This is a genomic window from Alkalihalophilus pseudofirmus, from assembly GCF_029094545.1.
Classification (GTDB): domain Bacteria; phylum Bacillota; class Bacilli; order Bacillales; family Bacillaceae_D; genus Alkalihalophilus; species Alkalihalophilus pseudofirmus.
Window position 1 is genome coordinate 2,584,391 of record NZ_CP117835.1, and the last position, 922,746, is coordinate 3,507,136.

General features: G+C 40.2%; 915 protein-coding genes, 22 tRNA genes, 5 pseudogenes, 10 riboswitches and 7 other annotated features (1 of these 959 running past the window's edge). Of the genes and pseudogenes, 204 read left to right on the forward strand and 738 right to left on the reverse strand.

The features are described from left to right. Positions 1 to 80: 80 nt before the first annotated feature. From flgG to smc, 38 genes are all read right to left on the reverse strand, one after another. Positions 81 to 869, reverse strand: a complete 789-nt coding sequence (flgG, locus tag PQ478_RS13835) for a flagellar basal body rod protein FlgG (protein ID WP_289234626.1) — start codon at positions 867 to 869, stop codon at positions 81 to 83. Positions 870 to 943: 74 nt separating this feature from the next. Beyond that, the gene (locus PQ478_RS13840; protein WP_022628168.1) at positions 944 to 1,330 is read right to left on the reverse strand and encodes a TIGR02530 family flagellar biosynthesis protein; all 387 of its coding nucleotides are present in this window, start codon (positions 1,328 to 1,330) and stop codon (positions 944 to 946) included. Positions 1,331 to 1,344: 14 nt separating this feature from the next. After that, on the reverse strand, positions 1,345 to 1,854 hold the full coding sequence (gene flgD / locus PQ478_RS13845; RefSeq protein WP_289234627.1) for a flagellar hook assembly protein FlgD: 510 nt from the start codon (positions 1,852 to 1,854) through the stop codon (positions 1,345 to 1,347). Between the two features lie 9 nt (positions 1,855 to 1,863). Continuing rightward, positions 1,864 to 3,087 carry a flagellar hook-length control protein FliK gene (locus tag PQ478_RS13850; protein WP_289234628.1) on the reverse strand — a complete coding sequence of 408 codons (1,224 nt, stop codon included), beginning with the start codon at positions 3,085 to 3,087 and terminating at the stop codon, positions 1,864 to 1,866. Between the two features lie 32 nt (positions 3,088 to 3,119). After that, the gene (locus PQ478_RS13855; RefSeq protein ID WP_289234629.1) at positions 3,120 to 3,683 is read right to left on the reverse strand and encodes a MotE family protein; all 564 of its coding nucleotides are present in this window, start codon (positions 3,681 to 3,683) and stop codon (positions 3,120 to 3,122) included. A gap of 9 nt (positions 3,684 to 3,692) precedes the next feature. Then, entirely contained in the window at positions 3,693 to 4,136 is a 444-nt protein-coding gene (gene fliJ / locus PQ478_RS13860; RefSeq protein ID WP_289234630.1) for a flagellar export protein FliJ, read from the reverse strand. Between the two features lie 10 nt (positions 4,137 to 4,146). Further along, entirely contained in the window at positions 4,147 to 5,454 is a 1,308-nt protein-coding gene (gene fliI, locus PQ478_RS13865; RefSeq protein ID WP_289234631.1) for a flagellar protein export ATPase FliI, read from the reverse strand. Between the two features lie 3 nt (positions 5,455 to 5,457). Next, the gene (fliH, locus tag PQ478_RS13870) at positions 5,458 to 6,270 is read right to left on the reverse strand and encodes a flagellar assembly protein FliH (protein ID WP_075682655.1); all 813 of its coding nucleotides are present in this window, start codon (positions 6,268 to 6,270) and stop codon (positions 5,458 to 5,460) included. Beyond that, complete coding sequence (gene fliG / locus PQ478_RS13875; RefSeq protein ID WP_022628175.1) at positions 6,263 to 7,279, reverse strand: flagellar motor switch protein FliG; 1,017 nt, start codon at positions 7,277 to 7,279, stop codon at positions 6,263 to 6,265. The genes fliH and fliG overlap by 8 nt, the downstream gene beginning before the upstream one ends. An 11-nt stretch (positions 7,280 to 7,290) precedes the next feature. Beyond that, positions 7,291 to 8,865 carry a flagellar basal-body MS-ring/collar protein FliF gene (gene fliF / locus PQ478_RS13880; RefSeq protein ID WP_289234632.1) on the reverse strand — a complete coding sequence of 525 codons (1,575 nt, stop codon included), beginning with the start codon at positions 8,863 to 8,865 and terminating at the stop codon, positions 7,291 to 7,293. Between the two features lie 52 nt (positions 8,866 to 8,917). Continuing rightward, positions 8,918 to 9,196, reverse strand: coding sequence for a flagellar hook-basal body complex protein FliE (fliE, locus tag PQ478_RS13885; protein ID WP_476489876.1), 279 nt, complete (start codon positions 9,194 to 9,196; stop codon positions 8,918 to 8,920). Between the two features lie 42 nt (positions 9,197 to 9,238). After that, complete coding sequence (gene flgC, locus PQ478_RS13890) at positions 9,239 to 9,694, reverse strand: flagellar basal body rod protein FlgC (protein WP_289234633.1); 456 nt, start codon at positions 9,692 to 9,694, stop codon at positions 9,239 to 9,241. Positions 9,695 to 9,697: 3 nt separating this feature from the next. Beyond that, positions 9,698 to 10,093, reverse strand: coding sequence for a flagellar basal body rod protein FlgB (gene flgB / locus PQ478_RS13895; RefSeq protein ID WP_012959394.1), 396 nt, complete (start codon positions 10,091 to 10,093; stop codon positions 9,698 to 9,700). Positions 10,094 to 10,441: 348 nt separating this feature from the next. Then, positions 10,442 to 11,221 (reverse strand): GTP-sensing pleiotropic transcriptional regulator CodY, encoded by a 780-nt coding sequence (gene codY / locus PQ478_RS13900; RefSeq protein WP_012959395.1) that lies wholly within the window; start codon positions 11,219 to 11,221, stop codon positions 10,442 to 10,444. Between the two features lie 22 nt (positions 11,222 to 11,243). Next, positions 11,244 to 12,638: an ATP-dependent protease ATPase subunit HslU gene (gene hslU / locus PQ478_RS13905; RefSeq protein WP_012959396.1), complete on the reverse strand. Its 1,395-nt coding sequence runs from the start codon at positions 12,636 to 12,638 to the stop codon at positions 11,244 to 11,246. 65 nt (positions 12,639 to 12,703) lie between these two features. Further along, positions 12,704 to 13,255: an ATP-dependent protease subunit HslV gene (gene hslV, locus PQ478_RS13910; protein ID WP_012959397.1), complete on the reverse strand. Its 552-nt coding sequence runs from the start codon at positions 13,253 to 13,255 to the stop codon at positions 12,704 to 12,706. Positions 13,256 to 13,291: 36 nt separating this feature from the next. Then, the gene (xerC, locus tag PQ478_RS13915) at positions 13,292 to 14,257 is read right to left on the reverse strand and encodes a tyrosine recombinase XerC (RefSeq protein WP_289234634.1); all 966 of its coding nucleotides are present in this window, start codon (positions 14,255 to 14,257) and stop codon (positions 13,292 to 13,294) included. Positions 14,258 to 14,317: 60 nt separating this feature from the next. Next, positions 14,318 to 15,625, reverse strand: a complete 1,308-nt coding sequence (trmFO, locus tag PQ478_RS13920) for an FADH(2)-oxidizing methylenetetrahydrofolate--tRNA-(uracil(54)-C(5))-methyltransferase TrmFO (RefSeq protein ID WP_012959399.1) — start codon at positions 15,623 to 15,625, stop codon at positions 14,318 to 14,320. 258 nt (positions 15,626 to 15,883) lie between these two features. Continuing rightward, positions 15,884 to 17,956 (reverse strand): type I DNA topoisomerase, encoded by a 2,073-nt coding sequence (gene topA / locus PQ478_RS13925; RefSeq protein WP_289234635.1) that lies wholly within the window; start codon positions 17,954 to 17,956, stop codon positions 15,884 to 15,886. Positions 17,957 to 18,121: 165 nt separating this feature from the next. Next, complete coding sequence (gene dprA / locus PQ478_RS13930) at positions 18,122 to 18,994, reverse strand: DNA-processing protein DprA (protein ID WP_289234636.1); 873 nt, start codon at positions 18,992 to 18,994, stop codon at positions 18,122 to 18,124. Positions 18,995 to 19,082: 88 nt separating this feature from the next. Beyond that, positions 19,083 to 19,997, reverse strand: a complete 915-nt coding sequence (sucD, locus tag PQ478_RS13935) for a succinate--CoA ligase subunit alpha (RefSeq protein WP_012959402.1) — start codon at positions 19,995 to 19,997, stop codon at positions 19,083 to 19,085. Positions 19,998 to 20,096: 99 nt separating this feature from the next. Beyond that, on the reverse strand, positions 20,097 to 21,257 hold the full coding sequence (gene sucC / locus PQ478_RS13940) for an ADP-forming succinate--CoA ligase subunit beta (protein ID WP_012959403.1): 1,161 nt from the start codon (positions 21,255 to 21,257) through the stop codon (positions 20,097 to 20,099). Between the two features lie 300 nt (positions 21,258 to 21,557). Next, positions 21,558 to 21,731 carry a small, acid-soluble spore protein, alpha/beta type gene (locus tag PQ478_RS13945; protein ID WP_012959404.1) on the reverse strand — a complete coding sequence of 58 codons (174 nt, stop codon included), beginning with the start codon at positions 21,729 to 21,731 and terminating at the stop codon, positions 21,558 to 21,560. A gap of 106 nt (positions 21,732 to 21,837) precedes the next feature. After that, positions 21,838 to 22,113: an EscU/YscU/HrcU family type III secretion system export apparatus switch protein gene (locus PQ478_RS13950; RefSeq protein ID WP_289234637.1), complete on the reverse strand. Its 276-nt coding sequence runs from the start codon at positions 22,111 to 22,113 to the stop codon at positions 21,838 to 21,840. Beyond that, positions 22,110 to 23,864, reverse strand: coding sequence for a hypothetical protein (locus tag PQ478_RS13955; RefSeq protein WP_289234638.1), 1,755 nt, complete (start codon positions 23,862 to 23,864; stop codon positions 22,110 to 22,112). The genes PQ478_RS13950 and PQ478_RS13955 overlap by 4 nt, the downstream gene beginning before the upstream one ends. 24 nt (positions 23,865 to 23,888) lie before the next feature. After that, positions 23,889 to 24,671 (reverse strand): ribonuclease HII, encoded by a 783-nt coding sequence (rnhB, locus tag PQ478_RS13960; RefSeq protein WP_289234639.1) that lies wholly within the window; start codon positions 24,669 to 24,671, stop codon positions 23,889 to 23,891. A 184-nt stretch (positions 24,672 to 24,855) separates the two neighbouring features. Continuing rightward, on the reverse strand, positions 24,856 to 25,713 hold the full coding sequence (gene ylqF / locus PQ478_RS13965) for a ribosome biogenesis GTPase YlqF (RefSeq protein WP_289234640.1): 858 nt from the start codon (positions 25,711 to 25,713) through the stop codon (positions 24,856 to 24,858). A 9-nt stretch (positions 25,714 to 25,722) separates the two neighbouring features. Then, a complete protein-coding gene (lepB, locus tag PQ478_RS13970; protein ID WP_012959409.1) occupies positions 25,723 to 26,274 on the reverse strand; it encodes a signal peptidase I in 552 nt (183 codons plus the stop codon). 154 nt (positions 26,275 to 26,428) lie between these two features. Then, the gene (gene rplS / locus PQ478_RS13975; protein ID WP_012959410.1) at positions 26,429 to 26,773 is read right to left on the reverse strand and encodes a 50S ribosomal protein L19; all 345 of its coding nucleotides are present in this window, start codon (positions 26,771 to 26,773) and stop codon (positions 26,429 to 26,431) included. A 150-nt stretch (positions 26,774 to 26,923) separates the two neighbouring features. Beyond that, on the reverse strand, positions 26,924 to 27,661 hold the full coding sequence (trmD, locus tag PQ478_RS13980; RefSeq protein ID WP_289234641.1) for a tRNA (guanosine(37)-N1)-methyltransferase TrmD: 738 nt from the start codon (positions 27,659 to 27,661) through the stop codon (positions 26,924 to 26,926). Next, complete coding sequence (rimM, locus tag PQ478_RS13985; RefSeq protein WP_289234642.1) at positions 27,658 to 28,179, reverse strand: ribosome maturation factor RimM; 522 nt, start codon at positions 28,177 to 28,179, stop codon at positions 27,658 to 27,660. Before rimM ends, trmD begins: the two co-directional genes overlap by 4 nt. Beyond that, positions 28,179 to 28,583 carry a YlqD family protein gene (locus PQ478_RS13990; protein WP_289234643.1) on the reverse strand — a complete coding sequence of 135 codons (405 nt, stop codon included), beginning with the start codon at positions 28,581 to 28,583 and terminating at the stop codon, positions 28,179 to 28,181. Before PQ478_RS13990 ends, rimM begins: the two co-directional genes overlap by 1 nt. A gap of 128 nt (positions 28,584 to 28,711) precedes the next feature. Next, positions 28,712 to 28,942, reverse strand: coding sequence for a KH domain-containing protein (locus PQ478_RS13995; RefSeq protein ID WP_289234644.1), 231 nt, complete (start codon positions 28,940 to 28,942; stop codon positions 28,712 to 28,714). Positions 28,943 to 28,966: 24 nt separating this feature from the next. Continuing rightward, positions 28,967 to 29,239 (reverse strand): 30S ribosomal protein S16, encoded by a 273-nt coding sequence (rpsP, locus tag PQ478_RS14000; RefSeq protein WP_012959415.1) that lies wholly within the window; start codon positions 29,237 to 29,239, stop codon positions 28,967 to 28,969. Between the two features lie 106 nt (positions 29,240 to 29,345). Then, positions 29,346 to 30,704 (reverse strand): signal recognition particle protein, encoded by a 1,359-nt coding sequence (gene ffh, locus PQ478_RS14005; RefSeq protein ID WP_289234645.1) that lies wholly within the window; start codon positions 30,702 to 30,704, stop codon positions 29,346 to 29,348. An 11-nt stretch (positions 30,705 to 30,715) separates the two neighbouring features. Beyond that, complete coding sequence (locus tag PQ478_RS14010; RefSeq protein WP_235806183.1) at positions 30,716 to 31,024, reverse strand: putative DNA-binding protein; 309 nt, start codon at positions 31,022 to 31,024, stop codon at positions 30,716 to 30,718. A gap of 178 nt (positions 31,025 to 31,202) precedes the next feature. Further along, the gene (gene ftsY, locus PQ478_RS14015) at positions 31,203 to 32,204 is read right to left on the reverse strand and encodes a signal recognition particle-docking protein FtsY (protein WP_012959418.1); all 1,002 of its coding nucleotides are present in this window, start codon (positions 32,202 to 32,204) and stop codon (positions 31,203 to 31,205) included. Positions 32,205 to 32,215: 11 nt separating this feature from the next. Beyond that, the gene (smc, locus tag PQ478_RS14020; RefSeq protein ID WP_289234646.1) at positions 32,216 to 35,782 is read right to left on the reverse strand and encodes a chromosome segregation protein SMC; all 3,567 of its coding nucleotides are present in this window, start codon (positions 35,780 to 35,782) and stop codon (positions 32,216 to 32,218) included. A 214-nt stretch (positions 35,783 to 35,996) separates the two neighbouring features. Here smc and PQ478_RS14025 point away from each other — a divergent pair, with 214 nt between their 5' ends. Continuing rightward, complete coding sequence (locus PQ478_RS14025) at positions 35,997 to 36,221, forward strand: DUF1128 domain-containing protein (protein WP_012959420.1); 225 nt, start codon at positions 35,997 to 35,999, stop codon at positions 36,219 to 36,221. Positions 36,222 to 36,270: 49 nt separating this feature from the next. On the opposite strand, the gene rnc is transcribed toward PQ478_RS14025, so the two are convergent. The 12 genes from rnc to PQ478_RS14085 form a co-directional block, all read right to left on the reverse strand. Beyond that, the gene (gene rnc, locus PQ478_RS14030) at positions 36,271 to 37,062 is read right to left on the reverse strand and encodes a ribonuclease III (RefSeq protein ID WP_289234647.1); all 792 of its coding nucleotides are present in this window, start codon (positions 37,060 to 37,062) and stop codon (positions 36,271 to 36,273) included. A 94-nt stretch (positions 37,063 to 37,156) separates the two neighbouring features. After that, positions 37,157 to 37,390, reverse strand: coding sequence for an acyl carrier protein (acpP, locus tag PQ478_RS14035; RefSeq protein WP_012959422.1), 234 nt, complete (start codon positions 37,388 to 37,390; stop codon positions 37,157 to 37,159). Between the two features lie 89 nt (positions 37,391 to 37,479). After that, on the reverse strand, positions 37,480 to 38,223 hold the full coding sequence (gene fabG / locus PQ478_RS14040) for a 3-oxoacyl-[acyl-carrier-protein] reductase (RefSeq protein WP_289234648.1): 744 nt from the start codon (positions 38,221 to 38,223) through the stop codon (positions 37,480 to 37,482). Next, the gene (gene fabD / locus PQ478_RS14045; protein WP_289234649.1) at positions 38,223 to 39,170 is read right to left on the reverse strand and encodes an ACP S-malonyltransferase; all 948 of its coding nucleotides are present in this window, start codon (positions 39,168 to 39,170) and stop codon (positions 38,223 to 38,225) included. The genes fabG and fabD overlap by 1 nt, the downstream gene beginning before the upstream one ends. A gap of 18 nt (positions 39,171 to 39,188) precedes the next feature. After that, positions 39,189 to 40,190 carry a phosphate acyltransferase PlsX gene (gene plsX, locus PQ478_RS14050; RefSeq protein WP_289234650.1) on the reverse strand — a complete coding sequence of 334 codons (1,002 nt, stop codon included), beginning with the start codon at positions 40,188 to 40,190 and terminating at the stop codon, positions 39,189 to 39,191. A 17-nt stretch (positions 40,191 to 40,207) separates the two neighbouring features. Next, on the reverse strand, positions 40,208 to 40,768 hold the full coding sequence (fapR, locus tag PQ478_RS14055; protein WP_012959426.1) for a transcription factor FapR: 561 nt from the start codon (positions 40,766 to 40,768) through the stop codon (positions 40,208 to 40,210). A gap of 183 nt (positions 40,769 to 40,951) precedes the next feature. After that, the gene (recG, locus tag PQ478_RS14060; protein WP_289234651.1) at positions 40,952 to 43,000 is read right to left on the reverse strand and encodes an ATP-dependent DNA helicase RecG; all 2,049 of its coding nucleotides are present in this window, start codon (positions 42,998 to 43,000) and stop codon (positions 40,952 to 40,954) included. Beyond that, a complete protein-coding gene (gene sdaAA / locus PQ478_RS14065; RefSeq protein ID WP_012959428.1) occupies positions 42,997 to 43,884 on the reverse strand; it encodes an L-serine ammonia-lyase, iron-sulfur-dependent, subunit alpha in 888 nt (295 codons plus the stop codon). Before sdaAA ends, recG begins: the two co-directional genes overlap by 4 nt. Positions 43,885 to 43,910: 26 nt before the next feature. Continuing rightward, positions 43,911 to 44,573 carry an L-serine ammonia-lyase, iron-sulfur-dependent subunit beta gene (sdaAB, locus tag PQ478_RS14070; RefSeq protein WP_012959429.1) on the reverse strand — a complete coding sequence of 221 codons (663 nt, stop codon included), beginning with the start codon at positions 44,571 to 44,573 and terminating at the stop codon, positions 43,911 to 43,913. A 128-nt stretch (positions 44,574 to 44,701) separates the two neighbouring features. Continuing rightward, a complete protein-coding gene (locus PQ478_RS14075) occupies positions 44,702 to 45,556 on the reverse strand; it encodes a DegV family protein (protein ID WP_289234652.1) in 855 nt (284 codons plus the stop codon). 21 nt (positions 45,557 to 45,577) lie between these two features. After that, the gene (locus PQ478_RS14080) at positions 45,578 to 47,263 is read right to left on the reverse strand and encodes a DAK2 domain-containing protein (RefSeq protein WP_289234653.1); all 1,686 of its coding nucleotides are present in this window, start codon (positions 47,261 to 47,263) and stop codon (positions 45,578 to 45,580) included. Positions 47,264 to 47,286: 23 nt separating this feature from the next. Then, positions 47,287 to 47,649 (reverse strand): Asp23/Gls24 family envelope stress response protein, encoded by a 363-nt coding sequence (locus tag PQ478_RS14085; protein ID WP_022628206.1) that lies wholly within the window; start codon positions 47,647 to 47,649, stop codon positions 47,287 to 47,289. A gap of 226 nt (positions 47,650 to 47,875) precedes the next feature. Between PQ478_RS14085 and rpmB the strand changes: the two genes are divergently transcribed. After that, entirely contained in the window at positions 47,876 to 48,064 is a 189-nt protein-coding gene (gene rpmB / locus PQ478_RS14090; RefSeq protein ID WP_012959433.1) for a 50S ribosomal protein L28, read from the forward strand. A 51-nt stretch (positions 48,065 to 48,115) separates the two neighbouring features. On the opposite strand, the gene spoVM is transcribed toward rpmB, so the two are convergent. From spoVM to PQ478_RS14160, 14 genes are all read right to left on the reverse strand, one after another. Next, entirely contained in the window at positions 48,116 to 48,196 is an 81-nt protein-coding gene (spoVM, locus tag PQ478_RS14095) for a stage V sporulation protein SpoVM (RefSeq protein ID WP_022628207.1), read from the reverse strand. 397 nt (positions 48,197 to 48,593) lie between these two features. Continuing rightward, positions 48,594 to 49,241, reverse strand: a complete 648-nt coding sequence (gene rpe, locus PQ478_RS14100; RefSeq protein WP_022628208.1) for a ribulose-phosphate 3-epimerase — start codon at positions 49,239 to 49,241, stop codon at positions 48,594 to 48,596. 3 nt (positions 49,242 to 49,244) lie between these two features. Continuing rightward, positions 49,245 to 50,141 (reverse strand): ribosome small subunit-dependent GTPase A, encoded by an 897-nt coding sequence (gene rsgA / locus PQ478_RS14105; RefSeq protein WP_012959436.1) that lies wholly within the window; start codon positions 50,139 to 50,141, stop codon positions 49,245 to 49,247. A gap of 68 nt (positions 50,142 to 50,209) precedes the next feature. Beyond that, complete coding sequence (pknB, locus tag PQ478_RS14110) at positions 50,210 to 52,303, reverse strand: Stk1 family PASTA domain-containing Ser/Thr kinase (RefSeq protein ID WP_289234654.1); 2,094 nt, start codon at positions 52,301 to 52,303, stop codon at positions 50,210 to 50,212. A gap of 5 nt (positions 52,304 to 52,308) precedes the next feature. Continuing rightward, the gene (locus tag PQ478_RS14115; protein WP_041822473.1) at positions 52,309 to 53,076 is read right to left on the reverse strand and encodes a Stp1/IreP family PP2C-type Ser/Thr phosphatase; all 768 of its coding nucleotides are present in this window, start codon (positions 53,074 to 53,076) and stop codon (positions 52,309 to 52,311) included. Between the two features lie 142 nt (positions 53,077 to 53,218). Then, on the reverse strand, positions 53,219 to 54,565 hold the full coding sequence (rsmB, locus tag PQ478_RS14120) for a 16S rRNA (cytosine(967)-C(5))-methyltransferase RsmB (protein ID WP_289234655.1): 1,347 nt from the start codon (positions 54,563 to 54,565) through the stop codon (positions 53,219 to 53,221). After that, on the reverse strand, positions 54,558 to 55,508 hold the full coding sequence (fmt, locus tag PQ478_RS14125) for a methionyl-tRNA formyltransferase (RefSeq protein ID WP_289234656.1): 951 nt from the start codon (positions 55,506 to 55,508) through the stop codon (positions 54,558 to 54,560). The genes rsmB and fmt overlap by 8 nt, the downstream gene beginning before the upstream one ends. 68 nt (positions 55,509 to 55,576) lie before the next feature. Continuing rightward, complete coding sequence (priA, locus tag PQ478_RS14130) at positions 55,577 to 57,988, reverse strand: primosomal protein N' (RefSeq protein WP_289234657.1); 2,412 nt, start codon at positions 57,986 to 57,988, stop codon at positions 55,577 to 55,579. Continuing rightward, positions 57,985 to 59,208, reverse strand: a complete 1,224-nt coding sequence (gene coaBC / locus PQ478_RS14135) for a bifunctional phosphopantothenoylcysteine decarboxylase/phosphopantothenate--cysteine ligase CoaBC (RefSeq protein WP_289234658.1) — start codon at positions 59,206 to 59,208, stop codon at positions 57,985 to 57,987. The genes priA and coaBC overlap by 4 nt, the downstream gene beginning before the upstream one ends. A 211-nt stretch (positions 59,209 to 59,419) precedes the next feature. After that, positions 59,420 to 59,638 carry a DNA-directed RNA polymerase subunit omega gene (rpoZ, locus tag PQ478_RS14140; RefSeq protein ID WP_012959443.1) on the reverse strand — a complete coding sequence of 73 codons (219 nt, stop codon included), beginning with the start codon at positions 59,636 to 59,638 and terminating at the stop codon, positions 59,420 to 59,422. After that, complete coding sequence (gmk, locus tag PQ478_RS14145; RefSeq protein WP_012959444.1) at positions 59,639 to 60,253, reverse strand: guanylate kinase; 615 nt, start codon at positions 60,251 to 60,253, stop codon at positions 59,639 to 59,641. 95 nt (positions 60,254 to 60,348) lie between these two features. Continuing rightward, a complete protein-coding gene (remA, locus tag PQ478_RS14150; RefSeq protein ID WP_012959445.1) occupies positions 60,349 to 60,612 on the reverse strand; it encodes an extracellular matrix/biofilm regulator RemA in 264 nt (87 codons plus the stop codon). Positions 60,613 to 60,710: 98 nt separating this feature from the next. Then, positions 60,711 to 61,598, reverse strand: coding sequence for a YicC/YloC family endoribonuclease (locus PQ478_RS14155; protein WP_075682629.1), 888 nt, complete (start codon positions 61,596 to 61,598; stop codon positions 60,711 to 60,713). A 133-nt stretch (positions 61,599 to 61,731) separates the two neighbouring features. Further along, the gene (locus tag PQ478_RS14160) at positions 61,732 to 64,437 is read right to left on the reverse strand and encodes a calcium-translocating P-type ATPase, SERCA-type (RefSeq protein WP_289234659.1); all 2,706 of its coding nucleotides are present in this window, start codon (positions 64,435 to 64,437) and stop codon (positions 61,732 to 61,734) included. Between the two features lie 217 nt (positions 64,438 to 64,654). Between PQ478_RS14160 and PQ478_RS14165 the strand changes: the two genes are divergently transcribed. Further along, complete coding sequence (locus tag PQ478_RS14165) at positions 64,655 to 66,376, forward strand: Rqc2 family fibronectin-binding protein (protein WP_289234660.1); 1,722 nt, start codon at positions 64,655 to 64,657, stop codon at positions 66,374 to 66,376. Positions 66,377 to 66,412: 36 nt separating this feature from the next. Here PQ478_RS14165 and moaA read toward each other — a convergent pair whose 3' ends face one another. Then, positions 66,413 to 67,426, reverse strand: a complete 1,014-nt coding sequence (moaA, locus tag PQ478_RS14170; protein ID WP_289234661.1) for a GTP 3',8-cyclase MoaA — start codon at positions 67,424 to 67,426, stop codon at positions 66,413 to 66,415. A 548-nt stretch (positions 67,427 to 67,974) separates the two neighbouring features. On the opposite strand from moaA, the gene PQ478_RS14175 reads away from it, so the two are divergent. The 3 genes from PQ478_RS14175 to PQ478_RS14185 all read left to right on the forward strand — a co-directional run bounded on the left by PQ478_RS14175 (position 67,975) and on the right by PQ478_RS14185 (position 70,154). Next, the gene (locus tag PQ478_RS14175) at positions 67,975 to 69,240 is read left to right on the forward strand and encodes an L-lactate MFS transporter (protein ID WP_289234662.1); all 1,266 of its coding nucleotides are present in this window, start codon (positions 67,975 to 67,977) and stop codon (positions 69,238 to 69,240) included. Positions 69,241 to 69,317: 77 nt separating this feature from the next. Beyond that, complete coding sequence (locus tag PQ478_RS14180) at positions 69,318 to 69,683, forward strand: Na-translocating system protein MpsC family protein (protein WP_012959451.1); 366 nt, start codon at positions 69,318 to 69,320, stop codon at positions 69,681 to 69,683. A gap of 132 nt (positions 69,684 to 69,815) precedes the next feature. After that, complete coding sequence (locus PQ478_RS14185) at positions 69,816 to 70,154, forward strand: hypothetical protein (protein ID WP_289234663.1); 339 nt, start codon at positions 69,816 to 69,818, stop codon at positions 70,152 to 70,154. Positions 70,155 to 70,341: 187 nt separating this feature from the next. On the opposite strand, the gene PQ478_RS14190 is transcribed toward PQ478_RS14185, so the two are convergent. The 46 genes from PQ478_RS14190 to PQ478_RS14415 all read right to left on the reverse strand — a co-directional run bounded on the left by PQ478_RS14190 (position 70,342) and on the right by PQ478_RS14415 (position 119,293). Beyond that, positions 70,342 to 70,998 carry a class I SAM-dependent methyltransferase gene (locus tag PQ478_RS14190; protein WP_012959454.1) on the reverse strand — a complete coding sequence of 219 codons (657 nt, stop codon included), beginning with the start codon at positions 70,996 to 70,998 and terminating at the stop codon, positions 70,342 to 70,344. A gap of 19 nt (positions 70,999 to 71,017) precedes the next feature. Next, entirely contained in the window at positions 71,018 to 71,644 is a 627-nt protein-coding gene (gene pyrE / locus PQ478_RS14195) for an orotate phosphoribosyltransferase (protein WP_139314693.1), read from the reverse strand. Next, on the reverse strand, positions 71,641 to 72,354 hold the full coding sequence (gene pyrF / locus PQ478_RS14200) for an orotidine-5'-phosphate decarboxylase (RefSeq protein WP_289234664.1): 714 nt from the start codon (positions 72,352 to 72,354) through the stop codon (positions 71,641 to 71,643). Before pyrF ends, pyrE begins: the two co-directional genes overlap by 4 nt. Next, entirely contained in the window at positions 72,339 to 73,298 is a 960-nt protein-coding gene (locus PQ478_RS14205; RefSeq protein WP_289234665.1) for a dihydroorotate dehydrogenase, read from the reverse strand. The genes pyrF and PQ478_RS14205 overlap by 16 nt, the downstream gene beginning before the upstream one ends. Continuing rightward, positions 73,295 to 74,074: a dihydroorotate dehydrogenase electron transfer subunit gene (locus PQ478_RS14210; protein WP_289234666.1), complete on the reverse strand. Its 780-nt coding sequence runs from the start codon at positions 74,072 to 74,074 to the stop codon at positions 73,295 to 73,297. The genes PQ478_RS14205 and PQ478_RS14210 overlap by 4 nt, the downstream gene beginning before the upstream one ends. After that, a complete protein-coding gene (gene carB / locus PQ478_RS14215) occupies positions 74,013 to 77,282 on the reverse strand; it encodes a carbamoyl-phosphate synthase large subunit (RefSeq protein ID WP_289234667.1) in 3,270 nt (1,089 codons plus the stop codon). Before carB (PQ478_RS14215) ends, PQ478_RS14210 begins: the two co-directional genes overlap by 62 nt. Before the next feature lie 65 nt (positions 77,283 to 77,347). Further along, a complete protein-coding gene (locus PQ478_RS14220) occupies positions 77,348 to 78,442 on the reverse strand; it encodes a carbamoyl phosphate synthase small subunit (protein ID WP_289234668.1) in 1,095 nt (364 codons plus the stop codon). After that, positions 78,442 to 79,719 (reverse strand): dihydroorotase, encoded by a 1,278-nt coding sequence (gene pyrC, locus PQ478_RS14225; RefSeq protein ID WP_289236985.1) that lies wholly within the window; start codon positions 79,717 to 79,719, stop codon positions 78,442 to 78,444. Before pyrC ends, PQ478_RS14220 begins: the two co-directional genes overlap by 1 nt. Positions 79,720 to 79,762: 43 nt before the next feature. Beyond that, positions 79,763 to 80,650: an aspartate carbamoyltransferase catalytic subunit gene (locus PQ478_RS14230; protein WP_435521086.1), complete on the reverse strand. Its 888-nt coding sequence runs from the start codon at positions 80,648 to 80,650 to the stop codon at positions 79,763 to 79,765. 218 nt (positions 80,651 to 80,868) lie between these two features. Beyond that, positions 80,869 to 82,182 carry a solute carrier family 23 protein gene (locus tag PQ478_RS14235; protein WP_012959463.1) on the reverse strand — a complete coding sequence of 438 codons (1,314 nt, stop codon included), beginning with the start codon at positions 82,180 to 82,182 and terminating at the stop codon, positions 80,869 to 80,871. A 192-nt stretch (positions 82,183 to 82,374) separates the two neighbouring features. Further along, positions 82,375 to 82,941, reverse strand: coding sequence for a bifunctional pyr operon transcriptional regulator/uracil phosphoribosyltransferase PyrR (gene pyrR, locus PQ478_RS14240; RefSeq protein ID WP_289234670.1), 567 nt, complete (start codon positions 82,939 to 82,941; stop codon positions 82,375 to 82,377). A 190-nt stretch (positions 82,942 to 83,131) separates the two neighbouring features. Next, positions 83,132 to 84,046, reverse strand: coding sequence for an RluA family pseudouridine synthase (locus PQ478_RS14245; protein WP_022628234.1), 915 nt, complete (start codon positions 84,044 to 84,046; stop codon positions 83,132 to 83,134). Continuing rightward, the gene (lspA, locus tag PQ478_RS14250) at positions 84,047 to 84,511 is read right to left on the reverse strand and encodes a signal peptidase II (protein ID WP_031311540.1); all 465 of its coding nucleotides are present in this window, start codon (positions 84,509 to 84,511) and stop codon (positions 84,047 to 84,049) included. A 75-nt stretch (positions 84,512 to 84,586) separates the two neighbouring features. Then, on the reverse strand, positions 84,587 to 85,237 hold the full coding sequence (locus PQ478_RS14255) for a TraR/DksA C4-type zinc finger protein (RefSeq protein WP_012959467.1): 651 nt from the start codon (positions 85,235 to 85,237) through the stop codon (positions 84,587 to 84,589). A gap of 146 nt (positions 85,238 to 85,383) precedes the next feature. Then, positions 85,384 to 88,149, reverse strand: a complete 2,766-nt coding sequence (ileS, locus tag PQ478_RS14260) for an isoleucine--tRNA ligase (RefSeq protein ID WP_289234671.1) — start codon at positions 88,147 to 88,149, stop codon at positions 85,384 to 85,386. 104 nt (positions 88,150 to 88,253) lie between these two features. Beyond that, positions 88,254 to 88,508 (reverse strand) — a binding site (T-box leader). A 70-nt stretch (positions 88,509 to 88,578) separates the two neighbouring features. Continuing rightward, the gene (locus PQ478_RS14265; RefSeq protein WP_012959469.1) at positions 88,579 to 89,073 is read right to left on the reverse strand and encodes a DivIVA domain-containing protein; all 495 of its coding nucleotides are present in this window, start codon (positions 89,071 to 89,073) and stop codon (positions 88,579 to 88,581) included. Positions 89,074 to 89,211: 138 nt separating this feature from the next. Beyond that, entirely contained in the window at positions 89,212 to 89,985 is a 774-nt protein-coding gene (locus PQ478_RS14270) for a YlmH family RNA-binding protein (protein WP_289234672.1), read from the reverse strand. Positions 89,986 to 90,038: 53 nt separating this feature from the next. Further along, complete coding sequence (locus PQ478_RS14275) at positions 90,039 to 90,293, reverse strand: YggT family protein (RefSeq protein ID WP_012959471.1); 255 nt, start codon at positions 90,291 to 90,293, stop codon at positions 90,039 to 90,041. 26 nt (positions 90,294 to 90,319) lie between these two features. Next, positions 90,320 to 90,766: a cell division protein SepF gene (locus PQ478_RS14280; protein ID WP_012959472.1), complete on the reverse strand. Its 447-nt coding sequence runs from the start codon at positions 90,764 to 90,766 to the stop codon at positions 90,320 to 90,322. A gap of 35 nt (positions 90,767 to 90,801) precedes the next feature. Beyond that, a complete protein-coding gene (locus PQ478_RS14285) occupies positions 90,802 to 91,491 on the reverse strand; it encodes a YggS family pyridoxal phosphate-dependent enzyme (RefSeq protein WP_289234673.1) in 690 nt (229 codons plus the stop codon). Between the two features lie 34 nt (positions 91,492 to 91,525). Beyond that, on the reverse strand, positions 91,526 to 92,344 hold the full coding sequence (gene pgeF, locus PQ478_RS14290) for a peptidoglycan editing factor PgeF (RefSeq protein WP_289234674.1): 819 nt from the start codon (positions 92,342 to 92,344) through the stop codon (positions 91,526 to 91,528). 93 nt (positions 92,345 to 92,437) lie between these two features. Then, the gene (locus tag PQ478_RS14295; RefSeq protein ID WP_075682795.1) at positions 92,438 to 92,731 is read right to left on the reverse strand and encodes a YlmC/YmxH family sporulation protein; all 294 of its coding nucleotides are present in this window, start codon (positions 92,729 to 92,731) and stop codon (positions 92,438 to 92,440) included. A gap of 164 nt (positions 92,732 to 92,895) precedes the next feature. Beyond that, positions 92,896 to 93,714, reverse strand: coding sequence for an RNA polymerase sporulation sigma factor SigG (sigG, locus tag PQ478_RS14300; RefSeq protein WP_238446461.1), 819 nt, complete (start codon positions 93,712 to 93,714; stop codon positions 92,896 to 92,898). Positions 93,715 to 93,822: 108 nt separating this feature from the next. Beyond that, a complete protein-coding gene (gene sigE / locus PQ478_RS14305) occupies positions 93,823 to 94,536 on the reverse strand; it encodes an RNA polymerase sporulation sigma factor SigE (RefSeq protein ID WP_012959477.1) in 714 nt (237 codons plus the stop codon). Between the two features lie 34 nt (positions 94,537 to 94,570). Then, positions 94,571 to 95,500: a sigma-E processing peptidase SpoIIGA gene (gene spoIIGA, locus PQ478_RS14310; RefSeq protein WP_289234675.1), complete on the reverse strand. Its 930-nt coding sequence runs from the start codon at positions 95,498 to 95,500 to the stop codon at positions 94,571 to 94,573. A gap of 181 nt (positions 95,501 to 95,681) precedes the next feature. Beyond that, entirely contained in the window at positions 95,682 to 96,827 is a 1,146-nt protein-coding gene (gene ftsZ / locus PQ478_RS14315) for a cell division protein FtsZ (protein WP_075682611.1), read from the reverse strand. Positions 96,828 to 96,865: 38 nt separating this feature from the next. Continuing rightward, positions 96,866 to 98,158, reverse strand: coding sequence for a cell division protein FtsA (ftsA, locus tag PQ478_RS14320; RefSeq protein ID WP_289234676.1), 1,293 nt, complete (start codon positions 98,156 to 98,158; stop codon positions 96,866 to 96,868). A 173-nt stretch (positions 98,159 to 98,331) separates the two neighbouring features. Further along, positions 98,332 to 98,691, reverse strand: coding sequence for a small basic family protein (locus tag PQ478_RS14325; RefSeq protein WP_012959482.1), 360 nt, complete (start codon positions 98,689 to 98,691; stop codon positions 98,332 to 98,334). 6 nt (positions 98,692 to 98,697) lie between these two features. After that, positions 98,698 to 99,408, reverse strand: a complete 711-nt coding sequence (locus PQ478_RS14330; RefSeq protein ID WP_075682610.1) for a DUF881 domain-containing protein — start codon at positions 99,406 to 99,408, stop codon at positions 98,698 to 98,700. A 3-nt stretch (positions 99,409 to 99,411) separates the two neighbouring features. Continuing rightward, a complete protein-coding gene (locus PQ478_RS14335) occupies positions 99,412 to 100,134 on the reverse strand; it encodes a DUF881 domain-containing protein (protein WP_289234677.1) in 723 nt (240 codons plus the stop codon). After that, positions 100,112 to 100,897, reverse strand: coding sequence for a cell division protein FtsQ/DivIB (locus tag PQ478_RS14340; protein ID WP_289234678.1), 786 nt, complete (start codon positions 100,895 to 100,897; stop codon positions 100,112 to 100,114). The genes PQ478_RS14335 and PQ478_RS14340 overlap by 23 nt, the downstream gene beginning before the upstream one ends. 129 nt (positions 100,898 to 101,026) lie before the next feature. Then, positions 101,027 to 101,944: a UDP-N-acetylmuramate dehydrogenase gene (gene murB, locus PQ478_RS14345; RefSeq protein WP_289234679.1), complete on the reverse strand. Its 918-nt coding sequence runs from the start codon at positions 101,942 to 101,944 to the stop codon at positions 101,027 to 101,029. Between the two features lie 92 nt (positions 101,945 to 102,036). Continuing rightward, a complete protein-coding gene (murG, locus tag PQ478_RS14350; protein ID WP_289234680.1) occupies positions 102,037 to 103,128 on the reverse strand; it encodes an undecaprenyldiphospho-muramoylpentapeptide beta-N-acetylglucosaminyltransferase in 1,092 nt (363 codons plus the stop codon). 169 nt (positions 103,129 to 103,297) lie between these two features. After that, a complete protein-coding gene (gene spoVE / locus PQ478_RS14355; protein WP_012959488.1) occupies positions 103,298 to 104,398 on the reverse strand; it encodes a stage V sporulation protein E in 1,101 nt (366 codons plus the stop codon). Between the two features lie 163 nt (positions 104,399 to 104,561). Further along, complete coding sequence (gene murD, locus PQ478_RS14360) at positions 104,562 to 105,914, reverse strand: UDP-N-acetylmuramoyl-L-alanine--D-glutamate ligase (RefSeq protein ID WP_289234681.1); 1,353 nt, start codon at positions 105,912 to 105,914, stop codon at positions 104,562 to 104,564. 17 nt (positions 105,915 to 105,931) lie between these two features. Next, entirely contained in the window at positions 105,932 to 106,906 is a 975-nt protein-coding gene (gene mraY, locus PQ478_RS14365) for a phospho-N-acetylmuramoyl-pentapeptide-transferase (RefSeq protein ID WP_012959490.1), read from the reverse strand. 45 nt (positions 106,907 to 106,951) lie between these two features. Then, on the reverse strand, positions 106,952 to 108,319 hold the full coding sequence (locus PQ478_RS14370) for a UDP-N-acetylmuramoyl-tripeptide--D-alanyl-D-alanine ligase (protein WP_289234682.1): 1,368 nt from the start codon (positions 108,317 to 108,319) through the stop codon (positions 106,952 to 106,954). A gap of 2 nt (positions 108,320 to 108,321) precedes the next feature. Next, positions 108,322 to 109,782 (reverse strand): UDP-N-acetylmuramoyl-L-alanyl-D-glutamate--2,6-diaminopimelate ligase, encoded by a 1,461-nt coding sequence (locus PQ478_RS14375; protein WP_289236986.1) that lies wholly within the window; start codon positions 109,780 to 109,782, stop codon positions 108,322 to 108,324. Between the two features lie 161 nt (positions 109,783 to 109,943). Continuing rightward, positions 109,944 to 111,863 carry a stage V sporulation protein D gene (locus PQ478_RS14380; RefSeq protein WP_289234683.1) on the reverse strand — a complete coding sequence of 640 codons (1,920 nt, stop codon included), beginning with the start codon at positions 111,861 to 111,863 and terminating at the stop codon, positions 109,944 to 109,946. 158 nt (positions 111,864 to 112,021) lie between these two features. Next, the gene (locus PQ478_RS14385) at positions 112,022 to 114,235 is read right to left on the reverse strand and encodes a penicillin-binding protein (RefSeq protein WP_435521041.1); all 2,214 of its coding nucleotides are present in this window, start codon (positions 114,233 to 114,235) and stop codon (positions 112,022 to 112,024) included. 71 nt (positions 114,236 to 114,306) lie between these two features. Continuing rightward, positions 114,307 to 114,660 (reverse strand): cell division protein FtsL, encoded by a 354-nt coding sequence (ftsL, locus tag PQ478_RS14390; RefSeq protein WP_289234684.1) that lies wholly within the window; start codon positions 114,658 to 114,660, stop codon positions 114,307 to 114,309. Between the two features lie 12 nt (positions 114,661 to 114,672). Then, positions 114,673 to 115,608, reverse strand: a complete 936-nt coding sequence (gene rsmH / locus PQ478_RS14395; protein ID WP_289234685.1) for a 16S rRNA (cytosine(1402)-N(4))-methyltransferase RsmH — start codon at positions 115,606 to 115,608, stop codon at positions 114,673 to 114,675. A 78-nt stretch (positions 115,609 to 115,686) separates the two neighbouring features. Next, entirely contained in the window at positions 115,687 to 116,118 is a 432-nt protein-coding gene (gene mraZ, locus PQ478_RS14400) for a division/cell wall cluster transcriptional repressor MraZ (protein ID WP_022628258.1), read from the reverse strand. A 153-nt stretch (positions 116,119 to 116,271) separates the two neighbouring features. Further along, positions 116,272 to 117,891 (reverse strand): bacillithiol biosynthesis cysteine-adding enzyme BshC, encoded by a 1,620-nt coding sequence (gene bshC, locus PQ478_RS14405; RefSeq protein ID WP_289234686.1) that lies wholly within the window; start codon positions 117,889 to 117,891, stop codon positions 116,272 to 116,274. A 101-nt stretch (positions 117,892 to 117,992) separates the two neighbouring features. Then, positions 117,993 to 118,379 (reverse strand): DUF3397 domain-containing protein, encoded by a 387-nt coding sequence (locus tag PQ478_RS14410; protein WP_012959499.1) that lies wholly within the window; start codon positions 118,377 to 118,379, stop codon positions 117,993 to 117,995. Positions 118,380 to 118,396: 17 nt separating this feature from the next. Further along, positions 118,397 to 119,293: a 2-dehydropantoate 2-reductase gene (locus PQ478_RS14415; protein WP_289234687.1), complete on the reverse strand. Its 897-nt coding sequence runs from the start codon at positions 119,291 to 119,293 to the stop codon at positions 118,397 to 118,399. Positions 119,294 to 119,556: 263 nt separating this feature from the next. Here PQ478_RS14415 and PQ478_RS14420 point away from each other — a divergent pair, with 263 nt between their 5' ends. Beyond that, on the forward strand, positions 119,557 to 120,075 hold the full coding sequence (locus PQ478_RS14420) for an N-acetyltransferase (protein WP_012959502.1): 519 nt from the start codon (positions 119,557 to 119,559) through the stop codon (positions 120,073 to 120,075). On the opposite strand, the gene PQ478_RS14425 is transcribed toward PQ478_RS14420, so the two are convergent. The 5 genes from PQ478_RS14425 to PQ478_RS14445 all read right to left on the reverse strand — a co-directional run bounded on the left by PQ478_RS14425 (position 120,064) and on the right by PQ478_RS14445 (position 122,691). Beyond that, complete coding sequence (locus PQ478_RS14425; RefSeq protein ID WP_289234688.1) at positions 120,064 to 120,219, reverse strand: hypothetical protein; 156 nt, start codon at positions 120,217 to 120,219, stop codon at positions 120,064 to 120,066. The two genes, PQ478_RS14420 and PQ478_RS14425, sit on opposite strands and share 12 nt — an antisense overlap. After that, positions 120,197 to 120,778, reverse strand: a complete 582-nt coding sequence (locus tag PQ478_RS14430; RefSeq protein WP_075682599.1) for an RsfA family transcriptional regulator — start codon at positions 120,776 to 120,778, stop codon at positions 120,197 to 120,199. Before PQ478_RS14430 ends, PQ478_RS14425 begins: the two co-directional genes overlap by 23 nt. Before the next feature lie 243 nt (positions 120,779 to 121,021). Beyond that, complete coding sequence (locus tag PQ478_RS14435) at positions 121,022 to 121,780, reverse strand: enoyl-CoA hydratase/isomerase family protein (RefSeq protein ID WP_289234689.1); 759 nt, start codon at positions 121,778 to 121,780, stop codon at positions 121,022 to 121,024. 114 nt (positions 121,781 to 121,894) lie between these two features. Continuing rightward, on the reverse strand, positions 121,895 to 122,068 hold the full coding sequence (gene rpmF / locus PQ478_RS14440; RefSeq protein ID WP_012959505.1) for a 50S ribosomal protein L32: 174 nt from the start codon (positions 122,066 to 122,068) through the stop codon (positions 121,895 to 121,897). 104 nt (positions 122,069 to 122,172) lie between these two features. Further along, positions 122,173 to 122,691 (reverse strand): YceD family protein, encoded by a 519-nt coding sequence (locus PQ478_RS14445; RefSeq protein WP_012959506.1) that lies wholly within the window; start codon positions 122,689 to 122,691, stop codon positions 122,173 to 122,175. 240 nt (positions 122,692 to 122,931) lie between these two features. Between PQ478_RS14445 and PQ478_RS14450 the strand changes: the two genes are divergently transcribed. Then, positions 122,932 to 124,149: a nucleotidyltransferase gene (locus PQ478_RS14450; RefSeq protein WP_289234690.1), complete on the forward strand. Its 1,218-nt coding sequence runs from the start codon at positions 122,932 to 122,934 to the stop codon at positions 124,147 to 124,149. 41 nt (positions 124,150 to 124,190) lie between these two features. On the opposite strand, the gene PQ478_RS14455 is transcribed toward PQ478_RS14450, so the two are convergent. Then, positions 124,191 to 125,231: a SepM family pheromone-processing serine protease gene (locus tag PQ478_RS14455; RefSeq protein ID WP_289234691.1), complete on the reverse strand. Its 1,041-nt coding sequence runs from the start codon at positions 125,229 to 125,231 to the stop codon at positions 124,191 to 124,193. Next, positions 125,209 to 126,021: a patatin-like phospholipase family protein gene (locus tag PQ478_RS14460; protein WP_289234692.1), complete on the reverse strand. Its 813-nt coding sequence runs from the start codon at positions 126,019 to 126,021 to the stop codon at positions 125,209 to 125,211. Before PQ478_RS14460 ends, PQ478_RS14455 begins: the two co-directional genes overlap by 23 nt. 166 nt (positions 126,022 to 126,187) lie before the next feature. On the opposite strand from PQ478_RS14460, the gene ylbJ reads away from it, so the two are divergent. Next, positions 126,188 to 127,402 carry a sporulation integral membrane protein YlbJ gene (gene ylbJ / locus PQ478_RS14465; protein WP_012959510.1) on the forward strand — a complete coding sequence of 405 codons (1,215 nt, stop codon included), beginning with the start codon at positions 126,188 to 126,190 and terminating at the stop codon, positions 127,400 to 127,402. A gap of 42 nt (positions 127,403 to 127,444) precedes the next feature. Here the strand turns inward: ylbJ and coaD are convergent, their stop codons facing one another. Together coaD and rsmD are read right to left on the reverse strand one after the other, a co-directional pair. Next, positions 127,445 to 127,930 (reverse strand): pantetheine-phosphate adenylyltransferase, encoded by a 486-nt coding sequence (gene coaD / locus PQ478_RS14470; RefSeq protein WP_022628269.1) that lies wholly within the window; start codon positions 127,928 to 127,930, stop codon positions 127,445 to 127,447. Between the two features lie 53 nt (positions 127,931 to 127,983). Next, positions 127,984 to 128,541, reverse strand: coding sequence for a 16S rRNA (guanine(966)-N(2))-methyltransferase RsmD (rsmD, locus tag PQ478_RS14475; protein ID WP_075682594.1), 558 nt, complete (start codon positions 128,539 to 128,541; stop codon positions 127,984 to 127,986). Between the two features lie 463 nt (positions 128,542 to 129,004). Here rsmD and PQ478_RS14480 point away from each other — a divergent pair, with 463 nt between their 5' ends. After that, on the forward strand, positions 129,005 to 129,394 hold the full coding sequence (locus tag PQ478_RS14480) for a DUF7147 family protein (RefSeq protein WP_012959513.1): 390 nt from the start codon (positions 129,005 to 129,007) through the stop codon (positions 129,392 to 129,394). Positions 129,395 to 129,440: 46 nt separating this feature from the next. Here the strand turns inward: PQ478_RS14480 and PQ478_RS14485 are convergent, their stop codons facing one another. Next, a complete protein-coding gene (locus PQ478_RS14485; protein ID WP_012959514.1) occupies positions 129,441 to 130,673 on the reverse strand; it encodes an MFS transporter in 1,233 nt (410 codons plus the stop codon). A gap of 173 nt (positions 130,674 to 130,846) precedes the next feature. Further along, complete coding sequence (locus PQ478_RS14490; protein WP_012959515.1) at positions 130,847 to 131,119, reverse strand: YlbG family protein; 273 nt, start codon at positions 131,117 to 131,119, stop codon at positions 130,847 to 130,849. A 160-nt stretch (positions 131,120 to 131,279) separates the two neighbouring features. Here PQ478_RS14490 and PQ478_RS14495 point away from each other — a divergent pair, with 160 nt between their 5' ends. Next, positions 131,280 to 131,600, forward strand: a complete 321-nt coding sequence (locus PQ478_RS14495; protein ID WP_289234693.1) for a hypothetical protein — start codon at positions 131,280 to 131,282, stop codon at positions 131,598 to 131,600. A 29-nt stretch (positions 131,601 to 131,629) separates the two neighbouring features. Here PQ478_RS14495 and PQ478_RS14500 read toward each other — a convergent pair whose 3' ends face one another. Both PQ478_RS14500 and uvsE read right to left on the reverse strand, forming a co-directional pair. Beyond that, positions 131,630 to 132,070, reverse strand: a complete 441-nt coding sequence (locus PQ478_RS14500; RefSeq protein ID WP_075682590.1) for a YlbF/YmcA family competence regulator — start codon at positions 132,068 to 132,070, stop codon at positions 131,630 to 131,632. Between the two features lie 66 nt (positions 132,071 to 132,136). Next, positions 132,137 to 133,105, reverse strand: coding sequence for a UV DNA damage repair endonuclease UvsE (gene uvsE, locus PQ478_RS14505; RefSeq protein WP_289236988.1), 969 nt, complete (start codon positions 133,103 to 133,105; stop codon positions 132,137 to 132,139). A 95-nt stretch (positions 133,106 to 133,200) separates the two neighbouring features. On the opposite strand from uvsE, the gene PQ478_RS14510 reads away from it, so the two are divergent. After that, positions 133,201 to 133,974: an ATP-grasp domain-containing protein gene (locus PQ478_RS14510; RefSeq protein WP_289234694.1), complete on the forward strand. Its 774-nt coding sequence runs from the start codon at positions 133,201 to 133,203 to the stop codon at positions 133,972 to 133,974. On the opposite strand, the gene PQ478_RS14515 is transcribed toward PQ478_RS14510, so the two are convergent. The 3 genes from PQ478_RS14515 to PQ478_RS14525 all read right to left on the reverse strand — a co-directional run bounded on the left by PQ478_RS14515 (position 133,964) and on the right by PQ478_RS14525 (position 135,241). Continuing rightward, positions 133,964 to 134,395, reverse strand: a complete 432-nt coding sequence (locus tag PQ478_RS14515) for a hypothetical protein (RefSeq protein WP_012959521.1) — start codon at positions 134,393 to 134,395, stop codon at positions 133,964 to 133,966. The two genes, PQ478_RS14510 and PQ478_RS14515, sit on opposite strands and share 11 nt — an antisense overlap. A 96-nt stretch (positions 134,396 to 134,491) precedes the next feature. Beyond that, positions 134,492 to 134,758, reverse strand: a complete 267-nt coding sequence (locus PQ478_RS14520; protein ID WP_012959522.1) for a YlbE-like family protein — start codon at positions 134,756 to 134,758, stop codon at positions 134,492 to 134,494. Between the two features lie 18 nt (positions 134,759 to 134,776). Continuing rightward, positions 134,777 to 135,241 carry a YlbD family protein gene (locus PQ478_RS14525; RefSeq protein WP_289234695.1) on the reverse strand — a complete coding sequence of 155 codons (465 nt, stop codon included), beginning with the start codon at positions 135,239 to 135,241 and terminating at the stop codon, positions 134,777 to 134,779. A gap of 181 nt (positions 135,242 to 135,422) precedes the next feature. Here PQ478_RS14525 and PQ478_RS14530 point away from each other — a divergent pair, with 181 nt between their 5' ends. Beyond that, positions 135,423 to 135,932 carry a PaaI family thioesterase gene (locus PQ478_RS14530; RefSeq protein ID WP_289234696.1) on the forward strand — a complete coding sequence of 170 codons (510 nt, stop codon included), beginning with the start codon at positions 135,423 to 135,425 and terminating at the stop codon, positions 135,930 to 135,932. A 42-nt stretch (positions 135,933 to 135,974) separates the two neighbouring features. On the opposite strand, the gene PQ478_RS14535 is transcribed toward PQ478_RS14530, so the two are convergent. Continuing rightward, positions 135,975 to 137,087, reverse strand: a complete 1,113-nt coding sequence (locus PQ478_RS14535; protein WP_289234697.1) for a CAP domain-containing protein — start codon at positions 137,085 to 137,087, stop codon at positions 135,975 to 135,977. Between the two features lie 254 nt (positions 137,088 to 137,341). Between PQ478_RS14535 and PQ478_RS14540 the strand changes: the two genes are divergently transcribed. Further along, positions 137,342 to 137,692 (forward strand): YugN family protein, encoded by a 351-nt coding sequence (locus PQ478_RS14540; protein WP_012959526.1) that lies wholly within the window; start codon positions 137,342 to 137,344, stop codon positions 137,690 to 137,692. Positions 137,693 to 137,742: 50 nt separating this feature from the next. Here the strand turns inward: PQ478_RS14540 and PQ478_RS14545 are convergent, their stop codons facing one another. Beyond that, positions 137,743 to 138,204 carry a TcaA NTF2-like domain-containing protein gene (locus PQ478_RS14545; protein ID WP_289234698.1) on the reverse strand — a complete coding sequence of 154 codons (462 nt, stop codon included), beginning with the start codon at positions 138,202 to 138,204 and terminating at the stop codon, positions 137,743 to 137,745. Between the two features lie 224 nt (positions 138,205 to 138,428). On the opposite strand from PQ478_RS14545, the gene ytvI reads away from it, so the two are divergent. After that, positions 138,429 to 139,487, forward strand: a complete 1,059-nt coding sequence (gene ytvI, locus PQ478_RS14550) for a sporulation integral membrane protein YtvI (protein ID WP_289234699.1) — start codon at positions 138,429 to 138,431, stop codon at positions 139,485 to 139,487. A 65-nt stretch (positions 139,488 to 139,552) separates the two neighbouring features. Here the strand turns inward: ytvI and PQ478_RS14555 are convergent, their stop codons facing one another. The 6 genes from PQ478_RS14555 to cyoE form a co-directional block, all read right to left on the reverse strand. Continuing rightward, a complete protein-coding gene (locus PQ478_RS14555; RefSeq protein ID WP_012959530.1) occupies positions 139,553 to 140,110 on the reverse strand; it encodes a DUF420 domain-containing protein in 558 nt (185 codons plus the stop codon). A gap of 166 nt (positions 140,111 to 140,276) precedes the next feature. Further along, positions 140,277 to 140,621, reverse strand: a complete 345-nt coding sequence (locus PQ478_RS14560; RefSeq protein ID WP_075682585.1) for a cytochrome C oxidase subunit IV family protein — start codon at positions 140,619 to 140,621, stop codon at positions 140,277 to 140,279. Positions 140,622 to 140,625: 4 nt separating this feature from the next. Then, positions 140,626 to 141,246, reverse strand: a complete 621-nt coding sequence (locus PQ478_RS14565) for a cytochrome (ubi)quinol oxidase subunit III (RefSeq protein ID WP_012959532.1) — start codon at positions 141,244 to 141,246, stop codon at positions 140,626 to 140,628. A gap of 3 nt (positions 141,247 to 141,249) precedes the next feature. Beyond that, positions 141,250 to 143,127 (reverse strand): cytochrome c oxidase subunit I, encoded by a 1,878-nt coding sequence (ctaD, locus tag PQ478_RS14570; protein ID WP_012959533.1) that lies wholly within the window; start codon positions 143,125 to 143,127, stop codon positions 141,250 to 141,252. A gap of 35 nt (positions 143,128 to 143,162) precedes the next feature. Continuing rightward, entirely contained in the window at positions 143,163 to 144,191 is a 1,029-nt protein-coding gene (coxB, locus tag PQ478_RS14575) for a cytochrome c oxidase subunit II (RefSeq protein ID WP_012959534.1), read from the reverse strand. A gap of 115 nt (positions 144,192 to 144,306) precedes the next feature. Continuing rightward, positions 144,307 to 145,245, reverse strand: coding sequence for a heme o synthase (gene cyoE, locus PQ478_RS14580; protein ID WP_012959535.1), 939 nt, complete (start codon positions 145,243 to 145,245; stop codon positions 144,307 to 144,309). A 305-nt stretch (positions 145,246 to 145,550) separates the two neighbouring features. Between cyoE and PQ478_RS14585 the strand changes: the two genes are divergently transcribed. Continuing rightward, positions 145,551 to 146,444: a COX15/CtaA family protein gene (locus PQ478_RS14585; RefSeq protein WP_289236989.1), complete on the forward strand. Its 894-nt coding sequence runs from the start codon at positions 145,551 to 145,553 to the stop codon at positions 146,442 to 146,444. 105 nt (positions 146,445 to 146,549) lie between these two features. Here the strand turns inward: PQ478_RS14585 and PQ478_RS14590 are convergent, their stop codons facing one another. The 4 genes from PQ478_RS14590 to glsA form a co-directional block, all read right to left on the reverse strand. Continuing rightward, complete coding sequence (locus PQ478_RS14590) at positions 146,550 to 147,989, reverse strand: cryptochrome/photolyase family protein (protein ID WP_289234700.1); 1,440 nt, start codon at positions 147,987 to 147,989, stop codon at positions 146,550 to 146,552. Positions 147,990 to 148,115: 126 nt separating this feature from the next. After that, the gene (gene pyc, locus PQ478_RS14595) at positions 148,116 to 151,562 is read right to left on the reverse strand and encodes a pyruvate carboxylase (RefSeq protein WP_289234701.1); all 3,447 of its coding nucleotides are present in this window, start codon (positions 151,560 to 151,562) and stop codon (positions 148,116 to 148,118) included. A gap of 215 nt (positions 151,563 to 151,777) precedes the next feature. Next, positions 151,778 to 152,047, reverse strand: coding sequence for an Fpa/YlaN family protein (locus PQ478_RS14600; protein WP_411810022.1), 270 nt, complete (start codon positions 152,045 to 152,047; stop codon positions 151,778 to 151,780). Positions 152,048 to 152,174: 127 nt separating this feature from the next. Beyond that, entirely contained in the window at positions 152,175 to 153,098 is a 924-nt protein-coding gene (glsA, locus tag PQ478_RS14605) for a glutaminase A (protein ID WP_012959541.1), read from the reverse strand. Between the two features lie 139 nt (positions 153,099 to 153,237). Between glsA and PQ478_RS14610 the strand changes: the two genes are divergently transcribed. Then, positions 153,238 to 153,747, forward strand: a complete 510-nt coding sequence (locus PQ478_RS14610) for a hypothetical protein (RefSeq protein WP_012959542.1) — start codon at positions 153,238 to 153,240, stop codon at positions 153,745 to 153,747. 245 nt (positions 153,748 to 153,992) lie between these two features. Here the strand turns inward: PQ478_RS14610 and PQ478_RS14615 are convergent, their stop codons facing one another. Together PQ478_RS14615 and PQ478_RS14620 are read right to left on the reverse strand one after the other, a co-directional pair. Then, on the reverse strand, positions 153,993 to 155,321 hold the full coding sequence (locus tag PQ478_RS14615; protein WP_012959543.1) for a PhoH family protein: 1,329 nt from the start codon (positions 155,319 to 155,321) through the stop codon (positions 153,993 to 153,995). Between the two features lie 238 nt (positions 155,322 to 155,559). Further along, complete coding sequence (locus PQ478_RS14620; protein ID WP_289234702.1) at positions 155,560 to 156,024, reverse strand: pyridoxamine 5'-phosphate oxidase family protein; 465 nt, start codon at positions 156,022 to 156,024, stop codon at positions 155,560 to 155,562. A 197-nt stretch (positions 156,025 to 156,221) separates the two neighbouring features. Here PQ478_RS14620 and PQ478_RS14625 point away from each other — a divergent pair, with 197 nt between their 5' ends. Further along, the gene (locus PQ478_RS14625; RefSeq protein WP_012959545.1) at positions 156,222 to 156,425 is read left to right on the forward strand and encodes a YlaI family protein; all 204 of its coding nucleotides are present in this window, start codon (positions 156,222 to 156,224) and stop codon (positions 156,423 to 156,425) included. Positions 156,426 to 156,459: 34 nt separating this feature from the next. On the opposite strand, the gene PQ478_RS14630 is transcribed toward PQ478_RS14625, so the two are convergent. Both PQ478_RS14630 and typA read right to left on the reverse strand, forming a co-directional pair. Continuing rightward, positions 156,460 to 156,789, reverse strand: a complete 330-nt coding sequence (locus PQ478_RS14630; protein ID WP_012959546.1) for a YlaH-like family protein — start codon at positions 156,787 to 156,789, stop codon at positions 156,460 to 156,462. Between the two features lie 29 nt (positions 156,790 to 156,818). Continuing rightward, positions 156,819 to 158,654, reverse strand: coding sequence for a translational GTPase TypA (gene typA / locus PQ478_RS14635; protein WP_012959547.1), 1,836 nt, complete (start codon positions 158,652 to 158,654; stop codon positions 156,819 to 156,821). Between the two features lie 196 nt (positions 158,655 to 158,850). Here typA and PQ478_RS14640 point away from each other — a divergent pair, with 196 nt between their 5' ends. Then, complete coding sequence (locus PQ478_RS14640) at positions 158,851 to 159,033, forward strand: DUF5325 family protein (protein WP_075682579.1); 183 nt, start codon at positions 158,851 to 158,853, stop codon at positions 159,031 to 159,033. Between the two features lie 37 nt (positions 159,034 to 159,070). On the opposite strand, the gene PQ478_RS14645 is transcribed toward PQ478_RS14640, so the two are convergent. Then, positions 159,071 to 159,871: an inositol monophosphatase family protein gene (locus PQ478_RS14645; protein ID WP_012959549.1), complete on the reverse strand. Its 801-nt coding sequence runs from the start codon at positions 159,869 to 159,871 to the stop codon at positions 159,071 to 159,073. Between the two features lie 161 nt (positions 159,872 to 160,032). Continuing rightward, positions 160,033 to 160,230, reverse strand: coding sequence for a YkzI domain-containing protein (locus PQ478_RS14650; protein ID WP_012959550.1), 198 nt, complete (start codon positions 160,228 to 160,230; stop codon positions 160,033 to 160,035). 243 nt (positions 160,231 to 160,473) lie between these two features. Between PQ478_RS14650 and PQ478_RS14655 the strand changes: the two genes are divergently transcribed. Continuing rightward, complete coding sequence (locus PQ478_RS14655) at positions 160,474 to 161,115, forward strand: DUF1054 domain-containing protein (RefSeq protein WP_289234703.1); 642 nt, start codon at positions 160,474 to 160,476, stop codon at positions 161,113 to 161,115. Positions 161,116 to 161,159: 44 nt separating this feature from the next. Here PQ478_RS14655 and PQ478_RS14660 read toward each other — a convergent pair whose 3' ends face one another. Together PQ478_RS14660 and PQ478_RS14665 are read right to left on the reverse strand one after the other, a co-directional pair. After that, on the reverse strand, positions 161,160 to 161,432 hold the full coding sequence (locus PQ478_RS14660; RefSeq protein ID WP_289234704.1) for a UPF0223 family protein: 273 nt from the start codon (positions 161,430 to 161,432) through the stop codon (positions 161,160 to 161,162). A gap of 29 nt (positions 161,433 to 161,461) precedes the next feature. Continuing rightward, positions 161,462 to 162,412 (reverse strand): NAD(P)H-dependent flavin oxidoreductase, encoded by a 951-nt coding sequence (locus PQ478_RS14665; protein ID WP_075680852.1) that lies wholly within the window; start codon positions 162,410 to 162,412, stop codon positions 161,462 to 161,464. A 251-nt stretch (positions 162,413 to 162,663) separates the two neighbouring features. Here PQ478_RS14665 and PQ478_RS14670 point away from each other — a divergent pair, with 251 nt between their 5' ends. Continuing rightward, positions 162,664 to 164,136, forward strand: coding sequence for an aminotransferase class I/II-fold pyridoxal phosphate-dependent enzyme (locus tag PQ478_RS14670; RefSeq protein WP_289234705.1), 1,473 nt, complete (start codon positions 162,664 to 162,666; stop codon positions 164,134 to 164,136). 44 nt (positions 164,137 to 164,180) lie between these two features. Here PQ478_RS14670 and PQ478_RS14675 read toward each other — a convergent pair whose 3' ends face one another. The 4 genes from PQ478_RS14675 to PQ478_RS14690 form a co-directional block, all read right to left on the reverse strand. Continuing rightward, positions 164,181 to 164,306: a GapA-binding peptide SR1P gene (locus tag PQ478_RS14675; RefSeq protein ID WP_012959555.1), complete on the reverse strand. Its 126-nt coding sequence runs from the start codon at positions 164,304 to 164,306 to the stop codon at positions 164,181 to 164,183. Between the two features lie 169 nt (positions 164,307 to 164,475). Continuing rightward, the gene (locus tag PQ478_RS14680) at positions 164,476 to 164,919 is read right to left on the reverse strand and encodes a hypothetical protein (protein WP_012959556.1); all 444 of its coding nucleotides are present in this window, start codon (positions 164,917 to 164,919) and stop codon (positions 164,476 to 164,478) included. A gap of 139 nt (positions 164,920 to 165,058) precedes the next feature. After that, on the reverse strand, positions 165,059 to 166,123 hold the full coding sequence (locus PQ478_RS14685) for a M23 family metallopeptidase (protein ID WP_289234706.1): 1,065 nt from the start codon (positions 166,121 to 166,123) through the stop codon (positions 165,059 to 165,061). A gap of 84 nt (positions 166,124 to 166,207) precedes the next feature. Then, positions 166,208 to 167,068: a polysaccharide deacetylase family protein gene (locus PQ478_RS14690; protein WP_289234707.1), complete on the reverse strand. Its 861-nt coding sequence runs from the start codon at positions 167,066 to 167,068 to the stop codon at positions 166,208 to 166,210. A 135-nt stretch (positions 167,069 to 167,203) separates the two neighbouring features. Between PQ478_RS14690 and PQ478_RS14695 the strand changes: the two genes are divergently transcribed. The 3 genes from PQ478_RS14695 to PQ478_RS14705 all read left to right on the forward strand — a co-directional run bounded on the left by PQ478_RS14695 (position 167,204) and on the right by PQ478_RS14705 (position 170,836). Then, entirely contained in the window at positions 167,204 to 168,250 is a 1,047-nt protein-coding gene (locus tag PQ478_RS14695; protein WP_289234708.1) for an FUSC family protein, read from the forward strand. A 373-nt stretch (positions 168,251 to 168,623) separates the two neighbouring features. Further along, the gene (locus tag PQ478_RS14700; protein WP_289234709.1) at positions 168,624 to 170,240 is read left to right on the forward strand and encodes a glycine betaine uptake BCCT transporter; all 1,617 of its coding nucleotides are present in this window, start codon (positions 168,624 to 168,626) and stop codon (positions 170,238 to 170,240) included. A gap of 197 nt (positions 170,241 to 170,437) precedes the next feature. Then, complete coding sequence (locus tag PQ478_RS14705; protein ID WP_012959561.1) at positions 170,438 to 170,836, forward strand: hypothetical protein; 399 nt, start codon at positions 170,438 to 170,440, stop codon at positions 170,834 to 170,836. Positions 170,837 to 170,877: 41 nt separating this feature from the next. Here the strand turns inward: PQ478_RS14705 and PQ478_RS14710 are convergent, their stop codons facing one another. From PQ478_RS14710 to PQ478_RS14735, 6 genes are all read right to left on the reverse strand, one after another. After that, on the reverse strand, positions 170,878 to 171,180 hold the full coding sequence (locus tag PQ478_RS14710; protein ID WP_012959562.1) for a hypothetical protein: 303 nt from the start codon (positions 171,178 to 171,180) through the stop codon (positions 170,878 to 170,880). A 155-nt stretch (positions 171,181 to 171,335) separates the two neighbouring features. After that, positions 171,336 to 172,745: a dihydrolipoyl dehydrogenase gene (lpdA, locus tag PQ478_RS14715; protein ID WP_012959563.1), complete on the reverse strand. Its 1,410-nt coding sequence runs from the start codon at positions 172,743 to 172,745 to the stop codon at positions 171,336 to 171,338. A gap of 3 nt (positions 172,746 to 172,748) precedes the next feature. After that, positions 172,749 to 174,050 (reverse strand): dihydrolipoamide acetyltransferase family protein, encoded by a 1,302-nt coding sequence (locus tag PQ478_RS14720; RefSeq protein WP_289234710.1) that lies wholly within the window; start codon positions 174,048 to 174,050, stop codon positions 172,749 to 172,751. Positions 174,051 to 174,152: 102 nt separating this feature from the next. Continuing rightward, complete coding sequence (locus tag PQ478_RS14725) at positions 174,153 to 175,130, reverse strand: alpha-ketoacid dehydrogenase subunit beta (RefSeq protein WP_012959565.1); 978 nt, start codon at positions 175,128 to 175,130, stop codon at positions 174,153 to 174,155. A gap of 3 nt (positions 175,131 to 175,133) precedes the next feature. Next, positions 175,134 to 176,219 carry a pyruvate dehydrogenase (acetyl-transferring) E1 component subunit alpha gene (gene pdhA / locus PQ478_RS14730; RefSeq protein WP_012959566.1) on the reverse strand — a complete coding sequence of 362 codons (1,086 nt, stop codon included), beginning with the start codon at positions 176,217 to 176,219 and terminating at the stop codon, positions 175,134 to 175,136. Between the two features lie 514 nt (positions 176,220 to 176,733). Further along, the gene (locus PQ478_RS14735; RefSeq protein ID WP_289234711.1) at positions 176,734 to 177,390 is read right to left on the reverse strand and encodes a YkyA family protein; all 657 of its coding nucleotides are present in this window, start codon (positions 177,388 to 177,390) and stop codon (positions 176,734 to 176,736) included. A 267-nt stretch (positions 177,391 to 177,657) separates the two neighbouring features. On the opposite strand from PQ478_RS14735, the gene PQ478_RS14740 reads away from it, so the two are divergent. The 4 genes from PQ478_RS14740 to rnjA all read left to right on the forward strand — a co-directional run bounded on the left by PQ478_RS14740 (position 177,658) and on the right by rnjA (position 180,837). Further along, positions 177,658 to 177,840, forward strand: coding sequence for a YjcZ family sporulation protein (locus PQ478_RS14740; RefSeq protein WP_012959568.1), 183 nt, complete (start codon positions 177,658 to 177,660; stop codon positions 177,838 to 177,840). Positions 177,841 to 177,951: 111 nt separating this feature from the next. Next, positions 177,952 to 178,491, forward strand: a complete 540-nt coding sequence (def, locus tag PQ478_RS14745; protein WP_012959569.1) for a peptide deformylase — start codon at positions 177,952 to 177,954, stop codon at positions 178,489 to 178,491. A 465-nt stretch (positions 178,492 to 178,956) separates the two neighbouring features. Then, positions 178,957 to 179,166, forward strand: a complete 210-nt coding sequence (locus PQ478_RS14750) for a DNA-dependent RNA polymerase subunit epsilon (protein ID WP_012959570.1) — start codon at positions 178,957 to 178,959, stop codon at positions 179,164 to 179,166. Between the two features lie 3 nt (positions 179,167 to 179,169). Beyond that, positions 179,170 to 180,837: a ribonuclease J1 gene (rnjA, locus tag PQ478_RS14755; protein WP_012959571.1), complete on the forward strand. Its 1,668-nt coding sequence runs from the start codon at positions 179,170 to 179,172 to the stop codon at positions 180,835 to 180,837. 34 nt (positions 180,838 to 180,871) lie between these two features. On the opposite strand, the gene PQ478_RS14760 is transcribed toward rnjA, so the two are convergent. Beyond that, complete coding sequence (locus PQ478_RS14760) at positions 180,872 to 181,537, reverse strand: potassium channel family protein (RefSeq protein WP_012959572.1); 666 nt, start codon at positions 181,535 to 181,537, stop codon at positions 180,872 to 180,874. A gap of 171 nt (positions 181,538 to 181,708) precedes the next feature. Continuing rightward, on the reverse strand, positions 181,709 to 182,260 hold the full coding sequence (locus PQ478_RS14765; RefSeq protein WP_289234712.1) for a peroxiredoxin: 552 nt from the start codon (positions 182,258 to 182,260) through the stop codon (positions 181,709 to 181,711). 330 nt (positions 182,261 to 182,590) lie between these two features. Between PQ478_RS14765 and PQ478_RS14770 the strand changes: the two genes are divergently transcribed. The 3 genes from PQ478_RS14770 (at position 182,591) to PQ478_RS14780 (ending at position 184,355) form a co-directional block, all read left to right on the forward strand. After that, on the forward strand, positions 182,591 to 183,424 hold the full coding sequence (locus PQ478_RS14770; RefSeq protein WP_083633338.1) for a mechanosensitive ion channel family protein: 834 nt from the start codon (positions 182,591 to 182,593) through the stop codon (positions 183,422 to 183,424). 134 nt (positions 183,425 to 183,558) lie between these two features. Then, a complete protein-coding gene (locus PQ478_RS14775) occupies positions 183,559 to 183,729 on the forward strand; it encodes a hypothetical protein (RefSeq protein ID WP_012959575.1) in 171 nt (56 codons plus the stop codon). 137 nt (positions 183,730 to 183,866) lie between these two features. After that, positions 183,867 to 184,355 carry a spore coat protein gene (locus tag PQ478_RS14780; protein WP_012959576.1) on the forward strand — a complete coding sequence of 163 codons (489 nt, stop codon included), beginning with the start codon at positions 183,867 to 183,869 and terminating at the stop codon, positions 184,353 to 184,355. A 98-nt stretch (positions 184,356 to 184,453) separates the two neighbouring features. Here the strand turns inward: PQ478_RS14780 and PQ478_RS14785 are convergent, their stop codons facing one another. From PQ478_RS14785 to gnd, 8 genes and pseudogenes are all read right to left on the reverse strand, one after another. Then, a complete protein-coding gene (locus PQ478_RS14785; RefSeq protein ID WP_012959577.1) occupies positions 184,454 to 184,708 on the reverse strand; it encodes a YkuS family protein in 255 nt (84 codons plus the stop codon). Between the two features lie 112 nt (positions 184,709 to 184,820). Next, a complete protein-coding gene (locus PQ478_RS14790; RefSeq protein WP_289234713.1) occupies positions 184,821 to 185,942 on the reverse strand; it encodes an N-acetyldiaminopimelate deacetylase in 1,122 nt (373 codons plus the stop codon). A gap of 142 nt (positions 185,943 to 186,084) precedes the next feature. Continuing rightward, positions 186,085 to 186,801 (reverse strand): 2,3,4,5-tetrahydropyridine-2,6-dicarboxylate N-acetyltransferase, encoded by a 717-nt coding sequence (gene dapD, locus PQ478_RS14795; protein WP_012959579.1) that lies wholly within the window; start codon positions 186,799 to 186,801, stop codon positions 186,085 to 186,087. 102 nt (positions 186,802 to 186,903) lie between these two features. Continuing rightward, on the reverse strand, positions 186,904 to 187,800 hold the full coding sequence (locus PQ478_RS14800) for an AEC family transporter (protein ID WP_012959580.1): 897 nt from the start codon (positions 187,798 to 187,800) through the stop codon (positions 186,904 to 186,906). Positions 187,801 to 187,916: 116 nt separating this feature from the next. Further along, on the reverse strand, positions 187,917 to 189,197 hold the full coding sequence (locus PQ478_RS14805; RefSeq protein ID WP_012959581.1) for a TRAP transporter large permease: 1,281 nt from the start codon (positions 189,195 to 189,197) through the stop codon (positions 187,917 to 187,919). Further along, complete coding sequence (locus PQ478_RS14810) at positions 189,198 to 189,770, reverse strand: TRAP transporter small permease (protein ID WP_289234714.1); 573 nt, start codon at positions 189,768 to 189,770, stop codon at positions 189,198 to 189,200. 152 nt (positions 189,771 to 189,922) lie between these two features. Next, entirely contained in the window at positions 189,923 to 190,978 is a 1,056-nt protein-coding gene (locus PQ478_RS14815) for a TRAP transporter substrate-binding protein (protein WP_289234715.1), read from the reverse strand. Between the two features lie 90 nt (positions 190,979 to 191,068). Then, positions 191,069 to 191,974, reverse strand: a pseudogene (gnd, locus tag PQ478_RS14820) (phosphogluconate dehydrogenase (NAD(+)-dependent, decarboxylating)); the annotation flags it as partial. A 190-nt stretch (positions 191,975 to 192,164) separates the two neighbouring features. Here gnd and PQ478_RS14825 point away from each other — a divergent pair. Then, the gene (locus tag PQ478_RS14825; RefSeq protein ID WP_075680889.1) at positions 192,165 to 193,019 is read left to right on the forward strand and encodes a MurR/RpiR family transcriptional regulator; all 855 of its coding nucleotides are present in this window, start codon (positions 192,165 to 192,167) and stop codon (positions 193,017 to 193,019) included. A gap of 19 nt (positions 193,020 to 193,038) precedes the next feature. Next, the gene (locus tag PQ478_RS14830) at positions 193,039 to 194,565 is read left to right on the forward strand and encodes a gluconokinase (protein WP_289234717.1); all 1,527 of its coding nucleotides are present in this window, start codon (positions 193,039 to 193,041) and stop codon (positions 194,563 to 194,565) included. A gap of 50 nt (positions 194,566 to 194,615) precedes the next feature. Here PQ478_RS14830 and aceA read toward each other — a convergent pair whose 3' ends face one another. The 12 genes from aceA to PQ478_RS14890 form a co-directional block, all read right to left on the reverse strand. Beyond that, positions 194,616 to 195,908 (reverse strand): isocitrate lyase, encoded by a 1,293-nt coding sequence (gene aceA, locus PQ478_RS14835; protein ID WP_012959587.1) that lies wholly within the window; start codon positions 195,906 to 195,908, stop codon positions 194,616 to 194,618. Positions 195,909 to 196,435: 527 nt separating this feature from the next. Next, on the reverse strand, positions 196,436 to 196,972 hold the full coding sequence (locus PQ478_RS14840; protein ID WP_289234718.1) for a DUF4309 domain-containing protein: 537 nt from the start codon (positions 196,970 to 196,972) through the stop codon (positions 196,436 to 196,438). A gap of 223 nt (positions 196,973 to 197,195) precedes the next feature. Continuing rightward, complete coding sequence (locus PQ478_RS14845) at positions 197,196 to 198,407, reverse strand: MFS transporter (RefSeq protein ID WP_012959589.1); 1,212 nt, start codon at positions 198,405 to 198,407, stop codon at positions 197,196 to 197,198. A gap of 158 nt (positions 198,408 to 198,565) precedes the next feature. Beyond that, on the reverse strand, positions 198,566 to 200,059 hold the full coding sequence (locus PQ478_RS14850; RefSeq protein ID WP_289234719.1) for a glycine betaine uptake BCCT transporter: 1,494 nt from the start codon (positions 200,057 to 200,059) through the stop codon (positions 198,566 to 198,568). A gap of 140 nt (positions 200,060 to 200,199) precedes the next feature. Next, a complete protein-coding gene (locus PQ478_RS14855) occupies positions 200,200 to 201,357 on the reverse strand; it encodes a mechanosensitive ion channel family protein (protein ID WP_289234720.1) in 1,158 nt (385 codons plus the stop codon). 161 nt (positions 201,358 to 201,518) lie between these two features. After that, complete coding sequence (locus PQ478_RS14860; protein WP_012959592.1) at positions 201,519 to 201,842, reverse strand: YtxH domain-containing protein; 324 nt, start codon at positions 201,840 to 201,842, stop codon at positions 201,519 to 201,521. A 74-nt stretch (positions 201,843 to 201,916) separates the two neighbouring features. Beyond that, positions 201,917 to 202,906 carry a biotin synthase BioB gene (gene bioB / locus PQ478_RS14865; protein WP_139314667.1) on the reverse strand — a complete coding sequence of 330 codons (990 nt, stop codon included), beginning with the start codon at positions 202,904 to 202,906 and terminating at the stop codon, positions 201,917 to 201,919. Positions 202,907 to 203,123: 217 nt separating this feature from the next. Then, entirely contained in the window at positions 203,124 to 203,876 is a 753-nt protein-coding gene (locus PQ478_RS14870; RefSeq protein ID WP_289234721.1) for a potassium channel family protein, read from the reverse strand. 50 nt (positions 203,877 to 203,926) lie between these two features. Next, positions 203,927 to 205,171, reverse strand: coding sequence for a glutathionylspermidine synthase family protein (locus tag PQ478_RS14875; RefSeq protein WP_289234722.1), 1,245 nt, complete (start codon positions 205,169 to 205,171; stop codon positions 203,927 to 203,929). A gap of 19 nt (positions 205,172 to 205,190) precedes the next feature. Then, the gene (locus PQ478_RS14880; RefSeq protein ID WP_289234723.1) at positions 205,191 to 205,607 is read right to left on the reverse strand and encodes a DUF350 domain-containing protein; all 417 of its coding nucleotides are present in this window, start codon (positions 205,605 to 205,607) and stop codon (positions 205,191 to 205,193) included. A gap of 3 nt (positions 205,608 to 205,610) precedes the next feature. After that, positions 205,611 to 206,864, reverse strand: a complete 1,254-nt coding sequence (locus tag PQ478_RS14885) for a glutathionylspermidine synthase family protein (RefSeq protein ID WP_289234724.1) — start codon at positions 206,862 to 206,864, stop codon at positions 205,611 to 205,613. Continuing rightward, entirely contained in the window at positions 206,854 to 207,333 is a 480-nt protein-coding gene (locus PQ478_RS14890; protein WP_012959598.1) for a DUF1190 domain-containing protein, read from the reverse strand. The genes PQ478_RS14885 and PQ478_RS14890 overlap by 11 nt, the downstream gene beginning before the upstream one ends. Before the next feature lie 167 nt (positions 207,334 to 207,500). Between PQ478_RS14890 and PQ478_RS14895 the strand changes: the two genes are divergently transcribed. After that, the gene (locus PQ478_RS14895; RefSeq protein WP_289234725.1) at positions 207,501 to 208,229 is read left to right on the forward strand and encodes a GNAT family N-acetyltransferase; all 729 of its coding nucleotides are present in this window, start codon (positions 207,501 to 207,503) and stop codon (positions 208,227 to 208,229) included. Here the strand turns inward: PQ478_RS14895 and PQ478_RS14900 are convergent. From PQ478_RS14900 to PQ478_RS14940, 9 genes are all read right to left on the reverse strand, one after another. Beyond that, a complete protein-coding gene (locus PQ478_RS14900) occupies positions 208,222 to 209,610 on the reverse strand; it encodes a cobyrinic acid a,c-diamide synthase CobB (RefSeq protein WP_289234726.1) in 1,389 nt (462 codons plus the stop codon). The genes PQ478_RS14895 and PQ478_RS14900 overlap by 8 nt on opposite strands. A gap of 19 nt (positions 209,611 to 209,629) precedes the next feature. Then, positions 209,630 to 210,823 carry an MFS transporter gene (locus PQ478_RS14905; RefSeq protein WP_289234727.1) on the reverse strand — a complete coding sequence of 398 codons (1,194 nt, stop codon included), beginning with the start codon at positions 210,821 to 210,823 and terminating at the stop codon, positions 209,630 to 209,632. Between the two features lie 174 nt (positions 210,824 to 210,997). Further along, the gene (locus PQ478_RS14910) at positions 210,998 to 211,534 is read right to left on the reverse strand and encodes a hypothetical protein (protein WP_075680909.1); all 537 of its coding nucleotides are present in this window, start codon (positions 211,532 to 211,534) and stop codon (positions 210,998 to 211,000) included. 471 nt (positions 211,535 to 212,005) lie between these two features. Then, complete coding sequence (locus PQ478_RS14915) at positions 212,006 to 213,133, reverse strand: MBL fold metallo-hydrolase (RefSeq protein ID WP_289234728.1); 1,128 nt, start codon at positions 213,131 to 213,133, stop codon at positions 212,006 to 212,008. Between the two features lie 43 nt (positions 213,134 to 213,176). Continuing rightward, positions 213,177 to 213,572 (reverse strand): DsrE/DsrF/DrsH-like family protein, encoded by a 396-nt coding sequence (locus tag PQ478_RS14920; RefSeq protein WP_012959605.1) that lies wholly within the window; start codon positions 213,570 to 213,572, stop codon positions 213,177 to 213,179. A 38-nt stretch (positions 213,573 to 213,610) separates the two neighbouring features. Next, positions 213,611 to 213,847, reverse strand: a complete 237-nt coding sequence (locus PQ478_RS14925; protein ID WP_289234729.1) for a glutaredoxin family protein — start codon at positions 213,845 to 213,847, stop codon at positions 213,611 to 213,613. Between the two features lie 49 nt (positions 213,848 to 213,896). Continuing rightward, complete coding sequence (locus PQ478_RS14930; protein ID WP_289234730.1) at positions 213,897 to 214,193, reverse strand: rhodanese-like domain-containing protein; 297 nt, start codon at positions 214,191 to 214,193, stop codon at positions 213,897 to 213,899. 179 nt (positions 214,194 to 214,372) lie between these two features. After that, complete coding sequence (locus PQ478_RS14935; RefSeq protein WP_289234731.1) at positions 214,373 to 216,559, reverse strand: malate synthase G; 2,187 nt, start codon at positions 216,557 to 216,559, stop codon at positions 214,373 to 214,375. A gap of 188 nt (positions 216,560 to 216,747) precedes the next feature. Beyond that, positions 216,748 to 219,105 (reverse strand): FdhF/YdeP family oxidoreductase, encoded by a 2,358-nt coding sequence (locus tag PQ478_RS14940; RefSeq protein ID WP_289234732.1) that lies wholly within the window; start codon positions 219,103 to 219,105, stop codon positions 216,748 to 216,750. A 550-nt stretch (positions 219,106 to 219,655) separates the two neighbouring features. On the opposite strand from PQ478_RS14940, the gene fdhD reads away from it, so the two are divergent. Together fdhD and PQ478_RS14950 are read left to right on the forward strand one after the other, a co-directional pair. Further along, on the forward strand, positions 219,656 to 220,450 hold the full coding sequence (gene fdhD / locus PQ478_RS14945) for a formate dehydrogenase accessory sulfurtransferase FdhD (protein WP_012959620.1): 795 nt from the start codon (positions 219,656 to 219,658) through the stop codon (positions 220,448 to 220,450). A 24-nt stretch (positions 220,451 to 220,474) separates the two neighbouring features. Next, the gene (locus tag PQ478_RS14950) at positions 220,475 to 220,705 is read left to right on the forward strand and encodes a hypothetical protein (RefSeq protein ID WP_289234733.1); all 231 of its coding nucleotides are present in this window, start codon (positions 220,475 to 220,477) and stop codon (positions 220,703 to 220,705) included. Positions 220,706 to 220,769: 64 nt separating this feature from the next. On the opposite strand, the gene PQ478_RS14955 is transcribed toward PQ478_RS14950, so the two are convergent. The 21 genes from PQ478_RS14955 to PQ478_RS15055 form a co-directional block, all read right to left on the reverse strand. Continuing rightward, entirely contained in the window at positions 220,770 to 221,765 is a 996-nt protein-coding gene (locus tag PQ478_RS14955) for an ABC transporter substrate-binding protein (RefSeq protein ID WP_075680929.1), read from the reverse strand. Further along, the gene (locus PQ478_RS14960) at positions 221,762 to 222,835 is read right to left on the reverse strand and encodes a methyltransferase domain-containing protein (RefSeq protein ID WP_289234734.1); all 1,074 of its coding nucleotides are present in this window, start codon (positions 222,833 to 222,835) and stop codon (positions 221,762 to 221,764) included. Before PQ478_RS14960 ends, PQ478_RS14955 begins: the two co-directional genes overlap by 4 nt. A 59-nt stretch (positions 222,836 to 222,894) precedes the next feature. Continuing rightward, positions 222,895 to 223,668: an ABC transporter ATP-binding protein gene (locus PQ478_RS14965; protein ID WP_289234735.1), complete on the reverse strand. Its 774-nt coding sequence runs from the start codon at positions 223,666 to 223,668 to the stop codon at positions 222,895 to 222,897. Next, positions 223,665 to 224,789 carry a FecCD family ABC transporter permease gene (locus PQ478_RS14970; RefSeq protein WP_289234736.1) on the reverse strand — a complete coding sequence of 375 codons (1,125 nt, stop codon included), beginning with the start codon at positions 224,787 to 224,789 and terminating at the stop codon, positions 223,665 to 223,667. Before PQ478_RS14970 ends, PQ478_RS14965 begins: the two co-directional genes overlap by 4 nt. Before the next feature lie 69 nt (positions 224,790 to 224,858). Next, on the reverse strand, positions 224,859 to 225,407 hold the full coding sequence (locus tag PQ478_RS14975; RefSeq protein WP_289234737.1) for a cob(I)yrinic acid a,c-diamide adenosyltransferase: 549 nt from the start codon (positions 225,405 to 225,407) through the stop codon (positions 224,859 to 224,861). A 73-nt stretch (positions 225,408 to 225,480) separates the two neighbouring features. Beyond that, positions 225,481 to 226,053: a nitroreductase family protein gene (locus PQ478_RS14980; RefSeq protein WP_289234738.1), complete on the reverse strand. Its 573-nt coding sequence runs from the start codon at positions 226,051 to 226,053 to the stop codon at positions 225,481 to 225,483. Next, a complete protein-coding gene (gene cobA, locus PQ478_RS14985) occupies positions 226,028 to 226,819 on the reverse strand; it encodes a uroporphyrinogen-III C-methyltransferase (RefSeq protein ID WP_289234739.1) in 792 nt (263 codons plus the stop codon). The genes PQ478_RS14980 and cobA overlap by 26 nt, the downstream gene beginning before the upstream one ends. 96 nt (positions 226,820 to 226,915) lie before the next feature. Continuing rightward, positions 226,916 to 228,292, reverse strand: a complete 1,377-nt coding sequence (locus PQ478_RS14990) for a cobyrinic acid a,c-diamide synthase CobB (RefSeq protein ID WP_289236990.1) — start codon at positions 228,290 to 228,292, stop codon at positions 226,916 to 226,918. Between the two features lie 27 nt (positions 228,293 to 228,319). Continuing rightward, positions 228,320 to 229,444, reverse strand: a complete 1,125-nt coding sequence (locus PQ478_RS14995; RefSeq protein WP_289234740.1) for a cobalt-precorrin 5A hydrolase — start codon at positions 229,442 to 229,444, stop codon at positions 228,320 to 228,322. Then, entirely contained in the window at positions 229,441 to 230,217 is a 777-nt protein-coding gene (cobM, locus tag PQ478_RS15000) for a precorrin-4 C(11)-methyltransferase (protein ID WP_289234741.1), read from the reverse strand. Before cobM ends, PQ478_RS14995 begins: the two co-directional genes overlap by 4 nt. Beyond that, the gene (gene cobI / locus PQ478_RS15005; protein WP_289234742.1) at positions 230,214 to 230,915 is read right to left on the reverse strand and encodes a precorrin-2 C(20)-methyltransferase; all 702 of its coding nucleotides are present in this window, start codon (positions 230,913 to 230,915) and stop codon (positions 230,214 to 230,216) included. Before cobI ends, cobM begins: the two co-directional genes overlap by 4 nt. Then, on the reverse strand, positions 230,915 to 232,126 hold the full coding sequence (gene cbiE, locus PQ478_RS15010) for a precorrin-6y C5,15-methyltransferase (decarboxylating) subunit CbiE (protein ID WP_289236991.1): 1,212 nt from the start codon (positions 232,124 to 232,126) through the stop codon (positions 230,915 to 230,917). The genes cobI and cbiE overlap by 1 nt, the downstream gene beginning before the upstream one ends. Further along, positions 232,119 to 233,231: a cobalt-precorrin-5B (C(1))-methyltransferase gene (locus PQ478_RS15015; RefSeq protein ID WP_289234743.1), complete on the reverse strand. Its 1,113-nt coding sequence runs from the start codon at positions 233,229 to 233,231 to the stop codon at positions 232,119 to 232,121. The genes cbiE and PQ478_RS15015 overlap by 8 nt, the downstream gene beginning before the upstream one ends. 3 nt (positions 233,232 to 233,234) lie before the next feature. Then, the gene (locus tag PQ478_RS15020) at positions 233,235 to 233,882 is read right to left on the reverse strand and encodes a precorrin-8X methylmutase (RefSeq protein ID WP_289234744.1); all 648 of its coding nucleotides are present in this window, start codon (positions 233,880 to 233,882) and stop codon (positions 233,235 to 233,237) included. Between the two features lies 1 nt (position 233,883). Further along, on the reverse strand, positions 233,884 to 234,675 hold the full coding sequence (gene cobK / locus PQ478_RS15025) for a precorrin-6A reductase (protein ID WP_289234745.1): 792 nt from the start codon (positions 234,673 to 234,675) through the stop codon (positions 233,884 to 233,886). Further along, positions 234,672 to 235,562, reverse strand: a complete 891-nt coding sequence (locus PQ478_RS15030) for a sirohydrochlorin chelatase (protein WP_289234746.1) — start codon at positions 235,560 to 235,562, stop codon at positions 234,672 to 234,674. Before PQ478_RS15030 ends, cobK begins: the two co-directional genes overlap by 4 nt. A gap of 21 nt (positions 235,563 to 235,583) precedes the next feature. Further along, complete coding sequence (cobJ, locus tag PQ478_RS15035; RefSeq protein WP_289234747.1) at positions 235,584 to 237,257, reverse strand: precorrin-3B C(17)-methyltransferase; 1,674 nt, start codon at positions 237,255 to 237,257, stop codon at positions 235,584 to 235,586. A 61-nt stretch (positions 237,258 to 237,318) separates the two neighbouring features. Then, the gene (locus PQ478_RS15040; RefSeq protein WP_289234748.1) at positions 237,319 to 237,708 is read right to left on the reverse strand and encodes a (2Fe-2S) ferredoxin domain-containing protein; all 390 of its coding nucleotides are present in this window, start codon (positions 237,706 to 237,708) and stop codon (positions 237,319 to 237,321) included. Between the two features lie 113 nt (positions 237,709 to 237,821). Continuing rightward, a riboswitch (cobalamin riboswitch) is annotated at positions 237,822 to 238,004 on the reverse strand. Between the two features lie 115 nt (positions 238,005 to 238,119). Further along, positions 238,120 to 238,306: riboswitch (cobalamin riboswitch) on the reverse strand. 362 nt (positions 238,307 to 238,668) lie between these two features. Further along, complete coding sequence (locus PQ478_RS15045) at positions 238,669 to 239,325, reverse strand: hypothetical protein (RefSeq protein WP_289234749.1); 657 nt, start codon at positions 239,323 to 239,325, stop codon at positions 238,669 to 238,671. Between the two features lie 190 nt (positions 239,326 to 239,515). Beyond that, positions 239,516 to 239,588: transfer RNA gene (locus PQ478_RS15050), tRNA-Val, on the reverse strand. 100 nt (positions 239,589 to 239,688) lie between these two features. Continuing rightward, positions 239,689 to 241,548 (reverse strand): PAS domain S-box protein, encoded by a 1,860-nt coding sequence (locus tag PQ478_RS15055; protein WP_289234750.1) that lies wholly within the window; start codon positions 241,546 to 241,548, stop codon positions 239,689 to 239,691. Between the two features lie 156 nt (positions 241,549 to 241,704). Between PQ478_RS15055 and PQ478_RS15060 the strand changes: the two genes are divergently transcribed. Continuing rightward, entirely contained in the window at positions 241,705 to 242,940 is a 1,236-nt protein-coding gene (locus PQ478_RS15060) for a DNA polymerase IV (protein ID WP_289234751.1), read from the forward strand. Further along, complete coding sequence (locus PQ478_RS15065) at positions 242,937 to 243,293, forward strand: YolD-like family protein (protein ID WP_289234752.1); 357 nt, start codon at positions 242,937 to 242,939, stop codon at positions 243,291 to 243,293. Before PQ478_RS15060 ends, PQ478_RS15065 begins: the two co-directional genes overlap by 4 nt. 51 nt (positions 243,294 to 243,344) lie before the next feature. On the opposite strand, the gene PQ478_RS15070 is transcribed toward PQ478_RS15065, so the two are convergent. The 11 genes from PQ478_RS15070 to PQ478_RS15120 form a co-directional block, all read right to left on the reverse strand. Continuing rightward, positions 243,345 to 243,419: transfer RNA gene (locus tag PQ478_RS15070), tRNA-Arg, on the reverse strand. Positions 243,420 to 243,497: 78 nt separating this feature from the next. Then, positions 243,498 to 243,857 carry a hypothetical protein gene (locus PQ478_RS15075; protein WP_012959626.1) on the reverse strand — a complete coding sequence of 120 codons (360 nt, stop codon included), beginning with the start codon at positions 243,855 to 243,857 and terminating at the stop codon, positions 243,498 to 243,500. Between the two features lie 161 nt (positions 243,858 to 244,018). Next, entirely contained in the window at positions 244,019 to 244,444 is a 426-nt protein-coding gene (locus PQ478_RS15080; RefSeq protein WP_012959627.1) for a BrxA/BrxB family bacilliredoxin, read from the reverse strand. Between the two features lie 133 nt (positions 244,445 to 244,577). Next, positions 244,578 to 245,738, reverse strand: a complete 1,161-nt coding sequence (locus tag PQ478_RS15085) for a metal ABC transporter solute-binding protein, Zn/Mn family (protein ID WP_289234753.1) — start codon at positions 245,736 to 245,738, stop codon at positions 244,578 to 244,580. Positions 245,739 to 245,868: 130 nt separating this feature from the next. Continuing rightward, complete coding sequence (locus PQ478_RS15090; protein ID WP_289234754.1) at positions 245,869 to 246,372, reverse strand: hypothetical protein; 504 nt, start codon at positions 246,370 to 246,372, stop codon at positions 245,869 to 245,871. Positions 246,373 to 246,481: 109 nt separating this feature from the next. Then, entirely contained in the window at positions 246,482 to 247,798 is a 1,317-nt protein-coding gene (locus PQ478_RS15095; protein WP_289234755.1) for a dihydrolipoamide acetyltransferase family protein, read from the reverse strand. A 13-nt stretch (positions 247,799 to 247,811) separates the two neighbouring features. After that, positions 247,812 to 248,795 (reverse strand): alpha-ketoacid dehydrogenase subunit beta, encoded by a 984-nt coding sequence (locus tag PQ478_RS15100; protein WP_012959631.1) that lies wholly within the window; start codon positions 248,793 to 248,795, stop codon positions 247,812 to 247,814. 15 nt (positions 248,796 to 248,810) lie between these two features. Continuing rightward, positions 248,811 to 249,803 carry a thiamine pyrophosphate-dependent dehydrogenase E1 component subunit alpha gene (locus PQ478_RS15105; protein WP_289234756.1) on the reverse strand — a complete coding sequence of 331 codons (993 nt, stop codon included), beginning with the start codon at positions 249,801 to 249,803 and terminating at the stop codon, positions 248,811 to 248,813. Between the two features lie 28 nt (positions 249,804 to 249,831). After that, on the reverse strand, positions 249,832 to 251,253 hold the full coding sequence (gene lpdA, locus PQ478_RS15110) for a dihydrolipoyl dehydrogenase (RefSeq protein WP_289234757.1): 1,422 nt from the start codon (positions 251,251 to 251,253) through the stop codon (positions 249,832 to 249,834). Between the two features lie 62 nt (positions 251,254 to 251,315). After that, positions 251,316 to 252,410, reverse strand: coding sequence for a branched-chain amino acid dehydrogenase (gene bcd, locus PQ478_RS15115; protein ID WP_012959634.1), 1,095 nt, complete (start codon positions 252,408 to 252,410; stop codon positions 251,316 to 251,318). Positions 252,411 to 252,584: 174 nt separating this feature from the next. Continuing rightward, positions 252,585 to 254,633, reverse strand: a complete 2,049-nt coding sequence (locus PQ478_RS15120) for a sigma 54-interacting transcriptional regulator (protein WP_289234758.1) — start codon at positions 254,631 to 254,633, stop codon at positions 252,585 to 252,587. A 236-nt stretch (positions 254,634 to 254,869) separates the two neighbouring features. Here PQ478_RS15120 and PQ478_RS15125 point away from each other — a divergent pair, with 236 nt between their 5' ends. Next, on the forward strand, positions 254,870 to 255,109 hold the full coding sequence (locus tag PQ478_RS15125) for a DUF2627 domain-containing protein (RefSeq protein ID WP_075680987.1): 240 nt from the start codon (positions 254,870 to 254,872) through the stop codon (positions 255,107 to 255,109). A 49-nt stretch (positions 255,110 to 255,158) separates the two neighbouring features. Here PQ478_RS15125 and PQ478_RS15130 read toward each other — a convergent pair whose 3' ends face one another. The 32 genes from PQ478_RS15130 to PQ478_RS15285 form a co-directional block, all read right to left on the reverse strand. Next, entirely contained in the window at positions 255,159 to 255,965 is an 807-nt protein-coding gene (locus PQ478_RS15130; RefSeq protein ID WP_289234759.1) for a hypothetical protein, read from the reverse strand. After that, positions 255,962 to 256,657 carry a glycosyltransferase family 2 protein gene (locus PQ478_RS15135; protein WP_289234760.1) on the reverse strand — a complete coding sequence of 232 codons (696 nt, stop codon included), beginning with the start codon at positions 256,655 to 256,657 and terminating at the stop codon, positions 255,962 to 255,964. Before PQ478_RS15135 ends, PQ478_RS15130 begins: the two co-directional genes overlap by 4 nt. Further along, on the reverse strand, positions 256,650 to 257,774 hold the full coding sequence (gene steA / locus PQ478_RS15140; protein WP_289234761.1) for a putative cytokinetic ring protein SteA: 1,125 nt from the start codon (positions 257,772 to 257,774) through the stop codon (positions 256,650 to 256,652). Before steA ends, PQ478_RS15135 begins: the two co-directional genes overlap by 8 nt. A gap of 136 nt (positions 257,775 to 257,910) precedes the next feature. After that, positions 257,911 to 258,711, reverse strand: a complete 801-nt coding sequence (gene spo0A / locus PQ478_RS15145) for a sporulation transcription factor Spo0A (RefSeq protein WP_289234762.1) — start codon at positions 258,709 to 258,711, stop codon at positions 257,911 to 257,913. A gap of 273 nt (positions 258,712 to 258,984) precedes the next feature. Further along, on the reverse strand, positions 258,985 to 260,310 hold the full coding sequence (spoIVB, locus tag PQ478_RS15150; protein ID WP_289234763.1) for a SpoIVB peptidase: 1,326 nt from the start codon (positions 260,308 to 260,310) through the stop codon (positions 258,985 to 258,987). Between the two features lie 136 nt (positions 260,311 to 260,446). Beyond that, complete coding sequence (recN, locus tag PQ478_RS15155; RefSeq protein ID WP_012959642.1) at positions 260,447 to 262,171, reverse strand: DNA repair protein RecN; 1,725 nt, start codon at positions 262,169 to 262,171, stop codon at positions 260,447 to 260,449. A 13-nt stretch (positions 262,172 to 262,184) separates the two neighbouring features. Continuing rightward, positions 262,185 to 262,634, reverse strand: coding sequence for a transcriptional regulator AhrC/ArgR (gene ahrC, locus PQ478_RS15160; RefSeq protein ID WP_012959643.1), 450 nt, complete (start codon positions 262,632 to 262,634; stop codon positions 262,185 to 262,187). Positions 262,635 to 262,770: 136 nt separating this feature from the next. Then, a complete protein-coding gene (locus tag PQ478_RS15165) occupies positions 262,771 to 263,583 on the reverse strand; it encodes a TlyA family RNA methyltransferase (protein WP_289234764.1) in 813 nt (270 codons plus the stop codon). Positions 263,584 to 263,586: 3 nt separating this feature from the next. Next, on the reverse strand, positions 263,587 to 265,476 hold the full coding sequence (gene dxs / locus PQ478_RS15170; protein WP_289234765.1) for a 1-deoxy-D-xylulose-5-phosphate synthase: 1,890 nt from the start codon (positions 265,474 to 265,476) through the stop codon (positions 263,587 to 263,589). Positions 265,477 to 265,513: 37 nt separating this feature from the next. Further along, positions 265,514 to 266,110: a hypothetical protein gene (locus PQ478_RS15175; protein ID WP_012959646.1), complete on the reverse strand. Its 597-nt coding sequence runs from the start codon at positions 266,108 to 266,110 to the stop codon at positions 265,514 to 265,516. Between the two features lie 727 nt (positions 266,111 to 266,837). Continuing rightward, positions 266,838 to 267,728, reverse strand: coding sequence for a polyprenyl synthetase family protein (locus tag PQ478_RS15180; RefSeq protein ID WP_289234766.1), 891 nt, complete (start codon positions 267,726 to 267,728; stop codon positions 266,838 to 266,840). Beyond that, complete coding sequence (gene xseB, locus PQ478_RS15185) at positions 267,725 to 267,982, reverse strand: exodeoxyribonuclease VII small subunit (protein ID WP_012959649.1); 258 nt, start codon at positions 267,980 to 267,982, stop codon at positions 267,725 to 267,727. The genes PQ478_RS15180 and xseB overlap by 4 nt, the downstream gene beginning before the upstream one ends. Positions 267,983 to 268,009: 27 nt before the next feature. Continuing rightward, positions 268,010 to 269,362 carry an exodeoxyribonuclease VII large subunit gene (xseA, locus tag PQ478_RS15190; RefSeq protein WP_289234767.1) on the reverse strand — a complete coding sequence of 451 codons (1,353 nt, stop codon included), beginning with the start codon at positions 269,360 to 269,362 and terminating at the stop codon, positions 268,010 to 268,012. A gap of 10 nt (positions 269,363 to 269,372) precedes the next feature. Further along, the gene (gene folD, locus PQ478_RS15195) at positions 269,373 to 270,218 is read right to left on the reverse strand and encodes a bifunctional methylenetetrahydrofolate dehydrogenase/methenyltetrahydrofolate cyclohydrolase FolD (RefSeq protein WP_289234768.1); all 846 of its coding nucleotides are present in this window, start codon (positions 270,216 to 270,218) and stop codon (positions 269,373 to 269,375) included. A 30-nt stretch (positions 270,219 to 270,248) separates the two neighbouring features. After that, the gene (nusB, locus tag PQ478_RS15200) at positions 270,249 to 270,656 is read right to left on the reverse strand and encodes a transcription antitermination factor NusB (RefSeq protein ID WP_012959652.1); all 408 of its coding nucleotides are present in this window, start codon (positions 270,654 to 270,656) and stop codon (positions 270,249 to 270,251) included. Positions 270,657 to 270,870: 214 nt separating this feature from the next. After that, positions 270,871 to 271,275 (reverse strand): Asp23/Gls24 family envelope stress response protein, encoded by a 405-nt coding sequence (locus tag PQ478_RS15205; RefSeq protein WP_022628392.1) that lies wholly within the window; start codon positions 271,273 to 271,275, stop codon positions 270,871 to 270,873. A 20-nt stretch (positions 271,276 to 271,295) separates the two neighbouring features. Next, entirely contained in the window at positions 271,296 to 272,663 is a 1,368-nt protein-coding gene (gene accC / locus PQ478_RS15210) for an acetyl-CoA carboxylase biotin carboxylase subunit (protein WP_012959654.1), read from the reverse strand. A 20-nt stretch (positions 272,664 to 272,683) separates the two neighbouring features. Then, complete coding sequence (accB, locus tag PQ478_RS15215; RefSeq protein ID WP_289234769.1) at positions 272,684 to 273,187, reverse strand: acetyl-CoA carboxylase biotin carboxyl carrier protein; 504 nt, start codon at positions 273,185 to 273,187, stop codon at positions 272,684 to 272,686. Positions 273,188 to 273,398: 211 nt separating this feature from the next. Continuing rightward, a complete protein-coding gene (locus PQ478_RS15220) occupies positions 273,399 to 273,764 on the reverse strand; it encodes a hypothetical protein (RefSeq protein ID WP_012959656.1) in 366 nt (121 codons plus the stop codon). Between the two features lie 170 nt (positions 273,765 to 273,934). Further along, complete coding sequence (locus tag PQ478_RS15225; RefSeq protein ID WP_289234770.1) at positions 273,935 to 274,531, reverse strand: SpoIIIAH-like family protein; 597 nt, start codon at positions 274,529 to 274,531, stop codon at positions 273,935 to 273,937. 2 nt (positions 274,532 to 274,533) lie between these two features. After that, on the reverse strand, positions 274,534 to 275,202 hold the full coding sequence (spoIIIAG, locus tag PQ478_RS15230) for a stage III sporulation protein AG (RefSeq protein WP_022628395.1): 669 nt from the start codon (positions 275,200 to 275,202) through the stop codon (positions 274,534 to 274,536). A 5-nt stretch (positions 275,203 to 275,207) separates the two neighbouring features. Then, positions 275,208 to 275,843: a stage III sporulation protein AF gene (gene spoIIIAF, locus PQ478_RS15235; RefSeq protein ID WP_289234771.1), complete on the reverse strand. Its 636-nt coding sequence runs from the start codon at positions 275,841 to 275,843 to the stop codon at positions 275,208 to 275,210. A 15-nt stretch (positions 275,844 to 275,858) separates the two neighbouring features. Further along, entirely contained in the window at positions 275,859 to 277,043 is a 1,185-nt protein-coding gene (spoIIIAE, locus tag PQ478_RS15240; RefSeq protein WP_289234772.1) for a stage III sporulation protein AE, read from the reverse strand. A 43-nt stretch (positions 277,044 to 277,086) separates the two neighbouring features. Beyond that, entirely contained in the window at positions 277,087 to 277,479 is a 393-nt protein-coding gene (gene spoIIIAD / locus PQ478_RS15245) for a stage III sporulation protein AD (protein WP_075681015.1), read from the reverse strand. A 15-nt stretch (positions 277,480 to 277,494) separates the two neighbouring features. Next, entirely contained in the window at positions 277,495 to 277,701 is a 207-nt protein-coding gene (spoIIIAC, locus tag PQ478_RS15250; protein WP_031311554.1) for a stage III sporulation protein AC, read from the reverse strand. Positions 277,702 to 277,727: 26 nt separating this feature from the next. After that, entirely contained in the window at positions 277,728 to 278,240 is a 513-nt protein-coding gene (gene spoIIIAB, locus PQ478_RS15255) for a stage III sporulation protein SpoIIIAB (protein WP_012959663.1), read from the reverse strand. After that, positions 278,237 to 279,196 carry a stage III sporulation protein AA gene (spoIIIAA, locus tag PQ478_RS15260; RefSeq protein ID WP_289234773.1) on the reverse strand — a complete coding sequence of 320 codons (960 nt, stop codon included), beginning with the start codon at positions 279,194 to 279,196 and terminating at the stop codon, positions 278,237 to 278,239. The genes spoIIIAB and spoIIIAA overlap by 4 nt, the downstream gene beginning before the upstream one ends. Positions 279,197 to 279,207: 11 nt before the next feature. Further along, positions 279,208 to 279,489, reverse strand: a complete 282-nt coding sequence (locus tag PQ478_RS15265) for a YqhV family protein (RefSeq protein ID WP_012959665.1) — start codon at positions 279,487 to 279,489, stop codon at positions 279,208 to 279,210. Positions 279,490 to 279,602: 113 nt separating this feature from the next. Next, positions 279,603 to 280,160 (reverse strand): elongation factor P, encoded by a 558-nt coding sequence (gene efp, locus PQ478_RS15270; RefSeq protein WP_012959666.1) that lies wholly within the window; start codon positions 280,158 to 280,160, stop codon positions 279,603 to 279,605. 89 nt (positions 280,161 to 280,249) lie between these two features. Next, a complete protein-coding gene (locus PQ478_RS15275) occupies positions 280,250 to 281,323 on the reverse strand; it encodes a M24 family metallopeptidase (RefSeq protein ID WP_289234774.1) in 1,074 nt (357 codons plus the stop codon). A 2-nt stretch (positions 281,324 to 281,325) separates the two neighbouring features. Continuing rightward, positions 281,326 to 281,760 carry a type II 3-dehydroquinate dehydratase gene (aroQ, locus tag PQ478_RS15280; RefSeq protein WP_289234775.1) on the reverse strand — a complete coding sequence of 145 codons (435 nt, stop codon included), beginning with the start codon at positions 281,758 to 281,760 and terminating at the stop codon, positions 281,326 to 281,328. Between the two features lie 113 nt (positions 281,761 to 281,873). Beyond that, a complete protein-coding gene (locus PQ478_RS15285) occupies positions 281,874 to 282,398 on the reverse strand; it encodes a YqhR family membrane protein (protein ID WP_075681025.1) in 525 nt (174 codons plus the stop codon). A gap of 415 nt (positions 282,399 to 282,813) precedes the next feature. Between PQ478_RS15285 and PQ478_RS15290 the strand changes: the two genes are divergently transcribed. Continuing rightward, positions 282,814 to 283,230 (forward strand): SA1362 family protein, encoded by a 417-nt coding sequence (locus PQ478_RS15290; protein ID WP_012959670.1) that lies wholly within the window; start codon positions 282,814 to 282,816, stop codon positions 283,228 to 283,230. Between the two features lie 14 nt (positions 283,231 to 283,244). Here PQ478_RS15290 and PQ478_RS15295 read toward each other — a convergent pair whose 3' ends face one another. From PQ478_RS15295 to PQ478_RS15310, 4 genes are all read right to left on the reverse strand, one after another. After that, a complete protein-coding gene (locus PQ478_RS15295; protein ID WP_012959671.1) occupies positions 283,245 to 284,141 on the reverse strand; it encodes a patatin-like phospholipase family protein in 897 nt (298 codons plus the stop codon). A gap of 131 nt (positions 284,142 to 284,272) precedes the next feature. Continuing rightward, positions 284,273 to 284,695, reverse strand: a complete 423-nt coding sequence (gene mntR / locus PQ478_RS15300) for a transcriptional regulator MntR (protein ID WP_075681029.1) — start codon at positions 284,693 to 284,695, stop codon at positions 284,273 to 284,275. 140 nt (positions 284,696 to 284,835) lie between these two features. After that, on the reverse strand, positions 284,836 to 285,861 hold the full coding sequence (gene splB, locus PQ478_RS15305) for a spore photoproduct lyase (protein WP_012959673.1): 1,026 nt from the start codon (positions 285,859 to 285,861) through the stop codon (positions 284,836 to 284,838). 107 nt (positions 285,862 to 285,968) lie between these two features. Beyond that, on the reverse strand, positions 285,969 to 288,542 hold the full coding sequence (locus PQ478_RS15310; protein ID WP_012959675.1) for a vitamin B12-dependent ribonucleotide reductase: 2,574 nt from the start codon (positions 288,540 to 288,542) through the stop codon (positions 285,969 to 285,971). A 467-nt stretch (positions 288,543 to 289,009) separates the two neighbouring features. Here PQ478_RS15310 and dat point away from each other — a divergent pair, with 467 nt between their 5' ends. Then, entirely contained in the window at positions 289,010 to 289,843 is an 834-nt protein-coding gene (gene dat / locus PQ478_RS15315) for a D-amino-acid transaminase (protein WP_012959676.1), read from the forward strand. A gap of 44 nt (positions 289,844 to 289,887) precedes the next feature. On the opposite strand, the gene PQ478_RS15320 is transcribed toward dat, so the two are convergent. Next, a complete protein-coding gene (locus PQ478_RS15320; protein WP_012959677.1) occupies positions 289,888 to 290,721 on the reverse strand; it encodes a lipoate--protein ligase family protein in 834 nt (277 codons plus the stop codon). Positions 290,722 to 290,919: 198 nt separating this feature from the next. Here PQ478_RS15320 and PQ478_RS15325 point away from each other — a divergent pair, with 198 nt between their 5' ends. Then, entirely contained in the window at positions 290,920 to 291,297 is a 378-nt protein-coding gene (locus tag PQ478_RS15325) for a rhodanese-like domain-containing protein (RefSeq protein ID WP_012959678.1), read from the forward strand. Positions 291,298 to 291,334: 37 nt separating this feature from the next. Here PQ478_RS15325 and gcvPB read toward each other — a convergent pair whose 3' ends face one another. The 3 genes from gcvPB to gcvT are packed head-to-tail and all read right to left on the reverse strand — an operon-like array spanning position 291,335 to position 295,291. Next, on the reverse strand, positions 291,335 to 292,795 hold the full coding sequence (gene gcvPB / locus PQ478_RS15330) for an aminomethyl-transferring glycine dehydrogenase subunit GcvPB (protein WP_075681033.1): 1,461 nt from the start codon (positions 292,793 to 292,795) through the stop codon (positions 291,335 to 291,337). Continuing rightward, on the reverse strand, positions 292,792 to 294,135 hold the full coding sequence (gene gcvPA, locus PQ478_RS15335) for an aminomethyl-transferring glycine dehydrogenase subunit GcvPA (RefSeq protein WP_289234776.1): 1,344 nt from the start codon (positions 294,133 to 294,135) through the stop codon (positions 292,792 to 292,794). Before gcvPA ends, gcvPB begins: the two co-directional genes overlap by 4 nt. 58 nt (positions 294,136 to 294,193) lie before the next feature. After that, positions 294,194 to 295,291, reverse strand: coding sequence for a glycine cleavage system aminomethyltransferase GcvT (gene gcvT / locus PQ478_RS15340; RefSeq protein WP_289236992.1), 1,098 nt, complete (start codon positions 295,289 to 295,291; stop codon positions 294,194 to 294,196). Between the two features lie 186 nt (positions 295,292 to 295,477). Continuing rightward, a riboswitch (glycine riboswitch) is annotated at positions 295,478 to 295,574 on the reverse strand. Positions 295,575 to 295,792: 218 nt separating this feature from the next. Between gcvT and PQ478_RS15345 the strand changes: the two genes are divergently transcribed. Both PQ478_RS15345 and PQ478_RS15350 read left to right on the forward strand, forming a co-directional pair. Next, on the forward strand, positions 295,793 to 297,475 hold the full coding sequence (locus PQ478_RS15345) for a DEAD/DEAH box helicase (RefSeq protein ID WP_075681039.1): 1,683 nt from the start codon (positions 295,793 to 295,795) through the stop codon (positions 297,473 to 297,475). Beyond that, complete coding sequence (locus PQ478_RS15350) at positions 297,453 to 298,250, forward strand: YqhG family protein (protein ID WP_289234777.1); 798 nt, start codon at positions 297,453 to 297,455, stop codon at positions 298,248 to 298,250. The genes PQ478_RS15345 and PQ478_RS15350 overlap by 23 nt, the downstream gene beginning before the upstream one ends. 57 nt (positions 298,251 to 298,307) lie before the next feature. On the opposite strand, the gene PQ478_RS15355 is transcribed toward PQ478_RS15350, so the two are convergent. After that, positions 298,308 to 298,487, reverse strand: a complete 180-nt coding sequence (locus PQ478_RS15355) for a DUF2759 domain-containing protein (protein ID WP_012959684.1) — start codon at positions 298,485 to 298,487, stop codon at positions 298,308 to 298,310. 369 nt (positions 298,488 to 298,856) lie between these two features. Here PQ478_RS15355 and PQ478_RS15360 point away from each other — a divergent pair, with 369 nt between their 5' ends. After that, positions 298,857 to 299,492 carry an MBL fold metallo-hydrolase gene (locus PQ478_RS15360; protein WP_289234778.1) on the forward strand — a complete coding sequence of 212 codons (636 nt, stop codon included), beginning with the start codon at positions 298,857 to 298,859 and terminating at the stop codon, positions 299,490 to 299,492. A 90-nt stretch (positions 299,493 to 299,582) separates the two neighbouring features. On the opposite strand, the gene PQ478_RS15365 is transcribed toward PQ478_RS15360, so the two are convergent. From PQ478_RS15365 to comGC, 8 genes are all read right to left on the reverse strand, one after another. Next, the gene (locus PQ478_RS15365) at positions 299,583 to 299,828 is read right to left on the reverse strand and encodes a DUF2626 domain-containing protein (RefSeq protein WP_012959686.1); all 246 of its coding nucleotides are present in this window, start codon (positions 299,826 to 299,828) and stop codon (positions 299,583 to 299,585) included. 207 nt (positions 299,829 to 300,035) lie between these two features. After that, the gene (locus PQ478_RS15370) at positions 300,036 to 300,227 is read right to left on the reverse strand and encodes a YqzE family protein (protein ID WP_012959687.1); all 192 of its coding nucleotides are present in this window, start codon (positions 300,225 to 300,227) and stop codon (positions 300,036 to 300,038) included. A gap of 47 nt (positions 300,228 to 300,274) precedes the next feature. Further along, positions 300,275 to 300,775, reverse strand: coding sequence for a shikimate kinase (locus tag PQ478_RS15375; protein ID WP_012959688.1), 501 nt, complete (start codon positions 300,773 to 300,775; stop codon positions 300,275 to 300,277). Next, on the reverse strand, positions 300,768 to 301,157 hold the full coding sequence (gene comGG, locus PQ478_RS15380) for a competence type IV pilus minor pilin ComGG (protein WP_012959689.1): 390 nt from the start codon (positions 301,155 to 301,157) through the stop codon (positions 300,768 to 300,770). The genes PQ478_RS15375 and comGG overlap by 8 nt, the downstream gene beginning before the upstream one ends. A gap of 11 nt (positions 301,158 to 301,168) precedes the next feature. Continuing rightward, on the reverse strand, positions 301,169 to 301,600 hold the full coding sequence (gene comGF / locus PQ478_RS15385) for a competence type IV pilus minor pilin ComGF (protein ID WP_041822484.1): 432 nt from the start codon (positions 301,598 to 301,600) through the stop codon (positions 301,169 to 301,171). Then, positions 301,587 to 301,994 (reverse strand): type II secretion system protein, encoded by a 408-nt coding sequence (locus tag PQ478_RS15390; protein WP_354004539.1) that lies wholly within the window; start codon positions 301,992 to 301,994, stop codon positions 301,587 to 301,589. Before PQ478_RS15390 ends, comGF begins: the two co-directional genes overlap by 14 nt. Beyond that, the gene (gene comGD, locus PQ478_RS15395) at positions 301,888 to 302,361 is read right to left on the reverse strand and encodes a competence type IV pilus minor pilin ComGD (protein WP_289234780.1); all 474 of its coding nucleotides are present in this window, start codon (positions 302,359 to 302,361) and stop codon (positions 301,888 to 301,890) included. The genes PQ478_RS15390 and comGD overlap by 107 nt, the downstream gene beginning before the upstream one ends. Further along, a complete protein-coding gene (comGC, locus tag PQ478_RS15400) occupies positions 302,333 to 302,638 on the reverse strand; it encodes a competence type IV pilus major pilin ComGC (protein WP_289234781.1) in 306 nt (101 codons plus the stop codon). The genes comGD and comGC overlap by 29 nt, the downstream gene beginning before the upstream one ends. A gap of 173 nt (positions 302,639 to 302,811) precedes the next feature. Here comGC and yidD point away from each other — a divergent pair, with 173 nt between their 5' ends. Continuing rightward, positions 302,812 to 303,054: a membrane protein insertion efficiency factor YidD gene (gene yidD, locus PQ478_RS15405; protein ID WP_012959693.1), complete on the forward strand. Its 243-nt coding sequence runs from the start codon at positions 302,812 to 302,814 to the stop codon at positions 303,052 to 303,054. A 181-nt stretch (positions 303,055 to 303,235) separates the two neighbouring features. Here the strand turns inward: yidD and PQ478_RS15410 are convergent. From PQ478_RS15410 to comGA, 18 genes are all read right to left on the reverse strand, one after another. Next, positions 303,236 to 303,317, reverse strand: a tRNA-Leu gene (locus PQ478_RS15410). A 9-nt stretch (positions 303,318 to 303,326) separates the two neighbouring features. Then, a tRNA-Lys gene (locus tag PQ478_RS15415) sits at positions 303,327 to 303,402 on the reverse strand. A gap of 8 nt (positions 303,403 to 303,410) precedes the next feature. Then, positions 303,411 to 303,485 (reverse strand) — tRNA-Glu (locus PQ478_RS15420). 11 nt (positions 303,486 to 303,496) lie between these two features. After that, positions 303,497 to 303,587 (reverse strand) — tRNA-Ser (locus tag PQ478_RS15425). 1 nt (position 303,588) lies between these two features. Continuing rightward, positions 303,589 to 303,663, reverse strand: a tRNA-Asn gene (locus tag PQ478_RS15430). 1 nt (position 303,664) lies between these two features. Next, positions 303,665 to 303,741 (reverse strand) — tRNA-Ile (locus PQ478_RS15435). A 15-nt stretch (positions 303,742 to 303,756) separates the two neighbouring features. Continuing rightward, positions 303,757 to 303,827: transfer RNA gene (locus PQ478_RS15440), tRNA-Gly, on the reverse strand. 170 nt (positions 303,828 to 303,997) lie between these two features. Further along, a tRNA-Arg gene (locus PQ478_RS15445) sits at positions 303,998 to 304,074 on the reverse strand. 9 nt (positions 304,075 to 304,083) lie between these two features. Then, a tRNA-Gly gene (locus PQ478_RS15450) sits at positions 304,084 to 304,155 on the reverse strand. Positions 304,156 to 304,160: 5 nt separating this feature from the next. Next, positions 304,161 to 304,235, reverse strand: a tRNA-Gln gene (locus tag PQ478_RS15455). A 10-nt stretch (positions 304,236 to 304,245) separates the two neighbouring features. Beyond that, a tRNA-His gene (locus PQ478_RS15460) sits at positions 304,246 to 304,321 on the reverse strand. Between the two features lie 15 nt (positions 304,322 to 304,336). After that, a tRNA-Tyr gene (locus PQ478_RS15465) sits at positions 304,337 to 304,421 on the reverse strand. Between the two features lie 17 nt (positions 304,422 to 304,438). Continuing rightward, positions 304,439 to 304,515 (reverse strand) — tRNA-Asp (locus PQ478_RS15470). Positions 304,516 to 304,519: 4 nt separating this feature from the next. Next, a tRNA-Met gene (locus tag PQ478_RS15475) sits at positions 304,520 to 304,596 on the reverse strand. Positions 304,597 to 304,631: 35 nt separating this feature from the next. Further along, positions 304,632 to 304,724, reverse strand: a tRNA-Ser gene (locus PQ478_RS15480). 8 nt (positions 304,725 to 304,732) lie between these two features. Further along, positions 304,733 to 304,808, reverse strand: a tRNA-Ala gene (locus tag PQ478_RS15485). Positions 304,809 to 304,965: 157 nt separating this feature from the next. Next, complete coding sequence (gene comGB / locus PQ478_RS15490; protein ID WP_289234782.1) at positions 304,966 to 306,030, reverse strand: competence type IV pilus assembly protein ComGB; 1,065 nt, start codon at positions 306,028 to 306,030, stop codon at positions 304,966 to 304,968. Further along, positions 306,027 to 307,061, reverse strand: a complete 1,035-nt coding sequence (comGA, locus tag PQ478_RS15495) for a competence type IV pilus ATPase ComGA (RefSeq protein WP_289234783.1) — start codon at positions 307,059 to 307,061, stop codon at positions 306,027 to 306,029. Before comGA ends, comGB begins: the two co-directional genes overlap by 4 nt. Positions 307,062 to 307,244: 183 nt before the next feature. Between comGA and PQ478_RS15500 the strand changes: the two genes are divergently transcribed. Together PQ478_RS15500 and mscL are read left to right on the forward strand one after the other, a co-directional pair. After that, positions 307,245 to 307,316, forward strand: a tRNA-Gln gene (locus PQ478_RS15500). Between the two features lie 107 nt (positions 307,317 to 307,423). Further along, positions 307,424 to 307,960, forward strand: coding sequence for a large conductance mechanosensitive channel protein MscL (gene mscL / locus PQ478_RS15505; protein WP_075681048.1), 537 nt, complete (start codon positions 307,424 to 307,426; stop codon positions 307,958 to 307,960). Positions 307,961 to 307,967: 7 nt separating this feature from the next. Here the strand turns inward: mscL and hlpB are convergent, their stop codons facing one another. Further along, a complete protein-coding gene (hlpB, locus tag PQ478_RS15510; protein WP_075681050.1) occupies positions 307,968 to 308,279 on the reverse strand; it encodes an HNH nuclease-like protein HlpB in 312 nt (103 codons plus the stop codon). Between the two features lie 94 nt (positions 308,280 to 308,373). After that, the gene (locus tag PQ478_RS15515; protein WP_012959698.1) at positions 308,374 to 308,556 is read right to left on the reverse strand and encodes a hypothetical protein; all 183 of its coding nucleotides are present in this window, start codon (positions 308,554 to 308,556) and stop codon (positions 308,374 to 308,376) included. A 167-nt stretch (positions 308,557 to 308,723) separates the two neighbouring features. Here PQ478_RS15515 and PQ478_RS15520 point away from each other — a divergent pair, with 167 nt between their 5' ends. From PQ478_RS15520 to PQ478_RS15530, 3 genes are all read left to right on the forward strand, one after another. Further along, complete coding sequence (locus PQ478_RS15520; RefSeq protein ID WP_289234784.1) at positions 308,724 to 311,081, forward strand: ATP-dependent helicase; 2,358 nt, start codon at positions 308,724 to 308,726, stop codon at positions 311,079 to 311,081. Further along, positions 311,078 to 311,719, forward strand: coding sequence for an HD domain-containing protein (locus tag PQ478_RS15525; protein ID WP_289234785.1), 642 nt, complete (start codon positions 311,078 to 311,080; stop codon positions 311,717 to 311,719). Before PQ478_RS15520 ends, PQ478_RS15525 begins: the two co-directional genes overlap by 4 nt. Before the next feature lie 132 nt (positions 311,720 to 311,851). Continuing rightward, positions 311,852 to 312,265, forward strand: a complete 414-nt coding sequence (locus PQ478_RS15530; RefSeq protein WP_289234786.1) for a hypothetical protein — start codon at positions 311,852 to 311,854, stop codon at positions 312,263 to 312,265. A 66-nt stretch (positions 312,266 to 312,331) separates the two neighbouring features. On the opposite strand, the gene PQ478_RS15535 is transcribed toward PQ478_RS15530, so the two are convergent. Further along, complete coding sequence (locus PQ478_RS15535) at positions 312,332 to 312,466, reverse strand: hypothetical protein (protein WP_012959702.1); 135 nt, start codon at positions 312,464 to 312,466, stop codon at positions 312,332 to 312,334. A 238-nt stretch (positions 312,467 to 312,704) separates the two neighbouring features. Here PQ478_RS15535 and PQ478_RS15540 point away from each other — a divergent pair, with 238 nt between their 5' ends. Next, a complete protein-coding gene (locus tag PQ478_RS15540) occupies positions 312,705 to 313,358 on the forward strand; it encodes a BMQ_0737 family morphogenetic spore coat protein (protein ID WP_289234787.1) in 654 nt (217 codons plus the stop codon). Between the two features lie 127 nt (positions 313,359 to 313,485). Beyond that, entirely contained in the window at positions 313,486 to 314,178 is a 693-nt protein-coding gene (locus tag PQ478_RS15545; RefSeq protein WP_289234788.1) for a hypothetical protein, read from the forward strand. A gap of 34 nt (positions 314,179 to 314,212) precedes the next feature. Here PQ478_RS15545 and PQ478_RS15550 read toward each other — a convergent pair whose 3' ends face one another. Next, the gene (locus PQ478_RS15550) at positions 314,213 to 314,572 is read right to left on the reverse strand and encodes a DUF1360 domain-containing protein (RefSeq protein ID WP_289234789.1); all 360 of its coding nucleotides are present in this window, start codon (positions 314,570 to 314,572) and stop codon (positions 314,213 to 314,215) included. Between the two features lie 150 nt (positions 314,573 to 314,722). Here PQ478_RS15550 and PQ478_RS15555 point away from each other — a divergent pair, with 150 nt between their 5' ends. After that, positions 314,723 to 315,163: a hypothetical protein gene (locus tag PQ478_RS15555; RefSeq protein WP_012959706.1), complete on the forward strand. Its 441-nt coding sequence runs from the start codon at positions 314,723 to 314,725 to the stop codon at positions 315,161 to 315,163. Between the two features lie 57 nt (positions 315,164 to 315,220). Here PQ478_RS15555 and fabI read toward each other — a convergent pair whose 3' ends face one another. After that, positions 315,221 to 315,997, reverse strand: a complete 777-nt coding sequence (fabI, locus tag PQ478_RS15560) for an enoyl-ACP reductase FabI (protein ID WP_031311576.1) — start codon at positions 315,995 to 315,997, stop codon at positions 315,221 to 315,223. A 502-nt stretch (positions 315,998 to 316,499) separates the two neighbouring features. On the opposite strand from fabI, the gene PQ478_RS15565 reads away from it, so the two are divergent. Then, positions 316,500 to 317,321, forward strand: a complete 822-nt coding sequence (locus PQ478_RS15565; RefSeq protein WP_289234790.1) for a DUF4397 domain-containing protein — start codon at positions 316,500 to 316,502, stop codon at positions 317,319 to 317,321. A 169-nt stretch (positions 317,322 to 317,490) separates the two neighbouring features. Next, positions 317,491 to 317,931: a class F sortase gene (locus PQ478_RS15570; RefSeq protein ID WP_075681062.1), complete on the forward strand. Its 441-nt coding sequence runs from the start codon at positions 317,491 to 317,493 to the stop codon at positions 317,929 to 317,931. 39 nt (positions 317,932 to 317,970) lie between these two features. Here the strand turns inward: PQ478_RS15570 and PQ478_RS15575 are convergent, their stop codons facing one another. After that, the gene (locus PQ478_RS15575; protein ID WP_012959711.1) at positions 317,971 to 320,034 is read right to left on the reverse strand and encodes a cation:proton antiporter; all 2,064 of its coding nucleotides are present in this window, start codon (positions 320,032 to 320,034) and stop codon (positions 317,971 to 317,973) included. Positions 320,035 to 320,237: 203 nt separating this feature from the next. On the opposite strand from PQ478_RS15575, the gene prpE reads away from it, so the two are divergent. Together prpE and PQ478_RS15585 are read left to right on the forward strand one after the other, a co-directional pair. After that, positions 320,238 to 320,975 (forward strand): bis(5'-nucleosyl)-tetraphosphatase PrpE, encoded by a 738-nt coding sequence (gene prpE / locus PQ478_RS15580; RefSeq protein WP_289234791.1) that lies wholly within the window; start codon positions 320,238 to 320,240, stop codon positions 320,973 to 320,975. 64 nt (positions 320,976 to 321,039) lie between these two features. Beyond that, complete coding sequence (locus PQ478_RS15585; RefSeq protein WP_289234792.1) at positions 321,040 to 321,504, forward strand: hypothetical protein; 465 nt, start codon at positions 321,040 to 321,042, stop codon at positions 321,502 to 321,504. Positions 321,505 to 321,555: 51 nt separating this feature from the next. Here PQ478_RS15585 and PQ478_RS15590 read toward each other — a convergent pair whose 3' ends face one another. Genes PQ478_RS15590 through PQ478_RS15605 form a run of 4 tightly spaced genes read right to left on the reverse strand, consistent with a single transcriptional unit; the run spans position 321,556 to position 324,375 of the window. Next, on the reverse strand, positions 321,556 to 322,524 hold the full coding sequence (locus PQ478_RS15590; RefSeq protein ID WP_289234793.1) for an RluA family pseudouridine synthase: 969 nt from the start codon (positions 322,522 to 322,524) through the stop codon (positions 321,556 to 321,558). Beyond that, positions 322,517 to 323,311 carry an NAD kinase gene (locus PQ478_RS15595; protein ID WP_012959715.1) on the reverse strand — a complete coding sequence of 265 codons (795 nt, stop codon included), beginning with the start codon at positions 323,309 to 323,311 and terminating at the stop codon, positions 322,517 to 322,519. Before PQ478_RS15595 ends, PQ478_RS15590 begins: the two co-directional genes overlap by 8 nt. Positions 323,312 to 323,334: 23 nt before the next feature. Then, complete coding sequence (gene yjbM, locus PQ478_RS15600) at positions 323,335 to 323,967, reverse strand: GTP diphosphokinase (protein ID WP_031311579.1); 633 nt, start codon at positions 323,965 to 323,967, stop codon at positions 323,335 to 323,337. 21 nt (positions 323,968 to 323,988) lie between these two features. After that, positions 323,989 to 324,375, reverse strand: a complete 387-nt coding sequence (locus PQ478_RS15605) for a UPF0738 family protein (RefSeq protein ID WP_289234794.1) — start codon at positions 324,373 to 324,375, stop codon at positions 323,989 to 323,991. A gap of 177 nt (positions 324,376 to 324,552) precedes the next feature. Here PQ478_RS15605 and PQ478_RS15610 point away from each other — a divergent pair, with 177 nt between their 5' ends. Next, positions 324,553 to 325,149 carry a CYTH domain-containing protein gene (locus PQ478_RS15610; protein ID WP_012959718.1) on the forward strand — a complete coding sequence of 199 codons (597 nt, stop codon included), beginning with the start codon at positions 324,553 to 324,555 and terminating at the stop codon, positions 325,147 to 325,149. Between the two features lie 63 nt (positions 325,150 to 325,212). Next, positions 325,213 to 325,923, forward strand: coding sequence for a lytic transglycosylase domain-containing protein (locus PQ478_RS15615; RefSeq protein ID WP_289234795.1), 711 nt, complete (start codon positions 325,213 to 325,215; stop codon positions 325,921 to 325,923). A gap of 38 nt (positions 325,924 to 325,961) precedes the next feature. Here the strand turns inward: PQ478_RS15615 and PQ478_RS15620 are convergent, their stop codons facing one another. Then, positions 325,962 to 328,001 carry a molybdopterin-dependent oxidoreductase gene (locus PQ478_RS15620; RefSeq protein WP_289234796.1) on the reverse strand — a complete coding sequence of 680 codons (2,040 nt, stop codon included), beginning with the start codon at positions 327,999 to 328,001 and terminating at the stop codon, positions 325,962 to 325,964. A 234-nt stretch (positions 328,002 to 328,235) separates the two neighbouring features. Here PQ478_RS15620 and PQ478_RS15625 point away from each other — a divergent pair, with 234 nt between their 5' ends. From PQ478_RS15625 to PQ478_RS22005, 3 genes are all read left to right on the forward strand, one after another. After that, the gene (locus PQ478_RS15625) at positions 328,236 to 328,610 is read left to right on the forward strand and encodes a globin domain-containing protein (protein WP_289234797.1); all 375 of its coding nucleotides are present in this window, start codon (positions 328,236 to 328,238) and stop codon (positions 328,608 to 328,610) included. 44 nt (positions 328,611 to 328,654) lie between these two features. Next, positions 328,655 to 329,572, forward strand: coding sequence for a ClpXP adapter SpxH family protein (locus tag PQ478_RS15630; protein WP_289234798.1), 918 nt, complete (start codon positions 328,655 to 328,657; stop codon positions 329,570 to 329,572). 224 nt (positions 329,573 to 329,796) lie between these two features. Further along, positions 329,797 to 329,991: a hypothetical protein gene (locus PQ478_RS22005; protein ID WP_152976469.1), complete on the forward strand. Its 195-nt coding sequence runs from the start codon at positions 329,797 to 329,799 to the stop codon at positions 329,989 to 329,991. Positions 329,992 to 330,052: 61 nt separating this feature from the next. On the opposite strand, the gene pepF is transcribed toward PQ478_RS22005, so the two are convergent. From pepF to mecA, 4 genes are all read right to left on the reverse strand, one after another. Beyond that, on the reverse strand, positions 330,053 to 331,855 hold the full coding sequence (gene pepF, locus PQ478_RS15635) for an oligoendopeptidase F (protein WP_289234799.1): 1,803 nt from the start codon (positions 331,853 to 331,855) through the stop codon (positions 330,053 to 330,055). A 100-nt stretch (positions 331,856 to 331,955) separates the two neighbouring features. Continuing rightward, on the reverse strand, positions 331,956 to 333,158 hold the full coding sequence (locus tag PQ478_RS15640) for a competence protein CoiA (protein ID WP_289234800.1): 1,203 nt from the start codon (positions 333,156 to 333,158) through the stop codon (positions 331,956 to 331,958). A gap of 156 nt (positions 333,159 to 333,314) precedes the next feature. After that, the gene (gene cls / locus PQ478_RS15645; RefSeq protein ID WP_075681074.1) at positions 333,315 to 334,826 is read right to left on the reverse strand and encodes a cardiolipin synthase; all 1,512 of its coding nucleotides are present in this window, start codon (positions 334,824 to 334,826) and stop codon (positions 333,315 to 333,317) included. Positions 334,827 to 334,933: 107 nt separating this feature from the next. Continuing rightward, the gene (gene mecA / locus PQ478_RS15650) at positions 334,934 to 335,587 is read right to left on the reverse strand and encodes an adaptor protein MecA (RefSeq protein ID WP_012959726.1); all 654 of its coding nucleotides are present in this window, start codon (positions 335,585 to 335,587) and stop codon (positions 334,934 to 334,936) included. Positions 335,588 to 336,048: 461 nt separating this feature from the next. Here mecA and PQ478_RS15655 point away from each other — a divergent pair, with 461 nt between their 5' ends. Continuing rightward, complete coding sequence (locus PQ478_RS15655) at positions 336,049 to 336,717, forward strand: TerC family protein (protein WP_289234801.1); 669 nt, start codon at positions 336,049 to 336,051, stop codon at positions 336,715 to 336,717. A 49-nt stretch (positions 336,718 to 336,766) separates the two neighbouring features. Here PQ478_RS15655 and spxA read toward each other — a convergent pair whose 3' ends face one another. The 5 genes from spxA to trhA all read right to left on the reverse strand — a co-directional run bounded on the left by spxA (position 336,767) and on the right by trhA (position 340,746). Next, positions 336,767 to 337,162, reverse strand: coding sequence for a transcriptional regulator SpxA (spxA, locus tag PQ478_RS15660; RefSeq protein ID WP_012959728.1), 396 nt, complete (start codon positions 337,160 to 337,162; stop codon positions 336,767 to 336,769). A 532-nt stretch (positions 337,163 to 337,694) separates the two neighbouring features. Beyond that, on the reverse strand, positions 337,695 to 338,264 hold the full coding sequence (locus PQ478_RS15665) for a GNAT family N-acetyltransferase (RefSeq protein ID WP_289234802.1): 570 nt from the start codon (positions 338,262 to 338,264) through the stop codon (positions 337,695 to 337,697). A 198-nt stretch (positions 338,265 to 338,462) separates the two neighbouring features. Further along, positions 338,463 to 339,674: a putative glycoside hydrolase gene (locus tag PQ478_RS15670; protein ID WP_289234803.1), complete on the reverse strand. Its 1,212-nt coding sequence runs from the start codon at positions 339,672 to 339,674 to the stop codon at positions 338,463 to 338,465. Positions 339,675 to 339,713: 39 nt separating this feature from the next. Continuing rightward, entirely contained in the window at positions 339,714 to 339,944 is a 231-nt protein-coding gene (locus tag PQ478_RS15675; protein WP_075681082.1) for an excisionase family DNA-binding protein, read from the reverse strand. A 157-nt stretch (positions 339,945 to 340,101) separates the two neighbouring features. Beyond that, the gene (gene trhA, locus PQ478_RS15680; RefSeq protein ID WP_012959733.1) at positions 340,102 to 340,746 is read right to left on the reverse strand and encodes a PAQR family membrane homeostasis protein TrhA; all 645 of its coding nucleotides are present in this window, start codon (positions 340,744 to 340,746) and stop codon (positions 340,102 to 340,104) included. A 169-nt stretch (positions 340,747 to 340,915) separates the two neighbouring features. Here trhA and PQ478_RS15685 point away from each other — a divergent pair, with 169 nt between their 5' ends. Together PQ478_RS15685 and PQ478_RS15690 are read left to right on the forward strand one after the other, a co-directional pair. Beyond that, positions 340,916 to 341,437, forward strand: coding sequence for an HD domain-containing protein (locus tag PQ478_RS15685; RefSeq protein ID WP_012959734.1), 522 nt, complete (start codon positions 340,916 to 340,918; stop codon positions 341,435 to 341,437). Between the two features lie 398 nt (positions 341,438 to 341,835). Continuing rightward, positions 341,836 to 342,831 carry a sodium:calcium antiporter gene (locus PQ478_RS15690; RefSeq protein ID WP_289234804.1) on the forward strand — a complete coding sequence of 332 codons (996 nt, stop codon included), beginning with the start codon at positions 341,836 to 341,838 and terminating at the stop codon, positions 342,829 to 342,831. Between the two features lie 61 nt (positions 342,832 to 342,892). On the opposite strand, the gene PQ478_RS15695 is transcribed toward PQ478_RS15690, so the two are convergent. After that, positions 342,893 to 343,450 (reverse strand): TlpA disulfide reductase family protein, encoded by a 558-nt coding sequence (locus PQ478_RS15695; protein ID WP_075681086.1) that lies wholly within the window; start codon positions 343,448 to 343,450, stop codon positions 342,893 to 342,895. 90 nt (positions 343,451 to 343,540) lie between these two features. Here PQ478_RS15695 and PQ478_RS15700 point away from each other — a divergent pair, with 90 nt between their 5' ends. Both PQ478_RS15700 and PQ478_RS15705 read left to right on the forward strand, forming a co-directional pair. Continuing rightward, a complete protein-coding gene (locus tag PQ478_RS15700) occupies positions 343,541 to 343,708 on the forward strand; it encodes a hypothetical protein (protein WP_012959737.1) in 168 nt (55 codons plus the stop codon). Positions 343,709 to 343,776: 68 nt separating this feature from the next. Beyond that, positions 343,777 to 343,929, forward strand: a complete 153-nt coding sequence (locus PQ478_RS15705) for a hypothetical protein (RefSeq protein WP_158305572.1) — start codon at positions 343,777 to 343,779, stop codon at positions 343,927 to 343,929. 15 nt (positions 343,930 to 343,944) lie between these two features. Here PQ478_RS15705 and PQ478_RS15710 read toward each other — a convergent pair whose 3' ends face one another. Beyond that, positions 343,945 to 344,823: a diacylglycerol/lipid kinase family protein gene (locus PQ478_RS15710; protein ID WP_289234805.1), complete on the reverse strand. Its 879-nt coding sequence runs from the start codon at positions 344,821 to 344,823 to the stop codon at positions 343,945 to 343,947. A gap of 174 nt (positions 344,824 to 344,997) precedes the next feature. Between PQ478_RS15710 and PQ478_RS15715 the strand changes: the two genes are divergently transcribed. Both PQ478_RS15715 and PQ478_RS15720 read left to right on the forward strand, forming a co-directional pair. Further along, positions 344,998 to 346,239, forward strand: a complete 1,242-nt coding sequence (locus PQ478_RS15715; RefSeq protein WP_289234806.1) for a zinc-dependent alcohol dehydrogenase — start codon at positions 344,998 to 345,000, stop codon at positions 346,237 to 346,239. Then, positions 346,236 to 347,327 (forward strand): class II aldolase/adducin family protein, encoded by a 1,092-nt coding sequence (locus tag PQ478_RS15720; RefSeq protein ID WP_289234807.1) that lies wholly within the window; start codon positions 346,236 to 346,238, stop codon positions 347,325 to 347,327. Before PQ478_RS15715 ends, PQ478_RS15720 begins: the two co-directional genes overlap by 4 nt. 50 nt (positions 347,328 to 347,377) lie before the next feature. Here PQ478_RS15720 and PQ478_RS15725 read toward each other — a convergent pair whose 3' ends face one another. After that, entirely contained in the window at positions 347,378 to 348,514 is a 1,137-nt protein-coding gene (locus PQ478_RS15725) for an MGDG synthase family glycosyltransferase (RefSeq protein ID WP_289234808.1), read from the reverse strand. Positions 348,515 to 348,708: 194 nt separating this feature from the next. Here PQ478_RS15725 and trpS point away from each other — a divergent pair, with 194 nt between their 5' ends. Then, positions 348,709 to 349,701 carry a tryptophan--tRNA ligase gene (trpS, locus tag PQ478_RS15730; protein ID WP_289236993.1) on the forward strand — a complete coding sequence of 331 codons (993 nt, stop codon included), beginning with the start codon at positions 348,709 to 348,711 and terminating at the stop codon, positions 349,699 to 349,701. A 180-nt stretch (positions 349,702 to 349,881) separates the two neighbouring features. Here the strand turns inward: trpS and PQ478_RS15735 are convergent, their stop codons facing one another. The 4 genes from PQ478_RS15735 to PQ478_RS15750 all read right to left on the reverse strand — a co-directional run bounded on the left by PQ478_RS15735 (position 349,882) and on the right by PQ478_RS15750 (position 352,163). After that, positions 349,882 to 350,004 carry a hypothetical protein gene (locus PQ478_RS15735; RefSeq protein ID WP_012959744.1) on the reverse strand — a complete coding sequence of 41 codons (123 nt, stop codon included), beginning with the start codon at positions 350,002 to 350,004 and terminating at the stop codon, positions 349,882 to 349,884. Positions 350,005 to 350,176: 172 nt separating this feature from the next. Continuing rightward, entirely contained in the window at positions 350,177 to 350,923 is a 747-nt protein-coding gene (locus PQ478_RS15740) for a YjbA family protein (RefSeq protein WP_012959745.1), read from the reverse strand. A gap of 128 nt (positions 350,924 to 351,051) precedes the next feature. After that, the gene (locus tag PQ478_RS15745; protein ID WP_031311585.1) at positions 351,052 to 351,258 is read right to left on the reverse strand and encodes a YuzI family membrane protein; all 207 of its coding nucleotides are present in this window, start codon (positions 351,256 to 351,258) and stop codon (positions 351,052 to 351,054) included. A gap of 59 nt (positions 351,259 to 351,317) precedes the next feature. Beyond that, positions 351,318 to 352,163, reverse strand: a complete 846-nt coding sequence (locus PQ478_RS15750; RefSeq protein ID WP_289234809.1) for a DUF2268 domain-containing putative Zn-dependent protease — start codon at positions 352,161 to 352,163, stop codon at positions 351,318 to 351,320. A gap of 175 nt (positions 352,164 to 352,338) precedes the next feature. On the opposite strand from PQ478_RS15750, the gene PQ478_RS15755 reads away from it, so the two are divergent. Both PQ478_RS15755 and PQ478_RS15760 read left to right on the forward strand, forming a co-directional pair. Beyond that, positions 352,339 to 352,476 carry a hypothetical protein gene (locus PQ478_RS15755; RefSeq protein ID WP_012959747.1) on the forward strand — a complete coding sequence of 46 codons (138 nt, stop codon included), beginning with the start codon at positions 352,339 to 352,341 and terminating at the stop codon, positions 352,474 to 352,476. 33 nt (positions 352,477 to 352,509) lie between these two features. After that, positions 352,510 to 352,806 (forward strand): hypothetical protein, encoded by a 297-nt coding sequence (locus PQ478_RS15760; RefSeq protein ID WP_289234810.1) that lies wholly within the window; start codon positions 352,510 to 352,512, stop codon positions 352,804 to 352,806. A 51-nt stretch (positions 352,807 to 352,857) separates the two neighbouring features. Here PQ478_RS15760 and PQ478_RS15765 read toward each other — a convergent pair whose 3' ends face one another. From PQ478_RS15765 to PQ478_RS15780, 4 genes are all read right to left on the reverse strand, one after another. Then, complete coding sequence (locus PQ478_RS15765) at positions 352,858 to 355,029, reverse strand: DNA topoisomerase III (RefSeq protein ID WP_289234811.1); 2,172 nt, start codon at positions 355,027 to 355,029, stop codon at positions 352,858 to 352,860. A 131-nt stretch (positions 355,030 to 355,160) separates the two neighbouring features. Further along, positions 355,161 to 355,778 carry an alpha/beta hydrolase gene (locus PQ478_RS15770; protein WP_289234812.1) on the reverse strand — a complete coding sequence of 206 codons (618 nt, stop codon included), beginning with the start codon at positions 355,776 to 355,778 and terminating at the stop codon, positions 355,161 to 355,163. A gap of 29 nt (positions 355,779 to 355,807) precedes the next feature. After that, complete coding sequence (locus tag PQ478_RS15775) at positions 355,808 to 356,788, reverse strand: ring-cleaving dioxygenase (protein ID WP_289234813.1); 981 nt, start codon at positions 356,786 to 356,788, stop codon at positions 355,808 to 355,810. Positions 356,789 to 356,820: 32 nt separating this feature from the next. Beyond that, positions 356,821 to 357,255: a MarR family winged helix-turn-helix transcriptional regulator gene (locus tag PQ478_RS15780; protein WP_083633347.1), complete on the reverse strand. Its 435-nt coding sequence runs from the start codon at positions 357,253 to 357,255 to the stop codon at positions 356,821 to 356,823. 198 nt (positions 357,256 to 357,453) lie between these two features. On the opposite strand from PQ478_RS15780, the gene PQ478_RS15785 reads away from it, so the two are divergent. Together PQ478_RS15785 and coaA are read left to right on the forward strand one after the other, a co-directional pair. After that, positions 357,454 to 358,263 carry a PRC-barrel domain-containing protein gene (locus PQ478_RS15785; RefSeq protein ID WP_012959753.1) on the forward strand — a complete coding sequence of 270 codons (810 nt, stop codon included), beginning with the start codon at positions 357,454 to 357,456 and terminating at the stop codon, positions 358,261 to 358,263. Positions 358,264 to 358,409: 146 nt separating this feature from the next. Then, entirely contained in the window at positions 358,410 to 359,360 is a 951-nt protein-coding gene (gene coaA, locus PQ478_RS15790) for a type I pantothenate kinase (RefSeq protein ID WP_012959754.1), read from the forward strand. Positions 359,361 to 359,409: 49 nt separating this feature from the next. Here coaA and PQ478_RS15795 read toward each other — a convergent pair whose 3' ends face one another. Together PQ478_RS15795 and PQ478_RS15800 are read right to left on the reverse strand one after the other, a co-directional pair. After that, positions 359,410 to 360,534, reverse strand: a complete 1,125-nt coding sequence (locus tag PQ478_RS15795) for a D-alanyl-D-alanine carboxypeptidase family protein (protein WP_289234814.1) — start codon at positions 360,532 to 360,534, stop codon at positions 359,410 to 359,412. Between the two features lie 103 nt (positions 360,535 to 360,637). Beyond that, positions 360,638 to 361,453, reverse strand: coding sequence for a CAP domain-containing protein (locus PQ478_RS15800; RefSeq protein WP_289234815.1), 816 nt, complete (start codon positions 361,451 to 361,453; stop codon positions 360,638 to 360,640). Between the two features lie 356 nt (positions 361,454 to 361,809). Between PQ478_RS15800 and PQ478_RS15805 the strand changes: the two genes are divergently transcribed. The 3 genes from PQ478_RS15805 to PQ478_RS15815 all read left to right on the forward strand — a co-directional run bounded on the left by PQ478_RS15805 (position 361,810) and on the right by PQ478_RS15815 (position 365,964). Beyond that, the gene (locus tag PQ478_RS15805; RefSeq protein WP_012959757.1) at positions 361,810 to 362,400 is read left to right on the forward strand and encodes a cell wall hydrolase; all 591 of its coding nucleotides are present in this window, start codon (positions 361,810 to 361,812) and stop codon (positions 362,398 to 362,400) included. Between the two features lie 260 nt (positions 362,401 to 362,660). Then, the gene (locus PQ478_RS15810) at positions 362,661 to 363,323 is read left to right on the forward strand and encodes a hypothetical protein (protein ID WP_289234816.1); all 663 of its coding nucleotides are present in this window, start codon (positions 362,661 to 362,663) and stop codon (positions 363,321 to 363,323) included. A 103-nt stretch (positions 363,324 to 363,426) separates the two neighbouring features. After that, on the forward strand, positions 363,427 to 365,964 hold the full coding sequence (locus PQ478_RS15815) for a CBS domain-containing protein (protein ID WP_289234817.1): 2,538 nt from the start codon (positions 363,427 to 363,429) through the stop codon (positions 365,962 to 365,964). A gap of 16 nt (positions 365,965 to 365,980) precedes the next feature. On the opposite strand, the gene PQ478_RS15820 is transcribed toward PQ478_RS15815, so the two are convergent. Further along, positions 365,981 to 367,264, reverse strand: coding sequence for an acetyl-CoA hydrolase/transferase family protein (locus PQ478_RS15820; RefSeq protein ID WP_289234818.1), 1,284 nt, complete (start codon positions 367,262 to 367,264; stop codon positions 365,981 to 365,983). Positions 367,265 to 367,666: 402 nt separating this feature from the next. Between PQ478_RS15820 and PQ478_RS15825 the strand changes: the two genes are divergently transcribed. Continuing rightward, the gene (locus tag PQ478_RS15825; protein ID WP_289234819.1) at positions 367,667 to 368,713 is read left to right on the forward strand and encodes an LCP family protein; all 1,047 of its coding nucleotides are present in this window, start codon (positions 367,667 to 367,669) and stop codon (positions 368,711 to 368,713) included. Positions 368,714 to 368,790: 77 nt separating this feature from the next. Here the strand turns inward: PQ478_RS15825 and fabF are convergent, their stop codons facing one another. Together fabF and PQ478_RS15835 are read right to left on the reverse strand one after the other, a co-directional pair. After that, positions 368,791 to 370,026 (reverse strand): beta-ketoacyl-ACP synthase II, encoded by a 1,236-nt coding sequence (fabF, locus tag PQ478_RS15830; RefSeq protein WP_289234820.1) that lies wholly within the window; start codon positions 370,024 to 370,026, stop codon positions 368,791 to 368,793. A gap of 60 nt (positions 370,027 to 370,086) precedes the next feature. Then, positions 370,087 to 371,022, reverse strand: a complete 936-nt coding sequence (locus tag PQ478_RS15835; RefSeq protein WP_012959763.1) for a beta-ketoacyl-ACP synthase III — start codon at positions 371,020 to 371,022, stop codon at positions 370,087 to 370,089. 213 nt (positions 371,023 to 371,235) lie between these two features. On the opposite strand from PQ478_RS15835, the gene PQ478_RS15840 reads away from it, so the two are divergent. Continuing rightward, a complete protein-coding gene (locus PQ478_RS15840; RefSeq protein ID WP_012959764.1) occupies positions 371,236 to 371,514 on the forward strand; it encodes a hypothetical protein in 279 nt (92 codons plus the stop codon). Between the two features lie 18 nt (positions 371,515 to 371,532). Here the strand turns inward: PQ478_RS15840 and PQ478_RS15845 are convergent, their stop codons facing one another. The 4 genes from PQ478_RS15845 to PQ478_RS15860 all read right to left on the reverse strand — a co-directional run bounded on the left by PQ478_RS15845 (position 371,533) and on the right by PQ478_RS15860 (position 373,563). Continuing rightward, positions 371,533 to 371,820, reverse strand: a complete 288-nt coding sequence (locus PQ478_RS15845) for a hypothetical protein (protein WP_012959765.1) — start codon at positions 371,818 to 371,820, stop codon at positions 371,533 to 371,535. A gap of 66 nt (positions 371,821 to 371,886) precedes the next feature. Then, positions 371,887 to 372,219 (reverse strand): hypothetical protein, encoded by a 333-nt coding sequence (locus PQ478_RS15850; RefSeq protein WP_289234821.1) that lies wholly within the window; start codon positions 372,217 to 372,219, stop codon positions 371,887 to 371,889. A 73-nt stretch (positions 372,220 to 372,292) separates the two neighbouring features. After that, positions 372,293 to 372,472: a ComZ family protein gene (locus PQ478_RS15855; protein WP_289236994.1), complete on the reverse strand. Its 180-nt coding sequence runs from the start codon at positions 372,470 to 372,472 to the stop codon at positions 372,293 to 372,295. Between the two features lie 134 nt (positions 372,473 to 372,606). Beyond that, a complete protein-coding gene (locus PQ478_RS15860) occupies positions 372,607 to 373,563 on the reverse strand; it encodes a BMP family ABC transporter substrate-binding protein (RefSeq protein WP_289234822.1) in 957 nt (318 codons plus the stop codon). A 375-nt stretch (positions 373,564 to 373,938) separates the two neighbouring features. On the opposite strand from PQ478_RS15860, the gene PQ478_RS15865 reads away from it, so the two are divergent. Further along, positions 373,939 to 375,534 (forward strand): peptide chain release factor 3, encoded by a 1,596-nt coding sequence (locus PQ478_RS15865; RefSeq protein ID WP_012959769.1) that lies wholly within the window; start codon positions 373,939 to 373,941, stop codon positions 375,532 to 375,534. Between the two features lie 36 nt (positions 375,535 to 375,570). On the opposite strand, the gene PQ478_RS15870 is transcribed toward PQ478_RS15865, so the two are convergent. The 17 genes and pseudogenes from PQ478_RS15870 to ctaG form a co-directional block, all read right to left on the reverse strand. Then, positions 375,571 to 376,320, reverse strand: coding sequence for an STAS domain-containing protein (locus PQ478_RS15870; protein WP_289234823.1), 750 nt, complete (start codon positions 376,318 to 376,320; stop codon positions 375,571 to 375,573). Beyond that, complete coding sequence (locus tag PQ478_RS15875) at positions 376,307 to 376,972, reverse strand: cobalamin B12-binding domain-containing protein (RefSeq protein ID WP_012959771.1); 666 nt, start codon at positions 376,970 to 376,972, stop codon at positions 376,307 to 376,309. The genes PQ478_RS15870 and PQ478_RS15875 overlap by 14 nt, the downstream gene beginning before the upstream one ends. 221 nt (positions 376,973 to 377,193) lie before the next feature. Continuing rightward, the gene (locus PQ478_RS15880; RefSeq protein ID WP_289234824.1) at positions 377,194 to 377,400 is read right to left on the reverse strand and encodes a hypothetical protein; all 207 of its coding nucleotides are present in this window, start codon (positions 377,398 to 377,400) and stop codon (positions 377,194 to 377,196) included. Positions 377,401 to 377,405: 5 nt separating this feature from the next. After that, a complete protein-coding gene (locus tag PQ478_RS15885) occupies positions 377,406 to 378,152 on the reverse strand; it encodes an NAD-dependent epimerase/dehydratase family protein (RefSeq protein ID WP_289234825.1) in 747 nt (248 codons plus the stop codon). 29 nt (positions 378,153 to 378,181) lie between these two features. Continuing rightward, positions 378,182 to 378,928: an alpha/beta fold hydrolase gene (locus PQ478_RS15890; protein ID WP_075681131.1), complete on the reverse strand. Its 747-nt coding sequence runs from the start codon at positions 378,926 to 378,928 to the stop codon at positions 378,182 to 378,184. Positions 378,929 to 379,104: 176 nt separating this feature from the next. Then, positions 379,105 to 379,284 (reverse strand): YjzC family protein, encoded by a 180-nt coding sequence (locus PQ478_RS15895; protein ID WP_022628572.1) that lies wholly within the window; start codon positions 379,282 to 379,284, stop codon positions 379,105 to 379,107. A gap of 64 nt (positions 379,285 to 379,348) precedes the next feature. Further along, positions 379,349 to 380,305 (reverse strand): ornithine carbamoyltransferase, encoded by a 957-nt coding sequence (gene argF / locus PQ478_RS15900; protein WP_075681133.1) that lies wholly within the window; start codon positions 380,303 to 380,305, stop codon positions 379,349 to 379,351. Between the two features lie 24 nt (positions 380,306 to 380,329). Then, positions 380,330 to 383,476, reverse strand: a complete 3,147-nt coding sequence (gene carB, locus PQ478_RS15905) for a carbamoyl-phosphate synthase (glutamine-hydrolyzing) large subunit (protein WP_289234826.1) — start codon at positions 383,474 to 383,476, stop codon at positions 380,330 to 380,332. Beyond that, a complete protein-coding gene (locus PQ478_RS15910) occupies positions 383,469 to 384,548 on the reverse strand; it encodes a carbamoyl phosphate synthase small subunit (protein WP_289234827.1) in 1,080 nt (359 codons plus the stop codon). Before PQ478_RS15910 ends, carB (PQ478_RS15905) begins: the two co-directional genes overlap by 8 nt. Before the next feature lie 91 nt (positions 384,549 to 384,639). Further along, positions 384,640 to 385,797: an acetylornithine transaminase gene (gene argD, locus PQ478_RS15915; RefSeq protein ID WP_075681139.1), complete on the reverse strand. Its 1,158-nt coding sequence runs from the start codon at positions 385,795 to 385,797 to the stop codon at positions 384,640 to 384,642. Positions 385,798 to 385,810: 13 nt separating this feature from the next. Continuing rightward, positions 385,811 to 386,596 (reverse strand): acetylglutamate kinase, encoded by a 786-nt coding sequence (gene argB / locus PQ478_RS15920; RefSeq protein WP_289234828.1) that lies wholly within the window; start codon positions 386,594 to 386,596, stop codon positions 385,811 to 385,813. 13 nt (positions 386,597 to 386,609) lie between these two features. After that, positions 386,610 to 387,845: a bifunctional glutamate N-acetyltransferase/amino-acid acetyltransferase ArgJ gene (gene argJ, locus PQ478_RS15925; protein WP_435521042.1), complete on the reverse strand. Its 1,236-nt coding sequence runs from the start codon at positions 387,843 to 387,845 to the stop codon at positions 386,610 to 386,612. A gap of 13 nt (positions 387,846 to 387,858) precedes the next feature. Further along, positions 387,859 to 388,896 (reverse strand): N-acetyl-gamma-glutamyl-phosphate reductase, encoded by a 1,038-nt coding sequence (gene argC, locus PQ478_RS15930; protein WP_075681144.1) that lies wholly within the window; start codon positions 388,894 to 388,896, stop codon positions 387,859 to 387,861. 156 nt (positions 388,897 to 389,052) lie between these two features. Then, positions 389,053 to 389,367: pseudogene (locus tag PQ478_RS15935) on the reverse strand (redoxin domain-containing protein); the annotation flags it as partial. Positions 389,368 to 389,385: 18 nt separating this feature from the next. Continuing rightward, the gene (locus tag PQ478_RS15940) at positions 389,386 to 389,583 is read right to left on the reverse strand and encodes a hypothetical protein (RefSeq protein WP_289234829.1); all 198 of its coding nucleotides are present in this window, start codon (positions 389,581 to 389,583) and stop codon (positions 389,386 to 389,388) included. Positions 389,584 to 389,708: 125 nt separating this feature from the next. Then, positions 389,709 to 390,299 (reverse strand): SCO family protein, encoded by a 591-nt coding sequence (locus PQ478_RS15945; protein WP_289234830.1) that lies wholly within the window; start codon positions 390,297 to 390,299, stop codon positions 389,709 to 389,711. Positions 390,300 to 390,317: 18 nt separating this feature from the next. Next, positions 390,318 to 391,235: a cytochrome c oxidase assembly factor CtaG gene (gene ctaG, locus PQ478_RS15950; RefSeq protein WP_075681152.1), complete on the reverse strand. Its 918-nt coding sequence runs from the start codon at positions 391,233 to 391,235 to the stop codon at positions 390,318 to 390,320. A 149-nt stretch (positions 391,236 to 391,384) separates the two neighbouring features. Between ctaG and PQ478_RS15955 the strand changes: the two genes are divergently transcribed. The 5 genes from PQ478_RS15955 (at position 391,385) to PQ478_RS15975 (ending at position 394,023) form a co-directional block, all read left to right on the forward strand. Further along, complete coding sequence (locus PQ478_RS15955; protein ID WP_012959787.1) at positions 391,385 to 392,194, forward strand: Cof-type HAD-IIB family hydrolase; 810 nt, start codon at positions 391,385 to 391,387, stop codon at positions 392,192 to 392,194. A gap of 71 nt (positions 392,195 to 392,265) precedes the next feature. Then, on the forward strand, positions 392,266 to 392,403 hold the full coding sequence (locus PQ478_RS15960; protein WP_012959788.1) for a hypothetical protein: 138 nt from the start codon (positions 392,266 to 392,268) through the stop codon (positions 392,401 to 392,403). Beyond that, on the forward strand, positions 392,403 to 392,630 hold the full coding sequence (locus tag PQ478_RS15965) for a DUF3813 domain-containing protein (protein ID WP_012959789.1): 228 nt from the start codon (positions 392,403 to 392,405) through the stop codon (positions 392,628 to 392,630). The genes PQ478_RS15960 and PQ478_RS15965 overlap by 1 nt, the downstream gene beginning before the upstream one ends. A 178-nt stretch (positions 392,631 to 392,808) precedes the next feature. After that, complete coding sequence (locus PQ478_RS15970; protein ID WP_289234831.1) at positions 392,809 to 393,264, forward strand: GNAT family N-acetyltransferase; 456 nt, start codon at positions 392,809 to 392,811, stop codon at positions 393,262 to 393,264. A gap of 159 nt (positions 393,265 to 393,423) precedes the next feature. Beyond that, on the forward strand, positions 393,424 to 394,023 hold the full coding sequence (locus PQ478_RS15975; protein ID WP_012959791.1) for a YkzI domain-containing protein: 600 nt from the start codon (positions 393,424 to 393,426) through the stop codon (positions 394,021 to 394,023). 149 nt (positions 394,024 to 394,172) lie between these two features. Here the strand turns inward: PQ478_RS15975 and PQ478_RS15980 are convergent, their stop codons facing one another. From PQ478_RS15980 to PQ478_RS15995, 4 genes are all read right to left on the reverse strand, one after another. After that, a complete protein-coding gene (locus tag PQ478_RS15980; protein ID WP_022628586.1) occupies positions 394,173 to 395,621 on the reverse strand; it encodes a carbon starvation CstA family protein in 1,449 nt (482 codons plus the stop codon). Between the two features lie 158 nt (positions 395,622 to 395,779). Next, positions 395,780 to 396,514, reverse strand: a complete 735-nt coding sequence (locus PQ478_RS15985; protein WP_289234832.1) for a LytR/AlgR family response regulator transcription factor — start codon at positions 396,512 to 396,514, stop codon at positions 395,780 to 395,782. Then, positions 396,507 to 398,255, reverse strand: a complete 1,749-nt coding sequence (locus PQ478_RS15990; protein ID WP_289234833.1) for a sensor histidine kinase — start codon at positions 398,253 to 398,255, stop codon at positions 396,507 to 396,509. The genes PQ478_RS15985 and PQ478_RS15990 overlap by 8 nt, the downstream gene beginning before the upstream one ends. 36 nt (positions 398,256 to 398,291) lie before the next feature. Beyond that, positions 398,292 to 398,858: a helix-turn-helix domain-containing protein gene (locus PQ478_RS15995; protein ID WP_075681155.1), complete on the reverse strand. Its 567-nt coding sequence runs from the start codon at positions 398,856 to 398,858 to the stop codon at positions 398,292 to 398,294. 118 nt (positions 398,859 to 398,976) lie between these two features. Here PQ478_RS15995 and PQ478_RS16000 point away from each other — a divergent pair, with 118 nt between their 5' ends. The 5 genes from PQ478_RS16000 (at position 398,977) to PQ478_RS16020 (ending at position 404,571) form a co-directional block, all read left to right on the forward strand. After that, positions 398,977 to 399,678, forward strand: coding sequence for an AzlC family ABC transporter permease (locus tag PQ478_RS16000; RefSeq protein ID WP_289234834.1), 702 nt, complete (start codon positions 398,977 to 398,979; stop codon positions 399,676 to 399,678). A gap of 1 nt (position 399,679) precedes the next feature. Then, entirely contained in the window at positions 399,680 to 399,985 is a 306-nt protein-coding gene (locus tag PQ478_RS16005) for an AzlD domain-containing protein (RefSeq protein ID WP_012959797.1), read from the forward strand. A gap of 136 nt (positions 399,986 to 400,121) precedes the next feature. Next, the gene (locus tag PQ478_RS16010) at positions 400,122 to 401,393 is read left to right on the forward strand and encodes a hypothetical protein (RefSeq protein ID WP_289234835.1); all 1,272 of its coding nucleotides are present in this window, start codon (positions 400,122 to 400,124) and stop codon (positions 401,391 to 401,393) included. Further along, complete coding sequence (locus PQ478_RS16015) at positions 401,386 to 404,382, forward strand: DEAD/DEAH box helicase (protein WP_289234836.1); 2,997 nt, start codon at positions 401,386 to 401,388, stop codon at positions 404,380 to 404,382. The genes PQ478_RS16010 and PQ478_RS16015 overlap by 8 nt, the downstream gene beginning before the upstream one ends. 6 nt (positions 404,383 to 404,388) lie before the next feature. Beyond that, the gene (locus PQ478_RS16020) at positions 404,389 to 404,571 is read left to right on the forward strand and encodes a hypothetical protein (protein ID WP_012959800.1); all 183 of its coding nucleotides are present in this window, start codon (positions 404,389 to 404,391) and stop codon (positions 404,569 to 404,571) included. Positions 404,572 to 404,666: 95 nt separating this feature from the next. Here the strand turns inward: PQ478_RS16020 and PQ478_RS16025 are convergent, their stop codons facing one another. From PQ478_RS16025 to PQ478_RS16040, 4 genes are all read right to left on the reverse strand, one after another. Continuing rightward, positions 404,667 to 405,158, reverse strand: coding sequence for a BsuPI-related putative proteinase inhibitor (locus PQ478_RS16025; RefSeq protein ID WP_289234837.1), 492 nt, complete (start codon positions 405,156 to 405,158; stop codon positions 404,667 to 404,669). A gap of 14 nt (positions 405,159 to 405,172) precedes the next feature. Further along, positions 405,173 to 405,994: a YitT family protein gene (locus PQ478_RS16030; RefSeq protein WP_012959802.1), complete on the reverse strand. Its 822-nt coding sequence runs from the start codon at positions 405,992 to 405,994 to the stop codon at positions 405,173 to 405,175. Between the two features lie 4 nt (positions 405,995 to 405,998). Next, positions 405,999 to 406,790 (reverse strand): esterase, encoded by a 792-nt coding sequence (gene yjfP, locus PQ478_RS16035; protein ID WP_289234838.1) that lies wholly within the window; start codon positions 406,788 to 406,790, stop codon positions 405,999 to 406,001. Between the two features lie 171 nt (positions 406,791 to 406,961). Next, positions 406,962 to 407,243: a YbyB family protein gene (locus PQ478_RS16040; protein WP_012959804.1), complete on the reverse strand. Its 282-nt coding sequence runs from the start codon at positions 407,241 to 407,243 to the stop codon at positions 406,962 to 406,964. Between the two features lie 125 nt (positions 407,244 to 407,368). On the opposite strand from PQ478_RS16040, the gene PQ478_RS16045 reads away from it, so the two are divergent. Beyond that, on the forward strand, positions 407,369 to 407,500 hold the full coding sequence (locus PQ478_RS16045; protein ID WP_075681162.1) for a DUF3941 domain-containing protein: 132 nt from the start codon (positions 407,369 to 407,371) through the stop codon (positions 407,498 to 407,500). Positions 407,501 to 407,517: 17 nt separating this feature from the next. On the opposite strand, the gene PQ478_RS16050 is transcribed toward PQ478_RS16045, so the two are convergent. From PQ478_RS16050 to PQ478_RS16090, 9 genes are all read right to left on the reverse strand, one after another. Then, positions 407,518 to 408,513 (reverse strand): hypothetical protein, encoded by a 996-nt coding sequence (locus tag PQ478_RS16050; RefSeq protein ID WP_289234839.1) that lies wholly within the window; start codon positions 408,511 to 408,513, stop codon positions 407,518 to 407,520. A 150-nt stretch (positions 408,514 to 408,663) separates the two neighbouring features. Continuing rightward, positions 408,664 to 408,804 carry a lmo0937 family membrane protein gene (locus PQ478_RS16055; protein ID WP_012959807.1) on the reverse strand — a complete coding sequence of 47 codons (141 nt, stop codon included), beginning with the start codon at positions 408,802 to 408,804 and terminating at the stop codon, positions 408,664 to 408,666. Between the two features lie 100 nt (positions 408,805 to 408,904). Continuing rightward, entirely contained in the window at positions 408,905 to 409,270 is a 366-nt protein-coding gene (locus tag PQ478_RS16060) for a rhodanese-like domain-containing protein (RefSeq protein WP_012959808.1), read from the reverse strand. 51 nt (positions 409,271 to 409,321) lie between these two features. After that, on the reverse strand, positions 409,322 to 410,407 hold the full coding sequence (locus PQ478_RS16065) for an AI-2E family transporter (RefSeq protein WP_289236996.1): 1,086 nt from the start codon (positions 410,405 to 410,407) through the stop codon (positions 409,322 to 409,324). Between the two features lie 136 nt (positions 410,408 to 410,543). Then, positions 410,544 to 411,590 carry a LacI family DNA-binding transcriptional regulator gene (locus PQ478_RS16070; protein WP_012959810.1) on the reverse strand — a complete coding sequence of 349 codons (1,047 nt, stop codon included), beginning with the start codon at positions 411,588 to 411,590 and terminating at the stop codon, positions 410,544 to 410,546. 175 nt (positions 411,591 to 411,765) lie between these two features. Beyond that, positions 411,766 to 412,635: a sugar ABC transporter permease gene (locus PQ478_RS16075; protein WP_012959811.1), complete on the reverse strand. Its 870-nt coding sequence runs from the start codon at positions 412,633 to 412,635 to the stop codon at positions 411,766 to 411,768. Continuing rightward, a complete protein-coding gene (locus PQ478_RS16080; RefSeq protein ID WP_012959812.1) occupies positions 412,635 to 413,927 on the reverse strand; it encodes an ABC transporter permease subunit in 1,293 nt (430 codons plus the stop codon). Before PQ478_RS16080 ends, PQ478_RS16075 begins: the two co-directional genes overlap by 1 nt. 81 nt (positions 413,928 to 414,008) lie before the next feature. Further along, complete coding sequence (locus tag PQ478_RS16085; RefSeq protein ID WP_289234840.1) at positions 414,009 to 415,286, reverse strand: extracellular solute-binding protein; 1,278 nt, start codon at positions 415,284 to 415,286, stop codon at positions 414,009 to 414,011. Between the two features lie 139 nt (positions 415,287 to 415,425). Continuing rightward, positions 415,426 to 417,105 (reverse strand): glycoside hydrolase family 13 protein, encoded by a 1,680-nt coding sequence (locus tag PQ478_RS16090; protein ID WP_289236997.1) that lies wholly within the window; start codon positions 417,103 to 417,105, stop codon positions 415,426 to 415,428. 251 nt (positions 417,106 to 417,356) lie between these two features. On the opposite strand from PQ478_RS16090, the gene PQ478_RS16095 reads away from it, so the two are divergent. The 4 genes from PQ478_RS16095 to PQ478_RS16110 all read left to right on the forward strand — a co-directional run bounded on the left by PQ478_RS16095 (position 417,357) and on the right by PQ478_RS16110 (position 422,632). Continuing rightward, on the forward strand, positions 417,357 to 419,129 hold the full coding sequence (locus PQ478_RS16095) for a glycoside hydrolase family 13 protein (protein ID WP_289234841.1): 1,773 nt from the start codon (positions 417,357 to 417,359) through the stop codon (positions 419,127 to 419,129). Between the two features lie 99 nt (positions 419,130 to 419,228). Continuing rightward, complete coding sequence (locus PQ478_RS16100; RefSeq protein ID WP_289234842.1) at positions 419,229 to 420,602, forward strand: MATE family efflux transporter; 1,374 nt, start codon at positions 419,229 to 419,231, stop codon at positions 420,600 to 420,602. A 146-nt stretch (positions 420,603 to 420,748) separates the two neighbouring features. Continuing rightward, positions 420,749 to 421,465 (forward strand): GerMN domain-containing protein, encoded by a 717-nt coding sequence (locus tag PQ478_RS16105; RefSeq protein WP_289234843.1) that lies wholly within the window; start codon positions 420,749 to 420,751, stop codon positions 421,463 to 421,465. A gap of 180 nt (positions 421,466 to 421,645) precedes the next feature. Then, on the forward strand, positions 421,646 to 422,632 hold the full coding sequence (locus PQ478_RS16110; RefSeq protein ID WP_012959818.1) for a TAXI family TRAP transporter solute-binding subunit: 987 nt from the start codon (positions 421,646 to 421,648) through the stop codon (positions 422,630 to 422,632). 151 nt (positions 422,633 to 422,783) lie between these two features. On the opposite strand, the gene PQ478_RS16115 is transcribed toward PQ478_RS16110, so the two are convergent. After that, positions 422,784 to 422,975 (reverse strand): hypothetical protein, encoded by a 192-nt coding sequence (locus PQ478_RS16115; RefSeq protein ID WP_289234844.1) that lies wholly within the window; start codon positions 422,973 to 422,975, stop codon positions 422,784 to 422,786. Positions 422,976 to 423,049: 74 nt separating this feature from the next. On the opposite strand from PQ478_RS16115, the gene PQ478_RS16120 reads away from it, so the two are divergent. After that, positions 423,050 to 425,005 (forward strand): TRAP transporter permease, encoded by a 1,956-nt coding sequence (locus PQ478_RS16120; RefSeq protein WP_012959819.1) that lies wholly within the window; start codon positions 423,050 to 423,052, stop codon positions 425,003 to 425,005. Positions 425,006 to 425,063: 58 nt separating this feature from the next. On the opposite strand, the gene PQ478_RS16125 is transcribed toward PQ478_RS16120, so the two are convergent. Together PQ478_RS16125 and PQ478_RS16130 are read right to left on the reverse strand one after the other, a co-directional pair. Beyond that, positions 425,064 to 425,918, reverse strand: a complete 855-nt coding sequence (locus PQ478_RS16125; RefSeq protein ID WP_012959820.1) for a MurR/RpiR family transcriptional regulator — start codon at positions 425,916 to 425,918, stop codon at positions 425,064 to 425,066. A 14-nt stretch (positions 425,919 to 425,932) separates the two neighbouring features. Then, complete coding sequence (locus tag PQ478_RS16130; protein WP_289234845.1) at positions 425,933 to 427,312, reverse strand: aspartate aminotransferase family protein; 1,380 nt, start codon at positions 427,310 to 427,312, stop codon at positions 425,933 to 425,935. Positions 427,313 to 427,518: 206 nt separating this feature from the next. Between PQ478_RS16130 and PQ478_RS16135 the strand changes: the two genes are divergently transcribed. Then, positions 427,519 to 428,286, forward strand: coding sequence for a hypothetical protein (locus tag PQ478_RS16135; RefSeq protein ID WP_289234846.1), 768 nt, complete (start codon positions 427,519 to 427,521; stop codon positions 428,284 to 428,286). A 44-nt stretch (positions 428,287 to 428,330) separates the two neighbouring features. Here PQ478_RS16135 and PQ478_RS16140 read toward each other — a convergent pair whose 3' ends face one another. The 6 genes from PQ478_RS16140 to PQ478_RS16165 form a co-directional block, all read right to left on the reverse strand. Then, a complete protein-coding gene (locus PQ478_RS16140; protein ID WP_012959823.1) occupies positions 428,331 to 429,119 on the reverse strand; it encodes an SDR family oxidoreductase in 789 nt (262 codons plus the stop codon). Between the two features lie 17 nt (positions 429,120 to 429,136). After that, positions 429,137 to 431,107: a TRAP transporter permease gene (locus PQ478_RS16145; RefSeq protein WP_075681186.1), complete on the reverse strand. Its 1,971-nt coding sequence runs from the start codon at positions 431,105 to 431,107 to the stop codon at positions 429,137 to 429,139. A gap of 10 nt (positions 431,108 to 431,117) precedes the next feature. After that, the gene (locus PQ478_RS16150; protein WP_049779896.1) at positions 431,118 to 431,567 is read right to left on the reverse strand and encodes a DUF1850 domain-containing protein; all 450 of its coding nucleotides are present in this window, start codon (positions 431,565 to 431,567) and stop codon (positions 431,118 to 431,120) included. Positions 431,568 to 431,647: 80 nt separating this feature from the next. Next, entirely contained in the window at positions 431,648 to 432,667 is a 1,020-nt protein-coding gene (locus PQ478_RS16155) for a TAXI family TRAP transporter solute-binding subunit (protein ID WP_289234847.1), read from the reverse strand. A 156-nt stretch (positions 432,668 to 432,823) separates the two neighbouring features. Beyond that, on the reverse strand, positions 432,824 to 434,185 hold the full coding sequence (locus PQ478_RS16160) for a sigma-54-dependent transcriptional regulator (RefSeq protein ID WP_075681192.1): 1,362 nt from the start codon (positions 434,183 to 434,185) through the stop codon (positions 432,824 to 432,826). Next, complete coding sequence (locus PQ478_RS16165) at positions 434,182 to 436,164, reverse strand: transporter substrate-binding domain-containing protein (RefSeq protein ID WP_289234848.1); 1,983 nt, start codon at positions 436,162 to 436,164, stop codon at positions 434,182 to 434,184. The genes PQ478_RS16160 and PQ478_RS16165 overlap by 4 nt, the downstream gene beginning before the upstream one ends. Before the next feature lie 151 nt (positions 436,165 to 436,315). Here PQ478_RS16165 and PQ478_RS16170 point away from each other — a divergent pair, with 151 nt between their 5' ends. Together PQ478_RS16170 and PQ478_RS16175 are read left to right on the forward strand one after the other, a co-directional pair. After that, positions 436,316 to 438,073: a B12-binding domain-containing radical SAM protein gene (locus PQ478_RS16170; protein WP_289234849.1), complete on the forward strand. Its 1,758-nt coding sequence runs from the start codon at positions 436,316 to 436,318 to the stop codon at positions 438,071 to 438,073. Between the two features lie 145 nt (positions 438,074 to 438,218). Continuing rightward, a complete protein-coding gene (locus tag PQ478_RS16175; RefSeq protein ID WP_289234850.1) occupies positions 438,219 to 438,968 on the forward strand; it encodes an NADPH-dependent oxidoreductase in 750 nt (249 codons plus the stop codon). Between the two features lie 33 nt (positions 438,969 to 439,001). On the opposite strand, the gene PQ478_RS16180 is transcribed toward PQ478_RS16175, so the two are convergent. From PQ478_RS16180 to PQ478_RS16215, 8 genes are all read right to left on the reverse strand, one after another. Continuing rightward, on the reverse strand, positions 439,002 to 440,057 hold the full coding sequence (locus tag PQ478_RS16180; protein WP_289234851.1) for an EAL domain-containing protein: 1,056 nt from the start codon (positions 440,055 to 440,057) through the stop codon (positions 439,002 to 439,004). Positions 440,058 to 440,225: 168 nt separating this feature from the next. Continuing rightward, entirely contained in the window at positions 440,226 to 441,224 is a 999-nt protein-coding gene (gene meaB, locus PQ478_RS16185) for a methylmalonyl Co-A mutase-associated GTPase MeaB (RefSeq protein WP_289234852.1), read from the reverse strand. Positions 441,225 to 441,281: 57 nt separating this feature from the next. Then, complete coding sequence (scpA, locus tag PQ478_RS16190) at positions 441,282 to 443,447, reverse strand: methylmalonyl-CoA mutase (RefSeq protein WP_075681204.1); 2,166 nt, start codon at positions 443,445 to 443,447, stop codon at positions 441,282 to 441,284. After that, positions 443,444 to 445,477 (reverse strand): methylmalonyl-CoA mutase family protein, encoded by a 2,034-nt coding sequence (locus tag PQ478_RS16195; RefSeq protein WP_289234853.1) that lies wholly within the window; start codon positions 445,475 to 445,477, stop codon positions 443,444 to 443,446. Before PQ478_RS16195 ends, scpA begins: the two co-directional genes overlap by 4 nt. A gap of 69 nt (positions 445,478 to 445,546) precedes the next feature. Next, positions 445,547 to 447,097, reverse strand: coding sequence for an acyl-CoA carboxylase subunit beta (locus tag PQ478_RS16200; protein WP_012959835.1), 1,551 nt, complete (start codon positions 447,095 to 447,097; stop codon positions 445,547 to 445,549). 115 nt (positions 447,098 to 447,212) lie between these two features. Beyond that, positions 447,213 to 447,719, reverse strand: coding sequence for an acetyl-CoA carboxylase biotin carboxyl carrier protein (gene accB, locus PQ478_RS16205; RefSeq protein WP_012959836.1), 507 nt, complete (start codon positions 447,717 to 447,719; stop codon positions 447,213 to 447,215). Between the two features lie 61 nt (positions 447,720 to 447,780). Next, positions 447,781 to 448,419: a TetR/AcrR family transcriptional regulator gene (locus PQ478_RS16210; protein ID WP_012959837.1), complete on the reverse strand. Its 639-nt coding sequence runs from the start codon at positions 448,417 to 448,419 to the stop codon at positions 447,781 to 447,783. 174 nt (positions 448,420 to 448,593) lie between these two features. Next, positions 448,594 to 449,427 carry a dimethylarginine dimethylaminohydrolase family protein gene (locus PQ478_RS16215; RefSeq protein ID WP_289236998.1) on the reverse strand — a complete coding sequence of 278 codons (834 nt, stop codon included), beginning with the start codon at positions 449,425 to 449,427 and terminating at the stop codon, positions 448,594 to 448,596. Between the two features lie 126 nt (positions 449,428 to 449,553). On the opposite strand from PQ478_RS16215, the gene PQ478_RS16220 reads away from it, so the two are divergent. Next, positions 449,554 to 449,751 (forward strand): hypothetical protein, encoded by a 198-nt coding sequence (locus PQ478_RS16220; protein WP_012959839.1) that lies wholly within the window; start codon positions 449,554 to 449,556, stop codon positions 449,749 to 449,751. A 71-nt stretch (positions 449,752 to 449,822) separates the two neighbouring features. Here the strand turns inward: PQ478_RS16220 and PQ478_RS16225 are convergent, their stop codons facing one another. After that, a complete protein-coding gene (locus PQ478_RS16225) occupies positions 449,823 to 449,963 on the reverse strand; it encodes a lmo0937 family membrane protein (protein ID WP_012959840.1) in 141 nt (46 codons plus the stop codon). A gap of 136 nt (positions 449,964 to 450,099) precedes the next feature. Next, a complete protein-coding gene (locus PQ478_RS16230; protein WP_414627708.1) occupies positions 450,100 to 451,299 on the reverse strand; it encodes a GTP-binding protein in 1,200 nt (399 codons plus the stop codon). 129 nt (positions 451,300 to 451,428) lie between these two features. On the opposite strand from PQ478_RS16230, the gene PQ478_RS16235 reads away from it, so the two are divergent. After that, complete coding sequence (locus PQ478_RS16235) at positions 451,429 to 452,601, forward strand: FAD/NAD(P)-binding protein (RefSeq protein ID WP_289234855.1); 1,173 nt, start codon at positions 451,429 to 451,431, stop codon at positions 452,599 to 452,601. A 50-nt stretch (positions 452,602 to 452,651) separates the two neighbouring features. Here PQ478_RS16235 and PQ478_RS16240 read toward each other — a convergent pair whose 3' ends face one another. Both PQ478_RS16240 and PQ478_RS16245 read right to left on the reverse strand, forming a co-directional pair. Beyond that, positions 452,652 to 452,948 carry an IDEAL domain-containing protein gene (locus PQ478_RS16240; protein WP_012959843.1) on the reverse strand — a complete coding sequence of 99 codons (297 nt, stop codon included), beginning with the start codon at positions 452,946 to 452,948 and terminating at the stop codon, positions 452,652 to 452,654. Between the two features lie 357 nt (positions 452,949 to 453,305). Further along, positions 453,306 to 453,899 carry a hypothetical protein gene (locus PQ478_RS16245; protein ID WP_289234856.1) on the reverse strand — a complete coding sequence of 198 codons (594 nt, stop codon included), beginning with the start codon at positions 453,897 to 453,899 and terminating at the stop codon, positions 453,306 to 453,308. 252 nt (positions 453,900 to 454,151) lie between these two features. Between PQ478_RS16245 and PQ478_RS16250 the strand changes: the two genes are divergently transcribed. Further along, complete coding sequence (locus tag PQ478_RS16250; protein WP_041822492.1) at positions 454,152 to 454,520, forward strand: YhjD family protein; 369 nt, start codon at positions 454,152 to 454,154, stop codon at positions 454,518 to 454,520. A gap of 79 nt (positions 454,521 to 454,599) precedes the next feature. On the opposite strand, the gene PQ478_RS16255 is transcribed toward PQ478_RS16250, so the two are convergent. The 7 genes from PQ478_RS16255 to PQ478_RS16285 form a co-directional block, all read right to left on the reverse strand. Beyond that, on the reverse strand, positions 454,600 to 454,878 hold the full coding sequence (locus PQ478_RS16255) for a DUF3006 domain-containing protein (RefSeq protein ID WP_075681214.1): 279 nt from the start codon (positions 454,876 to 454,878) through the stop codon (positions 454,600 to 454,602). A gap of 25 nt (positions 454,879 to 454,903) precedes the next feature. Then, a complete protein-coding gene (locus PQ478_RS16260; RefSeq protein WP_289234857.1) occupies positions 454,904 to 455,983 on the reverse strand; it encodes an MBL fold metallo-hydrolase in 1,080 nt (359 codons plus the stop codon). 115 nt (positions 455,984 to 456,098) lie between these two features. Beyond that, a complete protein-coding gene (locus PQ478_RS16265; RefSeq protein ID WP_012959848.1) occupies positions 456,099 to 456,458 on the reverse strand; it encodes a response regulator in 360 nt (119 codons plus the stop codon). A gap of 44 nt (positions 456,459 to 456,502) precedes the next feature. Continuing rightward, the gene (locus tag PQ478_RS16270; RefSeq protein ID WP_435521044.1) at positions 456,503 to 456,949 is read right to left on the reverse strand and encodes a chemotaxis protein CheW; all 447 of its coding nucleotides are present in this window, start codon (positions 456,947 to 456,949) and stop codon (positions 456,503 to 456,505) included. Between the two features lie 23 nt (positions 456,950 to 456,972). Then, entirely contained in the window at positions 456,973 to 459,060 is a 2,088-nt protein-coding gene (locus PQ478_RS16275) for a chemotaxis protein CheA (RefSeq protein WP_289237000.1), read from the reverse strand. 246 nt (positions 459,061 to 459,306) lie between these two features. After that, positions 459,307 to 460,992: an EAL domain-containing protein gene (locus PQ478_RS16280; protein WP_289234858.1), complete on the reverse strand. Its 1,686-nt coding sequence runs from the start codon at positions 460,990 to 460,992 to the stop codon at positions 459,307 to 459,309. A 100-nt stretch (positions 460,993 to 461,092) separates the two neighbouring features. Continuing rightward, on the reverse strand, positions 461,093 to 461,908 hold the full coding sequence (locus PQ478_RS16285) for an HAD family hydrolase (protein ID WP_289234859.1): 816 nt from the start codon (positions 461,906 to 461,908) through the stop codon (positions 461,093 to 461,095). Between the two features lie 231 nt (positions 461,909 to 462,139). Between PQ478_RS16285 and PQ478_RS16290 the strand changes: the two genes are divergently transcribed. The 4 genes from PQ478_RS16290 to phnE (PQ478_RS16305) all read left to right on the forward strand — a co-directional run bounded on the left by PQ478_RS16290 (position 462,140) and on the right by phnE (PQ478_RS16305) (position 465,586). Then, positions 462,140 to 463,108, forward strand: a complete 969-nt coding sequence (locus tag PQ478_RS16290; RefSeq protein ID WP_075681224.1) for a phosphate/phosphite/phosphonate ABC transporter substrate-binding protein — start codon at positions 462,140 to 462,142, stop codon at positions 463,106 to 463,108. A 93-nt stretch (positions 463,109 to 463,201) separates the two neighbouring features. Then, a complete protein-coding gene (phnC, locus tag PQ478_RS16295; RefSeq protein ID WP_075681226.1) occupies positions 463,202 to 463,978 on the forward strand; it encodes a phosphonate ABC transporter ATP-binding protein in 777 nt (258 codons plus the stop codon). Next, positions 463,971 to 464,786 carry a phosphonate ABC transporter, permease protein PhnE gene (gene phnE / locus PQ478_RS16300; RefSeq protein ID WP_012959855.1) on the forward strand — a complete coding sequence of 272 codons (816 nt, stop codon included), beginning with the start codon at positions 463,971 to 463,973 and terminating at the stop codon, positions 464,784 to 464,786. The genes phnC and phnE (PQ478_RS16300) overlap by 8 nt, the downstream gene beginning before the upstream one ends. Beyond that, complete coding sequence (gene phnE, locus PQ478_RS16305; protein WP_289234860.1) at positions 464,786 to 465,586, forward strand: phosphonate ABC transporter, permease protein PhnE; 801 nt, start codon at positions 464,786 to 464,788, stop codon at positions 465,584 to 465,586. The genes phnE (PQ478_RS16300) and phnE (PQ478_RS16305) overlap by 1 nt, the downstream gene beginning before the upstream one ends. Positions 465,587 to 465,622: 36 nt before the next feature. On the opposite strand, the gene PQ478_RS16310 is transcribed toward phnE (PQ478_RS16305), so the two are convergent. From PQ478_RS16310 to PQ478_RS16320, 3 genes are read right to left on the reverse strand one after another with little or no spacing between them, the layout of a single operon-like run. Next, positions 465,623 to 469,030 (reverse strand): UvrD-helicase domain-containing protein, encoded by a 3,408-nt coding sequence (locus PQ478_RS16310; protein WP_289234861.1) that lies wholly within the window; start codon positions 469,028 to 469,030, stop codon positions 465,623 to 465,625. A 3-nt stretch (positions 469,031 to 469,033) separates the two neighbouring features. Next, positions 469,034 to 471,907, reverse strand: a complete 2,874-nt coding sequence (locus PQ478_RS16315; RefSeq protein ID WP_289234862.1) for a PD-(D/E)XK nuclease family protein — start codon at positions 471,905 to 471,907, stop codon at positions 469,034 to 469,036. A 7-nt stretch (positions 471,908 to 471,914) separates the two neighbouring features. Beyond that, positions 471,915 to 472,376 (reverse strand): GNAT family N-acetyltransferase, encoded by a 462-nt coding sequence (locus PQ478_RS16320; protein ID WP_289234863.1) that lies wholly within the window; start codon positions 472,374 to 472,376, stop codon positions 471,915 to 471,917. 123 nt (positions 472,377 to 472,499) lie between these two features. Here PQ478_RS16320 and PQ478_RS16325 point away from each other — a divergent pair, with 123 nt between their 5' ends. Next, positions 472,500 to 472,898: a nucleoside 2-deoxyribosyltransferase gene (locus PQ478_RS16325; protein ID WP_289234864.1), complete on the forward strand. Its 399-nt coding sequence runs from the start codon at positions 472,500 to 472,502 to the stop codon at positions 472,896 to 472,898. A gap of 49 nt (positions 472,899 to 472,947) precedes the next feature. Here the strand turns inward: PQ478_RS16325 and PQ478_RS16330 are convergent, their stop codons facing one another. From PQ478_RS16330 to PQ478_RS16340, 3 genes are all read right to left on the reverse strand, one after another. Then, positions 472,948 to 473,310, reverse strand: a complete 363-nt coding sequence (locus tag PQ478_RS16330; RefSeq protein ID WP_289234865.1) for a YisL family protein — start codon at positions 473,308 to 473,310, stop codon at positions 472,948 to 472,950. 157 nt (positions 473,311 to 473,467) lie between these two features. After that, complete coding sequence (rocF, locus tag PQ478_RS16335) at positions 473,468 to 474,367, reverse strand: arginase (protein ID WP_075681240.1); 900 nt, start codon at positions 474,365 to 474,367, stop codon at positions 473,468 to 473,470. Positions 474,368 to 474,446: 79 nt separating this feature from the next. Beyond that, complete coding sequence (locus PQ478_RS16340) at positions 474,447 to 475,637, reverse strand: ornithine--oxo-acid transaminase (RefSeq protein ID WP_289234866.1); 1,191 nt, start codon at positions 475,635 to 475,637, stop codon at positions 474,447 to 474,449. A 205-nt stretch (positions 475,638 to 475,842) separates the two neighbouring features. Between PQ478_RS16340 and PQ478_RS16345 the strand changes: the two genes are divergently transcribed. Beyond that, positions 475,843 to 477,267, forward strand: coding sequence for a sigma-54 interaction domain-containing protein (locus PQ478_RS16345; RefSeq protein WP_289234867.1), 1,425 nt, complete (start codon positions 475,843 to 475,845; stop codon positions 477,265 to 477,267). Between the two features lie 30 nt (positions 477,268 to 477,297). Here the strand turns inward: PQ478_RS16345 and PQ478_RS16350 are convergent, their stop codons facing one another. From PQ478_RS16350 to PQ478_RS16385, 8 genes are all read right to left on the reverse strand, one after another. Continuing rightward, positions 477,298 to 478,215: a proline dehydrogenase family protein gene (locus tag PQ478_RS16350; protein WP_041822949.1), complete on the reverse strand. Its 918-nt coding sequence runs from the start codon at positions 478,213 to 478,215 to the stop codon at positions 477,298 to 477,300. A gap of 67 nt (positions 478,216 to 478,282) precedes the next feature. Then, complete coding sequence (gene pruA / locus PQ478_RS16355; RefSeq protein ID WP_012959867.1) at positions 478,283 to 479,827, reverse strand: L-glutamate gamma-semialdehyde dehydrogenase; 1,545 nt, start codon at positions 479,825 to 479,827, stop codon at positions 478,283 to 478,285. Positions 479,828 to 480,028: 201 nt separating this feature from the next. Further along, a complete protein-coding gene (gene phoU, locus PQ478_RS16360) occupies positions 480,029 to 480,679 on the reverse strand; it encodes a phosphate signaling complex protein PhoU (RefSeq protein ID WP_289234868.1) in 651 nt (216 codons plus the stop codon). Positions 480,680 to 480,691: 12 nt separating this feature from the next. Then, positions 480,692 to 481,525, reverse strand: a complete 834-nt coding sequence (gene pstB / locus PQ478_RS16365) for a phosphate ABC transporter ATP-binding protein PstB (RefSeq protein WP_289234869.1) — start codon at positions 481,523 to 481,525, stop codon at positions 480,692 to 480,694. 16 nt (positions 481,526 to 481,541) lie between these two features. Then, positions 481,542 to 482,462: a phosphate ABC transporter permease PstA gene (pstA, locus tag PQ478_RS16370; protein WP_289234870.1), complete on the reverse strand. Its 921-nt coding sequence runs from the start codon at positions 482,460 to 482,462 to the stop codon at positions 481,542 to 481,544. 1 nt (position 482,463) lies between these two features. Beyond that, positions 482,464 to 483,420 carry a phosphate ABC transporter permease subunit PstC gene (gene pstC / locus PQ478_RS16375; protein WP_012959871.1) on the reverse strand — a complete coding sequence of 319 codons (957 nt, stop codon included), beginning with the start codon at positions 483,418 to 483,420 and terminating at the stop codon, positions 482,464 to 482,466. A 95-nt stretch (positions 483,421 to 483,515) separates the two neighbouring features. Continuing rightward, positions 483,516 to 484,511, reverse strand: a complete 996-nt coding sequence (locus tag PQ478_RS16380; RefSeq protein WP_289234871.1) for a PstS family phosphate ABC transporter substrate-binding protein — start codon at positions 484,509 to 484,511, stop codon at positions 483,516 to 483,518. Between the two features lie 221 nt (positions 484,512 to 484,732). Then, complete coding sequence (locus PQ478_RS16385) at positions 484,733 to 486,475, reverse strand: methyl-accepting chemotaxis protein (RefSeq protein ID WP_289234872.1); 1,743 nt, start codon at positions 486,473 to 486,475, stop codon at positions 484,733 to 484,735. Between the two features lie 203 nt (positions 486,476 to 486,678). Further along, positions 486,679 to 486,889: riboswitch (cobalamin riboswitch) on the forward strand. Between the two features lie 165 nt (positions 486,890 to 487,054). Here PQ478_RS16385 and metE point away from each other — a divergent pair. After that, positions 487,055 to 489,340, forward strand: coding sequence for a 5-methyltetrahydropteroyltriglutamate--homocysteine S-methyltransferase (metE, locus tag PQ478_RS16390; protein ID WP_289234873.1), 2,286 nt, complete (start codon positions 487,055 to 487,057; stop codon positions 489,338 to 489,340). Continuing rightward, positions 489,337 to 489,810 carry an acyl-CoA thioesterase gene (locus PQ478_RS16395; RefSeq protein ID WP_289234874.1) on the forward strand — a complete coding sequence of 158 codons (474 nt, stop codon included), beginning with the start codon at positions 489,337 to 489,339 and terminating at the stop codon, positions 489,808 to 489,810. The genes metE and PQ478_RS16395 overlap by 4 nt, the downstream gene beginning before the upstream one ends. 462 nt (positions 489,811 to 490,272) lie before the next feature. Here PQ478_RS16395 and mgtE read toward each other — a convergent pair whose 3' ends face one another. The 6 genes from mgtE to PQ478_RS16425 form a co-directional block, all read right to left on the reverse strand. Continuing rightward, positions 490,273 to 491,634 carry a magnesium transporter gene (gene mgtE, locus PQ478_RS16400; RefSeq protein ID WP_075681258.1) on the reverse strand — a complete coding sequence of 454 codons (1,362 nt, stop codon included), beginning with the start codon at positions 491,632 to 491,634 and terminating at the stop codon, positions 490,273 to 490,275. Between the two features lie 245 nt (positions 491,635 to 491,879). Beyond that, positions 491,880 to 492,047, reverse strand: a riboswitch (M-box (ykoK) riboswitch). A gap of 62 nt (positions 492,048 to 492,109) precedes the next feature. Next, positions 492,110 to 493,885, reverse strand: coding sequence for an arsenical pump-driving ATPase (gene arsA / locus PQ478_RS16405; protein WP_289234875.1), 1,776 nt, complete (start codon positions 493,883 to 493,885; stop codon positions 492,110 to 492,112). Further along, entirely contained in the window at positions 493,885 to 494,241 is a 357-nt protein-coding gene (gene arsD, locus PQ478_RS16410; protein WP_075681262.1) for an arsenite efflux transporter metallochaperone ArsD, read from the reverse strand. The genes arsA and arsD overlap by 1 nt, the downstream gene beginning before the upstream one ends. A 70-nt stretch (positions 494,242 to 494,311) precedes the next feature. Continuing rightward, positions 494,312 to 494,731, reverse strand: a complete 420-nt coding sequence (arsC, locus tag PQ478_RS16415; RefSeq protein WP_289234876.1) for an arsenate reductase (thioredoxin) — start codon at positions 494,729 to 494,731, stop codon at positions 494,312 to 494,314. Between the two features lie 50 nt (positions 494,732 to 494,781). Continuing rightward, positions 494,782 to 496,092 carry an arsenic transporter gene (locus tag PQ478_RS16420; RefSeq protein WP_289234877.1) on the reverse strand — a complete coding sequence of 437 codons (1,311 nt, stop codon included), beginning with the start codon at positions 496,090 to 496,092 and terminating at the stop codon, positions 494,782 to 494,784. A gap of 35 nt (positions 496,093 to 496,127) precedes the next feature. Further along, positions 496,128 to 496,478, reverse strand: a complete 351-nt coding sequence (locus tag PQ478_RS16425; protein ID WP_289234878.1) for an ArsR/SmtB family transcription factor — start codon at positions 496,476 to 496,478, stop codon at positions 496,128 to 496,130. Positions 496,479 to 496,697: 219 nt separating this feature from the next. On the opposite strand from PQ478_RS16425, the gene PQ478_RS16430 reads away from it, so the two are divergent. Both PQ478_RS16430 and PQ478_RS16435 read left to right on the forward strand, forming a co-directional pair. Further along, positions 496,698 to 497,021: an ArsR/SmtB family transcription factor gene (locus PQ478_RS16430; RefSeq protein ID WP_289234879.1), complete on the forward strand. Its 324-nt coding sequence runs from the start codon at positions 496,698 to 496,700 to the stop codon at positions 497,019 to 497,021. Positions 497,022 to 497,119: 98 nt separating this feature from the next. After that, positions 497,120 to 497,983, forward strand: a complete 864-nt coding sequence (locus PQ478_RS16435) for a permease (protein WP_289234880.1) — start codon at positions 497,120 to 497,122, stop codon at positions 497,981 to 497,983. 369 nt (positions 497,984 to 498,352) lie between these two features. Here the strand turns inward: PQ478_RS16435 and PQ478_RS16440 are convergent, their stop codons facing one another. The 9 genes from PQ478_RS16440 to PQ478_RS16480 all read right to left on the reverse strand — a co-directional run bounded on the left by PQ478_RS16440 (position 498,353) and on the right by PQ478_RS16480 (position 506,751). After that, positions 498,353 to 499,087 (reverse strand): MBL fold metallo-hydrolase, encoded by a 735-nt coding sequence (locus PQ478_RS16440; protein ID WP_289234881.1) that lies wholly within the window; start codon positions 499,085 to 499,087, stop codon positions 498,353 to 498,355. 24 nt (positions 499,088 to 499,111) lie between these two features. Beyond that, entirely contained in the window at positions 499,112 to 500,257 is a 1,146-nt protein-coding gene (locus tag PQ478_RS16445; protein ID WP_289234882.1) for an amidohydrolase, read from the reverse strand. A 140-nt stretch (positions 500,258 to 500,397) separates the two neighbouring features. Continuing rightward, entirely contained in the window at positions 500,398 to 502,020 is a 1,623-nt protein-coding gene (locus PQ478_RS16450) for a Na/Pi cotransporter family protein (RefSeq protein WP_289234883.1), read from the reverse strand. 305 nt (positions 502,021 to 502,325) lie between these two features. Beyond that, complete coding sequence (rpmA, locus tag PQ478_RS16455) at positions 502,326 to 502,604, reverse strand: 50S ribosomal protein L27 (protein WP_012959889.1); 279 nt, start codon at positions 502,602 to 502,604, stop codon at positions 502,326 to 502,328. Positions 502,605 to 502,624: 20 nt separating this feature from the next. Next, complete coding sequence (locus PQ478_RS16460) at positions 502,625 to 502,951, reverse strand: ribosomal-processing cysteine protease Prp (RefSeq protein WP_289234884.1); 327 nt, start codon at positions 502,949 to 502,951, stop codon at positions 502,625 to 502,627. A gap of 9 nt (positions 502,952 to 502,960) precedes the next feature. Beyond that, complete coding sequence (gene rplU, locus PQ478_RS16465; RefSeq protein ID WP_012959891.1) at positions 502,961 to 503,269, reverse strand: 50S ribosomal protein L21; 309 nt, start codon at positions 503,267 to 503,269, stop codon at positions 502,961 to 502,963. A 12-nt stretch (positions 503,270 to 503,281) separates the two neighbouring features. After that, positions 503,282 to 503,356, reverse strand: a sequence feature (ribosomal protein L21 leader region). A gap of 85 nt (positions 503,357 to 503,441) precedes the next feature. Further along, the gene (locus tag PQ478_RS16470; RefSeq protein WP_289234885.1) at positions 503,442 to 504,953 is read right to left on the reverse strand and encodes an Rne/Rng family ribonuclease; all 1,512 of its coding nucleotides are present in this window, start codon (positions 504,951 to 504,953) and stop codon (positions 503,442 to 503,444) included. 141 nt (positions 504,954 to 505,094) lie between these two features. Then, positions 505,095 to 505,961, reverse strand: a complete 867-nt coding sequence (locus tag PQ478_RS16475) for a M50 family metallopeptidase (RefSeq protein WP_289234886.1) — start codon at positions 505,959 to 505,961, stop codon at positions 505,095 to 505,097. Further along, positions 505,954 to 506,751: a M23 family metallopeptidase gene (locus PQ478_RS16480; protein ID WP_012959894.1), complete on the reverse strand. Its 798-nt coding sequence runs from the start codon at positions 506,749 to 506,751 to the stop codon at positions 505,954 to 505,956. Before PQ478_RS16480 ends, PQ478_RS16475 begins: the two co-directional genes overlap by 8 nt. Before the next feature lie 98 nt (positions 506,752 to 506,849). Between PQ478_RS16480 and PQ478_RS16485 the strand changes: the two genes are divergently transcribed. Further along, on the forward strand, positions 506,850 to 507,440 hold the full coding sequence (locus PQ478_RS16485) for a molybdenum cofactor guanylyltransferase (RefSeq protein WP_289234887.1): 591 nt from the start codon (positions 506,850 to 506,852) through the stop codon (positions 507,438 to 507,440). Between the two features lie 14 nt (positions 507,441 to 507,454). Continuing rightward, positions 507,455 to 508,378 carry an aldo/keto reductase gene (locus tag PQ478_RS16490; RefSeq protein WP_289234888.1) on the forward strand — a complete coding sequence of 308 codons (924 nt, stop codon included), beginning with the start codon at positions 507,455 to 507,457 and terminating at the stop codon, positions 508,376 to 508,378. A gap of 53 nt (positions 508,379 to 508,431) precedes the next feature. On the opposite strand, the gene moaD is transcribed toward PQ478_RS16490, so the two are convergent. The 5 genes from moaD to PQ478_RS16515 all read right to left on the reverse strand — a co-directional run bounded on the left by moaD (position 508,432) and on the right by PQ478_RS16515 (position 511,575). Beyond that, positions 508,432 to 508,674 carry a molybdopterin converting factor subunit 1 gene (gene moaD / locus PQ478_RS16495; protein WP_354004540.1) on the reverse strand — a complete coding sequence of 81 codons (243 nt, stop codon included), beginning with the start codon at positions 508,672 to 508,674 and terminating at the stop codon, positions 508,432 to 508,434. Further along, entirely contained in the window at positions 508,671 to 509,135 is a 465-nt protein-coding gene (locus PQ478_RS16500) for a molybdenum cofactor biosynthesis protein MoaE (RefSeq protein ID WP_289234889.1), read from the reverse strand. Before PQ478_RS16500 ends, moaD begins: the two co-directional genes overlap by 4 nt. After that, the gene (mobB, locus tag PQ478_RS16505; protein ID WP_289234890.1) at positions 509,135 to 509,647 is read right to left on the reverse strand and encodes a molybdopterin-guanine dinucleotide biosynthesis protein B; all 513 of its coding nucleotides are present in this window, start codon (positions 509,645 to 509,647) and stop codon (positions 509,135 to 509,137) included. The genes PQ478_RS16500 and mobB overlap by 1 nt, the downstream gene beginning before the upstream one ends. Beyond that, positions 509,638 to 510,903 (reverse strand): molybdopterin molybdotransferase MoeA, encoded by a 1,266-nt coding sequence (locus PQ478_RS16510; protein ID WP_289234891.1) that lies wholly within the window; start codon positions 510,901 to 510,903, stop codon positions 509,638 to 509,640. The genes mobB and PQ478_RS16510 overlap by 10 nt, the downstream gene beginning before the upstream one ends. 159 nt (positions 510,904 to 511,062) lie before the next feature. Continuing rightward, positions 511,063 to 511,575, reverse strand: a complete 513-nt coding sequence (locus PQ478_RS16515) for a MogA/MoaB family molybdenum cofactor biosynthesis protein (protein ID WP_012959901.1) — start codon at positions 511,573 to 511,575, stop codon at positions 511,063 to 511,065. Positions 511,576 to 511,697: 122 nt separating this feature from the next. Here PQ478_RS16515 and moaC point away from each other — a divergent pair, with 122 nt between their 5' ends. After that, complete coding sequence (gene moaC, locus PQ478_RS16520) at positions 511,698 to 512,180, forward strand: cyclic pyranopterin monophosphate synthase MoaC (RefSeq protein ID WP_289234892.1); 483 nt, start codon at positions 511,698 to 511,700, stop codon at positions 512,178 to 512,180. 36 nt (positions 512,181 to 512,216) lie between these two features. Here the strand turns inward: moaC and PQ478_RS16525 are convergent, their stop codons facing one another. The 21 genes from PQ478_RS16525 to PQ478_RS16625 form a co-directional block, all read right to left on the reverse strand. Further along, positions 512,217 to 512,732, reverse strand: a complete 516-nt coding sequence (locus tag PQ478_RS16525) for a type 1 glutamine amidotransferase domain-containing protein (protein WP_289237002.1) — start codon at positions 512,730 to 512,732, stop codon at positions 512,217 to 512,219. Between the two features lie 101 nt (positions 512,733 to 512,833). Continuing rightward, entirely contained in the window at positions 512,834 to 513,628 is a 795-nt protein-coding gene (gene minD / locus PQ478_RS16530) for a septum site-determining protein MinD (protein WP_012959904.1), read from the reverse strand. 27 nt (positions 513,629 to 513,655) lie between these two features. After that, entirely contained in the window at positions 513,656 to 514,342 is a 687-nt protein-coding gene (gene minC / locus PQ478_RS16535) for a septum site-determining protein MinC (RefSeq protein ID WP_012959905.1), read from the reverse strand. Positions 514,343 to 514,619: 277 nt separating this feature from the next. Next, positions 514,620 to 515,144 carry a rod shape-determining protein MreD gene (gene mreD, locus PQ478_RS16540; protein ID WP_289234893.1) on the reverse strand — a complete coding sequence of 175 codons (525 nt, stop codon included), beginning with the start codon at positions 515,142 to 515,144 and terminating at the stop codon, positions 514,620 to 514,622. After that, a complete protein-coding gene (gene mreC, locus PQ478_RS16545) occupies positions 515,144 to 516,016 on the reverse strand; it encodes a rod shape-determining protein MreC (protein WP_075681300.1) in 873 nt (290 codons plus the stop codon). The genes mreD and mreC overlap by 1 nt, the downstream gene beginning before the upstream one ends. Before the next feature lie 13 nt (positions 516,017 to 516,029). Beyond that, entirely contained in the window at positions 516,030 to 517,070 is a 1,041-nt protein-coding gene (locus tag PQ478_RS16550) for a rod shape-determining protein (protein WP_012959908.1), read from the reverse strand. Between the two features lie 218 nt (positions 517,071 to 517,288). Continuing rightward, positions 517,289 to 517,981, reverse strand: coding sequence for a RadC family protein (gene radC, locus PQ478_RS16555; RefSeq protein ID WP_012959909.1), 693 nt, complete (start codon positions 517,979 to 517,981; stop codon positions 517,289 to 517,291). A 64-nt stretch (positions 517,982 to 518,045) separates the two neighbouring features. Beyond that, entirely contained in the window at positions 518,046 to 518,627 is a 582-nt protein-coding gene (locus tag PQ478_RS16560) for a Maf family protein (protein ID WP_289234894.1), read from the reverse strand. A gap of 146 nt (positions 518,628 to 518,773) precedes the next feature. Then, a complete protein-coding gene (locus PQ478_RS16565; protein WP_289234895.1) occupies positions 518,774 to 519,919 on the reverse strand; it encodes a hypothetical protein in 1,146 nt (381 codons plus the stop codon). Positions 519,920 to 520,047: 128 nt separating this feature from the next. Continuing rightward, on the reverse strand, positions 520,048 to 520,827 hold the full coding sequence (locus PQ478_RS16570) for a hypothetical protein (RefSeq protein WP_289234896.1): 780 nt from the start codon (positions 520,825 to 520,827) through the stop codon (positions 520,048 to 520,050). After that, the gene (locus tag PQ478_RS16575) at positions 520,824 to 521,414 is read right to left on the reverse strand and encodes a hypothetical protein (protein WP_289234897.1); all 591 of its coding nucleotides are present in this window, start codon (positions 521,412 to 521,414) and stop codon (positions 520,824 to 520,826) included. The genes PQ478_RS16570 and PQ478_RS16575 overlap by 4 nt, the downstream gene beginning before the upstream one ends. Beyond that, positions 521,414 to 522,394 carry a type IV pilus biogenesis protein PilM gene (gene pilM / locus PQ478_RS16580; protein WP_289234898.1) on the reverse strand — a complete coding sequence of 327 codons (981 nt, stop codon included), beginning with the start codon at positions 522,392 to 522,394 and terminating at the stop codon, positions 521,414 to 521,416. The genes PQ478_RS16575 and pilM overlap by 1 nt, the downstream gene beginning before the upstream one ends. Positions 522,395 to 522,442: 48 nt before the next feature. Then, positions 522,443 to 523,204: a prepilin peptidase gene (locus tag PQ478_RS16585; RefSeq protein ID WP_289234899.1), complete on the reverse strand. Its 762-nt coding sequence runs from the start codon at positions 523,202 to 523,204 to the stop codon at positions 522,443 to 522,445. A 75-nt stretch (positions 523,205 to 523,279) separates the two neighbouring features. After that, positions 523,280 to 523,741, reverse strand: coding sequence for a type II secretion system protein (locus PQ478_RS16590; protein ID WP_289234900.1), 462 nt, complete (start codon positions 523,739 to 523,741; stop codon positions 523,280 to 523,282). A gap of 91 nt (positions 523,742 to 523,832) precedes the next feature. Further along, a riboswitch (cyclic di-GMP riboswitch) is annotated at positions 523,833 to 523,916 on the reverse strand. 88 nt (positions 523,917 to 524,004) lie between these two features. Continuing rightward, complete coding sequence (locus PQ478_RS16595; RefSeq protein WP_289234901.1) at positions 524,005 to 525,213, reverse strand: type II secretion system F family protein; 1,209 nt, start codon at positions 525,211 to 525,213, stop codon at positions 524,005 to 524,007. Continuing rightward, positions 525,214 to 526,254: a type IV pilus twitching motility protein PilT gene (locus PQ478_RS16600; RefSeq protein WP_289234902.1), complete on the reverse strand. Its 1,041-nt coding sequence runs from the start codon at positions 526,252 to 526,254 to the stop codon at positions 525,214 to 525,216. It abuts the gene before it with no gap. Between the two features lie 24 nt (positions 526,255 to 526,278). Next, positions 526,279 to 527,949 (reverse strand): GspE/PulE family protein, encoded by a 1,671-nt coding sequence (locus PQ478_RS16605; protein WP_289234903.1) that lies wholly within the window; start codon positions 527,947 to 527,949, stop codon positions 526,279 to 526,281. 12 nt (positions 527,950 to 527,961) lie between these two features. Next, positions 527,962 to 529,473, reverse strand: a complete 1,512-nt coding sequence (locus PQ478_RS16610) for a VanW family protein (RefSeq protein WP_289234904.1) — start codon at positions 529,471 to 529,473, stop codon at positions 527,962 to 527,964. Between the two features lie 3 nt (positions 529,474 to 529,476). Then, on the reverse strand, positions 529,477 to 530,286 hold the full coding sequence (locus tag PQ478_RS16615) for a hypothetical protein (protein WP_289234905.1): 810 nt from the start codon (positions 530,284 to 530,286) through the stop codon (positions 529,477 to 529,479). Positions 530,287 to 530,524: 238 nt separating this feature from the next. Further along, positions 530,525 to 531,853: a bifunctional folylpolyglutamate synthase/dihydrofolate synthase gene (locus PQ478_RS16620; protein ID WP_289234906.1), complete on the reverse strand. Its 1,329-nt coding sequence runs from the start codon at positions 531,851 to 531,853 to the stop codon at positions 530,525 to 530,527. Between the two features lie 166 nt (positions 531,854 to 532,019). Further along, a complete protein-coding gene (locus tag PQ478_RS16625; protein WP_289234907.1) occupies positions 532,020 to 534,662 on the reverse strand; it encodes a valine--tRNA ligase in 2,643 nt (880 codons plus the stop codon). Positions 534,663 to 534,731: 69 nt separating this feature from the next. Beyond that, positions 534,732 to 534,980, reverse strand: a binding site (T-box leader). Positions 534,981 to 535,269: 289 nt separating this feature from the next. Between PQ478_RS16625 and PQ478_RS16630 the strand changes: the two genes are divergently transcribed. Next, on the forward strand, positions 535,270 to 535,467 hold the full coding sequence (locus PQ478_RS16630; protein ID WP_022628698.1) for a YszA family small membrane protein: 198 nt from the start codon (positions 535,270 to 535,272) through the stop codon (positions 535,465 to 535,467). A gap of 55 nt (positions 535,468 to 535,522) precedes the next feature. Here the strand turns inward: PQ478_RS16630 and ysxE are convergent, their stop codons facing one another. From ysxE to hemA, 9 genes are all read right to left on the reverse strand, one after another. Then, positions 535,523 to 536,533, reverse strand: a complete 1,011-nt coding sequence (ysxE, locus tag PQ478_RS16635) for a spore coat protein YsxE (RefSeq protein ID WP_289234908.1) — start codon at positions 536,531 to 536,533, stop codon at positions 535,523 to 535,525. Then, positions 536,530 to 537,456 (reverse strand): hypothetical protein, encoded by a 927-nt coding sequence (locus PQ478_RS16640; protein WP_289234909.1) that lies wholly within the window; start codon positions 537,454 to 537,456, stop codon positions 536,530 to 536,532. The genes ysxE and PQ478_RS16640 overlap by 4 nt, the downstream gene beginning before the upstream one ends. Positions 537,457 to 537,467: 11 nt before the next feature. Continuing rightward, positions 537,468 to 538,850, reverse strand: a complete 1,383-nt coding sequence (gene spoVID / locus PQ478_RS16645) for a stage VI sporulation protein D (RefSeq protein ID WP_289234910.1) — start codon at positions 538,848 to 538,850, stop codon at positions 537,468 to 537,470. A gap of 166 nt (positions 538,851 to 539,016) precedes the next feature. Beyond that, entirely contained in the window at positions 539,017 to 540,303 is a 1,287-nt protein-coding gene (gene hemL / locus PQ478_RS16650) for a glutamate-1-semialdehyde 2,1-aminomutase (RefSeq protein ID WP_012959928.1), read from the reverse strand. Between the two features lie 73 nt (positions 540,304 to 540,376). Continuing rightward, the gene (hemB, locus tag PQ478_RS16655; RefSeq protein ID WP_289234911.1) at positions 540,377 to 541,360 is read right to left on the reverse strand and encodes a porphobilinogen synthase; all 984 of its coding nucleotides are present in this window, start codon (positions 541,358 to 541,360) and stop codon (positions 540,377 to 540,379) included. Then, a complete protein-coding gene (locus PQ478_RS16660) occupies positions 541,357 to 542,145 on the reverse strand; it encodes a uroporphyrinogen-III synthase (RefSeq protein ID WP_289234912.1) in 789 nt (262 codons plus the stop codon). Before PQ478_RS16660 ends, hemB begins: the two co-directional genes overlap by 4 nt. Next, a complete protein-coding gene (gene hemC / locus PQ478_RS16665) occupies positions 542,145 to 543,077 on the reverse strand; it encodes a hydroxymethylbilane synthase (protein WP_289234913.1) in 933 nt (310 codons plus the stop codon). The genes PQ478_RS16660 and hemC overlap by 1 nt, the downstream gene beginning before the upstream one ends. Before the next feature lie 74 nt (positions 543,078 to 543,151). After that, positions 543,152 to 543,967, reverse strand: a complete 816-nt coding sequence (locus tag PQ478_RS16670) for a cytochrome C assembly family protein (RefSeq protein WP_012959932.1) — start codon at positions 543,965 to 543,967, stop codon at positions 543,152 to 543,154. 21 nt (positions 543,968 to 543,988) lie between these two features. Next, positions 543,989 to 545,368, reverse strand: a complete 1,380-nt coding sequence (gene hemA / locus PQ478_RS16675; protein WP_012959933.1) for a glutamyl-tRNA reductase — start codon at positions 545,366 to 545,368, stop codon at positions 543,989 to 543,991. 366 nt (positions 545,369 to 545,734) lie between these two features. On the opposite strand from hemA, the gene PQ478_RS16680 reads away from it, so the two are divergent. Beyond that, on the forward strand, positions 545,735 to 546,253 hold the full coding sequence (locus PQ478_RS16680) for a LiaI-LiaF-like domain-containing protein (RefSeq protein ID WP_289234914.1): 519 nt from the start codon (positions 545,735 to 545,737) through the stop codon (positions 546,251 to 546,253). Positions 546,254 to 546,302: 49 nt separating this feature from the next. On the opposite strand, the gene yihA is transcribed toward PQ478_RS16680, so the two are convergent. The 6 genes from yihA to PQ478_RS16710 form a co-directional block, all read right to left on the reverse strand. Continuing rightward, positions 546,303 to 546,890, reverse strand: a complete 588-nt coding sequence (gene yihA / locus PQ478_RS16685) for a ribosome biogenesis GTP-binding protein YihA/YsxC (RefSeq protein WP_022628774.1) — start codon at positions 546,888 to 546,890, stop codon at positions 546,303 to 546,305. Then, positions 546,887 to 549,214, reverse strand: a complete 2,328-nt coding sequence (gene lon, locus PQ478_RS16690; RefSeq protein ID WP_289234915.1) for an endopeptidase La — start codon at positions 549,212 to 549,214, stop codon at positions 546,887 to 546,889. The genes yihA and lon overlap by 4 nt, the downstream gene beginning before the upstream one ends. Before the next feature lie 198 nt (positions 549,215 to 549,412). Then, positions 549,413 to 551,083 (reverse strand): ATP-dependent protease LonB, encoded by a 1,671-nt coding sequence (lonB, locus tag PQ478_RS16695; RefSeq protein WP_289234916.1) that lies wholly within the window; start codon positions 551,081 to 551,083, stop codon positions 549,413 to 549,415. Positions 551,084 to 551,313: 230 nt separating this feature from the next. Next, positions 551,314 to 552,588, reverse strand: a complete 1,275-nt coding sequence (gene clpX, locus PQ478_RS16700) for an ATP-dependent protease ATP-binding subunit ClpX (RefSeq protein ID WP_012959939.1) — start codon at positions 552,586 to 552,588, stop codon at positions 551,314 to 551,316. Positions 552,589 to 553,118: 530 nt separating this feature from the next. Continuing rightward, positions 553,119 to 554,411 carry a trigger factor gene (tig, locus tag PQ478_RS16705; protein WP_075681354.1) on the reverse strand — a complete coding sequence of 431 codons (1,293 nt, stop codon included), beginning with the start codon at positions 554,409 to 554,411 and terminating at the stop codon, positions 553,119 to 553,121. Positions 554,412 to 554,580: 169 nt separating this feature from the next. Next, positions 554,581 to 555,648 carry a tetratricopeptide repeat protein gene (locus PQ478_RS16710; protein ID WP_289234917.1) on the reverse strand — a complete coding sequence of 356 codons (1,068 nt, stop codon included), beginning with the start codon at positions 555,646 to 555,648 and terminating at the stop codon, positions 554,581 to 554,583. A 294-nt stretch (positions 555,649 to 555,942) separates the two neighbouring features. On the opposite strand from PQ478_RS16710, the gene PQ478_RS16715 reads away from it, so the two are divergent. Continuing rightward, positions 555,943 to 557,247 carry a globin-coupled sensor protein gene (locus PQ478_RS16715; RefSeq protein ID WP_289234918.1) on the forward strand — a complete coding sequence of 435 codons (1,305 nt, stop codon included), beginning with the start codon at positions 555,943 to 555,945 and terminating at the stop codon, positions 557,245 to 557,247. Between the two features lie 139 nt (positions 557,248 to 557,386). Here the strand turns inward: PQ478_RS16715 and PQ478_RS16720 are convergent. The 10 genes from PQ478_RS16720 to ilvE form a co-directional block, all read right to left on the reverse strand. Further along, positions 557,387 to 558,744 (reverse strand): IS3 family transposase gene (locus PQ478_RS16720; protein ID WP_435521046.1). Its coding sequence is split into 2 segments (ribosomal slippage): positions 557,387 to 558,273 and positions 558,273 to 558,744, totalling 1,359 coding nucleotides; the frame shifts between segments, so codons are not numbered across the junction. A 341-nt stretch (positions 558,745 to 559,085) separates the two neighbouring features. Next, positions 559,086 to 559,679 (reverse strand): 3-isopropylmalate dehydratase small subunit, encoded by a 594-nt coding sequence (gene leuD, locus PQ478_RS16725; RefSeq protein ID WP_289234919.1) that lies wholly within the window; start codon positions 559,677 to 559,679, stop codon positions 559,086 to 559,088. Between the two features lie 12 nt (positions 559,680 to 559,691). Continuing rightward, a complete protein-coding gene (gene leuC / locus PQ478_RS16730; protein WP_289234920.1) occupies positions 559,692 to 561,113 on the reverse strand; it encodes a 3-isopropylmalate dehydratase large subunit in 1,422 nt (473 codons plus the stop codon). 136 nt (positions 561,114 to 561,249) lie between these two features. Next, positions 561,250 to 562,335: a 3-isopropylmalate dehydrogenase gene (gene leuB / locus PQ478_RS16735; protein WP_289234921.1), complete on the reverse strand. Its 1,086-nt coding sequence runs from the start codon at positions 562,333 to 562,335 to the stop codon at positions 561,250 to 561,252. Positions 562,336 to 562,346: 11 nt separating this feature from the next. Further along, positions 562,347 to 563,894 (reverse strand): 2-isopropylmalate synthase, encoded by a 1,548-nt coding sequence (locus PQ478_RS16740; RefSeq protein WP_022628783.1) that lies wholly within the window; start codon positions 563,892 to 563,894, stop codon positions 562,347 to 562,349. Then, on the reverse strand, positions 563,881 to 564,909 hold the full coding sequence (gene ilvC / locus PQ478_RS16745) for a ketol-acid reductoisomerase (protein WP_012959947.1): 1,029 nt from the start codon (positions 564,907 to 564,909) through the stop codon (positions 563,881 to 563,883). Before ilvC ends, PQ478_RS16740 begins: the two co-directional genes overlap by 14 nt. A 44-nt stretch (positions 564,910 to 564,953) precedes the next feature. Then, positions 564,954 to 565,475: an acetolactate synthase small subunit gene (ilvN, locus tag PQ478_RS16750; RefSeq protein WP_012959948.1), complete on the reverse strand. Its 522-nt coding sequence runs from the start codon at positions 565,473 to 565,475 to the stop codon at positions 564,954 to 564,956. Then, entirely contained in the window at positions 565,472 to 567,175 is a 1,704-nt protein-coding gene (gene ilvB / locus PQ478_RS16755; RefSeq protein ID WP_289237003.1) for an acetolactate synthase large subunit, read from the reverse strand. The genes ilvN and ilvB overlap by 4 nt, the downstream gene beginning before the upstream one ends. A gap of 146 nt (positions 567,176 to 567,321) precedes the next feature. After that, positions 567,322 to 567,575: a binding site (T-box leader), on the reverse strand. A 2-nt stretch (positions 567,576 to 567,577) separates the two neighbouring features. Further along, a complete protein-coding gene (gene ilvD / locus PQ478_RS16760; RefSeq protein ID WP_289234922.1) occupies positions 567,578 to 569,245 on the reverse strand; it encodes a dihydroxy-acid dehydratase in 1,668 nt (555 codons plus the stop codon). Between the two features lie 75 nt (positions 569,246 to 569,320). After that, entirely contained in the window at positions 569,321 to 570,226 is a 906-nt protein-coding gene (gene ilvE / locus PQ478_RS16765; protein WP_289234923.1) for a branched-chain-amino-acid transaminase, read from the reverse strand. A gap of 318 nt (positions 570,227 to 570,544) precedes the next feature. On the opposite strand from ilvE, the gene PQ478_RS16770 reads away from it, so the two are divergent. Next, positions 570,545 to 570,949 carry a hypothetical protein gene (locus PQ478_RS16770; RefSeq protein WP_289234924.1) on the forward strand — a complete coding sequence of 135 codons (405 nt, stop codon included), beginning with the start codon at positions 570,545 to 570,547 and terminating at the stop codon, positions 570,947 to 570,949. A 44-nt stretch (positions 570,950 to 570,993) separates the two neighbouring features. Here PQ478_RS16770 and PQ478_RS16775 read toward each other — a convergent pair. From PQ478_RS16775 to PQ478_RS16825, 11 genes are all read right to left on the reverse strand, one after another. Next, positions 570,994 to 571,070: transfer RNA gene (locus PQ478_RS16775), tRNA-Arg, on the reverse strand. A gap of 2 nt (positions 571,071 to 571,072) precedes the next feature. Further along, positions 571,073 to 571,143 (reverse strand) — tRNA-Gly (locus tag PQ478_RS16780). A 155-nt stretch (positions 571,144 to 571,298) separates the two neighbouring features. Then, positions 571,299 to 571,811, reverse strand: coding sequence for a metallophosphoesterase family protein (locus tag PQ478_RS16785; RefSeq protein WP_289234925.1), 513 nt, complete (start codon positions 571,809 to 571,811; stop codon positions 571,299 to 571,301). 31 nt (positions 571,812 to 571,842) lie between these two features. After that, positions 571,843 to 572,430 (reverse strand): XTP/dITP diphosphatase, encoded by a 588-nt coding sequence (locus tag PQ478_RS16790; RefSeq protein WP_289234926.1) that lies wholly within the window; start codon positions 572,428 to 572,430, stop codon positions 571,843 to 571,845. 3 nt (positions 572,431 to 572,433) lie between these two features. After that, a complete protein-coding gene (gene rph / locus PQ478_RS16795; protein ID WP_012959956.1) occupies positions 572,434 to 573,189 on the reverse strand; it encodes a ribonuclease PH in 756 nt (251 codons plus the stop codon). 147 nt (positions 573,190 to 573,336) lie between these two features. Further along, a complete protein-coding gene (locus PQ478_RS16800; protein ID WP_012959957.1) occupies positions 573,337 to 574,458 on the reverse strand; it encodes a GerMN domain-containing protein in 1,122 nt (373 codons plus the stop codon). A 113-nt stretch (positions 574,459 to 574,571) separates the two neighbouring features. After that, a complete protein-coding gene (gene racE, locus PQ478_RS16805; protein ID WP_012959958.1) occupies positions 574,572 to 575,381 on the reverse strand; it encodes a glutamate racemase in 810 nt (269 codons plus the stop codon). Between the two features lie 35 nt (positions 575,382 to 575,416). Beyond that, positions 575,417 to 575,851, reverse strand: a complete 435-nt coding sequence (locus tag PQ478_RS16810; protein ID WP_289234927.1) for a MarR family winged helix-turn-helix transcriptional regulator — start codon at positions 575,849 to 575,851, stop codon at positions 575,417 to 575,419. A 300-nt stretch (positions 575,852 to 576,151) separates the two neighbouring features. Beyond that, positions 576,152 to 577,873, reverse strand: coding sequence for a phosphoenolpyruvate--protein phosphotransferase (gene ptsP / locus PQ478_RS16815; RefSeq protein ID WP_289234928.1), 1,722 nt, complete (start codon positions 577,871 to 577,873; stop codon positions 576,152 to 576,154). Continuing rightward, positions 577,873 to 578,136, reverse strand: coding sequence for a phosphocarrier protein HPr (locus PQ478_RS16820; RefSeq protein WP_012959961.1), 264 nt, complete (start codon positions 578,134 to 578,136; stop codon positions 577,873 to 577,875). The genes ptsP and PQ478_RS16820 overlap by 1 nt, the downstream gene beginning before the upstream one ends. A gap of 310 nt (positions 578,137 to 578,446) precedes the next feature. Beyond that, complete coding sequence (locus PQ478_RS16825) at positions 578,447 to 579,283, reverse strand: PRD domain-containing protein (protein WP_289234929.1); 837 nt, start codon at positions 579,281 to 579,283, stop codon at positions 578,447 to 578,449. Positions 579,284 to 579,498: 215 nt separating this feature from the next. Here PQ478_RS16825 and PQ478_RS16830 point away from each other — a divergent pair, with 215 nt between their 5' ends. Then, positions 579,499 to 579,723, forward strand: coding sequence for a helix-turn-helix domain-containing protein (locus PQ478_RS16830; protein ID WP_012959963.1), 225 nt, complete (start codon positions 579,499 to 579,501; stop codon positions 579,721 to 579,723). Between the two features lie 127 nt (positions 579,724 to 579,850). Here PQ478_RS16830 and PQ478_RS16835 read toward each other — a convergent pair whose 3' ends face one another. From PQ478_RS16835 to PQ478_RS16855, 5 genes are all read right to left on the reverse strand, one after another. Then, the gene (locus PQ478_RS16835; RefSeq protein ID WP_289234930.1) at positions 579,851 to 580,312 is read right to left on the reverse strand and encodes an acyl-CoA thioesterase; all 462 of its coding nucleotides are present in this window, start codon (positions 580,310 to 580,312) and stop codon (positions 579,851 to 579,853) included. A gap of 130 nt (positions 580,313 to 580,442) precedes the next feature. Next, the gene (sdhB, locus tag PQ478_RS16840; RefSeq protein WP_012959965.1) at positions 580,443 to 581,195 is read right to left on the reverse strand and encodes a succinate dehydrogenase iron-sulfur subunit; all 753 of its coding nucleotides are present in this window, start codon (positions 581,193 to 581,195) and stop codon (positions 580,443 to 580,445) included. After that, positions 581,192 to 582,961, reverse strand: coding sequence for a succinate dehydrogenase flavoprotein subunit (gene sdhA, locus PQ478_RS16845; RefSeq protein ID WP_012959966.1), 1,770 nt, complete (start codon positions 582,959 to 582,961; stop codon positions 581,192 to 581,194). Before sdhA ends, sdhB begins: the two co-directional genes overlap by 4 nt. A 13-nt stretch (positions 582,962 to 582,974) precedes the next feature. Then, positions 582,975 to 583,604 carry a succinate dehydrogenase cytochrome b558 subunit gene (locus PQ478_RS16850; RefSeq protein WP_012959967.1) on the reverse strand — a complete coding sequence of 210 codons (630 nt, stop codon included), beginning with the start codon at positions 583,602 to 583,604 and terminating at the stop codon, positions 582,975 to 582,977. Positions 583,605 to 584,001: 397 nt separating this feature from the next. Then, complete coding sequence (locus PQ478_RS16855; protein WP_289234931.1) at positions 584,002 to 585,351, reverse strand: TrkH family potassium uptake protein; 1,350 nt, start codon at positions 585,349 to 585,351, stop codon at positions 584,002 to 584,004. 202 nt (positions 585,352 to 585,553) lie between these two features. Here PQ478_RS16855 and PQ478_RS16860 point away from each other — a divergent pair, with 202 nt between their 5' ends. Further along, a complete protein-coding gene (locus PQ478_RS16860; protein ID WP_289234932.1) occupies positions 585,554 to 585,952 on the forward strand; it encodes a YslB family protein in 399 nt (132 codons plus the stop codon). Between the two features lie 33 nt (positions 585,953 to 585,985). Here the strand turns inward: PQ478_RS16860 and PQ478_RS16865 are convergent, their stop codons facing one another. From PQ478_RS16865 to PQ478_RS16950, 18 genes and pseudogenes are all read right to left on the reverse strand, one after another. After that, positions 585,986 to 587,233 carry an aspartate kinase gene (locus PQ478_RS16865; protein ID WP_289234933.1) on the reverse strand — a complete coding sequence of 416 codons (1,248 nt, stop codon included), beginning with the start codon at positions 587,231 to 587,233 and terminating at the stop codon, positions 585,986 to 585,988. 148 nt (positions 587,234 to 587,381) lie between these two features. Continuing rightward, positions 587,382 to 587,570: riboswitch (Lysine riboswitch) on the reverse strand. A 74-nt stretch (positions 587,571 to 587,644) separates the two neighbouring features. Beyond that, positions 587,645 to 589,435, reverse strand: a complete 1,791-nt coding sequence (uvrC, locus tag PQ478_RS16870; protein ID WP_289234934.1) for an excinuclease ABC subunit UvrC — start codon at positions 589,433 to 589,435, stop codon at positions 587,645 to 587,647. Between the two features lie 192 nt (positions 589,436 to 589,627). Next, positions 589,628 to 589,942, reverse strand: a complete 315-nt coding sequence (gene trxA / locus PQ478_RS16875; protein WP_022628801.1) for a thioredoxin — start codon at positions 589,940 to 589,942, stop codon at positions 589,628 to 589,630. Positions 589,943 to 590,149: 207 nt separating this feature from the next. Then, on the reverse strand, positions 590,150 to 591,127 hold the full coding sequence (locus tag PQ478_RS16880; protein WP_022628802.1) for an electron transfer flavoprotein subunit alpha/FixB family protein: 978 nt from the start codon (positions 591,125 to 591,127) through the stop codon (positions 590,150 to 590,152). A gap of 14 nt (positions 591,128 to 591,141) precedes the next feature. Next, positions 591,142 to 591,912, reverse strand: a complete 771-nt coding sequence (locus PQ478_RS16885; protein WP_012959974.1) for an electron transfer flavoprotein subunit beta/FixA family protein — start codon at positions 591,910 to 591,912, stop codon at positions 591,142 to 591,144. A gap of 27 nt (positions 591,913 to 591,939) precedes the next feature. Continuing rightward, positions 591,940 to 592,713 (reverse strand): enoyl-CoA hydratase, encoded by a 774-nt coding sequence (locus PQ478_RS16890; RefSeq protein ID WP_022628804.1) that lies wholly within the window; start codon positions 592,711 to 592,713, stop codon positions 591,940 to 591,942. 20 nt (positions 592,714 to 592,733) lie between these two features. Beyond that, the gene (fadR, locus tag PQ478_RS16895; protein ID WP_012959976.1) at positions 592,734 to 593,321 is read right to left on the reverse strand and encodes a fatty acid metabolism transcriptional regulator FadR; all 588 of its coding nucleotides are present in this window, start codon (positions 593,319 to 593,321) and stop codon (positions 592,734 to 592,736) included. Between the two features lie 101 nt (positions 593,322 to 593,422). Continuing rightward, complete coding sequence (locus tag PQ478_RS16900) at positions 593,423 to 595,132, reverse strand: long-chain-fatty-acid--CoA ligase (RefSeq protein WP_075681394.1); 1,710 nt, start codon at positions 595,130 to 595,132, stop codon at positions 593,423 to 593,425. Between the two features lie 201 nt (positions 595,133 to 595,333). Next, entirely contained in the window at positions 595,334 to 597,037 is a 1,704-nt protein-coding gene (locus tag PQ478_RS16905; protein ID WP_075681396.1) for a long-chain-fatty-acid--CoA ligase, read from the reverse strand. 291 nt (positions 597,038 to 597,328) lie between these two features. Further along, a complete protein-coding gene (locus tag PQ478_RS16910) occupies positions 597,329 to 597,745 on the reverse strand; it encodes a DUF350 domain-containing protein (RefSeq protein WP_012959979.1) in 417 nt (138 codons plus the stop codon). Between the two features lie 81 nt (positions 597,746 to 597,826). Next, positions 597,827 to 600,193, reverse strand: a complete 2,367-nt coding sequence (locus tag PQ478_RS16915; protein WP_289234935.1) for an endonuclease MutS2 — start codon at positions 600,191 to 600,193, stop codon at positions 597,827 to 597,829. Positions 600,194 to 600,226: 33 nt separating this feature from the next. After that, positions 600,227 to 601,942 (reverse strand): DNA polymerase/3'-5' exonuclease PolX, encoded by a 1,716-nt coding sequence (gene polX / locus PQ478_RS16920; protein WP_289237004.1) that lies wholly within the window; start codon positions 601,940 to 601,942, stop codon positions 600,227 to 600,229. Between the two features lie 114 nt (positions 601,943 to 602,056). Continuing rightward, the gene (locus PQ478_RS16925) at positions 602,057 to 602,602 is read right to left on the reverse strand and encodes a CvpA family protein (RefSeq protein WP_289234936.1); all 546 of its coding nucleotides are present in this window, start codon (positions 602,600 to 602,602) and stop codon (positions 602,057 to 602,059) included. A 100-nt stretch (positions 602,603 to 602,702) separates the two neighbouring features. Continuing rightward, positions 602,703 to 602,951, reverse strand: a pseudogene (gene zapA, locus PQ478_RS16930) (cell division protein ZapA); the annotation flags it as partial. 245 nt (positions 602,952 to 603,196) lie between these two features. Beyond that, the gene (locus PQ478_RS16935) at positions 603,197 to 604,606 is read right to left on the reverse strand and encodes a phospholipase D family protein (protein WP_289234937.1); all 1,410 of its coding nucleotides are present in this window, start codon (positions 604,604 to 604,606) and stop codon (positions 603,197 to 603,199) included. Positions 604,607 to 604,679: 73 nt separating this feature from the next. Beyond that, on the reverse strand, positions 604,680 to 607,106 hold the full coding sequence (pheT, locus tag PQ478_RS16940; protein ID WP_289234938.1) for a phenylalanine--tRNA ligase subunit beta: 2,427 nt from the start codon (positions 607,104 to 607,106) through the stop codon (positions 604,680 to 604,682). Between the two features lie 16 nt (positions 607,107 to 607,122). Continuing rightward, positions 607,123 to 608,157 carry a phenylalanine--tRNA ligase subunit alpha gene (gene pheS, locus PQ478_RS16945; protein ID WP_012959986.1) on the reverse strand — a complete coding sequence of 345 codons (1,035 nt, stop codon included), beginning with the start codon at positions 608,155 to 608,157 and terminating at the stop codon, positions 607,123 to 607,125. A gap of 401 nt (positions 608,158 to 608,558) precedes the next feature. Further along, entirely contained in the window at positions 608,559 to 609,314 is a 756-nt protein-coding gene (locus tag PQ478_RS16950) for a TrmH family RNA methyltransferase (protein ID WP_289234939.1), read from the reverse strand. A gap of 124 nt (positions 609,315 to 609,438) precedes the next feature. Here PQ478_RS16950 and sspI point away from each other — a divergent pair, with 124 nt between their 5' ends. Then, complete coding sequence (sspI, locus tag PQ478_RS16955) at positions 609,439 to 609,645, forward strand: small acid-soluble spore protein SspI (protein WP_012959988.1); 207 nt, start codon at positions 609,439 to 609,441, stop codon at positions 609,643 to 609,645. A 246-nt stretch (positions 609,646 to 609,891) separates the two neighbouring features. On the opposite strand, the gene PQ478_RS16960 is transcribed toward sspI, so the two are convergent. Continuing rightward, on the reverse strand, positions 609,892 to 610,977 hold the full coding sequence (locus PQ478_RS16960) for a M42 family metallopeptidase (RefSeq protein WP_289234940.1): 1,086 nt from the start codon (positions 610,975 to 610,977) through the stop codon (positions 609,892 to 609,894). Between the two features lie 108 nt (positions 610,978 to 611,085). Beyond that, positions 611,086 to 611,592 (reverse strand): dUTP diphosphatase, encoded by a 507-nt coding sequence (locus tag PQ478_RS16965; protein ID WP_289234941.1) that lies wholly within the window; start codon positions 611,590 to 611,592, stop codon positions 611,086 to 611,088. 126 nt (positions 611,593 to 611,718) lie between these two features. Here PQ478_RS16965 and PQ478_RS16970 point away from each other — a divergent pair, with 126 nt between their 5' ends. Then, complete coding sequence (locus PQ478_RS16970) at positions 611,719 to 612,099, forward strand: hypothetical protein (RefSeq protein ID WP_012959991.1); 381 nt, start codon at positions 611,719 to 611,721, stop codon at positions 612,097 to 612,099. A 35-nt stretch (positions 612,100 to 612,134) separates the two neighbouring features. Here the strand turns inward: PQ478_RS16970 and PQ478_RS16975 are convergent, their stop codons facing one another. From PQ478_RS16975 to dnaE, 34 genes are all read right to left on the reverse strand, one after another. Next, positions 612,135 to 612,710, reverse strand: a complete 576-nt coding sequence (locus PQ478_RS16975; RefSeq protein ID WP_012959992.1) for a TVP38/TMEM64 family protein — start codon at positions 612,708 to 612,710, stop codon at positions 612,135 to 612,137. Between the two features lie 57 nt (positions 612,711 to 612,767). Further along, positions 612,768 to 613,031, reverse strand: a complete 264-nt coding sequence (locus tag PQ478_RS16980) for a DUF1294 domain-containing protein (RefSeq protein WP_289234942.1) — start codon at positions 613,029 to 613,031, stop codon at positions 612,768 to 612,770. Between the two features lie 84 nt (positions 613,032 to 613,115). Continuing rightward, positions 613,116 to 613,475: a 50S ribosomal protein L20 gene (gene rplT, locus PQ478_RS16985; RefSeq protein ID WP_012959994.1), complete on the reverse strand. Its 360-nt coding sequence runs from the start codon at positions 613,473 to 613,475 to the stop codon at positions 613,116 to 613,118. 36 nt (positions 613,476 to 613,511) lie between these two features. Further along, the gene (rpmI, locus tag PQ478_RS16990; RefSeq protein WP_012959995.1) at positions 613,512 to 613,712 is read right to left on the reverse strand and encodes a 50S ribosomal protein L35; all 201 of its coding nucleotides are present in this window, start codon (positions 613,710 to 613,712) and stop codon (positions 613,512 to 613,514) included. Between the two features lie 40 nt (positions 613,713 to 613,752). Beyond that, positions 613,753 to 614,256, reverse strand: coding sequence for a translation initiation factor IF-3 (gene infC, locus PQ478_RS16995; protein ID WP_012959996.1), 504 nt, complete (start codon positions 614,254 to 614,256; stop codon positions 613,753 to 613,755). A 100-nt stretch (positions 614,257 to 614,356) separates the two neighbouring features. Continuing rightward, positions 614,357 to 614,483, reverse strand: a sequence feature (ribosomal protein L20 leader region). Positions 614,484 to 614,659: 176 nt separating this feature from the next. Then, positions 614,660 to 616,591, reverse strand: coding sequence for a threonine--tRNA ligase (gene thrS, locus PQ478_RS17000; protein ID WP_289234943.1), 1,932 nt, complete (start codon positions 616,589 to 616,591; stop codon positions 614,660 to 614,662). Positions 616,592 to 616,968: 377 nt separating this feature from the next. Beyond that, on the reverse strand, positions 616,969 to 617,832 hold the full coding sequence (gene ytxC / locus PQ478_RS17005) for a putative sporulation protein YtxC (protein ID WP_012959998.1): 864 nt from the start codon (positions 617,830 to 617,832) through the stop codon (positions 616,969 to 616,971). A 191-nt stretch (positions 617,833 to 618,023) separates the two neighbouring features. Beyond that, complete coding sequence (mqnC, locus tag PQ478_RS17010) at positions 618,024 to 619,136, reverse strand: cyclic dehypoxanthinyl futalosine synthase (protein ID WP_075681414.1); 1,113 nt, start codon at positions 619,134 to 619,136, stop codon at positions 618,024 to 618,026. Positions 619,137 to 619,248: 112 nt separating this feature from the next. Further along, a complete protein-coding gene (gene dnaI, locus PQ478_RS17015; RefSeq protein WP_012960000.1) occupies positions 619,249 to 620,184 on the reverse strand; it encodes a primosomal protein DnaI in 936 nt (311 codons plus the stop codon). A gap of 2 nt (positions 620,185 to 620,186) precedes the next feature. After that, positions 620,187 to 621,698, reverse strand: a complete 1,512-nt coding sequence (locus PQ478_RS17020) for a replication initiation and membrane attachment family protein (protein WP_012960001.1) — start codon at positions 621,696 to 621,698, stop codon at positions 620,187 to 620,189. 76 nt (positions 621,699 to 621,774) lie between these two features. Beyond that, complete coding sequence (gene nrdR, locus PQ478_RS17025) at positions 621,775 to 622,230, reverse strand: transcriptional regulator NrdR (protein WP_012960002.1); 456 nt, start codon at positions 622,228 to 622,230, stop codon at positions 621,775 to 621,777. Positions 622,231 to 622,354: 124 nt separating this feature from the next. Beyond that, positions 622,355 to 622,756, reverse strand: coding sequence for a hypothetical protein (locus tag PQ478_RS17030; RefSeq protein WP_012960003.1), 402 nt, complete (start codon positions 622,754 to 622,756; stop codon positions 622,355 to 622,357). 145 nt (positions 622,757 to 622,901) lie between these two features. Beyond that, positions 622,902 to 623,285 carry an adenosylmethionine decarboxylase gene (speD, locus tag PQ478_RS17035; protein WP_012960004.1) on the reverse strand — a complete coding sequence of 128 codons (384 nt, stop codon included), beginning with the start codon at positions 623,283 to 623,285 and terminating at the stop codon, positions 622,902 to 622,904. A gap of 363 nt (positions 623,286 to 623,648) precedes the next feature. Further along, complete coding sequence (locus tag PQ478_RS17040; RefSeq protein WP_012960005.1) at positions 623,649 to 624,674, reverse strand: glyceraldehyde-3-phosphate dehydrogenase; 1,026 nt, start codon at positions 624,672 to 624,674, stop codon at positions 623,649 to 623,651. A gap of 146 nt (positions 624,675 to 624,820) precedes the next feature. Then, positions 624,821 to 625,420, reverse strand: coding sequence for a dephospho-CoA kinase (gene coaE, locus PQ478_RS17045; RefSeq protein ID WP_289234944.1), 600 nt, complete (start codon positions 625,418 to 625,420; stop codon positions 624,821 to 624,823). A gap of 18 nt (positions 625,421 to 625,438) precedes the next feature. After that, the gene (gene ytaF, locus PQ478_RS17050) at positions 625,439 to 626,074 is read right to left on the reverse strand and encodes a sporulation membrane protein YtaF (protein WP_012960007.1); all 636 of its coding nucleotides are present in this window, start codon (positions 626,072 to 626,074) and stop codon (positions 625,439 to 625,441) included. Positions 626,075 to 626,137: 63 nt separating this feature from the next. Then, positions 626,138 to 626,962, reverse strand: a complete 825-nt coding sequence (gene mutM / locus PQ478_RS17055) for a DNA-formamidopyrimidine glycosylase (protein WP_075681420.1) — start codon at positions 626,960 to 626,962, stop codon at positions 626,138 to 626,140. A gap of 14 nt (positions 626,963 to 626,976) precedes the next feature. Next, a complete protein-coding gene (gene polA, locus PQ478_RS17060) occupies positions 626,977 to 629,604 on the reverse strand; it encodes a DNA polymerase I (RefSeq protein WP_289234945.1) in 2,628 nt (875 codons plus the stop codon). A gap of 109 nt (positions 629,605 to 629,713) precedes the next feature. Then, the gene (hflC, locus tag PQ478_RS17065) at positions 629,714 to 630,646 is read right to left on the reverse strand and encodes a protease modulator HflC (RefSeq protein ID WP_022628830.1); all 933 of its coding nucleotides are present in this window, start codon (positions 630,644 to 630,646) and stop codon (positions 629,714 to 629,716) included. Continuing rightward, positions 630,646 to 631,596, reverse strand: coding sequence for an FtsH protease activity modulator HflK (hflK, locus tag PQ478_RS17070; protein WP_012960011.1), 951 nt, complete (start codon positions 631,594 to 631,596; stop codon positions 630,646 to 630,648). The genes hflC and hflK overlap by 1 nt, the downstream gene beginning before the upstream one ends. Positions 631,597 to 632,043: 447 nt before the next feature. After that, positions 632,044 to 633,813, reverse strand: a complete 1,770-nt coding sequence (gene pnpS / locus PQ478_RS17075) for a two-component system histidine kinase PnpS (protein WP_289234946.1) — start codon at positions 633,811 to 633,813, stop codon at positions 632,044 to 632,046. After that, positions 633,806 to 634,531 carry a response regulator transcription factor gene (locus tag PQ478_RS17080; RefSeq protein WP_289234947.1) on the reverse strand — a complete coding sequence of 242 codons (726 nt, stop codon included), beginning with the start codon at positions 634,529 to 634,531 and terminating at the stop codon, positions 633,806 to 633,808. The genes pnpS and PQ478_RS17080 overlap by 8 nt, the downstream gene beginning before the upstream one ends. A gap of 223 nt (positions 634,532 to 634,754) precedes the next feature. After that, the gene (gene mdh / locus PQ478_RS17085; protein WP_289234948.1) at positions 634,755 to 635,699 is read right to left on the reverse strand and encodes a malate dehydrogenase; all 945 of its coding nucleotides are present in this window, start codon (positions 635,697 to 635,699) and stop codon (positions 634,755 to 634,757) included. A 131-nt stretch (positions 635,700 to 635,830) separates the two neighbouring features. Then, positions 635,831 to 637,099 carry an NADP-dependent isocitrate dehydrogenase gene (icd, locus tag PQ478_RS17090; protein WP_075681430.1) on the reverse strand — a complete coding sequence of 423 codons (1,269 nt, stop codon included), beginning with the start codon at positions 637,097 to 637,099 and terminating at the stop codon, positions 635,831 to 635,833. 109 nt (positions 637,100 to 637,208) lie between these two features. After that, the gene (citZ, locus tag PQ478_RS17095) at positions 637,209 to 638,324 is read right to left on the reverse strand and encodes a citrate synthase (RefSeq protein WP_075681432.1); all 1,116 of its coding nucleotides are present in this window, start codon (positions 638,322 to 638,324) and stop codon (positions 637,209 to 637,211) included. A 218-nt stretch (positions 638,325 to 638,542) separates the two neighbouring features. Continuing rightward, a complete protein-coding gene (locus PQ478_RS17100) occupies positions 638,543 to 639,016 on the reverse strand; it encodes a DUF441 domain-containing protein (RefSeq protein WP_012960017.1) in 474 nt (157 codons plus the stop codon). Between the two features lie 143 nt (positions 639,017 to 639,159). After that, positions 639,160 to 639,555, reverse strand: coding sequence for an FxsA family protein (locus PQ478_RS17105; RefSeq protein ID WP_075681434.1), 396 nt, complete (start codon positions 639,553 to 639,555; stop codon positions 639,160 to 639,162). A gap of 87 nt (positions 639,556 to 639,642) precedes the next feature. Further along, positions 639,643 to 641,397, reverse strand: a complete 1,755-nt coding sequence (gene pyk / locus PQ478_RS17110; RefSeq protein ID WP_075681436.1) for a pyruvate kinase — start codon at positions 641,395 to 641,397, stop codon at positions 639,643 to 639,645. 51 nt (positions 641,398 to 641,448) lie between these two features. Beyond that, the gene (gene pfkA, locus PQ478_RS17115; RefSeq protein ID WP_022628835.1) at positions 641,449 to 642,408 is read right to left on the reverse strand and encodes a 6-phosphofructokinase; all 960 of its coding nucleotides are present in this window, start codon (positions 642,406 to 642,408) and stop codon (positions 641,449 to 641,451) included. Positions 642,409 to 642,621: 213 nt separating this feature from the next. Then, positions 642,622 to 643,599, reverse strand: coding sequence for an acetyl-CoA carboxylase carboxyl transferase subunit alpha (gene accA, locus PQ478_RS17120; protein WP_289234949.1), 978 nt, complete (start codon positions 643,597 to 643,599; stop codon positions 642,622 to 642,624). 13 nt (positions 643,600 to 643,612) lie between these two features. Beyond that, positions 643,613 to 644,461 carry an acetyl-CoA carboxylase, carboxyltransferase subunit beta gene (gene accD, locus PQ478_RS17125; RefSeq protein WP_289234950.1) on the reverse strand — a complete coding sequence of 283 codons (849 nt, stop codon included), beginning with the start codon at positions 644,459 to 644,461 and terminating at the stop codon, positions 643,613 to 643,615. Positions 644,462 to 644,544: 83 nt separating this feature from the next. Continuing rightward, on the reverse strand, positions 644,545 to 645,210 hold the full coding sequence (locus PQ478_RS17130) for a FadR/GntR family transcriptional regulator (protein ID WP_075681444.1): 666 nt from the start codon (positions 645,208 to 645,210) through the stop codon (positions 644,545 to 644,547). Positions 645,211 to 645,242: 32 nt separating this feature from the next. Continuing rightward, complete coding sequence (gene ystJ / locus PQ478_RS17135; protein WP_075681446.1) at positions 645,243 to 646,481, reverse strand: NADP-dependent malic enzyme; 1,239 nt, start codon at positions 646,479 to 646,481, stop codon at positions 645,243 to 645,245. Positions 646,482 to 646,716: 235 nt separating this feature from the next. Next, positions 646,717 to 650,070, reverse strand: a complete 3,354-nt coding sequence (gene dnaE, locus PQ478_RS17140; RefSeq protein ID WP_289234951.1) for a DNA polymerase III subunit alpha — start codon at positions 650,068 to 650,070, stop codon at positions 646,717 to 646,719. Positions 650,071 to 650,324: 254 nt separating this feature from the next. Here dnaE and ytrH point away from each other — a divergent pair, with 254 nt between their 5' ends. From ytrH to PQ478_RS17155, 3 genes are all read left to right on the forward strand, one after another. Beyond that, entirely contained in the window at positions 650,325 to 650,663 is a 339-nt protein-coding gene (gene ytrH / locus PQ478_RS17145) for a sporulation membrane protein YtrH (RefSeq protein WP_012960026.1), read from the forward strand. Then, positions 650,660 to 651,166, forward strand: coding sequence for a sporulation membrane protein YtrI (gene ytrI / locus PQ478_RS17150; RefSeq protein WP_289234952.1), 507 nt, complete (start codon positions 650,660 to 650,662; stop codon positions 651,164 to 651,166). The genes ytrH and ytrI overlap by 4 nt, the downstream gene beginning before the upstream one ends. A 110-nt stretch (positions 651,167 to 651,276) precedes the next feature. Continuing rightward, positions 651,277 to 651,495, forward strand: a complete 219-nt coding sequence (locus PQ478_RS17155) for a YtzJ family protein (RefSeq protein WP_083633357.1) — start codon at positions 651,277 to 651,279, stop codon at positions 651,493 to 651,495. A gap of 40 nt (positions 651,496 to 651,535) precedes the next feature. Here the strand turns inward: PQ478_RS17155 and PQ478_RS17160 are convergent, their stop codons facing one another. Continuing rightward, positions 651,536 to 652,489 carry a DHH family phosphoesterase gene (locus PQ478_RS17160; protein WP_289234953.1) on the reverse strand — a complete coding sequence of 318 codons (954 nt, stop codon included), beginning with the start codon at positions 652,487 to 652,489 and terminating at the stop codon, positions 651,536 to 651,538. 182 nt (positions 652,490 to 652,671) lie between these two features. On the opposite strand from PQ478_RS17160, the gene PQ478_RS17165 reads away from it, so the two are divergent. After that, a complete protein-coding gene (locus PQ478_RS17165) occupies positions 652,672 to 652,959 on the forward strand; it encodes a YtpI family protein (protein ID WP_012960030.1) in 288 nt (95 codons plus the stop codon). Positions 652,960 to 653,003: 44 nt separating this feature from the next. On the opposite strand, the gene PQ478_RS17170 is transcribed toward PQ478_RS17165, so the two are convergent. From PQ478_RS17170 to PQ478_RS17210, 9 genes are all read right to left on the reverse strand, one after another. Further along, complete coding sequence (locus PQ478_RS17170) at positions 653,004 to 654,311, reverse strand: CBS domain-containing protein (protein ID WP_012960031.1); 1,308 nt, start codon at positions 654,309 to 654,311, stop codon at positions 653,004 to 653,006. Positions 654,312 to 654,417: 106 nt separating this feature from the next. After that, positions 654,418 to 654,657, reverse strand: coding sequence for a hypothetical protein (locus PQ478_RS17175; protein WP_075681456.1), 240 nt, complete (start codon positions 654,655 to 654,657; stop codon positions 654,418 to 654,420). A gap of 98 nt (positions 654,658 to 654,755) precedes the next feature. Then, on the reverse strand, positions 654,756 to 655,439 hold the full coding sequence (locus tag PQ478_RS17180; RefSeq protein WP_075681458.1) for a metal-dependent hydrolase: 684 nt from the start codon (positions 655,437 to 655,439) through the stop codon (positions 654,756 to 654,758). A gap of 93 nt (positions 655,440 to 655,532) precedes the next feature. After that, positions 655,533 to 656,387 carry a YitT family protein gene (locus PQ478_RS17185; protein ID WP_075681460.1) on the reverse strand — a complete coding sequence of 285 codons (855 nt, stop codon included), beginning with the start codon at positions 656,385 to 656,387 and terminating at the stop codon, positions 655,533 to 655,535. 108 nt (positions 656,388 to 656,495) lie between these two features. Beyond that, the gene (locus PQ478_RS17190) at positions 656,496 to 656,873 is read right to left on the reverse strand and encodes a hypothetical protein (RefSeq protein ID WP_289234954.1); all 378 of its coding nucleotides are present in this window, start codon (positions 656,871 to 656,873) and stop codon (positions 656,496 to 656,498) included. A gap of 53 nt (positions 656,874 to 656,926) precedes the next feature. Further along, positions 656,927 to 657,685: an SDR family oxidoreductase gene (locus PQ478_RS17195; RefSeq protein ID WP_075681464.1), complete on the reverse strand. Its 759-nt coding sequence runs from the start codon at positions 657,683 to 657,685 to the stop codon at positions 656,927 to 656,929. Positions 657,686 to 657,908: 223 nt separating this feature from the next. Then, entirely contained in the window at positions 657,909 to 658,076 is a 168-nt protein-coding gene (locus tag PQ478_RS17200; RefSeq protein ID WP_175585104.1) for a hypothetical protein, read from the reverse strand. A gap of 66 nt (positions 658,077 to 658,142) precedes the next feature. Next, the gene (gene argH / locus PQ478_RS17205) at positions 658,143 to 659,537 is read right to left on the reverse strand and encodes an argininosuccinate lyase (protein WP_289234955.1); all 1,395 of its coding nucleotides are present in this window, start codon (positions 659,535 to 659,537) and stop codon (positions 658,143 to 658,145) included. Continuing rightward, complete coding sequence (locus tag PQ478_RS17210; RefSeq protein WP_012960039.1) at positions 659,534 to 660,745, reverse strand: argininosuccinate synthase; 1,212 nt, start codon at positions 660,743 to 660,745, stop codon at positions 659,534 to 659,536. The genes argH and PQ478_RS17210 overlap by 4 nt, the downstream gene beginning before the upstream one ends. A 249-nt stretch (positions 660,746 to 660,994) precedes the next feature. Between PQ478_RS17210 and PQ478_RS17215 the strand changes: the two genes are divergently transcribed. Continuing rightward, the gene (locus PQ478_RS17215; protein WP_022628845.1) at positions 660,995 to 661,300 is read left to right on the forward strand and encodes a hypothetical protein; all 306 of its coding nucleotides are present in this window, start codon (positions 660,995 to 660,997) and stop codon (positions 661,298 to 661,300) included. 71 nt (positions 661,301 to 661,371) lie between these two features. Here PQ478_RS17215 and PQ478_RS17220 read toward each other — a convergent pair whose 3' ends face one another. From PQ478_RS17220 to sppA, 9 genes are all read right to left on the reverse strand, one after another. Further along, complete coding sequence (locus PQ478_RS17220; protein ID WP_289234956.1) at positions 661,372 to 662,208, reverse strand: EcsC family protein; 837 nt, start codon at positions 662,206 to 662,208, stop codon at positions 661,372 to 661,374. Positions 662,209 to 662,260: 52 nt separating this feature from the next. Next, positions 662,261 to 663,199: a CMP-binding protein gene (locus PQ478_RS17225; RefSeq protein ID WP_289234957.1), complete on the reverse strand. Its 939-nt coding sequence runs from the start codon at positions 663,197 to 663,199 to the stop codon at positions 662,261 to 662,263. Positions 663,200 to 663,355: 156 nt separating this feature from the next. After that, positions 663,356 to 664,543, reverse strand: coding sequence for an acetate kinase (locus PQ478_RS17230; RefSeq protein ID WP_289234958.1), 1,188 nt, complete (start codon positions 664,541 to 664,543; stop codon positions 663,356 to 663,358). 250 nt (positions 664,544 to 664,793) lie between these two features. Beyond that, positions 664,794 to 665,789 carry a class I SAM-dependent methyltransferase gene (locus tag PQ478_RS17235; protein ID WP_289234959.1) on the reverse strand — a complete coding sequence of 332 codons (996 nt, stop codon included), beginning with the start codon at positions 665,787 to 665,789 and terminating at the stop codon, positions 664,794 to 664,796. A 90-nt stretch (positions 665,790 to 665,879) separates the two neighbouring features. Continuing rightward, positions 665,880 to 666,380: a thiol peroxidase gene (gene tpx / locus PQ478_RS17240; RefSeq protein WP_289234960.1), complete on the reverse strand. Its 501-nt coding sequence runs from the start codon at positions 666,378 to 666,380 to the stop codon at positions 665,880 to 665,882. A 153-nt stretch (positions 666,381 to 666,533) separates the two neighbouring features. Next, positions 666,534 to 667,028 carry a GerW family sporulation protein gene (gene ytfJ / locus PQ478_RS17245; RefSeq protein ID WP_289234961.1) on the reverse strand — a complete coding sequence of 165 codons (495 nt, stop codon included), beginning with the start codon at positions 667,026 to 667,028 and terminating at the stop codon, positions 666,534 to 666,536. A gap of 34 nt (positions 667,029 to 667,062) precedes the next feature. Then, positions 667,063 to 667,731 (reverse strand): DUF2953 domain-containing protein, encoded by a 669-nt coding sequence (locus tag PQ478_RS17250; RefSeq protein ID WP_289234962.1) that lies wholly within the window; start codon positions 667,729 to 667,731, stop codon positions 667,063 to 667,065. Positions 667,732 to 667,825: 94 nt separating this feature from the next. Continuing rightward, positions 667,826 to 668,410 carry an RDD family protein gene (locus PQ478_RS17255; RefSeq protein WP_289234963.1) on the reverse strand — a complete coding sequence of 195 codons (585 nt, stop codon included), beginning with the start codon at positions 668,408 to 668,410 and terminating at the stop codon, positions 667,826 to 667,828. A gap of 12 nt (positions 668,411 to 668,422) precedes the next feature. Next, positions 668,423 to 669,418 carry a signal peptide peptidase SppA gene (gene sppA / locus PQ478_RS17260; protein ID WP_289234964.1) on the reverse strand — a complete coding sequence of 332 codons (996 nt, stop codon included), beginning with the start codon at positions 669,416 to 669,418 and terminating at the stop codon, positions 668,423 to 668,425. Between the two features lie 163 nt (positions 669,419 to 669,581). On the opposite strand from sppA, the gene PQ478_RS17265 reads away from it, so the two are divergent. Then, positions 669,582 to 670,382, forward strand: coding sequence for an NAD kinase (locus PQ478_RS17265; protein WP_289234965.1), 801 nt, complete (start codon positions 669,582 to 669,584; stop codon positions 670,380 to 670,382). Positions 670,383 to 671,023: 641 nt separating this feature from the next. On the opposite strand, the gene PQ478_RS17270 is transcribed toward PQ478_RS17265, so the two are convergent. The 5 genes from PQ478_RS17270 to PQ478_RS17290 all read right to left on the reverse strand — a co-directional run bounded on the left by PQ478_RS17270 (position 671,024) and on the right by PQ478_RS17290 (position 677,266). Next, positions 671,024 to 672,619 (reverse strand): amidohydrolase, encoded by a 1,596-nt coding sequence (locus PQ478_RS17270; RefSeq protein ID WP_289234966.1) that lies wholly within the window; start codon positions 672,617 to 672,619, stop codon positions 671,024 to 671,026. Between the two features lie 176 nt (positions 672,620 to 672,795). Beyond that, positions 672,796 to 674,388: an acyl-CoA synthetase MbcS gene (gene mbcS / locus PQ478_RS17275; RefSeq protein ID WP_289234967.1), complete on the reverse strand. Its 1,593-nt coding sequence runs from the start codon at positions 674,386 to 674,388 to the stop codon at positions 672,796 to 672,798. 189 nt (positions 674,389 to 674,577) lie between these two features. Next, complete coding sequence (locus tag PQ478_RS17280) at positions 674,578 to 674,781, reverse strand: alpha/beta-type small acid-soluble spore protein (protein ID WP_012960053.1); 204 nt, start codon at positions 674,779 to 674,781, stop codon at positions 674,578 to 674,580. A gap of 130 nt (positions 674,782 to 674,911) precedes the next feature. Further along, a complete protein-coding gene (gene thiI, locus PQ478_RS17285; protein WP_012960054.1) occupies positions 674,912 to 676,123 on the reverse strand; it encodes a tRNA uracil 4-sulfurtransferase ThiI in 1,212 nt (403 codons plus the stop codon). Further along, positions 676,124 to 677,266, reverse strand: coding sequence for a cysteine desulfurase family protein (locus PQ478_RS17290; protein WP_075681480.1), 1,143 nt, complete (start codon positions 677,264 to 677,266; stop codon positions 676,124 to 676,126). Positions 677,267 to 677,625: 359 nt separating this feature from the next. Here PQ478_RS17290 and brnQ point away from each other — a divergent pair, with 359 nt between their 5' ends. Then, positions 677,626 to 678,927, forward strand: coding sequence for a branched-chain amino acid transport system II carrier protein (gene brnQ / locus PQ478_RS17295; RefSeq protein WP_289234968.1), 1,302 nt, complete (start codon positions 677,626 to 677,628; stop codon positions 678,925 to 678,927). A 50-nt stretch (positions 678,928 to 678,977) separates the two neighbouring features. On the opposite strand, the gene ezrA is transcribed toward brnQ, so the two are convergent. Next, positions 678,978 to 680,672 carry a septation ring formation regulator EzrA gene (gene ezrA / locus PQ478_RS17300; RefSeq protein WP_289234969.1) on the reverse strand — a complete coding sequence of 565 codons (1,695 nt, stop codon included), beginning with the start codon at positions 680,670 to 680,672 and terminating at the stop codon, positions 678,978 to 678,980. A gap of 308 nt (positions 680,673 to 680,980) precedes the next feature. On the opposite strand from ezrA, the gene hisJ reads away from it, so the two are divergent. After that, entirely contained in the window at positions 680,981 to 681,805 is an 825-nt protein-coding gene (hisJ, locus tag PQ478_RS17305) for a histidinol-phosphatase HisJ (protein ID WP_289234970.1), read from the forward strand. Here hisJ and refZ read toward each other — a convergent pair. After that, entirely contained in the window at positions 681,797 to 682,447 is a 651-nt protein-coding gene (gene refZ / locus PQ478_RS17310) for a forespore capture DNA-binding protein RefZ (protein ID WP_012960059.1), read from the reverse strand. The two genes, hisJ and refZ, sit on opposite strands and share 9 nt — an antisense overlap. Positions 682,448 to 682,710: 263 nt before the next feature. On the opposite strand from refZ, the gene PQ478_RS17315 reads away from it, so the two are divergent. Continuing rightward, positions 682,711 to 683,190 carry a GAF domain-containing protein gene (locus tag PQ478_RS17315; RefSeq protein ID WP_289234971.1) on the forward strand — a complete coding sequence of 160 codons (480 nt, stop codon included), beginning with the start codon at positions 682,711 to 682,713 and terminating at the stop codon, positions 683,188 to 683,190. Positions 683,191 to 683,237: 47 nt separating this feature from the next. Here the strand turns inward: PQ478_RS17315 and PQ478_RS17320 are convergent, their stop codons facing one another. Then, positions 683,238 to 685,124: a sensor domain-containing diguanylate cyclase gene (locus PQ478_RS17320; RefSeq protein ID WP_289234972.1), complete on the reverse strand. Its 1,887-nt coding sequence runs from the start codon at positions 685,122 to 685,124 to the stop codon at positions 683,238 to 683,240. Positions 685,125 to 685,609: 485 nt separating this feature from the next. On the opposite strand from PQ478_RS17320, the gene rpsD reads away from it, so the two are divergent. After that, a complete protein-coding gene (rpsD, locus tag PQ478_RS17325) occupies positions 685,610 to 686,212 on the forward strand; it encodes a 30S ribosomal protein S4 (RefSeq protein WP_012960062.1) in 603 nt (200 codons plus the stop codon). Between the two features lie 98 nt (positions 686,213 to 686,310). On the opposite strand, the gene tyrS is transcribed toward rpsD, so the two are convergent. Further along, positions 686,311 to 687,555: a tyrosine--tRNA ligase gene (gene tyrS, locus PQ478_RS17330; RefSeq protein WP_012960096.1), complete on the reverse strand. Its 1,245-nt coding sequence runs from the start codon at positions 687,553 to 687,555 to the stop codon at positions 686,311 to 686,313. Positions 687,556 to 687,648: 93 nt separating this feature from the next. Next, positions 687,649 to 687,855 (reverse strand) — a binding site (T-box leader). A gap of 204 nt (positions 687,856 to 688,059) precedes the next feature. Here tyrS and PQ478_RS17335 point away from each other — a divergent pair. After that, complete coding sequence (locus tag PQ478_RS17335; protein WP_289234973.1) at positions 688,060 to 690,990, forward strand: transglycosylase domain-containing protein; 2,931 nt, start codon at positions 688,060 to 688,062, stop codon at positions 690,988 to 690,990. Positions 690,991 to 691,105: 115 nt separating this feature from the next. On the opposite strand, the gene acsA is transcribed toward PQ478_RS17335, so the two are convergent. Continuing rightward, on the reverse strand, positions 691,106 to 692,821 hold the full coding sequence (acsA, locus tag PQ478_RS17340; protein ID WP_289234974.1) for an acetate--CoA ligase: 1,716 nt from the start codon (positions 692,819 to 692,821) through the stop codon (positions 691,106 to 691,108). 221 nt (positions 692,822 to 693,042) lie between these two features. Between acsA and PQ478_RS17345 the strand changes: the two genes are divergently transcribed. The 3 genes from PQ478_RS17345 to PQ478_RS17355 are packed head-to-tail and all read left to right on the forward strand — an operon-like array spanning position 693,043 to position 695,556. Beyond that, complete coding sequence (locus tag PQ478_RS17345) at positions 693,043 to 693,675, forward strand: GNAT family N-acetyltransferase (RefSeq protein ID WP_289234975.1); 633 nt, start codon at positions 693,043 to 693,045, stop codon at positions 693,673 to 693,675. Positions 693,676 to 693,727: 52 nt separating this feature from the next. Continuing rightward, positions 693,728 to 694,378, forward strand: coding sequence for an acetoin utilization AcuB family protein (locus PQ478_RS17350; protein ID WP_289234976.1), 651 nt, complete (start codon positions 693,728 to 693,730; stop codon positions 694,376 to 694,378). Next, positions 694,375 to 695,556: an acetoin utilization protein AcuC gene (locus PQ478_RS17355; RefSeq protein WP_075681495.1), complete on the forward strand. Its 1,182-nt coding sequence runs from the start codon at positions 694,375 to 694,377 to the stop codon at positions 695,554 to 695,556. Before PQ478_RS17350 ends, PQ478_RS17355 begins: the two co-directional genes overlap by 4 nt. 7 nt (positions 695,557 to 695,563) lie before the next feature. On the opposite strand, the gene PQ478_RS17360 is transcribed toward PQ478_RS17355, so the two are convergent. The 6 genes from PQ478_RS17360 to PQ478_RS17385 form a co-directional block, all read right to left on the reverse strand. Next, positions 695,564 to 696,265, reverse strand: coding sequence for a 5'-methylthioadenosine/adenosylhomocysteine nucleosidase (locus tag PQ478_RS17360; RefSeq protein WP_289234977.1), 702 nt, complete (start codon positions 696,263 to 696,265; stop codon positions 695,564 to 695,566). Positions 696,266 to 696,333: 68 nt separating this feature from the next. Next, positions 696,334 to 697,092 carry a flagellar motor protein MotS gene (gene motS, locus PQ478_RS17365; protein WP_289234978.1) on the reverse strand — a complete coding sequence of 253 codons (759 nt, stop codon included), beginning with the start codon at positions 697,090 to 697,092 and terminating at the stop codon, positions 696,334 to 696,336. Continuing rightward, positions 697,082 to 697,882, reverse strand: coding sequence for a flagellar motor protein MotP (gene motP / locus PQ478_RS17370; RefSeq protein WP_289234979.1), 801 nt, complete (start codon positions 697,880 to 697,882; stop codon positions 697,082 to 697,084). Before motP ends, motS begins: the two co-directional genes overlap by 11 nt. A 39-nt stretch (positions 697,883 to 697,921) precedes the next feature. Then, on the reverse strand, positions 697,922 to 698,923 hold the full coding sequence (gene ccpA / locus PQ478_RS17375; protein WP_012960105.1) for a catabolite control protein A: 1,002 nt from the start codon (positions 698,921 to 698,923) through the stop codon (positions 697,922 to 697,924). Between the two features lie 279 nt (positions 698,924 to 699,202). Then, positions 699,203 to 700,279 (reverse strand): bifunctional 3-deoxy-7-phosphoheptulonate synthase/chorismate mutase, encoded by a 1,077-nt coding sequence (locus tag PQ478_RS17380; RefSeq protein ID WP_012960106.1) that lies wholly within the window; start codon positions 700,277 to 700,279, stop codon positions 699,203 to 699,205. A 230-nt stretch (positions 700,280 to 700,509) separates the two neighbouring features. Next, on the reverse strand, positions 700,510 to 700,677 hold the full coding sequence (locus tag PQ478_RS17385) for a hypothetical protein (protein WP_022628873.1): 168 nt from the start codon (positions 700,675 to 700,677) through the stop codon (positions 700,510 to 700,512). Between the two features lie 151 nt (positions 700,678 to 700,828). Between PQ478_RS17385 and PQ478_RS17390 the strand changes: the two genes are divergently transcribed. Further along, entirely contained in the window at positions 700,829 to 701,758 is a 930-nt protein-coding gene (locus PQ478_RS17390) for an SDR family oxidoreductase (protein ID WP_139314672.1), read from the forward strand. Positions 701,759 to 701,833: 75 nt separating this feature from the next. Here PQ478_RS17390 and PQ478_RS17395 read toward each other — a convergent pair whose 3' ends face one another. Next, positions 701,834 to 702,289, reverse strand: a complete 456-nt coding sequence (locus PQ478_RS17395) for a YtxH domain-containing protein (protein ID WP_012960109.1) — start codon at positions 702,287 to 702,289, stop codon at positions 701,834 to 701,836. Next, a complete protein-coding gene (locus tag PQ478_RS17400) occupies positions 702,290 to 702,742 on the reverse strand; it encodes a DUF948 domain-containing protein (protein ID WP_012960110.1) in 453 nt (150 codons plus the stop codon). 172 nt (positions 702,743 to 702,914) lie between these two features. On the opposite strand from PQ478_RS17400, the gene PQ478_RS17405 reads away from it, so the two are divergent. Beyond that, positions 702,915 to 704,030: an aminopeptidase gene (locus tag PQ478_RS17405; protein WP_289234980.1), complete on the forward strand. Its 1,116-nt coding sequence runs from the start codon at positions 702,915 to 702,917 to the stop codon at positions 704,028 to 704,030. Between the two features lie 39 nt (positions 704,031 to 704,069). Here PQ478_RS17405 and PQ478_RS17410 read toward each other — a convergent pair whose 3' ends face one another. After that, positions 704,070 to 705,197 carry an alcohol dehydrogenase catalytic domain-containing protein gene (locus PQ478_RS17410; protein WP_289234981.1) on the reverse strand — a complete coding sequence of 376 codons (1,128 nt, stop codon included), beginning with the start codon at positions 705,195 to 705,197 and terminating at the stop codon, positions 704,070 to 704,072. Positions 705,198 to 705,327: 130 nt separating this feature from the next. Between PQ478_RS17410 and PQ478_RS17415 the strand changes: the two genes are divergently transcribed. Then, positions 705,328 to 706,455, forward strand: a complete 1,128-nt coding sequence (locus PQ478_RS17415; protein ID WP_289234982.1) for a M14 family metallopeptidase — start codon at positions 705,328 to 705,330, stop codon at positions 706,453 to 706,455. Positions 706,456 to 706,491: 36 nt separating this feature from the next. Here PQ478_RS17415 and murC read toward each other — a convergent pair whose 3' ends face one another. The 6 genes from murC to PQ478_RS17445 form a co-directional block, all read right to left on the reverse strand. Then, positions 706,492 to 707,790, reverse strand: a complete 1,299-nt coding sequence (gene murC / locus PQ478_RS17420; RefSeq protein ID WP_022628879.1) for a UDP-N-acetylmuramate--L-alanine ligase — start codon at positions 707,788 to 707,790, stop codon at positions 706,492 to 706,494. A gap of 253 nt (positions 707,791 to 708,043) precedes the next feature. Next, positions 708,044 to 709,141 (reverse strand): nicotinate phosphoribosyltransferase, encoded by a 1,098-nt coding sequence (locus tag PQ478_RS17425; protein WP_289234983.1) that lies wholly within the window; start codon positions 709,139 to 709,141, stop codon positions 708,044 to 708,046. A 165-nt stretch (positions 709,142 to 709,306) separates the two neighbouring features. After that, positions 709,307 to 712,087, reverse strand: a complete 2,781-nt coding sequence (locus tag PQ478_RS17430; protein ID WP_289234984.1) for a DNA translocase FtsK — start codon at positions 712,085 to 712,087, stop codon at positions 709,307 to 709,309. Between the two features lie 218 nt (positions 712,088 to 712,305). Beyond that, positions 712,306 to 713,121 carry a DUF1444 domain-containing protein gene (locus PQ478_RS17435; RefSeq protein WP_289234985.1) on the reverse strand — a complete coding sequence of 272 codons (816 nt, stop codon included), beginning with the start codon at positions 713,119 to 713,121 and terminating at the stop codon, positions 712,306 to 712,308. 124 nt (positions 713,122 to 713,245) lie between these two features. Then, positions 713,246 to 713,572 carry a thioredoxin family protein gene (locus PQ478_RS17440; RefSeq protein ID WP_289234986.1) on the reverse strand — a complete coding sequence of 109 codons (327 nt, stop codon included), beginning with the start codon at positions 713,570 to 713,572 and terminating at the stop codon, positions 713,246 to 713,248. A 15-nt stretch (positions 713,573 to 713,587) separates the two neighbouring features. Continuing rightward, positions 713,588 to 714,598 carry a PTS sugar transporter subunit IIC gene (locus PQ478_RS17445; protein WP_289234987.1) on the reverse strand — a complete coding sequence of 337 codons (1,011 nt, stop codon included), beginning with the start codon at positions 714,596 to 714,598 and terminating at the stop codon, positions 713,588 to 713,590. 165 nt (positions 714,599 to 714,763) lie between these two features. Between PQ478_RS17445 and PQ478_RS17450 the strand changes: the two genes are divergently transcribed. Further along, positions 714,764 to 715,210: a YtoQ family protein gene (locus PQ478_RS17450; protein ID WP_289234988.1), complete on the forward strand. Its 447-nt coding sequence runs from the start codon at positions 714,764 to 714,766 to the stop codon at positions 715,208 to 715,210. A 72-nt stretch (positions 715,211 to 715,282) separates the two neighbouring features. On the opposite strand, the gene PQ478_RS17455 is transcribed toward PQ478_RS17450, so the two are convergent. Beyond that, complete coding sequence (locus PQ478_RS17455) at positions 715,283 to 715,804, reverse strand: DUF84 family protein (protein ID WP_289234989.1); 522 nt, start codon at positions 715,802 to 715,804, stop codon at positions 715,283 to 715,285. Between the two features lie 42 nt (positions 715,805 to 715,846). Beyond that, positions 715,847 to 716,920 carry a M42 family metallopeptidase gene (locus PQ478_RS17460; protein ID WP_289234990.1) on the reverse strand — a complete coding sequence of 358 codons (1,074 nt, stop codon included), beginning with the start codon at positions 716,918 to 716,920 and terminating at the stop codon, positions 715,847 to 715,849. A gap of 245 nt (positions 716,921 to 717,165) precedes the next feature. On the opposite strand from PQ478_RS17460, the gene PQ478_RS17465 reads away from it, so the two are divergent. After that, positions 717,166 to 717,477, forward strand: coding sequence for a PepSY domain-containing protein (locus PQ478_RS17465; protein WP_238446470.1), 312 nt, complete (start codon positions 717,166 to 717,168; stop codon positions 717,475 to 717,477). Between the two features lie 149 nt (positions 717,478 to 717,626). Here the strand turns inward: PQ478_RS17465 and PQ478_RS17470 are convergent, their stop codons facing one another. From PQ478_RS17470 to PQ478_RS17525, 12 genes are all read right to left on the reverse strand, one after another. After that, positions 717,627 to 718,484 (reverse strand): YtnP family quorum-quenching lactonase, encoded by an 858-nt coding sequence (locus tag PQ478_RS17470; RefSeq protein ID WP_289234991.1) that lies wholly within the window; start codon positions 718,482 to 718,484, stop codon positions 717,627 to 717,629. 216 nt (positions 718,485 to 718,700) lie between these two features. Next, positions 718,701 to 720,176 carry an acyl-CoA synthetase gene (locus PQ478_RS17475; RefSeq protein ID WP_289234992.1) on the reverse strand — a complete coding sequence of 492 codons (1,476 nt, stop codon included), beginning with the start codon at positions 720,174 to 720,176 and terminating at the stop codon, positions 718,701 to 718,703. Between the two features lie 83 nt (positions 720,177 to 720,259). Continuing rightward, complete coding sequence (gene phaZ, locus PQ478_RS17480; protein ID WP_289234993.1) at positions 720,260 to 721,168, reverse strand: intracellular short-chain-length polyhydroxyalkanoate depolymerase; 909 nt, start codon at positions 721,166 to 721,168, stop codon at positions 720,260 to 720,262. Continuing rightward, positions 721,152 to 722,204 carry a 3-oxoacyl-ACP synthase gene (locus PQ478_RS17485; RefSeq protein WP_289234994.1) on the reverse strand — a complete coding sequence of 351 codons (1,053 nt, stop codon included), beginning with the start codon at positions 722,202 to 722,204 and terminating at the stop codon, positions 721,152 to 721,154. Before PQ478_RS17485 ends, phaZ begins: the two co-directional genes overlap by 17 nt. Next, positions 722,201 to 722,362 carry a hypothetical protein gene (locus tag PQ478_RS17490; RefSeq protein ID WP_289234995.1) on the reverse strand — a complete coding sequence of 54 codons (162 nt, stop codon included), beginning with the start codon at positions 722,360 to 722,362 and terminating at the stop codon, positions 722,201 to 722,203. Before PQ478_RS17490 ends, PQ478_RS17485 begins: the two co-directional genes overlap by 4 nt. 13 nt (positions 722,363 to 722,375) lie before the next feature. Further along, positions 722,376 to 723,401 (reverse strand): branched-chain amino acid ABC transporter permease, encoded by a 1,026-nt coding sequence (locus PQ478_RS17495; protein ID WP_289234996.1) that lies wholly within the window; start codon positions 723,399 to 723,401, stop codon positions 722,376 to 722,378. Further along, positions 723,398 to 724,267 carry a branched-chain amino acid ABC transporter permease gene (locus PQ478_RS17500; protein WP_012960130.1) on the reverse strand — a complete coding sequence of 290 codons (870 nt, stop codon included), beginning with the start codon at positions 724,265 to 724,267 and terminating at the stop codon, positions 723,398 to 723,400. Before PQ478_RS17500 ends, PQ478_RS17495 begins: the two co-directional genes overlap by 4 nt. 14 nt (positions 724,268 to 724,281) lie before the next feature. Then, a complete protein-coding gene (locus PQ478_RS17505; protein ID WP_289234997.1) occupies positions 724,282 to 724,986 on the reverse strand; it encodes an ABC transporter ATP-binding protein in 705 nt (234 codons plus the stop codon). Next, complete coding sequence (locus tag PQ478_RS17510) at positions 724,973 to 725,737, reverse strand: ABC transporter ATP-binding protein (RefSeq protein ID WP_012960132.1); 765 nt, start codon at positions 725,735 to 725,737, stop codon at positions 724,973 to 724,975. The genes PQ478_RS17505 and PQ478_RS17510 overlap by 14 nt, the downstream gene beginning before the upstream one ends. A 60-nt stretch (positions 725,738 to 725,797) precedes the next feature. Next, positions 725,798 to 727,030, reverse strand: a complete 1,233-nt coding sequence (locus PQ478_RS17515; RefSeq protein ID WP_289234998.1) for a substrate-binding domain-containing protein — start codon at positions 727,028 to 727,030, stop codon at positions 725,798 to 725,800. A gap of 19 nt (positions 727,031 to 727,049) precedes the next feature. Then, positions 727,050 to 727,937 (reverse strand): alpha/beta fold hydrolase, encoded by an 888-nt coding sequence (locus PQ478_RS17520; protein WP_289234999.1) that lies wholly within the window; start codon positions 727,935 to 727,937, stop codon positions 727,050 to 727,052. Between the two features lie 98 nt (positions 727,938 to 728,035). After that, entirely contained in the window at positions 728,036 to 731,284 is a 3,249-nt protein-coding gene (locus PQ478_RS17525; protein WP_289235000.1) for an AfsR/SARP family transcriptional regulator, read from the reverse strand. Between the two features lie 564 nt (positions 731,285 to 731,848). Between PQ478_RS17525 and PQ478_RS17530 the strand changes: the two genes are divergently transcribed. Beyond that, positions 731,849 to 733,642: an extracellular catalytic domain type 1 short-chain-length polyhydroxyalkanoate depolymerase gene (locus PQ478_RS17530; protein ID WP_289235001.1), complete on the forward strand. Its 1,794-nt coding sequence runs from the start codon at positions 731,849 to 731,851 to the stop codon at positions 733,640 to 733,642. Between the two features lie 150 nt (positions 733,643 to 733,792). Here PQ478_RS17530 and trmB read toward each other — a convergent pair whose 3' ends face one another. Beyond that, entirely contained in the window at positions 733,793 to 734,437 is a 645-nt protein-coding gene (gene trmB / locus PQ478_RS17535; RefSeq protein ID WP_289235002.1) for a tRNA (guanosine(46)-N7)-methyltransferase TrmB, read from the reverse strand. 206 nt (positions 734,438 to 734,643) lie between these two features. Between trmB and PQ478_RS17540 the strand changes: the two genes are divergently transcribed. Continuing rightward, positions 734,644 to 734,940 (forward strand): YtzH-like family protein, encoded by a 297-nt coding sequence (locus PQ478_RS17540; RefSeq protein WP_289235003.1) that lies wholly within the window; start codon positions 734,644 to 734,646, stop codon positions 734,938 to 734,940. A 101-nt stretch (positions 734,941 to 735,041) separates the two neighbouring features. Here the strand turns inward: PQ478_RS17540 and PQ478_RS17545 are convergent, their stop codons facing one another. Continuing rightward, the gene (locus PQ478_RS17545) at positions 735,042 to 735,827 is read right to left on the reverse strand and encodes a phosphotransferase (RefSeq protein ID WP_435521087.1); all 786 of its coding nucleotides are present in this window, start codon (positions 735,825 to 735,827) and stop codon (positions 735,042 to 735,044) included. A gap of 582 nt (positions 735,828 to 736,409) precedes the next feature. Here PQ478_RS17545 and purU point away from each other — a divergent pair. Then, the gene (purU, locus tag PQ478_RS17550; protein ID WP_075681529.1) at positions 736,410 to 737,273 is read left to right on the forward strand and encodes a formyltetrahydrofolate deformylase; all 864 of its coding nucleotides are present in this window, start codon (positions 736,410 to 736,412) and stop codon (positions 737,271 to 737,273) included. Positions 737,274 to 737,819: 546 nt separating this feature from the next. Here purU and PQ478_RS17555 read toward each other — a convergent pair. The 5 genes from PQ478_RS17555 to thpR all read right to left on the reverse strand — a co-directional run bounded on the left by PQ478_RS17555 (position 737,820) and on the right by thpR (position 741,032). Further along, a complete protein-coding gene (locus tag PQ478_RS17555; protein WP_289235005.1) occupies positions 737,820 to 738,116 on the reverse strand; it encodes a type II toxin-antitoxin system HicB family antitoxin in 297 nt (98 codons plus the stop codon). A gap of 198 nt (positions 738,117 to 738,314) precedes the next feature. Further along, entirely contained in the window at positions 738,315 to 739,250 is a 936-nt protein-coding gene (locus tag PQ478_RS17560; RefSeq protein WP_075681533.1) for an NERD domain-containing protein, read from the reverse strand. Positions 739,251 to 739,383: 133 nt separating this feature from the next. Further along, positions 739,384 to 740,061 carry an LrgB family protein gene (locus tag PQ478_RS17565; protein ID WP_289235006.1) on the reverse strand — a complete coding sequence of 226 codons (678 nt, stop codon included), beginning with the start codon at positions 740,059 to 740,061 and terminating at the stop codon, positions 739,384 to 739,386. Beyond that, positions 740,054 to 740,461, reverse strand: a complete 408-nt coding sequence (locus PQ478_RS17570) for a CidA/LrgA family protein (protein ID WP_289235007.1) — start codon at positions 740,459 to 740,461, stop codon at positions 740,054 to 740,056. Before PQ478_RS17570 ends, PQ478_RS17565 begins: the two co-directional genes overlap by 8 nt. A gap of 4 nt (positions 740,462 to 740,465) precedes the next feature. Then, a complete protein-coding gene (gene thpR, locus PQ478_RS17575) occupies positions 740,466 to 741,032 on the reverse strand; it encodes an RNA 2',3'-cyclic phosphodiesterase (protein WP_289235008.1) in 567 nt (188 codons plus the stop codon). A 200-nt stretch (positions 741,033 to 741,232) separates the two neighbouring features. Between thpR and cysK the strand changes: the two genes are divergently transcribed. Next, positions 741,233 to 742,168 carry a cysteine synthase A gene (gene cysK / locus PQ478_RS17580; RefSeq protein ID WP_075681541.1) on the forward strand — a complete coding sequence of 312 codons (936 nt, stop codon included), beginning with the start codon at positions 741,233 to 741,235 and terminating at the stop codon, positions 742,166 to 742,168. Between the two features lie 52 nt (positions 742,169 to 742,220). Here cysK and pepV read toward each other — a convergent pair whose 3' ends face one another. Then, positions 742,221 to 743,624 carry a dipeptidase PepV gene (gene pepV / locus PQ478_RS17585; RefSeq protein ID WP_289235009.1) on the reverse strand — a complete coding sequence of 468 codons (1,404 nt, stop codon included), beginning with the start codon at positions 743,622 to 743,624 and terminating at the stop codon, positions 742,221 to 742,223. A gap of 390 nt (positions 743,625 to 744,014) precedes the next feature. Between pepV and PQ478_RS17590 the strand changes: the two genes are divergently transcribed. Beyond that, the gene (locus PQ478_RS17590) at positions 744,015 to 744,233 is read left to right on the forward strand and encodes a DeoR family transcriptional regulator (protein WP_012960148.1); all 219 of its coding nucleotides are present in this window, start codon (positions 744,015 to 744,017) and stop codon (positions 744,231 to 744,233) included. Between the two features lie 188 nt (positions 744,234 to 744,421). Here PQ478_RS17590 and PQ478_RS17595 read toward each other — a convergent pair whose 3' ends face one another. The 5 genes from PQ478_RS17595 to PQ478_RS17615 all read right to left on the reverse strand — a co-directional run bounded on the left by PQ478_RS17595 (position 744,422) and on the right by PQ478_RS17615 (position 750,157). Next, positions 744,422 to 745,138, reverse strand: coding sequence for a pseudouridine synthase (locus PQ478_RS17595; protein ID WP_075683775.1), 717 nt, complete (start codon positions 745,136 to 745,138; stop codon positions 744,422 to 744,424). Positions 745,139 to 745,176: 38 nt separating this feature from the next. Beyond that, positions 745,177 to 745,842, reverse strand: coding sequence for an NAD(P)-binding domain-containing protein (locus PQ478_RS17600; protein ID WP_289235010.1), 666 nt, complete (start codon positions 745,840 to 745,842; stop codon positions 745,177 to 745,179). A gap of 55 nt (positions 745,843 to 745,897) precedes the next feature. After that, positions 745,898 to 747,082, reverse strand: coding sequence for a rod shape-determining protein RodA (rodA, locus tag PQ478_RS17605; protein ID WP_022628904.1), 1,185 nt, complete (start codon positions 747,080 to 747,082; stop codon positions 745,898 to 745,900). A gap of 37 nt (positions 747,083 to 747,119) precedes the next feature. Continuing rightward, positions 747,120 to 748,262, reverse strand: a complete 1,143-nt coding sequence (gene ftsW / locus PQ478_RS17610) for a putative lipid II flippase FtsW (protein ID WP_075683777.1) — start codon at positions 748,260 to 748,262, stop codon at positions 747,120 to 747,122. 260 nt (positions 748,263 to 748,522) lie between these two features. Further along, positions 748,523 to 750,157, reverse strand: coding sequence for a putative polysaccharide biosynthesis protein (locus tag PQ478_RS17615; protein ID WP_289235011.1), 1,635 nt, complete (start codon positions 750,155 to 750,157; stop codon positions 748,523 to 748,525). A gap of 266 nt (positions 750,158 to 750,423) precedes the next feature. Here PQ478_RS17615 and PQ478_RS17620 point away from each other — a divergent pair, with 266 nt between their 5' ends. After that, positions 750,424 to 751,692: a BaiN/RdsA family NAD(P)/FAD-dependent oxidoreductase gene (locus PQ478_RS17620; RefSeq protein ID WP_289235012.1), complete on the forward strand. Its 1,269-nt coding sequence runs from the start codon at positions 750,424 to 750,426 to the stop codon at positions 751,690 to 751,692. Between the two features lie 666 nt (positions 751,693 to 752,358). On the opposite strand, the gene leuS is transcribed toward PQ478_RS17620, so the two are convergent. Together leuS and PQ478_RS17630 are read right to left on the reverse strand one after the other, a co-directional pair. Further along, on the reverse strand, positions 752,359 to 754,782 hold the full coding sequence (gene leuS / locus PQ478_RS17625) for a leucine--tRNA ligase (RefSeq protein ID WP_289235013.1): 2,424 nt from the start codon (positions 754,780 to 754,782) through the stop codon (positions 752,359 to 752,361). Positions 754,783 to 754,956: 174 nt separating this feature from the next. Then, positions 754,957 to 755,179, reverse strand: a binding site (T-box leader). A 68-nt stretch (positions 755,180 to 755,247) separates the two neighbouring features. After that, complete coding sequence (locus PQ478_RS17630) at positions 755,248 to 756,456, reverse strand: MDR family MFS transporter (RefSeq protein WP_289235014.1); 1,209 nt, start codon at positions 756,454 to 756,456, stop codon at positions 755,248 to 755,250. A gap of 222 nt (positions 756,457 to 756,678) precedes the next feature. Here PQ478_RS17630 and mnmL point away from each other — a divergent pair, with 222 nt between their 5' ends. From mnmL to PQ478_RS17645, 3 genes are all read left to right on the forward strand, one after another. Then, positions 756,679 to 757,659, forward strand: coding sequence for a tRNA modification radical SAM protein MnmL/YtqA (mnmL, locus tag PQ478_RS17635; protein ID WP_289235015.1), 981 nt, complete (start codon positions 756,679 to 756,681; stop codon positions 757,657 to 757,659). Then, positions 757,660 to 758,232, forward strand: coding sequence for a tRNA 5-(aminomethyl)-2-thiouridylate-methyltransferase MnmM (mnmM, locus tag PQ478_RS17640; RefSeq protein ID WP_289235016.1), 573 nt, complete (start codon positions 757,660 to 757,662; stop codon positions 758,230 to 758,232). It begins immediately after the preceding gene. Positions 758,233 to 758,360: 128 nt separating this feature from the next. Continuing rightward, the gene (locus tag PQ478_RS17645) at positions 758,361 to 758,927 is read left to right on the forward strand and encodes a beta-class carbonic anhydrase (protein WP_289235017.1); all 567 of its coding nucleotides are present in this window, start codon (positions 758,361 to 758,363) and stop codon (positions 758,925 to 758,927) included. Positions 758,928 to 758,977: 50 nt separating this feature from the next. Here the strand turns inward: PQ478_RS17645 and PQ478_RS17650 are convergent, their stop codons facing one another. From PQ478_RS17650 to PQ478_RS17660, 3 genes are all read right to left on the reverse strand, one after another. After that, positions 758,978 to 759,826 (reverse strand): SDR family oxidoreductase, encoded by an 849-nt coding sequence (locus PQ478_RS17650; RefSeq protein ID WP_289235018.1) that lies wholly within the window; start codon positions 759,824 to 759,826, stop codon positions 758,978 to 758,980. Positions 759,827 to 759,891: 65 nt separating this feature from the next. Beyond that, a complete protein-coding gene (locus PQ478_RS17655; protein ID WP_075683785.1) occupies positions 759,892 to 760,944 on the reverse strand; it encodes a tetraprenyl-beta-curcumene synthase family protein in 1,053 nt (350 codons plus the stop codon). A 185-nt stretch (positions 760,945 to 761,129) separates the two neighbouring features. Then, on the reverse strand, positions 761,130 to 761,912 hold the full coding sequence (locus PQ478_RS17660) for an alpha/beta hydrolase (RefSeq protein WP_075683786.1): 783 nt from the start codon (positions 761,910 to 761,912) through the stop codon (positions 761,130 to 761,132). Positions 761,913 to 762,029: 117 nt separating this feature from the next. Between PQ478_RS17660 and PQ478_RS17665 the strand changes: the two genes are divergently transcribed. The 4 genes from PQ478_RS17665 to PQ478_RS17680 all read left to right on the forward strand — a co-directional run bounded on the left by PQ478_RS17665 (position 762,030) and on the right by PQ478_RS17680 (position 764,829). Then, entirely contained in the window at positions 762,030 to 762,557 is a 528-nt protein-coding gene (locus PQ478_RS17665) for a gamma carbonic anhydrase (protein WP_075683787.1), read from the forward strand. A 190-nt stretch (positions 762,558 to 762,747) separates the two neighbouring features. After that, positions 762,748 to 763,278 carry a phosphatase PAP2 family protein gene (locus PQ478_RS17670; protein WP_289235019.1) on the forward strand — a complete coding sequence of 177 codons (531 nt, stop codon included), beginning with the start codon at positions 762,748 to 762,750 and terminating at the stop codon, positions 763,276 to 763,278. A 20-nt stretch (positions 763,279 to 763,298) separates the two neighbouring features. Then, on the forward strand, positions 763,299 to 764,450 hold the full coding sequence (locus tag PQ478_RS17675; RefSeq protein ID WP_289235020.1) for a glycosyltransferase family 4 protein: 1,152 nt from the start codon (positions 763,299 to 763,301) through the stop codon (positions 764,448 to 764,450). A gap of 85 nt (positions 764,451 to 764,535) precedes the next feature. Then, entirely contained in the window at positions 764,536 to 764,829 is a 294-nt protein-coding gene (locus tag PQ478_RS17680; RefSeq protein ID WP_289235021.1) for a hypothetical protein, read from the forward strand. A 121-nt stretch (positions 764,830 to 764,950) separates the two neighbouring features. Here PQ478_RS17680 and PQ478_RS17685 read toward each other — a convergent pair whose 3' ends face one another. After that, complete coding sequence (locus tag PQ478_RS17685; RefSeq protein ID WP_012960167.1) at positions 764,951 to 765,103, reverse strand: DUF1540 domain-containing protein; 153 nt, start codon at positions 765,101 to 765,103, stop codon at positions 764,951 to 764,953. Between the two features lie 168 nt (positions 765,104 to 765,271). Next, complete coding sequence (gene metK, locus PQ478_RS17690; RefSeq protein WP_289235022.1) at positions 765,272 to 766,477, reverse strand: methionine adenosyltransferase; 1,206 nt, start codon at positions 766,475 to 766,477, stop codon at positions 765,272 to 765,274. Positions 766,478 to 766,637: 160 nt separating this feature from the next. After that, positions 766,638 to 766,750: riboswitch (SAM riboswitch) on the reverse strand. Positions 766,751 to 767,213: 463 nt separating this feature from the next. Between metK and pckA the strand changes: the two genes are divergently transcribed. Further along, positions 767,214 to 768,800, forward strand: a complete 1,587-nt coding sequence (pckA, locus tag PQ478_RS17695; protein WP_289235023.1) for a phosphoenolpyruvate carboxykinase (ATP) — start codon at positions 767,214 to 767,216, stop codon at positions 768,798 to 768,800. Positions 768,801 to 768,880: 80 nt separating this feature from the next. On the opposite strand, the gene PQ478_RS17700 is transcribed toward pckA, so the two are convergent. Continuing rightward, positions 768,881 to 769,186 carry a thiamine-binding protein gene (locus tag PQ478_RS17700; protein ID WP_022628922.1) on the reverse strand — a complete coding sequence of 102 codons (306 nt, stop codon included), beginning with the start codon at positions 769,184 to 769,186 and terminating at the stop codon, positions 768,881 to 768,883. A 108-nt stretch (positions 769,187 to 769,294) separates the two neighbouring features. Then, on the reverse strand, positions 769,295 to 770,089 hold the full coding sequence (locus PQ478_RS17705) for an alpha/beta hydrolase family protein (RefSeq protein WP_289237005.1): 795 nt from the start codon (positions 770,087 to 770,089) through the stop codon (positions 769,295 to 769,297). A 154-nt stretch (positions 770,090 to 770,243) separates the two neighbouring features. Here PQ478_RS17705 and PQ478_RS17710 point away from each other — a divergent pair, with 154 nt between their 5' ends. From PQ478_RS17710 to PQ478_RS17720, 3 genes are read left to right on the forward strand one after another with little or no spacing between them, the layout of a single operon-like run. After that, entirely contained in the window at positions 770,244 to 771,239 is a 996-nt protein-coding gene (locus PQ478_RS17710) for an ABC transporter substrate-binding protein (protein ID WP_289235024.1), read from the forward strand. 13 nt (positions 771,240 to 771,252) lie between these two features. Continuing rightward, a complete protein-coding gene (locus PQ478_RS17715; RefSeq protein WP_075683789.1) occupies positions 771,253 to 772,029 on the forward strand; it encodes an ABC transporter ATP-binding protein in 777 nt (258 codons plus the stop codon). After that, positions 772,010 to 772,825 carry an ABC transporter permease gene (locus PQ478_RS17720; protein ID WP_012960175.1) on the forward strand — a complete coding sequence of 272 codons (816 nt, stop codon included), beginning with the start codon at positions 772,010 to 772,012 and terminating at the stop codon, positions 772,823 to 772,825. Before PQ478_RS17715 ends, PQ478_RS17720 begins: the two co-directional genes overlap by 20 nt. Before the next feature lie 15 nt (positions 772,826 to 772,840). On the opposite strand, the gene ytkD is transcribed toward PQ478_RS17720, so the two are convergent. The 12 genes from ytkD to PQ478_RS17780 form a co-directional block, all read right to left on the reverse strand. After that, positions 772,841 to 773,320 carry an RNA deprotection pyrophosphohydrolase gene (ytkD, locus tag PQ478_RS17725; protein ID WP_022628927.1) on the reverse strand — a complete coding sequence of 160 codons (480 nt, stop codon included), beginning with the start codon at positions 773,318 to 773,320 and terminating at the stop codon, positions 772,841 to 772,843. A gap of 71 nt (positions 773,321 to 773,391) precedes the next feature. After that, a complete protein-coding gene (gene bcbE, locus PQ478_RS17730; RefSeq protein ID WP_289235025.1) occupies positions 773,392 to 774,600 on the reverse strand; it encodes a bacillibactin exporter BcbE in 1,209 nt (402 codons plus the stop codon). Positions 774,601 to 774,741: 141 nt separating this feature from the next. Then, positions 774,742 to 775,233: a YwpF-like family protein gene (locus PQ478_RS17735; protein ID WP_012960178.1), complete on the reverse strand. Its 492-nt coding sequence runs from the start codon at positions 775,231 to 775,233 to the stop codon at positions 774,742 to 774,744. 566 nt (positions 775,234 to 775,799) lie between these two features. Next, entirely contained in the window at positions 775,800 to 777,155 is a 1,356-nt protein-coding gene (gene bioA / locus PQ478_RS17740) for an adenosylmethionine--8-amino-7-oxononanoate transaminase (protein WP_289235026.1), read from the reverse strand. Then, on the reverse strand, positions 777,124 to 777,846 hold the full coding sequence (bioD, locus tag PQ478_RS17745) for a dethiobiotin synthase (RefSeq protein WP_289235027.1): 723 nt from the start codon (positions 777,844 to 777,846) through the stop codon (positions 777,124 to 777,126). The genes bioA and bioD overlap by 32 nt, the downstream gene beginning before the upstream one ends. Positions 777,847 to 778,020: 174 nt before the next feature. Beyond that, positions 778,021 to 778,167, reverse strand: coding sequence for a hypothetical protein (locus PQ478_RS17750; protein ID WP_012960181.1), 147 nt, complete (start codon positions 778,165 to 778,167; stop codon positions 778,021 to 778,023). Positions 778,168 to 778,327: 160 nt separating this feature from the next. Next, the gene (gene sda / locus PQ478_RS17755; protein ID WP_012960182.1) at positions 778,328 to 778,489 is read right to left on the reverse strand and encodes a sporulation histidine kinase inhibitor Sda; all 162 of its coding nucleotides are present in this window, start codon (positions 778,487 to 778,489) and stop codon (positions 778,328 to 778,330) included. Positions 778,490 to 778,549: 60 nt separating this feature from the next. After that, the gene (locus PQ478_RS17760; protein WP_289235028.1) at positions 778,550 to 779,725 is read right to left on the reverse strand and encodes a MalY/PatB family protein; all 1,176 of its coding nucleotides are present in this window, start codon (positions 779,723 to 779,725) and stop codon (positions 778,550 to 778,552) included. A gap of 120 nt (positions 779,726 to 779,845) precedes the next feature. Continuing rightward, entirely contained in the window at positions 779,846 to 780,802 is a 957-nt protein-coding gene (locus PQ478_RS17765) for a 2-hydroxyacid dehydrogenase (RefSeq protein WP_022628934.1), read from the reverse strand. 98 nt (positions 780,803 to 780,900) lie between these two features. Further along, a complete protein-coding gene (locus tag PQ478_RS17770; protein ID WP_289235029.1) occupies positions 780,901 to 781,332 on the reverse strand; it encodes a DUF3888 domain-containing protein in 432 nt (143 codons plus the stop codon). A gap of 105 nt (positions 781,333 to 781,437) precedes the next feature. Continuing rightward, complete coding sequence (locus tag PQ478_RS17775; RefSeq protein WP_289235030.1) at positions 781,438 to 783,765, reverse strand: pullulanase; 2,328 nt, start codon at positions 783,763 to 783,765, stop codon at positions 781,438 to 781,440. 183 nt (positions 783,766 to 783,948) lie between these two features. Further along, positions 783,949 to 784,128, reverse strand: a complete 180-nt coding sequence (locus PQ478_RS17780) for a CsbD family protein (RefSeq protein WP_022628937.1) — start codon at positions 784,126 to 784,128, stop codon at positions 783,949 to 783,951. A gap of 134 nt (positions 784,129 to 784,262) precedes the next feature. Between PQ478_RS17780 and abc-f the strand changes: the two genes are divergently transcribed. The 5 genes from abc-f (at position 784,263) to PQ478_RS17805 (ending at position 789,329) form a co-directional block, all read left to right on the forward strand. Further along, positions 784,263 to 785,816 (forward strand): ribosomal protection-like ABC-F family protein, encoded by a 1,554-nt coding sequence (gene abc-f / locus PQ478_RS17785; protein WP_289235031.1) that lies wholly within the window; start codon positions 784,263 to 784,265, stop codon positions 785,814 to 785,816. 610 nt (positions 785,817 to 786,426) lie between these two features. Beyond that, positions 786,427 to 786,873, forward strand: coding sequence for a DUF4385 domain-containing protein (locus tag PQ478_RS17790; protein ID WP_289235032.1), 447 nt, complete (start codon positions 786,427 to 786,429; stop codon positions 786,871 to 786,873). A 168-nt stretch (positions 786,874 to 787,041) separates the two neighbouring features. Then, positions 787,042 to 787,695 carry a deoxynucleoside kinase gene (locus PQ478_RS17795; RefSeq protein WP_012960190.1) on the forward strand — a complete coding sequence of 218 codons (654 nt, stop codon included), beginning with the start codon at positions 787,042 to 787,044 and terminating at the stop codon, positions 787,693 to 787,695. After that, complete coding sequence (locus tag PQ478_RS17800; RefSeq protein ID WP_289237006.1) at positions 787,652 to 788,350, forward strand: deoxynucleoside kinase; 699 nt, start codon at positions 787,652 to 787,654, stop codon at positions 788,348 to 788,350. Before PQ478_RS17795 ends, PQ478_RS17800 begins: the two co-directional genes overlap by 44 nt. A 124-nt stretch (positions 788,351 to 788,474) precedes the next feature. Further along, entirely contained in the window at positions 788,475 to 789,329 is an 855-nt protein-coding gene (locus tag PQ478_RS17805) for a protein-glutamine gamma-glutamyltransferase (RefSeq protein ID WP_289235033.1), read from the forward strand. A gap of 26 nt (positions 789,330 to 789,355) precedes the next feature. On the opposite strand, the gene PQ478_RS17810 is transcribed toward PQ478_RS17805, so the two are convergent. From PQ478_RS17810 to PQ478_RS17820, 3 genes are all read right to left on the reverse strand, one after another. Then, positions 789,356 to 790,837 carry a flavin monoamine oxidase family protein gene (locus PQ478_RS17810; protein ID WP_289235034.1) on the reverse strand — a complete coding sequence of 494 codons (1,482 nt, stop codon included), beginning with the start codon at positions 790,835 to 790,837 and terminating at the stop codon, positions 789,356 to 789,358. A 69-nt stretch (positions 790,838 to 790,906) separates the two neighbouring features. Beyond that, a complete protein-coding gene (locus PQ478_RS17815; RefSeq protein ID WP_012960194.1) occupies positions 790,907 to 791,047 on the reverse strand; it encodes a hypothetical protein in 141 nt (46 codons plus the stop codon). A gap of 62 nt (positions 791,048 to 791,109) precedes the next feature. After that, on the reverse strand, positions 791,110 to 791,739 hold the full coding sequence (locus tag PQ478_RS17820) for a restriction endonuclease (RefSeq protein ID WP_289235035.1): 630 nt from the start codon (positions 791,737 to 791,739) through the stop codon (positions 791,110 to 791,112). 205 nt (positions 791,740 to 791,944) lie between these two features. Here PQ478_RS17820 and PQ478_RS17825 point away from each other — a divergent pair, with 205 nt between their 5' ends. Genes PQ478_RS17825 through PQ478_RS17835 form a run of 3 tightly spaced genes read left to right on the forward strand, consistent with a single transcriptional unit; the run spans position 791,945 to position 794,050 of the window. Further along, complete coding sequence (locus PQ478_RS17825; RefSeq protein ID WP_289235036.1) at positions 791,945 to 792,676, forward strand: SDR family NAD(P)-dependent oxidoreductase; 732 nt, start codon at positions 791,945 to 791,947, stop codon at positions 792,674 to 792,676. Continuing rightward, entirely contained in the window at positions 792,666 to 793,697 is a 1,032-nt protein-coding gene (locus PQ478_RS17830; RefSeq protein ID WP_289235037.1) for an S-adenosylmethionine:tRNA ribosyltransferase-isomerase, read from the forward strand. Before PQ478_RS17825 ends, PQ478_RS17830 begins: the two co-directional genes overlap by 11 nt. Then, complete coding sequence (locus PQ478_RS17835; protein ID WP_289235038.1) at positions 793,694 to 794,050, forward strand: VOC family protein; 357 nt, start codon at positions 793,694 to 793,696, stop codon at positions 794,048 to 794,050. The genes PQ478_RS17830 and PQ478_RS17835 overlap by 4 nt, the downstream gene beginning before the upstream one ends. A 125-nt stretch (positions 794,051 to 794,175) precedes the next feature. On the opposite strand, the gene PQ478_RS17840 is transcribed toward PQ478_RS17835, so the two are convergent. The 3 genes from PQ478_RS17840 to PQ478_RS17850 form a co-directional block, all read right to left on the reverse strand. Continuing rightward, positions 794,176 to 795,533, reverse strand: a protein-coding gene (locus PQ478_RS17840; RefSeq protein WP_435521046.1) for an IS3 family transposase whose coding sequence is annotated in 2 segments (ribosomal slippage) — positions 794,176 to 795,062 and positions 795,062 to 795,533 — 1,359 coding nt in all. Because the reading frame shifts where the segments join, the coding sequence is not laid out codon by codon here. 452 nt (positions 795,534 to 795,985) lie between these two features. Next, positions 795,986 to 796,624: a response regulator transcription factor gene (locus tag PQ478_RS17845; RefSeq protein WP_289235039.1), complete on the reverse strand. Its 639-nt coding sequence runs from the start codon at positions 796,622 to 796,624 to the stop codon at positions 795,986 to 795,988. Then, positions 796,621 to 797,757, reverse strand: coding sequence for a GAF domain-containing sensor histidine kinase (locus PQ478_RS17850; RefSeq protein ID WP_289235040.1), 1,137 nt, complete (start codon positions 797,755 to 797,757; stop codon positions 796,621 to 796,623). The genes PQ478_RS17845 and PQ478_RS17850 overlap by 4 nt, the downstream gene beginning before the upstream one ends. Positions 797,758 to 797,873: 116 nt before the next feature. On the opposite strand from PQ478_RS17850, the gene PQ478_RS17855 reads away from it, so the two are divergent. Together PQ478_RS17855 and PQ478_RS17860 are read left to right on the forward strand one after the other, a co-directional pair. After that, positions 797,874 to 798,488: a restriction endonuclease gene (locus PQ478_RS17855; RefSeq protein ID WP_022628949.1), complete on the forward strand. Its 615-nt coding sequence runs from the start codon at positions 797,874 to 797,876 to the stop codon at positions 798,486 to 798,488. A 194-nt stretch (positions 798,489 to 798,682) separates the two neighbouring features. Continuing rightward, on the forward strand, positions 798,683 to 799,948 hold the full coding sequence (locus PQ478_RS17860) for an L-lactate MFS transporter (protein ID WP_012960201.1): 1,266 nt from the start codon (positions 798,683 to 798,685) through the stop codon (positions 799,946 to 799,948). A gap of 85 nt (positions 799,949 to 800,033) precedes the next feature. Here the strand turns inward: PQ478_RS17860 and PQ478_RS17865 are convergent, their stop codons facing one another. The 11 genes from PQ478_RS17865 to PQ478_RS17915 all read right to left on the reverse strand — a co-directional run bounded on the left by PQ478_RS17865 (position 800,034) and on the right by PQ478_RS17915 (position 809,997). Further along, the gene (locus PQ478_RS17865; RefSeq protein WP_289235041.1) at positions 800,034 to 801,731 is read right to left on the reverse strand and encodes a putative ABC transporter permease subunit; all 1,698 of its coding nucleotides are present in this window, start codon (positions 801,729 to 801,731) and stop codon (positions 800,034 to 800,036) included. Between the two features lie 10 nt (positions 801,732 to 801,741). Then, entirely contained in the window at positions 801,742 to 802,536 is a 795-nt protein-coding gene (locus tag PQ478_RS17870) for an ABC transporter ATP-binding protein (RefSeq protein WP_289235042.1), read from the reverse strand. A 124-nt stretch (positions 802,537 to 802,660) separates the two neighbouring features. Continuing rightward, a complete protein-coding gene (locus PQ478_RS17875; RefSeq protein ID WP_289235043.1) occupies positions 802,661 to 804,259 on the reverse strand; it encodes a Na/Pi cotransporter family protein in 1,599 nt (532 codons plus the stop codon). Continuing rightward, positions 804,256 to 804,924 carry a phosphate signaling complex PhoU family protein gene (locus PQ478_RS17880; protein ID WP_022628953.1) on the reverse strand — a complete coding sequence of 223 codons (669 nt, stop codon included), beginning with the start codon at positions 804,922 to 804,924 and terminating at the stop codon, positions 804,256 to 804,258. Before PQ478_RS17880 ends, PQ478_RS17875 begins: the two co-directional genes overlap by 4 nt. Before the next feature lie 77 nt (positions 804,925 to 805,001). Beyond that, positions 805,002 to 806,303, reverse strand: coding sequence for an ABC transporter substrate-binding protein (locus PQ478_RS17885; RefSeq protein ID WP_289235044.1), 1,302 nt, complete (start codon positions 806,301 to 806,303; stop codon positions 805,002 to 805,004). Between the two features lie 22 nt (positions 806,304 to 806,325). Further along, complete coding sequence (locus PQ478_RS17890; RefSeq protein ID WP_012960207.1) at positions 806,326 to 807,135, reverse strand: carbohydrate ABC transporter permease; 810 nt, start codon at positions 807,133 to 807,135, stop codon at positions 806,326 to 806,328. Next, entirely contained in the window at positions 807,132 to 808,067 is a 936-nt protein-coding gene (locus tag PQ478_RS17895; RefSeq protein WP_435521048.1) for a carbohydrate ABC transporter permease, read from the reverse strand. Before PQ478_RS17895 ends, PQ478_RS17890 begins: the two co-directional genes overlap by 4 nt. Positions 808,068 to 808,335: 268 nt before the next feature. Next, positions 808,336 to 808,932 carry a YusW family protein gene (locus PQ478_RS17900; protein ID WP_289235046.1) on the reverse strand — a complete coding sequence of 199 codons (597 nt, stop codon included), beginning with the start codon at positions 808,930 to 808,932 and terminating at the stop codon, positions 808,336 to 808,338. Positions 808,933 to 809,078: 146 nt separating this feature from the next. Then, the gene (locus PQ478_RS17905) at positions 809,079 to 809,423 is read right to left on the reverse strand and encodes a hypothetical protein (protein ID WP_289235047.1); all 345 of its coding nucleotides are present in this window, start codon (positions 809,421 to 809,423) and stop codon (positions 809,079 to 809,081) included. 96 nt (positions 809,424 to 809,519) lie between these two features. Continuing rightward, on the reverse strand, positions 809,520 to 809,720 hold the full coding sequence (locus PQ478_RS17910; RefSeq protein ID WP_289235048.1) for a YczO family protein: 201 nt from the start codon (positions 809,718 to 809,720) through the stop codon (positions 809,520 to 809,522). Between the two features lie 55 nt (positions 809,721 to 809,775). Then, positions 809,776 to 809,997 carry a DUF3006 domain-containing protein gene (locus PQ478_RS17915; protein ID WP_289235049.1) on the reverse strand — a complete coding sequence of 74 codons (222 nt, stop codon included), beginning with the start codon at positions 809,995 to 809,997 and terminating at the stop codon, positions 809,776 to 809,778. A 145-nt stretch (positions 809,998 to 810,142) separates the two neighbouring features. On the opposite strand from PQ478_RS17915, the gene PQ478_RS17920 reads away from it, so the two are divergent. From PQ478_RS17920 to rraA, 5 genes are all read left to right on the forward strand, one after another. Then, on the forward strand, positions 810,143 to 811,030 hold the full coding sequence (locus PQ478_RS17920) for a ComEC/Rec2 family competence protein (RefSeq protein WP_289235050.1): 888 nt from the start codon (positions 810,143 to 810,145) through the stop codon (positions 811,028 to 811,030). A gap of 24 nt (positions 811,031 to 811,054) precedes the next feature. After that, positions 811,055 to 811,636 (forward strand): hypothetical protein, encoded by a 582-nt coding sequence (locus PQ478_RS17925; RefSeq protein WP_289235051.1) that lies wholly within the window; start codon positions 811,055 to 811,057, stop codon positions 811,634 to 811,636. A gap of 27 nt (positions 811,637 to 811,663) precedes the next feature. Next, positions 811,664 to 812,158 carry a hypothetical protein gene (locus PQ478_RS17930; RefSeq protein ID WP_289235052.1) on the forward strand — a complete coding sequence of 165 codons (495 nt, stop codon included), beginning with the start codon at positions 811,664 to 811,666 and terminating at the stop codon, positions 812,156 to 812,158. Between the two features lie 154 nt (positions 812,159 to 812,312). Further along, complete coding sequence (yhfH, locus tag PQ478_RS17935; protein ID WP_012960213.1) at positions 812,313 to 812,447, forward strand: protein YhfH; 135 nt, start codon at positions 812,313 to 812,315, stop codon at positions 812,445 to 812,447. Between the two features lie 92 nt (positions 812,448 to 812,539). Further along, positions 812,540 to 813,019 (forward strand): ribonuclease E activity regulator RraA, encoded by a 480-nt coding sequence (gene rraA, locus PQ478_RS17940; protein WP_289235053.1) that lies wholly within the window; start codon positions 812,540 to 812,542, stop codon positions 813,017 to 813,019. 43 nt (positions 813,020 to 813,062) lie between these two features. Here the strand turns inward: rraA and PQ478_RS17945 are convergent, their stop codons facing one another. Together PQ478_RS17945 and PQ478_RS17950 are read right to left on the reverse strand one after the other, a co-directional pair. Then, positions 813,063 to 813,884: a manganese catalase gene (locus PQ478_RS17945; RefSeq protein WP_022628962.1), complete on the reverse strand. Its 822-nt coding sequence runs from the start codon at positions 813,882 to 813,884 to the stop codon at positions 813,063 to 813,065. A 73-nt stretch (positions 813,885 to 813,957) separates the two neighbouring features. After that, positions 813,958 to 814,083 carry a hypothetical protein gene (locus tag PQ478_RS17950; RefSeq protein ID WP_289235054.1) on the reverse strand — a complete coding sequence of 42 codons (126 nt, stop codon included), beginning with the start codon at positions 814,081 to 814,083 and terminating at the stop codon, positions 813,958 to 813,960. Between the two features lie 101 nt (positions 814,084 to 814,184). Between PQ478_RS17950 and PQ478_RS17955 the strand changes: the two genes are divergently transcribed. Beyond that, positions 814,185 to 815,162, forward strand: a complete 978-nt coding sequence (locus PQ478_RS17955; RefSeq protein WP_289235055.1) for a LacI family DNA-binding transcriptional regulator — start codon at positions 814,185 to 814,187, stop codon at positions 815,160 to 815,162. 250 nt (positions 815,163 to 815,412) lie between these two features. Here PQ478_RS17955 and PQ478_RS17960 read toward each other — a convergent pair whose 3' ends face one another. Continuing rightward, a complete protein-coding gene (locus PQ478_RS17960; RefSeq protein ID WP_012960218.1) occupies positions 815,413 to 815,781 on the reverse strand; it encodes a DUF2188 domain-containing protein in 369 nt (122 codons plus the stop codon). Between the two features lie 121 nt (positions 815,782 to 815,902). Here PQ478_RS17960 and PQ478_RS17965 point away from each other — a divergent pair, with 121 nt between their 5' ends. Continuing rightward, a complete protein-coding gene (locus PQ478_RS17965; protein WP_289235056.1) occupies positions 815,903 to 816,331 on the forward strand; it encodes a CBS domain-containing protein in 429 nt (142 codons plus the stop codon). A gap of 112 nt (positions 816,332 to 816,443) precedes the next feature. Beyond that, positions 816,444 to 817,724: a trypsin-like peptidase domain-containing protein gene (locus PQ478_RS17970; protein ID WP_289235057.1), complete on the forward strand. Its 1,281-nt coding sequence runs from the start codon at positions 816,444 to 816,446 to the stop codon at positions 817,722 to 817,724. Between the two features lie 63 nt (positions 817,725 to 817,787). On the opposite strand, the gene PQ478_RS17975 is transcribed toward PQ478_RS17970, so the two are convergent. Next, complete coding sequence (locus tag PQ478_RS17975; protein WP_289235058.1) at positions 817,788 to 819,026, reverse strand: S8 family serine peptidase; 1,239 nt, start codon at positions 819,024 to 819,026, stop codon at positions 817,788 to 817,790. 311 nt (positions 819,027 to 819,337) lie between these two features. Then, positions 819,338 to 819,410 (reverse strand) — tRNA-Ala (locus PQ478_RS17980). A gap of 137 nt (positions 819,411 to 819,547) precedes the next feature. On the opposite strand from PQ478_RS17980, the gene PQ478_RS17985 reads away from it, so the two are divergent. After that, the gene (locus PQ478_RS17985) at positions 819,548 to 820,027 is read left to right on the forward strand and encodes a hypothetical protein (protein ID WP_289235059.1); all 480 of its coding nucleotides are present in this window, start codon (positions 819,548 to 819,550) and stop codon (positions 820,025 to 820,027) included. 315 nt (positions 820,028 to 820,342) lie between these two features. Here the strand turns inward: PQ478_RS17985 and PQ478_RS17990 are convergent, their stop codons facing one another. Both PQ478_RS17990 and PQ478_RS17995 read right to left on the reverse strand, forming a co-directional pair. Then, positions 820,343 to 820,684 carry a hypothetical protein gene (locus PQ478_RS17990; RefSeq protein WP_289235060.1) on the reverse strand — a complete coding sequence of 114 codons (342 nt, stop codon included), beginning with the start codon at positions 820,682 to 820,684 and terminating at the stop codon, positions 820,343 to 820,345. Positions 820,685 to 820,812: 128 nt separating this feature from the next. Next, on the reverse strand, positions 820,813 to 820,971 hold the full coding sequence (locus PQ478_RS17995) for a hypothetical protein (protein WP_289235061.1): 159 nt from the start codon (positions 820,969 to 820,971) through the stop codon (positions 820,813 to 820,815). A 116-nt stretch (positions 820,972 to 821,087) separates the two neighbouring features. Here PQ478_RS17995 and PQ478_RS18000 point away from each other — a divergent pair, with 116 nt between their 5' ends. After that, on the forward strand, positions 821,088 to 822,107 hold the full coding sequence (locus PQ478_RS18000; RefSeq protein WP_289235062.1) for a potassium channel family protein: 1,020 nt from the start codon (positions 821,088 to 821,090) through the stop codon (positions 822,105 to 822,107). On the opposite strand, the gene PQ478_RS18005 is transcribed toward PQ478_RS18000, so the two are convergent. From PQ478_RS18005 to PQ478_RS18015, 3 genes are all read right to left on the reverse strand, one after another. Further along, positions 822,091 to 822,513, reverse strand: coding sequence for a YugN-like family protein (locus tag PQ478_RS18005; RefSeq protein WP_022628970.1), 423 nt, complete (start codon positions 822,511 to 822,513; stop codon positions 822,091 to 822,093). The two genes, PQ478_RS18000 and PQ478_RS18005, sit on opposite strands and share 17 nt — an antisense overlap. A 105-nt stretch (positions 822,514 to 822,618) precedes the next feature. Next, a complete protein-coding gene (locus PQ478_RS18010) occupies positions 822,619 to 823,968 on the reverse strand; it encodes a glucose-6-phosphate isomerase (protein ID WP_289235063.1) in 1,350 nt (449 codons plus the stop codon). Between the two features lie 353 nt (positions 823,969 to 824,321). Next, positions 824,322 to 825,485: an iron-containing alcohol dehydrogenase gene (locus PQ478_RS18015; protein WP_289235064.1), complete on the reverse strand. Its 1,164-nt coding sequence runs from the start codon at positions 825,483 to 825,485 to the stop codon at positions 824,322 to 824,324. Positions 825,486 to 825,708: 223 nt separating this feature from the next. Here PQ478_RS18015 and PQ478_RS18020 point away from each other — a divergent pair, with 223 nt between their 5' ends. Further along, on the forward strand, positions 825,709 to 825,936 hold the full coding sequence (locus tag PQ478_RS18020; protein ID WP_012960258.1) for a DUF378 domain-containing protein: 228 nt from the start codon (positions 825,709 to 825,711) through the stop codon (positions 825,934 to 825,936). Between the two features lie 144 nt (positions 825,937 to 826,080). On the opposite strand, the gene yugI is transcribed toward PQ478_RS18020, so the two are convergent. The 5 genes from yugI to PQ478_RS18045 all read right to left on the reverse strand — a co-directional run bounded on the left by yugI (position 826,081) and on the right by PQ478_RS18045 (position 830,792). Next, positions 826,081 to 826,503: a S1 domain-containing post-transcriptional regulator GSP13 gene (gene yugI, locus PQ478_RS18025; RefSeq protein ID WP_012960259.1), complete on the reverse strand. Its 423-nt coding sequence runs from the start codon at positions 826,501 to 826,503 to the stop codon at positions 826,081 to 826,083. A 193-nt stretch (positions 826,504 to 826,696) separates the two neighbouring features. After that, entirely contained in the window at positions 826,697 to 827,854 is a 1,158-nt protein-coding gene (locus PQ478_RS18030; protein WP_012960260.1) for a DEAD/DEAH box helicase, read from the reverse strand. A 22-nt stretch (positions 827,855 to 827,876) separates the two neighbouring features. After that, on the reverse strand, positions 827,877 to 828,659 hold the full coding sequence (gene thiM / locus PQ478_RS18035) for a hydroxyethylthiazole kinase (RefSeq protein ID WP_022628973.1): 783 nt from the start codon (positions 828,657 to 828,659) through the stop codon (positions 827,877 to 827,879). A gap of 469 nt (positions 828,660 to 829,128) precedes the next feature. Continuing rightward, the gene (locus tag PQ478_RS18040; RefSeq protein ID WP_022628975.1) at positions 829,129 to 830,301 is read right to left on the reverse strand and encodes an aminotransferase; all 1,173 of its coding nucleotides are present in this window, start codon (positions 830,299 to 830,301) and stop codon (positions 829,129 to 829,131) included. Further along, positions 830,298 to 830,792 carry an Lrp/AsnC family transcriptional regulator gene (locus PQ478_RS18045; protein ID WP_012960265.1) on the reverse strand — a complete coding sequence of 165 codons (495 nt, stop codon included), beginning with the start codon at positions 830,790 to 830,792 and terminating at the stop codon, positions 830,298 to 830,300. Before PQ478_RS18045 ends, PQ478_RS18040 begins: the two co-directional genes overlap by 4 nt. A 131-nt stretch (positions 830,793 to 830,923) precedes the next feature. Here PQ478_RS18045 and PQ478_RS18050 point away from each other — a divergent pair, with 131 nt between their 5' ends. Then, positions 830,924 to 831,499 (forward strand): cysteine hydrolase family protein, encoded by a 576-nt coding sequence (locus tag PQ478_RS18050; RefSeq protein WP_289235065.1) that lies wholly within the window; start codon positions 830,924 to 830,926, stop codon positions 831,497 to 831,499. Between the two features lie 59 nt (positions 831,500 to 831,558). On the opposite strand, the gene bluB is transcribed toward PQ478_RS18050, so the two are convergent. The 5 genes from bluB to PQ478_RS18075 all read right to left on the reverse strand — a co-directional run bounded on the left by bluB (position 831,559) and on the right by PQ478_RS18075 (position 835,561). Beyond that, positions 831,559 to 832,206 carry a 5,6-dimethylbenzimidazole synthase gene (gene bluB, locus PQ478_RS18055; protein ID WP_289237007.1) on the reverse strand — a complete coding sequence of 216 codons (648 nt, stop codon included), beginning with the start codon at positions 832,204 to 832,206 and terminating at the stop codon, positions 831,559 to 831,561. A 149-nt stretch (positions 832,207 to 832,355) separates the two neighbouring features. Further along, positions 832,356 to 834,041 (reverse strand): glycoside hydrolase family 13 protein, encoded by a 1,686-nt coding sequence (locus PQ478_RS18060; protein WP_289235066.1) that lies wholly within the window; start codon positions 834,039 to 834,041, stop codon positions 832,356 to 832,358. A gap of 125 nt (positions 834,042 to 834,166) precedes the next feature. After that, positions 834,167 to 834,640 (reverse strand): S-ribosylhomocysteine lyase, encoded by a 474-nt coding sequence (locus tag PQ478_RS18065; protein WP_022628978.1) that lies wholly within the window; start codon positions 834,638 to 834,640, stop codon positions 834,167 to 834,169. Between the two features lie 103 nt (positions 834,641 to 834,743). Next, positions 834,744 to 835,163, reverse strand: a complete 420-nt coding sequence (locus PQ478_RS18070; protein WP_289235067.1) for a hypothetical protein — start codon at positions 835,161 to 835,163, stop codon at positions 834,744 to 834,746. Further along, positions 835,160 to 835,561: a hypothetical protein gene (locus PQ478_RS18075; RefSeq protein WP_012960271.1), complete on the reverse strand. Its 402-nt coding sequence runs from the start codon at positions 835,559 to 835,561 to the stop codon at positions 835,160 to 835,162. The genes PQ478_RS18070 and PQ478_RS18075 overlap by 4 nt, the downstream gene beginning before the upstream one ends. A 185-nt stretch (positions 835,562 to 835,746) precedes the next feature. On the opposite strand from PQ478_RS18075, the gene PQ478_RS18080 reads away from it, so the two are divergent. Beyond that, positions 835,747 to 836,577, forward strand: a complete 831-nt coding sequence (locus tag PQ478_RS18080; RefSeq protein ID WP_012960272.1) for a YihY/virulence factor BrkB family protein — start codon at positions 835,747 to 835,749, stop codon at positions 836,575 to 836,577. 91 nt (positions 836,578 to 836,668) lie between these two features. Further along, positions 836,669 to 836,941, forward strand: a complete 273-nt coding sequence (locus tag PQ478_RS18085) for an HU family DNA-binding protein (RefSeq protein WP_012960273.1) — start codon at positions 836,669 to 836,671, stop codon at positions 836,939 to 836,941. A gap of 47 nt (positions 836,942 to 836,988) precedes the next feature. On the opposite strand, the gene PQ478_RS18090 is transcribed toward PQ478_RS18085, so the two are convergent. Continuing rightward, on the reverse strand, positions 836,989 to 837,429 hold the full coding sequence (locus PQ478_RS18090; protein WP_289235068.1) for an RDD family protein: 441 nt from the start codon (positions 837,427 to 837,429) through the stop codon (positions 836,989 to 836,991). 207 nt (positions 837,430 to 837,636) lie between these two features. On the opposite strand from PQ478_RS18090, the gene PQ478_RS18095 reads away from it, so the two are divergent. Then, on the forward strand, positions 837,637 to 838,236 hold the full coding sequence (locus PQ478_RS18095) for a biotin transporter BioY (protein WP_012960275.1): 600 nt from the start codon (positions 837,637 to 837,639) through the stop codon (positions 838,234 to 838,236). Positions 838,237 to 838,277: 41 nt separating this feature from the next. Here PQ478_RS18095 and PQ478_RS18100 read toward each other — a convergent pair whose 3' ends face one another. Both PQ478_RS18100 and PQ478_RS18105 read right to left on the reverse strand, forming a co-directional pair. Next, complete coding sequence (locus PQ478_RS18100; protein ID WP_289235069.1) at positions 838,278 to 839,597, reverse strand: Na+/H+ antiporter family protein; 1,320 nt, start codon at positions 839,595 to 839,597, stop codon at positions 838,278 to 838,280. Positions 839,598 to 839,750: 153 nt separating this feature from the next. Next, complete coding sequence (locus PQ478_RS18105; protein WP_289235070.1) at positions 839,751 to 840,509, reverse strand: TrmB family transcriptional regulator; 759 nt, start codon at positions 840,507 to 840,509, stop codon at positions 839,751 to 839,753. Between the two features lie 127 nt (positions 840,510 to 840,636). Here PQ478_RS18105 and PQ478_RS18110 point away from each other — a divergent pair, with 127 nt between their 5' ends. Continuing rightward, entirely contained in the window at positions 840,637 to 841,800 is a 1,164-nt protein-coding gene (locus PQ478_RS18110; protein WP_289235071.1) for an MFS transporter, read from the forward strand. A gap of 518 nt (positions 841,801 to 842,318) precedes the next feature. Here the strand turns inward: PQ478_RS18110 and PQ478_RS18115 are convergent. From PQ478_RS18115 to chrA, 5 genes are all read right to left on the reverse strand, one after another. Then, positions 842,319 to 842,804, reverse strand: coding sequence for a carbonic anhydrase (locus PQ478_RS18115; protein WP_289235072.1), 486 nt, complete (start codon positions 842,802 to 842,804; stop codon positions 842,319 to 842,321). A gap of 44 nt (positions 842,805 to 842,848) precedes the next feature. Then, positions 842,849 to 843,853 carry a sodium-dependent bicarbonate transport family permease gene (locus tag PQ478_RS18120; RefSeq protein ID WP_289237008.1) on the reverse strand — a complete coding sequence of 335 codons (1,005 nt, stop codon included), beginning with the start codon at positions 843,851 to 843,853 and terminating at the stop codon, positions 842,849 to 842,851. Positions 843,854 to 843,976: 123 nt separating this feature from the next. Continuing rightward, complete coding sequence (locus PQ478_RS18125; protein ID WP_289237009.1) at positions 843,977 to 844,345, reverse strand: Na-translocating system protein MpsC family protein; 369 nt, start codon at positions 844,343 to 844,345, stop codon at positions 843,977 to 843,979. A 248-nt stretch (positions 844,346 to 844,593) separates the two neighbouring features. After that, positions 844,594 to 845,538, reverse strand: coding sequence for a D-2-hydroxyacid dehydrogenase family protein (locus PQ478_RS18130; protein ID WP_289235073.1), 945 nt, complete (start codon positions 845,536 to 845,538; stop codon positions 844,594 to 844,596). Between the two features lie 105 nt (positions 845,539 to 845,643). Continuing rightward, positions 845,644 to 846,837 carry a chromate efflux transporter gene (gene chrA, locus PQ478_RS18135; protein ID WP_289235074.1) on the reverse strand — a complete coding sequence of 398 codons (1,194 nt, stop codon included), beginning with the start codon at positions 846,835 to 846,837 and terminating at the stop codon, positions 845,644 to 845,646. 152 nt (positions 846,838 to 846,989) lie between these two features. Between chrA and PQ478_RS18140 the strand changes: the two genes are divergently transcribed. After that, complete coding sequence (locus PQ478_RS18140) at positions 846,990 to 847,481, forward strand: hypothetical protein (protein ID WP_289235075.1); 492 nt, start codon at positions 846,990 to 846,992, stop codon at positions 847,479 to 847,481. A gap of 304 nt (positions 847,482 to 847,785) precedes the next feature. On the opposite strand, the gene dctP is transcribed toward PQ478_RS18140, so the two are convergent. From dctP to PQ478_RS18160, 4 genes are all read right to left on the reverse strand, one after another. Then, on the reverse strand, positions 847,786 to 848,859 hold the full coding sequence (gene dctP, locus PQ478_RS18145) for a TRAP transporter substrate-binding protein DctP (protein ID WP_289235076.1): 1,074 nt from the start codon (positions 848,857 to 848,859) through the stop codon (positions 847,786 to 847,788). A gap of 62 nt (positions 848,860 to 848,921) precedes the next feature. Continuing rightward, on the reverse strand, positions 848,922 to 850,199 hold the full coding sequence (locus PQ478_RS18150) for a TRAP transporter large permease (protein ID WP_022628990.1): 1,278 nt from the start codon (positions 850,197 to 850,199) through the stop codon (positions 848,922 to 848,924). Positions 850,200 to 850,230: 31 nt separating this feature from the next. Further along, positions 850,231 to 850,746, reverse strand: a complete 516-nt coding sequence (locus tag PQ478_RS18155; protein WP_012960288.1) for a TRAP transporter small permease — start codon at positions 850,744 to 850,746, stop codon at positions 850,231 to 850,233. A gap of 348 nt (positions 850,747 to 851,094) precedes the next feature. Then, complete coding sequence (locus tag PQ478_RS18160) at positions 851,095 to 852,594, reverse strand: leucyl aminopeptidase (RefSeq protein WP_022628991.1); 1,500 nt, start codon at positions 852,592 to 852,594, stop codon at positions 851,095 to 851,097. Between the two features lie 281 nt (positions 852,595 to 852,875). On the opposite strand from PQ478_RS18160, the gene PQ478_RS18165 reads away from it, so the two are divergent. Both PQ478_RS18165 and PQ478_RS18170 read left to right on the forward strand, forming a co-directional pair. Then, positions 852,876 to 853,352 carry a divergent PAP2 family protein gene (locus tag PQ478_RS18165; RefSeq protein ID WP_022628992.1) on the forward strand — a complete coding sequence of 159 codons (477 nt, stop codon included), beginning with the start codon at positions 852,876 to 852,878 and terminating at the stop codon, positions 853,350 to 853,352. Positions 853,353 to 853,854: 502 nt separating this feature from the next. Continuing rightward, on the forward strand, positions 853,855 to 854,667 hold the full coding sequence (locus PQ478_RS18170; protein WP_289235077.1) for a cobalamin-binding protein: 813 nt from the start codon (positions 853,855 to 853,857) through the stop codon (positions 854,665 to 854,667). A gap of 244 nt (positions 854,668 to 854,911) precedes the next feature. On the opposite strand, the gene spsC is transcribed toward PQ478_RS18170, so the two are convergent. The 4 genes from spsC to PQ478_RS18190 form a co-directional block, all read right to left on the reverse strand. After that, complete coding sequence (gene spsC / locus PQ478_RS18175; protein WP_289235078.1) at positions 854,912 to 855,613, reverse strand: stationary phase survival protein SpsC; 702 nt, start codon at positions 855,611 to 855,613, stop codon at positions 854,912 to 854,914. A gap of 93 nt (positions 855,614 to 855,706) precedes the next feature. Continuing rightward, positions 855,707 to 857,377 carry a methyl-accepting chemotaxis protein gene (locus tag PQ478_RS18180; RefSeq protein ID WP_289235079.1) on the reverse strand — a complete coding sequence of 557 codons (1,671 nt, stop codon included), beginning with the start codon at positions 857,375 to 857,377 and terminating at the stop codon, positions 855,707 to 855,709. Continuing rightward, a complete protein-coding gene (locus PQ478_RS18185) occupies positions 857,374 to 858,366 on the reverse strand; it encodes a BMP family lipoprotein (RefSeq protein ID WP_289235080.1) in 993 nt (330 codons plus the stop codon). Before PQ478_RS18185 ends, PQ478_RS18180 begins: the two co-directional genes overlap by 4 nt. Positions 858,367 to 858,523: 157 nt before the next feature. Further along, positions 858,524 to 858,841 (reverse strand): YuiB family protein, encoded by a 318-nt coding sequence (locus PQ478_RS18190; protein WP_012960296.1) that lies wholly within the window; start codon positions 858,839 to 858,841, stop codon positions 858,524 to 858,526. A 161-nt stretch (positions 858,842 to 859,002) separates the two neighbouring features. On the opposite strand from PQ478_RS18190, the gene PQ478_RS18195 reads away from it, so the two are divergent. Then, positions 859,003 to 859,734, forward strand: a complete 732-nt coding sequence (locus tag PQ478_RS18195) for a DUF421 domain-containing protein (protein WP_022628997.1) — start codon at positions 859,003 to 859,005, stop codon at positions 859,732 to 859,734. 43 nt (positions 859,735 to 859,777) lie between these two features. On the opposite strand, the gene PQ478_RS18200 is transcribed toward PQ478_RS18195, so the two are convergent. Both PQ478_RS18200 and PQ478_RS18205 read right to left on the reverse strand, forming a co-directional pair. Beyond that, positions 859,778 to 859,915 (reverse strand): YuiA family protein, encoded by a 138-nt coding sequence (locus PQ478_RS18200; RefSeq protein ID WP_012960298.1) that lies wholly within the window; start codon positions 859,913 to 859,915, stop codon positions 859,778 to 859,780. Between the two features lie 217 nt (positions 859,916 to 860,132). Then, positions 860,133 to 861,350, reverse strand: a complete 1,218-nt coding sequence (locus tag PQ478_RS18205) for an NAD(P)/FAD-dependent oxidoreductase (RefSeq protein WP_075683825.1) — start codon at positions 861,348 to 861,350, stop codon at positions 860,133 to 860,135. A 377-nt stretch (positions 861,351 to 861,727) separates the two neighbouring features. Between PQ478_RS18205 and PQ478_RS18210 the strand changes: the two genes are divergently transcribed. Continuing rightward, positions 861,728 to 862,720 (forward strand): NAD(P)/FAD-dependent oxidoreductase, encoded by a 993-nt coding sequence (locus PQ478_RS18210; protein ID WP_289235081.1) that lies wholly within the window; start codon positions 861,728 to 861,730, stop codon positions 862,718 to 862,720. Between the two features lie 42 nt (positions 862,721 to 862,762). Here the strand turns inward: PQ478_RS18210 and PQ478_RS18215 are convergent, their stop codons facing one another. Both PQ478_RS18215 and PQ478_RS18220 read right to left on the reverse strand, forming a co-directional pair. Further along, the gene (locus PQ478_RS18215) at positions 862,763 to 863,116 is read right to left on the reverse strand and encodes a HesB/IscA family protein (RefSeq protein ID WP_075683827.1); all 354 of its coding nucleotides are present in this window, start codon (positions 863,114 to 863,116) and stop codon (positions 862,763 to 862,765) included. Between the two features lie 79 nt (positions 863,117 to 863,195). After that, positions 863,196 to 863,402, reverse strand: coding sequence for an aspartyl-phosphate phosphatase Spo0E family protein (locus tag PQ478_RS18220; RefSeq protein WP_289235082.1), 207 nt, complete (start codon positions 863,400 to 863,402; stop codon positions 863,196 to 863,198). 377 nt (positions 863,403 to 863,779) lie between these two features. Between PQ478_RS18220 and mqnE the strand changes: the two genes are divergently transcribed. After that, on the forward strand, positions 863,780 to 864,874 hold the full coding sequence (mqnE, locus tag PQ478_RS18225; RefSeq protein WP_012960303.1) for an aminofutalosine synthase MqnE: 1,095 nt from the start codon (positions 863,780 to 863,782) through the stop codon (positions 864,872 to 864,874). Between the two features lie 39 nt (positions 864,875 to 864,913). Here mqnE and PQ478_RS18230 read toward each other — a convergent pair whose 3' ends face one another. From PQ478_RS18230 to PQ478_RS18245, 4 genes are all read right to left on the reverse strand, one after another. After that, complete coding sequence (locus PQ478_RS18230; protein ID WP_289235083.1) at positions 864,914 to 865,861, reverse strand: L-lactate dehydrogenase; 948 nt, start codon at positions 865,859 to 865,861, stop codon at positions 864,914 to 864,916. A gap of 170 nt (positions 865,862 to 866,031) precedes the next feature. Further along, the gene (dapF, locus tag PQ478_RS18235) at positions 866,032 to 866,880 is read right to left on the reverse strand and encodes a diaminopimelate epimerase (protein ID WP_289235084.1); all 849 of its coding nucleotides are present in this window, start codon (positions 866,878 to 866,880) and stop codon (positions 866,032 to 866,034) included. Between the two features lie 28 nt (positions 866,881 to 866,908). After that, positions 866,909 to 867,148 carry a hypothetical protein gene (locus PQ478_RS18240; protein WP_012960306.1) on the reverse strand — a complete coding sequence of 80 codons (240 nt, stop codon included), beginning with the start codon at positions 867,146 to 867,148 and terminating at the stop codon, positions 866,909 to 866,911. 96 nt (positions 867,149 to 867,244) lie between these two features. Further along, positions 867,245 to 867,481, reverse strand: coding sequence for a YuzB family protein (locus PQ478_RS18245; protein ID WP_012960307.1), 237 nt, complete (start codon positions 867,479 to 867,481; stop codon positions 867,245 to 867,247). 213 nt (positions 867,482 to 867,694) lie between these two features. Here PQ478_RS18245 and PQ478_RS21995 point away from each other — a divergent pair. Both PQ478_RS21995 and PQ478_RS18250 read left to right on the forward strand, forming a co-directional pair. After that, positions 867,695 to 867,856, forward strand: a pseudogene (locus tag PQ478_RS21995) (TetR/AcrR family transcriptional regulator); the annotation flags it as partial. 411 nt (positions 867,857 to 868,267) lie between these two features. After that, the gene (locus PQ478_RS18250) at positions 868,268 to 869,338 is read left to right on the forward strand and encodes an NAD(P)/FAD-dependent oxidoreductase (RefSeq protein ID WP_012960308.1); all 1,071 of its coding nucleotides are present in this window, start codon (positions 868,268 to 868,270) and stop codon (positions 869,336 to 869,338) included. A 606-nt stretch (positions 869,339 to 869,944) separates the two neighbouring features. Here the strand turns inward: PQ478_RS18250 and PQ478_RS18255 are convergent. Then, the gene (locus PQ478_RS18255) at positions 869,945 to 870,250 is read right to left on the reverse strand and encodes a YuzD family protein (RefSeq protein ID WP_289235085.1); all 306 of its coding nucleotides are present in this window, start codon (positions 870,248 to 870,250) and stop codon (positions 869,945 to 869,947) included. 81 nt (positions 870,251 to 870,331) lie between these two features. Further along, positions 870,332 to 871,090: pseudogene (locus PQ478_RS18260) on the reverse strand (SDR family NAD(P)-dependent oxidoreductase). Between the two features lie 127 nt (positions 871,091 to 871,217). On the opposite strand from PQ478_RS18260, the gene PQ478_RS18265 reads away from it, so the two are divergent. After that, positions 871,218 to 871,511 (forward strand): NifU family protein, encoded by a 294-nt coding sequence (locus tag PQ478_RS18265; RefSeq protein WP_411809986.1) that lies wholly within the window; start codon positions 871,218 to 871,220, stop codon positions 871,509 to 871,511. A 73-nt stretch (positions 871,512 to 871,584) separates the two neighbouring features. Here PQ478_RS18265 and PQ478_RS18270 read toward each other — a convergent pair whose 3' ends face one another. From PQ478_RS18270 to yutH, 5 genes are all read right to left on the reverse strand, one after another. Further along, the gene (locus PQ478_RS18270) at positions 871,585 to 871,815 is read right to left on the reverse strand and encodes a transcriptional regulator SplA domain-containing protein (RefSeq protein WP_022629009.1); all 231 of its coding nucleotides are present in this window, start codon (positions 871,813 to 871,815) and stop codon (positions 871,585 to 871,587) included. An 89-nt stretch (positions 871,816 to 871,904) separates the two neighbouring features. Then, positions 871,905 to 872,825, reverse strand: a complete 921-nt coding sequence (gene thrB, locus PQ478_RS18275; RefSeq protein WP_083633556.1) for a homoserine kinase — start codon at positions 872,823 to 872,825, stop codon at positions 871,905 to 871,907. Next, positions 872,822 to 873,886 carry a threonine synthase gene (gene thrC, locus PQ478_RS18280; protein ID WP_289235086.1) on the reverse strand — a complete coding sequence of 355 codons (1,065 nt, stop codon included), beginning with the start codon at positions 873,884 to 873,886 and terminating at the stop codon, positions 872,822 to 872,824. Before thrC ends, thrB begins: the two co-directional genes overlap by 4 nt. 3 nt (positions 873,887 to 873,889) lie before the next feature. Continuing rightward, complete coding sequence (locus tag PQ478_RS18285) at positions 873,890 to 875,185, reverse strand: homoserine dehydrogenase (RefSeq protein ID WP_289235087.1); 1,296 nt, start codon at positions 875,183 to 875,185, stop codon at positions 873,890 to 873,892. A gap of 236 nt (positions 875,186 to 875,421) precedes the next feature. Then, positions 875,422 to 876,459 (reverse strand): spore coat putative kinase YutH, encoded by a 1,038-nt coding sequence (gene yutH, locus PQ478_RS18290; protein ID WP_289235088.1) that lies wholly within the window; start codon positions 876,457 to 876,459, stop codon positions 875,422 to 875,424. A 145-nt stretch (positions 876,460 to 876,604) separates the two neighbouring features. On the opposite strand from yutH, the gene PQ478_RS18295 reads away from it, so the two are divergent. Further along, on the forward strand, positions 876,605 to 877,111 hold the full coding sequence (locus tag PQ478_RS18295) for a phosphatidylglycerophosphatase A family protein (RefSeq protein ID WP_022629013.1): 507 nt from the start codon (positions 876,605 to 876,607) through the stop codon (positions 877,109 to 877,111). Positions 877,112 to 877,949: 838 nt separating this feature from the next. On the opposite strand, the gene PQ478_RS18300 is transcribed toward PQ478_RS18295, so the two are convergent. From PQ478_RS18300 to PQ478_RS18310, 3 genes are all read right to left on the reverse strand, one after another. Next, positions 877,950 to 878,717, reverse strand: coding sequence for a TIGR01457 family HAD-type hydrolase (locus PQ478_RS18300; protein WP_289235089.1), 768 nt, complete (start codon positions 878,715 to 878,717; stop codon positions 877,950 to 877,952). 50 nt (positions 878,718 to 878,767) lie between these two features. Then, positions 878,768 to 879,418, reverse strand: a complete 651-nt coding sequence (locus PQ478_RS18305; RefSeq protein WP_012960320.1) for a helix-turn-helix transcriptional regulator — start codon at positions 879,416 to 879,418, stop codon at positions 878,768 to 878,770. A 92-nt stretch (positions 879,419 to 879,510) separates the two neighbouring features. After that, positions 879,511 to 879,960: a DUF86 domain-containing protein gene (locus tag PQ478_RS18310; protein ID WP_289235090.1), complete on the reverse strand. Its 450-nt coding sequence runs from the start codon at positions 879,958 to 879,960 to the stop codon at positions 879,511 to 879,513. 244 nt (positions 879,961 to 880,204) lie between these two features. On the opposite strand from PQ478_RS18310, the gene glpX reads away from it, so the two are divergent. The 3 genes from glpX to PQ478_RS18325 all read left to right on the forward strand — a co-directional run bounded on the left by glpX (position 880,205) and on the right by PQ478_RS18325 (position 881,855). Beyond that, positions 880,205 to 881,176 (forward strand): class II fructose-bisphosphatase, encoded by a 972-nt coding sequence (gene glpX / locus PQ478_RS18315; RefSeq protein WP_012960322.1) that lies wholly within the window; start codon positions 880,205 to 880,207, stop codon positions 881,174 to 881,176. A gap of 64 nt (positions 881,177 to 881,240) precedes the next feature. Further along, complete coding sequence (locus tag PQ478_RS18320) at positions 881,241 to 881,507, forward strand: DUF3055 domain-containing protein (protein ID WP_012960323.1); 267 nt, start codon at positions 881,241 to 881,243, stop codon at positions 881,505 to 881,507. 51 nt (positions 881,508 to 881,558) lie between these two features. Beyond that, positions 881,559 to 881,855 carry a cytosolic protein gene (locus PQ478_RS18325; protein ID WP_289235091.1) on the forward strand — a complete coding sequence of 99 codons (297 nt, stop codon included), beginning with the start codon at positions 881,559 to 881,561 and terminating at the stop codon, positions 881,853 to 881,855. A 28-nt stretch (positions 881,856 to 881,883) separates the two neighbouring features. Here the strand turns inward: PQ478_RS18325 and PQ478_RS18330 are convergent, their stop codons facing one another. Continuing rightward, the gene (locus PQ478_RS18330; RefSeq protein WP_435521088.1) at positions 881,884 to 882,213 is read right to left on the reverse strand and encodes a YutD family protein; all 330 of its coding nucleotides are present in this window, start codon (positions 882,211 to 882,213) and stop codon (positions 881,884 to 881,886) included. Between the two features lie 151 nt (positions 882,214 to 882,364). On the opposite strand from PQ478_RS18330, the gene PQ478_RS18335 reads away from it, so the two are divergent. Together PQ478_RS18335 and PQ478_RS18340 are read left to right on the forward strand one after the other, a co-directional pair. Then, a complete protein-coding gene (locus PQ478_RS18335; RefSeq protein ID WP_289235093.1) occupies positions 882,365 to 883,006 on the forward strand; it encodes a YhcN/YlaJ family sporulation lipoprotein in 642 nt (213 codons plus the stop codon). A 167-nt stretch (positions 883,007 to 883,173) separates the two neighbouring features. Next, positions 883,174 to 883,302, forward strand: coding sequence for a hypothetical protein (locus PQ478_RS18340; RefSeq protein ID WP_289235094.1), 129 nt, complete (start codon positions 883,174 to 883,176; stop codon positions 883,300 to 883,302). Between the two features lie 351 nt (positions 883,303 to 883,653). Here the strand turns inward: PQ478_RS18340 and PQ478_RS18345 are convergent, their stop codons facing one another. Both PQ478_RS18345 and lipA read right to left on the reverse strand, forming a co-directional pair. Beyond that, positions 883,654 to 884,946: a homocysteine synthase gene (locus PQ478_RS18345; protein WP_012960328.1), complete on the reverse strand. Its 1,293-nt coding sequence runs from the start codon at positions 884,944 to 884,946 to the stop codon at positions 883,654 to 883,656. 345 nt (positions 884,947 to 885,291) lie between these two features. After that, positions 885,292 to 886,206, reverse strand: coding sequence for a lipoyl synthase (lipA, locus tag PQ478_RS18350; protein ID WP_012960331.1), 915 nt, complete (start codon positions 886,204 to 886,206; stop codon positions 885,292 to 885,294). Positions 886,207 to 886,402: 196 nt separating this feature from the next. Between lipA and PQ478_RS18355 the strand changes: the two genes are divergently transcribed. Continuing rightward, positions 886,403 to 887,422 carry a M23 family metallopeptidase gene (locus PQ478_RS18355; protein ID WP_289235095.1) on the forward strand — a complete coding sequence of 340 codons (1,020 nt, stop codon included), beginning with the start codon at positions 886,403 to 886,405 and terminating at the stop codon, positions 887,420 to 887,422. A 38-nt stretch (positions 887,423 to 887,460) separates the two neighbouring features. Here PQ478_RS18355 and PQ478_RS18360 read toward each other — a convergent pair whose 3' ends face one another. The 29 genes from PQ478_RS18360 to PQ478_RS18495 all read right to left on the reverse strand — a co-directional run bounded on the left by PQ478_RS18360 (position 887,461) and on the right by PQ478_RS18495 (position 916,656). Further along, positions 887,461 to 887,577, reverse strand: a complete 117-nt coding sequence (locus tag PQ478_RS18360) for a methionine/alanine import family NSS transporter small subunit (protein ID WP_012960333.1) — start codon at positions 887,575 to 887,577, stop codon at positions 887,461 to 887,463. After that, entirely contained in the window at positions 887,577 to 889,106 is a 1,530-nt protein-coding gene (locus PQ478_RS18365; RefSeq protein ID WP_289235096.1) for a sodium-dependent transporter, read from the reverse strand. Before PQ478_RS18365 ends, PQ478_RS18360 begins: the two co-directional genes overlap by 1 nt. Before the next feature lie 340 nt (positions 889,107 to 889,446). Next, the gene (locus PQ478_RS18370) at positions 889,447 to 890,994 is read right to left on the reverse strand and encodes a Na+/H+ antiporter NhaC family protein (RefSeq protein ID WP_289235097.1); all 1,548 of its coding nucleotides are present in this window, start codon (positions 890,992 to 890,994) and stop codon (positions 889,447 to 889,449) included. 123 nt (positions 890,995 to 891,117) lie between these two features. Continuing rightward, positions 891,118 to 891,294, reverse strand: a riboswitch (Lysine riboswitch). A gap of 68 nt (positions 891,295 to 891,362) precedes the next feature. After that, the gene (gene yunB, locus PQ478_RS18375; RefSeq protein ID WP_289235098.1) at positions 891,363 to 892,109 is read right to left on the reverse strand and encodes a sporulation protein YunB; all 747 of its coding nucleotides are present in this window, start codon (positions 892,107 to 892,109) and stop codon (positions 891,363 to 891,365) included. A 72-nt stretch (positions 892,110 to 892,181) separates the two neighbouring features. Continuing rightward, positions 892,182 to 892,667: a dihydrofolate reductase gene (locus tag PQ478_RS18380; protein ID WP_289235099.1), complete on the reverse strand. Its 486-nt coding sequence runs from the start codon at positions 892,665 to 892,667 to the stop codon at positions 892,182 to 892,184. Continuing rightward, positions 892,664 to 893,458 (reverse strand): thymidylate synthase, encoded by a 795-nt coding sequence (locus PQ478_RS18385; RefSeq protein ID WP_289235100.1) that lies wholly within the window; start codon positions 893,456 to 893,458, stop codon positions 892,664 to 892,666. The genes PQ478_RS18380 and PQ478_RS18385 overlap by 4 nt, the downstream gene beginning before the upstream one ends. Before the next feature lie 15 nt (positions 893,459 to 893,473). After that, positions 893,474 to 894,574, reverse strand: a complete 1,101-nt coding sequence (locus PQ478_RS18390) for an HD-GYP domain-containing protein (protein WP_289235101.1) — start codon at positions 894,572 to 894,574, stop codon at positions 893,474 to 893,476. A gap of 150 nt (positions 894,575 to 894,724) precedes the next feature. Continuing rightward, positions 894,725 to 895,036 (reverse strand): YunC family protein, encoded by a 312-nt coding sequence (locus PQ478_RS18395; protein WP_012960340.1) that lies wholly within the window; start codon positions 895,034 to 895,036, stop codon positions 894,725 to 894,727. An 81-nt stretch (positions 895,037 to 895,117) separates the two neighbouring features. Next, the gene (locus tag PQ478_RS18400; RefSeq protein ID WP_289235102.1) at positions 895,118 to 896,488 is read right to left on the reverse strand and encodes a bifunctional metallophosphatase/5'-nucleotidase; all 1,371 of its coding nucleotides are present in this window, start codon (positions 896,486 to 896,488) and stop codon (positions 895,118 to 895,120) included. A gap of 13 nt (positions 896,489 to 896,501) precedes the next feature. Next, positions 896,502 to 897,326 (reverse strand): sulfite exporter TauE/SafE family protein, encoded by an 825-nt coding sequence (locus tag PQ478_RS18405; protein WP_289235103.1) that lies wholly within the window; start codon positions 897,324 to 897,326, stop codon positions 896,502 to 896,504. A gap of 45 nt (positions 897,327 to 897,371) precedes the next feature. Continuing rightward, on the reverse strand, positions 897,372 to 898,220 hold the full coding sequence (locus PQ478_RS18410) for a DUF72 domain-containing protein (RefSeq protein WP_012960343.1): 849 nt from the start codon (positions 898,218 to 898,220) through the stop codon (positions 897,372 to 897,374). A 370-nt stretch (positions 898,221 to 898,590) separates the two neighbouring features. After that, on the reverse strand, positions 898,591 to 899,988 hold the full coding sequence (gene sufB / locus PQ478_RS18415) for a Fe-S cluster assembly protein SufB (RefSeq protein ID WP_012960344.1): 1,398 nt from the start codon (positions 899,986 to 899,988) through the stop codon (positions 898,591 to 898,593). Between the two features lie 54 nt (positions 899,989 to 900,042). Next, on the reverse strand, positions 900,043 to 900,480 hold the full coding sequence (gene sufU, locus PQ478_RS18420; RefSeq protein ID WP_012960345.1) for a Fe-S cluster assembly sulfur transfer protein SufU: 438 nt from the start codon (positions 900,478 to 900,480) through the stop codon (positions 900,043 to 900,045). Beyond that, positions 900,470 to 901,690, reverse strand: coding sequence for a cysteine desulfurase (locus tag PQ478_RS18425; protein ID WP_289235104.1), 1,221 nt, complete (start codon positions 901,688 to 901,690; stop codon positions 900,470 to 900,472). Before PQ478_RS18425 ends, sufU begins: the two co-directional genes overlap by 11 nt. Next, on the reverse strand, positions 901,690 to 902,997 hold the full coding sequence (gene sufD, locus PQ478_RS18430) for a Fe-S cluster assembly protein SufD (protein ID WP_289235105.1): 1,308 nt from the start codon (positions 902,995 to 902,997) through the stop codon (positions 901,690 to 901,692). The genes PQ478_RS18425 and sufD overlap by 1 nt, the downstream gene beginning before the upstream one ends. 85 nt (positions 902,998 to 903,082) lie before the next feature. Continuing rightward, positions 903,083 to 903,868 (reverse strand): Fe-S cluster assembly ATPase SufC, encoded by a 786-nt coding sequence (gene sufC, locus PQ478_RS18435; protein ID WP_289235106.1) that lies wholly within the window; start codon positions 903,866 to 903,868, stop codon positions 903,083 to 903,085. Positions 903,869 to 904,118: 250 nt separating this feature from the next. Next, entirely contained in the window at positions 904,119 to 904,268 is a 150-nt protein-coding gene (locus tag PQ478_RS22010; protein WP_180316873.1) for a YuzK family famiily protein, read from the reverse strand. A 219-nt stretch (positions 904,269 to 904,487) separates the two neighbouring features. After that, positions 904,488 to 904,874, reverse strand: coding sequence for a carboxymuconolactone decarboxylase family protein (locus PQ478_RS18440; protein ID WP_012960349.1), 387 nt, complete (start codon positions 904,872 to 904,874; stop codon positions 904,488 to 904,490). A 109-nt stretch (positions 904,875 to 904,983) separates the two neighbouring features. Next, complete coding sequence (locus PQ478_RS18445) at positions 904,984 to 905,838, reverse strand: MetQ/NlpA family ABC transporter substrate-binding protein (protein ID WP_289235107.1); 855 nt, start codon at positions 905,836 to 905,838, stop codon at positions 904,984 to 904,986. Positions 905,839 to 905,851: 13 nt separating this feature from the next. Further along, complete coding sequence (locus PQ478_RS18450; protein WP_289235108.1) at positions 905,852 to 906,520, reverse strand: methionine ABC transporter permease; 669 nt, start codon at positions 906,518 to 906,520, stop codon at positions 905,852 to 905,854. Further along, positions 906,513 to 907,538, reverse strand: coding sequence for a methionine ABC transporter ATP-binding protein (locus PQ478_RS18455; protein WP_289235109.1), 1,026 nt, complete (start codon positions 907,536 to 907,538; stop codon positions 906,513 to 906,515). The genes PQ478_RS18450 and PQ478_RS18455 overlap by 8 nt, the downstream gene beginning before the upstream one ends. Positions 907,539 to 907,713: 175 nt before the next feature. Then, a riboswitch (SAM riboswitch) is annotated at positions 907,714 to 907,826 on the reverse strand. Positions 907,827 to 907,897: 71 nt separating this feature from the next. After that, the gene (locus PQ478_RS18460) at positions 907,898 to 909,172 is read right to left on the reverse strand and encodes an MFS transporter (RefSeq protein WP_075683849.1); all 1,275 of its coding nucleotides are present in this window, start codon (positions 909,170 to 909,172) and stop codon (positions 907,898 to 907,900) included. 121 nt (positions 909,173 to 909,293) lie between these two features. Next, positions 909,294 to 909,530: a YusG family protein gene (locus PQ478_RS18465; RefSeq protein WP_289235110.1), complete on the reverse strand. Its 237-nt coding sequence runs from the start codon at positions 909,528 to 909,530 to the stop codon at positions 909,294 to 909,296. Between the two features lie 108 nt (positions 909,531 to 909,638). Continuing rightward, a complete protein-coding gene (gene gcvH / locus PQ478_RS18470; protein ID WP_289235111.1) occupies positions 909,639 to 910,028 on the reverse strand; it encodes a glycine cleavage system protein GcvH in 390 nt (129 codons plus the stop codon). A gap of 124 nt (positions 910,029 to 910,152) precedes the next feature. Next, positions 910,153 to 910,509 carry an arsenate reductase family protein gene (locus tag PQ478_RS18475; protein ID WP_012960355.1) on the reverse strand — a complete coding sequence of 119 codons (357 nt, stop codon included), beginning with the start codon at positions 910,507 to 910,509 and terminating at the stop codon, positions 910,153 to 910,155. A 36-nt stretch (positions 910,510 to 910,545) separates the two neighbouring features. After that, complete coding sequence (locus tag PQ478_RS18480) at positions 910,546 to 910,713, reverse strand: hypothetical protein (RefSeq protein ID WP_012960356.1); 168 nt, start codon at positions 910,711 to 910,713, stop codon at positions 910,546 to 910,548. A gap of 520 nt (positions 910,714 to 911,233) precedes the next feature. Next, on the reverse strand, positions 911,234 to 913,018 hold the full coding sequence (locus PQ478_RS18485) for an acyl-CoA dehydrogenase FadE (protein WP_022629046.1): 1,785 nt from the start codon (positions 913,016 to 913,018) through the stop codon (positions 911,234 to 911,236). Between the two features lie 48 nt (positions 913,019 to 913,066). Next, positions 913,067 to 914,248: an acetyl-CoA C-acetyltransferase gene (locus PQ478_RS18490; RefSeq protein WP_289235112.1), complete on the reverse strand. Its 1,182-nt coding sequence runs from the start codon at positions 914,246 to 914,248 to the stop codon at positions 913,067 to 913,069. 26 nt (positions 914,249 to 914,274) lie between these two features. Continuing rightward, positions 914,275 to 916,656, reverse strand: a complete 2,382-nt coding sequence (locus PQ478_RS18495) for a 3-hydroxyacyl-CoA dehydrogenase/enoyl-CoA hydratase family protein (RefSeq protein WP_012960359.1) — start codon at positions 916,654 to 916,656, stop codon at positions 914,275 to 914,277. A gap of 430 nt (positions 916,657 to 917,086) precedes the next feature. Here PQ478_RS18495 and PQ478_RS18500 point away from each other — a divergent pair, with 430 nt between their 5' ends. Both PQ478_RS18500 and PQ478_RS18505 read left to right on the forward strand, forming a co-directional pair. Next, the gene (locus tag PQ478_RS18500) at positions 917,087 to 917,395 is read left to right on the forward strand and encodes a hypothetical protein (protein ID WP_022629048.1); all 309 of its coding nucleotides are present in this window, start codon (positions 917,087 to 917,089) and stop codon (positions 917,393 to 917,395) included. A gap of 48 nt (positions 917,396 to 917,443) precedes the next feature. Next, the gene (locus tag PQ478_RS18505) at positions 917,444 to 917,809 is read left to right on the forward strand and encodes a spore coat protein (protein ID WP_289235113.1); all 366 of its coding nucleotides are present in this window, start codon (positions 917,444 to 917,446) and stop codon (positions 917,807 to 917,809) included. A 265-nt stretch (positions 917,810 to 918,074) separates the two neighbouring features. Here PQ478_RS18505 and PQ478_RS18510 read toward each other — a convergent pair whose 3' ends face one another. The 4 genes in view from PQ478_RS18510 to PQ478_RS18525 are tightly spaced (at most 30 nt apart) and all read right to left on the reverse strand, a layout consistent with a single transcriptional unit that may run on beyond the window. Further along, a complete protein-coding gene (locus PQ478_RS18510) occupies positions 918,075 to 919,211 on the reverse strand; it encodes a mannitol-1-phosphate 5-dehydrogenase (RefSeq protein WP_289235114.1) in 1,137 nt (378 codons plus the stop codon). 1 nt (position 919,212) lies between these two features. Then, complete coding sequence (locus PQ478_RS18515) at positions 919,213 to 919,647, reverse strand: PTS mannitol transporter subunit IIA (RefSeq protein WP_012960363.1); 435 nt, start codon at positions 919,645 to 919,647, stop codon at positions 919,213 to 919,215. Positions 919,648 to 919,660: 13 nt separating this feature from the next. Continuing rightward, positions 919,661 to 921,802, reverse strand: a complete 2,142-nt coding sequence (locus tag PQ478_RS18520; protein ID WP_289235115.1) for a BglG family transcription antiterminator — start codon at positions 921,800 to 921,802, stop codon at positions 919,661 to 919,663. A gap of 30 nt (positions 921,803 to 921,832) precedes the next feature. Continuing rightward, positions 921,833 to 922,746: the 3' portion of a PTS mannitol transporter subunit IIBC gene (locus tag PQ478_RS18525; RefSeq protein WP_289235116.1), read on the reverse strand. 556 nt of this gene lie beyond the right edge of the window; 914 of the gene's 1,470 nt are visible here — the last part of the coding sequence; its start codon lies beyond the right edge, outside the window — the gene reads right to left on this strand; it ends in the stop codon at positions 921,833 to 921,835.

The window sequence follows — 922,746 nt, forward strand, 5'->3', positions numbered from 1 at the left end:
TCTGAGTCAAACACTCTAATTAATCCCCAGCCTCAAACCTCCTTTACCTAGTGGATCATCTAAGTGATCCCGCTATAAAATTAACGTTTTAGATTTACTAATTCCTGTAGAATCTCATCAGATGTCGTAATAATACGTGTATTTGCCTGGAACCCACGTTGTGCGACGATCATCTCTGTGAATTCTTCAGATAAATCTACGTTAGACATTTCAAGAGTGCCGGCTACTAGGGTGCCTGTTCCGCCGTTACCTGGTGTTTGAGCTCCAGGGACCCCTGAGTTAGTAGATTGTAAGTAGAGATTTTCTCCCGCCTTTGTAAGACCTTCTGGGTTAGCGAAGTTAGCTAATTGTATTGTTCCACCTGGAGTCAGTACACCTTGCTCATTAATATAATTAATGCTTCCGTCAGCACCAATACTAAAGCTTTGAGCAGAAGAAGGAATATTCATATTACCGGTACCTACTAATCTAAGCCCATCGCTATTGACAATATCCCCGGAAGAATCTAAATAGAAATTCCCCGCTCTAGTGAAATAGGTTATTGCACCATCTGTTACTTGAAAGAAACCATCCCCAGATATCCCCAAATCTAATGCTCTATTCGTATTCTGCAAGCTTCCTTGCGTATGGATCGTATCAATACTAGCTAACTGCGAGCCAAGACCTACCTGCCTAGCATTTACTCCTCCTCTTGCACCAGCTTGGGGCCCTGTAGCTCCTGCAATCTGCTGGCTCACCATATCTTTAAATGTTGCGCGGCCTTTTTTGAAACCGAACGTATTCACATTTGAAATATTATTTCCAATTACATCTAATTTTGTTTGGAAGTTTCTCATTCCTGAAATACCTGAGTACATTGAACGTAACATGTCAGTCACTCCTTTTAGTGTATGCTGCATCAGTCAGTCAGCAGCGACAGCCTCCCATAAGGGTCCAGCCTTTTTCAATCAATTACAATCGTTCCGTTTATGTTCGTAAAAATTTGTGATTTTGCTTCTTGGCGGTCCATGACCGTTATGACAGTGTTATTTTTCGCACTGACAACCAAGGTTGCATCATCCGTTATTACTAGAGAATCGGTTACGCCTTTTTGTTTTGCTTCAGCTACTTTTCGATTAATTGTCTCCCATTGCGCTGAATTAATTTCTATCCCGCGTTTATCCATCCGTTCGTTGGCATGCTTGCTTATTTTAAGTGGAGCTGGCTTAACAATCTGCTGCTGTAAGACATCTTTAAAAGATGTTTTAGCTGCTGCATTTTTGGGTATTTCTTTTTTTGAATAAGGTTTCGGCAGAGCATGTACCGATTGGATAGGAAACCCATTATTCATGGTCATACCCCCTTTTATTCTGCTGTGTTCTCATCACTCGAATCTCCACTTGGCGGATTGGCCGGTTGATTTCCTTTTACTGCACTAACCTGAGTAAGCTGTTCGTGATGAATCCAGCGATTATTATCTAGTAAAATTCGGATTGTTCCATCAAAATCTACTTTTACGGATTGAACTTTATTGTCGTTATATTGAAGTTCCGTCCGGTACTCATCCACATCGACTTCTTGCACCCACTTCACTTCTTTGCCAATCAGTTCACTAAATTGAACAAGGCTTTGACTTGTTTGAACATCCACAAATTTTTGGATGGTGTTATTCATATTGGTCATTTGTTCTAGTGAAGAAAACTGTGCCATTTGCGCAATAAACTCTCGGTCGTCCATCGGGTTTGAAGGATCTTGGTTTTGAAGCTGGGTAATTAATAATTTCAGAAAATCATCTTTCCCTAGCATATTTTGACCCGTATTGGAGGTCGGCTTCGGTTGATTTTGCAAAAAGTAACTTTCATTAATGGTCGGCATCCTATTCACCTACACTTCTTCGTTAAATGTTAATTCATCTAAAAAGGCGCGGAAGGTATCATCCTCTTCTGCTTGTTGAGTCTCTTTTTGCTGTTCACTGTCATCATGAGGTCTTTCTTTATTAGATGATTGATCATCTTTAATGGATGATTGGTTTTGAGAGAATACTTCCACACGTTCTACGTTAATCTGCTGGCTGTTAAAAGCTTGCCTCAAATGGTGAAGCTGTGATTCCACTAGTTCCTTTGCAGCGCTTGAACTAGTAAGCAGTCTTGCTACTAACACACCTTCTACTTGAGTTAATTGAACATCTAACCTTCCTAAATGAGCTGGAAACAGCCTAATAGAGAACGTGTTCATACCTGCTTCATTAGTGCGGAAATGACCTCTTTGTATCATTTGTTCAAACTGTCTTAATAGCTGCTGCTGCTGCACCTCTTTAGGCTGCTGATCCCCTAGATGAATAACCGCTTGTTCGGTTCTGCTCATCAAAGGATTAAACATCACGCCGTTATGCAGCGGTAATATAGTTGAAGGGGGCTGTTGATCAGCAGTTGTTCGAGCAAATGTTTGAGTTACATCCGGTTTCTCAGTAAACAACCTATTAATCGCAGCTTTAATCACTTCATCTGCAGGAGCTTGAGCTTTTTGCTGTGAGAGCGCTCGTTCCATACCTTCTAAAAACCGTTCAATCCTAGAGATATTCGGTTCTTTTTGAGTATCAGCCAATATCTGTGGAAACATCTTGTCCAATGGAATCATGTCTGGTACTTTAGCGGTCCCTTGTGTTTCTAAAAACTGACTTAAAAGCACTCCGATAACTGCCAGTTGTTCTTCCGGCCATTCCTTCACCATTCGCTCTACAGCACCTGAAGAAATCGTCAACCCTTCCCCGTCATTCAGATTATTAATCCAAGCCATAATCTCATCTTTCCATTCAACAGGAAGGATAGAAATCAGTTTCTCCACTGAGTCATTCTCTAACAAGTCTTCTATCTCTTCCTCAATCCTAACTCCAGCTAACGACTGTAACCATTCGCTCAGAGATATTTCATCTTGTTCCTCTTGAGGTATTAGCACGTCCTCGCTAATAAGCTCTGCCGATAACTGTTGGCTCAAAATATTCGAAAAAGGGTCACCTGACGTTAAATTTCCATTCCCTTGTTTAGGAACAGTAGCTGTATTACCTATCGTTACTGGTGCAAAAAAGTTCATCATCGCGTTCGCATTCATTCTTTCACCTCCTTTCACATTCCTAACTCCAATTATTGACTCGTTAAACGGCTCATTAAATCAGCTGCGGCAGCTGAGTCCATCTTTGAAAGAATCGCTGCTCTTGAATCCGTTTTTAGTTGGGAGAGGTGAAGGAGCGCTTCTTCCGTTTGAAGCTCAGAAATAATTGCGGCTGCATTTTTAGCAGACATCGCTTCGTACGTTTTAGCGATTTCACTAAGTTCTTGTGTTGCGTTATTATTTAATTCCTGTTCAACTAGCAGCCTTTGTTCCATTTCTATGACTTCATTTTCAAGCTCTGTAATTTTTGAATCCCTTTCAGCAATCTGCTGCTGCAATAAGGCAATCTCATTTTGTTCCGCTGTAGTATCTATGTCCTGCTCTTCTGTCTCTGATTCGATAATGTCCTCCTCATCATCTTCTATTAGGCTTGACACATAAGGGATTGATGACGCTGCTTGCTTAGCCGTACCTAACACGTCAAAGCCAATCATATTAAGAATGACACTAAAGAAGATCACCCCAAAAATAACCGGAATAAGAATAACGAGAACAAACATTTGAAGCTTGCTATGCGTTTTTTCCTTTTTACTCATCCTATCCACCTAATTCCAACGCTTTTGAAATAGTTGAATCGCAATGTCATCCATTTGAGCATTTTCAAGACGACGTTGTTCTTCTTTGAATTGTTCCTGTTTTACTTGTTTCATTTTTTCATATTTTTTAAATTCAATAGAATGTCTAACCATATCCTGCTGTTTACGATTCATCCGCTCACGGGCTAATTGGGTAGTGTGTTGAGTCTCATTGATTGCATGCTGCAGACGTAATAACTGAGATTGACTACTTTGGAGTTCATATATAGAAACTCCCTTCGTAACCTTTTCTCTTCCTGCTTGTTCAAGATCCTCTTTCTTTTTAAGCAGGTCATACAGCTCTGTTGCTACTTGTTCAAATTGATTCATCGCTTCTGTGTATTGATTCTTACTGTTTTTTTGTTCTTGTTCTTTCACGTTCATTACTTTCTGTAGTGCAAAATCAAACGACATCCTCTACACCTCACCCAAATTGTTTCATTAGAAGGCTGGCAGACTCTTCAAATGACATCCGCTCATCAGTAGCTTGAGTTAAAAATTCAATAATCGCTGGATAAGCTTGGATCGCTTCATCAATCTCTTTTGAAGAGCCTCGCTTATAAGCGCCTATATTAATTAAATCTTCGGCTTCTTCATATGTAGCGATTAATTTACGCACACGTTCTGCAGCCTGTTTATGAATTGGATTAACAAGATCTGACATCACCCGGCTGACACTTTTTAACACATTTATCGCAGGAAACTGTCCTTTATTGGCTAACTTCCGATCTAAGACTAAGTGACCGTCAAGAATACCTCGCACCGCATCAGCTATCGGCTCATTCATATCATCACCGTCTACTAATACAGTATAAAACGCGGTAATACTTCCTTTTGCATCTGTCCCAGACCGCTCTAACAGCTTAGGGAGCATAGCAAAAACAGAAGGAGTATATCCTTTCGTCGTTGGTGGTTCTCCGGTCGCTAACCCGACTTCACGCTGCGCCATCGCAAAACGGGTGACCGAATCCATCATCAAATTGACATCAAGACCTTGATTTCTAAAATACTCGGCAATTGCTGTAGCCGTCATAGCTCCTTTAATTCTCATTAAAGCTGGCTGATCTGAGGTAGCTACAACTAAGATTGTGCGGCTAAGCCCTTCCGCGCCCAGATCCCGCTCAATAAAATCTTTCACTTCCCGACCACGTTCACCAATCAAAGCAATCACATTTAAATCCGCTGAAGAGTTTTTGGCAAGCATTGCAAGCAATGTACTTTTACCAACCCCGCTGCCGGCAAAAATACCGATTCGCTGACCTTTTCCTACTGTAAACAAGCTGTCTATTGCTCTAACTCCCAGACTCATTGCATTCTCAATACGCGGTCTCTTTAATGGATTTGGCGGCTCATTATCTGTTGGAAAAGATGTTAATCCTTTAGGCAGCTTTTGCTGATCAAGCAGTTCTCCGCACCCATCAACCACCTTGCCAATTAAGCCGCTTCCCACCTTAATCTCAAGGGGACTTCCTGTTGCTTCTACTAAACTGCCGGGAGCAATTTCTTGAATTCCGTTTAAGGGCATTAACAGAACATATTCGTCCCTAAACCCAACTACTTCTGCTCTGACTCTCGTTTGGTTCTGTTTGCCGACTAGTATGTAGCACAGCTCTCCTACGGATGCGACAGGACCGATTGATTCAATCATCAATCCTACTACTCTAGATACTTTTCCATACCATTTATACGGTTGAAGTGAGGGAACTGAAGAGATTAATGATTGAGCTTTCATCACTTAAGCCTCCTCGAGTCGATCATGAAGCTGTTTTTTTAACTGAGTAAGCTGGTGATCAATTGTTGCATCCATTCGGCCGTATTTCGTTTCAATCACACAGCCGTTCTCAGCTAAAGCGGGGTCTGCATAAATGTAGAGCTCCTCGCTATGTGTAAGAAATAGATGTAACTCTTCTTTTTGCTGCCTCGTTCGTTCAAACCAATCAGGGTGGACATAAATTTTCACATCTTCATGTTCTTGAACCTCTTTGATGACCTGCTTTACAAGTTGATCCCACACTTCAGGAAACTCATCTAGTCCACGGCCGATCACTCTTCTGGAAAGCTCCACAGCTAAATTGACAATCACTGACTCTGCCTCTTCTACAACTTTATGAAATTCATCTTTTGCGCTCATAATAATGCTGTTTGCTTCTTCAATACTTTCTTTGTATTCATTAAATCCATCTTCTCGCCCTTTGAGGAGACCTGCCTGGTAGCCTTCCTCCTTCATCTGCTCATACATATATTCTTGCTCTTTTATCGCTTCACTTTTGTCGAACTCAATTTGCTCATACATTTCTTTAATATGAAGCTCTGCGTGTTCTATCATTTGCTTAACCTTTTGGTCAGCTTCATCTAATTTTTGTTTTACAACCTCATCTGCATCCATACTATTAATAGTACTAGCAGTTCTAAAGCTCTCTACATGCGTGTCTTCTTCTGCATGAATGAAAGGTTGGAAACTTTCATCTTCAGATAGCTTTCGGATTACAATTTGCTTAGCCTGCTTAAAGCTGGACTTAGAATGGACTGACTTAATAACTTTAGACAATCACATCATCCCCTCCGCCACGGGCAATAACGATTTCTCCTGCCTCTTCTAAGCGGCGGATGACAGCGACAATTCTTGTTTGAGCTTCTTCAACATCTCTCAATCGAACCGGCCCCATAAACTCCATTTCATCTTTAAAGGCCTCAGCCATACGTTGAGACATGTTGCTGAATACCACTTCTTTCACTTCATCACTAGCCACTTTAAGCGATAATTGTAAATCTTCATTCTCAACATCACGAATTACGCGCTGGATGGAGCGGTTATCAAGTGTGACAATATCTTCAAAGACAAACATTCTCTTTTTAATCTCTTCAGCAAGTTCTGGGTCTTGTATTTCAAGCGCATCAAGTATTGTGCGTTCAGTTGAACGGTCAACACTGTTAAGCACGTCAACGACCGCTTCAATCCCGCCTGCTTCTGTGTAGTCTTGTGTCATTGTAGAAGACAGCTTTTGTTCTAAGATGGATTCCACTTCATTTATAATTTCTGGGGAAGTGCTGTCCATTAATGCGATCCTTTTTGCAACATCTGCTTGAACTTCCTGTGGCAGTTCAGAAAGAATCGTTCCCGCTTGAGTTGAATCTAAATAACTTAAAATTAATGCAATGGTTTGCGGGTGTTCATTTTGAATAAAGTTTAAGATTTGTGAAGGATCTGATTTTCTTGCAAAATCAAAAGGTCTCACTTGAAGAGTAGACGTCAGGCGATTAATAATATCCATCGCATTCGCTTCCCCTAGTGCTTTCTCAAGAATGCTTTTGGCATATCCAATACCGCCTTGAGCAATATAGTCTTGAGCCAAAACAAGAGAATGAAACTGCTCAAGTATATCTTCTTTCATTTCACTATCTACTTTTCTAACATTCGCAATCTCAAGGGTAAGCTGTTCAATTTCTTCCTCCGATAAATGCTTATACACTTGCGCAGATACATCTGGCCCAAGTGAGATTAGGAGAATTGCTGCTTTTTGCTTCCCTGTTAATCCTTTTTTTGCTGACTGTGCCAAAGCTCTCCCTCCTAATCTTCAGATAACCATGTACGAAGAAGTTTTGAAAATTCTTCAGGCTTTTCTTTCGCCATACGTTCTAATTGCTTGCGTTTTGTTGCAGATTCACCGGTGTCTTCATCTGGAAGATCAGGTACAACTGCTGCTTGCTGCTGAATAACGAGTTCTTCTTCCTCTTCTTGCTTTCTTTTTCTCATTAATAAGACGATAAGCAAAATGATAATAACAACTAAGACCCCTGCAACCACATACATCCAAACAGGTATAACCGTTGATGGAGCTTGAGTTGTATCCGGCTTCCCTTCAAATGGCTGCGAGGAAACATAAATTTTTTCATTAATACCAGCTTCTGTTAACTCATCCGCATAAACACCTGAGATACTTGTGCGTACGATCGTCCCTAAAATTTGCTGTATATCATCTAATCGTTCCTGAGGAAGAACATCCATTCCTTCTGGCGGCTCTACCATGACTTGAATACCAAGATCACGAATTTTATAAGGGCTTTCTACTATGTCACGGTTAATACGGTTGACTTCATTATTAATTCGATCTTCCGTACGCTCATATTCCGTTTCCCCTTGCCCTACAGCACCAGGGAAGTTTGGAATACCCTCACCAGTTCCTTCAACCCCGCCGGCTGGCGTTCCCTCTCCTGTATACGTCTCGGTAACTCGTTCAATGCTCACAGCAATGCCTTCAATATTTTCAGGATCAACTGGTTCTACTAAAGATTCTTGACGATTCTCCTGAGTGAAATCAATATCAGTTGTAACTGACACCAGCACCTTATCCTGACCTACGACGGTTCCTAGCATCCGCTGTAAGTTTAGGGTTAAGTCTCTCTCAATTTCACGTTGAATCGTACGTTGTTGTTCAAAAGCAGATAATGTCGTTGACTGACTTCCATCATTATCATAAAAATAATCCTCAAACATTTGGTTCATTATGACGATATTCTCTATAGGGAGGTTTGGAACACTTTTAGATACTAGATGATAAAGTGCTTTAACCTGATTTTGATCCAATTGGTAGCCAGGGGCTAAATCCACTACGATGGAAGCTGTAGCTGCCTCTTGAGTCGTGTTAAGCCAAACACTCTCCTCAGGCAGGGTAATCATGACATTGGCATGATTGACGCCGTTAATATTACGGATTAAGTCTTGAAGTTCCGTTTGCATGAGACCTCGCTCCATCACGGAAAATTCATTATCTGTCATACCAAAACCCATTTGATCTTGAAAAAAGCTGTAGTCAATGCTGCCGCTTCTAGGTATCCCCTCAGCTGCAAGATCTACTTTTAAACTATCGACCATCGCTTCTGGTACTAGGATCGTTGTACCGTTATCTGATATTTCAGCTGGTATCCCTCTTGCGTCTAACGTTTCTTTAATCTTCCCTGTTTCTTGTAGGGTTAAATTGCTATAAAGAGGGACGTTATTCGATCTGTTTCCAAGCAATAACAATAGAATCAATAAAAGAGCGACGGCAATGAAAGCACCTGCATAGATGCTTTTTTGCTTTTTTGTACGCCCGCTCCAGAATTCTGTCACTTTCTGTTTATATAGTACAAATTTCTCGTTCATGCGCCCTCCCACAACCTACAAAGCAAATGACTATGCAAATTTGTAAACTTGCTTAAACTTGCATTCGCATTATTTCTTGATAAGATTCAATCACTTTATTTCTGATTTCTACTGTAGCCTGCAGCGCTACACTTGCCTTTTGGCCGGTAATCATAACATCATGAAGATTATCAATCTCCCCACGAGCCAATTGTTCTGTTTTCATAGCAGAAACATTTTGAAGTTCGTTCACTTCTTGAACCGCTTCTGTTAATGCCGCTTTAAACGTCTCCCCTGCCTCGGCTGGAGTTTTCAACGGCTGGTTCTGTACTCCTAGCTGATTATGTAACATAAATGGTGATGAAATACGATTTAACTCCATCTAGTTATCCCCCTACCTTCCTATCTCTAAGGCTTTCATTAACATATTCTTTGTCGCATTTAGTGACGTCACATTTGCTTCATAAGACCTAGTAGCTGTCATTAAATCAACCATTTCTCTCAGCGGGTCTACATTAGGCATTTCAACGTATCCATCTTCATTAGCATCAGGATGAGTTGGATCATAGAGAAGTTTGAAAGGGTTTTGGTCCTCAACAATTGCCGAAGCTTTTACTCCAGTTCCGGCTTCTGATTTCTGTTTCATCGCATTTCCTAAGAAAGCAGAAAAAGGCTGCTTTTGATTCGGTTCAACGACAACCATCTTTCTTCGATATGGTGTCCACTCACCATCTACCATTCGTGCACGCGTCGTCTCTGCGTTCGCCATATTAGAAGAAATTACATCCATCCTAAGACGCTGTGTGGTAAGTGCTGAGGCACTTGCATTAAATCCACTAAAGAGTGTCATCTGTTAATTTCCCCCTCTGATCACAGTCTGCAAACTTTGAAATCTTCCGTTCATCCGATCAATTAATGCATTGTAATAGATTTGATTTTTAGCTAATTCAGACATTTCATGATCTATATCAACGTTATTTCCATTGTGATTGTAAGTTGTATGAGGATTAGTATATACCTTAGTCCCTGTATTTGTAGTACTAAAGTCTATATGTTTCGCATTTGTTTTATTTGCTTCTAGGTTTGTGCCCATAGCTTCATTTAATGTATGTTTAAAGCTTACCTTTTTAGCTTGATAATTGGGCGTCCCTGCATTTGCGATATTGTCAGAGATCGCTCGCTGCCTTAGCTGCGAACCATCTAACCCTCTTTCTAATACTCTAAAAGTCGAGTTAGAAAATAACTCCATACGTGCCACACCTTTCGACAATTCATTCATATTTCCGCCAAATTCCGGCATTTATAAACAAAATAATACATATTTTCACATCATAACCACTACGAAAATTGTAATCAATATGACCCGAAATGTCTAATGAAGTTTTTAAGAAAAGTGCATTCGATAAAAAAGCACCACCTATTTACACCTACTTTAGACTTAAGTATCTACCTCTGGGTTATATTATTAATATATTAATACTTTTTTTAGCCTAATTTATTTACAAAATAATTACATATCCATGATCACTTTATCTCATAGGACTATTTTCGCACATAAAAAAAGGGCCACAATGTGACCCTTCTATGAATAAATGATTTATTTAGTTTTAATTTTCTCTAGTTCGAGCAGGAACTTGTCGTTTAGTACTTTAATATATGTCCCCTTCATCCCAAGTGAACGTGATTCAATAACGCCTGCACTTTCTAGTTTGCGAAGAGCATTTACAATTACAGAGCGTGTAATACCTACACGGTCAGCAATCTTACTTGCTACAAGCAGCCCTTCTTTTCCGTCAAGCTCTTCAAAAATATGCTCAACCGCCTCAAGTTCACTGTAAGATAATGAACTGATGGCCATTTGTACAACCGCTTTACTACGTGCTTCTTCTTCAATTTCTTGTGTCTTTTCATGAAGAATCTCCATACCTACTACTGTTGCCCCGTACTCTGCTAAGATGAGGTCATCATCATTAAATGAATCATTTAAGCGAGCTAGTACCAGAGTTCCTAGACGCTGACCTCCTCCAAGGATAGGTACGATTGTCGTTAAACCGTGTTGGAATAAGTCTTTATTTTCAACAGGGAAGGCTGTGTACTCACTTTCAATATCTAAGTTCGGTGACGTTTCTTCTACTTTAAATAATCCCCCTGTATACTCTTCTGGGAATTGACGGTCTTCTAACATCTTTTTCATACGCTCGTTTTCAATTTCCTGTTTAATAGCAAAGCCTAGTAATTTACCACGGCGGCTAACGACAAAGACATTGGCGCTGATTGCATCACGGAGCGTTTCAGCCATGTCTTTAAAGTTAACATGCTGCCCTCCTGATTTTTGTAACATTTCATTAATTTGTCTTGTTCTTGATAATAAATTCATTAAAAATCTCCTCCTAGATTCACTATAAAATATATTGGCTTAAGTCGCGATTTTTCGCAATGGTTGCTAACTTTTCTTCTACATACTCTGGTGTAATAACAATCTCTTCTAATGTAATATCTGCGGCTTCAAACGAAAGGTCTTCTAATAATTTTTCAAGCATCGTGTGTAAGCGTCTTGCCCCTATATTCTCCGTGTCTTGATTTACCTCCGTTGCAATTGTCGCAATCTTACGAACAGCATCGTCAGTAAATGTAACTTTTATACCTTCCGTTTGCAAAAGAGCTGAATATTGTTTTAACAATGCATTATCAGGCTCTACTAAAATGCGAACAAAATCATCGACTGTCAAGTTTTTCAACTCAACACGAATCGGAAAACGACCTTGAAGTTCAGGGATTAAATCAGATGGTTTGGCAATATGAAATGCACCTGCACCAATAAATAAAATGTGATCTGTTTTCACCGCACCGTACTTCGTAACAATTGTCGATCCTTCAACGATAGGCAGAATATCTCTTTGGACGCCTTCTCTTGAAACATCAGCCGATTGTCCAGAAGATTTACCGGCAACTTTATCAATTTCATCGATAAAAATAATTCCCAGCTGCTCAGCCCTCTCAACAGCGAGCTGTGTAACTTCATCCATATCAATCAGCTTTTGAGCTTCCTCTTCCGCTAGAACATTTCTTGCTTCAGATACAGGCATTTTACGTTTCTTGCGCTTTTTAGGGATCATACTGCCAAGCATATCTTGCATATTCATCCCCATTTGTTCCATACCTGCACCTTGGAACATATCCATGAACTGTTGTGTCTGTTCTTCTACTTCAATGGTAACGATACGGTCTTCAAGCTCGCCTAAAGCTAATTGATGGGCCATTCTCCTTCTTTGTTCTTTCATACCCTCTTCTTCACCGTTTGAATCATCCGGCTGCTGTTGACCAGGTTGATTAAAAAGCATTTCAAAAGGATTTTTGTATGTGGATTGTTTTTTGTTAGAAGGCACCAAAAGTTCAACAAGACGTTCATTTGCATGTCTTAGAGCCTCTTCTTTGACGCCTTCCATCTTTTCTTCTTTCAAGATCCGAACGCTTGATTCTACTAAATCTCTAACCATCGATTCAACGTCACGTCCAACATAGCCTACTTCTGTAAACTTTGTCGCCTCAACTTTTATAAACGGGGCACCTACAAGCTTCGCTAAACGCCTCGCGATTTCTGTTTTACCGACACCCGTTGGACCAATCATCAGGATATTTTTTGGAGTAACTTCTTCTTTAAGCTTATCTTCTAACAAACTTCTGCGATAGCGGTTTCTTAGAGCAATAGCTACTGATTTTTTAGCTCCTTCTTGACCAACGATATATTGATTTAAGCGTTCAACAATTTGTTTAGGCGTTAGATTAGTTTTCACGCGATCACACTCCAGTTATCGTTTTATCCAGCCTCTTCTATTGAAGTTCCTCTATTGAGTTTCTTCTATTGAAGTTCCTCTACAACGAGATTTAAATTCGTATACACACAAATTTCTCCAGCTGTCTCAAGGGCAGCTGTTGCAATCTCTTTAGCCGACAGATCAGGGGCATGTTTTTTTAGCGCACGTCCTGCTGATAATGCATAATTCCCGCCAGAACCAATAGCAAGAATCCCATCATCTGGTTCAATCACTTCACCAGTACCTGATATTAAGAGAATGTGTTCACGGTTCATAACAATGAGCATCGCTTCAAGCTGTCTAAGCACCTTATCACTTCGCCATTCTTTAGCAAGCTCTACAGCAGCTCTTTTCAAGTTGCCGTTGAATTCTTCAAGTCTACTCTCGAATTTCTCAAACAGTGTAAAAGCATCTGCTACTGACCCAGCAAAACCAGCCAACACTTTCCCCTGATAGATTCTACGTACTTTCTTGGCAGTATGTTTCATTACAACAGCATTTCCTAACGTTACCTGGCCGTCTCCAGCCATCGCGCATCGCCCATTATGCTGCACTGCAAATATCGTTGTCGCGTGGAAAGTCATTTTCTCATTCATTATAAAGACCTCCTAGATAGCTGATATCCCTCTATTTCACGCACGAGGATGATGATTTTTATACACTTCCCGAAGCCGGTCTTTTGTTACATGAGTGTACACTTGAGTCGTAGAAAGATGTTCATGACCTAGTAATTCTTGAACCACTCTAAGGTCCGCTCCATTATTTAGAAGATGAGTTGCAAATGAGTGCCTCAAATCATGAGGTCGGATATGCTTTTGCATTGATGCCTCTTCCACTCTTTTAGCTAACATCCTCCGTATACTTCGGTCAGTTAACGGTCCTCCGCGATAATTCAGAAAAAGACGTTTAGTCTCACTATTACCTTTTTTAAGTAAGTTTACTCTGGCATCCTCAATATATTCATGTAATGCATCGCATGCAAACGAACCAATCGGTACATAGCGCTCTTTATTGCCTTTACCTTTGACAAAGGCAGTGCCAATCCTAAGATCTATATCCGCTACATCTAATTGACTGCATTCACCTACGCGCATTCCGGTTGCATATAAAAGTTCGAGGATTGCTCGGTCTCTTTTATCAAGAGGTGTATTTCCTTCAAACGCTTTAAATAACTCATCCATTTCTTCTTCATACAAAAAGCTTGGAAGTTTTGAAGCCTGTTTTGGAAGATGAGTTTCTGCAAAGACATTGCGGGTAAGGTCTTCTTCTCTCATAAGAAAGTGAAATAAACTGCGCATAGAAGAGATCTTTCTTGCCACTGAATTTCTAGCATACGCTTTATCATAAAGAAACGTCAGATATGAGCGCACAAAAAGATAAGTCACATCAGAAAAAGCAGCACAGTTATGCTCTTTCATGAAGTGACAAAAATCCTCTATATCACTAAGATAGCTTTTAACAGTATGTAGGGAATAATTCTTTTCAACTTGCATGTAGCGTACGAACATTTGTATAGAATCGTTTGTTTTCGTATTGTTGGTAATCGAGTCCTTTATCGTTGAATCCTTCATCATCGAATCTTCATTTGATTGATCCATCCGAATCACCTCACAGAGCTACTAAATTCTATCATGATTCAGTAGCTCCCGCAATGATATTTACATTTTTTTCACAAAATTCTGAATTGACCCTAAAGCTCGCTCAGCAAGTTGTTCATAGCGTTCTTTTTTATTTTTAATGCGCTCACTAAGAGGCGGAAGCAAACCAAAGTTTGCATTCATCGGCTGGAAGTTTTTTGGGTTCGCAGTAGTGATGTAATTTGCCATGCTCCCTAAAACGGTTTCTTCCGGGAACGTAAGCAGCTCCTCATTATTAACGAGCCTTGCAGCATTAATACCGGCAATTAACCCAGCAGCTGCTGATTCCACATAACCTTCAACACCAGTAATCTGACCAGCAAAGAATAAATCCTCGCGATCTTTATATTGATAAGTAGACTTTAATAAATTCGGCGAATTGATAAACGTATTACGGTGCATAACTCCATAGCGCACAATCTCTGCATTCTCTAAGCCTGGTATTAATTTTAAGACTTCCTTTTGCGGTCCCCATTTTAAATGTGTTTGGAAACCAACGATATTATACAATGTACCAGATTGGTTGTCTTGGCGTAATTGTACAACTGCATATGGGCGCTTTCCTGTTTCAGGATGCTCGAGGCCGACTGGTTTCATCGGGCCAAATAACATCGTCTTCTTCCCTCTTTTTGCCATGACTTCGATCGGCATGCACCCTTCAAAGAAAATCTCTTTTTCAAATTCTTTTAAAGGAACCGTTTCAGCTGAGATTAACGCTTCATAAAAGCGATCAAACTCTTCTTCTGTCATCGGACAGTTTAGATATGCAGCTTCTCCTTTATCATAACGAGATTTAAGATACACTTTATCACGATCGATTGAATCCGTTTCGATAATAGGCGCGGCTGCGTCATAGAAGTATAAGTACTCTTCACCTGTTAGTGCTTGAAGCTGCTTTGAAAGTCCTTCTGAGGTTAACGGACCAGTAGCAATAATCGTCGGTCCTTCAGGTATTTCAGAGATTTCTTCATTAATCACGGTTACATTCGGGTGATTCTTCACACGATCAGTAACATTTTGAGCGAATTCGTGACGGTCCACAGCAAGGGCTCCACCAGCAGGTACAGAAGAGTCATCAGCTGATGAAATAATAACCGAATCAAGCTTCCTCATCTCTTCTTTTAATACACCAACCGCATTTGTTAAGCTGTTTCCACGCAAAGAGTTACTGCATACAAGCTCAGCAAATTTGTCTGTATGGTGTGCTGGTGTTTGTTTTACAGGTCTCATTTCGTATAATCGTACATTTATTCCGCGCTTCGCTAGCTGCCAAGCCGCTTCACTTCCAGCAAGGCCAGCACCGATCACATTTACATGTTGTTGATCCATTTTTTAACGCCTCCACTCTAAAATCATTCAAAAAGGTCTGAACGGTGACTAAGGCAAGGACAAGATAACGAAGCGATCCATTATCCTGGTGAGTACTTGCACATTAGCGGTTCAGACCCTTGGTTTTTCCTTGTTCAATCACCTTGTGGCAATTGTATCAACTAACCATTCTTTGCTGGTGAGTACGTGCTCACCATGACTTTCTATGAATCCTAGTACATCATAATACTTTTTTCGTCAAGATTCAACAAAAACAAATTAATTTGCTTCTTCTTTGTAATCGCATGAAGAACATTGAACATTGACACCTTTTTTCGTTTTCTTCTCAACGAGCATCGCCGAACATTTTGGACACGGACGAGAAATTGGTTTGTCCCATGAGATGAATTCACATTCTGGGTAGCGGTCACATCCGTAAAATGTACGACGTTTCTTACTTTTCCGCTCTACAATATTTCCTTCTTTACACGTCGGACATTTCACACCGATATCTTTTACAATTGCTTTTGTGTTTCGACATTCTGGGAAATTAGAACATGCCATGAACTTTCCGTAGCGTCCCATTTTATACACCATTTCATGTCCACATTTTTCACAATCTTCACCAGCAGGTTCATCTTTTATCTCGACTTCTTTCATTTCTTCTTCTGCAACCTTAAGTCTCTTTTCAAAGCCTTGGTAAAAACCATCAATAATGTGGACCCATTCATGATTCCCTTCTTCAATAGAGTCGAGGTCACCTTCCATTTTAGCTGTAAATTCCACGTCTAAAATTTCTGGGAAGAATTCAACGATTAACTCTAATACAATTTCACCTAATTCTGTCGGAATAAATCTTTTTTCTTCAAGAGCCACATATCCACGCTTTTGAATCGTATCAAGTGTAGGTGCATAGGTTGACGGTCTGCCAATCCCTAACTCTTCCATCGTTTTTACTAGTCTCGCCTCTGTATATCTTGGCGGGGGCTGAGTAAAGTGCTGGTTCGGGTCAATAGACTCTTTCTTTACTTTTTGACCTTCTTCAAGGTTAGGCAGCAGACGGTCTTCCTCTTTCTTTCCGTCATCATTTCCCTCGATATACACTTTCATAAAACCAGGAAACTTCACTTTCGAACCTGTTGCTCTAAATAGTACTCCTTCGTTTACAAGGTCCACAGACATCGTATCCATAATAGCTGGAGCCATTTCACTTGCAACTAAACGTTCCCAGATTAGACGATACAAACGAAGCTGGTCACGTGATAAATAGCTCTTCAAGCTTTTAGGATCTTTAAATACAGCAGTAGGGCGAATAGCTTCGTGAGCGTCTTGTGCTTTCTTATCTTTCTTCACCGCACGCTGTCCTACTCTCGTGTATTCTTCCCCAAATTGTTCTACAATGTATTGCCTTGTTTCATTTTGCGCAGTCTCTGAGATTCGTGTAGAGTCGGTACGCATGTACGTAATTAAACCAACTGTCCCTTCCTTGCCTAGGTCAATCCCCTCATATAACTGCTGAGCAATCATCATTGTTTTCTTTGCTCTAAAATTCAGCTTTCTTGCAGCCTCTTGCTGAAGAGAAGAGGTAGTAAATGGAGTTACAGGGTTTCTTTTACGTTCTTTCTTTTTTACAGATGCCACATCAAACGACTTACCTTTTAATTGCTTTAAAACCGCTTGGACCTCTTCCTCTGATTTAAGTTCTTGCTTCTTGCCGTCTACTCCGTAAAATTTAGCGTCAAAAGCCTCATCCCCTAATGAGAACTTTCCTTGAATGGTCCAATATTCTTCAGGTACGAACGCTTGTATTTCTTTCTCACGCTCAATAATCATTTTGACGGCGACAGATTGAACACGACCTGCACTTAATCCTTTTTTAACTTTTTTCCATAAAAGAGGACTAATATTATAACCAACTAAACGGTCTAAAATGCGTCGTGCTTGCTGAGCATCTACCAAATCCATATTAATTTTTCTCGGTGTTTTAAATGCATCTTTAATTGCCTGCTTTGTAATTTCATTAAACACTACGCGACAATCAGACTGCTCATCAATATTAAGACTATGGGCAAGATGCCAAGCGATAGCCTCTCCTTCACGATCGGGGTCAGCTGCGAGATAAATTCGTTTCACTTTTTTAGCAGCTGTCTTTAATTCTTTTAACACGGGGCCTTTCCCGCGGATTGTAATATACTTTGGTTGAAAATTTTCTTCAACATCTACTCCCATTTGACTTTTTGGTAAGTCTCTGACATGTCCCATTGAAGCCTTTACAATGTATTTTTTGCCTAAATATTTACCAATGGTCTTTGCTTTGGCGGGAGATTCAACGATTACTAAATAATCGGCCATAACAAGCAGCTCCCTCTCTCGAAGTTAAATTAAAATCTTCCCTATTATTAAACAGACTTTTACCATTTGTCAAACAAGAGTTTAAAAATTTCGTATTAAAACGTATGGAAATTGACAAAAAACGACTATATTATATAGAAGAAACTCGGAAATTTTATGACGATTTTATGTCCATTCGTTTAAAATATCACTCATTTCTACTACTAATTTTGCTCCCTCTTTAATCAGTTGATTTGTGCCCTTTGATAACTCGCTGTCAATAGGACCAGGCACGGCAAATACATCACGATTTTGATCTAATGCTTGGTCGGCCGTAATAAGAGAGCCGCTTCTTTCTTTTGCTTCTATGACCAAAACCCCTTTTGATAACCCACTAATTATGCGATTCCTTGCTGGAAATGTCCACTTTGCTGGAGGTTGATGCGGAGGGTATTCGCTTATCACAAGCTGATGGGCAGCCATGTAAGTGAAAAGATTTTTATTCTCTTTTGGATAGAAGTGATGAAAGCCAGATCCTAACACAGCGATCGTATGTCCATTTTGCGAGATGGTCTGTTGATGAGCTGCCGTATCAATGCCAAGAGCTAACCCGCTTACAATACATACGTTTTCCTTCACAAGCGGTTTCACTAGATTTGCAACAGCCCCAAGCCCCCTATTTGTGGGCGTTCTTGAACCTACTACTGCCAATTTCAATTTGATTTGCAAAAGATCTATATCCCCTTTGCAATAGAGCACCCAAGGAGGATCATATAACTCTTTCAGCTGTTTAGGGTAATCCGCATCAAAACGAGTTAACGTAGTAATTTGCGAGGTTGCTAGCTTGCTTACATATTCACGTGAGTTTACTTCCTTTAAATAGGTTACAAGTTTTACTGCTTTATCTCGCTTTAAATGGAGATGCTTTATAAAAAAGGCAGAGGATAAGGTGAATGGAGTCAGAAGCTCTGGGTCATGATTGATCAGTGCAGCAATTTGTTTCCAAGACAAAAACATGCTGCTGTGCAGCACAATCAACCGTTCTCTAAATGTATTCATTTATGAACACTTCCTTTTGGGGAGATGAGGGTAGTGGTGCGGGGTTCATAAGATAAAAAAGCTCCTCAAATAAGAGGAGCTTTTTTGATTATTTTGCTACTTCATGAGTTGTACATTTTTCAAGCAAGTCATTTTCTTTAAGAGCTTTGATAAGTGTTTCACCCATAACAGAAGGTGTTTCAGCCACTTTTACGCCGCAGCTCTCAAGAGTTTTGATTTTCTCGGCTGCTGTTCCTTTACCACCAGAGATAATCGCACCAGCATGACCCATACGTTTTCCTGGAGGTGCTGTCTGACCGCCAATGAAACCAACTACCGGCTTCTTCATGTTAGCTTTAATCCACTCAGCAGCCTCTTCTTCTGCTGTACCGCCGATCTCACCGATCATGATCACAGCATATGTTTCTGGATCTTCGTTAAATAACTCTAATACATCGATGAAGTTTGTTCCATTAACTGGGTCTCCACCAATACCAACAGCTGTCGATTGACCGATACCATTCGTTGAAAGCTGGTGAACAGCTTCATACGTTAATGTACCAGAACGAGATACAACACCTACATGACCTTTTTTATGAATGTAGCCTGGCATAATTCCAATTTTACATTCTTCCGGTGTAATGACACCTGGGCAGTTTGGTCCAATAAGGCGAGTCTTCTTGCCTTCCATGTAACGTCTAACACTTACCATATCCATTACAGGAATACCTTCAGTTATACAAATAGCTAAATCTAATTCAGCGTCTACTGCTTCCATGATTGCATCTGCAGCGAATGCAGGTGGAACATAAATAACTGATGCGTTAGCTCCTGTAGCTTTAACAGCATCCTCTACTGTATCAAATACAGGGACACCTTCAACTTCTGTTCCGCCTTTACCAGGTGTTACACCACCAACAATTTGTGTACCGTACTCAATTGCTTGTTGTGTATGGAATAAGCCAGTTGCGCCTGTAATTCCTTGTACAATGACTTTTGTATCTTTGTTAATAAGGATACTCATTCTCTTTGTCCCGCCTTTCGTATTAACAATTAAATTGAATCATTTTATCTAAAGACATCTTTAACAAGAGTCTTTTAAGTTAGTATTTTATACCAATTATTACTTAACTAGAGATACAATCTTCTGTGCACCATCAGCCATTGAATCTGCAGCAGTGATGTTCAGACCTGATTCGTTAAGAATCTGTTTACCAAGGTCTACGTTTGTACCTTCAAGACGAACAACTAATGGAATTTCAAGACCTACTTCTTTTGTAGCTGCTACAACACCTTCTGCGATGATGTCACATTTCATGATTCCACCAAAGATATTAACGAAGATACCTTTAACGTTTTCATCAGAAAGGATGATCTTGAATGCTTCTGTAACTTTCTCAGCCGTAGCACCGCCGCCAACATCTAGGAAGTTAGCTGGGTCGCCGCTGTAATGCTTAATGATGTCCATTGTTGCCATAGCAAGTCCAGCACCATTAACCATACATCCAATGTTACCATCTAATGAAATGTAGCTTAGGTCATATTTAGAAGCTTCGATTTCTTTTTCATCTTCTTCTTCTAAATCACGATACTCAAGTACGTCTTTTTGACGGTATAGAGCATTTGAATCAAAGTTTAACTTCGCATCAAGCGCCATTACTTTTCCGTCTCCAGTTGTAACAAGCGGATTGATCTCAGCAATTGAGCAATCCTTTTCAGAGAATGCTTTATAAAGTCCCATCATAAATTTAACAGCTTGTCCTACAAGCTCTTTAGGGATATTAATGTTAAATGCTAGACGACGAGCTTGGAAGCCTTGTAAGCCTACAGCCGGGTCAATTACTTCTTTGAAGATCTTCTCAGGAGTTGCTTCTGCAACCTCTTCGATTTCAGTACCGCCTTCCTCAGAAGCCATTAATACAACGCGGTTTGTCGCACGATCTAGAACTAAACCAACGTAGTATTCATTTTTAATATCGCATCCTTCTTCGATAAGTAAGCGCTTTACTTCTTTACCTTCAGGACCTGTTTGGTGAGTAATAAGTGTTTTACCTAAAATCTCATCCGCATATGTACGAACTTCATCCAAGTTCTTAGCAACTTTTACACCGCCAGCTTTACCGCGGCCTCCTGCATGGATTTGAGCTTTTACAACACAAACTTCTGTGCCTAATTCTTTTGCAGCCTCAACTGCTTCTTCTACTGAGAATGCGACTTTCCCATTAGGGACTGCAACTCCGTATTTACGAAGGAGTTCTTTACCTTGATACTCATGAATATTCATTCTCTCTCCAGCCTCCTATCAATTGCATATGATTTCAAGTCGCTCTTTCGTTTATACGTGGATGAACGACAAATTCCTCTTCCATTTTAGCACTTTTTAAAATATTTTGGGAGAGAAAAGTGTAACCTCTTTCAAATTTCTTTTAATTCTAACTTTTTTAGAGTCCAATTCATAAAATTACTTTTTACCATACCCTTGGTGTGACAAGGCTTTCTAGCTTTAACGTTAGAATTTATCAACGTTAAAATAAAAATAAAAAAAGCTAGAAATTCTGAGAGAATTTACTAGCTTTTCATTTTACTAGTCGCATTTTTCTTTGTTTTGAGCTTTTTGCATGACTGACTTTGTCATATCTTTTGCTTTTGCATCTTGTTCTTGAATAGAGTGATGAACTCCAAATTCTTGAGCATATTCCTCTTTATATTGATTCATAAACGAATCAAGTTCAGGAACATTTAATTTGTTCGGTTTCATAATTCATACCTCCCGCTTAAAGATCACCTGATTAGGTGTGTGGATTAGTATGTCCTTAATGTCCCGATGCTATGACTGGTTGGATATAAATGGTTCGATTGCATTTCTAGCCTTTTGAAGAGTTTTTATCCACTCTGTAAATAAAGGCAAATACTTCTGCTACCACTTCATAAAGTTCCGGGGGGATTGATTGATTAATGTTTAGTTGGCTTAATAATTCAACTAAAGAGGCATCTTCTTGAATCGGGATATGATGATTTTTTGCTTTTTCAATGATCTCTTCTGCAATGATGCCCTTCCCTTTAGCAATCACTTCAGGTGAATCCTGCTTCGCCGCATCATACCGTAATGCTACTGCTTGCTTTTTCAGCTCGTTATTCATATCCGAATATCCACTCCCTGGTAATCAACGCGTTGTTTATAGGCAGACTCATGATGCGATTGAACCTTATTATGGCTGTATTCATTAATATTTTTCCAAGTGAGGGCAGTGAGCTTATAATCAAATCCATCTAATGCATCATGTAAAGTCGGCAGTAATAGATCAATAAGTCTGCTCGGTTTATCCCCCTCATTAAATACAGTAAGTGAAATGACTCTATTTTGTATTTGCATATCCACGATAAGCTCTCCAAGTGTTTCTAGCTCTAAATAAAATAGAATTCGGCAATGATTTGGGTCTAGACTGCCGTCTTCCTGCCGCCTTGCCTCCCATTGCAGCGTTACATCTGTTTGGTAAGAACCTAAGACAAGCGGTAATTGCATAAGCACTTGTTGAAGGGGACCTTGCTGCTCTTGAGCCATTAATTGACTGCCTGTTATACGCTGAATCATTTCTGTTACTTTCTCTCTTACCGGCAGAGGCAACGATTGTTCTAGCTGCATAAGCATCCCTTTTAGACGTTCTTGATGACTTAGTTCATTTACATTCGTTTGTTGAACATGCCTAGCTATTTCGCTTTCATAATGTAAGCCAAGTAATGCTGCCACATTTTGAAGGTGAGAACCAAATCCGCTTTTCGCATCCGTTATGGCAGGTGATACGGAATGATATAAGGCAGACTGCAGCATCGATCGCTCATTCGCTGGCAGCTGCTGGCTGACTAAGTGCCTTAGTCCCCCTTCTATATCAAGCGCCTTCTGAGATCCATTTAACCGTTGGAACAGTAACTCCAGGCTGCCCTTTTCCCCTTGCGGCAAATTGCTTAAGGAGCCTAAGATATGCTGCATTGCTTCTCTCGGCTGCAACTCAACAACTTGGTTGGTCAACTGAGGCGGCAAAAGCGGTCGAACCTCACTGCTTGTTTGCTGCTGATTAAGCATAATCTGATGAAAACGATGGATAAAGCCGTCTATCGTTTCTTTTGTGTCAATTAAGCCTAGCCTTGTTAAAAGCATCTTAGCAGCCTCGCTTTGTTCAGCTGTTGCAGATGGGTGGACTAGCTGCTGAAGCAAGTGTAGGACTGGCTGTTTCGTTTGGCCGAATTCGGTTTGGGCATTAAATTGCTTTAAGGCTGACACTAATTTTTCAACCGACGAATGAGAGGCATATTCTGCACTCTGCGCCAGCTGTATAACTTGCTGTATCTGCTGATTCACACCCGTCTCTTTTTGAAATGCTTGTACTGCCCTCACTGCTTCTTCTGATAACGGCAGGTTCTTTTGAATGAGGAGGTGGACTAAATCTACTGTTTGACGATCGTACTTATTTAAAGTCGTCAACAATTGCGCAGCTTCTTTTAATGCATGCTTTGGCAGAGCCAGCTGCTTGACAGCTAACTGGTCCAAAAGAGCATTAATCGCGGTATTTTGAGGAAGACCCAGCTGCCTAATCAATTGTTCATTTACTGGAGGCGGTGACCCTTGGCCTGTTCTCCCTTGATTGTCAATCACTTTTAACTTTGGCAGACCGCTTCCTTCCTGTACTTCAAACCAATACCTTCCCCCAGCTGTTAATGCAGCTTCAAGCCTTGCTGTCACTTGCATTCCATTAATCGAAAGAGAAGCTAGGTGATTAGGGAACAACTTCGTAATCTTCCCTTGAAATATATGACCAGGCACAAACGTGAGGGGAGTCCGCTTTTTTGCACCTGCTGTCGTCACTTCTTGATTAATACTGGTCGTATGTATCATTTTTCTTCTCCCCTCGCCTGTCAGCTACGTGCTTTGTTTAACTAAACAGTCAGCTACTGGCTTAAATGATTTTCTGTGTTCTTTTGTGATGCCTAATGTGTTCATCGCTTTTAAATGCACTGCGGTGCCATAGCCTACATGTTTGGCAAAGCCGTAACCAGGATACACCTTCTCAAGTTCCGCCATATACTCATCCCTTGCTACTTTTGCAAGTACAGAACTCGCTGCAATTGTTAAGCTTTTTTGGTCACCTTTAATCAATGATTCTTGTGGAAGAGAGTTAGCTAGTTTCATCGCATCAAGCAGCAAGTAATCTGGTTGGATGTCTAAATTATTGACTGCCCTTTGCATAGCGAGCTTGGTTGCCTCGTAAATATTTACTCGATCAATTTCATCAGCATCTACAAAAACAACCGAATAAGCTAAGGCTTGTTTTTTTATTTCCTCAACAAAAAACTCTCTTTTTTCTTTAGATAGCTTTTTAGAATCTGTTAATCCTGGTAAAGACGCATCCTTCGGTAGAATAACTGCTGCGGCTGTTACAGGTCCTGCAAGCGGTCCGCGCCCGACCTCATCTAGTCCTGCTACATAGTTATAACCATTCTGCCAAGCCTCTCGTTCATATATGAGCATGGTCTCATGCATTTGCATCCGTTCAGCTTCTAACGCTTTTTGTTTTTCAAATTTACAAAGGAGACGCTGAACTCCTTTACGTTCATCATACTTAAGTTGATCAATCCATTCCTCACTTACTTCCATTTCATTAAACAATGTTGCTTCAATCTCTTTAATTGCTAAGCGTTTCATATTCTCCCCTATCTTTCTCTTACCCTTTTTATCGGTGCTATGGTCCATTTTTTTATAACCTTTTTATCGTACTAGAGATCATTTTTCATTACTAGGCTAAACTGGCAATTGCTTTAATTATCCATAACCCAAATTGCCGGGACCTGAAAAAAAGCCGCAGAAGACTTTTTATCGTCTCCACGGCTTATCCAGTATGCGGCGGCTGCTCGAGTGTAACTTGTCCGAGCGTGCCTGAACGTAGTTCTCTTAAGATAATCTCAGCGGCTTTATCATAATCAATATACCCGCCAGGAAGCAGACAGCCTCGTTTTTTACCAATCGCATCAAATAAAGCAAGCCCTTCCTCCGGTACTTCCTCTAGCTTATACCTTTCCGCAATCCGTTCTGGGTAGTGGTCTTTCATATAGTTTAGTACAAAGAGGGCAATATCTTGAAAATCTAATAACTCATCTTTTATCGCACCTGTTGCAGCTAATCTGTATCCAATCACTTGATCTTCAAATTTAGGCCATAAAATACCTGGAGTATCTAACAGTTCTAATTCATCATTTCCTACCTTAATCCATTGCTGCTTCTTAGTTACGCCAGGTCGATCTCCCACCTTAGCAATTTTCTTTGAAGCAAGACGGTTAATGAGGGTGGATTTCCCAACATTCGGGATTCCGAGAATCATTCCGCGAATCGCCCGCGGCTTCATACCCTTAGATTTCCACTTTTCGATCAGGGGGCTTGCAAGCTTTCGGCATGCACCGCTGATTTTTTCTACCCCTTTTCCTGTTTGGGCATTAATAGCAAGAACGGTAGCACCCTTTTCTTCAAAATATCCAGCCCACTTTTTTGTCATATGAGGATCTGCTAAATCCGCTTTGTTTAATAAAACAAGACGCGGCTTCTGCCCGACAATTTCATCCATCATCGGATTTCTCGAAGAAAGAGGCAGCCTTGCATCCACTAATTCAATGACAACATCAATTAATTTAAGTTTTTCAGTTACTTCTCTTCTCGCTTTGGCCATATGACCAGGAAACCATTGTATTGCCAACCTATTCACCTACTCTACAAATCCAATATTAGCAAATGGCCAAAAAACAACATTTGCTTTACCTATTACTTCATCTTTGTGAATCGAACCTATATCCCTTGAATCTAAACTGTTATGTCTATTATCCCCAAGAACGAATAAATGATCATCCGGCACGACCTGTCCGCCAATGACTTCTGACAACTCAAAATCTCTTGTGACAAATTCAGGGCCGTATGCAGCTTTCAGTTCATCTAAGTAAGGTTCATCTAAAACCTCTCCGTTGACATAAAGCTGGTCATCACGATACTCAATATGATCTCCAGGAAGTCCGATAATTCTTTTAATATAATCTTTTCCGCCTGGTGCATGGAATACAATAATGTCAAATCTTTTAGGCTCAGAGACCACATAACCGATCTTGTTTACAATCATCCGATCGCTATGTTCTAATGTAGGCATCATCGATTGACCATCGACTACAATGGGAGCAAACAAAAAATAACGGATAGTAAATGCGACAAGAACCGCAATGACTACAGCTTTAATCCACTCCATAGAATTCGACTTGCTACTTTCCATTTTTCCGCCCCCAATAATTTGAATCACTTCTCTATTTTATTTTAAACGTTCTCTATATGTATCATTTCTTTATTTTAGCATAGGTTTAATCGACGTACATACTTTTTCAATTTAAAAGAAGGAGCTTAGTTCCCTAAGCTCCTTCTCTCGTTTCTTATCGGATTTCTTTAATACGAGCCGCTTTACCACGTAATGCACGTAGATAGTAAAGTTTCGCACGACGTACTTTACCGCGACGTTTCACGTCAATCTTAGCGATTTTCGGTGAATGTAATGGGAATGTACGCTCAACACCAACACCGTAAGACACTTTACGAACTGTGAATGTTTCGCTAACTCCAGTACCGCGACGCTTGATCACGACACCTTCGAATTTTTGAATACGCTCACGAGTACCCTCAACAACTTTAACGTCGATAACTAAAGTGTCACCAGGACGGAAAGCCGGAAGATCTGTACGTAATTGCTCACTTGTGATTTCACGAATAAGGTTGTTCATCGTATAATTCCACTCCTTCCATACAGATGCTCTTATCAGAATTTCCTGCAGCGGAACATCGTAATCACTGGCCTAAGCCACAAAGAATATAATATCATACAGAAAATAAATATACAAGCATTTCATTATAAATCAACGAAACTTTTACCGCTATTGTTCTCTTTTTATTTCCTCTAGAAGACGTTCTTCTTCAACAGTCAATTCTCTTTCTTCTAGCAGGTCCGGTCTGCGTTCAAGTGTCCTTTTCAAAGACTCCTTTTTACGCCATCTTTCAATATTGGCATGATGCCCTGATAATAAGACATCTGGTACTTCCATACCCCTGAATTCGGCCGGCCTCGTATATTGAGGGTGCTCAAGCAGGCCAGTAGAGAAAGAGTCTGTTACAGCAGATTCTTCATTACCAAGTACATTTGGCAGAAGGCGTGTCACACTGTCTGCAATCACCATTGCTCCTAATTCACCGCCAGTAAGCACATAATCTCCTATTGAAATTTCGTCTGTTACAAGATGTTTCCGTACCCGCTCATCATACCCTTCATAATGGCCGCAAAGCAGAATTAAATGCTCTTCTTTAGCAAGTTCTTCTGCTTTAGCTTGAGTATAACGCTCCCCTTGAGGACATAACATTATCACTCGAGGTGATGAGGTCTCATTTTGCTGCTTGAGATCATCTACAGCGTCAAAGATCGGCTGAGGACTAAGTACCATGCCTGCCCCGCCCCCATAAGGATAATCATCAACTTTTTTATGCTTGTTTATCGTGTATTCCCGAAAGTCGACGGCTTGGTAGGAAACATGACCTTCTTCTTTTGCTTTTTTCAAAATAGATGAGCCAAAAACTCCCTCAAACATCTCAGGAAAGAGCGTTAACACATCGATCTTCATTCGACTAACCCTTCCATTGGATCAATGATAACCTTGTTTTCCTCAAGATTAATTTCAATGACAACATCCTCTATATACGGGATTAAAATATCCTTTCCACCGCCTGCACGGCGAATCACCCATACATCATTTGCGCCTGTTTCAATAATTTCTTTAATTTGTCCTAAATGCTCGTTTTTCGTTGTATACACTTCACAGCCGATGATTTCATGGTAGTAAAATTCTCCTTCATCTAAATCACTAAGCTGGTCTTTTGATACATACAACGTGCTGCCTTTAAATTCTTCTACTTGATTGATGGAATCGTACCCTTCAAAAGTAAGAAGATCAAAGTTTTTATGAACTCGATGATTTGCTACGACAACAGAGATATGCTTTTTCGTATTAGCATCTACAATCCATAACTCACAGCCTTTAGCGTAACGCTCATCGGGAAAATCCGTAGATGAGATCACACGAATCTCTCCACGAACACCATGTGTATTTACGATTTTTCCAACCTTTAATAAATCCGCCATTACTTTTGCCCACTTCCTCGAATATCTAGAATAATTCCATCTTTAACAATGATCTCAAGCGGATCTGATGGATTAACCCACTCATCACCAATAGAGAGCTCTGTCATCGTCTCAACTGTTTCTCCCTTCAACTCAGTTCCATTTTGAAGTAAACCAAGCTGATCTAGTTGAAAGGTCAGCGACTTCATTTGCTCTTCTTTTTTTATGCATTCTTCTTTATATCGTTTACGAATTGTCTCTTCGTTATGTTTTTGACTCTTTATTGATTTTTGCATTTGAAATGTTAACTGTGCTAATTCTCGTTTGGTTTGGTGTAGTTCAGATTCAAGCTGCTTTTTAATTTCTTCCTTTTTTACATCTGTTAAAATATACTTTACCTGAGCATTGCGAATTATTTTAAGCATTCATCTAATACTCCTTTATATAAAGAGTTTAGTTACGTTCTAGTTTACGCTGCTTATCCTATTCTATAAAAGGAGCAGATAAACAAAAAAGGAGAGGTTGCCCTCACCCTTTTTTGTATTCATGCTGTTTAATCGACGATGTCTAATCGTACTCGCTTGTGCTCAGGCACTGCTGCCGCATAGACAAGCGAGCGCATTGCTTTTGCTGTACGACCTTGCTTGCCAATCACTTTACCGACATCACTTGGATGGACAGAAAGTGTGATTGAAAGCATGTCTCCTTCTTGCTGCTCTGTTACTCGAACTTCATCGGGCTCATCAACAAGTGCTTTTGCAATGTGTTCAACTAAAGACTTCATCACATTCTCCTTTTTGTAGAAGAATTATTTTTGGTTCTTAGCGTTATGAACCTTTTCCATTAAACCAGCTTTAGAGAATAGGTTACGAACTGTGTCAGAAGGCTTAGCACCTTTTAACATCCAGTCAACAGCCTTATCTTCTTTAAGATCAACTTTAGCTGGTTGAGTTAATGGGTTGTACGTTCCGATCTCTTCGATGAAACGACCATCACGCGGTGCGCGAGAATCTGCTACTACTACACGATAAAATGGGGCTTTCTTTGAACCCATACGTTTTAAACGAATTTTTACTGCCATTCGTTAGACACCTCCAAAAATAGTTAACACAATGGTATATAATATCATCAATTTTCTTAGATTTCAAGGTAATTTCCTTTACAGTCTAAAAAAAAGGATTTCCTCTTTAAAACGGAAGCTTTAAGCCTCCAAAACCTTTACCTTTTTTCTTGCCTTTACCTGATGTCATGTTAGTCATTTGCTTCATCATTTTCTTCATATCTTCAAACTGCTTCAGCAAACGATTGACATCTTGAATGGTCGTTCCGCTGCCCTTTGCAATACGGCGGCGTCTGCTTGCATTCATAAGACTCGGATCTTGCTTTTCTGCTTTAGTCATTGATCTGACAATGGCCTCAACACGCACCAGCTGTTTATCATCGACTTTTAGATCCTTTAAGCCTTTAGCCTTATTCATTCCAGGCATCATGTTTAGAATTTCATCAAGCGGTCCCATGCTTTTCACTTGATCAAGTTGCTCTAAGAAATCATCGAACGTAAAATCCATCGTCCGCATTTTTTTCTCTAGCTCTCTTGCTTTTTCTTCATCCACATTTGATTGTGCTTTTTCAATCAGCGTTAACATATCACCCATTCCAAGAATTCTCGAGGCCATGCGATCAGGATAAAATGGTTCTAACTGATCGATTTTCTCTCCCATCCCTGCAAACTTAATCGGGGTATTTGTAACGGCTTTAACTGAAATCGCAGCACCACCGCGTGTATCACCGTCAAGCTTCGTTAACACAACACCTGTTACATCTAGCTGCTCATTAAAACTCTCAGCAACATTTACTGCATCTTGACCAGTCATTGCATCAACAACAAGCAGAATTTCATCCGGCTTAGCAATTTCTTTAACCTCTTGAAGCTCTCCCATTAACTCTTCATCAATGTGAAGACGTCCGGCTGTATCAATCAACACGTAATCATGGTGATCTTCTTTTGCCTTAGCAATCGCTTGTTTGGCAATCTCAACAGGGCTTACTTGATCTCCTAGTGAGAATACAGGCATATTTAACTGCTTTCCTAATGTTTCTAATTGTTTTATTGCTGCAGGTCTGTAGATATCAGCTGCTACAAGCATCGGTGTACGATTATGCTTTTTACGGAGGTGATTGGCAAGTTTTGCAGTAGTGGTGGTTTTACCCGCCCCTTGCAAACCAACCATCATGACAACCGTAGGCGGTTTATTGGCAACAGCAATTTTACTTTGCTCGCCGCCCATTAAAGCTGTTAATTCTTCATTAACTACTTTAATAACCATCTGCCCTGGAGTAAGACTTTTCATAACTTCCTGCCCGAGTGCTTTTTCTTTCACACTGGCAATAAATTGCTTAACAACTTTAAAGTTAACATCCGCTTCAAGCAGAGCAAGTCGAACTTCACGCATCATATCTTTAACGTCTTGTTCACTTACCTTTCCTTTTCCGCGAATCTTAGTTAATGTATCTTGCAGTCGTTCAGCTAAACCTTCAAATGCCATGCTGTCGCCTCCTAATCCAATTTCTCAAGAGATTGAATGTGCTCTATGATCTCTTCAGGAGCCGCGTTGCTTTGGATTGCTGTTCTTAAGTGATTCAATATCTGCTGGCGTTCTTCAAACCTAACAAGCAGAGACAGCTTTTCTTCATATTCCTCAAGCATCGCTTCTGTACGCTTAATGTTATCATAAACGGCTTGGCGACTAACTTCAAACTCTTCGGCAATTTCACCTAAAGAAAAATCATCAAGGTAGTACAATGACATGTATTTTCGTTGTTTAGGTGTTAATAAAGACTGATAAAAATCGAATAAGTAATTCATTCGAAGCGTTTTGTCCAGCACACCATCCAACTCCTTGTTAAGTGATTTCCCTTTACAAGATAACATCTTACAGGATAGGGATTTAAGTGTCAAGTTTTTTTCTTAACAAACTTAAATCCCTATGTACCACGCATTAAAGAGACCCCTGATCGCAAAGAGATATACTACATCCTATAACTTAGTCTTCTATCTCTTCTTTTTCCTGTTCTTCTAAAATATCTTTAAATAGTCCATAGACAAATTGCTCTGCATTAAACGGCTGCAGGTCATCTACTTTTTCACCAAGACCGACAAATTTAACAGGAATATCGAGTTCATGCCTGATCGCAAGTACAATACCACCCTTAGCTGTGCCATCAAGCTTCGTTAATACAATACCTGACACATCTGTACTCTTGCCGAACGTCTTTGCTTGGCTCATCGCATTTTGACCGGTTGTCGCATCTAATACGAGAAGGACTTCATGAGGAGCAGAAGGAACTTCGCGCTCAATCACACGCTTCACTTTTTCAAGCTCATTCATTAAATTCACTTTGTTTTGAAGACGGCCTGCTGTATCACAAATTAATACATCCACGCCTCTAGACTTAGCGGCTTGAAGCGCATCATACATAACAGCAGCTGGATCTGACCCTTCTTGCTGTTTAATCACGTCAACTCCAACACGTTCTCCCCACACTTCTAGCTGTTCAATTGCTCCTGCACGGAAAGTGTCGCCAGCTGCAAGCATAACCGATTTCCCGTCCTGCTTCAGGTGATTAGCAAGCTTGCCGATCGTTGTCGTTTTTCCAACTCCATTAACTCCTACAACTAAAATAACCGTCATTCCGTCTGTTTGAATATTCAATGCGGCATCCTCTTCTTCTTTTTGAAGAAGTTCTGCTAATTTCTCTGAAATAACCGGTTGAATATCTTTTGTATCTTTAATGTTGCGGATTCTCACTTCATCTTTTAGGTCATCAATTAAGGTCATGACCGTATTGACGCCAACATCAGCACCAATCAAAATGTCTTCAAGCTCTTCAAAAAACTCTTCATCTACTTTTCTGTAACGGTAGACAAGTTCGTTCATTTTCGTCGCAAAAGAATCTCTCGTTTTTTCTAGACCCGTCTTAAATTTGTCAGTCACTTCGGTTGTTTGAGTGGTCAACTTCTCTTTAAGTTTTTTAAAAAAGCTCATGATTCTGCCTCCTATGTCTCCATTAATTGTTTAGTTTCTTCAAGTCTGACAGAGACCAGCCTTGAGACTCCTGACTCTTGCATGGTCACCCCATATAACACATCAGCCTCTTCCATTGTACCTTTACGATGAGTAATCACGATAAATTGTGTCGAGCCGCTGAAGTCTTTTAAATAATGTGCAAAACGGCTGACGTTGGCCTCATCAAGGGCCGCTTCTACTTCATCTAGCACACAAAACGGTACCGGACGAACTTTTAAGATGGCAAATAATAAGGCAATAGCTGTAAGTGCTCTCTCCCCGCCTGATAATAAGCCAAGATGCTGCAGTTTCTTTCCAGGCGGCCGCACCATGATTTCGACACCCGTTTCAAGAAGGTCATCCGGATTAGTTAAGACGAGATCAGCTTCCCCGCCTCCAAATAATTCACAAAACACACCTTTAAATTCTTTTTGAATCATGATGTATGTTTCATGGAAACGCTTCGTCATCTCGACATCCATTTCTTGTATCACATCGTGCAGCGTTCCTTTCGCGCGAAGAAGGTCTGATTGCTGCTCTGTAAGAAAATCATGACGCTCTCTTACTCTTTCGTACTCCTCAATTGCCCCGATATTCACTGATCCAAGTTCTTCAATAGCTAGCTTTATAAGCTTCACTTTTGTTTTCGCTTGATCAGGCTCAACCGTTAAGCTGTAGGATTCTCGCGCAGCTTCATACGACAATTCATATTCATTTCTCAAATGATTGAGCCGGCTGTCTAGTTCTACATCAAGGCGGTTTACCCGCACTTCAATTTGACGGCATTCATCAGCAATTAATCGGTGTTCACCTTGCTGCATCTTGATCATACTATCAAGAGATGCATACGATTCATCGATCTCTTGCCTTTCTTTCTTTAATTGCTCGAGTTTGATGGTAATCTCTTGTTTATGCTTTTTATTCGCTTCGATCCTATTCGATATACTGCTCTCGCCATCCGTACGATCAGAAGCTTCCATCTGCAGCAGGTTCAGCTGATCCTTAAGATCAGAGACATCTTTTGACACTTCATTGTAACGGGCTTCTGTTCCCTCTTTTTGAGCTTTTGCAGATAAATAGCGCTCCTGTGCGGCTGCATAGTCAATTTTTGCTTGATTTAATTCTTGCAAAATGGTTTCTTTTGATTGCTGCTGCTCTTTTTGCCTTGCTTCTAAATCGCTCACCTGATGTTCAAGTTGAGCTGCGCTTGCCTTCATCTCTTCTTCATGCTTGTCAAGCTCACGCAAGCGCTCGTCCATTTTTTCTGCTTCTGTGCTGAAACTAGACTGCTCACGGTCGTAGCGCTTAAAGCGATCTTCTATGCTGCCTGATTCTAACTCTAACTCCCTCAAACGGGTCTTCGCATCTTGAAAAGCATTCCTCGCCTGTTCTCCATTTGTTTTAAGAGTCTCTAATTGCGTTTCAAGCGACTGCATTTCTCTTTTTGATTCTTTCACTTCTGTTTCAAGCGCAGCAGCTGAACTTTTTAGTTTATTTAGTTTCGCCACTAATTCATCGAGCTCGCGTTTACGGCCAAGGAGCGGTGTTTGCTTTTGTTTAATGCTTCCGCCAGTCATAGAACCACCTGGATTAACCACATCCCCCTCAAGGGTGACGACGCGGTATCTATGGTTAAGCATTCTTGCTATTTTATTGGCCCCTTCTAAGTCACGAGCAATAATAACTTGACCAAGAAGCTGCGAAAACAGTTGGTGGTACTGTTCTTCGTATGTTAATAGCTTAGAGGCGATCCCGACAAAAGCTGGTTCCTGTGTTAGGGAATGAAGCAGGTGATCGGGAAGCTGTCTCTCTTTCATAACCGGCAAAGGCAGGAACGTGGCTCGGCCAAGACGATGTTGTTTAAGAAAAGTAATGGCTCCCCTAGCACTTTTCTCACTCTCAACAACGATGTGCTGTGAAGCAGCTCCTAATGCTATTTCAAGAGCTGTCTCATATTCTTTTGGTACGGTAGTTAATTCTGCAACCGCCCCAACAATCCCTTCAAGCTTCCCTTCTCTGGCCTTCAGGATTTCTTTTACCCCGTGAAAGAACCCAGAAAAGTCAGCTTGCATTTCTTCAAGCACCTCTGCCCTTGACTGCATTTTTTGAATGAGCTGATAGGCTTCATAAAGTTTAGATTCACGCTTTTGGTAACGTGTTCTTACTTGATCTAATTGGGTTTGACTTTTGCGATACTGGTCTATATTTTGTTCTAGTTCACGTTCTTTCACTTCAACTTCTACTTTTGCTTCATTCAACCTGCTAGAAAGCTGCTCGCGGCCTTTAAGCAGGTCTTGATTTTCATCTTCTAACCTTGATTGTTTAAATGCTTGCTGCCTTTTTTGTTCGACCAAGTAATGGCGCTCATTTCGAATCGATGCTTGTTCATTAAGGACTTCAATATAATCTGATTTCAAACGATCTAACTCTTTATTAACATCTTTTTCAGTTAGCTTTAATCGTTTTTCTTGTTCTGTAATTTCTTCATTTAAAGATTTAACAATGGATTGGGCGGATATCACCTTATCTTCTTGCTCAGTAAGCTCGGCCAAAAGCGCTGCTTGTTGTTCACAAATCCGCTCTATTGACTTCTCTAACTGTTCTTTATTTTGAGAAGCATTTTTCTTTCGTTCTTTTAATACTTCTCGCTTCCCTTCATTTTTCTCAAGTTCTTCACTCACTGCGAGCAAGTTTGCCTGCGTTACGCTGAGCTCTTGATCTAAATGTTTAGAGCGCTCTCTAAGATTCTCAAGTTCTTCTTCCATCTCAATAAGCTTTTGATGTCTTTTATCATGCTCTTGATGCAAGCTTTGGAGTTTTTCCTTTTCACTGTTCCAATCTTGATGCAGCTCTTCGATTTCGTGCACCATTAAAGCGATCTCTACTTCTTTTAATTCTTCTTTTTTCTCCAAGTAATCTTTAGCGATCGAAGCCTGAATCTCCAACGGTTCTACTTGTGCCTTCAATTCATGAAGAATATCTTCAACACGCAGTAAGTTATCTTGTGTTTCAGTTAATCGCTTTTCTGCTTTAACTTTTCTCGTCTTATACTTAAGGACACCTGCAGCTTCCTCAAATATCACTCGGCGATCTTCTGCCTTGCTGCTTAAAATCTCCTCTACTTTCCCTTGTCCAATAATGGAGTAAGCTTCTCTGCCAAGCCCCGAGTCTAAAAACAAATCGATAATATCTTTTAATCGACATGGCTGCTTATTAATTAAGTATTCACTATCACCAGAACGATAGACCCGTCTTGTGACACTCACTTCACTATAATCAATCGATAAGTGCTGATCCTCATTATCTAAAATCAAGCTGACCTCTGCGTAGTTTAACCGCTTGCGCGTATCACTTCCGGCAAAAATAATATCTTCCATTTTCGAACCGCGCAGTGACTTAGCAGATTGTTCACCAAGCACCCATCTAACCGCATCTGATATGTTACTTTTCCCACTCCCATTTGGACCGACTACTGCTGTGACCCCTGGGACAAATTCAATATTCATTTGTTCTGCAAATGATTTAAATCCTACGACCTCTAGTCGTTTGAGGAACATAATCCTTCCCCCTAACCTTGTTTAACAACTTTCCTATTTTACCATAATACCTGTATGAATACATCCGTCTCTTCACGCAGGATCCTGCTCCTTAGATCATACTCAATAGATCATACTCAATTTAAATTAAACTCAGTTTCTTTAAACGTTGTAGGACAAATAGACCCTCGTATGATACGATAGAATTTGACTAATTTATAGATGAGGTGTAAATATGGATCTCTCCACTACAAGCCGTGAAAATATTGAGTATATGATTGAAGAAATTAAGACGAAGTTACAAATTGTAAATGCCGGTGCACTAAATGCAAAGAGTTTTGACACAGATCAGTATGAAGACCTTCGTGATATTTATGAAATGATTATGAGCAAACAATCCTTTTCTGTAAGTGAACTGGATGCAATTGTTTCAGAGCTAGGCAAAATGAGAAAACGCTAATAAAAAACGTGCCTTCCATAACTCATGGATCAGGCACGTTTTTTAATGTCTACTTATCTTTTTTCTCGCTCAGCTTGATAAGAGCTTGCTGGGCTGCGTGTTGTTCGGCTTCTTTTTTAGAACGGCCAGAACCAACACCTAACTTACTTTCATTTAATTGTACTTCTGATACAAACTCACGATTATGTGCTGGTCCGATTTCTTGGACAATCACATATTGAATCTGACCGAGGTTATCTCTTTGAATAAACTCTTGCAGCTGACTTTTAAAATCCATCATATGAGAAAAAGCACCATCGTTAATTTTAGGATACATCGTTTGACTTAAAAATTTATAAACTGCTTCTAAATCTTGATCTAGATACAGGGCGCCGATAAAGGATTCAAACACATCGGCGAGCAGGGCTGGTCTATTGCGGCCGCCCGTCATCTCTTCCCCTTTACCTAATAAAACAAGCTCTCCAAACTCAAGCTCTTCGGCAAAACGGGCTAATGATGGCTCACATACAATAGAAGCACGAAGCTTCGTCATTTCCCCTTCACTCATCGAGTTGAATTTCTTATAAAGAAATTGTGAAACAGCTAGTTCAAGTACAGCGTCCCCTAAAAATTCAAGTCTTTCGTTATCCTGAAACGAGTAGATACGGTGCTCATTCACATAGGATGAATGAGTAAATGCTTGGATGAGTAGCTTACGATTTTCAAAAGTCAGATCAATTTTCAAAAGCAAATCATCAAATTGCTTTTTTTGTTCTTCGGTCAAAGTGAGTCGGCGATTATGACGCCGGCGATCGTAATAATTCGATCTCGGTTTACGGTGGTTCTTAGAAGATTGCGGCATGTTGACCTCCAACACTATGAAAATGTACTTGTTTGGGATTATCTGTTTTTGTAAAGCAAGTCCCACATGATTTGCATATGGGACTCCTCACCAACTACTGACGGCTGTTTATGTAATCAACGACATCAGCAACAGTCGAAATTTTCTCAGCTTCTTCATCAGAAATCTCAAGATCAAACTCATCTTCAAGCTCCATAACAAGCTCAACTACGTCTAATGAATCTGCGCCTAAATCATCCTTGAATGAAGCTTCCGGTTTTACGTCTGCTTCCTCAACACCTAAACGATCAACAACGATCGTCGTTACACGTGATAATGTATCTGCCATGTACGTTCACCCCCTCTCAAGTCGTGTGAAAGCTAGAAGAATTTTAACGGTAAAGAAGCAACATGTCAATACCGTATTGAACTTTCCTTTTACTGCATAACCATACCGCCATCAACATTCAGCGTTTGGCCAGTTATGTACGCTGCATCATCACTAGCTAAAAAGCGCACGACAGAGGCAATATGTTCAGGCTTGCCTAGAGCTCCTAAAGGAATCTGCCCAAGCATCACTGCTTTCATATCTTCTGTTAATTCATCAGTCATATCTGTTGTAATAAAGCCAGGTGCGACAGCATTCACTAAAATATTTCTGTTAGCAAGTTCTCTTGCCATTGTCTTAGTTAAACCGATGACACCAGCTTTTGCTGCTACGTAATTTGCTTGCCCGGCATTACCTAAAATACCCACTACCGAAGCTACATTAATTATTCTCCCGTAGCGCTGCTTCATCATTTGACGGGTCACAGCCTTAGAGCAGTTAAATACTCCTTTAAGGTTTGTATCAATCACTGCATCCCAATCATCTTCTTTCATTCTCATGAGAAGATTGTCACGAGTAATACCTGCGTTATTAACAAGAATATCTACTCGGCCAAATGCCTCGATTGATTCTTTTATCATAGCTTGGACGCTTTCGCTGTTAGCCACACCTGCTTGAACAGCCAGTGCATCCACACCTAATTCTTTACATGAAGCAACTACTTCTTCAGCTTTAGCGACACTTCCTGCATAATTCACCACAATATTTGCGCCGTTTTTAGCAAGTTCTAGTGCAATAGCACGCCCGATTCCTCGTGATGCACCTGTTACGACTGCGACTTTCCCTTGTAGCATTATTCCTTCACTCCTTCAAGTTTAGCGACCACTTTATTAAGGCTTTCTCGATCATTTACAGCAAAAGCTTGCGCGCGGCGGTTTACTTTTTTCACGAGACCCGTTAATACATTTCCTGAACCGACTTCAATAAATGTATCGACTCCAAGATCTTGTAGTTCTCTAATCGTTTCTTCCCAACGCACAGGAGAATATACTTGCTCTACTAATTTTTGTTCGATCTCATTCGCATCTGTTTGCGCTTTAGCTGTCACATTTGCAATGACAGGAACTTTTGCATCTTTAATCGTGATTTCCTTTAATACATCTTCTAGTTTATCTGCAGCAGGCTTCATTAAAGATGAATGGAATGGCCCGCTTACCGGAAGTGGAATTACCCGTTTAGCCCCTTTTTCTTTAGCAAGTTCACCACATAGAGCAACGCCTTCGCTAGAACCAGAAATAACAATTTGCCCAGGACAGTTTAGATTCGCAAGTTCTGCCACATGCCCTTTTGCTTGAATCTCCTTACATACTTCGGCTAAGAGATCTGCTTCCATACCAAGAACAGCAGACATGGCGCCTTCCCCGTAAGGAACCGCTTCTTCCATAAATAAACCGCGATTATGTACTGCATACACAGCATCTTCAAAAGATAGAGACCCGGCAGCAACCAGCGCACTGTACTCTCCTAAACTGTGTCCGGCTACATAATCAGGTGTTATATTTTCTTCTTTTAATAGTTCTAGAACCGCAATACTCATTGTTACAAGTGCAGGCTGAGTATTCTCAGTGCGGCGGAGCTTCTCTTCTGGCCCCTCTGCCATAATTTTTGTTAAAGAATATCCGAGCCTGGAATCAGCACGATCTAGAATTTCCTTACATTTTGGCTCATTCGTTCTGAGTTCTACTCCCATCCCAACAGCTTGTGAGCCTTGTCCTGGAAATAAAAAAGCGATTTTCCCCATTAGTTTCCTCCCCATTCTCTACTTGCTTTGTGTAGAATTTATTGTAGCAACTTCTGTTTGAATGATGGTTGTAACCTGCTCTTCTACCATTTGTCTTGCTTGTCTGATCGCATGGTATACAGCCACTTCATCAGAGGAACCATGTGCTTTAATGACAGGTGCCTTAAGCCCAAACAGTCCCGCACCGCCATACTCTGAATAACTTAGTTGACTTTTAATATCTTTAAAGCTTGACTTAAGCATTCCAGCTGCAAGTTTATTTTTCACAGATTTCGTTAGTTCCTTTTTCAACAAAGAAAATAAAGTTCCTGCTGTTCCTTCAATTGTTTTTAAGACTAAATTCCCTGCAAAGCCATCACAAACTACTACATCAGCGACCCCGTTCATAAGATCTCTGGCTTCGACGTTTCCGATAAAATGAAAATTGGCTGCTTCTAGGAGCGGGAACGCTTCTTTTGTTAATTCGTTTCCTTTTCCGCTCTCAGTACCGACATTTAATAGTCCTACACGAGGCTTTTTAACTTTTTGTACTTTTTCCATATATGTATTTCCAATGATTGCATATTGAAGCAGCTGCTCTGGTTTTGCATCCATATTAGCCCCTACATCAAGCAGCAAAAATCCATTGCCGTCAAGTGTTGGCAGCATTGGTGAGAGGGCAGGTCGATCAATTCCTTTAATCCGGCCAACATGCAATAGCCCTGCTGTCATTAAAGCGCCCGTATTTCCTGCCGATATGCTGGCATCAGCACGCCCTTCTCGTACTTCACGCACACTAAGAACCATCGAAGCTTCCTTTTTTCTGCGGACAGCTGTTGTCGGCTGATCTGTATCTTCAATTTTCTCTGTTGTATGCAGAATCGTAATATTTGTATCATCTTTTAAATGTGGACGAATGTCTGATTCATTGCCCACGAGCGTTATTTCCAGCCCGGAAAAATCTTTCACTGCTTGCTCGGCAGCTGCTACTTGGGCACGCGGTGCATGATCTCCGCCCATTGCATCAATTGCAATTCTCATTTTCATTCTCCTTTTTTTCAACCTATATCATTGTTGCGATACATCACAAACTCACCCTGAAAAACCATTTCTTGGTCTACAAAGCTCTCTACTTTAACAGTGGTACGCCCTTGTTCTGTCAGTAATACACTCGCTTTGGCTATAACCCTTTCGCCGGCTTTAACCTGCCGTGTAAAGTGAATGACAGCCCGCTGTGTCAATGCAAGCGGATCATCTATGATCGCCACTGCCAGCGAGTTCGCTTGGGCAAATAGATGATGCCCTCTTGCAATACCTGAACGACTAAAGACATGTTCGTTTTGTACATCTAAAATGGATATCGCTCGTTCATCAAGCTGTAAATCGACAATTTCCCCGATCACCTCATCAGGATGAAGCGCACGAACATCATCAAGCTGCTGTTTAGCAACATCTTTAATTCTCTCACGAAGTTCAGGGATTGCAAGTTCCATTCTATCAAGCCTAATCGTTTGAATACTTACGGAAAAACGCTTGGCAAGCTCTTCATCTGTCATAAATGGATTGCTTGCCAGCGTTTCTTGTAAAATCGATTGGCGTTCTTTTTTACGTCTTTTCATATCTTGCCCTACCACCCTTTACCTAGGTGCAGACACCTCACGATATTACTTTTCAAGCAAAGTCATAAAAAGTGCGTGAAAAGCTTGTGACGATCGCAGCCCTGTTGGTTCAATCAAACAACTCATATTTATATGACTAGGTACTAAGAGTAGTATATAATTGCACACTTATAATTTCAATAGTTAATCAAGCTTTTCTCCAGCAAATACACCAGAGTCCTCTAAGTACTTTCTAAAGTAGCTGTAGACAGGGTTTTCAAAGAAATCAGCTTTGTTTACTAATTCAGCTGCATCTTGCCTGGCCACTTCAAGCGCCCGGTAATCATGAACCACATCAGCTACTTTAAAATTAGGAAGTCCGCTTTGTTTGGAACCGAAGAAATCTCCAGGTCCTCGCAGTTCCAAATCTCTCTCAGACAACACAAACCCATCATTTGTTTCAGTCATAATCCGCATCCGCTCTTTACCAACTTCTGACTTCGGGTCAGCAAGCAATATACAATAAGACTGGGCATCACCTCGTCCTACCCTGCCTCTTAATTGATGAAGCTGAGCAAGTCCGAAGCGCTCGGCGTCATAAATAACCATAACAGTAGCATTAGGCACATTCACACCGACTTCAACCACAGTAGTCGATACTAAAATTTGTGTCGAATTCTCACTAAACGCTTCCATCACTTCATCTTTTTCCTTTGGATGAAGACGCCCATGCATTAAGCCGACTTTAAACTTCCCGCTGTAATGCTGCTGGAGGATCGCATGAACATCAATCGCATTTTGCACATCGAGTGATTCCGACTCTTCAATAAGCGGACAAATGACATAGGCTTGTCTCCCTGCGTGCAATTCTTTTTCAATAAAACCAAGCACACGGTCTAACATGTCATGTTTTGTCCAATACGTTTCAATTACCTTCCGCCCGGCAGGCATCTCATCAATAATTGATACATCCATATCCCCAAAAACGGAAATAGCAAGCGTTCTAGGAATTGGTGTTGCCGTCATAAATAATACGTCAGGATGCTCCCCTTTATCTCGAAGCACTCTTCTTTGTTCTACACCGAAACGATGCTGCTCATCTGTAATGACAAGACCTAAGTCGTGAAAGATGACATCTTCTTGAATGAGCGCATGAGTGCCAACAGCAATATGCATCTCCCCTGATTCAAGGCGCTCGAGCCTCTCTCTTCTTTTCTTCCCTTTGACTGAACCTGATAAGAGCTCAACTTCAATCCCAAATGGTTCAAGGAGAGGTTTAAGCGAGGAGACATGCTGCTCTGCTAATATTTCTGTGGGCACCATTAGTGCTGCTTGTTTTCCGGCTTGAACGACGGCATACATACACACGGCCGCAACGACGGTTTTTCCGGATCCGACATCCCCTTGTAAAAGGCGGTTCATCCGGTAATCAGATTCAATATCATGAAGAATATCTTTCACTACTCTTTTTTGAGCACCCGTAAGCGGGAAGGGGAGTCCGCTCACAAAATCTCTCACCTTGTTTCGATCAAGCATAAGCGGCACACCGACTGATTGTTCACGGTTTATTTTTCGATATGCTTGCATTTTTAACTGAAAGAAAAGAAATTCCTCATAGACCATTCTTCGCCGTGCGTGTTTTGTTGCTTCATCTTTTGATGGATAATGCAGACGGTAGATCGCTTCTCTTTTAGTTGGAAGCTTGTATTTTTCTAAAAACGATTCCGGAAGCACCTCAGGTATATCCTCACCGTATTGCTGCATCGCTTGATAAATATATTTTTTAAGTGATTTTGACGTCAATTTGCCTGATACTGAATAGACAGGCACGATCGTCTGTTCTTTTTCTACTCTGCCTGGATGGCACTCGCTGCCGGCGATGGTCATTCTATGCTGATCCCATTTTCCTGTAACGGTAACCTCCTGGCCGATTTGAAAGTACTTTTTTAGAAACGCCCGATTAAAAAAAGTAACCGTTATTAAAATTTGATTGACTAACAGCCTTACGGACAAGCGGTTTTTTTTCTTTCCGTAGTAGCGGATCGATGGTTCACTTTGCACTACACCGACTACCGTTACTCTCTCATCATGCTTTGTATCTTGTAAATCTTTTAACTGGTAATCCTCATACCGAAAAGGGAAGTGCTCGATTAAGTCTTGGACTGTATGAACATTCATCCCAGCCATTTGTTTTGCGGTTTCCTCACCGACTCCTTTTACTTCGGTAACCGGTAAACTCATGATGTGATTCATTTCTTATCAAGCGATACACCAAAAATTTTGGCTTCTAGCTCCCGTCCAGTTGGTGTCGCTGCTAATCCTCCTTGAGCTGTTTCACGGAGAGCTTCAGGCATCGTTTGTCCAATTTTATACATCGCATCAATCACTTCATCGCATGGAATTCTGCTTGTAATGCCTGCTAATGCCATGTCCGCTGCCACCACAGCATTTGATGCTCCCATTGCATTACGTTTCACACACGGTACTTCTACAAGCCCTGCCACAGGATCACATACAAGACCAAGCATATTTTTCAAAGCAATTGCCATTGCTTCTGCGGATTGACTCGGCGTGCCTCCAGCAAGCTCTACTAAGGCTGCTGCTGCCATTCCGGTTGCAGAGCCCACCTCAGCCTGGCATCCTCCAGCCGCACCAGAGATAGAAGCATTATTCGCTACTACAAATCCGAAAGCACCTGATGCAAATAAATAACCAATCATCGCATCTTCTGTCGGATTTAATTTTGCTTCTAGTCCGAATAATACTCCCGGTACAACGCCTGCAGCACCTGCTGTCGGCGTGGCGCAGATCGTTCCCATTGCAGCATTTACTTCATTCGTTGCAACTGCTTTACTAACCGCATCTAATAAGACATCACTAGATAGAAAATTGCCTTTTTTAATATATTCTTGTAACTTGACCGCATCTCCGCCAGTTAGGCCGGATACTGAACGAACATTTTCAGAAATTCCTCTTTCAACTGCGGCTCTCATCACCTTCAAATTTTCTCTCATTTGATTTATGACGACCTCTCGTGATTTGCCGCTTACTTCTACTTCCTGTCTGATCATCACTTCAGAAATAGGTATATCTTGTGATTCAGCTAATTCTACAAGCTCCGCCACATTACGAAACATATTCATTCCTCCTACTAGCATTCAGCCTAATCATGAATCTTTGTCACTTTCACGATATTTGGCAGGCTTTCTAGTTCTTTTAAAATAGTATTTGGTACATTTTGGTCAACTTCTATCACCATAAGAGCTTCTTTCCCTTTTTCTTTTCGCGATACTTCCATATGTCCAATATTAATTTCATGCTTAGCAAGCACATTCGATACGCCTGCTATCACACCATACCGGTCATTATGAACGACTAATATAGCAGGATGATTTCCAGAAAGCTTTAATTGAAATCCATTCAGCTCAATAATTTCTATTTTACCGCCCCCAATGGAGATACCAACGAGTTCAATTGTGACCTCTCCTTTAGTTAACACCACTTTAGCCGTATTGGGGTGATCCGTTAAGGCTTCTTCCTCATGAAAATGAATATCAATCTTTTCATCTTTCGCAATTGTAAGCGCATTCGTAATCCTAGAATCGAAGGTGTCAAAGTCTAATATTCCTCCAACGATCGCTACGTCTGTCCCATGTCCTCTATACGTTTTAGCAAATGATCCATAAAAATAAATATCTGCACGATCTGGTTTTTCTGCAAACAATGTTCTTGCTACTCTCCCTATTCTCGCTGCTCCTGCAGTGTGAGAACTTGAAGGCCCAATCATAATAGGTCCAATAATATCAAACACTGTACGATACTTCATAGCTTTCCTCCTGTGATTATCATCCATATACTACTACAATTCTCTAGAAACGACGAAATGAAACCTATCTACAAAGCAAAAATATCCCTACCTAGCTATGGTGCAGGCAGGAATATTCTTATGATTCATCATGCTTTTGTGATGGAAAAGGCAACAGTGCCCGGGCCGACGTGTGCACCGATTACGGCTCCAATATCTGTCATCACTTCTGATTCCACATTAAATTCAGCTCGCATTCGATCCAGCATTTCACGAGCGAGCTCTTCGTTTACAGCATGTGAGACGCCAACATGAACACGAGCTTGTCCATATTGATCACGCAGCACTTCTAAAATACGACTTAACGCCTTCTTCTGACCACGTACTTTTTCTACAGGGTACACTTCCCCGTCTTCTGTCAGGCTGAGAATGGGCTTAATTTTTAACAATGAACCAAGCATAGCTGACGCTTTTCCGATTCGGCCATTCTTTTGCAGAAATTCAAGCGTATCTACTAAGAAATACACCTTCGTGTCGTTCATTAACTCATCAATACGGCTAAGACATTCTTCAACTGACTTTCCTTCTTTAGCCATCTTCGCGACTTCAACAACGATTATTCCAATCGCATAGGATGCTCGCTTCGAGTCAATCACATGAAGCTTATCAGAAAGATCCAGTGATTGCTTTGCAATCATGGCAGCTTGGTATGTCCCGCTCATTTTAGATGATAAATGAATCGAGATGATCGTTGTATCCTCTTCAGTAAGCAGCTCACGATACAATTCTTCAAATTGATAAGGAGTCGGCTGAGATGTTGAAGGGATCCGATCCTCTGCTACAACCTTCTCATAAAACTCAGTCGATGTTAAAGTGACTCCATCTTGATATGTCTCTTCTTCAGAGAAGATCACGTTTAATGGAATGACCGTAATGTTTAATTGTTCAGCAAGCTCCTTTGGAATATCCGCTGTGCTATCTGTTACCACTACTACTTTTGACATACAATCCAACCCCCGTACGGATTATTCAACCGAGAAAATATATGAGTATAGTGGCTGATTACCTAAATGGATATCTACCTCTACATCTGGATACTCACTCTCAATGTAGGCAGCTAACTCATCTGTTAACTCACTGCTTGCATCTTCCCCTTGCAGGATTGTAATAATCTCACTATTTTCATCCATTAACTTTTGCAGCAGCTCTTTTGTAACCTCTAGTACATCGGCACCTGAGCTGACGATCTTTTTCTCTGCAATTCCCATGAAATCATCTTTTTTAATATCGATACCATCAATATTTGTATCACGAACAGCGAATGTAACTTGTCCTGTTTTCACATGAGACATTGCCTCTTTCATTCCTTGTGCATTTGCATCAAGCGCATCTGATGGGTTAAATGCGAGTAGTGCAGCAAGTCCTTGAGGAACAGTTTTAGAAGGAATGACAACCGCTTTTGCATCCACTACTTGCGCAGCCTGTTCTGCTGCCATAATGATATTCCCGTTGTTAGGAAGAATAATTACTTTTTCTGCGTTTACTTCTTCAATCGCACGCACAATATCCTCAGTACTAGGATTCATCGTTTGCCCGCCTTGAATGACAGCACTTGCTCCTAAGCCTTCAAACAGCTTGGCAATACCATCGCCCATAGATACCGTTACAATACCGTATTCACTCTTTTCCTTCGGTGTGGCCGCAGGGGCTTCTTCGCCTCCATATACAGCCTTCGTTTCGTCTAGAAGGTGGGTATGTTGTTCACGCATATTCTCAATTTTAATGTTGATTAGATCACCAAAACGTTGAGCTTTCGATAGAACTGCTCCTGGTTCCTCTGCGTGAATATGTACTTTCAGAAGATCTTCATCAGATACAACTAAAAGTGAATCACCATGTTCACTTAGTTCATTACGGAATGATGTTTCATCAAATGGATTAGCAGCTAATTTCTCTTGCTCAAAACGCACCATCACTTCTGTACAATAGCCAAATTCAATATCTTCTGTAGACATATGACTTTGAGCATTGTGATGTTCAATTTTCACAAGATCCTCCATTTGCGGCTCTTCAGGCAATGAATCAGATAGCTTTTCACCTTTAAGCACTGCTAAAAATCCTTCGTAAATATAAACTAATCCTTGCCCACCAGAATCAACCACTCCAACCTCTTTTAATACAGGGAGAAGATCCGGTGTTCTTTTTAAAGAAGCACGTGCTTCTTTAAGCACTTCTTCCATCATTGCTATGACATCTTTTTCATGTTTGGCTGTTTTCACAGCGTGTTTTGCCGCATCTTTTGCAACAGTTAGAATCGTTCCTTCAACAGGTTTCATAACCGCCTTATATGCTGTTTCAACACCATGTTCAAATGCCTTAGCTAAATCTAGTGCACCAATCGACTCTTTACCTTCTACATCCTTAGAGAAACCACGGAATAATTGAGATAAGATAACACCGGAATTACCACGTGCTCCCATTAAGAGTCCTTTTGCAAAAGAGGCAGCGACCTTACCTGCATTATCACTAACTTGTGCTTTCACTTCTTTTACCCCAGAAGTAATGGACAAGTTCATATTTGTACCTGTATCTCCATCCGGAACAGGGAATACATTAAGTGAATCCACCACTTTAACATGTTTTGATAAATTAGCTGCCCCTTCGACAAACATATGGGCAAGTTTTTTTCCTTCAATCGAATTTACTGACACAACAAGCTCCTCCTAACTACACCTTACGGATTAGTAACGCGGACGCCTTGAACAAAAATATTCACGGAATCAACATCTAACCCTAACATTTGTTCTAACTGATACTTCACTTTCGTTTGGACATTGTAAGCTACTTCAGAAATTTTTGTACCATAGCTTACGATAATGTACATATCGATATGAATTTCCTCATCGATCTCACGAATTACCACACCGCGGCGAAAGTTTTCTTTTCCTAACAAATCAGTAATACCATCCTTGATTTGCTTTTGGGAAGCCATACCAACAATACCGTAACAATCGACTGCTGCTCCGCCAGCAATTGTAGCTACTACATCTTTAGAAACATCTACAACACCTAGTTGGGTTTTCATTTCAATGGACATAAATGATTCCTCCTTCTCGAATTCAAGACTTCGGTCATTATCGTCATTTTACTATACTCAAAGGGTTTTTTAAAGTTGTTTTAAAATAAGCGGGGCAAAGATACACTGTCAAGCAACTTTACTTGATAAACTTTCCGTGTAGCTATTGCATTCATATAGGGGCTGTGCTACTATAGTCAAGTATGATTTCTGTGGTCATCGCTATTGGTATAAGGAGGTGCAGATCATGGCTCGTAAATGTGCAATTACTGGAAAACAAGCAAAAAGCGGCAACAAGCGTTCTCACGCATTGAATAAAACAAAACGCCGTTGGGGTGTAAACGTACAAAAGGTTCGTATTTTAGTAGATGGTAAGCCTAAGCGTGTATATGTTTCTACTCGTGCGCTTAAGTCTGGTAAAGTTGAACGCGTATAATTTACTTCGTTACTAACAAAAAAGCACCGTATACACGGTGCTTTTTTGCATTTACCCCTTTTTGAATGAGTTCAGCATGGCCCTTACGAATCCACCTAAAAATTTGGGCAGTTTGATTGTGTAGAATTTCATAGCTCCTCCTCCTCAACGTAAAACCCATGAGTTAATGATAAAGAACTTTAGCTAGCGACCAGAGCGGGCGGTAGCAAAGCTTGCTTCACCCTTTCGATAAAAAGACTTGCAGTATAATAGAGAAAGGATAAAAACAACACTCTTTTCTACTAGTATATTCACAAGCTAAGAACTATACCTACTTTTTCCCGAGAATTCTCTAACCTTGTCTTCCTACCCTATACATATGCATTTTTTTACTAGATATGTCTTGGACTTTTTGAGTAAGTACACCTCTTTATCTGACCCTAAAGCACATAATACTTATATGCACTAGTTGACCCAACCGTTCCCTGCAATTAAAAAGAACCTAAGAAAACAAAAAAAACGTTAGTCGGATGACTAACGTTCACACAGATTAAGACCCTCTAATGTCAGCAATTGCCTTCGCACGGTCTTCTTTATTGTAAATAGCTGAACCAGCTACTAACACATTAGCACCAGCTTCCACGCATTGTTTAGCTGTTTCCGGATTCACTCCTCCGTCCACTTCAATCTCAACATCTAAGCCTTTTTCTTTAATGTAGGAAGAAGCTTCTTTAATTTTTGGCAGAACAGATGAAATGAAAGACTGGCCGCCGAAACCTGGATTTACGGTCATAAATAAAATCATATCCAGATCCTCCACTATTGGTTTAACCGCGTCAAACGGGGTATGAGGATTTAAAACGACTCCTGCCTTGCAGCCATTCTCTTTAATTAAGTGAATGGTTCTGTGAAGGTGCGGACACGCTTCTACATGCACGGTAATGATATCTGCACCTGATTTTGCAAACTGCGGGATATATTGATCAGGATTTTCGATCATTAAGTGAACATCTAACGGCAGTTTAGTAACGGGACGGATCGCATCCACAATTAAGGGACCGATCGTAATATTTGGAACAAAATGCCCGTCCATCACATCAACATGGATGTAATCGGCACCGCCTGCCTCTACTTCTTTAATATCTTCTCCAAGGGTAGCGAAATTAGCTGAAAGAATCGATGGTGCAATTTTAATCATGATCTAATACCTCCGTTTAGTGTTCTTAATTTCATCTAAAAAAACAAGATAATGCTCATAACGGCCGTTGTCAATTTCACCTTGCACAAGCGCTTCTTTTACTGCACATTTAGGTTCAGAGGTGTGCGTACAGCCCCGAAACTTGCATAGATTATGGACGCTTGCCATTTCAGGAAAACAGCTTGATAAGTCTTCAGGCTCCATTTCAATAAAATCAAGCGAGCTAAAGCCAGGGGTATCTGCAATTAATCCCCCGCCCACTGCTAATAATTCTACGTGTCTTGTTGTATGCTTGCCTCGACCTAGATGACTTGAAATTTGATTGGTTTCAATTTCTAGTTCCGGTTTTAGTACGTTTAGCAGAGAAGATTTACCTACTCCTGACTGACCCGCGATAACGGTGACTTGATCTTTGATACAAGATAGAATTTCTACCATTTCGTTCGTTTGATTTGATGATTGGTTTTGATTTGTTGTTAAAATGACGGTATACCCAATGGCTTCATATTGCTTTTGATATTCTTTTATTTCCGCTAGTTCATTTGGTAATAATAAATCGACCTTAGAAATAATAATAACCGGTTTGATATTGTTTGCTTCGATATGTACTAAAAAACGGTCGAGTAACAGCGGACTGAAGTCAGGTTCCTTCGCTGAAAAAACAAGCAATGCTTGATCGATATTAGAAATAGGCGGACGTACCAGTTCATTCTTTCGATCAAATACATCTAAAATATAACCATCTGTACGATTTTCTGCTTCAAATTCCACCTCATCTCCTACAAGCGGTTTAATCTTGCGCTTTCTAAAATTTCCACGACCTCTGCATTGGAATATTCCATCTTCATTTTGAACGTAATAAAAACCACTTAAGGCTTTTACAATCATACCAGTTGCCATGCATGACCTCCTTAATTTTCCCCAAAACAAGTAGAAAGAGCTTAGCTTACTCACTAAGCTCTCTTCTTTTAATTGAATGTATATTGCTTAGAACTATGAGCTTGGTTTCCGTTGACATAAACATCAAATGAACCTGGATATTCCTCACTTACCTCTAGAGGTATGGAATAGGTTTTCGGTTCGGTTATTGATTCCTCAACAAATACTTCATCAGCCCCATTTGTTGTCGCATCACGATATATGATGCGGATCTCATAACTATTACCGGCCTCTTGGTCCTCTTGCGATACGTCAACAGGCTGATTGACTTCATATTGTTTTGTTGCTGGTGTTTCTGGTTCAGGATCTGGCTCTTCGGTGCTTCCGCTATCTTCTGGCGTATCCTCTGACGCTGGTGGTGGTTCTTCTTCTCTAGGTCCTCTTGAGACAATTAACTGCACATCATCACCCGGCTGCAGCATCGTAAATGCTCCAGGTGATTGACGTATGATGAGACCTGCCTCCACTGAATCAGAGTATTCATTTTGGAAACGGCCGTTTAAGCCTACCTCAGTTAAATACTCACGTGCGGCATCTTCCCGTTCGCCCTCTAAATTACGAAGCCTAATCTCTGATTGAACCGCATACGTTAAATAAACCGTTGTTTCACCTGCTACCACTGTTTCACCAGCAATAGGACGCTGCTCGGTAACGATGCCAGGTGTTTGGGTCGTATCTTCCTGCTCAATGCGTTCGACCGTTAAGCCTTGTTCATCGAGAAGGCGCTCTGCCCTTTCAATAGGAAGCCCAATAACATCATCGAGTTCAAAGCTCTCGTCTTCTATATTAACATATAGGACCACTCTTGATTGTTCCTTTACTCTCGAACCTGCCCTTTGGCTTTGCCGCGCAACATGACCAGGTTCAACACCTTCTATCTCCTCATCCTCGCGCTCGACCACAAGGTTAAGGCCAAGAAGCTCTTCTTCAGCCTCTTCATACGGCATACCAACAACATCAGGAACTTCAACCTCTGCCACATAGAAGAGATTAGGAAACAGGACAAAAGCCGCTGCCGTAGAACCGATTAATAAAAACAACGCTATAAGACTGATAATCAGCCATTTTTTCTTCTTTTTCTTTTTAGGTGCAGGCTCTGCAGGCTCTTCTCCTGCCTCAGCTTGCTCAGACGCAGGCTTTGGAGGCGGTGTGGAGGCAGCAACAGGTGCCGTGCGCTCATTGGATTTTATTTCAATTGTTTTGTCAACATCATCTTCTTTTAAATCGTCATCTTTAATGATAGGAATAGCCTTTGTCATGTCTTCTTCAACATCATTAGCATAATATACATTTTCATTTAGTCTGTCTGGATTTAAGACCGTTTCGACATCTTCTTCCATATCATGAATCGATGCATATCTTTTTAACGGATCTTTAATTGTCGACCTTCTAATCACATTTTCAATACTTTGCGGCAGTCCTGGGACGATCGATTTTGCAGAAGGCACCTCATTTTGAAGGTGCTTAATTGCAATAGACACGGCCGTATCACCCTTAAAAGGCAGCGTACCTGTGACCATTTCAAACAAGACAATTCCCATAGAATAAATGTCAGAGCGGTACGTAACATGACCTCCGCGCGCTTGTTCTGGTGACAAATAATGCACAGAACCCATAACTGAATTAGTATGCGTGATCGTAGCCGATGAAATCGCACGCGCAATTCCAAAATCTGTGACCTTCGCAACGCCGTCCTTACTCACTAATATATTATGCGGTTTAATATCACGGTGGATAATTTGGTTCGCATGGGCGTGTGAGATCGCAGCCATCATTTGCTTGAGCAGATCAAGCACCTTTTCAACAGGCAAAGGACCTTCCGATTGAATTAATTCTTTCAACGTAAATCCTTCTACGTATTCCATTACAATGTAATACGTATTGCCCTCTTCTCCGACATCAAAAATATTAACGACATTCGGATGGTTTAAACTTGTTGCAGCTTGTGCTTCCCGGCGAAAACGTTTAATAAACTGTTCATCTTCTGAGAACTGTGGTTGGAGAACTTTTACTGCAACATGACGGTCTAAAATGACATCTAATGCTTTATACACATTTGCCATTCCGCCGCCGCCGATTACTTCAAGAATTTGATATCGGCCCGCAATACGAGTACCTATCATTTCACTCACCTAGCCTTGTCCGTATCTAAGGCATGATTAGAATGTTCTTCATACTTAACGATTGCAATTGAAATATTATCTTCTCCACCACGTTCATTCGCCTTTTTAATGAATGATTCCGCTATCGCCTCTATCGATTGTTCTGCCGTAAGCATATTTTCCATCTCAGCTGTTTCGATTTTGTTAGATAAACCGTCTGAGCAAAGCATAATTAATTGATCGTCTTCTACTTGAAGTGTCTGCACATCGACTTTAATAACAGGTTCCGTACCCAGAGCCCGTAAAAGTACATTTTTTCTTGGATGATGTTCAGCTTCAGCTTCTGTGATTTGACCCGTATTCAATAATTCTTGTACGAGTGAATGATCAGATGTTTTGAGCTTAAAGCCAAACTCATTTTTAATATACACTCTGCTGTCTCCCACATGAGCAATTGAGACAAACTCTTCTGTACATAGAGCGGCAACAATTGTCGTACCCATGCCTTGGCATTCTTTATTGTCTAATGCATGTTGATAGAGATGTTCATTCAGTTTCAAACAGCTATTTCTCAGCCAGTGCTCTGCTTCTTTAGCAGAAAAAGGTGAGCTTACTTCACTCCATTCCTTTTCTAGAAACGATACAGACATGGAACTTGCAACATCTCCTGCTAAGTGTCCACCCATTCCATCAGCTACAACGGCCAGAATTCCGCTCGAATTCTCAAATACGCCTCCGCTGTCCTCATTATGTGTACGCACTTTCCCAACGTTTGTCATAAACGTATACCGCATCCTGCTACCACCTACCTCTTCTCCCCAAATCAAATGAGCTGAACTCTCCTTAGTCCTCATCCTAATAAGGTTTCATACCCTCTAACTTCGCCGCCTACATTGGCATTCCCTCTATGGGCATTTACTCTAAGCAATTTTAAGGTTACTGTTTAACCAAGCTCGAAATAAAGAAGCCGTCACTGTTAAAATCTTGGGGCAATATTGTAACCATCCCTGATTTAAATCGTTTTGAGTCAATCACCTGCTTAGGAAGGCGATTTTTTAAATCTTCATCTTTAACAAATGAAGGGTGCTCAGCTAAAAACGCTTCAACGGTTTCCTCATTCTCATCTTTATCCACCGTACACGTACTGTATACTAACGTACCGCCTTTTTTTAATAACGGGGCAACAGCATTTAATATCGCCTGCTGAATGGATTGAATCGCTTTAATGTCTGCTTCTTTCTTGGCCCACTTGATATCTGGCTTTCTCTTTATAACACCAAATCCAGAACACGGCGCATCTACAAGAATGCGGTCGAAGCTCTCTGGCTCAAATTTCTCAGCCAGCTTACGTGCATCTGCTGCCTGGGTATCAATAATTGATAAATCAAGCCTTGCTGCTTGTCCACGTATTAGTTTCACTTTATGATCATGTAAATCAAAAGCGAGAACGCTGCCCTCATTATTCATTTGTTCTGCAATATGAGTTGTTTTACCGCCAGGGGCAGCACATACATCCGCAACTCTTTCACCACTGTTCGCCCCAAGCGCTCTGCCTACAAGCATAGAACTTTCATCTTGAGCCGTCACATACCCTTGTTTAAACGCTTTCGATTCAAACACTTGTCCGGCCTTAATAATAAGAGCGTCCTCACTAAGCTCTCCTTTGACAGCCGCAATCCCATCTGCTTCAAGCATGCTGATCACTTCTTCTCTTGTTGCTTTTGTTTGGTTTACACGCACTGTAACAGCAGGAGAGACTAAGTTCTCTTCACACATTAATCGGGTCTCTTCCTCACCAAATTGCTTAACCCAGCGAGCTACAAGCCACTCCGGATGACTCGTTTCTAAAGCTAATCGTTTGATAGGGTCTTTTTCATCTTTAATATCAGGAACGCCTTCTCGCCCGATACTGCGTAGGACCCCGTTAACCATCCCGCTGATTCCTTTATGGCCTCTTTTTTTAGCGATCGTTACCGCTTCGTGTACAACCGCCCTGTCTGGAATACGATCGAGATATACAAGCTGATAGACTGATAACCTAAGCAATACCTTTACCCAATCTTCTAACTTATCAATACCCTTCTTAACAAAAGGAGCAAGAAAGTAGTCGAGTGTATCTCTACGTTGAATCGTTCCATAGACAAGCTCAGTGAGTAAACCAATATCTCTGCGGTCTAGCTTTGATTTATTAATCGTTTGATTCAATAAAAGATTACTGTAAGCTTGATTTTTCTCAATTTGTAATAACACATCTACTGCTACTTCACGTACATTTTTACTCATTTTCATCTCCAAGTTTCATCCCAGTTTTAAGGGAACTCCCTGCCCCGCGCAAGAAGTCCTCAGCAGTCATTCTTTTTTTGCCAGATGGTTGAAGCTCCATAATTTCAAGAGCTGTTTGATTACCTGTAGCAACGACAAAAGAGTCATCTCTAATTTCGATCACCGTACCTGATTCATGTTCTGTTGCCACGTTCACTTTCTTTGCCCGCCACACTTTTAACGGCTTTTGTTGAAGGGTCGTAAATGCAACCGGCCATGGATTCAGTCCGCGGACTTGGTTGTATAATTCCTCACCCGTTTTACTCCAGTCCATTTTTTCCATCTCACGCGTGATATTTCTAGCAAACGTTACCTTCGTTTCATCTTGCTTTTGCGGTGTGATTTCACCCTTAATTAAAGCTGGGATCGTTTCACTTAACAATTTAGCACCTGCAGCACTTAATTTATCATGCATCGAACCAACATGATCCTCCTCTAAGATCGGAACACGCACTTGTGTTAATATATCACCTGCATCTAGCTTCTCAACCATATACATAATGGTAATACCGGTTTCTTTCTCACCATCAATAATTGACTGATGAATAGGTGCTCCGCCGCGATACTTCGGCAATAGAGAAGCATGAACATTAATACAGCCGTACGCTGGCTTCTCTAAAATATCGTTAGGCAATATTTGACCATAAGCTGCTGTAACGACTAGATCAGGTTCATATCCTAACACACGCTCAATTTCTTCTTGATTTCTAATGCGTTCTGGCTGAAGCACAGGAATCCCGTGTTTCATTGCTTCTACTTTTACCGGAGGAGGTGTCATAACCTTCTTTCTGCCTACAGGGCGGTCCGGCTGGGTGATGCAGGCAGCAATGTTATACCCATCCATCACTAATTGACGCAACACCGGTACTGAAAAGTCCGGTGTTCCCATAAATACAATCTTCATATTCTAATCCTGCCTTTCAAAAATAACGTGCGAATGTATCTCATACAATCTTTAATTAAATAGTTTACTTACATAAATAAATAAGGATGTAAATCAATTGATATATTCAGCTGGCCTTGATTCATTTCTTTTAGATAATGCTGCTGAATTTCCCGCAATGTATTTACAAGCTTCGGTTCATTTTTGTATTTTATCATGCATTGATAGCGATATCTATCTTTTATCCGTGCAATAGGAGAGGCTGTAGGGCCTAAAACAACCGTTTCATCTGAAAGCTCTCTTTTTAAAAATGAGGTGATTTTTTCCGTTACGCCAATCACTTTAGTAATTTCCGGATGAGAGACATTAATTAACGTCAGATAAAAATAAGGCGGATAACCAGCATGTTTACGCTGAGCCATTTCCATTTCAAAATAAGCTTCATAGTTATGAGACTTTACAAGCTCGATACTATAGTGTTCAGGAGTGTATGTTTGAATAACAACTTCGCCAGATAATTCATGCCGCCCGGCTCTTCCGCTTACTTGTTCCATCAGCTGAAACGTTCTCTCACTCGCCCTGAAGTCAGGTATATGCAGCATGGAATCTGCAGCGAGGACACCAACGAGGGTTATGTTTGGAAAATCCAGGCCTTTAGCGATCATCTGAGTGCCTAGCAAAATGTCCGCTTCTCCTTTGCCAAACGACGTTAAAAGCCGTTCATGAGAGCCTTTTTTTCTTGTTGTATCTACATCCATCCTAATGACTCTAGCAGAAGGAAGGACTCGCGCGATTTCTTCTTCCACTTTCTGTGTTCCTGTCCCAAAAAATCGAATGTGTTCACTCCCGCAGGACTCGCATACAGTCGGCATCGCTTCCTCATGACCGCAATAATGACACTTAAGTTGATTCTGACTGCGATGATATGTCAGAGATATATCACAATGATCACATGTTGCTACATACCCGCAGTCCCGACACATCACAAAGGTTGAGTACCCTCTGCGGTTTAAAAATAGAACCGTTTGTTCATTGCGATCCATTCTCTCTTGCATCTTTTCAAGTAAAGCAGCTGAGAACATTGACCGGTTGCCTGCTCTTAACTCTTCACGCATGTCTACAACATTCACTTCTGGCATTGCACGATTATTTACACGTTCGGTCAGAGGCAACAAAGTATATCGACCCTTTTTCGCCCTGGCATACGATTCTAGCGACGGGGTCGCACTTCCTAAAATTACCGGACATTGATGATACCGGCCCCTGAACATCGCCACATCTCTAGCATGATAACGAGGGTTTTCCTCTTGCTTATAGCTTGATTCATGCTCTTCATCTATAATAATAATTCCTAAGTTTTTAAACGGAGCAAAGATAGCTGACCTCGCCCCGACAACTACCTTCACTTCATCACGATGAATCTTGCGCCACTCATCATATTTCTCTCCCATTGAAAGACCAGAATGTAGAACAGCTACTTTAGAGCCAAATCTGCCCTTAAAACGGTTCACCATTTGCGGGGTAAGAGCAATTTCTGGGACGAGCACAATGGCTTCTTTCCCATCCTTTAATGTGCGGTCAATCGCTTGAAGATAAATCTCTGTTTTGCCGCTGCCAGTCACTCCGTGTAATAAAAATGGTTCGTGAACCTCACTTTCAAGACTTTTGAGAATAGGCGCAATCACAGCTGCTTGTTTTTCAGTTAATTCAAGCGGCTTTGTTTCTTGGATATCCAACCCTTCCGTTGGGTCACGGTACACTTCTTCTTCCGTCTCATTAAGCAGTCCTTTTTTAAGAAGAGGAGTTATCGTCGCACGAGTGGTTTCTAATATACTCAAGAGCTCATTCGTTTTGATTGGATTCTTTTGGTTATATAAAAACGAGATTACCTCTCGCTGTTTTGCCGCACGCGCAGACAGATGACGTAATAGTTCTTCTTCTGACTCTCCCTCAGCCGCAAGCCTAAGAACCCGTTCTGTCTTTTTATTTCCTTTGTCAACGACAACATATTCAAGATCAAGCACCCCTTCTTGAATATAGGTCTGAACGAGCCGAACGAGTGAGGCATGCTCTTTCGTTAGAACATCCCAGTTCAGTCGGTCAGATTTTCCAAATGCCGCTTGAAGCGCCATATCAAAAGAGGCCGGGTCTCCTTTCAATACGACTTCTTTTTTCACTTTTGCACGAAGAGCAGCAGGTAGCATGACGTGGTAAGCTGATATTTTAAAGCTTAACGTCTTATCTGTCAGCCATTCTCCTAACTCTAATAATTCTTGAGTTAAAACAGGGATTACATCAAGGATATTCGAGATTTTTTTTAATTTATTATGAGAAGAAGACTCCGCAATCTCGATTACAAACCCTTGGATGGTCCTCGGTCCAAATGGGACGACGACCCGCATTCCTGGCTTGACCACTTCCTCCCATTCAGGCGGAATGCGGTAATCAAACAGACGATCGGTTTGTTGGGCGGGCACATCCACAATCACTTTTGCGATCATTCATTCCGATTCCTTTCAATATAATCTATAATATCGGTTAATATCTGCTTCGCTACGGCATCTTTCGTTTGCTGTTCATAATTCTTAACCTCGCCGTCTTTAGAAAGAATCGTCACAATGTTAGTGTCAGACCCAAATCCTGCACCTGGCGTGGTAATGTTATTTGCTACAATTAAATCGAGATTCTTTTTTAGCAGTTTTTGTTTCGCATATTCTTCAACGTTTTCCGATTCAGCCGCAAAGCCAACCAAAATTTGATTCGCCTTCTTTTCACCAAGTGTTTTCAGGATATCCCGAGTCCTCTCCATTTCAACGCTCCACTCACCTGGACTTTTCTTTCTTTTCTGTTCAAACGTTTCTTTTGGTCTGTAATCAGCCACTGCTGCTGACTTGATGACAATATCTGCAGAATCATATACAGACATTACAGCCTGATACATTTCCTCAGCGGATATGACTTTGATCACATCCACACCAGCTGGACGAGGAAGATTGGTCGGACCAGATACCAGCGTCACTTCTGCTCCTGCCCGTTTAGCTGCTGCAGCTACGGCATAGCCCATCTTACCAGTTGAGTGATTCGTGAAATAACGAACTGGGTCAATCCTTTCTTGAGTCGGTCCCGCTGTAATTACCACATGTTTTCCTTTTAACTCATTTATAGAATTGGTATCCCTCTCTTCAAATACACGATTAATCATATCAGCAATGACCTCAGGCTCTGCCATGCGACCTTTGCCTGTCCACCCGCAAGCAAGATACCCTGCTTCACCTTCTATAAAAGAGTAACCAAAATCTTTAAGCGTCTGCATGTTTTTCTGTACAGCAGAATGGTTGTACATGTTTACGTTCATAGCAGGGGCTAAATAGACATCTGCCTTTGTCGCAAGCAGCGTAGTCGTAATCATATCATCAGCAATCCCGTTTGCTAGTTTTCCGATGACATTTGCAGTAGCAGGAGCGACTACAACAAGGTCTGCCCAATCAGCAAGATCAATATGAGCAATCTTTGACGGATCTGGTTCATGAAAGGTCCAATCATATACAGGGTTTCTTGATAATGCTTGAAATGTGTTAGGATTAACAAATTCTTTTGCAGACTCAGACATCATTACCTTTACCTCGGCACCTGCTTGAACAAGTTTACTCGTTAACGCGCAGGCTTTATACGCAGCAATGCCTCCAGTTACAGCTAGTACAATATGTTTACCATTTACCATGTGTGTTCTCACCCTTTATATGCACAGTTGCTATTGCACCGTTTCTATTTTTTATGTAATAAATAGGTTCTCTTATTCTATTATGCCACCCAATCTTAACCTAAACAAAGAGCCTGCCCTCTATAATAGTAATCAAATGATCCAAACAGGCTTGCTGCAAGTATCAATCTTGGTTTACTTGAGGGTCAGACTCTTTCATTGGTTGTATGAATTACTCTTCTTCTACTGGGGTAATACGCTCAAAACGCAGATGTTCTTCCACAATTTCTTCAAGCGCCATACCAACAGGCTTATGTGCTTTAGGGCGGTTCACAAGCGGACCGCGGCTTGAATCTTCACGAATTTCTCTTGCACGCTTTGCCGATACAGTGACAAGTGTATATTTTGAATCTAATTTATCCATTAATGAATCAATTGATGGGTATAACATTTAGTCAACCTCCACTAACTCTTTATATTTTTCAATAAGTCTTTCTCTTTTACAATGTTCAGCAACAACAATGGATTTAATTCGATCCACAGCAAGGTCTACTTGATCATTTTCTACGACGTAATCGTATTTTTTCATCATGTCAATTTCTTCCCTTGCAACAGTCATCCGCTTATTAATCACTTCTTCAGTTTCCGTGCCGCGCCCTACAATACGCGCTCTTAGCTCAGCTAAGCTCGGAGGCATAAGGAAAATAAACACGCCTTCTGGGAACTTTTCACGAACCTTCAAAGCTCCTTGAACCTCAATCTCTAAGATAATATCTTGTCCATTATCAAGCGTCTGCCTCACATAATCAACTGGCGTACCGTAATAGTTACCGACATACTCTGCCCATTCTAGTAATTGATCATTTTTAATCATTTCTTCAAATTGATCACGGCTCTTAAAGAAGTAATTAACTCCATTCACTTCTCCTTCTCTCGGCTGCCTGGTTGTGGCAGAAACAGAATATTGAATATCTGTTTCCTCTTTACGTAATGCTCCGCAAACCGTCCCTTTTCCAACGCCTGCTGGGCCAGATAATACAATTAATAAACCCTTTTCTTTCTTCATGGAAACCTCCTACACCACATAGATTACCCCGTAGTGGCTGCATCTTTCATAATTAAGATGTACCTGATTAAAAATAAGGCATTCACAAGATGTGATTATGCCTCTTCTGCACCATCTTCCTTACTAGTTAAGCGCTGTGCGACTGTTTCAGGCTGTACTGCGCTTAAAATTACATGATCACTATCTGCAATGATAACTGCTCTTGTTCTACGACCATATGTAGCATCGATCAGCATGTTTCGATCACGTGCATCTTGAATAATGCGTTTGATCGGTGCAGATTCAGGACTGACAATGGAAATAATTCGATTAGCTGAAACAATATTTCCAAATCCAATGTTAATGAGTTTAATATTCATGCATGTTCCCCCATCTGTTAGGAGAGCCGACTACCACTCTCATCATTTTTATCCAAACTAACCTTACTATATACGAAAAAGCGTTCGAATTCTACGTTCTATTCAACATTTTGTACTTGTTCTTTAATCTTTTCTATGTAACTTTTCAATGAAACAACAAATTGTCTTACTTCTGCATCATGAATTTTCGAACCGATTGTATTAATTTCACGGTTCATTTCCTGAACGAGAAAATCAAGCTTTCTGCCGATAGGAAAATCGTGATTTTCACTAATTTCCTTAAAGTGGCTAAGGTGCGATCGCATCCTTACAAGCTCCTCATTTACATCTGCTTTTTCAGCATACAAACATGCTTCAGCAATGATGCGGTCAACTACCGCTTCACTGAGCTCCTTTAAAGACGAGGCCACACGCTCCTCCATTCTCTTTTGTAAATGTAGATTAATATCTGGTGCTTTTGTTTCAATTTTAGAAAGAACATTTGATATGTGGTTTAGCTGAATAAAAAGATCTTTTTTCAACCGGTCCCCTTCTCGTTCTTTCATATCAGCGAGTTCTTGAATACAAGCAGTTACGGAATTTAAGATCGCCAAACTGATTTCTTCTGCATGCTTATCTTCCATTTCCACTTTTTTGACAAGCCGGTCATCAAAAAGAAGTGTGTTTACATCTAAGCATCCACCAACTTGATTTGATGATCCCTTTAATTCATTGGCAATTTTGATGTACTCTTTGAGTAACTCATAATCCACTTCAAGCTTATGCTTACTAAATTCGGCTTTTTCAACATGAATAAAAAGATCAATTTTCCCGCGTTTTATTTCGTTATGTACTGTAGAGTGTATCTTTTCTTCTAAATGAAGAAACTCATTTGGGATACGAGTACTGCACTCAAAGAAGCGATGATTCACTGCCTTTGCTTCTACTATGATCGAAAAATGATCGCACTTAAAACTGTAACGTCCATAACCAGTCATACTTCGCATCTTATCACATCCATTCTCTTATTTTAACGAACTTTATATCTGGTAACAAGTAGAAACTACAAGGCGCCAATTATTCTGAGCTTTTAGAAAAATAAAACGAGTTCATATGTTCATGAACTCGTTTTTTCATCACTTATCTTCTTTTAAACAGCTGAAATCCTCCTAATACAACAGTCGGGATCGCAGCCATTCCAAGTACGAGCAGCCACTCACGCATATCAAGTGCAACCGTATGGAAAACTGGCTGCAGCGGAGGATAATAAATAACGGCAATCATAAGTAAAACAGAGATTACTACTGCTCCAACTAAATATCGATTTTCAAATGGATTTCGGTGATAAACTGAGTACTCGCTGCGGCAGTCAAAAACATGAATGAGCTGAGCCATCACAAGAGTGACAAATGCAACAGTTTGAGCCCTGATTAACTCATCAGGATGTGCTTCTAAAGTGATCCAGAATGCTGCTAGGGTAACAGCCCCAATCATAAAACCGCGGCTTAGGATTTTCCATGTTAACCCACGAGCAAAGACCCCTTCCCTCGGGCTTCTTGGTGCTCGCTTCATGACGTCGCCTTCTGCTTGGTCCATCCCAAGTGCCATAGCAGGCAGCCCATCTGTCACTAGATTAATCCATAAAATTTGAATAGCAACTAATGGAAGCGGCATTCCTAGCATCATCGCAAATAGCATAACTAAAATCTCACCGACATTTGATGCCATCATATAGCGGATGAATTTCCGGATGTTCTCATAAATATTGCGGCCTTCTTTAATGGCCGATTTAATCGTTGCAAAATTATCATCGCTTAAAATAAGCGAGGAAGCTTCTTTTGCAACATCTGTTCCTGTAATACCCATTGCAATTCCAATGTTGGCTGCTTTAATGGCCGGTGCATCATTAACGCCATCTCCTGTCATAGCCACAATATGCCCTCTTGCCTGGAGTGCTTTAACGATTTTTAATTTATCCTCTGGAGAGACCCTGGCGTATACATCTACATCGTCAACGCATCCCTCAAGGTCCTCTACACTCATTTGTTTTAATGTTCTCCCCTCTAACACTTGACCTCCCTCACGAAGGATCCCTAACTCTTTTGCAATTGCAGAAGCAGTAAGGCGATGATCGCCTGTAATCATGACCGTTTTAATTCCAGCTTCCCTGCATTCACGAATTGACCCCTTCACCTCAGGTCTTGGCGGGTCAATCATTCCTTCTAACCCTAGAAACGTTAATTGTCTCTCTGCTTCAAAAGGCTGGCTGCATACTTCATTTGCCTTTAATGGTCTATAAGCAATGGCAATCGTTCTAAGCGCTTTAGATGACAGATTAGAAATAACGCCCTCTACTTCTGTTCTTCTAGACGATGTGAACGCCTCTGTTTGTTGATTATATGAAATAGTTGTGCATTGAGATAAAACGACATCAGGAGCTCCTTTTGTAATAATAAAAGATCTCCCTTTCTTATCTTTAACTATGACGCTCATCATCTTTCTTGCGGAGTCAAAAGGAAATTCCATTACTCTAGTGTATTGTTCATTCAGACCCTCTGTACTGTATCCAGCCTTCATGGCAGCTACGACAAGAGCCCCTTCAGTCGGATCTCCATCTAACACATATTCAGTTCTCTCTTTTCGTAACATCCCCTGCTTCATAGACCGCGTCATAAGTGAAGCGTTATTACATATTGCTCCGTAACTAAGTAATTGCTGCAGAGCCCTTTCACGCTCAGGCAGCACTTCTACTCCGGCCAAACGAAACGCACCGCTTGGTTCATACCCATTTCCGCTGACTTCCCACAGCTTGCCGCCAGACCATAGTCTTGTGACGGTCATTTTGTTTTGGGTGAGCGTCCCCGTTTTGTCCGAACAAATAACAGATGCACATCCTAATGTTTCAACGGCGGGGAGCTTTCTAACAATGGCTCTTCGTTTAATCATCCGTTGAACACCAAGTGCTAATGCTACTGTGACGATCGCCGGAAGACCTTCAGGTATTGCCGCTACAGCAAGGGAAACCCCTGATAGGAACATTGTATAAACGTCATGACCCTGCCATACCCCAATAATAACGACAAGAGCCGTTAGTAATAAGGCAACAGCAATCAAAATCTTTCCTAACTGCTCTAATTTGTGCTGAAGAGGTGTAACAAGTGATTCGGTTGATTGCAGCAAGTGGGCAATCTTGCCCATTTCTGTTTTCATACCAGTGTTTACAACAACACCAACCCCATTACCTTGCGTAACCATCGTTCCCATAAACGCCATGTTCTCTTGATCACCTAAGGAGGCATCCTTTGCATCAAGCGGTGATGCATGTTTTTGAACAGGTACTGATTCACCTGTTAAAGATGATTCTTCTACCCTTAACCCATTTGCTGAAATTAAACGGATATCTGCACCAATCCGATCACCGCTTGTCACTTTCACCACATCTCCTGGTACGACTTGAGTGGAGAGAACCTTTTGCCACACACCGCTTCGATTAACCATCATCTGCGGTGAAGACAGCTCTTTTAGGGCATCTAACGATTTTTCAGCCTTTCTTTCTTGAACAAAGCCTAAAATCCCATTCAACAAGATGATAAACATGATCGTCACTGCATCAATGTACTCTCCTAATAAGCCAGAGATTAATGTTGCAGCTAACAAAACAAGAACCATAAAATCTTTAAATTGATTCAGAAACACTAAGAAAGCGGGTGTTCTCTTACCGTCATCAAGTTTATTGGCTCCGTAAACGCCAAGCCTCTTTTGAACCTCTTTCTCTGTTAAGCCTGTCTCAATTTTGGTCCTTACCGATCGTTCTACTTCTTCTGTAGTCATTCTCAACCATTGCATGCCGCCACCCCACATTTAGTCCTACTTCTGCTCACTAAGAAGACTCTCGCAACTTGCGACCTCTTCTTAATAGTCATTTATACAAGCCATCTTATTCAGCGAGAGTGAAAAACATGCTATACTCATGAAAGCAAATTGAACAAGCCAGCTTCTTACGACTATCTATCAAAAGAAAAGTATGCAAGGCTGGTTTGTGGTTAGAGAAGAGGTGCTACATATGTCATTTGACGGCATTATGACTCGTGCAATCACACACGAACTTTCACATACACTGCAGTCAGGTCGTATTTCTAAAATTTATCAGCCATTTAAAACAGAACTTGTCTTCACGATTCGAGCAAATGGTGCTAATCACCAGCTGTTAATGTCTGCAAATGCCAGCTTTGCCCGCATCCATTTAACGAATGAAAAGTATACAAATCCGGAGAAGCCTCCTATGTTTTGTATGCTTTTACGTAAACATCTTGAAGGCGGGATTATTGAATCGATTGAACAGATTGATATGGAACGTATTATTGAGATGACCATACGAAATAAAGATGAACTTGGTGATGTTCAATCGAAAAAATTAATAATTGAAATTATGGGACGCCATAGTAATATTATGCTCGTCGATGCTGATTCCGGCGTTATTTTAGACAGCATTAAGCATGTCAGTCTTTCTCAAAGCAGCTATCGGACAGTTTTACCAGGTCAACTGTATAAACGACCGCCAGAACAAGAAAAACAAAACCCGTTAGACCTTGATGAATCAGCTGTTTTAAAAGAAATGGACTTTAACCAGGGGAAGCTTGACCGGCAGTTGGTCGACCGTTTCAGTGGTTTATCTCCTCTTGTAGCAAAAGAAATTATTGATCGTTCTGGAATGAGCAATAGACAAACATTGCCGCAAGCATTTCTTGAAGTCTTCTCTTCGGTTAAAGATCATGAGTATACACCGCAGATGATTGAAGCTGATGGAAAAGAATACTTTAGTGTGATTGATTTACATCATCTAAACGGAGAGCAGCGCTCATTTCCTACAATTAGTAACATGCTTGATCGTTTCTTTTACGGCAAAGCAGAACGTGACCGTGTAAAGCAGCAAGCGTTTGACTTAGAAAAAATGCTTCGCAATGAATATCAAAAAAACAAAAAGAAATTAGTTAAACTTGAACGGACACTAACAGATGCTGATAAGGCAAAAGAGTATCAAAAATATGGTGAACTGCTTACAGCTAACCTTTATTCAGTAAAGCGCGGGGACAAAAAAATAGAAGTAATCGATTATTATGAAGAGGAACAGCCAACGATTGAGATTAAACTTGACCCGCTAAAATCTCCTTCAGATAATGCTCAAGCTTACTTTAAGAAATACAATAAAGCGAAAAATTCAGTTCAGGTTGTACTCGAACAAATGGAGCAAACTAGAGAAGATATTGATTATCTCGATCAGTTAATTCAACAAATGGAGAGTGCTTCGCCAAGAGACATCGAAGAAATTCGGGAAGAGCTGATTGAGCAAGGCTATCTAAAACGCAGACAAAAGCCTTCAAAAAAGAAGAAAAAAGAAGAAAAGCCTCAGCTTGAAGTATACACATCTTCTTCTGACCTTACCTTCTATGTCGGTAAAAATAATAAACAAAATGACTATTTAACAAATAAGTTTGCAAGACAAGATGAGATTTGGCTTCACACAAAAGATATACCAGGTTCACATGTGGTGATCAGAAGCACTGATCCGGATGAACAAACAATAATTGAAGCCGCGACAGTTGCTGCCTTCTTTAGTAAAGCCCGTCAATCTAGTTCAGTGCCCGTTGACTATACAAAGATCAGACATGTAAAAAAACCGAATGGTTCTAAGCCAGGATTTGTGACATACGATCAGCAAACAACCGTATTTGTGACTCCTGATGAAGATTTGGTACTGAGCCTAAGAGCGAAACAAACCACATAATAAAAGAGAGCGGACATATCCCGCTCTCTTTGTTTTTTATCCACCTATATGTGACATTTCAATTTTTTCTCTATTTCTAGAAGATTCCTCGGTTCTCTCAATAGAATATTGATCATCCCGCCTATTCCAGACTGAATGGATTTGATGAATAATGTCCTCATCTGCCGAACCATCACGAAGCATCTGCTTAAAATCAGTTCCCTTGGTCGCAAATAAACATGTATAAAGTTTCCCTTCAACGGATATTCTTGCACGGTTACACGAAGCGCAAAAGGCATCTGAAACAGAGGAGATAATCCCGATTTCATCATCTGAACCAATAAAACGATACCTCGTTGCTACTTCTCCTTCATAACGCGGGGCGATCGGTTGAATAGGCATCACTTGATCAATCTTTTCGATCATTTCCCGTTTAGTCAGAACATCATTTAATCTCCATCCATTGCTCGTTCCAACATCCATATATTCAATCAATCTTAAGGTGTAGCCTTTTTTTCTAAAAAACGCTGTCATTGGAAGAATTTCATGGTCGTTAACCCCTTTTTGAACAACCATATTCACTTTAACACCAAGCCCTGCTTCCGCTGCTGCATCCATCCCTTTAAGTACTTGATCTACCCCTATGCCTCGTCCATTAATCTCACCGAATCGCTTATCATTTAAGCTGTCTAAGCTGACGGTCACTCTTTTTAATCCAGCTTCTTTTAAACGGCTGGCCATTTTAGGAAGCATTACTCCGTTCGTTGTCATCGCAATATCGTCAATCTTTGTTGCCCGACGGAGCTGATCAATTAATTGATCAACATCTTTTCGCATCAGCGGCTCCCCGCCTGTAATACGCAGCTTCTCAATTGATGAAGCTTTTGTAAAAAGAGTAGTAAGTCTTGTAATTTCCTCAAAACTAAGGAGCTCGTCCTTCTTTAAAAAAGGGTAATCAGGACCGAATACCTCTTTAGGCATACAATAATGACATCTAAAGTTACAGCGATCTGTAACTGAAATTCTAAGGTCTCTTAGGGGCCGGTTGAATTGATCTGCTGCTTTATTCATTTAACCACCCGCTTTCAATATATTTAATTGACTCATGTTCTTTCTAGACTTTGTATAACTATTCATTTTCAATATTGATGTTTTTGTGACTATCCCGACCGGAAACCTCTTTCTTTTTATCAAGCAAGTTAAAGTTACCATCTATGAAAGCATAAACTTCTTCATTTCACAACCTTAAAGTTTTTTCCGATTAACATGTAATACACAATGCTCATTGACTTTATTACATCAAATTTTAAATTTGTATGAATTTTTCCTTGTCTGTGAATACGTTTCCATGATAAAATTGTGACAAATGTTCAACAATTGTGATTATGTCATGCTACGGAGCAGCGTCCCTGCTACCGACCATAACATAAGTCACACCTAAAAGAATGATTGATGTTTGATTAGTGAGTAGAGTCCCTGCTGATGATTAACCGTCAAGTTATAGGTTCATTCATGTACAGTAAGTGTATTGTATATGAATCAATCTAAGACTTGTCGGTTTTTTTATGTGGAAATATTCCTTTTGGCAGAGAGATAAAAGAAAAGAGGAGGAACATAATATGGAGACAACAAAAAACCGCTGGCTTATTGCCCTTAGTGCAGTAGGTATACATATTTCCATCGGTTCTGTGTATGCTTGGAGTGTTTTCACTAACCCGTTAATTGAAGCATATGGCTGGTCACTTAGTGCTGTTTCATTAACATTTAGTATTGCTATTTTATTTTTGGGAGTATCAGCTGCTTTTATGGGTCATTTTGTGGAAAAACATGGACCAAGGAAATCTGGAATTGTTGCAGCCATTTTCTTTGGGATAGGAACCATAGGAGCTGGCTTTGCTACAAGTATTGAATCAATTTTTCTATTATATGTTACATATGGGGTCCTCGGAGGAATTGGACTCGGGGTTGGGTATATAACCCCTGTTTCAACCCTTGTTAAATGGTTTCCAGACCGCAGAGGATTAGCGACTGGACTAGCTATTATGGGATTTGGCTTTGCAGCAATGATTGCAAGCCCTATCATGAACAGCCTGATCAACTCAGTTGGCATTGCAAATACATTTTACATTTTAGGTGTCGTTTACTTAGTCGTAATGCTGGGGTCTGCAAGCTACCTTGCTCCGCCCCCAAAAGGATGGATGCCTAAGGGATTTGAAGAGAAAATTCAATCAGGCGATAAAAAGCCTGTTGCTGATCTATCTCAATTAACTGCGAATGAAGCTGTTAAAACAAAGCGCTTCTGGTATTTATGGATCATGTTATTTATTAATGTAACGTGTGGAATTGCCATAATTTCAGTAGCTTCTCCAATGGCTCAAGAAATAGCCGGCATGTCAGCAGTAGCTGCTGCTGCAATGGTTGGAATTATGGGGTTATTTAATGGATTTGGACGAATTGGCTGGGCCTCCATCTCTGACTATATCGGTCGTCCCAATGTGTATACAACCTTTTTCATTATCCAAATTGCATCATTCATGCTGCTCCCGTCCCTATCACATGCGATTGCTTTCCAAGCCGTTGTATTTTTAATTTTAACGTGCTACGGCGGTGGATTTGCAGCCATCCCAGCTTATATTGGTGATATATTCGGAACAAAACAGCTTGGTGCCATTCATGGATATATTTTAACTGCATGGGCGCTAGCAGGGTTAGTCGGTCCGATACTCGCTTCAACGATTCGTGAAACGACGAACAGCTATGCAGGAACATTATACATTTTCACTGGAATGTTTGTCGTTGCTCTTATTGTATCAATCTTTATACGTTCAGACATAAAGCAGCTAAAAGAGGCTCAAAAAGAAGAAGGCAGCCAAGTTGCAAGTTGACAATTTTTTGTATGAGGTCTACGATATTTCATAGATTTATAAAGGAATCTATGATTATATAAAAAGGACTGACACAGATGAATAAATATGAAGCAGAATTTAGCAATGTCGTTCGCTCATTCCGCAAAAAACATATGGGTAAAGGCCCGGGTAAAATCCAAACGACCTTTTGTAAAAATTGGGCTATATGTGAGATGGAAGGAAACCTTTCTCCAATCGAACGATTTATAGCCAGTGCAGACGACGGAAAGCAAATGCTTAGGTCTGCTCGTACCGAAATGGTCAAAGATATGTATCGTAAAAATCACCCAATTGAAATGGAAGAACTGCTTCAGTGTCATTTTATTGACTTGTTTGTTGATATTGATATTGAAAGAGATTTTGGGATGAGTGTATTTGTTTTTGATCAAAACATTGAAGAGAAATTTGGTTCGGATAAGTAATTGAATATCCCCTTTTAACTCACTAACATTGAGGCATGCTGCATAGATGTTAGTGAGTTTTTATTTACAAGAATACTAGGCAAGCAGTAAAAGATAAGATATGATGTAGGAAACGTTTTAGGGGGGGTTTCAATGAATCATATGATAAAAATCTCCTTTATTATATTTGTGGCATTGATTATGTTTTATCCAAAACAATCTGATCAGCCCTATGCGTATGACCTGCCGGTTAACGGCGCTAGCTTCTATTCGCTTGAGCTTGAACTAGAAACATCCTATAAACAAGAGCACAATACTGCTTTTACACTAAATCTAAACCAAAGTTTGATTCTCTTTATATTGATTCATCTTACAATACTTCTTTATCACAATCCGGAATGGTATAAAAGAAGATTACAGTTATTTCTAACCATTAGAAAGTACCGGTCAAATGAATTCTTATTCTCTTATTTTCACTCTAATTATTCATAATTCATATACGTAGAGGGGGAATAACGATGATACTCGTTCGTTTCATTTTGATTGGATTGCTGTCAGTAACAGCTGTAGGTATCTTTATGTTTCAAGGAGTAGAGGCTTTCTATGCCATGCTGGAATTATTCAAAAAAGATTCTTAATCAAAAAGAGTATGGATTCCCATACTCTTTTTTTATATGTATTATTTTTGGGCCACCGTAATCATCGCAAGACCTCCTACCACAGGTTGATGAGTGACCTTTTTTGCTCCAAGCTTTGTTAATACGCTTGAAAGAGATTGCTCTGAATACCTATGCCGTCTCGTAGATACATTCGACCATTTAACTAAGGTCTCTTTTTCAAACCCTGTCATCTGGTTGCGGTCTGCATAAGATGAGGCTCGCTCAGGATTCATTGTTTCACTCGGATTTAACATCACGATCGTACCAGATTTTTTTGTCACTCGCAGCATTTCTGTAATGCCTTTTTCTGGCTCTGGCAGCAAAAACATCACACACGTGGATAGCGCACAATCAAATGTCTCGTCTTCAAAAGGCAGATGATAGGCATCGCCTACGATGAAATCATTTTTCGTATCTGTATTACTCGTTTGAAATAGCTCCTTTGCAGCTGTGATCATTTCTTCGGATAGATCTACTCCGACTATACGATCAGCCTCATTCAAACCTCTTGTCAACAGACGGCCTGTGCCGCAGCCAACATCTAGGATCTCTTTAGAACGCCATGTTCCGCTCATTTCTTTTAATTGGTCATGCACTTTACTCAGCCAATTCGTTCTTGCCATTCCATCAAAAAAAGAAACGAGGGAATCAAACTCTGCACCATCCATTTTTCTCATCCGTCTTCACCCTTTTTTATTAAGTCCACTTAACAGAAGAAGGGTCATTGCTCCAGGCAAGCAGCTTTTTTTCTTCTTCTCCACTAATTGTACCACGGCCTTTGGCAACATCAAGCAGAGTTGAAAAAGTTGTTAAAACAGAAGTTTCTAGGTCCGCCTCATTAAAGTTCGTCTTCGCATCAGCTAATTCATAAGTAAAGATTGCTGCCACACCTAATACGTTCGCGCCAGCTTCTCTTAGCGCTTCTGCTGCTTTTATAGCACTTCCTCCAGTTGAAATTAAGTCTTCAATAATGACCACTTTCTGGCCAGACGAAAGTTTCCCTTCAATTTGATTTTGTTTTCCATGCCCTTTTGCACTCCCGCGTACATACACCATCGGCAGCTCAAGCAGTTCGCTTACCCATGCCGCATGTGGAATACCAGCAGTAGCCGTTCCAGCAATCACATCTACATCTGGAAACTTTTCTTTGATTAATGTTTCAAATTCACCTGCGATCATGCGACGGACGTTTGGATAAGATAGAGTCATACGGTTATCACAGTAGATAGGCGATTTTATACCTGAGCTCCATGTAAAAGGTTCATTTGGCGAAAGGGTAACCGCTTCAATATCAAGTAAGGATGCTGCAATTTGTTTGTTCATTTTCCTTCCTCCCATTCTTTTTTCATTTCCAAGTAGGTTTGGTATGGATCAATAGATTCTGTAATGCTTCTTCCTACGACAATCCCCCAGCTGCCAAGCTCTTTTGCTTTCATCGGGGTGACAATTCGTTTCTGATCTCCTTTGGCATCACTAAGTCTGCGTATGCCTGGAGTAACAGTGAGAAAATCTTCTCCGCATACTTCGTGAATAAGCGGGACTTCTAAGGCGGAGCTCACTACGCCGTCTAACCCGGTTTTTTTAGCTAATGCAGCATAAGTTGAAACGACATGTGCGATCTCTTCTTTAATAAGTAGTTCATCTGTCAGCATCTCTTGATCTGTACTTGTTAATTGTGTTACAGCGATCAACTTCGGTCTAGGAGCATTTGCAGGTTTTCCTGCTTCTAAACCTTCAAGAGCTGCTTCCATCATTTTACGTCCGCCTGCTGCATGCACATTTATCAAGTCTACTTCCAAACTGCTCAATACTTTCATCGCTCGGCCAATAGTATTCGGAATATCATGCAGCTTTAAATCTAAGAAAACATGATGGCCATCTTTTTTTAATTGTTCAATGATTCTAGGACCTTCTTGGTAATAAAGTTCCATACCCACTTTCATATAAATCGAATCATGCTTAAATGTTTCTAAAAGTCTATCTCTAGCCTCTTTTTGATGAACATCTAAAGCTACAATTAGCGGACGCTGCATAATTCCTTCCAACTCCCTCCGATTAAATCGGTTATATGATCTACACCTAATTCATCTAATTTATCCGGTAGTTCTTTAATAATATTTGGGCAGATATAAGGATCTGCGAAATTTGCCGTACCAATAGCCACAGCACTTGCCCCTGCCAGCATCATTTCAATAACATCGTCCACCGTCTGGACTCCTCCCATTCCGATGATCGGTATGGAAACAGCCTGACTTACTTGATGAATCATTCGTACAGCGACCGGCTTAATAGCAGGTCCAGATAGCCCGCCTGCTCCGTTTGCTAATATAGGCTTTCGAGATTTTAAATCAATTCTCATACCAAGCAACGTATTAATCATCGATAATCCATCAGCTCCTGCCGCTTCTACTGCTTTTGCCATTTCCACAATATCAGATACATTTGGAGAGAGCTTAACGTATACGGGTTTAGTCGAAACTTGTTTGACCGCTGCCGTTAATTCAGCGGCTACTTCTGGGACCGTTCCAAATGCAATTCCGCCTTGTTTCACGTTCGGACAAGAAATATTTAATTCCAGTGCTGCCACGGTTGGACTTTGTGAAAGTTCTCTAGCAACTTCAACATAATCCTCCATTTGTGCTCCTGCCACATTTGCAATGATTGGCACCTCGTATTGACTCAGTCTAGGAAGTTCTTTTGTCAGTACACCTTCTAAACCAGGATTTTGAAGCCCGATTGCATTCAGCATTCCTGCTGTCGTTTCTGCTACACGCGGAGTCGGATTTCCAAAGCGAGCTTCAGCAGTCGTCGCTTTAATCATGATCGCCCCTAACAGATCTAAGTTATAAAACTCAGCATATTCAGCCCCAAATCCAAAGCATCCTGAAGCTGGCATTATAGGGTTCTTTAATGAAAGTCCTGGCAATTCGATATTCAAGCGATTTGTATTTAAGCGACTCGTATTCAAGCGACTCATATCACAACCTCCCCGACTTTAAATACTGGACCATCCGTACATACTTTGCGGTAGCTTGTGCCTGTAGGATCATCTTCGGTGTGACATACACATGCAAAGCAAGCTCCAATGCCGCAGCCCATTCTCTCTTCTAATGACACATATGCTCGTTTACCTTTATACAAATCACTTAACGCACGAAGCATTGGTGTCGGTCCGCAGCTGTATAGAATATCTGATTGGAGTTCCATCTCATCTATTGCATCAGTAACAAATCCGTTCGTCCCATAAGTACCATCCACTGTCGCTATATACGTGTCCCCTAGCTGCTTGAATTCTTCTTCATAAAACACGTCTTTTTTGGATTGGAATCCGAGTACATGAATAACTCGGACCCCGCGACTAATTAATTGCTTTGATAGATAATAAAGCGGTGGTACACCTATTCCGCCCCCAACCAGAAGAGCCGTCTCTCCTGGCTGTGCTTCCTCTACCGGAAATCCTGTCCCAAGCGGTCCTAGTAAATCAATCTCATCCCCGCTCTTTTTGTGAGACAGCCTTTCGGTTCCCTTTCCTTCCACTCGATAAATCATTTTAAGAGTTTCGGAGGAGCGATCAACATCACATATACTTAATGGACGTCTTAACAGCAAATCATCAAATGAGCCTGTTTTAAGATGAACAAATTGGCCAGGATTCACCATCTGCTTCACTTGCTCGCCGCTGCATATCAGCTCATAGATACGATCCGCTACTAACCGTTGACTTTCCACTTTCAACATTGCTTGCTTCTGCATGCTTGACTCCCCCTTTTGGTGCTTGCATATGAGGCATGGATTCTGAAGTAAATGTGATAGATTCCAACACACTAAGAAGTGCATCTGCTGTATCAATTGATGTTAAGCAAACGACCCCATTTTCTACCGCTTCACGTCGGATTCTGAATCCGTCACGTGCTGGCTGTTTACCGCGAGTTAAGGTGTTGATGACAAACTGCGCTTCACCTTGTCTAATTACATCGAGTAAGTGCGGTTTTTCTTCACCGATTTTGTTCACAGTTGTTACAGGGATGCCAAGCTCTTTGATAAATTTAGCAGTACCAGCTGTAGCAAGAATGTTGTAGCCGATTTTATTAAAGCGTTCTACTAAACTAAGCGCTTCTTCTTTGTCTTTATCAGCAATTGTAAACAGTACAGAACCGTGAGTTGGTATTTTCATTCCAGAAGCAATTAACCCTTTGTATAATGCTTTTTCTAAAGTCACATCACGACCCATTACTTCACCAGTCGATTTCATTTCAGGTCCTAGCGTGATATCTACTCGGCGCAGCTTAGCAAATGAGAACACAGGTACTTTGACAGAAACAACAACAGATTCAGGATGGTAACCTGTTTGATATCCTAGTTCCGGCAAGGTTTGACCGAGCATCACTTTGGTTGCTAGATTAGCCATCGAAACGCCCGTGATTTTACTTAAAAATGGAACGGTACGACTTGATCTTGGGTTTACTTCTAGTACATACACTTCATCTTGATGCCATACATATTGAATATTTAACAGCCCTACAATGTTTAACCCGCGAGCAATAGCAATCGTACGGTCAATAATTTTCTGTTTAAGGTGATCAGGCACCGTTTGAGGCGGATAGACTGCGATTGAGTCCCCTGAGTGCACCCCTGCACGTTCGATGTGTTCCATCATTCCCGGAATATACACATTCTCTCCATCAGAAATGGCATCTACTTCTAGCTCTTTTCCTGTTAGATAGCGGTCGATTAAGACTGGGTGTTTTGGATTAATTTTCACTGCGTGCGTCATATAGTGCAACAGTTCTTCTTCTTTATACACAATTTCCATCGCGCGGCCGCCGAGTACATATGATGGTCTGACTAGCACTGGGTAGCCGATATTTGCAGCAATTTTCACTGCTTGTTCAACGGATGTTGCTGTTTTCCCTAATGGCTGCGGAATATCTAGTGCCATTAATGTTTGTTCGAATTTATCGCGATCCTCTGCACGGTCCATATCTTCTAGAGATGTTCCAATGATTTTTACTCCGCGCGCAGCTAATTGATCCGCTAGATTAATCGCCGTCTGTCCTCCGAATTGAACAATCACACCTTCTGGCTTTTCATGATTAACTACATGCATTACATCCTCTACCGTCAAAGGCTCAAAGTACAGCTTGTCGGATGTACTAAAATCAGTCGATACGGTTTCAGGATTATTATTCATAATGATTGCTTCATACCCTGCTTCTTTAATCGCCCATACCGTATGAACCGTTGCATAATCAAATTCAATCCCTTGACCAATGCGGATCGGGCCTGATCCTAATACAAGAATGCTCTTTTTAGTTGTACGAACAGATTCCATTTCCTCTTCATACGTCCCGTAGTAATAAGGGGTGCGAGATTCAAATTCTGCTGAACATGTATCGACCATTTTATAAACTGGGGTAATTCCCTCTTCCATCCGAGTTTCATAGACTGCATTTTCTGTGAGATCCCAAAGCTTTGCTACTTGAGAATCACAGAACCCTCGTTCTTTAGCTTCCTTCAACACATCAAGGTCTCCATTATGCTCACCCAGCTTGTTTTCTAAAGCTACAATTCGATTGAGTTTTTGTAAAAAGAAGCGATCAATATCTGTCAGTTCATGCAGCTCTTCTACTTTAACTTCTCTTCTTAGTAATTCAGTGAGGGCAAAGATTCGTTGATCATCCGGCTTCGTAACTTTCTCTTTTAATTCATTTGTTTCTAAATTTGTTACGTCTGCATCAAACAAATGATCATACCCTGCTTCAAGAGAGCGAACTGCTTTTAATAAAGATTCTTCTAGGTTGCGTCCGATCGCCATGACTTCCCCTGTTGCCTTCATTTGCGTTCCTAACCTGCGATTAGCCGCTTCAAATTTATCAAAAGGCCAGCGAGGAATTTTAGATACTACATAATCTAGGGCAGGCTCAAAGCTGGCATACGTTGTTTTTGTAACCGGGTTTTGAATTTCATCAAGTGCATACCCTACAGCAATCTTGGCAGCCATTTTTGCAATCGGATACCCTGTTGCTTTACTTGCAAGTGCAGAAGAACGGCTGACCCTCGGGTTCACTTCGATAATATAGTACTGATCGCTATCTGCATCTAGCGCAAACTGAACGTTGCATCCTCCTTCAATCCCTAATGCACGAATGATTTTTAAAGATGAATTACGGAGCATTTGATAATCACGATCCGTTAGTGTTTGGCTTGGTGCAAATACGATTGAATCTCCTGTATGCACTCCGACTGGATCAAAGTTTTCCATGTTACATACAACGATTGCTTGATCTGATGCATCTCGCATAACTTCATACTCTACTTCTTTAAACCCAGCAATGCTTTTTTCTACTAAACATTGCGTTACAGGGCTGTATTTAAGGCCGCTAGATACGATCTCGATTAATTCGTCATCATTATGAACAATACCGCCGCCTGTTCCACCTAGTGTATATGCAGGACGAACGATGATCGGATAGCCGATTTTCCGGACAAATACTTGCGCTTCTTCAACTGTATGAACAATTTCACTCTCAGGCACTGGTTCATTTAATTCATTCATTAATGCACGAAACTGCTCTCTATCTTCAGCTTGTTTAATTGCTTTTAAATCCGTACCGAGTAATTCAATATTATAGGCATCTAATATTCCTGATTCATCAAGCTCCATTGCCATATTAAGACCAGTTTGTCCTCCTAAAGTGGCTACAATTCCACAAGGACGCTCTTGGCGGATAATTCGGCTGACGAATTCAAGTGTAATCGGCTCAATATACACACGATCAGCCATTGTTGTATCTGTCATGATTGTGGCAGGATTTGAATTGATTAAAATGACTTCATACCCTTCTTCTTTTAACGCTTGGCAAGCTTGAGTTCCTGCATAATCAAATTCCGCTGCTTGACCAATGACAATGGGACCTGACCCTATGACTAAGATTTTTTGAATGTCCGTACGTTTACCCATTATTAAAAACTCCTCTCGGCATTTCCATTGTATTGTGATTGTCTATCGATGCATTAAGTGCTTATTTAGATTGCTTGAACTTCTTTTGACTTTTTCTCTTCCGCTATCATGTGTAAAAATGCATCAAATAGATAACTTGCATCTTCAGGACCTGGTGATGCTTCTGGATGATATTGAACACTAAAAGCTGGATAATCGAGATGCTTCAATCCTTCTACTGTTCCATCATTTACAGCCTCATGTGTCATTTCAAGTCTTGTGTTTACTAGACTCTCTTTATCAACCGTATAGCCATGGTTTTGAGCAGTGATATCGATTTTGCCAGTGGCAATTTCTCTTACTGGGTGGTTAGAGCCACGGTGGCCAAAGCGTAATTTACTTGTTGTTGCTCCTGAAGCAAGTGCTAAAAGCTGATGTCCTAGACAAATTCCAAAGATCGGCACCTTCCCTAAAAGTTCTTGAATCATCGTGATTGCTTGAGGTACATCTTCTGGATTACCTGGGCCATTGCTTAGTAAAATCCCATCCGGTCTAAGTCTGAGAATTTCTTCTGCACTCGTGTCATATGGCACAACAACCACATCACAATGTCGCTCGATCAATGACTGTAAAATGCCATGCTTCATACCGAAGTCGACCAACACAATTCGTTCTTCTTTGCCTGGTGCATGGTAGGCATCTCTTACAGAAACCGTTTCAACTTGATCGTGCTGCCATCCAGTGTTTGAAAGCTCTTGTACGATTTCGTCACGATCTACATCCATTGAGCAAATGCGCCCTCTTAATGTGCCATGCTCACGAATTAATCGAGTAAGCTTCCGTGTGTCGATTCCTTCTAATCCTGGGATTCCTCTTGCCTGAAGAAATGTATGAAGTGATTCTTCATTCTTCCAATGGCTAGGCTCGCGTTCTACTTCTCTCACAATCAAACCATGAATGGCAGGTGTAATTGATTCAAAATCATCACGATTGATTCCGTAGTTTCCAATCAGCGGGTAAGTCAATGTAACAATTTGACCGCAGTAAGAAGGATCAGATAATATTTCCTGATAACCTGTCATTCCTGTATTAAAGACTACTTCTCCTTTTAGTTCCGTATCTGCTCCAAATCCTCTGCCCACAAAATACGTCCCATCCTCTAAAATTAATTGTCTTTTCATTACTTTACACGCTCCTTTTCCCATACAAGTTCACCGCCAACAAAAGTCATCATCGGCCACCCTGTTGTCTTCCAGCCTTTAAAAGGTGTATTTTTACCTTTAGATGCAAAATCATCTGGGTTAATCGTTTCCACCTGCTCTAAGTCAATCACACAAAGGTCTGCCGCAGCACCTTCTTTTAATCCACCCGCATTCAGCTTAAATGTTTTGGCTGGTGCTACTGTCAGCCAATCAATCAGCTGTTTTAATGTAATTACGTTCTTCTTCACTAGATGTGTATTTAGTAAGGTAAATGCAGTTTCAAGACCTACAATGCCAAATGGTGCACGTTCGATTCCTTGTGCTTTCTCTTCAGCTGTATGCGGTGCATGATCGGTCGCAATGAAATCGATCGTTCCATCTAGCAGTCCCTCAATTAATGCCTCCTGATCTTCCTTGCTGCGAAGGGGAGGATTCATTTTATAGTTTGCATCCAGCCCGTCAATGTCGTCTTCACATAGGAGCAAGTGGTGCGGTGTTACTTCTGCTGTTACTCGTATACCAGCGCGTTTGGCATCACGTACCACTCGGACTGATTCTTTTGTTGAAATATGACACACATGATAATGAACACCTGCAGCTTCGGCGAGCAGCACGTCTCTTGCAATATGTACGGATTCACATACTGAAGGAATGCCATTCAAGCCATTTTCTTTAGAGAAACGTCCCTCATGTACTGAACCATTTTGAATAAGTGTATTTTCTTCACAGTGAGCAACAATCGCCATATCAAGTGCTGCTGCCTTTCTCATCGCTTCTAGCATCATACTAGCTGACTGAATTCCAACACCATCATCAGTGAATGCAAATGCACCTGACTCTTTTAGCTCTTCGAAATTGGTTAATTCACGGCCAAGCAATCGTGTCGTAATCGCTGCATAAGGCAGTACATTTACACTTGCTGTCTCTTTAATGCGATCATTCATCCAGTTAAGTTGTTCCTTTGTGTCAGGTGTAGGTCTTGTATTAGGCATTGCACAAATGGTCGTGAATCCACCTCTTGCTGCCGCTTTAGTTCCCGTCTCGATCGTTTCTTTCTTTTCACCGCCGGGCTCACGGAGATGTACATGCACATCAACAAATCCTGGAGTGATTAACTTTCCTGCCACATCGATGATCTGTTGCTCTGCATCGTTTGGGATGGTGCTCACTAGTTTTCCATTTTCAAAAGAAACATCTGCTCTTACTAATTCACCAGATTCTGATAAGATGAAGCCATTTTTTAATGTTGTAATCATCATTCATTCCCCCATTTATTGATTTTGTTTTATTGATTTGGTCTTATTGAATTTGTTCTAATGCACGCTTTAGGACTGCCATACGAACATAGACCCCATTTTGCATTTGTTTAAAAATTCTAGACCGTCTTGATTCTACTAACTCACTTGCAATTTCTACCCCTCTATTTACAGGTGCCGGATGCATAATAATGGCATGTTTTTGCATTCTTGCTTCTCTTTCAACTGTTAATCCAAAGCGGCTATGATAAAGCTCATTGGTAAGTTCATTATTTTGTTGATGGCGTTCATTTTGGATTCGAAGCAGCATCATGACATCAGACTTCTCAGCTGCTGTGTCCATTGAAATATAACGATAGTGGCTGCCGAAACCTTCCATCCATTCTTTTGGTCCAGAGATCATCACATTTGCACCTAATCTAGTTAAGATTTCTGCATTAGAACGTGCGACGCGGCTATGCCTGAGATCACCGCAGATTACGACCCTGAGACCTTGAAATGTTCCAAATTCTTGTTTAATCGTAAGAAGGTCCAACAGTGATTGTGTAGGGTGCTGGCCGCAACCATCCCCTGCATTTATGACTGGAATTTCGAGCTTACTTTTGATTTCTTCGTAATACTCATTTTGCGGATGTCTGATGACTAGAACGTTCGCACCGATTGACTCAAGTGTTTTAGCTGTATCATACAGAGTTTCTCCTTTTTGTACGCTTGATGTTTCTCCGTCAAAAGAGAGAATTTCTAGTCCAAGCTTTCGTTCAGCAACTTCAAAACTCATTTTTGTACGGGTGCTCGGCTCAAAAAATAAGTTGGCAACAAACAGTTGATTTAAAGGTCTCCAGCTCATTCCCTTGGAGAATGCTTCAGCCTCAGCTAAAATCCAGTCAATCTCTTGAAGAGTCAAATCCGTCATTGTATGAAGTCCTCTCACACTTACCTTCTCTAAGCTCATCTGCATCGCTAAATGCCTCCTTATTTACATCCATTTTTATACAAAAAACCCTGAGAGAAGACTCTCAGGGTATAGGGAAGCAGGGAGGTCTGTTGGGGCCTCTCCTTCTTGCACTATTCCTTTGAAGTCTCTCTGTACTTCTTTAAAGGTGTAGCAACATATTAAGCAGCTAGTTTTTTTATTAAGCAACTTGTTTTTTAAGCTGCCTGTTTTTCATCTTCAGCAAATGGATCTTTTTTGCTGTAGCTTTCTTCTTTATTCGGAAGCACCAGGTGAAGAAGCATTCCGATAATAGTTGCAAGCGCCATGCCTGCTAGTTGAATTTCATCAGTTACTTGAATGAATGCTCCGCCGATTCCAATGACTAGAATCACTGATGAGATAATTAAGTTTCGTTTACTGCCAAGGTTAATATTGTTATCGATTAACATTCTAAGACCTGATGATGCGATCACACCGAACAAGAGGATCGATACACCACCCATAACAGCAGTCGGAATCGTAGAGATAAGTGCTGAAATTTTTCCGATGAAGGCAAACCCGATTGCTAGTGTTGCTGCTCCGCCGATAACAAACACACTAAACACTCTTGTAATCGCTAATACGCCGATGTTTTCACCATACGTCGTATTTGGCGGCCCCCCGATGAAGGAAGCAATCATTGTTGCCACTCCGTCTCCAAGAATGGATCGGTGCAGGCCTGGTTTCTTAATAAAATTCTTGCCAACGACTTTACTCAATACCATTTGATCACCGATATGTTCAGCGATTGTGACAACCGCAATCGGCATCATAATGAAGGCGATCGCCCATGACCATTGCGGTGTGTAGCTCACAAATGGGATCAGCATTTCTGGTGCAGCAATCCAAGCTGCCTCTCTAACGGGAGTAAAATCAACCAACCCTTGAGTATAAGCGAATAAGTACCCGCCGATAATTCCAAACATGATTGGTACAAGACCTAAAAATCCTTTAAAGAACATTGAAACGATAATGGTAATTAACAGTGTTACTAGTGCTGTTGTAAAGTGGGTTGTGCTGTAAACTTGTTCATCAAGACCTGGTATATACATCGCCATATCAATTGCGACACCTGCTAACCCTAGACCGATTACGATAATAACAGGACCTACTACAATCGGTGGCAGGAGTTTCATAATCCAGCCTACTCCGCTCGTTTTGATTAATAAAGCAACTGCTCCGTAAACAAGACCTGCTAAGAAACTTCCAAGCATTGCTCCTTCTGGTCCGCCTAGCGATGTGGCAGCAAGGATTGGTGCAATGAAGGCGAAGGATGACCCTAGATAAGCTGGCACCTGTCCTTTTGTGATCAGCAAGTAAGCTAAAGTTCCGAGACCGCTTGATAATAGGGCAACGGATGGAGATAAGCCGACTAAAAATGGGACAAGAATGGTTGCTCCAAACATGGCACATAAATGTTGAAGACTTAATACGAACCATTTGTCAAAACGGGGTATGTCTCTAATTCCGATTTCTGTTTGTTGTTTCATGATGATTCCTCCTCGTTTTTCCAAACAAAAAACCTCTTTGCGTATGACAAAGAGGTTTCACCTAACAAAGTTGACTTAAGCCGTCAGACTCCATGTAAGGATTTACCCTCTTGTCAGCCTCGCAGGACTGGGTTAAAGAGGTATACGTATGAGGTTTTTTGCTGTGTACATTTTATTTTTATGTTCGTTCGTTTATTCTGTTCGTTGTTCGATTGTAACCTCATCCATTGCATCCACTTCACTGAGCTTAGCAACGATTTTTTCACTTTTAGATGTCGGTACATTCTTTCCTACATAATCAGGGCGGATCGGCAGCTCGCGATGTCCCCGGTCAATGAGAACCGCTAGTTGAATCTGCTCTGGCCTGCCTAAATCAATTAATGCATCGAGTGCAGCTCTAACTGTTCTTCCGGTATATAATACATCATCAATTAAGATCACTTTGCGGTCGGTAATATCAATTGGAATGTCCGTTCCCTGCAGGACCGGTTCATCCGTCTCTGACTTGTGCGACAAGTCATCTCTGTAGAGCGTGATATCGACCTCTCCTACTTCTACTTTCACACCTTCAATTTGCTCAATTCGCTCAGCAAGTCTCCTAGCTAAGTAGATCCCGCGTGTTTTTATACCCACTAAGACGCAGCGCTCTACTCCTTTGTTTCGCTCAATAATCTCATGAGCAATTCGTGTAGTTGCTCGCCTTACAGCTTGTTCATCTAAAATCACTCGACTCATTTTTCTCACCTTCTTATGATCCATTAACTACCGTGATGCCGGCATAAAAAAACCTCCAGCCAAGCAGGCTAGAGGTAAACGAACAGCTTTGTGATGTGTGATAAGCAGATACACTTATCCCCACAATCATTCCGTTTCCTTCTAAGCCTCACGGGACTTTATTAAAGGACTATTTGATTGACTTCATTATCGCAGAATAAAGCGCAAGTGTCAATTACTTCTTTCGTAAATAATGAAGTAAATGTTCCATATCTTCTGGGATAGGGGCAGAAAACTCTAACTCCTCCCCTGTTCTCGGATGGGTGAAACCTAACGTTGCCGCATGCAGAGCCTGCCCTTCAATCTCGAGCGTTTTCTTTTTTGGACCGTATTTAGGATCTCCAGCTAAAGGATATCCAATGTACTTCATGTGAACACGAATTTGGTGGGTGCGTCCTGTTTCTAATTCACACTGTACATACGTAAAGTCTTTAAAACATTCGAGTACAGTAAAGTGAGTCACTGCATCGCGGCTGTTATCTTCTGTTACCGTCATGCTTTGACGATCTTTTTTATCACGACCAATTGGCGCCTCAATCGTTCCATGTTGGTGCGGGATGACCCCATGCACAATCGCTTTGTAATGTCGTTTGGTTGTTTTTGCTTTTAACTGGCTCACTAATGATTCATGTGCATGATCATTTTTTGCTACCATCAGTAATCCTGACGTATCTTTATCAATTCTGTGTACAATTCCCGGCCTAATAACACCGTTGATTCCAGACAAATCTTTACAATGATGCAGCAAGGCATTTACCAGTGTACCCGTATAGTGGCCTGGAGCTGGGTGTACAACCATACCGCGCGGTTTATTCACCACAATGACATCTGCATCTTCATACACGACATCTAATGGAATGTCTTCTGCAATAACGTCTAACTCTTCAGGCTCAGGAATAGATAAAGTGACTTGGTCCTCTACTTGCATTTTATAATTAGATTTAGTGGCCTTTCCATTAACTTGGACTTGACCGTCTTTGATCCATTGTTGCACTTGAGATCTTGACCACTCACCATTTTGAGCAGTTAGAAATTTATCAATTCGTTCGTTTTTATTCTCTTCTAAAATTGTCCATTGAATTTCTTCCATTTAAGCTGTCTCCTTCTTCCTTCGCTCATCTTGAAACATTTTAATAAATAGTAGTCCGACTCCTATACAAAGAGCCGCATCTGCTACGTTAAAGATCGCGAAATTATAACCAAAAATAAATGTATCTACAAAGTCAACAACTTCTCCTCGAAAAACGCGGTCAATAAAGTTACCGACAGCCCCGCCTAAAATTAGTGCTAAGGAAGTAGCAAATAAAACATCACCTTTTGCTTCTTTTTCCATGTAATAAATAATTCCAATAATCACGATAGTCGTAATAATATAGAAAAACCACATTTGTCCTTGAAGAATACCAAAGGCAGCCCCTTGATTACGGTGAGATGTTATGTATAACACATTCTCAATCACTAAAATGGATTCACCAATCTCCATTGAGGTGTCAACAATCCATTTTGTTACTTGGTCAATCAAAATCACGATGAGGGCAATGATATAGTACATCAAACTCGTTCCTCCGCTCTTGTTCACTTGTTTCCATACTTATGCATTGTAGCACAAAAAAGGGGGGATGTCCTCCCCCTACAATTCATCCATATAGTGATCATAATGCACGTTGCGCTGGAACTGAACATTCTCATCTCCAGTATACCCTTCTATTCCTGTTGAGAGAAACCCTTCTAGCTCTTCAACATACCCTATTAATTCATCCCCATCATCCATTGAGGCATCTTCATAAATCATCGAATTCTCATTAAAGCGGGCTACTGATTGATATGCATCTTCTGCATCAAACTCTGTTTCTGTATCATCATCGTCATAGTTGTAGCGGCCAAAAGAATCCAGCACCTCTTCTTCAACAGGACGATCATCAGCAATATGCGCTCGTGCCTCTTCAACCGTTGTCGTTGCGGTTGGATTGGCCTCTAACCGCTCAATAGGAATATCTCTCCCTGTACGTGCACACACACCGTACGTCCCGTTCTCAATTTTATCAAGCGCTTGATTGACATCCGCTAGCTCTTTTTCAAGATGCGCATATATCGCTGTATCTTTCTCACGCTCATAAAGATCCGTCGCCGTATCAGCGGGATGATTATCATATTGTGATAATTCACCAGTTGAAGCTGATAATGCATGCTTTGATTCATGATGGTCATCTGAATTAATTCGTGCTTCTAATGACTTTTTCATTTCTTCTAGCTGTCTTTTCTGTTTACTCCAATTCCGCATAAAAATTCTCCCCTTTTGAGCTTTCAGCTTCCAGATAAGCTCTGTTATAGCTTAACCAAACTTAGTGAAAACAACGAAAAGAGAACTTAGCCAATTGATGTAAACAGAAGAAAATCACCACTTATTAAAAGTGGTGATTTGTAGTGTTAGTTATTGTAATGCGTCTCAACCGTCTCTGCACATGACTTACACAATCCAGGATGAGAATCATTTGTTCCAACTGTCGGTGTAACTACCCAGCAGCGCTCACATGTTTCACCTTCTGCTTTTTCAACAACGATACGAAGAGTATCAAAGCTCATAGCATCTTCAGGTGCTGCCTCAACGCCAGCTTTTACCCGAACCGCTGAGACGATAAATAATTTCTCTAAATTAGGTGTAGTGTTTAATAACTCTAATACATTCCCATCTGCATATAATGTAACAGCTGCTGTTAATGATTTACCAATTTTCTTATCATTTCTTGCTTGTTCTAATGCTTTAAGAACATCATCACGAACAGCCATGAAGTGCTGCCATTTGGCTTTCAATTGTTCCACATCACCAAATGATTCAGCCTCTGGCATATCTGTTAACTGAACACTTGCTTCACTTACAGCAGGGATCTCTTCCCATACTTCATCAGCAGTGTGAGATAGGATCGGTGATACTAGCTTCGTTAACGTAAGAACACTTTCGTACATAACCGTTTGAATTTTACGACGCTCAGCGTGATCTGCATGTTCAATATAAAGAGTATCTTTAGCCAGATCCATATAGAACGAACTTAATTCAATTGTGCAGAAATTATGGATCGTGTGATAAACAGTAGAGAATTGGTATTGATCATATGCATCTTTTACCTTTTCAATCACTTCATTTAATTTAACAAGCATAAATAAATGAACGCCATCAAGATCCTCGTTCTTTACACGATTCACAGCAGGATCAAAGTCATGTAAATTACCGAGCAAGAAACGGAAGGTGTTACGAATTTTACGATAAGACTCAGATACTTGCTTTAAAATCTTATCAGAAACACGTACATCAGACTGATAATCTACAGAAGCTACCCAAAGCCTTAAAATGTCGGCTCCCAATTGCTTCATAACATCGTTAGGAACGACAACATTACCTACCGACTTACTCATCTTGCGCCCTTCACCATCAAGAGCAAACCCGTGGCTTAGTACGCCTTTATATGGTGCTTTTCCAGTTACGGCAACACTAGTTGATAAAGAAGAGTTAAACCAGCCGCGATATTGGTCTGAACCTTCAAGGTATAGATCTGCCGGGCGAGCTAATTCTGCTCGTTCTTCAAGTACCGCTTGATGGGATGAACCTGAGTCAAACCATACATCCATAATATCCATTTCACGAGTAAATTCACCGTTTGGACTATGTTCTGAAATAAAGCCTTCAGGCAATAACTCTTTTGTATCCCATTCAAACCAAATATTTGACCCGTGTTCACGGAAAAGTGCTGATACATGATCGATCGTTTCATCCGTGATAATCGGTTCACCATTTTCCCCGTAAAATACCGGAATAGGCACACCCCATGCACGCTGTCTCGAAATACACCAATCCCCACGGTCACGAACCATGTTGTAAAGTCTTGTTTCTCCCCATGAAGGGATCCATTCTACATCGTTAATCGCTTGAAGAAGCTCATCTCGGAAATCAGCAATGGAAGCAAACCATTGAGCTGTAGCACGATAAATTACCGGCTTTTTTGTTCTCCAATCATGAGCATAAGAGTGTGTAATGAATGTTAATTTCATTAATGCGCCCACTTCATCGAGCTTTTCAGTAATCGGCTTATTCGCCTGATCATAAAACATTCCTTCAAATCCAGGAGCTTCCTCTGTCATATTCCCTTTATCATCAACCGGGCATAAAACATCCAGACCATACTTTTGTCCGACAAGATAATCTTCTTCCCCGTGTCCTGGTGCTGTATGAACACAACCTGTACCAGCATCTAGTGTTACATGGTCTCCACACATAACGAGTGAATCACGTCCGTAAAGCGGGTGGGTGGCCACAACATGCTCAAGCTCTTGACCTTTTACAGTTTTTTCAACTTCTACTTGCTCCCATTCAAATTCAGCTTGAAGCTTTTCAAGTAAGCCAGCTGCAACGACATATTTCTCGTCATTTACTTTGACTACGTTGTAATCAAGCTCAGGATGTACAGAAATTCCTAAGTTTGCTGGGATCGTCCAAGGAGTTGTTGTCCAAATAATGATTTTCTCATCACCAACTAAAACATTTTTGCCATCCTTAATATTAAAAGCCACATAAATAGAAGGCGAACGTTTGTCATGATACTCAATTTCAGCTTCAGCTAAAGCTGATTCAGAAGAAGGCGACCAATAAACAGGTTTTTTCCCTTTGTAGATATAGCCTTTTTTAGCCATATCACCGAATACTTTAATTTGCTGAGCTTCATATTCTTTATCCAGGGTTACATAAGGGTTCCACCAATCTCCTCTGACACCTAACCGCATAAATTGTTCACGCTGACGGCTGACTTGCTCACGTGCATACTCTTCACAAAGCTTACGAAAAGCAGCAACGGTCATTTCCTTGCGTTTTACTTTACCGTTTTTAGTTAAGGCTGTTTCAATTGGCAGACCATGTGTGTCCCAACCAGGTACATATGGAGCATGAAATCCATTCATTGATTTATAGCGAACAATGAAGTCTTTCAGTACTTTGTTTAAAGCATGACCCATGTGAATATCGCCATTGGCATAAGGAGGTCCATCATGCAGTACAAATAGAGGACGACCTTCTGTTCTTTTTTGCACGGCTTGGTAAATATCTTGCTCGTTCCATTTTTCTTGACGTTTCGGTTCATTGTTCGGTAAGTTCCCGCGCATCGGGAAATCCGTTTTTGGCATAAGTAACGTTTGTTTATAATCCATTCCTTATTTCCTCCTTGTTGTTTTCACCACTCGATTATTGTGAAACATTTATGTGAATCATTCCTAACGTATAGCACGAAAACAAAAAAAGTCCCCTCATCCCAAATAGGGACGAGAAGACTTACCCGTGGTACCACCCTAATGAAAAGAAATAGTGTAATGCATGAATACCGTGCAATAACGATTTCTCTCCACTTAGCATTCGTAACGTGAACGTGACGTCGCAGCCTACTAGATCAACTTCGTTCGGTGCAAAACTAAAGGGTGATTTTCTGTAAAGATCTATAGTTCAGGCTCGCACCACCCCTGAATCGCTTCTCTAAGATTCCTTACATACTATCCCTTATCATTGTCGTATGCTATATAAGTAATCATTATTATATGCTAAATGAGATGCGCTGTGCAAGGTGCACAGCGAAAATGAATGAATTAGGATTGTTCTTTTTCCAATTCATGTTCTTCTGGCTCGACAAACTCGTCCCAGTCATCTGTTTTTAACATCTCTAATTGCGCTTCAATTAACATTTTGAAACGCATTTTATAAACAGATGCCTGCTTTTTTAATTCTTCCATCTCAATCATGATTTTACGTGACTTTGATAAAGAATCATTAATAATACGATCAGCATTCTTCTCAGCTTCTTTAACGATTAACTGAGCTTCTTTTTGCGCATTGCGCCTTACCTCTTCTGCTGACTCTTGAGCAACTAGAATAGACTTGTTTAATGTTTCTTCAATGTTCTTAAAGTGCTCAAGCTTCTCATCTAAATCAGTTACTCGATCAAACAATTCTTTCTTCTCACGCAGCACAGCTTCATAGTCTTTAATGACTTGATCAAGAAATTCATTGACTTCATCTTCATCATACCCTCTGAAACCTCTGGTAAATTCCTTGTTGTGAATATCTAATGGTGTTAAAGGCACCTTTGCCACCCCCAATTTTAAACTTTTCTTGGAATTTCACTTTTTCATTACTCTGTAGTTTATTTTTCTTATATTCGACAAAAAAAGAGTAAAACCTTTTATTCCCACAAAGAAATAATTGGAAACATCATTATCTGACTATAATAATCTCGCGTAACGAATTCTAATTTTATCTTTTTTTGTCCGGCCTAATTGTTCTAGCACTTTACTGCGTCCGTGTCCACGAACAGATATGTAATCTCCTTCTTTAACTAAGAAGTCCACGTGATCTGTTACCCGCCAATTCACTTTTACGAAGCCTCTTTCAATATACGGCTTCACTTTTGCACGAGAAAGATTATAAATTTCTGAGAGGATGACATCAAGCCTCATTGAGGAAACGGTCATACCTTCCTCCGTCCATTTATCTTCAGGTGTTTTTAGTTGTTCAAGTGAAATAGGCACTAAGTCAATACTAGCCTTACCAATCTTCTCTACATTCATTTTCACGAAGTCAGCGATTTCACTTGCTACAACTAATTGAATATCATCCTGAGTAATCATGATATCCCCAAATTTTTCTCGTTTAAGCCCAATATTCATCAAAGAACCTAATACATCAGAATGGGTGAGCGTAATGAATTTGGCAGGGTAATTTATCGAGAAATAAGCTAAATTAAAATGAGATTGTTCAATTACTAAATAGGAAGGGCAAAGATAAGCTCTCTTTCTCTCAGAGTCATCTGCTCCTCCAAAAAATTGATACGACAGCTCGTCATCATTTCCAATAATTAATCGAACAATATCTTGCTCTCTTGGGTCAAGGAAATCGGTTCTGCGCTCTTGATGCATCACACTGACTTCCTCTTTCCACGATAATACTTGTTCAACAAAAGGCCTTTCTTCTTCCCTAAAATGCTGAAAAATCGACATGAACGAACTCCTTTAATCGAACTCCTTCAATTAAGCTGCCCGTATCCTTCACCTTAACTAAAAATGGCAAGAACTCCCGCGCTCGCTAAACGTAGAACAATAATCGCTACAATCGGCGATAAATCAATCATACCTAGCGGCGGAATAAAACGTCTGAATGGTTCCAAATATGGCTCGACAATGCTTCCTAAAAATTGCCCGAAAGAGGATTCACGGGCATTCGGGAACCAAGACATAAGAATATATCCAATAATTAAAAATGAGTATATATACATTGCGTTATAAAGCAATGCACCTATTGTTTGCACGAATACTTCACCACCTTTACCATACCTTAACGATCAAACTGATCTTGCATCATTTCTGTAATGGTTCCTGAAACATCTACATTATCAGGTGTACACAAGAAAATATTTTGACCTAGCTTTTGAATGTCTCCTCCAATAGCATACACTGTCCCACTCAAAAAATCGACTACCCGCTTTGCCTGGTCATGGGAGACGCGTTGTAAATTGATAATGACGGCTTTGCGGCTTTTAAGATGGTCGGCAATCTCCTGTGCCTCATCATATGTTCTAGGTTCCACTAAAATGACTTTAGCCCCTTTTTGCACGCTTTGTAGACTTACAACATTTGCTGCCTGCTGCTTATCACTGCTTTTTTTCCCTCTTTGGGGAGTGGGCTCTATTTCATCTTCTGAAGCTTCTTCGACAACCTCTTCATATTCCCTTACGTCATCTTCTAATTCAAAAAATCGCTTAAATTTCTTTTTCATCCCCATAAACCATCCCTCCTCTTAATAGTTGTCCTCTTTTATCAATTTCCTTCTTTTTTCTCATTGCCGACAAGTGATGTACCAATACGTATAAAGGTGGCTCCTTCTTCAATAGCTACTTGGTAGTCATTAGACATTCCCATTGACAGCTCTGTACACGGAGCATGAGAATAGTTTTTAGCCTGAATATCTAATTGAAGTTTCTTTAAGGCCTTAAAGATTGGTCTCGTCTCTTCGGGATCATTGACAAATGGCGCCATTGTCATTAAACCTATAATTTTCAAGGAAGGGTACGCTGCTAACTCTTGTATAAACTCATCTACTTCCTCTATATCAAGACCTGCTTTCGACTCTTCTTTTGAGACATTTACTTGAACAAAACATGCCAGTTCCCTATCTAAACGCTTGTCCAATTCTTTAGCAAGCGACACCCGATCAAGAGAGTGCAGATAAGAAATATGAGGGGCTACTTTTTTTACTTTTTTTGACTGGAGGGAGCCTATAAAATGCCAAGAAACCTGTTCTTGAATGTCTTCTTGTTTCATAGCTAATCCTTCCGCTCTATTTTCCCCTAAATGAACAACGCCTGCATCAATCGCCTCTTTTGCTCGCTCGTTGCTGACATATTTGGTCACTGCAACCACATTTATCGAGGCAGGATCTCTACCGATCCGCTCACAAATAGACGCTATTTCACTTTGTATTTTGTCAAAATTCTCCTTGACTGACATATTCACTTCACCTTACTTTCTTCTTACCAACCATTTACCTAAGGCCGATATAACTCATAAATCTGCCTGTTTTACCTGATTCAGCCCGGTATGAATAGAGTCTGTCATCTTCAGCTGTACAAATAGAAGAAACATAAATATTTCGTTCTTCGATGCCAGCTTCAATTAATAAATGCTTATTTAATAACCTTAAATCTAATTGATATTTTCCATTTGCCTTTTTTGTGTAAACTACTTTTTCTTCAGCATAGGGTAGTGCATTAATCACCTTATTAATGACAAAATCATCAACTTCGTATGCCTCTTTACTAATGCAAGGTGCAATAGCCACCTGAATATCATTAAGAGGAACTCCTTCATCATTGTTCCATTTCTCAATCATCTTAGGACCAATTAATTGGACAGTTCCCTTCCAGCCTGCATGGGCGACACCAATTATTCTGTGATTTCTTGCAAAGAAAAGCAAAGGTACACAGTCTGCATATAGGCTGGTTAATAAGATTCCTCGCTCCTTGGTATACAAACCATCTGCAGCAGAAATCGCATCCTGTATTGTTCTTGCTCCTAAACCCATGTCTTCTTTTGTTACTTTTTGTATTGTTGAACCATGGACCTGTTCTGAACCTACCCATTGACTCAAAGGAAAGGAAATAATTTCAGCAAATCTCTCACGATTTTTTAATACAGTATCTAATTCATCATTCACATGGAACCCCATATTAAGGGTATTAAAAGGCGGCTCGCTTAATCCGCCCTTTCTTGTTGTAATGCCAGCAACAAGATCTGAGTTTTCGTTTTGCCATTGTTCTACTGCTAAACACTCTGGGTGGATTTCACTAAATACCTCTCCCATTATGTTACACCTCCGACTTGCTGCTTCTAAAAACTTAGTTTGGTTATAGTTTACCATAATTGACCGCTTACAAGAAACGACTTTATTCCATTTTCAACGCCTTCTTGTTGTCGTTTGCTGGCTCATATTAGTAAATGGCCGTCTAAACCCTTCAGGTACTTCAACTAATATAACATCGGAACCAATTTTAATGATGTTCTTCCATGGAATGATCACTTCCTGTTCTTCCCTGCCAAAAAGCCCCATCATCTTACCCGACCCGTTAATTACCATTGCTTCAATTTCACCTGTTTGTAAATTAATATCTAAATCGGTTAAGTGACCCAGCCTTTTTCCATTCTCCATGTTAACGATATCTTTTGCCTGCAGATCAGATATTTTCATCATGTGAATCATCACCTCTTTTTCAGTCATACCCTCTCCTCCCATTGTATGCGCTTAGTTCTATAAATTATGAACAAGTTAACTGAGACTATGGGTTGAAATGACAAAAAGCCCTTACGAAATCGTTCGTAAGAGCCTTTTGCTGATTGATTTGTTTACAAAACGTGTTAACTTTGAGCATGCTTATTCATTTGTTGGATAGCGGCCTTTTCTAGCCTTGATACTTGAGCTTGTGAAATACCAATTTCATCAGCGACTTCCATTTGAGTTTTCCCTTGGAAGAAGCGCATATTTAAAATCATTTTTTCTCGATCATTCAGGCGGATCATGGCTTCTTTTAATGCAATTTCTTCTACCCAGTTAACATCCTTATTACGCTCATCACTTATTTGATCCATTACAAAGATTGGGTCTCCCCCATCATTGTAAATCGGTTCAAACAAAGAGACAGGGTCTTGAATTGCATCAAGGGCAAAAACCACATCTTCTTTTGGCACATCAAGAACTTTTGCAATCTCTTGTACTGTCGGCTCATTTTCACGCTTTTTTTCAGCCATCAGTTGATCTCTGACCTGCAGCGCTTTATAAGCGATATCACGTAAAGACCTTGAAACTCGTATTGGATTATTATCACGCAGATACCTTCTTATCTCACCAATAATCATAGGTACTGCATACGTTGAAAATTTGACATTTTGACTTAAATCAAAGTTGTCAATTGATTTCATTAACCCAATACAACCTACTTGAAATAAATCATCGACGTACTCCCCGCGATTGTTGAATCGTTGAATAACGCTTAACACTAAACGTAAATTACCATTAACTAACACTTCTCTTGCACTGTCATCACCACTTTGTAACTGAGTAAATAATTCGCGCATTTCGGTGTTTTTTAATACTGGAAGCTTTGATGTATCTACCCCACAGATTTCAACTTTATTTCGTGTCAATTCTTTCCCTCCTAACGCGGGAGATGATGTCAAGTAAAGTATCTCCTGAGGTGGGAAAAATATGCACAAGCTAAAATCAGTCAATTTTGACTAAAAGGGAGAGAGCTTGATACGAAACGAAAACTTCAGTAAAAAAATTTTTTACACCATTTTATTGAACTCTTTTTGTAGTCGTTTAATAATTCGTTTTTCTAAACGGGATATATAGGATTGAGAGATCCCAAGCATATCTGCCACATCTTTCTGTGTTTTTTCTTCTTCCCCAGCAAGTCCAAAACGAAGCTCCATGATCTGCTTTTCACGTTCATTTAACGTATGAAGAGCTTTTACTAATAATTTACGATCTACTTTTTCTTCAATTCCGCGCGTAATAATATCCTCTTCTGTTCCAAGTACATCTGACAACAATAACTCGTTGCCATCCCAATCGATGTTAAGAGGCTCATCAAAGGACACTTCAGACCTTGTTTTATTGTTTCTCCGTAAATACATCAGAATTTCATTTTCTATACAACGAGAAGCATAGGTTGCGAGCTTAATTTTCTTTTCAGGATTAAAGGTATTTACCGCTTTTATGAGACCGATGGTTCCTATGCTGATTAGATCCTCTATATTGATTCCTGTGTTTTCAAACTTCCTCGCTATATACACCACAAGACGCAGGTTTCTCTCGATCAGCATCGATCGAACGGCTTTGTCACCCGTTGGTAGTTTCTTCAACAATACGGCTTCTTCTTCTTTAGAAAGCGGCGGGGGCAAGGCTTCACTGCCCCCGATATAATAAATCTCATCTGGCTTCATTCCCAGCTTGTGCATAATTCGATACCACAATAGCCTTAATTTAAGTTTTAACAATAAAATCGCCTCCTATGATGTAAGGTAATAATCTTTAATTTGCGACAGGGCTTATAGAGGGTTGTCTTACAAGCGCGGGGTGAATGATACATTGATAGGCTTGATCAGGTGATAGTGATTCTTCTTGAAGTCCAATCAAAACTTGGTTGGAATGGTACACTTGTCCATCATGTTCAATCGAGACACTATCTGGTTTAATGGCCGTTAGAAATGGATTGCTCTGTCCAATTACTTTATACGGAATAATCTTCGTCCTCTTCATCCATTCATCTGATAATTTGCTACCTGAATCATTAAATACGTCTAAAGTTGAGATAGCAGAAATGACATCTTGTCCGAACGTTTCCTCTAAGCAAGTTGTCTCAATGATCATGACTGGCACACGTGTTATAGGATCATGCAGCTTATTGCCACTATCTATTAGGCCTTGTGTTTTAATAGACTGGCCAAAGAGGTGAATCGTAACGATTGCTAGCTGCTCGTAATGAATTTTTTTCACTTCAATCGTCTCGATTCTAGCTTTAGAAAAATACCATACGAGTGGAAATCCAAAGACTACAAACACCCAGCTGATTCCGCTCCCAAACCCGGCTTGTGCAGGAGAGGAAACAGCAGCTAGAAAATCAATTTCAGTCTGCCAAAAAAAGTGAAGAGCAAACAATCCACCGCCAGTCATAAAGGTGACAAAGTAAAACATCAATAGTCCCTGAAAGAAATAACTCCATCTCTTAAAACCAAATGCGATAAGGATTATAAATATAGAATAGATTGCTTTCATCCAAGGCTGATAGAATAAAGCGCCTAATGGTGTGAACATCAAAAAAACAATCAAAGATGCAAAAAGCGCGCCAACTATAAAGCGGATTCGGTTAAATCGTCTCTTTAGTACAATGGCTGTGAGAGCAATTAATAAATAATCAATACAAAAATTAAGAAACCAGATTACATCAAGATAAAGAGTCATCGCATCCCTTCTTACCATTCTTTTGAAATTAAGTATATATAAAGTCTATTAATTAGTCTGTCAATTCATGACGAGTAATTCGATGTAATTTTGATAGATTTTCACTGAATATGTCTATCTCTGGACGAAGAGTATAAAACATAAAAAAAAGCATCAGCGCTAGGCGCTGATGCTTCCCTTGTTATCTTGAACGATTTCTACGATTACGTAAGAACGTAGGAATATCTAATGTGTCAGAAGAATCTTGAGGTTGCGGTGCTTGCTGCTGGAACCTAGATTCTTTTTGAGGTTCTTCTTGCTGTGGTTTTGCTTGTTGTTGTTGTTGCTGTTGTTTCATTTGATTTTGAGGTGTTTGACGCTGAGGTTTATTTTCAGTGTCATCAAATCCAGTTGCAATAACAGTAACAACGATTTCATCTTTTAAATTCTCATTAATAACGGAACCAAAGATCATGTTCACTTCAGCATCTGAAGCTGCAGAAACAATCTCAGCTGCTTCATGCACTTCATATAAACTTAAGTTAGATCCACCCGTAATATTCATTAAAACACCTTGTGCGCCATCAACAGATGTTTCAAGTAATGGACTTGAGATGGCTTTTTTAGCCGCTTCAGATGCTCTGTTCTCACCTGTAGCAATCCCAATACCCATTAATGCTGAACCTTTATCTGTCATAATTGTTTTCACATCGGCGAAGTCAAGGTTAATTAATCCAGGTACAGCAATCAAGTCAGAAATACCTTGTACACCTTGACGAAGCACGTTATCTGCTTCACGGAATGCTTCAAGCATCGGTGTGTTTTTATCAACAATTTCAAGAAGACGGTCATTTGGAATCACAATAAGTGTATCTACTTTTTCTTTTAAAGCTTGAATTCCTGTAGCTGCCTGCGTTTGACGTTTACGGCCTTCAAACGTAAATGGACGTGTAACAACACCTACTGTTAAAGCTCCAATTTCTTTAGCAACCTCTGCAATAACAGGCGCTGCACCAGTCCCTGTTCCACCACCCATACCAGCAGTGATAAATACCATGTCAGCACCTTGAAGTGCTTCTTCTAAATGCTCGCGGCTTTCTTCAGCAGCTTTTTTCCCGATTTCAGGATTTGCTCCTGCACCAAGACCGCGTGTTAACTTTCCGCCTAGCTGAAGTTTAGTTTCAGCTTTCGATAAGTGGAGGGCTTGAGCATCTGTATTAACTGCAATAAACTCTACTCCTTGCAGTCCATTTTCAATCATTCGGTTAACGGCATTACTACCGCCGCCACCTACACCAATAACTTTTATCTGTGCTAACTGATCCATATCCATTTCAAATTCTAACATTTAAGGTCCCCCTAATCAGACTATTGCCTCGTTCGCTCTTATTCAAAGAACACTTTAAACCAATTCTTCATCTTAGATTTAGCTTTTGGTTTTTCTTCTGTTCTTGATTGTGCTTTTTCATTCTTCGTACTGCGTTTCTGATCTTGCGGTTGTTCTGTCGCTTCATAATCTGCTACAGAAGCAGCAATTTCTTTGCCTTGAATTTTAACATTTTTGTACGCAAATTGTATCAAACCAACACTTGTTGTGTACTGAGGTTCACGTACACCAATGTAATCAGGTATAGCTACCCTGACGTTACCTTGCAATAACTCCTTAGCAAGTTCTAACACTCCAGGAATCATCACGGTCCCGCCCGTTAAGACATAGCCACTTGGAAAGTCTCGATAGCCCAGCCTCATGATCTCCTTATAGATCAGCTCAAACACTTCTTCCATACGAGGTTCAATAATATGAGCTAAATCATATTGGCTGAATTCATCTTTTTCTCCACTGCCGATAGCAGAAACGCTAAAGCGCTCCTCATCAGAAGCTTCATCAATAAAAGAGTGCCCGTATTTTACTTTAATTCGTTCCGCTTCTTCCGTCGACACCCTCAGGCCAATCGCTATGTCATTGGTAATATGATCCCCGCCGATTGGAAGAACAGATGTTGACTGGAGTGTACCCTGTTCAAAAACTGATACAGTAGCGGAACCGCCGCCAATATCAATCAAACAAACTCCGAGATTCTTCTCATCTTTTGAGATAGCAACAGAACCAGATGCAAGCGGCTGCAGACAAATATCTGCAATTTGTAACCCTGCGCGTTCCACACATCTAAGTAAATTATGTAATATGGTCTTAGATCCAGTAATAATTGTACCTTCCATTTCTAACCTAACACCAATCATTCCACGTGGATCGTTAATTTCATCTAAACCATCTACTACAAACTGCTTCGGAATAACATCGATAATTTCTCGCTCTGGCGGAATAGATACAACTTGTGCAGCATCGATCACTCGAGCGATATCTTCATCACCAATTTCACGGTCAGGGCTTGAAACAGCGACAACTCCGTGACACGGCTGTAATTGAACATGGTTGCCATTCACTCCGACTATGACTTGTTTAATCGATAGCCCTACCATTCTCTCAGCTTGTTCAACTGCTCTTTTTATAGATCGAACAGTCTCATCAATATCTACAATTGCACCTTTTCTAATTCCTTCAGAATGAGTGTTTCCTACTCCAATTATATTAATTGTTCCGTTGGCCACTTCTCCTATGATTACTCGCACATTGGATGTACCGATGTCAAGACTTACATAGATTTCACTGTTGTTCAAACTGTGGCACCTCCTTTTAACTAATCCCGATTTTCATTGTTTCATAAGTTTTTTTAGAAATTGGGCTTACCATACCGAAGCTCAAATGTTGAATATTAGAATTATTCAACATTAAGCTTGGTTTTCCTTTTAAAATCGCTCATTTTCTTTTTTTTTCATTAATTTAATGGTTTTTAAGCTTGTCCTTCACTTCGTTTAGCCTGCCACTTAGATAGTAACATACGCCTGATCACTGCAATATTATTAAAAAGTCGCACACCAAAAGCAAAAATCGCTGCTAGGTATAAGTCTACACCAAGATGGACACCTAGAAAAGCCAAACCTGCAGCAAGTAAAATATTAAAGAAAAAACCGGTCACAAATACATTTGAGTCAAAGGTCTCCTGTAAGTGCGCTCGAATCCCGCCAAATAAAGTATCTAAAGCAGCCAAAACGGCGATGGATAAATAGTTTGAATACTCTGCAGGGACTCTAAATTCGGTCATTATACCTAATAAAACACCAAGAAGTAATCCTATTAACGGAAGCCACATCGAATGTTACCCCTCCTTTACTTCTTCCATATATCTTACGCGAGGTGTTTGATCGTATCCAGGCAATGTTAAGTCCCCCACTTGCTCCACTGTTAACATGAAACCATCTATTTCAAAATATTCAACAGACTCTGATACAATCATGCGGTTAGCAAGCCTCTCTGGATCATCCGTCAACACTTTCACTTTAAGAGGGGTAGGAGGAAGCCTGCGATAATTTAGGTGTGTAATTCCATTTACGTCCCTAAAAGCAGAGGTTGTAATCAGCCTTTCATCTGCTACTGCAATATGAGTGGCACCATATACATTCAGCTCGTTCACTAGATATCGAAAACGTTCTGGTGATGGTGTTCTTCTCATTAAATGAGGGGCTCGTTCATCATAAAAGGGCTCTATCGTAAGGATAACACCTGATCCGCTTACCTCAGTTAATCCAGCCTCTACCCGCAGGTCACTTATCTGCTGATCCAAAACATCTGTTAAATGATTTTGGTCGGAATTTTGAGGCGAACTGTACTGAGCTATTAATTCTTGCGCTTTATTTATTTCGTTCGTTAAATACCTTTCTCTCTCACGTTCTTGCTCAATTTCCTGACGCAATTCTCTTATGTCACGCGTATCACGCACAACAGGTTCTTGGGTTGTTTTAAATTGAATTGCGAGCATAAACCCGATAATAAAAACCACAATAGTAAAAATCCATTTACGTTCCAACAACCATCACCCACCCTCTGTTAAATATGGGTCGAGTTCAATTAACCCTTGCTGTTGGATTCTAATACTAATCCCGTCATTTAACAGCTGGTCCTTTACTCCTCCGACGAGAGAAATGGCTTGTTCAAACTTCTCTCCATCCCCAATAGCTGTGACCACAAACGGCGCATAAGATGTATTACCATCAATAATAATAACCGGCCCTGCACATTGAATGTAGGATTTATGAGAAATGCGATGTCCATTTATTGCAATAGCCTCTGCGCCTGCTACAAAGAGCTCATGAACTACTTTTTGAACATGGATCTCATGTACAATGTAATCATTAGGGTTTGACCCTTCAGGAACATAGGATGCATCTTCCAAAGTCACTTCTAATCCAGGTCCTTTAACAGGTACATTCCCTACCACCTTACGAAGCCGATCTAGATCTTCAATCAAATTTGTCGTACGAAGTTCTTGTTCCGCACTTTCAGATGCTATGTCGTCTTCAAGCAGCCGAACTTCTGTCTGATATTCCCTAAGTTCCTCTTGTAACTCTTGATTTCGCTCTTGTAAATGTGAAATCTGGTTACGAAGCTCATCCTCATGTCTCCACTGCCTTTCATAACCAGGTGTTAATTCAGCCTGTCTTTCATTCGTCAGTTCATAGCTCAGTGCCAGAATAAAGCCAGTTACGAGCAGAACGAAGGATAAGATTACATGTTTACCCTTCACTTTCAACTTCACTATCTTCTTCCTCCTCAAGGTCAAAATCCTCAAAATACGGACTCATCTTCATGTGTAATATCCCTTTTCTTGAAGGGTCAAGTTCTCGCACGATTGAAGGATAAGGAAGCATTCTAGAAGAGAAGTCTTTAATTGTGGAATGTACTTCTAACCCATCATTCATATGTATGATCACTTCATCTGATTCCGTCTCAGTCTGCGAATAGAAAATCTCTGACATTCGTGCGATTAATTGTTCAGGTGTATTGATCAACTCTTGAGCAAATTCCGTCAAGGCTTCTCCCTGCTCCCACCCAATTAAAATAGGAGCATCTGCAGGAAATTGATGTCGTGGCAGTTCACTTAAAAATGTGCCGCTTTCTAGCAATGGGTAATACTTGCCATCCGAATATAAATAACCAATACGGGAATGCTCATGCACATTTAAGACAACTGTAGTTGGGAATTTTCGGCTGATTGTGACATTGGCAATTTCAGGACGAATCAATAAATGATTGCGGATTTCTTCTTCATCAAGATTCCACATGCTTGTCCCAGTTGTTAACTGAGAGCTCTCAATCACTTGGTCATCACTTATTAAAAAATTCCCTTCTACTTCTATCGTTCGTATATGACTTAAAGGAGATTGAAAATAGACCATTAATAATAATAACAAAAAGAAAAGCGATAAAAAGAACAGCAGCCTTCTGTTGGCTCTTTGCTTACGCTGTTCTTTTAGTGAAGGTATCCGCTCATTAATGGTAACCACTTTTTCATTACTCATTGTCCATCCCCCGATTATCGTCTCCGATACAATAGTATAATAGCCGAATCCTTTTTCATAGGTATATAAGAGGGGCTATCTTTACATTTGTTTAATTATACCATAGACAAACGAGAGATTCACTGATGTTTAAGGGGTTTTAAGCTTTCTTCCAATCATTTCTACTTCTGTCTCCATTTCAATTCCTTTTGACTCTTTAATCGTTTCTTTAGCATGCTTAATTAAATTCAACACATCTTCAGCTTTTGCACTGTCAACATTTACGATGAAATTTGCATGCATATCCGATATTTGAGCACCGCCAATTTGGTAGCCCTTTAAGCCAGCTTCTTCTATCAAAGCACCAGCATGGTTTGGCAGTGGATTACGGAACACACTGCCGCATGTTGGATGACTCCACGGCTGTGTTTCGCGGCGATAATCTTTATTCTTTTGCATGTGTTTAACAATCTCTTCTTTCTCACCCTTTTTAAGCTTAAAGACTGCTTCTACACAAATCCCCTTTTCATGTTGAAGGCGTGATGTACGGTAAGAGAACTCCATATCGCTTCCCTTAATCCATTCAAGGCGGCCATCAGGGTACAGAACACGCGCCTTGATTAGTATATCTGCTACTTCCGCCCCATGAGCACCAGCATTCATGAAAACAGCTCCGCCCACTGAACCTGGAATTCCCCCTGCAAACTCCAAACCAGATAGACCTTGGCGGCTGATAATCGTTACTAATTTAATTAACGGATAACCCCCGCCCACTGTAATTTCTTCATCATCAATCTCTAAATGATCTAAGCCTTTACCAAGCTTAATGACAACGCCTTCGATCCCTTCATCGGAAACAAGCAGATTAGAACCTCTGCCGATTGCACGCCAAGGGACTCCTGCTCCCTTCACTATTTCCATCGTATTGATTAAGCCTTCTATATTTGCTGGTTCAACTAAAACATCAGCTGGTCCGCCGATTTTCCATGTTGTGTGCTGGCTAAGCGGCTCACTCACTTTAATCGTTCCAACTTCTTTTTCTTTTAACTTTTGAATAACATGCTCCATTCTTACATCCCTCTTTCTACAATCCCGCATTCTTCTTGATGATTCTATTTTTTGTCGCCTCGTATATCTTCATATTCTATGTGTTTTGCTACTCAGCGTGAAACGTCTTTTAAGACATTCATTAAATCATTCGCTGCCGTTGGCACACCAAGCTTTAACGCGGCACCATGCATCTTTTCCCACGTTTCTTGTTCATTAAACACCGAATCAATATCTTGTAGTAATTGTTCACCATTCATTTCTTTTTCAAGACGAACAATGGCAGCCCCGCCTTCTTCAAGAGACCTTGCATTTTTCTCTTGATGGTTATTTGTCACATAAGGACTTGGGATAAGAATACTTGGCAGGCCAAGTGCTGTCAGTTCTGCAAGTGTCGTTGCTCCTGCTCTTGCCACCACCAAGTCTACTGCCCCCAAAACATCCGGCATGTTATGAATGAAAGGTTTTATGATTACATTTTCAGGGCTGCCTGCCTCTTCTACCCTCTTAGCAACAGCATCAAAATGTACGGCACCTGTCACATAGATAAATTGATAGTTTCTAGTGGAAGCTTGCTTTAATACACTAATAAACGCATCATTAATCGGTTTTGCACCGCGGCTGCCACCCACAATTAAGACCGTTTTTTTAGTTTTATCCAGCCCTAGTGATTTTGCTCCAGCAGCTGCATTTACACTTTTTACCTCTGTTGCACGTGGATTCCCAGTAAATACCACCTTTTCTTTAGGGAAGTATTCAGATGCTGCATTAAAGCAGATAGCTACTTTATTTACATATCTGCTAAGAAATTTATTTGTTAAGCCAGGAACGCTATTCTGCTCATGAATAACCGTTGGAATTCCCATTTTTGCTGCAGCATAAACAACTGGTCCGCACACGTATCCCCCTGTGCCGATCACTACATCTGGTTTAAATTCCTTCATCATTCTCTTGCTGTCTTTTGTACCCTTTAAAAAGCGTAGCACGGTCTTAACATTATCCACTGATAGTTTCCGTCTAAATCCGGTGATATGTATCGTTTTAAATGGAATTCCCTCTCTTGGGACAAGTTCACTTTCTAGCCCTTTTTCCGTACCAATATATAAAATCTCTGCTTGGGGATCTTGTTTCTTTATTTCCTTAATTAAGGATAAGGCAGGATAAATATGTCCGCCTGTACCTCCACCGCTCACTACTACTCTCATATTGTACCTCCAACAATTGTTTCATATTGTTCATTTTATCACGAACAATGCTTGGTTTATACCGCAATTCTGTGTGATTTTTTGTAGGAATCGCCTACTACCGCTTGTTTCCCACAAAAAAGTGACTCTCCTGAAAAAAGAAGAGTCACATAAATGAGCCATATAGAAATCACATCCTGGCATGCCTGCTTATATTCAATAGAACTCCTACAGCAACGAGCATAAGCGTTAAAGAAGAACCTCCGTAACTTAGAAAAGGCAGTGTAATTCCTGTTACCGGCATTAAGCCAGTTACTACACCTATATTAATCATTACCTGAATCGCAATCATCCCGATTATTCCTACAGCCAAAAAGCTGCCAAATAAATCTGGTGCTCCTAAGGCTATCTTAATCCCCCGCCATAACATGATTCCAAATAAAATGATAACAAACAATCCACCTATGAAACCTAACTCTTCTGCTAAGATGGCAAAAATAAAATCAGTTTGAGGTTCGGGCAAATAGAAATATTTTTGACGGCTCTCCCCTAACCCCATCCCCATTAACCCGCCAGGACCAATAGCATAGAGTGATTGAATGATTTGAAATCCACTGCCGAGAGGGTCGGACCAAGGATCTAGAAATGAGGTAATTCGCTTTATCCGGTAGGGTGCTGATGCAATCAATCCGACGAAACCAGCAACACCAACCATAGCAAGCCCGACAAAATGACTTATTTTCGCCCCTGCTACAAATATCATCGCTACACAAGTCCCGACCATTACTGCTCCTGTACCAAGGTCAGGTTGAAGCATAATCATTCCAAAGGCAAGCATGACTAGCGAGAGAGACGGAATGAGTCCTTTTTTGAAAGAAACTATTCTTTTTTGATTCTCAGACAAATATTTAGCTAGAAACGCAATCATCGCCATTTTCATAAATTCAGAAGGCTGAATGGAAAATGCTCCGACACCAAGCCAGCTTCTGGCCCCGCCTCGAACGAGCCCAACACCCGGGATCAAAACGATGACAAGCAATATAAAACAAATAATCAATATTAATTTTGACCACGTTCTCCATGTCCAATAGTCCACATTCATAATAAAAATCATGACAACCACACCGACACCGGCAAAAAACAGCTGACGCTTGGCAAAGAAAAAAGCATCATCAAATCTGTATGAGGCCCATGCTTCTGATGCACTATAAACCATGATCAAACCAATCGTCAGTAAAGCAATCGTTGTTATAAATAATACATAATCTGGTGCATGTCTTTCTTTTTGCAATAGGGACACCTCATTTTAACCCATTTTGTCTTGCTGCTAAGCTGTCGCAGCCACCTTCTCTCTATACACCATATGTACAAACCTAGAAAAACATGTCCTAAAAAACATGCAAAAAAGCTGCTACCATTTTAGATAACAGCTTTCTAACCAATAATTATGCTATTCACTTTAATTTATCAACCGCAGCAACAAATTCATTCCCGCGTTCTTCAAAGGTCTTATATTGATCCCAGCTAGCACATGCTGGTGACAATAGAATAACATCGCCTTCTTCTGAAAGGCGGTAAGCACACTCTACTGCATCTTTTACACGGTCTGCATATTCCACTTCCGCAATTCCAGCTCCCTTAGCCGTACGGGCTAACTTCTCCTTTGTTTCTCCAAAGGCAACGAGTGCTTTTACATTTGAAAGTGAAGACGCTAATTCATCAAATTCATTTCCTCGATCTAGTCCTCCTGCAAGTAAGATTACAGGCTGGCTAAATGCTTCAAGTGCTTTTTTTGCAGCTAAAATATTCGTCGCTTTTGAGTCATTATAAAACAGTCGGTCGTTTATTTTCTTAACAAACTGCAAACGATGTTCAACACCGCTAAACGTCTTTAGAACATGTTGGATTTGAGTGACTTTTGCTCCCATTGTCATGGCAGCACCTACCGCAGCTAAGATATTCTCCACATTATGTGACCCAGGAAGAACGACCTCTGAGAGAGCGATAATTAATTGATCCTTAAAGTAGATAGAGCCTTGATTAACATAGACACCTTCAGACACTACTTCTTTTGTTGAAAAAGGAAGTTTTGCTGCTTTGCTTTTCTCGGCAACCTGACAGACAAGTGGATCATCTAGATTGTATACAAAGACATCGTCTTCTGTCTGATTCGCTGTTATTTTAGACTTTGCAGCTACATACTCTTCTTTTGTGCCGTGATAGTCTAGATGAGCATCAAAAAGATTTAACAAAACACTTACCTTCGGATGAAAGTTCTCCGTACCAAGAAGTTGAAAACTCGAGGCTTCTAAAACGATCACGTCGTCACTTGCTGCCCCCTTAACCACCTCACATGAAACCGTGCCGATATTTCCTGCAATAAGTGGATTCTTGGCACTTTTTTTCAGCATTTCATGAATTAACGTTGTGGTGGTTGTCTTGCCATTCGAGCCAGTAATCGCGATCATGTCAGCTTCAGATAAGGCAGACGTTAGCTCTACTTCCGTGATGACAGGGATGTTACGTCTAACAGCCTCTTTTACAATTGGATTATGATATGGTATGCCCGGATTCTTCACAACACACTCAAGCTCTTGATCTAAAAGAGATAACGGATGCTCTCCGCAAACAACTTTGATTCCTTTTTTCTCGAGTGCTTTTGCTTGATCATTTTCATCATAGGATTTTGCATCATTCACAATGACCTTTGCACTAAGCTCATGAAGCAGCAGCGCTGCTGCTTCCCCGCTTTTAGCAAGCCCTAAGACTAATACGTTTTTACCACGATACATTTCTGTATTTTTCATGTATGTTTACACCTCATTTACATCCATACCTCTAAGTATATTCCAAGCACCGCTAAGATCATCCCGACCATCCAAAATGTGACAACAACTCGCCATTCTGACCACCCTGATAATTCATAATGGTGGTGAAGCGGACTCATTTTAAATACTCGCTTGCCTCTTGTTTTAAATGAAATGACTTGAATGATAACAGAAAGAGTTTCAATAACAAATACTCCGCCAATTAACACTAACAATAATTCTTGTTTTGTTAAAATGGCAATAGCAGCAATCGCTCCTCCAAGTGCAAGCGACCCTGTATCTCCCATAAACACTTTTGCTGGATGGGCATTAAATACGAGAAACCCTAACACCGCCCCAACAATAGCAGCACTAAAAATAGCTACATCAATTAAGTCTGCATACCATGCCAAAATAGCAAACGCACCAAAAGCAATCGCACCCGTTCCTGCAAGAAGGCCATCAAGGCCGTCCGTTAAGTTAACGGCATTCGACGCACCAACTAGCATTACGATCACAAGAGGCAAATATAACCAGCCTAAATCAATGGAAATTGTTGTTGCAGGAATCATGATCTCTGTTGATATCCCAAGGTGCAGGAGTCCCCAGTAAAATAACCCGGCAATGATCAGCTGGCCTGCTAATTTTTGTTTAGAGGTTAATCCTAAATTTCGTTTTTTTACAACTTTAATATAATCATCTAAAAATCCAACAAGGCCAAAGCCTACTGTAACGAGTAAAAGCAATAGGATTTCCATGCTGAATGATAGATATTGAAAGGATACGAAGAGCGTCGTTGCAATAATAGACAATACAATAACGATTCCACCCATCGTAGGTGTTCCGCTCTTCTTTTGGTGAGACTCAGGGCCTTCCTCTCTAATACTTTGGCCAAATTTTAAACGTCTTAAAAACGGAATAAATAATGGTGATAAAATGACAGCAACTCCAAATGAAACGAGTAAAGTTATCAGTAAAACTCTTTCTAACATTGCTAATCATTCCTCCTTTCTTTTTGCATCTTTTTCTTGTTGTATTTAATCTTGCTGTTTATCTTGATACGCTGTTATCACTTCTTCAAGCTTCATTCCTCTTGATGCTTTAAACACAATGACTGTTTTCTGATCAACAAGCTTTGATAAGTGATCGGCGAGCTCCTGCTTTGTAGTAAAATGGGCAATTTCATCAAAAGTACTTGATGAAGAGATATGGCTCGCCTCTTCATAGATCCACTTTGCACGATCCCCAAGTGTCAGAACATGGGTAATAGGCGGCGTAATTACTTGTGCTACAGATTTATGTAACGCCTCTTCCTCCGTACCAAGTTCAAACATATCCCCTAGTACAACCACTCTCTTTTCATAGGAAGGGATCGCTTTTAGCGCGTCTATAGCAGCAATCATTGAAGTAGGACTAGCGTTATAAGCATCGTTCACGATAAGCTCACCTTTGTCCCCAGTAAGCTTTTCTAATCGCATGGAAGTGAGTGAGATTTGTCTAAGTCCTGTTTGAATCTTGCTTGTAGCTAACCCGAATTTACGGGCAACAGCTATACAATATGCGGCATTTTTTACATTATGTTTGCCTAGTAATGATAACTCAAAATGATGACCTTCTATGTTAAATTGATACCCGTCAACAGTCGCCGCTACATTTTCAACTAGGATATCTGCATGATTAAAGCCTACTCGCATAATGGAAGATTGTTTCCAGCCATCAAGTAAAGGCTCGTCACTATCAATAAAAAGAAAACCAGCTGGACTTAAGCCTTCTTTAATTTCCATTTTAGCTTTAGCAATTCCGGCTCTAGAGCCTAATTGCTCCATATGAGACTCGCCGATGTTTGTAACGATCGCCAAATCAGGTTTGGCAATCTTACTTAACCTTTCTATTTCACCATAGCCGCTCATACCCATTTCTAAAATCAGATACTTACACGTAGACGGCATAGCTAAAATGGTTAATGGCAAGCCAATGTGATTATTATAGTTACCTTGAGTTTTATATGTTTCACCCTCAAGTGACAAAAGAGAAGCCAAGATGTCTTTTGTCGTTGTTTTGCCATTGCTGCCTGTAATCCCAATGACTTTAGGATTAATTTTCACTCTGTAGGCACTTGCCATTTCTTGTAAGGCAAATAATGTATCCTTGACCACGTACAACTGAAAGTCATCCGGCAGGGCAGCTGGGACAGGTTGTCCTTCTTCCCAAAGTGCAGCTTGCGCTCCTGATTTTATAGCCGCATCGACATAATCATGTCCATTGAATCGTTCCCCTTTCAAAGGAACGAACAAGGCTCCTTCTACAATCGTTCTAGTATCAGTAGAAACGGCTGTAAACGACTGTTCTGTTTCGTTTAAACGAGTACTGATGGTCAGGCTTTCTAATAAAGATGATGTGAGCATGCTTACACCCTCTCCTCAATTGCTTGTTTTGCTACTTCTCTATCATCAAAGTGGGTTGTATTAGCACCAATAATCTGATAGGTTTCATGACCTTTTCCTGCAATAACTAAAATATCATCCTTGTTTGCATCATTAATTGCTTGATAGATCGCTTCTTTTCGGTCTACGCAAACTGTATAGTTTGAAGATTCGAGCCCATAAGTCATGTCATCAAGAATTTGTTTTGGATCTTCTGACCTCGGATTATCTGAAGTGAAGATCGCATTATCAGCATATTTTGTGGCAATTTTCGCCATCACTGGACGCTTTGTGCGATCTCTGTCTCCTCCGCATCCGACGACAACAGATATTTTCCCTTTCGCAAATTCCCTCACTGTTGTTAATACATTCTCTAAGCTGTCTGAAGTGTGTGCGTAGTCAACAATAACAGTATAATCTTGGCCTGCATCGACCGGTTCAAAACGGCCTGCTACTCCGTGTACAGCTTCTAAGCTTTTCTTAATTTGTTCTAAAGGAATACCGGATGCAATGGCTGCACTTGCTGCAGCTAGCGCATTATACACACTAAACATACCAATAAGCTTCATCCCTATTTCAATTGACTCTGTTCTTGCTTTAAGTGTAAATGTTGTTCCCCTTGCTGTAATCTCGATATCCTCTGCCATAATGTCTGCCTTATTTTTCACACCATATGTAAGGACATCTACCGTCGTCATTTTAAGTAATTCATTGGCTGCTTCATCGTCACGATTTAACACTGCAACTTTTCCTTCAGTGAAACGATTTCCGAGCTGAGCAAACAAAAGCCCTTTAGCAAAAAGATAGGCTTCCATCGTTTCATGATAATCAAGATGGTCAGGTGTAAGGTTTGTGAATACCGCAATATCAAAGTCACACCCCCGAACACGGCCTAGATGAAGAGCATGTGAAGAGACTTCCATTAATGCTGTCTCTACATCAGCATCTACCATTTCTTTAAACCTCTTTTGCAAAGTGATCGATTCCGGTGTTGTATTTTGGGTTTTCAGCTCTACATCACCAATTTTAGTGTACATGGTGCCGATAAGACCTGTTCTTTTATTGGCATCATTCATTATTTGTTCAAGTAAATGGGTGACGGTCGTTTTACCATTTGTTCCTGTAACCCCAATTAAATTCAATTTAGATGTGGGATCTCCGTAAAATAGATTAGCAAGACGAGCCATTGTGCGCTTGGTATCTTGCACAATAATCGTTGGCACCTCGACACCTTTGACTTCACGCTCAGCAATAAGAGCAACTGCCCCTTTTTCAACTGCTTGTTTGGCAAAATCGTGGCCATCCACTGTATATCCTTTAATACAGAAAAACAATGTTCCCGAAACGACTTCTCTAGAATCCATTTCAATATGAGTAATCTCTGGATCCCCTTCATTTTTCCATTCATATGATCTTAACACGTTCGTTAATTCGCTTAATTTCATCATGTTTAACCCTCACATTCAAACCTTTTTCTATCATCGTTACTTTTTTACAGTCATTTTAATCATTTGAAAATCTTTTAAATGGAAAAGCCTCTTCCCTACTTTTTCGAAAAGAGGCCTTTTTAAAAAAGCACATAAATTCTATTTTAGTCGTAACCTGATTATTTGTCACCCATATAAAGACGGATTGTTGATCCCGTTGTCACTTTTACACCCGGAGATGGTGATTGAGCAAGGACATGTTCTCCTTCTCCTGTTGCATCAACTTTTAGTTCATAATAGGATTCGTGGATCTCTCTTTTTGTTCTTCCGACTAGATCCGGCACTTCAATTAATGGTTCATCATTCCATGCTAACTCTTTTTCAATCTGATCTTTTCTCGGCTCTACCCCCATAGCCCGAAGACTGTCCCCTATAATATTCCCTACAATTGGAGCAGCAACGATTCCCCCGAATTGCAGCGTATCCTTAGGATTATCAACAGCTACATAGACAACAATTTGCGGATCATCTGCTGGGGCAAACCCTATAAACGAAACAATATGGTTATTTTCAAGATAACGGCCATCCTTAGCTTTTTGAGCAGTTCCTGTTTTCCCTCCGACTCTGTAGCCATCAACAAATGCTCCTTTACCTGTCCCCTCAGCTACGACACTCTCGAGTGCATATCTCACTTTCTCCGATGTTGCCTGCGAAATAACCTGCCTTCTCATAATTGGTGCCTGACTGTCAACGACTTCGTTTGTCATCGGATCTACCCACTCTTTAGCTAAGAATGGCTGATAAAGGTACCCTCCGTTAATCGCTGCTGAAACTGCTGTTACTTGCTGAAGCGGTGTTACAGCAACCCCTTGCCCGAATGCTGTAGTTGCTAGTTCAAGAGGCCCGACTTTATCCCGGTTAAATAAAATCCCCTTTCCCTCTCCTTGAAGATCGATACCAGTCTTTTGGCCAAAACCAAAATCCTCAATGTAATCAAATAATCGATCTTTTCCTAGGCGTTCACCAAGAACGACAAAGCCCGGGTTACAAGAGTTTTGAACAACTTCAAGGAAGGTTTGCGAGCCGTGTCCGCCTTTTTTCCAACAACGGAGTCTGTGGCCGGAGACTTCAATAAAGCCTGGGTCATGAAATGAATCTTTTTCAAGGTTCACTTCGCCTTCCTCTAGTGCAGCTGCCAGGGTAATAATCTTGAAAGTCGAACCAGGCTCATACTGCATCCACACCGGTTTATTTTGATTATAGATCTCTGGTGGCACTTCTCTAAAATTCTCAGGATCATAATGCGGCCTGGAGCTCATCCCCAAAATTTCTCCTGTATTAGGGTTCATTGCAATGGCAATGGCCCCGTCAGGATTATACGTAGCCTCAGCAATATCAAGATGATTTTCCATGATCGTCTGCACTTGACTATCGATGGTCAGCCTTAGGTCAAAACCATTATTAGGTGCGGTGTATTCATCCGCTAAATTCGGCATCCGATTCCCTTTTGCGGTAGAGAAGAAAGAAACATGGCCTTTTTCCCCTTTTAACTCTTCATCATAATATTGTTCAAGGCCCGTCAGCCCTTGATTATCAATACCTGCAAAACCGAGCACATGAGAGAGATAACTACCAAATGGATAGTGACGCTTACTATCTTCTGCTATATATACCCCAGGAAGTCTTAAAGCCCTCACTTCACTGGCCTTTTCTTTGTTCACTTTTCTGCCTTCTGGATTCAGCCTGACAATGGATTCTGATTTTGTTACTAGCTGATAGGCCTTTTGTACATCCATTTCAAGAACGGAAGCAAGTTTTTCTGCCGTATCTGCTGGGTCTTTAACTTGTCTAGGTACGACCAATATAGAGGGTGCACTGATATTCGTTGCAAGCACAATATCATTACGGTCTTTTATTTCTCCACGTTTTGCTTCAAAAGGTACATCCCGGCTCCATGAATCTTCCGCTCGATCGGTGAGCCAATCCCCTAAAGCAAATTGAACATAGCCAAGCCTTAGTGCAATAATTGTAAAAACAGCCAGTCCTAAAAACAACATTAAAACAAGCCGTTTTCTTACAGTAACATTAGAAACTCGCACCACTTCTACCTCCCGCCTTTTTGTTAGATCAAGTACGCCATAAATGTGACGTAGGCTTGTTCTAACCTATGCTTGGCAGAATGTAATTAGAACATGGGTGCGAGTTCATCTAGCAGTACATATGTTCATTCGCCATCAGAAAAAGCAAATGACCTTTTTTATTCACCGACTTGTTGTTCTTCTTCCTCCTGATCGGAATCAACATCCTCGTCTTCCTCGTCTAAGCTATCTTCCATTTCATTTATTTCCTCTAAACTAGCTAACTCAAACACAATATTTTCACCTGGCGAAATGTCGGTACCAGCTTCGATGTTTTGAGTCACCGCAAAGCCGTTCCCAAAAATAGTAGGAGTGACACCAGCTACATTAGCAAACTTCAATACATCCCTATTAGACCAGCCGCTTACATCCGGCATGGAGAAAGAGTCATTATCAGTTAATAAAAATACTTTCTCGCCTTCTAAAAGAGCATTTCCTCCCTCAGGAGAATGTTCAAGCACTTTAGATCCATTACCTAAAACAACTACCTCAAAGCCTTCTTCTTCTAACTCACTTGTTAAACTCTCTACTTTTTCACCCTTATAATCTCTTGTGACATACCCTTCTTCTGCCTCTTCATTAATTTCCTCAAGAGTAGGCGTAATATTTAGATACTGTAAGCTCTGCTTCATGATCGTGTTAAAAATTTTAGCAGACGGTTCTGAGCCAGACTCAAAGGATTGAAGGTTAGGACGTTCTACAGCAACGTAAACAATTAGTTTCGGATCATCTTTTGGAGCCATTCCAAGAAATGAAAAGATATTCTCTCCGTGTCCTCTAATGTACCCTCTTGCATTTGGGTTAGGAATTTGAGCTGTTCCCGTTTTCCCTGCAACATCAAACCCTTCAATATTGTACGGGCGGCCAGTACCAGAAGATGATGTCACAACTTCACCTAAAATGTCTAACATTTGCTCTGACGTTTCTTTTGAAATAGGATTTCCCACTACTTCTGGTTTTTTCTGTTCTATCACCTCTTGTGTTTCTGAATCTACAATACGGTCAACCACATAAGGTTTCATCATTTCTCCGCCATTAGCTATAGCTGTTGCTGCTTGAATCTGCTGGATAGGCGTGACCGCTGTCCCTTGCCCAAATGCAGTAGCTGCTGCATCGTATCTGCTTTGATTAGCAATTAAACTCGTAGCCTCATTCGGCAGGTCAATCCCAGTAGGCTCATCAAAGCCAAAGCGGTCTAGATATTCATACAATTTCTCAGGTCCAAGGAGATCAAGCGCGATCTTTGTAAAGGCAACATTTGAAGAGCGCAGCATCCCTTCATTGTATGTAATTTCACCCCAGCCTCGTCCTCTGTTATGGTCACTAACTGTGTTAGGGCCAACATTTAATTGACCGGACATGAATGTTTGATCGCCGTTATAAACACCCTCTTCAATGGCCGCAGCAAGTGTGAATACTTTCATGGTAGATCCCGGTTCATAATGATTAGAAACCGCATAATTCATATAGTTAGAGATTTCATTATAGCGATTTGGATTAAAGCTCGGTCGATTACTCATCGCTAATATTTCACCAGTTTTTGGATCTGCTACGATAGCAACCATCTTTTCTGGTTCATACTCTTCATCTACTTGAGTCATTACTTGCTCTAATGCCGTTTGTATATTGGAATCAAGCGTTAAATAGATATCATTCCCATTTTTCGGAGGCTTCACATGCCGTTCTGCATTAGGCAGGGGAACACCTTTTCGATCACTCTGATATTGAACTAGACCGTCCTCTGCTCTTAAGTAATCGTCTAAGCTTCTCTCAAGTCCCATTCTAGCTGTGGACATATCACTCTCTGTATATCCAAGGACATGTGAAGCATAGGTTTGTTTAGGATAATAACGTCTAGGCTCTTCGTTAAACATAATACCATCTAAATCTAACGCCTTAATTTCCTGCATTTCAGAATGTGTGAGATTTCTAGCCCCTGCCCCTAACTCTACTTGAAACCGACCTTCACTTGATAAAAGCCGCTGAAGTGCAGAAGGTTCCATCGAGATAAAAGGAGCAAGCTTTTCTGCTGTCTCCTTAGGGTCTGATACATGATTTGGGTAATCTGTACTTAAAATCGCGAAGACACTGTAGGAATTCAGCTCCTCGGCAAGGGCGCTTCCTCTTTTGTCATAAATCGTCCCGCGTTTCCCCTCGATTACCTGCTCTTTTGACCAGCGGTCCTCACCCATTGATGCGAGTTCTTGTCCTTTTACTTCCTGTGTCACTTGAATATAAGTGAATCGGCCCAACAAAAGGATAAAAAGGAGGATAAAGGCCCCTAAGACAACTACGGCTCGCACATTTGTTGCAGCACGTTTTATCTCCATCATTCTCACTTCCTATTAGTATAAATATAGTTTTTGCTAAATCGATTGTAAAAAAAACTAGTTCAAATAATGAACTAGTTTTGAACGACTTTTACTTTATTATCATCTAATGACATCCCTAGTTCACCAGTTGCGATGTCTAGAATTCGATCAGGTGCACTTAATTCAACAACCTGGAGTGAAAGTCCCTCATTGACTTGAGACTGTTGGGCAATCGTTCCTTGAAGTTGATGAACATCTTTATTTAAGCTGTAAATTGATGCGTAATTATGTAGCATTAATCCAATTAAAGCAAAAGCAATGACCGCCATTGCAGAAGCAATAATCTTTTCTCCTAAGGTAATCTTAGTTCTGCGGCGCTCAACAACCTTTCTAGTTTTCACTTCCGTTTGCTGTTGATGCTGAATTTGACGGGCAACCATGCTCATAATAAAACCTCCTTATTTTTGCTTCTCAGCAATCCTTAATTTTGCAGAACGCGCTCTGTTATTAGCTGTTAACTCTTCGTTTCCTGCTACGATCGGCTTTCTTGTAATTAACTTTAATTCAGGCTCGTACCCTTCAGGTATAACCGGCAATCCTGGCGGGAGATCCGGCCCTTTACTTTTCTCTTTAAAAATCTCCTTACATAAACGATCTTCTAGGGAATGAAATGTAATGACACATATTCTTCCTTTTGGATTCGTTATTGTAATTGCATCTTCTAGCGCTTCCTCAAACGAACCGAGCTCATCGTTAACCGCAATTCTTATTGCTTGAAATGTTCTCTTAGCTGGATGTCCACCTGTTCTTCTTGCCGGAGCAGGTATCGCATCCTTAATGATCTCTACTAATTCTCCTGTTGTTTCAATCGTTTTAATTTCACGTCTAGCCTCGATCTTTCTGGCTATCTGTTTTGCAAATTTTTCTTCACCGTACCTTGAGATGATGGAAACAAGACGATTAAACTCCCATTCATTCACCACTTGATGAGCAGTCAAAGGTGCTGTCTGATCCATTCTCATGTCTAATGCGGCATCCTGATGATAGCTAAAGCCTCGCTCTGCTTCATCTAACTGCGGGGACGATACACCTAAATCAAATAAGACTCCGTCTACTTTTGAGATACCATGTTTTGCAAGTTCTTCTCTTAAAAAACGGAAATTGCTGCGAATAAGAGTGAATTTCCCCTTATAAGGAGCTAATACTTCCTCTGCATTTGAAAGAGCAATGTCATCTTGGTCAAATGCATATAAATGACCCTCATCATTCAATTGTTCTAAAATGAGTGATGAGTGGCCGGCTCCTCCTAATGTACAATCCACATAAATTCCATCTGGCTTGATCGCCAGTCCATTTACTGATTCTTCTTTTAATACAGTCACATGGGTGAACATGATATCACCTTCACTTTCTTTCCAATCTTGATGTCTGCCTCTTGGTGTCCATGACTTGGTTGATTCTTTTCATTCATTCTATAAATCAAAGTCAATTAAGTTTTCAGCGATCTCCCCAAAAGAGTCTTCGGATTCCTCAAAATACTCTTCCCATTTCGCTTTACTCCATACTTCAACGCGATTTGATACCCCAATAATGACGCATTCTTTTTCAAGTTCTGCGTACTCACGCAATGTTTGGGCAATATTTACTCTTCCCTGCTTATCAAGTTCACATTCAGCGGCACCTGAGAAGAAAAATCGAGTAAAAGCTCTAGCATCTTTTTTTGTGAAAGGGAGTGTTTTCAGTTTTTCTTCTAATCGCTTCCATTCATCTAGCGGGTAGACAAATAAACACCGATCGAGTCCACGGGTTACTACAAAGGATGATCCTAGCGACTCACGAAACTTCGCTGGTATAATCATTCTTCCTTTTTCATCGACGTTGTGGCGATATTCCCCCATGAACATCTTCCAGTCATCTCCCCCCACTTACTACCCTTAAGTTACCACAACCCTCCACTTTGTACCACTATAAATTAAATTTCGTATAAACAAAAAAAATCCTGCCGCTTGACAGGATTTTTCGTTCTCATTCTTTCGACGGTGTCTTCAAACAGTTTTTTACAAGAAGACAAGCTTATGCGTTGGATTCAATGACAATTTTTGTTTCATTATTCGGCCAATTGCATCATAACCAGCTAAGTTTAGTAAAAGTATGGGATGAATCACGCGTTCTTGCGGTCGTTTTAACGGATAAAGCCAAGAGTCAGCTTCGTCAAATTTCGAAAGCGCCTTACTATGTTTTTGTTCAAGATGAAGTTCTAATTTTCTTTTTATAAAGTCAAGTTGATCTAAAATCATTACTTCATTTTTCTGCGAAAGCTTATGAAGGGTGTCATCCATTTCATTTGCTAAGAGCTGTATATCTTTGTGAGCATCGCGTATCGATTGTTCTGCTTTAGTAACAACTTCTTCTATTGGGTAGTCCTCAATCGCCTCTAACCATTCTGATTTCATATCCATTGCCTTGCCAGTTAGGAGGCTTTCATAGGAGTACCCACATTCCTCCACCCATCTTTGCACATGTCTAGGAACAATGGTCATTTGCATTCTAGGAGTGAGCGGCGGCATTTTCAAATTAAAAAGAGTGAAAGCAGGCTTTAATGTCGCCCAATAGCGAAGCTCTCCAGGACCAGCAACAAAAGTTAACACCGGCAAGAGCATCTCTTGCATTATGGGTCTGGTTACTACGTTGTTACTAAAATGCTCTGGATGTTTGGTTATTAGATCGACGAGTTCACTTTTAGAAAGTTGGATATCTGTTCCCCTCACATAAAAGGAACCATCTTTATAATCTAAACGTTTACGCTCATTTTTCACAGTATAAAAGAGATGAGCATTTTCCTTGTCAGTTGAGATGGGATCCCCGTACCCTTTTTCACTAAATCTCTTTTCCCCTTCTGCCTGAGCGTTTTGGAGCTCTTCCACTTGATCAACCATTGCCATAAAATAATCGGTCTCAACTTTTCTTAGGGCAGGGTGATCAGAATCAAGCAATATTAACCCTTCATCTTTAAATAGCCAATTCATTAATATAGAGAAGAAATCTACAAAAGAATGACTATTTTCAAGATATCCTTTTATTTGAGCAGTTAAGTCTTCCGTATAATCCGTTTCCGGCAGGGTTTTAAACACATCATCGAGCCATCTAGATACTTTATCTACAGGTAAATTGGTCTTAGATAATGACTGCATGTTGTCAACGATATCAAGACCTGATTTTTTCCACGCGCTGCCGTTATTTGTATACACAAACCTGACTTCCTCTAGATCGTGATCTTCCCCGGCCACCCAAAAAATAGGTACGACAGGAACATCTAATGCACGCTCTTGTTCCTTAGCAAGTAAAATGATCGTCATTGCTTTATATACCGTGTAAAGAGGACCTGTCAAAAGCCCTGCCTGCTGACCGCCAACTACAGCTACTGTTTGTGGATCTAATAGTTTTTCTATATTTTGTTTCACCGCATGATTGTACGGCAGTTCATTGTGAGTCTGATATAAATGTTCTACTAGTGCATCTCTTGGAAAAGAACGAGCCTTAAGGTCTCGAACGCGTTTTTTAAATCGTTCATTATCTGTTTGAGAATAATCAAAGCAATCCCCTATGCTTGGATGACCTTCTAAGTAATCAAACAAAAACCCTGACTTCGCTGCAATGTCCATTTCTTTAACTTCCATTGAAAAGACATCCCTTCGTTTATGTAATCATCCTTTATAATAGCAAAGTAAAGCACTCACACCAAATTATAAGCTTCAATTTCCAAAAAGAAAAAGACTCATTATAAACTATAAATGAGTCTTGTAATTAATCCATATCCACTTAAAACGAGGTACAAAAAGAAGAACAATAAAAAATTAAATCGCCAAATGCCTTTAAACAACTTCCTCACATGGATATCCTCTGCGACTTTCCAATGAATTATGGTAAAGATAAGTGCAACTAAAAAGAATACAGTTAATAATAGCCAAAAGAAAGACCTGGACCAGATTTCTAAAATAATAAAATATACAGCGGCCACAAAAAATAACACAGACACATCTGAAGCAAGACGGATAGCCCTAGATTTGTTCTTTGTCATTTTCACCGTAACAATATAAAAAATATACCACCCCAACAATGGCAGCGTAATTACGGTTGCTAACAGCCATGCAAACGCAGTTGTCATGGTTTTCCTCCTTCCATTTAAACTTCCAACCCTTTAACAGCATGATGGACAAATGTGATGTATGGGTGAGGAACATTATTTTTTCTTGCTTCTTTTATGAGATAGCCAGTGATACTGTCAATTTCAGTTGGAATTCCCTTTAAAAGATCAGTTAACATCGAAGACTGATTACTAGCTGTTTTTTCACATACTTGCGCTAACAACGACCACATCTCGTCGTAATCATTTCTATTTAAAATCCTCATGGCTTCATTAAACAGCGGCCTTACAAGATCTTTATAATATGAATTTTCAAGCAGAACACCATTTTTCACTTTTAAAATAGCGGTTAGCGGATTAATACAAACGTTAATGATTAACTTTGTTTGAAGCATATCCATCCAATCAGTTTCTGCTTTCACCGGAAATCCGATAGAACTAGTATTCTCCCATAATGGGTCTAATTCCTTTTTTGAAAAATTAATAGGTGACCATCTAATTCTGCCGGCACCAGTATGATGCACGCTTGTAAGAGATTTGCGGACAGCCCCATGCTCTACTACTCCAACAGCTGCTTTGGAATCCGTTTGCAATTCATAGATAACGGGTATATGTCCCATACCATTAGATAAAAAAAGGATATGATCGAAGTTAATACGGTTGTTTCTTATTATCTCTAAAACAGATGTGATCTGATGCGACTTTACTGCAAGGATAAGGCAATCACTTGATTGATCGCGCCACTCATCTAATGGCATTGCATGAAGAGATACCGTTTCTTCTTTTTCCTTATGTATAACGGTTATGCCTTTTTCTTTTATTGCTTCAGCTTGTTCTGCTGTACGTGTAAGCAAGCTGATATTCTTGCCAGCTCGCGCTAAATAATAGGAGCAAAGTAACCCTATAGCTCCTCCACCTACCAAATGCACCTTCATTCGTCTCACCTTTTTCATAATTCTTTTCAAATTGTACCATAATCATCCATAATTCAGACACACTTTTATTTTTCTGAATATTATTTCTTTTTATTTAAGGGCCAGAATTTTTAGTTTTTATAACGCTTACATTACATTTTGTAGTAGAATATAAGTAGAAGTTCCATGCATCAACTATATGGTTGGAATCAAAATTTGATTTTGCAGAAAAACATTTTGGTACCGATCAACAACAATGAAGCTTTTCATAAGGAGGAAATGATATGACACACTTTGAAGTTCAACGCTTACTTGTTAATTATAAAACACTTGAGGAATTTAAAAACTTCCGTGAATTTGGAGCAGCAGAGCTTTCGATGAAAGATGATCTTGAAGCCAATATTATTGAAAATGACAGCGAGTCACCTTTTTATGGAATCTATTTTGGCAAGAAGCTCGTAGCACGAATGAGCCTTTATCGTATTGAAGGTAAGTTTGACCGTTATTTTGAGCCTCAACAAGACTACCTTGAATTATGGAAGCTAGAAGTACTAGAGCCATATAGAGGAAAAGGGTATGGTTCGGCTCTTGTTGACTTTGCTAAAAGCTTTAAACTTCCTATTAAAACAAATGCCCGTCAAGGATCAAGCGATTTCTGGGAGCGCATGGGCTTTGAATCATCAACTTACCAACCAAGCCGTGACCGTGGAGAAAGCCCGTTTGTATGGTATCCTTTAGGTGTGCAAGAACAAGTAAGTGCTGCTCCTGAGATGCCAACCATCGAATCTTCTTCATCTATTTAATTGCAAGCGTTTTAATTGCAAGCGTTTTAATTGCAAGCGTTTTAATTGCAAGCAAATTAATTGATAATGATTCGACCAAATCACACTAATCAAAAGAAGCGATCCGCTTGGATCGCTTCTTTTATTTTGTAGACCTGGCCACATTTCTGGGCTCCTGATCATAAAATGAGAGCTGTCTAGCTCGGTCCATGATCCCAATCAAAGCCTTGTAATCCTCAGCAATAATTCTCTTTTCTTTTTCAAGTCTCTCCACTTTTTTAATCAGCTCAGCATTTTCACTTTCTAACCGTTTAATCATCTGTACATTCTCGATACTCTTATCATTTTGATGGTAAGCCTCAAGGAATGTAATGACTTTTTCCATAGTAAGATCTTTCTCTTCAAGGCTGTGCGGCTCAGCTGCTTGAATAGAATCTCCTATAGCATCAGTACGTATCTCTTCTTCAACACTGGCCTCAAAAGGCTCTGCAGCAACCTTTGCCTTAGAGCGCTGCTTCTTAGCTAAACTAATAGCAGATTCATATTTTTTTCTAATAGCAGAGTTCCAGCGAAACCCGCAAGCAGCACTCGTTCTAGAAAGGCGCTCTCCTACCTCTTCAAAGGCCGCTAATTGAGTGCTGCCCTCCCTAATATGTCGTAGGACAACCTCTGCTAATATTAAATCTTCATCTGTACTCCAAGCATCTTGACGAATAGTTGTCATCAAATACCCTCCTTTACTTTCATTGGTTCATTAATGTTGATTCATTAATGCGTTGATTCATTAATAGACGAACCAATCTGTGCAAACCACGGTACGTAAATGATCGTACGCTAACCATAGTGCGCAATCCTTAATTGATAGTATGCAGTTACTAGAGGAGATAGACTTTGTTCTAGTAAGAGATTATGTCCTACTTATATGAACTCTATTCGCCAAGTGTTTAATTATTCTATAACAAACCTATTATGTACGATTTAAAAAAGCATCTACTGCTTGATGATGAGCATCTGTTTCCCATAGTCTCGCACATTCTGCGGTTTCTGCCCGCATTCTGCTTGAAAATGCTTTTCGATCCAGCTTACCTGTAAATCTAGATTTATATGCTTCTAGGACTCCTTTTTCTAACTCAATATATGGAGTGAGCCACTCAAGCACTCCGCTTCTAAAAGGTTCTCCTAAAATAATACCTTGCAGGTAACCAAGCGCTCTCGCTTCATCTGCCTTATATATTTTCGCCGTCATTAACATTTCCATCGCTGCTGGCTGAGGAAGTCTCTCATATAGCATAGACGCACCACCCCATCCTGTCGTAATGCCAAGCTTCCCTTGAATAAAACCAACTTTAACATGAGGAGCAGCTATCCTAATATCACAAGAAGATGCTAATTCACAGCCTCCCCCGACTGCCACACCGTTTAACGCACACACAGTAAGCTTTGGAAAGAAGAAAATTTCTTCTAAGACGTTTCGCATTTTACTTAACATCCCTAAGGCCTCTTCCTCTGTCTTCAGCTTATGGAATACAGAGAGATCCCCGCCTGAACAAAAGGCCGTATCGCCTTCTCCGGTAAAGATGACTACTTTACTATCGTCATCTCGAGCTATTTTGAGTCCTTGCAAGAGCTCATCCATCACTTCTTCATCTATTGCGTTTCTAAGTTCTTCTCTATTCAATATAATCCATGTAACCTCATTCTCTTGTACAATATTTACTTTCTTCACTGTTGATTCCCCCTTCTAAAACATTGATTCGACAAATTCTCATAAATTCCTTTTCATAAAAAAATAAGCAAGGAGCTAAAAGCTCCTTGCTTATACGTTGTTATCACGTCAATATTACTTGCTGATTACGTCTTGGCCTTTGTATGAGCCACACTCTTTACATACGCGGTGAGCAAGTTTTAATTCTCCACACTCAGGGCATTTAGTCATGCCAGGTACTGCTAATTTGTAGTGAGTACGACGCTTATTTTTGCGAGTTTTAGAAGTTCTTCTAAAAGGTACTGCCATCATTCCCACCTCCTTACAGGATTTAAATGATTACTAGTTCATATTAAACGAAAGCTAGCTTGTATGAAATGAAGGGCCGAGCAAATGTCGGTGCTTCGATTTTCTTACTTCTTGTCATCAAAAAATTTCGCTAGATCCGCAAGTCTCGGATCTACTTTCTTTTCTTGATCTTCTTCAGTCACAATTCCCCATCCTTTTCCTGAAGGGGGAGCTTGTGGATCCTCTTGATTTTCAGCATACACTTGAAGCGGAATTTCAAGAAGAATATACTCTTTAATCGCTGGTGTTAAATCTACCAGGTCTCCAGTAATGACATTCGCTTCTTCATGATCTTCTTTTGAAATGTGATACGCGTTCTCAGGTCGGAACTGCTCAATCACCTTAAGATCTATTGGGAATAAAACATCCACTAATGTTCGTGAACAAGGAAGCGTTAATTCTCCAGTAATATGAAGGCTAAACGTTAAAAGCTGACCTGAATAAGTCAACTCCCCCTGAACTCGAATAGGAGATATGTTGCGAATTTCAGCATTTTGTTCTTTTAAATCTGATAAATCGATCGTTTCATCAAAAATAAAAGGTTTATGCTTAGCAATTTGCAGCTGTTGCAATGTCCATTTCATGATCAATCACCTCTTGGGCAACAAAAGTAATTATAGACTTACGCTATTTGTTTGTCAACCTTTTTTCTTTACACAGTTTTGTCTATAATATAGGCAACAAACCGATAATGTAGTCAAAGAAAACACATAAAAAGATTAAACGAATATTTTTTCGTTTAATCTTCGCAATAAGACATATTGTACCATGTTGTGATAGCTTAGTAAAGAAAGCTGAGTAAGACATTGAAATGAGGGATTTGAATGAAGTCTGTTGGGGTCGTTGTCGAATATAATCCGTTGCATAATGGACATGCCTATCACCTACAAGAAGCTCGCCGGATGAGTCAAGCCGATGTAGTAGTGGCTGTTATGAGCGGGTCCTTTTTGCAAAGAGGGGAGCCTGCTATTATCTCTAAATGGGAGCGTGCTGAAATGGCGCTTCATTCAGGTGTAGATGTTATTGTGGAACTACCGTATGCATACTCTACTCAAAAAGCGCAGACCTTTGCAGAAGGAGCTGTGCGTATTCTGAACCATTTAAAAGTAGACTGTATTAATTTCGGGAGTGAAGTTGGAGAAATCGAGCCTTTCATTCGTCTCGTCAACTTTATGCATACACATAAAGATGCTTGGGATGAATTAGTACGAAATCAACTCCAAGCCGGAGTCAGCTACCCAAGAGCCTGTATGGAAGCGTTTAACAGTCTAGATCAACATGATTCTATTCTGTCACTGAGTGAGCCTAATAACATTCTAGGTTATCATTACACAAAAGCTATCATTGATTCTGACTTCAATATAGAGACACAGACAACTAAAAGGACTAGCGCCAACTACCATGACCCTAAAGTGACCGATCATCCTATCGCCAGTGCAACGAGTATTCGGAAGAAGGTGATGTCAGAAAAAGGTGATTTGACTGGCATCAAACACGTCGTTCCGCATGTAAGCATGAATATATTAGAGCGCTATCAACATCAATACGGAACGTTCCATTCCTGGGATTTATATTTTCCTTTACTCCAGTTTGAAATCGAACGAAGCAGTATCGAACAGCTTCGTGAAATATATGAATGTGAAGAAGGCTTGGAGTACAGAGTGAAAGATACAATCAGTAACGCATCAAATTTCAATGAATGGATGGAAGCCTTAAAAACGAAACGTTATACTTGGACAAGACTTCAGAGGCTGTTAACCCACATTCTAACAAATACGACAAAACAAGAAATGAAAGCGATAACGACCGAACCGCTTCCCTATATTCGACTGCTAGGTATGAATCCTAAAGGGAAACAATATGTAAACCTCATAAAAAAAGACTTAGACTGCCCTCTTCTAAGCCGCTTTGCCAAAGCTCGCGGAACGATGGCCGCGCAAGATGATCGTATCGGGAAAATATATGCCTCTCCATTAGCTATGAAAGGGAATATAGCAGCTTTAAAAAGAGACTACACTATGTCGCCTATTATGATTAAGTAAATAAAAAGGACTGCTGGCAAGCGTCAGCAGTCCTCTTCTTCTTATAAAGATTCTAGGAATTCAATGGCTTCTTCAAAACGATTAATTGGAATAATCTCCATGTCGGTCCCAATATCTTCTGCAGCTAATACCGCTTCATTGTAATTTGAATCATCTGCTCCGTCTTCAAACGGTGCTAGAAAATAATCGGCACCTGCTCTATCCGCCGCTACTACTTTTTGGGCAGCTCCGCCGATTCGTCCGACCGTCCCGTCTTCTCTGATAGTTCCAGTACCAGCCACTAAATATCCTTTCGTCAGATTGCCATCTGTTAGTTGATCATAAATTTCTAGAGAAAACATTAACCCTGCAGATGGCCCCCCTATTTGGCTTGTATCAATATGTACATCAGGATAAAAAGTAACTTCTCGATCCGTAACGGGGGCTTGTATCCCGATCCCCACTCGATCACTTGGTGCGTTCATCTCTTCAGGGAAGTGTGAAAAACCAACCGTTACCTCCATTAACTCTCCTTCTCTTTCAATCGTAAGAGTTACATTGTCGCCTTTTTCATATCCAGTTAAACGATCAATCAATTCATCAGCCGTCCGAATACTTTCTCCGTTTACTTGTTGGATACGATCTCCTTGCTCTAATACCTCAATTGCAGGCATTCCTTCAATTAATACAGTGACCAGCACACCAAAGTATTCATAGCTTACTTCTTTATTTGCTTGTTCATAAGCTACAATTTTTGCTACCTCTTGTGAATCAGTCATCATCATCAGCTGCCTATGTTGATACTCTTCATCTGTTTCATCTTCAAATCGAAGCTGACTCTCTGGATGAAGAATTCGATATGGACTGAACTGAGCCCACGCATAAAAAATAGGGTTTGCCTTTCCCATTCTTATTGTCGTAAGCATAAAAGATCCCCCGGCTTCTTCACTTGCTCCATCTACTGAGATGACATCATCTAATACTAAGGCATCACCAGGCTGAGAATAGTAATACGGCAGGGGAGTAAAATACAACCCTAATAATAAAATGATTAATATCGGCCAGCGCCACTTTATCCAGTTACTCTGTTTTGTCTGCTTCATTCCCGTGCCCCTTCCAGTCGTTTATTATCTGCTTGATCTTGGGCATTTGTTCATATGCGGCTTCTTCCCCCCGCTCAATTAACTTCTCGACATTAGAAAAATCTAGTGAGCTTGTATGGGTAACAATAGGCCTAATCATAACTGAGCAATCAAGCTCCATTGGTTTCATCATCTCTCGTGCCATAATATCCATGCTTTGCATAATGACATCATAAACAGAATTAAACTCTAATTCCTGTCTAAAATAGGACACATCAACTGCTATTGTAATATCTGCTCCCATTTCTTTTACCACTGATACAGGGACACGATCAATCACCCCTCCGTCAACGAGCACTTGACCATTGCGCTGCTCTGGTACAAAAATCCCCGGTATCCCAATACTTGCCCTGACAGCCTCGGCTATCGGACCTGTTGTCATGACAACACGTTCTCCCTTTTTCAAATCAGTAGCGATTACAGCAACCGGAATATCCGTATGTTCAAGGTGTTTAGATTTGGCTAATAAACGGATCAGCTCTTTTACGCGGTTACCATTTACAAACCCTAATTTCGGCACAGTAAAGTCAATATAATATTTCCTTCTAAACATGGATGCAAAACGCTCCATTGAAGCCGTTGTTTGTCCAATACCATACAAGCTTGCGACAAGCGACCCCATGCTGCTCCCAGCTAGATAATGAATGGGTATCCTCTCTTTTTCGAATGCTTTTAACACACCAATATGCGCAAATCCTCTTGCTCCTCCTGAACCGAGTGCGAGACCGATTTTAGGACACGACTTCTCCATACTATACCCTCTCCTATCTTACGGCTTCCCCTGTTCATTTTCAATCATATGGTCTAAACCAAGCCTCTATACGTATATTTAATTATGGACAAGAATTCAAAAATGCCTTAATCCGATATACAACATTTAAGACCAGCGTTTTAATTAAAAGGAGGCTGCCCCTTCGATGTATTCTTCTAAAATGAAAACAATTCTGCTTGCAGCTGTAGCTATATTTCTTGCAGGCTCACTTATGGTTTTTCCAAAAGAATCGTTTGAAGCATCGATTCGTGGAATGACGATGTGGTGGGATGTCGTATTTCCATCCTTGCTGCCTTTTTTTATTGTCTCTGAATTATTAATAGGGTTTGGTGTTGTTTCATTTATCGGGGCACTCTTAGAGCCATTAATGAGACCCCTCTTTCGCGTGCCGGGGGTTGGAGGGTTTGTATGGGCGATGGGGCTAGCATCAGGAAATCCTGCAGGTGCTAAACTGACTGCCCGCCTTAGACAAGAAGGAAAAGTGACTCAAATAGAAGCCGAACGCCTCGTCTCATTTACGAACTCTTCTAACCCGCTTTTTATATTCGGCGCCATTGCTGTAGGTTTCTTTCATAACCCTGCATTAGGTATTGTGCTTGCACTTGCTCACTATCTAGGTAATATCTGTGTCGGGCTGCTATTTCGCTTTCATGGTCGTGACCAAGAAGAAGACAGCAATGCTAAAAGCAGCAGTCTTTCTATAAAAGAGGCTCTTCGCCTTTTGCATCAAGAACGCTTAAAAGATGGCCGTCCTATTGGAAAACTATTAGGAGATGCCGTGCAGTCCTCTGTCAAGACCTTGTTAATGATCGGCGGTTTTATCATTTTATTTTCCGTTTTAAATCAATTGCTGTTATTAATTGGAATAACATCCATTCTTGCCGCCTTAATCTCTATTATACTGACATTTTTCAAGTTACCAAGTGATTTAAGCATCCCTTTTATTTCGGGATTGTTTGAAATAACACTTGGAGCTAAGAAGACTAGTGAGAGTACTGACACCATGCTCCTGCATCAAATCATTGTCACCAGCTTCTTCCTTGCTTTTAGCGGGTTTTCCATCCAAGCTCAGGTTGCCAGTATTTTAGCGGATACAGATATTCGTTTTAAGCCATTTTTCTTAGCACGAATCATTCATGGTTTTTTTGCAGCTTGTTTTGCATTAGTTTTATGGGAGCCCCTTTATGTAAATCAGCAAAGTACCCAGGAGTGGGGAGTCATTCCTGTTTTTCTCATCGATCAATCAGAAAGGATTCACCCGATCTGGCAGCTTGTCGTTGAATATGGTTCCATATTTACTCTTATCACTCTTATTATCTATATCCTGTTAAAAGCTAATCGGGCCATAAAGCACATATAAAAAAGCAGATCAGAGAATTACTCAGGTCTGCTTTCTTTTTGCTTATGATTCTTTAAACTTTTTCTTTAACGCCTCTGCTACAATATCAGGCACAATATCTGAAACATCTGCTTCATATTTAGCTACTTCTTTTACAATACTCGAACTTAAATATGAATAGTGGTTGTTCGTCATCATAAAAAAGGTTTCGATTTCAGGACCGAGTTTTTTATTAATAGAGGCAGCCTGCATTTCATATTCAAAATCAGAAACGGCTCTTAACCCCCGGATAATCGTGTTTGCTTTTTTCTCTTGCATATAATTAATGAGAAGTCCATTAAATGAATCAATCACCACATTGTCTAAATGAGATGTTACTTCTTTTAACAGCTGTACTCTTTCCTCAACCGAAAACATAGGCTGCTTATTTCGATTATGTAGAACTGCAACAATAACTTGATCAAAAACCTTAGCACCTCGAGTAATAATATCTAGATGCCCATAAGTAACTGGGTCAAAGCTCCCTGGACAAACTGCTATACTAGCCATTTCCTTACCCCCTAGACTTTTTTTGATTAGCGGTTGCTTTACATAAGAATTAATTAATCCTTATCATACTCAAAAATTGTGATGGTCGTATCTCCATATGTTTCGGCCCGAATCAGCGTTAATTCATTAATCTTATCAGGCATTTCTACTTTGGCATCATGTTCACATACAATCATACCCTCTTTCTCTAAGAGACCATGATCGCTGATGATACTGATGTCAGAGGAAAGCTTTTGTTTTGCGTAGGGAGGGTCTAAAAAGATAAGCGAGAATGCCAGCTCACGCTTAATTAATGCTTTAAGTGCACGGTCTGAATCATTGCGATATACCTCAGCCTGCTCACTTAACCCGCACTGCTTAAGATTTTCTTTTATTGTTTGGACAGCTTTCCTATCCTGATCGACAAATATTACTTTTTCTACCCCGCGGCTAAGAGACTCGATCCCAAGACCTCCGCTTCCTGCATACAAATCTAAGGCAAGTCCCCCGTTAAAGTAAGGACCGATCATATTAAAAATGGATTCCTTTACTTTGTCCGTAGTTGGTCTAGTTGACACGCCAGGGACAGCTTTTATTGACAAGCCTTTTTTTTCGCCAGAAATCACTCTCATACTATCCACCTAACTTTCTTTAACCATTCTTCATCATCCTACCATAAATCCCCTTAAACAAGCACTATCAGATCATCTAACTTTTTTAATACATCATGTATATTGCCCAAATGTTTTGTTCATAATGACAGATAGCGGCATTGATTCAATGTTGCGACAACCGCGGAGAAGACTTACGTTTCCCCATAAGTTCTTCCTCCGGTTTCTCCTCTCCCATAGCCTAGTACATACATAGGTATGTTACATGGCACCTCGTAAGTTCATCTTACGAGGCTTTTTTTTGTCTCGACATTCCAATGAAGACATGCTACATTTTTTGTGTGCTGTTTTTCTGTTTTTGTAATACATATTTTGTAATACATATTTTGTAATACATAGTAATACATAATTCGTAATACATATTTTGTAATATTAGCGTGCAATTTATTTATTAAATGCTTTGCTGAAAAAGGAGAGACTGGAATTGATTCAACGATTCATAGAACTTGGCGAGGGGTACTCTGATATTTATGAACTGCTTGAACTAGCTCGTTTGAATAGAGAACGTATCCACCGTTTAATACGTTTAGATACAACAATAGGCAACAATGAAAAAACATCTTTAGCTGTGGTGTTAGAGCCTGCTGCACCCGGGAAACTTATGCCGATCTATATTTGCAGAGAAGGCGTGACAAACCCTGATGTAACTCCTAATCAAAGGTATGATTTATTCTCAGAGATGGCAGAGGAGCTTGACCTTACTATCCATAGTTTATCAGTCAAAGATTCTAAGCAATTTAAAGAAGACGAATTATACTATCAATATCTTATCGGTATTTTACGTATGAACCGCTATATTCCTCCTCTTCAATAGGCATTCGTCGCGGCACTATTCAAATCAAAAGCAAGAAAGCTGCTCTCTAATGAGAAGCAGCTTTCTTTTTTTGATGAAATTCCCTCATAAATAACCGTTCTGCTGGCGGCAGAACTTTAAGCTTTACTATGGCTACATTTACAAGAAGAATTGCAGCACACACTAAAAACAAACCGCGTACTCCAACATTTGCTATGATCCAGCCGCCAATGATTGGCCCAATCATTGTGCCAAGATACATAGCACTGTTTGAAAAGCCATACGTCCTGCTCTCCATCCCATTCGGGGCATGTAGACGTATTAGTGTATTAGCTGCTGGCAGAAGGCCTCCTAGACAAAGACCTACCATAAACCTCAAGGCAATTAACTGCCATATGTCTGCAACAAAAGCTTGAGGGATTGAAAACATGGCAACGCCAAGCATAGAGTAAATCAAAACATGATGAGCGCCTTTTTTATCACTCAGCTTACCAAGAAACGGAGCGGTCATCATATTAGCAAATCCCATTACAGATATAGCTAGCCCTGCAAAGAATGCCACATTTTCTGCAGGTGTTAATTCTGTTACGAACAAAGAAAGCAGCGGGTTCACACCCATAATCGCTAATTGAATTAAAAAGATAACTAAATAAAGAGATAATACAGGTTTTTGCTTCGTTACAGCTATAAAGTCCTCTTTCGTGCTAGTTTTCTGTTCCTTAGAAACTGGGGTAAATGACTCACGTACGAAGAACAACACGCCTAAAGCAGCAACCAAAATACATAATCCAGTTAAAAAGAAAACCATTTGATAACTGAAGGCCTGTGCCATTACACCTCCAATTAAAGGGCCGCATATAGCTCCTGCTACAGTTCCTGATTGCAGCACACCTAAAGCATAGCCCACTTTTTCCTTTGGAGTATTAGTGGATACAAGACCAATCGAGGCTGGGATAAAACCAGAGATCACCCCGTTTAATAGTCTTAAAATCAAAAGAGAAACCGGACCTGTAGCAAATCCAGTTAAACTAATAACTAAAGCCATACCAAAACCCGACCGTAAGATCATCATTTTTCGTCCATGTCGATCAGCCATTCTTCCCCAAAATGGTGAAAATAAAAAGGCCGTTAAAAAGTTAGCCCCAAAAATAATACCAGCCCACAGACTTAACGTCTGTGGGTTCGTCACACCAAGTTCTTTTAAATACAGGGGAAGAAAAGGGATAATCATAGTCATAGCACTCATTACGATAAATTGACAGACAACTAAAATACGTAAATTTCGTTTCCAACCGTCCACAACGATCACTTCCTCTTCTATTACACCCATTATATATTTCGATTCACGAAGTATTCAACAAGTAAAAACAGCCCTTTAACGCGTAAAAGAAACTGTAACAGCAGTTTAACTTCCGGAACCTCTTCGAATCTCTAAATTTCTAATTTACATAAAAAAACCAGGTTATCACCTGGTTAAATACCCATTTTATAATCATATTCTTTAGCCTTATCCGGCTTAGCATTTTGAAATTCAGTCTTGATGAAAGGTCTCATCGAAGGTTGAACATCACGCACGTAATGAAAGGATTGCAGCTTTTTTGTAATTTCCTCTACTTTATCCTGGTCACAATAGAAAATAACATACTTCATCTTCTTAGAAACATATTGTACGTTTCCAAAACGCCTAAGCTGCCTTGCAAACTTAAGAGAAGTCAGCCATACAGCTATCCCTTGACGGTTCCCCATAATTTCGTTCTCCTTTTTCATCTACTTACTTTAGTCTAGCATGCATTAACACCGAGAGCAACTTCATCTGCCGGCTGAAAGTATGGATGATATTCAAAAATTACGATACACTTATTATATAATGAACATAGCGAGCACCCTACTTTAAAGGATGAAGTGTATGAATTTAGACGTCATTTGGGAGAAGTTTATGACTATGACTTCTACAGAACCTGCGATTGAGAGTATTAGCAAGAAAATTTTTAGCGGCTTTCCGTTTCTATATATTCACTCTTATATCACAAAAGAGGATATAGAACGACTATTGTTCTATAATGCAGCGACCGTAATGAAAGGTAAACGATTACAGGCTGATATTATTTTTGTCAGAGAACAAGACCAAACTTTTGTTTACAGAATGAGATTTTACGTACCAAATGAGAAGCTTGTTTGCTGCGGCAGAGGCTGCAAAGATTGTATCAGATTTCGTGAGGCCACATAAAAAAAACAGGCGCTTATTGCGCCTGTTTCCTATCCACAACTGCATCCTCCGCCAGACCCACATCCACCACTGCAAGACATTTGATCAAAATACGGGTTTCCTGTAGGAACTTTTATTGATTTTGAAATAGAATGAGCAATCAGCTCACTTACTTCATTTAACAGCATCTCTAGTTCACGCTCTGCTGCTTTAAATTCCTTTACTGACTCCATTACATCTACCTTTCGTTTCAACTGTCGTATTTCTGTTGAAACCGTATCATAGTCAGGATGATAACGTCCGAAGCGCTGTACCTCTTCATGCCGCTCTTTCATTTCTGTGAACTCAACGATAAGCTTTTGGGCTGGCTGGTCGTTCTCAAGTGCCTTTTTGGCATGTATATATTGAATAAACACATCGGACTGTCCGATTGATTTAGCTAGTTCTTCTGATTGATCCATCAATTCAATGGTTGACATCGTAAGAAGCATAACGACACCTCCTAACTGCCATTATACCATGTCTTGCACGTAAACACATCCTGCACACTACTTTCCTTATGTGGAATAGTACTCTATTTGGGCATTTGCTACCTTCCGAACAGAGCGAAAAGCTTGCAGATCCTCCATTAATTTAATTAATGCAACATCCTTTTCTTTTGCTTCAATCATAATATCAACTTGACTCGTCGTTCCGCTTATCTCTCTTAAAAACCGTTCTAGGCGGCCTGCATCAATATAATCAGCATGAGACCTGTCAAGCGGACCATCTTTTGGACTGGAGACATGCATCTTAATCGGATGAGGACTGTTTTCCCAAGTAGCTACCACTCTGTTCCATAATGCGTGCAGGTCCGTATCTCTTTGATAGACATCAAAATGGTGTAAATCAAATACCACAGGAATTCCTACTTTTTCTCCTAAATAAAGAGCATCTTCAACCGCGTAGTTTTTATCATCATTTTCAAGTATCAACATATTAACTAGAGCATGAGGAACATCTTGGATATTTGTAATAAATTGTTCTAATCCCCCTTCAATCCCTTGCTTTTTTCCACCAATATGAAGAACACAACGATGAGTTGGATCAATATTCATCCCTTTTAATAATTTATAATGATACAACAGGGTTTTGACCGATTGCTGTAATATTTCTTTCGATGGAGAGTTTAAGACGACAAAATGATCTGGATGGAAACCTGTCCTAATTTCAAACTTATTAATATACTCCCCCAATTCTTTTAAATAGGGTGCTAAAACACGTTCATATTTCCAATCTTCTGTAAGCGGATGATTTACAAGGGGAACTAAGCGTGAGCTTAACCTAAAAAAATGAATTTCCTCTGCTTTGTTATGTTTCATTAACCGAATACAATTTTCAATATTACTTTTAGCTATACGTTCAAGTTTCTTTATCGCAGCTTCTTTGTCATCAATTTCCATAAACTGTTTAACAGTCATAGTTTGTGAAGGTGATGCGTTAGATAATTGTTTGCTCATCGCCACGTAACCAAAGCGTATCTTCATGGGGCAACCTTGATGTGTCATTGACAACCCCCTCCCTTCCAACTATAATTCTTTCGTCTGCAAATTACGTCCTTAAAAGAAAAGGTGAATTTAGAATGAAATTTGTCACGTTTAACCCGTTTCGCACGATAGGCATTCCAGGAATACAGTATGTGAAGCCTGAACATCTGTTTTCTGAAAGAGAAAAAATTGATCAAGCTGATGTGTGCTTATTCCCTGAAAACTGGCAGGTAAATGCTCTTGTATACGGCATGAAAAAACCTATTTTCCCAAGTATTCAATCTATTCAACTAGGCTTTAATAAAGTAGAAGTAACTCGTGCTCTTTGGAGTGTGTGTCCCGGGCATGTTCCTTATACACAAATACTAGGACATAGTGAGGACAGCATCCAGAAAATCCTTCAAAACTTCCCTTTCCCGTTTGTTGCAAAAGAAATAAGAAATTCAATGGGAAATGGGGTATTTCTGATTCATAATGAAGAAGAACTAAGAGAATACGCTGAAAACAACCCTACAATGTACATTCAAGAATACTTAGAAATAGACAGAGATCTGCGAGTTTGTTTTGTGGGTGATGAAGTCATTGCGAGCTATTGGCGCATAAATGAATCAAACAGTTTTCATAACAATGTAGCCAAAGGCGGAAAAATCTCCTTTGAAAATATTCCACAAGAGGCCATTGAATTGGTTACAGAGACCGCACGTGCACTAGGGATCGATCACGCTGGGTTTGATTTAGTATTTGCAAATGATCAATTTTACTTTCTAGAATTCAATACACTATTTGGAAATCAAGGTTTTCAACAGCTTGGTATTTCGATTGAACAAAAGATTTACACGTATCTTCAAACGAAACACTCTACAATGTAATCGTCACTGAGTCTTCACTACCATAAGGGGTACGATCATTTTTCACTAACACCACTCTAATCGTATGCTCACCCCGAGGCAATCCTTCTATGACAAAGCTGTTAGTAAATAACGTAGCAGCGTGCTCATCATTAATATAAAGCCGGTAATGCCCTTCAGCGTCTTGGTGGAGGGCTCCTTCTTTTTCTTCAGTTACGACCACCCCTCTAATCACACAATCAATGAAGACATCATTTTCTCTCAATGAATAGGACAATGAAATATGCGGCTCACTTGTACCCGAAATAACTTCGATAGGTAGGGAACGATAGAGCGGTTTAATAGAAATTGATTCTAGATCAATCTGCCCTGCCACACCATTAGCTGGATAGATCACTAAGAAAAAATAAATCATTATAACGACTCTAGCCAAAAGCTTCATACACAGCTCTCCATTCACAAATCATCTATCATAAGCATGTGTCATCAAGGCTTACTTTATGTACACCGATATATAAACAAAAAACAAAAAGACCACTTATTGAAGCGGTCCTTGTGCTGCTTGTGCCACTGTTTGCTGGCCCATTTTCAACATTTCAATCATCATCATTGCTAGACCTAAGTGATTTTGCATCTTTTCTACACGTTGCGGTATCGTTTTGCCGTAAAAGAAGTTTGCCTCTTTTTCAAGCGCTGGAATTAAACTCGGATCTCTTCCTAACTTCCTGTACCATATCGGATTCTGCCGGATGAATTGCCGTAATTCAGGTCTTTCATTTAACAGCTGCTGGATTTCTGCTCTCAATTGACTTTCCCCCTTTTTTTAATCTCGTCTAAATGAAAAAGGCTGATCTTGGGTAGGTCTTGATTGAGAATTTGTAGGCTGTTGGAATGTCTGCATCACATTTTGTACATTGGAGAGGACTGAGCTAAATTGTGCTAGATGATTCTGTAAATCTTGCACATTAAAGCGTCTCATCATATTCATTAATTGGCCAAGAGTATCTGTTGCATTTTGCTGTTCCGATTGTTGTGTAGAATCAGAATTTGGTTGGGCAGTTGATTGTTGATTCATCTCTTGACTCGATTGCTGAAATGTTTCAGCTTGTTGATCCATGGTTTTGTACGGAATCCATTGTTCGTGATCAGCACCTAAAACTGACCATTCCTCATAAAATTGCTGTAAACTTTTTTGATTGGAACGGATTTCCATACTTATTTTAGGATGTTCTTTTACAAAATGCTTAAACTGTTCAACAGAAGGATGCATGCCCTCATGTTGTGCCATCTTCATCCTCCTCCTTCATTCTGCTACTTGGTTTTCCTGCCTATTTTAATCGAGTAAAAACATACCCTTCTCTTCTATCCTATACATCTGCCCAGTCCAATGTGCAGCTTAATATGATTGCAGGAAGCTTTTTCTTTTTGCTACAATATCAATAGGCAGTTAAAACAAGTGGAGGCTCTAAATGATGACAACATTAAAGCAAGAATTAAATGATACGTTTCAAGAATTAATTAGCACAGCGAATGATGAAGAATTACATGTTCTTTCTTCTATGTTAAGAGGCCTCAATGATAAAAAAGAACAGAAGTACGCAACTTATTTATCAGCTCTAACTCAGATACAAACACGCTTTTTAGATAATGGTGATTATGAAGTGGTTTTACCAATTCAGCCTCTGATTAATAATCCACTACAAATGGTGCACGGGGGAATAACCGCTACACTGCTTGATACAGCTATGGGATCGATGATTAACCGTATTTTACCTGAAGATAAAGCAGCGGTGACCGCTGAAATGAATGTTCATTACATAAAACCAGGTGTTGGCAGCAACCTTAAATGCGTAGCTCATTTGGCGCACAAGGGTAACAGCTTATGTGTTACGGAAGCGAAAGTATACGATGATCGAGAGAAATTAGTTGCAATGGCAACTGGAACATTCGCTGTTATTAATCGCCCGCATGTAAAATAAACAAGCAGGTCAGGGTACTTACCCGACCTGCTTGTTTGCTTTTTAGAATCCCCACCCAGTCATAAAGTTTTGCGTGTAAAAATCTTTGTACACCCCAACTCCTAATTCTTCAAATTCTTCGTGTAACACATTTACTCTATGCCCTTCACTATTTAACCAGCCTTCTGTAGCCGCGAGCCCATCTACATATTGTGCAGCAATATTTTCCCCTGCGAGTCTGTAATTTAACTCACCACGATCAAATCGATCAGATAACTCGCCATATATAGGGGAGGTGTGTGAAAAATATTGCTCTTCTTGCATGTCCCTGCTATGAAGATAGGCTACGTCTGAGACTTCACCGTTCCAGGTAAACGGTTCTAAACCGTGACGTTCTCTCAACACATTGGTGAAGCTAAAAATATGCCTGGCTTGTCCTGCTTCAATCTCCTCCCATTCAGCTTCCTTTACATTCTCTTCCTCAGGAAGGGCTCCTCGATACGAAACAGAATAAGGTCTTTGTTTTAACAATACCTCATCTGTCAGATAACGGATACTTGATAATTCATTTGTATGAATATCGAAATATAGCTGCATCCATCCATCATCCACTTCTACGATTGGCCGCATATTACGGTCTTCTGGGGTCAATTCGAATTGGTAATGGTTACCTCCCGCTCGTAATTCAACTTGTTGAGTAAACGTATAACGTTCGTCTAAGGTCTGATAGCTCTCTCCAAACATTGTTTCTTCTGAATTAAGTTCTGACCAGCTAGTAAATGTAGTAACTACCTGCTCTTGTTCTATCCCAATTAGATGATAATAATCTTCTTCTTCATAAACCCACCAATCATAGCCAAAAGCTGAAGGATCTATTCTTGAAGGTTCGCCAAACAATTCCTTAACCTCTTCTACCCCAGCCCCAAGCAGCGGCTCATCTGACTCAAAGTTTCCTGTAGTTGAAGTTGTTTTAGACTCGTTTTCGTTTTCCACTGGTGCAGTTTCTACGACTATTTCATCAGCAGCAGCTATTGCTTCTTCCTTGTCATCTTGCATAAACACAGATTGATCGTCGGCTTGAAACCATTCTTTAATTTCTGCTTCAAATTGGTATTCAAATACAGCCATACTTAGAAAAAGAGCTAACATGATCCCAATAAACACCTTTTGCTTCATAGGCTTCTCCTCCTGCTTTTCCCTCATCTATATCTATTCTTATTCCTTTTGCACATTTCCTTCAGCTAGTTATGTAGTCTGCTGTCAATCCTTTAAACGATTCTGTCGAATTTTAACGCCATTATATCATCAATCTGTTAGAACTTCGCTCGATATACATAAAACATTCACCATTATCCGTTGCAACAAACGCCTTTTCATACTATTATTAGGAGGGTATAGTAATGAAGCAGACGAAATAAGGAGGGTTCCTGGTGAAATTTGAGCAAATTAACTTAGCAGATAAAGAAGTGAAATTTGAAACATTAAGACATGCTGCAGAATCAATTGGTTTAGTACATGCAGGTCAATGGGATTATGAGCGCGTTACATTTGATTACAAAATTGTTAATCAAGGAGATACATACTACCTACGTGTTCCTGCTTATGCTATTAAAGGTGACATTCCTCACGACGATGCAATCGTCAAATTAATGACGCCTATTTTAGGTAAGCACTATTATCCGCATGGGGTTGAATACGATGGTGAAACGTTCCCTAAATCAATCATTGACAAATGTGCAAAAAAACTAGAACTACTTAACACAAACCTAGAAGCAAAATAAGAAAAAGCCAAGCAACCTGCTTGGCTTTTTCTTATTTATTGGTTACGATCCTATGATTTAACATGTCTGATCGTTACGATACGAAAAGAGTCAGCTCCACCCTTAGTCAACTCAAACCGTACGTCACGTTCAACTTCATTCGCTTGACCATGCTCTATCACTTCAACTCGTTCTGTTGCATCCACATATAAATCACCCTCAGGGTCTTCAAACACCTGATGAACTTGAAAGTCTAACAATTCCTTCGTGTTTCCCTCACTATGTGAATCAGAGACATAACGTCTTAAAGAATGATAAAAGCTGTTATTAGTAATCAGAAAAGGTTCTAATTCGTTGAAATTACCCGTGTTATAAGCCTCTACCATGGTTTCTTTATATTCTGTCACAAACTCACGAACAAGATCTTCACGTTCATCTGTTACTAGTGTTAAATTCGTATCATCCGAACCACATGCTGCTAATATACTTAGAATTAAAAAGACCATACTTGTCCGTATCCAGTACTTATTCATTACATACCTCACCTTTTTCACCATCTTTACAAATTGCTTTACTTATAGTAAGCACACAACTAGTAAGCACACAACCCATTATATCACACCAAAAAATGAATTCTTTTTCATCCTAGAGCGGATTTGTGAACAAAGTAAATAAAATAAACGCATATACTTGTTCAAGTTTTCAACTTCATACTATAATGAAGATAAGCTTTTATGTAGTAGAGAGGGGTTTCGAATTGGCAGCTTTCTTCACGAGACGTACGATTTGGATTATTATTTCTATTCTTTTATTTTTAGTCGCTGCATACTTTATTTTACCAGTGTCACTTCCATTAGTTGCCGCATTATTAACAGCTCTAATCCTAACACCTGCTGTTAATGCACTACAAAGGAAGACCAAGATAAAGCGAAATGTTGCGGTTATGCTTGTATTTACCGTTTTTGTTGTGTTTATCGGCCTAAGTGGTTACTATATTGCAACGAAAGCGATCACACAAGGTACACAAATTGTTGAAAATAGTCCGCAATATATTAGCGATATAAACAGAGCTTGGTTAAACTTCCAACGGAATTTAGAAGAAAAATATGAGAATCTCCCTCCTGAATTGGTGCAAGAGATTAATATTACAGTGACCAATACATTAAGTGACCTGCGTTCAAATATTAGTGACCGTAATCTTATTCAAGATATTACCTCATTAATATCAAGTATACCGGGTTATCTTGTTACATTTCTTGTTTATCTGATTGCGTTATTTTTATTTATGCTTGAACTGCCTAGACTGAGAGAAAAGCTGTATAGTTACCTCTCTGAGAGAACAAAAGAGAAAGTAAACTTTATGACATCACGTCTTTCTTACGTGATCTGGGGTTTTTTCAAAGCACAATTTTTAGTTAGTATTATTATCTTTATTGTAACGTTGATCGGCCTGCTCTTCATTGCTCCTGAAGTAGCTTTATTAATGGCATTTATAATTTGGCTGATTGACTTTGTCCCTATTATAGGATCAATCGTCATTTTAGCACCATGGGCCATTTTTCAATTAATTGTCGGTGATGTGAATACAGGTTCTAAGCTGCTTATCCTGGCTGCTGTCTTATTGATTATTCGGAGAACAGTAGAACCAAAAGTAATGGGAAAACATATCGGTTTATCTCCACTTGCTACACTTATTGCGATGTACCTTGGGTTAATGTTATTTGGAGTAATCGGCTTTATTATTGGCCCCCTCCTTGTTATCGCCTTTACATCAGCTAAAGAAGCAGGAATTATTAAATTGAACTTTAAATTATAATCGGTTCGATTCAATTGCATCCTACAAGAAAAAGCATCATGCTCTGCATGATGCTTTTTATCGCTTTAATAATAAGGTGATATCATTACATACACTAACACACCAGTTAAACTTACATAAAGCCAGATCGGCATCGTCCAGCGTGCAATTTTACGGTGACGCTCATTTTCCATATTCCATGCTCTAGCTACTGAAGTTAGAGCTAATGGGACAATAATTGCTGCTAGTACGATATGAGTTATTAAGATGAAGTAATAGATCCCAGCCATGATGCCTGATCCCCCGTACGGTGTCGATGCAGATAAGAAATGATGCGCGACATACGTAACCAGAAATAAAGTAGTTGTAATAAAGGCTGCATAAATAAAACGTCGATGAACAACTACATTCTTCTTTAAAATAGCAATCAATGCTGCTAGTAAGAATAAGAATGTGAAACTATTAAAAATAGCATTCATAAGCGGCAGAACCTTTACATCAAAAGCATTAAAGTTCTCATAGCCTGGCATCCCTGATAATAATACAACTAAACCGTTGATGACGATCGTTACAATAATAATAAAAGGTTTATAATTTCGTTTCTTAAACGAAGGGTTGTCTGCTGCGTATTGGTGATTACTCACAAATCACAACTCCTTTCACTGCTGTATCAATTCTTTTGACTCGTACATATGAGTAGTACACATATATTATACAATAGAAAGATTATCTTTACTTAAATTTGATTGTCACAATCTCATGAACAAAAAAGCTCTCATTCATTATGAATGAGAGCTTTGAAGTATAACCTTAGATTTTATTGACTCCAAGCAGCAGCATTAAAGCAGCAATTGTTGGAACGGTAATGAAAATACCAGAAATCATGAACGCATTTGCCCAGCCATGGTCTTTATCCTTCATATGCATAAAGAAGAACAATTGAAGAGCAAATTGAATCACGGCAAGGATGAAAATAAATGGAATAGCAAATGAACGTGGAACCACATCCGTTGCGACAGCCATAAATGACATCAATGTTAAGAAAATCATAAGAGCAAATACGACAATTTGCTTACGAATTTCTTTTTTAATGTGACGTCTTTCTTCCTCAGTCATTGCACTTTTATCAAATGATTGACTTAAATTATCTGCCATGTGATCAACCTCCTACTCCCATAAGATAGACAACTGTGAAGATGAATACCCACACAACGTCGATAAAGTGCCAGTATAGACCAGCCACATAGAACTTAGGAGCATTTGTCAACGTAATTCCACTCTTTCTGTAACGGATTAAGAGGACAATAATCCAGCTTAAACCAAAGGCAACGTGGGCACCATGCAGTCCAACTAAGGAATAGAATGCCGATGCAAATGCACTAGTTGAGAATCCAAATTGATAATCAACCACATAATGATGGAACTCATAAATTTCAAAGCCTAAGAATGCAAGACCTAATACAACTGTAATCCACATCCAAATCATCATGGCTTTGAAATTATTTTTCTTCATCGCAAACATTGCTAACACACTTGTTAAACTACTTGTTAAAAGCAGCATTGTCATAATAAAGACAAGATCTAGAGCAACGAGGTCAGCTGAAGTAGGACCATCAGCTGTACCACCGCGAAGACCCAAGAATGTACCAAAGAATGTTGCAAAAAGGATGGTTTCACCACCAAGGAAGAACCAGAAACCAAGGAATTTATTTTTCCCTTCAAGTGTAGCCCTCTCCGGATGAGAAGGAAGACCTTTTGACGTATCAACTGCACCTGCCATTTCCTAGTTCCCTCCTTTCTTTAATTCCGCTAAATCAGCTTTCACTTGTTCAGCTGGAATATGGTAACCATGATCTTCTTTGATCGAACGAACAAACATACAACCGAATGTAAGAGCAAGACCGCCAATTGCTACGATCCATGGATTAATAATAGGATTATCCATGTTTAACATGATTAAACCAAAGCCTGCAAAGAACAAGCCGATGGACATAATGAAAGGCAGGATTGAACCGTTAGGCATGTGAATGTCTGTTACAGGTTCAGCCGGTTTCATTGTGCCGTCACCATGAATTTTTTCATAGAACAATGGATCAAGAGAACGTACTTGCGGCGTTTGCGCAAAGTTGTACTCAGGAACCGGAGTTGGTGTTGCCCACTCAAGAGTACGAGCATCCCATGGATCTGCTACCGTTACACGCTCACCCTTGAATGCAGAGTAGATAACGTTGATAACAAGTAAGATAACACCAGCAGACATGAAGAATGTACCGATTGTACTGATGAAGTTAAATGCATCAAGACCTTGGTCGCCAAGATATGTGTAAACACGACGAGGCATACCCATTAGACCTAATAAATGTTGTACAAAGAATGTTAAATGGAAACCAATGTAGAATACCCAGAAGAATAGTTTACCTAGTGTTTCATTTAACATATGACCAAACATTTTCGGGTACCAATAGAATAGACCCGCGAATAATGAAAGAACGATACCACCAACGATAATGTAGTGGAAGTGAGCTACTACAAAGTACGTATCATGATATAGGTAATCAACAGGTGCCATAGCAAGCATTACCCCTGTTACCCCACCAAGTACGAATGTCGGTACGAAAGAAGATGCAAATAACATCGCTGTGTTAAATGTGATCTTACCGCCCCACATTGTAAATAGCCAGTTAAAGATCTTGATACCGGTTGGTACCGCAATCGTCATTGTTGCTACCGCGAAAATAGAGTTAGCAACAGGACCCATACCTACTGTAAACATGTGGTGAGCCCAAACCATGAATCCTAAGAATGCAATGATCATTGTAGCGAATACCATCGCTGTATAACCAAATAGACGCTTTCTTGAGAAAGCTGGAATAACTTCAGAAATAATCCCGAATGCCGGCAATACTAAGATATATACCTCAGGGTGACCGAAAATCCAGAAAATATGCTGCCATAATACTACGTTACCACCCATGCTCGGAATGAAGTATTGAGCTTCAAATAAACGATCTAACATTAGTAGTGCAAGACCAGCAGCAAGTGGTGTAAACGCGAATAAAATTAATGTAGACGAAATGAATGACGTCCATACGAATAATGGCAGACGCATCATTGTCATACCTGGTGCACGCATATTAACGATTGTAACAAGGAAGTTAATCGCTGAAATAAGCGTACCAATACCAGAAACCTGTAAACCTAGTACATAGAAATCAATTCCAAGTCCGCCGTAATCACGACTAGATAGCGGCACATAAGCTGTCCAACCAGCGTCAGGACCGCCGCCAAAGAACCAGCTTAAGCTAAGAAGTAATCCACCGAAAAAGAAGATCCAGAACCCGAGAGCGTTGACAAATGGAAATGCAACGTCACGAGCACCGATTTGTAGTGGAATAACATAGTTCATAAATGCAAACAATAATGGTGTAGCTGCTAAGAATAGCATAATCGTACCATGCATCGTAATGAATTCATTAAATGTTTGACCACTTAAGAAGTTCATTTCTGGATACATAAGCTGAATACGCATGAATAGCGCCATTACACCAGCTTTTACAAAGAAAAGTGTTCCTGCAATTAAATACATAATCGCAATCTTTTTATGGTCAACTGTTGTTAACCAATCCCAGATAACACTTTTTTCTTGTTTCTGTGTAGCCAATGGGTTAACCTCCTTCTAAATCAAGTTCGCTAGTCTTATTCCATTACTTTTAATGAACGAAGGTATGCAATTAGTGCTTCCATATCTTCCTCGCTCATATCTGGGTATGCTGGCATAACATTACCTTGTTTTAGAGATTGAGGATCACGAATCCATGCCTCTAGGTTCTCATCGTTATTCTCAAGATAACCAGCAATTACTTCACGCTCTCCAAAGTTAGTGAAAGCCGGACCTGCTGCAGTTCCAGTTCCACCTACCGCGTGACATCCAATACATGAGTTTTCTTCAAATACTTGACGACCTTGGTTAGCAAGAGTTTCGGTAGGCTCTTCTACCTCAGCTGACATACCTTCTACCCAAGCATCGTATTCATCACGCTCAAGAGCGATCAGTTTAAAGTCCATTAAGGCATGTGAAGGACCACAAAGCTCAGCACATTTACCTTTAAAAACGCCGGGCTCATCTGCTTCTAACCACATGTGGTTGGTGATACCAGGAACGGTATCAATTTTACCACCTAGAGCAGGTACCCAGAATGAGTGAAGAACATCTTGCGCGTGAAGCTCAAAGATTACTTTCTCTCCTACTGGAATGTAAACATCTTGCCCAGCAGTAAATCCTTCGTTTTCGTAATCAAACTGCCACCAGAACTGATGACCTGTTACTTTGATGTAGACAGTGTTATCCCCTACTTCAGGGTCTGGATCCTTATCCGCAAACATAAACGTACCGGTAATTGTAGGTACCGCTAAGATTACAAGCAGGATAATCGGAATCACTGTCCACGTAATTTCGAGTGCCGTATTCCCGTGAACTTGTTTAGGAATCTCGTCGTCACCAGGCTTGCGACGATATTTTGCAAGAATGATGAAAAAGATTGCAAATACGACAATACTCACAAGGGCCATGACAATTATTGAAAGAATCATATTATCATAAATCCATTGTGCTTGAGGACCCTTAGGATCAAGAGCCGTTAGGTTTTCCTCCCCCAGACACCCTGTCAAGAAAAGGGTTAAAAATGAAAGAGGTAGAAAACGCGATGCTGTTTTCCAAAGTTTCATCTGACAATCCAACCTCACTTTCGTCAAGTAGTCATGACTACATAAAAATATTTATCATCAAAAATTCATTTCTAATGAGTTAGGTTCTCTAACTTAGTTAGATATCTCTAATAAATTAGAAATGAACTATGACCATAAGAACAAATAGAATCGTTAAATAATTTAACGAATAAACAAACATTAATCTTGCCCACTTAATATCATCTTTCATCTTAAAACCAGCAATTCCAAGAGCAAGCCAACCTACTCCTAAAACAGCTGCGACGATTGTGTAGACAAGTCCAAAAGGGTAGAGCATTAAAGAAACTGGCAGAAGTGCAGCTACATAAACGACCATCTGACGTTTAGTCATTTCAAAACCTGCAACTACCGGCAGCATTGGAATTCCAGCTGCTCTGTATTCTTCTACACGCTTCATTGCTAATGCAAGGAAGTGTGGAGGCTGCCAAAGAAACATGATAAAAAATAGCAACCAAGCATACAAGTGTAAACCGCCATCGATCGCTGCCCAACCAATTAATGGAGGAACTGCTCCTGAAAAGCTTCCTACAATTGTATTTAATGTAGTAGTTCTCTTAGTCCACATAGTGTATAACACTACATAAATAAACAAACCAATTAACCCGATAACAGCTGCAGTCGGTGTTGTAAGCGCTAAAAAGATTATCCCTAAAGCAGCCTGTGCAAGTCCAACCAGCAGCACATGTTTAGCAGAAAAGCGTCCAGTTACAGTAGGCCTTTCTTTTGTTCGTTCCATAAGATGATCTATGTCACGATCAATATAGTTGTTTAATGTACAACCGCCTGCCATGACTAATGCTGCTCCTAAGAGCGCAAAAATCATTGTATCAAGATGCATCGTAAACACTGTACCGGTATAAACAATTGCCAAGTAAATCCCGGCAAAGGTTGTAATTAGATTAGAAGTAACGATCCCTTGCTTTGCAAGCACAAGATAGTCTTTCCATGATTTTTGCTGAACGTCAGCAACTGATGAATCAGGACCAGCTTCGATTACATTTGTCGGATCGATGGCTGTATTAGACTTATTCATCAATTCTTCACCCCCTTTGTAGAATGAACCATTCATACAGACATTTCTACAAAAAATAAATTAGGCGCCGTTTTCACACACACCTAATATCTGTCACAAACACATTATATCTCAAAATCTCAATTGTTTCAGCAAAATCATGAGTTTCACATTTTCTTCACATTTAGGATTCGACATAAAATATTCACGGTGAGGAAATTGACTTTTATTTGCTTTATTTTTAAGATCAAAAGGAGACAAATGTTTTTCTCTTTGCTTACTCTAGCATATATTTAGATAATTTTATAGAAGGAAAGGTGAAATTAGTGCACAAACGATTGAAGATTTATAGTGTCATCACCTCAATTGGGGTGTTAATCGTCCTCTTACAAGGTGCACTTGTTACTAAAACTGGTTCAGGTGAAGGTTGCGGAGCAACTTGGCCGCTTTGTTTTGGCGAAGTGATTCCGACAAACCCTGCCATTGAGACGATTATTGAATATAGTCATCGAATTGTATCAGGTTTAGTAGGTGCAATGATTATTATTCTTGCTATTTGGGCTTGGAAGCAACTAAAGCATATGAGAGAAGCGAAAGCATTATCAATCGCTGCTGTCATACTTATTATTTTTCAAGGTCTGCTAGGAGCAGGCGCCGTCGTATTTGGTCAATCAAAGGCGATTCTTGCCCTCCACTTTGGAATTTCTGCTATGTCTCTTGCTGCAGTCGTATTGCTAACCATTCTAGCATTTGAAGATGGCAGAGCGCATACAATGGCTCCTAAAGTAAGCAGAGGCTTTAAGTATTATGTATTCTTTGTTATTACTTATTGTTATGCAGTAATCTATTCAGGAGCATATGTAAAGCATTCAGAAGCTACATTAGCCTGCGCCGGTTTTCCATTATGTAACGGCCAGATTTTCCCTGGACTGTACGGTCCGATCGGGGCACATTACTTCCATAGAGTTGTGGGAACGATTCTCTTACTCTTTTTACTCATTCTTATGATTTGGACTTTATCTCGTTATCGACATTACAGAGTACTGACTTGGACAGCTGTGTTATCTTTCTTATTAGTTGTCGGCCAATTTATTAGCGGTATTTCGATTGTATTTACTCAAAATGCTTTATCTGTAGGTCTTATTCATGCATTAATTATCTCAATACTTTTCTCGGCCTTGTCTTACATGACTATGATTATTACAAGGCCTTCACATTAATTACAGTATTTAACTACAATAATTAACCACAAAAAAATGACAGCAGTCTATTGCTGTCATTTTTTATTTATACCCATATTTATCTATTTCATACACCCTCATTCCTCATTCCTCATCGTCACCTTTAAAAAACGATAAAGCTTTCTTCCTTTGCTTACTGTGGTCAACGATAGGCAGAGGATAATCCTCATCTAGCCTGCATTTATACTTGACTTGTTCTTCTTCACTCATTTTCCACGGCTCATGAATATATTGATCAGGCACATGATTAAGCTCAGGGATATAGGTCCGTATATAGGTACCATTCTCATCAAATCGTTTTGATTGAGTAACAGGATTAAAGATTCTAAAATAAGGTACAGCATCCGTCCCTACTGAGGCGGCCCATTGCCAGCCTCCGATATTAGAAGAAGGATCGTAATCAATCAGCATGCGTTCAAAATACCGCTCCCCCAACCGCCAATCAATTAACAAATCTTTGGTAAGAAACGAGGCAGTGATCATTCTAAGCCGATTATGCATCCAGCCTTCTTTCGACAATTGCCTCATCCCCGCATCTACTATCGGAAAGCCAGTTTCTCCACGTATCCATGAAGTTAAATCGTCTTGATTTTGACTCCACTTCAACTCTCGGTACCCCTCCATTATTTCACGGTCTTTACAATCTGGCTCGTAAAAATGAACCATACGATAAAAATCTCTCCATGCTAACTCTTTTAAAAATGTTTCGGCACTATAGGAATCTGCTTCAGCATTTAAAATATGATAATAAATAGTTCTACTAGACACGGCGCCAGTTTTTATATATGGTGAAAGCTGGCTGGTCCCGGTTATACTTGGAAAATCACGATTCGCCTTATAGCCTGAGAGCCTTTTTTTCGTAAACATTTGAAGTCTCTTTATTGCATGCTCCTCGCCTATGGCAGACCAATCATAGCTGCATTTCTTTATTAGGTTGTTAAATAAAGTTTCCGCCTCCCGGTCGGGTGCAGTACCTTTATGAACTGAACCTAACAACACATCTCTCTTAATAACAGCCGGGGTACGCTTCCTTTCTTTTGCCCAAGCCTTATAATATGGGGTAAATACTTTGTAAGGAGTGCCGTCTTTTTTTAATACTTGATCAGGCTCTGTTAAATAAGCATCCTCAAATGTATAGAAGGGTATCGATTGTTTAGTAAGGAAATGTTCTGCCGCTTCATCTCTTAGCCTTCCATCCCCTACACGATCATCGTTTGCATACACGGCATCTATTTCAGGAAAAGCTTGGAGCAATTTAGAAAGTGCGTCTTCAATTGTACCCGTAATAATGTAGAGATCTCCATCATTTGCTTTAAGGGTTCGTTTAAAATGCATGACGGTTTGAAAAAAGTAATCGTGATGAACCGGCTCAACTGATGCTGTTTGAGGAGCTAAATAGAAAAAGGCCAGCCACTTGCCACTCTGTTGTTCAATCGCCTCTATTGCATGATTTAATGCCGTATGATCATGCAGTCTAAAGTCTCTCCGAAACCAAACTGCTTTAAGTGTATCGTTATTCCCCAACACTTTCACCTCCAATTACACAATAGTTTACACATACAATGAACAAAACATATACAATTATAGTATATCATCTTACCCGTCCACAAGAAAAAACACAACCTGCCAATGACAGGTTGTGTCGGTAACTTATACTAATTCAATGAGCAAATCACCAGTTAAGATTGGGTCTCCATCACTTACAAATACTTCTTTTACTTCTCCATCAAATGAGGCTTGAACCGTCGTCTCCATCTTCATTGCTTCTGTAATCATGAGATGGTCGCCTTTTTGTACTTTATCGCCTTTTTGTACTAATGTTTTTACAACTGTACCTGGCATGGAAGCCCCAATTTGATTAGGATTGTCTTTATCAACTTTCGGTCTTGCTACAGTCGTACTTGCCACATTCATATCTTTAATAACCACTTCACGCGGCTGGCCATTTAATTCGAAATAGACAATTCGTGTTCCATCGTCTTGTGGTTTTGAAAGGGAAACCAATTTCACAATTAATGTTTTTCCTTTCTCGATCTCCACTTCTATTTCTTCTCCGAGCCTCATGCCGTAGAAGAAAGTCAGTGTATCAAGAACTGAGACATCGCCAAATTGATTTCTAAATGCCTCAAACTCAGTAAACACCTTTGGATAAAGTGCATAAGAAAGCATATCATGGCTTGTCACTTGACGATCAAGCTGCTTAAATAATTTTTCCTTAATTTCTTGGAAATCGACAGGCTCCATATTTTCACTAGGGCGGCCTTCAATCGGCTTGCGGCCTTTTAAGATAATCTTTTGGAGTTTCTCAGGGAAACCTTGATACGGCTGGCCTAACTGACCTTCAAATAATTCAACCACAGAATCTGGGAAGTCAAGTGACTCTCCTTTATTGTAGATGTCTTCTTCAGTCAAGTTATTTTGAACCATGTATAATGCCATATCCCCTACTACTTTAGAAGAAGGTGTTACTTTCACAACATCTCCAAACATATCATTAACCGTACGATACATTTTCTTTACTTCATTCCAGCGAGCAGCTAGTCCTACTGCTTTTGCTTGCTGCTGAAGGTTGCTGTATTGTCCCCCTGGCATTTCATGCTCATATACTTCCGTATGAGGAGCGTTCATGCCGCTTTCAAAACCAGCATAATATTTTCTAGTCCCATCCCAGAACTCGCCTAACTGCTCTAAGGCTTTAATGTCTACATTCGGCTTGCGCTCTGAGTGACTTAGTGCATAGTACAAGCTGTTTGCACTTGGCTGAGATGTAAGGCCAGCCATAGAACTTACAGCTACATCGACGATATCTACGCCTGCCTCAATCGCTTTGGCATACATAAATAGTCCGTTGCCGCTTGTATCATGAGTATGCAGGTGAATAGGGATATCGACCGTTTCTTTAAGGGTAGAGATCAATTGATATGCTGCTTCAGGCTTTAATAATCCTGCCATATCTTTAATTCCTAAAATATGCGCACCTGCTTGCTCTAACTCTTTAGCTAGATTTTTGTAGTAGACAAGATCATATTTTGGTCTTGACGAATCGAGAATATCTCCTGTATAACACATGGCAGCTTCAGCAATTTTGTTGTTATTTCGCACAGAATCAATGGCTAAAGTCATACCTGGCACCCAGTTTAAACTGTCAAAGATACGGAATACATCAATGCCGGCATTGCTTGATTTTGCTACGAACTCTTCAATAACGTTATCCGGGTAATTCTTGTATCCTACCGCGTTTGATGCACGAAGCAACATTTGAAAGAGGACATTTGGTGCTTGCTTACGCAGCGTAATTAAACGCTCCCAAGGGTCCTCATGCAAGAAGCGCATCGCAACATCAAATGTAGCTCCGCCCCACATCTCCATTGAGAATAAGTTTGGAAGCATACGAGCTGTTGGCTCTGCGATTTGCTTAAGATCATGTGTTCTCACTCGGGTTGCAAGTAATGACTGATGAGCATCACGGAAAGTGGTATCAGTAAGAAGGACGTCTTTTTGTTCTTTAACCCATTTCGCTAAGGCTTCAGGTCCTTCCTTATCTAAGATTTGCTTTGTTCCGTCCGGGATAGGCTCTGTCAATTTCAGTTTTGGCACTTGCGGCTTATCTAAAATTGGTTTTTTGGCTTTTTCAAGTCCTGGATAACCATTTACAATCGTTTCTCCAATAAACGAAAGCATTTTGGTACCACGATCTTTTCGCTTAGGGAAAACGAATAATTCTGGTGTCGTATCAATGAATGATGTATTATATTCACCGTTTAGAAAACGAGGGTGTTGAACCACATTCTCTAAAAACGCAATATTCGTTTTAATACCGCGGATTCGGAATTCTTTTAGGTTACGAAGCATTTTCGCTGCGGCGCTTTCAAATGTTAAAGCCCAAGTCGATACTTTCACTAACAAGGAATCATAGTAAGGAGTGATAACCGCTCCTTGGAATCCGTTTCCAGCATCAAGTCGAACACCGAACCCTCCACCCGTACGATAGGCATTAATACGGCCAGTATCAGGCATAAATCCGTTACTTGGATCTTCAGTTGTTACTCGAGACTGTATAGCAAAACCATTACAAACGATTTCTTCTTGAGCTGGTATTCCAACCTTTGCACTGTGCAGCTGCTCGCCGTCAGCAATCAAAAGCTGTGATTGTACAATGTCAATACCTGTGACCATTTCGGTAATGGTATGCTCTACCTGTACTCTAGGGTTCACTTCAATAAAATAAAACTCTCCCGTATCAGTTACAAGAAACTCAACCGTACCTGCATTTAAATAGTTCACATTTTCCATCAATTGTACAGCCGCAGCACAAATTCGTTCGCGCAGTTCTATATCTAATGAAACACTCGGTGCAATTTCAACTACTTTTTGATGACGTCTTTGTACGGAACAATCGCGATCATATAGATGCACCGTAGAACCATGTTTATCTGCTAAGATCTGTACTTCAATATGTTTAGGGTTTTCAATAAATTTCTCTACATAAACCTCGTCGTTACCAAAAGCAGATTTAGCTTCTGATTTTGCACGCTCGTACGATTCCTTCATTTCAGACTTTGAACGGACAATTCTCATCCCACGTCCGCCGCCGCCTAAAGAAGCTTTAATAATAAACGGGTAGCCGTGATCCTCTCCAAATTTCTCCACTTCCTCAAGGCTTAATACAGGCCCGTCACTTCCAGGAATGACAGGTAGATTTGCTTTTACAGCCTGGGTTCTAGCCTGTACCTTATCTCCAAACATAATGAGATGTTCAAGTTCAGGACCGATAAAGATAATACCTTCTTCTTTACAGCGAGTAGCAAAGTCAATGTTCTCTGATAGAAATCCGTATCCAGGGTGAATTGCATCTACATCATGTAACTTAGCCACTTCGATGATGTTTTCGATATCTAAATAGGCATCGATTGGCTTTTTACCTTCTCCAACCAAATAGGCTTCATCCGCTTTATATCTGTGGTAAGCACCCGCATCTTCTTTTGAGTAGATTGCGACCGTACGAATATGTAATTCAGTACAAGCACGGAATATACGAATTGCAATTTCTCCTCGGTTAGCTACTAAGACCTTTTTAATGTTGTTTAAACCATTCATATACTTTCTCCTCCACTCTCCTAAATAATCCTGTTATATCTTTCTCATCATGCTTGTATTCTAGTATAGAGAAAATGTGATCGATTTGGCAAATAAATTTTTGACAATTTTGATTCATCGGGTAATTAAAAGCGTTTACAAAATATTTTTCAATCCAGCGATAATTAGGATTGAACATAAAAAAGTCAAGCATCCTAAATGGAGCTTGACTTTTTTTATTTGCGTAATGATGCTTCGTGAAGGGCTGCTAACTTACGTTCTAATTCATTTAACAGCTGTTTACCTTCTTCTTCCCTAACAAGCTCAAGGCGAATGGCAAAGTCAATTTCTCTAGACAAACCAAACATCTGTGTATCTAAAACCTCTTCATAAAGAGGACACTGTGGCATCGTTAAATTTTCCATTTGCACTTCGATAAGCTGTTGGATCTTCTCAGCATCGGATTTTAGAAGGGCATACGCTCGTTCATTATGCTTATTGACCATCTCTTGAGACACGAGATCCCCCTCCTTACTTATTTATATCAATGATTTAATAGTATCTTTTATATACTAAAAATGCAATGATTTTAAGACTAATTAACGATTTAGTTGCAAATGATTTTCAAACTCATTAGAAAATACTTAAGTGATAATAACTAGACAATGCCTCAAGCAGCTTCATTCCAGCCACACTATTCCCCTTCTCATCTAATGCCGGGCCATAAATACCTATACCAATGCTATTAGGTACAGCACCAACAATTCCGCCAGACACACCGCTTTTTGCCGGAATTCCTACTCTGATAGCAAACTCTCCTGATGAATTATACATGCCGCAAGTGACCATAAATGTTTTCACAAGTCTTGCAATTTCAAACGGAATAATCTCTTCACCTTCTTCATTTTTACCGCCATTAGCTAACACAAATCCGATTCTCGCCAAATCATCACAATCGACTTCAATGGCACACTGCTTAGTATAAAAGTCTAATAATTGGTCAACGTTTTCATCAATAATGCGATGTTGCTTCATAAAAAAAGCAAGGGAGCGATTAAGATCAGCTGTGTTAAATTCAGATTGTGCTACTTCACGATTATAGGTCACACTAGGACGTGCGCTCATTTTTCTAATCAATTGAAGAAGCCTCTCAAGCCTCTCTTCTGTTGATTCACCTTTTATGAGGTGACTGACGGCCAAGGCTCCTGCATTGATCATTGGATTAAGCGGTTTGGCGACAAGCGACTCTAATTTTGCTATTGAATTGTAAGGATCTCCCGTAGGTTCCATCCCTACTTTATCAAAAACGACTTCCTCCCCATGGTCCATTAAGGCAAGGGCTAAAGTAAGCACTTTCGAAATACTTTGTAATGTGAACATCTCGGTTGAGTGACCTGCTGAAAAACATGTTTCTTTGCCATCGAAAATTGAGACGGCTAAAATACCTTGATCTGCTTTAGCTAGCGCAGGTATATAATCTGCCACTTTGCCCTCTGCAGCATATGGTTCTGCTTCTTTTACTAACTTCTCTAACTGTTCACCGTACTGACAGACCATCGCACTCACTCCAAAAAGATTATTTCTTTTATTATACCCAGATGTGACAAATACATGGTAACGCTTTATACTTGATAGGAAGATGGAGATGAAATTAGAGTACGAATGAAAGATTAACTAGATTGGAGGAATTTCAGCAATGGAGGAATTTGTTATTTTTATTGAAGGGAATGTAGACCATCCCTTAACCATTGACCCAAGTGTTTGGATCTTTGATGAGCGAAAAGTAGATTTAACTACATACTTTACAGAGGAAAGAATAGTGGAAGATAAGGATGAAGCTTATACCAAAGCCATCTCGGCTCAGTGGGATAAAGAGATTATCGAGGGCTCTGCTCCCCCAAACCCAAACTCAAATGACAACAAAATTCAATACAACAAAGAAGAATTAACAACAGGCTCTTTTGGCATGCCGCTAGCTCCCTTCTTACAAAATGTGAAACCGAATCAAGACGTTCGTGAGGTTTTAGTTGAACAAGAAGGCGGAACGATTCAAACCATACCATTATCAGAAGCGATGGAAATGGTCGCTGGGTTCTCAAAAGAAGGGAAGCCGCTTATAGAAACCGGCCCTATTCACCTTTATTACGGAGACGGCCGTAACAGAGAAGAGCCAATTACTCATGTAAGAAAGCTTGTATTAAAATAAGGTACAGCGCGGGGTGAGACAATACCATTTGCAACATGCAATGCCTGCTAACTGATGGATTTCGCATTGCACTTCTCCTAAAATATACTACGTCTTCCGCGGGAAGCTGGTGAGCCTCCTCGTGCTACTGCACTGCGGGGTCTCACCTTTGCTTTTGCTTCCACCGGAGCCTACGTATATTTCATCCGCTAAGTTATCACACTTTCCCCATTCTAGTTATAGAATTCTTTAAAACAGCATCAATTTTATAATAAATCTGCTGCTAATTGGGCTAAGCCTGATCGTTCCCCTTTAACGAGCTTCACATGACCGCTTACAGTTTGATCCTTGAATTTCTCTACTACATAGGTCAGGCCATTATTATATTCATCAAGGTACGGATGATCGATCTGCTGAGGGTCACCCATCAGGACAATTTTACTTCTTTCCCCTACCCTGGTTAAGATCGTTTTCACTTCGTGTTTTGTTAAATTTTGAGCTTCATCAATAATGATAAATTGGTCTGGTATACTTCTTCCTCTAATATAGGTAAGTGCTTCTACTTGAATTGACCCCATACCAGCTAAGATCTGATCAATCTCTCCTGGCTTCTTTGTATTGAACAAAAATTCAAGATTATCATAAATAGGCTGCATCCAAGGTCTTAATTTTTCTTCTTTTTCTCCTGGAAGATAACCTAAATCTTTTCCTAACGGGACAACAGGTCTCGCTACGACTAGCTTTTTAAACTTACCCATATCTTCTGTTTGCATTAATCCTGCAGCAAGAGACAATAACGTCTTACCTGTTCCTGCTTTTCCAATCATAGTAATGAGACTGATATCATCTCTAAGCAATAATTCAAATGCCATTCTTTGCTGTACATTTCTTGGCTTAATTCCCCACACTTGATCAGGGTCACTTACAAAAGGCTTCACTTTCTTCCCATCAGGCTCTACTTTACCTAGTGCAGAGCTCGAACTGCCGAGCGCATCTTTCATAATGATAAACTGATGGGGGTAAAAAGGATGCTTGGTCAATTCTGAGATGGCCAGCTCTCCTTGGGAATAAAAGCGTTTCATCACGTCTGCATCAACATAAATTTCTACATAACCAGGATAGACTGAATCAAATTCTACAACACGATCACTTAAAAAATCTTCTGCCGGAAGGCCAAGTGCATCTGCTTTTACTCTAACTAGGGCATCCTTGCTCACTAAGATTACATGTTTCCCTTCAACACGCTCTTGTTCCTCTAGCATTAAGTTCAAGGCTACAGCAATAATCCGATTATCATTTGACATTTCTGCAAATGAATCTTTTAATCGTTGAAAGGAGCGATGATTTAATTCCACTCGGAGTTTTCCCCCGCCTTCTAATGGTACACCCTCATGCAGCTTACCCTTTGTCCGTAATTTATCTATAAGTTTTGAGAAATGGCGGGCATTTCTGCCTACCTCATCCATATACCTCTTTTTCGAATCCACTTCTTCTAATACAACGGCTGGAATAACCACTTCATTCTCTGCAAATGAGAAAATGGAGTGAGGGTCCTGTAGTAGTACGTTTGTATCTAAAACGTAGATTTTATTCAACATTCCGCCTCCTGACTCAAGTATCGTTACGCTGCTTGCTATTAATTTATGCGAGTGCCTGTAATAATGTCTCTAATTCATTTACTCTTTCTCATTAACACTATATGTCTAAGCCCTATAAGATAGACGAGGAATCTATAAATAGCTTGGAATGATTATATGAAATAAGATCATATGAAATGAAGAACAAGTGAAAGCTAAAGGCGGCCTGCACAAATACTGCGCAGGCCGCCTTCTCTTATTCATTATTATATGTTTTTAATGCTTCCATCACTTGACGGTCTAACTTCGCTGCCGCCTCAGCATCATAAGTTTTATCATATTCAGGATTTTGTACAATTTTTGCACCATAAAACATAACATCACGTACTTCTTCCACGTCCACTTCAATTAATGACAGCTTTAATGGAACAGAATCCATTTTTTCACTTTTAATCATTGCTTTTCCTGAAACTGAATAGGTCGAACCATTGGCAATGATCGTCAAGACCACACCAGGCTCATCTTTAATATTTGTAATAATGCGTGATCGGTTATCAATCGCAAAACGGAGCTTTTTATTTGTAGGCGCATACACCCAGGATATCGCATTTACATTCGGAGATTTTTTCTCAAAGTCTACTGTAGCTAGAGTAACATACCGCTCTTTCTGTAAATGAGGCAGCAGTTCGTTTGTCAACTCATGTTCTACTTGATTAGCCATATTGATCCCCCCTATAATTAGTTACTTATAAGTATACTATACCTATATTAATCATTTTTTAAAACTTGTTTCTTTTTTTTGAAGATCCCTTTACAATAAAGATAGAATCCCATTTCTTATAGACAGCGATCAGACTTAAAAAGTTGATGAATTATGTTGATAGGACCCAAGGGTTAACCGATTGGAGTGATAAGGTCATGAGAGTAAAATGTGTACTCTGTGATAAAATTGACAAAATAGATGACCAGCTCCCATTAGCAAAACGCTTACGCAATCGTCCGATTCATACGTATATGTGTAATGAATGTGACGAGCGGATCAGGGAGCGGACACTAGAAAGACAAGCAAGCGGGAATTTCACTTTAACCTATAAAACTGAAAAAGAAAGCGAGTGGCTATAAACCACTCGCTTTCTTTTATTTTATCCTTATTATTTTAGCCTTCCTTTTTCTCTTCCCGGTGTCTGTACAAACGGTAACGATAAATCGCAAGGATTAGTGCAGAAATAATAAGAACGACAATAATCGGTGCGCCGAATGCAAATTCCATCAGCCACAATACAAAGCAGCCGATAATAAGCATAATATATACAACGACCTTTTTTAGGATTGGCAGTTCTCTTGCAAATCCAAGGTTAAAAACCAAGATAGCCAAAATCACAATCGCTATATATGCTAACAGCCCATACCATGGATTCTCAGCAGTTGCCTGCATCAGCCACGAATAGCCTTCAAGATCTGCCTCTTGTAATTGTTGGTTGTCCACCTATCTCCCCAACCTTTCATGCCTTTTTATTACTTAGCAGCAAGCTTCTTACGCTTCTCTGCACGCTCACGCTCTGTTTTCACTAAAATCTTCTTACGTAAGCGGATTGATTCTGGTGTTAATTCACAGTACTCGTCCTCGTTCAAGTACTCTAGAGCTTCTTCAAGAGTCAAAATACGAGGCTTTTTCATCGTTACTGTCGTATCTTTAGTAGCTGAACGTACATTTGTCTGTTGTTTCATCTTTGTGATGTTAACAACCAAGTCATTATCACGTGTATGCTCTCCGACAATCATACCTTCATAAATTTCAGTACCTGGCTCAACGAAAATTGTACCACGGTCTTCTACTTGCATAATACCATATTGACTTGCTTTACCTGTTTCCATTGAAACAAGAACCCCTTGGCGGCGCCCGCCTACTTGTCCTTGAGCCATTGGCTGATAACTGTCGAATGAGTGGTTAATGATACCATAACCGCGCGTTTGCGATAGGAATTCAGTTGTGTATCCAATCAATCCACGTGCAGGTACCATAAACTCAAGTCGAACTTGACCTGTTCCAGTATTTGTCATATTAACCATCTCGCCTTTACGCTCACCCAATGATTCCATGACAGATCCAGTATATTCTTCCGGAACATCAATCTGCACACGCTCAACCGGTTCACATTTCACACCATCAACTTCACGAATAATTACTTCAGGCTTTGAAACTTGAAGCTCATATCCTTCACGACGCATATTTTCAATTAAAATTGATAAATGAAGTTCTCCACGGCCTGATACAATCCACACATCTGGTGAATCTGTATCTTCAACTCTTAAACTAACATCCGTTTCAAGTTCAGCACGAAGACGTTCTTGGATTTTTCTGCTTGTCACAAATTTTCCTTCACGTCCAGCAAAAGGACTGTTATTAACTAGGAATGTCATTTGTAGAGTCGGCTCATCGATACGAAGGATTGGAAGTGCCTCTTGGTGTTCTACAGGACAAACCGTTTCACCAACATTAATTTCTTCCATCCCTGAAACAGCAATTAAATCCCCAGCTTTTGCTTCTTCAATTTCTGTACGTTTTAAGCCTAGGAAACCAAATAATTTCGTTACACGGAATTGTTTTACTGAGCCATCAAGCTTCATTAAAGATACTTGCTGACCTACTTTAATTGTTCCGCGGAATACTCGTCCAATACCGACACGACCTAAGTAATCATTATAATCAAGCATAGTTACCTGGAACTGAAGCGGCTCATCGCTGTTATCGATTGGAGCTGGAATTTCATTAACAATCGTTTCAAATAATGAAGCCATATTTTCATCTTGTTTTTCTGCATTCATGCTGGCAGTACCATTAATAGCTGATGCATAAACAACAGGGAAATCAAGTTGGTCTTCATCTGCACCAAGGTCAATGAATAAGTCAACAACCTCATCAACCACTTCAGCCGGACGAGCAAAGTCACGGTCAATTTTATTAACAACAACAATTGGTGTTAATTTCTGTTCAAGTGCTTTCTTAAGTACGAAACGAGTTTGAGGCATACAGCCTTCATATGCGTCAACGACAAGAAGCACACCATCAACCATTTTCATAATACGTTCAACCTCGCCGCCGAAATCCGCGTGACCAGGTGTGTCCATAATATTGATACGTTTATCTTCAAAGTTAATTGCAGTATTTTTAGCAAGGATTGTAATACCACGTTCTTTTTCTATAGCATTTGAATCCATTGCTCTTTCTTCTACTTGTTCATTTTCACGAAATGTCCCAGACTGCTTTAAAAGCTCATCAACCAATGTTGTTTTACCATGGTCAACGTGGGCAATAATTGCGATATTACGTATATCATCACGATGTGTCATTAAATTCTCTCCTTATTTGTTGATTAACTGTCTAAGTATAGCACATATTGAAGGCAAGTCCATAATTATGTGTAAAAGCCAGCTTAATTCTGTGCTTTATGCTTATCTTTAACTTATTTGTCACATTGTCAGGCTTTTTCTTTAAAGCATTTCACGATACACTTATAGATAGTGATTGAATCTTAGGGGGATTTATATGAAGAAGGAGAATGTACTTTTTTTATTATTAGCTGTTATTACAGTTATTTGCATTATGAGTATTGGAGTAGCTGTAGCTGAACGGAGTATTGTTATTGCTCTCTTAGCTCTTATCGGTATAGTCATTGCATTATTTTTAGGGATTTCACTGCGAAAGAAAGTAAACGAAGCTAGTGAATAAAAAAAGCTTGAGTAAGAAAAATCTTACTCAAGCTTTTTTAATATTCTTCTCCTATATATACGGAAATAATTTCTTTATGTAAGATCGGTTTTGATGCAAATAAGGTTCCAGGCTCAGTTAAAGATAATGGATCTCCTTGAAAATTAGAAGCCACACATCCCACTTCATTCAGGATCACAATACCAGCAGCATAGTCCCAAGGCGATAACTGGACACTCAAATACCCGTCTAATCGATCAGATGCTACATAAGCCATCTCAAGAGCAGCAGACCCATAAGATCGTATGCTTCTTACATCTCTAACCAAGGCTTTCAACGGATTGCGATATTGATTTTTTTCCTCGACGAGCCATCTAGCATTTAATCCAATCACTGATTCGTGCAGAGGTCTTTCTTTTACAGGAGGGAGTTCAACATTGTTAAGATAAGCTCCGTCTCCTCTCACTGCATGGAATAACTCATCTCTCATCACATCGTAAATAATCCCTATCATGCCTACTTTGTTATGATAGACCGCGACAGATATAGCAAAATTCTGCTTTTGATGAATAAAGTTCATTGTTCCGTCTATAGGATCAATAATCCATACGGTTCCCTCTAATGAAGGTTCCTCACTTGCAATCCCTTCCTCACCGAGAAAGTAGTGCTCTGGATATGTCGTTTGAATTTTCTCATAGAAGAACTCCTCAATTGAGCGGTCTACTTCAGTTACAAGGTCATCTGGGTTCGACTTTGTTTCAATATCTATTGGGCCAGCTAATGTCTTTTTGATTTTTTGACCTGCTTCATATACCCAACTTGTAGCAACTTTTTCAAGTTCTGACCAATTCATTGACATAATGCTGCCCCCTTTTCTATCTTACAGCTATTATGACATAACTTTCCTAGAATGAAAATCATCCAGCCTTTAATACCTTATAGTTGTCACAATCGCCAATAAATCATAAAGAAGCGAGGGAGAACCCTCGCTTCAAATTCTTTTATTTGGTTAAGTACTGTTTAATGAGTATGTCCTTTTAATTGTACAAGTTCTTCTCTTAGTAGCTCAAGAATGCGTTTGGCTTCATTCATTTGATCAATATCTTCTTGAATCATCGCATCATGAAGTGTCATTAGTTCGTAATCAATTTCAAGCTTCAAAGCTGGAATTCGCTTACCTACATCGATTCGCTTAACCTCTTGGATCACTTGTTTCATTGCCCAACACCCCTTTAACGTAGAGTTTAGCAGATAGGATAAGTTCATGAGAGATTTTACTAAATTTTCAGTAAATTTAGTTATTTATAGTATAGCATATGTTAAGACAAGATAAAATGCAACCAATGTTTTAATTTTCTGTGAAATTTTTGGCATCAAGTTAAAGTGTGTGGAGCATAGTTTATGATTAAAAGTAAGCTGTTATGATAATATAAGGAAATAAAGACTTCAGGAGGTTAAACGATGGCTGAAATCGAATTTACACAAGAGGATTTTGATGTATTTGACATCGAGGGATTAGATGCAAGAATGGAAGCATTAAAAACAAGAATCCGCCCAAAATTTGAAGCTTTAGGAATAGAGCTTGCTCCCACCCTATCTTCAATGACTGGCGATGAATTTTTTACACATGTAGCTAAGCATGCTAGACGAAAAGTAAACCCTCCAAATGATACGTGGGTGGCATTTGCTGCGAATAAACGAGGGTATAAAAAATTACCTCATTTTCAGGTTGGGTTATTCGGTACTCATTTATTTGTCTGGTTTGCAATGATTTATGAAGCACCTGCTAAAGGGGAGTTTGCAGAGAGGCTCTTAGATAACCCTGGCGAATGGCTTAAAAAGGTCCCTAAAGATTTTGTCTGGTCTATTGATCATATGAAACCTGAAGCGATCTCGCAAAGTGATGTCGATGCTGACGAATTCACATCAATGCTCACACGCCTTCGCGATGTAAAAAAAGCCGAATTATTATGCGGGATTCATATTGACCGTCAAGATCCAATATTAAAAGATGGGGATGCATTGTTAAAACGCATTGAAGAAACGTATCAACATCTGCTCCCCCTTTACCAAGAAGCACAGAAAGCATCCGTTCCTTCCTAAAATGATAAGCAAAAGGCTGACCTTAAATAGGCCAGCCTTTTTAGCTACTTCATCTTCACGACGGTATTTTCGTCTTGTTCTCTCGCTTTTTTTACTGTGTGATAGCAAGATACATCAGCTTGTTGTTCAAACTCTTTAAATACTTGTTTTTCTTCACTTTTTGAAGGGACAATTTCCTTAAAGCGGCGGTATTTAGCTAACAGTTCATCCCTGCCTATGCCTTTTTGATAAGCTTTTTCAATTGCTTGGAAAAATTCCACCACATCAATCACTTCTTCTGTAGACCAATCGAGTGAGATCGGCATATTCATTTCCATAAAAACCTCTCCTGCCTGCTGACACTAGTTTAGTGCCAGCGTTTTCTTATGTCTAGACCTTCTGAAATCATACGGTCCATCAACTCTTGTACAGTTGGAATATCATGAATTCGTCCCATCACTTGCCCAGCCCAGCCAAATCCTGATTCTTTCCCATCATAAATATAGGCTTTGTTAGCTTCCCCGCTAATATACTGCTTTAACGCTTCATATGTAGGAGTTTTCTCCTCTATTTCTAATATTTTATCCGTCCAGCTATTTTTAATTGCACGAGCAGGTGCGCCGAGTGAGCGCTTAATCACTACAGTATCTTCTTCAGATGCTTCAACAAGACGTTCTTTATATTCTGAACTAGCATGAATACATTCCTTCGTTGCAATAAATCTGGTCCCCATTTCTATTCCCTCTGCACCAAGAGCCAATGCAGCCATCATACCACGACCATCCCCAATTCCTCCAGAAGCAATGACGGGTATCTTTACTGAGTCTACGACTTGAGGGATCAACACCATCGTTCCCGTATCGCTGCGCCCAAGATGTCCTCCTCCTTCTTGACCAACTACCATTACCGCATCAGCACCTAACTCTTCGGCTTTTTCTGCTTGCCTTCTTGCAGCTACTAAAACGAGGGTTTTTATGGATGTCCCTTTTAACATGTCAAAAATCGGTGTGGGGTTTCCACCTGTCATTGATACAACAGGCACCTTTTCATCAATCGCAACTTGAAGCATATGTTCAAATGGGCGTCCATGCTGGCCGATTGCAAAGTTTACTCCAAATGGTTTAGATGTTTTTTTCCTAACTGCATGAATTTCATCTCTTAAAGCTTCAGGAGACTCTAGCGACATAGCTGTAATTTGTCCAAGCCCCCCTGCTTCTGATACGGCAGCAGCCAAGTCAGAATATGCTAAATAAGCAAGCCCCCCTTGAATAATTGGATATTCAATACCTAATAGTTTTGTCACTCTCGTTTCCCACATCGTCCATCCCTCCAAGTGTAATTGCACATTTTAAATTGTAAGCGTAATCAAAATAGAATGAATAATTAGACTTCATTACTTATAGTTTAACACAGCTTTTTATGAGTCGCATATAAGTACTAAATTTGAATCTATGCAGAGTGCTCTATGATTTGGTATACTCTAATTTGTTTTATAAAATATGAAAGAACACAATTGAAATCAACTTTAGTAAAGATTATTATTCGATGATTATAAATGAGGTGAACGTGTTGTCACGACAAGATATAACTCCTTTATTTACAGGGGTAAAAGAGCATGCAGAACAAAACCCGATCCAATTTCATATCCCGGGACATAAAAAAGGAACAGGCATGGATCCTGAATTCAGACATTTTATTGGAGAGAATGCATTATCAATTGATTTAATAAATATTGCCCCATTAGATGACCTCCATCATCCACATGGAATCATTAAGGAAGCACAGGAACTTGCAGCAGAGGCATTCGGCGCAGATTATACCTTTTTTTCTGTACAAGGGACAAGCGGGGCTATCATGACGATGATCATGTCCGTTTGCGGACCGGGAGATAAAATTATTGTACCGAGGAATGTTCATAAGTCTATTATGTCAGCGATTATCTTCTCTGGTGCAACACCTATATTTATTCATCCCGAGATTGACCCGGACCTCGGGATCTCTCACGGAATTACATTAGATTCTGTGGAGAGAGCTTTAGAATCACATCCCGATGCAAAAGGGCTGCTCGTTATTAACCCAACATACTTTGGAATCTCAGCTAATTTGGAGGCAATTGTTGAAGTTGCCCATTCTTATTGCATTCCTGTTCTAGTAGACGAAGCACACGGTGTCCATATTCATTTTCATGATAAACTTCCGCTATCAGCGATGCAGGCTGGTGCTGATATGGCAGCTACAAGTGTTCACAAACTCGGGGGATCGATGACTCAAAGTTCAGTCCTTAATGTTAAAGAAGGGTTAGTTTCACCTAAGAGAGTGCAGTCCATTATTAGTATGTTGACAACCACGTCTACCTCTTATCTACTATTATCATCTTTAGATGTGGCTAGAAAACGGTTAGCGACAGATGGTGAAGCTTTAATCGACCATACGATAAAACTAGCTCAACAAACAAGAGCTCGCTTAAATGAAATTCCGGGAATTATATGTGTCGGCAGTGAAATTCTTGGCACAAAGGCAACTTACGATATGGACCCTACCAAATTAATCATATCTATTAAAGAATTAAGTATGAATGGGTATGAGGTTGAGAATTGGTTAAGAGAGCGTTATAAAATCGAAGTTGAACTTTCTGACCTTTACAATATATTGTGCATCGTATCTTTGGGGGATACCGAAGAAAAAATGGAGATCCTTGTGCAAGCTCTCAGTGAATTAGCAAAAGCTCATCAACGTTCAGAGAGCCTAGAACCAAAAGCTGTCTATGTACCAAATATCCCGACATTAGCCTTATCACCGCGTGATGCGTTTTATGCAGAAACGGAAGTGATTCGATTTGATGAATCTGCAGGCCGAATCATTGCTGAATTCATTATGGTCTATCCGCCAGGCATACCTATTCTTATTCCTGGTGAAATCATCTCACAAGAAAACTTAGCTTATATAAAAGAAAATTTACAAGCAGGCTTACCAGTACAAGGGCCTGAAGATGCTACATTTAATACATTAAGAGTCATTAAAGAACATCAGGCGATCAAATAACAAAAAAGCATGCCCCCGTTATGAGGGGCATGCTTCTTTTATAATTATTTTTGCTTCTTAGCTGATTTGCAGTCAATACAGTTATGTCCTTGAGCATAAAGTTTTGTAACCTTTTCACCTTCAAAATGTTCGATCGTCTTGTTGCAGTTTTGGCAAATGATTGTACCCATGAGAGCATCCCCTTTATGCGTTTTTGTAAGCGGTTTATTTTCTATAAATCTATAATAATATGTCACATTAAATTCGTCAACCATTAATTTGTATGTCACATTAAAAAAATTTTTATAATTATGTCCTACCTTTTTGGCATAAAAAATAAGAGAGCCGATAACGGCCCTCTTATTCGTAGTATTTATAATTTGCCTCAATAAAATTTGTAACTTCTTGAATAAAGATAAGATCATCCTCGCCTATTTCATAAAATTCTCTTGGGATTTGAAAAGATAACAGACCAATCAAGTGATGCCCCTTATAAAATGGAGCAATAATGTACTGTTTATCAGCCTTTTTTTCAAAAATCATTTCCCCTCGAATAGCTGCAATACTGTGCAGTCCTTCTCCATATGGAATAACAGCCTCCTCACATGGAGCCACCCCAGCAAACGCCGCTTGAGTAAAGTTCGCTTCACTTGCTGTATATAAGCACACTGAAAATTGTTGATCCATTTTGCTAACAAGCTTATGTACAATCCCACGATAAAAATCTGGCAATGTTCTAGCATAATCAGGTACAGAGCCCACAGCAAGTCTTAATTCATCTAGGAGTTGTGATTTATCAACCAAGCCCTCGCCCCCCTAAAAAATAATCATAAACCAAAGAATGGTTTATGATTATTACAATAGCATATTATAGTAAAAAAAGGTTGTAAGCTTCAGTCGAAACGTGTCGAACCCCTCATTAATGCCAAATTCAATGCCTAATTCAATCCCAAATTCGTTGAAGTACTTCTTTTACTTCTTCTTGATTAAGAGGTTTCCAAAACAGCTCTCCGTATATTAATAAATCTTGATGAAGGTGAAGCTCTGTTAAATCTTGATTAACTGCCCCGCTTGTCCCAGAGTTTCCAACATAGCCAATAATTGATTCTGCATTTACTCGGCTGCCGACTTGAATATCTTCTGGGATATCGTATAAATGAGCAAAACGATTCATCACACCATTTGGATACTGCACCCATACTTGTCTGCCTCTTAAGCGGTCAAATATATACTCAGGTGTTTCGCCTAGCTGAGAAGTCAATGCTAAGTCTTGATTTCGAACTTCAGGCGACGGGTATTCTACAAAGTCGTGATCGGCCCGAACGACAATCCCCTCACCCATAGCATAAATAGGGGTGTCTGTGTAGATGTTACCTCCTGAAGAATGATCATACCAATCAATCCCTTCATGAAAGCCGTTACGATACGTTCTTGGCGCACCAGGAAGATGACTAGCAATGGTACTTACTTCAGCCCCTTTAATAGGCTTTTCAAGAAAGTCTAAATAATCAACCATCTGATCTACATTCCACTCTTCAAAATTAAATGACTCAGGCGGCCCTCCTACTGCTTCAGCTGGACCAAACCATGAGAACGTTGCAGTCTCTTCTTTAAAGGTAACTGGAGTGTTTAAGCCTTTTTCAATAAATGCAATAGGTAAGTACACTTCATCTTCTTCATTTATAACTAAATAAATATCATCAGTAGCTAAGTATTCTCCGTTTCTTTCTAGAACAGGCACTTCATCTATCATATAAAACTGATCTTCATCGATCGTAAGCTGCAATGTACGATGTAATTCATCAAAGGAATATTCCCCTCCTGTGATTTGAACTAAATCATCAATATGGACTACTGCCTCGTTTTCTAAAACTTCAATCGGAATCTCTGCTAAAGCTTCTTCATTTTCTGCCACTTCTTCTACTTCTTCATTCTGCTCTGTTTCTTGCTGACACCCAGCAGCTATAGCTCCCAAAAGGAGCAAACTAACCAAAAAACGTTTCACCATTCATGCCTCTCATTTCTGTTTAAAATAGGATTCTTTATTTCTTACCAGTATAACCCGAGAATGTCTTAATAGACGTATAGATGATTATTCTAAGCCTTTAATTTCCCTAGGATCAACAATATCGTAGCCTTTCTCTTTTAAGCCAGTAACAATGTCTTCTATGGCCTCCATCGTCCACTCTCGATCATGCATAAGAATATTAGCTCCATTCGTTAATAGTGGGGTATTCACCATAATGTCTGCTAGAGCTTCCTTTTCCATATACTCAGCTTCCCAATCATAGCCGTATGTCCAGTTCATCAGAATCATTCCCTCGTCGCGAACGACAGACTCAGTATACGCTGTATTCGCCCCAAAAGGTGCTCTGAAAAACCTTGGGCGCTCCCCAGTAACCTCTTCTATCAAATCGTTTAACTCGACAATTTCTCTATGTTGTTCCTCTTCGCTTAACTCTTTTAAGTTAGGATGATTCATTGTGTGATTGCCAATCTCAAAGCCCATATCGTGTATCCTTTTTAAGTCAGCTTGTCCTTTTTCACTTTCAATAAAATGGCCGTTAACAAAGAATATTGCGCCAGCCCCTAGTTCATTTAACGTATCTGCCATGTCTGTACTATATTTATCAGGCGCATCATCAATTGTCAGCAAGACGATATTTTTTTCACTTTCAGTTAATGATTCTACCTTCCAATTTGTTTCATTTACCTTATATAGAGCTTTAGGTTCCTGCTCAGAAATGTTATCTTCAGTTTGCTGATCTTTGCTTTTAGACTCACCTTCTCCTGACTCGAATTCTTTGGAATCAGAATTTCCTTGCTCTTTTTCTTCGATTTCTTCTACAGCTTCTTGATCACTAATCTCTTCTTGTTCCACAGTAGTCGTACAACCCGCTATGATGATCAGTACAGCAAAGATAATCACTAGGTAAAAAGATGACTTACTCAACTTGAAACACACCCTTTCTTAACTAGACCTTGTAAATCATATCAAACTTTTTCCTAACTTGGTAGATGTGTATAACTTTTTTCGACATGCATCATACTAAATATGATTCAAGGCTGGTGCAAAAAGAGGGATATTATGCGAAAAAAAGTTGTTATTGGGAGAAGAGTGCTCAAAACAGGGCTCGCCGTATTTTTAACAGCCCTACTATGTCATTGGTTTGATCTCCCGGCCACCTTCGCTGTGATCACAGCGATTGTTACGACAGAACCGACTGCAGTGGACTCGCTAAAGAAGGGGTTAGTCCGTCTGCCGGCAGCGTCTATCGGTGCAATATTTGCTATCGTCCTTGATGTTACACTTGGACAATCTGCTTTGACCTATGCATTAGTAGCTATGTTAACCATATTTACTTGCTCTAAATTAAAATTAGATACAGGCACTCTTGTAGCCACCTTAACCGCTGTTGCCATGATTCCAGGTACGACCGACCATGTTATAGCTGATTTTTTTACCAGAATGTCTGGAACATCAACCGGTATTATTGTCTCTACATTGGTTAACTTTGTTATTCTTCCTCCTAAATTTGGGCCGATCCTTGTAAATAAAGTGGACAGTTTATTTGAAAAGACGGCTCACACCTTAGAAAAGACTGTAGAACATCTCTTAGATAATGAAGAAAACGATCGAACTCATTTATACAGGGATTTACATAACCAGCTGACGACTACTTATCAATTGACTCAGTTTCAATATGATGAATGGCGTTATCGTAAATCAAATGAATTTGAAAGACGTTCTTTCGGCTTTCTTAAACGCAAACTAGATTACTTACACTTAGTCCTTTTTCACATCGGGAAGATTTGTCACTTGCGTGTAAACCACCATATTTCAGAAAAAGAAAGAGAAGAAATGATTGCAGCCGTGCGGTCATTCAAAAAAATTATCGCTGACCCTCTTCACCAAATCGCAACAAGTCATCATGTGGTGATCGAGGATCTAAAACAAAAGAGAGGTTTTCACACAACCGAAGAAGAGACGATTTCTTTAATGACACTTGAATTATTATCGCTGCATAAAGCAACCGAGGAGCTCGCCCATATTACTCAAGATGAGCGACGGTTTTCTATTCAGGAATCCTCATACCCTGACTATATTTTTAAACGAGCCATTCAATATGAATAAAAAAATAAAACCCTTATGAATAAAACAATAAAACCCTTATGAATAAAACATATAAAACCACACACAACGAACCATTTAATGTCGTTTTAGTAAATAACAGTCTAAAGTGGTGTTTTTTGTGTAAAATTATCAAAAAATATGTTTAATATAATCCAAAAGCGGTTAAAGAATATAGTCCATCTGCTTTATCGTCGTATCTAAGGGTTATTGGTTGTTATTTAGCCCAAAGATATGTTAGTTTAGAGATTGTGATTTTACGCACATACAAAGGGCAGGCTTATACTTAACAGGATTATCGAAACAATTTGTTCCAACGTCCAAAATTGGTACTACTAATTTGTAGCCACTAAAACTGAATAGGAAGGTGATATGAATGAAAAAGCTTACGCCTGTTTTTATTATTTCTGTCGCTATAGCTTTTGCTTTTATTGTTTGGGGTGTAGTTGCCCCTGAAAATCTTGAAGCTGTTACTTCAAGTACACAAGGATTTATCACAAACGAATTAGGCTGGTTTTACCTGCTTGCCGCTACAGGATTTTTAATCTTTTCTCTTTATTTGATCTTTAGTCCTTACGGAAAAATTAAACTTGGTAAACCTGATGAAAAGCCTGAATACAATTACCTCACATGGTTCTCATTCTTATTTACAGCTGGTATGGGGATTGGGCTTGTTTTTTGGGGTGTGTCTGAGCCTATGTATCATTTCTTTGAACCCCCGAGTGCTGATCCCGCTTCAAATGCCGCTGCCGGAGAAGCTATGAGGTACTCGATTTTCCACTGGGGATTACATCCTTGGGCGATTTATTCTGTCGTTGCCCTAGCACTAGCTTATTTCAAATTCAGAAAAGGTGCTCCAGGTATTATGAGTGCTGTTTTCCAACCTCTATTAGGTGATAGAGTGAACGGGAAAATTGGTACGACAATTAATGTCATTGTTGTATTTGCGACTATTTTCGGGGTTGCTACATCCCTTGGCTTTGGTGCTGCCCAAATTTCTGCTGGTCTTGCTTATCTTATCCCCGGGCTAGGAAATTTCAGTGATGCTGCACTCCAATTAATTGTCATATTAATTGTCACTGTTCTATTTATGGTTTCTGCCCAAACAGGGTTAAATAAAGGGATTCGAATTTTGAGTAAGACAAATGTATATTTAGCAGTTATTCTTTTGTTATTTGTCTTATTCTTAGGACCTACAAGCTATATTATGGGTGTGTTTACTCAGGGTGTAGGCAGTTATATTCAAAACCTGGTTGGCATGAGTTTTAGATTAGACGTTTACAATGCAGAGACAAGCTGGGTTGAAGGATGGACGATCTTCTACTGGGCTTGGTGGATCTCTTGGGCTCCTTTTGTAGGAACGTTTATCGCACGGGTTTCACGAGGTCGTACCATTAGAGAATTTGTTATTGGGGTTCTTGCTGTTCCCGCTACGTTTGGCGCATTATGGTTCAGTGTTTTTGGCGGAACAGGAATTTATATGCAGCGTGAAGGAATTGCCGATATTAACGGTATTATGACAGACTCAGGTATGGAAGTAGCTTTATTTGCTGTATTAGAACAATTTCCTCTTGGTCTAATCATGTCTATCGTGGCGGTTTTCTTAATTTCTTCATTCTTTGTTACATCTGCGGACTCTGCTACAGTTGTTCTTGGAATGCAGACAACGAATGGAAGCTTAAACCCGCCTAACTCTGTGAAATTCGTGTGGGGGTTAATTATTTCAGCTTCTGCAGCTGTTTTATTAACTTCTCCAGAAGGACTCGGAGCTTTGCAAACCGCAGCCATTATCGCGGCTCTGCCTTTTACAGTGATTATGATCTTTATGATTATATCAGTCATGAAAGCATTAAAAGAAGAAAAGCCTACTCTAGCAACAGAAAAAGAACGTATTAGACAAGAACGATTTGAGTTAAAACAAGAAAGAGAAAAGCTAAAGCAAGAGAAAATACTTTTTAAAGAAGAAAAAACGGCAAATAAAAAGAAAAAATAAGGTTAAAAGAGTGCATCCAAAAAAGATGCACTCTTTTTTTATTAATTAATTCTCAATTTCCCCTTTATCATCGAACTCTTTGTCATAGTCTTTGCTTTTCGTTTACAGTTCTATTACGCCTGCTCTAATAAGGTTTGATCCATGCTAAAATGAGGTATCTTACTTTAACGGATATTTTATGCAAGGAAGTGACATACATGGAAAAGCTACTTTTATCAATGCTTCTTGCCCCAATATTCATGTTATCAGCCTGTGTCTCTTCTGCTTCAAATGAAGGCAACCAACCATTTTACGAAGAATCTAATATGGTCACTTTATTCTTTTCTGACCCTAAAGCTATAGATAAAGAACACACGTATTACGACGCTTTATTAGAGTTTCAAACAAATCACCCTGAACAACTTTCTTCATTTTATGTAATAGAAGCTGAAGACAAGGATAAGGTCAAACAGTATGACATTGAAACGTTTCCGACGATGCTCATTTTAAGTGGTGAACATATACATTTAAGACTAGAAGGACCGCAGAGAAAAGATAATATTATATCTAACCTAACAAATATGATTAATACTCAAAAAAACCAATTAGAATTATAGCTGTAATGAAAAAAAGGATGCTTCAAAAGAAGCATCCTTTTTTATATGATTGGAAACGGTCCGTATGGTCGTTGAGAGAAATAAAATTCTTCAGCTGCTTCAATCATCTCTTTTCCACTAGAGAACGCCGTTGAATGTTGGATAAATTGCGTCCAACTTTCATCTTCTACTTCAAAGTCCTTAATGGTAATGATATTTTGATTGCTTTGTGCGACCCATTCATTCCACTCATTATAAGCCGTATATTTCTTCATAAACTGATTTGAAAAGAGAATAGGTAGTGGAACTTGCCCGAAGGATGTTAAGGCATCCAGCGTCCATTTAAAGAGAGATTTATGTTTCATACGATCACCTCATTAAGATTTAAGACGTATTTAGGAGTCCCTTCGGTTGTCCGATCAGTTACCTTAGTCTTACTATAAATCATATTAATCCGAGTTGTCAAATGTGAATTAAAAAAAGAAAAAAGCCACTTGAAAACAAGTGGCTTTTAAGAAAGTTATTTTACAATGTGAATAGGTGTACCAATAGCAACTTCAGCAGCTTCCATTGTGATCTCACCTAATGAAGGATGCGCATGAATAGTAAGAGCAATATCTTCAGCTGTCATGCCCGTTTCAATTGCAAGTCCAAGTTCTGCAATCATATCAGAAGCATTTGGTCCAGCAATTTGAGCTCCGATCACTAGTCCATCTTCTTTACGAGTGATTAGCTTCATAAAGCCATCAGTATCGTTAAGAGATAGAGCACGTCCGTTAGCTGCAAATGGGAACTTAGCTGCTACGATATCATAGCCTGCATCTTTTGCTTCTTGTTCACTGTAACCAACTGTAGCAAGCTCTGGATCAGAGAATACAACAGCCGGAATAGCTAAGTAATCAATTTCTGATTTTTCACCAGCAATAGCTTCAGCTGCAATCTTACCTTCGTAAGAAGCTTTGTGTGCTAATGCAGGACCTTCAATAATGTCACCAATTGCGTAGATGTTGCTTACATTTGTACGACATTGCTTGTCCGTTTTAATTAAACCGCGTTCTGTCATTTCCACACCGATTTGTTCAAGGCCAAGCTCTTCAGTGTTTGGTTTACGACCAACTGTTACAAGAACATAGTCTGCTTCAAACACTTCTTCTTTCCCTTTAACTTCAGCTGTAACTTTAACGCCGTTTTCTGTTTCTTCCACGCCTTTAGCTAGAGCTTCGGTATGGAATGCAACACCGTTCTTTTTAAGTCTCTTCTCAACAAGTTTACTCATTTGCTTTTCGAAGCCAGGAAGGATTTGTTTGCCGCCTTCTAGAACTACTACTTCAGTACCCATGTTAGAATATGCACCAGTAAGCTCGATACCAATGTATCCACCACCGATTACAACCATTTTCTTAGGTACTTCTTTAAGAGCAAGAGCTCCTGTTGAGTTGATAACACGCTCAGTGTATTTGAAGCTAGGAAGTTCAATCGGGCTAGAACCTGTTGCAATGATACAATTTTTGAAGTTGTATGTTTGCGAACTTTTCTCGTCCATAATACGTACAGAGTTCTCAGAAGCAAAGTATGCTTCCCCTTGTACGATCTCAACTTTGTTTCCTTTAAGAAGGCCTTCAACACCGCCTGTTAATTTCTTAACGACAGAGCCTTTCCACTCTTGAACTTTATCAAAGTTGATTGAAACGCCTTCTGCAGTAACTCCCATATCCTCAGAATGCTTAGCATTGTGATAACGGTGTCCAGCTGAGATAAGTGCTTTTGATGGGATACAACCTACATTAAGACATACCCCTCCAAGAGTTCCTTTTTCAACGATCGTTACTTTTTGTCCGAGTTGGGCTGCACGGATTGCTGCAACATATCCTCCTGGACCTGAACCAATGACAAGTGTGTCTACTTCATTTGCGAAATCTCCAACAACCATTCATTACCCCTCCATTAATAGTAATTGTGGATCATTTAACAGACGCTTAACGTGGTTTAGAGCATTCTGAGCTGTTACGCCATCAATTAAACGGTGGTCATAGCTAATAGAAAGAGCCAACACTGGCGCGGCTACAATCTCGCCATTTTTAACGACTGGCTTCTCTTCAATACGACCAATACCTAGAATAGCAACTTCTGGGTGATTGATAACTGGTGTAAACCATAGACCACGAGCAGAACCAACATTAGAAATTGTTGCTGATCCGCCCTTCATTTCTGCACCACTAAGTTTACCATCACGAGCTTTAACTGCCAACTCATTAATTTCATCCGCTAATGCAAAAATAGATTTACGATCCGCATCTTTAACTACAGGGACGAATAAACCGTGCTCTGTATCCGCTGCGATACCGATGTTGAAGTACTTTTTGTAAACAATCTCATCATTTGCATCATCGATTGACGCATTTAATGCAGGGTATTTACGTAATGCAGCTGTAAGTGCCTTCACTACATATGGTAAATAAGTAAGCTTAGTACCTTGCTCAGCTGCGATTTCTTTATATTGCTTACGGTGAGTAACTAAAGCTGAAACCTCTACTTCATCCATGTGAGTAACATGAGGAGCAGTGTGCTTCGAGTTAACCATTGCTTTTGCAATAGCTTTACGTACACCTTTGAATGGTACACGCTCTTCCATTTCGCCAGCTGGAATTGCCGTTGGTTCACTCTTAGCAGCTGCTTGATCTTGTTTAGTATCAGCAGTTTCTACTTTAGCATCAGAAGCAGTGTCTGCACCGCCGCCGTTTAGGTGGTTTTCAATATCTTCTTTCAGAATACGGCCATTTTTACCCGTACCGCTTACTTGCTTGATGTTTACACCTTTTTCACGTGCAAACTTACGAACTGAAGGCATCGCAATAACACGTGTGTCGTCGTTGTCATCATTCGTATTGTCAGCTTTAGGAGTTTCTTCTTTTTTCTCTTCTTTTGGTTCTTCCTTTGGCTCTTCCTTTGCAGGCTCTGCTTCTTCTTGTGAAGCACTTTCTTCAGCAGGGTTTGCATCACCAGCGTCAATTGTTACAAGAACATCACCAACTATGCTTACTGTTCCTTCTTCAACTTTCACTTCGAGAACTTTCCCGTCAACTGGAGAAGGGATCTCAACAACTGCTTTATCATTTTGAACTTCTAAAAGAATATCATCTTCTTTAATTTCATCGCCTGGTTTTACAAACCATTTTACAATTTCACCTTCGTGAATTCCTTCACCAATATCAGGCAGTTTAAATTCATATGCCACTTTGAAGTGCCTCCTTTATTTAACCATTTACATGAAATATTAAAATGAGTGAAAAGGAAAGACGTTCATCTTTCCTTCTCAATGCTTGTCTATGTTTAATAATTAGAAGTTAACAACTTTCTTAGCTGCTTCAATTATTTCTTGATAATCAGGTAACCACTCATCTTCTACTGCAGCAAACGGATAAACCGTATCAGGTGCAGCAACGCGAAGAACTGGAGCTTCAAGACTAAGAATTGCACGCTCAGTGATTTCAGCTACCACGTTTGCTGCGATTCCAGCTGCCTTTTGAGCTTCTTGCACTACGATTGCACGGTTTGTTTTCTCAACAGATGCAATAATTGTATCAATATCTAGCGGGCTGATCGTCATTAAATCGATAACTTCAGCATCGATTCCTTCTTTTTCAAGCTCTTCTGCTGCTTTTAGAGAAGAGTGAACCATCGCGCCGTATGTGATAATAGAAACATCTTTACCTTCACGCTTCACATCAGCTTTACCTAATTCAATTGTGTACTCCTCTTCAGGAACTTCTCCACGGAATGAACGATAAAGTTTCATGTGCTCTAAGTAAACAACTGGATCGTTATCACGGATCGCAGAAATTAATAATCCTTTTGCATCGTATGGAGTTGAAGGAATAACCACTTTTAAACCAGGAGTTTGAGCCATAAGTCCTTCTAAGCTGTCTGCGTGCATTTCAGGCGTTTTTACTCCACCGCCAAATGGTGAACGTACAGTAATTGGTGCATGCTGCTTACCTGCTGTACGGTAACGAAGTCTGTTCATTTGACCTGCGATTGAATCGAATACTTCAAACACGAAACCAAAGAATTGTACTTCCATTACCGGACGGAAACCAGTAAGACCAAGACCAATAGCCAAACCACCAATACCAGACTCAGCAAGAGGTGTATCGAATACGCGCTCTTCACCGAATTCTTTTTGTAAGCCTTCAGTCGCACGGAAAACCCCACCGTTTTGACCAACGTCTTCTCCAAACACAAGAACATCTTCGTTATTCTTAAGCTCATTACGCATAGCATCCGTAATCGCTTGGATCATTGTCATTTGTGCCATCGCTTACTTCGACTCCTTTGCTGTGTACTCTTCCATTTGTTCACGAAGGTTAGCTGGAAGCTCTTCAAACATAAAACCAATTAAGTCAGTGACTTTTTGTTTTGGAGTGCTGTCCGCTTTCTTCATTGCATCTTTAATATCTTCTTTTGCTTTATCTACAACTTCATTCTCTTGCTCTTCTGTCCATAACCCTTTACCTTCTAGGAATTTACGGAAACGTACTAATGGATCCTTTTTTGTCCACTCATCATCAAGATCTGAAGAACGGTAACGAGTAGGATCGTCACCAGCCATTGTATGTGGACCATAACGATATGTCATTGTTTCAATAAGTGTTGGACCATCACCAGCTAATGCACGCTCACGAGCTTGTTTTGTTGCAGCATAAACAGCAAGTACATCCATACCATCAACTTGAATTCCTTCAATACCAGCAGCTACTGCTTTTTGAGCAATCGTCTTAGCAGCAGATTGCTTTTCAACTGGTACAGAAATTGCAAAACGGTTATTTTGAACGATAAATACAGCAGGAGCGTTATATGCACCAGCAAAGTTCATTCCTTCGTAGAAGTCACCTTGAGATGCACCGCCGTCACCTGTGTAAGTGATCGCAATGTTATTTTTCTTTTTACGTTTAAGGCCTAATGCCACACCAGCTGTTTGAATGATTTGAGCACCGATGATAATTTGAGGCACCATAATATTCAAGCCATCAGGAATCTCACCGCCGCCATAGTGTCCGCGTGACCATAAGAATGCTTGGTGTAATGGAAGACCGTGGAATACAATTTGCGGAATATCACGGTAACCTGGAAGGATCCAATCCTCTTTATCAAGCGCAAATTGAGAACCAAGCATTGAAGCTTCTTGACCAGCAACTGGTGCATAGAAACCTAAACGCCCTTGACGGTTTAATGAGATTGCACGTTGGTCCCAAATACGTGTATAAACCATACGCTTCATAATCTCTTGCAGCTCTTCATCACTTAGTTCAGGCATTGCAGCTTCGTTAACAATTTCGCCTTCTTCGTTTAAAATCTGAAACGTTTCAAATTGATTTTCAACTTGCTCTAACGTTTTTGTACTCATCTACCTTCACCTCTACCTTTCTTTTAGCAAATTCACACAATCGTGAATATAGTCTTCATCTGAAACAGTCTTGTTGATTATCTCTTCGGCAAAACTCTTCATTAGGATACCCATTCATAGAAGTTAAATAACCTTCTTTTGTATGAATAAAACGTTTTTCTAGAAAGTTTTTCGGGTATATATGTAGTTTTTGTCGAATTATGTAACTTTTCACGATTGCTTAATCAATATAGATAAGCTAACACGTCTCCTGTATTAGTCTAATCTAAATCAAATTAATACAATTATTCTTTCGGAATTAAGTCTACAACACTAAATCTAAATCCGTCAATCCTTTTGTTTATCGTTTTCTTTGCATATTTTTTCACAAACATTTCGTTCTACTAAAAAAACTGTGTTATAGGTCAATCGTCAAAAGAATAATACAGATACCCCTTTCCACCTTATAATCATTCTTGTTAAAGGCGTTTCATCGCCCTTGCTTTTGAAACAAGAAAAAAAGCGAACTAAAAGTTCACTCTTCATACTGAACTTCTAACTCCGCTTTTTCATAGAAATCTCGTTTTAATTGATTGTACTTTTGTGTATGTTCATTAAAGCTTTCTTTGTATTGTTCTACCACTTCATATTGCTCATTTACTGTGTTTATCTGCGCTTGAAGCTCATCTATTGATAACTCTTCATCCTTTAACAGCTCAAACAACGTACGATCCTCACCCATTGCTTCTATGTAATTTGTATATAAACCATGATACGCATCAAATCGATTATTCATTTCTTCTTCTAAACGAGTAACAAGCTCGACTAATTCTTCTTGATCCAACTCAGTTGCTGCTTCATTGATCCGGTCAAATTCCTCTTTGCTTTGTTCAATACTTTCTTTTTCCTCTTCTATGAGCTCTTCTCTTTGTTCAATAGATGTTATTGCTTCATCTGCAAGCTGCTCAATCTCAACTAAATCATCTGTCCCCATCGTAATCATTTGTTCATACAGCTCATATTCTTTTTCTTCCGCTTCTTGAAGTGCTTGTTGATTTGATACAAATGGTTCTTCTAGTTCGACTGCACTCTCTAAATGTTCATAAATCGTTTCAGTCGCACTGCTGCCACACCCAGCAAGCAGCCCAACCGCTATTGCTAACGAAACAAATCCGTATCTTTTCCTAAACATAAATCCGGTTTCCCCCTAACCTATTAACTGTCTTTAGCTACCTAAAACAGTATATGAACCGACAATAAATAACAAGTGTTAACCATTGTGGAAATAACATCTAATTAAACTCTATGTCCAAAAAATATAGTTATGTGCCTGTATTTTAGTTTTTTTAATCTTTTTTTGAAAAATGGGCATTCATCCAACCACCCACCTAGGTTCTGCATAGAGTAGATAGTGAGTCGCACCTGATGCGATGGCTTTCAACAAAAAGGAGGAATTCAAATGTACGGATACAATTATGGCGGTCAAGGTTGTTACGATCCATGTGGATACGGTTATGGTGCACCAGTAGCAGGTTATGCAGGTGGCGGATGCGGTAAAGGCTTCGCGTTAATCGTAGTATTATTCATCCTATTGATTATCGTGGGTGCGTCTCGCTTTGGTCACGGCGGACACTGCTGCTAATTAGTACAACGAGAGTGAGCCTTGTGCTTGCTCTTTTTTCTTTCAAAATAACTTGCTATTTCAGTTTATTCTTCTTAAAGTAAGAATAGAAATAAAAGGAGTGATACATACATGCTTACGATGAAGGATGTAGTCCGTGAGGGACATCCCGTATTAAGAGAAGTTGCTAAAGAAGTTCCTCTTCCTGCTTCAAAGGAAGATAAAGAAACATTGCAGCGCATGCTTGACTTTGTCATCAATAGTCAAGACCCGGAGCTTTCAGAGAAATATCAATTACGTCCAGGTGTCGGGATCGCTGCCCCTCAAATCGGCATCGCAAAAAGAATGTTTGCTGTTCATGTTGCTGATGACAATGACAATTTATACAGTATGGGGTTATTTAATCCGAAGATTATAAGCCATTCTGTTGAAGAAACGCATCTAGAAAGCGGCGAAGGGTGCTTATCAGTTGACCGTGACATACCTGGGATTGTTCCAAGATATGCCAGGATCACTGTTAAAGGAACCAATCTTGACGGAGAGGAAGTTACCTTACGTCTTCGCGGGCTTGTTTCCATTGTTTTTCAACATGAAATGGACCATTTAAACGGAATTATGTTTTATGATCGAATAGAAGGTTTTAAAGACCCATTTAAAAAAGAATTACCATAAAAGGATGCTCAACCCGGGCTTCCTTTTTTTCTTTTTCTTCTTTAATCCAATGGCAGGATTACCTCTCCCATATTTTACCTCGAAAAACAATAATTCGACGACACATACTAAAGGTATAAAAATATATCGATTGGCGCTTCGTTCGTCAAACAAGAACTAAAGGAGGACCTATTATGTTAAAGCGTATTCGTAAAAAACTGCTTAAAGGCTGTCGTCATCTTTTACCAAAAAATCGTTTGTTGGAAGTATAACTCTTTTTTATTCTGACGAGAATGACATGAATGACTGGTTAAGGATTAGACAAGCCATTTATGTCTATTTTCCATAGATGAAAATATCGTTTAGAATTCAACGTTTGGTTCTTTGCATTTACTTGGCTGATGCTACTTTAAAAGAAAAACATGAAAAAGAGCGGCATTTGCTTTATAATGAAAATATAACCAACGTTAAGGAGAGGTTTTATTTATGATTTTTAAAGTATATTTCCAAAAGAACTTTCACCAAGTTCCAGTGCGTGAATTAACAGAAACTATTTATGTCGAAGGTGAATCAGAATCCGATGTACGTAAAAAACTCGTACCTCGTGAATATAATATTGAATTCGTTACACCTGTCTCTGGGGCATATCTTGAGTATGAAAAACAACATGAAGACTTTAAAGTGGAGTCTATCTAACAAATGAAACAAATGAAAAACAATCAAACAGCTGTATTTGCATTAGGCGGATTAGGTGAGATCGGTAAGAATACCTATGCTGTGCAGTTTCAGGATGAAATTATTCTTATTGATGCCGGAATAAAGTTTCCAGAGGACGAGCTTCTTGGTATTGATTACGTAATTCCTGATTATTCTTTCTTAGTAAAAAATGAAGATAAAATTAAAGGCCTTTTTATTACTCACGGACACGAAGACCATATCGGTGGAATCCCTTATTTATTAAGAGCTGTTAATATCCCAATTTATGGCGGTAAGCTTGCTCTTGGTTTATTAAAAGGTAAACTTGAAGAACATGGGTTATTACGTAAAGCTAAACTTCATGAAATCCATGAAGATCAAGTGGTTAAGTTCACCAAAACTTCTGTTACATTTTTTAGAACAACGCATAGTATCCCAGACTCATACGGAATTGTCGTGAAGACACCTCCAGGAAATGTTGTTCACACAGGGGATTTCAAATTCGACTTTACACCTGTAGGAGAACCAGCCAACTTAACTAAGATGGCAAAGATCGGTGAAGAAGGTGTTCTTTGTTTATTATCTGATAGTACAAACAGTGAAATTCCTGAATTTACAATGTCGGAGCGTAAAGTTGGCGAAAGTATCGATTCCATCTTCAGAAAAGTCGATGGCCGCGTAATCTTTGCTACATTCGCTTCAAACATTCATCGATTGCAGCAAGTGGTTGAAGCTTCAGTGGAGCACGGTAGAAAAGTAGCGGTGTTTGGACGCAGCATGGAAAATGCTTTGACAATCGGCCAAGAGCTTGGTTACATTAAAGCTCCTAAAAATACCTTCATTGAACCTTCGCAGTTAAACAAACTGCCAGACAATCAAGTTACGATTTTATGTACAGGTTCACAAGGAGAACCAATGGCAGCTCTTTCAAGAATTGCTTTTGGGACGCACCGTCAAATTCAAATTATTCCTGGAGATACAGTTGTGTTTTCTTCTTCCCCTATCCCAGGTAATACATTGAGCGTGAGTAAGACAATTAATCAACTTTACCGTGCTGGCGCAAACGTGATTCACGGAGCATTAAGTGATATTCACACGTCAGGTCATGGCGGGCAAGAAGAGCAAAAATTAATGCTTCGCTTAATGAAGCCGCAATATTTCATGCCGATCCACGGAGAATACCGCATGTTAAAAATGCATGTGAAACTAGCAACGGATTGCGGTGTGGAAGAAAAGAACTGCTTTATTATGGATAATGGTGATGTATTAGCTATTCACCCTAATGAGGCTGGTATTGTAGGGAAAATCCCATCTAGCTCAGTCTATGTAGATGGAAACGGTATTGGTGATATTGGCAACATTGTATTGCGTGATCGTCGAATTCTTTCTGAGGAAGGACTTGTCGTTGTAGTAGTAAGTCTGGATATGAAAGAATTCAAGGTGACGGCGGGGCCAGACATTATTTCACGCGGATTTGTGTACATGCGTGAATCCAGTGACTTAATACATGAAGCTCAAAAGCTGCTAAGCAAGCACCTTGATGAGGTCATGGCAAGAAAAACATCGCAATGGTCCGAAATTAAAAATGAAATGACAGATCTTTTAGGACCGTTTTTATATGAGAGAACAAAACGTAAACCAATGATCTTACCAATTATTATGGAAGTGTAAGAAAGTACGAGCGGATATCAAATGATATCCGCTTTTATTTGGTATCATCAAACATCTGTTCAAACCTCTTAATATCTTCATCTGCTCCAAGCACAATAAGAAGGTCATCTTGCTGTATCAATTGGTCTGCTTTAGGTGAAACAATCATTTCTGCTCCACGCTTTATAGCCATTACATTACAGCCGAACGAAGCCCGCACATTTAACTCGACAAGTGTTTTTGCATGCATTTTACTTCCAGCAAACATCTCTATAATACTATACTTATCAGAGACTTCTAGATAATCAAGTACGTTTTTAGACATCAAATGATGAGCGATTCTAGCACCCATATCTCTTTCCGGGTGGACAATCCTCTCTGCTCCTATTTTTACGAGCACTTTTTCATGATAATCATTTTGTGCTTTAACTGTGATATGCTCTACCCCTAATTCATCGAGAATCAGTGTTGTTAAAATACTAGCTTGAATATTATCACCAATCGCAACAATGACATGTTCAAAATTACGTATTCCGAGATGCCTTAATGCTTGTTCATCAGTCGAATCAGCCACTACCGCATGGGTCACTACATCACGATATTGATTGACTTTTGCTTCACACTGATCAATCGCTAACACTTCTACTCCTTGTTCAATAAGAGCACAACAAACGCTCCCTCCAAAACGCCCCAAACCAATGACAGCAAATTGCCTCTTCATACATCACCTCCAATAGGACCTATCTCATCATATTTTCCAGGCAAAATAAAAAGACCTCTTTGAAGAGAGGTCTTTAGCATGACTATTCTTTTGTCTCTAACACACGATTATTTGTGGAATAAGCGAAAAAAAGTCTAACATGAAAGCTAAATCATCATTATGGTTTAAATCTTATAATGAAAGTGTTTTCTGACCAGGCTTCCAATTTGCTGGACAGAGTTCCCCTGTTTGCAGTGCTTGCAGGACACGTAGGGTTTCATCTACATCTCGACCGACATTGTTATGATTTACAACTGAATACATTAACTCTCCCTCTGGACTTATGATGAATAGACCCCGAAGAGCAATCCCTTCTTCTTCAATCAGCACACCATATTCACGCGATACTATATGATTTGTATCTGCCGCTAATGGATATTTCAACTCGCCAAGACCATTATCATCACGCGAGGTGTTGATCCATGCTTTATGAGTATGAATGGTATCAGTTGATACACCAATTATTTCAGCATCTAAGTCATCAAATTTCTCGTATCGATCACTTAAAGATATAATTTCTGTCGGACAAACATGCGTAAAGTCCATTGGGTAAAAGAAAAGCACGGTCCACCTATCATCTTTCATATTATCTTCAAGGCTTACTTTAGAAAATTCTTTGTTTGGCATCACCGCATCCATTTCAAATCGCGGGGCTTGCTTTGCAACCATACGCTTATCTGACATATGTAGTACCTCCTAAAAATAGTTGAACTTTTTATTCATTTTTATGACAACAAAAACACTAAACAATAGTTGAATAAACTATTATAACCATAACCCTTAAACGCTGACTCTTTACTATTTTCACCCGTAAGTAAACGAATCATTCACGCTCTTGCCTACACCTGCTGTATGAATATTTCTCAATCTTTCCATACAAAAGAGAGTGGTTTCTAATTTGTAGTTTAATTGGACTTATGCTACGATTTTTAACGTATTCGGTTAAATACGCGTTTTATTTAGTCGCAATAGGTTATTACTAAATTAGAGAACAGAATGTCAGGAGTGGGTAAATTGGATCAATGGACCAGTTATTTAACAGAAGGAGCATTTTTAACAGCTGTTTTATTAGTAATCGGACAGCTTTTTATTGCCATTATTGCATTTTTAATTGTTCGTGCAATTGGTAGGAGAATTATTAGTTCCGGTTTTGAAAGAATGCAGGCTCAAAAAAACATGACTCATGGAAGAATGAAAACCCTCGAGAAATTAACTCTAAATATTTTTTCCTACATATTAATTTTTGTCTTCGTAACGATCATAGCAGGAATTTTTGAGCTGCCCATCGGAGGTTTAATAGCGGGTGCCGGGGTTGTAGGTCTTGCGATTGGTTTTGGAGCTCAAGGTCTTGTAAGTGATGTAGTAACAGGTTTCTTTTTACTTCTAGAAAAACAGATTGACGTAGATGATTACGTAACTGCCGCTGGTATTGATGGAGTGGTAGAAGAAGTAGGCCTTCGCACGACTCAAATTCGCGGATTTGATGGAACGCTCCACTTTGTACCAAATAGAGAGATCTCAAGTGTCAGCAATCACTCCCGCGGTAACATGCGTGCGTTAATTGATATGAGTATTTCTTATGATGATAATATTGATGAAGCAATTGCTGTTATGCAATCGGTATGTGACAAGATTGCTTTAGAGGATGAAACAATTAAAGAAGGTCCTAACGTGATCGGCGTCCAAGGACTTGGGGACTCTGATGTAGTCATTCGAGTGATTGCCAAAACAGAAAATATGATGCAATGGGCTGTTGAACGAAAACTGCGTAAGGAACTAAAAGAAGCATTAGATGCAAATAATATAGAAATACCTTATCCTCATCAAGTTTATATTGAAAAAAAATAACTTGTTCTCCACATCAAAGGAAGGCTCACACAGCCTTCCTTTTTTCTTTATGACGAAATTAGATTTAATACCTAACACCCTTTGGTGAAAGTTTCATACGTTTATAGTATTCCTATTATGTAAGGAGGGTAAAAATGGGGAAACATCAACGTGATCTAATTAACCTCATGGTTAAAAATGTATTAAAAAAGCATCAGGCTGACCTCAACTTAGACAATATCAGTTCTGAACAAAAGCGTGAGATCCGTGCCATTGTAGAAAATATTCAAGCAGAAGTAGAGCAATTTCTAGATAAAAAGAAATAAATTCTAGAACAACCTACGGACAAACCATTCTCTATGTGAGAGTGGTTTTTATTTTGTGCTTTTTCCTCTGTTAATCTGTCCAGACCATCTTCCTTTTCTTACATATGCTGAACTATAACTCGAAAGGAGGAAAAACCATGAAAAGAATGTATGTTTACAACGGAGAAGCAGCAGCCCAAACAAATAACAGAAGGTGGTCTGCTCTAGATGCAGCTTCGAACCACCGAATTTGTGATGCAAATGACATCGATAACCAAGAAAATGTAGAACAAGGTGCTGCTCAAGCAAATAAGACTTTACAATTATCAGAGGAACATATCATCATTAAGGATTCTACCGATGTTAATGTCATCTCTACTGATGTGAAAGCAGCATTATCACTTCAAGCATCCTTACAAGCAGCCATTGCGATCGTAGTACGTCTTGCATTTGATAATGGTGAAACTGCAGAGCTAGTTACACAAGATTTATTACAAACGGCTAAACTCAAACAACTCTCTTATCAAAAAACAGTGATTGAGAATAGCCATAATGTTGAGGTTATAACTACAGATGCACAAGTTACAGCAAATATTCAACTTTTAGTTCAGTTATTGATAGCGTTACTTGTTAACTTGGATCTGTAATACTGCATTATATGCAGGCAGCTATATGAGTGCCTGCATTTTTTTCTAGGCTTTCGTGGAAAAAAGGACTTCGATTGACCAATCGAAGTCCTTTTCCTTTATTGCTGCTGACGTCCTAGTTTAGCTTCTACTTGCTGACAAACATCTTGAGCCGTCATTCCATCAGCGTTAATAACTGACCCATCAAAAGCCGCATTTTGCATACCCATTACATTTTGATCTTGGCCTGTAATGACGCAACAGTCACAGCCTTGTGAATCTTGTTCATTTCTTAATTGAACGATCTCATACCCCTTAGATTGAAGTTCTTGTTGTACATCTGTAAGCGATTGTTCGACACCAATTTTCGGCATCAGATACACCTCCGTATGAATATAAATTGTTACATCTATAGAGTAACCAACATTCACCAAAGTATGTATATCTTACTCATTTAAAAAGATAAGGCAAATGAAAACCGTGAACTTATTTTGTATTGATAAAACTAATTAAATGATGGACAGCAAATTCGATCGCTTCTTCATCTGGTTCTAATCTAGCATCATGGAGGCCATATTGATTATTTACCCCTAACCAAAACATAAATCCAGGAATTTCTTCTAGAAAATAACCGAAATCTTCACCTGTCATAGCTTCAGGACTCTCAATAAATACTGCTTCTGGACGATTTTTTGTAAACTCTATAAATTCTTCTGTTCTTTCTTGTTCATTATATACTTGGCAATAATTTGCGCCATAGTCAATGGAAGCTTTACATGTAAAACCCACTTCTACTCCTTGCACCAATTGCTCAATTCTCTGTTTAATAATCTGCATTGTCTCCATGGACTTTGTACGTATGGTCCCTTCAATAGTCGCCTCTTCTGCAATAATATTTTGCTTTGTACCACCTTTAATGACACCGATTGTCACTACACCTGCATCAAGCGGGTTAATATTTCGTGAGACAACACTCTGTAACTGAGTAACTAAATGACTTGCTGCCACAACCATGTCATTTGCCGTGTGGGGATAGGCTGCGTGCCCTCCCTTCCCCCTCAAAGTAATAAATAGCTCAGAAGTATTGGCAAAAAGCATACCGACTCTCGTGGAAATCGTTCCTACCGGGTATTCAGGTGCAATATGTAAGGCCATGATCTCATCAGGCCACCACTCACGAAGTTCTTGAGAGCTGAGCATAGGTTCCGCTCCCCCTGGACCTTCTTCAGCCGGTTGAAAAATAAAGAGGAGGTTATGGGCAGGCTGGTTGTTACTATAGTAGCCAAGGACCCCTAGCGCGATGGTCATATGAAAATCATGTCCGCAGGCATGCATAAATCCATCATGAGTAGATTGATAACCTATACAATTTGTTCTCTCTTTTATTGGAAGTCCGTCAATATCAGCACGGTACGCAATGGTTTTTTCAGAGTGACTACCATTCACCTTAACTAAAATACCCGTTCTCCACGTTTTGATCTCTAAGAAGTTTTGAGGCAGCTCATTAATTTTATTAAGTAAGTAAGCTTGCGTCTTAAATTCATTAAATCCAATCTCAGGAATTTGATGTAAATCTCTTCTTATTTTAATAAGGTCTGAAGCATTCAAAAGGCCCCTCCCCTTTCTTTTAATAACTATCTCTTCTAATTATATCATCGACTTGTCTTCAGTTGGAGGATAGTGAATGTATGGAAATGGAAAAAGAGCTTTGCTCTAAAATATAGAGCAAAGCTGCTTTCTTTCCTAATTATTAATCGTTAAGGCGGCGAAGTTCTTGCTTGATCTCCGTTTTACCTTTTGTTTTTTCATCAATCTCTTTAATCACGCGAGCTGGTGTACCTGCTACTACCGTGTTTGGAGGTACATCCTCTGTTACAATAGCTCCAGCTGCTACTACAGCTCCCTTACCTACTGTAACCCCTTCAAGGATAACACAGTTAGCACCAATCACTACATCGTCTTCTACAACAACAGGCTTTGCAGAAGGCGGCTCAATAACTCCAGCTAAGACAGAACCTGCACCAACGTGACAGTTCTTCCCTACTGTAGCTCGTCCACCAAGTACAGCGTTCATATCGATCATTGTACCTTCACCAACAACTGAACCAATGTTAATACTTGCACCCATCATGATAACAGCATTATCACCGATCTCTACTTGATCACGAATGATAGCACCTGGCTCAATGCGTGCTTTGATGTTTTTCATATCAAGAAGCGGAATAGCTGAATTGCGACGGTCATTTTCTACAACAAAATCTTCAATTTTTGCTTCATTTTCTTTTAAAGCCGGTTCAATTTCTTCCCACTCACCAAATAATACGCCTGTATTTCCTGTAACGAATGATTTTGTATTTGCACCAAAATCGATTCCTTCAATTTCACCTTTAATATGTACTTTTACCGGTGTCTTCTTTTGACTGTTTGAAATAAATTGAATAATTTCATTAGCATCCATCATTTTCACGTAAAAAACCTCCTACATCTTTATAAAACACTTCTTCATTATGATAAAGAAACCTGTACAAAATTGCAATGATGTTGCTGATAAAGTTAAAGAAAATCCATTTTACCCTAACCAAATAAGCAACCCTGTAATGGTCAGTACACTGCCTATTGTTGTCATAAGAGTAATACTTGAAACAAGTCTAGGTTCTGCTTGGAATTGGACCGCATACATAACAATCGTTGCAGCTGACGGCATAGCGGCAGATACAATTAATACTTTACTCAGGAGCGGGTCAACAGGAAGAAATAGTAAAATTAGAAAAGCTAAAGCAGGTGAAATAAACAATCTTGTCAAAAATCCAAAAGAAAGATTAGGCCAATCAAAATCTCCCCACTTAATAAGTGCTAGCTGCATTCCTAATATAAGCATCACAGTTGGTACAGTTGCCTCAGCTATCATATCGATCGTCAATATTAATGGATTTGGCATCTCTAGTGCTAACACATTAAATAGCAGCGCAACAATTACAGCATACGTTGCCGGCATAGCAAGTACAGCCTTCTTAGCAATCTTTATGCCGTCTTTACCTTTCGCTGCGTAATACACCCCAAAAAAGTTCATTATAATCGCTTGTAGAACCATAAATGATACAGAATAAGCAAATCCCGCTTCACCGTATGCAAAAAGGATAATAGGCGCGCCGTAATTTCCTGAATTCATAAAGGCAGTGGCTAGGATCATCCCGCTCTCTTCAGAAGTTGATAGTCTTCTAATCTTTGCATATAGCTTGTTAATGAAAATTAAACCAAATAACAATGCCATAGCAAACGTAACCATATAGACATACTGTAAATTCAGCTCTGATGTATAAAAGGTGCGAAATACAAGACAAGGGGTCATAACATAAATAGCAACAGTAGAAATCGGTTTGATATCTACCTGCTTCCACTTTTGTATCAAGAAACCAAGTACAAAGACAAGTAATACAGGTAACATGACATGAATGAATATAGTCATTATAACGCCTTCTTTTTTATTTTTATTCATATTCTCTTATTCAAATAAATCTACTTCAATAAATCTACTAAAAGAAACACGTAAAAGAGGCTAGCATTCTAACCTCTTTTACGATTTTATTGTTTAAATTGCAGGAGCCATAATGAAAGCTCAGGTATGAAGACAATTAGTAGCAACGTAGCAAGCATCGCTACAAAAAATGGAATAATCGCCTTTGAGAGCGTCTCAATGGATAGTCCCGAGATTCCTGAACCAACGAAGAGATTTACTCCAAGCGGCGGGGTAATGAAGCCAATAGCTAAATTGACAACCATGATAATACCAAAATGTATCGGATCGTATCCTAAATTAACGGCAATCGGTAATAAAATCGGTGTCAGAATAATAATTGCTGCAAGTGTATCCATAAAACAGCCGACAATTAACAGCAGTATCGTTATAAGCAAGATAAGGACAATTGGATTTTCTGAAATCGCAAGCATTGCTTCCGCTACTTGATTTGGGATTTGCTCAATTGTTAATAGTCTTCCAAAAGCCGTTGCTGAACCAACGATAATTAATACCGTTGCAGTCGTCAATGCCGCATCAGCAAAGACGCGCGGCAGGTCTTTTATCTTTAATTCACGGTATAACAACAAACCTGCAATAAGGCCGTAAACTACTGCAATAACTGCAGCTTCAGTCGGGGTGAAAATCCCCCCATATATTCCTCCAAGTATAATAACTGGAATGAGAAGTGCCCATTTTGCTTCCCATGCAGACCGCAGAATATTTTTCACTGATGTTTTCTCAGCAGTCCCTGTATAGCCTTTTTTCTTAGAATGAAAATAGGCATAAATCATGAGCCCTAACCCTACTAGTACACCTGGAATAATCCCGGCAATAAACATATCGCCAATGGAGGCACTGCCGACCACCCCGTAAATAACCATTGGTATACTAGGTGGAATAATAACACCTAATGAACCTGCAGCAGCAACAAGAGCCGTTGCAAATTTTTTATCATAACCTTGACGGACCATTGCAGGTATCATGATCCCGCCAATTGCTGCAACAGTTGCCGGGCCTGAGCCAGAAATTGCTGCAAAGAACATACACGTAATGATTGTAGCAATCGCAAATCCACCCGTTTTATTCCCTACGATTGAATTGGCAAATAAAAACAACCGGTTAGAAATACCGCCTTTACCCATAATTTCACCCGCCAAAATAAAGAAAGGCACCGCCATTAAAGGAAAAGAGTCAACCGATGTAACTAATCCTTGAACAAGAAACTCAACAGGAATCGACCCAGAATATAAAATAGTGACCAGCGTCGCCAGTCCAAGAGCTATCCCGATTGGAACACTTAAAAATAAAAAGAGTGCAAAACTAGCAAATAAGACAATAGCAGTCATTTATTTATCCTCCTTTCGGTCAAGAGGAGTATGATCTTCCTCATTCAGACGCTGCTCAACAATTAATTCCTGCTCCGTTTTCACCTCGAAAGAGCCTTCACCTACTAAGGATTTCCCTTGTATAATTAATTGTTGAATTAACCGAATAGAGGTTAACGCCATTCCAACTGGTGTCGCCATATAGACTAGACCCATTGGAATATGTAAGGCTGGAGACGTTTGACCAAAAGCAAGAAGCCTTTCAGCAATATCATAGCCGTAAATAATAACAAACAAAGCAAACGCCAGAAATAATAGATTAGCAAACATAGCAAGCAATACTTTCGCTTTCCCTTTTAAGAGAAGAAGTGCTACATCGACTTTAATGTGCCGTTGCTTTTTTACTCCATAACTAATCCCTAAGTAAACTAACCAGATAAAACAATATCTCGCAAGCTCTTCTGACCAAGACAAAGAAGATTCCATTACATGCCGCATAAATACTTGGGCTGCAATCACTACAACCATGACGACAGAAAACCCTATTAAGAACACTTCCTCAAAATGTTCATCGATCCATCTGAGCAATTTCACCAAATATCTCCCCTTATCTATCTATTTCTCTCTTATTAATTAAGAAGCACAAAACTAATTATGTCTATAGCCATATTCACTTTTGGACTTCTTTTTTTGATTTTTTTGAAAAAAAGGCTTGAACCTGATAGGTCAAGCCCTTTGCTTTCTGATTACTGTGCAGCTTCAATGGCTGAATACACTTCTTCTACTACATCAGTACCAATATTCTCAGCATATTTATCAATAATAGGCTGAACCGCTTCGATCATTTTTTGACGCTCTTCTTCACTGATTTCAGTGTAAGTCATACCTTCCTCTTGAAGATTTGCTAAGTATGTTTCATTTGCTTCGCGATTTAATTCACGTTGGTAAGCACCTGCTTCAAGTGCGGCTTCGCTCACGATTTCCTGCTCTTCTTCTGTTAAAGAATCAAAGAATGTTTTGCTCATCATAAAAACAAATGGACTATAAATATGGTTGGTATTGGAGACATGCTTTTGAACTTCGTAATAGCCTTCTAAATATATCGTTGCATATGGATTTTCTTGCCCGTCAACAGTCCCTTGCTGCATTGCTGTAAATAACTCGGTAAATGCCATAGGTGTAGGATTCGCTCCTAGTGCTCTGAATGCTTCTAGATGAAGATCATTTTCCATTGTACGAATGGTTAAGCCTTTAAAATCTTCTGCTGTTGCAACCGCTTGTTTACTGTTTGTAAGATTTCGGAACCCATTTTCCCAGTAGGCAAGCCCTACTAAACTTTGATCTTCTAATCTATCTAAAAAGCCTTGCCCCACTTCTCCATCAAGTACTTGATCAGCTACTTCACTGCTTGGGAATAAGAATGGGAAATCAAATACCGAGAACTCAGATACGAAGTTAGCGATTGGCGCTGTAGATGGAACAGTAACTTCTTGTGTACCTAATTGCAGCGCTTCCATCATTGAGCGATCATCACCAAGCTGCCCACTATGGTACGTTTCAACTACAATTGCTCCATCTGTTCTTTCCTCGACTAACTCTTTAAATTTTTCTAACCCCTTATATTGAGGATGCTCACTATTTAGTCCGATTCCTGCACGAATCGTTTTAGAATCTACTTGTTCAGTTGCTTCTCCCCCTTCATTTGAAGCGCTTCCATTTCCTTGAGTAGAATCACTTCCCCCACATGCTGCTAACAAAACAGCCATTGATCCGATTAGAAATGATGACATAAGTTTCTTCATAATTATTTCTCCCCTCGCCTTTTAATGGACTCTTAATTAAAATGAACAATCATTAAAGAGGGCGGCCCCTCCATAATGTCTTATTGCTCTTTACTTATTTACTTTGACTACTTCATGGCCGCCAAATTCATTTCTTAGCGCAGCAACCACTTTACCATTAAATGTATCTGTTTCCTGGGAACGATATCGCATCATTAATGACATGGCAATCACTGGAGCTGCTGTTTGAAGATCAAGTGCCGTTTCAACAGTCCACTTTCCTTCTCCTGAGGAATTCATCACCCCACGAATTTCAGAAAGCTTAGGATCTTTTTTGAAAGCGTTCTCCGTAAGCTCCATGAGCCATGAACGGATAACCGAACCATTATTCCATACCTTTGCTACTTCCTCATAATTGTAATCAAACGGGCTTTTCTCTAAAATATCAAAGCCTTCTGCAATAGCTTGCATCATCCCATATTCAATCCCATTATGAATCATTTTAAGGAAATGTCCGCTTCCTGGCTTCCCGCTAGCTAAGTAACCATCCTTCACAGAGATATCTTTAAAAACTGGTTCTAAATAGTTAAGAACACGTTCATCTCCACCAGCCATCATACATACACCGTTACGTGCACCCTCTACTCCGCCGCTAGTACCTACATCGACGAAAGAAATTCCTTTATCAGATAAAGACTCTGCTCGCGCTAGAGTATCTTTATAGTTTGAATTTCCCCCATCAATTACGATGTCTTCTTTGTCTAAAAGGTTTTTCAAGCTGGACAATACTTGTTCGGTAATCTCCCCTGCAGGCACCATCAGCCAAACAACTCTAGGCTTTTCTAACTTTGTTACTAACTCTTCTAATGAGTAAGCAGAAGAAGCCCCTTCTTTTTCAATCTCTTTTACTTGTGTTTGATTCACATCATAAGCGACAACGTCATGCTTATGATCGAGTAAATTCAAAACGAGGTTGTAACCCATCTTGCCTAGTCCTACCATACCAATTTGCATTTCCTCAACTCCCGTTACATGTACTCAATGAAAATATTTTTCTTAAAATTTTTTCCAACAGAAATATTATTCCCTTGCTTCTCATTATAGAATAAAATTTTTCTTTTACAATAAAAAATATGAAAAAATATTTTTTTATTCCGTTTTTTTTATATAATAGAACATATCAATCGATTGTAGAGGGGCGTTTTTCATGACTAATGAACATATTCCATGCCTGACTAAAATACGTGCCACCTATTCTTCCTTTAGTGAAAAAGAAAAAATGGTGGCTGACTATATTCTTGAAAATTCACAAGAGATGATTCATGCCACAATCAATCAAGTAGCTGAGGATTTAGGAATAGCAGAAGCGACGGTTTTCAGATTTTGTAAGAGATTAGGGTTCTCAGGGTTTCAAGCGATGAAAATTGCTTTAGCTAGTGAAGTGGTTACACCTATTCAAGACATTCATGAGACGATTCAAGAAGATGATGATGAAAAAGCCATTACTGAAAAAGTGTTTAAATCTAATATACGCACATTAGAGGACACATTGCATGTCATTGAGTCTGATCACTATAAAAGAGCAGTCCATGCCATTGTGAACGCTAGACGTGTTGAATTTTACGGGAATGGAGGTTCCGGAATTATCGCCCTTGATGCCCATCATAAATTCTTACGGACTGGTATACCTACAGCTGCCTATCAAGATTCTCACTTTCAAGTGATGTCTGCTTCTCAGCTTACAAAAGAAGATGTCGTTGTTTTAATTTCTCATTCAGGTACGAATCGAGATATTTTACAAGTACTTGATGTAGCCGAAGAGCATGGTGCGACTACCATTTGCATTACTACATTAGCTAAGTCACCTTTAAGCCGGCAAGTAGATATTCCGCTCTACACTGTTTCAAAAGAAACAGAATACCGTTCAGAAGCTCTTGCCTCAAGACTGGCTCAGCTGAGTATTATTGACGCTCTTTATGTAAATGTCAGCATTCAGAGAAAGGAACAAATGAAAGATTCACTGCAACGAATGAGAAAGGCGATTTCAAATAAACGAATTTAATTAAATGGAGTGTCAAAATATGAGTGAAATTACCTATGTAATGGGGATCGATATCGGTACGACTTCGTGTAAAGCTGTATTATTTACACGAAAAGGATATGTTGTATGCGAAGATGAGGTTCTATATCCAACCCATTCCCCAAAGCCAGACCGATCTGAACAAGATCCAATACTTATTGAAAAGGCTGTCATAAAATCTATTTCTAATGTGATAAAACAAAGTAATGTGCATGCAGACCAACTCCTTAGTGTCGGGTTATCAGCAGCTATGCACTCTTTAATTTGTGTTGATTCTAATAATGAACCTTTATCTCCTATGCTTACATGGGCAGATAGAAGAAGTGTTAGTCAGGTTAATCAATACACTACAAATGAATACAGGGATAAAAATGGAGTTGGATTGCATCAAAACGGTACGCCGATTCATCCCATGTCACCACTATTCAAGCTGATGTGGATGAAAGAACAGAAGTACAAACCGTATGTTCATGCAAGTAGATTTCTATCAATAAAAGAGTTCATTACCGCTAGATGGTTTAATGAATCCGTTGTTGATTACGGCATAGCATCAGCTACAGGGTTATTTAATGTCCATACCTTGAAGTGGAATGAGAGCGCTTTAAAACTTGCAGGGATTCAAAAAGAGAATCTATTCACCCCTGTACCCCCTACCTATATATTAAAAGGACTAAATGACCGAATCGTCCTCGAAACAGGTCTGAAAAAAGATACACCTATTGCCCTTGGATCTAGTGATGGGCCTTTAGCTAACATCGGGGTAGGAGCGATAAATAAAGGGGATTTAGCTCTTACCATCGGAACAAGCGGGGCCATCCGAAAGATTAGTTCAACACCTGCTGATAAGGTCACCCACCTATTTAGTTACAGCATCACAAAATCGCATTGGATTTTAGGAGGGCCTTCAAATAATGGAGGGAATGTATGGAAATGGGCTGTTGAAACAGTGACTCCCCCCCAAATGAGTGAATCTCACTCATTTGACCGTGCATTTCATTTGGCCAGTTGTTCTCCTGTTGGTTCAAAAGGCCTTCTATTTCTACCATATTTAAATGGGGAACGTGCACCATTATGGCGTGCAGAAGCTAGAGGAAGCTGGTTGGGCATCAGCAGTACCCATACAACAGGAGACTTACTGCGTTCCACTTTGGAAGGGATTGTATTTAACCTTTATCAGATCAGCCTTATTCTTGAAGAGAAAACAGGAGAAAATAAGAGGATATTTGTAAATGGAGGTTTTGCAAGATCACCTTTTTGGCTGCAGCTTGTTGCTGATATTTTTGGCAGAGATCTTGAATTACCTTTATCTCATCAAAGTGCAGCTTGGGGAGCTGCTTGGTTCAGTTTAATGGCAATTGGAGAAGAATCTAAACTTGAAGATATAGCACAGCATATTCCTATGGGCAAAACTGTCCACTATAATAAAACGAATCATATGAATTACAAAAGCTTGTTTGAATTATTCATGGAGGCTCAATCTTCACAAGAATTGATCTCAAGTAAGTTAGCTCATTATCAATTACGGTAAATCGTAAAATAACCGGCTCATCTAATGATGGCCGGTTATTTTATCATTTATTATTGCTTTTGGAATTGTGATTCTTCAGTAGAACCTTTTAATGCTGTTGTTGAAGATGTACCACCAGAAACTGCTTGTGAAATTTCATCAAAGTATCCTGTACCTACTTCACGTTGGTGGCGAGTTGCAGTGTAGCCTTTTGACTCACTTGCAAATTCAGCTTGTTGTAACTCTGAATATGCACCCATTCCACGAGTTTTATAGCCATGTGCTAATTCAAACATGCTGTGGTTTAGAGCATGGAATCCTGCAAGCGTAACGAATTGGAATTTGTAACCCATTTTCCCAAGCTCCACTTGATACGTTTCAATTGTTTCTTTATCAAGATTAGCTTCCCAGTTAAATGAAGGCGAGCAGTTATAAGCAAGCATTTTTCCTGGGAATTTAGCATGGATAGCATCAGCAAATGCTTGAGCTTCTTCAAGCGATGGTTTTGAAGTTTCACACCAGATAAGATCAGCATATGGTGCATACGCTAAACCACGCGCAATAGCCTGGTCAAGGCCTGGTTTCGTACGGTAGAATCCTTCAGGCGTACGTTCTCCTGTAATAAATGGATGATCTGCCGGGTCAATATCACTCGTAATAAGATCAGCAGCATCTGCATCTGTTCTAGCAATTAGGAGTGTTGGTACACCGCTTACATCTGCAGCTAGACGAGCAGCTGTAAGGTTGCGTACTGCAGTTTGTGTAGGAATTAATACTTTACCGCCTAAATGTCCGCATTTCTTCTCAGAAGCAAGTTGGTCTTCTAAGTGAACACCTGATGCACCAGCTTCAATCATGCCTTTCATTAATTCAAATACGTTTAACTGACCGCCAAATCCAGCTTCCGCATCAGCCACGATCGGTTGGAAATAATCAATATCTCCTTCACCTTCCATATGTTGAATTTGGTCTGCACGCTGAAGTGCTTGGTTAATACGCTTAACAACACTTGGAACACTGTTTGCAGGATATAAACTTTGATCTGGATACATTTGACCAGATAAGTTAGCATCTGCAGCTACTTGCCATCCACTAAGATAAATAGCTTTTAAACCAGCTTTCACTTGTTGAACAGCTTGGTTACCAGTTAAAGCGCCTAGTGCATTGATATAATCTTCATTGTGAAGATAGTTCCAAAGCTTTTCAGCTCCGCGCTTAGCTAATGTATGTTCAATTTGAACTGATCCTCTTAATTTGACTACTTCTTCAGCAGAATATGTACGTTCAATCCCTTGCCATCTCTCATCATTTTCCCACTGTGCTTGTAATTGTTCAGCTGCTAATTTTAGATTTTCTTTTGTCATGATAATCTCTCCCTTTTTTTAAAGTGTTGATACTGCCCATGATCCTGATTCTGTCTCTAAGCGTCACACACTTCAGATCCTCATACTGTTCAATAACAGAATTCATAAGCTGAATCAATGTCTTTTCAATGGACTAACAGTTATGCACTTCTTGCAGGATTCTTACGAAGTTAAGATGCTCTAGATGTCATTGATTGTCACTTTTCGTACATTCACCCTCTCCTAGTTCGACCCCTTTTTTCTCTCTGTATTATTACAGTTTGTTTCTACGTGTTTTATAATATAACAGTATTCAAATAATTACAATAGTTTTTTCTTATTTTTTTGAAAAATTATACTTTTGAAGAAATTATAAGTGACATACCCAGAAGTAATAACACTATTACGCCGCCTTAACGAAAACACTTTATCTTTATTTGGCTAACTTCCTTCATTTGAAAAAAATATACGAGCAGGTATTCACTGTAGCAGAACAACACAAAAAGAGTACCAACGTTTTCGTTAGTACTCTCGCTCCTACTTGTTATTTATTGTTTTTCTGATTCAACTAACCATACAAATTCAAGCGGGCTTCCTTCCTCAGAGGTTTCAAAAAACAACGTATAATCATCTAATTCATAAGAATAGGTCCAATAACCATCCAATTCATCTAATTCGCTGCGGTCCGGTGTTCCTAAAGCTCGCTTCATTTCCTCTACCGAAACCCGGTAGTCAGATATGTCCATCATGATGGCTTCTAATAAGTAGTTCTCACTTGAAAAAATATAGGTTGTACGGTCATAAGTATAATAATTTCCACCTTCATATAACCCTTTTTCATTAGGCTCTCCAAGACTTTCTAACACATCTGTCTGCGATTCTCCTAAAGCTTGATCAGTCGGAAAAAAGATACCGTTAAATCCTTTTTCAATCCAAGTAAATGAAAGAAATGAAGGGGTCGCAGCTGAAACGACTGATCCTGGTTTGTCTAACTCCTCGATATCCATTACTATTGAATTCCCTTGTCCACAGCCAAATAGGAAGATAGCCATATTCATCACAATAAAATATTTTATATATTTCATCCTCACACACCTGCCTTTAACCTTTTAAAACGTTTTAAACGGAAATATTATCTATATATAGAATTACCCTGCTCACCCGCTTTTTAAAACGTTTATCTTGTTAAAATTAAATATTCGTGTGATTTTTTGTGATTCCTATGAAAACCATTCCAATAATTAAGACATAATCAGCACAAAAATTGTCAAAGATAACGTAATTTGTCGATATACGAAATATTCCTTTTTAATTTACCGTATAAGAAGTCGATTTAAGATGGTCTGTTTCCTCTAAATGTTTCATTTGAATAGATGTGTATGTGGTCACCACCAGAATCATCATTGACCCAGCCACCACTCCTATCCACCCAGCATGCACCCAAAACCACCCTAAATAAATACCGCCAAGTCCGCCCCCAATGTAATAAGCAGTTAGGTACAATCCTGAAGCACTTGCTTTCGCTGTTGTTGCATACTTTGATACCCATGCACTAGAGCATGAATGAGCAAAAAAGAATCCAAAGCTAAGCAAGAGCAATCCCAGCACAATCAATAACAAATTCATAATCAGTGTAAGAGTAATACCTACAGCCATAATCAGGATACCGATTTTAAGACAATAAGCCTGTGAGTATTTTTTAGCAAGCTTTCCGGCAAGCGTTGAAGAAAAAGTACCTGCCATATATGTGATAAAAACAAACCCTACAACTGTAGTTGATAAAGAAAATGGCTCTGCTAACAGTAAGAACGCAACATAACTGTAAAACCCTATAAAAATTAGAAAGTGTAGTCCTCCAACAATATACGCTGGCTGCAGCTGCCGGTCACTTAAATGATGCCGGTAATTAGCAATCACTTCTTTAAAGTGAAAAGGCTGCGGTGTAAATTGCTTTGAATTTGGGAGAAACAGTAATACTAATATTACAGACAAGACACTGATTAATCCCATAACTAAAAAAGCTATTCGCCAGCTTGAAAGATCCGTTAATACCCCGCTCATAAAACGGCCTGTCATTCCTCCAAAGCTGTTTGCACTAATATAGACGCCGATTGCTACTGTCATTGCTTTTTTTGCATATTCTTCGCTTATATACGCTAGCGCAATAGTTGGGATCCCAGCAAGTGCGATGGCTTGCAGCGTCCGGATTAGTAAAAGTCCTTCAAACCCAGGGACAACTGCCAGACCAAGCGATAACAAACAAGCAATAACCATTGCTGTATTCATTATTTTCTTACGCCCCAGCGCATCAGACAATGGGCTGTAAATGAAAAAGGCTATGGCTAGAACAAATAAGGGAACGGAAACAAGTAAACTAATCATTACATCCGAAACTTGAAATTCTCTTGCTAGTACAGGTAAAATCGGCTGCGGAAAATGTAAATTGGCAAAAATAAAGAAAGCAGCTACTCCTAAAGCAAATGTAGTCCGCCTAAACTGTGCGGTCTTCTCTTCGATCATTTTTCTCCACTCCTTAAATTGCAGCTAACACCATTTTCTCTCTAATAGTTAATAAAAACATTATAAAGGATTCAGAATCATTTGAACATCACAGCCGCTTTTCTAGGCTAAAGAAAAAAACAGAACATCTCTAAGAGAAGTTCTGTGCAGTATTGAATTTATTTTTTTTGTGCCTTCATTTCCAGCTTAAACACCTTAAGTATGCTGTAGCTCATAGCAAGTAAGATAAAGGTTAAAGGAAATGCGCTGACAATAATCGCCGTTTGCAAGGCATTTAGTCCTCCTGATGCCATTAATACAACCGCAGACGCACTTAAAATCAGCCCCCAAGAGATTTTAATAAAGACGGAGGGATTTAAATCTCCTTCAGTCGTCTGCATTCCAAGAACAAATGTGGCAGAGTCAGCAGAGGTGATGAAAAATGTACTTATAAGCAATACAGTTAATACAGATAACACCCCGCCTAACGGTAAAAAGTTATAGACGTAAAATAACCCCGTCTCTAAACTTTGGCCAGCTACATCTAGCCCCTCTATTAAGTCAAAATAAATTCCTGTTCCGCCAAAGATGGCAAACCAGAATGCGCAAACAAGTGTAGGAACGATTAATACAGCTACAACAAATTCTCTAACTGTTCTCCCTTTTGATACTCTAGCAATAAACATTCCAACAAATGGAGACCAAGAGATCCACCATGCCCAATAAAAAATCGTCCACCCTTGAGTCCAGGCAGCACTTTCTTGATTAAATGGAGAAATACGCAGCCCCATTTGCGGCAAGTTTTGAATATACTGCCCTAATGTATGAGTAAAAAGGTTTAATAAAAATAACGTCGGACCAACAATGATCATAATGATTAAGAGTAATACCGCTAAAATCATATTCGTATTACTTAAATATTTAATTCCTTTTTTAATACCTGTTGAAGCTGAAATAATAAATAAAACTGTAATAATACCTATAATCAATAACTGGATGTTAAAATTAATAGGTATCCCAATCAAATAATTTAATCCTGCATTAATTTGTTGAGCACCTAAGCCTAACGAAGCACAAACTCCAAATAACGTTGCAAATACAGCTATAATATCAATTGTATATCCAATAGGTCCTCTGACTTTGTCTCCAAAAATAGGCTGCAATGTGGAACTCATTAAACCTGGTACCTGCTTGCGAAACTTATAATAAGCTAAAGCTAATGCTACTGTCGCATAGATGGCCCATGCATGAAATCCCCAGTGTAAGTATGTAAATCTCAATGCAATGAGAGCTGCCTCAGACGTTCTAGCTAGTTCTTCCCCGCCATACGGAGGTTCTGCATAATGTGATATAGGTTCTGAGACACCATAAAAGAGTAACCCGATCCCCATCCCCGCACTAAAAAGCATGGCAAACCAAGTAAGCCGGTTAAATTCAGGTTTATCATGTTCCTTTCCTAATTTTATTTTTCCATATTTACTGAAGATCAAAAACAGAGCAAACAATAGAAAGAATGAAGCAGCAAGCTGATAAAACCAACCAAAAGCTGTCAAAAAAAATGTTTGCGCACTCTCCATTACTTGACCGAGATTTGCCGGAAAAAATGTTCCCCATAAAACAAATAAAAGCGCCATAACAATTGATATTTTAAAGGTTATCGTTAGATTTTTCACACAGAATTCTCCTTCTCATTAGCCAATTTCACAACTGCAATTGATGTGTCATCTAATAGTGTGCATCATTTATTGTTTTCTTATGATAAGAACAACACAGTGAAGTGACTCTTTGAAAGTGCCATAAAAAAAAGAGCTCATTATTTTGAGCTCTTCTCGTTTTCAGCGGTATGATCTTCTTCCACTTCTTCTTTTAACATTTCTTGCATGACATCTTGATGATCTTTTTCAACATAGAGACTTCTGCTTGGGAATGCAATCTCTACACCTTCTTCTTCTAATATGTTCATGATCTTAAAATTAATATCTTCTTTTATTCGATACCATTCGGTCCATGCAGTCGTATTCGTAAAAAAGTAAACAAAAATGTCCAAGCTTGAATTATTAAAATCACTAAAACGAACCATAATCAAATCTTGATTGACTTCTTCATGCTCTCTAAGCAACGTATCAATTCTATGAACACAGTTTTCTAACTTATGACGAGGGGTAGAATACGTTACACCGACTTTAAAAGTAATTTGACGCTTTGTCATCTGTGACCAGTTGGTAATCGGTTCGTTTGCAAGGGTAGAGTTAGGAACCGTAACAATAGAATCAGCAAAAGTTCTTATTTGTGTACTGCGGAAAGTGATATCCTCTACAGTACCTTCTACTGAAGGCGTTTTGATCCAGTCTCCTTTTGAAAAAGGTTTTTCTGTAATAATAATAATTCCTCCAAAGAAGTTACCGATTGTATCTTGTGCTGCAAGAGCAAATGCCAGACCACCAAGCCCTAAACCAGCAATGAAACCACTAATACTATACCCCCACTCACCAGCTATGACCACGATTGTTAAGGCAATCACCGAAAACCTTAGGATCTTAGATAAGAAAGGAACTAACATACTATCTTCATCAAGTTCTACTCTTTTAGCAAAACGGAAGAAAAAAGCGGAATGAGCAGACATATAATTATGTAAGCCCCATCCAAGAAGCATAATTATAAACGACCTGTAAATATGCTGAACAAACTCTGTTGTGGTTATGTTGAAAGGCAGATACAACAAAGCTAAGTATGTACCTAATACAATCCAAAAAAGCCTTAAGGGCTTCTCAAATGAAAGCAGCACATCGGTAAACACATGAGTTGGGGTTCTCCGTGTCAGAGAAACAATAAATTTAAACACATATTTGGTAAATAGCTTACGAAAAACCAAGAAGATAAGAAATATTCCAAAGGCAATTGAAATATCTATCCACTCTAGACGTTGAAAGGATGCAATCAGCATTCTCCAGCGTTCCATTGAATTATCCATTAAATAGTCACCTCTATCTCACATTAACCTCTCCATTAAAATTAATATTTTACCACAAAAACCTCATATGAGATGGCAATCACATAATAATACGAATACCTTTTACATTTTCCTCAAAACAATGGATTAAAACCTAAAAAAGAGCAGTCAAAATGAATTGACTACTCCTCTTCTAACACACCTTGTATTAATTCACCAATTTCTGATTGTTCACCAGCACTTTGGTTTTTCGTCTGTTCAGGTTTTTTGCTGTCACTTAGTACTTCTTTTATATCCTCGCTCCATTCACTGCCAAATTCAAGCAATAGGTGGGATAAGGCGCCTCCTTTTTTTGAATTTGCTTCTGGCATTTTATTAACCAGACCTTTTCTCATTTGGCTGCCTCTTTCACTAGCTAATAAGTAATAACCAGCAACACCAACTGCTGTGCCGACAAGTGATCCGATAAAGTATCCTGAACGAGATGAACGTTTCTTTCTAAACATCCCTACAACCCCTTCCTTTTCAAATAGTATGAGGTTATAAAGCGTTTCTTATGAATGTAATTTATTTTGTTAATTTAAGTAACTGGAATAGCGCGCTCTTCAATTTCAAACCCTAGGTCTTCAATCATATGATGATCAATCTCAACACTTTGTCCCTCTGTTGTTAAATAATCTCCTACAAAAATAGAGTTCGCTGCATACAACGCGAGCGGCTGCAATGTTCTGAGATTTAATTCCCTGCCCCCTGAGACACGGATTTCTTTTGATGGATTAATAAATCTCATTAACGCTAAGACGCGTAAGGCTTTCATTGGCGCTGTCCGGCTTTTCCCCTCAAGAGGAGTACCTGGTACGGCATGTAAAAAATTTACTGGAATTGAATCCGCATCGATCTCACGCAGGGCATATGCCATTTCTACAATTTGCTCATCTGTTTCTCCCATTCCTATAATGACACCGGAACAAGGTGACATCCCTGCACTCTTTGCACTTTCTACTGTTTCGACTCTATTATCATATGTATGACTTGTTGTAATCGCCTCATGATGATCGCGATGAGTATTAATATTATGATTATATCTATGAACCCCAGCTTGCTTTAGTCTTTTGGCTTTCTCATCTGTCAAAATCCCTAAACACGCACATATTTTTAAAGGCATCGTAGCTGTAATCTCTTCTACTGCTTCAATAACCCCGTCGAGCTCTCGCTCAGTCGGACCTCGTCCGCTTGCTACGATACAATAGGTTCCTGCTTTTCTCTCCATCGCTTCTCTTGCACCCGCTAACAATGTTTCCTTATCTAAGAAAGAATACTTCTCAACTGGTGCTGTTGATACAATTGATTGTGAACAGTACCCACAATTTTCAGGACATAGTCCACTTTTAGCATTGATGATCATATTTAATTTCACTTTTTTTCCATAGAAATGACTTCTAACTTTAAAAGCCGCCTGTAAGATAGGCAGTACTTCTTCATCGTCTGCCTGTAAGATAGACAGCCCCTCATCTAAGGATAATTTTTCTCCAGTTATCGCTCTTTTAGCATAGTTTAACCATTCACTCATTGTGTTTTGCCCTCCCGTTTGTTAACTACTTTTTATTTTAAGTTAACATTAAACAAGCTAATAAACAAGCAGTTTTACAATTAATTGCAAAAAAACAGATAATTCTCTGTTTTCATAGTAAAAAAGATGCGGTTATTTATTTCCAGGGCAATTTTCGAGGCATAAAAAAATCAAGGTGCAGATACCTACACCTTGATAATATTATTCTAATATAAATTCAACACGTATCTCGATTACGCTTTTCTTCTTCAAGAAGTTTTATAAGAATGTCTATTTCAGCAGCAGTTAAGTGATCTAATTCATTGATTTTTTCTTTCATATACGTAACTTGGGTAGATTCCTCTTTAATCGTCCCTGTTAAAAAATAACTGGTGATTGAAGCTGTAATAATCCCAATTAATCCTATTCCAAAAAGCATCAGAAACACAGCAATTAATCGACCTATAGGGCTTGATGGCGATATATCTCCATAACCTACAGTCGTGGTTGTCACAATACTCCACCATAGTGCATCAGCATATGTTTCAATATTCGGTTCAAGGTGAACAATAGGAATCGAGCTTAAAAAGACCATCAACGTCATGAATGTGACAGCTTTTCCTAATCCGTGCTTATTTAATATTACTGCTAAGGGCCTTGCATATCTAGAAACAATCACCAAAAGTCTAAGTGCCCTGATGACTCTTGCAATTCTAGCCAGCTGAAATACCGCATCAAATGGTATGATGATGATCAAATCAAGAGGGTTCTTTTTAAGATGAGCGGTTTTATTTTTACTTAGAATGAATCTTATAAGTACATCGATTGTAAAAATGAGCCACACAATTAAATCTAATACATAATACTGATTTTCATCAATAAAGACGAGTCCAAACGTTACACATGCTAATGTAAATAAAAGAACTTCATATGCAAAGATCCATTTGTTTTTTTGTGCGATTTGTTTATCTTTAGTTATGTCTGCTTCCATACTTATCACCATCTTAAAGAGACAGCCACATTTACTGCTGCCTCTTTTGATTATTTCATTATAGTAAATCCAACAAACATGGACAAATTACCAGTAATATATTCACCCACCCGGAAAAATAGTCCTGCTGGTTCACCATTCATAGTATGAGACCCAATAAGTAATCTGCCTGTATAAGGTCCATCCCATGTGTCTATCGTTTGACTTGGCATCGGGTAATATTCTTGATAAACCATTTGTTGATCTTGATAGTAATCAAGGTCCTGATCTAGAATATGATTATTTTCTACTACAGTAATCCCCCCGCCCTCTCGTCCTAGTACGGGCTTTTTAACGTAGGAATATAGACCTGCCTGATCGTCATACGTGCGTAAAAAATAACGCTCAATTATTTCTTGTTCCCCTCTTGTATACCATTCTTTTTTCTTCTCAGTAATCAATGAGAGGACTGCTTTGGACTGCATCATTAATGCTTGTGGAGGATTTATCAACTTTACTTTGCCTTCTAATACGTTTACAAGAAATTGCTCACCAATCGACTCGCCCGTACCGCTTTTCTCATGAAGAAAGTATTCAAGTGGATAAAGACGGTATAAAAAGTGGATCTGATTGCCGCTCGGATCATATACCCCATCTTTTCTTACTTCTATCTCCTCTAATGGGATGTAGTCTGCATTTTGAGGGTAGTGTTGCATCAAATACTTTGCTGTTAGCTTATCCTCATCATGCCAATTCGCAGCTGTAAAGTAGAGCGTATCTGAACTTCTTATCTGGTAATCTTTTATAACCTGATCCCATGCTTCTTTTACAAGCCGGTTTATCCCTTCATTAGGATTTTCCACTTGATGCACGTTCGCTAGACGGTTCTGAGCAATAGCTGCTTCAACTAGTCCAACAGGTGTATCAGTATTTGCTTCTATTACCTTTAATCCATGTACTGAAGCAATAAAATCATATCTAGTAAAGTATGAAAAGCGTTTACTCTGATCTTCCAACAAAAGATCCCACAGCATAATTGGAATGCCTAATCGATGCATGATACTAGGATTCTCTTTGATCATTTTATATGTTTTTATATAAATTGCATCTACTGCCCTTGTTGCATTTTTAATCTCGGTATACATCGCATGAGGAACTTCTAGCATAGAATCACTCATATATTGATGTTCTTCGTAATTCTCATATAGAGTAGCCCATGTAAAACCAGCTTTCGCCATTTCATCATAGAGTGATTCAAAACGATTAAGATACTTTTCTTGCTCAAAAGGTGTTGTCAATGAGCGGTATGGTAACATATCTGCTCCTCCTATCAAGTTAATAACTGATTGTTGCAGCGACAATAATGCCTACTAATACAGAAATGCCTCCAAGGAACAACCCGACTGCCACATTACCCTTTTCTACCTCATTTGCTAAATTGGTATTTCGTGTAAAGGCATGTTCTAATACAAAATGAAGCAACACTTGAATAATAATAGCAATTAATGCCCAGATCGCTAAGTCTACTAAATTGATTGAACTTCTGATCGCTGATTGCAACACAACAACCAGGCCTGCCATTTTCCCTAGTAACTTAAGAGAAACGGCCACATTCCCTGCTCGTATCAAGTCTCTTTCTGAATAAGGAGTTAGCCGCTTAAAAATAAACGTTCCTATTAGAAATAATATAAATGATGTTGCTAAATAAATGAGAAAATGATCAAATGTTTGTAGATAATATAAAATGTCCACTAGTTAGGTATCCCCTTTCACTACACAAGGCAAAAAATATGATAAATTATCAGTAATGGCTGCACCTGCACGAAACCCAAATGCGCTCGCTTTTTCTCCAACAACAAAACTGCCAATTAGCAAATGCATTTCTTTTGCACCTAATTCTGTGTTAACGACGGCCGTTGGCAGTTCCACGTATTTTTGAAATACTTTAATAAACTCGTCGTATGTATTGTGCGTCTCTTCTCCAATCACGCGGCCAAATTCTTTTATTCTTACCGTATCACCTTCTCTGCCGAATATAGGCTTAGAAACATATTTCTCTCCTGTTTCTACGAAAGGCTCCTCATCTAAGTATGTCGGCAAAAAATACGTTTCAATGATTTGGTGGTCGTAATCAGAAAAGTATGGATGATTCGCTTCATGCAGCCCCCATATAACAGCAAGCATTGCTTTTGTCTGCATTAAAAAAGCTGATGGCGGATTAAGGATTCCAACCTTTTTGTGTTCGACTAATTGCAAAAATGCTTCTCCAATCAGATAGCCATCATCTGTCTGATCTCGCACTAATGCTTCAAGCGGATAAGTATGACGGTAGACTATATCTATCTTCTTTCCATCTTGATCATATACTCCAGCTTCCCTCTCACCAGTATTTACAATAAGTTCATCTAATGGGATAAAAGCAGCGCCTGGAATCTTAGCAGACTTCATCAAATAGTTTAAGGTTTCACGATCTTCTATATCCTCTTTATGAGCGGTAAATACAACATATGGATACTCCATCAAGCCTAAGTAATCAGATAATTGATTAACGGCTGCTCGCACATTCTCGCCTATTTTCTCATCTTCTCCTTCATTAGGATCAGCACAGTCAAAGCTGTTTGCGACTTTGCCGTTTACTTCAAACACCTCTCTTATAAAGGTCGGTGTATCCGCATTGAACTCTAAGATCTTTAATCCGTTTTTAGTGTCGACAAAGTCAAAACGGCCGATAACCGTTTCAAAGCTGATAGTCTCCTTTTTCAAAAGCGAGAGGGTTTGTTTAGGAACGCCAAGCTGTATGAACGTTTCCTCTTCCGCTAGTCTTACTAATTGATTCGTTTTCTTAAAAATGGAGTATGCCTCTTGAGTTGCTTGCTGAACTTCTGCTACCTGCCTATTAGAAAGTGGAATATAATCATATAAAGCATATTCCATACCATATAATCGATCCCAAAAATGATCGATCTGATTGTAAAAACTATCACGACGCTCTTTGTAACTACCCTCCAAAAAAACCACCTCCACCCATTCCTGAGCGGGAGTTCGTTGTTTGGTTATTATTTTGCTGGGATTGATTTTGCTGGTTCGTTTGTTGATTTTGATTTGACTGCTGGTTTGTTTGTGAATTTGTGCTTGTGGAGCCATCTTGTCTTTGATTCGTTACTGGTGAGCTTCCTGCACTACCTAACGCTCTTCCGGCCATAAATGCGGCAAACGTTGGAAACCAGCTTCCACCTGCATAATAGTGACCATGGTGTTCTGACCCTTCTTCGGCACATTGATAAGCTTCTGCCTCTGCATCCCAAGTCCAAACTTCACAGCCTGTTTCCTCTGGAGATGGAGGGGGTTCCTCAGGTGATGTTTGCGGGATGTTTACTAAGTCTTCTGTATTGGGACTGTAGCATGCACTCAAACTTGCTAAGGCAAAGCTTGTACCAATTATTCCTTTTAGCAAGCGATCCGTTTTCGGTTTATTCATTTTTTACACCTCCACTACCTTATACGATGATTGTTCATATTTGTTTCATTTTTCTACCGTTGTCATTCTAGCATATATTTATTTAAAAAAGATGTTTGATTCATATTTTATCGGGTATAAGTATAGGATTAAGGATTTTTAATTTATTCAACATTAAGAGAGGAAGGATGTTTGTTTTGAACATCTCTCAAGAAGCGCTGCACGATTTCGTGTGGGGCTTAATCGCATGCCGTTATACTTATGGAACAACTGTTAAAGAGGAAGAGAACCTAATTCAGGTTACATACGGATATCCTGTTGGTGATAGAAGACATGAGCTTTTCATTACTCCCTTTGGGCTTAGAAAAGTATTCAAAAAAGCTCCCTTTAGCCCTCATTATTTGACACTCGTTACTTCAAGGCAAGAAGCACCTCAGCTATATTCTTATTATCTTTCATCCTCTCACTATCTCATGATCCTAGAAGATATTGCTGCACTCGAATTGAGCACTTCTTACAAATCGGCAGATATGAAACTTAGTGAAATAACGGATTATACAGAAGCACAGGAAGTGAACACGTATTTTCAGTTAAATGCTGTAAATTTAGAACAGATAGAACAGGAAGGGATTAACCAATATGTAATGTACGATCACCTAACACCTGTCGGATTTGGCCGAATCTCTTCAACGAGAAAGTCAAAACGAGCCTGTTTAGATAATATTTATATTGACCCTGATTATCGAAAGCAAGGGTTAGGGAGCCACTTATGTGAAAAAATCATTCTCTATTCCGCCCCCCATACAACGAGCTGGATTTTAGCTTCTAGTCAAATGGGCTTCAGCATCTATCTCAAACTGGGGTTTAGAAACACAGCTTTCTTATTTACGTACAAAAAAAGGTCTAACTCTATATGAGGTTAGACCTTTTCTTCTTATATTCGGAGCAGGCATTAATTATATTTTTGACTACCAAAGGATTGGAGGCAAAATGAAGATGGATATAACTAGCTACAAGAGAATCTCCTAAATATCCTTGGAACTGGTTCTTACCCCAGCTATCATATTGAAAACAAGGGTTAACTTCTTCATGGCTTCTAATAGAAGAATAATGAAATTCATGTCCTCTAAGCTTCGTCCCTTTTATTCCTAGTATTGAATCTTCTACAATATTTACTTCTCTGTACCCAATAGCTGATAAGGTTTCATTCATCTGAATTTGCTGCGGAATAATACCTGCCATAGGGTATCTTTTTCCGTTTGTCAATCTAAGGCTTTCACATAAGAGCATATAGCCCCCACACTCTGCAAAAATCGGCATTTGGTCAACAACCGCCTCTTTTAGTTGTTTAAATAATAATGGATGAGAGGAAAGTCGGCTCGCATATTCTTCTGGGAAGCCCCCGCCTAAATAAAGCCCGTCACAATCAGCTGGAATGCCTTCTCCTTTCAATGGAGAAAAGTAGCATAGATCAGCTCCTGCCTGCCTTAGCAATTCGAGATTTGCTTCGTAATAAAAATGAAATGCTTCATCATAAGCAACTCCTATTTTCACCTTTTCTTTAGCAGGTGAACTGTATTTGACTTCACGTGGGGGAGGGGGAATAATAGGTGCTTCGCTCGCTATCTTATCGATCAGATCTAGATCAAACTGCTTTTCGATCGTAACGCTTAATTGTTCAATCAAACGATCATATTCACCTTCTTGAAGAGCGGATATCAGTCCTAGTTGACGCTCTGGCAAAGTGGGTGTATCCCCTGTTTTAAGGTACCCGACTACAGGAATCTGGCATAATTGTTCAATTGCGCTCTTACATAATTCCGCATGGCCTGAACTCCCTGCCTGATTAAGAATCACTCCTTTAATCGTGGCATCGCTTTGAAGTAGTTGAAATCCTCTCACCATCGCTGCTGCACTTCTAGCTGCTCCGCTGATATTAATTACTAATAAACTAGGAGCAGCTAAGATTTTGCTTATTTCGTATGTGCTCCCCTCATCACTTAAGGCTGAACGGCCATCATAATAACCCATCATTCCTTCAATGATTGATAGGTCCGCATCATTACTTCCATTTATAAATGTTTGCCTAACCCATTCAGATGAAGTCATCCATGTATCTAGTTGATGAGACGTACGCTTTGTAATAGCGCGATGAAACGTTGGATCAATATAATCGGGGCCGCATTTATATCCTTGAACGCTTTTACCTTTCTTTTTATAGGTTGCCATTAAACCTAACGTAATGGTTGTTTTCCCTACTCCGCTGTCTGTACCTGTAACTACGAATCGTGGCTGCATTTTTTTATTCTCACTCCTGCTACAAATGTGCTTTTTCTTGTTCAAATGAATAGACATCCTTTTTTCGCTGGAATTGATGCATCTTCATACAAGTCATGCCCCCTATTAAACTAACAAATGCTGATAAAATAAGTGCTCCAAAATACTGATTTGTCATTTCTATAATGACCCCCGTAGCTAAAGGAGAAATGATCTGGCCGACACTAAAAAAGATCGTGACAAACCCCATAGCTATAGGTACAGCTTTTGGAGAAACAAAATCTGCTACAGCCGCATTCATAATCGTTGGGACGGCCCATAAAGTAAGCCCGTATATACCTACTTCAATAGCAACCAATAATGGAGATATAGAAATAGATAACGCGATAAGCATTGTAAATTGAATCAGCAATACAGCTGATAATGCGTACATTCTCCCTAATTTATCAGATATCGTCCCCCATATAAACCCGCTTGCTATACTGAGCGCTCCTGCAATAGAGAAATAGAGCCCTGATCGTTCTTTTGAGTAACCTAAATCAAACATAAGATAATCAACTAAAAAAGTAGAAAATACTAAATAACTGAATCCCCAAGATAAGTATATAAATCCTATTGTCCACACTCTTTTATTACGATAAATAGAGGGTGTTGAATTCATATCTAAGGAACGGTCATTATTTATCGGGGGTTGAACCTGATGTTTTAATGCTGGTGCATTTTTTAAGAATAACCCATTAAACAAGATAAATATAGAAGTAATCCCCGCTAGGATATACCAGCTGTCTCTCCAACCCTCCGCACTCTCACGAACGATTTGTGGAACAAGTATACCGCTTATGACCATCCCGACTCCAAGGCCGCCCATTGCAATCCCTATCGCCATTCCTTTGTTTTTATTTGAAAACCAGCTTCCAGCTAAGCCCATTGCTGGTATAGAAGAACCGCCTGAGCCTATCCCTAAAAGAAGCACACCAACGACAGCTACAAAGAAATTTGCTGCATTGGCATTAATAAGCATCCCGACAATAATAATCGTAAGGGAGACGTTAATGACAACTTTTGCACCAATCTTAACGACAAAGTAACCTACAACAGCTACACTTATCAAATACCCTATAAAAGCAGCAGAGGCGACAAAGCCGATCTGCCTGTAATCTAGACCTATTCCATCTTTCATAAAAGGTAAAATGGCTCCTAAAGAAAAGCGGCCAAATCCAAGACTAGCAAGCATCGTCAAAAACAATAAAAATAAAATAACAGAGCTTTTTTGTATCTTCAGATGTAAACACCCCTTTAGGCGCCTTTTTATTTATATAGTCCATCCTTAGATAATTCGCGGGCAAGATGACTATTCCTGCAAATATACAGCAAAAAAGCCCTAGCGCACGACACCACTAGGACCAAATCATTTGATACTTGTACATTTTATGGTTTGATGAAAGTCATTACTTGTTAAAATAATATTTTCATCAAGCCCATTACACACTGCTAAATACCCCCGCTCTAAATTAAATCCAATCCCGTCAATCACATAATCAACCGCTACCTTTCCACTTAATTGATCTTCTTTAAGGCAGGAGATATGAACCGTGCTTTCAATCATTTCTATTGATCGTATCTCTTGATTTAATACTCTATGTATTTCATTTAATTTGTTCTCTTCCCATGATATCTGCATACTAGAAGGTGCGAACTCTAAATTAATTGTGTTAAAGGTGATTGAATACTCGCCAATCCGATTTGCACAAAGCTCAATTTGCTCATTCCCTGCCTCAATAATCACAGGCATTTCTCTCAACCACCTATTACTTTGATGATCCCAAGCAATCCATATACTTTCAATCGTTTTCCCTGTCAAGGCTACTAATTTTTCTTTATGTTCTGCTACTAAGTCCACGGGATTACTGATAAAGCGAGGTGAATAAGTATTAAGTCTACCCATCACGGTCCTCCTTTTCCGATATCTCTTTGGCTCAACATGATTGTAGATTCATTAATATATGAATACCGATACCGATGCCTTCTTTACCCCTATACCTATATTATTAATCATATAAACGTATATTGGAAGGAAAATCTAATTCATATAATAATTTGTAAATGTTAATACCCTGTTTAGCTCCACTTGAACCATGGGTAAGGGATAGATAAAAGGAGGAGGAATCAGGTATGTTCCGAAATGTAAACAAACATCTATTTTATTGCATTATTTACCTTATTGCCGCCTTAATTAGTGGAATCGGATTGCTTTTTAATCACAATATAAGCATCCTATTCGTCATTTTAACTGGTGTTTTTTTCATCCTATCTATACTTTCATTTTCACGTTACTTAATGAATAAGCCCAAAAAACTTTAATCCATGTCCCAAATGAAAACCCCGCTGCTTAGGCAGCGGGGCTATTAAAGTGTTCTTAGCGAACGGCACAGCGGTTAGGGCCGATCTCCATTTCACGTTGTTCGTCAACATCAGGAGTTACTTTCCCCATATTTGTTTGACGAATTTCTTGGTATGCATTAGGCTGCGGGGGAAGATTCTCAGTTACTAACTTTCTAAAAGTCTCTTCATCCTCAATATTTAAGCCATGATTCTCTGCAAATAAAGTCCCTAACTTCTTAGCTACGCTTCCATCTGCATTTAATTCCTCAATAATCATAAAGTGAGCAGGCAGTACAATTAATTCCTCAGATAACTCCTTGTACTTAACGTATAAGCTCTCACGCAAGTCGCCAACCCAGTCCTCTGCCATTCCAGCAAGATCTGGTCTGCCTATTGAGTCAATGAATAGGATATCACCAGATAATAGGTATTTTTCATCGACTACAAATGATGTAGAACCAATCGTATGACCAGGTGAATATAAGGCGTGAATATTAATTTTTGTATCCCCTATCTTCACTTCATTTCCATCTTGTAGTGCATGATATTCAAAAATAACTTCTTCAGCATCCTTTGGTGGAAGCCAGTAAGCTGCACCTGTAGCCTCAGCGATTTTTCTGCCGCCTGAAATATGGTCAGCATGAAGATGTGTATCGAATACATGCTTAATCGTTGCTCCTATCTCACTAGCGAAGTCAATATAAATATCTGTCATTCTCGTTGCATCGATAATAGCTGCTTCTCCGTTAGAGACAACCATGTAAGATAAGCACCCTTTTCCAATACGAACAAATTGATACATCTCTCCGCCATTACTTAGCTCCCCAACTTTCACAGGCTCTAAATGCTCACTCCAAGCTTTCATACCGCCAGAAAGATAGGATACATTTAAGCCAGCTTCTAGAATCATCTCAGCTACCATGATTGAAGAACCTTCTTTTGCACAGACCACTAGGATCTCTTTATCTTTTGGCAGTTTATCCATAATACCCTCTACCCCATCGATCAAATCAAAGTAAGGGATATTTAGGTACTCAAACTTTTCTCCTTCAATTTTCCAATCAGCAAAATCTCCTTCGTTACGTACATCTAAAATAAATAGTTCTTTTTTGTCCATTACTTTTCTTGTTACTTCTTTAGCAGTCATCGCTTTTACTGACATTCAAGTTACCCCCTATAGTATAATTAATAGTAAAATTTTTTAATTAAAATGTTAACGTTACGTCGGCATCTTTAGCAAACTCTAAAAAGGTTACCGCTCCGCCAACTTCAATTCCATCTACAAAATCTTTCTTTTCAAGTCCCATTACATCCATCGTCATTTGACAACCAATAAATCTAACTCCTAACTCTTGAGCCATCTCTACTAATTCTGGGATGCCTGGTACATTTGCTTCCTTGAACCCTTCAGCAATTTGTTCTTTTCCTTCTGGCATAGCTAATTGTTTATGTGCTTCCTTATGGATCAAATTCAATCCTTCAAATGTGAAAAAGATGGCTACTTCCTGATCTGTTGAAGCTGCTGCTGTAGCGATATTAAATACTTTGTATGCATCAAACATTCCACCATTACTTGCGATAATAGCTACTTTATTACTCATTTAAAATTTCCCCCTAGTTTTTAATTTGAATTTTATGATTAAACTTTATTCATCAAACTCATAATTTCATTTGGATCAAACCCAATAACCCACTTACCGTTGATGTTTGTTTGTGGAACTCCCATTTGACCTGTCGTATTTACAAGCTGCTGCATTAATTCAGGCTTATCTTCCACGTTTACTTCTTTAAAAGTAATTTGAAATTCATTCAAAAAGTTTTTTAACATAACACAATATGGACATCTATTTGTCGTATAGACTGTAACACCCTTCAAAATTAACGCCCCCTATTACCCAATAGGGTATATTATGTTCCAAAAAAATTTATGCTACTTCTCCATTCCACGCTATCATCCCACCAACCATATTGGTTACCTGATATCCGCGCTCTGAAAGGAATTGCGTGGCACGCCCGCTTCTAGCACCTGATCTACATACAATAATATACTCTTTAGACTTATCTAATTCATGCATGCGGAATTCAAGCAACCCTAAAGGAATTACAAGGGCACCAGGGATTTTCCCTTCAGCCACTTCATCCACTCCACGCACATCAATAATATTTAGTGGTGCTTTCTTCATTAATAGTGATTCAACTTCTCTTGCAGTCATTTCTTTCATAAGTGACCCTCCCTTTTTATTTAATCATTATTTATTTATTTTAAGTTGTGTGCTGCCTTCAATGACTATATTATACCCCATTAGGTATATTGTCAACAAAAAAATAAAAGTTTTTTCTTACACATGAAAAATGCGTAAGGGATATCTCCCCTACGCATTTTCATGAACCATATAGCCTGTTATTTTGTTTGAGCTACACTAGCGACTTTTTCTTTAAATTCAATACGACGTCTATGAAGGATAGGCTCCGTGTACCCGCTAGGCTGTTCGCATCCTTTTAATACCAGCTCAAGTGCTGCTTGAAAAGCAACGGAGTTCTCGTAGTCATCTGCCATCGGACGATAAGTAGGGTCTCCAGCATTTTGCTGATCTACAACCTTCGCCATACGTTTTAACGTTTCTAACACCTGCTCTTTGGAACAAATTCCATGATGCAGCCAGTTTGCTACGTGCTGGCTTGATATACGCAGGGTCGCACGATCTTCCATTAAGCCGATATTATTAATATCCGGAACTTTAGAACAACCGACACCCTGCTCTACCCAACGGACTACATAGCCCAAAATCCCTTGAGCATTATTGTCTAACTCTTGTTGCACTTCTTCTGCACTCCAATTTGTTTCTTTTGCAAGAGGAATGTCTAAAATTTGATCTTGTAAGTCTTGAATCGTACTCTTCAATTCTTCTTGTACATTTGCCACATTTACTTTATGGTAATGCATAGCATGCAGAGTAGCTGCCGTTGGTGAAGGCACCCAAGCCGTGTTCGCTCCTGCCTTTAACTGACCATCTTTTTGTTTAAGCATCTCTGCCATAAGATCTGGCATTGCCCACATTCCTTTGCCGATTTGAGCACGCCCTGGCAATCCGCAATCGAGCCCTGTATTAACATTCGATTTCTCATAAGACTGCAGCCAAGTTGACCCTTTCATATCATTCTTACGGATCATCGCACCTGCTTCCATAGATGTGTGCATCTCATCACCTGTTCGATCTAAGAAACCAGTATTAATGAATACCACTCTGTCTTTAACTTCTTTTATACAAGCTTTAAGATTGAGGGATGTACGACGTTCTTCATCCATAACACCAATTTTAATCGTATGACGTTCAAGGCCTAACAGATCCTCTACGCGGTTAAATAATTGGTTAGAGAATGCCACTTCTTTTGACCCGTGCATTTTTGGTTTTACAATATAAATGGAACCTTTAGTAGAGTTTTGAACCTTGCTGTTATTAAGCAGGTCATGCTTCGCAATTAAACTTGTAACCATGCAATCTAGAATACCCTCAGGCACTTCATTACCATTTTCATCAAGGATTGCATTATTCGTCATTAAGTGTCCTACATTACGAACGAACATAAGTGATCTTCCGGAAAGTGTCAATGTATCACCAGTGGCTGTTGTATAGTTGCGATCCTTTTGAAGAGCACGTGTTACAGACTGACCACCTTTTGTGAAGGTCTCTTCTAAATCACCTTTCATTAACCCTAACCAATTCGTGTAAACGCCTACCTTATCTTCTGCATCAACTGCTGCAACAGAGTCTTCACAATCCATGATGGTTGTAATTGCAGCTTCCATCACCACATCTTTAACTCCTGCTCGGTCCGTTTTCCCAATAGGATGTTCTCGGTCAATTTGTATCTCAAAATGAAGACCATTGTTCTTTAGCAACAGAATAGACGGGTCTTCTGTTGTCCCTTGATACCCTACAAATTGTGATGACTCTTTTAATTCAGATGTCACCCCATTACTATGTACAACCAGCGTTCCACCTTCGACTGTATATTTTTCTGCATCTTTATGCGACCCGTTAGATAATGGAGCTGTTTCATCTAGAAATTCCTTAGCCATAGCAATGACTTTCTCACCGCGTACAGGATTGTATGCCTTCCCTTTTTCTTGACCATTCTCTTCAGAAATCACATCTGTACCATATAATGCATCATATAAACTTCCCCAGCGCGCATTAGCTGCGTTTAAGGCATACCGTGCATTATTTACTGGTACAACTAGTTGAGGACCTGCTTGCAGCGCAATTTCATTATCCACATTCTCTGTTGTAATCTTAAACTCTTCTACTTTCGGTTCAAGATAACCAATTTCTTGTAAGAACGTTTTATATTGATTAAAATCAAATGTTTCTTTATTTTCCTTGTGCCAATTGTCGATTTTTTGCTGGAGGTCCTCTCTATCGTCAAGCAGTTGTCTATTTCCTGGTGCGAACTCAGTAATTAACGTTTCCAAACCAGACCAGAATTCTTGTTCATTGACGCCGCTTTGCGGGAGAGCCTTCTTATTAATAAACTCATAAAGAACTGGTGCTACTTGCAAATTACCAACTTTCAAATACTTAGTCATATGAATCTGCCTCCTTGAAATATAAATCTACGAACCCGACTGTTATATAACATTACTTTTTTATTGTATAACAAATCACTTGAAAAATAAAGAATTCTGACAATAAAGTGGGATAATTTTTACATTTGCCTCGAATCATGTATAAAAAAACACTGTAATTGCTTTAAGCAAATACAGTGTTACTTAGATTAACCGACCGTCATTTCTAAGTCATCAATCTTCTTCTCTACATATTTGGTATCTTTTCGTGCATTATAGCGGTCTGCTTTTTCTACTTTTACAGCTACATTATAATCAGGAATCTTAGCAAGCTTTTCATATCTCCCTTTAGGTAATAAGAAGTTGCCTTCAGGAAAATGAACGCCTAAATTTCCAGGTGTAATGTCCGCATATTTTGCCTTGCCTTGGAAGACTCCGAAATCATTATAAACAACAACTCCTTCTCCTTGGGCAATTCTTAACTCCTGTGCATCCTTCGCATTTATAAGCACGTCATACCGCTCAGCATTATTAAATGGATCTGTTTCTTTATAGACCATTGAGTTAAATTGCTTCCCGCGGCGTGTCGTTAATACAAAGTTGCCTTCCTTTTTTCCCATATCAGGTATTTCTACTGGAATTAAGCTCCCTCTACCGTCTGGAGTAGGACAAATTCCATCTTCACACAACCACGCTCCGCCCCACTGGAACACATCGCCTTGCTTCTTCAAGTCTTGCACACCTTCGTAATTCGGGTTGGCGACCGCCATTTCATCCCGAATCTCCTGCCCCGTTTTAAAGTCTACTAAATGAGCAGTCTCCGGCTTCACTCGGCGGGCTAAGTCTACGTAGATTTTCCACTCAGAGCGGGCTTCTTCAATACGATTTTTATTCCCTTCAATTTCTGGCGAGAAGTATACCATACGTTCTGTAGAGGTAGACGTGCCGCCCCCGTCCTGCTCATAACGTGTTTTTGCCGGCAATACAATGACCGCTTCTTTTGCATCTACAAGTGTTGAAGTATTTAAAATAATATCTTGATGTACTCGGATTTCTAATTCTGATAAAGCTTTCTCAATGAAATCCGGGTCAGGCATTGTTTCTAAGAAATTACCGCCAGACATATAATAAAGTTTAATTTTACGCTCATGGTCTTCTGGAAGAACGATATTTTCTAACGTAACACCTACCACATCACCTTGCCATTTCGGAATTTCAAATCCCCAAATTTTCTCCATACGATTAATGTTCTCTTCCACAAAATCCCCGCCAGGCAAGACAAACGGATCTGCCCCCATCTCACCTGACCCTTGAACGGAGGAGTGACCACGGAAAGGCATCAGTCCATTATATTTACGTCCAAGATGACCACGAAGAAGAGCTAGGTTTGCTACTTGAGAAATATTGTCTGAAGCAAAAGCGTGCATAGTGAGTCCCAGCGCCCATGCATAGACTGCATTTTTGCTTTTTGCCAAAAGTTCTGCGAGCTCAATGATTCTCTCTTTTGTAATCCCAGAAGATTTTACGATTTCTTCCCAAGATTGAGTCTGAACATGATCTCTTAATTCCTTAAAGTTATTTACATGCTGCTGAACGAATTCATGGTTGATCGCAGAGCCTGGGTCAATGGCCTCCATTTCAAACCAATGCTTCATAATCCCCTGCATGAATGCAATATCTCCGCCAATATTTACTTGATAGAAATCATCTGCAAGCTTTGTACCAAATAAAGCAGACTCTACATTAGATGGAACCCAATATTTATCCATTGCTGGTTCCTTATACGGGTTAATTACAATGATTTTTGCCCCGCGCTTTTTAGCCTCTAACATATATTTTGTAGAAACTGGAGATGCATTTGAAGCTACACTGCCCCAAAATAATAATACGTCTGCTCCGAACCAGTCCTGGTAGTTACAAGTTGAAGCTCCTACGCCAATCGAACGTTTAAGCGCGGTTTTACTTGGAGAGTGACAGATACGACTTGCATTATCAATGTTATTCGTGCCTAAAAAGCGGGCCGTTTTAGCTGCTACATAATACGATTCATTCGTTATCCCTCTTGATGTAAGATAAAAACCATATTGTCTCGGATTAAGCTGTTTCATCTTATCTGCAATCATATCCATTGCATCGTCCCATGTTAAACGAGAAAACTTTCTTTCTCCTTTGCGGCGAATAAGCGGATAAGGAATACGCCCTAACTTCCTCAGCTCTTTACTGTCATATTTTCTTAATTCATCAATATCTGAATGCAAAATTTCCTCGTCAATAGCCGGAGCGGTATTTAAGCGCAACACGTTAAGTCGTGTTGTACACATATGCGGGCCTTTTAAGGTTTGGTCGAACATGCCTGAAACCCCAAGAGCACACCCATCACACACCCCTTTTGTTAAGATTCTAGTCGCATATCCAATATTATCTTTATTTTCCCAAGCAATTTTCATCGAATCTCTAATATGTTTTGGTTTCACTTTTCCAAGTCCAAATGGTATCGGGCTTACCCAATGTTTGGGCTGCGGCATTTTTGTTCCTTTAATAGGGCCTTGGTGTTTTGTTTTTCCCATATTGTTTCACTCCTAAGATTACGTTTAACATGTTGCTTTTCATCCCATTGCAGTAATCAAATCCTCATACTGCAGTAATCAAATCCTCACACTGCAGTAATCAAACAAAAAACCACCGAACTATCCAAGATCATGGACGAGAACGGTGGTTAGTCTTTTACAGGATCGCTGCTAAGTGCCAAGCCAACTATGAATATATTCATTTCAAGTTCGTTTTTAATAAAATCTTTTTGAGGACTGTATTTGTGGGTCCTACTCCCCCATAATAGAAATCGCTTACAATGTCTGGTCAAATAAAACTGAAGACAGGTGCGCTATCTCAGGATTTCAAATGTTACAGACTAATGAATTTATTTAAATCATACCGTTAATTCAAAAAAAATTCAATATCTATGCAGAATAAATATCCACCAAACAATTAAATTTACTTTTTCACTAATCATTAAGACTTGTCAGATTTATAGATTATGTTTATATTTGTAGCGTTCTTATTTTAAATGACTAAGTCAGTTTAATCAGCTTTAGTTGATCACGAAAGGGGGAGAAGGAATTGAGCGAATCTCTAAGTTCATCTAGGTCGATCATTAAATACAGTCATCACGAATTTATAGAACAAGAAGATGAAATAGCGATCGAATTCCCTTTAACCATTTTTATAAATAATGAAGAATTCGCAACGATGGTATGCAGTCCCTGTGACTTTGAGGAGATGGTGATCGGATTCCTAGCATCAGAAGGCGTCATTCGATTTAAAAAAGAAATTAAAGACATGACAATCGATAAAAACCGTGGCTTTGCCTATATTCACTTACATTCAAAAGAGGTAAAAAACCAACAGCTGTTTTCAAAGAGATTTATCGGATCATGCTGCGGCAAAAGCAGACAATTCTATTTCCAAAATGACGTAACAACGGCTAAGACGTCCATGATTAACATGACCATTAAAGCCACGCAATGCATAAACTTAATGAAGCTGATGCAGGAATCCAGTCATGTATTTAAGGATACCGGCGGCGTACATAATGCTGCATTATGTACAGCTGATGAATTAATCGTCAGCCGCTCAGACATCGGACGGCATAATGCACTAGATAAACTGTATGGATATTCATTGTTAAATGGAATTCCAGTAAAAGATAAAATTCTCGTTTTCAGCGGCCGAATCTCCTCTGAAATTTTAACAAAAGCGGCCAAAATAGGCGTTGGAATTGTTCTATCAAAATCTGCTCCTACAAACTTAGCAATTGAGTTAGCACACGATTTGAATATTACCGCAGTAGGCTTTATTCGCGGGCAGTCTTTTAATATTTATTCTCACCCAGAACGAATTGTACTTGATTCATAAATGACGAATAAGGAGGAACTTAACATGAGTTCTTGTAAATTAGATCATCCACTTGAAGATGTAGAAAATAAATTAGGATCACAAGAGGAATACCTTCCTGAAGATGTGTACTCACAGTGCACCGTGTTTTTACAATCTAAGCCTAGCCAACTAGAATTAAATGAACTCTTTCACCTTTTAAAGAAGTATGACTTAGCATCAGAAGAGGAGAAAAAAATGCGGGATGAGAAATTAAAGCAACTAACTAGGAAGTAAGTATTGCTGACAAAAAAGTCTTTACCTAATTATGGTAAAGACTTTTTACATAGTACCTCTTCTTTTACTTATATAGACCTTCAACCAATATTTCAAGGGCATGCGGCACTCGAATACCTTCTGCAGCAGCAGACAATGGCATTACAATAAAATGCTCATTTTTAATAGCAGTCACATCTGTTAATCCAGGGTGGTTTAATAATTGGTTTCTTTTTTCATCTGCAGTGGTTTGACCATAATCAATAATAACAATAACCTCTGGATCGCGATCGACTACTGCCTCCCAACTTACCTCACCCCAATTACTATCAATATCATTAAAGATATTTTCTGCACCAGCCATTGTCACAATTTCGTTCAGAAAGTTTTGTCCTACAGTAAATGGGGCTGCATCACCACTATCATATACAAACACCCTTAAAGGCTCCTCGTTCTCAGGGATTCGTGTTTGAATGGTTGTTAATTCTTTCTGTATTTTATTGATTAGTTCCTCGCCTTTATCATTCACATTGAAAATCTTTGAGATATTACGAATATCTTGGTAAATATGTTCAATGCTCGGTCCTACGATTTTAGAAGATTCATGTAAATAAGCGTTAATTCCAAACTGGCTTAACTGTTCTACTGTGCCTATATTGTCTTCTCGAAATGCACTTTCCCACCCAGCATAAACAAAATCAGGCTCCTGGGCTAACAAAACTTCTTGGGAGGGATATTGCTCAGATAAAACGGTAATTTGTTCATACGCTTCTTTATATATTGGTAAAATTTCATCATCCAAATATGCAGTCCCTACCATACTCTCTTCTAAACCAAGGGCCAGCATAACCTCAGTAACATGTTGGTTCAGTGAAACAGCTCTTTTAGGTACTTCTGAAAACACAAGTACATCTTCAATGTTTTCAATTTCTACTTCTTTATATGCTTCTTCATGCTGCAAAGTTTCCACAGAATCAATCTCATCTTTTTCTTCAGTAGCAGTAACTCCTTCGCTATTTCCACATGCTGCTATTAATAATAACAGCATACCTATAATTAATTTCCTATGTAAATTCTTCATCTGTTTTTCTCCTTCAGTTCGGCAATAATCGTCCAGGTAATCGGTTGGTTATTAGCAGTACTTTTCACTCCAAACGGGTAGCCGCCATCTTTCCAGCTATCCCCTGTATAAGGATGCAGCCTGCCTTTATTTATATCTTCAAATCTATCCTCCAATGTTTCATCAACACTTAAGGGGGTTACATCACAAGAGAATTCTGCAACCTTTATTGTATCGCCTATTTTTTGGTTAGGTTGATAATCACAAACCATATCAGTCACAGAAAATCCTTCAAGCTTCAATAAATAAGCAAGTTCTCTAGGAGTTATAAAACTGAGTTCTCGCTCAACCTTATATTTTGTTTGAGAAACTCCTTCACGATATACCTCATACATTGCTGAATAATGAAAAAGCTGTTCCCTTAATGAAGTGAAGCCTTCCACCGTCAACTCCACGATCTTTATGGACGTCATTTGTTTTTGATGCTGATTTTTCCACAAAGTAGTTGGAGGAGGTATAATGAGATCGATGGCAATTCTCCCTTCATTCCCTAAATGGTTCCTGACCATCGCTAATAGTTCTTGTTGTTCTTTAACTGTGGTGAAGTGCTGAAAGAATCCATCAGCTAATAAAACATGGCTGAATGACTGTTTACAGTTTAATTTAAGAGCATCTTCTTCAATCAGCGTCATTTGGTTAGTTATGCGTTTAGCTTTTTTATTTGCCAAAGCTAACATCTCCTTGCTCCAATCCACCCCAGTAACTTTAATACCAACATTAGCGAGCTCCACAGCGATTCTTCCCGTACCAGTGCCTAAATCCAGAACATGAGATAGGTTCTTTGAGGTTAAAACCCATTCTCGAAAAAAAGCAACTCCTGCTTTACCAGCAAACAAATCGTAGTACTGCGCTTCTAAACTCTTATATTTAGGGTTTGCTTGCCTTATATGCCTATCTCCTTGCATACCGCACCTTGAACATAATGTGCCCGCTAATTGTGCAAATGGTGTCCCTTTTGGAACTCCATTTTTAGAATCCCCGTGCTGCTCATTATATCGAAAGCTGCAATAAGCACATGTATAAAACGCCATCTCGCGTCCTTCCTCTCTAACCCATCGTACTGTCCATCCGTTGTGATGATAACGACCCGCTATACCATCCCATCAGAAATATAAGAGATCTGGACCTTTCCCGTCATTGGATGGGTCGTAATAGTACATTCCACCTGGAAGATTTCTTTTACCAAATCCCTTGTAAGCACTTCAGTCGGTGATCCTTGCTTAACTATTTCACCACCGTTTATCACATAAATGATGTCACAATAAGCTGCAGCCAGATTTAAGTCATGAATTGCTGCTAAGGTGCTTACATTTAAATTTTTCACCACATCGAGAATATGTAGTTGATGCTGAATATCAAGATGATTCGTCGGTTCATCTAATATAAGTACATTCGCTTTTTGCACAAGTGCTCTGGCAATTAGTACACGTTGTTTCTCCCCCCCTGATAAGGTTGAGAAACTACGATTTGAATAACCTTCTAACCCAACTTTTACTAATGCCTGATTAGTAATATAAGAATCTTCACTCGTGTCCTCCTCAAAGAATCTCTTATGAGGACTCCTTCCCATAAGAACTATTTCTTCAACAGTAAAATCAAAAGGTACTGAACTTTCTTGAGCCACTACAGCCATACGCCTTGCCAATTCTTTATGAGTAAGGGTTGAAATATCCTTTTCATCCAACGCAACGAGACCTGCACGTGGTTCAAAGATACGGTAAATGGTTTTTAATAAGGTCGATTTTCCGCTGCCATTAGGCCCAATCAGCCCGACAAACTTTCCGGATTCAATGTCCATAGATACTTGATGAATAATATCTTTATGTTCAATGGTGGTTGTTAATTGCGAAACGGACAGCATCATTTTTCTCCCCCACCTCCAAATGAATACGAATTTCTTCTTAGCAGCCAAATAAAAAATGGTCCTCCACAAAGCGCAGTCACAATTCCAATTGGCAACTCCTGTGGCGCGACAAATGTACGTGCACAAACATCTGCCCAAATAAGGAAAATCGCGCCAACGAACGCGCTTATTGGGAGTACATTTCTATGATCTGACCCTATAAAAAGCCGTACAACATGAGGCACCATCAGTCCAATAAAACCTATGGCACCACTTACAGCAACTAAAACACCCGTTAGTAATGCCGTAACTAGCATTAGTACTTTCTTAAAGATATTAATATTTAAACCCAGAGTTGCTGCTGTTTGTTCCCCCATTAAAAGTAGATTTAGTGGTCTCGCAAAAAAAAGAAGCAGCACCATGCCAATAAACAATGAAAAAAATGGAATAGCCAATTGCTCCCATTTCGCTCCTGATAAACTTCCCATCATCCAAAATAGCGCGTCTCGCACGCCTTCTTCACGCGGTGCTGAAATCACAATATAGCTTGTTACAGCAGAGAGCATCATCGAAATGGCAATACCTGATAGGAGAAGTCTTACCGTAGAAATTTTCCCACTTACTTGTGCAACTAAAAAGACTAAGAAAACAGAGATCAATGCGCCCAAAAATGCAGCGATTGAAAGGGCATATAGTCCAAACATCTTAAATGCTCCTAATACAATGACAAGAGTTGCCCCCACTGAAGCTCCGGATGATATACCTAAAATGAATGGATCAGCCAGGGAATTTCGAACGAGCGCCTGAATAGCCACACCAACAATCGCTAATCCTGCCCCTACAATGGCTCCTAAAATAATCCGCGGAAAGCGAATCTCCCAAATAATTTGTTCCTGAGCTTTTGTCCAATCTTGTACGATATATGTATCTAAATATGGAACTTTCGATAAAGCAATTTTCCATACGGTAATTGGAGAGATTGAAATAGGTCCTATCATTATTGAGACAGTTATCGAAACAATTAAAATGAGGATTAGGCAGAGAACGAGAAACCTTGTTCTCCCTCTTTGATGCTTATTTTTTTTACCCTCCTCTGCTTTTAAAGAAGGGTCGGCCCCACCCGCTTCTTGTAAGCCCCCCATTTCTACTCCCCCTTTTTTTATGAAGCAGTGTTAACAGCAATAGATATCTGAATTTATCTAAATTTCCTTCTAAAACTCTATACCTTTAACTGCTGGAACACCTTCATTGTAATAATGCTTTTCTGGTTCAATAACTGAAACTAGATCAGCTATATTTTTTATTTCATCTTTTGCAGACCTGCCTGTAACGACTAAATGGACGTGGGAAGGTTTATTTTGAATTAAATCTATTACTTCTTTGATCGGTAAAACATCTTCTATTGGAAATTTTTCTATCGCTAGAGCATTATTCAGTTCATCTAAGATGACTAAATCGTATTCCCCGCTCATAACAGCTTCTCTTGCAATTGGCCAGCCTTTTTTCAATGCTTCTCTATGCTCTTCAGGGGTTTTCGTCCAAGTAAATCCAACCCCTAATTGAATCATCTCTACACCTAACTTCTTTAGAGCTATTTCCTCTCCATAGGTCCGCTCTTTTGATTTTATAAATTGAAATATCCCTACATTAAATCCTCTTCCAATCCCACGTAATGCTAACCCTAATGAAGAAGTGGTTTTACCTTTCCCATCACCCGTATATACAAGGGTCAATCCCCTTCTCTTTTTCTGCTGGCTCATATTAGCCTCCTTTACAGCTCACCTACTATTGATAGATTACTTTCTAATGGATACGAGTCTATTAATAGATTTACTATCTTTCCATCCATATGGTTTTATTCTCAAATGAAGTTCTTACTTTTTCTTTTTGTTGCTTTAATGCATTCTGTGAAGGGTGCCCTATAAATAATGTGCCAATGACTTTTTTTCCTTCGGGTGATCCTATAAAATCAAACGAACGAGAATCATGAACAAGACCTACACCGCGTGTGCGCCAAACAAATCCAAGATCTAGCTCTTGAGCTTGTAACCACATAGAATGAATAGCACAGCAAACTGCATACTCATTATCTTTTGAGTCTGCATCATTTGAAGCAATATCTGAGGTTACAATAATAATGAGCGGAGTATTTCTTACTACATCAAGCGAGCTCTTTATTAAAGATGGTTTTGTAGGAAATCGTTCCTCTAGAAATTCCATTGCCAACTTTTCATACCTAAGTTTTGCTTCTTCTTGTATAATGTAAAAGTTCCAAGGCTCTCTCATACGATCATTTGGAGCTAGCGTTGCGGCTTCTAGCAAAAGCTCTATCTTTTCTCTTTCTATTTTCTCGTTAGTATAATTTCGAACCGCTCTCCTATTACGGAGTAACTCTAACACTGTCATCTAGAATCTCTCCTTCTTTACTAAACCAGCTTAATTTTTCTTTAAATTTAACAACCTCACCAACGACAATCATTGCAGGATGTTGTATTTTTTCGTGTATAACAATCGTCGCTATGGATTCTAGTGTACCTGTAACACACGTTTGATTGGCGGTTGTCCCTTCTTGAATCACAGCCACTAGAGTTTTAGGATCTTTTCCATGAATGATCATTTGTTCGCAAATATATGACAGATTACGAGTCCCCATATAAAAGGCCAAAGTATCACTGCCGTTAACCAGCGCTTCCCAGTTCAATCCATCCGTGCCGTTATCATTTCTTCCAGCCCCATGGACCATAGTAAAGGAAGTGGCATAATTTCGGTAAGTTACAGGAATACCAGCATACGCAGGTGCTGCGATTCCAGAAGTAATACCCGGAACAATTTCAAAAGGAATCCCAGCATTTGAGAGAACTTCAGCCTCTTCACCTCCCCTGCCAAATACACAGGGATCTCCACCCTTTAGTCTTGTAACACTTTTTCCTTCAAACGCTTTAGATACGAGTAATTGATTAATTTCTTCCTGCATAAGACTATGGTTTCCCGGAGACTTCCCGCAATAAATAAGTTCAGCACCTTGTGCAGCATGATTTAATAACTCTTTATTAACTAAACGATCGTAAGCTATGACGTCTGCTTTTTGAATGCACTTAAGTCCATAAACTGTAATTAACTTAGGATCTCCAGGTCCTGCCCCCACCAAAAAAACTTTCCCTTTTTTATTCATCCTCTCACCTTGATCCTCTATAGATAACGATGTATCTATTTATTTACTCGCGTAGTAATAGTAATGTAGTTCCTGATAGTGAACGATTAGTAGACTTTAGCGTTGCAAAATGGCTTTACTGGTTTTACATTTGTTAATCCATTTTTCAACCATCGTTTTACAAGAAGCAAAATGAAAGTGAGTATACCCTGCTACAAGATTATGCATCAAACAACCTTCTTGCTTGGTACCTCGCATTCCCTTCGTTACATACGCATGACGTATTTGCTCCTTAATCTCCTTATTATGGTAAGTAGAGTAATGAAACTCATGACCTCTGGCTTTTTCTTTTCCGCTTATTAAGAAATTATTATTTTCACCGGTAATTTCTCGATAACCCAGTGCCGCTAACTTATGTTGCATTATTACTTTACCTGGAATCATGCCAACCATTGAAAATTCCTCTTGGCTAGTGGTTTCAATCGCTTCAGTTAAATACATAAACCCTCCGCATTCGGCGAGTGTTGGCAGTCCCTTTTCAATAGCGGTCTTAATTGAATGCTGAACCTCTTTATTATGAGAAAGACTTTCCGCATATTCCTCTGGAAATCCACCTCCTAGATATAAGCCGTCACTATTATCAGGCAAGCATTCATTTGCTAAAGGAGAAAAATAAACGATCTCAGCCCCTAACGATTGTAGTAATTCCAAGTTTTCAGGATAATAGAAATTAAAAGCAGCATCCTTTGCTACTGCAATTTGAACAACCTTCTCTTTTCTCTGAGTAAACAGTGAATAAATTTTAGGATTAGGGAGAACAGGAGCTTTTGAGAGTTCTAACAGTTGTTCTAAATCTACGGTCTCTTCTATTAAATCTCCTAATTTTTCAAAAAAGGAATCTAGCTCTCCCCTCTCAATTGAAGGAATTAACCCTAAATGTCGTTCAGGAATCTTAATATCAAGCTCTCGTTTTAAATAGCCAATAACAGGGATATTGCATTCTTGTTCAATAGCCGTCTTAACAATCTTAAAGTGCCCTTCACTACCTACTCTATTTGCAATAACACCTACTATGTTCGTCCCCTCAGCAAGCATTTGGAATCCTTTTACGATAGCAGCTGCGCTTCTTGCCATACTTGCACAATTAACAACAAGTAAAACAGGGCTTTGTGTAATCATGCTTATATCAGCTGTACTGCCTTTATTATTTTTGGGATCTTTTCCATCCAAAAATCCCATAACACCTTCTATTATGGAAATATCTGCTCCCTTACTACCATGAGTCATAATATCTAAAACCGTATTTCGATCAAGCATCCAACTATCGAGATTTCTAGAAACTCGCTTTGTGACCGCCGTATGATAGGATGGGTCTATATAATCAGGGCCACATTTAAAGCCTTGTACTGTTAATCCTCTTTTTTTAAAAGCCGCCATCAGACCAATGGTTAGTGTTGTCTTACCAACGCCGCTTCCTGTCCCTGCTATAACCATTCGATGATTCAATCTGTTTCCCCCTCACTAGTACGGTATTAAAGCAACCGAGATCGTTACATTTCCTGATTTCTTCTTAACAAGAGCAAGATCTTTTGATCCACTGTATAACATCGCAGCCGGTTCACTTACACCATACGCACCTGTAAATTTATAAACCGTATCTGAAGGATCTTGAATGGACATTTTATTTAACTCATCAGCTGGGTAACAAATAAAGTCCCAATTATACTTTTGAGCTAAAGCTATAAGCCCCTCTTCATCTTTTTTAAGATCAATCGAACATATGGCTTTTATGCTCTTTATAGAAAACCTCAATTCCTCCAATGTTTTTTTAATGACATTCTCAATCTCTGCTAAAGAAGTGCCTCTATTACACCCAATCCCTAAAACAATGACCTTTGGTCTATAGAGCACTCCATTTTCAAGAATTAGCTGCTCATTTCTGTTTAATTGACGATGTGTGATAATTAATGCCGCTTTGGGTTTTGCCTCAATAGCTTCCTCTACTGAAGCATAGACTTTAATCGAGTCCGGCAAAGGGTGGTCATAATTCCACCATTCCTTTTCACCTGACTCTTGTACAATGGCAACATGTTCTTCATTAACGACTGATGCACTCACAGGTGTTAAAAATTTCGCCGATTCCCACTCCCAGCCAAAACGGCTGCCAAATAGATCTACTGCAATCGTTTTTTGCACATCTGATGCTGTGGTAATAACAGGTTTTGCATCTAGTATGTTTGCGACTTCTTTTGTTAATTCGTTAGCCCCGCCTAAATGTCCTGATAATACACTAATGACGTGTTCTCCCTTATCATCAATGACTACTACAGCAGGATCCGTTTTTTTATCTTTTAATATTGGAGCAATCATCCGTACAACAGCTCCCAATGAGACGATCATAATAATCCCTTTATAAGATTGGAATAGAGAGGGCAGCAACAGCCGTACATTCCCTTCAAATAATTGAATATGCCTGGTATCTTCATCTCCCTTTTCAAATTTGCTCATATAAAATAAATCTGATTGTTGAAATGTTGAATGTAATCCTCTTGCTAAATTCACTCCATGCTTTGTAATAGCGACAATAGCAAAAACCCCATTTTCCTTGAGTTCTACCTGTTTACCTTCTTCTAAAACAAGGGTCATGGTTTCACTCCTTTTCGAAATCCATGGGTAAATTCTTTATCATATAGCTTTGATTTAAACTGTTTATCATGAATGTTTTCATCGATAGCCCAGCCTGCTAGAATCATAGCTTGTTTGCGAATTCCATTTACTCGCATATCTTCATCTAAGCGTTCAAGGGTAGATCGCACAATTTTCTGATCAGGCCAGGTCGCTTTATACACCACCCCTACTGGAGTATCCTTGCTCCAACCTGCCGCTAAAAATTCCTTGACGATTTTCTTTGTTAAAGTGGCACTTAAGAACAAAGCAACAGTACAATTATGCTTCGCCAAGTCTCTTAACTTTTCTGCTTCAGGTACTGGAGTTCTTCCTTCGGCACGTGTAAGAATAACCGTTTGAGTTAAGTCAGGAACGGTTAATTCTGCGCCAAGAGCAGCTGCCGATGCGAAAACTGAACTGACTCCAGGGATAATTTCTACATTTATATCCTGCTTGTTCAACATGGAAATTTGCTCCATTATAGCCCCGTACACAGCAGGATCCCCAGTATGAACTCTTACAACTTGCTTTCCTTCCCGCAAGCGATCAACCATTACTTGGACCATCTCTTCAAGGTGCATCCCTGCGGTTTTGATAATTTCTGCATCAGAGTTAGCTTGCTCAATTAACTCTTTACTAACTAGTGAGTCGGCATAGAGCACAACATCTGCTTCTTTCAGCTTTTTTAAACCTTTTACCGTAATAAGTTCTGGGTCTCCAGGTCCTGCTCCAATAATCGTTAACTTCCTCATTTCCTCACCACCATCAGCGTTAAATATTCAAGTTCTGCACGGTCTAATTCATGAATGTCCCATACAATTTCTTCATCCGAAGTTACTTTTGTCACTACGGAAGCTTTGTCTACTAAATCTAACTCCCTTAATACATCAAGCATCAAGTCCATAACTTTTGCTACTTTAATAAAAATGACACAATCATTTTCAATAATTACTCTCTTCATTTCAGCATAATCATCTCTTGCTGGTACAATAGCAACATGATCATCTCCTTCAGCCAATGCAATACCAAGCCTTGAAGCAGCCCCATTAATGGAAGAAATACCAGGAACTGTTTGAATATTTACTTCTGGATGACGTGACTTCATTAATTTCATCATGTGTATAAATGTACTGTATAATAAAGGATCACCTTCTGTTACAAACGCTACATCCTTGCCCTTTTTCAGATACTCCCACACTTGGTTTACGGTATTTGACCATTCACGCTCTAAAATAACAGGGTCCTTTGTCATAGGAAAGACAAGACCTAGCATTTCTTTTTCCTCTGGCTTAATATATAAATCTATAATTCTATGAGCATAACTCTTGCTGCCCTTTCTTTTTTTGGGGTATGCAATGACCTCCGTTTCTTTCAGCTTGCGGAAAGCTTTTATGGTGAGCAATTCCGGATCCCCTGGGCCTACTCCTAAACCATACAATGTTCCAGTCATTAGATTACTCCCTCCTTATGTTTGGCTGTAATGATGTAAATAGGATTTAAGGCATCAAAACGTGTTAATTGTAAAATAGGTTTACTCCTTGAAATCTGAGCAAGCGTGATCGTTGTTTCAAACCCATTTTGTTTAAATCCTTCCACTGCCTGCATCAAATTTTCAATCGTAACTGCATTCAACACAATTCTTCCGCCTTCTTTTAAGCGAGAACAACAAGCCGCCAAAATATCATCCATGTTCCCAGCGGTACCACCTATAAAGACCGCATCGGGCTCAGAAAACGTATGTAGATAGTCAGGTGCCTTCCCTTTGATCACAGTGAAATCCGTTCGAAATTTCACTTGATTCTTATAACAGTTTTCTAAGTCTTGTTCGTTTTTTTCAATCGCAAACACTTGGCCATTTTTTGCAATAAGACTAGCTTCAATGGCGATCGAACCAGTACATGTTCCAATATCCCAAACAACACTGTCTTCCTTTAGGTTTAACTCCATTAGACTAAGAGTTCTAATTTCTTTTTTTGTAATCAATCCTTTTTCTGGCTTTCTTTGATAAAATTCATTGTCAGCGATACCGAAACTCCATACTTTTACTTTTTCAACTTTTTTCAAAATGACTACATTAAGCGGGGAGAAATCTATGTTTTCCAACTCTTCTAATTCATAGTAGCCACACCGTTCATTTTCTCCACCAAGATTCTCTGCTACAAATGCAAGGTATTCATCGACGTGAAAGGAACGTAGATACTGAGCTATTTTTGCAGGGGTATTTATATCATCAGTTAACAAAGCTATTTTTTCTCGCCCATTGATTCGTTGAATTAACCCTTGGATACTTCGACCATGAACACTCGTTACATAGGCATCCTGCCAACTTTCATTCATGCGGGAAAATGCAAGTTGAATGGAACTCAAATATGGATAGATGTCCACCTTTAACTTTTTACCTAAATAGCTTCCTATCCCATAAAATAAAGGATCTCCGGAGGCTAAAATAACAACCCTCCTACATTCTTGAGCAAGGTCATCTATAAGGTTTTTTAATCCTCCCTTAATCACCCTCTTCTCTCCATGATACTCAGGGAATAAATTCAGCTGCCTTTCTCCTCCTACTAACAGCTCACTTTCAAATATGTACTTTTTATATATAGGAAGAAGACCATTTTGTCCTTCATCACCGATACCTATGATTTTAATCTTCTTATCCATCATCCTTACCTGCCTTTCCAAGAAAAGCACCCTTCATCGAGTACAAACTTGTTTCAATCATCATTCCACCCCGCACTTCATCAATTCCTGCAGCACAGCAATAGTTACAGAGTATTGCAAAAAACTCATGATAGCCTTTGGTGAACAGTAAATCTCCGACTTGTGAAGCGGTATTAGCCCCTCTGATCTCTTCAATTAATTCTTCATCGTTCACTCCAGCTTCTCGTGCAACATTTGCTAAAAAATTGAAATCTACCGGAGCGCTTTTAGAGTGAACCATCATCACGCCTTGAGCTACCTTTGAAAACTTACCCATCATTCCAACAAGCGAGACCTTTTTTATCCCCTGCTTTTTACATTGTTTGAGGGTAAAACCCACAAAATCGCCCATTTCGATGAAAGCTTCTTCAGGCAGCTCAGGGTATTGGGCTATCCCATATTTTTCACTTCTACCTCCGGTTGATATGACAACATGCTCGCAGCCGCTTGCTCTAGCAACACTTATTGCCTGCACAATGCTTGCCATATAGGCAGAACTTGAGAAAGGGATTACTGTTCCTCTTGTCCCAAGTATAGAAATACCCCCAACAATTCCAAGACGTTTATTGAGTGTTTTTTCTGCCATCTTTTCACCCTCTGGTACGGAGATGACAATCGATATCCCTCTATTAATTCCGTATGATTGGAGGATTTCTTTAGCCGTTTCATAAATCATTTTTCGAGGTACTGGATTAATCGCCGCTTCTCCTACAGGGACAGGCAAACCCTCTTTTGTTACACGTCCCACGCCAATTCCTCCATCAATATGTATCCCAGGCACAAAAGACCAAGATACTCTAGCAATGATTAAAGCCCCATGGGTGGCATCTGGGTCATCCCCGGCATCTTTAATCGTCTCCGCTTCAGCAAAGCCCTGACTTATAGTACAGCATTCCATTTCAAACGTAGCAAACTTTCCAACGGGTAAGAAAATAGTAGCATCTAGCTGTTCTATACCTGTGATAAGAGCAACTAGTGCTGCTTTTGTACAAGCAGTAGCACACGCACCTGTAGTGTAACCGGAGCGCATTTCTTTCTTATCTTTCTTGTTTGCTTTTACCGCCATTTTCTATGCCTTTTCTGCTAAGAGTGAGAGTGCATTAAGTGCTGCTACCGTGACTGTACTGCCGCCTTTTCTCCCCACATTAGTAATAAAAGGTACATCGAGTTTTGCAAGCTCTTCTTTTGATTCAGGCGCAGATACAAACCCAACAGGCATCCCAATAACTAAACTAGGCTTCGCGTAACCTCCTTTAATTAACCTAATTAATTCAAGCAGAGCAGTTGGTGCATTACCAATTGCATAAATACCACCATCAAATTGTTGAATTGATTTTCTAACTGATATAATTGCACGAGTTGTATTCAGTCTTTTTGCCTCTTTCATGACGTCCTCATCCGAAATATAAACGTGAACATTACCACCGTGCTTTTCAATTCTTCCTTTACTAACTCCGCTTACGATCATTTGAACATCAGCGTACACCTGCTCACCATTTTTAATAGCTTTAATCCCTGATTGAATGGCTTTTTCATGGAAAAGCATGCTATGTCCAAGTTCAAAATCAGCTGAAGCATGAACGACTCGCTGCACAATTTTATACTGTTCTTCTTTAAAAGAATGCGCCCCAAATTCCTCATCAATCATATTAAAGCTCATTCCTTCTATCTCCTGAGGCTGTACAGTTAAAGGTTTGAAATCTGTTAGAAAATCCATATTACTCTCTCCCATCCATAAATTGATCTGTAAATACAACTCGATTAATATGAGTTAACACATCTGTATAATCAGAATAAAGATTTTTATATTCTATTTTAGGCCTTTTAATCATTATTACTTCAATACCTAGCTCTAGCGCCGCTTCTACTTTTTCATCAACCGAGCCAACCTTGCCGCTTTCTTTTGTAATCATTGTCGTTACAGCATATTGCTTGTAAAGGGCTGAATTAAATTCTTTTGTAAATGGTCCTTGTATAGCAACAATGTCTCTTTGAGGCAGCTTAAGTTCCTCACATTTTTCCATATTATCTTTTCGGGGGAGCATACGAGCAATCAGCCTGATGTCCGGTTGATCGAGTAAACGTTCTGTAAAGACTTGAAGCGTTTTGCTTCCGGTCGTTAACATAATGACTCCTCTTCTTCTTAATGCATGCTCTGCAGCCATTACATAGTCATCGACAATCGTGATTCCTTTTCCAAAATGCGATTGAGATGCACGTTCGTATCGGATATAAGGAATTCCAGCTTCTTTTGAAGCGTTTAATGCATTTGTACTTGCTTCTTCTGCAAAGGGATGACTTGCATCTACAATCGCTTGAACGTTTTGTTCTTTAATCTTCTCTACAAAATCATCTTCTGTTAATCGCCCCACATACACACTTAGCCCTGCTTTTTTTAATTCAATAGCTGCATTCTGCGTCACTACTGTTGTAAGGAGCGAATGTCCTGACCTTTTAAGCAGGATCGCTAACTCTCTTGCATCACTAGTACCTGCTAAAAAAAGAATCATACTTTCTGAACCTCATGGTGATCATGGTCATGGTGGTGGTGATCGTGGTCATGTTCATGGTCGTGGTGATGATGGTGGTCAATATGTTCCATTGCATCAATTCGATATATACAAGTATCACAATTCATCTTTACCTCACCTTGCAGCGCTTCTTCAATTCGGTCCTTGATGATGGTCTGAAGCCTGCTGTGAAAACCAAAGTAACCTGCTAAATTAAAAGAAATACCTGGATATTCTTGTTCAAATTCTTTAACCATTTTCTCAAGGCGCTTAATTAATATACCTGTAAACAAGAAATAAGGGAGGATCACAACCCTCTTAGCTCCAAGCCTTATACACCGCTCAACTCCTTCTTTTATGAGAGGGTCCGTTACCCCCATAAATGCAGGTTCCACTAATTTATAATTAAGCTTTTCCCATAATAAACGAGTCATTTTGTAAAGATCTGAATTAGCATCAGGATCGCTTCCACCGCGGCCTAATAAAACGATAGCTGTATCAGGATCAGCATTATCTACATTTTCGCCTACCTCTACCAATCGATCTTTACAAATTTCAAGAGTTTCTTCATGAATTCCAAAAGGTCGTCCGTATGTAAAATGGATCTGTGGATACCTCTCCTTTGCTTCATCAATTGCTGCAGGAATATGAATCTTGGAATGCCCAGCTGCAAGCAGCATAAGCGGGATGATAAAAACACTTGACGCACCTTTTTCTACACACGTTTGAATCCCTTGTTCAATGGTTGGTTTGGCAAATTCTAAATAACAGGTTTCTATTAAAAGGCCAGGATCTAATTTGGTTGATAATTCTTCAATCATACGCTTCACTTGTTCATTGCCTTCTGGATCCCTGCTACCGTGCCCTACAAGTAAAATGGCTCTCATGTTCATTTCCCCCTGATTTTTCTAGTCTCCACATGGAGCTGGTTCAATCTCAATTTTTGGTGTCATATCTTTGTATGTATAATCTAAAATTTTCCCCACTCGTTTAAAATATTTAAAGAATCGTTCGTTTGGGTGACCCTTCTCTTTATAATCTGAGATGATTTCCTCTATGAGTGGTACGATTTTATCCGGTTCGATCCCCTCTGCCACTGGTTGACCAGCATGTGCTGTACGCCCTACTGTCTTTGCCCCTAAAAACAAATCAAATTTTCCCTTTCTAAATATAATGCCTATATCATCATTAACAGCTCCGTAACAAGCCATGCCGCAACCATTAAACCCTACTCTCAATTCTTTAGGCAGCTCTAGGCCACTTAATCTCTTATTGATTTCTTCTGCTTGTGGAATAGCATCTTTTTTCTCACCATCACAGAAATCACATGCTTTCAATTGAAAAACATCGCCTATAGGTTCAATAAGAAATCCAGCATCTTTTAATCTACCTGTAATCATCTCGGGCTCGGCTGTTGGTATTCTTAAATGAATTTGATGGTGAGGTGTATATTCCATCGTCCCTTCATTACCAACTACTTCTGCTAGTGTAATCATTTGTTTAGGAGTAAAGTGTTTATTAACCACCCCTGGACTTATCGCAAGTTCAAACACCGAAACAACAGGATTGTAGATCTCATTCTTTTTTTGTCCCTCGTTTGCTCGTGCGCCCGCATTTTCACCTGCTACTAAACTCAAAGCTTCTAAGGCTAAATCTAAAGATGTTTCCTTAGGTTCTGAGACTTTTGCGGCCGGTGCCGCTTCAGCTTTTCGTGTTTGACTTTTTTTCTGGATTTGTTCGTCTTCTTTTTTTCCTTGATGAAGTGCCCATGGCTCATTTTCATGCCTGAGTCGTTCATGAGGTTTTAATCGTTGCTCCGTTTTATCTAAGGTATACTTTCTTTGATAACCTCTTGGAGTAATTAATTTGTTATCGTAAAGGAATGTCGAGGAATTTCCTATTACAACGGTTGTGAGCATACCAATATCATGATCGAGCATGTTCTGAAGATCCGTAATAACAATATGCTGCCTTTCACGGTAAGCACTCTTCACTAATCCAACAGGTGTATTAGGAGAACGATAGCTAAGTAAAATTCTCTGTGCTTCTTGAATCTGTCTTGTCCTCCGTCCACTTTTAGGGTTATATAAACTAATGACAAAGTCTGCTTGTGCAGCAGCCTCTATTCTTTTTTCAATTAACTTCCACGGAGTTAAATGATCACTTAAGCTGATCGTACATGCATCATGCATGATCGGTGCCCCTAGTAGTGAAGCACATGAATTACTAGCAGATACACCAGGAACCACCTCTACACTTACTCCAGTCTCTTCTGTCCATCCTTTTTCAATTAAGACTTCATAAACAAGGCCAGCCATTCCATAAACACCAGCGTCTCCACTCGATATAACAGCCACTGTTTTTCCTTCTTCAGCGAGCTTTACCGCAGCTTGTGCACGACTCACTTCTTCTGACATCCCAGTACTTATAATCTCTTGATCTGTTAATAAATCACTAATCAGATCTACATAGGTTTTATATCCAATTATGCAATGACTTTCTTGTATGGCTGTTAATGCTCTGTTTGTCATGTGCTCAAAACTGCCAGGACCAAACCCTATAACTAATAACTTCCCAAGCATTATCACACCTCCTGAGTTGATTACCTCTCCTTGATCCAGGCTATAATGTAAGCCGTTTCAATTAGACTTTCGCTTGTTTCTTTTCACCTTTTTCAATGCCTTTAATTCGTTTATCAGTATTTATTGCTTTAAACTCCTCATTATTAAAGCTGTAGATAAGAGAGTCTCCTAATTCAATGGTGGGATCAACATGGCTTTTTATGATGGACCTTCCTTTTTCCGGAGAGTCCACTTCATACCAATTCCCTTCAGGATAGACGACCACAACGCACACATCTTTACAACGACCGTTACATCTAGTTCTTGACGTATGAATCTTATCATCAAGTTCTAACTCATTAATTTCATCACGGATTGCAACGGTGATCTCTTCCCCGTCTTTACGCATACAGCTTGATCCATTACAGATTAATACATGTTTTTGTGTACCATTTAAATTCCAAGTAGTCATCCACTCACTCCTTTTTCAAAATAAAAAAAGCACCCCTAGGTAGAGGTGCATAAAATGCCATACAAAAAAAAGACAGCATTTACTACACTTCTCTACCTATAAACCCGTAGGTATTGAAGAAGAAAAACAAGGCAGGTCTCCTGACTTAGGTTCATCATTTCGTTGTGTCTTCCCGATTAATCAGTGACTTCATACAACGAAACTTCCCATTACAGTGGCGGGACCGTGACGGATTTACACCGTACTTCCCTTTTAAGCATAACGAGCTGTTATACACCTTGCTTTACATATAAAATTAACCACAAAAAAAACCGTAGCTTCATATTGGAAGATAGGTTAGTGGGCATGTCAAATATAGAGATTAATGATAGATCTCACATATGAACATCCCTCGTCCTCCCTCCGAAGACTGGATACATTGAATTAAAAGCAGGTTTCCTAGCTTGTGTTGTTCAGCTTACTCATGTCCCTTCCCAGATAGTATCTAGTGGCACGACATTTTCATCAACACATACAGTAGCGGGGGCTGCATCAGATTTCAACTGATTTCCCTATTATCCCGTAACTAATTTAGGGCACTTTTAATATACTGTCTATTAAACTATGTTTTAATAACAATAGCAACAATTATTTTACCAGTTGGTATATTCGGAAAAGTCTATCTATTTCATCACAAAAGAGCACACCCTTTTAATACTGTTCTCTCACAAGCATTAAATTGGGATCGAACCAGTGACCTCCACCCTTTCAAGTGGCGCACTCCAAACTGAGCTGACCGACCAAGATATGTAGTAACTTGCGGAAGGTCGGACTTAAGTTTTTTAATTCTCACTTTTGCTCTAGTACCCACTTGAGGTTCAAGTATAGTCCATCCGCTAGCTTTGCGCTTCGTTCTTATTTTGATTTTAAACACTCTAATTATGGACCAGCCTTACTTCTTAGGTAGTATTAACGAACTAGTTACTCCTCGCTTTCTTCTGAAGCGAGAGTTTGTAAGATTGGTTTAACTGCAGCTTCAAATGCTGTTGGCTCGTATCCAGCACTCGCCACAAATACTGCTGCCCCAAAAATGTTTTTACCACTCACTTCATTAAGTACCGTTTCAACATCATGGATAATCCGATGAGAATATAACAAGTGTTCTACCTCATGTGATTCAGTCGCATATCTTGTAATAGCCACAAAAGTTTCTAGGTCTTTACGTAGTAATTCATGCTGAACATGAGGAATTACTTTTTCAATTAGATTTGCTTGGTCCAATAAGTTTGATTCAATTTTATTAAAGTTATCAATATGAGCTCCGTCACCACTTTCACGATAGGTGTCAAGCTGCCCATGCCCTGTTATCCCATTTAAGACTCCATGGACTGTTTGAATTGTTTCCCGAATTTCAAGTGGATCCATCCCATCATTAAAGATTTCTTCAGAGGGTTCTTCTACGACCTCTTCTTCTAATGCCCCAACATCTTCATCATCTTCTTGTACCTCTATTTCTATTTCCTCTTCACTTCCACTAACAACCTGAATCTCGTTGTCTCCTCCAAATAATGAATAAATTCCAATCCCTGCTATAACGATCACTACGGATCCAATTGAAATGATTGTTGATTTCTTCAATATGAACCTCCCCCAAATATCTAATTTATTGATGCATATAAGACCAGCTATCTATAATAGACGTAAAGCGTTCTTAAAAGATTCGCACATCACGAAAAATAATTTACTAACTATAGGACTTTCGGAGCGAGAGGTTCTAAACACAAAAAATCCTTATTCTGAATACAGAATAAGGATTTTCAAAAACGTATGACCCGTACTGGGCTCGAACCAGTGACCTCCACCCTGTCAAGGTGGCGCTCTCCCAACTGAGCTAACGGATCAAGATATGTAGTAACGACACTTATAACTATACGTTAAGATTGACATATTGTCAATCTCTTTTATAAAATTCTATTACTTGGAAATAGCAGAGCCTCAAATTTACTTGAGGCTCATGGTTTGTAAACCGGGGAGTTGAATACTCACTTCAGTACCTACCTCACATACACTAGTGATTGACATACTCCCTCCATGATTTTCAATAACTTTATAACATACCATCAAGCCAATGCCTGTCCCTTTACTTGAAATAGAATAGTAAGGTTCGCCTAGGCGAGCCAGGTCTTCTTGTGTCATTCCTATACCGGTATCTTTAACGATAATATGGATTGTTTGATTGACCTTTTTTACATTGATAGATAAATTACCTTCATTATCCATTGCTTCGACGGCATTTTTTAGCAGATTGATAAATACTTGAGTTAATTGATGTGGTGCACAGAGGAGATATGCCTCATCACAAAGCTGTAAGTCTAACGTAATATTCTTAAGCTGTATTTCTGTGTCGATGCTTGTTAAAGACTCCCTAATTACGTTTAAGAGATCCACCTCTTCCTCCTTAATTGCTCTTGGGCGAGCCACTAGGAGCAACTCTTCAATAATATCATTTATTTGATTTAACTCATGCATCAGTACATCACGATAAGGTTCTAATTGACTTTCCGTTAATTGAAAAAAGCCTTTTAAGGTCGTTAGCGGGTTTTTGATTTCATGAGCGATCCCCGCTGCAAGCTCACCTGCTAGGGCTAGCTTTTCTGATCTAATTAAGAGATCATCCCTATTTTTCATATCTGTTATATCACGGCTTATTACTACAAAAGAAACAACCTCACCGCTTGATGATAAAATGGGCATTCCTTTTCCTTCAAAATATTTATATTGCCCGTTAGCATGCATTTTTCGATAAACGACAGCTTCACTTTCTTCTTTCGTTTGTACCATTTTTATTAAGGTTTCTTGAACTCTTTTATGATCATTTGGATGAATATAAGATAGGACCGATTGCCCTGTAAGCTTTAAAGGCTCATACCCTAATACCGGTAAATAAGAATGAGAGGCCAATAAATAATGTCCCTCCTTATCAGTGAGACAGATAATATCATAGGAATTCTCCACAATTACCTTATATTTATCTTCAATGATGCTAGCAAGGTTATTCCAATTACACGGGAGCCTTTTAGGTTTCGCTACACCATAAACTCCACGGATCTTCCCGCTTACGATGTGAGGAATATTAATGACAGTTAATACGATTAGTCCCTGTCTTCTATTTAAAGTCACATCATATACTTGGACTTCTCCTGCAAACGCTTTTTGAAAGTGTTTGGCAACATCCAGCCGATCCTCTTGAAGTAACAGTTCCTCATAATGAACTCCTTTAAAATCGTCTCCATTGAGGCCTGATAACGTTTCAGCTTTTTTATTCATATCGATAAAGCATCCACTCTGATCCAATAAAAAGACCGCATCTTCCGTTTCATTTAATACATTATGAATGCTTAATTTAGAGGCATCGCCTGTCTCTGTCTCTTCGTCTTCTGTAAATTCACCATCTGTTTTTTTACCATCTATTTTTTCAACCTCTATTTCTTCTATTTCCTTTTCTTCTATTTTCTCTTCTTCAATATAAAGTAGAAAATACGTTTCATCATCTGAACGAAAGATGATATTAGCTTCAACTGAAAAGACTTCAGCAGATGCGGTAAATGTCCGCTGCCATTTCACTTCATTTCGTTTAATATCTGCTGAACAGTTAGAAGCACTGTCATACAATATTTGTTTGAAATCATGTAAATTCAATTGATACTTATTTAAACATTGCGTTGCTGCCTCATTTACACACAGGATGTCCAATGTTTGTTCTATTACTCCCCAACAACATAACAGTGTCGGAGCGTGTGATTGACTAACCACTTTATAAAATACATTAAGGTTTATATTTCCTTCTAAGACGACTCCCACATAAGTCCCCTCCCCTGCCATAAACATATATCTCTATAACAATAGAGTTCGACACTTATGTAGGAAACCCTTTTTCTCTCTAAAACTTACCATTGTTTTTGAACATTTGTTCGTATATACTTAAAGCAAACAAACGTTCTGTTAGGTGAGGGAGCTATGAAGAGAAGAGAAATATTGTTGATTGATATGGAATCTTTCTATGCATCAGTTGAAAAGGGCTTTCACCCTGCATCTAGAGGAGTTCCAACCGTTGTCTCAGGCGATCCTGAACGAAGAAGCGGAGTGATATTAGCAGCATGTCCGCTAGCAAAAAAATATGGAATAAAAACAGCCGAAAGATTATGGGAAGCCAAGCGTAAATGCCCTCATCTATATATTATAAAACCAAAAATGCAAACATACGTTGATGTTTCTACGCATATCACTACGATTTTACAGCGGTACAGTGATTTAGTTGAACCTTATTCCATTGATGAGCAGTTTGTTGATGTCACCTACACTTCGCATCTTTTTGGTTCCTTGCAATCACTCGCTGTACGGCTGCAAGAGGAGATAAAGTCTGAAACAGGTGTATTTGCTAGAATTGGCATCGGTGAGAATAAACTTCTCGCTAAAATGGCATGTGATCACTTTGCAAAAAAGAATAGCACTGGACTTTTTACCATTTGGCATAAAGATACATCTAATACTATTTGGCCTCTCCCCGTGGAAGCATTATTTGGGATCAGCAGCCGTATGAGGACTCACTTTAACAATATGGGGATAAGAACCATCGGACAATTGGCCACTACCCCTCTTGAGCGCTTAAAGAAAAAGTGGGGTATTCCAGGACATGTGTTATGGGAGTCTGCAAACGGGTATGACTCATCACCGGTTCATTTCAAATCATTGGGCGGTGAAAAAGCAATCGGCCATGCGATGACGCTCCCTCGAGATTACCAAGAATTGAGCGAGATAAAGGTAATTCTACTTGAATTATGTGAAGAGGTGGCGTTACGAGCGAGAGGTAAAAAGGTAATTGGTGACACATTAAAAGTATTTGCTAAAGGAGCAAGCTATGATCATCCAAGTTCGTTTTTACGACAAAAGCCGCTTTTAGAAGCTACAAATTATGGACTCGATTTATACGAAACAGCCGTACCATTGTTTAAAACATTTTGGGATGGCCAGCCAATTAGGCAGGTAGGTATAACCCTCACAAACCTATCTTCAGCTGCCGAAAAACAATTAAGCTTATTTGATCAAGGCTGGGAACAAAAAGAACGAATCGGGGCTGCGATGGACTCGATTCACTCACGGTATGGTCCGGCTTCGCTTGTTCGTGCCTCTTCCTTAACAAGAGCCGGCCAAGTATTTGAGAGAGCAAATAAGATTGGAGGACATTATAAATGAGACAACAAACAGAAGAAAGATTACAGCGCGGAAACCTTCTATGGGAGGGGAGTCGCTTTTTGCTTCCTGAACATAAAGAAGCGATTCTGCCACTTTTCAAAGACAATCAGCCTAAAGAAAAACCACTGATTGATGACCAAGCCATACATGAGATGGAGAGAGTTATAGGAGCAGGACTTAAAAGACATATCGAGTTATACTTTTCTTATTGGGAGAATGGCACATTTAAAACCATCGTAGGGGAGCCAATACGTATAGATCAGCTTCAAAAACGATTATATATTAAAGATTCTTTTCACGAGACACAGCTGCTCGACCTTACTAGCCTAGTAGATGTCAGGTCAAACCACTAAAAAACCTCTACTAACGATCAACTCGTTAATAGAGGTAGACTATGTACAAATTGGCGCGCCTAGCAGGATTCGAACCCACAACGCGAGAACCGGAATCTCGTGTGATATCCCTTTCACCATAGGCGCCGGTAAAATGACACTATTAAATGTAGCTTATATAAGGGGAAGTTGTCAAGCGTTTCCCCTTATATAAGTGCTTGCAGCTTAAGAGTTTGCTGGTGCGCCTTCTTCAAACATTGTGTTGAAACGCTCATTAATATCTTCTTCTGTATAACCAGCTTGTCCTAGGCGAGTTGCAAAGTTTTTAGCCCATAATTGCAGACGTTGTGCCATTTTTGTATATTTTTTTGCTTCAGTTCCTTTTGTTTCTTTCGCACGGCCCTCAGCATTAGACATTACATTTTCCACGATAAATAATGCTTTCCATAGTGTTTCCTCATCAAATTGCTCATGAGAATCACCTAATTCTTTAATAACCTTTTGGTAATAACTGTTAAACTCTTTGAAAGGGATTTCTTCTTCCATATTTAGATACACTTGAATTTGCTCGTATAATGATTGCATGTCATGCCAACTCCTTTTTCTATTCTGGCTTATTATAGCATATTTCTAAAACTGAAGCGAAGCTTGATTTAGCGTTCGAGCTTTATATAAACGTATTACAAGTAAATACAGCTGAAGCATCTGCTGCAGCTGTATAAAGTGTTCTTTTTAGCTTTAATCTATTACTTACAATGTTGGTCAAATGCTTTTTCTAGCTTTTGAACAACTTGGATCGGCTCATGCCCTTCAATCTCATGACGTTCTACCATCATTTGAATCTCCCCATCCTTTAATAAGGCAAAAGAAGGAGATGACGGAGCATATCCTTTAAAATATTCACGTGCTTTCGCAGTAGCTTCCTTATCTTGACCAGCAAAGACCGTTACAAATCGATCTGGGGTTGTCTCGTAGTTTTTCATGTAAGCTGCAGCAGGGCGTGCAATTCCTCCAGCACAGCCGCATACAGAGTTCACCATAACGAGCGTTGTGCCTTCTTCTTTCATAATTGTATCTACGTCCTCAGGTGATTTTAATTCCTTATAACCTGCTTCAACCATTTCTTTACGAGCTGTTTCAACGACATCATTCATATAGAAATTAAATTGCATGAGTGTAACCCTCCAATAACATTGTTTCTTCTATTGTACCTGTTCCATTGTTAATGAACAACTGAAATCGCTCATGCAAGCAAGACAAAGGCTGATGAATAAAATCATCAGCCTTTATCTATACTATTTCCAATTATTCAAGTGCTGTACGAAGCGATTCAATGTTCTTTCTCATTAAGCTGAAGTAATCTTCTTCGTTTTCAACATCTTCCGCAACAAGCGCCTCTAGATTGTGAAGGTATAATGATTCAGCCCCCACTTCATCTTGAACAACCTCTGCCACTTTTGTAGAAATGTTCTGTTCATATAAAACATAATTCAACTCATATTCATTGGCAAAATTAATAATCTCTTGCAGTTGTCTTTGAGAAGGTTCGTTGGTAGGAGATAAGCCAGTTATTCCTACTTGATGCAACCCATATCTTTCCTCCCAGTAGCCATAACCTGCATGAGAAACAAGGAAGGTATCTTTATTTGCTTCTTCAGCCATTTGTGTAAACTCTGCGTCTACTGCCTCAAGCTCCTCTTTTACCTCGTTAAAGTTCGCTGTAAAATATTCTTCCTGCTCCGGCATAAGCTCGATAAGGGTCGATTTAATATTTTCTGCTAATGTAATGGATAGAACAGGATCTAACCAAACATGCGGATCTTCGTCATGATCGTGAGCATGCTCGTGCTCATGGTCTTCCTCATGTCCGTGTTCTTCATGCTCGTGATCATGATCTTCCTCATGTCCGTGTTCTTCATGCTCGTGATCATGATCTTCCTCATGTCCGTGTTCTTCATGCTCGTGATCATGATCTTCCTCATGTCCGTGTTCTTCATGCTCGTGGTCATGGTCTTCCTCATGCCCATGTTCTTCATGCTCGCCATGTGAATGATCATGGTCATAATCAATTAAATCAATGCCCTCAGAGGCTTGAACGATTGAAACGTTCTCTTCTCCCACTGTATTGATTAAAGCATCCACAAACCCTTCAAGGCCTGCCCCGTTATAAATAAAGGCATCTCCTTCAGCCACTTCAATCATTTGACGTGCAGTTGGTTCAAATGTATGAGCATCTGCTCCTACTGGTACCATGTTTTGAACATCGACATACTCACCGCCGATTTTACGAGCAAAATCTTCTAGAGGAAAAATAGTTGTATAGATCTTTAAAGTTTCCTCCGTGACTTCAATTTCCTCATTTTCTTCTGATTCTCCAGACTCTTCTGCTTGATCCTGGCCCCCGCATGCTGCAAGAAACGTTGAAAGAACAAGTATTAGTGCAAACAAACTAGATTTTATTTTCATGACGTACCCCTTTCGTAACGATTACGTTTTATCACGATTATGAATTATATCGGAATTACTACGATTTGTAAAGGTTTCTCATGAATTTTACGAAAAACTTAAAATAGCTGTGCAAAGGCACAGCTATTTTTTAGTCAACTTGCGGTTCAACAGATGAAAGTGAATTCACTCTTTGTTGAAAGACTTTATTCAATTCCTCATAATGAGTAAAGATTTGCGGTAGAATGGTTGAAATCTTCTCTTCATCTCTCTCTTTAACTGCTTTCGTTAATTGTTTTTGTAAAAAGTGATGCTGCTCCTTCCATTCTTCTGATTTCACTTCTCCGTGAAGCAGCTCTCCACGCTTCTTAGCCTCGCTCAGTTTTTTCATAAGCAAATCTCTTTCTGTGCGAATCATTTTCCATTGTTCTGCAGATTCCGGAGCATACTTCTCTGTTAAAAGCTCAAAATAGAAATCTTTATGCACTCTCATATACTTGTGAAAATCTTTATGCTTTGCGTGATCTTTATAGCAGTCACACTCTTTTGTCTCTACCGCCTCTTCTGCACTCACGATGTTCGAGAGCGGCCCTTGTACTACGACAAATACGACAAGTAATTGCATGATGATAAATAAACCATGGATCTTCTTCATCAAACAACATCCTTTCTATAGTGATTAGTCGTAGTATGAGCTAATTAAAAGTAAATAATGTAAAAAAGCTAGAAAGTAGGAGTGAAGTCCTTCTTTCTAGCTTTTAGTATTAATAAATGGATGTTGTATCTTCAGTCATATTTTCTAGAATTTCTTTTACTCGAGCTAAAAATCTTCCGCATACAAGCCCGTCAAGAACTCGGTGGTCTAGCGATAAGCAAAGATTAACCATACTGCGGATCGCAATCATATCACCAGTAGGACTCTCTACCACTACAGGACGCTTTACAATCGATTCAATCGACAGAATCGCTGCTTGAGGATGGTTAATAATCGGTGTTGATAAAACCGATCCAAATGAACCTGTATTATTTACTGTGAAGGTGCCTCCCTGCATATCCGCTCCAGATAGCTTTCCGGTACGAACTTTCGTTGCAAGTTCTTGCACCTCACGGCCGATTCCTTTAATCGTTTTCTCATCAGCATGCTTGATAACCGGGACATAAAGCGCATCATCGGTTGCCACAGCGATGGAGATATTAACATCTTTTTTCTGGATGATTTTATCTCCCGCCCACATTGAGTTTAATTGAGGGAATTCCTTTAAAGCTTCAACTGTTGCTTTAATAAAGAACGGCAGGAATGTTAGGTTAAATCCTTCTTTTTGTTTAAATTCACCTTTTACACTGTTACGGAAATGCACAAGATTTGTGACATCCACTTCAACCATTGTCCAAGCATGAGGCGCTTCATGCTTACTTTTAACCATGTTCGCTGCGATCGCTTTACGAACACCAGAAACAGGAATTTCCACATCACCAGCTGCTACAGGTATGTCCGCTTTATCAACAGACGGCGCTTGACTAGCTGAAGGTGCCTGCACTCCTTTAGATTCCGTACTTGTTTGGTTATTTTGTACAGGTGCAACAGATGACGCGGACTTTGGCTTGCTTGTCTGGCCTCCATTATCAATGACCTTTTGAATATCTTTGCGGGTAATTCTTCCGCCTTTACCACTGCCCTCAACTTGTGTTAAATCAATACCATGCTCTTGAGACATTTTTAGGACGGCAGGTGAATAACGAGCTTTTTGAGAAGTATCTGCTTGTTCATTTGATGGCGCAGTTGCTGTACTTTCTGCTTTATCTGTTTCAACAGGTGCACTTGCTGCATTCGAAGATTCTTCACCTTCTACTTCAATCGTACAAACAGCCACACCAACTTCCACAGTCTCATCTTCTGCGACTAGAAGTTCTTTAATAGTACCCGTATAAGAAGACGGAACTTCAGCATTTACTTTATCTGTCATCACTTCTGCAAGTGGATCGTATTTATTTACCTTGTCGCCTGGTTGAACGAGCCATTTACTAATCGTACCTTCTGTTACACTCTCACCAAGCTGCGGCATTGTAATTTCAGTAGCCATAGGATCCCTCCGATTAGAATTCTGCAAGCTCACGCATTGCTTTTTCAACTTTATCTGGGTTAATCATAAAGTATTTTTCCATTGTAGGTGCATAAGGCATTGCAGGTACATCTGGTCCTGCTAGACGCTGCACAGGTGCATCAAGATCAAATAAGCAATGTTCAGCGATAATAGCAGCTACCTCACCCATAATGCTGCCTTCTTTATTATCCTCTGTCACAAGTAGTACTTTACCTGTCTTACTAGCCGCTTCAATGATCGCTTCTTTATCAAGCGGATAGACTGTACGTAAATCAAGTACATGAGCTGAAATACCATCTTTCTCAAGACGTTCTGCCGCTTGAAGAGCAAAATGTACGGAAAGACCATATGTAATGACGGTAATGTCATCACCTTCACGTTTCACATCCGCTTTACCAATCGGGAGTGTGTAGTCCTCTTCTGGAACTTCACCTTTAATCAAACGGTATGCGCGTTTATGTTCAAAGAATAGAACTGGATCTTCATCACGAATGGCCGCTTTTAATAAACCTTTCACATCATATGGAGTAGAAGGCATAACAATCTTTAAGCCAGGAACACTTGCAAAAATAGCCTCCACAGATTGTGAATGATAAAGTGCACCATGTACGCCGCCGCCATAAGGGGCACGAATGGTAATTGGACAATTCCAGTCATTATTGGAGCGATAACGAATTTTGGCTGCTTCTGAAATGATTTGGTTGACTGCAGGCATAATAAAATCTGCAAACTGCATCTCAGCAACAGGTCTCATTCCATACATTGCCGCACCAATTCCTACACCAGCAATAGCTGACTCTGCAAGCGGTGTATCAATAACACGCTCTTCTCCAAACTTTTCATAAAGACCGTTCGTTGCTCGGAATACCCCGCCGCGAGCACCAACATCCTCACCAAGTACAAATACTTTTTCATCGCGCTCCATCTCTTCTTTAAGCGCTAATGTTACAGCTTCGATATATGAAATAACTGCCATGAGAAATCCCCCCTTCTATTCTGCGTACACGTGCTTCATTGCACTTTCTGGATCAGCATACGGTGCGTTCTCTGCATACTCTGTCGCATCATTAACAATCTTAGCTACGCGTTTTTCCATCTCTTCAAGTGATTGATCTGTTAGAAGACCCACTTCGCGTAAATATTCAGCAAAAGTAATAATCGAGTCAAGCTTCTTCGCTTCTTCTACCTCTTCACGAGAGCGGTAAGCACGATCGTCATCATCACTAGAGTGAGGAGTTAGACGATAAGATACTGTCTCGATTAAAGAAGGACCTTCCCCTCTGCGTCCGCGATCTGCAGCTTCTTTAACAGCCGCATACACAGCTAGTGGATCATTTCCGTCTACTGTTACACCAGGCATACCATAACCAATAGCACGATCAGATACTTTTTCACATGCTAATTGCTTCTCGATTGGTACTGAGATGGCATATTTATTATTTTCACACATTAAAATAACCGGCAGTTTGTGTACCCCAGCGAAGTTTGCTCCTTCATGGAAATCTCCTTGGTTAGAAGACCCTTCACCAAACGTTGTAAAAGTAACAAAATCTTCCCCCTGCATTTTTCCTGCAAGTGCAATCCCAACAGCATGAGGGACTTGTGTTGTAACAGGAGATGAACCTGTAACAATACGGTTTTTCTTTTGACCAAAGTGACCTGGCATTTGACGACCACCAGAGTTTGGATCTTCTGCTTTTGCAAAACCTGAAAGCATCAAGTCCGTAGCTGTCATTCCAAAGGTTAATACTACCCCCATATCGCGGTAGTATGGCAGAATATAATCTTTCTCACGATCAAGCGCAAATGCAGCCCCCACTTGTGCCGCCTCTTGTCCTTGACAAGAGATCACAAATGGAATTTTACCTGCTCGGTTTAATAACCACATACGCTCATCGATTTTACGTGCTAGAAGCATTGTTTCATACATTTCTAACACCTTTTCATCAGAAAGCCCTAATGATTGATGACGATTATCAGCCATTGTATTTCCTCCTTTTAAACGAAGTGAATTAAGAGTGTATTGCTTTGCCTTCTACTGCTAACGCTGCCTCTCCGATAACTTCTGAGAGAGTCGGGTGTGGATGAATCGTATGAGCTACTTCAAAATGAGCAGCGTCAAGAACTTTAGCAAGTGCCGCTTCTGAAATCATATCTGTTACATGCGGTCCGATCATATGAACCCCAAGCACATCATCATTATCAGCATCTGCAATAATTTTTACAAAGCCATCTGTTTCACCAAATACAAGTGCTTTACCAATAGCTTTAAACGGAAATTGTCCGATTTTCACATTATGGCCGCGTTTTTTCGCTTCTTCCTCAGTGATTCCGACACTTGCCATTTCTGGGTGGCTGTAAATACATTTTGATACCGTATCATAATCGATTGGGTCAGGATTTTTTCTTGCTATGTGATCCACTGCAATAATCCCTTCATGAGAAGCAACGTGAGCTAATTGCAAGCCGCCGATCACATCTCCAATCGCGTAAATATGAGATTCTTTTGTTTGATAGAACTCATTAACTAAGATCACACCGTTTTCTACTTGAATATCAGTGTTCTCAAGTCCGATATCTTTTACATTTGCCGTACGTCCTACAGAAACAAGAAGTTTTTCTGCAGTAAAGGTTTCTTCTTTTCCATTAACATCTGCCTTAATGGAAACGCTGTCACCTTTTTCAATCGTGTCCGCCATTACTTTAGCATTTGTAACGATTTTAATACCTTTTTTCTTTAAAATCTTCGCAGCTTCCTTTGAAATGTCTTTATCTTCAGTAGGGAGAATCTGCGGTCCATATTCAATCACGGTTACGTCTACGCCAAAATCATGCAGCATTGACGCCCATTCAATCCCAATAACTCCGCCACCTACAATCAGGATGGATGCAGGAAGAGTTTCAAGCTGCAGAGCCTCATCGGAAGTAAGCACATGGGTCCCATCTACTTCAAGCCCTGGCAATGTACGTGGAGATGACCCTGTAGCAACAATGACGTTTTGAGGGATCAGCATCATATTTTCATCCCCATTTGCCATTTCAACTGAGATGGTTCCTGGTGTAGGAGAGAAAATAGAAGGACCTAAAATACGGCCTGTTCCTTCGAAAACATCGATCTTCCCTTTTTTCATGAGATGTTGTACACCTCGGTGCAACTGATCTACAATACTTTCTTTACGCTTTTGGACTTTTGTGAAATCAAGAGATACTTCACCTGTCTGTACACCAAAATCATCAGCGCGTTTAGCTGTCTCAAATACCTCGGCACTTCTAAGCAGCGCCTTACTCGGGATACATCCTTTATGTAAGCAAGTGCCTCCAAGCTTTTCTTTTTCTACCACTGCTACTTTTAAGCCATGCTGAGCAGCACGGATGGCGGCTACGTAACCGCCAGTCCCTGCACCTAGTATGACAAGATCATATTCTTCAGCCATCCTATTCACTCCTTTATTTCAGGTAAATCTTTTTCATTTAAATCTTTTTCACGTAAAGAAGTTTATCTGCGAGAAATAATGCTGTGACCATTTTGCAGGAATTGACGGCGAGAGCGACGCATGCGTTCAATTCTTTCTTCTGCCATACGGTCAGCTGCTTTATAAGTTGGCAGATGATCACGTTTAGCAATCTCAAATACTTTTGCTACATTATCATAAATTCCTTCAACTTTTTTCATTGCACGATCACGGTTATACCCATTTAATTCATCGGCAACATTAATTACACCGCCAGCATTAATCACATAATCAGGTGCATAAGCAATACCCATTTCATGAATTAAGTTCCCATGACGCTCTTCTTTCAATTGATTATTAGCAGCCCCAGCAATCACTTTTGCTTTTAACTGTGGAATCGTTTGATCATTGATGATCGCTCCTAGAGCACATGGAGCGAAAATATCACAATCTACCCCGTAAATATCATTTACATCTACTGCCTTAGCACCGAAATCATTTACAGCACGCTCTACAGATTCTTTATGGATATCGGTTACAATCAGGTTCGCACCTTCTTCATGCAAGTGTCTGCATAGATTATAAGATACGTTTCCTACGCCTTGAACGGCTACCGTTTTCCCTGCTAAATCATCTGTACCAAATGCTTCCTTAGCAGCTGCCTTCATCCCCACATATACTCCGTATGCAGTTACTGGTGATGGGTTTCCTGATGAACCAAAAGCAGGAGAAATACCTGTTACATAATCTGTCTCATCATGAATAATATCCATATCTTGTACAGTTGTTCCAACGTCTTCAGCTGTAATGTAGCGACCATTTAACCCTTGAATATATCGGCCAAACGCACGGAACATTTCTTCGTTCTTATCTTTACGAGGATCTCCGATAATAACTGTCTTACCGCCGCCTAAATTTAATCCTGCAGCTGCATTCTTATATGTCATTCCACGAGCTAAGCGAAGTGCATCTTCAAAAGCATCTGCTTCCGTGTCATACATCCACATTCTTGTTCCACCCAAAGCTGGTCCAAGAGTCGTATCATGAATAGCGATAATGGCTTTTAGGCCTGATAATTTATCTTGACATACAACCACTTGTTCGTAGTCGTGAAATTCCATATCTTTAAAAAGTTCCATCTTACATCCTCCTCAAATACAAATAAACTCATTTGTTCATGCTACTTACTAGTATTGCAAAAACTGTGCCAACCTAACACAGCCTTTTTTAAGTTGTTTTTTCTGTTATTCATTCCATTTCTAACAAACAACCATGCAAATTTTATCACACCCTGCAAATAATTGCATGCAAATTTAGTCAATATCCATTTTATCAAGCTTATAATAAAGTGAGCGAATCGAGATATTTAGTCGTTTGGCAGCAGCTGTTTTATTACCGGCACACTCCTCAATTGATTTCATAATCACACTGCGCTCATATTCCTCCATCAGCTCTTGTAATGTTTTATGTTCATCTCTAAAAGCAGGTTGATTAGAAGAGATCTGCGGCGTTTCCTCTGTTAGAATAGGCAGATGCTGTTTCGTTATTTTTGTAGATCCCGCTTCCATATAGATCATCGCACGAGCCAGCACATTTTCTAATTCCCGGACATTCCCCGGCCAATGATACGTTTTTAAATAATTGAGGGCATCTTCTGTCAGGCCATGGACGTAACGGCCATAGTCTTCGTTCAGCTTCGTTAGTAAGTGCTTGGCTAATTGAGATAAATCATTAATTCTTTCTCTTAGCGGCGGTATGTAAATAGGCATTTTATTGAGTCTGTAATATAAATCCTCACGAAATTCTTTTTCTACAATGGCACGTTCAAGGTGTACATTTGTAGCTGCAATTACCCTGACATCAATAGAGATGGCTTTTGTGCCGCCCACCCTCACAATCTCTTTTTCCTGCAGTACGCGAAGAAGCTTCGCTTGCATATTGCTTGATAATTCACCAATTTCGTCTAAGAAAATACTTCCCTGCTCAGCCTCTTCAAACAATCCTTTTTTTCCGCCTCTGCGTGCCCCTGAAAATGCTCCTTCTTCATAGCCGAACAATTCACTTTCAAGCAACGTTTCAGAGAGAGCCGCACAATTTACTCGTATAAACGGATAATGCCTGCGATTGCTTTCATTATGTATCGCATGTGCAAATAATTCTTTACCGGTACCTGATTCCCCTCTGAGGAGAATGGTAACTGGTGTAGAAGCCGCAATTTTTGCTTGCTCAATCGCCACTTGCATTTCTTGGGAGGAACCGACAATTTCATCAAACGAATATTTCGCTTTCAATGATTCTAACAGCCGCTTTGCTTGTTTTAATTCTTTATTTAGCGACTTGATTTCTGAGACGTCATGGAGCACTCCTACACTTCCTTTAATCTGTCCATCGACGATTACCGGAGCGACATTAACAATAACATCACGCTTACTCGGACCTACTTTTAGGGGTACACCGCGCACTGCTTTACGTGTTTCCAATACTCTTAAATGCATGCTTTCGCCCTCTGAAATATCTGCCGTTGCGGGCTGATTAATGACTTCTTCTTTTTTGAGACCGGTCAGCCTTGAATAGGCTGGATTAATCATGATCCCATTCCCATGCTCATCAACCACTGAGATCGCATCATCAGATGAATGAATAATCGCTTCAAGCATCGTTTGTATGCTCTTTAAATTTGTTACTTGTTCAGCCATCTCAACAATTTCTGTAACATCTTTAAAGATAGCTAATCCGCCAATGCATTTATCCTCTTCAAACATTGGAACACGCGTGGTTAAAATTGTCGTCCCATTCTCAAAATGCTGCTTTTTATTATGTTCTTCCTTTTTCGTTTGTATCACTCTAGGGAGCCCGCTGTTTGGAAGCACTTCTTGAATATGTACACCTATTGCATCCTCTGATTTAATTCCTGACATTTTTGATGCCGCTTTATTAAAAAACAACACTTGCGATTCAGCATTTACGGCAATCATCCCGTCATGGGTAGAGTTAAGAATCGTTTCTTGAATAGAAGAATGCTGATTAAGCTTCTGAATAAGAAAGTCCTTTTCTTCAATTAATGTAAAAAATAATCGAGCAATCCGAGAAGGCACAATTGTAGTCCCTTCTTTTATATGAGCTTGAAGCGACTCTAACACATCCTTGCGTCCTGTCGCTTCGAACACAATGTCTATATCTTCTGTATAATACTCTTTCCAATTAGAGCTTGTTTTAATGTGCTGTCTTTCGGCGAGTTCTATTCCTTTTGCCTTAAGATCTACATCTATGACTGCTTGAACTTCTATATGTTCCATGTCTAAGAGCATTTGTAAAAGAGCTGTTCCCCCTATACCTGCCCCTATAAGAAGTACATTTTTCATACAATCCCTCCAGTCTCAAAAAGGGTTCTCCCCTATTCCCCTTCAAATAAAACGCTTTCTCTACTATCCACTATTACGTAAATTTAATGAACATGCAACCTTCATCATGTACAAGGTTCCGATTTTCCGTTACTATTAAGATGAATATGAGCGAACAGATCACTCGTTAACGTTTGATATGTAAGTTCTATAATAATTGTAGAGATGATCATTGTAGAAATGAAAGAGGATTGATTATGGGACGATTTATTGCACTAATGATTCTTGTGATACCAGCCGTTATTGCGGGCTATGGAATAAAACTGATGAGAGATACTATTTTTACGTTGCTTAACACTCCTTATCCCAATTTATCTGTTCAATTTATTGCAGGCTTTATTTTATTCTTAGCAGGATTAGGATTCATTGGCGGATTTATCTTTCATCGCGATAAAAAGAACGGAAAGATTGCCCCGCGCTTTAAAAAACGAAAATAATAAACGAAACCAACAAAAAAGACGAGAAACCCTGATACGAGTTTCTCGTCTATTTTTGTTGAAATGGAACGCCAATCCCATCAAGCCATTTTAAGATTCCTGAAGCATTGATTACTTTTGAAAAAGAGATACGCTCAGCAAGGAAAATTAAAAATCCTACCCCAAAAACAATCAACCATTGGATGTGCGTGGGTGTAAATTGAATAATAATGATCGCTAAGACTGCTCCTGCGGTCGTTGATCCGTTATCGCCAAGCAAAGCCTGCCTATGGCCTTCAAGTACAAACCACAAATAAAAGATAGCCAGTCCGTATATTAAAAGAAAAAAGGCAGGAGCTGGGTAGCTTAGGAGGATTGGAATCAAAATAATTGTGGTGAATTTACATACTCTAAGCGGCCTGGTGTCAAACAAATTTGCTAGATGAGGCAGCCAGCTTAACAATAAAAAATAGCGTAATGCTTCATAGATAGACGTTGTGTGCAGGTGATACACAAAAAGCATTGATAAAATAAAGGTCCCTATCAACTTAATAAGTCCTGTTGTCGGGATTTTTTTAGTCCATACAAAATATAAATGCCCGCGAAGTCCCTTTGGTTCCTTTGTTCCGTAACGATCATCTATAAAACCTAAAAACCAAATCCCCACAACATAAGCAAGAGCTTGGTAAGAAAATGCAATGGCATACGTTTCTTCAGGCACAATCATGCAATAAGTGGCATAGCCATACAAAATGATTACCCCTAAGCTGTATGGAACGGCCTTTCCTTCATAATTGACCACAGTCCAACCAAGTGAGCGAAAAGCAATCATACTGATATATGCAATGATCGGAACAGTGATAAGTAATGCGATCATTTCTCCACCACTCTCATTCGAACGGATCGCATTCTAATAACTCTCAGTTGACGTTCAATATCAATCCACTGCTTTAATCGATGCATAAAACCAGCAGGAGACTTCCCCATTTCTCTATGGGTCATGCGAGTCTCCACTTCCTTTACCACTGCTCCAGCTAATAGGAAGTCAATCGTCATCTTTGTCTCCACACCAAACCCATTATATTCTTCGTTAAGTAACAGATCGAGCCATTTGCGATGAAAGATTCGTTGACCGGATAAAGGGGCCTCTATCATTGCTCCTGTATACTTTAAAATAATCGATTGCGCTCTTCTCTTCACGAAGCCAAAACCTGCTCTATCACCAGCTTTCACCTTAGAGATCACTAAATCCGCCAGATTATCTTGTATTGGGACTATGAGATTTTTCAGTTCAATTGCAGACCTTCCAAGATCCGCATCTACACATGCAATGAATTCCCCCCTTGCAGCTTGCCAGCCAATTTTCAATGCATGGCCCTTGCCTTTATTTTGAGAAAGGTCAATAACATGATCTGCGTATTGATGAGCGATTGTACTCGTTTGGTCCGTACTTCCATCATTAATAATAATAATTTCAAGCAATCCAGGTATATGGCGCAGAGCGTCAATTGTCTCTTTAATGAATACTTCTTCGTTATAAGCAGGAATAATCACTGAGACATTACTCATGATGAAATGCCCCTTTTTTTCGAATCCAATCCTTCTTATCAGCTGCTTTTTTTACCCATTCACTCACAACAGCTTCTAACTGTTTCATCCGATTAACAATCGTGCCTAAGTGATTTTTCTCAAGCTTATGAATCCCTTTAAGGTCTGTTAAGCAATCACCGGCCTGTATTCTAGCTAATACACTTGATGCCATTCCTGGCCTACCCTTTTCAAGATAATCCCTCATTCCAAACCTGCAGCCAACTAAATAAATATGATCAGCATTAGACCAATAAGAAGCTTGAATAGCCATGTCTTCACTTGTTCCGACCAAAGAAAGGGTTTGATAAGACAGTCCTAAACTCGATAACCGCGTGCTGCCGGGAGAATATCCATCTTCATATGAATGACAAACAAGTGCCGCCCCTGACTGCAGCGATTCTTCACTGACTGAATCCATATCCCCAATAATAAAGTCAGGTTGGTAGCCTAATTTCCTAAGTCCGTCTGCTGCTCCGTCAACGGCAATCACGATTAAGTCCGCTTGATTTAACAGCTTTTTAGCATAGGCTAAATCTTTTTCATACCCCCCGCCTCTAGCTACGATCAGTACTTTTTGTTTTTCTAGACGGTCAAACACTTCCGGTAGATGTTTCTTTAACATAAAGGTTGCTTTTTCTTTCTGAGCATAATCAAGCGTATTCGTAATGAAATCATCAAATCGATAACTATACGACGCTTTTGCCAGGCCTTTTAATTGATTAACCACTTGTGAATTATAGGAAGCAACGGCCGCAATTTCTTCATATCCATCAAAGGATTTCACATAAAGCTTATCTTGAATAATTAGCGCTTCTTCCCCGTCAAATATTTTCTGTTTTTCCATCATGCAGACTACATCAAACACATGTATTCCAGCCGATAGTAACATCTCGATATTTGAATGCTCATATCTCCCTGTCATCGATGTTGAAGCATTTACAATAGCCCTTACTCCCCGCTCAATCAGACCGCTTGCGGAGACAGAATCAATATCTTCATGCCATAGGAATGCGATTGACCCTTTTGGAATATGATGAATTAACTTTTTCGTTTGCTTATTCTCATAGATCGGCCCCAAAATCACTTGACTCATCATCGAACCCTCTCTCATCCTGTTTGCCTTTAGTATGAACAGATACAAAAAAATTACTATAAATGAGAATAAAAAGACCGGCTGCCTGCATTATGACAGGCAACCGGTCTTCTTAATTCGGCTCTTGATTCTTACCTTTTCAAGATACCTTATGTTCGATTCGAAGTTTATCCGCAACCATTGCGATAAATTCTGAGTTTGTTGGTTTTGCTTTCGTATGACTAACTGTATAACCGAATAAACTTGAAATGGAATCGATATTTCCTCTGCTCCACGCCACTTCAATAGCATGCCTGATCGCACGTTCTACACGGCTTGATGTCGTATTAAATTTCTTTGCAATATCTGGATAGAGCACCTTCGTAATAGAACCTAATAATTCAATATCATTGTATACCATTGTAATTGCTTCACGTAGATACATGTATCCTTTTATATGTGCGGGTACTCCAATCTCATGAATGATATTGGTGATGCTTGCATCTAAATTAAAACTTCGATCATTAGAGTGATTTGATTGTGCAAAAGAAAGTGTAGACGAAGACTTTTGTACAAATGAACGCTTTGTACCGCCAATTTCCCGGATGTTTGAGATCAACACTTCCATGTCAAAAGGTTTCAACACATAATAAGATGCACCTAGATCTACTGCTTTTTTGGTCACATCTTCTTGACCAAAAGCTGTCAGCATAATAATATTAGGTTTCTTACGCAAACCCATTTGATGCATACGCTCTAGAACAGCTAATCCGTCTAAGTGAGGCATAATAATATCTAATACCAACACATCCGGCTGTTGCTCTTCCACAGTGTTTAAACATTCTTGCCCATTAAAAGCTACACCTACAACTTCCATATCATCTTGTGAAGAAATGTATTCATTTAGTAGGTTTACTAATTCCCTATTATCATCAGCAATACTCACTTTTATTTTTTGCACAATACAACCTCCTCGATTCCTGTTAATTTGTCATAGGATACGATTTCGACAATCACCATGATATTCCTTTTTATTTTTCGAAAAATAATAGCTTTTTTCTGATTTACTTAGAATTTCTATTGTTTCCTCCTGTTTTCGACCATTTTCGATAATTAAAGGAGGAAATACTTGGATTTGTCGAATAATCTTTGTTGTCTTTATCAGCTTACCATACCTTATGTATAAAGTCCCCCTTATTTCCTAGAAAAAAGCAGAAAAAAGCCAAAACGGTTGTTAACTCGCTTTGGCTTTTTCTTGAATATGATTAATGACTCCTGCCTCTTCTAACATCCACCCGATATGACAACCGTATCCGCTCGTTGGGTCATTGACAAATACATGGGTTACTGCACCAATTAGTTTCCCATCCTGAATGATTGGGCTCCCGCTCATTCCTTGAACAATACCGCCTGTTTCTTCAAGGAGTCTAGGATCGGTTACTTTAATAACCATCCCTTTCGTAGCAGGCTGCTTTTGAGGAACTGAACTGACAATTTCGATATCAAATTCTTCTACATCTTCTCCGTTTACTACTGTTAAGATCTTGGCTGGTCCCTCTTTTACGTGTGATGATAGGGTGACAGGCATCTGTTCATCATGAATATTGTTTTTAAGTGATTCCTTTGCAAGTGTCCCAAAAATTCCAAAAGGACTGTTTTTCTCGATCGAACCAAGTATATCTCGCTGCTGTGAAAAATTAGCAAGTTTCTCGCCTGGATCACCGTTGCTTCCTTTTTCAATCGCCGTAACTGAGGAACGGATAATCTGGCCGTCATGTACAACGATTGGCTTTTTTGTATCTACATCTGAGATCACATGACCAAGAGCTCCGTATTTTTTTGAGACCGGATCATAGAAAGTCATCGTCCCGACCCCTGCTGCAGAATCCCTTATATATAAACCCATACGATATGAGTGTTCCCCGTTAGACTTAAGGGGGGTCAATTCTTTTGTTAAATCCTGTTGATCTCTTTTTATAGTGATGCTTAACGGCCTTCCTTCTTCACCTGCTGCCTGAACATATTCGGCAACCTGGCTCATACGCTGAATGGGATGGCCGTCAATACTCGTGATCATATCACCGACTAATATTTCAGCGTCTTCCCCTGGTGATTGATCGCCCTCCTTAGTTTGAACTAGGTGATGACCAACGACAAGGACTCCTTCAGTATTAAGTTTCACACCTATGGATTGCCCTCCGGGTATAACTTTAATATTTGGTAGCACATTAACATCAACTTGTTTAACTGGAAAACCTGATACTTCCATATTTAGCTCTGTTTCCCCTGCCTTTGAAGCGGTGATCGTTGCCTCAGTACCAGCATTATTTTCTTTTAAAGAAAATGCAATATGCGGCTGATCACTCATCACAGGAATCGAAGCTTCCATTAAGCCTTCATTTTCACGACTTGTTTGATAAAGGGTTGTTTCTTCTCCTTCAAAGACAGTAATGGATGTTGGAATTGCAATCCACTCCTTTAGAGCTGTTTGAAATCCTAAGCTAAGAAGAAAAAGAAGACATCCTATTCCTATAAATTTTCTAACTGCATCGCCTCTCACTCACTTCACTCTCCTAGCTCTAGCCCACACCTCCATGATGGCTGTACTACTAATGTTGCCTTGATTGGAGTCATTTATAACCGTAAGCAAAAGAAAAAAGCTACCCTTAATTGGCTAGCTTTTCTTCTTATTAATTTTAATGTGGTTCTTTTAGCTGTTCTGCGAGATCTAATAACTCTCTGGCATGCTGTTTAGTTAGGTCTGTCACTTCCACCCCAGAGATCATTCTGGCTATTTCATCCACTTTCTCATCTAATTCAAGCGGTGTAACAGATGTATGAACACGATCTTCTTTTTCATGTTTTGCAATATATAAATGCGTGTCTGCCATAGCTGCAACTTGTGGAAGGTGTGTAATACAAAGCACTTGCGACCCCATTGCAATCGCATGAATTCTCTCAGCAATTGCTTGTGCAACTCGTCCGCTGACACCTGTATCGACTTCATCAAAAATAACAGAGGTGATCTGCTGATGTGTTTGGAAGATCGATTTGAGCGCTAACATTATTCGAGAGATCTCTCCACCGGATGCGGTTTTAGAAAGTGGCTTCATCGGCTCTCCTGGATTTGTAGAAAGGTAAAATTCCACTTGATCCATCCCCTCAGGCCCAAATGCAACTTGTTTACCATCAATCGTTGGACTTGATTTAGTTGGAGGCTTTGGCTCAATGCGAATATCCATAACCGTCTTTTCCATGTATAGAGCTTTTAACTGTTTGTGAATAGCTTTAGTTAAGTGCTTGGCAGCTTTTTTCCTTATGTCTGTAATTGCTTTGCCTTCTACGTATAAATCATGCCAGGCAGTGTCAAGCTCTTGCTGCAGCTGTAAGACTCGATCATCTTTGTGCAAAATGGTGTCAAGTTCCTCTTCTATCTTTGAGGCGTATTCTAAAATGTCTTCTACATTCTCCCCATATTTTCGCTTTAATCGTTGAATATCATTTAATCTGCTTTCAATAAAATCCAATCGATTAGGGTCAAATTCGACTCCATCAACCTGATCTCTTATCGTAAATGTAGACTCCTCAATTAAATAATAACAATTACTGATTGATTCATGAAGAGGTGCCAGATTTTTGTCAACAGAAGCCGCTTCTTCAAGATGCATCATGGCATTCATTAAATAATCCAAGCCTTTTCCATCACCATATAGATTTCCGTAGCTGTCATTTAGCGATTGAAATAACTTTTCGCTGTTAGCTAGCTTAAACCGCTCTTCTGTTAATAAACGATCTTCTTCTGGCTCAAGCTTTGCCTCATTGATTTCTTTTAATTGATACGTTAATAAATCAATGCGTTGAGCCATTTCTTGTTCATTATGACTTAAATGCTTAACTTGCTTTTCAAGTGCAGAAGCCCTCTCAAATATACTTTTATACTCTGCTTTTGCTTGCGCTAAGTCTGACTTCGCATAACTATCGAGCATTCCTAAGTGATGTTCCGCTTGAAGAAGAGCTTGGTGCTCATGTTGTCCATGAATATCAACCAATCCTCCACCAATCTCGCGCAAAATCCCTAGTGTTACCAGTTTTCCGTTTATTCGGCAAATACTTTTTCCTTGAGCCGTAATATCCCGACGCAAAACAAACATATCATCTTGGACATCTATCCCTAATTCTTGTGCTTTTCTAATGACTGGATGATGGTTTTCGATGCTGAAAAGCCCTTCAATTTCGGCCCGTTTTTCTCCATGACGAACAAATTCTGCCGATCCACGTCCTCCTAGTAAAAGGCCGATCGCATCAATAATAATGGACTTCCCTGCACCCGTTTCACCTGTAAGCACAGTTAGACCTTTTTCAAAAGGTATCGTTAATTCATCAATGATCGCAAAATGTTTGATTGATAATTCAACTAACATTTTCTACTCACTCCTACAACATCTCTAAAAAGCGCTCGGTTACTTGAGGTGCATCTTCTTTATGTTTACAAATGATAAGGATCGTATCATCACCGCAAATGGTCCCCATAATCTCCGTCCAATCTAGATTATCAATGAGTGCCCCAATGGCATTTGCATTTCCGGGCAATGTTTTCATCACGATCATATGATCTGATCGATCAATACTGACAAAGCTGTCCATCAAAGCTCGCTTTAGCTTTTGCAACGGATTAAATCGCTGGTCTGCCGGCAAGCTGTATTTATATCGGCCGTCAAGCATTGGCACTTTTACTAAGTGCAGCTCTTTAATATCTCTTGATACCGTAGCTTGCGTGATAGAATATCCTTCCGCGCGTAATTGTTCAACTAAATCATCTTGAGTTTCAATCTCATGATTTGCAATGATTTCGCGGATCTTAATATGACGTTGTCCTTTGTTCATATTTATCACCTATTTCTATTCCATTTTCTTCATTATCCACAACTTTGGATGATTATACAACCAATAGTCAATTTACTTATCTAAACTCTGTATTTATTCAAAAGAAAAAGAAGGAATATCTCCTTCTTTTTCATCTTTATTGTTCATGAGCCTGAGTCACAACCTCATCAATTCGCATGACTAGATCCGCTATTGGATGTGATTCCTCTTTATCAAGGCTTAGGTGCATAAGAAATTCAATATTCCCTTCTCCGCCTTTTATCGGAGAATAGTCCAATCCCTCAAGTGTATACCCTTCAGCTTGTACAAAGGCTGCCATTTTTTCTAATACTTCCTTATGTACAGAAGAATCTCTGATAATTCCTTTTTTTCCTACCTGCTCCCTGCCTGCTTCAAATTGAGGCTTAACGAGCGCAACAACCTCACCGCCCCGCATAAGGATCGTTTTCAATACAGGAAGAATGATTTTCAAGGAAATAAACGAAACATCGATGGTCGCAAAATGAGGAAGCCCCTCTGTCAGGTCTTCTGGTTTGACATACCTGAAATTCGTACGCTCCATGACAACCACTCGCGCGTCTTGACGGATCTTCCATGCAAGCTGATTATAACCAACATCAAGTGCATAAACTTTTTTCGCACCGTTTTGCAGCGAACAATCTGTAAATCCACCTGTGGAGGCTCCGATATCAAGCACTACTTTATCTGTCAAATCTAACTGAAATACATCAATAGCTTTCTCAAGCTTTAATCCCCCGCGGCTTACGTATGGAATTAACACACCCTTCACTTCAAGGGGAGCATCCGCATCAATTTTCAGACCTGCTTTATCTATTCGTTCTGTGCCGGTAAAAACAAGACCTGCCATAATTGAGCGCTTTGCTTTCTCTCTTGTTTCTAGCAAGCCTCGTTCTACAAGCAATACATCTACACGTTCTTTTTTAGCCATTTCTTACGCCCTTTGTTGCTTTCTAGGGAGCATGGTTGACAGTTGTTCAACGACCCCTGCACTCGTTAAGCCAACTTCTTCAAGCAGCTGACCTACACTTCCATGCTCAATAAATTCATCTGGTATACCCATTCGATTGACTTCTACGTTGTGATAATGGTGATCATGGAAAAATTCCAACACTGCACTGCCAAATCCGCCTTGTACACAAGCCTCTTCTAAGGTTAATACCGGCATGTTTGCTTTAGCCAAATCATGAAGCAGCTCCTCATCTAAAGGCTTTGCTGAATTAGCATTAACAAGCTTCACAGAAATACCTTCTTTTGCGAGTTGTTCTACCGCTTCTTCTGCTACAGGAAGCATCGTACCGAAAGACAGTATACAGGCATCATTGCCATCTCTCACCGTTTCCCACTTGCCAATCGGAAGCACTTTTAGAGTTTCGTCCATTTTAATCCCGTAGCCATTCCCACGAGGATAACGAACCGCAATCGGCCCATCATTATACTGGGTAGCTGTATAAATCATGTGCTGCAATTCGTTTTCATCTTTAGGCATCAAAATTTTCATGTTCGGCAAATGACGTAAATAGGCAATATCAAAGACTCCTTGATGAGTCTCACCATCAGCACCTACTAATCCAGCACGATCGATCGCAAACACAACATTTAAATTTTGACGGCATATATCGTGGACAATTTGATCATATCCGCGCTGCAGGAATGTTGAGTAGACGGCAAACACAGGCTTCATTCCCTGAGTAGCGAGCCCTCCTGCCATTGTTGTCGCATGCTGTTCAGCAATACCTACATCAATCATCCGATCTGGAAATTCCTTCGCAAACACATCGAGCTTTGTTCCACCAGGCATTGCAGCTGTAATTGCCACAATTCTTTTGTCCTCTTTAGCCACTTTTTTCAATGTCTCAGCAAACACACCGCTGTAGCTCGGAGGCCCTGGCTTTTTAACAACTTCACCGGATTCAATTTTGTATGGTCCTAAACCATGCCAAGTACCTTTTTCATCTTTTTCAGCCGGTTCATACCCTTTACCTTTCTTTGTTAGAACATGAATAAGAACTGGTCCTTTTGTCTTCTTTGCATAAGACAAATTCTCCTTTAAGTCATCAAAGTCATGTCCATCAACAGGACCAAGATACGTAAAGCCCATTTCTTCAAAGAAGATCCCTGATACGAGCAAGTATTTTAAGCTGTCTTTGACACGTTCTGCCGTTGTGGCAAGCTTCCCGCCGAATGCTGGTATTTTTTTGATTAGCTGTTCTAACTCTTCTTTAGCTTTTTGGTATTTTCCAGCTGTTCGTAATCTACCGAGAACACTGTGAAGCGCACCTACATTTGGAGCAATTGACATTTCATTATCATTAAGAACAACAATGAGATCTTTTTGCTCATGTCCAATATGATTCAGGGCTTCAAGAGCCATTCCACCAGTAAGGGCACCATCTCCAATAATCGCTACAACGTTTTCATCTGTCCCCTTCAGATCACGCGCAACAGCCATACCCATAGCTGCAGAAAGAGAAGTAGAACTATGACCTGTTTCCCACACATCATGTTCGCTTTCATTACGTTTTGGGAACCCGCATAACCCTTTATACTGTCTAAGCTGATCAAATTGGCCAGCTCTTCCTGTTAAGATTTTGTGTACATAAGCTTGATGTCCCACATCCCAAATAAATTTATCTTTCGGGCTGTCAAATAACTGATGAAGAGCAAGCGTTAATTCAACTACTCCAAGATTGGGTCCTAGGTGACCGCCTGTTACTGAAAGCTTCTCAATAAGAAAGCTCCTAATGTCTTCTGCTAATTCAGCCATCTCATCTTTTGAATAATTTTTTAGTACGCTCGGGTTTTTAAACTCTTCTAGCTTCATGTAGAAACCCTCACTTTCATGTCGATTTGTCTTAGTATCATTTTAACTTTTTCTTCGTTTTTACGTTGTTTTGAAATACTTTTATTTTTAATCTTACCTCTAAAAGGTACAATAATCTACCAACTTGGTAAATGATCGGGGTTGCATAATGGATCGCCAAGGTTTTGCCAATCGCTTTTCCGCCAACAGTTAATGCGGCCACAACACTCGTAAACAGGACTGAAATCCAAAATTGCTGGATCGAGGTTTCGCCGTATCCTAGCTGGATAGAAAGTTGAAGTACAACATAAGCTGAGGCTGTACCACTGATAATACCTGATATATCCCCAATTACATCATTACAAAAATTGGCAAACTTGTCTGCATTGCGGGTAATTAACACCGCATGTTTTGCACCATTTAACCTCTCAGATGCCATTGCATGAAAGGGTTTTTCGTGTGCAGCTGTAGCCGCTACACCGATTGTATCAAAAAACACACCAAAAAAGACAATAATAAAAACGATGATCATGCCAACAGCCCATGTTACTCCACTTAATACAAATGTGGAAATAACTGAAAAAATAGCCGCTAACACTAGTGTGATAACGGCAATTCCCAAACTCCAATGTATCGATTTCAATAGAGGTTTCATATTCGTATCTGTATCACCTTTATACTTAGTTATGTAACGTACATAAAAATTAATGGAGTGGTCATCTAAAGAGTAAACTCTGTAGCTTAGGTCCAGTAGGTTTTCCCAATTCAGTCCCACGCGTCGCCGCAATGGTGGTTTCCCATTATACCAAATTTGACGCTGTCACCAAACGTCAGACTGGATTACCACTTAGTCTACACTGTAATCCTCAATAGATGTCAACTGCAACTCAATTGAACAGTCTAGGAGATTTCCTCAACAGTCCCGAGCCATTCTTTTATCCTCTTTTGCAGAGCAGATTTCATATGGTAAGAACGTCTCATTGTTGGCCGACAATGAGGCGAACACATATCCATAATCCCCTCTAACTCCACTCAAGGCAGGCTACGCTGCAGACAAACTCCCTAGTTTGCCTATGCAGGTTCATACCTTTTGCATAAAACGGCATCTAATACATACCGTTTCTGCAAAAGGCCTCCACAGTAGTAGGGTCATCGCCCACATGCCTTTGTGGATCGCCCTACTACCTTTTCTCCCAGTCAAGACCCAAGGCTGGGCGCCTCAAGCCAAGACAAGGAGCTTCATCGATGTGCCCTTTGGCGGATTTTTAGCCCCGCCTTCAAAAACGGAGGACTGACTAGAATACTGCACCACTCTTCGTATACATAAGTATAACATGTTCTATACAAGAAGCTCAATGGAAAAGAAGTCCGTACGACTCCAATTAATGGTCGCGGCCTGCTACATAATCAGTTAAAGCTAAAAGCAACGTTCGGTCCATCTTCACTGCCTCAAGATGTTCTTTTGCTTTCATTGTATGCACATCAAGCATTTTCTTTGCTCCATCTAGCCCAAGAAGACTAGGATATGTGCTCTTATTATTTCCATCATCGCTTCCAACCGGCTTACCTAGTTTATCTGAGTCTCCTTCAACATCAAGGATGTCATCTTTAATTTGAAAAAGCAGCCCGAGCTCAATAGCAAACATACGCAAATGTTCTAAGTCTTCCTCACTTGCATCAGCTAAAACAGCCCCTGCGATGATTGAATAAGCTAGAAGATCTCCTGTTTTATGGTGATGAATGTCTGCTAACTCCTTAACAGTCAGTGATCGATTTTCACCCTCAATATCAGCCACTTGACCCCCGACCATCCCACAAGGCCCGCTTGCTTTGGCTAATTCCCGCACTAATGTCAAAGCTTTTGCAGGCTCCTCACGTACAGCAGACATACTTGTAATTAATTCAAAACTATATGTAAGAAGAGCATCTCCTGCAAGTATTGCCATTGCCTCTCCATATACTTTGTGGTTTGTCGGCTGGCCTCTTCTTGTATCATCATCATCCATGGCAGGCAAGTCATCATGAATAAGTGAATACGTATGAATCATTTCTATCGCACAAGCCAGATCAAGACCGTCTTCTATTGGTCGATTAAATCCGTCTAATGTAGCAAGCAAAAGGAGGGGGCGAACTCTTTTCCCTCCGGCTTTCAAGGAGTAGGTCATTGCTTGTTTTAACGTGTCTGGAGCTCTGAGGTCTTCGATATATGAAGGGAGTCTGGCATCGATTAATTTCCTATATTCGTTAAAGAAACCCTTTAATTGCTCGTTCACTCTTCCTCCTCCTGAAAATCCGTCGCTTCAAGTTCACCGTCAGCATGAAGGATTTGATCCATCTTCTTTTCTACACTCGTTAATTTCGAGTGACATTCTTTGGAGAGCTGCATTCCTTCTTGAAACATTGAGATAGCCTCTTCAAGAGGTACGTCGCCTTGCTCAAGCTTTTCTACAATCGTTTCTAATTGCTCCATGGCCTCTTCAAAGCTTATTTCGTTCGCTTTTGCCGTCGTATCTGCCGCTTTGGTCATCTTAATCCCTCCATCTCACTTTTTGCTTTATGAATGTTTTGATTGTTTATCTTCTACTTGGCAATAAATTACTCCGTCAGTTACTCTTACTTCAACCTTCTGTCCTGCATCAACTTGCTGGATTGACTTCACCAACTCTTCTTTGCCTTCAGTATAGGCCAAGCTATAGCCTCGCTCCATAATCCTTAATGGACTAAGCAGGTTCAACTCACTTACTACATGGTTAAACCGTTGTTCATGTCTAGAAAGGTGCTGAGTCATTGACTTTTCAAGACGGAGCTTTTTATCTTTCAAACCTGATTGCGCGTCTTTGATCTGGCCTTTAGGATGGAGCCGCTGCAGGGCTTTTTCGATAAGTTGAAATTGTTGTTGCTTATCAGACATATGACGCTTAGATGCCCTTTGCAATCTTTCAAGCTGAGTGTCTAGTTCTTGTTCCTTTTGCCTGATGAGCTGCAGAGGATATCTGAAGGCATAAGAACGCTTAAGACGCTTTAACTGCTCTTGATGTTCTTCTATTTTAAGCTTCATCTGTCTTTTAAGCCGGTTATGGAGAACTTGTCTCGAATGAAGCAATTCTGCTACATCAGGTACTGCAAGCTCCGCTGCACCTGTTGGGGTAGGTGCTCTAAGATCCGCTACAAAATCACTAATCGTAAAATCTGTTTCGTGCCCTACTGCGGATATTACAGGCACAGTAGAAGCAGCAATACAGCGAGCAACTCCCTCATCATTAAAGGCCCATAATTCTTCAATCGATCCACCGCCGCGGCCCACGATTAAAGTGTCAAATTGATTCGCTGCATTTGCCTGGTTTACAGCCCGCACAATAGATGCAGGTGCCTCCTGCCCTTGAACGAGTACAGGAAGCAATGTAATTTGAGCAAGCGGGTAACGGCGCTTCAAAGTAGCAAGCATGTCTTTAATAGCAGCTCCGGTAGGCGACGTGACGATTGCAATCTTTTTTGGGAAACGAGGGATTGGTCTTTTTCTAGACTCATCAAACAAGCCTTCCTCTTGTAAGGTTTCTTTTAGCTTTTCATACGCTAAGAACAAACTCCCTACTCCATCAGGCTGCATCTCTTTTGCATAGAGCTGATATTGACCGTAAGGCTCATATACATTTACTTCGCCACGAATTAAAACCTTCATCCCATTCTCTGGTTTAAAGGCTAAATAACGATTATGTCCAGCAAACATTACCGCTTGTATACGTGAATTCTGATCTTTAATCGTAAAGTACATATGACCACGACTATGTAGTTTAAAATTAGAGATTTCACCACGTATCCATACATCGGTCAAAATGTGGTCATGTTCCATTAAACCTTTAATATACCTGGTCAATTGTGAAACGGATACAATGTCTCCTACGCTCATAAAGTTCTCCTTATGCTCGTTCTTTTGCTGATTGAATCGTATTTTCAAGAAGCATCGTAATTGTCATCGGACCAACACCGCCAGGTACAGGCGTGATATGAGAAGCTACTTCACGCACTTCATCAAAATCAACATCTCCGCATAATTTACCATCTTCTCGGTTCATACCAACATCAACAACTACCGCACCTTCTTTGACATCTGATGCTTTAATCATTTTTGCACGACCTACTGCTACAATAAGAATATCCGCTTGCTTCGTAAAGTTTGCAATGTCATCTGTACGAGAGTGGCAGTATGTAACGGTTGCATCTTCATTTAGCAAGAGTTGTCCAACAGGCTTTCCGACTATATTGCTTCGACCTACGACTACAACGTGCTTTCCTGCCATTTGTATGTCAGCCTCTTTTAACATTTCTACGATTCCAAATGGCGTGCATGGTAAGAATGTCTTATCTTTTGTCATCATTCTTCCAATGTTAACGGGGTGAAAACCATCCACATCTTTTTCTGGAGCAATACGTTCAATCACTGCTCTCTCACTGATTTGTGAAGGCAAGGGCAGCTGGACGAGAATTCCGTCAATATCAGGGTCTTCATTCAGACGATCAATCTCTGCTAATAATACTTCTTCTGTCGTATCTTCAGGCATCGTCGTGAGGACAGAATGAATACCAATTTGTTCACACGCCTTTTGCTTAGATCTTACGTATGTTTTCGATGCTTGATTTTCACCCACTAAAATCACCGCAAGACCTGGCTTAATACCAGCCTCTATAAGTTTTGAAACCTCTTTTTTCATTGTTTCTCTTTTTTTAGCAGCAAGCTCTTTCCCATTTAGTAACGCAGCACTCATGTTTCCCACTCCCCTTACTCATTCATTTAATTATTTTTTTCGATCAAGATTAAGCGTTTCAATAGATTTCGAAAGGACTCCATTAACAAAACGTCCTGCTTCTTCTCCGCCAAAAGCTTTTGCTAACTCAATTGCTTCATTAAATGTAACATTGACCGGAATATCTTCTACTTCCAACATTTCATACATAGCCATACGAATAATGGCGCGATCAACATGCCCCATTCTTGAAATCGTCCAGCCTTCTAAATTAGCTGAAATGGTTTCATCTATCTTTGTTTTTAGTTCAGTTGTTCCCTGAACTAATTGTGTGAAAAACTCACTCTGCTTCTCATTATCTTCCAATACACTTTCAATTGCACTTTCCATCTCTGAACCGGTTAAGTCCATTTGATATAATGCTTGGGCTGCTCGTAGTCGTGCCAGTCTTCGATTCATTCAGTTCTTACCCCTTTACCTTATTAATAAAATAAGTCGTTAATATGTTGATAATAGCATAACACTTTTTGTGAAAACAGAACAATATCGAATTTATTCCTCCCTATCCTTCGTTTTCACAATATTCTTTCCTTTATTTCACCTTTAAATCCAATAGATCATTAAGAAATGAGCAAGAGCGGCCAAGATTTGACTCTTGGCCGCTCTATCCTTCTTACGATAATGCTTCTGTATCAATTACTTCTGTTGTTTCAAATTGAACACCTACTACATGGACGTTGACCGCTTGCAGATCAATCGCAGTCATTGTTTGCAGCGCTTGTTTAATATTGTGCTGGATAAGCTTTGCTACTTCAGGTACTTGAACACCGTATGAAATCACAACAGAGACATCCACAGTGATTCCTTCTTCATCAAGCTCGACCTTTACACCTTTACCGTGATTTTTGCGGCCAAGCTTTTCAGCTACTCCAGCAGCAAAATTACCACGCATTGTTGCAACACCTTCTACCTCAGATGCAGCAATACCCGCGATAACCTCAATCACTTCTGGCGAGATCTCTACTGTACCAAGCTCAGATTTTTGATCTTCTAATTCTAGAATGTGATTTTCATTCATCATACATTCCTCCAAATCCTTTATTTTGTTACTGCTCTAACTCCCATAACATCATGTTCTTCTAGGAATTTCGTATTAAAGTCGCCCGATACGAAGGTTTCATGATTCAGAAGCTTCAAATGGAAAGGAATCGTTGTATCTACTCCTTCAATTTCAAACTCTGCTAATGCGCGCTTCATTCGGTCAATTGCTTCCTGACGTGTCGCACCATAAGTAATGACTTTAGCTACCATTGAATCATAAAACGGTGAAATAACATAACCAGGATATACAGCAGAATCGATACGCACACCTAAACCGCCTGGAGCCAGGTAGTTTGTAATTTTCCCTGGTGAAGGCATAAAGTTTTTAGACGGGTTCTCAGCATTAATACGGCACTCAATTGACCAGCCGTTAAATGTCACTTCTTCTTGAGTGAAAGATAATTTTTCTCCGCTTGCTACTTTAATTTGTTCTTTAATTAAGTCAACCCCTGTTACCATCTCAGTCACAGGATGCTCAACTTGGATACGTGTATTCATTTCCATGAAATAAAATTCGCCCGTATTATGATCAAAGATAAACTCAACAGTTCCCGCACCTGAATAGTTTACTGCTTTTGCAGCTGCTACCGCTGCAGCTCCCATCTCAGCACGCTTTTCAGGAGTAATAGCTGGTGAAGGCGTTTCTTCTAACAGCTTTTGAAGACGGCGTTGAATACTGCAATCACGCTCACCTAAGTGAACGACGTTTCCATGATTATCAGCAAGAACTTGAATTTCTACATGACGGAAATCTTCAATGTACTTTTCTATATATACTCCTGGGTTACCAAATGCTGTTGCAGCTTCTTGCTGAGTAATGTTCATCCCTTTCTTCAGTTCCTCAGGGGTGCGAGCTACACGAATACCTTTCCCGCCACCGCCAGCAGTTGCTTTAATAATAACAGGGAAACCAATTTCCTCAGCTACTTTCATGCCAGCTTCTGCATCTTCCACAATACCATCAGAACCAGGAACAATCGGCACTCCTGCTTGCGCCATCGTTTCACGCGCCACATCTTTTGTTCCCATTTTGTTGATCGCTTGCGGACTTGGTCCAACAAATGTCACTTTACAAGCAGCACAAATTTCAGCGAAGTCTGCATTCTCTGCTAAGAATCCGTAACCAGGATGGATAGCATCCGTTTCTGTTAAGGTTGCAATACTCATGATGTTTGTGAAGTTTAAATAACTTTTGTTAGAAGGTGTCGGTCCAATGCAATATGCTTCATCTGCTAAACGCACATGCAGGGCGTCCTTATCAGCCTCAGAATAAATGGCAACGGTTTCAATACCCATTTCACGGGCAGCTCGAATAATTCGAACTGCAATTTCTCCTCGGTTTGCAATTAACAGTTTTTTTATCATGTTATCCCCACTCCTATAATTTAGCTAGGTTCTACGACAAATAATGGTTGACCATATTCAACAAGTTCACCGTTTTGGGCAAGAACTTCAACAATCTTTCCTTTTACTTCAGCTTCAATTTCATTCATTAACTTCATCGCTTCAACAATACATACAACAGATTCTTCTTCTACCGTGTCGCCTGATTTCACATAAGGGTCAGAGTCAGGTGATGGAGATGAATAAAATGTTCCTACCATTGGTGAAGTAATCGTATGTAAATTTGCATCTGCCGCTTCTGATTTTTCATCTTTTGATGGACTTTCAGCTTTTACAGTTTCAGCTTGTTCTACAGGTTTGGGAGCCTGTGCCTCTTGTTGTGGAGCTGCAGCTGCAACTGGTGCCGGAGCTGCTTGTACTGCTACTGCCTCTGCTGTTTGTTTCTTCAGAATGATTTTTGTTCCTTCTTGCTCGAACTTCATTTCATCAAGACTTGATTGGTCCATTGCACGAATTAATTCTTTAATTTCTTGTACCTTTAACATATATGTACTCTCCTTTTCTTACTTACACCCTCCTCTAGGGGGTGAAGCATGATCTTACTAATATAAAATGTATTATATCATAACTTTGAAGCAACTCTCTGTGAAATTCGACTTAAAGAAAGAATTACGATTGAGATTTGTCTGAATACTATGATTCTAGATAACCAAAAAAAACTCCTTTATTCATAACAGAATAAAAGAGCTTTTCAACTTACTCAGCTGCATCCTCTTGCGCTTGTGTTTCTTCATTTACTAATGCTTCTTTTTTGTATTGACGAAATACAGGGAACTCTGATAAATTCTCAGGAATCTTCCCGTCTTCAAGCAGAATAATTTTCACAATATCTTTATTTCTCGCCATGTGAAATTTATCGCCGTACTCATTCTCTTGAGTGTATTTTTTTAAATTCTGATAATCTTCTTCTTGAATTGAAACTGTATAGGAATGACCATCTTCATTCTCAACATGCTGCTCAAAGCCAATTTCAAATTCAACAATCTGGATATGATCGTTTTTAAGGTTACGTGTTTGTTCAAGTACCGCCTTGGCACCTTCAGTTAGGTCTGTCCATTCCATGGATAAATCGCTCCTCGTATTCAAGTTACATTGTCGTATTATACCATGTCACTCCCTCTAATGCACCTCTTTGTCTAACTCGATTCTTTTTTATCATGGCTTCCCTTTGGGATCACTGGCTTTCATATAAAAAAAGGCATCTGTCCTATATGGACAAACGCCTGACTTTTTTATTCGTGACTTACTACTACACTTTTCCCGTTGCCTAATTGATCAGCAACCATATCCATAATCTCAACCGTTTGTGCCCCTGTTAACTCTTCAGCTTGAACAATGACTTTTACTTCCTGACCTTCTGTCATGACAAGGACATCGTTAAATCCTTTCGTTTTAATTAACGTTTCAAGCATTGATTCTTGCTGTGATAGTGCCAGAAGCTCCATGCTTTTTTCATGTGCTTCTACAACTTTTTCTGCTGCCACGTCACCTGCTGCTTGAATTTTTGTGTACTCTTCTGCCATTCGATCACGGCTTTCTTGCAGTTCTACTCGCATTGTAGCAAAAAGCTCACTTCCACTCATAGCATTAACTTCTGTATTCGCTACTTCTTCACCAGTCTCCGCATCAACAGCTTCAAATTCCTCTTCTACATTAACGACCATGTCCTCTGAATCTTCCATACCCTCTTCTGCTGCTTCCATTTCTTGATTCTCAACAAAAGCAATATCTTCTGATGCAGGACCTGGAGTCATTAAGTAATAAGCAGATAACACCACTATCAAGCTAAGCATTGTTAATAACCAAACTGTTTGTTTTTTAAGGACCATTTTTATTCCTCCTCCATTTTCTTAGGCATTACTGAAATACGATGTGACGGGACATCTAGAACTCTGCTGACAGCTTCAATCACCCATAATTTCACTTGAGCATTTTCAACCCCCTCAGCAACGACCAGTACCCCGCGAATGCTAGGTTTTTCTTTTGAAACTAGAACCGGCTCTTCTCTATCCCCGCTTCTGACAATAACGAGCTGTTCATCTCTAGTCGTATCATCTACTTTTCTAGTTCCTCCCTCACGATCCGTTTCATCCGTATGCTGCTCTCTTGCATTGATGTTTTTTTCGTAAACGTTCCTCTCAGATTCAGCGAGATTAATCATGACAGAAACATCACTTAACCCAACAATTTGCTCTAGCGTGTCACGTAATTGATTCTCATAACGCATCTCGTAATCTTCCATCGAATAAGGTTCTGGCGATGCATTTCGTCCAAATACTTCAGCATCCTCCTCACTTTCCTTATCATTGAAGACAGGCAAGGATTGTTCTTCATTCATTGGTTGGTTAGTCAGAAGGTTTCCAGCAATCATCAGCGCAATCCCTAAGCATCCTATTAACGCAATATAGTGCAGCGGGAGTTTTCGTTTTTTCTGACTGCCGTCTGGCTTTTTCAATAAATGACTTAACCATTGGCGTCCCTTCTGTTCGTCTTGACTCATTCTATTTATTCCCCTCCTTCCCACGCTAGCGAAATCATTTCTTCTGGAACTTCCCAATTAGTAGAAAGAAGTCTCCGTACACTTGTGAGATCCCTTGTCTCTTGTTTCATCTCTTGTGGAACTTGTTTTGACGTATCAATCTTTACAACACTAACCGGAGCTACTGCAGCATCACTCTCTGTCAGGCCTTCATGATTATCTTTAAGATAAACAATGACGGCCTCAATATCCTCAGCAGTTGGTGTCTGATTGACCGACTCTCTTATTTTCACTTCCACTTGTGAAATGACCACTTCATACTGATCTCTCAACTCATCTTTGACTTCTTCTTCTAATTGGACAGCCATCTGTTCTGAAATATATGCACGAAGGCCGAGCTCTATATCACTTTTTTGTAAATTTATTTCTTGTTCTATGGAACTTTCCAGCTGATTAGATTGTTGAGTGATCGATACCAGCCACTGATCAACATCTTTTGTAATTAATGAAAGGATTGGCTGCAGGATCATCACAAGTAAAAGAAGGCCGACTACCATCTTCACATATTTTTGCAGGACAGAATTTGGAATCATCAACTCAAGAATGGTAGCTAATAAAATGAGGAGGATGATATTTGTGATCCAATCTGTTAGAAAACCCACTTTATCTCCCCCTTACTACCTGACCATAAAGGATAAGTTCCCAGCAGCTACCATGATTGTAATAGCGAGAAAAAACATTAAACAAACAATCGCTAGTGCGGCAAAAACATAAATGACTGCTTTTCCAATAATCGATAAACATTCAATAATCGGTCCCCCGCCTAATGGCTGTAATATCGCAGCTGAAAGATTAAAAATGATGGCGATAGAAAGGATTTTAATTGCTGGAAAGGCACACAGCATCAATAATATAACAAGCCCCGCGATCCCTACTGTGTTTTTTAATAGGAGTGAAGCACTCATCACTGTATCTGCTGCATCTGTAAACATCCTTCCGATAACCGGCACAAAATTACCGGCAATAAACTTAGCTGTTCGTACCGTAATTCCATCAGCTACAGCCGTTGAAGCTCCTTGTACCGAAATGACTCCGAGAAAGACTGTTAGAAAAATTCCAAGTGCCCCAACTGCAATGGTTCGCAAGAAATTTGCAAGCTTCGTTACTTTATAATGATCTGTAAGCGTACTGACGATAGCCAGGACGGCTGATAAAAATAATAATGGCAGCACGATATATTGAATTAAAAGTCCACTGGTATGGACAAGAAAGATAATCAGCGGGTGAAATAAGGCAGCTGATGTAATCGAACCGACAGCCGCCATAATGGCCAAGAGTAATGGGAGCAGGGCGATCATAAAATGGATCACATTGTTAATCGCATCTTGTGCATAAGAGATCGCCACATGGAAACTATTTAATGCAATGATCATCAGCACCATATAAGTAATCGCATAGGCAACTTTTGAAATCGTATGCTGTTCAAATGCATTCTGAAGAGATTGCAAGATCATACAAAACACCGTAAGCAGAATCAGTGTGCCTAGCAGTTTTCCATTTACAATCAATTCATGCATCAAATACCTGACAAACCCGATTCCCCACTCTTTAAAAGAGAACTGCTTGTCTCCTTTAATAAACTCTAGAAAACTACCCTTTTGACTTTCTGGTAAAAATCCTCCGTATTCAGTTGAGATCTCCTCCCAATAAGCATGGATCTCATCGAGCTGTAAGTTCTCTAGCTGCCTTTCAACAAAGGTTTCTTCTTGGCCCGGTTCAATTACTCCGGATTCAGCACTGACAGGGGCAGTCAGTCCATATAAGAGGGTGAGAAAAAGGAAAATGATTATGACTCGCTTCAATCCTCACCCCTCCCTTCATTATTTTTCATTTGTTATCCTGATTTTATGAGGTTGGCAGTAAAGCAAGCACCATTTCTATAACAGCGGTTAAAATAGGAATCGCCATCACTAAGATTAAAATCTTTCCAGCAAGTTCAATCTTTGTAGCAATTGCAGCTTGTCCGGCATCCTTAGCAATTTGTGCTCCAAATTCAGCGATATAAGCAATGCCGATTATTTTTAAAATGGTCTGCAAATACACCATATTAATATTTGCATTTCGTGCTATGGACTCTAGCATTTCAATAATTTTTGTAATCTCATCAACTAAAAAGATAAATATAATAACGCCTACAAATACCGTTAATAAGAAGGCAAACATCGGTTTTTGTTCTTTCACTACAAGGGCAAGGAAGGTTGCGATCAGTCCTAGACCCACTATTTGTATAATGTCAATCGCAACGCACCCCCCTTAACCTTGAAACAAAAAAACAGTCCTGATTTTTTGAAATAAATCATCTACAATTGTCGCTACCATATATAAAACGACGACAAACCCTATTAATGTAACCCAGTGAGCCCAGTCCTCCTTTCCCATTTGTTTTAATACCGTATGAATCATAGCGACCACAATACCTATGCCAGCGATTTGAAAAATCGTGTTCACATCATACACGATGTTCTCCTCCTCCTATAACGCTACTTCTACATCAGTAAAATAACGATTAATAATCCAGTTAAAAATCCTAAGCTTTTCACCATCCGTTCATAACGATGTTGACGATCTCTTGCTTCGCCTTCCTCTCTTTCTAGGTGGGCGAGTGTCATTTTTATTTGTTTCTCCTGCTGGCTGCGGTCATGCTGGCCTAGCGTTTGACCAAATTGTTTCAATATCTCCTTCTCGCTTTCTAAAAGTGAGGTAAGGGACCACATTTCAGCTATACTCTCATCCCAAGCAGCATAAGCAGGCAGCTCTGTATGACGCAGCTTGTATGAAAAATACTCGAATAAATAAGAGATGGGCTTTGGTGTTTGTTTAGCTAAATTGTGTGAAGCCTCTGCAAGCGGTGTTAAACCGAATAAAATTTCTGCTTCTAATGCTTGAATAGCTACCTTTAACGTCCTGAGCTGTCTTGGCCGCTCATTTAATCTTCTAGCAAGCTCAAACCCAACCGCTGTTGTCACAAGAATAATAAGCAGCGCTCCAAATAATTTCATTGCTCTCTCACCACAGTCGCCCTAGATGACGACATTTTTTCTCTTTTATTAAATGTATGGATCTTTTTAACCACACCCGGCCTTGTCGTTCTCGTTAGTTCAATAGCTAAATCAAAGGCACCAAATTGCATTAATTCTTTTAATGCCGGCCTCTTTAGTACATCATCGATTGTGTGACCGTGAGCTGTCGTTATCACCCCAACCCCTGCATGGACAGCCTCTTGAACAGCGAGCACATCTTCCACTCGTCCAATTTCATCAACAATCAACACATCAGGGCTCATAGAGCGGATCATCATCATCATCCCTTCCGCTTTAGGACATCCATCTAGTACATCGATGCGTGGTCCTAGTTGATGCTGCGGAACGCCTCGCATACTAGCACAAATTTCAGAACGTTCATCGATGATCCCGACTTTCAACGGGGCAATTCCTCTCTTTTCATCACCCTCACTAATCAGCCTGGCTACATCTCGCAATATAGTCGTTTTACCGGTTTGCGGAGGACCGATGAAAAGGGTGTTCAGCCATCTGTTTTCAAATAAATAATGTATGAGCCGATCGGCCATACCAATGGACTGCCTGGCAATTCGGATGTTAAAGGAGCTTACATCCCGAATCGTTTTCACTTCTCCCCTCTCTAAGATGACTTTTCCTGCAAGCCCAACACGATGTCCGCCATGAATCGTTATAAATCCTTTTTTCAACTCTTCTTCAAATGCATAAAGGGAGTGCTGGCTTAATTGACTTAATAAGAGCTGTCCTTCTTTTGGCTGGACAATATACATAGAACCATCATCATTTGTGGGATAAAAAGGTTTTCCGCGGGCGACCACTTCAAGAGGGCGGGCAATCCGGATGCGAATCTCTTCGACATCATTTATTATGGCTGCAGGTATTTGCCGAAGTACTACTCTTATCGACTCAGGTACTACAGCTAAAATGTCATCTAACACAGCAATCCCTCCTACCTTTTTATCCCGATTAAAATAAGGACAACACCTGCCCCGATGAATAGAAATTTACTTAGTGACAATCGATCTGACAACCCTGTTAAGCCGATTAAAATGGATGTAATAAAAATAGTTGGACCGACAATGGCTAACATGGCATTGACAGCGACCGCTTTTTCTACACTATTCAGCTTCAACATGAGACCAGCAGCACTTATTTCAATTAATCCAGAAAGCAATCGCAAGCCTGCCATTGCAAGCAGGGCTGCTTCTATCGATAAGAACCATGTCTTCAACACCTTCACCTCTTGACTTTCACACTTTGTACAACCTATGTCATTTTTTCTTGATTAAGAACAAAAAAAAGACGAGCACACTTATAAAAGTGTACTCGTCTAAAGGGTTTGATTTAGGCTCTTGAAACGTAAGCTGAGTTACGTGTATCAATAAGCAGCACATCACCTTGGTTAATAAAGAAAGGAACCTGAACAGTTAAGCCTGTTTCAAGCGTAGCTGGCTTTGTACCGCCAGAAGCTGTATCTCCTTTAATACCTGGTTCTGTTTCCGTTACTTCAAGCTCAACAGTATTTGGTACTTCCACACCAAGTGTTTCGCCTTGGTACGTCATAATTTGAACTTCCATATTTTCTTTTAAGAATTGTAATTCATGCTCAATTTGGTTTGTAGGCAGCTCAATCTGCTCAAACGACTGATTATCCATGAAATTATGCATATCTCCACTTGCATATAAATATTGCATGCGACGATTTTCAATATGAGCTTTTGATACTTTTTCACCGGCACGGAATGTTTTTTCCTGAACAGCGCCAGTACGTAAATTTCGCAATTTAGAACGTACAAAAGCTGCACCCTTACCTGGCTTTACATGTTGGAAATCCATTACTTGCCAGATCCCATTATCAACTTCAATAGTTAATCCTGTTTTAAAATCGTTTACTGAAATCATTTTATCTTCCTCCATCTTTCCACCTTTTGGCTGGTGGTCAATCACAATATTTACTATACCATAGGCTGTGTAAAGTTTCCCGAGAATTTTTACTCGCCAACAATCAAGAGATCTTTCGTAGATTTAGTAAATGACTTGTTTCCATCTTCTGTAATTAACGTGTCATCTTCTATTCTTGTCCCGCCGACACCCGCTACATAAATTCCAGGTTCAACTGTCACAATCATACCTGGTTCTAGAACGGTTTCCGATTTTACAGACAGCGAAGGTCCTTCATGAACTTCTAACCCTAAACCGTGACCGGTAGAGTGGCCAAAATATTCACCATACCCTTTTTCAGTGATGTAGTCTCGTGTCAGTGCATCGGCTTGTTTTCCCGTTATACCAGGCTTAATCCCTTCCATCCCGCGTAACTGGGCCTCCAAAACGGTATGATAGATCGCCTTTAGCTCATCACTGACTTCACCTACAGCTACCGTTCTTGTGATATCTGAGCAGTACCCTTTGTAGTAAGCCCCAAAATCAAGCGTCACTAGTTCGCCTTTTTCAATCATCTTCTCACTCGCTACACCATGCGGAAGTGCAGAGCGGAAACCTGAAGCGACGATAATATCAAATGATGAACTAGCAGCTCCTTGTTTCCTCATAAAAAATTCAAGCTCATTCGATACGTCTAACTCACTGATCCCCGGTCTAATAAAACCAGTAATGTGGCTGAATGCTGCATCGGCAATTTCTGCTGCATCATTAATTAACTTAATTTCATCTGAATCTTTAAACATCCGCAGTTTCTCAATCAAACCAGACACCGGAACAAGTTTAGCTGATTCAATAAACTTCGTGTACAATTGGTGTGCTTCATATGTAAGATGGGATTGCTCAAACCCTAATGTTTTAATAGATAATGCCTCTACTTGCTTTGCTACCTCTTCAAAAATAGGTCCAGTGTGCTGAACGATCTCATATCCGGCAGCCTGCTCCCTAGCTTGCTCCATATACCTGAAGTCAGTAATAAACAAAGCCTTGTCTAATGTAATTAAAGCAACACCTGAGGAGCCGGTAAACGTTGTCATATATTGACGGTTATGACCACTTGTTACTAATAATCCCTCTACATCAGCTGACCTAAGTTGTTCTCTTAACGCTTCAATTCGTTGTTTCATGATTAATCCTCTCCTTTTACGAGCGCAGTTAATGCCATAACATAGCCATACAAACCTAGTCCTACAATCTGCCCTTTTGTTACAGGAGCTATAACAGAGTGGTGTCTAAATTCCTCACGTGTATGGACGTTTGAGATATGTACTTCTATGACTGGCAAATCAACACTAGCGATCGCATCACGAATAGCATAGCTATAGTGGGTAAAGGCTCCTGGATTAATAATAATCCCACTATATTGATCAGCGGCTTCGTGGATAGCATCAATCAATCGGCCTTCATGATTTGATTGAACACAGGTGATTCCTACACCTAACTCTCTGGCTGCCTCTAGCAGCTTCACCTCTAGATCTTCTAGTGTTTTGTGCCCGTATACTGCTGGTTCTCTTTTTCCTAACCGATTTAAGTTAGGACCGTTAATCACCATAAATTGTTTCATCGTTACCCCCCGCTTCAATGATACGATCTGACCGCGTTCTACTTATTTCATCATAAGTGTAACATTTAGCGATATCATATAGGAAGAAGTTAGCAACGTTTGTTACAAAATATTTAGTCTTTTTCACCATTTTCTTCGTTTTGATTGTTTGATAATTCATGATGTTGTTCAGCATATTCATAGGAAACCGAATATCCGATAAACACTCCATATAGAATATATAAACAAAGAGAGGTGACTATTGTGTTTGAGTCTAAACTTTGTACCGTTTTTAAGCCTGGGAAAAAAGGGTTAAAAACATAAAATACAAGGCCCCATAAAATAGCTCCAAATCCTACACCAGCCCACACGCTAAGGACCTTTTGCAAAATAACTTTATATAAAAAAGCAACCCCTATCGAAATTACAGCTATAACAACTACTCCAGTCCATTGTCCAATATAGGTATTTTTCCAGTCACCAAGAGCCCATGGCATTAAAACTAGAGCAGGTCCTACTCTTATAAAATTAAAATAAAAGGCAAAGTACCCTACTAATGACCAAATAAGCCCCCCGAAAAAGCCAATTATTACAACCTTAACTGGAAAAGACATTTGCTGTTCTTTTTCATTTTGTTCTAACTGTTCGTTCTGTTCCAACTTAACCACCTCCACTCCTAGTATGTCCAGCCTTTTAAATGGTTCATGCAAAAATGTTAGAATAAGTCCATTCATGATTTCATCTATATTCTTTTTTGTAATTCCATAAAAACCTGTTAAATCATTGAATGGGTTGGGCTGCTTTTGTGTAGAATGTAGAGGGATATGAATAAGAAGGATTTGAATTAGATAGAGGATTTAAAAGAATTGGTGTAGAATAACAATTATAATGAATGCTTGGTCTTAATTGTTTGAGCTTAATTGTTTGATTTCACTTTAATTAGGGAAAAGAATAGAAATACAGTCAACTCTACATGATCATTGACACAGTAAATAATACATTCTTTAAAGTATAAGGCACACAACTTATTCTCTTAGAGCAAACAATATATACTTATCACGGAGGTGAGCTCGTATGCAGCGTACTATGCAAATGGTTGTTTTAGCAGTCGTTGCCTTAGCTGTTATCGGACTTGGCTATCAAATGATTTATAATCCAATAGGGTTATTGACGCGAGTACTATTTATCGCAGGTTTTGTGGCGGTCATATTTTTCTTGTATCGTCTCTATCTTGCCAAGCGATTCGGCACCCCCATTATGCCAAAGCGACAAGGACCTAGCCGCTCACAACTTAAAAAAGCAAAACGTACGAGTACAGTCACAAAAGCCACACCTTCAAGAGGTCCAAATTTCTTCAAAGCGACAAATGGAACATCGGCTGTCAAAAAGAAAGCTCCTTATCCAAAATCCGCTATAAAAAAACGTGCAGACCATAATTTCACAGTCATTGAGGGTAAAAAGAATAAAAAGAAGAACCGCGCTTTATTTTAAAAGCACGGTTCTTTTTAGTAGCGCCACCCTTTTAAGAACATCTCCGTCTGTCCTTTTCCTAGGGCTACAAGTTTATCTTTTTCTTGGTCCGACATTTCAAAATCAGTCGCACTCACATCAACCACAGGTATAAATACAATATTTTTTGCATGATCTGCAGCAATATATTTTGAGTCATGTGCTTTTGTCATTGTGTTAAAGAGGGCTCTATATAGAGAGATGGCATTCTTAATATCATTGGGCGGCATTTGCTCAGTTGAAGGTGATAATTGAAATCCGATGACAGGCCGCTTCCATTTCTTAGTTCTACCGTCCATGAACAGCCACATAGGAAAATTACTTAAGATGCCCCCATCTACTACATACGACCTTGCCCCATTTTTAGTCCGGTCGTAGATTTTAACCGGTTCAAAGAAAAAAGGTATACTGCAGCTCATTCTAACCGCCCGGGCTACGGAAAATTTTTCAGGAAGCTGCCCGTAGAGAGGCAGGTCATCTGGCAGGACCATCAGTCTGTTTTGTGAGAGATCTGATGCGATAATTCTCAGAGAATCTTTTGGAAGGTCTGCAAAGGTTCGAATGCCTTTTTTCTTCAACACACAGCTAAGCCATTCCTCAAGAGCATCCCCTTTATAGATCCCTAACTTAAAATAAAGGTGCACCCATTTTGCTGCTTGAAAGGGCAGCCATGACATCCTCTCATCCTTAAAAGCCTCAATATCTAATTCATTTAATAACGATAATAATTCCTTACTCGTGTAGCCTGCTTTAATCAAGGCTGCTACAATAGACCCTGCGCTTGTTCCAGCAATGCGGGTAAATTCGTATCCTCGCTCCTCCATCACTTCTAGCGCCCCAACAAATGCATAAGCTTTAACACCGCCGCCTGCAAACACGCCATCTACTTTCATTCACATCCCCCCACTACGTTACCATATGTAGAGATGGGCTTGGATGTTTCCTAAAAAGTTTAATTCTAGTTAGAAAACAAAATAACCATAGAGGCTCTATGGTTATCGTTCTTTTTCACTAATCATATTCGCTAGTCTTCTTCATTCTTTTTTTGGACTTGTTTTAATTCTTCAATCCGTTTTTTATCTTCTTGGAAGAATTGCACTAAATCCCCAATACGATCAATCGCATCCCAGCTGAGATGATGTTCAATTCCTTCAACATCTTGATAAATATGTTGTTCTTCCACACCGATTAACCTCATGAAGTCTTCGAGCAGTTCGTGGCGATAGACAAGCCGCTTTCCTACTTTTTTTCCTTTAGCAGTTAAAACCAATCCTCTGTACCTTTCATAAATAAGATACTCGCTTTTATCAAGTTTTTGAACCATTTTAGTCACAGAAGAAGGGTGTACCTCAAGTGCCTCAGCAATATCTGAAACGCGAGCGTACCCTTTGTCTTCAATTAAGATATAAATTCGTTCTAAATAATCTTCCATACTAGGTGTCGGCATAGGGTCCCCTCCATTTATTCAACAAACACGCAAGAGACGCGTTTGCCCACCATTAATCGATCCATGCAGTCATCATTTCTATATTACTACAGAAGGGGAACCAGAGACAATGTTATTTCCTATTTATGTGTGGATGTTCATCACGTAAAATACTCGATTTTTGCTTCCGGGAAGAAGCGTTCGATATAGGATTGAATCGTCTCTCTCAAGGTAGTAGCTTCATCATCCTTATATACGTATTTACCTCTTCCGTATTTACCCCACTTATATTTTCGTTCTTCTTCATTCATTTCTAATTTCGATTTAGGGTAACGTTTTTGAATAACTCTTTTGGCTGTCTTCGTAAAACGGTGCTGAATCATTTCAAACGTTAGATCCTTTTTAGCATAGTGCGGCAAGGTCGCTTCAAGACGTTCAAATAAATCAAGGTATCCCGCCTCCCAATCCTCATGCAAAATTAAAGGGGCTACAATAAAACCTAACGGATAATCAGCCTTAGCCACCTTGCCTGCTGCCTCAATACGCTCAAGAAAGGAGGAAGTTCCTGGTTCAAAGCTCTTTATGACATGGTCTGAATTGACACTAAAACGAAACCTCGTATTTCCATTATGTTTTGCATCAAGTAAATGATCGACATGATTGTACTTCGTTACAAATCGAAGGCGGCCATTTTCTGTCTTGCCAATATGTTCAATCGTTTTCTTAAGTGAATGAGTGAGATGATCAATTCCAACAATATCTGATGTACAGGCCGCCTCAAAACGGGTAATTTCATCTCCTCTTTCTTTTATATACTTATCCGCACTTTCAAAAATCTCATCTAAATTAACATACGTTCTAATGTATGGCTTATCACCAAGAGTGGTTTGCAGGTAACAGTAATGACAATGCCCCATACACCCTGTGGCAAGAGGAATAGCATATTCTGCAGAAGGTTTTGAAGTATCAAACTTCAGCGTTTTTCTAACACCTACAACCAATGTTGATTTAGCATTTCGATATTTTTGCAGGTCATTGTCTCCTGGAATGTTGCGTACTTGGTTATGTGAAGTCGTTTCTCTAATTTCAACATCCATTTTCTCAAACTTTTCTTTTAATGCTTTGCCGAGGGGATATTCAAGAGCTCCCGGCTCAAAATAGACGAGCTGTGGTGAGAATGGTTTCATGTTCTCTCCTCCTTTTCTTTTAGAATGTGCAAAAAAACAGCATTCATCATGCCAGTATTTAGAACAAAAAAAAGAAGATGAGCCTTGTTAGCTCATCTTCATCTTCATTATAATCCACATTTCAACTGTGCACCGCAGCTTGTACATGTATTACAGCCGCCAATATCTTCAACTGTACCCTCTCGGCAAACGGGACACGTATTCCCTACTTCTGAACCAAACGTCACATTTGTTGATCGAACTTCTGTAATTGTATTAACGAGAACGACCTTTTTCTTTTCACCCTCAGCTTCCTCAGTTGTTTGTTCGAAAAGTTCTTTTTGTTCGAAATTATTTTCTTCGGCTTTGAGTGAAAGCACTTGAGCATCCCGGCTGCCATCGACATAAACGGTTCCGCCTTTAGCACCGCCGCGATATAGGCGCTCATAAACCGCTTGAACCTGCTCAACTGTGTAGCCTTTAGGAGCATTAACGGTTTTAGATAATGAACTATCAACCCAACGCTGGATAATACACTGAACATCTGCATGAGCTTCTGGTGATAATTCCATTGTAGAAATGAACCACTCTGGTAATTCGTCCGCAGAAGCCTCTGGGTGGCTGTTTAAGTACTCTTCCACAATTCCTGCTTTCACTTCGATAAATTTACCAAGGCGTCCGCTTCGGAAATAAGAGAATGAGAAGTATGGCTCAAGACCTGTAGATACCCCCACCATCGTTCCTGTGCTGCCTGTTGGGGCAACCGTTAGTAAATGAGAATTGCGAATTCCATACGCCAGCACGCCTTCACGGATATCCTCAGGCATTTTTTTCATGTAGCCTGTATTAATGAATGCTTCTCGTAATGCTTTCGTCTCTTCTTCATTTTGACCAATTAAGTATGGGAAACTGCCTTTCTCTTTTGCTAACTCAATGCTTGTGCGATAAGCCGTCGTTGCAATCGTTTCGAATACTTGATCAACTAATTGATTGCCTTTCTCTGATCCATAGACCGTCTCAGCGTAGATAAGCAGATCATGTAAACCCATTACTCCAAGTCCGACACGACGCTCTCCTTTTGCTTGCTTCGTATTATCCTCTAAGAAATACGGTGTAGCATCAATGACATTATCTTGCATACGTACGCCGACTTCAACCGTCCGTTTTAATTTATCAAAGTTAACTGTTTTTGTTTCCTTATCAGCCATCTCTGCTAAGTTTATTGCAGCGAGATTACAAACAGAATACGGAGCAAGCGGCTGCTCTCCACAAGGGTTAGTCGCGACTACTTTTTGTCCGTATGCCTTAGCGTTCGTCATGTCATTAGCATTGTCGATGAAGAAAATACCTGGTTCTGCACTATACGTGGCGCAAATATTAATCAGGTTCCATAGTTCTTTAGCTCGAATTAGGCGATAGGTTCGAACACCGTATCCCATCTCGCGCCATTCACGCACATCTCCGATTTCATGCCATGTTTCATTGTAAGACTCCATTTCCTCCGCCGTATAATTTTCTACATCAGGGAAGCGAAGTGCGTACTCCTCATCGTTTTCAACAGCCTCCATAAACTCTTTCGTTAACGTAATGGAGATATTAGCGCCTGTTAAAAACTCTGGGTTGTTGACCTTGTATGTTCCGCCTGTCATTAATTTATCTTCCGCTTCTTGAATGACTTTTGTATCAAAGCCTCCCTGCCCTTCAACATTCCTGAAGTTCACGATCCCTTGATACATTGCTTCTTCAACTGGAGAAAGCGGGGTGAAACTTAGTTTTTCTTTTACTAGGCGACGAATTTGTTCATCATTTGTCTGTTCTAATAAGAAACGCAAAATACGCGGATTCTGCATTTTAGATATGATGAATTCTAAAATATCAGGATGCCAATCAGCCAACATAATCATCTGCGCTCCGCGTCTTGACCCTCCCTGCTCAACTAAATGAGTAAGCTTGGCGATATCATCAAGCCATGAAACTGAACCAGAAGATTTCCCATTCACGCCCCTTGCAAGCGTATTGCGCGGTCTTAGAGTTGATCCATTTGTTCCGACTCCGCCGCCTCGGCTCATGATCTCCATCACTTGTTTACGATGCTCAGAAATCCCTTCACGTGAATCTTTAACAAAAGGCATTACATAACAATTGAAATATGTAACGTCTGTTTTAGCACCTGCTCCGTAAAGAACTCGCCCTGCAGGAATGAAGTTCATATTGACTAACTCGCTGTAAAACTGTTCAAAAGACTCTTGGCGACGCGCTGCATCTTCTTCGACTGATGCCAAACCGGTTGCATTACGCTTAGCAATTTGCTCATAGAACAACTCTAACGGCTTTTCAATTGTATCTAGTGAACGTGTTACGAGGCCGCTTTCTGCCTCTTCCCCTTCTAATACCCCGCGGAACTCTTCATCTACAAGAACTTTCGCTTTGTTATCTTCGCGGTTTAATTCAACCACAAAACCAAATCCTCTTGCTGGGAACTTAGGGTCTGCTTTAACAGTTAATACAACAAAATCTCCTACAGCTAATGTTTTCTTCTCCGTATCCTTAAACGTATAACGGTCAAGCATAACAAGTCTAGACACACCCTTTTTCGTTATGTGCATGTCTTCCGTTATTGGATGAACTTGTGAAAATTGTGCAATGTCTTTATTTAATTTCTCCACATTGACACGCATCACGTTCGCCATCGTCATCGCCATTCACGTCTCCTCCTTTAATTAAACCACTAAAACATTTATTAAAAACTAAATTGAAATAAACTCAATCAAAATAAACTCAACAATAATGGAATTGCCAGGTGCATGTCCTTGTCTAAGTTTTTATTCTTGGGTAAGTCTACCACAGTTCTATACCCTGATTCAATATATAGTATTCCTTTTTCGGAAATAAACACTATATATTGTGTTAAATTAAATTTTATCCTAATTTGTCAAACTTGAAACAGCTAAAAAAGACAAGCATATATGAGTTTAACAGATATTTAATTTGATTTTCCCGTTAATTTGAACCAATTTCTCTCTTGCCAAAGATAGGACAAAAGTCAAACCCTTATCTGCTCTCAATTCGACAAAGCGAGAGAAAATGATTGACAAAATTTTTTTTGGATGTTCAGATAATGAGGATAACTATCTGAAAATCTGAATTACTAGAGCTGGAGGTTTTACTTATGAAATATGTTCTCATTGACCAAGATATTGTACCTAAAGAAAAAGCCGGCATAGACTTTGATGATCGCGGCTATCATTTTGGTGACGGAATTTATGAAGTTATTCGTATATATAACGGCAAACCATTTACGATAAATCAACATCTAGATCGTCTTTATGAGAGCGCAAAAAAACTTGATATCCCTCTCTCAACAACGAGAGAGACGTTTACTGAGCTTATAAATGAATTGATTATAAAAAATACCATTGAAACAGGAATTGTCTATATTCAATTAACACGCGGCTTACAGCCAAGGAACCATTTATACCAACGTGAAATCTCACCCGTTCTAACTGGTTTTGCTGAAAACCTAGAGCGTAAAGAAGAGCTATTAACTAACGGAGTCGACTTATGGCTCACAAAAGATATCCGTTGGCTGCGCTGTGACATTAAAACGATAAACTTACTTGGTAACATAATGGCAAAGCGAGAAGCAGCTGATCACAATTGCCATGAAGCCATCATGCACAGAGATGGTACAGTGACTGAGGGCTCGTCATCAAACCTGTTCCTAATAAAAGATTCCACCCTCTATACTCATCCTGCCACAAACTTAATTTTAAACGGCATCACTAGACAAGTTGTAATCAAGCTTGCTAAAGAAGCTGGGCTGCATGTAGTAGAAGAAGCCTTCCCAGTCGATGTACTAGCGATTGCAGATGAAGCTTTTATAACTAGCACAACGATGGAAGTAACCCCTGTTCGGTCGATTACAGGTGATGTCTCAGCAACGCTTGAGATTGGTCCTATCACAAGACAGCTGCAAGAAGCCTTCAAGCAGCTGCTGCCATAACAAAATAAATAGAAAAGGCCCTGGCAGATTCCAGGCCTTTTCTATTATTTACGGTAGTTCCAGCTATCTTGTTCATACCTTTCCCGAGCAATTTTCCATACTTCTGCTTCCTCATCCATAGTTAATGAATAAGGTTCAAGAGTAATGCCTAACCCTTTTTCAAAACCATAATGAAAGGCCTCTTTTGCCTCCTCCATTGTAAGAGGGGTTTTGCGAAGAGCATTTATTGCCACTGCTTTATTTTTAAAGTTTTTCTGCATTCTTTCACGTACACGTTCACTTGGATAATTAAACAGGTCAAATAGCTTATCCTCATCAATATCTAAGATAATTGAGCCGTGCTGCAAAATAACTCCTTTTTGCCTCGTTTGAGCACTCCCTGCCACTTTTCTGCCTTCTACAACCAGTTCATACCAAGAAGGCGCATCAAAACAAACAGCTGAGCGAGGGTTTTTCAACGCATTTTTTTCTTCATCTGTACGAGGTACCGCAAAATAAGCATCAAGTCCTACTTTTTTAAACCCTTCTAGAATACCTTCTGAGATCACACGATACGCCTCAGTAACAGTCGCTGGCATTTCAGGATGGTCTTCTGAAACAATCACACTATATGTAAGTTCTTGATCATGCAGAACTCCACGTCCTCCGGTAGGCCTTCTGACAAATCCTAACCCATAATCCTTAACTGCCTGCATATTAACTTCTTTTTCTACTTTTTGAAAGTAACCAATGGAGAGAGTTGCAGGGTTCCACCCGTAAAATCTGATGGTCGGTGGTATCTTCCCTTTACTATGCCAGTCTAGCAACGCTTCATCTAAAGCCATATTATAAGCAGGTGAACAATTACCCGAATCAATAAAACGCCATGTTTCATTCATATTCATCGCTTCTTTCTGTATGCTATCATCTAAAGTTCCAACCTAGTGTAACAAAATCACTAAAGAGAGCCAAGTAGGTTGCTTTGATATTCTGTGACTAATTAACATCGATTCACATATAGCAATTGCTAATTCCTGTCTAGATAGATATAATTTAATGAGAAATGATGTATTTGTAGAAGGAGTGTACGTAGATTTATGATGATTTACTTATGGCTGATTCTTTTAGCACTAGTGGTGTATGCAGTATTTAAACGTTTCTATACGCCTAAATACTTAACTACATTAACACAGGAAGATTTCATTAAAGGGTATCGAAAGGCGCAATTAATCGATGTACGTGAACCACGTGAATATGAGGGCGGGCATATTCTAGGCTCAAGAAACATTCCTATGTCCCAGTTACGTCAGCGCGCCAATGAAGTCCGTACCGACCAGCCTGTATATCTTTATTGCCAATCAGGAGCTAGAAGCAGACAAGCTGCTCAATTCCTTAAAAAGAAACGCGGTGTGGAAGATCTCTATCACCTTCAAGGCGGCTTCAAAAAATGGACAGGCAAAATCAAGAAAAAATAAGCATAAAGAAAGAGGCTGATATATCAGCCTCTTTTATTTATGCTTTTTGATACCTAAGGATTGGCTTTCTCGCAGCAGTCGTCTCATCTAAGCGGCTGATAACCGTATGATGAGGAGCTTCTTGGACTACTTCTGGACTTTCTTCTGCTTCTCTTGCTATTTGAATCATCGCATCCACAAATTCATCAAGCGTTTCTTTTGACTCTGTTTCAGTCGGCTCAAACATCATGCACTCCTCTACATTGAGCGGGAAGTAGATGGTCGGAGGATGATAGCCAAAGTCTAGAAGGCGTTTGGCCATATCGAGCGTTCTTACACCGAGCTTCTTTTGTCTGCGTCCTGATATAACAAATTCATGTTTACAATGCTGTGTATACGGCAGATCGAAATGCGGCTCTAGTCTGCGCATCATGTAATTAGCATTTAACACGGCATATTCAGAGACCTTTCTCAACCCTTCTGGTCCCATTGTACGGATATACGTATACGCCCGTACATTGATCCCGTAATTTCCATAATACGGCTTCACTCGTCCAATCGACTTCGGACGATCATATTCAAAGCGGTACGTATCCTGTTCTTTCACTAAAACAGGTTTAGGTAGAAATGGAATCAATTCTTTTTTCACTCCGACAGGACCAGATCCAGGGCCGCCGCCTCCGTGAGGACCAGTAAACGTCTTATGCAGGTTTAAATGGACCACATCAAAGCCCATATCACCCGGCCTTGCTATTCCTAGAATCGCATTTGAATTGGCTCCGTCGTAATAAAGTTTACCGCCGGCGTCATGAATAATGGCAGCCATTTCTTCGATATAGGTTTCAAAAAGACCTAATGTGTTAGGGTTTGTCAGCATTAATGCCGCCGTATCAGGTCCTACCACTTCTCTTAAGTGATCAAGATCTACGAGTCCCTCTCCATTGGTTCGAACCGTAATCGACTCAAAACCTGCTACAGTCGCTGAAGCCGGGTTTGTCCCATGCGCTGAGTCGGGCACAATAACTTTTGTACGCTCGGTGTCGCCATTCGCTTCATGAAAGGCACGGATCATCATTAATCCAGTCCATTCCCCATGAGCCCCAGCAGCTGGCTGAAGCGTCACTTCATCCATCCCTGTAATCTCAGCAAGAGAAGTTTGCAGGTCATATAGTAATTCAAGGGACCCTTGAACCTGATCTTCCGCCTGATATGGGTGAACATAAGCTAGCCCCTCATAACGAGCGACATTTTCATTAATTTTAGGATTGTACTTCATCGTACATGACCCTAATGGGTAAAAACCTGAATCTACACCATGATTACGAGTAGACAGGGCAGTATAATGACGCATAATCTGAAGCTCTGACACCTCTGGCAGTTCAGCTGCCTGCTCTCGAATAAATTCCTCAGGCAATAACGCCTCCAGTGACTCACAAGGAATATCAAGGTCAGGCAAGCTATGCCCGACTCTGCCTTCTTTACTTAATTCAAAAATGAGCGGCTGGTCTTGACTGTTCATACTAACGCCCCCAATTCTTTTGCAAATTGATCGATTTCTTCTTTCGTACGCACTTCAGTTACACATACAAGCATGTGATCTTGATATTCACGATAATAGAACCCTAAATCATAACCCCCAATAAAGCCTTTATCTAATAAACCCTGATTTATTTCTTCTATCGGCTTCCCGAGCTTAATGATAAATTCATTGTACGACGGAGCTCCTTCGAGAACCTCTACACCATTTTCTTTCAATTGCTTTTTCGCGTAGGCAGCCTTCTGCAGATTCTGATAGGCTGCTTCTTTCATTCCAGCCTTTCCAAGCGCAGTCATAGCAACAGAAGCAGCCAGAGCATTAAGTGCCTGATTGGAACAAATATTAGACGTCGCCTTTTCCCGGCGGATATGCTGCTCACGTGCCTGCAATGTCAAGACAAATCCACGCTGTCCATTTTCATCAGTTGTCTGTCCGACAAGACGGCCAGGCACTTTTCTCATTAACTTTTTCGTCGTAGCAAAGTATCCGCAATGAGGTCCCCCGTATTGGGGTGCAATACCAAATGGCTGAGCGTCCCCAACAACAATATCTGCCCCGTATTCACCTGGTGATTTTAGGAGACCTAGCGCCATTGGGTTGCTTGATACGACAAACATTGCTTTATCAGAGTGTGTAATTTCCTCAATCTTATCAAGTGATTCTAAGTTTCCGAAGAAATTTGGGTACTGTACAATCACACACGCAGTATCTTCACTGTATGCTTTTTTCAGTGCATCAAGATCAGTCACACCATCAGCCACATCAACCTCAACTACATTTAATCGCTGCCCGTAAGCATTTGTCTTCAGTACTTCTCTTGCTTCTGGATGGACGGCTTTTGAAACGAGTATTGTTTTCTTTTTTGTTTGACCAGCACTCATCATTGCCGCTTCCGCTAGTGCAGTTGGGCCATCATACATAGATGAGTTAGCGAGGTCCATTCCTGTTAGTTCACTAATCATCGTCTGAAATTCAAAAATAGCCTGCAGTTCTCCTTGGGAAATTTCCGGTTGATAAGGAGTATACGCAGTGTAAAATTCAGAGCGGGATATTACATGATCAACGATTGAAGGAATATAATGCTCATATACTCCAGCACCTAAGAAAGACGTTTTTTGTTTAAGGGAAACATTCTTTGCTGCCAAACCTTGAAAATATTTCACAAGTTGAGGCTCTTTTAATGCTTTAGGGATCGTTAATTCCCCTTTAAATCGTATCGCTTCTGGAATATCTGAAAATAATTCTTCAATGCTGTCGACCCCAATAGTATGAAGCATATCTTTTTGATCTTGTTCGGTCATAGGTAAATAGCGATTCGTCATGTTGCTAGCTCCTCCTCATCCTTATAGACACTTCTTGTGCACACATTCTCTTACTCACTTATGAACGTTTATAAAATGGTGTTTTTACAACAATTGCCTTTAGCGTTTTTTTACGCACTTGAACGTACACTTCTGTCCCTGCTTCCTTATACTCACTGTCTATAACAGCTAGTCCTACATTTTTTTTAAGTGTAGGGGACTGTGTTCCTGTTGTGACAAAGCCAATCTGTTTATCATTTGCTAATACTTCATACCCTGTCCGCGGGATTCCCTTATCAACCATTTCAAGACCAACGAGTTTTCTTTTAAGCCCTTCTTCTTTTTGCTTTTTCAATGCGTCCTTGCCAATAAAGTGTTCTTCCTTGCCTACCTTAACTGCAAATCCTATACCAGCTTCAAGAGGGGAGATCTCACTTGTTAATTCTTGGCCATAAAGAGGCAGCTTCGCTTCAAATCTCAACGTATCACGCGCTCCTAACCCGCATGGCACTAACCCTTTACTGCTTCCTGTCTCAAGCAGCCTGCTCCATAATTCAGCTGCCTGCTCCGCCTGCAAATAAATTTCAAACCCATCCTCGCCCGTATAGCCAGTTCTAGACACTAACGCCTTTATACCAGATAGATCGACATCATGTTGAAAGCGAAAAAAGGGTATGTCACTTAAGTCTTGATCTGTAAGTGTCTGCAAGATCTCTTCTGCAATTGGTCCCTGTATCGCTAATTGAGCAATATCGTCTGAAATATTATTCACTTCAACACCAGCGATTTTATGTTGATTGAGCCAATCCATATCCTTATCAATATTAGAAGCATTAATGACGAGCAAGTAATCGTCTTCCGATTTTCTATAGATAAGGAGATCATCAACAGTCCCCCCATTCGGATAGCACATAGCGGTGTATTGTGCTTGATTATCCACCAGTTTGCTAACATCATTTGTCATCATCTTTTGTAAGTAGGCTAACGCATTTTCTCCTTTAACCTCGACTTCGCCCATATGAGATACGTCAAATAATCCTGCTTTTGTTCTGACTGCTTCATGTTCTTCTTTAATGCTTGAAAATTGAACAGGCAGATCCCATCCGCCGAAATCAATCGTTTTAGCTCCTGCTTTTTGATATTCTTCAAATAAAGGGGTGCGCTTTAACGTTGTCATCATTGTCCTCCTTTGTGTTAAAACAAACACTATTCAGAAATTTGATTATGAAGATAGGCTGGGTAAACAAAAAAAGGACAGGGCTATACACATACGATGTATAACCCTGTCCTTTAACCAGAAAGTTTCGTTCTATTAAGAACTGTCTTCGTAGGTGGCTCAACATTTGAGCACTCTCCAGAGCTGCGTCCTGTAAGAGTCTTCTTTGCCTGAGAGATTCACAAATTTTGCTTGCTCCTTCGGCGCTGCGCAGCTAATACGCAGTCTCTCCCCCTACTTTCATCCGCAAAAGCTTCACTTTTATAGGATCATTTTTCATGTTTTCACTTGAATTGGTACATACTAGAAAAGAAAAACTAATTTATTCTACTATCCATCAATACACTCTATGATTGAATCTACTTTTACAGAATTTGACGAATTGTCTGTTTCCTTCTACTCATATCCTACCAAGACGATTCAAATGGCGCAATAGTTTCTTTTAGGAAAGGAAAGATAACCATGAAAATAAACATACATTTTGATCACAGTTGGCAGGATCAATTCCTTGAGCGCTTGGATCAAGACGGTCCTTTTGCAAGTTATGAATTAGCACGTCTTGCTTATGAGGCTGAAGAGCATCAATCGATCCCAGCATTTCAAGGCTTAATTGCTCCAAATCACCTCCCGCAGCTTGATCCATTTCCTCATCAAATTGAAGTGGCGAATACCGTGATAGAGCAGATGAACGGCAAAGCTATTTTAGCTGACGAGGTGGGGCTTGGCAAAACCATTGAAGCAGGTCTCATATTGAAAGAATACATGATTCGCGGTCTTGTAAAAAAAGCATTAATACTCGTCCCTGCCTCCCTTGTGTCACAGTGGGCGATCGAATTAAATACTAAATTTCATATCCCTGCAACTCCGCAGCGTAAAACCTATGTGTGGGAACAATGTGACGTTGTTGTCGCATCGATTGATACAGCAAAAAGACAGCCGCACCGTGACATTGTCATGAATCAATCCTATGATTTAATAATTATTGATGAAGCACATAAGTTAAAAAATCCAAAAACGAAAAATTACGAATTTATCCGAAACCTTAAAAAGAAGTTTTGTTTATTGTTAACGGCTACTCCTGTTCAAAACAAACTAGAAGAAATCTTTAACTTAGTCTCTCTATTAAAACCAGGCCATCTAGGAGACATATCAAGTTTTGAAAAAGAATTCAGATCAAATAAACGGTCACCAAAAAATGATGAGAAATTAAGAGAGCTTGTCAGTAAGGTCATGGTCAGAAATAGAAGAGAAGAAACAGGCATTCAATGGACAAAGCGGGTGGTTGAAACGGTGCCGATCACTTTCAGTCCAAAAGAGCGAGAATTCTATGATGCTCTTCAAACGCTTAAAGGGGATTCAAGTCATTTCTCTCTCATTACTTTGCAGCGTGAAATCTGTTCAAGCCGTGAAGCAGCTTTTATGACGTTAAAAAACATGATTGAAAAAGCACAAAAAGACGGACGCACCCTCCCACAAGCTGAAAAACTGCTTCACATGATCGGCGGTATTGATGGTCACGCCAAAGCAGAAAAAGCATTAGAGCTTGTAAAGAAAATCAATGATAAAGTGATTATATTTACTGAATACAGAGCAACGCAGCTCTATCTTCAATGGTATTTAAAACAAAACGGCATCTCTTCTGTCCCTTTTCGAGGCGGCTTTAAGCGCGGAAAGAAGGATTGGATGAGACAGCTGTTTGAGTCCCATGCTCAAGTTCTTATCGCCACAGAAGCAGGAGGAGAAGGAATTAACCTGCAATTCTGCAGCCATATTATTAACTTCGACCTCCCATGGAATCCAATGCGCATTGAACAGCGAATCGGACGTATTCATCGCTTAGGGCAAAAAAATGATGTTCATATTTATAATTTCGCGGTGGAGGATACGGTAGAGCAGCATATTCTTAAGTTACTCTATGAAAAGATTCATCTATTTGAATCAGTTATTGGTGAACTTGATGAAATCTTAACCAAAATAGACCTCACTTCAATAGAGGAACATGTTAAAGACATTATTGTTCAATCTGAATCAGATGGTGAAGTGAAAATTAAACTTGACCATCTTGCAGCCATTATGAATGAAGCACAATCTATGAGAACAAACGAAGAGGAAGGTGAATTAGGTGCAACAGCAACAAATTCATAATTTCTTAGAGCGCTATTTCGAAGCAAATGATAGTCCTGTTCTTGAGAATACACCTGCCTATCTAACGGTTCAATTATCGATTGAGCTTGATAAACTATTAATGAACAGGCCCTTTTATTGGCACTACCTTGAGAAGACTGGCGGTACGCCTAACCCAATGAAAATCACCTTTATTACGGATAAAGCTAATGCACCGGATGACTTGCGAGGACAGCCCATCCATTATGGCTCCCCACGCCTGCATCAGCTATTTAAGTCAACAAGGACGCTTGGCGGATTTATTAGATTATATGAACAAGTTGCCACAAATGGTCATGCTTCCACTCCCCTGCAGCCTTGGTTGTGTTTAAATGTAAAAGTGTCTTTTCAATGCGATCGTAAAAAAGACGTTATCTTATCGCTTGGGTTGAATTTAATTCACGGTCAGATTGTGCCGGGGTTTTTTGATTCAATCGAAGGCAAAATATTAAAATCTTCCATTCCCGATTTCTGTTTCACGTTATCTCCTTTGATTACGCCTAAAAGCGGAATCGTGAGACTACAGAAAATGGTGCAGACCTATGCCGAAAACGAAGATTCTACCTGGGCTCGCGAAGCAATAAAAAGATGGGAAAACGACTTAGCTCTCCTAGAGCATTTTTATGAGGAATATGAAGACAAGCCAGAGAGTTATGAGTTAGAAAAGCAAGCCCTTGCCGAACAATATGAACCTAAAATCCATGTAGATGTGATAAATGGCGGCATCTTTTATTTACAGCAGCAGGTTTTCCACTAAACTATACTTCAACAAAAAACTCCCTTGCTATGCAAGGGAGTTTTACATTTAGGCGTATTAAGCTGTTGCACCGCCGCCAGCGATGATTGAAATAATAGTCATGACTGAGAACCAGCCAAAAACAGCAAGCGACAATGCCGCAAACCCAACTGCGAAGAAATTTTTTCTACGCATTTCACGAACGATGCCAACTGCAGATAAAATCGCTACTAATAGAAATGTAATTGCTAGAAACATTAGGTCTCACCCTCCTTATGTATGTATCTCAGTACCCAGTTTGTACATCTTATTATAAACAAATCCAACTCTCTAAACAAGAGGATATTGGGTCCTGTTCATTTTATCAACCTGTACAAATACGTTAAACAAGCCAGCCTACTTATAAAATTCACTTATTTGCCTTAAGTATACTTAAGATACAATATAAATGGTAAACAAAACGTTACATAGCTGTGAACTTTTTATCTAACCATATGCACATACATTCCTTTGAAAGATAATCTGTAAGATAATAAGATTGGTGTAAGAAAAGTGTAAGATGGTAAGATATGAGTATGGTATTACATTTCAAATACATATTATGTAGAAAATACTGGAGGAGATCATATGAACTGGACTCAAATTCCGTTAGGGCCTTTGCAGACAAATGCCTATGTATTAATGAACGAAAAAAAGGAAGCTGTGATTTTTGATCCCGGCGGCAATGGACCGGAATTCATTAAATGGCTAAACGATCAACAGATTAGTCCGATTGCTATTTTATTAACTCACGCCCACTTTGACCATATTGGTGCCGTAGATGAAGTAAGAGAGGCTTTTAATTGCCCTGTATATATTCATGAAGCTGAAAAGGATTGGCTCTCTGATGCAGCTAAAAATGGATCAGGCCGTTTTTTAGGAAATGCTTCAATTACAGCCCGTGCAGCTGATGAGATCATTCAAGAAGAAAAAACCATTCAGCTCGGCTCTTTTTCATTCGATATTCTCTATACACCAGGCCATTCACCAGGAAGTGTTTCTTATTATTCAGCAACCGAAGGGGTAGTATTCTCTGGAGATGCTCTCTTTAAGCAAAGCATTGGACGCACAGATCTTCCAGGAGGAGATCATAACCTTTTGCTAAAAAGCATTCATTCGAAGCTGTTAGAACTTCCTGAGGAAACCATTGTAGCATCAGGCCATGGACCTGTAACGACAATTGGCGAAGAAATGGATGGAAATCCTTTCTTATCAGGGTTTTAATAAATTCTTAAAATGATAAATTTAAAGGAAAAAGAAAAAAACGTTGCTCACTAAAGGGGCAACGTTTTTTGTGCGCATATGTACCTGGTCTTAGTGACCTCCAAAACTTGGTACTAATAAGAAAGTGGAATAGTACGTGAAACCAACGAAGAAAATCGTTAAGTACGCACCGAAAATGTAGATATACACACGTTCTGATAAGTTTAAATAGCTTAGTGCTAACAATGCACCTGTTTGGGCAAAGAATAGCAAAGCCATGTTAAGCATATCACCAACGAAGAACAAGACTGAGAAGATCCCTGTCCAGAAAGCTAAAACACGAAACATGCGCTCCATTTGCTTACTCCCTCCTTCTTTTTGCAATCACTATCCGTCAATAGGAAGTCATAGTGCTAGTTATCAAATTATAGAGTACAAACTTATTATATACGAGATAAACTTTGATTGTAAATGCTTGATCGGTGGCAAATCTGTGTCACCTCTATTTATTTCGACAACTACCAGCTATAATGCCTCTAAAATCAGGAACATTTCCCCTAAACTTTACAGCTGCTTTTTCGATTTCCTTTTAAATAACAGACTGATTGCAAAAGGAATAATCCCGAAAGTGCGATACGCAAACGGCGGGCGTTCTGCTTTTCTTGCTTCACGCTCCTGTTTTCTCACTTCCTTTGGTTGATCAAGCCTTAACACAAGCTGCTGTGTGATAAATTTAATGTACTCATTTAATGACATGGCCATCACCTCAACGATTATTCGTTTTAGTATAGCCGATTTTCACCTTATTTAAGCATAGCTGACTTCAACTCAGCAACGATTTCAAGAATGGACCTCCCTGTAGTGTCTAAGTGGATATCTGCTTCTTTATATAACGGCAAGCGGTCTTCGTACATGGATTGAATATCACCTTTAGATTTCTCTTTAAGCAACGGCCTAGAATCATCATTAGACGTCCGGCGAATAACTTCTTCGATGGCACAGTCTAGAAATATCACTGTTCCAGACCCTTTCATAATTTGTCGATTTTCCTCTTTTAGAATGATCCCGCCGCCGGTTGTAATTACAGCTTTTTTTTGAGTCAACTCTCTTAATGCTGCCGTTTCAAGACTCCTAAAAAGCTTTTCTCCCCCTTCATTAAAAATTTCTTTGATTTTCTTTTGTTGATCTTCTTCAATCCATTGATCCGTATCGATAACCTGATATCCTAACGCTTTGCCTAAAGCTTGGCCTACCGTTGTTTTACCAGAACCCATAAACCCAGTAAGATAAATTCGATCATTCATCACGTTTGGAAACCTCCCAATATTCTTTAATGCTTTGATGGTAGGGGTCGTAATAAAACTGCGCTCTACGTACATGGGTTGAACCCAATAGTTCTGCAGTTGCAGCGACCTGCCATTCCGTCTCACTTTTACTCATTGTAATAAGTGTAACGGTACCATCCTCGTATGAAAAGAATAAAGTTGAGTTTTCTGTACTTGGTGCGTGAACGATAAAGTCTACGAGACCTCTTTGAATCAATGTATCACCCTTTAATATGAATTGCTGCTCAACAGCAAACCTCTTCTCCTGGAGATATACATTCGTTTGTACCGTCAAACCAAACAACAGGAATGTGCATATAATTAATACAATAGGGTAAACAAAGCCTCTATCATTCCTCATTTATAAACTCCTTAATACACACCATACATCGGCATCATCGATCTGCTCATGGCCTCTCCATTTATAAGAGTCACCGTACATCGATATTTCTTCTGCTCCCGCTCACAATAAAAAGATTGAACATTATACAACATTGGTACATATCCGCTGTTGTTTGAGAATCGTCTAATTTGGCCGGTGTCAAGTTGTCTATAACTTACTTCCGTGTCATCCCCTTTAATTAAAACCACCTCTCTCCCCTCGATTCTAATTGTTCTGGATTCCTTCACTTCATCCGTTAATTGATTAAAAAACACCATCAATTCTAGCTTTTCATGAGTCTCGTGATTTTTTGTATGTTGTATGACTCCCATGATGGTAGGAAAGACAAACACAAGAACGCCTAAAATGCTTAAGACAAGCAAAATCTCGAGTAACGTAAAACCTTGTTCATTTTTTCGCATAGAGACACCTATGATATCGCCTTTTATTAGCACCCGTATAGGCAACACATACTTCATACTCTCCTGAAGTTGATCGCGTCTCCTCAACAGTCATCCACAAAGGCGCTGTTGGAGTCTCTACACCTGTTAAATAATTTTGTATCGACTCTCTAAGTTGTTCACCTGCCAAGTTTTCCTGTTGCAAAGTTAAACGTTCATTATAAACAACAAGAGAGGCGGGCAGGATTGCTAAGGTGCAAACAGAGAGAAGTGAGAGAGCGAGAATAACTTCCATCAAAGTAAAACCACTAGAGTTTTCGATAATGCACCCTCCCTTTTCCAAGAAGGATTGTGTAAGCATAGGTTTCTTTTTGAATGTTGAGATGCATTGTGCCTGAAAAACGCGGATTGCCATTATCCAAAAACTGAATTTCAATTCTAGGTAGGCTGTGAGAAGAAAAAGACATGTTCTCCACAGTGAAAGGCCTAATAAAATAAACCTTTCCTCCTAAATTCATGATTTGATATTGGTTTTGATTTGCCATTATTCTAATAATAATTGTCTCACCACGAGACATAGCTATATGCTGGGCTAAAAGGATATCTTCCTTAAATTGATCGGCAATTTCTTTTGTTTTATAGGTGTTCATGGAAGCGGGAAGGTAAATAATGGGAAGAAGAACTAACATGGAGAGAATAGAGAGAGTAATTAAGAGCTCGGTTAAGGTGTATCCAGCTTGAGAGTATGTTGACTTATCCTTCAACAACTTTACCGTTTTCAATCTTTAGCGGAGCACCGTTTGGACATACCGTTGTCTCAATATATTCGGCAGTTTCAAGCACATCGAGGCTTGCTGGCTTTTCTTTTGTTTCAATTTCATAGGCGTGTACCTGTGTCTGCAGGAGTTTAATCGTTGCATCACAACCTTTTGAGCCTGCAACTTCGTTATTTTTCACCATATTCGGGATAGCAATTAAGAGGAGGATCGAGATGATCATTAACACGACAAGCATTTCAACAAGGGTAAAACCACGTTCGTTGGATAGAAGCATTTTCATTTTTCATCACCTCAAAGATAGGATATAATACGAGGAGCTGTACAGGGGGGATCTTAAACACTTGCCTCCTTTCATGAGTCATTATTTGCTATTATTAGACATAGATCATCCAAAATCCTTCTAAAAGATAAAAAAACTTTCTGAGATATCGAATCAATTAAAGTGAGGTTAGTATGCAAAAAATTTTAGTCCTCTTTATTCGTGGTTATCAAAAATTCATTTCCCCTTTGAAGCCCCCTACATGCCGATTCTACCCTACCTGCTCTCATTATGGTATTGAATCCATAAAACGCTTTGGGGCCTTTAAGGGAAGTTGGTTAACAATTAAACGCCTAAGTAAATGTCATCCTTTTCACCCTGGCGGAATTGATTTAGTGCCTGAAAAAGAAAACGAAAAAGAGACGAGAAACAGCTAGCTATACCCATCAGGGAATAGCTAGCTGTTTTATTTTCATTTCATGTTGGCTTATCTATTTACTCTATACTTGCTGTTAAGCGCCCATCTGACCTATAGGCATAAATGGTATATCCTGAGGATGCACCACTCGAACATCTAAACAAGAAGCTGCCCTATAATGGACAGCTTCTTCTATGTAGTGCGGGTGAAGGGAGTCGAACCCCCACGTCATAAGACACTAGATCCTAAGTCTAGCGCGTCTGCCAATTCCGCCACACCCGCGTATGAAAATGGTGAGCCATGAAGGACTCGAACCTTCGACCCTCTGATTAAAAGTCAGATGCTCTACCAACTGAGCTAATGGCTCAAACTAAATGGTGACCCGTACGGGATTCGAACCCGTGTTACCGCCGTGAAAGGGCGGTGTCTTAACCGCTTGACCAACGGGCCATTCATAAAAGTGGCGGAGAAGGAGGGATTTGAACCCTCGCGCCGCTTGCGCGACCTACACCCTTAGCAGGGGCGCCCCTTCAGCCACTTGGGTACTTCTCCATGGCTCCACAGGTAGGACTCGAACCTACGACCGATCGGTTAACAGCCGATTGCTCTACCACTGAGCTACTGTGGAATGGTGGGCCTGAGTGGACTCGAACCACCGACCTCACGCTTATCAGGCGTGCGCTCTAACCAGCTGAGCTACAGGCCCATGGAAAAATGGAAAAGCGGGTGATGAGAATCGAACTCACATCATCAGCTTGGAAGGCTGAGGTTTTACCACTAAACTACACCCGCATATTAAAATAATCGTTGCTTTATTCAGCTCTCGCCAAATACTATGTCTCTTCCTCTTCTAGCAACTCAAGAAGTTAAATGTGTCGAGACAACTCGCAGATAATACATAGTAGTATTGCTCGTGGCTGAGGTTTTACCACTAAACTACACCCGCATATAAAGTAAATAAATGGTGCGCCCTGAGAGATTCGAACTCCCGACCTTTTGATTCGTAGTCAAACACTCTATCCAGCTGAGCTAAGGGCGCAAATATAAAAGCGGAAGACGAGATTCGAACTCGCGACCCCCACCTTGGCAAGGTGGTGTTCTACCACTGAACTACTTCCGCAAAAATGGCTGGGCTAGCAGGATTCGAACCTACGCATGACGGAATCAAAATCCGTTGCCTTACCGCTTGGCGATAGCCCAAAACTAAAAATGGGGCGACTGATGGGAATCGAACCCACGAATGCCGGAATCACAATCCGGTGCGTTAACCACTTCGCCACAATCGCCACCTTAGTAATAAATGGTGGAGGGGGACGGATTCGAACCGCCGAACCCTGAGGGAGCGGATTTACAGTCCGCCGCGTTTAGCCACTTCGCTACCCCTCCACTATACTGTTTTTAAATGGCGGTCCGGACGGGACTCGAACCCGCGACCTCCTGCGTGACAGGCAGGCATTCTAACCAACTGAACTACCGGACCATTTTGGTTGCGGGGGAAGGATTTGAACCTCCGACCTTCGGGTTATGAGCCCGACGAGCTACCGAACTGCTCCACCCCGCGTCGTTTTAAAGTAGTATTTACTATTTAAGAAAATATGGCGGAGGAAGAGGGATTCGAACCCCCGCGCGGTTTAACCCGCCTGTCGGTTTTCAAGACCGATCCCTTCAGCCGGACTTGGGTATTCCTCCGCGATATATGGTGGAGCCTAGCGGGATCGAACCGCTGACCTCCTGCGTGCAAGGCAGGCGCTCTCCCAGCTGAGCTAAGGCCCCATATGTAATGCGATAAAAAGAGATTACCTTTTCTATCGTTGTTTTTTCGCTCACCAGCGACGTTTAATAATGTACCATGAATCGCAATAAAAATACAAGCCTTTTTTGAAAAAAAGTTATATTTTTTTAAAAAGGCTTGTAACTTAAGGTATTCGCCCTATTGCAGAGAGCCAATCATTTGAAACATAGGAAGCATAATAGCAAGGAATAAAATAAAAATAAAAGCTCCAATTAAAATAAAAATAAAAGGTTGTAAGTAATCCATCACTTTGGTTAACTTCTCTTCTAATTCTGAGTAAATCAATGTACTGAAATTTTCTAGATCTTCTCCTAAGTAGCCCGTCCTCTCTCCATTCTCGATGACAAAACTTAATTCTTTTATAAAATAATCTTTTTCTTTTACTAAAAGATAAAATGGTGTGCCAAGTTGCAGTTCAGACTTGATTTTAATCACTTCTTGCTGGAAAAATGGCAGATGATTTTGTTTTTCGAACAGAGATAATGCTTGTTGAAGGGAGGTTCCTGAGAGAAGAAGACGTCCTATTTGAAGGGAGAAAAAATAGGTGCTTAATTGTTTTACGATCTGATTGACAAAGGGAGTGTTTAATAAAAACTTCATTCTTCTACTTGGCGGCCATCTTTTCTTAAACAGAAATATATAGAACAAAGAAAACACTGTTAAAAGGATTGTTGCTGCTCCTATGTACGGGATAGCTGTTAGAGAATGCAGAACAATAGTAGTTAACAGCGGAGGGTCCCCCTGCATTGTTTCAAATAAAGAATTGAAATGAGGAACAACAAACAAATGGAGTACAATTAGAACGACGAAACAAATCCAGACAAGCATTACTGGGTACCTCAACAGCTTATACATTTGATGTTTCGTAACCTGCCGCTTTTCTAATAATGTTCCAGCTTGTATAAATCCATCACTTATCTGTCCATGATATTGATAAAAATAAAGAAATGAAATCACATCTCTTGGGACCGGCAATTGAGAGAAAGACTGATGAATTTCTTGACCATTCTTAAGAGATGCCTGCACTTGTGTGAGGGGGACCGAAACTTCTTTTGGAAGATGTATAAGCATAAATGATAAGGCGTGGTCCATAGAATATCCTTGCTTTAACAACTTCCCTAAAAGTTTAAATGATCTTGCATACACCATTTGCTGATTACCGTTAAAAATAGATGTTTGCTTATAAGTAACCCGATCATTCACCCCTCCCCACCCCTTTCACACTCGTTTGTATAACCCAGAGCCCAAGCCTTTCTTAGTTGGTTTTCTAAAGTATTTGTCTCTCTTGTTAAACCCTTGTTCACCATCTTTCTAATTTGCTCGTTATGATCAAACGTATAGAGGGAACCACGATTATAGATAGGCATGTGATTAAAAGACTCTGCTTCCATTCTTACCTTGCTTTGACGATTAACTAAACACTGACAGATGACTGCCTGTAATCCTTCACATACATCTTGTTTAGACACACCAAATTCCAACATCCTTAATACGGCTGAGTAATTATTATTTGCATGCACAGTCGCAAAAACAAGATGTCCTGTCAAAGCTGCTCGAATGGCTAATTTAGCCGTTTTTTCATCTCGGATTTCTCCAATCATAATGACATCTGGATCATGTCTTAAAGCTGCCTTCAACCCAATATCAAAGGTAATACCTGCCTTATCATTTGTTTCAATTTGTATAAGATAATCAAGAGTTCTTTCAACGGGATCTTCGATGGTAATAATTTTTTTGGAAGAGGTATAGAGGATTTCTTCTAAACATGCGTATAAAGTGGTTGTTTTACCAGAGCCAGTTGGTCCTGAAATTAAACACAGTCCTTGCCGGAGAGTAGTGATATATTGGAGTTGTTGAACATTCGATGAAAGGATCGGGAGATGTATTAATTCTTTTTTTCGCTTTTGAGGTAATAGCCGCACAGCTAAACTTTCTTTAGAACGTGTAGGGAGGGTTGATAGTCTGAGATCAATTTTTTCTTTTTTTACAACAATTGTCATCGCATTACTTTGAGGAAACCGCCTTTCTCCTATATCCATGCCACAATGATACTTTAAGTGCCCAAGCACTCTCTCACCTAACATAAGAGGAATCGATTTATAATCGTACAAGGTACCATTCATTCTAAACTGAATGAGCCATTCACGTTCTAGAGGGACTAAATGGATGTCGGTGGCATGTACACTTACTGCTTCTTCAAACATGGCCATACTTATTTTTTCTACATCATACAAATCTCTCTCTCCTCTCGATTTAAAAGATCAATGTAAAAAGAATAATTATAAGGAACGTCATTCAAAGGTGATTCAATATGATTATTCTTTCGATAAGAACGGTTATTCGATATTTTTTCAAAAAATCCTGCAATAAAAATGAATAAACGAACAAAATCAGGTTACTCTATAAGTACAGAGCGATGGGCTATAGCCAAGTGGTAAGGCACCGGACTTTGACTCCGTTATTCGCTGGTTCGAATCCAGCTAGCCCAGTATATCTAAGAAGTGGACATGAAGCATTCATGTCCACTTTTTTATCATTTGTTCATGACTTATGCATAGGTTTGTATAGAACAACCTTATAATTGCAGGTGGTGACAATGAATATTTTACATGAATTTAAAGAATTTGCTGTTCGTGGAAATGTGATTGATATGAGTGTTGGGGTCATTATCGGCACGACATTTGCAAAAATTGTAGAATCTTTTGTTGAAGATGTGATCATGCCTCCCTTTAGTGTGCTGTTCGGACAAGTTGATTTTTCTAATCTATACCTTAATTTATCGGACCGTCGCTTTAATTCATTCGCCGAGGCTGAAGCTGCCGGAATTCCCATGCTTAAATATGGTATGTTCTTAAATCACATTGTTCACTTTGCCATCGTAGCTTTCATCTTATTTTTATTTGTCAGGCAGATGAACAGAATCAGAAGGCCGGATGAAGATCCGTTAATCGATATGAAAACAAAATTATGTTCTTATTGTTTCAAATCCATTGCCTATAAAGCACGCAGGTGCCCACACTGCACATCAAATTTAATTCAACGTTCAAACAGGGAAAATGCCGAAAACTTAAATATTTCTAATCCAACACATACTCTCCCATTAAAAACAGTTATTAAAAAGCGTTCAAAATAATAAGCGTTCAAAATCTTGATGATTTTGAACGCTTCCCTTTTGATTTTTTTGTTTTAATTAACGTTTGTGAAGGCTGCTTCCGTATCCATTTGATGTATTTTTTTATTTGCTCATCATCTTTTAAACGTGGGATTGTATCAAGCCGAATAGCAAGTTCTACATTTGTATAGAGTGCATGTATTTGTTTATGACAAGGGATGCACAGCAATGCCTTTTCTAAATGTGCTCCCCCCTCCTCCCTTGGAGTCAGGTGATGAACCGTAAGCTGCACGTTGTCTCTCTCACACAGTTCACATGTACCTACTCTTTGTTTTTTCAAAAGTTCATTCTCCTTTTTTATATAATCTACTCAATTTAACCTACTCAATTTAATCTACTCAATCAGTGTAGTATTCTATTCCCAGCTTAATACTCTATAAACCGCCGTCTTCTTTCATTTGTCTATATTGGATATATGCGATAAAGATAAAATTCAGCCCAACAAGAGAAGCGATAAACGCACCAAACAAAAACTCCTGATTCAAAAGCCAATGATACCCAAACAATAAAATAGATAACAAGGTGACAATTACTCCTGCTGAAAAGAATGCAATCATTTAAATTCCTCCTTTTAATAACTTATTTTCCTTTATGAAAAAAAGTCCAACTCTCCTCTTAAATCTGCTAGGATAGAAAAGTGGTTTACAACGTGAAACAAAATGTAACGACAGTATAAATAAATCAACATGATTGAATTTGGTTAATGAAGTAAGGAGGCTTTGATGTGAAAACAGCCTTATATAAACAAAAAGTCATTCAGCTGTCTTCAATCGAACGCAGCCAATGGCAACAAATGTATAATGCTAGTATTCGACAAGAACTAACTTGTATGCATTGCGGGGAGCCTTTGCGCATCAACATCGGCATTCATGAGGCACCCTTTTTTATTCACCCGCCTACTTCTCTTGATTGTCTTAAAGAAGTAGCAGCCTATGAGCGAGAGGCTCAAAAAAAACAAAGCGATCGTACAGAAACAGCTTCTCTCAACGGTTTTAAAATGCCTGTCAGAAGAGAGATCTCTTCTTCTGGCAATGAATCATCTGCAACAGACCAGTGGAAACCGCCAGAACCAATAAAAGCCATTCCTACTTTCACTGCTCACCATAAGAGCGGCTATGAAGAATACACAGGTTACAGAGCGATCCTTAAAGAACAAGGTATTTTATTAGATGATCAGCAATGGAATGCTGCTACTACAACGGAAGGACCGCTGCTTATTTTAGCCGGAGCAGGAAGCGGTAAAACCAGAGTACTAACAACTAGAGCTGCCTATATGCTTACAGAGAAAAATTATTCACCAAAACAAATGATATTAGTCACTTTTACAGCAAAAGCAGCAAAAGAAATGAAAGAAAGAATGACAATTTATCCTGGGGTCACAAAAGGTGCCCTTCAACAGTTAGTAGTTGGAACCTTTCATAGCATCTTTTACAGAATGCTCATGCATTATGACTTTGAAAAATGGAACAGCCAGCATTTATTAAAATGGGATTGGCAAAAAGACCAGATGTTAAAAGAGGCTGGCCGAGAGATCGACTTAGATGAAAAGGAATTTGCATATGACCAGGCACTAACTCAGATAAGCTGGTGGAAAAATCATATGCAAAACCCCAACGAAATTAAGCCTAAAGATATATGGGAAGAGCGCGCGGCTTACTTATATAAGCGTTATGAACAAATGCGGACCAGTAAACGTTTGTTTGATTTTGATGATATGCTGTTAGGCTGCTATGATCTCTTAACAACAAATCAAGCATTGCTTGAACGCTACCAAGAACGCTTTGCCTATGTCTCTATTGATGAGTTCCAAGACATTAATAAGGTGCAGGTTGAATTAATTACTTTACTTACAGAAACTAAGCGGAACCTTTGTGTGGTAGGAGATGATGATCAATCAATCTATGCCTTTCGCGGGAGCAATCCTGATTATATTCTCAATTTCAAAAGCGATTACCCTGAAGCAAAAGTATGTGTTCTCGATCAAAATTACCGTTCTACCCATCCCATTGTTGAATCAGCTAATAATGTCATTACAACTAATAAAACTCGCTTTAATAAACAGCTCCATGCCCAGCACACCGATGAAAATGCACCTGTTCTCTTTTTCCCTTATGACGAGGAAGAGGAAGCAACAATGATCGTGAATGATATTAAAAGCAGAATAAAAAATGGCGCCGAGCCAAGTGATTTTGCTGTGTTGTTTCGAACAAATGTGACGTCACGCGCTTTATTTGAACGAATGGTAACTTCAAGCCTGCCATTTTCTATCGAAAGTGACGGGGATTCATTTTACCGTAGAAAAGCAGTTCGTAAAGTTCTCGCCTACTTGCAGTTGTGCATCAATCCTGATAACGGACAGGCTATACAAGACCTAATTGGAGCTCTATTTTTAAAGCAGCAAGTCATTCAAGATTTGAAAGCTCTCACAATTACGGAAGATTGTACGTTTGTAGAGGCACTTACTCACTTAAGCGGTCTGCCTAACTTTCAACAAAAGAAGCTGCAAAAACTTCCTGAACAATTTAAACAAATCAAAAAGAAGACACCCGTTGAGGCCATTGCCTTTATAGAACAAGAAATGGGCTTGAAGGATTATCTCAAAAAGCAAGGAAATGAAGGAAATAAACTCGATCGCGGGTCAGATGATGTACGTGATTTAAAAGTGGCGGCTAGACAACATGAAACGATAGAAGCTTTTATTCAACATGTTGATCATATGATTGCCAAACAAGAGGAAGCTAGAAAGATGCCAGCCGAAAAAACGGCTGTTCAATTATTAACGATTCACCGTGCGAAAGGACTGGAATATAAACATGTTTATATCCTAGGTGCAAATGAAGGTTCGCTTCCCCATGATTACGCATTAGATGCTTGGCGTGAAGGTGATGACAAACCTCTCGAAGAAGAACGGCGTTTAATGTATGTAGCTATGACGAGAGCTAAAAATACTCTAGCCATATCTGTACCGACTATGAGACGCGGTAAAAGAGCTCATCCATCAAGGTTTGTAAGAGAAGTGAAGAAGATGGCTCGTACCCAATCGAAACATAAGATTCCTTCTTTAATTGGAGGTAAGAGATGAATAAAGGGATTATAGAAAAAACGGAAAAATGGGTAAAAGCTCAATTGATTAACGAAGAATCAGGCCATGATTGGTATCACATTTTACGTGTGACAAGAACTGCTCAGCAAATTGCTAAAGAAGAACACGCTAACGATGAGATCGTCACTCTGGCTGCATTGGTACATGATTTAGCTGATGATAAAGTTGCTCAAAACGAAAAAGAGGCTTTAAAGAACATAGACGAGTGGTTTAAAGAGAATGGTTTAGGTGATGAGGCGATCGCACAAATTATCTCTATCATAACCACGATATCCTTTAAAGGAGGCAATGGGCAGCCAGTCTCCACTTTAGAAGGAAAAATCGTGCAGGATGCAGACCGTTTAGATGCACTAGGTGCGATTGGTATTGCTCGCACGTTTGTGTATTCAGGACATAAAGGACAGCCTATGTATGACCCTGAATTACCTGTTAGAAATGAAATGTCTATAGAGGAATATCGACACGGGAAATCATCGGCTGTACACCATTTTTATGAGAAACTTCTAAAGCTGAAAGATCAAATGAACACCACAACTGGCATGAAATTAGCTGCTCGGCGTCATGCCTTTATGGAAACATACCTTGAACAGTTTTACCAAGAATGGAACGGCCGATAATAGTGTGCAAACCTCCTTCCTAAATGAAGGAGGTTTCTTTCATATTGTCGAATATCCTATTAGCCCATACATATAGCGAGTTTGTATGGCATAGTATTTCTATAGAGATCCAATAAGCTGGAGGTGTATGTCATGCAAAAGCATCTAATCTCTAAATCAAAGCTTACTCCTGTTCAACTACAGCAACGACTAATTTACACGGAATCAGAATTAGCGAAATACAAACAAATCGTCAATAAATATCAAAATGACTATCATTATAGTTTAATTGATCAACTGCAGGCAGAAAATAAGCAGCTAAAAAAACAGTACGCAAACTCATTTGATCTTGAGAACAAGGTTAGCGAGCTAACTAAAAAACTTGCACTAGCAAAAGAAAAAATCGCAAGGTACGAAAGCACTGGACCTTATTCAACCAGATCTTCATTTGTTAATCAGGAGAATACAGAGGACCACCCAGAACTCGTTGAAAATCAAGATGAAATGACCATTGAACGAAATTGGTTTCACCGCAGTTTAATGAATCATAAAGAAGAAAATGAATAATGGAAATAAAGCCAGCTGACAAGCTCAGCTGGCTTTATTTATTTTCCAAACAATTTATTTCACTTGTTACTTCGCTCTGCCGCAACAGCCTTTACTTTTTTTAGTTGAGGACTTTTTTATGGTTTTCTTACCGAACGCTGCTTTTGAAGATGGCTTTGGCTTTGCATTAAAAGAAGCAGATGACTTTGGACGTTGTTTCATCGCACTCTCCCCCTTTCCTTTTATAGACTATGAAAGGAGTGAAAGATTCGCTTATTCTTTAAGCTTGTTTATAAGGATCTCTCTATTCAGCTTTTTGCTGACTTACACAAACGCCCTTTTCCGAATTTACACTTATAAATAAACACAATTTTGGCGGGCTGTCATACTATACAGTAGTCTGAAAACCTAGTTACCATCTTCTTTGTGGTAATAAGGTGAAAAAATAGGAGGTATACTGATGAGTCATAAAAAACACAATGTGTGTATTAATGCAAAGAAAGTATTTGACTGGGTTATTCGTCCAGTTAATGTTTCAGAGACTTATAGTGGAAAGCAATTCTTTAAGTTAACAGATTGTCCAATGGATCTATGCGATACGGACGGATGCTTTGGTACAGATTTCACTGCTGATGTAAAAGTATTCGATGTTCAGGCAAAAGAGCTTCCTCAGTCTGGCGGCAGAGAAAAAATGAAAGTGACTATTAACGGTGAAACAGTTACACTGCATAAAGTTAGAATCCTTGTAACATTTAAAGTGAAAGTTAAGATTTTAGATGGGGATTCAAAAGTATGCAGTACAGAAGATCCAATCGATTTCTGCACTATTGAAACCTTCTATTTATGCGCACCAAAAGGAACATGCGTAGATGCGACGGTCCTAGATGGTATGGCGGACGCTGAGTTTTTCTGTTGTAATAATACGCCAACTCTTACACTTAGTGCAGATTTCTGCTTAGACGTTCAAGTGACAGATTTTGTGAAACTTGAAGTAGAAGCATCATATTGCAACCCTCGTGATGAGTTCCCAATTAGTGATGTCATGGTATGTGAGCCTTTAAAAGAACCAAAACAATGTCCACATGTTTTTCCAGGTAAAAAACATAAGTGCTAATGCCATAACCTTAGAATCGAGCAAATAGCTTACTAGCTGTTGCTCGGTTTTCTTTATTCTTCCGCATGATTTATAGGTGTGTACATAAAGATATAAAAGGAAATTCTGGACTTAAGGAGTGATGGTCATGACAAATTTTTCATCACCTACCCCAAAGCTATATTCTCATCAAGATAAACTAAAGATGACTTATTGCACTGAAGAAATCAAAAGAATTAAAAGCAACGTAGCTAAACAAGAAAAGCAGATCCAAGACCTAAAGGAAACCGTCACCTCTTTAACAGAAAAAATACAGGAAGCTGAACGTTCGATTCCTCCATCTATTACTCACGAGGCCAGTCAACTATCAGCAGGATGCAGCAGTTTTTTTTCTTACTCGATTCTTATACCCAAAACCAATGAAGAAGATCCCATTACGATTATCGGCAGCTACACCATCACGAATACAGGAACCGCTGCTCTTCATGAGCCTGTTATCTGCCTTGAAATCAGCCCTTCTGCTGCCTGTAACCTAACTGGAAAAATCAATTATCGACCTGTTTCTCAAACTGAACAATACATCATTTCAGACGATTATCTAACATGGGAGTTTACAGAAGGCAGTTCCCTGCAGGAAGCAAGAAAAAGTGGACTCTATTGGTTGAAGCCTGCTTCAAACGTTCAATTAGAAATAAACCAGTCTCTTTCTTTTTCTCCATTAGAACTCCAGATCTCTAAAAAACATGTAGAGGATGAAATAACCGTACGAGGATATGTCATTTGCAGGGAAATTCCTGAAGGCCAGGCTGCAATAAATTCCATTTCATGTAAACTTTCCTGAAGGCCAAAAGACAGCTGATGACGCAGCTGTCTTTTTAGGTCATTTGTTTAACGAAGGTTTCAATAAGTGCAGCCACTCCTGCTATAGCTAAAACATATATAACGGGAGTGAAAATGACCGGAAACAAAACAAAACCTGCATATAACAAAATGGACGCCCAAACCCCAAAGCACCAATAACAATTTAATAAGTTTCCAATCCATTTTTGTATACCGCTGCCTTTACCTTCAATATATTGATAGACTTCCCCGTTTTCATCTATCTCTTCTACCACTGCCGTAAAAGGTCTTCTCATAAAGTCTGTAATTTCATCCAATACGATTAAATGAGTAAACCTGAAGACAGCAAAAGAAAGTAAAAAAAATTCAAATAATGATACTATATAATTCTCCATCTCTCTGCCCCCTGCATCTCTTCTTTACTTATACATACGCAAAAAACGCTGTAGTGACATTAAAATTGTCTTAAAGACAAACACCCATTTTACAAATAAACATAGGCTACCATATAGACTTTGAAAACATAGCTTGAGAGGAGAGCTACTATGCATTACTATTATGATCACCATCAAGATGACATTTATCGTCAGCAGCCATCTGTGCAATTTCTCCCCCCATCCGTTATTGATCAATATGTAAATCAGTGGATCACAACATCTATCCCAGGATACGGCCAAGTCATTGCGTATGTGACTGACTTTAACCGGCGTAATGGAATGGTTTCTATGTTCATTTATCAGGCTCCTTACTATCAGCCTCAGTTTATTCAAGTTCATAACAGTGATTTAGTTGGAATTGCTCCATATTACGGGCCGATCCCACCACGCCCACATCAAGGCCCTGGTCCAGGGCCACAACCAAGACCACCACGCCCTAGACCTCCGTTTTTCCCTTGGTGGTTCTGGGGAATCGGTGGTCAGGGAGGTTTTTATGGTCAGCAATCAGGCCAAGGAGGCTTTGGCAGCCAATCTCCCGGACCTCGTTAATTAACAAAAAAGCAAGCACCATAAACAGGTGCTTGCTTTTTTTAATTAGTTATATTCTTAAAGGGATAATGTATTATACCCGCTATCTACATGTAGAAGTTCTCCCGTTATCCCACGAGAAAGATCACTCATTAAAAATAATGCCGTATCCCCTACTTCTTCTTGTGTTGTAGTTCTACGTAAAGGGGCACGTTCTTCAATCTCTTTTAAAACATCATTAAAGCCGCCAATTCCTTTAGCTGCTAACGTACGAATCGGACCAGCTGAGATTGCATTAACACGAATATTTTCCTTTCCTAAATCATTCGCTAGGTATTTCACACTTGCATCTAGAGAAGCTTTTGCTACACCCATAACATTATAGTTGCGAACAACTCTTTCTCCGCCTAAGTATGTTAACGTCACAATACTTCCACCCTCAGACAATAGCGGACGCGCTGCTTTCGCTACAGCAGTTAAAGAGTATGCACTGATGTTTTGAGCAAGGAGAAACCCATCACGAGTTGTGTTTAAGTACTCTCCTTCTAACTCTTCTTTATTGGCAAAAGCAATACAGTGAGCAATACCGTGGATTGTGCCTACTTCTTCTTTAATCTTAGAAAACGTTTGGTCTATTGCCGCATCATCCGTAACATCACACGGCAGAATTAAATGATCTTCACGGTCCAGTGTGTCCATCAAACTGCGCACGTTTTTCTCAAGTCTTTCACCAGCATATGTAAATATTAATCTAGCTCCTGCACTTGCGAGTGACTGAGCAATTCCCCACGCGATACTTCTTTTGTTTGCCACACCCATTACAACATATGTACGATCTTTTAATGACAACTGAATCATTTAATCTCCTCCGTTATAGGTAGTTATTAGTACCAAGTACTAATTATTATATCATACCTCTCCACTACTTGGTACTACCTTAATATCTCTTTCAACAAATTGAGATCTTATCCCTTCTTTGTTTCTATATTTCGTAAGATAAATGCACAGTCCGGGCATTCATAGATGATGTTTTGATTTGACTGAGCAGTTAGTAAATGTCTAATTTCTTTCTTATTATGACATTTAGGACATATTATAAGCGGCTCCATAGGTCATCCCTCCTTCTCTTCTAACATTCCCAATTAGAGAACATTATACAAATTAGGTCTATCGTCATATTTTTTCGAATTAGTATAGCTAATGTTTTGACAATTTCAACGGAATAAAGCTAAACTAAAACTGTACATTAGTACAACAAAACTTAAACATTTTGTATAAGGAGGTGGCTATTTTTGTTGGAAGGCTTTCAAAATAGTAATAGTCATACAAAAATAATCAAATACGAGGAGATGATTTTATGTTGAAAAAAGGATTCATTTTATCATTAGTCGGGGCCCTAACCTTATCATTTGGAGGTGCAGGACTGGCTGCGGACCATGGGGATGATGAAGCGAAAGTTCGTGTTGTACACGCCTCGCCTGATGCACCAGCTGTAGATGTTGTATTAAATGGAGATGTTGTCGTGGAAGGGGCCGATTTCAAAGCGGCAACTGATTACCTTCATGTTCCATCAGGAGATCATGAGGTAGAAATCTTTGCTGCTGGTACGGTTGAAGAAGAAGAACCAGTGCTCTCTGCTACACTATCTGTTGAAGGCGGAGAAGCTTACACAGTAGCCGCTGTTAATACGGTTGAAAATCTTGAGCTTTCTATTATTAATGACGAACAAATGACTACATCGGGACAAACGAAAGTACGAGTTGGACACTTTTCTCCTGATGCGCCAAATGTAGATGTAGCAGTAGCAGGCGGGGATGTATTATTCGAAGATGCACCTTTTAAAGCTGTTACTGATTATTTAGAAACAGCACCTGCTACATTTGATCTTGAAATCAGAGTTGCAGGAACAGAAGATGTTGTGCTTGAGCTTCCAGCGACTGAACTTCAAGCAGACATGCTTTACAGTGTTTTTGCAGTAGGATTTGCTGATGGAGAACCTGGACTTGATGTCATTGTATTAAGTGACATGTCACACGAAGCGATGCCAGCTGAAATGCCTGCTACAGGGATGGGCGGTGCACAAAACAACACTAGCTTCATGCCAATTTTATTTGCAGGAGCACTAGCACTCGGGGCAGCTGTCTTTTTTCTTAACATTCGTCGTAAACAAGAAGCGTAATTTACTAATCATTGTTGCTCTCAGCACGTTCATTGTTAGCGGGTGCAAGCAGACTGATATAGCTGCTGAGCCACTTCCCGCTCTTACAACGAACGATTCACCTGCTCTCAATCAAGCGGCCACACAAGAGAAAGTAAAACCGTCAGCCATACAACACCAATCAGGGATTGTGCCGGCATCCATCTCTATTCCAAAGATCGAGATCGAAGCTGACGTTTTAGAGGTCGGATTGAATGACGAGCGGCAAATGGAGGTTCCGGACGACCCATTTGAAGTGGGCTGGTTTCAACCGGGGGCCAAACCCGGCAGTCAAGGGAGTGCAGTACTTGCAGGTCATGTGGACTCAAGAACTGGTCCAGCCATATTCTTTCATCTCAATCAGTTAGAGGTTGGCGATCAAGTGTATGTAACTGACCAAGAAGGCCAGACACTCGAATTTAAAGTGACAAGTATGGAAATTTATCCGTACGATGACGCTCCAATCGATCAAATCTTCGGTTACACTTCTGCTAAGCGTTTAAACTTGATTACCTGTACAGGTGAATTTGACAGAGTAGAGCGGACACACCGCGAAAGGTTAGTCGTGACAACTGAACTTGTTAGTCAATAATAAGAAGCTAGGCCTTGGATCGGCCTAGCTTCTTTCTTCTTATTCTTCGTAAGATTTATTAGATAACATTGTTCTGGGTACATCTGTCCCTCTAGATCCACGCAAATCAACCGGTTCCCTATCTGGTGGATAAATCATAATAAAGCTCTCTGGCTTCGCTACAGCAAGCACTCGAGGCAGCCGCTCTAACTGCGGATGCCATGCAAGAGTACCTCGTCTTGCACTTAATACAGCAACTAGATCATCTTTACGCAGCTGCGGCATAAAGGAGTGGTGTAATTCATTCCATGTAGGAACACCGATCACTTGAAGTTGTACATCAGGTTTCACCTTGTCAAACATCTTCTCATAGCTTTTTGTCTCATCATGAATCACATAAACAGTAATGATCGCTCCTATTTGACTTGCAAGCTGCTTAGCTGTACGAATGGACTCATACGCGGCCCTTTTATGGTCAAAACCTGAAGGAATAATAACGACAAGTCTCTTCGTCGTATTTAAAGGGTGACCCAGCTTAGACACTAAAATCATTTGGTTCGTTCTTTCAAGCAATTGATCTAATATCCCTCCAAACATCCGCTGCGGGGTCGATAGTTTACCATTCCACCCTATAACGGCTGTAGTGATCCTAGACTCTTGCATAGCCCGGATCATACCTGAAGTAATATTCGGATCCACGCGTGTTAACATCTGCATAGGCACCTCAGCGCCAGCGGCATAGCTTACCGCTTTACTAAGAGTTTTCTCTGCTTGAATGATTTTCTCAGGAGCCTCTTCCCCGCGCCCCTGGGCAACGGATAATGTATATAGTGGCTCAGGTGAATTCCCTCTAATAATAAAAGCAAGCTCAAGCAGGGATTCCATCGTTTTTGGATTGGCTACCGGCACTAGCACTCTTTGCGGTGCCTCTGACGGCTCATACGGCCGCTGCTCTTCCTTTAAAGCAATCTTGCGGGCATATACTTCAACCATATATGGACCGATCATACATGTCACTAAGATCATGACGATCACTGCATTTACAGTAGCCTGATTAAACAAGCCAAGGTCATAACCGACTAATGTCGCAGCTAATGTTGCAGCTGCCTGCGGAATCGATAATCCGAACATCAGCTTAATTTCGTCGGACGAATAGTGATAGATTTTACCTGCAATCCATGCAGCTAAAAATTTACCGCTAATAACAAGTGTCACGACAACAGCTGCCATAAGCCATGCAGACGGGTCCGACAATAATATACTTATATCCATCAGCATTCCAACTGATAATAAGAAGAATGGAATAAATAAAGCATTACCTACAAATTTGATTCGATTCATCAATGTACCCTGCTCAGAAATAAATCTGTTTAACGCAAGACCAGCAAGGAATGCCCCTATAATAGGTTCTAACCCTGCTATTGTCGCAAAATAAGCTGATACAAACAGAACCGTCATTACAAAGATAAATTCAAGTGCTCCTTCACTGCTCAATGTACGGAAGAAAAATTTAGCTACAATCGGTACTAATATTAGTACCGCAGCTACATAAAGTGCAAGAGATACGAGCAGGATAAACCAGAAATTAGCTGTTAGTTCACCTTGAGTAGAGCCTGCCACTACCGCTAAGATAAGAAGGGCTAAAGTATCCGTCATAATCGTCCCGCCAACAGTGGTCGTTACCGATTTATTCTTCGTTATCCCAATACGGCTGGCAATAGGATAGGCCAGCAGCGTATGTGAACCTAACAGCGAGCCAAGTAAGATGGCGGCGGCTGTAGAATAACCAAGCAGGTAAACAATAATGGTTCCAAGTATAAACGGGATAGTAAATGACATAGAACCGAAAAACAAGCTTCTTGTACGATATTTTTTAAATCCATCTAAATCAATCTCAAGACCTGCAATAAAGATAATATACAGAAGTCCAACTGTTCCAAGTAATACAATGGTGGGGTCGCGATCAAGCATCCCAAGACCATTAGGACCAATAATGACCCCGGCTAAGATTAAACCTATAATTCCAGGAATACGCAATTTCGCCATGATTAACGGGGCAATTAAAAAGACAACCATAGCAATAGCAAAAATAAGGACGGGATTCGTCACGGGTTGTTCAAACAAAATCAGCACACCTTTTATTTTTATTTATCCTAACCATCTTAAAGAAAGCATCTCTTCATTGTCAACGAAGAACTAAAATGTATACCCTTACATTTTTTATTGAAATAGAGATAGTTTGTATATCCTTATCTCGTATGGAAGAATTTATGCTAAAATGCATGTATTCTTTCATGTCTTAAAATGATTATTAAGGAGTGAAATCTTTGAACATAGATTGTATTGGCGATGTGCACGGGTGTTATGAAGAATTGGTATTACTGCTTAAAAAATTAGGATATCAAAAATCTAATACAAGTTTTGCCCATCCACAAGGACGAAAACTTGCTTTTGTAGGAGACCTCACAGACAGGGGTCCTCATTCACTAAAGGTCATAAAATTAGTTTATAGCTTAGTGAAAGATGACCAAGCGTATTATGTACCTGGTAATCACTGTGATAAACTGTATAGATTTTTTCTAGGTAGAAATGTCCAACAAAAACATGGTTTAGAGACAACCGTTGCAGAATTAAATAACGTATCAAAAAAGGAATACAGCCAAATCCGAAAAATGTTTCTTTTCCTTGTAGAGAAGTCCCCTCTATACCACGTTTTGGATAGCGGAAACCTTGTTATTGCTCACGCCGGGATTCAAGCCAAGGATATTGGCCAAACAAATAAACGGGTCAAGACATTTGTATTGTATGGTGATATTACAGGTGAAACAAACCCTGATGGCACTCCTGTTAGAAGAGATTGGTCAAAAAGTTATAATGGACGTGCAGTTGTAGTCTATGGGCATACGCCAGTCAAAGAGCCGCGCTTTTTGAATCATACAGTAAATATTGACACAGGCTGTGTATTCGGGGGAAAGCTGACCGCCTTAAGGTACCCTGAAATGAAAACAGTAGAAGTTTCTTCTTCTATGCCATATGTCGAAGAAAAGTTCCGTTCATTTGCTTAAACGTATTTAGTAAACCTAATTGATTAAACCTAATTGATTAATTTAAAAAGGAAGTTGAAAAAGATTGAAAGATCAAATAAAAATTAAACTAGAAAAATCAAAAGTGAAATGGTTCTTCCTATTGCTTATCTTCCTATTATCCGGCTGTGGTCCGTCTTTAGAAGTGATAATTGATGAAGAAGCGACTCGTTTAATTGTGGATGAGGAACGATCATTGCTCACAATTTATACGCGTTTTGAAAACCCTACTGCTATTCCTTCAGGGCCATTAAGTGTTCAGTTTCATATAAATGATGAAAATCTTTTAGACCAATTAGACCAAGAATCTCCTTTCGCATTCATGGACCGTGAAGGAAACCTTGAAACATTCGATATAAAACCGAATGGAAGTTATTTTATTTCTGAATCCTTCGCTTATCAAGTTGAAGAGCCGATCGATGAATTACAGGGAGTGATTGAAGTAGCTGTGATAGACGAATCTGAAACGGAACTTGCACGAATGACTGTAAACCAAGTGACTACAGAATAAAAAAAGCATCCTAGGGGTCCTAGCAAAAGGATTCTTAGGATGCTTTTCGCTTTATTTTATGAGTTTGTCTTTGACTTCAATCAAATCTTTAGGGAGTGAAGCAGAAAAGTGAAGATGCTTCCCTGTAAACGGATGAATCAATTCAACTCTTTGGCAATGAAGAGCTTGTCTGGCCAACAATTCTATACTCCCCCCGTAAAGATCATCCCCAAGTAATGGGTGCCCTAAGTGAGCAAAGTGTACACGGATTTGATGAGTTCGGCCCGTTTCAAGATTAATCTCTACTTCAGAATAAGCTTGATTATCATTGATTACTTTATAATGAGTAATCGCCTCTTGACCATCAGCTGCAACCATCCGTTCAATAATACTTGAGGGCCTTCTTTTAATGGGAGCGTGAATCGTTCCTTCTCTCGGTTGAACAAAGCCTTCAGCTAAAGCCAGGTAATATCGTTTCAGCTTACCAGCCCTTTGTCCTTTAGACAATTGATCATGAGCTAACCCATGTTTAGCTACAACTAAAAGGCCTGAAGTATCACGATCCAGCCGGTTAACAGCATGAAAGGTAAAGGGAATATGATGGCTTTCATAGTACCCCATAACGGCATTAGCAAGCGTACGACTTGGATGCTCTCTAGATGGAATGGTAGGCATTCCATGCGGCTTATTTATCACTAAAAGGTGGTCATCTTCATAGTGAATATCCAGGGGGATGCATTCAGGCCTCAGTGATTCATTTTTAGGCTCAGGCGGTACATACACTTCCACTCTGTCCCCACTGAATATTGTTGTTCGAACCGTGACTTCCTTTTGATTAACGAGAATTTTTCCACCCTTAAATTTTATGTCGGCTAGCGATTTCTTAGAAATCTCAATAACTTCCCTCAAAAATGTTCTAAGGAGGATTCCCTCATTAATTCCCTCATTGATTGAAGAACAAGCGTTTGAAGAAACAACATTCGCTGGTACAACCCACTCTATTTTACAAGACATGCTTTCATTTTGAGACATGTTACTCACCGATAAATGAATCCTTTACACGTTTCCAAAATGGGAACGGTCTAAATCTAGCGAACCTGATCTTCTCTTCTGCAACCCGGCATTGAATCGACTTCACTCTTTTGTGATCAAGTGTATAGTGATCAATCGTTACTTGAACATCAACATTATTTAATGGCTTTAACAAACAGGTATGATGCTGCGGCAAGACAAGCGGCGAGCCTACTGTCCGGTATACCCTGTTGTTAATCGAAGCCATTTCAGCTATTTGAATGGAAGCAAGAGAAGGGTGCAAAATAGCACCGCCAAGAGCTTTATTGTAAGCTGTACTTCCAGATGGTGTTGAAATACATAACCCATCACCGCGGAAGACCTCAAATGTATCTCCTTTAATTTGTACATTACTTACAAGAGAACCTTCTAAGCTTTTAACCGTACATTCATTTAATGCAAGATGGCGCTCAGACTTCCCTTCGCCCTCATGCCTAATGACGACTTCAAGCAGCGGATATTCAACAATTTGATAAGGAGTCTTAGCGATGTGAATCACAAGCTTTTCCACCTCATCTGGCACCCAATCTGCATAAAATCCTAAATGGCCTGTATGGATTCCTACAAAAGCAGTATCTTCAAGACGTTCACTGTAGTCGTGAAAAGCTTGAAGCAAGGTACCGTCTCCGCCCACTGTTACAACCATCTCAGGAGTTTCTTCATCATATACTAATCCAAAATCTAACAAATATCGTTTGATTCGCTGTTGTAATGTGTTAGATAGATCATCACCACGCGAAGTGACGGTAAATTTCATATGGTCCTCATCCCTTCCTGCTCCTATAGCTTTCTGCCTTGCTCTTGTTTTTGAATAAATATTTCCTGAGCATCTCTTACCTCATCACGTATAATCGACATTTCCTCATCAAGCTTAAAGGCAGCTTCGGCCGCACGCATTAACCTCATCTTTATATCTTCTGGAATTTCTCCGCTGTACTTATAATTAAGAGAATGTTCAATCGTTGCCCAAAAATTCATTGCAAGCGTGCGGACTTGAAGCTCTACTAATACTTTCTTCTCGCCTTCAATCGTCTGGACAGGATAACGGAGCACTAAATGATACGAACGATATCCGCTTGGTTTCTTTTCCACCACATAATCCCGTTCTTCTATGATGTCAAAGTCTGTGCGTGTGCGAATTAACTTTATAACCGTTTCAATATCTTCCACAAATTGTGTAACAATACGAACTCCCGCAAGATCCTGCATTTTATCCTCGAGTTCATTTAAAGGAATATTTTTTCGTTTTGCCTTATCTACAATGCTAGAGATAGGCTTGACTCGTCCCGTGACAAATTCAATCGGTGTATGATTAGAAGATCGCTGATATTGTTCGCGCAACCCTTTTAATTTCACTTTCAACTCTTCAACCGCTTGCTTATAAGGCATTAAAAAAGTTCCCCAGTCACTCATTCAATCACCATCCGTCCATTGCTAAACAGTCTTTTTAAACACTTCACAAACAGCTGTCTCTAACTCTTCACCATAATTGCTGTTCCCTTCAATATTCTCTAAAAGAAAATCTAGTTCAGCATGCAGCTGCACTAACTCAAGTGTATGATTAGAATCAAATTCTAAAATAAGCGGAGCCTCTGTCTTATACGCTTCATTGAGCAAAGGCCATGTATTTTGACCAAAAGATACATAGTAAAACTGCTCATCGTCTTCTATTATGTATATAAGTGCTAACCCATCAGAATCAACCAGCATTCTCTCTCCGGCTTTGATTCTCTTGATTTCATCCTGAGTAAATGTATGCTTACACGCTGCAGCATACACCTCACTATTTTTTGTAATTTCTAATACGTTCAACTTCTTCATAGTACCCTCCAACATTCACATTCATAGAGTATTTATCTTCAATAGTTTACCACACAAGTTTACCACACACTTATGTTCATTCCTATTAGAAGCACAAGGGAATTAAGATCTGTATTGAGTGGACAACAGAGCTGTGAGATAATGAGAAAATCTCAAAATATAAGGACGTGAGCCGATATGTCGCAAGAAATTGAAATTGAAGTAAAATCATTAGTTACAGAACAGGCTTTCCACCATTTAATCCAAAAAGTAAACTACTCTGTTGAACATGCTGTTACTCAAAAAAATCATTACTTTGAAACAGCTGACTTTATTCTTAAAAGTAAAAGATCTGCCCTTCGAATTCGAGAAAAAGAAGGGAACTATACGCTCACTTTAAAAGAACCGAACAATAAACCCGAACAAGAAGGCTTACTTGAAACCCATCAGATGCTCTCTTTAAATGAAGCAGAGCATGCTATTAATACAGGAGAACTTCCTTCAGGTGAGGTGTGTGAGCAACTCATGCAGCTGGGTGTTAACGTAGATTCATTAACCTACTTAGGTACATTGACAACAAGCCGGATCGAAGGGGAATATGAGAATGGCATTTTGTGCTTTGATAAAAGTACCTACTTAGATCAAGTTGACTATGAAGTTGAATTTGAAGGCAGTACTTTATCGCATGCACAAAGCGTAATAGAAAACCTATTAACGAGCGCCAACCTCTCCCAAGCCCCTACACCGAATAAAGTTGAGCGTTTCTTTGACAGAAAACAACAATTATCATCATAAACTAATTGTTGCCTAGTGAAATATTTGGTAAAGTTAGGTTAAATCTCTTACGGAGGTAACCTTATGGATTTATCATTTTTAAACTCTGTCAACACGCAGCCTTTTATAAGAAATGTGACTCAGGACACGACGACTCAAGCCGCTTCTTTACGCCCTCTCTTTGCTGCCTTCTTACTGCAAGAGAATACAAATGAAATAAGCAATTCGATGATGGGTACTTCGATAGGTAGAAACCAAGACTTATTTATGAACCCCTCATTAAGAGACCGTTATTTATTTTTGCAGATGCAACAATCAAGTGTATCTGATCAAGCTAGTCAGGTTCAAAGCCGAACGAGTAAAGGGGATAAGGTTCATTCACAAGAGCATCAATATTCAAAGCCATTAAACAGCAGCGCCCCATTTGCCTCCTTTATTGAAGCTGCAGCAAAAAAATACAATGTAGACTCAAAGTTAATTTATGCTGTGATTAAACACGAGTCTAACTTTAACCCATCTGCTAGAAGTCATGTAGGAGCGACTGGTTTAATGCAGCTGATGCCAGCTACTGCCCGTATGCTTAAGGTAGATAATATGTTAGATCCTAAACAAAATATTGAGGGCGGAACTAAATACTTACGTCAAATGCTTGATAAATATAAAGGAGACGTGAAACTTGCTCTTGCGGCATACAACGCAGGACCAGGAAATGTTGACCGTTATAATGGCATCCCGCCATTCAAAGAAACCCAAAATTACGTCCCAAAAGTGTATAATACGTATCTAAATGCATGAGTACACCCCCCTTTCATCCTTATAAGGGGGGTGTTTTTTTACTGTTTCTTCTTTATTTTTACCAATGTAGTGAAATAGGTCGCTCCGCCGCCAAAATCGGAAAGTTTATTCGTAGTTAAAGCATTTGTATTCTTCCCGCCAAATGCTTTATGCGGCCATACCCCTCTAATCATGATGACCGATTCAGCTACACGATCGTCAACTTTCACCTTCACCTCAATGGACCCATTTCGATTAAACAGCGAAACCGTGTCGTGCTCAACAATTTTACATTTCCCTGCTGTTTTCGGGTGAATAACGGCAAGAGGCTCTTCTTCCCCCTCGTCATAAAAACTTGATAGAAATTGACTATTTAAACCCCTTCGATGCGGTGAGGATAAAAGCCACCATTCATCCTCCCCCCTTTTCATCAATTTATTGATGGAAGGGACAGGTCGTAAGCCGTGTTGTTTCATTTGTTCGGAATAAAATTCAATTTTACCAGATGGAGTAAGGTAATCTCCCGCCGTCCAAGGTTCCACATCATCTACATCTTCTAAAGGCCATTTCACAGTCTTCCCTGCTAACAGATCTTCTTGCCAGTGTTTGGGCTTGTCTTTTATGGCCTGTCGGATAAGGGAATCATCGTCTTCTAAAAAACACTCTTCTTTAAAACCACATGCATCCGCCAGTCTTCTAAATAATTCCGTATTACAAACCGCTTCTCCTAGAGACTTAATGACCGGTTTCCCTATTTGCCAGTAGCGATGCCAGTAGGATTTATATAAGTCTAGATGCTCCATCGCTGTTGTTGCAGGTAGTACATAATCTGCATACATGGCCGTTTCAGTCATCGTTTGCTCATGCACAACTGTAAATAAATCTTTTCTTTTTAACCCTTTTAAAACAGTTATCTGATTTTGATTCACTGAAGCTGGATTACTATTATAGACAAACAATGCTTTAACAGGGTCCTTTCGTGCCACCAATGCCTCACCAAGACTATTCATATTAATAAGCTTTGCTTTTTCTGTGCGAAGATCGGGCCGCTCAAGTGCTTTTGAATTCACCCTGCCTTGACTTAAATTAAAAAAGATCGCTCCCCCGCCCCGATGCTGCCATGCACCGGTCAACGCTGGCAAACATAAAATCGCCCGTGTATTCATTCCTCCGTTTGTATGGTGCTGCTGCCCATTGCCAATACGGATGAAGGAAGCTTTATGTGCAGCATACTTAATAGCTAATTGCTTAAGCACTTCTGCTTTAACACCAGTCATTTCTTCTACATATTCAGGGGTGTATGCCAAAGCTTCTTCTTTCAAATGATCTACACCTATTGTATGACGGCGGATAAATGTCTGATTAACCAGCTCCTGTTCAAATAAAACATGAATCAAACCTAAAGCAAGCACACCGTCAGTTCCAGGAGACACTTGAATATATTGATCTGCTTTTTTAGCAGTTTCTGTCCGCTCTACATCAATTACAATAACTTTCGCTCCCTTTTTTCTCGCTTCTTCTATTAGCAGCCATTGATGGATATTTGTTAGCAGTGTATTCGCTCCCCAAATAATGATGAGAGATGAATGGACAGTATCTTCAGGATCTAAACCGACTTGTGCACCCATCGTATACAAAAAGGCAGCATTACCTGCAGCTGAACATATCGTACGCTCAATCATTGCCGAATTAAGACGATTAAAGAAGCGCCGGTCCATGCTGGCATTTTGAATGACTCCAATCGTACCGCTGTAACTATACGGCAGGATGCTCCTCCCTCCGTATCTCTTTTTCACATTTAAAAGCTCTGTTGAGATCTCTGCTATTGCTTGACTCCAACTTATCTCTGCAAACTTCCCTTCCCCTTTTTCCCCTATTCTTTTGAGCGGTTTTTTCAGCCTTTTTTCTGAATAGATCTTTTTAGGATAATGTCTTACCTTTTCACAAATGACTCCTTTTGTAACAGGGTGGCTCGCTTGTCCGGTTACATGTTGCACAACACCTTGTCGAACACCTACGGTCAGACCGCAAGTATCAGGACAATTATGAGGACATACTGTATGTAACTTGGTCATGTTCATATCTTTCGGATGATTCAAAAGAACCGCTCCCCTCTTTTTAAAAAGCTAAAGGCTATTCTATACTGTTAATAGCAAACAGATTATTTGCCGAAGTTGTTTGAGGTTGCTACAATATGAAACAGTAATGATTGAGCAATTATAATCACAAACAGTAAGGTACAGATAGGTCAAATTATGCAGCTGCTCTTTTATATTAATTATACTAGCTCTCACCTTAAGAGTGTACCGGCTGTGTGTTAAGGAGCGAGATACATGTCAAACCAAATGACACCCTATGAAGCCCTCGGCGGAGAAGCCGTTCTTTCAGAGTTGGTCGATACGTTTTATTCATACGTAGCTAATCATCCGGACCTAGCCCCCTTATTTCCAAAGGATTTAACGGAAACGGCCCGTAAACAAAAACAATTTATGACTCAATTTTTAGGAGGTCCTTCCCTTTATACAGAAGAGCATGGTCATCCTATGTTACGAGCAAGACATATGCCATTTCCTATATCTAAAAAAGAAGCAGAAGCATGGCTGTCTTGTATGAATAAAGCAATGGATACTGTGAATGTAGAAGGTCTTATACGTGAATACATGATGGAAAGATTGACGATGACTGCTCATCATATGGTTAATAAATAGAGACTTCCTTTAATGAAAAAGCTTTTAAGAAAGGAGAATGACCATTGAAACCAAAAGCGCTCCATTCATCTTGTGATAACGAACACGGCATATGTGGTCTGGATCCTGAACACCCCTTGCAAACAAAACGTAAGCCGCTGGAAATATATACTTTTATTGATCCGCTATGCGCAGAATGCTGGGCGTTTGAACCGATATTAAAAAAGCTCCAAGTAGAGTACGGGGCTTATTTCAAAATTCGATTTCTAGTCGCTGGTCGATTACAAGCATGGAATTTCTGCCAAGAAACAAAAAAAGGCTTAGCCAAAAAGAGTGAAATAGCTAAGGTTTGGGAAAAAATTGCTCATGAAACCGGGATGTCATGTGATGGGGATGTATGGTTAGAACATGAATGGTCTTCTCCATATAAAGCATCCATTGCCATTAAAGCTGCGGAACTACAAGGGCCGCACGCAGGTTCACGCTTTTTGCGTAAATTAAGAGAGTATTTGTTTTTGGAGAAAAAAAACATTACCGAAGATGAGATCATTATGAATTGTGCCGAATCTGCTCATTTAGATTTAGAAGAATTTAAGAAAGACCTTGAGTCACCACTTGCAAAGAAGGCTCTTCAATGTGATATAAAAACAACAAATGAGATGGGCGTTGAAGTGGTTCCGACCTTTGTATTCTTCAATAATAATGTAGACGAAGAAGGTTTAAGTATTACAGGCTTGTATCCTTATCACATCTACGTTCAAATGATTGAAGAACTCCTAGGCTATACACCGGAAAAAGCCGAGCCTATTTCGATCGAAGAGTTCCTTAAGAGATATAATTTCGTGGCGACAATTGAAGTAGCGGTTGTGTTTGATTTAGCTCCTGAGGAAGCTGAAAAGCAATTAAAATTGTTAAAACTTCAGCAAAAAGTAGAAGCCGTGCCGGTGAAATACGGAACCTTTTGGAGGTATATCGGCAGCTAAAAGAGTTGATAAAAGAGCGTCTCAATATGAGGCGCTCTTTTCATCCTCTATGGGGGAGAGAATGTGATGTGTTTCACATGTATAGAATATCAAATGCATCAAGGTAAGACAATATTGATTCTGCATCGTTCATCATATCGTCATATGTGTAAAAACTTGTCTTAAACAGACCTTACCCTCATATATATATTACATACCTACTGACTTAAGATGACTATTTCCTAATGAAAGGAAGATTGACATTGACCAAGGCAAAGCGCTTTATCGGGATCATTTTAATCATCATTGCCTTTTATTTTTACATCTTATCCCTAATGAGTATGTTCCCACTGTTTGTGGCAGCTCCACTATTGTTTCTTTCTATTCTATTTACCATTAGTCCTCCATTGAAACAAAACCGATTTAAGGGGTACAGATAGCTTATAAAAAGGCCTCGCGTTTATAGTCAACGCGGGGCCTCCTTACAATGTATACATTTACCTATGCTTCTAATAAACGTTCCATTTCATCAAGTGTTTCTTCAAATAAACGGAGCGCTTCTTCAATTGGCTCTTTAGACGTCATGTCTACACCAGCTTCCTTCAGCACCTCGATTGGGAAATTAGAGCTCCCTGCTTTTAAGAAGGATAAGTAACGATCAACCGCAGGCTCCCCTTCTTCTAATATCTGCTTTGAAAGAGCTGCTGCAGCACTGTAGCCCGTTGCATACTGATAGACATAGAAATTGTAATAGAAATGAGGGATGCGTGCCCATTCTAAACCAATCTCTTCATCTACAACCATTTCTTCACCGAAATATTTCTTGTTTAATTCATAATAGGTTGTTGTTAACAATTCAGGGGTCAAAGCCTCCCCGTCAGCAGACAGTTCATGAATTTTTTGCTCAAACTCAGCAAACATTGTCTGCCTGAAAACTGTCCCTCTAAATCCTTCTAGAAAATGATTTAACAGGTACAGTTTTTGTTGTTTATCTGTTGTCGTTTTAACTAAGTAATTATTTAATAATGATTCATTTAACGTCGAAGCAACTTCAGCGACAAAAATAGTGTAATCCCCATAGACATAAGGCTGATGCTTACGAGTATAGTAGCTGTGCATACTATGGCCAAATTCATGAGCTAATGTAAATAAGTTATCGATGTTATCCTGCCAGTTCATGAGAATGTAGGGCATCGTTCCGTAAGCACCTGAAGAATAAGCCCCGCTGCGCTTACCAACCGTTTCTTCTACGTCGACCCAGCGTTTAGTAAAACCTTCTTTTAAGACGTTCACGTATTCTTCTCCAAGCGGCTCGACCCCTTGGATTACAAGATCTTTAGCCTCTTCATAAGAAACTTTGACCTTGCTGCCTTCTACTAACGGCGTATACAAGTCATACATATGCAGCTCTTCAACGCCTAGTACTTTTTTGCGCAGCTTCACATATCGATGCAGCAAGTGAATATTTTTATTAATCGTTTCTACTAACTGGTCATATACCACCTCTGGGATATGATTTTGACTTAATGCTGCCTCCCTAGCCGAGCGGTACTTCCGTACATTTGCAAAGAATAAATCTTTTTTCACTTGGCCGCTTAATGTTTGAGCAAAGGTATTTTTAAACTGCCCATATGTATTATAAACGGCTTTAAATGCATTTTCTCTCACTTTACGGTCTTTTGACTCAAGTAAAGATATAAATCTGCCATGAGTAATCTCTACATCTTCACCATCATCATCCTTTATTGTCGGAAATGTTAAGTCTGCATTGTTTAACATACCAAACGTCTGCCCAGGACTTTGAAGCGCTTCACTCGCTTGAGCTAAGATTGCCTCTTCTGCTTCAGATAACACATGCGGCTTTTCTTTATATAATTCTTCCAACATGTGCTCATATCTGTTTAATCCCTCGTGTTCATTAATAAATTGCTTGATTATTTTCTCATCAAGCTCTAGCAGTTCAGGAGTTAAATATGCTACAGATTGTGCAACTTGTGCACTTAGGCTCATTGCTCTTTCATGCAGCCCTTGATAGAGTGAATTTGTTGTATCTTCATCATTGCGCATATGAGCATACGTATATAGTCTGTTTAAGCGCTCGCTGATCTCATCTTGCTTTTGAAGTGCTTCGTATAGACTGTCAGCTGATTCTCCTAGTTTCCCTTTATATGCGGTCATTTGCGGGTAAAGAGATTTTACAGCAGAAAACTCTTCTTCCCACTCTTTATCTGTCGCAAAAATAGCTTCTAGGTCCCATTTTGAAGCTTCAGGTACCTCAGTTCTTTTTAAACGTTGTTTAGCCAAGATTAATCCCTCCAAATATGATCACTCAAAAAGAGAAGGTGTGAAATCATTCCTTCCCAACTTATAGTATTCGTCATCAAGGAGATTTTTCCTTTCTTTATTAACTATCCACATTTGAGTTTTTACGGGATTGATGCAATAGTTTATGATCAAGCTGGTTCGCTTCCTCTACAGTAGTGGGAATTACAGCATCCCTAAGCCTCATATACGTTTTGGGCTGCTCAGAGATTACCTGCAGAAAGCCTGCTTCCGTTAAAAATGTGAGATACCCAGCTAGCGTTTCTTCTAAATAGACTGGCTGATAAAAAGACCTCATTTTCAGCCAACGTTTCCCTTCCTTTTTAAGAAAGCATGAATGAATAGAACGAAACGTAATAGGGTGGTGAATTGGCTTTTGAAGAAGACAGGCATACAATAAATACGTCTGCCAAATATGAGGAGAGGTTTCAATCAAGGAATAAGAAGGAGTGGGCCATCCAGCCTCTATGGGAAATAAAGAAGGCGGGATACGGTGATGATACAATAATTGATGAAAAAATTGATCGGTTGGGGTGGGGTAAGGATATATTTTAGCATAGCGCCATTTCTTTTTGACCTCTATCCAGTTCTCATTAAAGGATGAAATTGGCTCTGGCATATGCAATAAGTGGGATAGTAAAAAGTCCTGATTCGAAACTTCACGAAGGGGAGCTACGTGTTTCATTTTAGAGATCGGAGCGGGATGAGTGAGAGTGATAAATTTTTGAAGGTCGGAACAATAATAGTGAATGACAGAGGGGATATCACGTATAATCGAACTGGCATACCATTCAAACGATTGGATAGAAAAGACCTTTGCACCTACCCTTTTTAAACGATTGCCGCCAAAAATCCAAATAGGAATGATGCCAAGCTGCTCATACCCTTTCGACCTTTTTCGTATTTGGCTCTCTTCAATAACTGAACATTGATATTCGATAGCATAAAGCTGATCTTTCACTTTGAATAACACATCTGGTCTTTGTCTAATGAGCGGAAGATATACTTCAAGTGCAGCTTTATAGCCCTGTTTTCTGATCCATTCATACAGCTGCTTTTTCCCTCTCAAATGATAAAGGGATTCAGGCTCCCCTTGAACAGTACATGAAGATCCTTTTTTGTGAGCAAAATGCCATTGTTTCTTGTCGCCAATCTTGAGCAGCAGTTCGGCTGTACAACAGGGACAATAAAAATTCACTTCCTCTCTCATATCCTTTAACTGGATATAGGTCCACTGATCACACATTGAAATAGTTGAGCCATCTTTTAGTTTTGCAGTTAACAACTGAGGAACACCTCCATTCTAAGATAAGGATTTATTCGACCTCTTCTTCTCGATCTCCTGTTTATTTCAAATAATTAAATCATTCATTTAATTGAAATAAAAAATCCCCATTCTTAATTAATAATAAGAAGAGGGATTTATGACTTATTTGTACGTTTACAATAATGGTGATAAAAGCCTTGAGGTTGATTCAATAAGCCGATGGAAAAATGGTCGGTTTTTAAACAATGAAAAGTTAATTTGGTTAGAATGCTCGAGATCGTAAACATAATCACTTACAAGCTTTGTCACACTGCTCGTACGATATAAATAGGCATTCACCTCAAAGTTTAAATGAAAACTTCTCATATCCATATTAGATGTGCCTATTGATGCTATCTCATGATCGACAATAATTATTTTACTGTGCATAAAACCACGGTTATACTCGTAAACCTTTACTCCTGCTTCAAGCAGCTCAGGGAAATAAGACCTTGAGGCATGAAAAACAATTCGCTTGTCTGGACGGTTTGGGACAAGGATTCGGACATCAATCCCGCTTAAAGCGGCAATTTTTAAAGCACTTAAAATATCATCATCTGGAATGAAATACGGACTTGCAATCCAAATCGATTTTTTTGCAGAAGTGATCATTGAAAAGAATAGCTTCTTATTCACTTCCCACCTCGTATCCGGCCCGCTTGCAATCATTTGAACGCCGCCATCGCCCTTTGTCATTGATAGTGAAGGAGATAAATACGTTTGGTTTAAAATCGTTTCACCTGTCTGATAATGCCAGTCCTGCAAGAAAATAAGCTGAAGTGTTCTAACAGCTTCTCCCCTTACATACAAGTGTGTATCTCTCCAATAACCAAAGTATGCATCTTTACCTAGATATTCATCACCGATATTTAAACCACCAACAAATCCTACTACCCCATCGATGACAATAATCTTGCGATGGTTACGATAATTAATTGTATGAGTTAAAAAAGGTAATTTTACAGGTGAGAACGAAACCATTTCCACTCCTGCAACCCGCAGTTCTTCGACATATGACTTCGAAAGCTTCCAGCTCCCTACCCCATCATATAAAAAACGTACGTGAACTCCTTCCTTGGCTTTAGAAATTAAAATATCTTTAATTTGGTTACCAAGGTCATCATGCCGAACGATATAATACTCAAGATGAATATGGTGTTCGGCCATTTTTAGTGCTTGCAGGATATGAGCATAGGTTTCCTTTCCATCTGTTAATACTTTCGTTTCACTTGAAAAGGAGATCGGGTTTTTGCCTAACTTATGAGCTAAGCGGAACAATAATTGTTGATGCCCTCCCATTTTCTTCAGCTGCTCTTCATTTAACTGCCGCTGCCCCTCAATTTTTTGAAAGGCTCGTTCATCTTCTATTGCTTTTTTAGAAAACCGCTTACTTTTTCTATGATTTTGTCCAAACATTAAATAAAAGAAAAAGCCGACGACTGGAAATGCCGCTAACACTAGAAGCCAAGTAAGGGTTTTTGTAGGATGTCTGTTCTCAAAGAAAATAATAATGCCAATAAATATAACGGATAGAGTAAACACAACGCTCAGTGTTCCTACCATCCAGCTTTGCAGAAAACCTCTTGAAATGTACAGGGCCGCAAATAATAGCGCAAAAAAAGCTAAAACATTTAATCTGTTTTTCATTTTATTCTCCCATGGCAATTAATAAATGGTGGTTGATTAACAACCTTATTTTAACATTGATCAAGATAAAAGAAAGCCGACTTCTTTATGAAATCGGCTTACATCAGTTAATTTTGTGGAAAATGACCTCTTAGGTGTTTAAGAGCATATTCTCCAATAATCTCCTTGCCGTACTCTTGCATACGGTGAATGGAAAGGTCTGTTTCGTATCCATATTCAAGCATTTGACTTAACATGTCATCCTGCTCATCTTCGTTATATTGATCGTCATTAAATAGCACATGCAAATAATAACGTCCTTCGAAATGATATAGTTCATTTTCAAGATCGTCTATAAAAAAGTTATGGCTTAACGAAATAATATCTTCAAAATCATTAAAACCAATCACAATTTCTAGCTGATCTGTATCAATACCTTCATCGTCTTCACTTGAATGACCTGTCATTAAGTCAACGATGTTCTCGTCAGTATTTTCTTTATCCTGACTTACAGGGATTTCGAGTTTCACATTGCCATCACTCACTTGTCCGCGGGTAACCACAATTTCTAACCCTTTATCTAATGCATGAACTTGAATCCATAAAGGTCCATCTAATTCAAATTCATCTCGGTCATTTGCCTCATTCATCATTTCGAAGAAGAGCTCTTCGCCACGTTCACGATTATACCAAATTTCGTCTCGGTCAAAGCCCCGGTCCTCAATATCTTTATACGTAATAAAGAATTTAATTGTTGTATCATTCACGCGTTCAATATCCATGTTCGCTCTCCCTCCTATCGAACTTTAATCAAACAGAAAAGTAAAAGTCTATATCATTCTTATCGACTCAGCTTGCCCTATTTCATACTAAAATAACCTACATCCTTACTAGTCTCAATCTTAGCTGGTTTCAACGATCAATTATTTAAGACATGATTTATAGAGCATATTATCTGTTTCTTATATTTTATGACATATAAGCTCAAAATGGAAATCTAAAAACCTATTTTTCTATGATTTTTCAGAAAAAAGGCATTCCAATAATCACACTGCTTCATTTATGAGGTTTTCATCATAATTTAGCCTGCCTATAAATATATGTGTTCTATAGAGTGTGAAGACAAGCTAGATCATTTTGGCTCGTTAGCTGTTATGACTTTTAATTGTTACAGATCACTTTATGTTATGTCAAGAATAAATATGATGGATTTAGCTTATACACTATAGGAGCTGATGCATAAATGGATATAGATTGGTTGATCTCATTAGTAACCATTATCGGTGTAGACATTATTTTAGGGGGAGACAATGCGATTGTTGTCGCCTTAGCATGCAGACATCTTCATCCAGATGTTCGTAATAAGGCGATTATTTTAGGAATTACATTAGCCCTTTTGATTAGGATGTGCTTAACTTTTATAGCAGTAGAATTACTAGCAATTCCGTTTTTATTAGCAATTGGCGGTGCTCTATTAATTTACATAGCCTATTCCCTTCTAGCTACACCAGATGACCATACTACTATTAATGGCGGAAACAGTCTTTATTCAGCAATAAAAGCAATAGTCATTGCAGACTTTGTTATGGGTTTTGATAATGTCATTGCTGTAGCGGGAGCCGCTCACGGAAACACAAACCTTGTTTTAATAGGCCTCCTCTTTTCAGTGCCTATTATTATATGGGGCAGCAAAATTATTCTAAAAGCTTTTGATCGCTTTCCTATTATTATTTATTTCGGTGCTGCCATTTTGGCCTTTACAGCAACGAGAATGATTAAGCACGAAAACATGTTATCGCCTCTATTCACTCAGCACCCATCTTTTTCAATTGCATTTCAAGTTATAGTCATTGGGGGGGTTCTTCTTCTAGGCTATCTTACAAAGAAAAAATACATGGGCCACATTATATAGTGAGATGAGAAAAACCTTCTAGTTTATGTTTTAACTAGAAGGTTTTGTATTAGTTAACCATGCGTTTTGCTTCTTCTAAGTGGAAAGAACGAACTTTCCTTGGTAAGAAGCGACGAATTTCCGCTTCATTGTATCCAACTTGCAGGCGTTTCTCATCAAAAATGATCGGGCGACGAAGCAAGCCGGGATGATCACTAATTATTTTGAAGAGTGTTTGAAGTGATAAAGATTCTAATTCTACATTTAACTCTTGAAACACTTTTGATCTTGTTGAGATGATCTCGTCCGTTCCATCTTCGGTCATGCGTACGACTTCTTTCACTTCTTCCACTGAAAGCGGCGCAGAAAAAATATTACGTTCTTCAAACGGAATGTTATTTTCCTCTAACCATGCTTTTGCTTTTCGACAAGATGTACAACTTGGTGAAGTTAATAATGTAACCATCGTGTGGACCTCTCCTTCCAGAAATGAGATCTATTGATGAAGATTGTTGGGAATTGTCTTATAGATCTAATTATAATGGATTTTTTAAGTTTTGTATAGGTAAAGTTCAAATTATCTGTACAATAGTTGAACAAAGTACTCTATATGCACTTACCTAGTACCCTCATACTCCAAACATTAAACGTAAAAGTTTTTAAACATTTATGTTTACTTAGTTGATTATACGCTGTTTTTTCGTTTCATGCCTTACTTGTCACATGATCGTCACATAAATGGTAGACATTTTAAATTCAAGATATTTATCTGCATAAAAACAGCTATGTACATACTTTGTACATAGCCTGTGCATTACTAGGATGCAGGTGTCCGTTTTGAAGGCTGTGTCATCGGCCTTCTTTTAGGAATCCCTTTTAAATTTTTTGCCTTTTTCTTAAGGAAATCTTTCACCATGTCTCTTTTACGTTTTCTCAACTTGTTCTTCTGTGAACCTTTCATCTAGAACACCATCCTTTACTTGGCGTCAAGAGCTCACTTATACAGTCGGCTGATCATCGTCACTTGGATTATTATACGTAAGAACCTGATCGACATCCTCATATGAAGAACCATATAATTCTTTATCCTTATACGTATGGATATTTTCATACGTGTGCTTCATTTTTTCATAGATGCTATGCTCAGATTCATCCGTTGGTGACCAATATAGGATCTCAAGTTCATTCACTTCGTTTGTCGCTAGTGAACGTCGGCGATATCCTATAGACTGTGCATGTTTGAACCCTTCACGATTATAAAAGCGCTGTCTTTTTTCTGTGTCCGTTTCTTCATAATCAATTGGTTCAACTTCAAGGATAATTGGCTTATGCTTTGCTTTGAGATTATCGAGAAGCTTCTTACCTAACCCCTGGCCTCTAGCGTCTTTAGAAACAAACAAATAATCTACAAATGTAAAGTCATCTGTTTCTACATACATCATAACATGATTTGGCCCTTCATCTTTATGGTAAATATCTGCTTTTTCTTTTAATAACAGTTCCATGTGTTCTTTTGATTTCATTTCTTCAACAGGAAAATACTTATTTAATTTTTCATACCAATTCACAATTATGACCTCCGTATAATGTACTATTACTAGTATATTCCTCTTTTCAAAAACTATAAACTCGCACTTTACATCATCTATTGTGAGATAACTTCACACGATGAAGCTAACCGAGATCACACCTCTTTCTCATAGAATACTTCTAAGATGCTACGATATACTCTAGAAAACAAAAAAGAGCGTCCAGTCGGACACTCTTTAATCTAGAGGCTTATAATTCACCCCTTCGGTGTATCGGTTTGATGCATTCCACAATAAGAACTCATCAATTCCTTCCTCATTTAAAGCTCGTATTTGAGCTTCAACTTCTTCCTTACCGTAAACGAGATAATTTCCGGATCCTAAATAACTGGCTGTAAAGTCTTGAATCCATGGACGAGAAACAGGTGATTCTTCTAATGCCCCCAATACTTGATTTTCAACTTTTGCATACTCTTTTGTTAACTCATATGGATATAGATCTGGTTTATCAAGTCCAAAATAAGGTGTCCAGTGGCTTGGGTAAATCATAGATGAGATTACATCAACATTCTCAGATATTTTTGAGAAGTTTTGGCCAATACCAGGCGCTTCTGATATCGTCGCAGCGTAACCAAAGATGTCTACAGATACGTCCACGTCATATGGAGCTAATTGTTCTCTAGCATAAGCAACAAAATCGGTTACTGCAGAGACACGCTTTTGAATATTATCACCATCTCCGCCTTCATATTCACCAACTGAATACTGAAGCATCTCATCTCTTCTCTCAAATCCTTCGGGAAATCTTACATAATCAAATTGAATCTCTTTAAAACCCATTTTGGCTGCTTCTTCAGCAATATCAATATTGTAGTCCCATACTTCTTTTAGAAATGGGTTAACAAATGCTTCTCCTCGTCCATTTTTCCAAACTTGTCCATTATCAAGAAAGGATAAATCCGGACGTTCTTCGGCTAAGATCGAATCTTTAAAAACAACAATTCTTGCAATCGGATAAATTTCATTCTCTTCTAATGTCTCCATCATTTGTTCCGTATTGGAAATGAAGTTTTGAGAAATTCCATAAAAAGGAGAATCCTCTTCAGGTCGATAGGTGAGATGCCCATGATCCTCTTTAATATCGATTACCATTGAATTAAGGTCGGTTGAATTAACTAATTCTAAAAGACTTTCAAAGCGTTCTCCTCCAGCTGAATTTCCTGTTACATAAATCCCTCGAACCCCGTCTTCCGGATAAGTAAAATGGTACCCTGAATCATAGACAAATCGATTTAATTGCTCTGGCAGCCCAAGAGGCGAACGTTCAACCACTTTAAAGGCATGGTCTTTAGCCTGCACTGTAGAAGCCTCTTCTGCTGATACTGGTGACATAACAAATAAGAGTAAAGAAGTCATTACGATCATGACTATGCCGAGATATTTCCCCATTCATACACAACCTTTCTCCCTAACTATTGTCTTTATGTATTAATCTTCATCTTTTGCATCCCAATCTTCAGGAATAGGTTCTGCAAGTTCCTCAGCTAATTGCTTTTTCTTTAAGTCAATTTGTTCCTTATGCTTTGAAAACTGTGCTTTATTTATTAAGTACGAATTCCCATCAAAAACGGCACGAATATTGCCTTTTTGAATCTGTTCTTTAATGTAGAGGCTGGATACTCCAAGATATTCCGCTAAATCCTCGATGCTTACATACATGTATAATCCTCCCACTTGAATTATAACGTCTCTAATTCATGAAGTCACCCTTGAAGCTCCTTCAAAAAAACCGAACAACGACATTCGTTATTCGGCTCTCTCAATTCTCTATCGTGTCGTGCCTATCGTTTTAACCTTCCACTTAACCTTTTACCTTCTATAATGGAAGAATAAAAATCATGACGAGGAAGAAGTGCAGTACACTCCCTGCTAAAACGAAAAGATGCCAGATAGCATGGTGATATTTAAATCCTCTCCACACATAAAAGATTGCTCCAATCGTATAGCAAAGTCCTCCTCCAATCAGGAAGATCAGCCCTTCTGTACCTAAGTTGGTCATAATAGGCTGAATAGCAAATAGAGCTAACCAGCCCATTAAAATGTAAAATACAGTCGATAAAAATAAATATTTTTTAACAAAAAAAGCTTTAAAGACAATCCCGATCGTCGCAAGACCCCAAACAACTCCAAACAATGTCCAACCTAATGCGCCTTGAACGACGATAAATAAAATCGGTGTATAAGAACCCGCAATAAACAAATAAATAGAGGCATGATCTAACACTTCAAATACATTTTTAGCTTTCCCTGGTGGAAGAGCATGTAACATCGTTGATGAGATATAGAGCATAAGCATCGTTGCTCCAAAAATGGTGAAGCTGACAACATGCCAAGCTGATCCGTGTAAACTTGAGAAGACAATGAGTAATACTAATGCGGCAATACTTAATAATGCCCCAATACCGTGAGTGATAGCATTTGCTATTTCTTCGCCTTTTGAAAATGTATGTGTTGTATCCATTCGTCTCTCCTTTTTGCTAATAATTGCTTTATTATAACAGAGAATGGGATAAAAGAATAATAAACAAATCGTACATTTTCGTTGCATCTACTATTCGTCCTCTATATAATAGTAAAAATACATTTTTTGCTCGTTAGATATCTTACCATACTTGAAAGGAGCCAGTTTCATGAGACATGTCACATTAATTCAACTTTTTAATCACCCAATCACTCAAAAATTCGTAAAACGTTCTGGGATGGCGCACGCAATTGCTTGTGCCTTTCATGCCTATAAATTATCAAAAAAATACAATGTGAACCCTGACCTTGCGACAAAAGCTGCTTTTCTTCATGATATTGGCCATTATACTTGGTATCGCAACGGGAAGTGGGATTATGATTTATACAAACAAAATGATATTCATGCGATTAAAGGGGCAGAGCGTGCACACAAATTGCTGATTCGTCTTGGAGAACATCCAAAATCAGCAAAAGAAATTGCCCTTGCTATTCTTCTCCATACCGATTCATATCTGCCTCAAGGAGAGCTTCATTTAAACCCCCTTCAACAAGTGGTTGCCTTAGCTGATGAGGCAGATGAAGAGCCAAGCGGGGAACATCATTACAGAACGATCTCAGATGAGAGAGCAAGAAAAATGCTTGCCGAACTAGACGAATTAGTAGCACTCGCCTTATCCCAAACCACATAATACAGAGACATGGACTTCATTATAAATAGTACAACAAAAGGTTAATCTATTTTGATTAACCTTTTATGCTATAACTATCCTCCTCTTATGTGCGGCCAAAATAAAAATCATTGACGCCCCGCAATCCACATGCTACATTAATACTTAATCGAATACAGTTAGCCCTAAAAAGGGGAGTAGCGACCTATGGTCAATGAGTCGTCATGACAGTGGATAACACTCGGTTCATTGAGCTTTGATTATTCAAAGTACGCAAGACCTTTTTATGAGAGTTTGCTTTATTGGGCAAACTCTCATAAAAAGGTCTTTTTTGTGTTCTAGACAGACTTTTCTTATTTTTGTTTTGAGTTTGATTTATATTTTTGATTGATGATTTATATTATTGAGGAGGTTTTTATATGGTTTTCGTCTGGTTTATAATAGCAGCCATTATCACTGTTCTTGCAGCCATTAAGCTGTCAACATATGCTGATACCATTGGAGAGAAATCATCACTCGGGGGGATGGTGGTTGGTACCATATTTCTTGCTGGAGCAACCTCTTTGCCTGAGGTAACAACTAGTGTATCGGCTATCGTACTAGATAACCCAGATATTGCAGTGGGAAACGTTTTTGGCAGTAATATGTTTAATTTACTAATCATCGCTTGCTTTGACTTGTACTTTCGTAAGCAGCAAATATTCCGTCATGCGGATCACTCTCATTTCTTTACTGCCAGCCTTGGATTATTGCTTGCTATTGTAGCTCTGCTTGCATTGACCATAAGAATTGACATATCATTTCTAAATATTGGAGTGGATATATGGATTTTAATCATTCTTTATGGGTTTGGTGTATGGTATATTTCAAAAATGTCCAATAAAGAATCTAAAGCTCCTGTGCCAGTGGCTGATGAAGAAGAATCTGCCCATGATTTTTCTGCCATTCCACTAAAAACTGCAATCATCGGCTTTATTATCGCTGCTGTAGTCATTATGGGTGCAGGAACATTACTTACAGTTTCTGGTGATAAAATAGCTGTTGTCACCGGACTTGGTTCAAGCTTTGTAGGAAGTTTTCTCATCGCAGCTACTACTTCCTTGCCTGAAGCAGTATCTGTATTAGTAGCACTTCAGCTTCGAAATTATAACTTAGCTATCGGGTCGATCCTTGGTAGTAATTTATTCAATATCTTAATATTAGGTGCATCTGATATTTTTTATCAAAAAGGTTCCATTATTTCTGCGGTATCAAGTGTACATCAAATCACCTCGGCCGCTGTAGCGATTTTATGTGTGGTTGTACTCTATTCATTAGTGAGGAAACCAATTAACTCCACGTTTAGATATGCCCTGCCATCTATCGTGTTAATTGCCCTCTACTTTGTTTCTTCATACTTAATTTTTGTTCAGTAAAAACAGTGAAATAAAACGAAAAGAAGAGAGCTGACTGGCTCTCTTCTTTTTTCTATCTTCATCACTGTCTAAATAAATATAGATCCTCCATCATACTGTATGAGAGTCCTCCATTTATCCTTTGAACAATGACTCCATTTTCATCGATAACAACGGTTGTTGGGATACCGATAATTTGATACATATTCATGACCTCTCCTGTTTCATCAAGCAGCACATCAAATGAGGCATTAAAGTGTTTTAAAAACGGTTCAACCTCAGCAATACTTGCTTCCTGACTAGTCATATTAACCGCTATGAACTTTGCCCCTTTTTGAGTCAGGCGCTTCTCTAATTCTACAATGACAGGCATTTCTTCTTGGCAAGGCGGACACCATGTAGCAAAAAAATTAATAACGACAGGTGTGCCGTGAAAATCGTTAAGAGAAACGGTTTCCCCTCGTAATGAATGAAGTTCAAATGACTTCGCCTCATTACCAACTTGTACCCCCTGTTTAACTGAGGCAGCTACAGCTTCTTCAACTTGCTGAAATACACTCTCTGACTGGCTATACATAAACCCGACTGAACAAAGGATCAATATAAGAGCACTTCTAAACGCCATTTGGCGAACCTTCATTTATTATCCTCCCTTCTTATAACTAAACAAGATGCTATAATGTAGATTATGTCCATCTATCAGTAATGATGCGAAAGGAGTGGAATAATTTTGACCAAGCTACAAATCTTACAAGTGATTGCTGTAACGATCTTAGGAATTTATGTGATATTAGCCTATACCAACTATACAGAAGCAGATTGGTTCTTCTTTATTATAGCTGCTATTAATATCATTTTATGGGTTTTAAGACTTCGCGAAAGAAAAACAAATAATTAATAATTAAGTTCAGTATTTTTTCTCTTGTTTTGCTTACATTAAATGTAACCACCTAAGAGGAGGAATAGATGATGAGTTTCAGCTTACGAACAATTAAAAATATTAGTATTGAATTTCTTGAAATTCTTTTTGCCCTTGAATATGAAGAAGTTTTTAACTATGATCAGAAAACACAAAAAAGATATACTCTTGCTAATAAACTTAATCCTTATAAATCGTAACGAAAATTCATTTCGTTACGATATCACATTTAGTGCCTGCTCTTTTACAGAAATGGTTACTGGAGTTTCTCCAATCATCTCCCCATCTCCATGAATCATTAATTGCTTTTCAGAAGAGACATGTATAGTCTTTCCTCTATACTCATTGACTCCTTTTTTTCCCAAATGCTTTCCATTAAATACTAAAGGAAATATGCTCAACAATTTCCATTTGGATAAACTATGAACTACACATATATCTAATAACCCATCCTTGCTCGATGCATTAGGGCAAATCTTCATCCCTCCGCCATAATATGGATGGTTTGCTATAGCAATAAGCCATACATTTTCAACCTTCATCTCCTCACCATCAATAGTTAATACAACATTCGCCGGTTTAAAATAATTCAATACTTTTAGCACACTGTAAATATAAGCAGCACTGCCCAGCCATTTTTTAATTTTGATTTCATTAGTAACCTTAGCAACTAAACCGTCAAAGCCAAGCCCAATGACTGTGAGACAACTCTTTGCCCCCACTGTGATCACATCCATTTTTTCATGATCACTGTTTACTATATGATTGATCTGTTTAATACAATCTTTACTTATACCATGGGCTCTTGCGAAATCATTACCCGAACCAGTCGGAATTAGGCTGAATGGGACATCTGTTCCTGCTAATTCATTAATGACGCTATGGCTTGTTCCATCACCCCCGACTGCAATCACACACCTCACCTTACCTCGAGCATTCTCAAGAATTGACCTTAACAGTATTATCTCCTCTTTAGAATCCGTTTTTAATACTTGGTACTCAATTTTATTGTTTATTAAATATTCCTCTACTCTTGTCCAGACCCTTTCCGCTCTACCTTTTCCAGCTTTAGTGTTTACAATAAAAACGAACATAATAGTTGTACCCCCGTCTATATTTGTGCCTTTTGTCTTAATTCCTCATCTATCAACGGATCCCTTTAATAGGATCACTATTTTGTGCCCAATTCATTCATTTTTTTGGTAACTATATACATATCTAGGCAGAAAATGCACATATTAAAAAAAAGTTCAGAAAGGGTCGATCTAATGAACGCATTGCAATTTGATTTCACCATTCCTAGATATCTTCTCTCAAAGACCATAGGCAGATTTATACCAACCGTTTTTTGGAACAATCACATCTCTTGTTTACAGTGGAGGAAAATTCATGAACCAACCTTACCAAATGAAGATTGGGTTAAGGTAAAGGTCAAATATGGGGGGATCTGTGGTAGTGATATGAACCTTTTATATTTACATGATAGTCCCTCTACTTCACCTTTTGTATCTTTTCCTTTCACAATCGGACATGAAGCAGTAGGACAAATAGATGAAGTAGGCTCAAACGTGGATAGACTTTCTAAAGGTCAACGAGTTGTGATTAATCCTGTCTTATCTTGTGAAAGCCGGGATATGGAACCTTGTCCTGCTTGCATGCGAGGTGATCAAAGCCTCTGCATTAACAAGAATAAAGGATCCATTCAACCAGGCTTGCTTATCGGCGCCTGCCACAATACGGGTGGTAGCTGGGGACAATATTTAGTAGCACATAAAAGTCAAATTAAACCTTTGCCTGATGAGGTCGATGATTTAAACGGTGTATTAGTAGAGCCATTTAGCTGTGCCTTGCATGCCGTTCTTAGAAACCCACCTTCACCAAACGATAATGTATTAATTATTGGTGGCGGACTGATAGGCTTATCCGTTTTAGTCGCGCTGCGTGCTCTTGATATAACGTGTTCTATCACAATGCTTGTGAAGTATTCATTTCAAGGGGAAGCTGCTAAGTCCTACGGGGCAGACCATATTGTTTATTTGGACAAGTCTTACGTAGGGGAAACTGCACGTGTTTTAAATGCCGAAGTCTTAAGGCCAGTTATTGGCGATGAAGTCATACAAGGCGGGGCAGATATTGTATATGAATGTGTAGGTAAAGATAAAAGCATTAAAGATTCTTTACGATTTACTAATAGCGGCGGGAAAGTGGTATTACTAGGACTAGCAAGTGTCATGGAAAAAATTGACTGGACTGCCGTTTGGTTAAATGAACTAACGATTAAAGGATGCTTTGCTTACAGCTTTAACGAGTTTGAAGGTGAAAATATAGACACAATGGATATTGCCATTGAACTTATGAAGCGAGGGAAAGTCGACCTCTCTCCCCTCATTACTCATCGGTTTTCCTTAGCAGACTATAAACTTGCATTTCAAACTATATCGAAAAAGCAAAAAAAAGATGTCTTAAAAGTTATTTTTGACCATGATAAGACAGTAGGAGGAAGCGCATGACTAACTTTACTTTCAGTTCCCAACCACCAACTTCAACACTAGATTGGTTATCCTCTGGTCTCACTTCAACTTTTATTAAAAATGGCTTTAACCAGACAAATCAATCTGATCCACACACAAACCTTGTTTTTCATTTTATCGATGAAGACAATCCAAAACCTTACCGAAGAAAAGCACAAGCTACATTTGTTGTTGCTATATTAGAAAGCAATGGAGCACCTTATGATATTTTTAAAGAAGTGTATCCCTTTCTTATACGTTCGTTAGCTAATCACCTCGTTTATGTAAATCATAAGAATGATCAAGTTAATATTCATTTTCTCACTCCTGAGCAGGGTTGTTATTCTATTCAACATAATAAAGGGGAAGATGATCACACATTTTTTATGAAGGTCTTTCAACGCCTGCAGCCATTATCAACCTCTCGTTTAGTCATTAATAATCAATTTTCTGAAGACTTGCCAGCTGCTAAATGGGAAGGAGATCAAGTTACGGTTGAACTTAGTGCTTCGGGGAAAAAATTAGACATGATGGATTTATTGCCAGCCCCATTTCCTCTTGACCATTATTTAAGTGATAGAGATATGCGTCATTTAAATAAACTTTATGGAATTGGCGGATTAAGTTACGGAAATTTAAGTGCACGCTCTAATGAAGATCATTTCTGGATGAGTGCGAGCGGAATTGATAAATCAAATATGAATGAAGTAGGTAGAGATATCCTTTATATAAAAGGGTATAACGAGGAATCCAATCAAATGGAGGTTAGTATTCCTCCGAATATTAAACCTAAAAGAGCATCAGTGGATGCCATTGAACATTGGATGATTTATAAAGAACATCCTGATGTTGGAGCCATTGTGCATATTCACGCATGGATGGATGGTATAAAGGCAACAGAAATTAATTACCCATGCGGTACACTGGAATTAGCAGAAACAGTTGCGCAATTAGTAAGAGAATCTGAAAATCCCAATGAAACCATCATCGGCCTAAAAAACCATGGTTTAACCATCACCGGACCATCTCTTGAAAATATCTTTGAACGCATAGAAGGTAAAATTCAACGTCAAATTCCTATGAATTAGTATAAATACACATAAAAATAAACTGCTTCTTAATCGAGGCAGTTTATTTCCTATGAAGGTTGCAGACGATCACTGTTTACTCCTTTAGTATCTTGTAAATGTTCAATTTTCCTTGCAATTTGCTTTGCAGCATCAGGCTTCTTTGATCTTTTTGCGTTTTGTACAAGGGTATTATAATGCGTATCATTAAAAAGAATATGTTCAAGTAACAATGTTACTTCAGATAATTGATCAGCTTTTACAGCAGCACCTAAACCGGACAATAACGTCGCATTATTTTCTTCATGTCCTGGAACCGGATTATAAATTAACATAGGCGTTTCACAAGCAAGGGCTTCTGACATAGTTAAGCCGCCAGCTTTCGATAATACAACATCACTTGCACGTAAATAATCTAAAAATATTTCTGTGAATTCGATAACTTTGATAGAATGTGTACTTTGCACTTTTTGTAATTGCTTTGCTACTTTTTGATTTATTCCGGTCATACATAGGACCTGGAGAGGCTCTTTTATTTCTTCTAATGAACGAATAATTTCACTGTATTTACCTAATCCTAATCCTCCCCCAGTAATAAGGATGGTTTTTGTATAAGGCTCTAAGCCAAGTTCCTCCCTCATTTGAGTTCTTGGTGTTAAAGGTTCTGGAATGGCTTTTATAGGTATCCCTGTAAAATGAATTTGTTCTAGGGGAATATTATGTTCAGCAGCGAATTCAACATGATAAGGTGAACCAGTGAAATAAGCGTCTACTTCAGGCCTCACATACCCCGGATGCAAATCAAAATCAGTAATAATTGTATATAAAGGAATATCTAAACACCTTTTCTTCTTTATAATGGAGAGAAAAGATGTGACAAAAGGGTTGGTGGAAATCATTATGGATGTATTTTGATTTGTAATAATCGCATTCAATCTTCCACAAAATAAAGATGCTAATTTATCTACTAATAAATACCAAGAATGTTCAGCACCATATTTATAAAGACTTCCCCATAGAGTAGGTGCTCTTTTAATCATATTTAAGTAAACTGTGACAAACGATTTGTGAAGGATTGGATGTATAGCATGAAAAGTATCCACAATGTCTACACTTCTACCCTCCTCTTCTAACTGCGCTTTTAATGCTTTTGATGCTTCATTATGACCATGCCCGATTGAAGCTGAAAAAATGGTTATATGGCTCAATGGTAATATCCCTCCTCTAACCTTCTAAAAACTAAGCAGGTAACCATATTATTTCCTTAAATGAGTAAAGGATACTATTCAAATTAATTAGCAAGACAGATAACGCTGACTAGGATTTTCCGTAACAATTTGTTATGATTTTCTTATTACATTACATACATAACAATAATTAGATAATGATTGGAAGGTCGTGTATTATGAAAACAGTTTTTTCAGGCATTCAGCCTAGCGGTACATTAACTCTTGGAAATTATTTAGGGGCAATGAAACATTTTGTAGATATGCAAAATGAAGCAAACTGCTATTTCTGTATTGTAGATCAGCATGCAATTACAGTACCGCAAGATCGATTAAAGTTACGAGAAAACATCAGAAGTCTTGCTGCCTTATATCTTGCTGTTGGAATTGACCCTAATAAATCTACTTTATTTATTCAATCAGAAGTTCCTGCACATGCGCAGCTTGGCTGGATGATGCAATGTGTAGCTTATATTGGCGAGCTAGAGAGAATGACTCAATTCAAAGATAAGTCTGACGGGAAAGAGGCTGTATCTGCTTCACTATTAACTTATCCACCTTTAATGGCAGCTGATATTCTTCTTTATAAAACAGACATTGTGCCAGTTGGGGAAGACCAAAAACAACATCTCGAACTTACAAGAGATCTTGCAGAACGATTTAATAAAAAATATAATGACATCTTTACAATACCGGAAGTGCGTATTCCAAAAGTCGGAGCACGTATTATGTCGTTAAATGACCCCTCCAAAAAAATGAGTAAATCAAACCCTAATGCAAAAAGCTATATTTCAATGCTTGATGATCCAAAAACAATCACAAAAAAGATCAAGAGTGCTGTAACTGATACAGATGGTGAAATTAAATTTAATCGAGAAGATAAACCTGCCGTTTCGAATTTATTATCCATTTATTCGTTATGTTCAGGAATATCAATTGAAGAATTAGAAAGAAAGTATCAAGGGGCAGGCTACGGGGAATTTAAACAAGATTTAGCTGATGTTGTTGTGAGTACGCTAGAGCCGATTCAACAACGATATCATGAGCTTATTGAGTCTGCAGAACTCGATCGAATCCTCGATGAAGGGGCCGAAAAAGCAAACCGCACAGCTAGCAAAATGGTGGAGAAAGCGGAGCGCGCAATGGGACTCGGACGTAAAAAGCGTTAATCTAGCGGATGAATTTAAATAAGCATATAAGGCAAATGAGGATCACAAAAAAACAACTCCTATATCAGTTGTTGCTTATCGCTCCAATCAATCTAGATATAAGCAAAAAAAGTTTGATTGCACAAAAAAGCTGCACTCTCCTTTAAGGCTGGGTGCAGCTTCATTTTAATTCAACACTTTTTAATATCCGTGGTTTTTCTTCCATACTTTCCCTACAAAGAAAGAAAGACCTAAAGTTCCCACTAGTAAAACGACCGTAAGGATCTGCATAATTAAATATGCAAAGTTGTCCATTGTCTCCACACGTTTCCCCTCCCTGCTATGCCATAGTCCTTTTTATTATAGGAGAGTTAAAGTAGGTTGTAAATGTTAGAAGCCAATGTTTCACGCGATCCACATATTTAGATCAAACATAATGAAAACGATTAATTAATGATATGGCCGGATTCATCTTCTATGAGAAATCACCAATGTTTTACTTTACACTTTCTCCATGCTCTAGTTCCCACAGCTTTTCAAAGAAGGCTTGTCCCTTCACCATTGCTTCACATAAATGATGATGCTGTTTTGACCACCCTGCTTTGACTTCATTATATAATTCATGCCATGCTTCATCCCTAGTCATCATCTGAATTCTGACATAGTCTCTAGGATTCCATTCCGTGTACCAATAACGTACTTCTGCATCATTCCCTGAGTGATAAAGCTGATCTAGCGCCATATATAAAAGCTGTTTCAGCTGACGCTCCTTACGAGTAAGGCCGCGCATATCATCTGGGTCTGGAGATAAGATATGATATTCTTTAGGTTCATGTTTTTCTTTTAACTCAAATGTCTCAAATTGATTTTGTTCTAGCATTTCATAGACAATTTGATCCTGTCTAGGTGTCAGGCGGCTTTTCCTAATCGGTGTTTTGTAGCCCATAGTATCAACAGCGATGATGCCAGCACCATCTGTTGCAATAAAACAATAATCCAATTGAATCCGTGACATATTTTTACGTAAATAACTTTGCTGGTGTACGGCTTCAAGTAAATCTTCTGGCAGGTCTGACAAATGATTTTCAATATAATCGTATAATTCCTGGCTGACTTTAATCAAAATTGCTTGATCGAGTACCTCGATTCGGTCATCACTGCGCCATTCAAAAAAATCGCACACGTTATAACCATTCTCTTCCCCTTCAAACCAATTGACCCATACGTCCCTGATATGGACCATATAAAGCCCCCCTTACTGATTGCGATTTGTATCCACAGTATAGGCAAGCTTTGAGAATTTTAAACACTTTCCTCGATACATTTAATAGATAGCTGACCCTCTTGCTCAGTCGAAATTATTATACCGGCTTACTTTCTGCGATCTGGAATAGCCAGTGATCCAATGACCATTATTACTCCAAGAATAAACAAATAGAACTCAACTCTAGTTGTAATAAAACGCATATAATAGGAGAATTCATAGCCTAAAGTAAGTAAATTCAAATAGGCAAGTAAACTTATTCCTCCTGCAACCGAAAATCCAAATCCAACAAACATAATGAAAATTCTAACCATACTCACCACTGCCAATCCACTTAGTATAATAATAAATTACAAACATGTACCGCCCTCCTTCACTTTAGAAACCCTGATGCCGACAGCCAATCTTCAGCTGGTATTTCAGTCACTGTTTTTATCGAACGTTCATTAAACGTTTTGTACGCCTGCTCTACGATTAGATATCCACAACGATACCCAAGCCACCTCGGTACATGATAAGGTCCGCCTCCATATAAGAGAGTGTGATGGTCCTTTCTGCCTCTTGTGAACAAATGGGGTTCGAGCCATTCTTTAAATACCCTTTTCATCTGCTTCAAAGAAAGTTCTTTCGTCCAAACCGCTGTGTAATCCCTTCCCACTTCCTGACTTACAGCTAACTCTGCTAACCCTTCCATGATCATTGATTCTAAGAAAGTAATCGACTCTTCCGTTTCTTCGGTTACAGAGAGTCTGAATATATGATGATATTCATGCGTAATAATGGCTTTTAATTCTGAATTTGATAACCCGTTTGTTAAAAATAGAAAGATAAAACGATCTATGGTTAGTCCATTTTTCCCGCCAAGAGATTGAATAGAAGCTTGATCTTTACTAGCAGGAAAAATATACACCCCAGCATCATGAGCTGACCACTTTTGTTTTAATTGTTGATAATGGGTGGATATCACTTTCCAATAATTGCGTTCGAGCATTTCATTGATGTCTTGATGACTATCTTCCTCTGGCAAAATAAGACCTGATTGAATGAAATGTTGTTGTAATTTATTTGTATCTGGCAGAGAGTCACTCACCTTCTCTAATGGAGAGATGAGCATTTTTTGATGCCATGCAATCTTTTGCATAAGGTTGGATTTCTTTTTCCATTCAGCCAAGTAAAGAGTTAACCACTTGTCCGTTCTTACAATACCAATCCTTATCACTCCCTCTCTTAGTACTACTTTATGATGAGAGAAGCAGAAATGATTCCGCTTATAGGTAAATTTATTAAGAATTAGTTCTATTTTTTAACTGTGATCACTCTAAACAAGGCATGCACCTAGCAGGCTTTCTTTTCATAAGATGGAGGAAGAACAGATGGGCATGGAGGTGTAGATAATGTCCGATCAAGAAGAAGCTAAGAGGCTTATATTACTTTTCGTTGTGGTGCTATTGTTTGGCTCGTTTGCTTTAGGTATTGGCACCGTCGACTCTGATACTGCCTCACCTACAGAAGATGTCATCCTCTTAGGTTAACCTTCATACTGGCTAGGATGGGTGGTAAGTGATATGAATCAACAGAACGGACCTTACAGCGGCCAAAATGGATCTTTTTATAACAATCAAAAAAACAACCAGCAGAATAAAGATTCTAATGCTCTTACTCCTCAGCAAATTGCCGTTATTGCCGCATTGGCAACGAATGCCCTCACCGTTCGAGCGGTACTTGTTGATAATGAGCAAAATGTCGAAATTGTTCTTCAAGGGAATTTGCGTAAACAAACCCAGTTAGAGAAGATCATTGACAAGGTAAGCGAAATGCCGTTCGGGGATGTGATTGATGCATTTATGAATCGTAAAAAATAAAAAGGATGCGGCATACGATACGTAGCTGCATCCTTTTTGAATGAAAAGAGGTTATTCTTTTTTTTGAAAAGTGATTTTCCCTTCAGGAGTTAAACGGAGGGCGGCATCAAATGTCTGCTCCCCTTTTTTAAAACCTTTTAAAACCCTTGTTTCTCCCTTAGATAACAATGTGGTGACGGTGGTTTCCGTCAATTTTTTCCCAAGCAGAGTTTTAGATAAAGTGAACGTGCATTTTTTCGACTTATAATTGGAACATCCAAAGAACGTACCCCGATCTAGGATTTCACCCTGACATAACCGGCACTGACCTACTGTTTTCTTGACTTGCCTGTTTCTTGTGTACGACTTGGAACCTTTTCCGCCTCTTCGCTTGATGCTTGATGTATCAATGTTTGTAAAATCCCATGATCTAGATTGAGATACCGCTTCATTAATTAAATGAACAGATAATTTTCTAGCTTGCTCCATAAAATCGTTCTTTGAAGCGGCACCTTTTCCAATTTCACGAAGCCGTTGTTCCCATTTAGCTGTCATTTCAGCTGAAGCAAGGATACTTGTGCCAAGAGAATCAATTAATAACCGGCCCTTCTGAGTAGGGAAAACTATATTTTTCTCTACCTTCATATATCCTCTATCTTTTAACACCGTTATAATTCCTGCTCTTGTTGCTTCTGTACCGAGTCCGTGTGACTCCATCATAACCTTTTCGAGTTCTTTATCCTCAATTGACTTACCTGCAGCTTTCATCACCGTTATGAGCTGACCTTCTGTGTACCTTTTAGGAGGCTGAGTCATACCCTCTTTTACAACGGACTTTGAAACGACGCCTTCTTCACCATGCGAAAGTGGAGGTAAAAGTGTATCCTCCTGCTTTTTACCTTCATAAATAATTTTCCGCCAGCCTTCATTTATCATTTGCTTGCCCTTCGATTGAAACGTTGCACGTCCATCAACAATCGTTTCCACTTGAGTATGACTTATAATCGCTGCATTTTCATGAGCAGCAAGAAGCGACCGTACAATTAAATCATAGATGTTTCGCTCTTCAGCCCCTAACCTCTCTTGCTTAGGTACTTGCTCTGTCGGTATAATCGCATAATGATCGCTTACCTTTTGATCATTTACAAATCGTCGATTGTTCATTAAGCTTTTAACCGGTAAAGGAAAAAACGATTCATACTCTTTAAATGCAGAAAGCTTTTGAAGGATTGCCGGAAAGGTACTTGCTTCCCCTTTCGTAACAAAGCTTGAGTCTGTACGCGGGTAGGAAATATACCCTTTTACATAGAGCTTTTGAGCAAGGTCGAGTGTTTTTTTAGGGGAATATTTATATCTTTTATTAGCGGCAGTTTGCAAGCTTGATAGATTGTATAAATAAGGCGGAGCGTATTCCTTTTTCTCTTCTTTGATAGCTTGAACAATTGCTGGCTTCCCCTCGCAAAATTGAGCAATTTGCAGGGCTTGCCTACTTGAATCCACCCTTGTTTCACCCTTTTTATGCCAAACACCCTCATATGTTTTCTCTCCCATTTTAAAGGCAGCCTTCACTTCCCAAAATGGTTCAGGCTTAAAGGCTTCGATTTCTTTTTCACGTTTCACAATCAGTGCTAGTGTAGGGGTTTGAACGCGTCCTGTGGAGAACACATCATCAATCCCTTTTTCACCAAGAAGCAGAGTATAGGCTCTAGAAGCGTTCATCCCTATCAACCAATCAGCACATGCTCGGCTTAATGCTTCATCATAAAGAGGACGTGTCTCCTGTTCAGGCTTTAACGTGTTAAAACCATCAATTACCGCTTGTCTTGTTAGTGATGATAACCATAAACGTTTTAACGGATGAGATGCCCTGCATTGTTCAATAATCAAACGAACAATTAATTCACCTTCCCGTCCTGCATCACCTGCCATGATGATTTCTCTCACTTTTCGATTCTCTATTAATTTCTTCACAACTTGAAATTGCTTATATTTTCCTTTACTCACTTTATATTTAAATGTTGGCGGCAAAATGGGCAGAGTATCTAACTTCCACGATTTCCATTTAGGGTCATACTTTTCTGGTGACTCTAATTCACATAAATGACCGACTGCCCATGTTACAAATGCGCCTTCAGGAAACATCTCACATGACTTAATTTCTATATAACCTTGCTTTTTCACCATTGGAAAAGGGGCGGCAAGCTTTGCTCCTTGATCAGGTTTTTCTGCAATGATTAACTTCATTTAAACTCCCCCCTAGACTTATAAGTATACAGCAAGTGAGGCAATCAAGGGAACACTTGTCCTCTTTTTAATACATTTCCACTTAAAAAAAGCATACCCGGCCTACTATCAGCGAGGTATGCTTACTATTTTTATTTGATTATTTTTTCCTCAAACCAAGACTTCGCATCGATTACTTCATCTCTTGTTAATTGGTGGCCGCCTTCGCCCCAGTGTTCTGTCACATGAGCCCCTGCATCGCGCAAGTGATCGATCAGCTCTTTTGTTTCTTCTGCAGGGATTAAAGGATCTGCCTTGCCAGCTCCGACAAAAACAGAGAGATCTTCTAAGTTTGGAATGTCTACTCCTTTTCTAGGAACCATCGCATGGAACAGCGCCGCCCCTTTTAATGATGAGGCATGATGATAAAGTAAGCTAGCGGCTATATTTGCACCATTTGAATAGCCGATTGCAATGATATTGTGACGGTCAAATTTATACTTTTCGGAAGCTTCATTTAGAAATTCATTTAATTCGTTTGTACGGAAGATAAGATCCTCTTCATCAAATACACCTTCACTTATTCTTCTAAAAAATCGAGGCATCCCGTTTTCTAGAATATTTCCTCTTACACCAAGAACTGAGGCATCAGGTGCAATCATATCTGCTAAGGGCAGTAAATCCTTTTCATTCCCACCTGTTCCATGCAGCAAAAGTAACGTAGGCATGTTTTCTTTTGCTGCTTCTTTATAAATATGTTCAAGTTTCATTCAAATCTCCTCCTTTACTAACATACATCTTACTTGCTTGTTTTTAACGGTTTAAGGTTTGCTTCAATTTGCGGACGCTGACTTTCAAAGTAAGGAGGCAGCGAAAGTTTCTCACCAAGTGTTTCGAACGGCTCATCTCCTTCAAAACCAGGGCCATCAGTAGCTAATTCAAACAAAATGCCGTTTGGCTCTCTGAAATATAGGGATCTAAAATAATATCTTTCTACAAAACCCGAGTTTGGCAGGCCAATCTCATTGATATGTTCGACCCACTTTTTCATATCTTCTTCATTCTCAACCCTAAAAGCCACATGGTGAACACTACCTCTGCCTGGTCTCTCACGCTCCATGTCCTTACGTTCTTCTAAGTGAATCTCAGCTCCTGATCCGCCTTCACCTGTTTCAAATACACGCACAGGCTTCTGACCTTCTACAAGCGGTGCATATTGTCTTGTTTCGCGGAAGCCCATAATTGACGTGAGAACCTTCTCCGTTAATTCCGGACGAGAAACCGTTAAAGTAACCGGACCTAACCCATAAATCGCATGTTCAACTGGTACAGGGCTATCCTTCCATGGAGAACCTCCGCTCACACCGTTGTCATGTTCGTCTGATACTAATACTAAGCGCTGCCCTTCAAAATCTCTGAAAGGAAGAATCGCTCTTCCTGTATGCCTTGTCATTTCATCATGTTCCACTTTATATTCTTCAAAACGATTCAGCCAATAATCTAATGCTTTATCGTTAGGAACTCTTAAAGACGTAGCCGTTATACTATTTGTTCCATGATACGTTTTTCCAGCATGAGGAATTTCAAAAAAAGTTAAATCTGTACCAGGATTCCCCCGCTCATCTGCGTAAAATAAATGATAGACGGACGGATCATCTTGATTAATGGATTTTTTGACTAATCTCATCCCTAATATTTCTGTATAAAACCGGTAATTTTCCTTCGCATTTGCTGTGATGGCTGATACGTGGTGCTGTCCTTTTAAAGGCTTTCTACTCATGATCATCACTCCTATTTTTAATCAATTTTATTCTAATTGTTATGACCTTCTACTTTTCGCAATAAACGCAGTAATTCTTTTTGTTCTATTTTTGTTAAGCCATTAAATTGAGAGGCTTGAAATTCTTCTTGTTTTGGCACCACTTCGTCAAACAATGCCTTTCCCTTTTTGGTCAAACTCAATATTTTTGTACGCCACTCTTGCTTACGTAATACTAAACCTTCTGCCTCAAGCTTAACGATTGCTTGCGTAATATTTCCTTTTGTAACAAAAAGCTTTTCCGCTAACTCTTGTTGTGAAAGAGGTTGATGCGTGCCGATTTGAACGAGTAAATCAAATTGTGAAGCAGTTAACCCCCATTGACTTAAATGTTGATTAGACTGTTTAATACTCGCATGATACAGCCTAGCTAAACGAAACCAGATTAGTACGTTTAAGCGATCTTCATGTTTTGATTTGCTAAACACGTTTAATTCACCTCCCACATTTATCAGTTTAGTACTAAACTGATAAATTGTAAAGTCATTTACTTTTTATTGGCCGGCTGGTCATATAACTCTATGTTTAATATGCCCAAGTTCGGGAACTTACTTTATAAGAAAACAAACAATAAAGTACTCGAAACAAATGAAAAAGTAAAACAAATAGGAAGGATGATTGACGATATGTTATTACGCGCAAAGACATTAAAATCGTATTCTATGTTAGCTAGCGACGGAGAATTAGGTTCGTTGGATGATTTTTATTTTGATTCCGATACCGCAACCATTCGTTACTTTGTTGGTGATACAAGGACATGGTTTTTTGGAGGAAAAGTTCTGCTAAGCCCATTATCTTTTAAAGAAATTGACCGATCGAATGAGCGTATTGCAGTTAATGCGACGAAAGATCAAATTAAAGATAGCCCTAAACCAGAAGAACATGAACCGATTACGAGGAGATACGAACAGCAACTAAGCTCTTATTACGGTTGGGAAAATTACTGGGCGGATAACGCCGCAAGAAGAGATATAACTGGCTTTCAAGCTCATGCTCCTATGATGCCTCCTATATTTAATCCTGAAGCCCCGCGTGAAGAGCATAATGGTTTGCGCAGCGATGAGGCACATGCAAGAGAACAGCAATATCGTGAAGATCAGCAGCTGATTAGTGTAGAAGATATTAAAGGCTATAAAGTTCATACAGCTGATGGTGAAGCAGGTAAGATCCACGACTGTGTCATAGATGATGAAGATTGGAAAATAAGATACTTTGTCGTAAATGTTGGAGGCTTCTTCAATAAAGAACTAGTACTTGTTTCCATCGATTGGCTTAATGATGTGAGTTGGAGAGATCACACGATTACGTTTGACCTAGAAAATAAACGAATCGAGGATGCACCTGAATTTGTATCCGACCAGCCTATTACGCGTGAAGATGAGGCTGCATTATATGAGCATTACAATCGCAAGGGATATTGGGTAGATATTCGCTAATTTCCACTGCTTTATGAGATCGCTAAACTTTATTACTAAGTTTAGCGATCTTTTTTAGTGGAAGAAAAATAAATTGATCCTTATCGATTTATATGGAATAGTGTACAATAGAACGTAACATTCATTGGTATGAAAAGGAGACTATCATGACTACCTACCAAATGGTTTCTCGTCCGTCTGCATTTACTACGTTTACAAGAAATGAATGGGCGAATTTATCTCACAAAACATCCATTACCTTAACAGCTGATGAGCGAGAACAGCTGCAAGGGCTTAATGAAACGATCTCAGCCGAGGAAGTAACAGATATCTATCTGCCTCTCTCAGAGCTCATATATTTGCATATGAAGCATGCAAACCACTTGCATAAAGATCTAAATCAATTTTTTCAAAAGAAAACAAAAAAAGTTCCATTTGTTATTGGAATCGCTGGAAGTGTGTCAGTTGGAAAAAGTACGACAGCCAGATTGATTCAAACATTAATTTCACGTTTTCCTACGCAGCCTAAAGTTGATCTTGTGACAACAGATGGTTTTCTCTTACCAAATGCCGTATTAGAAGAACGGGGATTAATGAAGAGGAAAGGCTTTCCTGAGAGCTATGATATTGAAAGTTTACTCGGATTTCTAACCGACTTAAAGTCTGGTTGCGCTTACATGGAAACCCCTTTATACTCTCACCTTACGTATGATCGTTTAACTGAAAAACAGATTGTAGAAGAGCCAGATGTAGTGATTGTAGAGGGAATCAATGTTCTTCAAGTAAATAAAAAGAATAAAAAAATCCCACAAATGTTTGTCTCTGATTTCTTTGATTTTTCTATTTACGTTGATGCGGAAGAAGATAACATTTTAAACTGGTACATTGAAAGGTTTAAGCTCTTAAGGAATACCGCTTTTCAAAAACCTGAATCGTTCTTCCACCGTTACAGACATTTATCTGATGAAGAAGCAGTCGGGTTTGCAACTGATATATGGAAAAGTATAAATGGGGTAAATCTTGAACGTAATATTAGGCCTACTAAAAACCGTGCCGATCTTATTTTGAAAAAAGGGGCCGGACATCGAGTAGAAGAAATAATGGTTAAGAAAAAATAATAAGCCGAGGATGGACGCAAAGACGTTCATCTTTCGGCTTTTTTAATGATTAAGGATTAGTAAAAGGGATAAACCTCAAAAACCACTGGATAAACCCTTGCTCAGCTGTTTCATTCACATTTGGGTTATCTATTAGATCTTCTTTATCCTTTTGCTCCTTTAAAGGGACTTCTTTAAGAACCTTCCCTTCCGTATTCTTTATTTGTAACATTCCTTCATTAGTCACTTCCACTGTTGATTCTTTCCCTTTTTCCATCACATAATAAATATCATTTTCTAGTTCATATTTACGGCCGCTCTCATCACTAAACAATCTATCGCTTTTTATAACATGAGGTTCATAGCGCGTGAAGCCATAATCAAATAAGGCTGCCGTATCTTGGTAAGAAACTTTTGCCGCAGGGGCGTTTAATGTCACTGCTATTAACTCCATATCATCGCGCTCTACTGCTGTAGATAGAGTAAACCCGGAGCGCTGCACGAATCCATTTTTCACACCCGTCACCCCGTCATAATCCCATAACATCCGATGATGGTTATAAATTGTCGTTTCCCAACCTTCTCCAATCCATTCCATTTCTTTTGTTTGGGCAATCTCTTTAAACACCTCATTTTCCATTGCATATTTCGTAATCATCGCCAAATCTTTCGCTGTTGTATAATGGTTTTCATCAAATAGGCCATGTGGGTTTGTAAAATGGGAATCTTTTACACCGATCTCTTCTTCAACAAATCTGTTCATTCTTTGTGCAAAGGCCTCTTCACTTCCATCCATGTGCTCAGCAATTGCTAGGCCCGCATCATTTCCTGAGTTAATCATTAGTCCCTGTACAAGCTTTAATAAGCTGACCTCTTCTCCTGGCAAAAGGTATACTCTTGTGCCAATTACATCCATTACATTCTCACTAACAGCTACTTTTTCTTCTAAGTTCCCTTCCTCTATCGCTACTATGGCTGTAATAATTTTAGTGACACTCGCCGGGTACATTCTCTTTGTACTGTCTTTTCCCCATAACGTTTCTCCTGTGGCCCCGTCTATGAGTACCGCTGTTTCACTTTCGATAACAGGTGTATCAGATGCTTTTGCTTGTTGTGGTACAGCCTGGGCAATCAAGAACGAAACACACAACAGGAGCATGATGCTCTTTACTCTCGTGATGCCTCTCTTGCTCACTGATCGTCCTCCTTTTTTACACTATAACCAATTGGTTCATTCCGAAAAAAAGAACTTGGCCGCTTGACCAAGTTCTTAATCCATCAGTTTTTAAGGTACCTTATTACCCTTTAAATAATTGAACAAACATTTTACCGTAAGGACCGCCATCAACAATGCCGATTCCTACTTCACTGTAGTTACCGCCTAAAATGTTAGCACGGTGTCCGTCAGAATTCATTAGTGCTTGGTGAGCTGCTTCAACCGTTTGGTTACCAGCTAAGTTCTCACCAGCTGTGTTATAGCTCACACCAAATTGGTCAAGCATTTCAAATGGTGAACCATAAGTTGGTGATTGGTGAGCGAAATAGTTGTTATCAATCATATCTTGCGCTTTAACACGAGCAACTTTTGTTAACTCAACATCAATATTTAAAGGTGCAAGACCTTGCTTTTGACGTTCTTCATTAACAAGGTTAACCATTTGCTGTTCTTCAGCAGACAGTTCTTGTGATTGTTCTTCTGAATTTTGCTCAGTTTCTTCAGCTGGAGCTGGTTGTTGTACAGGTTGAGCCGGCTCAGCTTGAGGAGCTTCCTCTTGTGGTGCTTCTTCTTGTGGTGCTTCTTCAGCAGGCTGTTCTACTTTAGGTGTTTCAACCGGCTGCTCTTCTTTTTGTTCTGGAGCTGGTTCTTCTTTTTGCATTTCTTTTTCGAGCTCTGGTAATGTAATATTCCATTTATTTAGTAAATCTTGTAGATTACTAGTTTGCTTTACTTCTTCTATTAATTTTTGAATAGACTCTTGATCTGCACCATTTAATGCAATCACATGCTTTTGTGTGATAACCTTTGTATTTGGCTGTTCAGATGCAGCAGCTTGACCAGCAAAACCAGCTGCCATTGTTGCAGCGGCGATTGTTGTAACGATAAATTTCTTCATGAAAATGCCTCCTTGAAGGTTGTTGTTTTTTTGGTACATCAAAATCCTAGCACAGAATCTAGCTTGTTCCTATGGTAAATCATGCATATTACTGTATAAACCAAGCATCAATCCACACTAAAAAACCTTTATAATATAAGGAAGAAACACAGAAATGACCAAAAAATATTCATTCTTTTATTCATATTTTTATAGATTTATTCAATATTCGTTACAGAAATGTAAAAAAGCCTAGGCAATTCGATACCTAAGGGATTTGTGAGGATATTTCAGAGGAATGGAAAAGATTTCAGGAAGTATTCTACTCTATTTTTTGTTAGTTTAGTAGACAGCATAGATTACAGGAGGTTTTCTAAATGAAGAAATACATCTTACCAATATGTGCAGGAATTGCTCTAGCATTCACTGCAAACCAAACTGCTGATGCGGCATCACACAGTCATACCGTTCAAAAAGGCGATACACTCTATCAATTAGGACAACAATACAGCGTAACTGTTGATTCAATTAAAGAACTTAATAATAAAGAAACATCAGCGCTTCAAGTAGGAGAAACACTTTCCCTTCCGGCTGCTATTACAACGGAAGAGCGTGAATTGTTATCACGTCTAGTTCATGCAGAAGCTCAAGGTGAGCCATATGCAGGTAAAGTAGCTGTAGCAACCGTCGTGCTTAATCGTGTCGATCATCCTGAGTTTCCTGATACGATCAAAGAAGTTATTAACGAAATTGGTCCATCAGGACATTATGCTTTCTCACCTGTTCAAAACGGTATGATTAATCAGCCGGCAGATGATGAAGCAAAACAAGCTGTACAAGAAGCCATTGCCTTTCAAAGTGACAGCCAAGGTTCTATCTACTTCTACAATCCAGAAATTGCAACAAACCATTGGATTGGCACACAAACAGAAACTGTTCGTATCGGTAAACACGTGTTTGCAAAATAAATAATAGATCCAATTAAAAAGCTGGCATTTTGTGTCGGCTTCTTTTTTTATACCCGCTTTTCTATATACTAAACCTCATACTAAACCTCATACTAAACCTCATACTAAACCTCATACTAAACCTCCATGCATTAAAGATTTTTCTAATAATTAATTTTTAAAGATTAAAGACGTACAAAAAGGGAATACAACTCATAACTTAGAATATGTATATGTATAATAAGTCTCTTAACTTAATAGGAAAGGTGGTGCAATGTATTATGGCTCGTCTATCAAGAGTAACCTCACTTCGAGCAAATCGTATCCATACAAGCTTTGTCAATAAAATGTCCAGTTCAAACGGGGTAAATCCAGTAATGCCGGTTGAGAAAGCGGAAGCAACGAAAAATCCCACCAAGCATTCTAGCGACCACCAGCTTACAAGCTACGATTATTACTATGAAAAACACCTTGCTCAATCAAGTAAAACGAACGTTCACTCCGATCGATTTACTCGAAATGAGGTTCAAAATAACAGCACAGCTCTCTTAACAAGCGAGGAAAATGATCCAGAGAAAGAATTAGTATTAAAGTTAGTAAACAGCTACAATCAACTCATTCAATCGCTAAAACATACTGATCAAATCAGCTGCCAAAATTATACTGCTAAACTGCATCAAGTATATGCAGGCTTTGCCACTACTTTTGAAGAGTATGGAGTGATAGAAACCTCTCATTCTCTTTTAACCTTTGATGAAAAAACATACAGTATAAACGAAAATAGAACTAAGGTCACTTCTGAATTCATAGGTTCATTTATGAAAGAAGTTTTGACCGAGTACCAAACTATTCTTGCAGACAAATGCGAACCGACATTAAACAACAACCCCTATGAAAAACTTCCTTATCAGCATACTGGCATATTATTTGAAGAGAGGCTTTAACCTCTCTTTTTTTATGCAATTTTGCGCACATATTAGATCTCCCTATGTCTTCCCCTTCTTATTTTTGATACAATAAGGAAAAAACTAGGGAGTGAACACCTGCATGCAAGTTATCGTTTCTCACCAAAATGTTGATTTCGATGGTGTAGCCTCCATGGTTGCTGCAAAAAAATTATATCCAGAAGCAATCATTGCCATTTCTGATAAATTAGATCGAAGTGTCACCACCTATATGTCAATCTACAAAGATCTTTTTTCATTTTCCACTTATGAGTCGATTGAATGGAAACGTGTTACCTCAATCATCTTGGTAGATGTCCAAGCTATTGATCGAACTGGAATTCCAAGTGAAGAATTGATGGATGAGATCGAAACGATTGTGTATGATCATCACCCTCCCTTTCAACTACATATAAATGAAAAAGAAAGTCATCAAATTGAACAAGTAGGTGCCGCTATTACTTTATTAATAGAACATCTCGAACAAGAAAATATTCATCTTTTAACTGAAGAGGTCAATCTATTTGGTCTAGGTTTGTATTCTGATACAGGCAATTTCACGTTCCCTAGCACTACATCGCGTGATTTTCATGCAGCCTCTTTTTTAATGAAACATCATTTAGATATTGAGATTGTTAATCGATTTGTCACTCCAGCCTTAACCGAAGCCGAACAGACTTTATTTAATCAATTATTTCACTCACAGACGCTGCATCAATTAGATGGACTGCAGGTAGTTGTTTCATGTCATGAGCAAGACCGTTTTCAAAATGGATTATCCAGCCTTACAGAAAAATTATTAGATGCTAGCTCTGCCGATGCTGTAATTACTATTGTCAAAATGGGCAAGCATGTCCACCTCGTCTGCAGAGCCAGTTCTACACGTATTAATTTTCAATCATTTATTAAAGAGCTTGGTGGTGGAGGACATAGCCAAGCGGCTTCAGCTATGATGAAGAAAACAACTTTAGAAGAGGCTCGCAGGAAGGTACTCCCTCTGATAGATATGATTGTTGAACACACCGTTTCAGCTAAAGAAGTGATGAGTTATCCAGTTAAAACAATTCATGAAAATGACACGATAACAGATGCTAAAGAAATGATGATTCGCTTTGGCCATACCGGTTTTCCAGTTGTAAATGACCATGAAGAACTGGTTGGTATTATTTCAAGAAGAGATGTCGACAAAGCGATTCACCATCAATATGGTCATGCGCCTATCAAAGGATATATGACACGAGAGATCGTTACTAAACAAGTAGATTCAACCATAGATGAAGTGCAGCAGGCTATGATTAGTCATAATATCGGGCGCATCCCCATTATGGACGATCAAAACATTGCAGGGATCATTTCAAGAACAAATATTATTTCCTATCTTCAAAAAAAAGAATATGAAGCCAACTTCCCAAATCTTGTGCAACGTTTAGAAGACACAGTAAGTAAGGAACACTTTCATTTGCTTAAGCTGATTGGAAGAGAAGCAGACCGTTTTGGGGTAAATGCCTATTTAGTCGGAGGGTTTGTTCGTGATCTGTTATTGAAAAGACCTAATGAAGATTTGGATGTTGTCATTGAAGGGGATGGAATTGAATTTGCCAATGTTTTAGCTGCTTCTAATGGTGGCAGCATTAAAAAACATGATACATTTGGAACGGCTACATGGACGACTCCTGACGATATGAAAATCGATATCGTTACCTGCCGTACTGAATACTACGCGGAAACCGCCTCTCTTCCTATTGTAAGATCATCAAATATTCATGAGGATCTTACAAGGCGCGATTTTACGATTAATGCTATGGCCATGTCGATATCTGAACATTCGTTTGGCAAGTTATTAGATGAATATCAGGGGATAGAAGACCTTAAAGCGAAAAAAATTCGTATCCTTCATCCAATCAGTTTTATTGAAGATCCAACACGTATATTCAGAGCTGTTCGTTTTGCAGTGAGGTTCGGCTATTCCATCGAAAAAGAAACGGCCAGGCTCGCACAAAGCGCGATGTCTCACCTTTTTTCTCTAAGCCAGCAAAGACTAAGGCAGGAACTAACCTTAATTCATAAGGAAGCAAAAGACCTAGAAGCTTTCTACCTTTTGGATACACTAAATGTATGGAAAACACTCTTTCAAAAAGAGCTGCCCGCATCTTCTTGGCAATATGCAGAGAGGGTGTTTAATCAATCCGGCCATACTGTTTTTCATATGTTAACAGCACTTGCTTCTCCGCTTTCTAATTGGCGTGAAATGATCCAACTCTATATTATGACGGCAAAAGAACGAGTCTTTATCGAACAGTTAAATGAGATTAAACAAGCACCAATAGAAGAGATTAAATCGATAGGTGAATTACACAGGTATTTGTATGCTGTGCATGATGAAATATTGCGCTTCTACCTGCTGGATCCAACCCAAAGATTCCACACTCACTTAGATGATTACTTCAAAAAGAGACAGAAGATATCTTTATATCTAACTGGAGATGACCTGATAAAACTTGATTTTAAACCTGGACCTCATTTCAGAGATTACTTATTTGAGCTTGAAATCAAACAGCTCAACGGGGAAATTTCATCAAAAGAAGAAGCAACTAAGTGGGTACTCGAAGAAAAACAAAAAGCAGAAGCTAACCATTTGTAGTTAGCTTCTGCTTTTTTTATAGATAACCCATATCTTTTGCCTTTTCCGTAAGTTCATCTCGGAAATTCGGGTGAGCGATATCAATTAAAGCTTGTGTTCTTTCCCTAATGGTCTTGCCTCGAAGTTTAGCCACACCATATTCTGTAACAATATAGTCTACATCATTTTTTGATGTTGTAACAACAGAACCAGTAGCCAATGTCGGAACAATCTTTGAGATCGTGCCGCCTTTTGTTGTGGAGTGAAGACAGATAATACCCTTCCCGCCCTTTGACATTCTTGCACCAATTCCGAAATCTCCTTGTCCCCCAGTTGATGAATAGTAGCGCCCGCCTATTGATTCAGAATTACATTGACCTATTAAATCGACTTCAATCGTGGCATTAATTGTAACAAGCTGATTGATTTTTGCTATTAAACAGCTGTCATTCGTTTCATCAACCGGATACATTTGAACTTGTTTATTTTGATCCATGAAATCATAAAGTCTTTTTGTGCCAAAAGCAAACGTTGCTGTCATACTCCCTTTATGAAGTGGATTTGAAAGGTTTGATACAGCTCCGCTCTCAAACAAGTCCACCACTTTATCTGGAATCATTTCAGTGAAGATGGTTAAATCTCGGTGATCTTTTAAGAAGTTCATAATCGCGTTTGGAATCGCTCCAAAGCCGATTTGAAGAGTATCTCCGTTTTGAATTAAATCTGCTACTGTTTTTCCAATGATCTCATCCTCAGGTCTTAAAGGGATTTCTGGTGTCACAGGCAGTTCCACATGATTTTCTATAAGCGCATCTACTTGATCAATGTGAATGTGGTTTTGTCCGAATGTTCTAGGCATATTCTCATTCACTTCTAATATGATTCGTTTTGCGTCTTTTAATAAAGGGGCTACATAATCACAATTTGTTCCTAGTGAAAAATATCCGTCCTCATCCATTGGTGAAACGGCGGCCATAATCACTCGATCATGTGTAGTCTCCTTTAAAATTTGCGGTAAATCTGAAAAGTGGTTTGGAAGCAGATCCACTTCTTTATCATAAAATGCACGACGCTCATCTTTATTTAAGAACATAGAAACAATTTTCACCTTAGATGGATCGACTGCTAAAACAGGGTAAAGAGAAAGCATTTGAAATAAACGATTTCCCTCTAATCCATTATGTTCCGCTAATGCCAGAACTAATCCAGGTGGTTCCCCGACTGCAAGGGGTACGATAATATCTTCACGAGGCTGTATTATTGATACCGCTTCCAAGGAAGTGGCAGCTTTTTTTTGTTTGTATAACTCGTGCACACTCATGACAAAAATCCTCCTACATCATACGGGTACAATTCCCCAATATTTCTTCTTATGTTTTGAATCTCCTCAAGCAATAATAATAATACTATGTTAAATACCTACAACCAAGGCAAACCGAGCCGTTTAAGTAAAGTAAAACTTTTCTGTATACTCATATTTTTCTTACATCCACCTGCACATTCATACACGGTTTCAATAAATAACTCTTTTTTAGTATGAACCAGTGCCTAAATGCCACTCACGAAAATAATACCAGCTTTTGTTGTTAATGTGGTAATTTGTCGAATTCTAGACGTTTTTTTTATTTTTTACCGGTTCAAAAGAAAAAATCTGATATAATGAAATTCGTTATACCAACAAAAAGAGCAAGAATCTTTTTTGTTGAGATTGGAGGAGTTTTAGGTGGACACACGCAGGAGACGATCCGATAGACATAAAAGAAGACCTAGGAAACGCAAAAAATTATTTGTTTCATTCCTTTTACTTTTTTCTTTATTGTTTATTTCAACTGCTGCCTTTGCAGTTTTTCAATATGAATTAGGAAAAAATAATGCCCAACAAAACTTAACTGAAACAAACGACAGTGACGAAACGTTAGAAGATGAAACGGAAGTGCATGAATTTCAATCAAAGGAACCTGAGAATAACGAACCTATTAATGTATTGTTAATAGGTGTGGATACTGCTGAAGATGAACCAGCTAGAACAGATACAATTATGGTGGCTCAATATGATCCCAAAAATGGGGACGCAAAATTAGCATCTATTATGCGTGACACATACGTTGAAATTCCTGGATATCGTGATAATAAAATTAATGCCTCGTTTTTCTTAGGAGGTCCTGACCTTTTAAGAGAAACCATTGAACATAACTTTGGATTAGATCTTCATTATTATGCTATGGTTAATTTTGATGGCTTTGTTGAAGTCGTTGATACGATTGCCCCTAAAGGGATAGAAGTAGATGTTGAAGATCGCATGTACTACCAATCCGGAAGTACAGTCATTGATTTTGAACCTGGTACACAAGTGCTTGACGGCCAGCAAGCATTGAATTATGTACGTTTCAGAAGTGATGCTAATAATGACTTTGGCCGTGTGGAACGGCAGCAAGAGATGTTGACTTTGTTAAAAAATGAACTTTTAACGGTTTCAGGTCTTACAAGAGTTCCACGTCTAATCGGATCTGTTGAACCATATTTAGATACTAACATTAAAACAACTAGGATGCTTAGTTTAGGACGTGACTTCATCTTAAATCCGGTTGATGATGTACAGACATTAAGAATTCCGGTTAAAGATGGTTACAGCGACCAACATTACAGCCATGCTGGTGCTGTACTTGAACTTGATTTCGAAAAAAATAAAGAAGCTATCCATTCCTTCTTCTCCAATGAATCAAAGGGATTTGCTAATGATTCAACAACCGAAGATGATGAAGATATGTAGAGGAAATATACAATAAAAGCTCATTGACAACATATTGTCAATGAGCTATTTTTATTTACTGCATTATTAACGTTTAATTAAAACTGTTTAAATACGAGCGTTGCGTTATGTCCGCCAAATCCAAGAGAATTATTCAAAACAGCTCGTACTTCTTGTCGTCTTGCTTCATTTGGCACATAATCCAGATCACAATCTGGATCTGGTGTATGGTAATTGATTGTAGGCGGGATGATTCCGTCTTTGATCGCTTTTACCGAGAACACAGATTCAATTGCTCCTGCTGCTCCTAAAAGGTGACCAGTCATTGATTTTGTTGAGCTTATTGCTAGTTTTTCAGCATGCTCTCCAAATACTGTTTTCACAGCCATTGTTTCAAATTTATCATTATATGGTGTACTTGTACCATGCGCATTCATGTAATCAATATCACTAGGTTGTAAGCCTGCATCTTCAATTGCCTGCTTCATAGCACGGGCACCGCCTTCTCCCTCAGGAGCCGGAGCTGTCACATGGTGAGCATCCCCTGTTGCACCGTAGCCGACAATTTCTGCATAAATGGTTGCACCGCGCTTCTCGGCTGATTCTAGACTTTCTAAAATAAGAATGCCTGCTCCTTCTCCCATAACAAAACCATCTCGGTCTGCATCAAATGGACGCGATGCGTTTTCTGGGCTGTCGGTTGTTGTTACAGCTTTTGCTGCACAGAAACCAGCGACAGACATATTCGTAATTGGGGCTTCTGCTCCGCCTGTAATCATCACATCGGCATCACCACGCTGGATTACTTTAAAGGCATCTCCAATAGAATTTGTCCCGGAGGCACATGCTGTAACAGAACATGAATTAATTCCCTTTGCTCCAGTGATAATGGAAACTTGGCCAGAAGCCATATCAGGGATTAACATTGGGACAAAAAACGGGCTTACTCTCCTGTGACCTTTATCAAGGAATGTACGGAATTGCTGTTCAAAGGTTTCCATACCTCCAATTCCCGATCCAATCCACACTCCTGCACGATTAGCAATCTCTTCTGTAATCTCAAGGTTGGCATCTTTTAGAGCCATTAAAGAAGCTGCTACAGCAAATTGAGTAAAACGATCCATTTTTCTAGCTTCTTTTTTATCCATAAATTCACTTGGATCAAAATCCTTTACTTCTGCTGCAACTTTCATCGGAAATTCTTCAGCATTCACTCTCGTTAAAAGGCCAATTCCAGACTCCCCGTTAATCGCTTTCTCCCAAGTTGTATCCACATTTAAACCTAGTGGTGTGACTGCTCCAACACCCGTTACTACGACACGTTTTTTCTCCATTACAATACTCTCCTTTTCAACTACAATTTTCATCATTGTGATCTCAAGTTAAGAATAGTATTAACGTCCCCAGCGAAGGGCAACCGATCCCCATACTAATCCCGCTCCAAAACCTACAAGAACAAGGGTATCTCCATCTTTGATTTTACCACTATTTATTTCATCCACCATAGCCATCGGAATAGAGGCAGACGATGTATTACCATACTTATGAACCGTTTTAGACATCTTTTCTGCTGGTAATTCAAGGCGTTCACGTGCAGCTTCCATAATCCGGATATTTGCTTGATGAGGAACGAGAAAATCTACATCTTCTTTTGTTAAACCTGCCTTTTTCAGTACAGAAAGAGAAGACTCACCCATTTGTCTAACAGCAAATTTAAATACTTCCCGGCCATTCATTTCTAAAAAATCACCTTTTTGATTAATATGCATCGCACCAGCACCGTCTGCACCTAGCTCAAAAGCTAGGAGACCTTTACCTTCAGATACAGGCCCTAGCACTGCAGCACCTGCCCCGTCACCAAATAATACAGCCGTATTACGATCATCAAAATTAGTGATTTTTGATAATTTCTCGACACCAACGACTAGAACATGCTTATAAGCTCCTGTTTCAATAAATTGTTGTCCTGTTGCCAAGCCGTAAATAAATCCAGCACAAGCTGCACTGATATCCATTGCTGCAGCCTTACTTGCCCCAAGACGCTCTTGAATGAGCGAAGAAACAGTCGGAAATGGCATATCTGGAGTCACTGTAGCGACAAGAATCAAGTCAAGATCTTCGGCTGAAATATCTGCATGTGCTAACGCCTTTTCAGCTGCTTGAAATGCCATATCAGAGCTGTCTACATGGTCTGGTGCAAAGCGGCGCTCTTCAATTCCTGTACGAGTTTTAATCCACTCATCAGAAGTATCTACTTTCTTTTCAAGATCTGCGTTGGTCACTACCTGTTCACCAATGTAGCTTCCCATTCCATAAATCCCAGCTTTCACCATATGCTGATTCCCCCTTTATAAAAACCGCTACATAATTTACGAGTTATTATTAGTACCTGATACTAATTTTATCTTATTAAAATAAGTCTGTCTACAAAAATTAAGAAGTTCCTATTCATGTGAAAAGGGCATTTGTCCACACACATTAAAGGGACGATGCCCATAAACTAGTAAGGGATAGAGAAGCTGGAGAGTAAGGAGGATTTTCACATGAGTAAGCATAAAAAAGATGAACGGCAGGTTGATGTGTTTTCTCAACTAATGTTTGGTACACCGCCGCCTGAGCCGGCTAAAGAAGAGGCTAAACCGACCCAATTAGAGCAGATTATCACATTAGTCCAAACCGTTGGACCAGCCATTGATAAATTAGCTCCTTTGATGGGAGTGCTACAGACATTTTTTAAACACCAGCAACATAAAACAAGTGATCGTGAGGTTAAAGAGGCAGCCACTGAAACAACAAATAAAAAAGAAGGCGGCAACGTATAACTCGTTGCTGCCTTCTTTTTATCGATAATAATAAAATTGATTATAAGGTGTACCAAAGTTAGGACCATAACTCGGACCAAAATTCGGGCCATAACTTGGGCCAAAGCTCGGGCCGTAACTCGGGCCGAAGTTCGGGCCATAACTAGGACTGTAATACACAGGCGGCCTTCCGTAATTATTAAACAATAAACCGCCAATCGCTAAACCGCCCAAAAAAGGGATAAAAGGGAAATACCTTTGATCATGAGGGTTCACTTGATGAGATCGCACCATTTGATGATATGGCTGGTAAGGCTGATAATTCATCCATCCCAACTCCTTCACATAGATTCCCTACATTCTATGGACTCTCCCCTCATTTTGAGCGTGTCCTTATTCCGATTGTCCTGATGACTTCCCAAGCTCCTCCATCAGATCATTAAAAAACCCATCCAGCTGGCCTTTTAATTTCTCTTCTTCCGTCGTTTTAGGTTTCATTTTTTTGACGGCTTCGTACGTTTCTAGGAAGCCATTAAAATCTCCGGTACGAATCTGAGCAAGACTATAGTGAACAAATAATCTAATATGCTCGCCGCCGCTTTTCTTCGTTAATTCAACAAATGGCTTAAGCGTCTCAATTGCTTCTTCATTTCTTTTTTCAGATAATAACCTAAATCCTTCCTTCATTTTATCAGCAAATGCTTGCAGCTTTTCTTCTTTTGTCATTAAGGTTCTCTCCTGTCATAGAAAGAGGCTAACCTTAATATCAGGTAAGCCTCTTCTTTTTTTATTCATTTTCTTATTTACTCTCAGATTTACCTTCTTCTAGACCAAGCTCGTATGCTTCAGACATGACATTAAGCAATAGTTCAAGCATGGGCTGCAAATCATCCATGTTTAATTCGATTCCTTTGTCATCTAGAAATTTTTTCCCTTCCGGTAAATGATTCATTGCAATTTGCATAAATTTCATATTCATTTCTGGATTATTCACTTATAGTCACCTCTTTATCAGACTTGTACAAAAAGATTCCATGTTAAATTTACTATGACTTCACGTTTTAGGCAAGGAAATGAACAACTAACTTAAAGATTACAAATGGTATGATTCCTTTATTGATTAGGCAGCTCTCCTGTTTCGATGTATGTATTCAAGTCACTTTTCACTTGGTCTTGTACCTCTTGCGGCACTTGAGAACTAAATTCTCCTAGAGAGATAACTCCTTCTGTAAAATCAAATGTATGATTGCCCGGTTCTAATGTTCCTGCTTGATATTGTGCAGCCACAAGCTCATATAGTTCATCTACATGTTGAATGGTACTCGTTAATACGGTCGCTTCTCCTAGATCTGATTGATCCCCAACATAACCGATTGCATACAATCCCTCTTGCTTTACTTTTTCGATCACTTCAACATGAAAACCATCTCCAGCAGGATAAAACACATCAATATTTTTCTCTTTCAATTGATAAAAATAATCGATGGCTGTTTCAGTATCGGACCAGTCATTTACATACTCGATCCTTACCTCTACTTCTGAATCAATATACTTTGCTCCGTCTTTGTACCCTTCTAATTCTGGCTGCCATGGAAACGCAGCAATAGCACCAATCTGGCTGCTTTGAGAGGTTGACGCCCCTACCATCCCAGCGAAGAAACCCATAGCGTAGCTGTCAAACTCTAGGTTCGTCACATTTTCGCCAGTCACTTCCCCATTAAAACTGACAAAGTGTACATCTGGATAGTCTTCACTGAGTTGTGAAAAATAATCAGCATAGATCTGGCCATGACCAAAAATTAAATTAATATCTTGTTCTATAAAATCGTTAATTCCATTTATCACATCAACTTTAGAATTCACTTCTTCTCTAAAATCAACATGAACATCCAAAGTAGAATGAATCGTTAATAAACCCTGATACCCTTTGCTGTTCCACCCTTGGTCATCGATTGTATCTTCAATTAACAAACCTACTCCTTTTAGCCCATTTTCCTTTGACTCAGCTGAACAACCAGCTGCTACCATCAATACAACTGCTAAACTCACAATTAATCGTTGAATGAACATGCTCGCACTCTCCTGATTGATTTCCACCAACTACTAGTATAAAACATTTGGTAGATTTTTTCTTCCTCGTTGTTTTAAAAATGCTATTTCATTCGTGCTTGGGGTTAATGGCCATACTAACCTATTCGTTATGATTATTTAGACACCCTGCATAACTTGTTAAATTAATTAAAACGTAATCTAAATGTAATCATTTCTGCACCCTCCAAAGGTCTTATATTGCGTAGTTATTATTCGTTTTTTAACCCATTGTGTGTAAAAGCTGCACTAATAGATGAATCCAAGGGTGAATCCCGTTTCTAAGACTGGTATAATGAGACGATAATAATTGATCATATGATTTCTGATATGATTTGTAGAAACGAGGAATACATGATGACCGAACTAAAACCCGTTCAATCAAGACGGACATTTGCAATCATTTCTCACCCTGATGCCGGTAAGACGACACTAACTGAGAAATTATTATTATTTGGCGGAGCTATTCGTGAGGCCGGTACTGTTAAAGGGCGAAAAAATAGTAAACATGCGATGAGTGACTGGATGGAGATTGAAAAACAACGTGGAATCTCTGTAACAAGTTCAGTGCTTGAGTTTTTATATGATGGCTATCATGTCAATATTTTAGATACTCCCGGGCATGAAGATTTTAGTGAAGACACTTATAGAACCCTTACAGCAGCAGATTCGGCTACCATGTTAATTGATGCGGCCAAAGGGGTCGAAGCTCAAACGAAGAAACTATTTAAAGTGTGTAAAATGCGCGGTATTCCTATCTTTACTTTTATGAATAAATTAGATCGTCAAGGACGAGATCCTTTTGAACTTATGGAAGAATTAGAAGAACTGCTTGGAATTCGTTCGTATCCTATGGGCTGGCCTATTGGTATGGGTCAATCGTTCAGCGGGGTATATGATCGTCATAATAAGAAGCTTGAACTTTATAATCCAGATAACCCTAAAGAGATTGATGTGATTCAGCTTACCGGTCCGGATGATCCTAAACTAGATGAAGCGATTGGTGATGAGGGTCTGGTCGCTCAATTTAGAGAAGAGTTAGAGTTACTTGATGTAGCAGGTGATGAGTTTGACCTTGACCTGATTAAAAAAGGTGAATTGACACCGATCTTCTTTGGAAGTGCTATTTCGAGCTTCGGGGTACAGACCTTCCTTGAGCATATGCTTAAGCTTTCACCATGGCCGACGCCAAGAGAAAGCACAAAAGGAATAATTGATCCTCTAACCCATAACAAATTCTCAGGATTCATCTTTAAAATTCAAGCTAATATGAATCCAGCACACCGTGACCGTGTCGCTTTCTTACGTATAACGTCAGGTAAATTTGAACGAGGAATGCAGGTTAAGCATGTCCGCCTTGGCAAGAACCTTAAATTAGCTCAGCCAACTCAGTTCCTTGCTCAAAGCAGAAGCATTGTGGATGAGGCCCATGCAGGCGATATTATCGGTTTGTTCGACCCAGGCACCTTCAGAATCGGTGATACACTTGTAGAAGGCCAAGAGTTCGAATTCGACGAAATGCCACATTTCTCGCCTGAACATTTTTCTGCGATTACCGTCAAAGAAGCATTAAAGCATAAGTCTTTTGAGAAAGGGTTGCAGCAATTAACCGAAGAAGGAGCAATCCAATTATTTAAAACCTATAACCGTTTCAATGAACAGCAAATTGTCGGGGTTGTTGGAGTCCTGCAATTTGAAGTATTAGAGCATCGTCTCAAAAATGAATACCATGTTGATATTCAATTAGAACGACTTCCGTTTTCATTTGCACGGTGGGTTGATGGTCCTGAAGAGGAAATGAATACATTCAAAAAAATGCAGCGTAATCTGGTTACTGACCGTGATGGGCGTATTGTAGCACTATTTGATAATGATTTCCAAATGCGAACAGCGATTGATAAATACCCTAATATTCAGTTCTATGAAAACTCATTTTATAAGTCTCAATCATAATTAAAAGAAAAAAGATGGCCAAAGGGCCATCTTTTTTTATGAGCTTAAATAGGAATAGATCACATCATGGAGATTGCTTTTAAATGTAGCGTCTAATTTTGTTCCTTGTTTATTGAAGTGGAATACCTGTTTAGGTGATAAGCCGATTACACTTGAATGAATCCCCATAACTTGCAGCCTTTGAATTAGATAATAGAAGGCATCTACTCCGTCTTTCTCTAGGTCGCCAATCCCATTAAAATCAAAAAGGATCTGCTCAAATTGTCCATTGAATGCTTGCTTAGATATTTCATTTTGATTCATTTCAATGAGTGTTCGATCAAATTCCCCGTAAAATAATACGACCCCTGTCGTTTTTGATATGCGTATAAAAGGGGCGGAAAGCATTTTTATTCTTTTGAGTGATTCCTCAAGTTTCTCTTTTTGCTCAAGCAGCTCAAAGTTTGTTGAAGCGAGACGTTTACTGTGCTGCTGTACTAACTCTTCTAAACGCTTGATGTCTTCATCTTTTGGGACACATATTAAGTGATACATGTCATCCTTCCAAGATAATGAGCATTGAAATAAAGCCATAGGAGCTTGCTTTGTATTCATAACCAATTCAAAATCTTGACGTTCATTAGCTTGAAGGGCCTTTTGAAATTTGTTTAAGCTTCCTTGATCGATGATTTCTTCGACCGCCTGAAAGTGTTTAAAGAAATCCTTTGCATCATCAGACTGATCAATCAATACCAGGTCACGATTAAAAATAATGTACGGAGCTGGTACATGTTTAATATTTATCATTCACTTTCACTCCAGCTGAATAATTTTCCAGCCATCGGTCTAATTCATTCAAATCTTTTAATAGTAGAGTTTGATCTGAGCAATGACTTCTTAGGTCGTATTCTGCTACTAATCTACCTCCTACTAAGACAGTTGGCCGGTGCGGTAAATCTTCTAACGTACGTACGAATTTATTTAGGTTCACTAAATGATAAGGTATGGTAACAGATAGCCCGATCACCTCTGGCTTCCATTCAATCGCCGCACTAACAAGGGCATCAAGCGGCAAATTTGCTCCATACAATCGTGTCTTCCAGCCTTTTTGTTCGAATAAATGTGAAGTAAGTTTAAGGCCTATATCATGCTGTTCTTCTTCTATACAAAGAAACATAGCTTTTGGCTGCTCGTTCATATAACGTAAATTAGCTGTTCGTTTTGAGTGATACAATGAAAGAACAAAATCACAGGTTGATGTAGCTAAGTGTTCATCCGCTACGTTGATTTCGTTTTCTTCCCATAAGCGCCCGATCTCCCTCATTGATTCTGTAATTAATCCATTATAAAGCGGCAAGGAATGACCTTGTTGCTTTAATACCATTTGAGAGATATTCCAAGCCTCTTTTTGATTACCTGAGAGCAGAGCTTTGACAAACAGATTTACTTCATTTTGCATTCTACTTTCACCTCTCTTACTATAAATTAGAGAAAAAATACGTTCTGCTAATCGTTTAAAGGGTAGGCCTTTGCTAGATGTTTGAGACTAGTAGATTGCTATAAAAACGAGATTTCTTGTCCATTCATCCTATTATGTCATACATTCAGGTAAAAAAGAAGTATTACCCTTTTACCAAACCTTTCAAACTTGCATAAAAAAAAGACCCCCTATAGAGTCTTCTAAAACATTCGCTTATGAGCGGTCCATTTTCGGTAAAGAAACTCTGCTGCAAAGCCTAAGACTAACCCTCCTATAACACTTATTCCATCTGAGAAGCCAATTACATTCATTCCTATATAAAAAAACATCAAGGTGACCACACCAAAAATGATGATCCCGATTAACGATCGACTCCACTCCGATTTCTTCCATTCCGATTTAGCCACTTACTTTAGTCACTTCCTTTTAAAAGATCAAGTTGTTTTTGCCATTGTTTCATATGTTCTTTGCACTTTGCAACTCCCGCCTCAATCTCCACCTCAGGCATATATCCGATCTCCTCTGCCTTTTCAATTGCAGCGGAGGATCGATTTTCTGTTTGATAAATTGCCTTTTGATTGAGTTCATAATAGGTTGGCAAATAAATGACCTCATTTTTTTTAGTGCTTTTAGCAGCTAATACTAATCCTTTTACGGCGTCTTTTATATACAATGAACTCTCATCAACATCTAGAAGCCCTTCGCAATGCCAAGGTCCATATAGATTAGGCAGCTCTACGATTTGATAAGCTGATATCAGCCTCATGTATGGTTTAATTTCAGCTTCAATATCAAACAGCTTCGGTTGATCGTTAATGGCAGTATAAATCGGGTAGATGAACGTACATCGATGTGAGAGATTATTCATCAATAAATTTAGGATTCTCTTTTCCTCTTCAAGCGCTGTGCTTTCAAGGGGAGTCATATGAAAACAAACATCTATATCCTTCCATTTGTCTTTTTCAAGGTCCTCTATCGCAGTTTTAAACAGATGAAAAAGTGCATTCCTGCCTATTCTTAATTCCATCTCTTCTTGTTCTAACGCACGCTTCTCATCATGTTCATCTATGCCGATGACTTCAATTCCTTGTTCTAATAATTCATTACAGAGATGAAAACCAGCAAACCCTAATGCTCCCGTTACACATACTTTTTTCATCCAACCCCTCCTTATCCGATTTATCCCCGCTACAAGTTGGTTTCATGCTTTTTAAAAAATCGACAAGCAGGGTCTATATAAGATGAAAAGGTCTTCCCTCCCCCATGTAAGCTAAGGGTTACCTGCATTTCTTTATCTTGAGCTTCTAGAGTGAAGGGCCTGCTATGTTGATCAAAAGGAAAACGCTTGTGCAGGACATCATGAATAATATGGATAGGCGGATATTGATTTGTTCTATTAAATTCATTTTGATCTATAGATAAGGAAAGAGCTGCCGCGTCTTCTTCCATACTATGTGCTTGTGCAAATTCCCTAATAAATCGTTTATAATATAATTTATTATGTTCTTCTTGTTTAGCAAAAGCAAGAAGATCAAGACAAGGATTAATATATAATACAGACCTTATTAATTCAGGCCTTCTTTTAATAATGGATTGTGAGACTAAGGCTCCGCTTCCCTCTGCAATAAGGTGAATTTTCTTATTTAATAAAGCCCTTTTATATACAAGATGGTATAACTGTTCGCTGTAATCCACAGCGCGCTTGCTCCCCCAATGCCTCCCAAATAGCTCGGAAGTAAAGATGGTATAGCCTTCTTTTATTAAAGCCTGTATAAAAAGGAACCTCTCAGGATGTTGGTGCCATATACTTGATGATTCTTCAACGCTCTTTGGGTGATCTCCTATTATAAATACAGCAAACCCATTGGGCTGCCGAGGAAAAAAGAGGAGGTTCCACTGATTTTCAATTTTAAAGAATGTCTCATCTACTGACATTTTTCGCCTCTCCCCTCCCTAATCATATGATCTAAACACTTTTAAATAAGTGTTCATTACTTATTACCCTATGCATATGTTAGGAAAAACGGAATGAGTCAAATGAGGATATTCTTTTTCAAAAAAAGCAGCAAGCACGAATTCACATCATGCTTGCTGCTTTCTGTAACTTTTTCTTATGGTTTCCTTTTTTGAGTCCATTTGCGGTTATGGTTTGAATTTTCCGGGAATGTGTCTCCCGCTTTCAGCTTTACGGATTTAGGGTTCTGTACCATACTCCCTGTTTCACCAATTTCAACATAAATCCCGTTATTCGGTGCTTTTTGACCGTGATCAAATTGTCTATTCTGCCCCATCATAATCCCTCCTTTAGGTTTAGAATTTCCATATTGAGAAGAATCATGAGCCTAGAACAATATTTTATGAAAGCAGGGAGGCTAAAATTGCTTTTTGAGCATGCAGTCTATTTTCTGCCTGATCATAAATAACAGAATTCCCGCCATCAATTACTTCACTAGTCACTTCTTCACCGCGGTGCGCCGGCAGACAATGAAGAAATAAATAATCTGGTTTTGCATAAGCTGCTAACGCCTCGTTCACTTGAAAAGGAGTAAATACTTCCATTCTTGCCGCTTGCTCAGCTTCATACCCCATGCTCGCCCATACATCTGTGTAAATCACATCAGCATCATTAACAGCATAAGCAGGGTCATTGGACTGTGATAAGATGGCTCCAGTTTCTTTAGCTGCTTCAACAGCTTGATTAAAAATGTCTTGATTGACCTCATATCCTTCAGGCGTTGCAATAGCTACATCCATCCCCGCTTTTGCACCGGCTGCCAAAAGAGAATGGGCCACATTATTCCCATCTCCAACATAGGCCATCTTTATTTTCCCTTGATTTGGTTTATGCTCTTTAATAGTTAAAAGATCTGCAAGCGCCTGGCATGGATGAAACGCATCAGTCAGCGCATTGATTACCGGAACATCTGCATGAGCTGCTAGTTCTTCGACCATTTCATGGGAGTTTGTGCGAATCATGATCGCATCTACATAGCGTGACAAAACTTTAGCTGTATCCATGATCGGTTCACCACGGCCAATCTGAAGATCTTTTGGGCTCAAAAACAACGCATGCCCCCCTAATTGAGTCATTCCTACTTCAAATGATACCCTTGTTCTTGTAGAAGAATTCTCAAAGATCATTCCTAACGATTTACCGTTAAGTAATGGCTGAATCGATTTTTCTTTCGCCTCAGTTTTAAGCTGCATAGCTGTTTTTAGTAACTGATTGACTTCTTCTGGAGTATAATCCAATAACGTAAGAAAATCTCTTCCTTTGATTGATGTCTTGCTCTCTATTGTTTGGTTGCTCACATCCAACACACCTTCACATGATTATTATACTAATTCCTTCGTTCTCATTCTCCATTCTTGAATCGACAGTAAATGATCGCAACAAGGTTTATTTCCTTTTAAAAGCGCTTCTAACGTCGTTAATTCTGTTATTACATTTACACGCTGCTTCAATGCTTCGATTCGTTTATCCATTCCTGTTTTAAATCCTGGCTTAGGCAGGCTGATTAGAAGAGCTGCCCCGTCAGATTGTATCCATTCACTAAATCCCTCTTCTTCGATCGTGAACCCTTCTGCTGCTAATTGTTGCTTGTAGCAGTCAAGCTCACTGCTATACATCTCATCGATCTCAATAAAAACAGAACGGTTTACTGTGTTCGATACTGAAGTTCCCATATCCAATGCTTCAAATGTCTTCTTAAATGCCTCATTTAAATCTGAACTAATGCTGATTAATTCACCTGTCGATTTCATTTCGGCTTCAAGAATAGGGTCAACTCCTGAGAGCTTTTGATAAGAAAACACCGGTGCTTTTACTGTATAAAAGCCTGGAATCTCTCCATAACCATTATGTGAGGTAACCTCAGCTAAGGATTTACCTAATAAGAGATGAATTGTATATTCAATTAAATTTTCACCATTGATTTTGCTTAAAATAGGAACCGTTCTTGATGCTCTCGGATTAATCTCGATCACATAAAGACTTTCCTCAAACAAAACAAACTGAACATTAAATATGCCTCTAAGGTCCATTCCTTTTGCCATCTTACTCGTGTAAGTTAAGATTAATTCTTTGACTTCATCAGACACAGAATAAGATGGTGTGACAGCTATACTATCACCTGAGTGCACTCCTGCTTTTTCGATTTGTTCAAATAAGCCTGCAATATAGATATCGTTTCCGTCTGTTAAAACGTCTACCTCTAGCTCCACTCCAGGATAATACGCATCAATTAACAGCGGGTAAGTTAGATCATATTGTTTTGAGTCTAGAACCTCTTTTAGCTCTTGTTTTGACGTAGCAATCATCATGCCCTGACCGCCAATAACATACGACGGTCTAACTAAAACAGGGTATCCAATCTCGCTTGCTTTCTCAATCGCATCTGCTTTGTGCTCTGCCGTCACGCCAGGAATGTGAGGGACATTTACCTGATTCATAAACTCATAAAATTTCCCTCTGTCTTCAAGTTGATCAATCGTTTCTGTTTTCGTCCCATAAATGTGAATGCCCGCTTCCTCTAAACCTTCAACTAATGAGATCGCGGTCTGCCCTCCAAGCCCGACTACCACTCCTTCAGGCTCTTCGATGTCAATTATATTGAGCACATCTTCTACTGTAAGCGGCTCAAAATATAAGCGGTCAGCCGTGGCATAATCGGTGCTGACAGTCTCTGGATTATTGTTAATAATAATCGCTTCATACCCTAATTGATGCAGACTTTTTGCCCCGTGAACCGAACAATAATCAAATTCAATCCCTTGACCAATACGGATAGGTCCAGATCCAAGAATGATGATTTTCTTTTTATCTTGTGTGACCTCTACGTCTCCTTCACCGCTCCAGCTAGAGTAATAATAAGAGGTAGAAGCCGTAAATTCTCCAGCACATGTATCAACCATTTTATAAGCAGGAGTGACGCCCAACCCTTTTCTTTTTTGACGAATAGCAAGCTCAGATACTCCCCATTGTTTTGCGAGCCACTGATCTTGGAATCCATTCACTTTATAAACATGCATCTTCTCCTTTGTTACAGCTTCGAGCGTTTGTTTTGATATGTCTTTTTCTATATCCACGAGATGGAGAAAAGCCCGTAAGAAGAAGTGGTTAATTTGTGTTTCATGATGAATTTCTTCGACTGTAATCCCTTTTCTAAGTAAATCCATAATCGCAAAAAAGCGGCGATCGTCGGCTTTCTTAACTATTTGCCATAACTCTTGATCATTCAAAGATTTCAAGCTTGGTAAACTAAGCCCTTCTACTTTAATTTCAAGCGACCTAACAGCTTTTTGAATACCTGCTTCAAGATTTCTCTCGATTGCCATAACTTCACCTGTGGCCTTCATCTGCGTACCAAGCTGGCGCTCTGCTTGAGTCAGCTTATCAAACGGCCAGCGTGGAAACTTGACAACTACATAATCTAGAGCAGGTTCAAAGCTTGCATACGTATGTCCAGTTACTGGGTTGATTAGTTCATGCAGCTGATAACCAATGCTTAACTTCGCTGCCATTCTTGCAATCGGATAACCGGTTGCCTTAGAAGCCAAAGCAGACGAACGGCTAACACGAGGGTTCACTTCAATTAAGTAGTATCTTTTACTATACGGATCGAGAGCAAATTGAATGTTACATCCTCCGACAATCCCGAGCGCACGAATGATTTTCACAGATACAGAACGCAGCATTTGATATTCAACATCCGTTAAGGTCTGTGAGGGTGCCACTACCATTGAGTCACCCGTGTGAATCCCAACAGGATCGATATTTTCCATATTACAGATTGTAATGCACGTATCATTTTCATCTCGCATGACTTCATATTCAATTTCTTTAAAGCCAGCAATGCTTTTCTCTACTAGGCATTGATTAATCGGGCTAAGAGCGAGCCCTCCTTTAATAATGCGCAGAAGTTCAGCCTCGTTTTCTGCAATTCCGCCTCCTGCGCCCCCAAGGGTATAGGCTGGTCTTACAATAATTGGGTAGCCTACGCTTTCGGCGAATTGAAGCGCGCCATCAACAGTCGTTACAATGTCACTTTCTGGGACTGGTTCGTTCAATTCATGCATTAATGCACGAAACTCTTCTCGGTCTTCTCCTTTTTTGATCGATTCAATTGGAGTTCCAAGTAATTCAACGTCTAACTCTTCTAAGATCCCTTTATCATGAAGAGCTAAAGCTAAATTTAGCCCCGTTTGACCTCCTAGTGTGGCTAAAATCCCATCAGGCTTTTCTTTTTGTATAATCTTTTTAATACTTTCAACCGTCAACGGCTCAAAATAGACGACATCTGCACACGCTTCATCAGTCATAACTGTTGCTGGATTATTATTAACTAGGATTACTTTTATTCCTTCTTCTTTTAATGCAAGGCATGCTTGTGTACCTGCATAATCAAACTCTGCTGCCTGGCCGATCACAATTGGACCAGAACCAATAACGAGCACAGATTGTATCTGTTCTTGTTTAGGCATACGTCTTCTCTCTCCCTTTCTTATGAACCATCTGCATAAAATCATTGAAATAATGAGCACTATCACTTGGGCCCGGATGAGCTTCTGGATGAAATTGAAGGGTCATAACGGCCCATTCATTATGGATTAACCCTTCAATTGATGAATCATTTATATTCATGAATTTCGGACTGAAACCTGTCTGAATTAAGGAATCTTCCTTTACTACGTAGCTATGATTTTGCGATGTCATGTACACTTTATTTGTCATGCAGTCAATCACCGGCTGATTTGCTCCCCGATGACCAAAACGCAGCTTCTCTGTGTCAGCGCCAAATGCCAGCGCAAGCAGCTGATGGCCTAAGCAGATTCCCATGGTAGGAAATGTCATAGCCAGCTTTTTTATAGAAGGCAGCAAATGGACTAAACGTTTTGGATTACCAGGCCCGTTAGATAACAGCACTCCATCAGGCTTAAGTGCTTCCACCTCTTCAAACGTTGAGTGAAAAGGCATAATCGTCACTTTACAATCAAGATCAAGAAGGTGATCAATAATTGATTTTTTATACCCATAATCCATCACAACAATATGGGTATCACCGCTTCCTAGCTGCATTGGTTTGGTGACAGATACGTCCGCAACGACATCTTGATCAGCTAAATTAGGGATTAATTCGAAATCAACCTCTTTTAAGTCAGTTGTTAAGTTTGCCCTCATATCACCTTTTTCACGAATACGTTTTACAATCGCCCGTGTGTCCACCCCCGTTAAGAGCGGGATTCCTGCTTTGGCGCAGCTTGTGGTAAGGTTATCTTCGGAATCATAGTGATACCCCTCATCACTAAGCTTGTGAACAATGAGGGCAGCTGCCTGAGAGCTTCTGCTTTCATTATCCACAGCATTCACACCATAATTTCCTATTAACGGATACGTAAACACGACCATTTGCCCTTTAAATGACGGATCAGTCATCACTTCCTGATACCCCGTCATCCCTGTAAAAAAGACGATTTCTCCATGTACATGCTTTTGATCTCCTGTAAGCTCTCCTTCAAAAACTTCCCCGGTTTCAAGTACAATGTAGCCTTTCATCAACTAATCCCTCCACATCCATCGAATGAATATTCTTTATATAGTATTTTTATACATTCTTTTTCTAAAAAAAGAGCATTATGCAGCTTACCTATTGAGTCAAAAGTGTACTTGATTTAAACACATTTTTTACTGCTTCTACAGCTTGTTCTAATTGCTCATTTGTTACAACTAATGGCGGTAAAAGACGCAAAACATTCGGTCCAGCTTGCAATACGAGAAGCTTTTGCTCTCTTAATGCAGCAACTAATGGCGCTGCTTCATGCTTGCATTCAATCCCGATCATCAGCCCTTTTCCGCGTACCTCAACGATCTCATCCACTTTCTTGCTGAAATCGATAAGCTCATTGATGACCCATTTTCCTTTTTTCGTGACATCTTCTAATAAGTTCTCTGTCACAACTTCTTTTAATACCGCATTAACTGCTGCCATCGCTAGAGGATTCCCGCCAAATGTTGAACCATGACTGCCCGCTTGGAAGTAAGGCGTTAAATGTTCTTTGCCTAGCATTGCTCCAACAGGAAACCCGTTTCCGAGTCCTTTTGCAGCAGTAATGATATCTGGTGATAAGCCGTATTGTTCGTAAGCAAACAATGTGCCTGTTCTGCCGATTCCGGTTTGAACTTCATCGATAATAAGCAAGCATCCGTGCAATTCAGTCACTTCTTTTAACTTATCAGCAAAAGCTTGAGTCATTGGAGTAACCCCGCCTTCCCCTTGGATGACTTCAACCATAATCGCAGCCACTTCAGAATCAACGGCATCGCTTAGGGCATTCTCATCATTGTAAGGAAGATACTCAAATTCAGATAGAAGCGGTCCATAGCCTTCATGAACTTTTGATTGGCCTGTAGCTGACATGCTTCCTATTGTACGGCCATGAAACGACTGATGAAAGCTAAGAATTTTATGTTTGCCCGTTGCTTTCCTAGCGAGCTTGATCGCCGCTTCATTCGCTTCTGCCCCACTGTTACAAAAGAATACTTTATCTAAAACGCTGTAATCCGTCAGTGTTTTTGCAGCCTGTTCTTGTTGTTTAATTTGAAATAGATTGGACACATGCCATAAACTCTCGACTTGTTCTTTCACTGCTTGATTAACTTTTGGATGACAGTGACCTAGATTACAAACAGCAATACCAGCTACAAAATCGAGATAAGTCACACCAGAGCTATCGACTAATAGAGCTCCCTCTCCACTTACTGGTTCTAGCTGCCACCTAGCATATGTAGGAAATAAAGCACTCATTCTTATCTCTCCTCTACATCACCGGCTGATTGCTTAGTGATTTTGAAATTTTTGTTCCTATTAGATCTCCATTAAATAATGATTGATTTGATTTCCCGTTCATGATTGTTACTGATTGCACATTCCCCGTTAAGCTTTTCATAGCGGCTTTTACTTTAGGAATCATCCCGCCATATACCGTTCCATCTTCAATCAATTGATCAACTTCTTCACAGGTTGCAGATTCTATCAAATCACCATCTTTTAAAATGCCGTCCACATCTGTTACAAATACTAGCTCTTCTGCTTGAGTAGCTCTAGCAATCGCCGCCGCTGCACTATCTGCATTTACATTATAGTGGTGACCTTCTTCATTCATTCCAATTGGAGCTATTACAGGAACGAGATGTTGGTCGAGTAATTGATAAATAAGGTCCGTATTAATTTGTACCGGTTCTCCTACAAAGCCTAAGTTCTCCTCATCCACTGCCTCAACTTTCATCAGTCCGCCGTCTAAGCCTGATAACCCGACAGCTAATGTATCAGCTAGTTGAACTTTGGTAACCAGCGCTTTATTTACCTTGCCGCAAAGAACCATCTCAACTGCCTGCAAAACATCGAGAGTAGTCTTTCTCAACCCATTTACAAACGTAGATTCGATGTTTAATTGATTCAGAGTTTGATTGATATGGGGTCCTCCGCCATGAACGATGATCACTTTCTTACCGCTTTTCACTAAATCGGTAATTGTGTTGAAAAATGATGGGGTTAACTGATCAAGTGTACTTCCGCCGCATTTAATGATGATAAGATCTTTCATAACAGCTTCCTCCTTATGTCCGGTAGCCAGCATTAATTCTGACGTATTCATACGTTAAATCACAGCCCCAAGCTTTGCCGAACCCTTCTCCGACATGAAGGTCTACTGAAATAATGACTGTATCGTTCTCCTTCATATAAGCTGTCGCTTCTTCTTCAGAAAAAGCTAATGGACTGCTTGATTCCAACGTTTTAATCGGGCCAATTCCGATATCAATGGTATCTGGATTAATGTCACATTCACTGTAACCGATCGCGCAAATAATTCGTCCCCAATTGGCATCTGTTCCGTACACCGCTGATTTAACTAAGTCAGAGCCGACAATTTGTTTGGCAATTTTCCCAGCTTCCTCATCATTTTTAGCCCCATTTACTTGAACTTCAATTAATTTAGACGCCCCTTCACCGTCACGGGCGATCAATTTTGATAAATCCTCACATGCTGCTTCTAATGCTTGATAGAAAGCATCCCAATCCGGGTGGCTTTGAGTGAGCGGCTGGTTCTTTGCGAGGCCCGAAGCCATTACTACGACCATATCATTTGTTGACGTGTCTCCGTCGACAGTGATGCGGTTAAAGGTTTTATTCGTAATGGAAGACAACGCTGATTGCAGGATATCAGGTTCAATATTGGCATCAGTCGTAATAAAGGACAGCATCGTTGCCATATTAGGATGAATCATCCCAGAGCCTTTAGCTACCCCCCCGATTGATATACACTCCCCATCAATCGATACTTGATAACATGTATGTTTCTGAATCGTATCCGTCGTTAAAATGGCTTGATTAAACGCATAAGCTGCTTCTTTTGTTGAACTTGGTACAAGTTGGGTAATACCCTTTTCAATTTTATCCATCTGTAAAAATTCACCGATGACACCAGTTGAAGTGACAGCTACTAGGTGATCTTCAATCCCAAAGTGTACAGCGGATAATTGACGCATTTTATAAGCATCCTCTAAGCCTTTCTGACCTGTACAAGCATTTGCATTACCGCTGTTTACAACAAGTGCTTGGATTTTACCCTCTTTTTGAATACTTTCCTGCGTTACTTTTAACGGTGCTGCCTGCATTTTATTCAATGTATATACAGCAGCTGCACTGCAAGGAACGTCACTGAAAATCGCACCCAGGTCATTTCTCTTTCTCTTAACCCCAGTGTGAACTCCAACAGCACTAAAGCCTTTTGGCGTTGTAATACCGCCTTCATCTATTTTTGATATGTGAACCTCTTTACTTAGTACACTCACTTCATCCACCCCTTTATGGATAGGTTGGCACCACATTAAGACCTGTTGCTTCATCCCATCCGTTCATAATGTTCCAGTTTTGAATCGCTTGCCCTGAAGCTCCTTTTACCACATTATCAATCACGGAAATGACTGTTATTCTATTTGTTCGTTCGTCATAACCGATCCCGATATCACAAAAGTTGCTTCCATATACTTCTTTTGTTGCTGGGTATGACCCAGCTGGCCTTATTCGAACAAAACGGCTCTCTTTATACGTTTCTTCGTATAATCCTCTGAGCGCTGCTTCTGAAGTAGGTTTGATGGAGACTCCATACATCGTTGCCATAATTCCTCTAACCATCGGAACAAGATGAGGCTGGAATGTAATAGCGCCTGCCTTGTCATTCCAAGACTTCAATACTTGCTCGATTTCAGGAATATGCTTGTGGGTATTCACTTGATAAGCTTTAAAATTCTCATTCATCTCACTAAAATGGGTCATTAGGCTTGGCGTACGGCCAGCACCAGATGTCCCTGACTTCGCATCAATAATAATTGAGTTTGGATCGATCAACCCTTCTTTAATAAGCGGAGCAAGCCCTAATAAAATCGCAGTAGGGTAACAGCCTGGGTTTGCAATGATATCAGCTTCTTTTATCTCGGCCTGATTCCATTCCGATAGTCCGTATACCGCTTGATTTAAGAGATTACTAGATGCAGATGGGCGCTTATACCAAGCCGTGTAAGTATCAGGATCTTCTAATCGCAAGTCTCCTGACAAGTCGATGACTTGAGCTCCGTGTTGAGCTAATAATGCAGTCAATTCACTTGATACCCCAGGAGGAGTAGCTAGAAAAACAATATCTACTTCGCTTGCGACCTTTTGTGCATCAAGTTCTTCTAATTTTTGTTCATACATTGCTGTTAAATGAGGATAAGATTCATGAATATGCAAATCCTGTTTTGAAGATGTATACGTGATGATTTCTTCTGCCTCGGGATGCTGCCATAACAGGCGCAGCAGATCGGCTCCACCATAACCTGTAGCACCAATAATTCCAACCTTCACAATTCAACTCTCCATTTCCGCGTCTCGCATTTATCTTGTTTCCCATTATAAGTATGAATAAAAATAAATTCAACTGTATTTTTATTTTATTTTTCATTTATCTAAATTTTCTTCTTTAGACAACAAAAAAACGCGGCATCTAACCGCGCTTCTCTGTTAATTATTTAATTCTTCCAGCTGTTCGTGAATACGTTCAGCTGTCTCTTCAATTTGTTCGCCCCATAAATCATTGATTTCATGATAGACATAAGCACCATTTTCATCTAAGATACTTACCCCGCGATAAGACATTTCATCATTTTTCATGTTGACTTCTTCAAGCACTTCAAATGATTGGTCTGTTAAAAACGAGTACGTAAAAGCACCAGCTTCTTTTAATCGGTTATGATTATCAGGGCTGTCTACGCTAATAGCATATAGATCTGCATCCATATCATCAAATAAATGAATATTCTCCTGCAACTGAACTAGTTGCTGCTGACAGAGTCCTCAGCCAACTTCAGTGAAGTGAAAGAGCACTGTGGCACGATCTTTATTAGTTAGAGAAACTTCTTGATTATCCTCATTAATAAGAGAAAGTTCACCGCTTGGCTCTCCATCTTCCTGTGTACCGCAAGCTTGCAGCATAAGGGCAATCGCAGCCACAATAAGTAATAAAAGTGAACGGCGTTTTATCCAGTTTTTCATTTTTTCACCTCCACTTACAGTCAATTTGAGTTACTCACTAGTAGAAGCTTATGAAAAAGGCTTTGATGAGTCAACTAATCTGTTTGCCAAACACTCTATTTAGTTAACCGCCTTACTTAACCGTTTTAGTTAACCGTCGCCTTTAAATCTTTTACGATTTCAGTTTGGTCGCTTTGCAGTCCATCATATTTTCTAATTACATTTCCTTCTGGGTCTACTAAGTAAAAGCTTGTACTATGCATAATCTCATCACTATCTTCTACATCTTGTACAATCGCAGCGAACGCTTCCTTTGAAAGGTCACCTATTTCCTCTTGCGAATAGCCAGTTAAAAAATTCCAGTAGTTAAAATCGGCCCCGACATTCGTTCCGTACTTATGAAGAACCTCTGGTGTATCTTGTTTGGGATCTACTGTAAATGAAATAAATTTCATTTCTTTCCCTTCTGCAATCATCGCATCTTGAAGGCGCTGCATATTAGGAGTCATTGTCGGACAAACAGAAGGACATTGGGTAAAAATCATCGTAGCAAGCCAGTAGTCACCTTCAAGATCGCTTTTACCAAACGGTTCTCCATCTTGATTTGTAAATTCAAATTCAGGCATTTCTAAATTACCGCCTGAAATATCAAATTCGGAGTTTCCTCCCATACCATAAATCCAGCCGCAGCCAGATAAAAAGAACATGCTTATTAAAACGACGATCCATTTCTTCATTTTTTATCCTCTTTCACATTATGATTTTGGAACGGGAATATCACTGATTGTTAATGCCCCGTCCTGCTGTTTCTCTTTTTTCAGCCATTGCTTAAATACGTACCCAATCGTAAAGCCATACGTAATTTCTTGCATGATCTTCATTAGAACCCCTGCAAGCTGCTGGTCCATTCTCGTTTCTAAAAAGGCAAATGAGTTCGGCCCGCTAAACACCGACATCGGCACATCTGCACCGGCCGGCAGACAATAAGCCATCACAGAAGCCCAGACGCTGGGGTCTGTATAGGTTTGATACAGCGGTTCTGGGGCAAAAATAATTAATGCACACGCTGGTGTAATGAGAATACCATTTGCAAAAATATAGCCAATTCTTCTTAGGTCTGATAACTGTGATGTAGAAGGAACCGGCGCTAACATATGCCACCACATTAACGTTGCCGCAATAAATAGAACTTGCTGATACAAACTATGAAGGATCTCTGACTGCATCAACGTGTCAAACATAAATGGGACATGATACAATGAAAAAAGTCCGTTAAATAAGAATAAAGCCATGATTGGGCTCCATATGATTTTAAAGACCGGCCCTAGAGCTGTGTGCTTAAATTTATTTATAAGAGCTGTAAACACCCATTGAGGCGTGCCAAGCAGCATTAGAGGTACAGCTACAAAATAGGCAAAAACCATTTGCGTCATATGGAAAGTAATCATAATATGCCCAGCTACATACAGTGGACTTCCCCATCCAACATATAATGCAATCAACCCAAGGGAAAAGTATATTTTCTTTCTCAAAGGAACAACTTCTGCATCCTTAAAACGGACACGCCCTTTGGTTACAATATAAAAATAAATCGCACCAACTATTAAAAGTACAACAATTAACTCTGGAGTCCATAATGCACGCGCCCCAAAGTTAGTAAATAATGTCTCCATTATGCGCTTCCTCCTTTATGGAGAGTAATGTAATTCATACAGCATGTACTGTATACATCAATACTATATCATATAATGCAACGAGATTTTTTGGAGGAATAAGGACATTTTGTTACCTAATTTAGTGAGAGATAAAAGGAGAGATAACTATGTCTAATCAACATCTAATTGCCCTAGACCTTGACGGAACACTGCTTACAGATCAAAAAACCATTTCTTCCCGGTCGAAGGAAGTGATAAACAAAGCAAGAGATGCAGGGCATATCGTAGTCATTTCAACCGGACGCCCTTACCGTGCGAGCATGCAGTATTATCATGAACTGCAGCTAGATACAGCCATTGTTAACTTTAACGGCGCTTTTACGCATCATCCGAAAGATTCAAGCTTTGGCACCTATCATTCACCTCTTGACCTAAACACGGCTAAGACAGTAATTGAAACATGCGAAGCATTTGATGTCAGCAATATCATGGTAGAAGTAATTGATGACTTTTATCTTCGTTACTTTGATAAAGTTTTTGTTGATACGTTTACAGCAGGGTCAAGTCCTGTTGATCATGGTAATTTACTTCATATCTTGCGGGATGATCCTACAGCTATTCTTATCCATCCAAATGAACAAAATGAAAAACAATTGCGTGATTTAATTAAAGATGCGCATGCAGAAGTGATTGATCAACGAACATGGGGAGCACCTTGGAATGTAATTGAGATTGTTAAGGCTGGTATGAACAAAGCGGTCGGCCTGAAGAAAGTGTCTGACTTTTACGGTATTCCACGTGATCGAATTATTGCCTTTGGTGATGAAGATAATGACTTTGAGATGATTGAATTTGCAGGTCAAGGAGTCGCTATGGAAAATGGGATTGATGCGTTAAAAAACCTGGCAAATGCGACAACTAAGTCAAATGAAGAAGATGGCATTGCCTTATATTTAGAAGAAGCACTAAATCTCTAAAACCACTGCATGTTCACCATTACGTTTGGACAACTTATTAGTGAATCCCATTGTCCAAAGGAGAGATGAACATGAGCAAACATTCTAGATCAAAGCGTGCAATCCAGCAAGGTAAGGATGCTGTACAGCCTGCAAATGAAACAGAAGGTTTACCAAGTATGAAGCAAAGAGAACAATCCAACCAGCGTAATCAGCGAGGTGAGCAGTAATGGGAAATATGCTGTATCAAGAAGCTCGCGAAGCGGTTGCACGTGCAGAGTTATTAGCCCTTGCAGCTGAAACAGATATTCAAAGGGAAGCTGTTCAAAAAGAAATTCAACGTGCTAAAAATGCACTGAATTCCGCGTTTCATAATTCCTCAATGGCAGAACAAGAGCAGCTTGGCCACATGCAAACTCAATTGCAAAACATTACGTCTATGGGGCAGTTTGAATAACAAAAACAGACCGCTTTATGAATGAAGGCCATTCAAAGGTTTAAACTTTGAATGGCCGTTTTTTATTTAACACAATCAACCAGCTAGGTATCTACTATTCTCCTACCCTCTTTTATGTTACGCTATAATGGATAATGTATATGGTCAAACACGTATAATTGTGCAGGGGGAGCAAAACATGGTTAAGGTTTATGAAATACCCAAGAGTGCAGATAGTGAAACGCAGCAAAGAATAGCGGACCTTTTAATGGGTCAAGTAGATTCTATGTGGGCTGAAGATCCGTATAAGCAGCTTCTATCTTCCATTCATTTAACGTTACAAGAAGGGTCTAAGGCTCATATTTTTGTGGCTGAAAAGGATGACACACTGGTGGGAGCGGCATTTTTCAATGTGGGAATCAGTATGGATAAGGGCGGCCACTATATTTGGCTGAATGACCTTTATGTTCATAAGGAACATCGTAATCAAGGAATCGCAAAAAAACTGCTTTTAAAGATTATTTACTGGGCTGAAAATGAGAATATTAAAGGGATTGAGCTAGAAACAGGAATTAATAACGAAGCTACCAAAGCCCTTTATAATTCATTAGGCTTTTATGATATTGTCTCTAAACGATATGGATTTAGATTTTAAACTGATGGGGTACACTCCCATCAGTTTTTTTTGTTTCTGTGCCCATGCCCATTTATTTGAGAAACTGGGCGAATTGCTTCTTTTTTCTGACTATTAAACATATGATGTAGCAACCTTACAAATTGGTTATCGTAAGCCCGCAAAGGAGTGTGGACGATAATGAGAGAAGCGTTTGTTGATGTTGAATTTTCAGATGTATACATTGAACTAACTAAACCAGCACTCCATCAATTTATCAAAAGAATGATGAGTCACCATTATTCGCTGTTTTGGCGATATGACTCTAAGACGATTTATTTAATGATCGAACTTGAGGACTCCGTTCACGAACTTCCCTTCATACGTAACACTGAATTTCTAACCCTATCCGCTGAGTGTCTTCACATTTATGATGACGTCCTTGCGAGTGCCCTTGAAAAATTACTTCAACGCGAACGCGGAAATGCAATTGTCAAACGTGTTACAGATGGTCCTCTCTACATTACGTCGTATCAAGCCGGTGACATTGAATCTATGATAGAAATTGATGGGAGTGAAAAAGTGATGATGAACAGAAATGGATCTATGATTCAATACAAAGATGATGGTAAATCCCTAGAGCCCAAAACTATTTATAATATGATGAACTTAGAGATTGATTATGTCCTAATGGAACTGCATGAAGCCCTGCTCGATGCTGATGAATCGCAAATTGAATCGCATAAAAGAAGACTAAAGAAACTTTTGCAAAGACGTGAACAAGTAGAACAGCTGCTCTAGACTCTTACTAAGCCGCTTTGACAAAGCCTGACAACTTTATCCGCTGTTTTTGACAGCGAAAAAAGCAAGCACATCTCAACATGGTGCTTGCATTTTTTCGGGACCTACCTAGACCTATCAGGACCTAATTTGAACATCTGCTTAAGATATTATGCCGCTGCTCTTTTCTCCTCGGCTGGCTCATCAATTTCAATATTCATTCCAAGACGCTTTTTTGCTGCCTTAGTGAATAAGGTTATAACAACAGCTGTGCCTGCCGCCGCAACCATATAAGAAACCTCAATTGATAATCCGAATCCAATTTGTGCATTGGCAATATACGTGAACGTGACCATCGTCATAAACGCTGCAGGAATACTTGCAATCCAATGTAACTTACGAGCTAAAATAAGGTACATTGCACCAACCCACAGAGCAATCATTGCCGTTGACTGATTGGCCCAAGAGAAGTAACGCCATAAAATATCAAAGTTAATGGTTGTCAAATACATAGAGATCGCAAACATCGGAATAGCGATATAAAAACGATTCATCACTTTCTTTTGTCCAATTTTAAAGTAATCTGCAATAATCATACGTGCACTTCGGAAAGCTGTATCACCTGAAGTGATAGGAAGAACAATAACACCAATGATAGCAAGTGTTCCTCCGATTGCCCCAAGCATCGTAATAGAGATTTCAGTTACCACTGCACCAGGACCTCCTGCTGCTAGAAGAGCACTTAAATCTGTGCCATGGAACAAACTCATTGCAGCAGCTGCCCAAATCATTGCAATGATGGCTTCTGTAATCATCATCCCATAAAAAATGCTGCGGCCGTTTTTCTCACGCATCGTGGTACGTGAGATAATAGGTGACTGAGTCGCATGGAAACCAGATAAAGCTCCACATGAAATCGTTAAGAACAATAAAGGAAAAATCATTAAGCCCTCAGGGTGCATGTTTGTTAATGTTAATTCAGGAATCGGTGCCCCTGTTACGATCAAGCTTCCCCCAATACCTAAAGCACTAATTAATAGTAACGCTCCTAAGATCGGATAAACACGTCCAATAACTTTATCAATTGGAAGCATCGTCGCAATAATATAGTAAACAAAAATGGCAGCTACAATCATCCCTAAAGTGACCCATCCTGGTGTGATATTATCAATTAATGAAGCTGGAGCACTAACAAATACCGTTCCAACAAGCAATAATAATAACACCGAGAAGGCGTTTACAATATGTTTCATTGCTTTCCCTAAGAATTTACCAGCAAGCTCAGGTAAGTGAGCTCCTTTATTACGAATCGAAATCATCCCCGTTAAATAATCATGTACAGCCCCGGCAAAAATCGCTCCTAATACAATCCATAAAAAAGCTACCGGTCCATACAACGCTCCCATAATAGGACCAAAGATTGGACCTACTCCAGCGATATTCAAAAGCTGAATAAGAGAATTACGTTTTGTACCCATTGGAACATAGTCCACACCGTCCTGCTCTGAGTAAGCTGGTGTAGGGCGATCAGGCTTCACTCCAAAGATCCGCTCCACAAACTTGCCATATGTGAAATAACCTATAATTAGAAGAATAATCGATATTGCAAACGTTATCATTTCTGCTCACCTCTTTAGGTTTTCTTGAAGCTATTGTATCAGCTTGTATCCCTATAGAGCATGTAAGCGGTTTAAAATGTCGAATATTGTGAGTGAGATGTATATTTTTAAGGGTAAAACGCATCTCACTCCGTTACCTTTGTAACTTTCCGAATGGTTTATAACTCAAATTGCTCCCTTAATGCCCTCACATATGTTCTGCTTGCAGGAATCTCTTCTTTCACTCCCTTAAGCTTAATTTGATAAGCTCCATTGAACCAAGGAATGAGACCTGCAATCTCTGCGGCGTTTACGAGATAACTTTTATGTGTTTGAACAAATGGATACCCGGCTAACTTTTGCTTTAAGTCCTTTAAAGGGGTCCTCAGCCTGTACTCTTTTTCTCTGGTTCTAATGACCGTGTCCCTTTCTTCTCTTGCCATGTATATAATCGTGCTCGGGTCGATATAGCTGATCTCTTCATTATCCTCTACAGCAAGCCTGGTAAGCCTGCTCTCTATAGTCCGCTCATCAGACTCTTTATCATCCGTTTGGTCTCTATACCTGCTTAACGCCTCACTTAGCTCCTCCTCATCGAACGGTTTTAATAAGTAGTCAAAAGCTTGTACTCGGAATGCTTTTGCTGCATATTGTTCATGAGCCGTAGCAAAAATCACTTTCGGTTTCTTTTTTAATTTATTTAAAGAGGAAGCGAGCTCTAGACCATTTATTTTAGGCATGTCTATATCAAGAAAAACGAGGTCAGGCTCTTTGTTCATTATGGAGACTAATCCAGATTGAGCATCAGTGCAGCGATCAATAACCTCAATATCTTTATGCTCACTCAAAAGATGACTGAGCTCATCCCTGCTGTGCGGTTCATCATCTATAATCATCGTTTTAATTTTAGTCATTAGACTCGTCCCTTTCTTGATTTATACATAAAGTAAACGTGGCTCCCTGCTCTACCTCACTCTTAACCTTAATCTCAAAATGGCTTCCATACATCATTTCAAGTCTTCTTTTCATATTGTATAAACCAATTCCTGTCCCAATTTCAGATTGAACAGGCTGAGTAAAGAGTTCTTTCTGTCTCTGTTCAGATATTCCTACCCCGCTGTCTTCAACATCTATACACACAAAATGCTCATGTTGATACACACGGATAACAAGCGTGCAATGTCCCACTTTATCCTTCAACCCATGTTTCATCGCATTTTCCACTAAAGGCTGCAAGGTCATTGGAGGAACTGTAACATGCATAAGAGAGTCTGATACTTCGTAATAAACCTCCAATCGATCACTGAACCTTGCCTGCTCAATCTGTAAATAAGCCTTCACATGGTTTAATTCCTCTTTTATCGTTCCCTCTTTGGCATGGATTCCAGTTAAGTTTTGTCTAAAAAACTTAGATAAGGATATAAGCAGCTTTCTTGCCTTGTTTGGATCCGTTCTTATTAATGAGACAATCGTATTAAGAGCATTAAATAGAAAATGAGGATTGACTTGTGCTTCTAGTGCATTAATTTCTGCTTGTTTTGCGAGTTTTAACTGATCATCTGCATAAGCCAGCTGTAATTGCTGACTTAATAATTCAGCTAATCCCTTTGCCAGCTCGATCGTAGTAGGAGTTCTTTCTTTTTCTGATTTAAAATACAGCTTTAACGTACCAACCGGCTTCTCATTTTGGATCAGCGGGGCAATAATGGCCGAATGATGCGGTTCTCGTACATTTAAACCTTCCATATCCCTTGCATCAGCAAGCTTCCATTCCCCTGTTTTTAATACTTCTTTTGTGGCTTTCGTTTTAATTTCTTGTTTTTCATTCCCATTTTCCTCGCCTACATAAGCGAGCACCGTTTGGTGGTTTGTGATCGAAACTGCTGCAACATTAATCTCTTTAAATAAAATATGACATGCTGCTTTAGCAGAGCTCTCATTGAGCCCCTTGCGCATATACTTTAACGTTTGATTAGCCAGTTTAAACGAACGTTCTGCTTGAAGCTTCCCCATTCTTTCTTCTTCGTTTATCACATTTCTAATAATTAAGATGAAAATAGCCGTACCGATTCCATTTGCAATAATCATCGGTACGCCAATGCTTGAGACCAGCGCCCAAGCAGCCGAGAAAGGCTTTGCAATAAGCAGGATAATCAACATTTGAACAGCTTCAGCTAGCATTCCTATTAATAAGGCATTCTTCCACGAGACCATCCGATGATTACGGTATTTCTTATAGAAATATCCCGCAATTAAACCTGCTAAGACTGTAGAGATCGCACAAGCCAAAGCAGAGAATCCTCCAAGGGTGTAACGATGAATACCGGCAATCAACCCCGCGCCGATACCTACCTTCCACCCACCTAAGAGTCCAGCAACAACAATGCCGATCACCCTCGCATTGGCAATTGCTTCATCATCAGTTAAAGAAAGCGTCCACCTCGTGTAGACCCCTTCCTCAGCATTGATGGTTAAACCTGTATAAGTGCCGATGATGCCAAACAAACCGAACATCAAAATAAAGTGAAGGCGTTGAATCGACGAGACATTTTTTTCTTCAATAATATTACGGACAAAACGAAAGCGAGTAACTAAGAAGGCAACTGTTACAATGATTCCGAGCCGCTCTAGCATGACTAATAACAATTCCCACATAACACTCACTTCCTTTCATCTGCTTAACCTATCCACTTATTTAGGCGGGTAGTAGATCAGCATCGTTACGATACACTCATCTTCTACATCTGTATTTTTATAGGCATGAATATCATCTGCTCTAAAATGAATCGCTTGTCCCTTTTTCAACTGATAAAGTTGATTCCCGACCGTTAACTCTAAATTCCCCTCTTCTACCACTAAATACTCTTCTACTCCTTTTTGATGAGGTTCTGATACATATGAACTGTCCTTAGCTAATGAGAATGAGAATAATTCAAATGGCTTATGTAGAGGTTTTGGAAACAGTGGATACACTTTAAACGCTTCATCATGGCCTGTAAGTGGTTCTATCTCTTCTTTTTTTACCACGGTCACTGCGTCCTGTTCTTCCTCAAGAAAAGATGTAAATGAAACATTCAACCCTTTAGCAATTTTCCATAAAGTCCCTACCGTAGGATTCGATTCACCTCTTTCGATTTGACCTAGCATCGGTTTACTAACAGTTGTGATTTGCGCTAAATGATCTAGGCTGTATCCTTGCTCTACTCTTAAAGCCTTTAAACGAACTCCAATTAATTTCGATAACTGTTCCTTCTCCATCAAAAATCTCCTTGTGCAAATGTATTTTATAACATACAATCATATAACATAACATACATTTTGAGAGTAACTTTTGTAACAAGTGTACCATGATCATTTAATAGTAGGGGAGATCAATATGAGTTCAATACTCACTCAAGAAAAAACTGAATTTTCACGCGGACTTTTAGCCGGCACAAGTATCGCGATCGGATATTTACCTGCTGCGATTACATTCGGGTTATTAGCGAAAGGTACTGGATTAAGCTTTTTTGAATCAATGGCTATGAGTATGTTCGTCTTTGCAGGGGCGGCACAATATATGGCTCTAAATTTAATAGCGATTGGAACAGGTGCGTTTGAAATTATTTTTACGACCTTTATTGTTAACATCCGTCATTTACTTATGAGCGCCTCAGTCAATGAAAAAGTTGAAAATGCCCACCCGCTTACTAAAGCCATTTATTCCTTTGGGCTGACAGATGAGGTGTTCGCTGTTACCTCGACGCAGGAAGGGAAGGTGAAGACAGGATTTATTATAGGTGTGGCTGTCATGGCCTATGCCAGCTGGGTTTTAAATACAGGAGTTGGCTATCTCATGGGGTCTGCGCTGCCTCAGTCCCTCCAAGAAAGCATGGCGATTGCGCTTTATGCCATGTTCATCGCCCTTTTAATCCCTTCCCTTAAAAAGCAAAGAAAAATAGTGTGGCTTGCAATCAGTGCTGCAATCCTGAACAGTTTCCTTTCTTTATTTATACCAAGCGGTTGGTCAATTATCTTAGCTACATTAATCGCTTCAACAGCCATTGAATACATACGTCCAAAGAAAGGAGTTTCTTAATATGAATATGACTATGCTTGTTATTATAGCTGGGATGGCAATCGTAACCTATATACCAAGAATGCTCCCATTGACGTTCATGGATTCCCTGCCGATTCCTCCTTGGCTTCAAGCTATCTTAAAAAATGTACCATATGCCGCCTTAGGAGCACTCATATTTCCTGGTATTTTAACCGCCCATGAAAATGTGTTATTCAGTTTAATAGGGGCACTAACAGCTATCACAGCTGCCTATCTTGGAGCTAATTTAATTATTGTTGTATTAAGCAGCATCCTCATGCTCATGACCTTGACCCTGATTTTTTAGATCTTTTCCTAGATCTATTTCTAAATCATTTTTTAGAAGTATACAACGCCCCTCCTCACCGCCTCTCCCCTTTCATTCTTAGAGCGAAAACGATACAATAAAAGAATGCACTTAGAATGAAACGGGGTGAAGGTAATTGGACCACCTTTCAATTGACAAAGACTTTCCAGAAGATAACCTTTTAGAACAAGAATTAGAGCAAGACATCATAAAAACGTATAAATCACTTATTACCTCACGCTACTTCACCAAAAGTCAAATTGAACAAATTGTTATCCAAACACAAAAAAGTATGGAGACAGATCATTTTCTAATGCAAGCAGAGAAAATGTTAATTTATATTAAAGGTGTTTTCTCCTTAGCCAACAGGTTGCAAACATATGAGGAGTATGATCGCCGCTTTTCCCATTACTTCACTTCCTTAATGAGCGACATTCTCCTATTATTAAAGGAAGATACAGAAGATTTCCAAGCAGTTGACAAGGTGATTCAGCGTATCCTGTTTTACTTCGTATATGATGCCGGGTTAAGTAAATCCCCTTGGCCATATTTAGTACAACATCTTGCTGATCTCGTTTTACCTAGACAGCTTGAAGCGATAGAGAGTGTTTTACAAGAAACTTTACATGAAGCTGAGTGTGCAAGGTCTACCTTAGTTGCCTATAGCTACATTCTCTTATTAGTAGGCAAGGAGTCTAAATCATTATCCTTGTTACGCAAAGAACAGCATCTAAGTCAGCAGGAAGTTACACCACATTTTACTTGTCTAAAAAAACGAGAGCGCTTTAAGACCATTCAGTTATGGTTTAATCAATTATTTCCTAATAGAGTCGACAGAGGTTACGGTTCTCTTCAAGGAATCGCTGATGAGATGAATGCTTCCCTCCATAAATCCGCAAATGAAATGTCAACGGTTTGGAGAAGGTGGTTATTATCACCCAGCTTCACACGATTTCAGTCTTTATTTGTCCATGTACCAGAAGAAGACCAGGAAACGTTACTCTACGAATTGTTAGCTGAGCTCAAAAAATCCTTGCATCAAACAGAAACAACTCTTACCTATCTACGAATACTAAGGGAGTACAAAATGTTTGACGAAGCCGTCTCTTATTTTTTGATTCTTGAACATGATCCGCTCAGGCTTCATCAAGAAAAAAAAGAGTTGCTTAAAGATATAGAGCTTTCTCATCCACAGCTTGCAAAGCCGATTCATCATCAATTTATTGTCAGACTCGTGGAAAAAAAATCACGTGTACATTACGAAGCTGCTGTCTCATCGATTAAAGTATTGCAGAAAATCTATGAGAGACTAGGTGAAAATGACCAATTCTATCATTATATAGCTAAAATGAGAAAGCAGTATCGAACGTATCGGGCGTTTGTTGAGGAGTTGAAAAAGATTGAATAAACAAATCATGGTACATTGCGGATGGTTAGAAGGGAACTTTTTTCTTTGGGCAGAAAAACTGAATCGATCGAAATTCGATCAAATCGTCAGTTTTCAATACCCTTTTTTAGTTCCTGCATTTGAACTCAAATTAGCGCTTTACCGCCATGATCAAAATAGTTTCTATGGGACGTTTGTTGAAACAGAAAAAGCGGTTATTGATGTACCGTTAAAAAACAGGGAGTTTGTTTCTCCTGCAGGTCAAATGACGATTTATCAAGCACAAGAACAAATGAAATCTTACTCTTTTCCTATTGAAGGTATTCGATTATCAATTAATGAGCTTCTAGATCAATCGGAGCTCATCGACCATTGGGATGAGCAAGAAGACCTTGTCCTTTCACCAGATTTAAAGTATTGGATGAGTCTTTTTTCTGAAGTTAAATCCTTGATCGCGCGTGGAGACATCGAGCCTAAAGCAAGCGGAGAATGGAATCTGTCATCATTTCGCTGGAATGAGTGGTCAGAAGCTCTGCCTAAGGTAAGCTTTTCGTTAAGGCCGACAACAGCATATATTCAATCCAAATCAACCCAGACTACTTTGTTAGAAGACTTTAAGGACGTTCTAGGGCGTTTTGCTGATTCGGCGATCCGCTCTCTTCTTAATGATCCTAATTGTCAAGCTGCCTATAAAGAGTGGATTCATGCAGCAGACGAGGAGCTAAAACCTTCACTAGAAGCATTAGCCACAAGCAATCAAGTGCATATCCATTTATCTGAACAAGCTTTTGGAGAGCGACTTGGTACAGTTAAGGTAGAACCTTTCAAAACAGCCCTTGCCCTCGTTGAACCGAATGACCAAGATGACGACTGGAGCATTTCGCTTTGTGTAATTGACCGTGAATATCCGAGCCAAGTCATTGAGATGAGTGAGTTAGAGCGCGGGGAACATCCGTGGAGAAGCAATCCTATCAGCCAACTAAAAAAGGACGTTTCAGAGCTGCAATCAAAGATTCCCATCCTTGATTCTTTATCTGTTTCTGCCCCAACCTTAAAACTTAGCGCTGATCAAGCGTATGAGCTTTTTACGATCCATCACTCATTGCTTAAATCAATGGGCATTCACCTTATTGTGCCTAAATGGTTAAAAGAGCGCAAAAAAGTTAAAGTCGAGCTCACAGTAGAAGGCATTCATCAACCAGCAACAAGTGAACCTTTACTCGACTGGCAAAGCCTGGCTTCATTTACTTATCAGATTGCTATTGGAGATAGCACCTTAACAGCGGAACAATTTGATCAATTTGTTAAAGGCAGCAAACCATTTATATATGCGAACGGGGAATGGATCAGCTGGGACCCAAAGCTTGCCGCAAAGCTTCAATCCTACCTTAACAGTACATTAAATGAGACGACGTATTTTGAGGCCCTTAAAAAGGATCAAGATGCAGAAGAATGGATAGATGAACTTGACGTAGAATGGGATTTTAACTGGGGAGAGACGCTTGAGAAATCTTTAGAATTATTATATAAACAAGCCCCCCCTTTAATTGAGCTTCCTGAAAGCCTTCACGGGGAACTACGTCCTTACCAGCATCAAGGTGTCTCTTGGATCGCTCAATTACGACACACAGGATTTGGCGGCTGCTTAGCTGATGACATGGGTCTTGGAAAATCGATTCAAACGATTGCTTATATCCTTTTTACGTTAGAAAATCAAACAAAAGAGCAACGAAAACCATTCCTGCTCATTTGTCCAACTTCACTTATTTACAACTGGTTAAAAGAGTGTGAAAAATTCGCTCCTAGTGCGCGAATTTTTATTCATCACGGGCAGTCACGCCTGACAGAACAAGAAGTTGATTCGATGGAAGAATGGGATATCATTTTAACTTCCTATCAATTAGCAGTCAGAGATACAGAGTTATTAAAGAACGTTACTTGGAATGGGCTCATTTTAGATGAGGCTCAGCACATTAAAAATGTGGATACAAAGCAACGGCGCGCTATTAAGCAAATTAAAGCCGCTCATCGATTAGCCCTGACTGGAACACCTATTGAAAACCGACTAAAAGAATTATGGTCGTTAATTGATGTGATTAACCCATCATTCCTCGGCTCTTTCAAGTCGTTTCAAGATTCCTTTATCAAGCCGATTGAAAAAGATCAGAATCAGGATAAGCTTAAGACACTGCAGCAGCTTATTTATCCATTTATTTTAAGGCGGAAGAAATCGGATGAATTATTGCATTTAGGGTTGCCGGAGAAACTAGAGCAGGTTCATAAGGTAACATTATCGGTCGAACAAGCTGCCCTGTATCAGGCAGTAGTGGATGATATTTTATCAAGGCTGAATCAAGTATCACAGCTCGAGAGACGCGCTTTAATCTTAAAAAGCCTTACAAAATTAAAGCAAATTTGTAATCATCCTGCCCAATTTCTTAAAACTGATGAAGTAAGCAGGCATGACTCAAGAAAGTGGGATGAATTATTTGCTTTAATTGAAGACATTCACAATCGAAACGAGAAGGTGTTAATTTTTTCTCAATTTAAAGAAATGGGCCGTTTAATAGCCGAGGAGCTAGAGCGCCGCTATCAAAAAGACGTCCCTTTTCTACACGGCAGTCTAACAAGACCGAAGCGGCAAGAGGCTATTGAGAGATTTCAAGAAGACCCGGAAGTCACTGCTTTTGTTCTTTCTCTTAAAGCAGGAGGAGTTGGCCTAAACTTAACAGCGGCAAATCATGTGATCCATTATGACAGATGGTGGAATCCTGCAGTCGAAAACCAAGCAACTGACCGTGCCTTTAGGATCGGTCAGACAAAAGATGTGACAGTTCATAAATTAATGACTTCAGGTACACTCGAAGAGAGAATTGATAAGATGTTAACTCAAAAGCAATCCTTGGCAGATCAAGTGCTGCAAGCAGGAGAACAGCAGGTAACGGAATTGTCCAATGAAGAGATTCATCATTTAATACGTTTGACTACGAGTTCAGAAAGGAGTTTATAAAATAAGATGAAAGCAGAATATGAAGAGCCCTATAAAAGCTATTGGATCGGCTCAAAAAATATGCCTACCACCGAAAACTCCCCTAACTCTACAACTCCAACGCCTGCCCATCACTCTGAGATGTGGAGTAAAATGAAGCAGTCTATTCAAGAAGCCGCAAAGAAAAAATGGAATATTGTAGATGAATAATACATCCCAAAAAAGACTAAGCGATATAAACTCGCTTAGTCTTTTCTCTACATTTATTTGATCACAATTATTTTAATTCAATTACTCTAATTCAATTACTCTAATTCAATTGTACTTTCTGCTTTAAATTGTTCCTTATTCTCTACTTCTTTTCCGTCAACTGCAGCAGCAACCACTTCAATATAAATGGTATGAGTGCTTGATGACCACTGATCAGTTGAAAGTGTTTCTTGATAAGACTTTGTTTCACCCGGCTCAAATGTCTCAGAGGTTAACGCCATGGTAAACATCATCTCATTTGAGTAACGGTATACTTCATTTCCTTCTTCATCTACAACAACCAATTCATATTTCTGACCCGAGGTAAAGTCCAATGTAGCTGCTTCATCCATCTGATTTGTTATCTCGATATCTACAACGACCTCGCCCTCACCATTTTGTTCAGTAGTAACATTAACAGCCCAATCTGAATTCATAGCCGCATCGTCCCCTTCTGCTTGGTCTCCTCCTGGACTGGTAGCTGTTTGTCCACATGCTGTCATAAAGATCAATCCAAGCGCCATAAAAATAGAAAATACATGTTTCATGTACATCCTCCTTTTTACTCTTTGCGAAACAAACCATAAATTCCTGTTGTTTCGATTATATTTGTAAATGCTTCAGGATCAACAGAATCGATGACATGCTTAAGATCATATAATTCATATCTAGTAATCACGGTCATTAGAACTTCTTTTTCATCCGCCATATACCCACCTTTAGCAGGCAGTCTCGTTATTCCTCTGGTAATGCGTTCGTGTATCGCCTGTCTTAATTCTTCTGGTTTCTTCGTCACAATCATTGCTGTCAGCTTCACATGACGTGTATGAATGGCATCAATAACACGTGATGTCACATAAAGAGTAACCAGTGTATATAATGCTTTTTCAGGATCAAACAAAAAGCCGGAAGCTAGAACAATCACTCCGTTTAGTAAAAAGAAATAGATTCCTACGGGGCGGTCACTTAACCTTGATAAGATTAACACGATGATATCAATACCGCCTGTGGATGCACCTACTTTCAAAGTGATGCCTGCACCTATTGCGGCAATCACACCTCCAAATACGGCATTTAATAAAATATCGCTTGAATAGTTTGTAATAGGTACAATTTCAAGAAATAACGTAGTAAAAGCGACGTTTAAAAAACTATAAACGGTGAAGCTCTTTCCAATTTTCAACCATCCGATAATTGCTACAGGAATATTCAGCAAGAATAACATTATACCAGTTGATAGGGGTAAAATCGTTGCCAATAATTGGGACACCCCTGTAAAACCACTTGCAAACACATTAGCTGGTATTAGAAAAAAGTTTAAAGAGATTGCTAATAAAAACGCTGAAAAGATAATGACCAACAGTTTCTTTAATTCGTTTACCATACGATCACCATACAGATGCTTTCACTTTTTCATTTAAGAGATGAGTACAAAACCAATCTACACCTTGCAACGTTGCGTGTCTCGTTACCTTATGAGATGTATTCGGTTCTTGAATAAACTGAATTCGATCTGTTTGATCATATTGATCATAAAGCTGTTCATACAGGGCTTTTGAATAATCAAAAGGTACAACCTGATCTTGTTCCCCGTGCCAAATCAAAAGCGGTCTCTCATTTAATGCTTCTAGATTTTGTGATAAGTCTACTGCTTTTAACTGACTTAACATTGCTTGCTTCATTTTCTCTTCAAGCGTATGCCCAGAGTCTTCAATCATTTTAATTTGGGCATTAGCAAATGACTGGAAATAGGCAGTACCCATAAACGAAACAGCCGAATGAATCCAAGAATATTGACTGAGTGTCCCATACATTGTGATCGCGCCCATTGAGGTTCCTGCAACGCCGATGCGTTCATTATCGATCAATTCTCGTTGCTGCAGATTATCTTTAATCAAGCTGATTTCTTTAATTGATTGTAAGACAATATTCCAAAAAAGAACATCACGATCTTTTCCGCGCACATCCCCCTCACGTTCCCCGTGATGGAGTGCATCAGGCAGGATCACCCGAAATCCTTTCTCTGCTAATAAATAGGCTATTGCTAAATTATGTTCTTTAGCACTTGTATACCCATGAAGGAAAAAGACTGTAGGAAGTTGTTTGATATGATCATTTTCTGCTTTCACTACATGTAACGTAGGGATGTTATGGATCGTTTCATTTTTTATTGTAATCAATTTGTCTGCTCCTTCCAATAATTAGATTCCATTTGTAATACGGATTATTATAGCACTGGAATTTAATTATTTCATTAAAACAATTCTTACGATAAGAGCCCAAGTTACCTTTACTACACAACCTGCCCTTATTTATCAAAAAGCAAACAAAAAGCCACCCGCATTGGTGACTTAATATTGATTCTGCTGTTGTTTTTCATTATATCTTTGAACACTGTAGAGGGCACCTTCATTCACCATTTTATTATCATCTACATCATACGGGTCAGGGTGTCCTGCTTTAATCTCAGTTTGACCATTTTGATTTTCTGCTCTTTGCTTGGTCACTTTTGTGTACATTTGCTTTAATTGACGTTTTGCTTTTTCTCTTCTTTCTTCATCTTTTAGAAGCATAGTTGTAGCACTTGCTACTCCTGCGACAACAGAGGCAACTAGAGTTCGCTTCATATTCATAAATGATCTCCCACCTTTTCAAATTGTTACAATATGTTTTCCCTAAATAAATCAAAGTAAACATTTATCATGATTTCCGGTGAGAATGCACACACTATAATATCATTTATGAAAGCAGGTGAATTATGTCACACACTGGAGATTCAAACAAAAAAAAGAAAGATAATAATGCAATCAATGCTAAGAAAAATCAACAAGCAATGGAAAATGCCCGCCGCGGCAAGCATACTGACTCCAAAGAACCAGACCACCTATAAAAGAGCAAAGCAGAGGATTAGTTAAAGATCTCCTCTGCTCCCTCTATTTCTTCTTGCTGACTGTCTCCAAAGCCTCTTAGTTGGTGATCCCAATAACCGATACGTTCAATCGATTGATCACTACCTGCTATAAACCATATGGAACCAAACTCCACATCATAAATGATCACTTGTTTTCCATCAATCGATTCTCTCACATACTGATTACCATACGCACGAATGGCATCATTTAACCGGTCTCCTACAGAAATTCCTTTTGACGTTTCGTAACCAGCATTTGAGACGATCAAATGTGATAGAGCATTATCTGTGATTTCAATTTGAAGATCAAAGGCTTTTTCTGTTCGTTCATGCCCGTACCGATCTCTATATGTAAACTCATTTTCTGATCCATAAAAACCAACATAATCAGCAGTCATTCCATACCCTGTATTCCAGTGAATGGCTCCTAACACACCGTTTACTTGTTCTTTATTTAATCCGATAGACAGGCCTGCCAATTCCATCAGACCTGGCGAATTAAGGTGAATGATCCCTGCGTCTTGATACATGTAATAATCAAAGCCTAATTTTCCTACATCTGCTAGTCGAATCACATCTCGGTTTTGAAAATAGTCAAGAGAAAAACCAGATAAAAAAGAAAGGATCTCTTCATGTTCTTTCTCTTCTTCTGTCATTTCTCTGTTTTCAATGCTATCAATGCTCTCAATCCTTGAATCCTCATCTGCAAGGGACTCTTTTTTGCGCTCTTCATTCAGCACTCGGATAATTTTTTGGACATATCTATATCCATCATTAAGCTCTTCATTAAAAAGAGCTGCCTCCATTAACACCGGTCTCAAAGGAAGCCACCATTCACCGTTTATCTTTACCGGTTCTCCTACGTACCTTTGTTCTTGACCATCTATATAAAACCAAGTCTTTGCTGTTTCTGTTGCGTAAGAATGAGAAGGTGACACGAAAAACAAACAACTTAAGACCAAAGACAATATACCTATTTTTAATTTATTCAATCTTTCCAACCCCTATTAATATTCTCCATTGTCAATAGTTTACTAGAATTTAACCTTTTTTCCTACAACAATCTACATTATTTTTGGGGTTAATGTCATTTTATTGATCAAAAAAGAACTCAGATACCTGAGCTCTTAGCGTGAATCCAACTATGCTTTTCTTCCCGTGATTAGACGGAATATAAACAAGACTAATGCGATCACCAGAAGGATATGGATTAAGTTCCCTGCAATTTCAAAACTAAAGCCTAACAGCCATAAAATGAGCAAGATGATTAAGATTGTCCACATTTATACACTCCTCCTTTCTGCATTCAGTATGTTTAGCATCACCCATCTCGTTAAAATTACTCAAAAGAAAGCACAGTGCCTTTTGACACTGTGCAGCTTTTTAACGATATAACTCTTGGGTATTTTCAACCATCCATTCAAGGCCGTCCTGACGATCCCCATCCCAGCTCAACATACCGCCGTAGTAATTTCTAACATCATTAAATCCGTTGTTTTTTAAATAAAGTGCTACATTTTGACTTCGCGCCCCGCTGCGGCAAATAAATACGTAGCTTTTTGACTTATCAAGCTTCTCAAGATGAGCAGGGATTGTTTGCATAGGGATTAAAGGAACGCCAGGGATATGACTTTCTTCGTACTCATCTATTTCACGAACATCAATCAGAATAGGTGAGGCTGAATCGTTCACCATTCCTTTTAATTCATCCGTATCGACTTGGATAATACCATCTAATTCATTGCTCATTCATCTCTCTCCTTACTCTGCTTCATTTATTCGTTTAATCATTAATCATCATTAATCAATAGGACGTCTGCGCAGCATAATTAATCGATAAGTGTGCAGAACAATTACTTTTCCGACTGCATATGTCGGGACGGCTAATAATAAGCCTAACAGACCAGCAAATCTGCTCGCAACAAGCAATAATAAGATAATCGTTAACGGATGAATATCTAATTTTCTTCCCATAACTTGTGGAGAGATTAAATTACTTTCAATTTGTTGGACAACTACTACTACTATTATTACGAGTAACGCCATAAACGGGGAATCAAGGAACCCGACGATCACCCCAGGAAACGTCCCAATCCACGGACCTACAAATGGAATAACATTTGTAAACATGGCAACTAAAGCTAAGACAAGAGGATATTCAATCCCGATGATAAGGTAGCCTATGTATACAAGCACACCAACACAAATACTAACAATAATTTGCCCTTGAATATAGGAGCTCAATGCATAATCCATATCAGATAGGATTCGCTGACCTTCCTTCTGGTGTTTTCTAGGCAGCAGCCTGAGAACTTGGTTAGGGGCTTTCTCTCCTTCTTTCAACATGTAATATAAAACAAATGGAATAATAATCAAAACAATGACTACATTTGCGATAAATCCAATAAAGCTAGCGACATTCGAACCAATGCTAGACATTATATTGGTCATATATTCTTCTAAGTTCGATGTGATCTCTTCTAGTGAGAAGTTTTCACTTTCTTGAAACCTTGAAATATATTCATTTTCCTGAACAGCTATAATCATGTTTCTAATTTCATTCATAAAAGTCGGCCAGTTACGTGTTAAGCTGGTAAACTGACGCTGTAATTCAGGTCCTACAAGTAAGATCAACGACGTTATTAATCCTATTGCCATTAAGTAAAGGATTAATATTGATATACTTCTCGGCATTTTTTTTGATAATAAATTCACAAATGGCCTTAATAAATAAAACAACACTCCTGCAAGAACAATAGGAGCAAAAAGAGTTTGAACAAGAACTACGATCGGCTTAAAGATCCAATCAACTAGTGATCCTAAATAGATAATTAAGAAAACAAGAGCAAGGCCTACTCCAAATCGAAATGCTTTACTTTGTGGCAGCATAGATTTCTAATTCCTTCCTTTATTCTTTTTCGTTATTATATCACAGCACTTCTTAACTGATCGAAACAAAAGAATGTACCTTGTATCTATACCTTAGAAATGTAACTCTAAACATAAAAAAAGAAGGAAAAGCTTATGAGCTGATTTCCTTCTCTGGTATACGCTTTCTACAAGTTTGACGCTTAATGAATTTATGCGGAACGATTATTTTTTTCGTCGGCTGCTTTGGATCATGAATTTTCTTTATCAGGCAATCAGTCGCTTGAAATCCCAATTCATAAATATGAATATCAACCGTTGTCAAAGGCGGAGATGAAAGTTCAGATAGCATAACATTATTAAAGCTTACAACCGACATCTCTTCTGGCACAGAGATCTCCATTTCATCAAGCATTCTTAACACTCCAAGGGCCATCAGATCATCTGCAACGACAAGTGCAGTCGGAGGTGTTTTTAATGACATTAACTCAATAACAGCTTCCTGTCCGCCTTCTTGTATTTCATCGTAATAAACGATGTACTCTTCTTTAGACTCTACGCCCGCTTTCTTTAATGCTTGCTGATATCCTTCTTTATGATCACGTGTTACAACGTAATCTAAATTACCGCCGATAAATCCAATATTCTCATGACCTAATAATAGTAGATATTCTGTGACTGTTTTTGCAGCTTTAAGATTGTCATTGTTCACATAACTCACATTCATAGCTTCCGCTTCATAAGGTCTGCCGATTAAAACAAATGGAAAATCTTCTTCAATTAAGTAATTGATAACCTTATCATCCACTTTAGAATAAAGTAATAAAATCCCATCGACTCGGCGGCTTTGGACCATCTGTCGAACTTCCTCTAGTATTTCATTCTCAGTTTGCCCTGTTGATAGATAAAGACCGAACTTCTCTAGATATGCTTTTGAGGTGATCCCTCGAATGACCTCAGGAAAGAATGGGTTTTGAAAGGCTATCTTTGCTGAGCTTGGAATAATCACGCCTAATGTATTTGTCTGTTGATTAACCAGGCTTCTAGCATTAAAGTTTGGATGATAGCCAAGCTCTTCCATCGCTTCCCTCACGCGTTCTTTCGTGCGTTCACTAATTCTTGAACTGTTTGCAATTACTCTTGAAACGGTTGAAGGAGCTACATTAGCTAGCTTTGCAACATCCTTGATCGTAACCGCCATAACAAATCCCACCTTTAATTTCCTGTCATCTCATATTCTTATATTGTAGCGAGCTTCTCACCCAAGAACAATGCCTTCTTTTGGATTAGGCCGCTTGTTATGATTCTGATCTCTAAATACCTACATAGAGAATGCGGTGGAGCCTCCACCGCATTTGATCTTTACAGCATTATGTTTACCCTTTTGTTGCTCCTGATGTAAGGCCTGTCACAAGATAACGCTGCAGAAGCAAGAATACTGTTGCAATTGGGATCGCAATTAAAATAGCCCCTGCTGCAAATCGTGTGAAGTTATTAGCAAATTGATCGTTAACAAAATTGAATAACCCTAGAGCTAATGTGAAGTTTTCAGGACTTCTTAAAATGATCCGCGGTAAAATGAAGTCCATAAATGGAGTCATAAAGTTAAATAAAGCAACAACCGCTAAGATCGGTTTAGCAAGCGGCAGCATGATCGTAAAGAAAATACGGAAATGTCCTGCTCCGTCAAGTTTAGCCGATTCATCAAGTTCATTAGGAATGGTATCAAAATACCCTTTTACTAAAAAGGCATTCATCGGAATCGATGTACCGACATAAATGATAATTAATCCTGTTAACGTATCTAGCAGGTTCACTGTATTTAATAAGATATAAAGAGCCACCATCGCCATTAACACAGGGAACATTTGCAGCATTAGGAAAGCATACAATCCATACGTACGCCCTTTAAAACGATAGCGGGAGAATGCATAGGCAACGAGAGCTACAGTAAATGTAGATAACACAGACGTACATACAGCAACAATCAATGTATTTTTATACCAAGTTAAATAGTTACTGCGCGGGTTTGTAAATAACCATTCATAATGCGTAAATGACCAGTTTTGAGGGAACATTTTTGCCCCGTATAAACTTGTTCCGGGATTTAAAGATAAGCCGATCGTCCACAATAACGGGTAACCGATAATAATGAACATAACCAAAAGAACGGCATAGATTCCAGCTACCTCAAGATTTGATTTTAATTTCCGGTTATTTTTCCGGCTGTTTGATTTACGATCCATTATACGCTTCCCTCCTCTTTAAAGGAACGACTTCGACGGAATTGGAAGAAGGCAAAGCCAGCCACCATGATACCAATAATAATTGAAATTGCTGCAGCCATACCGTACTGTTTTGTCTCAAAAGTCAGGCCATACACCCAAGATATGAGAATGTCGGTTCCTCCCGCATTTTGTCCTCTTACCGCTGGGCCGCCTTGGTTAAATAGGTAAATAATATTAAAGTTATTGAAGTTAAACGAATACTGCATAATAAGCAGCGGTGCTGTCGCAAATAAGACATGCGGCAATGTGATGAAGCGGAACTTTTGCAGACGATTTGCCCCGTCCATATCCGCAGCCTCGTACCAGTCACTTGAAATACTTGTTAACACCCCTGTAAATAGTGCAAATACAAACGGGAAGCCTAACCATACTTGGATCATAATTAAAGCTGTTTTTGCCCAGAATGGATCACTCATCCAAGGGATACCATCTCCACCAAAGAGAGGAATAATAATATCACGGTTAATCGTTCCAAAATTATCATTAAACATTGCTGAGAAAATAAGAATTGTTACAAACCCCGGTACAGCCCAAGGCAAAATTAAAATCGTACGAATAAACTTTTTCCCTTTAACACGGGGATCGTTAACAAGCAGTGCTAAAAACAATGCTAGAGCGATTTGTAAAGTAGTCGCTACAAACGTCCATACGAGCGTCCATGATAATACAGAGAAGAAGGTGTCACGCCAAATCGGTACAGTCACCAAATCGATAAAGTTTTTAAAACCAATCCACTCAAGCAGATTTCTCGGCGGTGCGTTATACAATCCGTAGTTTGTAAAAGCGAGCCCTACCATGTACATTAATGGAAAAACGACAGTGAAAATTAATAGCAATAGTCCTGGTGCTGTTAATAAATAAGGAAAGCTCTTGTCATATGCATGGCGAAACCCTTCACGGACACTAGGGGCAGCCCAGCCTTGTTGAATTCTCTTTGCATCCTTACGTGCATCAACTAAATTGATCACATAAAATAAAATGGCAAATGTAGTGAGAATTAAAGACATAATTCCTTGAGCTAATAAAAGTCTAGAATCATCAACTCGGGGAATGGTTCCTAATGTGAATAATCCCCAAAAGCCTATATTCAAAAAGTTATAAAATACGCCAAAGAAGGCTGCAAAGAGAATAAAGAAGGCCGATCCTTTTGCATAACGGCGGTTATAAAATTGCCCTAAACCAGGCACAACAGATAGGAGCGTGGCAAGATTTGGGTTGTGCGAACGTGGTTCACGATTCGAATTTTTCATGTTATGTGTCCTCCTCTAATGCTAGGATAAGGAGGAGGGTCTACTTGAACCCTCCAGCCTCCCTATTAGGGCAGTCAGAGATTAATTAGCACCTTCAGAAAGTTGAATTTGCTCCTTAATTTGATCCACTGCTTCTTCTAGAACTTCTTGTGCATCTTGGCCTTGAGAAATAAATTCAAACGCATCTCCCATTGGATCCCACACTTGAGACATTGCAGGAATATTTGGCATAGGAACTGCATATTCAGCTTGCTCCACTAAACCAGCACGAAGCTCGTCATCAATTTCAACATCTGTACGAGCAGGAAGCTCACCAGCAACTTCAAAATATGTTAATGCATTTTCAGGGTTTGTGATAAATAAAGCAAGTTCAGTAGCCCATTCAATGTTTTCACTGTACTCATTTACAAGCCAGCCCTTAACACCTGAGAATGAAGCCATATTTTCACCGTCAATTGTCGGAAGCGGAGCTACTGCTAAATTGTCACCAAGTGCAGCAGAGTAGTTTGGAATATTCCAAGGACCTGTAACTACTGCCCCTACTTTTCCATCTTCAAACAGACCATTCATAATATCGCCAGTGATTCCTTGTGGAAGATATCCCGCTTCAAACCAAGATTGGATAAGCTCTGCGCCTTCTGTTGCACCTTCGTTTGCAAGACCGATATCTTCAATATCATAAACACCATCAGCATCTTGGTTAAATACATAACCGCCGTATGCCTCTAGGAAAGGATACAGGTAGTAGAAGTTCGTTCCTTCCATTAAAAACCCGTATTCATCAGCTGATGCATTTGTCAGTTCTTCTGCAATTTGCTCTAGTTCTTCGATTGTTGCAGGAGCTTCTTCAACAAGCTCTGTGTTATACATTAAGCCGTATGTTTCGATAACAGCTGGAATTCCAAGTTGAGCACCCTCGTAGCTAAGAGCTGTGATTGCTCCTTCTGGGTAACCTTCTAATTGCTCTTCTGTTAATTCAAGCTCTGCAGCTAAACCTTGCAGGTAAATATCACCCATACGATCGTTTGGCTGGAAGAATAAGTCCGGTCCGCCGCCTGATGCAGCATCAAGAGATAATGCATCTGTTTGGTCAAGCATAGAGAATGGAGTAATGTCTACATTAATTCCGGTTTCTTCTGTGAAGCGTTCTGTAATTTCTTCATATGCATCAAGTTGTGCATCTTCATCATTTACCCACATTGTTAATGTATCAGGCTTTTCGGCCTCTGTTACCTCACCTTCAGTTTCACCTTCTGCTGGCGCAGGTGCAGCTTCTTCTTCGCGATCTGGACCACATGCAGCTAAAACAGCTAACACCAGCCCCATTACTAGCAACAGTAAAAATGAACGCATTTTCATTGATTGTTTCCCCCTTAACCTTTTCATTGTTTGTGTCATCCCTTGAATCATTCGTTAAATCCATCTAGCAGATCATTCATTTGCTATCTCTTTCATCACTCCCTTCATGTAGTAAAAGAAAAAGTGCATTGATTCAGCCTTACATAACATAAACACGAGCTTCATAAGATGAGAGCTCTATTGTTCCATCTTCTAATGATGGATGGATGGCCTCATTACTAATCAACAACTCACAGCTGCTTTTCATCCATCCTGGTGGTACCTTATATACTTGGGGTGTGGCTGTGAAGTTTAGCATGACTAAAAGCTTCTTGCCTTCCCATTCTCTTTCATAACTGTATACAGCCTCTTTATTTTCATCTAATGGCCTATACGCACCATAAATCATGATTGGATTCTCTTTTCTTAGTGCAATCAGTTTTTTGTAATAATGAAGGACTGAGTTTTTGTCTGTCTTAGCTTCCTCTACATTAATTTCTTCATAATTCTGATTGACAGCCAGCCAAGGCTCCCCCGTTGTGAAGCCTGCATGTTTTGTTTGGTTCCACTGCATAGGTGTTCTCGCATTGTCACGACCCTTAATATAGATCCGTCTCATGACCTCATCATGTGATAGTCCTCTTTCTTCTGTTGCTTCTTTATACATGTTAAGGGTCTCAATATCGCGATAATCATCGATCGAATCAAATTCCACGTTCGTCATGCCGATTTCTTCGCCTTGGTAAATGTAAGGAGTGCCTTGCAGTGTGTGCAGCAGGGTTGCTAACATTTTTGCAGATTTCCCACGGTACTCTTTATCATCTCCGAACCTTGAAACCATTCTCGGTTGATCATGGTTATTCAGATACAAACTGTTCCAACCACGCCCTTCAAGTCCCAGCTGCCAGCCGTCTAAAATTCTTCTAAGCTCACTTAAGGTCCATGGTTGAATATCCCATTTACCTCCAGGTCCTGAATCCACATCCATGTGATCAAATTGAAAAACCATATTTAATTCATTGCGATCTTCTCCGGTAAATAATGCTGCATCGTCTGGCGTGACTCCCGGTGTCTCACCGACCGTCATGACATCGTATTTCGATAACACTTGTTCATTCATTTCCTTTATATATTCATGAACACGCGGACCATTTAGAAATAGATCGCCTGCCGGCTGATACGGCGTGTCTCTTACTTCAGCTGCATCAGGGAGCCCCTCTGCTTTAGAGATCATATTGATGACATCCATCCTAAAGCCATCAATCCCTTTATCGAGCCACCAAGTCATCATCTTGTATAGTTCACTACGTAACGCTTCATTCTCCCAATTGAAATCAGGCTGTTTTTTTGAAAATAGGTGCAGGAAATACTCATCCGTTTCTTCGTGATACTTCCATGCAGACCCGCTGAAATGAGATTCCCAATTATTAGGTTCTTGACCACCATTACCTGGGCGCCATATGTAGTAATCCCGATACGGGCTTGTTTTTGATGAAGCTGACTTTACAAACCACTCACATTCGTCACTCGAGTGATTAATGACTAAGTCCATAATTAACTTCATCCCGCGTTTATGGACTTCACTTAGCATCAATTCCCAGTCGTCCATTGTCCCAAATTCCTTCATAATTCCGTAATAATCACGAATATCGTACCCGTTATCATCATTAGGAGAATCATAGACAGGACTTAGCCAGATCACATCAATCCCTAACCATTCTAGATAATCAAGCTTACTAATTATTCCATTTAAGTCGCCAATCCCATCACCATTGCTGTCAGCAAAGCTGCGGGGGTATATTTGGTAAATCACACTTTCTTTCCACCATTGTTTGCTCATCACTTCTTCACAACCTTTATGCCATAATTAGAGCAATCGTTTGCACAATCCGACAAAAAAATATGCAATCGCTTTCATCTATCTTTATAGGCAATTATACATAGAGTCATAGATTTAAGCAACCGTTTTCACATATTTTTTATTTCGTAAAAAAACGCAATGACAAACGTTTGCATTCTTAACGTGACAGTATACAATCATATACATAGACTTAGATTAGTTAGAGGTTTTAATTATTAAGGAGGGGTTGGATGCAAAAGGAAGCCATTTATCACCGTCCAAAAAACGAATTCGCTTATGCTTATAATGAAAAAGATTTACATATTCGTTTAAAGACAAAAAAAGATGATGTAGAAGATGTCGAACTCCTATACGGAGATCCATATGAATGGGATAACGAGGCAGGTTGGCTGTTTCAAGCCGAAAAGATGATGAAAACAGGAAGTGATGAGCTTTTTGATTATTGGTTTAAAGAAGTCTCTCCTCCTTTTCGCCGCTTAAGATACGGATTTCGCCTTCATTCAAAGAATGAGTGTTTAACGTATACAGAACGAGGGTTTTATGAGGATTCACCAGCTGATGCTGGATTTTACTTTTGTTTTCCTTTTTTAAATGAGGTTGACGTTTTCGCGCCTCCAGAATGGGTTAAAGACACAGTCTGGTATCAGATCTTCCCTGAAAGATTTGCTAATGGTGATAAGTCTCTTAACCCAGACGGCACCTTGCCTTGGGGAAGCACGTCTCCTACACCGACAAATTTCTTTGGCGGCGATCTTGTAGGAATTGAGAATCATCTAGATTATCTATCACAATTAGGAATTAGCGGCATCTACCTCACTCCGATTTTTAAAGCCCATTCCAATCACAAGTATGACACGATTGACTACATGGAAATTGATCCGCAATTTGGTACTAAGGACACGTTTAAACACTTTGTCAAAGCTTGTCATGCTAGAGGAATTCGAGTCATGTTAGATGCTGTATTTAATCACTCAGGCTACTATTTTGAACCTTTTCAAGACGTCTTAAAAAATGGGAAGGATTCGAACTACCGTGAATGGTTTCATATTCATGAGTTTCCCATCACAAAAATAGAAGAAGCTGATGGTGACTTACGTCCAAATTATGATGCGTTTGCTTTTGTTCCAACAATGCCTAAGTTAAATACAGAACATCCAGAGGTGAAAGAATACCTGCTAAACGTAGCTGCTTATTGGATTCGTGAATTTGATATTGACGGCTGGCGTTTAGACGTTGCAAATGAAATTGATCATTCCTTTTGGAGAGAGTTCAGGAAAGTAGTAAAAGATATAAAACCTGATGCGTATATATTAGGAGAGATTTGGCATGATTCAATGCCTTGGCTTCTAGGAGACCAATTTGACGCAGTAATGAACTATCCTGTGACTAACGCCATTATTGACTTTGCAGGAAAACATTCAATTAATAATAAAGCGTTCATTGAACAGCTGACAAAATTACTGCATATGTATCCTCGTTCTGTTCAAGAAGTTGCTTTTAATTTATTGGGAAGTCATGATACACCAAGAATATTAACGCTCTCAGCCAACGATGAAGATCTGGTTAAGCTTCAGTTGTTACTCCAATTTTCTCTGCCTGGAACGCCTTGTATTTACTACGGAGATGAGATCGGGATGACTGGCGGTGCTGACCCTGGGTGCAGAGAATGCATGGTTTGGGATGAAGAGAAGCAAAACCAACCATTATTCAAATATGTACAACAGCTCATTCAACTTCGTACTCAGTCTGAAGCCTTTGGCACGAGAGGTGATTTAACGTTTGTTTCAACAAACCTTACCTCCCCGCTCCTCTCCTATATAAAGGTCACAAAGAATGAGCAGCTGTTATTTATCATAAATGCAGAAAGAGAATCTCATGAATTCGAGTTGCCTGATGAGTTTATTAACCTGCCAATGAAGGAATTATTTTCTGAGCAGGTTATGGAGCCATCTGCTAAAATCAGGATAGGCTCTAAACAAGCCATTGTTTTAAAGAAGCTTTAAAAGGAATGAGGCAGCAGCAAGAAGAACGGTTTCTTCCCGTTCTTCTTGCTTTGTTATTTCATTCCAAAAATACCCTAGTCCATATAGGTGGGATGTCATATGACCAAGAAAGCAAAAACAGCACGTAATGCCACCCTCTTCGCTCTCACATGGCCGATCTTCATTGAAATTCTTCTACATATGCTGATGGGTAACGCCGATACGTTAATGCTTAGCCAGTACTCTGATGATGCGGTTGCAGCGGTTGGGGTTTCAAATCAGCTTCTGATGGTGATCATCGTCATGTTCGGCTTTATAGCCACAGGAACGAGTGTACTCGTCGCTCAGCATTTAGGAGCAAATCAAGACGAAGATGCCGGCAGAGTAGCAACCGTTTCGATTATAGGGAACTTTATCTTCGGCTTATTTTTAAGTCTGCTATTATTCGCTGCAGGGCCCGCCATCCTTCTTATGATGGGGCTTCCAGAGGAACTTTTAAAAGAAGCAACTCTCTATTTACAAATTGTCGGCGGCTTTTCATTTATTCAATCAGTTCTTATGACGATTGGAGCAGTGCTTAGAAGTCATCAGTTCACTAAAGATGTGATGTACATTACGATAGGTATGAACATTTTAAACGTAATAGGAAATTATTTATTTATTTTCGGACCGTTCGGGATCCCGGTTCTAGGGGTTACAGGGGTAGCGATTTCAACTACAATTAGTCGAACTTTGGGGTTAATCGTTATTGCATTTGTCCTGTTTTACCGACTAAAAGGGCGTCTGCCTTTTTCTTTTATGCGTCGTTCTTTCCCTTCATACGAATTAAAAAGTTTACTTAAGATCGGAATTCCGTCAGCAGGTGAACATCTTTCTTATAATGGCTCACAACTTGTGATTACCTTTTTTATCGTAATGATGGGTACAGAAGCCCTGACAACAAAAGTGTATACACAAAACATTATGATGTTTATTTTGTTATTTGCGATTGCTATAGGACAAGGAACTCAAATAATCATTGGCCATCAAGTAGGGGCAAAAAAGTTAGACGAGGCATACGAGCGATGTATTAGAAGCTTAAAGATTGCGATTGCGGTTTCAACCTCGATGGCTGTGATCGTTTACTTTTCAAGCCGCCCTCTTCTCTCAATATTCACAAATAACGAACAGATTATCACAGCGGGAGCAACCCTCTTACTTCTAACGATCATTTTAGAGCCAGGAAGAGCCTTCAATCTCGTTGTCATCAATTGTTTACGAGCGGCTGGAGATGTTAAGTTTCCTGTGTACCTTGGGATTTTATCGATGTGGGGAGTAAGTATCCCTGTTGCTTACTTCTTTGGGGTACACATGGGTCTTGGACTGGTTGGAGTGTGGATAGGTTTTATTGCGGATGAATGGCTGAGGGGCCTGTTAATGTTATGGCGCTGGCGTCAAGGTCATTGGAGAGAAATGTCCTTTGTGCGTCATTCTAAAGAAGATCAACTTGCATAGGTCTAAAGTTTGAGTCTTAATTAATGATTTGAAAATGAACGGCGATGTTGTAAACTTTAATTACAGGGTTGTCTTACCATATGAGGAAGCTTTCTCTATTAACCTTGTAAGATATTAATTGATTGGCTTGAATAGGAGGACCTACAATGAAAAAAGTCACACTAATGCTAGCTGCATTACTACTTGTTATCTTTTTAGCAGCATGCGGCCAAGGGGAGAACGCCATCGATTCAAATGAATCGACTGGAAATATCGAAACTGAGGAAAATGCAGATACTGTTGAAGAAGAAACTGAAGTAGAAGAAGAGCCTGCTGCTGACGAAAGTACGGAGGAAGAATCAACTGAAGAACCAGTCGAAGAGGAACATGGTGTAGAAGAGGAAACAGCCGCTGAAGATTCAGAGTCTGTTGAGACGGATGAAACACCTGCTGTTGAAGAAGCAACAGCTACTCCAGTATATCTATTCTTTGCAGATGATCAGGTAATGGATATTTATAAAGAAGAACGTTCTATTGAAGCAACAGATGAAGAGCTTTTTAAAGCGACATTCGAAGCTTGGGTAGAAGGACCAGAACATGCTAATCTTGTTTCTCTCATCCCTAGCAACGTAGAAGTCCAATCTGTTGAAGAGCATGAAGGTACAGCTCACGTATCTTTCTCTTCTGCACTATTAGATGCTCAGCTTGGCTCTGGTACAGAAGCTATGCTTATGCAGCAAATTGCTCTTACAATGAAACAATTCGGCTTTAATCAAACGAAGGTATTAATTGATGGTGAAGAACATCCTGAAATGTTCGGCCACATTGATACAAGCGTTGCCATTGAAGCTGAAAATACAGAAAATATTCCAACAATGGAATAAATCATCTTGAGGCTGTCTATGAAGGCAGCTTCTTTTTTTTTCTTTGTTTTCACATTGTTAGTTTACATGACAAAGAGATTTCGCGTTACACTTTGACATTCTTTTAGATTTTTGATTAAATGATAATGTGGTATGAACACGCCTTCATACTGATAACTACATATATAAGGGGGAAATTCGATGAAAAAGAAATTTGCTTTTTTATCAGCTGCATTGCTTTCTGTAGGAATGCTTCTTGGTGCCTGTGGCGGCTCTGATAATGCTGGCGGGGACGAAGATTTCAAAACAGACTTGCAAATGGGAACAGGTAGTACAGGTGGTACGTACTATCCATTAGGTCAAGAGATGGCTAATGTCATGAATGACAATGTTGATTTCGAAGACTTTAATGTAAGTGCAGTAGCATCTGGTGCATCTGTTGAAAACCTTGGAGGAATTTATCAAGGAACGATGCAGCTTGGTATGACTGTACACATCCCTGCTCTAGAAGCTCTTAACGGTGAAGCTGATTTTGAAGGTGCTGCTGTAGAGAACTTTGGATTTATGGGTCATATCTACCCAGAGGTTATGCAAGTTGTTACGACTGAAAACACTGGAATCACTTCAATTGCTGACCTTGAAGGCAAGCGTGTAGCGATTGGACCTGCAGGTAGTGGTACACAAGCTGCTGCTAAATTAATTCTTAGTGCTTACGGTTTAGAAGATGGTGATTATCAAGCTTTTGAAGAAGGTTTTGGTGACGCTGCTGCCCGTCTTCAAGATGGTCAGTTAGATGCTTCATTCGGTTTACTTGGTCTGCCTGCTAGTAACATTGAAGAACTTGCTTTCCAACGTGATGTAGTATTACTTCCTGTTGAAGGTGAAGCGCTTCAAACAATTCTTGATAACAGTGACTACGGACACTTAGAAATTCCTGCTGATACGTATGAATTTTTAGATGGTCCAGTTGATGCGATTACTGCTTATGCGATTCTTGTTGGTTCTACAAACCAAATCAGCGAAGACCTTGGTTATGAGATTGTAAAAGGTCTTTACGAGAACGTTGACAGCATTTCTCACCCACAAGGTGTGCACTTAGATCCTGAGAACATCTTAAATGGTTCTGATGGTCTACCATTCCACCCTGGTGCAGAAAAGTACTTCAAAGAACAAGGCATTATTAACTAATAAGATGGATAACATAGGGACTGGGCATCCAATCTGTTCAGTCCCTTTTTAGGTACAAATCATTTTTTGAAAATAATGGAACGAACGGATTTTCGGCGTTATCAGCACTGACCTCACAGCCTGCTCACGACACGTGGACGTTGCTTTTAATTTAATTAAACCCAACTTCACATAAAGAAGGCTCGACTTCTAGAATGAAGCCCGAAGAAAGGGTAAGCACGATACGATGCTCTAGAGAAACGACTGGTCTGTTTAAAGTAAAAGAATATGTAAACAGATAATTGATTTTACCGAAATACGTGAATGCCGTGTTGTACGTTTTGTCATAAATCAAGTCAACCATGAAGTCAACCATCGACTTGATTGACGCGTACTTTTTCTTCGAGATTTCAATTTTTTCTAGGTGGTGAAAGATATATGACAGAAACAACTGATAAAAATCAAGACCTGCTCGCTAAGTACGATAAAGAATCAGCCTATCGTACCGACTTACAAAAGTGGGCGTGGATTGTTACGATTCTAGCCATCTCCTTAACAATCTTTCAGCTCTACACGTCTTTTCGCGGTCCTTATGTAACTTTAATTCAAGGCGCAATCCATTTAGCTGGGGGACTTTCTCTTATTTTCATCCTATATCCGGCTAAACGATCATTCTTAAAAAAGCGTGGAGTACCTTGGTATGATGGAATTTTGGCCTTGCTTGCACTTGCGGTCAATTTCTATATCGTCTTTGAATACAGCCGTTTAACAAGTAATCAGGTAACGATCTTAGGCTATTCTGATCTAGATATTATTGTTGCCACACTCGGTGTTGCCTTAGTGCTTGAAGCAACAAGACGAGCTGTAGGTCTGCCAATTGTCATTATTGCATTAATCGCCCTGCTATATGGGTATTTAGGGAATGTTTTTCCAATTAGAGCCTTTCAGCACTCAGGCTTTACTTTCGATCGATTAATGACAAGTATGTTCTTTAACACTGAAGCCATTTTTGGTACACCGATACGAATTTCATCTACATTTATTTTCCTCTTCCTCTTCTTTGGAGTCATGTTAACGAAAACAGGAATCGGAAAATTCTTTAATGACCTTGCATTTGGTGCAACTGGACGAATGACCGGCGGTACAGCAAAAGCTGCCGTTACAGCTAGTGGACTGCAAGGTATGGTAACAGGATCATCTGTTGCCAATACAGTTAGTTCGGGATCATTTACGATCCCTATGATGAAACGCGCCGGGTTTAAACCAGAATTCTCAGCTGCCGCGGAAGCTTCTGCTTCAACAGGTGGTCAAATCATGCCGCCGATCATGGGAGCTGCAGCCTTCATCATGGCAAGTAATACAGGCGTTCCTTACCGCGAAATTATCTTAATAGCTATTATCCCTGCATTACTTTATTTCGCTGGTGTGTTTATGGGTACACATTTCGAAGCCAAAAAACAAGGAATTCTAGGTCTTCCTAAAGATCAGCTTCCTACGTTTGGAGGCATTGCTAAGCGATTAGATTTACTTGCACCGCTTATTACGATTATCGTTATGCTTTATCTGGGCTTCACAGCAACAACAGCTGCCCTTTGGGGAATTGGGGCTGCATTCTTTGTAAGTTTGTTCCGCAAAGATACAAGAATGGGACCTCGTGACATTCTTGATGCTCTTGAGCAAGGGGCGCGTGTTGCCCTGCCAGTTATTGCTGCCTGTGCGTCAGCTGGTATTATTGCTGGTATCGTGACGATGACTGGTCTTGGCGGAAAGATTGCCGGTGGAATTATTGATCTTGCCGGCGGTGTATTCTTCCTAGTTCTATTCTTTACAATGATTGCTTGTATTTTATTAGGTATGGGACTTCCAACAACAGCGAACTACGTAGTTACAGCTTCAATGGCTGCACCTGCTCTTGTCGCTTTTGATGTTCCAATTATTGCAGCTCACTTCTTTGTATTCTACTTTGGAATTGTAGCTGATATTACGCCGCCTGTTTGTCTGGCCGCCTATGCCGGAGCCGGTATAGCGAAGGCCAATCCAATGAAAGCCGGTGTGACCGCCTTTAAGCTTGCAATCGCAGCATTTATCATTCCTTATGCCTTTGTTTCAAATCCTGTTTTATTACTTCAGGATTGGACATTTGCTACATTAGTACCGGCGCTTATTACCGCTCTGTTAGGAATGGCTGCTGTGAGTGCTTCATTAATGAACTACTTTGTTGCAAAACCATATATGATCGAGCGTATTTTATTATTTGCATCTGGTCTTGCACTGATTTATCCAAATAACTTAGTCATTTCTCTATCTGGTTTAGGAGTTTTTGTAGTGATTGCTGCTCTTCACATCTTACGCAATCGTAAAAACGACTCAGATAAAGGATTAGCTACTTCTTAATATCTTAATTGAGGCTTGCCATGTGCAAGCCTCTTTTTTATATTTAGGTCAGGCCTTCTTAATCGTAAAATACATCAAATGCTTCCCATAGTTCTTCAAGCTCTTGAAGCCTCTTTTCAACTTTGACATGCTCACTTCTCGTTACCGCCGTAAGCAGGGCATTAATCACACTCATCGGAGCTGTAAACGAATCAATAAAGGAATTGATTTCTGTAGATGTATGAAGGGTTATGGTCCCATAAGGAGCAAGCGGTGACAGCGGATGGTCCGTTATCACAATTGTCTTCACATCTTTTTCCTTTACATACTTCAACGCATCTACTGTTCTCTTTGTATATCTGGCAAACCCAAAAGCAATGACCAAATCCCCTTCTTTAATATCAAGTAAATGTTCGCTCATCCCGTCAGCATGCTCAATTAATTCCGTATTCTGCAAAACGAGATCAAGGTAGAAGCTTAAGAATTTGCCTAGACTAACAGCACTCCTATAGGCAAGGATATAGATTCGATTCGCTTTTACAATTTCTTCTGCCGCCTTATTGAAAGCTGTGTGATCTATTTGATTGAGTGTTAACTGAAGATTGGTGATATCATCTTTAACCATCTCGGTGAGCAAGTTCTGTTTTTCATTATGATCTGGAATTGTTTGAGCAAACATTTCAGCAGATGTCATCTTCATTTGCAAGGCATTCTGCATCTCTTTTTGTAATTCAGGATAGCCGCTAAAGCCTAGTGATACAGCAAATCTTACAACTGTCGCCTCTCCTACTTCCGTTAATTTAGCTAGTTTAGAAGCTGTTAGAAAAGGGGCTGTTTCTGTATGTTTTAATAAATAGGCTGCAATCTTTTTTTGAGACTTGCTCATCTCCCCTTGCTTGTCAACCATGCGTTGATATACTTCATTTTTTATCATTATGAACTCCTTAGTTATAAATCGTTTAGCACCCTCCTAAACGCTTCAATCGTCTTTTCCACTTCAACAGCTGTATGTGCTGTTGATACGCTGTAACGATTCAGGGGCTTTGTATAGATGCCTTCAAGCAGAAGGCGCAGATCCATTTTCTTACGAAGTTTAAAATCACTTGCCTGTAGATCACGGTAATGAGAAATATTCTTTTTATCTGTTATTACAATATTGAATATAGACCCTTCGCCGACTGCGAGCATTGGGATCGAATACTGTTTAAATAAATGTTCTAGCTCCGTTTTCAACTCACTTGTCAGATTGCATACATCAGACGTTTCCTTTTTTAACACTTCTAATGTAGCAAGACCGCAAGCTAAGATCGTTGGATGCCCATTATAGGTTCCGCTGTGGAATAACACGTCTGAAGCATTAGAAGTTTGACTTTGACTAATATCAAATACGTCAGCTGAATGAGATGGTGAAGTGATATTCATGATTTCTTTTCGGCCTCCTACAATACCTACCGGAAATCCACCGCCAATGACTTTTCCAAGGGTTGTAAGGTCTGGCTGCACCTCATATAATTCCTGCGCACCGCCTAAGGCTACCCTGAATCCTGTTTTCACTTCATCAAAAATGAACAATATCCCGAACTCTTTCGTTAATTGACGCATACCTTCAATAAACGATTGGCTGGCTCTAATAAATCCGCCTTGCAGAGGTTCAATAATGACCGCTCCTATTTCCTGATGTTTCTTTCTTAAGATTTCCTCGCAGCTTGCAAGGTCATTAAAAGGCAGTGTAATCGTTGTGTTTTTGTGGCGTTCACTCATCCCTTTTGATTCTAACACGGAGTTTGGTTCCTGCTCTGGACCGGCTTGTTCTAGGGATGGATTTACACTGACCAGCACTTCGTCAAATCCACCATGATAATGCCCTTCAAACTTTGCAATTCCCTCTTTACCTGTATAAGCCCTCGCTAGACGCAGTGCTAAAAGAGTCGCTTCTGTACCTGAATTTGTATAACGAATGTTCTCCATACTGGGATATAGCTGTTTAATTTGCTTAGCCATCTCAACCTCGTAATGATGAGGTGTGCCAAACAAGCATGTACCCTGCTCTTCTAATTGATCACCTATTGCTTTTGTAATAGCTTCATGACCATGACCAAGTTTGAGAGCTCCGTAAGATAGCAGATAATCTACATATTCATTCCCATCTACATCGTACACATAAGCTCCTTTTGCTTTATTCATCACGATTGGATGAGGCGTGAAATATTTGATGTTCGCTGTCACTCCGCCCGGCATGTATTCCGAGGCCTCATTCATAAACGATTGAGACTTAAGGGTTCTTTCCCTATACCGATATCCTTCATCAACAGAAGATGTCATACTCATCTTTTGTCACTCTCCTAAAAAGAAGTATTTATTTCACGATATATTAAAATGAAATATATATTTCATTATAGTTATTCCTTTTCAAAATTAACACTCTTTTTTTCTAAAAAATAATGAAATTTTCATTTAAGCAGAAAACTGCATCATGCTAGAATAGAACGAGTTAGTATGATTTAACGGGTATAGATAATAGAGGTGTAGTTTGTATGAGACGTCAAAGTTTATTGGTAAGCTATTTCTTAATGTTCCTGATAGTTATCGCTGGATGCGAAAGCAATAAAGAGGAAGATCTCTCTTCTGAAGCCACCGTAGAAAATAGTCATTTAAAAGTAGAATTAGTGGATATAACATCAGCTGTGCAAGACAATCAAGCTGGCTTCTTTGTAGATGTGATCGTCACTTCTCTTCATCCTTCCTATGATGTTAGAACAGATTTCAACTATGCGATGGATAAGGTTATCACCACATCACTAGATACAAAGCATGAAGCAGCATCGATTTACACCTTCGATTACACAGCTTCTGCTCACTCCCTTGAACCTGATCAAATTCTTATTAGGCAGTTTTATACTCCCGGACTAGAAGAAACTGCACACGTATTACATGTTCCCTTATATGCAAAGCCGCTTTATCACAACAGAAATATTACATTTAAAGAGTTGAGCCACCAATCAAACCATATTGAGCATAATGATTTTAAGATTATCTCCCTTGAGGTCAAGCAGCATACGCTGAATTTGATTGCTTCTGATGTACATGAAATGAAGGGCTTAGAAGTGACGCTGCTGATTGATGATGAAACGATTTATCCTGCCTTTCAAACAACGAATGTTGAGGAAACGACTAATCTATTACATGGCACGTATGAATTTACTCAACCTATAAGCGAGCCATTCAATCTAAAGCTTCAACGTCCTAAATTAGACGACCTTATCTGGACATTTCACTTAAGTACACCTATTTCCTCTCCATAATAAAAAAGCTTGAGAATAATAAATTCTCAAGCTTTTTACGTTATTTAATACGCTTTTGTTGCTCCCCCGTCCACTACAATGGACTGGCCTGTTACATAGGTGTTTGCAAAGGATCCTAAGAAGACAATCGTCCGTGCAAACTCTTCAGGTGTTCCGTATCTTCCCATCGGAATTGCATCCATTAATTGCTCTTTAGCCTCATCATAACTAAGACCAAGCTTAGCTGCTCTGATATGGTCTAAGGCCTCAACGCGATCTGTTGCAATTCTTCCTGGTCCTACGGTATTAATCAAAATATTTTCCCCGCCAAGTTCTTTTGCTAACGTTTTTGACATGCCTACAATGGCCGTTCTAAACGTATTCGATAAGATCAACCCTTCTACAGGCTCTTTGATCGATGAAGAAGCAATGTTTACAATACGACCTGCTCCGCGTTCTCGCATCGAAGGAAGCACTGCACGTATCGCTCGCACAAAGCTTAACAGGTTAAGTTCAAACGCTCCTTGCCACTCCTCATCACCGAACGCATCAAATCCACCTGCAGGAGGGCCGCCAGCATTATTAACTAACACATCAACCCCGCCATGAAGAGCCGTCGCTGTCTCGACCAATTTCTTAATTTCATCAGCATTCCTAATATCACAGACAACATGAGCAGGCTTTGTCCCTGTCTCTTCTTCTATTTCAAGGGCCGCATTCTCAAGCTCGCTTTCACTTCTGCTAGAGAGTAAGACCTGTGCCCCCTCTTCTACATACAGTTTCGCAGCGGCTTTTCCTAAGCCTTTACTAGAGGCGAGTACAATAACAGATTTCCCTTTTAAATCAGTATTCATTTCTTCTTATCCTCCCTTTATGCAGTTAGGCCAGGTGCTGTCTCTGGTGTTTTCTTTGATTTTCTCCACTGCCATAATACGACAACTAAGATGATTGCAAGACCGATGATGTCTTGCACCATATTTGGATTCATAAACAGAATTGCACCGGCAAACAGAACAATCCGCAGCACCCAGTGAATCGACCTGAACAAGTACCCTTCAGCAGCAGTACCAAGCATTACGACGCCTAAAATGGCTGTAACTGCCACCGCAGCTCCTTCAGCAAAGGTCGTATTAATTAACAATAGTGAGTCATTGTAAACAAACATAAACGGAACAATAAACCCGGCGATCGCAAGTTTCATTGAGACAAAACCAGTCCGCATCTGATCGCCGCCTGATATCCCCGCGGCCGCAAAGGCAGCAAGCGCAACAGGAGGTGTAATATTTGCAAATAAACCAAAGTAGAACACAAATAAATGAGCAACAAGCGGCTCGATTCCATATGAGATAAGAGCAGGCGCTGCCATTGTCGCTGTAATAATATACGTTGGAATACTAGGGAGACCCATCCCAAGAACAATACATGCAATCATTGTGAATATGAGGGTTAGTAATAAACTGTCGCCTCCAAGTGTTACAATTCCATTAGCTAGCTTTAGACCAAATCCAGTCATCGTTGCTACCCCTACGACAATACCAACAGTCGCACAGGCTACAGCCACACCAACCGCAGTTCTTGCCCCTGACTCAAGTGCATCAACAATATCTTTTATGCTCATTCTTGTTGTTTTTCTAAGCATTGCTACGACAATCGTTACAAGAATCGTTAAGAATGCTGAATAAATAATTGTACGTCCGCTAAAGAACAACATGTATAAAAGGAAAAATAACGGAATTAATAAATGTCCTCTTTCTTTTAAAACAGCCATTACTTGAGGAAGATTTTCTTTCGATATTCCTCTTAAGCCTTCTTTTGTGGCACGTAAATGGATCTGTACAATGATGCCTAAATAGAATAATAGCGCCGGCAGCAAAGCTGCAAGGGCGATTTGACTATATGGAATACCAAGCATCTCTGCCATAATGAACGCAGCAGCACCCATAATTGGAGGCAGGATTTGCCCCCCTACAGAGGCCGCAGCCTCTACCGCTCCAGCAAAGTTACGATGGTAGCCGATTTTTTTCATTAACGGGATCGTAAATGATCCTGTTGTTACCACGTTTGCGACCGCAGCACCATTAATACTTCCAAGGAATCCACTGGCAATAACCGCTACTTTTGCCGGTCCTCCTCTTGTTTGGCCAGCAATTGCAAGCGCCATATCATTAAAAAACTGTCCCATCCCTGATTTTGATAAAAATGCACCGAATAAAATGAACAAGAAAATATACGTAGCTGATACGCCAATTGCTGTGCCGTAAATTCCTTCAGTCGTTACGTACATGAAATTCACGAGTTCATCCCATGTGTACCCTCTATGACGGAAAATACCTGAGAGCTCTCTTCCAAAGAGTCCATAAAGAAAGAATAGAATAGCAAGTACCGGAAGCCCCCAGCCAGTCACACGTCTTGCTGCTTCAAGAACTAGAACGACTAGAATCCCTCCAAACAGGAGGTCTAGGTTGTTAGGCAGTCCGCCACGGTTTACAATCCCAACGTAATCAATAAAAATATAAATCGTCGTCGAGAACGCCATCAGCGTAAATAGAAAATCATACCACGGCAAGGTTTGGCGGCTTGATTTTTTAAATGGCGGATAAAGCAGGAAAACTAAAGCTAATATTGCCGCCACATGCAATGAGCGATGCTGCAGCGTTACAGGTGTACCAAAGTAAGAAGTATACATATGATAAACGGATAATGATATCGCTAAAAGAGAAACAATGATAGCAATCGACTTACTTTTAAATGTACGGAACCTTGATTCAGCATCATATTTTTCAAGCAGTTCTGCTTGTTCTTTTGTTAATTCTTCTGGTTGTGGATTTTGTTGTTTATCCATTTTGATCACCTCACTTAAAGATTAACTCTAACGCTTCGTGATGAGGCAGCTCCTCTGCCTCAATAGATAACTCGTCGTTGACATACACCTCAAACTTTGCATCATGCGAGTGAATCCAGCGAAACGCTTCGATTGTTTCTTCTTCCATATCCCGACTGACAACTTTTCCTTCTTCTACACTCATACTTCCTTTTTCGTGCGGTACTCCTGCTCCAAATGAATAAAAAATGGCTTCAATCAAACGTAGAGTGCCATCTTCCTGCAGCTCATATGTTTCTTCCCATGGGGTTTTCTCTACAGAATGAATCCATTTCACTGTCACTTCATCCCCAGGCTCCATGTCAGGAATCTCAATTAACACATTATCCGTACGCTGAATCTGCACTGATCCCGTATATTCTTGATGAGAACAAGCCGTGAACAAAAAAACAAGTATGATTGCCAGAACGAGGTTTTTCATTTTATCACCTAACAAATGATCTAAGCGCACTGTTCTCTTTCTATTGAACAGGCGCTTAGACTAATTTATTTAACTCTTACTTATTCAATCGCACCAACTTCTTTAAGATAGCGCTCCGCACCTGGGTGGAATGGAATCGGCATACCAACATCTACTGTTTCTAATGTAATTTCTTGTGCTGCATTATGAGAACCTTGAATTTGATCTAAGTTCTCAAAAAGAGTTTTTGTGATTTCATAACCAGCCTCTTCAGAGATCTCAGTGGACATAATTAACAAGTTTGTAATCGCTGCTGTAGGAATATCTTCTTCATTATCATAAGATCCTGCAGGAATGGATTCAGCAGAGAAGAACGGGTAGTTCTCTTCTAAATATTCCATTGCTTCGCCTTCAATTGGAATAATCTTCGCATTATGAGTTGTATCTAAGTCAATTACAGTTGCGTTCGGTACACCGCTTGTTACAAACGCTGCATCGATCATTCCGTTTTTAATTTGATCAATCGCTTCGCTGTATGACAGGTAGTCTTCGTTAATATCGTCATAGCTCATCCCATGTGCCTCAAGCACCATGCGTGCGTTCAGCTCAACTCCAGAGTTTGGTGCCCCTACTCCAACACTCTTCCCGCGAAGATCTTCGACACTTTCAATACCAGAATCTTCTGTTGTGACCACTTGAACAAAGTTTGGATATAGAGCAGCTAATCCAGCCATTGATTCAATCGGATCTTTCCCTTCAAACTCGCCGCTGCCTTCATATGCTTGTAAGACCGAATCAGCCATTGTAATAGCAAGTTCAGCACGGCCGGTATCAATTAAGTTAATGTTCTCTACAGAAGCTCCCGTTGCTTGTACAGAAGAATCAATTCCAAGCTCTGACTCTAGGATTGTTGAGATCGCTCCTCCAATCGGATAATACACACCAGATGTACCGCCAGTAGCAACCGTTACGAATAAATCGCTAAGGTCTGCTCCTTCTGCCTGCTCACCAGCATCTGCACCATTATCTTCAGCTCCGTTATCTGTATTTGCATCGTCTCCCCCACATGCGGCAAGAACTAGTAAAGATGCCATTGATAAGCTCGCTATAAATTTCTTCATAAATAATCCCCCCATTTTGTTTTGTACACTTAACTATAATGCAATAAGTGTGCCAATTTTTAAAATAGACAATTTGTTAGCGCTTTCAGTGTTTTCTTGAATACACACACGTAAAAAACCGGCAAAAAATGCCGATGAAGCATTTTTTGCCGGTTTTTATGTCGTAGTAGAGGCATATTGTTTAAGTTTATCCCTTAGGCTTCTTTCACTTATTTGCAGCATTTCAGCCGTTTTTTTGCGGTGCCCGTCGTTGTATTCTAACGTCTCAAGGATAAATTGCCGTTCTAGTTCTTTTAAAGTCAGTCCAACAAATACAGAAAGATCACCATCACCTGATTTAACCTGTGGTTTAGCAGACCTTAAATGAAGCGGCAAATCCTCTACTTCAATCGTTGATCCGCTTGCAAATACCATCGAAGACTCTAAAATATTGGCAAGTTCTCGTATGTTGCCGGGATATGAATAAGAAGAGAGGATTTGGTATGCCTCTTTTGAAATTCCGCTTACTTCTGTGTTCATCTCTTTATTAAATGATTTAATTAAATGAGAGATAAGCAGCTGCAGATCTTCCTTTCTTTCTCTTAGGGGCGGAAGATGGATCGGGATGACATGGAGCCTGAAATAAAGATCTTCTCTAAACTCTCCCTCTCTCACTGCTTCCTCTAAATCTTTATTCGTAGCAGCAATCACTCTTACGTCTAATGATTGAGTGGAATTTGAACCAAGCTTTGTTACTTCCCTCCGCTGTAATACACGAAGCAGCTTTGCTTGCAGAGCAAGAGGCATGTCCCCAATTTCATCTAGAAAGATCGTCCCGCCATTTGCCAGTTGAAATTTCCCATCTTTGCTCGAGACAGCTCCTGTGAATGCCCCTTTCTCATAACCAAACAGTTCACTTTCTAAGAGATGCTCTGGGATAGCTGCACAGTTTACCGTTTCTAAGTGCTGCTGCTTTCGCTTCCCTGAATAATGAATCGCACGGGCGACAAGCTCTTTTCCTGTCCCGCTTTCTCCTGTTATCAGCACATTAGAGTCCACATTTCTTACCTTATCAATTAATTTGAACACTTGCTGCATACCATCACTTTGGCCAATTAACTCCTCATATCGGTACTTCTTTTCAAGTTCATTGCTTAATTGCTCCACTTGCTCATGCAAATATTTAAAATGAAGCGCTTGCTTTATGACCGTTTGTAATTCATCCATATTGATTGGCTTCGTTAGATACGAATATGCTCCCTTTTGAAGCGCTTCAACAGATGAAGAAATAGTGCCATATGCTGTAATCATAATCACTACTATCGATGGATGCATGCCTTTGATCTCTTCTAAAACTTTTAACCCGTCCACTGCGCCAATTTTCAAATCCAGCAAAACTAAATCAGGGAGAATAGAGTCTATCCTCTTTTTTCCCTCCTCCGGGTCGGTCATAGCCTCTACGTGATAATCATCTTCAAGGGCAAATGTCAGTGACGAACAAATCGATGCTTCATCATCAATGATTACGATTTTTTTCATGAATTATCGCTCCTAAACTGTAATGTTACCTTTGTCCCAATACCTTCTTTGCTTTCAATTAATAAACTGCCTTCATTCTCATGCACATACTGGTGTGCAATGGCTAAGCCAAGCCCTGTTCCTTTTGATTTAGTTGTATAAAAAGGCTCTAAAACTTTCTGTGTCTCATCTTCTGTCATCCCTATTCCGTTATCTTCAATCATAAAGACTACATCACACCCTTTAGCAAACAAACGTAAGCCAAGCTCCCCATCTCTTTTTTCTTTTCTTTTGTCTTCTACATCTTCTATCGCGTCGATTCCGTTAATGATTAAGTTCATGATTACTTGCTTAACTTGATTCGCATTTGCATAAATAAATTGCTCTTCTTGTAAATCTTGACGTAACTTAATTCCTTTATTAAGCAACGTCCGCTCAAAAAGAATGGCGCAATCCCTCACTAGGTCTGTCAACTGGACAGACTCTTTTTCATGGTCTCTTGGGCGAGCATAGTCGATTAATCCTTCAATTAACTGATTTACTCGATCAATTTCTTTAGGAACATATGTCGAGATCTCCCTTTGAAATCGTTCGTTATGAAGCTTTTTTGGAATCAGTTCTGCAAATGTTTTTATAGAAGTGAGCGGGTTTCTGATTTCATGGGCGATACCGGCCACTACTCTGCTTAATGCCTGGCTTTTTTCTTGTTCAAACACTTGTAGTCTCATCTGCCGCTCTTCTGTTATATCTTCAAACGTTACAATGACCCCTATCATTTCTCGCTGAATATTAAATAAGGGGTAAATATAATAACGTAAATAATAGACCCGGCCATCCTGCCGTCTCCATGTTGTCTCTTTTCCAAGAATGGATTCCTGCTTTTCAAATACTTGATGAAAGGCCGCTTGTAACAACTGTGATATAAGTTCTACTGATTGATACGATTTGGTTAGAATACTCTTATCTTCTCCTGCAATATTTAAAGCTTTTGAATTAAGAGAAGTAATCATACCCTCTTCATTCACTGTCACAATTCCCCTTGGTGAGCTGTCTAATATTTGACGTTGGTACTCATCACTATTTTTCGTCTGAGTAATTTGCTCTTGCAATGTTTTATTTAAGTCTTTTAAGACATGTGTTTTTTTATCTACTTCTGCTTGGAGCCTTCTATTCCACCTTATCGCTAAAAACGTAATGATTAATACAGCGAGAAGCAGTCCGACGGTTACTTTTACTGCAAGCCATAAACGGTCGGTTAAGAGGTTTTCATTCCCAAACCACTGTTCATGTATTTCGGCATACGTTCCGTTTTGTTTGACGGTTCTGATTGCTCGGTTTAATTCATCGACTAAATCAGGCCGTTCTCTTTGAACAGCCATAGCATAATCAATCGGCAGAAGGTAATTTCCGACAATTCGGAATTCAGTGTCCGTGCCGCTTTCTTTAAGCAGATAATCAGCGGTTAAGACATTTCCAACAAAAGCATCCGCACGTCCCATTAATAATAATTGCATCGCTGTTCTTTGATTGCTTGTCACATGATATTGTATCCGTCTAATTGTTCGCAGGAATTCATATTCTGTTGTCTCTTTTTGCAGTGCTGTTTTCACATTTGTCAGCTGCGAAATCCCCTCGATCGTTTCATCGGCTTCCGCGACTACAAGACCGACAGATGTGTTGAGTACTGAATCTGTATAATTCATCGTCGCTGTTCGCTGCTCATGAAAAGAAGCAGATAAGACGATATCAACCTCTTGACTTTCAAGAGCATGATAGGCTTCTTCTTGTGTCATCAGCTCATAAATGAGTTCTTTTCCGAGATATTGATTTAACTCCTCCATCAAATCAATTAGAAAACCCTCATGCTGATTTCCCTCTAACATATGAAGGGGGGGCAAATTAGGGTCATATGCGATCCTGATTGCTTCTTCTGCTCTTGCGCTTGGGCTCAATAGAAGCAAGGCCGCTAGGAGAAATATAACTAGTTTGGGTGCATTCATCCTGGTGTCTCCTTATGTATAATGCTTGCAATTACGCTTGTCCAATTCAATCGTTTAAAAATGACTCCACTCTCATGATTATTTCGCAACATGCCTAGTCGTATGGTATCATACAGTACGTAAGGAAAACAGAGAATTGAGGGATAAACCAATGAAAACCGTCGTTACGACGTTGAATGCCAAATATATCCACACTTGTTTGGCACTTAGATGTTTAAAAGCTTATGCAGAACCTGAATTTCCAATTGAAATGGTTGAATATACGATAAAAGATCCTGTCATGAATATTGTTTCTGATTTGTTTGAGCGTAAACCAGACGTGATCGGCTTCAGCTGTTACATTTGGAACATAGAAGAAACACTTAAAGTCATTGAAATGCTTAAAAAGGTCATGCCTGAAGTAAAAATCGTATTAGGCGGACCAGAAGTTTCTTATGACACAAAAGAATGGCTGGAGATGACCCCTGATGCAGACTTTGTTGTCGTTGGTGAAGGGGAAGAGACCTTTAAACAGCTGCTTGAAGAATTATCAACAACAGCTAAGTATCATATGGTCTTTGGCCTTGCTTATCGTAAAGGGGAAGAAGTGATCATTAATGCTCCCCGTCCGAAGTTAAAGCTAGATGAGGTTCCTACCCCTTATCGCTTTGATGAAGATTTAGACGGGTTGTCCAAACGAGTGACCTATTTTGAAACAAGCCGCGGATGCCCGTACAGCTGTCAATTCTGTTTATCTTCTATTGAAGTGGGCGTACGATATATTGATATAGATCGAGTAAAAAGTGATTTATTGTACTTGATTGAAAACGGGGCTAAGCTGATCAAATTTGTAGACCGCACGTTTAATATAAAAAGAGACTATGCGCTAGAAATCTTCCAATTCTTAATTGATAACCATCAAGGCTGCGTCTTTCAATTTGAAATCACCGCAGATATTATGCGTCCGGAAGTATTATCCTTTTTAAACGAACATGCTCCTAAAGGCATTTTCCGTTTTGAGATCGGTGTTCAGTCAACAAATGATGCGACAAATGAACTTGTACAGCGCCGTCAAAACTTCCAAAAACTCACTCGTACTGTGACGATGGTTAAAGAAGGCGGCAAAATTGATCAGCATCTAGACTTAATTGCTGGCCTTCCTGAAGAAGATTATAACTCATTTAGGAATACATTTAATGATGTATTTGCTCTTCGTGCCGAGGAACTGCAGCTAGGTTTCTTAAAGATGCTAAGAGGTACCGGCCTTCGTCTTCGTGCCGATGACCATAATTATGTGTATATGAACCATGCTCCATATGAGATTTTAAGCAATAATATTCTTCCGTTTTCTGATATTGTACGTATTAAACGAGTAGAAGATGTATTAGAGAAGTATTGGAATGCCCACCGGATGGATACAACAATTGAATACCTTGTGGAAAAAGTGTTCGACTCTCCTTTTGATTTCTTTCAAGAGTTTGGTGATTTCTGGGAATCAAAAGGCTGGTCTAGAATCGGCCATCAATTAGAAGACTTATTTACACGTCTTTATCAGTTTTTAGAAGCGAGATCGACGGCTAACCTCGATTTTATTAAAGGGCTCATGATGATTGATTACTTTAAAAACCATAAGCATAAACCTCGTAAAACATGGTGGGGCTTTTCTTTATCTAAAGAACAGCAAAGTGCTATTTTACGCCGCTTAGCAGAAGCACCCGAGCAAGTAAGCGAAGAGTTCAGTTCATTTAAGTTGAATGAAAAAGAACTTCACAAGCATACAATGATCGAAGTTCTGCCATTCTCATTGAAATCGTACCAAGAGGATGGCACAATTGAAGGGACTGAAGAGCTGTTAATTGCCTATTTCAATCCTAAGGTCGAAAAAAGCTTATTATATACAGCACCTCTCAAATCAATGGCCGTACGTTAAACTCACTTTAAAAACACTGTAAAAACCAATGTCCTAAAGGCATTGGTTTTTGCGTTTGATTGCGTTTGATTGCGTTTGATTTGGGTTAGCTGTTTATTTGTGTAATAATGAAACGATTAACTTATTCGTTCAGGAGGCAGATAAAATGAATACAATTATTAACACTCAGTTAAATCATCGTTCCTATCGTTCTTACACTTCAAAAAAAGTAGAACCAGTAAAATTAGATGCGGTTATTAAAGCTTCACAAGCTGCCCCTTCATGGATTAATGGCCAGCAAGTATCGATTGTTGCTGTTTTTGACGATCAAAGAAAGAAACGCTTGTCTGAGTTAGTTGGCAATCAAGCCTACGTTGCAGAAGCACCTGTTTTTCTCATCTTCTGTGCCGATTTTTATAGAGCTCAGCTAGCAGGAGAGGTGCATGGTAAAACGCTTGAAGCAATCGATGATGTCGATGCCCTTCTAGTAGGTGCCACAGATGTTGGACTAGCTATGTCAAATGCCATTACTGCTGCTGAATCTCTTGATCTTGGCACCGTGCCGATCGGAGGCATCCGCAAAAATCCGCTTGAGGTGATTGAATTGCTAGAACTGCCAAAGCATGTTATCCCTATTGCAGGCTTATGCGTAGGGTATCCTAGTGAAGACCCCGGCTTAAAACCTCGTCTCCCAAAAGAAGCGATCTATCATGAGGAAAGCTACCAAACAAATGTAGCGGCATTGATTGAATCATATGATCAGTCTATGAGTGCATACATGCATAAGCGGACGAACGGAGCCCAATCTACCTCGTGGACCGAGCGGGTTTCAAGCTTTTACGAGAAACCTTACTATACGTCTATTGCCCAAATGCTTGAGAAGCAAGGCTTTACATGTAAAAACATTAAAGAATAATGATTAAAGAAAACCCGCAGAGCTCTGCGGGTTTTAATTTGCATATGGGTATACATTTGTAACAGGATTTTTTTGAGGCCGACCAAAATAGTACCCCTGAGCAAGCGGAATGTTTAAGTCCAAACAGAACTCTGCCTCTTCCTTCCTTTCGATTCCTTCTGCAAGTAATGTAATGCCGTACGCGTCTGCCACACTGACTATTTCTTTGATTTTAGCCTGCTTGGTTTCATTTTGATCACAGTAATCGATAATAGCACGATCAATCTTGGCAAAATTAGGCTTAAGCTCTTTTAACACTTCAACTGTTGCGAAACCAGCTCCTAAATCATCTAGAGCCACATGAATTCCCTCACTTTGATAAACCGTAAAAATCTTTTTCAAATGGTTTACATCATGAATTTTTTCTGTCTCCACCACTTCAAACACTAAATCTTCCGGACGAACTTGATGACATTCTACTGCTTTTAACGTGCTCTTCAGACAGTGAGCAGGATCATAGATTGAAGAAGGCAGAAAATTAATAAATCGTTTCATCCCATTTTCTAACAATTTTGCGCTGATTTCAATTGATGAGATCCGTGCTTGGCTGTCTAGAATAGATTGTAAACCTGCTTTTTGAGAGAAAGAAAACAGACTGCCTGGATTAAATGATAGATGAGGCGGTGTAGGCCTGACTAGAAATTCATACCCGTACACGTCATTCGTTTGTAATTTGATGACAGGCTGAATATGCTGGGTAAATAGCCCTTCGTTAATAACTTTGACTAGAGGCCACTGCATAATCCGTTCTCTTAACTGGACATAGGGTATAAATCGGGCAAAATGTTCCTCCCCGTATGCTGAATATGTCGCTTGCACTTCTTCACTTGAAAGTAACTCTGCATCTAGCTGCTCTATCAATTGAAGCAGCTCTTCTTTTCCAGCATACTCGATATAAAAGATATCATTTTCATTTACTATGTATGTAAACTTCTCATGCTGTATTCTCGTAATGAGCTTCATCATCTTATGTTCTTCCTTCACTCTCACAAGCAACTGGCCTTTATCTGGAAGATCAGGAATATGACCACATCTGGTGCAACTGTTCAAACGAACTCCTCCTCTAATGTATATTGTAAGTACTATACCACCTTTATAGTCATTTCAAACTATTACTATTGTAATATGTTTATTCCGTTTTGACATGTATGATGCACTAGAAAAAGCCATGTTTTTTAAACATAGCTTTCACTTTTTAATTACTGCTCCCTGATGAGGCTATTTTTTTGTCATTTCTAACAGCTCTAAAGCTGCTTTAGTAGCTGAAGCCTCACCTGATAAGACTTGGTGCTGCATTTCAGGAAGGCGGCTTTTAATTATCTCCTGTTCATAAAACTGTGCAAGTACTTGCTCCTCAATCAAATCTTTAAACCACCGGAGAGCTTGTTCATTTCTTCTTTTTAAGAAAAGGTCATTCTCTTCCATATGCTCTTTATGTTCTTTTATAACAGACCAGATATGATCGACACCCTCACCTGTCAAAGCAGAAACAGTGTAGGCCTTCGTTGCCCATCCTTCTGTGATCGGCGGCAGCAGGTGAAGCATTCGATTCAATTCCACCCTGGCTTGTAGTGCTGCTTGTTTATTAGGTCCATCCGCTTTATTAATAAACATCGCATCGGCCATTTCCATAATCCCTTTTTTCATTCCTTGGAGCTCATCTCCTGCTCCAGTCAGCATTAATACAAGAAAGAAGTCTACCATTGAACGGACGGCTACTTCGCTTTGACCAACGCCGACAGTCTCTACAATAATCACATCATAGCCTGCCGCCTCACATAAAAGAAGCGTTTCGCGGGTCTTTCTAGCTACCCCGCCAAGAGTGCCACCTGCAGGGGAAGGTCTGACATAGGCATTAGGGTGGCGCGATAATTGCTCCATTCGAGTTTTATCACCTAAAATACTGCCTCCAGTTAGAGTGCTAGAAGGGTCTACGGCTAATACCGCTACCTTATGCCCCCTCTCACAGAGCATCATTCCGAATGCTTCAATCAGGGTGCTTTTTCCTGCTCCTGGCACACCTGAAAAGCCAATCCGAATAGAGTTTCCTGTATGAGGCATTAACTCTGTTAAGACATCCTGAGCTAATTTCAAATGTTTCTTTGCATTGCTCTCCACTAGGGTGATCGCTCTTGCCAAGACGGCTCGATTTTGCTCTTTTACACCCTTTACATACTCATCAACTGTTAACTGCTTTCTTTTAGGGGGCTGTGCCATACCTTTTCTCCTCCCTTTTCGAACGAAAAAACTAAATCTAAAAAGAAAGAAGAAGTGTTACTCCACTTCTTCTTCTAAGCCGAGCCGCTCTTTTAATTCTTCAAGAATCTGCGCTGCTGCAACCGGGATCACTGTACCAGGGCCAAAAATGGCTGCCGCTCCGTTTTCTTTTAAGAATTCATAGTCTTGAGCAGGAATAACTCCGCCTATAATCACTAAAATATCTTCACGTCCATGTTTCTTTAATTCTTCTACTACTTGTGGCAATAGCGTCTTATGACCAGCAGCAAGGGAACTCATTCCAATCACATGGACATCATTTTCTACTGCTTGCAGAGCGGCTTCTGCTGGTGTCTGGAACAATGGCCCGATATCAACATCAAACCCCATATCAGCAAATGCGGTAGAAATCACTTTTGCTCCGCGATCATGACCATCTTGACCCATTTTTGCAATCATAATTCTCGGTCTGCGTCCTTCTGCTTGTTCAAATTCATCCGTTAATTTGCGGATATTTTCCATCTCTTCATTCTCTCCAAACTCAGAACGGTACACCCCGCTAATTGATCGGATGACCGCTTTATGTCTGCCTACTACTTTCTCATAAGCCATAGAAATCTCACCTAAACTAGCACGTGCACGAGCAGCATCTACTGCTAATTCTAACAGATTTCCTTCACCTGTTTCTGCAGCTTTGGTGATTGCAGCTAAAGCGGCTTCTACTTTCGCTTCATCACGCTGTGCACGCAGCTTTTCTAAACGGCGGATTTGCGCTTCGCGAACGACTGTATTATCGATATTTAAAATATCTAACGGCTCTTCTGCGTCCAGACGATAAGTATTTACCCCAATGATTGTTTCTTTCTTTGAATCAATATGCGCCTGCCTTCTAGCCGCAGCTTCTTCAATTCGCATTTTCGGAAGCCCTGTTTCGATTGCCTTAGCCATCCCGCCAAGCTCTTCAATCTCCTCAATATGAGCCCATGCCTTTTCTAGAAGCTCAGCAGTAAGAGACTCTACATAATAAGAACCTCCCCACGGATCAAGGACGTTAGTTAAACCGGTTTCATCTTGTAAGTAAAGCTGAGTATTACGAGCGATCCTTGCAGAGAAATCCGTAGGTAGGGCAATGGCTTCATCTAATGCGTTCGTATGAAGGGATTGCGTATGCCCCATTGAGGCTGCCATCGCTTCAATGCAAGTACGCACAACATTATTATATGGATCTTGCTCCGTTAAGCTCCATCCTGATGTTTGTGAGTGGGTGCGAAGCGCAAGTGACTTATCATTTTTAGGATTAAACGGCTTAATCAGTTTCGCCCAAATTAAACGAGCTGCACGCATTTTCGCCACTTCCATATAATAATTCATGCCGATTGCCCAGAAAAAGGACAGCCTAGGCGCAAATGAATCAATATCAAGCCCTGCTTTTATACCCGTTCTTACATACTCAAGACCATCAGCTAGTGTATAGGCAAGCTCGATATCCGCTGTCGCACCAGCTTCCTGCATATGATAACCGGAGATACTAATACTATTAAATTTCGGCATGTACTTTGAAGTATATTCAAAGATATCAGCAATTGCTTTCATAGAAGCTTCTGGAGGGTAAATATACGTGTTACGTACCATATACTCCTTCAAGATATCATTTTGAATTGTACCGGTCAGCTGTTCTGGCTTAACGCCCTGCTCTTCTGCTGCAACAATGTAGAATGCCAAGATCGGCAGTACAGCCCCGTTCATCGTCATAGAAACAGACATCTGATCAAGCGGGATCCCATCAAATAATATTTTCATATCAAGAATAGAATCTACGGCAACGCCTGCTTTACCAACATCTCCAACTACTCGTTCATGGTCACTGTCATAACCACGGTGGGTAGCTAAATCAAAAGCAATCGACAATCCTTTTTGGCCGGCTGCTAGGTTTCTGCGATAAAACGCATTACTTTCCTCTGCTGTTGAGAACCCGGCATACTGTCTAACCGTCCAAGGTCTTGTTTTATACATAGCTGGGTAAGGTCCGCGAAAGAACGGGGCAAGTCCCGCCACATAATTTAAATGCTTCATTCCCTGTGTATCATCTTTGGAGTAGCTAGATTTAACTGCAATCTTCTCCATCGTTTCGATTGTGTCAACCGTTTGTTCCACTTGACTCTCTGTTACAGACTGGCCGTCAAATACAGGAAACGCCATCTTTTCAAAGGATGGTTTTGTCATTGTCTGGCCCTCCAATTCCATAGATTCATCAGCTGCTCATAATGATTGGCCCTCATGTGTATATACTCCGTTGCTCCTGCTTCATTTAAGAGGGCTGCTGCTTCATCTTTTTGTTTCCCCGTTATATAAATGCGTACATCATGAGAAATCATCTGTTTCAGCTCGCTAATTAGAGCAGGTGCATGCTCTTTCAAATCTTCATCGGTGCCGCATATAACAAAGACATGTTCTTTTGCTAAGTCGCTTGCACTATTTTTAATGGAGTCTGCATTAAATGGTGATTCTACTTCAAAGCCTCCTGCTCTAAAGTATCCCGCAGCAAAATCAGCTCGAGGCTTATATTTTGCTAAAGGCCCGATTCCGATTAATACAGCAGATGCACGCTCCCCTTTTTTCTGTTCAAACTGCTTACTCAAATCTCTCATCTGCTCATACGGCATAGATAGTCTTCTAGATTCAACCGGCTCGGAAATTCTAGCCTGCTCATTGCTGTCTTCAACTATCACCTTATACATGGCAGACAGTGAATATCCCTCTTTTGCAGCATGTAACCATTCATCAAAAGAAGCAGGCTGTACCTCAAGTGACTTTTCTGCCGTTCTTGTGCGATCAATGGCCCATTCTGCGGCCTCTTTATTTTCGTGAAGCAACGCTTCATCTAAATTAGCATACTGGTTTACTCCAACTACTGTTTGCTTTCTTGTTTCAACATCCTCAAGCCTTGCTTCCCATGTCTCATTAATCCAAGCCTGAGGCAGACCTTCAGCTAATGCTTGAGACATCCCTCCGCACGCTTCAATCTCTTGGAATTTCTGCCATGCTTTTTTAGCTATCTCATCTGTTAAGTGCTCCACATACCATGCACCGCCTGATGCATCCTGAGTAGCTGCAAGATGACTCTCTTCCATAAGAATTAAGGAAGTGTTCCTTGCAATTCTTCTGGAAAATGAAGTAGACGGCTGAATCGGCTCATCAAACGGGCTTACTTGAATGCTGTCTGCTCCTGCTACCGCTGCACTAAATGCCTCACTTGTCCCACGCAGCATATTCACATAAGGATCAAGCTTTGCTTTTGTAAAAGCAGATGTCCGGGCATGGATAAACATTTTAGATCCTTCTTCGCTTGCTCCGAACGCTTTCATAATCGCTGCCCATAATAAACGGGCGCTTCTAATCTTAGCTATCTCTACAAATGACTGGCTTCCAATCGAAAATGAAAAAGCCATCGCACTTCCGGCTTGATCTGCTGAGAGCCCTCGATTCATTAACTCTGACACATACTCCACACCTGTTGAAAGAGCGCATGCCAACTCATCCGCAGCCGATGCTCCCCCGTTATGATAGGCATCACTCTGCACTAGAACCGTACGGATGTCTTTTTGCTTATCGATGACCCACTTACTCGCTTCCGCCATATCGTCATAGCTTGCTGATAGACTGAATGAAAGCTCACCTTGCTTAGCTAATTCACTTAAAGGATCACAAGCAATGATTCCACATAATTTTCCTTCATCAATAGAAGCAGCTACTGTAGACAACACCGGACTTAATAGAGCACCCGTATATAGATGCATCGGGTACTTTTCTACATCGATCCCTTCAAAAATCAGTTGAAAATCTGCAGCTGATTCTACTTTCACTCCACGATCATCATCTTTTTTGGGATTGCCTTTTGCTGCTTCATCAAGCACTAGATGAAGTACATTTTGACCTCTTGCCAGATCATTAAGAGCATGTTCATTTAAGACCTCTGGAGTGGCACCGCTCAACTCTTGACTGACTCTCCATTTATCTCGTTTATGCTCAGTACCTCTCGTAAAAGGGAACTGTCCGGGCTGCTCAGATAGAGTAGCTAGGCTTTCTACATCTTTTTCTTGATACATTGGCTCAGTCGTAATGCCCTCATAAAGATGTGTTAAAAGTTTCTTTTCAAATGGAGCACCCTTTAAGGAACGTTCGGCTGCTTGCCGCCATTCTTCATATGTTGGTATCGGAAATTCGCTAAACTTATCCAGGTCCTTAGGCTTCATAGCGTTCCGGGAGCCTACTTGAGGCTCACCTGCTCACTCCCTTCTCTTCTTAGGTCTGATCTAATCGATTTATAGAGGAATATTCCCATGCTTTTTCTTTGGAAGTTCTTTCTTCTTATTACGCAGCATATCTAATGCTTGCGCTAGACTCTTACGTGTATCTCGTGGATCGATGACGTCATCTACCATTCCATTGCTGGCTGCAACATATGGATTGGCAAAACGTTCGCGGTAGTCAGCAATTTTAGCCGCTCGAGTCGCTTCTGGGTCATCGCTTTCATTAATTTCTTTGGCAAAAATAATATTAGCTGCGCCTTCAGGACCCATAACAGCAATTTCAGCATTTGGCCATGCATACACAACATCGGCTCCGATCGCTTTACTATTTAAAGCAACATAAGCGCCTCCAAATGCTTTTCTTAAAATGACCGTAATTTTAGGTACAGTCGCTTCTGAATAGGCATATAAGATTTTTGCCCCATGCCTGATAATGCCTCCGTGCTCTTGCTGTACTCCTGGAATAAACCCACTTACATCTTCAAATGTGATGAGAGGGATGTTGTAGCAGTCACAAAAACGGATAAAACGTGAGCATTTATCAGAAGAATCAATATCTAACCCGCCCGCCATCATTTTCGGGTTGTTTGCAACAATTCCTACGGTCTCTCCTTCAATACGAGCAAAGCCGCATACAATATTTTTAGCAAACTTAGGCTGAACTTCTAAGAAATCTTCATCATCTACAATTTTTTCGATCACGTGACGAACATCATACACTTTTGTTCCATCTACAGGTACAATATCAATTAATTCTTCAATTCTCTCATCAAGAGGTTTAGTGTTCACTGGCTTTTTGACTGGTGTACGCTCTTCATGATTTTGCGGCAAGAATGAAATAAGCTTTCTAACATCCTTTAAAACCTGCTCTTCAGAAGGAGACGTGAAATGTGCATTTCCGCTCACACTTGAATGAACTTTAGCTCCCCCAAGATTCTCGCTATTAATCTTTGCACCAGTTACACTTTCAATGACCTTTGGACCGGTAATAAACATTTGGCTCGTTTTCTCCACCATAAAAACAAAGTCAGTAATTGCTGGAGAATAAACTGCTCCTCCTGCACAAGGTCCCATAATAACGGAAATTTGAGGTACTACACCTGAGTAAATCGCATTACGGTAGAAGATATGACCGTACCCATCAAGTGAAAGCACTCCCTCTTGAATACGTGCTCCGCCTGAGTCATTTAACCCAATAATAGGCGCACCGTTTTCAGCTGCAAGATCCATTACCTTAGCAATTTTTCTAGCATGCATCTCACCAAGGGCTCCTCCAAATACAGTGAAGTCCTGGGCAAACAAGAAGATTAAGCGTCCGTCTACTTTACCGTACCCAGTGACAACTCCTTCACCCGGCGCTTCTGCAGATCCGTAATCGAGGCCTCTATGTTCAATAAAAGGATTTAATTCAACAAATGTCCCTTCATCTACTAATAGGTCAATACGTTCTCTTGCTGTCATTTTGCCGCGATCATGCTGGGCATCAATCCTTGCTTCACCGCCGCCTAGCTTCACTTTTTCTCTTCGCTCTTCTAACTCATTGATACGATCAAGCATATCCATACGTCATCTTCCTTCCTATTCCTATGGTTGAACGATCTCTTACTTAATAGATTGACTTACGTTTACTTAGGTTTGATTTATTTAGATTGATTTAGATTGATTTATTTAGATTGATTTACTTAGATTGAAGTGCGAACAACGGCTGACCGTATTCAACAAGCTCCCCGTTTTCTACTAAAATATCAACAATTTTACCGTTCATTTCTGCTTCCAGCTCATTCATAAGCTTCATCGCTTCGACAATACAAACCACTTCCCCCTCTTTCACTTCAGCCCCTACTTCTACATATGGCTTAGAATCAGGCGATGGGGATGAATAGAACGTACCTACCATTGGTGAAAGGATGTGTTCTACATCTTCTTTTGCAGCATCTTTCGGTGCAGATGCTTCCTCTTTTACTGGTGTTTCTTCTTTTACCGGCGGCGCGGCAGGTACTGTTTTGGCAGCAGACTGTGCTTCTGGGGCGGTTGCTGTAACAGGCTCGGCAGCATCAACTAGCTGTACTCCGCTGTTCTTTTTAAGAGTGATCTGTTCCTTTCCTTCTCCTTTTACGGTTACTTCTGATAAATTAGAACGGTCAAGCGCACGGATAAGTTCTTTGATTTCACTCACTTTATACATGTTGGTCATCTCCTTTGCTTATTCAACAATTTTATTTAACAATTTTGTTTAACAATTCTATTTAACAGTTCAATGAATCCGGTTTCAAAAAGAACCGTTGATTTTCAGGTTTTTGCAGTGCTTCTGGCGTTAAAACAGAGTGCATTACTAAGTCAGCATAAATTAAGGCAATATCATTTATTGAATATTTACCTGTATCCTTATACCACTTGTACGTCCAGTTCGTCATTCCAAAAATGGCCATAGATGTAATTGGAACTGGTATTTCTTTTCTAAATTCTCCTTGCTGAATGCCTTCTTCTACCACTCTAAACATCATTTTTTTATAACGATCACGCTTAACTTTGATCGTTTGAAAGTAATCTGAGCTCAAATATAGGGACTCTTGGTAAAAAACCGTTACGTGAGGACGATATAATTCAAACATCATAACAAAGGACTTTACGGTCTCGTACAGCCTTTCTGCTGGTGTATTATAGCGTGTGTATGCATCTTCTGCTTTGGTTAAGATGTATGTAATAAACGAGTCATGGATCGTATATAAGAGTTCATCTTTAGACCTGAAGTTATGATAAAATCCACCTTTTGAGGTCCCGCTTTCTTTCACAATCTTATCAACAGTTACAGCATGGAACCCTTGTTCTTCAAACAATAATAAAGCAGCTTCAATAATCCGATCCTTTGTCGGCTTAACACTCATCTCGTTCACTTCACCTCTCTCTGTTATTTTCGACCGACTGGTCAGTCTGTTAACAAAATTGTACGAAACGTTCCGACTATTGTCAATATTGTTTCTGTAATCGCTTGCAATTTTATTTTTATTCACTCTAAAAAACCGCTATTTCCGAGGAAATAGCGGTTTTTTCTACATACATTATTTTCGGTAAAGAGGCAGCGTCACACAGCGAAATGCTCCTCCTGATTTAATTATTTCAGATAAATCCACTTCAATAATCTCGAATCCTGATTCTTTGATTTTAGCATTTGTCTCTTTATTAAGGGGCAAGGCAATCACTTTTTTATTGCCTATACTCAATACGTTTGTCGCTAAAGTAAATTGTTCTTCTTCTGATACTTCAATTAATTGATATCGTTCCTCTAACAATCTCACCGCCTCATCATCAATTGCCTCCGGGTAAATTAATGCCGTATCATTGGAAAGGGGATTAAATACACAATCTAGATGAAGATACTTCTCATCAAACTTTATTAAGTGGATCTCATGATTCGGGTGAGCAGCTCTGAGCTGGTCGACGGTCAGCCTTGATGTACGGCTGCTGTCCCCAACATAAATGTGGCTTCCATCTATTATGACGTCACCACCTTCAATCGTTCCTCCTTCTACCTCTGTATAGGAGTACTCATGATCTTCTAGGAATTGTTTTAAAACTTTCTCCTCGCCTTGACGAATCGTTCTTTTCAACGCTCCTACATAAATCGTATCATCAATTGTGAAACCAATATCTCTTGTGAAGACCTGTTCTGGATAATCTTTTCTTGCGGGAAGTAAATGGACATCGATCTGCTCTCTCTTTAATGTTGAAACAAGTGCTTCGTGCTGTCTTTTCGCTTTTTCAACGTTAATATTCTCTTCTTTGTAATGCTCTTGTGTATCATTAATCGCTTCTTCTATTTTCATATAGTCTGGTTCACAAAGTAAGACGGTTTTTAACGTGTCATATTCTGTTTGGCATCCTTTTTGCTTCATCATTCTCACCTTTTCATCATGATTTTTATTAAAACGTTTATTTTTTATATGTAGGGAGGGCACGTATCTTTTTTCAATCTCATATGATAATGAGAAGAGGGTGTTCGTAAGGAGGCTAGATCGACAATGGAATTTCAAGCCAATCGTATGAAAAAATTAATCGAGCATGATCGCTTTTTAATGTCCGCCTATAGGGACCTGTTAGAGAGTAACTTGCATGTAAAGCCAATGAATGAAGATGCAGCTCTTCATTATTTGTTTAAAGTATATGTACAGTCTGAGCCAATTTTGCTTAATGCATACAATCATTTAACAAACGATTAAGCGTAGATTAGAGAGAAGTGGCTGCTGTAAAAACAGCCCACTTCTCTCTTTTTCTGCCTACGATAGGACCGCTAAGCCCTTCTACCCGTTAACATGCGAACGATAAAGACAATAAGTGCAATCACTAATAAAATGTGAATTAGGTTTCCGGCTATCTCAAAGCTAAAGCCCAACAGCCATAGTATTAAAATAATAATGAGGATTGTCCACATACAGTTTCACTCCTTTGTTATCATTTGTTCTTATGTTGTTTGTTCCCTCATTACACATTTTGAAACCTAAAAAAACAAACGGCAATGATAAACTGCCGTTTGTTTCTTTAAAACGATTGGACTTCATGTTTGCACTTCATGATTGCACTTCAACAACATCTGTCCATGCTGGAATGGGGTCGTTAAATGTTGTCCAGTCTTGGTTCATTTCTTCCTCTGTTACTAAGCATTGATCAAAATACGCTTCTATTTCCTTTCGATCCAATTCAAGACCTATAAATACTAACTCAGTCATTCGATCTCCATGTTCCTTATCCCACCGCTCACGAATCTCAGGCTCTTCTTCAAGGATGATTGCTTTATCCGCATCGTTCATAGCATCCACCCATAACCCGGCAGGTTCAAATACCATAGATGGCCCTGCCTGGCTTAATAGAGCGGCAATATTATTTCTTGTCGCAATCCAGGCGATCCCTTTAGCACGCACGATCATACTTGGCCAATCTTGGATAGCATTCATAAGTCTTTCAGGATGAAATGGTTTACGCCTTCTATAGACAAAGCTTGATATACCGTATTCCTCTGTTTCTGGAGTATGTTCTGTTTGAAGCTCTTTTAACCAGCCAGCAGATTGACTGGATTTCTCAAAATCAAACAGACCAGTATTTAAAATATTTTCTGGATCTACTTTTCCTTCTGAAATCCTTAAGAACTTTGCTTGAGGCTGTAACGTACGCAGCACTTGCTCCATCTCATCTATCTCTTCATTGCTTACTAGATCACACTTATTTAATAGCAAGACATCACAAAATTCAATTTGATCAATTAAAAGGTCAACTATTTCACGTTCATCTTCATCATTGACGGCTTGTCCTCGATCAAGCAATGATTCTCCTGATTCATAGTCATGCCAGAAGCGATAGGCATCAACAACTGTAACCATTGTATCTAAGCGACAAACTGTTGTTAGATCAATACCGCTTGCTTCGTCTGCATAGGAAAATGTTTGAGCAACTGGCATAGGTTCGCCGATTCCTGTAGATTCGATCAGAATGTAGTCGTACTTTCCTTCGTTTGCCAGTCTTTCGACTTCAACGAGCAAGTCTTCTCTTAATGTACAGCAAATACAGCCATTCGACATTTCCACTAGTTTTTCATCGACCCGCGAAACCCCTCCGCCACTCTTCACCATGGATGCATCAATATTTACCTCACTCAAATCATTTACAATAACAGCTACTTTAAGTCCATCTCTATTATGTAGTATATGATTTAAAATCGTTGTTTTCCCTGCTCCTAAATAGCCGCTTAACACCGTTACAGGCAGTTTATTCATTCTCACTCACACCCTAATACGTAATAATTACGATTTAAACTTTATCATTTTATGCTTGGCAAATCAATCATTTTTCTGTAAGATTAGAAATTAAATCGTAATTATTACGTTTTGAAAGGGGTGTCCGTTATGCAAGATTGGGTAATTATCGGTGGCGGTATTCAAGGGATTACGTTAGCCAGCTACCTCTTGGCTAAAAAATATGTTCCGATTGAGCAGCTAACCATTATCGACCCGCACGAAGAACCTTTAGCGATGTGGAAACATTGTACGAAAAAAGTGGGGATGTCTTATTTGCGCTCTCCTTCTATTCATCATTTGCAGCCAGAACCATTTGGACTAGAGGCCTTTGCGAAGAAAAAAAATCTACATAAGCAACAAGCTTTTGTTCCTCCTTATGACCGGCCAAAGCTCTCATTATTCAACGAGCATTGTGAACATCTAATTAAAGATCATCAAATTAAGCAAAGCTGGGTTCAGGGGCGTGTAAACGGCTTAAAGAAGAATACGGATTTCTGGATGATTCAATTAGAGAGCGGGGAGGTGATAACAAGCAGACATGTTGTTCTTGCTATAGGAGTAGGTGAACAGCCTATTTGGCCAGATTTTGCCTATAGCTTAAAAGAAGAAGGAGCGAAAATCGAGCATATATTTGATCAGACCAAGTGCATAACCTCCGAAGAAGATCAAGTATTAGTAGCAGGAGGGGGAATCAGCGGTGTTCAAACCGCATTAAAATTAAGTAGTGAGTTAAAAAACCCGGTAACCCTTTTGACTAGACATCCATTTCGAGTAAAGCAGTTTGATTCACATCCAGGATGGCTCGGACCAAAATATATGCGGCATTTCTTGAAGAAAAAATCATACGATCAAAGAAGATCGCTGATTAAACAGGCTAGAAACCGCGGTTCGCTTCCGGCTGAGCTGCGCACTATGCTAAGAAGGGCTGAATCAGAAGGTCTAGTGCAGTCGATAGTGAATGAAATAGCTGAAACGTATTATGATGGGCGTATTCATTTGACCTTTCAAGATGGCACTTCTTGGTACGGCGACAAAGTAATTTTAGCTACAGGCTTTCACCCTAATCCACCTGGTATGGACTGGCTCACCCAAACGATAGAAGAAGAGCATTTAACTTGTCATACTTGCGGCTATCCAATTGTAGATGATCATACGCTAGAATGGAGTGAAAATCTTTTTGTCTTAGGGGCACTAGCAGAATTATCCTTAGGACCAGTTGCTAGAAATATATCCGGAGCTAGAAGAGGCGCAGAAAGAATAATAGCTGCACATAGCGGCTGACAGCTTGAAAAAGCATCGTATGTATGAGCAGATGCTTTTTCAAGTGTAAACTATTCAAATGTGAGGTGAAGCTCATATCCATTTTCTATAATCATTTTCCCATTTTTATGATTTTCGATGTGCTCTTTATATGCTAGGGAATGAGCAGAGAACGCTTCTCGATCTCCGGACTCTAGTGCTTGATCGATTGAAATCAGTAATTGAGATTTCTTAAAGTGGTACATTGAATATTCAAGAACGGCCTGGGCGTAAAGAGACTGGACTGTTGATTCTGTACGTTTTTGAAGTGACTTAATAATTTCTAATTGTCGGTAAACGTTGTTATCCATCGCAAAGTGATTATTCATTGCGTATCCCTCCTTAGCTTTCTCTTTGTTCTACTATACCCTTCACTGCTATTTTCAAACCATTCACACATCTTTCTTGTGAAAAAATTATCCTCTTTAACCTGCCTAAAACTACTAAAAAACAGGCAGCTTTATTTCTAAGCCTGCCTGTCTGTCGTTAAAATTACATTGATTTTTCTCTTTTTATTTCTTCGCCGCGGGCTTTCCGTTCTTCTTTCGTTAGTTTAGGACATGCATAGCACTTCTTGCCGCCCTCCTTCACATAACTCATGCAGCACGCTGCTTTTACTCTAACCGGCTCTATGGGCTCCCACCAGCTGTCCACATAGCGAAAGGTTACATCATATGGATTTCTTTTTAAGCCGAAACCTCGCAGTCGACCTCTCTTAACGTGTGCAGATCGTCATTTATTTGTTTCTTTCTCTCATCATCAGCGGTCACCATCCACGCCTCTTGCTGCTTATAGAATGGATTACATAGAAGCCCAAAAGCCTGCTGAATAGGTAAAGTCGAGGTAAGGGCAACCATTTCTATTACCGGACGAAGACGGTCAAATAATGCTTTATACTTCTCAGTTAACACTTTTTCTCGATCACCTTCAGGAAGCTTAGTGCAGTCGGCTTTAATTAAGGAAAAGCCAACTTCATCTCCTTTTACATAGAAGGCCAGATCTTCATAGTCAAGCCAGGAGTCATAATGAGATACGGTGTATTGATGTGCTGTACATAAATAAGCGACCCACTTCATCATATTCGCGCCGCCTGCTCTTTCATCAAGCCCTTTGCATGCTGCTGTTCGCTCTTTCATGACCTCCTTCATTACCGCTTCTTTTTGAAGTTCATTTAACTTATAATATGAATCCGCTTCTTTGTTTAATTGATTTATCTTAATAAAGAATGTTGCCTCAAGCTCTTTTTTTAAATCTTGGTTAAATGGTTCACCATCAGTCATACTAGCAGCTCCCTTCGTTTATGTATTGCTTTTTCTCTATTACCAATCTTTTAAGATTAATGTTTTCGTTTACACTATATCATAATCGATTCAACGTTATCATGCAGGAGCTGTGCAAAAGAGTTCAGTTTTAATTAGTTTATTTTTAATTCATTCATTTTTAATTAGTTTGCTTTTTCCATTATTAACTAGTTGTTTTTTTAAGGCCTTTTGCATATAATAAGAACATAAGTTCGTATGAGGAGGATGAAGATGATGGCGAAGCTGACTAGTGACGAGCATCAAGCCCTTCATCACTATATTTTACTTTTAGTAGCCAGGCAAGTTCTTGAACGCGACTTTTCGTACCTAGAGCAGGCTAATTTAAAATTAGCTCACCCTTATCTCGAACTAACTAAATCCGTTCTTGATCATATCAGTAAAGAACTAAAAGCGATGAAGACTTATTTGCATGCCCATCACATTACCATTGACAGCAGAAAACAAGAGGGGTTATTTAGTGAATATTACTACCGTCATAAAGGATATGAAGGAGTGACTAGGGTTTTAAATGCTCATTTAAAAAACCAAGTGCATGATTATGTTACATCCTGCTTTACTACATTTAGAAAGCCTTCTTAATTAAAAACCCCCCTCTTACTCTCCTGACAAAAAAGAAAGTGAATCACGCAAAGTGACTCACCTTCCTGCTTTTTTAGGTTTATTTTTTCTTAAAACGGCTTTTTTGATTCGCTTTTAGCTGCTTAAGCATATCAGTGACAGGAGATTCGGAAATTCGCTCTTCTTTTTTCATATGCTTATTAATGACCAGACGTGCATGCTCCCTCTCACCTTGCATGTTTACTTCTACTTCAAAGGAATCTCCTTCACATACATCAGGCGGTAGATCACTTAGTGGTATAGTGTATTCTTTTTCGCTTTCACCAACAAGCAGCACAGCTGCTTTGTTATCTACAATGCGATCAAGTACAGCAATCATTTTATCCCTCCTATACAATCAGCAGTTAGTTCTTCAAACAAGCTAGCTCTTCTTCTATAATCTCAGAGAGTCTCCCATCACCAATTCCATTAATATCTGTTAATTCGTTCAAATTTGTAATAGGTCGCATGTCTATAAGCTGCTGGGCTCTTTCTTCTCCGATATGAACAATCATTGTTAACTCGTTTATAGAAGCTTCATTTATATTTATACAGCTGTCACTAGGTCCGTCCTCATTTAGAGCAGACTGCTGATTATTTTCCGTATGTATTGATATACTGCTGCCGTCACTGATCATTTGAATCGACCCATGAAGATCTGTTCCATACCACTCAAGATTTAATTTATCAATTCTCTCGATCACTTCCCGGTGAGGGTGACCATATTCATTATCTGCTCCTGCAGAGTAAACGGCATACATTGGATCCACCTTACGTAAGAACGCCTCCTCGCTTGAGGTAGAAGAGCCATGATGCCCTAACTTGATAACATCGGCCTGAAGGTTCACTCCATTATCCACTAATTCCAACTCAATTTCTTTTTCAATATCAGCCATAAACAGCCACGCTATCTCACCATGCACCATTCGAAGCCCAATAGCTCCTTCATGAAAATCACCTGTTAATTCAGTGGGATTAATCACTTCAACCGTTAAAGAACCAATTTCAAACTCTTCACCTGCTCGCGGCTCATAATAGTCAGCGCCCGAATCTGCAATAGCCTGAATCGCTCTTTCAAACGTTCTAGTCGTATGATCGTCACCAGACATCCACACTTCTGTGACGGGAAATTCAGCTAGTACTTGAGCCACTTGGCCGATATGATCAGCATGTGGGTGAGTTCCAACAAACAAGTCAAGTTCAGTAACCCCCGCCTCTTTAAGAAGAGAGACCACTTCATCCCTGTCATGTCTGCCTGCATCAATTAAAACCGTCGAGTCTTTCGTTTGCAATAACGTTGCATCTCCTTGATCTACGTCTAGAAACGTTACGATCAGTTCTTTTTCGCCAATCTCCTTTACCGTTTTTTCTTCAGAGGTTTGACTTATCTCACTGCATCCACTCAGCAGCAACATCAAACAAATCGTAAATAATACCGTCCTCATTTCAATCTCCCTACCCTTTTTTCGCCTGTCTATATCAAAGCTTGATTCATTACAATCATTAATTATACAAGAAAAAAAGAAATCATGGCACTTGGCTATGATTTCTTTTTGACGTTTATCCTAACACTTTATTAATGGATTCTAGCACACGGTCTGCTTGAAATGGCTTAACAATAAAGTCTTTTGCACCAGACTGAATGGCATCAATCACCATTGATTGCTGTCCCATTGCAGAACACATAATCACTTTTGCAGAAGAATCTGTCTCTCTAATCGCTTTAAGAGCTTCAATTCCATCCATTTCAGGCATAGTAATATCCATTGTGACTAAATCGGGCTTTAATTCTTTATATTGATTGACTGCTTCTGCTCCATTAGCCGCTTCTCCAGCAATCTCAAACCCATTCTTAGATAAGATATCTTTAATCATCATTCGCATAAATGCCGCATCATCTACAATTAATACAGACGCCATCTAAATCACCTCTTCACCTTTGCTCTATGTATTTATTTCTTTCATTACGATTCTTGTATCACTTTTTCCAAGTTTAAGAGCGTAAATAAACGCTTATTAAGCTTGACTACACCTCGTAAGTATTCAGCTTCAACGCCGCCGACCACTTCAGGGGTCGGCTCTATTTTATCAACTGGAATATCAATGACATCGTTTGCCCCATCAACGATAAAACCAATCTCAATGTAACCTTTTTGGATCACAAGAATTCTCGTCGCTTCATCTAACCCTTTTTCTTCAATGCCAAATCGCTTTCTAAGGTTAATAATTGGTGTAATAACACCTCTTAAATTCATTACACCGGTGACAAAGGGATATGTGCTTGGAATTCTAGTGACGGGCTGCATCCGTTCAATCGATTGAATATAATCTACTTCGATGGCATATTCCTCGTCTTTTAATTGAAAAACAATGACTTTCATTTCTGTTCTCGCAGCTGTTTCATTAGACACACGAAGGCCCCCTCACTCGTTCATTACTTAATTAATGCGTTGGTATCTACAATAAGAGCCACTTGGCCATTTCCTAAAATCGTAGCTCCTGAAATGGCAAACACGTTTGTCAGATAGTTTCCTAGAGATTTTAGTACGATATCGTGCTGTCCAATTAATGAATCAACGACAAGCCCTGCTACTTTATCACCTTTATTAATGATAACAAGTGAATAAAAGTCTTCCGTTTGCGACTCACCAGGAACTTCAAATATATCTTTTAAGAACACAAGCGGGACCACTTTACCGCGGAAATCAATCACTTTTTGATTGTGAGCGCTGTAAACATCCTGCTTATTAACAATGGCTGTTTCAACAATAGAGGATAACGGAATAGCGTATTTCTCTTCTTGTACTTCTACTAACATGACATCAATAATAGATAGCGTAAGCGGTAGTTGAATAGAGAAAATAGAACCTCTGCCAAGTACGGAATTAACCGTGACGATGCCGCCTAATGATTCAAATGTATTACGAACAACATCAAGACCCACGCCTCGGCCTGACACATCTGTTATTTTCTCAGCTGTACTAAATCCAGAGGAGAATAACAGTCCAAAGACCTGCTGATCTGTCATCTTTTCTGCCTCTTCTTCTGTTACCACTCCATTAGATAAAGCTTTATTTAAGATTTTTTGACGATCAATCCCGGCTCCATCATCTTCAATTTCAATAAACACATTATTTCCGCTATGGTAGGCCTTTAATTTAACCGTACCCTCTTCAGACTTTCCATTAGCCAAACGAACATCAGGCGTTTCAATTCCATGATCGATTGAATTTCGCAACAGATGAACTAATGGATCGCCGATTTCATCAATAATTGTTCGATCAAGCTCTGTATCGGCACCAACAATCTCAAGGTTCACTTTCTTGTTTAAGTCTTTTGACAAGCTGCGAACCATACGAGGAAATCGGTTAAAAACTTGCTCAACAGGCATCATTCTCATATTTAGAATGATCTCTTGCAAATCTCCAGAGATTCGTGACATTCTCTCAACCGTTTCATTAAGTTCATTATTCTTTAATTCACTAGCTATTTGCTCTAGTCTTCCTCGGTCGATCACAAGCTCTTCAAATAAATTCATTAGAACGTCAAGACGTTCAATATTCACTCGAATCGTCTTATTTGATTCATGTCCTGCTTTTTTAGTTTCAGCTTTAGTTTGAACTCCTGCTTCTTTTCTTGCCGGGCTCTTTTTATCGGTTGGTTGTTTAGACGGTGCTGCTTGCTCTGTCGGTTCAGAGCTGGTGCTTTTCTCACCGTCTGCGAGCATTTCTTCTTTACTCGTCAAGTCAGCTTTTTCAACCGGCTGGACTACAACATTCGTAATCTCTGAAACTTTTAATATACGCTGCTTTATTTCCTCAGCTTCAACCTTTGAGACAAGCGTTACCATAAATGTCTCATCAAACTTCTCTTCTTCTAATTGATCAGCACTTGGAGTTGATTTAATGACTTCCCCAACCTGCTCTAATACTTCAAACACCATGAATACCCGCGCTGCTTTTAACATCGCTTGTTCATCTAATGTTACTTCAATCTGATAGGCATAATACCCTTGTTCAAAAGACTGCTCGAGCACGGTTCTTTCAAACTCATCATACACTTCAGTCAGCTGAACATTAGCAGCAGCTGGAGTTGCTGCGGCCGCTGCCGTTTCTTTTTCCGCAAGGGATGCTGCTTCTAGGCTCTCACCCTTCTCAATTGCCTCAAGCTTTGAAACAACGGCAGAAACATCACGCTTGCCCTCTCCGCCAGAAGCAATGTCTTGTACCATCGCTTCAAGGTCATCTACTGCCAAAAAAACGACATCCATCACTTCGGACGTAACACTTAATTTTTGATTGCGAATAAGGTCGAGTACATTTTCCATGTTATGAGTTAAGTGTGCTAAATCTTCAAAACCCATTGTTGCTGCCATTCCTTTAAGTGTATGAGCAGAACGAAAGACCTCACCGACAATGGATAGATCATCCGGAGTTTGTTCTAATTTTAGTAAATGGTCGTTGATCGATTGTAAATGTTCTTGACTCTCATCAAGAAACACATCTAAATACTCTGAATTCATCAAGCTCTTGTTCACCTCAATGGTCACTTAGTCCTTCATGTTAAGAGGAACCTGCCGACTGCTATTTCTTTTATCATAGCACATTTTCCTAAAACATGAGTATTTATTCATAGTAAAAATTGAATATCTTTTCTCTCCGATTTCAAGACTCATCCTTGTAGATAAAGGGGATATACTGCCTCACAAAAGGCATTACGGTAAAAAACTCCTGGAAGCTGCGGTTTTATCCTTTAAGGTGATATTCCATCAACATAGGTCTTTATACCTTAAATATTGTTCATATTCCTCTGTGGAAAGCGGCTTCGCATAATAATAGCCCTGAACAAGATCACAGCCTTGTTTTTGTAAGAAATCAAGCTGCTCTTTTGTCTCCACTCCTTCTGCAATAACCTTTAACTCCAGGGAACGGCCTAGATGAATGATCATTGATATAATGGCTTCTCCTTCTTTCCCCTTCCCGATCTTCTTGACAAATGACTGATCAATTTTCAATTCATGGACGGGCAGCTGCCCTACATACTGCAAAGAGCTGTATCCAGTCCCAAAATCATCTAAACTGATCCTGACCCCAACTTTAATTAATTGGTTTAATATATCCAGCGTTCGATCTAAATCAACGGTTACACTTTCTGTAATCTCTAAATCCAAATATTCTGGAGGCAGTTTTGTTTCTTTTAAGATCTTTTCGATGGTATGAACAATATTGTGTTGGAGGAATTGTTTCAAAGAAAGATTGACTGACATCGGTACTTTAGGGTAGCCTTCATTAATCCACTTAGCTTTCTGCCGGCATGCTTCTCTTAAAATCCATTCTCCAATTGGAATAATAAGACCGGTTTCTTCTGCAATCGAGATAAACTCACCAGGGCTAATCGTTCCTTCTATTGGGTGCTTCCATCTGACAAGCACCTCTTCACCACAAACATCCCCTGATTCTAAACAGAATTGTGGTTGATAATAGAGGTCAAATTCTCCTCGGTCAATTGCTTTCCTCAAATCATTCTCCACATGAAAATACCTTGAGAACTCTTGATACACATCGCGATTATAAACTTCCAGCCGATCCGACCCCTTAGCCTTAGCACGGTACATGGCAGCATCCGCTGAAGTAAGCAAAGCTTCTGCATCGATTCCATTTTCAGGAGACAATGCAATCCCTACACTGCCTGTTAAGGTAAATTCAAATCCATCCATAATCAGAGGTTCACGAATAATCGTTAAGAGATCTTCTGTTAATGAAACAGGCTCTTCTTTTTCCTTCACATCTGTCATTACTACCACAAATTCATCTCCCCCAAGACGAGCGATCATAGATTTCTCAGGGAGATGAGCTTGCAAGCGTTCAGCAATATGTTTGAGTACCCGGTCTCCAAATAGATGACCAAGCGTATCATTAACATATTTAAAACGATCTAGATCGATAAACAGAACGGCTAGTTTCTCCTTGCTTCCAGCAGCATGAAGTAATTTATTTTCTAGATAGTTCATAAAACAGCGTCTATTCGGAAGGTTCGTCAATGGGTCTTCGTTTGCGAGACGATAGACTTCATCTTGTTGTTCGCTGCACTCAGCTGCTGATTTTTTCATTCCGAGAACAACTGCCCCTGCCGCCTTATGCTCAATGATGGTTGGAATCCAGGTATATACATAAGAGTGAGTGTAATCAACACTACCAGCCTTCTCCGAGTGGGATACGTTCCCGCTCATCACCTCATCCCACGCCTTCTCATCATATATATCGGTCAGATGTTCAATTTTTTGATTGATAATTTCCTTACGTGTCCACTCATTCATATGTAGCCCTGCTTCATTTACCCTCACACATTCACCTGCTGCATTAATCACCAGCAGCAGATAGGGGCTGTGTTCAAATAAAGACATATATTCTTTTTCTAAATCGGAGAACCCGGCTTGTGTTTCATCGAATTTCATCGCGTTATCCACTCTTTCCTTAGAAATCTTTTCCATTCATTATATACTTCATTATACCATGATCAGAACTCACTAAAAAAAGCCAACCAACAGGTCAGCTTCAGTGAAAACAATCGACAACAGATGAGATGACTTTTACATTCTTATGAAAAGAAGGGGGCGCATCCGGGTGTATGTACAAGCCATCCATGCCTAGTAAAACAGCGGGAGCCACATCATTGATGTAATTATCACCGATTGATACCGTGCGATTTGGTTCAACCTGATAATCGGCAAGCAGCTTCGTAAACAACCGGCTCGTCTCAACTGGCTTTTTAGCCGACGGAATCACTTCTTTGAACATATCTGTTAATTGCAGTTCATGTAATAGACGATTGACGTCATCGATATCGCTATTTGTCACAAGAACGACCGAGGTTGTAGCGGCAAGTCTTTCAAGTGATTCTTTTAACCCCGGCAGCGGATCGAGAGTGAAGGCATCAGTCACCATAAATTCTTTTGTTGCTACATAACTTGAATAACAATCTTCTACTCCGTAATGCTTCGCACATACAAAAGGAAGCCACCAGCCATCTCCTATCGCAATCATCGACTCAAAATCAAAATTAAGGTTTTCTTGATAAAGATCCCGTGTTTCTTGTTCTGATAAAAGAGAGCCATCCCATCTCAAGGCCTCCGTCACAAGGAGAGTCATAGGGTCGATTGTTAAAACAAGATCCTTCTCTACATCATAGGCTTTCCCAATCGTAACGGGGTGCTCCCCTTCTTTCATCTTCTCGTAATCAGAAGCAAACTCTTTTTGCTGATCCTCTTTTACTTTTTGTTTTAAGTGATTTGCATAATACTCAAAATGCTCCCCACCCTCATATAACGTTCCGTCTAAATCAAAAATAATCAAATCATACCGTTCTAGCACAGACATTCTCCTTTCAAAAAAATTAAACACATATAGTCATCGTAACATTAATCACACGCTGTTCTTTTACAGTTTTCTACAAAAAACTTAAAGATATTGTTAAAGATGTAAATTTGTAAAGCGATTATAAACAATGTGTAAAAATACGGCACAATGTGTAGATTTGTCATTGTCTATCCTCCATAATCACAGCTGTAAGACAAACAAATACATACGAGGTGGGGAAAAGAAATGAAAAAAGTGATGACTGCTTTACTTATGATGCTGCTCGCATTAATGCTCGCTGCTTGTGGGGAGAGTAATGAGGAAACAACAGCAACCCAAGATCCAGAGCCACAAGAGGAAGATACAGAAGTTGAAGAGGATGCAGGAGCTGCTGAAGGCCTGCCTGATGAACTGATTATGGGCTTTGTACCATCACAAGATTCAGACAAGATTGCTGACACAGTAGCACCGCTAGCTGATCGTCTTTCTGAGGAATTAGGAATCCCAGTATCGGGACAAGTAATGACGAACTATACAGCATTAGTTGAAGCAATGGGAAATGATCGTGTTCATATCGGCTTTATCCCAGCTTTCGGTTATGTTCTTGCAACCGAGCGTTATGACAACGTTGAAGCTATTCTAAAATCTGTTCGCCACGGTTCTTCTACATACCGAGCACAATATACTGTTCGTGCAGATTCTGGCATCGAATCAATCGAAGATCTTGAAGGCAAAGTATGGGCCTTCCCAGATAACGTTTCAACAAGCGGCTACTTATTCCCTGCTGCTCAGTTAATGGATGAGTATGGTGTAGAAGCTGTAGAAGATTATTTCAGCGATTTAATCCAAGCTGGTTCACATGACAATGCCATGATTATGGTTCTTGAAGGCGATGCTGATGTTGCCACTACATTTGAAGATGCACGTACAGCGATTGAGGGCGATTATCCTGAAGCAATGGATGAGTTAGTGCAGCTTGATTTCACAGCTGATATTCCTAATGACACGATCAGCGCTAACACAAACATGCCGGCTGACTTTATCGAGCAGATTCGTGCCGCTTTCTTATCTTTCAATGACGACGAAGAAATGCTTACGATTATGGATGAAGTTTATAACTGGACAGGCATTGATGAAGCAGCTGACAGCGACTACGATGTGGTCCGCAGCACCTATGAAAAGTTCAAAGATGATGGAGCAATTTCTTTAGATTAACAAGGTTCACAAATAACCTTTAACATGACGAAGGGGGAGGAATGATTCTCCTCCTTTTTATTTGCCAGGCTTACATCAGGAAGGGGTACTATCATGATTGAATTTAAACAGACATCTCTTGTTTATCCAAATGGTACACAAGGCTTAAAAAATATTAATCTCAAAATCAATGAAGGAGAGTTTGTCGTCATTGTTGGATTATCCGGTGCGGGAAAATCGACTCTCATCCGCAGTATGAACCGCCTTGTTACACCAACTGAGGGGGAGCTGCTTATAGATGATGAAAATATTCTTTCATTTAATCAGAGAAAGCTTCGTGAACTTCGCACAAAAGTAGGGATGATCTTTCAAAACTACAATCTCGTCAAACGATCAACGGTGATGAAAAATGTCATTTCAGGCCGCCTCGGTCATACGGGAACTCTCAAAAGTTTATTAAGCCTTTATTCTCAAGAAGATCTTGCGCTCGCTCATCGCAGCCTAAAACGTGTGAATATCGCTGAAAAAATGCACCAGCGCGCCGATCAACTTAGCGGCGGCCAGCAGCAGCGCGTAGCGATCGCCAGGGTTCTTACGCAGCAGCCAAAAATCATTCTCGCCGACGAACCGGTAGCTAGTCTTGATCCCCCGACATCGCATCAGGTAATGACGTATCTTAGAAAAGTAAACCAAGAAGACAAGATTACAACGATCGTTAATTTACATTTTATAGATATGGCGATGGAGTATGCTGACCGCATTATCGGGATGCGTGCTGGTGAAGTTGTGTTTGATGGGCCTGCGAGTGAAGTAACGGAAGAAACTTTTGAAGAGATATATGGACGAAAGATCAGAGAGGATGACCTTGTAGGAGGTCAAGATGATGAGTAACGGAATAAATAATGAAACGAATAACAGAACATCTATTGCGCTCTATTCTGTAAAAGTCAAACGTCAAATGTCGGTTATTCTCCTTGCTATTATTGGTTTATATATTTATACCTCAATTGCAACAGAATCATCTCTTATCGATTTTATTGACGGCTGGTCAGGATTTGAGCGAGTGGCAAAGGACCTCTTCCCTCCCAATTGGAGTTATGCTCCGCAAGTGTGGGAATACCTTGCTGAGACTATTCAAATGGCGATCATCGCAACCACTTTTGCAGCGCTCGCAAGCATTCCTATTTTTCTTTTATCTGCTGCCAACTTGTTTCCTAGTAAATGGGTTCACCAGCCTGTCCGCTTTATCATGAATGTTTTGCGTACAATCCCGGATATTCTATTAGCAGTTATTTTTGTAGGGATTTTTGGTGTAGGGGTCTTCCCCGGAATTATGGCCCTTTTTATATTCTCATTAGGGATTTTAGCAAAGTTAATGTATGAAACGATTGAAGCTATAGACACCAATCCGCTTGAAGCCATTCGCGCATCAGGAGGGAACACGCTGCAAGTGATCTGGTATGCGGTCATGCCGCAAGTACTGCCTCAGTTTGTTTCATTTGGTTTGTATGTATTTGAAGTTAATGTGAGGGCCTCTGTCGTTCTCGGATTTGTCGGGGCTGGCGGTGTGGGGCTGCTTCTTCAACAGCAAGTAAGCTTCTTCAATTACCCGCGTGTGATGACGATTATTCTCATCATCTTTATTGCTGTTGTCATCATTGATTACATCAGTAATAAAATAAGGGAGAGACTTGTCTAATGGAACATAAGCTGACACTTAAGAAACAAAGAACGAAGAAACAATGGATTGGATTTAGTCTTATTACAGCAACAGTGATCGCTGTATATTTATGGACCTTTATAGGAATTGATATTAGATGGACTCGGGTATTCAGCGAGCGTTCGATTGACAATTTCAGCCGGGTGATCCCCCAGCTGTTCTCACCCGATTGGTCCGCTTTTGGAAAAGTAATGGAGCTGATGTGGCAAACGCTGCAGATGGCCTATACCGGAACTCTGCTTGCAGCCATATTAGCCATTCCCTTTGGTTTTTTTGCTGCGAGTAATATGGTTAAAAACAAACTATTAAATACCTTTTCAAAATGGCTGCTAGACGCCATTCGTGCCTTTCCGGAGCTGGTTCTTGCGTTAATGTTTGTTGCTGCAATCGGCCCCTCTCCTTTTGCAGGGGTTTTAGCGATTGCAATTGGTTCGATCGGAATGCTTGGCAAATTGTATTGTGAAGTCATTGAATCAATTGATATGAATGTAGTCGAAGCTCTTGAAGCTAATGGGGCAAATAAGCTTCAAGTCCTCTTCTACGGGATTATTCCGCAAATTATTCCTGAATTCTTATCGTATGCGATTTACCGATTTGAAATTGATGTTCGTGCTTCGACGATTTTAGGTATTATTGGAGCCGGCGGTATTGGAACATTAATTACGATCGCTACACAAAATCGTAACTGGGACGAAGTTGGAATGATTCTTGTCGTTATCGTTGTGGTCGTCACGATCATTGACTCGTTAAGTGCGATGATTAGAAAACGGATTGTATAGAAAAAGCGGACAAGCCAGCAGCTTGTCCGCTTTCCGTTATAGTAAATAGTCTGTAAGATTTGCATTTGTTTTACGTAAATAAACCAATCTTTGAATCGCTTTTTTAATTGATACTTCTTTTTCTTTTTCTACATGAATGGTGTGCAGAGGTTTTTCTTTATCTCTTAACACATAGAGAGACATGGTAGAAATGGTGTGTCCTGTCTCCTGTTCATAAGCCATTTTGTAAAGGTATAACTGGACATCATATACTGCAAGCCACTCACTGCCTGACCGCTTAATTCGATTCGTTTTAAAATCAATAATATGCAAGCAGCCGTCTCTTTCGACGACTTTATCGATCTCTCCAATGACCTCAGCGCCGGCAATTTCTGTTGCAAATGACCATTCATTTTCAACAGGAGTACCGAGTTCCGTTTGCTGAGCTTCACTGTATGTTTCCATTAATTCAGTCACTTCTTGTTCATAGGATTCTTTAACAGAAGCTGTGTCATTAAGCTCATCCACATAGTTCATCGCTTCTGTGATTGCTTCTTGGGCTCCAAAGCCATGATCCCTTAGTTCACAAGCCCTGTGAACGAGCGTCCCAACAACTGCAGGGTCTACTTGCTGCTCTCTTTTTTCTTGATCGGCATCCGCATCACTTCTTAAGCGGCGAGACTCATTTACTCCTAAGACATACTTCTCATAGTATTCTTCAGGTTGATGAATAAACGTCATGATCTCAGACACTGACAGAGGATAGAGAACTTCTTTTTTCGCCGCTAGCTCCGTTCCCTTATACAAATGGTTCTCTGCATGATGCGGGAGCTGCTCAGAGATCTCATTTACGACCGTTATATAGTCTTCTAATGGCCCACAGTCTCTTGCCTCTTCAATAAGGTGAAGCCAGGATTTTTTTGCGCCATCCCCGTTCCCAATCATAACTAAGTAATCTTTTGCACGTGTCGCTGCCACATAAAACAGTCGTTTGGACTCTTCTTCTGACTCAAGACCTGCCGCCTCCTTAACAAGTTCAAAGCCAGGGGTGACAAGCTTTTTAGGTCGGGCCTCAAGGTTATCTGTCTCTTCTTCTAAGCTCCAGACAATACCCAGCTTCGCATCAAACCGAACCGAACCCTTATCTCCTTGTACAGAACGCTCTAATTGCGGCAGATACACAATGGGAAACTCCAATCCCTTTGAGGCATGGATCGTCATAATATTGACCGCGTCTCCCTCTGTGCGTTCCATTTCCGCTTCGCCCTCTTTATCATTTAAAGCCATTCTCTCATCAATAAAATGAATAATCTCCTCTAAGCTTCTTAAGTGTGATTGCTCAATCATCTGAATTAATTTTTCTACATTTTTCACCTTTTGGAGGCCGTTTGATTGGATAAGCAAACTATGCACAAGCCCTGTTTCTTTGATCATCCTATCAAAGGTTTCACCAGGGGATCCTTTAATAGAGAATGGTACATAGTTCAGGAGCCATTCCTTCAGTTTAAGGGCAGAATCCAAAATTTGTTGAGCGGGCAGATCACTTGAATCAGCTAGACCCGTTTGAGGCATTGATTCAGATAGTTGATACAGATAATCTGCAAAGCTTTGTGTCGCTTCTTTTTGTTTTGCAATCGTGACAAAATCATTCATCGTAAGGCCAATAAGCGGGCTTCTTAATAGAGATAATACATACACATCTTCAAACGGCCTGTTCATCCATCGCAACAGGGTAATGAAATCAATGATTTCCTGCCGCTCATAAAATCCAATACCACCATACACTGTATAGGGAATGTTTTGCTTACTAAACGCACGCTCGAGCTTTAATAAATCTGTACGAGCGGGTATAAGGACCGCCATGTCTTTGAATGCTGGTGCTTGCCAGCTCTCCCCTTTAAAGACATGCGGCTGTTGTGATGCGATCATTTCATTGATCCGGTGAGCGAGCGCTTCGTACGGGTCCGCTTCCTCTTCTGTTTCTTCCTTGTTAAAAAGCAGTAATTCCATTTGCTTTTGATCAGGTTGTTCTGCCTCTCTATTGGCACTTAGAGCTGCATAACGGGTTTGGTAGTTTTCTGTAATGTGATCAGTCATTGCACATTGGAATAAGGCATTCACTCCATCAATAATCGGTTTACACGTTCGATAATTGATATTCATTTCAATGGCTTCGGCATTTTCTTGTTCGACAGCATCTTGTTCAAGCTCATTCATCAATCTTACATTCGCCCCGCGGAAACGATAGATCGATTGTTTCGTGTCACCGACAATGAAGCGGTAGGAAGGATTAATCCGCTCAAGCATCTCAAGCTGCAGACGGTTCGTATCTTGGAATTCATCTACAAGCATATGGCGAAACTGCTTTTGACAAGCCTCTTGTATCTCCTTATTTTCTAGGAGCGATACCGCCTTTTGCTGGAGATCACTAAAATCCACTACTCCCCTAAGCTCCTTTTCTCTCTTATAAGCAAGATGAAAGTCGCGCAGTAAATCAATAAAACGCCCTAAAAGCAAGCTGGTGGTTTCATCTATCTCCACTTCTCCACCAACCGCCTTCCAGTCATCCTTTAATGGCTTCCAGTGCTCTTCAAACAGCTGAAATAGGGCTGGGATCGCTTCTTTCCACTTTTTATCAGTACGTTTAGGCATTACTCCGATCAGCCAATCCATATACTCATTCGGACCAGACGGGGAAGGCGGCGATAAAAAAGCTTCTTGAAGTCTCTCAACATGTCCGGCTTGAGCTTTAGTTAACCCTTCTGCCGGTGGAAATTGAGGGATCAGATCAAGTGCAGCCTTATGGAAAGCTTCAACTGTCTTTATTTGCTTTTCTTTCACGGCTTCCACTTGAGAATGAAGCATGTCGTCCGCTTGCAATTGAAGTACAGCATCTTCTCCTATCACGAGCTCTGATATAGAAGCATGAATGTCTTCCATCGTAGAGATAAATTGATCTTTGCTCATATAAGAAAAAAACTCTTTCGCTGAAGCTGTAAATTCAACATCCTGCAGATGCTTTTTTAAGACATCTCTTTTTAACTGCTTTGCTTCCACCTCATCAATAATTCGTATTTTAGGGGGGAGCTTTGCGGCCATCGCATACTGACCTAGCAGCTGCTGACAAAAGCTATGAAAAGTGGAGATATGAGCTCTTTCCACTAGTTCTTTTTGTTCCCTCCAAAACGCTGCCTCTGCTTCCGTCTGTGCTAAAGCCTCTTTCTCACTAATACGTTTGCGAACTCGATCCTTCATTTCGCGAGCTGCTTTTTCAGTAAAGGTAATCGCTGCAACTTCTTCGATCGTAGCGGCTATACATGAGGAAGGCTCATGAAATGCTTTTTCGAGCAAGTACATGATCCGCTCTGTTAATACGCGCGTCTTACCAGAACCTGCCCCTGCAGCGATGACCACAAGAGATTGCTCATTGGTGATGGCGGATGTTTGTGCTTTATTAAATTCCATTTATTAAAGCCCCTCCTTTTGATCTTCTGTCACTCGACAGACAGATTTGTAGGGACAATAAGACGAACAATCGAGCGGTCTTACTGAAAATTCCGTATGCGTGCCCTTCCATAAGGAATGCACTTTGTTTCTTAATTCGTAGACTTCCATAAATTCATCCCCTCCAAGATCATCCTCTTTGTTTTTGCAAGAGTGATGAACAAGGAATTTAGAGCTTTTTCCAATTTGATCTGAACGCCAAATACCATTCCCTGCACGCTTCTCCGGCTCTCGCAGTGAAATATACGAGGCACCGTGAGCACGAAGGGCAGCATCAGTTGTGCTTAATTGTTCTTTTAGCGCTCTAGCATACAGCGGCAATTGAAGCTTTAGCCCGCTTCGCACTTCCTCTTCAAGCTTCACATGTGCAAACCCTGTTTTATAGTCATAAATCGTGAACCCTTCCTGATCAAGATCAACACGATCAACTTTACCTGTCAAATGAAGCGTTGTACCTTCATTTAATTCAAGTTCTAAACGAAGGGATGTTTCAAGCGAATGAATCTTCATTTCACTAAGATGTGGATTGTCCCAAAAATGTTTTCGCTCTGCCTGCCACCACCTGTTGATCTTCCGCCACCACTTTTCTTTCTCAAGAAGTAAATCAAGCCTGGAGATCTCAAAGGCGGTTGATTCAATTTGCTCCCATAACTCTTCAAATTTCTCTTTCAAAAGAACTGGAACCTCACTTTTTATTTCCTCTGTACACTCGCCAAACCGAACCCCAATCAAATTGAGCTCTTTGTAAATTGACTCAATCAACGTATGAATCATCTGGCCGATATCGATGGGAGAGATCCGTTCTTGAATACTTTGTCCTTCCCTTACCTGAAGCACCCTCTCTAATCCATGTTTGAATGGACATCTGGCGTAACTTTCAAGCTCTGTAATTGATACAGTATTCTTCATAAGGGAATCTTGATGAGCTTCTTCTAGCTTCTCCTCGCCCTCACTTAAGTACTGATGCCTTTCTGAAAGTTGTACGAGTTCAGCGGCCGGTTCTAAAACCTTCATGCCAAGCCCCATATGATAGGCGGTCTTTTCTATTTGGTCTTCTTTTGAAAAGCTTATTGAATGCTTCATTCTAGCTTCAAACGTGCACTCTCTTCCATCCTTTTGCAGCCATTGTTCGATAAACGGGGAAGGAAGATGCGAGTGATTGGGGTCAAGCCCTTTTGTGTACGTACATACTATCGATTTCGCTGCAAGCAGTAATTGCCCAAAATAAGCTTGCTGCTTGTGTCTAAAATGCTCTTGCGTCGGGAGTGCTCCTTCAACAGGAAGATTATATAAATCTTTTTCATGAACATATCCGCCAAGCTGATGAACAGCAGGAAAGGCTCCTTCATTCATTCCAATGACATACATTTTCTTTCCTTCGAATAGTCCAATATCACGCCATGTATGAACTTGAATACCCCTTCTTGAGCCTCTGGCTGTAAACAACTCTGTTCTTTTTGCAAGCTCTAATACCCAATCAGCAAATACATCAAGTGTCATATGAAGATCAGTTAAATGTTTTGCTTCGAGCTTTTCGGCATAATCACTCACTAATTCAGTCAGTCGTTCGATGGTCTTAAGTTCATATACGATGTCTTTTAATTCACTTGTTCTAGTTTCCTGACCTTGCCTCTGTCTCCATTTCCCATCTAATCCAAGGTGGGTAACAGCTTGACTCAGCTGTTTTAAATAATGGTAGAAGCTTGAGGACTTTCGCCAATTGAACTCTTTAATCCTTTGATAGAGTTCTCTTGATTCTTGATGAATGATGTCACCTGTAGCTAGGAATGCTTCTTTCCCCTTTACATAATCTATTCCTTTTAAGCCATGAAGACTAAAGATTTGATCGATTAATGGCAATAGCTCAAAACGATTAGTTTTAGAATAATCCCAGGTAAGCAGCTTATGAATAAATTGAAAGGATATGGAGAAATCAAGTGATTTTTTTATCGGCACACTTAAAGGAACCTCATATTGTTCGGCATAATATCGAAGCATAGAAGCTCCATCTTTTTCATCTACCATGATAATACCTGTTTCCTCATACGAAAGTGACGACATTCTAATCTCTTCTAAAACAGCACGTATCTCTTCATTTTTCGTGCTTGCAGCGATCACATCAACATCCTCTGCTGTTTCAGCGGGAAGATCTGTTTCAGCATGCATCCGAAACCCTAACGCTGTTAATTCGTTTAGCGTTTGTTGAATGATGGCAAACGTAAGGTCCATCGGGAGATAGATCGTAACCGGTATTCCAGCCGACACAAGCGCTTTTAGCAGAATAAATTGCAGCGGACCAAAATCAATGAAGCCATCAATATATACGCTGGCTACACGTGGCTTTTGATTGTCCAGAAGCTCTATTGCTCTTAATACGGTATTCTCAGGGTCGTACATTTTTTGGTTATGAACCGTTTGCTCTTCATATTGCTTAAAGAGCGGCATAAACTCTTCTAGAGACCGAGGAGCATCTTCTAACTCCAGCCCTAGACGTTTGATTTGTCCATACGTATCAGCAAGTCCACGGACCTTGCTTTGATTTTGATTAAATGAACGGTATCTTTCATCTGTTTTCATCATATTTTGGAAAAATAACGCTCGTTCATGTTCATCGAGGTAAATAGGCTCCCCTTCTGCCTCATTAACAATAAACGCCGCCAGATCATCAAATGTCGTATAGCGAACACCAGGCTGTCTTTTCCTAGCTTCTTTAAGCCAGCTCCCTGATGGCAAGAGATAGAATACCGAACCTTTCTCCTCCTGCTGTTTCGCACAAGCTTCTTTTAAACGGTCAATCTTAGCAACATCTTTAAAAGACGTTTGTTTAATTAGTAGCACGTTCACTTCACTCCTCTCTATGGCCGACAGATCGAATCATATCAATATGTGGAATACCGTCTTCATCATATACGTCAGAGATCGAATGAAAACCGAACGACTGATAAAAGCGATGCAGGTACTCTTGAGCTTGTATTTTAATATTAGCGCCCTCTGCAAGCTGTTCTAAGCGAGTGATCGATTGCATCAGCAGCTCTTTTCCATATCCAAAAGAACGCGCATCCCGGCGTATAATTACTCTCCCGATTGAAGCTTCTTCGCCGTAGGAATCACCGGGCTTAAACAAACGACTGTATGCTGTAAGACGGCCATCTACGTAGCCTAATAAGTGAAGCGCAGCTTGATCTTTATTATCAAGCTCTTTATAGGGGCAATTTTGTTCTACAACAAATACATCAATTCGTAATTGAACCAGTTCATATAGTTCATTAATTGTCAGCTCATTAAATGTCTTTAACATCCATTCCATACGTAACACTCCTGCCTGTATACAATCCTTTTAACAGTTTACCATTCATCCTGTTGATCCTGTAGTCTCAGGCAGGTATTTACGTGGTAGAATAATAGAAAAAATGGGTTAAGGAGGGAATCTATGAAGTTTTATGTTGCTTCAAGTTTCAGTAATAGCGCAGCCGTTCAGCATGTTAGTGAACAGTTAAGAAAGGAAGGTTTCATTCATACATATGATTGGACGAAAAACGGCCGCGCCAAAACAAAAGAGGACCTAATCGCGATTGGCCAGCATGAAAGAGATGGTGTGAGAGAGGCAGACCTTGTCATTGTTTTGCTGCCAGGAGGAAAAGGAACTCATATTGAACTTGGCATGGCAATCAGCCTAGAAAAGCGCATCTATCTCTATTCTCCAGATAATCAAATAAATGATTTAGAGATTACGAGCACCTTCTATCATCTGCCAGAGGTAACTCAATGCATTGGGAGCATTAATCAGTTGATCGATCAGGTTGTTGCTGATCAAAAGTCCTATCATTAATTTGCACATCAAAAAACACACAGTCTGAGCTGACTGTGTGTTTTTTTGATTAAAATGAAATAACTCCATACCCAAGAAGGACAACTAATACAAGGGTAATAATTAGAATCGCCCAGTACATTGTCGCTTGTGAACCAAGTGTTCCCTTCTTTGTGCGAACAAGGATCATTTCCATTGCATAAATTAAGAAAAAGGCAAGTGCTCCCTTCACTACATACATAAGCGGGAAACCTAAATTGATCAGCATGCCGATTCCTGTAACAAGCATAATAATATAGAACAAACGTAGAACCATATGTACGATTTTTGCACCTTTTGCTTTACCTGATTTCATTAAGAAATAACAGATAAAAAACAGTATAACTAAAATGGCCCAAGAACCGATATGAGATTGATAAAGCGCAGTATACATCCTATTCACCTCTTTTCCTTCCATCACTCGTTCCCATTATAATCTAAAAAAGAAAGAATGAAAAAGAATTCCTCATAAAACTAAAGAATGTTTGCTGAATTGCCATAAGATGACCGAAAACCCAAAGGAGAGAGCTCATCACTCTCTCCTCCTTCCTTTATAGAAGCTTCTCACCGAATAATGAACCCATTAAGGCAACGGCCACTTCTGCTGTTTTATTACGCTCATCTAAAATGGGATTTACTTCTACGAATTCAGTAGACGTCAAAATGCCAGCCTCAGCAAGCATTTCCATTGCAAGGTGACTTTCTCTGTACGAAATACCGCCAAGTACAGGTGTACCCACACCAGGGGCATCGTTTGGATCAAGCCCGTCTAAATCGAGGCTTAAATGAACACCGTCCGTATTCGTCTTCACATACTCGATGGCCTCTTCCATAACTCTTGTCATACCGATTCGGTCAATTTCATGCATTGTAAAAATCTTAATCCCTTTTTCTTTAATTAATTCCTTCTCCCCCTCATCTAATGAACGGGCGCCGATAATAACAATATGCTCAGGCTTAATTTTAGGAGCAAACCCTCCAATAGAAGTAAGAGACTCATCACCCAATCCTAAACTTACCGCAAGGGGCATGCCGTGGATGTTGCCAGAAGGAGAGGTTTCACTCGTATTTAAATCTCCATGAGCATCATACCAGATCACGCCCAGATTTTTGCGCTCTTTTGTCACTCCTGCAAGTGTACCGATGGCAATACTATGGTCACCGCCTAAAACAAGAGGATAATACCCTTCCTCTTCGATCGCTTCTACCTTCATACGTAAAAGGTCATTTGCTTTTATTACTTGGGATAGGTTTTTAAGTCCAGGGGAGACTTCTTCTTCTGTTCTTCGCTCAATGGTAATATCACCAAAGTCTTTCACTTCATGCCCTAAAGCTTCAAGTCTTGAAATGAGCCCTGCATATCGTATCGCACTTGGTCCCATATCAACCCCACGTCGGTTTTGTCCTAAATCCATAGGTACTCCAATGACACCAATTTTTAAATGCTGCATAAAAAACGCCCCTTTTTCCTATTTTCCTAGTATGTATGTAGAAGCAGAGTGAATGTATCACCCTGCTTTTAGCCTGAACTTATGCAAATACTTGCTTAATCTTAGATAAAGCAAACTCTAAATCTTCTTCTGAAATAATAAGCGGCGGTGCAAGACGAATCACGTTCTCATGTGTCTCTTTGCATAATAATCCAAGTTCTTTCAGCTTCTCACAATACTCACGAGCAGGGACATGAAGTTCGATTCCAATAAATAACCCTCGGCCGCGAATTTCTTTTATATCAGCATGAGGAATTTTACGAAGTTCCTCCATCACATACTCTCCAAGGTCATGAGAACGTTTCACAAGATTTTCTTCTTCGATTACTTCTAGCGCTGCAATAGAAACGGCACAAGCAAGGGGATTTCCGCCAAATGTTGATCCATGTGAGCCTGGCTCAAATACACCTAATACATCACGATTTGCACACACGACAGAGATAGGCATTACTCCGCCGCCTAGTGCTTTTCCTAAAATATACATATCAGGCTCTACTTCTTCCCAGTCACATGCAAATAGTTTACCAGAACGAGCTAGACCTGATTGTATTTCATCTGCAATAAATAATACATTTTGTTCCGTACAAATCTTGCGCACTTCTTTTAAGAAGCCATCTGGAGGAATGATAATTCCTGCTTCTCCTTGAATCGGCTCAACTAAGAAAGCAGCCGTATTTGGTGTGATCGCTTCTCTTAAAGCATTCGCATCACCATAAGGAATAATTTTAATTCCTGGCAGCATCGGACCGAATCCACGCTTGTAAGCATCACTTGAAGATAGCGAAACAGCTGTCATTGTACGGCCATGGAAGTTGTTTTCACAAACAATTATTTCTGCTTGGTTATCTGCCACACCTTTCACATCATAAGCCCAGCGGCGTGCTGTTTTCACAGCTGTCTCAACAGCCTCGGCCCCAGTATTCATCGGAAGGACCATCTCTTTATTCGTAAGGCTCGCTACTTTCTCATAAAAAGGAGCTAATTGATCATTGTGAAATGCACGTGAAGTTAATGTAATACGGTCCGCTTGATCCTTCAGTGCTTGAATGATCTTCGGATGGCGATGTCCTTGATTTACCGCAGAATAGGCACTAAGCATATCGATATAACGATTACCTTCTGGATCTTCTACCCAAACTCCTTCTGCTTTTGAAATAACGATCGGAAGCGGGTGATAATTTTTCGCCCCAAATTGCTCTGTTTTTTCAATAATAGTTAATGTTTTTGTCATGATACACATCTCCTCTCAAAATTTCGCAATGTCTCTATAAAACTAAATGCAAGATTAATGCCAATATCGTAAAGGTGATAGTAAGGGGGTATCTCCTCATTCCACAGCTAAACAGGTGCAAACAATACTAAAAAGTTTGCGCTTTTCTGCAAATTTTTTTGCACTTTTGTCCTGCCTTTCATATACTTACAGTAGGAGGTGCCATATGAACCGTGTTAGTCCAAAACAACTAGAGCAAACTGTAGACATTCTTACACAAGTGTTAGATACCATTGATGTCGGTGTTCATATCGTTAATTCTCATGGGGAAACCATTATGTACAATAAGAAAATGACAGAAATTGAGTCTATGCCCCCGCATGAGGTATTACATAAAAATTTATTAGATGTGTTTCTCTTTAAAGAAGAGCAAACCAGCACGCTCCTGCAAGCATTACATAAAGGTCAGCATTCCTATAATATTAAGCAGCAATATTACAATAATAAAGGGTTTCCAATAACCGCTGTGAATGACACTCACCCTCTTAAAGATAAGGACGGGGAGATCATTGGTGCGTTTGAGTTATCAAAAGATATCACCCGTCTAGAAGTATTAATGAAAGATCAATTGCACAAATCCGATCAAACCCGCTATACGTTCTCTAAGATTATCGGCCAGAGTGAAGCAATCTCACAAATCATTCACGAAGCAAAGCGTGCGACGCGGACGAGTTCTTCTGTTCTGTTAACTGGCGAGACCGGCACTGGCAAAGAAATTTTTGCTCAAAGCATCCATAATGGCAGTGAACGGGCTGGAGGTCCGTTTATTTCTCAAAACTGCGCAGCCCTTCCTGATAATCTTATTGAAGGTATTTTATTCGGTACAAAGAAAGGTGCTTTTACAGGAGCCGTTGAACACCCTGGCTTATTTGAGCAAGCAGAAGGTGGAACCCTTCTTTTAGATGAAATCAATTCATTAAACCTGCCTCTGCAGGCAAAGTTATTACGAGCAATTCAAGAGAAAACCATTAGACGGGTTGGCGATACGAAAGATACTCCGGTTGATGTGCGGATCATCTCCACGATGAATGAAGATCCATTTGAAGCCGTATCAAACGGCCGCCTCAGAAAAGACCTGTTTTACAGGCTCGGTGTCGTCTCCTTGTACATCCCGCCGCTTAAAGATCGATACGGGGATATCCCCTTACTGGTCGAACATTTTTTAGCGAAATTTAATAAACGATTTCAAATGCAGGTTGATTGGATTTCAGCAGATGTTCTTGAATTATTTGAGCAGTATGAATGGCCTGGCAACGTACGTGAATTAGAGCATGTGATTGAATCAGCCATGAACATTATGTCAACAGAGCGTCAAATGGAGCTTTATCATTTGCCTATGCATATTAGAAGAAGGTTCACCGCACAAACAGATCCCACAGAAGGTAAAGCCGAGCATGTGAGTGAACCTAAGGAAACATTCTTACACAAGCCGCTTAAAGAACATCTTGCCGAAGTAGAAAATTACTATATTAAACAGGCTTTAACGGTGCATAAAGGCAACATCTCCCAAGCAGCTAAAGCGCTTGGAATCAGCCGCCAAAACCTTCAGTACCGATTAAAGAAAATGACGTTATCTGAAGAGGATTTATAAATACTAGAGCGACTATTCGATAGTCGCTCTTTATTTAGATAATAGACCTCGTAAGACGAAGCTGACGTTCTGCGGTCTTTCTGCCAGACGTCTCATGTAATAGCCATACCAATCCGTCCCATAAGGAACATAAACACGCATCGTATATCCTTCTTTTGCAATCGTCTCCTGCAGTTCTTTTCTGAACCCGTAGAGCATCTGGAATTCAAATTGCGTCTTAGGGATCCCCTCTTCTGCACAAAACGTTTTCACCTTATCAATAATCATATGGTCATGAGTTGCGATTGCTGTATAACTGCCGCTAAGCAAGTGCTGCTTAATGATTGCTAGGTAGTTGTCATCAATCTCTTTTTTGTCTTGAATAGCAATTTGACTAGGTTCTTTGTAAGCTCCTTTTACAAGCCTTAAGTTCACACCTTGAAGATCAGTGACATCTTGGCTTGCACGGTATAGATAGGCTTGAATGACCGTTCCTACTGAATGTGGAAATTCTTCGCGCAGCTCGTTTAATAAATCAAGCGTTTGCTGACAATGAGCAGAATCTTCCATATCAATACGAACAAAATTTCCTAGCTCCTCTGCCTTCCCTACGATTTTTCTCATATTCTGATAGCAAAGCTCTCGCTCTACATCAAGACCTAGCTGAGTGAGCTTTAATGATAAATTGCATTTCACGCCCGTCTCTGAAATCGCTTTCAAAGTTTGCAAACAATAATCTGCAGATTCTAATGCTTCCTCACGTGTTGTAATAAATTCACCTACATGGTCGACTGTTGCTACGAGCCCTTTATCATTAAGTTCTCTCACTGCAATCATTGCATCATTAATTGTTACCCCCGCGATAACCTGCTTTGCCCCCATCTTAAGTCCCCAACGCTTAGCTCCACGGTTTAGCACTTTATTTTTTGACAAATACAGAAACATGGGTTTAAGTACCATGCTAACCACATCTCCATTCTTCATATTCATAAGGTAGGAGGCACGGCAAAGCCTGCCGTGCACTCACTGTATCATTTTATAACGACTCAGAAATCGTCTTTGCTTGTAAGAAAAGCTGTAAATAGTCTGGACCGCCTGCTTTAGAGTCCGTACCAGACATGTTAAATCCGCCAAATGGGTGGTAGCCGACAATTGCACCTGTACAACCGCGGTTAATATACATATTTCCTACATGGAAATCTGTTTTTGCCTTTTCAATATGCTGGCGGTTGCGCGTAATAACAGCGCCTGTTAATCCATATTCCGTGTTATTAGCAATGTCTAGAGCCTCATCAAAGTCCTTTGCTTTAGAGAAAGCAACAACCGGTCCGAAAATCTCTTCTTGCATCAGGCGGGCATCTGCTGCCACATCAGCCACAATGGTTGGCTGGATAAAGTAACCTTTAGAAGAGTCACCTGTTCCACCTGCTACAATACGGCCCTCTTCCTTGCCGATCTCAATGTAGCTCATAATTTTATCAAATGCCGCTTGATCATTTACCGGCCCCATATTTGTATCGTTAATTGTTTCACCAACTGATAATTCCTTTGTAAGGGCAATCGATTTTTCAAGAACCTCATCATATACATCTTCAACAATGACTGCACGTGAGCATGCTGAACATTTTTGACCTGAGAATCCGAATGCAGAAGCGACAATCGATTTTGCAGCAAGATCTAGATCAGCATCTTTATCTACAACGATCGTGTCTTTTCCACCCATCTCAGCAACTACACGCTTCAACCAATACTGTCCTTTATTTACTTTTGCAGCACGCTGATAAATACGTTCTCCTACTTCACGTGAACCAGTAAAGCTGATCATACGAGTTTTCGGGTGATCGACGATGTAGTCACCAATTTCAGATCCGCTTCCTGGAATGTAGTTGATGACACCTGCAGGCATTCCCGCTTCTTCAAGCACTTCCATAAATTTCGCAGCGACTACAGGGGTTGTACTAGCCGGCTTAAGAAGAACTGTGTTTCCTGTTACTGCTGCTGCAACTGTTGTTCCTGCCATAATCGCAAAAGCAAAGTTCCAAGGTGAAATAACAACAGCCACACCTAATGGAATATATCCGTACTGATTGTTCTCGCCGACACGGCTTAAGACAGGGATGCCATTTTTAAGTTCAATCATTTGGCGGCCATAATACTCTAAGAAGTCAATCGCCTCTGCTGTATCTGCATCTGCCTCATTCCAAGGCTTACCTGCCTCATATACAAGATATGCGGAAAATTCATGTTTGCGACGGCGGATGATCGCTGCTGCTTTAAATAAAATTTCAGCACGTGCCACAGGATCCCAGCGCTTCCAATCTTCAAATGTCGTCAGGGCTGCTTGCATAGCCTGTTCTGCATGATCTCTTGTTGCTTTTGAAACTCTTCCTACTACTTGTTCTTTCTTAGCAGGATTTTCTGATGTGATTTTATCATCCGTATAAACAAGTTCGCCGCCAATACGAAGCGGAAAATCTTGACCTAGTTCTGCTTCAACTTTCTTTAAAGCCGCCTGGAATTCTTTACGGTTTTCCTCTACCGTAAAATCTGTAAATGGTTCGTGTTTGTAAGGTACTGACATGTATAACCACTCCTTTAAGTCTAGTCACCCTATTTATAGTGCAAAAACTGTGCCAATTATGAATCTTTCTGAAGTAAGCGTTATTATTAGGCTTGTCTCTAGATCAGCATGCAAAAAATGTTGCAGGTGCAAACTTTTCATCAAAAAGGCGCAATATTTTTTGCACGAAAAAAGCCTGTGCACATGCACAGACTTCTTTCTTTAATTTAAATCAAAATGCTTGCCATTTACTTCATAGACAACCCATTCCGAGATATTCGTTGCGTAATCAGCAATCCGTTCAATATAGCGTCCGATGAATGCCAGCTGTGTAATTTGATCCACTTCAACACTTGCATCCTCTACTTTAAATAATTCACGAATCAAATCACCATATTGTGTATCTACCTTATCATCAGTTAACGCTATTTTTTGGGCCATTAAAATATCAGACTTCTCATAAGCCTCTAATGACTTAGTAATCATATCTTCTGCAATTCGTAGCATAGCAAGAAGCTGTTCTTTATATACTGGCAGACTATGTTTATTCATTCGGATCGACTGTTTAGCCATATCCACAACAAGATCTGCTACTCGCTCTAAATCACTTGAAATTTTCAATGCTACAATTAATTTTCTTAAATCTGTCGCTACGGGCTGCTGCTTAGAAATAAGAAGGGTGACTTTATCATGCATATCAAGCTCTAATTGATTAATAGCTGAATCCTCTGCAATAAGCATCTCCATCTGGGCCTTATTATCAGATTCAAAAGCTTCCTTCATTTCGGCAATAACCTCTTCTACTTTATTTCCCATTGTTAATAATTCTTGCTTCACATAATCTAACTGAGAGTGAAACGTTCTAATCGTCATATGTCATCATCCTTAACCGAATCGACCGGTAATATAGTCTTCTGTACGCTTATCAGATGGATATGAGAAGATGGTATCCGTTTTGTCATACTCAACAACTTCTCCGTTTAAAAAGAATGCAGTTCGGTCAGAGATACGAGCTGCTTGCTGCATATTGTGAGTGACAATGACAATCGAATATTCCTTCTTCAGTTCTTGGATTAATTCCTCTACTTTTAATGTCGATTTTGGATCGAGTGCTGAGGTCGGTTCATCCATTAAAATCACATCAGGTTCAATAGCGAGACAGCGGGCAATACATAGACGCTGCTGCTGACCACCAGACAGCCCATAAGCATTCTCGCTTAAACGATCTTTTACCTCATCCCAAATCGCGGCGCCACGAAGACTGCGCTCAACAATTTCATCTAATACTTTCTTATTTTTAATCCCGTGAATTCTTGGACCGTACGCCACATTGTCATAGATTGATTTCGGAAATGGATTCGGCTTTTGAAATACCATTCCTACTCTTGTACGCAAGTCTTCTACTTTAAATGATTTGTCTAAAATATTTTGGCCGCGGTATTCAATATCACCCGAAATTTTAACAATCGGTACGAGCTGTACCATGCGGTTTAACGTTTTAATGTAGGTTGATTTCCCGCAGCCAGAAGGTCCGATAATTGCTGTTACTTCTTTTTCATATACTTCTAGATTAATATTTTTAAGCGCGTGATCCTTGCCATACCAAAGATTCAAGTTCTTCGTATCATACACTACTTTTTTGTCAGCCGGAACGGTTTCGACACTTGAATTAGATTTAATCTCAACATTTACCTTCTTTTCTGCTGTTAACATCCCCATCAGTAATGCCCCCCTATTAAAACCTTTGTTGAAACTTATTTCGAATAATGATCGCTGTTGAATTAAGAATAAATAACACAATCAAGAGGACGATAATTGTTGCAGCTGCAAGATTTGCATATTCTGCTACAAGAGATGCATCAATTGTCCAGTAATAGATTTGTACAGGAAGAATGGTGAATCGGTCCATTAAACCTCCTGGAAACGGGATCAGAAGTGCTGGTATCCCAATAACGATCAACGGAGCTGTTTCCCCTATCGCTCGCGATAATGAAAGAATCGCCCCGGTTAAAATACCAGGTAATGCCGCTGGAAGAATGACATTTTTGATCGTCTGCCATTTTGTAGCTCCCATACCGTAGGAAGCTTCGCTTAAATGATTAGGAACAGCACGGATTGCTTCTTGACTCGCCACAACAACAATTGGAAGAACGAGTAAGGACATCGTTAATCCCCCTGCCAGGACAACTCCGCCTAAATCTAGTGCACGAACAAAAATCGTCATCCCGAGAATTCCAAATACAATTGATGGAACCCCGGCCAGGTTGGAAATATTCGCTTGAATAAAGGAATGGATCTTGCCTTTTTTTGCATACGCTTCAAGGTAAATAGCGGTCCCAACGCCAAGCAGCATCGTGACTGGAGCAACGACTGCCATTAACCATAACGTACCAAGAATAGCGCCCATAATCCCAGCTCGATCTGGATTATTTGAGAGACGGCCAGTCAAAAAGTCTATATTAATCCAGCCGATCCCTTGCGAAAACACTCTGAAGATAAGAATCGCTAATACTACTAAACCGAACATCGTTGAAACAAAGAATAATCCTTTTGCCAAGTTATTCTTTACTAATCTCGTGTTCATCCGTTTTTGAACGGTATCTTTATCAATGTACTTTGGTGTTGTATTCGTTTGTGTTGTCGTATCAATGTTCATATTAATATTCCTCCCTAAAGCGGCGAGAGATATATCTTGCTAGAAGATTCATTAAGAAAGTAAAAACAAATAACGTCATTGCTACAGCATATAAGCTGTAATATATAGTCGAACCGGCAGGAGCATCTCCTCCAGTTACTTCAACAATGTATGCAGTCATAGTCTGCATCGATTGAGTGATGTCAAAAGTAAAGTTTTTGGTACTTCCACTTGCAATCGTTACAATCATCGTTTCTCCAATTGCACGTGAAATACCAAGAACAAATGAAGCAATAATGCCTGAGATTGCAGCAGGAATAACGACTTTCCCTGTTACTTCAAGTCTAGTCGCACCTAATGCTAGTGCCCCTTCACGCATGGCTCGCGGCACAGAACTCATCGCATCCTCTGATAATGAGGCAACCATTGGAATGATCATGATCCCCATGACAATACCTGGGCTTAGTATATTTGTTGCCTGCAGCCCTGGAATAATATCTCTTAAAATCGGTGTGACAAACGTAAAAGCAAAAAAACCATAAACGATTGTTGGAATACCTGCTAAAATTTCTAGCATTGGTTTTAATGTTCTTCTTACTTTATCTGAAGCATATTCACTTAAGAAAATAGCTGTCATTAATCCAATTGGAATCGCCACAAACATCGCGATGACAGACGAAATAATGGTCCCTGTTAATAAAGGCAGAACTCCAAATTGCGGATCTTGACTTAACGGCCTTAATACTGTTCCTGTAAAGAAATCAACGATTGGAACACGTTGAAAAAATTCGAACGTCTCACTCAATAGCGTATACAAAATTCCCACTGTGGTAAGGATTGAAATGCTCGCAATCACAAAAAGTAATTTTGGCATTACTTTTTCAATGAGATTGTTAAGATTTCTTGAGCTCTTTTTTTGTTCAATCATTTTTCTTACATTCACAGCGTTCCCCTTATTCATTTCGCTGTTTACATCCATTGCACGTGGCACCCCTTTTGGCTTGTAACCATATACTTTACATGTAAGTGGATGAGAACTCACAAGCTCCCATCCACCCATGCAGTACAATCAAATTAATTTAGACCATCTAAGAAACTGTTATACTCTTCAATTTCACTTTCTGGCAGTGGAGCAAATCCAGTCTCACCAGCAAATTCATTAACATTGTTTACAACGTATCTAGCAAAATCTAGTACTTGCGGCTTTTCTTTAGCCATATCAACGTTTAAGTAAGTGAATACCGGACGAGTGAATGGTGCATAGTCACCATCTTCAGCAATTGTGTCAAGTGATGGCTCAACTGGACCCTCACCGAAATCAACGTTTACTGCTTGAATTTGATCTTGGTTATTTACATAGTAGCCAAATCCGAAGAATGCAATGGCATTTTTATCTTCTGCTACTAGATTTACTAATGTAGAATATTCTTGCTGCAGGTTAACACCATCTACTAAGTCACCTTTATCAAGAATGTTCTCATAGAAGAACTCATATGTTCCGTGGTTTTCATTTGGACCCATTGGCTTAATTTCTTCATCTGGAAATTCAGGACGAATATCAGACCACTTCGTAACGCCGCCATCAGCACTGAAGATGCTGATTAACTCTTCTTCAGTCAGCTCTTTTGCCCAGTCATTTTCAGGGTGAATAACAAACGTAAGACCATCTAATGCTACTTTAAATTCTTGTACTTCAATTCCATTTGCTTCTGCTTCTTCTAACTCTTCATCTTTAATTTCACGAGATGCATCATTAAAATCTGTACCGTTTGGAACTAAGAATTTACCGAAACCAGCACTTGTACCAGAACGGCTTACTTCAACTGATACGTTCGGTTGTTCATTAATCATGTATTCTTCAGCTACTACTGACATTAATGGATAAACTGTACCTGAACCATCAACGACTACGCTTCCGTCAAGATCTTCTGCTGCTTCCGCTGCATTATCTTCTGTCGTATCCTCTGAACCTGGGTTATCTGTCTCAGCCGGTTCATTAGATCCCCCGCCACAAGCTGCGACAACAACCATTAGTGCTGCCATTACTAAGAGCATTAAAAATTTCTTCACTTCATTGTCCTCCCTTTTCTCTAGGAAAAATAGTTGCGTAAGTGGTTCTCCCTCTCACAATTGCTAGTATAGTTGGGTAATATTAAGCAGGTATGATTGCTGTGTAAATGTTTTGTAAACCGATGTAAAAATAGAGTGAAATAGGCCTAACCTTGATAGATAAAAAGCATAAAAAGTCTCTCTATAACAAACATAGAGAGACTTTTTGACCAGAGACAGGCCTACTTTATATGAAATTTCATTAATAGATCAGAAAGAGATTGTGAGAGACTAGTTAATTGCAGTCCGACCTCATGTGTAGATTTTAATTGTTCAATCTGCTCCTTGCTAGATTCTAGCATCACCTCAGAGCTCGCTGATGTTTCTTGTGATACGGAAGCAAAACTAACAGTTGCCGCTTCGAGTTCTGGTACCATTCCTTTTAACTCACTTAATTTGTGCTGCATCCCATTAATTGTCCTGCTTACCCCATTAATGCCTCCCATTAATTCATCAAATGAATCTCTTGATTGATTTGCCTTCCCGAGATTAATCCTCGTTTTTTCTAGCATATGTGTAAATTCTTCATTCGCTTCAATTGTGACAGTGTCCATTGTATCGATGGCTTGTGTAATTTCTACCGCTGCCCCTGATGATTGCTCGGCAAGTTTACGCACCTCATTAGCAACTACAGCAAACCCCTTGCCAGATTCTCCAGCTCTCGCTGCTTCAATCGTTGCATTTAAAGCAAGAAGCTTTGTTTGTTCAGCAATCCCTTGAATTAATCCAACTAGCTGTGAGATTGAAACGGAGTACTCTCTTACCTGCTTGATCGTTGTTGTTAGATGGCCGAAATCTGCTTCAAACGTTTGAATCGTTGAAATCAATTCCATCATCGTTTTTTCACCCTTATAGGCAGACTCGTTCATTTGTTTTGAGCGGTCTACAACCATATCCATGTTACTAGTTAAAGCATTCACCTTTTCTCTCATGTCTTTAAAGTGATACACACTAACCTCAGAACTTGAAGCAGTTTGCAGGGCTCCTTCTTTTACTACATGGATCGACTCCACTAGCTCAACACTTGCTTCTAAAGACTCCTTTGAAGAAAAGGTTAACTTATCACCTGTTACTGCTAAATTTTTCGTGGTATCTGTTAACTCAAGTAATAACTCTCGCATATGTACAATCATCGCACGGTAGCTTTTATGTAGAGACTGTATTTCCGGTAACGTCGTTCGTATTGAATCTGGTTCTCTAAATTGACCATTTCTCACTGCTCTCATGGTCTCTCGCAAATCTGTAAGAGGCTTCGTAATAGATCGAACGAAAAGCAAAATGAATATGGTAGAGATAAATACACTAATCACAACTACAAGCAGATTAAAATAAGCCATGTCAACTACCGCACCCATATAAGAGGCTTCAGGAACGGCTAAGGCAAAGATTCCGCCGATTTCATTTATTGTCTGAAATGAAATCGAATACTTGGATCCATCTATTTCTACATGGATGACTCCTTGATCTCTTTGTTCCATTTTGCTTATCGCTTCAACAGGGATAGGCGGCAAAGTATCTTGACTTACTTGAAACGGGACAGCTTCTTGATTAATGACAGAAAAGAATTCGGCACTAATCCCGTCTTCTTCAAGTTTATCTTGCTGTGATCTAATATTTGATTCTAGCTGTTGCATAAAATACTCTTCATCACTCACATAGAGGAACTGAAGGTTTTGAGCAATCACTTCCATAAGATCTACTTCCCGCATCAGTCTGTTTTCAATGGAGTTGACTGTCATCTCTTTTGCTTTTAAATAAGAAGTAAATCCTCCTATTGATAATGAGACTGCTAGCAGCATAACAAATAAAAAAAGTAATCTGCTCTTCATGGAGAACTTCTCTAAAAACTTGCTGTTTTGCCTTGTTGTCTCAGTTTTTTGTTTGTTCGAACCACTCTTTTTCTTCTTTAACCGATTCCTAAACACAACCAAACCCCCACCTAAACTAAGTCTTTTATACCAGATAAATTATACCAATGTATTATTAAGTGATTGTAAAGACTGGGTAAATATAGCATATAGTATTATTGGATGTGACTAATATCAGGGTAGAGATTTCTTTTAGAAAATTCTTGATTAATAAAATAATCTAAGTTAGGATATAGTCTAAGTATTTGATTAATTTAATTTTATAAGTACATGCAAGAGGTGGTTTAGAGTTTGCCTTCTAAACCTTAAAAGGGAAGTCCGGTGAGAATCCGGCACGGTCGCGCCACTGTAAGAGCGAGCTGCTTATCATTGCCACTATTCATCATTTAGTGATCTTAGCTAAGTTGAATGGGAAGGGATAAGCAAGCGATGAACTTGAGTCAGGAGACCTGCCTTTTGTACGCACTAGTACCTACGCGTTTATTAGGGAGGAGTGATCGATATGTTTTGGCCGATGGTTTATGATCATCCAGGTTAAGTCTATGTATGTGATCTCTCTTTCAATGATGAAAGAGAGTTTTTTTATTTGCTGAGTTAACCACAACAATAGAGACGACAATCTGGAGGGATTTAAAGATGAATATAGTGACATCAAACACAGGCTATCCACGCATTGGGGAAAATAGAGAATGGAAACAAGTATTAGAAAAGTATTGGACAAAGAAAATAACGAGAGTGGCATTTGAACTTGAAATGAAGCAGCTTCGTATCGACTATTTAAAGAAACAGCGAAGTAAAGGCATTGATCTTATTCCGATTGGCGATTTCAGCTACTATGATCAAGTTCTAGATACAGCTGTAATGTTCGGGCTTATCCCCGAGAGGTTTCAATCGATGGAAGAAGCTTCCCTGGAACAATATTTTGCAATTGCCCGCGGAACAGATGAACATGTTGCTTCTGAAATGACTAAATGGTTTAACACAAACTACCACTATATTGTTCCAGAATTACAAGGCGCAGCACCAAAACTAACACATAACAGACTGTTAGATTTATTTAATGAAGCAAAATATGAGCTGGGCATTAAAGGGAAACCAGTCATCTTAGGTCCGGTTACATTGATTGCCTTATCAAAAGGATACGCGAACAGTGAATTTAAAGACAAGGTAGCTGAACTTATTCCTCACTACATCAAAGCGTTCCAAGAATTAGCCGATGCGGGCGCCGAATGGATCCAAATTGATGAACCGATTCTTGTTCAAGATATCGACCATCCTACGATCGAGGTTTTTCAAGAAGTTTATAGTCGCTTTAATGAGAAGCTGCCAGAGATAAAACTGCTTTTACAGACCTATTACGGCTCGGTTGAACGCTATGAAGAAGTGATTCAATTACCTGTAGATGCTATCGGACTTGATTTCGTCCACGACAAAGGAGCCAACCTAGAGAAATTAAGATCATCTGGGTTTCCTAGTGATAAGCTGTTGGCATGCGGAGTCATTGATGGCCGCAGCATTTGGAAAAGCAACCTGTTAGATAAACAAGATCAAGCAGCAAAAATTACATCCTACATCCAGCCAAGTCAATTGATCATTCAGCCTTCATGCTCATTGCTCCATGTACCTGTTACGACGGCTAATGAGAAGTCGCTGCCAGAGCAATTAGTTGACGCTCTTGCCTTTGCTGATGAAAAGCTAAAGGAAGTAGTCTTGCTTAGTGAAGCACTCAAATCTCCTGAGAAGAAAGATGAACTCCGAGCTTACAGTTATGCTATCTCTGAGTTTCATAAAGATACAGGCAGAGTTCATACAGATGTGCAAAGAAAGCTTTCTCAATTAAACGAATTAACAGCAACAAGAACTTCTTTTGATGTAAGAAAAGAACAACAGAAGAAAAAGTGGCAGCTTCCTCCCCTGCCTACTACAACCATCGGAAGCTTTCCACAAACGAAAGAAGTAAGAGCTGCCCGCTTAAAGTTTAAAAAAGGCTCTTTGTCTGAGGCCGATTATGAAACATTTATTCAAGAAGAAATCCAAAAGTGGGTAAACATTCAAGAAGAAATTCAGCTCGATGTTTTTGTTCACGGGGAATTTGAACGTACAGATATGGTCGAATTTTTCGGTCAACGCTTAAATGGGATGGAAGTCACTACAAACGGCTGGGTGCAATCTTACGGTTCTCGTTGTGTTAAGCCACCTATTATTGCGGCCGATATCTCTTTTGACCAACCGATGACATTAAAGGAAACTCTGTATGCGAAGTCATTGACTACAAAACCAATGAAAGGGATGCTGACCGGACCCGTTACGATTTTAAATTGGTCGTTTGAGCGAGATGACATATCACTTAGAGAAATGCTTAATCAGCTTGCCTTAGCCATCCAGGAAGAAATTCGTCAGCTAGAGGCAAATGGTATTGAAATGATCCAAGTAGATGAGCCTGCACTGCGTGAGGGACTGCCGCTCAAAGAAGATGATAGAGCTGATTATTTAGCAAATGCTACTTATGCATTTAGGCTCGCAACAAGCAGCGTAGAGCCTACGACTCAAATTCATACTCATATGTGTTATTCCGAGTTTGATGAAATTATTGAAACGATTGATGCACTTGATGCCGATGTGATTTCAATCGAAGCTTCAAGGAGCCACGGAGAAATTATTCATACATTTGAACGGTATGAATATCAAAAGGATATCGGTCTTGGGGTGTATGACATTCATAGTCCGCGTATCCCTAGTAAAATAGAAATGAAAAGAAATCTTGAGAGGGCGCTTCGTGTACTTAATCCGGAACAATTCTGGGTTAATCCCGATTGTGGTTTAAAAACAAGAACAACAGAAGAAACGATTGATGCTTTAAAAGTTATGGTAGAAGCGGCTGAAGAAGTACGGACGAGCTTACAGGTGGAGACCTCAAAATGACGACATCACACTCTACTAGTTATTCGAGGACAATTCAAACAAGACTCGTTCTTCCACCCGACACGAATCACCTTAAGACGATCTTTGGAGGACAGGTTCTTTCCTATATAGATGAAATTGCGGCGATCACCGCGATGAAACATGCAGGAAGTGTTGTTGTGACAGCTTCAATCGATTCCGTTGACTTCCTCTCATCAGCTACAGTCGGTGATGTATTAGAGCTCGAATCATTTATTACTTCAACAGGCCGTACATCAATGGAAGTGTTCGTAAAAGTACATTCTACTAACCTTTTAACAGGAGTGAAAACCTTAACGACCAAGTCCTTTTTGACCATGGTGGCTGTAGATGACCAGAAGAAACCCTTGCCTGTTGCTAGCATCCTTCCTGAAACGGAAGAGGAGAAACAGCTCTTCAAAACAGCAGCTGCAAGAAAGGATAATCGATTGAAACGGGCAATGCTTCATTAAATGAAAAGAGGCTTAGACACGTAAGGTTATTAGATGAGAATTGTGAAACAAAAAATGGTAAGTGGTGTTATCCGCTCTGAAATATAACTTCGCTTTTCGCAGGGAGCAATTTAGTAATGGTTTAAAAGCTATTAAACATTAAGTGTCTCAAAGAAGGGTTATAGCATAGTCATCGCTACTGAAATATGCTTCGCTTTCCGCGGTGAGCTGCTGAGCTTCCTCGGACTTTAGCTCTGTGGGATCTCAGCCCTGCTCTAGGAACCGCAGGAGTCTACACATATTTCATCCGCTAGGTTGTGCTTTTTCAAGGAATGGAGTGGAATGATGTAGTTAACGCAGGGAGGACTTTTTCATTCGTTTCCTTTAGTGTAGCTTTCTTGCACAAAAAAGACGACTAGTTCAAACGGTTTTGAACTAGTCGTTTTCTTTATTTCAGCATACCTAATGATCTAATAATACTTTCTATAAATACTCTAGTAATGCTGTTGCGATTGAGAAGTAAATGAGCAATCCTAATATGTCATTAACAGTTGTAATAAATGGACCAGATGCGATGGCTGGGTCGAGTTTCATCTTATTGATGATGAGAGGCACAATTGTACCAATAATTGTAGCGATGCTTAATGTAAGAAAGATAGAGATACCAACTATGAATGCAAGCATCATATTACCGTGCATCACTGTCACAATCCCTGCGATAACAAGCATACAGATGAACCCAAGCATCAAACCTGTCCCAAGTTCACGCTTTAACATCTTCCAGACACCATCTCGCTCAACAGTGCCAAGCGCTAGACCACGAACCGCTACAGCAAGTGACTGTGTACCAGTATTGCCCGCAGAGTCCATTAACAGCGGGATAAAGGCAGCCAACAGAACAATCGCTTCTAATGTTTCTTCAAACTGGCCGATCACTTCAGCCGTAATAAGTCCAAAAAACATCAATAAAATGATCCAAGGTGCGCGCTTTTTAGCTGCTTGAAAAGAAGACACATCCACATCTGTCGCTCCTTTAGATGCAGAAAATTCTCCTAAGTCCTCCGTCGCTTCCTCTTCTAAAATATCGATGATGTCATCGACTGTAACAATCCCAACCAGCTTTCCTTCACTTGAAATAACAGGTGCTGCCAAGAAGTCGTATTTCTTTATTAAACGGGCCACATCCTCTTGGTCAGTTTTAGCCGAAACAGAAACAACCTCCCGGCTCATCACATCCTGTACTAAATCTGTCTCCTCAGAAGTAATTAAATCTCTTAAAGAAACAACGCCGACAAGCTTCTCGCGCTCATCTACTACATATAAATAGTAGATCGTCTCCGCATCAGGTGCTTCTTTTCTAAGCCTTCCGATTACTTCAGCTACCGTTTCTACAGCAGAGACGCGGATAAACTCTTTTGTCATAATCGCTCCGGCAGTTTCAGGCTCATAGGATAATAATTCGCGGACTTCACTTGCTTCTGATTCCTCCATTGAATCAAGGATGGCAGTAACTTCCTTTTCACTCAGGAAAGATAAGAAAGTTACGACATCATCGGCGTACATATCATTTAACATCGCTGATCCGTAAGTTGGATCAAGCTCTTTAAACACATACATCTGCTCTTTCTTTTCAAGTCCTTCAAATACTTCCGCAAATTCATTCGGAGATAGGAATTGATACACTTTTTGGCGCGCTTCAATTGCTAGCTCAATGAATATATCCGCTTGATCTGTTGGGTGGAGGGCAAGAAACCACTCACGAAACTGCTCAACATCTCCACTTTTTAATAGATCATATATTTGCTTTGCATACGTCATTCTCTTTTGTTCGTTTAATTTCACCATGTTGTAGTCCCCCTATTATGGGACCCACTTCCCTTTTCACCCATGAGGGGGGAAATGGATCATCTTGATTCGTTTCATTGCTTGATTTTACTGTTATGGCTGATTGCTTTATCCTACTATCCATTTTCGCACCACCTCACTTTTCTATTCCTTTAAAAAGGGAAAATAAAACAAAAAGCACCTCCTACGAAAGAAGATGCCAATACTAAATAACAGATATCAATTACTTGATGATCAGTATTATCGAAATCCTCCATTCGTAGAGCTTTAGCACTGTGCGGCATAGGATTCTCATTCCAGCTACATTAAAAACCACCTTATGTCGATGGTTCCTGTTGACCCATTGGCGTCTTTGGACGTTTTTGGGCAGCAGCGTATCTCCAGCACAGGAGCCTCACCTAACGAGGAACTATTTAATTACAACGAAGACTTTACAGGACATAAGATATTCTGTCAATACATCGAATCTAATTTTCTATAAAGAAGTTAGCTGCTTTCTTCCCTTAATGGCTTCAGCCTGCCAAGGAATAACCACGGTTTGTTTTGCATGAGTGGTCATAACTTCATTGATCCATTTTATCTCACTTTGTGCTCGCTCAGATAAAATTGGGTCAATTGTATTCGTGCTCGCAAAACTTTGGTTAATCACCCACCAGCTCGGTGTAATGTCAGCGCGAATAAGATCCTCTTGCAGCCTTGATGCCTCAAATACCGGCGTGGCTTCTGGCAAGGTGACGACAAGTACATCTGTCTCTTTTGGATTTCGCAGTCTTGGAAGTAACTTCTTTACCGATTCAGGCACTTCCCCTGTACTTCGTTCCATTTCCTTATGATAGGAATGTGCAGCATCTAGCAAGAGCAGCGTGTGGCCGGTTGGTGCCGTATCAATGACAACAAACGCATCATCGGCTTCTTCCACTACATCAGCAAATGCTCTAAAGACAGCAATTTCTTCTGTACATGGCGAGTTTAAATCTTCCTCTAAATAGGCAAGTCCATTTTCATCTAAATGTTCCCTAGATGCAGACAACACTTCCTGTTTATACGCCTCTACTTCGGCTTTCGGGTCAATTCTGCTGATCGTTATAAGCTGATCCTCTTTTTTAGAGAATAAATCACTTACATGCGCAGCCGGATCTGTCGTTGTTAATTTCACTTTATGCCCCTTGTTTGCAAGGCCTGCTGCAACGGCGGCAGCGACCGTCGTTTTACCGACTCCACCTTTTCCCATTGTTAAAATAACTCCTTGCTCTTTTTTCAGAAGGTCATTAATCAGGACTGAAAGAGAATCAGCCTGAACGTCTGCACGAGGCACCAATCGCGCATTGCTTTTAGGCAGCTCATTAAATAGAGATCGCAGCGACTCTATTCCCGTCAGCTGATAAGGGACATACGGCAGCTCATATTGCTTTGTTTCTTGTAATTTTGCAGGCATTGATTGTAGGGCTTTTTCTTGGCGCTTATAAAACGCAGTTGATGTCAGATCCTCATTTACATAGGATTGCATTTTCCCATTTATAAGCAGCCATTGATTAACAAGGCCGAGCTCCTTCAGCTCTCCTGATGCACGGTCTGCCTCTTTAAGTGTAGACGGTTCTGGTCTTGCCACTAAAATAAGTGTTGTTTTCGCTGCATCTGATAGGGCTTTAACTGTATGTTCATAAAGTGCCTTCTTCTCAGCTAACCCTGATAATGGACCAAGACATGAAGCTCCATGAGTGCTTGTATCTAAAAAGCCAGACCAAGCGGTTGGCAGCTGTAAGAGACGAAGAGTATGTCCGGTCGGTGCCGTATCAAAAACAATATGATCATACTCATTTGTTCGTTCCGGATTTGTCAGGATCGTAGCAAATTCATCAAATGCGGCAATTTCTACAGTACATGCACCCGATAACTGCTCTTCCATTTGAGCAATCACTGGTGCTGGCAGCTTATCTCGAAACGGCCCAATCATTTTATTTCGATAAGCAGCAGCTGCTTCCTCGGGATCTAAGTTAATCGCTGTAACGTTAGGAAGTTCATCGATTTTCGTTTCGTGATAGCCAATTTCCTGTTCAAAGACATCTTGCAGGTTAGAGGCAGGATCTGTACTAACCAAGAGCACTTTCTTCCCCTGATCAGCTAAGGCAACAGCTGTCGCACAAGCTGTAGAAGTCTTCCCCACTCCCCCTTTACCTGTAAAAAATAAATAAGGAGTCAGCTCTTCTTTTACTGGGTTAAATCGACGAGAGGTTGATTGAAATTGTGTCATTATAATAACTCAATTCCTTTCATTTTTTTAGGCTCTTTGGTCAGCTCTTGCACGCTTATTCCAGTCCATTTTGCCAGCTGCTCGTTAGTAGGATACTTACCTGTTAATTCAACTTTATCATCGACAACGACAACAGGAAGAGCCTCCGTTCCTTTATCATTAAGAAGCTGATTTACATTTTTCTCATCAATAAAAGCTTGCGGTTCACTTCCTAGGTTATAGCGGGCAACATCTGCTCCCTTTTTTTCCAGCATAAAAAGTGCGGTTGCAATTCTTGTTAACTCAGGATCTACACTTGGTCCACATACTCCGGTTGGACAACATAGTGCAGGGTCATAAATTCGAATCTTAGCCATTACAGTCATCTCCTTTATTCTCATGTGTAGGAAAAGGGTCAGACCATTTCAGTCGACCCTTCGAACTTGTTTATTTACCTGTTTCAGCGAATGTTTTAATACGGTCGCCAATTTCATCACGAACACGTTGGAAGAATGCCCATTTTTCTTTTTCTGTTCCTTCTGCTTTTGCAGGGTCATCAAAGCCCCAATGTACACGCTCTTTATTTGGCGGTGTAGCCGGACAAACGTCTGCTGCATGACCGCATAATGTCACTACAAGGTCTGCTTTCTTTAAGATCTCTTGATCAATCGTATCAGATGTTTGATTTGTAATGTCCACATCTACTTCTTTCATCGCCTTCACTGCATTTGGATTGACGCCATGTGCTTCAATTCCAGCTGAGTACACTTCATATTTATCACTAAGGTAATGCTTTCCCCAGCCTTCTGCCATTTGGCTGCGGCAAGAGTTTCCTGTACATAAGAAGTAAATAATTGGTTTTGACATGTTTAAAACCCCTTTGTTTATAGTAGTAGTAATGTATGTGCAGCTTTAAGCTACAAGATAATAATTAGCCAGAGGTATAGTCCGACTAAGGTAATAAATAGTGTTGGCACAGTTAAGATAATACCGACTTTAAAGTAGTAGCCCCATGAAATCTTCATTCCTTTTTTCGAAAGGACATGCAGCCATAGCAGTGTCGCAAGGGAGCCTATCGGCGTAATTTTAGGACCTAAATCAGAGCCGATCACATTAGCATAGATTAATGCCTCACGCATGATACCTGTTGTATTCGTGTCTGCAATCGCCAAAGCATTGATCATCACCGTCGGCATATTATTCATAATCGATGAAAGAATGGCCGCGATAAAGCCCATCGAGATCGTTCCAACAAATAATCCTTGATCAGCTGTCATTTGGATAAATCCAGCTAGAACATCTGTTAATCCAACATTTCGTAAGCTGTATACAACGACATACATACCGATGGAGAAAACAACGATCGCCCACGGAGCACCTTTAATTATGCCTGCTGAGCTTAAACTTGGATTGTCTGCACTCATGATCCGGAAAATAATATAGAAAATAATGGCGATCGGCATAGCTACAAATGAGACTGGCAAGTGAATAAATTCACTTACGAAGTACCCAATTAAAAGGACAGCCAAGATATACCATGAAAGCTTAAACAGCTTCTGATCTTTAATTGCTTCAACAGGCGCCTTTAATTGAGACATATCATATTTTAGTGGAATGTCTTTTCTAAAGAATAGATACAATACAAGAATACTTGCCCCAAGTGCAAAGAAGTTCGGCACAATCATTCTTGTTGCATATTCAACAAATCCAATTCCGAAAAAGTCAGCAGATACAATATTAACGAGGTTACTTACGAGCAGCGGCAAACTTGTCGTATCTGCGATAAATCCGCTTGCCATAATAAATGGAAGCACCATCGCTTCTTTAAAACGCAGCGCCCTGACCATCGCTAATACGATGGGTGTTAAAATTAAGGCAGCACCGTCATTTGCAAACAATGCGGCAACAACTGCTCCTAGTAATGAGACATATATGAACATTTTTAAACCATTACCATTTGCAAACCTGGCCATATGTAAGGCCGACCATTCAAAGAAACCAATTTCGTCTAATATTAATGAAATGATAATAATGGCAACGAATGTTAATGTTGCATTCCACACAATTCCTGTTACCGTCACGACATCGCCAAAATCAACCACTCCAACGATTAAAGCTAAGATCGCTCCAATTGTTGCTGACCAGCCGATAGACAAACCTTTCGGCTGCCAGATGACGAGAACAAGCGTGAACACGAAAATCAGTGATGCTAATATCACAGATGTCATTGTTTCCCCCACTCTCTTTTTTATCTATTACTTTTTTAATCACAACACACTCGTAACCCGCGTTGTTCTAGTTCAATTAATTTAACCTGCTGACTAGGCAGGTGTTGTAGTAAACTTTTGACCATAGGGTACGCCAAGTGGTCAGGGTTTACCCTAAAGAAAATCCATTGGCCGCGTCTTTCTTCCACAACGAGCCCTACATCCCTTAATTTTCGTAAATGCTGGCTCACTGAAGGCTGACTCATGTTAAATAGTTCGACAAATTCACATACACAGCATTCATCCTCTTCCATAAGCGCCATCATCGAAAGACGTGTTTTATCTCCTAAAAGCTTAAGAACTTTAGCAGCTTCTTCTACTTCAATGAAAGACTTTGTTTCTTCCATATCTCTCAGCCCTTTCTTAAGTACAAATTCAGTATATAAGCATATACTTATATACGCAAGTGATAATCATATTCTTTACATTAACTTAACATACATTCAGTATAGATGAAAAATTATTATATCAACTTTTTTTGATTTATTGGTTGCATTTAGTGAAATTAGGTAGTAACATACAAATAAATCAACTTATTTTGATTTAATAATAAGGAGGCAAGATTCATGAAGTTAACTATTCCCTTAGCTGCTTCTGTAGAAAAGCCAGACTTTACGTTGTATGAAAAGCAGTTCAAAGCATTAGCTGATCAAAAACGATTACATTTATTGTCTATTCTCTGCCAACAAGGCGCTTCATGTGTATGTGATTTAACTGACATTCTTAATCTTACCCAATCTAAGCTGTCTTATCATTTAAAAATCTTACTTGATGCAGACATCATTACAAAAGAGAAAAGAGGCACCTGGAATTATTACAGTATTAAATCAGATGTGATCAATCATTTATTATCAGAAGAGTTATGCTGCTTGCTCCGCCCAGCTGAATAATATTATTAGCTGGGACTACTAATTACAGTTTACATCAATTTATTTTGATGTATCATAGCCTATTAATCAAAAAAATTTGATATAAAAGAGGGATTCAAATGAAAGAAACAATGATCAGCTTTAGTATGATTGCTCTACAGTTAACAGTGTTGTTTATCGGTGTCTCATTTTTGCTAAACTTCCTTCAATCCTACATACCTTACGAACGAATTGAAAGCAAACTCAAGCAGTCCCATCCTATTTTGGCAAGTGTCATTGCTCTATTCTTTGCTTTTATAACTCCATTCTGTTCATGTTCCACTATACCCGTCATTATTAATCTTCTTAAGAATAATGTCCGCTTCGGTGTAGTGATGGTTTTCTTATTTGCTTCCCCTGTTCTTGATCCTACGATTCTTTCCATTATGACTGTCATTATGGGCTGGAAAGTAACGATAATTTATATCCTTATTACGTCAACTCTTTCATTAATGATTGGACTGTTGCTTGAAAAGCTTGGATGTGAACGTTATGTCAAACAAGTGATGATGAGTGGATATGAACAATCGAATAAAGCATTTTCTTTTAAGGCTGCTTGGATGGAGACATGGCAGTTAATGAAAACCGTTTATCCGTATTTATTAATTGGTGCGGCTATCGGAGCTGTCATACATGGTCTGGTGCCAGCTGAATTTATCAGCAACTATTTCGGCGGCGATGCTTGGTGGCTTATCCCACTTGCTGCAATAGTCGGCATCCCTTTATATATTAGACTCTCAAGTATGATTCCGCTCTCTCACATTCTTATCATGAATGGAATGGCAATCGGCCCTGTCATGGCAATGATGATCAGCTCTGCAGGTGCAAGCTTACCAGAACTTGTTTTACTAAAGTCCATATTTAAAAAGCAGCTTATTGTTGCTTTTGTCTTATCGGTGCTTAGTATGTCAACCATCTCAGGCTTTGTATTTTACTTTATATAGGGGGTGATCTTATGTGGAAAAAAATAATAAAAACACTCAACCAAAAACAGCAGCCCAAAAAATCCTCATCATGCTGCAAAATTGAAATTAAAGAAATAAATCATTCTGCACAAGCGGAAGAAAAATGAGGCTGGGACAAAAAGTAATTTAACTAAATGAAAATCCGAATAATGATAGATGTGGACATAAGCCGTTCCTGAAATAGACTTCGCTTTCCGCAGGAAGCCGGTGAGCCTCCTCGTGCTATGGCACTGCGGGGTCTCACCTTTGGCTTTTACATCCTGCAGGAGTCTACGTCTATTTCATCCACTCATTTATCGCTTTATTCGGGATTTCGGTTACTTACTTTTATTATGTCCCAGCCTCTTTTTACAATTCAAGCACAAGCCCTGATTTTGCTAATAGAACAATCCCGTTAAACCTCTCTTCTACCTCCCGCTTTAATTGCTCATGATCCCCATGATGAGGAAGGTGGGAGAGAATGATCTTTTCTATACCTGAATTGACAGCTAACTTCGCTGCATCTTCACTGTTCATATGACCATATTGTCCTACATGATCCCCGCTGTAGCCGCTGCATTCTGTAATGACTAAGTCACATCCGTTTGCAAAGTCAGCTAACCCTGCAAAATAACTAGAATCAGCGGTATAAACAATCTGTTTTCCCTCACATGTTATTTTCGTCGCATAGCACGGAACAGGATGCTGCGTCTTGAAAAAGTTGAACGTGAAAGGCCCAATTTTAAGCGGTGCTCTCTCGTTATATGCTACTGATTTTACAAGATCTTTATACGCTAATTTATTGAAAGAAGCTGTATCTTCTTGATGGGCATATATCGTAAAATCCTTCTTCCGCTTTCCCATTGTCTTGTTTACAATCTGGGCATACTGAAGCGGACCGATATCGGCGAAATGATCATGATGATAATGCGAAAGCACAACACCATTTAAATCATTAAGATCTATGTATTTTTGCACGTTGGAGACGACTCCGCTGCCACAGTCGAGTAACAACTTTGTGCTGCCATGTTCTAGTAAATACCCAGACGTCGCTTCGCCTCTTTCAGGATAAGCATGCCAATACCCAACGACTGTAATGTTCATCAGCACTCCTCGCTTTCTTTCTATTTATAACTCTCCGTACACAGTCTTTCCATTAATAAAGGTTTGCATCACATTAGCATGAACATTAAATGGATGATGAGACCAAATAACAAAGTCAGCATCCTTGCCTGGTTCAAGTGATCCTACACGATCGGCAATCCCTAGATGCTCTGCTGCTCTTATCATAATTGCTTTTAAGGCAGATTGCTCAGACAACCCGTTTTTCACTGCAGTATGAGCAGATGTAATAAGATGCTCAATCGTTACAACAGGATGATCCGTTGTAATCGCAAAAGGGACCCCGTGTTTCTCAAGCTCAATCAGGGTATGCCATCCTTTATCATTCAACTCTACCTTTGTACGAGAGGTCATTGTCGGCCCAACTGAAACACGGATTGGATGATTTGAAAGATATTCTGCAATAAGATGTCCCTCTGTGCAGTGTTCTATAGTTGCCTCTACTTCAAACTCTTTTATTAAACGAAGGATGGTTACAATATCATCAGATCTATGCGCATGAATCCGGAGCGGAATTTCCTTTTTTATGACTTTAGCTAATTGCTCCATTCCAAGGTCGCGCCGTTTTAGGGTGCCTTCCTTTTGCTCCTTTACATAATCCTGAGCCTTCATCAGCTGACTGCGAAAAATTGCAGCTACACCCATACGAGTCATCGGCTCCTTCCCTTTTCCTCCATGGACTCGTTTTGGATTCTCACCGAAGGCTGCTTTCATACCTGATGGAGATTTAACGATCATCTCATCTGTGATCGTTCCAGCTGTTTTTAAGATTGACATTTCACCGCCGATGACATTCGCACTGCCAGGCATAATCTGAACAGTTGTAACCCCTGCTGCACGTGCATCTAGGAACCCTTGATCGAATGGATTTATACCGTCAATCGCTCTTACATGCGGCGTCGTGGCAGCAGATGTTTCATTAAAATCATGTCCTGCAGGCCCAATCCCTTCTTCAAATACGCCAATATGTGTATGGACATCAATTAAACCAGGAGTTATGTACTTCCCTTCCATATCAATGACTTCGGCTTCTTCAGGAAGATCAATCCTCTCTCCCGCATCTACTACTTTTCCTTCATTAACTAATAAGGCTGCTTTCTCTAATACTTCACCTGTTCCAGTTATTATCGTCGCTCCAACATATGCTTTCATGCTTAGTCACTCCTTGTTTCGGATACCGAAAAGTTTGAATACTTAAACTATACATGCTTTAGAGAATAACTTCTACCCATAAAAAAATCGACCAGCCATGTTTTGACTGATCGATTTATCGGTTGGATTTTCACGTTCGATTATTCTTCTCCAATAACCACTTCTGCAATATTCACTGCGTGGTCACCGACACGCTCTAGGTTACTTACCATATCAACATAAATAACACCAGCAGCACCTGTACATCTATTTTCATTTAAACGAATGATATGTTTCTTACGAAGGTCACGTTCCATCTTATCAATTTGTTCTTCTTTCAGTAAAACAGATTTCGCTTCTTCAATATCGTCTGTTTCTAATGCTTTAACAGCTTGTCTTAAAGTAGATAATGTCAGGTCAAACATCTCATCTAGATCAGCAACGGCTGAATCTGAGAATTTCACTTTATTCGTAATTTGATATTCAACAAGCTCCATAATGTTCTCCATATGATCACCAATACGCTCTAGGTCACGGATCGTGTTCATTAATGTAGAGTGAGTTTTTGAATCTTCATCTGTTAGTGAATGAGAAGAGACTTGAATTAGATAATCCGTAATCTTTTTATCTAAATTGTTAATCGCATCTTCATATTGAGGAATAAGCTCTCTGTGCTTTTTCCCTTGCGTTTTAAAATACTGACCAACCTCTTCAATTCCCTTTTCAGACAGCTCTGCCATACGTAATACTTCTTTTTTCCCTTGGCCAAGAGCAATAGAAGGAGATTGCCTAATGAACCGTTCTTCTAAGTGAACTGCTTTGTATGCAATTGCTGAATCTTGACCTGGGATTAATTTAATAACTATCCAAGCTAGAACTGCAATAAAAGGAAGCTGAATTAATGTATTTGAAACGTTGAATATACCGTGTGCAAACGCAATAGTCATTTCAGGGTTAAGATTTAAGCTGCTCTGGAAATATTCAACGAGCCTTGTGAATGGTACTAACAAAATTAATACTAAGACCGTACCAATGACGTTAAAAATAACATGTGTTAAGGCTGCACGTTTCGCAGCAATCGAAGCACCAATTGAGGCAAGTACTGCTGTTATTGTTGTACCAATATTATCACCGAATAAAACAGGAAGAGCTGCATTTAAATCCATTGCCCCTTGAGCAAATAATGTTTGTAATAAACCAATAGCTGCTGATGAACTTTGTACAGCTACCGTGAAAATTGTACCAATAAGAACCCCTAGTAATGGGTTTTCACTCATGCTGACTGTTAAGTCTGCAAATGCTTGAAGGTCACGAAGCGGCTTCAGACCATCGCCCATTAAATTAAGTCCTAAGAATAGGGCACCAAAGCCAAAAAATACTTGTCCAAAATTATTAACCTTATGATTCTTAAAGAAGAATATTAAGAATGTACCTACTGCGATGATTGGAAGTGCGTATGCCGAAATTTTAATCCCGATAATAAACGCCGTAGCTGTTGTACCAATATTCGCTCCAATAATGACCCCAATTGCTTGCTTTAAGGTCATAAAACCGGCATTAACAAGCCCGATCGTCAGTACAGTCGTCCCTGTACTTGTTTGAAGTAAAATCGTAACAAAAATACCCGCAAACACACCCATAATTGGATTTGTTGTAAAACGGTCAAGTAGATCTCTCAGGCCGTCTCCAGCGACCTTTTGAAGGCCATCCCCTAAGTACTTAATCCCGAAAAGGAAAATACCTAGTCCTCCAAAGAACATAAACAACAGTTCTTGTAAATCCATTACTACATCCCCTTTAGTTGTTGTCTGAAGTTGTCATCAATAACTCATCCCTTGACCATAGTAAGAAACTTTTATAAAGAAGTAAACGATATTATTATTAAGATTTTGTAAAGGAATTGTAAAGGTGCTCTCTATCCTCTTATTTACAACATTCTATACCTTCTATACTGCCCAAAAAACCTTTGAATGTTGAGCTGTTTATAACGTGACCAAATAAAACTTTACCCTTTTATAGCAAATAATAACTTTTAAACACAACAAAAAAACCCTCAATTAGTTATACTAACTGAGAGTTTTCTTTACAATTATGCAGGGTATACGCTCACTTGTTTGCGATCGCGTCCTACACGCTCGTATTTAACAACGCCGTCTACTTTCGCGAAAAGAGTATCGTCGCCGCCTTTACCAACGTTTGTACCAGGGTAAACACGTGTACCGCGTTGACGAACTAGGATAGATCCGCCTGTTACGGTTTGACCGTCAGCACGTTTAGCACCAAGACGCTTAGAACGTGAGTCACGTCCGTTCTTTGTACTACCTACCCCTTTTTTCGATGCGAAAAATTGAAGGTTCATTTTTAACATGGAATTCACCTCCTGGATATTTACTTTATTTCAATATACTCGCTGTATTCTTCAGCCATCGATTGAAGAGATACAATCATCCCTTCAAGGAGGAGCTGAACTTTCTCATATGTGGCGTTATCCAAACCAGTTGGAACACCGCAGCGGAGAAACCCGCCTTCCTCTTCCATTTGGATATCAAGCTCTACACTGCACAGGGCAGCAATCGCATTGACCGCTCCAAAAGAAACAGCTGAAGCGCCAGCGCAAACGAGGTCATGACCATACGGACCGGAGTCAGCATGTCCACTCATCGTAAAAGAATCAATCTGTTGATTAGCATTACGTTCAATAAGAACAGTGATCATCTCTATACCTTAAGCGTTGATCTTGTCGATAACTACTTTAGTGTAAGGTTGACGATGACCTTGCTTACGACGATAGTTCTTCTTAGCCTTCATCTTGTAAACGATGATTTTCTTTTGACGACCGTGTTTTTCAACTTTAGCCGAAACAGTTGCGCCCTCTACTAAAGGAGCACCGACCTTTACATCGTTACCACCGATCATAAGTACTTTGTCAAAGCTAACAACATCACCAGCTTCAGCATCTAATTTCTCGATGTAGATTTCTTGACCTTCTTGAACCTTGATTTGTTTACCACCAGTTTCAATAATTGCGTACATACCTGCACCTCCTCATATACTCAGACTCGCCATTATAGGTAAGGGCTATGCCTTTTAAAAACCTAATCTGCGCGGTTGTAGTTGTTTGGGTGCGACCAAATAACTAACAAAAGCTATTTTATCACATAAAAATTCAGGGTGTCAATCGCAACTTTACGGTTGAACCTTTTATTTACCCTTTTTTCTGTTTTAACCGTTCAAGCTGGCTTGCTGCTTCTTCTAAGTCTCCCATAAAGCGAATCGCAAAGGCTTCTTCTGGCATGTGCTTATTCGGCATAAGTAAGATCCTAAAGCCTGTCGCTTCTTCAAGCTGCTTTAATAATTCCCCTTTTGGCCCAGCCAGAACAGCAGACACGGCAGAAGGAAGTTCAATCAGAATGGCTTCATGGTCCATTCCGCGGTACTCCCATATTAAGCGTTCAATTTTATAAGCCTGTGCCTCATCTGATAAAACAGATCCCTGCTCCTTACAAGTTGGACATGCTTTTGAAAGACTTGCCTGCAAGCTTTGACGCACTTTTTTCCGCGTCATCTCAACAAGCCCAAGTCCTGTTAAGCCTACCACATTCGTCTTCGTCCGATCCTGCTTCAGCCCTCGTTTAAAAGCTTCTAACACATATTCACGATCTTCTTCTCGTTTCATATCAATAAAGTCAATAATAATAATACCTGAAGTATCCCTAAGTCTAAGCTGTCTTGCAATTTCCTTAGCTGCTTCTAGGTTGGTTTTCCGCACCGTATCTTGAAGATCCGTTTTCCCCGTGAACTTGCCGGTATTCACATCAATGACTGTTAACGCCTCCGTTTGATCAACGATGAGGTAGGCCCCGTTTTTCAGCCATATCTGCCTTCTTAACGCCTTATCTAGCTCTTTATCTATTCCAAATACCGAGAAGATATTTTCTTTGTCATGATAGAGCCTTACTTTTTCATGAACATCAGAGTAGGGAGCAAGGAGAGCTTTCAACGTCTGGTAGTCATCAGCATCATCAATTACGATCTCATCAATTTGATTCAAAGAAAAATCAAGCATCATTTTCTCAATTAAACTCGAGCCCTGATGAATTAAAGCAGGAGCCCTCTTTTCTTTTACCTCCTGCCACACACTCTCCCAGCTCGTTCGGAGAAAATGAAGATCTTGCTCGATCACCTCCGGCTTCGCGTCTTCGCAAACTGTTCGGATAATCATTCCTTCGTTTTCCTTAAGAAGATCTTCTCCAATCCTGCGCAGCCGCTCTCTCTCTTCTTCTGTCCCCATACGGCGGGACACTCCAACATACCCGCCTTCTGGCATATACACAGTGTATTTACCAGGCATTGAGACTACTCCTGATAAACGAGGTCCTTTTTGCCCGAATCCTTCCTTTGTGACTTGAACTAAAAGTTCTTGCCCTTTTGTCACAAATTCTGTAATATTCCGTTGTTTTTTCACATCTTCCGCTTCTTCTGATAAATGAAAACTTAGAAGATCATCCCGATAGAGGAAGCCATTTTTTTCGCGCCCGATATCGACAAATGCTGCCTGCATGCCTGGCAGAACATTAACGACTCTGCCTATGTATACATTACCTACAATTCGATTTTCTGCAGGGCGCTCTACTAGTAACTCCACTACCTGCCCATTCTCCACTATTGCAGCGCGGCGTTCTCTTGTCGCTGTATTAAAATAGATTTTTCGATTCACAGGCCACCCTCCTTACGTCCAATTCCGTCCCTTTTATTGTACCTTATCACAGCCTTTTATGCAGTCTTTCGATTACACAACTAATCCAAAGAACTAATAACTGTACAACAAAGAGAAGCGGTCAGCATTCAGCCGCTTCTCTTACCTTGATGCCAGCTCAGCAAATGTTATCTGCCACTGTTTTTTTTGAATAAGGGCATCCAACACTTGTGCCTCGCAAACCGTGACCCTCTTTTTCGTCGCAGGATCAAGATAGTGAAATTCATGAATATATCCTCTATACATTTTTTTGATTCCGTCAAAGAGGGAGAGCTGTCCTGATACAGCCACAGATTTGATTTTCTTTTTTGGAACCTTTTCGGTTTTAGGTCTTCCAATTAAAAATCGCATCATTCGATAATGCCTCTGCTTCCACTCCAGATAATGAACGATCATCAGAAAGCTTAATACGACCCATAAATTTAAATGAAAGGGAAATAGCGCTGCACTAAAGATCGTAACCACTCCCAACACTGCACAAGAGGCAGACCACGATCTTATTAATGCCATATGATAAGAGAAATACTTCATGTACAGCAATTGAATGAACCTTCCTCCATCAAGCGGCAAGATAGGAGCTAAATTAACGAGCAAAATGGTGAGGTTATGCCAAACAAATAATTCATGTGTAGACTGCGACCATACGTCCAGATAAAGCAGGATATAAGATAATCCAATCATCCAAACATGCTGAAGCGGCCCTGCGAGAATGACAATCAACTCTTCTTTTATCGGCCGGTTCCCGCTGTCTTCCACCTCCGCTACTCCGCCAAAAGGGAGCAGCTCAATTTTGTGAATCCTCCACTTAAACGAATGAGCTGCTATCGCATGACCCATTTCATGTATAAACACGATTGCAAAAACGAGAAGCACTTCACGAAAATATCCAGTGATTACCCCTCCTCCAAGCACGACCCAGAAGAAGGGATTGATCTTCATTTTAGAGAGCAGATACCATAGACTACTCAAATGAAATCACATCACTAGGATCAATGTACTGATCTCCCTGTTTTAAAGCAAAGTAATAGACTCCTCTCCCTTCCTCATTAGTTGATACCGTGCCAATCTCATGGCCGGCTTGAATGTGGTCATACATATTTACATGAATGTCATTTAACAGCCCATAGATTGATTCGGTTCCATCATAATGCTGCACGACAACAGCCTTGCCAATCTCCTCATCATCGATGCCGCCTACAGTAATTACATAGCCGCCCTTTGCCGCTTCTATACTTGTATTAGCGCCTGTTTCAATATAGACGCCTCGTCCATTCTGTTCAAAGCCTTCACTAATCTGGCCGGATGCTGGTACGGCATAGACCATCTCCGCTTCCGGTTCCTCTTCATTTACGTCACCTAACGCCACATCTCTTGGCTCTGGCAATAGAGCCAGCGGCCGTCCAAATTGATTTTCATACCAATTGGCCACAGCAGCAAATTGAAATTCTTGTTCATACGAACCTTTCACAAACTGTCTGACTCCTTCAAATTGAGGAGCTCCTGTTTTAAACATGATGGCAATGATAAGAAAGATGCAGACAGAGAGCATAGCCCGGATTAAGAAATGATCTTGTCCCTTCTTTAATGGCGGAGTACTTTTAAACGATCCTGGTTCGACGTAAAAATCAGGCTCTTCTCTTGCATCCTCATGCTTATGAACAAGCATCGGAGCGGTTCTTTCTCTTTGTTTTACATTCCCCTGTATCTCTCTTCTCCTTGACTCTAAACGCTTTTTGACTTTATTCAGCTGCTTAGACATCCCTCATTCCACCTTTACCTTTAACTTGTTACAATAACTATATGACTTGTCCGTTTTTGATATGACAGAATTGGGAATAGGAAATAAGGAGGGTTCTTATGGAGAGAAAATACCTTGGAGTTGTTTTGGCTGGAGGACAGTCAAGAAGATATGGGCGCCAAAAAGCCCTAGCACACTATCAGAGCAAGCCATTTTTCATGCATAGTTTAGACGCATTGAAGGACCTAACTGAAGAACAGCTCATTATCTGCCATCCTGCTATCTTAAAAGACATTAAAGCCAAGACAAAAACATCCGTTGTTCTAGACCACCCTAAATATCAAGGGTTAGGACCATTAGCCGGATTATACACAGCAATGAGTACAAAAGATGCTGAGTGGTATGTAACAGCTCCTTGTGATACACCTTATATACATACAGATGTCTATAAAAAGCTGATTAAGATACAACAGGAAACAACTTCACAAGCCATTATTCCGATTATAGAAGGACGAAAACAGCCATTAATCGGTCTCTACCATAAAAGTCTGCAGCATACGATCAGCCAGCTGCTAGATCAAGAAATATATAAAGTAGGAGCCTTGCTAGAAGCGGCAGATACCTACTTAGCAGCTGATTCTTCATTCGATCCGGAAGCGTTTCACAATGTCAACAAACCAGAAGACTGGCCAGAAGCAAAACTAGATTAAAGGAGAGATATGTGTTGAAAAAAAGAAAAATAGGAACAACAGATTTAGAAGTAAGTGAAATAGGACTTGGCTGTATGTCGCTTGGAACAGACCAAAATTATGCCACTCAAATTATCGATGCGGCCCTAGATGCTGGTATCAATTATTTTGATACAGCCGACCTTTATGATAAAGGATTAAACGAACAATTTGTCGGCAATGCCATTAAGCACCGTAGAAATGATCTGATCCTTGCAACGAAAGCTGGCAATCGGTTTGAGAGGGACAGGGAAGGCTGGGAATGGGATCCTTCTAAAAAGCATATTAAATCAGCCGTGAAAGACAGTTTAACCCGTCTGCAAACAGATTACATTGACCTCTATCAGCTTCACGGCGGAACCATTGAAGACCCGATTGACGAGACCATTGAAGCGTTTGAAGAATTGAAACAAGAAGGGGTAATCCGCCATTACGGAATCTCTTCGATTAGACCTAATGTGATTAAAGAATATGTGAAACGTTCGAATGTAGAAAGTGTGATGATGCAGTACAGCTTGCTTGACCGCCGCGCTGAGGAGTGGTTTTCTCTATTAGATGACCACCAAACCTCTGTTGTCGCAAGAGGGCCGCTCGCTAAAGGATTATTAGCCAAAAAACCTCTAAGCGCCGCAGGAGAAAAAATCCAAAAAGATGGTTATCTGGACTACACATTTGAGGAATTAAAAGTGGTGCTCGATAAACTTTCATTTCATGATGAATTCAAACGCCCATTGTCTGAGCTTGCTTTGCATTACTGTCTGGCGCACCCAACTGTTGCCGCTGTCGTATGCGGGGCTAGCAGTATCGAACAAATTGAGGATAATGTGCGCGCAGTAGAAACAAATCCATTAACCGCAGAACAGGTAACATGGCTAAAATCTCTTACAAAAGCCTCTACCTATGAGCAGCATCGCAGCTAACAAAAAAGCAAGGTTTCTGAGTTTAGAAACCTTGCTTTTATTTCTATCCATTTTCATCCGCCGCTAACTGGAGGAATAAATGCAATCACATCACCGTCTTTAAGGACTTCAGTATCTTCTGCATACTCTTCGTTTACAGCAACCATCGATTGATCAATCACATGCTCAATTCCCGCGTGCTTCTCTTTTACCATTTCTTTCACTTCTTTAAGCGTTTTTCCTGAAGCATCGATTTGCATTTCTTTTGTGTTCAGACGCTCAGCTAACTCAGCAAATAATAATAACGTAATCATCATTCGTCTCCTTTAGGTGGTTTACCAGTTGGATAGGCTACTTTTTCAAGCTGATCGCCCATCCATTTTTCCCCGTCTTCCCAATGCTCCTTCTTCCAGATCGGCACAATCTCTTTAATGCGCTCAATCGCATAACGGCTCGCTTCATAGGAATCGTTACGGTGAGGAGTAGAGACCGCAATCACAACAGCTATTTCACTAATTTCAAGCTGCCCGATCCGATGAGTGATGGCTACTCTTGTATCCGGCCACTTTTTTTTAATTTCCTCCCCAATTTGGGCAAGCTTTTTAATTGCCATTGACTCATACGCTTCATAGGCCAAATAAATCGTACGCTTTCCATGTGTAAGCTCTCGAACCGTGCCGATGAATGTATTAATCGCACCTGCATGAGGATGTTCTACCTTTTTCACAATTGCTTCTATACTAATTGGATCTCTTGTAATCTCGTATAAATTCTCCATTATTTCTTCTCCCAACGCGTTATAATCCATTCACTAATCCGTGCGGCATCATTTAAATGAAACACCGGCAAGTCCACTCTCTTTATTGGCAAGGCAGTCACAATTGCTTCTACCTGTTTTAATGTATCGACTAGCTTAAGATCACTCTCTTCTTTTACAATGATTAGTTTTGGGTAATCTTCTTGCTTAAACCCTTCCACAAGGACTCCATCAAGATCAAGAGTTTGATACATTGTGAGCAGTTGATCTAGTGATGGCTTTTGTTCTTGGGCCGCCTGCAATTGCAGAGCACCATCTTCATTCATGACGAGACTTGCAGCCGCACCAGCTTGACGATGTTTCCATGAGTCTGTGCCAGAATCTAAAGATACAAGCTTGGTCGCATGTCCGTGGTGCTTGATTGTTCCTATCCTCAAACCTCTTTCAGCTAGGTCAGCAATGACTTTCTCGATTAACGTTGTTTTTCCGCTGTTTTTATACCCTACCACTTGAATGATAGAATTTACTCCCACGGCCACTTGCTTCCCTCACCATCTAATAAGAGCACCTCAACATTCATTCCAGTTGTAAATCCTCTTGTCCCGCCCGGCAGTACGATCAAAGCATTGGCATCACTAAGCGAGGTAACAGAACCTGATTTATCAAGACCGGTAGGAATCACGTGAAGACGCCCTTCTTTAATGCTTACCCTGCTGCGGACAAAACGGGTAAACGGGTTTGGTTTAGGAAAGTCTGCGTCCAACACTGCTCGCTCTTTTTGCAGATGAGGCTTGTCATGGCTGAAGCTAGATAGAAGGATCGGACGAACAAAAAGCTCAAAGCCGACATAGCATGCCGACGGGTTGCCCGATAAACCGAACAACAGTTTATCGCCAAGTGCCGCGACCGTTGTCACACTACCTGGCCTCATCCCAACCTTATTAAATAACACCTCTGCTCCTAACTTCTCATAAATGGCAGGCAGATAATCATAATCGCCTACAGATACTCCGCCAGTTGTGATTAAAAAATCAACTTGATCGACGGCATTGCTTAATGCTTCATAGCATTGATCAAAATCATCTACCAGCTTCCCAAAATAAACAGGCTCTGCTCCCGCTTTTTTAAGCTGTCCGGCGGTCATATAGGCATTGCTGTTACGGATCTTTCCAGGTACAAGTTCATCACCCACATCAAGCAGTTCTGTTCCTGTCGCAAAGATTCCCACTTTGGGTTTCTGATACACTGGTACCTTTGCATATCCAAACGTTGCAAGCAGCGCCTTGACCCCGGGTGTGATTTTAGCTCCTTTTGAAACTAATTTAGATCCTTTGGTCGTATCTTCACCTTGCTTTGACACATTATCCCCTGCTAGGAACGAACGCTTAATTTCTATAAAATCCCGCTCAGCTTCTTTAAACTCTCTTGTTAACTCAAACTGCACCACCGCATCTGCAGCAGCTGGAATTTGAGCGCCTGTCATAATCCGGATGGCTTCTCCCTCTTTCAAGGTTTTGGAAGCAACCGACCCTGCCCCTATTTCTTCAATTACTTCTAAAATGACAGGGTGTTCTCTTGTTGCAGAAACCGTATCTTCGGCACGGATGGCAAATCCATCATATGGAGATTTGTCAAAAGGCGGCACATCATGATCTGCCTTTATTTCTTCCGCTAAATAGTATCCATCACACTCATCAATGGATATCATCTCTACTCTTCCTTCTTTTATGTACTTCATCACTCGTGTAACCGCTTCAGAAACTGCGATCGGCTTTCTTCTTTCTACCAAATAAAACACCTCGCTATCTTTCTATCTTTCTATCTTTTTATCAACAGGACTCTCTTTTTTACACATAAGAAATTCCTTTTATTATACAAAAGAAAATAGTTTTATTAAAGCGGAATAAGGCCGCAAATCATCGTTGCGGCCTCGTCTGTATCGTTACTATTAACGATCTTTTAAAATCTCTCTCATCACATGGCCAAGCTCTGGCACAATGATTCTGTCCATTGCAAGCTTCACCGCACCTGGTGATCCTGGCATTGAAAAGATAGCTTTTCCATCTCTGACACCAGCAATCGCGCGGCTTAAAATAGCTGCTGTTCCAATATCTTCGACAAAGCTTAAATAACGGAACACTTCTCCAAACCCAGGCATTTCTTTATCCAAACTGTCACGAACGGCTTCATACGTAGTATCACGCAATGCGATCCCTGTACCGCCGTTAATTAAAATGGCATCAATATCAGCACGGCTCGCTGCAATCTTTAACCAATGCTGGATTTGGCTGTACTCGTCACGTACAATCTGGTACTCTGTTACACTATGTCCGCCCTCTTCTAACATTTCACGGATTAACGTTCCGCTTTTATCTGTATCATACGACTTAGTATCTGAAACCGTTAAAATCATACAACGCACTTCAGCTGGCGCTTCTTTCTTATGTTGTTCTACTGACATGTTGATTCCCCCTAAATTGACAAAAAAATAACTTTTCCATTATGATAACACAGATATCCAACAACAAAAGGCAATCCCCTCAAATGACGGGAAAGCAGGTTAAAAAGGAGCGATGAACTAGGATGAGTGAACTGACCCATTTTAATGAACAAGGACGCGCCAAAATGGTTGATATTTCTGATAAACAAGAAACAACAAGAACAGCCATTGCTCATACAAGCATTGAAGTAACAAATGAGATTCATCAAAAGATTGAGGAAGGAAAGATTGGAAAAGGTGATGTTCTCTCTGTTGCCCAAGTGGCTGGTATTATGGCGGCTAAAAACACGTCACAATGGATCCCGATGTGCCACCCACTCTCCCTTACTGGCATCAACATCCGCTTTTCATGGGAACAGCAAGAACAAAAATGGGTGCTCAAGATCGAAGCTGAGGTGAAGACAAAAGGGAAAACGGGAGTAGAAATGGAAGCATTAACAGCTGCCAGTGCTACGGCTCTTACCGTTTATGACATGTGTAAAGCATTAGATAAAGGAATGGTGATCGGCCAAACGTACTTAAGCCACAAGAGCGGCGGTAAAAATGGTGACTATCACCGCGCTTAACAGAACGAATGCCCCCAATAAAATGGGGGCATCTTTTTATCCTAATACCTTTAATGATTCTCGGTTAAATGCTGGAAGGTCATCTGGCGTTCGGCTTGTGACTAAGTTACCGCCGCAAACGACTACTTCCTCATCATGCAGTTTCGCTCCTGCATTTTTCAAATCTACATGAATGGACTTGAATCCAGTCACATCTCTGTCTTTCAATACTTCTGCTGTTATGAGTAACTGCGGACCATGACAGATCGCCATAACAGGCTTGCCATCATCTACAAACGATTTAGCAAATTGAACAAAACGGTCATCACCGCGTAAAATATCAGGTGAGAAGCCTCCTGGAATAAAGAGGGCATCAAAGTCACCTGGAGAAACATCGTCAATTCCTTTATCAATTGTTACAGTTTCATCATCATTTTTGCCTGTTACTTTATTGCCTGATTCTTTTTCAACCGTTACAATGTCATGTCCTGCTTCCTTAAAAGCATGAACCGGATCTGTGTATTCAACATCCTCAAATAAGTCTGTGACAACTACTGCAATCTTCTTACCCAACATAATCACTCCTTCTAGTTTAACTCTAGAGATAGAATACCCTTTGTTGAAGTGATTAAACATAAAGATAAGCAAGAAAAAACCACCCGAGAACAGGTGGTTTAACGAACGCCAAAAAATTGTTTAATTTTTGCAAAGAGTCCCTTTTCCTCTTCTAAAGACATTAACGGAACAGCTTCACCTAAAATTCGTCTAGCAATATTGCGGTATGCAATAGATGCTTTACTTCCAGTATGTAAGGCGATCGGTTCTCCTTTATTGGAGTATTTGATGACATCTTCATCATCTACAACGATTCCAATTAAATCAATTGCTAAAATCGAAGAAATTTCATCCACATCAAGCATTTCTCCGTTTTTCATCATATGCCCGCGGATTCTATTTACAACTAGCTTAGGAGCTTCAATCTCTTCTTGTTCTAAAAGTCCAATAATACGATCGGCATCACGAACTGCAGAAACCTCAGGAGTGGTAACAACAATTGCTTTGTCTGCTCCGGCTACTGCATTTTTAAATCCTTGTTCAATCCCTGCCGGACAATCAATTAATACATAATCGTATTCTTGTTTTAATTCGTTTACGATTTCTTTCATTTGTTCAGGTTCAACTGAAAGCTTATCTTTTGTTTGAGCTGCTGGAAGCAAATATAAACATTCAAAACGCTTGTCCTTAATTAACGCTTGCTTCAGTTTACAGCGGCCTTCAACGACATCAACTAAATCATAAATGATTCGGTTTTCAAGCCCCATCACCACATCAAGGTTTCTGAGTCCGATATCAGTATCAATAAGACAAACTTTCTTACCATTAAGCGCAAGGGAAGTACCGATGTTGGCAGAGGTTGTTGTTTTTCCAACGCCACCTTTACCACTTGTAATGACTATTGCTTCTCCCATGCTCATGACCCCTTTCTATACCACGCTTCATCCATCAATAATTTGTGAATCATTCTTTTGAAGATTAGGACGCTGACGCATCAAGTCTTGAACTCTCTCAAGCTTAAAACTCTCGGCCTCGCTATCAAGATAAGCACTCGCCATTGCCACTCCTTTGTCACCCTCATCAAACTGGTGAATCTGATCGGCAATCCTGAGTTGCGTGGGACTCATAAGTGCTGCTGCAACAACTGCTTTCGTATCTCCTTCAAAACCTGCATGAGCCACTCCTTTTAGAGCACCCATTATATACACATTTCCTGTCGCCATCACAGTCCCGCTCGGGTTCACATCTCCAATTAACAAAAGGTCGCCTCGGACTTTTAGAACTTGTCCGGAACGAACCATTTTTGTAAGGGTGACGACTTGTGATTCCTGCCTTAACAGCTCAGCTTCCGCTTTCGTTAATACATCTGAATGGATTTCTTCAATAGCCAGGTTTCGGCCTTCCGTTATAATGCTTGATATTTCTTCGGCTTGATCTTCTGTTAAATACCGATGTCCTACTTTCACATTGACCATCACATCAGGTTCATCTGATCCTTGGTAATGCTTTGTTGAAAGCTTTTCTTTCAGTTCCTCTAGTAAACTTTCATAGGAACAGCGGTCATCTAATAAAAAGTTCAGACCATCTTTCGTTCCTTTTATCGTAACATGTTGTTTTTTCTGCGTCATTCAACGTTCACCTCAGACACACACGCATTAAAGCCTGTCTCAAATCTATTTACTACTAAAATATCGGAAGAATCTCGCATCGATTTCTGTCGTTTCCATTCATTCGTTCGACCGTCTACTTCGACCCATTCGTTCAACCAAATTATTCAACAAGTAGGAACATGAGTAAAAAGGCTCAAATCGGTGATTGATAGTTTTATTCAACATGTAAGGGGCTAATCCCTCTTTCCTAACTAGAACTCTGTTAATATTTTTTTGTTTTTGTCGATTTAGAGCCTTAACGCTCACGAAGCCTCGAGTTATGCTGAACATGTATGCAAAGTTTCTTCACCGGATAGAGCACCACAATGGCTAAAGCTCCGTTTAAAAGCAGGGTAGGCAAAAGCCGGTCAAACACAAAGGCTTGGCCGCCCATATCTGTAATGCCGATTAAACGAAACAATCCATATTGATAATAATCAAATAATGCCACAGCGACAAGGGCAAGAAGAATTGGCACGAGAATACTATCTTGGATCTGCTTATAAGACAAAGCAAAGACGTAACCAACAACAGCAAACCCAAACACATACACACCTAAAAGTTCGGTATACACTACATCATATATAACCCCAAAGCACAGCGCATAAACTAAGCTTGTGCTTCTTCCTGTAAAGATCCCGATAAACACAAGCAGTACAACAAGAAATCTCGGAACCATGATGAGGTCAGAACCGTATCTTTCCGGCATGAAAAATGGATATAAACTTCCTTCAATGACTAGAGCAAGCAATAAAAGTGTGGGAAGATAGGCACGGCTCACTACTGATCCTCCTCTAATATCTCTGGATCAACAGAGGTACTCGTACGCTCGATTACGTAAACATAATTTAATGAATAGTAATCTGCTGTAGGTTTAATATAGGCATTTTGAGTCAAGCCGTATTCATCCGGCTCTACCTCAACCACTTCACCGATTAATAAACCTTCAGGGTACACTCCCCCAAGTCCAGAGGTTGTAACCATTTGCTCTTCTTCGATCTCGGCCTCAATATCGAGCTTCCGCATAATGAGGAGACCACGATCCTCGTCATAGCCTTCAATGAAACCATTTAATGCTTGATCACCGACAATTTTCGCTGAGACTCGGTTGGTCCTGTCATTATCAGATAATAATTGCACAAATGAACTAAATTGACTTGTCCGTTTCACTTTACCAATTAAGCCGCCTTGAGAATCAACGAGCGCCATATTCGGTTCAATGCCATGCTGGCTTCCGCGGTTGATGGCAATAAAATCATTCCAGCGGTCAGGATTACGGTGAATCACAACGGCTGGTCTCATTAAGTAATCACTTAAACTTTCTTCAAGGTTGATCATTTCGCGCAAGGTTTCATTCTCATCGCGAAGTAAATTACGTTCTACGGAGATTTGGGCGTATTCTTCAAGACGTGATTTGAGAAGTTTATTTTCTTCATACACGCTGCGAATATCAGATACGCTCTCAAAGAAACCCGCGACAGAATGTGCGGGTTTTGAGAACATAGACTGCACCCATCCAACCGTATCTCTCATAAACTGCTCTGGCCGTGTTGTATTCTCACGATCAGAAAGCGAATAACCAATCAGCGCCATCAAAATGATAATGCTGACAAGAAGAATAATTAATTTTTTGTTTGAGAAAAAGGATGGCATGCTAGACACCTACTTACGATTTTCTATCAGAACGAGACGTTATCCCAGCTTTTGAACGGAATAAATGTAGATTTTCAAGCGCCCTGCCTGTTCCGATGGCCACACAATCTAGCGGATTTTCAGCTACGATTACCGGCATGTTTGTTTCATCGCTTAATACGCGGTCAAGATTGCGTAATAAAGCTCCGCCGCCTGTTAGTACAATTCCGCGGTCGATAATATCAGCTGCAAGCTCAGGCGGTGATTGCTCAAGCGTATTTTTCACTGATTCTACAATCGTCGTAACTGTATCTTCAAGAGCTTTGGAAATTTCTTCTGCTGTTACAGAGATGGTCTTAGGAAGTCCTGAGACAAGATCACGTCCGCGGATATCCATATCATCTACGCCTTCTGGTGCTCCTGCTGTTCCAATTTCCATCTTTAACGTCTCAGCTGTACGTTCACCAATCATCAAATTGTATCTCTTTTTCACATACTGAATGATTGCATCATCCATCTCATCACCAGCCACACGGATTGATTGGCTCGTAACAATTCCGCCAAGTGAAATAATGGCTACTTCAGTTGTACCGCCGCCAATATCAACAACCATGCTCCCGGTCGGCTCCCATACAGGAAGATCTGCCCCAATCGCTGCTGCAAACGGCTCTTCAAGTGTATAAGCCTCTTTTGCGCCCGCTTGTTTGGTTGCATCTTCTACCGCGCGTTTCTCAACCGCTGTAATCCCTGTTGGTACACAAACCATCACTGAAGGCTTACGAGTGAAAACTGAACGATTCTTAACTGTTTGGCGAATAAAATACTTAATCATTGTAGCTGTTGTATCAAAATCTGCGATAACGCCGTCTTTCATCGGACGCACAGCCACAATATTTCCTGGAGTACGACCAATCATATTCTTTGCATCATTTCCTACTGCTTCAATTGAACCTGTATCTGTACGTAATGCAACCACTGACGGCTCACGCACTACGATGCCTTTCCCTTTAACATAAACAAGTGTATTAGCTGTTCCTAAATCAATTCCAATATCTTTTGAAAACCCACCAAACATCTATGTATCTCCCTTCAGACTGATCTGAAATCATAACCTTTATTATATCGAACATTTCTCAAATATTATATCGAACATTTCTCAAAAAAAATAGCCTTAAGTTCCCCGACACAAAATTTCCACCTTTTGTTTCATTTTAAAATAATGTGAAACACGTGAACTTCTACCAAAAGGGCTATCTACCCTTGATGAGACCCTTAACTACCTATGATCTATTTCTAAATGATATGGCCCTGCTCTTTTAAACTAATGAATTTGCGATCGCCGATAATGACGTGATCTAATAATTCGACACCTAATACCTTGCCTGCTTCATTCAGCCGCTTAGTCACTTCTATATCTTCAAGGCTTGGAGTGGGGTCGCCTGAGGGATGATTATGCAAACAAATGATTGAGGCAGCAGAGCGTCTTAACGCTTCTTTAAACACTTCTCTGGGGTGTACAATACTCGCGTTCAGACTGCCAATGAATAAGGTATGACGATGAATGACACGGTTTTTCGTATTCAAATAGAGAGCGATAAAATGCTCTTGCGTTAAAAATCGCATATCTTCCATGACAAAATTGGACACATCCTCAGGAGAACGTATCACATATTTTTCTTCAGTCGGGACTGCGTGGATCCGTCTGCCGAGTTCCATCACTGCTTGGATCTCTACTGCTTTCGCTGTTCCAATTCCATTTATATGACATAATTCTTCGATTGTCGCTGTCCGCAATAAAGTCAGTCCGTCAAACGAATCTAACATTTTGCCGGCAAGCTGCAGGGCAGACTCTTTTTTTGTCCCATTTCGAAGAAGGATCGCGAGAAGCTCTTGATTGGTTAATACATTGGCGCCTTCTTTAAGCATTCTCTCTCTTGGTCTTTGATGGGTAGGAAGATCTCTAATGAGGAGGGTGGGCAGCGTCATGTCTTTCTCCTTTCGGTATAGAAGAGTATGGGGTTGTCAAAGATCAGTTCGTTTATTATCAATATTAGGGTGAATCAATATTAGGGTGAATATTGAAGCGCTTGAGTTCTCTCATCGTTTTCGCTAAAGGCAGACCGACAACTGTATTGTAGTCTCCTGAAATCGAATGCACTAAATAGGCACCGAATCCTTGGATTCCATATCCTCCTGCTTTATCAAAGGGTTCACCTGTTTCGATATATTGGTCGATATCTTCTTCAGATAATGGATAAAAATGAACAACGGTTTCTTCAAAAAACGTCGTCACTTCTCCCTTTTCACAAATAGCTACACCTGTCAGAACGGAATGATCGCGGTCAGATAAGGAAGTGAGCATCGCTTTTGCATCCGCGGCGTCACTAGGTTTACCTAAAATCTGATCATTACACACTACGACTGTATCTGAACCTAACACAACCGCATCAGGATAATTTATTGCCACAGCTTCAGCTTTTTTACGTGCGAGTTCACAAACAACTTCACTTGGGGTTAACTGGGGATTTACGGTTTCATCTACATCACTTGTTTGAATGGAAAATGTATAACGAGCCTGCTTAAGAAGCTCTTTGCGCCTTGGGGAACCGGAGGCTAAAATAAAGGGTTTCATGAAGGGTCACCTCAACAATGTTTTTCTTCATTGTACAAGGTTATGTACAGAATACCAAATAATCCTAATAACCACAATCGAATTCAGAACATTCAAACGAAAAAGCCTAAAAAGAAGTGAGAGTCTTCTTTTCAGGCTGAATGATCTTAATAAAATTCTACGACCTGCTCGTATGCCAGTAATACACGCAGCAACGACTGCTGAGCCTTCCATAATTCTTTTTGGTCGTTTGAATTGATAAAACCAGCGAGATGTCCTAGCGATGAATCAAGCTCGGTACCAAGCAGCAATGTCGATGCTTGCGCCGCCTCAGGAATTTCTGCAAGCGCCTCTTCTCTTCCTTCATGAAGAGCCGTCAGCTCCATTGTAACAGCTTGAATGTCCGCATCTGAAATACCAGAACCTTTTGCAAGGCTGTTTGTCGTGAGGGTCAGCATGCTGTTAAAGATAGATAAGGCATCGGTATACCATGCCGCTGAATTCTCACTAGCAGCAGCTAACCCTTCTCCGCTGACTTGATAAGATTTTAAATACGTTTCTTTACCTTCGTTTTCTAGAATGGCAGCAAGCGACGTTGTATCTCCCCTGTCAGCCCCTAGTCCAACAAACAAATAAAGAGGATCTGTCGTATCTGTTAACACAGCAGCTAGTCCGCTGTTGTGAAACACTGACACCATTTCTTGCCCCTTTTCAACTGTGGAGAATGCTCCTCCTTGAATCACTTCTACACTTAAAGAGGGCAAACCGCCGTCTATCGCTTGGAAAGCAGGTGCTGCCTCAGGACTCGCTTGTTGAATGGGCTCACTTACCGCTGCATTCTCCCCTCCCCCTGTAAAGACATTTAACACAACGACTCCGAAACTAACCCCGACAATAATGGCAGATAATATAATGGCTATAGGTATGAGTGAAAATGATTTCAGCGAAGAAAAATTAGGCAGCGAGGGAAGTGAAAACGTAAACGAACGCTGTGATTTCTTTTTTCGATTGACCGGAAGCTTCGGTCCGCTTTCACGGTTTCCATCATCCCAAAAAGGACCTTTCCCCTTCTCTCGCTCTGTTTGCCGCTCGGTAAAATCAATCACATTATCAGGCTTGGGTATCGGGGCATCCTCTAGCTCTTCTTCATGCCGTTCCTCCCTAGCCGCCGTAATTTCTTGTTCTGCTTCATTAAACACTCGGTCTTGGCTTTTGTATTCTTGTTCTTCTTCATGCAGATCGTATTCATGTTCTTTGTATTCTTGTTCTTTGTTGTTCAAGCGAATTGATATGGTGCGCTTGTCCCTCTCCATACAGCACCTGCTCCTTTCAACATGTTCTTACTCCTAGTCTATTAACGGAGGTGAAATGATAGAACGAGAGAATAGAAAAACTAGAATAAACTAACTAAAAAAAGAGACGAAGAAAAGGATGTCTTCGTCTACTGGTTGTATAATGGCGAACTCTTATTAGCCGGTCTTTGATAATCAACTTGCGGAAGTTCTTGCTCTAAATCAGGCTCATCTAATGGATAATAAAAAGCCGATACCGTCATCAAAAATTCAAGCGCTTCCTGCTCATCTTCGACTAACACTCGCTCACTTGGGGCTGCATACGTAATCGAATCAATGCTCATTAATCGATCATTACGATCTAGTTCTTCAGCAAATCGTGCTAGCCCTGCATATTCATTTGTTCGAACGCGAAGCACAAAACGAATCACTTCCAGCCCTTCTACTGACGAGGCAGCTGCAGGAGGTGCTGATGGTACAGGTTCTTCTTCCTCCTCAACCTCAATCAAGTCCTCTAACTCTTCTGGCTCATTATCTTGTGCAATCCCCTGCTCAACCTCAATAGATGTCTCCCCCGTCTCGCCAAACCAGACTCCTTCTGCTTCATCTTGTATGTCGATAGAGAGGATATAAGCATCAGCAATTCCTTCTGCTCTCGCAAAGGTCAATAATAGCTGGTCAACAAGCGGACGCACCGGAAGCTTACGCTGCACCATCATCGAGGATTCAATCACTTCTAACGGTTCCTCTTCTGCCTCTTCAATCACGCCAGCTAACTGCGCCTGTTCATATTCAAGCTCCACCAGGGCCGCTTCTTTTTCTAGCTGCACAGGACGGATAAAACTAAAAAACAGCCAGATAAGAAAGCCGATTAACAGCAAACTGCAAAGAGAAATCCATATTCGTTTATCCAGCCGTATTTCTCTCATTGTTCATCACCTAAAGATCGACCTTCATCTCGGTCTAAAGTTAATTCAAAGCTTGCAAGGTACCGTGATTTCACTTCATCAAAGTTTATATCATGCTGCTCATCGTCCAGCATTTCATGGCTGTCAATGACAGAGAGTCGTACTGATGTTGTAAGTGAACTGCTCTCTAAAGCTTCATGGTACTGGGCAATTTCTTCTAATCTATCAAAATGCACACCCACTAGAATGGAATGCGGCTGTGTGTAAGTGAAATATTGAATGAAACCGCGCTCAGGCAATAGAGATACGATGTAGCTCGCGACAGAGGATGCGGGGATGATCTGCCCCTCAACAGCGGCAGCTGCCGTCTCAATCTGCTTAGCATCTGTCCATTCAAGCCCTGTCAGCTCCTGCCTTATTTGAGCAGACTCCAGCTGAACGTTGTAGACTTGGTCATTTACCACCTGCACCTCTTGTGTCAGATGGCGCTGGAATAAGAACGTCGTTAACACCGCTAAAAGCAATAGAAATAAAAAGGCCCCTGCATATAAAATACTCGTATAATTTTTTTTAGGCTTTTCGGGTAATAAATTTACTTCAACGAGCATTAACGATACACCTCTTTTTTCAACACAAGGCCTTGGGCATCATAGTACCTTACCGGCGCATCATTTTTCGTTTGCTCAGACAAGCCAGTAATTTCAAGCATGAGCCGATCACTAAACGCTGCCTCAAATTGAGAGAGATAAGGATGATCGCCACAAAGCAGCATTTGGCCCATTTCTCCCTCGCCTTTTAACACATTAAACTGATAGAAATTCATTACTTTTTCTACTTCACGGACACATTCTTCAATGGCTTCTTCCATTTCTTCCTCTTCCTTTGTCCATGCTAGACGGGTCACATCCCCTTCACCTGTTAAAGACCAGCCTTCCTGGTCAAGTTCTGAGAGAATCGTGCTTAAAAATAAAGGATGATGACCTTTAAAAATAGTAATCGTTGTGACCATTGCGTCAATCTGCACTTGAATAACATAGGCTCCCGTCTCAACTTGTCCATTTTCAAAAAACAATCGGTAAGCTGAAAGCGTTGAAAGATCAGCTGCATTCGGTTTCAAATGGACTTCAGAAAAGGCATCTATGTATTGATTAAGAACGGATTCTCTCGAAGCAAAGAGCAGTACTTCCTTTTGACCGTCACGCATCCCAATTACTTTAAAGTCAAAAATCGGATCATCAAACGGCAGCAAAAGGCTCTCTCCTAAATCTAAATAAAGCTGCCCTTTCACTTCTTCATCGGGAATTGTCCCATCGATAAAGTGGGTGCGAATAATCGTATGCTGCTGCGGCAGGCAAAATTGTATCCGTTGTCTTTTAAGCTTCCATTCCTCCACACATTCAGCCAAAATCGTCACAAAGGTCGTCATGTCTTCAATTTGGCCGTTAACGACAATCCCAACAGGCAAGTAGCGCTCTTTTATTTGAGAGATTTGCAAGAGATCTGGCTGCTTGCTTCCTATATATCGAATAACATGATCTTTAATAATAAAGGCATGCCGCTTTTGGTTCGGTTGTTGAAAAAGGTTCATCTTTTATTCACCATTTCTCTTTAAAAATAACTTCTTATACGTAGTTTACTATAAGAATAGACCTATGTACCATTGGACTAGAGAATTTCCATAAAAATATGCCGTTAGTGCTCCTAGTACGATAAAAGGGCCAAATGGAATCGGCTTTTTGCGTTTTACTTTTCCAGCTGCCATCCCGATACCAGCAATGATTGTTCCATATAAGCATGAAAAGAAAAAGGCAAGCAGCACATCATGCCAGCCAAGAACAAGTCCAAGCACAGCAAACAGCTTAATGTCTCCGCCACCCATTCCGCCTCTGCTGATCACCGCAATAAGGAGCAGCAACCCAAATCCAACAGCCGCCCCCACAAGACTAGACCACCATGGATCAAGCGGTGCTACCGCCAAACGTAAAAGCAGGAAGAGCGGCGTAAAAAATAATAGGATTTTATCTGGAATTAACATGTAGCGGATATCGCTGACAAAAATAATAGCAAGGAGCGAAATAAGTAAAAGAGCCACAATTAATTCATACGACCAGCCAAGCAACACGTAAGCCCCGCTGAACGACAACCCGGTCACGAGTTCTACAATCGGGTAAAGCGGAGAAATTTTCGTTCCACAGCCGCGGCACTTCCCCTTTTGAAATAGATAAGAAAAAACAGGGATCAGCTCCCGCGTTGATAAATCACGGTCACAGGTTGTACAATGCGAGCGCGGGGCGACAATCGATTCCCCCGCCGGCACACGCAGCCCAACCACATTAAAAAAGGACCCAAACGTCAGGCCGAAGACAAATAAATAACCAATAAACAACCAATCAACCATCAAGGCCTCCTAAGGTGTAAGGATTTTCTGAATTTGTGTAGTGAAAAAGCCTATCGAGGGGATAGGCTTTTGATATTATTCATCATCTTTACAAATATTATCTCTAGAGTCGCTACTGAGATCTTGGGAGCTAAGACCCTCAAAAGTACTTCCTTCAGTCCCTATATTACATTTTCCACCAGAATAAGTCATTGCAATGTTTGGAGTATTGTTCTCAAAACCAACAGTATAAGTTACTTCCCCCTCCCCCCAAGGGTTAACAAGTTCTTCATGATATTCTGCAATAGCTCCATTAGTTGTAGAATTATAAGTAATACTACTATCAATATTACCACCACCTGCTGAATACAACCTTGCAGCATTCAACACTTGTTGGGCATTTGATATTGCTGAGTCCTTCTTACTATTCTCAATAATATTTCCAATACTCGGCACTGCAATCGCAGCAATAATTCCTAAAATCACAACAACAGCCAACAGCTCAACCAACGTTAAGCCTTTTTCATTCTTCGTCTGTTTCAACCATCTTTTCATCATCTTCGTATCCTCCGTTTTTCATTTTTCATCTGTTCACGCGTCTTCAGTAACTCTCTGCAACATAGAAAAAACCAATCCTGCATGTAGTCATGACAAAATTGGCCGGTTGCACTAGCTGCTCCAAACTACCCAAGTGCCCATGTACAGATAGCTTTTCATCACGTTCCATATGAAATTCGTATACTTTTATAAGTATAAATGTCTAGTAGATTGGTTCTACAGAAATCATACTGGCAAATCCTTCATTTGTCTAGCAAAATTTTCTATCCAACCGCATCAAATATTTCAAACATCGGAATTGCTATCGCTGCGACAATTACACCGACCACAGCTGCCAAAATGACAATCATAACTGGCTCTATTAATGCTTTAATTTGGTCTGTTCCCGCTTCTACTTCTGAATCATAGAAATCTGCTACTTTATCAAGCATCGTATCTAGTGACCCTGTTTTTTCACCGACTGCAATCATTTGCGTCACTAAAGGAGGGAATACCCAATGCTTATGCATCGGTTCTGCAATCGATTCCCCTCGTTCTAATGAATTACGAGATTCGCGGATCACTCGGGCAATTACTTCGTTTCCAGCAATCCTCTCTACAATTGAGACAGACTGCAATATCGGCACAGAGCTTGAAAACAGCGAGCTTAATGTTCTTGTCATTCGCGCGAGCGCTGCTTTTTGCAGCAGCTTTCCGAAAATCGGCATCCGCAGAATAAACAGATCGCGATAATACCTAAGCTCCGCTCGGTCATTCACGATTTTCAACAGCACGATAACTAAAATAACGGCCAGCGGCAGAAGCCACCATAGTCTGCTGAATATCTCTCCTGCCTGAAGCACAAGCACTGTAATCATCGGCAGCTCGGCATTAAAGCTTGCGAACATATCAGCAAATGTTGGGACGACATAGGATAATAGAAAGATCACAATGATGATCGCCACAAAACCGACCACAATCGGGTACGACATTGCAGACATCACTTTCTGTTTTGTTTTATGCTGTTTCTCATAATAGCTCGCAAGCCGCTCTAGGATATCATCTAAATTACCGCCAAGCTCGCCTGCTTTGGCCATATTTACAAATAACGGCGGGAACACTTTCTTTTGATTTTCAGCCGCTTGTGAAAACGGATTCCCCGCACGTAATTCGTCCTCTACATCATGTAGGGCTGCTTTAAGTTTTTTAGAAGACGTCTGCTCACGCAAGATTACAGTAGCATCAACCACTGAGATCCCCGCTTTTAACAGCGTCGCAAACTGCCTTAAATAAATCACAAAATCTTGTGAGCGCACTCCGCCCGCACCTAGCTCGATTTCCATATCGAGAATACTTTTGGATTCATTCAGCTCTCTCACAGCTACCCCGTCTTCTCTCAGGATGAGACGAGCCTGCTTTTCTGAAGGAGCCTTCACTTTTCCTTTCTTCACATGTCCTCGCCGGTCACGTCCTGAATATTTATAAACGCCCATTTACATCCCACTTTCACTTACGTACGCGCTAACTGTTTCATACTCCACCGCACCTGAGTCGACTAATTCTTTAATTGACATCTCAAGCGTATGCATCCCGCTTGCACGGCTCGTCTGCATCACGCTGGGTATTTGGTGGATTTTCTCGTTGCGGATAAGGTTTTTCACAGCTGCATTATTCACTAGGATTTCCGTTGCCGCTCGTCTTCCTTTTCCATCTGCTGTTTTAAATAACCGCTGAGAGATAACGGCTCCTAAGACGGAAGCTAGCTGAATGCGGACTTGCGGCTGCTGCTCTGGCGGGAACACATCGATTACACGGTCAATCGTTGCCGGGGCATCCGTTGTATGCAATGTCCCTAATACAAGATGTCCTGTTTCTGCTGCCGTGATTGCAATCGAGATTGTCTCTAAATCACGCATTTCCCCTACTAAAATAATATCAGGGTCCTGCCTTAAGCAGCCTCTTAGCCCGTTTGCAAAGTTTTGCGTATCAAATCCCACTTCACGCTGATTTATAATCGAGCGTTTATGCTTATGTAAATACTCAATCGGGTCCTCAAGCGTAATAATATGTTTATTTGATTGTTCATTGATCTCATTAATCATTGCAGCCAGAGTGGTCGACTTCCCGCTACCGGTCGGACCTGTTACAAGCACTAGTCCTTGAGGTTTTTGGGCAATCTCTTTTAACACTTCAGGCATCGAAAGATCATCGAGTGTAGGAATTTTCGTCGGCACAACTCGGATCGCAAGACATACACAGGAGCGCTGGAAGTAGGCATTCACACGAAAACGCGACACTTTCGGAATGCCGTGTGAGAAGTCAAGCTCTCCCCGCTTTTGGAACACCTTCCACAGATTTTCCGATAAAATCGCACGTGCCATTCCCTCCGTGTCAGCCGGCTTTAACACGGTTTCTCCGTGATGAGCAAGTTCCCCGTTTATACGGATGACAGGCGGCACCCCAACCGTCAGGTGAATGTCTGAGGCACCCATTTCAAACGCTTCAATTAGTAAAGATTCCAGCTTTTCTTTCATCTTATCACTCCTCATATCTCTCCTTTACTCATCCATTGCCACACGCAGTACTTCTTCGATTGTCGTTAACCCCTGCTTTACTTTGAACAAACCATCATCTATTAAGAAGATCATCCCTTGTTTCATTGCATAATCACGGATCGTGCTCATTGATTTGTTGTTCATCATCATTTGACGAATATCATCGGTTACCATTAATACTTCCTGAATTGCCAGTCTTCCTTTATAGCCTGTCGCATTACAAGACGGACAGCCGCTCCCTCTTTTTACTTTAGAAGGTTTGATGCCGCGTTTTTCAAACAAATTCCGCTCCATTTCTGTCGGCTCAAATTCTTCTGCACACAGCGGACATATTTTTCTCACAAGACGCTGCGCTACAATACCAGATAACGAAGAGACGACTAAATACGGCTCGATCCCCATATCAATCAGACGAGGAATCGTTGCAATCGCGCTGTTTGTATGAAGTGTGCTTAATACGAGATGTCCCGTCAGAGAAGCTCGGATTGCTATTTCAGCGGTTTCCGTATCACGGATTTCCCCAACCATAACGATATTAGGGTCTTGCCTTAATACCGATCGCAGGCCGGCAGCAAATGTCAGCCCTACTTGAGCGTTCACCTGCACTTGATTGATGCCCTCAATTTGATATTCAACCGGGTCTTCAATCGTAATAATATTCACTTGCTCTGAGTGTACGTGGTTAAGTGCTGCATACAGTGTAGATGATTTACCAGACCCAGTAGGACCCGTAATTAAAATAAGACCCGACGGCTGTTCAATCATTTTAAGGAACCGTTGATGATTAATTTTATTAAAGCCGAGTTGTGACAGCTTATTCAGCGTACTGCCAAGGTCTAAAATCCGGATCACGACCTTTTCTCCGTAAACGGTAGGCAGCGTTGAGATCCGCAAATCAATCGGTGTCATTTGTATTGATGTTTTAATCCGGCCGTCTTGCGGGAGGCGGACTTCTGTAATATTTAAATTCGCCATGATTTTCAAACGGGCTACAAGTGAATTTTGAATCCGTTTTGGATACACCCGCTCTGTTTTTAACACCCCGTCCACACGGTAGCGAATGACTATTTTCTTCTCCATTGGATCAATATGAATATCACTCGCTTTTTGAACGAGACCCGCTTGTAAAATTTGATTAACGAGCTTTATGACCGGAGCATCTTCCTCATCTGCATCAGCCGGATTCGCATTTGCAAGCGCCTCTAGATCCTTTTCATCGAGTTCCGCCTGCAAAAATGCATCGTCTAATTGATAATGGCGTTCGATCGCTTGTTCAACCTCATCTTTTGTCGCAATAGCCGCCTCAATTTGAAACCCTGTCGACATTCTCAGATCATCTATCGCATAGTAGTCCATCGGATCGACCATCGCGACATACATCATGTTTCCTTCTTTTTTTAGCGGGATCAATTGATTTCTCATCGCAAATTCTTTTGGCACCATTTTCATCAATGATGTATCAATTGGGTAACGAAAAAGGCTGACATGTTTGATGCCAAGCTGAACCTCAAGTGCTTCAATCAGCTGTGATTCTGATATATAATTTAATTCTAAAAGGGCATCACCTAATTTCTGCCCTGGCTTCTTACTCCCAAGCGCCTGCTTTAACTGCTCGCTTGTTAAAATGCCGGCATCCACTAATAAATCCCCTATCCGTTTACGTACCCGAGCCATCTCTCTTCACCTCTATTCTTCACCCTTCACTTTAGGCTTCTCCGACTCACCATTCCCATCGTGGGAAGTTCCGTTATCAGACTGCCCCGGGGTTTTGTTTGTATCGTTTCCATTTCCATTTTCAATCCCGCTTCCACCGCTGTTCCCATTGCTATTTCCATTTCCATTTCCATTTCCATTGTTATTCTCAGACCCATTTCCACCCTCATTTCCGCTGCTTGGTCTATCAGATGGCGGGTATGGCTCACCCGAACCATTATCTCCCGGCGGTACAGGTGTTATGACTGCATCTCCTCCTGGCGGTAATGGGTATATGACAGACGACGGAATAGCTGGGTTACTGTTCTCAACCGGCTCTTCATCAACAGGCGTTTCTTGTAAACTCCACTCTTCAATTTTGTGCTGAGGCGGGTAGTAATCAATGCCGATTTTCTTTTTCATGATGACGTCGCCTTCTAGCGAGCGTTCGATGTGATACACATGAACAGAATATCCTGGTGCGCCCTCACTTATGACCTCTTTATCCCCAATGTGGCGGTCAGGTGAGAATTGAACGATTGTACGCGGAGCGATTTCCTCTTGCTGCTCTAGTAACAGCTGATAATCATGGATAAATGATTTTCCAATTAACTCAATTGATAGTTGACTGTTATCGTAGCTAGTTTGCAATACGTAATCATAGTAGTTAGGGTTGTATACTTTAAGATCCATCGATTGAGCCGACACACTTGCTGCGTAGCCTGCTTCGGTGTAATCCGGCAAAGTCAGCCCCGTATGACGTTCAACGACTTGAATATTCGTCTGGCCAAACAATTGAAACAGGGCAGCTGCCAGCATATCGAGTCCTTGACTATCAACTAAAGGCTGCCGCAGTTCTCTGAGCGTTTCTTGCACAGAAAATACACTTCTCCCGCTTACTTCATAGCCGTTTAATGCCTCTGTCCATTGCGGCAGATACGTAGATTCCAACTGAGAAAGCTGCACGGATGCGACACTCACCTCTTCTAATTGAAAAGCTTGTTCAAAATGTCTGCTTAATTCAAATGACACTCGCTTCTCCTTCATCGACTGAAGTTCTTCTTCAATCGATGAAGCTAAGGAATCGTAATCTACCCACTCGGATATTTGATAGCGGGATAGAGACTGGACCGCATCACGCAAACGCTGTTTATTCACAACAGCATAAATCTCTGCCTGCCTGTGGGAAGCGGCTTCCGTTAGAGCCTGATCGACTTGAAATTCAATGACATCACTCGGCAGGATGGCTGTTTCTTCAAATAGATATAAAGAGAGGCTCGCCTGCTCATACCACGTATTCACTTCATCTTCTATTACTTGTTTGGCCGCATTTTGCTCCATACCGACTACTGATACACCGGCAATTTCCGTTCCCGTTTCATAAGCCCCCTTCTTCCACCACAAGTCTCCCAAAACGGCGGACCCGCCAACTGTGACAGTAAAAAGAAAAGCAGTAGATCCTATTAGAAGCAAAAAAGCGCGCAAGAATGGTTGCTGCATCAACATTCGTCAGTCCTTTTTATCGTCATTTTCTAATTCCTCAAACAATCGCTGTCTCGCCGATACGAAGTCTTCTTCAGTATTTTTCTGATCATAGCTTGCAAGATTTTCCTCATTCGTTTCATCTCTATGTAGAGGTGATTCTTCACTCATCCAATCATCCTCTGGTGCCACTCGTATCGGTAGATCATAATCATTACTCTCTTCATGGCTTTCTTCCATAGATGAAGCAAGACCTAATCTGCTTATACCTAGATCCTCGTCCTCTTCAATCGAATCGGTTTCTTCTTCAGTCAATAAACTTTTGGGGCGATGTTCAAAGAAATCAAATTCGTCTTCTTCTACATCTCCTTTTTCGTCAAGAGCCATTGTAGATTCTTCCATAGATGTCTCTTCTGATTGCGTGATTGGTTGGTTTTCTTCTGATTCATTAGAAGGTAGTGGTTGTTCTTGTCCGACCTCTTCTAACATAGCTGCTAATTCGGTTTCTGAAAGCTTTTTTTCAGGAACCGTACTAAAAGAAAAGACTGGCTCTCCCTCTTCAGAGTGACCTTCCGTTTCTTCCATTTGCTCCTCTTCCCATTCGTCTATCTCAAATTGCTTTCCTAATACGACAATAAACAACAAAAGCAGTCCCATAAAAGCTAACGCAGCAATCATCCATGTATAAAGAGCAGCGAGTAAAAGCGTTAAACCAACCAGTAAACTGGAAATCATAATCACTTGAACGCGCTGCTTTATTGAAAGGTTAAAAGGGACCCTCCAGAAAAAAATAACGAGCAGTATCATACCTGCTACTAACATTACGATCGGATACATACGAGTTAACGTCTCCTTCTCAATCAAATGACTTCCCTTTTCATTCCATCATTCTATAAAAAACTGACTATCATCATAGTATGATAGTCACTTCATCTCCTTAAGTTGATGATAGTAGATCAACTGAGACCAAGCAAGAAAAAAATTGAAAAAGAACGAAATGATCATAAAAGAGTCAAATTCTCCCTAAAAATAAAAGAATCCCATTTCTTATTATAGAAATGAGATTCTCTACACTCTACTTATTTTCTACTAAATTCGGAGATAAAGCAGATGATTCCTTCAGCCACCTTCTCACATCTGATACAAAGTACAGCGAACCTGATATGATAATGATTTCATTATCATTTATATTTCCAACAGCATCCTTTATCGCTTCACTCCATGAAACAGACATCCTCTTATGCGGTACTAATGCTTGTTCATATAACTCACGCTCAGAAGCGGCTCTGAAGAAATCAAAGGTTGTAAACGTGAAATCTGCATTCATTGTCTCAAAAGGAGCGAGCAGCTTTTCCATATCCTTTTCTTTCGTCGCAGCCATGATGAGTTTATAATGCTTTTTGGGATAATGAGAAAGAAGCGTTTCAGCTAGTGCGCTCATTCCTTCTTCATTATGAGCTCCATCAAGAATGATGACCGGCTCCTTGTTGATGACTTCAAACCGTCCAGCCCAGCTTGCGTTTTTCAGCCCCTTTAATACGAGGTCTGTATCGAGTTCAATAACTCCCAGCTCTCCTAGCGTAATCATTGCTTCAAGTGCGAGTGCGGCATTATTGCGTTGGTGATTGCCAGCCATCTGAATCGTACATGTATAAAATGATTGACGTTGCGAATAAAATGAGAACATCTGACTTGTTGCATTTCGTGTAATAAGCACTTGTTCAAAGTCCTCATTCAACTGTTTCAGCGCAGCCTTCTCCTCCGCCGCTTTTTCTTTCAGTACTTGTTTTGCCTCTGGTTGACTGACACCAGAAATAACCGGTTTGCCGTACTTTATAATCCCAGCCTTCTCAAATGCAATATCCTCAAGAGAATCACCCAAAATATGCATATGATCATGACCAATGGATGTAATGATGGATAGCAAAGGATCAATCACATTGGTAGAATCAAGCCTGCCTCCAAGCCCTACTTCTACTAACACGAAATCCGGCTTGCTTACTGTTGCGAAGTATAAAAAGCCGATGGTCGTAATCACTTCAAACTCTGTTGGAGAACCTAGTTCGGTTTTCTCAAGCTCTTCTACAAGCGGCTTCACTTTACTAACACACTCAAGCAAGTCATCGCCTGGGATCGGCTCGCCATTAACAGAAATCCGTTCTTCAAAACATTCAATATATGGTGAAGTAAAGGTACCGACTTTATAGCTGCTTGCTTCTAACATATGACGAAGATAGCTTACGGTCGATCCTTTCCCGTTTGTTCCTCCGATATGAATCGTCTTTAACTCTCGCTCTGGATGTCCGAGACGCGCAAGCATCCACTCCATCCGCTTTAAGCCTGGCTTTATTCCAAAAGGCAGCAAGCTATGAATCCATTCTATAGCCTCTTCTACATTTCTCATGCTACAACTCCCCTATCTGTCTGTGCGCGATCAATCTACTATCTCTCATTATAGCGATGAGTCCTCTACCAATTCAATAACTGCATCTATTATCTAATAATTACCTCCCGTCTTAACTGAGAAATAAAAAAAGCCGCCAACCTCTATGAGATCGACGACTCGATAATTATGCTTTTAATTCTGCGATACGCTCTTTAACGGTTTCGCGTTTCGCTTTGTAATCTGCTTGTTTTGCTTTTTCTTCTTCAATTACTTTTTCAGGAGCTTTAGCAATAAAGCCTTGGTTGCTTAGCTTCTTATCTACACGCTCTACTTCTTTATCTAATTTCTTCAATTCTCCTTCTAAACGCTTAATCTCAGCATCAAGGTCTAAGAGTCCTGCTAATGGAAGGAATAATTCAACACCTGTCAGAACTTGAGACATTGATTTTTCAGGAGCTTTAAGGGCTGTACCTAATTCAAGCTTGCTTGGGTTACAGAATTTCTCAATGTAGCTCTTGCCACGTTCTAGTTGAGCCAGTGTATCTGCATCCTTTGCACTGACAATCAGCTCAATTTGCTTACTCATTGGTACATTTAATTCTGCACGAGTATTACGAACCGAGCGGATCATTTCTTTAAGAAGCTCCATATCTTTTACTGCATCTGCGAAGATATATTCTTCTTTACGCACAGGCCATTCTGCAACAGTGATGGAATCGCCTTGATGCGGCAAATGCTGCCATATTTCCTCGGTAATAAATGGCATAATCGGGTGAAGAAGTCGCATTGTCTGATCAAGCACATAAGCGAGAACAGAACGCGTTGTCCGTTTTGCTTCTTCATTATCACTATTAAGAGGTAATTTAGCCATTTCAATATACCAATCACAGAAATCATCCCAAATGAAGTTATACAATAGACGTCCTACTTCACCGAACTCATAAGCATCAATTAAGCGTGTCACATCTTCTGTCGTTTCTTGAAGACGAGTTAAGATCCATTTATCAGCAATTGATTTTTCACCGCTTAGATCGATCTCATCATACGTTAACCCGTCCATATTCATTAGGGCAAAGCGTGAAGCATTCCAGATTTTATTGCCGAAGTTCCAAGTTGATTCGACTTTTTCCCAGTAAAAACGTAAGTCATTTCCCGGGGAACTTCCTGTAGAAAGGAAGAAACGCAGGGCATCTGCACCGTATTTGTCGATAACATCCATTGGATCAACGCCGTTGCCTAATGATTTACTCATCTTACGGCCTTCTGAATCTCGAACAAGACCATGAATTAATACATCATTAAACGGACGCTTGCCTGTGAACTCAAGACCTTGGAAGATCATACGTGATACCCAGAAGAAAATAATATCATAGCCGGTTACAAGGACATTCGTTGTATAGAAACGCTCATAGTCAGCAGCGTTTGTATCCGGCCAGCCCATTGTTGAAAACGGCCATAATGCAGACGAGAACCATGTATCTAGTACATCCTCATCTTGCTTCCAGTTTTCAGGATCTTTTGGAGCTTCGTGACCTACATATACTTCGCCTGTTTCTTTATGATACCAAGCTGGAATACGGTGTCCCCACCATAGCTGACGAGAGATGCACCAGTCACGAATGTTCTCCATCCAGCGTAAATATGTTTTCTCAAAGCGATCTGGAACAAAATTCACTTTATCCTCTGATTTTTGCAGTTCGATTGCTGCATCAGCAAGAGGCTGCATTTTTACAAACCACTGTGTTGATAGGTAAGGCTCTACTACTGCGCCGCTTCGCTCAGAGTGTCCAACTGAATGAGTATGCTCTTCAATTTTGAAAAGAACGCCTGTCTCTTGAAGATCTTTAACGATTTGCTTACGGCATGCAAAGCGGTCCATGCCATCATATTTTCCAGCTTTCGCATTCATTGTTCCATCTTCATTCATCACAAGAATGCGCTCTAGATTATGACGGTTTCCAATTTCAAAGTCATTCGGGTCATGAGCTGGAGTGATTTTCACCGCACCAGAACCAAATTCCATATCGACATAATCATCTGCAACAATCGGAATTTCACGGCCTGTAATTGGAAGAGTAACTGTTTTTCCAATTAAGTGCTTGTAACGCTCATCTTCAGGGTGAACCGCTACAGCTGTATCACCAAGCATCGTTTCAGGACGAGTCGTCGCAACTTCAATTTCTCCGCTTCCATCTGTTAATGGATAATTCATATGATAGAAGGCACCTTGTACATCTTGGTAAATAACCTCAATATCAGATAGTGCTGTTTTCGTTTGCGGATCCCAGTTGATGATATACTCGCCGCGATAGATTAAGCCTTTTTCATAAAGCTTAACAAATACTTCATTAACTGCTTTTGATAAACCTTCATCCAGCGTAAAGCGCTCGCGTGAGTAGTCTAATGAAAGACCAAGCTTTGACCATTGGTTGCGAATAAAGTCTGCATACTCTTCTTTCCACTCCCACGACTTTTCAAGAAACTTTTCACGGCCAAGGTCATAACGGCTTACGCCTTCTTCGCGGAGCTTCCCTTCTACTTTCGCTTGAGTCGCAATACCCGCATGGTCCATTCCCGGCAGCCATAACGTATCGTAACCCTGCATTCGTTTAACGCGAGAAAGAATGTCTTGCAACGTCGTATCCCATGCATGGCCTAAATGTAATTTTCCTGTTACGTTAGGCGGTGGAATAACGATCGAATACGGTTGTTTTTTTGAATCTCCAGTTGCTTCAAAATACTTGCCCTCTAGCCAATATGAATACCACTTTGATTCCGTTTCTTGCGGATTATACTTTGTAGGCATTGTCAGCTCTTTTTTCTCCATTAAGTATCCCTCTTTCTTTGCTCTAACTTATTCATCCATCTTTATGAAAATAGAAAAAACCCTCTTCCTCCAAAGGACGAAGAGAGTTTGTATTCGCGGTACCACCTTTGTTTGCAGCTGCCATTTAACCTACTTCAATAGTAAGCAGTGCGGCTGCACACTTCATTTGATAACGGCATCTAACCGACCACGCTTACTAATCGTTCAGCGGGGCTGCTCCTGGGCGACATTCAATTCCTACATCTTAAGAAATCTCACAGCTAATGATTTCTCTCTCTGAAAGGTTCAGAATTTACTCTTCCCATTCTACGCATCTATTTTCAACTGTATGGTTAACTGTATAGGTTAACTCATGTGGTTAACTTAATTGTATATTCCCGTAGGACAATTCTCATCTATTTTAGCTTGTTTGTTATTCATTCGTCAATATCAGCTTTTCCACTCTTACTAAATCATATACTATTCTATGTACAAAACCTAAGAAGCGCTACGGTAGAATGTCTAAAAGCAGCTTGCACACATACTGCGGCATACGCATAGAGTACAGTAATGAGAGATTGATTTAAAGATTGGTTCAAAGATTGGTTCAATTGAAGGAGGGCTCAACATGATGGGCCGAAAATACCGTCGTCATTATCATCGTCCCCCTTGGTGGCTTAAAATACGAGCGATGTTTGCCCAGATATTGCTGCCTTTAATCTGCTTTCAATTTTTACGTACTCTGCTGTTTCCAACGACTTTTGACGTCATCTTGCTTACATTAATGTTCGTTCTATATTGTTCTCTCTTATTAAAGTTATTCTAGCTTAATAAGAGAGTTTTTTTATAAAAAAACGTTCCCTACGCTTAGGCAGAGAACGTCAGCTTCCTTCTGGCGGAATAATTAATTTTTGGCTTAATCGTTGAACTTTGCGCAAAGAGATGAGTCGTTTCTCTAAACGTTGGACATGCTGCAGCTCGCTAAGCTCAGAACGCTTATTAATGTATGATTCAACTGCAAACACTACTGGTTCAGGAAACATTAAATACCCGCAAAGCAGCTCTTTCTCTTCATCAAGTAAAGGCAGGTGGCGCTCATATCTCATAAACCACCTTAATACCTCATCTTCATTCCACATCGTATAACGAAAATTTTGACGGCAGAAGCTCGCTAGGTCTCTAGCTGGCGTATCGATACTAGCCTTTTCAAAATTTATAAGTGTTGGTTCATTTTCCATATTGAAAATGGCATGTGCACGAGAGATCCGGCCGTGGCATAAAACCGTGCGGTACTTTTCTTTTTCAAGACATGCTTCATACCAGTTTTGCAGATGTTCGCTCGCTTTAACAGCCATTTGATCGAGCATATGCGCATGAGTGATAAATGTCAGCTCAAACGGCGACATATAATTTTTTCGTTCTACAAAATCAGCAAAGCGATTCAGCTCAAGCCGCTTCATTTCCCATCTTTTTTGCAGCTCATTAAATGACTGATCTACTTGTTCTTTTACAAATGGTTGTGTTTTTACTGTCAAGCGGTGAATGACAGCCATTTGTGTAGCGAGCTTCTCTTCTTGAGATTCCCGGCCCATATATTCTACTCCCTCATACCAAGGCATCACATAATACGTATGAGTATTTGTGGCAACCGTATACTCCCCGTATTTTGTCGGCATGATCGGGATTGCTTGTTTATAATTTAATTTCGAAAGCTTTCTCATCGCATGGATAAATTCATCCGCTTCCATCCGGTTCATCATTGTTTCTTTCAAGGCAAATATTCCTCTAGATGTGGTAACTTTTTTGACCTTGCCGAAATCTTCAATATGATCTGGGTAAAGGTCGTAATAAAATAAAATAGAGGCATAGGGACTGACAACTTGTTGCCTCATGTAACCACCTTCTTCTGTTCATCTATCCACCTGGCTAAAATCACGACAAGATGTTTAGCAGCATCCCATTCTAGCGTCATCTGTGTAAGTTTCTCTTCTATTTCCCTTTCACTTCGATTGCTCATCAGCGCATTCGCTGCACTTGCCCATTCATAGGGTTCAAGACATTCTTGAAGTAGGAGCAATGCTTGATCTTTAGTAAACCCTTCTGTTTGTCCCATCGAATGAATGAGATCTCTAAGGGAGTTAGTGCCATTCTCTTTATGCCACTGCAGTAAAAACGATCGTAAAGAATGATAGCCTAATTCTGGTTCTTCATTGGTACCTTGCCATATTAAAACATCATAAATGCATCTGGCTTGCTTTGCAGTATGAATAGGGTCTAGGACTGGCTTTTTAATATGGCTTACTTTAACCGAAATAGCCTTTGCTTTCTTTATACGCTCTAGGGCTTCTTTATGGTACTTTCTCATATGAGTTTGAATGTCTTGTCTTAATCCATTTAACAGAATAGGATTCCAATGATCGTCCTTCCATTCAACTTTTTGGTCAGCCGGACTTCTAACAGCTTGTTCACCTTTTGTTTGAATGCCGTTCGTGATCATTAGTCCAAATAATACCCCCCATGCTTGTTCATGACCTAGCTGCGGATATGGCTCTTCTAATTCGTCATGAAGAGTAATCCATTGGTCGCGCCATTTAGCTGAGGCTTCTTCCTCTTTGGTGCGAATCATGCGATCACATAAAACAAGCGGTGTTTGGGTGCAGTTGTCACGCCATTTGATATGCCAGTCAAGTAAGGAAGAATCCGACCAAGAACGAATTCGCTTCCGTCCTTGGTCGGTAAGAATGACTGCCTCGTTAATAAATTCAACTTGCTTAAATCCATATTGTTTTTTTAGCCAATCCACAAGTTCTATCATAGCAGCTCCTTTTAGGACTTGGCGCTTGTTGGAATATAGAGAATTTGACCTTCTTCCACTTTCTCTTCTGTTAATTGATTCATGCGAGCAATTTGACTCGTACTGATGTTGTAGCGGTCAGCAATCGTATTGATGGTTTCATTCGGTTGAATGATACACATTCTCCATTTAGAAAAGCGCTCTTCACCTTTAGTCAGCATTTTTGTTAAATACAATGCATTCTCTTCACGCGGTTTATTCGCTGCAACAACTTGCTCTGCTTCCTCTGCCTCTGCTGCTTCTGCTTCAGCTTCAACATAAACAGGCTCTGGCGCTCTTGCTGCCATTTTAGTGAGAGGACCAACCGATTCTTCCTCCGCTTCTACTTCTATCTCTTGTTCAATTTCTTCTCCCTCTTCCACCACTTGTTCTTCTACTTCTTCTACCTCTTCTACTCTTTCTTCTGCCTCCGGTTCAACTTCATCTTGCCGATCATCTTCTACCTTATATTCCATATCTTCTTCCATATCTTCTTCCACATCTTCTTGCCCTTCATCTACTACTTCTATTTCTTCTTCATATACGTCAGCGCCTTCTTGCTCTTCTGCTCGTTGTTCCTCTTCAGCTTCTTCATAAGCGTCCTCATACTCCGATTCATCTAGCTGCCCATCGAGTTCATAGTCCCGGGTTTCGTGATTCTCCACCTCAACCCGCTCTTGTGGCTCAACTGCTTCTTCTGTATCCTCCTCAGTTGGCAGAGGCTGCTGATAACCGTATTGAGAGAAGGCTGATGGCTGCCACATTTGTTTTTGCGGGGGTTTCGCTCGTTGTTCAGGGTGAAATTGCGGCGGACTAATTAAATGTTCAGTTGAACCCGCTCGCTTTGCATCAAATGCAAAAGATGGATCTACACTTTCCTCTTTCTTTACCTTTTGTGCTGCAGGAGGAGCCTCTCTCTTTTTGGCAACTTCTTGGTGATGATTCATTCCGCTGATACTTATATCTGCAGTTAATTGAATGCAGCTTCTCTCAGGCAGATCATAATCGAACGAATCGATTTGAACATAGACATCATCTAAATTATGAATTCTGCTGATTGGGATCGTTACGTCAATAGGAAAGAAATGAGTGATCTTCCCGGTTCCATCCTCAGACAGTGAGACATCACCGACAGAACGAAAGGCAACTTGGTCTTCAATCGACCCTTCAAGATCAATTCCTGATTCCGTTTTTGCAGGATGGTACTCCCCGACTAACCTTAGACCGCCTTTAATATAAACATGATGGTCCCTCTCCTCTATGGAGATATCTGGTTCAAGCGACATTCCTACAATTTCCTGTACTTCTTGCCCTTTATTTAACCAAACTGATTCCTCAATTGAAAACGATAGCTTCGTTGGATGTTCTTGTGTCACATTACATTCCTCCTCTAACATGATCAATCTACAACCGCTTATGTCTACACTATTCAGTACAATATCACTTTATGAGCAAGCCTTTGTAAATATGACCACAGTTTGAAAGAGAAGAGCTTTCAGTCAATAAAAAAACGAACCCTCGCTAAAGGATTCGCTTCTCTCATTATTTTAAGACAGCGAAGGCTGCCTCTGCCGCTTCAATCGTTTTTTCAATATCCTCATCTGTATGTTTTGTCGATAAGAACATACCCTCAAATTGAGAAGGCGGAAGAGAAATGCCTTGCTTGAGCATTTCTTGGAAGTAACGAGTAAAGTAATCTAAGTTTGAAGAGGATGCCTTTTCAAAGTTCGTTACCTTCTCATCTGTAAAGAAAAATCCTACCATCGATCCCGCTCGGTTAATAGAGTGAGGAATGCCATGTTTTGTCGCTGCTTCTGATAAACCATCTGCAAGCTTAGCTGCTAGGGCATCAAAGCGATCATAATCTTCTCGCGTCAGCTGTGACAGTGTTTCATATCCGGCAGTCATGGCTAAAGGATTTCCTGAAAGGGTTCCCGCTTGATAAATTGGTCCTGCCGGGGCAATTTGTTCCATAATTTCTCGCTTCCCGCCGTAAGCTCCTACAGGAAGGCCGCCTCCAATAACTTTTCCAAGGCATGTTAAATCAGGTGTCACGCCTAAAACTCCTTGTGCACAGTTGTATCCTACACGGAATCCAGTCATAACTTCATCAAAAATTAACAGCGTGCCATTTTCTTCTGTGATCTCACGAAGAGATTCTAAAAATCCTGGCTCTGGAGGGACAACCCCCATGTTGCCAGCTACAGGCTCAACGATTACACCAGCAATGTCATCGCCGAATTGTTCAAACGCATACTTCACGCTTTCTAAATCATTATACGGCACCGTTAACGTATTTTGTGCAACGGATTCCGGCACTCCAGGTGAATCCGGCAGACCAAGTGTAGCCACACCCGACCCAGCTTTAATTAACAAGGAATCGCCGTGGCCGTGATAGCAGCCTACAAACTTCAAGATCTTGTTGCGGCCTGTATAGCCGCGTGCAAGGCGAAGCGCACTCATTGTTGCTTCTGTTCCTGAGTTCACCATACGCACAACTTCAATCGACGGTACTCGCTCAATCACTAATTCAGCTAGTTTGGTTTCAAGCTCACTCGGAGCACCAAAGCTTGTCCCTTTTTCCGTAGCCGCTTTAAGCGACTCCACTACTTGCTCATCTGCATGGCCTAAAATAAGCGGCCCCCACGAAAGAACATAATCAATGTATTCATTTCCATCGATGTCATAAATCTTTGACCCTTTTCCGCTCTCCATATAAACAGGGTCCATTTTCACTGATTTAAATGCACGAACAGGACTGTTTACGCCACCTGGCATTAATGGTTTTGCTTTTTGAAATGCAGCTTCTGATTTTTTAAACGAACGCATTTTCATCTCTCCTTTCGATTCCACCTTTTATTTTTACGTTTTCATTTTACGTATTTGACCCAACGCCCAAAGCTTACTTCGTTTCTTGAAGCCAGCCCGCCACATCTTTTGCATGGTACGTTAAAATAAGGTCAGCTCCAGCACGCTTCATGCTCATCATCTTCTCTAGAACAATGGCTTTCTCATCCACCCAGCCGTTTTGACTGGCTGCTTTAACCATCGAGTATTCCCCGCTAACATTATACGCAACTACAGGATAGCCTGAATGGTCTTTCACTTCACGAATCACATCTAAATAAGAAAGGGCCGGTTTAACAATGAGAAAATCTGCTCCTTCTTCCATATCAGACTGTGCCTCACGCAGGGCTTCTAGTCTGTTTGCAGGGTCCATTTGATACGTTTTACGGTCTCCGAACTTAGGTGAACTGTGAGCTGCGTCACGGAAAGGTCCGTAAAATGCTGAAGCGTATTTAACGGAGTAAGCCATGATCGGTACATCATGGTACCCTGCTTCATCTAGTCCGTGGCGGATCGCTGCAACGAACCCGTCCATCATATTAGAAGGTGCAATAATATCTGCTCCTGCCTCTGCTTGTGAAACAGCCGTTTTGGCTAGTAAATCCAGAGTTGGATCATTTAAGATCTTCCCATCTTCAATCACTCCGCAATGGCCATGATCTGTAAATTGGCACAGACAAGTATCCGCAATGACAGTCAAATCTGGATGGTTTGATTTAATTTGACGAATCGCTTTTTGGACGATTCCGTGATCATGATAAGCAGATGTGCCGACTTCATCTTTTACATCTGGCACACCAAACACGATGATCGACGGGATGCCAAGGGCTGCTACTTCCTCTACTTCTCGATCAACAAGATCAAGTGACCACTGATAGACACCAGGCATTGAGTTTACTTCGTTCTTAACACCTTCGCCCTCTGTAACAAAAATTGGGTAAATGAGATCATCTGCTCTTACATGTGTTTCTCGAACCATGCGGCGAACACTATCTGAATTGCGCAGACGGCGGTGACGATTAAATTCTACATGCTTCATACCTTTTTGGCCTCCTTATAATAGGTAATGATCGCTTCAATTAAACCTTCTATTGTGTATGTACTAGCTGTTATATCTACGTTTAAATGATACTCTGTTGCCGTTTTTTCTGCAATCGGACCAATACAAGCAATCTTAGCATCCTTAAAAGGCTCTTCTATTCTAAGCTCAAGAAGAACCTGAGCAAAATGTCTAACCGCAGATGAGCTTGTAAACGTAATGACATCTATAGCCTGGCCGCTTTTTATAAAAGCTCTAAACTGATCTTTAGCTTCAGGCGGACAGACCGTTTCGTATATGGTAAGGTCTGAAACTTCAATCCCAGCCTTTTCGAGCTCTTTTGGCAATAGAGTGCGTCCTAGGTTTCCTCTAGGCATTAGAATCTTCTCACCAGCAGTGATATGTGTGGTTAATGTTACTGCTAAATCTTCTGCTACATAACGGTCAGGCAGCAGATCTGCTTTTAATCCGTATTCATCTAATACGGCTTCTGTTTTTTCACCTACTACCGCAATACGTGCTTTCAATGAGGATGGTAAATGCCTTTTTTTAAATTCCTCTAAGAAGAAACGTACCCCGTTCGCGCTAGTAAACACAAGCCAATCAAATTCATTTATGTACGTAATGGCTTTCTCAAGCTGATCACTCTTGACTGGCTGAAATAAGAGAAGCGGAATTATATGAGAAATTCCGCCTGCCTCCTCGATTTTGTTAATAAATGGTTCAGCTTGATCTTTTGCACGTGTTACAAGGACATGTTTACCCGACAGTGCATTTGTAGTCATTATGCGTCCAGCTCACGTTTTACTTTATCTAAAATTTCTTTAGCCCCTTTTTCAAGAAGGCGCTCTGAGACTTCTTCGCCCACTTTGACAGGATCCTGTCCAACTACAGTGTCTTTTAGGATCGTCTTACCATCAGGCGAGCCCACTAGTGCTGTAAGAGAAACCTGCCCGCCTTCCTGCATCGTTGCATATCCCGCAATCGGTACTTGGCACCCGCCTTCCATCTTGTGCAAGAACGTTCGCTCTGCTGTAACTGTAAGAGCTGTTGCTTCATCATTTAACTTTTGAATTAACTCAATCACTTCTTGGTCATCACTGCGGCACTCAAGTCCTAGTGCCCCTTGACCTACAGCAGGTACACACATTTCAGGCTCTAAATACTCCGTTACTAGCTCCTCTGAGTAGCCTAAACGATTAAGTCCAGCTGCTGCTAAAATAATTGCAGAGAAATCCTCTTCTTTTAATTTACGTAAACGAGTTTCAACATTCCCTCTGATCCATTTCACCTCTAGGTCAGGACGCTCTGCTAACAACTGAGCAGAACGACGAAGGCTGCTTGTCCCAACAATCGCCCCGCTAGGCAAGTCTTTTAATTTAATATGATCAAGAGAAATAAATGCATCACGTGCATCTTCACGTTTAGTAATTGCTGCTAATGAAAAGCCTTCTGGCATAACAGACGGGACATCCTTCATAGAGTGTACAGCAATGTCAATCTCTTTATTTTCAAGTGCCTGCTCAATCTCTTTTACAAATAGACCTTTTCCGCCTACTTTTGAGAGAGTCACATCAAGAATTCGATCTCCTTTTGTGACAATCTTCTTCACTTCAAAGTTGTAAGGCACTTCTTTTTTCTTTAATTGATTGATAACCCAATCTGTTTGGGTTAATGCTAAATTACTGCGGCGTGAACCAATAACAATCGTACGCATTTCATAAACCTCCAATTAATACACCGGACAAGTATCAAGATAGGATCATATGAGCAGAACCTGTAAAAAATTAGTTACACCCATAAATGAAACTCTGAATATTGACCAGATAAGAAATAGTTAATTAATAGTAATAAAAAGCATGCTATATTTAGCAATGCCATATTGTATCCTCGCACGTAGTGAACAGCTCGCTGATAGAGATAAACCGCATAAGCCGCTAACACGATCAATGAGCTGATGACTTTTGCATCCATTAATGGAATAAAGCCAAACTGACTGTACGCCCACACAAAACCGAGGATTAAGCCAATTAAAAAAAATGGGAAAGCAAAGATCGTCATTCGATTAGCGAGTGTATCAAGATTTGTTAAGGAACCAAACCGCACTAACCGTTTTCCCCACAGTTTTTTCTTCAGCATTTGATGTTGGATAACATACATAATAGAAAAAGCAAATGATAAAGTAAAAGCTGCATACGACAGAAGTATAATGGTAATATGAATAATTAACAGCTCAGATACAAGCAGCGTGTAAAGAGATTCTGGGATCCCGCTGTCTCCTACAAATAAACTGAATGCCATCATACTAAAGCCAATCACATTGGTGAAGAACACAAGAAAATCGACTCTAAAGTACCAGTTGATTAACAACGATAAACTAACAACAACCCATGCATAAAAAAAGAGCCCTTCAAACGGGGTAATTAACGGCAATCGATTTAACTCAAATGCTCGGTACACGAAATACACCGTTTGCAAGACCCATACTATAGAAAGCAACCAGAAAGCCAGTCGATTGACTTTCCGGTTTTGCTGTAAGAAATCAATAAAATAGCCAAATACACTTAAACTATATAAAACAATCGTTAATGGATAAATCCAATTCATCCGCCAAGGTCACTCCTTTCATTAGGAGCGAACGACTGCATCTTGCTCTTTTGAAATGGCTGCATACTCTTTCTTCTGTGCTTCCCACTGCTGCTCAGCCTCGCGCACACGAACCTCACGCTCATGAGCTTCAAGCTCATCTTCTAACGCAAAGATCTTAGTAAATAACTCAAGCGCATCATCAGAACCAGGCTCACCTGCAAGTTCCTTTACTCTTGTAACAGGGTCTCTTAGCAGTTGATTAACAATACTTTTCGTATGCTTACGCAGAACTTTCTTCTCACGCTCTGTTAAATCAGGCAGCTTGCGCTCAATACTCTCCATCGTTTCCGCTTGTACTGCAAGCGCTTTTGTACGAAGAGCCGTGATAATCGGCACAACTCCTAACGTATTAAGCCAAGATTTAAATTCATCAATTTCCATTTCAACCATAAGCTCAATTTTTTCAGCTTCGCGCTTACGCTCTTCTAAGTTAGCCTCTACGATATTTTGAAGATCATCAATATCATATAAATACACATCATCAAGCTCTGCTAAGGCAGGATCAAGATCACGTGGAACAGCAATATCCACCATAAACAGCGGACTGCCTTTACGCTTTTTCAATGTTTGAGCCATCATGTCTTTAGACACAACAAAATCACGAGCTCCCGTTGAGCTGATTAAGATATCAGCATCAACGAGCGCCTCTTGAAGCTGTTCAAAAGGTCTTGCTTGTCCGAGAAAACGAGCAGCAAGTTCCGCGGCACGAGCTTCTGTACGGTTAATAACCGTAATCTTCTCTGCCCCGTTCGCATGCAAATGCTTTGCAGTTAACTCACTCATTTTACCGGCCCCTAAAATAAGAACATGCTTGCCGGTAAAATCCCCGAATATATTTTTACCAAGCTCGACAGCTGCGTAGCTGACTGATACTGCATGTTGTCCGATCTCTGTACCAGAATGTGCACGCTTGGCTAATGTTACTGCCTGCTTAAATAAATGATTAAAAATCGTTCCAGTTGCTTGTTCTTTTTGCGCTAAGAGGAAGCTGTCTCGAACCTGTCCTAGAATCTGCGTTTCTCCTAAGATCATAGAATCTAGTCCACATGCGACTCTAAATAAATGCTCAATCGCATGATGGTCTTCACGAATATCTAAATACGGAGACACTTCGTCTTTAGATAATTGAAACCAATCTGCAAGGAAGGTTTTCGTGAAATGACGTCCTGTATGAAGCTGGTCAGCCACTACGTAAATTTCCGTTCGATTGCACGTAGAGATAATCGTGCACTCTAAAATACTCTTCATATTACGTAATTGATTAAGAGCAATTGGCATTTCAGCTTCTTGAAAGGCAAACTTCTCACGCATCTCAACTGGGGCTGTTTTATAATTTAAACCAACAACTATAATATGCATTCTTCCTACACCCCCACCGTTCGATATCTCTCAATTAATATCTATCATGTCCTTCATACACTCAAGTGAGAGCATTACAGGATCTTACAAAAATCGATCAAATTAGGTAATAGTTTATCCTTTACCCTTTACTGAACTTATTATAACATGTCTGTCTAAACACACAAAAAAGAATTTGTGAACAGATCATGAAGCCTATGCTATTATGTTGGTATTACATAAAGACACTGGCACGTTAGTGAATTCTTTCCTTTTAGCATAACCATTTCTTTGTTACTATATGTCAGATTACCATAGGAATGATCCGCTTATGACATATGAAATGTGACCAAATTAATAACTGATTATTTTTGGGAGGACCTTAATATGAAGCAGCAACGAATCGTAAAGCCGAAAAGAATCTTTCCTGGAGTATTACTTATTGGACTTGGGCTCTATTTTCTCGTGAATCAATATCAATTCCCTTATAAAGAACAGCTAGCAAGCTGGCCGTCGATATTAGTCATCATAGGGGTTGCCTTCTTACTGCAGGCCACGCTCGGAAAAGAAACTCATTCCTTATTCCCTGGCCTCTTATTAACCGGCTTAGGGGTTCATTTTCACGGACTAGCTCTTCTTCCATCATGGCCCGATCATTGGGGAATGTATACTCTCATTGTCGGCATTTCTTTTTTAATCGTCTATATCCGCACAAAAAAAGAAGGGTTGATCCCAGGTCTCCTTCTCACGGTTATTGCCATCATTGGTTTTATGTCATTTAACCCACTCGAGGCTATTGAGTCAACCACTCAATCAACCATCGGATCAATACCAACCATTTTACTAGATTTATGGCCTTTTGTCCTGATTATTCTTGGCGTTGTCTTTATTTTAAAACGAAAGTAATACCAAAATCAAAAGGTCTGCATCAATTTGATGCAGACCTTTTGATATTTTATCTCGTTGCGTAATGCATAATTGTTTTCCATGCTTGTTCTTTCCCATGACCTGATTCAGATGAGAATAATAGCAGCGGGTCTTCCTCATGCTTTGACAATTCTTCTGAGATGACCTTCAAATGCTTTTGCCACTTGCCTTTAGGAATTTTATCGCATTTCGTTGCAATGACAATTACGGGAATGTCAAAATGCTTTAACCACTCATACATGAGCTTATCATCTTCTGTTGGCTTATGACGAACATCAATTAACTGAACAACAGCGCGGAGCTGTTCACGTTGCTGGATGTACGTTTCAATCATCTTTCCCCATGCTTCACGTTCTTTTTTCGACACCTTTGCAAACCCGTATCCCGGAACATCTACAAAATGGAGCTGCTCATTAATCGCATAAAAATTTAACGTTTGTGTTTTACCAGGCCGCTGCGATGTACGAGCAAGGCTTTTGCGGTTGATCATCTTATTAATAAAAGAGGACTTTCCTACATTTGAACGCCCTGCTAAAGCAATCTCCGGTAACGGTGTATTAGGATATTGCTCAGGTTTTACAGCGACTGTAAATAATTCTGCTTTTGTTACTTTCATTTCTTCTCTCCCAACGCATGCTTTAAGACGTCATCTAAGTGCCCTACAAGAATATAGTTTAAATCTTCACGTACACTCTCTGGCACATCTTCTAAGTCTTTCTCATTATCTTTTGGGATGATGATGGTTTTAAGCCCTGCTCTGTGAGCACTCATTGACTTCTCTTTTAGACCGCCAATCGGCAAAACACGGCCTCTTAGCGTAATTTCTCCCGTCATCCCCACTTCTTTTTTAACCACTCTGCCTGTTAATGCAGAAATTAAAGCGGTGGCCATCGTTATACCTGCTGAAGGGCCATCTTTAGGCGTTGCTCCTTCAGGTACATGAATATGGATATCATTTTTCTCATGGAAGTCAGGCTCGATCTCAAGCTCCTTGGATCTTGCTCGAATATAACTAAAGGCCGCTTGAGCAGACTCTTTCATCACATCTCCCAATTTTCCAGTCAGAGTTAACTTCCCTTTTCCTGGGGCTAATGAAACCTCAATAGACAGGGTGTCTCCTCCTGCAGAAGTATAAGCCAGACCAGTAGCTGCTCCCACTTGATCCTCTTCTTCTGCCTGACCATAACGAAAACGAGGTTTTCCTAACATGTCTTCTACTGTCTTAGCTGTAAGTATAACACGCTTTTTTGTACCAGTTACGATCATTTTTGCTGCTTTACGACAGAGGGTTGCCAGCTGACGCTCTAAATTACGAACCCCTGCTTCCCTGGTATAATAGCGGATTACCTTTTGAATTGCTTCATCCTTTACTTGCATCATCGACTTTTTAATACCATGATCCTTCATTTGTTTTGGCAGCAAATAATTTTTGGCGATTTGCATCTTTTCGACTTCGGTATATCCTGCAATATGAATCATTTCCATTCTGTCACGAAGAGGTCCTGGAATCGTTGCAATATTATTCGCTGTTGTCACAAACATTACTTTAGATAGATCATACGGCTCTTCAATATAATGATCACTGAAATTATGATTTTGTTCAGGATCCAGCACTTCTAGCAAGGCAGACGAAGGGTCCCCACGAAAATCATTAGCCATCTTATCTATTTCATCTAGTAAGAAAACAGGATTAATGGACCCAGCTTTCTTCATCCCTTGTATCATACGGCCAGGCATAGCCCCCACATATGTACGGCGATGTCCGCGGATCTCTGCTTCATCCCTTACCCCGCCTAGAGAGATTCGGACAAATTCACGATCAAGAGAACGTGCAATTGAGCGGGCTAACGACGTTTTACCTACCCCTGGAGGGCCGGACAAACATAGAATTGGTCCTTTTAACTCATTCGTTAATTGCTGAACAGCTAAGTATTCAAGCACACGTTCTTTCACTTTTTCAAGCCCGTAGTGATCTTCATTTAAAATCTCTTCTGCGCGGTTAACATCTAATTGGTCTTCTGTTTCATATACCCATGGGAGTTGAATCAGCCATTCAATATAATTTCGCAGCACAGAGCTTTCTGCAGAATTAGCAGGCATTTTTTCATACCGATCAAGCTCTTTTAATGCTTTTTCTTCTACTGATTCAGGCATCTCAGCTTCTTCAATCTTCTCACGCAGCGTAGCGACTTCTCCGCCTCGTCCTTCACGATCTCCAAGTTCTTTTTGGATGGCTTTCATTTGTTCACGCAGATAATATTCCTTTTGCGTCTTTTCCATTGATTTCTTCACTCGCTGGCCGATCTTCTTCTCTAGACCTAACACTTCTTGTTCGTTATTTAAAATATCGATTAAATGAAGAAGTCTTTCAACAACATTATTCATCTCAAGAAGTTCTTGTTTTTCAGCAAGCTTCAATGGAAGATTAGATGCTAATACATCTGCAAAGCGATGTGGTTCTGTAATGTCAGAAACCGTTGCAAGTGTTTCTTGAGAAACTTTTTTACTTACTTTTGTATATTGTTCAAACATCTCTAACAAGCTTCGCATAATCGCTTGCGTTTCTGTTGTACGCTCTTTTTGTTCTTCTGTTAATGGAGAAATATCTACTTCAAGAAATTCCGCGTTTTCTACATACTGTTCAATTTCAGCCCGGTAAAGTCCTTCTACGTGAATACGAACCGTACCATTTGGAAGCTTTAACAGCTGTTTGATTTTAGCGATCGTCCCGATTGAATAAATCTCATCTTCAGTCGGCTCATCAATTGAAATTTCCTTTTGAGTAGATAAAAGGATCTCTTCATCTTCATTCATTGCAAATTCTAATGCCTGTACCGACTTCGCCCGTCCTACATCTAAATGCAGAACCATCGATGGAAAGACGAGCAGCCCGCGTAAAGGCAGAAGCGGAATTCGTCGTTTTGTCTTTTCTGCGACCATCCGCATACACCTCCAAATTTCCTAGTTCCGAATCAATACCCTAATCACCCATACGTTAACCTAAACAAATCGTTTAAGTGTAAAATGTTATTGGATTGTTCTGGTTTAATTGCTAAAAGATTCGAATTTGATCTTCATTAATTTTATCTTATCCCCCATTCTTTGTCTAATGATAGTCGTCAGAACAAAGTTTCTGGCCTATACCGGGGTAATCGAAGAATCAAGACTTGTACTCGCTGGAATAACAGCTTCCTCTGTTTCAACTGCTTCTAGCGCAAGCTCTAACACTTCATCTAAATGAGTGACTGCAACAATCTCAATGCCCTTTACCTCTTGCAAGATTGCTTGTTCGTTTTCTTTAGGGATAATCACGGTTGTGGCACCGGCAAGCTTAGCCGCTTCTACTTTGGCTACCACTCCTCCGATCGGCTTAACTGAGCCATGGATCCCAAGCTCTCCTGTCATCGCTACAGTATTTTTTATTTTTTGCTTTTGAATGGCAGAGAAAATACCAGTGGCGATGGCGGTTCCGGCAGACGGACCATCAACAGGTCCTCCTCCCGGAAAGTTCACATGGACATCATAATCCTGAGTGGGGATGCCCATTCTTCTAAGAACCGTTACGACATTTTCCACAGAGCCTTTAGCCATACTTTTTCTTCTTATTGAACGCATTTGATTGCCTGTACTTTCTTCCTCTGCAATACCTGTTATATTTACCGTTCCTTTGCCAGGGTTATCGATCACATTCACTTCAATTTCAAGCAAGGCGCCCATATTCGGTCCAAATACAGCAAGACCATTCACTAACCCTACCGCAGAATTTTCATGAATCTTACGCTCCGGACGAGGTGTAAGCTGACTGGCATGCAGCACCCATTCTACATCACGCAGTGTGACTTCTTCTCGCCCTTCTGAGGTCGCGACACCAGAAGCGATTTGAACAATATTTACAGCTTCACGTCCATTTGTTGCATATTTAGCGATTCTCTCTAGTGCACTTTCTTCTGCTTTAAAAGAAAGCTTATTAATCGCTTTTTGAGCAATCAAGATAATTTCCTGTGGCTTTAAGGCACGGAAATACACTTCAAGACACCTTGATCTGATGGCCGGAGGCAGCTCTTGAGGTGTTCTTGTTGTTGCTCCGATCATTCTAAAATCTGCCGGCAGTCCTTTTTGAAAAATCTCATGAATATGTTTTGGAATTTGCTGATTTTCTTCACTATAATACGCACTCTCGAGGAATACTTTACGGTCTTCTAGCACCTTTAATAATTTATTTAACTGAATGGAATGAAGCTCACCAATTTCATCAATAAATAATACCCCGCCATGAGCCTTCGTCACAGCTCCGTGCTTAGGCTGTGGAATTCCGGCTTGTCCCATCGCTCCTGCTCCTTGATAAATCGGATCATGAACTGATCCAATTAACGGATCAGCAATTCCTCTTTCATCAAACCTTGCTGTGGTTCCATCTAATTCAACGAACACAGCATCTTGACGAAATGGGGATTGGCTGTTCTTTTTTGCCTCTTCTAATACTAAACGTGCAGCAGCTGTCTTACCGACACCAGGCGGTCCATAGACAATAACGTGTTGAGGATTAGGTCCGCATAACGCCGCACGCAATGACCTGATTCCTTCTTCCTGCCCTACAATATCATCAAAACTGATCGGTCTTACTTTCTCCGATAGAGGTTCGCTTAACTGAATTTCTCTCATCTTTCTTAATTGTTCCATCTCTTTTTTTGAATCTCTATCAATGGTCACACGTTGGTTGCGTTGAGTTTTTAACAAATTCCAAAAGTAAACCCCGATAATCACGCCAAACACTAACTGAATGATAAAAGCAATACCTGTCCAATTCATCCTGTAACCTCCTGATGTCGTCATAAATTGTTTTTCTGATTCGATTGTTCTTCTCAGTTAAATTGTCTTTTTACTTTAAATTGATTTGTTGCTTAATTTGTTTTTATTAGTATGACCGACAACAAGGACACTAACCACAAAACTCATTACTTCTATAAATTCATGCAGGAAGCCTGAGATTACAATATAAAAAAACACATCTCCGCATTGGGAGATGTGTTTAAGAAGCATTAAGCACTTTCCTTAGGCTCTTCTTTAGACAGCGAAATTTCAGTACCATCTTCTGTTTTTAAGATTGGCAGTGCATTTTCAGTGATACATTTATCATGGATCACACATGTTACAACATCTGAACGCGAAGGAAGATCAAACATTACATCTAGCATGATTCCCTCAATAATCGAACGAAGGCCACGTGCTCCTGTTTTACGCTCGATCGCTTTTTTCGCAATTTCCACTAATGCCTCATCAGTGAACTCTAGTTCGACATCATCAAGCTCAAGCAATTTTTGGTATTGCTTTACTAGAGCATTTTTAGGCTTCGTCAGAATCTCAACAAGAGCATCTGTATCAAGCGGCTCAAGACTTGAGATAACCGGAAGACGGCCGATAAATTCTGGGATCAGACCAAAGCGCAGAAGATCTTCTGGTAATACTTTGCTTAGGTATTCGCCTGGCTTCAATTCTTCTTGCTTCACTTCTGAACCAAAACCGATCACCTTTTTACCTAAACGGCGTTTGATAATCTGCTCGATTCCATCAAATGCGCCGCCGCAGATGAACAATACATTCGTTGTATCAATTTGAATAAATTCTTGATGAGGATGCTTACGTCCGCCTTGAGGAGGAACGCTTGCTGTTGTTCCTTCAAGGATCTTCAGTAATGCTTGCTGCACGCCTTCACCTGAAACATCTCTTGTAATCGAAGGATTTTCAGATTTGCGAGCTACTTTATCAATCTCATCAATATAGATAATTCCTTTTTCTGCTTTCTCCACATCATAATCAGCAGCTTGAATTAATTTAAGTAAGATGTTCTCGACATCTTCCCCTACATAACCTGCTTCTGTAAGCGATGTTGCATCAGCGATCGCGAAAGGAACATTTAGAATGCGGGCTAACGTCTGAGCAAGAAGAGTTTTCCCGCTTCCTGTCGGTCCAATCATCGCGATATTACTTTTAGCCAGCTCCACTTCTTCAGAGCGGTTCATGGAGTTAATACGCTTATAATGATTGTAAACAGCGACTGAGAGCGACTTCTTCGCTTGATCTTGACCAATTACATAATCATCTAAGATTTGACGGATCTCTTGAGGCTTAGGAACCTCTTGGAATTCAACTTCCTCTTCACCGCCAAGCTCCTCTTCTACGATTTCCGTGCAAAGTTCAATACATTCATCACATATATACACACCAGGACCTGCAACTAACTTACGGACCTGATCTTGAGTTTTTCCACAAAAAGAACATTTAAGCTGTCCTTTATCTTCATTAAATTTAAACATCAAATCACCCCTCACGAATATTTTACCATCAAGTGTCATCTTTTGCCTATTGATGACCCTTCATGGAGAGTTATACACGACGTAAATGAAAGTATGATGGGCATGGTTCATTAGCTTCGTCAAGCCATTGTAACACATAACCCGTAAAACCCGTTAAAAAAAGCTCTGCTGCTATGTACAAATAATTCAAACTACTTACCTTATCATGCTGACAAGTTCTTTCTTTATTTAGTTTATGTGTGGATTTAGTATACATTCAAGATTCACCCTAAAAAATCCTCTTTCTTCATTCAAACTTTCTTCGTTCAAAGTTTTAAAGAATGATACGATTATCACTTAGGAGAATATTGATCTGACGAGTATACATGTATGGATTACTTGATGCGCTACATACATCTTGTTCATAAGAGATTAGAAACATACCTCACAACGGACAGATTTCTTAGAAGTCTTTTAAATGAGATAAAGACAAGGCACAAATTGTGCGCCTTGTCTTATTTATCACCTTTTGATTAAACTCAAACCTAAAGTTATGCTTTTTTGCTGTTTTCAACAAGCAATTCAACAGCTTTTTGGATTTTAAGGTCACCTTTAATGCCTTCAGTTCCGCCTTGCGCAGCGAAGATTGTTTTTAATTCTTCAACAGAACGTTGGTACATTTCAGCCATTTTTTCTAGTTCAGCATCAACATCTGCATCTGTTGCTTCAATGTTTTCTGCATTAGCAATTGCTTCTAGAGTAAGGTTAATGCGTACACGTTTTTCTGCATCTTTTTTGAACTGCTCACGCATCGCTTCCTCATCTTGACCAGCGAATTGGTAGTACATTTCAAGGTTCATACCTTGCATTTGCAGGCGTTGTTCGAACTCTTGAAGCATGCGGTCTGTTTCAGTTGTTACCATAGCTTCTGGAATGTCAACTGTAGCATTTTCAGCTGCTTTTTCAACTAGAGTGTCACGGATTTCAGTGTCAGCCGCTTGCTCTTTTTCTTTTTGAAGCTTATCTTTGATTTCTTTTTTAAGCTCATCAAGAGTTTCTACATTTTCATTTGCATCTTTAGCAAACTCATCGTCAAGTGCAGGTAACTCTTTACGCTTAATATCATGTACTTTCACTTTGAATGTAGCAGCTTTACCAGCTAAATCTTCAGCATGGTATTCTTCTGGGAAGTTTACTTCTACATCTTTTTCGTCTCCAGCTTTAAGACCAACTAATTGCTCTTCAAATCCAGGGATGAATTGGTTTGAACCAATTTCAAGTGAATAGTTTTCAGCTTGTCCGCCTTCAAAAGCAGTGCCGTCAACGAAACCTTCAAAGTCGATAACAGCAGTATCGCCGTTTTCGATTGCGCCGTCTTCAACAACAACTAGTTCAGCATGACGGTTTTGAAGCTGAGTAAGTTCTGCTTCTACATCCTCATCTGTTACTGTTGTCTCTTGCTCTTCTACTTCAAGACCTTTGTACTCGCCTAGAGTAACTTCTGGCTTCACAACAACTTTAGCAGTGAAAACAAGGTTGCTTCCTTTTTCCATTGTTTCGATATCGATCTCAGGACGATCTACAGGCTCAATGTTTGTCTCATCGATTGCAGCAGCATACGCTTCTGGCAGAAGAATATCTAATGCATCTTGATATAGAGCTTCTACACCAAATTGTTTTTCAAATAAAGAACGAGGTACTTTTCCTTTACGGAATCCTGGTACGTTTACTTTCTTTGCTACCTTTTTGAATGCAGCATCAAGTGCAGCATCTACTTTCTCTGCTTCAACATCAATTGTTAAAACGCCTTCGTTTCCTTCTAACTTTTCCCATTTTGCAGTCATAACTCTTTCCCTCCAACTATACACATGTTCGCAATGCGAACGATTTTTATACTGTTCATGATTTACAACCATTCTATTATAACATAACACTATGTGTTTTCAAATCAATCTTGTTTTGATTCTCCCCTTGACTAAAATCTACTTTTTAGTGAAGCTGTTTACCCATCTTTTATTGCATAAAATGAGTATATGCCTCAAATACTTTTTCTTCTAGTTTAGCAACTTCTCTAGCTCTTTTTTCTAATGCCTCATCATCAGTACTATACAAATCGGCTATTTCACTGATCGATTCATCAAGCCCAAGTCTCTCACTTGCAAGAAGGTGATAAACGGCAGCCCATAAGGAAGCATTTTCAGGGGTCGGAATAAATGGATACCAGGCAAATAAATGCAAGCCGCCAATTTGTTCTGCCATCTCTTTTAATAGAGGATCTTTATGCTCTAAGCTGTCTTGCAGCGCCTCTTTTACTTCTACAGCAAAAGGCTGCTCATTCACTGCTTTTAATTGACTAGGGATGACTTTTTGTTCTTTTGTAGATTTTTTTATGTAGACTTCCGCGTGGTAGTTCTTTGTATGTAAAATCTCTAAGGCAAAGCTTCGCAGCAGCCAATCTTTTTGTGAATCTTCTATGTATGTTACTAACACTTCCAAGGCATCATTATATGGACGATCCTTTAAAACCTGCAAGGCCTTCCACTGTATCTCAATCGAACCGCTTTTTAAATCATTGCTTATTTCTTGGATGACAGATTGCTCATCATCTTGACTTTCATTCATCGTTTCGTCATCAATATTTGCAAGTAATACAGAGTCATCGATCATCTGTCTGCTGAAATGAAGCAGCTGATAAAACGATTCAGCAAATTGAGCAGGCACATTATTTTCACTCAAAACTGCTTCTAGCATATTTACTACTTCTTGATAGTGGCCTAATTGCACCAACAAAGAAATATGTACTTGAAGATTATCGTAATATTCCCCAATTCCTTCATTTAAAAGAGCACTCGTATGAGTAACCGCTTCTTCTAATCTACCAAGCTCCACAAGACTCAATACTTTTCCAAATCTTACTTGCGGGTGATCGGGTTCATATTGCTCTGCTGTAAGGAAATGATTGTAAGCTGCCGTTGCATCCTTCGCTTTTAGAGCATCCATTCCCTTTTCAATTAAGCGTTTAACAAGACCTGGGTATAAGATTACATTTGTATCTTTTTTATTCGTTTTTTTGCCGTCCATGGAATCGCTCCACTCTTTTTGACATGTTGCTTACTATTCTGTGTTTACTAGCATTAACCATTTATTTTAAGTTATTCTTTTCAGTTTATCAGCTTGATCCCTGAATTACAACGAGAACAGACCTTTAGGAGCATTCAGAAAAAACATCCCTACCAATATTTTAAAAACAAACGAGTCATTTGACCTATTTCCTTTGACAAACACCCCTGTCTAAATTCATAATGATTATACATAAAATAAATAAAACTTGTACGGAGTGTATAAATGAAACTCCTGCATAAGGGAGATGGACAAATGGTTTTCCCATTTAAAACGAAAAAATCCACTTACAAACCAAGCTTAACAATCAATACAGGATTGCCTCATACAATCAACGATAAAGAAATAGATATGCGCATGGCCTATATGGGATTTTCAACACAAAGTACAGAGCACTTGCAGGAGTTGCAGGCGTTTGTTGATGAACATGCAGATGCTCTTTTAGAAGCAATATTAGATCATGTGTATTCTTTTCCACACTTAAAGAAGATAGCTGAAACACATTCAACTAGAGAGCGGCTTAAAGGGGTTTTTCTTTATTATTTAAAAAACGTTGTAGAAGGGGATGTATCCTTAGAAGATATAAGAAAGAAACAAAAAGTAGGAAGTGTTCATAATAATAGTGACCTTCCGATTGCGTGGTTTTTAGCAACGTATCAAGTCTTTTTACAATTAATCATTCCACAGCTGGTATCGAACTTTTTTAAGGAACCAGATAAACTAACAAATTACATTCTTGCTTTAACAGGGCGATTTAATTTTGATTCTCAATTAATTGTTGAGGAGTATCTTCAATCAAAAATGAGACAGCTAAACGATTTACACGAGTCAAATCAAGTCTTGCAACAAGAACTCTTATCTATTAGCCAGGAGCTCGCATCAACGATAAACAAAACAGAGGCATCGACTACTTCAACGACTCACAAAGCGAAGCAAATAGGACTAGAAACAGACAATACGGTGAAATCGAGTCAGAATTTACAAGGTCTGCTTCATAAAAATGTAAATGATGTAAACAGTATGTTCACTACTTTTGAAATGTTAGAAGAACAAGTCATACAAACGATCACTCAAACAGATCAATTAAAAGACATCTCAAAAAACATTATGAAAATGACGAACGAAATCGAAACAATCTCTGACCAAACGAATCTATTAGCATTAAATGCCTCCATTGAAGCTGCTAGAGCAGGAGAACATGGAAAGGGCTTTTCAGTAGTAGCTCACGAAGTTAGAAAGCTTGCTGAACAATCTAAAGAAATGAGCAGCTCCATTTCACACTTAATTAATGACAGTAACAAAACGATACAAGCTCTCGTCTCGCAAATGACGACAATGAATACCGCAAGATCAGGTTCTAGTGAAAAGATGACGACTGTTAAATATGGTCTTGAAACCGTTCAAATGGAAATGGAACATTATATTGAATTATTTAAGAAAAATAAAGAAGATGTTGACTACGTGATCTCTTCTATAGAGCATATTCACGAGACAGCGCATGAAATGGCTTCGCTCAGTTCTGAGCTGGAGCGAAAAGCAGAGGAAATTAAATCAAAGTAAAAATAAACGGATGAAGGATAAAGGATAAACATTTAAGATGCGGTCTATAGCGCCGCTACTGAAATATGCTTCGCTTTTCGTGGGGAGCTAGTGAGCTTCCTCGGGCTTTTGCACTGGACCCATAAAGTTGGACACTTTTTTAAGCAGCTTTTTGGGTACTGAGTCGATAAGCTACTGGACTTTTCCGGTTCAATCTTGATTTAATTCTCACATGGTTGTAGTAATAGATGTATTGTTCTAACTCTTCTTTGAAGTGTTCAATACTATCAAATTCGTTTAAATAAAGGAACTCCGATTTCAGGATTCCAAAAAAGTTTTCCATGACAGAATTATCGTGACAGTTGCCTTTTCGAGACATACTTTGTGTGATGTTATGTTCTTTCAGTTTCCTTACGTAAGGGGCCATTCGATAGTGCCAACCTTGATCAGAATGAATCAAGAGATCATCGCCTTTATTTAGGTGCTTTAACCCTTGGTCCAACATCGTATCGACCAAATCATACGTTGGTCTTGATTGGAGCGTATAGGTTATCAGTTCGCCGTTAAACAGGTCAAATAGTGGAGACAGATAGAGCTTCTGTCCAAACAATTTAAATTCCGTAATGTCTGTCACCCACTTTTGATTAGGCTTCTCGGCTCTAAAGTTACGGTTTAGGATGTTTGGAGCTGCTTTTCCAACTTCTCCTTTATATGATTTGTATTTTTTCATTCGTACAAGGCATTTAAGCCCTAGGTCTCTCATCATTCGAAGCACTTTCTTTTTGTTAATCGCATATCCCTTTTCCTGAAGGAGGTCTGTAATACGACGATAGCCATATCGACCAAAGTGCTTATGGTAAATGAATGCAATTCTTCTTTTCCATTTTCGATCAGGATCTGGTTCGCTCCATTTTTTTACAAGGTTATAGTAAGTGCTTCTAGGCATCTTGGCTATCTTTAACATTCGAATCACCGGGAATTCGTTCCTTAGTTCATATACTACTTTCGCTTTGATTTTGTTGGTGATTGTTTTTCCTGAACTAAGGCTTTCAGCTTTTTTAAATACGCATTCTCCATACGCAGGTGTTCCAGTTCTCTTTTCATCTCTTCTATCGATTGGGTTGAAGAGTCGCTGTTGCCCTTGTTTTTATTCTGATTAGAAGTCATTGTAGAAAGCCCCTTTTCTCTTGGTTCAAGGGCATCTTCTCCAGCTGTTTCCCACTTTTTCTTCCATCTGCGAAGCATACATGGAACGGGAATATGAAAAATGGCTGATGCCTCTCGAATGGAGTAATTCTCTTCGGTCATAAATTGAATTACTTTCAGTTTAAAGGCAGCTGAATAGTTTGTATAGGGAAAGGTAAAAGCTTGATCCCCATGATAGCGAACTAACATCACCCAATATCGCAGCGTCGAATCATCTACGCCCACTTGATTTGCAAGTTCTCGATAACTGATGATTTCATTTAGATAACGTTTAGCCGCTTGAAGTTTATATTCCTTGGTGAACGTGGTCATTGATGAAGGCACCTCCTATTGTTGATTGAGGTGTCCAACAATAGGGGTGCAGTACAGCTTTGCTCTGTGGGATCTCACTCATGCTCTAGTCCCCACAGAAGTCTTCACCTATTTCATCCGCTAAGTTTCTCTACTGTTCTGAAGTGTAGTAGAAATTTGGTTAATTTAGCTTAACTAAATACTACTTATTATATTTTTCACAGTAAAAAAGCACCTGGCAAAGGTGCTTTTTTACTGTGAGGAGGAGTAACTAAACAATATTCTCGCTCCGTTGATTTAGCGGAAGGGCTGCGTCTATTTCAGGAGCGGCGTGTATGCTCTCTCCCAGCCCTTTTTCTTTCTTATACAGGCTGACCTGCCATTTTGTCTTCATACTCTTTGATTTTCCCGTCGTATTTGAGCGTTAAGCTGATCTCATCCCAGCCATTTAGGAGCATTTCCTTCCAGTATGGGTCAATGGCAAAAGAAGTCTTAAAATCCTCTGATTGGATCGTTTGGTTTTCAAGATCTACGGTCAATCTTAATTCTTCGTTCTCCCCTTTTTGCAACAGCTGATAAACATACTTTTCATCTAGTCGAATCGGAAGCATCCCGTTCTTTAAGCAGTTGTTATAAAAAATATCGGCAAAATTAGGAGCGATCACGACTCTGAAGCCATAATCATGCAATGCCCAAGGTGCATGCTCACGAGACGATCCACAGCCAAAGTTATGACCAGCTACTAAAATAGTCGCTCCTTTTGCATGAGGTTGATTAAGCTCAAATTCTTCGTTTTCACTTCCATCTGCCTTAAAGCGCCAATCAAAAAATAAAAATTGACCAAATCCCGTACGTTCAACTCTTTTTAAGAATTGCTTAGGAATGATTTGATCCGTATCCACATTCACTCGGTTCATCGTTGCCGCCTTACCTTCGTGCACTTTTAATGGTTCCATCCTATATCCCTCCTATGTTGTTAGTGTTTTTCCTTTTTTGTAATCACGTACATCAACAAAATGGCCAGCAAGAGCTGTTGCAGCTGCCATCTCAGGACTAACCAAATGCGTTCTAGAACCTTTCCCTTGACGCCCCTCAAAATTACGATTGGATGTAGAGGCACAGCGTTCTCCTTCTGGAACGACATCAGGGTTCATACTTAAACACATGCTGCACCCAGAATCGCGCCACTCAAAACCAGCTTCAATAAATAATTGATCCAAGCCCTCTTTCTCCGCTTGTTTCTTTACTTTTTGAGAACCAGGTACCACCAATGCACGCACGCCGTCCGCTACTTTTCTTCCATTAATTATTGATGCTGCTGCACGAAGATCGCTTAGACGGGAATTTGTACAGGAACCGATAAAGACATGCTGAACCGCTATTTCTTGAATTGGTGTTCCAGGTTTTAGATCCATATATTCCAATGCTTGCTCGATCCCACGTCTATCTGCCTCAGATACCGCTTCACTTGGGGATGGAATCAACTTCGAAACACCGATCCCTTGCGACGGGTTTGTGCCCCAAGTAACCATTGGTTCAATTTCTTCAGCACTAATCGTTACTGTTCGGTCGTATTTTGCTCCCTCATCCGTTGCTAGTTTGCTCCATTGTTGCGTTAGCACTCTGAACGCTTCCCCACTTGGAACATACTCGCGGCCTTCTAAGTAATCAAATGTAACTTGGTCTGGGCTGATTAATCCAGCTTTCGCACCAGCTTCAATGGACATATTACAAATGGTCATTCTCTCTTCCATTGTCATTCCGCGAATTGCTTCGCCTGTAAATTCGATGACCGAACCGGTTCCTACATCGACCCCGAATTTTGCGATAATCGCTAAAATAACATCCTTAGCTGAAATGCCAGGTTTAAGCTTGCCGTCAATGTTCACTTCCAATGTTTTTGGCTTTGACTGCCAAAGGGATTGTGTAGCTAAAACATGCTCTACCTCACTTGTACCAATACCAAAGGCAAGCGCCCCAAAAGCCCCGTGAGTTGATGTGTGACTATCTCCGCAAACAATCGTTTTCCCAGGTTGAGTAAGGCCCAGCTCAGGACCGATTACGTGGACAATACCATTCTCCGGATGTTCAAGATCTACCACATCAATTCCAAATTCATCACAGTTTTTCTGAAGGGTTTCAATCTGTGTTTTGGCAATCTGATCTGTAATATTATAACGATCAACCGTCGGAACATTATGATCCATCGTTGCAAATGTTAAATCCGGTCTCCTTACCTTTCGATTGTTTAGCCTTAGGCCTTCAAATGCTTGAGGAGATGTCACTTCATGTACCATGTGCAGGTCAATATAGAGCAAACTCGGCTTCCCTTCCTCCTTAATGACTTCATGCTGATCCCATATTTTCTCTATAATCGTTTTTGGGGTCATATGATTTCCCTCCCTTTACTTAATAATTGTTTACATATAAATGTTTTACGTACGAATATTTTACGTCCAAATGTATCATTCAGATGATCAAGGTATTAAAAGAGGGCAATGGATGAATCCACTGCACCTGCTTTTATTACACACGAATATGGTTTAATTGCTTAATGACTTCATCTGTCACTTCATCGGTTGAAGCCTGCGCCTCTCCTTCTTTTGCAAGGTCAGCTGTACGAACCCCGCTTTCAAGCACCGCGCTAACAGCTTCCTCAAGCACACGAGCTTCCACTTCTAATCCGAATTCATATTTTAATAGCATGGCAACAGACGAAATCGTCGCAAGCGGATTCGCTTTGTTTGTTCCAGCAATATCAGGAGCTGATCCATGAATTGGCTCATATAAACTTGGTCCAACTGCAGAGAGACTGGCAGACGGCAGCATTCCAAGAGATCCAGTCAGCATAGAAGCCTCATCACTCAAAATATCGCCAAACATATTCTCTGTAACCACCACATCGAAGTAAGCCGGCTGACGAATCAACTGCATGGCAGCATTATCTACAAGCATATGCTCATAGCTTACATCTGGGTAATCAGCTGCTACCTGCTCCACTACTTCTCTCCATAAACGGCTTGATTCAAGTACATTCGCTTTATCTACTGAGGTTACTTTTCCGCGTCTGACTTGAGCTAGTTCAAAGCCTTTACGAACGATACGTTCAATTTCATGACGTGTATAAGTAAGCGTATCAATGGCTAATTCATCACTGCCTTCCCCTCTGCGCTCACGAGGTTCGCCGAAGTAGATGCCCCCTGTTAGTTCCCGTACGATAATAAAATCTACTCCTTTGATTCTCTCAGGCTTTAAAGGTGAAGCATCCAGTAAACTTTCATAACATGTCACTGGTCTAAGGTTTGCAAATAATTGCAGCTCTTTTCTTAATTTGAGCAGTCCTTTTTCAGGACGCATTTCAGGTGCTAATTGATCCCACTTAGGGCCCCCGACTGCGCCAAGGATGATCGCATCACTTTGACGGCAAACATCAAGAGTCTGATCAGGAAGCGGGTTTTCATGCTGATCAACAGCACACCCGCCAATATCTGCAAACGTATAGTCAAATTGATGATTAAATTGTTCAGCAAGCTGGTCTAACACTCGTAGTGCTGAGCCTACTACTTCTGGTCCAATCCCGTCTCCAGGAAGGACAGCAATGGTCTTCTTCATACTGAGCCCTCCTAGGCGTTTAACTGTTTCATCCGTTCTTCATTATAAGCGCGGCGGTTAATCGTGCGGTTAATGGCATGAATATAAGCTTTAGCAGATGCTTCTAATACATCATGCGCTGTACCGCGGCCTGTTGATTCTACCCCGTCATATTGAATTTTCACGAACACTTCTGCAAGTGCATCGCGTCCGCCGTTAATAGACTGAATGCGGTAATCTTCTAAGACAACCGGGCCTTCAATCATACGCTCAAGCGTATTGTAGATCGCCTCCACACTACCCGAACCAGTTGCAGCTTCTTGAATCGTTCCTTCAGTTGGTACATTTAATGTAATCGTTGCAGTCGGAATATTGTTCGTACCATAGTTTACCTGCAATGCCTCTAGCTCGTAATGAGCAACAGAGCCGCCTACAGTCGCTTCAGTCATAAGGGCAAATAAGTCGTCCTCTGTGACATCTTTCTTTTTATCTGCTAAATCTTTAAATGCTGTAAAGATTGTTTGAAGCTGCTCATCTGTGCCGTTAAAACCAAGCTCAACGACTTTCTCTTTAAAGGCATGACGTCCAGAATGCTTTCCAAGAACCATTCGGTTAGAAGAAACACCGACTAATTCTGGCGTGATAATTTCATATGTTTCTTTATTCTTTAACACACCATCTTGATGAATGCCTGATTCGTGAGCGAAAGCATTAGCACCTACCACTGCTTTATTGCTCGGTACAACCATACCTGTTAACTTGCTCACTAGTGAACTAGTACGTTTGATTTCTTTTAACGTTAAGCCTGTTTCAGCTTGATAATGGTCTTTACGAATATTTAGTGCAACAGCTATTTCTTCAAGCGATGCGTTTCCTGCTCTCTCACCAATGCCGTTTACTGTACATTCCACTTGGCCTGCCCCGTTTTGAATCGCTGCCAGTGAGTTTGAAACTGCCATTCCAAGGTCATCGTGGTTATGAGTAGATAGAATCGCACGGTCAATATTCGGTACATTTTCTGTTAAGTAACGGAACATATTCCCGATTTCATGAGGTGTAGTATATCCGACTGTATCCGGCAGATTAATAACCGTTGCTCCAGCATTGATCACTTCTTCAATGATTTTAGCCAAAAAAGGAAGTTCAGAGCGGCTCGCATCCTCGGCTGACCACTGGACTTGCGGGAATTTAGCTTTAGCATATTTAACTGATTCAACCGCCGTACGAACCACCTCATCAGGCGTCATACGCAGCTTATAGGTCATATGAATCGGTGAAGTTGCCAAGAAAACATGGATGCGAGGTTCCGCACTGTCTTTTAGCGCTTCCCAAGCTGCATCAATATCTTTTGTTACAGAACGTGCAAGACCTGTCACGGAACTTCCTTTTACTGTTTGCGCAATTGCCTGAACGGAGCGGAAATCTCCTTGAGAGGAGGCTGGAAATCCAGCCTCAATCACATCTACACCAAGTCTTTCAAGCTGCTTAGCTATCTCAAGTTTTTCTTCAAAGTTTAAATTGACGCCAGCCGATTGTTCACCATCACGAAGCGTGGTATCGAAGACGTTAATTTTTCGCACTAGCTACCACTCCTTTTGCTTTTGGCTTCGCTTTTACAAATGGCATCATTTCACGCAGTTCACGCCCTACTACTTCAATCGGATGATTTTTCTCCGCTTCGTTGATTGCAGTAAATTCTGGACGATTCACTTGGTTCTCAAGGATCCAGCCTTTTGCAAACTTACCTGTTTGGATATCTGTTAATACTTTCTTCATCGCTTGCTTTGTATCTTCAGTCACGATTTGCGGACCTGCTACAAAGTCACCCCATTGAGCTGTATCAGAGATCGAGTAGCGCATGCCTTCTAATCCGCCTTCATACATTAAATCAACAATTAATTTTAATTCGTGCAGACACTCAAAGTAAGCAACTTCTGGCTGATAGCCTGCTTCAACAAGCGTTTCAAATCCTGCTTTAACAAGAGCTGTTGTACCACCGCATAGAACCGCTTGCTCACCGAATAGATCCGTTTCTGTTTCTTCTTTAAATGTAGTTTCAAGAACACCTGCACGAGCAGAACCAATCTGCTTAGCATAAGCAAGTGCAATCTCTTTTGCTTGGCCTGTTGCATCTTGGAATACTGCAATTAAACCAGGAACGCCTGCACCATCTTCAAACGTACGGCGAACTAAGTGACCTGGTCCTTTTGGTGCTGCTAGGAATACATCCACTGTCGCAGGAGGTACGATTTGATTGAAGTGAACATTAAATCCGTGCGCAAATGCTAGTGCTTTTCCTGCTGTAAGCTCTGGTTCAATTTCTTCTTTGTACACCTTTGGCTGATGCTCATCTGGTAGAAGGATCATGATTAAGTCAGCTTGTGCTGCTGCTTCTCTTACTGTGTAAACATTAAAACCATCCTCTTCAGCTTGAGCCCAAGACTTTCCTTGACGAAGACCTACGATTACATCTACTCCGCTCTCACGCATATTTAGCGCATGTGCATGCCCTTGTGAACCATACCCGATTACTGCTACCTTTTTCCCGTTTAATACTGCCTCGTTTACATCACCGTTATAATATACTTTTGCCATTTCTCATCTCTCCCTTGTTTTGGTTGTTTTAGTTTTTTAATTTATTAGTTAATTAAGGTTAAACGATAGGAATCATTGAGCGGTTTTTTATGACCGCGATTAAATGCTGTGATCCCTGTACGGGCCAATTCTTTGATCCCATACGGTCTCAAAAGATCAATAAAAGCTTCCACTTTTGGATGGTCTCCAGTAATTTGGATCGTCATGCTCTCACGGCCGATATCTATAATCGACGCTCTAAATGGATTCACTAGAGCAGCAATTTCTCCCCTTTGAGCCGTAGATGCCACAATTTTAATTAGAGCAAGCTCTCTAGCTACAATCGCCTCATCTGTGATGTCTTTTACTTTTAACACATCTACTTGCTTATTCAGCTGTTTAATGACCTGCTCTACATTTTCCATTTGATCAGCGTTTACGACAAAGGTCATTCGTGAAATGGAAGGATTCTCTGTCACGCCAACCGTAATGCTCTCAATGTTGTAATGCCTTCTTGCAAATAAACCTGTAATTCGATTCAGCACACCAGATGTATTGTTTACTAGGGCTGTGATCGTACGTTTCATGGCTTAACCCCCTCCATTTGGTGCTGTCCTTTCCCTGGTGAAATCATAGGATAGACATTTTCTTGTTTTGCTACCCTGCAGTCCATTAAGACTGGTCCAGGATAGTCAAACATTTCTTTTAGAGCAGATTCCAGCTCGTGCAGCTCATTTACCTGCATCCCTTTAATATCATAGGCTTCAGCCAGCTTAACAAAGTTTGGCTGAACCGGGAATAAAGAGTTTGAGTAACGCTCCCCATGGAATAATTGCTGCCACTGTCTAACCATTCCAAGAGCGGCATTGTTAACAATCATGATCTTGATTGGAAGGTTCAGCTCTTGCAGGATAGAAAGCTCTTGCGCTGTCATTTGAAAGCCTGCGTCTCCAATGATCGCTACAACCGGTTTATCCGGCTTTGCAAATTGAGCTCCAATGGCTGCCGGGAAGCCGAATCCCATTGTTCCAAGGCCGCCTGAGGTTACCCATTGGTTAGGATGGTTGAACTTATAGAACTGAGCTGACCACATTTGATGCTGACCAACATCTGTTGTCACGACCGCTTCACCTTTTGTCACTTCATAAATCTTTTCGATTAGGTGCTGCGGCTTGATTGTTTCACCGTCTTGGACATACCATAATGGATACTCTTCTTTCAGCCCGCTCAACCATGTTTTCCACTCCTGATGTTCACCGCGCTCTCCCTCTTCTTCAATCAACATTTTCAGCGCTTCTTTGGCATCCCCTACTACTGGAATCTCTGTCGGAACATTTTTGCCAATTTCAGCAGGATCGATATCAATATGAGCCACTTTTGCGTTTGGAGCAAAGTGTGCCAAGTTTCCAGTTAATCGATCATCAAACCTTGCACCGATACTGATTAAAAGATCAGCTTCATGGAGAGCCATGTTCGCTGTATACGTCCCGTGCATCCCGGCCATTCCGAGATGCAATTCATCTTCACCTGGGAAACTGCCCAAACCAAGAAGAGTGTTTACAACTGGAATTTGCTGTTGTTCTACATACTGAGCGAGTTCTTCTGAAGCTTTTGCGTGTAGAACTCCTGCCCCTGCAAGAATGACTGGCTTTTTAGCAGCTGTGACCGAATCAACCACCTTGCGAATTTGCAGTTTATTTGGAATAATCGTCGGCTGATACCCCGGGAGGTCAACCTCTTTATCGTAATCAAATAATCCTGTTGCTAAAGATACGTCTTTAGGGAGGTCGATTAATACAGGTCCTGGTCTTCCAGTCGTTGCAATATGGAAAGCCTCTTTAATAATTCTTGGCAGCTCATCAACAGAGCGTACTTGGTAGTTATGTTTAGTGATTGGCATGGTAATTCCGATCATATCCGCCTCTTGGAAAGCATCTGTTCCAATGACTGTTGTTGCTACCTGTCCCGTAATGACTACAAGCGGCAGGGAATCAATCATCGCATCAGCAATTCCTGTCACAACATTTGTCGCTCCCGGACCTGATGTCACGATACATACACCAGGCTTTCCAGATACTCTTGCATACCCTTCAGCTGCGTGAATCGCACCTTGCTCATGTCTTGCTAAAATATGTCTGATTCCTGTTTTATAGATTTCATCGTAGGTTGGAAGAATAGCTCCTCCTGGGTATCCAAAAATGACATCAACATCCTCACAGGCTAATGCTTTAATCAGCATACTAGAACCCGACATTTCTTTTGCTTGTGCATTTGTTTCGGTTTCCATACTTTGCAACTTTGTGCTCACATCTCTTCCTCCTCACAAACTATCTTTTTGAACATTCTGTATTTTTATTGTGAATGAATATCTTGCATCTTTTTTATCAAATAAAAAAATCTTTCCACTCCACAACAAGCCGTTAAGGTAACGACTGAAGGGGTGAAAAGATTCTTTTCACGGTACCACCCTTGTTCGCTGAATAACATGCATTCAGCCTCTTGGACAAGCCAGGCTTATCACATTTTGATAACGAGTGCTTTTAACACTCGACCAACCCTAGTAGAATATTCGTTCAGGTTGACACTCAGAGGTGAGCTTCTTCATTAGAGCAACGCCGCCTCTCAGCACCAGCAGCTCTCTGTAGTTGCTACTTCTAATGAATACTTTTCCTCTTCTTCGTTTTAACTATTAAATTTTCATAACTCCGCCAGTATTCGCGGATGTAACTAATTTTGAGTAACGTGCTAAATATCCTTTTTTCACTTTAGGTTCAGGTGCTACAAAGCCTTCTTTACGCTCTGCATGTTCTTCAGGTGTAACTAACCATTCAAGCGTACGGTTCGTTAAATCGATGCGGATCTTATCCCCGTTTTCAACGAATGCGATCGGACCGCCTTCCGCTGCTTCTGGAGAAATATGACCAATCGATATTCCTCGAGATGCACCTGAGAACCTTCCATCTGTAATCAGAGCAACCTTTGTACCAAGTCCTCTACCTACAATCGATGATGTCGGGGCAAGCATTTCTGGCATTCCCGGTCCGCCTTTAGGTCCCTCATAGCGGATAACGACTACATGACCTTCCTTAACGGTTCCATCATCAATTCCTTTTTGAGCCTCTTCTTGAGAGTTAAAGATAATTGCTTCTCCTTCAAATACTTTAATAGAAGGATCAACCGCCCCTACTTTGATCACCGCCCCGTCAGGTGCAAGGTTTCCATAAAGAATGGAAAGGCCGCCGACAGGACTATAAGGGTTATCTTTGCGACGAATAACATCGTCGTTTGTAATTTCTGCATGTGCTACATTTTCATATAAGCTCTTGCCAGTAATCGTAATTCGATCAGGGTGAATCGCTCCGTCGATATGACAAAGTTCTTTCATGATCGCACTTACTCCCCCGGCTTGATGAACGTCATCCATTGAATAATCAGAAGCAGGACTGATTTTAGATAAGTAAGGCACTCTCTCAGCCACTTTATTAATACGATTTAAGTCGTACTCAATTTCTGCTTCATTCGCAATAGCTAATGTATGAAGAACTGTATTTGTTGATCCACCCATTGCCATATCTAGAGCAAAGGCATCATCAATTGCTTCTTCTGTAATGATATCGCGAGGCTTTATATCTTTTTCAATTAAGTTCATTAAATGCTTAGCTGCATCCTTAATTAATTGGTGGCGAGCTTCGCTTGTCGCAACCATAGTGCCGTTACCAGGCAGGGCTACACCAAGCATTTCCATTAAGGAGTTCATCGAGTTTGCTGTGAACATTCCAGAACAAGATCCGCAAGTCGGACAAGCACTCTGTTCAATTTCAAGCAGCTCTTCTCTTGTCATAGCCCCTGATGAGAATGCCCCGACTCCTTCAAATACAGAAGCGAGTGAAAGGCTTTTGCCATCTTTTGTACGCCCTGCTTCCATCGGTCCTCCTGATACAAATACAGAAGGGACATTCGTTCTAACAGAAGCCATTAACATCCCTGGTGTGATTTTATCGCAGTTTGGAATGTAGAATACTCCGTCAAACCAGTGCGCATTGATTACTGTTTCTGCTGCATCACAGATAATTTCCCGGCTCGGAAGCGAGTAACGCATCCCGATATGCCCCATAGCAATTCCATCATCTACGCCGATCGTGTTAAATTCGAATGGAATTCCACCTGCATCTCTAATTGCTTGCTTAGCTACTTCTGCAAATTTATTAAGATGCATGTGGCCTGGAATAATATCAATATATGAATTACACACTCCGATAAATGGTTTATCCATTTCATCTTCTCGTACACCAGCGGCTCTCAGTAAGCTTCGGTGCGGTGCGCGATCGATGCCTTTTTTAATCATGTCACTTCTCATATTATCGCCCCTAATTCCCCTTGCTTCTCTCCACTCCGCTCGTCTATTACTATCTCTATATAAGACTAACTAGTCTCAACTGACTTCTATCTGTTCTTTTTCTGTATATACTTTCTCTCCATCTTCTACAACACGCTTACGGAAGGCCGCTAACAACTTATTCGTTTCCTTTCCTGGTGTCCCGTCTCCGATGACTCTCCCATCTACTTTTACAACAGCAATCACTTCTGCAGCTGTACCTGTTAAGAAGACTTCATCAGCAACATAAACATCGTGTCTAGTAAAAGGTTCTTCCCTCATGTCGTAACCAAGCTCATTAGCGAGCTCGATAATTGCATTACGAGTAATGCCTTCTAGAGCTCCAATATATCCTGGAGGTGTGAGAATCTTGTTGCCTTTTACGATAAATACATTGTCCGCAGATCCCTCTGCAACATAGCCTTGATCGTTCAGCATAAGTGCTTCACTTACTCCAGCTAAACTGGCTTCAATTTTTACGAGGATATTATTTAGATAGTTCAGTGATTTCACTTTTGGACTTAGTACATCAGGCCGGTTTCTTCTCGTAGCAACCGTTACAATTTCAAGTCCTGTTTTGTAGAGTTCTTTAGGAAATAAAGCTAATTCCTCTGCAATCACTATGACTTGCGGCTTTGCACAAGATGATGGGTCAAGCCCGAGATTGCCTACACCTCTTGAGATCACTAAACGAATATAAGCATTTTTTAATTCGTTTTTTCTTAATGTTTGGACAACAATGTCCGTCATTTCTTCTTTTGAATGAGGAATCTCTAACATGATTGACTTTGCTGAATAATACAATCTGTCAAGATGTTCGTCTAGTCTAAAGACATTTCCATCGTAGACACGAATGCCTTCAAATACGCCATCACCATATAGAAATCCGTGATCATAAACAGACACTTTGGCTTCATGTTTCATAACAAATTGTCCATTTAAATAGATCCACTGTTCACTCATGCTGCTCACTCTCCAATCAGGCAAAACAATGTCACAAACCATGTTGCCAAGCTCGTTTTACAACTAAAAAGGAACCTAGAATGTATCTTCCCTGAGCGGACATTTGTTTTTTCTAAGTTGTTTATTTGAGGTTTATAATACGCTCATTTTGGGAAAGGGTCAACCACTTTTGGTAAAATAATTTGACAATTTAGATTTGTCCGAACTATTGTATACGCTTACACTTATATCCTGCTTGCGTTACAGCTCTTTAAAATTCTTTTTATTTTTATTCATAGAATCTGTCGAAAGCGGAAAAGATATAGTTGGGTGATGAAGATGAAATGTAAGCAACTGTTCCGCTTGGTTTACTTATCTAAACGCTTTCCTTATATTCGATTGAGACAAAAAAGGAAAGCCTCTTTAATTTTAGTTCAAGAAAACGAGAATAGCTGCCGGACAAAAGGGGAACGAATCCTCTATGAAAAATTAAGAGAATCTGGATATTATCCGACCCCGCACTATAAGATGTTTGGCAGGACGGTAAACATGGCTCTTGTTCCATTCAGGCTTGCTTTGATAGAACGTACATCAGGAGTAGATGAAAAGAAGCTTGTAAGGTCGTTCAAGAAAAAAGGCTGGAGTGTATTGTTTTACGAGGAAGACACAATGCTTTCTGACACACACAATTACTTGAGAGAAATTAGACAGCAAGCAAGACCAACAAAAAACGTCTCCGTATAAATACGGAGACGTTTTATCATATTTATTATTATGTATTACAGAAATGGCGTCCCAGGAGAGATTCGAACTCCCGACCGACGGCTTAGAAGGCCGTTGCTCTATCCTGCTGAGCTACTGGGACAAAGCGGGTGATGAGAATCGAACTCACATCATCAGCTTGGAAGGCTGAGGTTTTACCACTAAACTACACCCGCATGTTACTCATTTAAGTCGGTCAGATCAGTTACTGACGACGCTTATAAATATACCTTATAAAACAGTAAGTGTCAACAAAAATCCTATACTTTTTTTGGATGAAATTTCACTTATTAAGAAGACGGTCAAAATAGACCGTCTTCCCACTGCTTCTTCATCTCGAGTAAGTGCGGGATAGATCTGTTAACTTCTCACCGCTTACTCTTTCATAAAAGCTAACCTCTACCTCAGTATCCGTTATATGACAGATAACATATGTTTGCTCTTTAGGCTTTCGTGGCAGACGCATGCTGCCTGGATTAATGAATAGCACTCCTTGCTCCATAAAACAATCTGCTACATGGGAATGACCAAAACAAACCAAGTTTGCTCCTACTTCTTCTGCACGATAACTCAGAGGAACATACGTCATCTTCACGTTATAATGGTGACCATGAGTAACATACAGCGTTAGCGAACCATAAGTTTCTTTTATTTCTTCAGGAAAATCTGCTCCAAAATCACAGTTTCCTTTCACTGTCTTCACTCCACTAAGCTCTTTGGAATCAACCTGTAATTCAGAATCCCCGCAATGAATGAGCTCATCAACTTCATGCTTATGGCGGTCGACCACTTGAACAACCTCATCTGCCCACCCGTGGCTATCACTCATAATTAACAGCTTCAAACGATCTCCTCCCTTGATTGCCATTTTTTCTTTATTTCCATTGCTCCATAAGCTTCTCAAGTGCTTTGGCTCGATGGCTGATCTGATTTTTTTCCTGCGCTGAAAGTTGAGCCATCGTTTTATCAAATCCAGGCAAGAACATAATAGGGTCATAGCCAAATCCGTTTGCTCCTGCTGGTTCTAGTGCAATGATTCCTTCACAAGTTCCCTCTACAACATAAGTCGGCTCTCCTGGAGAGGCTACGGCTATCGTACAAACAAATCGTGCCGTTCGATCTTCGCTTGGGATGTCCTTCATTTCATTCAACACTTTTTCGTTGTTTGCCTTATCACTCTTTTCCTCACCGGCATATCTCGCAGAATAAACACCCGGACGTCCATCTAAGGCGTCAATCACTAAGCCAGAATCATCTGCAATTACTTTTTGGTTCAAAGCTTTTGCAAGTGTCTCTGCCTTTATAGCCGCATTCTCTGCAAACGTTTTCCCTGTTTCTTCAATGTCAGGTATTTCATCATACTCAAGGAGAGATGTAACCTGATAGCCATCATGGGCAAACATTTGCTCAAACTCTCTTACTTTTCCTTTGTTTTTAGTCGCAATTATGATTTGATTTTTCATTAATTATTCATCCTTTTTATATGTATCAATCTTCTCTGAAATCTCACCTAATGCAGCTTTTTGATGGGAGATTAACTCGTCAATTCCATGTTCAGCTAAGTCAAGCAGTTGATTCAGCTGCTCCCTTGAGAACGTAGCTTCCTCACCCGTACCTTGAAGCTCAACAAATTGATGAGCGCCAGTCATGATGACGTTCATATCTACTTCTGCAGCAGCATCTTCTACATAGCATAGATCAAGCACCTCTCCATGAGTCGGCTCCACTCCGACTGAAACAGCTGCTAAATAGTCTTTAATTGGCCAGCTTTTGATCAGACCTCGCTCGACTGCTTTGTTAACAGCAATTGATAATGCGACAAAAGCTCCTGTAATTGAAGCGGTTCTCGTTCCACCATCTGCTTGAATAACGTCACAGTCAATCCAAATCGTTCTCTCACCGAGCTGGTCTAAGTCTAAAATGGTTCTTAGCGAACGACCAATTAAACGCTGGATTTCCATCGTTCTTCCCGTCACTTTCCCTTTTGATGATTCTCGTATTGTACGTTGTTCTGTCGCGCGCGGAAGCATAGAATATTCTGCTGTAATCCAACCTTTGCCCTGTCCTCTCATAAAAGGGGGGACTCTCTCTTCTATACTTGCCGTACAAATCACTTTTGTATCACCCATCGAGATAAGTACTGATCCCTCTGGATGTTTTAAATAGTCCGTATCCAACTGGACTGCTCTAAGTTCATTTACTTGTCTTCCATCTGATCTCATATTGCATTCCTCCTCTACCATATCATAACATCTATCCCTTTGTAGAATCACACAATATCCTATCTCCTATCCATGGAAATCAACGAAATCAGATGATTATCTAAAACCATACTTAAAAAAGAGACAGCATTTTGCTGTCTCACTCAATTAGAAACTCCCTGTATTCACTTTTTCCGGTCTAGATACAGGCTGCGTCATCTGACCGGATTCATGTAATATATTCGTTTCCCCATTTACTTGTACTGCGACCTGCTCGACTCCTTCTTGCTCTGTCAGGGTAAGCGCGAGCATATTCAAAGCTGCATCAGATACTGCTTTGGCATCCAGCTGGCTTAACAATGATTCATTAAAGTTTAATGTCACGACCCCATTTTCATATAAAGGGTCGGATAACAGCTCAACGCCGTTCCTAAAATCCGTTAATAGATTAGACTTATAAGAAGGCCCCTGCAAGAGTTCATTGACTGCTGCTTTCAATGAGTCTTCACCAAGTCCTACCCTTCTTGTGACAGGAACATAATACGTGTTTTCACCTTTTTGATCTAGAAAATAGAGCGTAACGCTTTTACTGTTGACCATATCTGCTACACCATTTGATTCAATATTAATCCCATTGGCTCGGCTTACCCCCTCACCAATCGGAGTGCCATTTTGCGGCATCATCTCTTGATCATAGCCATTAATTCTAATTTTCACTTTTTCAACTGTATCAAACTGCGTTAATGTCCACGTGATTGCTTGTAGAATCTGCTGTTCTTGTTCAGGATCATACTCTTTAAATTCATTCGAGAAATCAGCAATAGCGACTCCATCATCATCTAAATGTACATCGACTTCTGTCCCAGCAGGTATAACCGCTTTAAATCCATTTGGCAATAACTCAGTCACAGGTCCACCGTCAACTAAATATTGAAGAGATTGACGCAGGACACTTTCCGTTTTAGGCAATGTTAACGTTTGAGGGACGACTAAGCCATTTTCATCGATTAGATATAATTCTCGCTGCACATCTTCTACAACTGCATCTGCCTCAGCTTCACCCTCATCACCATCTTCGCCTTCTTCACCTTTACTAGGAGCTTCGGCATCCCCTTCCCCGTCTACCCCTTCTTCACTCTCTTCTAATTCAAGCGAATCTCCTTCATCAATATAACTAACTGGCGGCGCATCCATTTCATTTGCTGCTTCATTTGCTCCAAACGAACACCCTGTAGCTACAAGGGTTGAAATGACTAATACTGGAACACCTTTACGAAAGAACTTACGCATTGTTTCCCCTCCTAAAAAAAGATGGTTTGTACTACATGTATACGAGCACTTTTGAACTTTAGACCACTTGTCTACAAAAAATAACAAGCACAAAAAAACCACCTAACGTAATGTTAGACGGTTTCTTGTCTGCCTAGATGAATCGACTCGACTTCAATATCGATTTCAAGCCATTTATCAGCAAGTGTTTTAAATTGGTCTTTATCTCCTGTAGTAAAGAAGCGGTGGGTTGGTTTTCGTTGGTCTGTAAACAGTAAATTATTATGATAGAGGAGCCCGCTCACTTCTCTGGCGGTTTCATCACCAGATGAGATCAATTGCACATCCGGCCCCATCTGCTTTTGAATAGTGTCTTTTAACAGCGGGTAATGAGTACAGCCTAAAATCATCGTATCAAAACCTCTATTTTGTAATGGCTCTAATACTTCTTTTACAATCAGATCAGCTTCTGCTCCCTCAAATACTCCACGTTCTACTAACGGAACAAATGGAGGACAAGCTAGACTTTCCACTTTCACTTCATGATTAATTGACTTTAAGGCTTTTTCATACGCACCGCTCTCAATCGTCCCAACCGTCCCAATCACAGCCACATGATCCTTTTTTGTCACTTTGAGTGCACTTGTTGCACCAGGATGTACAACCCCAACTACAGGAATGGAAAGTTCCTTTTTCACTTCTTCTAAAACGACCGCTGTCGCTGTGTTGCATGCGATGACTAACATTTTCATGTTTTCTTCAAGCAGCCGGTTAATCATCTCCCAAGTGTACGTGCGAACTTCTTCGCTCGTTCTCGGACCATACGGACATCTAGCTGAATCGCCCAGATAAACAATCTCCTCTTTAGGAAGCTGCCTCATCAGCTCTTTAGCTACTGTTAATCCCCCTAGGCCCGAATCAATCACTCCTATCGGTCTATCCACTATGTTTCCCTCAATTTCTATGCAACCTTGACGTTCTACACTTTAGCCTTCATTTCTTCATGTAGTACATGCAAGCTCTTCTCGAGAAAGTTTACTTCTTCTTGAGAAAAATTCTGCAAAATATTTTCTAAATACTCTTGTCTTTTATTGATCACTTCATTAATAATTGTCGTTCCTTTATCTAACAAGTGAATCCTTACCACACGACGATCATTTTTATCTTTCACACGTTCTACCAGCTCGTTTTTCTCCATCCGGTCAACGAGATCAGTCGTAGTACTGCACGCTAAATACATCTTGTTCGATAGCTCTCCTATTGTCATATCACCATATTCGTTCAACCATTGTAATGCGACAAACTGAGGAGGGGTAATAGGAAACTGCGTTAAAATTTCTCTTCCTTTTTGCTTAACCATTTCCGAAACTCTTCTTAAAGATCGTTCAATTTGTTCAATTTGTTGCTGGTCCATCTAATGTACCTCCGTCTATTAAACGTGATTTCGTCTATAACGTCTAGACGAAAATCGTCCTAATTTATTTTATATACTATACGTTTTCTGAAACCTGCAGCCGGTAGGCTCTAAGATTTAGTTCACAAGCTCATATCATTCTAAAAACACTTAATTTGTCCCTTAAAATATGTACCTTATTCCCTCATTGTCTCTGTTTTCAGCATGAATTGCAAGCTTTGATCTAACTGTTACGAGAAATGTCAAATGATTTACCTCATAAAAAAAAGAGCAACCGCCAAGACGGTTACTCTAAGTAAATTATGCTTTCACAAATGCTTCACGGACACGAGCTTCTACTTCATCTGCTGTATCTAAGTTAAGCATTTCTTGCGCAAACGTTGCTAATTCTTCTTTTGACAGGTCAAGTAATTGACTTCTAGCAGGTAAGATAGATGTTGCACTCATGCTGAACTCATCAAGACCAAGACCTAATAATAATGGAATAGCAATCTCGTCTCCTGCCATTTCACCGCACATTCCAGCCCATTTTCCTTCTTTATGAGCTGCTTTAATGACCATATCTACTAATCGTAAAATGGAAGGGTGATACGGCTGGTACAAGTAGGAAACTCGCTCATTCATACGATCTGCTGCCATTGTATATTGAATCAGATCATTTGTACCAATACTGAAGAAATCAACCTCTTTGGCAAAACGATCTGCAGCTACTGCTGTCGAAGGAATTTCAACCATGATTCCAACTTCGATCTCATCTGATACTTCTACACCTTCAGCAGTAAGCTTGTCCTTTTCTTCAGCAAGTAAAGCTTTTGCTTCGCGAAGTTCTTCAAGAGTAGCAATCATTGGGAACATAATTTTCAATTGACCATACGAGCTTGCACGCAAGAGAGCACGCAGCTGAGTACGGAACATATCGACTTTTTCTAGACAAAGTCGAACGGCACGGTATCCTAAGAAAGGATTCAGCTCTTTAGGAAGATCTAAATAAGGAAGTTCTTTATCTCCACCGATATCAAGAGTACGAATAACGACTGGTTTTCCGTCCATGCGCTCAACTACTTCTTTATAAGCTTCGAACTGCTCATCCTCAGTCGGAAGTGCGTCACGTCCCATATAAAGAAATTCGGTACGGTATAAGCCAATACCCTCTGCACCATTATTAATTACACCTTCAAGATCTTTTGGTGTACCAATATTTGCAGCAAGCTCTACATGCTGACCATCCTTTGTAACAGATGCTTCATTTACAAGCTTAGCCCATTCTTCCTTCTGCTTTTGGTAATCAGCTTTTTTCTTTTCGTATGTAGCTAATTCATCAGAAGATGGGTTAATAATGACATCACCATCGATACCATCTACAATAATTGTCATTCCATTCTCAATTTTTGCCGTTACTTCTTTAGCCCCTACGACCGCAGGGATTTCAAGTGAACGAGACATAATAGCCGAATGAGATGTTCTTCCGCCGATATCTGTAGCAAATCCTTTAATGAATACAGGGTTTAACTGTGCTGTATCTGATGGCGTTAAATCTTCTGCAATAACGATCGTTTCCTCAGCAATCGTTGCTAATGATTGAGCTTCAACTCCTAGAAGATGTCCAAGCACACGCTTTGATACATCACGAATATCAGACGCACGTTCTTTCATATATTCATTATCCATGTTCTCAAACATATCGATGAACATATTAGCGATTTCATTTAATGCGTATTCGGCATTTTGACTTTCATCGTTAATTTTCCCTTTTACTGCATCAACAAGCTCAGGATCACTTAAAACAAGCAAGTGAGCCGCGAAGATCTCGGCTTTATCAGCACCCATTTCAGCTTCAGTCTTGTCTTTAATGACAGTCAGCTCATCTTTAGCTGTTTTAAGGGCTGCATCAAAACGCTCAATCTCAGCATCACGATCAGTCACTTTTTTTAATTCAATATTCAGGTCAGGTTCAACGTGGACAAAAGCTTTGGCGATTGCTACTCCGCTAGAAGCAGCAATCCCAGTTAATTTTAATGACATTATTCGCCTAACCCTTCTTTAATAACATCCTCAATTGCTTGTAATGCTTCATCTGCATCAGAACCTTCTGCCTTAATTGTTACTTCAGCCCCTTGACCTACCCCTAGTGACATAACACCCATGATTGATTTTAAGTTAACAGACTTACCTTTGTACTCAAGAGTTACATCTGATGAGAATTGTCCTGCTTTGTTTACTAATTGTGTTGCAGGACGAGCGTGAATTCCTGTTTCTGCTGTAATTTTAAATGTTTTTTCTGCCATTGTTCATCAACCTCTTTCATTTATTTTAGAATGGGGTTGGTTTGATGCACCCATTCTGTTTCATAATTTTGTTGCTGCTCTTTGCATCCTCCTAACGTTAACTATGCAATTTACATCTGCATGAAAACGTTTTAAAGGGAATCCTACAAAAAACAGGCATCAGTAAAGAAACGCACATGATGATAACATGGACTACACTTGTATCGTACCCCATTTAAACCTCATATACACTTCCATACTCATGCCTGATCTTGTCAGTAACACGTAACTAAGTGCAACATATAATTTATTTAATAAGACAACTTATTATTTATTTAATAAATCGTTGTAAGTAAAACACAACTTCCGGCAGCTGTTCTGCCTTGTAATGTGTGTTAAAACGTTGATTTAAAACGTTAATTAACTCACTAGAGACAGTATAGCACAACTCAAATTCTTCTTTCAACACATCTGATAGCTTGGGAGAATAGTTGACTATGTCAGTTGATTGAAAACGATCAATCAGTTCGCACAAAAAACTAACTAAACGCATATACTCAACTGAGCGCCTATTCAAACTGACATTGCCTTTTTCCATAATAATTTCTACAAGCTCTGAAACGAGCTGAGGATGTTCATTCATCTCAGATAACGGCTGATTAGATGAGGCACTATAAATATGCAACGCGACAAATCCAATTTCAGCTTCTGGCAGTTCGACAGTCAAGTGAGCGTTTAAGTAATCTACCGCTTTTCTAGCAAGGTGAAACTCGTTTGGAAACATCATTTCTGTTTCAGTTAAAAATGGATTAGAAATTTCGATCCCCTGCTCCAGCCTTCTTATTGCAAAATGAATATGATCCGTTAAAGCAAGATGAATCCGTTCATAAAGAGGCTTAGGCAGCTCTCTTTGAATCATGCGGATAATCTCATTGATATGAATGATTAATGCTTCATCTAGATCACTTAGGAGCTCCCTGTATTGCTTTTGTTCTTCTTTGTCTTTTAACACAAATAATTTATCAATTGCATCGGCTTGTATGTGCTGTCCTTTTTTTCGGCCAAAGCCAATCCCTTTGCCAATAAGAATCACTTCATTAAGCTCAGGACTTTGTGCGATTACCACATTATTATTAACTACTTTCTCGATTCGATAAGTTCCATTCATGAACTGCCCTCTTTTGCATACATTCTATATACCATCTTATCTAAGGAGTAAATCACCGTCAATAAATATAGTCATTCGTATAATGCTTTATTTATTTAGAGATTATGCTCACATGTTAGAAGTTCTTTACATATACTATCAAGACTAAAGCCCTTCAACAGTGGGATTGAGTTACCCAAATTCGCTCTTAGCCCGAGCAAGAAGGAGTGAACTCATTGAAAGGAGCAGAATTCGGACCTAAACCATTACTTACGAAAAGGGAACGAGAAGTGTTCGAACTACTTGTACAAGATAAAACAACGAGAGAAATTGCACAAGAACTTTTCATAAGTGAGAAAACAGTACGAAATCACATTTCTAATACAATGCAAAAGTTGGGGGTTAAGGGGCGCTCTCAAGCTGTTATTGAACTGATCAGATTAGGTGAAATCGAAATCTAAACAGCATTAAACGCAGCAGGTGCACAAACATCATATGACAGCCTTCTCGGTCAGCTTACCTCCTAATTTGGAAGTAAGCTGACTTTTACTAATTATAAAGCCTCTGTAACCACACTTTTACCATTGCTTATAAACAAACCATTTCTCCTTTGAGGGCTTGACGCATTTCTTCATTCCAAGGTACTGCTTTGCCGCTTTCCTTACCTATCTGGACAATGGCTCCTCTTCCTGTTAAGCACACCTCTTGATCTTGATTAAGAACAAGATAGTGAAGATCCATTGATGAACTTCCTAATTTTTCTACTTTTACATATACTCTTAGCTGCTCGTTGAATTTAATTTGTCTTACATAGTCGCATTGTAGGTCAGCTGCTACGATCATCGTCTCAAAATCGGCATTGGCCCATTTTTGCATTAACCCTAACGAGCTGAAATATTCAAGCCTTGCATCTTCAAAATAAACAAGGGCATTTTTGTTGTTCACATGCCCGAAAGCATCTGTTTCTGAAAATCTCACACGAACCTCGCTTGAGAAAGTGAACCCTTTTTTCCATTTATCAAAATCAGTAATATACGCTGGCAGTCTCATGTTAGTCCCTCACTTCAAATAGTCTATTAAAAAAACTCACCCTCTATTGATCTATGTACCTACTTACGGGTAATAGTTCAATAAAAGGGTGAGTGTTAAATTTCAATCATTAACCGATTAAGAATAATTCTTATTGTCCACCAAAGAAGTTCTTAAATGATTGTAATGTTGTTTGACGGTTTAGGTCCGCAATGGATGTCGTAAGAGGAATCCCTTTTGGACAAGCTTGTACACAGTTTTGTGAGTTACCGCAATTAGCAAGTCCGCCATCACCCATAATAGTCTCTAAACGTTCTGCTTTATTCATTTCACCAGTTGGGTGAGCATTGAATAAACGAACTTGAGATAACGGCGCAGGTCCGATAAATTCAGATTTGCTGTTTACATTCGGACATGCTTCTAAGCAAACCCCACAAGTCATACATTTAGAAAGTTCATAAGCCCATTGACGCTTTGTTTCTGCCATACGTGGCCCTGGTCCTAAATCGTATGTTCCGTCAATTGGAATCCATGCTTTTACTTTCTTCAATGAATCAAACATTCTGCTGCGGTCAACCATTAAGTCACGTACAACAGGGAATGTTTTCATTGGCTCAAGGCGAATTGGCTGCTCAAGCTGATCCACTAGTGCCGTACATGATTGACGGGGCTTCCCGTTAATCACCATTGAACACGCTCCGCATACCTCTTCTAGACAGTTCATATCCCATGCGATTGGAGTTGTTGTTTCCCCTTTTGTAGTAACTGGGTTACGACGGAACTCCATTAACGCTGAGATAACGTTCATATTTGGACGATATGGTACCTCAAACTCTTCCACATAAGAACTGCTGTTTGGGTCATCTTGACGAGTCACTTGGAATTTGATTGTTTTTTCACTCATGATTTAACAGCTCCTTGCTTCTTTTGTGAGTAGTCACGTTTACGAGGTTTGATGAGTGATGTATCAACTTCTTCATACGTAAAGTCTGGTGCGTTCTTCGCTGGGTTGAACGTAGCCTTTGTTGTTTTTAAGAAGTCTTCATCATTACGCTCAGGGAATTCAGGCTTATAGTGTGCTCCGCGACTCTCGTTACGATTGTAAGCACCAAGAGTAATTACACGTGCAAGGCTTAACATACCATCAAGCTGGCGTGTGAAGGATGCACCTTGGTTACTCCATTTAGCCGTATCATTAATGTTGATGTTTTTGTAACGTTCCATCAACTCTTGAATCTTTTCATCTGTTTTAAGAAGCTTTTCGTTGTAACGTACTACTGTTACGTTATCTGTCATCCACTCGCCAAGCTCTTTGTGAAGGATGTAAGCATTCTCTTTACCATCCATTTTCATGATGTTATCAAATGTTTCTTGCTCTTTCTTCACTTCATTATCAAATAATGATGAAGACATAGCTTCTGCAGACTTCTCTAGTCCGTTCATGTATTCAATAGCTTTAGGACCAGCAACCATTCCACCGTAGATCGCAGAAAGCAGTGAGTTTGCTCCTAAGCGGTTTCCACCATGCTGAGAGTAATCACACTCACCTGCAGCAAATAGACCAGGGATGTTTGTCATTTGATCGTAATCAATCCACATTCCACCCATTGAATAGTGAACAGCAGGGAAGATCTTCATTGGTACTTTACGTGGGTCATCCCCCATGAACTTCTCATAAATCTCGATGATACCGCCAAGCTTAATATCAAGCTCTTTAGGATCTTTATGAGATAAGTCAAGGTATACCATGTTTTCTCCGTTAATACCAAGCTTTTGCTCAACACAAACGTCAAAGATTTCACGCGTTGCGATATCACGCGGTACAAGGTTTCCGTATGCAGGGTATTTTTCTTCTAGGAAGTACCACGGCTTACCATCTTTATACGTCCATACTCGTCCACCTTCACCACGTGCTGACTCACTCATTAGGCGAAGCTTATCATCACCTGGGATTGCTGTAGGGTGGATTTGAATGAATTCACCGTTTGCATAATGAACACCTTGTTGATAAAGTTTCGCAGCAGCAAAACCAGTGTTGATTACTGAGTTTGTTGACTTACCAAAGATAATTCCAGGGCCGCCTGTTGCCATGATTACAGCATCAGCTGGGAAGCTCTTAATTTCAGAAGACTTCAGATCTTGTGCTGTAATTCCACGACAGGTACCTTCATCATCAACGATAGCTGATAAGAACTCCCATCCTTCATACTTTGTAACAAGACCGCTTGTCTCATGACGGCGAACCTGCTCATCTAGTGCATACAGTAATTGCTGTCCTGTTGTAGCACCTGCAAATGCTGTACGGTGATGCTGAGTTCCACCAAAGCGACGGAAGTCAAGAAGACCTTCTGGAGTACGGTTAAACATAACTCCCATACGGTCCATCAAGTGAATAATTCCTGGTGCTGCTTCTGTCATTGCTTTTACAGGAGGCTGGTTTGCTAAGAAGTCTCCCCCGTATACCGTATCATCAAAGTGCTCCCAAGGAGAATCCCCTTCACCCTTTGTATTTACCGCACCATTAATTCCGCCCTGTGCACACACAGAGTGAGAACGTTTTACCGGTACCAATGAAAATAAATCAACAGGCACCCCTTTTTCTGCTACTTTAATTGCTGCCATCAGACCAGCTAGTCCGCCTCCGACAACAATAACTCTGCCTTTACTCATCCTGATCCACTCCTTAAATGTTTGCTAAGTCTGGATTAATGAATGCGAGGATTGCGCGAATCCCAACAAACGTTAATGCGACGAAAATACCGATCGTTACATATGTTGCAATTTGCTGTGAACGTGGTGTAACTGTAAGTCCCCAAGATACTGCAAATGACCATAAACCATTAGCAAAGTGGAACGTAGCAGCAACGACACCTAAAATATAAAACGCAAGCATAAATGGACTGCTTAAAATATCAGCCATCATATTGTAGTTAACTTCTGCACCAAATGCAGCTGCGATACGAGTTTCCCAAACATGCCATGCAATGAAAATTAATAAGAAAATACCTGACGTACGTTGTAAACGGAACATCCAGTTACGGAAGAAACCGTAACGTGCCGTGTTATTTCTAGCTTGGAATGCAATATAGATACCATAGATAGCGTGGTATAATAGTGGAATAAAAATAATGAAGATCTCAAGCGCATAACGGAAAGGTAAGCTTTCCATGAAATGTGATGCTTGGTTAAATGAACTAGCTCCTCTTGTAGCAAAATGATTGACTACCAAGTGTTGTACTAAGAATAATCCAACTGGAATTACGCCTAGTAAAGAATGCAACTTACGATTAAAAAACTCTCGATTACCGGCCATACCTTTGTCCCCCCACAATTGTTTTTTGACTACCCATACAAAAATTCTGTCTACATTCTCTCTTTTTCCGTATAACGTGTACCTCCCCACTGTGAAAACAACGTGATATGGAAATTAAACGAAATTTGTGAAACTTACGTAAAGTTTCTGTGAAAAAAATCCGACAAATTAATTGTACTCCCATCAGTTTGCCTCGTCAAGAAAACGTATACAAGTCTTTTATACAAAGTTTTTCGCGCTTTGTAACCCTTACTGGGCAAGAAACCCTTGGTATTTAGCACTTTTTGTAGAAAATAGTCTGTTAATTTTATTGGCTCTAACTCAATCTTCTGAAAAAAATTATAAAAAAATCCTGTATACCCTGAATTTCTCAGGATAAAACAGGAAATTTTGTTCTTTAACCAATAATAATCCGCTCAGTTGGATATTTAAAATGACTCTTCGTTTCTCTTCGTCTAATAGAGAATAAGAAGGCGATTAGTCCAACCCGCCCAATAAACATTAATACCATTAATACAAACTGACTAGGCAACGATAAATCAGGTGTAATCCCCAATGATAAGCCACATGTTCCGAACGCAGAGGCAGTTTCAAAAATAATAGCTAAAAGCGTGATATCACTTTGCGATTCAAATGCAGCAATTAAAGTAACAGCTGCAAACAACATGACTAGAAACACGGATAGAACAATAAAAGCCTTTTGACGATCTTCAGGATGAATCTCTCTTCCAAATACTTTTACATCGTCCTTACCCAGGGCGAAGCTTTTAATCGTTAAAAACATGACCGCGACCGTCGTCGTTCGAATTCCCCCGCCCACACTTGAAGGACTGGCCCCTATAATCATAAGGGCAGACATAAACAATAATGTGGCAATATTTAATTCCGACACATCCATGGTCGAAAGGCCGCCGCTTCTCGTGGTGGCTGAATTAAAGATGGAATAAAATAACTGCTGGTGCCACTCAAGACCTACATAATATGATCCCGTCTCAAGCGCCCAAATTCCAATAACCCCAATAATAAAAACAGCAAAATAAGTAGTCGTTGTAATCTTCGTAAACAAGCTGAATTTAAAATGAGGGTTATCTTTAGAGAAATACTCCTTCAGTTCCATTAACACAGGGAACCCAATCGCACCAGCAAAAATCAGCAGGATCACAACAAGCTGTACATAATAATCGTTCGCAAAAGGAATTAACGATTGCCCTGTGACATCAAACCCCGCATTTGTAAATGCACTTAATGAAGCAAATGCGCCTTGATAGAAGGCTTCCCCAACCGTATCAAAATAGCGTATATAATATGTACCTAGAATCAATGCCCCAATTAACTCGATGATTAAAGCTACAAAAAGAATACCTCTCATCAAATTCACTAGGCCTGAAAATTTATTTTGGTTTTGATCGACCATGATCAGCATTCGCTGAGATAAATTGATTTTCTTTCCGAAAAGCATCCATACAAATGTGCCTAGTGTCATAATGCCAATTCCGCCAAGCTGAATAGCCAATGCAAGAAAGAATACACCGATATAACTATACGTCTCTGACACATTTACCACCGTTAACCCAGTCACACTTACCGCACTTACAGACGTAAATAACGCTTCAGAGAATGTAAGGTCGACTCCTTCTTTATGTGAGATAGGTAGATAAAGAAGGATACTAAAGACAATCATTGCTATGATATAAGAAATGATAATAACCCTAAAGGGGGAAAGAAATTGACTTAACCCTAATTTCATCGTGTAGTACCTCCGTATTCATTCGCGCTTAAGTATACCATTTCCGTATTAGAGAAACTATAAGCGCTAGGAAAAAAGTAAGCACTTTTCCTTATATTTCCCTACGATTACCTCCCAATACTTCTGAGATTCCTTCTATATTCATTTGGACAGCTAGAAAGAGACCTTTTATAATATAAGAAGAGGAGAGGTGTTTTTCTACATGGAATTTAGAGACGAGACATTCGGTTACGATTTACTTAGAAATGATATTTTAAAGGAGGTCTTCGGGCAAGAGCATGACTCTATTTTGTACTGGGTTGGAAAAGCCCTTGCTCGCAAGTACCCGTTACATACAATCGAGGAAACCATCGATTTTTTTGAAAAAGCAAATTGGGGTACCCTGTCATTAGTAAAAGAAAAAAAGCAAGAACGGGTATTTGAGCTTCGCGGTGAATGGATGGATAAAAACGATGACCGCAGTTATCAATTAGAGGCAGGATTTCTAGCCCAGCAAGTAGAAACATGGCTGTCCTCTTATACTGCTGCTACTCAGACAAAGAAAAAAGGGATTATTCATATTCAAGTCGAGTCCGATCTGCATGACACGATTGAAGCGTAAAAAAAGCGATGCATGAGTGCATCGCTTTTTCCTTTATACTAATTGTGCCGCTTGTTCTTCTTCATGTACTTCGTCTAATTTAAACGCATCATGTAAGACCTCAACTGCCATCACCATATCGTCTTCAGATACAACAGCCGACACTTTAATCTCAGATGTGCTGACCATTTTAATAAATATTTCATTTTTAGCTAGGGCCTCAAACATTGTAGCAGCCACACCCGGGTTTGAAATCATGCCTGACCCTACTATCGATACTTTTGCAAGATCTTCTTCATGATATAAGTGTTCAAATTCAAGTTCATTCTTTGCTTGCTCTAAGCGTGCTACTGTTTCTTTCAGTGAGCATTGAGTAATAGAGAATGAGATATTTACATGATCTTCGTCGTATTGGTTTTGAATAATGATATCTACATTTACTCCGTTGCTTGATAAAATAGAAAATAGTTTTGGCAGGGTATCCATACGGTTTGGCAGACCTGCAACTGTTACTTTTGTAACATCATTCTCAAATGCAATCCCTCTTACGATTAAATTTTTCTCCACTGTAACTTCCTCCTCAATCATTGTTCCCGTTTCTTCTACCATGCTTGATGCAACCATTAATGGAACTTCATAATTTTTCGCAAACTCTACCGCTCTTGGATGAAGTACACCTGCTCCTAAGTTTGCCATCTCTAACATTTCATCATAAGATACCGCCTGCAGTTTACGTGCCTTCTTCACATAACGTGGGTCCGTCGTAAATACTCCGGTTACATCTGTATAAATCTCACAACGGTCTGCCCCTACAGCTGCAGCCAGCGCAACCGCTGTTGTATCTGAACCGCCTCTTCCAAGTGTTGTAATGCTGCCATCTTCTGTTACACCTTGAAAACCTGCCACAACTAGTACTTTGCCTGCTTCAAGCTGATTTGTTAACCGTTCTGAATCAATTTCTTGTATTCTTGCATTTCCATGAGATGCTTCTGTTAAAATACCTGCCTGACCGCCTGTATAAGATACGGCATCTACCCCGCGCTTTAAGAGTGCCATTGTAAGTAAGGAGATCGTCACTTGTTCTCCCGTGGATAAAAGCATATCCATTTCTCTCTTACTTGGATGATCCGTAATATCACTTGCTAAACTGACAAGCTGATCCGTTGACTTCCCCATCGCTGAAACGACAACAATCAACTCACTCCCTGCCTCTGCTGCTCGTGTAACACGGTCTGCAACATTTTCAATTTTTTCTACAGAACCAACTGAAGTTCCGCCATATTTTTGTACAATCCTTGCCATTTCGCCTCATCCTCTCAATCTCTTCACGCGCGATTCTTTTGATCGACTGGATGTGTTATACCTTTTTGCGTACAAAAAAAGCAACAATAAGGAAAACCCCTCACCGTTGCTTGTCATACCGTACAGGTACCACACTACTCCCTTTCTCACGTGAGATAGTTCTCCACAAGACTATTGGGTATAGTCAAGTGACAGCCTTACCCCTATTCGAGATAAGTCCAGCATGTATAGTTATGAGGTCTATACAAACTTCGGCGAATTCCCCTTTTAACCAGTGTCAAAGAACCTCATCGTTCTCGACTGGCTTACTAATGGTTTTCGCTCCTCTACCATCACTTCATTGTTTTGAAGTGCGGCATATTTAATTGTTTTTCATTCTAGCAGAGGATAACGTATGTTGCAACAAGAAATTTAATCTTTCTCATGCAGCTTTTCATATATAGCTTCTGCTACGTTCTTTGGCACCCCTTCTACTGCTAATTCTTCAATCGTCGCTTCCTTCATTTTTCTCACGGACCCAAAATGCTTGAGCAGCTGGCGTTTTCGTTTCTCTCCTACACCAGGGATCTCATCAAGCACAGATTGAAAGAAGGTTTTTGACCTTGTTTGTCTATGAAAGGTAATCGCAAACCTGTGAACCTCATCTTGTATTCTTTGAAGTAAATAAAATTCATGGCTGTCTCTTTTTAACGGAATGACTACCGGAGGGTCGCCCATTAATAATTGTGAGGTACGGTGCTTTTCATCTTTAGCAAGTCCGCAAACCGGTATAGAGAGCCCTAATTCATCTTCGATTACTTCTTGCGCAGAAGCAATCTGACCTTTTCCTCCATCAATGACAATTAAATCAGGCAGCGGTCTTTCTTCTTGCAGCAGCCTCACATAGCGCCTTTTTACAACCTCGCGCATTGAACCGTAATCATCTGGACCTGTCACTGTCTTGATCTTGTATTTCCGGTAATCTTTGCGGCTTGGTTTCCCATCTAAAAAGGTCACCATTGCGGAGACAGGATCTGTTCCTTGAATGTTTGAGTTATCAAAAGCTTCTATGCGATAAGGAGTTGCAATCCCCATCGCTTCTCCTAATCGTTCTACTGCTTTGATCGTTCGATCTTCATCCCGCTCAATTAAAGAAAACTTTTCTTTTAGCGCAAAAGATGCATTCTGGTTGGCTAAATCCAGCAGCTCCTTTTTCTTACCTCGTTTCGGATGAGCTGTCTTCACTTCTAATAATTGTTCAACCAATTCACGATCTACCTCTTCTGGCAGGAGTATTTCCGCTGGCTTAATATGATCTTTTTGAAGATAAAACTGCCCTACAAATGTAAGCAGATCATCCTTAGCTTCTTTATAAAATGGAAAAATCGACACATCACGCTCGATCAGCTTTCCTTGACGTATAAAGAACACCTGCACGCACATCCAGCCTTTATCATAAGCAAAGCCAAATACATCTCGATTAATATGATCATTAATGGTCATCTTTTGCTTTTCTCTGACTTGATCCATATGCTGCAATAGATCTCTTAATTCTTTGGCCCGCTCAAAATTCAACTCTTCTGAGGCTTTCATCATCTTCTCTGTAAGATCTTCTTTAATCTCATCATGACCTGAACGCAAAAATTTAGTGATTTCTTGAACCATCTCTTGGTTTTGCTCTTTTGTGACCTCATAAACACACGGCGCTAAACATTGACCGATATGATAATATAAACACACTTTATCGGGCATCGTTCTGCATTTACGCAATGGATATAAGCGGTCTAATAACTTTTTCGTCTCGTTAGCCGCTCCTGCATTAGGATAAGGACCAAAATACTTCCCGCCGTCTTTTTTTATGTTTCTTGTTGTAATCAACCGCGGATGTTCTTCATTTGTTATTTTTAAATACGGATACGATTTATCATCTTTTAACATGACATTGTATTTTGGGTCATGTTTTTTTATTAAGTTCATCTCGAGAATAAGCGCCTCGATATTTGATGAGGTCATAATATATTCAAAGTCCACAATCTCACTAACAAGCCGTTGTGTTTTCGCATCATGAGAACCAGTAAAATAAGATCGCACTCGATTTTTCAAAACCTTTGCTTTCCCTACATAGATAATGGTTCCTTGACGATCTTTCATTAAATAACAGCCAGGCTGATCAGGCAAGACCGCTAGCTTTTCCTTCAGGTAATTTCCATCTTTCTGATTCACTTACATGTCTCCCCCTCTCCATTACAGCGAAACTTATTGCTGTAAATCCGATAGCTCTAACCTATTGGCTGCAAGATCTAAACATATGTTCTCTCACTCTATTGTTAGCGACATCTAAAAAAATATCAAGTATGAAGCAGCAAGCACAGCAAAAAATCGCGCTCTCTTTTGAGGGCGCGATTTCATAATGAATTATAGGTGTTTGTTTAGAAGTTCAGCTAATGCTTCCTTCGGCTGGAACCCAACAACTTGATCTACTACATCTCCATCTTTAAAAACAAGAAGAGTAGGGATACTCATGACGCTGTATTTACCAGCTGTTTCTTGGTTCTCATCTACATCTAACTTAGCAATCTTTACTTTATCGCCCATCTCTGCATCTAATTCTTCAAGAACAGGTGCAATCATTTTACAAGGTCCACACCAAGGTGCCCAAAAGTCTGCAAGAACGACTCCCTCACTTGTTTCACTTGCGAATGTTTGATCTGTTACGTTTACGATAGCCATCAAAAAAGCCTCCTTTAATTCTCAACAAAATAATTTACAGTCTGATTATACCATTTGACGTATTAAATTGGCGAATAAGTTGCTCGCAATTATTATCCCCTGCCTAGTATTAAAATAACCGAATGAATAATTTTAAAACATGCCCCGCTATAATCTATGTGATAAAAAAAGAAAGCCCATGCGTCTATGGACTTTCTTAAAGGGTCATTAGTTAGAAACTAATGTGCTTTTAAGCTCTTCTGTCAGGATTGGAAGAATTTCAAATAGATCGCCGACTATACCGTAATCAGCCACTTCAAAAATAGGAGCTTCTGGGTCTTTGTTAATTGCTACAATGACCTTAGAGTTAGACATACCAGCTAAATGCTGAATCGCACCTGAAAGACCAACCGCAATATATAAATCTGGTGTCACGACTTTACCCGTTTGACCAATTTGCAGTGAGTAATCGCAATAGTCTGCATCACACGCTCCACGAGACGCTCCAACCGCACCGCCTAGTAGGTCTGCTAATTCTTGCAGCGGCTCAAAGCCTTCTTTCCCTTTTACTCCACGGCCGCCAGCTACGATTACTTTTGCTTCAGAAAGATCAACACCGCCTGTTGCTTTACGAACCACATCTTTAATGACTGTGCGTAGATCTTTAATATCTACTGTTAAGTTCGAAACATCTCCGCTTCTTGACTCATCTTTTTCAAGCGGCGGAATGTTATTTGGACGGATCGTTGCAAAAACAACTCCCTCATTTACTTTCTTTTTCTCAAATGCTTTACCAGAATAGATTGGACGCGTGAATACCGCATCTCCTCCGTCCATCTCAACAGAGATCGCATCAGAGATCAGCCCCGCATTTAATTTCATCGCTAGACGCGGTGAAACATCTTTACCTAATGAAGTGTGTCCAAGAAGAACTCCCTCTGGACTCTCTACATCAAGAACTTGCAATAATGCCTGTTGATAAGCATCTGTTGTGTATGTTTTAAGGTCAGCATGGTTCACAACGATTACACGATCTGCACCGTAGTGGATAAGACTTTCAGCTAAACCGCTTACATCTTCTCCTAAAAGAACCCCTACTACTTCTCCGCCATCTGCCACTTCTTTTCCGGCAGCAACTGCTTCATATGATACATTACGTAATTCTCCGTCACGAACTTCTCCGATTACAAGTACTTTCTTTGCCATGATAATCCCTCCAATTAAATGACTTTTGCTTCAGATTTTAGAAGTGATACGAGCTCTTTTACTTGCGCTTGCGGGTCGCCTTCTAATAGTTTTCCTGCTTGCTTTTCTGGTGGTAAGAAGATCTCAAGTGTCGTTGTTTTTGCTTCTACATCATCTTCATCCAAGTCAAGATCATCTAAATCAAGTGTTTCTAATGGCTTTTTCTTTGCTTTCATAATACCAGGAAGTGATGGGTAACGTGGCTCATTTAAACCTTGTTGAGCAGTTACAAGCACAGGAAGAGATACTTCTACTGTTTCTTCGTCTCCTTCAACATCACGAACGATCGTTGCTGCTCCGTCCGCCACTTCAAGGTTTGTAATCGTTGTCACTTGCGGGATTTCTAATAGTTCAGCTACACGAGGACCAACTTGTCCGCTTCCTCCGTCAACCGCCACATTTCCGCCTAAGATAATGTCATACTCTTGCTCTTTTAAGTAAGCAGCAAGCATTGACGCTGTTGTAAATTGATCCAATTCATCTACATCTTCGCTATCAAGCAATACAGCTTTGTCTGCACCCATTGCTAAAGCAGTACGTAGTTCTTTTTCTGCTTCTTCTTCACCAACTGTTACAACCGTTACTTCTCCGCCATGTTCATCACGGAGTACAATCGCTTCTTCAATGGCATATTCATCGTATGGATTAATAATAAATTCTGCTCCACCTTCATCAATTCGACCGTTTGAGATCGCAATTTTTTCCTCAGTGTCAAAAGTACGTTTCATTAAGACGAAAATGTTCATGCTTTATTCCCTCCTAGAATTAGTAAACTATTTATTTTGGAATTTAGGTGCTCGCTTTTCAATAAAGGCTTGTATGCCTTCTTTTCCATCCTCTGAATCAAATGCAAGTCCAAAAAGTTCAGCTTCTCGCTTCGCTCCAGCTTTGTACTGCTCATCAATGCCAAATTGCAGCAGCTCTAAAGTTAATCGTGTTGTGACTGTACTTTTCTTGGCAATCTTTTTCGCTAACGCCATTGCATCTTCAATGAGCGCTTGCTCAGAATGAGTCGAATTAACAAGACCTAATGTTTTTGCCTCAGACCCTGTAATCGGATCACTAGTCAAAAGCATTTCGGTCGCTTTAGCACGGCCAACATACTGCGGCAATCGCTGGCTTCCTGCAAATCCTGGAATTAATCCAAGCTGCAATTCTGGAAGACCAAGTTTTGCATCTTCTGTTGCCAGACGAATATGGCAAGCCATAGCAAGTTCTAATCCTCCGCCAAGTGCTGCACCATGAATAGCTGCAATAACAGGTTTTTTAAATGCTTCAATACGATCAAATAGAACTTGACCTTGCAGGGCTAGTTTGGTGAAAGCTGCACCATCCTCTACCTCTGTGAACTCTTTGATGTCAGCTCCTGCGGCAAAGAATCTTCCTTCGCCGCATAAGAGGACAACATGAACATCATTATTCTGTTCAATTTGAGTAAAGGCTTCATCAAGTTCCGATAGAACGCCGCGTGACAAGGCATTTGCTGGCGGACGAGCTAACGTTATGGTCGCAATATGTTCGCTAACATCAAGCTTGATATAATCCATTCCTTCCACTCCATTCTTATCTACCTTTTACAAAAACCTCCCAAAAGCATTTGGTGTAAGGGTTTTGCTAGAGCACTCAGGTCATACTTGCAGTCTTTCATAACCCAATTTGTAACTACTTCATCTAACGTGCCGAAAATCATTTGACGCGCTAGGCGATTGTCTAACTCAGGGTCAAAATAACCGCTTTCTTTCCCTTCAGTAATTAATTCGTCCATCAAGGTTAAATACCCTTTTAAGATATCATTAATTTTTAGTCTAAGGTCCGTATTTGATTGTCTAAGCTCTAGTTGTGTGACGATAGCGAGCTGCTTATCTGCTTCTAATTGTTCAAAGTGCGTGGTCATTAGAAGGAGGAATTTTTCATCCACGGTTTGGCAAGACTCAATCTTTGTTCGAATGGTCTCTACAAAACGTCCCATCTTCTCTTCAAATAAAGAGGTCAAAATGTCTTCTTTATTTTTGAAATAAAGATAGATCGTTCCATCCGCAACTCCCGCCTCTCTGGCGATCTTCGCTACTTGTGCCTGATGATAACCGTGCTTAGCAATAACCGTTACAGCTGCATCGATAATCTGGTTGTATTTTGGTCCTTTTTTCTTTCCCACTTTTGTCGCTCCTTTAAAATGAATGAGTATTCATTCATATCTCTTATTCTAGTGGAAAAAACCAAGACTGTCAATCCACCATTTTCATAATTGAATGGTCATCAACTAGATTTTTCTTGATTCAATGCAGCGGTTTTCTCTTTTTCTTCCTCGATTAGTACTCGCTTTAAAATTTTACCTACAATTGTTTTTGGGAGCTCTTCACGGAACTCATATAACCTTGGTACTTTATAAGCAGCCAGATGTTTACGGCAGTATTGATTTAACTCTTTTTCAGTAAGCTGCTTGCCTTCTTTAAGGACGACAAATACCTTCACAGTTTCCCCGCGGTATTCGTCCGGTACACCAATAGCTACTGCTTCTTGAATATCCTCATGGTTATATAACACTTCTTCAATTTCTCTAGGATAAATGTTAAAACCACCAGCAATAATCATATCCTTTTTACGATCAACGATATAAAAATAGCCTTCCTCATCCATATAGCCCATATCACCCGTTAGAAGCCAATCATCTTGCATCGTTGCTTGAGTAGCCTCCGGGCGGTTCCAATACCCTTTCATAATTTGCGGGCCTCGAACGGCAAGCTCCCCTACTTCTCCTTGCTCCACAGGTTCCCCTGTTTCCATTGAGAGAATAACAGCTTCTGTATCCGGCCACGGCAATCCGATACTTGCTTGGCGATGGTCTCCCCATAGCAAGTTACAATGTGTCACCGGTGATGCTTCAGTCAGACCATATCCTTCAACAAGCCGACCGCCTGTCAGCTCTTCAAACTTCTGTTGAACTTCTTGAGGCAATGAAGCAGAACCGCTGATACACGCCTCAATCGACGACAGGTCATACTTCTTGACATCAGGGTGATTAATTAAGCCGATATACATCGTTGGTGCACCTGGAAAGATTGTAATTCGTTTTTTGTTAATAATTTTTAAGACTTCTTTTGGATCGAACTTCGGAACAATATGAAGTGCATTCCCGTTCATCAGCGTAAGATTCATTGATACAGTCATGCCGTATACGTGAAAGAATGGCAGCACAGCTAACGTACGCTCTTGGCCTTCTTTCATTTTGTACATCCAATGACGGCATTGAATCGTATTCGCTACAAGATTACGGTGAGTCAGCATAACTCCTTTTGCAAGGCCCGTAGTCCCTCCTGTGTATTGCAGCAAGGCTAGGTCCTCTCTTGGGTCCACATCTACCTCAGGACGCTTGTCGCTTCCTGCCTTAACAAAGGGCAGAAACGGATGGACAGTAGAAGAGTATTCCACATTGACCGTCATCTTTGTGTTCTTCTTTTGGATAAAAGGATAAATCAAATTCTTTGGAAACGGCAAGTAATCTTTGATAGCGGTTACAATAATATGTTCGACTGACGTTGCATTTTTCACCTTCATTACCCTTGGATATAACAAGTCCAAACATAAGATAATTTTGGCGCCTGAATCAGATAGTTGATGTTCTAATTCTCGCTCTACATACAGCGGATTGGTTTGAACGACTACTCCTCCGGCTAGTAATGTTGCAAAATAAGCAATGACTCCTTGCGGGCAGTTCGGCAGCATAATCGCTACGCGTTCACCTTTTTTAAGACCTAAGGACTGAAGATGATTGGCGAGCCTTCTTACTTCTAAGTCAAATTGACTGTATGTAAGCGACTTCCCCATAAATTCTAACGCCGTATTGTTCGGATATTTATGTGCAGCTTGCTCAACTAATTCGTGTAGTGAAACACTAGGATATTCGATATTTGCTGGAATTTCCTTGTGATAACGTCCAACCCATGCATGTTCTGTTACTGTCGACATTAATTGGCCTCCTCATCGCTCCCCTTTCCTTATAAACGTTTCCTCTCTCTCTTCTACATTGTAATGAATAATGATTCAATTTTAAATAGATTTTTGTGATTTTTTAAAATTTTCCTGCGATCTAGTCGAAATTTGTCCTTTATTAACATACTCACACTCATAAAAAAACTGCCCGAAAGTCGGACAGTTTCCTTCATCACTCTATTCACTGCTTGCTTTTTTAGCTTCATGCTTTTTGTTTTCTTCTTCAACCAAAACACGTCTCAGGATTTTACCGACAAGTGTTTTTGGCAGTTCTTCTCTAAATTCATATACCTTTGGCACTTTAAATGCAGCTAGATGCTTGCGGCAATATTGATCAAGTTCTTCTTCTGTGACAGATTTCCCTTGCTTTAATACAATAAATGCTTTGACGGTTTCCCCGCGATACTCATCAGGAGCCCCGATAATGACAGCTTCTTGAATCGCATCGTGCTCATAAAGCACTTCTTCAATTTCCCGTGGGTAAATATTAAAGCCGCCTGCAATGATCATATCTTTTTTACGATCAACAATGTAGAAATAGCCTTCCTCATCCATATAACCCATATCACCGGTTAAGAACCAATCATCTTTAAACACTTTAGCAGTTTCCTCAGGCCTGTTCCAGTACCCTTTCATCACTTGAGGACCGCGGATGGCAATTTCACCAACTTCTCCAAAATCAGCTTTTTCGCCTGTTTCAGCAGAAATAATTGCAGCATCGGTATCCGGCCACGGCAGACCGATACTTCCTGTTTTCCTCTCTCCCCAAATTAAATTAGAAATAGCAACTGGAGAGGTTTCAGTTAACCCATATCCTTCTACGAGTTTACCACCTGAGAGCTGCTCAAATTTTTGTTGAACTTCAAGCGGCAGAGGAGCTGCTCCACTTAAGCATGTTTCGATCGATGAAAGGTCATATTCCTGTATATCAGGGTCATTAATGAGTGCCACATACATGGTAGGAGCACCTGGAAATAACGTAACCTTTTGCTTTTCGATTGTTTTTAGTACATCTTTCACTTCAAACTTCGGCAGGATAACAGTTGTTAACCCTCCCATAATTGAGAAGTTCATGATGACCGTCATACCATACACGTGGAAGAACGGCAAAGCTGCAAGCATTCTTTCATTGCCAGGGCGCATCTTATACATCCACGCCATACATTGAGATGTATTAATGACGAGGTTTGCATGTGTCAGCATTACACCTTTAGCAGGGCCGGTTGTACCTCCTGTGTATTGTAATAACGCCAAATCAACGGTAGGATCCACTTCGACATTTACCTCTTTTGTAGACCCTTGGTTTAAGAAATTTTTAAAAGCAAGCGTCTTATCGTCGTACACAACTTCAACTTTAATACCCATTTTCTTTTTTTGCACGAGTGGATACAAGAGATTTTTCGGAAATGGTAAGTAATCTTTAATGCTCGTTACGATGACATGTTCTAAGCTGGTTTTACTGCGAACGGCCTGCACTCTTGGAAATACTAAATCAAGACAAATAATTACTTTTGCACCTGAGTCAACCAGTTGATGCTCAAGTTCCCTTTCAACATATAAAGGGTTCGTCTGCACTACAATGGCGCCAATCATTAAAGCCCCGTAATAGCTGATAACCGATTGGGGACAGTTTGCAAGCATAATCGCGACACGGTCTCCTTTTTGAATCCCTAGAGACTGAAGCTGATTTGCAAACTGTTTAGCTTGATTGTAAAGCTCTTCATACGTTAACTCTTTTCCAAGGAAATGCAATGCTGATGTACTAGCATACTTACTTGCAGCTTGCTTTAGGTAGTCATGAAGCGTATTGTCCTCATATGGAATCGTATGAGGAATCTCCTTTGGGTAGTGCTTGAGCCAAACCTTATCTTCATGCGTCATAACAGTCATCTCCTTACCCCTTTCTCCATTCTCCTTTCTTGTGTGCCACTCTCCTCTAATACTATTGTATTGTAATCGCTTACAATTTTGAATCTTTTTTTTAAAATTTTCTGAACTTTTTTCCTAGTTCTTATTTATCCGATAAAAAAGACTGTGCAAAATACATTCGCACAGCCTTTATCTATTTTATGAAGCTGCAAAGAACATCATGTAAATGATACCAGCTAAAATAAACGCCCCGCAGCATACATACAATATTTTCATTAACGTTTCCAACGTACCTTCTCCCCTTTAACTTCTGCTTATAATGCTCGCTCCTATGACATAAGACAGACCAATTGAAATCACCATCGCGATAAAGCCAACAGCACGGTTATCGCGAGCAATCTCTTCATCCACTTTGAAGCTTGGCGTTAAGAATTCAAATATAAAATAACTAAAAAGCAACAGCGCAAAGCCAAGTACTCCCCATCCTAGCATCATTAAAAGTGAGTCGGAGTGTTCAATGGAGTGCCTAAAGATGTTGGCTACACCAAAGATCTTTCCTCCAGTTGCAAGTGCCACTGCAATGTTGCCATTTTTGATTTCATCCCAGTTTTTGTATTTCGTTACCGTTTCAAATACAGCTAAAAAGACGATTAGCGCTAGCAAGGAAACACTGTAATATGCCGCAGTCTTGATTAATTCAAGCTCGAAAAAAGACTCCATCCTATTCTCCTTCACTCGTTTCTAACTCTAGTCAATTACTTATAACCTGTTCAATCTCTACAAGCACGTTTTTTCAAAGGTCTATTTTAATTCAATCACCGTATTGCCAAGACCGCCTTCATTCATCCCGCCGTCACGAGCTGCTTTTATTCTTGGATGCTTACTCACTAATTGCTTAACTCCTTTTCTGAGAGCACCTGTCCCTTTCCCATGAATAATTGACACTTGATGATAACCAGCCAATAGCGCATCATCAATATATTTTTCTACTTTTAACATAGCATCCTCATACCGCTCTCCGCGAAGATCAAGTTCAGGTTTCACATGATGCTCGCTGCCTCTGACAGTAGCAAGAGGCTTTGCCTCTACTTGTTTTGGTTTATCTAAGAGCTGTAAGTCATCTGCTTTGACTTTCATCTTCATAATGCCGATTTGAACGTTATATTCTTTCTCATTGACCTGTTCAATGACATGCCCTTTTTGCCCGAAGCTTAATACTTTAACATCGTCGCCGGCTTTAATTGTCTGCTTCGCTTTCGCTCTCGCAGCTTCCTTTTTCACTTTCTTTTGCTTTGCCGTCAGTTTTGGTGCTGCTTCTTCTAAATGTTTTTTTGCATCAATTAATTGATGCTCCTTAACATTCAGGCCTTCTTTTTGCATTTCTCTTAGTTCACCAATGATAAATTCGGCTTCTTCTTTAGCAGACTCAACTGCAGCTTTCGCTTTATCTTCGGCTTCTTTTAAGACACGTTCCTTTTGTTCTTCTAATTGTTCTATTTGAGCCATTAACTCATTTCTTAATGTTTCAGCTTTTTTCCTGATCTCGCTTGCCTCTGCCCATTCAGATTCAGCAGATTTTTGGCTTGTCTCTAAAGAGGCAATCATATTTTCAATTTGATTCGTTTCACTATCAATTTGTTCTTTCGCTGATTCGATAATGCGCTCATCAAGGCCAAGCCGTCTTGAAATGGCAAAGGCATTACTGCGGCCAGGAACTCCTATAAGTAAACGATAAGTTGGTCGCAGTGTTTCTACATCAAATTCAACACTTGCATTCATTGCCCCTTCTCGGTTATATGCATAGCCTTTTAACTCACTGTAATGGGTGGTCGCAACAACACATGCCCCTCTTTTATACACATCATCTAAGATAGAAATAGCTAGTGCAGCACCTTCTGTCGGATCTGTCCCTGCACCAAGCTCATCAAATAAGACCAGGCTTTGAAAGTCAACCTTACCTAAAATGTCCACAATATTTGTCATATGACTTGAGAACGTACTTAAACTTTGTTCAATTGACTGCTCATCACCGATATCAGCAAATATTTGCTTAAATACGGCTACTTCAGATTCCTCGTCAACCGGTACATGCAATCCTGATTGAGCCATTAATGTTAAGAGTCCTACTGTTTTTAAAGTGACCGTTTTACCGCCCGTATTTGGTCCTGTAATAATTAATGAACGGTATTCGTCTCCGAGGATCACATCAATCGGAACAACTTCCTCATCAGCAAGCAGCGGGTGTCTTGCTCTTTTCAAATGAATGTAGCCACGATCATTAAGCAGCGGGGCTGTTGCTTTAATTCGTTTTGCATAATGAGCTTTTGAAAAGATAAAATCAAGCTGAGCTAATTGCTCAAGATTAATTAAAATTGCCTCTGCATGCTCTGAAATGAGGGCAGACAGCTCTGCTAAAATCCGCTCAACCTCATGTGCTTCTTTTACTTTTGCTTCACGCAATTGATTGTTAATAGTAACAATTGCCTGCGGTTCGATAAAAAGGGTTGCTCCGGAAGCAGATTGATCATGTACAATCCCGCCAAAAGCACTGCGATACTCTTGTTTTACTGGAATAACAAAGCGGTCATTTCTAATCGTTACAATCGCATCTGAGAGCATTTTCTGAGTGTTAGAAGAACGTGTGATACTTTCAAGCTTCGATCTGACCGATGACTCATAACTTCTTACTTGTTGTCGAATCGTTCTAAGGGCCGGGCTTGCAGAATCCAGCACATGTCCATTATCATCAATGCATTGTTTGACCGCACGCTCTACATCCGTTAAAGACTCTATTTGTTGTGTGTAATAATAAAGATGAGGCAGTTCAAGTTCTTCTTCTTCGACCATCGTCTCAATGAATTTCTTTAATTGTCTGCCTCCGTAAATGGTACTCGCAATTTCAATTAATTCACCAGCAGCCAATGCTCCGCCTATCTGCGCTCGCTTCGCATGTGCAGTCACATCAAAAATACCACCTAGAGGCACGTGACCTTTTAATCTTAAAACAGTAGCCCCCTCAGACGTTTCCTTTTGACTGCGTGCAACGTCTTCTAGGTCCACATGCGGCTTAAGTGTATGAACAAGCTGCTTGCCTAAAGAAGAGGCCACATGCTCTTGCAGCTGCTGCTTCATTTTGTTGTATTCTAATACCCTTAATACACGTTCCATCTATTTACTCCTTTATAAAACCATTTTATATCTTTAGTTGTCATGGCGATTTAAAAATGCCCTCACTTCTTTTACGCCCCACATATTAAGTACTTGTTCTTTTTTCAGCATAGCTCTTCTTGCTTGCGCCACACCATATTTCATATCAGTTAACCCATCTATATGATGAGCATCTGTATTTACTGAAAGAACAACTCCTGCTTCAGCAGCTTTTTTGAGCCATTCGGCCGCTAAATCAAGACGGTTCGGATTTGCATTCAGCTCAAGAGCCGTATTCGTTTCTTTTGCTAATTGAATGAGAGCTTCTAGATCAACATCATAGCCCTTACGTCTGCCAAGTACTCTACCGGTCGGATGGGCAATTAAATCCACATGATGATTCGTTAAAGCCGTTTTCAACCGATCCATAATCACCTCTTGTTTTTGTGAAAAAGAAGAGTGGATCGAGGCAATCACAAAATCTACTTCTGATAAAATAGAATCATCATAGTCAAGCGTTCCATCAGGCAGAATATCCATTTCAATACCGGTGAAAATCGTAAAATCATCGTATTGCTGATTCAGTTCACGAATCTTTTCATGCTGCTCTTTAAGGCGTTTTACGGTTAACCCATTTGCCACCTTTAAATACTTTGAGTGATCTGTAATTGCAATATAATCATACCCTCTAGCTTGAGCTGCTTTTACCATTTCTTCAATTGAATTGGCTCCGTCACTCCACGTCGTATGCATATGGAGATCTCCGTGGATATGCTCTAAATCGACATACTCTTTCTCCGACTCGTAATACTCAACCTCACCTTGGTCTTCTCTAGCTTCCGGCGGGATGTAGGCTAGACCGAAATGGGCAAAAAAAGCTTCTTCATCTTCAAATGTCTTCACTTCACCCGTTTCACTATTTTCTACCCCGTATTCACTAATCTTTTCGCCTCGTTTTTTTGCAAGCTGACGCATTTTCACATTATGATTTTTTGAGCCAGTAAAATGATGAAGCGTCGTAGCAAATTCCTCTGGCTTCACTAATCTGAAATCAACTGAGATCGGGAATTCTTGTTCGATTTCTAACGAGACCTTGGTGTCGCCGTTTGCAATCACTTTCCCCGCTCCTTCAAGTGACACTAACTGCTCTCTTACTTTAGCAGGGTTATTAGTTGCAATGATGAAATCAAGATCTTTCACCGTTTCGCGAAGCCTGCGTAAGCTGCCGGCTCTAGAATACTTTTCAATATCTGACATTTGCGCAAGCTGCCCTTCAACCCATACAGCAACCGGCAATACTAAAGGAAGAGCCAGTCGTTCCGGTCTTGTCATAGCCTCTTCAAGCGCTACCAAAATTTTCTCTTCCGTCTTTTTGCCGAACCCAGCTAAAGCTTGTACTTTTTTATCTTCACACGCTTGCTTTAATGTGACGGCATCTACAACCCCCAGCTCTTGATAGAGCTTGCCGATCTTTTTACCGCCCAGCCCTTGAACTTTTAGCAATGGAATTAAACCTGCCGGGACATCTTCACTTAGCTCTTTTAATAATGTGGACTCTCCTGTATCCTTAAGCTCATTAATGACTTCGGCAGTCCCTTTTCCAATACCGTTTAACTTTACAGGATCTTCAATTTGACTAAGTGTCCGCTCATCAGTTTCAAGAGCTTGAGCTGCTTTTCTATAGGCAGATATCTTAAACGGGTTTTCCCCTTTAATTTCCAAATAAATCGCAATGGTCTCCAGTGTTTTAATAACCTCTTTTTTGTTCAATACACTCACCGTTCCTTTCTCCTATTCACCATCATACCGATTTCTAACAGGTAAAATCAAGAATTCAAGCAATCATAGAAAAAGGTCTAACCATTTCGGTCAGACCTCTTCGTTTTATGCCCCTAAATCATTTCGAATCCATAAGTCACGGATCCAATCAGATAAAAACGGCGTGTAATTCATCATTGTTTGAGCAACAATCGAGCGCTGCAGTTGATCTTGAATAAGATCAACCGGCAGCAATGCCGCCACATACAGCAGAATAAATAGAATTAAGTAGGTTTCTACAAAACAAAAAATGCTTCCTAGTAAACGATTAATTGATCTTAAGATTGGTAGATGTGCTACAAAATCTATCATTGACCCTACAATATGAAGTAGAATTTTTGTTCCAAAGAATAGAATAGCAAAAGCAATCCCAGAGTAATACACGCTCTCGCCATTAAAGGAACTAATAATCATTCCTACAGTGCTGTCTTGTGAAAATTGAGGATATGGAATCCAGAGCTGGATATAGGATGCGACCTCTTGATAGTAAGTATAAGCCACATACAAGGATACTATAAATCCAACTAGATGAATCAGCTGCAAAATAAGTCCACGTCTACGTCCTATAAAGAAACTCATTAATAAGAGTAGAAGGATAAGAAAGCTCAACATATTATTCGTCTCCTGTCGTACGGTTTGATCCCTTTGTTTCGTTTGATTCAGATCGACTTGGTTCGGATCGGTTTAATTCCCTTCGACCTAAATCTGATTTATCTCGCTCGTTTATTTCTTGCTCTAATCTCAACTGTAACTTTTTACATTCATCCACTACATTTACAGCTGTTAGTACAGCAAGACGCGTTGTATCTAAATAAGGATTTCTTTTTTTTATTTCTCTCATTTTTTGGTCAACCTCTTGCGCCACTTCTTTTATATGTGCCGGAGATTCTTGACCGACAACCGTATAGTTTTGACCATAGATTGAAACAGTTGTCCGTTGCTTTTCTTTTTTCTTAGACACAAAAGAAGCCTCCTATCTCGACATTGTTCCTTCATTTATTCACTCAACTTGCACAATACTTTAAAGCATTATGCACAGTGTCTTCTATACCATTATACACAAACGATATACAAAGCCGACAAAATCCTCCGTTTATCATAACACGAAGAAGGGTTGATGGAAATATCCTAGTTTCTTCTATTGGAAAAAAAAGAAAGGTTTCAAAGAAACCACTGCCGAGTCTTGCGGCAGTGGTTGATCGCATCTTAATAAGTTGTTAAGCCTGTAATTTTTTGCATGCGGTATAAGAACCTCGTCAGCCATGTTGTATTATCTTCATATTCTTCGTACGGCACTGTATAATGCCCTTGTTCATTGTTCCAAACCCGCTCAAAATAGCTGGTGATATCTTGTGAGAATTCCTGCTCATTCGGTGCCTTTACCCATAGGTTTGTCTCTAAATTATAGTCGCGTAAGTTACGGCTTGTAAAGTTAGCTGATCCTCCAATAACAGTAGTTTGATCTTCAGTTTTTCTTGCCATTAATTTTGGATGAAATTGTTCGCCAATCGTATCGTACCATCTAACCTCGATTGGACCTTCTTCTAGTAATTCCGCTGCTACCGGACGATTTGGCAAGCCCACCTTTTCTTGTCCAAACGCATCTTTATTAGGGTCTAGCACTAAGCGTACTTGAACACCCCTGTTTGAAGCATCAATGAGGGAGTTAATAACGTCGCGGTCAGATAGGTAAAACATTGCAAACCACAGCTCATCTCCGCTTTCTGCTTCATCTATTAACTCTAACGTACGTTCATATATTCTGCCTTCCGTAATCACCCTAACTTCTGCTTTCCCTTCTTCTGCCGGACGAGCTTCAACATCAATTGTCGGACCATCTGAAAATTCGCTTGCAGCATTTTCAGTGTACACAAGCTCATCAATAATCGGCCCATCTACTTGAATAGCAATATTTGAATGATAAGCACTGGCATCGTGAGGATTTGCAGAAGAAATAATTGCTGTTTTCTCTGTTGCTACTACTTTACGATGATTTGCTTTTACATTAAATAGTTTTAAATAAGATCTTAATGTCACGTCTGGAGCTTCCGGACTAAAGGCATTAGGAAGCCAGCCGCTGCCTGATTGACCAAACCATTGTATAAAGGTTCTCCAAATGCCCGAGTATAAAGGGTTTGAATCACGCAGCTGCGTTACATCAACAACAACCACATCAATCCCTGCATCACGCAGCTGCTCAAAATGCTGTGACTTATGCGAGCCATACGTTGTATTAATTTCATCTGATAAAACAAGCATTTCAATATCAGGTTCTGCTTGTTTTTTCTCAATTAATACATCTGTCATATGCTGGCTAAGAGGGGGGAAATCCAGCTCTGGGTCATAAAAGTCATTATACAAAAACATATCAAATACGATAAACTCTTCAGCTTCACTTACAGCCTCTTCAATTGCTGTGAAAACCTCATGCTCCATCTGGATGAGACCATCCTTTTGATACGTTAAATCGTATAAAAAATCTATATTATTCACGTAATAAGAATCACTTTCATAAGAAACCCCTTCAGGAAGCGGACGGTAGATCCCATAAAGTGTAACGATAACTAGAATAGATAATATTACAATAAGTACATAACGCTTTTTCAGTGATGCCACTCTCCTTCAACCAATTTAAAAGAACCCCCTGCCTTATCTTTTCCTTTTAGGCAGGGGGTTCAAACCACTTATATTAAGATCTTAAAGAAGCTCCGATTTGTGCTTGCAGTTCCTCCAGCACTTTTTCATGGACAAGAGTAACATCTTCATCCGTCAGCGTTTTTTCTGGATCTAAGTAAGTTAATGAGAAAGCTAATGATTTCTTGCCTTCTTCCATATGCTCACCTTGATAAAGGTCAAATAACTGAACAGAGCGCAAGAGAGATCCTCCAGTTTGGCTGATCACTTTTTCAACTTCCCCTGCTTGTACTTCACTGTTTACTACAAGGGCAATATCTCTTTGGATGGACGGGAATCTTGGCAGGCCTTGATACACCACATCTTCAACATCAACGTTTAATAACATTTCTAAATCAAGCTGGAAGACATACGTTTCACGCAAGTCCTCTTCTTTTTCAGTAGAAGGGTGGACTTGACCGATAAATCCTGCTTCTACATCATTCAGCATGATCACAGCCGTACGGCCTGGGTGCATTTTAGGACGCTTTGCTTGCTTGAAGTTTACCTGATCTTCTAACCCCAATTCAGCAAATAATCCTTCTACAACTCCTTTTACTACAAAGAAATCTACAGGCTTTTTCTCGCCTTGCCATGGATGTTCAAGCCATAACCCCGTAAATGCTGCTGCTACCATTTCTCGCTCTACCGGCTGACTTGTCAGCACCTTTTCCTCACTTGTGAAGATCGATCCAACTTCATACAAATGAAGATCTTGATTTTTACGGTTAAGATTATAGGTTAACACATCAAATAAATGCGGGATTAAGCTTGTGCGCATTGTGCTGCGGTCTTCACTCATCGGCATCGCTAAACGTACAGCCGATTCTGCCGGAGACTCCTCTGCAAATCCCTCTGCTTTTTTAGGACTTGTTAATGAATACGTAATCGCTTGAGTAAGACCCACACTTTCAAGGTAGCGGCGAACGCGGCGGCGTTTTGCTTGATAAGGTGTTAATGCTCCTTGAGTCGTTGCTCCTACAGGCAATGTCGTTGGGATCGTATCATAACCGTACAACCTTGCCACTTCTTCAAACAAATCTTCCTCAATCTGAATATCACCACGGCGAGTCGGAGCACTGATCACAAGGGTTTCTCCTTGATCCTCATACGTAAACTGCAGACGGTTAAAAATACCCTCCACATCTGCTTTTGAGATGTCTGTACCTAGACGATTATTCATGCGTGGTAAGTTAAGGTGCACTTGTACTTCTTCTCTGTTTAATTGATCAGACTCCACCACACCAGATACAATGGTACCATCGCATAGTTGTGCAATAAGTGCTGCAGCGCGTTCTCCGGCAGCTTTTACACGGCTCGGGTCTACGCCTTTTTCAAAGCGAGCACTTGAATCACTGCGTAGTCCAAGGTCACGAGAAGCTTTTCTCACTGCAGCCGGATTAAAGTAGGCTGCTTCAAGAAGAATGGTAGTCGTTTCATCACTTACTTCTGAAGTTTGACCGCCCATAACTCCAGCAATGGCCATCGGTTTCTCTCCATTTGTAATAAGAAGGTGATCAGTGCTAAGCGCTCGTTCTGCCTCATCAAGTGTAATCATTTTCTCGCCTTCACGGGCACGGCGAACCACTACTTCTTTTGATCCAAACTTATCATAATCAAAGGCATGAAGCGGCTGACCATATTCAAGCAGCACATAGTTAGTAATATCAACCACATTGCTGATTGGACGAATTCCAGCAGCTGTCAGACGGTTTTGCAGCCATAACGGGGATGGCCCTACTTTTACATCTTTTATAATCGTTGCACCGTAATAAGGGTTGTCATCGGTATTTTCCACATTTACATCAATGTAATCTGAGGCATGCTCGTCATTAGTTTGCAGGGAAACAGCAGGTAACTCTACCTCACGATCATAAAGTGCAGCAACCTCATACGCGACACCTAACATGTTTAAACAATCTGAACGGTTCGGTGTAAGATCAAGCTCTAACACTGTATCATCTAAATTCAAGAGAGCAAGAGCATCTGCCCCTACTTCAACCTCTTCCTTGAATACATAAATACCTTCTGCAAAATCTTTATGTACAAGTTTGCTCTCAATTCCTAGTTCCTGAAGTGAACAAATCATACCGTGAGAAGCCTCACCGCGAAGTTTAGCCTTTTTAATTTTGAAGTTGCCAGGAAGTACTCCCCCAACTTTGGCTACCGCTACATATTGACCTGCTGCTATATTCTTTGCACCGCAGACAATTTGAACTGGTTCCTCTTCTCCGATATCTACTTGGCAGACATTTAATTTATCTGCATTTGGGTGCTGTTCACATGAACGAACATACCCTACGACAACACCACGCACTCCTTGATTCAATTCATGAACAAAATCAATTTCAATTCCGCCGCGTGTCATTTTTTCAGCGATTTCTTTTGGTGTCACATCATCTACTTTTACGTAATCTTGCAGCCATTTATAAGAAACTAACATGATTCACTTCTCCTCCTTACACCCGTTTAAATTGCGCTAAAAAGCGTACATCATTTGTATAGAAATGACGAATATCATCAATATCATATTTAAGCATCGCTAATCGCTCTACACCCATTCCAAAAGCAAATCCACTGTATTCTTTTGAATCAAAACCGCTCATTTCAAGAACTTTCGGATGGATCATCCCTGCTCCTAGCACTTCAATCCATCCAGTGTTTTTACATACGCGGCAGCCTTCTCCTCCGCACATTCCACAAGAAACATCTACTTCAACAGAAGGCTCTGTGAATGGGAAGAAACTTGGACGCAAACGAATACTGCGATCAGGTCCAAAGAAGCTTTGTGCAAAGGCTTCAAGAACACCCTTTAAGTCACTCATGCGTACATTTTTATCAACGAATAACCCTTCAATCTGCATAAACTGATGAGAATGCGTTGCATCATCATCATCACGGCGGAATACTTTACCAGGGCAGATAATTTTCACTGGTCCTCTTCCTTCAAACTTCTCCATCGTACGAGCTTGTACCGGCGAAGTATGAGTTCTTAGTAATAATTCATCTGTAAAATAGAAAGAGTCCTGCATATCACGTGCGGGGTGATCCTTTGGCAGGTTCAGTGCTTCAAAGTTGTAATAATCTGTCTCCACTTCTGGACCTTCCGCTACAGAAAATCCGAGCCCTAAAAAGGCATCCTCGACTTCTTCAACTACAGCCGTTAGTGGATGGCGGGCTCCTGTTTTTTGCGGACGGCCTGGAAGAGTCACGTCAATGCTTTCCTTCGCTAGTTTCGCTTCTACAGCTGCTGTTTCTAGCGCCACCTCTTTTGTTTCAATCGCAGATTTAATCTCATCACGAACTTCATTTGCCATTTGGCCGATCAGCGGTCTTTCTTCAGCTGATAATTTACCCATGCCGCGAAGTACCTCAGTAATAGGCCCTTTCTTACCTAGATAAGCAACGCGGACTTCCTGCAATGCTTTCACATCTTGTGCTTCAGTCACTTGTGCTAATGCTTGCTCTTTAAGCTCTTGTAAACGCTCACGCATGCTAATTCCTCCTTTTTTACCAATCATCTATAGTATGTCGTTCTAATACGAACGCAAAAAAGGCCTTCGCCTCCCGCAAAAGGGACGAAGACCGTGGTACCACCCTTAATTTGTAATCAACAATTGTTCATTACATTCTTCATTGTCATAACGGCACATTGCCGGAACATCTTAACATGCAGAAAAATCTGCTGCCCTCCGATGTCTGCTCCAGAGTGAATTCAGTGATTCCTACCATAGAAATGCTTTCAGTCAAGGCATTCCCTCCCTTTTTGGCGGTCTAACACGTACTACTCTCTTTCGTCACATATCCCTTATTTAATTGCTTCTATATTATAGATAATTCTAAGTGCTTATGCAACCGTTCGTTAACGAAAAGCGACTATCCTCTATATCTTATCCTAGCCTTTTAAATAATAAAGCAGGATGCCTGTGGCAACTGCTACATTTAAAGACTCTGCCTGTCCATATATAGGGATGTAGATATTTTGATCACTGCCCTCTAGCAGCTCGTTTTGCACGCCCTCTCCTTCATTCCCAACAATCAAAGCGAATTCAGGCTGCGGTTCAATCGCTGTATAAGAACTTGCTTCTGTTAAAGACGTCCCAAACACAGGGATGTTTCTTTCTTTTAACTTTTCAACCCATTCGATCAGTGATCCTCGTATAACAGGCATATGGAAAATGGATCCTTGAGAAGCACGAATCACCTTGCTGTTAAATAAGTCAACACTTCCTTCTCCTAGTACAACGCCTGTCATACCTGCTGCATCCGCTGTACGGATCATTGTGCCTATATTCCCTGGGTCTTGAACTCGGTCGATTAATAAAAACTGACCGCTTAATGTAGTCATAGACGGGGGCGCTGGAATGGCACAAACCGCAGCGATGCCTTGAGGAGTCTCTGTTTCAGATATTTCTTTTAACACTTGTGGACTGACGATGATGATGTCATTTTCATTGACCTCCCAAGTAAGCGGCAGCACCGTTTGTTCCGTCATTAAAATAACTTCTATGTGGAACTTCGCTTTTAGGGCTTCCTCCACAAGGTGAAAACCTTCTATAAGAAATCTTCCTGCCTTATCACGGCCTTTTTTTGTATGCAGCTTCTTCCAGCCTTTTACTTGTTCATTTTTCACAGAATCGATTCGTTTCATGCTTTTCTCCTTTACGTTCATCTCTATAAACATCATACCGATTTTCTTGCTCATAATCCAGTCCGGCTTGTGACATACTAATGCAAGCAAGAAATTTATTTCCATATTAAAGGAGTGGTTTCAGGTGGGTTTTAATTTACGTGGAGCGATTATGGCTAATATTCAAGGCAGCAGTGAGGAAGAAGTAGAAGCAACCATTGTTGATGCGATCCAAAAAGGCGAAGAAAAGATGCTTCCTGGATTAGGTGTATTATTTGAAGTGTATTGGAAAAATGCGAACGAGCAGGAAAAAGATCAGCTTTGCCAACAAATTTCACAAGGATTGCAATAACACACGAGAGCATGAGTGATGACGTTCACTCATGCTTTTTTTATTCCATGCCCTTGTGCTACATTCTAAACAAGGGAGCGAGTATACCAGCTAGCAAATATAATGAGGCAAAAATGACGATAAGTTTAAAGCAGAATGTCCATTTGTTCTTATCCACCCCAGTGATCTCCTTTCTGCTTCGGTATGATCTGTGTATAAAAAAATCCAGCCGCGGCCGACTGGATTTCATCATCTTAATCTTAGGTCTTAATTATACGTAATGGCTTCTACCGTTTCTTTATCAAGCTTTTTAATGACTTCAACAATTAACTTTACTGTGTTTTCATAATCATCTCTGTGAAGCATCGCAGCATGTGTATGAATATAGCGGGTAGGCACCGTAATCGATAGAGCCGGCACCCCGTTAGCTGTTAAGTGAATGGCACCAGAATCTGTGCCTCCACCAGCCATAGAGTCAAATTGATACGGGACGTTATGTTCATCAGCTGTATCTACTACAAAGTCACGCAAGCCTTTATGAGAGATCATTGAAGCATCGTACAATACAATCTGCGGACCTTCTCCCATTTTAGCTAATGCTTCTTTTTCTGTTACACCAGGCGTGTCTCCAGCAATTCCTACATCCACACCAAAGCCGATATCAGGCTCAATAAGGTGAGCTGATGTGCGGGCTCCGCGTAACCCAACTTCCTCTTGAACTGTTCCTACACCATATACTGTATTTGGATGATCTACATCTTTTAGTTCACGTAATACATCAATCGCAATTGCACAACCGATACGATTATCCCATGCTTTTGCCATTAATAACTTTTCATTTTTCATCACCGTAAACTCGCATACAGGCACAACAGAATCACCTGGGCGAACACCAAACTCCATTGCTTCTTCTTTGCTTGTCGCACCAATATCAATAAACATATCCTTCTTATCAACAGGCTTGCGACGAGCTTCTGCAGGCAGAATATGCGGTGGCTTTGAACCGACAACCCCTGGAATATTACCGTTCTTTGTCATGATCGTAACGCGTTGTGCAAGCATCACCTGTTCCCACCAGCCGCCTACTGTTTGAAAACGAAGGAAGCCTTTATCATCAATACTTGTGACCATAAAACCAATTTCATCTAGATGTCCGGCTACCATAATTTTAGGACCAGCTTCTGATCCGACCTTTTTAGCAACAAGGCTTCCTAACCCATCAGTCGTTACTTCATCTGCAAAAGGGCTGATGTATTTAGACATCACATCACGAGCTTCTTTTTCATTACCAGGAATCCCATTTGCATCCGTCAAATCTTTTAGCATTTGCAGCTTTTCATCAAGCTTTGTCATTATGTATTTCCCCCTTCAATGGGTATGCATGCTCACCCATAACTAGTATGTACTATACGACTAGTATAAATGAAATTGTTTCGCAACTCAAATTATTTCGAAAGAATGTTAATAGCCTTGATCTTGTCTTTCATGGTTCACTTTATTTTTTTCAAAATACGCTTGTTCAATCTCTTTGCCGCTAAACCCAAGCATGTCACCAAGTTTCATAAATGATGCCGTGAGTTTATGAAAATCCTCTTCATTTCGATTTCTATTTAAACGATGAGTGGATTCCATTACATATAAAAATTGTTCTGTAAGCGTTCGCTCGGCTTGACCATTTTCATCCGTTGCAAAAGTAGTATACCCTAAAGACAATCCTAGCGTTAAAACGAAGTGAAGACCATCAACATATTCTTCTAAAATAACAGATCTCTCAGCCGGTCCTTTTTTACTCCAATACTTAAAGCATCTTGTCTCATTTGCTAGTTCTCCCAATTCCACAAGAAATGCAAGCTGCTTCTCTTGAAAAAGGTCATGCCCAGTCAGATTATGCTCCTCTAAAATACGGTCATTAAGATTTTTTTGAGTTTGAAATAATTGCTCTACATTTAAATTATTATCCTTCATCATGCATATCACTCCTATTCATTCTTATTTATTATACCAATTTTTTTTCATCATTTTGCAACCAAAGAAGAGCTGATTCGTATAAACTAGTAAGTAGACAAAAAACCCGCACGAAAGGGGCTTCTAGAAATGGTTATTTTATTTCGATTACTACTGCTTATCGCCATTGCGTTTATTGTATATTCCGCTATTAAATATGTATTTCACCCAAGAAGGAAACTTGAACAAGCTCATGACCGCAGACAGTATTTCTTTTTAGATGAAGAAAAGAATGTAAGAAAGAATTTTCTACTGACTTACAAAGGAGTTATGTTTGAAGGGGAAAAATATTTAGGGACGACCGAACAATCGTTTGAAATTGTTTCAATCTATATTTGGGCAAGAGATACGGAGCGGTTAAAAGGGCTGCATCGTGAAGATTTCGAGTTTATTGAAGAGGATATCAGACTTAGATACCCTAATGCAAAAATTGAATGGAAGAGCCCGATTAAAGAATTTCTGAAAAGATAAAAATAAACCGTACCATTCCATTGACTATGGAAATGCTACGGTTTTTTCGTCTGGAAAAACTCTTCCCAACTCATACTTGATTGTTTCTTTCTAAAAAGCATAAATAATAAAAGCAGGAACCCAGCAAATACGATCGTTCCTGCTAAAGGCAGCTCATGAATCATATCACCAAATGCTGTATATAATATTGCTGGAGGGATACTGACAAGAAATGATTTCTTTGTATATTCTTTTAATCCCTTTGATGTTTCAATTAAATAAAGTGAAACGACATGAAAATGAACCAAAGGCATCATTCGAATAATCATCATTTGCGGCAGGTTCCAGTCTTGGCGTCCTTTAAAGAAATGTTGTTTAATATTCGTCAGCTTTCTTTTAAGTCCTGGAGCAATTCGCACTAATCCATAGAATACTACACTTACAGCTGTCAAACCAATAATAGAATAAATCGACCCATACAGCGTTCCAAATAGATATCCACCAATCAAGCAAACAATTAATACCGGGATAAAAAACGCTTGTCTGAACACATGCAACAAAATAAAGAAGAGTGGAGCCAGCCAGCCGCTTTGTTCAATAAATAACAGCGAACGATCTAAAAATTCATTCATGCAAGCTCCCCCTCTCTTTGTATATCATTTCGTTAGCGTCTATTAAATAGTATATGTTTAACGACCCAGGATGATGAAAACGACTCCTATAATTTGAATGGTAATAATGATAGGAATTCCAGCTGTGAATGTACGATGCTTCGTTTTGTGACGGTATTCCTTCATCCCAATATACATACCAACGCCGCCGCCAATAAGGACTAATAAAAATAAATTTTTCTCAGATACACGTCTTTTTTTAGCTATTGCTTGCCGTTTATCGTATCCCATCACTAGATAAGACGTAATATTAATGAGCAACAAATATATGAACCACTCCATTATATCGACTCACCTCTATTTTGGTAACCTTTTATGTATTCATAAAAAAAAGCGCGAGCAAGAATGCCGCGCTTTTTCATTGTTTTATGCGTTTAGGCTTGACTTAGCTTTTTCAGCTAATTGTGCAAATGCTTCAGCATCGTTCACTGCAAGGTCAGCAAGGATCTTACGGTTTACGTTGATTTCAGCAAGCTTAAGTCCGTGCATTAAACGGCTGTATGAAAGACCATTCATACGAGCAGCTGCGTTGATACGTGTAATCCAAAGTTTACGGAAATCACGTTTCTTTTGACGACGATCACGATAAGCATATAGTAAGGACTTCATTACTTGTCCTTGTGCTGATTTGAATAATAAATGTTTAGAACCGAAATATCCTTTTGCTAACTTTAATACCTTCTTACGACGACGACGAGCGACATAACCGCCTTTTACTCTTGGCATCGAAGTTCCCTCCTTTTAATCATCCGAACGAATCAATTATTTTTTGTACGTTAACATTGAGCGAATACGCTTGAAGTCTCCAGAGTGTACAATAGCAGACTTACGTAGCTTACGCTTTTGCTTTTGAGACTTGTTACCAAATAAGTGACTAGTGAAGCCGTGCGCACGCTTAAGCTTTCCAGATCCAGTCTTTTTAAAACGCTTCGCAGCGCCTCTATGAGTTTTCATTTTAGGCATAACTAAGGTCCTCCTTTAATCTTCTTCAAGCTAGTCGATGTTACTTTTCAGTTTTAGGCGCTAAGATAAGGAACATGCTACGACCTTCCATCTTAGGCTTAGCTTCAATGACAGCAACATCTTCACATTCTTTTGCAAGACGCTCTAATACTACTCTTCCTATCTGAGAGTGAGTAATCGCACGTCCGCGGAAACGGATCGCTGCTTTTACTTTGTCTCCTTTTTCAAGGAATTTACGAGCGTTGCGAAGCTTCGTATTGAAATCATGGTCTTCAATTGTCGGGCTCAAGCGAACCTCTTTAACGTTGATGACCTTTTGTTTCTTACGTGCTTCTTTGTCTTTCTTTTGTTGCTCATAACGGAATTTACCGTAGTCCATAATGCGACACACAGGTGGTTTCGCAGCAGGTGCAACACATACGAGATCAAGATTTACATTTTGCGCCATTTCAAGCGCTTCTTGTTTTGACTTGACTCCAATTTGATCGCCATTCGCTCCAATGAGTCGTACTTCACGGGCACGAATCCCTTCATTGACCAACATGTCTTTACTAATAATGAGCCACCTCCAAAGGATTTTCGCGGATCAAAGCAATTTATAAGCATAACTGTTCATCAAAAATGATTACAGAACATGCACCGATTCATGAAAAAAAGTGCGGGCGCACAATACGCCCACACTTCGGTCATTTACTAAAAATGAATCCCATCATACCTGGCAACAGCTTCATGCGTCAATCAGGTGAGAAGCGGGCGCTTCTGCTTGCTTTGTGTCCTTCTATTCGATTACCTAGATAACTATAGCATAATCCTTTTTGCGGTGTCAACACAATATGTCCGACTTCGTTATTTTAACGAATGTCCAGTCACTTTGCAATCCTTTTTTTCATTTAAGAGGAGTAGAAAATAATTGAAATGATTTCTACTCACCTATTGGCACCAAAAGATTATTTTTTCAGCTCAACGGCTAGATCAGAAATAAATGTTTGAAGCTCTTTAGATTCTGATGCCTGCTCCCCGTATTTACGAATGTTTACAGCACCAGCTTCCATTTCCTTATCTCCTAGAACGAGCATGTAAGGAATCTTTTGCATCTGCGCTTCACGAATTTTATATCCAATCTTCTCGTTACGCTCATCAATTTCCACTCTAGCACCTGCTCGTTGAAGCTCATCTTGCACTTTTTTCGCATACTCAAGATGAACATCAGGAGATACGGGAATGACTTGTACTTGAACAGGCGCAAGCCATGTTGGGAAAGCCCCTTTATATTCTTCAAGCAGGAAGGCAACGAAGCGCTCCATCGTAGAAACAACCCCGCGGTGTACAACAACAGGACGATGCGGCTGACCATCTTCTCCAACATACGTTAAATCAAATCGTTCTGGTAATAAGAAGTCCAATTGAACCGTTGATAATGTTTCATCCTTACCTAAAGCTGTACGAACCTGCACATCTAATTTAGGACCATAAAACGCTGCTTCGCCTTCTGCTTCATAATAATCCACATCCAGCTCATCCATCGCTTCTTTTAACATGCTTTGCGCTTTTTCCCACATCGCATCATCATCAAAATACTTTTCCTTATCTTCAGGGTCACGATAAGATAAGCGGAATTTATAATCATCCAACCCAAAATCTTTGTAGACTTCCTGAATTAAATACACAACGCGTAAGAACTCTTCTTTAATCTGGTCAGGACGACAGAAGATATGAGCATCATTTAACGTCATTCCACGTACACGCTGAAGTCCTGATACAGCCCCGCTCATCTCATAACGGTGCATCATACCAAGCTCCGCAATACGCAATGGAAGCTGACGGTAGCTGCGCATGTCTTGCTTGTATACCATCATATGATGAGGGCAGTTCATTGGGCGAAGAACGAATTCTTCATTGTCACGCTCCATAACAGGGAACATGTCATCTTTGTAATGATCCCAATGGCCTGATGTTTTATAAAGTTCTGAGCTTCCTAAAATCGGAGTGTACACGTGTTGATAGCCAAGACGCTCTTCTTTATCAACAATGTAGCGTTCAATCACACGACGAACAGTCGCTCCTTTTGGCAGCCATAACGGGAGGCCTTGTCCTACTTTTTGTGAAAGAGCGAAAATCCCTAGCTCCTTGCCAAGTTTACGATGATCACGTTCCTTGGCCTCTTCTAACAAGCGTAAATGCTCCTCTAGATCAGCCTTTTTGAAGAATGCCGTTCCGTAAATACGCTGAAGCATTTTGTTTTTGCTGTCACCGCGCCAATATGCCCCTGCCAGACTTAACAGTTTAAACTCCTTAATTTTGTTTGTTGAAGGGACATGCACGCCTCGGCATAGATCAAAGAATTCTCCTTGTTCATAAATCGTAAGGCTTTCTCCTTCAGGGATCGCTTCAATCAGTTCTAATTTGTACTCATCGCCAATTTCTTTGTAACGAGCAATGGCTTCTTCACGGCTTAACTCCACACGCGTTACTTCAAGGTTTTCTGCAATGATTTTCTTCATTTCTTTTTCGATCTTCGGCAGGTCCTCAGCCGTAATCGATTCTTCTGAATCAATATCATAGTAAAAACCGCCTTCAATCACAGGGCCGACTCCAAGCTTTACCCCTTTAAACAGGCGTTTAACAGCTTGTGCCATTAAGTGTGCCGTACTATGGCGCATGATTTCCAGTGCTTCCTCTGAATCTTGAGTGACAATTGCTATCTCTCCGTCTTCAGTTAGAGGTGTACGTAAGTCAACTAATGTATTATTAAGCTTTCCAGCTAACGCTTTTTTCTTAAGACCAGGGCTGATAGATGCCGCAATGTCTTCTGTTGTCGTGCCTCTAGGGAACTCCTTTACCGCACCATCTGGAAATGTAATCTTTAGTACATCTGCCATTCTTCTCGACTCCTTTTTTTGTGTAAATAAAAAACACTCGTCCCTTCATCATAGAAGGGACGAGTGTAGTTCGTGGTTCCACCCTTGTTACGCTGCAGCAAATAAACATTGCAAGTGCAGCAACTCATCATACAAGATAACGGCTGTGCGCCGGCGCTAGTTAATCCACATACGTGTTTCCCTGCGCAGTTCAGAGGTGGTAAGGTCACTAATATGAGCTAGGAAGCTTGCAGCGAATGCCTCCCTCTCTGTAAGTCATATATAATGCCTCTTGTCCTCATCATAACCATTCATATTCAAAGTGTTGTTTCATATCAAATAGGTTGATATGTAGTATTATATGGATGCAGAATTGGAAAATCAAGAGGGCATCTCATTTATTCTAATCTTTTTTTCTCATAATGGTGATAAGGATATAGCTTCATCCGTTCTTGAAATATTGCTTGAATGGTCACTACGACCCCGTGATCTGGTTGATCGGAGAATACATGAACTATGTTTGGTACCATACTAACCAATGGACTTATCACCATTTCTTCAAGCTCAATCGAATGTTCGAAAATAAGTTCTTCCTGCAAATGGAACAATACCTCATCTTTTGCAAGCTTTCTAAAATGCTGATCATAAAAAGAAAATGTTCCGTCATGGACAACATAGATTTCATTATATTTAGAAGGCTTCGTTTGAACGTATTGCCGGAAATCTTCAATCATATTTTGATATTCCTGTTCGAGCATATACTCATCAATAGCAATTTCCACACAATCAATCAGCATCTCCCCATAATCTCTCAACCGGAATGTTAAGAAAGGGTCATAATAAAAATTAGTTTCTTCTTCTAGACTATTAGCAAACGCCTCATAAATATAAGCATAACGATTAAAGAACGGTACGAGTGAAGGCAGGTCATTTCGATCTCCTTCTAAAATCGACCTTGCGATCATCAGAATCTGCTGCTGCTCTTCTTCATCTGTAAAATAAAACATCGATTCAATAATATCTAAGAGCCAATCATCTTCTCTTGTTTTAATCACATGTTCAGTTAATACAGAGGACAACAAGGGGTGAAACGAATCATAGAAACTAACCTGCTTATTTGTATAATCAAGCAATATTGTTTCTACACCATTTGACTCCACTTTCCCTCCTAGTCCAAGATCTGCATATCGCTCGATATACTCACGAAGCAGTTCATATAATTGCTTACAATCTCGCTCTTCTTCAAAATGAATGGCTATCACACCTATTCCCCCTAACCAACTCAACTAAAAAACTGATCTATAGTTACATACTCATGAAGTCATTTAGACAGGCCTTATTCCATCCTATGCATGAGCGTAGAAATAATGATTAGTTTTTCACATGTACGAGTCAGTATGGAAGAAAAACAAAAAAACCGCTCCTCTGCTAATAGCAAAGAAACGGTTTAGGGTTAGTTCTGCATTGTAAAATCTTTTTCTGCTGCTGTTTCCCCGTCAAACATACGAACGATATCGTATTTTGTATTACGTTGAGCTGGAATCTTTCCGGCTTCACGGATAAGACGAAGAATTTCATTCGTATTTACTTTATGAGTCGTACCTGCAGCTGATACAACATTCTCTTCAATCATTGTACTTCCGAAATCATTACAGCCATATTCAAGCGACTGTTTTCCTACTTCAGGACCCATTGTAACCCATGATGATTGGAAATTCGCAATATTATCAAGGAAAATCCTTGAAATCGCAACATTTTTCAAATAATCACGAGCCCCTAGCTTTTCTGTCTTCCACATACCCGTGTTCTCAGGCTGGAATGTCCATGAAATATAGGCTTTAAAACAATCAGTCTCATCCTGTGCATCTCTTACGCGTTGTAAGTGCAGAGCACGCTCCTCGTTCGATTCCCCAAAGCCGATAACCATCGTTGCTGAGCCGTGCATTCCAACACGCTTTGAAGCTTTCATTGCTTCCATCCATTGTTCCCAGGTAATTTTTAAGCGACTGACACGAAGGCGCGTTTCCTCAGTAAGAATTTCAGCGCCACCGCCTGGCATACTATCTAATCCAGCCTCATGCAGGGCACGAAGAACTTCCTCCACTGTCATATCAGAAACTTCTGCAATTTTCCAAATCTCCGCAGGTGAAAAAGAATGCATCCAGATGTTTGGAAAACGTTCCTTAATTTCACGAAGAAGATTTGTATAGTAATCTAGTTTCAAGTCAGGATTCGTTCCGCCTTGCATAAGAATCTCTGTACCGCCAACATCGATTGTTTCTTGAATTTTCTCAAAGATACGTTCGTTGTCAAGTACATACCCTTCTGAATGTCCTGGCTTACGATAGAATGCACAGAAACGACAATACGTATCGCAAAAATTTGTATAGTTTACATTTCTACCTATTACGAAGGTAGTTACAGGTTCTGGGTGCCATTTTTTCATTATCTTGTTGGCTGCTTCACCCATTTTTTCAACTTCATCACTTTCATATAGCGCAATCGCATCTTCCATTGAGATGCGCTCCCCATTTACCGCTCGTTCAAGAATTGCATCGATGCTCATGATTATGACCCTCACAATCTATCAAAATAAGATATCTTCATCCTATCATACATGAAACCCTTAAGGAAGCAACGGCGCTCCCTGTTCCAAAAGTTTCAAATTAATTTCTGTATTATCGTTTCTCTCTGCGGTTATGCCCAGCCACTGTCACAAATGTCGTGTTGTGCTTAATCCGCTCCATAATCCGCTTTGCCTTTAATTCTTCTATTCCACCACGGTCTGAGTAGGAAAGGTGATCTTCAAGTTCATCATAGTCATAATTAGATGTAAATAATGTAGGCAGCTTCTCAAGCATTCTGTACTGCAGGATCGCTCCGAGCACATCATCTCTCACCCAGCTTGAAGTCGTTTCAGCTCCAATATCATCTAAGATCAATACTTGAGCCTTTTTAATCGTATCGAGCTTTTCTTGAAAAGTCCCATCCCCAAGAGACTGCTTCATCTCACGAAAGAAATCTGGGGTATAAACCGTATACGATTCAATCCCGCGGTCAAATAATTCATTTGCTACAGCACCCATTAAATAGGTTTTTCCTACACCGAATTTCCCGTAAAAGTATAAACCTCCACCGTCCTCACCCGGATTTGCTTTTAACGCAAACTCAAGCGCTGCCGCTCCCGCTTCTCCTCTCTCGCCGTCCATATCAATCTCCTCAAAACGAGCAGATAAGATATCTTTAGGAATGTAAAGGGACTTCATGAGCTGACTTTGTTCTTTCTGCTTTTTCTCCTGTACTTTTAGGGCACAAGGAAGGTAATGAAGCTCTAAGTGCCCCCGCTCAATTGATAAAGAAGGCTGATACCCCTTCATCATGTTAGGACACTCTTTAAGCCCGGGACAGTTTGCACAAGCTCTGCGCTCTTTTTTAAATTCATAAAGCTTAACCATTCCGCTATCGATCATCTCATTTGTCACGGAATCTTTATTTTCTCTAATAAATGCCTTAATATAGGGATCAGTTAGAAGCTCTTCTCTTTGTTTATCTAAACGTTCTTTTAATCCTGTGCTTTTGGCCCATTGTTTAAGCGTTGATTGAATGGATTTCATTATCAGCTTTCTCCTTTCTCCCTTTTTCGTGCCCTAAGCTCTTCCATCATCTTCTCAAAACGCTTTTGGGCATCTGTCGTCTCTTTACCCGCTCCATTAGAAAGGTTTTCTGATGATGGACCGCTTTTAGCACCTTCACTCTCGTCCTCTTGCTTATTTTTATTCTGCTGCGTACCTTTATTCTTTTCTTTTTCTTTTTCTTCTATCAGCCATTTAGGTAAACGATCGCGTCTTGTAGTCTTCCTTGTACCTTGACTTCTTTTTGCAGCTGGAGTACTCTGGCCTTTTTCCTTTGCTAATGCCTTTTTCTCTTGTTCTTCTCTTGCTAAAAGCATAGCATCTTTCACTTTTTGGATCTTCTTTCGTGCCCAGTGAGCAGCGATCTTATCAATGAATGCTTTTTGCAGCTTCATATCATGCTGATACAACACATAGTCAATTAAGACATTCGCTACACCAGGAAGTAAATGATAATCAATGAGCAATGATTCTACAATTTTCGCATCAGCTGGCGCGACATACGCCCCGTCTGACCTGATTTCTAGTAAGGTTAACGGCGGTATGGTTTCATAAAATTTAATAATTTTTTCTTCTTCTGTTTCAGGTTCCTTTTCACGCATCGTCTGGTGCTCTGCAGGATGCGTCCTTAATCCAAGCGCAGGAGGCTCTGAACTATGTTCGATCTTGTACCATTCTTGAGCTTTTTTCCGCAAGACATCAAGGTCTACTTCATCATCATGCAAAACAGCCTGGCCTACAATGCGGCTCATCTCAAGAGGCTTGATCCGATACACAAATGCCAGTTTAAGAATGGCATTTTTCACTCCTTCCGTAAGAAGGCGCTCTGGAACGAGGAAGCTTGATAAGTCTTTTTTCATTAATTCAAAGTCAAATTCATCCTCACTAAATAATAAAGAATCGCTTTCCTCCCCTAACAATTCCATCTCCCCGCTAAACTTCATAGCATCTGATGTTTCAGATTGAAGGTTTGAGACAATTTCTGAATGATGGAGAGAGGTAAACACCTCATCAAAGGAATGAGTTAATTCTGTATATGTTTCTTCTTTCACAACTTCGACAGCAAAACGATCTCTCATTTGTCTGTACTTTTGTTTGCCTAAACGATTTAATAAATAAACACTAAGCACATCATTTTCAAAAAACTGCTTAGGATTCATAGGTTTTTGTAATTCATATAAATAAGAAGAACCTTCCTCTGTTGTTTCTTTAAATGTTCTTATTAACCCTATAGCTTCTAGCTTTTTCCGCTCTTCAAAAATCGTTTGGAGAGGAATATTCATCATGAGCATCAGCTGTCTGTGAGGTTGACGTTCACTCCAGTATTGATCTCTTTCTAACTGAGCCCAAAATGTCATATATAAACTATGAGCTACTGCTCCAACCAGCGGCTGATACAATAATGTCATTACTTTTTGATCCAGGTCCGTCAAATAATCTGAAACACGTACTGTAAAAGGATCAACAGGAAGCAGTTCCTTCCAATGCCAGCTCATATTTATTCCTCCCTTCCTAAAAAAATCATGAGTAAAAAAGAGCTTATAGCGCAACAACACTACAGCTCTTTGATCTTTAACCTTTATTCATTAATTCGGTCAATTCTTTTATAAAAACATTGATATCTTTAAATTGACGATAAACCGAAGCAAAACGCACATAAGCTACATCATCAATTGTTGCGAGTCTCTCCATCACTAACTCGCCTACATCTTGACTGTTGACTTCATTTTTGCCTCTGCCTCGAAGTTCCCGCTCCACTTCGTTAACAATCTGCTCTAACGTCTCAAGAGGTACTGGACGCTTCTCACATGCACGAATAAGGCCACGCAATATTTTATCACGATTAAACTCTTGGCGTGTGCCATCTTTTTTTACTACAATTAAAGGAACTTCTTCAACCATTTCAAAGGTTGTAAAACGATTGCTGCATGATTCGCACTCTCGTCTTCTTCGAATTGAACGTCCCTCGTGGCTTGGTCTTGAGTCAAGCACCCTTGTTCCATTATATTGACAAGCTGGACACCGCATGTAATCATCTCCACTTACTGTACCCTAACACGTGTCACCTACACCGATACAGTCTGGTTCTTAACTCTATCATATAAAAAAAGAAGGTATCTGACAAGCCAAGCTAATGAATTTGCCTTATTCTCTACACAAATTCATCTGCCATTCCGGTACCTAAATACGGCAGTTCCTTATCTAATTTCTCATAAATAGCCACAACGATCTTTTTACTTTTTCCAAAATCACTTGGGAGGCTTGTACCGCTTGAACAAGAAATATCAATAGCCGTTCGGTAAGGCTTTACCGTTACGATAGTGGCGACTAGAAGGGACTGTCCACCTTTTTGGGGCTCGGCAATCACTTCTCCTCGGCCGGTTTCTGCCTCTTTGATTTTCCATCCGGATGAAGAAAGTACAGATTCAACTGCATGCATGGCTTTATCTTTAGAAGTTTTATAGTAACGAGTTCTTAACCGTTCATCATAATGAGATTCAGCTGTTTCAGTATGATTATTAATAAATTGACCAATAAACTGACGAATAGACATTATATTCACCTAACTTTTCTTTTTCTTTCATTAATCATACCACACTCATCTAAGCAAATCAGTTTCAGTACACACAAAAAAGAGGAGCATCTATGCCCCTCTTTTTATGTGCGCAAACTAACCTGCGCCAAATGTTCTCTTTATGTTAGAACGCATTTACTGTTGTTTTTTCTACTTTGACTGGTCCCATTCCTCTTGGTACTTCAATCACTTCACTTGTACTAGCACCAAGCGCTTCAGCAATATAATTAGATGCTACATTAGGATCAATACGATCTCCACATGTATAGACATCAATACTTGCATATCCATGTTCTGGGAAGCTGTGAATCGTTAAATGAGACTCTGAAATGATGACTACGCCGCTAACACCATGTGGTGCAAATTTGTGAAATGCTACTTCACGTACTTCTGCACCTGCTTTAAGTGCAGCATCTACAAATGTTTGTTCGATAAAACTCATATTATTCAACTTCTCAATATTACATCCCCAAAGTTCTGCAATAACGTGACGACCCATAGTGTCCATAAGTTGAATCCCCCTTCACAAAAAATTCATGCCTTCTCAAGCATGTAGGATCGTTCAGTTACACGGGGGAAAGTTAGTCCAAAGAGGTCCTAACCCTTTCTGCAAGTAAACGCATCCTGGTTTGCTTTAATTGAAGTTCACGAAAATCAGTATACTTGTTTTATAAATTGAATGCAACCAATCCTTGTCATTTTTTTAAAAGAAATTTTTGCTACATTTTTTAATGTATAGTGAAACAATGACCAGGACTGGTGCAAACATAGGTATACCTTCATTTCATGGGCACTTCTCTTTTGTTAGGGTAACCAAACAGGACATTGCTATGAGCTTATATACGATAAAGCAATCGTACAAACGTTAAAATCAGCTCACATGAGTAGGTTCAGCTATTTTTTTTGCCACAAGATTCATGAGATCGACTACGCGGCAAGAGTATCCCCATTCGTTATCATACCAAGCAAGAACCTTCACTTGACGATCGCTCATCACCATTGTTGATAAACCGTCAATTACAGATGATTGCTCTTCACCGTTAAAATCAATGGAAACAAGCGGTTCGTCAGAGAAACCTAAAATACCTTTAAGTGATCCTTCTGCAGCCATCTTAAGAGCAGTATTCACTTCTTCTTGAGTCACGTCCTTTTTCACTTGAACTACTAAGTCCACTAAAGACACGTTAGGTGTAGGAACACGTAATGCCATCCCGTTTAATTTGCCTTCAAGCTGCGGAAGAACTTTAGCAATTGCTTTTGCAGCCCCTGTTGAAGTAGGAATAATGGATTGTCCGCATGCACGAGCGCGGCGAAGGTCTTTGTGCGGATTATCAATATTCTTTTGATCATTTGTATAAGCGTGTACCGTTGTCATTAAACCGCTTTCAATTCCAAACGTCTCATCAATAACCTTTGCAACAGGTGCAAGGCAGTTTGTTGTACATGATGCGTTAGAAATAATATGGTGATTACCTGGGTCATATTCATGATCATTTACACCCATCACAATCGTTACATCTTCATCTTTTGCTGGAGCTGTGATTAATACTTTCTTTGCACCAGCTTCAATATGATATCCAGCCGTTTCTTGTGTTTTAAATTTACCAGTAGCTTCAATAACAATGTCTACTCCAAGCTTTGCCCATGGCAGCTCACGAGGGTCACGTGAATGAAGCAGTTGGACTACTTTTCCATCAACTACAATCGTATCGTCTTTCGCTTCTACAGGAAGAGTGTATGTTCCATGGATACTGTCATATTTAATTAAGTGAGCAAGTGTTTCTGCCGGGTAGCTCGCATTAATCGCAACAACCTCCACTTCATCCTCAAGCATTGCTTTACGAAATACCATACGGCCAATACGACCAAATCCATTGATGGCAACTTTAACCTTCATTAGAATTCCCCTCTCCAAATATATGTTATACTCAATATTGTTTTTATGTTAATTAGTATATCATATATACCATAAAAGGACGATTACTTTTTGAAAAAAACTGTGGAAAATGTGTGTCTGACTATAAAAAGAACCCTTCTAACTGATTAGAAGGGTTCTTTTGACCAATGTTGTATCACATTTTTTAATTGTTGAAAGGTTTCTTCAAGAGATCGGCTGTTATCTATAATATAATCTGCACGCGATTTTTTATCCTCTAATGGCAGCTGCGAGGCGATTCTTGCTTTTGCATCTTCACTTCCTGCCTGGTCTCTGTCTAGCAAACGGTTCAGTTGTGTTTGTTTATCAACATACACAAGCATCACCCGATCAACAAGATGAAACAAGTTACTCTCAAATAAAAGCGGAATATCAAAAATAATTGTCTCGTGACCTTCGGCTTCATACCTGTCTTTTTGGGCAAGCATTTCACGCCGAACCGCAGGATGAACAATTTGATTTAATTCCGACCGCTTTTTCTCATCCTTAAATATTATAGAACCTAGCTTTTTGCGATTAATCGTGCCATCTTCAAATAATATCTCACGTCCAAACTGCCCTACAATCGCTTCGTAAGCACCCATGCCTGGCTCTACCACATCTCTTGCAATTTTATCCGCGTCAATTATGGGATAACCGTGTTCACTCAGCCAGTTGGAAACGGTAGATTTCCCGCTGGCAATACCCCCTGTTAATCCAATCAGCATATCCGTACCCTTTCTTCCTTACAGACTTAAAATTCCTAAAACAATTAAAAGCAACCCAGGAATAAATGAAAATTTCTTCATCATGCGCGACTCTGAAAAACGGAATCCGCTCTTCATGCCGAGCGTGACAAATAAAGCACTCATTAAGGCCACACTTACAGCCATTGGAATCGGAGAAAAACCAATTAAAGCCGCTCCTATCCCCGCCCCAAACGCATCAAGGGACAGAGCAATCCCAAGCAACACGGCTTCACGGCCAGTAATGGTACCGGAATTGTCAATATCAGCAACCATCGGCTTTCTCAGTATTCGAATAACGACACCAAACATTTTAATTTCAAAGTTCATAATGATCTCATCTTCTTTTGTTTTCTCGGAAGCTTTTGCCGGCCTGAACACTTGATACATGGCCCAAGCTCCAATCAAGATCAAGATCATCCCGCCGATAGAGCCCGCGACCTCAGCTGGCAGAACTCGCTGGATTACACTTCCAAATGCCATAGCTAGTAAAATGGAGGTTGCAGAGCAGCAAGCAATAAAAAGTAAAGATTTGAATGGCAGTTTCATTTTCCTAAGTCCATACGTTAACCCTACACCGAAACTATCTAAGCTCACAGCAAGTGCGAGCGCAAGTAATGAAAGAATCTCAACCATCGTGATAAGCTCCTCCCACCTAGACGATACGATAGTATATGGCAAAAGCCTATCCGATGTACGTTACAATTGGCAATTTGGACAAAAATGAGTGCCTCGGCCTCCCACAACGGTCTTTAAAATGTCCGTACCACACTGACGGCAAGGTTCGTTTTTTCTTCCGTACACATCTAATTTCTGTTGAAACATCCCCATTTCACCTTGACCATTCACATAGGACTTAATCGAGCTTCCTCCCATTTCAACTGCTTCTTCTAAAGTAGAAACAATCGCCTTATGCAATACAGCCATTTCCTCTTTGCTTAAAGAATGTGCTAATCTCTCAGGATGAATACGAGCTCTAAATAATGCCTCATCGACATAGATGTTTCCAAGCCCTACCACCGTTTTTTGGTCTAGGAGAGCAACCTTTATTTTCCGATTGGTTTTCTGAAATGCGTTCATTAAAAGCTCTGAGGTAAATTGCTCAGAAAATGGCTCTACCCCTAAATGAGCTAAAGGCAGGACCTTCTCTTCTGAGCCTTTTGGAAATAGATGCATCGTGCCAAACTTCCTCACATCCTGATACCTTAGCTCTTCCCCATCTGTAAAATGGAAAATAACATGAGTATGAGGAGGCAGCGGCTCTTCTTTTTCATATAGACCATAACGACCTTCCATTCGAAGGTGAGAAACCATTACGATATCATCGAACTCAAAAAGTAAAAACTTCCCTCTTCTTCGTATGCTCCGAATCGTTTGATTCATAAGAAGTGTTTCAAACTCCAAAACATCCGCCGGCTCTTTAATTATATTTGCCCACTTAACGGTTATTCCGGCTATCGTTTTACCGATCACTAATTCTGTTAACGTCCGTTTGACCGTTTCAACTTCAGGTAATTCAGGCATGTTGTCCTCTCTCCTTACTTCGCATCATACCAAGTATCACCGGCTGATATATCAACTTTTAGGGGAACAGCCAGCTCTACTGCATTCTCCATCACTTCAGGAACTATTTTCATCATCTTGTCCACCTCTTCAGGCGGCACTTCAAATATTAGTTCATCATGCACTTGCAAAAGCAGTCTGCTCTTTAGGTTTGCCTCTTCTAAACGAAGAGCCATCTCGACCATGGCTTTTTTAATGATATCTGCTGCGGTTCCTTGAATAGGTGTATTCATTGCGGTTCGCTCAGCAAAGCTGCGCTGATTGAAATTACGGCTTGTTAATTCAGGGAGATAACGGCGTCTGTTAAGCAATGTAGATACATAACCATTTTCTCTCGCCTCTTCTATAATTCGTTCCATATATTCTGCTACATTCGGATAACTCGCTAAATAACGCTCAATGAATTTTGCTGCTTCCTTACGAGTAATCCCCAAGCTTTGTGATAGTCCATAATCACTAATTCCATATACAATTCCGAAGTTAACTGCTTTAGCACTTCTGCGCATCATTGAAGTAACATCTTCTTCACTTACATGGAATACATCCATGGCCGTTTTCGTATGAACATCCATATCTTCTTTAAAGGCAGTAATCAGCTTTTCATCCTGTGCGATATGTGCAAGCACCCGCAATTCAATTTGCGAATAATCGGCAGCAAGGATCTTCCAGCCTTCCTCAGACGGAATAAACGCTTTTCTAATTTTTCGGCCTTCCTCTAAACGGATCGGGATATTTTGTAAGTTCGGGTCCGTAGAGCTTAATCTGCCTGTTTGTGTCAGTGCTTGATTAAATCGCGTATGAATTTTAGACGTACCCTTATGTGTCACTTTTACTAAGCCCTCAATGTAGGTTGAGTTAAGTTTGCCAAGCTGACGGTAATGAAGAATATGACGAATGATTTCATGGTCTTCGGCAAGCTTCTCAAGAACATCAGCCGAAGTAGAATAGCCTGTTTTTGTTTTCTTAATGACCGGCAGACCGAGCTTCTCAAACAGCACTTCCCCTAGCTGCTTAGGGGAGTTAATATTAAAGGACACCCCAGCATGCTCATGAATATGTTTTTCAAGCTCCGCTAACCTGCTTGCTAGATCTTCACCCATTGCTTTTAATTGGTCGATATCAACTTTTACACCTTCTGTTTCCATGCGCCCAAGCACGACCGATAAAGGCATTTCTAAGTCTTTAAACAGCTCAAATTGTTCATTTTTCTTCAGTTCTTCTTCCATCCGCTCTTTCAGTTCATAAATGACATTAGCTTTTCTCACTAAATGTTCAGCCAACACGTCTGTCTCAGGCACTTTTCGTTTAGCACCTTTTCCATACACAGCTTCATCCGCTTGAATACTCTTTGCTCCTTTTCGAGTCGCAATGTCACTTAGGTCATGAGATGAATGAGATGGATCAAGCAGATAAGACGCCATCAGTAAGTCAAAATCAACTCCATCTAACAGCACATCTTTCCACCCTAAAACGACCACACCACGTTTAGCATCTAGCAGCCACTTTTTCTTCGTTTCATCTTTTGCCCACTCAACAAACAAATCAGAACGAAGAGCCGTTTCTGTCGGGATAAAGTACCGGCCTTTCTCATGTACAAGAGCAAACCCTGCAATATCTGCTTGATGATAGTTTTCCTCTAATACTTCAACGACCATAGCAGCGGGCGTTGCGAGATGTTCTTCTTTTACCTCTTCCACTACATCAAAAGATAATTCCTCTAACTCCTTTTCTGCAGCACTCACGCCTGTATCAAATTGATCCACTAACGATTTAAATTCCAACTCTTTAAAGAGCGACACGACTTTTTCTTCATCGTATTCACCAAACTTTAGTTCGTCTAAGGTAAGGTTATACGGAACTTCTGTAAAAATGGTCGCAAGCTCTTTACTCATCAATGCTTGTTCTTTATTTTCCGAAAGTTTTTCTTTAAGCTTTTTGCCAGAAACGTCATCAACAGAATCTAACACGTTCTCAATCGTTCCAAACTGTTTCAGTAATTTAAGCGCAGTCTTCTCACCGACTCCAGGCACTCCAGGGATATTATCTGAACTATCTCCCATCAGTCCTTTCATATCAATGATTTGATGCGGCTTAATACCATATTTTTCATCGATCAACGCTTCATCATATGACTCGACATTCGTAATTCCTTTTTTAGTAAGGACCACTGTGACGTAATCCGAGACTAACTGCAGCAAGTCTTTATCACCAGAAACAACTTTCACTTCCCACTTTTCTTTTTCTGCTTCCTTACTAAGAGTACCGATAATATCATCTGCTTCATAATTATCAAGCTCGAACCTTTTAATATTAAAAGCATCTAATAACTCACGAATTAAAGGAAACTGCTCAGAGAGTTCCGGCGGAGTCTTTTGACGTCCTCCTTTATATTCTTCATATGTTTTATGACGAAACGTCGTTTTACCAGCGTCAAATGCGACAAGCATATGAGTCGGTTTTTCTTCTTGGATAATTTTTAACAGCATCGTAGTAAAGCCATAAACAGCATTTGTATAAACACCTTTATCGTTATTAAGCAGCGGCAAGGCAAAAAATGCACGATATGCAATACTATTTCCATCAATTAATATGAGCTTCTTCAACGAATCGGCTCCTTTCTACACGTTTATTCTTGTCTTTAATTGTAGCATAACGGCTAACGAAAAAGAAAAGTCTCGCATATGCGAGACTTCCTTTTATGAATAATCCTGTTTAATCGATATACCCCATTAGAATACGAGCATACGGAGAGTCAGCAGGTAAGACAATGACTGTTTCTTCACCAATTGTCTGCTCATAAGATTGAAGTGTGCGGTACAACTGATAAAAATCAGGGTCACGTCCGAACGCGTCATTGTAAATAGACGCAGCTTCTTCCTCCCCTTCCCCTTCAATCACACGCGCATCTGCTGTTGCGGTTGCAACAATTTCTTGTACTTCTCGATCTGTATTCGCTTTAATACGGTTGGCTTCGGCGTCACCTTGAGACAAATAATCCTGTGCTGTCGATTGACGCTCTGAAATCATCCGACGATAGACAGCCTCTTCATTTTCCTCTGGTAAATCCGTACGCTTCATTCGAACATCAGTCAAGACAATACCGTAATTGCTGCGTTCTAATGCTTCGTTTACTCGTTCACGAACCATTTCATTAAAACTTCCTCTAGAAGATTTCTCTTCATTAATAATCTCATCAAAATTCAGCTGTCCTAACTCTGCACGGATGGCTGAGAAAATAATTTCACCCATAATCGCTTCCGCACGCTCAATCGTTGCAGCATTAGAGATCATTAATTGCGGGTCTTCTATCCGCCATAATGCATAATGGTCGGCTAGCATTCTCTTTTTATCTAATGTATTAATTTCAGCAGGCGGAATATCATAGATCATTTGATATTTGGGCAGGGTAGTGACTGATTGAATGAAAGGCAGTTTATAATTTAATCCTGGCTCATCTACCACACGCACAACCTCACCAAATTGGCGGACAACTTTATATTCACCTTGTTCAACAATAAACAAATTACTAATAATTGTAGCTAATATCGTAATTAAAATAATGGCCACAGCAATCAATTTCACATATTTACGCCACTCGTCACTAGGACGACGTTCATTTAAATCGACAATGTTCTCGTCACTCATTAGTTACTTCCCCCCTCTGCAGCCTCAGGACGACGCTCAAGCGGTCTAATCGGCAAATAATTAACCGTATCATTGTTGCTGTCCATAATATAAATCTCTGTATTCGGAAGAACTCGATCAAGTGTTTCTAATACTAAACGCTGTCTTGTTACTTCTGGATTGACGACATATTCACTGTATAAAGAGTCAAATAAAGCAGCATCCCCGCGGGCACGCTCAATCCGCTCTGCTTTTGTCCCTTCTGCACGAGAAATAATGGCATCCTTTTCCCCTTCAGCTTCATTTATTTGCTGATTTCTGTATTTGTTTGCTTCATTTATTTTAGTTAAACGCTCCTCACGAGCATCTGTTACATCTGTAAACGCACGACGAACTTCTTCAGTCGGCAGCTCAACGTCTTGTAGTTTTACATCTTGAATACTAATGCCAATCTCGTACATCTCAAGCAGCTCTACCAAATTTTCAAATACTTTCGCTTCAATCTCCGGGCGTTGGTCAGTAAGGGCTTCATCAATACCAGAACTTCCAATTACACCGCGCAGTGCTGCTGAGGTTGCACTGTACAACACAGTTCTAGCATCCTCAGTACTGTATAAATATTGCTCAGGATCTGTGATTCTCCATTGAACAGCAAGATCAGCAAAAAGGATATTCTCATCCCCTGTGATCATCTTTGCTTCATTTGTAAACTCAACCACTTCACCATCTTGCTCACTGTATCCTACTTGAAGATTGTATGTACCTCTAGATAAGATCTCTACTCGTTGAATCGGCCAAGGCATCTTAAACTTCAAGCCTGGTTCTGTGACTGTTTCGTCAACCTTTCCAAATGTAATTAATGCGGCTTGCTCTGATTCATCGACAATATACCAGCCTGTTGCAAGAAATAAAGCAAGAATGGCTATACCGATCAAGGAGACAAACCCAACAACTAATTGTTTGATTGTCATATGTACTCCCCCTCTATTATCATTAGTACTTATACGAGATGACTTTCCAAAAAGATTCAAATCCTATGAAAAAAGAATGATAGATTCTATACGATTGATTCTGTAATGTTAGAAAATCCCTTACTATTATAGTATAGATTCTCTCTAACATGCAGGAAAAATTGTAAATAATGATAAAATGTTGGTGAATTTTGTGTGTGAAGTAGGATGTACAGGAAATGGGAAAAGACGAAAGCTAAGGGGGTGCTTTCGTCTTTTTAAGGGGATGTAAATCAACGTGAACAAACAAATAGATGGGATGAGCACCTAACGTTTGCCCGTATTGATGAAACCGTTCACTAATCATTGTAGATGATCTTCATTAAGCATTAATGAACAGAATGTAAATATATTGTAAAATTTTCATTTTTCTATTCTATCCATACAGCTAGCTTCTCACTGTTTCTTCTATTCAGTCATCTGATCTTTCATAAAATGAATCGTGAACGTTGTTCCATGACCAAGCTCACTTTCAACTGAAAGCTTTCCGTTATGTGCTTCTACTAAATGTTTAACAATCGCAAGACCTAGACCTGTCCCTCCGGAATTTCTGCTCCGTGCCCGGTCTACGCGGTAAAACCTTTCAAATATTCGCGGCAATTCACTTGATTCTATCCCAATTCCATTATCTGACACAGTAAATAAGATTGATTGATGATCCTGTGTGACTGAGACATTAATTTCACCATGGTTTGGAGTATAGGTTATTGCATTGCTGATTAAATTAATCGCAACTTGTTTCAGTCGTTCTGAGTCCCCGTCCATTTCTACTGAGGAGGCTGTATGCAGTGATATAGCAATTTCTTTTGCCTCAGCCTTTGGCCTTAATAACTCAACGGCATCTTGAACAATTTTTGTTAACTCAGCCCGTCCCCAATTCAACCGAAAATAATGTTGTTCTAATTTTGAAAGCTCGAGTAAGTCTTGAATCAAACTTTGCAGCCTTTCGCTTTCTTTATGGATAATCGTTAGAAACTTTTCCATATAAGCAGGATCGGCCATAGCGCCATCAAGCAGTGTTTCTGAAAATCCTTTGATTGAGGTAACAGGCGTCTTTAATTCATGGGACACATTTGCTACGAAGTCTTTTCGCACCTGCTCTAATTTTTTTAGTTCTGTTATATCATGGAGGACAAGTACAATTCCTTTTACCATACCCATTTCACTCACAATAGGAGCTGCATGAATATCAAAGTGCTTTGTATCGATTCCGGTAACAAGTTGTATCTGTTCTCGATGTCTTTTTTCGGTTATAAATATTGTTTGCACAATTTTGATTAACTCTTTGGACTTGAATACTTCATGGTACACCTGATTGAGCCACTTATCTGTATTTTCTTCAAAGATCTCGTGACATTTTTGGTTAATCAGCGAAATATCCCCTCTTGTATTGATGAAAATGAGTCCGCTTCCCATATTGTTTATTAACGTCGCCAGTCTCTCTTGCTGCGCTTCGTGACGTTTTGTTATTTGTTCAAGATTATAAGCAAGTACATTCATAGAACGCGTCAGCTGACCGACTTCATCCTGTTTCCCTTCAAATGTTCTCGCTTTAAAATTACCTTCTGCAAGTTCAATCGCTACTTCTGAAGCATTTTCAATTGGTCTGATCATTTCATTTGCTATACGGTATGTAATCGAACCAATTACAATAAACGCAACTGTAAAGCTGACAATGAGGATTGTCCAAATAGTCTCATTCAACTTAGCAATCGTCTGTGTTGCAAGACCAAGTCTTACATATCCAGATTGCTCAGCATCTACTCGATAAGGAACTGCATAATACAACAGCTCTTGTCCAATCGTATCACTGTACCTCATCTCTGTTCCATTTTTACCTTCACGGACTTCCCTGATTTCAGGCCGGTCTGCATGATTATCCATATCCTCTGGATCGGTTGCGGACTCTCCTAGAACAGTTCCATCTGCTGCAATGATTGTGACCCGGGCATCGAGCCTTTCACTCATCCTGAGCGCCAGTTGCTGTTCATCAATTGCTTCTTCTGAATGAGATTCGATCGTAAAAGCAGCAAGCTCAGCTTCTTTCATTAGTCGATCTGTTAGATGATTTTCATATATATTTTTATATACTTGTCCAATCACTAATCCTAAGCTTGCCATCACAAGCAGCGTAACGCTTAGGATCGCAAAGACAAGCCTGAATTTAAGCTTATGCATGAAGCTGCGGCTCTTCTAATTTATAGCCTAGGCCCCTCACTGTTTTAATGTACACTGGTTTTTTCGTATTCGGTTCAATTTTTTCTCTCAGATGGCTGATATGAACATCCACTATTCTTGTATCACCCACAAACTCATAGTTCCATACTGCATTTAATAATTGGTCTCTCGTCAGCACCCTGCCCTTATGATTAGCTAAATAAAGAAACAGTTCAAATTCTTTTGGAGTCAGTTCTAATGCTTTTTTATGAACGAGAACTTCATAATTTTCAGGAAAAATCTCCACATCACCAATTTTTATGACACGTCCGTTTTCTTCATTATTAGACGCCTCACTTGTCTCTGAGAGTTGAGCGGAACGTCTTAAGATCGCTCGGACTCTAGCCACTACTTCTCTTGGACTAAAGGGCTTCGTCATATAATCATCCGCACCAAGCTCAAGTCCTAATACTTTATCGAACTCATCGTCTTTGGCTGTCAGCATGAGAATAGGCGTCATTTTTTTGTTTTGTCTTAGCTGCTTACAAATATCTAAGCCATCAATTTTAGGTAACATTAAATCAAGTATCAATAGATCAAAAGGTTCATCCTTAGCAAGTGCTAATCCTTCTTCTCCATCTGATGCGACAGTCACTTCAAACCCTGACTGCTCTAAATTAAATTGCAATAGTGTTGCAATCGATTCTTCATCATCTACTACTAAAATTCTTTGTGCCATTTTGTTACCCTCCACACTCTACCTTATGTAGATCTTATATTAAACGGCTTCAAAAACGTCTTACTTATGTACTCATCCCTTTTCATAGTTAGTATACCAAAGTTCTTTCACATTTCATCATTCTTTTCTATTTTACTCGTTTAGTTTTTGGCACTGGTTAAAAGTAATTGAGCAAATAAAAAAGCCTTATGAACATCAGGTCCATAAGGCATACTTCACTGTATCAATCGTTTGGCAGAGCCTGCATTACATTGCGAATAGACTCTACTGATTTTTCTAGAGCAGATTTTTCTTCATCTGTTAAATCAAGTTCAATTACTTTTTCAATACCGTCGCCGCCTAGAATCGTAGGCACACCGGCATATAAATCTTTATATCCATACTCGCCTTCAAGGTAAGCAATTGTAGGAATAACACGCTTCTTATCTTTTAAGATCGCCTCAACCATTTGAGCAAGTGAAGCTGCAGGTGCATAGTACGCGCTGCCATTTCCTAATAAGCCAACGATTTCACCGCCGCCCTTACGTGTACGCTCAACAATCGCCTCGATACGATCTTGTGGAATCAACTTCTCTAATGGTACTCCTCCAGCTGCTGAGTAACGGATTAGAGGGACCATATCATCTCCGTGGCCGCCAAGAACAAAACCAGTAATATCTTCAACTGATAAATTTAATTCTTGTGCAACAAATGTGCGGAAACGAGCCGTATCAAGAACACCAGATTGACCGATTACGCGGTTTTTAGGAAATCCTGATTCTTTATACACAGTATACGTCATAGCATCTGCTGGGTTCGTTAAAACGATAATATAGCAGTTTGGCGAGTGTTTGACTACTTCTTTCGTTACAGCTTTCATAATACCGGCATTAGTGCTGACTAAATCGTCACGGCTCATCCCTGGCTTACGAGCAATACCTGCAGTGATCACGACAACATCTGAATCCTTCGTATCTTCATAGCTGGATGTGCCGATAATGTTTGAGTCCACACCTTGTACAGGCGTTGATTCAAGCATATCTAATGCTTTCCCTTTAGTCGGCCCCTCTAATTGAGGGATGTCCACTAATACAACATCGCCAAGCTCTTTTTGAGCGACCATTAATGCTGTAGTGGCTCCGGTAAAACCTGCACCGATAACTGAAATCTTTCTACGCTTAATTGCCATCTTCATCAACTCCCAGTTAGGATAGTGAAACGATTTTCCATAAATTAAGTTTATACCATTTTACCCTTAGATACAAAGAATTCAAAAAGCCCTAAATAAGGACTTTTTGAATTCATAAACGTTTTATGATCTTAAAGATTTTTAATTAACTCATCAGCAAAGCCTGAACATTTCACTTCAGTTGCACCGTCCATTAGACGAGCAAAGTCATATGTTACTACTTTACTTGCAATTGTTTTATCCATAGAAGCCATGATTAAGTCAGCAGCTTCGTTCCAGCCTAAGTGACGAAGCAATAGCTCACCAGATAGAAGAACAGAAGATGGGTTTACTTTATCAAGTCCAGCATACTTAGGTGCTGTACCGTGTGTTGCTTCAAAGATTGCATGACCAGTATCGTAGTTGATGTTTGCTCCAGGAGCAATTCCAATACCTCCAACTTGTGCAGCAAGGGCATCAGAAATGTAATCACCATTCAAGTTCATTGTAGCTACTACGTCGAACTCTTTTGGACGAGTTAAGATTTGTTGTAAGAAGATATCAGCAATTGAATCTTTTACAATGATTTTGCCAGCAGCTTCTGCATCAGATTGAGCTTTATCTGCAGCGTCTTTGCCTTCTGCTTCAACAATCTTGTCATATTGAGCCCAAGTGAATACTTTATCTCCAAATTCACGCTCAGCTACTTCATAACCCCAGTTCTTGAAAGCACCTTCTGTGTACTTCATGATGTTTCCTTTATGAACTAGTGTTACACTCTTACGGCCTTCATCAATTGCATATTGAATAGCCGCACGAACCAGTCGGTCTGTACCTTCTTGTGATACAGGCTTAATACCAATACCAGATGTTTCAGGGAAACGGATCTTGCTAGCTCCCATTTCTTCACGAAGGAATTTGATTAATTTCTTTACTTCATCAGAACCTTCTTGATACTCAATTCCAGCATAGATATCTTCTGAGTTCTCACGGAAGATAACCATGTTCGTATCTTCAGGACGTTTAACAGGAGATGGAACTCCTTCAAAGTAACGTACTGGACGCAGACATACGTACAAATCTAACTCTTGACGTAATGCAACGTTAAGCGAACGAATTCCGCCGCCTACTGGTGTTGTAAGAGGGCCTTTAATTGCGATCATGTATTTTCGAACCGCATCAAGAGTTTCATCCGGTAACCAGCTTCCAGTTTCGTTGAATGCTTTTTCACCAGCTAAAATTTCTTTCCAAACGATTTTCTTTTCGCCATTATAAGCTTTCTCAACTGCAGCATCCATTACACGTGAAGCTGCTGCCCAAATATCAGGACCAATTCCGTCACCTTCGATATAAGGAACAATTGGGTTATTAGGGACATCAAGTACCCCGTTATCTACCTTAATTACATCTCCGTTTGCCATGTTACATTACCTCCCTAGATTGATAAAGCTGTCTTTCTTTTTGACAAGTATGACCTTGTCCGCTTATTACGTATGTACAAGGAGATAAAAGCTCCTTGTTACGCTGAAATTAGCGCTGTTCAATTGGAATATATGTTTGTTTAGCCGGTCCTACATATTCAGCACGTGGACGGATTAATCGGTTGTCACTGTATTGCTCTAGAATGTGAGCTAACCAACCTGATGCACGGCTGACAGCGAAGATTGGCGTAAACAAGTCATGTTTGATCCCAAGACTATGGTAAACACTAGCAGAATAAAAATCAACATTTGGAAGCAATCCTTTTTCGCCAGTAACCATATCTTCAATCTTAATTGACATGTCATACCACTTAGATTCGCCTGTAATACCGGTTAAACGTTTAGACATTTCACGTAAGTGTTTCGCACGCGGGTCACCGTTTTTATATACTCGGTGTCCAAAGCCCATAATTTTTTCTTTATTATCAAATGCTTTGCGAATGTATGGTTCTACATTCTCAACTTGATCAATTTCCATCAGCATAGACATTACAGCTTCGTTCGCACCGCCGTGAAGAGGACCTTTAAGAGCGCCGATTGCCGCTGTAATTCCAGAATATACATCAGAAAGAGTAGCTACACATACACGTGCAGTAAACGTTGAAGCATTAAGCTCATGGTCAGCATGCAGAACAAGTGCTTTATTAAATGCATTTACTGCAATTTCGTCCGGCTCTTCACCATTTAGCATGTATAAGAAGTTTGCAGCAAACCCTAAATCCTTGCGAGGAGCAACTGGTTCTTTGCCTTCACGCACTCGAGAAAACGCTGTCACAATTGTTGGGATTTGTGCTTGGATCTTAAGCGCCTTTAGTCTGTTCGCTTCTTCTTCCATTACATCTGCACTTTCATCAAATAATGCGAGACTTGAAATAGCCGTACGAAGAGCAGCCATCGGATGAACTTCATTGATTGGATATGACTTCATCTGATCAATGATTGCTTGTGGAATTTCTGCATGATCAGCAAGCTCTTGAGTAAATGAACGTAATTCATCTTCTTTAGGAAGACGTCCATTCCAAAGCAGGTAAATTACCTCTTCAAAACTCGCATTATCTGCTAAATCGTCAATATCATACCCTTGATAGGTTAAGACGCTTTCAATAATTGAACTGACACTTGATGTCGTTGCAACAATTCCTTCTAGACCACGAGTTGTACTCACGTTAATCTCTCCTTTTCCCTAATTATCTTTTTTCATCTTTCGGTAAATGCTTACATTTCCAATTAAAAAAAGAAATGTGCGCTATGTAGGAAGGATGTACACAAGCACCATTATAAACATTTTTTACACTTTTGTGAACGTTTAAATAGTAATTAAATTGAATCATTTTAAAACTATCACTACATTTAGTATTCTGATAGTTTTAATCAGCAGCGGTCTTACCCGCCTAAATTTGAAAAGAATTGTACAACCCTCATCGCTAGATAAGCAATGCCCGCACCGATTAAGGGACCTACTGCGACTCCATTAAATAGGGCAACCGCCAAGATCGTACCAAACACCAATGCCGTTGTAATATGAGGATCATTTTTTAAAAGGTCAATTCCACTTGCTGCAATGAGTGCAACAAGAATGCCTGAGGCTAATGCAATCCACGCATAGGAAGACCGCACTGCTTCACCAAGTTGTTTAAAACCAATGTCACCTGTAACAATCGGCGTTAAAACCGCTATCGTTATAACAGTGACTCCTATATTAATCCCCTTTTGTTGGAAAATTGGAAATAATTTATCGCCAAGCCCTACCCATTTTATAATAAGCAAGAATCCAACAGCAACTAATAGAGATTGGTTTTTAGCAAGAAGGGCAACGGCAAGTAGAATCAGCATAAATAACGTTGCTTGTGAAAACAAGTTTGTACCCAACCTTCCTCCTTAGCAATTCTACTTTATCATATCATAGTTTTGAAAATTCCGCCATGTTTCACGCTTTTGCTACAAATTGGGAAATGTTTCATATGAAAAGAAAATAAAAACCACAGCTTTATATGCTGTGGTTATCGTCTAGACATAATTATAAAATTGCCATTTTTAATCATTTTATTAAAGATCGAGAGCAGGAAGCCTTTTGCAATCCCGCGAGTTGCTGGGATTAGCAGAAAGAAACCTATCGCATCTGTAATAAATCCCGGGGTTAAGAGAACAACTCCCCCAACTAAAATACAAATACCATCAAGCATTACACTGCTAGGCAGCTGACCTTGACTCGCTTGAAGCTGAGCTACTCGAATCGCTTGAAGCCCTTCTTTTTTGGCAAGCCATGCCCCGAGTACTCCTGTTAAAATGATAAGAGCAATGGTAGGCCACACACCGATCGTATTGCCAGATAGAATAAGAACGGCAATTTCTAGGGCAGGAACGATAATAATTAGTAATAAGAGGATTCTAAACATCGTTCTCTCCTTTATTTATAAGTCATGCACCCAAAACACATGTGATAAAAAAAGAGAGAAGGAAAAATCCCTTCTCCCTACATCTTATTATAATACACTTGCATGTCCTCTGTAAATGTCACCGCGTGCGCCGTCTACTGTAATCTCTTCACCATCTTTGAATAGATCAAGTGCATTAACCACACCAACAATCACAGGTGTGCTTAGACTTAAACCGACTACTGCAGCGTGAGACGTTAGACCGCCTTCTTCTGTAATAACAGCTGCTGCCTTTTCAAAGGCCGGGATCATGTCTTTATCTGTGCTGTACGTGACAAGAATAGAACCTTCTTTTACCTTTTCATTAGCTTCTTGCGCATTTTGAGCTACGACTACTTTACCTGAAGCTGAACGACGGCCAATCCCTTGACCTTTAGCCACAACTTCTCCAATTACATGTACTTTCATCAAGTTCGTCGTACCAGTTTCGCCTACAGGAACACCCGCCGTAATAACGACAAGATCTCCTTGACCAATTTGACCCGCTTGTACGGCCGTATTTACCGTTGTATCGAGCATTTCATCTGTTGTTTGAGCTGTTTGACCCATTAGCGGGAATACACCCCATACAAGGCTTAATGTGCGCATAACACGCTCATTGCTTGTCACCGCAATGATTGGAGACTCTGGACGGTATTTAGCTACGACACGAGCTGTGTAACCACTCTCTGTAGCTGTTAGTATAGCTGATGCATTCAAATTAAATGCAGCATGAGCTACAGACTGGCTGATTGCACTTGTAATCGAAGGACGCGTTTCCTTTGTATGCTTAGAAAGAATCGCTTGATAGTTTAGTGCTTGTTCTGTACGAGCAGCAATGTTGTTCATTGTCTGCACAGCTTCTACAGGATAATCACCTGCTGCTGTTTCCCCTGAAAGCATAATCGCATCTGTACCATCAAAAATAGCATTTGCGACATCACTCGCCTCAGCACGAGTCGGACGAGGATTGCGCTGCATAGAATCAAGCATTTGTGTAGCTGTAATAACAGGTTTTGCTACTGCATTACATTTTTTAATTAATTCTTTTTGTACAAGCGGAACTTCTTCTGCTGGGATTTCCACACCTAAATCTCCGCGAGCAACCATTAATCCATCAGACACTTCAAGGATTTCATCAATATTGTCGACACCTTCTTGGTTTTCAATCTTAGGGATAATCTGGATGTCAGTTGCTTGATTCTGCTCAAGAAGTTCACGAATCTCAAGCACATCCGATGCACGGCGTACAAATGAAGCGGCGATAAAGTCTACCCCTTGTTCAATACCAAATTTAATATCAGCCGTATCTTTTTCAGTGATACCAGGAAGCTTCACACTTACATTAGGGACGTTAACACCTTTTTTGTTTTTAAGAGTACCGCTATTTAAAACTTTTGTTTCAATTTCTTTCTCTCTAACTTCTACAACCTCTAATCCAATCAGGCCGTCATCAAGCAAGATTTTTGAACCCGGATGCACATCTTGAACAAGTCCAGGGTATGTAATCGAAATCTTCTCTGCATTGCCTACTACTTCTTCCATTGAGACAACAAGGCTTTGACCTGCTTTTAATTCAGCAACGCCGCCTTCTAGTGTCTGTGTGCGAATTTCAGGACCTTTCGTATCAAGTAAGATCGCTACTGTTTTGCCTGTGCGCTTACTCGCTTCACGGATGTTTTCAATTCTCGCACCGTGTTCTTCAAAATCACCGTGAGAAAAGTTTAATCTTGCAACGTTCATTCCAGCTTCTATTAATTCAACCAACGTATCAATCTGCTCACTCGCTGGACCAATCGTACATACAATTTTCGTTTTACGCATATTCTGCCTCCTGTAATTGCTGATCTACTATCTAGAATCTATTTTTTGGGGTTAAATGGAAAGTTCTTGTGAAAGCTTGTACATGTCAAGATCGACGGAGTGTGGCTGTGCTAGGACTTCATTGATGTCATGATGCACTAACTTATTATTTTGAATTCCTACCGTACGACCAGCTTCTCCCTCAAGCAGAAGATCGACAGCTTTCGCTCCTAAGCGGCTAGCAAGCACACGATCTGCCCCTGTTGGAGATCCGCCTCGCTGAATATGACCAAGAACGGTTACACGTGTTTCCATCTTTGTAGCATCACTAATACGTTTACCAAAGTCCATACCGCTGCCTGCACCCTCTGCAACGATAATGATACTGTGCTTCTTGCCGCGCTCTTGTCCACGTTCTAGACGACTGATGATTTGATTCATATCATAATCTGCTTCTGGAATAACAATCGTTTCTGCTCCATCAGCAAGCCCTGACCATAAAGCAAGGTCTCCAGCATGACGGCCCATTACTTCAATGACATAGGTACGCTCATGCGAAGTCGCCGTATCACGAATTTTATCAATGGCATCAATAACTGTATTCAGCGCAGTATCAAATCCGATTGTATAGTCGGTACCAGGGATATCATTATCAATCGTACCAGGAACACCAATCGTTGGGAAGCCATGTTCTGTCAGTTTTTGAGCACCACGGTAAGATCCGTCGCCGCCGATTACTACAAGCCCTTCAATCCCAAATTTCTTAAGTTGTTCAATTCCTTTTTTCTGTCCTTCCAGAGTTTTAAACTCTTCACAGCGTGCAGTGTAGAGCATTGTTCCGCCGCGATGAATAATATCACCTACTGAACCAAGCTCCATTTTACGAATATCACCAGCAATTAGTCCTGCATACCCGTAAGAGATTCCATACACTTCTAAATCATGATAGATTGCTTTACGGACCACCGCACGGATCGCGGCATTCATACCCGGTGAATCTCCACCACTTGTTAATACTCCAATTCGTTTCATGAATACTCCCTCCATCAAGCGACAAATTTATATATCTAAAAGAGACCTTAAATTGACAATCCCTTTTTTTACAAGGTGCCAAACCTACATTCTTCGTGCTTTCCACCTATTATCATGCTCTCATTTTAAAAAAATACCACTTAAATCAACTGAACACAATACAGATGCTTCCAAAACAAAAAGTGCTTTCTATAATCCAGAAAGCACTTTACCTTATTCTACGCCAATGGTATCGTTTACAAACGTAAATTGTCCGATTTTTTTGTATTTTTGATAACGTGTATTCACCAGCTCATCTTTTGATAATTTTTCCAAATCTTCTAGTGATTCATGCAGCAGTTGATCCATTGCTTCTGCTTGGCTTTTCACATCTCGGTGAGCCCCGCCTTTTGCTTCACGGATAATTCCATCGATGATTCCTAATTCTTTAAGATCAGGTGCTGTAATCTTCATCGTTTCAGCAGCTTTTTGGGCGAGAGACGCATCTTTCCATAGAAGCGCCGCTGCTCCTTCTGGTGAAATAACAGAGTAAGTAGAATTCTCGAGCATGAAAATACGATCTCCTACTCCAAGTGCCAATGCTCCGCCGCTTCCGCCTTCACCGATGACAATGCAAATCACAGGCACAGTCAAACCAGCCATTTCAAGCAAGTTTCTTGCAATCGCTTCACTTTGGCCTCTTTCCTCTGCTGCCATACCAGGGTATGCACCTTTTGTATCAATAAAGCACACAATTGGACGATTAAACTTTTCTGCTTGTTTCATCAAACGAAGCGCTTTGCGGTAGCCTTCAGGATGAGGCATTCCGAAATTTCGGCGAATATTTTCTTTCGTATCTTTTCCTCTTTGGTGTCCAATGACTGTAACTGGCTTCCCGTGATACTTTGCAATACCGCCGACAATAGCAGCATCATCTCCATATAAGCGGTCCCCATGCATTTCAAGGAAATCTGTAAATAAATGCTCAATGTAATCAAGGGTAGTTGGACGGTCGCTATGCCTTGCTATTTGAACACGTTCCCATGGCTGGAGATTGCCGTAAATATCTTTTTCTAATTGTTGAAGTCTTTTCTCAAGCTTCTCGATTTCATCACTTAAATCAATTTCTTTTTCACTTGTAAACGCTTTAAGTTCTGTAATCTTGTCTCTTAATTCAACAATCGGCTTTTCAAAACCTAGTTCACTTGCCATTTTCTACACCTCCTTATGCATGTTGATGAATATCTAATATAGTCGTAAGGACTTTTTTCATTTCTTTACGAGACACAACACGATCAAGCTGTCCATGTTTTAATAGGAATTCAGCAGTTTGGAAATCATCTGGAAGCTCCTGGCGAATCGTTTGTTCAATAATTCTTCTGCCGGCAAACCCAATTAACGCACCTGGTTCAGCAAAATTATAATCACCAAGAGAAGCAAAACTCGCCGATACCCCTCCAGTAGTTGGGTGCGTCATAATTGAAATAAACAAACCGCCATTACGATGTAGCTTTTGAAGGGCAGCGCTTGTTTTAGCCATTTGCATTAAGCTAAGTACACCTTCTTGCATACGAGCTCCACCTGAGGCTGAGAACAATAAGAAAGGATAGTCTTTTTCAATAGCCGCTTCGATCGCCCTTGTGATCTTCTCACCAACGACAGAACCCATGCTTCCCATACGAAAACGTGCATCCATTACTGCAATGACTGCAGGAAACCCATTAATGTCTCCCTCGCCAGTGACCACGGCTTCGTTTAGGTTTGTTTTTACTCGGTCCGCTTCAAGTTTTTCTTCATACGTTGGGAAATCAAGCGGATTCTTCCCAATCATACCTTTGTCGTATTCAACAAAGCTGCCTTCATCAAACAAGCTTTCCATTCTCTCATAAGCACTCATACGATGATGATGACCGCATGAAGCACATACATTTAGATTTTTCTTTAACTCTTTTGTATACATGATGGTACGACATGACGGACATTTCGTCATTAAGCCTTCTGGTACTTCTTGCTTTGCACGCTCTGACGGAATCGTTGCATATCGTTTCTTTTTAGTGAATAAATCCTTAAGCATCTCAGCACCTCACTAGCTTCGGAGCCATATTTTTTAGAGCATATGATCACTTGTCCTAAAATAGTACAACCTTATTAACTTATTTAAAAACGACTATTTTCCAGGTGATTGCGCAACGCATCGAGTGCATCTTCTAACCTCTGGTCAACTAACGCTTGATAAATGGCTTCATGTTCACAAATGGAAGCCTCAGGACGTCCTTCTCGTTTGAGAGATTCTCTGATTGCTACTTTGTTATACTCAACCAAAGAAACCCAGATGTTAAGCAGCAGCCTGTTCCCGCAAGCTTCTACAATTGTTTTATGAAACAAATAATCTTCATCAACCGGGAAATCACCATGCTCCCATTCTTCCCTAGACTGATCAATTAAAGACCTGAGTTTGAGAAGCGTCTCAGGAGTCATTCTTCCAAATGCTAAACGTGTCGCTTCTAGTTCTACAATTCGCCTAGTTTCAGTTAAATCCTGCTTAGCACTTTCCTCTTTTAATAAAAATGAAAGAATGATGTTCACAAGGCGGTGACTATTTGCTGGCTTTAAAAATGTCCCCTCTCCTCTTCTGGTTTCGATCAAATCTAATAATTCTAATGCCCGAAGAGCCTCACGCACAGAGGAGCGACCGACATTAAGCCGGTCGCTCAACTCGCGCTCTGAGGGGAGACGATCACCTTGTTTTAAATTATCCTCTTCCATAATCTCATTGATTTTATTAATAATCTCAATGTAGATTTTTGGCTGATGGAGTGACATGAGTCAACCTCTCCTCATTTTCAACTACCTTTTTAGTCTTGACCAATTACAGCAAGCTGACGAGTTTTTTCAGCAACTTGTTCAGGGTCAACTTTTAAACGCGCTACGCCTGTTTCCATCGCCGTTTTCGCCACTGCTGCAGCTACAGCTGGAGCTACACGCGGGTCAAATGGAGCTGGAATCACATAATCTGATGACAGGTCTGCTTCTGCTACTAAATCAGCAATAGCATATACCGCTGCTACTTTCATTTCTTCGTTAATATGTGTAGCACGAACATCCAGCGCTCCGCGGAAAATACCTGGGAATGCTAAAACGTTGTTTACTTGGTTCGGGAAGTCTGAACGTCCTGTTCCAATGACTTTTGCACCTGCAGCTTTAGCATTTTCAGGCATAATTTCTGGAACTGGGTTAGCCATTGCAAAAATAACAGGGTCTGCATTCATTGTTTGAATCATTTCTTCAGTTAAAGCACCAGCAACAGATACACCAATAAATACATCTGCTCCTTTAATTACATCCGAAAGACTGCCTTCAAGACGGTCACGATTAGTAAATTTAGCTACTTCAGCTTTCACATCGTTCATTCCGTGAGAGCGTCCATCAAAAATAGCACCTTTAGAGTCACACATAATAATGTCGCGGACACCCATACGCTGCATCAATTTAATGATGGCAATCCCAGCTGAACCAGCGCCATTTGCAACAACTTTAATCTCAGACATTTTCTTGCCTGTAATCTTTAACGCATTAATTAAACCAGCAAGCGTTACGATCGCTGTCCCATGTTGGTCGTCATGGAACACAGGGATATTTGCTTCTTTTTTAAGACGTTCTTCAATTTCAAAGCAGCTCGGTGCCGCGATATCTTCTAAGTTCACTCCGCCAAAAGTCGGCTCCATTAATTTCACTGTCTCAACAATCGTATCGACATCTGTTGAGCGCAGGCAAATAGGGAACGCATCTACGCCTGCGAAAGATTTAAATAGAACTGCTTTACCTTCCATAACAGGAAGTGAGGCTTCAGGACCAATATTTCCAAGTCCAAGCACCGCTGTACCGTTACTTACTACCGCAACCATATTACCTTTCATTGTATATTCATAAACGGATTCAACATCTTCAAAAATCTCTTTGCAAGGCTCTGCAACACCTGGTGAGTAAGCAAGGCTTAGATCCCGAGCATTTTTTACAGGCACCTTTGATTTTGATTCTAATTTCCCTTGGTTAGCGCGATGCATATGCAGCGCTTCCTCTCTTGTTGTTGGCACAACAGACACTCTCCTTTTAGTTCGGCAGCAAGACCGTTTTTTTTATTTTTATCACTTGTCCAATTTCATGATCGACAGAACAGAAAATTGGTCTGACCACCAAAATCATTCTTAATTATAAACAAAACTAAATCGATCAACAAGGGGGTAATTACTTGAAAGCCTTTACGAGCCCCTTATCTAAGACCGCTTATTCATATGGTTCATTTATCATATCGTGTAAACGGAAGATGCGTCATTTCAACACAACTTGCTCCCTGCCAAGCAGTTCCATTAAATGATTCATGCACTCTTCGCTAGGCCCCACCTCATAAACAGGCTGCATCTGTATTGTTTGTCTCTCCTTCTCCAAATAGGTAATGACTTTTGTAGCCCCTTCATCACCTATCAGCAGTTTCTTTACATCCGGCAGCAGCGATTGATCTTTTAATTTAAGGTATAACACCTTTTCTTTAGGAGCTGAAGCGACAATCGATTGAACAAGTACACTCCTTTTTAGGAGGAATTGAGGCTTGTCACGTGTATGATCAAATGACCCTTCCATGAAAAGAAGCTCATCTTCTCTTATCATCGTTCCGTATTGTTTCCACACATCTGGGAAAACAACCACTTCACAATGGCCAGATTCGTCTGCAGCCTCCAAAAAGGCCATTGGATCTCCTTTTTTTGTCGTGATTTTTTTCAAGCTAGACACCATGCCTGCAATTCTCAATCGTTTACGCTCTTGACCTTTTGGGTCTTGAATCATATCTGCGATTGGCACACGTTGATATTTAGCTAACACATCGCTTACTTGCTCTATCGGATGCCCCGATACATAGACACCAAGAGCTTCTTGTTCAAAAGAAAGCTTTTCTTGCAGAGATAAAGAGTCAACGTGTTCATACTGAGGGGTTTCAATATCTAACGTAAACAAGCCAGCCATTTCATCTTGGAAAGATAGTACTTTCTCAGCAAAAGAATACGCTTGATCAAGGTTATATAAGAGGGTCGCACGATCTTCCCCCCATTCATCCATGGCCCCAGCTTTGATTAAATTTTCAGTAGCGCGCCGATTAACGATGCGCTGATTAACTCTCACACAGTAATCAAATAAATCTTTATATGGCTCCTCTCTGGCTGTATCAATGATATGCTTTGCCGCCTGCACCCCTACATGACTAACCGGCAGAAGGCCAAAACGAACAGTGTGGCCATGATCTTCAAGAGTAAACAACAAACCACTTTTCGAGATACTTGGAGGCATGATGTCAATCTTCCTCTTTTTAGTCTCTTGAAGTAATTCCGTCAGCTTTTCTGGGGTATTCCATACACTCGATAGTAAAGCTGTATAAAAGGCAGTCGGAAAATGGGCTTTCAAATAGGCAAGTTGATAACTGATCATACTGTATGCAACAGCATGACTTCTATTAAACCCATAATTCGCAAATCGTTCGATGAGTTGAAATACTTTATTCGCTATGTCTTCGTTATATCCTTTTTCTTTGGCACCTTTTAGAAAATCTTCACGGCTTTTTTCTAAATCGGCTTTGTTTTTTTTACTAATTGCTCGTCTCAATAAGTCAGCATGGGCTAGTGAAAAGCCAGCCATTTTAACAGCAATTTGCATAATTTGTTCTTGATAAACAATGACGCCGTATGTTTTTCCAAGGATTGGAGTTAATTCCTCATGTATATCATTAATGGGGGCTTTCTTATGTTTTCCGTTAATATACACTTGAATATAATCCATCGGACCCGGCCGGTAGAGAGCATTCACTGCCACGATATCTTCAAATTCTGTCGGCATAAGAGAGCGCAGGACTCTTCTCATCCCCTGAGACTCTAGCTGAAATACTCCTGTTGTATCACCCTTCGCTAAAAGTTCATAGGCTTTCACATCATCCCAAGGAATGGAATGAATATCCACTCTTCTTCCTGATTCCTGTTCTATAATAGAAAGAACTCGCTCCAGCAAAGTTAAATTACGTAATCCGAGAAAATCAAATTTCACTAATCCAATTTCCTCTACAATACCCATCGTTGCTTGCGTCAACCGAACGGGTCCTTGCCCTTTTTGCAAAGCGACAAGCTCTGTTAATGGAACAGGACTTATAACGACACCTGCTGCGTGAGTAGACACATGTCTCATCAGACCTTCGATTGATTCTGCAATCGTGAGGAGTTTGTTTGCATCCTCTGAATCATTTCTTATTTGTTGTAACCCTCTCTCTTGTTCCATTGCTTTTTTAATTGTAATTCCAGGTGTTGAAGGGATGAGTTTCGCAACCTTTTCAATTAAAAAAGAGTCACAAGAGAGTGCCTTTCCTGTATCTCTTATCGCAGCCCTGGCTGCCAGCGTACCAAACGTAGCAATTTGCGCCACATGATCTGAGCCGTATTTCTCCTGTACATATTGAATAACCTCATCTCTTCTATGATCTGGGAAATCAATATCAATATCTGGGAGTGAAATTCGTTCAGGATTAAGAAATCGTTCAAATAAGAGATCGTATTTCAGCGGATTTACATCTGTTATATATAACACATAAGCTGTCAAAGACCCTGCAGCAGAACCTCGCCCCGGGCCTGTCATCATGTTTCGTTTTCTTGCATGTTGCATAAAATCTGCAACGATTAAAAAGTAATCATTGAATCCCATTTGGTCAATGACTGCTAATTCTTTTTCAAGCCTTCTTCTTACCTCATCTGTGATGGTGTGGTTGAACCTCTTGTTAGCACCCTCCAAGCATGCTTTTTTCAGCACTTCTTTTGCAGGCTCACTCTTTGTAAAAGGATAGGCAGGTAAATAACGCTGGTCTAAATCGATCGTAATGTTGCATTGTTCAACGATTTCTCCTAACCCGCTTAAAGCAGCAGGAACCAACGAAAATGATTGCTTTAACTCTTCTTTACTCTTTAAATAAAATGACCTTTCAGCGTGTCCCTCGTCCTCAAGGTGAATCGTTTTCCCCTCACGTATCGCTCTAACTGCCGCATACGCTTCATAATGCTCCTTACTTGTAAATCGAACAGGGTTAGACCCGCATAGTTTCAAGTTAAAGCGCGATGCAAATTGAGAAACCGCTTCCCAATGGTGACTTTCTCTATCAGGATGTCCAGCAAGGTCGATATACCAATCCTCTTTTTTGGAACGTGTGATCCAGCGCACACACCATTCTTTTGCTGCTTCTACATCTCCTGCCTTGATCAATTGATGCATCGGACTGTCATAAGGAATAATGATGATGCAATCATTAATACGCGAACGTAAGTCATCGGGTGCTAATCCAGCACGTAGGTTGTCCTCTGTTTGAAGAAGGGTCGAAATCTTTAATAAGCTCTTATATCCTGTGGTATTTTTAGCTAGCAGTCTTAATGAACCGCTGTGCTCATTGTCTTTAATAGGTATCTCTAAACCTATTACAGGCTTGATCCCCGTTTCCAAGCAGGCTTTATAAAAAGGGACGGCCGCAAACATATTCCCTTTGTCTGTTAATGCAAGCGCAGTGAAACCTGTCTCTTTTGCTTTACTCACCAGCTCCTTAATACGATTCGTCGAGGAAAGCAAACTGTATTCACTATAAACATTTGTATGAAGCAAGTTCACCGTTTCACCTTCTCTCTTTCTTAACGAACTAAAGCTCCTATATAATCTTGTTTCATTTATCTTCTTTATTATAGTACGCATTCGATTTAAGACACCATAGCTTTGCATTTTTATTTAACGATGTCTATTTTCTACTCATCTTGTCAGCCCATTCGTTTTTAGTAATTTAACCAGATCAAGCATAAAACGTATTCCTCATTTATATAGTATATAAAATGGTCAGGACAACCTGATAAAGGATGTGGGAAAGCAATATGGATCGTGACCTTCTCGCAAATTTAATTATTGATTATTTTGTCGCATTTGGTGTCATTGTCGGCGGTGCAATTATAGGTGGAATTGGAGCATTCCTAATTGGCAAGCCGCCTCTGTCGGTTATGTACAATTTAGCTGGCAGCTTAAAGATTTGGGCGATTGTCGCTGCAATTGGGGGAACCTTTGATGTCATTACAAATATTGAGCGCGGCCTGTTTAACGGGACACACGATGATATATATCGAACATTATTTCTTATCTTCGCTGCTCTATGCGGCGCACAAACCGGCACAAAATTAATTCAATGGATTGTTGGTGGTGAGCAATTGCCGTTATGAGAATCCCACCTTATTACAAACGACCGGGATGGCAGCGTTTTTTTGCAGGGATCGTGATTGGTGTATTAATTGGGTGGGTGTTCTTTCTCTATCAGTATGGCTTAATTTATGAAGAGCTGATGGTTAAATTATCAGAACAAGAAGTAACCATTCAAAGCCAAACAAAAACGATTGAAGAGCTGCGAAGCCAGCAAAAAGAGGAAAATGAAGAAAATGCACGTAAGTTAACGGTACAAAAAATTGAAATTCATTTCACCAATACTCAGCGGCTGCGCCTAAACCAATTAACGTTGTTTGAATTACAACAGCAAGCCATAGAAGAACTGGCTTTTCTTGAACGAAAGAACATTGCTTCTGTATCTGAAACAGAAGATTTAATGATCCGTACCATTGAAAACAAATTATTTGAAGTCGGGGATCACCGCTTTCAGTTGGAAATAGAACGGCTGCACCTTCATACAACGTTAAAAATCTATGCTAAAATCATCCCGCCTAGGTCATAACTTTAACAGTTTTGAGAACATTTCCGTATTTAACAACTAAACTTCCTTCTTTATTGTATACTGATAGTAATTCAACACGTCACTATATAAATATGAAGGAGGCTGTTAGTATGGATGTAACTGGTAAAGAAATGGTCCTAGATCGTAAGGCGATGGCTCAGAAAAAGGTCGACAAAATTAAAGCTGGTTTATCAGCATTTGCTGAGACGAAGGAAGTTTCTGAATTAATCCGAAAGCAATTAGCCAAAGAAGGCATTGCCGTTCATGAAGACGTAACTGAAGTGGGTTCATGGTTTATCCCAGGAGATAAGGGAGCAGCACAATCTTAATTTCTTTACACTTGATAACTAAAAAAGCGTGGAGTTGAACTCACACGCTTTTTTCATTTTTACATGCTAAAACCAGCTTTTGAATTACTTTATCAGTCTCTTCCCAAGAATATGCCGAAGCGCCAGCTGCCATCGGGTGTCCACCGCCTTGATGCTCTTGTGCAATGGTGTTGATAACCGGCCCTCGTGAACGGAGTCTTACACGAATTTTTTCATCGTCCTCTACAAAAAATACCCATGTTCTAAGACCTTCCACATCTGAGAAGCAATTGACTAATTGAGAGGATTCACTCGATGTAACGTCAAATTGTTCCATCACTTCTTTTGTAAGCTTCATAACACCTACCATTCCATCAACGATTTCAAAGTGCTGCAGCACATACCCCTCAAGTCTAGTAATCTTCAGGTCTCGTTTATGAAACTGGCTGTAAAATTGATTTTGATCAAAGCCCGCTTCAATCAATCGGCTCGTTAATTGCATCGTTTGCGGTGTAGTATTGTTATAGCGGAAACGCCCCGTATCGCCAACAATACCTGCATACAACAGAAGGGCAGCTTCAGAGTTAAGGATGAGCCCTCGCTCTTTTGCTGCATCAAGCAGCATTACGATCATTTCACTCGTTGAACTTGCATTTGTGTCGACCCATACGATATCTCCATACGGCTCTTCGTTCGGGTGATGATCAATTTTTATAAGGGTAGCGCCATTTATGTAGCGCTTATCACTTATTCGATCTGTGTTCGCTGTATCACATACAATCACAAGCGCCCCATTATACACATCGTCAAGAATATCATCCATTTCTCCTAAGAAGCTAAGTGACGGCTCCGTTTCCCCTACAGCATAAACAGTTTTATCAGGATAAGCCTGTGTTAATATTTCTTTAAGCCCTAATTGAGAGCCTAATGCATCTGGGTCAGGTCTTTCATGACGATGAATAATAATTGTTCCTGCTTTTTCTACTTCGTCTAGTATCTTATGTATGTAATTCATAGTACTCCTCTTTTCTGGTCATTAAGATTAAAATACAGCTTTCTTCCATCTCGCTCATCAATAAGACTTGATTAGACACGTTTATTAGACACGTTCATTATTCGCGTTCATTGTTCGTTCACTAGCAATTCACGTTAACTCACGCTACAATAAATATAGCATATAGGGGAGGAAGTTGTAGCATGGATAAAGTGATGACAATTATTATTGTCTTTTCTGCGGTCTTTTTTATTTATAATAAAGTTAAAACATGGAAAACTCCTGAAGGTCTTTTGAAACGTATTTACCAAACGAAGGCAAACATTTCGATCGGCTTTTTCTTGGTCGCAATCAGTATTAATCTATTGATCGCTCCGCGCAGTACGGTCGATGTGGTAGTAGGGATTGTGTTTCTTATTTTAGGTATAGCTAATGTTGTTTTAGGCTATAAAGCATACCGTCATTATATTCCGCAGCTAGATAATAAATAAATGCAAAAAGGCCAGGTAACATAACGTTTACCTGGCCTTTTGGTTTATTCAATTAATTGCGCCATCATAAGAGCCTTACCTACTATTTCTCCCTCATGAAACATCTCTACATCAATTTTACCGTGTTTACGGCCGATTTCTAGCACTCTAGGCTGAATCACAATACGACTTTCAATTTGAACAGGTTTTATGAAATATAACGTAATATTCTCAACAACCAGATCACCTTTTTTATATTTACGCATAATTCGGCTGCCAGCTTCTGTCACTAGAGTTGTCATAACTCCATATGAGATCGTACCTAGCTGATTGGTCATTTGCGGTGTCACTTCACACTCATACGCATAATCAGAATCTATCATCTGCTCTTCTATGCGGCTTGTAACCGTATCTTCAATCGTTTCACCCACATGAGGCTGCCGTTGAATCATCTGCAGCGCTTTTAATACGTCTTGACGGCTGATGACTCCAATTAAGCGGCGCTGGCTATCGATAACTGGCAATAACTCAATGCCTTCCCACACCATTACATGTGCAACAGATGCCACCGATGTCCGTTCATTTACTGTAATCGGATTTTTCGTCATAACCTTCTCGATCGGCGTTTGCTTTGTTGCCCCTAATACGTCTTTTGCAGCAACCATCCCTTGAATACGCATATGTTCATCAATAACAGGATATCTGCTGTGACCTGTCTTCGAATTCAACTCATGCCATTTTTCCACTGCATTTGCTGTTGTCATATAATACGTATCCTGCAGTGGAATGAGAATATCATCGACGAGGATAATCTCTTTTTTGATGAGTTGATCATAGATAGCCCGGTTAATCATCGCAGCCACTGTGAAGGTGTCATAACTTGTTGTGATGATAGGGAGGTTCAATTCATCAGCGAGCTGTATAACTTCTTCACTCGTATCAAAGCCGCCTGTTATTAATACAGCTGCCCCTGCTTCAAGGGCAAGCTTATGACCTTGATAACGATTTCCTACGATTAATAAATTTCCAGCCTCTACATAACGCATCATCGCATCTAACTTCATCGCCCCAATCACAAAACGGTTTAGGGTTTTATGAAGACCGTCTTTACCGCCTAGAACTTGTCCATCAACAATATTTACAATTTCAGCATATGTTAACTTTTCAATATTTTCTTTTTTCTTTTTTTCAATACGAATGGTTCCTACACGCTCAATCGTACTTACTAAACTTTGATTTTCAGCTTCTTTAATTGCACGATAAGCTGTCCCTTCGCTTACCTGAAGCGCTTTGGCAATTTGGCGGACTGAAATTTTCTCGCCTACTTCTAAATTTGAAATATATTCTAAAATTTGCTCATGCTTTGTAGCCATGATAGCCTCCACACATTCATTCTAATCAGCTGTACCAACATGTAATTGGGTAACTGTACTAGTCCTATTATACGGCTGATAGAATACAGTATCAAGGCTATCTTCATTATCCTCTTACTTTGACTTGCTTGCCTCTTGACACAGCTTGGCTCTTTTTCAGTTGAACAGGCCTGCTAAATTGTGATAACAGTCCGTAGATATTTCCGCCGATAACAAGAAAACTAAAGGCTAACCAGCTCCAAGCAAAAATTCCTGCCATGCCGCTTTCTTGAAAAGGGAGATACCCAAAACTGTAAATTAATAATGTACTAGCAACTAGTAGACTGATGATAAGTCTCTGTTTCAACAAAGTCCCTCCTCGTTTTTCTTTTACTAGTACATATATGTCCATCGGCATAAAAAAAGACCGAACAAGAGCATTCTCTTGTTCGGTCCTATAAATACTTATACGTCCATTGACTCTCCCACTTCTAACACTTTTCCTTTTTTACCTGATAGGTTATCAGCAAACTCGTGTGCATCCTGTTCAATAACAGGGAATGTATTAAAGTGAATAGGAACGACCTGTTTGGCTTGAAGCCATTCAGCCGCCACACTTGCATCCTCAGGCCCCATTGTGAAATTATCGCCAATTGGAATAAATGCAAGATCAATCATATTGCGTTCTCCGATTAATTTCATATCTGAGAACAGTGCGGTATCTCCCGCATGATAAATCGTTTTGCCTTCTGCTGTTAGTAAAATTCCAGCTGGCATCCCTGTATAAATAATCTCTTGTTTTTCTTCATCTGTATAAGCAGAGCCATGAAAAGCCTGAGTTAATTTAACTGTCCCAAAATCAAAGGTATGTGCTCCGCCAATATGCATCGGGTGTACCTTTACCCCTTTCCACCCTAAGTATGTAGCAAGTTCAAAAGGTGCAACGACTAACGCATCATTCCTTTTTGCAAGCTCAACTGTATCACCTACATGGTCATTATGGCCATGAGTCAATAAGATTACATCTACTTCCAGCTTGTCTGCATCCAAGTCCGTTAACTCATTGCCCGAGATAAATGGATCGATAATAATCTTTTTCCCATTTGCTTCAACTTGAACAACTGAATGGCCATGATAACTTACCTTCATTTAATGACACTCCTTAAGAAAATGTTTTCTTTGTTTTCCTTTACCTTTTAACATTACAATTAAACCATTACACATAAACGTTAAAAATCCTGCTTACTTTCCGTTTTCTCTGTTTACTTCAAAGAAGTTTTGTTTTTTTACTCCAGCCGTTTCAGTTACATAAGACGCTTCAATCACTGCACTTGAATCAACTGACATGACAACTTCTTTCAATTTTGGATACATAAAGCGGTTGGTTATACAATAGATGAGTAAACGTTCATCCCCTGTATACCCGCCTTGACCGTATAAATACGTAATTTGTACATCTAGTTCCTCTATAAGCTTTGCCCCCACTTCATGCGGGGCATCAGAGATAATCATTACCGATTTTCCTTGATTTAACCCATCAAGAACAAAATCAATTAACTTAGAAACAATATAAAATACAGCTACACTGAACATGGCTTGCTCAAGAGAGAAAACAAATGCTGCTCCTGTTAAAATAACCGCATTTACAGCTAATAAGAAGGTGCTGATAGGTATATGAAACTTCCTTTGAGCCCAGACGGCAATCATTTCTGTTCCGTCTACTGCTCCTCCTGCCTTAACGACGAGTCCTACTCCTAATCCAAGCATAAGCCCTCCATATAAAACAATCAGCACTTCAGAGGATGTAATGGCTTGCATCGGAGCTAAAAGAGATAAGGCAATAGAAGTTACAGCGTTTGCATATAACGTGCGAATGACGAAACGCTTACCCATATACTTCCCGCAAAATAATAAAGCAGGTATATTCAGTGCGAAATAAATCAGCCAAATAGGCACTCCAAATAAATAGTTACCCATTATAGCAAGAGCTGTGACCCCGCCATCGACAAGACTATTAGGAGCTAATATTAGCTCTAAGCCAGCCGCAACGATGATCGCACCAACTGTCAAGATTAAATAATCAATCAGTTTCTTCATCCACTTCTCCTCTTAACCCTTTCTCCTATTCATTTTACCATACATCACACTACTAAGAATAATCAGACAAACTACAAAAAGAATAAAGCTGCCTGAATGACGGCAGCTTTACTCGTTATTCCATACCCATGTATAAAGTTTGCTCTCTTCATTCATATATCGAATATCTACCTTACTCACATTTGGATGAATTTGCTTTAATTCACGCACCATCGCATCAATTGCAGCATCTTCTTCTAAATTGATCAGCGAGACGAGACGAGTAACCTTTTGTTTCGCTTCCGCTCCCCTCTCGACATGGTTTCCTTCCTCGTACTCATAATAATCAGGATTATCAAATTCGTATTCATAGGTTACATCCTGCTCTGTAATCGTCACTCTAAAAGAAAGAGGACCCATTACATTTGCCGCTGAACTAGTAGTCGCACTCATAAATAAGAATAAGAAACCCATGGATAAAATGATCGGGATCGATTTATTATTCAATGATTATCACCTCATTATTAATGTGTGAAGATCATTGGATGATTATACATATTTTAACGGTAGCGGTGTATGACATCTACTCCGCCGGTTACTTCCACAACCGTTCCTGTTACCATATCAGCATCTTCTTCACATAAAAAGAGGACCGTTCTCGCAATATCTTCTCCTGTACCTGAGCGGCCAATCGGCGTGTCTGAATCAGGATGCTCCCTAGCTTCTTTGATCGTCGACTCTTTCATCTCACCAAGAATATTACCTGGGCAGACCATATTAGCTGTGATACCGTATTCTGCTTCTTCTATTGAGATGGTTTTCATTAAAGAGACTAAGCCTACTTTTGCTGCAGCGTATGCCGAACGATAGATCCAACCCGGGGCACTGTTTGCCCCTTGAAATCCATACATCACGATACGTCCGTATTGTTGCTTTCGCATAATTGGAACGACTTGTTTTAAAAGATGATAGACGGCGCTTAGGTTGCCTTCAATCATCTCGTACCATTCTTCTTCATCATAATCAATCAGTTTTTTTCTCTCAAATACGTAAGGCCCGGCATTATTAATTAATAAATCAATTCTCCCAAATCGACTAAATGCTTCTGCGACAGCCCTCTTACTATCTTCTTTATTTGTCACATCCGCTTGAACGAATTGAAGACGGTTTAAGTCTTCCTTCCACTTTTCTTTCATTTTAAGAACAGCTTTTTCATCACTTCTATATGTAATCGTAACTGAATATCCACTTTTTAATAAACCTTCTGTCACTTGAACACCTAATCCTTTAGTTCCTGCTGTGATTAACGCATGCCTCATTAAGCATTCCCCTCTCAAGTCAAGCTTTATATCATTCGTTACTATTTCATTTGCTTTTGCTTTATTTAATTAATCAACTGCTATTTGATCATACTATTTATCAAATTCAATGTAAAAAAAGATGATTCCTTGTGTAGTTCGTTCGCTGTCTCTATGTATGATTCCTTCTCCAACCGAAAAAAAGCACGTCTTCTGCTTATAAGCAGAGACGCACTTTCTCTTGTTACGTTAATTGACCATCCTCTAAATTTTCCTGCTGCTGATCATTCTCAGCTGTGTTTGCCTTAGGAGTTTCATTTGTGCCTGCATAATAAGCGTTCATCACTTGATCATGGACAGCATTTACCCCTTTTTCATCATACAAAGAATTACTTAGCTTATGTTCTTTCATCGTTCAAGTCACTCTCCTCTCATAAACATATGTTTAGTATGAGCAACTTAAACGATTATTATGATTTTATGCTAGAGTTTCTTCTTTTACCTGTAAGATCTTATCTGCTTTAGTAAGTGCCAGTTTAACCTGCTCAAATCCTGTACCGCCAGCACTATTTCTTCTAGCTACAACCGTTTTGGGCTGCAGAACCTCAAAGATATCCTCTGAAAATAAATCACTAGCTTGTTTGTATTCTTCGATCGTTAAATCGAGCAAATACACACCTTTTTCAATCGCTGTGAGCACCAGTTTCCCAACTACTTCATGCGCTTCACGGAAAGGCATTCCTTTTGTAGCTAAGTAATCAGCAAGCTCTGTAGCATTTGAAAAATCTTGGTGAACGGCTTTTTCCATCGTTTCATTATTTACTGTCATCGTATCAATCATGCCGGCAAAGATATTTAGCGACCCTTTTACTGTTTCAACGGCATCAAACATACCTTCCTTATCTTCTTGCATATCCTTGTTGTATGCTAGAGGAAGTCCCTTTAATACTGTAAGCAAAGAAAAAAGGCTGCCATATACTCGGCCGGTTTTTCCACGAATCAATTCAGCCATATCTGGATTTTTCTTTTGCGGCATAATACTGCTTCCTGTTGCAAAGCTGTCGTCCATTTCAATGAATTGAAATTCTTGTGAAGACCATAAGATTAACTCTTCACAAAGACGTGACAAATGCATCATCAGTGTAGCAGAGGAGCTCAGAAATTCTAAAATGAAATCACGATCACTGACGGCATCCAAACTGTTTTGATAAATTCCATCAAACCCTAATAATTCTGCTGAATATTCACGGTCGATCGGAAAGGTTGTTCCTGCTAATGCCCCCGCACCTAAAGGAGAAATATTAACACGCTTTAGGCTGTCTTCATAGCGGCTGAAATCACGCTCAAGCATCCAAAAATAGGCCAATAGATGATGAGCAAATGATACAGGCTGGGCACGTTGAAGATGCGTATAACCTGGTATTAATGTTTCTACATGCTGCTTCGCTTGGTTCACAAGAGCTTGCTGTACATTTCTTACGGCACCCATAATCTCTTTCGTTTCATTGCGCAAGTATAAGTGCATATCTGTTGCTACTTGGTCATTTCTGCTTCGTCCTGTATGAAGTTTTCCGCCTACTGGTCCAATTTCATCAATTAACAGCTTCTCTAGGTTTAAGTGAATATCTTCATTTTGAACAGAAAACTCTAGTTCACCTGCATCAGCTTTTTTCTGAAGAGTCTTAAGACCTTCTGTAATCTGCTCAACCTCATCTGCAGGCAGAATTCCACATTTGCCTAACATCGCTACATGGGCAAGACTTCCAGTTAGATCTTCTTTTACTAATTTTTGATCAAAGCCGATCGATGCACCGAATGCATCGACCCACTCTTCTGCCGTTTTTGTAAAACGACCTCCCCACAGCTTACTCACAGCTTTACTGCCTCCTTCTGTTTGTTCACAATGCTGTGCACTTTCGTTGGAAGACCCCAAAGTGAGATGAAGCCAACTGCTGCATTATGATCAAATTCATCGTCTGGTGTATAAGTCGCAAGCTTCTCATCATATAAAGAGAAATCAGATTTACGTCCTTCTACAACCGCATGCCCTTTAAACAACTTCACACGAACAACGCCTGTCACAGACTTTTGTGTCTCTTTTAGGAAGGCTTGAATAGCTGGCTGTAATGGTGAGAACCATAGACCTTCATAAATTAGTTCCGTTAACTTTTTCTCCACTACCGGTTTAAAGTGCGCTACCTCTTTAGGAAGCGTTAAATCTTCTAGCTCTTTATGGGCTTTGATTAACGTCATCGCACCTGGGCACTCATACACTTCACGTGATTTAATTCCTACAAGACGGTTTTCTACATGATCAATACGTCCAACACCATGCTTACCTGCTATGTCATTAAGCTTTAAGATTAACTCATCTAATTGATAAGGTGCTCCATCAATGCTTACAGGAACCCCTTTATCAAATCCAATTTCAATTACATCCGCTGTATCAGGAGCATTTTCAATTGAAGCTGTAAGCTCATATGCCCCTTCAGGAGGTGTTGCCCATGGATCTTCTAAGATGCCACACTCATTACTGCGTCCCCATAGGTTTTGATCAACAGAATATGGATTATCTAAATCAACTGGGATCGGGATATTATGTTTTTTTGCATATTCGATTTCTTCATCACGAGACCATGCCCACTCACGCACCGGCGCTAACACTTCTAAGTTTGGATTCAAAGCTTGAATGGACACTTCAAAACGAACTTGGTCATTCCCTTTTCCTGTACATCCATGTGCAACTGCTGTCGCTCCAGTTTGCTCAGCGATCTCTACAAGCTTTTTAGAGATTAGCGGACGTGATAGAGCAGATACTAGTGGATATTTTTGCTCATATAATGCATGTGCTTGCAGAGCAGGAAGTACAAATTCTTCTGCATACTCTTTCTTTGCATCAATTGTATACGATTGACTTGCCCCTACTTTTAATGCTTTCTCTTTTACAAAATCTAAATCCTTTCCTTCACCCACGTCTAAACCAACTGCAATGACATCATACCCTTTATCTGATAACCACTTAATTGCTACTGATGTATCTAGACCACCTGAATATGCTAAAACTACTTTTTTCTTTGTCATTTTACATTCCCTCCAAATGAATATTCATACTTCTGTTATTATTTTTATGCATTTCTTTGTATAAAAGGAGGTGACTTCTATTCATCACCTTTTGTATAAAACCAAACAACTAACTTATTAATATACAAAATACTTTACCAACGATTCTCCATTTTGGCAAGGGGTATTTTTAATTTTTTCTAAATGATATTTAATTGATCGTGACTTTCACTCAGGGATTTCGTTACAATATAAGAGAGGGGTGATGAAATGGACGTTGAATTTGTATACGATGAGCGTTTAAAGATTTCTCTTCCTCGATTTCATACAGCTTGGGATGAACTTGAGGAGATAAGACAAGCTCAAATTCTTCGTATGTGGGAAGAGATTCGCGGTAATATCCCAGAGCGTATTAAAGAATTAGAAGAGCTCATTAACGAAAAGAATGCTGCTTTATCAGAAGAAATGAATTTTGAACGTTCTTGTCTTCTTAATACGGAAATAGCAGAATTAGCATCCATTATTAACGATCTCTGGATATGGTTTAGATTAAATCCTTCGCTGTCTAAGGGATGAGCCCTTAGCTATAAGCCTCCTAATAAAAAACTCGTCTTGAAGTAGTATATCAAGACGAGTTTTTTCTATGCTTATTGGTTGCGCTCTGATAATAATCGTTTCTGATAAAATTTATGTGATAGTTCAATCACTTGCTGCGATAATCTGTAGTTTATACCAGCGCCAAATGCCATTCCAACAAGCGGCAGCCCTTGAAACACTTTTTTTCTGAGCATTGTAATGACGAAGCTTTTCGCCATCTGACGTATAAACTGTCCCAGCCACTCAGGTTCAACAATTTCCTCTGAACCTGCATAAAAGATATCATCCGTATGGTGCTGATCTAGATCCTGCCACAGCCGCTCCCATTCATGCGCTTGAAATGCTTTTGGCAAGGTTGACAAATGCAAAAGCTTTAAAGCAATAACCATTTCAACTGGACGTTTTAAATCGTACCCATAGATCGTCGCAATCTGTTGAATCGAACGGAGATTAATGGCTATCACTGCAGGAAGGTCAACTGCTAATAAAAACATCCCGCCCATTCCCGTTAATCCGCCTTGACCAAGCGCGAGAAGACGCTGTTTGGCCATTAATTGGTCAGTCATGTAATCGAGCTGCTCCACCGGAAGATATTGAAGGTCTTCAATGGAATCAACCGTAGGAGCAAACACTTTAGCATATTGCAGAATTCGTTTTCTAGTCTCCTCATGGGATCTGGTGTTTTGGAGATAAGCATGCAGATGAATAAAAACGTGGTCAATCTGCAAAAGGACTTTCTGTCTTCTATGATCACCTAATTGTTCAAATAATTTATCTGTCCACTTTAGATAGGTGTATTCTACATCAGTGGCTTCATGCGAAAAATATGTATCTTCCCATTCAATAATTGCTTGGTATCTCTTTTGATCTCTTTCTTCCTGTCTCATTCGCTCACCTTCTTTTTTATGAGTAAATCATTAATTTAGTATGAGTTATACATCATGAATGGTGCATCTTACGTTTAAACATTGGAGAATACACCCATTCTTCTTCACTTCGTTCACGGATCATTTCAATGGCATGAAGTTTTGTATTCATTTCTTTTATAGATGCCAGCATGATTGCTTCTGCCGTTTTTTCCGATACAGCGCTCCCATATCCTTTTTCTACATCCCCGTTCTGGCTGAGCATAAGATGTTTCAATGCAATAACTTCCACATCATCGGTCGAAATCCCTGCTTCTCTCGCTGCTTCATTAATCATTTCAATTCCAAGCACCATATGTCCCATTAATTCTCCGCTTGATGTATACTCTGGCGCTACTACATCCCGCAGCGCCTTCGTTTTTCCAATGTCCCCTAACAAGCATGCTGATAACACTAAATCTCGATTGACATAAGGATAGAGTGGCAGGAGCTGATATGCCGCTCTAGATAGCTCTACAATATGATGCATGAGGCCAGCATAGTAGGCATGATGATATGTTTTAGAGGCAGGCAGAGTCGTTAGTTTTTCCCGAATGGTACGTTCAGAATAAACCCGACGTAAAATATTTCGTAAAATGGGAGAAGTAACTTCCTCCATCAACATACGCAGCTCTTGCCATAACTCTTCTCTAGATATTCCTTTTCTAGAAATCAGTTCACTAATGGATACAGGGTCGTCTGATGTTGCTAATCTAACTCTTAATAGCTTTAATAACTTCTTTTGCTTAAAGGTAGTGACAATCCCTTCTCCTTTAATTAATGCTTTGGGCTGCAAGGATTCTTTTTGCTCTTTCGTAAGGTCCCATAATTGAGCAGGGATAATCTCTAAGTTACGTTCTAAAAGAAAGGTTGCATATTCACTTCCATTAGAAGCCTGTTTTAACTCTCTTTCACGAATTAAAAAGAAGTTTGTAAACTTCTCTCCTTCATTTGCTTTTGAAAACAATCCCACATCATAAACCTCCTTTATGGGTGTTGCTTTATATATACCCCTTTTAAGATCTCTTACTATCATAGTCTTTTTTTGATTTAGATGTAAACAACGTGAAGATGTATTTAAAAAGAGCATCACTTACATGATTGTAAGTGATGCTCAAAGGAACTTATATTAGTTAGATAGACGTACTGTATCACGTGCAATCATTACTTCTTCATTCGTAGGAATAATGATTACTTTTACAGGTGAGTGCGGATAGTTAATGAACGCTTCTTTTCCGCGTACTTTGTTTAATGATGGATCCCAATATACACCCATGAATTCTAGGCCGCGAAGAACTCGCTCACGGATAACATCACTATTTTCACCAATACCAGCTGTGAAAATAATCGCGTCAACTCCGCTCATGCGAGCCGCATATGAACCGATGTATTTGTGAATACGTGAAGTGAATACTTCAAGAGCAAGCTCAGCACGCTCGTTTCCAGCTTCTGCTTCACTTTCAATGTCACGCAAGTCACTAGAAAATCCTGATACACCAAGAAGTCCACTCTTTTTATTTAACGTGTCTAATACTCCATTTGCATCTTGTCCTGTTTTTTCCATGATATATGGAATTAAAGCAGGATCGATGTTACCTGAACGTGTACCCATTGTTACCCCTGCAAGAGGTGTAAAGCCCATAGACGTATCAATTGATTTTCCACCATCAATCGCAGCGATACTAGCACCATTACCTAAGTGACAAGATAATAAACGTAATTGCTCGATTGGACGACCTAATAATTCTGCTGCACGTTCAGACACATACTTATGACTTGTTCCGTGGAAACCATATTTACGGATTCCAAACTCTTTATAGTAATCATAAGGTAAGCTGTATAAGAATGAGCTCTCTGGCATTGTTTGGTGGAAAGCTGTATCAAATACTGCTACTGCAGGTACATTTGGCAATACTTCTTTAAATGCTTTTATTCCAACAATGTTTGCAGGGTTGTGAAGAGGAGCTAATTCAGAAACTTCTTCAATTCCCGCAAGTACTTCATCAGTAATAAGAACAGAGTCGTTAAACTTCTCTCCACCGTGAACGACACGATGTCCGATTCCGTCAATTTCATCAAGAGAATCGATAATTCCAAGTCCTGTAAGCTTTTCAAGCAGAATTTTTACTGCTATAGAGTGATCTGGAATTTCAGTTGTTTCTTTTTGTTTTTCACCATTTACTTCAATTGTAAAAATACCGTCACCAAGACCAATACGTTCAACTAAGCCTTTTGTTACTACTTCTTCTTCAGGCATTGTTAGTAATTGGAATTTTAATGATGAGCTACCAGCATTAATCGCAATAATTTTCGCCATGTTAAGACAGCTCCCTTAATTAAGTAATTTATATAATTTGACTATCAGAGTAGATATCAATACCTTTCCATTTAAGCACCCTGAAAATACGTTTTCAAGTAAAATCGGCTATTTTCGCTTGTTTTCTCTTGAATTCTTTATTTTCAGACTTGAAACCGCTTAAATACTGTACACTTTTGTAAGGAGAGCCAGACACTTTTATATAACATCCAAAAAAATCCTGCTCCCAAATATGGAAGCAGGATTCATCTTATAAGTTAAGTTCGAGTTCAAACCACTTATTAATACGTGTCATCATATCCGTTAGTGCTGTTTTGTTACTGAAGGATGGAAGTTCTGCGAGCAGTGCTTGTTTTGCCTGAGACACACCTTCCCCTTTTTTCTGCAGCATTAATATACTTTTGCCATGATTATCAGAGGTAAACATCGTTTTTGGAAGCTGCAGCAGTCCATGGATCATCGCATGCTCTTTTAGATAGGCATGCAGCTTTGGTGCTTGTTCGCTTTCAAATAAGAAGTTAGGAACAATATAAAACAAGAACCCGCCATCTTTCACACTGTTTATTCCTTTTTCAATCATAAGGTGATGACTAAAGGAATGACCTTCATCTGCCTTCACCTTATATTCCTTTGCAATTTCATCATGCGGGTAATAACCAATCGGCAGGTCTGTAACTACTAGATCTACTTCAGGAAATGTAAGCGGCTCGATAGAGTCCTTGTGGAACAGTTCAAGTTCAATCTCTTGTAAATTAGAGCTGACAAAAGCCAGTTTAAGAAGTGTTTCATCCACCTCAAATCCAAATCCTTTTGCAGGGTTTTCAGATTGATTTAACAGCGCTGTTAATAAATTGCCCGAACCCGCTGCCAAGTCTAAGACCGAATAACCACCCTTTGCTTTAGCCATCACTTTATTCACAAGGTAGCTTAAAAACAAACAAACCGCATCCGGTGTCATCGAATGATTTGGCTGTGTTGCTCCCTTCATTCCTTTTAAAACCGTTAACTGAAAAGCTTTACGGATATCTTCTTTTGAAAATTCACTTACGTCAAGCGGCCGCATTAAATCATAAAGACGGTCTTTCACTTCTGGTGTAACCGTTTGTACCACTTCACCTTGAAATAAGTTTTCTCCCATCTCAGAGAGTCCCTCTAGATAAGTAAAGGATTCGTGTTCCTCTAAGAGAGAAGCCCCTTTGTCTAGAAAGATAAAGAGCTCTTCCATTTTCGAATTCATTACGCTCATTTTTTCAACTCCTAGCCTAAAAAAAGGTCACCCACCACTTAGCAAGCGGGTTGACCCTTTTAACATTCTTTTTAAATGTAACCAGCGTGCTTAGTTTGCAGCTTTTGCTGCTTCTATAGCTGCTTCGTAATCTGGATGATTCGTTGCTTCAGATACATACTCCGCATAAGTTACCACATCATTTGAATCAATAACAAAAACGGAACGAGCTAACAGACGAAGTTCTTCAATTGCAATACCGAATGCTTGTCCAAATGAAAGCTCACGATGGTCTGATAATGTTTGAACATTTTCAATACCCGCAGCTGCACACCAACGTTTTTGAGCAAATGGCAAATCTACACTTACCGTTAATACTTCTACATTGCCAAGTGATGATGCCTCTTCATTGAAACGGCGGGTTTGTTGGTCGCAAACACCCGTATCAATCGATGGAACCACGCTGATTAAACGAACCTTTCCTTTAGTATCAGCCAAAGATACTTCTGATAAATCATTTGCAAGAACTTTAAAATCAGGAGCTTTTTCCCCAACCTTTACTTCTTTTCCAAGTAACGTTACAGGATTGTTTTTAAATGTAATTTGTGCCATGTGAACACCCTCCTATGATCGTTCCAAATTATGTACGTACTCATCATACATGAGCAGGGGCCTCAAATTCAAGTAACAACCTATTCATCATCCCCAAAAGGATGCAAACACCAACTTTATACACAAAAAAAGAGAGTGGGAGGATCCCATTCTCTAAATTGGCGGCTGATCATTACGCTGCTGGTAATTCATATTTGAATTATTCGTATACGTTTGATTAGTTGACTGTGATTGATTTGAATACGATGCGTTCGTACCTGACTTGATCATTTGTTGAATTTTATCAACTACTTGCGGAGCAAAATCCAATAATTTCTCGTACAGGTGAGTGCTGCTATCAAGATGAACCATTTTCACACCTTGATGTCCTACTACTAAAAAGGCTATCGGTGTGATAGAAACACCGCCGCCGCTACCGCCGCCAAATGGGTGCTTTTGCGAGTGTCCTTCTGTAGAAGATGGTCGGTGCTGATCAATGACAAACTCACTTCCGCCAGCTGCAAACCCGAACCCTACTTTAGAAACAGGCATGATCACACTTCCATCAGGTGTCTCAACCGGATCCCCAATAATCGTGTTGACATCTACCATTTCTTTAAGATTTTCCATTGCCGTCTTCATTAGCCCTTGAATAGGATGATCAGACATAACCTTTTCCTCCTTTAAATACCTTCATTCTTTCTTACATCGTTTCAGTAGCTTTTTGGTCTTGATCTTGATTCCACTTTGGTCTTCGTTTCCAATGCTTTATGATCGAAAGACCTACAAAAATAGCATGCCCTATCCGAAACATAAACATGCAAGAAAAATAGGTATGTGAAACAACGGCTTGATAATGGGGGGTCACAGACATTTTAGGCATCCTATGCATTTTCACATGGTTCCCTACTAGGCCTGCCATCATCCCTTTCAGTGACCAGAGCATACCAGCAGCAGGTCCTGTTAAAGCAGCATCACCGACGCCAACATCCGAGTACCAATCAAATTTATGCACATGAACATGCCTAAGAAATCTGCGGATAATGCGATTCAACCCGACTACATGCCTGATCCAACGTTCCGCTAAATGAATATCGTGAATGATTGTTTGCAGCGTTACTTTCTTATCTTTTTTACTTTCTGAGCCAGCTATATTTTCTTTTTCCTCTACAATGATTGCTGGTGACTCTTCATTTATTTTTATTAGAGGTGCTTCAAAGGTATATACACGCATCCACCAAATCGTTACAGCTGCCACTAACAGATCATCATCTTTTGTATGTTTATAAGTGAGTTCTATTTTTATTTTTGTAAGTAACAGGATGAGTAATAAGACAATAACTACAGCAAGAATGATTAAAAACCAAGTCATGTTAAACTCCCTTTAAGACAGCGTTGATTATTCTAGGATATCCCTGCCAAAAAAAAATAAACCTGTGCGTCATGACACACAGGTTTACCCTCTTTTATCTTTTTTCATAAATCACATAGGAATCAGCAATCATATCATGCAAGCCTTGCTTAGTAGACGTAAAAGCAACTGTTATATAAAGAATATAGAGGAGAGCAAAAGACTGGTGTAACACTCGTCCTACTCCTTCTCTAAATATGACCTCTCTCCATGAAAGCAAGTCTCCTTCTTTTGAAACGACTCGCAGACCAAATACCATCTTGCCTATAGTCGCACCATAAAACTTAGTCATAAGGGCGAAGTAGGCGAAGAAGAATACGGCTGATACAACTAAGTCAAAAAATCCGTACATTCCACCCAATGCGTAACGAAGATCCGTTAGATTTAAGATTGGACCAATAAGCAGCCAACGTAAACTCAGCAGCATAAGAGCATCAAGGCTAAACGCCCAGAATCTCATCCAAAAACCAGCATAGTGCCGCTCTTTCGCATAATAGGTTTCACGCTCTATCTCTTCCTGACGGTTAAGGCCTTCACTTTCTCTGTTAAGTTGAAGCGAGCGCTCCTGTCTCTTTTTTCTTTGCTGGAGTATACGGCTCCTTCTTGGGCGAGACCCGCGGTTTATCATTCCTTGCTCCAAAATGATCCCTCCCTATTCAGTGTAAAGATATTTTAATGTCGGTGCACGGCGCTCTGTAATTAATTGTTCAATACTTGCCAGTTCATTATTCGAAGATAACATTTTAGCAGCTGTCATTGAAAATAAACTGTACAGACCCGTATCAGCCTCATATTTAATTACACTATAATTTGCACCTAAGTCTTCACGCATCATGGCAATCGTATCATCAAGACTTCCAAGCTCATCAACTAAATCTATTTCTAAAGCCTGGTTTCCTGTATAGATTCGCCCGTCTGCTAATTGTCTTACTTCACTTTCAGACATGTTGCGTCCTTCAGAGATAATACGTACAAACTCATCATAAGACTCATCAATTAATGATTGTAAAATTGCACGGTCGCCTTCTGTCATCTCACGCGTCGCTGACATGATATCTTTGTATTCTCCGCTTTTAATCGTGTTGAATTTAATACCGTAATTCTCAGCCAGTTCAGCAATATTAATAGACTCCATAATAACGCCTAAGGAACCCGTAATCGTCTGTGGGCTAGCTACAATCTTATCAGCCGGTGCTGCTATGTAATAACCACCAGAAGCCGCCATACTGCCCATTGAGATATAGACAGGCTTATTATACTCTTCTTGAACTTCTACGATCTTTTCATGAATTTCTGCACTTTCAACTACCCCGCCGCCTGGTGTATTCACTCGAATAATTAACCCTTGCACAGAGGAATCCTTCGCAGCATGCTCAATTTGAGAAAGAAAAGCTTGGTGCCTGTAGCCTTGTGCATCAAAAATACTAACAGCATCTCCTGTATCTTGAATCACTCCATTTAATTCAAGCACAACAATAGAGTTTCCAAAATCGTCTCCTTGTTCAATCACTCTCTCAGCCCAGCCATGTTCACTTCCAAACATTCGGTCTAAATCTGCCCCTGCTTGTGAAGTGGCCACATTAACTCCTACAGCAGCTACAACCAACATAAGAGCTGCAATTAAAGCCAGCCAGCGTTTGCGATTCATGATCCCACCCCTTCTTTTTGTATCACGTTTTGTTTCCGATTACGTAAACGATAATAATTTTTGATTCTTTTCCTGAACAAAGGTTATGATAACATAGAATCCTGTCAAATTTCACTTGAAGTGGAACTATTCACCTGATTTAATTCCTCTAGAAAGGATGATTTTGATGATTTCACGTAAAAACCTATACTTCTTCTTTAAACAAACGCCAGAAATGCAAGACATCGTAACACCTCTTAAAAACTTAGCTGAGGTACATGGCTTTCATTTAGTTCATTCTATTAAAGAAGCAAATATTGTTGTAAGTGTAGGCGGTGACAATGCGTTCTTGCAAGCATTAAGAAAAACCGGCTTTAGAGAAGACTGTCTTTATATCGGAGTAAATACAGACCAACTAGGCTTCTACACTGATTTTACAATCAATGACCAGGAACGCATGATTCAAGCGATGAAAAATGAAGAGCTTGAGGTACGCCGCTACCCTGTATTAGAAGTATCGGTCAATAACGAGAAACCTATTTATTGCTTGAATGAATGTTCTATCCGCTCAAATGTGATTAAGACCTTTGTTATTGATGTTGTCATTGATGATTTTGCTTTTGAAACATTTAGAGGAGATGGCATGATTGTTTCCACACCAACAGGCAGCACCGCCTATAATAAATCCGTTAGAGGCGCTGTTATTGACCCTACTTTGCCATCTATGCAAGTAAGTGAGCTAGCTTCTTTAAATAATAATCAATACCGTACTCTTGGCAGTCCGTTTGTACTCGGTCCAGATCGTACGTTGCTTTTAAAAGTGGTCCAAGACGGAAACGACCACCCAATCATCGGCGCAGATAATGAAGCGTTAAGTCTGCGCCATGCTAAAAACATCCGTATTAAGTTAGCAGACCGACAAATAAAAGTGTTAAAACTTAAAACAAACTCGTTCTGGCAAAAGGTACAGCGAAATTTTTTATAAGAAAAGAATAACGATGAGCTTGATAGTCCAAGGTTATTCCCACTGAAGTAGATGTTGATCTCCGCTGCAGGCATTCGCTTTCCGCGGGCGGACCGGGAGCTTCCTCGTCGCTTTGCTCCTGTGGGGCCTCCCATGGTCAACGCTCATTCCACAGGAGTCTCGTACCTTCCGCTCCAATCAACGGAGCGTGGAGGTTGTATAAAACTCCCATTTTTATTTGAATCTGTTCAGTGAACTTAGCAGATAACCCCAAGGATATCTTGTTTCTTATAATTTGAACTGATCCATATCTAACTCGTTCCACATAATAATTACAGAAAGCAATAACTTAGCGGATGAACTATACGGAGACTTCTACGGGGACTAGAGCAGGAGTGAGATCCCACAGGGCTTTGCCCGAGGAAGCTCACCAGCTCCCCGTGAAAAGCGAAGTATAGTTCAGGAGCGGCAAGTACGCTCCCCCATGGTTTAGGTACTTGAGACTTTAAACAAGCTTTGAACCATAACTACACCGCCCTACTTAGTAATTACACAGTGCAATTACACACCCAGCAGATGAACGATATAAAAACACCTGTATGAACCAACTCAGCAAAAAACGAAAAAGACGACTTATTTACTTGAAATAAGTCGTCTTTCGACTATTTATTCTTTTGATACATGATAGAGTCATCAACTACCGTCATAAGGACTTCTGCATGTAATAGGTGATCAGGGTCTCCTCCAAAAACATTGTGATTTAAAACAGTAAAATCAGCAGCATAACCTGGTGCAATCAAGCCACGCTCACTCTCTTTTTCAATCGCACTAGCACTGCCTGTTGTAAATAACTTTACAGCTTCAAACATCGATAGCTTTTGATCAGGTAAATACCCTTCATGCGTTTCGCCTGGTTTCTTTCTCGTTACCGCTGCATGGATGCCTAATAGCGGATCCACGGGTTCAATAGGAGCATCCGATCCTCCCGCACAATGAAGACCTTCTTCAATTAATGTTTTCCAAGCAAAGGAATAAGGCAGACGCTCTTCACCAAGCCGCTCCATAACCCAAGGGAAGTCCGCAGCCACAAAACGTGGTTGAATATCAAGAACTATGCGCAACTTCTTCAACCGCTCAATTAAATCTTGATTGATGACTTGTACATGGATTAATCGATCACGCCCATTTGTACAAGGATACTTTTCAATCGCATCAATTGCTAAGCGCAGAGCTTCATCTCCGATTGTGTGAATAGCAACAGGCATGTCTTCATCACGTGCCCGTTTTACTAAGTTTTCAAGCTCGCTCTGTTGATGCATTGCCACTCCGCTTGTTCTTGGGTCATCCGTATAAGGTGCGCTAAGAAGAGCCGTTCTTCCGCCTAGTGCTCCATCGGCAAAGATCTTCATGGGTCCCAGTTCAATATAAGGAGTTACTTCACCCTTACTGTAGCCTGATTCTTTCATCTCATCTATAGCTTCATGATGGACAAGCAAATGTGCTCTAAATTTACAATCTACTCCATTGATCACTTCATTGAATGCATCAAATGTCTGTTTAAAGCCGCCGTAATAATTCAAATCCTCCGTATGTCCTCCAACTAAACCTAAGCGGAGCATATCCTCTACTGCTGTTTGAAGTGCTCGTTTTACATAAGCTTTATCAACAGGAGGAATGACCGATTTAACTAACTCAGTCGCCGCATCAAGCAAATAGCCAGTCGGCATTCCATCTGCATCACGAACAATCACCCCTCCTTCAGGATCAGGGGTGTCTTTTGTAATTCCAGCCAGTTCTAACGCCTTAGAATTTACTAAAGCTGCGTGCCTGCATATGCGCGTTAAGTACATTGGATGAGATGTTGTTATTTCATCTAATTCCATCCGGTGAAAAATCTTTCGATCTATAAAGTTATTCTCATTCCACCCTTCTGCAAATACCCATTCACCAGGCAGTGTGTCCTTTACTTTTTTTATCAGTTGATGAACCATTTCACTCGCTTGAGTGGTTTCTGATAAGTCGAGACGGATTAACCGTTCACCATGACCTACCATATGCAGGTGACTGTCTACTAAACCTGGATAAACGTATGCTCCTTCTATATCAACCTTCTTGGTGATGCGTTCTGAATATGCTGATGAAAGATCCTCTGCGCTGCCATGATCAATGATCTGTCCTTCTTCAACATATACAGCATCCGTTGTTTCACCCTCTTTTCTCATTGTAAAAAACGTCCCATTCCACCAAAGAGTCCCCACTGTATTCCCTCCTGAAGTTGTAACATCATGTCATTTTTATTCTATCGTGACAGAAAACATAGCAAGATGCAATCTAGAGCAAAAAGAAAAAGCATGGCTGCTATTTAAGCCATACTTCCTCTTCTTTATCCTGTACGAGCGCTCGCTCACCAAAGAATAAAGGATATTATCTCTTTTTAAGCTTCTGCATATTTCGCTTTTTCTTGCTGACGAAGCTCAATACGTCTAATCTTCCCTGATGTCGTCTTTGGAAGCTCGTTTACAAACTCAATTTTTCTTGGGTATTTATATGGTGCTGTCATCACTTTCACATGCTCTTGCAATTCAGCTACAAGTTGATCATCAGCTACTGCCTTTTCATCTCTTAATACGATAAATGCTTTTACAACATTCCCTCTAATCTCATCAGGAGAAGCTACAACAGCACACTCTTTCACAGCTGGGTGCTTTGTAAGGGCATCTTCTACTTCAAAAGGTCCTATTGTATATCCAGAGCTGATAATGATATCATCACTGCGCCCTTCAAACCAGAAGTATCCATCTTCATCTAATTTAGCTTGGTCTCCTGTAATATAGTAGTCTCCTCTATACGCCATCGCTGTACGTTCAGGATCTTTATAGTATTCACGGAACAATGCAGGGGCACTCTCGTGCACAGCTATATCGCCAACTTCACCTGGCTGAACCGGAACACCACTCTCATCCACAATCGCTACCTCATTACCTGGTGTCGGCTTGCCCATAGAACCAGGCTTAATTTCCATCCCTTGAAGTGTACCAATGAGTAAGGTATTTTCTGTTTGTCCGTACCCATCACGAACATTTACATTGAATGCTTTTTTAAAGGTTTCAATAACTTGACGGTTAAGAGGCTCACCAGCAGAAACTGTACTTCTAAGCTCTGGTAATTTATAACTTTCAATTGATTCAACTTTAGCCATTAGGCGATATTCAGTTGGTGTACAGCATAATACATTAATTTTCTCATCTTCTAGACGTTGAAGGTACTCGTTAGGGTCAAAGCGGCCATGGTAGACATATGCTGTCGCGCCTACTCCAATGGTTGATAAGAAAGGACTCCAAATCCATTTCTGCCAGCCAGGAGCTGCTGTCGCCCAAACTTTATCTCCCTCTTGTACATCAAGCCACATTTTTGAAGCAACTTGAAGGTGCGCGTAAGCCCATCCGTGTGTATGTACAACCGCTTTTGGATTCCCTGTTGTACCAGATGTGTAAGGAAGGAAAGCAAGCTCGTCCCTATTTGTTTCTGCACCTGCATAGTAATCGCTTTCATTTTCAGCTGCAGCAACTAAATCTACCCATCCTTCTAATGTTTGTCCAACGATTAGTTTAGCGTGAAGAGTAGGAGTTGAATCTCCTAGAGATTGAATTTCATCGGTAAAACCAGTGTAAGCAATAACAGCTTTTGCTTCTGCATGATTAATCCTATAAGCTAGATCTTTTGCACGAAGCATTTCAGAACAAGGAATAATGACAAGCCCTGCTTTTAAACAAGCTAAATATGAAAAATAAGCTTCTGGAACCCTTGGTAAAATAAGAAGGACCTTATCTCCTTGATTTAACCCTTGGCTTAATAAAGCATTAGCAAAGCGGTTTGTTTGAGCTACTAATTCAGGGTAAGAAATGATGCGGCGGTTATTCTTATCATCTGACCAATCAATAGCAATTCGTTCTGTGTCTTTTGCATAACGTTCTACTTCATGAGATAAATTGTAAATCTCTGGTGCGATAAGTTGTTCTCTTTCCATAATCATCCTCCTCAATTATACATAAACCTTTACACATACACCTTGCTTCATTACAGGACTATTTTTTTCGATGTCCTCCTCCACATTATACAGAAAAAAATGATTTTTTTGAATATTATTTTCATAAAGATTGTGAACAAAAATAAAAAGAGAGCGGATGATCCGCCCTCTTAAGCCATTCATATAATATTAGTATTGTTGTCCGCCGAATTGTTGTTCAGCCATTTGAACTAGACGTTTAGTGATTTCACCACCTACAGATCCGTTAGCACGAGCTGTAGCATCAGGTCCTAATTGTACACCAAACTCAGAAGCGATTTCATATTTCATTTGATCAAGTGCTTGTTGTACGCCAGGTACTACAAGTTGATTTGAGCTGTTGTTGTTAGCCATGTGTCTCACCTCCTTCTGTACTTATAGAATGAGTCACATGGCTGTTTAACATGCACATTATTTTATGGTAATTAATGAGAGAAATAGATTGACGCTACTTTGGCTTCTACATTAACTAGCAAAAGTATGGCTAAAATAAGTCTTCCATGTCTTTTTCAGCTTTGCTTACGCTTGTAATCTGGACTGATTCCGTGCGTTCCACGGCATCATTTACGTATTTATCGAACTCTAAATACTTCTCAAACTTGTTCGCATGCTCTCTTTTTGGACGAGTCTTTGAGTCAGAAGGCAAGAAGATTGTACAGCAGTCTTCAAAAGGAAGAATAGACGTTTCAAATGTATCAATCTTCTTGGCAATATCAATAACTTCCAATTTATCCATTGTTATTAAAGGACGGATGATAGGTAAATTTGTTACTTCGTTAATTGTATTCATGCTGTGAAGAGTTTGGCTTGCAACCTGTCCTAAACTTTCACCAGATGCAATCGCTAATATATCTCGCTCACGTGCAATTCGTTCACTAATACGAAGCATCATTCGTCTCATAAGCGTCATTTGATAATTACTTGGTGCTTCTTTATGAAGGTATTGTTGGATTTCAGTAAACGGTACTAAATGAAGACGGATGCTTGAACCATACTTCGTTAACGTTTGAGCTAAATCTTTCACTTTTTGCAGTGCTCTTTCATTTGTATATGGAGGGCTGTGAAAATGAACGGCTTCAATACGAGCCCCTCTTTTCATTGTCAAATAACCAGCAACCGGGCTGTCAATTCCACCTGAGAGCATTAAGAGAACTTTTCCACCAGTACCAACAGGCAGGCCTCCAGCTCCCGGATACTGTCCAAAGGTTAGGTACGTTGCTGTCTCTCGTACTTCCACTCGAATATCTAAATCTGGATTGTGAACGTCTACTGAAATATCTTCTGATTGACTAAGTACATAACCGCCGATCATTTGATTTAATTGCTGAGAATCGATAGGAAACGGCTTATAAGCACGTTTTGACGTGATTTTAAATGTCTTAATTCCTTCTGCCGCCTGCTGTTCCTTTAAAATTCCAAGTGCAGCCTTCTTCATTTCATCCACGTCATTTTCTACTTTTAACGCTAAGCTAAATGAGTGGATCCCGAAGATATTAGATAGCTTTTCCATGACAGGCTCATGATTCTCACCGTTTAATTCGATCACGATTCTTCCATACGTGCGTTTAAATGTAAGATTTGATAATCCTTTTAATGTGAATTTCATATTCTGGAGTAACTGCTTTTCAAAAAAAGATCGATTTTTTCCTTTTAAGGCAAGTTCACCAAAACGAATTAAAATATGATTGTATTCCATTTATTTTCTAACCCCCACTAGTGTTGGTATGATCTTCTTTAACTCACGCAAGAAGACATCAATTTCTTGTTCCGTTGTCTCATAAGATAAACTGACTCTTATAGCAGAACCAGCTGCTTTTGAATCTTTCCCCATAGCTAGGAGCACTCGGCTGGGTTCGGCTAACTTTGAGGAGCATGCTGACTTTGTTGAGACATATATTTTTTTAGCTGATAGTGATTGAATTAACACTTCAGGCTTAATTGATTCTACAGAGAAGTTAATAATATGTGGCGCAGATTTCTCTAATGGGCTGTTAATCGTCACTCCATCAATCGTTGGCAGACTGTGAATAAGTTTAGAATGAAGTTTTACTAAATGAGACTTCTCTTTTTGAGCCTTCTCCATTTCCATTCTTAATGCTCTGGCCATTGCCACAGCCCCCGCAACATGTTCAGTGCCTGAGCGTACTTCCATCTCTTGGACACCGCCATGAATTTGAGGCTTTAACCTTACTCCGTTACGTACATAAAGCATCCCTGTACCTCTTACTCCATGGAATTTATGAGCAGATGCTGTTAACAGATCAATTTTGGCTTTTTTTATATTTAAAGGCACTTTTGTTATACCTTGTACATCATCGACATGGAAACGAACTTGAGGAAAGTGGCTTAATAACTGACCGATCTCTTCTATCGGTTGAATCGTCCCTGTTTCATTATTAACATGGATAATTGATACTAAAATGGTTTCCTTGCGAATAGCTTTTTTCACATCTTCTAAAGAAACTCTTCCATTAGAGTCTACAGATAAATATGTTACCTCAAACCCATCTGCCTCTAGTTCCTTATAGGTTTCATATGAAGAAGCATGCTCAACTTCTGTTGTGATCAAATGCCTGCCCCTAGATTTTTTATGATACGCTGTTCCTTTAATAGCAAGGTTATTACCCTCTGTTCCCCCGGAGGTAAACAAAATTTCTTTTGCAGATACGTGAAGCTGATCAGCAATGGCTGATCTCGCTTTGGTCAGTAATCCTTCTGCTTCCATCCCTAATGTATGAAGTGATGAAGGATTTCCAAAATAGTCATAGGACACTTTTGTATAGGTTTCTAACACGTCTTGATGCGGTCTAGTTGTTGCACTATTATCAAGATAAATCATTGGATTATTTACCCCTTTAATTATGAACTTCTATAAAAAAATTGTGCTTCTATCATCACAATTATATCTTCTCACAAACACAACTCTTGCACACATCCCATGTATGCATCATTATATCTTAGCACAAAATGTTTAAATGACAAGACAGAAAAGAGATCAGATATGTGAAATAAACTTTATCAAAAAACTGATTATTCTTTCTTTTTTAAAACTATTCAACAATTCGCAACATTTATGATACGATAAGCGACGGTAAGTGATAAGGGAAAATTCTCTTATGACTGAAAAAACACGTATACGCTTACATTTATGGAAGCAAGTGCAAATTATACCATTATATTATATGTTGGAGGACAACTATGAATCGTACATTACCAACGAAGGACTTAGCAGCATTAGGCTTTCTAATGTTCGCTCTATTTTTAGGGGCAGGAAACCTGATCTTTCCACCATTGCTGGGGCAACAAGCAGGAACGGCACTTTGGCCTGCCATAATAGGCTTTCTTGTAACAGGTGTGGGACTGCCGTTACTTGCCATCATTGCTGTTTCACAGGTCAATGGAGATCTGCATCAATTAGCTAACCGGGTGCACCCAATATTCGCTGTTATTTTTTCATTCACTGTATACCTTGCGATTGGACCATTCTTTGGAATTCCTCGTACAGGAACCGTGGCATATGAAATAGGTGTGGTACCATTTTTGCCTGGTGGACAAGCAACCACTACTTCTTTACTTATATCCACTCTTATTTTCTTTAGTCTAACGTTCTGGCTAGCTTTGAATCCGGCCAAATTAGTCGACCGGGTCGGGAAAATATTAACACCGTTATTAATTATATTGATTGCCATCGTTTCCCTTCGCGGAGTATTTGCCCCGATGGGAAGCTTTGAAGCAGCTGAGGAAAACTATCAAAACGGCGCTTTCTTCTCAGGTTTTATTGAAGGCTATCTAACGATGGATACAATTGCTGCTTTAGTGTTCGGGATTGTCATCATGAACCGCCTGCAAGAAAGAGGAATTAAAGACCGTGCAGCTATTCAAGCCTTTACCATTAAAGCAGGTATTATAGCGGGTGTTGGATTATCTCTTGTTTATTTATCATTAGGATACTTAGGAGCAAGCAGTGTTTCCACTATTGGTCGCTTAGATAACGGAGGAGCTATTTTAGCAGCAGTCGCAAATGCTCTTTTCGGCTCAACTGGTTCGATGATCCTTGCGCTTGTTATTACATTTGCTTGTTTAACCACATCAATTGGACTGGTTTCGGCATGTGGTGAATTTTTTGCTAAACGTTTCTCGAGTGTATCTTATCCTGTCATTATTTTTATCTTGTGTGTATTCAGTTTCACCATGGCTAACTTAGGTTTAAGCCAATTAATTGCCGTTTCAGTACCTGTACTAGTAACGATTTACCCTATAGCTATTGTGTTGATTACACTATCATTTCTCCACCATAAAATTGGTCAAAGACGCCAAATTTATATCGGAGCTCTTATAGGGGCATTTATTATCAGCCTGCTTGATGGGATCAGCACAGCAGGTGTTAATCTAGAGTCTCTCGCATTCCTTAACTGGATTCCATTGTACGGAGAAGGTTTAGGCTGGTTAGTTCCTAGTATCATCGGGGCTCTCATAGGCTGGGCTGTTTCAAAACGTTAAAAGGACGAGAACAAAAAAAGTGTAGCATCGCTTTGATGCTACACTTTTTATTATGCGGTATATTGTTCGCTTACCTTTTCAACAATCGATGGATCAAATTCCTTTACAGCTTGGTAAGCACATTCAATCGCTTCGGTGTATTCATATTGACGGAACAGCTCCTCAGCCTCAATTAATCCGCTTCTAGTACGTTCCGACCTGTTACGGTATCTATTAGCAAACTGAATTACTCTCTCTGCAAGCTGAGCTGACTCAATTGTATCTTTAATGAGCTGTTCATTTTCCTCTACACAACTAAGAGCTTCTTCTACCAATACATTGACACGCCCCATTTCAAGAGGCACCTGCTCAAGCTGTCTTGCCGCTGTAATCACTTTCATTTCACTTTCATCTAAGTGATCTACTGCCTCTTGCGGAAGGCCTGGTATGTTACTCTTTTGAAGGAGACGTTTACTCTCAAGCAGCTTTTGTCTTAACTCGATTAGTGTCTCTTTTGCATCGAGCTCATCTTGACGAAGGTCATTTAGTGCTTGTTTCCCTTTATCAATATCTAGCTGAATCTGTTTGATTTTCTCCATCCATTCTTCTACCATATCTAAGATAGACGTGTAGGTTTGAGAGTTATTTTCAGAAACATCTACAATCAGCTGCAGCTGATGCATTAATTCATTCAACTGTTTTTTCACTTTCTCTTGGAAGGAAATTTCTTCTTCTGCCAAACGATAACTTAACTGCACTTGAGTCGTTTCCTCCATTAAAAGAGTGAGTTGTTCATCTACTTGCTCAACCTGCTCTTTCATTGTAGGCACTGCTTTTGCTACCTCTTGTTTTGCTTCAACTTCAGTTTCTAGCACTTCATATAACTGATCTAGTTGAGCGGTTACCTCAGCTGCCTTCTCTTCCATACTTTCTATTTCCTCTAAGGTAGAAATGTCAGCTAGCAGTTGTTCGTTTTCGTTCGTAATCGATTCAATTTTAGACATGAGAGCAAACGGTTCTAAACAATAACCAGAATTCTCCATATCTTCAATTCCAAGGATCAACTGGCGTACCTCTTGGGGGATGGTCGTTTTCAATTGAACAAGAAGAGCAGGCACTTTCTCTACACTCAGTCGTACTAAATCGACTTCTTCTTTCGCTTCTCTCAGATATTCTCTTGCTTTTAAATAGCTTCCTTCTTCTGTAGCTTGATCAAAATCTTCAAGAAGCTGTTTTGTGTGCGCAAGTTTTTCATCTAAGGTTTCAACAGTTACACCTAGTGAACCTCGTTTTTTTAATACTTGCTGCATGACTGTATGGAATTGATCTTTTACAGAGCCAATTTCAGTGCTGTTTTGTTCAGCACTTGTCACAAGCTGGTTAATTTCTTCAACCATCACTTGAAGCTGCGTTTCAATCCCGTTCAGCCTGTCTGTCGTTAAAGCAATCAATTCCTTTGCTTTTTTAAAGCGATATTTAGTAGCTGCTTCTTCAATATCAAATAGTTGTTCTTCAATATTTGGAAGGATACCGCCCACGATTTCGTCCCATTCACTACGCCACAATTCAAATTTTTCCTCTGTTTCGCCTGACATATGTAAGTTCTTCACTTTTCCAATTTCACTTGGGATATCACGGTTTAAAATGGTATTTTTCCAGTCGTCTAATTTATCGACCTCTTTATAGATGTTTTTTCTAAATACCATTCCAATAACAAATAGTACAGCTATAACGGCTATTGCCGCATAAATTACATACATCGTCATTTGAGGACCCCCTTCTCTAGCATCATATCAGTCTTGTTTATGAAGGCCTCGATGATTGGTTTATACATATTAACTGCTCCGCACCATTAATCACTATGACCTCTCTACATAAGCTAAAATTCACTACTATTAGACATAATCTTTACATGGATTCTCTCTAAAACGTGAAAACCCTTTAATTTCAAACAAAATTATTCATTTTTTTATGTATACGATATGTAATATGATACCATGAAAATAAGCTTTTGTATGCCTTTTTATCATAGTTACATCTTCTTATTAATCTTATGTATGAAAGGGGTTTATTCATGATCAAGCACGATGGACACATCCATTCTCCTTATTGCCCGCATGGAACAGCTGATACATTTGCTGATTATTGCGAACAAGCTATTAGCGATGGTTTATCCGGCATCACATTCACAGAACATGCCCCGCTTCCTGAAGGGTTCACTGACCCTACCCCAGAGCAGGACAGCGCTATGTCTTATGGCCAGCTGACGTCTTATATAGAGGATTTACAAGCTGTCAAATCTTTTTATAAGAATAAGCTATCTGTATTAATCGGCCTGGAAGTTGATTTCATTGAAGGATATGAGAAAGAAACGACGACCTTTCTAAATGAGGTGGGCCCAAAACTAGATGACAGCATTTTATCTTGTCATTTTATTAACATAAATAACGAATATTATTGTATTGATTATAGCCCTCATGTGTTTTTAACGTGTCAAACATTGCTCGGCTCAACGGATGCAGTATATAAACATTATTACGAGACGGTTAAAAAATCAGTAAAATCTGACCTGGGTTCATACAAACCCACTAGAATCGGCCATATTACTCTTTGTCAAAAATTCAAAAAAAAATACCCTGCGACTGAATTACACAGCCAGGATATCACATCTATTCTCCAATTAATAAATGATCATAATTACAGCCTTGATTATAACGGGGCAGGTACACTTAAGCCTTTATGCGGAGTGACCTATCCTCCTGGTGACATCGCATCTCTTGCTCATCAATTAGGTATACCATTAATTTATGGTTCAGATGCTCATCAAGTAAAGGGAATGGCTGCCGGGGTTGATACCCTTTTTGATACGGATATTCTTTCTGCCCCTGTTCTACGCTAAATTCACCCTGCTTATTATGCGATTGGTTCGTGGCTCGCTTATTCCGCACAGGCATGAATCAATCCATCTCACTAGATGCTCTGCATAGCGGTCAATAAAATAAGGTTCCGTTGTAGATAACTGATAAAGTTCTCTAAAATACTGAGGCGAGTAGTAAGGAAGTGTAATCATTCCGCGTATTTGAATTAAGACAAAATCCACTGGCTGCCCTATAAACCTGCCCTCTCTCATCCCTTTTCTAATAATTTTCTCTACATCATGTTTTTCTTTCCTCAAATACGTGGACATAAGTTCCCTAACTAATATCGAGTCCATTGTCATCTCTCTGTGTACCATTCTAGCTAAATGATAATGTTTCTGCTGATAGCATAACAATGAATGCATCATGGTTAACAGCAGATCTCTAGCATCTTGGTTTTTAAGTTTTTCCTCATCCACCTTCATTGCCTGTAAGTATCCTTCTAGAAATTCAGTCATTAATAGTTCAAACAACCCTTTTTTTCCACCAAAATAATAAGATACGAGTGCAATATTTACATTTGCTTGTTCTGCAATGTGACGGACCGATGTTCCATGATAGCCTTGTGTATAAAATAAACGGGCAGCTGCTTCTTTCATCTTCTCACGTGTTGTTTCACTCATGCATTCTCCCCCTTAACAATAAACTGCTTGCTATAGTCTTTTACTTCTCTATTGTTTTGATTGATCCTCTTTGATTTGTTCGACATTCCCGTCAAACTTTTCTACAAAAAAAGCCCAATAAAACGAATCCTGGCAATAACATGACAGCGTCCACCAAATCTCTTTTTTATCCTCCAGTATTTTCAGAGTGAATTATTTTGTATTCCTTTGTCTCTTGCTGTAAACTATTTTCTATAATTCTATAGATGCTTGGGGGAGTCGCCATGTTTAATCAAGAAGCTTATAAAGGAGATCTTGCTTCAAATTATCAATTAGTTACTAAGCAATTGAATGCTCTTTTAACAGGAGAGAATGACCTTATTGCTAATTTGTCTAATGCAAGTGCTCTATTAAGTCAATTTTTGCATGATGTAAATTGGGTTGGTTTCTATTTATTAAAAGACAATGAGCTTGTTCTTGGGCCATTTCAGGGGCTGCCTGCATGTGTACGTATTCCACTTGGCAGAGGTGTATGCGGAACGAGCGCAGCTGAGAGAAAAACTCTTCGCATAGAAGATGTTCATGCTTTCCCTGGACATATTGCTTGTGCTGCCGCATCACGTTCTGAAATTGTGATCCCCATTATAAAAGATGGTAATCTAGTTGGGGTTCTTGATATTGACAGTCCAATACTAAATCGTTTCACTGAAGAAGATCAAACACATCTTGAAGCGTTCGTTGAAGAATTAGAACGGCACATATAAACAAAATAATAGTTAAATTAAATAAAGCCTAAAAACAATGAATGTTTTTAGGCTTCTTCTTTAAGTGAAGAACTCTCTTGAGCCACATGAATCCGGTTTTTACCTAACCTTTTGGCTGTATAAAGCCCGTCATCAGCTTCTTTAATTAATTCTTTTAGCGAGCGGGCAGCTTTATGATGATGCCAATAAGAGACACCGCATGAAACCGTAATAGGCGGCTCGGTTTGATATTCAACAGCTTCTACGATGCGCACGGCAATTTTTTTAGCATCTTCTAAATTGACTTTTGGCAGATATAGAGCTAACTCTTCCCCTCCCCACCTTGCTGCAATATCCTCATCACGAATATTTTCCTTCATAATCTTAGCCACTTGAATAAGCACTTCATCTCCAATTTGATGTCCGTGTGTATCATTAACCTGTTTAAAGTTATCCACATCAAATAGAAGATACGTCCCATAGCCATCATTTTCAAGCGAGGCTCTAATTTGCTGATCTAAATAACTTCTAGAATATAAGCTGGTTAGATGATCGGTAATTACGAGTTTTTCTAACTTCTCATGAAGCATAGCATTTGTAAAAGCTAATGTAGAGTGATGTGCGAGAGATTGCAGCAGCTTAAAATGATCGTAACTGAAACAATACGGCTTCTGATCCAGCACGATAACCACACCTTTTAAGACTCCACTTTGAATCATCGGCACCGCTAAAAGACTTCGATAATAAGAGTGCTGAAAGAGCTTGTGACTTTTAGAGTCCCCAACAAACTGCGGTTCTCTATGGTATTTCATCTCCATAAACAGCGGGTTGAGCTTCTTTAAGAGTGAGGGGTCATTGAAAACAGGTGTACTACCTTCTAACACAGTAATTTCTCCCTCTTCAAAGAGAACAAAACCTACTTGTTCAGCTCCAAATGATACAAGAATCTGTTGAGTCATAAAGGTAATTGTATCTTTTAGTCTTAATTTTTCATTTAACTGGTGGGATGTTTGATTAATAAGCTGCAGATCTTGATTTAAGTTTCTAGACTGCTGATAAAGCTCGGCATTCTCTAAAGCGTTTCCCCCAGTATCCGCTAGGACATTAATAAACTCGAGGTCATGTGTGTGAAGGACAATGTCTGTATCAGCCTCTAATTCTATGACCCCGTAAACCGCTTGTTTGCCTCTAAGCGGCGCAAAAACATTCAGTTGTTTTTCATTTCTATCTATTTGGAGCTCTCCTTTTAAATAAGCATGCTCGGCCAATCGGTTATGGTTATCCATTCCATACACCAATGGTTTAATTGATAGGTCATGATCAATTTTCCACTCATGCGTTAAATATAAATGAACATTCCAATTAGGGAATACTTGATTAATAGCCGTAATAATTTGTTTTAATACTTCGTTTATATCCATAGATCCATGACACTTCTTTGTTACTTGCAAAAGAAGATCTCTCTTCATGCTGACGGTAGTGGATTTCGAGCAATTATAGCCCTGGGCAAATAGTGTTTGGAAAGGAATCATCTCTAGGTGTCCTGCAGCAAACGCATCTGCATCTTTTTTTGTAGGGAAAGTATGAATAATCAATCCATATAATATCGATTTATAGTATAAGGAGATACATACATTCCAGCTTGGAGAAGTGGTAATTAAACTGCCCTCTACTACTTTCATGGAATGATCATGAGTCTTTTTGAACCAGCTCTCGATCTCTTTATTATTCTGATGTATACCTTTATCTGCTTCTTCCCCTTTAACGAGTTCAAATTGTTCATTATTTCTTTCATAAATGGCTATCTTCTCTAAATGATTAGGCTTACCCACTTTTAATGCGAGGGCATGGTAAGAAGAAGCTAATGCATAGAAATTAATTTGATAGTCTGCTCCTTTTAACCATTGATCAACAGTCATCATTTCCCCAACCGTAACTTCATTCCGTGGATTCATCTACTTTTACACCACCATATATAGGAAAATACTTAATTTACTCTTAAATATTACTGGTTCATATAGGCTTATCTAGAGAAAATGTCACAAACTATAGGATAATGTAATCAAAAAAAACCATTCTCAATTATACCTTCTAGGTATTTGTTACTGTCATTATAAATCAACTTATAACACATTACTATTATTTTCCACGATATTATTTTGAAAACCTTCCGACAATTTTCACAAGAATCGCCTTTTCTTGTTTCCTCTTGACTTTCGCCCCTATTAAGCTTATACTCGAATTTGTGTGAAATACGACAGCCTAGGTAAACTTAATATGTCCGGTCATTTTGTTCCTCGATTAGCGGCTGCAAACTGAGGTGCATCACGTAACTTCTAGCTGTCGAAGCGAAGATGCATGAAGGCAAAATGAACATATTAAAGAGATTACCCATCGGTTGTTATTTTGCAACATCAAAATAACAAGGAGGAGTCTTATTATGGCTCGTTATACAGGTCCATCTTGGAAATTATCTCGTCGTTTAGGAATCTCTCTAAGCGGTACTGGTAAAGAATTAGCAAAGCGTCCGTATGCTCCAGGGCAACACGGTCCAAACCAACGTAAAAAATTATCGGAATACGGTCTTCAACTACAAGAGAAGCAAAAGCTTCGTCACATGTTTGGTGTGAATGAGCGTCAATTCCGTCGTATCTTTGATGATGCTGGCAAAATGCCTGGTATCCACGGTGAAAACTTCATGATTCTTCTTGAGTCACGTCTTGATAACCTTGTTTACCGTATGGGTCTTGCTCGTACTCGTCGTGCTGCTCGTCAGTTAGTTAACCATGGTCACATCATGGTTGATGGAGGTCGTGTTGACATTCCTTCATACCGTGTTAAACCTGGTCAAACAATTGCTCTTCGCGAAAAATCTCGTGACTTAAGCGTTGTTAAAGAAGCTCTTGAAGCTAACGATTTCACTCCAGCATACGTAACATTCGATGCTGAGAAGCTTGAAGGTACTTTCAGCCGTCTTCCTGAGCGTTCTGAACTTCCTGCTGAAATCACTGAAGCTCTTATCGTTGAGTTCTACTCTCGTTAATCGCTTCAAAAAAGACTCTGGGATCTCCCGGAGTCTTTTTTATTTGACTAAATAAAAAAAGAAGAACGCATTCCCCGTTCTTCTTTTTTTATCTTCTATTAATGTGTTACAAGCTTAGCAAATTTACGCTTACCTACTTGAACGATTAGTCCATCTTCTATTTTAATTTGGGCTTGAACATCTTCTACTTTTTCTTCATTTACTTTAACACCGCCATTTTGAACCATACGACGTGCCTCTCCTTTAGAAGACATCATCTTCAATTCAACCAGCAGCTCCACAACCCACACAGCGTCTTCCCCGCTCCACTTCACTTCAGGGATGTCTGTTGGGAGGGTACGCTTTTGAAAAACTGTTTGGAAGTAGCTCTTTGCTTCATCAGCAGCATCTTTTCCATGGTACATTTCCACAAACTTAGCACCTAGATTCATCTTTGCATCTCTTGGATGTACTGAACCATTCTTGATCCCTTCTTCTAGAGCATTGATCTCATCCATAGGAATATCTGTTGCCAGCTTGTAGTATTTAATCATTAATTCATCTGGAATCGACATCGATTTACCAAATATTTCATTTGGCGACTCATCAATACCAATGTAGTTATTAAGGGATTTAGACATTTTTCTTTCTCCGTCAAGCCCCTCAATTAACGGCAAAGTCATAGCTACTTGCTTCTCTTTGCCATATGCCTCTTGAAGTGTACGTCCCATTAAAAGATTGAACTTTTGATCCGTTCCTCCCACTTCAATATCAGACTCTAACGCCACAGAATCATATCCTTGCATTAATGGGTAGAAGAACTCATGAATGGAGATCGGCTGACCAGATTTATATCTTTTCTCAAAATCATCTCTCTCAAGCATTCTAGCTACTGTCATATTAGCAGATAGACCGATAACATCCTCAAATGATAAAGCTTTGAGCCATTCTGAATTGTAATAGATCGTTGCTTTTTCCATGTCGAGAATTTTTCCGTATTGCTCTACATACGTCATTGCATTACGTTTTACATCTTCATCACTTAATTGCTTTCTAGTTTCAGATTTCCCAGTAGGATCACCAATTCGTCCGGTAAAGTCACCGATAAGCATTTGGATTTCATGACCTAGTTCTTGGAATTGACGCAGCTTGTGCAGGGGAACCGTATGTCCAAGGTGAACATCAGGCGCAGACGGATCCATCCCTAGCTTAACTTTTAACGGCTTACCTGTACGAACCGATTTTTCAATCTTCTTTTTTAATTCATGTTCTGGGGTAATTTCTACCACGCCGCGTTTTAGAATCTCTAACTGACGTTCTACCTCTTGTTCTTGTTCTAGTGTTAACTTCGTTTCTTCACTCATTTCATGCTGCCTCCTTTATTTAAATAATCCTTTTTCATCATGTTGGAAATAAGCATCTAATCTAAAATTGGACATAAAAAAAACTCCTCCCAAAAAAGGGACGAGGTTCTCGCGGTACCACCCTTGTTGAAGCTATCACTAAATAAACTTCCACTCAACATGATAACGGTATGACCGTTCTTGCTACGCAAGAATTGGCTCCAGGCTGTAATTCGAATACTGCTTCCCTACTGATTTCCACCTGCCATCAGCTCTCTTAAAAGTAAAACAGTACCTACTCCGACCCTTCAAAGCTGTTTACATATACTGTTCTCTTTTTACCACATTTCTATTTTTGTTGTCAATCGCAGACTTTCTTAGATTTTGTAAAAACATATCATCCTATGTAAACCTATGCTATAATATTGCTGATATTCTAGCTATAGATGCAATTATTTTACACATTATTTCTTTAGCTATAATGCCTGATACTATGGGCCTTTGAACTTAATAAGGAGGTTTGCTATGAAGAGTTTCTACTCTCAAATGCAACAAAAACTGAGGTTATTTTCAGAGTCATTACATGAAAAACAAGTCTTTCGAAAGATCGGCATTACATACCAAGTTTTTTGGAATTTATTCCTAATTGTTATGATCGTGGGATTAATGTCAATCTTTTTCATAGGAGGAACTGCCGCTGGATATTTCGCTTCTCTAGTTAAAGATGAGCCTCTTCGGTCACCAGATGAGATGGTAACAGACATCTATGACTATGAAGAAACCAGTCAGCTGTTCTTTGCCGATGATACGTACTTGGGTGAGCTCCCTACTGAGCTCGAACGACATCAGGTTTCTTTAGATCAAATGTCGGACCATGTCAAGAACGCAGTAATTGCAACAGAAGATGAGCACTTCTTTGAACACGAAGGAATTGTCCCTAAAGCGATTTTGCGAGCTACATTCCAAGAAGTTGCTAATTCATCTGTTCAAACTGGCGGAAGTACACTCACTCAGCAGTTAATTAAGCAGCAAGTTCTTTCGAGTGAAGTCTCTTTTGACCGTAAAGCTACAGAAATTTTACTAGCTATGCGGCTAGAACATTTTCTTGAAAAAGAAGAAATTTTAGAAGCCTACTTAAATGTCGTTCCGTTTGGACGTAATGCATCTGGAAGACAAGTGGCAGGCGTTCAGGCAGCTTCACAAGGGTTATTTGGTGTGGATGCCAAAGATCTATCCATTCCGCAAGCAGCCTTCATAGCTGGTTTACCCCAAAGTCCATTCGGTTACACTCCTTTTACCGGGAATGGTGAGGTGAAAGAGAATTTAGATCCGGGGTTAAATCGTATGCAAACCGTACTTAGACGAATGCATGAGGGCGGTTTTATTAACGACCGTGAATACGAAGAAGCATTAGAATTTGATTTACGTGAAAATTTAACAGACCGTACGCCATCGCCGATTGAAGAATATCCGTATTTAACACATGAAGTGATGAGACGTGCTAGTGATATTCTCTACAGTCAAAAACTTGAAGAACATCAAGAAGAGCTGAATGAACTAGAAGGCGATGAGCGCCAATTGTTTCTTACTGATCTTCGCTCTGAAGCAGATGCAGACCTAAGACGAAAAGGGTTTAGAATTCATACAACAATAGATAAAAATGTATATAATGCGATGCAAGAAGCAGTTAATGACCACTCCTTATTCGGTCCACAAAAGGGTGATGACCAAGAAGAAGTCGGGGCTGTCTTAATTGAAAATCATACAGGAGCGATTAAAGGCTTTGTAGGTGGACGCGGGGAAGGCGAAACAACAAACCATTACAATTACGCGACTCAAGCCTACCGTTCAAATGGTTCTACCATGAAACCATTGCTAGCCTATGGGCCTGCTTTAGAAATTGGAGTGATTCAGCCAGGCATCGTAGTTCCTGATACGCCTGCCACATATAGCGGTGGACAACCTTATTCTAATTTTGATAATAGTTATGCTGGCTTAATCTCTGTACGTGAGTCACTGGCTCGTTCTCGTAACATACCTGCTGTTCGTTCTTTCCAACGAGTTCCACATGAACAACTACGAGAAACGATGATTAATCTAGGATTCACCCCAAATGATGAGAGTCAGCCTTATGAGTCTGCCGCTCTTGGGGGAGCCTTTGATGTCACAGTTGAGCAAAATACAAGTGCCTTTTCAACATTTGGCAACGGAGGAAATCGAACCGATCCGTTTATGATTGAACGAATTGAAACAGCAGACGGCGACATAGTATTTGAACACGAGATAAAACAAGTAAATGTATTTACACCTCAAACAAACTATTTGAGCATTGATATGATGCGAGATGTTTTGCGAGCTGGCGGTACAGCAAGCTCGGTACCCGGCCGCTTAAAATTCTCAGCTGATTGGGCTGGGAAAACAGGTACGACCGGTGAATTCAGAGATTCTTGGTTTGTGGCTACAAACCCTAATGTAACACTTGGCGTTTGGATTGGTTACCGTCAAAACCAGCCGATCGATAGAGTCGTGAATGGGTTGCGTTATGGTCCTAGGACGCAGCGTATTTGGGCTAACATCGCCAATGCTGCTTATGATCAAAATCCAAACTTATTGGCTCCAAGTGAAAGCTTTGCTATGCCTGAAGGAATTGTGCGCAGATCTGTCTGCAGCATTACAGGTCAAGCTCCTACCTCATTATGTGAGCAAGCAGGACTCGTTCGGTCAGACTTATTTAATGTTAACTTCCAGCCTGGTTCTGGAGATAATTTAGATAGTGCACGATATGTTACGATAAACAGTCAAAACTATTTAGCACTTGATTCGACTCCGCAAGAATTTACAGATGTCGGAGTGACCGTTCCTGATACAGTCTTTGGGGTCAGCAATATAGGTGAATATTTACCTGACTCTATGCAAGGGGTTGTCCCTGATCGAGATGCACCAAATAACGGACGGTCCCCTGGGGCAGTCAGCGGAGTATCATTAAACGGTCAAACATTATCATGGTCTAAGCATCCTGATAATGATATTGTCGGTTACCGTATCTACCGAGCGGCTAACGGCAGCAGCAGCTTTGAGCGTGTAGGGCATGTGAAAGGCAATGGTTCTACAAGCTATACAGTAAACGGTGGATCATTTGCTTATTATGTTACTGCAATCGATACAGCTGGGAGAGAATCAACCTCTTCCTCTCAAGCTGAAGGTGCCGATTATTCAGATACACCTGAACCATCTGAGCCCGATGAACCAGATACTGAACCAAGCGAACCAGACGAAGATCCTCCTTCCGAGCAAAATGGAGGGAATGATAACGATGGTGGAAATGGTGAGAGTGATGGAAACGGGAACGGCAATGGAAGTGGAAACGGAAACGGAAACGGCAATGGCAACGGGAACGGGAATCAACCGCCCCCAGAAGAACCTGGAGATCCAGAAGAGCCAACAAATGATGATTAAACGAGAGGAGCAAACTCAAATTGAGTTTGCTCTTTTTGTCCTTCATATCGCTGGGGTCTAGAAAGATGTTATACAACAAAGACACCGCTTGCCTTAAGGCAAGCGGTGCAGCTTATTAATCTTCCATTGTAGACAGATCACCTGTCGGTAAATCAAGTTCCCACGCTTTAAGTACGCGACGCATAATTTTACCGCTGCGTGTCTTAGGCAAGCTCTTACGGAATTCAATCTCTCTAGGAGCAGCGTGTGCTGCTAAACCTTTTTTAACGAAGTTACGGATATCTTCTTGAAGCTCATCAGTAACATCATATCCTTCACGAAGAGCTACAAATGCTTTGATGATTTCCCCACGTACAGGGTCTGGCTTACCAATAACACCAGCTTCTGCAACAGCAGGATGCTCAACAAGCTTACTTTCTACTTCAAATGGTCCTACACGCTCACCAGAAGTCATAATGACATCATCAATACGTCCTTGGAACCAGAAGTAGCCGTCTTCATCCATATAAGCGGAATCCCCTGATACATACCAGCCATCAATTTCAAAATAGCTCTTATATTTAGGTTCGTTGTTCCAGATCGCACGCATCATTGAAGGCCAGCCCTTACGGATTGCTAAGTTCCCCATGCGATTAGGAGGCAATTCATTTCCTTGGTCATCGATAATGGCAGCCTTTACTCCTGGGATCGGCTTACCCATAGACCCTGGACGAATTTCCATAGATGGGTAGTTACAAATAAGCTGAGCTCCAGTTTCAGTCATCCACCACGTATCATGAATACGTAAGTTGAAGACTTTCATACCCCAACGAACCACTTCTGGATTAAGCGGTTCCCCAACACTTAAGATGTGGCGAAGAGAAGATAGATCGTATTGTTTTACAAGCTCATCTCCAGCACTCATCAGCATACGGAATGCAGTAGGAGCACTGTACCACACTGATACGTTATAGCGCTGTAATGTGTCGTACCAGTCGGTCGGACTAAATCGTCCGCCTCGAACAACATTAGTTACCCCTGCGAGCCAAGGACCAAAAATTCCGTATGATGTACCAGTTACCCAGCCCGGGTCAGCAGTACACCAGTATACATCCTCATCTTTAAGGTCAAGAACCCATTTAGCCGTTTGATAATGCTGCAGCATAGCATTGTGTACGTGAAGGACACCTTTTGGTTTTCCAGTAGAGCCAGACGTGTAATGAAGGATTAATCCATCTTCACGGTCTACCCACTCAATATCAAGCTCTTCGCTTGCAGCATTTAATCTAGTAAAGAAGTTTAAATAAGGACCCTCTTCTTTTGCGTCTTCATCTACAATTAGTACCTTTTCAAGTTTAGGCAGATCATCCACAGGAACACGCTCTAGTAGAGCAGGTGTTGTGATCAGTACTCTAGCTTCACTATCTTCAAGACGATCACGTACAGCACCTTCCATGAAAGCTTCAAATAACGGTCCGACAATGGCTCCCACTTTAATTGTTCCAAGAATAGAGAAATAGAGTTCCGGTGAACGAGGCATAAAGATAAATACTCGATCGCCTTTTTCTACGCCAATATCACGAAGGACATTCCCTGCTTTATTTGACTGAATTTTCAAATCATTATACGTATACTTTTCATCTCTTTTAGCATCACTATAATATAAAGCTACGTGGTCTTTCTTTGTTCCCTCAGCATGACGGTCAATTGCTTCATAAGCTAAATTCACATTGCCCGTTTCACTCCAAGAGAATTCTTTTTCAACCGTTGACCAGTCGAAATTTTTTGCAGCCTCATCGTAATTTTCTAAATTAAATAACCCTTTTTCAGATGGAAGCGCTTGCACATTCATTATACATCTTCCTCTCTATTATGTATTTTCTACTCTATTATAATACAGACTGAAAATTTATTCAATTTAAAATTAATAGTAAAGGGAATTCTTGTATATTCTTGTCGTAATTTACTTATCTAATAGAATAATTTCGGAAAATTTCTTGAACTCTCTCATCTTGATAACGTTATCATGTATAATAAAGACGAATCTGCTTGGCAAAAGGTGGTTACACAAAAATGGATCATCCTAAAACGTATTACTCTATGGAAGTAACATACTCTGAAGGGACATTATTACTTGAAGGCCCTATCTCAGCTGAAGAAATTTCTTCTTATGATTTTCATGAAGACCTTACTTCATTTAGACCTTCAGTTGAACAAAAGAAAGCGTTAATCGGTATTGCAAAACTGCCTGAGGGACGAATTAACGTTGTACGCGACGGAAATACAATTGTTGGTTATGTTACATTTGTTTACCCTGACCCGATGGAACGTTGGTCAGAAGGAAAGATGGAAAATTTAATTGAACTTGGAGCTATTGAAATTGCTCCAAAATACCGTGGTGCACAAGTCGGAAAAAACCTGCTGCGCCTTTCTATGATGGATGATGCGATGGAAGATTATATCGTGATTACAACAGAATATTATTGGCATTGGGATTTAAAAGGAAGCGGCCTCGATGTATGGCAATATCGAAAAGTAATGGAAAAGATGATGAATGCTGGTGGACTCGAGTGGTATGCAACAGATGATCCAGAAATCAGTTCTCATCCTGCCAACTGTTTAATGGCTCGTATTGGAAAGAGAATAGACACCGATTCGATCCAACAGTTTGATCAGCTGCGCTTTCAAAATCGCTTTATGTACTAATACAGGAATCTAGAATGACTTACTTTTATTTCATAAAGGAGTGAGTACAGCCATGATTTTAGAAGAAATAATGAAAACGGACGTTATTACTTTAACAGAAGATACTCCTATTAAAGATGCAATGCTATTGTTAGATAAGTATCGAATTCGTCATATTCCAATTGTTCAAGGACCTGAAAAAAAAGTGGTCGGCATTATATCTGACCGAGATATTAGAGATGCCAGCCCTTCTATTTTTCACTCAACCGAACATTTAGAGGATTTCTTGAAGCCAGTTTCTTCTATTATGCAGCGCAATGTTATAACGGCACATCCACTCGATTTTGTAGAAGAAGTATCTACGATTTTCTATGAAAATAATATTGGCTGCCTGCCTGTTGTTACAGATGACGATGAATTAAGAGGTATTATTACTGAAACAGATATTCTTCATACGCTGGTTGAATTAATGGGTGCTCATCAGCCAAGTTCACATATTGAAGTAAAAGTCTTGAATCAAACCGGAATGCTTGCAAGTATTGCTTCCATTTTTAAAGAGATGCATATCAATATTACGAGCGTTCTTGTATATCCATATAAAAATCCTGAATATAAGATTCTTGTTTTCAGGGTGCAAACGATGGATCCAAGACGTATTATTAAAGCGATTGAACAAGCGGGTTATGAAGTGATCTGGCCAAAACAACCAGGGATGAACATATGACACACGAATCTTTATTTATCTATTCAGACAAACAACTGACCTATCGCTTTAATGAAAGTCACCCATTTAATCATCAGCGGCTTCAATTAACGTATGATTTGTTAACAAGTGTCGGCTCCTTGTCTAAAGAACATATTATAGAACCACGTATGGCCACAGAAGAGGAATTAAAGCTTGTTCATGACCCTGCCTTCATTGATGCGGTTAGACAAGGAGGACAAGGCACTTTATCAAATGGAATTGCCTCTAATTTTGGACTAGGCACTGAAGATACTCCTCTTTTTCCTAATATGCATGAGGCAGCCTCTCTACTTGTTGGGGGAACATTGACCGCAGTTGATGCTGTAATGAGCGGCCAGTGCAAGCACGCTCTTCATTTAGGCGGAGGGCTTCATCATGGCTTTAAAGGACGAGCTTCGGGTTTTTGTATTTATAATGATAGTTCAATCGCCATTGAATATATGAAGCAGAAATACGGGGCAAAAGTACTCTATATTGATACAGATGCTCATCATGGGGACGGGGTTCAATGGGCCTTTTATGATGATCCCGATGTATGTACCTTAAGTATTCATGAAACAGGAAGATACTTATTTCCTGGTACTGGAAGTGTTGGAGAAAAAGGCTCTGGAAAAGGATACGGTTATTCTATTAATCTTCCTGTCGATGCTTTTACAGAAGATGATTCTTTTATCGAACTTTATGAAACAGCATTCAGAGAAGTCATTGAGTTTTTCAAACCAGATGTGATATTAACGCAAAATGGTGTCGATGCTCATCATTATGACCCATTGACTCATTTATGTTCATCAATGAGAACTTATGAATTTATTCCAAAACTTGCCCATGAACTCGCTCATGAGTACTGTGATGGAAAATGGATTGCTGTCGGCGGCGGCGGATATGATATGTGGCGTGTGGTACCTAGAGCTTGGTCTTTAATATGGCTTGAGATGACAAATCAAAGAGATATTCTAGACAAGCCGATCCCACAGGAATGGTTAGAAAAGTGGCAGCCTAAAGCTGAAAATCAATTGCCTTCTACATGGAATGATCACCCCTCAATTATTCCGACTATTCCGAGAAAAAGCGAAATAAATGAAAAGAATTTAAAAACATTAGAGAAAGCCCTTTTTCATATTCGCAATGAAATGAAAGCAAAAGCAAGAAAAGGATAGCGAAGCGCTATCCTTTTAACTCCTTGAGCATTGCTTTTACTAATAAATGAGACTGCTCGCTGGCAATGTCTGTGAATTCCTGAAAGCTGATTTGTGCCTCGCCATTTGCTTTATCAGACATAGAGCGAATAATAACATAAGGAACATCATTCATATCTGACACATGAGCTACAGAAGCCCCTTCCATTTCTACACAAACCCCATTAAATAACTCTTTCAACTGTTTTACTTCCTCTTTATTTGCAATAAATTGATCACCGCTAAGAATACGCCCGCACACAACTTGTCGATCCGTGAGGCTGGCCGCTGCCTCTTTAGCTATTTCGACTAAGCGTGTAGAAGCTTTAAAATCCGAATCCCCGTCATACATAGGGATCTCACCACGCTTAAATCCTAATGGACTTGCATCTAGGTCATGCTGCATTGCACTTGTAGAAATAACAAGATCACCTACTTCAAGACTCTCATCAAGTGCCCCCGCGACGCCTGTAAATAAAATATGACTAACCTCAAAGCGGTCAATCAAAATTTGTGTAGTTAAAGCAGCGTTCACTTTCCCTACCCCTGATTTACACAGAACGATATCAATCCCGCACATCTTGCCAACATAAAATGGAACCTTTGCAAAGGTTATCGTTTCTTCAACGCTCATCTCTTTTTGCATTCGTTCAATTTCTTCATTCATTGCGCCTATTACTGCTACTTTCATAAATACACACCTCATTAAAAATTATGTAAATAAAAAATAGGACCCGAGATGATATCTCGGGCAGTCCATTAAAACGCGTCTTCTTCTGAATGTGTAGGGTCAGAAATAACAATGACCACACGGCGGTTCAATTGTAAATTTTCTACTGTCGTATTTGGTACTACAGGTCTAGTATCCCCATACCCAGTAGCAATAAATCGTTTTGGATCAAGATCATTCGTTTCAACTAAGTAACGGATGACACTGCTTGCACGAGCTCCTGACAATTCCCAGTTTGATGGATAACGAAAATTTGAAATCGGCCGGCTGTCTGTATGACCTTCTACTTTAACCATATTAGGTATGGCAGAAAGCAATGTCCCCACCTTTTCTAAGAAAGGCTCTGCAGAATCAAGCAGCTCAGCTTCTGCTGTTTCAAACAAGGTCCGCTCTTGTAAAACAAGAACCACCCCTCGATCATCTCTTGTCGCTGAGATCACATCATTCATTTCATTCACTTCTAGGAACTCTTGGACTTCTTCTAATAATTCATCCATATCGACCTCATCGGTATTAGAGCCTTCCTCACTAAACCCCCCCTCGTCAAAAGGGTTTGGAAACTCCTCACCGAATTCTTCTGATGGATTCTCAAATTCTATCGCAGAAGGAAAAAACTCAAAAACTTGTCTTTGCTGAAAAGATTCAGAGATTGCACGAAACTTCTGAGCATCAACAACTGACATTGAAAATAATAAGATAAAAAACACGAGAATAAGCGTCATCATATCAGAGAATGTGACCATCCATTTTGGAGCGCCCTTCTCTTGCTGGCGTCGCCTACGCTTCATTGTCTTCATCCCCTGCATCTTCCGTCTTTTGTTTCTCACGTGTAAAAGCACTTAACTTTTCTTCTAGAATTTTAGGATTTTGTCCTGACTGTACCCCAATAACTCCTTCAATAATAATCTGCTTAACAAAAACCTCTTCATCTGTTTTATTAGCAAGCTTAGTTGCCATTGGTAGAAAAATAAGGTTAGCAAGCACAGTACCATACAAGGTCGTAAGAAGCGCAACAGCCATATTAGGTCCAAGTGTGGCAGGGTCATTTAGATTTTGCAGCATCAGCACAAGCCCGATTAAGGTACCAATCATTCCCCAAGCAGGAGCATATTCTCCAGCTTTTTCAATAATCGCACGCCCTTTACGGTGACGCTCTTCCATAGCTACAACCTCAGCCATCATAATGTCTTTAATAACATCAGGCTCAATGCCGTCAACGGCAAGAAGCACCCCTTTTTTTATAAAGGGATCCCTTACATCTTCAAGGCCTACTTCTAAGGCAAGAAGACCTTCTCTTCTAGCTTTACCTGATAAATCAACAAAGGTTTGAATTAATCCTTCAAGATCATGATCAACAGTTTGGACCGATTCCTTTAATACTTTTGGAACCATTTTTAAGTCTGGTAAAGAAAAAGTAATAATAAGTGCTGCTATAAGTCCACCAAGCACAATTAATATCGAAGCGACTTGGATGAAAAATATAAGGCCTGATGGTCCTGAATTAGAGAATACAGCCAATAGAAGTACCGTTATTCCTAAAAATACTCCTATTGGCGTTAAGATATCAAATTTTTTCATTGGTCTCTCCCTGCTCAGTCATCTCTCTATTTCTATAGATTATGACTTTGTTGAATCTCTAAATTCAATGCGGTGCGGAAGGACGACGATATGATCATTCACTTCTTCTTTGTTCATGTATTTCGTCAGCAATCTCATGGATACAGCGCCAATATCATACATCGGTTGAACAACAGTCGATAAAGTAGGACGAACCATCGTGGCAAGTCGTGTGTTATCAAAACCTAAAATTTCAAAATCCTGAGGGATATTGTATCCTCTATCTTGTGCCCCGTGAATAACACCTAGTGCCATTTCATCGGTTGAAGCAAAGATCGCTGTAGGCTTCTGCTCAAGATTTAGCAACGATTCCATCGCTTCAATGCCTGAATCGTACGTGTAATCACCAATTGCAATAAGGTCTTCATTGAATGCTATCTTAGCATCTTCAAGAGCAGCGCGGTAACCTGCAAACTTTTGATATCCGTTAACAGGATCATCTAACGTGCCGGACACCATGCCGATTTGTGTGTGGCCCTGCTCAATTAAATGAGTAATCGCATCATACACTGCTTGTTTATAATCAATGTTGACTGATGGAATTTCTTTATTCGTATCAAGCGTGGCTGCTAATACAACTGGGACAGGAGAACGTTTAAATTGCTCTGCATGCTCCTCTGTAATCTGTCCACCCATAAATACAATACCATCCACTTGTTTTTCTAACAGCGTATTAATCAGATGAATTTCCTTATCTTTGTTTTGGTCTGAGTTACACAGAATAATATTGTACTTATACATCGTCGCAATATCTTCAATTCCACGTGCAAGTTCAGCAAAGAAAATGCTTGAAATATCAGGGATAATTACCCCAACTGTTGTTGTTTTCTTACTAGCTAACCCACGTGCAACAGCGTTTGGACGGTATCCAAGGCGCTCGATGGCTTCTAAGACTTTCTTTCTAGTTGCCGGCTTAACATTTGGGTTGCCATTGACGACACGGGAAACGGTCGCCATTGATACGCCTGCCTCTCTTGCTACATCATAAATCGTCGTATTCACTGTAATCCTCCTCTATCAAGTAAACGTAATTATTCACGTAATCAATGTATTGTTATCATACGATACTATGATGAGGTCCGCAATGTCTTTACTCTACTTATATCGACACTCAGGGAAAATATTTGACATCTTTGTGTAAGAATTCACGTTTTTTTCGAATCCGTTGCCAAAGCAGCCTTATCATCATGTATGTACGCCTATATGTATAGCATGTACCTTTTGGACTCAACTTAAAAGCCGTCCCTTATATTTATAATAAGGAACGGCTTAATGGATTGTTTACCCTTTATATAAACCTGATGCTTGTAATTCATCAATGAATTCATTGAATTGCGGAATATCCATTTGTTGAGCTGAATCTGAAAGAGCAACCGCTGGGTCTGGATGTACTTCTGCCATGACAGCATCTGCACCAATCGCAAGCGCAGCCTTAGCTGTAGGTAAGAGTAAATCACGACGGCCTGTTGAGTGTGTAACATCAACTAAAACAGGAAGATGTGTCTCTTGCTTAAGAATTGGAACAGCTGAGATGTCTAATGTGTTACGAGTAGCTTTTTCGTATGTACGAATTCCACGTTCACATAACATTAACTGGCTATTTCCTTTAGCTACCACATATTCTGCAGCATGAATGAACTCTGAAATCGTTGCTGAAAGTCCTCTTTTTAATAATACTGGCTTATTAACTGAACCTGCGGCCTTCAGTAACTCGAAGTTTTGCATGTTACGTGCACCGATTTGGATAACATCTACATATTCTACAGCTGTTTCGATATCTTGCGGACTAACAATTTCACTAATTACAGCCATATCTAACTCGTCTGCAACTTGTTTTAAAATCTTTAAGCCTTCAAGTCCAAGACCTTGGAAATCATAAGGAGACGTTCTTGGTTTAAATGCTCCGCCTCGTAATAATTTTAAGCCTCTTTCTTTCATTGCTTTAGCTACAGTAACTACTTGCTCATAACTCTCTACCGCACATGGTCCCATGATAAGACGCTGTGTGCCATCTCCAACTTTTTCGCCTCTCAAGTCCACAACCGTGTTTTCTGGATGCTTCTTACGAGAAACTAGTAAAGCTTTACTATTATCATCTTCTTGAAGCTCAAGGCTTGCCTTGAAGATTTGCTTGAATAAATGCTGTAAGGTTGATGTTTCAAATGGTCCTGTATTATTTGCTGCAATATGATCTAGCATGCTGCGCTCACGTACAGGATCAAAACGGTTAACACCTTGTTTTCCTTTTACTTTACCAATCTCTTGAACCACTCTAGCACGCTCATTAATTAACTCAAGAAGCTTCAGATTCACCTCGTCTAATTCTGATCTCAACTTATCTAATTGTTCATTACTCATTTCTCTCCACTCCTCATCTCTTTGGCTTCTTTTTCTTAATTAGGATTCATTATAAAGCATAATTAACTGAATGTCACGAATTTTTTCTTTATTAATTAAACGCTTTTAAGCGCTAAAGTGAATCATTTTTAAATAATTGTCCACTATCTTACTATAAATCTTATTTACATGCAAAAGATCCAGGCAGACTGGATCTTTTTACATCCCTTTTTCATTACCTTTGATTACGCTTAGATCGTCGGATTATTTTCTTCATATACTGGATTGCAATAATAAGGTGGACGCGGGCCTATTTTGGGCATAGCCCATGTTTGATCTATATAAGTCATTGTTACGGCCTCATCAGAGTCTGCTTCTAACAATAGTTCTGCTTGAGGGTTATAAATATAATTTTCCATCCTCTTTCCTCCTATTCTGTTTCCTCATACTTACCCTATGCTCCTGCTTTTATTTTGAGCCAGGTTACATACATTCACCTCCATCTATTCATCACAACACATGCCTAGGTTACATAAAGTAGCACATAAGACAAAAATAAGGAGGATTCGAATGAGTAAAGACCAGCCCAAAAGAGATAACTCATACCCGCTCTATCCTAACTACGGAAAAATTACTCGGTATGAAGACATACCCATAAATGTACCTGAACAAAGACAGTTACGGCAGCCTGGCTATGAGAGTGCTATGGTGCCAAGGCCGATTATTGAAAACCCAAATTATAAGGGTAGTGAAAAATTAGTTGGTAAAACAGCACTGATCACAGGTGGAGACAGCGGAATCGGCGCAGCTTGTGCCATAGCGTTTGCGAAAGAAGGTGCAAATATTGCGATTGCTTATTTAGATGAACATGAAGATGCCAACAGAACGAAGGCTAGAGTGGAGGAATTAGGACAGAGATGTTTATTAATGCCCGGCGACCTTCGCAGCAAAGAACAATGTGTGGAAATTGTTGAACGTACGATAGAGGAGTTTAAGCAATTAGATATCCTTTGTAATCATGTAGGTATACAATTTCAGCAGCCTAGTTTGCTTGATATAACTGATGAGCAGTTTGACGATACATTTAAGGTCAATATTTACTCCCACTTTTATACAACTAGAGCAGCTCTTCCTTACATGACTGCTGGCAGTTCAATCATTAATACATCTTCTGTAGTAACCTATGCAGGAGAAAAACAAATGATCGATTACACGGCTACTAAGGGTGCGAATATAGGATTTACCAGAGCCCTTGCTAATAATTTGATTGAGCAAGGAATAAGAGTGAATGCTGTTGCTCCAGGAAGAACATGGACCCCCTTAATCCCTTCAAGTTTCTCTGCTGATGAAGTGGCTGTTTTTGGTGCATTCAATCCAATGGAGAGGATGGCGCAGCCTTTTGAATTAGCCCCAACCTTCGTCTACTTAGCTTCAGATGACTCAAGGTTTGTAACTGGACAGACTCTTCATGTGAACGGCGGAGAATGGACATCATCCTAATTTGTTCTAAATAAAAAAAACGGTAATCACTATGCGCAGTGATTACCGTTTTCCTAATTTACCAGTTATAGAAGATTAAAGAGTGCGCTGTGCTTCTTTTTCTTCTTCTAGTTTATTTTGAATGTCATCTACTTCATTTTTTACACTTTCAGCAATCTCTTCTCCAGATTGTTGTAAGTCACCTGAAAGATCTTGTGCCAGCTCTTCTGCTGATTGTTTCACCTCATCAGCTTCACCACGCACGCTGTTTGTCACTTCTTTAACCTTTTCGGACACTTGAGCTGATTGCTCTGAAACAACTTTTGCAATGTTGTTTGATTTTTCTTTAGCATAATTAGCCCATTCGTTTCCTTTTTCATACGCATTATTGGTGAATTGGTTTGTCTTCTCACGAGCAATAGTAGCTTGTTCGTTTAAGTCACCGCGTAATTCCTTACCAGACTTAGGTGCTAATAATAAGGCTGTTGATGCTCCAACAATTCCCCCTACAAGTGATCCAATTAGAAAATCTTTTGTGTTCATGTCTCCCACTTAAATCTCCTCCTTATGTAGTGTAGATGATTGTTCTTGACTTGCTTTGCGAGCTTTGAATTTCGTATAAAAGTCAATTGCAACATTTCCCCATTGGACAGCTTTGGCAATCTGTTCAGATTGCTTAACTGATTGTTCTGAAACTGTTGTGGAAACATGGCGAATTGAACGATTAACCTGTTGAACAGAATCTCCTAACTCTTTCACTGAGGCAAAGACTGTATTCAACGATTCCGTTTTATGTTGAATATCATCTGCAAGCCGGTTTGTTTTGTTAAGAAGAAGTTCAGTTTCATTCGTAATACCATTCACTTGCTTTTCAAGTCCTGCCATTGTATTTGCAACATGATCGAGTGTTCGATTAGCAGACTTAAGCGTTACAACGATATAGCCAACTAATACGGCAAAAGCAATAGCTACGATGATTGCACTGATATAAAGTAGACTTTCCATATGTTTGCTTCCACCTCCTTATACCTTCTATTACCCTAATTCTCGCCAAATAAAACAAGGTATAACATAGTAATTCGATAAAATATTAGAAATTCCTCCTTTAATTCTTGTCTTACTATTAAGTTTTCTTGTTATCGTATACAATAATAAGGTATATAAAGGAGGCAAAACAATGAGAGATCCCCGAATTACTACGTTAGCTAAAAACTTAATTCAGTACTCAGTGAATCTGCAAAAAGGCGAAAAGGTTCTAATTGAGAATTTCGGCCTGCAAAAAGAACTAGTTACAGCCCTTGTTAAAGAAGCATATAACGTTGGCGCATTGCCATTTGTCCTTTTAAAAGATCACCAAGTGGATCGTTCGCTTCTTCTTGGTGCAAGTGAAGAACAGCTTGAAATGATGGCTTCATTTGAAGCACAAGTGATGAGTGAAATGGATGCTTATATCGGACTGCGCGCAGGCGATAATATATCTGAACTTTCTGATGTTCCAAGTGATAAGATGGCTCTTCACGGAAAAACAGTCGGAACAAAGGTTCACCGTGAGATCCGCGTTCCTAAAACTCGCTGGGTAGTGCTTCGTTACCCAAGCTCCTCTATGGCTCAATTAGCTAATACGAGTACAGAAGCGTTTGAAGACTTTTATTTTAACGTATGCAACTTAGATTACAGCAAAATGGATAAGGCGATGGATTCTCTGGTTGCTTTATTTGATAAAACAGACCGAGTACATATTAAAGGGCCTGGTACCGACTTAACTTTCTCTGTTAAAGGGGTCCCGTCCATTAAATGTGCAGGCCATATGAATATTCCTGATGGTGAAGTATATACTGCACCCCTTCGAGATTCAGTGAATGGTACGCTTAGTTATAATACTCCATCACCGTACCAAGGTTTTACTTTTGAATCGATTAAATTCACGTTTGAAAATGGTAAAATTGTAAAAGCAGAAGCAAATGATACAGACCGTATTAATCGAATTTTAGATACAGATGAAGGTGCTAGATATATTGGTGAGTTTGCTATAGGCGTTAACCCATATATTCAGCATCCAATGAAAGATATTCTTTTTGATGAAAAGATCGATGGAAGCTTCCACTTCACTCCAGGTCAATGCTATGAAGAGGCTTCAAACGGCAACCAATCTTCTATTCATTGGGACATTGTCAATATTCAGCGACCTGAATATGGGGGCGGAGAAATCTATTTTGATGAGGTGCTTATTCGTAAAGATGGACGCTTTGTAATCCCTGAGCTAGAAGCATTAAACCCAGAAAGCTTAAAATAAATGATGAAGCTGCAGCTTTTCTCACTGCAGCTTCTTTTTTTATGGTTTAAGTACTACCTTAATGTTACCATCTTCTTTTTTGTCAAAAATATCGTAAGCTTTCGGTGCTTCTTGTAAACTCATACGATGTGTAATAATGTCTGTAGGATCAAACTTCTTCTGCTTCACCATTTCATAAAGCTTTGGCATCATGTGAATAACGGGTGCTTGTCCCATTTTAAGAGATACATTCCTTGAGAAGAAATCACCGAGTGGAAAGTTATTCGCCTCTGTTCCATACACACCAGTTAACTGAACCAGTCCGAACTTTCTAACGGCTTTTGATGCAGTAATAATAGGGCTGATCGTTCCAAATTGATTATCGCCCTTAGAGCCGAATGTTTCACCAGGAGGTACAGTGCCATCCATCCCAACACAATCAATGACAATGTCAGCACCACCATTTGTTTCTTCATTTAATAAATCACCTATTTCGGGGTTTTCACGAAAATTAAAGGTCTCTACTTGGTTTGTCCGCTTAGCATGAGCAAGGCGATGATCCACTTGGTCGACTGCGATTACTCGTTTCGCTCCTTTTAACCAAGCTAATTTCTGAGCCATTAATCCAATCGGCCCGCTGCCGAGAATAATAACTGTGTCGCCTTCTTTAACAGGCTCAACACTCCACCAAGCAGTGGGAATGACATCGGATAAAAAGAGAACACTTTCATCATCTAATTCGCTGTCTTCAGGCACTTTAAAAGAAGTGAAATCAGCATAGGGAACTCTTAAATATTCTGCTTGGCCGCCTGGGTAGTTTCCAAACATCTTAGAAAATCCGAATAACCCGCCAGAATCACTATGGGGATTGGACTCATCACATTGACTTTCCATTTGGTTTTGACAGAAAAAGCAAGTGCCGCACCCAATATTAAATGGAACCACGACCCTGTCACCTTTTTTCAAGCTTTTCACATTTGCTCCCACTTCTTCCACAATCCCCATCGGCTCATGTCCAATGATATAATCTTCTTCTAGTGGAATCCCTGTTTTATACAGATGAAGGTCGGATCCGCAAATACCTGATGCTGTAATTCTTATCACCATATCATCAGCAGTTTGTATACTTGGAGCCTCCATCTCTTTTACTTCAATTTTGTCTTTACCTTGAAATGTTACAGCCTTCATTACCAATCCACACCTTTCTAAATGTAAATTGCTATACTCCTTCCTTTTTATGGTTACAGCTAAACATACAATGTTTAATAAATTTTGTTCGTGGAATCATCCCTACAAAAAGATGAAGGGTGCGATTCAAATGACAATAGACAAACAAGATTATTTCAAAACTACTTATGAACAATCTCGAGAGGTATTCCGAGGACATTTAGATCCCATCAAAAAGAAGTGGCCTAATGCTGTGATTTCGACTAAGCCAATTGGTAATGAAGCTGATAATACAATTGATATGATTTATGCAGAAGCCTTAACTGAAAATAAACAAGTCCTCTTTTTTACAATCGGTGAACACGGAATCGAAGGCTTTGCTGGTGCTGCTTGCACTCATATATTTATCAATGAATACCTTGATCGTATAGACCCTCATACAACAGGTATATGTCTTATTCATGCACTAAATCCATGGGGGATGCGTAATTACCGAAGAGTCACTGAAAACAATGTGGATCTTAATCGCAATTATCTCTACGATCCAAATTCTGTACCAAAAGACATCAATGATCACTATTCAAAAGAAAGTGATATGTTCCTTCCAAATGGAAAAATAGCAAACCTCACACAAGAAAAGCGAAAGCTGTACACACAATTAAGTAAAGCTCTAGTCACTACCGGTTACAGCGGCATTAAAAAAGCGAAAGGAATGGGGCAGTTTGAATTTGAACGAGGAGTCTATTACGGCGGTAAACAAGAAGAGCCCAATACAGCTTATTTAAAAGAAATTCAAAAAAAGCTTTTATCGACATTCGCACGAGTCGTTCATATGGATTGGCATACTGCACTCGGCCCTGCTAATGAAATCACTATGGTTATATCAGACCTTGATGGGCGCAGTGAAGAACAACTAAAAGAAACCTATCAGCTGAAAAATATTCTTCCGTTCTCTGCTGATAAAGTAAAAGGAGATTCCACTCACCATTTTCATAAAGTGAGAAAAGAAGAATATCCCGATACGAAACTTTTCTCGGCATTATTTGAATTTGGAACGTTTGGAACCGGAAAGAAAGCTGAATTTCGTGAATTTCAGACGATTATCTTAGAAAATCATTTATATTTTGAAGGGGCAAAAAAACAAGAAGATATCGATTGGATCATGAATGAATTTAAGGAAATGTTTTATCCGGATGACCCAGAGTGGAGAGATTCGGTTATAAAAGAAGCTCGTCTCGGTATTGAGGCCGTTTTAACAGCTGAGGATATTTTACATTAATCACAGAAAACCCCCTGCAAATGCAGGGGGTTCCTTTTAGTTTAACGTATTCTCATAGGCTTTTTGGAATTTTTGAATGTCTCCTGCCCCCATAAATAACAAGGTGCTGTTTTCATGTTCCTTTAACCTTTCAACGTCTTCTTCAGTGATTAATTGAGATTGTGGAATGAGCTCCTGAAGATCTTGAATCGTTAACGATCCTGCTTGTTCACGAGCTGATCCAAAGATGTCGCACAGGTAAACATGATCTGCCAGCTTCAATGCCTCAGCAAATTCATTCAGAAATGTTTTAGTACGCGTAAACGTATGCGGCTGGAAAATAGCTACTACTTCATGGTCCTGATATTTCTTTTTGGCAGAATCAACTGTTGCGGCAATTTCAGTTGGATGATGTGCGTAATCATCAATCAAAATCTGGCTGCCGACTTTCTTTTCCGTAAAACGTCTCTTTACCCCTTGGAACGTTTTTAGATGTTCTTCAAGAACTTCTGCAGGTACATTCTCATAATGGCATAATGCAATAACTGCAAGAGCATTTAACACGTTGTGATTCCCATAGCCAGGAATAGTAAATGTTCCGTATAAATTATTACGAACATACACATCAAATTTCGTTCCTTTGTCCGTCACTTCTACACTTCTTGCTTGGAAATCATTCTGCTCGCTAAATCCGTAAAATACAACAGGTACATTCGCATGAATCCCTTGTAAATATTGATCATCACCACAGGCTACGATTGCTTTTTTAACTTGCATTGCCATTTCACTGAATGCTTCAAACACATCATCAACGTCTTTAAAATAATCAGGGTGATCAAAATCAATATTCGTCATGATACAGTAATCAGGTTTGTAGTTAAGGAAGTGTCTGCGGTACTCACAGGCTTCAAATACGAAATACTTTGAGTCTTCCTCCCCTTTACCTGTTCCATCACCGATAAGGTACGATGTTGGGAAGGCTGAACCTAACACATGAGATAACAGCCCTGTTGTTGATGTTTTGCCGTGGCAGCCAGTAACAGCCACGCTCGTAAACTGTTGAATAAAGTCCCCCAAAAAGTGTGGATACTGATCAACAGGAATACCGATTTCCTTAGCACGAGCAACTTCCTCGTGGTCTTCCCCGTAAGCTGCTGAAACGATAACATGCTGATCTTCTTCGATATTATCTCTGTTAAATTCTAATAAAGAGATGCCTTTTTGTTCTAACGGGCGCTGAGTAAAAAATTGTTTCGCAACGTCAGATCCTTGCACGTTCTTCTTCATATCATGGAGAATTTGTGCTAATGCACTCATCCCCGATCCTTTAATTCCAATAAAATGATATTTAGTCATAGTTGGACCTCCAAATTCCTCATGGTTTCAAACCGCGTCCAAGTCATGTGTAAGTGTTGGGTTTATGTAAATCCTTTTCACCTTTTACGATTCACGTTATGATTATAGCAGAAATACGAGCAATCACCAATTCGACTTGTTCCGCAGCACGAATTCCTCATTTTTGACGAGTACTTAAATCATTACCAATTGTTAAAACCATGATTTATTCCTAAAAAAAAGTGACCCACTCAATTAGCGGGTCACCTAACCGTTAATCGACAAGTTCTAATCTAGGATTGTCGCGATAGCGCCTGCCGGCTTTCGCTTCATGTTCCCCATTTAGCAAGACATTGTCTCCTGTAAAACCAATGTGTATCTTAAGCAAACTTCCTCCGACCCCGTAAATATCAATAGGTACACCTTGCTCTTCATAGGACTCAATTCGCTCTGCATTAAATCCTCCGGTGGCTACAATTTTCACGTGGTTAAACCCTTCTTTATCTAACGCTTCCCGAAGAGCAAATAATAGAACTGGATTAGCTCCGCGCGGGTCAAATGCCCCCATCACCTCAGGGTTTCTACAGAAATACTGGTCGACCATCGTCCTAGATGTATCAACTCTGACTCCCTTTAATTCTTCTCCAAACTCCCTTGCTACCTTTAGGGAATCTGTTATCACGTCATTATTATAATCAACTAAAGCCATTAATTCATCTTCTGGGAATTCTGCTTTATATGCTTTAGTCGCCTCAACTACATCGCCTCTGAACAGTTGAATAAGAGCGTGAGGCATAGTCCCCATTCCTTGTTTACCCCACCACTCATTCATCGCATGAGTCGCCTGAGCTTTTGATCCGCCGATATAAGCTGCATAGCCGTCACCCGACTGCTGGGTAAAATGATCGTCTCGATCTCCCATAAAAATGACTGGCTTTTGAACACCTGATTTTCTCGCTGCTTTTACGACATTATATACATTAGTTGCTACAGATGTTCTTCTAGCAAAAATCCCATCAATTATACCTTCTAAATAACCGAAGTTTTGATAAGGGCCTTTGATTGTTAAGACCGTTTCAAACGGCTTAATTTTATCTCCGTCCTTTAAAGAGCGGATTTCAAGTTCATCTGCATTTTTAGCAAATGTTTTAATTAGTGCAATGACCTCATCAGTCCCGCAAAGAATAGCATGTTCTTTTTGGAAAAACTGCATCGTTACAATATTGTCTGAATGATATTTTTCTACTATCTCTCTCGTTTTCAAAAAATAAACCGCAGAAAACCAGCCTTCATGAATGCGTTCATCAAATTTAAACGTTTGATTTGTTAAACGTTTAATTTCACCTTGCATCTTCAATTCAATTTCTTTCATAGCCCCTTATACTCCTTGTACCCAACTATAGTTATCTTCTCTCTCTATCTAGCTATCTCGTTCTAGCTTATATCGTTCTAGCCGCATTTTACTAGCATCGAAACTCTTATCGTACTTATCATATATAACCTTTAGGATGAATACAAGGTTAAGCAAGGATTTATCTTACCTGTTTGGGTATAACCTCTCTTCTAGCTCGATTTCGTCAACAAGAATATGTCTTGGCTTGCTGCCCATTGCTTCACTAATGACACCCATATCTTCCATCATATCTATTAATCTAGCCGCTCTATTATACCCTACTCTAAATCTTCGTTGTAAGCTTGAAGCAGAAGCTCCGCCTTGCTGAATCACAAAATAACAAGCTTCTTCTAGCAGGTCATCATCTTGTTCTGCGCTGCTTTGCATTTTTTTCAGCTGTTCTGGCGCAAAAAGATACTCTGGCTCTCTTTGTTTTTTCACAAAGGCTAATACATCTTCTATTTCTTCATCAGAGACAAATGTACCTTGAACCCGTACAGGCTTTGGAGCCCCGTTTTCATGGAATAACATATCTCCTCTTCCTAATAAACGCTCAGCCCCGCTCATATCTAAAATCGTTCTTGAATCTGTTTGTGAAGAGACAGAGAACGCAATACGAGTAGGAATATTTGCTTTTATCAGCCCCGTAATGACATCTACTGACGGACGTTGTGTCGCTAATAATAAGTGAATCCCGCAAGCTCTTGCTTTTTGAGCAATTCGGCAAATGGAATCTTCTACATCTTGCGGTGAAACCATCATTAAATCGGCAAGCTCATCAATAACCACGATCATATAAGGAAGAGCTGGCTTGTCCTTTGACTCCGAATAAAGTTCATTATAACGAGTGACGTCTCTAACTCCTTGCTGGCTGAACAACTCATAACGTCTTTCCATTTCCCCTACTACCCATTTTAAAGCAGCTGTCGCTTGTTTTGCATCCGTGATCACTGGCGTGACAAGATGAGGTAATTTATTATACGGAGCTAGTTCAACCATTTTTGGATCAATTAATAATAATTTCACCTCATCTGGATTCGCTTTATAAAGCAAGCTGATTAAAACAGAGTTAATACAGACACTTTTTCCTGAACCTGTAGCCCCAGCAACAAGTCCATGAGGCATTTTACGAAGGTCTGTCACAATTGGCTGCCCTGAGATATCCAATCCAAGCGCGACTGTAAGAGGTGACTCCGGCTTGATGAAGACATCCCGGCGTAAAATTTCTCTTAAGAAGACTGGTTTTGATACTTTATTAGGCACTTCAATTCCAATCGTGTTCTTCCCCGGAATAGGGGCTTCAATTCGAATATCTTTTGCTGCTAAAGCCAGCTTCATATCATCTGTTAAACTTGTTACTTTATTTACTTTGACTCCACGCGCAGGTTGAATTTCATACCTTGTTACAGATGGTCCTTTTGTGACATTAACAACCTTTGCATCTACGTTGAAGCTTAGTAGAGTTTCTTCAAGAATTTCTGCTTGTTCTTGTAACCATTCACTATCCTGCTCCTCTTGATGCTGAGGGTATTTTAACAGCTGGATACTCGGATGATTATATTCACTTTGCACTGTAACTTGCTGCGGCTGGACTTTTTTAGGCTTTTTATCCTGAGGAAGCATCATGACATTAAACGGAATGCTCTCTTTTGGTTTACTCCGAGCAGCTGCTTGATTGCTCTTAACCTCTGTCTTCTCTTCTACGACAACTTCTTCATCTAGGCTGTCCTGAATACTTTCCCCAGTTTGGATAGTTTCGATCTGGTTAGGGACATTTTCGTAACTTACTTCATTTTGTTCTACTGGCTCTGTGACTTGGGATGACGAAATTACTTCGTCCGCGGTTTCTGTTTTAAATGCCTCTGCTTCGTCATCCTTATCTTCCTCTATCGTTTCAACAACAGATGCTGGTTCAACAGTTTCCTGAAACGGGCTCCCTACTGGTTTCTCTTCAATGTGTGGTAAGTCCTCTTTGAAATCAGTGGCTGTTTTTTGAACATCAGATGGATCTGATTGAAGATTATGTTCAGGTATTTGTTCATCTAAGGGTTCATTTACTGTTTGGGTTATTGCTTCATTTACTGTTTCAGCATCGTCATCCTCTATAGAAAGAAGGTCATTTCTTACGTGGACATCGACTTTGTCAGGTATAGAATCAAGTATAGTTGACTTTTCAGTAGCAGAATCATCTTGTGGTGTTGATTCAGAGGACTTTTCTGCAATTTGATCTAGTACAGTTGCTGCAACTTGACTATTCCTCAGGTTCTCAGCTTTTAGAAATACTTCGAGCTGTTTTTCCATCGTTACACTTGGACGTTTTGGCTCAATGACTTTCCCGTATCCAGGAAGAGAAGATAATAAAGATTCATCTTCAAGCATGTTTTTCTTTCTTTCTTTAAATCCATACACTGGAGATGGTATAGAAGTGGGTTTGAACTCCTTCTTTGATTGAGGAAAACTGGGAGTATAACCTTGAGTATTCCCCTGAGAATTTCCTTGGGTTCGCTCCATTGCTTTTTCTTCAATTTTCTTATCTACTTTTATTTGTGACGGCTGATGTCTCTCTTGGCTTACTCGTTCTGTTCTTCTGGTACGTTTATTTTCAGGCTGTTCTTGTTCTGCCTGTCTAAATGTCTTTCTAGGACTGTGTTCAGTATCACTTACTGAACGTTCTCGCTCTTGATTCTCATCTTCTATAAGAGGAAAACGAAATTTACCAGGCTTAGGATATTGGTAGACCATCCGTGGTTCACTTTCGCGCTGCCCGCTTTCTATGTAGCCAAAAGACCTCTTACTGTTTTGGGCTGCTTGGGATGGATGATCCTCTGTGGTTTGTTTGTCACTTTTAATAGAAGTATTATCCGTTTCTTCCCCGCCAGATAAAGCCCCTTGGATCTTTTTAATCCATTGCTTTAATGTATCCATACTCCTCACTCACTCTCTTTCTAATGTTTCACCATTTTAATGACTATTTAACTGACTATCATTCGTTCTAAAATAGCCATTTCATATATGAGTAGAAAAAACCACTAGTTAGCTCTAGTGGTTCTGTTTATTCGAATCAGCCGATCACAGAGAAAGGCAGATCCGGCTTCATATGGCTTCATCAGCTTTTAACATATTACTACCTTATTGTACCATAATCATTCTTTTGGTGATTGTGGCTGCTTTGGTTTTTTCTGAGCTAGAATGAAAGTAGGTTCTAGTTCTCCGTCCTCATACATGAAAGGCAGCGCGGTTACCGGCACTCTTCCTTCTCCAAAAAACTGAAGAGCGATCTGCGCGAGTACATCATACCCGCTGTCATTTTGAATGTCTGCCATAATTAAAACATCTTGGTGAGGAATTGCAACGGCCAATTGACCTGTCACTTTTTTCGCCATTTTCTCTAGTAGTGATGGATCAAGAACTCGGCTTGCATCGTACCCATCCTTTGCACGTAAGAAATAGAAGGTATTTCCTGCAACCACATCTTCTTTCATTGGCTGTGGCAGCGACCGAAGATTGAAACGTGACATTTCTCTTATTTTTTCAGCCGTCAGACCTGACTCACGTACCATTTCCTCATCAATCAATGTATAGGCTTCTCCTAGATCTATAGCATAATAGACACGAGTCTCTGCTGTATGTTCTTCAAACAGTAACGAGATACCTTCTTTAGTCTCATCATGGAAGGAAGTTGACCTGATAACAGGGAATATTTTATTTTCATTCCCTTTCAGAGAAGGTCGTTTATCCATCGTTGCAAGGCCCACTTCAATATAGCGGATCACCTCATCAATAGAAGCATACTCTTCTCTTTCCCATTTTGCTAATAAAGGCTTTAAAGAAAGGGTTACTCCTTTATTCGTCTTACTCTTTGTAATACGTAAAGTTGACTCTTTATGATTGTATGTGATGCTGCGATCATCACGTTTTAATTTTTCTTCTACCATTTTTCTAAATTCACGAAGTTCCATTGCATACACTCTCCTTCATACCTTACAGTGTACCATTTCTAAGAATGGCTATCCAATGATTGAAATACGAGACGGATATAAAAAAGGAGTATCCACATCACATGATGCGGATACTCCCTGCCGATTAATAGCTGTTAGCTTCTGCTCTAGTTAAGAACTCAATAATTTCTTCTTCTGTTTTTCGATCCTTGCTTACAAAACGATCTACTTCTTTTCCATTTGAAAAGGCTAAGAAACTTGGAATGCCCATCACCATGTGTTCTTGACATAGATCAATAAACTCATCACGGTCTACATAGTAAAAAGAAAACGAAGGGAAGTCCGCTTCAATTCTAGGTAAAATAGGTTCGATCACCCGGCAGTCAGGACACCAGTCTGCTGAAAACATAAAAACGACCGTTTCGTTTTCAACCAGCTTGTTAAATTGTTCTACATTTGTTAATTTTTCCATAGGTCTCATTCCCCTTTATGATTGTTCTATCTTCATCTCTCCCATTTTAATATATCCTGCCTTTCGCATCCATTCTGAAATCCCCAAACTAATTAAAGCAGGTAAAATAAAATATAGAAGCACAACTGACAAAGCCGTTTGATAGCTGAACCCCATATCGGTAAATGTCATAATCGGCCCTACTAATCCGCTTGTTCCCATTCCAGCTCCAGCTGGATTATTCGTTAGCCCAAACATCGTAGTAGCGAACGGTGCTAAGATGGCCCCTGCTACCGTTGGAGGAATAAGAATGAGAGGATGTCTAACGATATTGGCTATTTGGAGCATCGAGGTTCCTAGACCCAACGCAATTAATCCAGACCAGCGATTTTCCCTGTAGCTGCTCACCGCAAAGCCGACCATTTGAGCTGCACACCCTACTGTCGCGGCACCTGCAGCGATTCCTTCTAACCCAAGCATGATAGCGAGTGCTGCACTTGAAATAGGTGCTGTGAGCGCAAGCCCCATCAAGGTGGCAATAATGATCCCCATTAAAATCGGCTGTTGTTCTGTGGCCCACATAATCAAACTGCCAAGCTGTGTCATCCCTGCATCGATCCCAGGGCCAATCAGACTAGCTATCGTAAAACCAGACAAAATCGTCACTAGCGGAGTGATAATAATATCTATTTTTGTCTCTCCTGACACCATTTTTCCGAGTTCAGTAGCGATCACTGCAGCAACAAAACTTCCAGCTGGTCCCCCTAGCTGGAAACCAGCCGCGCCGCTGATTAGAGCAGCAAATAATACAAGCCGCGGAGCACCTAACCCATAGGCTACAGCTGCACCAATGGCAGGGCCGGTAAGACTCATAGCAAGCGCTCCAATTTCAATTAAAAATTCTAATCCAGTTTGCTCACCCACTGTACGAATAATCAAACCTATAATTAATGAAGCGAACAGCCCTAAGGCCATATGACTTAATCCTGTAATGACATAGGTTTTCCAATGTAATTCAATGCCTTTTCTTTTTAAGAAATTCTGCATGCCCTCTCCTACTCTCTCATAACATTTAAATCATTTCTTTCCTATCATAACCGCAACCTTTACATGTGACAAGACAGATCAACAATGAATCTTGTCCTATTATTCGTCTCCAAAGAGTTCTTGCTTTATAATAGAAAGGGAAAAAATAGTAAAGGAGAGATCATTGTGGAACTAAACGTATATTTAGCAGGAGAAATTCATAGTGCATGGAGACAAGACCTGAAAGAGGCTGCAAAAAACCGAAATCTTCCTCTTCATTTCACAGGGCCGATGGAAAATCATGACCGTTCTGACGATATTGGAGAAGAAATCTTGGGCAAAATGCCTACTAGCATCCTAAAAGATGAAGCTGCATCCAGTATTAATAATTTGCGTACTCAAATTCTTCTTCAAAAAGCCGATGTCGTTATCGCCTTATTCGGAGAGACGTACAAACAATGGAACAGTGCCATGGATGCGGCTACAGCCATTGCCTTGCAAAAACCATTAATCCTCATTCGACCAGAAAAGCTGCATCATCCGCTTAAAGAATTAGCAAATAAAGCACAAGTTGTCGTTGAGACTCCTGAACAAGCGATCCAAGCTCTCTCTTATGTGTTTGAAGAAGAATAAATGAATGAAATCTATTGAAAGCATAAAAAAGCATTAGGTCCATTTATCAAGGACACTAATGCTTTTTTTCTATTAATGGCTGTATGAAGGTCTGTCAAATTGATATTGACCGTAAAGCAGCCGTACAATGTGGCTAAACATTTCCTTACGAGTCAGCATACCGGAAGTAAAGACTCCAACTGCACCTTCTTTGTGGCGGATATGAGGATCTTGCATGAGCTCACTCATAATCACACCAAGCTCATAACCTTCTTTTAATTTTCGCTCAACATTAGAAGGCAATGGAATTTTGGCCCCACTGGCGATCCAAACTCCCCCCAAATGATCCGTTAATGCTCCCCAATTACATAGCATGATCCCATTAGGGGTTTCACAAACCCCTCCTTCAAGTCCAACAGCTATTTTTGAGCCTGCTTCACTTAAGGCAAATTTCGCTCGATTAATGGCACCCTCCAAGGTTTCTTCTTCAGAGAAAGGTTGAGCTGACACACCCGACGGGGCATCAATACTAATGAACTCCAGTGGCTCACGAATAAGTGTATCCATTACAGCATGCACTTTGGCAGGATTTTTTGTGCCTATTGCTAGCTTCATTTTTTCCGCTGACCTCCATGTATCTCTTCTACCAGTAACCGCTTAGACACCTTTTCTTATTTGTTCTAATGTGTTCTGATCTGTATTCTTCACTAATTTTACAATTAATTCTTTTGCCGCTGCATAATCATCAATATGAATAATGGAAGCTGCTGTATGAATGTAACGAGAACAAATACCAATTACCGCTGAAGGTACCCCGTCCCCTGACATATGCACACGTCCTGCATCCGTACCACCTTGCGAGATGAAATATTGGTATGGAATATTATGTGTTTCAGCAGTATCTAAAATAAATTCACGCATGCCGCGGTGAGTCACCATCGTCCGATCTAAAATACGAAGAAGTGCTCCTTTTCCAAGGTGACCAAACGCATCTTTTCCGCCTGTCGCATCATTTGCTGGACTCGCATCTAGCGCATAAAAAATATCAGGCTTTATCATTTGAGCAGAAGTCTGAGCTCCTCTTAGTCCAACCTCTTCTTGAACCGTAGCTCCTGAATAAAGCGTATTAGGAAGCTTTTCATTTTGTAGTTCTTTTAACAGCTCTATGGAAAGGCCTACCCCGTAACGATTATCCCATGCTTTTGCTAAGATTTTTTTATCGTTTGCCATAGGTGTAAACGGGCAAACCGGTACAATTTGCTGACCTGGCTTAATTCCTATTTTCTTAGCATCCTCTTTATCATCTGCACCAATATCGATATACATATGTTTAATTTCCATTGGCTTCTTACGTTGAGATTCCTCTAGAAGATGAGGCGGTGTTGAGCCTATGACTCCGATAACCGGACCCGCATCAGTCATAATCTGCACTCGCTGCGCAAGCAGCACTTGGCTCCACCAGCCGCCTAATGTTTGAAAGCGAATTAAGCCTTTATCATTAATAGATGTGACCATAAATCCAACTTCATCCATATGACCAGCTACCATAACCTTAGGACCTTCCGCGGCTCCCTTTTTCACACCAAAAATACTGCCTAGACGATCTTGCACAATGTCATCAGAATATTTCTCAAGCTCCCCCCGTACAAACTTACGAACATCGTGTTCAAATCCAGGGGCTCCTTGTAATTCTGTTAACGTTTTAAACATAGTAAGCGTTTCTTGATTCATGACAAGCTCCTTTCGATTCCCGAAAAATATATGTACATATTTATTTTATCTGAATCCTCTAGCAATTGCTACTTTGCCTAAATAAAACCTTCTTTTAAAAAAATGAATAAACAATGACTCATCTTATTTAAATTGGAAAACGACAGAAAGTTTCTGTATACTATATCTAGTCTTAGTTGTTTTGAAAAAGTTAATGCTTCCTGAATATCACCTGACAAATCTAACGTAAGTGTGAAAGGATGATCATGATGAGTATAAAACGTTTTGCATTAGGAGTCGGCATTGGCGTTGTTGCAGGGTACTTCCTACGTCCAAGCCTTGAAGCAGAAAAAGTATCACCTGAGAAAGCATTAAAAGAAGTGAAGAAAACCGTTTCGTCTACTCATGCCATATCAGGATCATGGATTCATATGATTCCTGAAACAGTAGAAAGAGAAAATGTACGTGTGGAAGTATATCGTGGAGGAATTTCTACGACAACTGAATCGGGTACAGTACAATTCGAATTTCTAGCTGATACTAAGACTGGTACATTACTCGAGTTAAAAGCAGCATAAATTAAAGAATGAGACTGGGACTTAGTTGTTTAACGAATGAGAAGGCAATGGGGCGAGTGCATATACACCGCTCCTGAAATATACTACGCTAAATTAGCGTATTGTTCCCTCATCAGATAAACACTTGCTTTTGTCCCAGCCTCTATTTATTAGCTTGAATAAACGTATTGCTCACGTTCAATTGTCTCGACTATTTCTCCGTTTTCATTCCACTTTACCGCACGATATTTATAATCATGGTAGAACAGATACCACGCGTCTTTTTCTTTACCGTGCGTTTGCCATTTCTGTTTATTGAAAATAGAATCCATTGGAAAATCATCATACGCGAGCACCCAAAGAGGATTGGCATGAGCATGAGTCGGCATAATATCGGCTAAGTGAATAAATGTCTCCCCTCCATGTTCTAACACCAAGATACAGTGTCCAGCACTATGACCGCCTGTATGGACTAATTTCACTCCCGGGATTGGCTCAATTTCTTCCTTGAACGTCTTTACCTGCTGTTCAATCGGCTTCCAATTTTGTTCCCAATATGTATTTTGAGAGCGAACATTCGGATTTTTCATTTCATTCCATTCTGTTTCTGAAGTATAAATGACAGCGTTCTCAAAAGTAGGCACCCATTGACCATCATCTTCCTTCGCAAGTCCTGATGCATGATCAAAGTGCATATGCGTCATAAGAACAATATCAATATCAGCTGTCGTCAAACCTAAATCTTTTAAATTACCTTCAATAGAGGATTCTTCTTTAATTCCATAATTACGCTTTTGCTTATCTGAAAAACGACCATTTCCAATTCCTGATTCCATCAGAATGTTTTTCCCATCCTTTTGTATTAGAATTGGATCCGTTCGAAGTTCAATTTGATTATTTTCGTTATGCGGGTATTTACGGCTCCATAATGGTTTAGGTACAACACCAAACATCGCACCGCCATCCATATGAGTTACTCCCCCGTTTAACCAAGTCATCTTCATGCCATCTCTTTCTAAATTCTCCACAGGAAACCCCTCCTTTGATTCATTCTTCTTTATTTTATCACAATTCACACTCTAAACACTCTGTGTTTTTGCGAGGCGTTCACTCTATCCATTATGTGAAATCTTTTTTCAAGCCGCCTAGTATTTTCTTAAAAGTTAATAGGCCATAAAAAAACACTGTGACTGCTTTAAAGCCACAATGTTTGAATTTTCATGAGTTTATAAGACTACCTTTTTTTATACTGCCTCTGTAAACAACTTCTTCTTATCCACCTTCCCTACTGGTGTTTTTGGTAATTCCTCAACAAAAGTTATTCGCTTCGGAATTTTGTATCGCCCTAATGTTCGTTGACAATGAGCCAGCAGTTCCTCTTCTGACAGCGTAAAGTTTTTCTTTACTACAATAAACGCACTCACTACCTCGCCCCACTTTTCATCAGCGAGTCCAACGACTGCTACTTCAGAAACAGCCGGGTGCTCGTTTAGAACATGTTCAACTTCTAGGGGATAAACATTTTCTCCTCCGGTAATAATCATATCTTTCTTTCGTCCAACAATGTAAAAATAGCCTTCCTTGTCTCTTCTACCTAAATCACCAGTATGAAGCCAACCATTTATTACTGTATTAGTGGTTATCTCAGGCTTTTGCCAGTATGAATCAAAGACATGAAGACCACGGATGCATATTTCACCCACCTCATCATGGTCAGCCTCTTCTCCATTTTCTTTGATGATTTTCACCTCATTATAAAGCATCGGTTTTCCAACGGATCCTCGTTTTGAAACAGCTTCGCTTGGGTCGATGAAAAAGTTATTCGGGCCAGCCTCTGTTAGTCCGTATCCTTCCTTAAAGGCAAGCCCTTTTTTTTGAAACGCTTTATATATGACATAGGAGCAAGGGGCACCCCCAGAAAGAAAGGTATGCACTGAACGAAACGTAGCCTCTTTAAAGCTCGGTGCTTTGATGAGGAGATGATACATCGTCGGGACAAGTAAAATAACGGTGCATTGGAATTCTTCAATTAATTGAATCGTTTTCTCGCCATCAAACTGGTCTGATAATATCACGGTGCCCCCTATGTGAAGGATAGGTAAGGATAGGGCGTTCAACCCTCCTGTATGAAACATCGGCAAGCTCGTTATCGTTTTGTCATCGCTCGTTAAGCCCCAGCTTGTAATAGTATTGATCATATTAAAAAAAACAGATTGATGAGTTAATACGACTCCCTTAGGTAAACCTGTTGTCCCCCCTGTGTAAATTAAGAGCAGCGGGTCAGAGTCGGATATCTCCTCCTTTTTACAAGGAGCGGCTTTTGCAATCCATTCTTTATATTCTTGGTTTAACTGTACACTCGGAACCCCCCCATCAACTAATGAGATGAAGATTTCATCAACAAAAACTAAGCTCGGCTCACAATCAGAAAAAATATAAGCCAGCTCGGTGGATGAAAGACGCCAGTTCAACGGAACAAAAATAGCTCCAAGCTTTGTAGCGGCAAATAGTAAATCAAAATAACTAATATGGTTTGGTGAAAGTAAAGCGATCCTGTCCCCCTTTTTAATGCCACGCTGCTGCAACATTCCAGCTAATCGCTCGGCTCGTTCATTTAACTCCTGATATGTCCATCGTTCTTTCGTGCTTCCATCAATAATAGCAATATTCCAAGGGGTAAGCTGTGCTCTTTTGCATAACCAATCCTGCTCCCAACTCATTTACACTCCTCCTCTGCTTTCTTCGCTTAGGTTCAGTGTATAAAATGGACGTAACAGTCTAGTAACAAAAAACCCCTTTTCGTTTAAACCGAAAAGAGGCTCGTTTCCTTCTTTTTTAGAAAATCTTCCATAACCTTTGTTACTTGTGCTAAATCATCAATGAGCGGAGAGTGTCCGCAATCTTTTAATCTTACATAATATGCTCGCTCTCCCAAATCTTCTATTAATTCTTTAGTCATTATTTCAGAAATGACTAAATCATGCTCACCCCATAAAATCAGTACGGGCTGCGAGATATTATTCACTTCTCCACTTCCTTCTACCAATCCATTATGATGTTCACTCATATTAAATGTATTAAGCGCATAATATACATCTGCTAGATTTTTTTGGGTACACATGTCATCAATATATTTCTGATAGCGTTCTTCACTCGGCTGATTCATTGTATAAATTAAGGACTCCCATATTTGCTTAAGTAAAACGGTATTACGTGTTAAGTAGGCCTCTTCAATTGGAATCGTCCTTACCGGATCAGCCGCTATCGCTTCCTTCGTCTCCAACCGTTCGAGACGACCTTCTTCTATCTGTTGATAATATGGATAGCCTCTTGTAGATGCAGAGGCGAGTAGTACGACACGCCGTACCTGCTTTTCCTCTCTAGCTGCTACCTGAAGAGCGACTGCGCCACCTGTTGACCAACCGATTAAATCACAGGAAGCTATTTCTAGCTTTGAGAGAACTTCTCGAATGTCTTCAGCAAAATCTTCAATTGAATCAACTGCTCTATGATAGGTCGACTCACCAAAACCTCGCATATCAATCGCATACACTTTAAAGGTTGGATCAAGGCTTTCTAAGAGGAGATCCCAGTGCAGTGATGACGTCATATTACCGTGTAAAAGTACAACAACATCAGTTCCCCCTTCTCGTTCTCGATATGCAATTCGTTCTCCAATGTTTAAGTCCACATATTTAAGCTGAATGTTCATGTTTCTCCACCTTCCCTTCATCCCAAATGATCGTCGTAGCTCCCCATGCATAACCAATACCAGCACTAACAAGAACAACAATATCTCCACTCTTAAGCATGCCGGCTTTTTCGGCTAATTCTAAGGATAGAATTTGATCGATCTGACCCAGATGTCCGTAATGGTCCAAGTAAATCGATTGCTCTTGAGTTAAGCCTAGTTCGTTTAGGATATAGTCATGGGCAGATTTTTTCATATGAAGCATCGCAACGTAGTCGATATCGCCAACAGAATAACCGCTTTTTTCAAGGGACGATTTAATGACAGTAATAAAATTAGCCATTGAATTCTCCGCTAATCTCTCCTTCATACTTACAGGATCGATAACATCTAAATAGTTCTGCTTTTGCTCCAGTGCTGCTGGTGACAGCGGTTGTTTAGTCCCGCCTGCTGGTACAACTACGTCCTCAGAAAAGGCGCCGTCTGTTATAAGTTTTGTTTCAAGCAGACGGTGTCTATGAGCACCCTTTTTTAATACAATAGCTCCGCCCCCAGCTGCAAGATTATACATGAAACGAGTTCTTGGATTCGCATAATCGATAAAATCTACATTTCTGTAGCCTCCAGCAAGCAATACGGTTCTTACTGTGTCATCTGACTTCATTAAAGATTTAGCAAGGTTCAGCGCCATAATTGTCGTCCCGCAGCGTAAGGCTACATCAAATGCCCATGCATTGATTGCACCAATACCCTCCTGAAGCTTAATCGCAGCCGTCCAGAGCGGATACTCTTTATGCTCTTCACCGATGTAAATAATGACATCTATATCAGCAGCATTGATTTGTGCTTTTTGTAAAGCTTTTTCGGCCGCCCAGATGCCCATTTGGCATGTGTGATCGTTTATACCAGGAATTGTTTTTTCAACGATCCCAAGCTTTTCTTGTACAATTCCAATCGGTAAGTTGGCAGCTTGAGCTAGTTCTGATGCAGTCATTCTTTCTTCGGGTAAATAAATACCTGTCGCTATAATTCCTATCTTCTCTACTTCTAGATTCATAGATGCATCACCTGCTTAATATAATCCATTGCCTCTTCTAAACTAGCGCAAACGTATTCTTCTTCTGTTTGAACATGCTTAATCTTTATCCGCATCGTATCATGCGGATGGAAACGTAAAATAAAGGACGAAACAACTTGGTCAAGGACTTCCATCACTATCACTGCTCCCTTAGCTAAAGGTATCTTTTACCGCACCAGCTTCCATTTCTTTTCTGAGCTTTTCTTTCTTTTTATATTGGCGTTTATCCCACCAATGCTTCGTCGTTCCAACAATCCCTTTTGGGAAAAACATAACCACTAAAATGAAGATTATGCCAAATAAAATGACCCAACGCTCAAAAATCCAATGTACTTTTGCTAAGTCCATTAATCCATGACGAGCAAGCTCAATGATTGCTGCCCCCACTACGGAGCCAAATAGTGTACCGACCCCGCCAATTATTGTAATTAACAATACATCAAGCGAGAGCTCAACAGATAATACAGCTGTATTAACAAAACGTAAGCTCATTGCATATAGGATTCCAGCCAGCCCAGCAACCATTCCCGCTACAACATTGGCAATAACTTTATAGTGCATCACTTTAAAGCCAAGTGATTCGACACGAGGCTCATTTTCACGAATGGCCTGTAATACCTTTCCCATCGGTGATTGAGTGAAGCGATCAAGAAAAATATACGTACCGACTAACAGAACAAGGGCGATTAAATAAAAAGAAACCCGGTCCCGGAAAAGCTCTGGTACAACGAATGTAAAGCCATCGTTTCCCATTGTAAGAGAACGCCATTTCTCAGCTGTGACTAAAAACAAACTAGATACTGCAAGCGTTAGCATTGCAAAAAAGTGACTTTTTAATCTGAGCGTGAGAATACCGACCAGATAACTTACTATTCCTGTAATAATCAGTGTAAGCACTATCGCTATGAAAAAAGCGGGCATTGTAGAGCCAAACATTTTCAAGCAGATAGCGACTGTATAGGCACCTATTCCAAAGAACATCGCATGACCAAAAGAAACAATGCCAGTGTATCCGAGTAAGATGTCATAGCTCATCGCAAAAACAGCAAAAATAAAAATTTGAGTGAGCATAATTAGTGCTGTACGCGAATCACTCACAAATGGAAATATAGCTAAACCTATAGCTAAAACAAGTAAAGTTAGTTTGAAGCGAGAGAGTTTTTGGAGGCTTTTCATCGAACCGCCTCCTTCATGCCCATGATTCCAGATGGTTTAAAAATTAAAACGGCAAGCATGATTAAAAAGTTAACAGCAAGCGCAATATCCGGTGCGTAGTATCCAGCATAAGCGCCGAGCAAACCGACAATAATCGCCGCAACCATCGAACCAAGCACACTGCCCATTCCACCGATGACAACAACAATAAAGGCTAAAATTCCGTATTCTAATCCAATTTCTGCATAAATAACCCCTGAATAAGGACCAAATAAAACTCCTGCTAATCCTGCCATTGCAGCGCCAAGCATAAAAACAAATAAGAATACTTTACGAATATTAATTCCAAGCGATTGAACCATTTCTTTATCCATAACTCCTGCTCGCACAATGAGACCAATCTTTGTTCGGTTTAATAAGAAAAGCAACCCGAGAAATACGATCAATCCTACAGCAATGATAAACAATCGGTATTTAATTAAGTAAAGCCCTCCAATTTCCCAGCTACCTTGAAGCCAAAGCGGTGCCTGAGCTTGCAATATGTTAGGTCCCCAGAATACTTTCACGACCTCACTCAAGACGAGCATCGCCCCTAAGGTAATCAGTAATTGTTGAATATGATTTCCATACACAGGCTTGATGATAAAACGTTCGAGTAAGTATCCAAGCACCATTCCAATGACCAGTGCTGCTAAGATTCCTGCTAAAAAGCTTCCTGTAGTTGTATAGGCCCAAATTCCAGCATAGGCTCCCCATAAAAACAAAGCACCATGGGCAAAATTTAATACATCCATTAATCCAAAGATGAGCGTTAAACCTGCTGCTAAAAGAAAAATCAGCATGCCTGTTGCCAACCCATTAATTGTTATATTTGCAATCGTTTCCACCTATATCACTCCTTCTAGGCTATACCTAAATATTTACGTTTTAACTCTTCATCGCGACTAAGTTCCTCCATTTCACCTTTATGCACCGAAAGCCCATCATCAATAATATAAAATCGATCTCCGATTGTACTTGCCATCATAAAGTTCTGTTCAACGAGGACCACCGTCGTCTTATCTTTCATATCATTAATTGATTCCATTACTTTTTCAACAATAATGGGTGCAAGCCCCTTACTTGGTTCATCAATAATTAGTAATTCATTGTTGTTCACATATGCTCTAGCAATGGATAGCATTTGTTTTTGTCCGCCTGAAAGGTGTCCGCCTTGCTTTTTCCAGAATTTTTTTAAATCTGGGAATAAATCTATGATGTAATTCATGCTCGCTAATGTTGCTTCGTCTTTCTTTTTCATCGCTACATTCATATTCTCTTCGACCGTTAACCCACCAAAAATACCTTGATCCTCTGGAACATAGCCGATACCCAAATTAGCTATTTCATAGGTTGGCAGCTTATGAATTTCCTTACCTTTATACGTAATGGCCCCTTCACGAACAGGGTTCAATCCCATGATTGACCGAAGAGTTGTTGTTTTTCCAGCTCCATTTCGACCGAGCAACACCGTAACCTCGCCTGCCTGCACCTCAAAAGATACTCCCTGCAATATATGGTATTGCTCAATATACGTATGAATATGATCTACCTTAAGAAGCGTCATGCTGCATACCTCCTAAGTAAGCTGACTGCACCTGCTCATTATTCATAATCTCTTCTGGTTTACCATCAGCAAGTAATTCTCCGTGAAAAAGCACCATCAAGCTATCTGAGAGATCAAGCACCATATCCATTTTGTGCTCAATTAACAATATTGTTCGACTGCGTTGATCACGAATTGATTTAATTACATCAAGAATCATCGGCACCTCTTCTAACGACATGCCAGCAGTCGGTTCATCTAATAGAAGCAATTCAGTCTCAAGCGCTAACAGCATCGCTATTTCAAGTTTTCTTTTTTCACCATGAGCCAAATTTACAGCTAGCTCTTCTGTCTTATCTTTAAGAAGAACTACATCTAGCAGCTCCAATGCCCGCTTTTCAATGTGTTTGTATTTCGAAAAATGAGAGAAGATATTGTACCGGATACCTTGCTGTGACTGAACAGCTAACCGCACATTTTCATAGCATGTTAAATTCGGAAATACATTTGTAATTTGAAAAGACCTTCCAATTCCAAGTCTAGTTCGTTCAGTGGCAGAAAGGTTTGTAATCTCCTTTCCATTAAAGATGACCTCCCCCTTTGTTGGCTTTAGCTGACCACTCAACATGTTAAAAAAGGTTGTTTTCCCTGCCCCATTCGGGCCGATAATTGATTTCAACTGATTACGCTCTATCGCAATTGTGACATCGTTTACGGCAACATGGCCGCCAAACGCAATCGTCAATCCTTTTGTTTCTAATATTGTTGACATCCTTTCTCCTCCTTTTTTAAAGAGAGTACTATCAAAAAATCTGATAGTACTCTATAGTCATTAATTATTGATAGGCGGCGCTGTTTCTTCTGGTGTTAGTTCACGAGAAAGAACAGGTACTGGATAGTCATAATCAGGTGATTCTTCTAGCGTAATCGAATACATAGACTGAAGGGCTTGATGATCTTCTTCTCTAAACGTCATTTCTCCCTTTGGCGTATTAAATGTCATGCCTTCCATGGTAGAAATGAGCAAGTCTGTATCTGTATCTCCACCAGTCTCCTCAAGCGCTTGCACAATAGCCATAGCCGCTGAAAATCCACCTGGTGTAAATAGATCAGGCATCTCGCCGTTATAGCGCTCTTGGTGTGTTTCAACTAACCAATCATTCACTTCGTTGTCCGGAAGACTGTGATGATATACTGTAAAGCCTTCCATCCCGACAACCGCTCCCATTGTGCGTAAAGCTGCGATGTCAGGTGCTCCTGTGGAGATTTGAATTCCACGCTGTTGTACACCCATATCAGCAATTTGCCCCCATGGATTGTTTGCTCCTGCCCAAATAACAAACAAGTAGTCAGGGTCTGCATTAATAACTCGCTGAATATTTGAAGCAAAATCCACCCCAGCCGGGTCTGCATATTCTTCGTGAAGAACCTCTGCACCAAGCTCTTCTGCAGTATTTTTAAACGCACTCACGCCGTCACGACCAAATGCATTATCTTGGGCAAGGGTGGCAATTCTTACTCCCTCACCTGCAATTGCAGCTGCCCCGGCAGTTGCATCCTGTGAAGAGCTACGCCCTGTACGAAAAACATACCGATTCCAGTTTTCCCCAGTAATACTATCTGCTACTGCTGGTTCTACCACCATTATTTTCTCGTACTCTTCCATTAAAGGAAGTACTGCAAGCGTATCGCCTGATGAAGATGAGCCAACAATAAAATCAACATTATAGTCTTCAAGTAAACGAGTTGCTTTGTGAACAGCCACGTCTGATTGAGTCTCTGTGTCTTCAACGTAATATTCGATCTTTTTGCCGCCAACCTCCATCGTGCCATCAGTGGCATACTCCAACCCAAGCTCAAATCCCCTTACGGTTTGTGTGCCATATGCTTCTAAAGCTCCAGTTAGTGAGGTTAAAACCCCAACACGTACAACATCTTCCGCCTCAGTATTATCTGGGCTTTCCCCTGCTTCTTCACTGCCTCCTACATCCTCAGCGCCACATGCAACGAGCATCGATGTCAACAAGGCCAACCCCCAGCCTATCAAGCTTTTTTTCAATCTCATTTAATATCCCCCTTTTATTTTAAGAATTATCTGAATTATACCTCCCTGTAGTTGCATGTAAGTTACAGACTTGCTCAATGAACGTTTTTGTAGAGGCTGCCACCTCTTTTGCAAAGTGAATAGCGATCGAAAAGTGATTGGACTGGGGAATTTCTATCAATTGATAGTGCTTGTAACGAGAGACTAGCTCATTGCACTGTTGCTTTGAAATAACAAAGGCCTGCTTATCGTATAGACAATCTGGTGCAAAGAAAATGAGAACAGGAACCTTTATTTTTTCATGCAACATGGTAATTTCTGTGGCAAGAAGGTTTCTTAGTTCTTCTTCAATCGTTACCTTACGAACTTTAGGGTGCACATTCCCATTTTCCATGTGATGGACATCATAATTAAAATAGCGCTCTAAGCCTGGATGCCACGGTTTAAAGAAATCAATTTCTTTCATTTTCGAAAGGTATGTTTGAAAGCTTTCATATTGATGATCGAGACGATCAATAGACGGGGTTAAGGCTGAAATGACACGTTCATCTAAATTAGCTCCTCCATCAATAAGGATCAGCTTTTTTACAAATCGTGAATAATGAGCAGTAAAATAACTGGCAATCATCGCTCCTAGTGAATGACCGACGACAATCACATTGTCTAGTTTGAGCGCTCTTAATATCTCCACTAAATCTTCTGTATGATCTTTTAAACTGTAACCAGTAGCGGGCTTACTGCTGTTTCCTCTGCCCCGTAAATCGTAACTTAGGACACGATAATCCTTAACCCACCTTGATGCTAGTGAATCAAAAAAATGAGCATTAGCGGTTAGACCGTGTATGCAAACGATCACCTCACCACTACCACCATGGTCGACAACTTTAAAGTCTAAATCCCGTACATGAACAGTTAAACACCTCTCCATCCGCTTTCTCCCTTCGATGTATGAATTTGATTTCTTTCCTATCATAAAGAATTAAAGTTACAAGTTTGTCACAAAAATAGTCAGCCTTTAAAGGCTGACTATAGATGACTTAAATATATTTTTTCTGTTGCTTCTTGAATCATATTCCACATTTCCTTGGTTGTTTCGAGTGGGGCTACACCTAACTCGACTTGCAGCTGCTGTTGGCAACGCTCATAGATACGAAGAGCCTGTGTGCGGTTTTGTTTACAATAATAACAATACATAAGCAGCCTGTACGCTTCTTCCCAACAGCTATCCTCGGTTAAGATTCGTTCACACCAGCGAATGGCCTCATCAAACTTTTCTTCAGCGACACTTATTTGAGCAATTCGCTCGGCTCCCCGTAAATATAAAACAAATAATTGCTCACGCAGTTCAATACACCAATCATCGAAGCGCCGGCTCGGCAAATACTCCCCCCTATATAACTCAAGACCCTTCACAAGCCTTTCTTTTGCTCGTTTACGACTCCGCTCCTCCAATCCTGATTCAATGTAATAGATAAATCGCTGGGCATCAATATCTATGCTTGCTTCCTTATTCAGACCGTACATTTGATCCTCGCGTACAACAAAAAAAGCTTCTTGGCGTGCTTTCCGATGGGGTTCAATCGCTTTATTCATTGCATTCAAAGCAACCTTTAAGTCACGACTCGCAGCATCCTCATCTTGACCAGGCCATAGTAAATGACAAATTTCAGACTTAGAAATAAACTGATTAGCTCTTGTGATAAAAAGCTGGAAAAGCTCACGCGCTTTATCACGTTTCCACCCTTTTTCATCTAGCTTATCCTCCCCAAGCCACACTTGAAATTCCCCTAATGTTTGAACCCGAATCGTATAGCCTGGGTGAGAGGCCAATTGGGCAAAACCAAGCTCTGTAAGAAGTGGTTCCACTAAATGTGCATCAACTTGATTTGTTTTTGCTTCTAGCAGCAGCGGTGGTATGCTTTGAATATCTGATGGACCAAACAAGGTCCTATTAGAGAAAAAGAATTGAAAATTATGTTTTTGAATGAGAGTCAAGCATTGTTTGATCGCCTTTTTAAAAGCTGATCTATTTTCTTGTTTTAGATAGAGTGATGACAGCCAGTAAAGTGTGATAGTTTTCCCAAACGTTTCGCCGCAGCTTGTAAAGGTCTTCTCACATCCGTTCAAGCGCTTTTCTGCTTCAATAAATTCCCCCTGCTTATAAGTGACAAGCGCCAAAGCTAGCTGGACTAAGCCGCTTAGCCAACGATCTTTAACACGCTCTGGTTCTTCAAGAGCTACCTTCCCTATACGGAGAGCCTTTTCATACTCTCCTTGCTTTCCATACAATAAACAAAGTCCCATATATGCTTCTGATTTACCGCGTGACATCTTCAAATCACTCATTAACTTTAGAGACGTTTCATAACATTGGATTGCAAGTGAGGGATCATAATCGTCTAGTAACTGTACAGCATGCCCCATTCGAGCCCAACCTACCGCCTCAACAAAAGGAGAACGACGTTGAACTCCACACACGATCGCCGCCTCAGCCTGTTTTTTTGCGTGCTCCGTTACTCCCATTAAGCTATTTAATAAAGATAATAGCAAATCCGCTTCACGGTGGGAGCTTGAGAGCTTATGATCTTTCTCGTAAAGCTTAGCTTCTTGTAATAATTCCTTAGCTGTATGGAACTGACCTGTCCTCAACAGATATCGGGACTCAAGTTCAATATTTTTATATTCTGGATGAACAGCCTGAATTTTCTCAAGCCAAGATTCAACTTCTTTTACTTCACCTAGGTTAAGCAGGTTTTCTGACATCAAACTATAAAGTCTCACCTTTCGCTCAACACTCGACTTTGTACGCTCCATATAATGAATCGCTTTTTGTAAATAAGGCTGTGCTTTTACAGGTTGAATTGTATCTAGATAAATTTGAGCACGTCCCTCCATACTAAGGCTCATACCTTCAGCATCTTGCTTATCTTCTGCAAGTTCTTCAAGTTTTCGGTAACAAGCCATAGCTTGCTCAAACTTTGAATAATACCGATTCACCTCACCTTCAAGATACCAAATCAACCAATTTTCGTCCTTAATTATCTCTGGAATCAAGTCAAGCGTAACCATGAGTCCTTCCATTTTGCCATTGTGTAAAAGGCGCATACCTTCGCGAACTAAAAGAGCAGACGCTTCCCTATAATCACCAGCTCGCATGTATACTTCTAAGCTTTTTTCATAATCACCAGCAGTCTTATAGTAACAAGCTACTCTTTGCAAAAGGTTATCCTGTAAAATTGGATTTTTACTGAGTTGACGCACTAGAAAATCTCGAAACAAAGCATGATACCGGTACTGGCTCTTACCAATTTCTACTACAAACAAGTTCTGTTGAATGAGATGAGCAATATACCTTCCAGCATGCACAGCTTCAAAGACGGTTTGGCAAAGCTTTTCATTAAACTCCTCAAACAAGCTTGTTTCTAATAAAAATTTCTGAATTTCTTCAGGTTGTCTTGAAAACGCTTCCATTGTTAGGAATCGAAAAAGCTCGTCGGTAGTCTCAAGACCATTCCGCAGAACACCCTGAACTTCCCCATGTTCTTTCCACTGTTGACCAAGCATTTGCAAGGCAATTGCCCATCCTTCAGTCGCTCTTTCTATCTCTATCAACTCTTCTGGCGTACACTCAATATTAAATACATCTGAGAAAAGAACATCAATTTCTTCATTAGAGAAAATAAAATCAGTTTCGGTTAATTCAAGTAATTGTCCGTTCAACAGCCTGCGAGTAATCACGTCCCATGTTGGCCGCACCCTTCCTGCAAGCACGATGTGAACATTGGCAGGGGCTGATTCGATTAGTAATTGCAGCCAGTCTTTAACAAGTTCTGAACGTTCTGTAATATGAATATCATCAAGCACAAAAACAAATGGTTTTTTCAGTAACAAAAGCTCATTGCAAAACTCTATACGTATATAGTCGAGTTCCTCTTCCCACCCTTCAACCTCACCTGATACTAAATATTCAATAAGCTCTGAACCAAAATGCGGGAATTTCTCACGCACAGCATGAACAACATGAACAATAAAGTGAAAGAAATTCTCATCTTGTTTTGATAAGCTGTACCAGCAGGATAGCTTATCAGAGGTTGCCAAAAAGCTAGAAAGTGCAGAACTTTTTCCATACCCTGGCCCTGTATGTATCAATGTTAGAGGACACGCTTCAATTTGTTTTAATTGTTTCATTAATTTAGGTCGATAGATCATTGAACTACGCTGCAAAGGGGGAATAAATTTAGTCCGCAATACTGCTAACCTTCGTTTCGGTTGCATATAACTCCTCCTCTCAATCATATAGCTTTTTTCTATTAAATGTTCCTTGGACTTTCCAGAATAATTTCCTTGTCTCAACCTCAATTTTTCTGACCGGAAAAAAGTCTGTCTGCTGCTTTATTACTATCTTTTCGGCTAGCAGGGTGATGATTTCCTGCTTAAATCAATAATATTATTTGTTTTTTACTTAAATTCACCAACTGGAACAGTAGTCACTATAATTTTATCTATCGTAACATAACTCAGTTACAGAACTTTTATAAATTCATGAAATTGTACCATCCCTAGATCCCTTCTTCATTTAAAGCACAGTTATTAAACATGTCTTATAACATATCTTTGTTTCTGATTGTTCATCACATCATTTCACTTGTAACTTATATGAAACTTTCCCCCTTCATATTTAAATAGTCAGGCCAATCCTGCACTAACTCCCCTAATTTTCAAACCCATCTTCTTGACAAGCGATGAGCCAGAAAACAAGCTAGTTTCAAAATTCTTGAAAAGGAGGAAAATGTACTTACTATTATTTAGGTTTAAATTTTAGAAGAGGAGAGGATTTAAATGATTCAAACTAAGAATATGTTAAAAGTTATACGTTCATTAATAATTATTGGAATATTCCATCTTTTAATCACATCCACTGTATTTGGGGAAGGGACATTTACTTCTCATTCATATGGCGGTAAGACTTATAAATTGTATGTACCTAGTTCCTATCATACTTCTGAACCCGTCTCATTAGTTGTCATGCTTCATGGCTGTACGCAAGATGCTAATCAGTTTGCTGCTGGAACAGAAATGAATACTATTGCAGAACGAGAATCCTTCATTGTTTTGTATCCAGAACAAACATCAAGTGCAAATTCTAGTAGATGCTGGAATTGGTTTGAAACTGGACATCAAGCTAGAGGAAGTGGCGAGCCCGCAGTTATAGCTGGAATGGTTCAGCAAGTTAAAAATAATTTTGCTATTGATAGTGATAACGTATTTGTGACAGGACTTTCCGCTGGAGGCGCAATGAGTGTCATTATGGGCGCGACTTATCCGGATGTATTCTCAGCAATTGGTGTAGCGGCTGGCTTAGAGTATAAAGCAGCCACTAACTCCATTCAAGCTTTTACTGCTATGAGCAGCGGGGGGCCAAACCCCAAAACACAAGGTACCTTAGCCTACAATGCAATGGGTCAGTATAAGCAGGTGATGCCTACAATTGTTTTTCACGGAACAAGTGACTATACTGTACAACCTATTAATGGAGATCAAGTCATATCGCAATGGGCTAAAACAAACGATCTGGCCTACGGCGAAGTAGAAAATACGTATATAAATGATACACCAAATCAGACAAAGCAAGGACAGGTTTCTGGAGGGCGTAGTTATACCAATTACATCTATCAGGATAAGTACGGAATAACCATTTTAGAAAAATATTTAGTAAATGGCATGGGCCACGCTTGGTCAGGAGGGAGTACCCAAGGGAGCTACACCGACCCAAACGGTCCAAATGCGAGCGAATTAATGTGGCAGTTTTTCATGCAGGAAAGAGGAGAGCAGGACCCTAATGAAGATGACCCAGGTGAGGGGGCACCTCCTATGACAACAGCATCACCCAAAGGAGGCACTTATACGAGTCCAGTCAGTGTGACACTTCAGACTAACCGAGAAGCAAAAACCTACTATACAGTCGATGGTACAACACCAGATGAGAATTCACCTGTCTACTCCGAACCTATTTTTATCGAAAACTCTTCAACCTTAAGGTTCTACTCGGTTGATAGCAACGGCTTATCCGAAGAGCTCCGTTCTGAGGATTATATGATTACTGAAGCAGCAAATGAAGTGATTTTATCATCTATTGCACAGGAAGACGGCTTTGTCGGACGTTTTAGTGCAGATGGATTAAGCACATCTATTCTAAAGGTGGGTGATAAGGGGATGTATAACACTGATACGTACCGCACGATATTATCATTCGATACCTCTACCCTTTCGAGTACCCACACCATCAAAGGGGCTAAGCTTAGGGTTTACCGAAAAGCCCTACAAGGTAATGTACAAACGATGGATGTAGATATGAAAGTGAATGCATTTGGCACATCTTCTTCTCTAGAGCCCATTGATTATTCATCAGCTGCAACATATTCTAACCTTTTAACTGCGCAAGTACCATCACAAGATCATCAATTCGTGGACTTTGAATTACCATCACATGTTCTAAAAGAAATTGCATCCAATAACAAGTTACAATTTCGAATTAAATCAGCGACCACAGCTTCGTTTACGAGCAATGTATTGGAGATTCACGGAGGGGAGCATGCAGATTATGCACCGCAATTAATCGTAATCAAGGACTAACCTAACTTAATTTAGAAAAAGAGTCTGTCTAAATAAATTTATAGTCTTCTGGCAGACTCTTTATTCCCTTATTTCCCCTCGTTCTCTTCATAAAATTAGAGGCCCTAAACTTGATATGCAAACAACAAAAAACTCTTCATTCGAAGAGTTTTATTTGTTATTAAAATGTGCTTCTAGACGATAAATACGCATTCCTTTTTGCGAGAATTTCTCCTCATATTCAGTCATTACATTTCCAACCATTGAACTTTTATGGAGGTCTAAGCTAACTTGATTAAAAGCCATTCCAAAAGTGGACATACTATGAAGGGAATATTCAAATAACCCTTGATTATCGGTTTTAAAGTGAATCTCTCCATCTTCTTTTAACACTTTCTTATATAGAGTTAGGAAATTTCCATGTGTAAGACGACGCTTGGCATGCTTATTTTTAGGCCAAGGATCTGTAAAGTTTATAAATAAACGATCAATCTCGCCTTCACCAAAGAAATCCAATAAATTCTCTACATCTTCATTTAAAAATACAACATTTCCCTGCTCAGTATCGCGAACTTTTTCCATCGCAGAAATTAAGACACTGTCATACTTCTCCACCCCAATGAAATTAACATCAGGGTGCAACTCACCCATTCCTGTTAAGAATTGACCTTTTCCTGTTCCTACTTCCACATATAGCGGTTTGTCGTTGCCAAACCATTCATGCCATTTATTTTTATTTTCTTGCGGGTTCTGAATAACAATGGATGGATATTTGTCCATCTCTTCTCTTGCCCACGGCTTGTGACGTAAACGCACCGTAATCACTCCTTCATTTCTTCAACTCAATCATGTATTATAACCTTTATAGTCAGCAATGTATATGAGCACTTCTATTTTAGCATTTTTTATATTTCTGCGATTTCTGCTCTGAATACATACATGAGCATATGCACACTCTATACGTAAAGGCTGCAAAATGACAGCTGGAACACAGCCGTTAGAAAAAAGTGGAGAGTGATTGTATGCCCATTTCAAATCAACATAAAATTGGCTTGCTTTGTGATATTTTAAAGAACCAAGCAGATGAGCACTATATGACTGACGACGAAGCTTCACAGATTGCACGCTTGCTTCAATCCTTAAACAACGACCCTTCTGTAGATCAATCGGTTAAGCAAATCATTGGTGAAATTACCGAGCAGCATCAACTGAATCATGAACCTTTTTTACAAGAGAATGTCGAACAGTGGTTAACTGGTATGAATCAGATAACGTTCGACAGCAATACGGGACATTCCCCAGGAAATAACTACAAATAATTATTTCCTCTTTCATCATTCCCCGGCTTTGACAGCATTTGCATATAAAAAAGGCTGCTCCCTGTGGATCAGCCTTTTTATTATGTGATTTTGCAAATTCGTTATTCTTTATAATCCTCAATTAATAAGGAATGGAGGTATTCTTTAAATTTGTCTACTTCATTAAATTGTTTACGCTCATAATGCCATAGAATGACTGAGATCGTTTGAGAAACCACATACCAGTGCATTCTCTCACGCAATGATTCTCCGAGCAACAATCCATACTCTTTAATCCAGTCTTCCCATTCTTCAGGCGGGATGTAGGAGTAGAGTAATAATCCTAGATCAAGAGCCGGGTCCGCAACCGTTGCACCGTCCCAATCAATTAAATATAGCTGCTCTTCCTCATCTTGAATCCAGTTATTATGGTTAATATCACAATGACACACCACATAATGATCATACGAGACATCATTTAATTGAGATGCTAAAAAAGCCATCCCTGTCTCAATAATATCGTCTTCTACTTGATTTAATTGCAGCTGAACACGCAGGTTGTCTACAATGACTTCTGGCGATAAAGGTTCATTTCCTATTCGCTTAAACATATCAAGCAGCTCGCTTGACCCGTGAATTTTAGCTAAAAGCTCAGCAACTTTTCGTTCTTTCATTTCATAAGCTTTTAACTCACGGCCTTTTACCCAACGCTGTGCTGTTACAACATCACCGTTTTCTAAGCGTTTAGTCCATAGCAGCTTCGGAACAATTCCTTCAGCAGAAAGAACAGCAAGAAATGGTGATGAATTGCGTTTCAGAAATACTTTCTGGTCACCTTGCTGGGCTATATATGCTTCACCTGTCGCTCCACCAGCTGGTTCCACCTTCCAGCCATCTCCTAAAAACATTTCCAACCAATTCACCCTCAATTTCCATTAACTTTCTTTTCACCTTACTGCATTATCTTCTTAGTATAGCGTATTTTGTCGTAATTACCTATCAAAAATTCAATCAATTTCATTAAATAATAATTAAAATAACAATCGAAACCCAGTGTTACGTGCAGTATAAGCTACTTTACACAAAATAAGCAGAGTTTTAGTAGGCAACTCTGCTACGCTAATACATTATAGTATTCTTTAAGAATTGATTTCAATAGTATCAAAAAAGCTCGTTTCCAGTCAATCACCTTCACTCTTTATCTTCCTGTTTCTCTCCCTGCTGGCTGTTAATAAACATGAAAAACTTACAGAAATCTCATGATATCGATTACATTTAAGAAGAATGAAAAAAGACAATTGACAGAAGTATTGTGGATTTGCTTCAATATTGAAAGTACCTAAAAGGAATGCAGCCGACGATTGTCATTATAGCTTAACTTAATTAGGATATCATATAGATAAGCATGGCTATTTGGTATAAACTAAGCTTGTCTAAAAGAGCTATCGAAAATCGTTATAATCGAAGAGCCGAACGGAGGATTTTAGTCAATGAGTCAACATCCAAACAGAGCACGTTTACTTATTTCATGTCAGGATAAACCTGGCATTGTATCAGCAGTGTCAACATTCCTTCATCAATATGATGCGAATATTGTTCAATCTGATCAATTTTCAACAGACCCTGAAGGCGGTATGTTTTTCATGAGAATTGAATTTGACCTGGGAAATTCAAGCCCTGATTTTCTTCGGTTTAAAAAAGAATTTCATACATTAGCCGATAAATTGGACTTTGAATGGAAAATGGAACTTGCGGCGAGAAAAAAACGCATGGCTATTTTAGTTTCCAAAGAGGATCACTGCTTATTAGAACTTTTATGGAGATGGCGTTCAGGAGAATTACAAGTGGATATTCCATTAATAATAAGCAACCACCCTACTAATAAACAAGTCGTGGAAAGCTATGGAATTCCTTTTTATCATGTACCTGTAACTCGTGATACAAAAGAAGAGGCTGAGCAGGAAGCAATTAATTTACTGAAACAACACGATGTGGATTTCATTGTATTAGCACGCTATATGCAAATCCTTTCACCAACATTCGTAGAATCATTTCCTTATCGAATCATTAATATCCACCATTCATTCTTACCTGCCTTTATCGGAGCTAATCCATACGCGAAAGCATTCGAACGCGGGGTTAAATTAATTGGAGCAACGGCTCACTATGTTACAGATGATTTAGACGAAGGTCCTATCATCGAACAAGATGTTCTTCGTGTTAACCACCGCTACTCTACTCAGGAACTACGTATAGCAGGAAGAAATGTAGAAAGAATCGCGTTAGCCAGAGCCGTAGAATGGCACACAAACGACCAAGTCATCGTCTACGGAAACAAAACCGTCGTATTTTAAAGAAGAAAAGCGGAAGGGTTCGGTTAGATATGAGGATGGTGGAGCTTTGACAATTAGAAGCGCTTTTGGCTTCGTTTGGCGAAGCGAAGCATCCGATTATCTGAACCCTGCAGCTAGACAAGAAAAGCAGAGGCGACTGAGCTGGCATGCGGTAAAATGAGGGGAAGCGATGAGAAGCGTTCTTTGCTTCGTTTGATTCACCGTTTTTACCCGCAGGACAAGGAGCCGCAGCTAGACAGAAAAGCGGGATGACATGATCTGGCATTCGAAAACTTAGGGGAAGCAAAAAGAAGTTGATTTTTGACTTCGTTTGATTCACAAAAGTTTCTTGAAGGGCAATGTCATGAAGCTAGACAAGAAAAGCGGAGGCGACTGAACTGGCATGCGGTAAAATGAGGGGAAGCAATGAGAAGCGTTCTTTGCTTCGTTTGATTCACCGTTTTTACCCGCAGGACAAGGAGCCGCAGCTAGACAAGAAAAGCGGAAGGGTATTACCCGTACTTTAAAAGGCCAAATAAAAATCGATCCTAGATCTAGGATCGATTTTTATTGTAGTTTTTTGAGTTCTACGTTAATATAATCTTCTTCTTCTTTGCTCATTTCAGATTCTATATAAATCAGATGGGCTCCCTCACGACCTTCTGGCAAGGCTAGTTCACCGTACTTCTTGATCCAAAGCAAAAGAGCTTCCTTTAATCCACGCTTTGCCTCTTTTACCGAATACCCAAAGCTGACACAACCTTCAGCTCCTATAATTTCTATCATAATTTCTGTCTGACCCGTCCAATCTGGCACACGCCGGACTTGCCAAGCATAATCATCAATTTTCGGTACTATCTGCATGGGCACCCTCCTCCTCAACTATTACGACGTCACGTGACTGTTTCAATAAACCGCCGGATGATTAAAGACGATTATATCAGCTAATCAAATACACAAATAAAATCCCTATGCCTTGCATAGGGAACGTTTAACATCCTTACCTATTATACGGATTTCTTCTTTTAAATTCAATCTCGATCCGTTATTTGTAATCTTCAGTTAAGTCTCCTGATTTTCCATTCTTTGAAACGCCATCGTATGTGTATATCCTAAGAGAACTTCAGCTGCTTTTAATTGCTGATGTTTTATTGGAGAAGGATTTTTTGCAAGCTTGTAATGCCAATCTGCTTTGTTACGCTGATCAATGAATTCGACTTTCTTACCTGTAAGGTGGCCGTCAATCAATCCATTCGGAGACAAGACTACCTTTCGAATGGGTATGCTTAACTCTTCAGCCTCTAAGATCGGTTTAATCACACCGCTCATTCTCGATAATGAGAGCAATGGACTAATTCGCTTTTTTTTCGTTTGGTCGATATACTCTGTCCAAAACCGTTCTGAGCTCGCTTCAAATATACTATGTTCATGTCCATCTAGAAGGGCCACGCATATTACTTCATTAGGTGTAATCAAAATAATATCCAACTCAATAGGAGCTTTCTTAATATAGAAAACGGGCCTGTACATCACAAAGAAATTATCTGGCAGATGCTGAGTAAAAAAACGAAGGACCTCATCTCTTTTATAACGAGGGTGGAGGGAGGATTCTTCAAGTAAGGAAGAACTTGCCCATCTTAGTTGTGAATGAAATAATTCCTGTAAGAACCTTTCTTTTACTTGCTCAAGACTAAGAGAAGGGTCCATCTTTTCCTTTTCTTCCTCCACATCTAACTCTTCTATATTTGATTGGCTGCGCTTAGCTTTCCAGCTTTTCATCTTTCTAACAGCTTGACTGAAAAAGCTGCCTTCTTTTTCTATTAATACCTCATCCTGAGACTGCTCGATGTTAGTATGGTCTGCCTGTTGAAGACGCTCCCATTCAGTTTTCAGAAATTCCCATCGTTCTTTCTTCATTCTAGTAAACTGACTAGGGTATCTGTGAAGATCTGATTGATACCTTGAAACATAGTCTTCTAGTTTAATTAAATGTGCCATCGTTATCCCCCCGACTCTTGGGTGAACCTATTCTAATAAAGAAATAGTACCATACCTTCTTCAAAATTAGAATGAATAGGCCAAGACTCCCCTTTTTTCCCACGATTCACCCAAACATTTACATGATTACCTGTTAGAAGAATACCGTAATGATTAATGCTACTACTATGGCACTAACAGTCATCGCAATAGAACTGGCGGCACCGTCTAGTTCCCCATTTTCAAATGCCTTTGCCGTTCCAATAGCATGGGACGCACAACCCATTCCTATTCCTCTACTGATCGGGTGAGTAATGTTAAACCATTTATATAAAAAAGGGGATAACACAGCCCCTCCTATACCTGCTATCATGACAAAAACAGCAGCTAAAGGGGCAGCGCTGCCAAGATTATAAGCAATCTCCATCGCAACGGGTGTGGTAATAGACTTGGGAGCAAGGGCCCCGATGATGGAAGAATCAATCCCTAGCCATCTAGATAGCAGCACTCCGCTGAAAACGCCGATAAACGCACCTACTGTAATACTTAAAAGAATAGGGAGAATAAACCGTTTAAGCATAGGCAGCTGCTTGTATAATGGATAAGCAAGAGCAACAACTGCAGCACCTAGTAACTCATCTAACCATCTGCTTCCCTCTTTGTACAAGTGATAATCTATATCTAATAGAAGTAATAGCAGAATAATAGATAGTGTAGACGTCAAAATTGGCAATGTAAATGGATGAGAAACACGTTTATAAAAGATTTTGGCAAATCCATATATGATAATCGTTAAGGCAAGCATGATGATCGTTATACTCCATTCATTCATTACTATACTCCTTTCTATTAGGCTGCAGTCGCTTATTCTCCATTTTATGTATACACCATTGACTAACCAGTCCTGCGATTCCAAACACCAAGATTGTACTTATTAGTGTAATGACAATTAATAAGGAGCCTTTACCGCGGAAGACATCAAAATATTCCATCACTCCTACGGTTACAGGAATAAAAAGCAACGGCATATGGCGTATTAAAAAGGTTGTCCCCTTTTCAATTCTTGTAACTGGAATGATTTTTGTTACGAGCAAGATAAATAATAAAAGCATGCCTATAATACTTCCAGGGATGGACAATGATAAAGCTTGCTGAATCCATACCCCTAACCTATAAAACCCGTATAAAATAGCGATATGTATGAGTACTTGCATAAAAGAGATTACCTTCATCCGGCTATTCACCTCCTAAATTAAAACGTTGAATTTCTTTATATTTTGGACTTTGCTTCGGGTAGATTTCAATTAGCTGAAAATACGGTATATCCCACTCTACAAAGGATTCAGTAAATGGATCATCTGACAATAAAAATTCCATTTGTCCAACCCATTTTTTAGCAATAGTCATATGTGGACGGTACGGTCTGTTGTCTGTACGCAGGTCTAAATTTTGAGATACACCATTTATTTCTCTTTGGAGTTTATGAAGCTTTTCTAGATTGCCATGAACATCTGCCCAAAGAATGCGTGGTGAACGTTCATTACCGAATGTGTTTAGCCCGCCTATCCTTAAAGTAAAGCTAGAGAGCCCACTTGAGTTGAGGGTCTGATTTATCTGTTCAATCAATTCTTGCCTTTTCTTAGTTGATACAGCCCCTAGAAATACGAGCGTAATATGCAGATCCTCTGGATGAGGCCATTGTTTAAATGGATATTGTTTTTTCAAATCAGCTAAGTGCTTACCATACAGTTCTTTAATTTCCGTGCTAACTGGCACTGACAAAAAATAATGTTGTTCGTTCATACTAAGACCGCCTTTTTCATCCTAAGAACTCCTTTTATGGAACTGTCTTTTGGGGTACTCTTATAAATGATATTGTATCAAAAGAAAGAATGAATATAAGTAAAACATTTATTTATCATCTTTTCCTATCTTGTTAATAGGAAATCAAAACACAGCTGTGATAAACTATACGTATAGAAATCAGGATTGGATGTGGAATGATGAGAGTAGTTAATAATATGGCAGAATTAATTGGTCAAACGCCACTTGTAAAGTTAAATCGCATCCCAGCTCCAGGCGGTGCCAAAGTTTATCTCAAAATGGAAATGATGAACCCAAGCGGAAGTGTAAAAGACCGCGCTGCATACAATATGATTATAGAAGCCGAGAAACAAGGTCATTTAAAGGAAGGCTCAACCATCATTGAGCCAACAAGCGGAAATACAGGTATTGGCTTAGCGATGAATGCCGCAGCTAAAGGATACCGTGCGATTTTAGTCATGCCTGACACGATGTCACAAGAGCGAATTAATTTACTAAAAGCCTACGGTGCAGAGGTAGTACTGACAGAAGGCGATAAGAAAATGCCAGGTGCCATTGAAAAAGCGCATGAATTAGTAAAAGAAATACCAAATAGTTACATGCCTATGCAGTTTGAAAATGAAGCAAACTCAGATGCGCATCGCAAAACAACGGCTGTAGAAATTAAAACCGCGCTTGATAGTGTAGATGAATCATTATCTGCTTTTGTAGCTGCATCAGGTACAGGCGGTACGATTACTGGGACAGGTGAAGAACTAAAACGTTTCTACCCAGAGGCCTCTATTCATGTAGTAGAGCCTGCAGGTTCACCAGTCTTATCTGGAGGCAAGCCAGGACCTCATAAATTAGTCGGTACAAGTCCTGGATTTATCCCTCCTATCCTTAATGAGCAAGTGTATGATGAAATCTTGAAAATTGAAGATGAGGATGCTTACCGCGTTACACGAGAACTTGCCCAACAAGAAGGGATTCTCGTCGGTCCATCTTCAGGTGCTGCTTGCTTTGCAGCGCTAGAAGTAGCTAAACGCTTATCACCTGAGGATGTGGTTGTAGCGATTGCTTGTGATACGGGTGAGCGTTATTTATCTACTGACTTATTCGAGTTTAATGATTAAGTTTAATGATTAATAAGAAAAAGCGGAGAGATTAATGATCTCTCCGCTTTTATTATTTAGCAAGCTCATAAATAGCCTCAGCATAGATAGCTGCTGATTTAACTAAATCATCAATTAAAATGTACTCATCCTTTTGATGGGCAACATCTTCTCTTCCAGGAAACATCGGTCCAAAGGCTACGCCCACATCAAGTGAACGAGCATAGGTTCCTCCCCCGATCGCAAGTAAATCGGCTTTCTCACCTGTTTGGCGCTCATATACTCCTTGAAGCGTTTTAATGAGAGGATGGTCTCCCTCTACATAGCTTGGTGTCATATGATCAATCACCTTAACTTCTGCTTGATTATTCTTTGCTGCCACTTTTAATGCATGAATAATCTTATCTCCATCAGCGGTCACCGGATACCTGATATTTAACCCAACTGTACAAGCAGACCCACGCTGAAATGAAACTTTACCAACATTTATTGTTAAGGGGCCAGATACCTTATCCTCTTCATTTATACCTAACGTTTCGCCATTAAAGTCACCTTGAAGCTTCTCTCCTAACAGCGAAATAAAAGACGGAATACCTTTTAATGGAAGCGAGTGCATGAACTCTGCTAAGTAAAGGCTGGCATTCATTCCTCTCTCAGGTGTGGAGCCATGGGCGGACTTCCCAAATATAGATAAAACGAGGTTCTCCTTCGTATGGTCAAAAGAACCTTCTAGCGTTTTTTTATCTAAAAATGTTGCAAATGAATTGATAATCGAAGCGAGGTGTTCCTCGTTCCCCTTCAACTTCACTTCTGCAGATTCTGGCACCATATTTAAACGTTCGCCTGACTTAAATGTTTCTAGTTTAACCTCTCCGTCTGAATCTTTTTCGGAGAATTTAAGTTCTACATCCATAATTCCCTTTTCTGCATGAATAATGGGAAAGTCAGCATCAGGTGCGAAGCCGATTGTCGGCATTTCTTCATGCTTAAAATAATGCTCTACACATCTCCAGTTGCTTTCCTCATCCGTCCCGAAAATAATCCGAACACGCTTTGACAACTCTACATTTAATTCTTTTACTAAGGCTAAGGCAAAAAAAGCTGCCATTGTTGGACCTTTGTTATCTATTGCCCCTCTAGCAAACAGTTTCCCTTCCCGAATCTCTGCAGCAAATGGCGGGCTTGTCCACCCCGTTCCTGCCGGTACCACATCGAGATGACATAATATACCTACACTCTCTTTTCCAGAGCCATGTTCTACATACCCCGCATACCCATCAAGATTCTTAACAGAAAAACCACGATCTTCACCTTCTGTTAACATATGTTGCAGTGCGTTTGCAATTCCCTTACCAAACGGCTGGCCTGCTGATGCCGTCGACTCATCTAAAACACTGTTAATACGCAGAAATTCTTGAGTTTCATTTATTAACTGATCTTTTCTTTTTTCTACTTCTTTGAGCCAATTAATCTTCATTTTTCCGATTCTCCTTTACATACATAAACAATAGTCAAGCAAAACCTTTGCTAAATTTCAAGAATTATTATAGAATATAGGTGTCTGGAGGGTTCGATGTGATCATGTGTTTCTAAATCACTATCACGAACCAATATCAACATTACCTTGCTATAAGATAAAAATCAAATGACCCACTACAACCAAGATTTGTGTAATGTTCTTATTACGTTAAGATGAGAAATCATTTCTCACTCTTAGCTGGCAGTCAAGAGCCAGAAAATAAGAACGCATCTACATCTCATCCCCCTCTGACGGTAAGTGATCCGCTGTAGTCCTGCATATATATGTTTAAAGAAGCATAGAATGTGCTATAGGACTAGGTCATGATTATGAATAAGGAGTGGTTTTTTGAAAACTTCAACTGATCGTATGCTGACCCGTATTAAATCCATTTACCTCTACATCAAACAAAGGGGGACCGTCACGACGACTGAATTGGTTGAAGAATTCGGGATTACCCAACGCACCATCCAGCGTGACTTGAATGTACTAGAGTACAATAATCTTGTTAGCAGTCCTTCAAGAGGAAAATGGAGCGTAACAGACAGAAAAACACGCGTTTCATAGTTTCTTTAACTTGAAATTGCTGTATGCTGGACACTACCTTACGAATTGATAACGACTTCTATGAGAACATGCATAATACTTAAAGCCACAAAAAGACGAAAGGAGCAGATCCTTTCGTCTTTTTGTGGCTTTAATTTTGTTCTTTGAATTCTTCTCTTCATTAAAGATCGTATTAACAATTTAGTTCTTCAAATTAGTTCTTCAAACAAGGCCAGCTTATCTTCTTCAGTCAGCTCCCGGACCATGCCCTTTTCTAAACTTGGATCAAGCTTCAAGCCACCTATTGATATGCGCTTTAAAAACGTCACTTTCTTGTCTACTGCTTCAAACATTCTTTTTACTTGATGAAACTTTCCTTCAGTAATCGTTAATTCGATCTCCGATTGCTCTCCTGCGGTAATGATGGTTAAATCAGCAGGTTTTGTTACGTATCCATCCTCAAGGGTTACTCCATTTTTAAATAAACCAATGTCCTCTTCTGTTACGGTTCCTTTTACTTTGGCATAATACGTTTTTTTGACATGTTTCTTGGGTGACATCAAAGAGTGAGAAAATTTCCCGTCATTTGTAAGAAGCAGCATTCCTTCCGTATCTTTATCGAGCCTGCCAACCGGGAATGGATCATATAATAGATATGATTCATCTAACAGGTCTATAACGGTTTTATGATGGTTGTCTTCCGTAGCAGAAATGACGCCTTGCGGTTTATTTAACATTAGGTAAACATACGGCTTATATTCTACCAGTTCGCCAAGGACTGTCACATCGGATTGGTCAGGGTCTACTTTATATGAACCATCTTTTATCACCTTTTCATTAATTCGTACACTGCCGTTTTTAAGAACTTTTTTCACTTCTTTTCGTGAACCATATCCCATGTTCGAAAGCAATTTATCTAGCCTCATCCTTCTTCACCTTTCTATCGATTACTTTATGGTGGATTTTAACTATTCGATTTCAACTCATCAATAATAGACATTGCAAATCCACCCAGATCATTGTTTAAGTACCCCCGAACCACACCAGGTGCAATCTGCTTTTGGATCTGTTTTGTTACCTGATTTGAAAGCTTCATCTCTTTGGCTTTAGCTTCAATTTGGATAAGCATTTTCAAAGTTTCTTCCGTAGCGAGTTTATTCGCAGCCAGTACATCCTCTTCACTCACCAGCTCCACCCTGAGAGCTGGAAAGAGTGTTTGAACTTTCTCTTTAAAGTGTCCGCATTCAGGCGGAATCGCTAATAAACCATCCTTATCCTTCAGCAATTGTGCCGCGTGCCCAACTAGTTTACACGGAAGCAATGTTCTTCCCTTTACTAGCGGCATCACATCTTTTTCCAATAAGGCAGTGGCAAAATGAAAAATAATGACATCTTCATCTAAGTGATGGATATGCTCTGTAAAGAATTCCTCATAGGCATTCTTAGGAAGACAAACGAGCATCATTTCTGCCTTCTTAAGTTCTTCTTTTTTAACAGGGACTGCAAATGGATACTGACTTGTGAGCTCCCTTACTGTCTTCTGATTTCTTCCGTACACTCCAACTCGGTCATGTTTTATTTGAGAGAGCAACGCTTTACCTAGACGTCCTGAGCCTATGATAATAACCATTTTGACCCCTCCTGTTTAAATAATAAAAGAGCTGCAATCGGGTGATTAACAGCTCTTATGAAGCAATCTCTTCTGTTTGGAACATATAGTGGCGGGTACGCATTCCAACATTCAAGACAATTCCAACGGCCAGCATATTCGTTATAAGCGAACTACCACCGTAGCTGATAAACGGAAGAGCAAGACCTGTAATCGGCATTAATCCGATCGTCATCGCGATGTTTTGGAATACTTGGAACACAAGTAACCCAATTACACCAGCAACTAAATACGTACCATATAAATTATTACATGTCAGCGCAATGATAATCATGCGATAAAAAATCAAGAAATACGTAACAAGTAAAACAGTAGCTCCTATAAAACCAAACTCCTCACCGATAACGGTAAAGATAAAGTCGGTATGAATTTCTGGTATTGTATCACTTTGTGTTTGCACACCTTGTAGATAGCCGCTTCCATAAAGCTGACCTGAACCAATACCACGGATAGCCTGCGTTAACTGATAGCCGTAGCCAGACGCATATCCTTCTGGGTCAAGCCAGCCATAAATTCTCTCGAGCTGATGCTGTGCAATAATCTTTGTAAATATTTCAAAATGATTATTGTGGAGCCAGACTAAGGAAATAATCCCCGTGACAGCAGATAAGCCTAAAAAGCCAAGAATCCTCCATGCAATACCTGACATTAACAGCATTGTAGCAATAATACTTGCAATAACAAGTGCCGTACCTAGATCTGGCTGCTGAAGTATGAGAAAGAATGGAGGCAGCCCTACCGCTAGAACTTTAGCCACCACAATCATATCTGATTTGAAGTCTTTTTCCCTTCGCTCTGTGGTAATCTTGTACAGCAGATGGGCTAAAGCTAAGATAACAAAAATCTTAACAAATTCAGAAGGCTGCGGCTGTGCAAAACCTAGGTTTAGCCAGCGCGTTGACCCGTTTCTAAATACCCCGAGCGGAGTAAATGAAACAAGCATCAGTGCAATCATTCCTATTGCATAAAGCGGAATCGAAAAGTTTTTAAATAAATCGTAATCCATTACCATCACAAATGCCATGACGAGAGTACCAGCAACAAAGAATATGACCTGCCTTCTTAGGAATAAGGTAGGGTCACTGCTGAAATACTGCCCAGATCCGCTATAGATAGCCAGCAGGCTAAAACACATCAACACAAACAAGAGAAAAAGCAATGTATAATCAATTTGTTGCAAATTTGTTTTACGTTCTTCCATTGTCTCCTCCAAACGAAACAACTACACCTATACGCATTTAGGCAGTCAACGGTTCATCTTCATGCTGGTTCAGCCGCTTTTGCCGGATGTTATTTCTAGATATATTTGCAAGTATCGCTATTGATACTAATGTAACAAGCAACGAAGATCCCCCGTTACTAACGAGCGGAAGCGGAATTCCTGTAATAGGCAAGAGTCCTGATACTGCTCCCACATTAAAAATAACTTGAATAGCAATTTGGAACACAATTCCAAATGCAAGCAAACTGCCAAATGGACTTTTACAGCGAGTTCCAATAATAACACCGCGGAACAAAATTAATCCGTGACATGCTAATACGAAAATAACACCTAAAAACCCTAATTCTTCTGAGACAATCGCTAAAATAAAATCAGTATGTGCCTCAGGTAAGTATAGAAGCTTTTGTACACTTTGTCCAAGCCCCGTACCTGTTAATCCCCCATGAGCAATGGCTATGTAGGAATTAACGAGTTGTAGTCCATCGCCGAATTGATCGGAAAATGGATCTGTAAAAGAAGTAAGACGCCTTATTCGGTAAGGCTCTGTAATAGCGAGGGTCGCAAACAGACCGCCTCCTACAAGCCCCAACCCTAATAAATGTCTAAATCTAGCCCCTGAAAAGAAAACAATTAATAAAGAAACCATTAAAATCGATGTAGCAGTACCTAGGTCTGGCTGAAGCATAATCAGTCCAAAAATAACCGCAACCACAACGAGCGGCGGAAGAACCCCTTTGATAAACTGATCAATGTACACTTGTTTTTTGGAATAGACATGTGCAAGGTAAATGACAATTCCGATCTTCACAAATTCTGAGGGCTGCAAATTAAGCGGACCAATACGAATCCAGCGCTGGGCCCCTCCTACTTCATGACCTAACGGGGTTTTAACAAGGATTAAGGATAATACCATAAACCCGACAATAACTATGGCAAGCTTTCTATATAGCCGGTATGGAAAGTGCATGAAGAATAAAAAAGCTGGTATGGCAAGCAAGAACCACACAGCTTGTCTTGTAATAAAATGATAAGGATTGTTAAACTTATCAATCGCCAATACATAACTTGAGCTAAATACCATTAACAGACCGAACCCAGCTAATAGGAACGTTGTAATGATAAGAACCCAATCATTATCTTTAATAAATGAATATTTCATCCGGTCCCCCAACTTGTTCAGTCTTTATTTTTTTCCATGACTGTTCTAGCTTGATTCATTATATCAAACGACTGAAATTAGAAAAAGGGGCTTTCGTTGCCAACACTTGTCGAAATAACGGCGTTTAGACAAGATTCATCATATCCTTCAATATTTTACATGATTACGTAAAAAAAGAAAGACCATTAAAAGACCATTAATTGAAGATAAAAATTGAAAAAGCTGACTGCCACGGCAATCAGCTTCTCTCACCTGTTCCTTTAACTATTCTCTTTGGCGGCCTTTTTTCGTTTTAGAAAGCGAAAGCGGTGGCCTAATACTTTTTCTGCAAGACCAGATCGGTATACTAAATACCCATAAACAAGAGCACCGATCCCAACACCTATGAACATAAGAATAAAGCTGTTCAGTCTTGTATCAAGAGGCATAAACGATTGAAGTCCGTTAATGGCTAATATGACCGCTCCTGCCATGACCCCTGAAAACATTAATACAAGAAGGAATCGTTTAAAAATGGAGGAGTAATCAAATTGCGCATAGCGGCCAATCGACCACACATTAATCATAATCCCTACTAGGTAACCAGCATAAGTCGATACAATCGCCCCAGCCGGCCCCATGAGAATCAGCATTAAATAGTTTAAAGCTAACTTAACAAACAATGCAGCTACAAGAGATAAGACTGCTTGCTTTTGACGATTCATCCCTTGCAAAATCGCAGCTGTTACAGCAAATAGCGAGAATAGCAGCGTCATAGGTCCATAATATTGTAAAACCATTCCGCCAATCGCTAAATCTTCAAGTCCATAAAGCGAAGCAAACACTGGGTAAGCAAGTGCTGCCATCCCTACTGCAGCTGGTACAGAGATAAATAAAATAATCTGATACGTCTGAGTGATTTGACGCTGCAAGGCATCGTGATCACCAGAAGTAAAAGACTTCGTAATCGTCGGCACTAATGTAATCGACAATGCCGTTGCTAAAGCCATCGGTATAAGCACAATTTTATGGACAGATTGATTTAGCGCTCCAAAGAATGCCTCGGAAACTGCCTCATAAGAAGTACCTGAAAGAGCGTTATTTACGGTAAATAAATCAACATACTGAAACAAAGGAATGGCCAAGCCAACAAATGATAAAGGCAGTGCATAAGCAATCAGTTCCTTATACATTTGAGGAAGCGTTAAGTCATGCCTTATCGTACTTTCTTCTACTTGCTTTAAAATATGCTTCCTTCGTTTAAACCAATAATATAAAAGAACCGCAAGTCCGCCAAGCCCTCCGACAAAGGCGCCGAATGTAGCAAATCCGACGGCTAGACCGATACTGCCATCCCCAACCCCTACAATTATAAAGGCCATTGCAAGGATAAAAGAAATACGAACAACTTGTTCAACTACTTGTGACACACTTGTCGGCCCCATGGATTGAAACCCTTGGAAATACCCTCGAATAACAGCCATCACCGGGACAATGATCAGCGCAACACTGACCATACGGATGGTGAAAATAACATCTGCTTGAGTGTTACCGCCAGGCTTTTCAACAGGAAGAATACTAGGTGCCAAAACAGGCGCCAACAGAAACAGCGTCAGAAACGCTAGAAACCCTGTAATAGACATAAATAATAAGCCAGATTTGAATAATCGATGACCGGTTTCATAATCTCCTAGTGAATGATATTTAGAAACAAACTTAGATACGGCTAAAGGAACACCGAGTGTAGCTAAACTTAATATGACTACATATTGTGCATATCCGTATCCATATAAAGCAAGACCTACTTGTCCTACCAGCGCAGAAAACGGAACAATATAGACAAAACCAAGGATCTTCGAGATAAGCGTCGCAGCCGTTAGAACCATTGTGCCACGCATTAATTTTTGATCAGCCATCTTTTCCTCCTACTTTTACTAGAACACTTCGTAACAAACACCTCTATTTTTCACTTCTAAAAACGATATTTAACACTAGTAAGCATTGTAGCATAGAGACACACTAAATATTTAGTAATTATATAAAAAAGTCTATTCGAGAAATAACTGCATTTGAGATAAAACTTCCATTCATTAAAATGTGCGACATATCAAGACAAACTTCCTTTTGCCTATAAAAGATGCTACTCTAAAACAATCAAATGAAGATAAATAAGGTGATATAAATGAATAAACATGTAATTGTCATTGGCGGCGGTCCAGCCGGGCTAATGGCTTCTATTGCTGCAGCGGAACATGGAGCAAATGTGACGCTTCTTGATAAAGGAAATAAACTTGGTCGAAAGCTGGCTATTTCAGGAGGCGGCCGCTGCAATGTGACAAACAGAATGGACTTGCAAGAATTAATTGCTCACATCCCTGGAAATGGCCGGTTTATGCACAGCCCGTTTTCTGTCTTTAATAATGAAGACATTATTACCTTCTTTGAAGGGCTTGGTATCGAGTTAAAAGAAGAAGACCGAGGCAGAATGTTTCCGGTTAATGATAAAGCAACGACTGTTGTCTCTACTCTTCTAAATCGTATTCGTGCACTGAATGTCAATATCCGAACAAATACAGGAGTAAAATCCCTGCAATTTAACGAGGAAAAAGTCCACTCTGTTCAATTACAAAATGGTGAAACTCTCGAGGCTGATGCTGTTATCGTCGCTACAGGCGGTAAATCAGTACCTCATACCGGCAGTACTGGTGATGCATACCCGTGGGCAGAGGAAGCTGGACATACGATTACAGAACTCTACCCTACAGAAGTTCCAATCACATCAAATGAGCGCTTTATTAAGCAAAAGCAGCTCCAAGGCTTGTCCCTTAGAGACGTTCATCTCTCTGTTATAAACCCTAAAGGAAAATTGATCAAAACCCATGACGGTGATATGATTTTTACTCACTTTGGAATTTCCGGTCCGGCTGCTCTTCGCTGCAGCCAGTATGTGGTTAAAGCATTAAAGAAGTTTTCCGTTAAGACCATTGAAATGCAAATTGACCTTTTTCCTGACACTAATAAAGAAATGCTCTTTCAAGATTTAGTGAAACGCGTCAAAGAGGAACCAAAAAAATCCTTAAAGAACTTATTAAAAGGCTTTGTACCTGAACGTTTTCTTTTATTTATGTTCGAGCAGCTGGACCTAGATAGTACTCAGGCAGCTAACACTTTTTCACATGACCGCTTACGTGACATTTCCGGCTTCTGTAAGGCCTTTTCTTTTAAAGCAAACGGTACGCTCTCTATAGAAAAAGCGTTTGTTACAGGCGGAGGCGTTTCTGTTAAAGAAGTAGAACCGAAAACGATGCAGTCTAAGAAGAAGCAAGGTCTCTTCTTCTGCGGAGAAGTATTAGATATTCATGGATATACAGGAGGATATAATATTACCTGCGCCTTCTCTACTGGCTACACGGCTGGAAAAGCAGCAGGCGAGCTAGTCAGCTCATTATAGGGGAATTTAAGTTATTCACAATTCCACAGATCACTCCCCTTAATAAACCAATATTTGTCCGTTTAGATTTCAACAGACTGTGTATAACTCGTTTTTTACCCACAAGTTATACACAGTCTGTTAGTATTTTCTGAAAATTTGTTGATAACGCTTTCTTTATTAACAAATTTATGTGGATATAATATGTGATTGAATATTCATTCATTTAATGATAAAAGAAAAGAGGAGCTGCCCTTGTGGACAGCTCCTCTTTGTTCTTTAATGAATCGGCGCAATTGGGTGCTGAAATCATACATAACCATCTGGCATCGACGCATATCTCAGTTGAACCGACGCATAAACAACTTGAAAACTTATAATTGCGCTTCAGCAACCGGCTGAGCGGCTTCCGCCAGAACAGTCGCTTACACTTTTCTCATTGTCTAGCTTCAGCTCCTTGCCCTGCGGGTAAAAACGGTGAGTCAAACGAAGTCTAAGTTCGGACTTCTGTTTGTCTCCCCTCAATTTACCGCATGCCAGAACAGTCGCTTACACTTTTCTCATTGTCTAGCTTCAGCTCCTTGCCCTGCGGGTAAAAACGGTGAGTCAAACGAAGTCTAAGTTCGGACTTCTGTTTGTCTCCCCTTATTTTACCGCATGCCAGAACAGTAGCTTACTCTTTTCCTTTTACCCTACTACAATATTAACCAGCTTTCCTGGGACGGCGATAATTTTTCTTACCGTTTTGCCGCCGATTGCTTCTTGAACTTTGTCGTCATTCTTTGCGATTTCTTCCATTTGATCGCGTGATGCGTCTGCTGGAATTACAAGCTTTGCACGTACTTTACCGTTAATTTGAACAACTACTTCTACTTCATTTTCAACAAGAAGTGATTCTTCGTATGTTGGCCACTCAGCATATGTGATGGTTTCGTTGTGTCCAAACTTCTCCCAAAGCTCTTCTGCAATGTGAGGAGCGAGTGGCGCTAGAAGCTTAACAAAGCCTTCCATTAACTCACGTGGAAGCTTCTCTTGTTTGTAGGCATCATTGATGAACACCATCATTTGAGAAATTCCAACGTTAAAGCGAAGCGCTGCAAAGTCTTCCGTCACTTTTTTGACCGTTTGGTGGTACGTACGGATAAATTCATCTGTTCCTTTTGTATCTGTGATTGCAGGGTTCAACTCGTTTGTCTTTTCATCGATAAATAGACGCCATACACGATCTAAGAATCTGCGTGCTCCGTCTAAGCCGTTTGTAGACCAAGCGATCGATGCATCAAGAGGTCCCATGAACATCTCGTATAAACGCAGTGTATCTGCACCATGGCTATCAACGATATCATCAGGATTAACTACGTTTCCTTTTGATTTACTCATCTTCTCATTGTTTTCACCAAGAATCATTCCTTGGTTATAAAGCTTTTGAAACGGCTCTTTCGTTGGCACAACTCCAAGGTCGTAAAGGAACTTGTGCCAGAAGCGTGCATACAACAAGTGAAGAACCGCATGCTCTGCTCCGCCAATATAAATATCTACAGGCAGCCATTGCTTTAATTTTTCAGGATCTGCTAGGGCTTCGCTGTTGTTTGGATCGATGTAGCGAAGATAATACCAGCAGCTTCCTGCCCAGTTAGGCATTGTGTTTGTTTCGCGTCTGCCCTTCATGCCCGTTTTAGGATCTGTCACTTCAAGCCATTCTTTATGGTTAGCAAGCGGTGATTCTCCTGTATCAGACGGCTTGATCTCATCCATTTTTGGCAAAGTTAATGGCAGTTCTTCATAAGCGACCGGTGTCATTGAACCGTCTTCCCAGTGAATCATAGGAATTGGCTCACCCCAGTAACGCTGGCGGCTGAATAACCAGTCACGTAGACGGTACGTTACTTTTTTCGTTCCGTAATGATTCGCTTCAAGCCATTCAATCATATTTGTAATAGCAGCTTCTTTATCAAGGCCGTTAAGGAAGTCAGAATTTACATGCTCCCCGTCACCTGTATAAGCCTCTTTTCGAACGTCTCCGCCAGCTACTACTTCAATAATTTCAAGGTCAAACGTCTTAGCGAACTCATAATCACGCTCATCATGAGCCGGAACAGCCATAATTGCTCCAGTACCGTAGCTTACAAGTACGTAATCAGCAATCCAGATCGGAATACGTTTACCGTTGGCAGGGTTTACAGCAAATGCACCTGTAAATACGCCCGTCTTTTCTTTAGAAAGCTCTGTACGCTCTAAATCACTCTTTAATGCCACTTGTTTTTTATACTTCTCAACAGCTTCTTGTTGTTCTGCTGTTGTAATTACATCTACCAGCTTATGTTCAGGAGCAAGCACCATATAAGTTGCGCCAAATAATGTATCCGGACGAGTCGTGAATACATCAACTTTCTCCGCGTCGTGTCCGTCTACTTTAAATGTCACCTCAGCCCCTTCTGAACGGCCGATCCAGTTGCGCTGCATATCTTTGATGCTTTCTGACCAATCAAGCTCATCAAGGTCTTCTAACAAGCGGTCAGCATAAGCTGTAATTTTCAGCATCCATTGTTTCATCGGACGACGTTCTACAGGGTGCCCCCCGCGCTCACTTTTCCCGTCAATAACTTCTTCATTCGCAAGTACTGTTCCAAGAGCAGGGCACCAGTTTACAGCTACTTCATCAATGTAAGCCAACCCTTTTTCATAAAGCTTTAAGAAGATCCATTGTGTCCATTTATAATAATCAGGGTCAATCGTATTCACTTCTCGGTCCCAATCATAAGAGAAACCAAGTGACTTAATTTGACGGCGGAACGTATCAATATTTTTCAGCGTAAATTCAGCTGGATCGTTTCCCGTGTCTAGTGCATATTGCTCTGCCGGAAGTCCAAATGCATCCCAGCCCATTGGATGAAGCACGTTATACCCTTGCATTCTTTTCATACGTGATAGAATATCTGTTGCCGTATAGCCTTCTGGGTGACCAACATGCAGGCCAGCTCCTGATGGGAATGGAAACATATCTAAAGCATAAAACTTTGGCTTATCTGCCTCTTCTGTTGTTTTGAACGTTTTATTTTCTTCCCAATGCTTTTGCCACTTTTTTTCAATGTCTAAATGTGAAAACGACATATCTTTTCCTCCTTTGAGTTTATACGTATTGTTGTCATCCTGCCTGCTTGAGCTATCTATTCATGATTGCCACGCAACCTCATTTTCAATCGAACGATTAGGGTTAAATTGAAATCACAAGATTTTAAATCGCTAATGATTTTAAGAAACAAAAAACTCCCGCCCCTAACAATAGTCAGGGACGAGAGTTGTGTTATTCCCGCGGTACCACCCAAATTAACAAGTAACATTACTTGTTCGCTCAGCACGCTTAACGGACGTGACCCGTTGAGAATTACTACATTTTTCACTCTCAAAACTAAAAGGCGAGTTCATCATATCCTTCTGGCAGACTTTCAGCAGCCGTCTGCTCTCTTATTTCCCAGATATCATTACTACTCCTTCTAAACGTCTTAATATGAACTTAATTAGTATTGTATGAAGTGAATCGTTCGATGTCAAGCTTTAACAACACTATATTCCGATTTAACTCGGCAGGTTCATCTCTTCTTTTTCCAAGGACATGTTTCTCTTAATAATAGGGGTGTCATATTTCATTAGAAACACGATTGCTATTCCAAACATACCTAAGAGCACATAAATGAGAATAGTCATTGAATAGAAATCAACTAACATTCCTCCAAGTAATGGTCCGATCATTTTCCCTCCAGTAGACACACTGTTGACAATCCCTTGATAAAACCCCTCTTTTCCTTTCGGAGCTAAATCATTTGCTATCGTCGGTACAGCCGGCCATACAAACATTTCACCAAACGTCAAGATGATCATCGCAGCTAAAAATCCGCTGAAGATTGTTGCTTCAGACAGCACGATATAAGAAGCCATAAAAATAATGACACCTACAATCATTTGACCTTTTAAGGACATCTTACCCCTTTTAATCAGCCATGAGACCACAGGCTGGGCAAAAACGATCATTAGACCGTTCACTGTCCAAAACAAACTATATTGCTGCAATGAGATACCAAGAGATTGAGTATGAACAGACACATTAGCCTGCCACTGCGTGTAGGCAACCCAGCAAATAAAAAAGGCAACCGATAGCAAAAATAATGAATGAAGCCGGTAATTGCTTCTGAGAGAAGTCTTTTGTTCAAATACATTCGCAGTTTGAGCATTAGCTGCTTTCGCCTTCATCCCCCTAAATGCAAAGATAACGAATACGAGCAGAAAAGCATACATCGCAGCATTCGCGCTAAACACATAGGTTAATTGAATAGAAGCAACGACCCCGACCAATGCTGTTCCGAGCGCTACTCCTACATTTTGCGCGACGTACATGGCATTAAACGGCTTTCTTCCCCCTTCAGGCCAAAGACTGCCAGCTAAGGCATACATCGCTGGAAACATCATTCCAGAACCAAATCCAAGCCCCATCAATAAAAACATATAAAAGTAATAGCTATGAAAAAAGGCCAATATCGTAGCACTTATGGTTGTAATAATAATAGATAAAATCATCGTCCGGTAGGCACCTATTTTATCAAACAATCTTCCGCCGATAAGGTTGCCGATCACCCCGGCGAAAGCATTAAGCATTAATATAAATCCAGCTGCTGTTAACGAGCGTCCTAATTCTTGGTGGATGATAATCGCATTTAGCGGCCATAAAAAAGAAGCCCCCGTTACATTAATCACCATCGCCACTACTAACAGCCAAAGAGCCTTAGGCATAATAGCGCCCTCCTTCTTCTAACGTGTAACGCGAAGCATTATTTCGAGCACCAAAATAATACTAGTAGAATCATCTGAAGAACGCAATCATTTTTTCGTATTTACATACTGTCTGAATCTTTGCCATTTCTTTTTTTCACCAAGACTCTCATGCTACAATAATCTTGCTACAAGTATGAAAGAAAATCGAATGGACCTAATATTTTAGAGAGGCTGACTTATATGTGTAATCAATCGATAGTAAACGCCCCTGACTCTGAGCGTTTCAAACAGTTTGGCGATAAACGCTATTATTCATGGAATAACCACCTACGTCAGCATTTTGGCGAGAAAGTATTTAAAGTTTCACTAGATGCTGGTTTTGATTGCCCTAACAGAGACGGGTCTGCAGCTTACGGAGGCTGTACATTTTGCAGTGAAAGAGGATCTGGTGATTTTGCTGGTGACCGCTCAGATGACCTTGTCACTCAATTTAATACCATTAAAGAACGAATGCACCATAAATGGAAAAGCGGCAAATACATCGGCTACTTCCAAGCGTACACAAATACATACGCTCCGGTTCGCACCTTGCGTAAATATTATGAAGTGATACTCGAGCAAGAAGGCGTCGTTGGTTTATCTATCGCTACAAGGCCTGACTGTCTTCCTGATGATGTCGTTGAGTATCTGGCTGAGTTAAATAAACGAACCTATCTATGGGTAGAGCTAGGCTTACAAACAATTCATGAAGAGACAGCACAGCTTATCAACCGTGCTCATGACTATCAATGCTATGTAGAAGGTGTAGAAAAGTTAAGAAAGCACGGGATCCGCGTGTGTGCTCACATCATTAACGGGCTCCCAAAAGAAAATCATAAGATGATGATGGAAACAGCACGTGAAGTTTCTAAGCTCGATGTTCAGGGGATTAAGATCCACTCTCTTCACCTTTTGAAAAAAACCCCTATGGTCAAACAATATGAAAAAGGACTGGTTGAATTCATGAGCATGGAAGAGTATGTAAACCTTGTTGCTGACCAACTTGAAGTGATTCCGCCGCACTTTGTCATTCATCGATTAACAGGAGATGGCCCTGCAGATTTAATGATCGGCCCGATGTGGAGCACTCAAAAGTGGTCGGTATTCAATGCTATTGAAGCGGAACTTAAGCGCCGTGACAGCTGGCAAGGTAAGTTTTATCAAGCGGAGGTTAAAGAATAGATGAAATTATTAGGCGTTCTTCCTTTTGCGCGTTTTTTACTTGAACGAAGTATCTCCCCAGGTGATATTGCCGTCGATTGTACTGCAGGAAACGGGCACGACACTTTATTCTTAGCAAACTTAGTTGGCAACGCTGGCCATGTGTATAGTGTTGATATCCAAGAAACTGCGATCACAAACACAAAATTAAAAGTAGAAGAGGCTGAAGTTGCCAGCCGAGTAACCCTTCACCAAAGCGGACATGAACATATTTCTACTCTCATTCCAAAAGAAGAATATGGTCGGGTCAAAGGGGCAATTTTTAATTTGGGTTACCTTCCTGGAGGGGATAAGTCGATTGTGACTCATTCTCAGACAACAATTAAAGCAATTGACTCTCTACTTGAACTCATGCCTAAGGGAGGCATAATTGTGCTTGTCATTTACCATGGACATGCCGAAGGGGCTGCAGAACGTGATCATTTGATGGAGTATGTAACAAGACTTGACCAAAAAAGAGCTCATGTTCTAAACTATTCGTTTATTAATCAAGCGAATAATCCCCCGTTCATTGTTGCGATAGAAAAAAGATAAGTGAGTTCAGTATCAAAAAGATTAGTTGACAAGTTTCGTGATTTCTTTACACTTATATAAAAGAAATGATTGATAAATCAAACTTTTTATTGGAAATAAGTTCAATATTACGAAGGAGTGTACTCATCATGACAATTCTTGATACGATCTTAGACTATAACAAATCATTTGTTGAAACAAAGCAGTATGAACCATTCCAAACAACGAAGTTTCCAGACAAGAAACTTGTAATCCTTACGTGTATGGATACTCGTCTTGTCGAACTCCTTCACCGGGCTATGGATCTAAAAAATGGGGATGCCAAAATTATCCGTAATGCAGGTGCTGTTATTTCTCACCCATTCGGAAGTATTATGAGAAGTATTTTAGTGGCGGTCTATGAGCTGCAGGCTGATGAAGTCGTTGTAGTTGGACACCACGGCTGCGGTATGGCAGGACTCGAGTCTGAATCCATTCTTGAGAAAGCAAAAGAGAGAGGACTCGACGTAGATGTAGTGGATACGCTTGAATACTCGGGCATTGATGTGAAAGGGTTCTTAACAGGCTTCTCTAAAGTTGAAGATAATGTTGCTCATAGTGTTGATGTGATTAATAATCATCCGTTATTCGTTCGCCAAATTCCGGTTCACGGGCTTGTCATTTGCCCTGACACAGGGAAATTAGATGTCGTTGTAAATGGATACGATCATCTATAATTACAAAATCCGCTGCCATCTATGTGCAGCGGATTCTTTATTTTGCGTCATCATTTTTTCTTCATCAACCTCTTATTAATCAACCATTCCATAAGAGACCAAGGTAAAATGCTTTTTAAAAGCACTAACAGTCGGACCCCTTTACCAGCATGATAGCGGAACTTAGGCTTTTTTGCTTCCGAGATTTTGACAATCAGTTGAATGACTTCAGCAGGATCTTGGGCGCCTGCTGCTGTTTGTTTTGCTTGCTGATAAATAGAATCAAAAAATGGATCATTCATCCCATTCTTTTTTGAACGAACACTTTCCAGTCCTTTGTTCCAAATATTTGTTTGAAAAGAACCTGCTTCAATCAGACAGACATAAATATTTTGCGGAAGGAGCTCTAAACGCAGAGATTCGCTAAATCCGCCAATAGCAAATTTGGACGTCACATACGGTGCCAGCCCCGGAAATCCGACTCTGCCGCTAATGCTTCCTAGATTAATGATCTTTGCTCCTTTTCCCTTCTTTAATAACGGCAAAAACGTCTTCGTCATTGTGATGACGCCAAACAAGTTCGTATCTAGCTGCTTCCGCCATTCCTCTATTTCAAGCTTCTCAATCATTCCACCTGCGCTGTACCCTGCATTATTCACCAGTACATTTAATTGACCATATTGCGATTCCACATATAAAAATGCCTCTTTAATATGATCTTCTCTCGTGACATCAAGCTGAATTACATCTATTAAATGACTGGTCCCTTCACGCTTGGCTCTATCTAGCAGTTCATTGCTCTTTTTCACATCTCGCACTGCTGCGATGACTTGGCATCCCCTTTTGGCAAGCGATAATGATGACAATAATCCAAATCCGCTGTTCGCTCCTGTAATAAGGACGACTCTTTTATGTCCCATCCAAATGTACGCCTCCTAAAAAAAGAACTGCAGCCATCTAACTCGCTGCAGCCTATCTCTATCGTTTAACTTCTTCTAAAAACCCAGCTGTTCAAATAAAAAATAAAGGTAGGAAGTCCGCCGGTCTTGATCATTTTTTTCGACTTTTTCTTCATCTCTTTATTTCCCTGCACTTTTTCATCAGATAAATAGATGGCAATAATCCCTTGATAAATCATACGGTGGAATTTAGGATCTGGGAGGGTTGAAAGACTTTCTTCTGCCTTTTTGACAAAATAGCGAAAGCGCTCAATCATTTCCTCTTCGCTGTCATAGTAAAATAGGAAGTTAAGCTCATCATCAGCAATGTCTTCTTCTTGATCAATAAAATAATCAAGTAAAATATGAAATCCTTGAACCCAAGGGAAGTACCCGGCTTTAATTGTTTCAGCAGTCTCACTCGTCATATTAGGTTTTGTTGAATACGTAGCTAGTGCGTATACACCTAACGTAGAGGCTGTACAAGCTGAAAATTCATACCAGGTCATCTCAGGCATCTTATGACGATGACGCTCATACCAAGCTTTAAGCATAGGAATCCTGTCTTCTTTTTTCACATGTTTATACACTTGCAGATCACAATAGTATCCGCTTAACTCAAGCATAGCAGGCTGCATCTTTTCAAAAGACGGGAAGGTTGATAGGATTTGCTGACAAGTCTCTATCAGCGCGTGTAAGTAACCGCCATCTTCTTGCTCGTTACGGAACTCATAGTTATTCTCAAGCGGTGCCCCTGGTGTCAGGGCTGTAAGCAACGCATTATGTAGGGCGCGAAAGTCTTTAGGGTCGAGCGAGTCGCTTTGGTCACATAAGTTGTCTAAGTAATCGCACATAATCTGATAAGCAATGATAAATTGGATTAATTCATCAAAACGATCTCTAGCAACTAATCCAAACACTCCTCCCCCTTCGCAATGAAATTTCTTTTTACTTAAGGCATCTAAGGCTTGTGAGCGCAATTCATCATCAGGAATCGTCTGTGCCTTTTCTATCCATTGATTAAAATAACGATTTACAGTAGGGACAACATCACGATAAATATTCATTAAAATCGGAATCGGTTTTGTAGGGACTTTCATATGAAGTGTTCTCCTCCATTCACTTTCCATAATTAGTACCTTAGCACAAAAAAAAGCAAGCAACAATAAATCTACCGTTAATGTCAAAGCATCCTCATAAATTCCGCCGGCCGCTGCTTATTGCTTATAATTATTGCTTACACAAAAAAAGAAAGCCTTGTTAAAGCTTTCTTGTAAGAGTCATTCTATGGAAGGAGGATGTTTACAAATCCGATGGCATACCTGAATACATCTTCTCTTTCCGGCTCATTAAAAATTTCATGATACAGCCCTTCCCATTCTTTATAACTCTTTTCAGTTAAAAGTAAATGATCAAACCAGTCCCTTACAGCGATTTGATCGACAATATAATCTTCTCCAGACTGCATCACTAATATAGGCAGATTCGGCATTTTTTCAGGATAGCGGTTGGCAAGGTGCATCGCTTTCGTCAGCTCTTGATACCACCTAGCGGTCACCCTCGTTACACGCAGTTCATCTTTCAAATAAGCTTCACGTACTTCTTCATTGCGCGTACAATGCTCAGTACGCAATCCAGATTTAGCACTGAAGGTTGGTGCGACTCTGTGCAAAAGCTTTGTAGCCAATGCCTTTGTTTTTGGAGGGGGGCTGCTTAATCCTAAGCAAGGTGAAGATAAGATTACTCCAGTAATATGAGTATGATTACGCTCCATTAACGAACGAACACAAACAAGACCTCCCATACTATGGCCAAACAAAATAATCGGTAATTCTTTCTTTTTTGCCTCAAGCATCCATTCATCAACCGCATCTAAATACTGATTAAATGATTGCACATGGCCTCTTGTACCTCTTGTCTTCCCTTGACCTGGCAAGTCTCCCATCACCACATCAAAGCCGTGGTCATTCCACTTCTTAGCAAGCCACATATATCTCCCGTGATGCTCACCGGCTCCGTGTACCATTACGACTACACCACGCGGCTCAGAAATCTCTGATTTCCACATAATTGATTCCCCCTAACTTCATTTCTTCTCTTTTTTTATATTCGTTTCCACCTCTATGATATTTACGTTAAAATTAGTATAGCTGTTTTTTTATCAAATCAAAAGGATGTGTATAAAATGATTTATCCATACGAGGGGAAATGGCCTAAAATTGATGAGAGCGCTTTTATTGCTGATTATGTCACAATCACCGGCGATGTTACCATTGGAGCAATGAGCAGTATATGGTATCAAACTGTGATCCGCGGTGATGTGTCTCCAACCATTATTGGCGAACGTGTGAATATTCAAGATCAATCCATGCTTCACCAAAGCCCTAAATACCCGCTTATTATTGAAGATGATGTCACTGTAGGCCACCAGGTCCTTCTACATAGCTGCACCATTAGAAGAAATGCCCTCATCGGAATGGGGTCGATTATTCTTGATGGAGCTGAAATCGGCGAGGGTGCATTTATCGGTGCCGGAAGTCTTGTCCCTCAAGGAAAGAAAATCCCACCTAATACCCTCGCATTCGGTCGTCCTGCTAAAGTAGTCCGTGATTTAACGGATGAGGATCTAGCAGACATGGCAAGAATTAGGCGGGAATACGTAGAAAAAGGTCAGCACTACAAACAAGTGCAATCAGAAGTAAATAAAAAATAAATGATCAAAACCTTTTATCTTGCATCTACTCAAGATAGAAGGTTTTTTGTCATGTTCTCATAAAATATGCCGCCTCCTGTCTAAAGTCGTTAAGACGCCTTCACACTTCTAAACAATACATTTACCTTCCCTTGATAGTAACTCAATAATTCCCCCTTACACTATAAGAAAATAGAGAGGGGGAATGAAGATGATCATAAATAAATCTTGGTTGTATGAAACGGACTGCCAGCTGTTTTATTTAATTAATAAGAATCACCGCCTCATGCTGCCGATGCAGTATATCACTCACTTGGGCAGCGCTCCATTAACTATTATTTCTTTACTCAGTTTATTGCTCCTCACATCGGGTGATATGTTTACAGCCAGTATAGCTGCCATGGCTGCATTAATCACAAGCCACCTTATTGTCAGGGGTATAAAACACCGTACCCCTAGATACAGACCTTATGTATCTCTCAAAGAATCCCATGTAGTAAAAAAGCCTTTAAAAGATCATTCGTTTCCATCTGGACATACAACAGCAGCCATAGCAGCCTGCACGCCTTTTATGTTGATGTTCCCAGCCTATTCTATTTTCTTTTTAATTACGTCATTTCTTGTTGGCATCTCACGCATTAGTCTTGGGCTGCATTACCCTTCTGATGTTATGGCCGGATGGGGACTTGGGTTTGTAAGTGGTGTACTTTTTTATGCAGCAGTTGCTGCTTTGATGAGTTGAGATCGATAGGAGGATGAAAGATGAGAATCGCTATATTTTCTGATACGTACAGTCCACAGGTAAACGGAGTAGCTAGAACGTTAACGAGACTTGTCAGCCACCTAGAGAAACGAAACGTTGAATATCAATTGTTTATCCCTGATCAGCTAGAACATACAGACCCATTTAAAAGCAACATTCATTCTTTCACAAGCTTTCCCTTTTTCCTCTATCCAGAGTGTAGAGTTGCTTGGCCTAATATGCTGAGATTAAAAAAAGAGCTGCTAGCATTTAATCCAACCGTCCTCCATGTAACCACACCTTTTAACCTGGGATTGGCAGGTGTTCACCTCAGCAAGAAATATCACATTCCTTTAGTTGGCTCTTATCACACTCATTTTGATCATTACTTGCAATACTATAAACTCACTTTCCTGTCCGACTTGATGTGGTCTTACTTAAGATGGTTTTATGCAGACTGTAAGAAGGTCCTCGTTCCTTCAATTGAAACAAAGCTCCATCTTGCCTCTAAAAAATTTAACCATCTAGATATATGGAGCCGAGGTGTAGATTGCCAGCAGTTCTCACCCTCAAAGAAAGAAGGATATTTGTATGACCTCTACAATATAGAACAAAAATTTGTTCTCCTTTATGTTGGCCGTATGGCACCCGAGAAAGATCTAGCAACCATGAAAAGGATTATGCGCCATCTTCCTAAAGAGATATGTGAACAAGTTCATTGGATTTATGTTGGAGGTGGGCCGATGCTGTCTGAAATGAAGTCTGAGTTCCAATGTGCTCAGGTGACGTTTACAGGCTATTTAAACGGCGAGGCACTCTCAGCACTATACGCTTTAGCCGACTTATTCATTTTCCCTTCCCAAACGGAGACGTTCGGTAATGTCGTATTAGAAGCTTTGGCTTCAGGAACACCAGCTATTGTTGCTGATAAAGGAGGCGTTAGGGAAATTGTGGAACATGGAAAAACAGGAATGATTTGTAAGTCTGGTAATGCCGAATCTTTTGTTCAAGCCATTACTAAGCTCCTTTACTCTCCTAGTCAGCGGCTTGAGATGGGATATGCAGCAAGAACGTATGCCTTATCTCAATCATGGGATTCTATTTTCGACGGATTATTATCAGAATATAAAAAACTAAGCATTGGTTCCTTGGATAAAAGATCCCTTGCCTAACCTCTCCCCTTTAATCCTCACCACTTTCTAGGCATGAGCATAGTGTAATAAAGAGTTAACTGATCTTTTGCTAAGGAGTGGGAGAATGTATTATTACGATTCAATGTACGAACAGATGGAGAGGCAAGGACCACCTGGGCCACCTCCGCAGATGACGCCACAGCTTCCAAGCGGTCCTCAAGCTTTCGCGGTGGATCCTGGAGCCATTAATCGCTGTTTATTTCGATTTACATTTATCCGCCTAACAAATGGTGAAACGTTTTGGTTCTTCCCAACATTTGTAGGCCGAAACTCAGTTGCTGGCTATCGATGGTGGTTTTTCCGCTGGGTAAATTTCGGAATTGATTTAAGAAGAATTTCATCTTTTCAATGTGTATAAGAAAAAAAGTACCTGTTTTGGGGCAGGTACTTTTTTTTCAAATATATGAATAACAATGATTCTTATTCTCAATACTAAGAGTATAAAAAGAAGGCACGGAGAATGCCCTCTTTTTATACTCTTAGCTTGGTTCGAACGTTTTACAATCCGTCTCCTCTTGACGATCTGCTTGTTTCCCTTTATGACTGATTACATAGATCTTATCCGCTGCACATTGGTTACCATGCGACCAATGTACACAATTGTTCACTTCACATAAAACATCTTGTGCCATATTAGTCCACCTCCCTCTTACTGCCTAGTTTGGCCTTTTTTGAAGAGAAGCATACATAGAAGTGTTTCTATTATTTGTTATACCCCGATTATCTAAACTAAAACAAAAAACACAATCTCTCAAATGAGAAATTGTGTTTTTTTGTATTTCTTTTAATAAAACTGTAAATTAAAGTCCTGCTTGTTCTTTAAGAACAGACGCTTTATCCGTTTGCTCCCATGGAAGCTCAATATCTGTACGTCCAAAGTGTCCGTATGCTGCTGTTTGCTTATAAATAGGACGACGAAGGTCAAGCATTTTAATGATGCCAGCAGGACGAAGGTCAAAGTTATCACGAACTAATGAAACAAGTGTTTCTTCAGAAACTTTACCTGTACCAAATGTATCAATTGAAATTGACACCGGCTGAGCAACACCGATTGCATATGCAAGCTGCACCTCACACTTATCAGCTAATCCAGCTGCAACGATGTTCTTCGCTACATAACGAGCTGCATAAGCACCTGAACGGTCAACTTTTGTTGCATCTTTACCAGAGAATGCACCGCCGCCGTGACGAGCATATCCACCGTAAGTGTCTACAATGATTTTACGTCCAGTTAAACCAGCATCCCCTTGAGGTCCGCCGATAACAAAGCGTCCTGTTGGGTTAATGAAGTATTTCGTATCCTCATCAAGCAATTCAGCTGGTACAACCGGGTTAATGACATACTCTTTTAAGTTGCGTTGAATTTGCTCAAGAGTTACTTCTGGATGATGTTGAGTGGAGATAACAATCGTATCAATACGAGCTGGTTTTCCGTCCTCATCATATTCCACAGTCACTTGTGTTTTCCCATCTGGACGTAAGTAAGGAAGAATTTCTTCTTTACGTACTTCAGTTAAGCGGCGAGCTAGTTTATGACTTAATGAAATAGGAAGCGGCATAAGTTCTTTTGTTTCGTTATTTGCATAACCAAACATTAAACCTTGGTCACCTGCACCAATTGCTTCAATTTCTGCATCAGTCATTTGTCCTTCGCGAGCTTCTAATGCTTGGTCAACCCCAGCTGCGATATCTGCTGATTGCTCATCAATTGATGTTAAAACAGCACAAGTCTCTGCATCAAAACCATATTTAGCACGTGTGTAACCAATTCCTTTGATCGTCTCACGAACGACTTTAGGGATATCTACATATGTGTTTGTAGTGATCTCACCCGCAACTAAAACTAAACCAGTTGTTACAGATGTTTCACAAGCTACACGAGCATTAGGATCTTTCGCTAAGATCTCATCAAGAATCGCATCAGAGATTTGATCACTAATTTTATCTGGATGACCTTCTGTTACTGATTCTGATGTAAATAAACGACGACTTTGCTTTTCTACCATGTTCAAATTCCTCCTATGCAGACAACTACAACGGTTGTGTGCGAATGATTTGAGACGGCACTCGTTTCTCATCCAATGGGTGATAAAACGGTTTAAGACGTGTATAAACGTAGAAAACCCCATTCCATCGAGGAAAAGGGTTGAAATGTTTACCTTTCGCCTCTTATCGTTCAAGGCAGCTGCCTTGCAGGTTAGCACCTTTTCACTCGTTTGGCATGAGTGTTGGTTGCTGGGTTTCTTCGGGCCTGTCCCTCCACCTACTCTGGATAAGAGTATCCGTTCGCGACATATCATAACGTACATAGAATCCTCTGTCAACACCGGCCGAAAATTCACTAATATTCATACTTTTAGTCGGAGTAGAACTCGTTTATAATGAGTTATACTATTCATTAATTAATGTCATTTTATTTTCATCACCATCTAGATTAAACCGTTTTCTTCTATATAGTATTATGCTTCTTCCAGAATTCATCTCTTCATATTTTATGGACTTATTCATTTAAAGTCTTCTTCATTTTCGTCTCAAATCGTAAGAACTAACACCTTTTCCCCTTTGGCCCTTTCAATACCAAAAGGGCGGCTTTTGGTTCATTGCATCATTTTTCAAAAAAACTTTCACATTAGTATAGACTAATAGATATAATGTGTTATACTAATTGACATAGAAACGATGACAAGTACCAAATACCAATAAAAAGTTAAATTACTTTAAATAGGAAAGGGTTTTGCGACAATGACTACTTTAAGCCTTACATCAGAACTTGACCAATTATTGAAAAGTGAGCAGACACACCATGATTTACCGATCTCGGCATTAGTTGAAAAATCACTGATGCGTAAAGAAGGTAAATTAACAGCTTCTGGTGCATTAAGCGTTGAGACTGGTACGTACACAGGACGTTCGCCAAAAGATAAGTTCATTGTCAACGAGCCAAGTGTAGCCGACAAAATTGCATGGGGCCCTGTTAATCAGCCAATCGAGAAGGATGTATTTACGAAGCTTTACAAAAAAGTGCTGGCCCACCTTGGAACGAAAGAAGAATTATTTGTTTCAAAGGGATATGCTGGAGCTGATAAAAACTTCCGTCTTTCTTTAAAAGTTGTAAATGAATTTGCATGGCATCAAGCTTTTGCTAGACAATTATTTATCCGTCCAACTGCTGAGGAATTGAATCAAGAAACAATTGCAGACTTTACGATTGTTTCAGCACCAACGTTTAAAGCTGATCCTGCAGTAGATGGAACTCGCTCTGAAACATTCATTATTATTTCATTTGAAGAACGTATCGTTTTAATTGGAGGAACTGAATATGCAGGTGAAATGAAAAAATCTATTTTCTCTGTGATGAACTTCATGCTCCCTGAACAAAACGTTCTTTCAATGCACTGCTCTGCGAATGCAGGAAAAGAAGGCGATGTTGCTTTATTCTTTGGCTTATCAGGTACAGGTAAAACTACCTTATCTGCTGACCCGAATCGTTACTTAATTGGAGATGATGAGCACGGCTGGTCATCTAACGGTGTATTTAATATTGAGGGCGGCTGCTATGCAAAATGCATTAACCTTTCTGAAGAGAAAGAACCGCAAATCTGGAATGCGATTCGTTTTGGATCCGTTCTTGAAAACGTTGTCGTAGATGAAAAGACAGCATTACCTGATTTTGACAACACGGTTTTAACAGAAAATACACGTGCTGCTTACCCGCTTGAAGCGATTCCTAATGCGCTCACACCAAGTGTTGCAGGTCATCCGAATACAATTATCTTTTTAACGGCTGATGCTTTTGGCGTATTGCCACCAATCAGCAAATTAACAAAAGAACAAGCAATGTACCATTTCTTATCTGGCTACACTAGTAAGTTAGCTGGAACAGAGCGCGGGGTTACATCACCAGAAGCAACGTTCTCAACATGCTTTGGTGCACCGTTCTTACCGCTTCCTGCAGCTCGTTATGCAGAAATGTTAGGCGAGAAGATCTCCCAGCATGATGTTCAAGTATTTCTAGTGAATACTGGATGGTCTGGCGGTCCATACGGTGTCGGCAAACGCATGAACCTGCCGTACACTCGTGCAATGATTCAAGCTGCATTGCAAGGTGAGCTTCGTCAAACAGAAACAGCAGTTGACCCAATTTTTGGTCTGCACGTCCCACTTCACTGCCCAGGTGTGCCTGATGAAGTTCTACACCCGCGTGATACATGGACAGATAAAGCTGCGTATGATGAAAAGGCAAAACAACTTGCTGCTGACTTCCAAGAAAACTTCAAGAAATTTGAAAATGTCAGCGACGAGATCAAGTCTGCAGGACCAACATTATAATCCCATTATTAATCATACTTTTCCCACTAAAAGCCAAGTCGCCTTACACGACTTGGCTTTTTAGTATCTTATTTTGTTTACTATTTACCCTGCATTCCTTCCTTGACATGGGTCAGCTTATCCTTGATCGACACACCATCTTCGTGGTAATGAAGCTTGATATTCGTTAACACATCGCTTGCCCCTTCATCAATACCAACTTGCTGTGCTGATTTGATCACATTAAATACATCATCAATACTTCCTTCTATTACCGTTTCCATCGGTCCTACATGATAGGTGAGTCCAGAGTTTTGAACAACCTCTACAATCTTTGGAATCACACCGTCCGTATCAACATCTTTCCCGTTCGGTAATACTTGAAATCCTGCTGTTACAGTTGCCATTAATCTCATCCTTTCATGTTAGCGTATATGTTTCTCTAACCGTTTTATTAAATTTCCAAACATATTCCACTAAAACACAAAAAAACACCGACCTGAATAAGTCGGTGATTAACCAAGTCCGTGTTTTCGTTGCGCTTTTAGCCACTTCCCTGCCTCTGTCAGAATTCTCTGTTGTTCTTTTGCAGGAAAATGATGAGTGTAATCAGGGTAATACCAAGCATCAACTTTTTTATTTACCTGATTTAGAGCCTGCTCCAGTCTATAAGCATGCTCAATCGATACATGCTCATCTTTCATCCCGTGGATAATTAAAACAGAAGATTGAAGATCCTGCAGTTGATCCAGGGGTGTTCGGTCTACATATCTCTCTGGATATTTATTTGGTGTCCCTCCTATCACTCTCTTCATCATCCTTCTTAAATCGACTCGTTCCTCATACGTTAAAAACATATCCGTCACACCATTCCAGCTGATAAGAGAAGCAACTCTCTTATTGTGCAGTGCAGTTAAAAGTGCCATGACTCCCCCTCTTGAGAATCCGATAAGGTGGATACTATCGGGGTCAACAGTTGGATGACTGAATAGGATATCACAAGCTGTATGTGCATCTTCTCGATCTTCCCCTGCAAAATCTTCCTGTCCCTCTCCCCCTTTATTACCACGATAAAATGGAGCAATGACGACAAATCCTTCGGCTGCCCATTGAATCACCCGCTGAATTCGAACCATCCCAACATTTTTTATGCCCCCTCTTAAATAAACAAGTCCCGGAAGCTTCTCACGAGTGAGCGTTCGCGGTTCGGCTAAATATCCCTTTACTTGCAACCCATCACTTATGTATGTAATTAAATACAATGAAATGGAGGAGTGAGGGGATGGTACTTTTTGTTTATCGATGATCATTTTGCACATCATGCCTTCACCTCTTTCATATCGTTTCTAGCATACCAATCCCGCTTTTAAAACACCAATCATCTAGTATGTGATGGGCATACACACATTTATGTTTTCCTACATAAGATATTTCAAGATTCACCTGATGAGGAGTTGACATGCAATGAAACTGAAAAAATGGATATGGCTCCCGTTACTTATCAGTCTGATCCTTATTTCTATTAGCTGTTCATTTGGAAATGGTTCTAATGAAAAAGTAAGAGTAGCTGAAGTGACCCGGTCTATCTTTTATGCCCCTCTTTATGCCGCAATGGCACAAGGTTATTTTGAAGAAGAAGGAATTGATCTTGAGTTAACCACTGCTTGGGGCGGAGATAAAACAATGACTGCGTTATTATCTGACGGTGCTGATATTGCACTCGTTGGGGCTGAGACATCGATATATGTCTATGCACAAAATGCCTCTGATCCTGTTATTAACTTTGCCGGACTTACCCAAACAGACGGCACATTTCTTGTAGCTAGAGAACCGACTGCTGAGTTTCATTGGGATGATTTAAAAGGCAGTACGTTCCTCGGTCAACGTAAAGGCGGCATGCCGCAAATGGTAGGCGAGCATGTATTAAGACAGCATGGAATTGACCCTAGGAAAGACTTAAACTTGCTGCAGCATATCGATTTTGGAAACATCCCGAGTGCTTTTGCTTCTGGTACAGGTGATTATGTTCAATTATTCGAGCCTCAAGCAACGTTGTTTGAAAATGAAGGATTAGGCCATATTGTTGCCTCATTTGGTGAAGAGTCCGGAGAGGTTCCATACACGGTCTTTATGACAAAAGAAAGTACCCTTACGAATAACAACGAAATGATTGAACGCTTTACCCGTGCACTATACAAAGGACAACAATGGGTAAGTGAACAACCTCCTGAAATCATCGCTGCGACCATTGTAACCTTTTTTGAAGATACGCCGGTTGATGTCGTCACTCAAGTAGTAGAGCGCTATAAGGAACAAGGGTCTTATGCAACGGATCCTTTCTTATCATCAGGTGCTTGGGACAATTTACAAACGATCATGGATGCATCAGGGGAGCTGCCATTGTATGTTGAATACGAAGAGCTGGTAAACACCCAAATTGCAGAATCGATCGTAGAGTAAGGTGGTTAGACCGATGGGAAATTTACGTGTAGATGATGTCTCACTCACTTATTTATCCAAGAGTGATGCCACTAAAGCTCTTGTCGACATTCACTTTTCAGTTGAGAATGGAGAATTCATCTCCATTCTCGGCCCAAGCGGCTGCGGGAAAACCACTCTCTTATCCCTTGTAGCAGGAATCCTTAAGCCCACTTCAGGAACCGTAACACTAGACGGGATTCCTACCTCAAGTAAGCAGGCGAATATCGGCTACATGCTTCAACAAGATTACTTGTTTCCTTGGCTGTCTATCGAATCTAATATTATGCTGGGCCAAAAAATATTAGGAATGGATAAGCCGCAGTCTAAGGATTTAGCTCTTTCATTATTAGAGAAAGTTGGACTTTTGGATAAGCTGACACATTACCCAGCGCAGCTATCAGGAGGAATGCGGCAGCGCGTGGCACTTGTTAGAATGATGGCTACAAATCCTTCTTTGCTGCTTTTAGATGAACCCTTCTCTGCTCTTGATTATCAAACGAAATTAAAACTAGAAGATTTAGTAGCCACGATTTTAAAAGAAGAACAAAAGACAGCGATTCTTGTCACCCATGATATCGGTGAAGCCATTGCGATGTCTGACCGTGTGATTTTATTATCTGCCAGACCAGGCCGGATCGCTAAAATCTTTGACATTCCAAAGGAAATCAGAGGCGTTCTTCCATTTGAAGCAAGACAGCTTTCTTCCTATACAGAGCTTTTTAATGAAATATGGAAGGAGCTGGAGAGTCTTGAAACAAACAAAGGATGATTTAAGTCAAGCTGATTTGCACCAAACGTATCTGCGCTCCTTAAAGAAGGAAAAACGAAATGTACTATTTGTTCAATTAATCATCCTGATGTCATTTATCGGCATATGGGAAATTTCTGCTAGAAATGGCTGGATCGACCAACTATTGTTCAGCATGCCCTCTCGAATTTTCAACCTTTTAGTCACCCGAATAACGGATGGAACTCTGATTACACATACCTCAGTCACTTTATTTGAAACGGTGCTTGGATTTATTATAGGAACACTAGCCGGAACGATCTTAGCAGCCGTCTTATGGTGGTCACCTTTTACTTCTAAGGTGCTTGACCCTTATTTAGTCATTTTAAATTCAATGCCCAAAGTGGCGCTTGGGCCCATTTTAATTGTGGGGCTTGGACCAGGCTTCACTTCAATTATCGCCATGGGGGCGTTAATTTCTGTTATTATTACCACGATGGTCGTCTACACAGCATTTAAAGAAGTGGATGCTAATTATATTAAAGTGATGCAAACATTCCAGGCTTCTAAGAGGCAGACCTTCCAATCAGTCATATTGCCTGCTTGTGTTCCAACAATTATCTCAACCTTAAAGGTCAATGTAGGACTTAGCTGGGTGGGTGTCATTGTTGGTGAATTTTTAGTCTCAAAGCAAGGGCTTGGCTATCTTATTATTTACGGATTCCAAGTGTTTAATTTCACACTTGTCCTAATGAGCTTGTTTGTTATCGCTATACTTGCAACCATTATGTATAAAGCAGTTGAATGGCTTGAGACAAAGCTTGTCAAACATTTCTAGCCCAAAAAGAGCAGCTCATTTAAGGAGCTGCTCTTTTCTTAAATAGTCTACGCAATAGGTTAACACGTCATCTTTCATTACAAAACTAAAGCGTGAATCCTCTCTGATTGTATCAGGCAGAGCGTCAAGGCAAACTGGCCCATTTGTCTCATAGTAACAATCTTTTTCTTGCAAAGTTGATATCACTGCAAAGTAAATATTCTTATGAATACGCTCTTCCTCTGCGGCTACTTCATATTGCCCAAGCCATGTTATCGAATGAATCAGAGCACCAGTCTCTTCAAGTACTTCTCTATGCGCAGCTTCTAATGGGGTTTCCCCGTACTCAACCTTGCCGCCAGGAAACTCCAGACCTCTCTTTTGATGTGTCGTTAGAAGCCACTGATGACGATATTTACAGATGACCCACACATGTTTAGGGTCATTTGAGAACGGTTCTTCCCCATTTAACACTAGACGAACCGTATTCCCATTTTGATCAGTAAATTGCCGCATTCAGGCGTCCCCATCCTTCCCCATCTATCTACTTAGAAGTATACGTTGTTTCATACAACAATCCAACCGATTTACCATGTTGGATCGCTGCCTTTATCAGGTCGTATAAAGCAAATGGCAATGATAATGGCTGCCGCTCCAACGCCTGCTTGGATTAGAAAGAGAAGAGAATGGGTCGTATTCATTAATATTGCAAAAACAGGGGGACCTGCTGCTACACCAACAAAGCGCATACTTGAGTATAAAGAAGTAACAGACCCTCTTTGTTCCATCTGTATTCCTTCGGTTACCAATGCATCCAGACTAGGCAGAGCAATTCCAATTCCAATCCCGCTGCTGAGTAAGGCCGTTAGTAAAAAGTAGATGTCATCTGAAAAGGACAGTGCAAGCATTGAAATAGTTAATAAACTTACCCCAGTTAATGTCATTCGTTTCATCAGCCATTTTTCTTGCCCGATGATTTTTCCCGCAGATAAAGAAGCTATGCAAAGGGCTGCCAGCGGGATCGCTAGAATAATCCCTTTTTTCACTCCTTCAATTTGATATTGCTCCTCTAACATGGTAGATAAATAAAACAGAACACCAAATAAAATAAACATACAAATCGCACCAATCAGAAATACAGCGTATAACCAAGCCCCTTCCCTTTTAAAGATGACTTTTAATGACAGGAAAAATTCTTTTCCAGCTAAAGGGTCCTTTTGCATCGATGGAGATTTCACTAGAAAAATGATAAGTGCAATAGAAATGACACAGAAGACGGGAAAGGCTAAAAAAGGCAAGTACCAAAGGAGCGAAGCCAAAAAAGCACCGACGATTGGGCTAAGCACTTTTCCAAATGTATTAGACGTCTCAATCACTCCAAGTCCATTGCTGACTTCCTGCTCATCTGTAAATAAATCACCTACAAGCGGGAGTACGATTGGAGAAGCACCAGCTGCGCCAACCCCTTGCAGCAGTCTGCCAAACATAATCACCCAATACGAGGACTCCATCTGCCACGCCGCAAAACCAGCTAGTAAACCTCCTAGTGCTGCAATGATTAGACTTGGGATAATGACACGCTTTCTACCGATTTGGTCGGAGATATACCCCGCTATTGGTATACATATAATGGCCACCACTGAATAAACGGTTATTAACAAGCTTGCTTGAAAGGAACTTATGGATAATTCACGTTCAATAATAGGCAACACAGGAATAAGCATCGAATTCCCTAATGTCATGACAAGGGGAATTGATGCGATCGATAACAAGTCCCATTTTTTCTTATCTTCCATTTCGATTTTTCCTCTCCTTGTCACCATCATCCAAACACGTTAAACATTTGGTACTCTTAGTATGGAGAGTTTCTTTTTAACTATGCAGAACCAAAAAAAGGCTGATCAAACTACAAATGTTTGACCAGCCTTTGATTGCTCTTATTTCAGTTGATAGTTGCCGCTCTCTTTTAATGATGCATACACTTCAGCTAACGTGTTTTCTGAGTGAGCTGCTAAGTTTTCTTTACGGCTTTTGAATTCCTGGACTAACTGCTCACCACTAAGTCCCTCTTCGACCAGGTCCTCAATCACATCTTCAATCACTTCGTCCTTTTGCAGAACTAACTTGGCTTCTAATAACACACTGATTCCATCCGATAAGTCTGTGATCGTAACAACATTTGTGACCATTGTTGCAGGGTGATTGTTTTTAGACGTAATAATAGCATCTACAAGCAAATGGCCGCTTTCTTGTTTGATTTCCTCGAAGTAACCTTTAAATGATTCCTCCATGACAGCATCAATATGCCAAGTATGTTCCTCGTTTTCCATGTTTATAATTAATCCATCTTTTAATGGGACCGCACGCTGCTTAATCGAACCCTCGCTGCCTTCTAATATACATAGTGAGTATAGCTTAAACGTTTTCACAAAATCCCCTCCTGTTCGTATGTAAGAAAAATATGTACAGAGCTTTTTATTAATTAAAGTATATCACAACTTTAAAAAGAGACATCTATAGGAGATGTCTCAAATCCCTCAAACATGGGTTATAGCATAGCCGCCGCTCCTGAACTATACTACGCTTTTCGCGGTGAGCTAGTGAGCTTCCTCGGGCTAAGGCCCTGTGGGATCTCACTCCTGCTCTAGCCACCGCAGAAGTCTCCGTATAATTCATCCGCTAAGTTATTGCTTAATGTAATTATTATGTGGAACGATATAATTATGGCTCAGTTCAAATCATGCTTAAATCACTGAGCAACAAAAAACTACGATGAGGGGCACTAATTAACCTCCTCGCTCCGTTGATTGGAGCGGAAGGCACCGACTCCTGCGGGATGTGCGTGGCCAGGGAGATCCCACAGGGCGAAAAGCCCGAGGGGACCGCCCGCGGAAAGCGTGCGCCTGCAGCGGAGATCAACAACTACTGTAAGAAGCTTCTTTTTTGGTACCTTCAGCGCTTCGTTCGTATCCTGCGGCAGGCATGGATCTTTTTATTAAGTTTGCAATACCTTACTCGTTGTTTCTTTTATCGCTTGTTCCATGATGGAAATCATCGCATCGAGGTCCTCGTAGCTGCTTGCATAAGGAGGCATAAATACAATGGTATCGCCTAGTGGACGTGATAACATGCCGAGCTTCCTCATTTCAAGAGTTGTCTGATAACCGATGCGCTCAACCCATGGAAAAGGCTGCTTCGTCTCTTTATTAAGTACAAGTTCAATCCCCACCATTAAGCCAAGCTGTCTAATATCTCCCACATGCGGCAAGTCTTTTAATGCCTCCAGCTTTTCTTTGACAAATGCCGTTTTCCTCTCAACATCTTCCATTACTTTTTCTTGTTCGAAAATATCTAAGTTTGCAAGAGCAGCAGCACACCCCAGCTGATTTCCTGTATAAGAATGACCGTGGAAGAAGGTTTTCAGCTCAGCATAATCTGCATAGAACGCTTTATAAATTTCCTCTGTTGTTAACGTAGCTGCAATAGGAAGGTAGCCGCCTGTAATTCCTTTAGCCACCATCATAATGTCCGGCTCCACTTCTTCATGCTCCACCGCAAACATTTTACCTGTGCGGCCAAACCCGGTTGCCACTTCATCGATAATTAATAAGACGTCGTGTTTCTTGCAAAGGTTCTCTACCCCTTTTAAATACCCATTAGGCATCACATGCATTCCGCCTGCACCTTGGACCATACCTTCCATTATTACAGCGGCAATCTCCTTGCCTTTTTCACTTAACATCGTCTCAAGTTCAGCCAGCGCTTGATCCCTAACGTCAACCGGGTCCGGCAGCTCATTGCGATAAACCGTCGGAAACGGCACTTTATAGCTGTCAAACATTAACGGCTTGTATGTAGTATGAAAAATGTCTACTGCTCCAACGCTAATTGCCCCAACTGTGTCACCATGGTAGCCATTGGTCACTGTCACAAATTTCGTTTTATCTTGATACCCTTTATTTCTCCAATATTGAAAGGCAATCTTCAACCCTATTTCAACAGCCTCTGCCCCGCTGTCTGAGTAAAATACTCTCTTTAATGGAGCAGGAGTTAGATCAATCAATCGTTCAGCGAGTTCAATAGCTGGTCTATTCGCTGCTCCTAAAAGCGTTGTATGAGCGACTTTTCCTAGCTGCTCTTTAATCGCATCATCTAGTTCTTTCTTTTTATGGCCGTGGACATTTAACCACAGGGATGAATATCCATCATAATAACTTTTGCCCTCTGTATCATATAATCTGACCCCTTCTCCATGTTCAATAACTAACGGGTCTTCTTCATAATCTTTCATTTGAGTAAAAGGCAGCCAAAGCAAGTCCTTACTTTTTTGAATAAGCATATCTTTTTCCATTTTTATGCACCTCACAAGCTTGTAGTAATCTTTCATTTAAAACGGAATCGGCCATTTGTTGCAGCTGTTCTATTAGAGCGGCTGGCTCAAAGACTGGCAGCTTTACAATAATTGATGTGTCATTCATTTCTTCAAGCATTCGTTTATTGTCTTCTTCGATCGGATCTAACTTATTGCCGCATTCGTTCAAGATGATTCCATTAACTTTAATTCCTTTGCTTCTCGCATAATGAATGGTCAAGGCCGTATGATTTAGGACTCCTACTTTTGATTTAGCTACCACGAGCACTGGAAAGCCTATTTGCTGAATAAGCGTGGTCATCGTCGTACCATCAGATGATAACGGGACAACCAGTCCTCCCGCCCCTTCAACAACGACTAGATCATACTCTTTTTCTAACTGTCTTATTTGATTAATTATCTGTTCAATACCAATTGCTGAATTTTCGAGTTCAGCTGCTAAATGAGGTGAACAAGGCACCTTATATGTATATGTAGTCTGTGCTGCCGCAGCATGTCCTGCCACTTGTTTATAAAACTCCATGTCCGCTTGGTCGGTTTCGATTCCCGTCTGTACAGGTTTGTAAGCCACTGCATTAATGCCAGCTTGTCTCAATGTACGTACTACATAAGCACATGCTACCGTTTTTCCTACGTCTGTATCATTTCCCGTAATAAATATTCCTGCCAATCTAATCCCCTCCTCGCAGCTTACTTTTCTAAAAATTAACATTGTTATAACTGCTTTTCAATAGAATCGAGCAAATTTGTTAACTTTTTTTATATTCAGGTTAACAATAATGGTAAAAAGAAACTTTCTGCCAAAAGGCAGAAAGTCATATGTTTAGGGTATCGTCACCATTAATTATGAGGTTTTTATTTGCTGATAAACGGATTCAAATTGCTTATCTTTCACCCAGTTCAAGAGTTCTACCTCTTTTTCAGTCAATTCTCTACCAAGCTTACATTTACATTCTACTAAGAGCTCTTCATACCATTCTTCAAGTGCCATGTGTAAATGTCTCCTTTTCGAAAAACTCCAATAAAAGGTGAAGGCTTGACCTAATATTGTGTAACATAACCCTAGTCTATTCCTCTAGATTCCATATTATGTTCTACATATATTTCATTCTATCTGAATATTGCAAATCCTGCACTAATTAATTTGAAATTCAACTTATTTTCGTTGTTTTTTTCGAAGGAGGAGACACAAATTGCTCAAGTTCCCTGGTCTGTAATTCTTGGTAAAGAAGCTCTAAAAATTCAAGATCTAACTCTAGCTCTATTGCTTTTAAATAAGCATCAATAAGAATATCATTACGAATCTGTTCCATTTTACCTTAGCAACCTCTCTTCATTCTATTATAAGCAACCGGACTGGTTGTCTTCCATTCTTAGAATCCTTTTTTATTATATGCTTGCTTCATTTGCTTAAGTGCTTTTGCTAAGGTGTCTTTTGAACAAGCTAAGTTCATTCTTTCAAAATGCTCGCCTTCTGGACCAAAGATCGGACCGTGATTAAAGGCTACTTTCGCTTCGTGCAGCAGCCATTCATTTCGCTCTTTCTCAGGCATACCAAGCTCCTCAAAATCAATCCATAGAAGATATGTGCCTTCTGGCTTAATTGGTTTGATTTTTGGCATATGTTCTTTAAAGTACTGTTCCACAAATTCATAGTTTTGCTGGATATAATCCATCAACTCGCTTAGCCATTCTTCTCCGTGACGATACGCTGCCTCTGTCGCTGCTTGTGAGAAAATATTTATCGAGCTGAATGTTGATTGGATAAATTGTTTAAGCTTTAGTCTCTTATTCGGATCAATCACAACAGCATATGATGCCTGGATTCCGGCCAGGTTAAACGTTTTGCTAGGCGCAAGGCACGTCAATGTCCGCATTGCCATATCTTCATTGATAGAAGCGATCGGAATATGCTTTTGACCATCAAAAAGGAGGTCAGCATGAATTTCATCAGATATAACTAGCAAATCATGCTTCTTGCAAATTTGAGCTACTTTTTCAAGTTCCTCTTGCTTCCACACGCGGCCTACAGGGTTGTGAGGATGAGACAGCAGCAGCACTTTTGTCTTTTCAGTAATCAATGATTCTAAATGGTCATAGTCCATCTCATATTGATCTTCTACTCGCTTAAGCGAGTTCTTCAAAATAATACGCCCATTTTTCTCAATAACATCGTAAAAAGGATAGTAAACAGGCGTTTGAATAATAACTTCGTCACCCGGTTCGGTAAAAGCTTGAATCATATGACTGATTGTCGGGACAATCCCTGATGTGTAAATAAAGGATTCAGGATTAACTTCCCAGCTATATCGGTTTAGTAACCAAGTGCATATAGCTTCGTCTGCTTTTACAGAAGGAGCTGGGTACCCAAAAATACCGTGTTCTACTTTATCTTTTAATGCATCTATAACTGGGCGCGGTGCTTTAATATCCATATCAGCTACCCATAAAGGAATAACGTCCTTCGCTCCAAAACGAGCTTCCGTCATATCCCATTTCATAGAGTCTGTCCCTCTTCTATCTTCAATAAATTCTAGCTTTGTACTCAAAACAACCTTCTCCTTCCATTGCAAAAAAGTATCTTATCGACACCACTAACTAGTATTCAATATAAACATACTTATTTCCTTTTCATTCTACAAAAAGAATTTAGACAACATACATTATTTTCAGTTTACTTCGTGTGTAAGGTCCCTGCCTTCTAATCCTTCGATAATATGGTCTCTTGCCATTTGAGCCATTTTCATTCTTGTTTCAAGCGCAGCACTCCCAATGTGAGGCATTGCGGTAACATTAGGTAACTTAAGCAGCGGATGATCTGCAGAGATCGGCTCCTGATCAAATACATCTAGGCCAGCGGCATAAATTTCATTTGTTTTTAAAGCCTCATATAAAGCCTCTTCATCTACGTTTGTCCCACGGGACGTATTAATAAACACAGCGGATTTTTTCATCTTAGCAAATTGTTCATGTCCCATCATTTTTTTCGTCTCAGGAGTGGAAGGGGCTAATAAGACTACATAGTCTGATCGCTCCAAAAGCTCATCAAAAGTAACATAGGAAGCATGTAATGTCTCTTCTGCTTCTCGTTTTCTTGATCGGTTATGATAGAGAATATTCATCGAGAATCCTTGAGCTCTCTTTGCCACTGCTTCACCTATACGCCCCATACCGATAATGCCAATTGTCTTATGCGAAACTTCTTGACCGGTCAAATAAAAAGGCGCCCAGCTTTTCCATTCGTCTCTTCTAATTACATCTGCTGCTTCTATAAGCCTTCTTCCACTCGCTAAAATTAAAGCAAATGTCAGATCAGCCGTTGCATCTGTTAAAACGTTAGGCGTATGCCCGACTTTAATTCCTCGCTCTATAGCCCCTGCTACGTCTATATTGTCATATCCAACCGCCATTGTACTCACTACTTTTAGCTTTGGCGACTGTTCATATAATTCATCATTAATGTCATCTGTTAAATTCACTAGTAATGCATCAGCATCCTTACTTTCTTGTAATAAAAGATCACGAGGCATTACTTTATCTTCATATTCCCACATCACTACCTCATATTTGTCTCTTAACGGGTTGATGATCGAATCTGGAAACTTTCTTGTTACGACAACCTTCATCCAAATCCACTCCTTTCTCTCTCTACTTTATAAGATTCGACTAAATGTTCCTTATTCCTCCACTAACGTATCACAGTATTCATTACAGGTAAAAGCTTCTACTCCTCTTTCTTAAATTGTGCCCACTTTGGAGGCAGCTCGAACGTTTCAATATGTTCAAAAGATATAACTTTTGTTTCCCCTGCTGTCACGAGCAGTGTCACTCGATCCCTCCCGACACTTATATGAGGGCCAATTACTGGTACAACATCAAGAACTACTTTAAAACGGAAGGAACGAAATCCATCCATTCTTTCAATATGTAAGACGGACATTTCGTAAGGATATACAACGGGTACCTTCTTAAGACTTTTTGCATAATACTTCTTAACGGCGTCACTAACTGGATCTGTCAATTGAAGCATCATGATATCTTGAACCTGAAGCTCTAAACTGTCCACATTTAGTTTAAGTTCTTTAGAATAAACGTGATTTTGAATTGGTAAAAACAAGAGCAGAAAGCATATATAAACCATCCCTAATCTTTTCATCAGAGCTCCCCCTTTTTCAATGTATCTACTTAGCCTCTCTCAGTTTCCACTAATCATTCTTAAACGAAAAAAACAGCCCACTTAATTTTGGGCTGCTCCTTCTTATCAACTTTCTTCTTTTTTTATAACAACGACTGTCAAAGGATCGATCGTTATGCTTTTAGCGGTTAATGTAAAGCCAGTTGGGTTCTCAATCTTTTCAGTGCCTGCATTAGCGGCATCTGCTATGACAATCCCTTGGGTGATGTCTTCAGATAACGTCAGCATTCGCTCATGCAAACTGGCATTGACAAATACATAATAGCTGCCCGTTCCGTCAGTAGCTGCATTTCTGTAGGCTAAGATTAAGTCAAATTCTTGAATTTCAGGCGCTTCTATCAGGTGTACATGCTGATCTATAAGCTCCTTTGTTCCTAGCCTGAACGCATTCGTAGACCGTCTCAAATGAATTAATCCCGCTGTAAATCTTCTTGTTGCTGTATGAACAGGAAACTGGTTTGGATCCGTAGCCTTTGACCAGTCAAACATATTTATTCGATCAGAAGAGTTGTATGAATCATGAATAAAATGAGGATATCTAAACGGTTCCCCTTGCTCATTTACCATAAACGTTGATTTATAAGGCGCGTGCCCTGTGTTCGCTAAAAACTGCTTTGTCCTGCCATACTCTTGGCCGGCATGGATAAAAGCTGTTCCCTGACTTAACAACACGAGCGCATTTCCTATTCTGATTCGTTTATGAATTTCTTCTTGATGGTACTCTGGATCTTTCATGATCGACTGAGCAATGACATCGTGAAGGGTTAAATTATCATGTGCCTCAATATAAGGCACGACATCACCAGGTGAAGTAGCGATGAAATTATGTGGCTGGGCTTTAATATTATCAAATATTTGACGTATGTTTCTTGCGCCATTCGTTAAAAATCTTGGCTGTCCTTCACTTCCATAGCCAGACTTTAATTCATTTCTAAATTCATCAGAAAACACACCCACACTGTCGGTATATTGCATCCAATCTTGATCAGCTGCACGGACAGGCATTCCCTCATCGCCTACAAATGTCCTCCAGCCTTCTCCTATCATTAAGATCTTGGGATTGAGAGCTTTAGCCTGATTATATGCTAGTTGGATTGTTTCACTATCATGGTCTCCCATCATATCAAAACGAAAGCCGTCTATTTTAAATTCTTCCACCCAATAGGTAATTGAATCTAACAACAGCTTTCGTGCCATAAAATGTGTGGTACCTAACCGTCCTCCGCCAAAGCTCGTTCTTGCAGTCCCATCTATGTCCATAAAATGATAATAATGAGGAACTAAGGTTTCTAGGATTTCAACGAGAGCTGTATGGTTATAGACAACATCTAATATGACGCCCATTCCTTTAAGGTGGACCGCCTCTATTAAAAGCTTCAATTCTTCAATTCGACGCCTAGCGATTTCAGGTTGATCTGAGTACATGCCTGATGGCGAGAAGTACCCATGCGGATCATAGCCCCAATTATAATTATTTCCCTCAGATGAAAAATCCAGTTCGCGTGTTTTATTATCATTTTCATTCACTTTATAACAGCTCATGATGGGCAAAAGCTGAATATGAGTGACCCCGAGTGTTTTAATATAATCAAGTTTATCAATGAAAGCAGTGTATGTCCCAAAAGGTGACTCTAAATCATTTTCAATCATTGGATCAGAAGTGAAGTCTCTTACATGTACCTCATAAATGACTGCATCTTCTCTTTTTTCATATTGTTCGATCGCTGCAAAATCCAGCTCTGGACCTATGGTTGAAGGATTAATAATGGCCGCTTTCCCCACTAAATAACCTCCTCTGAAATCCCATGCTGCCATTGATTTTGCATATGGGTCAAGCCCTAGTTTCTTCTGACCATTCACTTCAATAACATAGTGATAATAATAGCCTTCTAAGTTACTTACGCCCGTATTTTCATGGGTAAGTGTCACCTTCCATACACCTTGATCTTCTTTGGTCATGATGATTTCATCAGCTATGATATTGAACTGATCTTCTTTATCATAAACAATTACACTAACAGAGTCGGCTAATGGAGACCATAGCTTTAAAGTGGCATTTCCATTTTCATGCAAAGCGGCTCCTAATTGTCCCTCATATTTAAAATAGGTATCCATTAACGTCCAATGAAGACGGAGCTGTATGGCTTGTTCTTTATATGTCACTGTAAATGGTATGTGTTCAATTGAAAATACACCGCTTAGTTCAATTAGATCGTCTTCAATTTTTCTTACTTCATCTATTGGAATATCCTCGCCGGTATGGCTTTTAATATGGATATTTTCTTTGAGATCATTATCACTTAATTGATCGATACCAATCCCTTTTACATGAATAGTCGTCTCTCCTGCTACTACTCCTGAATGCAGATAAAATCCTATTGGTGGTGTATTCATCAATGATCACCAACTCTCCCCAATTAAAATGTGCTTATTACCAACATATGCACTGATAATGAACATGTGTACTTGATATAAGAATGCCTTATTAAAATCAAATGAGAACAAAAAAGCATATAAGAAACGAACCCTTATATGCTACTCATTTTATGTTGAAATATGCGGTTTTATAAGGTGAACTTATAGATCTTTAACTTTCCCGATCTCTTTTTGAACATTCCCCTTTGTTTTTTCTTTCTTGCCTTCTCGCTGCATTTTGCTATTGTTTGTTGCATTTCCCACTTGATCCTTCACTTCACCTTTTGTTTTGTTCACTCCGCCTTTAACCTTATCTGAAAGTCCATCATTATTGTTTGCCATCGTTTTATTCCTCCTTTGTTTGTTAAAGATATATAACCTCATTTAGGGCAGAATAAACATCACTTTATAGGAATGAATATGGTAAGATGGCTACAGTAGTATTGGAGATTGTTTAAAAGGAAAGGTGTTAGTCCATGAGTATATTAACCGTTAAAAACTTAAGCCACGGTTTTGGTGACCGTGCTATTTTTCATGATGTTTCCTTCCGCTTATTAAAAGGCGAGCATATCGGCTTAATTGGCGCAAACGGCGAAGGTAAGTCTACATTTATGAACATTATTACAGGTAAGTTAATGCCTGATGAAGGAAAAGTAGAATGGTCAAAAAAAGTTCGTGTCGGTTACCTAGATCAGCATACCGTACTTGAGCGAGGCATGACAATGCGTGATGTTCTTAAGAGTGCATTCAAATATTTATTTGACCTAGAAGCTGAAATGAATGCGATGTATGACAAAATGGGGGACGTAACTCCAGAAGAGTTAGAAAAGCTTTTAGAGGATGTCGGTGTGATTCAAGATACTCTCACAAACAACGATTTCTATGTTATTGATGCCAAAGTAGAAGAAATTGCTCGCGGCCTTGGTCTTGATGATGTTGGTCTTGAGAAGGATGTTGAAGATCTAAGCGGCGGTCAGCGTACTAAAGTTCTTCTTGCTAAGCTGTTGCTTGAAAAGCCAGATATCCTCTTGCTTGATGAGCCGACCAACTATTTAGATGAACAACATATCGAGTGGTTAAAGCGTTACCTGCAGGAATATGAAAATGCCTTTATTTTGATTTCGCATGATATTCCGTTCTTAAATAGTGTAATTAATTTAATTTATCATATGGAAAATCAAGAGTTGAATCGTTATGTCGGCGATTATGATCATTTTCTTGAAGTACATGAAATGAAAAAGCAGCAATTAGAGGCCGCTTATAAACGCCAACAGCAAGAGATCTCACAGCTAAAAGATTTCGTAGCAAGAAACAAAGCACGTGTATCTACACGAAATATGGCTATGTCTCGTCAAAAGAAGCTAGATAAAATGGATGTCATTGAATTAGCTAAGGAGAAGCCAAAGCCTGAATTCAATTTTAAAGAAGCACGTACAACAAGCAAGCTTATTTTTGAAACAAAAGACCTTGTGATTGGGTATGATGAGCCGTTATCTCGTCCTCTTAACTTACGTATGGAACGCGGTCAAAAAATTGCTTTAGTTGGGGCAAACGGTATTGGTAAGACGACCCTGCTTAAGAGCCTGTTAGGTATTAATAAGCCTCTCTCTGGATCAGTTGAACGCGGAGATTATCAAGAAATCGGCTATTTTGAACAAGAAGCAAAAGACTCCTCTAACACGTGTATTGAAGAGATATGGCAGGAGTTCCCTTCACTTGGACAAGCAGAAGTCCGTGCAGCTCTTGCTAAATGCGGCCTGACGACAAAGCATATTGAAAGTAAAATGATTGTATTAAGCGGTGGAGAAAAAGCAAAGGTCCGCCTTTGTAAATTGATTAATCGTGAATCAAATATCCTTATTCTCGATGAGCCGACAAACCATTTAGATGTAGAAGCTAAAGCTGAACTCAAACGTGCGTTAAAGGCGTACAAAGGCAGTATTCTTCTGATCTCGCACGAACCAGAATTTTATGAAGACCTCGTAACAGACGTGTGGAACTGCGAAAGCTGGACGACGAAATTAGTATAAATAAGAATTCGTGACAAAAGTAATTTATAGATGAGAAACAGCGCGCATCTGTTCTGCAGATACGCGCTGTTTCTTTTTTTGAAACCTTTCAATAAGCAATGACTTAGCCGAACTTTCTCAAAAAGAAAGACATCCCTATCGTATTTGTTGATCTCCGCTGCAGGTGCTCGCTTTCCGCGGGCGGTCCGGGAGCCTCCTCGGGCTTTTTCGCCCTGTGGGATCTCCCTGGTCACGCACATCCCGCTGGAGTCTCGCACCTTCCGCTCCAATCAACGGAGGAAGGATGTTGTGAAGGTGCTCCCTCATTATAAACAGCTTCTAACCCTAAAATACGGTGCGGCAGATGAAAGCAATAATCATTAGAACTGGGCTCACTTCTTACATCATTCCACTACATTTCTAAATTAAGCGATAACTTAGCGGATGAACTATGCGTAGACTCCGATGGGGATTAGAGCAGGAGTGAGATCCCGCAGGGCATAAGCCCGAGAAAGCTCACTAGCTCCCCACGGAAAGCGGAGTATAGTTCAGCGGCGGCTGCCTTACACCATTCAAGCTTCTTGTTTCATTCATTCGTACCGGGGAATGATGGCATTAGAGGAGTGATCATATGAGCTTTGATTATGAGCAAGACTTTGACAACATCAATTTCCGTAAAAACCCTGAAAAGTATCGAGTCGGACGCGGGGAGCAAGGCGTTCTTCTCGTGGAACCTTATAAAAGTGAAATTCTTCCTCATTGGCGTTTTAAAACACCAGAAATTGCACGCGAATCATCTGAGAAAATCTACCAACTCTTCCGATCCTACAAAGAAAATGACGATTTCATCGGCATGGATATGGCTCGTAAATTCATTCAAATGGGTTATACGAGAGCCAGACGCTATGCAAATTATAAAGGCGGGAAAAAGTACGATGAAGACGGTCATGTGAACAAGCGGCAGATAGATGAGGAAAAAGCAGAGTCGGCACGAATCTTTGAAGAAAAATGGAAAATCATTCGAACAGATAAAAAGTATCTTGAGAAAAAGAAGGATCACCAGAAAAATTTCGGGTGATTCTTTTTTTAATTCTTCCCTATGCGAACACTTCTATTAATTAAACGTTTGTTTAATCCCCAAAGTGCGTCAAACATGTGGTACAATAACGCTTGTCTGAAAAAAATAAGCTGCCTTACTATCAAAAAATATATAGCTAACCTTACTAAAAAGGAGGCATGTCCACCTATGAGCCATACACCTTTTATTGCAGTTGAAGGACCGATTGGAGTGGGAAAAACATCTCTGGCTAAAGCGATATCGCTTCATTATCAATATCATTTACTAAAAGAAATTGTCCACGAGAACCCATTTCTAAGCAAGTTTTATGAAAACATAGAGGAATGGAGTTTTCAAACAGAGATGTTTTTTCTCTGCAATCGCTATAAACAGCTTGAAGATATCCAGCGGAAATTTCTAGCCTCCAATGTTCCTGTCGTTGCGGACTACCATATTTATAAAAATATTATTTTTGCCCAGCGCACATTAAGAAGCGACCAATATGAAAAGTACACCGCAATCTATGATATTATGACCCAAGATATGCCTAAGCCGAACTTTATTATCTACCTTGATGCAAGCCTGCCGACATTGTTAAAACGAATAGAGATGCGCGGCCGTGAAATGGAACTGAAAATGGATCCTGCATACTTGCGTCAGCTTAGAGAAGATTACGAAACGGCCATGGCTAAATGGGCCGTCGAATACCCTGATATACCAATAATCCGCATCAATGGAGATGAGCTGGATTTTGTTCAACATGAACAAGATTTGCAAAAAATCTTCACCCTGATTGATGATGCTAGAAAAGAAGGAGCTTTTTGCCTTGAATCTACGAGATAAATACAATATCCCAAAAGATGCTATTATCACAATTGCCGGTACAGTTGGCGTTGGGAAATCCACGATGACCAAGTCCATTGCAAAAGCGCTTGGTTTTCAAACCTCTTTTGAAAATGTAGACCATAATCCATATTTAGATAAATTTTACGCAGACTTTGAGCGTTGGAGCTTTCATTTGCAGATCTATTTTTTAGCCGAACGCTTTAAAGAACAAAAGCGTATGTTTGAACAAGGCGGCGGATTTGTACAAGACCGTTCGATTTATGAAGATACAGGTATATTTGCGAAAATGCATGCAGATAAAGGAACGATGAACCCTGTAGATTACGAAACGTATACCAGCTTGTTTGATGCGATGGTTATGACCCCATTCTTCCCTCACCCACATGTTCTCATTTATCTTGAAGGAAGTCTTGATGATATTATTGACCGCATTCATGAACGAGGACGTGAAATGGAGCAGCAAACACCAGTCTCTTACTGGGAAGAAATGCATAAGCGTTATGAAACATGGATTGACTCGTTTACTTCCTGTCCTGTCCTGCGCCTAAATATATCTGACTACGACCTGCTTCGTAACGAGAATGATATTGAGCCGATTATTGCTAAAATCGGAGACGTTATTGAAAGCAATCAGACAGCTGCTCAGCTTTAACATACATCCCTCCTTAGTTCTCTAAGGGGGATTTTTTATTTCTATCCAACATAGCTCGTCAACTCATAATTACCCTCAAAGCTGAATATGATAGGGCAACATGTCATAACTAGCGAGGTATAGAATGATTGAAATATCAGGAGTCCCTTTTCACTCAAGCACAAGCTGGCCTGCCGGGAGTTTAGAGCGAAGTATTGTGGATCAGATGATGAATTCTTCTGCTACTTTTTCCTATCGTTCAATGAATGAACAGCAATTTGAAGTGGAATTGCGGAGAAGCATCATACGAAGTTCTCGAATGCTTAATCAAAGTAATGCCGCTTTTGAAGTATTTGAGACCTCTCGCAGCAATCCGATGTATTGGTATACAACAAGATACGGGGGTTTTCAATTAAGACCTGGAGTCAGACCTTCTGTTGCGATTGATGATATTTACCGTAATAGTCATATGTATGGGTTTGAATGTGCAACAGCCATGGTTATTGTTTATTACCACGCGGTCTTGAATATCATCGGTCCAGCTAAATTTGATCAATTATTTCCTGATCTTTACTTGTACAGCTGGAATTTCGACCCTGACCTTGCCCTTCAAACCGGATTTTCTGCTCAATTTGTCCCAGGGGATGTTGTGTATTTTAACAACCCTCAATATCATCCACAAACACCGGAATGGCGAGGAGTTAATGCGGTTTTACTCGAAGACGGAACCTATTATGGCCATGGCATGGGGATTATGAGAGCCGACCAGATGATTGCGAGTTTAAATGAATCCAGAGCGCCTTGGGCCACACAGCCTGCCTATTTAACAAATATGGTGACAAGACCTGGATTCGCTTATCTAGCAAGTGTGGCTCAAATGCGCTCACAACGACCAGAAAAAGTAAAGTATCCTGTTATTGAACATAATGAATGTTCCATCTCATTTGACCGATACGTCTATTACCTCAACAACACCCACCTTAACGGGCCGACCCCATAAGGTGGGTGCTTCTTTTTAACGATGATTTATTCAGTGAGTTGATGGACCTCCAAGGCTGCTCTTATGCCTGACTCAACTGCACCCTCAATCCAGGCATGCATGAAAGAAGTATGCTCTCCTGCAAAATGAATCCGCTGTTCCGGCATTGTTATGATCTCAGGATATGTCGTGGCTTGATAAGGTCCATATAAGGAGAAGCACCCGCCTGAAAAACGATTTTGTCCCCAATTATATGAGGTTCCTGCTAGAAAGGTTTGTTCTGCTTTTTGGCCATGGATTCTTGAAATAAAAGTCAACGCATATTCCACTCGCTCCTCATCAGACATCGACTCCCATAACCTGGCATTCTCACCCCAGCTGTAGCTTCCTAATAAGACCCCGGGACCTGGCTTACCGATCCCTAGGCTTGGATAATACATAAACTGAGTCGGCAAATCCGTGATCAGCTTCCCCCCTAGCATCCCATCTTCCTCCCAAAATTTCTTATCAAATTCTAACCCTACCTTCACAGAGGAAACATACGGCAGCGTCCGTATCGCTTTCCACTTTTCAAATTTTATAGAATGGTAGGGCTCTACTTCAATAAATTGAAATACAGAAAAGGGAATCGTTGTAATGACATAATCTGCTTGAAAACTACTAATAGATTGAGGTCCTTCTGTAATTACTTCTACTCCTTTATCATGTTGGATTATTTTTTTCACTACATAATTTAAATAAATATCCTCTTCTAAATAAGGATAAAAGGAATAAGGAAGCCGGTCATTTCCCCCTTCGATCTCATAAAACGACACATCTTCCATAAAGATCGTATTAACAATGTTTAAGAGGGTATCTAAAAAGGATAAGGAAGGAAATCCTTCGATCCCCAAAAGGGTCTGTATCTTATGGATAGCATGAGTTGATAACGTTCTTCCGATTGGATTATTCCGCAAAAAAGTAGTCATTGAATACTGATCAAAATTTCGTCTTAGCAGCTCTCTTTGCTGCTCGTTTGCCTTTCTGTAAAGGTCAACAAAGCTAGATACAGCTTCTTGTAATAATTGTTCGGCTGTCTTACCTTTTTCATCTTCTAAAAGCGGGAACTTCAAAATGGCAGGATCTTCTTCGTATTGATATCTTCTAACCAATTGTCCATTAACATATAAAAGATCATTCGGTGTGCTTGTGATAAAAGGGTTTATAGATAGGCTCCATTTGTTGATCCAGGAAAGTGTTAAGGCATGATGACTCGGGATACGCATTGCACCCGCTTCAAAATAGTTCCCTTCAGAGAACGGTTCTCGTATCGTATGAACTCTTCCACCAATTCGGTCATTTCCCTCAATAATCGTCACTTTGTGGCCTGCCTGCTTTAAGAGATAGCCAGTTACAAGCCCAGCCATTCCAGCTCCCAAAATTAATATATCTTTTTGAGGTGCTCCGATATCGGGCAGCCCCTCTTCAATTATTTTAAGATATTCCTCCGATTTTTCGGTATAAGAAGGTAACGGATCTATTCTTCGCATTTTCCCAATCCTCCTTGATCACCTCAAGCAACCCAGCCTTCTAGCTCCACCATAAAAACCGGACAACTTTTACGCTGCCCGGTCATCATCTTCTTTATCTGTTTTTGAAGTAAAATAATACAATTTCGGAATATGGAAAAATGGAACATACTCAAGCAGTAATGAAGCTCCAACAAACGCAACCATTTGAAGATCAATTCCTTTTAGCATCACGGCACGCTCCTCTTTTGGGCAGTTTATGATGCCACGTGATTGTCTTATGACTAGTGACCTTACTGCTTATAAAAGTATTCCCCCGCTCGAATAGCACCCCTAACCTCAGGAGGCTTCTCTAAGCTGTTTGTTGAACTATAGGCGACCGGTTCCAAAGAAACGTCTAACACTTCCCACGCCTCCGCGTATCTTCCTTTTTTAAAGGCTTTAATAACTGCATCTAAGTCCAAGCGATCGACAATGTGAACGTCCGTTGCTGCGGCAAGTTTCAAGCAGGAATCTGAGAGTTTATCTGCTGTTGTAATAATTAAAGCCCGCTCTGCCCCGTAAAAGGCTTTTGCTGCATATACTTCCTGCACCGCGGATAACCCTAATTTCTCGCGATATCGCTTTGCTTGAACGACACACTTCATCCCGTCTTGCTGCTCATATAATAGATCAGCCCCGTAATCTCGGCTTTTCTTGGTTTGATAAACCTGCTCATACTCAAGAGCTGAGATCAGCACATAGAGATAATCCTCAAATTCATGTCCATCCATTTTATCGATATCACGCATTGTAATTTTAGCTAAATCAAATTTTCTTCTTCGCCCAACTATCCATTTAATCCAGCCTATTAATAAAAGGACTACAAGAGCCCCTGCTATCCAGATCACTAACGAAGAACTAATTGAAAACGAATCAATCAACCGTCTTCACACCTTTCTATTCACATGCCCTCATCATACGGGATTCTCCCCCTGCATGCAAACATATGTTTTTCATCGCTCTACATCAAAAGTCGTAGAGACGGCTCAACCAGATTATGCAAAAAAGATCCGTATCTTCACCGAGGACCGCGGACCGCGTAATTCGTAAACTGAAAGTAACTAAAACAAAGGAGCTGGTACGATCATGCAGCAACAAAAAGTAATTATGATCACTGGAGCATCAAAAGGATTAGGAAAAGCATTAGCTCTTCACCTTGCTGGTAAAGTCCATAAATTAGCGATTTGCGCACGAAATGAGGAAGAGCTGAAGCAAGTAGAAAATGAGATTCACAGACGTGGTGCAAAAGTCGTTGCGGCCGTCGCTGATGTAAGTAATAAAAAAGATGTAGAGCGCTTTGTTTCTATAACTGAAAATACCTTCGGCAAGATTGACGTTCTAATCAATAATGCCTCTGTATTCGGCCCTGGCCCAACGTACTTAGCAGATTACCCTGATGAGGCATTTGAAGACGTCATCCTCTCAAATATTACGAACCCTTTTTATATGACAAAGAGAGTATTACCCGGCATGCTTGCTAGACAAAGAGGAACCATCCTCTCAATCACTTCTGAAGTTGGCATTACTGGCTATGCAGAATGGGGAGCCTACAGTGTCTCAAAATATGCCCTAGAAGGATTAGCTGCTGTCTGGGCGGATGAGTTGAAAGATACAGGAGTCCAAATAGTGCTGGTCGACCCAGGAGAAATGGATACGATTATGCATAAAATTGCGGTACCAGATTGTAATTACTCTCTCTCATCCCCCGCACAAATTGCACGAGCACTACAATCAGTCGTATTAGATGAAACGATGAGCTTGAATGGGAAAAGATTCGAAGCACAAGACCTTATCGAGGAGGGACCTCATGATGATTAATAGTACGATCCATTCATTTAAACTACCACCTTACCTGCATGCCACTACGCCTGCAGAAGTTACAAGAAATCAACGCAGCGATGTAAGGTTAATGACTTTACACGGAGACAGCGGGGCTTGGGATCATCACACGTTTGAAGATATTATAGACCTTCTTCAGCCTAATGATCTTCTTATCTTAAACACTAGCCGTACCATTCCAAGCTCACTTCGGACAGTAGATGGGGCAGAGGTCCGACTTTCAAGAAAGATAGATGAACAGGTATGGGAAGTTTTAATCTTAGAGAAACGTTTAAACGAATCCACCACTCTCTATTTTGATGATGGAATCTCGGCATCTATCGTCGGTCCAGGTATGGCTCCTGAGTTGACTCTTATTGAATTTTCTATTGGAGGGGAAGGGTTAATGCACTTCTTTTACAATCATGGTCAGCCAATCACCTACGAATATATCGATTCTCCGTGGCAGCTATCACATTATCAAACAGTCTATAGCCATCAGCCTGGATCTGTAGAGATGAATTCAGCGGGGCGTGCATTTTCTCATAAAATGCTGAAACAATTAAAGGATAAAGGAGTTCAGATCGCCTATGTGTGCCTTCACACCGGCCTAAGCTATTACGAGAACAACCGCTGGCCTGATCCTTTAAGACACTTTGAGTGGTTTTCAGTGGGTGCTGATACCGTTGAACATATATACAAAACAAAAAAGGGAGGACATCGTGTGGTGGCAGTTGGAACCACTGTGGTGCGGGCGCTAGAAAGTGCATATGACCCCAAAGCTGGATTGCAGCCACAAGAAGGGCTCACTAATGTATATATTAAAAAAGATACGACCTTAAAAGTTGTAGACGGCCTGATTACAGGATTTCATGAGCCTGAAGCGAGCCACCTTGATATGTTATGCGCCTTTGTTCAAGAAAAAAAGTTGATTGAGGCCTACCAAGCAGCCATAAACGAACAGTATCTATGGCATGAGTTTGGTGATTTGAATCTCATTTGGAAGCGGACCTATGCATGAAGCTGCATCATCTTGGAATTGATGTCGTTGATCTTGATAAAAGTACAGATTACATCCAATCTATTTATCAAGCTCGGTTTCTTTTTGAGATCACTTTTGGTGAGGAGACAATCCGATTTTTCCAGCTGAATGAGTTTGTATTAGAGCTTATTTATAACCCTGCCAAAGAACAATTAAGCTGTCATATTGCATGGCAAGTAGATTCGATAGACCACATTCTTAATCACATAAGCAGCGAGGACGAAAAAAAGATCGAAGGACCCTATCAATTTGAAAATGGCTGGACATCTATTTTCTTCGAGGTAGATGAGGAACTGTATGTAGAATGGGTAGAGGAGTCCCTCTCTAAATAGAGACTGCTGAAAAGCCCGCCACTTACAGTAGTTGTTGATTTCCACTGGAGGCACACGCTTTCCGCGGGCGGCCCGGGAGCTTCCTCGTCGCTTCGTGCACTGGACCCATAAAGTTGGACACTTTTTTAAGCAGCTTTTTGGGTACTGAGTCGATAAGCTACTGGACTTTTCCGGTTCAATCTTGATTTAATTCTCACATGGTTGTAGTAATAGATGTATTGTTCTAACTCTTCTTTGAAGTGTTCAATACTATCAAATTCGTTTAAATAAAGGAACTCCGATTTCAGGATTCCAAAAAAGTTTTCCATGACAGAATTATCGTGACAGTTGCCTTTTCGAGACATACTTTGTGTGATGTTATGTTCTTTCAGTTTCCTTACGTAAGGGGCCATTCGATAGTGCCAACCTTGATCAGAATGAATCAAGAGATCATCGCCTTTATTTAGGTGCTTTAACCCTTGGTCCAACATCGTATCGACCAAATCATACGTTGGTCTTGATTGGAGCGTATAGGTTATCAGTTCGCCGTTAAACAGGTCAAATAGTGGAGACAGATAGAGCTTCTGTCCAAACAATTTAAATTCCGTAATGTCTGTCACCCACTTTTGATTAGGCTTCTCGGCTCTAAAGTTACGGTTTAGGATGTTTGGAGCTGCTTTTCCAACTTCTCCTTTATATGATTTGTATTTTTTCATTCGTACAAGGCATTTAAGCCCTAGGTCTCTCATCATTCGAAGCACTTTCTTTTTGTTAATCGCATATCCCTTTTCCTGAAGGAGGTCTGTAATACGACGATAGCCATATCGACCAAAGTGCTTATGGTAAATGAATGCAATTCTTCTTTTCCATTTTCGATCAGGATCTGGTTCGCTCCATTTTTTTACAAGGTTATAGTAAGTGCTTCTAGGCATCTTGGCTATCTTTAACATTCGAATCACCGGGAATTCGTTCCTTAGTTCATATACTACTTTCGCTTTGATTTTGTTGGTGATTGTTTTTCCTGAACTAAGGCTTTCAGCTTTTTTAAATACGCATTCTCCATACGCAGGTGTTCCAGTTCTCTTTTCATCTCTTCTATCGATTGGGTTGAAGAGTCGCTGTTGCCCTTGTTTTTATTCTGATTAGAAGTCATTGTAGAAAGCCCCTTTTCTCTTGGTTCAAGGGCATCTTCTCCAGCTGTTTCCCACTTTTTCTTCCATCTGCGAAGCATACATGGAACGGGAATATGAAAAATGGCTGATGCCTCTCGAATGGAGTAATTCTCTTCGGTCATAAATTGAATTACTTTCAGTTTAAAGGCAGCTGAATAGTTTGTATAGGGAAAGGTAAAAGCTTGATCCCCATGATAGCGAACTAACATCACCCAATATCGCAGCGTCGAATCATCTACGCCCACTTGATTTGCAAGTTCTCGATAACTGATGATTTCATTTAGATAACGTTTAGCCGCTTGAAGTTTATATTCCTTGGTGAACGTGGTCATTGATGAAGGCACCTCCTATTGTTGATTGAGGTGTCCAACAATAGGGGTGCAGTACATTCGCGCCTGTGGGATCTCCCTGGTCACGCGCATCCCGCTGGAGTCGGTGCCTGTAGCGAGGTCAACGGTGTGAGAATGGAGTTTAGTTACGCCATCATTGAAAGTTGCTGTTCCGAGACCTGATCAAATGAGGAGGTGGATGACAGCAATGATAATTTAAAATGAACTGATCCATAATGAACTCATTCCACTATACCCCTCAAGAAAGCAAGTAACCTAGCGGATGAAATATACGGAGACTCCTGCGTGATGTAAAGCAGGGCTGAGACCCCACAGGGCCTAGCCTGAGGAGGCTCAGCAGCTTCACGCGGAAAGCGAAGTATATTTCAAGAGCGGCGAGCTTACTTTTCCCTCCCGCACGTTTGACGACTTTTCAGATTGGCCCCTAGATCCTGTTATTTTATCCCCATCCTCATTGCAAATAAAGCAGCCTGTGTACGATCTGACAGCTCTAATTTAGAGAGGATATTTGAGATATGTGTTTTAACTGTTTTCTCTGTGATATGTAGAACATCCGCCAATTCTTTATTACTTCGTCCTTTTGCTAATTCTATGAGCACTTCTTTTTCACGCTTGGTCAGTCTTTTTACTTTAGCTTCCTCCTCGTCTTCCTTATGTGAAATTCTAGTCAGCACATACTTCATCACTTTACTGTGCACTTTACTCTCACCTGCATGAAGAGCACGGATCGTTTCTGCTAATTCTTCTGGGTCAATGTCCTTTAACTGATAGCCGCTTGCACCAGCTTTCAGCGCGGGAATCACATAATCTTGATCAGAGAAGCTCGTTAAAACTAAAATCTTTAATTCGGGGTTTGCCTTTATTAACTGTTTTGTAGTTTCTATTCCTCCCATCACAGGCATGACAATATCCATAAGAACCACATCCGGTTTTACGGTTTGAACAAGCTTTACAGCCTCCTCACCGTTTGCTGCTTCTCCTACTATTTCCAGGTCACTTTGTGTATCTAGAAAAAAACGCAAGCCTCGTCTGACCATTTGATGATCGTCTACGATAATCACTTTAATCATCATTCTCTCTCCTTTTTTGTTCGAAAAATGTTTTGTTCGATAGAGGTTAGAGGAATAGAAATGGAAATCACAGTTCCCTGATCAGGAGCACTCTTCATGTTAAAGGTTGCACCTATCTCGTGTGCTCTTGTTCGCATGTTGAGAAAGCCGTCCCCACTAAAGATTGAATGATCTTGTGGTGAAAAGCCGCATCCAAAATCTGTAATACTAATCTTCCAATTAAATTCATCTCGATCAAAATGCAGGTCGACGCTTTTTTCTCCTGAATGCTTGCTGCAATTATTTATTGATTCTTGAATGATTCTCCACACATTGCGCTCCACCCTAGATGGTAATTGAACGTTCCCATCTCCTTTTACTTTTACTTTTATTCCAATCAGTGCTGCATAACGATGGATGGCAGCAACCATCCCATCTTCTAGTTCTTCCGTACTCGTCTGCCAAATGATCTGCTTTAACTTGAGAAGAGCCTCACTGGATACCTCTCCAATTAAATCTATGGCTTCATTTACATTCGTATCCTTACCCTTGCCTTTTATCCCTTTAGCAGTAAGTGAGACAGAAAAAAGTAATTGATTAACAGAATCGTGTAAGTCGCGAGCTAATCTATTTCTTTCATCCATTCTCGCAAGTTCTTGTTTTTTTTCTTCCTGTTTCAGTCTATAAATAGCAGCACCAATTTGAAGAGCTACTGTTTCTAATACCTCTAATTCCTCGTTAGAAAAGTGGTTTTTATCAACAGAAGCAATATTAATTAAGCCATATGTCCTATCCCCCGCAAAAATGGGGACCGTTGCATGATGAGTTAAGCCATTGGTTGGTCTGCCTAGTTCCCTAGCTCTTTCAATCCTTCTGCATTCCATAATATTCGCTGCTTTTTTCAACTGTCCGTTCATACATTTATCTTTACACCAGCAGCCACCCTCACACATGAGTTTTGAGCGATGTTCGAGCCCGCTTGGAAGCCCATGATGAGCAACCAATTGATGACGATGGTCTTCAATTAAAAAGATCCATCCTGTATCATGATTAGTTACTTCTAACAGCTTCTCTAAAACAGGCTGCAGCATAGTAGAAAGGTCTTCCCCCATATTTAATGTTTGAGCAATGACTTTTAACGTGTGAACGACATTCACCTGACCAGCTCCCTTCTCTTTATTATAACGTGGACATCACTTTTCAGGAATTATTTACATATTATTGATTTTTAGTGGAATAGTAAGAATGATTTGTATAGAAAGGATGTTGCCTCGTGCAAGAAAAGAAAACAACCATGATGGGTAAAAAGAAACGATACCCTTTTTTGCCTACTCTCTTATTTGTCATTACATTTTATATGGTTCAGCTTTTTCAATATAACGTGACTGTATTTTTTATCGTTTTAGGGTTATTAGGATCCATTCCGCTATCTTGGTATGGATGGAAGCAGCTTAAGATCGCAGAACAGCGATTATCTTCTGCCCGTGAAATTGATGGGATGACTCATCATCAATTCACTTTATTCCTAAAACCTCTCTTTCAAAAGCAAGGGTACTCAGTCACAAAAGTAAAGCACTCAAATGAACATGGCGTTCATCTCATTGTACGAAAGCGAGGCATAAAGGCGATTGTACATGCTAAGCTAAGTCAAAATGAAGTTCAGGCTAAAACGCTGCGAGATATCAATTACGTTAAGGAACAATATAAAGCAAATCAAGTAATAGTTGTGACGAATCACCTCTTTACAAAAGAAGCTGGACAATACGCTACCGCAAATAAAATCATCTTAATGGATCATAATACGTTAGATGCGATGATTCAGGTCTTTATGAAAAAACGAAAAAATCATCGCTTCATTGACAGGGTTCGATCTGCTTGGCTTGATTAACCCCCCTCCTGTAGAGTACGTGCTCTACAGGTTTTTTTGCGTAAAAAAAGAAGAAAGATGTCTATTTGTACACTTATATAAAAAATAAAAAGTAACAAAATTTTCATAATTTATTGATTTTTATATCTAGAGATTATACCCTGTTATATATGAAAGGGTTTTCATAGCTTTAGAAAGAGAAGGAGGAGAGAAAGATGAATACAACGAAAAACAGGTGGTTAATTGCTTTATCTGCCATCGCTATCCACCTATCCATTGGCGGAGCTTATGCTTACAGTGTCTACACGTATCCTATAAGTGAGCAAATGGGCTGGTCACCAACAGAGATTACGATTGCCTTTACGATTATGATGGCGCTCGCTGGTACTTCTGCAGCTTTCTTCGGAAAATTTGTTGAACGCAGCGGACCTAGAAAATCTGCCATTGTTGCTGCTGTCCTTTTCGGTTTAGGACAAGCTGGTTCAGGTGTTGCCATTGCGCTCGGGTCCTTGCCGCTTTTCCTGTTAACATATGGACTAGCCAGTGGATTAGGTCTTGGTATCGGATATATTTCACCTGTATCTACTCTTGTAAAGTGGTTTCCTGACAGACGAGGACTCGCAACAGGCATGGCAGTTCTTGGATTTGGGAGCGGCGCACTTATTACAGCACCCATCGCTGCTAATTTGATGAGCACCATTGGCATCTCCGCTACATTTTACGTACTCGGTGCCTGTTATTTCGCCTTAATGCTTGTGGGTGCTTCCTATATTGCCCCGCCAAAAGAAGGTTGGATGCCGGCTTCGATGAAACGTAATATCGCTTCTGGAAAAAAAGTAATCAAAAAAGATCTTCAGCAGCTGACTTCAAACGAGGCTGTCAAAACGAAACGCTTTTGGATGCTTTGGACAATGATGTTGATCAATACAACAGCCGGAATTATGATGATCTCTGTTGCTTCTCCAATGGCTCAAGAGGTTGTAGGCTTATCTGCCGCTGCAGCTGCTACATTGGTTGGGATCATGGGTATCTTTAATGGTGGCGGCCGTCTTGGCTGGGCAGCCATTTCAGATTATATTGGACGTTCGAACGTCTTTCTCATATTCTTTGTCATTCAAACAATTGCCTTTCTAACTTTACCGATGATCACAAATGTTATCATATTCCAGCTTCTCATTCTGCTTGTTGTCAGCTGTTATGGCGGCGGCTTCTCCAACCTCCCAGCCTTTGTAGGAGATTTATTTGGAACCAAGCAGTTAGGCGCCATTCACGGCTACTTATTAACAACATGGTCACTTGGCGGGATATTGGGTCCAATGATCGTATCCCAAATTAGAGAACGTACAGACAGCTATATTCCCGTTTTCTATGTCTTCTCAGCCTTGATTCTGCTTGCGCTGCTTGTGTCTATTATGATGAAGCTAGATATTAAAAAGAGTGAACAAGAAACAAAACAACGACAGGAACAAGTCGTTTCTTAACCTTGCAAGCAGCAAAATAGACTGACTGGTCAGTCCAAAAAAGGTCTTGCGCATAAGCTGATGCTTATCGCAGGACCTTTTTCCATTATTCTTTTACAAAATTAATAGTGATTCCCCGGTCAATCTCCTTGGCTGTGAAGGTTAAAGCTCCCCATACCGTTACAGCGGTAATGAACAGGTTTAGTGCCAAGCCGACTAACGTCACTATGATTGGCATACTCGATTTTAACCCGATTATCCATTGAACAATCATCATAAAAAAACCACTTGATTCATCCCCCAGCAAAAAAACTAGCTCACTGGCAGGCAGTAATGTTAAGCCAAATGGTATCACTTGTATGAGCACATACCCCATTGCGACAAATAATAAAATGAAAGAGGTTCCTGTTTCTAAGCGATTTTGAGGGTTTTTATGATTAAACTTCGCCCCAATGGCACCAAAATATAATCCGATAGCGCTTGAGCCTAGACCGGTTAATCCAATTAACAACCACCCGGCTACCGTATGAAAAGGTGACCAGCCGAATATAAAAGCACAAATGATCTGCAGTATTCCGATAAATCCGAATAGAATCAGCCAATGAATCCACAGTTTCCCAACAGCAACCTCTATTCCCTTTAAGGGCAGCACCCGCAGCAGGTCAATTGAACTTCCTTCTCTTGCAACAGAGCCAGAAGTGAATGTCGACGTCATAAAGGAAAACAACCCTAGAGCAATAGCTTGAAGACTGATCCAAGAAAGAGCGGGAACTGTTTGAAGAAACTCCATATTGCCGTCTCGAATCATAATCGAGAATATAGGAAAGAACATAAAAAATGTCATAGGAATCAGCATCGTCCATTCCCTCATATCCCTCTTGATCGTCCGCCATTCTTTTAATCCAACCTCAATGATTGGAGTCCTTACTTTAAATACAGCAGAGGATGCCTTCTTTTTCTTTCGGTTTGATCTGCTTTCATTCATCTGAATCCAGCCTGTACGAAATCCTTTATCCACCAGCATAGAAGATAGATACAAGACAGCGAACGTCAACCCTGCGAGCAATCCACTAAACAAAACGGTTTCTCCCGTTACGTCACCGAATAAAAGATGACTGACGCTTTCTCCAGCCCAATACATTGGCAGCCATTGAGGAAGTTCTGGGATAAGCATAGAAGACTCCCCCCCGCCCTCACGAGACATCATTGTAGGGATTTGAAAGGCTACATAGCCTAGAACCCCTGCAAAAGCAGTAATTACAGTCATCAATTCCTTCGCTCTATGGGCAGGGATCATTTGAATAAGAAGTAAATTAAGTAAATAAGCAATCCCAAGCCCCATTAATACAACCAAAATGGCTGTAAAATAAGCAAATGGGTAATAAAATATATTGGCCCCCGCACCTAGACCAAACATGGTAAGTAAGACGAGTGAAGCTGCTAAAATCAGCCCTGGTATTCCAAGAAATACCTGCGTGAACTTTGCCCAGTAAATATGAGTTGATTTTAATGGCAAAGTAAACAACAAGGTTAAGTCATCATCGCCGTACAATTTGGTAAACACTTGTGGTACTGCAAATAAAATTAAGAAAGCAAAAAGAGATAGGAAACTAAGAGAAAGGATATCACTTAGTAATTCTCCCGGAAGCGTACTAGCTACAGAAAATACGATACCGCTAAAAAAGAGAACCGCAAACCCTATTGCAACACCAGAAATGATAAGCGTCGTTTTGGCTTTATCTGAAGATTGCTTAAAGCTGTTTAGGTTCATCTTCCAAAACCAGCGAATTAAATTCCATGTCATCTCCTCACCTCTATTCTCTTATCCCTTTTGATTGATCATCTTCCATTTCTTGCACGTATGATTGTGTTTCTTGATCACCAGTCAGCTCCAAGAAAAGATCTTCAAGCGATGAATTCTCACTTCCTTTTTCCTGACGTAATTCATCTACCGTTCCAACAGTTAGTAGATCCCCATTTTTAATAATAGCAACCCGGTCACACATCTGCTCAGCAATTTCTAAAATGTGAGTGGACATAAATACCGTCATGCCGCCTCTACATAATTCCTGGAGCAGATTTTTCATCGTACGAGCTCCTTTTGGATCTAGTCCAACAGTAGGCTCATCAAGAAATAACACTTTCGGTTCGTGCAGAAGCGCTGCACACAGACTAAGCTTTTGTTTCATCCCATGCGAATAGGTTTCTATGAGCTCATCTAACCTATGTTCAAGCTGAAACATGCGGACATACCGCTCGGCCCTTTCTTCAAACTCTTTTTCCTTCAATCGGAACACACTCGCTGTAAACTGGAGGAACTCACTCCCTGTCAGCTTAGGATAGAGCTTTGGCTGATCAGGTACATAGGCAATCTGTTTTTTAGCCTCAAGTGCTTCCTTCCACATGTTCACCCCGGAAATATGAACCGTTCCGTTTGTTGGCTCAAGCAATCCTGTCATCATCTTAATCGTTGTCGTTTTCCCCGATCCATTGGGCCCTAGAAAGCAAAAAAGTTCCCCCTTTTTCACTTCTAAATCAAATGGTTTAACGGCATGATTTTCTCCGTACTCTTTTGATAGTTGATTAAGCTTGATCCTTACTTCATTCAAGCTGCTTCCCCCTTACTTATCTATGATCTGATATGTATAGCCTAGATTAAAAAAAGATAAGGTGAATCATCACAGAGATGAATTCACCTTATCATCCTAACATAATTTGTCATTAAATTCAGGCTTAGATAATACCTAGCACCGTTCTCGATATATTCATAGAGGCATGCTGCAAGCGCATAAGCTGATTGACTAAATCAAGATAAATAGCGCTTATTGCCGGGTTGTATTCATTCTGCTGAAGCAGCGTATTGAAATGATCAAATCTAAAATCTCTTTCTTTCTCACTAAGTGCGCCTTGTTCTCTAATGACTTTTCGAACTTGCTTATTATTTTTTTCTTCACAAGCTGTGATTGCATGCTGCAAAATATCTTCAATAGTTGGGATAAACTCTTTTAATCTCTCGGCATCTTCTGCCACTAACTCAAAATGCTGATTTCGCAGTTTTTCAATATTAGCTGAAATTTGGAGGACAATATCGCCTATCTGCTCTAGGTCATTTAACATATATAGGAGCTTTACCTCTTGGTCTGATTGTTCCTTTGACAAATCTTGCTGGGCAAGCTTTAAAAGATACTGTTGAATAATTAAATAAGCTTGATCTATATATTCTTCTTTGCGTACGATCACATGATGGTCTATGTTCCCGTCTATAATTGCCGGAATGGGAGCAATTATTTCCGTTTGAATATAACGCGAGAGCTTGAGTACTTCTTTCTCAGTCTGAATAAGGGCTTCATCCGGGATTGCTAAATATTGCTCACTTATATGAACAACCTGCCTTGGTTCAGATGGAGGGAGAAACCTAGTCATTAATTTAGCCAAAAGAGCTAAAAATGGGAGCCAGCATAGCGCTAAAAAGATATTAAAAGCAGTATGAAAGTTAGCAATCTGTCGTTCTGCTTCACCAGGGATAAATATACTAATCACAGGGAATATCAATAACATCATTCCAACCACAACGACAATTGACAGCTTCATAACTAAATATGCAAAGGCAACCCTTTTTCCTTCCCGTGAAACAGAGAAGCTAGCAATTAAGACAGGTACAGTTGATCCTACATTTGCTCCAAGCACAAGCCAAATGACTTCTTCATAACCCATCGCGCCTGCTGAATAAAAGGAGATCCCAATAATAATCATTGCCACGCTGCTATGAAGGGCTGCGGTTACCCCTACACTCAAAAGAAAAAGCCAGATTGGTTGACTCGTTAGACGCAGCATCCATTCTGTTATAAAAGGATCATTTGCTAAAGGTGAGACTGCTTGTGACAGGTAAGAAATTCCGAATAACACTAACCCTAGACCGAGAAGAACTTCACCCGCTGGTTTCACACGATCCGTAGAGATAAACACAAGGAAAATAACACCGAGAAAGATAAATACCGGGGAAAGCTGACTAATATTGAAAGCAAGCACTTGCACAGTGAGTGTCGTTCCAATTGCAGAACCTAATATCACACCTAGTGCTTGCACAAACGTGATGATCGAGTGACTTACTAGTCCGACTGCAATAATGGACATCACCGTGCTGCTTTGTAAGAAAAAAGTAAAAAAGAGACCAACAATTAATGCCTGTAATCTATTTTTAACGAGTACGCCCATTTGATGACGCAGTTTATTAATAGCTGCTTTTTGTAATCCTTTACTTAGTCGATTCATTCCATATAAAAAGATGCCAAGCCCTCCTATGAAGCTTAGAAGGCTCTGTGTAATCATCATGGAGAATTCCTGCTTATTGAGGAGTGGCAGTCTAGTAAATACTGTCTGTAATCTCTCGCTGCATTGGAAACATGATCGGCCATCCTTTCAAAGAATCGACTCATTAAGATCAACTTGCCCCCGCTGTCTGCAGGAAGCTGCTCTAGTCTAAGAGAATCAGTAATCCGTTTAAAGGACTTTTTATTCAAACGATTAACGACCTCGTCTTCTTTTTCATAAATAGCTTTTAAGCGTGAACAATCTTCCTCTTTAATCCCCTCTTTAAGAGACTCAAGCATTTGACCAATATTCTTCATAAACTGAGAAAAAGATTGTATGACAAGATGAGGTACTGAGTCAATTGGCGCCACAACAATGATATTAATGACATGATCACCAACACGCTCTAAATCTTTAGCCATCTTTGAAAATAAGAAAAGCCCCTTCACTTGTTTGATGGCGAGCTGTTCATAGGATAAGAGCTCAAGTACCTTTTTTTGGATCATTTTATTAATGGCATTCATATCTTTTTCTGCTTGCAAAATACTTTCCTTATCAAAGGTTGAGTCTTTCTCTATCGATTCTGAGCTAAGCTGCAGCATCTGGTAGCTTAATTCGACCATTAAAAGAAGCCGTTCTTTCAATTCATTTATTTCTCTGTCAAGAAAGTTGGTCCGTGTCAGCATCCGTATCCCCCCTTCTTATACTTGTATAGAAAAGTCTTACTCACTATGCGTATGAGTAAGACTTTTCATTGTTTTAATTAATGATTTAACGCTTCATCAATTAACTCTTTTGCTTTATTCAGCGATCCATCAGGATCATTTTGCTGATAGAGCTCTTCAATCGCATTTTCGATAATATTTCTGGCCTCAGGGAAAACATTCATCAATGCCCCTTGAGTTGCAGGCGTCAGCTGAGTGTTTTGCAGCTGCTCTACAGCTGTTGTAAATTGAGGAAATTCTTCATATACAGCAGCCAGCTCCTCTACCTCATAAGCTGCCGGCGTAATCGGGAAGTACCCTGTTGCCGCAGCCCACTTGGCTTGCACTTCAGGATCAGCTGTATACTTTACAAACTCCCAGGCAGCTTGCTGTTCCTCATCCGATACTTGGTTTGTAATCCATAAAGATCCCCCTCCGACAATCACCCCGTTTGCTTCTTCTCCGTCTACATGCGGTAAGAAAGCTGTACCGACTTCAAAGGGAGAATCATTGACATTATCACGAGTTGCAGCTGTTGAATCGAGATACATTGCCACCTGGCCTGCACGGAATGCAGCGCGAATATCATCCCACTGACGACCGAAGTTGCCAAGCGTTCCTGCTTCATCCATCTCGTTTAACCAATTAAAAATATTTTGCCCTGCCTCACCATTGATCAAGGCTTCAACAGGCTCTCCGCCGCGACCGTTGTCTTGATCAAGATAATGAGCCCCTTGATTCGCTAATAACTGCTCAAAGAACCAGCCATAAATAAGAATAGCAAAACCGTTAGCATCTGTTTGATCGGTTAATGTTTGCGCTGCTTCCTTGACCTCTTCAAAGGTACGAGGAGGATTTTCTGGGTCAAGCCCAGCTTCTTTAAACATATCCTTGTTGTAGAACATAATGGCATTTGATGTATTAAACGGCATCGAATACAGATCACCATCTAACTCATAATAGCCTAAAATATTTTCTTCAAGCTGGCTGACATCAAAACCTTCTGCATCAACAAATTCTTGCATTGGAGTGATAAAACCGCTGTCACTCATGTATTTAGTTCCCACTTCGTACACTTGCACTAAAGAAGGGGCTTCCGTTGAGCCGCCAACTGCTCGTAGTTGATTTAGGAGCTCCTCATAGCTGCCCTGATAAACGGCTTCTACTTCAACAGTGTCTGATTGAGCATTAAAATCTGCAACCATTTCATCAATCGCCTGCCCAGGGCCTCCCCCCATTGCATGCCAAAACGTAATCTTTTTCTTGCCATCTTCCGTTGCAGAATCATTTCCGCCGCAAGCCGCCACGACAAACAACATTAAACAGACGACCACACCTAGCCAGACTTTCCGACTCTTCATTACCTTCTCCCCTTTTTTATATTTATCCCTTTATAGCTCCAGCCATTAACCCTTTACGAATATGTTTTAGGCCAAAGAATAAAAGCAGCAGAGTCGGCAGCAAAATCATCACTACTGCTGCCATTACCATATTCCAAGATGTCGATGATTCTTGAGCAATCATCATTTTCAGTCCAATTTGAACCGTTCTGACATCATTATTACTCGTCACTAAAAGCGGCCAGAGATACATATTCCACGTTGTTAAGAAACCATATATCCCAAGCGCACTTAATGTAGATTTAGAAAGAGGCAGAACAAAGTTCCAATAGAAACGAAATCTTGAACACCCATCCATTTGAGCGGATTCAAAGATCTCCTTAGGAATCGTTAAGAAATGCTGTCTTAACAAGAAGATTCCAAAAGCTAGTGCAAAAAATGGCACAGTTAATCCTTGATACGTGTTAACCCACCCTAAATTGAGGATCGTAAAGTAATTAGGGATGACTGTCGCTTCCCAAGGAATAAGCATCGTTGAAATAAAAAGTGCAAAGATAATTCCTCTTCCCTTAAAAGGAATGAAGACAAACGCATACGCTGCCAGACTACAGACAATTAACTGACCAATCATAACAACAAATGAAACAATGAAACTATTAGTAAGGAACTGGAGCAACGGGACTCTATTAAACGCTTGCCCGTAACTTTCTACGCTAGGTGATGCAGGTATGAGAGCTCCGCTGAAAATCTCTCGAGTAGACATGAGACTTGCTGAGAATGCATATAGGATGGGAAAGAAAATAGCCAATGCTGAAGCAATTAATAAGATGTAGAGAATGATTTTTTTCATCATTGGTAGTGCACCTTCCTCTCTCCCACTTTAAATTGAAGAACAGTAAAGATAAGAATAATAAAGAATAGAACAATCGCTTGTGCACTAGCATATCCAAACCTTCCGTTATAGAAAGCCTCACGGTAAATCGAATAAACAATGAGATTTGTTGAGTTAGACGGCCCACCTCCGGTCAAAATATCGATTTGACCGAACGTTTGAAAAGAGTTAATCAACGTAACAACGCTTACAAAGAATAGCGTTGGAGATAACATAGGAAGAGTAATCTTAAATAATTGATGCCAGTACCCCGCACCATCAATTCGGCTGCTTTCATAAAGTTCCTCCGGTATATTTTGTAGGCCGCCTAATAAAACAATAAAGTTAAAGCCAATGTTCATCCAAATGGTTGTTATGGCTACAGAAACTAAAGCCCAATCTGATGAAGTCAGCCAATTGATCCCGTCTATACCGAACACTGCTAAAATATTATTAAGCACTCCAAGTGTAGGATGAAATAAGAACAACCAAATGGTCGCCCCCGCAGCAACTGAAACTCCTAAAGTCGATGAAAAAATGACACGAAAAAAAGCCATTCCTTTAAGTTTCTCATTTGCTATCACTGCTAAAAACAAAGCAAAGACGATGCCTGTAGGAACGGTATAAAGTACAAACTTAAATGTTGCCCACATACTAGTTTGAAAGGCACCTGACTGCAGAAGCCTAGAGTAATGTCCGGCTCCGACAAAATCTTGTGTGACCCCGCCAGCTGTGGTAACAAAAAAGCTGAAGTAAAGCGTCTTTAACATGGGATAAAATAAAAAAACACTAATGACAATTAGAGCAGGGAGCAAATACAACACACCGGAAGCGAACAGTTTCCATTGTTTTTTATCAGATTTATTTTTTGCTTTAACTATGCGTTTTCCCATTAGAATGCCCCCTATTATCATCGAGAAAGAGAACCTGCTTAAAGGACAGCAACAGCTAATATAATGGGGGTTCTCTTAATCTAAGTAAAATAAAAAAGACTGAGCGGACAGATACAAGCTAATTCATCCTATGCCTGCTAAAAAAGAATTAGTACAGCATCTGTTGGGGAATCCTTTATTTACCAAACGCTTATATAATGATCATCAACTCAAGTTTACGAGAGCTTATTGCTATATCAATATAAAAAAACCGCATCTATAGTAGATGCGGTTTCGTTTTATATGGTTATTACATAGTGTCATCTTCTTGAGAATGTTCAATATCAAGGTCTGTTCCATCATCCCAAGTGATTGTTAACTCAAGGCTGTCATAGTTCGGATCTAGACCAAAACCTTGTACAACAGCATCAATGATTTCTTCTTCACTCATAGAGCTGTCTAGTTCCATTTCTTCAAATGTAGTTTCTAGTTCAGTATACGCTTCGTCACCCTCTAATTGAGTGTCATTTACTGAATCATCAATTTCTGCACGTACTTCATCTGGATCATGTTCATACGTTACATCATAGTTGTCGCCCATTTCATCATAGTTAACACTTAATTCAAACGTTGAGAAACCAAATGCAGTTGTTGCAGGCTCCTCGTCTTCAGTCATGTCACCCATGTCTTCGCCCATATCATTATCTTCATCAGTGTCAGTGTCGTCACCCATTGTTGTATCATCGTCACCCATTGTGTCGTCAGTATCATCACCCATTGTGTTATCTTCCTCTTCTACCTGATCCTCTGGTGCTGGGTTGTCCACCTCTTGATCTGTGTTACAAGCTCCTAAAACGATCGTTGATGTAATGAATGCTCCTGCTAAGATTGTTTTTGCTTTTTTCATAGTAATTGTGCCTCCTAATTTGTTTAGTGTACTTATTGAGTAACCGTTATTTACTCGACTCAAACATTATTTTTAAAAAATAATTATGTGAGATTGTTAGACATTGTGTGAAAAATACACATTTGGTTAATTTCTTCAAGAACGATCTAAAGAGAACTTTGGCTGCTATCCGTTTTTCCAACCGGCATAATATCAGCTAATACTTCTTTTGTTTCAGGCGATCCTAACGCATAAAGCTTCTCATATAAAACTCTTATCTCTTTTTGAGTGTGATCTTTTTCATTATCCGCTTTTCTTTCTTGAAACGGTCTTTCAAAAATCTGCTGCGGTTCAAAATCTTGATTACTGACCGATTCAAGCAAGGCGTGAATCTCATCCTTTTCATCAGGAGTTGCGTAAATCTCATATTGAATAAGATTATCCGGCGTTTCTGTTTTAGTAATACTTAAAACTGGCATATCCACTGAGACAAAATAACGTTCACGTTCCACTATGATCCTCTCCTTTTAGATAAGTTGTATCTGTTACTTCCTTACCCCATCTGAACGTATTTACACATAAAAAAGACCAAGCACAGCGGCTCGGCCTTATTCTTCACTCGTTGAACGGTCTTTTGTTTTTTCTTTTTTACGTTCTTCTTCTTCTTCATATTTAATTTCATCTAATGGAAGATCATCTACAGGCATCACTGTTTGATCCCGCTCTTTTTGTTTGCTTCTATTTTCTTTAAAGGCTTTTGACTTATCATTTCTTTCTTTAAGAACTTTGTCTTTTTCTTTGTTATCCAAGGTAATCCCTCCTCTATATATAGGAGATTCCCTGTCATTCTTATCTTAAACCTTATTAATCTTTAAACAATTTCTTAGTTAAGTCATCAATTTTCTTTTTGAGATGTTCTGTTTCACCTTTTTCAATAACAGCTTGAAAGGACACTACATCGCCTTCTTTTACTTCAGCCGGCAGAAGAGCTTTAGGAAAATCAAATGTCTGCCGTCCATATTCAATCACTGCAATTTCACCCTCAAACCGGTCAATGATACATTTTTTCTGGGTTGTTTTAGACATAGTAAGACCACCTCCACCTCTATCGTATCAGACTATCTTCCTCATTCTTCTCTTTTTTCTATAAACATATTTATAATTAATCGAATATTTACATTCCTGTGCTACATTTTTTGTGAAGTCAAATTTTTTATAAGAATGGAGTGATATGATGACGTTTGGCAAAACGACCTGGGTGAAAATAGCTTTAGTATTTACTTTTATCCTCACCCTTATTTTATCCACAGGAACATCCATTGCAAGCGCGTCCTCAAACTTACAAGTACATTTTATTGATGTTGGTCAAGGGGATGCGATTTTAGTAAAGCTTCCAAATGGTGAACATATGCTGGTTGATGCTGGGGATAACCATTATGGTGCGACAGTCGTCAATTACATTCAAAACCAAAACATCGCCTCACTCGACTACGTTGTAGGGACTCACCCCCATGCAGACCATATCGGTGGATTAGACGATGTTATCAATCGTTTTCTGATTGGCGAAGTGTATATGCCAAATGCTACTGCTACAACCCAAACCTACTATGATGTGTTGACAGCGATTGATCAAAAAGGATTATCTATTACACGAGCAAGAGCAGGCTTAACCCTTCTTAACACAACGGTAGATGGGAAGAACCTTTCTATCTCTATGATTGCTCCAATTAGAGATTCTTATAGTAATATGAATGATTACTCAGCTGTTATCCGTATCGTATATGGATCCACCTCTTTTCTTTTAACCGGAGATGCGGAACATTTATCTGAAAATGACATGCTTTCCTCCAATGCCCCTTTAGCTTCTACTATATTAAAAATCGGGCATCATGGGAGCAGCACTTCAACGACGGAATCCTTTTTAGACAGGGTAAATCCTAGTGCTGCAATCATCTCTGTCGGTGCCAACAACAGATACGGGCATCCAAATCAATCAACGATTGATCGTTTGCAAGCTCGCGGTATTTCTATTTATCGCACCGATTTAAACGGCTCAATTGTATTTACAACGTCAGGTGCTGGATGGCTCGTCAATAAACAAGCCTGGTGGAGACCATAACATAACCATTTAAGGAGGATTCTCATGATCAAATTACTAAGAACTAAGTTTCACCTTATCCTTGTACTAGCAGCACTTGCCGTATTCTCTGCACTTCCTCAAGTGGAGGCATCAACCTACGACTGGAATATCCATCAAAATTATATCGAATATAAACATACCGGACAGACATTTAATCATAAATCATGCGGCCAGGTAAACAATGCTTCTCAAGGCCACTTTAGATTGCCTAACACAACTTCTTCTCAGTTAATTGCCTCATACCCTGTCGATCATAGAAATGTGCAACTCGACTTCGGCTCATGTTCAACATATGGCATCACTCATATTTTAGCAAGACACGCACCTGAACATTTCATAGGGAACCCTACAACGGTACAATCCTTTTTTAACCCTGGACATTCGATTTCATTTTATGAATCTTTAATTTCTCAAATCATAAGTCAAAACCGTACACAAATCGCCAATAATGGCTTCACTAGCAACGGCACAGTCGTCTACGGTACAATCAATGGAACAAGCCAGCAAGTTCGCCTGGTTATTAAAGGAGGAAAAGTAATTACTATGTATCCAAATGGCTGGGGGCTCGGAGAAAGAATGTATTAAACGGACGTCTAAACTGGGGGTATACGCTTGGTTCACATTCACACATATTTTATTTTAGACAAGCCTAAGAAAACTGAAACCGTGGAGCTTTCACACCTTACCAAAACTGAGATAGACGTAATAAAACATCAACCAGTGTTTCCGGGTTATATAGAGATAATCCACAATGATCAATTAATATTGGGCAAAAGATACCAAGACAGCGTTGACCACTTCTGGCTTAATCTGATTGACGGGTTAGAGAAGCTGAAAAGAACAGGAGCATATTCAATTGATTTCCTCTATCAGCCGTTAAGACTTCAGTTACTTATAAATGATACCAGGCTCTCTCTTTCTATTCTTCATGATGAAACATGTATAGAGAGCTGGGATCTACCTAAGGAAGAAGCTATTATTTCAATGCTTCATGCTGCTGAAGAATTTATGACATTAGTTAATAAAGAAACGTTCACCTTATTCCAAACGGAAATTAATTCTCTCCAACAAAAGCTGGTCAGCTTAAATACGTTCTATAAAATCTAAACTTATAAAGGCTTAAGCACTCCCAAAGGGCTGTGATTTAAGCCTTTTTATTTCTTTTAAAACAAATTTAAAAAAATAATCTGAAAATACACTTGCATTCCTCTCATCTGTTATAGTACAATGAATTCAACAAAACAAACGGAGGCGATTAATAATGACTTACAAAGCGATGATTACAAGAAGAACTGGTATGAAAGAGTGTACGGATTGTGGAAAGGTTATTAATCAAATCCAAGAGGCTTATTTCAATCAATGCGAGAAGTGCCTAAGACATGCAAACCACGACTAAACAACATACTGTTATATAACATTTAACTATTAAGTCTGATTCAATTTATTGAGTCAGACTTTTCACTGAGAATATTCAGCCAGGAGGAAAACATGGAAATTATTACGGCAGATTTATGTGATGAATTTAGAGAAAAAGTAAAGATAGCAGACCCCATTTTTAAGATGTTCGGCAAAAGGAAATCTTTTTACGGCCCTATACATACGGTTAAAGTGTATGAAGATAATGTCCTTGTAAAAAAAGCTCTCCAAACCATCCCCGAAGGCAGTGTTCTTGTCGTTGATGGCGGTGGTTCAACTCGCTGTGCCTTACTCGGAGATCATTTAGCTGATATCGCCGTTACACGGAAGCTCCCTGGAATTATCGTTTATGGCTGTATTCGAGACAGCGCGGAAATTAACCAAATGGATATTGGCGTAAGAGCCATTGCCACTCACCCTTTAAAAAGCATTAAGCAAGGCAAAGGGCTAGAGCAAGTTGCTGTTCAATTTGCAGGGATTAACTTTGAGCCGGGAGCTTATGTGTACGTTGATGAGGATGGGATATTAGTTTCAGAACAACCATTAGTATAACTATAAAAGAACAGCCCAAGCTTAGGCGCTCGGACTGTTCTTTTTACATCATTGGAGGAGTATCATGAATATACGGAGGAGCTGGATTTAAACTAGGCGCATCCGCAAATGGGTATGGTTCAGCAAAATATTGAAATTCACCTTCCCCGTCCATACTCGGACCGCTCGCCCAGCGTCCTTGTGCACTCTCTTCTCCCCTTGATAAATTGATAAATAAATGAGATACTTCTCGTTTCTCAAGCTCTCTTGGGAAAGTACTTGGAACAATGACACCCTCTTGAGCTTCTAGTTCACTAATGGCAGCGAGCCATTGATTTTGGTGCATTGTGTCCCTTGCAATTAAAAAGGAGAGCATATCCTTTACACCACGATCGTCTGTCTGTTCATACAATCTTACAGCTTGAAGTCTTCCTTGAGACTCAGCATTTAAATTCGCTCTAAAATCAGCTAATAAATTCCCGCTTGCAATAGTATAACCGCCATTCCAAGGAACACCTGCACTATTTACCGGCATCGCACCGAGCCCTGAAACAATAGCATGCTGCGGATTCATACCACCTAATATTGCAGCGAGCATTGGATCTTGGGCAGCTTGTTCCTGCTGATCGACTGGAGCCCCTTCTAGGAGGTGAGCAATCATTGTCGTTAACATTTCAATATGTGCAAGCTCCTCTGTCCCCACATCCATCAGCATATCCCTGTACTTTTCATTCCCTCTTGTATTCCATCCTTGAAACAAATATTGAATGGCTACTGAAATTTCACCAAATTGTCCACCCAGTATCTCCTGAAGTTTCTTCGCATAAACTGGATCCGGTCGTTCTGGCTTCGCCCAATATTGCAGTTCCTTCACATGATAGAACATATCATTCCCCCCTCATCACACTAGTTGAATGATATGTGTTTGACCGCTCATACAGAACACAGACAAACTTAGTTTATTTTGATTGATCAAAAAAATCATACACACTCATCAGCGACCTTTGTTGGTCTTTTGTTAGATGACTTGCTATGATTAATTCAATCATACATAAACCAATGATAATGAACACACCTGCTACCATGTTCCATCCACTCCTTTTTAAACTGATACTAAAAAGGTAATGTATGAAACGCGTTACATAGCAAGTGCTTTTTCAAAAATTAAATTGAGGGGAGATTGCCCATGGCGACGATTCGAGAAATTGCAAAGATCGCGCAAGTGTCAGTAGCTACTGTTTCAAGAGTACTAAACGACCACCCTTATGTAAGTAAAGAGAAAAAAAGGGCCGTGCACCAAGCTATAAAAGAACTTAATTACTCTAGAAATTTAAAAGCTATCCAATTAGCAAATAAACACTCTAATCTTGTCGGGGTGGTACTCCCCAAAATTGACCTTCCGTATTTCAGTGAAATTGTAGAAGGTCTTGCTGAGGAAGCTAGAAAACTCCACCTTCAATTAGTGCTTATTCAATCTAATTATGAAACCGAAAAAGAAAGAGAAGCTTTGGAGCTATTAAGGGGACATCTTATGGACGGAATTATATTTTGTTCACGTGCCATTTCACTTACTGAAGTAAGAACCTATCAAGAATATGGTCCGATCATCCTTTTAGAAGATACCGATCAAGATGATTTTTATTCAATAAGTATCCCTCATGATCAAGCGTTTAGTTATGGCTTAGAATATCTTCATTCTAAAGGGCATAAAAAAATGGCCATCGCGTTAAATCGAACGGATGGGATCAACAGCCAAAAAAGAATTCATTCCTATAAGAAAATGATGGAGCAAATAAAAGAACCTATCAGAAAAAATTGGATATTTGACCACTGCTTATCAATGGAAGATGGTGTTTCTATCGTTCAAAAATACTTGTTGCTAAAAGATAAGCCGACTGCTATTTTAACCACAAATGATCAGCTTGCAGCGGGAGTCATTTTAGAAGCAGCAAAGCATCAGTTAAACATTCCACAAGACTTGGCTGTGTTAAGTTTTGATAATCAAGACATTTCAAAAGTAATGGATATCTCTACTATAGATATTCCTATCAAAGAAATGGGCAGTGAAGCATTGAAAGCACTTTATAAGATCAGAGAGGGTCTCCAACCAGTCAAAAAAAAGCGTGAACTCCCGTTTAAACTTATTGAGCGATTAACTGTTTGATGTTATGTAAATTCAACTTCCCGATGCGGCCTATGCATGTAGCTCCCGAAATATACTACGCTTTCCGCGGAAGCTTCCGGACCGCCCGCGGAAAGCGAGTACCTGCAGCAGAGGTTAACACCTACTGTAAGGCGGACTTCTGAGTGACATTCTTTACTTCCAAAGTAGACCTTGCGTGAACATCATCCGCTAGATTAGAGCTGTTCATATCATGAGTCAAACACTGTGGTTATGTCCCAGTCTGTTTCCTTTATTTTTCACTGTATTTCTTGGTCCGCTCGAGTGCACCGTCTTTTTTATAAACTTTTAATTGAATCTGCTTTTTCGCTAACAGCTCATCTCCATATTTCAGCGCTTCTTCTTTCGTTTCAAATGTCTTACTTGCCCTCTCTGCTCCTTCTTTCTTGATCGCCCATTGATCATTTTGATTTATTAATTGATAAATTTCATCGTTCTTTGTGTTCCCGATTTTCTCTGCTTCATCAATTGCAATAGGTATCGCTCTTCCTTCTTCATAACCATCTTCTACTAATGAATTAGCAATTTCAATTGCTTTTTCTTTCACTTCTTTGTTTAAATTCTTCATCGCATCTGGATAATCATTTTTGTTCCAAGGCATTGCACAGCCCCTCCATTCTTTTTGTCTTTTCTTTTTTCTATATGTACCCTAAACATTCTTGAAATAATCAAGTATAAATCACTCTAAACAACAAATAGTAGATACGAAAGGAGTGAGCGTAATGCCACAAAACCTAAAAAATCTTATGTCCACTCAAGTATTTTCTGTCACACCAGAACAATCGATCCAAGAAGCAGCAGCTCTTATGAAAGAACATAATGTCGGATCCATCCCTGTTGTCGAAAATGGTCAAGTAGCAGGTATGATTACCGACCGTGACATCACTCTGCGTTCAACTGCGGAGGGTACTTCAACACATATTCCGGTACGCGAATGTATGACAAGCAACCTTACAGTAGGAACATCTACAATGGATGCACATGAAGCAGCTGCCTTAATGGCCCAGCACCAAATCCGCCGCCTGCCAGTTGTTGATAACGGGCAATTAGTTGGTATGGTTGCTCTTGGCGACTTAGCTGTTGAAAACACGCTTCAAAATGAAGCTGAAGAGGCTTTATCGGATATTTCACAGAAAAACGATATCCAATAAAATAAAAAAAGGAGGAATGATTTCCTCCTTTTTTTGTTTGAGTAATTTTATATGTAAAAACCTCCCACCGGATGGTAATATAGTCTTAGGTCTAATTAAGAGGAGGTTTTTTATGTTTTGTCCCAAATGTGGAACCGAATTCAAACAGCGTTCCAAGTATTGCGTGAATTGCGGCAACAAAAAGAAACAATCATTAATATTACTAATTGCCCTCTTTTCCTTTTTAACAGTAAGCGGTCTCGTTTTCCTTCAATTTTCTGATCACTTTTTTAATAAAGAAGCAACCAACACCATCCAGCCAGTAGCACAGCCTGCTGATATTGCTCTAGAAGAGTCACCTTCTGAGGTACCAAAGCCAGAACCAGCAGTCGTCGTTAAAGTGGAACAACCTAAAGAAGAAACCATTCGAGAGTTAACAGAGATTATTGCTGATGCCCAGCAAAATGTCTATACAATCTATAATTCTTTTAGCCAAGGATCTGGCTTTTTATATAATAAAGACGGTATAGTTGTAACAAATGCACATGTAGTTGAAGGATCTACTGAAGTAACTGTGAAAACAATAAGTGGCACAGAACATCACGGTCTAGTCATCGGCTATTCAAATGAAATTGATGTAGCCGTGATAAAAGTTAATGATTTTATCGGCCGAACCCCACCTAAAATTGCTTATGATCAACCATCCTTAATTGGAGAGGAAGTTATTGCTCTAGGGAGTCCATTAGGTTTAGAGAACACCGCTTCAATGGGATATGTAACAGGAGTCAACCGTGATTTTGTAATTGACAACTTCACTTATTCGAACTTATACCAAATTTCAGCACCTATCTCCCCGGGAAGCAGCGGCGGACCTCTGCTTTCACAAAACACCGAAGAAATTATTGCTATTAATTCAGCCAAGGATACACGAGATAATTCTATCGGATTTAGCATCCCCATTTATACCGTTCATGACCTTATTGAATCTTGGATTATGAGCCCTATGAGCGAGGAAGAGATTTACTCCTTATTTTTCTTTAGTGATGGTCTATATTTCTATGATTATTTGTGGGACTTTTATGAGGGTGGCTATTTTGATGGAGGCGATTACTCCTCGGATTCTTCTTACTTTGAATACTGGGATTACGAGTATGACTGGAGCTACGATTATGAAGAGTATGAGTATGACTACGAGTACGATGATGATTATGATTATGATTATGATTACGAAAATGACTATGACTACTATGATTATGATTACGAAGAATATGAGTATGACGAAGTCGATGAGTATGAGTATGAGTATGAGTATGAGTATGAGTATGAGTATGAGTATGAAGAAGATTGGGATGTAGAAAGCTATCAGTCAAATGAATGGCTTGAAGAAGAATTACAAGAGGAGTATGACAACTAAACATTTTAATAGCAAAAGCTGCCTCAAAAGGTTTATCCTTTAAGGCAGCTTTTAATGATTACATTAGTTTTTTAAAGCCTCATAAACGTTTACAATGCCATGACCAAAATGTTGACGGCTTTTTCCTGTGCCAAAGTCTGCTGTTTGCTGTAATAAAGTACGAATCTGCGCTGGAGTCAATTCCGGATTCTCTGCTTTTACTAAAGCAAGTGAAGCAGCAACTTTAGGAGCAGCCATACTCGTACCAATCGCATATCCATATCCCCCAGGTACGGTTGAAAATGCTCTTGCCTCCGTATCCCCACCAGGTCCTGCAAGATCAACATTTCCATAGTTTGAGTAATAAGCTAATTCATCATGAATCGTAGAAGATGACACGCTAATAACCCACGGTATATCAGAGAATGTATCATGCAGAGGCCCTGACCATTGAGCGCCTTCTCCAGGAATCGTATACATTTTCTTTCCTAAATCAATGGCATCATTGCCATTAGCCCCTACAATCATCATGTCCTTGCTTTGTGCATATCTTACAGCACGTGAAGCTGAAAGGTGAAGAGTTCTTTGCTGCTCGTTATTCATCATGCTGTAAGTTCCAAGACTCAAGTTCGCAATATCTACGCCATCATCAGCAGCAGTAGTAATTCCTGCTAATATACTCGTCCAATTACTAACTCTATAAGAGGCCATGGCAAGTTCCGGACCAACTCCCATCACTCGACCATTAGCTGCAATCGTACCAGCCACATGCGTTCCATGCATGCCAGAGTAGGAGTTGTCTGCTGTTCCTGGAACGAATGATTTTGCAAATAATAGATTTTCCTTAAGGTCAGGGTGAGTCGTATCAACTCCAGAATCAATAACCCCTACTAAGACATCGTGGTTACCAGCATTCAATTTCCATGATTCTCCGTTATTAGTTACGCGTTTAATATCCCATTGGTACTCCTCATACAAATCAGCTTCACTCGCATTGACTCTCAATTGATTTAATTCATACGCTCGCTCTAGTTCAACTTCTGGGGATCGCAGTTCTACATCCTCTGCAACAGCTGCAATTCCACCGTGATGTTGAGCCCATGCTTTAAATTCAGGATTTGAAGTGCTCACATTGATTACTCCTATTTGCGGGACTTCCTGTAAAATATCTACTCCTAAATCAGCCATCTCTTCCACAATAGCCTTTGGAATTGTTTGTTGTGAGAATGTAATAATATAGTCTGTTTTTTCCTCAGCCAAGACTCCTGAGCCACCAAAAGCCAATAACCCTGTTAATGTTAATCCTGCAATCCATTTTTTCATCGTATTCCTCCTCGTATGTTTTTACCGCCTTTTAAATGTTCGGTTCTCTAAGTAATTTCCCTTCATCCACTTGTAAGATATTTGAAAATGAGTAATAAGCCCTTTAAATTTCATTAGTTCTTTATTACTTGAGTCATTTTAGCTAGTGATAGATTTAATATTGCAGTTAAAATATTATCAATAAAGAGTCCAAGAATGTTAAAGTTATTAGTTCAATGAACAGCATGAAGAGCAATCTAATTACGAAGTAAGAGAATATGAAATACAGTAACAAAAAAAGGCGACCGCATTTGGTCGCCTTTCTTTTTTTATGGAGCATAGCGGGCTCGAACCGCTGACCTCTTCGCTGCCAGCGAAGCGCTCTCCCAGCTGAGCTAATGCCCCGTATGTAAGGTACTTGTTTTTATTATAGCAACTTTTTCTTTAATAGCAATCAATAATTTACATAGAAAAAGAGGATTATTTTAGTTAGAAGTTGGCAATGTGAGTAAGAGCATCATGATTTTGGAGGTGACACTTTCATGTTCACACTATCTGACATCCCAATTTTACTTGTCTCTTTGTTCATTCTCCTCCCGCTGATTACTGTCATACACCAAGCCGGTCATGTATTTTTCGTCTGGCTTTTCGGTGGAAAAGTTACATTCGTTATAGGTGCCGGTAAAAAAATATTTTCTTTTGGCTCCATAGAAATTAGAAGAATTTATTTCTGGCATTCTTTTTTTCAATTCGAAGAACTTAAACATGATACGACATTCAGCCATTTGTTAGTATTTATTGGTGGCTCTTTGTTTAACTTCATAAGCATTCTCATCGTTAACGGCTTAATTTTAATGGACATTCTTGCACCACATATCTTCTTCTATAATTTTGTTTACTTTTCAATATACTATATTTTCTTCGCCTTATTTCCGGCTAGATATTCAGAAGACCACCCTAGTGATATGATGGCGATATACGATTTGTTGAAATATGGTAAAAGATGCGATCCTTTAGACTAAAAATGTCAAAATTAGAATTTTATAGAATAAATATGTTTGAAAAATTTCTAACTTTGGTAAACAGGGAGTGTAACATCACTAAAATTTTTTAGGAGGATGATTTACATGGCTACAAACAATAACAATAATAATAACAACAATAACGGTAACACGATGAGTCGAGAGGAAGCAGGCCGTATGGGTGGAGAGAAAGTGAAACAAGAATACGGTAAAGAACATTTCCAAGAGATCGGTCAAAAGGGTGGAGAAAATTCAAATAACCAAAACTCCACATCATCAAATAATAGCAACAGCAATAACAATAACAGCACCACATCAAACAGCAATAACAGCAATAACAGCAATAACAATAGCAACAGCAACAATAACAATAGCAACAGCGGCAATAGCAATAGCAATAGCAATAGCAATAGCAATAGCAATAACAATAGCAACAACAGCAACAACAGCAACAACAGCAACAACAGCAACAACAGCAACAGCGGCAATAGCAATAGCAATAACAGCAATAGCAATAGCAACGGCAATAACAACAGCAACAGCAACAGCAACAGCAACAGCAACAGCAACAACAACAGCAACAGCAACAACAGCAACAACAGCCAGAATATGAGTTATGAAGAAGCTGGCCGTAAAGGTGGAGAAAAAGTTAAGCAAGAGTATGGTTCTGATCACTTCGCTGAAATCGGCAAAAAAGGCGGCCAACGTTCCAGTTAAGTAATTGGTCAGCTCGCATAGAAGCTAAAAAAGGAGTATTTCTAATGAGAAATACTCCTTTTTGTATGTTAAAAGATTAAATCTAACAGCCACCAGCCTAGTGCCCCAACTATGCCAACCACGAGAGAACTTATGACATTTTCTAACGTGAGTTTCTTGTGCTTTGTGACATCGAAGACAAGCCAGCCACAAAATATAGCAAATCCAAAAATAACAGCAGTTACCATATGTCCCTCTCCTCTTCATACATTCCACATTCATCTTAGCAGAGATACGATTGCTAGGACAAGAGAGTGGTTATACTGGTTACTATTAATTAAAAAGGGATCGGTGGTTGTCGACCATGTTAGAGTTAGTTGTATTACGTGCTCTTGTAGGACGTATTCCGCTTGTCGCTCGATTAATATCCATCGTTTTCATTTTAGCCACTACGATTGGATTAATTATTCATTTTATCGAACCTGATGTGTTCCCTACTTGGTTTGATGCCGTATGGTGGGCGCTAGTCACTGTCTCTACAGTAGGCTACGGGGACTTTGTACCAGTAACAACAATCGGACGTGTTTTAGGAATTATTTTAATTTTTTCAGGAGTGGGGTTTATGACTCTGTTTGTCACCTCACTTGCCGCTAAAACGATCTCGACTGTAAACGCTTTTCGTGAAGGGATGTTAACATTTATGGGTGATGGGCACGTTATTATTATCGGATGGAACGAACGGAGCAGGCACGCAATTGAAAATTTGCAAAAAGTAAAACCTAAATCATCAATCGTATTAATTGATGATACGTTGCAGGAGCTGCCTCAAGGATTAAGACATATTCATTTTGTCAGAGGAAACAGCAGTGAGGATGCTACATTAAAACAGGCAAACATAGGGCTCGCAAGCAGCGTGCTTATTACTGCGCAGCATCAAGGAAGTGAGTTTTCATCGGATGCTCATTCAATTTTATCCACATTGGCTGTCAAATCTCAGCATCCAGAAGTGTATACGATTGTGGAAGTGTTAACAACTGAACAAATTGCTAACGCTAAAAGGGCTGGCGCGGATGAAATTGTGGAATCTACTACGTTGACAGGTTCAGTTCTGATAAACAGTCTGTTATACCATCACATGAGTGACGTACTAGACGACTTATTAACTTTTAATGAAAGAACTCAATTAACATTCAGCCCCATCGTGGAAGAACATGTAAAAAAAACGTTTGCTGCTTTGTTAATCGAATTATACAACGGAGGAGATTTATTAATTGGAGTAAAACGTTCTGAGGAAGTTTTACTCCATCCGCCTCATGACACAGTGATACAGCAAGGTGATTTATTAATATTAATTAACAGGCTCCATGCTAGTACAATAAAGTAAGTTCAAGCTCTTGAACTAAGCTCCTTGCAACAGTCATGTATTTATTGTCTACTTTAGCGTCTTTATCTACTGGTTCTTGAAATTGGTTAAAGACGCTGTTGTATGTCATCGGAATCAACCCATTTAGAGGATCTGTATTATCATCAAGTCCTTTTTGAAATTTATGACTTAAAAGAAATGGCTGCCCTAATGAAACACTTACCCCTCTTTCCCCTAGCTCTCCGTCAACCGGCTTAAAAGGCAGCCGCAAAAATGTATACCCTACCTCTTCATCAATTTTATAATCAAAATATCCTTGATCATAATCCCAGCCGCCTCCTATAACATAGCCAAGCGGTTTCAGTTTTTCTTCTAATACTTGAAGTTTAAATTCTTTACCTTCTACAGCAGATTGTAAAGCAATCATTCACCCCACCCTTTCTTATAAATAATGTACACCTAGTATGTGCTTTGACCGAAAGAAAAATGAGCAAACAAAAAAGATCACGCAAAAGCGTGATCTCAACTATCTTTATTTAAGGCGTTTTTCTAGCTCAGCTTTTTCTTTTTCAAAGCCTGGCTTCCCAAGAAGAGCGAACATGTTCTTCTTATATGCTTCTACTCCTGGCTGGTCAAACGGGTTGACCCCAAGTAAGTAGCCGCTGATGCCGCATGCTTTTTCAAAGAAATAAATTAAATAACCGAAATGGTATTCGTTTAGTTCTGGGATATTGATAATTAAGTTTGGCACTCCGCCATCAGTATGAGCAAGCATTGTCCCTTCAAAGGCTTTCTTGTTCACAAAATCCATCGTTTCGCCTGCAAGGTAGTTCAAGCCATCAAGATCATTATCAGCTTCCTCAATCTTAATCTCTTCCCGTACCTTCCCTACATTCAATACTGTTTCAAATAAGTCACGACGGCCGTCTTGGACATATTGCCCCATTGAGTGCAGGTCTGTTGAAAAGTCAACAGAAGCAGGGAAAATTCCTTTTCCGTCTTTTCCTTCACTTTCTCCGTAAAGCTGCTTCCACCATTCTGATACATAGTGAAGAGATGGTTCATAATTCACCATCAGTTCAATCGTTTTTCCTTTGTTGTAAAACGCATTACGTACAGCAGCATATTGATATGCTTGATTTTCTTTAAGGTCTGGATTAGAAAGATCAGCACTTGCATCAGCAGCACCTTTCATCAGTGCTTCAATATCAAGACCACTCACAGCAATTGGCAGAAGTCCTACTGCAGTAAGTACAGAGAAACGCCCCCCAACATCGTCAGGAATGATAAAGGACTCATATCCCTCTTCATTTGCAAGAGTTTTTAGAGCACCTTTTTCACGGTCAGTTGTTGCATAAATACGACGACGCGCTTCTTCTTGTCCGTATTTCTTTTCTAAAAATTCACGAAAAATACGGAAAGCAATAGCTGGCTCTGTCGTTGTCCCTGATTTTGAAATAACATTCACAGACACATCTTTATCTTCAAGCAAAGCAAATAAATCTTTTACATACGTTGAAGAAATATTGTTTCCAACAAAGAATACTTGCGGCGCTTTACGTTCTTCTTTTGACAATACATTATAAAAAGAATGATTCAATGCTTCAATCGTTGCACGTGCTCCTAGGTATGAGCCCCCAATTCCAACGACAAGAAGTACGTCGGAATCATTTTTAATTTTTCCAGCCGCTGCTTGAATGCGTGAAAATTCCTCACGATCGTACGCTGTTGGCAGGTCAATCCAACCTAAAAAATCATTTCCTGCACCTGTTCCGTTATGTAGAGCTTCATGTGCTGCAGTTACAGCATCTTGCATGTTATCAATTTCATGTTGTCCAAAAAAAGACAGTGCTTTTGAATAATCGAATTGAATTTTTTCCATGAAGGTGATGCCTCCTTAATCATTTACGTTCATATCACTATTCACTTTAACCGAATGCCTGTATAAGAATCAAGTTCATCTGACAATGTAAGCGGAACCAGTGGAAAATTAATTAATACTTAAAGAAAAAAGACTTGGAAAGAAGAATGTTAAAGTGGAATTTAGGAAGCACACCGCTCCAAAAATATACTTCGCTTTCCGTGGGAAGCTGGTGAGCCTCCTCGAGCTTCGCCCTGCGGGGTCTCACCGTTGCTTTGGATCCCACTGGAGTCTACGTATATTTCTTCCGCTAAGGAATTGCTTCGTTCAAAAAACCCCTTAAATACAATCTTCAGTCCAAGTCTATCTTCACCTTATAGTGCTTCTGTTAAAATCTTTTTCACATCGTCTTTATTTAATTTTCTAAAGTTGCCGAATTCGCCGTTTTCAGCTGCAATTCCAGCCATGCGTTCAATTTGTGATTCGTCGATATCATAATCAGCTAAGCGGTTTGGTGCACCAAGCTCCGTCCAGAAAGCTGATAATTTATCAATTCCTTCAAGTGCAATTTCACGATCAGTTTTGCCTTCTGGATCAACTCCGAGTACTCTAGTCGCAAGCTGTACATGCCGCTCGATTCTCTCCTCAAGACTATTGCGCATCCAGTGAGGGAAAATAATCGCCAATCCTCCTGCATGCGGGATATCATACACTGCCGACACAGCATGTTCAATATTATGTGTCGCCCAGTCTCCTCTTAGCCCCATTTGAGTAATGCCGTTTAGAGCCATCGTTCCACAGTAAAGAATTGTTTCGCGGTGTTCAATATTATTAAGGTCAGATAGCAGCTTCGGCGCTGTTTCCATCACTGTTAATAAAATTGACTCCATAATACGATCTTGAAGCTGTGTATTCTCAGCATGATGGAAATACGCTTCAATTACATGACTCATCATATCAACCATGCCATAGATCGTTTGGTCTTCTGGGACAGATAATGTATTTTTCGGATCTAAAATAGAGAATGCTGGGAATGAAAACGGACTTCCCCAGCCGACTTTCTGGCTAGTTTCCCAATTCGTAATAACGGACCCTGCATTCATTTCTGAACCAGTCGCAGCAAGAGTTAAAATGGTTCCAAAAGGAAGTGCTGAACTTGGCGTATCTTTTTTCGTGATGACATCCCAGATATCTCCCTCGTACTTTGCACCGACAGCGATCGCCTTTGTTGCATCAATAACACTTCCGCCACCTACAGCTAAAATAAACTCGATATCATGTTCACGGCACAGCTCAATTCCTTTTCGAACCGTCGTTAAACGCGGGTTGGGTTCAACACCTGCAAGTTCCGTCACTTCGGCATTGATCTCACTTAATTGACTGATGACGTGATCGTACAAACCGTTTCGTTTAATACTGCCTCCGCCATAAACCACTAATACTTTCTTGCCATAACGCTTTACTTCATTGGCTAATTCTTCATTCTGGCCTTTACCGAAAACTAATTTAGTTGGATTTTTAAAAACAAATGGATTCATATGTATTCCTCCTTGATAGGGATTTACCTATTATTATCAACAAATACCGTGACATATGTAAAGGAAACAGACTTCAAATCCCAGTTCCCATAAATTAACACTGTCTCCTAACAATAGGCAACGGTATAAGTGAATAATTGTCCACTGACATCCTCATTCTAAAAGGGAAGCACACCCTCACATCGATGGTTGTGCAAATCCTTAATAGCAGGAGGTGAATGGTGTGAGTGGTATTCAACGTACAGCGCTTGTTTTAGCGATTATCGGCGCAATTAACTGGGGGCTGATCGGATTTTTCCGTTTTGACCTTGTCGCGGCAATCTTTGGCGGACAAGCTGCAGGCCTATCTCGTTTAATTTACGCGCTTGTTGGTCTAGCTGGTCTTTATTGTATTTCAATTCTGTTCAAGCCTGATGAGGAACTTGAACGCGTACCAGAAACAGAACGATAAAAATGGCTTAAGCATCTCAAATCTTGATTTGAGGTGCTTCTTTTAATTCCTACGCCTCACTATATTCTCCAATAGATGATGCTTTCCTCCCCATATATAAAATAAAAAAGCATCCAGTATAACCGGATGCTTCGGTGGCAAGAATTACTTCTTAGCGCGCTTGTTAAGATCAGCTTGAATTTCGTTAGATTGCTTTAACCATTCTTTAAGCTTATCTTCAAGTGTGTTGAAACCTTGTTGAGGTTTGTTTTGTTGTTGAGGCTTACGTCCGCCTTGACCGCCGCCAGTGTTACGAGGCTTAGCTGGACGAGCTGGGCGCTCAGGAGCTTCTTGTGTAGCACGGATAGAAAGTGAAATCTTACCAGAATTTTCTTCTACGTTCATGATTTTCACTTTAACTTCATCGCCTACAGAAAGAACATCATTGATATCTTTAACGAAACCGTGAGCTACCTCCGAAATGTGTACTAAGCCTTGTTTTTGCTCGTCAATTGCTACGAACGCACCAAAAGGCTTGATTCCTGTTACTTTACCTTCTACAATACTGCCTACTTCATAATTTGACATCTACATACATCTCCTAACTATTTATTAACCTTTTAATATTAACATAGGATGCGACTTTACGCAAAACATCGTTTAAAAAGTTTTTATTTTACATCTTTGCTTATCTTAACAGGTTTATATAGAAACGTAAAACAAGAAATGAGACAACACCTTATAAGCCATCTGACGACATGTCAGATGGCTTATGGATTAATTAACGTTTACCTGTTTTGGGCTTTTCCGAAGTTAATACTCCGCCTGCAATAAATCGTTCATCAAGCTCAATTCCAAGCTCTCTTTTGTACTTTTCAACCTTATATTCATCTTTGCGTTCAATGAAAGTAACGACCTTGCCTTCTTTGCCCATTCTACCTGTACGTCCTGCTCGGTGAAGATAACTATCAGGACTTGCAGGAGGATCTAATTGAATGATATGGGTCACATCATCAACATCAAGTCCTCTAGCCGCTATATCTGTAGCTACTAAAATGTGAATGTCACCTTTGCGGAATTGATTTAGAGCCTTCTCACGTTCTTGCTTCGTACTGTCTGAAGAAAGTGAAGCAGCTTTAATTTTCCGGTATACGAGCTTTTCTGTGGTTTCAGCTAATTTTTCAAGCTGATTAACAAATACAATCCCTTTTTCAATTTTTTCAGCATGGATCAGCTTTCTAGCCATATCGACTCGCTCTCTTGCTTCCACGCGAATGAGCAAATGCTCAATATGATCGACCAACAGGCCTCCCTCGGCTTCCATCTCGACTGTAAAAGGTGCAAATGAAGCGATCATATCAGCAAAGTCATCGGGTAACGTCGCGGATACGAATAAGAACTGACGATCACGGCCGGCACGCTTTGCAATTTCCGTAAAAGCATCCCATGAAGATTTCTCTCCTAGCATGCGATCTGCTTCATCAACTGCAACGACTTTTAACTCATGCAATTTCAATTTTTTCATGTCTACAAGTTCCAGCACACGGCCTGGTGTCCCAACGGCAAGCTGCGGCTTTTTCTTTTTTAGACGCTCTAATTGACGTTTAACATTCGCACCACCTATAAATGAACCAATTTCAATCGGTGCCTCTTTCGTTAGTTCACGTGCTACCTCAACAATTTGCATCGCAAGCTCTTGAGTTGGGGCAAGAATTAATACTTGCAGCCCTTTTTCCTTGCTGTTAATTTTTGCAAGAGCCGGCAGAAGGAAAGCAAGTGTTTTCCCTGTTCCTGTCTGCGAGCGTGCGATAATGGATTGACCTTGGAGTGCTTCTGGAATCATTTTCGCTTGGATATCAGTTGGTTCGCTTACTCCCATTTTCGATAATGCTTCCTGATACATTGACGGCAAGCCGTCGATTTCAAACGTACCTCTCATAGTTAAGCCTCTTTCTTTTTGTTTATTTTTCTGTGCGCGTTAATTGTTTAACATCCGCATCAGTCAATTTGTTTAATTGATTTAAAAATGCTTGTTGAAAAGAACCGATACCTTGTTCGTTCGTTTCAGCAAATGCACGTTCACTTGCAATTCCGTAATAAGCGGCTGCTTCCCTGCAAGCATTCGGAATATCGTCTTTTGATACCGAGATAAACGCAGCTACTACTGCACCAAGTAAACAGCCTGTCCCAACAACTTTAGTCAGCCATGGATGACCGTTGTAAACCGTTTGGACATGAACACCGTCACTTATCACATCCACTTCTCCTGTCACAACTGCTACACAAGAAAACTGTTTTGCTGCAAGCTTAGCAAGTTCTATCGTATCACCTTCCATCGCTCCGTCAACACCTTTTACAGAAGCTTCTACTCCTACAAGAGATGCAACTTCCCCAGCATTTCCACGAAGAACGGTAATATCTACTTCTTTTAAGATCTTAAGACTCGCTTCTGTTCGAAACGACGTCGCCCCTGCTCCAACCGGATCTAATACGACCGGAACTCCAGCTTGATTTGCTGCCTTTCCAGCTATGATCATTGCTTCTACTTCTTCTGTTGATAGTGTTCCTATGTTTAATAATAGGCCGCCTGCCACCTGGGCTAGGTCGGCTGCTTCTTCTTTCGCATACGCCATAACAGGAGAAGCACCGAGTGCGAGTAATCCGTTAGCAGTAAAGTTTGTAACCACCACATTTGTCATACAGTGAATAAGCGGGTTTTCTGTTTTAATTCGTTCTAACAGCATGTCATTACTTCCCTTCGATAAATAGTTGGGTTTGAGAAAATCTTACCTTTTTTTATTTATGAAAACAAATTTAATATTTTTTTAGTTTGAGACGTTTAAAGTGTGCCCGATTGGTCATACTAGGTATTACAATCGTATTCCCCCATAATTGAGGCAAGAGCGCCATGCTCTTGCCTCCTTTTTTATGTTAAAGAGCTGCTCCTCTAAAAGTGAGGAGCAGCTCTTCTGATGTAGATACGTTGCTTTGGCTAGTGAAACGGTGCAATTACTCTCTGAAAAGATACAATTCCGCTGTGCCTTGACGCAATATATGTTTTAACTGACGCAATTAGTGGAGAAAGACGCAAATAAACCTTTAACCGACGCAATTGCGCGAGTAAGGAGCGCAATCATCTTAGTAACAGACGCATAAATACCCTGAAAACTTACCATTGTTCAAGACCTCAACTATTACACAACTTCTATCAGCTTAAAACTGTTTTAAAAACCGGCCGATCCGCTCAACCGACTGTTCGAGATTTTCCATAGACGTTGCATAGGAGCAACGAATATGCCCCTCGCCGCCTTCACCGAAAACATGTCCAGGAACAACAGCGACTCGCTCTTCTAGCAAAAGCTTTTCTGCAAACTGTTCAGATGTTAGGCCTGTTTTTTCAATCGACGGGAAAGCATAGAAGGCACCGCCTGGCGTGTGACATTCCAATCCAATTTCAGAAAAAGATTTAACAAAATAATTACGACGCTGCTTATAGGACTGCTTCATGCGGTATACATCATCCATACCGGTCTTCAGTGCCTCTAGCGCACCGTACTGTGCCATCGTCGGTGCACACATAAGGCTGTATTGGTGGATTTTCAGCATTGCACTAAGCAAGTCTTTTGGGGCACATACAAAGCCAAGACGCCATCCTGTCATGGCAAATGCTTTTGAAAACCCTGAAATGATGACCGTTCTCTCTTTCATTCCTTCAAGACTCGAAAAGGCTACATGCTCTTCGTCATAGGTCAACTCGGCATAGATCTCATCTGAGAATACTAATAGATCATGGCGTTCAGCCAGCTCGGCAATCTCTTTTAATTCTTCCTGATTCATTGTAGAGCCAGTTGGGTTATTTGGGAAACAGAGCATCATAGCTTTCGTTCGGTCTGTGATGGCAGCTTCAATTTGAGCAGCGGTCACTTTAAAATCAGTATCAATATTCGTCCCTACTGCCACAGGCACCCCGCCTGCCATCGATACTAAAGGCGCATACGATACGAAACTCGGCTCAACGACAATGACTTCATCGCCTTCATCTACTATTGCTCTCATCCCGACATCGATGGCTTCACTTGCCCCTACAGTTACCAAAATCTCTGATTCAGGATCGTAATCAACAGAGAAGCGAGAAGTCATATAATTAGAGATTGCTTCTCTTAATTCAATGATGCCCGCATTGGCTGAGTAAGCAGTGAAACCGCGCTCCATCGAAGAAATACTTGCTTCACGTACGTTCCAGGGTGTCACAAAATCAGGCTCCCCAACACCAAGTGAAATGATATTATCCATACTTGATGCAAGGTCGAAAAATCGTCTTATGCCTGATGGCTGGATGGATTGCACTTTTTTAGATAAACGTTTGTTTACTTGTTTGGTTGTCATGGTGCCACCACAATTCGGCGATCTTCTTCTCCTTCTCCAAAGACCACGCCATCATGTTTATATTTCTTCAGCTGAAAATGCGTTGTTGTGGATAAAACAGAATCTACAGTTGAAAGCTTCTCTGAAACAAAGCGTGCAATCTCAGACATCGTTTTCCCTTCAATAACTACCGATAAATCATACGCACCAGACATTAAGTACAAAGCTTTCACTTCAGGAAAACGATAAATCCGCTCCGCTACTTGATCAAAACCTACTCCGCGCTGGGGAGTCACCTTAACATCGATCATCGCCGTGACCCCTTCATTTTGATCCACTTTGCTCCAGTCAATTACCGCAGAGTAGCTTAAAATAATGTGATCATCCTCAAGCTTCTTCAAGAGCCCCTTTACTTCTTCTTCAGAAGCATCTACCATTTTAGCTAAGGTCGGTATGGAAACGCGGCCATTTTCTTCTATAATATGCAAAATATCAATTGCTTTACTCTCCATCTCTCTCTATCTCCTTTCGCTTATAGCGCATGGATTGGTTCAATTTTGTTTATCATAACATATTAGCTATTTTTCGATACGTTTTTCACATAAAATTCTGAATAAATCTACACAAAGGAGTGCTTGTATAAATGGAACTATCTAATTCATCAAATAACCGAACAGCTCTTTTAATTATAGATATGATCAGCGACTTTGAATTTGAGGATTCGGAGCTGTTAATCAAACATGCTATGCCTGTTGCGAAAAATATTGCAGCTCTTAAAAAGAGAGCAAACGAAGCTCATATTCCTGTCATTTACGTCAATGATAATTACGGAAAATGGCAATCTGATTTCAGACATTTAGTTGCTCACTGCCTTGAACACGATGTAAAGGGCCGTCCTATTGTTGAAATCCTCCATCCTGACGAAGAGAAGGATTATTTCGTCTTAAAGCCTAAGTTCTCAGGCTTTTTTGCAACACCTCTAAATCTACTATTGGAACATTTAAATGTGGATACCCTTATCCTAACTGGAGTTGCGGGTAATATGTGTGTACTCTTTACAGCTAATGATGCTTATATGCATGACTACAAAATATATGTACCAAGCGATTGCTCTGGATCTAATACAGCAGAAGCGAATACGGAAGCCCTTCATCTGATGCAGAATGTGGCGAAAGCAGATATTACACCGTCTGTCGATTTGGTTTTGCCGCTTAAATAGGATTATTTTTAGATAAAAAAGAAAGCCTGCCATTATTTAATGACAGGCTTTCTCCATTTTTATTTCGACTCCCATTTCTCATTAAAAATAAGACTTTCCAGCTCGCGGCGTTTCTCCCAGCCGGAGGATTGTAGAATTGGTTTGTCTGGATAGTTGTCGGTATATCCAATGGACAATAGAGCAATTGGCTCAATATGAGGCGGGATGTTAAGAATATCGCGAATATCATTCTTTTTATAAAAGCTTACCCACCCTAGAGCAAGACCTTCTGCGGTTGCGGCAAGCCACATGTTCTGAATCGCACAAGCAGTTGAGAGAATATCCGTCTCTGGAATAGAGTTACGGCCAAGTACGTGAGAGCCGCCTCGAGTCGGGTCACATGTCACGCAAATCGTCACAGGCGCTTGCTTTAATCCCTCAATTTTAAGTGATAAGAATTTTTGATGGCGATCATCTTTATTCTCATAATGAATAGCCAGCGCACGACGCTCTTTATTAGCCGCCCAAGCAAGCTTTTCTTTCACTTCATCACTTTGTACAACAACAAAATTCCACGGCTGCATAAAGCCAACAGACGGACCTTGGTGTCCAGCCTCAATGATCCGTTGAATTTTCTCCTCTTCTACTGGAGCAGACAAGAATGTTCTTACGTCACGGCGAGTTGCTATTACTTTATAAATTGAATCTTTTTCTTCTTGGTTAAACATTTCATTTATATCCTTATTAGACTTATCATTATTAGACACGATAAAACTCCCCCTTGCTTTCTATATTTCCACAAATAATCATTACTTCTATTCTATGATCAAATGGATCTTTGAGCTAGCTTTTTTTATTCAAAATGAAAACCCTCGCATTACATGCGAGAGTTATTATCTAACCGGTAAACAATGGCTTCATATGGTCTAAGTTTAATTTCATCACTTGCTGGCAGCTCGTTTACGTAATTACTAATGACCACTTCTGCTGCCTTTCTATTTCCTAAATCAAACGTTGTCTCTTCACCGTAAAAATTACAGATGACAATAAGTTGGTCGCCGTTTAACTCCCTTTCATAGGCAAATACAGACGGATGATCGGCATCTAGCAGTTGATACTTTCCATAAACAATGACTTCATGCTGTCTTCTTAATTGGATCAGCTTCTTGTAATAGTGGAAAATAGAATCCTTGTCTTCTAATGCCTGCTCCACATTTATGTTTTGATAATTTGGGTTTACGTCGATCCAAGGCGTGCCTGTTGTAAATCCAGCCTTTTCCTCAGCACTCCACTGCATTGGCGTACGTGCATTGTCACGGCTTTTCACATATATGGCTGGCATTATATCCACAGGCCTCATCCCTTTTTCTTCAACCATTTCGCGGTAATGATTCAGCGTTTCAATATCACGATAGTCTTCAATCGAATCAAAATGGATATTGGTCATGCCAATCTCTTCGCCTTGATAGATGTACGGCGTCCCTTTCATCATATGAAGGAGCGTAGCAAGCATCGTTGCAGACTCTCTGTGATAGTGGGTGTCATCCCCAAAACGAGAGACAGTTCGGGGCTGATCATGGTTGCTCCAATATAAGCTGTTCCACCCAGAATTCGCTAACTCCTCTTGCCATTTGGAAAGATTATTTTTTAAATCACGTAATTCCAGTTCCTTCAATTCCCACTTTGGTCTGCCCTTATGTTTATCAAGGCCCATATGTTCAAACTGAAAGACCATATTTAACTCTTGACGCTCGACCGCTGTATATTTAATTGCTTCTTCTGGAGTGACTTTCGGACATTCTCCAACTGTCATAATATCGTACTTAGATAATACTTCCTCATTCATTTCACGTAAGTAATCATGAACCCCTGGCAGATTAAACTGATACGCCTCAGCTTCAGCGTCCTCTTTTTGATACGCATCATAACTTGGCAGAATTTCTTTTTTGGAGATCATATTTATGACATCCATTCGAAAACCATCCACACCCTTATCAAGCCAAAAACGCATCATCTCATATACATCTTGACGCACCTGTTCATTTTCCCAATTTAGATCAGGCTGCTTTCTTGAGAACATATGCAGGAAATACTCATCTGTCTCTTTATCATATTCCCACGCTGAGCCGCCGAAAGAGGCAATCCAATCAGTCGGGGGTTCATCCCCTTTTCCCGGCCGCCAAATATAGTAATCACGGTAAGGGTTGTCTTTAGATGAACGAGATTCTGCAAACCAGTGATGCTCATCAGATGTGTGATTTACGACTAAATCCATGACAAGCTTAATACCGCGTTTATGCATTTCATCTAATAATTGATCCCAGTCTTCCATTGTCCCGAAGTCATCCATAATTGCTTTGTAGTCACTAATATCATAGCCGTTATCATCATTAGGCGATTCGTACACCGGTGAAAGCCAGACAACATTAATCCCGAGTTCAGTTAGATAATCAAGCTTCGAAATGATTCCTTTAATATCTCCTATTCCGTCCCCGTTGCTGTCATAAAAGCTGCGCGGATAGATTTGATAAACGACACTTTCTTTCCACCATTGTTTGTCCATTTCTGCACCTGCTTTTTGTTTATTCTAGATTAGTATGTATTTCATCCTGCCATTTTATCGATTATTGCTAACAGATTCAACCGGCACGAAAAAGAGCATGAGGTTCTCCCCATGCTCTTCATCACTTAAGCAAATACTTCACGCAAGCTTGCTTTATCCTGTTCTAACCAGTATTCCATCAGTTTCTTTGCACCTTTTAGATCATGAAGCTTCGCTTGTCCGCACTGCTTCTCAGTCGCAGCCGGGACCTCATCAAGTTCAATAGAATACTTCATCGTTTTCTCAAGAACATCAATAATCTCATCAACCGAAGGCGCCCCGCTCATAATTAAGTAGAAACCTGTTTGACAGCCCATTGGTGAGAGGTCAATCACATCAAAATGGTCATAGTCTTCGGCAAAGCGGCGAACATTCAGCGCAAGTAAATGCTCCATCGTATGGATGACATTAGGCTTCATCGCTTGCTTATTAGGCTGAAAAAAACGGATATCAAATTTATTAATTTCCCCGTCAGTTCCTACATCATGACGCCCGCAATGTCTGACAAAAGGTGCTTTTACAATCGTATGGTCTAACTCAAAACTCTCTACAGTCGGCACACTGATCACTCCTTGTTAATTGCTTTAATCTAGCAGTTGACTACAGTATAACGAATGAAAAGTGAGAAGTCTAAACATTTACGAGAATTTTCTGATTATATGACTATTGTTTCCGTTCTTTAGTGACTGTTTGTTTCAATGATACCCCATTACGATCAACAAACTCACTAACCTCTTGTTCAAATGAATGCGGCTTAAAACGATGAATTTTCATCTGCTGACCTGACTTGCCCGTAACAATGAAAATGACTTTCGATCCTGCAATAATTTGATGGACATTTGTAATCTCCATTGCTTGCAATTGTTTCGTCCGAACCTTCACACCAGCTACTTTTATTATCATTACAAGTCTATCTTCTTCTACCGTTAGATGATAACGAGTGGTTAATGCTAGAAAGCTTACAGCCATCGCTGCATAAGCAAAGTACTGAGTATTACCTTCTAGAGCATACGCATAAGTCATCGCCATAAAAAATAGAATCGTCCAGAGAATCTTGGGTTCTTCTGCTATAAATGTCTTCATTCCTTATCCGTCATCCCTTTACTGTGTACAAACGTCATAACAGCAAATAAAATAAAGCTTACCACTAGGACTGTTCCGCCGATAATATAGAATAATAACTGCACGATCTCTGGTATAAAGTCTGGCTTCATGTAGTAAATGTACATGCCTGCTGTCAGTCCAAAAGCACCAATAAATGCAGTCCATACTTGGGCAGCGGCTAATTTAGACTGCTTTGGGATAGGGTATACCCGGTAAAAAATTGCAAAAGCAAACAGCGAAAGCCAGCCAACTACTAAAATATGAGCATGAATCGCTCTTAACATCATCGACCCTGCTCCAGCCATATGTGAACCCATAAACGTTCCGATCAACGCATAAATGGCAGATGTTCTTAATAAAAACTTTGTACGGCTCATTAATCTTCTCCCCTTTTAATTGAATGTCGAGTGAATAAATGATCTGAAGGTCAATCATCATTACCAACTTCTTATTATACAATAGTTTGAGCGGGTAATAAGCAAGGGAATAATGAATACTAATTGAACGAATAATGTTCACTGTACAAAAGCTTGTCCTAATCTGTTACAGAGAGGATTAATCAATGAAAAAGAACTCGTTTATGAAGCATTTTATGGAACAATTAAAAACGGATCCCATCCCAGATTGGTCAGCTACATTTGCCTATTACTTCATGTTATCTATTTTCCCATTGCTGATTTTTATGATCGCCCTTTTGCCATACTTTCAATTAAATATTGATCAAGTGTATCAAATCTTATATGATTATGTGCCAAGCGATTTAGCCGATTTGTTTGGGAATACGATTCTTGAAGTGATCAGCCACCCTCAAGGCGGTTTAGTCTCATTTGGGGTAATCGCAGCCATGTGGTCAGCATCAAATGGAGTAAATGCCCTCATTCGCGCTGTAAACCGCGCCTATGGCATTGAGGAAACAAGGAATTTCCTGTCACTGCGATTGCTTTCGATCCTGCTTACGTTATGCATGATTTTTGTGGTGGTAACGACCCTCCTTTTGCCGGTGTTTGGTAAATTAATTATTAATGGAATGGAATACTTGTTTGCCGTACCACCCGAGACCGCTGAATTCTTAAACGTATTAAGGTGGATTATAGGGATCGGGCTTATGACTCTTGTTCTTATGTTTTTATATTGGGCAGCACCAAATGTAAAATTGAAGTTTAAACAAGTCATAATTGGGGCATTAAGTGCTACTATAGGGTGGCAAATCATCTCTCTGCTTTTTTCCTATTACGTGACTAACTTTGGTAACTACTCAGCAACCTATGGAAGTTTAGGCGGAGTCATTATCCTAATGCTTTGGTTTTTCTTAACCGGTCTGATTATCATCGTCGGCGGAGAGATCAATGCGACAATTTTTCACCAAAAACGGGCGAAAGCAGAGAATTTATAGCCATTTCACTAAATTCATGTATAAAAGTCTGAAAACGGTCAATGCTTGTATCAGATTGGCAGGACGAAGATATTTAAAGGAGTTGGGAATAATGAATAAAACAGAACTTATTAATGAAGTTGCTGAACGTACGCAATTATCTAAAAAAGATGCAGGGAACGCAGTAAATGAAGTATTTGATGTGATTTCAGAAACAATGTCAAAAGGCGAGACCGTTCAATTGATCGGTTTTGGAAACTTTGAAGTGCGTGAACGCGCTGCAAGAAAAGGGCGCAATCCGCAAACTGGTGAAGAAATTGATATTCCTGCAACAAAAACACCGGCATTCAAAGCTGGTAAACAACTGAAAGATGCTGTTAAGTAATTAATGTAAATAAAAAGCATGAACCCCATTAGGTTCATGCTTTTATTTTATGCTTTGGTTTGATATGGATTTTCATTTTCTACTGGCTTCTCATACGTTACATACGTATTCGCAATCATATCGTGAATACTACGTTTATCTTTACGTAAGCCGACCATAAATGCCGATACAACATAGGCAATCCCTAGTGTAATCACATACACAAAACCTGCTACGAGCACGCGAAGAAGCATCGTACCGAATCCAACGTTGCTGCCGTCCATTCTCACAATACGAATTCCGCATACCTTTTTCCCTAACGTATAGCCGTACCATAAGACAGGAAGAATCAGCAGATAGGCTAACTGAACAACCGAATCAAAAATTAACTGCCCATCCTCATTAAAATTCAAAGCCATTGAAATGATAAATGTAACAAGTCCTAATAACAATCCATCTAAAATAGAAGCTCCAAAACGGATCCAAAATCCCGCGGGCTGTTTCACCATATAGACTTCCCCTTTCTTCTCTTACCTCTTTTATTATTCATAAGTACGTTAACCATATGATAAACATTAGTCAAACATTTTCCATTATATCACTATTCACTCTCCCAAACTATCACAAACATTGTTAACAAGACGTTTAATCTAGTTGACAAAAAACAATGTTCAGATTATTCTAATGTTAACTAATTACTAACATGAGGTGAACATATGTCAAGTCGTAAACGCTATTTTTCTACTATTGAACTGGTCCTTATCCCAATGTTTGCAGCCTTAATGGCGATCGGTGCAAACGTTACATCCTTCTTAGTGATTGGCGGGGTACCTATCACGCTGCAAACACTGTTTGCGACATTAGCCGGTGCTCTCTTAGGCTCAAGACGCGGTGCTCTAGCTATGATGATTTATGTCCTGATTGGACTAGCTGGCTTCCCTGTTTTCGCCCAATTTCGCGGAGGCTTAGGTTCTCTTGTCAGCCCTACGTTTGGATTTTTATTATCTTTTATCATTCTAGCTTTTGTCGTTGGTAAAATCATTGAGAGAAGCAGCAAGAAATCCGTTTCAACATTTATGGTTGCATGCTTTGTGGGTCTTACGATAAATTATGTTCTCGGAACGAATTATATGTACTTCGCTTATCAATTTATTGCAGACCTAGATGCGATCACTTACGGTATGGCTTGGTCATGGATGGTTGCACCTCTTGTAAAAGATATCATCTTTACAATTTTCGCAGCTGTTCTTGCTTCTCGTATTTATCACACGGTTAATAAAAACGCGAACCCCCTTCAACGAAAGCTAGCTTCATAAAGCGAAGACCCCCTCAAGTTCGTTTGAGGGGGTTCTTCTGCTTATAAAATCATTGCCGCTGCAAATCCAAAGATTAATAGCGGAATATTAAAGTGAAGGAATGTCGGTACGCATGTATCCCAAATGTGGTTATGCTGTCCATCAGCATTTAAACCAGCCGTTGGTCCAAGCGTACTATCTGATGCAGGCGCTCCGGCATCACCCAATGCCCCTGCTGTACCAATTAAAGCAATAATCGCCATTGGACTGAAACCTACTGCCATACCAAGCGGTACAAACAGAGTTGCAATAATAGGGACCGTTGAGAATGAAGAACCGATTCCCATTGTGATGAATAATCCAACCAACAACATAAGAATGGCAGCAACAGCTTTACTATCTCCAAGGATCCCTGAAACTTGATCCACTAATAGCTCAACATGACCGGTTTCACGAATAACCGCTGCAAACCCTGATGCGGCAAGCATGACGAACCCAATGAATGCCATCATCTTCATACCATTTGTAACAACATCATCAGCTTCTCTCCATTTCAGAACGCCGCTGACTAATAAAATCACAATACCAGCTAATCCAGCAATAATCATAGACTCCGTTACTTGCTGAACGACTAAGGTAGCCACAACAGCGATAATAGCTGCTGTGATCGACCATGTAGTATAAGGAGTTTGTTCTGAAGCCTCCCCAATAATCGGACGATCTTCATACACACGACGTTTACGGTATGTAACAAATACCGCTACAATCAGCCCTAGAACAAGCCCTGCAGTTGGGATCGCCATAGCCACCGGAATATCGCCAAGCTCGATCGCTAAACCGCTCTCTGCCATATTATCCGCTACAATTCCGTGAAAGATAGCACCGAAGCCATAAGGCAGGAATATATAAGGTGCTGTTAAACCAAATGTCATGATTGCAGCAATGGCCCGGCGATCTACTCCTAGACGATTAAGCACTTTTAAGATCGGCGGGATTAAAATCGGAATAAACGCAATATGTATTGGAATCACGTTTTGAGAGAAACAAGAAATGACAAGAATAGAAAAGAAAATAAGTGCTTTAGATAATATCTGTTTCTCTGTATCTCCATTACGTCCCACAAGCTTAATTACTGTGTTGACCATCATATCAGGAAGACCTGTTCTTGCAATAGCGACTGCAAACGCTCCAAGTAAAGCATAACTTAATGCAACAGTGGCACTTCCTCCTAACCCATCACTAAATACTGCCACCGTCTGCTCAAGTCCAAGTCCGCCTACAAATCCACCTACAAGTGCTCCAATGATTAAGGCAAGCACCACGTGTACACGTACCAAACTAAGTACAAGCATCACGATGACTGCGAGTAATACAGCATTCATCGAAATCAACTCCTAATCCTTTATCTTATTAAATCACTAATGAACTAAAACATACATATACACTATCATTCTACGAACCTCATTGTCAATGACTTTCTTTCGTGTGATAAAGGACTAAAGAAAAAAAACACTTGGCTCTTTATCCAAGTGTTGTTAGTAACGTAATTTCAGCAATATATCTTTAATTTCCTCGTCTTTCATAATTGTCTCTTTATACCGTTTTGTAATTTTCGTCAAAGCCACATCATGATAGAAAAATTCCGTGAAGAATTTTACTAAAGGCGGTGATTGGGTACGGATCGCTTGCCAGCTCGACTCTTCAATCCCGGCAAAGAGCATTTCTCTTTGATCGACAATTAAAATCCTGCTGCGTTCTAGCGTATTATGATGCTGATCAGGAATAAGAGTGGACACGGCTTTAATGCTTGTCTCAATTTCTCCAATCGCATGAATATGAATGTCGAGCCCTTGTCGATCTTTATCTTCTAATATTGGAAGAAATTGATTCAGGTCATCGCCCCATGCAGATAGATAAATCGAACGCTCTGCGCCTTCCGTTAGTTCCTTGATTAAGGATTGAATCGATTGGTTTTCCTTCAAGCTCCAAATACGGTCATCAAGCGGTACATCTTCCACTTCAATCTTTTTAAGTTGTTCAATATTCTCCTCAAAATCTGCTTTTAATTTTTCAATAACTGATTCTAACGGAAGCGCTGTATATAAGCGTTTCTTCTCAACTGTAGCTTCTAGAATCATTCCTTTATCTGAGAGACGCTGAAGAACTTCATATACTTTTGACCTTGGAACACTTGAGCGCTTCACGATCGCCGTAGCATCTAACGGCTGGTTCACTGTGATAAGTGACGTATACACTTGGCTTTCATATTGTGTAAATCCAAATTGTTGAAGCATGCTGCATTCTCCTTTATTTATCCTTGTCTTAATCATAGCACAGGAAACATAATCATAAAATTTCTCCTTGTGCCATCCACCTTTTAATGTTACCCTTCTAGTGGTAACTAATTAAAGAGGTGTTTTTATGGATAAACGAGTTTATTTATTAACGATTGTTTCTTTTATCGTAGGTTTAGTAGAACTTATATTGGGAGGCATCCTAGATCTCGTTGCATTTGATCTTGGAGTAACACTAGGTCAAGTCGGGATGCTCATTTCTATTTTCTCATTAGTCTTTGCTGTCTTTGGACCGATCTTATTGACGGCGACAGCTAAAATGGAAAGAAAAAAACTGACGCTAATTGCTTTGGTCGTGTTTTTCTTTGCCAATCTTTTAGCTGTATTAAGTTCTGGGTATGCGATGCTTTTAGTGGCACGGATCATCTCTGCCATGAGCGGGGCTCTTTTAATTGCTCTATGTGTCACGATCGCCTCAAACATCGTGTCTGAAGAGTTTAGAGCACGTGCGATTGGGATTGTTTTCATGGGAATTAGTGCATCACTCGTACTCGGAGTACCTGCTGGTCTTATGCTTGGAAATGCATTTGGCTGGAGAGCACCATTTATCATGATTACGGCCTTAACTGCTCTCTCGTTTATCGGTGTTTATTTCTTAATGGACAAAATCGAGCCAAAACCAGCGCTATCGATTAAAAAGCAATTGCAAACATTAAAAAATAGAAAGATTTTACTCATACAGTTAACATCGTTTCTATTCTTAGCTGGTCATTTAACGCTTTATGCGTACCTGACTCCATTTTTACGTATGACGATGGGAATGGACGGGACTTGGATTAGTATGATGTATTTAATCTTCGGTGTGGCAGCAATCATCGGGGGCGGTGTTGGCGGAATGCTTGCTGACCGTTTTGGGACAAAGCCTACGATTGTGGGGGTAATCATTGTTTTTGCTGTTTCTATTTTCACAATTCCATACACAACATCAATTCTGCCGCTGTTCTTAGTTGTGATGGTCGTTTGGAGCATGTTAAGCTGGGCGATTACTCCAGCAATTCAAAGCTACTTAATTGAAACAGCCCCAGAAACATCTGATATTCAACAAAGTTTGAACAACTCTGCTCTTCACTTTGGAATTGCTGCAGGTTCAATGATCGGCGGTATTGTGATTGAGCAGTCGACTGTAGAAATGAACGCAACAGTCGGAGGCGTATTCGTTCTCTTCTCGTTAGGTGTGGTGATCATGTCGATGGTAAAACGAAAAGAAAAAGCAGTGTCGACTGCTGCATAAGTATAGGGGGCTGAAACAGGTCACTGAAAAAGTCCCCCTACAGTAGTTGTTGATTTCCGCTGCAGGTACTCGCTTTCCGCGGGCGGTCCGGAAGCCTCCTCGTCACTCCGCTCCTGTGGGGTCTTCCCTGGCCACGCACTTCCCGCAGGAGTCGAGTACCTTCCGCTACAATCAACGGAGCGCGAATGTTGTTTAGTTGCTCCCTCATTACTAGCAGAAAATGCTTCGGAAATTTGATGTGTAACAAGTGGTAGCTCAGTCCAATATTCATTTGAACTGAGCGCGCCATAAACTAAATCCTCCACATAACATCCTCCAAAAATATAACTTAGCGGATGAAATATGCGGAGACTCCTATGGGAGCTAAAGCAAAGCTGAGACCCCACAGGGCATAAGCCCGAGGAGGCTCAGCAGCTTCCCATGGAAAGCGAAGTATAGTTCAGGAGCGGCACATAGAGCGCACCTGCACTATTCAAATTCCCATAAGTTACTTTACTTTTGTTCCAGCCCCTTATTCATTAGATTGCTTTTAATGTATTTGCTCCTTTAGCAGTAATAAATCCCTGAACATTGATTGTCTTTGGCATTAAGGGGTGGCGTTCGATAAGGTCTATATTTTTCTTAATGACCTCTTTCATATCTTCAGGTCCGGTTAACCAAGAGATGATATCCTTTTCCACCACTCTAATGTAATCAAGTGTATGGAGTGTATTTCCGGAGACTCCCGCTTCCTCCATTTTCAACAGAAGATCCTCTCTGTGAATCTTACTCTGTTTGTCTCCTTCAACCCCTATGACATATACATCTTCAACATTTTCATAATAAGCCGCCATGATAATACTGCGGATAATGCAGCCATACGACTGAGAAATAAAACTGCCATATGAGTGGATAAAGAGCAATTCATCCAGCGGTTTCTTTAAAACAGAGGAAAGCCACAATGACTGATTTCCTTCTAGACTAGTAATAATTAAGGTCTTTTTACCTGCTGTTTTCTTTTCCATTTGTTATACCCCCTATATTAGATCGCATGTAGTTCAAATTTTATTTATTGCATCCACTTTGCTATTTCAAAGTAGAGCGGGATGCCAACAATTAAGTTAAAAGGAAAGGTAATTCCTAATGCCAGCCCTAGATAGATAGATGGGTTTGCTTTTGGAACGGAAGTCTTTAAAGCAGCTGGTGCCGCTATATATGACGCACTTCCAGCCAATACTCCCATTAACGTGGCTCCTCCAAGTGAAAGGCCTGCAACTGTACCTGCCAAAACTCCTAAAAGTCCAAATAGAACAGGTGAGAAGAGTCCAAAGATTAATAGTTTCCATCCAAAATCTCTTACTTCTTTAATTCGTTCACCGGCAACCAAGCCCATATTTAATAAAAATAAGATCAATACACTGCTATATAAATCAATAAATAGCGGCTTAATCATCGGAACGGCACGCTCTCCTAAAAACAGACCGATAAGCAGACTGCCTAATAATAGAAGAATACTCTTGCCAAAAATACTTTCTCTCAGGACTTCTTTATCAAATAAATGAGAAGTGGAGACTATACCTAGACTTCGTTGTGAGACGGGAGCTATTTGTTTATCTTTTTCAATCAGTTTTAAGAGAACGAGCGAGACTAATATCGCTGGGCTTTCCATTAAAACGACTAAGGCATTCATGAACCCTTCATAAGACGTACCAACCTTATCTAAAAAGGAGATGGCCGCCCCGTATGTCACAATGCTTACAGACCCATAAGTCGCTGCTAATCCAATCGAATTATCTAAATCCAACTGAATGAGTCGCAATAAGACTAGGATTAAAATAGGGATAATCGTTCCTAAAAATAAAACGGCGGCTATTGGAGCTAGCACATCTTGAATGGAATAACGAGATAGCTCTATTCCTCCTTTTATCCCGATTGCTATTAGAAGATAAATACTTAATGCTTCACTTAGAGCAGGCGGGAATTTTAAATCTGATTTACATATGGCTGCAATGATGCCTAATACGAAAAACAAAACGACAGGCGATAATAAATTTTCCAACATAATTTCTTGCATCATTTTCCTCCTTCTGACTTTCAAAAACTAAACTAAAAAAACCGACAACTTCAGGATTCAGTCCTGATCATTGTCGGTTTATCTTCAACTACCTTTTCGGTTTTTGAATGATCTCCCACCTATTTACTTTTCCAATTTCTTTTCAAGGTTTGTTGTAAGCTTAAAAACCATGACTCTCTCACCTGTAGTGGTGCTGACATCGGTGTGAAAACTTTTCACTTCTTCACCAGTAATGGAAGAGATAATGTCAATTAATCCATCTTTTCCCGACTCAATTAAATCGGCCCTTATTCTCTTAATCGAGAGCATACCCTCTTTTGTTTTGCTTAACGAGTGCTCTGCTGGCGTTAAAACTCCAAGTAAATTAACGATAATCATATCTCGCAAAATGTCTGTTTTCACAGATACAGACCCTCTCCCAAGATAGTCTTTTTCCCACTGTGTTAACACCTTGCTTATTTCAGCTTCCATGCTTCCTTTTGTTTTAGAAATCATTTTTCTCTCTCCTCTGCAAACAAAAAACGGTATATTCCCCAATAGAGTCCCCTCCCATTAAGAAATATACCGATTTATACCTATTTTTCCTTCTCTCAAACAAGCTGCTTCTTCATTCAGCCAATGTACATTAACTGCCTGCTAAAGCCTCTCTTCTAATCGAAGTTAAAACAAAAATCTCTCGGTTATTAAGTTAAATTCATCTTACTTTTTTCATTCTCAAGTGTCAATCATTTTTTTAATAATTAGTTTTTTGTTTTTGCTTTATTCTTAAGATATTTTGTTACATTATCTAGCGCTTTGTTTAAGAACATTTCAAACGTCGAATCTGTCTTCCAGCCGATATGCGGGGTAAGGATTACATTGTCTAGTAAGGTAAGCGGATGCCCTTCCTTAAGCGGCTCCTCTATAAATACATCAAGGCCCGCTCCGGCGATTTGTTTTGTTTCCAAGGCATGAACGAGCGCTCCTTCATCCACCACTTCCCCACGAGATGTATTCATAAAAAACGCACTTCTCTTCATCATCTCAAAATGTTCAGCTTTAATGAGATTCTTAGTTTCTGGCACCAATCTCACATGGACGGAAAGAAAATCTGATTGAGAAAACAAATCCTCTAATTCTACATATTCAACATTATGTGCAAGGGCTCTTTCCTCTGTTAAACGAGGTCCCCAAGCGATCACTCTCATACCGAATGCTTTTGCAATAACTGCTACTCCAGCACCGATTTTTCCTAAACCGATCACACCTAACGTCTTGCCTGCTAAGCCCACGCCCACAACATTCGGCCACTTATTTTGTCTTACCTCTTGATCAAGGGGGAGGAATTGTCTGGCATGAGCAATCATCAATCCACATACAAGCTCCGTCACAGCTTGGGACCCTCCAGGTGTTGTAAGAATCTTGATTCCTTTTTCCTGTGCTGCCTCTTTATCAATATGAGCAGTCCCAGAGCCAGTTTGAGCAATCAGCTGAAGATTTGGCAGCTTGATGAGAAGCTCTTGTGTAAAGTGGGTACGCTCTCGAATCGGGACAATGATATCGGCATTTCGAATACGGTCTACTAATTCATCTCCCTCTGCCTGATCATAAAAAATTTCCATCTCTACATTTGCTAAAGAGGGCTGTTCAAAGGATATTCGATCAGTGGTGCGTTCATAATCATCTAAAATAACAAGCTTCATCATGTCTCCTACTTTCTATTTCTTCATACAATTTATTTCCATAAGAGCCTCTTACATTCCTCCTAAATAAAAAAGAAGCTATCTCCATTATGAGACAGCTTCTAGTGGTTAAAAAATAAAAGATAGGGTCATCCCGCCTACTGCACCCGTTAAAACGATGACCCATGGGGCCCATTTGTAATAGACAAGCATCGTAAATAATAATGCAGCGAATGCAAAATCAATAGCTGATAAAATAGAAGTTGTAAAAATCGGGTGATAAAATGCTGAGATCAAAATCCCAACTACAGCCGCATTCACGCCCATCAATGCTCCTCTTACTTTATCCTGACGACGCAGTGCATCCCAAAAAGGGAGAGCTCCTAATATTAATAGAAAAGCAGGCAAGAAAATAGCCGCAGTCGCAAGCAGTCCTCCCTGCCAGCCGTTTATCACAGCTCCAAGATAAGCAGCAAACGTGAATAAAGGTCCTGGTACAGCTTGTGCTGCCCCGTATCCTGCAAGAAAGGCTTCTTCACTTACCCAGCCAGTTGGAACAAATTCACGCTCTAACAGCGGCAAGACAACATGACCGCCGCCGAAAACAAGGGAGCCTGCACGATAAAAGCTATCAAACATGGCTACCCAGTTGTATGCTGTCATCTCTCTTACTATAGGAAGAAGAATTAACAGTCCAAAAAATATTATTAAACAAACCGAGGCAAAACGCTTGCTGATCGGAAAGTTCATTTTCACCTGGTCTACGTTATCATGGTTTTTATACAACATGTACCCGGCCATAGCTGCTAGCAGGATGACCCCCACTTGTGTAAACGCTGTTTGCCACAAAAGCGTACCCATCAAGGCTGCTAAAGCAATCGTTTTTCGTTTCACATCGGGTGTTAAATTTTTAGCCATACCGAGAATTGCGTGGGCAACAACAACGACAGCAACAATTTTCAGCCCGTGAATCCATCCAGCACCCCCGGCATCAAACGTCTGAACAAGCAGGGCAAACACGATTAAAGCAATAACAGAAGGCAGCGTAAACCCGATAAATGAAACGATTCCTCCTATCACTCCTGCTCGCATCACACCGATCCCTATGCCGACCTGACTGCTGGCGGGGCCCGGTAAAAACTGCGCCAGTGCTACAAGGTCTGCATAGCTTGACTCGTCCATCCACTTACGCTTTCGCACATATTCTTGATGAAAATATCCTAAGTGCGCAACAGGACCGCCAAATGATGTAAGACCCAGTCTTGTAGAAATAATTAAAAGTTCAATGAGTGTTTTAAAGCCTATTTCTTTTTTTTGTGCCATCTTTGTCTCCTCTAGTTGATTTATCCTTCCTTTAATGTATCATTACACAGGCCAGTTCTCAATTTCACCAAGAAACCTTTACATAGACTTAACAATGTCGATTTTTTTACTCCTTGCTTCTTTCATTGTCTGTCTATACGGAGGATGGTACGATGAAACTATTATTGTTTCATAAAGGAAGGAAAACACTCATGATTCTACGTAAAGTTCTAGTCGCTATTCTTACTAGCTTCTTTGTTATTCTCTTTGGGTCTACCTACATCAGCTCTTGGGACATGTTTCAAACGTTTTATGAAGCCTGGTTTTTTGTTTCTTTATTCGCTGTAACGGGAATTCTCTTTTATCTGCTGCCTGTATCCGTGCTTGCCGAGTTTATTAGCCGTAAATACACGAATTCCATTGTGCGAGGAGGCATTTCCCTTGCTATTCATATCGCGCTCGTTGCTTTATTTGGGTTATGGGATGCAAATTTAGGTTATATTGCCATCTTCGCAGCGTTTGGCTTTTTTGTGATTGATGAATTGACGAGAAACTTCTATGACATACCTGTGATGAAAAAGCTGATTGTCTTCTCAACCATCGCAACAGGACTTATTACAGTTTGTTTAATGATTATCGGATTCATGAGCACCCCCACCAGCTAACAACATTACAAAAGCTGTCCCGCGTATTGCAGGACAGCTTTGTTCGTATAGGAAAGGACGCAATAATGTTATATGTTGAGGTCATACTGGCTTATATTGACGCATATCCCGTCTAAAGCGGCGCAATTACTTGTGATTGGCGCAATGGAGGCGGATATGAACGCAATAAGGCGATGATTGCACGCAATTGAATTTGTCTCTGACCCATAAACGGTCGGAAAAGATACAATTACTGTTCAACCAGAGTCGAACCAATCAGAGTCGCATCCTCAGCACATACCAGGCCAATCCTTCCTATTTGTTATTATTCATGCTCAGCAATTTCTTCTAATAGAAGGTCGAACATTTCGCGGCCTTCATCACCAATGATTTCATCGCGGAAGAAGTCACGAATTGGCAGCTGCAGCTCACGGAACTCTGCACGCTCTTCTTCAGTCAGCTCAATCACTTCTGTTGGGTTATCCGTATCATTTACAATCGAATCAAGCAGCTCTTCGTTTAACTGGTCTTGAATTTCAAAACCACGGTCACGCATTTCTTCTACCGTCTCATCTAATGCTGTGCGGATATCTTCAGGCAGATCATTGTAGATACCAGGGTTAATCGTCACCATTGCTACATACGTGTTATGGTTTGAGATTGTCATATGATCTTGAACCTCATGGAAGGATGCATCCTCGATAAAGAAAATTGGATTTTCCTGTCCGTCCACTACTCCGCGATCAAGCGACACATAAAGCTCTGACCAGCTAAGCGGAGATGGGTCTGCGCCGTATGCTCCGTATGTTTCAAGCATTAAAGGTGAACTTTGTGTACGCATTTTGAAGCCGTTAAAGTCTTCTGGTGTACGTAATTCACGGTTCCCTGTCCACTGCATTGCCCCTTCTGACATAAATGCAAGCGGCTTAAGGTTTTGCGCTTCATATAATTCGACTAAATGTGTGTTTAACGCTTCACTAGTATTTAAAATTTCTTGTGTAACTTCTTGGTCATCCGGGAATAAGAATTGCAATGAGAAGACCTGTCCTTCAGCTACTAAGCCGCCAGTAAAACCTGGAGAAATGATTCCCATTTCAAACATTCCTTGCTGGACGCCTTCAACTTGGTCAACTTCACTACCTAATGAACCGAAGTCATATACATCAATATTTACTTGGCCATCTGTCTTTTCATTTAAACGCTCAGCAAATTCTTGTGCGTACTCATATTGTACCTGTCCTTCTGTTTCCTCTACGACAAAGCGCCAGTCATACGTTTCACCGCCGCTTGCTCCGTTGTCGCCTTCTGTTGCAGCATCGTCACTTCCACATGCTGCAAGACCTACTGCAAGTGCTGCTGCCATAGCGCCTGTTAGTACTTTTCTCTTTTTAAAAAACATCGAATACCCCCTGTTTTTAATCTATTAAACCTATTGAAACAAATTCTATTTTGAAAGGATCATCACATAAACCTAAGAAGGAAGAGTGATATATCCTCAAATAGTATAATCAGCACGGATGCGATCAAAAGCATAATAATATATGGCGGAGTCCCTCTGATAACATCTAAATACGACTTATTAAAGACGGCACTCGCCGTAAAGATATCCACTCCAAATGGCGGGGTCGCTGAACCTAGCGCCGCTTGGAACGTAATCACTACTCCAAGATGAACAGGATCGACACCGGCTTGAACGGCAACCGGATAGAAGATCGGAGTTAAAATTAAAATGACGACGATTGGATCGACAAACATACAGCCGATAAAGAAGAAGATCGCCACAATTAATAACACTTGAAGTGCAGTAGGGTCAGCTGGAATAACTGTCTCTGTTAATAGTCTTGGAATTCTCGCGTATGAAATCAACCAAGAAAAAGCCTGACCTGCTGCTACTAAGATAAAGACTGCTGCTGTTACGAGTCCAGTGGATAAAGCAATTTTTGGAATATCAAACACTTTGATCGAACGGAATATAAGCACTTCTAAAATCAATGCATATAAAACTGAAATCCCTGCTGCCTCCGTTGGACTGAAATAACCGAAATAAATACCCCCGACAATGATGACCGGGAACCCGAGCGGAAACAATGCACGCACTGTCGTTTTCCCGCGGTCTCTCCAGCTCATTTTTTCTCCGAGTGGAATATTGAATATTTTCGCATGTATGTAGCTGTAAATAGCGAACATTAAGAAGATTAAGACACCCGGACCTATACCTGCGATAAATAAGTCGCCAACAGATACATTCGGTGCTGCTAGTGCGTATATAATCATCCCAATACTAGGCGGAATCAATAACGCCACATCACTTGCATTAATAATTAAAGCGATGGCACTGGAATCTTTGTAACCTACTGATAATAGCCGCTTTCTCATTGGTTTACCGATTGCTACAACTGTTGCTTGAGTAGAACCTGAAATCGATCCAAAAAGTGTACAAGCGGCTGCCGTTGTTATGGCATACCCTCCTCGAACATGTCCGACAAAGGAACCAACAAAATCTAATAGCCGTTTCGATGTTTTTCCTGTAGACATAATGTCTGCTGCAAAGATAAACAACGGAACCGCTAATAGCACATAAGAGGAAATACCCTCCATCATTTGTTGTACCAGAAAAATCGGATCAACATTCGGCATGAAAAAGAGGATGACAACAACAGAAGCTGCAAGCATTGGGATCATCATCGGAAACCCAAGTGCAAGCAAAACGATCATAACTGTTAACATTGTTGCTACCATGTACGTTCCTCACAATCTATTTTGTTTTTGATTACGAGTAATCTTTTTTATCTTGTGCTAAGTACACATCTTTTTCTTTTATATTAATCCACATATTACGTAAAAACTGGATGCCTCCTAATGTAAAGCCGATTGGTAAAAAGATTGCCATCATATATACAGGCATTTGCATGGATGTCGTCACACGCCCAGTTCCGTGAACAGATAAGAAATACCCGTATGAATAATAGGCTAAGATAAAAAGAATAACTGCTGTAACGGCAGGAATGAAAATCGCGAGTCCTTTTCTAATAGGATACGGAGCTAGATCAAAAAATGCTGACATGCTGATATGGCGGCCTTTTCTAGCAGCGTAGCTGATGCCGATAAACGTTGCGATAATTACAGCCATTTGACTTACTTCATTGGCAAAGGACCAGCTGCTCCCGAAGATTGAACGGCTTAAAACATTTCCTACAACCATAACGGCAATAATGATAATGGAATAACTAAGAATATATTCTTCTAGCTTCATCAACCCGTAATCAAGCTTTCGAATGACGTTCAAGCACAATTTCCCCCTTTCTAAATAAGTATTTAAACAAGTTAAATCAGCGTGTGAAAAAATGAAAAAGAATAAAAAAGAATCACTTACTAAAAATCATACTGGAAAGAAGTTTCCACCACAAACGTGATATCTACGTATATTTCCGGATGTCATAGGATGAGACAGTCTCTCGAAAGGTCACCGGTATGATCTGTCTATATACTAGCCACATCGCTCAAATATTCAGAATTTCAGAACTTCACACAGGAATTTAGTCCCATAAAAATACATACATCTCATATCTTTTCTTAAAGTTCTTATCCCTGCATAAAAAAAGAGCACCCATCATGCAGGTGCTCCAAAACGATCTTATTCAATTTCTTCACGATTCATAGCAAGCTGTGCTAACGTTCTAGCCATCACTCCGGTGCCTCCGAGCGGGCAAAGGTTATTTGGCTTTGAATTCCAAGCAGTACCTGCAATATCAAGGTGAACCCAAGGAGTGTCTCCCGCAAATTCACCGATAAACAAACCTGCTGTAATGCTGCCGGCTAAGCGACCCGGTGCGTTATTCAAATCAGCTACATCACTTGTTTTCAGCATATCGCGATACGGCTTGTAGCTTGGCAGACGCCAGATCCACTCACCTGTTTCAACAGATGCTTCTAACACTTCTTCCATAAAGCTCTCATTATTAGTAACTGCCCCCGTCGTACAATCTCCTAGTGCAATCAATACCGCCCCTGTAAGAGTCGCTACATCTACTAAATTCGTGGCTCCTAATTGCTTAGCATAAGCTACTCCATCTGCTAGAATTAAGCGTCCTTCTGCATCGGTATTACGAACCTCGATCGTTTTGCCATCCATTGCCCGGATAACATCGCCTGGCTTCAGTGCAGAACCGTTTAACATATTCTCAGAAGAAGGAATGACAGCTAGCACATTTACATCCGGCTTCATTTCACCGATAATGTCCATCGCGCCTAAAACAGCTGCAGCTCCTCCCATATCCATTTTCATTTGATGCATATTTTCACGAGGCTTAATTGAAATACCACCTGAATCAAACGTTAAGCCTTTTCCAACAAAGCCTAACACATCATCCCATGTATCTTTCGCTTGATATTTTAAGACGATCATTTTAGGCGGTTCATCGCTTCCTTTTGCTACCGCAAGAAGCGCGCCCATGCCAAGTTTCTCCATGTCTTCTTTCTCAAGCACATCGTACTCAAAACCATGCTGGTCCGCTAACTCCTTTGCTTCCTTAGCAAGTTCAGTTGGGGTAAGCAGGTTACCTGGAATGTTAATAAGTTTACGCGCACGGTTTGTCCCTTTTCCGTAAGCAAAGCCGCAATCAGCTGCTTCCACTAACCCTTCTGTTCCTGAAGCCGCATAGAATGTTACTTCTTCAATAGACACATCCACTTCATTTGTTTTTTCTTTATAATCCGCTACTTGGTATGTACTTAATGCTAATGATTCTCCTGCTAACACTGCCAAATCCTCCAGCTCGGCAGCCTCTGAGCGAAAACTATCAAGATCAATAGCAATGTTCTTTAAGCGGTCACTTCCCGCTTTCTTCCCTGCAGCAGCAAATACTTCACGCAGACCTTCAGCGTCCAATTCTTCTTCTTTGCCAAGTCCAACGATATAAATAACATCACACTCAAGCTTTTGCAATGTATAAAGTGGTGTAACTTTACCTCGCTTTGTTGAGATCTTCTTATTTTTCTTTAATGTTGTTATTTGACCATCTAAAAGTTCGTCCACTTCTTGAGCCGTATTCGTTGATTGTTTCTTTTCAAATAACCCGATAATAAGGGCATCATGCTTTGCCGCTTGATCGTAAGATTGCTGTATATTAAACATCTTTAAAACCCCTTTCAGCTTTTCATTTTGATAATGTCCACCTTAAGTATACACGATCTTCAAAATATTTCGATATTCGAAGCATAACTTTCTATGTTCAGAACAGAACGAAATGGGTATTGTATGATATAATGGAAATCAATTTGACTAGACAGCTACGTAGATTCTCATGATCAAATAAGCAGCAAATTGCTTATCTTACATGTGAATTCGTACTATCATAGATTCTACTTATTCGACTCATTGACTTATTCGACTCAATAGAAAGGAAGAACGTGTACATGGAGATTTTTCATAATTTTCCGCTTTGGGCAGCTTTATTTGCCATCTTCTTTGCTCAATTCGTTAAAATCCCTCTTGCTTTCCTCCCTACGAGAAAGCTTGATTGGACATTGTTTACAAGTACAGGGGGTATGCCAAGTTCTCACTCGGCTGCAGTTACGGCTATTTCTACGGCCGTAGCGATTGAACACGGGATGGACTCAACAATCTTTGCCGTTGCAGCAATCTTTGGGATTATTGTTATGTTTGATGCAACAGGGGTGAGAAGACATGCTGGTTATCACGCAACCGTTTTGAACCAGTTGGTAACGGACTTTAATAAATTAGTTTCAGAAGTGAAGTCTTGGCCTAAAAAAGAAGAAATCGAAAAGCGTAAAGAATTAAAAGAATTATTAGGTCATCAGCCCATTGAAGTATTCTTTGGAGGCCTGCTCGGGATTATTCTAACGTTAATCCTGCATGCCTTGATCCATTAAGTTAGATAAAAATTAAACAGTAAGAGGTTTGGACATATAGTGTTTAGCTGAGAAGCGTATAAATGTTGAACTAGTCTCTCCTAACAATGGTTGTTAATTTCCGCTGCAGATACTTGCTTTCCGCGGGCGGTCCGGGGGTCTCCCTTGGCCACGCAACATCCCGCAGGAGTCAAGTACCTTCCGCTCCAATCAACAGAGCGAATAGGAAGTTGAGCTGATCCTCAACAAAATCATTCCACGTCATTTATACAAAAAGCAATGGCTTAGCGGATGAAATATACGTAGACTCCTGTGGGTGCTAGAGCAGGAGTGAGATCCCACAGGGCGAGAGCCCGAGGAAGCTCACTAGCTCCCCACGGAAAGCGAAGTATATTTCAGAAGCGGGGCAGATACACCCTGCACCATTTTGTTAGCATGTGACTTCTCAATCAACACGCTCGATTTGTCCGAGCCTCTTTTTTATACCTTTAACTATTTTTCTTGTGCAATAGGAGGTTCATTTATGAGAATTGTATCTATTTGTCCTAGTAACACAGAGCTTGCTGCATACTTAGGGTTAGAAGATCAGTTGGTTGGAGTGGACGATTACTCTGATTGGCCACAGTCCATAACAACTCTCCCTCGCCTTGGCCCTGATTTATCCATCGATATGGATAAGCTTGAAGCTTTGCAGCCTGACCTTGTCCTCGCTTCCCTTAGTGTTCCGGGAATGGAGAAAAATATTAAAGAGCTTGTGCAACGAGACATTCCGCATGTTGTCTATAATCCACAGTCTCTTGATGATATCGCTTCCGACCTTATCGACCTTGGCAAACGCACTGGACGTGAAGAACATGCAGACCATGTTGTCTCCCTCTATCAATCGATGATTTCCGATTACAAAAGCATTGCATTACAAGTAGAAAAACAAACGCTCTATTGGGAATGGTGGCCAAAACCTGTTTTTACTCCAGGAAGAACAAATTGGCTGACTGAGATCAGTTCATTAAGCGGGGGAGAAAATGCATTTATGGATAAAGAGGAAGCAAGCATCCAGACCGATTGGGAAGACGTATACAATCGAAATCCAGACCATATCTGTCTTGCATGGGTAGGTGTTCAAACAAACAAGGTGAAGCCGGAACTGCTATTGAAACGACCTGACTGGCCAGAGCTACCAGCAGTAGCTGAAAATCGGGTCCATGTTCTGCCTGAGCCCCTCTACTGCAGACCCTCTCCAAGGCTTTTACTTGGACTTAAAAAGCTTGCGGCAATCCTTCACCCCGAACATTTTCCAGCGGATGACGGTGTTGACCCTCTGCTTCAACAAGCATAAAAAACAGGAGCTGACCTCGGGTCAGCTCCTGTTTTTTCATAGGCGCAATATTGTTTTGAATCGACACTATTGTAATTAGCATAGACGCATATAGCGGTTGAAACGACGCAATAACACCAGATAAACGCAATAAAGCTGGCAAACGGCACAATATCCGTAAACATCAGCGCAATAAGCTCTTTAACTAACGCCATAACTCTTATGAAAAAATACAATAACCATTTTAGGCTTCGTCAGTAATTACTTATTCATAAGACTTTTCATTTCTAAATACTTGTACAGTCTCATCTTCATTTAAAGCCATTAATTCCTCATGAGTTAACTTTCCGTCTCCTCGCTCAATTACATACACATCCAATTCGCGCTTGCCCCACTTATTAAATACCTCATCAACGGAGTCATAATATAGATCAATGGTATGCCCCTTGATTGCTGATCCAGTATCAGCTACCACACCGTATCCATAACCTGGAATGTAGAGGATTGATCCGATTGGGAAAACGCTTGGATCTGCGGCAATCGTTGAATAGAGGTCCCTATGAACCTGCACCCCTGAATATGTAATACCATAACTAGGGTGTCCGGGATTTTTTCCCGTTGATTCATACCCTGCTGTATATCCTGTCGCCACGACTCTTACGCTAGGATAACGTGTCCAGTCAACAGCCTCTTCAAGTGTCACAGGTGCAGCCTCTAACTCAGTAGACATCGACTTTTCCTCAATCTGCATCGTTGGAATGGCTCGCTTAAAGAAAGCTGTCGCCTTTTCCATATGCTGAACTGCCGTTCGTTTAAGTTCATCATTTGTATGAGCAGCTTGTTCGCCTACCCACCGGCCAAGCTCCTGTGCCCCTACTCCTGAAAATGTTTGAAAGGTTGTAAAAAATGCTGCTAAAAATAACGTTGTCATGACCAGCCTGCGGCCAGCTTGTTTCCACGTATTCATAATCTCCTCCTCTCTTTGAGTCATCTTGTCCCAAAGAGAGGCATTCTATTCATCTAGCCGTAAATTGTAAGAGTAGTGTAGTAAATTCCCTGCTTAGTCTTTCGTTTTTAAGTCTTCCATTTTAAAATGCTGAAGCTTAGCGTTAAGCTTCTCACTTACATCTGTAAGGTATTCTGCTGTGTTTGTAATTTCTTCGGTTGAGCGGAGCTGTTCATTTGTTGAAGCAGAGATTTCCTCGCTTCCTGCAGCGGTCTCCTCGGTAACAGCACTAATCTCTTCTACAATTTCAAGAACCTTACTTGCTTTTTGTTTCGTTTCATTGGTTGTGTGAACGAGTGAATGTAATTGGGCTGACATAGCGCTAGCCCCTTTCTCAATATCTTGAAAGACGGCGGTTGTGGATTGTAAGACACTAGACTGCTCCGCTTGCAGATTTTCACCATTTTTCACTGCTTCATGCGCCGCACTCATCTGCTTGGTTAGGGCATTGGTCATCGTAAAAATCTTTTTTGTTGCTTCTCTGGACTGTTCTGCTAGCTTTCTAACCTCATCAGCTACTACCGCAAATCCCTTACCTGCTTCACCAGCTCTAGCTGCTTCAATGGCTGCATTTAAGGCGAGTAAATTTGTTTGATCTGATATGCCTGATACTAGCTCGGCCATTTCTTCAATGGAATGAATATGATCTGTTAACGAACCGACTGATGCGACCATCTGATTTGTCGCCTTTTTGTTTTCAGCTGAGATGCTCTCTTGTGCTTGTATCGCTTTTTCTCCATCTAGCACAGCAGCCGCTACTTGCTCTCCAAACTCACTAGCTGCTTCAATTGCTTCCACATTTTTATCAAATGCTGCGTCCATTTCCTCAACAAAAACGACCGTGTCTTGAAGGTTCTCAGATACTTTAGACGCTCCGCTGGCAAGCTCCTCCGTTGAGATCATAACCTGCTGACTCGTTTCTACTAACTGCGTGGTATCTTGATTGACTTTCCCGCTGTAGGATAATACTTCATTGCTTGTGAGACGTATGGAGTGCAAAAGCTCCTTTAATTGTTCTACCATTTGAGAGAAAGATGTAGTTAAGCGTCCGATCTCATCATTGGTTTCTACTCGTTCAGGTTCGACCGTCAAATCACCTGATGCGACTTGTTCAGCTTGAATAGAGATCTTTTGCAGCGGAATCGTAATCGACCTTCTCGTCCAAAAGCTGATTACAAGAGATAAGGCAAACAATAATACTGCACTGATCATTGTCGTCCAAATTAATCTCTGCATAGCTGCTTCAGAGTCGCCCATCAGCTGATTATATTGATTAGTCGTTTGCACATTTAATCGATGCAAATCATTCAACACCCCAAGGGTACGAACAGACTGCCTCATCACTTCAGTCGCATTACCTGTTTCTAATGCTTCTGCTGCTGCCTGTGATAACTCATCAAACTTTCCTCTAGCCGAGTTAAAGACTTGCTCACTTGGATCTCCTTTTAAAGCTGTCTCTAATGAGTCAAACCTTTCATTCATTGTCTGTAAATGAAGGACTGCTGCTTGTCTATTTTGCTCTGTTTGGCTGTATGCATAGTAATTTAAACTCTGCTGGCCTGTCACGACTGATGCATCTAAGCGTTGCACATCAATTAATACATGGGCATAATCACGATTTGTTGATTGAAGATTGATCATGCCGAGAACAATGTAGGCAATCAACAAAACAGAAAGCCCTAAAATAGAAACGACAGGTACTAGAAGCTTATGTTTTAGTTTCATTGTGCTCCCTCCCTCATTTCTGAAATAACTACCTCACCATTAATGATTGCTTCGTTGATTTCTTCGATTTTACTTATGTAGGCTTCCTCATTTACGATTCTAAACGGGGCTAAGCCAACACCTGCTTCCGCTAAACCGAAAATAACCTCCTCATCAAGATGTTGATCAGCATAAGCAACAACCGATTGATAGACTGCTTGATCTATGAATTTCATCATCGATGTCATGACTGAATCCTCAGCTATCACGTATTGATCACTATCTACTCCGATACTTAATACCCCTCTATCTTGGGCGGTTTGAAGGACACCGACCCCAGTTAAACCTGCAGCAGCATATAATACATCTGCGTCTTGATCAATCATGCGACTTGCAAGTATGGTTCCAATCTCAGGTGCCCCGAAGTCATTTGCAAACTCAATCAACACCTCAATATCTTCTTGCACATAACGTGCACCTTGTTCGTACCCCGCAGCAAATTTATTAATAAGAGGGACATCCGCTCCGCCGACAAAGCCAATCACCCCGCTTTCAGAAGCCATTGCTGCCGCTGCGCCTGCAAGAAAGCTTCCTTCATGTTCTTTAAAGGAAACGGATGCTATATTTTCTTTGTCTGACATGTCATCAATTAAGAGAAATTGCTGGTCTGGGTGTTTATCAGCTGTCTCTTCAAGTGCACCCTTCACCATAAAACCAAGGCCAATAATAAGATCAAAGTCCTCATTTACTAATTCTGTGAGGCCTTGCTCATACGACCCACTAGCCTCTAATTCTCGGTAATCAAACATGATGCCAAGCTCTTCCCGCGCTCTAATCAAACCGTTAAAGGCAGCATCACTAAATGACTGATCTCCCAGTCCGACGTCTGACAACATTATTCCAACTCTCATCTCTGTTTCGACCTCTTGTTGCACCGCTTTATTTTGGCAGCCAACAAGAAGAAGCCCTGCTATAGCAAAAGCTGTGATTACTATCTTTTTAAAAAACATATAAAGCCCCCACTCTTAAAAAATCTAGGTTAAATGACCTACTCCTCTTTATATAACGGTTAAAATCCTCTTAAATTGAAGTCATTTAAAATATAGTCAATTTTCAGATATAAATACATTAAAAAAAGCCCTCCTTTTTTCAAAGGAAGACTTTACTTTAGAACATTTGATAGCCACGTACACGAAGCATTTTTATCACAACACCTGCAATAATAGCTCCGGCAAATCCACTCACTAAAATTAAAATATCTACCAGCTTTAATGCGACAAATGTTTGACCAAGATCGGCAAATGAAGCAGCTGGTGATGTAAAGTAATCAAAGAAACCGACATTATCAATAATTAAAATAACGATAACCGGATAAGCAACAGCCATAATCCAGGTTGAACGTAAGACCATATTTAACAAGAAGCCGATCCCAAAAAATAAGATGAGGAACAGCACCATTGATATTAATAATTGTGGTAAGCTCACAACTTGCACCCCCGTATCATAGATAGTTTACTGAATACATGGCAGGTGCGTCAACTATCCATCCCTTATCTTTTGTGGCAATATCCGCACAACTATTCAAATAATCCCTTAAAGAAGTACACATACTTTTAAAGAGAGTCAACTACAAAGGATGTGTAAAAGTGGAACTAACCAAAGAACTGTTCATTCTTATCATTCGTATTATCACGATTATTCCGTTGTTATTATTTATCACCTTAAAGATGGGCAGGCGTTCGATTGCAGAGCTGCCCGTATTTGATTTCCTCATCATTATCACACTTGGTGCTGTAGTTGGTGCAGACCTTGCTGACCCTGATATTGACCATCTGCATACCGCTGCTGCTGTCGTTTTCATTGGAATTTTTCAAATCATTGTTGCTACTCTTAAAATATCTAATCGAACGTTTGGAAAGATGCTCACCTTTGAGCCAGCGGTAGTCATTTATAATGGCATCTTCTTAATCGAAAATCTAAAGCAGATCCGATATTCCATTGATAATGTGCTAATGATGCTGCGGGAAAATGATGTATTTGATGTAAGCGAGGTAGAGCTTGCAATTATTGAGGCAAACGGTACCTTAACCGTGCATAAAAAAGCCGATAAAAAGCCTTTGACTCGTGCAGATGCTAATGTGGCTGCATCTCACTCAGAGCTTGCTCTTCCTGTCATTATTGATGGCTATTTGTATAAAGATGTCATTACTCACTTAGAAGTGAGTGAGGAATGGGTGTATCAACAATTAGAAGAGCTCGGAGTCCCTAGAATAGAGGATGTATTCTTTGCTTCTCTTAATAAAGATCATACATTCCATGTGTCTTTGCGGCAAAATCAGCTATCTCTATTAAAAGAAGCACCTCCGCTTTATCATTAAAAAGAAGCAGACTGTTCAAAGGAACAGCCTGCTTCTTTACGTATTATTGCTTTTTATGACTCTTACCATGGCCTCCGCAATGCTCGCATGTTTCACTGCCGCCTAGTAATAACTGAAAATAACCTACACCGTTGCAATATGGACATGTTCCGTTCTCTGTATACTTTAATGAGCGCTTCATTCTCTACACCCCTTTTATCTTTATAGATTGTTTAATTATATTATCAGAATATTTATATAATTAAAACTTCTATTTAAGAACTTCCACGCTCATGTAAGTGCAAACAAAAAATATTCTCTCTAGAATGCTTACGCTTAAGTAAAATTACTCTCTTTTTCAAAAATAAAAAAACAAGTGCGCACTTGGAGTGCACACTTGCGTTCAATAAATTTGGTTCTTACAATGGGTTTTTCCCTTTTTTCAATACAAGTCCAGGTCCGCCTAATAAGAATAGGTAGCGGTTATCAATCATCTTTTTCATGAAATTAGCTTGAGCACCAAATAATTTACGAGTACCAACAACTCCGATTGCTTCCTTGCCGCCTAGAGATGCTACTGTACCTTTAATGTCTGGCTTGAATGTCTTAAGTGAAGATCCGCCTTTCATTAACAGCTTAATGTTCTCTGCACATGTTTCAGCCATTTGCATAGCGATTTGAGCTGTTGGAGGGTAAGGACGGTTAATCTCTTCGTTAATTAGAAGAGCACAGTCACCAATGATAAATACATCATCATGACCAGGAGCACGAAGATCTGGCTCTACTTTAATACGTCCGCGCATTGCTTCGAATCCAGACTTCTCGATCACAGAGCTTCCACGTACGCCTGTTGCCCAAACAACGGTCTCAGCTTTGATTTCATCTCCACTAGCAAGCGTAACGCCAGTCTCTGTTACTTCTTTGATTGGGCAGTTGATTTTGAACTCTACTCCACGAGCTTCAAGAAGGTTCATTGCATACTCAACAAGCTCAGGGTCGAATCCTGGAAGCGCTGTTGGAGCTGCTTCAATCACGTACATTTTCACTTTTTCACGAGGAATGTCATAATGTTTGCAAAGCTCTGGAACACGCTCTGAAAGCTCGCCAATGAACTCGATTCCTGTGAATCCAGCACCAGCAACGATGAATGTTAAAAGTTCATCACGCTTCTCTGTCATGTTGTTGTATCTAGCAAATTGATATTCAATATGCTCTTTTACTTCACGTGCGCCATTTACAGTCCATTTGCTGAATGCATGCTCGTGTACACCTGGCACGCCGAATGTTTCTGCTTCAGAACCGAGTCCAACTACAAGATAGTCATAGTCAAGTTCCCCATTTTCAAGGATCACTTTTTTAGCGTCTGTTTTGATTTCAACAACAGAGTCTTTTACAAACTTGATCTTGTTAAGATCTAGAACACTTTTGATCTCCATACGAGTACGTTCAGGAGAAAGTGTACCAGCAGCTGGCTCATGCAGCCATGTTGTTTGGTAATGATAATCGTGCTTGTTCACCAATGTAATATTGGCTTCGTTGTGTCCTAGCTGCTTTGACAAACGAGTCGCTGTAATCATTCCGCCGTAACCAGCACCCAAAAGGACGATACTTGGCTTTTTCAAACTAATCACTTCCATTTTCTTATTTTTTACTTGCCTTTATTATACAATAAACGATGACATTGTGATTAATTTCACGAACTAAATTATAACGAACGAATAATAAGTAAGATGAATGTCGCAAAATATTCACAAATACAATTCCTATCATATTGGTTTTTTCGCTAATTTTCAACTGCATTTTTACTTTTCTTTGTTTTTCCATATTACGAAGAAAGCGTTTTTACATTTAAACATAAGATGTTCTAATCTAAGCAATTTATTCAAGCGGATTGTGCGATTGAATAATGTACGATTTAATTAAGAATGATGGGACCCGTCTTCTTTCTTTTTATAAGTGGATATGCATATAATGGGATTGTAGAGACAAACTTTTTCGGGGGTGGCAAGAAACGATGACAAACGAAGATCAAATGTATGACATTACAATTATTGGTGGTGGACCTACAGGACTGTTTGCTGCTTTTTATGCTGGAATGAGACAAGCAAAAGTGAAAATCATTGAAAGCATGCCTCAATTAGGCGGTCAATTATCTGCCTTATATCCGGAAAAGTACATATATGATGTGGCCGGATTTCCAAAGGTGAAGGCGCAAGATCTTGTTGATGGACTTACAAAGCAGGCTGAGCAATTTAATCCGACTGTTGCACTTGAACAGTCTGTGACCCAGGTCGAGAAGCAAGAAGATGAGACATTTAAGATCACAACGGATAAAGAAACACATTTTTCAAAAGCCATTATTATTACTGCAGGCGTAGGTGCCTTCCAGCCTCGTCGCCTTGAAGTGGACGGCGCAAAAGAATACGAAGGAAAGAATCTTCATTATTTCATTAACGATTTATCAAGCTTTACCGGTAAAAAGGTGCTCGTATGCGGCGGCGGTGATTCAGCTCTTGACTGGTCGCTTATGCTCGAGCCGCTTGCAAAAGAAGTCACACTAATTCACCGCCGAGATAAGTTCCGTGCTCATGAACATAGTGTCGAGCTTCTGCATCAATCAAACGTAAATGTTATGACACCTTTTGAAATTAAGGAACTCCATGGAGATGGAGAAGCTATTAACCAAGTCACGCTTCAAGAAATCAAAGGTGACCGCAAAGAAACACTAGATGTAGACGCAGTGATCGTAAACTTTGGGTTTGTTTCTTCTTTAGGTCCAATTAAGCAGTGGGGCCTTGAGATCGAAAAGAATTCCATCGTCGTAAACTCTAAAATGGAAACGAATATTAAAGGCATTTATTCGGCTGGGGATGTTTGTACGTATGACGGCAAAGTCAAACTAATTGCCACAGGATTTGGAGAAGCACCGACAGCTGTTAATAATGCCAAAGCCTATATTGACCCTGATGCTAAATTACATCCAGGACATAGCACAAGCTTATTTTAATAAGAAAATGCCTTAGCGATATCCGCTAAGGCATTTTACATGTTAACAATCTTCTGGCGTTCCGGCATTGGCTGCTGTACGGAATGATGAACCACACCCGCAGTTTGCGATCGCATTAGGGTTGTCGATGGTAAATCCGCCGCCCATCATATTTTGTTTATAATCAATCACGACACCTTTAATAATTGGTGCACTTTCATTGTCGATTAATACAGGCAGCCCGCTGATCTCAAGCTTTGTGTCATCTTCAGTTTTTTCTGTATCAAAACCCATTCCATATGACAAGCCGCTGCAGCCTCCGCCTTTAACACCGACACGAAGCATAAGACCTTCTTGACCTTCTGCTTTCATCATTTCTTTAATCTGGCTTACTGCCGCTTCCGTTAATGTAATCATTTTATCACTCCTATTAACGATTGCTCTCAGTATACCTTTTGTTCTCTTGAACCTCAAGAGACATGCGCTCATCATCTGCTCAAAATTGGAACGCTTCCTTTAAAGGTTTATTTTTTCCTTGATTATTGTTATGCATCATAGCAAGATTATGGGCACGATCTAATTCCTGGCTATAATCTAGTACGAGTGGGTGAGACATACCATGTTTAGCTGCTGCATGTATCATTTTTTCACGTAAAGATTCAATTTTTTCAAGACAGGCATCATATGTTAATGCTGTAGTCATCGTCATTCACCCCTCTAATAGATGTATGTATAAATAAAGAACTTTAGTATAATATAGTAGTAAATCACAGTCGTCCGTACATCTAAATTTGTATATTACTTACATTTTAATTAATTACCGTAAGTAAATCAACTATGAAACAACTAAATATAGATGATTTTCATTGTTTTTTACAATTTCTACACTAGATATTCAATATCCTTCCTCTTTTCCAAAAACGTTCACTTTGTTTTCATTATCTTTATCTGATAGTATAATAGTGATTATCGTACAAACATTTTGCCACATACTTTTTATAAGGTTTGCTGCCTTTTACTTAGAGTTACGAAAAATAATATGTACCGAACGTCTCTTTAGACGGAATGGAGGATAAGGACATGACAACAATCCTTACAGATACAAAACTACAAGGAATTGCAGAGAAAGTTCAGCACGGCGAGCGATTATCGATTGAAGATGGCCTATATTTATATGATACGCCTGACCTTCTAGGGATCGCACAACTCGCTAATCAAGTAAACTACAAGAAAAACGGGGACAACGTTTATTTTATTCAGAATATGTACATCAACCCTACAAATGTATGTGAAGCAAATTGCGGGTTCTGTGGATTTAAGCGTAAGCCTGGTCAAGAGGGAGCCTATACGATGGACAGTGAAGCTCTTCTAAAATACGTAGAAGAGCGCTGGAATGATAACATCCGTGAATTCCATATTGTTGGGGGGCACAACCATGAAGTGCCGTTTGATTATTATCTTGATACAATCCGCACCTTAAAAAAACATTATCCTAATGTGACTGTAAAAGCTTATACAGGTGCTGAAATTGAGTTCTTCTCACGTATTTCAGGATTATCTATGAAAGAAGTGCTTGAAGAATTAATTAAAGCAGGTTTAGATACCCTTCCTGGCGGCGGAGCGGAGATTTTAACTGAGCGTTACCGCTTAAAAATGAGCCCTGATAAAGCATCGACAGACCAATGGCTCGAAGCTCATGAAACAGCTCACAATCTTGGACTTAAAACACATGCTACCATGCTTTATGGTTCGATTGAATCGAAAGAAGAGCGTCTTATCCATATGGATCGTCTACGTCAGCTTCAAGACCGTACAAATGGATATATGGTATTTATCCCGCTTGCGATGCAGCCTCGCAGCGTAAATGCTGGTCTAAAACGCCGTACTTCTGCTTACGATGATATGAGAACTCTTGCGATCAGCAGGCTTATGTTAGATAACTTTGATCATATTAAAGCATACTGGATTAACATCGGTGTGCAGCTGACTCAAATGGCACTGACATTCGGCTCAAGTGATATTCACGGTACACTTATTGAGGAGCGTATCTCTCACTCTGTAGGAGCCCTCACTTCTCAAGGTATTACTCGTGATGAATTAATCCACTTAATTAAGAGTGCAAATAAAGTTCCAGTTGAACGTGACACCTTCTATAACGTTATCAAAACTTACTAAACATAAAGAAAGCCGTTCCTTTTATGGAACGGCTTTTTGTTAATTAAAAATTTGATTGATGGATTGTTTTAAAACGTCAGCAGACTTATTAAATTGCTTTTGTTCAGTCTCTGTTAAATTTAATTCTACCAGTTCTCTAATTCCGTTAGAGTTGATAATGGCTGGCACACCGATACACACATCTTTTTGTCCGTATTCACCATCAAGCAAAGCCGAGACCGGGAGCACTGCATTCTCATTTTTTATGATGGCTTTTGTGATTCTAGCAAGGCCCATCGCAATCCCATAATAGGTTGAGCCTTTCTTTTGAATAATATCATAGGCAGCATCTCGAACTCCGACAAATAACTGTTCAAGTTCTTCACTGTTGGGTTTATTAGGGTCTTGATAATCTTTGAGCGGCTTGCCGCCGATAGTAACGTGGCTGTATACAGGAAGAGAGAGATCTCCATGCTCTCCTAATATGTAGGCATGTACATTTCTAGCATCGACTTCAAATTTATCTGCCAATGCATAACGGAATCTCGCTGTATCTAGAACTGTTCCAGAGCCGATAATTCGGTGAGCTGGGAGACCCGAATACTTCCATGTGGCATAAGTAAGCACATCCACCGGGTTTGTCGCAATCAAAAAGATTCCTTTGAACCCTGATTTCATTACAGACTCTGTGATCACTTTAAAAATCTTAGCATTCTTTTCAAGCAGGTCTAATCTTGTTTCTCCAGGACCTTGGTTAGCTCCAGCACAATTTACGACAAGATCAGCATCCTTGCAATCCTCGTAGGTTCCAGCCCATATATTCATTGGAGAGGAAAACGGCATGCCGTGAAGAAGATCAATCGCATCTCCTTCCGCTTTTCCGTGATTTAGATCGATGATTACTAAATCTCTGACAAATCCTTGATTTAGTAAAGCAAAGGCGTAACTTGCTCCAACAGATCCTGCCCCTATTAAAACTACCTTCATGCTTTTCAACTCATTAATCATGTCATACCTCCTCGTAAATCTCTCCTTAACTCCCCCTTAGTCTATGTTAAAAAATGTCTAAAATCTACCACTTCTTATAAATAGTTACGTCTAATTTGTGAAATTCTTCACAAATAAAATATAAAATAGAAGCTGGCTTTATACCAACTTCCTCGTACTAATATTTATCTTTATTTACGTTCAAATACACCTTCACAAATAATTTCAGCTGCACCGGTCATTAACACATCTCCTGACTCGGTCCATTCAATCTCAAGGTCTCCCCCGAGCAGGTGCACCGTTACAGATTCCCCTTTGCTAGAATGTCCATTCAGGATTGATGCAACGACTGCAGCACATGCTCCCGTCCCGCAAGCCTGCGTAATTCCTGAGCCTCTCTCCCACACCCGGAAATGAAGCTCTGACCCACTGACAACCTCTACAAATTCTACATTGACCCATTCCGGAAAACGCTCATCTTTTTCAATAATCGGTCCTAATGTATCTACTGGTGCTTGGTTAATATCTTCTACAAAAAACACTCCATGCGGATTCCCCATTGACACAGCTGTAAGCTCAAGCTTCGTTTCAGCGACTTCGAATGGCTCTGCTACTATTTTTTCCGTTGATGAACCAAGCATCGGAAGACTCTCTCTAGTTAGACGAGGCTTGCCCATATTGACCGTCACCGTATGAACGCGCTCTCCTTCTATATGGACTGTTGCCGTAACAAGCCCGCCTAATGTTTCAATTTGGAATGTTTGATCTTTAACATAACCATGTTCATAAGCAAATTTTGCTACACAGCGAAGGCCGTTACCACAGTTTTTTGCTTCTGACCCGTCATTATTAAATACTCTCATTTTCACAGGCGCAACGTCTGAAGGGCATACCAGGATCATCCCGTCAGAACCAATTCCTTTATTTTTGTCAGCAACCTCTACAGCTAATGCAGCCAATTGCTCTTCTTCCAATGTTTCTTTAAATAAATCTACGTAAATATAGCTGTTTCCAAGGCCGTGCATTTTCGTGAATTTCATCTAGATCCCTCGCTCATTTTTTTACTGGTTATTTTCTTAATGGCTCATCTGCCCAAAAATAATCGTCGTCTGCTTCTAATATCGTAATTTTACTACGGCAGCACGGCATAATTAAGATCGTTTTGACACCTTCTTTAGCTTGCTTATAATCACGAGGTTTCATATGGGTCAAGACTTGCTCTTCCTCACAAAACGGACAAGAGCTCACATAAATATCCTCAAATTGCCGCTCATATGGCAATGTATGTTGAAAAGGTATCACATCCATATTCTACACCTACTCTCTTCAGTTAATTGCTGTTCGTTGTATAGATTCAGCTCCAGACGTACAAAAGAAGCTTCTAGAATGTCTAGAAGCTGACTATTAGAACATAGGATTTTCCTCTAAATACGTGTAGATATTTTCTACAAGCTCTTCATTTGTTTCACCAGAAATATATTCTCCATTTACAAGCGCAAAAGGTGTGACAGCACAACTCCCGCAATTTCCTAGACATCCGTATTCAATAATATCTAGATTAGGGTCACGTTCTAGCTCTTCCATCGCCTTTTGAGTGCCGCTTGCAAGATTACTTAAACAAAATTCGATAATAGGACGCATCACTTTCACCTCAAATTTCTTGTCTATAATCCTACTCGGATGCGAACTATAAGTCAATGATATCTGATTATAATCTGTTTATAATATGAAGGAAGATTTTAACGCATCATTTTAATGCTTTCTTTGTCTAAAAAAATTCACAAATTTGTTGTTATTTACTGTATAACTCGTTATAATCAAAACTGACCAGGGTCATTTTTAAGGAGCGACGACATGAGTGAGAGAGCAAAGAAAACACAAACGAAAAAGAGAATTGAACAAGCAGCCAGAGAACTATTTCTTGAAAAAGGTTTCTCTCATACGACTGTCTTAGAGATCACAAAGGCAGCTAATGTCGCAAAAGGTACGTTCTTTAATTATTTTCCTACTAAAGAATCCATTATGCAATCGCTTGCAACCGAACGGATACAAGCTGCGCTTCCATACATTGAACAGCCTAATCTGAGGACTCTTCCTCTCGGGGTACGTATTCGCTCTTATCTTCAATTTATTTTAAGTGATTATGACATTCACCCTGCATTAACCATTCAAATTTGGAAGCATGTGATCGAGGATGAACAACTGCTTCTCCCACATTGGGAAACCCTGTTATCTCAAGCAGAAGAAACAGGTTATATTCGTTCTTCTATTCCTATTAAAACGTGGTCGCACATTATAAACAGTCATGTTTCGTATGGTTTACAAACGTTTGCGAAAGAACCTACAAAAGCTCAGTTACTTTCTAAAATTATGGACCTTATCCATGCCAGTTTAGAATCTATTACAGAGCAAAGGAGATACTCACTTATGAAAAAACTTGTTGTTTTAGGTGCAGGATATGGCGGTATGCGTATTTTACAGCGCCTCTTACCGAATGATCTGCCAAATGACGTTGAGATTACACTGATTGACCGACTGCCTTATCACTGTCTGAAAACGGAATACTATGCTCTTGCAGCAGGAACAGCAGCAGATCATCATCTGCGCGTTCAATTTCCAGAAGACTCTCGTCTGAACATTAAATACGAAACGATTTCAGAAATCCATTTAAACGATAAAACCGTTGAATTAAGCAACGGGGAGTTTGTTCCTTATGACCAGTTAATTATCGGTCTTGGCTGTGAAGATAAATACCACGGCGTACCAGGCGCTAAGGAGCACACATACGGCATTCAAACGATGGAAGCAACAAGACGCACGTATGAAGCCCTCAACAATATCCGCCCGCAAGGTGTCGTATCAATTGTCGGCGCTGGCTTAAGTGGTGTAGAGCTTGCTAGTGAACTTCGTGAAAGCCGTCCTGATCTAACAATTAAATTATTTGACCGTGGCGAGATCATTCTATCTATGTTCCCTCGCCGCTTAAGTACGTATGTCCAAAATTGGTTTATTGACCACGGCGTAGAAGTGATTAATAAATCGAATATCACCAAAGTAGAAGAAGGCGCTCTATACAACCATGATGAGCGTGTTGACACCGATGCTGTCATTTGGACTGCCGGCATTCAGCCAGTAGAAGTTGTTCGCAACCTAGATGTTGAAAAAGATAAGCAAGGCCGTGTGGTATTAACTCCTCAGCACTTCCTTCCAACAGACGAAAATGTCTTTGTTGTAGGTGACTGTGCGAGCCTTCCGCATGCACCAAGCGCACAGCTTGCGGAAGGACAAGCAGAGCAAATTGTAACGATCTTAAAGAAGCAATGGAACAACGAACCGCTTCCTGAGGAACTCCCGCGCATCAAGTTAAAAGGAGTACTCGGATCACTAGGTAAAAAGCACGGCTTCGGACTAATGGGCGAACGCACCCTGCTAGGCCGAGTGCCACGCGTCCTAAAAAGCGGCGTCCTCTGGATGTACAAACACCACTCAGGGTCATAAGAAAAGTGGAGGCGAGTGGGCTGGCTTGCAGAAATATGAGGGGCAGGGATATGAAGTCGCTCTTTGACTTCATTCGATGCACCGTTATTTCCCGCAAGGCAACGAGCCGGAACTAGACATTAAGAAAGGTGGAAGGGTTCGTTTAGGTATGAGGAGGATGGAGCTTTGGCAATGAGAAGCGCTTTTTGCTTCGTTTGACAAAGTGAAGCCACCGATTACCTGAACCCTGCAGCTAGACAAGAAAAGCGGAGGCGACTGCTTTGGCATGCGGTAAAATAAGGCGAAGCGATTAGAAGCTGTTCTTTAGCTTCGTTCGATTCACCATTTTTACCCGCAGGACAAGGAGCCGAAGCTGAACACCAAAAAGCTGTCCCATTTATGCGGACAGCTTTTTCCCTGTGTATGAAGTGACGCATATACTCTTTGAAATGAATCAATTTCTCTCATCTTAGACGCATAAAAAGGTTGAAAAGGTACAATTCGTTTTGATTGACGCAATTAAGTATACAAACGACGCAATAACAGTGTGCCACGCGCAATCAGCTTTTCAACCGGCGCATAAACGTGTTGAAACGACGCAATTAAACACCACAATACGGATCTCGCTTATCGACTTTCTTCAATCTTCTCATAAATAGTCTTCAAACGCGGATTTCCTTCCCCTACTACTTCATCGTTAAATACAATAAGCGGATAAAAATATTCATCCTCTAAAATAGCATTAACGTAAGACTGATGCTCTTCACCGTAGGTTCCGTGGATATCTACATAGTCCACTTTCACATTCTCCTGTTCATACTTTCTTGACAGAGCCGCTTCTAGCCACTCTTTGGTCTCATATGCAGTGGGTAAATTAATGCAGCTGGCACATTTCTCTTCTGCTCCGTACACGACAAGTCTAATTTCGCTCATAACAGCACCCCTCTTCGTTTACCTATCCTAACCATATCTGTACTTTTAGCATATAGGAAACGATAGCGAAAGATCAATCTCTTACTTTAAGGAATGGCCTCCATCGGCAATCAAGTTATGGCCGATCACATAGGAAGCATCTTCTGAGGCAAGAAAATAAATAATGGAGGCGATCTCATCTGGAGCTGCGCCATACCCTCTTGGGTGCTTTTCGCTAACCTTTTTAAATGAGCATTTTCCTCCATACAGCCAATGAGCGAGCGGGGTATCTACAAGTCCAGGTGATATGGTATTAATTCTTATTCCCTGCTTAGCGTAGCGAGCGGCTAATGATTTTGTTAACGAAATGAGGGCCGCTTTTGATGAATTATAAGCAGCTAGTGCAGGGGGGTATGTAGTAGATCCCATAGCAGAAGCTACATTAATAATCGCTGCTCCTTTTTTTCGATCCATCTGTTTCAACCCATGTTTCATCATCAAAAAAGCAGCTTTCACGTTTGTGTTAAACAACTCGTCCCATTCATCTTCCTAGATTTTCTCAATCATCCCTGCAGCTGGCTGAACCACTCCTGCATTGTTAACGAGCACATCAATCGATCGAAATGTCATAGAAAGCTCTGCGTACAATCTCTCCACTTCATTTTCACTCCTAATATCGGCTTGAAAAAAATCGACATGTCCTTTGTACTCACATCGATCAATTTCACTAATAAAGAACGAGCCTTTTTCATAAGATTTACTGACAGCAATCACATGATCTCCTTCTTTAGCAAAGCGATGAACGGCTGCTTTTCCGATTCCAGAGGTAGCTCCTGTTATTAACACCGCTCTCATCATCATCCCCTCCACAACATATGTACTTTAATTATACATAACTTATACAAAATATGCATGTTTTTCTTAGAGATGGTTGTGGTTCGTTTCACAAAAAATATTCAGCCCATATTTAAATGATCATGGCAGATTCATGGATTTTTTTCGTGCTGGCTATTATAATATAGATAGAAAGGGGTTGTTAATAATGGCAACAAGTACTGAAATGGTTGAGCAAGTACAGGAAGTATTAGATAAGCTTCGTCCTTTCTTGCTTCGTGATGGCGGGGACGTTGAACTTGTAGAAGTTGAAGATGGTATCGTTAAAGTTCGTCTTCTTGGTGCATGCGGTTCTTGCCCAAGTTCAACAATTACGCTAAAAGCAGGAATTGAACGCGCTCTTCTTGAAGAAGTTCCTGGCGTAAAAGAAATCGAGCAAGTATTTTAATGTAAGCTATTCGTATTGAGTAAGATCGATACTGCTTCATAATAAAAAGCCCGCAGCTGCGGGCTTTTTTCATTTACATAAAATAATCATCGTAAGAGGCTTCTGCTTCTTCATAGGAAGAAAAAATAGCATCGTCTTCTTCAATGGGATGGTAATAATCAAATAAGACAAGAGACATCTGGCCTGGATTCATTGGATCTAGGGCAATCGTTGCCTCTTGAATAGAGGAGACAGTCGGCGTGTGTGGATTCCTATAGATCACATATACCGACTGCCCTTCATGTAATTGATTCATATCAAGCATAGCGGACACTCCTTTTCATGGCTGATGATTATGGTTTGCCCGACTATGCTTGAACTATTCATATGAAAATGTTTAGGCTGGAACTTAGATTAAGCTTCTCGTAAATAGCTCGGAACCTTGACACAGACCCCGTGCTTAGCAGGGGCTAAAACATCAATTTCAAAGTCTGGGAAACGTTTCGAGAGTACTTCTTTCACTGCTTCCCCGCGATTTAGAGGGGCTAAGCAGAAAATTGTTGGACCAGCACCGCTTAATGCTGCACCATATGCATCCGTATCCTCGCGCACGACATCAATCACATCTTGCAGGTGCGGGACCAGCTCTCCTCGGTATGGATGATGAAAGATGTCTGCACTCATCATCTCTCCAGCTAAGCTGAAATTGCCCTGAAGAAGCGCAGCGACTAACACATTAGCTACCCCGCTCCCTCTGACAGCTTTTTTGTACGGAAGGGATTCAGGCAGCACCCCACGAGCTTTTTTCGTTAACAGCTCGTGCTTTGGAATGACAACGACTAGATCAACTTCAGGCACTCCTCCATACAGAACATGCGTCGCTTCCTCTGTGTGAGTGCCGATAACAAGTCCTCCATATACAGAGGCTGCTACATTATCAGGGTGACCCTCCCAAAGACTCGACAGGCGCACTTTCTCTTCAGGAGATAGAACATTATTCATTTGTTGATTAGCAAGCTCTATTCCAGCTACAATCGCAGCAGCACTGCTTCCTAGACCTCTTGTTAACGGAATATCGCTTGTCATCTCGACTTCACAAGGGGTGAGCATATAGCCGTATGTATCAGCTACGTGTTTTGCCACTTTGTAAATAAGGTTCTCTTCATCAGTTGGAACGCCTTTGAGATCCGGTGATTCAGAATAAAACGACCAAGCATCTGCGGGTTTTGCGACTAACGTTAAATATCGATCAACCGCAAGTCCTACAGAATCAAATCCAGGGCCTAGGTTTGCCGTGCTGCCAGGAACCGTAATCATAAAAGGTTCAACGCTCACAGCTTAACCCCTCCTTTAATATGAGATAAGAATGCATCCTTTTCATTAGGAAGAACCGTTGGTTTAACAGCTACTGTATCCATTGCTGTGCTTGGATCTTTTAAGCCGTTTCCTGTTAACACACATACAATCTTTGAGCCTTTCTTTAATTCACCTGAAGCAAGCTGCTTTTTCACACCTGCTAATGAAGCGCAAGATGCCGGTTCAGCAAATACCCCTTCACGCTTAGCTAAAAGTTGATACGCCTCTAAAATTTCTTCATCTGTTACATAATCAATGGCTCCATTTGAATCATTAGCTGCAGTTACCGCTTGAGACCAGCTGGCAGGATTTCCGATACGAATGGCTGTAGCAACGGTTTCAGGCTCTTCAATAACTTCATCACGAACAATCGCGGCTGCTCCCTCTGCCTCAAACCCACGCATTTCAGGAAGGCCCGTACCTTTCTTTTCGTGGTATTCGTTAAACCCTTTCCAATACGCTGTAATATTTCCGGCATTTCCTACAGGGATTGCAAGTACATCCGGCGCTTGCCCAAGTGCATCACATACTTCAAATGCAGCCGTTTTCTGCCCTTCAATTCGATAAGGGTTTACCGAGTTTACCAGCGTAATCGGCTCCGTTTCACTAATTGCACGAACAATTTCAAGCGCATGATCAAAGTTTCCTTTAATCTCGATGACTTCAGCCCCGTACATGACAGCTTGTGCTAATTTACCAAGAGCAATTTTGCCTTCAGGGATAACGACAATACATCTCATGCCAAGACGCGCACCGTAAGCCGCAGCCGCTGCTGACGTATTTCCTGTTGAAGCACAAATAATTGTGTCACTGCCTTCTTCCTTTGCTTTCGCAACAGCCATGACCATTCCGCGATCTTTAAAAGAACCAGTCGGGTTTGCCCCTTCTACCTTAACATATAGCTCCACTCCCCATTCCTTTGACAGAGTTTCAAGAGGGATCAAAGGAGTATTTCCTTCTTTTAACGTTAACATTGGCGTTTTGTCATTCACTGGTAAAAATTCTTTATATTCATGAAGTAACCCATTCCATTTGCTCATTATTTATTGTCCTCCCTCAACACGGTAGCTGCTCTCTACGTTTTCTACAACCTCAAGCGCTTGTAAACGTTCATATAATTCCTGATAATTCTCTTTGCTTGTATGATGCGTAATAACAATAACTTCAGCTTCTTCTCCCCCATCTAGCGGAAGCTGCAGAAGCTTCTCAAAGCTGACTTCATATTCTGCAAATAACGAAGTAATAGCAGAGAATGTACCTGCTTTATCTGTCACTCTCATTCGTAAGAAATACTTAGAATCAATTTCCTTATCTTCTTTAAGTACCTTCTCATGAAGCGGCGCATGAACGGTATGACCATTCACTCCTAAGCGCATGTTCTTCATCACTGTCACTAAATCTGAAACCACTGCTGTTGCTGTCGGCAGCGAGCCAGCACCTGGGCCATAGAACATTGTCTCTCCAACTGCTTCTCCGTAAACATAAACGGCATTGTATTCATTATTTACAGCAGCTAGCGGATGGTCATTTGGCAGAAGTGTCGGTCCTACACTTACTTCAATTCGGTCATCATCACGCTTAGCGATACCGATTAATTTCATTGTATAACCAAGCTGTTCACAGTAATGAAGGTCGCGATCCGTTACTTGTGAAATCCCTTTGACTGAGACATCTTCAAGACTAACATCCATCGAGAACCCTAAAGTAGAAAGAATTGCCATCTTTCTTGCAGCATCTAATCCTTCCACATCAGAAGTCGGATCACTTTCTGCAAAACCCAATTCCTGCGCTTGGGCTAATACATCTAAGTATGGACTTCCTTCTTGCGACATCTTTGTTAAGATATAGTTTGTTGTCCCATTCACAATCCCCATCATCTTTGTAATCCGATCAGCCGCTAAGCCGTCAGCTAAGCTTCTCAAAATAGGAATTCCTCCAGCTACACTTGCCTCATAAAACAGGTCACAGCCGTTTTCTGAAGCGAGATGCAAAAGCTCTGCTCCGTACAGTGCCATTAAATCTTTATTTGCAGTTACGACATGCTTTTTATTTTTTAGGGCATTGGCAAGATGTTCTTTCGTATCTTCCACACCGCCCATCACTTCAATCACCACATCAATCTCTGGGTCGCAGCATACTTCCGCAGGGTCTGTTGTCAGCCAGTTTTCCTCAACTTCAACTCCACGTTTCTTATCTATATCACGAACAAGCACCTTGGCCACATTTACAGCGCATCCTACTTGATGCTTTAATTCCTGCTGGTGCTGTTTAATAATCGAAATAACCCCTGTTCCTACCGTTCCAAGTCCTAATAACCCTACATTGATGCCTTGTTTCATTTCTGCTCCACTCCAATCCAAACTATACGATCTGTTTCTCTGTTTTGTTCCTCTAAAAAGAACATTTGTATTTGTATAAAGGACATTATAAGATGAATTTTCATTTAAAACAAGGGGTATTTTGTAAATGTTCAAACAATTTCAATATATCATACCACATTATCCATTTATCGCCCTCAATTAAATACACGCACTAAAAAAACCGCCTATAAAAAGGCGGCTTCCTTTGCATTTGACTATAACCATTCTACATTTGGAGTTCTTGAGGAGGTTTTAGGAATCCGTATCATCTCTGAAAATTGCTTTAAAAATTGTTCGTTTTCTCCTTCTTGTTCAATTAAGGAGAAAAACACCTGACCATGCTCTTGTTTATCCTCATTTATTTGGGCCCGGTAGTAGTTCTCAATCGACTCAAAATAATGTACAGGGAAAAGCAGCCGAGCATAGGTTAATCTCCAAGCATACGTGCTTAAAGGTTCATATTGCTCATAGCCTTCAATAAATGAATGCACATCTTCCCAATTATTATTACGGCTTAGCGCCTGATCGTAGCGCTTTTGTCTAATCCACTCTGCGATATCTCGGCAAGGATGATCATATACAAATTCTGTCGGTCGTTTTATGATGCCGCCTCGTGTAGATGTCACAAGCCATGTTTGATCTGTAAATCGTCTATGACATACCGTCCCTTGCTCCTTGTCATGAGCAGGATCATCAAGCCTTGCATCGACCGCATATTGAATCGCATTTTCTGTAAGACCCATATAATATGGGTAAGAGTACAAAAAAGCCTCATCAACATAGGATCTTGGCTGCTCATAACTAATCTGTTGATACCAGCCCTCAAGCTGCTCAAGTCTCTTCTCCCATAACTTATGCCACTGTCCAAAATAGTCATGCGATTTCCTCGTTTGAGGCATTTGCTTTCCGTAATAATGAATCGTAGCTAAGTGACCGCCAATGTCATAACTAGATTCTAAGTGGAGGCCTCCATTTCGCTCAGGTTCAGGCATTTCAAATAAATAAACTTCCTGCCCGTCAATCAGTCCGACATTTCCGTTTGATTTCGTTTTTTGCAAAGTGAGCATAGAAGCATCGCCAATCGAACGGTAATATTCAGCATAATCAAGCATTTCTTGTTCTTTTGAAGCACAATCTTCTTTTGGAAAGAATACATACGACTTCCCGCCGGCTTCAAATCCTTCAAAGTCTCCTAAAGCAAAACGCGAGTCACAATAAAGCCCGTACTGATCATATACATTGCGCTCAAACACACTTTTCCCCTCCTTGCCATACACACCTTTTATCTAGTCTATGACCCATCTGCATAAAATGTGTTCAACTCCCGTAGACTAGTAATAATCATTTTGTCTCCACACCAAGTGTTGATAAGGTGAACCGAACGCTGGAGGGGATTTTATGTCTGAGAAAAAACCACAACCTATTGATGAAGTTGAAAAAAGAGCTCGTGAAGCACTTGAAGAGCGCGGCGTAACGATTAACGACATTGCCGATCTAGTCTATTTTCTTCAAGAAAAATACCATCCCAATTTAGAGATGGATGACTGCATTCATAACGTCAATCGAGTGATCCGCAAACGCGAAATTCAAAATGCGATATTAACAGGAATTCAATTAGATGTATTAACAGAGCAAAATAAGCTCGAAGAACCGCTTCAAGGGATTATTGCAAGAGATGAAGGGTTATATGGGGTCGATGAAATTATTGCATTGTCTATCGTAAATGTGTACGGCTCAATCGGATTTACAAATTATGGCTATATCGATAAACAAAAACCTGGGATTTTAAAGAAATTAAATGACAAGTCAAGTGGGGAGTGTCACACGTTTCTAGATGATATTGTAGGTGCGATTGCAGCAGCTGCTTCAAGCCGCCTCGCTCACCGTGCTGCAAATGTAGAGTAAGGTGCTAAGGGATGGATTAAAATATGCTTCCTAGTTTACTACACCAGATCAACATACCCTAGATTCGGCTGCCACTTAAGTGATTAGTCGGATCTATTACATATGCCTAAGAAAGGTCCAAGCTTGTAAGATACTTTTTTTGTTCCATCGCCCAAAGGTCAGCTCTCCTTACATAGTTGTTGATTTCTACTGCAGGCGCAGGCTTTCCGCGGGCGGCCCGGGAGCTTCCTGGCCACGCGCATCCCGCTGGAGTCGGCGCCTTCCGCTCCGATCAACGGAGGAAGGGTTTTGTATAGTACTCCCACTTTTATAAGCAGCAGTTCAGTGTACATAGCGGATGCATCCTTATAATTCGAACTTAACAATAACTATTCCGGTTCACATAATATTTACAAAACGTAATAACCCTAGCGGATGAAATATGCGTAGACTCCTGTGTGGACTAGAGCAGGGGTGAGATCCCGCAGGGCAAAAGCCCGAGGAAGCTCACCAGCTCCACACGGAAAGCGAAGCATATTTCAGCAGCGACGCCTATGCTATAACCAATGTTTAATGTATTTTAAGATAAATAATCTTTGAAGCCATAACTAAATCACTCCCATCACTCCACATATTAATTACAAAATGCACTAACCCAGCGGATGAAATATGCGAGATTTCTGCGGGGACTAGAGCAGGGGTGAGATCCCACAGGGCAAAAGCCCGAGGAAGCTCACCAGCTCCCCGCGAAAAGCGAAGTATATTTCAGGAGCGGCGAGCTTACACAAGCCTAAGGTAATATAAATGGTCTAGGAAACAAAAAAGCCCATGCACATGCATGAACCTCTTAAACAAACGTTTAATTAAACTGCCATTCAGATAATGACGGTAAAACATACGTCGGTTTATCGTCAACATCTTTTAAATGCTCCTCATTGCTTACTCCCGTTAATACCATAAGTGTATCAACATCGGCATTGATTCCCGCTAAGATATCTGTGTCATAATTATCACCAATCATCAGTGCCTCTTCTTTTTTAACCCCTATCTTCTCAAGTGCCTGTTCGATCATGATCGGCTCAGGCTTTCCAATAAAGGTCGGTTTCACTCCAGTAGAAGTCGTAATCACTGATATAAGTGAGCCGGCACCAGGCATTAGTCCTTTTTCAGTCGGTAAGGCACGATCGCCATTTGTTGCAATAAACGCAGCACCACTTCGAACAGCCAGTGCTGCTTTTGCTAACTTTTCATATGTAATTTCTCGATCTAATCCCATCACAACATAGTCTGGGTCCACATCAACCAATTCATGTCCCTCATCAAGAAGACTTTGCTTTAGTCCATTTTCTCCTACCATTAAAACTTTTGCATTCGGTTTAAGGTCTTTAATCACACCCGCTGCAGCCATACTTGTCGTGAAAATATGTTCACTTGTCGCAGGAACCCCCATATTCTGTAATATCCCTGCTGCTTCTCTTGGAGTTTTGGTAGAATTGTTTGTCACAAATAAATAAGGATAACCCATTTGTTCTATTCTTTTCACAAAATCAATGGCTTCAGGAATCGGTTCAGTGCCTCGGTACATTGTTCCGTCTAAATCAATTAGAAATCCTTTATATGCTTTCATTTTCTACTCCTTATAAGAAACAACCACCTTTAGGCAAGGTGGCTGTCGTGTTATTTTTTACTTTTCTCTTTTAAAACATACACACAGCCCGCCGTATCCATCTTAGCCATGCACTCTTCCCTTTCGATCTCATCTGTATCAAGCAGAGACTTAAACAGTTTCTGTTCACACGTACACGCAACAGGGTAAGCTGTTGCAACTTGCGCGATCGGGCAGTTGTATTCTACAAACCGATATGTTCCATCATCCTGCTTCTCAACCTCAACCATATACCCGCTCTCATTTTGAATACGAGCAAGTGTCTCAACACGCTCTTCAAAACTGCCTGTTACAGCAGTGCTGTATTTATCAAGCAGTCGTTCGCGGCGCTGTTCAAATAACTTTTCAATCATTTCCGTTCCACTTAATTGTTCGAGGTCTTGTAAAAATTCAAGCGAGAGATTGCCGTAATTCCTTGGGAAGCTCTCTTCTCCTTTAAGGGTTAAAGAATATTTATGTGTAGGGCGGCCCATCGGCTGTCTTTCAAGCCTCGATTCGATCAGCCCTTCTTTTTCTAATCCTTGTAGGTGTCTGCGCACCGCCATCTCTGTAATTTCTAATTGCTCAGCTATTTCTGAGACGGTCAGCTGCTGGCTTTTTTTTAACATCACTAAGATAACTTGCCTTGTGGAGTTGGTATTATTATTCACGACCATCACCATCCTTCACCTCATTGTAAGCGATGTGTGGTCAATTGTAAATTTATGTGTCAATTTAAAACTATTCTTACATTGACCTTGAACACTTACCTGAATTAGTAATTCTGTTCAGGCAAAAACGCAGAAACAGGACCAAGCTCCTCTACTAAATAGCGTCTAACGTGGCTTGAAAAGGACTCTAGAGCCTTTCTTTCCGTTTGAATGACTGCTTGTACATCTTCATGCTTAATTTGTGTGTAGTCTGTTACAAGCGGTTTTCTTAAGCTGACCACTTTTTTCAGGGCAGCCGCCTCTTCTTCTTGGAGCACTTTTTCATCAAAAAGGATTTCTACAATGTCTTCATAGCTCCCAGGATCACGCATGATAAAGCCGTCAATCATACTATTTCCAACATCAATAATTGATTCTATGACAACCGTTGCAAACCGCTCATAAGCAAGCTTATCCTTTACGGTTTCAAGAGGTTGATTCTCCTCAAATTCTGTTAACAATTGATCCATATATGTAAGGGTATCTTCAATTTTTTCACGATTCACAAAATACATAGGAACACCTTCTTTTTTTGAATTAGTATAACACATTAAACGTTTTTTTTAGATAAAGTTAAACACATCAAAAGAAATGATTTATTCTTTACGGCGTTTTTGTTATGATAAAGAACGTAAATGATTCGACAAGGACCTGATTGATTGTCGAACAAATGAAAAGTAGTGAATGCTACACACATTATGCTACTACAAAAAAATTAAGCTACACAAAACTTTTTTACACAAATGGAGGAGAAACAACTTGGATCGTGAACTAGCCTTAGAAATCGTCCGTGTAACGGAAGCAGCAGCCCTAGCTTCATCTCAATGGATGGGCCGCGGGAAGAAAAATGAAGCAGATGATGCTGCAACGAGTGCCATGCGCACAATGTTTGATTCAGTAAACTGCAGAGGTACTGTTGTCATTGGTGAAGGAGAACTTGACGAGGCACCAATGCTCTATATTGGCGAAGAAGTCGGCAGTGGGCATGGTCCTGAAGTTGACATCGCGGTTGACCCGCTTGAAGGAACAAACATCGTAGCGAAAGGACACCCTAATGCGATGGCTGTTATTGCGGTAGCCGATAAAGGAACGCTGCTTCACGCACCAGATATGTATATGGAAAAGATCGCAGTCGGACCTCTTGCCGCTGGACTTGTCCGTCTTGATGACCCTATCGAAAAAACAATTGATATTGTGGCTAAAATGACAAATAAACGAGTTCGTGATGTGACAGTGATTATCCAAGAGCGTGAGCGTCATGCTGAATTGATTGAACGCGTTCGCCAAAAGGGTGCTCGTGTTAAATTATTTGGTGACGGTGACGTTGGTGCTTCTATTGCCACTGCCTTGCCGCAAACGGGTATTGATTTGTTTGTTGGAACAGGCGGAGCTCCAGAAGGTGTTATTTCTGCTGCTGCGCTAAAAGCTTTAGGCGGTGACATGCAAGCTCGTCTTGTACCAATGAATGATGAAGAATTTGAACGCTGCAAAAAAATGGGGCTAGAAGATCCTCGTCAAGTATTACAATTAGACGATCTTGTTCGCGGTGATGATGCTATTTTTGCTGCAACGGGAGTATCTTCTGGTGAATTAGTTGAAGGCGTACGCTTTTTAGGCGGAGACCTTGCTGAAACTGACTCCATTGTTATGCGTGCTAAGACAAGAACAGTCCGCTACATTAAAACACATCACCATCTTGACCATAAACCTCATTTAGTGATGAACGACTAAGTATCGCATCCCCTCTTGTGGCATGATATGATAAAAAAACAATGTTACTTGGGGGGCAATAAGAATGTCTGAGCGCTTTTATTTATATGATGACACAGAAGAAACAAGGACCAGATTTGTAAGCTTTATGGGTGAGTCACAACGTTTTGACTTAGCCATCATCACCTCTTCCCGCTATTACGGGAAAAAGCTGGTTCTAGATGTATTATCTAATCGGTTTGCCATTATTGGTACAGACGATTTAGAAGAGCCTGGCTATCTTGAGCACGCTTATCAAATCAGTGAAGAAGAAGCTGGCGAATTACGTTCATTTTTATATGAAGTCATTTAATAGTAAAAACCATCTCTTCCGGTAAAACTAACGGCAGGAGGTGGTTTTTTTATGCCAGATTCACGTGATAAAGAAACGGAAGATTACACTGACTTCTCAAACGTCGAAACGATGCGCAATTTCATTGTGCCAGAAATTACTCCAGAAGGCCCTTACGGCTCACCAATCAATAAGGATAAACCTGTTGAAAATAAAAGCACCCCTTGGAAGCCTGGGCAGCGTTATTACAGCGCTTTCAATTATGAGTTTAAATCTTTGCACCAAAACCTTCCGCGTAAATATCCAGGACATCACCCAACTCATGATGATCCTGATAAAAACGAAGAACCACCTTACACGACCACTTAAACAAAGAGCCCTTTAAAAGGGCTCTCCCCTATTCTTCACTTAATGCCGCTGCCTCTTCTGCAGGTACAGGCTGTTTTTCTTTTTCCCTATCCTTTTCTTTCGTTTCCTTCACTTTCGTAAGCACGAAATAAGCGCAGCCAAAATTACAATACTCGTATAAATAATCAGGAAGAGTACTGATCTTCGTATCAAAGGTCGACTTTTTATGGCGGTCTTCAAAAAAGCCGCGTAAACGCAATTGGCTGTAACCCCAATCACCAACAATATAATCGTATTTATTTAACACATCACTGTAACGTGCCTTAAAGGCTTCTTCATTCCAGCCCTCTTTTATGTCCTCTATTACTTCATACTGCATTCCTTGAATGCGAACCACTGGGCTCACCTCACTTTTCATACCCTTATTATACCACACCCGAGCCTCCCTACAGTAACCTTTGTGGCATCATTTTCTATCAGTAAAAACATTTCTTTTTGGTCATTCTTAAAGTAGAGGGGGAATGAACATCATGATAAAAAAATCAATGGTGATCTCTGGTGTCGCAGCTTTAATGCTTATGACCGGCTGCCAGATGAATGATGTGGGGCAACAATCGATGCAGCGTACAGCTAATCCGAATTACGGCCCTATGCAAACGAATCATGGCTATTATCCAATGGGAATGGGTCAGCAAAATCAAAATAATGACTACAACCATTATGGGTACACAAGATATCAAAAACAACAGGTAGAAGCAAACGGCAGACAACAATCAACACCTATGTTTGACCGGACAGAGCTTTCTGATACGGTAACAAGAATGGTCTTAACGAACGAAACGGTGAGCGAGGCCGCTACACTTGTTACAGATAAATACGTATTAGTTGCTTATGACTGCGATACGAACGACCGCGATTACGTAGCGGACCAAGTAAAACGCAGTGCGATTTCTGTAGTTCCGCGTTACTATGAAGTCTATATTACAGATGATCATAGTCATTTCGAAGACATTGAACGCTTCCAAGATGGCTCCACAACAGCTGGAAATTTAGACGGAACGCTTAAACAAACGATCCAAGAAATGCGCCAATCTCCACAAGGTGCCTACAACGAGGACACCGACGACAACATGAACGTCATGGAAAAGAAACAACAGAAATTAATGGATTAAAGGAAAGGCGGAGGCAAGTGGGCTGGCTTGCGGAAATATTAGGGGCAGCGATATGAAGACGCTTTTTGTCTTCATTCGATGCACCGTTCTTTCCCGCAAGGCAACGAGCCGAAGCTAGACATCTTGAAAAGCGGAAGGGTTCGTTTAGGTATGAGGAGGATGGAGCTTTGACAATGAGAAGCGCTTTTTGCTTCGTTTGGCAAAGTGAAGCCACCGATTACCTGAACCCTGCAGCTAGACACGAAAAGCGGAGGCAAGTGGGCTGGCTTGCGGAAATATTAGGGGCAGCGATATGAAGACGCTTTTTGTCTTCATTCGATGCACCGTTATTTCCCGCAGGACAACGAGCCGAAGCTAGACATCTTGAAAAGCGGAGGCGGCTGTTTTGGCATGCGGTAAAATAAGGGGAAAAGAAGATTGTATATATTCAAGCCTTTTATGCGTCAATGTATATGGCCATTGCGCTCCTCTCTCGCCTTATTGCGTTACTTGCCGGCTTTATTGCGCCGATGTAGTTTAATTGCGCCTGATCAAACGTTATATGCGTCTGTAGCAAGCGTATATGTATCACTTCGGCTAATAATAGCGCCAGCCTTTACTCCAAACCCAAAATAGAGCAGCTCCCTAACTCAGGAGCTGCTCTATTTTTATTGCTGGCTTTTTTCAATCGCTTGGCCAAGATCGCCTAAAATGTCTTCAATCGCTTCTGTTCCGATTGAAAGACGAATCATTCCAGGAGTCACTCCTGCTGCGAGCTGTTCTTCTTCTGTTAACTGCTGATGAGTCGTACTAGCCGGGTGAATAATTAGTGATTTTGAATCCCCTACATTAGCTAGGTGTGAGAACAATTCAACCGAATGAATAAGCTTCTTCCCAGCCTCTACTCCACCTTTTAATCCGAATGTTAAAATAGCTCCTTGCCCTTTTGGCAAATATTTTTGAGCGAGGTCATAGGAGGAATGAGATTCTAACCCAGAATAAGAAACCCAGTCAACAGACTGATGCGCCTCAAGAAACCTTGCAGTCTCTAACGCATTTTCACTATGCTGCTTCATTCGCAAATGAAGGGTTTCTAGCCCTTGCAGAAGTAAAAATGAGTTGAACGGTGCAATAGATGCCCCTAAGTCCCGAAGAAGCTGCACTCGAGCTTTTATAATATAGGCAATTGGACCAACGGCTTCTGTGTAGACAACGCCGTTATAACTTGGATCCGGCGTCGTAAGCCCAGGATACTTATCTGTTTTTGTCCAATCAAACTTTCCACTGTCTACGATCACCCCGCCAATTGAAGTACCATGGCCACCGATAAATTTTGTGGCAGAATGAACAACAATATCCGCACCATGCTTAATTGGCTGCAGTAAGTATGGACTTGGGAAGGTATTATCGACTATGAGAGGAAGATTGTGCTCATGAGCAATATGAGCCACTGCCTCAATATCTAGCACATCTCCTTTTGGATTCCCTACCGTCTCTGCATAGATGGCTTTTGTTTTATCAGTGATAGCTGCTTTAAAGTTAGCAGGATCAGTCGGGTCAACAAAATGAACCTTGATGCCAAGCTTCGGTAATGTTGTTGAAAATAAATTATATGTACCCCCGTATAAACTGGCGGCCGACACAATTTCATCTCCAGCCTCAGCAATATTTAAAATAGAGTACGTAATTGCCGCCTGTCCTGAAGCAGTCGCAAGAGCCGCTGCCCCGCCTTCAAGTGCGGCTACTCTTTTTTCAAATACATCGGTAGTCGGGTTCATTAAGCGTGTATAAATATTACCAAATTCACTTAGCGAGAATAAATTTGCAGCATGATCTGTGTCTTTAAATCCATAAGAGGTTGTTTGGTAAAGCGGAACCGCGCGTGAAAACGTGGTTGGATCAATCTCTTGTCCAGCATGAATAGCTAATGTTTCCGGCCTGAAATGATTCTCTTCACTCATCTGTATTCCCCCATTGACTTCGTCTTTTTAATAGTAGCACGTATTGCTTCAATAATATTCACACTATTCCGACTTGTCAAGAGAGAATACACGGCGGCTTCTGACTTATTATTTGACTGCTTCTCAATGTTTATTGCGCTTGTTCCTCTTTCTATTGCGTCAATGTAGTTACTTATTGTCCTTATTACACTCTTTATTGCGTCAATCTAATAGAATTGCGTCAGTCTGAACGTTATTTATATTCCTTTTAAATATAATTGTCACTAGTTTCCTTAGAATTGTGTCAATCTCCTCTCGAACTGGTACACTCAAATAAAAAAAGAGCGCCGCGGCGCTCTTTCCTCATTAATTATGTGTTTTTGCTACTTTGTTCGCTTCTTCTCTTACCTGTGCTTCGTTTACCTGCTCATCGGCATGGTATGAAGAGCGTACAAGCGGACCAGATTCACAGTGGCTGAAGCCTTTTTCAAGAGCAATCTCTTTAAATTCAGCAAATTCTTCTGGTGTGTAATACTTTTGTACTTTTAAATGCTTTTTCGTCGGTTGAAGGTATTGTCCAATAGTCATAATATCCACGTTGTTGGCACGAAGATCATCCATTGTTTCAATAATCTCTTCTCTTGTTTCACCAAGGCCGATCATCAGGCTTGATTTTGTAGGGATATCTGGGTTCATTTCTTTAGCGCGGCGCAAGAACTCTAATGTACGGTCATACGTTGCACGTGCGCGAACTCTTGGCGACAGGCGGCGAACCGTTTCAATATTATGGTTCATAATATTCGGTTTCGCATCCATTAACGTCTTCAGGCTATCAAAATTACCTAACATATCAGATGGCAGTACTTCAATCGTACAGAATGGATTTTTACGGCGTACGGCACGAACCGTTTCAGCAAACACAGCCGCCCCTCCGTCTTTTAAATCATCACGAGCGACAGCTGTGATAACGGCATGCTTTAATCCCATCATTTCTACAGAATCTGCTACACGTTCCGGCTCTTGCAGGTCAAGTTCATTAGGAAGACCTGTTTTAACGGCACAGAAACGGCAGGCACGTGTACATACATCCCCTAAGATCATAAATGTAGCCGTCTTACGAACAGCCCAGCATTCATGGATATTTGGACAACGCGCTTCTTCACAGACTGTATGTAGATTTTTCTCGCGCATCATCTTCTTTAGACCAGTGTAAGTCTCATTTGTGTTTAATTTTATTTTCAGCCACTCCGGCTTACGTAAATGTTCTTCTTTCTTTGCCATGCTATTCACTCCATCCGCTTTCCCATATTCTGCATACGAAAATCGACAAACCTCGCTGCATTTATCTTTCTATACTTTATCATGATTATTCCCAAATGACCAAACTATCGCTCGAAATTTCCATTGATTCACTCATATTTTTCTCTAAAAACTTTGCACACTAGAGAAGAAGAGAATTCCTAGAGGAGGGAATAAAGTGAAACGAGCTAAACGGTTTTTACAAATACTTATGCTGACCTTATTTATAATCAGTTCTGCTCCGCAGATTACTTTAGCAAATACGACCGAAGAAATGTCACAAGAAGAAATATTCAATGCACGGATGGAGCTGTATCAAAAAATGGAGGCCATTACCCAAGTCCCGTGGCATTATTTAGCTGCAGTTGATACGTATGAGCGTGGACTGCGCCGTGCTCAGCGTGACCGGCCGAGGGAAGAAGGATTTATTTCTATCTTTTATGATCTGGAAATATGGGCAGGTCCGATCAACCCAAATAAAGAAGACACAGATCCGTTATCCATTAGTTTATTTAATGGTAGAGGGTTAGATGGCAACGGTGATGGCGTCGCGAGTCCAACAGACGATGAAGATGTTCTATACACATTTGCTCATTACTTAGAACAATACGGATTTGACGAAGATGACTTTAGAATTGCTTTATGGGATTATTACCAGCGCGAGCAGTCTGTTTCTATTATCCACGGTCATGCAGCTGTGTATGAGCATTTTGGAACACTTGATTTAGATGATCATGCGTTCCCTATCCCTCTCAATTATAATTACAGCTACAAAAACACATGGGGGGACCGTAGAGGTTGGGGCGGAAGGCGGATCCATGAAGGAACAGATATTTTCGCCGGCTATAATGTGCCAGTGCGTGCTACAGCTTACGGAAAAGTAGAAGTTAAAGGATGGAATATGTACGGCGGCTGGCGTATCGGTATTCGCGACTTAGATAATGTGTATCATTACTACGCTCATTTAAGCGGCTTCGAGAAAGGAATTGAAGAAGGAAGCATTGTGTCTCCTGGCGATGTGGTTGGTTACTGCGGAAGCTCGGGTTACGGTAAGCCCGGCACCCAAGGCAAATTCCCGCCGCATCTTCATTATGGTATGTATAGAGATAACGGCTTTACTGAGTGGTCATTTGATCCATTCCCTTCATTAAAACAATGGGAGCGTAAAGCGTATCAAGACCGCAAAAAGAAGAAATAAGGAGCCAGCTTATGCTGACTCCTTATTTTTTGTACTTTTTAAGAAGAAGCTTTTTTCTGCTTTGCTACTCTAACTGCATTTGCAATACTTAGAGCCATACCGCCCCAAATAATCAACATGCCGACAAGCATCATAACAATTGCGCCTGTACTCATTATAGCTCAGCTCCTTTATCATTTGAGTCTGTCGGAACATCAAGGTCGTTCTTCTGCCATTTGAATGCCGCAAAGACAAATCCAATGACAATCGCTCCGATTGCAACTACCCAGCCCCAGCTCACAACAAGCGATGTTGGATAGTCTTCGTAATTAGAAGTGATATTTGTAATCGTATTTTGAATCGCCATGTAACCAAGAACAATCGGCGTGATAATGCTTAAGCATACTTTCCACCATAAGCCTGTTTTAAAGTCAGATACACCGTTTGCATGACTTTGTAATTCAGGAAGCTTACGGATGAACCATGATACGGCAATAACAGATACAAGACCGGCTAATGCTACACCAAATTGGTTAATGAAGTAATCTGCTGTATCTAGGAAGAACAACCCGCCTTGTGTCGCAAAAAGCAATGAAATCAAGGCTGATAATCCGCCCCCAAACGCAACGGCTTTTGTACGAGATACTTTAAACTTATCTTGAATCCCTGCTACAAATGTCTCCACAATTGAGATAAGTGAAGATAAACCTGCAAGCACTAAAGATCCGAAGAATAAGACTCCGAAAAATGCATTCATCCCAGGGAATGTATTAATGATCTCTGGGAAGACCACAAAGGCTAGCCCAATCCCTGCACTTGCTACTTCATCAACGCCGACACCAGATGCTGTCGCCATGAAACCTAATGCTGCGAAAACCCCGATACCTGCTAATAACTCAAAGCTCGAGTTACTAAAGCCTGTAATAAAGGCATTGTTGTTAATATCTGATTTCTTCCCAAGATAACTTGAGTAGGTAATCATAATCGCAAAGGCAATCGATAAACTAAAGAAAATTTGTCCGTAAGCTGCAACCCATACACCAGGGGACATGATCTCGCTCCAGTTTGGTGCAAAGAATGCATCTAAACCAACCATTGCTCCTTCAAGCGTTAACGCGCGAATAACAATTAATAAGAACATGACAAGTAACATCGGGATAAAGATACGGTTGGCCATTTCAATACCGCGTTTAACCCCTTTAAATAATACGCCTAACGTTACGGCCCATACAACTAATAACGGAATGAATACACCCGGTACAAGGGAACCAACTTCACCTAACGCACCGCCTGATAAGTCAATACGCTGCAAGTACTCTCCCATTAAAAATCCGCCGGTATCTTCTCCCCAGCTTTGATTGAAAGCAAAATACGTGTAGGCAATCGCCCAAGCAATAATAACTGCATAGTAAGTGGAAATAACAAAGGCAATCGCTACCTGCCACCAGCCGATCCATTCGGCTTTTTTGTTTAACCTAGCATATGAAAGCGGTGCAGAGCCACGATACTTGTGCCCTAATGTAAACTCCATAATAAGTAGCGGAATTCCCGCTGTTAATAGTGCAAAAAGATAAGGTAAAAAGAATGCTCCCCCACCATTTTCATACGCTACATAAGGGAAACGCCAAATGTTACCCAAACCGACTGCTGAACCGATCGCTGCTAAAATAAATCCTGCTCGTGTTCCCCATTGCTCTCTAGCCATCGTCGATAACTCCTCTCTGTTGTGAACTAAGTTCCTTAAATTGTATTCAAAAGATTCTGTAAATAGTAGCCGCACTAAAATATTTTTTATCAAAATTATTTGACAATTATTTCGACAAGTCTATTTAGTGCATCAACGTGTAGTAGTATCCGTTTTTGTAACCCCTCCATTTTTTAGAGTTATCTGACTATTCACTTTTTGATTATAATGATTTGCTTGGTGTTTGTCAAAATAATTTTAAGGAAATTGTCACATTTTTCGAAGGTTTTCTCAAAAAATGTATAGGAATTAGGCAATATGATCCAAAAAAGGCTTCTGCTTGGCAGCAGAAGCCTTTTCTTTAGGACTCGATCGGTGTTGATAACTTTTTCAATATAAGAACTGTGATTACTAATAATACAAGAGCTGCAGCAAGCGTTAGAAGCACACTTCCTGTCGCACCTAGTACAAGGTAGGATATCAATGTAATAACGGCAGCCACAATCGCATACGGAAGCTGCGTGACTACGTGGTCAATATGATGACTTCCTGCTCCTGTAGAAGATAAAATTGTCGTATCTGAGATTGGTGAACAATGATCTCCAAAGATTGCACCTGCAAGAACGGCTGCAAGCATTGGAAGCATCATTGTGATATCAATAACAGCGGCCATCTCTCCAGCAATAGGAAGAAGCAGCCCGAATGTACCCCATGATGTACCCGTTGAAAATGCTGCAAATCCAGCAATTAAGAAAAGGATTGCAGGTAAGAACATTGGGTGAATATTGCCATCTACAAGAGAAGCTAGATATTGACCTGTTCCTAAGTCGCCGATGATTGAAATAATCGTCCATGCAAATAGTAAAATATAGATCGCTGGAAGCATCGATTTAATCCCGGCCCAAATCGTTGCACCAAGGTCACTTGCTTCGGTTTTCTTAACAATATTGAGCACAAGAGCCACTGCAAAACCGATAATACCACCATATAATAATGATGATGCTACATCAGTATTTTCAAATGTAGAAAGAATGGTTGCGGCACCTTCTGATGCTTGAATACCTGTAATAATCATAAAAGCAACTGTTCCTAAAACTAAAGCAACAATCGGCCATACAAGATCGCCGACACGGCCTTTATCACTAACTTTAAGATCTTCTTGATCTCCTGGAATTGCACCAGAATCAGGGTCAACAAGCTCACCAGTTTTAAATGCACGCTCTTCATGTACTCTCATTGCTCCAAAATCAAGCTTAAAGAATACAACCGCTAGAACCAGCCCGATAGCAACTAGTGCATAAATGTTCATCGGAACCATCAGCATGAACGCTTGTAAGCCTTCATACTGCGTCACACCATGTGTAGCTAAAATGCCGGCAATAATTGTAATGATGTATGCTCCCCAGCTTGATACTGGTGCGATAACACACATAGGTGCTGCTGTAGAGTCAACCAAGTAAGCAAGCTTTGCACGAGATACACGGTGACGGTCTGTTAATGGTCTAGACACGTTACCTACTGTTAAGCTGTTGAAATAATCATCGATAAAGATAATAATCCCTAACATCACTGTTACAAGCTGTGCGCCAACACGAGTTTTGACACGCTTTAATGCCCATTCTCCAAACGCACGGCTCCCTCCAGAACGAGTAACGAGCGCCGCCATCATACCAAGCAGTAATAGGAAAAAGATAATATAAAGTTCCCAATCATTAATAGCGCCGTCTACGACAAAGATTGCCGCAACAATTGATACAATTTCAGCTACACTATCAACAGGATTATACCCGTTTAACATTAGTGCACCGACGATAATACCGACACCAAGTGATAATAGTACGCGTCTAGTTAAGATAACCATCGCAAGTGCTAGTATTGGTGGCAGCAGCGATAAAATTGAACCTTCCATTCGGTCCATCCCCCTTTTTTGAGTTTGTTGATACAGGGATGCATCCTATACTCGGATAAAAGAGTATAAAAAAAGCCGATAATGGCTACCCATTATCGGCTTAATAAGCACAGGTATCCCCATCACAACAGTAGTTCTCCACAGTCTATTGACTGTGACAGTGTTACACTTCTTCAATGCAACCCCAGCAGAAAAGGTCTGACTCCTCTTTTCCACTTCGGCAAATGATCCTTTTCACACTTCTCTACGTTGTCATCCTCCAAGTGTGTACTTATCTGCATTCGCGCCTCTACCCCACCATGTTGATGAGGCAACTTCATATTAAGTTTGCCGAATTATCTTATCATAGTTTTACAAGGTTGACAATGTTAATTATCGCCACCGCCTAAGGAATTACCTGGTGCTGGTATAATCATACTGCCGCCGTTCCCGCCGTAGTATTCAGGAACTTCTCCTTGAATGTTAATGAGGCCAACTGGAATTGTCGTCTTAATCGCTTCTGTATTTGTAGCAAAAGGAATGACAATCTTCACATCCACCACGACATCAAAATTAACGGAAATGGTCGTATTATTAATGCCCGTGTTAAATGTCTTCATATTAAAATCGGTTTTCACATCGCCAATTGCCGAGAAACGAACAGGGACTTGCGGTCCTAGGTGAGCAAGTAAGGCATTATTCGTTGCCTGCCCAAGCGGAATCGTGTATATAATTCCCCCGTCTGAGGTAACAGCCTCTTCATTATCAAACGAAACATCAAACGCCTCGCCTTGTTCTACCGCCTTTAGATGGCGCTGAACGCGGTTTGTTGCTTCTGAGAGAATACGGTTGTACATTTGCGTATTGAACTGAACTGTATTATCAGCATCACGAATAAACAGCTCTTCTTGATTAAGGTCTGATGCGATCTTTTTAGATACCGCATCATTTATCGCTTTTGTTGCAATGACTCTCGTTTCTGTTGTGGCAATATGAACAAGCGTCGGTCTGATTCCTTTCTCAATGATCCAAAGGCCTTGGACGGTTAAAATAACAAAGATTAAAAAGGATAAGAGCAGTACATAGCGAAATGGCAAGGGACCTTTCCGGGGTCTCGATCGTTTGCCGAATCTCATGTTGAAAACCCCCTTTGCAAAAACTATATGCAGCAAAGGGGGACAAATTGACTTCTATTTAATTATGCTTGATTACTTTTTACGCTCATACGTACAAAACCTATGAGGATAGAGGTTTTTCTCATCGACTGTACCTGCCTCATCGGATACCTTCTCCCACTCGCTTTCTTTTATTTTTGGGAAGTAAGTGTCTCCTTCAAAGGTTTCGTCAATGTGAGTAATGTAGAGGCGGTCCGTATCATTCCAAAACAGCTTGAATAATTCGGCCCCACCTATAATAAAACATTCCTCTTCTTGTTTGGCGATGTCTAATACTTCTTCTAATTGATGAACGACCTCACAGCCCTCTGCGTTGAAATCTTTATTTCTCGTTAAGATCACATTTCTGCGCTTTGGAAGAGGCCGGCCGATCGATTCATACGTTTTACGCCCCATCACAATGGTATGCCCTGAAGTAACTCTCTTAAAATGAGCTAGATCAGCAGGCAGATGCCAAGGAAGATCGTTATTTGCTCCGATTGTACGCTTGTTATCCATCGCTACAATATAGGAAATCATACCGATACCTCGCCTTTAATATGCGGATGCGGATCATAATCTGTTAACTCAAAGTCTTCAATTGTAAAGTCAAAGATCGATTTCACTTCTTTATTGATTTTCATTTTAGGAAGTGCTCTTGGTTCTCTTGTTAACTGAAGCTTTACTTGCTCAACATGGTTCGAATAGATGTGAGCATCTCCAAATGTGTGAACAAACTCACCTGGCTCAAGATCTGTTACTTGAGCAATCATCATCGTCAACAGTGCATAAGAGGCAATATTAAAAGGCACGCCTAAGAAAATATCGGCGCTGCGCTGATATAACTGACAGGAAAGCTTGCCATCATTTACGTAAAATTGGAACAAACAGTGGCAAGGAGCAAGCGCCATTTCATCAATTTCTGCTGGATTCCAGGCACTGACAATCAGCCTTCTAGAATCCGGATTATGTTTAATTTGTTCGATCAACTCAGAGATTTGATCAACTACTTTGCCATTTGCGCCTTGCCATGAACGCCATTGCTTACCATATACAGGTCCAAGATCGCCATTTTCGTCGGCCCATTCATTCCAGATTCGAACGTTATTTTCTTTAAGGTATCCAATATTGGTATCACCTTTTAAGAACCACAATAATTCATGGATAATCGAACGAAGGTGAAGCTTTTTCGTCGTCAGTGCCGGAAATCCTTCCGCTAGATCAAATCGCATCTGATAGCCAAAAGTACTTATCGTGCCTGTCCCCGTACGATCTGATTTTGTTTCACCATTTTTTAAAACATGCTCACATAAAGCAAGATATTGGTCCATTTATGTTCAACTCCTTTATTTTACGCTTGCAAGTGTTGCTTCTGTTTCCACGATCGTCACATCTAAATAATCCATTAAATCAATATCATAATAATGTTTAATTCGCTGCCCATTTTCGTTAAATACGCGCACTACAGGGCGGGTGCTCATTTGTTTATTTTGTTTGACCACAATCGCCATACGCCCGTCACTTAATTTTACCGTGAGGCCGATTGGATAAATCGAAATGGTTTCACGAAACGTTTCAACAAGCTTTTTGTCGAAGATCTGGCCTGCCCCGGAATAAAGCAGTTCAAGCCCTTCATGAGGCAGCATCGGTTTTCTATAGACACGATGAGAAGTGACCGCATCAAATACATCGGCAATGCCAATAATTTTAGCATACTGATGAATGTGTTCGCCTCTTAACCCACGAGGATACCCGCTTCCATCTACCCGCTCGTGATGCTGCAGTGCACAGTGAGCAGCCAAAAGAGGAATATTTGGGACTCCCCGCAGCATATCATAGCCTGCCATCGCATGCGTCTTGATAATTTCATATTCATCATCATTTAATCGGCCTGGTTTATTTAAGACCTCAAGCGGAACAGACACTTTACCGACGTCATGCAGTAAGGCACCGACCCCGATTTCATTTAATTTCTTCGATGAATAACCGAGCTTCATCGCAAGACCTAACGTGTAGACCGTCACATTTAACGAATGGGTAAATATGTAGTTGTCATGCACATAAGCTTCCTGCAGCATTGCAAGCGCATCTTGATTTTCTTTAATATCTTTTAAAAGGGAATCAATAACTGATGTAAAGCTCTTGCTGAGATGGTCCAAATTAATCGTTTTGTTGAGCTTTGTTTCCACACTTATCGCTTTGAACTCTTCTTTAATCGTTTGAACCGCCTTGTGCCTAGTATCCTCACGAATCACTGATTCAATGACAACATCTTCTGTCATCTCATCTTCTATGTAGATATAATAGATCCCCATATCAACAAGACGGGCTTTTAGACGATCTGTCAGGGCAACTCCCCTAAAAAGTAAGATCTGGCCATTGTCATTGTAAATATCGCGGCCGAGCGTTGCTCCAGACTCTACATGCTTAACAGATACTAACCTCATAGTAGTTCACCTTGATTCTTGTGTATTTAACACGCAACTATAACAAAGTGTACCGCAAGCCTGCCTATTTGTGAACAACCTCTCTGTGACAAAAACAAAAAGCCCTTGATCGGCTGCTTTTTTCTCAGCGGCCGACTAGAGGGCTTTCTTCTATGAATCGTATTTCATTTTCAATAAAGCCTCTTTCCCTGTCGTTCCCACGGTAATTCCGAGCTCTTCGGCTTCAAGCGTTACTGACTCAAGAGGAGCCTCTAGCAGCTGTTCAATTGTTCGCACACCTACTGCCCTGCCCGCTACGATTTTACGTTCTTTCAGCTTAGCGTTTAACAACCCGACATCAAGCGCTCCGCACATAATATAGCCGACATCATTTGTGACAGCCATAAAATTGGTTTTCGGCAGCTTTAAAGTGACCGCTATAAACGTCTCGCCTTCGATAGTAATAGGTGTCATTTCAAGCATTTTACTCCACTCCTTTTTCAAATCCAGTCATCCGTTTTCCTTATTACGATATGACCTTTCAAAGGAATGGGTGAGCATCAGTTATGCCCAAATTTGTCCTAGCTTCCAACTAAGAACGTCCCGCAAAAGCTCTGGCATATAGTAGGTTTTCTTTTTTGCATCTGCAATGGCCGGATAGAGGTGGCCAAACGTATACATATCAAGCGTTGCAATCGTATAGGTTTGGTTAAGATCAAGCGGCTTGCCTAAAATAAGGACCTCAGTCACTTGTTCATACTTATCAAGCTCCACTTCAATCCCAGTAAAAATCATCCGTCCTAATACTTTGCCTCGAAAGCCAAATCCCTTTAAAGCCAATGTCCTCATCTCTGTACTAAAAGAACGGATAATGGTGCTTCTAAGGGCTGCTCCTGTTAATTCCACAACACAGGGATTAATCGGATGCGGACACGATCTATGGACATCCTGCATCGTTACAGGACCTTCTGTAAAGGTTTCAAGAAGAACGCCTGCATTCATCATTCCAATCTCTTCTTTGCACCATTCAGTCAACGCATCACAAAGGATTTGCGAGGCCTCTGATTCTTCCTGCCATGAAACAGGCAACACTCTAGGAAGATTAGCAATATGTTTGGCTAAGGCTGTTTCTGAGTCTTGATTTAATCGATCCAACAAAGCAAGCGTCGCATCATCTTCTTCCACTAATGAATCCGGATCAATCAATTCAGCCTCATCGGCTGCGACGGTTTTTGTTTTAAGATCGACATCAATCGTTACTTTTCCAAGATACGCACCGTGCTTGCCAGCTTGTGCAATTAACGTGCCGTAACGTCGTTTCCCTTTTTCAAGAACATGATGAGTATGTGCCCCTAAGATCACATCAATTCCTTCAACTACTTCAGCCAGTTCCTCATCACGAAACAAGCCTAAGTGCGATAAGACAATGACAACATCTACCTTGTCTCTTACTTCCTCTACACACTGTTTAATCGCCTCAATCGGAGGAGTGATTTTCCAGTCCAGCTGATGATAAAATTGCTTAAAAGGAGCTGTAGCCCCGATCAAAGCAATTTTCACCCCATTTTTCGTTTGGTGAATGGCATAGGGCTTTGTCCAGCGCGGCCGCTTGCCTTCAGCAGTAAATAAATTGCTGATTAACACCTTAAATTGTGCATTCGTGTATAAAGAATCAAGCTCGTCATGTGAAAACGTGATCCCTTCATTATTACCGATGGTTGCATACTCGACCCCTGCCTCATTTAAAAGAGATACATTCCCAGCACCGCTTGTCGCTTCTGTAATTGGATGACTTCTATCTGCATGGTCGCCCAAATCGACATATAAACTGTTAGGATCCTTATGCTGCTTTATGTAGGCAACAAGTTTCGCCCATGTATCAAAACCGCTATGAATATCATTTGTATGATAAATCGTAATTCTCTCTACTGACATCGTTTCCTCCTCCCTATGCTCCTGTAACCCCTTGGTAAATCAATCGTATAGCGGCAATGATTAAAAAGATACGAAACGCTATTAACAACGCATTACTGGATAATCGTTTATTAATTGCAGCCCCAGCTATTCCCCCAAGATACGCTCCAGGAATTAACGCAAGAGCATACAGCCAGTTCACATTACCAAGTACAATATGTGAAACCGAGCTTGTTATCGCTGAGAGCAAAATCATAAACATCGACGTAGCCACTGCCATATGAGGCGGAAAATGAAATAACATAATCATTGCCGGCACCATTAACGAACCGCCGCCAATACCGAAAAGGCCCGATAACATACCAACAACAAACGAAATCGAGATCGCAACAGCCGGCCGGTAACCATATTCAAATGACTCACCAAGATCGTTTACATATGTACGCTTAACCCCTTTTTCAGATAACGGGATCGGCTTTAAATATGGCCTTATGATTAATACAATCGCCACCACAATCATAAATAAGCCAAAATAAATTAAAAATGGCTCCACTTCAAGGTAACGGTTTAACCACACCCCAACAAGTGCACCCGGTCCGCTTCCAAGAAAAAAGAGCAGGCCGCTCTTATAATCAACTTTCTTCTGTTTAATATACGCAAGAGTTGATGATAAGCCTGTAAAAATCATGATTAACAGCGAGGTTCCAACCGCTACTTGCGGTGTGACTCCTGCTAATATACCGACTGTGGAACTTAATAATAATAAGGCCGGCACGACAATAATTCCCCCGCCAAGCCCGAGTAAGCTTCCAAATGTGCCTGCAACCAGCCCAACAATAACGAGCAATATCCACTCCATAAAAGGAACCTTCCTTTATTTCTGTCTTTAATTAATTTTACTATATTATTCCGAAAATAAGTCCAATTGTCTAGGGGCAAGGCCTGTGTATTCAATATCAAGCATCGAGATCATCTCTTGTGCATTTCCTGCAGCATCGCCGCCTGAATTATTATTGAAGATCATATAGATCGTCTTCGATTCTTTTTCGAGCTGGGAGAGATTCTTTTGCCATTCTTTTAACTCGTGTTCCTTATACTGATACAAGTACCGAACATCACGCCACTTTCCGTTGCCTGGATCATTCCAGCCATGACGGTTGCGGCCGTGCATGCGAATTAATGTCGCTTCTTTATTTGTCGCCTGCAAAACAGCAGGGATAGAGCCTACGCCTGCCTGCGGCTCATCACAGATGCTGTGAATCCAATTTTCTTCTTTCATAAAGGAAAGAGTTCTCTCTTTCATATCTGAGGTGAACCATGTCTGATTCCGAAATTCGAGTGCACATGGAATATCCTTTAGCTGCTCTTTTACATAACGTAAATACGCCACATGCTCTTTCTTACAATCAAACCAAGGAGGAAACTGACATAGAACCATCGCCAGCTTCCCTGCTTTTTGAAGCGGCTCAAGCGAGGCTCTAAAGGCCGCAAACATTTCTTCTCTCGATTCAAACGGATCTGAGCTTTTCTGATGACCTGTCATGCCTTGATAGGCTTTTACGACAAATTTAAAAGAAGACGGCGTCACTCTCGCCCATTTCTCCATGTTGCGAAGCGGCTGAACAGCATAAAAAGAAGAGTCTAATTCAACGACAGGAAAGAAACTAGCATACGTTTCAAGCTTTTGGTTGCTAGGGGTCCCCTCATATAAGTCATCATGGTCTCCCCAGCCAGCTAATCCAATGTAGATCAATGAACTCACCTTCCTTTTTAAGAAGATCGATATGGGTGCTGCGAGCTGTGTGACGGGTTCTAGCGCGAGGCGATTGCGTCGGTTCAGGCAGTAATTGCGCCGGTATATAGGTTATATGCGCCGGTCGAAACAATAATTGTATTCGTCTCGCTGTCAATTGCGTCACTTCAGTTTAATTGCGTCGCTCTGCCGGAGAATCGCGCCTATTCAGCTTGTTAGTGCGTCGGTTCACCGCATAATTGCGCCGGTTGCCTGTCGGCTGCCCCGCGTGTCCCGCAAACCCTTGCCATATATGTAGAAAAGAAAAGCGAATCCATGATGGATTCGCTTTTCACAACGTGCATAGCACGTATCATTCATTATCCAATCCTTAACCGATTGAACCTTCCATCTCGAACTTGATCAGACGGTTCATTTCAACGGCATATTCCATTGGAAGTTCTTTTGTAAATGGCTCGATGAAGCCCATTACGATCATTTCTGTTGCTTCTTGCTCAGAAATACCGCGGCTCATCAAGTAGAAGAGTTGATCTTCAGATACCTTTGATACCGTAGCTTCATGCTCAAGTGTGATGTTGTTATTTAAGATCTCATTGTATGGAATCGTATCAGAAGTTGATTCGTTATCCATGATAAGCGTATCACACTCGATTTTTGATTTAGACCCTTCAGAGCGGCGTCCGAAGTGACAGATACCACGGTACGTTACTTTACCGCCGTGTTTAGAGATTGATTTTGAAACGATTGTTGATGAACAGTTTGGCGCTAAGTGGTGAACTTTTGCACCCGCATCTTGGTGTTGTCCTTTACCCGCAATAGCGATTGAAAGGATCGTACCTTTTGCACCTTCACCGCGCATTACAACAGCTGGATACTTCATCGTTAATTTAGAACCGATGTTACCATCAACCCATTCCATTGTTGCACCAGCATCTGCTACCGCACGCTTAGTTACTAGGTTGAAGATGTTAGGCGCCCAGTTTTGGATCGTTGTGTAACGGCAGTATGCGTTCTTTTTAACGATGATTTCAACAACCGCACTATGAAGTGAGTTTGTTGAGTAAACAGGTGCTGTACAACCTTCAACATAGTGTACAGAGCTGTCTTCATCAGCAATGATCAACGTACGCTCGAATTGACCCATGTTCTCTGAGTTGATACGGAAGTACGCTTGAAGAGGCGTATCCGTTTTAACACCTTTTGGCACGTAGATAAATGAACCACCAGACCATACAGCAGAGTTTAATGCTGCAAATTTGTTATCAGATGGAGGGATAATTGTACCGAAGTGCTCTTTAAAGATCTCTTCGTGTTCACGAAGTGCTGTATCTGTATCTGTGAAAAGAATACCTAGCTCAGTTAAATCTTCTTTCATGTTGTGGTAAACAACTTCAGATTCATACTGTGCAGATACACCTGCAAGATATTTTTGCTCAGCTTCTGGAATTCCAAGCTTATCAAATGTGTTTTTGATTTCTTCAGGAACTTCATCCCAAGATTTCTCAGACTTCTCAGACGGCTTTACGTAGTACGTAATTTCGTCAAAGTTAAGTTCAGATAAATCTCCGCCCCACTGAGGCATAGGCATTTTATAGAATTGTTCTAATGACTTCAAACGGAAATCAAGCATCCATTGCGGCTCTTTTTTCATACGTGAAATTTCTTCTACGATCTCACGAGTTAAACCACGCTTTGAACGGAAGATGGATACGTCACGATCCGAGAACCCGTATTTGTATTCACCGATATCAGGCATTTTTTTAGCCATGTCGGAAACCCTCCTTAGATAGTTGCTTACCCCTTTTTGCAAAAGGCTAAGCCGTTATTCTTTTTCGTTTAGGCCCTTCTCCATTGCTTTCCATGCAAGAGTTGCACATTTAATTCGCGCTGGGAACTTTGAAACCCCTTGAAGAGCTTCAATATCACCTAAATCAAAACGATCTTCATCGTATTCTTTGCCAAGCATCATGTTTGAGAAAATCTCAGACATTGCGATGGCTTCTTCTGCTGTTAATCCTTTAACAGCTTGAGTCATCATCGATGCAGAAGCAAGGCTGATTGAACAGCCCTCTCCTACAAACTTCGCTTCAGAAATACGATCGTCCTCTAACTTCATTTGAATCTGTATACGATCTCCACATGTCGGGTTGTTCATGTTGACTGTCAGTGTGTCACCATCAAACTCACCACGGTTACGCGGGTTTTTATAATGATCCATAATCACCTGACGATACAAGGTATCAAGGTTATTAAAAGACATCTCCGAAGTACTCCTTTGTTTTTACTAAGCTCTCTGCAAGGGTATCAATATCTTCTTTTGTATTGTAAATATAGAAGCTTGCACGAGCCGTTGCAGTTACATCCAGCCATTTCATAAGCGGCTGAGCACAGTGATGACCTGCGCGAACAGCAATTCCTTCCGCATCTAGAACAGTTGCAACATCATGCGGGTGTACATCATCTAAATTAAAAGTAACAAGTCCTGCACGATGTTTTGGTCCATAAATAGTCATGCCATCTACTTCTGACAAGCGCTCAAGTGCGTACTCTGCTAGTTCATGTTCATGCTTTTCTATTTCATCAAGACCGATCTCAGTTAGAAAATCAATCGCAGCACCGAGGCCGATCGCTCCTGCAATAATCGGAGTCCCGCCTTCAAACTTCCAAGGCAGCTCTTTCCAAGTTGATTCTTGCAGTCCAACGAAGTCGATCATTTCTCCGCCAAATTCAATCGGTTCCATATTGTTTAAAAGCTCTTTTTTACCATACAATGCTCCAATTCCAGTCGGTGCACCCATCTTGTGACCAGAAAATGCAAAGAAGTCACAGTCAAAATCACGCACATCAACTTTCATATGAGGAGCACTTTGCGCCCCGTCAACAACCATAATAGCCCCGTTGCGATGGGCAATCTCAGCAATTTCTTTTACTGGATTGATCGTTCCAAGTACGTTTGATACTTGCATGATCGATACTATTTTTGTTTTCTCGCTGATCGTTTCCTCTACATCTTTAAGATCAATGGTTCCGTCAGCTTGAAGAGGTAAATACGTTAACGTAGCACCTGTTGCACGAGCCACTTGCTGCCACGGTATGATGTTGCTGTGATGCTCCATCGGGGTAATGATAATTTCATCTCCAGCCGATAAATTGCTTCTCGCATAACTTCCGGCAACAAGGTTCAGAGCTGTTGTTGTTCCTCTAGTAAAGATAATTTCTTCAGCGGAGGAAGCATTAATAAACGAACGAACCTTCTCACGTGCTCCTTCATATTCATCTGTCGCCATCGTACCTAGTGTATGCACACCACGGTGTACATTAGAATTATAACGACGATAATAATCATCAAGCTTTTCAATGACAGACAACGGCTTTTGAGAAGTTGCTGCACTGTCAAGGTACACGAGAGGGTGGCCGTTTACGTTTTGGTCAAGAATCGGAAATTGCTTCTTGATCTCAGCTACATTCATTACAGAACTTTCCTTTCAATTGCTTCACGCAATTGCTCTTTCACTGACTCGATCGGCAGTTGTGACACAACAGGAGCTAAGAAACCGTGAATAACGAGTCTTTCTGCTTCCTTACGCGGAATACCGCGGCTCATTAGATAGAACATTTGAAGCGGATCAATACGGCCTACAGAAGCTGCGTGACCTGCCGTTACATCATCTTCATCAATTAGAAGAATTGGGTTGGCATCTCCACGAGCTTTTTCACTTAGCATAAGAACGCGCTCAGTCTGTTCACCGTTTGATTTTGTTGCACCATGCTCAATCTTCGTAATACCGTTAAAGATTGCTGTTGCAGCATCACGCATAACACCATGCTTTAAGATATATCCTTCAGAATGCTTTCCGTGATGGAAGATCTGTGTTGTAAAGTTTTGTTTTTGGCTGCCGCGACCGATTGTTACAGTCTTAGTGTCAGCCCAAGAACCGTCGCCTACAAGATGAGTCGTGTTCTCTGATACGGTATTTCCGTCGTTCATTTGACCAAGTGCCCACTCAAGACGAGCATCGCGCTCAACGTGTCCACGACGTACTACATAGGTTGTTACATTGCTTGAAAGATTATCAACTGCACCGAACGCTACTTTTGCGCCTTGTGCTGCATAAACCTCTGCCACAATATTAGCTACCGCCTCATCTTCTGATAACGAAACATAGTTTTCAACGTATGTTACTGAACTATTCTCTTCTGCTACGACGATGACGTGGTTGTATAAACCAGCATCCTTTGCACCAAATGCATATACAGCTTGAAGCGGTACTTCTACATCTACATTACGAGGCACATAGATGAACGTACCGCCGTTTAATAATGCAGCGTGAAGAGCTGTTAGACGGTTTTCATCCATTTGAACAGCTTCACCGAAAAGATATTTCTTCACTAGATCTTCATGCTTTTCTACTGCAGTAGCAAGATCTGTGAAAATAACGCCTTTATCTGTCAGCTCTTTTGAGACCTTCGTATAAACCGTAGAACCGTCTTGCTGTGCTAGAAGGTTATCTACTTTATCTTCATCGCCAACCAGGTTACGGATTCCTTCAGCAAGTGCTGCTACATTGTCCGCTGCTTTTACTTCAGCAAGATTGTAGTTAGCTGCTGTGAAGTTCCATTTATCGATTTTTGTTTTATCAGGTTTAGGGAGCTCAAGCGTATCGAATAGCTCTGCTCCTTTTAAACGGATGTCTTTAAGCCATGCCGGCTCATTGCGTCCATCCGAGAATGCTTGAATCTGTTCTTTGTCGAACGTTACTTTTGTCTCGATTGACATACATACCCACCCTTTACTGTTGATTCGCTCATTTGCTTCTTTTCTTGCTGTGCTTATCATGCACTGCAGATAAAACTAGACTGACTTAAGCTTCTTGGTTTACGCGCTCGTCTTCAATGCCAAGTTCTTCTTTAATCCAGTCGTAACCTTCTGCCTCAAGACGTTCAGCTAATTCAGAACCACCAGATTTCACGATACGGCCTTGCATCATAACGTGTACTTTATCAGGCTTGATGTAGTCAAGAAGACGTTGGTAGTGAGTGATGATTAGACATCCAAACTCAGAACCACGCATTGCATTAACACCTTTTGATACGACTTTAAGTGCATCGATATCTAGACCTGAATCGATCTCATCAAGGATTGCAAGCTTAGGCTCAAGCATCATTAATTGAAGAATCTCGTTACGCTTCTTCTCACCGCCAGAGAATCCTTCATTTAAGTAACGCTGTGCAAACTGTTGATCCATTTCAAGAAGATCCATTTTCTCATCTAATTTACGGATGAATTTCATTAGAGAAATCTCATCACCTTCTTCGCGGCCTGCATTAATAGCAGAACGTAAGAAGTCCGCGTTTGTAATTCCGCTGATCTCAGATGGATATTGCATCGCTAGGAATAGACCTGCTTGTGCACGCTCGTCTACATCCATTTCAAGCACATCTTCACCGTTCATTGTTACAGAACCGCTTGTGATTTCATATTTCGGATGACCCATGATTGCAGAAGCTAAAGTTGATTTACCTGTACCATTTGGTCCCATGATTGCGTGGATTTCTCCACCGTTAATTTCAATACTGAAGTCTTTAAGAATTTCCTTTCCTTCAATTGAAACGTGTAAGTTCTCGATTTTTAAGAATGGTGCTGACATCTTTATGACCTCCAATTTATCTTGCTTATAACAAGCAGTGTGATTTCGATGATTAAATCGAATTATTCTCAATCTATTCTCATTACAATCTTATAACAAATCCAACATAAGTTCAAGGTAACGAGACTAGTATGTACAATTGCGTTTCACGCAACATTCTTCATTATAATATAGATTGGTTCATACACAAAGGGAGCGGCGCCAGTTATGGGCCACTCCCTTATGTCATTTTATTCTATCCTAACAGAACTTATAGATGGTGTTGATTGAATTCCCTTACCATTTCATTGCAGCGTTTGTATTCTTTATCACGAGCTCTCTCAATTTCCATTCTTTTATCGAGGCTTCGGTTGTATTCCTCATAACCTACTCCATGTGCAGAATGCATTGCCTTTTCCATATCACTCGTATACGCAGCGTCTAATGACTGGATAATGAATCAATCCCTTCTCTTTTGATACATGTATCTTAACATGAACGCTTTAATTGACCAAAGCGCAAAAAAGAGGCTGAGGTTCCTTTACAGGTTATCAGATCACCTATGCCATTGTCAGAAAACTTACCAACACGATAACTCTTATTTCCACCGTTTTTCGACTTGACCCAATATTTGAAAAATTTACTGCTGCATCTGACTGCCTTTGCCGCTAAGGTCGGTCATTGCTTCTTGGACAAGAGTGACAGCCTGGCTCATCGCTGCCCCGCCGCCGAATGCTGCTGTAACGCCCACTGCTTCTAAAATTTCATCTTCAGTACAGCCTTGGTCGAGGCATCCTTTTGTATGATAAATAATACAATACTCATCTTGTGAAAATACACTAATACCAAGTGCGATCATTTGCTTTTCTTTTTGAGAAAGCTTGCCTTTTGCAAAACATGCTTCTGTGAACGCATTATATTTCTTAGCAATATCAGGCATCTTCTCTGTGAAGTGTCCTAACCCTTCTTTATATTCAAGTAGTGCCATCTCAACTGCACTTTGGTTCTGCTGTTGCTGCTGTTCCATCATTCATCCCTCCTAAAGTTGAATCCACTTCAAAGGTAGTATTCGATTTCAGGAATTCATTTATACAAAAAAAGAACGCCATTTAGGCGCTCTTTATCTGTTTTTCATCTTATTCTTCAGTTAAAGGAATAACAGCTCCATCATACTCTTCGTTGATGAAGTTTTGGATCTCTTCAGATTGAAGAACTTCTAAAAGCTTTTGTACTTCTGGACGCTCTTCATCTTCTGCACGAACAACGATCAGGTTAGGTTGAAGTACATCTTCTTCTTCAAATGCAATTCCGTATTGCTCAATATCTACTCCGCCCTCAAGAGCGTAGTTTGTGTTGATGACAACAGCATCACCCTCGCCGCTTTCAAATGAAGGAGCAAGCATACGAGCTTCTACTTGAGTTGAACCAAATTGTAAGTTCTTCGGATTAGATGAAATATCATCGATTGTTGCTAATTGACCTTCTTCAACATCTAGCTCAATTAAGCCTGCACGCTCAAAGATCGGCAGAATACGGCCGTGGTCACTGATTGAATCACTCATAATAATTGAGGCGCCTTCAGGAAGCTCATCAAGGCTTGAATATTCTTTAGAGTACACACCGATTGGTTCTGCATGGACTGCACCAACGCTGACAAAGTCATAGTCGTTCTCATCAATTTGCATTGCTAAATAACCAGGCGTTTGGAAATAGTTCACATCGATGTCGCCATCACGTAACGCTTGGTTTGGCAAGATGTAATCTTGGAAAACTTGGACTTGAAGGTCAATGCCTTCTTCAGCAAGCAATTCCTGTGCTGCTTCAAGGATTTCTGCATGCGGTACAGCAGAAGCACCGACTGTTAATGTCGTTGTTTCACCTTCAGCACCCTCACCAGCTTCGTTATCTGTTGTTTCTTCCTCTGCACCGCCGCATGCCACTAATGATACAGACAATGCTGCAGCTGCTACTACGCTTAAAAACTTTTTCATCTCTCTTTTCCCCCTACCGTTTATCTGTTTTATTTGTAAAATAATCACCAATCCACTGGATCACAAAAACGACCAATAGAATTGCGATTGTTGCTACCAAAGTAATCTCGCTGTTATTGCGCTGGAATCCTTCTAGGTACGCGAAATGGCCCAGACCGCCTGCACCAATGACCCCTGCCATCGCTGTATAGCTGACAAGTGCAATCGCTGTAACGGTGATTCCAGAAATAAGTGCTGGCAAGGATTCAGGAATTAAAACTTTCCGAATGATTGTCCAGTTGCTCGCTCCCATTGATTGTGACGCTTCAATAACCCCTTTATCGATCTCACGCAGGGCAATCTCCACCATACGCGCATAGAACGGGGCAGCTCCAATGATTAATGCAGGAAGCGCTGCATTTGCCCCAAGCATCGAACCTGTCAGGGCCCTTGTAAATGGAATTAATAAAACAATTAATATGATAAATGGGATTGATCTAAAAATATTAACGATAAAGCTTGCCACCACGTTAACAAGATAATTCTCCCATAGATTCCCTTTGGCTGTCAGATAAAGAACTAATCCTAAAATGAGGCCAAGTACAAATGTAGCAAAGACAGAAATAGACGTCATATAGAGCGTTTCAATCGTCGCATCCCATAAGCGGTCCCATTTCACATCAGCTAAAAATTGATCATTCATACGTGATCACCTCCACTTCCACTTTCTTGCTGCGGATAAAGGCAATCGCGCGCTCGACTTCATCAGTCTCTCCATGTAAAGCAACAAATAACGTCCCGTATGACCCTTCTTGGATCTTCGTGATCTTTCCTTGCACAATATTTACTTCAATATCAAATGAGCGAATCAGCTGCGTAATTAATGGGCTTTCCGCCTCTTCACCGACGAAGGTTAACTGAACAATTTTACCTTCAGGGTGATCTGCGAGTAATTGCTTAATCGCATCTGTCGTTTCTTCAGGCTCTGTAATTTGCTTAACAAATTCCTTCGTCATCTCTTCTTTTGGCTTACGGAATACTTCTAGCACCGGTCCCTGCTCAACTACTTTACCGGCTTCCATCACAGCCACTTGATGACAAATTTTACGAATGACGTGCATTTCATGTGTGATCAGCACGATCGTTAAGCCTAACTTTTGATTAATATCAACGAGCAAGTCCAAAATCGAATCTGTCGTCTTAGGATCTAGTGCGGATGTTGCTTCATCACATAACAGCACCTTAGGATTGTTAGCAAGCGCACGTGCAATACCGACACGCTGTTTTTGTCCGCCGCTCAATTGCGATGGATAGCTGTCTCCGCGTCCTTTAAGCCCTACTAGCTCAATTAACTCATTCACCCGTTGTTCACGTTTGGCTTTTGGCACACCTGCAATTTCAAGAGGAAACGCGATATTATCTCGCACCGTACGCGACCAAAGCAAATTAAAATGCTGGAAAATCATCCCGATTTCTTGACGGGCTTTTCTTAATTCTTTTGTTGAGAGTGCTGAAAGCTTTTTGCCAGCTACAACAACCTCTCCTTCTGTTGGACGCTCAAGCATATTTAACATACGAATTAACGTACTTTTACCTGCGCCGCTATATCCAATCACACCGAATATCTCCCCCTCGCCGATATTTAAATCAACGCCATCGACGGCATGAACGGTGCCATTCTTCGTTTCAAATCGTTTACGAATCGATCGAAGTGAAATCATTAATTACTCCCTACTTTCTCTATAAATCCCAAACCACGTTATAAGCTTTACTGAAGTTATTTAGTAAAGCATGAAAGGATGAGGATCTCCTAACTCTAACGTACGACAAACTCATACACAATAAAAAAGCCCTTCTGTTTATGATGAACAGAAAGGCGTAAATTCATTATCCCTTCTCTCATCTACCAAAGCTCATGCTTTGCAGGAATTAGCACCTTCTAGGTCAACATATGACTTAGTGGTTGCTGGGTTTCATCGGGCCAGTCCCTCCACCTCTCGCGATAAGAGATATAAAGTTGTTGTCGTTCGCTTTTACATGAATGCATCATAGCACGCGGGTTTTTTAGCTGTCAACGATTTTATGCCGAAACATTTGAAGAAGATATTTCCGTTGCTTTTTTCTCCCTAAATACTAGAAAAAAGTAGACCGAACCGATGAGATAAAGGCTTGCTGTGATCGTGAATACATACGCATACCCGTAGTAGGAACCATGAATCATTACAAGGGTAGTTGAAACAGGACCCATTACCGCCCAGCCAAGCTGGAACACCATCTGGCCCACTGAGTTAGCAAGACCTTTCATCGAGTCATCTACCTTCCGCATCATCAATGCCATCTGGATTGGATTCCCTGCATTCATTAATGCCTGCCTAAATAAGAAACCTATAACAGCAACCCACAATATTTCTGTGTAGGCAGTTAATAGAAGAAACGGCAAGGAGGACAGCTGCAAAATGACCACCGCTTTTACTTCACCCACTCTTCGCACGACACTTGGACCGATCATTAGCGCAATCGCCGTCATTGCCTGGCCTAAAGAGAGAATAATACCGACAACCGAATAACTTACATCAAAGCGGTCGGTAAAATAGAGATTCAGGTAAGGGATAACGAGACCAGATCCAAAGCCAATCAATAAGTTAGCTACAGCGAAAAGTCCGATCACTTTCAGACTGGAACGATGTGTCGTAAATAACTTCCCTAGAGAGCTTGCTCCTGTTTTCTCTTTGCGGACTTTTTGTTCCTCACGAATCTTTAAAATTGGAATTAACGCTATAAAAAATAATGCTGCCCCAAACAACAAGGTGATTCGTACACTTGTTAACATGGCGAGGCCAAATACATTATGAAATAAATCAGACATCGTCCCGCCTAATGTGTTTCCGATTACGTTTGCTACCATAATAAGAGCAAAGTTAAAGCTGAACAGGTGCACCCGTTCTTTTTCAGATGAATTTTCCGCAAGGAGTGGAATAGAAGATACTTGGATAAACGCCATAAAAAGTCCTGTCATAAAAGCAGTTGCTAATAGAAGTGTTTCAGCTGTCAGCACCCCTCTTAGTAAAAGACTGACGGCTGCAAAAACGGCTCCAAACAAGATGACTTTTTTTCGGCCGATCTTATCACTCAACAAGCCAGCAGGCAAAAGTGCAATCGCACTAGCCATAGCCTGCATCGCAATGACTCTGCCGTTGACTTGATCAACATAGCCTAACTCACGTATATAATAATTATAAATGACCATAAAAATCCCCATCCCAATATTAGCTAGGACAGAGGCTAAAAGAAACAAACGCACATTTCGATTATATGATTTAAGCTGCCTTGACCAGTCTCCCATAAGACGCGCCATATCGACCATCACCTTTTCATTATTTCGATCCCCTAAATATAATAGTCGATTTCACCCAAAATAAAAAGCCTTTCGTCAAAGTTTTCAGACGAAAAGCTTACATCATCTAACACCAGTTCTTCTAACACCAGCCCTCTTCACAGCTGTCTACATAGGAAGTCACTTGGTTAGGGTCGGTCTGTTCATATCTATATACTTTATCCTCTTCAAATATATATCCAGCACTCATAATATGCTGCAAGCCCGCTTCTGTTTCCGTTACTTGTCCGATGCGAGCATCATCCACATACAGGTTCATATGGCCGTTTTCATACTTTCCTTTTACCTTGCTTGTCACATCCACTTTTACTAAATCCATACCGCTTCCCCTCCAAATGTATGGTGTAGCTATAGTGTATGCCGCACGGTGTGTTCTACTCGAGGAAAAAGAAAGAGAAGGAGGCAGGTTCCTCCTTCTCTAAAATGATTAATCTTCGCTGATCATTTCTGCATACTCAGAATCGTTCATCAGCTTGTCCACTTCATTTGAATCCTTAAGCTCAACAACGATCATCCATGCTTTTTCATACGGTGATTCGTTTACAAATTCAGGGGAATCATCAAGCTCTTCGTTGATTTCAACGACTTTCCCGCTAATTGGTGCATATAGTTCAGAAACAGTCTTAACTGATTCTACACTACCGAAAGGCTCGTTTGCTTCGATGTCGTCTCCAACTTCAGGAAGCTCAACGAAAACGATATCTCCTAGTTCTGATTGAGCGAAGTCTGTAATTCCGATACGTACTTTATCGTCTTCAACTTTCACCCACTCATGCTCTTCTGAATACTTTAATTCCTTTGGTACATTTGCACTCATGTGATAATCCCTCCATCAATTTGGTACATACTCACTCTATTATACCTTTTTTGCCATATAAACTAAATGCTTAGTCGAAAGATTTTGTCTTAATGTGTCATGATCAACGTGATTTTGTATAGGATTATTTCCATGTTTGCTCAAATTGCTCTTCTTTAAAGCCTACCGTGACAAGATTGCCGTCCGTTGTAATCGGGCGCTTAATCAGCATGCCATCAGAAGCAAGCAGCTCAAGTTTCTCCTCATCACTCATATCTGCCAGCTTATCTTTTAAGCCAAGCTCACGATATTTTTGACCGCTTGTGTTAAAAAATTTCTTGAGCTCTAGGCCGCTTTTTTTATAAAAGGATTCAAGCTCTTCTTTAGAAGGAGGTGATTCAACAATATGTACTTCGTTTAATTCAACTCCATTTTCTTCGAGCCACTTCTTCGCTTTACGGCATGTCCCGCATTTCGGATAATGATAAAACGTTACTAACATAAAAAAACTCCTCTCCTGCTTGGATACTTTACGTCATTATTGCTTATTTTTTCTATTTCTACAACTGTTACGCTCATGATCATCTATATCACTTTCCCACATTTGCTGAATGGCTGCTTGAGTTGTATCTTCTGTTAGATCCGTCGCAAACTCCTCTACTCCAGTTAATGGTCCTGTATACTCAATCTTCGGCTGCTTTTTCATCGTAATCCCTTCCCTTGTTGTTAAATTTGATTATAGGATGCTACGAATGAGCCGAAACGATTCTGGAAGTTTAGAGGGGGCTGATAGTACCGCATGGGGGCAAGTACTGAAAGCTCACGGCGGCAATTGCGTCGGTGCGGCGTTGATTTGCGCTGGTCTGAGCGTTTATAGCGCTGCTCAGAGTGATATATGCGTCGGTGCAGCGGTGTATTGCGTCAGTTGCTCTTTATTGCGCCGGTTCAGGTACTGATTGCGTCATTCTGAAGAACAATTGTATCTACCTTCGTCATAATTGCGCCGGTCTGCATCGATCCGCCGGTCTGCATCGTGTCTCCATCTGCCTGGGCCTCCGCTCTTTCCACTCTGGTCCGAGCACTTCCCGCACTAACGACAAAAAAGCCCGCTTCCAGGGCTTTTTTGTACTAGAGAGGAGAATGCTTCATAAGAAAGGAGTTATATAATTTTTGGGGCGGTTAAGCCCCAAAATTGGTTAACGTAATTGGACTAACAGTCGTAACTATTAAACAACGTAGCGTTCTTCTTTAAGAACTTCCGCTGCAATTTCACGCTTAATGCTTACTACATTAATTGGCGTGTGGCGCGTTAATTTGCGCAGGATGGAAAGCATCGTACGAAGAGTATCTCCGCTTTCCATAGTTACTAATGATTCTTTCGCATGAGCTTCAATGCGGTTGAATGCTTCTTGGCAATACACTTGTGTCATGCGAAGCTTTTGAGCTGCTTTTTCTTCGCCAGACTTATTCATTTGCTTTTCTGTACGTAAGATCACAGACTCCATAGAGAAGACTTCGCTTACGATATCAGCCACATTTGAAAGAAGCTCTTGCTCGTGCTGAAGCTTTTGTTGATACTTCTGAGCTCCGGTACCAGCTACCATTAAGAAGATTTTCTTAGCCATGCCAAGCAAGTATTTCTCTTGTTCAAGAGGCGAGTCACCGATTTCTTGCGGCATCATCATCATTAACTCTTCTTGAAGCGCTGTTGCTTTTTGAAGAAGAGGAAGCTCGCCTTTCATAGCTTTACGCATGATCGTACCTGGTACAAGAAGACGGTTAATTTCATTTGTACCTTCAAAGATACGGTTAATACGAGAATCACGATAAATGCGCTCTACTTCGTATTCAGCCATGAAGCCGTAACCGCCGTGGATTTGAACAGCCTCATCGGCTACATAATCAAGCGTTTCAGAACCTGATACTTTATTTAAAGAACACTCAATCGCATATTCAGCAATTGCATTAGCAACGGCACGGCCGTCTTTTTGCTCTTCATCAGATAGTCCGCCAAGACGTTCTTCAAATAATCCGCCCGTACGATAGATGGAGCTTTCAGCAGCATATGTTGCTGTTGCCATGTTTGCTAGCTTTTCTTGGATTAAAGTGAATTTCCCAATTGGTGTTTTAAATTGCTTACGCTCGTTTGCATATTTAGCTGCAAGCTCTAACGCACGCTTTGAGCTTCCTACACAGCCTACTCCAAGCTTGTAACGACCAACGTTTAGGATATTGAAGGCAATGACATGGCCCTTGCCGATCTCACCAAGTACGTTTTCTTTTGGAACTAGTGCATCTTCTAGGATGAGTGTTCTAGTAGAAGATCCTTTGATCCCCATTTTCTTTTCTTCTGGACCAGTTGAAACGCCTTCGTAGTCTTTTTCTACGATAAATGCTGTGAACTGCTCACCGTCGATTTTTGCATAAACAACGAAGACATCAGCAAAGGCAGAGTTTGTAATCCATTGTTTTTCCCCATTTAATACATAGTGCGTTCCTGCTTCGTTTAGAACAGCAGTTGTTTTCGCACCTAGAGCATCAGAACCTGAGCTTGGCTCTGTTAGTGCATAAGCAGCAATGGTTTCACCGCTTGCCAGGCCAGGAAGGTACTTTGATTTTTGCTCGTGATTTCCAAAAAATACGATTGGAAGTGACCCGATTCCAACGTGTGCGCCGTGGCTTAATCCAAATGCACCGCCGCGAACAAATTTCTCAGAGATTAGAGATGAACTGATCTTATCAAGTCCTAAACCGCCGTATTCTTCAGGTACATCAGCACCAAGAAGTCCGATCTCACCAGCTTGCTTTAAAAGCCTTACTGTGTGCTCAAATTCGTGGTTTTCGATCTTTTCAAGATGAGGTACGACTTCTTTCACCGCAAACTCTTCCGTTGTACGGCCGATCATAATCTGCTCATCTGTAAAGTCCTCTGGAGTAAAGACCTTATCTGCCTCAATATCCTCTACTAAGAAGCTCCCGCCTTTTACGACACGTTCTGCTGTGTTACTCATCATAATTCCTCCCTTAATATATGTGATCTAATAATTGTCACCTATTAATTAACCAATTAATTCAAACACACCAGCAGCACCCATACCGCCGCCAATACACATCGTTACAACACCAAACTGCTCGCCGCGGCGCTTCATTTCATGCATCAATGACAGCATCAGCTTTGTACCAGAGCATCCAAGCGGATGGCCAAGAGCAATGGCTCCTCCGTTGACATTCACCTTATTTGTATCAAGCTCTAAATGACGAATAACTTGAAGTGATTGAGATGCGAATGCTTCATTTAATTCAAATAATCCAATATCAGAAATGTCTAAACCTGCTAGTTTAAGAGCTTTAGGAATCGCTTCTACCGGGCCAATCCCCATAATTTCAGGAGCAACACCTGCAACAGCAAAACTTCTAAACTTAAGCAGCGGCTGTAAACCGCTTGCTTCTGCTTCTTCACGGTCCATAAGAAGAACCGACGCTGCGCCATCACTCATTTGTGACGAGTTCCCAGCTGTTACAGACCCTTTTGGATGGAAAGCCGGACGAAGTTTCGCAAGGCCTTCAAGCGTTGTATCAAGACGAACACCTTCATCTGTATCAAATACAACCTTTTTCTCTTTTAATTTATTGTCAGGTCCAACTGCACGAAGCGTAACATCGACTGGTACAATTTCATCAGCAAAGCGATTCGCTTCAATCGCAGCCGCTGCTCGCTTATGACTCTCTACAGCGAAAGCATCCTGATCTTCGCGGCTGATGCCAAAACGATTCGCTACTTCTTCTGCGGTATATCCCATGCCCATGTAATACTCAGGCTGTTCTTCAACAAGCGTAGGGTTAGGAGCAATGACATGCCCGCCCATTGGGATCATACTCATTGATTCTGCACCGCCTGCAATGATCGCTTTTGAGTGGCCCAGCATAATGCGCTCAGCCCCGTAAGCAATACTTTGCAAACCTGATGAACAGTAACGGTTTATCGTAATAGCTGGTACTGTGTTAGGAAGTCCCGCAAGAGCAGAGATGCTTCTTGCGACGTTCATTCCTTGCTCAGCTTCTGGCATTGAGCAGCCAATAATCACATCATCTATTTGTGCTGGATCAAATCCTTCTGCACGTCTTAATGTTTCTTTTATCGTAAGAGCACCAAGATCATCTGGTCTCACATTTGCTAAAGTTCCACGCTTTGCTTTTCCGACTGGCGTACGAGCGCCAGCAACGATTACTGCTTCTCTCATTATCGTATCCCTCCTACCTGTTTGAATTAGTTACGTAACGGCTTTCCTTTTGTCAGCATGTATTGCATACGTTGTTGTGATTTCGGCTCACCAACAAGACTCAAGAACGCCTCACGCTCTAAATCAAGCAAGTATTGCTCATCCACAAGTGTTCCTTTAGGGACGCGGCCGCCCGCTAAGACGAATGCAAGCTTCTCGGCAATCTTTAAGTCGTGATCAGAAATCATGCCGCCAAACTTCATTGTTTTTGCTCCAAGCAACAGTGTCGCATAGCCTGTTTCACCAACTACAGGAATCTTCTTACGCTCTGGCGGACGATAGCCAGACTCTTCTAAGTGAATGACTTGCTGTTTCGCACGGTGAATGACGTGTTCCCCATTCATTACAACCCCGTCGCGTTCACTTAAGAAGCCATTTTCACGCGCTTCATGAGCCGATGTTGCCACTTTTGCCATCGCAATCGTTTCAAATGTTTTATTTGCGATTGCTTGAAGGTCAATTTGTGCTCCTTGCGGCAGGCTTTCAAGGTTGCGAAGGTACAATTCTTTGTTTCCTCCGCCGCCAGGAATGAGGCCGACGCCGACTTCAACAAGTCCCATATACGTTTCATGAGCTGCTTGAATGCTTGCAGAAGGCAGGCAGATCTCTGCTCCGCCGCCAAGCGTCATTCCAAACGGTCCTGTGACAACAGGCTTTGCTGAATAACGTACATTGGCCATCGCTTGCTGGAACTGACGGATAACTAAATCAATCTCAAAGAAATTATCATCTTGTGCTTCCATTAAGATCATCATTAAGTTCGCACCGACACAGAAGTTCTTTCCTTGGTTGCTGATCACAAGCCCTTTAAAGTTCTTTTCTACTTCTTCAATAGACTTATTAACCATTTGAATCACATCAAGGCCGATGGAATTGTTCGGTGAGTGGAATTCAAGCAATGCTACATCATCACCGATATCAATAAGTGATGCACCGCTGTTTTTCATTACCACATTGTCTGGCTTTAATGATTTCAGATGGATGTTTTTAGGGTTTGATTCCACCCCCTTATATTCACCCTGGTGGAAGTAGCTTGATCCTTTATAGAATGTTTCGTTTCCTGTCTCAAGCATTTCCTTTACCCAGCCAGGAACCGTTTCGCCTTCTGCTTCCATACGTTCAACAGACTTGGCCACACCGATCGCATCCCACATTTCAAATGGACCAAGCTCCCAGCCGAAGCCCCAGCGCATTGCTTCATCAACAGCTTTAATGTCATTTGCAATCTCATATGCTTTTTCAGCAGAGTATAATAAGGTTGGCTTCACTAAGTTCCAGATCAACTGTCCTGCACGATCATCTGCATAAGCAAGCACTTTTAATTTATCACCAGGCTTTTTCGCTTGTTTTGCTTGTTCTACAGAGGCTGCACGAAGCTTTTTACGCTCTTGGTATTCAAGCGTTACTGGATTAAGTTCTAAAATTTCTTTCCCCTTCTCCGTACGCTTTTGTACAAAGAAGCCTTGGCCACTCTTGCTTCCGAGCATGCCTTTTTCAGCCATTTCCTTCATAAATGCAGGCGGGTCAAATACGTCTTTTTCCGCACCCTCCACTTCGTCATACACATTTTTAGCAACGTGTAAGAATGTATCTAGTCCAACGACATCTAATGTACGGAACGTCGCACTCTTCGGACGGCCGATTAAAGGTCCTGTTACAGAGTCAATCTCTCCAACAGAGTACTCCCCTTTAAGCATTTCATTAGCTGTTACTAAAAGTCCGTAAGTTCCGATACGGTTTGCGATAAAGTTAGGTGTATCTTTACACTCAACCACGCCTTTACCAAGTGTATCTTCAGCAAACGCTTTCACAAATGACAGTACGTCTGGATTTGTTTTCTCTGTTGGAATCACTTCTAATAGCTTTAAGTAGCGCGGCGGGTTAAAGAAGTGCGTTCCAAGGAAATGTGCTTGGAAATCTTCTGAACGGCCTTCTGCCATTGCTTCAATGGAGATTCCGGATGTATTAGAAGTGACGATTGTACCAGGTGTACGAACCGCATCCACTTTTTCAAATAACTGACGTTTAATATCTAAGTTTTCAACGACTACTTCAATAATCCAATCAACTTCGCTAAGACGCGCTAGGTCATCTTCTAAGTTCCCTGGCTCAATGTATGTAGCAAGTGATTTAGTTGCAAGCGGAGCTGGTTTTTGTTTAGCCAGACGCTTAATTGACTCTGTACTGATACGATTACGAACGGCTTTGCTCTCAAGCGTTAAGCCCTTTGCTTCCTCTTGTGGTGTTAACTCTCTTGGAACAATGTCTAATAATAATGATGGGATTCCGATATTTGCAAGGTGAGCAGCAATTCCAGAGCCCATAACTCCCGATCCAATGACAGCTGCTTTTTTAATTTGTCTACCCATTGTTCTCCCCCTTAATCGTTAGTTCTGATTGATCCATTAGGATAAATGATTTGTCCAAGCCTTACCTTATATATGATTGCTGTTGATTTCATATGCAGGAAACCTACCGAATGAATACTCATTCATTATTTCCTCAAAAAAAAGGCAACGAGCAATTTGTCGTAACTTCTATCTTTATAATAAATGAATTGTCGTTCAGTTGCAATACATAATTCTGAAAATTATCATCTTTCTTATTGTTTGATCAAATATTATTAATTAAATGTTTGTTTAATGCCTTTTCATTTACTTCTCTACCCCTCGTATTTCCATTGTTTTGTAAACTGCCCTAGTTGTTCATAGCATATATCTCGCCCTGTTCCCTAACACTAAAGCTGTATCAAAAAGCTTGGTACGTAAGATGTTCTATGATAAAAAGGAGGTTTTCCTTATGCAACAACAACCAACACCACAACAGCAAGCTATGCAACAAGGAAACATGTCTCAATCACAAACGGGGCAAATGCAGTATCCTGAACCGCCGCAAGTGATTACAACAAAAGACTCTCTATATTTAAATGATATGCTTTCGTGGAATTTACTTGCCGCAAAAAAAGCCCATTTTTTTGCTGAGCAATGTCAGGACCAAGAGATTAAGCAAGCACTTGAGAAAGCTGGTATGATGCATCAGCAGCACTATGAGAAAATTTTAACGCATTTGCAGCCGACTCAAGCTCAATCAACTATTCCAATGCAGTAAGCTTTAGCATCAGTTAATTAGCATTAAGTTAATTAGGAGGAATCTCATATGAATCAACAGCAACAACAACAGCAAAACAAAATTAAAAATCCAGAGCTTCAAGTTCCTAAAAATACGCAAATGTCTGAGCGTGATTTCATTAACGATCAGCTTGCAACAGAAAAATACATGACGTCTTCTTACAGCATTGCTTTAAACGAAGCAAGCCACGCTGCTTTGTATCAGGACTTAGCCGGCATTTGCCAGCAAACGCAAGACTGTCAGCGCGATTTGTATAATGTGATGTTCCGAAAAGGATTCTATGCGCTAGAAGCTGCTGAAGCACAGAAAATGCAGCAAAGCTATCAACAATTCCAAGGCTACACAAACCAGCTTCCTTATGGAAATGGCAGCGGCAATCCTTCGATGAACTAAAAAAATAGAGCTGCCTTATAGCGGGCAGCTCATTTTTATTGGAATAACACAATTCCTCAGTGAAGCGATACAATTATGCTTTCAATTGACTCATTTTTCTTTGGAATGGGCGCAATTACAATGAATTGACGCAATTTAGTCATTAAGCGACGCAATCACTCGATGAACAAACGCAATCAGCTCACTTACTGACACATAAACGTCCAGAAATCATCCAATTAACTGCTTCCTCACCCTGCACCCGCATCTCATACAAAGCCGCTTATTATGCTTCTAATTGTTCTTTAATCTGAGTTACCAGCGGGTGGTCTGCAGATAATGAAGTCACTTTAGTAATCGTTTCTTCTAAGCCTTTTTCCTTCAGCATGCTCTGAATCTTAACGCTCTCTTCATCTGAAGGAACATCAAATTGAAATGCTGCGGCTGCCACTTTAACCAGATGAGGCGCCTTAATCCCACGATTATAAAGCTGCACAAGCGGCCCAATCAGCCTGTCAGAAGCACTTAGCTTTCGTAGGGGATTTCTTCCAACTCGCTCAACAGGATCTGACAGATGTACATTTTCAAATCGGCTGATGATTTTTTCGCGGTATTCCTTTAGTTCTGCACCATCAAATTGATACTTCTCTTCTAAGAGACGGCTCGTTTCTTTCAATACTTCCTCTAGTTCCTTACGAATCGATTGATCTGCCACCGCCTCTGCAATCGAAGGAATTCCTTTTGCAAATCCTACATACGCCAGGCAGGCATGGCCGGTATTCACTGTATACAGCTTTCGCTCAATATAAGGATTGAGTTCTTCTACATAGTTCACCCCTTGAAGACGCTCTCCTGTCTTCATGCCTTTTGCAGCCACAACCCATTCAAAGAAAGGCTCTACAAGTACATTTAATCCGTCTTTCGTTTGATTAGGAACAATTCGGTCTACAGCGGCATCGGGGAATCCAACGTTCGCTAAGATTGCTTCTTTTGCTTTATTGTCTTTCATCTCATCTAAGACATGTCCTTTTAACGTCGTTGATGCACCAATAGCATTCTCACACGCAATGACATCGACTGCACCAGCTCCTGCTTCCACTCGCTTTAGTAACCCTTTTGCAAGAATCGGTGCGATCATAGGAAGAATATTAACTCCAGCAGACACCGTAATTAAATCAGCTTTTGCTAACATATCTATGACCTCATCTGCTTGGGTTTGACTGTTCAACCCGTAAACATTTTTGATAAGGACCGTTTCTTCTTTTTCCTGAGCTAAACGAATGTAATACGATTTTTGCTCGTTTAACTGGTCAATTAAAGGCTGGGCGACATCAACAAAGCAAATGTCATAGCCATTTTTATGGAGTACTTCTCCAATAAAGCCTCGTCCAATATTTCCTGCTCCAAAGTGTACAGCAAGCATATTACTCAACCTCGTTGAAGAAGCTCATTAATTCTTCTTTTGAACCTGCATTTAAAATCTGCTGTAGTGTATCCTCTTCAGAGCATGTGATTGCAATATTTGATAGGATTGATAAGTGTTCATCCCCTTTACCTGCAATACCAATGACAAGCTTTACTTCGTTTCCATCCCAATCAATCGGCTGGTCTAGGAGCATAATCGTAATACCTGATTCGATCACTTCTTTTTTCGCATCTTCTGTTCCGTGCGGGATCGCTAAGAAGTTCCCCATATAAGTTGATGTCAGCTCCTCACGCTCCATCATTTTGTTTACATACTCTGCGTTGACATAGCCATTTTTATGAAGAAGCCCTCCCACAGTCTGAATCGCATCCTCCTTCGATTGCACATTCTCACCGTGTAAAATATTCTCTAGTTGTAATACTGCTTTAGCCATGTTTTATACACTCCTATTTTTGTAATTTAGTAATTAAATACTCTTTCAGCTTTTTCTCAAGCAAGGTAAAAATCTCTTGCTCATCCCCCGTTTCAAATTGACGGATGGATTCGCTGCTTTCTATGACAAGAGCACTAATGAAACTCATTAATTCAAGCCCTTCTCTATTCCATTCCAACGGGGCGAGCATCAATAAAATCCGTTTCACTTCAGTGTCTTCATTGTCCATTCCACGTAAAAGCATCGATTCTTCTAGCTCATGTACAGTAAACGTCGCAATGTCTACGGCATCACTTCGGGTGTGGAATAGAGCAAGCGTTGTTCCTGGAATGGCAAGGCCTCCTAGTTCTTCCCTTTTCATTAACGCATCTGCAACTAATTCGCTATTACGAACAAGTGAGCTGTCCTCCTGGTCTTTCGCTAATTGAATGATTAACTCATTCAGTGACTCACACACAGGCCAACTCTTTAATTTGAAATGAGATAACACTGAATTAATCAAGGAACTGAGCTGCTCGATATAACCGAGTTCACTCAAAACCGTTTCTTTCGCCCATTTGTCATCAGAAGCGCTCTCAGCATCTATTTGATGTTCCATCTGGCTTACCTCTTTAGCGTCAGCAGCCTGTTCTTTCGTCTTATTGTTTGTATTCCAATTGTATGAATGGATATACTGACGGATCCGGTCCACTTCTTTTTTAGATAAAAATGGATTAACGAGAAAATAAGGATCAATTGACATTAAGGGAACCGTTGAGATAACCACTGTATGGTCAGGAATCTGATCCTGGGTAATATCAAATGCTGACATATGCGTAATCCCCTGAATTTCCGGGATCTCTTTTTCAAGCCTTGTTGCTAAAAGCTTAGATGTCCCAATGCCGCTTGAACAAATGACAATCGCTTTTATCACAGCTTTCTTTTTTGATCGTTCGATGGCTGACCCAAAATGCATCACAAGATACCCAATCTCTTCATCTGGAAATGACCACGTCGGAAAAATTTCGACTACACATTCTTTGATCGTATTAAATAAAGGCGCGTAACCTTCTTTAATAGCAGGAAGCATCGAATTATAAATTTTCATTCCTTGCTCCATACGAAACAATGCAGGTTTTAAATGGCTGATCAACCCTTCTAACAATGAGTGATCATTGGTTAACGCGACTCCTGTGCGAACACCAACTGCTTCGATTAATTTCTTCGCCCGCATCGCAATATCAAGTGACGTTTCCTGAAAAAAGAAGCTGCCATCATCCCCTTGCTTAGCTCCGAGTAAATGCATTGCTACATAAGCGACCTCTATTTGAGGAATATCGATGGAAAAGGTTTCTTCGAGCTTTTTAACTAACCGTTTAGCTGCTTCATATTCCTTTGTTTTTAATACTTTTTCAAATCCCTCGGAATGCTTTTCAATTTTCTCGCCACGCTTGATACGATCAACTGCTAAGCTTAAATGAACAGCTAAACCAACATAGGAGACATCTGCAATCGGCTCCCCATCTCTCCGAAGCTCATGCAGCGTTTCCAGCACTTTTAAAATGACGTTTAGATCAATTAAATAAAGAAGCTTTTCAGACGCTTGTTCCCCAAGTTCACTTTTTAAGCGGTAAGACTCCAGGATAGACACCAGCTCTTCCTCGCTCACTTTGTCTGTAATCAACCGTCTGAGCGCCATTCGTTTTTTAGGTTCATCCCCTTGTATTTCAATCCCGTAACTGCGCTTGCGCACCATTTCAAGATCAAATGACTGCAGCCAATCATTGATTTTATTTAAATCATTGCTGATCGTAGCAATCGTTACACCAATTTCTTTGGCTAACGTAAACAGCTTCACCGGCTCTCGTTCTTGCAGGAGAATAGATAGGAGCAGCTGCTGCCGCTCCCAAGGTGTATACTCATTAGGCTCAGATTCTGTAATGAGCTCTTTTAACTCTATCTTTTTAGTATCTCTTCCGGTGAGCTTTAACCCAACACCCGACTGCCTTTCTAACGTCAGTTCATATTGAGTTAACATCTGCTCAATCCCTTGTATATCTCGATGGATCGTTCGTGTGCTGACATTTAACCGGTCGGCTATTTCCTTAATCGTGATGCCTTGTTCGGCTTCGATTAAATACTGAATGATATGTCTTTCCCTTGCTGACAAATACATTGAATCACCCCCGTTCATCCGGCGAGTTTTTTATTCGTCACCCTTTAATTCATTGACAATCTCATCGTACTTTGCACCATTCATAAAGTTTTCAACGGAAATATGCGTTTTATTCGGCTGCTTTTGTTTTGCGCGATCCGTTAAATCTTTATGAGTAATAATTAAATCAGCATCATCTGGAATCTGATTAATTGCTTTATTTGTTACTTCAATTGATAGCCCTGCTTTGTTCACTTTATTTCGCAAGATCGAGGCTCCCATCGCACTCGATCCCATACCGGCATCACATGCAAAGATGATCTTATTAATCTTGCTGCGGTCAAGTTTTCCTGCTTGATCAGCAGTTGTTGTTACTTCTTCTGTTGTTTCAGATGTTGATTCAGCTGTTAAAGCGCCGCTGACACTGCTTTTCTTGCCCTTCATATCTTCCATTTTTGACGTTGCTTCTTCTAAGCCATCTTCGTCATCTTTTGAACTTTTTAAAATAAGAGATGCGACAGCAAACGAAACAGCTGTTGCCACAATGACACCTAACAGCACTCCTAAATGATCCCCGCGAGGCGTCATCAGCATGTAAGCAATAATACTTCCCGGTGATGGTACGGCTACTAATCCTACGTTAAACAACATGAATGTGAATACACCGCTCGCACCGCCGGCAATGGCTGCTAATAAAAGCATCGGCTTCATTAAGATGTACGGGAAGTAGATTTCGTGAATCCCCCCAAAGAAGTGAATCACTGCCGCTCCACCAGAAGAATACTTCGCTGCTCCTCTTCCAAACACTAAGAAGGCAAGTAAAATCCCAAGACCAGGACCAGGGTTAGACTCTAGCATAAATAGAATTGACTTCCCTGTTTCTGTGGCTTCTTGAATACCTAATGGCCCAAGGATACCGTGGTTAATGGCATTGTTTAAAAATAATACTTTCGCTGGTTCAACAA

Excerpts from the sequence above, each read along its gene's own strand:
- PQ478_RS17660 (WP_075683786.1), bottom strand. The coding sequence starts at position 761,912 with ATGTGGAAATCAGAGATTTCTGAGCCGCGTGGTGTAGTCGTAATGGTA.
- PQ478_RS15390 (WP_354004539.1), bottom strand. The coding sequence starts at position 301,994 with ATGGCAATCCGCGTTTTTCAGGCACAATGCATCTCAACATTCAAAAAG.
- coaA (WP_012959754.1), top strand. The coding sequence starts at position 358,410 with ATGACTACCTACCAAATGGTTTCTCGTCCGTCTGCATTTACTACGTTT.
- PQ478_RS15845 (WP_012959765.1), bottom strand. The coding sequence starts at position 371,820 with ATGAATTATCAGCCTTACCAGCCATATCATCAAATGGTGCGATCTCAT.
- PQ478_RS15615 (WP_289234795.1), top strand. The coding sequence starts at position 325,213 with ATGGATTTATCATTTTTAAACTCTGTCAACACGCAGCCTTTTATAAGA.
- PQ478_RS14180 (WP_012959451.1), top strand. The coding sequence starts at position 69,318 with ATGAATAAATATGAAGCAGAATTTAGCAATGTCGTTCGCTCATTCCGC.
- PQ478_RS15685 (WP_012959734.1), top strand. The coding sequence starts at position 340,916 with ATGAGACATGTCACATTAATTCAACTTTTTAATCACCCAATCACTCAA.
- arsD (WP_075681262.1), bottom strand. The coding sequence starts at position 494,241 with ATGGCTAAGATTCGAATTTATGACCCTGCACTATGTTGTCCAACCGGA.
- PQ478_RS15745 (WP_031311585.1), bottom strand. The coding sequence starts at position 351,258 with ATGGTTAGAATTTTCATTATGTTTGTTGGATTTGGATTTTCGGTTGCA.
- PQ478_RS16600 (WP_289234902.1), bottom strand. The coding sequence starts at position 526,254 with ATGAAAGAAAAGCTGGAATCTTTACTAATTGAAGCGTTTGAAATGGGT.
- PQ478_RS18165 (WP_022628992.1), top strand. The coding sequence starts at position 852,876 with ATGGAGATTTTTCATAATTTTCCGCTTTGGGCAGCTTTATTTGCCATC.
- PQ478_RS17165 (WP_012960030.1), top strand. The coding sequence starts at position 652,672 with ATGGATAAAGTGATGACAATTATTATTGTCTTTTCTGCGGTCTTTTTT.
- PQ478_RS18370 (WP_289235097.1), bottom strand. The coding sequence starts at position 890,994 with ATGGAAGGTTCAATTTTATCGCTGCTGCCACCAATACTAGCACTTGCG.
- PQ478_RS16960 (WP_289234940.1), bottom strand. The coding sequence starts at position 610,977 with ATGACAAAGCTTGATGAAAAGCTGCAAATGCTAAAAGATTTGACGGAT.
- PQ478_RS14235 (WP_012959463.1), bottom strand. The coding sequence starts at position 82,182 with ATGAAACAACAAACAGAAATCGGAATTAGAGACATACCCCGTTTTGAC.
- PQ478_RS15360 (WP_289234778.1), top strand. The coding sequence starts at position 298,857 with ATGAACTGGACTCAAATTCCGTTAGGGCCTTTGCAGACAAATGCCTAT.
- nusB (WP_012959652.1), bottom strand. The coding sequence starts at position 270,656 with ATGAATCGAAGACTGGCACGACTACGAGCAGCCCAAGCATTATATCAA.
- PQ478_RS15860 (WP_289234822.1), bottom strand. The coding sequence starts at position 373,563 with ATGTTCATTCAACGATTAATTGTGAGTTTAGCAGTTGTATTGATGGTA.
- PQ478_RS16485 (WP_289234887.1), top strand. The coding sequence starts at position 506,850 with ATGGAGAGAAAATACCTTGGAGTTGTTTTGGCTGGAGGACAGTCAAGA.
- PQ478_RS15625 (WP_289234797.1), top strand. The coding sequence starts at position 328,236 with ATGTCAAACCAAATGACACCCTATGAAGCCCTCGGCGGAGAAGCCGTT.
- PQ478_RS13995 (WP_289234644.1), bottom strand. The coding sequence starts at position 28,942 with ATGAAGTCTTTAGTTGAACACATTGCAAAAGCACTTGTTGATGAGCCC.
- PQ478_RS17280 (WP_012960053.1), bottom strand. The coding sequence starts at position 674,781 with ATGGCTAACAACAACAGCTCAAATCAACTTGTAGTACCTGGCGTACAA.
- dxs (WP_289234765.1), bottom strand. The coding sequence starts at position 265,476 with ATGAAGCTAGAAGAGTTTAAAAACCCGAGCGTACTAAAAAATTATTCA.
- PQ478_RS16925 (WP_289234936.1), bottom strand. The coding sequence starts at position 602,602 with ATGTTGAGCTTTCTTATCCTTCTACTCTTATTAATGAGTTTCTTTATA.
- PQ478_RS14545 (WP_289234698.1), bottom strand. The coding sequence starts at position 138,204 with ATGAATAAGTACTGGATACGGACAAGTATGGTCTTTTTAATTCTAAGT.
- PQ478_RS14940 (WP_289234732.1), bottom strand. The coding sequence starts at position 219,105 with ATGGGAAAAACAAAACACCAAGGCCCTATTAAAGGAACAAAAATGCCG.
- PQ478_RS15365 (WP_012959686.1), bottom strand. The coding sequence starts at position 299,828 with ATGGAGCGCATGTTTCGTGTTTTAGCTTTCTGGACAGGGATCTTCTCA.
- PQ478_RS17425 (WP_289234983.1), bottom strand. The coding sequence starts at position 709,141 with ATGAAAGAAATTGAATTGAAGATGCAAGGTGAAATTAAACGTTTAACA.
- recG (WP_289234651.1), bottom strand. The coding sequence starts at position 43,000 with ATGAATCACATCATGAGTTTACCGGTTACCGAAGTAAAAGGAGTCGGT.
- yhfH (WP_012960213.1), top strand. The coding sequence starts at position 812,313 with ATGACTTACAAAGCGATGATTACAAGAAGAACTGGTATGAAAGAGTGT.
- minD (WP_012959904.1), bottom strand. The coding sequence starts at position 513,628 with ATGGGAGAAGCAATAGTCATTACAAGTGGTAAAGGTGGCGTTGGAAAA.
- PQ478_RS18360 (WP_012960333.1), bottom strand. The coding sequence starts at position 887,577 with ATGAGTACAGGCGCAATTGTTATGATGCTTGTCGGCATGTTGATTATT.
- PQ478_RS16965 (WP_289234941.1), bottom strand. The coding sequence starts at position 611,592 with ATGATGAAGGATAATAATTTAAATGTAGAGCAATTATTTCAAACTCAA.
- PQ478_RS15275 (WP_289234774.1), bottom strand. The coding sequence starts at position 281,323 with ATGAAACAACGAATTGAAGCGTTAAGAGAACAACTTAGGTCAGCTGAT.
- PQ478_RS17170 (WP_012960031.1), bottom strand. The coding sequence starts at position 654,311 with ATGGCTACAAAGCATGAGCAAATTTTAGAATATATTTCAAATTTAGAA.
- PQ478_RS17250 (WP_289234962.1), bottom strand. The coding sequence starts at position 667,731 with ATGACTTGGTTTTTAATCATTCTTGCTGTAGTTATTGTCTTATTACTC.
- PQ478_RS18475 (WP_012960355.1), bottom strand. The coding sequence starts at position 910,509 with ATGTTAGTAACGTTTTATCATTATCCGAAATGCGGGACATGCCGTAAA.
- PQ478_RS15375 (WP_012959688.1), bottom strand. The coding sequence starts at position 300,775 with ATGAATGATCGAATTTATCTTACTGGGTTTATGGGTTCTGGTAAAACA.
- PQ478_RS15865 (WP_012959769.1), top strand. The coding sequence starts at position 373,939 with ATGACCGAACTAAAACCCGTTCAATCAAGACGGACATTTGCAATCATT.
- PQ478_RS16980 (WP_289234942.1), bottom strand. The coding sequence starts at position 613,031 with ATGGAGTGGTTCATATATTTGTTGCTCATTAATATTACGTCTTATCTA.
- PQ478_RS16025 (WP_289234837.1), bottom strand. The coding sequence starts at position 405,158 with ATGAAACATGTATTTTCTATTTTTATGGCGCTTGGATTGATCTTTATG.
- PQ478_RS14410 (WP_012959499.1), bottom strand. The coding sequence starts at position 118,379 with ATGACAACTGCGTTTGCATGGCTGTTAGCAACCGTAATTACGCTGCCA.
- PQ478_RS17925 (WP_289235051.1), top strand. The coding sequence starts at position 811,055 with ATGATCAAATTACTAAGAACTAAGTTTCACCTTATCCTTGTACTAGCA.
- PQ478_RS14775 (WP_012959575.1), top strand. The coding sequence starts at position 183,559 with ATGGGGAAACATCAACGTGATCTAATTAACCTCATGGTTAAAAATGTA.
- PQ478_RS18220 (WP_289235082.1), bottom strand. The coding sequence starts at position 863,402 with ATGACTACAGCATTAACATATGATGCCTGTCTTGAAAAAATTGAATCT.
- PQ478_RS16610 (WP_289234904.1), bottom strand. The coding sequence starts at position 529,473 with ATGTTGATGCAGCAACCATTCTTGCGCGCTTTTTTGCTTCTAATAGGA.
- PQ478_RS18405 (WP_289235103.1), bottom strand. The coding sequence starts at position 897,326 with ATGGAGTGGATATTGCTCGTTATTGTTGGGCTGGTTGCAGGCACATTT.
- PQ478_RS16670 (WP_012959932.1), bottom strand. The coding sequence starts at position 543,967 with ATGAATTGGATTTATCCATTAACGATTGTTTTATATAGTTTAAGTGTA.
- PQ478_RS18045 (WP_012960265.1), bottom strand. The coding sequence starts at position 830,792 with ATGGAGAGTAAAGCAATTGATATTTTGCATATTATAGAAGAAAATGGC.
- PQ478_RS14955 (WP_075680929.1), bottom strand. The coding sequence starts at position 221,765 with ATGAAGAATTTACATAGGAAATTAATTATAGGTATGCTGTTATTATTA.
- PQ478_RS18270 (WP_022629009.1), bottom strand. The coding sequence starts at position 871,815 with ATGCTTGATATGAATCAATTACATGAAGGGCAGTCGGTATATGTGATC.
- accD (WP_289234950.1), bottom strand. The coding sequence starts at position 644,461 with ATGCTTAAGGATTTATTCACTAAAAAGAAACGATATGCAACGATTCCG.
- pfkA (WP_022628835.1), bottom strand. The coding sequence starts at position 642,408 with ATGAAACGAATTGGAGTATTAACAAGTGGTGGAGATTCACCGGGTATG.
- arsA (WP_289234875.1), bottom strand. The coding sequence starts at position 493,885 with ATGACACAATTTCAATCAACCTCTCGTCGATTTAACCCAGTAAAAGAA.
- fliF (WP_289234632.1), bottom strand. The coding sequence starts at position 8,865 with ATGAACGAGAAATTTGTACTATATAAACAGAAAGTGACAGAATTCTGG.
- PQ478_RS15100 (WP_012959631.1), bottom strand. The coding sequence starts at position 248,795 with ATGGCAGTTATTTCATATATCGAAGCTGTAACATTAGCGCTTAAAGAA.
- PQ478_RS17220 (WP_289234956.1), bottom strand. The coding sequence starts at position 662,208 with ATGAGACAGGAAGAAAGAGATCAAAAGAGATACCAAGCAATTATTGAA.
- PQ478_RS15810 (WP_289234816.1), top strand. The coding sequence starts at position 362,661 with ATGGCTCGTCTATCAAGAGTAACCTCACTTCGAGCAAATCGTATCCAT.
- murG (WP_289234680.1), bottom strand. The coding sequence starts at position 103,128 with ATGAGAGTAGTAGTGAGCGGTGGAGGTACAGGCGGACATATTTATCCT.
- PQ478_RS15555 (WP_012959706.1), top strand. The coding sequence starts at position 314,723 with ATGCATTACTATTATGATCACCATCAAGATGACATTTATCGTCAGCAG.
- PQ478_RS15540 (WP_289234787.1), top strand. The coding sequence starts at position 312,705 with ATGAGTCATAAAAAACACAATGTGTGTATTAATGCAAAGAAAGTATTT.
- PQ478_RS16605 (WP_289234903.1), bottom strand. The coding sequence starts at position 527,949 with ATGGCTCGGGTACGTAAACGGATAGGGGATTTATTAGTGGATGCCGGC.
- flgD (WP_289234627.1), bottom strand. The coding sequence starts at position 1,854 with ATGCCGACCATTAATGAAAGTTACTTTTTGCAAAATCAACCGAAGCCG.
- PQ478_RS16550 (WP_012959908.1), bottom strand. The coding sequence starts at position 517,070 with ATGTTTGGTGGGTTTTCAAAAGATATTGGAATTGATTTAGGAACAGCT.
- PQ478_RS14210 (WP_289234666.1), bottom strand. The coding sequence starts at position 74,074 with ATGCAGAAGCAAGCAATGTTGAAAGTGGAAAGTCAACGGTTAGTAGCG.
- PQ478_RS16125 (WP_012959820.1), bottom strand. The coding sequence starts at position 425,918 with ATGATAAAAAATGAAGTATATCAACGCATGGTTGACAAGCAAGGGGAG.
- PQ478_RS14535 (WP_289234697.1), bottom strand. The coding sequence starts at position 137,087 with ATGAAGCAAAAGGTGTTTATTGGGATCATGTTAGCTCTTTTTCTAAGT.
- PQ478_RS14950 (WP_289234733.1), top strand. The coding sequence starts at position 220,475 with ATGAGTTCTTGTAAATTAGATCATCCACTTGAAGATGTAGAAAATAAA.
- thrC (WP_289235086.1), bottom strand. The coding sequence starts at position 873,886 with ATGAGCAAATGGAATGGGTTACTTCATGAATATAAAGAATTTTTACCA.
- gmk (WP_012959444.1), bottom strand. The coding sequence starts at position 60,253 with ATGAAGAAAGAAAAGGGTTTATTAATTGTATTATCTGGCCCAGCAGGC.
- PQ478_RS16585 (WP_289234899.1), bottom strand. The coding sequence starts at position 523,204 with ATGGTTGATTGGTTGTTTATTGGTTATTTATTTGTCTTCGGCCTGACG.
- PQ478_RS17180 (WP_075681458.1), bottom strand. The coding sequence starts at position 655,439 with ATGAAGGTAAGTTATCATGGCCATTCAGTTGTTCAAGTTGAAGCAAAT.
- PQ478_RS14115 (WP_041822473.1), bottom strand. The coding sequence starts at position 53,076 with ATGCGGTATACGTTTATGACAAACGTTGGGAAAGTGCGTACACATAAT.
- PQ478_RS18115 (WP_289235072.1), bottom strand. The coding sequence starts at position 842,804 with ATGGAAAAGAAAACAGCAGGTAAAAAGACCTTAATTATTACTAGTCTA.
- PQ478_RS18500 (WP_022629048.1), top strand. The coding sequence starts at position 917,087 with ATGCAACAACAACCAACACCACAACAGCAAGCTATGCAACAAGGAAAC.
- PQ478_RS16120 (WP_012959819.1), top strand. The coding sequence starts at position 423,050 with ATGACAGAAACAACTGATAAAAATCAAGACCTGCTCGCTAAGTACGAT.
- fapR (WP_012959426.1), bottom strand. The coding sequence starts at position 40,768 with ATGAAAAGACGTAAAAAAGAACGCCAATCGATTTTACAAGAAACGCTG.
- PQ478_RS15130 (WP_289234759.1), bottom strand. The coding sequence starts at position 255,965 with ATGATCGCATTACTTATCACTGTTCCGATCATTGCATATATCAGTATG.
- PQ478_RS16800 (WP_012959957.1), bottom strand. The coding sequence starts at position 574,458 with ATGCGTAAGTTCTTTCGTAAAGGTGTTCCAGTATTAGTCATTTCAACC.
- icd (WP_075681430.1), bottom strand. The coding sequence starts at position 637,099 with ATGGCAAACGGAGATGTAATTAAGGTAGATAACGGGGTACTTGATGTC.
- PQ478_RS15970 (WP_289234831.1), top strand. The coding sequence starts at position 392,809 with ATGGTTAAGGTTTATGAAATACCCAAGAGTGCAGATAGTGAAACGCAG.
- PQ478_RS15890 (WP_075681131.1), bottom strand. The coding sequence starts at position 378,928 with ATGTCAGTAGATGAGACATTCTTTAAAATTGAAAATCAGTGGAACCTC.
- rpoZ (WP_012959443.1), bottom strand. The coding sequence starts at position 59,638 with ATGTTATACCCATCAATTGATTCATTAATGGATAAATTAGATTCAAAA.
- PQ478_RS13840 (WP_022628168.1), bottom strand. The coding sequence starts at position 1,330 with ATGAATAATGGGTTTCCTATCCAATCGGTACATGCTCTGCCGAAACCT.
- yjbM (WP_031311579.1), bottom strand. The coding sequence starts at position 323,967 with ATGAGTGACTGGGGAACTTTTTTAATGCCTTATAAGCAAGCGGTTGAA.
- PQ478_RS17685 (WP_012960167.1), bottom strand. The coding sequence starts at position 765,103 with ATGGCACAAGATGTTTTATGTGAAGTGAACAATTGTGTACATTGGTCG.
- PQ478_RS14760 (WP_012959572.1), bottom strand. The coding sequence starts at position 181,537 with ATGAAGAGGCAATTTGCTGTCATTGGTTTGGGGCGTTTTGGAGGGAGC.
- PQ478_RS14415 (WP_289234687.1), bottom strand. The coding sequence starts at position 119,293 with ATGAAGGTGCATTTGGTAGGTGGAGGAGCTATAGGGTTACTTTGCTCC.
- PQ478_RS14565 (WP_012959532.1), bottom strand. The coding sequence starts at position 141,246 with ATGGCAGGTGCAGTTGATACGTCAAAAGGTCTTCCTTCTCATCCGGAG.
- PQ478_RS17615 (WP_289235011.1), bottom strand. The coding sequence starts at position 750,157 with ATGGCTGATCAAAAATTAATGCGTGGCACAATGGTTCTAACGGCTGCG.
- ftsZ (WP_075682611.1), bottom strand. The coding sequence starts at position 96,827 with ATGTTAGAATTTGAAATGGATATGGATCAGTTAGCACAGATAAAAGTT.
- PQ478_RS18030 (WP_012960260.1), bottom strand. The coding sequence starts at position 827,854 with ATGAGAGGTACGTTTGAAATCGACGGCTTGCCGTCAATGTATCAGGAA.
- PQ478_RS18185 (WP_289235080.1), bottom strand. The coding sequence starts at position 858,366 with ATGTTTTTTAAAAAGATAGTAATCACAGCTTTTGCTATAGCAGGGCTT.
- PQ478_RS18385 (WP_289235100.1), bottom strand. The coding sequence starts at position 893,458 with ATGGACCAATATCTTGCTTTATGTGAGCATGTTTTAAAAAATGGTGAA.
- PQ478_RS16165 (WP_289234848.1), bottom strand. The coding sequence starts at position 436,164 with ATGAATGCACCCAAACTAGTTATATTTCTCCTAGCGGCCTTGCTTCTA.
- PQ478_RS14855 (WP_289234720.1), bottom strand. The coding sequence starts at position 201,357 with ATGGATAATTCAATGGAACGCTGGAGAATGCTGATTGCATCCTTTCAA.
- efp (WP_012959666.1), bottom strand. The coding sequence starts at position 280,160 with ATGATTTCAGTAAACGATTTTAAAACAGGATTAACTATTGAAGTTGAT.
- PQ478_RS18400 (WP_289235102.1), bottom strand. The coding sequence starts at position 896,488 with ATGTCAGTAGAGAGAATTACGATTTATCATACAAATGATATTCATAGC.
- pgeF (WP_289234674.1), bottom strand. The coding sequence starts at position 92,344 with ATGGGAGAGGTATTTAGTGAAATCCACCCAGAGTGTTTAGCAGTAGAA.
- purU (WP_075681529.1), top strand. The coding sequence starts at position 736,410 with ATGAGTCAACATCCAAACAGAGCACGTTTACTTATTTCATGTCAGGAT.
- PQ478_RS16345 (WP_289234867.1), top strand. The coding sequence starts at position 475,843 with ATGAACCGTGTTAGTCCAAAACAACTAGAGCAAACTGTAGACATTCTT.
- PQ478_RS17780 (WP_022628937.1), bottom strand. The coding sequence starts at position 784,128 with ATGGCAAACAATAATGATGGACTTTCAGATAAGGTTAAAGGCGGAGTG.
- PQ478_RS15965 (WP_012959789.1), top strand. The coding sequence starts at position 392,403 with ATGGGAAATATGCTGTATCAAGAAGCTCGCGAAGCGGTTGCACGTGCA.
- rnjA (WP_012959571.1), top strand. The coding sequence starts at position 179,170 with ATGAAACAAATGAAAAACAATCAAACAGCTGTATTTGCATTAGGCGGA.
- pyrE (WP_139314693.1), bottom strand. The coding sequence starts at position 71,644 with ATGAACAAACAAATTGCAGCATCCTTACTTGATATTGAAGCGGTTACC.
- lpdA (WP_289234757.1), bottom strand. The coding sequence starts at position 251,253 with ATGGCTGAAGAATATGATCTTGTCATACTAGGTGCAGGGACTGGCGGT.
- motP (WP_289234979.1), bottom strand. The coding sequence starts at position 697,882 with ATGAAAAAATTTGATATCTTAACGCCAATAGGAGTATTTTTAGGAATA.
- PQ478_RS14625 (WP_012959545.1), top strand. The coding sequence starts at position 156,222 with ATGAGAGTAAAATGTGTACTCTGTGATAAAATTGACAAAATAGATGAC.
- trxA (WP_022628801.1), bottom strand. The coding sequence starts at position 589,942 with ATGGCTATCGTAAACGTAACAGATCAAACATTCGCAAGTGAAACAAGT.
- PQ478_RS16770 (WP_289234924.1), top strand. The coding sequence starts at position 570,545 with ATGAAATGTAAGCAACTGTTCCGCTTGGTTTACTTATCTAAACGCTTT.
- PQ478_RS14970 (WP_289234736.1), bottom strand. The coding sequence starts at position 224,789 with ATGGGGGGCTTACAAGAAGCGGGTGGGGCCGACCCTTCTTTAAAAGCA.
- thpR (WP_289235008.1), bottom strand. The coding sequence starts at position 741,032 with ATGAACGAACAACATTATTTTTTGTCAGTGCCAGTTAGCACGGAAATT.
- PQ478_RS18210 (WP_289235081.1), top strand. The coding sequence starts at position 861,728 with ATGACAAACGAAGATCAAATGTATGACATTACAATTATTGGTGGTGGA.
- cobJ (WP_289234747.1), bottom strand. The coding sequence starts at position 237,257 with ATGCTTGGGAAGTTATTAGTTATAGGGTTTGGTCCTGGCAGTTTTGAG.
- PQ478_RS17335 (WP_289234973.1), top strand. The coding sequence starts at position 688,060 with ATGAAGAGTTTCTACTCTCAAATGCAACAAAAACTGAGGTTATTTTCA.
- sda (WP_012960182.1), bottom strand. The coding sequence starts at position 778,489 with ATGGAACAGATTCGTAATGATATTCTTATTGATGCTTATTTAAAAGCA.
- ylbJ (WP_012959510.1), top strand. The coding sequence starts at position 126,188 with ATGTATTCTTCTAAAATGAAAACAATTCTGCTTGCAGCTGTAGCTATA.
- PQ478_RS14890 (WP_012959598.1), bottom strand. The coding sequence starts at position 207,333 with ATGAATAAACCGAAAACGGATCGCTTGCTAAAAGGAATAATTGGTACA.
- spxA (WP_012959728.1), bottom strand. The coding sequence starts at position 337,162 with ATGGTTACATTATTAACTTCACCAAGTTGTACATCTTGTCGAAAAGCA.
- ytkD (WP_022628927.1), bottom strand. The coding sequence starts at position 773,320 with ATGCGGCAATTTACTGATCAAAATGGGAATACGGTTCGTCTAGTGTTA.
- PQ478_RS16200 (WP_012959835.1), bottom strand. The coding sequence starts at position 447,097 with ATGGATATGCTTGATCGTATCAATGAGTTAGAAGAGCGAAGAGAAAAA.
- PQ478_RS17195 (WP_075681464.1), bottom strand. The coding sequence starts at position 657,685 with ATGAGGCATGCGTTAATCACAGCAGGAACTAAAGGATTAGGTGTTCAA.
- PQ478_RS18495 (WP_012960359.1), bottom strand. The coding sequence starts at position 916,656 with ATGGGTAGACAAATTAAAAAAGCAGCTGTCATTGGATCGGGAGTTATG.
- PQ478_RS17845 (WP_289235039.1), bottom strand. The coding sequence starts at position 796,624 with ATGATGATTAAAGTGATTATCGTAGACGATCATCAAATGGTCAGACGA.
- PQ478_RS16615 (WP_289234905.1), bottom strand. The coding sequence starts at position 530,286 with ATGTATCCGATCGTAATGTTAGTAGCAGGTATGATACTGCTCGTTATT.
- PQ478_RS16005 (WP_012959797.1), top strand. The coding sequence starts at position 399,680 with ATGAATATGACTATGCTTGTTATTATAGCTGGGATGGCAATCGTAACC.
- refZ (WP_012960059.1), bottom strand. The coding sequence starts at position 682,447 with ATGAGTGAAACAACACGTGAGAAGATGAAAGAAGCAGCTGCCCGTTTA.
- PQ478_RS14610 (WP_012959542.1), top strand. The coding sequence starts at position 153,238 with ATGGAGGAATTTGTTATTTTTATTGAAGGGAATGTAGACCATCCCTTA.
- PQ478_RS14490 (WP_012959515.1), bottom strand. The coding sequence starts at position 131,119 with ATGGGGAACCGTCAAGGGATAGCTGTATGGCTGACTTCTCTTAAGTTT.
- moaD (WP_354004540.1), bottom strand. The coding sequence starts at position 508,674 with ATGATGATTACGTTATTATTATTTGCTGAGTTAGCTGAGCGTCTGAAC.
- PQ478_RS17655 (WP_075683785.1), bottom strand. The coding sequence starts at position 760,944 with ATGAAAGTCCCTACAAAACCGATTCCGATTTTAATGAATATTTATCGT.
- PQ478_RS15205 (WP_022628392.1), bottom strand. The coding sequence starts at position 271,275 with ATGAATGAAAATCACATTCTAGAATTAGAAGATCAAAAATCTGAGCTT.
- PQ478_RS17595 (WP_075683775.1), bottom strand. The coding sequence starts at position 745,138 with ATGAGGCTAGATAAATTGCTTTCGAACATGGGATATGGTTCACGAAAA.
- bshC (WP_289234686.1), bottom strand. The coding sequence starts at position 117,891 with ATGGAAGTTAAAGAAATGGACATTGCAGCGAAGTCAGGGTTTTTGTTT.
- PQ478_RS14340 (WP_289234678.1), bottom strand. The coding sequence starts at position 100,897 with ATGAGTAATGAAAAAGTGGTTACCATTAATGAGCGGATACCTTCACTA.
- PQ478_RS18160 (WP_022628991.1), bottom strand. The coding sequence starts at position 852,594 with ATGTTTAATATACAGCAATCTTACGATCAAGCGGCAAAGCATGATGCC.
- PQ478_RS16625 (WP_289234907.1), bottom strand. The coding sequence starts at position 534,662 with ATGGAGAAAAAAGAGCTGACAATGCCTACAAAGTATAATCCGCAAGAA.
- PQ478_RS14660 (WP_289234704.1), bottom strand. The coding sequence starts at position 161,432 with ATGGAAATGAATATGCCGATCTCACTCGATTGGTCTACAGAAGAAGTG.
- PQ478_RS17355 (WP_075681495.1), top strand. The coding sequence starts at position 694,375 with ATGACACACGAATCTTTATTTATCTATTCAGACAAACAACTGACCTAT.
- accB (WP_012959836.1), bottom strand. The coding sequence starts at position 447,719 with ATGTATAAAGTGAGTGAAATCAAAGAACTTATCCGTGCGCTTGACCGT.
- PQ478_RS17565 (WP_289235006.1), bottom strand. The coding sequence starts at position 740,061 with ATGAATGAATGGAGTATAACGATCATCATGCTTGCCTTAACGATTATC.
- PQ478_RS16660 (WP_289234912.1), bottom strand. The coding sequence starts at position 542,145 with ATGACTACAAATGCACTGTCGGGTAAACATGTCCTTGTAACACGTGCA.
- hemC (WP_289234913.1), bottom strand. The coding sequence starts at position 543,077 with ATGCGTACGATTGTTATTGGTTCACGCCGCAGTAATTTAGCATTAACC.
- PQ478_RS17505 (WP_289234997.1), bottom strand. The coding sequence starts at position 724,986 with ATGACGCTTCTTAAGGTAGATCATATTCATACGTATATTGAGCAATAC.
- PQ478_RS17835 (WP_289235038.1), top strand. The coding sequence starts at position 793,694 with ATGAAGCTGCATCATCTTGGAATTGATGTCGTTGATCTTGATAAAAGT.
- PQ478_RS17155 (WP_083633357.1), top strand. The coding sequence starts at position 651,277 with ATGGATGTAACTGGTAAAGAAATGGTCCTAGATCGTAAGGCGATGGCT.
- PQ478_RS15755 (WP_012959747.1), top strand. The coding sequence starts at position 352,339 with ATGTCCGATCAAGAAGAAGCTAAGAGGCTTATATTACTTTTCGTTGTG.
- rpsD (WP_012960062.1), top strand. The coding sequence starts at position 685,610 with ATGGCTCGTTATACAGGTCCATCTTGGAAATTATCTCGTCGTTTAGGA.
- PQ478_RS17430 (WP_289234984.1), bottom strand. The coding sequence starts at position 712,087 with ATGGATACATTAAAGCAATGGATTAAAAAGATCCAAGGGGCTTTATCT.
- pyrF (WP_289234664.1), bottom strand. The coding sequence starts at position 72,354 with ATGCAGCGTCCGCTAATTGTAGCTTTAGATGTTCATCAAAAAGAGGCT.
- PQ478_RS16260 (WP_289234857.1), bottom strand. The coding sequence starts at position 455,983 with ATGAGGACGGTATTATTTACGATTTGTTTGATGTTGCTGCTGAGTGGA.
- PQ478_RS18295 (WP_022629013.1), top strand. The coding sequence starts at position 876,605 with ATGTCTGAGAAAAAACCACAACCTATTGATGAAGTTGAAAAAAGAGCT.
- PQ478_RS17865 (WP_289235041.1), bottom strand. The coding sequence starts at position 801,731 with ATGACATGGAATTTAATTCGCTGGTTTTGGAAGATGAACCTAAACAGC.
- PQ478_RS14385 (WP_435521041.1), bottom strand. The coding sequence starts at position 114,235 with ATGATGGAGATAAAACGTGCTGCAACAAATGTGCGAGCCGTAGTTGTC.
- PQ478_RS17200 (WP_175585104.1), bottom strand. The coding sequence starts at position 658,076 with ATGAAAGAACATAAGCTAAGTAATTCTTTGTATGATGAAAAAGGGGTA.
- PQ478_RS16275 (WP_289237000.1), bottom strand. The coding sequence starts at position 459,060 with ATGAATTCAGAGTATTTAGATGTGTTTCTTGATGAGAGTCAAGAACAT.
- PQ478_RS14895 (WP_289234725.1), top strand. The coding sequence starts at position 207,501 with ATGTTTGTTTTGAACATCTCTCAAGAAGCGCTGCACGATTTCGTGTGG.
- pyk (WP_075681436.1), bottom strand. The coding sequence starts at position 641,397 with ATGCGTAAAACGAAAATTGTATGTACGATTGGTCCAGCGAGTGAGCAG.
- mnmM (WP_289235016.1), top strand. The coding sequence starts at position 757,660 with ATGAAATTATTAGGCGTTCTTCCTTTTGCGCGTTTTTTACTTGAACGA.
- PQ478_RS17570 (WP_289235007.1), bottom strand. The coding sequence starts at position 740,461 with ATGAAGGTAATCTCTTTTATGCAAGTACTCATACATATCGCTATTTTA.
- PQ478_RS16105 (WP_289234843.1), top strand. The coding sequence starts at position 420,749 with ATGAAAAAAGTCACACTAATGCTAGCTGCATTACTACTTGTTATCTTT.
- scpA (WP_075681204.1), bottom strand. The coding sequence starts at position 443,447 with ATGACAAAACCATCCTTTGAAAAGATGGCGTTTCCTGTATTTGACGGC.
- PQ478_RS17515 (WP_289234998.1), bottom strand. The coding sequence starts at position 727,030 with ATGAGATTGAAAAAAAGCTTGATAGGCTGGGGGTTGGCCTTGTTGACA.
- PQ478_RS13955 (WP_289234638.1), bottom strand. The coding sequence starts at position 23,864 with ATGATACATACGACCAGTATTAATCAAGAAGTGACGACAGCAGGTGCA.
- PQ478_RS17915 (WP_289235049.1), bottom strand. The coding sequence starts at position 809,997 with ATGTCTAAAACAACCCAGAAAAAATGTATCATTGACCGGTTTGAGGGT.
- pknB (WP_289234654.1), bottom strand. The coding sequence starts at position 52,303 with ATGATAGGTACTCGTATTGCGGGCCGATATCAAATTCTTGAAGTAATC.
- PQ478_RS16905 (WP_075681396.1), bottom strand. The coding sequence starts at position 597,037 with ATGACGCATGAAGATAAGGTTTGGCTCAAGCACTACCCAAAGGAGATT.
- PQ478_RS17970 (WP_289235057.1), top strand. The coding sequence starts at position 816,444 with ATGTTTTGTCCCAAATGTGGAACCGAATTCAAACAGCGTTCCAAGTAT.
- rsmH (WP_289234685.1), bottom strand. The coding sequence starts at position 115,608 with ATGTTCACCCATGTGACTGTATTAAAAGAAGAATCAGTAAATGGACTG.
- PQ478_RS15295 (WP_012959671.1), bottom strand. The coding sequence starts at position 284,141 with ATGAAAGTAGATGGCGTGTTTGCAGGCGGCGGTGTTAAAGCTTATGCA.
- PQ478_RS17765 (WP_022628934.1), bottom strand. The coding sequence starts at position 780,802 with ATGAAGGTTGTCGTAACAAGAAAGTTTCCAGATTCGATCATCAACCCG.
- PQ478_RS16150 (WP_049779896.1), bottom strand. The coding sequence starts at position 431,567 with ATGAAAAACCTCGTTCTGGCAATCATACTTGTTTTTTTGTTCACGGCT.
- ptsP (WP_289234928.1), bottom strand. The coding sequence starts at position 577,873 with ATGTCATTAAAATTAACTGGGATTGCTGCTTCTAGCGGAGTAGCAATC.
- PQ478_RS14530 (WP_289234696.1), top strand. The coding sequence starts at position 135,423 with ATGATGACAACATTAAAGCAAGAATTAAATGATACGTTTCAAGAATTA.
- PQ478_RS16500 (WP_289234889.1), bottom strand. The coding sequence starts at position 509,135 with ATGGAGAATTTATACGAGATTACAAGAGATCCAATTAGTATAGAAGCA.
- PQ478_RS16590 (WP_289234900.1), bottom strand. The coding sequence starts at position 523,741 with ATGATGAAAAGATGGTTGAAACAGACGAAGAATGAAAAAGGCTTAACG.
- PQ478_RS18265 (WP_411809986.1), top strand. The coding sequence starts at position 871,218 with ATGGATTTTTTTCGTGCTGGCTATTATAATATAGATAGAAAGGGGTTG.
- sdhB (WP_012959965.1), bottom strand. The coding sequence starts at position 581,195 with ATGAGTGAAAAAACAATCAAATTCCAAGTGACTCGTCAAGATGACCCA.
- PQ478_RS17475 (WP_289234992.1), bottom strand. The coding sequence starts at position 720,176 with ATGAGTTGGGAGCAGGATTGGTTATGCAAAAGAGCACAGCTTACCCCT.
- PQ478_RS17895 (WP_435521048.1), bottom strand. The coding sequence starts at position 808,067 with ATGATAATAGGGGGCATTCTAATGGGAAAACGCATAGTTAAAGCAAAA.
- PQ478_RS16210 (WP_012959837.1), bottom strand. The coding sequence starts at position 448,419 with ATGAGTGTTAAGCCGACAAAGGATCGGATTATTGAAGCTGCTTTATTA.
- PQ478_RS15290 (WP_012959670.1), top strand. The coding sequence starts at position 282,814 with ATGCAGCGTACTATGCAAATGGTTGTTTTAGCAGTCGTTGCCTTAGCT.
- gcvH (WP_289235111.1), bottom strand. The coding sequence starts at position 910,028 with ATGAGTGCAAATGTACCAAAGGAATTAAAGTATTCAGAAGAGCATGAG.
- PQ478_RS15105 (WP_289234756.1), bottom strand. The coding sequence starts at position 249,803 with ATGGCTGATAATCGTCATCAATCATTAGGGCTTTCTGATGAAAAGGTG.
- ftsW (WP_075683777.1), bottom strand. The coding sequence starts at position 748,262 with ATGAAATATTCATTTATTAAAGATAATGATTGGGTTCTTATCATTACA.
- PQ478_RS14725 (WP_012959565.1), bottom strand. The coding sequence starts at position 175,130 with ATGGCACAAATGACAATGATCCAAGCGATTACGGATGCTATGCGTAAT.
- PQ478_RS14765 (WP_289234712.1), bottom strand. The coding sequence starts at position 182,260 with ATGTCAGATAAGCGTATGGTTGCAAAGCAAGCCCCGCGATTTGAAATG.
- PQ478_RS17815 (WP_012960194.1), bottom strand. The coding sequence starts at position 791,047 with ATGCTAAAAGGAATTGATCTTCAAATGGTTGCGTTTGTTGGAGCTTCA.
- fliI (WP_289234631.1), bottom strand. The coding sequence starts at position 5,454 with ATGAAAGCTCAATCATTAATCTCTTCAGTTCCCTCACTTCAACCGTAT.
- motS (WP_289234978.1), bottom strand. The coding sequence starts at position 697,092 with ATGAAGCGTAGGCGACGCCAGCAAGAGAAGGGCGCTCCAAAATGGATG.
- PQ478_RS15875 (WP_012959771.1), bottom strand. The coding sequence starts at position 376,972 with ATGCAAAATGAAGTAAATCTGTTTGTCAAAGCTCTGCTCTCAGGTAAT.
- flgC (WP_289234633.1), bottom strand. The coding sequence starts at position 9,694 with ATGACACTCTTTAGTGGATTTAATGCAAGTGCCTCAGCACTTACCACA.
- PQ478_RS17710 (WP_289235024.1), top strand. The coding sequence starts at position 770,244 with ATGAAACTGAAAAAATGGATATGGCTCCCGTTACTTATCAGTCTGATC.
- PQ478_RS14740 (WP_012959568.1), top strand. The coding sequence starts at position 177,658 with ATGTACGGATACAATTATGGCGGTCAAGGTTGTTACGATCCATGTGGA.
- xseA (WP_289234767.1), bottom strand. The coding sequence starts at position 269,362 with ATGAGCGTAGGAGACATTGTATCCGTTTCACAATTGACCAGGTATATT.
- PQ478_RS16825 (WP_289234929.1), bottom strand. The coding sequence starts at position 579,283 with ATGAATGGAACTTATCGAATCGAGAAAGTAGTTAATAATAATGTGGTA.
- rpmF (WP_012959505.1), bottom strand. The coding sequence starts at position 122,068 with ATGGCAGTACCTTTTAGAAGAACTTCTAAAACTCGCAAAAATAAGCGT.
- PQ478_RS14325 (WP_012959482.1), bottom strand. The coding sequence starts at position 98,691 with ATGTGGCTTCCGTTAATAGGATTACTTCTTGGTGTTTTATTAGGTATA.
- PQ478_RS16290 (WP_075681224.1), top strand. The coding sequence starts at position 462,140 with ATGAAAAAAGTGATGACTGCTTTACTTATGATGCTGCTCGCATTAATG.
- mqnE (WP_012960303.1), top strand. The coding sequence starts at position 863,780 with ATGACAACAATCCTTACAGATACAAAACTACAAGGAATTGCAGAGAAA.
- sufD (WP_289235105.1), bottom strand. The coding sequence starts at position 902,997 with ATGTCAATCGAGACAAAAGTAACGTTCGACAAAGAACAGATTCAAGCA.
- PQ478_RS17510 (WP_012960132.1), bottom strand. The coding sequence starts at position 725,737 with ATGTCAACAATATTAGAAACAAAAGGATTGACGATTGCGTTTGGCGGC.
- argD (WP_075681139.1), bottom strand. The coding sequence starts at position 385,797 with ATGAGTGCTTTATTTCCTACATATGCTAGGTGGCAGCTAGAACCAGTA.
- PQ478_RS16810 (WP_289234927.1), bottom strand. The coding sequence starts at position 575,851 with ATGGACCAGCAACAAATTGAACAAATTGAACGATCTTTAAGAAGAGTT.
- PQ478_RS15310 (WP_012959675.1), bottom strand. The coding sequence starts at position 288,542 with ATGGCGATGACGATGGCGAACGTGATGCGTGTCAATGTGGAGAAATTA.
- mnmL (WP_289235015.1), top strand. The coding sequence starts at position 756,679 with ATGTGTAATCAATCGATAGTAAACGCCCCTGACTCTGAGCGTTTCAAA.
- PQ478_RS17495 (WP_289234996.1), bottom strand. The coding sequence starts at position 723,401 with ATGAAAAGCCTCCAAAAACTCTCTCGCTTCAAACTAACTTTACTTGTT.
- PQ478_RS17670 (WP_289235019.1), top strand. The coding sequence starts at position 762,748 with ATGATCATAAATAAATCTTGGTTGTATGAAACGGACTGCCAGCTGTTT.
- PQ478_RS18000 (WP_289235062.1), top strand. The coding sequence starts at position 821,088 with ATGTTAGAGTTAGTTGTATTACGTGCTCTTGTAGGACGTATTCCGCTT.
- PQ478_RS14780 (WP_012959576.1), top strand. The coding sequence starts at position 183,867 with ATGAAAAGAATGTATGTTTACAACGGAGAAGCAGCAGCCCAAACAAAT.
- PQ478_RS16950 (WP_289234939.1), bottom strand. The coding sequence starts at position 609,314 with ATGAAACGAATCGATTCTGTGAAAAATGAACAAGTAAAAGGCTGGAAG.
- PQ478_RS16970 (WP_012959991.1), top strand. The coding sequence starts at position 611,719 with ATGGTTATTTTATTTCGATTACTACTGCTTATCGCCATTGCGTTTATT.
- PQ478_RS18070 (WP_289235067.1), bottom strand. The coding sequence starts at position 835,163 with ATGAAGACATTTATAGCAGAAGAACCCAAGATTCTCTGGACGATTCTA.
- PQ478_RS17600 (WP_289235010.1), bottom strand. The coding sequence starts at position 745,842 with ATGGTTATTATCATAGGCTCAGGACGTCTAGGTAAAGCGTTGCTCTCT.
- moaC (WP_289234892.1), top strand. The coding sequence starts at position 511,698 with ATGAGTGAACTGACCCATTTTAATGAACAAGGACGCGCCAAAATGGTT.
- glsA (WP_012959541.1), bottom strand. The coding sequence starts at position 153,098 with ATGGTCTGTCAGTACGGTGAACAGTTAGAGAAGTTAGTAAAAGAAGCA.
- leuC (WP_289234920.1), bottom strand. The coding sequence starts at position 561,113 with ATGACCCCAAAAACGATTATAGAGAAAATATGGGATCAGCATGAAGTC.
- ffh (WP_289234645.1), bottom strand. The coding sequence starts at position 30,704 with ATGGCATTTGAAGGTTTAGCTGAACGACTGCAAGATACATTAACTAAG.
- gcvPA (WP_289234776.1), bottom strand. The coding sequence starts at position 294,135 with ATGACGAATCGCTATTTACCTATGACCGAACAAGATCAAAAAGATATG.
- PQ478_RS18230 (WP_289235083.1), bottom strand. The coding sequence starts at position 865,861 with ATGATTAATGAGTTGAAAAGCATGAAGGTAGTTTTAATAGGGGCAGGA.
- cobA (WP_289234739.1), bottom strand. The coding sequence starts at position 226,819 with ATGAATAAAAAAGGGAAAGTTTTTTTGGTGGGGGCAGGACCTGGAGAT.
- yidD (WP_012959693.1), top strand. The coding sequence starts at position 302,812 with ATGCAAAAAATTTTAGTCCTCTTTATTCGTGGTTATCAAAAATTCATT.
- rsmB (WP_289234655.1), bottom strand. The coding sequence starts at position 54,565 with ATGAGTAAAAATGTACGTGAAGTAGCAGTAGATGTGTTATTACAAATT.
- PQ478_RS17950 (WP_289235054.1), bottom strand. The coding sequence starts at position 814,083 with ATGGTAGCAGGTGTGTTCATTATCATTGGTTTATGTATGATTGAATTA.
- rph (WP_012959956.1), bottom strand. The coding sequence starts at position 573,189 with ATGAGATCAGATGGAAGACAAGTAAATGAACTTAGAGCAGTCCAGTTG.
- PQ478_RS18455 (WP_289235109.1), bottom strand. The coding sequence starts at position 907,538 with ATGATTTCACTTCGATCGATTCGTAAACGATTTGAAACGAAGAATGGC.
- PQ478_RS14710 (WP_012959562.1), bottom strand. The coding sequence starts at position 171,180 with ATGAAACATAAATCTCTCTTTAAATGGACGCTGGATGCCTTAACATCC.
- PQ478_RS14935 (WP_289234731.1), bottom strand. The coding sequence starts at position 216,559 with ATGACTAAGTATTTGAAAGTTGGTAATTTGCAAGTAGCACCAGTTCTT.
- PQ478_RS14155 (WP_075682629.1), bottom strand. The coding sequence starts at position 61,598 with ATGCGAAGTATGACTGGTTATGGACGTTACAGTTTTAAGTGCGATCAT.
- PQ478_RS14830 (WP_289234717.1), top strand. The coding sequence starts at position 193,039 with ATGAGTGAAATTACCTATGTAATGGGGATCGATATCGGTACGACTTCG.
- PQ478_RS16215 (WP_289236998.1), bottom strand. The coding sequence starts at position 449,427 with ATGAAGCAAAAAGGATGCCAAACAGAATATGACACGTTAAAAACCGTC.
- PQ478_RS18425 (WP_289235104.1), bottom strand. The coding sequence starts at position 901,690 with ATGAATGTAGCTGAGATCAAGAAGCAATTTCCGATTCTTGACCAAAAC.
- PQ478_RS15820 (WP_289234818.1), bottom strand. The coding sequence starts at position 367,264 with ATGAGTGTGCACGAGTTATACAAACAAAAAAAAGCTGCCACTTCCTTG.
- lepB (WP_012959409.1), bottom strand. The coding sequence starts at position 26,274 with ATGGAAAGTAGCAAGTCGAATTCTATGGAGTGGATTAAAGCTGTAGTC.
- PQ478_RS15550 (WP_289234789.1), bottom strand. The coding sequence starts at position 314,572 with ATGGAGAATTATATAGTATCATTATTTGAATTTTTTTTACTTTCTTTT.
- PQ478_RS14525 (WP_289234695.1), bottom strand. The coding sequence starts at position 135,241 with ATGGCACAACATGAGGGCATGCATCCTTCTGTTGAACAGTTTAAGCAT.
- pnpS (WP_289234946.1), bottom strand. The coding sequence starts at position 633,813 with ATGCATAAGCTTAAATTCAGGCTTGTCTTTGCGATCCTAAGCGTTACG.
- PQ478_RS14980 (WP_289234738.1), bottom strand. The coding sequence starts at position 226,053 with ATGACAGTGTTAGAGTTACTCCGTAATAGGAGAGCGGTTCGAAATTAT.
- PQ478_RS16220 (WP_012959839.1), top strand. The coding sequence starts at position 449,554 with ATGGAATTTCAAGCCAATCGTATGAAAAAATTAATCGAGCATGATCGC.
- PQ478_RS16235 (WP_289234855.1), top strand. The coding sequence starts at position 451,429 with ATGCAAGATTGGGTAATTATCGGTGGCGGTATTCAAGGGATTACGTTA.
- PQ478_RS17315 (WP_289234971.1), top strand. The coding sequence starts at position 682,711 with ATGTTTAATCAAGAAGCTTATAAAGGAGATCTTGCTTCAAATTATCAA.
- PQ478_RS16085 (WP_289234840.1), bottom strand. The coding sequence starts at position 415,286 with ATGAAAATGCGTTCATTTTTACTGTTGCTAGTAATGGGGCTGGTGTTA.
- PQ478_RS18460 (WP_075683849.1), bottom strand. The coding sequence starts at position 909,172 with ATGGCGCGTCTTATGGGAGACTGGTCAAGGCAGCTTAAATCATATAAT.
- PQ478_RS16130 (WP_289234845.1), bottom strand. The coding sequence starts at position 427,312 with ATGAGTATGACATCTTCTGTTGATGAAGGATATCGGTATAGGGAAAGA.
- phnE (WP_289234860.1), top strand. The coding sequence starts at position 464,786 with ATGGAACATAAGCTGACACTTAAGAAACAAAGAACGAAGAAACAATGG.
- PQ478_RS15800 (WP_289234815.1), bottom strand. The coding sequence starts at position 361,453 with ATGAAGAAATTTATCGTTACAACAATCGCCGCTGCAACAATGGCAGCT.
- PQ478_RS14175 (WP_289234662.1), top strand. The coding sequence starts at position 67,975 with ATGGAGACAACAAAAAACCGCTGGCTTATTGCCCTTAGTGCAGTAGGT.
- sucD (WP_012959402.1), bottom strand. The coding sequence starts at position 19,997 with ATGAGTATCCTTATTAACAAAGATACAAAAGTCATTGTACAAGGAATT.
- PQ478_RS17390 (WP_139314672.1), top strand. The coding sequence starts at position 700,829 with ATGAGTAAAGACCAGCCCAAAAGAGATAACTCATACCCGCTCTATCCT.
- plsX (WP_289234650.1), bottom strand. The coding sequence starts at position 40,190 with ATGAGAATTGCAATTGATGCAATGGGCGGAGATCATGCACCGCGTGCC.
- acpP (WP_012959422.1), bottom strand. The coding sequence starts at position 37,390 with ATGGCAGATACATTATCACGTGTAACGACGATCGTTGTTGATCGTTTA.
- PQ478_RS16055 (WP_012959807.1), bottom strand. The coding sequence starts at position 408,804 with ATGTGGACAATCTTAATCATCTTGCTCATTTTATGGCTGTTAGGCTTT.
- PQ478_RS18520 (WP_289235115.1), bottom strand. The coding sequence starts at position 921,802 with ATGTATTTGTCAGCAAGGGAAAGACATATCATTCAGTATTTAATCGAA.
- codY (WP_012959395.1), bottom strand. The coding sequence starts at position 11,221 with ATGAATTTATTATCAAGAACAAGACAAATTAATGAAATGTTACAAAAA.
- rraA (WP_289235053.1), top strand. The coding sequence starts at position 812,540 with ATGGAAATTATTACGGCAGATTTATGTGATGAATTTAGAGAAAAAGTA.
- PQ478_RS14815 (WP_289234715.1), bottom strand. The coding sequence starts at position 190,978 with ATGAAGAAACTTATGTCATCATTTCTAATCGGATCAATGGCTGTTTTG.
- PQ478_RS15995 (WP_075681155.1), bottom strand. The coding sequence starts at position 398,858 with ATGGAGAAGGAACAGTTATCGAAATTAATTGGAGTTCGTTTAAAGGCT.
- murB (WP_289234679.1), bottom strand. The coding sequence starts at position 101,944 with ATGGAGCATGTTATTCAAAAGTTAAAAGAAAAAGAAGTTGGAACGATT.
- PQ478_RS14205 (WP_289234665.1), bottom strand. The coding sequence starts at position 73,298 with ATGAGTCGCTTGAATACGAGTCGCTTAAATACAAATCGCTTGAATATC.
- mgtE (WP_075681258.1), bottom strand. The coding sequence starts at position 491,634 with ATGGTGAAATTAAACGAACAAAAGAGAATGACGTATGCAAAGCAAATA.
- ytrH (WP_012960026.1), top strand. The coding sequence starts at position 650,325 with ATGGATCGTGACCTTCTCGCAAATTTAATTATTGATTATTTTGTCGCA.
- typA (WP_012959547.1), bottom strand. The coding sequence starts at position 158,654 with ATGACACATCGTGATGATATACGTAATATCGCAATTATTGCCCACGTT.
- PQ478_RS17960 (WP_012960218.1), bottom strand. The coding sequence starts at position 815,781 with ATGCCTTGGAACAAAAATGATTATCCAGATGCGATGAAGAATTTAAAC.
- PQ478_RS14510 (WP_289234694.1), top strand. The coding sequence starts at position 133,201 with ATGAAATTTGTCACGTTTAACCCGTTTCGCACGATAGGCATTCCAGGA.
- PQ478_RS17645 (WP_289235017.1), top strand. The coding sequence starts at position 758,361 with ATGACAATTCTTGATACGATCTTAGACTATAACAAATCATTTGTTGAA.
- PQ478_RS16570 (WP_289234896.1), bottom strand. The coding sequence starts at position 520,827 with ATGAGAGAAATACGGCTGGATAAACGAATATGGATTTCTCTTTGCAGT.
- PQ478_RS14845 (WP_012959589.1), bottom strand. The coding sequence starts at position 198,407 with ATGATCGAAGAGAAGACCGCACAGTTTAGGCGGACTACATTTGCTTTA.
- PQ478_RS14900 (WP_289234726.1), bottom strand. The coding sequence starts at position 209,610 with ATGCAGCCACGATTCGTAGTTACAGGTACAGACAGCGGAGTAGGGAAA.
- PQ478_RS15175 (WP_012959646.1), bottom strand. The coding sequence starts at position 266,110 with ATGAAACCTCTATTGAAATCGATACATTGGAGTTTGGGAATTGCCGTT.
- rnc (WP_289234647.1), bottom strand. The coding sequence starts at position 37,062 with ATGCCGCAATCTTCTAAGAACCACCGTAAACCGAGATCGAATTATTAC.
- PQ478_RS16715 (WP_289234918.1), top strand. The coding sequence starts at position 555,943 with ATGGTTTTCCCATTTAAAACGAAAAAATCCACTTACAAACCAAGCTTA.
- lipA (WP_012960331.1), bottom strand. The coding sequence starts at position 886,206 with ATGGCAAAGAAAGAAGAACATTTACGTAAGCCGGAGTGGCTGAAAATA.
- PQ478_RS18060 (WP_289235066.1), bottom strand. The coding sequence starts at position 834,041 with ATGGACAAACAATGGTGGAAAGAAAGTGTCGTTTATCAAATCTATCCG.
- PQ478_RS14270 (WP_289234672.1), bottom strand. The coding sequence starts at position 89,985 with ATGTCGATTTTTCAGCATTTTAGGGAAGAAGAAAGGCCTTTTGTTGAA.
- PQ478_RS14870 (WP_289234721.1), bottom strand. The coding sequence starts at position 203,876 with ATGGAAGCAGACATAACTAAAGATAAACAAATCGCACAAAAAAACAAA.
- coaE (WP_289234944.1), bottom strand. The coding sequence starts at position 625,420 with ATGCTGATTGGATTAACAGGGGGTATTGCCAGCGGGAAATCTACCGTT.
- murC (WP_022628879.1), bottom strand. The coding sequence starts at position 707,790 with ATGACTAAATATCATTTTATTGGAATTAAAGGATCGGGGATGAGTGCA.
- PQ478_RS18395 (WP_012960340.1), bottom strand. The coding sequence starts at position 895,036 with ATGCTTGAAATGACACCTATTACTATCGAAGGCGAGACGTTTATAGCG.
- PQ478_RS14370 (WP_289234682.1), bottom strand. The coding sequence starts at position 108,319 with ATGCTCACATCATCTTTATTAGAAAGCCTGACCATCAGTACTCGTTTA.
- PQ478_RS14185 (WP_289234663.1), top strand. The coding sequence starts at position 69,816 with ATGAATCATATGATAAAAATCTCCTTTATTATATTTGTGGCATTGATT.
- PQ478_RS16040 (WP_012959804.1), bottom strand. The coding sequence starts at position 407,243 with ATGAATATGAAGCGAACTCTAGTTGCCTCTGTTGTCGCAGGAGTAGCA.
- hslV (WP_012959397.1), bottom strand. The coding sequence starts at position 13,255 with ATGAATGAGAAAATGACTTTCCACGCGACAACGATATTTGCAGTGCAG.
- metE (WP_289234873.1), top strand. The coding sequence starts at position 487,055 with ATGAATATAGTGACATCAAACACAGGCTATCCACGCATTGGGGAAAAT.
- PQ478_RS14905 (WP_289234727.1), bottom strand. The coding sequence starts at position 210,823 with ATGCTTGCTAGTCTTGGATTTGGCCGCTTTTCTTTAGGAGCCATTTTA.
- PQ478_RS16450 (WP_289234883.1), bottom strand. The coding sequence starts at position 502,020 with ATGGATTTACAAGAACTGTTGTTTATGTTCTTTGGAGGACTAGGTATT.
- PQ478_RS18390 (WP_289235101.1), bottom strand. The coding sequence starts at position 894,574 with ATGAGGTTAGTATCTGTTAAGCATGTAGAGTCTGGAGCAACGCTCGGC.
- PQ478_RS17965 (WP_289235056.1), top strand. The coding sequence starts at position 815,903 with ATGCCACAAAACCTAAAAAATCTTATGTCCACTCAAGTATTTTCTGTC.
- lonB (WP_289234916.1), bottom strand. The coding sequence starts at position 551,083 with ATGAATTGGACAGGTATTGCTTTTATCATTCAGTTAGTGTTTGGCGTG.
- pyrC (WP_289236985.1), bottom strand. The coding sequence starts at position 79,719 with ATGATTACAACATTAAAAAATGGCTTCATCTTATCAGAATCTGGTGAA.
- ytrI (WP_289234952.1), top strand. The coding sequence starts at position 650,660 with ATGAGAATCCCACCTTATTACAAACGACCGGGATGGCAGCGTTTTTTT.
- mscL (WP_075681048.1), top strand. The coding sequence starts at position 307,424 with ATGAATATTTTACATGAATTTAAAGAATTTGCTGTTCGTGGAAATGTG.
- PQ478_RS15895 (WP_022628572.1), bottom strand. The coding sequence starts at position 379,284 with ATGGGGCAGAATAGACAATTTGATCACGGTCAAAAAGCACCGAATAAC.
- PQ478_RS17705 (WP_289237005.1), bottom strand. The coding sequence starts at position 770,089 with ATGATCATCGATAAACAAAAAGTACCATCCCCTCACTCCTCCATTTCA.
- PQ478_RS14455 (WP_289234691.1), bottom strand. The coding sequence starts at position 125,231 with ATGAAGCAGACAAAACAGAGTAACTGGATAAAGTGGCGCTGGCCGATA.
- hemA (WP_012959933.1), bottom strand. The coding sequence starts at position 545,368 with ATGCATATTATAGTTGTTGGTTTAAATTATAAAACAGCCCCAGTTGAG.
- yugI (WP_012960259.1), bottom strand. The coding sequence starts at position 826,503 with ATGTCAAATTATGAAGTAGGCAGTATTGTAGAAGGTAAAGTAACAGGA.
- rimM (WP_289234642.1), bottom strand. The coding sequence starts at position 28,179 with ATGGCGGATTTATTAAAGGTTGGAAAAATCGTAAATACACATGGTGTT.
- PQ478_RS14600 (WP_411810022.1), bottom strand. The coding sequence starts at position 152,047 with ATGGTCAATAAGCATAATGAACGAGCGTATGCCCTTCTAAAATCCGAT.
- phaZ (WP_289234993.1), bottom strand. The coding sequence starts at position 721,168 with ATGAACATTCAGCTTAAATATGTGGACTTAAACATTGGAGAACGAATT.
- PQ478_RS15015 (WP_289234743.1), bottom strand. The coding sequence starts at position 233,231 with ATGGCGGTAAAAGCAAACAAGAAAGATAAGAAAGAAATGCGCTCCGGT.
- hflK (WP_012960011.1), bottom strand. The coding sequence starts at position 631,596 with ATGACAATCAAACAATTAGTTGTTGGGTTTGTCTCCTTGATCGGTATA.
- PQ478_RS14915 (WP_289234728.1), bottom strand. The coding sequence starts at position 213,133 with ATGTCAGTAAAAGCGATGACTGCTAAAGAAGTAACAAGAAAAGTAATG.
- PQ478_RS15220 (WP_012959656.1), bottom strand. The coding sequence starts at position 273,764 with ATGGAATGGACAGACCTAACTGAAGGTGCCAAGGCGGTACTTGAACAA.
- PQ478_RS14295 (WP_075682795.1), bottom strand. The coding sequence starts at position 92,731 with ATGATGAAAATATCTGATCTGCAGGCAAAAGATATCGTTAACATGGAG.
- fliE (WP_476489876.1), bottom strand. The coding sequence starts at position 9,196 with ATGTTACATAATCAGCTAGGAGTACAGAACCAGCCGTTGAAAACTCCA.
- PQ478_RS16460 (WP_289234884.1), bottom strand. The coding sequence starts at position 502,951 with ATGATCACTGTTCTTATTGAACGTAATGCTAATCAACAGATTGATTCT.
- PQ478_RS18305 (WP_012960320.1), bottom strand. The coding sequence starts at position 879,418 with ATGGTGATGGTCGTGAATAATAATACCAACTCCACAAGGCAAGTTATC.
- PQ478_RS15710 (WP_289234805.1), bottom strand. The coding sequence starts at position 344,823 with ATGTTCGTTTTTATTGTAAACACTAAAGCTGGAAAAGGTAGAGCGGAA.
- PQ478_RS17400 (WP_012960110.1), bottom strand. The coding sequence starts at position 702,742 with ATGGAAAGTCTACTTTATATCAGTGCAATCATCGTAGCTATTGCTTTT.
- PQ478_RS17560 (WP_075681533.1), bottom strand. The coding sequence starts at position 739,250 with ATGGCACATTTAATTAAACTAGAAGACTATGTTTCAAGGTATCAATCA.
- rpe (WP_022628208.1), bottom strand. The coding sequence starts at position 49,241 with ATGATTAAAATTGCACCATCGATTCTTTCAGCTAATTTCGCTACCCTT.
- PQ478_RS17460 (WP_289234990.1), bottom strand. The coding sequence starts at position 716,920 with ATGAATCAAGAAACGCTTACTATGTTTAAAACGTTAACAGAATTACAA.
- PQ478_RS17455 (WP_289234989.1), bottom strand. The coding sequence starts at position 715,804 with ATGAAGCTAGCAATAGGCACAAAAAATCCTGCCAAAGTGCATGCTGTA.
- PQ478_RS18245 (WP_012960307.1), bottom strand. The coding sequence starts at position 867,481 with ATGCGTCCTATTATCGAATTTTGTTTAAGTAATCTTGCAAGCGGCACT.
- PQ478_RS14280 (WP_012959472.1), bottom strand. The coding sequence starts at position 90,766 with ATGGGGATGAAAAAGAAATTTAAGCGATTTTTTGAATTAGAAGATGAC.
- coxB (WP_012959534.1), bottom strand. The coding sequence starts at position 144,191 with ATGAAACTTTGGAAAACAGCATCGCGTTTTCTACCTCTTTCATTTTTA.
- PQ478_RS14645 (WP_012959549.1), bottom strand. The coding sequence starts at position 159,871 with ATGTCAATGAATTGGTCAGAACTTGAAAAAGTTGCTACAAGTTGGGTA.
- PQ478_RS16860 (WP_289234932.1), top strand. The coding sequence starts at position 585,554 with ATGGAATTTAGAGACGAGACATTCGGTTACGATTTACTTAGAAATGAT.
- PQ478_RS15095 (WP_289234755.1), bottom strand. The coding sequence starts at position 247,798 with ATGGCTACTGAAATTACAATGCCGCAGCTTGGTGAGAGTGTAACAGAA.
- PQ478_RS18480 (WP_012960356.1), bottom strand. The coding sequence starts at position 910,713 with ATGAAAAAGCAGCCGAAGATTGAGTATACAGGACCATTAACTGGAGTA.
- PQ478_RS17030 (WP_012960003.1), bottom strand. The coding sequence starts at position 622,756 with ATGTCTATTCGTCAGTTTATTGGTCAATTTATTAATAATCATACTGAA.
- PQ478_RS16975 (WP_012959992.1), bottom strand. The coding sequence starts at position 612,710 with ATGAATGAATTTTTAGATCGTTCGCTGTTATTTATTGAACAAAGCGGC.
- PQ478_RS18010 (WP_289235063.1), bottom strand. The coding sequence starts at position 823,968 with ATGGAAAAAATTCAATTCGATTATTCAAAAGCACTGTCTTTTTTTGGA.
- PQ478_RS17540 (WP_289235003.1), top strand. The coding sequence starts at position 734,644 with ATGCCCATTTCAAATCAACATAAAATTGGCTTGCTTTGTGATATTTTA.
- acsA (WP_289234974.1), bottom strand. The coding sequence starts at position 692,821 with ATGAATGTGCAAGCGCTTCCATCTGAAAAAGGGTTATTTAATTTAGAA.
- PQ478_RS14975 (WP_289234737.1), bottom strand. The coding sequence starts at position 225,407 with ATGAGCCAGCAGAAAAAGAGAAGGGGATTGACCCTTGTATATACGGGT.
- PQ478_RS15515 (WP_012959698.1), bottom strand. The coding sequence starts at position 308,556 with ATGATTGCATTCTTTTCAGCAGGAGTAATTGTCACCTTGTTATCTATT.
- PQ478_RS15715 (WP_289234806.1), top strand. The coding sequence starts at position 344,998 with ATGAACGCATTGCAATTTGATTTCACCATTCCTAGATATCTTCTCTCA.
- chrA (WP_289235074.1), bottom strand. The coding sequence starts at position 846,837 with ATGGCACAAAAAAAAGAAATAGGCTTTAAAACACTCATTGAACTTTTA.
- PQ478_RS18505 (WP_289235113.1), top strand. The coding sequence starts at position 917,444 with ATGAATCAACAGCAACAACAACAGCAAAACAAAATTAAAAATCCAGAG.
- PQ478_RS16620 (WP_289234906.1), bottom strand. The coding sequence starts at position 531,853 with ATGAGAAATGTAGAAGAGGCTATAGAATGGATTCATAGCTTGCTGCCT.
- pyc (WP_289234701.1), bottom strand. The coding sequence starts at position 151,562 with ATGAATGGTTTAAACAACATTAAAAAGGTCTTAGTAGCTAACCGAGGA.
- PQ478_RS16060 (WP_012959808.1), bottom strand. The coding sequence starts at position 409,270 with ATGAGCAATGAATTAGATGGTATTATCCAAGTCGATACGGATGAATTA.
- PQ478_RS17020 (WP_012960001.1), bottom strand. The coding sequence starts at position 621,698 with ATGAGCTGGCATTGGAAGGAACTGCTTCCTGTTGATCCTTTTACAGTA.
- PQ478_RS16395 (WP_289234874.1), top strand. The coding sequence starts at position 489,337 with ATGACGACATCACACTCTACTAGTTATTCGAGGACAATTCAAACAAGA.
- cls (WP_075681074.1), bottom strand. The coding sequence starts at position 334,826 with ATGAAAAACAGATTAAATGTTTTAGCTTTTTTTGCGCTATTATTTGCG.
- PQ478_RS17790 (WP_289235032.1), top strand. The coding sequence starts at position 786,427 with ATGAGCTTTGATTATGAGCAAGACTTTGACAACATCAATTTCCGTAAA.
- PQ478_RS15990 (WP_289234833.1), bottom strand. The coding sequence starts at position 398,255 with ATGTGGGAATTGTTATTAGTCATGCTAGAGCGGCTCGGAATCATTGTA.
- sppA (WP_289234964.1), bottom strand. The coding sequence starts at position 669,418 with ATGAATCGCAAACGCTGGCTGGCTTTAATTGCAGCTCTTATGTTGGTT.
- cbiE (WP_289236991.1), bottom strand. The coding sequence starts at position 232,126 with ATGGATAAGAAGATTAAAATCATAGGTATCGGTGATGAAGGACAAAAT.
- phnC (WP_075681226.1), top strand. The coding sequence starts at position 463,202 with ATGATTGAATTTAAACAGACATCTCTTGTTTATCCAAATGGTACACAA.
- PQ478_RS14430 (WP_075682599.1), bottom strand. The coding sequence starts at position 120,778 with ATGACAACTATTCGTCAAGATGCTTGGAGTACAGATGAAGATTTAATA.
- PQ478_RS18080 (WP_012960272.1), top strand. The coding sequence starts at position 835,747 with ATGAAAAAGAACTCGTTTATGAAGCATTTTATGGAACAATTAAAAACG.
- PQ478_RS17630 (WP_289235014.1), bottom strand. The coding sequence starts at position 756,456 with ATGCCTAAGGCTCTTTGGCTGTTAGTAGTGGCGATGGTGATTAATGTA.
- leuB (WP_289234921.1), bottom strand. The coding sequence starts at position 562,335 with ATGAAGAAGACCATTGCTGTCCTTCCTGGAGACGGGATTGGACCAGAA.
- PQ478_RS15805 (WP_012959757.1), top strand. The coding sequence starts at position 361,810 with ATGAAGAAATACATCTTACCAATATGTGCAGGAATTGCTCTAGCATTC.
- PQ478_RS17545 (WP_435521087.1), bottom strand. The coding sequence starts at position 735,827 with ATGTTTTTAGGAGATGGCTGGAAGGTGGAACCAGCTGGTGGAGCGACA.
- PQ478_RS18105 (WP_289235070.1), bottom strand. The coding sequence starts at position 840,509 with ATGCTTCAACAATTTGGATTTACACAATATGAAAGCCAAGTGTATACG.
- PQ478_RS15945 (WP_289234830.1), bottom strand. The coding sequence starts at position 390,299 with ATGAAGAAATGGATCGTCGTTTTAATAAGCATGTTCTTTTTATCTGGC.
- PQ478_RS18085 (WP_012960273.1), top strand. The coding sequence starts at position 836,669 with ATGAATAAAACAGAACTTATTAATGAAGTTGCTGAACGTACGCAATTA.
- dctP (WP_289235076.1), bottom strand. The coding sequence starts at position 848,859 with ATGTTTTTTAAAAAGAGAAAAGTACTAACAGGCGCTATGGCAGCAGCA.
- PQ478_RS14495 (WP_289234693.1), top strand. The coding sequence starts at position 131,280 with ATGAATTTAGACGTCATTTGGGAGAAGTTTATGACTATGACTTCTACA.
- PQ478_RS14875 (WP_289234722.1), bottom strand. The coding sequence starts at position 205,171 with ATGTTACCATACCGCTCATTGACAACACCTTTTGAGCAAGAAAAGTAT.
- sdhA (WP_012959966.1), bottom strand. The coding sequence starts at position 582,961 with ATGAGTAAAGGCAGAGTTATTGTTGTCGGAGGCGGACTAGCTGGTCTG.
- PQ478_RS18180 (WP_289235079.1), bottom strand. The coding sequence starts at position 857,377 with ATGAAACTAAAACATAAGCTTCTAGTACCTGTCGTTTCTATTTTAGGG.
- moaA (WP_289234661.1), bottom strand. The coding sequence starts at position 67,426 with ATGAATAAAGCAGCAGATCAATTCAACCGGCCCCTAAGAGACCTTAGA.
- argB (WP_289234828.1), bottom strand. The coding sequence starts at position 386,596 with ATGAAAGATCTTATCATCATTAAATGCGGCGGAAGTACACTTGATCAG.
- PQ478_RS17350 (WP_289234976.1), top strand. The coding sequence starts at position 693,728 with ATGATTTTAGAAGAAATAATGAAAACGGACGTTATTACTTTAACAGAA.
- pruA (WP_012959867.1), bottom strand. The coding sequence starts at position 479,827 with ATGTCAGTACCTTACAAACACGAACCATTTACAGATTTTACGGTAGAG.
- comGG (WP_012959689.1), bottom strand. The coding sequence starts at position 301,157 with ATGAGGAATGATAGAGGCTTTGTTTACCCTATTGTATTAATTATATGC.
- brnQ (WP_289234968.1), top strand. The coding sequence starts at position 677,626 with ATGAATCGTACATTACCAACGAAGGACTTAGCAGCATTAGGCTTTCTA.
- PQ478_RS15090 (WP_289234754.1), bottom strand. The coding sequence starts at position 246,372 with ATGAAGAAGATCCATGGTTTATTTATCATCATGCAATTACTTGTCGTA.
- rnhB (WP_289234639.1), bottom strand. The coding sequence starts at position 24,671 with ATGAAACGCTTAGCAATTAAAGAGATTGAAGCAACATTGTTTAATGAA.
- PQ478_RS15320 (WP_012959677.1), bottom strand. The coding sequence starts at position 290,721 with ATGAATGAAACATGGCGTTTTATTGATTCGGGTAATTGTTCACCTGCT.
- PQ478_RS17320 (WP_289234972.1), bottom strand. The coding sequence starts at position 685,124 with ATGAATCCACGGAATGAAGTTACGGTTGGGGAAATGATGACTGTTGAT.
- ezrA (WP_289234969.1), bottom strand. The coding sequence starts at position 680,672 with ATGACGATGTATGTAATTTATGCGGCAATAGCCGTTATAGCTGTACTA.
- thiI (WP_012960054.1), bottom strand. The coding sequence starts at position 676,123 with ATGGAATACAATCATATTTTAATTCGTTTTGGTGAACTTGCCTTAAAA.
- PQ478_RS16855 (WP_289234931.1), bottom strand. The coding sequence starts at position 585,351 with ATGAAATTAGGGTTAAGTCAATTTCTTTCCCCCTTTAGGGTTATTATC.
- flgB (WP_012959394.1), bottom strand. The coding sequence starts at position 10,093 with ATGGAGTTATTTTCTAACTCGACTTTTAGAGTATTAGAAAGAGGGTTA.
- PQ478_RS14445 (WP_012959506.1), bottom strand. The coding sequence starts at position 122,691 with ATGAAATGGACATTGCAACAGCTGCAAATTGCTAAGCATAAACCTTTT.
- xerC (WP_289234634.1), bottom strand. The coding sequence starts at position 14,257 with ATGGATCAATCAAATGAAGATTCGATGATGAAGGATTCAACGATAAAG.
- PQ478_RS14460 (WP_289234692.1), bottom strand. The coding sequence starts at position 126,021 with ATGGAGAAGTCGTGTCCTAAAATCGGTCTCGCACTCGGTTCAGGAGGA.
- PQ478_RS16865 (WP_289234933.1), bottom strand. The coding sequence starts at position 587,233 with ATGGCAAGGATTGTACAAAAATATGGCGGAACTTCAGTTGGTTCTGTA.
- PQ478_RS17080 (WP_289234947.1), bottom strand. The coding sequence starts at position 634,531 with ATGGCACAAAGAATTTTAGTAGTAGATGATGAAGAATCGATTGCAACA.
- PQ478_RS15370 (WP_012959687.1), bottom strand. The coding sequence starts at position 300,227 with ATGTCATTAAATGAGTACATTAAATTTATCACACAGCAGCTTGTGTTA.
- accC (WP_012959654.1), bottom strand. The coding sequence starts at position 272,663 with ATGATAAAAAAACTGTTAATTGCAAACCGAGGAGAAATTGCAGTTCGA.
- PQ478_RS16255 (WP_075681214.1), bottom strand. The coding sequence starts at position 454,878 with ATGATTGCTGTACTTGATCGCATTGTAGATAACAAAGCAGCTGTGCTG.
- PQ478_RS15040 (WP_289234748.1), bottom strand. The coding sequence starts at position 237,708 with ATGACTACTTGGAATTTAAATGGTACACAAAAACATGTATTAATCTGT.
- PQ478_RS17345 (WP_289234975.1), top strand. The coding sequence starts at position 693,043 with ATGGATCATCCTAAAACGTATTACTCTATGGAAGTAACATACTCTGAA.
- PQ478_RS15355 (WP_012959684.1), bottom strand. The coding sequence starts at position 298,487 with ATGTTTCTAGCAATTACATTTCTATTAGTAGCGATTTTATCTGCAGTT.
- rpsP (WP_012959415.1), bottom strand. The coding sequence starts at position 29,239 with ATGGCAGTAAAAATTCGTTTAAAACGTATGGGTTCAAAGAAAGCCCCA.
- PQ478_RS16250 (WP_041822492.1), top strand. The coding sequence starts at position 454,152 with ATGATGGCGAAGCTGACTAGTGACGAGCATCAAGCCCTTCATCACTAT.
- PQ478_RS17675 (WP_289235020.1), top strand. The coding sequence starts at position 763,299 with ATGAGAATCGCTATATTTTCTGATACGTACAGTCCACAGGTAAACGGA.
- PQ478_RS14025 (WP_012959420.1), top strand. The coding sequence starts at position 35,997 with ATGGATCTCTCCACTACAAGCCGTGAAAATATTGAGTATATGATTGAA.
- PQ478_RS15325 (WP_012959678.1), top strand. The coding sequence starts at position 290,920 with ATGATGATTTACTTATGGCTGATTCTTTTAGCACTAGTGGTGTATGCA.
- PQ478_RS18200 (WP_012960298.1), bottom strand. The coding sequence starts at position 859,915 with ATGAAGCGCTCATTAAAGTATACAGAGAACGGAACATGTCCATATTGC.
- PQ478_RS16000 (WP_289234834.1), top strand. The coding sequence starts at position 398,977 with ATGAGTTCAATACTCACTCAAGAAAAAACTGAATTTTCACGCGGACTT.
- PQ478_RS15960 (WP_012959788.1), top strand. The coding sequence starts at position 392,266 with ATGAGCAAACATTCTAGATCAAAGCGTGCAATCCAGCAAGGTAAGGAT.
- PQ478_RS16070 (WP_012959810.1), bottom strand. The coding sequence starts at position 411,590 with ATGGCGGTTACGATCAAGGATGTTGCAAAGCTAGCTAATGTAGCTCCT.
- PQ478_RS14375 (WP_289236986.1), bottom strand. The coding sequence starts at position 109,782 with ATGAAATTAAGCGAATTAACGAACGTGTTAAGATCATATGAATGGAAA.
- ctaG (WP_075681152.1), bottom strand. The coding sequence starts at position 391,235 with ATGGAGACATTATTTACTAACTTTGGGGCGCGTGCATTATGGACTCCA.
- PQ478_RS15345 (WP_075681039.1), top strand. The coding sequence starts at position 295,793 with ATGAAAATAAACATACATTTTGATCACAGTTGGCAGGATCAATTCCTT.
- PQ478_RS16245 (WP_289234856.1), bottom strand. The coding sequence starts at position 453,899 with ATGACTGATGGTGAACCATTTAACCAAGATTTAAAAAAAGAGCTTGAG.
- PQ478_RS17985 (WP_289235059.1), top strand. The coding sequence starts at position 819,548 with ATGTTCACACTATCTGACATCCCAATTTTACTTGTCTCTTTGTTCATT.
- PQ478_RS18215 (WP_075683827.1), bottom strand. The coding sequence starts at position 863,116 with ATGATTACATTAACGGAAGCGGCAGTAAGCCAGATTAAAGAAATGATG.
- nrdR (WP_012960002.1), bottom strand. The coding sequence starts at position 622,230 with ATGCGGTGTCCAGCTTGTCAATATAATGGAACAAGGGTGCTTGACTCA.
- PQ478_RS18205 (WP_075683825.1), bottom strand. The coding sequence starts at position 861,350 with ATGGAAGTGATTAGTTTGAAAAAGCCAAGTATCGTCCTTTTGGGTGCT.
- PQ478_RS18345 (WP_012960328.1), bottom strand. The coding sequence starts at position 884,946 with ATGAGTGAAGAGAATCATTTCAGGCCGGAAACATTAGCTATTCATGCT.
- PQ478_RS18515 (WP_012960363.1), bottom strand. The coding sequence starts at position 919,647 with ATGGCTAAAGCAGTATTACAACTAGAGAATATTTTACACGGTGAGAAT.
- PQ478_RS14650 (WP_012959550.1), bottom strand. The coding sequence starts at position 160,230 with ATGAAACAAGTGATCCAAGAGGTTAAGCGAATCGATGTAGGTAAGCGA.
- PQ478_RS18310 (WP_289235090.1), bottom strand. The coding sequence starts at position 879,960 with ATGTATTTTGTGAATCGTGAAAAAATTGAAGATACCCTTACATATATG.
- PQ478_RS14700 (WP_289234709.1), top strand. The coding sequence starts at position 168,624 with ATGAAAAAGCTTACGCCTGTTTTTATTATTTCTGTCGCTATAGCTTTT.
- PQ478_RS14085 (WP_022628206.1), bottom strand. The coding sequence starts at position 47,649 with ATGTCCATTGAAATGAAAACCCAACTAGGTGTTGTAGATGTTTCTAAA.
- PQ478_RS18285 (WP_289235087.1), bottom strand. The coding sequence starts at position 875,185 with ATGAAACAAGGCATCAATGTAGGGTTATTAGGACTTGGAACGGTAGGA.
- PQ478_RS16195 (WP_289234853.1), bottom strand. The coding sequence starts at position 445,477 with ATGAAGCCTAAGGACCTGGATAAGTTTAGCGAATTTCCGATACCAACA.
- PQ478_RS17620 (WP_289235012.1), top strand. The coding sequence starts at position 750,424 with ATGAATAAACATGTAATTGTCATTGGCGGCGGTCCAGCCGGGCTAATG.
- PQ478_RS15975 (WP_012959791.1), top strand. The coding sequence starts at position 393,424 with ATGAGAGAAGCGTTTGTTGATGTTGAATTTTCAGATGTATACATTGAA.
- PQ478_RS13945 (WP_012959404.1), bottom strand. The coding sequence starts at position 21,731 with ATGAAACCGAACAAATTAAATGTTCCTGAACTTGATTCGTTTATGAAT.
- PQ478_RS16480 (WP_012959894.1), bottom strand. The coding sequence starts at position 506,751 with ATGTCTAAGCAGCTGAATAAAGTCAAAAAGCGTTTAGAGTCAAGGAGA.
- trhA (WP_012959733.1), bottom strand. The coding sequence starts at position 340,746 with ATGGATACAACACATACATTTTCAAAAGGCGAAGAAATAGCAAATGCT.
- spsC (WP_289235078.1), bottom strand. The coding sequence starts at position 855,613 with ATGAATACGTGGAAACAAGCTGGCCGCAGGCTGGTCATGACAACGTTA.
- tyrS (WP_012960096.1), bottom strand. The coding sequence starts at position 687,555 with ATGAGTGAAGAAACGAAGTTAACACTAGAACAAGAACAAGAGGTAGAA.
- leuS (WP_289235013.1), bottom strand. The coding sequence starts at position 754,782 with ATGTCGTTTTCACATTTAGACATTGAAAAAAAGTGGCAAAAGCATTGG.
- pheS (WP_012959986.1), bottom strand. The coding sequence starts at position 608,157 with ATGCGTGAGCGTTTACAAGAGCTTAAAGAGCAAGCATTAGCACAAGTG.
- PQ478_RS16080 (WP_012959812.1), bottom strand. The coding sequence starts at position 413,927 with ATGAAAAATTCGAATCGTGAACCACGTTCGCACAACCCAAATCTTGCC.
- PQ478_RS14640 (WP_075682579.1), top strand. The coding sequence starts at position 158,851 with ATGAAGAAGGAGAATGTACTTTTTTTATTATTAGCTGTTATTACAGTT.
- PQ478_RS15885 (WP_289234825.1), bottom strand. The coding sequence starts at position 378,152 with ATGAAAAAAGTATGTGTAACGGGAGCATTAGGGTTTGCTGGTTTTCAT.
- dprA (WP_289234636.1), bottom strand. The coding sequence starts at position 18,994 with ATGAATACATTTAGAGAACGGTTGATTGTGCTGCACAGCAGCATGTTT.
- PQ478_RS18040 (WP_022628975.1), bottom strand. The coding sequence starts at position 830,301 with ATGACAACCAAACAAGTAAACAAACGTTTATCTAAAAAAGTGCAATCC.
- PQ478_RS15940 (WP_289234829.1), bottom strand. The coding sequence starts at position 389,583 with ATGAAAAACTGGATAAAACGCCGTTCACTTTTATTACTTATTGTGGCT.
- PQ478_RS16240 (WP_012959843.1), bottom strand. The coding sequence starts at position 452,948 with ATGAATAATCACTTTGCGATGGATAACAACGTTTACCGACAATTAGAA.
- PQ478_RS15525 (WP_289234785.1), top strand. The coding sequence starts at position 311,078 with ATGAATAAAGGGATTATAGAAAAAACGGAAAAATGGGTAAAAGCTCAA.
- PQ478_RS16020 (WP_012959800.1), top strand. The coding sequence starts at position 404,389 with ATGAAAGCAGAATATGAAGAGCCCTATAAAAGCTATTGGATCGGCTCA.
- PQ478_RS16100 (WP_289234842.1), top strand. The coding sequence starts at position 419,229 with ATGACCAAGAAAGCAAAAACAGCACGTAATGCCACCCTCTTCGCTCTC.
- PQ478_RS18325 (WP_289235091.1), top strand. The coding sequence starts at position 881,559 with ATGCCAGATTCACGTGATAAAGAAACGGAAGATTACACTGACTTCTCA.
- sufB (WP_012960344.1), bottom strand. The coding sequence starts at position 899,988 with ATGGCTAAAAAAATGCCTGATATCGGTGAATACAAATACGGGTTCTCG.
- PQ478_RS14560 (WP_075682585.1), bottom strand. The coding sequence starts at position 140,621 with ATGGCAGATAATTTAAGTCAATCATTTGATAAAAGTGCAATGACTGAG.
- PQ478_RS17385 (WP_022628873.1), bottom strand. The coding sequence starts at position 700,677 with ATGGAAAATTATATTTATAACCCTCAAGCAGAACTATTGTTAGAAGCA.
- PQ478_RS18005 (WP_022628970.1), bottom strand. The coding sequence starts at position 822,513 with ATGATTGCTTTACAATCTGCTGTAGAAGGTAAAGAATTTAAACTTCAA.
- PQ478_RS17160 (WP_289234953.1), bottom strand. The coding sequence starts at position 652,489 with ATGAATTACATACATAAGATACTAGACGAAGTAGAAAAAGCAGGAACA.
- PQ478_RS16280 (WP_289234858.1), bottom strand. The coding sequence starts at position 460,992 with ATGAAATTCGATGAAACACAAGCCGGGTTCTCCGATTTAGAAAAAGAA.
- ftsY (WP_012959418.1), bottom strand. The coding sequence starts at position 32,204 with ATGAGCTTTTTTAAAAAACTTAAAGAGAAGTTGACCACTCAAACAACC.
- topA (WP_289234635.1), bottom strand. The coding sequence starts at position 17,956 with ATGGCCGATTATTTAGTAATCGTTGAATCTCCCGCCAAAGCAAAGACC.
- PQ478_RS18450 (WP_289235108.1), bottom strand. The coding sequence starts at position 906,520 with ATGAATGATCAATTTTTAGCTGATGTGAAATGGGACCGCTTATGGGAT.
- PQ478_RS18300 (WP_289235089.1), bottom strand. The coding sequence starts at position 878,717 with ATGAAAGCATATAAAGGATTTCTAATTGATTTAGACGGAACAATGTAC.
- PQ478_RS15850 (WP_289234821.1), bottom strand. The coding sequence starts at position 372,219 with ATGACAAAAGAAGAAAAGCTGCAAGCATTTGCTGATAAAATGAAGGAA.
- PQ478_RS17975 (WP_289235058.1), bottom strand. The coding sequence starts at position 819,026 with ATGAAAAAATGGATTGCAGGATTAACATTAACAGGGTTATTGGCTTTT.
- PQ478_RS16910 (WP_012959979.1), bottom strand. The coding sequence starts at position 597,745 with ATGGAGTCTTTTTTCGAGCTTGAATTAATCAAGACTGCGGCATATTAC.
- carB (WP_289234667.1), bottom strand. The coding sequence starts at position 77,282 with ATGGGTAAACGTACGGACATTCAAAAAATCTTAGTCATAGGGTCAGGT.
- PQ478_RS17860 (WP_012960201.1), top strand. The coding sequence starts at position 798,683 with ATGAATACAACGAAAAACAGGTGGTTAATTGCTTTATCTGCCATCGCT.
- PQ478_RS17405 (WP_289234980.1), top strand. The coding sequence starts at position 702,915 with ATGAGAGATCCCCGAATTACTACGTTAGCTAAAAACTTAATTCAGTAC.
- ytfJ (WP_289234961.1), bottom strand. The coding sequence starts at position 667,028 with ATGTCTGATCATCCTATTCAAGGGCTAATGAAGACGGCAATGGAAAAT.
- PQ478_RS15075 (WP_012959626.1), bottom strand. The coding sequence starts at position 243,857 with ATGCAATCATTATACGAGCAAATTCAAGTGTATCTAAATATGGAAGAA.
- PQ478_RS17360 (WP_289234977.1), bottom strand. The coding sequence starts at position 696,265 with ATGAAAGTAGCAGTAATAGGCGCAATGAATGAAGAAATTGAACGAATG.
- spoIIGA (WP_289234675.1), bottom strand. The coding sequence starts at position 95,500 with ATGACTCTTTATCTTGATGTAATCTGGTTTCTTAATTTTTGTATTGAT.
- PQ478_RS15785 (WP_012959753.1), top strand. The coding sequence starts at position 357,454 with ATGTTATTACGCGCAAAGACATTAAAATCGTATTCTATGTTAGCTAGC.
- cobM (WP_289234741.1), bottom strand. The coding sequence starts at position 230,217 with ATGAGGAAGTTAACGATTATTGGAGCAGGACCTGGAGACCCAGAACTT.
- PQ478_RS15720 (WP_289234807.1), top strand. The coding sequence starts at position 346,236 with ATGACTAACTTTACTTTCAGTTCCCAACCACCAACTTCAACACTAGAT.
- PQ478_RS18440 (WP_012960349.1), bottom strand. The coding sequence starts at position 904,874 with ATGGAACAGCAGCAACAGCAGAACCAAAGTGCAGTTGAGATGGCACTA.
- PQ478_RS16030 (WP_012959802.1), bottom strand. The coding sequence starts at position 405,994 with ATGGTAAACGAATTAAAGAAACTGTTGGTCATTATCTTTTCAGCGTTT.
- ftsL (WP_289234684.1), bottom strand. The coding sequence starts at position 114,660 with ATGAGCATGGTTGCCCGTCAAATTCAGCATCAACAGCAAACGGAAGTG.
- PQ478_RS16435 (WP_289234880.1), top strand. The coding sequence starts at position 497,120 with ATGAAAGAAACAATGATCAGCTTTAGTATGATTGCTCTACAGTTAACA.
- PQ478_RS15030 (WP_289234746.1), bottom strand. The coding sequence starts at position 235,562 with ATGAGAGCCATTTTACTTGTAGGGCACGGTAGCAGGGATCCAGAAGGC.
- PQ478_RS17715 (WP_075683789.1), top strand. The coding sequence starts at position 771,253 with ATGGGAAATTTACGTGTAGATGATGTCTCACTCACTTATTTATCCAAG.
- ilvN (WP_012959948.1), bottom strand. The coding sequence starts at position 565,475 with ATGAAACGTACGATCACAGCCCTAGTAAACAATACATCTGGTGTGCTG.
- PQ478_RS18445 (WP_289235107.1), bottom strand. The coding sequence starts at position 905,838 with ATGAAAAAGTTTTTAAGCGTAGTAGCAGCTGCAGCATTGTCTGTATCA.
- PQ478_RS14675 (WP_012959555.1), bottom strand. The coding sequence starts at position 164,306 with ATGGGTACAATCATTTGCCAAAACTGCAACAAGACGATCGAACATTTT.
- PQ478_RS14840 (WP_289234718.1), bottom strand. The coding sequence starts at position 196,972 with ATGAAATATATAAAATATTTTATTGTGATGAATATGGCTATCTTCCTA.
- PQ478_RS17885 (WP_289235044.1), bottom strand. The coding sequence starts at position 806,303 with ATGAAGAGTCGGAAAGTCTGGCTAGGTGTGGTCGTCTGTTTAATGTTG.
- coaD (WP_022628269.1), bottom strand. The coding sequence starts at position 127,930 with ATGGCTAGTATAGCAGTTTGTCCAGGGAGCTTTGACCCAGTTACTTAT.
- PQ478_RS14965 (WP_289234735.1), bottom strand. The coding sequence starts at position 223,668 with ATGATGCTGTCCGTTTCGCAATTAACAACCACCATTGAACATAAAGAT.
- priA (WP_289234657.1), bottom strand. The coding sequence starts at position 57,988 with ATGATCGCAAAAGTGATTGTGGATGTGCCCGCCCAACAAACCGATCGT.
- tpx (WP_289234960.1), bottom strand. The coding sequence starts at position 666,380 with ATGGCACAAATTACATTTAAAAACAATCCTGTAACGTTACTTGGAAAA.
- thiM (WP_022628973.1), bottom strand. The coding sequence starts at position 828,659 with ATGCTGTTAGAACGAATTAAAACAGAAAACCCGCTTATTCACTGTATG.
- steA (WP_289234761.1), bottom strand. The coding sequence starts at position 257,774 with ATGATGAGTCAAGTGATTTTGGGGCCGATCTATGAGAATAAGCAAACG.
- folD (WP_289234768.1), bottom strand. The coding sequence starts at position 270,218 with ATGAGTGCTGCGTTACTAAATGGGAAAGAGCTTGCTGCTAAAAAAAGA.
- PQ478_RS16145 (WP_075681186.1), bottom strand. The coding sequence starts at position 431,107 with ATGGATAAACAACAAAATCCACAACCAGAAGAATTAACAAAAGAACAA.
- PQ478_RS17465 (WP_238446470.1), top strand. The coding sequence starts at position 717,166 with ATGATGAGTATAAAACGTTTTGCATTAGGAGTCGGCATTGGCGTTGTT.
- cysK (WP_075681541.1), top strand. The coding sequence starts at position 741,233 with ATGAGAGTAGTTAATAATATGGCAGAATTAATTGGTCAAACGCCACTT.
- coaBC (WP_289234658.1), bottom strand. The coding sequence starts at position 59,208 with ATGGTAAATGGTAAACATATTGTACTAGCTGTAACTGGAGGCATTGCT.
- PQ478_RS18240 (WP_012960306.1), bottom strand. The coding sequence starts at position 867,148 with ATGGATGTGATACCTTTTCAACATACATTGCCATATGAGCGGCAATTT.
- def (WP_012959569.1), top strand. The coding sequence starts at position 177,952 with ATGCTTACGATGAAGGATGTAGTCCGTGAGGGACATCCCGTATTAAGA.
- PQ478_RS13850 (WP_289234628.1), bottom strand. The coding sequence starts at position 3,087 with ATGAATGCGAACGCGATGATGAACTTTTTTGCACCAGTAACGATAGGT.
- PQ478_RS16160 (WP_075681192.1), bottom strand. The coding sequence starts at position 434,185 with ATGAAAAAAATCGTAATCATTGATGATGAAGCATCGATTTGTTCGTCA.
- PQ478_RS17830 (WP_289235037.1), top strand. The coding sequence starts at position 792,666 with ATGATGATTAATAGTACGATCCATTCATTTAAACTACCACCTTACCTG.
- bioB (WP_139314667.1), bottom strand. The coding sequence starts at position 202,906 with ATGAGTGAATGGTTAAACTATGCTAAAAGAGCGATAACTGGAGAAAAA.
- ileS (WP_289234671.1), bottom strand. The coding sequence starts at position 88,149 with ATGGATTATAAACAAACGTTACTTATGCCAAAAACGGATTTCCCGATG.
- PQ478_RS17810 (WP_289235034.1), bottom strand. The coding sequence starts at position 790,837 with ATGCGAAGAATAGATCCGTTACCTTCTTATACCGAAAAATCGGAGGAA.
- PQ478_RS16515 (WP_012959901.1), bottom strand. The coding sequence starts at position 511,575 with ATGTCAGTAGAACAACATAAGAAAGAAGCGCCAGCTGAAGTGCGTTGT.
- PQ478_RS14785 (WP_012959577.1), bottom strand. The coding sequence starts at position 184,708 with ATGCCGAAAATTGGTGTCGAACAATCGCTTACAGATGTACAACAAGAA.
- PQ478_RS17995 (WP_289235061.1), bottom strand. The coding sequence starts at position 820,971 with ATGGTAACTGCTGTTATTTTTGGATTTGCTATATTTTGTGGCTGGCTT.
- PQ478_RS14920 (WP_012959605.1), bottom strand. The coding sequence starts at position 213,572 with ATGAGTAATAAAGTAGCTATTATCGCAAGTAATGGTGGAATGTTTGAT.
- mraY (WP_012959490.1), bottom strand. The coding sequence starts at position 106,906 with ATGTTAGAAAGAGTTTTACTGATAACTTTACTCGTTTCATTTGGAGTT.
- PQ478_RS14075 (WP_289234652.1), bottom strand. The coding sequence starts at position 45,556 with ATGTCAAAAGTAGTAGTGGTAACAGATAGCACAGCGGATATTCCAAAG.
- PQ478_RS15775 (WP_289234813.1), bottom strand. The coding sequence starts at position 356,788 with ATGAGTAGAAAGCCTTTAAAAGGACAGCACCACGTATCAGCCATCACA.
- PQ478_RS18120 (WP_289237008.1), bottom strand. The coding sequence starts at position 843,853 with ATGCAAGAAATTATGTTGGAAAATTTATTATCGCCTGTCGTTTTGTTT.
- PQ478_RS15610 (WP_012959718.1), top strand. The coding sequence starts at position 324,553 with ATGTCGCAAGAAATTGAAATTGAAGTAAAATCATTAGTTACAGAACAG.
- dat (WP_012959676.1), top strand. The coding sequence starts at position 289,010 with ATGAAATATGTTCTCATTGACCAAGATATTGTACCTAAAGAAAAAGCC.
- PQ478_RS14450 (WP_289234690.1), top strand. The coding sequence starts at position 122,932 with ATGAAGTCTGTTGGGGTCGTTGTCGAATATAATCCGTTGCATAATGGA.
- phnE (WP_012959855.1), top strand. The coding sequence starts at position 463,971 with ATGAGTAACGGAATAAATAATGAAACGAATAACAGAACATCTATTGCG.
- PQ478_RS14995 (WP_289234740.1), bottom strand. The coding sequence starts at position 229,444 with ATGACCCTTGTTTTAGAAGAAGGTAAACAGGTAGAACTCAAGGAAAAT.
- PQ478_RS16560 (WP_289234894.1), bottom strand. The coding sequence starts at position 518,627 with ATGAAACCCTTTATTTTAGCCTCCGGTTCCCCAAGGCGCAAAGAGCTT.
- PQ478_RS18485 (WP_022629046.1), bottom strand. The coding sequence starts at position 913,018 with ATGAGTAACACAGCAGAACGTGTCGTAAAAGGCGGGAGCTTCTTAGTA.
- PQ478_RS16095 (WP_289234841.1), top strand. The coding sequence starts at position 417,357 with ATGCAAAAGGAAGCCATTTATCACCGTCCAAAAAACGAATTCGCTTAT.
- pepV (WP_289235009.1), bottom strand. The coding sequence starts at position 743,624 with ATGAAGATTAATTGGCTCAAAGAAGTAGAAAAAAGAAAAGATCAGTTA.
- mdh (WP_289234948.1), bottom strand. The coding sequence starts at position 635,699 with ATGGCAATTAAGCGTAGAAAGATTTCAGTTATCGGTGCAGGTTTTACC.
- PQ478_RS16340 (WP_289234866.1), bottom strand. The coding sequence starts at position 475,637 with ATGACAAAAACATTAACTATTATTGAAAAAACAGAGCAATTTGGGGCG.
- PQ478_RS18510 (WP_289235114.1), bottom strand. The coding sequence starts at position 919,211 with ATGCTTGCTGTACACTTTGGAGCAGGAAATATTGGACGAGGCTTTATT.
- fabF (WP_289234820.1), bottom strand. The coding sequence starts at position 370,026 with ATGGAGAAAAAACGTGTCGTAGTAACGGGTGTTGGAGCAGTCACACCA.
- PQ478_RS15705 (WP_158305572.1), top strand. The coding sequence starts at position 343,777 with ATGATGAGTTTCAGCTTACGAACAATTAAAAATATTAGTATTGAATTT.
- PQ478_RS18250 (WP_012960308.1), top strand. The coding sequence starts at position 868,268 with ATGAAAAAACTTGTTGTTTTAGGTGCAGGATATGGCGGTATGCGTATT.
- PQ478_RS18095 (WP_012960275.1), top strand. The coding sequence starts at position 837,637 with ATGTCAAGTCGTAAACGCTATTTTTCTACTATTGAACTGGTCCTTATC.
- mecA (WP_012959726.1), bottom strand. The coding sequence starts at position 335,587 with ATGGATATTGAACGCGTGAATGATACAACAATTAAATTCTTTATTACG.
- comGC (WP_289234781.1), bottom strand. The coding sequence starts at position 302,638 with ATGAAAATGCTTCTATCCAACGAACGTGGTTTTACCCTTGTTGAAATG.
- PQ478_RS14735 (WP_289234711.1), bottom strand. The coding sequence starts at position 177,390 with ATGTTTAGGAAAAGATACGGATTTGTTTCGTTAGCAATAGCGGTTGGG.
- PQ478_RS17040 (WP_012960005.1), bottom strand. The coding sequence starts at position 624,674 with ATGAAGGTTAAAGTTGCCATCAATGGATTTGGTCGTATTGGCCGTATG.
- PQ478_RS17825 (WP_289235036.1), top strand. The coding sequence starts at position 791,945 with ATGCAGCAACAAAAAGTAATTATGATCACTGGAGCATCAAAAGGATTA.
- fabG (WP_289234648.1), bottom strand. The coding sequence starts at position 38,223 with ATGCTACAAGGGAAAGTCGCAGTCGTAACAGGTGCATCACGAGGAATC.
- rsgA (WP_012959436.1), bottom strand. The coding sequence starts at position 50,141 with ATGGCAACTGGTATGATTGTAAAAGCCTTAAGTGGTTTTTATTACGTT.
- PQ478_RS18255 (WP_289235085.1), bottom strand. The coding sequence starts at position 870,250 with ATGAGCGAAATTAGACTTGTCGTGTACGGAGCAGAAGAGAAATGTGCC.
- PQ478_RS17775 (WP_289235030.1), bottom strand. The coding sequence starts at position 783,765 with ATGAATACACCACCAATAGGATTTTATCTGCATTCAGGAGTAGTAGCA.
- PQ478_RS18330 (WP_435521088.1), bottom strand. The coding sequence starts at position 882,213 with ATGCAGTATGAAGTAATAGAGGACATAAAAGAGGGCTGGAATGAAGAA.
- PQ478_RS17230 (WP_289234958.1), bottom strand. The coding sequence starts at position 664,543 with ATGGCGAAAATTATTGCGATTAATGCTGGTAGCTCATCATTAAAATTC.
- PQ478_RS16575 (WP_289234897.1), bottom strand. The coding sequence starts at position 521,414 with ATGCTCGTTGAAGTAAATTTATTACCCGAAAAGCCTAAAAAAAATTAT.
- comGF (WP_041822484.1), bottom strand. The coding sequence starts at position 301,600 with ATGCGAAAAAATGAACAAGGTTTTACGTTACTCGAGATTTTGCTTGTC.
- PQ478_RS17665 (WP_075683787.1), top strand. The coding sequence starts at position 762,030 with ATGATTTATCCATACGAGGGGAAATGGCCTAAAATTGATGAGAGCGCT.
- rocF (WP_075681240.1), bottom strand. The coding sequence starts at position 474,367 with ATGCAGCATTTAAAAATTGGTGTCATTGGAGTACCTATGGATTTAGGA.
- PQ478_RS14800 (WP_012959580.1), bottom strand. The coding sequence starts at position 187,800 with ATGACTATATTCATTCATGTCATGTTACCTGTATTACTTGTCTTTGTA.
- PQ478_RS17520 (WP_289234999.1), bottom strand. The coding sequence starts at position 727,937 with ATGGAGAGGTGTTTAACTGTTCATGTACGGGATTTAGACTTTAAAGTT.
- PQ478_RS16090 (WP_289236997.1), bottom strand. The coding sequence starts at position 417,105 with ATGAGCAAACAATGGTGGAAAGAAAGTGTGATTTACCAAATATACCCC.
- dnaI (WP_012960000.1), bottom strand. The coding sequence starts at position 620,184 with ATGAAATCCATTCAATCAACGCTTAAACAATGGGCCAAAAGCACAGGA.
- PQ478_RS17920 (WP_289235050.1), top strand. The coding sequence starts at position 810,143 with ATGATGACGTTTGGCAAAACGACCTGGGTGAAAATAGCTTTAGTATTT.
- PQ478_RS15760 (WP_289234810.1), top strand. The coding sequence starts at position 352,510 with ATGAATCAACAGAACGGACCTTACAGCGGCCAAAATGGATCTTTTTAT.
- aceA (WP_012959587.1), bottom strand. The coding sequence starts at position 195,908 with ATGACAAAAGAAAATCTAAAATTAGCAGCTGAACAATTACAAGCACAG.
- PQ478_RS18465 (WP_289235110.1), bottom strand. The coding sequence starts at position 909,530 with ATGGATTTAGTAAAAGTGGATGTGACAAGCAAGGTAAAAGGAAAGTAT.
- PQ478_RS15690 (WP_289234804.1), top strand. The coding sequence starts at position 341,836 with ATGGTTTTCGTCTGGTTTATAATAGCAGCCATTATCACTGTTCTTGCA.
- PQ478_RS15670 (WP_289234803.1), bottom strand. The coding sequence starts at position 339,674 with ATGGGGAAATATCTCGGCATAGTCATGATCGTAATGACTTCTTTACTC.
- trmFO (WP_012959399.1), bottom strand. The coding sequence starts at position 15,625 with ATGGATCAACAACATGTAAATGTGATCGGTGCTGGCCTTGCTGGAAGT.
- mbcS (WP_289234967.1), bottom strand. The coding sequence starts at position 674,388 with ATGGAAAGAGAACAACTTATCGCACCAGAGATTTACAATTTATCTCAT.
- PQ478_RS18335 (WP_289235093.1), top strand. The coding sequence starts at position 882,365 with ATGATAAAAAAATCAATGGTGATCTCTGGTGTCGCAGCTTTAATGCTT.
- PQ478_RS16310 (WP_289234861.1), bottom strand. The coding sequence starts at position 469,030 with ATGGAATTTAATAAAGCACAAACATCCGCCATCACCAATGAGCAATCT.
- thrS (WP_289234943.1), bottom strand. The coding sequence starts at position 616,591 with ATGGCAGATGTACTAAAGATTACATTTCCAGATGGTGCGGTAAAGGAG.
- PQ478_RS17380 (WP_012960106.1), bottom strand. The coding sequence starts at position 700,279 with ATGAGTAATGAACAATTAGATAAGTTGAGATCAGAATTAGACGAGGTG.
- PQ478_RS16890 (WP_022628804.1), bottom strand. The coding sequence starts at position 592,713 with ATGGATTATATCAAGCTTGATGTTAGCGAACATATTGCGACCATAACG.
- PQ478_RS13950 (WP_289234637.1), bottom strand. The coding sequence starts at position 22,113 with ATGAATAACGAGCTGAAAAAGCAAGCAGTAGCATTACGGTATGATGCG.
- PQ478_RS17880 (WP_022628953.1), bottom strand. The coding sequence starts at position 804,924 with ATGCTGACACGGACCAACTTTCTTGACAGAGAAATAAATGAATTGAAA.
- bluB (WP_289237007.1), bottom strand. The coding sequence starts at position 832,206 with ATGTTTAACCAAGAAGAAAAAGATTCAATTTATAAAGTAATAGCAACT.
- PQ478_RS18015 (WP_289235064.1), bottom strand. The coding sequence starts at position 825,485 with ATGAATCCATTTGTTTTTAAAAATCCAACTAAATTAGTTTTCGGTAAA.
- PQ478_RS17805 (WP_289235033.1), top strand. The coding sequence starts at position 788,475 with ATGATTGAAATATCAGGAGTCCCTTTTCACTCAAGCACAAGCTGGCCT.
- PQ478_RS17410 (WP_289234981.1), bottom strand. The coding sequence starts at position 705,197 with ATGAAGGCTGTAACATTTCAAGGTAAAGACAAAATTGAAGTAAAAGAG.
- pilM (WP_289234898.1), bottom strand. The coding sequence starts at position 522,394 with ATGAACCTTTTTCAACAACCGAACCAAAAGCGGCATGCCTTTATTATT.
- PQ478_RS16915 (WP_289234935.1), bottom strand. The coding sequence starts at position 600,193 with ATGGAACGTGTATTAAGGGTATTAGAATACAACAAAATGAAGCAGCAG.
- PQ478_RS15535 (WP_012959702.1), bottom strand. The coding sequence starts at position 312,466 with ATGAAACAACGTCCAAAGTCATCTGCTTCTTTTAATGCAAAGCCAAAG.
- PQ478_RS15695 (WP_075681086.1), bottom strand. The coding sequence starts at position 343,450 with ATGAAGGTTCGCCAAATGGCGTTTAGAAGTGCTCTTATATTGATCCTT.
- PQ478_RS16595 (WP_289234901.1), bottom strand. The coding sequence starts at position 525,213 with ATGGGCGTTTATAAATATTCAGGACGTGACCGGCGAGGACATGTGAAG.
- PQ478_RS17525 (WP_289235000.1), bottom strand. The coding sequence starts at position 731,284 with ATGCAACCGAAACGAAGGTTAGCAGTATTGCGGACTAAATTTATTCCC.
- PQ478_RS15675 (WP_075681082.1), bottom strand. The coding sequence starts at position 339,944 with ATGTATGTAAGCATCGAGGATTTAGCGGAATATCTTGGAGTATCCAGC.
- PQ478_RS15060 (WP_289234751.1), top strand. The coding sequence starts at position 241,705 with ATGAAGAGAAGAGAAATATTGTTGATTGATATGGAATCTTTCTATGCA.
- leuD (WP_289234919.1), bottom strand. The coding sequence starts at position 559,679 with ATGGAACCATTAAAAGTGCACGAAGGTAAGGCGGCAACGATGAACCGA.
- PQ478_RS16115 (WP_289234844.1), bottom strand. The coding sequence starts at position 422,975 with ATGGTTGACTTGATTTATGACAAAACGTACAACACGGCATTCACGTAT.
- PQ478_RS15545 (WP_289234788.1), top strand. The coding sequence starts at position 313,486 with ATGACAAATTTTTCATCACCTACCCCAAAGCTATATTCTCATCAAGAT.
- PQ478_RS14805 (WP_012959581.1), bottom strand. The coding sequence starts at position 189,197 with ATGACTGCTATTGTCTTATTTGCTAGTTTTGCACTCTTTTTATTTTTA.
- PQ478_RS18170 (WP_289235077.1), top strand. The coding sequence starts at position 853,855 with ATGAGAATTGTATCTATTTGTCCTAGTAACACAGAGCTTGCTGCATAC.
- spoIIIAG (WP_022628395.1), bottom strand. The coding sequence starts at position 275,202 with ATGAGTCAAGACGAACAGAAGGGACGCCAATGGTTAAGTCATTTATTG.
- PQ478_RS14255 (WP_012959467.1), bottom strand. The coding sequence starts at position 85,237 with ATGCGGAATTGGAGTAAACAGAAAAGACAGCTAGAAGAAATGAAAAAG.
- PQ478_RS16835 (WP_289234930.1), bottom strand. The coding sequence starts at position 580,312 with ATGAGACTGCCAGCGTATATTACTGATTTTGATAAATGGAAAAAAGGG.
- PQ478_RS15125 (WP_075680987.1), top strand. The coding sequence starts at position 254,870 with ATGGGACGATTTATTGCACTAATGATTCTTGTGATACCAGCCGTTATT.
- PQ478_RS16565 (WP_289234895.1), bottom strand. The coding sequence starts at position 519,919 with ATGGAGAGGGACAAGCGCACCATATCAATTCGCTTGAACAACAAAGAA.
- spoIIIAB (WP_012959663.1), bottom strand. The coding sequence starts at position 278,240 with ATGAAATTATTTGGAGCGCTGCTTATTATTCTTGTGACAACAGCGGTT.
- PQ478_RS14220 (WP_289234668.1), bottom strand. The coding sequence starts at position 78,442 with ATGAAAAGACAATTAATTTTAGAGGATGGGACGTATTTTGTGGGCAGA.
- pheT (WP_289234938.1), bottom strand. The coding sequence starts at position 607,106 with ATGTTAGTTTCTTATAAATGGCTGCAAGATTACGTAAAAGTAGATGAT.
- PQ478_RS15910 (WP_289234827.1), bottom strand. The coding sequence starts at position 384,548 with ATGAAAGGCTACATTGTACTTGAAACCGGGGAAGTTTTTGAAGGAGAG.
- PQ478_RS16710 (WP_289234917.1), bottom strand. The coding sequence starts at position 555,648 with ATGGACGGCAAAAAAACGAATAAAAAAGATACAAATGTAATCTTATAC.
- PQ478_RS15135 (WP_289234760.1), bottom strand. The coding sequence starts at position 256,657 with ATGAGTAATGTCTCAGTGATTATTCCTGCTTATAACGAAGAAGTATTC.
- xseB (WP_012959649.1), bottom strand. The coding sequence starts at position 267,982 with ATGACCAAAGCGGCAGATACGACGGCAAAAGCGAACGAAATAAGCTTT.
- rpmA (WP_012959889.1), bottom strand. The coding sequence starts at position 502,604 with ATGTTAAAAATGAACCTTCAATTTTTCGCATCGAAAAAAGGGGTAGGT.
- PQ478_RS17435 (WP_289234985.1), bottom strand. The coding sequence starts at position 713,121 with ATGGAACTTCGTGAATTTAGAAAAATGGTAGAAGAAAAATTAAAACGT.
- sdaAB (WP_012959429.1), bottom strand. The coding sequence starts at position 44,573 with ATGAAGTATCGTACAGTGTTTGATATTATTGGACCTATTATGATTGGG.
- PQ478_RS17750 (WP_012960181.1), bottom strand. The coding sequence starts at position 778,167 with ATGGCACTTGAAGAATGGTATGAAGAGCTCTTAGTAGAATGTAAATGT.
- PQ478_RS22010 (WP_180316873.1), bottom strand. The coding sequence starts at position 904,268 with ATGGAAAAGGCAATGCATTCTGCACATGGAGTAGGTTATGAGGAATAC.
- cobK (WP_289234745.1), bottom strand. The coding sequence starts at position 234,675 with ATGATTCTTTTTTTAGCAGGTACTAGTGATGCAAGAGAGTTAGCGATC.
- pckA (WP_289235023.1), top strand. The coding sequence starts at position 767,214 with ATGACTACTTTAAGCCTTACATCAGAACTTGACCAATTATTGAAAAGT.
- tig (WP_075681354.1), bottom strand. The coding sequence starts at position 554,411 with ATGACTGCAAAATGGGAAAAGTTAGAAGGAAACGAAGGCGTTTTAACA.
- yihA (WP_022628774.1), bottom strand. The coding sequence starts at position 546,890 with ATGAAAGTAACAAAAGCAGAATTATTTACAGTCGCTGTAAAACCTGAG.
- PQ478_RS16640 (WP_289234909.1), bottom strand. The coding sequence starts at position 537,456 with ATGATAGAACTTGTGGATTGGCTAAAAAAACAATATGGATTTAAGCAA.
- sufU (WP_012960345.1), bottom strand. The coding sequence starts at position 900,480 with ATGTCTTTTAATAACCTTGATACCTTGTATCGTCAGGTGATTATGGAT.
- meaB (WP_289234852.1), bottom strand. The coding sequence starts at position 441,224 with ATGGCACAGCCCCCTAAAAGAAAGCAGTTAACAGTTGATGAGTATGTA.
- PQ478_RS14825 (WP_075680889.1), top strand. The coding sequence starts at position 192,165 with ATGACTAATGAACATATTCCATGCCTGACTAAAATACGTGCCACCTAT.
- mraZ (WP_022628258.1), bottom strand. The coding sequence starts at position 116,118 with ATGTTCATGGGGGAATATCGCCACAACGTCGATGAAAAAGGAAGAATG.
- PQ478_RS15955 (WP_012959787.1), top strand. The coding sequence starts at position 391,385 with ATGTCTAATCAACATCTAATTGCCCTAGACCTTGACGGAACACTGCTT.
- ilvE (WP_289234923.1), bottom strand. The coding sequence starts at position 570,226 with ATGAGTGAACAGTGGATCTATTTAAATGGACAATTTGTTATGAAACAT.
- radC (WP_012959909.1), bottom strand. The coding sequence starts at position 517,981 with ATGACGCTGCCCACCCTCCTCATTAGAGATCTTCCTACCCATCAAAGA.
- lon (WP_289234915.1), bottom strand. The coding sequence starts at position 549,214 with ATGGTCGCAGAAAAGACAAAACGACGAATTCCGCTTCTGCCTTTACGC.
- PQ478_RS17555 (WP_289235005.1), bottom strand. The coding sequence starts at position 738,116 with ATGCAGATAGTACCGAAAATTGATGATTATGCTTGGCAAGTCCGGCGT.
- PQ478_RS15080 (WP_012959627.1), bottom strand. The coding sequence starts at position 244,444 with ATGCAATTTAATTTCTATATGAATGATGTCGTTGAAACAGCTCGTAAA.
- ytaF (WP_012960007.1), bottom strand. The coding sequence starts at position 626,074 with ATGGTTGAGATTCTTTCATTACTTGCGCTCGCACTTGCTGTGAGCTTA.
- PQ478_RS16155 (WP_289234847.1), bottom strand. The coding sequence starts at position 432,667 with ATGAAGAAATTTATAGCGAGCTTATCAATGGCATCTTTACTAGTTCTT.
- PQ478_RS13990 (WP_289234643.1), bottom strand. The coding sequence starts at position 28,583 with ATGCTTAAAATAATTCGCAATGCTCAGGTAAAGTATATTTTAACAGAT.
- PQ478_RS16230 (WP_414627708.1), bottom strand. The coding sequence starts at position 451,299 with ATGAATAAACTGCCTGTAACGGTGTTAAGCGGCTATTTAGGAGCAGGG.
- pstC (WP_012959871.1), bottom strand. The coding sequence starts at position 483,420 with ATGGATGTAAACAGCGAAATGAATAAGGGGAACGCTGTGAATGTAAGA.
- PQ478_RS14695 (WP_289234708.1), top strand. The coding sequence starts at position 167,204 with ATGCGAAAAAAAGTTGTTATTGGGAGAAGAGTGCTCAAAACAGGGCTC.
- PQ478_RS17875 (WP_289235043.1), bottom strand. The coding sequence starts at position 804,259 with ATGATGATTACACAGAGCCTTCTAAGCTTCATAGGAGGGCTTGGCATC.
- speD (WP_012960004.1), bottom strand. The coding sequence starts at position 623,285 with ATGGACACTATGGGTCGTCACGTTATTGCAGAACTTTGGGGATGTAAT.
- accA (WP_289234949.1), bottom strand. The coding sequence starts at position 643,599 with ATGGCAAGTGAACTAGGTTTTGAAAAGCCGATTGTTGAATTAAGAGAC.
- PQ478_RS17650 (WP_289235018.1), bottom strand. The coding sequence starts at position 759,826 with ATGGGACATAAAAGAGTCGTCCTTATTACAGGAGCGAACAGCGGATTT.
- recN (WP_012959642.1), bottom strand. The coding sequence starts at position 262,171 with ATGTTAGTTGAATTATCAATCAAACATTTTGCGATCATTGATGAATTA.
- PQ478_RS17680 (WP_289235021.1), top strand. The coding sequence starts at position 764,536 with ATGTATTATTACGATTCAATGTACGAACAGATGGAGAGGCAAGGACCA.
- PQ478_RS17770 (WP_289235029.1), bottom strand. The coding sequence starts at position 781,332 with ATGAAAAGATTAGGGATGGTTTATATATGCTTTCTGCTCTTGTTTTTA.
- PQ478_RS14930 (WP_289234730.1), bottom strand. The coding sequence starts at position 214,193 with ATGAAAGAAATGACTGCAAGAGAAGTTGAATCACTATTAATGAAGAAA.
- sucC (WP_012959403.1), bottom strand. The coding sequence starts at position 21,257 with ATGAATATTCATGAGTATCAAGGTAAAGAACTCCTTCGTAAATACGGA.
- PQ478_RS15225 (WP_289234770.1), bottom strand. The coding sequence starts at position 274,531 with ATGGTCCTTAAAAAACAAACAGTTTGGTTATTAACAATGCTTAGCTTG.
- PQ478_RS14010 (WP_235806183.1), bottom strand. The coding sequence starts at position 31,024 with ATGAATTACTTATTCGATTTTTATCAGTCTTTATTAACACCTAAACAA.
- PQ478_RS13855 (WP_289234629.1), bottom strand. The coding sequence starts at position 3,683 with ATGAGTAAAAAGGAAAAAACGCATAGCAAGCTTCAAATGTTTGTTCTC.
- PQ478_RS18140 (WP_289235075.1), top strand. The coding sequence starts at position 846,990 with ATGAAACTATTATTGTTTCATAAAGGAAGGAAAACACTCATGATTCTA.
- fliJ (WP_289234630.1), bottom strand. The coding sequence starts at position 4,136 with ATGTCGTTTGATTTTGCACTACAGAAAGTAATGAACGTGAAAGAACAA.
- minC (WP_012959905.1), bottom strand. The coding sequence starts at position 514,342 with ATGACGCAGAAAAAACAACATGTTACGATAAAAGGAACGAAAGATGGT.
- PQ478_RS16170 (WP_289234849.1), top strand. The coding sequence starts at position 436,316 with ATGAAAACCGTCGTTACGACGTTGAATGCCAAATATATCCACACTTGT.
- flgG (WP_289234626.1), bottom strand. The coding sequence starts at position 869 with ATGTTACGTTCAATGTACTCAGGTATTTCAGGAATGAGAAACTTCCAA.
- PQ478_RS17485 (WP_289234994.1), bottom strand. The coding sequence starts at position 722,204 with ATGAATCTAGAAGTAGAGAAGATAGGAATTATAGCGACAGGTATTTAT.
- rpmI (WP_012959995.1), bottom strand. The coding sequence starts at position 613,712 with ATGCCTAAAATGAAAACTCATAGAGGCGCTGCGAAGCGTTTTAAAAAG.
- sdaAA (WP_012959428.1), bottom strand. The coding sequence starts at position 43,884 with ATGTTTCGTAATGTGGCGGAGCTTGTAGAATTAGCTGAATCACAAGAT.
- mqnC (WP_075681414.1), bottom strand. The coding sequence starts at position 619,136 with ATGAGCATCGATGCAATTCTTGAACGAGCGGTAAATGGGGAGCGCATC.
- bioA (WP_289235026.1), bottom strand. The coding sequence starts at position 777,155 with ATGGAAAAAGATATGCTTATTCAAAAAAGTAAGGACTTGCTTTGGCTG.
- PQ478_RS14705 (WP_012959561.1), top strand. The coding sequence starts at position 170,438 with ATGGAAAAGCTACTTTTATCAATGCTTCTTGCCCCAATATTCATGTTA.
- PQ478_RS14515 (WP_012959521.1), bottom strand. The coding sequence starts at position 134,395 with ATGAAGCTTTTGGCTAGAGTCGTTATAATGATTTATTTTTTCTTAGTG.
- PQ478_RS14620 (WP_289234702.1), bottom strand. The coding sequence starts at position 156,024 with ATGGCTAATCAAGTAGAACATGAGTTGACAAACGAACTGCTGCCTCAT.
- PQ478_RS18365 (WP_289235096.1), bottom strand. The coding sequence starts at position 889,106 with ATGGCTAGAGAGCAATGGGGAACACGAGCAGGATTTATTTTAGCAGCG.
- PQ478_RS15565 (WP_289234790.1), top strand. The coding sequence starts at position 316,500 with ATGTTGAAAAAAGGATTCATTTTATCATTAGTCGGGGCCCTAACCTTA.
- dapF (WP_289235084.1), bottom strand. The coding sequence starts at position 866,880 with ATGAAATTCACGAAAATGCACGGCCTTGGAAACAGCTATATTTACGTA.
- PQ478_RS16320 (WP_289234863.1), bottom strand. The coding sequence starts at position 472,376 with ATGGAATGGATGTTAAAGACATTTAATGAGCTGACAATTAATGAACTA.
- murD (WP_289234681.1), bottom strand. The coding sequence starts at position 105,914 with ATGAAAAATACAGAAATGTATCGTGGTAAAAACGTATTAGTCTTAGGG.
- PQ478_RS17440 (WP_289234986.1), bottom strand. The coding sequence starts at position 713,572 with ATGGAAAAATTAACAAATGTAGAACAATTTAACAAGCTGGTTGAAAAC.
- PQ478_RS14665 (WP_075680852.1), bottom strand. The coding sequence starts at position 162,412 with ATGTGGGAAACGAGAGTGACAAAACTATTAGGTATTGAATATCCAATT.
- PQ478_RS17530 (WP_289235001.1), top strand. The coding sequence starts at position 731,849 with ATGATTCAAACTAAGAATATGTTAAAAGTTATACGTTCATTAATAATT.
- ilvC (WP_012959947.1), bottom strand. The coding sequence starts at position 564,909 with ATGGCAAAAGTATATTATAACGGTGATGTAAACGAGGCAGTATTAAAC.
- PQ478_RS16265 (WP_012959848.1), bottom strand. The coding sequence starts at position 456,458 with ATGGCGTCTGTATTAATTGTAGATGATGCGGCATTTATGCGAATGATG.
- PQ478_RS15985 (WP_289234832.1), bottom strand. The coding sequence starts at position 396,514 with ATGACTAAAATTAAAACGATGATTATAGATGATGAACCGCACAGCAGG.
- cyoE (WP_012959535.1), bottom strand. The coding sequence starts at position 145,245 with ATGAATAAGTCTAATACAGCCATCGATCCGACAAATGTAATCGAAGCT.
- PQ478_RS15815 (WP_289234817.1), top strand. The coding sequence starts at position 363,427 with ATGCAAGTTATCGTTTCTCACCAAAATGTTGATTTCGATGGTGTAGCC.
- PQ478_RS16075 (WP_012959811.1), bottom strand. The coding sequence starts at position 412,635 with ATGGATCGTAAATCAAACAGCCGGAAAAATAACCGGAAATTAAAATCA.
- cobI (WP_289234742.1), bottom strand. The coding sequence starts at position 230,915 with ATGACTGGAACATTGTATGGTTTAGGAGTAGGCCCAGGGGATCCGGAA.
- PQ478_RS17955 (WP_289235055.1), top strand. The coding sequence starts at position 814,185 with ATGGCGACGATTCGAGAAATTGCAAAGATCGCGCAAGTGTCAGTAGCT.
- bcd (WP_012959634.1), bottom strand. The coding sequence starts at position 252,410 with ATGGAACTTTTTAAAGATATGGAATTTCACGACTACGAACAAGTGGTT.
- lpdA (WP_012959563.1), bottom strand. The coding sequence starts at position 172,745 with ATGGTTGTTGGAGATTTCGCAAATGAAGTAGACACACTTGTCATTGGT.
- rplT (WP_012959994.1), bottom strand. The coding sequence starts at position 613,475 with ATGCCAAGAGTAAAAGGCGGTTATGTCGCTCGTCGTCGTCGTAAGAAG.
- PQ478_RS17130 (WP_075681444.1), bottom strand. The coding sequence starts at position 645,210 with ATGTCACTCCATCAGCCAAAAATCTACATTGAGATTATTAATAAAATC.
- sufC (WP_289235106.1), bottom strand. The coding sequence starts at position 903,868 with ATGTCAGCACCATTCTTAAAAATCGAGAACTTACACGTTTCAATTGAA.
- rplS (WP_012959410.1), bottom strand. The coding sequence starts at position 26,773 with ATGAACAACCTTATTCGTGAAATCACAAGTGAGCAATTACGTACAGAT.
- PQ478_RS16135 (WP_289234846.1), top strand. The coding sequence starts at position 427,519 with ATGAGACGTCAAAGTTTATTGGTAAGCTATTTCTTAATGTTCCTGATA.
- PQ478_RS17415 (WP_289234982.1), top strand. The coding sequence starts at position 705,328 with ATGACAATAGACAAACAAGATTATTTCAAAACTACTTATGAACAATCT.
- pyrR (WP_289234670.1), bottom strand. The coding sequence starts at position 82,941 with ATGGATCATAAGAAGGTGAGAAAAATGAGTCGAGTGATTTTAGATGAA.
- PQ478_RS15065 (WP_289234752.1), top strand. The coding sequence starts at position 242,937 with ATGAGACAACAAACAGAAGAAAGATTACAGCGCGGAAACCTTCTATGG.
- PQ478_RS16885 (WP_012959974.1), bottom strand. The coding sequence starts at position 591,912 with ATGAACATTTTCGTCTTAATGAAACGTACTTTTGACACTGAGGAAAAA.
- remA (WP_012959445.1), bottom strand. The coding sequence starts at position 60,612 with ATGAATATTAAACTCATTAACATTGGATTTGGAAATATTGTTTCAGCT.
- PQ478_RS16420 (WP_289234877.1), bottom strand. The coding sequence starts at position 496,092 with ATGACATCTGTGATATTAGCATCACTGATTTTCGTGTTCACGCTTGTT.
- PQ478_RS16425 (WP_289234878.1), bottom strand. The coding sequence starts at position 496,478 with ATGGAAGAAACAAAGTCTTTCATTGAAGTAGAAGAAGCTGCTAAAGTT.
- PQ478_RS15980 (WP_022628586.1), bottom strand. The coding sequence starts at position 395,621 with ATGATAACGTTTGCAATATCGATTATTCTTCTAATTATAGGTTATTTC.
- PQ478_RS14960 (WP_289234734.1), bottom strand. The coding sequence starts at position 222,835 with ATGGCGTTTTATACATGTGCTTATTGCAGCTTTCGATATAATGAGCAG.
- aroQ (WP_289234775.1), bottom strand. The coding sequence starts at position 281,760 with ATGAAACAATTTATGGTGATTAACGGTCCTAACTTAAATCGGTTAGGA.
- PQ478_RS16110 (WP_012959818.1), top strand. The coding sequence starts at position 421,646 with ATGAAAAAGAAATTTGCTTTTTTATCAGCTGCATTGCTTTCTGTAGGA.
- PQ478_RS15765 (WP_289234811.1), bottom strand. The coding sequence starts at position 355,029 with ATGAAGTTAATCATTGCAGAAAAACCTGATCAAGGAGCAAAGCTTGCC.
- PQ478_RS14685 (WP_289234706.1), bottom strand. The coding sequence starts at position 166,123 with ATGGTGAAACGTTTTTTGGTTAGTTTGCTCCTTTTGGGAGCTATAGCT.
- PQ478_RS16440 (WP_289234881.1), bottom strand. The coding sequence starts at position 499,087 with ATGAACATTACAGTCGTTGGGTATTGGCATGCTTATCCTGAAAGAGGC.
- PQ478_RS16225 (WP_012959840.1), bottom strand. The coding sequence starts at position 449,963 with ATGTGGACAATCCTCATTATTATTTTAATACTATGGCTGTTGGGCTTT.
- pstB (WP_289234869.1), bottom strand. The coding sequence starts at position 481,525 with ATGGGGATGTTAACAGCAGAAAAGAAGGTAAATGTTGAGATTAAATCT.
- PQ478_RS17900 (WP_289235046.1), bottom strand. The coding sequence starts at position 808,932 with ATGAAAAAAGCAAAAACAATCTTAGCAGGAGCATTCATTACATCAACG.
- yunB (WP_289235098.1), bottom strand. The coding sequence starts at position 892,109 with ATGAGATTCGGCAAACGATCGAGACCCCGGAAAGGTCCCTTGCCATTT.
- PQ478_RS16900 (WP_075681394.1), bottom strand. The coding sequence starts at position 595,132 with ATGTCGACAGTAACAGAACATGCATGGGTTGGACGTTATCACAAGGAA.
- PQ478_RS15085 (WP_289234753.1), bottom strand. The coding sequence starts at position 245,738 with ATGAAAATAAAATCTAGTTTGTTTGCACTAATACTTGTTCTTTCAACG.
- hemB (WP_289234911.1), bottom strand. The coding sequence starts at position 541,360 with ATGAAGCATGTAGAATTTAATCGTCACCGCCGTCTGCGCAATTCAGAT.
- ysxE (WP_289234908.1), bottom strand. The coding sequence starts at position 536,533 with ATGAGGCAACAAGTTGTCAGTCCCTATGCCTCTATTTTATTTTATTAC.
- PQ478_RS14160 (WP_289234659.1), bottom strand. The coding sequence starts at position 64,437 with ATGCAATGGTTGAGAATGACTACAGAAGAAGTAGAACGATCGGTAAGG.
- PQ478_RS16880 (WP_022628802.1), bottom strand. The coding sequence starts at position 591,127 with ATGGCAAAGAAAGTACTTGTAATCGGAGAAGTTCGTGACGGAGAATTA.
- PQ478_RS17105 (WP_075681434.1), bottom strand. The coding sequence starts at position 639,555 with ATGTTTAGAATCCTCTTATTACTAATTATTATCGTTCCTGCCCTAGAA.
- rpmB (WP_012959433.1), top strand. The coding sequence starts at position 47,876 with ATGGCTCGTAAATGTGCAATTACTGGAAAACAAGCAAAAAGCGGCAAC.
- PQ478_RS17215 (WP_022628845.1), top strand. The coding sequence starts at position 660,995 with ATGGACGTTGAATTTGTATACGATGAGCGTTTAAAGATTTCTCTTCCT.
- PQ478_RS14285 (WP_289234673.1), bottom strand. The coding sequence starts at position 91,491 with ATGTCAGTCAAGGAGAATTTTGACAAAATACAAAGTGAAATAGCGTCT.
- PQ478_RS18320 (WP_012960323.1), top strand. The coding sequence starts at position 881,241 with ATGTCTGAGCGCTTTTATTTATATGATGACACAGAAGAAACAAGGACC.
- PQ478_RS16820 (WP_012959961.1), bottom strand. The coding sequence starts at position 578,136 with ATGGCAGAAAAAACATTTAAAATTACAGCAGAAACAGGAATTCACGCT.
- PQ478_RS18110 (WP_289235071.1), top strand. The coding sequence starts at position 840,637 with ATGGATAAACGAGTTTATTTATTAACGATTGTTTCTTTTATCGTAGGT.
- PQ478_RS16325 (WP_289234864.1), top strand. The coding sequence starts at position 472,500 with ATGAAGTTTTATGTTGCTTCAAGTTTCAGTAATAGCGCAGCCGTTCAG.
- PQ478_RS14990 (WP_289236990.1), bottom strand. The coding sequence starts at position 228,292 with ATGGTTATAGCAGGGACAGGAAGCGGCGTTGGTAAGACAACACTAACC.
- hisJ (WP_289234970.1), top strand. The coding sequence starts at position 680,981 with ATGATCAAGCACGATGGACACATCCATTCTCCTTATTGCCCGCATGGA.
- gcvT (WP_289236992.1), bottom strand. The coding sequence starts at position 295,291 with ATGACAACGTTAAAGCGCACCCCTTTATTTGAAGAATATCAAAAAGCA.
- PQ478_RS16330 (WP_289234865.1), bottom strand. The coding sequence starts at position 473,310 with ATGTATACTGCGCTTTATCAATCTCATATCGGTTCTTGGGCCATTTTA.
- mutM (WP_075681420.1), bottom strand. The coding sequence starts at position 626,962 with ATGCCTGAATTACCTGAAGTTGAAACGGTCAAACGGACGTTAACAGAA.
- fabD (WP_289234649.1), bottom strand. The coding sequence starts at position 39,170 with ATGGGGAAAATCGCTTTTTTATTTCCAGGACAAGGCTCACAAGCTGTT.
- PQ478_RS15020 (WP_289234744.1), bottom strand. The coding sequence starts at position 233,882 with ATGGATTTTCTAACAGATTTCAAACCTTTAACTGTACAGCCTCAGGAG.
- PQ478_RS22005 (WP_152976469.1), top strand. The coding sequence starts at position 329,797 with ATGAAAGGAAGATTGACATTGACCAAGGCAAAGCGCTTTATCGGGATC.
- PQ478_RS17235 (WP_289234959.1), bottom strand. The coding sequence starts at position 665,789 with ATGAGCGTAATGAATTCGAAAATGGAAGAGCTCTTTATCTTTCTAGAC.
- mntR (WP_075681029.1), bottom strand. The coding sequence starts at position 284,695 with ATGCCGACACCTAGTATGGAAGATTATTTAGAACGAATTTATATCTTA.
- PQ478_RS16175 (WP_289234850.1), top strand. The coding sequence starts at position 438,219 with ATGAATACAATTATTAACACTCAGTTAAATCATCGTTCCTATCGTTCT.
- metK (WP_289235022.1), bottom strand. The coding sequence starts at position 766,477 with ATGGTAGAAAAGCAAAGTCGTCGTTTATTTACATCAGAATCAGTAACA.
- PQ478_RS15770 (WP_289234812.1), bottom strand. The coding sequence starts at position 355,778 with ATGAAACTTGAACATATTTATAAAGAAGCAGCAAAAGAAAACATGCCT.
- PQ478_RS17795 (WP_012960190.1), top strand. The coding sequence starts at position 787,042 with ATGAGCCATACACCTTTTATTGCAGTTGAAGGACCGATTGGAGTGGGA.
- infC (WP_012959996.1), bottom strand. The coding sequence starts at position 614,256 with ATGTTGGTCAATGAAGGGATTCGTGCCCGTGAAGTACGACTCATTGGA.
- PQ478_RS18050 (WP_289235065.1), top strand. The coding sequence starts at position 830,924 with ATGGAACTATCTAATTCATCAAATAACCGAACAGCTCTTTTAATTATA.
- PQ478_RS15605 (WP_289234794.1), bottom strand. The coding sequence starts at position 324,375 with ATGAAGAAGTTGAACGTATTAGAAATTACAAAAAATAGTGAGGTGTAT.
- PQ478_RS14750 (WP_012959570.1), top strand. The coding sequence starts at position 178,957 with ATGATTTTTAAAGTATATTTCCAAAAGAACTTTCACCAAGTTCCAGTG.
- abc-f (WP_289235031.1), top strand. The coding sequence starts at position 784,263 with ATGAGTATATTAACCGTTAAAAACTTAAGCCACGGTTTTGGTGACCGT.
- phoU (WP_289234868.1), bottom strand. The coding sequence starts at position 480,679 with ATGACGATTAGAACGTTTCACTCTCAGTTAGATTATGTGAAGCAAGAA.
- PQ478_RS18100 (WP_289235069.1), bottom strand. The coding sequence starts at position 839,597 with ATGAATGCTGTATTACTCGCAGTCATCGTGATGCTTGTACTTAGTTTG.
- PQ478_RS17290 (WP_075681480.1), bottom strand. The coding sequence starts at position 677,266 with ATGATTTATCTTGATAATAGTGCAACAACTAGACCGCATCAAGACGTG.
- hemL (WP_012959928.1), bottom strand. The coding sequence starts at position 540,303 with ATGCGTTCGTTTAAAAAATCAGAAGCTGCATTTCAAAAAGCAAAACCA.
- uvsE (WP_289236988.1), bottom strand. The coding sequence starts at position 133,105 with ATGAAGATACGCTTTGGTTACGTGGCGATGAGCAAACAATTATCTAAC.
- PQ478_RS18075 (WP_012960271.1), bottom strand. The coding sequence starts at position 835,561 with ATGAGCCGTACAAAGTTTTTATTAAGAACATCTGCCATTTATGCGTTG.
- PQ478_RS17185 (WP_075681460.1), bottom strand. The coding sequence starts at position 656,387 with ATGAAGAAACTGATTGATTATTTAATCTTGACAGTTGGTGCGATCATC.
- pstA (WP_289234870.1), bottom strand. The coding sequence starts at position 482,462 with ATGAACATTGATACGACAACACAAACGAATACAACACCAAAGTACATT.
- PQ478_RS18150 (WP_022628990.1), bottom strand. The coding sequence starts at position 850,199 with ATGGTAGCAACAATGTTAACAGTTATGATCGTTTTGCTTGCACTTGGG.
- PQ478_RS16850 (WP_012959967.1), bottom strand. The coding sequence starts at position 583,604 with ATGGCCGGTAATCGAGAGTTTTTTAATCGTAAGTTGCATTCTTTACTA.
- PQ478_RS15870 (WP_289234823.1), bottom strand. The coding sequence starts at position 376,320 with ATGATAAATATTAAACATGTACCAGCTCCGTACATTATTTTTAATCGT.
- gcvPB (WP_075681033.1), bottom strand. The coding sequence starts at position 292,795 with ATGAACAGTCAAGACCAGCCGCTCATTTTTGAATTAAGTAAAGAAGGC.
- PQ478_RS14910 (WP_075680909.1), bottom strand. The coding sequence starts at position 211,534 with ATGGGTAGACTTAATACTTATTCACCTCGCTTTATCAGTAATCCCGTG.
- spoVM (WP_022628207.1), bottom strand. The coding sequence starts at position 48,196 with ATGAAATTCTACACAATCAAACTGCCCAAATTTTTAGGTGGATTCGTA.
- PQ478_RS15655 (WP_289234801.1), top strand. The coding sequence starts at position 336,049 with ATGGATATAGATTGGTTGATCTCATTAGTAACCATTATCGGTGTAGAC.
- PQ478_RS15165 (WP_289234764.1), bottom strand. The coding sequence starts at position 263,583 with ATGGCTAAAAAAGAACGTGTAGATGTATTGCTTGTAGAACGAGGCTTG.
- PQ478_RS16445 (WP_289234882.1), bottom strand. The coding sequence starts at position 500,257 with ATGAAAGCATATGTTGGAGCGACGATAATAACTGGAACAGGTGAAGTA.
- PQ478_RS15855 (WP_289236994.1), bottom strand. The coding sequence starts at position 372,472 with ATGAATATGAAATTTATGCAAATTGCAATGAATCATTTACCGGAAGGG.
- PQ478_RS14190 (WP_012959454.1), bottom strand. The coding sequence starts at position 70,998 with ATGAGAAAAATGGATGGTGCAGAGTTTGATTCCCTCGTTTCTTTTTTT.
- PQ478_RS16630 (WP_022628698.1), top strand. The coding sequence starts at position 535,270 with ATGATGGGCCGAAAATACCGTCGTCATTATCATCGTCCCCCTTGGTGG.
- PQ478_RS17445 (WP_289234987.1), bottom strand. The coding sequence starts at position 714,598 with ATGCAGAATTTCTTAAAAAGAAAAGGCATTGAATTACATTGGAAAACC.
- rplU (WP_012959891.1), bottom strand. The coding sequence starts at position 503,269 with ATGTACGCAATTATTGAAACTGGTGGTAAACAAATCAAGGTTCAAGAA.
- PQ478_RS16045 (WP_075681162.1), top strand. The coding sequence starts at position 407,369 with ATGTCACACACTGGAGATTCAAACAAAAAAAAGAAAGATAATAATGCA.
- PQ478_RS15530 (WP_289234786.1), top strand. The coding sequence starts at position 311,852 with ATGCAAAAGCATCTAATCTCTAAATCAAAGCTTACTCCTGTTCAACTA.
- hflC (WP_022628830.1), bottom strand. The coding sequence starts at position 630,646 with ATGAGTGACGAGAACATTGTCGATTTAAATGAACGTCGTCCTAGTGAC.
- carB (WP_289234826.1), bottom strand. The coding sequence starts at position 383,476 with ATGCCTAAACAAGAACAGATACAATCTGTGCTCGTTATTGGTTCTGGT.
- PQ478_RS14425 (WP_289234688.1), bottom strand. The coding sequence starts at position 120,219 with ATGTGGCCAGGTCTACAAAATAAAAGAAGCGATCCAAGCGGATCGCTT.
- arsC (WP_289234876.1), bottom strand. The coding sequence starts at position 494,731 with ATGTCAAAACCAATTATTTACTTCTTATGTACAGGAAACTCTTGCCGC.
- trmD (WP_289234641.1), bottom strand. The coding sequence starts at position 27,661 with ATGAAGATCGATGTGTTAACGCTCTTTCCTGAGATGTTTGAGGGAGTT.
- PQ478_RS15120 (WP_289234758.1), bottom strand. The coding sequence starts at position 254,633 with ATGAAAAATGTACTTCTTATAGGGGCAGGTATAGGGGGAACAGCTCTT.
- clpX (WP_012959939.1), bottom strand. The coding sequence starts at position 552,588 with ATGTTTAAATTTAATGAAGATAAAGGACAGCTTAAATGTTCTTTTTGT.
- PQ478_RS17210 (WP_012960039.1), bottom strand. The coding sequence starts at position 660,745 with ATGACAAAGAAAAAAGTAGTTTTAGCATATTCAGGTGGTCTAGATACA.
- smc (WP_289234646.1), bottom strand. The coding sequence starts at position 35,782 with ATGTTCCTCAAACGACTAGAGGTCGTAGGATTTAAATCATTTGCAGAA.
- PQ478_RS18380 (WP_289235099.1), bottom strand. The coding sequence starts at position 892,667 with ATGATTTCCTATATTGTAGCGATGGATAACAAGCGTACAATCGGAGCA.
- PQ478_RS14655 (WP_289234703.1), top strand. The coding sequence starts at position 160,474 with ATGGCTGAAATCGAATTTACACAAGAGGATTTTGATGTATTTGACATC.
- PQ478_RS18130 (WP_289235073.1), bottom strand. The coding sequence starts at position 845,538 with ATGATGAAGCTTGTTATTTTAGATGATTATGAACGCACCACTGATCGA.
- PQ478_RS17800 (WP_289237006.1), top strand. The coding sequence starts at position 787,652 with ATGCTAGAAAAGAAGGAGCTTTTTGCCTTGAATCTACGAGATAAATAC.
- PQ478_RS14420 (WP_012959502.1), top strand. The coding sequence starts at position 119,557 with ATGACACACTTTGAAGTTCAACGCTTACTTGTTAATTATAAAACACTT.
- PQ478_RS15840 (WP_012959764.1), top strand. The coding sequence starts at position 371,236 with ATGAGTAAGCATAAAAAAGATGAACGGCAGGTTGATGTGTTTTCTCAA.
- PQ478_RS15595 (WP_012959715.1), bottom strand. The coding sequence starts at position 323,311 with ATGAAATTTACCGTCACTTCGCGTGGTGATGATCTATCTAACACATTA.
- bcbE (WP_289235025.1), bottom strand. The coding sequence starts at position 774,600 with ATGGAAGATAAGAAAAAATGGGACTTGTTATCGATCGCATCAATTCCC.
- rodA (WP_022628904.1), bottom strand. The coding sequence starts at position 747,082 with ATGGAAGAACGTAAAACAAATTTGCAACAAATTGATTATACATTGCTT.
- mreC (WP_075681300.1), bottom strand. The coding sequence starts at position 516,016 with ATGCCATCCTTTTTCTCAAACAAAAAATTAATTATTCTTCTTGTCAGC.
- ilvD (WP_289234922.1), bottom strand. The coding sequence starts at position 569,245 with ATGAGAAGTGACATGATTAAAAAAGGCATCGATCGCGCACCGCACCGA.
- PQ478_RS16430 (WP_289234879.1), top strand. The coding sequence starts at position 496,698 with ATGAAGTTAACTATTCCCTTAGCTGCTTCTGTAGAAAAGCCAGACTTT.
- PQ478_RS16680 (WP_289234914.1), top strand. The coding sequence starts at position 545,735 with ATGAAGCAGCAACGAATCGTAAAGCCGAAAAGAATCTTTCCTGGAGTA.
- ilvB (WP_289237003.1), bottom strand. The coding sequence starts at position 567,175 with ATGGAAACCGAAACAAATGCACAAGCAAAAGAAATGTCGGGTTCTAGT.
- PQ478_RS14165 (WP_289234660.1), top strand. The coding sequence starts at position 64,655 with ATGTCATTTGACGGCATTATGACTCGTGCAATCACACACGAACTTTCA.
- splB (WP_012959673.1), bottom strand. The coding sequence starts at position 285,861 with ATGAAACCATTCTCACCACAGCTCGTCTATTTTGAGCCGGGAGCTCTT.
- PQ478_RS16140 (WP_012959823.1), bottom strand. The coding sequence starts at position 429,119 with ATGAATACTGATTTAAAAGGGAAATCTGTTATTGTACTCGCCTCTAGT.
- PQ478_RS14500 (WP_075682590.1), bottom strand. The coding sequence starts at position 132,070 with ATGCTTCTTACGATGTCAACCATTGAATTGATGGATCAATCAGAAGAA.
- ahrC (WP_012959643.1), bottom strand. The coding sequence starts at position 262,634 with ATGAACAAAGGACAACGTCATATTAAGATCCGCGAAATCATTGCAAAT.
- PQ478_RS17945 (WP_022628962.1), bottom strand. The coding sequence starts at position 813,884 with ATGTTCTATCATGTGAAGGAACTGCAATATTGGGCGAAGCCAGAACGA.
- rsmD (WP_075682594.1), bottom strand. The coding sequence starts at position 128,541 with ATGAGAGTGATTTCTGGCGAAAAAAAAGGCTTGTCAATAAAAGCTGTC.
- PQ478_RS18490 (WP_289235112.1), bottom strand. The coding sequence starts at position 914,248 with ATGAGAGAAGCAGTAATCGTTGCTGGCGCTCGTACGCCAGTCGGAAAA.
- PQ478_RS18090 (WP_289235068.1), bottom strand. The coding sequence starts at position 837,429 with ATGGTGAAACAGCCCGCGGGATTTTGGATCCGTTTTGGAGCTTCTATT.
- PQ478_RS16790 (WP_289234926.1), bottom strand. The coding sequence starts at position 572,430 with ATGAAAAATCAAATCATAATTGCGACTAAAAACAAAGGAAAAGTAAGA.
- PQ478_RS17700 (WP_022628922.1), bottom strand. The coding sequence starts at position 769,186 with ATGGCAACTGTAACAGCAGGATTTCAAGTATTACCGAACGGGAAAGAT.
- PQ478_RS17890 (WP_012960207.1), bottom strand. The coding sequence starts at position 807,135 with ATGATGAAAAAAATCATTCTCTACATCTTATTAATTGCTTCAGCATTG.
- pdhA (WP_012959566.1), bottom strand. The coding sequence starts at position 176,219 with ATGAGTACAAAAACGTTAGAGCAAGTTGAAAATCAATTTGAAACGTTT.
- PQ478_RS14245 (WP_022628234.1), bottom strand. The coding sequence starts at position 84,046 with ATGGAAGAAATTCAATGGACAATTTTAGAAGAGAATAAAAACGAACGA.
- accB (WP_289234769.1), bottom strand. The coding sequence starts at position 273,187 with ATGTTAAAGGTACAAGAAATTAAAGAATTAATTCGTGCAATGGACCAA.
- fmt (WP_289234656.1), bottom strand. The coding sequence starts at position 55,508 with ATGAAGATTGTATTTATGGGAACACCGGACTTTTCAGTACCGGTGTTG.
- PQ478_RS15740 (WP_012959745.1), bottom strand. The coding sequence starts at position 350,923 with ATGGTCCATATCAGGGACGTATGGGTCAATTGGTTTGAAGGGGAAGAG.
- PQ478_RS14860 (WP_012959592.1), bottom strand. The coding sequence starts at position 201,842 with ATGTTTAGAAAGAAACGTTCATCTCGTTCAGGATACTTTATCGGATCA.